This is a genomic window from Microbulbifer sp. VAAF005, from assembly GCF_030012985.1.
In the GTDB taxonomy this organism is placed as follows: domain Bacteria; phylum Pseudomonadota; class Gammaproteobacteria; order Pseudomonadales; family Cellvibrionaceae; genus Microbulbifer.
Map to the genome: position 1 here is coordinate 288,357 of NZ_CP120233.1, position 922,746 is coordinate 1,211,102.

The 922,746-nt window shown below is 47.4% G+C and carries 799 protein-coding genes, 5 tRNA genes, 18 pseudogenes and 1 riboswitch (2 of these 823 running past the window's edge); of the genes and pseudogenes, 358 read left to right on the plus strand and 464 right to left on the minus strand.

What is annotated here, in order from left to right:
• From P0078_RS01255 to P0078_RS01275, 5 genes and pseudogenes are all read right to left on the minus strand, one after another.
• Positions 1 to 2,960: pseudogene (locus P0078_RS01255) on the minus strand (nitrate reductase subunit alpha); its annotated part reaches 31 nt to the left of the window's first position; the annotation flags it as partial.
• Positions 2,855 to 3,691, minus strand: coding sequence for a molybdopterin-dependent oxidoreductase (locus tag P0078_RS01260; RefSeq protein WP_282932669.1), 837 nt, complete (start codon positions 3,689 to 3,691; stop codon positions 2,855 to 2,857). The pseudogene P0078_RS01255 and the gene P0078_RS01260, both read right to left, overlap by 106 nt.
• Positions 3,692 to 4,059: 368 nt before the next feature.
• A complete protein-coding gene (gene trhP, locus P0078_RS01265) occupies positions 4,060 to 5,403 on the minus strand; it encodes a prephenate-dependent tRNA uridine(34) hydroxylase TrhP (RefSeq protein ID WP_353057033.1) in 1,344 nt (447 codons plus the stop codon).
• A gap of 167 nt (positions 5,404 to 5,570) precedes the next feature.
• Positions 5,571 to 6,140, minus strand: a complete 570-nt coding sequence (locus P0078_RS01270) for a cytochrome P460 family protein (protein WP_282932671.1) — start codon at positions 6,138 to 6,140, stop codon at positions 5,571 to 5,573.
• Between the two features lie 87 nt (positions 6,141 to 6,227).
• Entirely contained in the window at positions 6,228 to 6,872 is a 645-nt protein-coding gene (locus tag P0078_RS01275; protein ID WP_282932672.1) for a Crp/Fnr family transcriptional regulator, read from the minus strand.
• Between the two features lie 137 nt (positions 6,873 to 7,009).
• Here P0078_RS01275 and P0078_RS01280 point away from each other — a divergent pair, with 137 nt between their 5' ends.
• Complete coding sequence (locus P0078_RS01280) at positions 7,010 to 8,494, plus strand: bifunctional 2-methylcitrate dehydratase/aconitate hydratase (protein WP_282932673.1); 1,485 nt, start codon at positions 7,010 to 7,012, stop codon at positions 8,492 to 8,494.
• A 122-nt stretch (positions 8,495 to 8,616) separates the two neighbouring features.
• Here P0078_RS01280 and P0078_RS01285 read toward each other — a convergent pair whose 3' ends face one another.
• A complete protein-coding gene (locus P0078_RS01285; protein ID WP_282932674.1) occupies positions 8,617 to 9,555 on the minus strand; it encodes a porin in 939 nt (312 codons plus the stop codon).
• 270 nt (positions 9,556 to 9,825) lie between these two features.
• Here P0078_RS01285 and P0078_RS01290 point away from each other — a divergent pair, with 270 nt between their 5' ends.
• The 13 genes from P0078_RS01290 (at position 9,826) to P0078_RS01350 (ending at position 23,930) form a co-directional block, all read left to right on the plus strand.
• The gene (locus tag P0078_RS01290) at positions 9,826 to 10,290 is read left to right on the plus strand and encodes a hypothetical protein (protein WP_282932675.1); all 465 of its coding nucleotides are present in this window, start codon (positions 9,826 to 9,828) and stop codon (positions 10,288 to 10,290) included.
• Positions 10,245 to 12,404, plus strand: coding sequence for a DNA internalization-related competence protein ComEC/Rec2 (locus P0078_RS01295; RefSeq protein ID WP_282932676.1), 2,160 nt, complete (start codon positions 10,245 to 10,247; stop codon positions 12,402 to 12,404). The genes P0078_RS01290 and P0078_RS01295 overlap by 46 nt, the downstream gene beginning before the upstream one ends.
• A gap of 149 nt (positions 12,405 to 12,553) precedes the next feature.
• Positions 12,554 to 13,162 carry a MotA/TolQ/ExbB proton channel family protein gene (locus tag P0078_RS01300; protein ID WP_282934683.1) on the plus strand — a complete coding sequence of 203 codons (609 nt, stop codon included), beginning with the start codon at positions 12,554 to 12,556 and terminating at the stop codon, positions 13,160 to 13,162.
• Between the two features lie 15 nt (positions 13,163 to 13,177).
• A complete protein-coding gene (locus P0078_RS01305; RefSeq protein ID WP_282932677.1) occupies positions 13,178 to 13,597 on the plus strand; it encodes an ExbD/TolR family protein in 420 nt (139 codons plus the stop codon).
• 84 nt (positions 13,598 to 13,681) lie between these two features.
• Positions 13,682 to 15,511, plus strand: a complete 1,830-nt coding sequence (gene msbA / locus P0078_RS01310) for a lipid A export permease/ATP-binding protein MsbA (protein WP_282932678.1) — start codon at positions 13,682 to 13,684, stop codon at positions 15,509 to 15,511.
• Between the two features lie 9 nt (positions 15,512 to 15,520).
• Positions 15,521 to 15,694, plus strand: coding sequence for a hypothetical protein (locus tag P0078_RS01315; protein WP_282932679.1), 174 nt, complete (start codon positions 15,521 to 15,523; stop codon positions 15,692 to 15,694).
• Positions 15,639 to 16,553, plus strand: coding sequence for a tetraacyldisaccharide 4'-kinase (gene lpxK, locus P0078_RS01320; RefSeq protein WP_282932680.1), 915 nt, complete (start codon positions 15,639 to 15,641; stop codon positions 16,551 to 16,553). The genes P0078_RS01315 and lpxK overlap by 56 nt, the downstream gene beginning before the upstream one ends.
• Complete coding sequence (kdsB, locus tag P0078_RS01325; RefSeq protein ID WP_282932681.1) at positions 16,543 to 17,310, plus strand: 3-deoxy-manno-octulosonate cytidylyltransferase; 768 nt, start codon at positions 16,543 to 16,545, stop codon at positions 17,308 to 17,310. The genes lpxK and kdsB overlap by 11 nt, the downstream gene beginning before the upstream one ends.
• Before the next feature lie 11 nt (positions 17,311 to 17,321).
• The gene (gene murB / locus P0078_RS01330) at positions 17,322 to 18,338 is read left to right on the plus strand and encodes a UDP-N-acetylmuramate dehydrogenase (protein ID WP_282932682.1); all 1,017 of its coding nucleotides are present in this window, start codon (positions 17,322 to 17,324) and stop codon (positions 18,336 to 18,338) included.
• A 545-nt stretch (positions 18,339 to 18,883) separates the two neighbouring features.
• Positions 18,884 to 19,537, plus strand: coding sequence for a UvrY/SirA/GacA family response regulator transcription factor (uvrY, locus tag P0078_RS01335; protein WP_282932683.1), 654 nt, complete (start codon positions 18,884 to 18,886; stop codon positions 19,535 to 19,537).
• Between the two features lie 45 nt (positions 19,538 to 19,582).
• On the plus strand, positions 19,583 to 21,397 hold the full coding sequence (uvrC, locus tag P0078_RS01340) for an excinuclease ABC subunit UvrC (protein ID WP_282932684.1): 1,815 nt from the start codon (positions 19,583 to 19,585) through the stop codon (positions 21,395 to 21,397).
• Between the two features lie 101 nt (positions 21,398 to 21,498).
• Positions 21,499 to 22,062: a CDP-diacylglycerol--glycerol-3-phosphate 3-phosphatidyltransferase gene (gene pgsA / locus P0078_RS01345; RefSeq protein ID WP_282932685.1), complete on the plus strand. Its 564-nt coding sequence runs from the start codon at positions 21,499 to 21,501 to the stop codon at positions 22,060 to 22,062.
• Positions 22,063 to 22,220: 158 nt separating this feature from the next.
• Positions 22,221 to 23,930 carry a sulfatase-like hydrolase/transferase gene (locus tag P0078_RS01350; RefSeq protein WP_282932686.1) on the plus strand — a complete coding sequence of 570 codons (1,710 nt, stop codon included), beginning with the start codon at positions 22,221 to 22,223 and terminating at the stop codon, positions 23,928 to 23,930.
• A 30-nt stretch (positions 23,931 to 23,960) separates the two neighbouring features.
• Here P0078_RS01350 and P0078_RS01355 read toward each other — a convergent pair whose 3' ends face one another.
• Entirely contained in the window at positions 23,961 to 24,569 is a 609-nt protein-coding gene (locus P0078_RS01355; RefSeq protein WP_282932687.1) for an LEA/WHy family protein, read from the minus strand.
• A 79-nt stretch (positions 24,570 to 24,648) separates the two neighbouring features.
• Here P0078_RS01355 and P0078_RS01360 point away from each other — a divergent pair, with 79 nt between their 5' ends.
• Both P0078_RS01360 and P0078_RS01365 read left to right on the plus strand, forming a co-directional pair.
• On the plus strand, positions 24,649 to 25,815 hold the full coding sequence (locus tag P0078_RS01360; protein ID WP_282932688.1) for a dipeptidase: 1,167 nt from the start codon (positions 24,649 to 24,651) through the stop codon (positions 25,813 to 25,815).
• Positions 25,816 to 26,201: 386 nt separating this feature from the next.
• Positions 26,202 to 26,897, plus strand: coding sequence for a YopT-type cysteine protease domain-containing protein (locus tag P0078_RS01365; RefSeq protein WP_282932689.1), 696 nt, complete (start codon positions 26,202 to 26,204; stop codon positions 26,895 to 26,897).
• Between the two features lie 153 nt (positions 26,898 to 27,050).
• On the opposite strand, the gene P0078_RS01370 is transcribed toward P0078_RS01365, so the two are convergent.
• The 7 genes from P0078_RS01370 to P0078_RS01400 form a co-directional block, all read right to left on the minus strand.
• Positions 27,051 to 27,515: a RidA family protein gene (locus tag P0078_RS01370; RefSeq protein WP_282932690.1), complete on the minus strand. Its 465-nt coding sequence runs from the start codon at positions 27,513 to 27,515 to the stop codon at positions 27,051 to 27,053.
• 1,569 nt (positions 27,516 to 29,084) lie between these two features.
• Positions 29,085 to 29,171 (minus strand) — tRNA-Leu (locus P0078_RS01375).
• 90 nt (positions 29,172 to 29,261) lie between these two features.
• Positions 29,262 to 29,335 (minus strand) — tRNA-Cys (locus P0078_RS01380).
• Between the two features lie 462 nt (positions 29,336 to 29,797).
• On the minus strand, positions 29,798 to 31,024 hold the full coding sequence (locus P0078_RS01385; RefSeq protein ID WP_282932691.1) for a hypothetical protein: 1,227 nt from the start codon (positions 31,022 to 31,024) through the stop codon (positions 29,798 to 29,800).
• 522 nt (positions 31,025 to 31,546) lie between these two features.
• Complete coding sequence (locus tag P0078_RS01390; protein ID WP_282932692.1) at positions 31,547 to 33,346, minus strand: S8 family serine peptidase; 1,800 nt, start codon at positions 33,344 to 33,346, stop codon at positions 31,547 to 31,549.
• Between the two features lie 85 nt (positions 33,347 to 33,431).
• The gene (locus P0078_RS01395) at positions 33,432 to 33,665 is read right to left on the minus strand and encodes a hypothetical protein (protein WP_282932693.1); all 234 of its coding nucleotides are present in this window, start codon (positions 33,663 to 33,665) and stop codon (positions 33,432 to 33,434) included.
• Positions 33,666 to 33,755: 90 nt separating this feature from the next.
• Complete coding sequence (locus P0078_RS01400; RefSeq protein WP_282932694.1) at positions 33,756 to 34,490, minus strand: hypothetical protein; 735 nt, start codon at positions 34,488 to 34,490, stop codon at positions 33,756 to 33,758.
• A 1,256-nt stretch (positions 34,491 to 35,746) separates the two neighbouring features.
• On the opposite strand from P0078_RS01400, the gene P0078_RS01405 reads away from it, so the two are divergent.
• Positions 35,747 to 35,823 (plus strand) — tRNA-Pro (locus tag P0078_RS01405).
• 397 nt (positions 35,824 to 36,220) lie between these two features.
• Here the strand turns inward: P0078_RS01405 and P0078_RS01410 are convergent.
• Together P0078_RS01410 and P0078_RS01415 are read right to left on the minus strand one after the other, a co-directional pair.
• Positions 36,221 to 36,297, minus strand: a tRNA-Pro gene (locus tag P0078_RS01410).
• 69 nt (positions 36,298 to 36,366) lie between these two features.
• Positions 36,367 to 37,215 (minus strand): acyl-CoA thioesterase, encoded by an 849-nt coding sequence (locus tag P0078_RS01415; protein ID WP_282932695.1) that lies wholly within the window; start codon positions 37,213 to 37,215, stop codon positions 36,367 to 36,369.
• A gap of 350 nt (positions 37,216 to 37,565) precedes the next feature.
• Here P0078_RS01415 and P0078_RS01420 point away from each other — a divergent pair, with 350 nt between their 5' ends.
• From P0078_RS01420 to P0078_RS01445, 6 genes and pseudogenes are all read left to right on the plus strand, one after another.
• Positions 37,566 to 38,246 carry a hypothetical protein gene (locus tag P0078_RS01420; RefSeq protein ID WP_282932696.1) on the plus strand — a complete coding sequence of 227 codons (681 nt, stop codon included), beginning with the start codon at positions 37,566 to 37,568 and terminating at the stop codon, positions 38,244 to 38,246.
• A 330-nt stretch (positions 38,247 to 38,576) separates the two neighbouring features.
• Entirely contained in the window at positions 38,577 to 39,263 is a 687-nt protein-coding gene (locus tag P0078_RS01425; protein ID WP_282932697.1) for a TetR/AcrR family transcriptional regulator, read from the plus strand.
• 94 nt (positions 39,264 to 39,357) lie between these two features.
• A pseudogene (locus P0078_RS01430) lies at positions 39,358 to 39,809 on the plus strand (DUF1285 domain-containing protein).
• 591 nt (positions 39,810 to 40,400) lie between these two features.
• A complete protein-coding gene (locus P0078_RS01435; RefSeq protein ID WP_282932699.1) occupies positions 40,401 to 40,994 on the plus strand; it encodes a beta-helix domain-containing protein in 594 nt (197 codons plus the stop codon).
• On the plus strand, positions 40,963 to 42,054 hold the full coding sequence (locus P0078_RS01440; protein ID WP_282932700.1) for a beta-helix domain-containing protein: 1,092 nt from the start codon (positions 40,963 to 40,965) through the stop codon (positions 42,052 to 42,054). The genes P0078_RS01435 and P0078_RS01440 overlap by 32 nt, the downstream gene beginning before the upstream one ends.
• 122 nt (positions 42,055 to 42,176) lie before the next feature.
• Positions 42,177 to 44,897: a TonB-dependent receptor domain-containing protein gene (locus P0078_RS01445; RefSeq protein WP_282932701.1), complete on the plus strand. Its 2,721-nt coding sequence runs from the start codon at positions 42,177 to 42,179 to the stop codon at positions 44,895 to 44,897.
• A gap of 100 nt (positions 44,898 to 44,997) precedes the next feature.
• Here P0078_RS01445 and P0078_RS01450 read toward each other — a convergent pair whose 3' ends face one another.
• Positions 44,998 to 46,635, minus strand: coding sequence for an electron transfer flavoprotein-ubiquinone oxidoreductase (locus P0078_RS01450; RefSeq protein WP_444893802.1), 1,638 nt, complete (start codon positions 46,633 to 46,635; stop codon positions 44,998 to 45,000).
• A gap of 354 nt (positions 46,636 to 46,989) precedes the next feature.
• Between P0078_RS01450 and P0078_RS01455 the strand changes: the two genes are divergently transcribed.
• The 17 genes from P0078_RS01455 to P0078_RS01535 all read left to right on the plus strand — a co-directional run bounded on the left by P0078_RS01455 (position 46,990) and on the right by P0078_RS01535 (position 62,681).
• Positions 46,990 to 47,739: an electron transfer flavoprotein subunit beta/FixA family protein gene (locus tag P0078_RS01455; protein WP_282932702.1), complete on the plus strand. Its 750-nt coding sequence runs from the start codon at positions 46,990 to 46,992 to the stop codon at positions 47,737 to 47,739.
• Complete coding sequence (locus tag P0078_RS01460) at positions 47,739 to 48,668, plus strand: electron transfer flavoprotein subunit alpha/FixB family protein (protein WP_282932703.1); 930 nt, start codon at positions 47,739 to 47,741, stop codon at positions 48,666 to 48,668. Before P0078_RS01455 ends, P0078_RS01460 begins: the two co-directional genes overlap by 1 nt.
• 330 nt (positions 48,669 to 48,998) lie before the next feature.
• Positions 48,999 to 49,586, plus strand: coding sequence for a type II secretion system protein N (locus P0078_RS01465; protein WP_282932704.1), 588 nt, complete (start codon positions 48,999 to 49,001; stop codon positions 49,584 to 49,586).
• A 57-nt stretch (positions 49,587 to 49,643) separates the two neighbouring features.
• Positions 49,644 to 51,665 (plus strand): type II secretion system secretin GspD, encoded by a 2,022-nt coding sequence (gspD, locus tag P0078_RS01470; protein ID WP_282932705.1) that lies wholly within the window; start codon positions 49,644 to 49,646, stop codon positions 51,663 to 51,665.
• Positions 51,662 to 53,158 carry a type II secretion system ATPase GspE gene (gene gspE, locus P0078_RS01475; RefSeq protein WP_282932706.1) on the plus strand — a complete coding sequence of 499 codons (1,497 nt, stop codon included), beginning with the start codon at positions 51,662 to 51,664 and terminating at the stop codon, positions 53,156 to 53,158. The genes gspD and gspE overlap by 4 nt, the downstream gene beginning before the upstream one ends.
• 2 nt (positions 53,159 to 53,160) lie before the next feature.
• Entirely contained in the window at positions 53,161 to 54,378 is a 1,218-nt protein-coding gene (gspF, locus tag P0078_RS01480; RefSeq protein ID WP_282932707.1) for a type II secretion system inner membrane protein GspF, read from the plus strand.
• Between the two features lie 267 nt (positions 54,379 to 54,645).
• Positions 54,646 to 55,074: a type II secretion system major pseudopilin GspG gene (gene gspG, locus P0078_RS01485; protein ID WP_282932708.1), complete on the plus strand. Its 429-nt coding sequence runs from the start codon at positions 54,646 to 54,648 to the stop codon at positions 55,072 to 55,074.
• Positions 55,075 to 55,093: 19 nt separating this feature from the next.
• Entirely contained in the window at positions 55,094 to 55,660 is a 567-nt protein-coding gene (gene gspH / locus P0078_RS01490; protein WP_282932709.1) for a type II secretion system minor pseudopilin GspH, read from the plus strand.
• Positions 55,650 to 56,021 (plus strand): type II secretion system minor pseudopilin GspI, encoded by a 372-nt coding sequence (gene gspI, locus P0078_RS01495; protein WP_282932710.1) that lies wholly within the window; start codon positions 55,650 to 55,652, stop codon positions 56,019 to 56,021. Before gspH ends, gspI begins: the two co-directional genes overlap by 11 nt.
• Positions 56,022 to 56,026: 5 nt before the next feature.
• The gene (locus tag P0078_RS01500; RefSeq protein WP_282932711.1) at positions 56,027 to 56,518 is read left to right on the plus strand and encodes a type II secretion system protein GspJ; all 492 of its coding nucleotides are present in this window, start codon (positions 56,027 to 56,029) and stop codon (positions 56,516 to 56,518) included.
• On the plus strand, positions 56,449 to 56,748 hold the full coding sequence (locus tag P0078_RS01505; protein WP_502867291.1) for a type II secretion system protein GspJ: 300 nt from the start codon (positions 56,449 to 56,451) through the stop codon (positions 56,746 to 56,748). Before P0078_RS01500 ends, P0078_RS01505 begins: the two co-directional genes overlap by 70 nt.
• An 18-nt stretch (positions 56,749 to 56,766) precedes the next feature.
• The gene (gspK, locus tag P0078_RS01510) at positions 56,767 to 57,753 is read left to right on the plus strand and encodes a type II secretion system minor pseudopilin GspK (RefSeq protein ID WP_282932713.1); all 987 of its coding nucleotides are present in this window, start codon (positions 56,767 to 56,769) and stop codon (positions 57,751 to 57,753) included.
• 11 nt (positions 57,754 to 57,764) lie between these two features.
• Positions 57,765 to 59,108 carry a type II secretion system protein GspL gene (gene gspL / locus P0078_RS01515; RefSeq protein ID WP_282932714.1) on the plus strand — a complete coding sequence of 448 codons (1,344 nt, stop codon included), beginning with the start codon at positions 57,765 to 57,767 and terminating at the stop codon, positions 59,106 to 59,108.
• Between the two features lie 57 nt (positions 59,109 to 59,165).
• Positions 59,166 to 59,654, plus strand: coding sequence for a type II secretion system protein M (locus P0078_RS01520; RefSeq protein ID WP_282932715.1), 489 nt, complete (start codon positions 59,166 to 59,168; stop codon positions 59,652 to 59,654).
• A gap of 181 nt (positions 59,655 to 59,835) precedes the next feature.
• Positions 59,836 to 60,108, plus strand: a complete 273-nt coding sequence (locus P0078_RS01525) for an acetyltransferase (RefSeq protein WP_282932716.1) — start codon at positions 59,836 to 59,838, stop codon at positions 60,106 to 60,108.
• 109 nt (positions 60,109 to 60,217) lie between these two features.
• Positions 60,218 to 60,421, plus strand: a complete 204-nt coding sequence (locus tag P0078_RS01530; RefSeq protein WP_282932717.1) for a DUF2788 domain-containing protein — start codon at positions 60,218 to 60,220, stop codon at positions 60,419 to 60,421.
• 46 nt (positions 60,422 to 60,467) lie between these two features.
• Complete coding sequence (locus tag P0078_RS01535) at positions 60,468 to 62,681, plus strand: response regulator (protein WP_282932718.1); 2,214 nt, start codon at positions 60,468 to 60,470, stop codon at positions 62,679 to 62,681.
• Positions 62,682 to 62,909: 228 nt separating this feature from the next.
• Here P0078_RS01535 and P0078_RS01540 read toward each other — a convergent pair whose 3' ends face one another.
• Together P0078_RS01540 and P0078_RS01545 are read right to left on the minus strand one after the other, a co-directional pair.
• Positions 62,910 to 64,013 carry a hypothetical protein gene (locus P0078_RS01540; protein ID WP_282932719.1) on the minus strand — a complete coding sequence of 368 codons (1,104 nt, stop codon included), beginning with the start codon at positions 64,011 to 64,013 and terminating at the stop codon, positions 62,910 to 62,912.
• 1 nt (position 64,014) lies between these two features.
• The gene (locus P0078_RS01545; protein WP_282932720.1) at positions 64,015 to 66,045 is read right to left on the minus strand and encodes a TonB-dependent receptor; all 2,031 of its coding nucleotides are present in this window, start codon (positions 66,043 to 66,045) and stop codon (positions 64,015 to 64,017) included.
• Positions 66,046 to 66,336: 291 nt separating this feature from the next.
• Between P0078_RS01545 and P0078_RS24395 the strand changes: the two are divergent.
• From P0078_RS24395 to P0078_RS01555, 3 genes and pseudogenes are all read left to right on the plus strand, one after another.
• Positions 66,337 to 66,831 (plus strand): annotated as a pseudogene (locus P0078_RS24395) (S1/P1 nuclease); the annotation flags it as partial.
• Between the two features lie 5 nt (positions 66,832 to 66,836).
• Positions 66,837 to 67,103: a S1/P1 nuclease gene (locus P0078_RS24400; protein WP_353057034.1), complete on the plus strand. Its 267-nt coding sequence runs from the start codon at positions 66,837 to 66,839 to the stop codon at positions 67,101 to 67,103.
• 841 nt (positions 67,104 to 67,944) lie between these two features.
• A complete protein-coding gene (locus P0078_RS01555; RefSeq protein WP_282932722.1) occupies positions 67,945 to 68,652 on the plus strand; it encodes a hypothetical protein in 708 nt (235 codons plus the stop codon).
• A gap of 131 nt (positions 68,653 to 68,783) precedes the next feature.
• Here P0078_RS01555 and P0078_RS01560 read toward each other — a convergent pair whose 3' ends face one another.
• The gene (locus P0078_RS01560; protein WP_282932723.1) at positions 68,784 to 69,680 is read right to left on the minus strand and encodes an aldo/keto reductase; all 897 of its coding nucleotides are present in this window, start codon (positions 69,678 to 69,680) and stop codon (positions 68,784 to 68,786) included.
• An 849-nt stretch (positions 69,681 to 70,529) separates the two neighbouring features.
• On the opposite strand from P0078_RS01560, the gene P0078_RS01565 reads away from it, so the two are divergent.
• From P0078_RS01565 to P0078_RS01580, 4 genes are all read left to right on the plus strand, one after another.
• A complete protein-coding gene (locus P0078_RS01565) occupies positions 70,530 to 70,916 on the plus strand; it encodes a c-type cytochrome (protein ID WP_282932724.1) in 387 nt (128 codons plus the stop codon).
• Positions 70,917 to 70,921: 5 nt separating this feature from the next.
• The gene (locus tag P0078_RS01570; protein WP_282932725.1) at positions 70,922 to 72,316 is read left to right on the plus strand and encodes a D-arabinono-1,4-lactone oxidase; all 1,395 of its coding nucleotides are present in this window, start codon (positions 70,922 to 70,924) and stop codon (positions 72,314 to 72,316) included.
• Between the two features lie 41 nt (positions 72,317 to 72,357).
• The gene (locus P0078_RS01575) at positions 72,358 to 73,647 is read left to right on the plus strand and encodes a DSD1 family PLP-dependent enzyme (protein WP_282932726.1); all 1,290 of its coding nucleotides are present in this window, start codon (positions 72,358 to 72,360) and stop codon (positions 73,645 to 73,647) included.
• A gap of 90 nt (positions 73,648 to 73,737) precedes the next feature.
• On the plus strand, positions 73,738 to 74,163 hold the full coding sequence (locus P0078_RS01580) for a hypothetical protein (protein WP_282932727.1): 426 nt from the start codon (positions 73,738 to 73,740) through the stop codon (positions 74,161 to 74,163).
• Positions 74,164 to 75,652: 1,489 nt separating this feature from the next.
• Here P0078_RS01580 and P0078_RS01585 read toward each other — a convergent pair.
• Positions 75,653 to 76,594, minus strand: a complete 942-nt coding sequence (locus P0078_RS01585; RefSeq protein WP_282932588.1) for an IS1595 family transposase — start codon at positions 76,592 to 76,594, stop codon at positions 75,653 to 75,655.
• A gap of 581 nt (positions 76,595 to 77,175) precedes the next feature.
• A complete protein-coding gene (locus P0078_RS01590; RefSeq protein ID WP_282932728.1) occupies positions 77,176 to 78,084 on the minus strand; it encodes a LysR family transcriptional regulator in 909 nt (302 codons plus the stop codon).
• A gap of 151 nt (positions 78,085 to 78,235) precedes the next feature.
• On the opposite strand from P0078_RS01590, the gene P0078_RS01595 reads away from it, so the two are divergent.
• Both P0078_RS01595 and P0078_RS01600 read left to right on the plus strand, forming a co-directional pair.
• On the plus strand, positions 78,236 to 79,249 hold the full coding sequence (locus P0078_RS01595; protein ID WP_282932729.1) for an NADP-dependent oxidoreductase: 1,014 nt from the start codon (positions 78,236 to 78,238) through the stop codon (positions 79,247 to 79,249).
• Between the two features lie 398 nt (positions 79,250 to 79,647).
• Positions 79,648 to 80,241, plus strand: a complete 594-nt coding sequence (locus tag P0078_RS01600; protein ID WP_282932730.1) for a cytochrome b — start codon at positions 79,648 to 79,650, stop codon at positions 80,239 to 80,241.
• A 275-nt stretch (positions 80,242 to 80,516) separates the two neighbouring features.
• Here P0078_RS01600 and arsJ read toward each other — a convergent pair whose 3' ends face one another.
• The 6 genes from arsJ to P0078_RS01630 all read right to left on the minus strand — a co-directional run bounded on the left by arsJ (position 80,517) and on the right by P0078_RS01630 (position 86,839).
• Positions 80,517 to 81,755, minus strand: coding sequence for an organoarsenical effux MFS transporter ArsJ (gene arsJ / locus P0078_RS01605; protein ID WP_353057035.1), 1,239 nt, complete (start codon positions 81,753 to 81,755; stop codon positions 80,517 to 80,519).
• A gap of 120 nt (positions 81,756 to 81,875) precedes the next feature.
• Positions 81,876 to 82,880, minus strand: coding sequence for an ArsJ-associated glyceraldehyde-3-phosphate dehydrogenase (locus P0078_RS01610; RefSeq protein WP_282932731.1), 1,005 nt, complete (start codon positions 82,878 to 82,880; stop codon positions 81,876 to 81,878).
• A gap of 84 nt (positions 82,881 to 82,964) precedes the next feature.
• Positions 82,965 to 83,309, minus strand: coding sequence for a metalloregulator ArsR/SmtB family transcription factor (locus P0078_RS01615; RefSeq protein WP_282932732.1), 345 nt, complete (start codon positions 83,307 to 83,309; stop codon positions 82,965 to 82,967).
• Positions 83,306 to 83,734 carry an arsenate reductase ArsC gene (locus tag P0078_RS01620; RefSeq protein WP_282932733.1) on the minus strand — a complete coding sequence of 143 codons (429 nt, stop codon included), beginning with the start codon at positions 83,732 to 83,734 and terminating at the stop codon, positions 83,306 to 83,308. Before P0078_RS01620 ends, P0078_RS01615 begins: the two co-directional genes overlap by 4 nt.
• 98 nt (positions 83,735 to 83,832) lie before the next feature.
• A complete protein-coding gene (gene xthA, locus P0078_RS01625) occupies positions 83,833 to 84,648 on the minus strand; it encodes an exodeoxyribonuclease III (protein WP_282932734.1) in 816 nt (271 codons plus the stop codon).
• 91 nt (positions 84,649 to 84,739) lie between these two features.
• Positions 84,740 to 86,839: a carboxy terminal-processing peptidase gene (locus P0078_RS01630; protein ID WP_282932735.1), complete on the minus strand. Its 2,100-nt coding sequence runs from the start codon at positions 86,837 to 86,839 to the stop codon at positions 84,740 to 84,742.
• Positions 86,840 to 87,343: 504 nt separating this feature from the next.
• Here P0078_RS01630 and P0078_RS01635 point away from each other — a divergent pair.
• Both P0078_RS01635 and P0078_RS01640 read left to right on the plus strand, forming a co-directional pair.
• Positions 87,344 to 87,925 carry an SDR family NAD(P)-dependent oxidoreductase gene (locus P0078_RS01635; RefSeq protein WP_282932736.1) on the plus strand — a complete coding sequence of 194 codons (582 nt, stop codon included), beginning with the start codon at positions 87,344 to 87,346 and terminating at the stop codon, positions 87,923 to 87,925.
• Positions 87,926 to 87,951: 26 nt separating this feature from the next.
• On the plus strand, positions 87,952 to 88,509 hold the full coding sequence (locus P0078_RS01640; RefSeq protein ID WP_282932737.1) for a thioredoxin family protein: 558 nt from the start codon (positions 87,952 to 87,954) through the stop codon (positions 88,507 to 88,509).
• Between the two features lie 166 nt (positions 88,510 to 88,675).
• On the opposite strand, the gene P0078_RS01645 is transcribed toward P0078_RS01640, so the two are convergent.
• A complete protein-coding gene (locus P0078_RS01645) occupies positions 88,676 to 89,212 on the minus strand; it encodes a lipocalin family protein (RefSeq protein ID WP_282932738.1) in 537 nt (178 codons plus the stop codon).
• Positions 89,213 to 89,429: 217 nt separating this feature from the next.
• Between P0078_RS01645 and P0078_RS01650 the strand changes: the two genes are divergently transcribed.
• The 12 genes from P0078_RS01650 to P0078_RS01705 all read left to right on the plus strand — a co-directional run bounded on the left by P0078_RS01650 (position 89,430) and on the right by P0078_RS01705 (position 104,932).
• Positions 89,430 to 90,689, plus strand: a complete 1,260-nt coding sequence (locus P0078_RS01650) for an FAD-dependent oxidoreductase (protein ID WP_282932739.1) — start codon at positions 89,430 to 89,432, stop codon at positions 90,687 to 90,689.
• A 252-nt stretch (positions 90,690 to 90,941) separates the two neighbouring features.
• A complete protein-coding gene (locus tag P0078_RS01655; RefSeq protein WP_282932740.1) occupies positions 90,942 to 92,111 on the plus strand; it encodes a Gfo/Idh/MocA family protein in 1,170 nt (389 codons plus the stop codon).
• 198 nt (positions 92,112 to 92,309) lie between these two features.
• A complete protein-coding gene (locus tag P0078_RS01660) occupies positions 92,310 to 93,371 on the plus strand; it encodes a sugar phosphate isomerase/epimerase family protein (protein ID WP_282932741.1) in 1,062 nt (353 codons plus the stop codon).
• A gap of 79 nt (positions 93,372 to 93,450) precedes the next feature.
• Positions 93,451 to 94,773: an MFS transporter gene (locus P0078_RS01665; protein WP_282932742.1), complete on the plus strand. Its 1,323-nt coding sequence runs from the start codon at positions 93,451 to 93,453 to the stop codon at positions 94,771 to 94,773.
• 56 nt (positions 94,774 to 94,829) lie between these two features.
• Positions 94,830 to 95,837: a LacI family DNA-binding transcriptional regulator gene (locus P0078_RS01670; protein ID WP_282932743.1), complete on the plus strand. Its 1,008-nt coding sequence runs from the start codon at positions 94,830 to 94,832 to the stop codon at positions 95,835 to 95,837.
• A 70-nt stretch (positions 95,838 to 95,907) separates the two neighbouring features.
• Complete coding sequence (locus tag P0078_RS01675; protein ID WP_282932744.1) at positions 95,908 to 96,618, plus strand: 3-keto-disaccharide hydrolase; 711 nt, start codon at positions 95,908 to 95,910, stop codon at positions 96,616 to 96,618.
• 3 nt (positions 96,619 to 96,621) lie between these two features.
• On the plus strand, positions 96,622 to 96,840 hold the full coding sequence (locus P0078_RS01680; RefSeq protein ID WP_282932745.1) for a twin-arginine translocase TatA/TatE family subunit: 219 nt from the start codon (positions 96,622 to 96,624) through the stop codon (positions 96,838 to 96,840).
• The gene (locus tag P0078_RS01685; RefSeq protein ID WP_282932746.1) at positions 96,837 to 97,748 is read left to right on the plus strand and encodes a sugar phosphate isomerase/epimerase family protein; all 912 of its coding nucleotides are present in this window, start codon (positions 96,837 to 96,839) and stop codon (positions 97,746 to 97,748) included. Before P0078_RS01680 ends, P0078_RS01685 begins: the two co-directional genes overlap by 4 nt.
• A gap of 252 nt (positions 97,749 to 98,000) precedes the next feature.
• Positions 98,001 to 99,797 (plus strand): GMC oxidoreductase, encoded by a 1,797-nt coding sequence (locus tag P0078_RS01690; protein WP_282932747.1) that lies wholly within the window; start codon positions 98,001 to 98,003, stop codon positions 99,795 to 99,797.
• 1 nt (position 99,798) lies between these two features.
• Complete coding sequence (locus tag P0078_RS01695; RefSeq protein WP_282932748.1) at positions 99,799 to 100,494, plus strand: gluconate 2-dehydrogenase subunit 3 family protein; 696 nt, start codon at positions 99,799 to 99,801, stop codon at positions 100,492 to 100,494.
• 159 nt (positions 100,495 to 100,653) lie between these two features.
• On the plus strand, positions 100,654 to 103,410 hold the full coding sequence (locus tag P0078_RS01700) for a TonB-dependent receptor (RefSeq protein ID WP_282932749.1): 2,757 nt from the start codon (positions 100,654 to 100,656) through the stop codon (positions 103,408 to 103,410).
• 421 nt (positions 103,411 to 103,831) lie between these two features.
• Complete coding sequence (locus tag P0078_RS01705) at positions 103,832 to 104,932, plus strand: SagB/ThcOx family dehydrogenase (RefSeq protein ID WP_282932750.1); 1,101 nt, start codon at positions 103,832 to 103,834, stop codon at positions 104,930 to 104,932.
• Between the two features lie 179 nt (positions 104,933 to 105,111).
• On the opposite strand, the gene P0078_RS01710 is transcribed toward P0078_RS01705, so the two are convergent.
• Positions 105,112 to 105,774, minus strand: coding sequence for a TetR family transcriptional regulator (locus P0078_RS01710; protein ID WP_282932751.1), 663 nt, complete (start codon positions 105,772 to 105,774; stop codon positions 105,112 to 105,114).
• A 272-nt stretch (positions 105,775 to 106,046) separates the two neighbouring features.
• Between P0078_RS01710 and P0078_RS01715 the strand changes: the two genes are divergently transcribed.
• The 3 genes from P0078_RS01715 (at position 106,047) to P0078_RS01725 (ending at position 111,204) form a co-directional block, all read left to right on the plus strand.
• Positions 106,047 to 107,231 (plus strand): efflux RND transporter periplasmic adaptor subunit, encoded by a 1,185-nt coding sequence (locus P0078_RS01715; RefSeq protein ID WP_282932752.1) that lies wholly within the window; start codon positions 106,047 to 106,049, stop codon positions 107,229 to 107,231.
• Positions 107,232 to 107,242: 11 nt separating this feature from the next.
• Positions 107,243 to 110,446 (plus strand): efflux RND transporter permease subunit, encoded by a 3,204-nt coding sequence (locus P0078_RS01720; protein ID WP_282932753.1) that lies wholly within the window; start codon positions 107,243 to 107,245, stop codon positions 110,444 to 110,446.
• 389 nt (positions 110,447 to 110,835) lie between these two features.
• Entirely contained in the window at positions 110,836 to 111,204 is a 369-nt protein-coding gene (locus P0078_RS01725; RefSeq protein WP_282932754.1) for a hypothetical protein, read from the plus strand.
• 68 nt (positions 111,205 to 111,272) lie between these two features.
• On the opposite strand, the pseudogene P0078_RS01730 reads toward P0078_RS01725, so the two are convergent.
• Positions 111,273 to 112,398, minus strand: a pseudogene (locus P0078_RS01730) (IS256 family transposase).
• Positions 112,399 to 113,446: 1,048 nt separating this feature from the next.
• Here P0078_RS01730 and P0078_RS01735 point away from each other — a divergent pair.
• Both P0078_RS01735 and P0078_RS24405 read left to right on the plus strand, forming a co-directional pair.
• A complete protein-coding gene (locus P0078_RS01735; RefSeq protein ID WP_282932755.1) occupies positions 113,447 to 114,007 on the plus strand; it encodes a putative adhesin in 561 nt (186 codons plus the stop codon).
• Between the two features lie 38 nt (positions 114,008 to 114,045).
• Positions 114,046 to 114,243, plus strand: a complete 198-nt coding sequence (locus tag P0078_RS24405; protein WP_353057036.1) for a transposase family protein — start codon at positions 114,046 to 114,048, stop codon at positions 114,241 to 114,243.
• A gap of 161 nt (positions 114,244 to 114,404) precedes the next feature.
• Here P0078_RS24405 and P0078_RS24410 read toward each other — a convergent pair whose 3' ends face one another.
• Positions 114,405 to 114,815, minus strand: coding sequence for an IS30 family transposase (locus tag P0078_RS24410; protein WP_353057096.1), 411 nt, complete (start codon positions 114,813 to 114,815; stop codon positions 114,405 to 114,407).
• On the opposite strand from P0078_RS24410, the gene P0078_RS01740 reads away from it, so the two are divergent.
• The gene (locus P0078_RS01740) at positions 114,814 to 115,074 is read left to right on the plus strand and encodes a hypothetical protein (protein WP_282932756.1); all 261 of its coding nucleotides are present in this window, start codon (positions 114,814 to 114,816) and stop codon (positions 115,072 to 115,074) included. The genes P0078_RS24410 and P0078_RS01740 overlap by 2 nt on opposite strands.
• A 480-nt stretch (positions 115,075 to 115,554) precedes the next feature.
• Positions 115,555 to 116,307 (plus strand): class I SAM-dependent methyltransferase, encoded by a 753-nt coding sequence (locus P0078_RS01745; RefSeq protein WP_282932757.1) that lies wholly within the window; start codon positions 115,555 to 115,557, stop codon positions 116,305 to 116,307.
• A gap of 118 nt (positions 116,308 to 116,425) precedes the next feature.
• On the opposite strand, the gene P0078_RS01750 is transcribed toward P0078_RS01745, so the two are convergent.
• Positions 116,426 to 117,019, minus strand: a complete 594-nt coding sequence (locus P0078_RS01750; protein ID WP_282932758.1) for an FMN-dependent NADH-azoreductase — start codon at positions 117,017 to 117,019, stop codon at positions 116,426 to 116,428.
• A 101-nt stretch (positions 117,020 to 117,120) separates the two neighbouring features.
• Between P0078_RS01750 and P0078_RS01755 the strand changes: the two genes are divergently transcribed.
• Positions 117,121 to 118,053 (plus strand): LysR family transcriptional regulator, encoded by a 933-nt coding sequence (locus P0078_RS01755; RefSeq protein WP_282932759.1) that lies wholly within the window; start codon positions 117,121 to 117,123, stop codon positions 118,051 to 118,053.
• A 45-nt stretch (positions 118,054 to 118,098) separates the two neighbouring features.
• Here P0078_RS01755 and P0078_RS24415 read toward each other — a convergent pair.
• A pseudogene (locus tag P0078_RS24415) lies at positions 118,099 to 118,979 on the minus strand (putative selenate ABC transporter substrate-binding protein).
• Positions 118,980 to 119,784: 805 nt separating this feature from the next.
• Here P0078_RS24415 and P0078_RS01770 point away from each other — a divergent pair.
• Complete coding sequence (locus P0078_RS01770) at positions 119,785 to 120,612, plus strand: alpha/beta hydrolase (protein ID WP_282932762.1); 828 nt, start codon at positions 119,785 to 119,787, stop codon at positions 120,610 to 120,612.
• 128 nt (positions 120,613 to 120,740) lie between these two features.
• Here P0078_RS01770 and P0078_RS01775 read toward each other — a convergent pair whose 3' ends face one another.
• A complete protein-coding gene (locus P0078_RS01775; protein ID WP_282932763.1) occupies positions 120,741 to 121,238 on the minus strand; it encodes a DUF1097 domain-containing protein in 498 nt (165 codons plus the stop codon).
• Positions 121,239 to 121,315: 77 nt separating this feature from the next.
• Positions 121,316 to 122,125, minus strand: coding sequence for an SDR family oxidoreductase (locus tag P0078_RS01780; protein WP_282932764.1), 810 nt, complete (start codon positions 122,123 to 122,125; stop codon positions 121,316 to 121,318).
• Positions 122,126 to 122,183: 58 nt separating this feature from the next.
• Between P0078_RS01780 and P0078_RS01785 the strand changes: the two genes are divergently transcribed.
• On the plus strand, positions 122,184 to 123,074 hold the full coding sequence (locus tag P0078_RS01785) for a LysR family transcriptional regulator (RefSeq protein ID WP_282932765.1): 891 nt from the start codon (positions 122,184 to 122,186) through the stop codon (positions 123,072 to 123,074).
• Between the two features lie 271 nt (positions 123,075 to 123,345).
• Positions 123,346 to 124,542, plus strand: a complete 1,197-nt coding sequence (locus P0078_RS01790; RefSeq protein WP_282932766.1) for a M12 family metallo-peptidase — start codon at positions 123,346 to 123,348, stop codon at positions 124,540 to 124,542.
• Between the two features lie 79 nt (positions 124,543 to 124,621).
• Here P0078_RS01790 and P0078_RS01795 read toward each other — a convergent pair whose 3' ends face one another.
• Together P0078_RS01795 and P0078_RS01800 are read right to left on the minus strand one after the other, a co-directional pair.
• Positions 124,622 to 125,467 carry a mechanosensitive ion channel family protein gene (locus tag P0078_RS01795; protein WP_282932767.1) on the minus strand — a complete coding sequence of 282 codons (846 nt, stop codon included), beginning with the start codon at positions 125,465 to 125,467 and terminating at the stop codon, positions 124,622 to 124,624.
• A 240-nt stretch (positions 125,468 to 125,707) separates the two neighbouring features.
• Positions 125,708 to 126,457, minus strand: a complete 750-nt coding sequence (locus tag P0078_RS01800) for a flavodoxin family protein (protein WP_282932768.1) — start codon at positions 126,455 to 126,457, stop codon at positions 125,708 to 125,710.
• 254 nt (positions 126,458 to 126,711) lie between these two features.
• Here P0078_RS01800 and P0078_RS01805 point away from each other — a divergent pair, with 254 nt between their 5' ends.
• The 5 genes from P0078_RS01805 (at position 126,712) to P0078_RS01825 (ending at position 131,319) form a co-directional block, all read left to right on the plus strand.
• Positions 126,712 to 127,302, plus strand: coding sequence for a hypothetical protein (locus P0078_RS01805; RefSeq protein ID WP_282932769.1), 591 nt, complete (start codon positions 126,712 to 126,714; stop codon positions 127,300 to 127,302).
• 168 nt (positions 127,303 to 127,470) lie between these two features.
• On the plus strand, positions 127,471 to 128,142 hold the full coding sequence (locus tag P0078_RS01810; RefSeq protein ID WP_282932770.1) for a hypothetical protein: 672 nt from the start codon (positions 127,471 to 127,473) through the stop codon (positions 128,140 to 128,142).
• 385 nt (positions 128,143 to 128,527) lie between these two features.
• A complete protein-coding gene (locus P0078_RS01815) occupies positions 128,528 to 128,887 on the plus strand; it encodes a hypothetical protein (protein ID WP_282932771.1) in 360 nt (119 codons plus the stop codon).
• Between the two features lie 281 nt (positions 128,888 to 129,168).
• A protein-coding gene (locus P0078_RS01820; protein WP_282931542.1) for an IS3 family transposase occupies positions 129,169 to 130,331 on the plus strand; the annotation gives its coding sequence in 2 pieces (ribosomal slippage) (positions 129,169 to 129,427 and positions 129,427 to 130,331; 1,164 coding nt in all).
• Positions 130,332 to 130,863: 532 nt separating this feature from the next.
• Positions 130,864 to 131,319 carry a macro domain-containing protein gene (locus P0078_RS01825; protein ID WP_282932772.1) on the plus strand — a complete coding sequence of 152 codons (456 nt, stop codon included), beginning with the start codon at positions 130,864 to 130,866 and terminating at the stop codon, positions 131,317 to 131,319.
• Between the two features lie 87 nt (positions 131,320 to 131,406).
• On the opposite strand, the gene P0078_RS01830 is transcribed toward P0078_RS01825, so the two are convergent.
• Entirely contained in the window at positions 131,407 to 132,417 is a 1,011-nt protein-coding gene (locus P0078_RS01830) for a site-specific integrase (protein ID WP_282932773.1), read from the minus strand.
• Between the two features lie 192 nt (positions 132,418 to 132,609).
• Between P0078_RS01830 and P0078_RS01835 the strand changes: the two genes are divergently transcribed.
• Together P0078_RS01835 and P0078_RS01840 are read left to right on the plus strand one after the other, a co-directional pair.
• Positions 132,610 to 133,668: a DNA-binding protein gene (locus P0078_RS01835; RefSeq protein WP_282932774.1), complete on the plus strand. Its 1,059-nt coding sequence runs from the start codon at positions 132,610 to 132,612 to the stop codon at positions 133,666 to 133,668.
• A gap of 261 nt (positions 133,669 to 133,929) precedes the next feature.
• Complete coding sequence (locus P0078_RS01840) at positions 133,930 to 135,627, plus strand: BCCT family transporter (protein WP_282932775.1); 1,698 nt, start codon at positions 133,930 to 133,932, stop codon at positions 135,625 to 135,627.
• A 30-nt stretch (positions 135,628 to 135,657) separates the two neighbouring features.
• On the opposite strand, the gene P0078_RS01845 is transcribed toward P0078_RS01840, so the two are convergent.
• A complete protein-coding gene (locus P0078_RS01845; RefSeq protein WP_282932776.1) occupies positions 135,658 to 136,569 on the minus strand; it encodes a M15 family metallopeptidase in 912 nt (303 codons plus the stop codon).
• Between the two features lie 287 nt (positions 136,570 to 136,856).
• Here P0078_RS01845 and P0078_RS01850 point away from each other — a divergent pair, with 287 nt between their 5' ends.
• Positions 136,857 to 138,497, plus strand: a complete 1,641-nt coding sequence (locus P0078_RS01850; RefSeq protein WP_282932777.1) for a BCCT family transporter — start codon at positions 136,857 to 136,859, stop codon at positions 138,495 to 138,497.
• Positions 138,498 to 138,580: 83 nt separating this feature from the next.
• Here the strand turns inward: P0078_RS01850 and P0078_RS01855 are convergent, their stop codons facing one another.
• From P0078_RS01855 to ectA, 11 genes are all read right to left on the minus strand, one after another.
• Positions 138,581 to 139,291 (minus strand): TorF family putative porin, encoded by a 711-nt coding sequence (locus tag P0078_RS01855; RefSeq protein ID WP_282932778.1) that lies wholly within the window; start codon positions 139,289 to 139,291, stop codon positions 138,581 to 138,583.
• A gap of 62 nt (positions 139,292 to 139,353) precedes the next feature.
• The gene (locus tag P0078_RS01860) at positions 139,354 to 140,571 is read right to left on the minus strand and encodes a BCCT family transporter (protein ID WP_282932779.1); all 1,218 of its coding nucleotides are present in this window, start codon (positions 140,569 to 140,571) and stop codon (positions 139,354 to 139,356) included.
• Between the two features lie 123 nt (positions 140,572 to 140,694).
• The gene (gene betA, locus P0078_RS01865) at positions 140,695 to 142,368 is read right to left on the minus strand and encodes a choline dehydrogenase (RefSeq protein ID WP_282932780.1); all 1,674 of its coding nucleotides are present in this window, start codon (positions 142,366 to 142,368) and stop codon (positions 140,695 to 140,697) included.
• Between the two features lie 12 nt (positions 142,369 to 142,380).
• A complete protein-coding gene (gene betB / locus P0078_RS01870; protein ID WP_282932781.1) occupies positions 142,381 to 143,844 on the minus strand; it encodes a betaine-aldehyde dehydrogenase in 1,464 nt (487 codons plus the stop codon).
• Positions 143,845 to 144,373: 529 nt separating this feature from the next.
• The gene (locus P0078_RS01875; RefSeq protein ID WP_282932782.1) at positions 144,374 to 145,792 is read right to left on the minus strand and encodes a sodium/proline symporter; all 1,419 of its coding nucleotides are present in this window, start codon (positions 145,790 to 145,792) and stop codon (positions 144,374 to 144,376) included.
• Between the two features lie 67 nt (positions 145,793 to 145,859).
• On the minus strand, positions 145,860 to 146,777 hold the full coding sequence (locus tag P0078_RS01880) for a TPR end-of-group domain-containing protein (protein WP_282932783.1): 918 nt from the start codon (positions 146,775 to 146,777) through the stop codon (positions 145,860 to 145,862).
• On the minus strand, positions 146,762 to 148,192 hold the full coding sequence (locus P0078_RS01885; protein ID WP_282932784.1) for an aspartate kinase: 1,431 nt from the start codon (positions 148,190 to 148,192) through the stop codon (positions 146,762 to 146,764). Before P0078_RS01885 ends, P0078_RS01880 begins: the two co-directional genes overlap by 16 nt.
• A 62-nt stretch (positions 148,193 to 148,254) precedes the next feature.
• Complete coding sequence (gene thpD / locus P0078_RS01890; protein WP_282932785.1) at positions 148,255 to 149,172, minus strand: ectoine hydroxylase; 918 nt, start codon at positions 149,170 to 149,172, stop codon at positions 148,255 to 148,257.
• A 24-nt stretch (positions 149,173 to 149,196) separates the two neighbouring features.
• Positions 149,197 to 149,601 carry an ectoine synthase gene (locus P0078_RS01895; RefSeq protein ID WP_282932786.1) on the minus strand — a complete coding sequence of 135 codons (405 nt, stop codon included), beginning with the start codon at positions 149,599 to 149,601 and terminating at the stop codon, positions 149,197 to 149,199.
• A 111-nt stretch (positions 149,602 to 149,712) separates the two neighbouring features.
• Positions 149,713 to 151,008, minus strand: a complete 1,296-nt coding sequence (gene ectB / locus P0078_RS01900; RefSeq protein WP_282932787.1) for a diaminobutyrate--2-oxoglutarate transaminase — start codon at positions 151,006 to 151,008, stop codon at positions 149,713 to 149,715.
• 11 nt (positions 151,009 to 151,019) lie between these two features.
• A complete protein-coding gene (ectA, locus tag P0078_RS01905) occupies positions 151,020 to 151,529 on the minus strand; it encodes a diaminobutyrate acetyltransferase (RefSeq protein WP_282932788.1) in 510 nt (169 codons plus the stop codon).
• A 449-nt stretch (positions 151,530 to 151,978) separates the two neighbouring features.
• On the opposite strand from ectA, the gene P0078_RS01910 reads away from it, so the two are divergent.
• The 7 genes from P0078_RS01910 to P0078_RS01940 all read left to right on the plus strand — a co-directional run bounded on the left by P0078_RS01910 (position 151,979) and on the right by P0078_RS01940 (position 157,452).
• Positions 151,979 to 152,530, plus strand: a complete 552-nt coding sequence (locus tag P0078_RS01910; RefSeq protein WP_282932789.1) for a MarR family winged helix-turn-helix transcriptional regulator — start codon at positions 151,979 to 151,981, stop codon at positions 152,528 to 152,530.
• A 158-nt stretch (positions 152,531 to 152,688) separates the two neighbouring features.
• Positions 152,689 to 153,753, plus strand: coding sequence for an FAD-dependent oxidoreductase (locus P0078_RS01915; protein WP_282932790.1), 1,065 nt, complete (start codon positions 152,689 to 152,691; stop codon positions 153,751 to 153,753).
• A 210-nt stretch (positions 153,754 to 153,963) separates the two neighbouring features.
• A complete protein-coding gene (locus tag P0078_RS01920; RefSeq protein ID WP_108733254.1) occupies positions 153,964 to 154,173 on the plus strand; it encodes a cold-shock protein in 210 nt (69 codons plus the stop codon).
• Positions 154,174 to 154,604: 431 nt separating this feature from the next.
• Positions 154,605 to 155,318: a response regulator transcription factor gene (locus P0078_RS01925; RefSeq protein ID WP_282932791.1), complete on the plus strand. Its 714-nt coding sequence runs from the start codon at positions 154,605 to 154,607 to the stop codon at positions 155,316 to 155,318.
• Entirely contained in the window at positions 155,305 to 156,111 is an 807-nt protein-coding gene (locus tag P0078_RS01930; protein WP_282932792.1) for a histidine kinase dimerization/phospho-acceptor domain-containing protein, read from the plus strand. Before P0078_RS01925 ends, P0078_RS01930 begins: the two co-directional genes overlap by 14 nt.
• Positions 156,108 to 156,458: an ATP-binding protein gene (locus P0078_RS01935; RefSeq protein WP_282932793.1), complete on the plus strand. Its 351-nt coding sequence runs from the start codon at positions 156,108 to 156,110 to the stop codon at positions 156,456 to 156,458. Before P0078_RS01930 ends, P0078_RS01935 begins: the two co-directional genes overlap by 4 nt.
• A gap of 184 nt (positions 156,459 to 156,642) precedes the next feature.
• Positions 156,643 to 157,452, plus strand: a complete 810-nt coding sequence (locus P0078_RS01940; RefSeq protein ID WP_282932794.1) for a MipA/OmpV family protein — start codon at positions 156,643 to 156,645, stop codon at positions 157,450 to 157,452.
• A 154-nt stretch (positions 157,453 to 157,606) separates the two neighbouring features.
• Here the strand turns inward: P0078_RS01940 and P0078_RS01945 are convergent, their stop codons facing one another.
• Together P0078_RS01945 and P0078_RS01950 are read right to left on the minus strand one after the other, a co-directional pair.
• Entirely contained in the window at positions 157,607 to 157,954 is a 348-nt protein-coding gene (locus P0078_RS01945; protein WP_282932795.1) for a LysR substrate-binding domain-containing protein, read from the minus strand.
• A 17-nt stretch (positions 157,955 to 157,971) separates the two neighbouring features.
• On the minus strand, positions 157,972 to 158,919 hold the full coding sequence (locus P0078_RS01950) for an IS30 family transposase (protein ID WP_282932796.1): 948 nt from the start codon (positions 158,917 to 158,919) through the stop codon (positions 157,972 to 157,974).
• A 78-nt stretch (positions 158,920 to 158,997) separates the two neighbouring features.
• On the opposite strand from P0078_RS01950, the gene P0078_RS01955 reads away from it, so the two are divergent.
• Together P0078_RS01955 and P0078_RS01960 are read left to right on the plus strand one after the other, a co-directional pair.
• Entirely contained in the window at positions 158,998 to 159,705 is a 708-nt protein-coding gene (locus tag P0078_RS01955; RefSeq protein WP_282932797.1) for an RHS repeat-associated core domain-containing protein, read from the plus strand.
• Positions 159,683 to 159,892: a hypothetical protein gene (locus P0078_RS01960; protein WP_282932798.1), complete on the plus strand. Its 210-nt coding sequence runs from the start codon at positions 159,683 to 159,685 to the stop codon at positions 159,890 to 159,892. The genes P0078_RS01955 and P0078_RS01960 overlap by 23 nt, the downstream gene beginning before the upstream one ends.
• A gap of 280 nt (positions 159,893 to 160,172) precedes the next feature.
• Here P0078_RS01960 and P0078_RS01965 read toward each other — a convergent pair whose 3' ends face one another.
• Complete coding sequence (locus P0078_RS01965) at positions 160,173 to 161,159, minus strand: transposase (RefSeq protein WP_282932799.1); 987 nt, start codon at positions 161,157 to 161,159, stop codon at positions 160,173 to 160,175.
• A gap of 342 nt (positions 161,160 to 161,501) precedes the next feature.
• A protein-coding gene (locus P0078_RS01970) for an IS3 family transposase (RefSeq protein WP_282931542.1) occupies positions 161,502 to 162,664 on the minus strand; the annotation gives its coding sequence in 2 pieces (ribosomal slippage) (positions 161,502 to 162,406 and positions 162,406 to 162,664; 1,164 coding nt in all).
• A 104-nt stretch (positions 162,665 to 162,768) separates the two neighbouring features.
• Here P0078_RS01970 and P0078_RS01975 point away from each other — a divergent pair.
• Positions 162,769 to 162,969, plus strand: coding sequence for a hypothetical protein (locus P0078_RS01975; RefSeq protein ID WP_282932800.1), 201 nt, complete (start codon positions 162,769 to 162,771; stop codon positions 162,967 to 162,969).
• A gap of 226 nt (positions 162,970 to 163,195) precedes the next feature.
• On the opposite strand, the gene P0078_RS01980 is transcribed toward P0078_RS01975, so the two are convergent.
• Positions 163,196 to 163,765, minus strand: a complete 570-nt coding sequence (locus P0078_RS01980) for a transposase (protein WP_502867292.1) — start codon at positions 163,763 to 163,765, stop codon at positions 163,196 to 163,198.
• A 73-nt stretch (positions 163,766 to 163,838) separates the two neighbouring features.
• Between P0078_RS01980 and P0078_RS01985 the strand changes: the two genes are divergently transcribed.
• Positions 163,839 to 164,765 (plus strand): IS3 family transposase, encoded by a 927-nt coding sequence (locus P0078_RS01985; protein ID WP_282932801.1) that lies wholly within the window; start codon positions 163,839 to 163,841, stop codon positions 164,763 to 164,765.
• Positions 164,766 to 165,122: 357 nt separating this feature from the next.
• Here the strand turns inward: P0078_RS01985 and P0078_RS01990 are convergent, their stop codons facing one another.
• The 4 genes from P0078_RS01990 to P0078_RS02005 form a co-directional block, all read right to left on the minus strand.
• Positions 165,123 to 165,656, minus strand: a complete 534-nt coding sequence (locus P0078_RS01990) for a hypothetical protein (RefSeq protein ID WP_282932802.1) — start codon at positions 165,654 to 165,656, stop codon at positions 165,123 to 165,125.
• 86 nt (positions 165,657 to 165,742) lie between these two features.
• Positions 165,743 to 167,758: a TonB-dependent receptor gene (locus P0078_RS01995; RefSeq protein ID WP_282932803.1), complete on the minus strand. Its 2,016-nt coding sequence runs from the start codon at positions 167,756 to 167,758 to the stop codon at positions 165,743 to 165,745.
• Between the two features lie 105 nt (positions 167,759 to 167,863).
• Positions 167,864 to 169,231, minus strand: a complete 1,368-nt coding sequence (locus P0078_RS02000; RefSeq protein ID WP_282932804.1) for a sensor histidine kinase — start codon at positions 169,229 to 169,231, stop codon at positions 167,864 to 167,866.
• Positions 169,228 to 169,926, minus strand: a complete 699-nt coding sequence (locus tag P0078_RS02005; RefSeq protein ID WP_282932805.1) for a response regulator transcription factor — start codon at positions 169,924 to 169,926, stop codon at positions 169,228 to 169,230. Before P0078_RS02005 ends, P0078_RS02000 begins: the two co-directional genes overlap by 4 nt.
• Before the next feature lie 229 nt (positions 169,927 to 170,155).
• Here P0078_RS02005 and P0078_RS02010 point away from each other — a divergent pair, with 229 nt between their 5' ends.
• Positions 170,156 to 170,494: a hypothetical protein gene (locus P0078_RS02010; RefSeq protein ID WP_282932806.1), complete on the plus strand. Its 339-nt coding sequence runs from the start codon at positions 170,156 to 170,158 to the stop codon at positions 170,492 to 170,494.
• A 70-nt stretch (positions 170,495 to 170,564) separates the two neighbouring features.
• Here the strand turns inward: P0078_RS02010 and P0078_RS02015 are convergent, their stop codons facing one another.
• Positions 170,565 to 171,341 (minus strand): CLCA_X family protein, encoded by a 777-nt coding sequence (locus tag P0078_RS02015; protein WP_282932807.1) that lies wholly within the window; start codon positions 171,339 to 171,341, stop codon positions 170,565 to 170,567.
• Positions 171,342 to 171,446: 105 nt separating this feature from the next.
• Positions 171,447 to 172,328 carry a LysR family transcriptional regulator gene (locus P0078_RS02020; RefSeq protein ID WP_282932808.1) on the minus strand — a complete coding sequence of 294 codons (882 nt, stop codon included), beginning with the start codon at positions 172,326 to 172,328 and terminating at the stop codon, positions 171,447 to 171,449.
• Between the two features lie 122 nt (positions 172,329 to 172,450).
• Between P0078_RS02020 and P0078_RS02025 the strand changes: the two genes are divergently transcribed.
• The 3 genes from P0078_RS02025 to P0078_RS02035 are packed head-to-tail and all read left to right on the plus strand — an operon-like array spanning position 172,451 to position 173,636.
• A complete protein-coding gene (locus P0078_RS02025; RefSeq protein ID WP_282932809.1) occupies positions 172,451 to 172,702 on the plus strand; it encodes a type 1 glutamine amidotransferase family protein in 252 nt (83 codons plus the stop codon).
• The gene (locus P0078_RS02030; protein WP_282932810.1) at positions 172,648 to 173,124 is read left to right on the plus strand and encodes a type 1 glutamine amidotransferase domain-containing protein; all 477 of its coding nucleotides are present in this window, start codon (positions 172,648 to 172,650) and stop codon (positions 173,122 to 173,124) included. The genes P0078_RS02025 and P0078_RS02030 overlap by 55 nt, the downstream gene beginning before the upstream one ends.
• Before the next feature lie 50 nt (positions 173,125 to 173,174).
• Entirely contained in the window at positions 173,175 to 173,636 is a 462-nt protein-coding gene (locus P0078_RS02035) for a DMT family transporter (RefSeq protein ID WP_282932811.1), read from the plus strand.
• A 570-nt stretch (positions 173,637 to 174,206) separates the two neighbouring features.
• Here the strand turns inward: P0078_RS02035 and P0078_RS02040 are convergent.
• The 3 genes and pseudogenes from P0078_RS02040 to P0078_RS02050 form a co-directional block, all read right to left on the minus strand.
• Complete coding sequence (locus P0078_RS02040; RefSeq protein WP_282932812.1) at positions 174,207 to 174,836, minus strand: anaerobic ribonucleoside-triphosphate reductase activating protein; 630 nt, start codon at positions 174,834 to 174,836, stop codon at positions 174,207 to 174,209.
• Positions 174,829 to 177,102: pseudogene (locus tag P0078_RS02045) on the minus strand (ribonucleoside triphosphate reductase). The gene P0078_RS02040 and the pseudogene P0078_RS02045 overlap by 8 nt, the downstream one beginning before the upstream one ends.
• Positions 177,103 to 177,290: 188 nt before the next feature.
• A complete protein-coding gene (locus P0078_RS02050) occupies positions 177,291 to 178,181 on the minus strand; it encodes a LysR substrate-binding domain-containing protein (RefSeq protein WP_282932813.1) in 891 nt (296 codons plus the stop codon).
• A 122-nt stretch (positions 178,182 to 178,303) separates the two neighbouring features.
• Here P0078_RS02050 and P0078_RS02055 point away from each other — a divergent pair, with 122 nt between their 5' ends.
• The 5 genes from P0078_RS02055 to P0078_RS02075 all read left to right on the plus strand — a co-directional run bounded on the left by P0078_RS02055 (position 178,304) and on the right by P0078_RS02075 (position 181,361).
• Entirely contained in the window at positions 178,304 to 178,996 is a 693-nt protein-coding gene (locus P0078_RS02055; protein ID WP_282932814.1) for an FMN-dependent NADH-azoreductase, read from the plus strand.
• 160 nt (positions 178,997 to 179,156) lie between these two features.
• Positions 179,157 to 179,564: a hypothetical protein gene (locus tag P0078_RS02060; protein ID WP_282932815.1), complete on the plus strand. Its 408-nt coding sequence runs from the start codon at positions 179,157 to 179,159 to the stop codon at positions 179,562 to 179,564.
• Positions 179,561 to 180,160: an HD domain-containing protein gene (locus tag P0078_RS02065; protein WP_282932816.1), complete on the plus strand. Its 600-nt coding sequence runs from the start codon at positions 179,561 to 179,563 to the stop codon at positions 180,158 to 180,160. Before P0078_RS02060 ends, P0078_RS02065 begins: the two co-directional genes overlap by 4 nt.
• An 8-nt stretch (positions 180,161 to 180,168) precedes the next feature.
• On the plus strand, positions 180,169 to 180,957 hold the full coding sequence (locus P0078_RS02070; protein WP_282932817.1) for a YwqG family protein: 789 nt from the start codon (positions 180,169 to 180,171) through the stop codon (positions 180,955 to 180,957).
• 32 nt (positions 180,958 to 180,989) lie between these two features.
• Positions 180,990 to 181,361, plus strand: a complete 372-nt coding sequence (locus P0078_RS02075; RefSeq protein WP_282932818.1) for a VanZ family protein — start codon at positions 180,990 to 180,992, stop codon at positions 181,359 to 181,361.
• A gap of 7 nt (positions 181,362 to 181,368) precedes the next feature.
• On the opposite strand, the gene P0078_RS02080 is transcribed toward P0078_RS02075, so the two are convergent.
• The 3 genes and pseudogenes from P0078_RS02080 to P0078_RS24425 all read right to left on the minus strand — a co-directional run.
• Entirely contained in the window at positions 181,369 to 183,801 is a 2,433-nt protein-coding gene (locus P0078_RS02080) for an ATP-dependent DNA helicase (RefSeq protein WP_282932819.1), read from the minus strand.
• 2 nt (positions 183,802 to 183,803) lie between these two features.
• Positions 183,804 to 183,992, minus strand: a complete 189-nt coding sequence (locus P0078_RS02085) for a VRR-NUC domain-containing protein (RefSeq protein ID WP_282932820.1) — start codon at positions 183,990 to 183,992, stop codon at positions 183,804 to 183,806.
• 1,247 nt (positions 183,993 to 185,239) lie between these two features.
• Positions 185,240 to 185,464, minus strand: a pseudogene (locus P0078_RS24425) (VRR-NUC domain-containing protein); the annotation flags it as partial.
• Between the two features lie 268 nt (positions 185,465 to 185,732).
• On the opposite strand from P0078_RS24425, the gene P0078_RS02090 reads away from it, so the two are divergent.
• The gene (locus P0078_RS02090) at positions 185,733 to 186,878 is read left to right on the plus strand and encodes a hypothetical protein (RefSeq protein WP_282932821.1); all 1,146 of its coding nucleotides are present in this window, start codon (positions 185,733 to 185,735) and stop codon (positions 186,876 to 186,878) included.
• Between the two features lie 37 nt (positions 186,879 to 186,915).
• Here P0078_RS02090 and P0078_RS02095 read toward each other — a convergent pair whose 3' ends face one another.
• A complete protein-coding gene (locus tag P0078_RS02095; protein WP_282932822.1) occupies positions 186,916 to 187,275 on the minus strand; it encodes a hypothetical protein in 360 nt (119 codons plus the stop codon).
• 493 nt (positions 187,276 to 187,768) lie between these two features.
• Between P0078_RS02095 and P0078_RS02100 the strand changes: the two genes are divergently transcribed.
• The 12 genes from P0078_RS02100 to hypE all read left to right on the plus strand — a co-directional run bounded on the left by P0078_RS02100 (position 187,769) and on the right by hypE (position 198,329).
• Complete coding sequence (locus P0078_RS02100) at positions 187,769 to 188,200, plus strand: hypothetical protein (protein WP_282932823.1); 432 nt, start codon at positions 187,769 to 187,771, stop codon at positions 188,198 to 188,200.
• A gap of 161 nt (positions 188,201 to 188,361) precedes the next feature.
• A complete protein-coding gene (locus tag P0078_RS02105) occupies positions 188,362 to 189,483 on the plus strand; it encodes a 4Fe-4S dicluster domain-containing protein (RefSeq protein WP_282932824.1) in 1,122 nt (373 codons plus the stop codon).
• Positions 189,480 to 189,968, plus strand: coding sequence for a cyclic nucleotide-binding domain-containing protein (locus P0078_RS02110; protein ID WP_282932825.1), 489 nt, complete (start codon positions 189,480 to 189,482; stop codon positions 189,966 to 189,968). The genes P0078_RS02105 and P0078_RS02110 overlap by 4 nt, the downstream gene beginning before the upstream one ends.
• Positions 189,958 to 190,767, plus strand: coding sequence for an FAD/NAD(P)-binding protein (locus tag P0078_RS02115; protein WP_282932826.1), 810 nt, complete (start codon positions 189,958 to 189,960; stop codon positions 190,765 to 190,767). The genes P0078_RS02110 and P0078_RS02115 overlap by 11 nt, the downstream gene beginning before the upstream one ends.
• Positions 190,743 to 191,561 (plus strand): NADH-quinone oxidoreductase subunit B family protein, encoded by an 819-nt coding sequence (locus P0078_RS02120; RefSeq protein ID WP_282932827.1) that lies wholly within the window; start codon positions 190,743 to 190,745, stop codon positions 191,559 to 191,561. Before P0078_RS02115 ends, P0078_RS02120 begins: the two co-directional genes overlap by 25 nt.
• 43 nt (positions 191,562 to 191,604) lie before the next feature.
• A complete protein-coding gene (locus P0078_RS02125) occupies positions 191,605 to 192,969 on the plus strand; it encodes a Ni/Fe hydrogenase subunit alpha (RefSeq protein ID WP_282932828.1) in 1,365 nt (454 codons plus the stop codon).
• Positions 192,905 to 193,426: a hydrogenase maturation protease gene (locus P0078_RS02130; RefSeq protein ID WP_282932829.1), complete on the plus strand. Its 522-nt coding sequence runs from the start codon at positions 192,905 to 192,907 to the stop codon at positions 193,424 to 193,426. Before P0078_RS02125 ends, P0078_RS02130 begins: the two co-directional genes overlap by 65 nt.
• A complete protein-coding gene (locus P0078_RS02135; RefSeq protein WP_282932830.1) occupies positions 193,389 to 193,661 on the plus strand; it encodes a hydrogenase/urease maturation nickel metallochaperone HypA in 273 nt (90 codons plus the stop codon). Before P0078_RS02130 ends, P0078_RS02135 begins: the two co-directional genes overlap by 38 nt.
• Positions 193,651 to 195,966, plus strand: a complete 2,316-nt coding sequence (gene hypF, locus P0078_RS02140; RefSeq protein WP_282932831.1) for a carbamoyltransferase HypF — start codon at positions 193,651 to 193,653, stop codon at positions 195,964 to 195,966. Before P0078_RS02135 ends, hypF begins: the two co-directional genes overlap by 11 nt.
• Positions 195,966 to 196,190, plus strand: a complete 225-nt coding sequence (locus P0078_RS02145) for a HypC/HybG/HupF family hydrogenase formation chaperone (protein WP_282932832.1) — start codon at positions 195,966 to 195,968, stop codon at positions 196,188 to 196,190. The genes hypF and P0078_RS02145 overlap by 1 nt, the downstream gene beginning before the upstream one ends.
• Before the next feature lie 11 nt (positions 196,191 to 196,201).
• Positions 196,202 to 197,329, plus strand: coding sequence for a hydrogenase formation protein HypD (hypD, locus tag P0078_RS02150; RefSeq protein ID WP_282932833.1), 1,128 nt, complete (start codon positions 196,202 to 196,204; stop codon positions 197,327 to 197,329).
• A complete protein-coding gene (gene hypE, locus P0078_RS02155; RefSeq protein WP_282932834.1) occupies positions 197,295 to 198,329 on the plus strand; it encodes a hydrogenase expression/formation protein HypE in 1,035 nt (344 codons plus the stop codon). Before hypD ends, hypE begins: the two co-directional genes overlap by 35 nt.
• Before the next feature lie 126 nt (positions 198,330 to 198,455).
• Here hypE and P0078_RS02160 read toward each other — a convergent pair.
• Positions 198,456 to 199,594 (minus strand): IS3 family transposase gene (locus tag P0078_RS02160; RefSeq protein ID WP_282930492.1). Its coding sequence is split into 2 segments (ribosomal slippage): positions 198,456 to 199,345 and positions 199,345 to 199,594, totalling 1,140 coding nucleotides; the frame shifts between segments, so codons are not numbered across the junction.
• A 146-nt stretch (positions 199,595 to 199,740) separates the two neighbouring features.
• Between P0078_RS02160 and P0078_RS02165 the strand changes: the two genes are divergently transcribed.
• Positions 199,741 to 200,598: an urea transporter gene (locus P0078_RS02165; protein WP_282932835.1), complete on the plus strand. Its 858-nt coding sequence runs from the start codon at positions 199,741 to 199,743 to the stop codon at positions 200,596 to 200,598.
• 21 nt (positions 200,599 to 200,619) lie between these two features.
• On the opposite strand, the gene P0078_RS24430 is transcribed toward P0078_RS02165, so the two are convergent.
• Positions 200,620 to 200,916: an SRPBCC family protein gene (locus P0078_RS24430; RefSeq protein WP_353057038.1), complete on the minus strand. Its 297-nt coding sequence runs from the start codon at positions 200,914 to 200,916 to the stop codon at positions 200,620 to 200,622.
• 124 nt (positions 200,917 to 201,040) lie between these two features.
• On the opposite strand from P0078_RS24430, the gene P0078_RS02170 reads away from it, so the two are divergent.
• Both P0078_RS02170 and P0078_RS02175 read left to right on the plus strand, forming a co-directional pair.
• Complete coding sequence (locus tag P0078_RS02170) at positions 201,041 to 201,937, plus strand: TlpA family protein disulfide reductase (RefSeq protein WP_282932836.1); 897 nt, start codon at positions 201,041 to 201,043, stop codon at positions 201,935 to 201,937.
• 302 nt (positions 201,938 to 202,239) lie between these two features.
• A complete protein-coding gene (locus tag P0078_RS02175) occupies positions 202,240 to 202,989 on the plus strand; it encodes an alpha/beta hydrolase family protein (RefSeq protein WP_282932837.1) in 750 nt (249 codons plus the stop codon).
• A gap of 147 nt (positions 202,990 to 203,136) precedes the next feature.
• On the opposite strand, the gene P0078_RS02180 is transcribed toward P0078_RS02175, so the two are convergent.
• Entirely contained in the window at positions 203,137 to 204,030 is an 894-nt protein-coding gene (locus tag P0078_RS02180) for a LysR family transcriptional regulator (protein WP_282932838.1), read from the minus strand.
• Between the two features lie 192 nt (positions 204,031 to 204,222).
• On the opposite strand from P0078_RS02180, the gene P0078_RS02185 reads away from it, so the two are divergent.
• Together P0078_RS02185 and P0078_RS02190 are read left to right on the plus strand one after the other, a co-directional pair.
• The gene (locus P0078_RS02185; protein WP_282932839.1) at positions 204,223 to 204,885 is read left to right on the plus strand and encodes a peroxiredoxin-like family protein; all 663 of its coding nucleotides are present in this window, start codon (positions 204,223 to 204,225) and stop codon (positions 204,883 to 204,885) included.
• A 108-nt stretch (positions 204,886 to 204,993) separates the two neighbouring features.
• Complete coding sequence (locus P0078_RS02190) at positions 204,994 to 205,560, plus strand: carboxymuconolactone decarboxylase family protein (RefSeq protein ID WP_282932840.1); 567 nt, start codon at positions 204,994 to 204,996, stop codon at positions 205,558 to 205,560.
• 237 nt (positions 205,561 to 205,797) lie between these two features.
• Here P0078_RS02190 and P0078_RS02195 read toward each other — a convergent pair whose 3' ends face one another.
• Positions 205,798 to 206,691: an enoyl-CoA hydratase/isomerase family protein gene (locus P0078_RS02195; RefSeq protein ID WP_282932841.1), complete on the minus strand. Its 894-nt coding sequence runs from the start codon at positions 206,689 to 206,691 to the stop codon at positions 205,798 to 205,800.
• A 515-nt stretch (positions 206,692 to 207,206) separates the two neighbouring features.
• Here P0078_RS02195 and P0078_RS02200 point away from each other — a divergent pair.
• The 7 genes from P0078_RS02200 to zigA all read left to right on the plus strand — a co-directional run bounded on the left by P0078_RS02200 (position 207,207) and on the right by zigA (position 218,642).
• Positions 207,207 to 207,635: a hypothetical protein gene (locus P0078_RS02200; protein WP_282932842.1), complete on the plus strand. Its 429-nt coding sequence runs from the start codon at positions 207,207 to 207,209 to the stop codon at positions 207,633 to 207,635.
• 638 nt (positions 207,636 to 208,273) lie between these two features.
• Positions 208,274 to 210,184 carry a P-loop NTPase family protein gene (locus P0078_RS02205; RefSeq protein ID WP_282932843.1) on the plus strand — a complete coding sequence of 637 codons (1,911 nt, stop codon included), beginning with the start codon at positions 208,274 to 208,276 and terminating at the stop codon, positions 210,182 to 210,184.
• The gene (locus P0078_RS02210; RefSeq protein WP_282932844.1) at positions 210,133 to 210,924 is read left to right on the plus strand and encodes a hypothetical protein; all 792 of its coding nucleotides are present in this window, start codon (positions 210,133 to 210,135) and stop codon (positions 210,922 to 210,924) included. Before P0078_RS02205 ends, P0078_RS02210 begins: the two co-directional genes overlap by 52 nt.
• Positions 210,906 to 214,712 (plus strand): hypothetical protein, encoded by a 3,807-nt coding sequence (locus P0078_RS02215; RefSeq protein WP_282932845.1) that lies wholly within the window; start codon positions 210,906 to 210,908, stop codon positions 214,710 to 214,712. The genes P0078_RS02210 and P0078_RS02215 overlap by 19 nt, the downstream gene beginning before the upstream one ends.
• 40 nt (positions 214,713 to 214,752) lie before the next feature.
• Positions 214,753 to 215,298, plus strand: coding sequence for a hypothetical protein (locus P0078_RS02220; protein ID WP_282932846.1), 546 nt, complete (start codon positions 214,753 to 214,755; stop codon positions 215,296 to 215,298).
• Between the two features lie 763 nt (positions 215,299 to 216,061).
• On the plus strand, positions 216,062 to 217,315 hold the full coding sequence (locus P0078_RS02225; RefSeq protein ID WP_282932847.1) for a tyrosine-type recombinase/integrase: 1,254 nt from the start codon (positions 216,062 to 216,064) through the stop codon (positions 217,313 to 217,315).
• Between the two features lie 121 nt (positions 217,316 to 217,436).
• A complete protein-coding gene (zigA, locus tag P0078_RS02230) occupies positions 217,437 to 218,642 on the plus strand; it encodes a zinc metallochaperone GTPase ZigA (RefSeq protein ID WP_282932848.1) in 1,206 nt (401 codons plus the stop codon).
• A gap of 100 nt (positions 218,643 to 218,742) precedes the next feature.
• Here zigA and P0078_RS02235 read toward each other — a convergent pair whose 3' ends face one another.
• The 3 genes from P0078_RS02235 to P0078_RS02245 all read right to left on the minus strand — a co-directional run bounded on the left by P0078_RS02235 (position 218,743) and on the right by P0078_RS02245 (position 223,601).
• Positions 218,743 to 220,128: a S8 family peptidase gene (locus P0078_RS02235; protein WP_282932849.1), complete on the minus strand. Its 1,386-nt coding sequence runs from the start codon at positions 220,126 to 220,128 to the stop codon at positions 218,743 to 218,745.
• A 587-nt stretch (positions 220,129 to 220,715) separates the two neighbouring features.
• Entirely contained in the window at positions 220,716 to 222,764 is a 2,049-nt protein-coding gene (locus tag P0078_RS02240; RefSeq protein ID WP_282932850.1) for a S8 family peptidase, read from the minus strand.
• A 615-nt stretch (positions 222,765 to 223,379) separates the two neighbouring features.
• Positions 223,380 to 223,601, minus strand: coding sequence for a hypothetical protein (locus P0078_RS02245; protein WP_282932851.1), 222 nt, complete (start codon positions 223,599 to 223,601; stop codon positions 223,380 to 223,382).
• Between the two features lie 136 nt (positions 223,602 to 223,737).
• Here P0078_RS02245 and P0078_RS02250 point away from each other — a divergent pair, with 136 nt between their 5' ends.
• The gene (locus P0078_RS02250) at positions 223,738 to 224,271 is read left to right on the plus strand and encodes a Dps family protein (protein WP_282932852.1); all 534 of its coding nucleotides are present in this window, start codon (positions 223,738 to 223,740) and stop codon (positions 224,269 to 224,271) included.
• A 120-nt stretch (positions 224,272 to 224,391) separates the two neighbouring features.
• On the opposite strand, the gene P0078_RS02255 is transcribed toward P0078_RS02250, so the two are convergent.
• Complete coding sequence (locus P0078_RS02255) at positions 224,392 to 224,856, minus strand: GNAT family N-acetyltransferase (protein WP_282932853.1); 465 nt, start codon at positions 224,854 to 224,856, stop codon at positions 224,392 to 224,394.
• Positions 224,857 to 225,250: 394 nt separating this feature from the next.
• On the minus strand, positions 225,251 to 228,214 hold the full coding sequence (locus P0078_RS02260) for a DUF3857 domain-containing transglutaminase family protein (protein WP_282932854.1): 2,964 nt from the start codon (positions 228,212 to 228,214) through the stop codon (positions 225,251 to 225,253).
• 829 nt (positions 228,215 to 229,043) lie between these two features.
• Here P0078_RS02260 and P0078_RS02265 point away from each other — a divergent pair.
• The 4 genes from P0078_RS02265 to P0078_RS02280 all read left to right on the plus strand — a co-directional run bounded on the left by P0078_RS02265 (position 229,044) and on the right by P0078_RS02280 (position 232,597).
• Complete coding sequence (locus tag P0078_RS02265) at positions 229,044 to 229,400, plus strand: helix-turn-helix transcriptional regulator (RefSeq protein WP_282932855.1); 357 nt, start codon at positions 229,044 to 229,046, stop codon at positions 229,398 to 229,400.
• Positions 229,394 to 230,692 carry a type II toxin-antitoxin system HipA family toxin gene (locus tag P0078_RS02270; RefSeq protein ID WP_282932856.1) on the plus strand — a complete coding sequence of 433 codons (1,299 nt, stop codon included), beginning with the start codon at positions 229,394 to 229,396 and terminating at the stop codon, positions 230,690 to 230,692. The genes P0078_RS02265 and P0078_RS02270 overlap by 7 nt, the downstream gene beginning before the upstream one ends.
• A gap of 318 nt (positions 230,693 to 231,010) precedes the next feature.
• Positions 231,011 to 231,622 carry a hypothetical protein gene (locus P0078_RS02275; RefSeq protein ID WP_282932857.1) on the plus strand — a complete coding sequence of 204 codons (612 nt, stop codon included), beginning with the start codon at positions 231,011 to 231,013 and terminating at the stop codon, positions 231,620 to 231,622.
• A 291-nt stretch (positions 231,623 to 231,913) separates the two neighbouring features.
• Positions 231,914 to 232,597 carry a VOC family protein gene (locus P0078_RS02280; RefSeq protein WP_282932858.1) on the plus strand — a complete coding sequence of 228 codons (684 nt, stop codon included), beginning with the start codon at positions 231,914 to 231,916 and terminating at the stop codon, positions 232,595 to 232,597.
• Positions 232,598 to 232,696: 99 nt separating this feature from the next.
• Here the strand turns inward: P0078_RS02280 and P0078_RS02285 are convergent, their stop codons facing one another.
• From P0078_RS02285 to P0078_RS02375, 19 genes and pseudogenes are all read right to left on the minus strand, one after another.
• On the minus strand, positions 232,697 to 234,841 hold the full coding sequence (locus P0078_RS02285) for a TonB-dependent receptor (protein ID WP_282932859.1): 2,145 nt from the start codon (positions 234,839 to 234,841) through the stop codon (positions 232,697 to 232,699).
• 31 nt (positions 234,842 to 234,872) lie between these two features.
• Positions 234,873 to 237,683, minus strand: a complete 2,811-nt coding sequence (locus P0078_RS02290) for a hypothetical protein (RefSeq protein WP_282932860.1) — start codon at positions 237,681 to 237,683, stop codon at positions 234,873 to 234,875.
• A 20-nt stretch (positions 237,684 to 237,703) separates the two neighbouring features.
• Positions 237,704 to 238,282 (minus strand): hypothetical protein, encoded by a 579-nt coding sequence (locus tag P0078_RS02295; RefSeq protein WP_282932861.1) that lies wholly within the window; start codon positions 238,280 to 238,282, stop codon positions 237,704 to 237,706.
• On the minus strand, positions 238,279 to 239,166 hold the full coding sequence (locus tag P0078_RS02300) for an ABC transporter ATP-binding protein (protein ID WP_282932862.1): 888 nt from the start codon (positions 239,164 to 239,166) through the stop codon (positions 238,279 to 238,281). The genes P0078_RS02295 and P0078_RS02300 overlap by 4 nt, the downstream gene beginning before the upstream one ends.
• A gap of 76 nt (positions 239,167 to 239,242) precedes the next feature.
• On the minus strand, positions 239,243 to 240,349 hold the full coding sequence (locus tag P0078_RS02305) for a Gfo/Idh/MocA family oxidoreductase (RefSeq protein ID WP_282932863.1): 1,107 nt from the start codon (positions 240,347 to 240,349) through the stop codon (positions 239,243 to 239,245).
• The gene (locus tag P0078_RS02310) at positions 240,339 to 242,612 is read right to left on the minus strand and encodes a class I SAM-dependent methyltransferase (protein ID WP_282932864.1); all 2,274 of its coding nucleotides are present in this window, start codon (positions 242,610 to 242,612) and stop codon (positions 240,339 to 240,341) included. The genes P0078_RS02305 and P0078_RS02310 overlap by 11 nt, the downstream gene beginning before the upstream one ends.
• 9 nt (positions 242,613 to 242,621) lie before the next feature.
• Positions 242,622 to 243,773 carry a class I SAM-dependent methyltransferase gene (locus P0078_RS02315; RefSeq protein WP_282932865.1) on the minus strand — a complete coding sequence of 384 codons (1,152 nt, stop codon included), beginning with the start codon at positions 243,771 to 243,773 and terminating at the stop codon, positions 242,622 to 242,624.
• Positions 243,770 to 244,870, minus strand: coding sequence for a saccharopine dehydrogenase NADP-binding domain-containing protein (locus P0078_RS02320; protein WP_282932866.1), 1,101 nt, complete (start codon positions 244,868 to 244,870; stop codon positions 243,770 to 243,772). Before P0078_RS02320 ends, P0078_RS02315 begins: the two co-directional genes overlap by 4 nt.
• Positions 244,867 to 245,187, minus strand: coding sequence for a hypothetical protein (locus P0078_RS24435; RefSeq protein WP_282934685.1), 321 nt, complete (start codon positions 245,185 to 245,187; stop codon positions 244,867 to 244,869). Before P0078_RS24435 ends, P0078_RS02320 begins: the two co-directional genes overlap by 4 nt.
• Positions 245,169 to 246,620: an ABC transporter ATP-binding protein gene (locus tag P0078_RS02330; protein ID WP_282932867.1), complete on the minus strand. Its 1,452-nt coding sequence runs from the start codon at positions 246,618 to 246,620 to the stop codon at positions 245,169 to 245,171. The genes P0078_RS24435 and P0078_RS02330 overlap by 19 nt, the downstream gene beginning before the upstream one ends.
• Positions 246,617 to 248,410: an ABC transporter ATP-binding protein gene (locus P0078_RS02335; protein WP_282932868.1), complete on the minus strand. Its 1,794-nt coding sequence runs from the start codon at positions 248,408 to 248,410 to the stop codon at positions 246,617 to 246,619. Before P0078_RS02335 ends, P0078_RS02330 begins: the two co-directional genes overlap by 4 nt.
• The gene (locus tag P0078_RS02340) at positions 248,411 to 253,996 is read right to left on the minus strand and encodes a non-ribosomal peptide synthetase (protein ID WP_282932869.1); all 5,586 of its coding nucleotides are present in this window, start codon (positions 253,994 to 253,996) and stop codon (positions 248,411 to 248,413) included.
• Between the two features lie 48 nt (positions 253,997 to 254,044).
• A complete protein-coding gene (locus tag P0078_RS02345) occupies positions 254,045 to 256,498 on the minus strand; it encodes a non-ribosomal peptide synthetase (protein WP_282932870.1) in 2,454 nt (817 codons plus the stop codon).
• Positions 256,405 to 257,589, minus strand: a complete 1,185-nt coding sequence (locus tag P0078_RS02350) for a condensation domain-containing protein (RefSeq protein ID WP_353057097.1) — start codon at positions 257,587 to 257,589, stop codon at positions 256,405 to 256,407. The genes P0078_RS02345 and P0078_RS02350 overlap by 94 nt, the downstream gene beginning before the upstream one ends.
• Positions 257,590 to 257,592: 3 nt before the next feature.
• Positions 257,593 to 258,908, minus strand: a pseudogene (locus P0078_RS24440) (amino acid adenylation domain-containing protein); the annotation flags it as partial.
• Positions 258,909 to 259,024: 116 nt separating this feature from the next.
• Positions 259,025 to 260,668, minus strand: a pseudogene (locus P0078_RS02360) (condensation domain-containing protein); the annotation flags it as partial.
• Positions 260,646 to 262,061 carry an isochorismate synthase gene (locus P0078_RS02365; protein WP_282932873.1) on the minus strand — a complete coding sequence of 472 codons (1,416 nt, stop codon included), beginning with the start codon at positions 262,059 to 262,061 and terminating at the stop codon, positions 260,646 to 260,648. The gene P0078_RS02365 and the pseudogene P0078_RS02360, both read right to left, overlap by 23 nt.
• Positions 262,058 to 262,387, minus strand: coding sequence for an isochorismate lyase (locus P0078_RS02370; RefSeq protein ID WP_020415350.1), 330 nt, complete (start codon positions 262,385 to 262,387; stop codon positions 262,058 to 262,060). The genes P0078_RS02365 and P0078_RS02370 overlap by 4 nt, the downstream gene beginning before the upstream one ends.
• Positions 262,388 to 262,704: 317 nt before the next feature.
• Positions 262,705 to 263,442, minus strand: coding sequence for a thioesterase II family protein (locus tag P0078_RS02375; RefSeq protein ID WP_282932874.1), 738 nt, complete (start codon positions 263,440 to 263,442; stop codon positions 262,705 to 262,707).
• Positions 263,443 to 263,563: 121 nt separating this feature from the next.
• Between P0078_RS02375 and P0078_RS02380 the strand changes: the two genes are divergently transcribed.
• Positions 263,564 to 265,168: a (2,3-dihydroxybenzoyl)adenylate synthase gene (locus P0078_RS02380; protein WP_282932875.1), complete on the plus strand. Its 1,605-nt coding sequence runs from the start codon at positions 263,564 to 263,566 to the stop codon at positions 265,166 to 265,168.
• A gap of 84 nt (positions 265,169 to 265,252) precedes the next feature.
• On the opposite strand, the gene P0078_RS02385 is transcribed toward P0078_RS02380, so the two are convergent.
• From P0078_RS02385 to P0078_RS02395, 3 genes are all read right to left on the minus strand, one after another.
• Positions 265,253 to 266,008: a putative outer membrane beta-barrel protein gene (locus tag P0078_RS02385; RefSeq protein WP_282932876.1), complete on the minus strand. Its 756-nt coding sequence runs from the start codon at positions 266,006 to 266,008 to the stop codon at positions 265,253 to 265,255.
• 522 nt (positions 266,009 to 266,530) lie between these two features.
• Positions 266,531 to 268,060 carry a BCCT family transporter gene (locus P0078_RS02390; RefSeq protein ID WP_282932877.1) on the minus strand — a complete coding sequence of 510 codons (1,530 nt, stop codon included), beginning with the start codon at positions 268,058 to 268,060 and terminating at the stop codon, positions 266,531 to 266,533.
• Positions 268,061 to 268,103: 43 nt separating this feature from the next.
• Positions 268,104 to 269,228, minus strand: a complete 1,125-nt coding sequence (locus P0078_RS02395; protein ID WP_282932878.1) for a mandelate racemase/muconate lactonizing enzyme family protein — start codon at positions 269,226 to 269,228, stop codon at positions 268,104 to 268,106.
• A gap of 325 nt (positions 269,229 to 269,553) precedes the next feature.
• On the opposite strand from P0078_RS02395, the gene P0078_RS02400 reads away from it, so the two are divergent.
• The 3 genes from P0078_RS02400 to P0078_RS02410 all read left to right on the plus strand — a co-directional run bounded on the left by P0078_RS02400 (position 269,554) and on the right by P0078_RS02410 (position 273,096).
• Entirely contained in the window at positions 269,554 to 270,771 is a 1,218-nt protein-coding gene (locus P0078_RS02400; RefSeq protein ID WP_282932879.1) for a CaiB/BaiF CoA transferase family protein, read from the plus strand.
• 119 nt (positions 270,772 to 270,890) lie between these two features.
• Positions 270,891 to 272,054 carry an AMP-binding protein gene (locus P0078_RS02405; protein WP_282932880.1) on the plus strand — a complete coding sequence of 388 codons (1,164 nt, stop codon included), beginning with the start codon at positions 270,891 to 270,893 and terminating at the stop codon, positions 272,052 to 272,054.
• On the plus strand, positions 272,047 to 273,096 hold the full coding sequence (locus P0078_RS02410) for a methyltransferase (protein ID WP_282932881.1): 1,050 nt from the start codon (positions 272,047 to 272,049) through the stop codon (positions 273,094 to 273,096). Before P0078_RS02405 ends, P0078_RS02410 begins: the two co-directional genes overlap by 8 nt.
• A 135-nt stretch (positions 273,097 to 273,231) precedes the next feature.
• On the opposite strand, the gene P0078_RS02415 is transcribed toward P0078_RS02410, so the two are convergent.
• From P0078_RS02415 to P0078_RS02425, 3 genes are all read right to left on the minus strand, one after another.
• Positions 273,232 to 274,434, minus strand: a complete 1,203-nt coding sequence (locus P0078_RS02415; RefSeq protein ID WP_282932882.1) for a DUF418 domain-containing protein — start codon at positions 274,432 to 274,434, stop codon at positions 273,232 to 273,234.
• Positions 274,435 to 274,701: 267 nt separating this feature from the next.
• The gene (locus P0078_RS02420; RefSeq protein ID WP_282932883.1) at positions 274,702 to 275,259 is read right to left on the minus strand and encodes a hypothetical protein; all 558 of its coding nucleotides are present in this window, start codon (positions 275,257 to 275,259) and stop codon (positions 274,702 to 274,704) included.
• A 73-nt stretch (positions 275,260 to 275,332) separates the two neighbouring features.
• A complete protein-coding gene (locus P0078_RS02425) occupies positions 275,333 to 276,010 on the minus strand; it encodes a hypothetical protein (protein WP_282932884.1) in 678 nt (225 codons plus the stop codon).
• 414 nt (positions 276,011 to 276,424) lie between these two features.
• On the opposite strand from P0078_RS02425, the gene P0078_RS02430 reads away from it, so the two are divergent.
• The 10 genes from P0078_RS02430 (at position 276,425) to P0078_RS02475 (ending at position 288,943) form a co-directional block, all read left to right on the plus strand.
• Entirely contained in the window at positions 276,425 to 276,826 is a 402-nt protein-coding gene (locus P0078_RS02430) for a hypothetical protein (RefSeq protein WP_282932885.1), read from the plus strand.
• Positions 276,827 to 277,019: 193 nt separating this feature from the next.
• A complete protein-coding gene (locus P0078_RS02435; protein ID WP_282932886.1) occupies positions 277,020 to 278,558 on the plus strand; it encodes an efflux RND transporter periplasmic adaptor subunit in 1,539 nt (512 codons plus the stop codon).
• Positions 278,552 to 281,686, plus strand: coding sequence for an efflux RND transporter permease subunit (locus tag P0078_RS02440; protein ID WP_282932887.1), 3,135 nt, complete (start codon positions 278,552 to 278,554; stop codon positions 281,684 to 281,686). The genes P0078_RS02435 and P0078_RS02440 overlap by 7 nt, the downstream gene beginning before the upstream one ends.
• 270 nt (positions 281,687 to 281,956) lie before the next feature.
• On the plus strand, positions 281,957 to 283,345 hold the full coding sequence (gene dbpA / locus P0078_RS02445; protein ID WP_282932888.1) for an ATP-dependent RNA helicase DbpA: 1,389 nt from the start codon (positions 281,957 to 281,959) through the stop codon (positions 283,343 to 283,345).
• 339 nt (positions 283,346 to 283,684) lie between these two features.
• Complete coding sequence (locus P0078_RS02450) at positions 283,685 to 284,332, plus strand: hypothetical protein (protein WP_282932889.1); 648 nt, start codon at positions 283,685 to 283,687, stop codon at positions 284,330 to 284,332.
• Between the two features lie 92 nt (positions 284,333 to 284,424).
• Positions 284,425 to 284,715 (plus strand): hypothetical protein, encoded by a 291-nt coding sequence (locus P0078_RS02455; RefSeq protein ID WP_282932890.1) that lies wholly within the window; start codon positions 284,425 to 284,427, stop codon positions 284,713 to 284,715.
• Between the two features lie 565 nt (positions 284,716 to 285,280).
• Positions 285,281 to 286,165 carry a homocysteine S-methyltransferase family protein gene (locus P0078_RS02460; protein ID WP_282932891.1) on the plus strand — a complete coding sequence of 295 codons (885 nt, stop codon included), beginning with the start codon at positions 285,281 to 285,283 and terminating at the stop codon, positions 286,163 to 286,165.
• 332 nt (positions 286,166 to 286,497) lie between these two features.
• Positions 286,498 to 286,641 carry a hypothetical protein gene (locus P0078_RS02465; protein WP_282932892.1) on the plus strand — a complete coding sequence of 48 codons (144 nt, stop codon included), beginning with the start codon at positions 286,498 to 286,500 and terminating at the stop codon, positions 286,639 to 286,641.
• A gap of 162 nt (positions 286,642 to 286,803) precedes the next feature.
• Positions 286,804 to 287,373 (plus strand): DJ-1 family glyoxalase III, encoded by a 570-nt coding sequence (locus tag P0078_RS02470; RefSeq protein ID WP_282932893.1) that lies wholly within the window; start codon positions 286,804 to 286,806, stop codon positions 287,371 to 287,373.
• A gap of 407 nt (positions 287,374 to 287,780) precedes the next feature.
• Positions 287,781 to 288,943, plus strand: a protein-coding gene (locus tag P0078_RS02475) for an IS3 family transposase (protein WP_282932894.1) whose coding sequence is annotated in 2 segments (ribosomal slippage) — positions 287,781 to 288,039 and positions 288,039 to 288,943 — 1,164 coding nt in all. Because the reading frame shifts where the segments join, the coding sequence is not laid out codon by codon here.
• A 502-nt stretch (positions 288,944 to 289,445) separates the two neighbouring features.
• Here the strand turns inward: P0078_RS02475 and P0078_RS02480 are convergent.
• Positions 289,446 to 289,784, minus strand: a complete 339-nt coding sequence (locus P0078_RS02480; RefSeq protein WP_282932895.1) for a hypothetical protein — start codon at positions 289,782 to 289,784, stop codon at positions 289,446 to 289,448.
• A gap of 155 nt (positions 289,785 to 289,939) precedes the next feature.
• Here P0078_RS02480 and P0078_RS02485 point away from each other — a divergent pair, with 155 nt between their 5' ends.
• Positions 289,940 to 290,926, plus strand: coding sequence for a transposase (locus P0078_RS02485; protein ID WP_282932896.1), 987 nt, complete (start codon positions 289,940 to 289,942; stop codon positions 290,924 to 290,926).
• 167 nt (positions 290,927 to 291,093) lie between these two features.
• On the plus strand, positions 291,094 to 291,549 hold the full coding sequence (locus tag P0078_RS02490) for a hypothetical protein (RefSeq protein ID WP_282932897.1): 456 nt from the start codon (positions 291,094 to 291,096) through the stop codon (positions 291,547 to 291,549).
• A 410-nt stretch (positions 291,550 to 291,959) separates the two neighbouring features.
• Here P0078_RS02490 and P0078_RS02495 read toward each other — a convergent pair whose 3' ends face one another.
• The 8 genes from P0078_RS02495 to P0078_RS02530 all read right to left on the minus strand — a co-directional run bounded on the left by P0078_RS02495 (position 291,960) and on the right by P0078_RS02530 (position 309,515).
• The gene (locus P0078_RS02495) at positions 291,960 to 292,250 is read right to left on the minus strand and encodes a hypothetical protein (RefSeq protein ID WP_282932898.1); all 291 of its coding nucleotides are present in this window, start codon (positions 292,248 to 292,250) and stop codon (positions 291,960 to 291,962) included.
• Positions 292,247 to 296,287, minus strand: a complete 4,041-nt coding sequence (locus P0078_RS02500; protein WP_282932899.1) for an RHS repeat-associated core domain-containing protein — start codon at positions 296,285 to 296,287, stop codon at positions 292,247 to 292,249. The genes P0078_RS02495 and P0078_RS02500 overlap by 4 nt, the downstream gene beginning before the upstream one ends.
• 345 nt (positions 296,288 to 296,632) lie before the next feature.
• A complete protein-coding gene (locus P0078_RS02505) occupies positions 296,633 to 297,142 on the minus strand; it encodes a tetratricopeptide repeat protein (protein ID WP_282932900.1) in 510 nt (169 codons plus the stop codon).
• A 37-nt stretch (positions 297,143 to 297,179) separates the two neighbouring features.
• Positions 297,180 to 297,548, minus strand: coding sequence for a hypothetical protein (locus P0078_RS02510; RefSeq protein WP_282932901.1), 369 nt, complete (start codon positions 297,546 to 297,548; stop codon positions 297,180 to 297,182).
• Positions 297,545 to 298,315, minus strand: a complete 771-nt coding sequence (locus P0078_RS02515; protein WP_282932902.1) for a FlgD immunoglobulin-like domain containing protein — start codon at positions 298,313 to 298,315, stop codon at positions 297,545 to 297,547. The genes P0078_RS02510 and P0078_RS02515 overlap by 4 nt, the downstream gene beginning before the upstream one ends.
• Positions 298,312 to 299,202: a TolB family protein gene (locus P0078_RS02520; protein WP_282932903.1), complete on the minus strand. Its 891-nt coding sequence runs from the start codon at positions 299,200 to 299,202 to the stop codon at positions 298,312 to 298,314. Before P0078_RS02520 ends, P0078_RS02515 begins: the two co-directional genes overlap by 4 nt.
• A gap of 88 nt (positions 299,203 to 299,290) precedes the next feature.
• Positions 299,291 to 307,717 carry a right-handed parallel beta-helix repeat-containing protein gene (locus tag P0078_RS02525; protein WP_282932904.1) on the minus strand — a complete coding sequence of 2,809 codons (8,427 nt, stop codon included), beginning with the start codon at positions 307,715 to 307,717 and terminating at the stop codon, positions 299,291 to 299,293.
• A gap of 799 nt (positions 307,718 to 308,516) precedes the next feature.
• Positions 308,517 to 309,515: a GlxA family transcriptional regulator gene (locus tag P0078_RS02530; protein ID WP_282932905.1), complete on the minus strand. Its 999-nt coding sequence runs from the start codon at positions 309,513 to 309,515 to the stop codon at positions 308,517 to 308,519.
• 108 nt (positions 309,516 to 309,623) lie between these two features.
• Between P0078_RS02530 and P0078_RS02535 the strand changes: the two genes are divergently transcribed.
• Complete coding sequence (locus tag P0078_RS02535) at positions 309,624 to 309,926, plus strand: putative quinol monooxygenase (protein ID WP_282932906.1); 303 nt, start codon at positions 309,624 to 309,626, stop codon at positions 309,924 to 309,926.
• Positions 309,927 to 309,954: 28 nt separating this feature from the next.
• Positions 309,955 to 310,755 carry an alpha/beta hydrolase gene (locus P0078_RS02540; RefSeq protein WP_282932907.1) on the plus strand — a complete coding sequence of 267 codons (801 nt, stop codon included), beginning with the start codon at positions 309,955 to 309,957 and terminating at the stop codon, positions 310,753 to 310,755.
• Between the two features lie 43 nt (positions 310,756 to 310,798).
• Here the strand turns inward: P0078_RS02540 and P0078_RS02545 are convergent, their stop codons facing one another.
• A complete protein-coding gene (locus P0078_RS02545; protein WP_282932908.1) occupies positions 310,799 to 311,668 on the minus strand; it encodes a LysR substrate-binding domain-containing protein in 870 nt (289 codons plus the stop codon).
• Between the two features lie 140 nt (positions 311,669 to 311,808).
• Here P0078_RS02545 and P0078_RS02550 point away from each other — a divergent pair, with 140 nt between their 5' ends.
• Entirely contained in the window at positions 311,809 to 312,939 is a 1,131-nt protein-coding gene (locus P0078_RS02550) for an S-(hydroxymethyl)glutathione dehydrogenase/class III alcohol dehydrogenase (RefSeq protein ID WP_282932909.1), read from the plus strand.
• A gap of 56 nt (positions 312,940 to 312,995) precedes the next feature.
• The gene (gene fghA / locus P0078_RS02555) at positions 312,996 to 313,847 is read left to right on the plus strand and encodes an S-formylglutathione hydrolase (RefSeq protein WP_282932910.1); all 852 of its coding nucleotides are present in this window, start codon (positions 312,996 to 312,998) and stop codon (positions 313,845 to 313,847) included.
• A gap of 72 nt (positions 313,848 to 313,919) precedes the next feature.
• Here fghA and P0078_RS02560 read toward each other — a convergent pair whose 3' ends face one another.
• The 3 genes from P0078_RS02560 to P0078_RS02570 form a co-directional block, all read right to left on the minus strand.
• Positions 313,920 to 315,353 carry an aldehyde dehydrogenase family protein gene (locus P0078_RS02560; protein ID WP_282932911.1) on the minus strand — a complete coding sequence of 478 codons (1,434 nt, stop codon included), beginning with the start codon at positions 315,351 to 315,353 and terminating at the stop codon, positions 313,920 to 313,922.
• A 237-nt stretch (positions 315,354 to 315,590) separates the two neighbouring features.
• On the minus strand, positions 315,591 to 317,300 hold the full coding sequence (locus tag P0078_RS02565) for an alkaline phosphatase D family protein (RefSeq protein ID WP_282932912.1): 1,710 nt from the start codon (positions 317,298 to 317,300) through the stop codon (positions 315,591 to 315,593).
• A gap of 213 nt (positions 317,301 to 317,513) precedes the next feature.
• Complete coding sequence (locus tag P0078_RS02570; RefSeq protein WP_282932913.1) at positions 317,514 to 318,080, minus strand: DUF1993 domain-containing protein; 567 nt, start codon at positions 318,078 to 318,080, stop codon at positions 317,514 to 317,516.
• Between the two features lie 184 nt (positions 318,081 to 318,264).
• Between P0078_RS02570 and P0078_RS02575 the strand changes: the two genes are divergently transcribed.
• Both P0078_RS02575 and P0078_RS02580 read left to right on the plus strand, forming a co-directional pair.
• Positions 318,265 to 318,696 carry an allophanate hydrolase-related protein gene (locus P0078_RS02575; protein WP_353057098.1) on the plus strand — a complete coding sequence of 144 codons (432 nt, stop codon included), beginning with the start codon at positions 318,265 to 318,267 and terminating at the stop codon, positions 318,694 to 318,696.
• Positions 318,680 to 319,123, plus strand: a complete 444-nt coding sequence (locus P0078_RS02580; protein ID WP_282932915.1) for an allophanate hydrolase-related protein — start codon at positions 318,680 to 318,682, stop codon at positions 319,121 to 319,123. Before P0078_RS02575 ends, P0078_RS02580 begins: the two co-directional genes overlap by 17 nt.
• A gap of 58 nt (positions 319,124 to 319,181) precedes the next feature.
• Here P0078_RS02580 and P0078_RS02585 read toward each other — a convergent pair whose 3' ends face one another.
• From P0078_RS02585 to P0078_RS02595, 3 genes are all read right to left on the minus strand, one after another.
• Positions 319,182 to 320,069, minus strand: a complete 888-nt coding sequence (locus P0078_RS02585; protein ID WP_282932916.1) for an SMP-30/gluconolactonase/LRE family protein — start codon at positions 320,067 to 320,069, stop codon at positions 319,182 to 319,184.
• A gap of 67 nt (positions 320,070 to 320,136) precedes the next feature.
• Entirely contained in the window at positions 320,137 to 320,484 is a 348-nt protein-coding gene (locus P0078_RS02590) for a hypothetical protein (RefSeq protein ID WP_282932917.1), read from the minus strand.
• A gap of 50 nt (positions 320,485 to 320,534) precedes the next feature.
• Positions 320,535 to 320,981 (minus strand): serine aminopeptidase domain-containing protein, encoded by a 447-nt coding sequence (locus P0078_RS02595; protein ID WP_282932918.1) that lies wholly within the window; start codon positions 320,979 to 320,981, stop codon positions 320,535 to 320,537.
• A gap of 549 nt (positions 320,982 to 321,530) precedes the next feature.
• On the opposite strand from P0078_RS02595, the gene P0078_RS24445 reads away from it, so the two are divergent.
• Both P0078_RS24445 and P0078_RS02600 read left to right on the plus strand, forming a co-directional pair.
• Positions 321,531 to 321,824, plus strand: coding sequence for a glycosyltransferase family 2 protein (locus tag P0078_RS24445; RefSeq protein WP_353057099.1), 294 nt, complete (start codon positions 321,531 to 321,533; stop codon positions 321,822 to 321,824).
• Between the two features lie 44 nt (positions 321,825 to 321,868).
• Positions 321,869 to 322,372 carry a galactosyltransferase-related protein gene (locus tag P0078_RS02600; protein ID WP_282932919.1) on the plus strand — a complete coding sequence of 168 codons (504 nt, stop codon included), beginning with the start codon at positions 321,869 to 321,871 and terminating at the stop codon, positions 322,370 to 322,372.
• 18 nt (positions 322,373 to 322,390) lie between these two features.
• On the opposite strand, the gene P0078_RS02605 is transcribed toward P0078_RS02600, so the two are convergent.
• The 5 genes from P0078_RS02605 to P0078_RS02625 form a co-directional block, all read right to left on the minus strand.
• A complete protein-coding gene (locus tag P0078_RS02605) occupies positions 322,391 to 323,545 on the minus strand; it encodes a hypothetical protein (protein WP_282932920.1) in 1,155 nt (384 codons plus the stop codon).
• Positions 323,546 to 323,838: 293 nt separating this feature from the next.
• A complete protein-coding gene (locus P0078_RS02610) occupies positions 323,839 to 324,378 on the minus strand; it encodes an energy transducer TonB (RefSeq protein ID WP_282932921.1) in 540 nt (179 codons plus the stop codon).
• 508 nt (positions 324,379 to 324,886) lie between these two features.
• Complete coding sequence (locus P0078_RS02615) at positions 324,887 to 325,072, minus strand: hypothetical protein (RefSeq protein ID WP_282932922.1); 186 nt, start codon at positions 325,070 to 325,072, stop codon at positions 324,887 to 324,889.
• 196 nt (positions 325,073 to 325,268) lie between these two features.
• Positions 325,269 to 326,147, minus strand: coding sequence for a DMT family transporter (locus P0078_RS02620; RefSeq protein WP_282932923.1), 879 nt, complete (start codon positions 326,145 to 326,147; stop codon positions 325,269 to 325,271).
• Between the two features lie 583 nt (positions 326,148 to 326,730).
• Positions 326,731 to 328,035 (minus strand): hypothetical protein, encoded by a 1,305-nt coding sequence (locus tag P0078_RS02625; RefSeq protein ID WP_282932924.1) that lies wholly within the window; start codon positions 328,033 to 328,035, stop codon positions 326,731 to 326,733.
• 289 nt (positions 328,036 to 328,324) lie between these two features.
• Between P0078_RS02625 and P0078_RS02630 the strand changes: the two genes are divergently transcribed.
• Both P0078_RS02630 and P0078_RS02635 read left to right on the plus strand, forming a co-directional pair.
• On the plus strand, positions 328,325 to 328,756 hold the full coding sequence (locus tag P0078_RS02630; protein WP_282932925.1) for a transposase: 432 nt from the start codon (positions 328,325 to 328,327) through the stop codon (positions 328,754 to 328,756).
• Positions 328,722 to 329,309 carry a hypothetical protein gene (locus P0078_RS02635; RefSeq protein WP_282932926.1) on the plus strand — a complete coding sequence of 196 codons (588 nt, stop codon included), beginning with the start codon at positions 328,722 to 328,724 and terminating at the stop codon, positions 329,307 to 329,309. The genes P0078_RS02630 and P0078_RS02635 overlap by 35 nt, the downstream gene beginning before the upstream one ends.
• Before the next feature lie 469 nt (positions 329,310 to 329,778).
• Here P0078_RS02635 and P0078_RS02640 read toward each other — a convergent pair whose 3' ends face one another.
• From P0078_RS02640 to P0078_RS02665, 6 genes are all read right to left on the minus strand, one after another.
• Entirely contained in the window at positions 329,779 to 331,323 is a 1,545-nt protein-coding gene (locus tag P0078_RS02640; RefSeq protein WP_282932927.1) for a hypothetical protein, read from the minus strand.
• Positions 331,324 to 331,923: 600 nt separating this feature from the next.
• Positions 331,924 to 332,067 (minus strand): transposase, encoded by a 144-nt coding sequence (locus P0078_RS02645; RefSeq protein ID WP_282932928.1) that lies wholly within the window; start codon positions 332,065 to 332,067, stop codon positions 331,924 to 331,926.
• 48 nt (positions 332,068 to 332,115) lie between these two features.
• Positions 332,116 to 332,709, minus strand: a complete 594-nt coding sequence (locus P0078_RS02650; RefSeq protein ID WP_282932929.1) for a hypothetical protein — start codon at positions 332,707 to 332,709, stop codon at positions 332,116 to 332,118.
• A gap of 284 nt (positions 332,710 to 332,993) precedes the next feature.
• Entirely contained in the window at positions 332,994 to 333,251 is a 258-nt protein-coding gene (locus P0078_RS02655) for a transposase (RefSeq protein WP_282932930.1), read from the minus strand.
• A 795-nt stretch (positions 333,252 to 334,046) separates the two neighbouring features.
• Positions 334,047 to 336,917, minus strand: coding sequence for a DUF3859 domain-containing protein (locus tag P0078_RS02660; RefSeq protein ID WP_282932931.1), 2,871 nt, complete (start codon positions 336,915 to 336,917; stop codon positions 334,047 to 334,049).
• 6 nt (positions 336,918 to 336,923) lie between these two features.
• Positions 336,924 to 337,469: a hypothetical protein gene (locus P0078_RS02665; protein WP_282932932.1), complete on the minus strand. Its 546-nt coding sequence runs from the start codon at positions 337,467 to 337,469 to the stop codon at positions 336,924 to 336,926.
• Positions 337,470 to 338,284: 815 nt separating this feature from the next.
• On the opposite strand from P0078_RS02665, the gene P0078_RS02670 reads away from it, so the two are divergent.
• Positions 338,285 to 338,506, plus strand: coding sequence for a hypothetical protein (locus P0078_RS02670; RefSeq protein ID WP_282932933.1), 222 nt, complete (start codon positions 338,285 to 338,287; stop codon positions 338,504 to 338,506).
• 1,646 nt (positions 338,507 to 340,152) lie between these two features.
• Here P0078_RS02670 and P0078_RS02675 read toward each other — a convergent pair.
• Positions 340,153 to 340,749, minus strand: coding sequence for a hypothetical protein (locus P0078_RS02675; RefSeq protein ID WP_282932934.1), 597 nt, complete (start codon positions 340,747 to 340,749; stop codon positions 340,153 to 340,155).
• A gap of 191 nt (positions 340,750 to 340,940) precedes the next feature.
• On the opposite strand from P0078_RS02675, the gene P0078_RS02680 reads away from it, so the two are divergent.
• Both P0078_RS02680 and P0078_RS02685 read left to right on the plus strand, forming a co-directional pair.
• A complete protein-coding gene (locus tag P0078_RS02680) occupies positions 340,941 to 341,135 on the plus strand; it encodes a hypothetical protein (RefSeq protein ID WP_282932935.1) in 195 nt (64 codons plus the stop codon).
• Between the two features lie 114 nt (positions 341,136 to 341,249).
• Positions 341,250 to 341,492 carry a hypothetical protein gene (locus P0078_RS02685; RefSeq protein WP_282932936.1) on the plus strand — a complete coding sequence of 81 codons (243 nt, stop codon included), beginning with the start codon at positions 341,250 to 341,252 and terminating at the stop codon, positions 341,490 to 341,492.
• Positions 341,493 to 342,006: 514 nt separating this feature from the next.
• Here the strand turns inward: P0078_RS02685 and P0078_RS02690 are convergent.
• Together P0078_RS02690 and P0078_RS02695 are read right to left on the minus strand one after the other, a co-directional pair.
• The gene (locus P0078_RS02690; protein WP_282932937.1) at positions 342,007 to 342,498 is read right to left on the minus strand and encodes a hypothetical protein; all 492 of its coding nucleotides are present in this window, start codon (positions 342,496 to 342,498) and stop codon (positions 342,007 to 342,009) included.
• A gap of 988 nt (positions 342,499 to 343,486) precedes the next feature.
• On the minus strand, positions 343,487 to 343,894 hold the full coding sequence (locus tag P0078_RS02695; RefSeq protein ID WP_282932938.1) for a hypothetical protein: 408 nt from the start codon (positions 343,892 to 343,894) through the stop codon (positions 343,487 to 343,489).
• Between the two features lie 276 nt (positions 343,895 to 344,170).
• Between P0078_RS02695 and P0078_RS02700 the strand changes: the two genes are divergently transcribed.
• The gene (locus P0078_RS02700) at positions 344,171 to 345,007 is read left to right on the plus strand and encodes a transposase (RefSeq protein WP_282932939.1); all 837 of its coding nucleotides are present in this window, start codon (positions 344,171 to 344,173) and stop codon (positions 345,005 to 345,007) included.
• Between the two features lie 419 nt (positions 345,008 to 345,426).
• Here the strand turns inward: P0078_RS02700 and P0078_RS02705 are convergent, their stop codons facing one another.
• Together P0078_RS02705 and P0078_RS02710 are read right to left on the minus strand one after the other, a co-directional pair.
• Positions 345,427 to 348,300, minus strand: a complete 2,874-nt coding sequence (locus P0078_RS02705) for a zinc dependent phospholipase C family protein (protein ID WP_282932940.1) — start codon at positions 348,298 to 348,300, stop codon at positions 345,427 to 345,429.
• A 349-nt stretch (positions 348,301 to 348,649) separates the two neighbouring features.
• Complete coding sequence (locus P0078_RS02710; RefSeq protein ID WP_282932941.1) at positions 348,650 to 349,870, minus strand: RHS repeat-associated core domain-containing protein; 1,221 nt, start codon at positions 349,868 to 349,870, stop codon at positions 348,650 to 348,652.
• A gap of 679 nt (positions 349,871 to 350,549) precedes the next feature.
• Between P0078_RS02710 and csrA (P0078_RS02715) the strand changes: the two genes are divergently transcribed.
• Positions 350,550 to 350,720: a carbon storage regulator CsrA gene (csrA, locus tag P0078_RS02715; protein WP_282932942.1), complete on the plus strand. Its 171-nt coding sequence runs from the start codon at positions 350,550 to 350,552 to the stop codon at positions 350,718 to 350,720.
• An 855-nt stretch (positions 350,721 to 351,575) separates the two neighbouring features.
• On the opposite strand, the pseudogene P0078_RS02720 reads toward csrA (P0078_RS02715), so the two are convergent.
• From P0078_RS02720 to P0078_RS02740, 5 genes and pseudogenes are all read right to left on the minus strand, one after another.
• Positions 351,576 to 351,848: pseudogene (locus P0078_RS02720) on the minus strand (RHS repeat-associated core domain-containing protein); the annotation flags it as partial.
• 43 nt (positions 351,849 to 351,891) lie between these two features.
• A protein-coding gene (locus P0078_RS02725; protein WP_282932943.1) for an IS3 family transposase occupies positions 351,892 to 353,054 on the minus strand; the annotation gives its coding sequence in 2 pieces (ribosomal slippage) (positions 351,892 to 352,796 and positions 352,796 to 353,054; 1,164 coding nt in all).
• Between the two features lie 172 nt (positions 353,055 to 353,226).
• Positions 353,227 to 353,574 (minus strand): hypothetical protein, encoded by a 348-nt coding sequence (locus P0078_RS02730; RefSeq protein ID WP_282932944.1) that lies wholly within the window; start codon positions 353,572 to 353,574, stop codon positions 353,227 to 353,229.
• Between the two features lie 75 nt (positions 353,575 to 353,649).
• Positions 353,650 to 354,240 carry a hypothetical protein gene (locus P0078_RS02735; protein ID WP_282932945.1) on the minus strand — a complete coding sequence of 197 codons (591 nt, stop codon included), beginning with the start codon at positions 354,238 to 354,240 and terminating at the stop codon, positions 353,650 to 353,652.
• On the minus strand, positions 354,209 to 355,918 hold the full coding sequence (locus P0078_RS02740) for an RHS repeat-associated core domain-containing protein (RefSeq protein WP_282932946.1): 1,710 nt from the start codon (positions 355,916 to 355,918) through the stop codon (positions 354,209 to 354,211). Before P0078_RS02740 ends, P0078_RS02735 begins: the two co-directional genes overlap by 32 nt.
• Between P0078_RS02740 and P0078_RS02745 the strand changes: the two genes are divergently transcribed.
• On the plus strand, positions 355,907 to 356,104 hold the full coding sequence (locus P0078_RS02745; protein ID WP_282932947.1) for a hypothetical protein: 198 nt from the start codon (positions 355,907 to 355,909) through the stop codon (positions 356,102 to 356,104). The genes P0078_RS02740 and P0078_RS02745 overlap by 12 nt on opposite strands.
• A gap of 567 nt (positions 356,105 to 356,671) precedes the next feature.
• On the plus strand, positions 356,672 to 356,842 hold the full coding sequence (gene csrA / locus P0078_RS02750; protein ID WP_282932948.1) for a carbon storage regulator CsrA: 171 nt from the start codon (positions 356,672 to 356,674) through the stop codon (positions 356,840 to 356,842).
• Positions 356,843 to 357,113: 271 nt separating this feature from the next.
• Here the strand turns inward: csrA (P0078_RS02750) and P0078_RS02755 are convergent, their stop codons facing one another.
• The 6 genes from P0078_RS02755 to P0078_RS02780 all read right to left on the minus strand — a co-directional run bounded on the left by P0078_RS02755 (position 357,114) and on the right by P0078_RS02780 (position 360,137).
• Positions 357,114 to 357,521: a hypothetical protein gene (locus tag P0078_RS02755; protein ID WP_282932949.1), complete on the minus strand. Its 408-nt coding sequence runs from the start codon at positions 357,519 to 357,521 to the stop codon at positions 357,114 to 357,116.
• A 2-nt stretch (positions 357,522 to 357,523) separates the two neighbouring features.
• On the minus strand, positions 357,524 to 357,931 hold the full coding sequence (locus P0078_RS02760) for a hypothetical protein (protein ID WP_282932950.1): 408 nt from the start codon (positions 357,929 to 357,931) through the stop codon (positions 357,524 to 357,526).
• A 132-nt stretch (positions 357,932 to 358,063) separates the two neighbouring features.
• The gene (locus P0078_RS02765) at positions 358,064 to 358,429 is read right to left on the minus strand and encodes a hypothetical protein (RefSeq protein WP_282932951.1); all 366 of its coding nucleotides are present in this window, start codon (positions 358,427 to 358,429) and stop codon (positions 358,064 to 358,066) included.
• A gap of 5 nt (positions 358,430 to 358,434) precedes the next feature.
• Positions 358,435 to 358,866 (minus strand): hypothetical protein, encoded by a 432-nt coding sequence (locus P0078_RS02770; protein ID WP_282932952.1) that lies wholly within the window; start codon positions 358,864 to 358,866, stop codon positions 358,435 to 358,437.
• A gap of 57 nt (positions 358,867 to 358,923) precedes the next feature.
• Positions 358,924 to 359,397 (minus strand): hypothetical protein, encoded by a 474-nt coding sequence (locus P0078_RS02775; protein WP_282932953.1) that lies wholly within the window; start codon positions 359,395 to 359,397, stop codon positions 358,924 to 358,926.
• Complete coding sequence (locus tag P0078_RS02780; RefSeq protein ID WP_282932954.1) at positions 359,394 to 360,137, minus strand: hypothetical protein; 744 nt, start codon at positions 360,135 to 360,137, stop codon at positions 359,394 to 359,396. The genes P0078_RS02775 and P0078_RS02780 overlap by 4 nt, the downstream gene beginning before the upstream one ends.
• A gap of 192 nt (positions 360,138 to 360,329) precedes the next feature.
• Between P0078_RS02780 and P0078_RS02785 the strand changes: the two genes are divergently transcribed.
• Both P0078_RS02785 and P0078_RS02790 read left to right on the plus strand, forming a co-directional pair.
• Positions 360,330 to 361,217 carry a transposase gene (locus P0078_RS02785; RefSeq protein WP_282932955.1) on the plus strand — a complete coding sequence of 296 codons (888 nt, stop codon included), beginning with the start codon at positions 360,330 to 360,332 and terminating at the stop codon, positions 361,215 to 361,217.
• Positions 361,218 to 361,465: 248 nt separating this feature from the next.
• Positions 361,466 to 361,759: a hypothetical protein gene (locus P0078_RS02790; RefSeq protein ID WP_282932956.1), complete on the plus strand. Its 294-nt coding sequence runs from the start codon at positions 361,466 to 361,468 to the stop codon at positions 361,757 to 361,759.
• A gap of 335 nt (positions 361,760 to 362,094) precedes the next feature.
• Here P0078_RS02790 and P0078_RS02795 read toward each other — a convergent pair whose 3' ends face one another.
• A complete protein-coding gene (locus P0078_RS02795; protein WP_282932957.1) occupies positions 362,095 to 362,406 on the minus strand; it encodes a hypothetical protein in 312 nt (103 codons plus the stop codon).
• Positions 362,403 to 364,532 carry an RHS repeat-associated core domain-containing protein gene (locus tag P0078_RS02800; RefSeq protein WP_282932958.1) on the minus strand — a complete coding sequence of 710 codons (2,130 nt, stop codon included), beginning with the start codon at positions 364,530 to 364,532 and terminating at the stop codon, positions 362,403 to 362,405. The genes P0078_RS02795 and P0078_RS02800 overlap by 4 nt, the downstream gene beginning before the upstream one ends.
• 866 nt (positions 364,533 to 365,398) lie before the next feature.
• On the opposite strand from P0078_RS02800, the gene csrA (P0078_RS02805) reads away from it, so the two are divergent.
• A complete protein-coding gene (gene csrA, locus P0078_RS02805) occupies positions 365,399 to 365,569 on the plus strand; it encodes a carbon storage regulator CsrA (RefSeq protein ID WP_282932959.1) in 171 nt (56 codons plus the stop codon).
• Between the two features lie 742 nt (positions 365,570 to 366,311).
• Positions 366,312 to 366,491, plus strand: a complete 180-nt coding sequence (csrA, locus tag P0078_RS02810) for a carbon storage regulator CsrA (RefSeq protein ID WP_282932960.1) — start codon at positions 366,312 to 366,314, stop codon at positions 366,489 to 366,491.
• A gap of 374 nt (positions 366,492 to 366,865) precedes the next feature.
• Here csrA (P0078_RS02810) and P0078_RS02815 read toward each other — a convergent pair whose 3' ends face one another.
• Positions 366,866 to 367,066, minus strand: a complete 201-nt coding sequence (locus P0078_RS02815; protein ID WP_282932961.1) for a hypothetical protein — start codon at positions 367,064 to 367,066, stop codon at positions 366,866 to 366,868.
• 243 nt (positions 367,067 to 367,309) lie between these two features.
• On the opposite strand from P0078_RS02815, the gene csrA (P0078_RS02820) reads away from it, so the two are divergent.
• Positions 367,310 to 367,480 (plus strand): carbon storage regulator CsrA, encoded by a 171-nt coding sequence (csrA, locus tag P0078_RS02820; protein ID WP_282932962.1) that lies wholly within the window; start codon positions 367,310 to 367,312, stop codon positions 367,478 to 367,480.
• Positions 367,481 to 368,332: 852 nt separating this feature from the next.
• Here csrA (P0078_RS02820) and P0078_RS02825 read toward each other — a convergent pair.
• The 4 genes and pseudogenes from P0078_RS02825 to P0078_RS02835 all read right to left on the minus strand — a co-directional run bounded on the left by P0078_RS02825 (position 368,333) and on the right by P0078_RS02835 (position 371,941).
• Positions 368,333 to 368,593, minus strand: a complete 261-nt coding sequence (locus tag P0078_RS02825; protein WP_282932963.1) for a hypothetical protein — start codon at positions 368,591 to 368,593, stop codon at positions 368,333 to 368,335.
• A gap of 17 nt (positions 368,594 to 368,610) precedes the next feature.
• Positions 368,611 to 369,126: a hypothetical protein gene (locus P0078_RS02830; protein ID WP_282932964.1), complete on the minus strand. Its 516-nt coding sequence runs from the start codon at positions 369,124 to 369,126 to the stop codon at positions 368,611 to 368,613.
• A gap of 21 nt (positions 369,127 to 369,147) precedes the next feature.
• Positions 369,148 to 369,228, minus strand: a pseudogene (locus tag P0078_RS24450) (hypothetical protein); the annotation flags it as partial.
• Positions 369,209 to 371,941: an RHS repeat domain-containing protein gene (locus P0078_RS02835; RefSeq protein ID WP_282932965.1), complete on the minus strand. Its 2,733-nt coding sequence runs from the start codon at positions 371,939 to 371,941 to the stop codon at positions 369,209 to 369,211. The gene P0078_RS02835 and the pseudogene P0078_RS24450, both read right to left, overlap by 20 nt.
• 29 nt (positions 371,942 to 371,970) lie before the next feature.
• Here P0078_RS02835 and P0078_RS02840 point away from each other — a divergent pair, with 29 nt between their 5' ends.
• Entirely contained in the window at positions 371,971 to 372,318 is a 348-nt protein-coding gene (locus P0078_RS02840) for a hypothetical protein (RefSeq protein ID WP_282932966.1), read from the plus strand.
• 121 nt (positions 372,319 to 372,439) lie between these two features.
• The gene (locus P0078_RS02845; RefSeq protein WP_282932967.1) at positions 372,440 to 373,327 is read left to right on the plus strand and encodes a transposase; all 888 of its coding nucleotides are present in this window, start codon (positions 372,440 to 372,442) and stop codon (positions 373,325 to 373,327) included.
• 554 nt (positions 373,328 to 373,881) lie between these two features.
• Here the strand turns inward: P0078_RS02845 and P0078_RS02850 are convergent.
• From P0078_RS02850 to P0078_RS02880, 7 genes are all read right to left on the minus strand, one after another.
• A complete protein-coding gene (locus P0078_RS02850) occupies positions 373,882 to 374,082 on the minus strand; it encodes a hypothetical protein (protein WP_282932968.1) in 201 nt (66 codons plus the stop codon).
• On the minus strand, positions 374,075 to 374,425 hold the full coding sequence (locus tag P0078_RS02855) for a hypothetical protein (protein ID WP_282932969.1): 351 nt from the start codon (positions 374,423 to 374,425) through the stop codon (positions 374,075 to 374,077). The genes P0078_RS02850 and P0078_RS02855 overlap by 8 nt, the downstream gene beginning before the upstream one ends.
• Before the next feature lie 39 nt (positions 374,426 to 374,464).
• Positions 374,465 to 374,860: a hypothetical protein gene (locus P0078_RS02860; protein WP_282932970.1), complete on the minus strand. Its 396-nt coding sequence runs from the start codon at positions 374,858 to 374,860 to the stop codon at positions 374,465 to 374,467.
• Between the two features lies 1 nt (position 374,861).
• Positions 374,862 to 375,326 carry a hypothetical protein gene (locus tag P0078_RS02865; protein ID WP_282932971.1) on the minus strand — a complete coding sequence of 155 codons (465 nt, stop codon included), beginning with the start codon at positions 375,324 to 375,326 and terminating at the stop codon, positions 374,862 to 374,864.
• A gap of 486 nt (positions 375,327 to 375,812) precedes the next feature.
• Positions 375,813 to 376,127: a hypothetical protein gene (locus P0078_RS02870; RefSeq protein WP_282932972.1), complete on the minus strand. Its 315-nt coding sequence runs from the start codon at positions 376,125 to 376,127 to the stop codon at positions 375,813 to 375,815.
• Positions 376,128 to 376,264: 137 nt separating this feature from the next.
• Positions 376,265 to 376,561: a hypothetical protein gene (locus P0078_RS02875; RefSeq protein WP_282932973.1), complete on the minus strand. Its 297-nt coding sequence runs from the start codon at positions 376,559 to 376,561 to the stop codon at positions 376,265 to 376,267.
• Positions 376,558 to 376,833 (minus strand): hypothetical protein, encoded by a 276-nt coding sequence (locus P0078_RS02880; RefSeq protein ID WP_282932974.1) that lies wholly within the window; start codon positions 376,831 to 376,833, stop codon positions 376,558 to 376,560. Before P0078_RS02880 ends, P0078_RS02875 begins: the two co-directional genes overlap by 4 nt.
• Before the next feature lie 440 nt (positions 376,834 to 377,273).
• Here P0078_RS02880 and P0078_RS02885 point away from each other — a divergent pair.
• Together P0078_RS02885 and P0078_RS02890 are read left to right on the plus strand one after the other, a co-directional pair.
• Positions 377,274 to 378,412, plus strand: a protein-coding gene (locus P0078_RS02885) for an IS3 family transposase (protein ID WP_282932108.1) whose coding sequence is annotated in 2 segments (ribosomal slippage) — positions 377,274 to 377,523 and positions 377,523 to 378,412 — 1,140 coding nt in all. Because the reading frame shifts where the segments join, the coding sequence is not laid out codon by codon here.
• Between the two features lie 55 nt (positions 378,413 to 378,467).
• Complete coding sequence (locus P0078_RS02890; RefSeq protein WP_282932975.1) at positions 378,468 to 379,355, plus strand: transposase; 888 nt, start codon at positions 378,468 to 378,470, stop codon at positions 379,353 to 379,355.
• 159 nt (positions 379,356 to 379,514) lie between these two features.
• Here P0078_RS02890 and ltrA (P0078_RS02895) read toward each other — a convergent pair whose 3' ends face one another.
• From ltrA (P0078_RS02895) to P0078_RS02915, 5 genes are all read right to left on the minus strand, one after another.
• Positions 379,515 to 380,561 (minus strand): group II intron reverse transcriptase/maturase, encoded by a 1,047-nt coding sequence (gene ltrA, locus P0078_RS02895; protein ID WP_353057100.1) that lies wholly within the window; start codon positions 380,559 to 380,561, stop codon positions 379,515 to 379,517.
• Positions 380,519 to 380,734, minus strand: a complete 216-nt coding sequence (locus tag P0078_RS02900; protein ID WP_282932976.1) for a hypothetical protein — start codon at positions 380,732 to 380,734, stop codon at positions 380,519 to 380,521. The genes ltrA (P0078_RS02895) and P0078_RS02900 overlap by 43 nt, the downstream gene beginning before the upstream one ends.
• A gap of 475 nt (positions 380,735 to 381,209) precedes the next feature.
• Entirely contained in the window at positions 381,210 to 381,545 is a 336-nt protein-coding gene (locus P0078_RS02905; protein ID WP_282932977.1) for a hypothetical protein, read from the minus strand.
• 9 nt (positions 381,546 to 381,554) lie between these two features.
• On the minus strand, positions 381,555 to 385,160 hold the full coding sequence (locus P0078_RS02910; protein ID WP_282932978.1) for an RHS repeat-associated core domain-containing protein: 3,606 nt from the start codon (positions 385,158 to 385,160) through the stop codon (positions 381,555 to 381,557).
• Between the two features lie 44 nt (positions 385,161 to 385,204).
• The gene (locus P0078_RS02915) at positions 385,205 to 388,048 is read right to left on the minus strand and encodes a SpvB/TcaC N-terminal domain-containing protein (RefSeq protein WP_282932979.1); all 2,844 of its coding nucleotides are present in this window, start codon (positions 388,046 to 388,048) and stop codon (positions 385,205 to 385,207) included.
• Positions 388,049 to 389,005: 957 nt separating this feature from the next.
• On the opposite strand from P0078_RS02915, the gene P0078_RS02920 reads away from it, so the two are divergent.
• Positions 389,006 to 390,181, plus strand: a complete 1,176-nt coding sequence (locus tag P0078_RS02920) for a thiolase family protein (protein ID WP_282932980.1) — start codon at positions 389,006 to 389,008, stop codon at positions 390,179 to 390,181.
• Here P0078_RS02920 and P0078_RS02925 read toward each other — a convergent pair.
• From P0078_RS02925 to P0078_RS02935, 3 genes are read right to left on the minus strand one after another with little or no spacing between them, the layout of a single operon-like run.
• The gene (locus P0078_RS02925) at positions 390,170 to 390,589 is read right to left on the minus strand and encodes an acyl-CoA thioesterase (protein ID WP_282932981.1); all 420 of its coding nucleotides are present in this window, start codon (positions 390,587 to 390,589) and stop codon (positions 390,170 to 390,172) included. The two genes, P0078_RS02920 and P0078_RS02925, sit on opposite strands and share 12 nt — an antisense overlap.
• 31 nt (positions 390,590 to 390,620) lie before the next feature.
• A complete protein-coding gene (locus tag P0078_RS02930; RefSeq protein WP_282932982.1) occupies positions 390,621 to 391,469 on the minus strand; it encodes a metallophosphoesterase in 849 nt (282 codons plus the stop codon).
• 21 nt (positions 391,470 to 391,490) lie between these two features.
• Positions 391,491 to 391,925, minus strand: coding sequence for a Cd(II)/Pb(II)-responsive transcriptional regulator (locus P0078_RS02935; protein WP_282932983.1), 435 nt, complete (start codon positions 391,923 to 391,925; stop codon positions 391,491 to 391,493).
• A 77-nt stretch (positions 391,926 to 392,002) separates the two neighbouring features.
• On the opposite strand from P0078_RS02935, the gene P0078_RS02940 reads away from it, so the two are divergent.
• Entirely contained in the window at positions 392,003 to 394,189 is a 2,187-nt protein-coding gene (locus P0078_RS02940) for a heavy metal translocating P-type ATPase (protein ID WP_502867293.1), read from the plus strand.
• A gap of 306 nt (positions 394,190 to 394,495) precedes the next feature.
• The gene (locus P0078_RS02945; protein ID WP_282932984.1) at positions 394,496 to 394,822 is read left to right on the plus strand and encodes an energy transducer TonB; all 327 of its coding nucleotides are present in this window, start codon (positions 394,496 to 394,498) and stop codon (positions 394,820 to 394,822) included.
• 96 nt (positions 394,823 to 394,918) lie between these two features.
• On the opposite strand, the gene P0078_RS02950 is transcribed toward P0078_RS02945, so the two are convergent.
• Together P0078_RS02950 and norR are read right to left on the minus strand one after the other, a co-directional pair.
• Positions 394,919 to 395,191, minus strand: coding sequence for a hypothetical protein (locus tag P0078_RS02950; protein WP_282932985.1), 273 nt, complete (start codon positions 395,189 to 395,191; stop codon positions 394,919 to 394,921).
• A 23-nt stretch (positions 395,192 to 395,214) separates the two neighbouring features.
• Positions 395,215 to 396,786, minus strand: a complete 1,572-nt coding sequence (norR, locus tag P0078_RS02955) for a nitric oxide reductase transcriptional regulator NorR (RefSeq protein ID WP_282932986.1) — start codon at positions 396,784 to 396,786, stop codon at positions 395,215 to 395,217.
• A gap of 96 nt (positions 396,787 to 396,882) precedes the next feature.
• Between norR and P0078_RS02960 the strand changes: the two genes are divergently transcribed.
• From P0078_RS02960 to P0078_RS02975, 4 genes are all read left to right on the plus strand, one after another.
• Positions 396,883 to 397,209, plus strand: coding sequence for a hypothetical protein (locus tag P0078_RS02960; RefSeq protein ID WP_282932987.1), 327 nt, complete (start codon positions 396,883 to 396,885; stop codon positions 397,207 to 397,209).
• 447 nt (positions 397,210 to 397,656) lie between these two features.
• Positions 397,657 to 398,922 carry a glycosyltransferase family 2 protein gene (locus tag P0078_RS02965; protein ID WP_282932988.1) on the plus strand — a complete coding sequence of 422 codons (1,266 nt, stop codon included), beginning with the start codon at positions 397,657 to 397,659 and terminating at the stop codon, positions 398,920 to 398,922.
• A 5-nt stretch (positions 398,923 to 398,927) separates the two neighbouring features.
• Entirely contained in the window at positions 398,928 to 399,953 is a 1,026-nt protein-coding gene (locus P0078_RS02970; RefSeq protein ID WP_282932989.1) for an HlyD family secretion protein, read from the plus strand.
• A 301-nt stretch (positions 399,954 to 400,254) separates the two neighbouring features.
• Positions 400,255 to 401,487, plus strand: a complete 1,233-nt coding sequence (locus P0078_RS02975; RefSeq protein WP_282932990.1) for a TackOD1 domain-containing metal-binding protein — start codon at positions 400,255 to 400,257, stop codon at positions 401,485 to 401,487.
• 52 nt (positions 401,488 to 401,539) lie between these two features.
• Here the strand turns inward: P0078_RS02975 and P0078_RS02980 are convergent, their stop codons facing one another.
• On the minus strand, positions 401,540 to 403,180 hold the full coding sequence (locus P0078_RS02980; RefSeq protein ID WP_282932991.1) for an acetolactate synthase large subunit: 1,641 nt from the start codon (positions 403,178 to 403,180) through the stop codon (positions 401,540 to 401,542).
• A gap of 304 nt (positions 403,181 to 403,484) precedes the next feature.
• On the opposite strand from P0078_RS02980, the gene P0078_RS02985 reads away from it, so the two are divergent.
• Entirely contained in the window at positions 403,485 to 405,374 is a 1,890-nt protein-coding gene (locus P0078_RS02985) for a potassium transporter Kup (protein WP_282932992.1), read from the plus strand.
• A 193-nt stretch (positions 405,375 to 405,567) separates the two neighbouring features.
• Here the strand turns inward: P0078_RS02985 and P0078_RS02990 are convergent, their stop codons facing one another.
• Positions 405,568 to 406,395 (minus strand): DUF2059 domain-containing protein, encoded by an 828-nt coding sequence (locus P0078_RS02990; protein ID WP_282932993.1) that lies wholly within the window; start codon positions 406,393 to 406,395, stop codon positions 405,568 to 405,570.
• A gap of 117 nt (positions 406,396 to 406,512) precedes the next feature.
• On the minus strand, positions 406,513 to 407,298 hold the full coding sequence (locus tag P0078_RS02995; RefSeq protein ID WP_282932994.1) for a penicillin-binding transpeptidase domain-containing protein: 786 nt from the start codon (positions 407,296 to 407,298) through the stop codon (positions 406,513 to 406,515).
• Between the two features lie 291 nt (positions 407,299 to 407,589).
• Here P0078_RS02995 and biuH point away from each other — a divergent pair, with 291 nt between their 5' ends.
• The gene (biuH, locus tag P0078_RS03000) at positions 407,590 to 408,420 is read left to right on the plus strand and encodes a biuret amidohydrolase (protein WP_282932995.1); all 831 of its coding nucleotides are present in this window, start codon (positions 407,590 to 407,592) and stop codon (positions 408,418 to 408,420) included.
• Positions 408,421 to 408,466: 46 nt separating this feature from the next.
• Here the strand turns inward: biuH and P0078_RS24455 are convergent, their stop codons facing one another.
• From P0078_RS24455 to P0078_RS03015, 4 genes are all read right to left on the minus strand, one after another.
• Positions 408,467 to 408,967, minus strand: coding sequence for a DUF4166 domain-containing protein (locus P0078_RS24455; RefSeq protein WP_353057101.1), 501 nt, complete (start codon positions 408,965 to 408,967; stop codon positions 408,467 to 408,469).
• 141 nt (positions 408,968 to 409,108) lie between these two features.
• Positions 409,109 to 410,413 carry a S8/S53 family peptidase gene (locus tag P0078_RS03005; RefSeq protein WP_282932996.1) on the minus strand — a complete coding sequence of 435 codons (1,305 nt, stop codon included), beginning with the start codon at positions 410,411 to 410,413 and terminating at the stop codon, positions 409,109 to 409,111.
• Positions 410,414 to 410,670: 257 nt separating this feature from the next.
• Positions 410,671 to 411,879 (minus strand): ABC transporter permease, encoded by a 1,209-nt coding sequence (locus P0078_RS03010; RefSeq protein ID WP_282932997.1) that lies wholly within the window; start codon positions 411,877 to 411,879, stop codon positions 410,671 to 410,673.
• Positions 411,869 to 412,606: an ABC transporter ATP-binding protein gene (locus P0078_RS03015; protein ID WP_282932998.1), complete on the minus strand. Its 738-nt coding sequence runs from the start codon at positions 412,604 to 412,606 to the stop codon at positions 411,869 to 411,871. The genes P0078_RS03010 and P0078_RS03015 overlap by 11 nt, the downstream gene beginning before the upstream one ends.
• A gap of 86 nt (positions 412,607 to 412,692) precedes the next feature.
• On the opposite strand from P0078_RS03015, the gene P0078_RS03020 reads away from it, so the two are divergent.
• Positions 412,693 to 413,316 (plus strand): DUF3299 domain-containing protein, encoded by a 624-nt coding sequence (locus P0078_RS03020; RefSeq protein WP_282932999.1) that lies wholly within the window; start codon positions 412,693 to 412,695, stop codon positions 413,314 to 413,316.
• Between the two features lie 51 nt (positions 413,317 to 413,367).
• On the opposite strand, the gene P0078_RS03025 is transcribed toward P0078_RS03020, so the two are convergent.
• Positions 413,368 to 415,593 (minus strand): S46 family peptidase, encoded by a 2,226-nt coding sequence (locus P0078_RS03025; protein ID WP_282933000.1) that lies wholly within the window; start codon positions 415,591 to 415,593, stop codon positions 413,368 to 413,370.
• A gap of 629 nt (positions 415,594 to 416,222) precedes the next feature.
• On the opposite strand from P0078_RS03025, the gene P0078_RS03030 reads away from it, so the two are divergent.
• The 5 genes from P0078_RS03030 (at position 416,223) to P0078_RS03045 (ending at position 420,782) form a co-directional block, all read left to right on the plus strand.
• Positions 416,223 to 416,945 carry a DUF1826 domain-containing protein gene (locus P0078_RS03030; RefSeq protein ID WP_282933001.1) on the plus strand — a complete coding sequence of 241 codons (723 nt, stop codon included), beginning with the start codon at positions 416,223 to 416,225 and terminating at the stop codon, positions 416,943 to 416,945.
• A 42-nt stretch (positions 416,946 to 416,987) separates the two neighbouring features.
• A complete protein-coding gene (locus P0078_RS24460; protein WP_353057039.1) occupies positions 416,988 to 418,466 on the plus strand; it encodes a TonB-dependent receptor in 1,479 nt (492 codons plus the stop codon).
• Positions 418,467 to 418,495: 29 nt separating this feature from the next.
• Complete coding sequence (locus P0078_RS24465) at positions 418,496 to 419,314, plus strand: TonB-dependent receptor domain-containing protein (protein WP_353057040.1); 819 nt, start codon at positions 418,496 to 418,498, stop codon at positions 419,312 to 419,314.
• Between the two features lie 165 nt (positions 419,315 to 419,479).
• The gene (locus P0078_RS03040; protein WP_282933002.1) at positions 419,480 to 419,695 is read left to right on the plus strand and encodes a hypothetical protein; all 216 of its coding nucleotides are present in this window, start codon (positions 419,480 to 419,482) and stop codon (positions 419,693 to 419,695) included.
• Positions 419,696 to 420,602: 907 nt separating this feature from the next.
• The gene (locus tag P0078_RS03045; RefSeq protein ID WP_282933003.1) at positions 420,603 to 420,782 is read left to right on the plus strand and encodes a hypothetical protein; all 180 of its coding nucleotides are present in this window, start codon (positions 420,603 to 420,605) and stop codon (positions 420,780 to 420,782) included.
• A gap of 170 nt (positions 420,783 to 420,952) precedes the next feature.
• On the opposite strand, the gene P0078_RS03050 is transcribed toward P0078_RS03045, so the two are convergent.
• The 6 genes from P0078_RS03050 to P0078_RS03075 all read right to left on the minus strand — a co-directional run bounded on the left by P0078_RS03050 (position 420,953) and on the right by P0078_RS03075 (position 426,423).
• The gene (locus tag P0078_RS03050; RefSeq protein WP_282933004.1) at positions 420,953 to 421,438 is read right to left on the minus strand and encodes a DUF6702 family protein; all 486 of its coding nucleotides are present in this window, start codon (positions 421,436 to 421,438) and stop codon (positions 420,953 to 420,955) included.
• A 107-nt stretch (positions 421,439 to 421,545) separates the two neighbouring features.
• Positions 421,546 to 423,909 (minus strand): M1 family metallopeptidase, encoded by a 2,364-nt coding sequence (locus P0078_RS03055; RefSeq protein WP_282933005.1) that lies wholly within the window; start codon positions 423,907 to 423,909, stop codon positions 421,546 to 421,548.
• Between the two features lie 121 nt (positions 423,910 to 424,030).
• A complete protein-coding gene (locus P0078_RS03060) occupies positions 424,031 to 425,071 on the minus strand; it encodes a CobW family GTP-binding protein (protein ID WP_282933006.1) in 1,041 nt (346 codons plus the stop codon).
• Positions 425,071 to 425,538 carry a Fur family transcriptional regulator gene (locus P0078_RS03065; RefSeq protein WP_282933007.1) on the minus strand — a complete coding sequence of 156 codons (468 nt, stop codon included), beginning with the start codon at positions 425,536 to 425,538 and terminating at the stop codon, positions 425,071 to 425,073. Before P0078_RS03065 ends, P0078_RS03060 begins: the two co-directional genes overlap by 1 nt.
• 3 nt (positions 425,539 to 425,541) lie before the next feature.
• On the minus strand, positions 425,542 to 426,051 hold the full coding sequence (locus tag P0078_RS03070; protein WP_282933008.1) for a ZrgA family zinc uptake protein: 510 nt from the start codon (positions 426,049 to 426,051) through the stop codon (positions 425,542 to 425,544).
• Positions 426,052 to 426,060: 9 nt separating this feature from the next.
• On the minus strand, positions 426,061 to 426,423 hold the full coding sequence (locus P0078_RS03075) for a MerC family mercury resistance protein (protein ID WP_282933009.1): 363 nt from the start codon (positions 426,421 to 426,423) through the stop codon (positions 426,061 to 426,063).
• 124 nt (positions 426,424 to 426,547) lie between these two features.
• On the opposite strand from P0078_RS03075, the gene P0078_RS03080 reads away from it, so the two are divergent.
• From P0078_RS03080 to P0078_RS03090, 3 genes are all read left to right on the plus strand, one after another.
• The gene (locus tag P0078_RS03080; protein WP_282933010.1) at positions 426,548 to 426,967 is read left to right on the plus strand and encodes a TraR/DksA family transcriptional regulator; all 420 of its coding nucleotides are present in this window, start codon (positions 426,548 to 426,550) and stop codon (positions 426,965 to 426,967) included.
• 315 nt (positions 426,968 to 427,282) lie between these two features.
• Positions 427,283 to 427,438, plus strand: a complete 156-nt coding sequence (locus P0078_RS03085) for a hypothetical protein (RefSeq protein WP_282933011.1) — start codon at positions 427,283 to 427,285, stop codon at positions 427,436 to 427,438.
• A complete protein-coding gene (locus P0078_RS03090; protein ID WP_282933012.1) occupies positions 427,413 to 428,399 on the plus strand; it encodes an alpha/beta hydrolase in 987 nt (328 codons plus the stop codon). Before P0078_RS03085 ends, P0078_RS03090 begins: the two co-directional genes overlap by 26 nt.
• 394 nt (positions 428,400 to 428,793) lie before the next feature.
• On the opposite strand, the gene P0078_RS03095 is transcribed toward P0078_RS03090, so the two are convergent.
• Together P0078_RS03095 and P0078_RS03100 are read right to left on the minus strand one after the other, a co-directional pair.
• Complete coding sequence (locus tag P0078_RS03095; RefSeq protein ID WP_282933013.1) at positions 428,794 to 430,044, minus strand: anthrax toxin-like adenylyl cyclase domain-containing protein; 1,251 nt, start codon at positions 430,042 to 430,044, stop codon at positions 428,794 to 428,796.
• Between the two features lie 731 nt (positions 430,045 to 430,775).
• A complete protein-coding gene (locus tag P0078_RS03100; protein ID WP_282933014.1) occupies positions 430,776 to 431,684 on the minus strand; it encodes a LysR family transcriptional regulator in 909 nt (302 codons plus the stop codon).
• 258 nt (positions 431,685 to 431,942) lie between these two features.
• On the opposite strand from P0078_RS03100, the gene P0078_RS03105 reads away from it, so the two are divergent.
• The 4 genes from P0078_RS03105 (at position 431,943) to P0078_RS03120 (ending at position 435,712) form a co-directional block, all read left to right on the plus strand.
• On the plus strand, positions 431,943 to 432,911 hold the full coding sequence (locus tag P0078_RS03105) for an LLM class oxidoreductase (RefSeq protein ID WP_282933015.1): 969 nt from the start codon (positions 431,943 to 431,945) through the stop codon (positions 432,909 to 432,911).
• Between the two features lie 3 nt (positions 432,912 to 432,914).
• Entirely contained in the window at positions 432,915 to 433,733 is an 819-nt protein-coding gene (locus P0078_RS03110) for an SDR family NAD(P)-dependent oxidoreductase (RefSeq protein WP_282933016.1), read from the plus strand.
• A 33-nt stretch (positions 433,734 to 433,766) separates the two neighbouring features.
• A complete protein-coding gene (locus P0078_RS03115) occupies positions 433,767 to 434,612 on the plus strand; it encodes an enoyl-CoA hydratase/isomerase family protein (RefSeq protein WP_282933017.1) in 846 nt (281 codons plus the stop codon).
• A gap of 101 nt (positions 434,613 to 434,713) precedes the next feature.
• A complete protein-coding gene (locus P0078_RS03120) occupies positions 434,714 to 435,712 on the plus strand; it encodes a zinc-dependent alcohol dehydrogenase family protein (RefSeq protein ID WP_282933018.1) in 999 nt (332 codons plus the stop codon).
• A gap of 154 nt (positions 435,713 to 435,866) precedes the next feature.
• Here the strand turns inward: P0078_RS03120 and P0078_RS03125 are convergent, their stop codons facing one another.
• From P0078_RS03125 to P0078_RS03240, 24 genes are all read right to left on the minus strand, one after another.
• Entirely contained in the window at positions 435,867 to 436,202 is a 336-nt protein-coding gene (locus P0078_RS03125; protein WP_282933019.1) for a DUF6488 family protein, read from the minus strand.
• A gap of 45 nt (positions 436,203 to 436,247) precedes the next feature.
• Complete coding sequence (locus P0078_RS03130; RefSeq protein WP_282933020.1) at positions 436,248 to 436,796, minus strand: hypothetical protein; 549 nt, start codon at positions 436,794 to 436,796, stop codon at positions 436,248 to 436,250.
• 64 nt (positions 436,797 to 436,860) lie between these two features.
• Complete coding sequence (locus tag P0078_RS03135; RefSeq protein ID WP_444886199.1) at positions 436,861 to 437,556, minus strand: HupE/UreJ family protein; 696 nt, start codon at positions 437,554 to 437,556, stop codon at positions 436,861 to 436,863.
• A gap of 62 nt (positions 437,557 to 437,618) precedes the next feature.
• Positions 437,619 to 440,774 carry an efflux RND transporter permease subunit gene (locus tag P0078_RS03140; RefSeq protein WP_282933021.1) on the minus strand — a complete coding sequence of 1,052 codons (3,156 nt, stop codon included), beginning with the start codon at positions 440,772 to 440,774 and terminating at the stop codon, positions 437,619 to 437,621.
• The gene (locus tag P0078_RS03145; protein ID WP_282933022.1) at positions 440,759 to 442,012 is read right to left on the minus strand and encodes an efflux RND transporter periplasmic adaptor subunit; all 1,254 of its coding nucleotides are present in this window, start codon (positions 442,010 to 442,012) and stop codon (positions 440,759 to 440,761) included. Before P0078_RS03145 ends, P0078_RS03140 begins: the two co-directional genes overlap by 16 nt.
• On the minus strand, positions 442,009 to 443,322 hold the full coding sequence (locus tag P0078_RS03150; protein ID WP_282933023.1) for a TolC family protein: 1,314 nt from the start codon (positions 443,320 to 443,322) through the stop codon (positions 442,009 to 442,011). Before P0078_RS03150 ends, P0078_RS03145 begins: the two co-directional genes overlap by 4 nt.
• A gap of 96 nt (positions 443,323 to 443,418) precedes the next feature.
• Positions 443,419 to 444,285 carry a M56 family metallopeptidase gene (locus tag P0078_RS03155; protein WP_282933024.1) on the minus strand — a complete coding sequence of 289 codons (867 nt, stop codon included), beginning with the start codon at positions 444,283 to 444,285 and terminating at the stop codon, positions 443,419 to 443,421.
• The gene (locus tag P0078_RS03160; protein ID WP_282933025.1) at positions 444,285 to 444,668 is read right to left on the minus strand and encodes a BlaI/MecI/CopY family transcriptional regulator; all 384 of its coding nucleotides are present in this window, start codon (positions 444,666 to 444,668) and stop codon (positions 444,285 to 444,287) included. Before P0078_RS03160 ends, P0078_RS03155 begins: the two co-directional genes overlap by 1 nt.
• A 576-nt stretch (positions 444,669 to 445,244) precedes the next feature.
• On the minus strand, positions 445,245 to 445,742 hold the full coding sequence (locus P0078_RS03165) for a hypothetical protein (RefSeq protein ID WP_282933026.1): 498 nt from the start codon (positions 445,740 to 445,742) through the stop codon (positions 445,245 to 445,247).
• A gap of 89 nt (positions 445,743 to 445,831) precedes the next feature.
• Positions 445,832 to 446,725, minus strand: a complete 894-nt coding sequence (locus P0078_RS03170; RefSeq protein ID WP_282933027.1) for a cobalamin-binding protein — start codon at positions 446,723 to 446,725, stop codon at positions 445,832 to 445,834.
• Between the two features lie 30 nt (positions 446,726 to 446,755).
• Positions 446,756 to 447,589 (minus strand): adenosylcobinamide-GDP ribazoletransferase, encoded by an 834-nt coding sequence (gene cobS / locus P0078_RS03175; protein WP_282933028.1) that lies wholly within the window; start codon positions 447,587 to 447,589, stop codon positions 446,756 to 446,758.
• Positions 447,573 to 448,178: a histidine phosphatase family protein gene (locus P0078_RS03180; RefSeq protein ID WP_282933029.1), complete on the minus strand. Its 606-nt coding sequence runs from the start codon at positions 448,176 to 448,178 to the stop codon at positions 447,573 to 447,575. Before P0078_RS03180 ends, cobS begins: the two co-directional genes overlap by 17 nt.
• The gene (gene cobT, locus P0078_RS03185; RefSeq protein ID WP_282933030.1) at positions 448,168 to 449,214 is read right to left on the minus strand and encodes a nicotinate-nucleotide--dimethylbenzimidazole phosphoribosyltransferase; all 1,047 of its coding nucleotides are present in this window, start codon (positions 449,212 to 449,214) and stop codon (positions 448,168 to 448,170) included. The genes P0078_RS03180 and cobT overlap by 11 nt, the downstream gene beginning before the upstream one ends.
• Positions 449,215 to 449,501: 287 nt before the next feature.
• On the minus strand, positions 449,502 to 450,050 hold the full coding sequence (gene cobU / locus P0078_RS03190; RefSeq protein WP_282933031.1) for a bifunctional adenosylcobinamide kinase/adenosylcobinamide-phosphate guanylyltransferase: 549 nt from the start codon (positions 450,048 to 450,050) through the stop codon (positions 449,502 to 449,504).
• Entirely contained in the window at positions 450,043 to 450,825 is a 783-nt protein-coding gene (locus P0078_RS03195; protein ID WP_282933032.1) for a heme ABC transporter ATP-binding protein, read from the minus strand. The genes cobU and P0078_RS03195 overlap by 8 nt, the downstream gene beginning before the upstream one ends.
• Entirely contained in the window at positions 450,825 to 451,847 is a 1,023-nt protein-coding gene (locus tag P0078_RS03200) for a FecCD family ABC transporter permease (RefSeq protein WP_282933033.1), read from the minus strand. Before P0078_RS03200 ends, P0078_RS03195 begins: the two co-directional genes overlap by 1 nt.
• Entirely contained in the window at positions 451,844 to 453,352 is a 1,509-nt protein-coding gene (locus P0078_RS03205; protein WP_282933034.1) for a cobyric acid synthase, read from the minus strand. The genes P0078_RS03200 and P0078_RS03205 overlap by 4 nt, the downstream gene beginning before the upstream one ends.
• A 12-nt stretch (positions 453,353 to 453,364) precedes the next feature.
• Positions 453,365 to 453,979, minus strand: a complete 615-nt coding sequence (cobO, locus tag P0078_RS03210; RefSeq protein ID WP_282933035.1) for a cob(I)yrinic acid a,c-diamide adenosyltransferase — start codon at positions 453,977 to 453,979, stop codon at positions 453,365 to 453,367.
• A 36-nt stretch (positions 453,980 to 454,015) separates the two neighbouring features.
• A complete protein-coding gene (locus P0078_RS03215; RefSeq protein ID WP_282933036.1) occupies positions 454,016 to 455,872 on the minus strand; it encodes a TonB-dependent receptor plug domain-containing protein in 1,857 nt (618 codons plus the stop codon).
• 103 nt (positions 455,873 to 455,975) lie between these two features.
• Positions 455,976 to 456,123, minus strand: a riboswitch (cobalamin riboswitch).
• Positions 456,124 to 456,512: 389 nt separating this feature from the next.
• The gene (locus tag P0078_RS03220) at positions 456,513 to 456,932 is read right to left on the minus strand and encodes a hypothetical protein (RefSeq protein WP_282933037.1); all 420 of its coding nucleotides are present in this window, start codon (positions 456,930 to 456,932) and stop codon (positions 456,513 to 456,515) included.
• A gap of 195 nt (positions 456,933 to 457,127) precedes the next feature.
• Positions 457,128 to 457,754 carry a LysE family translocator gene (locus tag P0078_RS03225; RefSeq protein WP_282933038.1) on the minus strand — a complete coding sequence of 209 codons (627 nt, stop codon included), beginning with the start codon at positions 457,752 to 457,754 and terminating at the stop codon, positions 457,128 to 457,130.
• Positions 457,755 to 457,906: 152 nt separating this feature from the next.
• Complete coding sequence (locus tag P0078_RS03230; protein WP_282933039.1) at positions 457,907 to 458,497, minus strand: RDD family protein; 591 nt, start codon at positions 458,495 to 458,497, stop codon at positions 457,907 to 457,909.
• Positions 458,498 to 458,731: 234 nt separating this feature from the next.
• The gene (locus P0078_RS03235; RefSeq protein ID WP_282933040.1) at positions 458,732 to 459,085 is read right to left on the minus strand and encodes a DUF1428 domain-containing protein; all 354 of its coding nucleotides are present in this window, start codon (positions 459,083 to 459,085) and stop codon (positions 458,732 to 458,734) included.
• A 287-nt stretch (positions 459,086 to 459,372) separates the two neighbouring features.
• Positions 459,373 to 460,308: an SPFH domain-containing protein gene (locus P0078_RS03240; protein WP_282933041.1), complete on the minus strand. Its 936-nt coding sequence runs from the start codon at positions 460,306 to 460,308 to the stop codon at positions 459,373 to 459,375.
• A 430-nt stretch (positions 460,309 to 460,738) separates the two neighbouring features.
• On the opposite strand from P0078_RS03240, the gene P0078_RS03245 reads away from it, so the two are divergent.
• A complete protein-coding gene (locus P0078_RS03245) occupies positions 460,739 to 462,025 on the plus strand; it encodes a hypothetical protein (protein ID WP_282933042.1) in 1,287 nt (428 codons plus the stop codon).
• A 312-nt stretch (positions 462,026 to 462,337) separates the two neighbouring features.
• Here the strand turns inward: P0078_RS03245 and P0078_RS03250 are convergent, their stop codons facing one another.
• From P0078_RS03250 to P0078_RS03270, 5 genes are all read right to left on the minus strand, one after another.
• Positions 462,338 to 465,484, minus strand: a complete 3,147-nt coding sequence (locus P0078_RS03250) for an efflux RND transporter permease subunit (protein WP_282933043.1) — start codon at positions 465,482 to 465,484, stop codon at positions 462,338 to 462,340.
• A 13-nt stretch (positions 465,485 to 465,497) separates the two neighbouring features.
• On the minus strand, positions 465,498 to 465,800 hold the full coding sequence (locus tag P0078_RS03255; RefSeq protein ID WP_282933044.1) for an efflux RND transporter periplasmic adaptor subunit: 303 nt from the start codon (positions 465,798 to 465,800) through the stop codon (positions 465,498 to 465,500).
• Between the two features lie 8 nt (positions 465,801 to 465,808).
• Positions 465,809 to 466,738, minus strand: a complete 930-nt coding sequence (locus tag P0078_RS03260) for an efflux RND transporter periplasmic adaptor subunit (RefSeq protein ID WP_282933045.1) — start codon at positions 466,736 to 466,738, stop codon at positions 465,809 to 465,811.
• A 15-nt stretch (positions 466,739 to 466,753) separates the two neighbouring features.
• Positions 466,754 to 468,118, minus strand: a complete 1,365-nt coding sequence (locus P0078_RS03265) for a TolC family protein (protein ID WP_282933046.1) — start codon at positions 468,116 to 468,118, stop codon at positions 466,754 to 466,756.
• Between the two features lie 84 nt (positions 468,119 to 468,202).
• Complete coding sequence (locus P0078_RS03270) at positions 468,203 to 468,595, minus strand: hypothetical protein (RefSeq protein ID WP_282933047.1); 393 nt, start codon at positions 468,593 to 468,595, stop codon at positions 468,203 to 468,205.
• A 222-nt stretch (positions 468,596 to 468,817) separates the two neighbouring features.
• On the opposite strand from P0078_RS03270, the gene P0078_RS03275 reads away from it, so the two are divergent.
• Genes P0078_RS03275 through P0078_RS03285 form a run of 3 tightly spaced genes read left to right on the plus strand, consistent with a single transcriptional unit; the run spans position 468,818 to position 470,234 of the window.
• Entirely contained in the window at positions 468,818 to 469,750 is a 933-nt protein-coding gene (locus P0078_RS03275) for a DUF2092 domain-containing protein (protein WP_282933048.1), read from the plus strand.
• Positions 469,747 to 470,085, plus strand: coding sequence for a hypothetical protein (locus P0078_RS03280; RefSeq protein WP_282933049.1), 339 nt, complete (start codon positions 469,747 to 469,749; stop codon positions 470,083 to 470,085). Before P0078_RS03275 ends, P0078_RS03280 begins: the two co-directional genes overlap by 4 nt.
• 23 nt (positions 470,086 to 470,108) lie before the next feature.
• Positions 470,109 to 470,234, plus strand: a complete 126-nt coding sequence (locus tag P0078_RS03285; protein WP_282933050.1) for a hypothetical protein — start codon at positions 470,109 to 470,111, stop codon at positions 470,232 to 470,234.
• Between the two features lie 39 nt (positions 470,235 to 470,273).
• On the opposite strand, the gene P0078_RS03290 is transcribed toward P0078_RS03285, so the two are convergent.
• From P0078_RS03290 to P0078_RS03300, 3 genes are read right to left on the minus strand one after another with little or no spacing between them, the layout of a single operon-like run.
• The gene (locus tag P0078_RS03290) at positions 470,274 to 470,477 is read right to left on the minus strand and encodes a zf-HC2 domain-containing protein (protein WP_282933051.1); all 204 of its coding nucleotides are present in this window, start codon (positions 470,475 to 470,477) and stop codon (positions 470,274 to 470,276) included.
• 2 nt (positions 470,478 to 470,479) lie between these two features.
• Complete coding sequence (locus P0078_RS03295; protein WP_282933052.1) at positions 470,480 to 471,097, minus strand: RNA polymerase factor sigma-70; 618 nt, start codon at positions 471,095 to 471,097, stop codon at positions 470,480 to 470,482.
• The gene (locus P0078_RS03300) at positions 471,094 to 471,297 is read right to left on the minus strand and encodes a hypothetical protein (RefSeq protein WP_282933053.1); all 204 of its coding nucleotides are present in this window, start codon (positions 471,295 to 471,297) and stop codon (positions 471,094 to 471,096) included. The genes P0078_RS03295 and P0078_RS03300 overlap by 4 nt, the downstream gene beginning before the upstream one ends.
• Before the next feature lie 202 nt (positions 471,298 to 471,499).
• Here P0078_RS03300 and P0078_RS03305 point away from each other — a divergent pair, with 202 nt between their 5' ends.
• Positions 471,500 to 472,546, plus strand: a complete 1,047-nt coding sequence (locus tag P0078_RS03305) for a methyltransferase domain-containing protein (RefSeq protein ID WP_282933054.1) — start codon at positions 471,500 to 471,502, stop codon at positions 472,544 to 472,546.
• A gap of 25 nt (positions 472,547 to 472,571) precedes the next feature.
• Here the strand turns inward: P0078_RS03305 and P0078_RS03310 are convergent, their stop codons facing one another.
• A complete protein-coding gene (locus P0078_RS03310; RefSeq protein ID WP_282933055.1) occupies positions 472,572 to 473,564 on the minus strand; it encodes a hydrolase in 993 nt (330 codons plus the stop codon).
• 34 nt (positions 473,565 to 473,598) lie between these two features.
• The gene (locus tag P0078_RS03315) at positions 473,599 to 474,852 is read right to left on the minus strand and encodes an MFS transporter (RefSeq protein WP_282933056.1); all 1,254 of its coding nucleotides are present in this window, start codon (positions 474,850 to 474,852) and stop codon (positions 473,599 to 473,601) included.
• A 76-nt stretch (positions 474,853 to 474,928) separates the two neighbouring features.
• On the opposite strand from P0078_RS03315, the gene P0078_RS03320 reads away from it, so the two are divergent.
• Positions 474,929 to 476,176 carry an ArsB/NhaD family transporter gene (locus tag P0078_RS03320; protein ID WP_282933057.1) on the plus strand — a complete coding sequence of 416 codons (1,248 nt, stop codon included), beginning with the start codon at positions 474,929 to 474,931 and terminating at the stop codon, positions 476,174 to 476,176.
• An 8-nt stretch (positions 476,177 to 476,184) separates the two neighbouring features.
• Here P0078_RS03320 and P0078_RS03325 read toward each other — a convergent pair whose 3' ends face one another.
• The 5 genes from P0078_RS03325 to P0078_RS03345 all read right to left on the minus strand — a co-directional run bounded on the left by P0078_RS03325 (position 476,185) and on the right by P0078_RS03345 (position 481,840).
• Complete coding sequence (locus tag P0078_RS03325) at positions 476,185 to 476,430, minus strand: DUF411 domain-containing protein (protein ID WP_282933058.1); 246 nt, start codon at positions 476,428 to 476,430, stop codon at positions 476,185 to 476,187.
• 224 nt (positions 476,431 to 476,654) lie between these two features.
• A complete protein-coding gene (gene egtD / locus P0078_RS03330; RefSeq protein ID WP_282933059.1) occupies positions 476,655 to 477,623 on the minus strand; it encodes an L-histidine N(alpha)-methyltransferase in 969 nt (322 codons plus the stop codon).
• Positions 477,624 to 477,625: 2 nt separating this feature from the next.
• Complete coding sequence (gene egtB, locus P0078_RS03335) at positions 477,626 to 478,930, minus strand: ergothioneine biosynthesis protein EgtB (RefSeq protein ID WP_282933060.1); 1,305 nt, start codon at positions 478,928 to 478,930, stop codon at positions 477,626 to 477,628.
• A 361-nt stretch (positions 478,931 to 479,291) separates the two neighbouring features.
• Positions 479,292 to 480,407: a TonB-dependent receptor domain-containing protein gene (locus P0078_RS03340; protein ID WP_282933061.1), complete on the minus strand. Its 1,116-nt coding sequence runs from the start codon at positions 480,405 to 480,407 to the stop codon at positions 479,292 to 479,294.
• Positions 480,347 to 481,840 carry a TonB-dependent receptor gene (locus P0078_RS03345; RefSeq protein ID WP_282933062.1) on the minus strand — a complete coding sequence of 498 codons (1,494 nt, stop codon included), beginning with the start codon at positions 481,838 to 481,840 and terminating at the stop codon, positions 480,347 to 480,349. Before P0078_RS03345 ends, P0078_RS03340 begins: the two co-directional genes overlap by 61 nt.
• A 295-nt stretch (positions 481,841 to 482,135) precedes the next feature.
• Here P0078_RS03345 and P0078_RS03350 point away from each other — a divergent pair, with 295 nt between their 5' ends.
• Positions 482,136 to 484,493, plus strand: a complete 2,358-nt coding sequence (locus P0078_RS03350; RefSeq protein WP_282933063.1) for a penicillin acylase family protein — start codon at positions 482,136 to 482,138, stop codon at positions 484,491 to 484,493.
• A 22-nt stretch (positions 484,494 to 484,515) separates the two neighbouring features.
• Here P0078_RS03350 and P0078_RS03355 read toward each other — a convergent pair whose 3' ends face one another.
• From P0078_RS03355 to P0078_RS03390, 8 genes are all read right to left on the minus strand, one after another.
• A complete protein-coding gene (locus tag P0078_RS03355; RefSeq protein WP_282933064.1) occupies positions 484,516 to 484,779 on the minus strand; it encodes a hypothetical protein in 264 nt (87 codons plus the stop codon).
• A 64-nt stretch (positions 484,780 to 484,843) separates the two neighbouring features.
• Positions 484,844 to 486,238: a siroheme synthase CysG gene (gene cysG / locus P0078_RS03360; protein WP_282933065.1), complete on the minus strand. Its 1,395-nt coding sequence runs from the start codon at positions 486,236 to 486,238 to the stop codon at positions 484,844 to 484,846.
• Positions 486,239 to 486,330: 92 nt separating this feature from the next.
• Positions 486,331 to 487,614: a serine--tRNA ligase gene (gene serS / locus P0078_RS03365; protein WP_282933066.1), complete on the minus strand. Its 1,284-nt coding sequence runs from the start codon at positions 487,612 to 487,614 to the stop codon at positions 486,331 to 486,333.
• Positions 487,615 to 487,661: 47 nt separating this feature from the next.
• A complete protein-coding gene (crcB, locus tag P0078_RS03370; RefSeq protein WP_282933067.1) occupies positions 487,662 to 488,036 on the minus strand; it encodes a fluoride efflux transporter CrcB in 375 nt (124 codons plus the stop codon).
• A gap of 19 nt (positions 488,037 to 488,055) precedes the next feature.
• Positions 488,056 to 489,399 (minus strand): replication-associated recombination protein A, encoded by a 1,344-nt coding sequence (locus tag P0078_RS03375; RefSeq protein WP_282933068.1) that lies wholly within the window; start codon positions 489,397 to 489,399, stop codon positions 488,056 to 488,058.
• Complete coding sequence (gene lolA, locus P0078_RS03380; RefSeq protein WP_282933069.1) at positions 489,392 to 490,003, minus strand: outer membrane lipoprotein periplasmic chaperone LolA; 612 nt, start codon at positions 490,001 to 490,003, stop codon at positions 489,392 to 489,394. The genes P0078_RS03375 and lolA overlap by 8 nt, the downstream gene beginning before the upstream one ends.
• A gap of 93 nt (positions 490,004 to 490,096) precedes the next feature.
• Positions 490,097 to 492,439 (minus strand): DNA translocase FtsK, encoded by a 2,343-nt coding sequence (locus tag P0078_RS03385; RefSeq protein WP_282933070.1) that lies wholly within the window; start codon positions 492,437 to 492,439, stop codon positions 490,097 to 490,099.
• 226 nt (positions 492,440 to 492,665) lie between these two features.
• On the minus strand, positions 492,666 to 493,721 hold the full coding sequence (locus tag P0078_RS03390; protein ID WP_282933071.1) for a methyltransferase domain-containing protein: 1,056 nt from the start codon (positions 493,719 to 493,721) through the stop codon (positions 492,666 to 492,668).
• Positions 493,722 to 494,131: 410 nt separating this feature from the next.
• Between P0078_RS03390 and trxB the strand changes: the two genes are divergently transcribed.
• The 4 genes from trxB (at position 494,132) to infA (ending at position 496,914) form a co-directional block, all read left to right on the plus strand.
• The gene (gene trxB / locus P0078_RS03395) at positions 494,132 to 495,079 is read left to right on the plus strand and encodes a thioredoxin-disulfide reductase (RefSeq protein WP_282933072.1); all 948 of its coding nucleotides are present in this window, start codon (positions 494,132 to 494,134) and stop codon (positions 495,077 to 495,079) included.
• Between the two features lie 89 nt (positions 495,080 to 495,168).
• Positions 495,169 to 495,858 carry a leucyl/phenylalanyl-tRNA--protein transferase gene (gene aat, locus P0078_RS03400; RefSeq protein WP_282933073.1) on the plus strand — a complete coding sequence of 230 codons (690 nt, stop codon included), beginning with the start codon at positions 495,169 to 495,171 and terminating at the stop codon, positions 495,856 to 495,858.
• Entirely contained in the window at positions 495,851 to 496,570 is a 720-nt protein-coding gene (locus P0078_RS03405; protein ID WP_282933074.1) for an arginyltransferase, read from the plus strand. The genes aat and P0078_RS03405 overlap by 8 nt, the downstream gene beginning before the upstream one ends.
• A gap of 125 nt (positions 496,571 to 496,695) precedes the next feature.
• Positions 496,696 to 496,914, plus strand: a complete 219-nt coding sequence (gene infA / locus P0078_RS03410) for a translation initiation factor IF-1 (RefSeq protein WP_010130378.1) — start codon at positions 496,696 to 496,698, stop codon at positions 496,912 to 496,914.
• Between the two features lie 94 nt (positions 496,915 to 497,008).
• Here infA and clpA read toward each other — a convergent pair whose 3' ends face one another.
• On the minus strand, positions 497,009 to 499,288 hold the full coding sequence (clpA, locus tag P0078_RS03415; RefSeq protein WP_282933075.1) for an ATP-dependent Clp protease ATP-binding subunit ClpA: 2,280 nt from the start codon (positions 499,286 to 499,288) through the stop codon (positions 497,009 to 497,011).
• Between the two features lie 134 nt (positions 499,289 to 499,422).
• The gene (gene clpS, locus P0078_RS03420) at positions 499,423 to 499,803 is read right to left on the minus strand and encodes an ATP-dependent Clp protease adapter ClpS (protein ID WP_282933076.1); all 381 of its coding nucleotides are present in this window, start codon (positions 499,801 to 499,803) and stop codon (positions 499,423 to 499,425) included.
• Between the two features lie 265 nt (positions 499,804 to 500,068).
• On the opposite strand from clpS, the gene cspD reads away from it, so the two are divergent.
• A complete protein-coding gene (gene cspD / locus P0078_RS03425; RefSeq protein WP_282933077.1) occupies positions 500,069 to 500,356 on the plus strand; it encodes a cold shock domain-containing protein CspD in 288 nt (95 codons plus the stop codon).
• Between the two features lie 104 nt (positions 500,357 to 500,460).
• Here cspD and icd read toward each other — a convergent pair whose 3' ends face one another.
• Positions 500,461 to 501,711, minus strand: a complete 1,251-nt coding sequence (icd, locus tag P0078_RS03430; RefSeq protein WP_020415259.1) for an NADP-dependent isocitrate dehydrogenase — start codon at positions 501,709 to 501,711, stop codon at positions 500,461 to 500,463.
• 149 nt (positions 501,712 to 501,860) lie between these two features.
• Here icd and P0078_RS03435 point away from each other — a divergent pair, with 149 nt between their 5' ends.
• The 6 genes from P0078_RS03435 to P0078_RS03460 all read left to right on the plus strand — a co-directional run bounded on the left by P0078_RS03435 (position 501,861) and on the right by P0078_RS03460 (position 507,447).
• The gene (locus P0078_RS03435; RefSeq protein WP_282933078.1) at positions 501,861 to 502,463 is read left to right on the plus strand and encodes a pseudouridine synthase; all 603 of its coding nucleotides are present in this window, start codon (positions 501,861 to 501,863) and stop codon (positions 502,461 to 502,463) included.
• A 96-nt stretch (positions 502,464 to 502,559) separates the two neighbouring features.
• The gene (gene mnmA / locus P0078_RS03440) at positions 502,560 to 503,705 is read left to right on the plus strand and encodes a tRNA 2-thiouridine(34) synthase MnmA (RefSeq protein ID WP_282933079.1); all 1,146 of its coding nucleotides are present in this window, start codon (positions 502,560 to 502,562) and stop codon (positions 503,703 to 503,705) included.
• A gap of 6 nt (positions 503,706 to 503,711) precedes the next feature.
• On the plus strand, positions 503,712 to 504,350 hold the full coding sequence (gene hflD, locus P0078_RS03445; RefSeq protein WP_353057064.1) for a high frequency lysogenization protein HflD: 639 nt from the start codon (positions 503,712 to 503,714) through the stop codon (positions 504,348 to 504,350).
• A gap of 15 nt (positions 504,351 to 504,365) precedes the next feature.
• Entirely contained in the window at positions 504,366 to 505,739 is a 1,374-nt protein-coding gene (gene purB, locus P0078_RS03450; RefSeq protein WP_282933081.1) for an adenylosuccinate lyase, read from the plus strand.
• 129 nt (positions 505,740 to 505,868) lie between these two features.
• Positions 505,869 to 507,023 (plus strand): cupin domain-containing protein, encoded by a 1,155-nt coding sequence (locus tag P0078_RS03455; protein ID WP_282933082.1) that lies wholly within the window; start codon positions 505,869 to 505,871, stop codon positions 507,021 to 507,023.
• A 1-nt stretch (position 507,024) separates the two neighbouring features.
• Positions 507,025 to 507,447, plus strand: coding sequence for a GNAT family N-acetyltransferase (locus P0078_RS03460; RefSeq protein ID WP_282933083.1), 423 nt, complete (start codon positions 507,025 to 507,027; stop codon positions 507,445 to 507,447).
• Positions 507,448 to 507,496: 49 nt separating this feature from the next.
• On the opposite strand, the gene P0078_RS03465 is transcribed toward P0078_RS03460, so the two are convergent.
• Positions 507,497 to 508,102 (minus strand): TMEM175 family protein, encoded by a 606-nt coding sequence (locus P0078_RS03465; RefSeq protein ID WP_282933084.1) that lies wholly within the window; start codon positions 508,100 to 508,102, stop codon positions 507,497 to 507,499.
• A 266-nt stretch (positions 508,103 to 508,368) separates the two neighbouring features.
• Between P0078_RS03465 and P0078_RS03470 the strand changes: the two genes are divergently transcribed.
• Complete coding sequence (locus P0078_RS03470) at positions 508,369 to 509,829, plus strand: 8-oxoguanine deaminase (RefSeq protein WP_282933085.1); 1,461 nt, start codon at positions 508,369 to 508,371, stop codon at positions 509,827 to 509,829.
• Positions 509,830 to 509,848: 19 nt separating this feature from the next.
• Positions 509,849 to 511,147 carry an MFS transporter gene (locus tag P0078_RS03475; RefSeq protein ID WP_282933086.1) on the plus strand — a complete coding sequence of 433 codons (1,299 nt, stop codon included), beginning with the start codon at positions 509,849 to 509,851 and terminating at the stop codon, positions 511,145 to 511,147.
• Here the strand turns inward: P0078_RS03475 and P0078_RS03480 are convergent.
• Together P0078_RS03480 and P0078_RS03485 are read right to left on the minus strand one after the other, a co-directional pair.
• Positions 511,109 to 511,696, minus strand: coding sequence for a flavodoxin family protein (locus P0078_RS03480; protein ID WP_282933087.1), 588 nt, complete (start codon positions 511,694 to 511,696; stop codon positions 511,109 to 511,111). The two genes, P0078_RS03475 and P0078_RS03480, sit on opposite strands and share 39 nt — an antisense overlap.
• A complete protein-coding gene (locus P0078_RS03485; RefSeq protein WP_282933088.1) occupies positions 511,693 to 512,538 on the minus strand; it encodes an arylamine N-acetyltransferase family protein in 846 nt (281 codons plus the stop codon). Before P0078_RS03485 ends, P0078_RS03480 begins: the two co-directional genes overlap by 4 nt.
• 201 nt (positions 512,539 to 512,739) lie before the next feature.
• On the opposite strand from P0078_RS03485, the gene P0078_RS03490 reads away from it, so the two are divergent.
• The 3 genes from P0078_RS03490 (at position 512,740) to P0078_RS03500 (ending at position 516,565) form a co-directional block, all read left to right on the plus strand.
• Positions 512,740 to 513,699 carry a ribonuclease Z gene (locus P0078_RS03490; protein ID WP_282933089.1) on the plus strand — a complete coding sequence of 320 codons (960 nt, stop codon included), beginning with the start codon at positions 512,740 to 512,742 and terminating at the stop codon, positions 513,697 to 513,699.
• 584 nt (positions 513,700 to 514,283) lie between these two features.
• On the plus strand, positions 514,284 to 515,255 hold the full coding sequence (locus P0078_RS03495) for a class I SAM-dependent methyltransferase (RefSeq protein WP_282933090.1): 972 nt from the start codon (positions 514,284 to 514,286) through the stop codon (positions 515,253 to 515,255).
• A 509-nt stretch (positions 515,256 to 515,764) separates the two neighbouring features.
• Positions 515,765 to 516,565 carry an IclR family transcriptional regulator gene (locus P0078_RS03500; protein ID WP_282933091.1) on the plus strand — a complete coding sequence of 267 codons (801 nt, stop codon included), beginning with the start codon at positions 515,765 to 515,767 and terminating at the stop codon, positions 516,563 to 516,565.
• Between the two features lie 34 nt (positions 516,566 to 516,599).
• Here P0078_RS03500 and P0078_RS03505 read toward each other — a convergent pair whose 3' ends face one another.
• The 3 genes from P0078_RS03505 to P0078_RS03515 form a co-directional block, all read right to left on the minus strand.
• Positions 516,600 to 518,030, minus strand: coding sequence for a coniferyl aldehyde dehydrogenase (locus P0078_RS03505; RefSeq protein WP_282933092.1), 1,431 nt, complete (start codon positions 518,028 to 518,030; stop codon positions 516,600 to 516,602).
• A gap of 64 nt (positions 518,031 to 518,094) precedes the next feature.
• Positions 518,095 to 519,222: an acyl-CoA dehydrogenase family protein gene (locus tag P0078_RS03510; protein WP_282933093.1), complete on the minus strand. Its 1,128-nt coding sequence runs from the start codon at positions 519,220 to 519,222 to the stop codon at positions 518,095 to 518,097.
• A gap of 27 nt (positions 519,223 to 519,249) precedes the next feature.
• On the minus strand, positions 519,250 to 520,449 hold the full coding sequence (locus P0078_RS03515; RefSeq protein ID WP_282933094.1) for an acyl-CoA dehydrogenase family protein: 1,200 nt from the start codon (positions 520,447 to 520,449) through the stop codon (positions 519,250 to 519,252).
• A gap of 123 nt (positions 520,450 to 520,572) precedes the next feature.
• Between P0078_RS03515 and P0078_RS03520 the strand changes: the two genes are divergently transcribed.
• The 10 genes from P0078_RS03520 (at position 520,573) to P0078_RS03565 (ending at position 530,419) form a co-directional block, all read left to right on the plus strand.
• The gene (locus tag P0078_RS03520) at positions 520,573 to 520,803 is read left to right on the plus strand and encodes a hypothetical protein (RefSeq protein WP_282933095.1); all 231 of its coding nucleotides are present in this window, start codon (positions 520,573 to 520,575) and stop codon (positions 520,801 to 520,803) included.
• 118 nt (positions 520,804 to 520,921) lie between these two features.
• Positions 520,922 to 522,799: an acyl-CoA synthetase gene (locus P0078_RS03525; protein WP_282933096.1), complete on the plus strand. Its 1,878-nt coding sequence runs from the start codon at positions 520,922 to 520,924 to the stop codon at positions 522,797 to 522,799.
• 55 nt (positions 522,800 to 522,854) lie between these two features.
• Positions 522,855 to 524,057, plus strand: coding sequence for a 3-oxoadipyl-CoA thiolase (locus tag P0078_RS03530; protein ID WP_282933097.1), 1,203 nt, complete (start codon positions 522,855 to 522,857; stop codon positions 524,055 to 524,057).
• Between the two features lie 62 nt (positions 524,058 to 524,119).
• A complete protein-coding gene (locus P0078_RS03535; RefSeq protein WP_282933098.1) occupies positions 524,120 to 526,222 on the plus strand; it encodes a 3-hydroxyacyl-CoA dehydrogenase NAD-binding domain-containing protein in 2,103 nt (700 codons plus the stop codon).
• A gap of 82 nt (positions 526,223 to 526,304) precedes the next feature.
• Positions 526,305 to 527,234 carry a DMT family transporter gene (locus tag P0078_RS03540; RefSeq protein WP_282933099.1) on the plus strand — a complete coding sequence of 310 codons (930 nt, stop codon included), beginning with the start codon at positions 526,305 to 526,307 and terminating at the stop codon, positions 527,232 to 527,234.
• 24 nt (positions 527,235 to 527,258) lie between these two features.
• Complete coding sequence (locus P0078_RS03545) at positions 527,259 to 527,708, plus strand: PaaI family thioesterase (RefSeq protein WP_282933100.1); 450 nt, start codon at positions 527,259 to 527,261, stop codon at positions 527,706 to 527,708.
• A gap of 218 nt (positions 527,709 to 527,926) precedes the next feature.
• Complete coding sequence (locus tag P0078_RS03550) at positions 527,927 to 528,199, plus strand: hypothetical protein (protein ID WP_282933101.1); 273 nt, start codon at positions 527,927 to 527,929, stop codon at positions 528,197 to 528,199.
• 147 nt (positions 528,200 to 528,346) lie between these two features.
• A complete protein-coding gene (locus P0078_RS03555) occupies positions 528,347 to 528,544 on the plus strand; it encodes a hypothetical protein (RefSeq protein ID WP_282933102.1) in 198 nt (65 codons plus the stop codon).
• Between the two features lie 567 nt (positions 528,545 to 529,111).
• Positions 529,112 to 529,303 carry a carbon storage regulator CsrA gene (gene csrA, locus P0078_RS03560; protein ID WP_282933103.1) on the plus strand — a complete coding sequence of 64 codons (192 nt, stop codon included), beginning with the start codon at positions 529,112 to 529,114 and terminating at the stop codon, positions 529,301 to 529,303.
• A 129-nt stretch (positions 529,304 to 529,432) separates the two neighbouring features.
• The gene (locus P0078_RS03565; RefSeq protein WP_282933104.1) at positions 529,433 to 530,419 is read left to right on the plus strand and encodes a transposase; all 987 of its coding nucleotides are present in this window, start codon (positions 529,433 to 529,435) and stop codon (positions 530,417 to 530,419) included.
• Positions 530,420 to 531,143: 724 nt separating this feature from the next.
• Here the strand turns inward: P0078_RS03565 and P0078_RS03570 are convergent.
• From P0078_RS03570 to nosR, 10 genes are all read right to left on the minus strand, one after another.
• Positions 531,144 to 532,445 (minus strand): MFS transporter, encoded by a 1,302-nt coding sequence (locus P0078_RS03570; protein WP_282933105.1) that lies wholly within the window; start codon positions 532,443 to 532,445, stop codon positions 531,144 to 531,146.
• Between the two features lie 774 nt (positions 532,446 to 533,219).
• Positions 533,220 to 536,531 (minus strand): sialate O-acetylesterase, encoded by a 3,312-nt coding sequence (locus P0078_RS03575; RefSeq protein WP_282933106.1) that lies wholly within the window; start codon positions 536,529 to 536,531, stop codon positions 533,220 to 533,222.
• A 2-nt stretch (positions 536,532 to 536,533) separates the two neighbouring features.
• Positions 536,534 to 536,749, minus strand: coding sequence for a hypothetical protein (locus tag P0078_RS03580; RefSeq protein ID WP_282933107.1), 216 nt, complete (start codon positions 536,747 to 536,749; stop codon positions 536,534 to 536,536).
• 713 nt (positions 536,750 to 537,462) lie between these two features.
• Positions 537,463 to 538,005, minus strand: coding sequence for a nitrous oxide reductase accessory protein NosL (locus tag P0078_RS03585; protein ID WP_282933108.1), 543 nt, complete (start codon positions 538,003 to 538,005; stop codon positions 537,463 to 537,465).
• A 15-nt stretch (positions 538,006 to 538,020) separates the two neighbouring features.
• On the minus strand, positions 538,021 to 538,851 hold the full coding sequence (locus P0078_RS03590; protein WP_282933109.1) for an ABC transporter permease subunit: 831 nt from the start codon (positions 538,849 to 538,851) through the stop codon (positions 538,021 to 538,023).
• Positions 538,848 to 539,531 (minus strand): ATP-binding cassette domain-containing protein, encoded by a 684-nt coding sequence (locus P0078_RS03595; protein ID WP_282933110.1) that lies wholly within the window; start codon positions 539,529 to 539,531, stop codon positions 538,848 to 538,850. Before P0078_RS03595 ends, P0078_RS03590 begins: the two co-directional genes overlap by 4 nt.
• Positions 539,453 to 539,776: an ATP-binding cassette domain-containing protein gene (locus P0078_RS03600; RefSeq protein WP_282933111.1), complete on the minus strand. Its 324-nt coding sequence runs from the start codon at positions 539,774 to 539,776 to the stop codon at positions 539,453 to 539,455. Before P0078_RS03600 ends, P0078_RS03595 begins: the two co-directional genes overlap by 79 nt.
• Positions 539,776 to 541,080 carry a nitrous oxide reductase family maturation protein NosD gene (locus P0078_RS03605; RefSeq protein ID WP_282933112.1) on the minus strand — a complete coding sequence of 435 codons (1,305 nt, stop codon included), beginning with the start codon at positions 541,078 to 541,080 and terminating at the stop codon, positions 539,776 to 539,778. Before P0078_RS03605 ends, P0078_RS03600 begins: the two co-directional genes overlap by 1 nt.
• 110 nt (positions 541,081 to 541,190) lie before the next feature.
• Positions 541,191 to 543,101: a TAT-dependent nitrous-oxide reductase gene (gene nosZ / locus P0078_RS03610; protein WP_282933113.1), complete on the minus strand. Its 1,911-nt coding sequence runs from the start codon at positions 543,099 to 543,101 to the stop codon at positions 541,191 to 541,193.
• A 23-nt stretch (positions 543,102 to 543,124) separates the two neighbouring features.
• Entirely contained in the window at positions 543,125 to 545,215 is a 2,091-nt protein-coding gene (gene nosR, locus P0078_RS03615) for a transcriptional regulator NosR (protein ID WP_282933114.1), read from the minus strand.
• 1,774 nt (positions 545,216 to 546,989) lie between these two features.
• On the opposite strand from nosR, the gene P0078_RS03620 reads away from it, so the two are divergent.
• From P0078_RS03620 to P0078_RS03630, 3 genes are all read left to right on the plus strand, one after another.
• A complete protein-coding gene (locus P0078_RS03620; RefSeq protein WP_282933115.1) occupies positions 546,990 to 548,063 on the plus strand; it encodes a 3-deoxy-7-phosphoheptulonate synthase in 1,074 nt (357 codons plus the stop codon).
• Positions 548,064 to 548,314: 251 nt separating this feature from the next.
• A complete protein-coding gene (locus tag P0078_RS03625; RefSeq protein ID WP_282933116.1) occupies positions 548,315 to 548,770 on the plus strand; it encodes a hypothetical protein in 456 nt (151 codons plus the stop codon).
• A gap of 149 nt (positions 548,771 to 548,919) precedes the next feature.
• A complete protein-coding gene (locus tag P0078_RS03630; RefSeq protein WP_282933117.1) occupies positions 548,920 to 549,528 on the plus strand; it encodes an OsmC family protein in 609 nt (202 codons plus the stop codon).
• Positions 549,529 to 549,576: 48 nt separating this feature from the next.
• On the opposite strand, the gene P0078_RS03635 is transcribed toward P0078_RS03630, so the two are convergent.
• Positions 549,577 to 550,287 (minus strand): ion transporter, encoded by a 711-nt coding sequence (locus P0078_RS03635; protein WP_282933118.1) that lies wholly within the window; start codon positions 550,285 to 550,287, stop codon positions 549,577 to 549,579.
• A gap of 419 nt (positions 550,288 to 550,706) precedes the next feature.
• On the opposite strand from P0078_RS03635, the gene P0078_RS03640 reads away from it, so the two are divergent.
• On the plus strand, positions 550,707 to 551,438 hold the full coding sequence (locus P0078_RS03640) for a hypothetical protein (RefSeq protein ID WP_282933119.1): 732 nt from the start codon (positions 550,707 to 550,709) through the stop codon (positions 551,436 to 551,438).
• A 244-nt stretch (positions 551,439 to 551,682) separates the two neighbouring features.
• Here P0078_RS03640 and P0078_RS03645 read toward each other — a convergent pair whose 3' ends face one another.
• The gene (locus P0078_RS03645; protein ID WP_282933120.1) at positions 551,683 to 552,603 is read right to left on the minus strand and encodes a LysR family transcriptional regulator; all 921 of its coding nucleotides are present in this window, start codon (positions 552,601 to 552,603) and stop codon (positions 551,683 to 551,685) included.
• A gap of 139 nt (positions 552,604 to 552,742) precedes the next feature.
• On the opposite strand from P0078_RS03645, the gene P0078_RS03650 reads away from it, so the two are divergent.
• Entirely contained in the window at positions 552,743 to 553,507 is a 765-nt protein-coding gene (locus P0078_RS03650; protein WP_282933121.1) for an SDR family NAD(P)-dependent oxidoreductase, read from the plus strand.
• Between the two features lie 111 nt (positions 553,508 to 553,618).
• Here the strand turns inward: P0078_RS03650 and P0078_RS03655 are convergent, their stop codons facing one another.
• Positions 553,619 to 553,975, minus strand: a complete 357-nt coding sequence (locus P0078_RS03655; protein ID WP_282933122.1) for a 5-carboxymethyl-2-hydroxymuconate Delta-isomerase — start codon at positions 553,973 to 553,975, stop codon at positions 553,619 to 553,621.
• Positions 553,976 to 554,006: 31 nt separating this feature from the next.
• Positions 554,007 to 554,948 carry a peptidyl-alpha-hydroxyglycine alpha-amidating lyase family protein gene (locus P0078_RS03660; RefSeq protein WP_282933123.1) on the minus strand — a complete coding sequence of 314 codons (942 nt, stop codon included), beginning with the start codon at positions 554,946 to 554,948 and terminating at the stop codon, positions 554,007 to 554,009.
• A gap of 117 nt (positions 554,949 to 555,065) precedes the next feature.
• Here P0078_RS03660 and P0078_RS03665 point away from each other — a divergent pair, with 117 nt between their 5' ends.
• Positions 555,066 to 555,962, plus strand: a complete 897-nt coding sequence (locus tag P0078_RS03665) for a LysR family transcriptional regulator (RefSeq protein ID WP_282933124.1) — start codon at positions 555,066 to 555,068, stop codon at positions 555,960 to 555,962.
• On the opposite strand, the gene P0078_RS03670 is transcribed toward P0078_RS03665, so the two are convergent.
• The 3 genes from P0078_RS03670 to P0078_RS03680 form a co-directional block, all read right to left on the minus strand.
• Entirely contained in the window at positions 555,855 to 556,436 is a 582-nt protein-coding gene (locus P0078_RS03670; RefSeq protein WP_282933125.1) for a GNAT family N-acetyltransferase, read from the minus strand. The genes P0078_RS03665 and P0078_RS03670 overlap by 108 nt on opposite strands.
• Positions 556,437 to 556,728: 292 nt before the next feature.
• Positions 556,729 to 559,863 carry an efflux RND transporter permease subunit gene (locus P0078_RS03675; RefSeq protein ID WP_282933126.1) on the minus strand — a complete coding sequence of 1,045 codons (3,135 nt, stop codon included), beginning with the start codon at positions 559,861 to 559,863 and terminating at the stop codon, positions 556,729 to 556,731.
• Positions 559,860 to 561,227, minus strand: coding sequence for an efflux RND transporter periplasmic adaptor subunit (locus tag P0078_RS03680; RefSeq protein ID WP_282933127.1), 1,368 nt, complete (start codon positions 561,225 to 561,227; stop codon positions 559,860 to 559,862). Before P0078_RS03680 ends, P0078_RS03675 begins: the two co-directional genes overlap by 4 nt.
• A 276-nt stretch (positions 561,228 to 561,503) precedes the next feature.
• Here P0078_RS03680 and P0078_RS03685 point away from each other — a divergent pair, with 276 nt between their 5' ends.
• Positions 561,504 to 561,923 carry an ester cyclase gene (locus P0078_RS03685; RefSeq protein ID WP_282933128.1) on the plus strand — a complete coding sequence of 140 codons (420 nt, stop codon included), beginning with the start codon at positions 561,504 to 561,506 and terminating at the stop codon, positions 561,921 to 561,923.
• 95 nt (positions 561,924 to 562,018) lie between these two features.
• Positions 562,019 to 562,687 (plus strand): pyroglutamyl-peptidase I, encoded by a 669-nt coding sequence (gene pcp, locus P0078_RS03690; RefSeq protein ID WP_282933129.1) that lies wholly within the window; start codon positions 562,019 to 562,021, stop codon positions 562,685 to 562,687.
• A 96-nt stretch (positions 562,688 to 562,783) separates the two neighbouring features.
• Here pcp and P0078_RS03695 read toward each other — a convergent pair whose 3' ends face one another.
• From P0078_RS03695 to P0078_RS03720, 6 genes are all read right to left on the minus strand, one after another.
• Positions 562,784 to 563,011, minus strand: a complete 228-nt coding sequence (locus P0078_RS03695; RefSeq protein ID WP_282933130.1) for a DUF2059 domain-containing protein — start codon at positions 563,009 to 563,011, stop codon at positions 562,784 to 562,786.
• A 499-nt stretch (positions 563,012 to 563,510) separates the two neighbouring features.
• Complete coding sequence (locus tag P0078_RS03700) at positions 563,511 to 564,257, minus strand: putative adhesin (RefSeq protein WP_282933131.1); 747 nt, start codon at positions 564,255 to 564,257, stop codon at positions 563,511 to 563,513.
• Positions 564,258 to 564,428: 171 nt separating this feature from the next.
• Complete coding sequence (locus tag P0078_RS03705) at positions 564,429 to 564,869, minus strand: cupin domain-containing protein (protein ID WP_282933132.1); 441 nt, start codon at positions 564,867 to 564,869, stop codon at positions 564,429 to 564,431.
• A 95-nt stretch (positions 564,870 to 564,964) separates the two neighbouring features.
• Positions 564,965 to 565,471 (minus strand): DoxX family protein, encoded by a 507-nt coding sequence (locus P0078_RS03710; RefSeq protein WP_282933133.1) that lies wholly within the window; start codon positions 565,469 to 565,471, stop codon positions 564,965 to 564,967.
• A gap of 310 nt (positions 565,472 to 565,781) precedes the next feature.
• The gene (locus P0078_RS03715; protein ID WP_282933134.1) at positions 565,782 to 566,111 is read right to left on the minus strand and encodes a DMT family transporter; all 330 of its coding nucleotides are present in this window, start codon (positions 566,109 to 566,111) and stop codon (positions 565,782 to 565,784) included.
• A gap of 127 nt (positions 566,112 to 566,238) precedes the next feature.
• Positions 566,239 to 566,703, minus strand: coding sequence for a cupin domain-containing protein (locus P0078_RS03720; protein ID WP_282933135.1), 465 nt, complete (start codon positions 566,701 to 566,703; stop codon positions 566,239 to 566,241).
• Between the two features lie 197 nt (positions 566,704 to 566,900).
• Between P0078_RS03720 and hrpB the strand changes: the two genes are divergently transcribed.
• The 3 genes from hrpB (at position 566,901) to P0078_RS03735 (ending at position 571,584) form a co-directional block, all read left to right on the plus strand.
• Positions 566,901 to 569,465 (plus strand): ATP-dependent helicase HrpB, encoded by a 2,565-nt coding sequence (gene hrpB / locus P0078_RS03725; RefSeq protein WP_282933136.1) that lies wholly within the window; start codon positions 566,901 to 566,903, stop codon positions 569,463 to 569,465.
• Between the two features lie 220 nt (positions 569,466 to 569,685).
• Positions 569,686 to 570,645, plus strand: a complete 960-nt coding sequence (locus P0078_RS03730) for an endo alpha-1,4 polygalactosaminidase (protein WP_282933137.1) — start codon at positions 569,686 to 569,688, stop codon at positions 570,643 to 570,645.
• A 594-nt stretch (positions 570,646 to 571,239) separates the two neighbouring features.
• A complete protein-coding gene (locus P0078_RS03735; RefSeq protein ID WP_282933138.1) occupies positions 571,240 to 571,584 on the plus strand; it encodes a hypothetical protein in 345 nt (114 codons plus the stop codon).
• An 83-nt stretch (positions 571,585 to 571,667) separates the two neighbouring features.
• Here P0078_RS03735 and P0078_RS03740 read toward each other — a convergent pair whose 3' ends face one another.
• From P0078_RS03740 to P0078_RS03775, 8 genes are all read right to left on the minus strand, one after another.
• Positions 571,668 to 572,102 (minus strand): nuclear transport factor 2 family protein, encoded by a 435-nt coding sequence (locus tag P0078_RS03740; protein WP_282933139.1) that lies wholly within the window; start codon positions 572,100 to 572,102, stop codon positions 571,668 to 571,670.
• A complete protein-coding gene (locus P0078_RS03745; RefSeq protein ID WP_282933140.1) occupies positions 572,086 to 572,961 on the minus strand; it encodes a patatin-like phospholipase family protein in 876 nt (291 codons plus the stop codon). The genes P0078_RS03740 and P0078_RS03745 overlap by 17 nt, the downstream gene beginning before the upstream one ends.
• Positions 572,962 to 573,200: 239 nt before the next feature.
• Positions 573,201 to 574,070 carry a patatin-like phospholipase family protein gene (locus tag P0078_RS03750; RefSeq protein ID WP_282933141.1) on the minus strand — a complete coding sequence of 290 codons (870 nt, stop codon included), beginning with the start codon at positions 574,068 to 574,070 and terminating at the stop codon, positions 573,201 to 573,203.
• A gap of 316 nt (positions 574,071 to 574,386) precedes the next feature.
• Complete coding sequence (locus tag P0078_RS03755) at positions 574,387 to 575,259, minus strand: patatin-like phospholipase family protein (RefSeq protein ID WP_282933142.1); 873 nt, start codon at positions 575,257 to 575,259, stop codon at positions 574,387 to 574,389.
• 256 nt (positions 575,260 to 575,515) lie between these two features.
• Positions 575,516 to 576,106 (minus strand): Fe-S biogenesis protein NfuA, encoded by a 591-nt coding sequence (gene nfuA, locus P0078_RS03760; RefSeq protein WP_282933143.1) that lies wholly within the window; start codon positions 576,104 to 576,106, stop codon positions 575,516 to 575,518.
• 108 nt (positions 576,107 to 576,214) lie between these two features.
• Positions 576,215 to 576,895 (minus strand): type 1 glutamine amidotransferase domain-containing protein, encoded by a 681-nt coding sequence (locus P0078_RS03765; RefSeq protein WP_282933144.1) that lies wholly within the window; start codon positions 576,893 to 576,895, stop codon positions 576,215 to 576,217.
• 33 nt (positions 576,896 to 576,928) lie between these two features.
• Positions 576,929 to 577,960 carry an NADPH-dependent curcumin/dihydrocurcumin reductase gene (curA, locus tag P0078_RS03770; RefSeq protein WP_282933145.1) on the minus strand — a complete coding sequence of 344 codons (1,032 nt, stop codon included), beginning with the start codon at positions 577,958 to 577,960 and terminating at the stop codon, positions 576,929 to 576,931.
• Between the two features lie 119 nt (positions 577,961 to 578,079).
• The gene (locus P0078_RS03775) at positions 578,080 to 578,670 is read right to left on the minus strand and encodes a TetR/AcrR family transcriptional regulator (protein ID WP_282933146.1); all 591 of its coding nucleotides are present in this window, start codon (positions 578,668 to 578,670) and stop codon (positions 578,080 to 578,082) included.
• Between the two features lie 220 nt (positions 578,671 to 578,890).
• On the opposite strand from P0078_RS03775, the gene metH reads away from it, so the two are divergent.
• On the plus strand, positions 578,891 to 582,586 hold the full coding sequence (metH, locus tag P0078_RS03780; protein ID WP_282933147.1) for a methionine synthase: 3,696 nt from the start codon (positions 578,891 to 578,893) through the stop codon (positions 582,584 to 582,586).
• Positions 582,587 to 582,590: 4 nt separating this feature from the next.
• Entirely contained in the window at positions 582,591 to 582,809 is a 219-nt protein-coding gene (locus tag P0078_RS03785; protein ID WP_282933148.1) for a DUF2970 domain-containing protein, read from the plus strand.
• A 369-nt stretch (positions 582,810 to 583,178) separates the two neighbouring features.
• On the opposite strand, the gene P0078_RS03790 is transcribed toward P0078_RS03785, so the two are convergent.
• Positions 583,179 to 583,994, minus strand: a complete 816-nt coding sequence (locus tag P0078_RS03790) for a hypothetical protein (protein WP_282933149.1) — start codon at positions 583,992 to 583,994, stop codon at positions 583,179 to 583,181.
• Positions 583,995 to 584,421: 427 nt separating this feature from the next.
• Between P0078_RS03790 and P0078_RS03795 the strand changes: the two genes are divergently transcribed.
• Positions 584,422 to 586,083 (plus strand): nitrite/sulfite reductase, encoded by a 1,662-nt coding sequence (locus P0078_RS03795; protein WP_282933150.1) that lies wholly within the window; start codon positions 584,422 to 584,424, stop codon positions 586,081 to 586,083.
• Positions 586,067 to 586,615, plus strand: coding sequence for a DUF934 domain-containing protein (locus tag P0078_RS03800; protein ID WP_282933151.1), 549 nt, complete (start codon positions 586,067 to 586,069; stop codon positions 586,613 to 586,615). Before P0078_RS03795 ends, P0078_RS03800 begins: the two co-directional genes overlap by 17 nt.
• A 49-nt stretch (positions 586,616 to 586,664) precedes the next feature.
• Here the strand turns inward: P0078_RS03800 and P0078_RS03805 are convergent, their stop codons facing one another.
• Positions 586,665 to 587,267 carry a TetR/AcrR family transcriptional regulator gene (locus P0078_RS03805; protein ID WP_282933152.1) on the minus strand — a complete coding sequence of 201 codons (603 nt, stop codon included), beginning with the start codon at positions 587,265 to 587,267 and terminating at the stop codon, positions 586,665 to 586,667.
• 108 nt (positions 587,268 to 587,375) lie between these two features.
• On the opposite strand from P0078_RS03805, the gene P0078_RS03810 reads away from it, so the two are divergent.
• Complete coding sequence (locus P0078_RS03810) at positions 587,376 to 588,110, plus strand: SDR family oxidoreductase (RefSeq protein WP_282933153.1); 735 nt, start codon at positions 587,376 to 587,378, stop codon at positions 588,108 to 588,110.
• Positions 588,111 to 588,313: 203 nt separating this feature from the next.
• Here the strand turns inward: P0078_RS03810 and P0078_RS03815 are convergent, their stop codons facing one another.
• Complete coding sequence (locus P0078_RS03815; protein WP_282933154.1) at positions 588,314 to 588,457, minus strand: YciI family protein; 144 nt, start codon at positions 588,455 to 588,457, stop codon at positions 588,314 to 588,316.
• Between the two features lie 457 nt (positions 588,458 to 588,914).
• Here P0078_RS03815 and P0078_RS24470 point away from each other — a divergent pair, with 457 nt between their 5' ends.
• On the plus strand, positions 588,915 to 589,151 hold the full coding sequence (locus P0078_RS24470; RefSeq protein WP_353057041.1) for a winged helix-turn-helix transcriptional regulator: 237 nt from the start codon (positions 588,915 to 588,917) through the stop codon (positions 589,149 to 589,151).
• Between the two features lie 413 nt (positions 589,152 to 589,564).
• On the opposite strand, the gene P0078_RS03820 is transcribed toward P0078_RS24470, so the two are convergent.
• Positions 589,565 to 589,975, minus strand: coding sequence for a GFA family protein (locus P0078_RS03820; protein WP_282933155.1), 411 nt, complete (start codon positions 589,973 to 589,975; stop codon positions 589,565 to 589,567).
• A 110-nt stretch (positions 589,976 to 590,085) separates the two neighbouring features.
• Here P0078_RS03820 and P0078_RS03825 point away from each other — a divergent pair, with 110 nt between their 5' ends.
• Complete coding sequence (locus P0078_RS03825) at positions 590,086 to 590,445, plus strand: winged helix-turn-helix transcriptional regulator (RefSeq protein ID WP_282933156.1); 360 nt, start codon at positions 590,086 to 590,088, stop codon at positions 590,443 to 590,445.
• A 632-nt stretch (positions 590,446 to 591,077) separates the two neighbouring features.
• Here the strand turns inward: P0078_RS03825 and P0078_RS03830 are convergent.
• A complete protein-coding gene (locus tag P0078_RS03830; RefSeq protein WP_282933157.1) occupies positions 591,078 to 591,827 on the minus strand; it encodes a sporulation protein in 750 nt (249 codons plus the stop codon).
• A 354-nt stretch (positions 591,828 to 592,181) separates the two neighbouring features.
• Here P0078_RS03830 and P0078_RS03835 point away from each other — a divergent pair, with 354 nt between their 5' ends.
• The 3 genes from P0078_RS03835 to P0078_RS03845 all read left to right on the plus strand — a co-directional run bounded on the left by P0078_RS03835 (position 592,182) and on the right by P0078_RS03845 (position 594,565).
• Complete coding sequence (locus P0078_RS03835; protein ID WP_282933158.1) at positions 592,182 to 592,868, plus strand: alpha/beta fold hydrolase; 687 nt, start codon at positions 592,182 to 592,184, stop codon at positions 592,866 to 592,868.
• A gap of 129 nt (positions 592,869 to 592,997) precedes the next feature.
• Positions 592,998 to 593,303 carry a hypothetical protein gene (locus P0078_RS03840; protein WP_282933159.1) on the plus strand — a complete coding sequence of 102 codons (306 nt, stop codon included), beginning with the start codon at positions 592,998 to 593,000 and terminating at the stop codon, positions 593,301 to 593,303.
• 29 nt (positions 593,304 to 593,332) lie between these two features.
• Positions 593,333 to 594,565 carry a multicopper oxidase family protein gene (locus tag P0078_RS03845; RefSeq protein WP_282933160.1) on the plus strand — a complete coding sequence of 411 codons (1,233 nt, stop codon included), beginning with the start codon at positions 593,333 to 593,335 and terminating at the stop codon, positions 594,563 to 594,565.
• A gap of 53 nt (positions 594,566 to 594,618) precedes the next feature.
• Here P0078_RS03845 and gad read toward each other — a convergent pair whose 3' ends face one another.
• The 10 genes from gad to P0078_RS03895 form a co-directional block, all read right to left on the minus strand.
• A complete protein-coding gene (gene gad / locus P0078_RS03850) occupies positions 594,619 to 595,992 on the minus strand; it encodes a glutamate decarboxylase (RefSeq protein ID WP_282933161.1) in 1,374 nt (457 codons plus the stop codon).
• A gap of 14 nt (positions 595,993 to 596,006) precedes the next feature.
• Entirely contained in the window at positions 596,007 to 597,527 is a 1,521-nt protein-coding gene (locus P0078_RS03855; RefSeq protein ID WP_282933162.1) for an amino acid permease, read from the minus strand.
• A 220-nt stretch (positions 597,528 to 597,747) separates the two neighbouring features.
• Complete coding sequence (locus tag P0078_RS03860) at positions 597,748 to 598,551, minus strand: class I SAM-dependent methyltransferase (protein ID WP_282933163.1); 804 nt, start codon at positions 598,549 to 598,551, stop codon at positions 597,748 to 597,750.
• Between the two features lie 36 nt (positions 598,552 to 598,587).
• Positions 598,588 to 598,956: a SpoIIAA family protein gene (locus P0078_RS03865; protein ID WP_282933164.1), complete on the minus strand. Its 369-nt coding sequence runs from the start codon at positions 598,954 to 598,956 to the stop codon at positions 598,588 to 598,590.
• A gap of 81 nt (positions 598,957 to 599,037) precedes the next feature.
• Positions 599,038 to 599,604: a hypothetical protein gene (locus tag P0078_RS03870; protein WP_282933165.1), complete on the minus strand. Its 567-nt coding sequence runs from the start codon at positions 599,602 to 599,604 to the stop codon at positions 599,038 to 599,040.
• A 309-nt stretch (positions 599,605 to 599,913) separates the two neighbouring features.
• Entirely contained in the window at positions 599,914 to 600,366 is a 453-nt protein-coding gene (locus tag P0078_RS03875) for a hypothetical protein (protein ID WP_282933166.1), read from the minus strand.
• 201 nt (positions 600,367 to 600,567) lie between these two features.
• Positions 600,568 to 601,653, minus strand: coding sequence for a PQQ-dependent sugar dehydrogenase (locus tag P0078_RS03880; RefSeq protein ID WP_282933167.1), 1,086 nt, complete (start codon positions 601,651 to 601,653; stop codon positions 600,568 to 600,570).
• A gap of 224 nt (positions 601,654 to 601,877) precedes the next feature.
• On the minus strand, positions 601,878 to 602,525 hold the full coding sequence (locus P0078_RS03885; RefSeq protein ID WP_282933168.1) for a YiaD family glycine zipper/OmpA-like lipoprotein: 648 nt from the start codon (positions 602,523 to 602,525) through the stop codon (positions 601,878 to 601,880).
• Positions 602,526 to 603,138: 613 nt separating this feature from the next.
• Positions 603,139 to 603,366, minus strand: coding sequence for a SlyX family protein (locus P0078_RS03890; protein WP_282933169.1), 228 nt, complete (start codon positions 603,364 to 603,366; stop codon positions 603,139 to 603,141).
• Positions 603,366 to 604,508, minus strand: coding sequence for a serine hydrolase domain-containing protein (locus tag P0078_RS03895; RefSeq protein WP_282933170.1), 1,143 nt, complete (start codon positions 604,506 to 604,508; stop codon positions 603,366 to 603,368). The genes P0078_RS03890 and P0078_RS03895 overlap by 1 nt, the downstream gene beginning before the upstream one ends.
• A gap of 110 nt (positions 604,509 to 604,618) precedes the next feature.
• Here P0078_RS03895 and P0078_RS03900 point away from each other — a divergent pair, with 110 nt between their 5' ends.
• Entirely contained in the window at positions 604,619 to 605,083 is a 465-nt protein-coding gene (locus P0078_RS03900) for a PaaI family thioesterase (RefSeq protein ID WP_282933171.1), read from the plus strand.
• Positions 605,084 to 605,146: 63 nt separating this feature from the next.
• Here the strand turns inward: P0078_RS03900 and P0078_RS03905 are convergent, their stop codons facing one another.
• The gene (locus P0078_RS03905) at positions 605,147 to 605,980 is read right to left on the minus strand and encodes an ion transporter (protein WP_282933172.1); all 834 of its coding nucleotides are present in this window, start codon (positions 605,978 to 605,980) and stop codon (positions 605,147 to 605,149) included.
• Between the two features lie 166 nt (positions 605,981 to 606,146).
• Between P0078_RS03905 and yciH the strand changes: the two genes are divergently transcribed.
• A complete protein-coding gene (yciH, locus tag P0078_RS03910; RefSeq protein WP_282933173.1) occupies positions 606,147 to 606,470 on the plus strand; it encodes a stress response translation initiation inhibitor YciH in 324 nt (107 codons plus the stop codon).
• Here yciH and P0078_RS03915 read toward each other — a convergent pair.
• On the minus strand, positions 606,467 to 609,010 hold the full coding sequence (locus tag P0078_RS03915; RefSeq protein ID WP_282933174.1) for a hypothetical protein: 2,544 nt from the start codon (positions 609,008 to 609,010) through the stop codon (positions 606,467 to 606,469). The two genes, yciH and P0078_RS03915, sit on opposite strands and share 4 nt — an antisense overlap.
• Positions 609,011 to 609,193: 183 nt before the next feature.
• On the minus strand, positions 609,194 to 609,838 hold the full coding sequence (locus tag P0078_RS03920) for a TetR/AcrR family transcriptional regulator (protein ID WP_282933175.1): 645 nt from the start codon (positions 609,836 to 609,838) through the stop codon (positions 609,194 to 609,196).
• A 202-nt stretch (positions 609,839 to 610,040) separates the two neighbouring features.
• On the opposite strand from P0078_RS03920, the gene P0078_RS03925 reads away from it, so the two are divergent.
• The 6 genes from P0078_RS03925 (at position 610,041) to P0078_RS03950 (ending at position 617,801) form a co-directional block, all read left to right on the plus strand.
• Positions 610,041 to 610,934 carry an SDR family oxidoreductase gene (locus P0078_RS03925; protein WP_282933176.1) on the plus strand — a complete coding sequence of 298 codons (894 nt, stop codon included), beginning with the start codon at positions 610,041 to 610,043 and terminating at the stop codon, positions 610,932 to 610,934.
• A complete protein-coding gene (locus P0078_RS03930; RefSeq protein ID WP_282933177.1) occupies positions 610,934 to 612,541 on the plus strand; it encodes an acyl-CoA carboxylase subunit beta in 1,608 nt (535 codons plus the stop codon). Before P0078_RS03925 ends, P0078_RS03930 begins: the two co-directional genes overlap by 1 nt.
• An 81-nt stretch (positions 612,542 to 612,622) precedes the next feature.
• Positions 612,623 to 613,789 (plus strand): acyl-CoA dehydrogenase family protein, encoded by a 1,167-nt coding sequence (locus P0078_RS03935; RefSeq protein WP_282933178.1) that lies wholly within the window; start codon positions 612,623 to 612,625, stop codon positions 613,787 to 613,789.
• Positions 613,790 to 613,798: 9 nt separating this feature from the next.
• A complete protein-coding gene (locus tag P0078_RS03940; RefSeq protein WP_282933179.1) occupies positions 613,799 to 614,602 on the plus strand; it encodes an enoyl-CoA hydratase/isomerase family protein in 804 nt (267 codons plus the stop codon).
• Positions 614,602 to 616,626 carry an acetyl/propionyl/methylcrotonyl-CoA carboxylase subunit alpha gene (locus tag P0078_RS03945; RefSeq protein WP_282933180.1) on the plus strand — a complete coding sequence of 675 codons (2,025 nt, stop codon included), beginning with the start codon at positions 614,602 to 614,604 and terminating at the stop codon, positions 616,624 to 616,626. Before P0078_RS03940 ends, P0078_RS03945 begins: the two co-directional genes overlap by 1 nt.
• 11 nt (positions 616,627 to 616,637) lie before the next feature.
• Positions 616,638 to 617,801, plus strand: a complete 1,164-nt coding sequence (locus P0078_RS03950) for an acyl-CoA dehydrogenase family protein (RefSeq protein WP_282933181.1) — start codon at positions 616,638 to 616,640, stop codon at positions 617,799 to 617,801.
• A gap of 96 nt (positions 617,802 to 617,897) precedes the next feature.
• On the opposite strand, the gene P0078_RS03955 is transcribed toward P0078_RS03950, so the two are convergent.
• The 3 genes from P0078_RS03955 to P0078_RS03965 all read right to left on the minus strand — a co-directional run bounded on the left by P0078_RS03955 (position 617,898) and on the right by P0078_RS03965 (position 621,834).
• Positions 617,898 to 619,523, minus strand: coding sequence for a DUF885 domain-containing protein (locus tag P0078_RS03955; RefSeq protein ID WP_282934555.1), 1,626 nt, complete (start codon positions 619,521 to 619,523; stop codon positions 617,898 to 617,900).
• Complete coding sequence (locus tag P0078_RS03960) at positions 619,442 to 619,666, minus strand: hypothetical protein (protein ID WP_282933182.1); 225 nt, start codon at positions 619,664 to 619,666, stop codon at positions 619,442 to 619,444. Before P0078_RS03960 ends, P0078_RS03955 begins: the two co-directional genes overlap by 82 nt.
• 350 nt (positions 619,667 to 620,016) lie before the next feature.
• Positions 620,017 to 621,834 carry a haloalkane dehalogenase gene (locus P0078_RS03965; RefSeq protein ID WP_282933183.1) on the minus strand — a complete coding sequence of 606 codons (1,818 nt, stop codon included), beginning with the start codon at positions 621,832 to 621,834 and terminating at the stop codon, positions 620,017 to 620,019.
• A 394-nt stretch (positions 621,835 to 622,228) separates the two neighbouring features.
• Here P0078_RS03965 and P0078_RS03970 point away from each other — a divergent pair, with 394 nt between their 5' ends.
• Positions 622,229 to 623,281: a sensor histidine kinase gene (locus tag P0078_RS03970; protein ID WP_282933184.1), complete on the plus strand. Its 1,053-nt coding sequence runs from the start codon at positions 622,229 to 622,231 to the stop codon at positions 623,279 to 623,281.
• Positions 623,262 to 624,038 carry a LytR/AlgR family response regulator transcription factor gene (locus P0078_RS03975; protein ID WP_282933185.1) on the plus strand — a complete coding sequence of 259 codons (777 nt, stop codon included), beginning with the start codon at positions 623,262 to 623,264 and terminating at the stop codon, positions 624,036 to 624,038. Before P0078_RS03970 ends, P0078_RS03975 begins: the two co-directional genes overlap by 20 nt.
• 618 nt (positions 624,039 to 624,656) lie before the next feature.
• Here P0078_RS03975 and P0078_RS03980 read toward each other — a convergent pair.
• The 6 genes from P0078_RS03980 to P0078_RS04005 all read right to left on the minus strand — a co-directional run bounded on the left by P0078_RS03980 (position 624,657) and on the right by P0078_RS04005 (position 631,333).
• Entirely contained in the window at positions 624,657 to 625,424 is a 768-nt protein-coding gene (locus P0078_RS03980; RefSeq protein ID WP_282933186.1) for an alpha/beta hydrolase, read from the minus strand.
• A complete protein-coding gene (locus P0078_RS03985) occupies positions 625,409 to 625,738 on the minus strand; it encodes a hypothetical protein (protein WP_282933187.1) in 330 nt (109 codons plus the stop codon). The genes P0078_RS03980 and P0078_RS03985 overlap by 16 nt, the downstream gene beginning before the upstream one ends.
• A 986-nt stretch (positions 625,739 to 626,724) precedes the next feature.
• A complete protein-coding gene (locus P0078_RS03990) occupies positions 626,725 to 628,791 on the minus strand; it encodes a peptidoglycan-binding protein (protein ID WP_282933188.1) in 2,067 nt (688 codons plus the stop codon).
• 447 nt (positions 628,792 to 629,238) lie between these two features.
• A complete protein-coding gene (locus P0078_RS03995) occupies positions 629,239 to 629,511 on the minus strand; it encodes a hypothetical protein (RefSeq protein ID WP_282933189.1) in 273 nt (90 codons plus the stop codon).
• A 5-nt stretch (positions 629,512 to 629,516) separates the two neighbouring features.
• Complete coding sequence (locus P0078_RS04000) at positions 629,517 to 630,488, minus strand: hypothetical protein (RefSeq protein ID WP_282933190.1); 972 nt, start codon at positions 630,486 to 630,488, stop codon at positions 629,517 to 629,519.
• A 335-nt stretch (positions 630,489 to 630,823) separates the two neighbouring features.
• Positions 630,824 to 631,333, minus strand: a complete 510-nt coding sequence (locus P0078_RS04005; protein WP_282933191.1) for a hypothetical protein — start codon at positions 631,331 to 631,333, stop codon at positions 630,824 to 630,826.
• A 1,469-nt stretch (positions 631,334 to 632,802) separates the two neighbouring features.
• Here P0078_RS04005 and P0078_RS04010 point away from each other — a divergent pair.
• Together P0078_RS04010 and P0078_RS04015 are read left to right on the plus strand one after the other, a co-directional pair.
• A complete protein-coding gene (locus P0078_RS04010; RefSeq protein WP_282933192.1) occupies positions 632,803 to 633,882 on the plus strand; it encodes a M12 family metallopeptidase in 1,080 nt (359 codons plus the stop codon).
• 481 nt (positions 633,883 to 634,363) lie between these two features.
• Positions 634,364 to 634,522, plus strand: a pseudogene (locus P0078_RS04015) (tyrosine-type recombinase/integrase); the annotation flags it as partial.
• Positions 634,523 to 634,658: 136 nt separating this feature from the next.
• Here P0078_RS04015 and P0078_RS04020 read toward each other — a convergent pair.
• Positions 634,659 to 636,220, minus strand: a pseudogene (locus P0078_RS04020) (arylsulfatase).
• Positions 636,221 to 636,262: 42 nt separating this feature from the next.
• Complete coding sequence (locus P0078_RS04025; RefSeq protein ID WP_282933193.1) at positions 636,263 to 637,312, minus strand: HAD family hydrolase; 1,050 nt, start codon at positions 637,310 to 637,312, stop codon at positions 636,263 to 636,265.
• A 106-nt stretch (positions 637,313 to 637,418) separates the two neighbouring features.
• Between P0078_RS04025 and P0078_RS04030 the strand changes: the two genes are divergently transcribed.
• Positions 637,419 to 639,683, plus strand: coding sequence for a multiheme c-type cytochrome (locus P0078_RS04030; RefSeq protein WP_282933194.1), 2,265 nt, complete (start codon positions 637,419 to 637,421; stop codon positions 639,681 to 639,683).
• On the opposite strand, the gene P0078_RS04035 is transcribed toward P0078_RS04030, so the two are convergent.
• The 19 genes and pseudogenes from P0078_RS04035 to P0078_RS04125 all read right to left on the minus strand — a co-directional run bounded on the left by P0078_RS04035 (position 639,680) and on the right by P0078_RS04125 (position 657,458).
• Complete coding sequence (locus P0078_RS04035) at positions 639,680 to 641,023, minus strand: hypothetical protein (protein ID WP_282933195.1); 1,344 nt, start codon at positions 641,021 to 641,023, stop codon at positions 639,680 to 639,682. The genes P0078_RS04030 and P0078_RS04035 overlap by 4 nt on opposite strands.
• A gap of 12 nt (positions 641,024 to 641,035) precedes the next feature.
• Positions 641,036 to 641,788, minus strand: coding sequence for an outer membrane lipoprotein-sorting protein (locus P0078_RS04040; RefSeq protein ID WP_282933196.1), 753 nt, complete (start codon positions 641,786 to 641,788; stop codon positions 641,036 to 641,038).
• A 12-nt stretch (positions 641,789 to 641,800) separates the two neighbouring features.
• Positions 641,801 to 643,030 carry an ABC transporter permease gene (locus tag P0078_RS04045; RefSeq protein ID WP_282933197.1) on the minus strand — a complete coding sequence of 410 codons (1,230 nt, stop codon included), beginning with the start codon at positions 643,028 to 643,030 and terminating at the stop codon, positions 641,801 to 641,803.
• A gap of 2 nt (positions 643,031 to 643,032) precedes the next feature.
• Positions 643,033 to 643,752: a hypothetical protein gene (locus P0078_RS04050; protein WP_282933198.1), complete on the minus strand. Its 720-nt coding sequence runs from the start codon at positions 643,750 to 643,752 to the stop codon at positions 643,033 to 643,035.
• Complete coding sequence (locus P0078_RS04055; protein ID WP_282933199.1) at positions 643,749 to 643,916, minus strand: hypothetical protein; 168 nt, start codon at positions 643,914 to 643,916, stop codon at positions 643,749 to 643,751. Before P0078_RS04055 ends, P0078_RS04050 begins: the two co-directional genes overlap by 4 nt.
• A 90-nt stretch (positions 643,917 to 644,006) precedes the next feature.
• Positions 644,007 to 644,452: pseudogene (locus P0078_RS04060) on the minus strand (ABC transporter ATP-binding protein); the annotation flags it as partial.
• Entirely contained in the window at positions 644,452 to 645,186 is a 735-nt protein-coding gene (locus tag P0078_RS04065) for a tetratricopeptide repeat protein (RefSeq protein WP_282933201.1), read from the minus strand. The gene P0078_RS04065 and the pseudogene P0078_RS04060, both read right to left, overlap by 1 nt.
• A gap of 19 nt (positions 645,187 to 645,205) precedes the next feature.
• Complete coding sequence (locus P0078_RS04070; RefSeq protein WP_282933202.1) at positions 645,206 to 645,460, minus strand: acyl carrier protein; 255 nt, start codon at positions 645,458 to 645,460, stop codon at positions 645,206 to 645,208.
• Positions 645,461 to 645,462: 2 nt separating this feature from the next.
• Entirely contained in the window at positions 645,463 to 646,593 is a 1,131-nt protein-coding gene (locus tag P0078_RS04075) for a hypothetical protein (protein ID WP_282933203.1), read from the minus strand.
• Positions 646,590 to 646,925: a hypothetical protein gene (locus P0078_RS24480; protein WP_353057044.1), complete on the minus strand. Its 336-nt coding sequence runs from the start codon at positions 646,923 to 646,925 to the stop codon at positions 646,590 to 646,592. The genes P0078_RS04075 and P0078_RS24480 overlap by 4 nt, the downstream gene beginning before the upstream one ends.
• A 182-nt stretch (positions 646,926 to 647,107) precedes the next feature.
• Positions 647,108 to 647,503: an alpha/beta hydrolase gene (locus P0078_RS04085; RefSeq protein ID WP_282933205.1), complete on the minus strand. Its 396-nt coding sequence runs from the start codon at positions 647,501 to 647,503 to the stop codon at positions 647,108 to 647,110.
• On the minus strand, positions 647,500 to 649,467 hold the full coding sequence (locus P0078_RS04090; RefSeq protein WP_282933206.1) for an NAD(P)/FAD-dependent oxidoreductase: 1,968 nt from the start codon (positions 649,465 to 649,467) through the stop codon (positions 647,500 to 647,502). Before P0078_RS04090 ends, P0078_RS04085 begins: the two co-directional genes overlap by 4 nt.
• Positions 649,464 to 651,326 (minus strand): acyl-CoA dehydrogenase family protein, encoded by a 1,863-nt coding sequence (locus P0078_RS04095; RefSeq protein WP_282933207.1) that lies wholly within the window; start codon positions 651,324 to 651,326, stop codon positions 649,464 to 649,466. Before P0078_RS04095 ends, P0078_RS04090 begins: the two co-directional genes overlap by 4 nt.
• Positions 651,319 to 652,338: a hypothetical protein gene (locus P0078_RS04100; RefSeq protein ID WP_282933208.1), complete on the minus strand. Its 1,020-nt coding sequence runs from the start codon at positions 652,336 to 652,338 to the stop codon at positions 651,319 to 651,321. Before P0078_RS04100 ends, P0078_RS04095 begins: the two co-directional genes overlap by 8 nt.
• 2 nt (positions 652,339 to 652,340) lie before the next feature.
• Entirely contained in the window at positions 652,341 to 652,868 is a 528-nt protein-coding gene (locus tag P0078_RS04105; protein WP_282933209.1) for a hypothetical protein, read from the minus strand.
• Complete coding sequence (locus tag P0078_RS04110; RefSeq protein WP_282933210.1) at positions 652,868 to 653,701, minus strand: hypothetical protein; 834 nt, start codon at positions 653,699 to 653,701, stop codon at positions 652,868 to 652,870. Before P0078_RS04110 ends, P0078_RS04105 begins: the two co-directional genes overlap by 1 nt.
• A complete protein-coding gene (locus P0078_RS04115; protein ID WP_282933211.1) occupies positions 653,698 to 654,738 on the minus strand; it encodes a hypothetical protein in 1,041 nt (346 codons plus the stop codon). Before P0078_RS04115 ends, P0078_RS04110 begins: the two co-directional genes overlap by 4 nt.
• A gap of 3 nt (positions 654,739 to 654,741) precedes the next feature.
• The gene (locus tag P0078_RS04120; RefSeq protein WP_282933212.1) at positions 654,742 to 655,890 is read right to left on the minus strand and encodes a type III PLP-dependent enzyme domain-containing protein; all 1,149 of its coding nucleotides are present in this window, start codon (positions 655,888 to 655,890) and stop codon (positions 654,742 to 654,744) included.
• Positions 655,891 to 655,982: 92 nt separating this feature from the next.
• Complete coding sequence (locus tag P0078_RS04125) at positions 655,983 to 657,458, minus strand: class I adenylate-forming enzyme family protein (protein WP_282933213.1); 1,476 nt, start codon at positions 657,456 to 657,458, stop codon at positions 655,983 to 655,985.
• A gap of 881 nt (positions 657,459 to 658,339) precedes the next feature.
• Here P0078_RS04125 and P0078_RS04130 point away from each other — a divergent pair.
• Positions 658,340 to 659,872: a DUF1254 domain-containing protein gene (locus tag P0078_RS04130; RefSeq protein ID WP_282933214.1), complete on the plus strand. Its 1,533-nt coding sequence runs from the start codon at positions 658,340 to 658,342 to the stop codon at positions 659,870 to 659,872.
• Between the two features lie 22 nt (positions 659,873 to 659,894).
• On the opposite strand, the gene P0078_RS04135 is transcribed toward P0078_RS04130, so the two are convergent.
• Entirely contained in the window at positions 659,895 to 660,851 is a 957-nt protein-coding gene (locus P0078_RS04135; protein WP_282933215.1) for an AraC family transcriptional regulator, read from the minus strand.
• Between the two features lie 195 nt (positions 660,852 to 661,046).
• Between P0078_RS04135 and P0078_RS04140 the strand changes: the two genes are divergently transcribed.
• Positions 661,047 to 662,576 (plus strand): flavin-containing monooxygenase, encoded by a 1,530-nt coding sequence (locus P0078_RS04140; RefSeq protein WP_282933216.1) that lies wholly within the window; start codon positions 661,047 to 661,049, stop codon positions 662,574 to 662,576.
• 642 nt (positions 662,577 to 663,218) lie between these two features.
• Here the strand turns inward: P0078_RS04140 and P0078_RS04145 are convergent.
• Positions 663,219 to 664,193 (minus strand): DJ-1/PfpI family protein, encoded by a 975-nt coding sequence (locus tag P0078_RS04145; protein ID WP_282933217.1) that lies wholly within the window; start codon positions 664,191 to 664,193, stop codon positions 663,219 to 663,221.
• Positions 664,194 to 664,551: 358 nt separating this feature from the next.
• On the opposite strand from P0078_RS04145, the pseudogene P0078_RS04150 reads away from it, so the two are divergent.
• Positions 664,552 to 664,898: pseudogene (locus P0078_RS04150) on the plus strand (transposase family protein); the annotation flags it as partial.
• A 169-nt stretch (positions 664,899 to 665,067) separates the two neighbouring features.
• On the opposite strand, the gene P0078_RS04155 reads toward P0078_RS04150, so the two are convergent.
• The 6 genes from P0078_RS04155 to P0078_RS04180 all read right to left on the minus strand — a co-directional run bounded on the left by P0078_RS04155 (position 665,068) and on the right by P0078_RS04180 (position 674,188).
• On the minus strand, positions 665,068 to 667,035 hold the full coding sequence (locus P0078_RS04155) for a hypothetical protein (protein WP_282933218.1): 1,968 nt from the start codon (positions 667,033 to 667,035) through the stop codon (positions 665,068 to 665,070).
• Between the two features lie 490 nt (positions 667,036 to 667,525).
• Complete coding sequence (locus P0078_RS04160; protein WP_282933219.1) at positions 667,526 to 668,752, minus strand: phytanoyl-CoA dioxygenase family protein; 1,227 nt, start codon at positions 668,750 to 668,752, stop codon at positions 667,526 to 667,528.
• Positions 668,753 to 668,792: 40 nt separating this feature from the next.
• Positions 668,793 to 670,019, minus strand: coding sequence for a phytanoyl-CoA dioxygenase family protein (locus P0078_RS04165; RefSeq protein ID WP_282933220.1), 1,227 nt, complete (start codon positions 670,017 to 670,019; stop codon positions 668,793 to 668,795).
• Between the two features lie 68 nt (positions 670,020 to 670,087).
• Complete coding sequence (locus P0078_RS04170; RefSeq protein WP_282933221.1) at positions 670,088 to 672,094, minus strand: alkyl/aryl-sulfatase; 2,007 nt, start codon at positions 672,092 to 672,094, stop codon at positions 670,088 to 670,090.
• A 175-nt stretch (positions 672,095 to 672,269) separates the two neighbouring features.
• Positions 672,270 to 673,424: an acyl-CoA dehydrogenase family protein gene (locus P0078_RS04175; protein WP_282933222.1), complete on the minus strand. Its 1,155-nt coding sequence runs from the start codon at positions 673,422 to 673,424 to the stop codon at positions 672,270 to 672,272.
• Positions 673,425 to 673,678: 254 nt separating this feature from the next.
• Positions 673,679 to 674,188 carry an Lrp/AsnC ligand binding domain-containing protein gene (locus P0078_RS04180; protein WP_108732847.1) on the minus strand — a complete coding sequence of 170 codons (510 nt, stop codon included), beginning with the start codon at positions 674,186 to 674,188 and terminating at the stop codon, positions 673,679 to 673,681.
• A 141-nt stretch (positions 674,189 to 674,329) separates the two neighbouring features.
• Between P0078_RS04180 and putA the strand changes: the two genes are divergently transcribed.
• The 3 genes from putA (at position 674,330) to P0078_RS04195 (ending at position 680,645) form a co-directional block, all read left to right on the plus strand.
• Complete coding sequence (gene putA / locus P0078_RS04185; protein WP_282933223.1) at positions 674,330 to 677,476, plus strand: bifunctional proline dehydrogenase/L-glutamate gamma-semialdehyde dehydrogenase PutA; 3,147 nt, start codon at positions 674,330 to 674,332, stop codon at positions 677,474 to 677,476.
• A 257-nt stretch (positions 677,477 to 677,733) separates the two neighbouring features.
• Entirely contained in the window at positions 677,734 to 678,123 is a 390-nt protein-coding gene (locus tag P0078_RS04190; RefSeq protein WP_282933224.1) for a hypothetical protein, read from the plus strand.
• Positions 678,124 to 678,668: 545 nt separating this feature from the next.
• A complete protein-coding gene (locus P0078_RS04195) occupies positions 678,669 to 680,645 on the plus strand; it encodes an alkyl/aryl-sulfatase (RefSeq protein ID WP_282933225.1) in 1,977 nt (658 codons plus the stop codon).
• A gap of 40 nt (positions 680,646 to 680,685) precedes the next feature.
• Here the strand turns inward: P0078_RS04195 and P0078_RS04200 are convergent, their stop codons facing one another.
• The 4 genes from P0078_RS04200 to P0078_RS04215 form a co-directional block, all read right to left on the minus strand.
• A complete protein-coding gene (locus tag P0078_RS04200) occupies positions 680,686 to 681,117 on the minus strand; it encodes a hypothetical protein (RefSeq protein WP_282933226.1) in 432 nt (143 codons plus the stop codon).
• Between the two features lie 464 nt (positions 681,118 to 681,581).
• Positions 681,582 to 681,908 (minus strand): lipocalin-like domain-containing protein, encoded by a 327-nt coding sequence (locus tag P0078_RS04205; protein ID WP_282933227.1) that lies wholly within the window; start codon positions 681,906 to 681,908, stop codon positions 681,582 to 681,584.
• Positions 681,909 to 682,532: 624 nt separating this feature from the next.
• Complete coding sequence (locus P0078_RS04210) at positions 682,533 to 682,958, minus strand: hypothetical protein (protein WP_282933228.1); 426 nt, start codon at positions 682,956 to 682,958, stop codon at positions 682,533 to 682,535.
• A 150-nt stretch (positions 682,959 to 683,108) separates the two neighbouring features.
• Positions 683,109 to 683,318: a hypothetical protein gene (locus P0078_RS04215; protein WP_282933229.1), complete on the minus strand. Its 210-nt coding sequence runs from the start codon at positions 683,316 to 683,318 to the stop codon at positions 683,109 to 683,111.
• A gap of 329 nt (positions 683,319 to 683,647) precedes the next feature.
• On the opposite strand from P0078_RS04215, the gene P0078_RS04220 reads away from it, so the two are divergent.
• Positions 683,648 to 683,770, plus strand: a complete 123-nt coding sequence (locus P0078_RS04220; RefSeq protein WP_282933230.1) for a hypothetical protein — start codon at positions 683,648 to 683,650, stop codon at positions 683,768 to 683,770.
• Positions 683,771 to 684,269: 499 nt separating this feature from the next.
• Here P0078_RS04220 and P0078_RS04225 read toward each other — a convergent pair whose 3' ends face one another.
• From P0078_RS04225 to P0078_RS04245, 5 genes are all read right to left on the minus strand, one after another.
• Complete coding sequence (locus P0078_RS04225) at positions 684,270 to 684,500, minus strand: hypothetical protein (protein WP_282933231.1); 231 nt, start codon at positions 684,498 to 684,500, stop codon at positions 684,270 to 684,272.
• Between the two features lie 34 nt (positions 684,501 to 684,534).
• A complete protein-coding gene (gene ltrA, locus P0078_RS04230; protein ID WP_282933232.1) occupies positions 684,535 to 685,827 on the minus strand; it encodes a group II intron reverse transcriptase/maturase in 1,293 nt (430 codons plus the stop codon).
• Between the two features lie 965 nt (positions 685,828 to 686,792).
• A complete protein-coding gene (locus P0078_RS04235) occupies positions 686,793 to 687,167 on the minus strand; it encodes a hypothetical protein (protein ID WP_282933233.1) in 375 nt (124 codons plus the stop codon).
• A 919-nt stretch (positions 687,168 to 688,086) separates the two neighbouring features.
• Positions 688,087 to 688,275 carry a hypothetical protein gene (locus P0078_RS04240; protein WP_282933234.1) on the minus strand — a complete coding sequence of 63 codons (189 nt, stop codon included), beginning with the start codon at positions 688,273 to 688,275 and terminating at the stop codon, positions 688,087 to 688,089.
• A gap of 23 nt (positions 688,276 to 688,298) precedes the next feature.
• Positions 688,299 to 688,796: a DoxX family protein gene (locus P0078_RS04245; RefSeq protein WP_282933235.1), complete on the minus strand. Its 498-nt coding sequence runs from the start codon at positions 688,794 to 688,796 to the stop codon at positions 688,299 to 688,301.
• 971 nt (positions 688,797 to 689,767) lie between these two features.
• On the opposite strand from P0078_RS04245, the gene P0078_RS04250 reads away from it, so the two are divergent.
• The 3 genes from P0078_RS04250 (at position 689,768) to P0078_RS04260 (ending at position 693,447) form a co-directional block, all read left to right on the plus strand.
• A protein-coding gene (locus P0078_RS04250) for an IS3 family transposase (RefSeq protein ID WP_282933236.1) occupies positions 689,768 to 690,930 on the plus strand; the annotation gives its coding sequence in 2 pieces (ribosomal slippage) (positions 689,768 to 690,026 and positions 690,026 to 690,930; 1,164 coding nt in all).
• A gap of 1,246 nt (positions 690,931 to 692,176) precedes the next feature.
• Positions 692,177 to 693,121: a group II intron reverse transcriptase/maturase gene (gene ltrA / locus P0078_RS04255; protein WP_282933237.1), complete on the plus strand. Its 945-nt coding sequence runs from the start codon at positions 692,177 to 692,179 to the stop codon at positions 693,119 to 693,121.
• The gene (locus P0078_RS04260; RefSeq protein ID WP_282931778.1) at positions 693,106 to 693,447 is read left to right on the plus strand and encodes a group II intron maturase-specific domain-containing protein; all 342 of its coding nucleotides are present in this window, start codon (positions 693,106 to 693,108) and stop codon (positions 693,445 to 693,447) included. Before ltrA (P0078_RS04255) ends, P0078_RS04260 begins: the two co-directional genes overlap by 16 nt.
• Positions 693,448 to 693,530: 83 nt before the next feature.
• Here the strand turns inward: P0078_RS04260 and P0078_RS04265 are convergent, their stop codons facing one another.
• Together P0078_RS04265 and P0078_RS04270 are read right to left on the minus strand one after the other, a co-directional pair.
• A complete protein-coding gene (locus P0078_RS04265; protein WP_282933238.1) occupies positions 693,531 to 694,364 on the minus strand; it encodes an alpha/beta hydrolase family protein in 834 nt (277 codons plus the stop codon).
• A 483-nt stretch (positions 694,365 to 694,847) separates the two neighbouring features.
• The gene (locus P0078_RS04270) at positions 694,848 to 695,429 is read right to left on the minus strand and encodes an HAD family hydrolase (RefSeq protein ID WP_282933239.1); all 582 of its coding nucleotides are present in this window, start codon (positions 695,427 to 695,429) and stop codon (positions 694,848 to 694,850) included.
• A 180-nt stretch (positions 695,430 to 695,609) separates the two neighbouring features.
• Here P0078_RS04270 and P0078_RS04275 point away from each other — a divergent pair, with 180 nt between their 5' ends.
• Positions 695,610 to 696,992 carry an amidase family protein gene (locus P0078_RS04275; protein ID WP_282933240.1) on the plus strand — a complete coding sequence of 461 codons (1,383 nt, stop codon included), beginning with the start codon at positions 695,610 to 695,612 and terminating at the stop codon, positions 696,990 to 696,992.
• A gap of 6 nt (positions 696,993 to 696,998) precedes the next feature.
• Here P0078_RS04275 and P0078_RS04280 read toward each other — a convergent pair whose 3' ends face one another.
• From P0078_RS04280 to P0078_RS04295, 4 genes are all read right to left on the minus strand, one after another.
• On the minus strand, positions 696,999 to 697,886 hold the full coding sequence (locus tag P0078_RS04280; protein ID WP_282933241.1) for an SMP-30/gluconolactonase/LRE family protein: 888 nt from the start codon (positions 697,884 to 697,886) through the stop codon (positions 696,999 to 697,001).
• A gap of 146 nt (positions 697,887 to 698,032) precedes the next feature.
• The gene (locus P0078_RS04285; RefSeq protein ID WP_282933242.1) at positions 698,033 to 698,857 is read right to left on the minus strand and encodes a transporter substrate-binding domain-containing protein; all 825 of its coding nucleotides are present in this window, start codon (positions 698,855 to 698,857) and stop codon (positions 698,033 to 698,035) included.
• 303 nt (positions 698,858 to 699,160) lie between these two features.
• Complete coding sequence (locus P0078_RS04290; RefSeq protein WP_282933243.1) at positions 699,161 to 700,291, minus strand: methyltransferase; 1,131 nt, start codon at positions 700,289 to 700,291, stop codon at positions 699,161 to 699,163.
• Between the two features lie 74 nt (positions 700,292 to 700,365).
• Positions 700,366 to 700,959, minus strand: a complete 594-nt coding sequence (locus P0078_RS04295) for a TetR/AcrR family transcriptional regulator (RefSeq protein ID WP_282933244.1) — start codon at positions 700,957 to 700,959, stop codon at positions 700,366 to 700,368.
• Positions 700,960 to 701,507: 548 nt separating this feature from the next.
• On the opposite strand from P0078_RS04295, the gene P0078_RS04300 reads away from it, so the two are divergent.
• Both P0078_RS04300 and P0078_RS04305 read left to right on the plus strand, forming a co-directional pair.
• Entirely contained in the window at positions 701,508 to 703,739 is a 2,232-nt protein-coding gene (locus tag P0078_RS04300) for a M12 family metallopeptidase (RefSeq protein ID WP_282933245.1), read from the plus strand.
• A gap of 146 nt (positions 703,740 to 703,885) precedes the next feature.
• Positions 703,886 to 704,482, plus strand: a complete 597-nt coding sequence (locus P0078_RS04305) for a DUF4291 domain-containing protein (protein ID WP_282933246.1) — start codon at positions 703,886 to 703,888, stop codon at positions 704,480 to 704,482.
• A 534-nt stretch (positions 704,483 to 705,016) separates the two neighbouring features.
• Here the strand turns inward: P0078_RS04305 and ltrA (P0078_RS04310) are convergent.
• Positions 705,017 to 706,315 carry a group II intron reverse transcriptase/maturase gene (ltrA, locus tag P0078_RS04310; RefSeq protein WP_282931929.1) on the minus strand — a complete coding sequence of 433 codons (1,299 nt, stop codon included), beginning with the start codon at positions 706,313 to 706,315 and terminating at the stop codon, positions 705,017 to 705,019.
• A gap of 720 nt (positions 706,316 to 707,035) precedes the next feature.
• Here ltrA (P0078_RS04310) and csrA (P0078_RS04315) point away from each other — a divergent pair.
• From csrA (P0078_RS04315) to P0078_RS04330, 4 genes are all read left to right on the plus strand, one after another.
• Positions 707,036 to 707,224 carry a carbon storage regulator CsrA gene (gene csrA / locus P0078_RS04315; protein WP_282933247.1) on the plus strand — a complete coding sequence of 63 codons (189 nt, stop codon included), beginning with the start codon at positions 707,036 to 707,038 and terminating at the stop codon, positions 707,222 to 707,224.
• A gap of 264 nt (positions 707,225 to 707,488) precedes the next feature.
• On the plus strand, positions 707,489 to 708,919 hold the full coding sequence (locus P0078_RS04320) for a TonB-dependent receptor plug domain-containing protein (RefSeq protein WP_282933248.1): 1,431 nt from the start codon (positions 707,489 to 707,491) through the stop codon (positions 708,917 to 708,919).
• Between the two features lie 64 nt (positions 708,920 to 708,983).
• The gene (locus P0078_RS04325) at positions 708,984 to 709,595 is read left to right on the plus strand and encodes a TonB-dependent receptor domain-containing protein (RefSeq protein ID WP_282933249.1); all 612 of its coding nucleotides are present in this window, start codon (positions 708,984 to 708,986) and stop codon (positions 709,593 to 709,595) included.
• Positions 709,595 to 710,098, plus strand: coding sequence for a TlpA family protein disulfide reductase (locus P0078_RS04330; RefSeq protein ID WP_282933250.1), 504 nt, complete (start codon positions 709,595 to 709,597; stop codon positions 710,096 to 710,098). Before P0078_RS04325 ends, P0078_RS04330 begins: the two co-directional genes overlap by 1 nt.
• Positions 710,099 to 710,268: 170 nt before the next feature.
• On the opposite strand, the gene P0078_RS04335 is transcribed toward P0078_RS04330, so the two are convergent.
• Both P0078_RS04335 and P0078_RS04340 read right to left on the minus strand, forming a co-directional pair.
• Positions 710,269 to 711,216: an alpha/beta hydrolase family protein gene (locus P0078_RS04335; RefSeq protein ID WP_282933251.1), complete on the minus strand. Its 948-nt coding sequence runs from the start codon at positions 711,214 to 711,216 to the stop codon at positions 710,269 to 710,271.
• Positions 711,217 to 711,309: 93 nt separating this feature from the next.
• Entirely contained in the window at positions 711,310 to 712,059 is a 750-nt protein-coding gene (locus tag P0078_RS04340) for an SDR family NAD(P)-dependent oxidoreductase (RefSeq protein WP_282933252.1), read from the minus strand.
• 120 nt (positions 712,060 to 712,179) lie between these two features.
• Between P0078_RS04340 and P0078_RS04345 the strand changes: the two genes are divergently transcribed.
• Positions 712,180 to 712,761 (plus strand): TetR/AcrR family transcriptional regulator, encoded by a 582-nt coding sequence (locus P0078_RS04345; protein WP_282933253.1) that lies wholly within the window; start codon positions 712,180 to 712,182, stop codon positions 712,759 to 712,761.
• A gap of 1,238 nt (positions 712,762 to 713,999) precedes the next feature.
• Here P0078_RS04345 and P0078_RS04350 read toward each other — a convergent pair.
• From P0078_RS04350 to P0078_RS04400, 11 genes and pseudogenes are all read right to left on the minus strand, one after another.
• Entirely contained in the window at positions 714,000 to 714,344 is a 345-nt protein-coding gene (locus P0078_RS04350) for a hypothetical protein (protein ID WP_282933254.1), read from the minus strand.
• A 1,066-nt stretch (positions 714,345 to 715,410) separates the two neighbouring features.
• Positions 715,411 to 716,430 (minus strand): NADPH-dependent aldehyde reductase Ahr, encoded by a 1,020-nt coding sequence (ahr, locus tag P0078_RS04355; protein WP_282933255.1) that lies wholly within the window; start codon positions 716,428 to 716,430, stop codon positions 715,411 to 715,413.
• Positions 716,431 to 716,901: 471 nt separating this feature from the next.
• Complete coding sequence (locus P0078_RS04360) at positions 716,902 to 717,342, minus strand: YMGG-like glycine zipper-containing protein (protein WP_282933256.1); 441 nt, start codon at positions 717,340 to 717,342, stop codon at positions 716,902 to 716,904.
• 122 nt (positions 717,343 to 717,464) lie between these two features.
• Positions 717,465 to 718,199, minus strand: coding sequence for a hypothetical protein (locus P0078_RS04365; RefSeq protein WP_282933257.1), 735 nt, complete (start codon positions 718,197 to 718,199; stop codon positions 717,465 to 717,467).
• Positions 718,192 to 718,706 (minus strand): annotated as a pseudogene (locus P0078_RS04370) (DUF2878 domain-containing protein). The gene P0078_RS04365 and the pseudogene P0078_RS04370 overlap by 8 nt, the downstream one beginning before the upstream one ends.
• Before the next feature lie 221 nt (positions 718,707 to 718,927).
• Positions 718,928 to 719,386, minus strand: a complete 459-nt coding sequence (locus P0078_RS04375; RefSeq protein WP_282933259.1) for a BP74-related protein — start codon at positions 719,384 to 719,386, stop codon at positions 718,928 to 718,930.
• 810 nt (positions 719,387 to 720,196) lie between these two features.
• Positions 720,197 to 721,463: pseudogene (locus P0078_RS04380) on the minus strand (class I SAM-dependent methyltransferase).
• The gene (locus tag P0078_RS04385) at positions 721,460 to 722,257 is read right to left on the minus strand and encodes a DUF1365 domain-containing protein (RefSeq protein WP_282933260.1); all 798 of its coding nucleotides are present in this window, start codon (positions 722,255 to 722,257) and stop codon (positions 721,460 to 721,462) included. The pseudogene P0078_RS04380 and the gene P0078_RS04385 overlap by 4 nt, the downstream one beginning before the upstream one ends.
• A 13-nt stretch (positions 722,258 to 722,270) precedes the next feature.
• A complete protein-coding gene (locus tag P0078_RS04390) occupies positions 722,271 to 723,521 on the minus strand; it encodes an NAD(P)/FAD-dependent oxidoreductase (protein WP_282933261.1) in 1,251 nt (416 codons plus the stop codon).
• Positions 723,521 to 724,300, minus strand: a complete 780-nt coding sequence (locus tag P0078_RS04395; protein ID WP_282933262.1) for an SDR family NAD(P)-dependent oxidoreductase — start codon at positions 724,298 to 724,300, stop codon at positions 723,521 to 723,523. Before P0078_RS04395 ends, P0078_RS04390 begins: the two co-directional genes overlap by 1 nt.
• Entirely contained in the window at positions 724,301 to 724,732 is a 432-nt protein-coding gene (locus tag P0078_RS04400; protein ID WP_282933263.1) for a nuclear transport factor 2 family protein, read from the minus strand.
• A 251-nt stretch (positions 724,733 to 724,983) separates the two neighbouring features.
• Here P0078_RS04400 and P0078_RS04405 point away from each other — a divergent pair, with 251 nt between their 5' ends.
• Complete coding sequence (locus P0078_RS04405; protein ID WP_282933264.1) at positions 724,984 to 725,598, plus strand: sigma-70 family RNA polymerase sigma factor; 615 nt, start codon at positions 724,984 to 724,986, stop codon at positions 725,596 to 725,598.
• A gap of 7 nt (positions 725,599 to 725,605) precedes the next feature.
• A complete protein-coding gene (locus P0078_RS04410) occupies positions 725,606 to 726,277 on the plus strand; it encodes a ChrR family anti-sigma-E factor (RefSeq protein ID WP_282933265.1) in 672 nt (223 codons plus the stop codon).
• A gap of 24 nt (positions 726,278 to 726,301) precedes the next feature.
• On the opposite strand, the gene P0078_RS04415 is transcribed toward P0078_RS04410, so the two are convergent.
• Entirely contained in the window at positions 726,302 to 729,814 is a 3,513-nt protein-coding gene (locus P0078_RS04415; RefSeq protein ID WP_282933266.1) for an indolepyruvate ferredoxin oxidoreductase family protein, read from the minus strand.
• Positions 729,815 to 730,451: 637 nt separating this feature from the next.
• On the opposite strand from P0078_RS04415, the gene P0078_RS04420 reads away from it, so the two are divergent.
• Positions 730,452 to 730,940, plus strand: coding sequence for an Lrp/AsnC family transcriptional regulator (locus P0078_RS04420; protein ID WP_282933267.1), 489 nt, complete (start codon positions 730,452 to 730,454; stop codon positions 730,938 to 730,940).
• 176 nt (positions 730,941 to 731,116) lie between these two features.
• On the opposite strand, the gene P0078_RS04425 is transcribed toward P0078_RS04420, so the two are convergent.
• Entirely contained in the window at positions 731,117 to 731,818 is a 702-nt protein-coding gene (locus tag P0078_RS04425; protein WP_282933268.1) for an SIMPL domain-containing protein, read from the minus strand.
• Positions 731,819 to 732,058: 240 nt separating this feature from the next.
• Between P0078_RS04425 and P0078_RS04430 the strand changes: the two genes are divergently transcribed.
• Positions 732,059 to 732,268, plus strand: coding sequence for a helix-turn-helix domain-containing protein (locus P0078_RS04430; RefSeq protein WP_282933269.1), 210 nt, complete (start codon positions 732,059 to 732,061; stop codon positions 732,266 to 732,268).
• A gap of 69 nt (positions 732,269 to 732,337) precedes the next feature.
• Here the strand turns inward: P0078_RS04430 and P0078_RS04435 are convergent, their stop codons facing one another.
• Complete coding sequence (locus P0078_RS04435; RefSeq protein WP_282933270.1) at positions 732,338 to 733,057, minus strand: hypothetical protein; 720 nt, start codon at positions 733,055 to 733,057, stop codon at positions 732,338 to 732,340.
• Positions 733,058 to 733,238: 181 nt separating this feature from the next.
• Positions 733,239 to 734,030, minus strand: a complete 792-nt coding sequence (locus tag P0078_RS04440) for a nucleotidyltransferase domain-containing protein (protein WP_282933271.1) — start codon at positions 734,028 to 734,030, stop codon at positions 733,239 to 733,241.
• 205 nt (positions 734,031 to 734,235) lie between these two features.
• Between P0078_RS04440 and P0078_RS04445 the strand changes: the two genes are divergently transcribed.
• Positions 734,236 to 735,084: an alpha/beta fold hydrolase gene (locus P0078_RS04445; RefSeq protein WP_282933272.1), complete on the plus strand. Its 849-nt coding sequence runs from the start codon at positions 734,236 to 734,238 to the stop codon at positions 735,082 to 735,084.
• Positions 735,085 to 735,239: 155 nt separating this feature from the next.
• Here P0078_RS04445 and P0078_RS04450 read toward each other — a convergent pair whose 3' ends face one another.
• Together P0078_RS04450 and P0078_RS04455 are read right to left on the minus strand one after the other, a co-directional pair.
• Positions 735,240 to 736,823: a D-arabinono-1,4-lactone oxidase gene (locus P0078_RS04450; protein ID WP_282933273.1), complete on the minus strand. Its 1,584-nt coding sequence runs from the start codon at positions 736,821 to 736,823 to the stop codon at positions 735,240 to 735,242.
• 118 nt (positions 736,824 to 736,941) lie between these two features.
• Positions 736,942 to 738,810 carry a carotenoid oxygenase family protein gene (locus tag P0078_RS04455; RefSeq protein WP_282933274.1) on the minus strand — a complete coding sequence of 623 codons (1,869 nt, stop codon included), beginning with the start codon at positions 738,808 to 738,810 and terminating at the stop codon, positions 736,942 to 736,944.
• A gap of 563 nt (positions 738,811 to 739,373) precedes the next feature.
• On the opposite strand from P0078_RS04455, the gene P0078_RS04460 reads away from it, so the two are divergent.
• Positions 739,374 to 739,754 (plus strand): VOC family protein, encoded by a 381-nt coding sequence (locus P0078_RS04460; RefSeq protein ID WP_282933275.1) that lies wholly within the window; start codon positions 739,374 to 739,376, stop codon positions 739,752 to 739,754.
• Positions 739,755 to 739,816: 62 nt separating this feature from the next.
• Here P0078_RS04460 and P0078_RS04465 read toward each other — a convergent pair whose 3' ends face one another.
• Both P0078_RS04465 and P0078_RS04470 read right to left on the minus strand, forming a co-directional pair.
• Complete coding sequence (locus P0078_RS04465) at positions 739,817 to 740,587, minus strand: hypothetical protein (RefSeq protein ID WP_282933276.1); 771 nt, start codon at positions 740,585 to 740,587, stop codon at positions 739,817 to 739,819.
• Positions 740,588 to 740,721: 134 nt separating this feature from the next.
• Positions 740,722 to 742,122: an aminotransferase-like domain-containing protein gene (locus P0078_RS04470; RefSeq protein WP_282933277.1), complete on the minus strand. Its 1,401-nt coding sequence runs from the start codon at positions 742,120 to 742,122 to the stop codon at positions 740,722 to 740,724.
• Positions 742,123 to 742,241: 119 nt separating this feature from the next.
• Between P0078_RS04470 and P0078_RS04475 the strand changes: the two genes are divergently transcribed.
• Positions 742,242 to 743,153, plus strand: a complete 912-nt coding sequence (locus P0078_RS04475) for an EamA family transporter (protein WP_282933278.1) — start codon at positions 742,242 to 742,244, stop codon at positions 743,151 to 743,153.
• On the opposite strand, the gene P0078_RS04480 is transcribed toward P0078_RS04475, so the two are convergent.
• Positions 743,084 to 743,944, minus strand: a complete 861-nt coding sequence (locus P0078_RS04480; protein ID WP_282933279.1) for a LysR family transcriptional regulator — start codon at positions 743,942 to 743,944, stop codon at positions 743,084 to 743,086. The genes P0078_RS04475 and P0078_RS04480 overlap by 70 nt on opposite strands.
• Before the next feature lie 135 nt (positions 743,945 to 744,079).
• Here P0078_RS04480 and P0078_RS04485 point away from each other — a divergent pair, with 135 nt between their 5' ends.
• Positions 744,080 to 745,165, plus strand: a complete 1,086-nt coding sequence (locus tag P0078_RS04485) for an NAD(P)/FAD-dependent oxidoreductase (RefSeq protein ID WP_282933280.1) — start codon at positions 744,080 to 744,082, stop codon at positions 745,163 to 745,165.
• A gap of 125 nt (positions 745,166 to 745,290) precedes the next feature.
• Here P0078_RS04485 and P0078_RS04490 read toward each other — a convergent pair whose 3' ends face one another.
• Together P0078_RS04490 and P0078_RS04495 are read right to left on the minus strand one after the other, a co-directional pair.
• Positions 745,291 to 745,740 (minus strand): phosphate-starvation-inducible PsiE family protein, encoded by a 450-nt coding sequence (locus P0078_RS04490; protein WP_282933281.1) that lies wholly within the window; start codon positions 745,738 to 745,740, stop codon positions 745,291 to 745,293.
• 146 nt (positions 745,741 to 745,886) lie between these two features.
• Positions 745,887 to 748,061 carry a jacalin-like lectin gene (locus P0078_RS04495; RefSeq protein WP_282933282.1) on the minus strand — a complete coding sequence of 725 codons (2,175 nt, stop codon included), beginning with the start codon at positions 748,059 to 748,061 and terminating at the stop codon, positions 745,887 to 745,889.
• Positions 748,062 to 748,902: 841 nt separating this feature from the next.
• Here P0078_RS04495 and P0078_RS04500 point away from each other — a divergent pair.
• The 8 genes from P0078_RS04500 (at position 748,903) to P0078_RS04535 (ending at position 755,583) form a co-directional block, all read left to right on the plus strand.
• Complete coding sequence (locus P0078_RS04500; protein WP_282933283.1) at positions 748,903 to 749,586, plus strand: ribbon-helix-helix domain-containing protein; 684 nt, start codon at positions 748,903 to 748,905, stop codon at positions 749,584 to 749,586.
• 318 nt (positions 749,587 to 749,904) lie between these two features.
• Entirely contained in the window at positions 749,905 to 750,468 is a 564-nt protein-coding gene (locus P0078_RS04505; protein WP_282933284.1) for a hypothetical protein, read from the plus strand.
• A 247-nt stretch (positions 750,469 to 750,715) separates the two neighbouring features.
• Complete coding sequence (locus P0078_RS04510) at positions 750,716 to 751,222, plus strand: P-loop nucleotide/nucleoside kinase family protein (protein WP_282933285.1); 507 nt, start codon at positions 750,716 to 750,718, stop codon at positions 751,220 to 751,222.
• Positions 751,223 to 751,346: 124 nt separating this feature from the next.
• Positions 751,347 to 751,937: an SMI1/KNR4 family protein gene (locus tag P0078_RS04515; RefSeq protein ID WP_282933286.1), complete on the plus strand. Its 591-nt coding sequence runs from the start codon at positions 751,347 to 751,349 to the stop codon at positions 751,935 to 751,937.
• A gap of 238 nt (positions 751,938 to 752,175) precedes the next feature.
• Entirely contained in the window at positions 752,176 to 752,898 is a 723-nt protein-coding gene (arsH, locus tag P0078_RS04520; protein WP_282933287.1) for an arsenical resistance protein ArsH, read from the plus strand.
• Between the two features lie 99 nt (positions 752,899 to 752,997).
• A complete protein-coding gene (locus tag P0078_RS04525) occupies positions 752,998 to 753,948 on the plus strand; it encodes an alpha/beta hydrolase (RefSeq protein ID WP_282933288.1) in 951 nt (316 codons plus the stop codon).
• Between the two features lie 21 nt (positions 753,949 to 753,969).
• A complete protein-coding gene (locus P0078_RS04530; protein ID WP_282933289.1) occupies positions 753,970 to 754,731 on the plus strand; it encodes an amidohydrolase family protein in 762 nt (253 codons plus the stop codon).
• A 252-nt stretch (positions 754,732 to 754,983) separates the two neighbouring features.
• The gene (locus tag P0078_RS04535) at positions 754,984 to 755,583 is read left to right on the plus strand and encodes a hypothetical protein (protein ID WP_282933290.1); all 600 of its coding nucleotides are present in this window, start codon (positions 754,984 to 754,986) and stop codon (positions 755,581 to 755,583) included.
• Here P0078_RS04535 and P0078_RS04540 read toward each other — a convergent pair.
• From P0078_RS04540 to P0078_RS04550, 3 genes are all read right to left on the minus strand, one after another.
• Positions 755,569 to 756,981 carry an MFS transporter gene (locus tag P0078_RS04540; protein WP_282933291.1) on the minus strand — a complete coding sequence of 471 codons (1,413 nt, stop codon included), beginning with the start codon at positions 756,979 to 756,981 and terminating at the stop codon, positions 755,569 to 755,571. The two genes, P0078_RS04535 and P0078_RS04540, sit on opposite strands and share 15 nt — an antisense overlap.
• Before the next feature lie 115 nt (positions 756,982 to 757,096).
• On the minus strand, positions 757,097 to 758,176 hold the full coding sequence (locus P0078_RS04545; protein ID WP_282933292.1) for a LacI family DNA-binding transcriptional regulator: 1,080 nt from the start codon (positions 758,174 to 758,176) through the stop codon (positions 757,097 to 757,099).
• A gap of 71 nt (positions 758,177 to 758,247) precedes the next feature.
• Positions 758,248 to 759,507, minus strand: a complete 1,260-nt coding sequence (locus P0078_RS04550; RefSeq protein WP_282933293.1) for an MFS transporter — start codon at positions 759,505 to 759,507, stop codon at positions 758,248 to 758,250.
• Positions 759,508 to 759,608: 101 nt separating this feature from the next.
• Here P0078_RS04550 and P0078_RS04555 point away from each other — a divergent pair, with 101 nt between their 5' ends.
• From P0078_RS04555 to pgmB, 3 genes are all read left to right on the plus strand, one after another.
• A complete protein-coding gene (locus P0078_RS04555; protein ID WP_282933294.1) occupies positions 759,609 to 759,761 on the plus strand; it encodes a hypothetical protein in 153 nt (50 codons plus the stop codon).
• A 108-nt stretch (positions 759,762 to 759,869) separates the two neighbouring features.
• Positions 759,870 to 762,287, plus strand: coding sequence for a glycoside hydrolase family 65 protein (locus tag P0078_RS04560; protein ID WP_282933295.1), 2,418 nt, complete (start codon positions 759,870 to 759,872; stop codon positions 762,285 to 762,287).
• Positions 762,287 to 762,985 carry a beta-phosphoglucomutase gene (gene pgmB, locus P0078_RS04565; RefSeq protein ID WP_282933296.1) on the plus strand — a complete coding sequence of 233 codons (699 nt, stop codon included), beginning with the start codon at positions 762,287 to 762,289 and terminating at the stop codon, positions 762,983 to 762,985. Before P0078_RS04560 ends, pgmB begins: the two co-directional genes overlap by 1 nt.
• A 179-nt stretch (positions 762,986 to 763,164) precedes the next feature.
• On the opposite strand, the gene P0078_RS04570 is transcribed toward pgmB, so the two are convergent.
• The 6 genes from P0078_RS04570 to P0078_RS04595 form a co-directional block, all read right to left on the minus strand.
• Positions 763,165 to 764,031 carry a NosD domain-containing protein gene (locus P0078_RS04570; protein ID WP_282933297.1) on the minus strand — a complete coding sequence of 289 codons (867 nt, stop codon included), beginning with the start codon at positions 764,029 to 764,031 and terminating at the stop codon, positions 763,165 to 763,167.
• Positions 764,032 to 764,155: 124 nt separating this feature from the next.
• Positions 764,156 to 764,383, minus strand: a complete 228-nt coding sequence (locus P0078_RS04575) for a hypothetical protein (RefSeq protein ID WP_282933298.1) — start codon at positions 764,381 to 764,383, stop codon at positions 764,156 to 764,158.
• A 307-nt stretch (positions 764,384 to 764,690) separates the two neighbouring features.
• Complete coding sequence (locus P0078_RS04580; protein ID WP_282933299.1) at positions 764,691 to 765,149, minus strand: cupin domain-containing protein; 459 nt, start codon at positions 765,147 to 765,149, stop codon at positions 764,691 to 764,693.
• Positions 765,150 to 765,319: 170 nt separating this feature from the next.
• Positions 765,320 to 766,126: a right-handed parallel beta-helix repeat-containing protein gene (locus P0078_RS04585; RefSeq protein ID WP_282933300.1), complete on the minus strand. Its 807-nt coding sequence runs from the start codon at positions 766,124 to 766,126 to the stop codon at positions 765,320 to 765,322.
• A gap of 516 nt (positions 766,127 to 766,642) precedes the next feature.
• Positions 766,643 to 767,212, minus strand: coding sequence for a class I SAM-dependent methyltransferase (locus tag P0078_RS04590; protein WP_282933301.1), 570 nt, complete (start codon positions 767,210 to 767,212; stop codon positions 766,643 to 766,645).
• A gap of 271 nt (positions 767,213 to 767,483) precedes the next feature.
• Positions 767,484 to 767,834 carry a winged helix-turn-helix transcriptional regulator gene (locus P0078_RS04595; RefSeq protein WP_282933302.1) on the minus strand — a complete coding sequence of 117 codons (351 nt, stop codon included), beginning with the start codon at positions 767,832 to 767,834 and terminating at the stop codon, positions 767,484 to 767,486.
• A gap of 182 nt (positions 767,835 to 768,016) precedes the next feature.
• Between P0078_RS04595 and P0078_RS04600 the strand changes: the two genes are divergently transcribed.
• Positions 768,017 to 768,940, plus strand: a complete 924-nt coding sequence (locus P0078_RS04600) for an alpha/beta fold hydrolase (protein WP_282933303.1) — start codon at positions 768,017 to 768,019, stop codon at positions 768,938 to 768,940.
• 130 nt (positions 768,941 to 769,070) lie between these two features.
• Here the strand turns inward: P0078_RS04600 and P0078_RS04605 are convergent, their stop codons facing one another.
• The 6 genes from P0078_RS04605 to P0078_RS04625 form a co-directional block, all read right to left on the minus strand.
• The gene (locus tag P0078_RS04605; RefSeq protein WP_282933304.1) at positions 769,071 to 769,994 is read right to left on the minus strand and encodes a DMT family transporter; all 924 of its coding nucleotides are present in this window, start codon (positions 769,992 to 769,994) and stop codon (positions 769,071 to 769,073) included.
• A gap of 121 nt (positions 769,995 to 770,115) precedes the next feature.
• Complete coding sequence (locus tag P0078_RS04610; RefSeq protein ID WP_282933305.1) at positions 770,116 to 771,264, minus strand: alpha/beta hydrolase-fold protein; 1,149 nt, start codon at positions 771,262 to 771,264, stop codon at positions 770,116 to 770,118.
• Between the two features lie 58 nt (positions 771,265 to 771,322).
• Positions 771,323 to 771,784: a GFA family protein gene (locus tag P0078_RS24485; protein WP_353057045.1), complete on the minus strand. Its 462-nt coding sequence runs from the start codon at positions 771,782 to 771,784 to the stop codon at positions 771,323 to 771,325.
• A gap of 187 nt (positions 771,785 to 771,971) precedes the next feature.
• Positions 771,972 to 772,895, minus strand: a complete 924-nt coding sequence (locus P0078_RS04615; protein WP_282933306.1) for a haloalkane dehalogenase — start codon at positions 772,893 to 772,895, stop codon at positions 771,972 to 771,974.
• Positions 772,896 to 773,399: 504 nt separating this feature from the next.
• Complete coding sequence (locus P0078_RS04620) at positions 773,400 to 774,011, minus strand: CHAP domain-containing protein (RefSeq protein ID WP_282933307.1); 612 nt, start codon at positions 774,009 to 774,011, stop codon at positions 773,400 to 773,402.
• Between the two features lie 468 nt (positions 774,012 to 774,479).
• On the minus strand, positions 774,480 to 776,762 hold the full coding sequence (locus P0078_RS04625; protein WP_282933308.1) for a TonB-dependent receptor: 2,283 nt from the start codon (positions 776,760 to 776,762) through the stop codon (positions 774,480 to 774,482).
• A 385-nt stretch (positions 776,763 to 777,147) separates the two neighbouring features.
• Between P0078_RS04625 and P0078_RS04630 the strand changes: the two genes are divergently transcribed.
• From P0078_RS04630 to P0078_RS04660, 7 genes are all read left to right on the plus strand, one after another.
• Positions 777,148 to 777,504 (plus strand): hypothetical protein, encoded by a 357-nt coding sequence (locus P0078_RS04630; RefSeq protein ID WP_282933309.1) that lies wholly within the window; start codon positions 777,148 to 777,150, stop codon positions 777,502 to 777,504.
• Positions 777,505 to 777,871: 367 nt separating this feature from the next.
• Positions 777,872 to 778,234, plus strand: coding sequence for a phytanoyl-CoA dioxygenase family protein (locus P0078_RS04635; RefSeq protein WP_282933310.1), 363 nt, complete (start codon positions 777,872 to 777,874; stop codon positions 778,232 to 778,234).
• Between the two features lie 182 nt (positions 778,235 to 778,416).
• The gene (locus P0078_RS04640; RefSeq protein ID WP_353057046.1) at positions 778,417 to 778,761 is read left to right on the plus strand and encodes an ArsR/SmtB family transcription factor; all 345 of its coding nucleotides are present in this window, start codon (positions 778,417 to 778,419) and stop codon (positions 778,759 to 778,761) included.
• A gap of 284 nt (positions 778,762 to 779,045) precedes the next feature.
• Entirely contained in the window at positions 779,046 to 780,479 is a 1,434-nt protein-coding gene (locus P0078_RS04645; RefSeq protein ID WP_282933311.1) for a glutathione synthase, read from the plus strand.
• A gap of 134 nt (positions 780,480 to 780,613) precedes the next feature.
• The gene (locus P0078_RS04650; protein WP_282933312.1) at positions 780,614 to 781,273 is read left to right on the plus strand and encodes a permease; all 660 of its coding nucleotides are present in this window, start codon (positions 780,614 to 780,616) and stop codon (positions 781,271 to 781,273) included.
• 29 nt (positions 781,274 to 781,302) lie between these two features.
• On the plus strand, positions 781,303 to 781,695 hold the full coding sequence (locus P0078_RS04655) for a permease (protein ID WP_282934557.1): 393 nt from the start codon (positions 781,303 to 781,305) through the stop codon (positions 781,693 to 781,695).
• A gap of 150 nt (positions 781,696 to 781,845) precedes the next feature.
• Entirely contained in the window at positions 781,846 to 782,355 is a 510-nt protein-coding gene (locus P0078_RS04660; protein WP_282933313.1) for a phytanoyl-CoA dioxygenase family protein, read from the plus strand.
• Between the two features lie 8 nt (positions 782,356 to 782,363).
• On the opposite strand, the gene P0078_RS04665 is transcribed toward P0078_RS04660, so the two are convergent.
• Entirely contained in the window at positions 782,364 to 783,440 is a 1,077-nt protein-coding gene (locus P0078_RS04665; protein WP_282933314.1) for an FAD-dependent oxidoreductase, read from the minus strand.
• A gap of 126 nt (positions 783,441 to 783,566) precedes the next feature.
• Between P0078_RS04665 and P0078_RS04670 the strand changes: the two genes are divergently transcribed.
• The 3 genes from P0078_RS04670 to P0078_RS04680 all read left to right on the plus strand — a co-directional run bounded on the left by P0078_RS04670 (position 783,567) and on the right by P0078_RS04680 (position 785,435).
• Complete coding sequence (locus P0078_RS04670; protein ID WP_282933315.1) at positions 783,567 to 784,199, plus strand: LysE family translocator; 633 nt, start codon at positions 783,567 to 783,569, stop codon at positions 784,197 to 784,199.
• Positions 784,200 to 784,286: 87 nt separating this feature from the next.
• On the plus strand, positions 784,287 to 785,033 hold the full coding sequence (locus P0078_RS04675) for a metallophosphoesterase family protein (RefSeq protein ID WP_282933316.1): 747 nt from the start codon (positions 784,287 to 784,289) through the stop codon (positions 785,031 to 785,033).
• Between the two features lie 45 nt (positions 785,034 to 785,078).
• A complete protein-coding gene (locus tag P0078_RS04680; RefSeq protein WP_282933317.1) occupies positions 785,079 to 785,435 on the plus strand; it encodes a DUF4870 domain-containing protein in 357 nt (118 codons plus the stop codon).
• A 106-nt stretch (positions 785,436 to 785,541) separates the two neighbouring features.
• Here the strand turns inward: P0078_RS04680 and P0078_RS04685 are convergent, their stop codons facing one another.
• From P0078_RS04685 to P0078_RS04710, 6 genes are all read right to left on the minus strand, one after another.
• Positions 785,542 to 786,312: a zinc-dependent metalloprotease family protein gene (locus P0078_RS04685; protein WP_282933318.1), complete on the minus strand. Its 771-nt coding sequence runs from the start codon at positions 786,310 to 786,312 to the stop codon at positions 785,542 to 785,544.
• 233 nt (positions 786,313 to 786,545) lie between these two features.
• On the minus strand, positions 786,546 to 787,223 hold the full coding sequence (locus P0078_RS04690; RefSeq protein WP_282933319.1) for a protease inhibitor BamI-like protein: 678 nt from the start codon (positions 787,221 to 787,223) through the stop codon (positions 786,546 to 786,548).
• 612 nt (positions 787,224 to 787,835) lie between these two features.
• The gene (locus tag P0078_RS04695) at positions 787,836 to 788,783 is read right to left on the minus strand and encodes a hypothetical protein (protein WP_282933320.1); all 948 of its coding nucleotides are present in this window, start codon (positions 788,781 to 788,783) and stop codon (positions 787,836 to 787,838) included.
• A gap of 284 nt (positions 788,784 to 789,067) precedes the next feature.
• Positions 789,068 to 793,009 (minus strand): cobaltochelatase subunit CobN, encoded by a 3,942-nt coding sequence (gene cobN / locus P0078_RS04700; RefSeq protein WP_282933321.1) that lies wholly within the window; start codon positions 793,007 to 793,009, stop codon positions 789,068 to 789,070.
• Positions 793,002 to 793,364, minus strand: a complete 363-nt coding sequence (locus P0078_RS04705; protein WP_282933322.1) for a DUF2149 domain-containing protein — start codon at positions 793,362 to 793,364, stop codon at positions 793,002 to 793,004. The genes cobN and P0078_RS04705 overlap by 8 nt, the downstream gene beginning before the upstream one ends.
• Positions 793,364 to 793,894 (minus strand): MotA/TolQ/ExbB proton channel family protein, encoded by a 531-nt coding sequence (locus tag P0078_RS04710; protein ID WP_108732764.1) that lies wholly within the window; start codon positions 793,892 to 793,894, stop codon positions 793,364 to 793,366. The genes P0078_RS04705 and P0078_RS04710 overlap by 1 nt, the downstream gene beginning before the upstream one ends.
• Before the next feature lie 230 nt (positions 793,895 to 794,124).
• On the opposite strand from P0078_RS04710, the gene P0078_RS04715 reads away from it, so the two are divergent.
• Complete coding sequence (locus P0078_RS04715) at positions 794,125 to 796,296, plus strand: TonB-dependent hemoglobin/transferrin/lactoferrin family receptor (protein ID WP_282933323.1); 2,172 nt, start codon at positions 794,125 to 794,127, stop codon at positions 796,294 to 796,296.
• Positions 796,297 to 796,388: 92 nt separating this feature from the next.
• On the opposite strand, the gene P0078_RS04720 is transcribed toward P0078_RS04715, so the two are convergent.
• Both P0078_RS04720 and P0078_RS04725 read right to left on the minus strand, forming a co-directional pair.
• Entirely contained in the window at positions 796,389 to 796,982 is a 594-nt protein-coding gene (locus tag P0078_RS04720; protein WP_282933324.1) for an SRPBCC family protein, read from the minus strand.
• A 151-nt stretch (positions 796,983 to 797,133) separates the two neighbouring features.
• Complete coding sequence (locus tag P0078_RS04725) at positions 797,134 to 798,045, minus strand: LysR family transcriptional regulator (RefSeq protein WP_282933325.1); 912 nt, start codon at positions 798,043 to 798,045, stop codon at positions 797,134 to 797,136.
• A 123-nt stretch (positions 798,046 to 798,168) separates the two neighbouring features.
• Between P0078_RS04725 and P0078_RS04730 the strand changes: the two genes are divergently transcribed.
• Both P0078_RS04730 and P0078_RS04735 read left to right on the plus strand, forming a co-directional pair.
• Complete coding sequence (locus P0078_RS04730; RefSeq protein ID WP_282933326.1) at positions 798,169 to 798,903, plus strand: glycine betaine ABC transporter substrate-binding protein; 735 nt, start codon at positions 798,169 to 798,171, stop codon at positions 798,901 to 798,903.
• A 27-nt stretch (positions 798,904 to 798,930) separates the two neighbouring features.
• Positions 798,931 to 800,037: an L-dopachrome tautomerase-related protein gene (locus P0078_RS04735; protein ID WP_282933327.1), complete on the plus strand. Its 1,107-nt coding sequence runs from the start codon at positions 798,931 to 798,933 to the stop codon at positions 800,035 to 800,037.
• Between the two features lie 44 nt (positions 800,038 to 800,081).
• On the opposite strand, the gene P0078_RS04740 is transcribed toward P0078_RS04735, so the two are convergent.
• Positions 800,082 to 800,288, minus strand: a complete 207-nt coding sequence (locus P0078_RS04740; RefSeq protein WP_282933328.1) for a DUF2905 domain-containing protein — start codon at positions 800,286 to 800,288, stop codon at positions 800,082 to 800,084.
• A gap of 122 nt (positions 800,289 to 800,410) precedes the next feature.
• Here P0078_RS04740 and P0078_RS04745 point away from each other — a divergent pair, with 122 nt between their 5' ends.
• Positions 800,411 to 801,577: a PQQ-dependent sugar dehydrogenase gene (locus P0078_RS04745; RefSeq protein WP_282933329.1), complete on the plus strand. Its 1,167-nt coding sequence runs from the start codon at positions 800,411 to 800,413 to the stop codon at positions 801,575 to 801,577.
• Between the two features lie 160 nt (positions 801,578 to 801,737).
• On the opposite strand, the gene P0078_RS04750 is transcribed toward P0078_RS04745, so the two are convergent.
• The 7 genes from P0078_RS04750 to P0078_RS04780 form a co-directional block, all read right to left on the minus strand.
• Complete coding sequence (locus P0078_RS04750; protein ID WP_282933330.1) at positions 801,738 to 802,034, minus strand: hypothetical protein; 297 nt, start codon at positions 802,032 to 802,034, stop codon at positions 801,738 to 801,740.
• The gene (locus tag P0078_RS04755) at positions 802,027 to 802,263 is read right to left on the minus strand and encodes a hypothetical protein (RefSeq protein WP_282933331.1); all 237 of its coding nucleotides are present in this window, start codon (positions 802,261 to 802,263) and stop codon (positions 802,027 to 802,029) included. Before P0078_RS04755 ends, P0078_RS04750 begins: the two co-directional genes overlap by 8 nt.
• A gap of 12 nt (positions 802,264 to 802,275) precedes the next feature.
• Positions 802,276 to 802,521, minus strand: a complete 246-nt coding sequence (locus P0078_RS04760) for a hypothetical protein (RefSeq protein WP_282933332.1) — start codon at positions 802,519 to 802,521, stop codon at positions 802,276 to 802,278.
• Positions 802,522 to 802,530: 9 nt separating this feature from the next.
• Positions 802,531 to 802,728 carry a hypothetical protein gene (locus tag P0078_RS04765; RefSeq protein WP_282933333.1) on the minus strand — a complete coding sequence of 66 codons (198 nt, stop codon included), beginning with the start codon at positions 802,726 to 802,728 and terminating at the stop codon, positions 802,531 to 802,533.
• Between the two features lie 20 nt (positions 802,729 to 802,748).
• Positions 802,749 to 802,973 (minus strand): hypothetical protein, encoded by a 225-nt coding sequence (locus P0078_RS04770; protein ID WP_282933334.1) that lies wholly within the window; start codon positions 802,971 to 802,973, stop codon positions 802,749 to 802,751.
• 64 nt (positions 802,974 to 803,037) lie between these two features.
• Positions 803,038 to 803,307 carry a hypothetical protein gene (locus tag P0078_RS04775; RefSeq protein ID WP_282933335.1) on the minus strand — a complete coding sequence of 90 codons (270 nt, stop codon included), beginning with the start codon at positions 803,305 to 803,307 and terminating at the stop codon, positions 803,038 to 803,040.
• Positions 803,308 to 803,403: 96 nt separating this feature from the next.
• Entirely contained in the window at positions 803,404 to 803,718 is a 315-nt protein-coding gene (locus tag P0078_RS04780; RefSeq protein WP_282933336.1) for a hypothetical protein, read from the minus strand.
• A gap of 147 nt (positions 803,719 to 803,865) precedes the next feature.
• On the opposite strand from P0078_RS04780, the gene P0078_RS04785 reads away from it, so the two are divergent.
• The 6 genes from P0078_RS04785 (at position 803,866) to P0078_RS04805 (ending at position 810,937) form a co-directional block, all read left to right on the plus strand.
• Complete coding sequence (locus P0078_RS04785) at positions 803,866 to 805,329, plus strand: MltF family protein (protein WP_282933337.1); 1,464 nt, start codon at positions 803,866 to 803,868, stop codon at positions 805,327 to 805,329.
• Positions 805,330 to 805,359: 30 nt separating this feature from the next.
• Positions 805,360 to 805,728 (plus strand): DUF805 domain-containing protein, encoded by a 369-nt coding sequence (locus P0078_RS24490; protein WP_353057047.1) that lies wholly within the window; start codon positions 805,360 to 805,362, stop codon positions 805,726 to 805,728.
• A 1,173-nt stretch (positions 805,729 to 806,901) separates the two neighbouring features.
• Positions 806,902 to 807,303: a hypothetical protein gene (locus tag P0078_RS04790; protein ID WP_282933338.1), complete on the plus strand. Its 402-nt coding sequence runs from the start codon at positions 806,902 to 806,904 to the stop codon at positions 807,301 to 807,303.
• A 459-nt stretch (positions 807,304 to 807,762) separates the two neighbouring features.
• Positions 807,763 to 809,415: an amidohydrolase gene (locus tag P0078_RS04795; RefSeq protein WP_282933339.1), complete on the plus strand. Its 1,653-nt coding sequence runs from the start codon at positions 807,763 to 807,765 to the stop codon at positions 809,413 to 809,415.
• Positions 809,416 to 809,624: 209 nt separating this feature from the next.
• Positions 809,625 to 810,086, plus strand: a complete 462-nt coding sequence (locus tag P0078_RS04800; RefSeq protein ID WP_282933340.1) for a GNAT family N-acetyltransferase — start codon at positions 809,625 to 809,627, stop codon at positions 810,084 to 810,086.
• A 245-nt stretch (positions 810,087 to 810,331) separates the two neighbouring features.
• Complete coding sequence (locus P0078_RS04805; protein WP_282933341.1) at positions 810,332 to 810,937, plus strand: GyrI-like domain-containing protein; 606 nt, start codon at positions 810,332 to 810,334, stop codon at positions 810,935 to 810,937.
• A 320-nt stretch (positions 810,938 to 811,257) separates the two neighbouring features.
• On the opposite strand, the gene P0078_RS04810 is transcribed toward P0078_RS04805, so the two are convergent.
• A complete protein-coding gene (locus P0078_RS04810; protein ID WP_282933342.1) occupies positions 811,258 to 813,474 on the minus strand; it encodes a M3 family metallopeptidase in 2,217 nt (738 codons plus the stop codon).
• A gap of 908 nt (positions 813,475 to 814,382) precedes the next feature.
• Here P0078_RS04810 and P0078_RS04815 point away from each other — a divergent pair.
• Entirely contained in the window at positions 814,383 to 815,333 is a 951-nt protein-coding gene (locus P0078_RS04815; protein WP_282933343.1) for a right-handed parallel beta-helix repeat-containing protein, read from the plus strand.
• 299 nt (positions 815,334 to 815,632) lie between these two features.
• A complete protein-coding gene (locus P0078_RS04820; protein ID WP_282933344.1) occupies positions 815,633 to 816,595 on the plus strand; it encodes a right-handed parallel beta-helix repeat-containing protein in 963 nt (320 codons plus the stop codon).
• A 117-nt stretch (positions 816,596 to 816,712) separates the two neighbouring features.
• Here the strand turns inward: P0078_RS04820 and P0078_RS04825 are convergent, their stop codons facing one another.
• The 4 genes from P0078_RS04825 to P0078_RS04840 all read right to left on the minus strand — a co-directional run bounded on the left by P0078_RS04825 (position 816,713) and on the right by P0078_RS04840 (position 818,591).
• A complete protein-coding gene (locus P0078_RS04825; RefSeq protein ID WP_282933345.1) occupies positions 816,713 to 817,093 on the minus strand; it encodes a RidA family protein in 381 nt (126 codons plus the stop codon).
• A gap of 11 nt (positions 817,094 to 817,104) precedes the next feature.
• Positions 817,105 to 817,473: a VOC family protein gene (locus P0078_RS04830; protein WP_282933346.1), complete on the minus strand. Its 369-nt coding sequence runs from the start codon at positions 817,471 to 817,473 to the stop codon at positions 817,105 to 817,107.
• Positions 817,474 to 817,620: 147 nt separating this feature from the next.
• Positions 817,621 to 818,268, minus strand: coding sequence for a substrate binding domain-containing protein (locus P0078_RS04835; RefSeq protein WP_282933347.1), 648 nt, complete (start codon positions 818,266 to 818,268; stop codon positions 817,621 to 817,623).
• Complete coding sequence (locus P0078_RS04840) at positions 818,154 to 818,591, minus strand: LysR family transcriptional regulator (RefSeq protein WP_282933348.1); 438 nt, start codon at positions 818,589 to 818,591, stop codon at positions 818,154 to 818,156. Before P0078_RS04840 ends, P0078_RS04835 begins: the two co-directional genes overlap by 115 nt.
• Positions 818,592 to 818,686: 95 nt before the next feature.
• On the opposite strand from P0078_RS04840, the gene P0078_RS04845 reads away from it, so the two are divergent.
• Positions 818,687 to 819,757, plus strand: a complete 1,071-nt coding sequence (locus P0078_RS04845) for an alkene reductase (RefSeq protein WP_282933349.1) — start codon at positions 818,687 to 818,689, stop codon at positions 819,755 to 819,757.
• A gap of 28 nt (positions 819,758 to 819,785) precedes the next feature.
• On the opposite strand, the gene P0078_RS04850 is transcribed toward P0078_RS04845, so the two are convergent.
• The 6 genes from P0078_RS04850 to P0078_RS04875 all read right to left on the minus strand — a co-directional run bounded on the left by P0078_RS04850 (position 819,786) and on the right by P0078_RS04875 (position 826,176).
• The gene (locus tag P0078_RS04850; RefSeq protein WP_282933350.1) at positions 819,786 to 820,601 is read right to left on the minus strand and encodes a DUF817 domain-containing protein; all 816 of its coding nucleotides are present in this window, start codon (positions 820,599 to 820,601) and stop codon (positions 819,786 to 819,788) included.
• A 95-nt stretch (positions 820,602 to 820,696) separates the two neighbouring features.
• The gene (locus P0078_RS04855) at positions 820,697 to 821,404 is read right to left on the minus strand and encodes a hypothetical protein (RefSeq protein ID WP_282933351.1); all 708 of its coding nucleotides are present in this window, start codon (positions 821,402 to 821,404) and stop codon (positions 820,697 to 820,699) included.
• A 765-nt stretch (positions 821,405 to 822,169) separates the two neighbouring features.
• Positions 822,170 to 822,778, minus strand: a complete 609-nt coding sequence (locus P0078_RS04860; protein ID WP_282933352.1) for a hypothetical protein — start codon at positions 822,776 to 822,778, stop codon at positions 822,170 to 822,172.
• Between the two features lie 219 nt (positions 822,779 to 822,997).
• On the minus strand, positions 822,998 to 824,389 hold the full coding sequence (locus P0078_RS04865) for a class II 3-deoxy-7-phosphoheptulonate synthase (protein ID WP_282933353.1): 1,392 nt from the start codon (positions 824,387 to 824,389) through the stop codon (positions 822,998 to 823,000).
• Between the two features lie 69 nt (positions 824,390 to 824,458).
• Positions 824,459 to 825,649 (minus strand): amino acid aminotransferase, encoded by a 1,191-nt coding sequence (locus P0078_RS04870; protein ID WP_282933354.1) that lies wholly within the window; start codon positions 825,647 to 825,649, stop codon positions 824,459 to 824,461.
• Between the two features lie 26 nt (positions 825,650 to 825,675).
• Entirely contained in the window at positions 825,676 to 826,176 is a 501-nt protein-coding gene (locus P0078_RS04875; protein WP_282933355.1) for a MarR family winged helix-turn-helix transcriptional regulator, read from the minus strand.
• 273 nt (positions 826,177 to 826,449) lie between these two features.
• Here P0078_RS04875 and P0078_RS04880 point away from each other — a divergent pair, with 273 nt between their 5' ends.
• From P0078_RS04880 to P0078_RS04895, 4 genes are all read left to right on the plus strand, one after another.
• Positions 826,450 to 827,580, plus strand: coding sequence for a homogentisate 1,2-dioxygenase (locus P0078_RS04880; RefSeq protein ID WP_282933356.1), 1,131 nt, complete (start codon positions 826,450 to 826,452; stop codon positions 827,578 to 827,580).
• A gap of 76 nt (positions 827,581 to 827,656) precedes the next feature.
• Positions 827,657 to 828,286 carry a maleylacetoacetate isomerase gene (maiA, locus tag P0078_RS04885; RefSeq protein ID WP_282933357.1) on the plus strand — a complete coding sequence of 210 codons (630 nt, stop codon included), beginning with the start codon at positions 827,657 to 827,659 and terminating at the stop codon, positions 828,284 to 828,286.
• Positions 828,287 to 828,451: 165 nt separating this feature from the next.
• Positions 828,452 to 828,733 carry a 2TM domain-containing protein gene (locus tag P0078_RS04890; RefSeq protein ID WP_282933358.1) on the plus strand — a complete coding sequence of 94 codons (282 nt, stop codon included), beginning with the start codon at positions 828,452 to 828,454 and terminating at the stop codon, positions 828,731 to 828,733.
• A 294-nt stretch (positions 828,734 to 829,027) separates the two neighbouring features.
• Complete coding sequence (locus P0078_RS04895) at positions 829,028 to 830,509, plus strand: ricin-type beta-trefoil lectin domain protein (RefSeq protein WP_282933359.1); 1,482 nt, start codon at positions 829,028 to 829,030, stop codon at positions 830,507 to 830,509.
• A gap of 92 nt (positions 830,510 to 830,601) precedes the next feature.
• Here P0078_RS04895 and P0078_RS04900 read toward each other — a convergent pair whose 3' ends face one another.
• The 4 genes from P0078_RS04900 to P0078_RS04915 all read right to left on the minus strand — a co-directional run bounded on the left by P0078_RS04900 (position 830,602) and on the right by P0078_RS04915 (position 837,532).
• Positions 830,602 to 833,022, minus strand: a complete 2,421-nt coding sequence (locus P0078_RS04900) for a PKD domain-containing protein (RefSeq protein ID WP_282933360.1) — start codon at positions 833,020 to 833,022, stop codon at positions 830,602 to 830,604.
• Between the two features lie 18 nt (positions 833,023 to 833,040).
• Entirely contained in the window at positions 833,041 to 835,737 is a 2,697-nt protein-coding gene (locus P0078_RS04905) for a TonB-dependent receptor (protein WP_282933361.1), read from the minus strand.
• Between the two features lie 263 nt (positions 835,738 to 836,000).
• Positions 836,001 to 836,987 (minus strand): DUF4880 domain-containing protein, encoded by a 987-nt coding sequence (locus P0078_RS04910; RefSeq protein ID WP_282933362.1) that lies wholly within the window; start codon positions 836,985 to 836,987, stop codon positions 836,001 to 836,003.
• A 29-nt stretch (positions 836,988 to 837,016) separates the two neighbouring features.
• The gene (locus tag P0078_RS04915; protein WP_282933363.1) at positions 837,017 to 837,532 is read right to left on the minus strand and encodes a sigma-70 family RNA polymerase sigma factor; all 516 of its coding nucleotides are present in this window, start codon (positions 837,530 to 837,532) and stop codon (positions 837,017 to 837,019) included.
• 227 nt (positions 837,533 to 837,759) lie between these two features.
• Between P0078_RS04915 and P0078_RS04920 the strand changes: the two genes are divergently transcribed.
• The 19 genes from P0078_RS04920 to P0078_RS05010 all read left to right on the plus strand — a co-directional run bounded on the left by P0078_RS04920 (position 837,760) and on the right by P0078_RS05010 (position 858,375).
• Positions 837,760 to 838,392: a biliverdin-producing heme oxygenase gene (locus P0078_RS04920; protein ID WP_282933364.1), complete on the plus strand. Its 633-nt coding sequence runs from the start codon at positions 837,760 to 837,762 to the stop codon at positions 838,390 to 838,392.
• A 31-nt stretch (positions 838,393 to 838,423) separates the two neighbouring features.
• Positions 838,424 to 839,377 carry a tonB-system energizer ExbB gene (gene exbB / locus P0078_RS04925; RefSeq protein ID WP_282933365.1) on the plus strand — a complete coding sequence of 318 codons (954 nt, stop codon included), beginning with the start codon at positions 838,424 to 838,426 and terminating at the stop codon, positions 839,375 to 839,377.
• The gene (gene exbD / locus P0078_RS04930) at positions 839,377 to 839,811 is read left to right on the plus strand and encodes a TonB system transport protein ExbD (protein ID WP_282933366.1); all 435 of its coding nucleotides are present in this window, start codon (positions 839,377 to 839,379) and stop codon (positions 839,809 to 839,811) included. Before exbB ends, exbD begins: the two co-directional genes overlap by 1 nt.
• Entirely contained in the window at positions 839,808 to 840,644 is an 837-nt protein-coding gene (locus tag P0078_RS04935; protein ID WP_282933367.1) for an energy transducer TonB family protein, read from the plus strand. The genes exbD and P0078_RS04935 overlap by 4 nt, the downstream gene beginning before the upstream one ends.
• A gap of 239 nt (positions 840,645 to 840,883) precedes the next feature.
• The gene (locus P0078_RS04940) at positions 840,884 to 841,300 is read left to right on the plus strand and encodes a YbaN family protein (RefSeq protein WP_108732723.1); all 417 of its coding nucleotides are present in this window, start codon (positions 840,884 to 840,886) and stop codon (positions 841,298 to 841,300) included.
• Positions 841,301 to 841,832: 532 nt separating this feature from the next.
• Positions 841,833 to 842,561 (plus strand): hypothetical protein, encoded by a 729-nt coding sequence (locus P0078_RS04945; RefSeq protein ID WP_282933368.1) that lies wholly within the window; start codon positions 841,833 to 841,835, stop codon positions 842,559 to 842,561.
• 182 nt (positions 842,562 to 842,743) lie between these two features.
• A complete protein-coding gene (locus P0078_RS04950; protein ID WP_282933369.1) occupies positions 842,744 to 843,529 on the plus strand; it encodes a PhzF family phenazine biosynthesis protein in 786 nt (261 codons plus the stop codon).
• Between the two features lie 494 nt (positions 843,530 to 844,023).
• Positions 844,024 to 844,632: a helix-turn-helix transcriptional regulator gene (locus P0078_RS04955; protein WP_282933370.1), complete on the plus strand. Its 609-nt coding sequence runs from the start codon at positions 844,024 to 844,026 to the stop codon at positions 844,630 to 844,632.
• 1,034 nt (positions 844,633 to 845,666) lie between these two features.
• Positions 845,667 to 846,281, plus strand: coding sequence for a bactofilin family protein (locus tag P0078_RS04960; protein ID WP_282933371.1), 615 nt, complete (start codon positions 845,667 to 845,669; stop codon positions 846,279 to 846,281).
• Between the two features lie 70 nt (positions 846,282 to 846,351).
• The gene (locus tag P0078_RS04965; protein ID WP_282933372.1) at positions 846,352 to 847,584 is read left to right on the plus strand and encodes a class I SAM-dependent methyltransferase; all 1,233 of its coding nucleotides are present in this window, start codon (positions 846,352 to 846,354) and stop codon (positions 847,582 to 847,584) included.
• Positions 847,584 to 848,894 carry a MotA/TolQ/ExbB proton channel family protein gene (locus P0078_RS04970; RefSeq protein ID WP_282933373.1) on the plus strand — a complete coding sequence of 437 codons (1,311 nt, stop codon included), beginning with the start codon at positions 847,584 to 847,586 and terminating at the stop codon, positions 848,892 to 848,894. The genes P0078_RS04965 and P0078_RS04970 overlap by 1 nt, the downstream gene beginning before the upstream one ends.
• On the plus strand, positions 848,887 to 849,588 hold the full coding sequence (locus tag P0078_RS04975) for an OmpA/MotB family protein (RefSeq protein WP_282933374.1): 702 nt from the start codon (positions 848,887 to 848,889) through the stop codon (positions 849,586 to 849,588). Before P0078_RS04970 ends, P0078_RS04975 begins: the two co-directional genes overlap by 8 nt.
• Complete coding sequence (locus P0078_RS04980) at positions 849,585 to 850,658, plus strand: hypothetical protein (protein WP_282933375.1); 1,074 nt, start codon at positions 849,585 to 849,587, stop codon at positions 850,656 to 850,658. The genes P0078_RS04975 and P0078_RS04980 overlap by 4 nt, the downstream gene beginning before the upstream one ends.
• 744 nt (positions 850,659 to 851,402) lie before the next feature.
• Positions 851,403 to 852,128 (plus strand): hypothetical protein, encoded by a 726-nt coding sequence (locus P0078_RS04985; RefSeq protein ID WP_282933376.1) that lies wholly within the window; start codon positions 851,403 to 851,405, stop codon positions 852,126 to 852,128.
• A gap of 919 nt (positions 852,129 to 853,047) precedes the next feature.
• A complete protein-coding gene (locus P0078_RS04990; protein WP_282933377.1) occupies positions 853,048 to 853,500 on the plus strand; it encodes a hypothetical protein in 453 nt (150 codons plus the stop codon).
• Positions 853,501 to 853,683: 183 nt separating this feature from the next.
• Positions 853,684 to 854,283 carry a glutathione S-transferase N-terminal domain-containing protein gene (locus tag P0078_RS04995; protein ID WP_282933378.1) on the plus strand — a complete coding sequence of 200 codons (600 nt, stop codon included), beginning with the start codon at positions 853,684 to 853,686 and terminating at the stop codon, positions 854,281 to 854,283.
• A gap of 180 nt (positions 854,284 to 854,463) precedes the next feature.
• Positions 854,464 to 855,891: an alpha-amylase family protein gene (locus P0078_RS05000; protein ID WP_282933379.1), complete on the plus strand. Its 1,428-nt coding sequence runs from the start codon at positions 854,464 to 854,466 to the stop codon at positions 855,889 to 855,891.
• Positions 855,892 to 856,096: 205 nt separating this feature from the next.
• The gene (locus tag P0078_RS05005; protein ID WP_282933380.1) at positions 856,097 to 856,981 is read left to right on the plus strand and encodes an alpha/beta fold hydrolase; all 885 of its coding nucleotides are present in this window, start codon (positions 856,097 to 856,099) and stop codon (positions 856,979 to 856,981) included.
• Between the two features lie 338 nt (positions 856,982 to 857,319).
• Positions 857,320 to 858,375: an alpha/beta hydrolase gene (locus tag P0078_RS05010; protein WP_282933381.1), complete on the plus strand. Its 1,056-nt coding sequence runs from the start codon at positions 857,320 to 857,322 to the stop codon at positions 858,373 to 858,375.
• 140 nt (positions 858,376 to 858,515) lie between these two features.
• Here P0078_RS05010 and P0078_RS05015 read toward each other — a convergent pair whose 3' ends face one another.
• Genes P0078_RS05015 through P0078_RS05030 form a run of 4 tightly spaced genes read right to left on the minus strand, consistent with a single transcriptional unit; the run spans position 858,516 to position 860,594 of the window.
• Positions 858,516 to 858,890: a hypothetical protein gene (locus tag P0078_RS05015; RefSeq protein WP_282933382.1), complete on the minus strand. Its 375-nt coding sequence runs from the start codon at positions 858,888 to 858,890 to the stop codon at positions 858,516 to 858,518.
• Complete coding sequence (locus P0078_RS05020; RefSeq protein WP_282933383.1) at positions 858,883 to 859,437, minus strand: RNA polymerase sigma factor; 555 nt, start codon at positions 859,435 to 859,437, stop codon at positions 858,883 to 858,885. Before P0078_RS05020 ends, P0078_RS05015 begins: the two co-directional genes overlap by 8 nt.
• 11 nt (positions 859,438 to 859,448) lie before the next feature.
• Entirely contained in the window at positions 859,449 to 860,243 is a 795-nt protein-coding gene (locus tag P0078_RS05025) for a DUF6249 domain-containing protein (RefSeq protein WP_282933384.1), read from the minus strand.
• Between the two features lie 60 nt (positions 860,244 to 860,303).
• On the minus strand, positions 860,304 to 860,594 hold the full coding sequence (locus tag P0078_RS05030; RefSeq protein ID WP_282933385.1) for a hypothetical protein: 291 nt from the start codon (positions 860,592 to 860,594) through the stop codon (positions 860,304 to 860,306).
• Positions 860,595 to 860,764: 170 nt separating this feature from the next.
• On the opposite strand from P0078_RS05030, the gene P0078_RS05035 reads away from it, so the two are divergent.
• From P0078_RS05035 to P0078_RS05045, 3 genes are all read left to right on the plus strand, one after another.
• The gene (locus P0078_RS05035) at positions 860,765 to 861,373 is read left to right on the plus strand and encodes a DUF924 family protein (protein ID WP_282933386.1); all 609 of its coding nucleotides are present in this window, start codon (positions 860,765 to 860,767) and stop codon (positions 861,371 to 861,373) included.
• The gene (locus P0078_RS05040) at positions 861,373 to 861,990 is read left to right on the plus strand and encodes a LysE family translocator (RefSeq protein WP_282933387.1); all 618 of its coding nucleotides are present in this window, start codon (positions 861,373 to 861,375) and stop codon (positions 861,988 to 861,990) included. The genes P0078_RS05035 and P0078_RS05040 overlap by 1 nt, the downstream gene beginning before the upstream one ends.
• A 300-nt stretch (positions 861,991 to 862,290) precedes the next feature.
• Positions 862,291 to 862,590 carry a YebG family protein gene (locus tag P0078_RS05045; protein WP_108732704.1) on the plus strand — a complete coding sequence of 100 codons (300 nt, stop codon included), beginning with the start codon at positions 862,291 to 862,293 and terminating at the stop codon, positions 862,588 to 862,590.
• An 84-nt stretch (positions 862,591 to 862,674) separates the two neighbouring features.
• Here the strand turns inward: P0078_RS05045 and P0078_RS05050 are convergent, their stop codons facing one another.
• The 3 genes from P0078_RS05050 to P0078_RS05060 form a co-directional block, all read right to left on the minus strand.
• The gene (locus P0078_RS05050) at positions 862,675 to 863,070 is read right to left on the minus strand and encodes an MAPEG family protein (RefSeq protein ID WP_108732703.1); all 396 of its coding nucleotides are present in this window, start codon (positions 863,068 to 863,070) and stop codon (positions 862,675 to 862,677) included.
• 149 nt (positions 863,071 to 863,219) lie between these two features.
• Positions 863,220 to 864,521, minus strand: coding sequence for an amidohydrolase family protein (locus P0078_RS05055; protein ID WP_282933388.1), 1,302 nt, complete (start codon positions 864,519 to 864,521; stop codon positions 863,220 to 863,222).
• A complete protein-coding gene (locus P0078_RS05060) occupies positions 864,518 to 865,930 on the minus strand; it encodes an amidohydrolase (protein ID WP_282933389.1) in 1,413 nt (470 codons plus the stop codon). The genes P0078_RS05055 and P0078_RS05060 overlap by 4 nt, the downstream gene beginning before the upstream one ends.
• A gap of 331 nt (positions 865,931 to 866,261) precedes the next feature.
• On the opposite strand from P0078_RS05060, the gene P0078_RS05065 reads away from it, so the two are divergent.
• Complete coding sequence (locus P0078_RS05065) at positions 866,262 to 867,875, plus strand: hybrid sensor histidine kinase/response regulator (protein ID WP_282933390.1); 1,614 nt, start codon at positions 866,262 to 866,264, stop codon at positions 867,873 to 867,875.
• Positions 867,876 to 868,156: 281 nt separating this feature from the next.
• On the opposite strand, the gene P0078_RS05070 is transcribed toward P0078_RS05065, so the two are convergent.
• The 3 genes from P0078_RS05070 to P0078_RS05080 all read right to left on the minus strand — a co-directional run bounded on the left by P0078_RS05070 (position 868,157) and on the right by P0078_RS05080 (position 873,572).
• Positions 868,157 to 868,735, minus strand: coding sequence for a hypothetical protein (locus P0078_RS05070; RefSeq protein ID WP_282933391.1), 579 nt, complete (start codon positions 868,733 to 868,735; stop codon positions 868,157 to 868,159).
• Positions 868,736 to 868,820: 85 nt separating this feature from the next.
• Positions 868,821 to 870,443, minus strand: coding sequence for a vanadium-dependent haloperoxidase (locus P0078_RS05075; protein ID WP_282933392.1), 1,623 nt, complete (start codon positions 870,441 to 870,443; stop codon positions 868,821 to 868,823).
• 1,653 nt (positions 870,444 to 872,096) lie between these two features.
• Positions 872,097 to 873,572: a lytic polysaccharide monooxygenase gene (locus P0078_RS05080; protein WP_282933393.1), complete on the minus strand. Its 1,476-nt coding sequence runs from the start codon at positions 873,570 to 873,572 to the stop codon at positions 872,097 to 872,099.
• Positions 873,573 to 874,346: 774 nt separating this feature from the next.
• On the opposite strand from P0078_RS05080, the gene P0078_RS05085 reads away from it, so the two are divergent.
• Positions 874,347 to 874,979, plus strand: coding sequence for an acyloxyacyl hydrolase (locus tag P0078_RS05085; protein ID WP_282933394.1), 633 nt, complete (start codon positions 874,347 to 874,349; stop codon positions 874,977 to 874,979).
• A gap of 57 nt (positions 874,980 to 875,036) precedes the next feature.
• On the opposite strand, the gene P0078_RS05090 is transcribed toward P0078_RS05085, so the two are convergent.
• Genes P0078_RS05090 through P0078_RS05125 form a run of 8 tightly spaced genes read right to left on the minus strand, consistent with a single transcriptional unit; the run spans position 875,037 to position 880,073 of the window.
• A complete protein-coding gene (locus P0078_RS05090; protein WP_282933395.1) occupies positions 875,037 to 875,381 on the minus strand; it encodes a glutathionylspermidine synthase family protein in 345 nt (114 codons plus the stop codon).
• Positions 875,297 to 876,202, minus strand: a complete 906-nt coding sequence (locus P0078_RS05095) for a glutathionylspermidine synthase family protein (RefSeq protein WP_282933396.1) — start codon at positions 876,200 to 876,202, stop codon at positions 875,297 to 875,299. The genes P0078_RS05090 and P0078_RS05095 overlap by 85 nt, the downstream gene beginning before the upstream one ends.
• Before the next feature lie 3 nt (positions 876,203 to 876,205).
• Positions 876,206 to 876,820 carry a DUF1190 domain-containing protein gene (locus P0078_RS05100; protein WP_282933397.1) on the minus strand — a complete coding sequence of 205 codons (615 nt, stop codon included), beginning with the start codon at positions 876,818 to 876,820 and terminating at the stop codon, positions 876,206 to 876,208.
• Positions 876,821 to 876,832: 12 nt separating this feature from the next.
• Positions 876,833 to 877,249 (minus strand): DUF350 domain-containing protein, encoded by a 417-nt coding sequence (locus P0078_RS05105; protein ID WP_282933398.1) that lies wholly within the window; start codon positions 877,247 to 877,249, stop codon positions 876,833 to 876,835.
• 14 nt (positions 877,250 to 877,263) lie between these two features.
• Positions 877,264 to 877,917, minus strand: coding sequence for a YjfK family protein (locus tag P0078_RS05110; RefSeq protein ID WP_282933399.1), 654 nt, complete (start codon positions 877,915 to 877,917; stop codon positions 877,264 to 877,266).
• On the minus strand, positions 877,902 to 878,972 hold the full coding sequence (locus P0078_RS05115) for a potassium channel family protein (protein ID WP_282933400.1): 1,071 nt from the start codon (positions 878,970 to 878,972) through the stop codon (positions 877,902 to 877,904). Before P0078_RS05115 ends, P0078_RS05110 begins: the two co-directional genes overlap by 16 nt.
• A 4-nt stretch (positions 878,973 to 878,976) precedes the next feature.
• Positions 878,977 to 879,672 carry a PspA/IM30 family protein gene (locus P0078_RS05120; RefSeq protein ID WP_282933401.1) on the minus strand — a complete coding sequence of 232 codons (696 nt, stop codon included), beginning with the start codon at positions 879,670 to 879,672 and terminating at the stop codon, positions 878,977 to 878,979.
• Positions 879,669 to 880,073 (minus strand): DUF2170 family protein, encoded by a 405-nt coding sequence (locus tag P0078_RS05125; protein WP_108732689.1) that lies wholly within the window; start codon positions 880,071 to 880,073, stop codon positions 879,669 to 879,671. Before P0078_RS05125 ends, P0078_RS05120 begins: the two co-directional genes overlap by 4 nt.
• A 148-nt stretch (positions 880,074 to 880,221) precedes the next feature.
• Between P0078_RS05125 and P0078_RS05130 the strand changes: the two genes are divergently transcribed.
• The gene (locus P0078_RS05130; protein WP_108732688.1) at positions 880,222 to 880,536 is read left to right on the plus strand and encodes a DUF6471 domain-containing protein; all 315 of its coding nucleotides are present in this window, start codon (positions 880,222 to 880,224) and stop codon (positions 880,534 to 880,536) included.
• A gap of 123 nt (positions 880,537 to 880,659) precedes the next feature.
• Here P0078_RS05130 and P0078_RS05135 read toward each other — a convergent pair whose 3' ends face one another.
• The 8 genes from P0078_RS05135 to P0078_RS05170 form a co-directional block, all read right to left on the minus strand.
• Entirely contained in the window at positions 880,660 to 880,962 is a 303-nt protein-coding gene (locus P0078_RS05135; RefSeq protein WP_282933402.1) for a hypothetical protein, read from the minus strand.
• Between the two features lie 107 nt (positions 880,963 to 881,069).
• Entirely contained in the window at positions 881,070 to 883,580 is a 2,511-nt protein-coding gene (locus tag P0078_RS05140; RefSeq protein WP_282933403.1) for a DEAD/DEAH box helicase, read from the minus strand.
• On the minus strand, positions 883,550 to 883,777 hold the full coding sequence (locus P0078_RS05145; protein WP_282933404.1) for a hypothetical protein: 228 nt from the start codon (positions 883,775 to 883,777) through the stop codon (positions 883,550 to 883,552). Before P0078_RS05145 ends, P0078_RS05140 begins: the two co-directional genes overlap by 31 nt.
• Before the next feature lie 77 nt (positions 883,778 to 883,854).
• Positions 883,855 to 884,406: a GmrSD restriction endonuclease domain-containing protein gene (locus P0078_RS05150; RefSeq protein WP_282933405.1), complete on the minus strand. Its 552-nt coding sequence runs from the start codon at positions 884,404 to 884,406 to the stop codon at positions 883,855 to 883,857.
• Positions 884,407 to 884,645: 239 nt separating this feature from the next.
• Positions 884,646 to 886,847: a hypothetical protein gene (locus tag P0078_RS05155; protein ID WP_282933406.1), complete on the minus strand. Its 2,202-nt coding sequence runs from the start codon at positions 886,845 to 886,847 to the stop codon at positions 884,646 to 884,648.
• A 296-nt stretch (positions 886,848 to 887,143) separates the two neighbouring features.
• A complete protein-coding gene (locus P0078_RS05160) occupies positions 887,144 to 890,251 on the minus strand; it encodes an efflux RND transporter permease subunit (RefSeq protein WP_282933407.1) in 3,108 nt (1,035 codons plus the stop codon).
• Between the two features lie 43 nt (positions 890,252 to 890,294).
• Positions 890,295 to 891,359: an efflux RND transporter periplasmic adaptor subunit gene (locus P0078_RS05165; protein WP_282933408.1), complete on the minus strand. Its 1,065-nt coding sequence runs from the start codon at positions 891,357 to 891,359 to the stop codon at positions 890,295 to 890,297.
• Between the two features lie 36 nt (positions 891,360 to 891,395).
• On the minus strand, positions 891,396 to 891,923 hold the full coding sequence (locus tag P0078_RS05170; RefSeq protein ID WP_282933409.1) for a TetR/AcrR family transcriptional regulator: 528 nt from the start codon (positions 891,921 to 891,923) through the stop codon (positions 891,396 to 891,398).
• A 152-nt stretch (positions 891,924 to 892,075) separates the two neighbouring features.
• Here P0078_RS05170 and P0078_RS05175 point away from each other — a divergent pair, with 152 nt between their 5' ends.
• Positions 892,076 to 892,465, plus strand: coding sequence for a YchJ family protein (locus P0078_RS05175; protein ID WP_282933410.1), 390 nt, complete (start codon positions 892,076 to 892,078; stop codon positions 892,463 to 892,465).
• A 21-nt stretch (positions 892,466 to 892,486) separates the two neighbouring features.
• Here P0078_RS05175 and P0078_RS05180 read toward each other — a convergent pair whose 3' ends face one another.
• The gene (locus tag P0078_RS05180) at positions 892,487 to 892,675 is read right to left on the minus strand and encodes a hypothetical protein (RefSeq protein ID WP_282933411.1); all 189 of its coding nucleotides are present in this window, start codon (positions 892,673 to 892,675) and stop codon (positions 892,487 to 892,489) included.
• Between the two features lie 79 nt (positions 892,676 to 892,754).
• A complete protein-coding gene (locus P0078_RS05185; RefSeq protein ID WP_282933412.1) occupies positions 892,755 to 893,963 on the minus strand; it encodes an RtcB family protein in 1,209 nt (402 codons plus the stop codon).
• Positions 893,964 to 894,392: 429 nt separating this feature from the next.
• Between P0078_RS05185 and P0078_RS05190 the strand changes: the two genes are divergently transcribed.
• The gene (locus tag P0078_RS05190; RefSeq protein ID WP_282933413.1) at positions 894,393 to 895,121 is read left to right on the plus strand and encodes a pseudouridine synthase; all 729 of its coding nucleotides are present in this window, start codon (positions 894,393 to 894,395) and stop codon (positions 895,119 to 895,121) included.
• Between the two features lie 43 nt (positions 895,122 to 895,164).
• Here the strand turns inward: P0078_RS05190 and P0078_RS05195 are convergent, their stop codons facing one another.
• From P0078_RS05195 to P0078_RS05230, 8 genes are all read right to left on the minus strand, one after another.
• The gene (locus P0078_RS05195) at positions 895,165 to 896,058 is read right to left on the minus strand and encodes a polysaccharide lyase (protein ID WP_282933414.1); all 894 of its coding nucleotides are present in this window, start codon (positions 896,056 to 896,058) and stop codon (positions 895,165 to 895,167) included.
• A 669-nt stretch (positions 896,059 to 896,727) separates the two neighbouring features.
• Complete coding sequence (locus P0078_RS05200; RefSeq protein ID WP_282933415.1) at positions 896,728 to 897,990, minus strand: patatin-like phospholipase family protein; 1,263 nt, start codon at positions 897,988 to 897,990, stop codon at positions 896,728 to 896,730.
• Positions 897,991 to 898,149: 159 nt separating this feature from the next.
• Positions 898,150 to 899,163, minus strand: coding sequence for a YhdH/YhfP family quinone oxidoreductase (locus tag P0078_RS05205; protein WP_282933416.1), 1,014 nt, complete (start codon positions 899,161 to 899,163; stop codon positions 898,150 to 898,152).
• Positions 899,164 to 899,203: 40 nt separating this feature from the next.
• Positions 899,204 to 900,349, minus strand: coding sequence for a protease SohB (sohB, locus tag P0078_RS05210; protein ID WP_282933417.1), 1,146 nt, complete (start codon positions 900,347 to 900,349; stop codon positions 899,204 to 899,206).
• Positions 900,350 to 900,397: 48 nt separating this feature from the next.
• On the minus strand, positions 900,398 to 901,048 hold the full coding sequence (locus P0078_RS05215; RefSeq protein ID WP_282933418.1) for a cation/multidrug efflux pump: 651 nt from the start codon (positions 901,046 to 901,048) through the stop codon (positions 900,398 to 900,400).
• 45 nt (positions 901,049 to 901,093) lie between these two features.
• Positions 901,094 to 901,909 carry an NAD(+) diphosphatase gene (nudC, locus tag P0078_RS05220; protein ID WP_282933419.1) on the minus strand — a complete coding sequence of 272 codons (816 nt, stop codon included), beginning with the start codon at positions 901,907 to 901,909 and terminating at the stop codon, positions 901,094 to 901,096.
• Positions 901,910 to 901,923: 14 nt separating this feature from the next.
• Positions 901,924 to 903,177 carry a FimL-related protein gene (locus tag P0078_RS05225; protein WP_282933420.1) on the minus strand — a complete coding sequence of 418 codons (1,254 nt, stop codon included), beginning with the start codon at positions 903,175 to 903,177 and terminating at the stop codon, positions 901,924 to 901,926.
• Positions 903,150 to 903,629: a hypothetical protein gene (locus P0078_RS05230; RefSeq protein ID WP_282933421.1), complete on the minus strand. Its 480-nt coding sequence runs from the start codon at positions 903,627 to 903,629 to the stop codon at positions 903,150 to 903,152. The genes P0078_RS05225 and P0078_RS05230 overlap by 28 nt, the downstream gene beginning before the upstream one ends.
• Positions 903,630 to 904,010: 381 nt before the next feature.
• On the opposite strand from P0078_RS05230, the gene nhaB reads away from it, so the two are divergent.
• Complete coding sequence (nhaB, locus tag P0078_RS05235; RefSeq protein WP_282934558.1) at positions 904,011 to 905,546, plus strand: sodium/proton antiporter NhaB; 1,536 nt, start codon at positions 904,011 to 904,013, stop codon at positions 905,544 to 905,546.
• A gap of 116 nt (positions 905,547 to 905,662) precedes the next feature.
• On the opposite strand, the gene dnaQ is transcribed toward nhaB, so the two are convergent.
• The 3 genes from dnaQ to P0078_RS05250 form a co-directional block, all read right to left on the minus strand.
• Positions 905,663 to 906,388 (minus strand): DNA polymerase III subunit epsilon, encoded by a 726-nt coding sequence (gene dnaQ, locus P0078_RS05240; protein ID WP_282933422.1) that lies wholly within the window; start codon positions 906,386 to 906,388, stop codon positions 905,663 to 905,665.
• 14 nt (positions 906,389 to 906,402) lie between these two features.
• A complete protein-coding gene (gene rnhA, locus P0078_RS05245; RefSeq protein WP_282933423.1) occupies positions 906,403 to 906,840 on the minus strand; it encodes a ribonuclease HI in 438 nt (145 codons plus the stop codon).
• A gap of 313 nt (positions 906,841 to 907,153) precedes the next feature.
• Complete coding sequence (locus tag P0078_RS05250; RefSeq protein WP_282933424.1) at positions 907,154 to 907,732, minus strand: class I SAM-dependent methyltransferase; 579 nt, start codon at positions 907,730 to 907,732, stop codon at positions 907,154 to 907,156.
• 98 nt (positions 907,733 to 907,830) lie between these two features.
• Between P0078_RS05250 and gloB the strand changes: the two genes are divergently transcribed.
• Positions 907,831 to 908,610: a hydroxyacylglutathione hydrolase gene (gene gloB, locus P0078_RS05255; RefSeq protein WP_282933425.1), complete on the plus strand. Its 780-nt coding sequence runs from the start codon at positions 907,831 to 907,833 to the stop codon at positions 908,608 to 908,610.
• 194 nt (positions 908,611 to 908,804) lie between these two features.
• Positions 908,805 to 910,367: a LysM peptidoglycan-binding domain-containing protein gene (locus tag P0078_RS05260; protein ID WP_282933426.1), complete on the plus strand. Its 1,563-nt coding sequence runs from the start codon at positions 908,805 to 908,807 to the stop codon at positions 910,365 to 910,367.
• A 79-nt stretch (positions 910,368 to 910,446) separates the two neighbouring features.
• On the opposite strand, the gene P0078_RS05265 is transcribed toward P0078_RS05260, so the two are convergent.
• The 9 genes and pseudogenes from P0078_RS05265 to fadB all read right to left on the minus strand — a co-directional run.
• Entirely contained in the window at positions 910,447 to 912,330 is a 1,884-nt protein-coding gene (locus P0078_RS05265) for a SurA N-terminal domain-containing protein (RefSeq protein ID WP_282933427.1), read from the minus strand.
• A gap of 119 nt (positions 912,331 to 912,449) precedes the next feature.
• Entirely contained in the window at positions 912,450 to 912,779 is a 330-nt protein-coding gene (gene hbs, locus P0078_RS05270) for a non-specific DNA-binding protein Hbs (RefSeq protein ID WP_282933428.1), read from the minus strand.
• Between the two features lie 199 nt (positions 912,780 to 912,978).
• Positions 912,979 to 915,382, minus strand: a pseudogene (gene lon / locus P0078_RS05275) (endopeptidase La).
• Between the two features lie 266 nt (positions 915,383 to 915,648).
• Positions 915,649 to 916,935: an ATP-dependent Clp protease ATP-binding subunit ClpX gene (gene clpX, locus P0078_RS05280; RefSeq protein WP_282933429.1), complete on the minus strand. Its 1,287-nt coding sequence runs from the start codon at positions 916,933 to 916,935 to the stop codon at positions 915,649 to 915,651.
• A 162-nt stretch (positions 916,936 to 917,097) separates the two neighbouring features.
• Positions 917,098 to 917,739 carry an ATP-dependent Clp endopeptidase proteolytic subunit ClpP gene (clpP, locus tag P0078_RS05285; protein WP_282933430.1) on the minus strand — a complete coding sequence of 214 codons (642 nt, stop codon included), beginning with the start codon at positions 917,737 to 917,739 and terminating at the stop codon, positions 917,098 to 917,100.
• 188 nt (positions 917,740 to 917,927) lie between these two features.
• Positions 917,928 to 919,241 carry a trigger factor gene (gene tig, locus P0078_RS05290; RefSeq protein ID WP_282933431.1) on the minus strand — a complete coding sequence of 438 codons (1,314 nt, stop codon included), beginning with the start codon at positions 919,239 to 919,241 and terminating at the stop codon, positions 917,928 to 917,930.
• A gap of 184 nt (positions 919,242 to 919,425) precedes the next feature.
• Positions 919,426 to 919,510: transfer RNA gene (locus P0078_RS05295), tRNA-Leu, on the minus strand.
• Between the two features lie 182 nt (positions 919,511 to 919,692).
• Positions 919,693 to 920,868, minus strand: a complete 1,176-nt coding sequence (gene fadA, locus P0078_RS05300) for an acetyl-CoA C-acyltransferase FadA (protein ID WP_282933432.1) — start codon at positions 920,866 to 920,868, stop codon at positions 919,693 to 919,695.
• An 11-nt stretch (positions 920,869 to 920,879) separates the two neighbouring features.
• Positions 920,880 to 922,746, minus strand: the 3' portion of a protein-coding gene (gene fadB / locus P0078_RS05305; RefSeq protein WP_282933433.1) for a fatty acid oxidation complex subunit alpha FadB. Its footprint extends 290 nt past the window's final position; only the last 1,867 of its 2,157 coding nucleotides appear in the window; its start codon lies off the right edge, out of view; its stop codon occupies positions 920,880 to 920,882.

Genomic DNA, 922,746 nt, shown 5'->3' on the forward strand with positions numbered 1-922,746 from the left:
AACCAGTTGATTTCATTCATTTTGCGCACCACCACAAACTGGTCGCGGTTGGCGCCGACGGTGCCGTAGTAATTGAAACCATAGGCCAGTTGGCAGTAGCCACCGATCATGTGGGTTGGTTTCATATTGACCCGGGTAACTGAATTGTGGATGCCGCCGCGCTGGTTGGTAATTTCCGAGCCCACGGTATTTACGATTTTTTCCTGGGCGTGGTACATGATGGCTGAGCCCGGCATGATGCGCTGGGAGACCACCGCGCGGGCCGTCAGGGCACCATTGATGTTGAAGGCCTCGATCCAATCGTTGTCCCTGATACCGGCTCTTTGTGCATCTTCCTCACTGATCCACACCACCGGGCCGCCCCGGTTGAGGCTCAACATAATCAGGTTTTCAGTATAGGTAGAGTGGATTCCCCATTTCTGGTGGGGAGTGAGAATATTGAGTTGGATCTCTGGGTTTCCGTTGGGGATTTTCCCCAGCACCTGTTTGATCGAACGGGTATCGATAGGAGGCCGCCAGGTAACGAACCCCTCTCCAAACGCCAGCATCCAGTTGTGGTCCTGGTACAGTTGTTGGCGGCCTGTGATTGTGCGCCAGGGAATCAGCTCGTGTACATTGGTCCAGTTAGAAGTGTAGGAAACATGCTCGCTTTCGATACCGGACCAGGTGGGAGAGGAAATGATTTTTCGGGGCTGTGATACCACATCGCGAAAACGGATTTTTTCCTCTTCCTTACCCTCGGCCAAGTGCTCGTGGTTACGGCCGGTATTTTTGCCCAGTGCTTGCCACGCCTTTACCGCTACTTCACCGTTGGTTTCCGGTGCCAGCATCAGAATGGTTTCACAGGCCTCGATGTCGGTTTCGATTTTGGGGCGCCCGGCGCACTCACCTGACTTGATCCTGCCATTGAGATTAGCCAGGTTATCGATCTCGGTATTGGTATTCCAGTTGAGCCCTTTGCCACCATTGCCTTTGTGTTCCAGTTCTGGGCCTATGGAGGTAAAGCGTTCATAGGTGGCTGGATAGTTACGTTCTACAATGGCGATACTGGGCATGGTAACGCCAGGCTCGGGCTCGCATTCACCGCGCTTCCAATCCTTGGGTTCGTAGGGCTGGGCAATTTCCCCGGGTGTGTCGTGCTGGATCGGGGTCAATACTAAATCCCGCTCCACGCCGAGTACCTCCGGACATATTTCTGAGAATTTCCGGGCAATCCCTTTGAAAATATCCCAGTCACTGCGACACTCCCAAACCGGGTCCACCGCAGCGGTTAAAGGGTGGATGAATGGATGCATATCTGAGGTGTTGAGATCGTGTTTCTCATACCAGGTGGCGGTGGGCAGGACTATGTCGCTGTACAAACTGGTGGTCGACATGCGGAAATCAATATTCACCATCAGGTCCAGTTTGCCGGCAGGGGCCTCTTCATGCCAGCGCACTTCACTGGGTCGCCCCTCATCAGCATCATTTTCTTCTCCCACCACGCCGTGCAATGAACCGATAAAGTGTTTGAGAAAATACTCGTGACCTTTGCCGCTGGCACCCAGCACATTGGAGCGCCAGAAGAACATGTTGCGCGGCCAATTCTGGGGACTGTCCGGGTCCTCGCTGGCAAATGCCAATTCGCCGGATTTTAATTTTCTGGGAATTGCTTCTGCGGGGGATTCCCCTGTTTCGGTAAGCTGTTTAGCAACTTCTAGTGGATTAGTATTCAGTTGTGGTGCGGAAGGCAGCCAGCCCATACGTTCGGCGCGCACGTTGTAGTCGATGATCTCCTGGCCCCAGTCTCCCCTGGGGGCGAGTGGGGAAAGGATGTCGGAAACCTTCAGGGATTCATAGCGCCACTGGTTGGTATGGGCATAGAAAAATGAGGTGCCATTCATATGGCGGGGAGGGCGGTTCCAGTCCAGGGCGAAGGCGACTGGCAGCCAGCCGGTTTGTGGGCGAAGTTTCTCCTGGCCGACGTAGTGTGCCCACCCTCCTCCTGATTTACCCACACAGCCGCACATGATCAGCAGTGCAATAATGCCGCGATAGCTCATGTCCATGTGGTACCAGTGATTGAGGCCGGCGCCCAGGATCACCATGGATCGGCCTTCAGTAGCCTCAGCATTGGTGGCAAATTCCTGTGCAACATGGATGATGGCATCGCGTTTTACACCGCAAACTGATTCGGCCCAGGCGGGGGTAAAAGGCAGATCATCATCGTAGCTTTTTGCTATATTGCCGCCGCCGAAGTCGCGATCGACGCCATAGTTGGCAAGAAACAGGTCGAAGGTGGAGGCTACTTGGCAAGGGCCTCCTTTTAGTTCGACGGTCGTTACCGGTATCGTACGCGCCAGGATGGTATCGTGCCCGGTTGCAACAAAGGTTTCAGGGGCATCGGCGCCAAAATAGGGGAATGCAACGGCTTCCCGGCTGTTCGATATTTTCTCCAGGCTCAGTGCGAGCTTGATAGCGCGCCCCTGGCCATCTTTCTCTTCCAGGTTCCACTTGCCCTGTTGTCCCCAGCGGAATCCGGCACTGCCGTTGGGGCAGACAATATCACCGCTGGGTTCATCGAAAGCGACGGGTTTCCAGTCGGGGTTGTTGTCCTCACCCAGAGCGCCGCTGAAGTCGGCCGCCCGCAACAACCGGTCTGGTACTAACTGTCCATCCCGCTCAACCAGTTTGACCAGGAATGGCATGTCAGTGAATTGCCGTGCGTAGTTCATAAAATACGGAACCTGCCGCTTTACATAGTACTCGGTGAGAACAACATGTCCGAGTGCCAGGGCCAAGGCGGCATCTGTTCCCTGCTTGGGGTGCAGCCACAGATCGGCAAACTTACAGGCCTCGCTATAGTCCGGTGAAACTACAACGCTTTTAGTGCCTTTGTAGCGCACTTCGGTATAAAAGTGCGCATCTGGTGAGCGTGTCTGTGGGACATTTGACCCCCATACCAGGAGATAGCCGGAGTTGTACCAGTCAGCGCTCTCAGGAACGTCGGTTTGCTCTCCCCAGGTTTGGGGGGAAGAGGGGGTAGGTCACAGTACCAGTCGTAAAAGCTCAGCAGCACGCCACCGAGAAGTGATAAATAGCGACTGCCGGCGGCATAGGAAACCATCGACATTGCGGGAATAGGGGAGAAGCCAGCGACTCGGTCGGGTCCGTACTTGTCGATCGTATAGGCGTTAGCTGCGGCGATTATCTCATTGACTTCATCCCAGCCGATACGGACGAAACCACCCCTACCACGGCGGGAAACCCAGCTCTCACGACTGTTCTGGTCTTCTGTAATAGAGCGCCAGGCATCTACAGGGGATTTAGAGGTGCGCGCGTTGCGCCAGGCCTCCACCAATCGTGCCCGAACCAGTGGGTATTTCACTCGGGTGCCGGAATAGAGGTACCAGCTGTAACTGGCACCCCGGGGACAGCCTCGCGGTTCATGGTTGGGTAGATCGGGCCGGGTGCGGGGGTAGTCAGTCTGTTGAGTCTCCCAGGTAACAATGCCGCCCTTTACGTAGATTTTCCATGAGCAAGAGCCGGTGCAGTTGACACCGTGGGTAGACCGTACAATTTTGTCAGCCGCCCAGCGTTTGCGGTAGGCATCCTCCCAATCCTGGGACTCACCTGTTGTAATTCCATGAGCGTCAGAAAAAGTTTCGGTGCGTTGGCGAAAAAAGGTGAGGCGGTCCAGGAAGTGACTCATATGCTATTCATCCATGAGTGCATGAGAGAGTAAGCGGTGCGCCTAGTGCCTAGAGGCTAGCTGAGACTTTTGCTATTTCAAGGTTGTTTCTTTTTCATTCTCTGAAGATAGCTGCAGCCGAGCAGAAAAATATGTGGAATGAAGTGGTTGAGGATTCAGCTGACTTTCAAGCTAGTGGCACTTGTCTAGTGCTGGAGTTTGAAATTTCCTGAGGGGTTGTAAGTAGGCCAATAGATGGGGGAGTGAAGTGCTTTAGAAAACTGAATGAGTCTTCTAGGGAGCCTCTGGGTTATTCAGAGGTTCCCTAGATTGCTAAAACGAGCTGCAAAAAAGGCGATTACGCCATATTTATCACTGTGGGTAGTTATTTAGCCCAGTGCTTTGACCAATAATGCCCGCTGCAATTGCGTATCTTCAATACCTTCCGGCCGAGGAATTTTCACAATATGCCCTGAGCCTGGCGCCACATCGATAGCCTTACCTTCCGTATTCTCCATTTGCTCCAAGGGGAAGAACAAGCTACCGCTGGGAGTCATTAACTCCAATTGATCACCGCGTTCAAAGCGATTTTTTACGTCAATCGTCAAATACTCAGGACTGCCGTCAATAAGCTCGCCTACGAACTGTTGGCCCGGAGTTGATATCAATCCCTTTTCATATTGCTGGTATTCTGCTGGTGGATGGCGACGGTAGAAACCTTCCGTGTAGCCCCGGTTCGAGAGGGTTTCTAATTCGTCCATCATCTTCATGTCAAAGTCTTTTCCTGCTGCAGCATCGTCTATCGCGCGACGATAGATCTGAGCAGTACGAGCCACATAGTAGTGGGATTTGGTGCGACCTTCGATTTTTAAAGAGTGAACGCCCATTTCCGAGAGGCGCTTGACGTGCTGTACGGCCCGCAGATCTTTGGAGTTCATGATGTAGGTACCGTGCTCATCTTCGTAGGCCGGCATATATTCTCCAGGGCGACCCTCTTCCTGTAGTAAAAAGGCCTGGGAAGTACTTTCACTGGCGGAGGTGGGTTGCTTGGTGGGTTCCTGGGTTTGCACATGAATCAACTCGCCAACTTCATTCTCTTTGGCTTCATGAGCTTGGTATTGCCAGCGGCAGGAGTTGGTGCAGGCACCCTGGTTGGCATCTCTATGGGTCATATAACCGGATAGCAAGCAGCGCCCGGAATAGGCGATACAGAGCGCACCGTGGACAAAGACTTCCAACTCCATCTCGGGCACTTTCTGGCGAATTTCTTCAATCTCATCCAGGGACAGTTCCCGGGAAAGTATCACCCGAGATAACCCCTGGCGATGCCAGAACTTTACGGTCGCGTAGTTTACCGCATTGGCCTGTACGGATAGGTGGACTGGCAGATCAGGCCAGCGCTCCCTTACCATCATTATCAGGCCCGGGTCGGACATAATCAGGGCGTCAGGCCCCATTTCGACAATTTCTTCCAGGTCCCGCAGGTAACTGCGAACTTTGTCGTTGTGAGCGGCGATATTAGAGGCGATATAGAACTGTTTTCCCTGCTGGTGTGCTTCTTCTATGCCTAGGCGCAGGGTTTCAATATTTTTAAATTCATTATTGCGCACACGCAAGCTGTAGCGGGGTTGGCCGGCATAAACGGCATCGGCACCATAGGCAAACGCATATCGCATATTTTTTAAAGTCCCTGCGGGGGACAGTAACTCAGGTTTAAACACGGAAAAACTCATAGTGGAATAGTCGGACGCGGCCGCATGTTAACGGTATTCAAGATCGCGCTAATTGATATAAATCAATTAGCGCTGGGGTGGGGGTGATAAGCTGTTATGGAGGGAATCTATGCTGTTACTCTAGCCGAATAATAGACCTCTAACCTCTGATTTTTGCTGTTTACTTTTTAGTTCTGCAGGACCTGCTGATAACCCTGTGTGTATACCCAGTCATTATTCTTGGCAGGCAAATGACATCCAAAACAGTTGTTAAGCCCGGTGCCTTTCCAGGTTTCAGTTTCACTTTTGGCTATTCCTGGCTTAAATAAAGCCCATCCCCAGCCTTCTGCCCAAGCCGGGTTTTCTGGGAAGCGGTTGTTATCGTCTTTTACCATCATAAAAGTGAATTGAAGGTCTGAGGAGTAATAAGCCAACCCTGTGGTTAAGGGCTCCGATTGGGTGCTATTAACATCCTTTACCAAAACTGTCCCATCGGGAAACTTCCCCTTTTTGCGATACCCTTCTACTGCCTGGGGTTGGGTATAAACATTATGAGTATCCCATCCATCGCCACTCGAGGACTTTACCTGATAGGAGCCCAGGAAGACCCATTCCCGGCGGTAATTATCCGGCAAAGTAATATTCCCCTGGCTATCAACCATGCTTTTATAGGTTGAATTGAGGTTTTCATCGGCCTTTGCAGAAATACCCAATACGAGTGTCAGAACTAAAGAGGTAAATAAGTAGGCGCTGCGCATAATCCTTTTCCATTGCTGTTGATGTGGGAGAGCTATACCCGGGTTTCAGCTGCTGGAAAGTATATGAAGGCGGGAAGGGTAAAACTGTCAGCTGGCTGACACTGGCGCATATATTTGGTTCTCTGCCAGGCTTTTTAACGCGGTTTGATCGAGAAGGCAGATATATTGGCGCGTATAGTCGATAACACCATCAGACTTCCACTGTTTAAGCTGTTGGCTGACTGTTTGCCTGCTGCCACCAGCCATGACGGCTAGTTCGGACTGGGTCAATTTGATGTCTAGTTGATGTCCATGACCACAGGGTTGTCCCCGGTAATTAAATAGTTGTGCTAACAAATTGGCCAACCGGACCGGTAAGGGGGCGGTGATGTGGAGGAAAAGACGTTGCTGAAGCTGAGATTCCCTTGTGGCTAGTTGTTGCAATAGCCCATCGTGGGTCTGTGATTGGCGCTCCATCACGGCGTTTAGATGTTGAATGGATGTAACTTCCAGTTCGCTGCCGGATTTGGCGGTTGCTTGAATGTCCATGTTTTTCCCAGTTAGACCTGGTCCAAACCATGATCCGGGCCCGTAGAGATCGATAATGGCTAGGTTGCCGCAGTAGTCCACTTTTTGGATAAGGACGTAGCCGGCATGAATAAAATAAACCTGGGAACCAGAATCCCCTTGTCGGAGTAATACCGTTTCTTTGAGGAATCGAAGCTTTTTTATTGGATCGCTAGTTCGTTGCAAGTGGGTTGATTCCTGTTTTTAGAGATTCCTAACAATATAAAATTCTTCGGTCGTTTGTTTAACTATCTGAAGTTTAGGAAACAGCTAATCTTACTCCATCTGTTTTGCCCTCCGACAATTTCACGGGCTATTCAATCATGATTGCTGACCCCGCTCCGAATATCCGCCCCGATTACGATCAGGTGATACAGGATATCGCAGATTATGTGCTTCATTTCAAAGTGGGTTCCAGTGATGCTTGGGAAACAGCACGGTTAAGCCTGATGGACTCCTTGGGGTGTGCCTTTCTGGCGTTGAGTTTCCCTGAATGCACAAAGTTGTTAGGTCCCTGGGTGGAGGGGACATGGGTGCCGAATGGGGCCCGGGTACCTGGCACCCGGTTTCGCTTGGACCCGATAAAAGCGTCATGGGACATCGGCTGTACAATTCGATGGCTCGATTACAACGACACTTGGTTGGCGGCTGAATGGGGGCATCCCTCTGACAATCTTGGGGCAATATTGGCCGTTTGTGACCACCTGTCGCAAGGGCGATTAGTTAAAGGGGGAAGCCCAATAAAAATGGGCGCGGTACTCGAAGCAATGGTCAAAGCCTACGAGATTCAAGGTGTCTTGGCATTGTCTAACAGCTTTAATCGGGTTGGGCTCGATCATGTACTACTGGTGCGGGTTGCTTCTGCCGCTGTGGCTGCCTGGCTTAAAGGTGCTGGGCGGGAGGAAGTAATGGCGGCGGTGTCTCAGGCGTGGGCGGATGGTGGAGCATTGCGGACCTATAGGCACTCCCCGAATACTGGATCACGCAAGTCCTGGGCTGCAGGTGATGCCAGTTCCCGTGGGGTTCGCTTGGCTGATTTGGCGATAAGTGGAGAAATGGGGGTGCCCGGAGTACTTACGGCAAAGCAATGGGGTTTTTATGATGTCCTTTTTAGCAAGATGAATGCTGAGCAGCAACTAAAACCACCACCAGAGTGCAGTTTTCAGTTCCCTAGAAGTTTTGGCTCCTATGTGATGGAGAATATCTTATTCAAAATTTCTTATCCGGCTGAGTTTCACGGTCAAACAGCTTGTGAGGCGGCAATTATTTTACATCCACAGGTTGCAGACCGTATCGATAATATTACCAAGGTGGTAGTGACCACACATGAATCAGCCCTTCGCATCATCACTAAATCAGGTCCATTAAATAATCCGGCAGATCGGGATCATTGTTTGCAATATATTGTTGCAGTGGCGCTAATTTTTGGTGACTTACAGCCAGGTTTTTATGAAGATGATTTTCATCGCGATCACAAAGAGATCGATATCTTGCGGGACAAGATTGAAGTGATAGAAGATAAAGGTTACTCAAAAGATTATTTAGACCCAGATAAGCGTTCTATAGCCAGTGCGGTACAAGTATTTTTTAAAAGTGGTGACGCATCAGAAAAGATTGAAGTTGAATATCCGATGGGACACCGCCGTCGCCGACGGGAGGGGATTCCGTTATTGGAAGATAAGTTCCGTAGTAATTTAGCTACGCGATTCCCTCAAGGGCGGGCTAACAAAATTTTTGCAGCTATTAATGATCTTCAAGGGTTAAAGCAGTTGTCAGTTAATCGCTTTATGGATCTATTGGTTATTTAGAGGCTCCTTAGGAAATTCCCCAGAGTGAAAAAGGCGGCCAAAGGCCGCCTTTTTCATTGCTCAATCTTCCCCAAGCGGCAGAGTCGCACTTTCCAATTTGGACCGCCACATTTAAGGAATGATTAGAACTTGTATTCAACACCAATACCGGCGTAGCTGCGATCGTAGTCTTCGTCAGCAGTTTCGTCGGTGTAGAAGCCGAAAATTTTGGCTGCGCTGTTGAATTTGTAGTCTGCGCCCAGGCTGAAAGTCTCGCCGCCTTCTTCTTTGATATCAGACTGGCCGTACTGGGCTTTCAGAGTCCACTGGTCCAGCTTGTAAGCAACAGAGCTCATCCAGCCGTCGACAGTTTCGCCGCCGTCAGCATCTTGCTCTTCGAACAGGGCGCCTACTTGTACAGGGCCGATGTTGTACTGAGCTACAAAACGATGAACGTCAACGTCCTGACCTTCAACGTCCTGGTCCATAGCGTAGGCCAGGTAAACACCGTTGTTGTCATAGGCGACAGACATGGAAACGCCGTTGTTGCGTTCTTCGCCGGTAGTTTCGTCAATAACTTCTTCTTTGTTACTGATGAAAGCCGCAGAAGCTTTGAAGCCACCGAAAGAAGGAGTAGTGTACTGAAGTGCGTCTTCTTCGCGGTTATCGCTGCTGGTGATCAGGCTCTTGATATCGCCTTCGAGGTCGTTGAACAGGTCAACTTTCTTCTGGGCAACTTTCAGGGGAGTATCGAACTTACCAGCGATGACCTGGCCAAAGCCGCCTTCCAGGCCTGCGTAGATGTTGCGCTGGGAGAAAGTATCGTCAGCGTCACCGTCCATATCTACTTCGTATTCCATACGGTAGATACCTTTAACGCCTTCAGTCAGGGCGATTTCGCCTTTCACGCCCAGGCGGGAAGCGTTGCTCTGAACGTCAGTGACGGAATCGTCACCTTCGTCGGCAGCCTGGAAGGTGACGTTGGCTTTGCCGTAAAAGTCGAGTACATCGCCTTCATCTTGGGCGTTGGCCAGAGCAGGTACCATGGCAACGATGGCCAGAGAGAGAGCGGTCTTATTCATAATCGTCTCGCACAGTTTATGGTTTTGGGTTGAAAGGTGCCTTCCGTGTCGTCCTAGTTGGCTGCCTTTCGATTTGGTGCGGATTCTGCGTTTTGAATATGACAAACATGTTAAAAATGGCATTTTTCTTAAAAATATGTGACTGGCCAGTGCTATGAATGGCAGGTTAGCTAGCTATATTAAGGTTTCAGGCGCCTGAAGCGGCGGTTCGCAATCATCGTTGATTTGAGTGAAGGTGGTCAATAGTTGAACAAAAAGATGGTGTAAGGGATGGCGCTGGGGATGGAATTATGGAGTTTTCGGGAGCGAATTCAGCAGCTTTCTCACCTGCTGGCTAAGGCGAGAGGCATTGTCGTCTACATGGGGCCCAGCATATATCTTTGGGTCTATTCGCTATCTATTATCGCAGTGGGATGTCTTGCCCGATTACCCGCTGAAAGCACTCTGTGGGCACTGTATCTCTCTCTAGCCTTGTTTGCCTGGGTGGTAATACGCCGCTGGCGCCCCCTTGCTCTGATCTTTCTCTCCTTTATTGGTGCGACCTGGGCACTCCACTCTCATGAAGCATCGCTGGATCGCCGGCTCCCCCTCGGTGCACATGGTGCGGACTTCGTACTTCAGTTGAACCTGGTCTCGCTGCCTGAATTAACTGAGGGGGAGGGTTTGGCGCTAGTTCAGAATCACAAACGGTGCGTTTTCGCGCTCGAGTTGTGGATATTGTTTCCAGTTCTTTAGGTGAAGAGGGTGGCCAGTTAGCACCGCCAGAGCTATCTATCGGAAGCCTTCTCAACCTAACCTGGTATCGAATTGACGGTGAGGCTCTGGCTCGCCTGCGGGGTGGCTCTCAATGGATATTGCCTGTGCGATTGAGAACTCCCAGGGGGAGCGTTAATCCACATACATTCGACTATGAAGGCTGGCTTTTGCGAGAGGGAATTACGGCAACAGGGTATGTTCGCCCCCGCGATTATCCTCCTCAGTGGCTGGGGCAGGGGAATGGCATTATCGGGTTAAGGGATGAATTGCGCTCCCTAATTAGTCAGTTACCGATCCAACGACCGGACCTGATAGCTGCGCTATTGCTTGGGGATCGCAGTCAGTTGAGCGAAGGTGATACCGACCTGCTTAAAAGGACAGGTACGGGCCACCTTATTGCCATATCCGGCTTACATGTGGGCATGGTGGCCGGTTGTATTTTGTTGATGGGCACCGTACTGGCAAAAGGGATTGGACTTTTTACGGGCACCAGCCGTTTTGGTATTGCGATAGGACTCGCCTTGGTGGCGAGCCTTGTTTATACCTTGATCGCCGGCGTTCCTCTATCCGCGCAACGTGCGCTTGTAATGACCTGGGTGCTATTACTGGGTTGGCACTGGCGGCGCAGACTGGGAGCGGGTTTTGCTTTCTCATTGGCACTGGCAATAGTGCTTACCCTGCAGCCACTGGCTTTTTACAGTGCTGGTTTTTGGTTGTCCTTCGTGGCCGTCGGGAGTCTGCTTTTGGGGTTTAGTGGGCGAATTAGCTTAAGTCGAGAGCCGCAATGGAGGCCGAAGGCTGAGGCCTCTGGTGCTGTAACCTCATGGCAGCACCGATTTTCCCAGTTATCGTTATGGCAGCTGTTGCGAAGCCAGTGGCTGATTGCAATTGGCCTGTTTATCCCATCGATAATATATTTTTCAGGCTTTAGCCTTTCAGGTGTATTGGTCAATCTTGTAGCGATTCCCTGGATGGGCCTGTCTATTTTGCCATCACTTATGTTAGGTGCTGTATTTATTGATACTCAGCTGGGTGTTTGGCTGCTGCAGTTTGCAGGTTGGCAATTGGATCTGCTGATGACTGCACTCAATATTGTCGATCATTCGATACCGGGGTTTCGTGGTTTTGCGATTGCCTCCACTGCATTGGTGATAGTCATCGCCGGGCTTGGCGCGGTGCTACTTTTGCTGCCTAAAGGGTTGCCAGGGCGCAAGTTGGGCTGGTTATTTTTTCTTCCAGTTGCTCAGCCCTGGCTTTCTACATTGGCGCCGGCAGATGAGCGTTTGAAGTTGTCAGTCCTGGATGTTGGTCAGGGGTTGTCAGTAGTTATCAGCACTGGAAAAAGTCGTATTGTTTATGATGCAGGGCCTTCAATCCCCTCGGGCTGGAGCGCGGGAGGTTCGATAGTGGCTCCCTACTTGATGAGTAGCGGAGGTAGTGAACTAGATATGCTAATCGTCAGTCATGGTGATAGGGATCATGCCGGCGGCGTGGCGGGTTTACTTAGAAACATTGAAGCAAAAAAGCTCTATGCTCCGGGGACTTTAACTAGCAATTTACCATTATCGCCAGCCACGATTACTGAGCAGTGCTGGGCAGGAATGGAAGAACAGCTGGGAGATATATCATTTCGATGGTTATGGCCCTCCTTAACGGCACAGGGAGAGGAATTACTGGATGGTGAGGAGAACGATCACAGCTGTGTAATTTTGGCTGAGTGGCAGGGGGTGCGTTTACTGCTTACTGGGGATATCAGTCGTAAGGTTGAATATCAACTGTCTAAAATGTATCCACAATTTTCCGCTGTTGACGTACTGATCGCGCCTCATCATGGTTCCCGCTCTTCCTCATCGGTCGCTTTACTCGAATGGGCCAGGCCTAAACGGGTTGTATTTAGTGCCGGTTTCCGCCATCACTTTGGCCACCCTCACACCGATGTTGTGAAGCGCTACCAAAACTTCGGTGCAAGAATTTTAAATACCGCTGAGAGTGGTGCGATCGAGTTTTTGTGGAGGCACGGAGAGGAAGCACCTGAAGTTAAACAGGCTCGTTTGGCACCTCGGTTTTGGTATGCGAGTCACAACAGGGACTAACGAAGTATGGGAGGACTTAGCCGCCGGGATCAGCTGTGGTAAAGTGCAGCTCCACGCATATTTAGATGCGCTAATAATTTTTCCGATGAAGCCTTTCGCTGTTTGGGACTATAAAAGTGGTAGAAGAAACAAAACTATACGATTTATTAATGCTCGGCGGCTGGTTGATGGTACCAATCATGCTTTGTTCTGTAGCAGTTTTAGCTATCTGCGGAGAGCGTTTATGGACTTTGCACTCACAGCGCATTGCACCGAATACCCTTCTAGGGGAAGTTTGGGGTTGGCTCAAAAACAACCAGATCAATGCTGAAAAATTAAAGGAGCTGCGCGACTCCAGTCTATTGGGGAAAATCTTTGCTGCGGGTCTTTCCAATTCTCGCCACGGTCGCGAAGTAATGAAGGACAGTATCGAGGAGACTGCCAGTCAAGTAGTTCATGAGCTTGAGCGGTTTTTAGGTGCTCTCGGTACTATTGCTGCAGTGGCACCGCTAATTGGCCTGCTGGGGACTGTGATTGGCATGATTGATGTATTCGGACAAATTGTAATTCAGGGTACAGGTAATCCTGCTGCCTTAGCCGGTGGGATCAGTAAGGCCCTGATCACCACTGCTGCTGGCTTGACCGTAGCGATTCCGGCATTGATGGCGCATAGATACTTCCAGCGTCGCGTTGACACCATTGTTGTGGCAATGGAGCAGGAAGCGGTCAAGCTTGTTGATGCCTTGCATAGCGATCGTAAAATCGAAGTCGCAGCCTGAGTGGGGTAGCAAGCGATGCAATTCCGCCGCCAAGCCAAAGAGCAGGAAGGGGTTAACCTGACGCCGCTTATTGATGTGGTATTCCTGCTATTGATTTTCTTTATGGTGTCTACAACCTTTACTAAGGAAAGCCACCTTAAGCTGAATCTGCCTGAAGCAGCAGGCCCCCAAGCTGTTGAACAGCCTAAATTTGTGGAGATTTTGATCAGCTCCGATGGCTCATACTCAGTAGATGGGCAGGCTTTAATCAATAAGAAGATCAACACTCTCAAATCTGCGCTGTCGGAAGTTTCCGCAGGCGAGTACAATCGCCCGCTTGTGATAACCGCCGACGCCACCGCTCATCACCAAGCCGTGGTTCGGGCAATGGATGCCGCTGGACAGCTAGGCTTTGTCAACCTAAGCATTACTACACGGCAACCGGAAGAAAACTAGCGCGGAACCCTGACTGGGAACTGACTTACCTTCGGTTTCTGTGCCCACTCGCCCCAGTTGGGGCGAGTCCATTCATTGGTCTGTATGAAGAAAGTAAAAGCGCCTCCCAGCAAGCCGCAAAATGGGGCGGAAACTTATCGTCGATTGCTTACTTACGCCCGCCCGCACATGGCAATTTTTGGGGTTGCGGTACTGGGCTTTTTCCTGTTTTCGATCATGGGCGTCAGCCTGATTGCTGTGACCGAGCTGTTGCTCGATGCAGTGGGGGCTGGTATCCAAGAGAGTCGCGGGTTTCTCTCAAAGTTTGTAGCATCCTATTACCCCGATGGAGTAATGCCCCAGGAGACTGCTCGTTGGCTTGTACCGCTCGCAATGTTGCTGATTATTGTCCTTAGGGCTATTGGCAATTTTGTCGGCAGCTATGGTTTGGCCTATGTGGGCCGCGCAGTGATCCACGAGTTGCGAACACAGCTATTCGAGAGAATTGGCCAGCTTCCCAGCTCCTATTTTGACCGCTATACCGGCGCTTACCTGATCTCAAAGGTTTCATACAATGTTGAGCAGGTAACCAACTCCATCACCAAGGCGGTGAAGGTACTCTTCCGCGAGTCGTTTACGGTAATTGGTCTCTTGACCTACCTGTTACTGGTGAACTGGAAGCTGACTTTAACCTTCTTCCTTTTTGCCCCCTTGATCGCCTTTATTGTGCGTATCGTGGGTAAGCGTTTCCGCAAACTGAGCCATCGCATCCAGAATTCCATGGGCGACGTTACCCATGTCACCCAGGAAGCGATCAATGGCTATCAAGTGGTGCGGATGTATGGGGGACAGGATTACGAGAAATCCCGTTTCCTCTCTGCCAGCGACAATAACCGTCGGCAGTTTATGAAGCTCGTAGTAGCAAACAATGCCAGTGTTTCTGTGATTCAGATCCTGGTTGGTTTGTCTACTGCAACTATTGTCTGGCTGGCTCTGGCACCGGGTATGGTTGAGTCCATGACTGCTGGGGTTTTTGCCGCCTATATTGGTGCAGCTGCATCATTGGCTAAGCCAGTGCGCAGCCTTTCCGAAATTTTTGCCGATATCCAGAAGGGTATTGCGGCAGCGGAGAGTATCTTTGAAGTAATGGATGCTCCCAGAGAGCCCCAGGATGGTGAAGCTCAGCTACCTAAGCCTGTGAATGGAACAGTAGCTTTTGAAGGGCTTGAGTTTAGCTATGACCCGGCAGCACCCAAAGTACTCTCCGACATCAGTTTCGCGGTAAATCCGGGAGAAACGGTGGCCCTGGTGGGTGCGTCTGGCTCCGGCAAGAGCACGCTGGTAAGTCTGCTGGCTAGGTTTTACGAGCCGACAGGTGGACGTATCCTGGTCGATGGGGCTGATATTTCCAAGGTGCCACTTAAAGAGTTGCGCCGCCATATCAGTATGGTTTCCCAAAATATCGTACTGTTTAACGATACTGTATATCGCAATATTGCTTACGGTGAGTTAGAGCATGCACCGAAGGAAAATGTATTGCGTGCTATAGAGCAGGCACATGCGGCTCAATTTATTGAAGAGCTTCCCCAGGGGCAGGATACGGTTCTGGGAGATAATGCGCAGATGCTATCCGGCGGCCAGCGGCAGCGTTTGTCTATTGCTCGCGCCCTGCTTAAGGATGCGCCCATACTGATCTTGGATGAGGCTACCTCAGCGCTGGATAATGAATCGGAGCGCCACATTCAGGCGGCTCTGGCTGAAGTCATGAAAAACCGCACCACGTTTGTTATCGCCCATCGCCTGAGTACGATCGAGAATGCTGATCGTATTCTGGTGATGGAGAAAGGTCGAATTGTAGAGTGTGGGAATCACGCAGAGCTGCTTGCCCAGGGTGGGCGATACGCATCTCTGTTACAGCAGCAAACAATGGGGTAGGGCATCTGGATGTCACTGGAAGACTGGTTTAACAAACGCTGGTATCCGGAAAAGGGTGAAGGTCGCTCGCTCTCCCTGCTTACTCCGCTGGAGTTACTCTATGGGGGTGAGCAAACGGCGCCGGGTAATGAGTTCGCGCACTCCACCGGAGCCCTTATCAGTTCCTGTCATCGTCATCGGTAATATCACCGTTGGTGGTGCGGGTAAAACGCCATTGGTGGCGGAGCTGGCTCGCTGGCTAAAGGAGCGGGGTCGCAATCCGGGGATTATCAGCCGTGGCTATGGTGGTCGTGCAGAAAAATATCCTTACCAAGTGACTGCCCAATCCCACCCCTTGGAGTCCGGGGATGAGCCGCTGATGCTGCACTTGATCACCGGTGTGCCGGTGATGGTTTCTCCCAATCGCACCGAGGCGGCGCAGGCCCTGATCGACTATCACCAGTGCGATGTTATTTTGTCTGACGATGGGCTACAGCACTATAGTTTGTGGCGCAGTTACGAAATTTGTGTGGTTGATGGTCATCGAGGTTTGGGTAACGGCCATATGTTGCCCAGGGGGCCTCTGAGGGAGCCGGCGACGCGTCTGCAAAGCGTCGACATGCTGGTAAGTAATGGCGAGCCAGAAGCTAAGGTCCGGGATCAGTGCGGAGGGCTTTTAGAGTTTGAGATGACGCTTGAGCCTTCATGTTGGCATCAGTTTAACCTCGATCAAACCTCTACTTTGCGCTTGTCGTCAGGGCCAGAGGTGGGGCCTTGCCACGGGGTTGCAGCGATCGGTAATCCCAAGCGGTTTTTCCGTTCACTGAAAACGCTGGGATTTGAGGTGACAGAGCAACCTTTTGACGATCACCATCAATTCAGCCCCCAAGAACTACATTTCGATGGGGAAACCCCGGTGATCATGACCATGAAAGATGCAGTGAAATGCCGTGATTTCTGGGAAAGTCATTGGTGGGCACTCGAGGTGCGGGCCAAGTTGCCAGACCTTTTTTATCAAAAAGTACACAAGCACTTGCAACAATTTAGTGAAAATGAAAAGTAACTCTTCTTTCGACGTCATTATTCCCGCACGCTATGGCTCGAGCCGCCTGCCAGGCAAGCCCTTGGCCGATATCGGCGGCAAGCCGATGGTGGAGCATGTTTATTTGCGTGCCCGTGAGAGCGATGCTCAGAGGGTGGTTATCGCCACCGATGATATGCGTGTAGCGGAGGTGGCTCACGGCTTCGGCGCCGAGGTGTGTATGACATCTGCCGAGCATGCCTCGGGAACTGACCGACTGCAGGAGGTGGCTCAGAACCTGGGCCTTGCCGAGGACCGCATTTTGGTCAATGTGCAGGGCGATGAACCTTTGATACCCGCCGAGGTGATAAATCAAGTAGCTGAAAACCTGGCGGCTAGCAAGCGAGCCGGCGTTGCAACCCTGGCGGAACCCATCACCTCAGTGGAGGATTTTCGCAACCCGAATATCGTCAAGGTAGTGACAACAGAGTCCGGGCTGGCCAGGTATTTTTCACGAGCGCCAATCCCATGGCCCAGAGATGCCTTTGCGATGGATAGCAGTGAACTGCCAAGCGGCCTGGAACCCCGTCGCCATATCGGTATCTATGCTTACCGTGTTGCGCTATTGCGCCAGTTTATCTCCTGGCCTATGGCTCCACTGGAGCAGTTTGAGGCTTTGGAGCAGTTGCGTTTTCTTTACCACGATCAAGAGATTCACGTAGCAGATGCCTGTGCAGAAGTACCCGGGGGTGTGGATACTGAGCAGGATCTACAGCGTATGCGTGAAACCCTGGCCTGATGTAGTACCCAATGATTGAAGCTAATATCGATTTACAGCCCCACAATACCCTTGCAATCTCGGCCAACTCCGCTTTTTTTGCGCGGGTGGAAACAGTGGATGAGTTGCGTGAGGCTTTGAGTTTTGCACAGCAGAAACGTTTGCCGATCTTGCCGTTGGGTGGAGGCAGTAATGTCGTATTAACGGGGGACTTTCCAGGGCTCGCCATTCAGGTTGGGTTACGCGGGTTGGAAATTACTCCCGATGGTCGCGGTGGCACTATTGAGGCGGCGGCTGGGGAGGGCTGGCACCAGTTAGTTATGTCTACTGTTGAGCAGGGTATGGGAGGGCTGGAAAACCTCGCATTAATTCCAGGAAAAGTGGGTGCAGCACCCATCCAAAATATTGGTGCTTACGGTGTAGAGCTGTGCGATTGTTTTTGTAGCTTACAGGCCATGGAAATATCTACCGGTGAACTGCATAACTTTTCTGTGGCAGAGTGTGGCTTTGACTACCGGAATAGTGTGTTTAAAGGGGAGCTGCTGGATCAGTACATTATTACCCAGGTAAATCTTCGTCTTGCAACAGATTGGCAGCCGAAAGTTTCCTACCCAGCATTGCAGCAGTTTATTTCCCAGCAAGGTTGGAATTGTGACTCCTTGACACCTGCGCAAATTGCCGCTGCGGTTATCGATATTCGCAACAGTAAATTGCCGCTCCCCGATCAAATTCCCAACGCGGGGAGTTTCTTTAAAAACCCTGTGGTGAATGCGGACATTTATCAAAGCCTAAAATCGGAACATCCCGATTTGGTAGCTTATGCCAGCGGTGAAGGTTGGAAGTTGGCGGCGGGCTGGCTAATTGATCGCGCTGGTTGGAGGGGTAAGCGGCAAGAGGCGGTTGGTGTTCACCACCAGCAGGCATTGGTTTTGGTTAATCCCGGTCGGGGCGGGGGCGATGAGGTGACTAGATTGGCTAGCGCCATAGCTTCCGATGTGCAGGCTAAGTTTGGTGTTACGTTAGAGCCTGAACCTCGCTACTATCCGTAAGCAATTCGGTGCTGCTTGCAGGGTGGCGCCGACAAACCTTTTCTTTTTCTTCACTGAACGACAATCAGTAAGTACCCAATAGCTAAGTGCGAATTTCTTTTGGGGAGTCCTGCTCAGGCATAAGCTCAACAGAGAATTATTCTAGTTGTTGACGATTATTTTGTTATAACAAAATTTGTTTCTAAGATTTTTTTATATTTCAATTTCTTTCATAAATATTTTCTGCGAGAAAGTGAATCTTTAATCGCAAATTTTGCGGAAGCGCTCACCCTGTTCGCAGAAAAATCAATCGGTACGTTTTTACGGTATAATTAAATGTTATAAAGGCAGCAAGATCCTGTGGTTAAATGTCTGATCGGCAGCATTTGAAACGGTGCTTCTGCTTTGCAGTAGCGTTTTTGTCTGGTATGTTGCGATTGGGTTCCAGGGGGACCTACACGGGGTAGTTTCACCGTGAGCTTAAAAGAAAACGCAGTTGATAGAGCTCGTGCGTTGAGGATGTATACGCGGCGTGGCCACTGCACTTATCCGTAGTTGGGGATAGCTTGATCAAAGTCTTAGTGGTGGATGATCACGATCTTGTGCGAATGGGTATTTCGCGCATGCTGGGTGATGTTGAGGGTATAGAAGTTGCCGGAGAGGCAAATTGTGGTGAGGAGGCCTTGGAATTCGTTCGCCGGTCCAATGTTGATGTCATTCTAATGGATGTAAAAATGCCGGGTATGGGTGGCCTTGAAGCGACCAGGAAGCTACTACAGCGATGCCCGGAGGCGAAAGTTATAGCTGTCAGCGCACTCGATGATGACTTGTTCCCTGGTCGCTTGATGCAGGCAGGGGCTATGGGGTATGTCACTAAAGGTGCGGACCTTGAAGAAATGGTTCGAGCGATACGCACTGTAATTTCTGGTGGTGTGTTTATCAGTAATTCCATGGCAACCAAAATGGCGATGCGAAGTGTCAGTGGCCAGGATGAACAACAATCTCCGTTTGAAAAATTATCTAAAAGGGAATTGCAGACTGCAGACATGATCGTCAATGGCGCTAAGGTTGCGGATATTGCAAAGTCTCTCTCGGTAAGCCCCAAAACGGTGAATAGCTACCGCTACAGGATTTTTGAGAAGTTAGATATTAATAGTGATGTAGAGTTGACGATCCTCGCTGTTAAGCACCAGATTCTTGATCCAGAAGCTGCACTTTAATTGAAAAGTGGCTGAACTTTGTAAAATATTGAGGCCGGTTGCCAGATGTTCGACAGCAAGCGTTTCCTCGCGACAGTAACTCGCAAACCCGGCGTCTACCAGATGTTCGACGCCGAAAATAAAATTCTCTACGTAGGGAAAGCCAAGAACCTTCGCAATCGGTTGTCGAGCTACTTTCGCAGCTCCGGACTAACGACAAAAACCATGGCGCTGGTGCAGCGTATTGGAAACATCGAAGTCACCGTTACGCGCAGTGAAACCGAAGCCCTGGTGCTTGAACAAAGCCTGATCAAGTCCCAGCGGCCCCCATACAATGTGATGCTGAAGGATGATAAAGGGTACCCTTATATCTTTCTTTCCAGCAATGACACTTTTCCCCGTATTGCATTCCACCGCGGTGCCAAGCGCAAGAAAGGCCGATACTTCGGGCCTTTTCCAAACGCATCGTCGGTTCGCGACAGCCTGAACTTTTTGCAAAAAACTTTTCGAATCCGCTCTTGTGAAGATAGTGTTTTTCGCAACCGTTCAAGGCCCTGCCTTCAATATCAGATAGAGCGCTGCACCGCTCCCTGTGTCGATTTTATTTCCCCCGAGGACTATCGCCAGGATGTACGCCACGCAGAGATGTTTCTCACGGGTAAAAGTGACAACATTATTCGAGAGTTGGCTGACCAAATGGATGAGGCATCCCGAGCGCTGGAGTTTGAAAAAGCCGCGAGACTGCGAGACCAAATTTCCGCACTGCGTCGTCTGCAGGCGGACCAGGTAGCTGAAGGTGCAAGTGGCGATGTGGATGTGCTGGGAATAGCCAGTGAAGGCGGTAGCTGTTGCGTACACGTTCTGTTTGTCAGGCAGGGGCGAATTCTGGGGAGTCGCAGTTATTTTCCCAGTGAGCGCCTGGGACTCACACCGCCAGAGCTACTTTCCGCATTTGTCCCGCAATTTTACCTGGGCAGTCCCCGAGAGATCCCCCGTGAGATTTTGGTTTCAGAGGCCTTACAGGATCTCGAACCACTTCAACAGGCTCTTAGTGAGCAGTGTGGTCGCGATGTCGGTATCACCCATAAGTTGCGTGGCAAGCGGGCCACTTGGGTTGAAATGGCGCAACAAGCAGCGCAACAGAATTTGAGCAGTCGAACTGCAGCCCAGCAAAAACTTTACAGTCGGTTCGAGAAACTCCAGGAAGTGCTCGAACTGGAGCAGCTCCCGGAGAGGCTCGAGTGCTTTGACATCAGCCATTCTTCCGGTGAGGCCACGGTTGCGTCCTGTGTTGTATTTGATACCGGTGGCCCGGTGAAATCGGATTATCGCCGATTCAATATTGAGGGTATCCAGGCGGGCGATGATTATGCGGCAATGGGGCAGGCGCTAAAGCGGCGCTATACCCGCCTTTCCGGTGGCGAGGGCAAATTCCCCAATATCCTGTTGATCGACGGGGGAAAAGGCCAGGTGACACAGGCGGTAGAAGCTCTGAATGAACTCGGCATCGTCGGAGTTCAAATTATTGGTGTTGCCAAAGGAACTACACGAAAAGCCGGCTTTGAAACACTACATGTGGTTTCCAGTAACAAAGAGCTTGTACTCTCCGCCGATTCATCAGCGTTGCACTTAATTCAACAAGTGCGAGACGAAGCGCACCGCTTTGCTATCGCTGGCCACCGGGCAAAACGGGATAAAAAACGCAGGGAGTCCCCACTGGAAGGTATTGCTGGAGTAGGGCCTACTCGCCGCAGGGCACTGCTGCGACATTTTGGAGGTTTACAGGAGCTAAAGCGTGCAACAGTAATGGAGATTGCCAGCGTGGATGGTATCAGCCGTAAATTGGCTCAGGATATATACTCGGCACTACACCACGAGTAGAACAGGAGTGAGCTGGCGATTAAATGGCCAGTTTTTTCCAAAGCGTTTCATTTTGCGCGATGGCTTGATAACGTACGCCCTCCGCAAGAATAGAGAAAAGTATGACAATCGCCAATCAACTGACACTGTTACGTGTTGCTTTGATCCCATTTTTTGTTTTGGTTTTCTATTTGCCGTACAAGTGGAGTTACATTGCTTCTGCTGCAATTTTTGCAGTTGCCGCAATTACCGATTGGCTTGATGGCTATCTCGCCAGAAAATTAAACCAGAGTACTGCCCTGGGAGCCTTTCTGGACCCGGTTGCCGATAAGTTAATGGTGGCTACTGCATTGGTCTTGCTGGTGGGATTACATGACCACCCGCTGTTTGCGATTGCTGCGGCGGTGATTATCTGTCGGGAGATCGCGGTCTCGGGGTTGCGGGAGTGGATGGCTGAGTTGGGGCAGCGCAGTAGCGTTGCGGTTTCCTATGTAGGCAAAATCAAAACTACTGCACAGATGGCAGCAATTCTTGTTTTGCTTGCCTTCGATGTTAGAGAGTTTCCGGTGATGGAAACTATTGGATACCTGCTTCTTTATATTGCTGCCGGCCTCACCTTGTGGACTATGGTGATGTACTTGCGCGCCGCATGGCCGGCCCTTATGGCCGACAGCCAGGATAAGTAGATAGAGGGGGATTACCTCTCTCACAAAATTGGCGCCTCGACTCCGGCATGTGCTGGAAAACGAGGCGCTCTTTACCACGTTTCAACTCGCTCTTCCTCTTCCAAATCCCTGCGCTCCTCTAAATTGTTAGATACTTTTCTGCGATCTATAGGAAGCTCATGTCCGTCAAAAGCCACCTGATTATGATTTGGCTGCTTTGCATCACTCTCACTGTCGAGGGGCAAATTGTACACGATGCCGAGTTTTATATTCTCAAGATGCAAAACGGCGATCGTTGGGATCAAGAGGATTTGGAAGTTGAGCAACGCTTGCAGCAATTGCGGCAGAAATTTGGACAGCCACCGAATATCGTATTCCTGTTGTGGGATGACACTGCATTTGGAGCTGTCGGTTTTCCTGCGCTGCAAAAGAACTTTGGCTACTCTACGCCAAACCTAAACCAGATGGCCGCAGAGGGTATCAACTTTACCCGCATGTACTCTGAGCCCTCATGCACTCCGACCCGCGCCGCTGCCCTCACCGGACGGCTACCGGTGCGTTATGGTATGGGTGAAGTGGGGATGCCCCACGAGTTTTCTGGTTTGCGCGCCGAAGAAGTCACTATTGCCGAGGTACTTTCGCAAGCGGGTTATGCGACGGGCTTTTTTGGCAAGGGGCACCTTGGAGATATCGAGGAGAGTTATTTACACAATCAGGGATTTGATGAGGCGTTGTTCACCCCAATGAACCAGATTACCTCCCTGTTTAACCCCCAGGCAAATGTGGCAAATGCGGTGCTGGGTATGTTCCCCGAAATCTACCCACCTGATCCCTACCAATTGGACAGTCCCGGTCTGATTCCCGCTGGCTGGGTAATGAATATTGAAGGGAAAAAGGGACAACCGGGGCGGGAATGGTGCGGAACATCCAACGAGTGCTTCGCTAAGTTTGATCCAGAAGCAGAACAGAGAACGCTGGCGTTTATTCGACGCAGTGCGGAGCAGAAGAAACCGTTTTTCGTTGCCTACTGGCCCAATCTCCTTAATTTCATGGCGATGTATAACCCCAAGCGCTCGGTAGCCGGGCTGATGGTTGCTGATGCCTTCCCGGCGATGGATAACTTTGTCGGGGTGCTGATGCAAGAGTTAAAAAGCTTGGGGCTCGCTGAAAATACCTTGTTCGTTGCAATGGCGGATAACGGCCCCATGGTCCACAGTCCGCCGGCGGGGTGGGGGATGCTGCCCATGTTGTATCGGGGTGGCAAAGGGGATTTTACTGAGGGAGGCGTTCGCGTACCTGCTTTTGCCTGGTGGCCAGGAACTATCGAAGCGGGACAAACGGCAGGAGATATTATTCATATCACTGACCTGTATACGACTTTTGCTCGCTTGGGTGGAGCAACTGATGCTATTCCTACGGATCGTGTCGTTGACGGCCTCGATCAGACCGCTCTTTTTCTAAACGGCGATACCCATGGTCGCCGGGATTATGTATTTATCTATACGGGTGAGGAATTGGGGGCAACAGTAAAGGGGCGGTACAAGAGGCATTGGCTGGGAGCGGGGGAGGTGGCAGGGTCGGGGATGCCGGAAGCCTACTACGATTTATATATGGACCCCCGGGAGGAGTCCCCGCAGTTGGTGCCGTTAATTTACACCCAGGGCCAGTTCAATCATATGGTGGCCCGCCACCGCTTGTTCAAACGTAAATATCCAGATGTAGCCAGCGGCAAAGGCATACCCTATACCGGGCTGGCCAATGCGCGCCCTGAGACACAGGCTATTGGTGAACGCGTGCGCGCAGTCATCAGTGAGATGCCATTCACCATTGAAGACTATCTTGAGTATCAGATCCCCGGTGCCGACAAGGTCGGCGACTGGGGAGATTAAAGCGCTAATTCCAAGGTGAATACGCCTGGGCTAGTGGTAGAGGCCCAGATTCTGATTCAGTCGAATTTCGCCACTTCGCTGCACTGTAATGGAAGGCACAAAGGACCTGCTCAGGCCAATCTTTGCCTGAAGTTCATAGGGTACCGATTGCTGCCCTCTATTCGCTAATTCAGCGGCGGCGAATAGAGACCCCATCCAGCTCGCAGTTGCGTCTACCGAGATGTCATCCTGGCCATAGGGGGCAATGGGCAATAGGTTGTTTGAGGTTCCTGCCATTACTTTATGGCCGGCAAGACTGAGCTTGTAGTAGATCCCGGAGAGGGGTAGTTCTTGATTGTTAGGATTGAAAATACGCAAATGGATTCTGAAGCGCAGATCGCTGCCGACGGCAGGAGGAAGCGACTCCAGCCCAATAATCTCAACCTCGGGCTGCTGAAAATTGGGCGATAAAGCGGCGCAACCACCCATGAATAGAGCGAATAATACGAGTAAGTTCAGTTGTAAAAGTTTGATCACTGCTTGTCCTTCATTTTTCTCTCTTCTGATAAGTATGAGGTTGGTGTCCCAGCGCTTATTCCACGACCACCACAGTTTTATTTCTCTTGCTTGCTTATTGAGCAACCGCTCGAATTGCTTCATTCTGCGATCCTGATGGATCGAAGAAGGTTGTTGCCTCTGTGCAAACTTCCCCATGGATTTCTACTAATGGAGACAATAGATGAGCAAGTGGTTCATTCTTCTGACAACAATGGTGGTGATATTGTTCGCCAGCTGGAAATGGCTTTTGCTTCCGGCTATTGAAAAGTCGATGAACAAAGTAGAGCTGGGCAAAATTGCAGCGCTGTCACCTGAGGCTAAAGCGCTACACCGAAGTCTATTGGTAGGTGATCTCCACGCAGATAGTTTCCTGTGGGCCAGGGATTTGAGGAAGCGAGCCGACTATGGTCATCTGGACCTTCCCCGGGCGAGAGAAGGTAATCTGGGTATCCAGGTCTTCACATCAGTTACCAAGTCTCCCCGGGGGCAGAACTATCAGAAGAACTCCAGCAAAGCTGGCGATAACATAACCTTATTGGCCATTGCTCAGGCGTGGCCAGTAAAGGCGTGGGGCAGCTTGTATGAGCGGGCGCTCTATCATGCAGAGCGTGTTAATGCGCTACAGCAATCTGCGCCTGACCAAATACGTATCGTCAAAAGTGCGGCAGATTTACAAGAGGTGCTTGTAGCAAGGAAGCAGGGCGGAGAGGTTTTGGCCGCACTCCTTGGCACTGAAGGTGCCCATCCTTTGGAAGGGAAGATCGAAAACATCGGTCACCTATACGATGCGGGTTTCCGGGTGATGGGGTTGCAACACTTTTTCGACAATGAGCTGGGTGGCTCCCTGCATGGAGAAAGCGGGCAGGGTTTGAGCGCATTTGGCCGGGAAGCAGTGCAGGAGATGGAAAGGCGCTCTATTGTGATTGACGTCGCCCACTCCTCCGAGCAGGTCGTCCGCGAAGTTTTGGATATTGCCGAGCGCCCAGTGATTGTTTCCCATACCGGGCTTCAAGGGGCGTGCAACTCACGCCGGAATATCAGTGACGAGCTAATGAAGGAGATAGCGGGCAAAGGCGGCTTGGTTGGAATTGGTTTCTGGCCTGGCGCTGTCTGCGATACAAGCCCCAAGAGCATTGTTAAATCCATTCGATATGCCATTGATACACTGGGTGTGGATCATGTCGCATTGGGGTCGGACTATGACGGCAGTGTAAAGGTTGCATTTGACGTAAGTGAACTGGGCGTGCTTACCGCAGAAATGCTTCGGCAAGGGTTTACTGAAGAAGAGATCCGTAAAGTAATGGGTGAGAACCTGAGAGATTTCTTCCTTACTCAACTTCCCAGTTAATATCATATAGGAAGGTTGAATTTAGATTCCGCAGCCTTCTCAACAGATATATTAGCGCTGGTATTTGATAGCTCACTGTTCTGATGAATTTGTTATTACCAGCGCAATACTTGCACTCGCATATGATTAAAAAGAAATTTACTTTCTGAACTTATCCAAACGCAATTTAAACCGGAAATTTGTATCATATTTTGACCTTAACGTCCTGAAAAGCCGATTGAAATTAAGTGTAATCAAATCCCGGTTTACTTTTTAAAATGACTTAAAGCTAAAAAAGCCACAAGAAAATTGATAGAGATAAAACTGTAGGTGAGAAAAATAGAACATGGGCCGCGATACCGCGGATAGGCAAAAGTCCACTATCTCTAAAGAATAGGGAGACCTCCATGTTCAATCCGAAACTAATAGAAACAGAATTTCTATTGGATCAAGCAAATTACATTCAACCCGGTGTCCACAATGATGTAAGGCGCGGAGTTTGTTACGCATTATCCTACATGTGGGTGAGACTCGGCTTGCAACCCGGCGGTCATATAAATATGCACCTCCAGGCAGGACTGCAACAGTGTTACCACAATACGGGAATTGGAAATGCCCTTAACAGAGCAGCTCCAGGTATGTTTTTAAGGGCTGTTGGCGGGTCGACCACAAGCTTTGGCCAGCCTATCTATACGATGCAAAGGGCAATTTCTGCGCAACAGCAGATCCAAGGAAATGTGATGGGTATATCGTCAGGGTTAAGGACGGTTTGTCGGACAGATGGGTATATCGAGCACTGCATTGCCCGTGGGCATCAGCTGAATCCATTTGAGCCTTTCTCCACATTTTTGCGATGGATACGGCAGGGGGTGGCGCGCCTTAATCAAGGCTTTGCATTGATAGGATTCCTGGGCCCTAACAGTGGTCATGCCATTGCAATTCAAGTACAGAATGGTAATACCTGGAGACTTTTTGACCCCAATTTTGGCTCCTTTGTATTTAACGGATACAACCGCTTTAAGACTGAGTTACATCAGCTGGCTTTGATTTACCTGGCGATGGGCACTGCCGGTGGAAGCTGGATGATTTCAACTTTTAGATAAGTAAGTTGGTTTGTTTTATTGTCTAGGTATCACAGGGTCACTTAAGTGACCCTGCGTGTTGAGTTTAAGTGCCAACGTATACTAAAAACCTAGATCGCAGTAAAAGTTCTGATGAGTCAAATAGGGGGCAGGCACTTCCAATTTTAACAATGACTACTTGGCAGCGATGCACTCAATTTCAATTTGGGCGCCCAGCGCTAGGGACTTCACTGCAAAAGTAGTCCTTGCAGGGTAGGGGTAGGCAAAAGCCTTTTGGTAGATGTTGTTGAACTCAGGGAAATTCTTGATATCTGTTAAAATGACCGTGCATTTAACAACATCTTTCATTTCGTAGTCGTGGCGCTCCAGAGTTTGCTTTATATTGTCTAGAGTCTGTTTGGTCTCCGCAGAGAATCCCCCTTGGGCTAACCGCTTAGTCTCCGGTGAAAACCCTATTTGGCCGGAAAGAAATAGCTGGTTGCCAACTTTTACAGCCTCTGAAAATGGTAGCTTTGAGACTGATCCTGTTGGGTTCAGAAATTCAACCTGCTCAGTGTCCTTTGCATAGCTGAAACTGGAAAGCGTAATAGTGAAAAGTGTAGGAATTAATGCATTTATAGGTGATGTCTTTATCTTCATGGGAATATTTTCTTATAAATTTGCTGCCAAACAATCTGGGCTAGGTCTAGGGGGTCTAAATAATTCCGTGATGCCTCTGGCCCACAATCAAGGCGCGGCTTGGCAAGAAGTGTCCAGATCTTTCAAAAAGTCACAACGCAGGGTGTGAATCGCTCTGAAAGCCCCGTGGAGGAGCCCTGAAGGCTCGCAGAGATATTACGGAATTATTTAGAGGCTCCCTAAAGCCCTCTTGCTGCGCAGATAACTTCATTCCACTCCATATCTGAGTGCCATTCTTATTGGGTAATAGTGATCAGGGATATCTGAATCGGGAATAGGTACGCCATTCCCTCTCTAAGCCATTCAGGCTTAAGTATTGTATTCAGTGGGCCGATCTCTTTAAATTGAAACCAGTGCACCATTTCATGTTGAGTAATATAGACCTGCCAGGATCTCGGCGCAATTACAGTGCCCGAGTAAGGGAAAGATATGGCCCTCTCTTGCCTGCCGCCAAATGAACGGTAACACTCGACAGTTGAGCAATAAACAAAAGTAGGTTGGCTATTTAGTAGAAGACTGTTTCTGTTCAGTAAATCATTCGCTGATCGATATAGTACGGTTGCTTCTGCGAGCCTTTTCTTATCTTCAACGCAAGCAAGGCCATTACAATTAACACCGTTAAGTTGAGGGAGGAAGAGTCGGATAGCAGGAAAAGATATCCATAATAGTATCGGGACTGATGCGAATACTAGTAGAGCCAAGGGTCTGAACATAAATTGGATTGCCTCTGCACTTTGGGTTACTTGCGATAAAGGGCGAAACAATTAAGAAAAATCTAGAATTGAATTGATCTTGGCTCCGGTATTATCAAAAACGGGGAGCTCGCCCGTGTTTCCAAGTAATTAAATACGATTTTTCATTATAATAATTTACTTTGGAGTTAGCGCCATTCCCTCTTCTGAACGTATTGAAATTGATAGAAGGTCGACGTTGCCAGCTCATCGAGTATCTATGTTTTTATTGGCAACTTCACCACCTATATTGGTGTCTGGGTTTAGTAGACCGCTGCATGCCAGCTGGTGGGAGGTTGATAAGTGTCCACTAGGGGGGATGCTGACTCCAAGCGCTGTAGGGTTTGGGTTGCTGTAATGCTTAACCCAAAACTCAGTTGCTTTATGAATGAAGCTTCCTTCGTACTCTATTGATGTGAAGTGCTACTCCAACCCAATTCTGCCTTCATCAATCTGAAGCCGCCAGCCTAGAGATCGTCAGCATTTATTTTTTTAGGCTTGTTCGTAACGCAGTGCTTGTGGGCATTTGTTAAATCTGCAACTTCCTTCAGAATCGGGTGCTTCCCCTGCCTACTGATGACCATAAAGAGTAGTCAGCCGTCTTGATGAGAATCTCACAACTAATGCTCTAGCTGTATTTATCGCTAGACCTAAAAACTATCAGTAATGGGAAGTAGGGGCTCTATTTTCTTCGCTCAGCAAAAACTCTAACTAGATTTGTATCGCTTGAGGAGGGTAGAGGTTAGCGCACAAAATTTGCACTAAAAGATATGTAAATTATTGATTTCAAAGATCTGATTGGTGCCCGGGGCCGGACTTGAACCGGCACGGCCGTGAAGCCGGGAGATTTTAAGTCTCCTGTGTCTACCAATTCCACCACCCGGGCAGATCCTTTGCGAGAGAGGGCGATGTTTGATAATTGCCCTTCATTCTCACTTTCATTGCAATCAACAGGATACTGCAATGAAGAGGAAAATGGAGGCTAGGGTCGGAATCGAACCGGCGTACACGGAGTTGCAGTCCGCTGCATGACCACTCTGCCACCTAGCCTTTTTTATCCGCCTTTGGCGGAAAAGAACGCTGCGAATTCTATCTGATAAATCCTAGCGTTTTCTTATACTTACGTGCGTTTCGCTGTGTAAGTGGGCGCCATTTTAGGGACTCTAGAGGATTAGTCAAGCATTGTTTTCATCAATGTTGCAAACAAGTGAAAAAAAGTAGGAAAAGTTACCTTCTGATGGTGGGGGAGGGCTGTAATAACTTTTAGCACTGGTGCTCAAGAACCTATTTCCATTTGTTCTAAATTAATCTTCAGGTGTGCTGGCAATCTGTGACCTGTGTTCGATACTGTCTTTATCTGGCTAACACATCTCCCCCAACGTGTTTAGTAATGCTGGTAGGGTGGCTCACATGGCTGCCACCCGGAAGCAAGGATGAAATCCTCCAAGTTTCACTCCTAATGGTCTTGGCCCTGACGCTCTCCCCCCCGTCGTCAGGGCTTTTTTTTGTCTGCTATTTATTGGAGTCTTTCGCCAGGTCTGTCAGGTTTTCTGTGGCTAATGCATCCACGGGTTTACCGGCTGCTTTCTCAGATAGGGACCTAAACCTTTCCAGAGTCACTTCACCGCGTGCTTGAGCCAGTTCTCGTGCGACGTCATCAATACTTGCCTTGCCATTGCTGGCCTCGCGAATCTCTTTATCCAGTTGCTGCATTACCCCGGCCGCACGGGCGGTAATGGGGCCGGACGAGCGTTCGACTAATAGTGAAGGAGCCTTCTTACCCCACTTGATCAGTTTATCCATCGCCTCCTGATAGCGGGTCTCACTGATGCCACCAGTTCGCCGTAAAATCTCCAGGGAATAAAACTCAGCCAGTCCCTCTACAATCCAATCACTCTCATCGTCACCGTGAATTCCCGTGCCCACATGAACTAATTCGTGGATCATGCTGCTGGTGCGGTTGCCGCTGATCAATGGTCGATCAGCATGCATATATAGAGAGCGTGTCCCCGACAGCCCGCCGCGCCACATGGGGTCGTCAGCGGTTACGATCAATAGATGATCAGGGAAGAGGGGGAAGATTTTCTTGAGCTCTGGCAGGTTCCAATTTAGGAAGGCCAGGATGTCTTGCCGCCGAATGTTCTCATTTTTAGGGCCTGCAACACGGGTTTCAGTGCCGGCAATCATATCCTGCCGACTGCCAATTTTCCCTACAATCATCCAGCCCTTGGGTCTTACAAACTTACGCTTGGGGTCAGATAACTCGTATAGGTTATCTTCGATCTCAGGGTAGGGCAGGGCCGCATACCATTGGTCAGGAAGTTCCAGCTTAAGGCGGGCGGTAGAGCGGCCACGGCTGGTTGCCGATACCGGTGCAATCAATTTATCGCTGCGGAGAATTGCCCAGTCTTTGGTGATCCGTGAGTCGTAGCCACCGTTGCTACGCTGGTTATCTATGACAAAGCGGTACTTGAGGACGGGGTTCTTCCCTTCGGGTTGCCAGGTTGCTTTGTCGCCCTCGATCTTTAGAGGGGTGTCACTTTCCAGGTCCTGATAGCGGCCAGAGCGCAAGTTAAGAACGAGCTTACTTGGCATATCATCACCGCTGAGCGCCATTTCCACCTCAGCCAGCTTGGAGTTGGGCGAGATCTCTGCACTGTAAAGAATCTCATAAGCCTGAAGAGCAGGGGATAGAGTGGCGAGTAATAGCGGCAGTGTTAGTAATCGTTTAAGCATCATTTCTTCAGCGGGAAATCCAATAATTAGTCGTTTCGACAGTATCTAAGCCTACAGGTGCCCTTGTGTCACCTGCAAGCAAACTGGTCACAAGCTAGCCAGTTATGAGGTGACAGTTTTGTGCCGTCAGGTTTCATTGGATTGGTTTTCAGATATGTACCACTTAAAAAGAATACACTTACAAAGTCGTTATCATATGGTGGCGCATTCTATTAAGCATCTCCCGTATAAGTAAACAAGAAGATAGATATGGGTGGGTCGGCACAAACATCTTTTGAGAGGGCTGAATTAGTGGGCAGGCTGAATTAGTGGGCAGGCATGCTGACAAAGTGGGAATTGAGCGCTACGAAGGACAAGACCGCAGCATAGCTGCGGTCTTGAAAGGTCTTTTGCAGTCTAACTAACGATGGAGACAGAGCTACCAATATCTGATTGCGCGGGGATCAACGAACTGCATAGCGTAGGCGCTCAGGGCAAATCCATCTGGAAAACTGCTTACCATTGGTTGCTGGGGGTTAACCGCGGCTATTTCGGAAGGGTAATAGCCTCCCGGCACAAACTGCCCCTGCCAACTGGGTGTAGCTTGAGGGGGTAGCCCTGTAACGGACTCATAGTAAACCCAGAGTATGGAGTGGCTGGGGAGGGGCCTTGCGCGGTAGCGGCATGAGTAGCCGCGGCCCTTGCTTGCTCTTTGGCGGACTCAAAAGCGGAGTTGATACCGAAAAGCTTGGGAACACCTGCGCCAACTCTCTCTGCCCCGAGGGGCATTGGTGCGGCCAAGGATTGGATCAGTTGGAATAAGGCGGTCACTCTGGATACATCTTTCTGCCGGAGCGCACCTTTAAATAATGGATGGTGGGCAAGTAGTAGTGCTGCCAAACCGGTAATATGCGGCGCGGCCATTGATGTACCTGACTGAACATCGAAGCCTTTGTCAGGCACAGACGAAACGATACCCACACCAGGTGCGGCAACAGAAATTTCCTGGCCGAAAGCGCTAAACCTAGGAACAAATAGACCGTCGGCTGATGCTGTTGAGGGTATTACTGTTTGCGCTTCCCAGGAATCTTTGGGGAATTCATTGAGCATTCCAAGAGCGCCTACAGCCATAGCATTTGGGGATCTGGCTGGGTACTGGACTGCCCCGCCATTGTTGCCAGCGGCAACTATACAGGCGATACCATGTTGGACTGCTTCCTCGATTTGCTGCTCAACAGCCTCTGATGAATCAGAGCTGCCCAGGCTCATATTCACCACATCAACGCCGAGCTCTATGCAATGTGAGAGCGCATCAATCAAGCTACTAAATTGCCCGCCGGGGAAAACTTTGAATACATAGATTTCGGCTTCAGGAGCAAAACCGCGTATTGCCTCGGTGCCAGAGGGTTGGCCTGTAATAATTCCCGCACAGTGGGTTCCATGGCCGACGATATCTTCTGCCCAGCTATTGGCATCGTAATTATTGGTGACATCGATACCATTCTTTAAGTGGCTCAGTATTGGGTGCTTATTGTCCGCACCGGAATCGATGATTGCGATTTTGATACCTTTGCCGGTGTATTCATCGGGTAGCTGGTCCAGGCCCATGTACTTTTGCCCCCAGCCATAGGAAGCATCATTGGGGAAGTTGGGTATGGCTTCGCTTAGGGGTTGGAGTTTCACCAGGTTTACACCGGTGAGGGATAGGGAGGGGCTGCGAATATATTTGTTCCAGAAATCTTTGGCTGGGCGGATCAGAAGTGATTTCACTTGAGCACCGCCGCTTTGCGCAAAAATACTGAGCGCGACTTCCCCTTTATTGTTGGTGACACCTTCTTGAGGAAAGCCCGCACTTTCAACAATTATTTGTGCGTCGCGTATGGGCTCACCTTTTGCACCGATAACGCGGAAGTGCACCTGCTGTGCCTGGATGTGGTATTCGCGCAATAGTCCGGGTTGCTGTGCAAAAACTGCGGAAAAGGTCGGTGAATAGCTCGCTTGCCCGTAAGAGAGAAGTGAGTCCAGTTCAACGGCGACGTTTGGTGGTGTGGTCTGGTAAAGTGCCGCAGCAGCATCCACATCCATACGGACTTTGTAAATATTGGTGGCCTCATCTGCGGAGGACAGCGTTTTTAGTTTTCTGCCGGGGCGTATTTCACGAAGTACCTCACAACCTGCCTGCCTGGCAATAGTGGAAATCACATGGTGCATTGAGCCCGAGCTCAATGGCTGTACGCCCATGGATTTAGCCATCAGGCTGCGGCGGGGTGAAATAAGTAACTCGACTTTCTCTGCAACCTCGACCGAAGGTTCTCCTGCGGCCTTTTCTTGTCGGGATTCAGTCATGTTCATGTTCCTTCGCTTTCAGTGCGGTACTGATTTAGTACGCGTGTGAAACGTCTGAAAGTGGTGAATCGAGTGGGTTTCAGCCTCAATTGAGAGGGTGGACAGGTTGATCCGGATCAATAATTACTTTGCCTCTCAATTTCTTTCTTAGGTCGTCGACGGCATCGGGTGTAGCCACAAGGGTGACGTTGCTTTTGCGCAAAGTAACGTCCTTAACATCGGGGCAATTTGAAGCTTCCTTCACCAGCTCCTCTAGCTCCAGAGTGCTAGCTGATACCTTACGATTGGGTACGGCTACATATTGCTCAAACTTCTTCATTTTCTTCTCATTGTGACTGCGCCATCCAAAATAGGTCAGGGTCGAACCCACCCCCAGGAAAAGGGGCGTGAAGCCCCTTTTTTTGCATTTTCAGTGCAGATAAGCCTGTTGCTGAAAGGCTGAGTTGGGTTGCGGCATTGCCTGATAGGGCAGTGGTTGCCCGATACCACTCAAATTCTGAAAAGGTTGCTGTGGCGGCTGCGGGAAAGCCTGGAATGGCACCGGTTGACTCAGTGGTGCAAAAGCCTGCGGGGGAACCGACCCATACTGCTCTGGAGCCACAGGTGCCAGTTGATTTACCGGTTGGCCGACATAGGTCTGAGGAATGAGGTGTGGCGCGAATTGCGGTGCGGCCTGGTAGGGTAGTAGGTGGCTAAGGCGCGCCAAGTTGTTAAGGAGTTGACCTTGTTGGGGCGCACCAATGTAGTTACCAAGAACAGGTGCGGCACGGCTAACCAGCTCACCGAGGAGACCTTGCGGTGCCAGTTGCGGAGCGGTTTGGTAGGGCAGGAACTGTCCTAGCTGGGCGGCTGTATTGATTAGCTGTGCCTGAGGGTTATTGATGTAATTGGCCAAAACAGGGGCCGCGCGGTTTATCAATTCGCTGAGATAGTTCTGGGGGACAAACTGATGAGCGAACTGGGGTGGAATCTGTGGAGCGAGCTGCTGAGGAATGTGGGGCGCTAACTGTTGTGGAAGCTGCGGTGCAGCCTGGAAGGGCAGTACTTGGCCCAATCCGCCGAGTGCATTGATCAATTGACCTTGTGGTCCACCGACAATGCCACCAACTACCGGAGCTGCACGGCTAATAAACTCTCCCAGCAACCCTTGTGGTGCTAACTGTTGAAGCGGTAGGTATGGCTGGGGGGAGTGAGTCCGACGACCGGATTAATCGGAGGTACGGCATAGTTTTGTGGTTGTCCAAAGATCCCTTGAGCATATGCATATGGTTGGTACATGAACGTACTCCTCGAGTAGACCAATGACGATAGGGGGCTATCGCCCAGGTTATTTCATGGTTTACGGGTGAGAATTTTGGAGCTCGATAGAGCCCCGTTTTTAGGATCAGCCTGCTGATAATAAATCGGTAATGAGCTTTCGAGTTGTTGCATCTTGCGACGGACACTCAGCCGGCTGATCTGAGTATAGAGAAGCTTTTCGGAAGCACAGGGAAAGTTTGAAAAAAAATGGAGCGGGAAACAAAAAGGTAATGGGGGCGCAATTGTAGTCACCATTTTTCTTAAAATTTTGTAATTTTTCGAAAAGGAATATTTTTTAAAAAATAAAGTCTTACTCGGGATTTGCTACTTAAATGAGTGGTTAATATTCTTGTGGCGTGCAGGGTGCTGCTCCCTTGTATTGGTGTTAGGGCTCGGGGAAAATCCCCTCGGGTGCCCGGTGAAAAATAGCGGCACTTGTAGAAATATCCGTAAATAGCGAACTGGAATTTAAAGGTAATTGTTTATATCGATGTCTTGGAAAAGAAACTTATAGAACTTATCAGTTCGCTTTTATGTAAAGGTCTACTTACTCAAAACATCAAAAAACGATATCTAGTAGCGTTTCAATATAATTTGTTATGGCCTCGCGCTGTATGCCTCTCTTGGTCTTTTTTGCTCCAAGTTCTGATGTCCTCTGTGGAGAGCTTTGCATTTGTTTATACGTGTGCTCTCAAAACTAAAAGTACTTGATAGTCGTTGAAGATACGTAAATACAAGAAAGTGGATAGAAATAATATCGGTATTTTTTTGGCGACCACAGTTTGCCGTATACGTGAAGAGGGCTTCAGAGAGTGGATAGATTGGTGGAAAGTGTTCGACTCCAGGGAGAACAAGGGATTGGTTGTTAGTTGGCAGACTACATGGATGTGTCGGAGATTGGGGCAATTACTAGCAACCGTAAAGCTTGAATCTCCAGTGTAGAAAGAGGCGCTCGGAGCCGGGGAGGTCCAGCTATAATGCGGATTAGACTGCCTTTGAGGACAACTCAAAGACCGGGTCTGTCGGCAAAATGACCTATGATGACATTCGCGCCAAAAATTACTTGATCTTTAAAAAATGGATGAGTAGTATTCGCGGCCTCGGTGAGTAGCGCAGCCTGGTAGCGCACTTCGTTCGGGACGAAGGGGTCGGAGGTTCGAATCCTCTCTCACCGACCATACAAAAAGAAAAAGCCCGCTTCTGCGGGCTTTTTTGTGTTTATGATTTCACTCCTAGTAGCGCTTTTACTTTAAAGGTTTACATAGGCAATAACAGAGCTGCCTTGAGGATGTAGATCTCTTAGTTGTTCATCGGTGCAAATAGCTAAGCCAACCATACACAAAGCCCCATGCCTCTTCGGTATTTCTGAAGCCAATTCCTTATCTGCCCTCATCGCTTCTGACTTTTGTAGTGCACTCCCGCATTGAGCCGGCAAGGTAGATGTAGGAATTACTTGTACTTTCCTGGTGCGATGAGCTGAGGGAAAATGAGGGGCAATCTGAACGGCTGATCGTCAGCTCAAGCTAAAAAAGTTCAGGCACAAAAAAAGCCCGCTAAAAGCGGGCTTTTAAAATCTGGTCGGTGAGAGAGGATTCGAACCTCCGACCCCTTCGTCCCGAACGAAGTGCGCTACCAGGCTGCGCTACTCACCGTTTTTTGTTTCGCATCATTTGCGAAGGGGCGGCACTATAACAGCAATTTTTCTGCTGTAAACCACTGATTTAATTTTTTATTTGTCGAATCAGTCCCTCTTGGCAGGTAGATGCTACCAACGTTCCGTCGCGGGTGAAAATCTGGCCGCGGGTAAAGCCTCTGGCACCGGTTGCCGAAGGGCTATCCGTTACATAGAGAAGCCATTGATCCAGGCGGAAATCGCGGTGGAACCACATCGCGTGGTCAACGCTCGCGGGCATCAATTGGGGGTCGAACAAGGATATGTCGTGCGGCTGTAGGGAGGTACCCAGGAGTCCCATATCGGATGCATAACAAAGTGCTGCTCGGTGCTCCATCGGGTCGTCCGACATCTCGCCCTCTGCCCGCAGCCAGAACATGCATTTGGCTTCGCGAGTTTCAGCGCCAAAGTAGCTTTGCGGGTCTACCGGACGAAAATCGATCATATAGCGCCGCTGATCGTACTGCGGGCTAACCAATCCAGCTTCCAGGGCCAGCTCCTGGGTGTTTTTCAGGCTCTCAGGAGAGGGAATTTCGACACAAGGCAGGTCGGCCTGGTGGTCAAATCCGGGTTCCCGAATTTGGAAGGAGGCGGACATATTGAAGATCGCGCGCCCGCGCTGCTTGGCGACTACGCGACGAGTGGTAAAGCTACCGCCATCGCGGATTGGGTCTACTTCGTAGATCACCGGCAGCTCGCTAGAGCCAGGGCGGAGGAAGTAGGCGTGCAGTGAGTGGGGTAGGCGATGCTCAACGGTACGAGTTGCTGCCATCAGTGCCTGGCCCAGAACTTGCCCGCCAAAAAGCACTTTACGATAATTTTCAACGTGATGACGACTGCGGAAGAGATTTCGATCCAGCTCTTCAACATCCAATAACTTACCTAATTTTTCCAACATAAGGGATTTTGCCCGTTACCTATTCCACTTAACAGAGTTTGCAGATGGGGAGCTTTGCGCTCTTAATCAAAAGGATAATAACAGCAAATCCCTTTAACCCCATTCATATTTTGAACGTTAGGCCCATTTTGGTCACAGGTGCTCCTCCTCTTTTGTCATCTGTCTACTTACAGTACGCAAATGCCGGTTTTCTCAGCCAACTTGATATTCTGTGCTATTGACTATTTCAACATGTCGATTTCTTGCTTATTTTCGTGATATAAAGCGCCAATAGTTGTTGGGGGTAGTCAAACTAAATTGTTTGCAGCTATCTCACAAAAATTGAATAAGAGAAGTAGGAGATACCTTAGGTGCCACACGGAAATATTGATATTCGTCCACCGCTTAAATTTGGCAAGGTTGTCAGCAGGCACCGTACTGCAAAGGCTGTGGTTGGGGGCGTTGGCTCCGCTGCGTATTACGGGGTATGGGGTGCGCAAACTGCCACAGGAGCTACTTTGACTGGGTTGGCTACCGGTGCGGCGGCAGCAACTTCAGCGACAGGAATTGGCTTGGTTGTCGCGGGGACTGCATTGTCTATTGGTTACGCTGGTCTAGCGGCCCGATCTGCTTACAAAACCAATAACCATCTGAATGCGTTGAAGAAAATATTTGCGAACAGAAAGTCTTACAACTGCCCCTGTAAAGGTGCTGTTACTCACGACTACGTTTCAGGGCAGGTGCTTCCGTACATAATTAATCAAAAAAGCAAGAAACTGCATCGCAAGATGGTTGAGGCTACCCCGGGTGTCGCCACGATTGAGTACACGCGGAAGGCCGTTAAAAATTTGTATAAGCGCTCACAGGGTACTCTCGGCAAGGAGCGTAGTTTTGCTGCTGAGTGGTTGGCGCAGCACTTGATCTCCCATGATTGTGAATTGGCAAACGCGATTGTTGCTGAACTCTATTCTGAGGAGGAGATGCTTTGGATTCGTACGCAAGATAGTGATGTAGTGGCACCTTTATTAGAGCTGAAGTTGAAATCTGTTTAATAGGTGTTCGCTTTTCTCTGCGGTGTTTGCTGCTGTAGTTCAAAAGCAACTCGGGGTGATGGACTACCCCGATGTCTCTCGGCACCCAGCCCTAAGGCACTATCCCTACGGTATTGGCTTGACAGGTGTCACAATGTGCTAAAATTAAAAGTTACGCAACGCCTAAATCAGGCTCATTTTGATTGAAAAGTAAGCAAAACAGACTAAAAATTTCAATATTAGGCAGTCTAATTCCCCGATTCACTTTTCCAACCGACTTGAATTGCCTATTATTCATGAATGAATAGTCAATTTCAGTCCCCATTTTTAAGGGCAAAGAAGGTCGGAAGTATGGATAAGGCAAAAGAGAAGGTTCAGCGGTTCCGCGCGCGGGAGCAGCGTATCCTGGATGCGGCTCTGGAGCTTCTGTTGGAGCACGGTGAAGAGAAGGTCACGGTCGAACAGATTGCCGAGCGCGTGGATATTGGTAAGGGCACAATTTACAAGCACTTTATTTCCAAGACAGAAATCTACATGCGCTTGCTGATGGATTATGAGAAATCCCTAGCCGAACGCCTTAAAACCGCCGTAGCTTTAGCTGAGCAAGGTGATATCACCGCGCCAGCCCGCGCCTATTTTGAATCTCGTATGGCCGATCCTGGCAAAGATAGACTCTTCCAGCGCCTGGAGGAGAAGATTATCGCGTTGAACCTGGCTCCAGAAATGATTGCGGAGCTCCACAACATCCGTAATTCCAATGCCACTTCTCTCAATCGGGTCTTTGAGCGCCGTATGGAGCAGGGCATGCTGAAGAACGTTCCTGCATACTTCTATTACTCAACATACTGGGCGCTTGTGCAAGGGGCGGTAGAGCTTTATCACTCCAAGTCTTTTGCCAATGTAATAGAGGACAGGGAAGGTTTGATGGAGTTTATTATGGATGTGGGTGTGCATATCGGTGATATGTCCTCTCGCAAAACGCCAGAGGGAAGCCAAACAAGCCATCACAGCGATTCTGCGGGGTCCGCCCTTGGCTGAGCCCCTGTTCCAGCAGCTGCAAAAATTACAGGCTGAATTTCATGGGCATCCACCTGTAGAAAGGTGGAACCCAGAGCTTTGTGGGGACATGGATATGGTCATCAAATCTGATGGCCGTTGGATCCACGAGGGAACAGAGATTCGTCGTCACCCTCTTGTGAAACTGTTTGCCAGCATTTTGAAGCGTGAGGGGGATGAATACTTCCTTGTCACCCCTGTCGAAAAGCTGCGAATCACAGTGGAGGATGTTCCATTTGTGATCACTCAGGTGGCCCGCAACCCCGGGAGTACTCATCAACAACTACTTTTCACCACAAATGTGGGCGACGTTGTTGAGCTGTCGGAAGAGGGGCAGTGGCAACTGAGAGACTTTGGTGCCCCGCCGCAGCCAATCCCCTACCTGGAGATTCGAGGGGGTTACAGGCTCGCGCTTCCCGGGATGTTTTTTACCAGTTGGTAGACTGGGCGCTTGAAGGGGATCGCGATTCCGATAAGCTTTTTGTGCAAAGTGACGGAAAAGATTTCCTGCTGGGTTCTTGCAATTAGATAGCTTCAGGTTCCTGCTGGCGGATTCCTCGCGCCTCAGCGCTGATTTGTAGCTGGGGCTTTAATTCATAGCCTTGCTCCACACTGTTCAAGTTTAGAAAGTACTTGCTTGACCCTATAGCTCCTAACTTTACTCTCTCGACGAACTTTCCTTATTTATATCTTTGGTATCAAACTGTTTAGTGGATGCCACTATCGCTTCTTTATTTTGATTAGCACTATGGGATTTATACTTGATTGCGCCGGTGCTTGCTTGAGTCCGGAAAATAGCCCGGGAATATACATGTCCGTACTATTTGTTTGTGGTGTTGCTGTATTTCATTTCTATTAAAAAAATAGTGTTTGAAATCTTATGGAAATATAAGTGTATTTGTTCTGAAAGGAATAGAATATTAATTCGATAATTTACGGAAATATCTAAATAAGTAACAAATCCGCAACAGTGCATTTCTAAACTTTCCTCCGTCTAAATCGCTACGGCGAAACAAAAAAATATAGTTTTTATTTGCTTGGTAGCTTCCATTTATATTTTTAAAAATGGCGGAGTTGAAGCAATTAAAGTTTTGGATTGAAATTCCTATAGGGGGAAATATGAAGCGGGTACAGAATAAGCTATTAATGGCAGCTGCGATTACTGCGCTATTAGCGGGTTGTGACGGTGGCGGTGTGAGTATCGAGCCGGAAACAGTAGATAACTCGGTGGACAATTCTATCACCAATCCAGGTGGTGATTCTTCGGATGAGAATCCATGTGCAACTATAGAAAGTTCTAGTGTGCAAGGTGAATATAGCGATAGTAACTGCTATTACACTGCTGACTTTGTTTCTGCAGCAAACCCCTTGACTGAAGATTTGTATTTGGCTGCGCTGGATAACTATGGGGCTCATATCTTTAGTGGCAGTCTGTTTGTTGGTGAAAGTTATTCCAGCGACTCTGACCTGACTGCAGCAGGGATTTCTGAGGGCGGTGATGGCGTTAAGCTGGAAATTCAAGCGGGCGCCACTATCGCTTTTAAAGATAATTCAGCATTTATGGTTGTAAACCGTGGATCACAAGTATTTGCTCGCGGTACTGAAACTTCACCAATCACCTTCACCTCAGAGACTGATGTCCTCGGCACTGTAGGTCCCGAAGACGTTTCACAGTGGGGGGATGGTTATAAATGGCTTTGGTGTAACCAATAAGTGCCAGTACACAGGCTCTATTGATGGCGGCAATCTAGCCCTTGCTGGTGAGTGTCACGTAGCTGCTGAAGGTTCCACCGATGACAACACCTCCTATTACGGTGGAGACAATAATGCCGACAGCTCTGGCGAGCTTTCTTATGTTGTTGTAAAGCACACGGGTGCTGAAGTTGCCAGTGGTGATGAGTTGAACGGAATTGCATTTGACGCCGTGGGTAATGGAACAACCATTCGCAACCTTCAAACTTACTCCACTTATGATGACGGTATCGAATTCTTTGGCGGTGCCGTAGACGTAGAAAACTATGTTGCGCTATATGTTCGTGATGACTCCATTGATATCGATGAAGGTTATCGTGGAAGTATTACCAATGCGTTGGTGATTCAAAGTGAGACCGACGGCAATCACTGTATTGAGGCCGATGGAATTGGATCCTACAGCGATGCTACTGACTATTCCTCGTTGATTGGCCAGGGGTTAAATAGTCGACCGGTAATTGATGGCCTGACCTGCATTATTTCTGCTCAAGAAGAGGGTACCCATGATCCGGGCGCTGGTTGGCGTCTGCGTGAGGGAATTTATCCGATGATCACCAACTCCATAATTGTTGCTTCCTTCTTCGCTGATGAGACCGGAGTAGCTGGGGATAACTACTGCCTACGTGTTGAGAGCTCTCAGACTCGGGATGAAGCGTCTGCAGGCACCGAGGTGGCCCTGACTTCTAATATTTTTGCTTGTGAAGATCGAGCTAAAACTGATGAAGATAGTTTTGATGTGGAGACTTGGGCTGTAGATAGCGGCAATCAATTTGCCACCATCTCCGGTGAAGTTAACCCAACCTCTGACGCCGATACAGACTTTGTTTTGCTCGGCGGCTCCCCTGCGATGTTTACCGTTGACGAATCGGCTCAAATGATCGATGGCATTGCACCGACAGTTTCTGCCGAGTTGGGTCGCGCCTATTTGGGAGCGCTTGAGCAGGATGGTACCGACTGGACTAAAGGTTGGACCTATGGCCTGCATCAAGGTGACCGCGCTCAACCTCTGTGGTTTGAGTAATAGCTTGAGGTAGCGGTTGGGGAAACAGCTCCCGATTATTTAAGGCGCCGCCTTCGCTGATGGAGTCGGCGCCTTCTTTGATTTCAGACCGCGATTCTTTAGAACGAAAAGAGGCCGGTTCGATGGCTAAGTACGAAAAATTTCAAAGGGCGCCGCTTGTTTTAGCGATAGCTGCGGGCTCGACATTTGCTTCCGTTGCGTCTGCACAAGATGCAGAGCTAGTTGAAAACTCTACACCCGAAGTTGAAGAGGTTATTGTCCAGGGGCGCCTTAGAGACTCAGCTGAAGTCCTAATTAGCGAGCGCCTGGAGGAGGAGGTAGTTACAGATATCCTCGGGGCTGAGATGATCAGCAGGGTGGGGGACTCTACCGTAGCCGCAGCGCTGCGACGAGTATCCGGATTATCCCTGGTAAGTGACAAGTTCGTTTACGTAAGGGGTTTGGGTGAGCGGTATTCAAGTACAACTCTCAATGGTTCGACGGTGCCATCCCCGGATCTGACCAGAAATGTTATCCCACTAGATCTATTCCCAACCTCTATCGTGGAATCGCTGGCGGTACAGAAGAGCTACTCGGTAGATAAGTCTGCCTCGTTTGGTGGTGGCAATGTTGACATCCGGACTAAGGGAATACCTGATGATCTGACTTACTCGGTCGAAATTGGTACAGGTACCAACAGTGAAGTCAGTGGGGATGCGCTCAGCTATAGCGGTGGAGATGATGATATTTGGGGCACCGATGATGGAACCCGGGCTATGTCTGGGGAAATTTCTGCAGCCCTGCAACGCTTTAAAGGAGATCTGACGGTTGCAGGTATTCGTGACACCCTGATTGCTGAAGGCAATGAGTATTCCAGCAATCAAGAGGCATATGAAGCAGCGCAAGCAATAAACAGGGAGTTGGCCCTGGGCTTGAACCGTGATATTTCGATCACAGATGCGTCTACTGATCCCGATCAAGATTATAAGGCTAGCGTGGGGAACCGCTTCTACTTTGGGGATGATTGGGAGCTTGGCTTTCTGGCTGGAGGCTCTTACAAGAGTAAGTGGAGGGAGAGTGAGCGAGTTATTCGTGATTACGGCAATCCGCAAGAGCAGAGTGATCATCGAGATGAGTCTACTTATTCCGTGGATATCAGTGGAAACTTAAACCTGGGCTTGCGTTTTTCGGATGAACATGCAGTTGAAAGTACCAGCTTGTTCTTAAGGAATACGGATGATGAAACCTCTATCCGCGACTATTTTAATTCAAACCGCTTGTTATCTGACGGCACTGGATTTAGAAACTACGAACTGAAATATGAAGAGCGGGAGTTGGAGCTTCACCAGCTAAAAGGGAGCCATTCCCTTGGCCCGGAAACTAAGGGGCTGCTGCCTATTGGTTTGTTAAGTTGGATTCCTGAGGAATTGGTGGTTGATTGGTTTTATTCCGATGCGACAGCGATAACTGACATTCCCAATCAGGTTGAGGTTATTGCGAGTACCGAAACCGATCCGGAAACAGGTGAAGTTCTCAGTTCAACTGTGGATATTGCTTCGCGGAGCGCTAGCTTCCGATTTACTGAGCTGGAGGATGAAGTTCGAAACTACGGTTGGTCAGCAACATTACCCATTGAGTTTTCCTCGTCCACGCTGGAGTTGAGTGGAGGATTTGCTCGGATTGAAAAAGGTCGCTCCTATAAGCAAACTGAGTTCGGATTGGATATCTTTAGTGTCGCTGATAGCGCAATTCTTGATGATCCTCTGGGTGATGTGTTCAGTGATACCAATATTACCGATGATGACAATAATTTTGTTTTTGCCAAGTCAGGTAGCAACAAGCAAAGTTATTTGGCCGCTACTTCGACAGATGCGATCTACGGTAAATTCGATTGGACCCTTGAGGAAACCTGGCGTATTTCAGCTGGGGCCCGATGGGAGGACTATAGTCAAGCTGCTTTAGAGTGGAACCCCTATAGTTTCTCGCAAAGTGAACCACAGATTACGAATGACCCAGAGGAGTTGGCTGAAGCGGTATATACGGATGATGATATTTATCCATCATTATCCTTGACCTATATGGGGTCATTTTGGGCGGAGACATTCCAGTTGAGGTTCGGTGCATCCAAGACCGCTGTTCGGCCCGACTTGCGTGAAATTACCGACGCTATTTATATAGATCCGCGCACTGATGATCAGATCAGGGGGAATTCGAGTGTTCGGCCGTCGGAGATCGACAACTACGATATTCGCGCAGAGTGGTTTTTTGATAGCGGCGATAGCCTGACTATTTCGGCTTTCTATAAGGATATTATTAATCCTATTGAGTTTTTTGAAGCTGCCTCAAGTGATGACAATGTTGCGCGAGAGATTATAAATGCTGAGTCTGGTGAGATTACCGGTATAGAAATAGAGGGTATGAAAAGCCTTGGCTTTATCTCTGACCCAATGGATAGCTTCTTCCTGCAGGGCAATATTACGCTTCAAGACTCGGAAATTGTTGCCGGTGATGAGGCTGATGCACCGACTAATGCAGTCCGCGAAATGACAGGGGCATCTGATTATGTGGTTAATATGCTGCTCGGCTTTGATAGCCCGGACGGGAACCATTCTGCCAGCTTGGTTTATAACGTATTTGGTGAGCGCCTTTACAAAGCGGGGCGAGATCCTCATCCCGATTCATTTGAGCAGCCATTCCACTCTCTGGATTTGACTTACTTCTGGTATCCAACTGATGAGGTGACGGTGAAGGCGAAAGTGCAGAACCTTTTGGGTGAAGCCATTGAAATTGAGAGGCAGGGGGGCGCCGTTTTTGAAGAGGAGATTGGGCAGACTTTCGCATTGAGCGCGCAGTACAAGTTCTAGGGAGGTTAGCTGGCTGTGCCTTAGATTAAGTGCACGAAAATATGCGTTCTCAAGCAATAAAAAATGGCGCCATCGGCGCCATTTTTATGTGTAGACCCAATTACATATTTGGATAATTGGGGCCGCCGGCACCTTCAGGGGTTACCCAAACAATATTTTGGGTTGGGTCCTTAATGTCACAGGTCTTACAGTGTACGCAGTTTTGAGCGTTGATCTGGAAGCGCTTACCGTTGGTGTCCTCAATAACCTCATAAACACCGGCAGGGCAGTAGCGCTGCGCGGGTTCATCGTAAATCGGCAGGTTGTGACTCAGCGGAACTTCTGGGTCCTTCAGGGTCAGGTGGCAAGGCTGGTCTTCTTCGTGGTTAGTATTGGAAATAAACACGGAAGATAGCTTGTCAAAACTGAGTACGCCGTCGGGCTTCGGATAGTCAATCTTTGCGCAGTCAGCAGCAGGTTTGAGCTGGGCGTGGTCAGCCTTGGTGTCGCGCAGGGTCCAGGGAAGCTTGCCTTTAAAGATATTGATATCCACAAATGCATAGGCAGATCCCAGAATGTTGCCCCATTTGTGCTGGGCAGGGCCGAAGTTGCGCTGCATGTGCAGCTCTTTCCAGGCCCAGCTATCGCGATACTTGGTGGTGTAGTCGGTCAGCTCTTCGCTGTTGCGCTCAGCGGCGAGGGCTTCAACTACAGACTCAGCCGCGATCATGCCGGATTTCATCGCGGTGTGATTGCCCTTGATCTTGGCAAAGTTCAGGGTGCCGGCGTTATCACCGATCAACAGGCCGCCAGGGAAGGTCATTTTCGGTTGGGATTGAAGGCCACCTTTTACTATGGCGCGGGCACCGTAGGCGACGCGCTCGCCACCTTCCAGGTACTGCTTGATTACCGGATGGTGTTTATAGCGCTGGAACTCGTCAAATGGACTCACATGGGGGTTGCTGTAGGCGAGGTCAGTAATCAAGCCGACAACAACCTGGTTGTCTTCGAGGTGGTAAAGGAAGCCGCCACCGTGGGTGGAGCTTTGTTCCAGCGGCCAGCCAGCGGTGTGAACAACCAGGCCTTGCTGGTATTTGTCCGCAGGGACTTTCCAAATCTCTTTAATACCGATGCCGTAGTGTTGTGGGTCGGCATCTTCGTCTAGCTTAAAGCGTTCGATCAGCTGCTTGCCCAGGTGACCGCGACAACCTTCAGCGAAGAGAGTGTATTTGGCATGCAGCTCCATGCCCGGCATGTAAGAGTCTTTCTGCTCTCCGTTCATGCCGATGCCCATATCGCCAGTAGCGATACCTTTTACAGAGCCATCTTCGTTGTACAGAACTTCAGCAGCAGCGAAGCCAGGGAAGATTTCCACTCCCAGGCTTTCGGCTTGTTCTGCCAGCCAACGGCACAGGTTGCCGAGACTGATAATGTAGTTGCCCTCGTTGTGCATGGTGCTGGGCACAAACATGTTGGGGACTTTTATAGAGTTCTCTTCGCTGCGCAGGACGTAGATGTCGTCGCCTTTTACCTCAGTATTGAGGGGGGCTCCACGTTCTTTCCAGTCGGGGAAGAGTTCATTAAGGGCGGTGGGCTCAAATACAGCACCGGATAGGATGTGAGCTCCTACTTCTGAGCCTTTCTCCACGACACATACAGAGACGTCTTCATTGAGCTGACGAATACGACAGGCCGCGGCCAATCCAGCGGGGCCGGCACCCACGATCACTACATCGTATTCCATTGATTCGCGTTCCACGGCACTCTCCTCAGCAGTTGTATTCAACTTTTTTGCGGCCAATCCGGCCTTATCATTTATATTGCTGGCGGATTATATAGGCGTTTAATCAACCCTACCAATTGCATGACTATTCATTTGCTATGGCAAATGCGCTGTATTTCAACGGCTTACTGGGGGTGGATAGGTGGTTCTTATTCCCGGAAATAGATTTTGTGAATGGCAGGAGGGACTTCCATTTGACTATTGATTTTGCGTTATAGAACCGCCACCATACACGCCGTTCAAACACTTGTTTGACCAGAACACCGTATCCGTTCGCGACGTGAATTATCAGTCGCGGCTGTTAAAAAGCATATTTGAGACGGGATTTCCATGAAAGTTCTTGTAGCTGTGAAACGCGTTGTTGACTACAACGTCAAGGTTCGCCCCAAGGCGGACGGCTCTGACGTTGATACAGCCAACGTCAAAATGTCTATCAACCCCTTCTGCGAAATCGCAGTAGAAGAGGCGGTGCGCTTGAAGGAAAAAGGCGTTGTCAGCGAGATAGTCGCCGTTTCCATGGGCTCCAAGCAATGCCAAGAGCAAATCCGCACTGCACTGGCCCTGGGTGCCGACCGCGGTATCCTGGTTGAGACCGATGCTGAGCTGCAGCCTTTGGCAGTAGCCAAATGCTTGAAAGCGATTGTTGAGAAAGAAGAGCCTCAAATGGTAATTCTGGGCAAGCAGTCCATCGATGGCGATAACAACCAGACCGGCCAGATGCTGGGCGCTTTGACTGGCATGGGGCAGGGTACCTTCGCCTCTGAAGTTGCCGTAGAAGGCGACGCTGTTAAGGTAACTCGTGAAATTGACGGCGGCCTGCAGACTGTTGAACTGAAACTGCCTGCCATTGTTACTACTGACCTGCGCCTGAATGAGCCGCGTTACGCCTCCCTGCCTAACATCATGAAGGCAAAGCGTAAGCCTCTCGATACCACGACCCCGGATGAGCTGGGCGTTGATATTACTCCCCGCACCAAAACCCTGAAAGTTGAGCCGCCGGCTGAGCGTCAAGCAGGCATTAAGGTTGCTGACGTTGCTGAACTGGTAGAGAAACTGAAAAACGAGGCGAAGGTAATCTGATGAGCATTCTGGTTATTGCTGAACACGACAACGCCGAGCTGAAGGGCGCTACGCTCAATACCATCGCTGCTGCCAAGGCTATTGGCGGTGATGTTGCTGTATTGGTTGCTGGATCTGGCTGCGGCCCTGTCGCGGAAGCTGCTGCTAAAGCTGAAGGCGTTTCCAAAGTACTGCTGGCAGATAATGCTGCTTACGAGCATCAGTTGGCTGAGAACGTTGCCAAGCTGGTAGCGGACTTGGGCAAAGACTACGGCCACATCCTGGCTCCAGCCACTACTACCGGCAAGAACATGCTGCCACGCGCTGCTGCGCTGCTGGATGTACAGCCGATTTCCGACATCGTTGCTGTTGAAAGTGCAGATACTTTCAAGCGCCCGATTTATGCCGGTAACGTCATTGCCACTGTACAGAGCTCCGATGCCATTAAGGTGATCTCTGTGCGTACTACTGCCTTCGACGCAGTGTCCGCTGAAGGTGGAAGTGCCGCAGTTGAGTCTGTAGATATCGCAGATGACGCTGGTGCTTCCTCTTTTGTTGGTGAAGAGCTGGCTGTATCCGATCGCCCTGAATTGACCGCTGCGAGCGTAGTCATTTCTGGTGGCCGCGGCATGCAGAATGGCGAAAACTTCGAAATGCTGTATAAACTGGCCGACAAGCTGGGTGCTGCAGTTGGCGCCTCCCGTGCTGCTGTGGATGCAGGTTTCGTACCTAACGATATGCAGGTTGGCCAAACCGGTAAGATCGTTGCTCCTGATCTGTATATTGCCGTTGGCATCTCCGGCGCAATCCAGCACTTGGCAGGCATGAAAGACTCCAAGGTTATCGTAGCCATTAACAAGGATGAAGAAGCACCGATCTTCTCCGTTGCTGACTATGGCCTGGTAGCTGATCTGTTTGAAGCTGTACCAGAGCTTGAGACAAAGCTGTAATGCCCGATTGCTATACTAGCTAGCATTGAAAAAGGCGGCGTCATGCCGCCTTTTTTCGTTTTTTGGTGACAAACTGCGGAACTAGTGTGCAATTTAAGGGACGAAATGAGGGTTTGCAGCGTTTAACTTGAAAGAGCGTTGCCTTTCCCGGGCTGAGGCAAGAAAATAGGCGTCAAAAACCAATAACCTCAGAAAGTTGAACTTGTATGTGGGTATGTTCATGTCCCCTCTAGCACGAGCCGTAGGCTCAATTGGCAATAAGTTTGCCCAGGGTGAGCCGAGCAAAGGTCTTTCCCGTGGCACCATGGCGGCGTCAGCTATTGGCCTGTTGTGGTTGTCCGGCAACTTATTTGCTTATGGCTCCCTACTGGTACCAAGCGATCCGCAGGAGTCTCTGCTGGTAGAGCGCAAAAGCCCGAGAGGGGCTCTCCCCCCAGCGCTGCCAGTCTCCCCAGCACTCCGTTCTTTGGTCGTGCTGAACCTAAAAAAGCTACGGAAGTCCCTGAAGTCGATCTCGATAATATTCCTTTGACTCAGTTGAATATCGTTTTATCCGGTGTTTTTGATAGTTCCAATAAAACCAAAGCCAGTGCTCTGGTGTCGGAGAAAGGTAAACCCTCCAAGCGTTTGTATGTTGGTGATCGGCTTCCAGGTGGCGCCGAACTATATTCTGTTGAGGTTGACCACGTGGTTCTTCGTCGTAATGGCAGGATGGAAAAACTGACATACCCAGAAGTGGATGGAAGACCAAACGTACCTTTGAAAGGCGTCAGTAGTTCCAGGCAGAGAACGGCGAGTTCCAGCTCCTCCAGAAGAAGCACTGCGCAACGGGGTGAGAACCAGCAGAACATTCGGGAGAGAATGGAGCAACTGCGTGAATTGGCCCGCGAGCGACGTGCTCAGCGTGAGCCTAAATAAAAACTATCTACCTAGATTGTTTTGATTTTTTGAACATTTACTAGAGCCAGATAAATAATGATGAAGATGTTTTATCGACGGCTGCTTGCGGTCGGATTGAGTTTTTTTGTTTGTACTGCAACGCTGGCTCAGGGCCCGGAGCGGGTTACCCTTTCTCTCGACAATGCAGACATTCGTGATCTGATCAATTGGGCCGCTGACTTCACTGGCAAAAATATTATTGTCCACCCAAACGTTAAAGGTAAGGTCACTGTGGTTGCCGGCGACCCCATGACTCATAACGAAGCCTTTGATGTGTTTATGTCCGTGCTCCAGGTTAACGGGTTTAGCCTAGTGGAGCAGGGTGGCACCTGGAAGGTAGTTCCAGATGCATTAGCCAAGCAGCAAGCAATACCTGTCGCTGATGAGACTACTCGCGCTCCAGCGGAGTCCCTCGTTGTGCGTACTGTAAGGGTAGAGAATATCTCCGCTTCACAGTTGATCGCCATGCTTCGCCCATTGATTCCGCAAACTGGGCACTTGGCGGCTTACGCGGATACCAACACCCTGATCATTGCCGATCGCGCTGCCAATATTGACCAGATTATTCGTCTGGTGAAACAGCTTGATCGGGCTGGTGCCATTGATATTGAAGTGGTACCGCTGATGTTTGCTTCCGCGAAAGCAGTCCAACAGGTACTTAATGACCTTCTTCAAACCAGCGGAAACAAGGCTGGCAAAGAAGTGCAGCCTCTGCGAATCTCTGTTGATGAACGTTCCAATAGCATTTTGCTGACCGGAGACCCAGTTACTCGACAGCAGATCAAGACCGTTATCGGTCGCCTAGATGCGCCGCTAGATGGCGATGGCAACACTGCAGTTGTTTATATCCAGTACGCAAATGCTGCAGACCTAAAGCCAATTCTTGAAGGTATGAGCGGCAGTATCCAAAACACTGAGAAGGATCAGCAAGCTGCAAATGTTGAAGTTAGTATCCAGGTTAATGAATCTCTCAATGCTCTGGTATTAACTGCCCCTCCCGCACTGCTTGAGACAATGAAAGGTGTTATTGCCAGATTGGATGTGCGCAGAGCGCAGGTTCTGATCGAAGCAATTATTGTCGAAGTGACAGAAGGTACTGGTAATGAGCTGGGGATTAGCTGGATTGCCGGTGCTGGTGACAATGCGGTTGCGGGCTGGAACAATACTGGTTCTTTTGATGATGATGGCGAGATTAATCCGTTCTCGCTGCCAGTAACTGACCTCTTGGGCGCAGGTGCACTAAATCTGGGTTACCTGAGTGGTACTGATATTCGGGCAGCAATTAATGCTGTGGCCTCTGAAACCAATACCAATATTCTGTCTACACCGACCATCATGGCTTTGGATAATGAAGAAGCTGAGATTTTGGTAGGTCAGAACGTACCCTTCATTACTGGTGAGCAATTGCTGTCTGGTAGTAATGACGATCCCTTCACCACTATTCAGCGTGAAGATGTAGGTACCACCCTCAAAGTGATTCCCCGTGTTAACAACAACAACTCAGTAACTCTCGAAATTGAGCAAAAAGTTGAAAATGTTCTGCCGTCGACAGTTGAGGCTGAAACTGGGGCTTCGGATATCGTCACTAGCAAGCGCGAAATTCGCACTAAAGTACTGATTGATGATGGCGCCATTCTAGTGCTGGGCGGCCTGATGGAAGATCAGGTTTCTGAGTCAGTGTCCAAAGTGCCCCTGTTGGGTGATATCCCCGGTATCGGACGTCTTTTCCGCAACACTAGTAAAGATGTTACCAAGACTAATCTAATGGTATTCCTACGCCCCAGAATCCTCAGTACCCAGGTTGCTGGCTACGAGGAGACGCGCAGACGCTATATGGATATGCAGCAAAAGCAAATATTCCTGAAAGACCGCACTAGCCTGATCTGGGATTGGCATCGCGGTGATGTGCTGCCTGATATGATGCCGCCAACCGGTACCTATAACGAGAGCCCTGCTCCGGTAGATGGTTCTATAGATGGTTCTATAGATGGTGCTGCCATTGAATCACTGGAAGAGGATGTGGACGTTGAGGTGTTGGAGGTAGAAGAAGCTAAATGACGGCTGAAACAGGAACAGGGACTCCAACAATTCGCCGCCTTCCCTACGCTTTCGCAAAGCGTCACAAGGTTCTGTTAACAGAGCAGGAAGGCAAACCCCTCTGCCAATATGTGGCGCCGCTGAGTCCATCAGCGGTTGCCGAAGTGCAGCGCATCAGTGGTGCGGCTGTGTCTTTGGAGGCTGTAGAGGAAGGCGTTTTCCAGGGCGCTTTGCAACGCCTGTACGAGAACAGGGAGGGGGGCAACCTCTCCGAAGTCGAAGGCCTGGGTGAAGACCTGGATCTTGCAGCAGTTGCCGATTCGCTGCCTGAGACTGAAGACTTGTTGGAGCAGGAAGACGATGCACCCATCGTCAAATTGATCAACGCAATTTTTGCCGAATCGCTCAAGCAGGGCGCCTCGGATATTCATATTGAAACCTTTGAGAAGCGCCTCGTCGTGCGCTTTCGGGTGGATGGTGTACTCCGCGAAGTACTGCAGCCTCGGCGTGCTCTGGCTCCATTGCTGGTATCCCGTATTAAGGTAATGGCAAAGCTGGATATCGCAGAGAAACGTGTGCCCCAAGATGGCCGGATCTCCCTTTTGATGGCTGGCCGAGAGGTAGATGTACGTGTCTCTACCATGCCGTCATCGGCGGGTGAGCGGGTTGTAATGCGTCTGCTGGATAAGCAAGCGGGCAAAATGGACCTGAGTAAGCTGGGGATGGCAGATCGCGACTTGCGTGTGATGACAGACCTGTTGGGACACCCCCACGGCATTATCCTGGTGACCGGACCAACGGGCTCCGGTAAAACCACCACCTTGTATGCTGGCCTCGGCAGTATCAATAACCGTGAGAAAAACATTCTGACGGTCGAGGACCCGGTGGAATACAACCTGGAAGGGGTTGGACAGACTCAGGTAAATACCAAAGCCGATATGACTTTTGCCCGGGGGCTTCGCGCGATTCTGCGTCAGGACCCAGATGTGGTGATGGTCGGTGAAATTCGAGACCTGGAGACTATGCAGATTGCAATCCAGGCGAGTTTGACCGGACACTTGGTGCTCTCAACCCTGCACACCAACACGGCTTTGGGTTCAGTAACCCGCCTGGTGGATATGGGAATTGAGCCTTTTCTTTTATCGTCCAGCTTGATTGGTGTTCTAGCCCAGCGACTGGTGCGAGTTTTGTGCCCTGAATGCAAGCAACCTCATGTGGCTGACAGCAGCGAGCGTGAGGTTCTGGGTGTCAAACCCGATGAAGAAGCCATTATTTATCAACCCAATGGCTGTGAAGAGTGTAGCCACAGTGGCTATGTCGGTCGTATCGGTATCTATGAATTGGTGCCGCTCAATGAAGTGATGCGCCAGTTGATTCACGATCGCGCTTCAGAGAGTAAGTTGGTTGCAGAAGCCCGCAAGCTTGGCCCCAGCATCCGCGACGACGGCATAGAGAAAGTACTGGCGGGTAGGACCTCCCTAGAGGAAGTGCTACGAGTTACGCAGGAGTCCTGATTGTGGCAGCTTTTGAGTATACAGCGCTGGCAGAATCCGGCCGCAAGAGCCGCGGTACGCTCGAGGCGGATAGCGCGCGCGCTGCGCGGCAGCAGCTGCGCGCTAAAGGTATGGTGCCCCTGGAAGTCAGTGCAGCTACCGAGAAAGAAGAGAAGGGCGGTGCCAGCTTTCTATCTGGTAGCCCTGGGCTGAGTGTTAAAAACCTGGCCCTGCTAACTCGGCAGATGTCCACCTTGCTTCGAGCGGGTATTCCCCTGGAAGAAACCCTTGGGGCCATTGCCAACCAGACTCGCAACCAAAAAATCAAGCGCGTGGTATTGGCTGTTCGGGGCAAAATTCTTGAAGGGCACAGCTTTGCCTTGGCCCTGAGCAGTTTTCCACGGGCATTCCCCAAACTCTATCGCGCTACGGTTGAAGCAGGGGAGCACTCTGGTCATTTGGATGCGGTGCTGGATCGCCTCGGTGACTACACGGAAGGGCAGCAGCAATTTCGCCAGAAGGTGCAGCTTGCTCTGATCTACCCAGTTGTTTTGGTATTTATCTGTGTATTGGTCGTAACCGGTTTGATGGTGTACGTGGTGCCTGATGTTATCGAGGTATTTACCGGCACCGGGCAGGTTTTGCCGCTGGCTACCCGTATCCTGGTGTCCATGAGTGATTTCATTTCTGCCTGGGGCTGGTTGGTGCCGCCGGCACTTGGAGCACTCATTTTTGGGGTTGTGATGATGCTGCGGCGCCCGGCAATCCGATATCGTTTCCACCATCGTTTGCTGGAGCTACCAATTATTGGTTGGTTGATACGCGGTGCTCAGAGTGCTCGTTATGTGGGTACCCTAGCGATTCTTACGGGCAGCAGTGTCCCGTTGGTACAAGCCATGGGTATCGCCGGTGGGGTAATGACCAATACCTTCCTTAAAGACAGACTCGATGCGGCTCAAAAGAGCGTGCGCGAGGGCGGGAGCCTTCGTAAAGCACTGGAAGATGTAGGCTATTTTCCACCGATGATGATCTACATGATCGCAAGTGGTGAGTCTTCGGGCACTCTCGATGAAATGCTGCAGCGTGCGGCGGATTCGCAAGAGCAGGATTTGCAGGGTGCGGTAACTGCCTTTGTGAGCATCTTTGAACCTTTGATGCTGCTGATAATGGCTGCCATCGTGTTGTTCATCGTTATGGCTATTATGATGCCAATTCTGAGCATGAACGAATTGGTCGTTTAACGCTCAAATTAGGTGTAGGTCAAAGAGAAATTGCGTAGCTGCTTCAGGAGGTTGGTATGAAATCCTTGCGCAACAGCGCCGGCTTTACACTGCTAGAGGCGTCGAAGATTCTTGTTGGGCTGGGAGCGGCAGTTTTGCTGGGCATGTTGCTGCTTTAGGCTGGGGAATCGTGTAATTTACTGATTTGGTGACTTTTAAATAATTGGGGTCACGAAGGGTATCGTGACCCTTGGGGTTCCCAGAGTTAGAGTGAACTAGGAGAGAAAAATGAAAACCCTACGTAAAAGTGGTGGCTTTACCCTGATTGAAATTATGGTGGTGATCGTAATTCTCGGGGTGCTTGGTGCACTGGTTGTACCTAATGTACTTGGCAAGACCGGAGAAGCTCGCATGAAAGCGGCAAGGGTTGACCTGAAAGCCATCGAGACTGCACTGGACCTCTACCGTATGGATAACTTTGTCTACCCCAGCTCTGACCAGGGTTTGATGGCATTGGTATCCCGCCCATCCGGCTTCCCCGAAGCGAAGAACTGGACTGAGCCCTACCTGAAGAAAGCGCCAAAAGATCCTTGGGGCTATGAATATCAGTACATCAGCCCAGGCAGTGCCGGTGCCTACGACCTGTTCACCCTCGGTGCCGATGGCAAAGCGGGCGGTGAGGGCGAAGCCGCTGATATCTACGTTACTGACCTGTAACACCTGAAATTTGCACTTGATGTATAGCATCGGTCGAAGCCGCGGCTTTACGCTGATCGAACTGTTGGTAGTGATTGTCATCATCGCCTCTCTGGCGGGCATGGCGACTCTATCGATGGGGAATTCTGGCGGGCGTGTGTGGCAAAAAGAAGCCCAGCGCCTGTCGGCCCTTTTACAGTTGGTTGCGGATCGAGCCCTGATTGACAAAATGCATTACGGCGTTGTTTTTGAACAAGGCACTTATAGTGTTGTGCATTTTGAGCAGGAGACCATGACCTGGCTGCCCTTGGATTCAATAGTGTCCGGAAGGCGCGCTGCACGTTTTGCCGCTCATGAGCTGCCTGAAATTGTACGCCTCGAAGTGATAACAGAGGCCGAACTGCCCTCGGCAGAATCTACCGAATTTGCGGAAGAAACCAGCGAAGATCGGGTAGTTCCCCAATTTGTTGCTCTCTCTAGTGGAGAGGTGCTTCCAGTGGAGGTTGCCATGTATCTTGTTGAGAATGGCGACGATGTTAGAGGCGCGACAATTTCTTACACCAGCCTGAATGGATTGCAGCTAGAGTGGCAGGCCGATGAGATTTAAGGGTGCCCAGCGCGGCTTTACCTTAGTGGAAGTATTAATAGCTCTGGTCATTTTTGGGGTTATTGCCGCCAGTGTCTTGCAAGCAATGCAGCGCAGTGTGCGCCAGCAGCGAGTAATGGAAGACCGACTTTCCGCAAACTGGGTTGCCCAACAGGTGCTCTCCCAGGTTCGCGTGCAAACTCCCTGGCCTCCACTGGGTGAACAAACTGATCAGGTAGTGCTTGGACTGCAGGAGTGGGAGGTAAGCGCCCGTGTAGAGGCCACTAGTAATGAGCGCTTGCGCCATATCATTATTGAGGTGGGCCACCTGGATGCGGAGTACCCGACCCTGACTCTGGATGCCTGGGCTGCGGAGGAGTAACTAATATGTCTATGCGCCTTCCCAGCCAGTCGGGCTTTACCCTTGTTGAAGTTCTTGTTGTTTTAATCCTGGTCGCAATTATCAGTGTCGGTTCTTTCTCCCTGCTGGGACTCTTTTTTGATACTGAAGAAATGGTGGATCAGAGAGCGGAACAGCTACGCCGCTTTTCTATGGCGATGTACCGTATAGATAACGATTTTCGCCAAGTCACTGCCCGCGCGGTTAAGAATGCTTATAGCGGCTATGAGCCCGCATTGCGCGGGGACGAAGATGAGCTGGAGTTTACTCGCTTAGGTGCGGCAAACCTCACAGGTGAACCTCGCGGAGAGCTGCTGCGCTTAAGTTACAGTATCGGTTATGCCGAGGACCTTGAAACCGACTCCTTGACTATCGGTACAGGGGGGAGGATGAAGAGTTCGGTGGGCTGTTGTTACGCAGTCGATGGCAGGTTTTGGACCGGTCCCCCGACTCTGAGCCCATTACTGAGCCCCTCCTAATGGGTGTCGAAAGCTTGAGCCTTCAATACTTGGATCCAGACAGTGATGCCTGGGTTGCCCAATGGCCGCCTGTTAGTACTACTACTTCCACAACAGAGGCGGATACACGCCTTCCTCAAGCTATTGAGTTCGTTATTGTCACCCAACAGTACGGAGAGATCCGTCGCGTTTTCCAGATATTGACAGAGGAAGATAGTTCTTCTGATGACAATGACGATAACGGGACTTAGGCCATGAAAAGTAGCGATATGTCGAAGTCGTTGGGTCGTCAAAGGGGCGTAGCTCTGATTGTTGTACTGCTGGTGATGGTGATTGCTATCGCGGCGGTAACCCATGCCATATTGCGGGATCAAATTGCGATTTCCCGCAGTGGTGCACTTTTGGCCAATACACAGCTTGCTGAGTTTGTTGAAGCTGCGGAAGCCTGGACGCGGGTAGCTCTGTTAGAAGACTTTGAGGAGGATCAAGAAGAGGAGGAGACTGCAGATCACTCTCTGGAGTCCTGGGCATTCCCAGTTCTGCAATTCAATCCTGACAATGGCAAAATTCGCATGAATATCATGGACTTACATTCATGTTTCAATGTGAATAATTTGTCTGATAGCAGCGATAGTGATCAGTTTGCGATTTTCCAGCGCCTAGTGAATAACGTCACTGGCAAGTCCGATCTAGCCAACTCAATCGCGGATTGGGTGGATGACGGTGATACCCCGAGAACCTCAGCTACAGAGGATGATGGTTATTTGGGCAGAGAACTTGCCCATCGAACACCGGACATAATGATCAGTGACATCTCTGAATTGTCTTCGGTAGTGGATATGGAGCTAGAGGATTGGCAGAAGTTAGTGCCTTTTCTCTGTGCTCTCCCGGAAACGGGAACCCTGGTAAATATCAACACTGCCTCTGAGGAGCTAATTGAGGCAATTGAGCCCTCTGCGAGTGTTTCTAAGTTGGTGCAACTTCGTGAGTCGGGTGGTTATATCAGCGATTCGAGTGAATATGCTGATTATGACATCGCCAATTCAGGGCCTTTTACCTATCAAAGCCAGCACTTTCTGGCGCGTATTGCTGTCCAACTCGGGGAAGATGGCGAATACCGGCAATATTGGGAGTCCGCCCTTGTTCGGAATAGCACAGATGGTTCGGTTCGGGTGCGCCAGCGCCAGCGCCGAACATTTTCTGGTCAAATGATGCAGGAGCTACTCGACTACGAAAGCACTGAAGAGAGCGAATAGTTAGAAATTGTATGTTTAAAAAGAAAAGCATTAATGAGATTGAAGCCCCAGTAGCGCCTCCACAGTCGTCTTTGGTTCTGTTGCGGCTGAGTGAAACTGCGGATTTGACTCTGCGTTTGCATCAGTGGCAAGAGGGTGAATGGCAACAAGTAACCCTGGATTCAGAATTTGCTCAGGCATTTAATCCCGAATTTGAAGCTGTCGAAGAGCAGCCGGAATTCCCTCAGCTCAACCTTCCTGAGGGAGCCAAAGCGCTACTGATGGTGCCTGGTAACTGGGTATGGAGCGGCCTCGAAACTATACCTAAGGCAGCTCGTCGCCAGGCAAGTGCCATTGGTTACATGGTTGAGGAGCATTTAGCCCAGGATGTCGAGGACTTGCACTTTGCCTGCAGCCCCCGCACTGGTGATCTCTGCAGCGTATACGCCATTGATGTTGAAAAAATAGAAGCGCTTCACTCCCAGTTGGAGCGGCTCCAGTGGCCGCTGGCTGCTGTAGTGCCGGAGTATGAATTACTTAGCCTGATCGAAGGTGACATTCGCCTGTGGCTGGATGGCGGCCAAGCGCATATCTGGAAAGGTGCCGGGCAGGGTCTAACTGTTAATCGCGATTTTTTACAACCTCTCCTTGGTTCGCTATTAGTTGATGAAGGTGATGAATCTGAAAGCGAAGACGACTCTGAAAGCGGCGAGCCGATCGATAACAAACAGGTAGTACTGCTGGGGGCTGGCGAGCAGGATGGATTGCTGATTGCTGAGCTGGAATCCCAGTTTGGTGATGGTTTACAGCTTAACCAGCGCTCAGCGGAAGAAGTCTTTATTGAGCGGTTCAAGCTGGGGCTGCTAACAAACTTGCTCACTGGAGATTATCAGTTATCGAGTAATAAGAGCGCTGCGGTTTGGTGGATACGCCCGGCTAAAGTTGCTGCCGCTTGTTTTGTTATCCAGCTACTGTTTTTCGTCGGTGCCGGTGCTTTTTATCAGTGGAAGGGCAACCAGTCTGAAGAGCAGGCCCAGGCGATGTTTACGGAATTGTTCCCGAATACTCGACCGTCTGCCCAGATGCGCCGACAGCTTGAAGGTTTTCTGAAAGGCGCGGGTAATCAGGGTGGTGCTTTCTCTACCCAGATGCAGCAGTTGAGTAAAGTCTGGATTGCTCACAAAGGGGGCGCATTAAAGTTACAGTCCCTGCGATTCGATGGTCAGCGTGGAGAAATGGTGTTGCAACTTCAGGCAGAAAACCTGTCTGATCTCGATGCATTTGTCAGCAAGCTATCTGGCGGTGGGATCAAGGCGGACCTGTTAGGTGCGAACGAGTTGAAAAAAGGCGTTTCAGGCCGTATTCGCTTACGTTAGAGCCAGCGGTTTACATAAAGCAGCCAAGCGTAAGAAGAGATTGGTGGTAGCAATATAATGAAAGAACAGATCGAACAGTGGCGCCAAAAATGGCAGGCACTTCCGCCCAATGACCAGAGAGCCTTAGGTCTGCTAAGTATATTCGGAGCCGTAATTTTTATTGTTTATGGCCTGTACTCCCCGGCAAAGGGCTTCTTTGATGAGTCCCGCTTGCGAGCGGAAGAAAATCGTGAGCTGGTTAACTGGATGGAGGGCCAGCGCCCGACGTTGGAGCGAATAAAGCCCGCAGGCGGTGGAACTGGTGGTGCTTCAGGAACTCTTCTGCAGCGCGTTACTAGTGCGGCCAAACAAAACCAGATTGTGATTAAGCGCTTTGAGCCTGAGGGTGAAAACCGTATTCGATTGTGGATTGAAGAAGTCCGTTATCAGGATTTGCAACCCTGGTTGAATCGCCTAATGCAGGAGAAAATGGCTGTTCGTACGATTAATCTGGATGCCCTTGCCGATGAAGGTATGGTCTCTGCTCGATTGACGATCGAAGGCTAGTAACCTCCCTACAGGCAGGCTCGAATATAGAACTCGGGCCTGCCTCTCCCCACCACCTCTTAAGCGCACGTTGTCATCGGCGCTCCCAATCGTGTGCATCCCCACAGAAGTAGGGTGGTTTTAGGCGGAAATGTCATCTTTAGCCCTATACTGGATTAGGAATGAGGAAAAAGGTGCCACTATGCTTTTTAAAGACATATCCACCAAGCATTTGGTAGAAGTGGCTGATATTGTCACACTTTCGAATCCCTACGAGCTGACTGTGGTGGGCCGTTATCTGTGGGGTGAAGAGATTCAAGACCCAGAAGTCTTCGATAAAACTGACTTATGCTTCCTCTCTGGTGAGCCACTTCCTAGATGCTGGCATGATAGCCGCTACCGGGATAAAGAGGTTCGCAGGCTTCGTTGCGGCACTCACGCTTCAGAGGATGGCGACTACTATCAGGGTGCTTGAATTTATAGTTTTACCAAATGGTACAGTGGTCGACTAGATTTTGCCAATGACTTACCAGTTGCCCTCAAGCACTGTACAATGCGCGCCAATTTTTTAAGCGAATGCACGCATGACATTTGAGCAGTTTGAAGAGTATTCCCTGTGGTTGGGAATCGGTGCACTAATTCTATTTATGGTGTTTATTGTTTGGAACCTGGCAAAAGATTCCAAGGCTGGTAGATTTGGGACATTTATTCTGTTCCTCGCTCTGGGGCTTGGACTGCTGGGGTTTCTAATAAAGACCGTTTTGGTTGAAGTACTCGGGATAGGCTAGGGAGCTTCAATGGCACCGGATACCCAGTCTCTCAGGGAAGGTCGCAATGTCTATATTTGATCGCCCTGAACTCAAGGTTCAAAAAGACAGACGTATTTGCCGCGCAACTGATATGCGTATCGCCAAATATACCCGGCGCGGCATGGTTCTCTCCCTTTTTGCATTTCTGATCGCAGCCTCTATTGGCGATATGCGCCTAGAAGCTCCGCGCCTGTTATTAACAATGGGAATCGGCCTGGTAGTACTAACCCTGATCAGGGGCTACTACGTTTTTCGCTTCGACCACCTGTATGGCTCGGGACCAAATCGTTGGCGCAATCGTTACTTTCTGTTCTCGATTATCGGCTCAGCCTGGTGGGGCATTACTTTATTTTACTTTGTCTATTTAATGGGGTTTGCGCCTGAGACCCACTTCCTGTGGATCTACTCGGTAATCTTTTGCTCCAGTGTCACCACCGTATTTTCTCCCTACCATCGTTTCCTGACCTGGTTCACAGCAACCTCACTACTGCCAGCAGCGCTAATGGCACTGTTCTCGGGCATGATCCTGGGGACCATCTACGGGACTCTCACCCTCGCTTTTATTTGGCTGACTGCCCACCAGGGCCGTCGCGAATCGGAGAACTATTGGGAGCGTCTGTCTGCGATGCAGGAGCTGCAACAGAGAGCGAGTAGCCTGGCTGCAGCCCGCAAACACTCTGAAGCTGCAGTTGAACTGACCAATGAGTTTATTGCCAATATCGGCCAAGAATTTCGTAGTCAGCTATCTGATTCCCTCGGCGCTCTGGCGCTGCTGGAAGCTGAACCATTAAACGAGCGACAACGCGAATGGGTGGAGCTGGCCAAGGCCGCCAGTAGTCAGCAGCTAAAACTGGTTGATAATGTAGGCTTGTTTACCCGTGTGGCCCGAAAGGATATCCGCTTGCGCCAGGGCCCCTTTAACCTGGTGAAAACGGTGGAAAAATCATTCAAGTTTGCAGCGAGAGCTGCCCACAGTCAGGAGTTAGAATTTAACTTCCAGATTGATGACAATCTCCCGGTGATGGTGACAGGGGATAATCGCAAAACGGCCCAGCTGATTCGCAATCTGGTGGACTCCGCTACTGGCATTGCCCAAAGAGGCGAGCTGTGGGGGGAGGTATCTTATAACCCGATCACCACGGTAGAGGGGCAGCTCTCGATCACTTTGATGGATGATGGGCGCGGTGAGATATTGCCGGACGAGAGCGAACTTTTCGGTGCCTTCTCCCGTATGGATACCACCCAGGTAACTACAGGTCTTGGGCTGTCGATAGCTAAAGGTTTAGCTGAAGCGATGGGCGGTTATCTACAGCTGCATTCAACGCCGGATGGTAACCGCTATCAGGTAGTAATCAAGTATTCTACAGAGCCAAATCAGCGAACCTATCTCACACCGGATAGGAAATTACAGGATATTGAAGTCCTGTTAATTCACCAGAAGGGCCTGTTTATTTCTGGTCTCGCGCAGGTACTGCGCTCTTTTGGGATGGATGTAAAGTCCATCCGCTGGTGCGAAGGTTGCGAGTGTGAAGTCCAGCAGTTGCTGCGCCAAGCGGTAGAACGCAACCAATTGGTAATGATGGCACCGGCAATGGGGGATTCGACTCTTTTCGACTCCATTACGCCTTTCTTTAAAGAGTCCCAAGAGGCTGGTGAAAAAGAGAGTCGCCTGGTATGCCTGGGCGGCTTTGGCCAGAAAAGCGAGTTTGCTCACCTGCAGCAACTCTTACCATCGTCACAGTATCTGAGTCGACCGGTGACCCGTAAAGAACTGCACGATGCGTTAGTGGGATTACTGTTTGGCGGTGCGAAAAGAAGCTGTCGAAGAGTGGTTACCGGTGGGGCGGATCAGCCGCGCCACTACTCTTTGCTATTGGTAGAGGAGTCCAGGCCACATCAGTGGGTGACTGAGGAGATGCTTCAGGCCCTCGGCTACCAGGTAGATATAGCGGTAGATGCGGATGATGCCTTAGTTCGCTTGTCTGAAGGCCATTATGATTTGGTGTTAGTGGACTGCCAGCAAAATACGGATCATAGTGCGCAGATTATCGAGATACTGCGTCGCTGGGAGTCTGAGCACCGCCCGGATGATCGCCTGCCTATTGTTGCTGTAACCAGTACTACTGAAGAGCAATTTGAGGGCCGTTGCCTGGCAGCAGGAATGGATGATTTTCTGACCAAGCCACTGAGTAAAGATCTTCTTCGGGAAACCTTGGCGCGTTGGCTGGGTAGTGCTTAGCTTACTGATCTTGCTTTGATATTCGATAAAAAAACCGCACTTCAGTGCGGTTTTTTTATTTCCCATTTACTCAAGGTGGGCGTCTTGTGGCTTTGGAAGTTGAGAAAAGTGCTATTCCAAAGACTCATTATCAGTCGCTATTGAAATGATCGGCACCGAGAAACGGTTTTTGGTTTGGGGAAATAGGAATGGCCGCAGCAAATGCTGCGGCATTCGACAAAGTATGGGTTAGAACTCGTAGCGAACCCCCATACGAGCACTCCATAGAGAGGCATCGGTCACGCGGGTTTGCCCCGCTGGGTCCAGGAATTCCTCAAATACGTAGCGCCCTTGGTCATCGATGCTGGCCGTTACCGCTGACTGGTAACGAGGGAATCCGCCCTCATACATAACGCCCCATTCGTCATTCAGCAGGTTGCCCAGGTTTTCAATAACAAAGTACGCGTTAACCCGGTCTTCCGCACGCCATCCCGGTAGTTGTTGGTCGATACGCAAATCGAACTTGGTCCACCAATCACTGTTAAGTGAATTGCGTTCCTTAGTCCCGCTATCCAGGTCTTCAGAGTCAACCCAGGCGAAGAAGGCCTCAGTATCGAAGTCATCTGCAAATACAACATTGGCATCATCGGCGCCTGAGGGTACGTAGAGCAGGCCGCGACCCCAGCCCGCATCACCAAAGATCTGATCACCAAACGTGTAGCTGTATGGAATGCCTTCATTGGCAGAACCAAACAAGGTGAATCGTGTTTCGTAGCCTGAGAAAAACTCTTGGGTGTAATCCAACTTCAAAGTGAAGCGATGGGGAACTACATAGTTTGATGTTGCAGTGCCTGGATTCTGTGCATCAGCGGTAGCGATTTTGGTGTAATTGGAGTAAGCCACAGAGCTGGTCATGGGGTTAACATCTTCAGCTTCGGTGAAGGCATAGCCAAGGGCAATACTCAGGCCAAAATCAAAAGACTTGCTGAGGCCGAGAGAAAGTACGCTGGAATAACCGGAATCGCCATCCACATTGGTCAGCATGAAGTCTTCGCTGCGACCATTGGCACTGCCGTAAATCGGGCGCCCATCAGCAGTCGAGTCAACTTGCTCAAGAGAGATATCTTGAATAATTGCGGCATCTTGATAATCGCTGTACAAATAGTCTATAGATGCTAAATAACCGGATTCAAATTCGTAGCTACCGCCGATTGCATACTTCCAGATGGATGGCAGTTCAAAATCCGGATCCATCAGGTTGACCCCACCTACAGAACCATCACTATTTGCGACCATATCATAGAGGTCTTGTGGGATTTCATAGATCGGATCGCCGTTATTGGTCCAATCCATATCAAATAGGGGTGCCGCTTCTATCTTGGGCTTCGATTTGCAGAACACCATTATTTGAGTAGTTATTGGAAATCCATACATTGGGATTCCCACCGGAGTAAAGGCCGATACCGCCGTGTAGCTCCAGGTTATCGTCAAGGTTCCAGCTCAGGCCCAGGCGAGGTTGTAGCAGGTCCAGGCCATCCATATTGTGCTGGTTGGAAAAGCCATAAGTAGAGGTTATGTCTGCGTTAGCTACTGGCTTGTCATCACTGCTGTAGCGGTCATAACGCAGTCCCGCAACCACTGTCAGGTCCAGATTTGCGAAGATATATTCATCCTGGGCGTAGAGTGTATCGATGCTGTAACTGAATTCAGCGGCAGCGTCTAAAATATTGTTGGTGCCAGCTGCATTCTCATAGGTTACCCGGTTGGCAATCCCGGCTTCAAAATCTTCGATGCTATCGAAACGGTATTCTCCTGCAGCCTCCTGTATAAACAGGTTGTAGACCTCGAAGTTTTCATGTTCATAGCCGGTGGTTATGTTGTGTTCACCCAGCAGCAGTTTACCGGCGAGCTTAAATGTCAGGTTTTCATAGCTTAGCTTGTTGGCATGGCGAGAATCATCAGCACCTAGATAGACTGTCGCACGGGAGTCATTGCCGTCGTTGTCATGATCGTTGTAAGTGGTGATTTGAACTTCACCAAAATCAGTTCCGCCCAGGGAGTTTTGGCGGTTGTCCAAATCGGAGTAGCCAATTTTCATCTCTGTAGAAAATATGTCACTCCAATCGGAGAAAAGCTGTGCAACATAGGAGTTTAATTCGGCTCCGCGCTCGTAATAGTGGTTGGATAGTTCCAGCTCATCGGGGTCATTGTCGGCCTCGGCTATGGAAAAGCCGTCGTTGTAGTTGTAAGTAAACGCAGCTCGGTGATCGTCAGAGATATTCCAATCAAGTTTCACCAACAGCTTTTCGTCTTCTTCTGGCATGCTGGTGGGTAGGCCGCCCGGATTGTAGCCATAGACTTCATTGGAAATACGAATAATCTCATTGAGCTGCTCTTGGGAAACCCCTTGTACTTCGATGGCAGAGCTGCTGCCTGCAGGTCCTCGGTCAAAAGTGGCAACGCCTTCCAGCTTTTCATAGGCAGCAAAGAAAAAGAGTTTATCTTCGATAATGGCTCCACCGAGAGTTGCGTTGTAGCGCTTCTCATCAAAGCTGGCCACATCGATATCGTCACCCTCCAGGGAGTCACCACGAAAACCATCATCGGTGTAGTCGTAGAAAAATGAACCATGCCACTCATTGGTGCCGGACTTGGTCACTGCGTTGATATTACAAGCGCTGAAACCGCCATACTGAACATCGAACGGCGCCAGTTCGACGGCGACATGATCGATAGCATCATACGAGAACGGCATACGTTCAGTGGGGTAGCCATTGCTATTCAGACCGAAGTTGTCATTCATGCGTACGCCATCAACCGTAAGGCTATTGAAGCGAGGGTTGGCGCCGGCGCACTGGATAGCATCAACATTGGCTTCATCCACATAAACTCGCGGATCGAGACGTAGCACATCCTTGATATCGCGATTAATGGAAGGGGCACTGGCAAGGTCGTCACTGTTAAAGTGCAAAGATGGGCCTACAGCTAAACGGGACGTACTGAGCGCTTGTCCCAATACGGTTACTTCTTCCAGATTGCTAGTGCCGAGGGTTAGGCTCAGAGGGAGGATATCACCAACGGAGAGGTAGATATCTTCAATAACTCGCTGGCCTTCCTCGGAATCGATGGTGACGGTGTAGGGGCCACCCACTCGCAGGCCACTCAGGTTAAATTGCCCCGCGTCGCTGACTTCTACCTCACGGCGGCTATTGGAGGGGGTGTGAACCACTGTTACAGTCGCATTGGTAATTACTTGACCGTTGCTTCCGGAAATAGAGCCGCGAATGCCGGCTGCAGTTTCCTGTGCCTGAGATACCTGCGCCATACTGGCAACAGAAATAATCGCCGCAGATAGTAATACGCGCGGGAACAGAGAAGGTTTCATAGCGTTTTCCTGGTCTAAAGAATTGCCAACTCAAGTGGCCCAAGTAATTATCGAGTTTTGCTCTTGCAACTTAGGTTCCAAGTTCCAATGGAGACTGTTATGTAATTTTTATTGGGTACTGTCTAAGAGCTGAAGCGATTATGTAGTGCACATATAAATAAATTATTACAGCCGTGAACTTGTCACATACTGGCGTTAAAGTACGCAGCAAATTCACTCTGGCGGACATGCCCAATGAGCATACGATTGATAATTGCCCGTATAGCAGTTGCACTATTCGGACTCACAGCTATGACACAGGCATACGCTTGGGGAGATGATGGCCACAGGGTCGTTGGAGAAATTGCATGGCATTACCTGGACCCGGAGGTAGCTGCCGAAATAGAGTTGCTCCTTGATGAAGTCGGTGAGCCGCACCTAGCTGAATCCACAACTTGGGCTGATCGAATTAGATCTAACGAGGCTTACAACTGGGCTGCGCCACTCCACTATATAAACCTGTCGCGAGATTGGAGTACTTATGTTGAGGAGCGGGATTGCCCTGCTGTAGGGTGTATATTAAAGGCGATCCAAAATTATCAGAAGGTACTGGCCGATCGCTCGCGCACCAAGAAAGAGCGAGCAGAAGCACTAATGTTTATTGCCCACTTTGTTGGAGACCTTCATCAGCCGCTACATACCGGATTACTTTCGGATAAGGGTGGTAATGATGTGCAAGTCCAGTTTTATGGGAGTGAAACAAACCTACACGCACTTTGGGATATTCACTTAGTATCCCGTTTAGTTTTAGATTGGCAAGATTACGCTCAGGAGCGAGTAAAAAAATTAGCGGGTCCGAAAGGCAGCTTTGGCAGTCTACCTCGGTTGAAGTTTGGGCCCAGGAATCCCACAAATTGGCCCACAAGCTGGCCTATACCACTGAAGCACAATTGGGTGAAAAGTACTTTCTGCGCTGTCAGGACTCTGTTGAAATGCGATTACAACAGGGTGGGGTTCGTCTGGCATCTGTACTGAACGGTACTCTGGGTAATCCAGGAATCGATGTTGTCAGCAAATAATTCTACTCCAGGCTTGCCTCAACCTTTGGTCTGATTGTGGTGAGCCGAGAGCCTTGGATCTTCAAAATATGCCAAGTTAGCCCCCAATTTTGTGTAGCCTGGTTACACATATATCTGAATTGTTGTTTTATTTTAGAATTTATTTGTAAATAGCGGCCAATCGATCTCGATATGGTAGTTTTCCAGTCACCTGTACTGAAAGTCTGGTGAAAAATGCAAGAATTGTTTCTTTTATAAGGTTGGTCTAGGTAGGTATGGCCTAGGATGACTCCGGTACTTAAAGACATTGATAAGTTTTTTCTGCCTGACTCACAGGTTGATGTTGCTACTGATCTTAAAGGAGTTTCAGCAAGTTAATCTTCTAGGGTTCGAAGATGGAAGTACTATTAAGCCTGAAGGGAAAACTAAAAAATTATAATTTCTTAGTATGTATCTGCGATTTTATTAATTGTAGGGTGATTTTTTAATAGCTTCTTATAGTTTGATTTTTTGATGGGTAAGCGATTAATTTTTAATAGCGGGTCTTTAGGGGCCACGCATCCACCTTTTAATCTCTTTGAAAAGTTTTTTTTGATTATTGAGCGGTGTAATCTCTAAGTAGTATTTCTTCCTGAAGTGTTACCTTCTCTCTTTGTATACACACCTTTCGTGTTGACACCCTTGTACCTGTTTGGTATCAAATAATCTCGAGTTGCATGGTGAATTTATCAGTTTGTATTTAGCCCTTAGAAATAAAAATAATGATTCATCGGGTTTAGGTGTGAATTGAAAGAATTCTTGGCTAAACAAAATAAGACTTTAATGCTGACGTTATTTACAGTCGTTATGGAGGATGTCATCGATGAGTGGAAGAGGTTTTAATCCTAGGGCGTGTCAGGAGCACTTTGCTGGTATTTGTTTTGTATCCAGTTTGAGGTCGTACGGCTCTCTATTTTCCAGGTTTTATGCGCAATGGCAGGGCAATGGAGGAGTAGAAAGCTCGCTGGGTAGGACTTGGAATGGGCACACCGCACTAATTTCCGGTAGCAATGGGGCTATCGATACGATTGTTGGTTGGGATCCCAATAGTTCTTGGAGTGCATTTAAAGGTTCAGTAGGTGGGCGCCATAATAGTATGCGGCCTATTGACGGCCGTTGGCGTGATGACACTGGCATGAACGCGGATCCAACAGCGCAATACTATGGTCTTAAAATTAGCCAGACTCAGCACAACGACTTCAGGGATTTTTTACGACAGGATCTTTTAGGTACCCAAGGATTTGGGCGCCACCTCAACAATACCGGCATTACATTCCAATATGCATTTGCTCCTGGTAAGTGGATGGAAAGACTTAGCTCTTTGGAGGGGAATAATAACGGCCAATTACAAATTATTTCTAATTGCTCGGATGCGGCTTTTCACGTGTTGGCAAGTTTCCTTTACGATTGGCGTAAGGGAAATTACGTAACTGAATTGGCATCATTTATGAACACTGGAGATGAAAAAAATAAAAACATGTCTCAAGGCCGCTTAATGCAGTGGTCAAGTCAAATGGGGCAGCAGGGCTAAAGCTAATTAGGGGAACAGGTGATGCAGTGAATTACAATTTGCATCGCCTTATTCCCAGTAGCAAAAAATCTGGGCTGAAGTCAGCTAGTGTAGAAGAGTAACCGAAAGCTTCTCTAGAGGGTTACGCTACTTTATGGAACTTCGCAACCTTTAGCGGCAGTCCATATTTTGTACCACTGCTCTCTACTTAAGTTGAGTTTTAAGCTTTCAATAGCCGATTTGACTCTTTCAATACTTCCTGAGCCCACAATCGCTAAGGGCTTGGAAGGGAAGCGTCGTACCCAGGCATAGATTACTTGGTCAATATTGGCAGCCCCGACCTCTTCTTTAATACCGTCCAAGGTGACACGTATACGCTCAGCTTGGGTATCTGACCTAGTGAAAATCTCTCCGCCTGCTAGGCAGGACCAGGCCATGGGGTGAACCCTATATTGCTGTAACTGATCCAGGGTTCCATCCTCTGCCACGCTAAAGTTGACAGGGTTGATCTCGACCTGATTTGTTACCAGTGGGGAGCTTAACCGGGACTGCAGCAGGTCAAATTGATAGGGAGTAAAATTGGAAACGCCGAAGTGCTTTACCTTGCCAGCCTTTTCGAGCTCGGTGAATACACTAGCGACTTCATCCGCATCCATCAACATATCCGGCCGGTGAAGAAGCAGAATGTCGATATGCTCCACGCCAAGACGAGAAAGGGAGTTATCGACCGAGTGCCGAATATGATCAGCACTGGAGTCATAGTATTTTACCTTTCTGCCGGGATGCTTTTCAGAGAGCAGCTTAATGTTGCATTTGGTGACAATTTCAATGCGATTGCGAATAGAGCGATCAAGCCTTAGCGCCTCGCCGAACAGTTGTTCGCAGGAGTAGTCCCCGTAGATATCTGCATGATCGACGGTAGTAATTCCAAGGTCTACATGCTGTTTCAGGAATGTCAGGCGCTCCTGAGGACTTAGGCTCCATTCACTCACACGCCAGTAGCCTTGAATTAGCTCTGACAGTTCCGGCCCGTTGAGGGATGCTTGCACTCTATTAACCACTGAATACCTGCCTGGTCGAAAAGTGCAAGGGTATTCTTGTTCCTGCTGATTCTCAACGACTAATGTGACGAGCAGATTGCCGATAGCCACATCCTCATGTCAGGTTGACAGTTGAATTAAGCAGCTAACGAAACCTGAGTAATCGTTTATCACTTTCTTAATACTTTTTTTCTGTTCGCTTCTCCTGAGCGAAGATCTTTCAACAGGGAAGCGCTGCATGGATAGCGCTGATAAAAAAGTTACCGGCTGGCTGATAATTATTTATTCAAATCCAATGCTGCCGGATTCGGAAAAATATAACCATTTCTATATGCAATATTTGTAAGTAAAGTTCTAAGCATGACATATAGTGTGCTCAGTTCTTTCGGTCTGTAGATAAAACTCTATTTTTTCTCCGAATATTTTAAGTTTTTCACTAGTGCTGTTGTCATTGTGGACAATTGATATGTATCTGGATTTTCTTAAATCTTTCAATCCACGAGTGAATTAATTGTTTCTGTGGCCATCTTGGCCGACGGCTGGTTGTCTATGGTTATATGTTGGTAAACATCGGTAGCCCCATTTAATACTCAGAAACCAATCTGTTATTTAGACAAGTCATTTATTGGTTTCGCAAATGTTGATGTCAGCCGTAAGATTTCCTCGGCCTGTGGTTCTATTGCTGTAATCCTATAATTGGTACGCAAATAAATTGTGATAGCAAATATTGAGACCGGTGAGTTCAGGTAGTTGTTTTAGCGGCCATCATGATTAACAATAGTGCCAGCGATATGTACACAATAACTTTGGCAATAGCTAAAAAGAAATAAACAACAATAATGTAGTGGGTGTACGCATATGGAACTGGTAGCTTTGCGCCGGGGCTTTAAGCTCTTGTCCCTGGTTTTGATACTAAATGTCATTCAAGGATGTTCTGAGCCTCCGCAGGATAGTGAAAAAAACCGGGCATTTTTGACCCAAAGAGCGCTGTCTCTTGCGCCCGCTGATCCGGAAATCGCTGAAATATATACTCGCACTTGCCGCAGCTGTCACAGCACTGGTGCCAGTGCCGCACCCCTTACCGGAGATTTAGCCAACTGGAAGCCTCGTATGGAGAAGGGGATGGATGTGTTGGTGGAAAATGCTATCAATGGGTTCCAGGGTATGCCGCCACTAGGCCTTTGTTTTGAGTGCTCCCCCGAGCAGTTTGAACAGTTGATTGTCTTTATGGCTACAGCGGAGTAAAGGATATGGGGTTCAATCGTCGCCAGTTTATTAACTCTATCGCGATCGGCTCCGCATCATTAGCGGCCGCGCCTATCTCATCAGTTGCACGCACCTTATTGCAAGCTGCAGCCCCACCGACAAAAAAAGCGGGAGTACGGTGGCGGAACTGGTCTGGTTCACAAGAGTGTCTGCCGGCCCATCGCCTGGCACCCAAAGATATTCCTGCACTGCAAACGATAATTGCGGAAGCGCAAGGTACGGTCAGGGCGGTAGGTGCGGGTCACTCCTTCACTGCACTGGTACCCACTGACGATACAATTATTTCATTGGGCCGCATTACCGGTGTCGCCGACCACGATTCTGACAAAGTGCAGGCGACGATCTACGCCGGCACCCGTGTAGCAGACATTGGCCAACCCTTAGAGGATATCGGTCAAGCGCTGATTAACCAACCAGATATCGATGAGCAGACTTTAGGTGGTTGCCTGGCAACCGCGACCCATGGAACCGGTGCAGGCTTGGGTTGTATGTCCAGCTATGCAGCGGGTATGGAACTGGTGACCGCAGGAGGGGATACGCTCTGGTGTGATGGTGAGCAAAACCCCGAGGTGTTCGCGGCAGCGCAAGTATCCCTTGGCAGCCTGGGTATGGTGACCAAGGTGCGTATGCAGAACCAGCCCAGCTACCGTTTGCGTCGTGAATCTTGGGTAGCGCCCCTGGAAGAGGTGTTGGATCAGGCTACAGCACTGGCAGAGGCCAATCGGAACTTTGAATTTTACTATATCCCGTTTTCTGGGATGTGCATGGCTGATTCCCACCAGCCGACCACAGAGGAAATCTTCTCTACGGAGCGGGAAGATACTAATGAAGCAGTAATGACCCTGAAATCTGTGCGGGACTGGCTGGGTTGGTCACCGAAGTTGCGTCAGTTTGCGCTGCAAAATGCGATGGAAGATATCGAGAGAGAAGTCGTTGTCGAGTCCTCCTGGCGGAATTACGCCAGTGAGCGAAACGTACGTTTCAATGAAATGGAGTACCACTTGCCCCGCGAGGACGGTTTGAAAGCCTTCGCGGAAATACGTCGAACGATTGAGGAAAATAATCTGGATGTTTTCTTCCCTATCGAGGTGCGTTTCGTTAAAGCTGACGATATCTGGCTGAGTCCGTTTTATAAGCAAGATTCCGTATCCATCGCCATACACCGCTACTTTGAAGAGGACCACCTACCACTGTTCCAGGCCATTGAGCCCATTATGCGCAAATATGGGGGCCGCCCGCACTGGGGCAAGTTAAACAAGCTACAAGGCTCGGACTTTGCCGAGCTCTACCCTCAGTGGCAGGATTTTCTTGAGGTTCGCCGAGAGCTAGACCCCAGTGGTAAGTTCTTAAACCCTTATCTGAAAACGCTTTTTACCTGAGCAACGCTGCTCAGCAGTGAACCCTCAAAGAGGAAAGCACAATGGATATCAAGCGACGAAAGCTAATACTAGGTGGGGTCGTGTTAGGAGCGGCGGCAGGTGTCGCCGTTCTTCGCCCTAAAGCGCAAGGGCAGGGAGGGCACAGAAAATACTTCTCCAGTGTTTCTAAAGCTCTGGATAATGCCGGCTTTTCTGGTCCCACCTTAGTCGTAGACCTGGAAAGTCTGCAAAAGAACGCCGATATATTAGCCGGCCACCTCAGAGGTCACTATGACTACCGGGTAGTGGCTAAATCTTTGCCCTCGCTAAACCTGCTGGACGCTATTACTCAGCGAACAAATACTAATCGCATCATGGTATTCCAGCTGCCATTTCTACAGCAACTGGTTAAATCTTATCCAGTGAGTGATATTTTGCTGGGTAAACCTCTCCCGATTACTGCGGCAAAGGCCTTTTATTTTGGCACTAAGGCGGAGCATTTTGATCCTACGCGGCAGTTACAGTGGCTGGTTGACAGCCCCCGCAGACTTAATCAATACGCCGATCTGGCACGATCGCTCAAACAATCCTTGCGAATTAATATCGAGATTGATGTAGGCCTACACCGGGGTGGCATTGCCAGTGCGGAAGATCTCTCCGCGATGCTCGGTATCATTCAGCGGGAACCCTATTTGGAATTTTCCGGTTTTATGGGTTACGACGCCCACGCCGCAAAAATGCCAGGTGTTCTCGGTGGACCTGAAAAGGCAATCACTCGGGGGTTGGATATTTACCAAAGCAGGGTGGAGCAAGCTAAGATCCAGCTGGGAAGTGCATTCCCGAAGGCGGCCACTTTGAACGCTGCCGGTAGCCCAACCTACCAACTGTACAAATCCCGAGCAGACCGGGCTCCCTGTAACGAGATTGCCGCTGGCTCGTGCCTGGTTAAACCGACGGGCTTTGATATTCCCACCCTGTCTGATCATTTGCCAGCGGCGTATATCGCAAGTCCGGTATTGAAAAAATTGTCACAGACACAGATACCCGGCATAGAAGGGCTCACCGGACCCTTTAGTTGGTTGAACCCAAATCGGGAGCAAAGCTTCTTTATATCTGGCGGCTATTGGAAGGCGGAGCCTGAATCACCAAAGGGCTTGTCGATCAATCCCATCTATGGCCGCTCCAGTAACCAGGAAATGCTGAATGGCTCCAAAAAAGTGTTACTGAATGAAGACGAGTGGGTCTTCTTAAGGCCCACTCAAAGTGAGTCCGTGTTCCTGCAGTTTGGTGATATTGCGGTCTACAGCAAAGGCGAGATTGTGGACCTTTGGCCGGTATTAGGTAACGCCTGAAATACACAGTTTGAATTATGGGCCACTACAGAGTGGGCTGAATAATACACAACCCAAACAGTGGGCAATTAGTAAGTCTTGGAGATACCGATGATCTTTGAAATTGTTTTGGTGTTAAACACAATTTGGTTTCTAATGGGGTTTAATGTCTTCTCTTTGCGAAATCATATATTTGCCAAATTGCTGGTACCCAGGGAAAACAGAGATACCCCCGTGTTTAATATCTTGGCAGAATCGGGAAAATTTCTGGGTGGTTTTAACCTCTCATTGGCGTTCCTCAATATACTACTGCTAATTAGCCCCTCAGTATTTGCTACGGATGTGCAACGCGCTACGTTGCTGCTGGCCTTTGCTGTCACTCACGGAACACAATTTATTTACAATGTCCCGGTAGCCCTACAAAACCGAAAAGGTGAAGGGCCGTGGCAAGTTAAAGGCGTGATGCGTTTTATCTTTATCACTGACTTTATAATGATGTCACTGAACCTAATAGCCGTACTTTGGATACTCCTTTGAATTTTAAACCCTGTGAAATTCGGTCACGCTGCATGTTGCGGCCGATAATGATCAGCATGCTAAATCCTAGATTGCCAACATAAGTGACACACGCCTGCCCGCTAGAAATTCTAGTGGGCACAAGTAATTTAGAATCTTTCTTGGGCGGGTGTTTATTCGGAATACTGCATCGTCAATACGGCTTTTGGGTATCTTGTCAATTTCATACCTTGCTGGAAGAAACATTTCAGTAGACCATTCGTATTTTCGTTCAATCCACGCTCCCAAGAGTGATAATGCTTTGCCAAATATATTTGGCACCCCATTTTCTGTGTAATCGATCCTAGATTCCCACATTAACCGATAAATAGGGAGTTAAATCGCCGATATTTTAGTGGTCACTCTTAGAGTCCTCTTCTTTGACTTGAGTGTTGAACAATATGCGATTCAGTGGGAGTGATAGGATAGGCCGCTTACTAGGTTTAGCTGGTAGCTAAAATTAACTAACCAAGTGGTACTTAAATTGGGCATGCAAATACCTTAGGCATATTAGACAGAACAAAATGACTAAATATCAATAATATGTTAATATTTTGTGATTTTCTAGAATGCTTATGGGTAGCCTACGAGTATCTGGTAGTAATTGAGATGGATGAGGGCTGGCGATGTCGTACGATCCTGTGATCTGGTTCAGGATATCGAAAAGCTCATCCTTGAAGTATCATTTGGGTTTATAGAGTATGAGAATTCTAAAGGTTTTGGTCATATCGGGTTCGATTCTGTCCACTGGTTGTTCAGTTTTTCTTGGAGAGCCGGACACGAGGGTTAAGCGATTTGGTGATTGGGAACTTTGCACAAAGCTGGCCGATAAAACTTTTAAATATCATTCTCAATGGCACTGGGCTATAGCCAATGAGATTAAGGCTAGGGATCTGGGGACTTCACAGAGATGTAAGTCAACGTATACCGCAAGGATGAATCGTTTTACAGCTAGGAGCGTGATTAAGTCTGTTTCATTTGAGGATGCTTTGAACCATAACTTTGAGTAGTTCCAAGATGTGCCAGCTATCAAGCGTTCTTTAATTGTAGTTGCCGATGGCTGGTAATAACTGCCACATGGACTTGTGCACCTCTGTCAAATCAAGTTACTTAAAGCACGTGATTGGATAGCATTATCAAGTCTTATGCTGGGGAGTAGGGCGGTGTTGTTGTTTCAACAGCATCCGCTAGTGTGGATTGTTGGTGTACTGAAAGTTACATCTCCGCCAGCTTCTGAATGTACTTTATCAATAGCTGAGATATGGCTGCATACAAGTACGTTCTTAGCTTTGAGGACGGGATTGGCAGCTTGGTTAAGGCGTGCTTTCTTCGGTTGCAATGGTCTTATTATATAGTTGGAGGTGGTCTGCAATGATGAAATTTAGATCATTAATTAATTGCGCAATTTTTTTTTGCGCTAAAAGTTTGATTATGTAAGCTTATTGGAAATAAAGCCTTTCCTAATTACCACTCATGCTAAGCCAATTTTTAGTAACCTTTCCGGCATCGGCGGCGTCCGAAGAGAGACGTAAACCAGTCTTGGAATGAGTGCCGATAAATCAAACCTCCGATTAAAGCGATATTGAAATTCTGCCAAATAGCGCTGTGCATATTTCGGTCTAATAGAATGGTAAGTACTACGCAGTGCACTCTTTAAATTACCAAGTACCGTATTTACCCAATAGAACTCAGGCTCTTCAACAGAAGCTCTGCCACCACCACAAACAATTTTGTCATGCACACAACCGGCCTCCTTAATGGCATTGAAGCATGGAAGACCATCTGAGATGACTGTGCTGCCACTACAAAGGGATTTTTTACTCCAGGTTGAAATTTCACTGCTTTTGAAGCCCTTGATAATTGAGAGCTTAATACGGGTTGGATGTCCCTCCTTGGTTGTTTCAACGGCAGCTACAAAGGGAGTTTTACCCTTGGCTCCGCGCCCCGGTTTGCATCCAGTACGCTCACCACCGAGATAGGCATCATCTAGTTCAATAAAACCGGATAGTTTGTATCGCTGGTCTCGCTCCATCATCACTTGCATGAGTTTCTGCTTCATGCGCCATGCTGCGTTGTAAGAGATGCCCAGATGTCGAGATAGCTCCATACAGGAAATACCCTTCTTATCCTGTGTAATCAGGAAGATACCGAGAACCCAGGTGGTAAGGGGGAGCTTCGTAGAGTCAAAAATCGTACGGGAGGTAATCGATGTCTGACGTCGACACCGGTTACATTGCTTAAGCTTGCGATAAGCGAGGTCGCAATGCTTGTCATGTCCGCAGTGAGGACAACTAAAGCCATTGGGCCAACGCCATCGCGACAGCGCATCGAAGCACTGTTCCTCGCTGCCGTACATTTTGAGGAATTGGATCAAACTAATCCCCTTCTGAAACTGTACCTTGTTGCGAGCCATGCTGTATTCCCTTGCAGATCAACGAGATATCTGTATTTATATACAGTTAAGATTGACTTAGCAAGAGTGGTAATTAGGAAGCCTTTTGTACCTCTGCCGCTAGTGGCCACCCTGAAGGGTTATAGCTTCTGGATTGCTCTTCTCCAAGTTAGATGTTTAATTTCATGCACTAGCTGCAGTTGCCTATTGCTGTGAGCTAATCATCTTATAGCCTCATGATTAGCTCATTTGGGATCTTAAATCGTGGTTTGCCTTTGGTGTGCTATTTAGCTGCCCCATTTCAATTTAATATGTTCATCTGGGGGGCGAAGGTAAATAAAATTATTCCTAAACAAAAAATACAGGGATAGTTTGATAATTACGTATGTATTTAAGGCCCAGGTATGTTTTGGAAACTTCTTAAATGGACTTAAGGAACCTCTGGACAATTCCGTGATGCCTCCGGTTTTTAAGACGGTTCAGAATCAGGGTGTGGTTATACAGGAATGTTCAGATCTATCAAGCGGTCGCAATACAGGGGGCGCGTTGAAAGGGCCCGCAGTGATATTACAGAATTCTTCAGCGGTGCCTTAAATACCCTTCTATCGTCCATTTAGACTGTTGTAGATAAAGTCCACACAGAGTTTTATCTTGGGGATTTGATATTTACCGCGTTCGTAAAGCAGGAAAACTCCCAAATCGCCACCGGGGCTAACTGAAACTTTACCTTCGCAAGGAACTTGTACCAGCTCTCCTGATTCGAGATAGTTGCAAATACTCCAAGAGGGCACACAAAACATGCCGCGATGATTTAGCGCGGCTGCTGTTAGGGCCTTACCATTATTGCTAATCACCTTTGGGGACAGTTTCAATGGCTGCCACTGACCGTCAGTGAGCATATACCACTCAATGACTCCCCGTGGCCCCCGGTATTGCAAGCTGGGAACAGACTCAATCGCTGACTTGTTCAAGGGGCGGTCGTGTTCCAGGTTTGCGATAAATTGTGGTGTGGCTACGAGAGAGAATTCATTACTAGACAGCCGCTTAGCAATAACATGCTCATCAGGTGCAAACCCCCCGCGAATTGCGATATCAACCGGGTCCTTTCCCAGCTGCGACAAGTCGTCGTTATAACTTAAGTCAAATACGATATTGGGGTAATGCTGTGAGAACTTTTCCAGTACGGGTGTTAAGTGCTGCTCCCCATAAGTTGGAAGGCAACTGATGCGAATCAGCCCACTGGGCGCTTCAAATGTCTGGCTGACTAGCTCATCAGCTTGTTCGAGCTGGCGAATAGCCTTAGTGACCATGGAGTAGTAGAGTTTGCCGAGTTCCGTCACCTTGACTTGCCGGGTGCTACGTTGCAATAGCTCGACCCCTAAGGAGCGCTCAAGGTCCTTAACTCGGCGGGATATCGATGATGCAGGTACCTCAAATTCCTCAGCAACTGCAGTGAAACTATTCAGTTCTACCACGCGCTTGAAGTAACGCAACGCTCTGATTTTGTCCATAATCGACTTCTCATAGTCTCTAAGTAGCAAAATTCACTCCTGATTATTGCCAAATTGACAAAAGACTTATACCCAATAGTGCCTGTTTTTGTGTCTGCGCCATGGGCATTATCGCCCTCAACGTGTGTTGAACTGATTGTTAGGATGACCAATGAAAGCTTTGAAAATGACTCGCTATGGGGATATTGATACTTGTCTAGAGCTTCAATCTGCTGAGATACCCATCCCCCAACCTGGTGAGGTACTGGTTCGCGTACATGCGGCCAGTGTAAATCCAGTCGATAATATGGTGCTGCGCGGAGAGCTTAAGTCGGTGCGCAAAGAGGTATTCCCGGCTGGTGTAGGGAGAGATGTCAGCGGTGAAGTTGTGGCTGTGGGGAAAAATGTAGCGGGGTACAGTGTAGGCGATCAGGTTTTTGCCCGAGTGGGGGAGGATCATGTGGGTACTATTGCCGAATATCTCACTATTGATACTTCGCACTTGGCAGCAAAACCTGAAAACTTGTCGCACTTTGAAGCGGCGGGTATTCCGCTTGTGGGGCTGACATCATATCAATCTCTGATAAAAGTAGCGGGCTTGAAATCCGGTGAAAAAGTGCTGATCCATGCGGGATCAGGCGGTGTTGGTTCTATGGCAATCCAATTAGCGAAGTCCGTAGGTGCCTATGTAGTAACGACAACAAGTACTGCAAATGTAGACTGGGTGAAAGGGCTAGGGGCTGACCTTGTGATTGACTACAAGAAGGAAGACTACCTTCAATTACTATCTGATATGGATGTCGTGTTCGACACTTTGGGCGGCCAATATACCTTGGACGCATTTAAGGTCCTGAAAACAGGGGGGCGTGTCATCTCAGTCAAAGGGGCTTTGGATCCGCAGACTGCTGAAGAGCTTGGGCTGAGTTGGTTACTCCGCAAAATATTGGCACTTAAATCGCGAAAACTGATGAAGGCCGCAAGAGCAAAATCGGGGCTTTATCGGATGGTTATTATGGAAGCTAATGGAGGGCAGTTGAGTAAGCTTGGGAATCTGTACCGGGAGAATGTTCTTTTTCCGGTGATAGACCAAGTCTATTCTTTAGAACGGAGCAAGGAAGCATTCGCATATCTCGCTTCAGGGCGTGCAAAAGGTAAAGTGATTATATCTGTGGGTGAAATTCATTAACTGATGATTGAAATGATCGATAAGTATCGGCGTTGCTTTGAAATATAAAGACGCGCTGAATCTTAGCGGCTTTTGTGCCTACCATACCTTGAATCAAATGCATCATTGAGGTTACTTTTATTGGTTGCCAGTTTTTATTCAGCATAGTGGTTTTCGTTGGGTATTTTATATTGACCTTAAGCTGGAAGAGCTCGCTGAACGGTAGTTGGTTTATGGTTATGGTATTTGGCTCGGTGGTTAGTATTGTTGCAATGGCTATCCAATTGAATGGTAGTTCATCATTTTATCCAGACACTTGGAGTCGTCCTCTTTATTTTGGGTTTGTGAAATTTCTACTCAAAGGGTGGTAGTAGAATTGCCGATAGAATGTAGTTTTGGAATGTTGAAAAGAGTTAAACATGAGTTTGAGAAATCAACCTGACAGTTACGGTTCGGTAGCCAAGTGGCTACATTGGTTAACGGCCATATTATTTTGGGGTTCCTATATTTCTGTGTATTACCGCCACTGGTTTACCCAGGAAGAGACGCCAGCGAATTGGACCGCCTTGCAGCTGCACCTTTCAATTGGTGTGACTATTGGGGTGCTCGTTATTCTCAGGATTGTCTGGCGCCTGACAAATCCACCACCACCGGTAGAGCCGGGAACCTCCCTAGAGCACTTTGCTGCCCATAGTGGCCATCTTCTACTCTATCTGATTATGGTCATTACCCCACTGACTGGATATATCGGTACCGGAGTAAATACAGACTACTTTTTTCTATTCGAGATTCCTAAGTTTGAGAGCACCCAAGCTTTTGTGGCGATAGTTCAGGATCGAATGGGGCTAACCTTTGAAGAGTTTGAGAAGCCTGTGGACTTTATCCATAAGGAGATTCTAGGGCAGTGGGTGGTGTGGATCTTGATCCTGGGGCACGTAATGGCCGCTCTTTACCATCACTACATCAAAAAGGATCGGACTTTGCTAAGGATGACCGTGACTAAAAAGTCATAGTTCTTGCGCTAATTTTGGCAGGAATTAGTGGTAAATAGGCATTGAGTGCCAAATCCAGACATTTTAATCTCGAGTTTTTGCAGCTCCTGTAGAGCTGTGCACTTGGACTTGAGGTGGGTGTTATATGAGGTATTTGGTCCTTGCTTTGATTCTATTTCAAATGGGGTGCATACCTGAGTCCAAACTGTATCGAATCGCGCAAGTCGAAACAGTCCCTCAGCCTACTTGCCAGCCTGCGCTGGCAAGTAGCACTCATACTGCTATCGGATCAGCTCCTACTTAAGCTGCCAATCTCCGGAGCCCCGGTTTTGTGTCTGGGCAAACCCAGTGAAACCAGTGCGGTTAACAGAAGAAAAGCACTGGAAATAAGTAGGCAAGCCACCAACCCCTGAGTTTGGAATACCCACCCCGAGAGCAGTGTCCCTAGTAATCGCCCAGCGGCATTTGCCATATAGTAGAAGCCCACATCCATAGAGACGCCATCTTCCCGAGCATAAGCAACTATCAAGTAGCTGTGTAAAGATGAATTTACGGCGAAGAGTACAGCAAACATCAAAAGTCCACCCAGTACGGCGAGCTGTGGACCCCCCTTTATATAATGCGATTGCGATTAATGCGGGCACTGCAGTGAGCGCTATTGCCCAGAATAGTGCGGTTCGACCATCCGGAGCCTGAGCTGAACGTGCCGTCGTGACCTTTGGGGCCTGGGTTTGCACTATGCCGTATCCGATCACCCAGGATGCCAGGAAGGTACCTACCTGCCAGTGGCTCCAACCGAACTGGCTAGCCAGGAAAATCGGTAGAGCTATAACAAACCAAACATCCCGGGAAGCAAACAAGAGTAAGCGCGCGGCCGACAATATGTTGACTGCGGGACTCTTGGAAAAGATATCTCTAAATCGGCTTTTTGCTTTGGCTTTCCCTAAGTCCCGCTTAAGAAATTTGAGACTCAATATCCAAACTATTCCAAGAGCTAGGGCCATCGATGCAATCGCGCCTTGAAAGCCAAGTGAGGCGAGTAGGGCACCGCCGAGAAAGAAGCCCAAGCCTTTTAGCGCGTTTTTCGAACCGGTAAGAAGGGCGACCCATCGATATAAGGTGCCACTGGCCTGATCGGGCACTAGTAACTTGATTGAGCTCTTCGCACTCATTTTATTCAGGTCTTTGGCGATACCGGAAAGGGCTTGGGCGGCCATAACCAAGGGGACCGAGAGATACTGACTGGGTGCCAGCAGCATGGAAAGAGCAACAACCTGTAAGGCCAGTCCCAAGTTCATGGTCCGGTTGAGTCCAATCCGGGCACCGAGCCAGCCGCCGACAAGATTAGTGACTACGCCAAAGAATTCGTAGAAAAGGAAAAGCAAGGCTATTTGCAAAGGGCTGTAGCCGAGTTCGTGAAAGTGCAGCAGCACCAGCATGCGCAGAGCGCCGTCAGTCAAAGTAAATGCCCAGTAATTGCCTGTTACCAGCAGGTATTGGCGCACTGGCGACGATAAATTGTGAAGAAACTGCATGATCTTGTTCTGTGTACTGCTACTTACTAAAAGTGGGAGGAAAAAATATGAGCTCATGGAGAGGCGTACCCCTCAGGTGCAGTGTGTTCTTTCCTTCCGGCCCCATTGTACTTTGGCTGCTTAGCCCATGGTGCCAATCATTCGAGCCAATTCCGCCGTGCGGTTGGCGTAACCCCATTCATTGTCATACCAGGCGTAAACTTTTACCTGGGTGCCGTTAACGACCATGGTCGATAGAGCATCGATAATGCTCGATCTGGGGTCGGTTTTGTAATCCACGGAGACGAGGGGCCTTTCCTCATAGCCGAGGATATCTTTTAGTTCACCCTCTGCAGCGTCCTTAAATAACTGGTTTACTGCCTCTGGGGTAGTGGCGGTTTCCACTTCGAAAACACAATCGGTAATGGATGCGTTGGCGAGGGGAACACGAACTGCGTGGCCGTTTAGGCGGCCGGACAACTCTGGAAAGATGGTGGCAATAGCTGTAGCTGAACCTGTTGTTGTGGGAATCAGGCTGGCACCACAAGAGCGGGCTCTGCGTAGATCTCCATGGGGTGCGTCGAGGATAGTCTGGGTATTGGTGATATCGTGAATAGTGGTGATTGAACCGTGACGAATACCCAGGTTTTCGTGAATAACTTTTACTACTGGAGCAAGGCAGTTAGTCGTACAGGAAGCGGCGGTAATAATCTGGTGTTTGTCCGGCTGGTAAATATGTTGATTCACTCCAAGGACAATATTCGGAACTCCAGCCTCTTTAACTGGTGCAGAGACCAACACCTTCTTTACCCCTTGATCCAGGTAGGCTTGAAGAAGTTCAGTAGTTTTCATTTTACCGGAGGCCTCTACAACCAGGTCGCAGTTTTTCCAATTGGTATCTGCAATAGCGGTATTGCGGCTACAGGTTATTGTTTTGCCATCAACCTGAATTGTGTCATCAACGGCTTTCGCCTCTCTGTGCCAGCGCCCGTGTACAGAGTCAAAGTTGAGCAGGTGGGCGAGAGTGGCTGCATCACCGGCAGGGTCGTTAACCTGGACAAACTCAACTTCAGGCCAATCCCAAGCAGCGCGCAGTACCAGCCGGCCAATTCGGCCAAATCCATTGATCCCAATTTTGATGGTCATTGTTAATTTTGCTCCGTTTCTGTCAGGCACATATGAAAAATCATATATATCTGGATAGTTTAAATCTTAGGTCGGCAGGCAATATCAGCAGCACAGACTTGTGCGCTCTGGCCGGTCTCCCATTTGAATTAGGTTGTTGAGGTCTTCGGTAATAAAGTGCTGGTTCGCCTGCAAGGTGTCGAACAGTACAGACTTTGCCCAGGCATTTAAGTCCGGGTTGATTCGGTAAAACACCCACTGCCCCTGGCGGCGGTCTTGGAGCAGGTCTGAACTTCTCAGCAAGGCGAGGTGCCTGGAAATTTTCGGCTGGCTCAATTCGAGGGCTGCCGTTAGCTCGCATACGCAAAGCTCTTCCTCGTGAGCAATAAGGAGCAATGTGCGTAGCCGCGTATCATCGGCCAGGCATTTGTAAAACTGTACTGGGTTCATGCCGCTCTTTTTCGTAAATCTGCCTCGGCTTGGGCCAAGACCAGTAGTTTGATGCGAGTGCTCAATTCACGTGCCGTGGTGTAAAAAGGGCAGAAGCAGTGTCGCTTTGTCGGTTCCTTAAAATTCCAGGCAATCATTTTGTCAACTTTTGGGGAGGGTACGTATTCTTCCCGGCTTTTGTCGCAAAGTGTGATGACCAGGTCAAAAGGTTGGTCAGCTACATCTTCTACAGCTTTGGGAATGAGTCCCTCTGTTGAAACCCCCAGTCGCTCCAGTGCTTGCAGAGCGCGTGGGTCCACTGTGTGGACATTGGTTCCGGCGCCAACGGCTTCGTATGAATTGCCTCCAAAATGCCGCAACAGTGCCTCAGCCATCAGTGAGCGGGCAGAGTCCCCGGCGCAAACAAACAGAACACGCCTTTTCATTGGAGGGCTCCATTTGGCTTTTTAACAATTATATATGGAAAACCATATATTCATAGTCTTAAAAATAGCCCACTGAACCAGCGGGCTGTAACCTGTGCTTATAGCTTAAACTCGGCCCATACAGGCGCGTGGTCTGATGGGCGTTCCATAGCTCGAATATCGTAGTCCACGCCAGTCCCGACACATTTTTCCAGAAGAGGGTTGGTGGCTAGAATCAAGTCGATACGCAGGCCGCGTTTGGGCTCGCGATCGAACCCACGGCTGCGGTAGTCGAACCAGCTGAATACATCGTCTGTTTCTGGGTTTTGTGCGCGGAAGGTGTCGGTGAGCCCCCAGCCTTCAATTTTTTGAAGCCACTCGCGTTCTTCTGGAAGGAAGCTGCATTTGCCATCGCGCAGCCAGCGCTTGCGATTGGGTTCACCAATACCAATATCCTGGTCGCTGGGTGAAATATTCATATCGCCGATAACCAATACAGGCGCTTCCGGCTTACACGTGGTTTGCAGGTAGGTATCCAGGTCGGCGTAATACTTTTGCTTTGCCGGAAATTTAACCGGGTGCTCGCGATTTTCACCTTGCGGGAAATAGCCATTAATAACCGTGAGGGGCTCAGGACCGCCGATATCAAACTTGCCGGCAACCATACGGCGCTGGGCGTCGCTGGCATCGGTTGGGAAACCGTATTCGCGATCAATAAAGGGCAGGCGTGAGAGCAGGGCAACGCCGTAGTGTGTTTTTTGGCCAAAATAAATCAGCTCATAGCCCAGGTCTTTTATCGCATCTACTGGAAAATCTTCGTCGGTGACTTTGGTTTCCTGTAGGCCGATGATATCGGGCTGATGGTTGTCTACCAGGGCCTGCATCTGGTGCAGGCGAGTGCGAATACTATTGACGTTAAAGGAAACAACCTTCATCTCTTCCCCCAAAATAAAAAAGGTCGGGCTAGCCCGACCTAAGAGTTAGTTCGCGGACCGGGCGCACGCCGCGCCCAGTGCCTATCAGTATTTAGAAGTTAGCAACTTGGGGCGGGGCCTTGCTGGCCTTATCGGCCAGGCCGATAAAGTCCGCCATTATATAGCCCGCTTCATTCAAAATTGGATCTTTTTCCAACTTGATCTCTACAGGACCACCAATGTTAGCCACCTCTTCAGATTCGCTTTCTTCGTATGCCTCAAAGTTCTCGTAGGGTTCAAGGCCTTTAGCTTTGCGGCGACGGTTTTCCATATCCAGCAATCGCTGATTAACGGACTTGCGCTCATTCTCTCTAGTTGACTCGTTGAGAGAGACATACTTCTTGTCAGCCCGCTCGGCGTCGAACTTGAACTGATCGCGCAGGAAAACAAAATCTGGATCTGTTTCCGTGCGCTTGTTGTGCTTGGTAATCAAGTTCGGGATCAGCATCTTCAAGTTGAAATACTTCGCATGAGGCACAGCGTGGATACGGTCCCAGGGCAGGGCAGTATCGTAAGCACTCTCACCCACATTTTCGGCATCAATCAACTGTGGCATATCGATGTCCGGCTTCACACCCGCATGCTGTGTGCTATCTCCGGAAACCCGGTAGAACTTGGACTGGGTAATTTTCAACTGGCCTTCCTTCAGGGGAGCCATAGTTTGCACAGTACCCTTACCAAATGATTGGTTGCCTACTACCAGGCCGCGGTTGTAATCCTGGATTGCACCGGCAAAAATCTCGGATGCAGAGGCCGACAAACGATTAATCAATACCATCAGCGGCCCGCGGTACATGGCGCGGGAGCGCGAGCGATTGTGGCGGGAAATCTGCTCGTTGGCATGACGGATCTGCACAACAGGGCCCTGATCAATAAACAAGTCTGTGAGCATGGTGGCTTCTTGCAGTGAACCACCGCCATTGTTGCGAAGATCCAGAATAATACCGTCAACCTTTTCCTCTTTAAGCTCACTCAGCAGACGGGCAACGTCTCGCGTGGTGCTCTTATAGTTGGGGTCGCGGCGGCGATAGGCATCGAAGTCGATATAGAAGGTCGGCAGGTTAATCACACCGATCTTGTAACTCTTGCTGCCATCAGAGAATTCAAATACTGCCTTCTTGGCCGCCTGATCTTCAAGCTTAACTTTGCTGCGCTTGATCAAGATAGTCTTGTGAGTACCGTCGCCACCAGTGGGGATGGTCTCCAGGCGAACATAAGTACCGGCCTTGCCGCGAATCAAGTCGACAACATCATCCAGGCGCCAGCCTACGACATCGACCATTTCGCCTTCTTTATCCTGGCCAACACCCACGATTTTATCGTTGGGCTTGATCTTGCCAGTGCGATCGGCTGGACCACCGTGTACCAGGCGAGCAACTTTGGTGTATTCCTCGTCTGCCTGCAGCACAGCACCGATACCCTCCAAGGAGAGGGACATGCTCATATTAAAGTTTTCCAATGAGCGCGGTGACAGGTAGTTGCTGTGTGGATCGTAGAGACGAGTCAGTGAGTTCATATAGAGCTCAAATACGTCGTCGCTCTTCTGCTGCTCGAGGCGCTTCTTTTGACCTTTGTAACGGCGTACGAGAAGGTCTTGGATTTCCTCATCGGTTTTACCGGTAAGGCGAAGGTTCAGGATGCTGCTCTTTAAGCGCTTACGCCAAAGCTCATCTGCAGCGCTGATCGAGTTGGGCCACTGGCTTTCCTCCCGATCCAGCTCAAGGGTCTCTTCCCGAGAAAAGTCATAGGCGGGCAGGCCTTTCTCTAGTTGGGACAGGATGTTATCTAGCCGGTCGCCCATACGCAGGCGGAAACGGTTATAGATACTGAACCCAGCGGTGACATCACCAGCGCGAAGCTGGTCATCCATCTCCGCTTCCCACGCGCGGAATTCGTCGATATCAGAGGCGAGGAAGTAACTTTTAGTGGGGTCGAGTGCATCGATATACTCGTTCCACAAGTTCTCGGACATTTCGTCGCCGATTTTGATTTTGTTGTAGTGCAGCATTTCAAGTTTGCTGACTATCTCTTGTGCAGTACCACCTTGACCCTCTTCGGGGGCTATTCGCTCTGGCTCTGCCAGAACACTTGTGGAAAGAAGGCCAATGACCAAGAAGCCGGAAAAGTAAGCGGCGATCCGATTGGTAAGCATAGGGAGTCTCTTTATACGTCCTACTTCATAGGCGTCCGGCCCTTATGGCTCGGCGACCTATAGCTTAGGACAAGTATAAAGGCTGAAAGCTCCAAAGGGCATGAAATACCTCTAATCAGAGATGGATCTTTTTCTTTAACACTGTATTTAGCAAAATAGCTTTCCTATTGAGTGTGAAATTGAGGCATTTTTTCTCGTTTTGAAGGCTTGAGTATGTATGGTCATCATAACTATTGTGTAACTGCAACTGTAAAAAAGCGTTAAAAACAATCACTTTGACTAATAGGTCAGCACCACTTTGGTGACTTTGAAGGCTTTTAGGGTCATGAAGTTGCACCAGTTACCACTTTATTAATTCGAGTGAGCGCTCCTCGTCTAAAAGTGTTGCTCCAATAATCTCTGTGACCGCAAAAATGGCGTTTTAATTTTGGAGCAATAGGCGAATATCGGGCGAGTGCCAGTAGTTGTATCTGCGAGTTGTGTTTTTACCACTTGGTCGAAACAGTGGTAGCAAGGATCTCTCCTATGAAATTTGATCTTTCACGTGAAGAAACCATTCAAAACGCTGCAAAGGTTGCCGGTGATGTCAATCTGGTTGTCTCTAATGCGGGCGTAGTGAAGCTATCGACACCCTTGGACGATGATGCTGTGGATAGCTTCAAGTATCAAATGGAGGGCAATGTTTACCCACTGATAAACCTGGCCAAAGCGTTTGGCCCTGTTTTGAAATCTAATGGTGGGGGTGTCTTTGTTCAAATGAACTCACTGGCATCCATCAAAAATTTTCTCCCATTTACTGGTTACTCCGGCTCAAAGGCGGCTGCCTATGCAGTAACTCAGGGTTTGAGGGAGGCCTGGGTCGAGCAGGGGACTCAAGTTATCAGTGTTATTGCTGGTCCAATCAAGACGGATATGGCCGACTCCGCAGGCATGGGAGAGGGAGCCCCTCCAGCGAGCATCGTCTTCGATGGCATTATGAAGGCACTAACAACGGGTGATTTTTTTGTTTATCCAGATGAGATGGCTCAAGAGGTCGCAAAAATTTACGCTCCCTTTGCCAAGAGCGTACTTGAGATCGAAAGCTAACTTAGAACCCAGGAGAGGATCGGGCAATGTTACTAGATACACCAGTATGTGATTTCGGATGGAAAGCCCCAGACTTTACTTTGAAAGACCCTGGCGGCAAGAGCTTTCGAATGTCGGACCATCTGGGAAGCAAGGGGCTGTTGATTGCATTTATCTGCAATCACTGCCCCTATGTTCAGGCGATTGCAAATCGTTTAGCTGAGGATGTGCGAGAACTACAAGGGCTGGGCATTAATGTTCTGGCCGTTATGTCAAACGATTATCGCGATTACCAGATTGACAGTCCTCCTTATATGGCGAAGTTTGCCCGAGACCATGGGTTTACTTTCCCCTATTTGGTTGATGAAGATCAGTCCGTAGGGAGAGCTTACCAGGCGGTATGTACACCAGACTTCTTCGGGCTGAATAAGGATGGAGAGCTCCAATATCGAGGCAGAATCGATGATGCGGGAATGGGAAACCCGGCAGGCCGAACCAGGGAGCTGGTCAATGCAATGAAGTTGATCGCAGAGACTGAGGCAGGGCCGGAAAAGCAGCAGCCAAGTATGGGGTGCTCTATTAAATGGAGTGGTAACCATAACTGATATGGGTTGCTAGCTGACGGGAATGCTCTGGCGAACATAAAGCACACAAAAATATAAGAAAATACATTAATATAATTAGTTAACCTATTGATTATAAAGAATTAATGAAAAGTTAATGTAGCTTGTTAAGTGGCGGGTGCCAGAAGTGTGACACCCGCTTTCTTATTTACTCAGTAAGCTGGCGGGTCATGATGATGTGGTCAATGTTGTAACCATGCTTTGTAACTGCCAGGTCTAGTAGATAGTCTGTAATAGCTTCATCCAGCTGGGGAGTGCGGCTTAACAGGTAGAGGCTGGAGCGGTCTGGATCACCAACGAGTGACCACTGATAGCCAGGATCTAGCTCTAGTATCCAGTAGTCGCCGGCAGCTTTACCCTCAAAGAAGGTGATAGCGAGTTTACTGTTCGTCTCATCAATGGGGACTCCAGTACCCTGAACACTGATCGGGAACCCATATTTTGGGTGTAAGATTCGACAAAAATTGAAAACGCTGATAGATCCATCATCATCGAGGCCGTAGTCCGCTGTTACCGCAGTACAAGCCGGCTGGAAAATTTGCGGTAGCCGGGCAATCTCATACCACTTGCCGAGATACTGATTCACATCGACATAGGGAACCGTTTCCAGTTCATCATCTGCCAGAACGGCCTGGGTACTGAGTGCAAACAGTACAATCCCTATACCTCTCAATAAACTCTTCATTTCCTCGCTCCTTGTGTTCGCAGTTTTTTAGGTCGCCAGCTTCATAGCTAAGCGACAATCTCTTTACGGGGATATAACTGGAACGGATTAACCAAGTTCTGTGTTTAATCTGAATTTCAAAAAAGTGTCACCTAGGTGAATGAGCTGAGGTCCTAGAAGTTGACAGAAGGCCAGCCTTTGCTAAGTGGTGATAGATAGGATTTGTTTGAGGCTGACCATGGCTAAAACGGTAGACGTAGACGTCCTGGTATTAGGGGGCGGAATTCAAGCGATTTCATTGTTGCGAGAGCTATCAACAGATTATTCTGTGCTGGCAATAGACCAGGGGTTAGACGATGCCGAGTCATTACACTTTCATGGCTATTTCTCCTCAGGCTGGAATGCGGCACACCCAAGTGCGGCAAAAGCTTACTTAAAGGCCGCACAGTTTTGGCGCACACAACTGGAGAGCGATGGTGTTGATAGCCACATAACAGATTTTTATGCCGCGCTTCCCCGAGAATTTTTAGATACTGTCGAGCCCAACTGGATTGCGGCGGGTATTCCAGTGGAAGAGGTGCCGATTCCAGCTCCACTGGTAACAACTAGCTTGCCGTCGCATCAGTGCTATCGATTTGCTGATGACCTTATGTTTGACGGCGCTGAAGCCTATCGACGTTTTAGTGCTCCTGTTAGCGAGAAGTTGGTGAAAGGGAGTATCCGAAAATTCGACAAAGATAGTGGTGGCGTGACTGAGGTCTCTGCCGATATCGGTGGTAGTTCCCACCAAATAAAACCCCAGTTGGTTCTCTCAGCATGCGGGGCGGGCAATGCAGCAATACTCGAAAGTCTTGGAGTGCCAGCTCAAGGTGTGCGGGATAGCCAAGTTGTTCGGCCCCTACATATGTTGCTGGCTAAGGGTGCTAATACCCCTCCAATCTCAGCCTTCCTGATGGACATGGTAGTGGCATATCACCCGCTGGAAAGTGGAGAGGGACTTTGGATTCTCACCCTCAATCCAGAGCACCCCAGATTTCGCTCTGGTGTGGTTGACATGAGGGTGGCCCCGCCCATAGAGAGGGCGTTAATCCGGGATACCCTGGATAGATTGGCAAATTGTATGACCGGGTTTGAGGATTGGGCAGCCGGCTGCCATTGGGGTGTTTACGCAGGTTGGAAAACTGACGCTCCAGGGCCGGATGGGGATGCTCTTGTGCAGTTAAACTATCCGCGTCCATACCACATCCACAGCTTTGATATAGCCAATTTCTTGGCGGTTTGGCCGAATCACTGGGGTCTCGCCGTGGAAGCTGCAAAGGAGGCCGGGAAATGGGTTCGCTCAAAAGCTAAGCCTCGGCATCCTCAACCTAAAGCGATAGGTAGCTTGCTGTCGCAGTCAGTTGGTCATCAAGCTATTTGTAATAAATGGCAAAGCGACGAGCTGAAGTGGCACCCTTGGGCTGAGTTTGTCCAGAAAATGGGCCTGCCAATCAGGTGATTTGCTTAGTATTTCAGCGTTGAGCCATCAGTCTATGAGTCCAATAAGGCGATATTAACAACGTATTTCGCTTGCAAAGACATTTTTTTCTGTATCTTAAATTGAAATGTAACCGGTTACATTCTGTTTCAAACGGTGGAGTGCTACGAAAACCGCGATCTGGAAACAGCGTGTCCGCTTACAAAACACGGAAATAAAAATAAATAGGCTGTTTATTCAGCTGGTTCTTTGAGTGGCCCGAGGGGAAGGGGTTTGGTTAAAAAAATAAGAATGGGCATGGTTGGTGGTGGAGAGGGTGCTTTTATTGGTGCAATCCATCGGATGGCAGCAGCTCTCGACGGTGAGATAGAGCTAGTCGCCGGCTGCTTTAGTGGCGATTCCGAACGCAGTCGTAAAACTGGTGAAAAGCTGGGGCTTCACCCGGACCGGATTTACCAAAGCTATCAACAGATGTTCCAAGAGGAATCCCGTGGCAGCGCTGATGATCGAGTTGAATTTGTATCTGTAGTAACTCCCAACCACCTCCATTTACCCGTTTCTATTGCTGCGTTGCGGGCGGGATTCCATGTCCTCTCCGACAAGCCAGCCGCCTCCACTTTGGAAGAAACACTTGAGCTTAAAAAGGAAGTGGAGCAAAGCGGGCATCTTTATGGTTTGACCCACACTTATGCTGCTTACCCTCTGGTTATGCAAGCGAGAGCAATCCTGGGCAGGAGAGAGTTGGGGTCTATTCGACGAGTTACCGTTACCTATCCGCAGGGGTGGCTGGCTCTAGCCGGTGATTCCACGGGAAGTAAGCAGGCGAGTTGGCGAACAGATCCTGCACGTTCGGGAGAAAGTGGCTGCTTTGCGGATATAGGCACCCATGCTCATCATCTGGTGGAGTTTTTTACTGGCCAGCATATCTCTGAAGTCTGCGCAGACGTGCAAGCGGTAGTTGATGAAAGAGCGTTGGATGATGATGGTGCAGCGCTATTTAAATTAGATCAGGGCGCCCGAGGAACACTTACAGCCAGTCAAGTCTGTGGAGGAGAGGGGAACAACCTGAATATCAGCGTTTACTGTGAAGACGGTTCGCTGTTTTGGGAGCAGGAAGCCCCAAACCAATTGCAAGTAAAGCGCAGGGGGCAGCCTGTGGCGATTTGGAAAGCCGGTGCGGATTGTGAGTATCTGGATGGAGACGTCAGGTCTTTCTGCCGGACACCTCAAGGACACCCGGAGGGCTATATAGAGGCCTTCGCCAATATCTATCGCGATTTTGCTGGTCAAGTCCGAGGCCGCCGCGAGGGGGTAATTTCAAAGAACAGTCCTGCCGTTGGCAACATTGATGCAGGTGTTCGCGCGATGGCATTTGTGCGCGGTGTGCTGGAGAGCAGTCGCGCAAAATCCTCATGGGTTTCCCTGGCGCCTTATTGGAAGTGAGCGGCTAGGTCCAACCTCACAGAATTTAGGTATCTCTGGCAGGGTGGGCGTCCGGCAGCTAGTACGGCACAGGGAGGTGCCGGTGTCGGTCTGCGGCCAGTTACCTTTTGAAGAATTTTCTCAAAAGGTGCAAACCAATCGCTTGGAAAGGGTTGGTTGCAGAATTAATAAGTACAGCAGTAAAAAGGATAACAATAAATGAAGGCACCCAGAATTCAGGGGCCCGGAATTTTTCTCGCCCAGTTTCTCCCATCGAGCGAACAGCCAGCTTCGCTTGAATCTATGGCTCGTTGGGCATCAGACCTGGGGTACAAAGGCATCCAGGTTCCCACTTGGGACAAGCGGATTTTCGATCTTGAGCTGGCCAGTAAAAGCCAAGCTTACTGTGATGATGTACTGGGGATCTGTGAGGAGGCTGGGGTACAGATTTCTGAATTGTCTACGCATTTGCAGGGGCAGTTGGTCGCAGCTCACCCAGCCTATAAGGAAATGCTGGATATTTTTTCTCCAGAGGCAGTACGCGGAAACTTGCAAGCCCGTGCAGAGTGGGCGAGCAATCAGTTAGTTCTTGCAGCTCGGGCCAGTGCCAACCTGAAGCTCAAATCCCATGCAACTTTCTCCGGCGCTTTACTCTGGCACACTTTTTATCCATGGCCCCAGCGCCCAGCGATGTTGGTTGAAGAAGGTTTTCGCGAACTGGCCCGTTTGTGGCGTCCGATATTGGATGCGTTTGACAGCGCGGGGGTCGATGTCTGCTATGAACTGCACCCCGGTGAAGACCTGCATGATGGCTTGACCTTCGAGCGGTTTCTTTACGAGGTGGAAGATCACCCTAGAGCCAACATCTTGTATGACCCGAGCCATTTGCTCTTACAGCAAATGGATTACTTGGCCTTTATCGATATCTATCACGAGCGAATCAAGGCTTTCCATGTGAAAGATGCGGAGTTTCATCCGAGTGGAAGGGCTGGAGTATACGGCGGTTACGCCCCCTGGATTGACCGCCCCGGTCGCTTTCGCTCCCTGGGGGATGGTCAGGTAGATTTTCGTGGGATTTTTAGCCGACTGACCCAGTACGGTTACGATCGCTGGGCGGTATTGGAATGGGAGTGTTGCATTAAGGATCAACAGCAGGGGGCCAGCGAGGGTGCGCCATTTATTCGGGAGCACCTGATAACCGTGGCTGACAAAGCTTTTGATGATTTTGCCGGTGCTGAAACAGATCGCGCTCGAAATCGTAGGATTTTAGGGCTCGAGTAGCTTAGCTTCCGAGTATGAATAATTGGAAGCCGATGTCAGTGAGTAATGAATAATAATAAATTATGCGGAGATTGGATTGATGAGTACCCAAATTGAACCACTGGATAAGAAAATTTTCCTGGTGGGAAATCTCTCAATTTTTATGATTGGTCTTGGTTTAGCTGTTAGGGCAGTTATAGCCACTAACTTACAAGAAGATATTTACAATCATATCGATTTAGCGAACTCCACAGCTATGCTTGGTGAAGCTATTGGTATTACTTTTGCTGGATTCGCATTCACACTTCTATTTGGCAGTGCCCTAGTAGACTTAGTTGGCATTAAGAGAATGTTATTACTGTCTTCAATTGGCTATGTATTAGGTAGCCTATTAATAATTTTTGCTTCAATGATACCCCCAAGTGCTGGTGTAGAGAATTTGGTATTAATTGGGTTGCTTCTTACTGGGTTAGGTTGGGGGGCCGTCGAAGCCGCCAGCAATCCAATGGTTGCTGCTGTCGACCCAGAGAATAAAACACACCGCTTAAATATATTGCATGCTTGGTGGCCAGCGGGAATGGTCGTTGGGGGGTTGCTTGGCCTGGCAATATCTAAATACGCGCTGCCTTGGCAACTCAACTTAGTTGTATTACTCATACCTGCCATAGTACTGGCACGACTAGTAATCACGACTAAGTTCCCAGTTACTGAGCGGGTTTCCACTGGGATCAGTTACGGAGAGATGTTTAGAGAAGTCTTTAAGCAGCCAATGTTTATTCTGCTTTGGGTTTGCATGTGGCTGACAGCTGCATCGGAACTCGCTCCCATGCAATGGGTAGACCTGACACTCTCAAGAGTAGTGGGAATGAAAGGGATCTTATTATTGGTATATGTGAGCATGGTGATGTTTGTAATGCGCCATTTCGCCGGCCATCTTGCGAAGTTACTGTCGCCTGCAGGACTACTTTGGTCAAGCAGTCTACTTGCGGCAATAGGGCTTTATAGCCTGGGAATGGCAAGAACTCCAGTTACTGCATTCCTGGCGGCGACTGTTTGGGCTATCGGTGTTTGCTATATGTGGCCCACCATGCTCGCTACGGTATCCGAGCGTTTTGTACGCGGTGGCGCACTGTTTTTGGGGTTGCTGGGGTTTGCTGGGGGAATGTCTATTCAATTCGTACTGCCGAAACTTGGAGAAATTTTCGACAACGCCAAGATTGAGGCTGCCGGTGGTTTGGAAGCCTTTGAAAAGTTAACGGGCGATGAACTGGATGCTGTGTTGGCAACCGCCTCTATCGAATCATTCCAGTCACTGGCCGTGGTTCCCCTTATCTTGCTGCCGATTTTTGCGTTTATCTGGTTTTGGGATCGCAGGCAGGCAGCGAGCAAAGTGCAAGGTGTCACTGCAGTAGGCAACCAGTAGGCGTTTTCCATTTGTGCGAAAATAGTCGCCTACTAACAACAAAGTAACGGAAAAGTATGTCAAACATTCGCGAAGTTGCACGTCGCTCCGGTGTTTCCGTCGCGACCGTGTCCAGAGCCCTGAAAGACCCGCAAATGGTTTCTCCGCGGACCAGGGAGCGGGTGCTGAAAGCGGTGGAAGAGGCCGGCTATCGGCCCAATATGTTGGCGAGAAACTTTAGTTCTGGTAAGTCATTTGCGGTGATGGTTCTGGTCCCAAATATCGCCAATCCATTTTTTTCCAAAGTTATCCGAGGGATAGAAAAGGCAGCTCAAGACCAGGGTTACTCCGTATTGCTGGGAGATACCAAGGGCGAACCAGCTCATGAGCAGTTCTATGCGGGAATGGCGCTGACGAATCAGGCAGATGGGCTTATTCAACTGGATAGCCGCTACCCATTTGCAGAGAAAGATGCAGCTTTAGCAGCGTCAATTCCAATGGTAAATGCGTGTGAGCGCATTGCTGAAGACGACCGCTATCCGGTTGTTGAACTGGACAATTCCGGCGCAGCGCAAGCCATGGCTCGCCATTTGATCGAGCTGGGTCACCGCCGGATCGGCATAGTGACCGGCCCACTTAATAGTCCGATTGTGCGTGATCGCCTGGCCGGTTTTGAGGAGGAGATGCAACGGCACGGTCTCGAGTTGAATTCTGACCTGGTTGTAAACGGAGAATTCACTATGCCGTCTGGTGTGGAGGGTGCAAAAAAATTGCTCTCTTTAGCCAGTGCTCCTACCGCCATTTTTTGTATGAATGATGAAATGGCTATTGGTGCTGTTCATCAAGCGAAGGAAATGGGTTTGCAGGTGCCTGCGGATGTATCAGTGGCGGGCTTCGATAATATTGAGTTTTCGCAATTTACGGACCCGCCCCTGACAACAATTGACCAGCCCGCAGAGAAGCTGGGCAGATATGCGATGGAAACCTTGCGTCGCATTATTGACGGAAAACCGTTAAAAGCGAGTCGAACTATTTTGCCCTTTGATTTAGTGGCAAGGGGAAGTACTGCCCGCTATCAGGATTAATAGAGTACGGATGTAAAACCATCACGGCGAACTGATTAGATAAACACCAATTCATGTGGAGATAACAACGATGAAAAAATTCACTGAGACAAAATTTTGCACGTCTATACTGGCCTCAGCAGCACTACTAGTCACACTAGGGGGTTGTGAACGGATGCCGGAAAAGTCCGGTATACAAGCGGATAGAGACTGGCGGCACTTATTCGACGGTAAAACGTTGCAGGGTTGGACCGGTGCCAATGGCTCCCATGTAGGAGAGGCTTGGCAGGTCGTTGATGGCAACCTGGTGCTCACTGCTGGTGGAGCCGGGGATATCGTCACTGCAGATAAGTTTTCTGATTTTGAGCTGGAACTGGAATGGAAGATCTCTGAAGGTGGCAACAGCGGCATTATTTATCGGGTAGCTGGTGGCAATGCACCAGTCTGGATGTCAGGTATGGAATACCAGGTACTTGATAACAGTGCTTTTCCCGAACTGGAAAAACTGAGCCACAGCGCAGGGTCAGTCTTCGACTTGTATGCACCCAGCGAAGATGAGGTAAAGCCGGCAGGAGAATTCAATAAAACGCGTATTCGAGTGGAGAATGGTCGGGTTGAACATTGGCTGAATGGAAGCATGATTGTCAGCTATGAACTCTGGTCTGAAGATTGGGATATACGTCTTGCCAACAGTAAGTTTTCCTCTTACCCCGATTTTGCCCGTAGTGAGAGCGGCTTTATTGCTTTACAAGACCACGGCGACAAAGTGTGGTACCGCAATATCAGAATTCGGGAGCTATAAATCATGGGTATTTCAGGCGTGGGTATTTGGCAGGTACTTATTGTTCTTGTGTTAGCGGTTCTATTGTTTGGTAGTGGCAAGATCCGCCGTCTGGGAGAAGACCTTGGAGGAGCGATTAGTGGTTTCCGCCGCTCATTGCATCAAAGCGATAAGGATGGCACTAGAGAAGGTTCCCCAGGTAACTTGTCTGGCAATCTACTCCAAGCTGGGGAGCGGGAATGAAGCGTAGAACTTTGCTACAGGTTGGTGCCGGCTTTGCTGCAGCTGCTTTTACCGCCCCCTTGTTTGGTAATAGTGGGCGAATCATTACCAATACCCCGGGTGGCCCTGTGAAAATTTCCCTGGCCCAATGGTCCCTGCATCGGCAATTGCGAAGTGGCGCTCTCAAGGTATTGGATTTCCCTATTAAGGCAAGAAAGGCATTTGCAATTGACGCGGTAGAGTATGTCAATCAGTTTTTTGCTGATAAGGCCAGGGATCAGAATTTTCTTTCAGCGTTGAGAGTGCGTGCAATTGATCACGGGGTTAAAAGCCTTTTGATTATGGTTGATGCAGAAGGTGATCTTGGCAACCCAAATGCTAGCGAAAGACAACAAGCGGTAGAAAATCATTTCCAGTGGGTTGAAGCGGCCAAATATTTGGGTTGCCACTCTATCAGGGTGAATGCTGGCGGACAGGGTAGTAGCAGGGAGGTTAGTTCCGCTTGTAGAGATGGGCTGCGAGCTCTCTCAGAGTTTGCCTTGGATTTCGACATCAATATTGCGGTGGAAAACCACGGTGGTTATTCCTCAAACGGACTTTGGTTATCCCAGTTATTACAGTCAGTGGATATGCCGAACTGTGGAAGTTTGCCAGACTTTGGAAACTTTGGTGACTACGACCGCTACTTGGGAGTAGAGCAGTTGATGCCCTTTGCCCGCGGAATCAGCGCAAAGAGTTTTTCATTTGATAAGCGGGGAAATGAGACCAATACGGATTTTGCCCGGATGCTGCGGCTAATTCAAAAGGCGGGTTACAAGGGGTATATCGGGATTGAGTATGAAGGCGCCGGCGATGAAGACTGGGGGATCAATGCAACGAAAGAGCTTTTGCTGCGCTTGTCGCGACAGGGTGAACTATATAGCGAGTAAGTAATAATTATTTGATTAAAAATGTAACCGGTTACTTGCGTTTTTTGATCATAATATTTATGAATTTCTAGGCTAGTTAAAAATGCTCATAAGAATTAGTATTTTTGGTTAAAAAAACATAAGTTAGACATTAGATGTAACGGATAGATAAAAAATTTTGACAGAAAATGTAACCGGTTACAGATTTATCTTATAAGTTAATTAAAATTAAACGAGTAAAACAAAAATAATTGATGAAGTAGGAGAGAGGCGATGCCGAATGATGACTTCGAGAAGAAAGAGTATGACGCACTGATTGTTGGATCTGGTGCTGGCGGCGGTATGGCTGCCTATGTACTAGCCACTGCAGGGCTCAAGGTTCTATTGCTGGAGGCGGGGAGATCCTATGACCCAGTCAAGGAAACCCCGATGTTTAATCTCCCAAAAGATGCGCCTTTGCGTGGGGGTAGCACACCGGAAAAGCCGTTCGGTTTCTATGATGCAACGGTTGACGGGGGTTGGCAGGTACCTGGTGAACCTTACACTCAGGGCTCTAGGGAAAGAGGCCGCCGTTTTGACTGGTGGCGTGCCCGTATGCTGGGTGGTCGCACGAACCACTGGGGACGGATTTCCCTGCGAATGGGTGAGTATGATTTTAAACCCTATTCAAGGGACGGACTCGGTTTTGACTGGCCGATCAGTTATAACGATCTCGCCCCGTACTACGATAAAACCGAGATGCTCATTGGTGTCTATGGCACCAACGAGGGGTTAGAGAATACTCCCGACTCTTCTGCGGGTGTGTTGCTGCCGCCCCCGAAGCCCCGTGCCTATGAACTCCTGGCCAAAAAAGCGTGCGATAGACTGGGGATCCCTGTAATTCCCTCTCACCTGGCTATTCTCAGTGAGCGTCTGGATCACGAAAATATTCCGCAGAAATTATTCCCAAACAATAAATTGGCTCAGGACGTCACCCGGGAATCAATGAAATCTCGCGCAGCCTGTTTTTGGGCTACGCCCTGTGGGCGCGGTTGCTCAATTAAGGCGAATTTCCAGTCCACGACTGTACTACTGCCACCGGCATTAGCGACGGGCAACCTGGATATCATTACTGATGCCATGGTGCGTGAAGTTACCGTTGACAAAAAAGGTAAGGCTAACGGGGTTATCTATATTGATAAAGATACCCGTCAGGAAAGATTTGCCAGTGCCCGCGCTGTGGTTGTTGCAGCCAGTGCGGCTGAAACTTCGCGCATTCTCCTTAATTCCAAAAGCACTTTATTCCCCGATGGTATCGCCAATGGCAGCGGTGCCGTAGGGAAATACCTGATGGATACGGTGGGAGCTGGTATCGGCGGGCAGATTCCCGCTTTGGAAAGTATGCCTGCCCACAACGAGGACGGCGCATCGGCGATGCACATGTATATGCCCTGGTGGTTGTACAAGGAACAATTACGTGGTGACCTGGATTTTGCCCGTGGTTACCACATTGAATTCGGCGGTGGTCGCAGTATGCCGGGCGCAGGTGCTTTCGGCGGTATGGGTGATTTTACCAGTGGCGCTTATGGCAAAGACTTGAAGGAAGCCTGCCGGCGTTACTACGGCTCCTTTGTGTGGTTTGACGGTCGCGGGGAAATGATTCCCAATGAGGACAGCTACTGTGAAATTGATAAGGACCAGGTAGACCAGTGGGGCATCCCGGTGTTGAAGTTCCATTGGAAATGGAGTGACCAGGAATTGAACCAGGCCGCTCACATGCACAAAACCTTTGCTGAAATTATTGAAGGTATGGGCGGTAAGGTCACCTCTACCGTGCAAACCGACGGTGCCAAGGCAATTATCAACGGCGGTGCGATTATTCACGAAGTCGGCACCGCGCGCATGGGCTCAAATCCGAAAGATTCCGTGCTCAATCCTTACTGCCAGTCCTGGGAAGTACCGAATCTCTTCCTTACTGACGGCGCACCCTTTGTCTCCAATGCTGATAAGAATCCAACCCTGACCATTATGGCGCTGGCCTGGCGCACCTGCGACTACATCGTGGACCAGTTCAAGAAGAGGAATATCTGATATGAGCGAGGAAAAAACCAACCTGGGTCGGCGCAACGCCCTGCGTTTGATTGCTACCACCGCTGCTGCAGTTCCAGTCATTGGCTGTTCTGAGAAAGTAGCGCAAAAAGTTGTAGTGAAAGAGGAGGTGCCAGCGGCTGAACCGGTAGTAAAGAACCTGGATGCCCCGAAGCAGACTCTGGCCAGGGGCACGGCGACAGATCCGGACCTGCTTAATCCCGTGGTGCCTTGGGAGATGCAGCTTGAAACGAGTGAGTTAGCGGTCTTGGCAGCACTTTGCGACGTCATTATTCCCGCAGATGAAACTTCTCCGAGTGCCTCTTCAGTAGGGGCCTATCACTACATCAACGAATATGTCAGCGCCCCATATTCCAATAATAAAGCGGATCTTGTCACGATTCGGGGAGGGGTTGTTTGGCTGGAGGGTGAGTCCAAGCGCAGATTTGGAGGTTCCTTTGTCGATCTGAATGAACCTCAAAAAGTAGCCATCTGTGAGGATATCAAGTGGACTCGCACGGCAAAGCCAGAGTTTCAGGCTGGTGCTCGTTTCTTTGCCAAAGTTCGAGTTCTCGTGTCCACCGCTTTCTATACCACCGAGGAAGGTATGGCAGATATCGGTTATGTGGGTAACCGACCAATGGCGAGTTTCCCTGGAGCACCCCCTGAAGTCCTCAAGCGACTTGGCTTGGATAGCTAAAGACGCTTTTTGCTATAGCGCTATACGCACATATAAAAATATCGAGACAGAACTGGATCGATAAGAGTAGGGCATATTCCGGTGGCCCGGTGAATGATATGCCGGGCTTTTAGGGTGAACGGAAAGCTAGGAAAAAATAATAAAAGAGAAATTTGAGCAATGAGAGAGATACCCTTAAATACAAATCGCCAGCTAGATCTATTGAGGACGTCTGTAAGTGTTCTAGTGTTGTGCAGTGTTGTTGGTATGGCAAATGCCCAGAGCACCAGTGAATCTGATACAGAGAGTCTGGTGCTAGAGGAAGTAGAGGTATTGGGTATTCGCCGGAGCATGGAGAAAAATCTCGATGTAAAGCGTTTTTCCAATGCGGTGGTAGACTCAATCACCGCTGAAGATATGGGTAAATTTCCCGATAAGAATGTTGCAGACTCTTTGCAGAGGGTTCCGGGAGTATCCATCGTTCGAAGCGGCGGCGAGGGTGCCGAGGTAAGTATCCGAGGAACTGCACCTGAGCTCACTTTTACCCAGCTAAATGGAAACTATATAGCCACTCCCGGCGATGATCCATCCCGATCATTTTCCTACGCATTGCTACCTTCAGCGATGATCTCCCGAGCGGATGTGTATAAAAGTCCAGAAGCAAAACTGGATGAAGGTGGGATAGGTGGTACTGTAATTTTACACACCCGCAAGCCACTGGACCTGGATTCCGGGGAGGGCATGTTATCCATTGAGAGTACTTATGCTGATGTTACTGAGGAGTACGAACCTCAGTACACCGGTTTTTACTCATGGAAAAATGATCAGGAAACCTTTGGTGTATTGTTTGGATACTCAAAGCAGGATCGTCAGAACCGGGTAATTAGCACCTCGGTAGAAAACTGGGGTTGGCAGGGAGATGAGTCCCCCCAGGCTGGCGTAGAGGCCAGGGGGCCGATGGTGGATATCGACGGTAATGAATACCGGGATTTCTATGCGCCGCGAGCCGTTGTCGGTAGTGTATTGGAAGAGGAGCGGACCCGGGATGGCATGCAGCTAAGTGCCCAATGGCGTCCGGTAGAACAGCTGGAATTTGGTGTCAATTATTTCCGCTTTGAGCTGGGCGGCAACTCAGAGAATTATCGTATCGTATTTCCTGAGTGGAACTACGGGGATGCAATAGCGCCGGGCAGTCTCAAGTTTGATGAAGATGGTGATACTCTTCTCGGCATTGGTATGCTCGATCGGGGCCAGGCAGAGTTACAGTCTCCACAGGTAGCTGGTGACTACACTCGAGCGGAATATGTTTCGGATACGCTGGATTTCAATATCAGTTACGAGGGAGATGGGTATAGTGCTCGTCTGGTAGTCGGTAATACCAGTGCAGAGGGCGGCCCCTCTGAGAAATTGTTTGCATCAGTCAATTCCCGTTATGGCACTGCAACCGATTGGAGCTGGGATCTCAGCAGTGGCACTGCCGAAATTGATACCAGTGCAGATCTGGGAGATCCCAACACTTATCCTTTATATGACTGGTTCTCATCCCATTGGACCAGCAGCGAGGACGATGAGAGTTACTACCAGCTGGACGTTTCCATCGATATGGATTATGCCTGGCTTACCTCCCTGGATGTTGGGGTTAAGTACCGGGACCATGAGATAAACCGCCGCATCACCAAACAATCCTGGGATGATGATAATCCTCCCTGTCCAACGATTAACTGGGGTGATGTTGATGGAGCTTGTTACCCCTGGTGGCCAAGTGATTCATTCCACACTGACCCCGATGGTGTGCCCGACACAATCGATATCCTTTCAAACGGCCCTCTCGATAATATTATCGGCGGTGTGAATGTGCCAAATTTCGCTTATCTGGAGTCTGATAAGTTAAAAGAGTTTCTATACGCAACCTATGGTGACCCTACGGTAATCGTCGAGAAAAATCAGGTTTACCGGGTTGGTGAGGAAATTACGGCTGCTTATGTACAGCAGAATTTTGCCTTGGCAGTCCTGCGCGGAAACTTTGGCATTCGAGCAGTCCAGACCAAGCAGTATGCGAGCACCTACGACAATATTGATGGGGTCTTACAGGACGAACCCAATATACGTGACAGCAGCAATACTGATATTTTACCTAGTGCTAATATCGCTTGGGATATCTCAGATGAAATGGTTATGCGCGCAGCTCTCGCTAGAGTCGTAGCGAGAGTGGAATACGATAATCTCGGGGGTTCTGAAGTGATCCACGCTCCTTTGCCCGGCTCAACAGTCAGTCAAGGGTATGCAGGCAATTCTGAATTGGAGCCTTATAAAGCTGATCAGTTTGATTTGGGTCTGGAGTGGTATTTCGATGATGCCTCTGCTGCAGGACTGACCTTGTTCAGAAAGGATATTGCTTCGTTTGTAATCAACGGCAGTTCCATGGTGACAAGGGATGTCGATGGTGTTACCCGGACAGTGTCTATGTCTATGCCGGTTAATGGCACTGATGCTACCGCGCAAGGTGTAGAGCTGTTTGTTCAGTATGCCTTTGATAATGGCTTTGGAGTCTATGCAAACTATACCTTCACAGATACGGAGCTAGCTGAGATTGACTCTGAAGGTATCAAATCCAAAACAGAAATTGCCGGCACTTCGAAGGAACAGTACAACCTGTCCCTCTACTATGAAAATACCGACTTTAGCATTCGCGCTTCTTACAATTATCGGAGTGACTATGCAGACGGATTCCACAATGGCATGAACACTTTCACTGATGAATACGATCAGTTGGATGTTAATGCATCTTATCGTTTGATGGATAACCTGACGTTGACCGCCTCAATAATCAACCTTACCGAAGAGAAGGTGGATAGATATTGGGGTGAGGAAAACAGGGTCTGGGGCTCCTCATATTCAGGCCGACGAGCTTATATGGGGCTGACTTATAGTTTCTAACCTCATTGCCGCCCAGTCACGCGGACACAGGGACGTGTCCGCACCTTTCTGAAAATTTTTAATTTCATATCAGCGTACTCAGTTTAGGCGCAATTGAGTATTTTATTAGCTCTCATATATCAATTCGATCTAGGAAATGTGTGCATTTTATACTAGTACTCAAGTGGAGGAGTAATTTAAAGTAGTTTGAATGGAGGGATTTATCATGTTTAAAGTATATATAGAAGACACAGCACCCTATGCTCTGGGAGTTGCTGTCGCAGTCTACACTACCTGTTAATAGAAGGTAGTTATTTTGAAAAGTGAGATGGCTCTTAAATATAGGGACGTCTCACTTGAGGGTAGTAAAAATTAATTTAGATTTCAGAGATTCTGCCTTTCTAGTTTTCTTACCAATATTACTAAATATGATGGTTAAGCGATGAAGAAAGGTTCCGCTTTATTAGATAGTTTCTTTCTCTATTTCAGTGAAAATGAAGTCATCTTGTGGGATGTTGTTCATCACGATCAGTGGGCTTTGGATAAAGAAACCCTCATAAATATTCTGGATAAATTTTATTCCGATGTGCAGACAGGAGAAACTAAGGCAGCAGATTTTCTTCAAAGTAATGGGGCCTTCATCAGTGGTGATCTAGCCCGGAAACAATGGGGTTGGGATGTACTATCCTGGTTTTACCATTATGGCACCAAGCTTTCGTTACCGCCCTCAACTGAGGACAAAGAAGGGGACAGTGAAGATCCCAGGGTATCTTGGGTAGGGCAGTATGTTGACTACTGTAAACAGGTGCCGGAAAAGGCTAAAGGCAAGTACAATTATCCAGAAGTGGATATTCCACTGAATAGCTTTCCTATCACCAATCAGCTGGAATCTGTGTTTGGGACTCGTTTTTCTTCACGAAAATTTGTACCGGGAGCTACTTTAAAGCGAGAGCTTTTGGAAAAGATTCTCTTTCACTGTGTCAAATTCCGTACTTCTCCGTTTGTTGAAAAGTTTTATAAGGCCCACTCAGACAAAATAAATTATTTTGGGTATTTTCGCAGCAGCCCTGCTGGCGGCGCCTTACAAGCTACAGATATATACCTGATAGTGCACTCGGTACAGGGGATTGATCCCGGTATTTACCTCTATAATCCGATTGATCATGGATTAACCAAAGTCGGCGATGCTGTTAGCCATGATAAGATACGTCGTTTGTTGGTAGGTCAACCCTATGCCGAGGGTGCCGCAGTTAATATTTGCTTTGTCTGCAAATTTAATCGGTTCTGGTCTAAGTATCGTCATTCTCGTATCTATCGGATGGCTTACCTTGAAGCGGGTCATTTATCTGAGAATATATTTCTCTACGCTCATTCCCTAAAACAAGACGTGTTTATAGCCGGCGCTTTTTATGATGAAGAGTTTGAGAGTCTATTGAAGCTGGATAAGGATAGCGCCATGGTCTTTTTTATGGCTATTGGGGAAGGAGAGCATGCCTGTTTCCCGGTAGAGTACTTGCCTTCTGATTCAACAAAATTGGATTAATGAGTAATAGTTAAATGTTTTGCCTGAAAAAAGAACTTTGACATTGCGGTAATCGATGATTTTAGGGCCAAAATAACCAGTTTGGGATTTCCAATGAGCATAAAAGAGAAAAGGTACTTATGGTGAGGTGAAAACTGCAAAGCAGTATGCCCCACCGAAATAGATAAGGATAAGGTGCGTTAGTGCAGGGTGTTGACCAACCGTGAACTTAAGCGCATGGTGGGGGAGAAGCGGATCATATCGATTAGAGAGTCGATATAGCGTTCACCGAGTTCGCCGATATCTTCAATTCTTGAGGATAAGAGCCAAGTTTCAATCACACCGAACAGGCCACCGTGTAACATCTGCATCGCGAGGTCTGTATCAAGATCTTCGGGCAGTTGGCGCTCGGATACTGCGAGGGCAATCAGTTGTGCCATTCGCTCAAGCCCGCGGGTGCGCCCTTGCTTCATACGCAAGTGGGCTTCATTGTTCTCGGTAACCTTTTCTTCACAGGGATGGAAGATAATCTCAAGTACCTGCTGCCACTCTGGGTTACAAGCAATTTCCTGAAACAGCCACACCCAGCGGGTTCGCAGTGTACCGAGGGGATTGGCGTTGAGTTGCTCGCCGGCGTTATTACAAAGTTGTTCGCCGGGTAGTACCATGCGTTCTGTCAGAGCGAGTAGCAAACCGGTTTTGCTGTGAAAGTGGTCGGCAACAGCACCGCAACTAACTCCAGCCAGCTTTGCAACTTCAGAAAGGGAAGGGCGACACACTCCATACTCATGAAACACATTGAGCGCGGCGTTTAATATACGCTCACGGGTGGTTAAAATTTGCTCATCTCTGCGTTTGGTCATGGGGAACTGCAGCTTCTTTAATCAATTATTAGTTTCACTCTGACTCATTTTTACAGCAATTAACCGCAAACGGACAAAGGGACTTTCTGTGCAAATCCTTGAATATACTGGGTGAAAGTGCATGTTAGATGAAAATTGCACGATTATGAACAGTTGAACATGTTTCGTACGAACCCATAAAATGCCACGCTACTTTAATTGGATTTCCCTGTCACTTAAAAATTCCGCTAGCTGCCAACTTTTTGTCTGTGCAGTCAGGTTTAGAGGTAGTCATGTTAAAAGCCCGAGCCCTCACCAGTCTTTTGGTCGCTTCCGCATTGTTGGCGGGATGTAACGAGGAAGCTTCGGCTCCACCGGGAATGGTCCCCCAAGTGACCGTAGTCACACTTCAGCCTGAATCAGTCACCCTTACCAGGGAGCTTCCGGGGAGGACTTCACCGTTTAAAGTGGCCGAGGTTCGCCCGCAGGTTAATGGCATCATAAAACGCCAATTGTTCCGTGAAGGTGGCCAAGTCAGTGCAAATCAGCCGCTTTACCAGCTAGATGACGCTCTCTACCGTGCTGACGTTGATAGTGCCAAAGCAAATTTTCAAGGTGCAAAGGCGGCTATGAACATCGCTCGCCTCAAAGCCGAGCGTACCGCGAACCTGGTAGGTAATGGTGCCGTTAGCACGCAGGAAAATGATGCTGCAGAAGCCGATCTTCAGGAGGCCCGAGCCGATGTAGCCGCAGCTCAGGCGGAGCTGCACAGGGCGGAAATCCAGTTGGAATATGCGCGGGTTACCTCTCCGATTACTGGCCGAATTGGCAAGTCAACAGTTACTCAAGGCGCTCTGGTAACGGCCAATCAGGCCGGAACTTTGGCTACAGTGCAGCAGCTAGATCCTATCTATGTTGAGGTTACCCAGTCGGCAGCTGAGCTTGTTAGCCTCCGCCGAGCACTTCAAGCGGGCACACTGGCCGACGCCACTCATCTACCTGTGACAATCCTATTAGAAGATGGCAGCGAATTTGAGCACCAGGGCAAGCTGGAGTTTGCCGAGGCCAGTGTCGATCCCTCAACTGGCAGCGTGTTGTTGCGAGTAGTTGTCCCAAACCCGGATACCATGCTGTTGCCGGGTATGTATGTGCGCGCAATTGTCGGTAGTGGTGTACGTGAAGACGCAATTCTGGTACCTCAGCAGGGAATCGCGCGGGACCCAAAGGGCAACACCTCAGCCATGGTTGTTAATGAGGAAAATGTGGTTGCCCAGCGATCTGTGCGGGTTAGTCGTACGATTGGCAATCGCTGGCTAGTGGAAGATGGGCTCGAGGCCGGGGACAGGGTCGTAGTTGCCGGACTGCAGAAAATTCGCCCAGGAGCCCCGGTACAGGCCAGCGAGCGCGAAAATGAGCAGCTGCCGGCGGCTGAAGGCGATCAACAGGCTGGCGAAGCGCCTGCACAGCAGGGGTCTTAAGGGTAGGGGTTATGGCAAGTTCTTTTATCAATCGGCCCATCTTTGCCTGGGTGCTGGCAATTATCACGATACTGGCAGGTGTGTTGTCTATCGGCGAGCTGGCAGTTGAGCGCTATCCAAATATTGCGCCACCGTCGATCAATATTGAGGCAAATTATCCGGGCGCTTCCGCCAAGGTGGTTGAGGATTCGGTTACTCAAATCCTTGAACGCAACATGAAGGGCCTCGATGGTCTCCTTTATATGTCCGCCACCAGTCAATCCAACGGTGGCGTTTCAATCTCTTTAACTTTCGAGAATGGAACTGACCCGGATACGGCCCAGGTCCAGGTGCAAAACAAAGTGCAACTGGCGATGCCGCTGCTGCCACAGGAGGTCCAGGTACAAGGAGTAAATGTTAGTAAGTCTCGAGGTGGCTTCCTAATGGTTGCCGGCTTTGTGTCTGAAGACGGCAGCATGAACCGCAATGATATTGCTGACTATATCAATTCGGCCATTGTTGACCCGATCAGCCGGGTGCCAGGTGTGGGCAATGTGCAGGTATTTGGTTCCAAGTACGCGATGCGGATTTGGCTCGATCCCAATAAGCTCACCACCTATGAACTTACTCCTGATGATGTTACCGACGCAGTGCGGGCCCAAAATGCACAAGTTACGGTCGGAAGCCTCGGTGCTGCTCCCTCTATTCCAGGACAACAACTAAATGCGGCAATTACTTCCCAGGAACGTTTGCAAACCCCTGAGGAGTTCCGGGATATTATCGTCAGAGCCAATGACGACGGCTCGCTCTTGCACCTCGGCGATATAGCTCGGGTCGAACTAGGTGCGGAGAATTATGAGTTTATTTCCCGTTACAATCGCCAGCCCGCAACCGGCATTGCAATTAACTTGGCGACTGGGGCCAATGCCCTGGAAACTGCTGAGGGGGTGAAAGCCAAGTTGAAGGAGCTGGAGGCTTACTTTCCCCGTGGCCTGACCTCAGTAGTACCGTTTGACACGACACCGTTCGTTGAGGCCTCTATTAAGGGTGTCATCACCACCCTGATTGAAGCGATCGTCCTGGTATTCCTGGTGATGTATCTGTTTCTCCAGAACTTCCGCGCCACGTTGATTCCGACGATTGCAGTACCCGTGGTACTGATGGGCACTTTTGCCGTGCTCGCTTCGCTGGGATTCTCGGTCAATATGCTCACAATGTTTGCCATGGTGCTGGCCATTGGTCTGCTTGTGGATGACGCCATTGTGGTGGTGGAGAATGTCGAGCGGGTGATGCGGGAGGAAGGACTCTCCCCTAAAGAAGCGACTAAGAAGTCGATGCACCAGATTACTGCGGCACTAATTGGCATTGGCGTAGTTTTGTCGGCAGTGTTTGTGCCTATGGCATTTATGGATGGCGCCACCGGCGTGATCTACCGTCAGTTCTCCGCCACGATTGTTGCCGCTATGGCGTTGTCAGTGTTGGTGGCGATTATCCTGACACCAGCGCTTTGTGCGACCTTGCTGAAGCCAATATCCAAAGGGAAGGGGCATGGGGAGAAGGGCTTTTTTGGCTGGTTCAATCGCAACTTTGATCGAGGTAGCCAGCGCTATCAAGGTGGAGTGCGAGGTATTTTGAAGCGCAGCGGTCGTTTCATGCTGTTGTTTGTTGCGCTTTCCGCAGTCATGGCCTTCCTATTCCTACGGTTGCCCAGTTCGTTCCTGCCGGATGAGGATCAGGGTGTGCTGTTCTCCATGGTGCAGGCGCCGGTGGGGGCAACCCAGGAGCGCACTATGAACTCTATCCGAAAAGTAGAGGACCAGTTCCTGAACAATGAGCAGGGTATCGTGAAATCAGTATTCTCGGTACAGGGGTTCAGCTTTGCCGGCAGCGGGCAAAATACCGGTATTGCTTTTGTAAATTTGGAAGATTGGTCCCAGCGTGAAGAAGAGTCTCAGAGCGCTGGGTCTGTCGCCATGCGCGCGATGGGTGCCTTGATGCAAATTAAAGATGCGATGGCTTTCGCTTTTGCACCTCCGCCACTCCCCGAGCTGGGTTCTTCTGGTGGTTTCAACTTCTATCTTCAGGATAATGGCAGTTTGGGCCATGAGGCATTAACTGCAGCCAGGAACCAGTTTCTGGGAATGGCCGGGCAGAGTGAATTTTTGGCTAATGTTCGCCCCAATGGCCAAGAGGATACCCCGCAATTCCGTGTAAAAATTGATAATGCAAAAGCAGCTGCGCTTGGCTTGTCTATCGACGATATAAACAGCGCCTTGAGTACAGCATGGGGCGGCTCATACATTGATGATTTTATCGATCGCGGGCGGGTGAAACGGGTGTATATGCAGGCTGATGCTCCCTTTAGGATGGTCCCGGAAGACTTCCAATTGTGGTCAGTGCGTAACGATAAGGGCGATATGGTACCGCTATCATCCTTTGCCAGTTTTGGCTGGGAGTACGGTTCCCCCCGCTTGGAGCGCTATAACGGCGTTCCCTCAATGCAGGTTAATGGGCAGGCTGCACCCGGAGTCAGCTCTGGTGAAGCAATGGAAGAGGTTGAGCGCCTAGTGGCGCAGCTACCCGCAGGTATTGGTTTGGAGTGGAGTGGTCTCTCATATCAAGAGCGCTCTGCTGGAGCACAAACCCCATTGCTGTATACCTTGTCCCTTTTGATTGTGTTCTTGTGTTTGGCTGCTCTCTATGAAAGCTGGACAGTGCCGACAGCAGTACTATTGATGGCTCCTTTGGGAATCCTGGGTGCGGTACTGGCCAATAGCCTAAGGGGCATGGAGCGCGACATTTACTTCCAAGTCGCGATGCTGACTACAGTGGGGCTAACCAGTAAAAATGCCATCCTGATTGTGGAGTTTGCCAAACAGAACCTGGAAGACGGTATGGAGTTGGTGGATGCCACGATGCGAGCTGTACGGGACAGGTTACGCCCGATTTTAATGACATCTCTCGCTTTTGGTTTGGGGGTGTTGCCCTTAGCCATAGCAACCGGAGCTGGCTCAGGTGCCCAAAGGGCAATCGGTACCGGTGTGTTCGGCGGCATGATTGTTGGAACTCTACTGGGAATCTTCTTTATCCCACTGTTCTTTGTTGTGGTGCAGCGGTTGTTTGGCAAGAGAGTGCATAAGCAGGAAGTGGAGCAGGCTAAACAAGACGGCTCTTCAGAAAAAAAGAGAGAGCAGAAGCGGCTGAAGCGCTTTAACAGAGCTTTAACTATAAAGTAAATAAAGCCAGGCCAGGTTAATGGGCCTGGCTTTTTACTTTCTGGCCCCCCATAAGCCACAAGATCCCTGAATAGGATGCTACTGCGAGTCTCAAGATACAAAGTGAACCTCTTTAGTTCCAGCTCCGCCAACATGTCATCGTTTTAAATTATTCGCTGAAGTAATGAAGCATTAGCAATGATTTAAATCAAGAAGCCGAATAGTGTTTGGAGTCAAAATGCTAATCCCAGGCAAGGTGAGTAGCTATCCATACATGATTGAGCCTCACTTCCAAGCTAGATAGAGTGCAGTATAGAAGCCTGATATGGGCGTTCATAGATTATTACTTCTATGGGGCCACCGATATTGCATAAATGTTTTTAGCAGATAATTTAAAGTGAAGAGTCGGGATGGATTTAAAAGTTAAAGAAGGTCAAGTGTGGAAATATGATAATCGAGAGGGCGAGGAGAATTCGCGGGTTATCATATTAAAAATTGAAGAGTCTAAGGACGATTCAATGGTGGTACATGCTCAGATTTCAGGCATTAAAATTTATAACCCTAATAGTGGAGAGGTCATTGAGGAAATTACTCATATGCCGTTTTCAATTGAGGCACTAGGGGCGAGTTTAAATGAGCTGATGGGGGAGTCTGAGATACCTGATTTTGAGGAGGGCTATGATTCGTGGAAGAGAGAATATGATAACGGTAAAGCGGGTGTGTTCACTATTTCTATAGGAGAGGCTGTGAAGTATATGGATGATGCGGTGAACAGCTAAATAATAGATTTGCTACCACATTTCAGCGACAAATGGTGAGTATTCAAAACTCTGTGTCAGCCATAGCCTCAGAGGCTGATGTATTTCTCCAAACGATCGGGGAAGTGGATCGTTAGCTGTGACAGCGTCAGATTCCAGTTTTGAATTGGGTGCGTCCGGCGCTCGGAGGCTTTTAGTATGCCGGCGTACAGAAGCTTCAGTAAGCTATTCTCATTGGCGAAGTCTCCCTTGTTTTTGGTCAGCTTGTGGAATTGCCTGTGGACGGCTTCCACTGCATTTGTCGTATAGATCGGTGTGCGGATAGATTCCGGGTACTTAAAGTGGGTAGAGAGAATTGTCCATTTACTGCCCCACGACTTTATCACCATTGGATATTTTTCTTCCCACCGAGCTTCCAGCTTATCTAAAGCGCTCTCGGCGGTATAGAGCGTTGCCGCTTTGTAGATGCACTTAATATCAGCTATAAAGGTCTTCTGATTTTTTGAAGCTATATACTTCAGCGAGTTTCGGGTCTGGTGAATGATGCAGTGCTGGATCTCGGTATTTGGGCAGATGATCTCTATGGCCTCGGGAAAGCCCTGGATGCCATCAGGATATCTTTGACCCCACGGTTATGGAGGTCAGTTAGGACGTTCAGCCAATGGCGGGCGCCTTCTTGGTCGGATAAATAGAGTTCCAACAATTCATTCTTGCATTCGATATTGAGACCAAGAATCGTGTAAATGGCCTTGCTAGCATAACGACCATTTTCCTTGATCATATAATGAAAAGCGTCGAGCTAGACGATAGGGTAAATAGCCTCCAGATCACGCTCACACCAGGCTTTAAGCCCAGGCACAGCTTGTTTGTAACTGTGTTGTTGGCACCGTTGGAAAGCTCCATTCCACAGATATCGGCAATATGTGTACGAATGTTCTGGTAGCTGTTACCCAAGGCAAACAGGGCAGTGATTTTGCGCTCCAGTTCGTCGGTAAGCTGGGCTTGATGCTTCACGATTTGAGACTCAAAAGAACTAGCACGGTCCAGTGGCGTCTGCAGTTCGAAGCTACCGGCGGGACTTTTCATGGTTTTTGAGGTGGTACCATTCTTGCGGTTGGGCTTGTCCCCGCTGGCGAGGTGCTCCTCCAATTCCGCCTGCATGGCCGCCATGGTTTGATCCCCGTGGTAGATCTTTCTCATTACCTTTAAAGCCAGATTCTGCGAACCTGTTTCGCCATCTAGCAATTTTATGGGCACTAAAGGGCAAGCGTTCAGTAATTTCTCTGTTCGATAAATCTTCATCGCCAATCAATACAATTGACAGGCGCTCTTTGATTCCCGCTGGAGTCTTACCACTGCGACAGAGACGTTGAAACTCTTTACGTTCCTCTTCAGTGAGGGCTATTGTTACGGGGGTGGACATTGTCTGTATACCAAAAGCAGCAGTTGGGTCACAAATTATATTTAAATAGTTTGTTCGTTACACCACTACTAGTTAAGTAGAGACCGCTGATCAAACTACCTGAGAAACATCCTCCATACCTCGAAACCAAGCATGCGCTAAAACTGAGGTCTTTCCAGCAAGTGCTCAGTGGAGGGTAAGGTGAAGGATGGTCTTTCTTTCGTAACCTGATAGCAAAATCCATAAGATAGCTTCAAAACATACTCAGTTATCAATAGGTTTCAGACCTACTTTTCTACATTGTAGCTGGGGAAGGCAAGGCTCAATCAATTTATGAGGCAACTTATAGTTCTTAGTTAGTTTGAGCGTAAGCCTGTTCACATTTAATTTTTTACATTCTGTGAATACAGGAAAGAAATCAATTCCAAGTGGTGAAGTTTCGTATGTTGGTGGAGACTTTAGCAATTCTTGATGGCGGTATGGCCACTATTTCAATGAACAACCATAATATCCATACTTATTTTTTGAGTTTTAATAGGTATATTTTGTAGAGAGGAATCTACAGTATGACTTTAGTATCGCTCCTTTTTTTTCGGTTTTGAAATGTGCATGGAAAATTCCTTAATTGATAAATTTAATGCTCTAACCCATATTGTGAGATGTTTATCCTAATGTGTTTGTTATGTCAGGTGTGGATGATTATGTTGTTGTTCGGAAAGCAGGTTTGCGGCTATTAATAGCGGGCGGGGTGATGCCCTTACGGATTTTACCATTGATCTGAATTTATTAATCTGTAAGTATTGAATACAGCTAGACCCGGATAGGGAATTTTAACTAACCTTTTAATTGATAGAGATTTTTATGAAAACTCGTGAATTCGGAAACGTAATAATACATAAAAAAGATAACTCGACTGGGGGAGAGGCCATTCTTTATGCGCATGGTTCATTTGATAAAGGCTCCAAAGTTGTGGCGCTGCCAGGAAAAGTAGCAATGTACTTTTACTCCTTTCATGGCTCTGCTTCTACTGATCATGCAGTTAAAAGTTTGACTAAAACGGGTAAGCCTGCCGACGAGGATAACGAGAATGAGTTAGTCACATTTAGCGAAGCTAAAAAATTTCTGAGAATGGGGTCTGGAAAAGCGATTTCTATTGCTGGCTGCGGTGCAGAGGTTCGCAACTACAATCTTTCGTATAACGAAAAAGGCGGTCCACATCTGGATAATATCAAAACCGCTTGGGAAGGTGGACTTCATGCCCACGATCTGATTTTAGTGAAAGAGGGTGCCAACATTAAATTGGCTGATGTTTTCAAGGTTATCACTGAAAACAAGTTAAAATACACTAGGATACATTTCACTGCTTGTCGGTCACCTAGCCGAGGGAATGATTTTGACCAGCAGAAGCCTTACCCGTACTAACTTATAGAATTTCCGCTCATACCCTAATTCTATGGGGTATGAGTATTAATGGCGCTTTACCGAGGGCAGTCCCAAGCCTTTTACACTACTTTGGTGACATGGAAGATCCTAGGCTTGGTCGACGTAGGCAGCACGCCCGACCCGATATTTTACTTATCATGTTTTGCGGTGTCATTTGTGGTGCGAAAATCTGTAGAGATTTGTTGACTTCGCAGAGTCGAAGAAGGGTTATCTAAAAAGATTCACACCGCTAAATAACGGAACGTCCTCAAAAAACACTTTTAACCGGGATGTTTCGTAAGCGATTAAGCAAGCCCACCTAAAACACCCATCAACTTTTCTCTACTCTCCTGTTTTTTAACGATCAGGAATTCTCAATGAGCACCCAGAGCGCTAGCTAGATTGCCAACATAAGTGACAGACGCTTACCCACTAGAAATTCCAGCGGGCTCCAATAATTTAACATCATTCTAGGTCGGGCATTAATACGATACACTGCATCGTCAATTTGCCTGTTCGGTAAATTGCTAATCTCTATCCCTTTCGGAAAAAAACGCCTCATCAGTCCATTGGTAATTTCGCTTAAATCACGCTCCCATGAGTGATACGGTTTGGCAAAATATATATTGCAGCCTAGTTTCCGCACGGTCGACTGACGCCCCGCGAATTCACCTCCGTTGTTGTAAGTTATGGTTTTACACACGGCCTGATAGTACTTTAGCGCCTGCGTGATTGCACGGCCCACTGTCTTCTTACTCTTATTTGATATTCTGCGAGTAAAAATGGAAGAGTTTAAGAACGATTCAATGGTAGTGCATGTTCAGATTTCAGGTATAAAGATTAATAACCCTATTAGTGGAGAGGTCTTTGAGGAAATTACTCATATGCCGTTTCTAATTGAGGCGCCAGGGGTAAGCATATCTGAACTGATGGGGGAGTCTGAGATACCTGATTATGAGGAATGCTATAATTCATGGAAGCGTGAATATATTAATGGCAATGCCGGCGTGTTCACTATTTCTATTGGTGAGTCAGTGAAGTATATGGATGATGCGGTGAACAGCTAAACAATAGTGTTTTTACCACATCTGAAAAACAAATACTCTTTTGCGTGATCACCGCCTCAAACTTAGAGTCCCTAATTAGAGTTGCAGGGATTCGACGCATTGAGTTGTATTAAGAAGGGGGTTTTCTGTGTTTTTATTACAAGCCCGCAAACTCTAATGATTCAGTTGGCAAAAAGTAGTGCCTGGGTGGATTGCTTATGCTTAGCTATATAGCCATATAATATATTATGGAATCAAGGTACAGCTAAATAGATTAGAGCCGCTATTGAAACTACTCAATCTGAGTAGGGCGTGGCTCGCTAAGGCAGTCAATATGTTTTGAGTTCCTTGAGAATGTAATTGGTACATTGGTACTCTGAAAATATTCGTTCTGGGAAACCGTTTCTTGATACAATCGTTTCGTATTCAAGGTCAAATGGAATTGCTTATTTCAAATAATCTTAGATTTGGAGTGAGCGGGGTAGTAGCGGGAGAATATCGATGTTTATTGCTGACTCTGACAAAGAGTGGGAAAAATTTGGCAAAGATGATGCTTATTATGGTGTTCTAACCGAGGAAAAATTTAGGAAGGAAAACTTAACAGATAGTGTAAAGGAGGATTTCTTTAAAACGGGACAAAGCCATGTCCATAATACACTCACAAAAGTGAAACAGCATGTAGATGATGCTTTGGTCGTCAAGAGAGCGCTTGATTTTGGCTGTGGAGTTGGAAGAGTAGCGATCCCTTTAGCGTATATTGCTGAAGATGTTACAGGAGTTGATATTTCTGACTCGATGCTTATGGAGGCTAAAAGAAATAGTCGCGAGCAGGGCTTAAGTAATATTGAATTCGTGAAAGCTGATGAGAGCCTCTCTCTAGTTCAAGGGAAGTTTAACTTCATCCACTCCTTTATCGTGTTTCAACATATCCCTGTTAAAAAAGGGCAAAGACTATTTAGTCTTCTGCTTGATAAATTAGAATCGGGTGGAATTTGTGTTGCCCATTTTTCATACACTAAAACTTCAAAATTAAAAAGATTGACTTCATTTCTGAGCAGTGCTGTGCCTTTTGTAGGAAATATTCTTAACCTTCTTAAAGGCGAGCCTTTTATGGCTCCTAGAATGCAAATGAATAACTATGATTTAAACAAGTTGCTTTCCCAAGTTCAAAGGGAAGCTATGTCACATTGCTATTTGGATTTTACAGATCATGGCGGTGCACTTGGGGTAACACTCTATTTTAAGAAGCTCTAAATGAGATTTGATATATGTAGGATGGGTTAAACAATAATCTGTCCATTTTTTTAAATAGAGGGGGAGAGTTAGTTTCCCCCTTCAGGTACTCACATAAGAACTTGGTTATCTCCGAATCTCACACAAGTTCAGCAATACGCTTCTTCGCAGCTGCCAGCGCCTTCTCTTTTGCTTCATCACCCTTTGCCAGACCTTCGGCATAAACAAACTCCACATCAGTAATACCAATAAACCCAAGGAACTGTCGAAGATAATTACTTTGGGGATGATCGTCTCCATAAATACCACCCCGTGAAATAAAGACGACGGCCTTTTTGTTCCTTAATAAGCCCTCAGGGCCGTTTTCGGTATATCGGAATGTTACCCCGGCACGCGCAATAAAATCGAAGTAGGTGTGCAAGTTAGATGGGATGTTGAAGTTATACATCGGGATACCTAGCACCAGCATATCTGCCGATGATATTTCCTCGATCAGTTTGTCCGAAAGTTCTGCAATTTCACTTTGCTTGTTTGAACGGCTATCAGCTGGCGTATTGTGGGCTTGAAAGTGCTCCAGGCTCAGATGAGGTACAGGCTCGGATACCAAGTCACGATGGATGATTTCATCTTCCGGGTTCTTAGCCTTCCAGCTCGCTATGAAATTGTCCGTAAGTTGAGATGACTGGCCGTTCTCTCGAAAGAGGCTGGACTTGATGTTGAGTACCTTTGCCATGACTGCTTCCTCGTAACTAACTTTGTATGAAGCTATTGAAACATTCATTAAGTTGATTAAAAATTAGAATTATTTGCTTATTTACATCGAAAAATTCGATCATGAAACAACAGTTGGCGCAATTATCAAACCCAAAGATCACTCTTGAGCAGTGGCGTTGCTTGATAGCGGTAGTTGAAGGGGGAGGGTATGCAAAGGCCGCCGAGCTTCTGCACAAGAGTCAGTCGTCGGTAAGCTATTCGGTGCAGAAGTTGGAATCACTACTGGCTGTAGCAGTTTTCACTATTAGCGGGCGCAAGGCGATTCTGACTCCCGCTGGTGAGATGCTCTACCGTCACGCAAAGCAATTACTGGAGGATGCTTCTGCATTGGAGCAGGCCGCCAGCCGGGCCTCGGCTGGATGGGAGTCCCAGATTGCGATTTCCGTGGAGGTGCTGTTCCCAATTTGGTTGTTGCTGGATTGCCTTGCACTTTTTGGCGAAGAGAGCCCCCAGACTCGTATTGAAGTGCATGAGATGGTGATTAGTGGAACTTTAGAAGCCTTGAATGAGGGAAGGGTTGATTTTGCAATAAGCCCCAGAATTCCCCTGGGCTACAACGGTGAATTACTGCCAGCTCCTGCACGTCTAATCCCGGTAGCCCATCCCAAGCACCCCCTGCATGAGCTGGACCGCCCGCTAACTATGAATGACCTACGCAATCATCGTCACCTGGTGGTTCGGGATACGAACCCCCAGAGTGGTAGTAAAACGCTCACGGTTGAAGTGGCTAAGCGGTGGACTCTAAGTAGTATGTCTTCTTTGATTGGCGCCGCTTGCAAAGGCTACGGTTTTTCATGGCTACCAGAAGACAAAATTCTGAATGAACTCGCTGAAGGAAGCTTGAAGCCCTTGCCCCTCCAGGGAGGAAGTAAAAGGGAGGTCCCTATGTACCTGATCCTCCCTAACCGGGACGATATCGGTCCCGGCGCACGGAGATTGGCGGCTATTATCAAGGACCGTTTGAAGGGTTTAACTCCCCTGGAGGCTTCTTAGCTAAGTCGTGAACTGGTTAGTAGGGACAGTTTGAACCTAATTCGCTTACTCATTATTCAACAAGCCAATTTCGTGAGCGGTCTCGACGATTGGCTGGTACATTGAGTTATCGGCTTTGATAAACCCTTTGCGGGGAAATGCGGCAAGTAGTTTAGGGTCCCGCATATTCAAAATCGCCTGCTGGACCTTGTCTAAGAAGCCGTTGCCCCAGGTTTCATCGACATCCCCCCGAATTGTCCAGTTGTAATCTGGATATCCTGGGGTTTTCCAGATCACTTGCACTTTGCTTTCATCCACTTTGCCGGCTTTCTTTTCATTTTCCCACACCTTGTGATTTAGGGCGCCAACCTGATACTTCCCAGATTGCACAAGATCCAGGGTATTGGAGTGGTCACCTCCAAAGCCCACACGGCTGAACACCTCGGCAGGGGGCTTACCAAACGCTTTTCGAATAAAGTATTCCGGCATTAGACGTCCAGAAGTGGAGTGCTCTGAGCCAAAAGTAAATGTCATACCTTCAATACCAGGGGGAAGTCTTTTGAGGGAGTGAGTTCTGTACTTTTATTCGCAATAAAATAGGAGGTGAAATTTTGATCTCCTTCTCCCTGGGCAATGGCCTTAGCGCCAGGCTCTGCAATACGGGCCTGTACTCCAGTAAATCCGCCAAACCAGGCCAATTGGACCTTGTTATTTTTAAAGGCTTCAACCGTATCCCTGTAGGACTTCACCGGTAAGTATTTAACTTCAACCCCAAGCGTGTCGGACAAATACTGTGCAACTTTGCCAAAGCGTTTTTGTAAGCGCTCCGGGTCCTGGTCTGGAATGGCAGTGAAAACAAAAGGTTTTGGGTTTTCTTGAGATGATACGAAGGGTACGCCGCACAGTATAACGAGGCTTAGAATAGACACGGTTAAACGCTTTAACATTCTTTTGGTCCTCTGCGGATCAGTAGTTCAAAATTTGTAGGATAAAACTAAAAGTTTAACTATAGGCGTTATATATAGATCAGAAAACCTGACTAAATTACATCTTCTTTATTTGGGTTAATAAAAGCGAGATGGCCTTATAATTTTGTGCGCAATATCTGGCTTGTTAATATATTTGGCAGATATTTGTTTGTTAAGGAGCCTCTGAATAACTCCGTGATACCTCTGGCATGCAGAGCGGTTCACAATCAAGGCGCGGCTTCGCAGGAATGTCTAGACCTTTCAAGAAGTCGCAACGCGGAGTGTGAATCGCTCTGCAAGCCCCGAAGGGCGGGCCTTGAAGGCCACAGCTGCTGCGTGGCAGCTCTTGCAAAGGACTAGGCCATTCGCGGCGAGCTGCGCCTAACATCTGCAGCCTTCAAGACCCGCAGAGGCATTATGGAGTTATTCAGAGGCTCCTTAAATACTCTGTAGGTCTTAATTATTACAGGGGTTCCTTCTTTGTTGAATAGCTTTTGTACGAAATATACTTATTCTTCGAACTGCTAATAGTAGACTTACGCGTTCATTAAGCTGGCCTAGCTCATATAAGGGCATCGGTCCGAAAGAGGTTTGAATGTCCATCCTCAGTGTTTCGAGGAGTACCCCATAAACCTGCCTCCTGAAAGATAAGCCTCGCCTCAGCATGAATTGCCCCGTAAGCCAGAGGAGTCACGAACTTGCTTAGAGGTTCTTCAGACTCTAGAGAGTTCCTTTGGTGTAAAATAGGCAGTTTAAGCCGGTAATTGCGGAGTTGACAGAGTAAATGAGTGAGTATGATGATCAGTTTAATCTGCGTAAGCGGCACCCATTTGGTAGAGCCCATCTGCTAATCAATGGGCTACAAAGCTATTTGGCCACGCAAACCCTGAGAAACTCGCTGGATATCAGCTACGGAGATAGCTCCGGTGAGAAAGTAGATATATTTCCTGCTAAATCCCCCAGTGCACCGGTATTTGTATTCATCCACGGAGGGTACTTCCGGGCGCTAGATAAAAAGCAATACCGGTATATTGCCAAGCCCTTTGTAGAGGCCGGGTGTACAGTTGCTTTGGTCAACTATGATTTGGCGCCCGCCGTCAGTGTTAAAGAAATTATTGAGCAAAATATAAAGGCATTCTTATGGATATATAAAAATATCGATCGCTGGAATGGCAATCCCAATAATATTGTGATCTGCGGTCACTCTGTTGGGGCATTCCTTGTGGCTAAAATTTTAGAATCTGAGTGGACACCTGAAGTCCGGAGCTCAATTAGTGGCGCTATTATGTTAAGCGGGCTGTATGACTTAACAAAGATGAGGCAGTCTTATCTCAATGAATCTCTACGTTTAACAGAAGATGATGTTACAAATTTGAGTCCCATTTTTGGTGATATAAGATGTTTCACTAAAGCGATTGTTGCAGTAGGTGATGATGAGACTGCGGAATTTATTGATCAGTCAAAAAGATACTGTGGGAAGCTACAGCAAACGAACAGCCCATACGAATATATACTTTTGAAAAATAGAAACCACTATACCGTATCGCGTATGTTAAGTAGTAGAAATAATGACCTAATGAATAAGATACTGGATATTTGCGGTGTGAATTGAGAGAGGGGGATACGACTTAGCGCTCAATTTATATAGTTTTGAACATAAGTTGGGATTACCAGCTTAAAATCGGGGAGCCTCTTAAGTCCTGTAGGATATTACTGAATTATGCCGAGACTCCCTGACTATCAATTAGCTTTACTTTCTCCAGTAAGAGATTGTAGGTAGGAGCAGCAATAGCCGGCGAGGATGCCTAGAGCGGTCACTATTGTCAGCCCAATCACTCCAGATAGAACGTTGGCTGGATAGGCTGCAAAGAAAGTGATTAACCCTAAAAACCAGGCAATGATATTACCTACAAGTGGCAGTCCTCTAAGTGATACCACCACAAATGCAACGGAAAACACTATAATCGCGAAGGCAATATTGCCCATCATTGGTAGCAATAGGGCATTAACTATAGCTGCTGTCATCCCCATCAATATTCCCAGAGCAACACAAATCCCACTGGAGATTGCGCTGAAGGCAGAGCCTGGCTGTGAAAAGAAAGCAACCCAGCCAACAAACATAGCCCAGGGTGGTAGTTCTAACATAGAGCAAGTGAATGCTGCTGCACTGGCAATAGTTGCAGCGATAAGGGTATCCCTGATGTATTTAGCCGACGGTACTTGGGCTTGATCGACCATTGGTTTTTAGTCCTCTTTCCAACTGGTATAACGATCAGTTGGAGATTGTTAAGTTGAAGCGGGCATTGGCTGTGAAGCTAGATAATTCCACCGTTGGCTCGTATAACTTGGCCGTTGATCCAGCCACCTTGCTCACTGACTAAAAAGGCAACGGTATTCGCAATATCTTCAGGCCTTCCCAATCGCTCAAGTGGCGACATTTTGGCAAGAGTTCCCACCATTTCATCAGTCTTTCCGGATAGGAAGAGCTCGGTAGCCGTAGGCCCTGGGGCGACGGCATTCACGGTGATATCTCTCCCTCGCAATTCCTTGGCGACTACCTGGGTCAGAGCTTCAACAGCTGCCTTGGTCGCCGCATATACGCTGTAAGTCGGCATACACAAATCGACGACACTCGAGGATAAGTTGACAATCCGGCCACCTTCTTGAAGCCTTGCGGTGGCTTCACGCATGACATTGAAGGTGCCCTTAAGATTCACAGCTACCTGACGATCGAAATCAGCTTCTTCATATTCTGCCAGAGGGGCTAGTTTCATAATGCCCGCATTATTAATGACAGTATTGATTCCGCCAAAGGTGACTTCTGCCGAGTTGAATAGGCGTGAAACCGCCTGTTGATCACTGATATCGGCTTGGGCAGTAACCGCCTTGCCACCCTCGGTTTCAATGCGGTTTACCAACTTTTCGGCAGCTGAAATATTACTTTCAAAGTTCACCAGAATGGTAAAGCCATCCTTTGCCAGGCGAGAGGCGATCGCCGCGCCTATGCCACGGGAAGCTCCTGTTACCAGTGCCACTTTCCCCATAATGATCTCCGTAGTGATTACTGGAGCCGCCCTTGCAGCTCCCTGATTTGGCTGTATTTCCATACTATTCGTGTTATTCATGTAGATAATCCGGCTAAAATGGAATCTATTGTTCCAAATAAACAAACAATAGGGCGATATGGATAAGCTGGATGCGATGCGCTTGTACGTGCGGATTGTGGAGCGGGGCAGTTTTACAGCCGCTTCTACTGACCTTGGGATTCCGAGGTCGACATCGACTCAGGTGATCAACCGGCTAGAGAAACGGCTGGGAGTCAGGTTGTTGCAGCGATCGACTCGCAAGGTCAGGGCAACACTGGATGGGGAACTGTATTATCAGCGCTGTATTTCAATACTTGCGGACGTAGAGGAGGCAGAAGGGGCATTTACAGGTTTATTGCCAAGCGGTGAGGTGCGGGTAGATGTACAAGGAACTATTGCCCGTCATTTTGTTATGCCGCAACTCCCCAAATTTTTTGCCCAGTATCCTGACATTTCTTTGGTAATGAGTGAGGGGGATCGATGGGTGGACTTAGTCCAAGAAGGGGTCGACTGTGCTATTCGCTATGGACACTTGGCGGATAGTGAGCTGATTGCCAGGCGTTTAACCATGCTGGAACGGCTTACATGCGCATCGCCGCAATACCTGGAACACTACGGCCACCCAAGCTCTTTGGAGCAACTGAATGGTCACCGTGTTGTAGCGCTTCGCTCTATAACGACTGGGAAGTCTACGCCGCTCTCTTTTTGTCTTGGCGATAGGGTAGAGACGTTGCAAGTTTCGGCGCAATTGACGGTAACCGGGACAGAGAGTTACTTGGATGGCGTTAAGCGGGGGCTCGGATTAGCTCAGTTTCCAAAGTTTCATGTAGAAAAAGAGTTGGATGCTGGAAATTTAGTTGAAATATTACCCAATTTTCGCCCGCCCAGCGAGCCGGTATCGGTTGTGTTCACCCAGAATCGCTTTTTATCTCCCAGGGTTAGAGCATTTATTGAGTGGTTAAGTAAAATATTTTCAGTTTCCATTTAAAGGATTGTGATTAAGCTCCCATTTGAATTTAATTTTCCAAAAAGTTATCTGCTCTTCAGATAGTAACTTGTCAAAAATTTGCGAAGTTAAATTATTGGTAGGCGTAAGAATATTTTTTTAGTTAAAAATCATATAGAGTAGCCGCGCACTGCGGATTTCAATAAATATTTCTATTCAGCCTTTGAAAGGCTGCATTAACAGATTTATTTTTATCTTTAGTGCGGATCTTTCTAAATTGATTTTCCGAGAAGCAGATACAGGGAGTATGTCTGTGAAAAGCTTTAAAATTTTTGCGCCTTTCGTGTTGCTATTTTCTACATTTGGCGCTCATTCAGAAGAAAATGTGCATGTTGTTTTTGAATCTTCCATGAGTGAAAGTAGATCAAATCTAATATCAAATAGAACTAAAAAAAGTTTAAATAACAAGATTTTTAGCTTGAAGCCCGGTAGTACCCTTGAGGTTCCCAGTGAGCTCGGCAAGCAACGGTTTACCTTGCAAAATATTCGCTCAACAAAAAATAGGGCTTCACTATCTGCATTTTCTGAGGATGGAAAAGGGTTTATCACCTTAGCCGAGAACAACGGTAGAATTGTTGGCTCAATACAATCTGAAGGTAGGCTCTACAAAGTGAGACCTGCCGGAAACGGTGCGGTTACAATCGCTGAGGTTCCAGACAATTCACTTGTCGACCATGATAGTAACTACTTTGAAGAAATGGATTTTACTTCCAAGGTTGGTGCGCTAAACACAACCTCAGGAATTGCGACTACTGACTCTGGTGGAAAAATAACCGTTATAGTTGCTTATACCGATGCCTTTGAGGCAGACGCCGGTGATGTACCCGCCTACATGGACTTATTGGAAGAGGAAACCAATGTTTCATTTGCCAATAGTGAAGTCAATACCTCGGTAGAAATTGTTCACGCTTATAAAACCAGCTATGCAGAGAGCGGCAGCTTCTATGTTGATCGCGAGTACTTTTCGAATGACGCATATTCAGAAACCAAAGAGCTATACGAACTCAGAGATTTATATAGTGCAGATGTAATGATTGTTTTAACCGGCAATGATTTGTACAGCGGATCATGTGGACTGGCTAAGACGATCTACGCATCGGAATCAACAGCCTTTGCTTTCGCAAGGGAAGGGTGTGCAACGGGGTACTTCAGCTTTGCCCATGAAATTGGCCACCTGCTGGGAGCCCGACATATTATCTACAGTGATTCGAATATGGAGCCGTTTGAATATGGCCACGGCTACTGCAATACCACTCCTTCAACTTGGAGGAGTGTGATGGCCTACAATTGCCCATCGGATCGAGGCGGCCCCAGAATTCAGCAGTGGTCCAACCCGGATATCACAATAGATGGAGACCCTACAGGCACCTCCAACCTAGAGGATAATGCGCGGGTTATCCGTGAGCGCGCCTGGGAGGTTGCCAACTTCCGGGTTGATGGGGAAAGTTAACGGCAAATTCATACAATAGCCGCTAGTTATGCAGAACTGCTAGCGGCTTCAATCGGCGATACCTTTTAATACGACTGCGTTAAGCTTTAGACCCCACGTCCTTGGTCTTCTCGAACCAAAAGTTATAGAAGTCTTCAGTCACCAACTGTTCGATATTGGTGGCTTCCTCTCGGGGGCAAAATACGGTTACCGTGGTTACATCGTGGCCGAGCTCATTGGTCGTGATACAGACTTTGGCATCCGGTCCCGAGAGCTCAACGCCCATGCGGTTCTCAATCAGGTTGCAGTAGCGTTCGGCAACTTCACGGAAGGACTCGCAGTGTTCTTTAAGTCGCTCAGAGATAAACTTCTTGGCTTCAAATGGATTCATTCCTTTGCTTTCCCGGGTAATCGAAAAGGTATGCTCGATATACCGGCGCATAAAGTTCAGGTTCTTTACTGGTTGGGTAAAGAAGGCATTGTTAGGGATGTACAGAGTTGTTCCTGTATAGCCGTTGCCCAAACCGTGAGGATCGATTTCTAAAAGGGTGGTGCTTAGCCAGTCACTATCGGTGACTTCACCAAATTGATTGCCGACTTTAATCCAGTCTCCCACAGTAAACGAGCGCATGTTTGCCTGATACAAGCCACCAACGAGGCACTGCACCCCCTCTCTAAGTGCCAATACAATTGCCACAGAGAAAGCGGCAATGGATAGGGCAAAGTCCCGGAGTTCGCTTACCCAAATTGCCATCAGGCCAACAACCAACAACAAGTTGCCAAGGTTATGTACGGTATTTATACGGCGGCGCTTATCCGCTTTTTGCCAACTACTTCGTGCTATTACTAGCGTGAGCAGACCACGTAATAACATCACTACTGAGATCAGGCATATAGTGATAAATAATTTGCTATCCAGGATATGCGCTAAGAACTCTGGTTTCATTCGGGACAGGGACCTCACAGGAATTACTGGACCACCAATTCATATGGCAACGCCTAGCACCCCTTTATGGAGGTAAGAGTGCTATGCCGGTCAGGTGGGTGTTAATGGGAGCAAAGAAGGCGGGAATTTATCCCTGGTGCTACACCTTGTAAATAGGATTTTGTAAATACGGATAGACTTAGCCAAACAGCAACAAATTTAGGCTGCTTAGCTCTATAAAGTTAAAAATGCAGGATGTTTCTATCGATAATCAGGGTTAGGAAAGTCGGGCTTACAGCCGGCATCCCAGGCGGAGCGCTGGTTGCCGTGGGCGGGAATGCCCCCAGCTTCTTTTATCATTCGCGCCATATGCATCAGGTTCCAGGTCATAAAGGTGGTGTTGCGATTGGTAAAGTCGTTTTGTGGACCACCGGAACCGGGGTCAAGATACGAGGGGCCGGGGCCAGCTTCTCCCACCCATGCCGCATCTGCCTGGGGAGGGATAACATAGCCAAGGTGTTGCAGAGAGTAGAGAATATTCATGGCGCAGTGCTTTGCGCCATCTTCATTGCCGGTGATAAGGCAACCGCCCACCCGGCCATAGTATGCGTACTGGCCTTTGGAGTTCAGGTCAGCTGAGTTCGCATAGAGCCTTTCTATAGTTTGGGTACAGATAGAGGATTTCTCTCCCAACCAGATCGGCGTGGTAATAACCAGGATATCTGCGTCTTCAACCCGGTGATAGAGCAGTGGCCACTCATCAGTGTCCCAGCCATGCTCTGTCATATCCGGGTAAACACCAAAAGCGATATCGTGATCAACGGGGCGTAATACCTCAACTGAGACTTTGTTTCGCTCCATGATTTCTCTGGATATGCGAATTAGGCCGTCTGTATGGGAGAGTTCAGGTGTTGGCTTTAGTGTGCAGTTGAGGAATAGCGCCTTGAGGTCGGAGAAGTCCGACGCGCTAGACTTGCAGTCTTCAATTTGCTTCTGATTTAACGTCGTCATTTTGGGCCTCCTTGCCACCACTTAGATAATAGCCTGAGTTCTAGTCCCGTGATTTTAAAGAGGGGCGGGTTGAACTTCATCAAAATAGATCTGCGACACATTGTTAGTCTGCACAACTTGTGGGTATCAGACTTCGACTTATTCATCCAGGATCCGCTGGGGATCGTTACTATTGGCGTGATTCGGCTTGCCTCGGGATTATCTAACCGTAAAGCTGCGCCTATATTTGACTGACTACCATCTTGGAAGTCACCATGAAAATAATCAATCAGCTATCACTTCTGTTGCTCTCATTGCTTCTGACTCTTATTGCTACTCACGCCAATGCCCAATCGGAAGCCAAAGATTCCCTGGAAGGGGTCTGGTGTGCGATTGAAGGTGAGTCGTTTATTTTTTACGAGCATAGCTCAGACGCCTTTACCTTAGAAAAGGGGCAGATTTGCCGAACTTTTAAGGTCCTCAAACAAACGGGGGTGGGCGGTGGCGGTCGCTATCTTGAGGTAACGAAGAAACCGAATGTTAAACACCAGCTGACTGCTGTTGAAGAGACGGTGAATGAGGCCACTATTGCCAAGGATATCGGTATCTTTGCCTATATGAAGAGTGGTAATAGAATCGAGTTGGTAGCTGTTGATGTATCCGATGAGAGCGTTACAAATTTGACTTTAGATGGCAGTGGCACTATGCGCGGCTTTATTGAAGAGGTTACAGCTGATCATTCTGCAGGGCAGGGTCATGAAGCTCACGTTGGGGTTCTGTTCTTTCGGAGGTCATCCTCATCGATACCCGAGACCTTTGATCGGGATTGGGAATCAATCTTCAATGAGACCCATAGCAAGCAGTAAAGGTGCTGGTGTTATCGTCGGTTTTGTAGCCCAGTATATTCATTTGCCATAATCATCAGGCAATAATGATGCTCGTATCGCTTACTAATTAGCCAACACCGACGTTTCCAGCCCCAGGCGAACCTTTTCAGTTTGCCTTTCTCTTGAGGTATCGCTGATTTTGTTCGTATGAAGCAAGCAGGGGGAGTGCTGCACCCAGAGAGGCTCAAGCCCATGCTGGGTGGTGTTTATAATCTAGGTGCAGGTGATGGCATGTTAAGCTTGGTGTATAGAACACTTAGCAAGTTTATCAACTATCGCTACTTTATAGACGAAAGCGCACTCCCAGCAAGACTGCCGCTTGTAGGAGCTTTGTGGGGTACAAATATGAAATATGGTCTAACTCTATCTTTACTGATTTTGGCGGTGCCGAAGGCACTGGCTTGTGATTACCCACCGCCAACAATTATTCCACCTACAACGCCTTACGGTGAATTTCAATATATTTATCCGGAAACTGGCTTAAACTACAAAGATATTGCTAATGATAAAAACTTGGCGGTGGTTAAGATTTTAGAGGTGTCAGGTGATCAAGCTAATCCTGATGTAGTAATTGTTCAGTTATTACATGGCTGGGGATATCAAAGTGGCCGTTACATGAAGTTTGTTAACCCGGGCTTATCATGTGTCAGCAATAAAGTGGCGAAAATCGGGTGGTATGCTGCTCTAATAGATCGCGATGACATAGCTTTACTGGCCCCCTATAAAAAGGTTGAGAAATACCTGCGAGAGCGCGGTAAGCCTGAATATGTGTACTCTGCAATTGGCCTGCGGTTTAGGGAGGCATATCCAGCCAATTAACTGCAGTAGAGCACTTTAAGTTTGCTTAGATCGGCTGTTATGGGAGCATTATAAGTATCAAGAGTGAGTCACTCTAAAGAACAATTAGTCTTCCAAATAATAGGGCTTATTTTATCACTTTTATAGTTACAGTTTCTGATGTAGCAATTTTACTCGATACTGGCGTGACTATAGAAATTACTCAATTCAGAGTAAGTAGCGGGGTCAGCGGTGGTGGTGCAAATATCAATCACCTGCCAGCAGAGCTTTGGCTCAGCCCTCTGGCCTGCCTTGCTCGTTTGGGATGGCTTTTAATCTCTATAGAAAAGTAAAACCACTAAGAGGTTTATGATAAATGTGTGAAAAACAATCCATTACATGTATTTTCGGGCTTCCTGGTATTTAAATGAAGCGTACAGCATTTTACTTTGCTTTGATGTGTTTGCCCCAAGAGCTGGAAGCACTTCAAGAGTGGATACCTAGCAAGGATTACATTGTAACGCCCAAGTTGGCTATGGCAGTTGATAGGGCTCGCCAATTTTACTACAAACAAGTTAGTCACAAGAAAGCTGCGGAGCAAATAGTGTACAATGCCCGCTCAACGGATCAAAGGTATATTGTAGAGCTGCTCCCGATATATGTATTACCTGAAGGGGAGAGGTTTGTATCAGTTGATGGTGAAAATTGTGTGTATTTGACTAAAGAATATAAGGTAATGGATTATCGACAATGCGTCGCAGTCTGGCCAGATTCGCTTGAAAAATAACATTAAGGTTTCGTGGGGGCGAGCTTGTTACACGGATAGAAATAATCGCCGTCTTACAAGAATATCAAGAGATTAGTTGTGAAATTGACCCCAGAAGAGAGAGCTGTTGTAGCTCAATGCATTGCTGAAGATCCGAGTCTGAAGCGAACTTTGATTGCATACTGGCCTTATATATTTCCGCTTTGTGCGGCAGCAATCTATGGGATAGTAAAGAAAGACTGATCCTACCCACCAACGACGGACACTCTCTTAAGCGATAAACTACGCAGCAGAGGTGCTCTATGACAAGATCAAATAAACCAACCAAAACCACTCGTAAACAGTACTCAGAGGAATATAGAAAGGATGCCCTAGCACTTGCGCTCAAAGTTGGGGTAAGCGTTGCCGCTAAACAGCTTGGGTTACATCCTTCTCAGATTTACGGATGGCGAAGCAAGGCTAAGTTACATCAGAGCCGAGGGGATGCCGAGAGAGAGCTGGCCACAGAGAATGCTCGCCTTAAGCGGCAGCTGGCTGAGCAGGCAGAGGAGCTAGCGATCTTAAAAAAGGCCGCAGCGTACTTTGCAAAGAGCCTGAAATGAGGTACGCCTTCATGCAAAAGCACAGGCATGAATTCAGCATCAAAGCGATGGCCAAGGTATTGAACGTATCTCGCAGTGGGTTTTACGACTGGGTGTCAAGATCGGCCGGCCAATCCAGGTACCAGCAGTACCGAATGCAGCTCGATAGCTTGGTACAGCAGCGCTTTATAGCCAGTAAAGAACGTAGTGGCTCTCCTCGCCTGACGAAGGAATTGGCCAGTGAGGGGAGTAAATATAATCAAAAAACAATTGCTGCCAGCATGCGTCGACAGGGCCTACGGGCTAAAGCCGCCAAGAGATATAAAGCCACAACCTATTCAAAACATGGTCTGCCAGTAGCTCCAAATCTGCTCGAGCAGAACTTCAATGCTGAAGGGCCGAATCAGAAATGGGCTGGGGATATAACCTACCTGCGAACGGAAGAAGGTTGGTTATATCTGGCTGTAGTGATAGACCTATATAGTCGGCTAGTTATTGGTTGGGCGATGTCAGAAACGATGACAGCTACATTGGTCTGTGACGCTCTTCAAATGGCTTTATGGCGACGTAAGAAACCTACGAATGTTATCGTGCATACTGACAGGGGAAGCCAGTATTGCTCTAAAGATTATCAATCTTTGATTACAGCTTATGGTCTGCGGTGCAGCATGAGCGCCAAAGGTAATTGCTATGATAACGCTTGTGCAGAAACATTCTTTCACTCACTTAAGGTAGAAGCAATCCATGGTAACCGCTTTCCCACAAGGTGCCTCATGCGAGAGACCGTATTTGAGTATATAGAGATAGACTACAATCGAAATCGCTTACACAGCGCCAATGGCTATCTCAGCCCTGAGGCGTTTGAGGAACAACTAGTCGCTTAGTGGTGTGTCCGTGGTTGATGGGTAGGATCAGACTATCTTTTAATTGGAATCGCATTCTTCTTTCTTGTTTGTGAAGTCTTGTGGTTTTTGAATGAAACATCTAAGTCTGCAAAACACCTGAAAGCGGCGCTAATAAAGTATGATTTATCTAATCGTACGAAGAGCGTAGGGTAAGTTAGTATTACAAATGTAAAAGTTATTCATTTATGAGAGATAACAAAAGTTATCAGTGCTTTTTGTGCGGGAAGCATATTGAAAATCAAGGGGGACTTGATCCTTGTGCAGTAGATCTTGTAGCCAATGTTGATCAGTCTACGGAAAAGCTAGATATACAACGATTTTTCTGTCACATCCGATGCTTTAAGTCTATCAACAAGCATGCTTCTATCTATAAGCCAAGATTTGAGACCGCCTTTAGTTGAGGGCAATAATCAATCAAGAGGGTTTACAATTGCGCTAGACAGCTTGCACCTTAGCTCACTGAATACGAGCCAGGGGTTATTGAGGCGTTTTAGATTTCCAGGGGTCGCGAATGAACGTAGTAGAAGGTGATTTGATCAAAATGGCACTTGAGGGCCATTTTGATGTAATTGTTCATGGGTGTAATTGCCAGTGCCAAATGGGAAAGGGGATAGCCTTAACTATCAAGAAGCTTTTCCCTGAAGCCTACGCAGCAGACTTGGGTACAGAAAAAGGCTCACGACTTAAACTGGGTACGTATTCAAGTGCTTACATATCACAGTTAGAGGCCAGCTTTACGGTCGTCAATGCTTACACTCAGTTTCACTGGAGAGGTAAGGGGGTAATGGCGGATTATGAGGCTATACGCAGTGTATTCACCAAAGTTAAGAAAGATTTTCCGGGAAAGAGGATTGGGTATCCTCTAATAGGTGCGGGGCTTGCCGGTGGAGATTGGGAGGTAATTTCCAGCATCATAGAAAATGAACTTGAAGGCGAAAATCACACACTTGTTAAGTTTGTGCCGTAACAAGCACCCAGCAGCCAGGCTGAATACTTCCGCACATATACTGCCCGCCTGAAAGGCGGGACTTGCCAGCAGGTCAATAACAACTTCTTAAGATAGTAGTTCCGACATCTTCTTCATCAAGATAGCTGAGGCGTTGTCGGTAAACTGTTGCCCCTCCTCAATATACTCCCAGACAGTGGCATCACTCTTCCACCCACCTTGCTTCTTGATCAGCTCAAAGCCAACTTTTTCTCGCGCAGCAGAAGTAGACAGGCCTCGGCGAAAGCTGTGGCTGCTGAGTTCGGCAACAAAGTCAAAACCGCAGGCTTCCCCGAGATTTTTCAGTAGATCGTTGATAGCTGTGGGGTTTAACTGTCGACTTTGCACCGTATCCCAGCGATTGACTGACCGAAATGCTGGCCCAGTTCTAATGCCACTAACGTCTAGCCAGGACTTAAGTGCTCGTGCGGGGCAGATTTCAGGGGTGCCGTAGGGAAGGGCGCGCATCATTCCCTGGCCGCTTTGATCCGTCTTTGATTTGGGTAGGCGAATGATCAAGCCTTCCTCCTCCCATATCAGGTCTTCTACCTGGATAGCCACCAACTCACTGCGCCGGAAGGCGCCGAAGAAACCTACCAGCACCAACGCCAAGTCACGGGCCTTCTTCTTGGAATCTGGTTGAGAGCGCAACTGTCGGGTGAGGGCCGCAATGTGTTCGAGGCTCAGCGCCTTGGCTTTTTGCTTGGGCTTTCCGTGGGTGCGGCGAATACCGCGCATGGTTTTCTGCACCAGCGGTTCAGCGACTGGGTTGGCAATGCCTTGATAAAGGTGCCACTGGCCTATGGCGGTTAGGTGCAAATCCAGGGTGCGTGGGTTCAATTGCTCGGCCCGACTTAATAGATAGCTAACCAGTGAATGGCTATCGGCGGGGAGTCGGCCTCCCCATTTCTCGAACTGGCGAATGGCAGACCGATAGGCTTTGCGAGTGCTGTCTGAAGTCGCTGCTCGCAGGTACTTCTGAATGTCATCCTCAGTCAGAAGTACTCCAGCCCCGTTAGATGTACTGCTGAGCGGGGATTGAGGTTGGATTTTGGTTGAGGTTAGAGGCTGTTTTTTCATGAATTTTGTGTCACCTGAAAAGCACCATTTGTACTGAGAGTACGTTAAATGGGGGCTTTCTTACTTTTATAACCTTCGATAAGAATCATTATCGAAGGTTAGTTAGGTTAATTCAAGAGTTGGTTTATTTTTGAATATTATGTATTGTTACGTAATACGCAATTTGGTACAAAATAATCTGAGGAAAGATTAATGGCGCGCACAGGGGTCACCTATCTGGACATTTTTGAAGCAGCAAAAGCGATTAAGGCCCGGGGCGAGGAGCCGACAGTTGATAGAGTGCGCGCTCATCTGGGGACTGGGAGTAAAAGTACAATTGCGCCGCTTCTAAAGCGTTGGAAAAACGAGAGTTCCAGCAGCACTGATATCAGCGGCTTGCCTAAAGATTTGGTGGAGGCACTGAAAGGGCTTCATCAGCGTATCCAGGGCGATGCGGACCAAAGAGTGGAGCAGGTTCAGCAGGAATTTGAAGCTAAAGATCTGGAGATAACAGAGAGACTAAATGAAGCTCAAGAGGCCAGTAGCAAGCAAACCGCATTGATTCGCGAGCTGGAGCAGAAGCTTTCAGCTTCTGAAGGTGAGAAGCGCCGCCTCAAAGTTACCCTGGGTGAAACTCAGTCAGAACTGGAAAAAAGTGAGTTTCAATTGGAGCAGGCCTCGGTTCGAGTTGAGGAGCAGAAGGCCTCAATTGAAGAGATGAAGCAGGAGAATCGCGATGTGCGCGAGCACTTTGAACACTTCCAGCAACGAACGGCTACAGACCGGCAGCACGAGCGAGATCAGTTTCGATCTTCCAGTGAGCAACTTAAGGGGCAGGTGGTCTCACTTACGGAGCAGCTTGGGCTGGCGGAACAGAGGATTTCAGAACAGGATCTCCTGTATAAACAGGGGCAGGCATTAATTACTGAGCTCAATCGGGAAAAGCAGGAGTTGCGTGAAAATATAGGCGCCGCTCAGACCGAAGCGGCAAACTACAAGCGACAGGCTGAAGAGCAGGCAGCAAGCGCTGAACTCCAATCTTCTGAAATTACACGATTACAGGATGAGGTTACCCGCCTCCAGAGCAGCGGTGTAGGACAAGCGAAAGAGATTCAGCTCCAGCAAGTATCTTTGGAAAGACTGGAAGCGGAACTGGGTGCTACAAAAGACCGGATAGAGACCTTGTCAGACGAGAATCGTATCCTTCTACAGGAGAAGGCAATGCTGCAAGGACAGTTTGCTCAACTGGAAAAATCCTTGGGTAAGCAGTAGTTCAGAACCCGGCAAGCTGGGGCGGTCGTCAGTTGATAGCCCCAGTTCAATTGGTTGTCGCACCTAAACAGATGTGACATCTGTCAAATTGAAATACTTTGACTAGCTGGTACTATTAAAGATAAGTAAGAGCAAATTTAGCTGTAGTTGATCTACCTATCCTTATATAAGTCCTACTCACTAACACCGCATAATAAAGTTCCTTATATAAAGTCCCCCTTGCTTTTATTTGCCGCGGTTCACAAGGCATTTGGGAGGCAAGTGTTGTCCAATCATTTCAGAGAAATCATCGATAAACCCACGTTTTTTGGTTCGCTGGCGCTGCTGTTGGCAGTGACAATCCCACTGGTGCTGTTCCCCGAAGTTGGTGCCGCCTGGGTTTTAGCCGCTAAAGGTTTCGTTACTGACAAGCTGGGGGTTTTCTATCTGGCACTGGGTGTCGGGGCAATTCTCTTTATGGTCTATATCGTGTTTAGCGATATCGGCCAGATCAAGCTGGGGACGCCTGAAGAGGACGCAGAGTTCTCCACCATATCCTGGGCTTCAATGCTTTTTTGTGCCGGCATCGGCGCATCGATTCTCTATTGGTCCATGGTCGAGTGGATCTACTATTACCAAACCCCACCTTTCCAGGTTGAAGGAGGTACACCCGAAGCTGCGCGCTGGGCTGTTGCCTACGGTATTTTTCACTGGGGCCCGCTGGCGTGGTCCATCTACCTGATTCCCGCTCTGCCAATTGCCTACTTCTACTACGTTAGAAATCACAGCGTGCTGAAAATTAGCGAGGCACTGATGCCCGTTTTGGGGGAGCAGCGTGCCCAAGGTGGGATTGGTAAGTTGATCGACGTGCTGTTTATCTTTGGCATGTTGGGCGGTGGCGCTACGACCCTGGGAATAGCCGCGCCGCTGATCACTCAGGGGGCTCATGAACTCTTGGGCGTGCCCACCGGGCTGGGAACCCAGGTTGTAGTGCTGATGATATGTACGGCAATCTTCGGCTATAGCGCTTTTGTTGGACTTAAGAAGGGTATCCGCGCACTTTCCAACCTGAATATGTGGCTGTCTATTGTGCTGCTACTGTTTGTTTTCCTGGTTGGCCCCACCTTATTTATGTTGAACACTGGCTTGGATGCCCTGGGTCGTGTCCTGGATAACATCTTCCATATGGCCGCCTGGACTGAGCCATTTGCAGAGTTTGAACAGTTCCCCGACACCCATTTCCCCCAAGACTGGACCATCTTCTATTGGGCGTGGTGGTTGGTTTTCGCTCCCAGTGTCGGCTTGTTTATTGCGCGTATCTCGCGGGGGAGAACCATTAAGACCATGGTGGTCGGCTCCATTTTTTATGGCACCTTAGGCTGTTTCCTGTTCTTTATGGTGTTGGGGAATTACGGCGTCTACTTACAGTTTTCCGGTGAGCTGGATGTGGTTGGGATGCTAAATGAGCAGGGCGCAACTGCCGCAATTTTTGCCACACTCAAGACACTTCCCGGCAGTAAACTGGTGATTCTGGTATATACGGTACTCGCCCTCATCTTTACTGCAACTACATTCGATTCCATCTCATACATTCTTGCTGCTGTTGTGCAGAAAGAGGTCGATGAAGAGCCGGCTAGATGGAACCGCCTGTTCTGGGCATTTGCGCTTTCACTGATGCCGATAACGCTGCTGTTTTTGGGCGGCCTGGATACGCTGCAAACTGCCAGCGTGATTGGTGGAGTGCCGCTTTTGGTTGTCGCATTGTTGCTGTGCATATCGATTGTGAAAGCCGCTCACTATGACCTGCGCTACCAGCCGAGCTACGAAGAGAAGGAAATCTATATTGAAGAGTTTCCAGAGGATGATCCCTGGACAGAAGAGGGCAACTGGGAGGTTCCAGCCCAGGCAGAGCACGGCGTATCCCACGATGACAAACCCCATATAGAGGGCGATCCTGGAAGCCATCCATCTCGACTTTAATAGTTGGGCAGCAGGAGGAGGCCGAAGCCTTCACTCCTGCTCTCCATCAAATTCTGATACCACTTTATCGACACAATGTTTTCTGAGGTGAGCAGCACTTTTTATCGAGTTGCTCTCCTCAAAACAGCGATTCAATTGCTGGGTATATCGGTTAAATAGTTGTTTTGCACTCTCCTTTGGCAAAGTTACAAGGCGGTTAATGAACTGACGGGAGCCAACCTGGAAGTGCATATAATCAATCGGGACATTCCAGTCTCCACCCCAGACAGCGAAGCCATGCCTGGCAAAGATTGTGGTTACATCTTCAGACATCCCCATGCGGGTTGGCTTTCCCGGACGAAACTTTGCCCGGTTTAAATATCCTTCTGTTGCATCCTTAGGGATTACTTTGGCCCGAGTGTGTTTATCAATATACAGGTAGGGGTTTTGTAGGGGGTTAATATCAATAGCGACACCATAAGCGTGCTCAGACCATCTGCTTCCGCCAGTAATAGGCCGGGAATCAAAAGCCAGCGTGTTGTTTCGATCATCTGCCATTCGCTCTTGCAGAGTAAAATATTCGACAGGAATGGCTGACTGTATTGGAAAGCGAGATCGGTAGATCTCGCCAAATAGAGACAGGACGTTCTCGGCAACGATATCAAGTACAACAACAGCGCCCCTGCGGTATAGATCAGCTTCGATGCCAACATTATCCTGAGCAGGGGGATCTAAGAGAGGCGTATAGTTGAAGACGACTCTTTTCAGCCTTTCACAGCCAATAGGGGAGTTGTTCAGAAGAACCTGCCGGAGCTTCATCAGCTCACAGTCTTCTTGGGAAATGTCGTAAATCCCTATCTTTGGTTCAGGTTCAAAATCATTAACATTGATATTCCTATCCTGGTCCTTGGTGCATGCAAATAGCGCCAGGCCCGCAATGGCGGCGATAGCCTTCTTATACATATCGCTTCTCGGTATTCCTTTGGGAAAGCCCCGTTTCAAATAGTATTTGAGTATGCACACCCTGTTCACACTTGAATTGCATTTGGCCTGTTAAATCAGCACTCAAAAGGATGCTAATCACGTCATGCCAGCGGTTGGTAAATGGCAGTGCAGTGCTCGCCGTAAAGATTGGCGTCTTTAGTTTCAGCAGCTTTGCTCCGGCTGGTCAAAAAATAGCCAGACTGTAATTGATTTAGCTCCCAACTCCTTCCCGTTTTGTAGGAACAACTTTTCAGAAGGAACCCTCGTTGAATAAGGGAACAAAGGATCTCATAGACAAGCCCACCTTTTGGGGCTCTTTTGCATTGCTACTAGTGGCGACAGTGCCCTTAATCCTCTTTCCCGAGGCGGGTTCTTTATGGTTATTGGCAGCTAAAGATCTGGTGACAGAGAAGTTGGGGGTCTTTTATCTCCTACTAGGCCTAGGTGCGATGTTATTTGTGCTGTATATCGCCTTTAGTGATATTGGCAGGATAAAGTTAGGAGGGGGGAAAGAGGGCCCCGAATTCTCAACTCTATCCTGGGCTGCCATGTTGTTTTCTTCCGGTATTGGCGCCTCTATTTTGTATTGGTCGATGGTTGAATGGATCTACTATTACCAACAGCCGCCGTTCCAGGTTCAAGCAAGCTCAGCTGAAGCTGCGCGATGGGCAGTTTCCTACGGTATCTTTCACTGGGGACCGCTGGCTTGGTCTATCTATCTGATCCCCGCACTGCCAATTGCCTATTACTACTATGTGCGTAAACGCAAGGTTCTAAAGTTAAGCCAAGCGCTCGCGCCAGTATTGGGTGATCGAAGCGTGGGCGGGCCCATAGGTAAGCTTATCGATACTTCCCTGGTATTTGGCATGTTAGGGGGCGCGGCTACACGGCTTGGTATTGCGGCGCCGCTGATTACTTTGGGATTGCATAAGCTATTTGGGGTTCCTACTGGGGTGGGATTTCAGGTTGGGACACTGATATTTTGTGCGCTATTGTTTGGTTACTGTGCTCTTGTCGGCGTAAAGCGCGGCCTTAGTGTCCTATCAAACTTTACAATTTTTCTCTCACTCGTCTTGCTGCTCTTCGTGTTTATCGCGGGACCAACACTATTTATGCTCAATAGTGGGTTGGATTCCCTGGGTAGAGCGCTGCATAACTTCTTGCAAATGGCCACTTGGACTGAGTCCTTCTCTCATTTTAAACAGTTCCCCAATACTCGCTTCCCCCAGGACTGGACCGTCTTCTATTGGGCTTGGTGGTTGGTTTTTGCTCCGAGTATTGGCTTATTTATTGCGCGTATCTCCGGAGGGCGGACTATCAAGGCGATGATTCTTGGGGCACTATTTTTTGGAACTTTTGGCTGCTTCTTGTTTTTTATGGTGCTAGGCAACTACGGCGTTTACTTGCATTTTTCGGGCGAGCTGGACATGGTGCAAATACTGAATCAGCAGGGGGCCAATACCGTGATCTTTGCCGTTTTGGATAAGTTGCCGGCGAGCCAGTTAGTTGTGCTGCTCTATACGCTGATCGCACTGGTTTTTACGGTCATTACTTTTGACTCCATATCTCATATTCTTGCCGCAGTTGTGCAGAAAGAGGTTCATGGCGAGCCGCTTCGGTGGAATCGAATTTTCTGGGCCTTCGCGCTGGCAGTAATGCCTATTACTTTGTTGCTTATTGGCGGACTGGAATCATTGCAGGCGGCAAGCATTATCGCTGGTGTCCCTTTGCTGCTAATTGCCCTCTTGCTTTGTATCTCAATGGTTAAAGTTGCCCGGCATGATTTGAGTTTGCACCCAATTATCCTTGAAAGGGAAATTGTTTTGGAAGGGGTAGCTGAGGAAAGTGCCTGGAGTGGAAATGCTGAATCAGGGCAAGTAGTGATGAAATCTGCAAAAAAAGATTAGCCGGGGAGGCAAAGAAGAAACACCCTAAGAGCAGGATAGTAAGATATGCCGGGGCTATTTTAGGCCCCGGCTGCACTTATAGTTTAAAGACTAAAAGTACGGGCAACAGAGAAGACAACTCGCTCGTCAGCCTCGCCCCAATCGAGATTGGTATTCTCGGCGGCAATATTGAAATCAAAGCCTTCCAGGGAAGTCATATATTCCACTCTGTAGTGGTTGTACGATTTTTTAGTGTCCCAGTCCCAGTTGTCCAAATTAGTGGAGGTAGAACGGTCGACACTGAAGCGAACATTATGCCCCTCGGCAAACTCAAAGGTATGCGCCAGCATCATAATGTAGTGGCTGCCGCCGCCACCAAAATAATCCCAGCTGTACCATCCATTAGCTTCCGATTCGCCCAGGTTAGAGCTGTAGCCCAATTTGGCATAGGCTTCTGGATAATTGCCATCATCAGAAGCGCTATCACCATGATAGGTATAGTAGGCGAGTCCTGTGTCCAGGCTCACTTTGTCGGTAAGCTGCATGAACTTACCTGCGTAAAAATCCCACTCCAGGTTCGTATCGTTGTCGTCACCAAAGTCCACGTTGGAAGCCCAGGTGCCGATATACCAGCCGCTATCAAAACCGTAGTCCAGACTGGCTTGCAGTGCTGGGTCGTTTTGAGTCTGGCTGACGCCGTTAAAGGTGTAGTCAGTAGTCAGGTTAACAGTAGAAGACAGCTCCGCTTGGGATTGTTGGGCAAGCACCAGCAGGGAAGCACAGGTCAGTGCAGAAAGTTTCAAAGTTGATTTCATTGTTCAATTACCACTTATTTATATTTTGTAGCCCCCGCCAAACCGGGCGGGGGTTTCAACAGTTAGCTCGCCAGTTCGATCTTGCTAAAGTCGATCTTGTTTTCTTTAGGCGAGGAGTCGATAGCTGCTACCGCCCTGAAGCGTTTCACCAGGATGTAACCCAGGCAGCAGAAGAAAATGCCAATTACCAGGGCACCGATCCACTGGATTTGTAGGAAGTCGAGCTTGAACAACAGGGTGAGCAGGCTCATCGCTGCCAGGTTCAGCACGAAGTATTTCCACTTGCCCAGACGCGCAACAGTCATACCCAGGTTGTCGGTGTACAGGCGAATCAGGGAGTCCAGTGAGTTGATCACGAAAGTAACACCCACAATGATCATGGCCAGGTTATAGAAGCCAGTAGTATCCAGGCCCTGGCTGGAATAGTAGTAAAGCACGGTGAACCACAGTGCGATGGGGATGGATGGGAAGATCAGCATCGCCGCCAGCACTTGGTAAGTACGCAGACCGCCCACAAAGCGGGAGGTAAACTGGCCAATCATAATGCTCCACGCAAACCACCAGAACAGGTAGAACTCGTGGTAGTCATTCAGCGGCAGCACGAACTGGTGGATATTGCCGAAGTAACCGCCGAGCAGCGCAAAGGTGGAAGTGAAGTCGCCAACGCTACCGTTCTCACCGGTAAAGGCGCCTACCCACATTACCGCGATCAGGCCAATAAACATCCAGGTAGTCGCCAGACTGAGGAAGCGTACATAGCGCAGGCTGGTGGATGAGTAGACCGCAGCGGCGATCACGGCAAATACGATCAGGTAGAAGGTACCAACAATGGTTTCACCATCGCCAACCTGTGGCAGATACCAGGGCAAGTTGCTAAGCAGCAGGTAGGCGGTAAACGCGCAGGTACCGATAATCACCACGTTGTTGATCAGCTTTACCAGGCCGATCTCAAAGAATTTAACTTTGGGCTCGATAATGCAGAAGTAAAAACAGGTGAGGAAGTAGAAACCCCAGATCAGGAAGGCCCAAAAACCAAACTCAATCGCGAGTGCGTTGGTGAAGCCATATTCTGGGTTTGCGGCTAGGTCTGCATAGCCACCGAACTCGGTGAGGGGGAACATGATCAGGCCTACATCGAGGCCGGAGGTGAAAAGGATCGCTATAAAAGTGAAGGTTTTGACCGGGGTCACCCCGACCATCTTCACATTTCCCCATTTAATCAGCGAGAAAATTATTGCCGTGAAGGTAAATAATAATCCCGCAGAAAGCCAAGCTGTCATGCTGAGTCTCCAGCTAGTTATTGGTATGCCGGCGCCCCTCAAGGGCGTTGCTGTGCGAGATTTGAGTATCCCCGTCGCAGTTGAAGGGGGCAGTCAAATCTCTGCCAGAGCGCCGACGAAAAATCAGCTAACTGAGCGCGCAGGGCGGCCAGGTCGCTGAGTGCTGGTAGCCTTGGTCGCTACCGGTGCCTCGGAGGGCGCCAATACTGGGTGCCCTAAAATCAGGTCAGCAGCCCGCTCCGCCACCATAATGGTGGGCGCATTCAGGTTGCCGTTGGGAATGGTCGGAAAGATGGAGGAATCTACAACTCTCAAGCCCTGCAATCCGTGTACACGGGTTTCCGGGTCTACCACTGCCATTGCATCAGTGCCCATCTTGCAGGAGCAGGATGGGTGGTAAGCACTCTCGACGGATTCCCGTACGAAAGCGTCAATTTGTTCATCAGTCTGGATATCGGTGCCGGGCTGGATTTCATCGCCTCGGTATTCGTCGAAAGCTGGCTGATTGATAATCTCGCGAGTCAGTCGCACACAAGCACGGAAACCCTCGATGTCCTCTTTCTCCTGCAAATAGTTGAACAGGATTGAAGGGGATTGCTTGGGATCACTGCTCACTACTTTGACCCTGCCGCGACTCTTGGGCTTGTTGTGCCCAATATGCACCTGGAAGCCGTGGCCATCGAATGCTTCGCGGCCGTCATAGCGCATGGCTGCTGGCAGGAAGTGATATTGCAGGTCCGGCCACTCCACATTTTCTTTGGAGCGAATAAAACCGCAGGACTCGAAATGGTTGGTGGCTCCGAGACCATCCTTCTTCAGTATCCAACGAGCGCCGATCAGGAATTTATTCCACGGATCGAGCTTGCCATTCAGGGAAATCGGTTGGTTGCAGCGGAACTGGAAATAGAACTCCAGATGGTCCTGCAAGTTTTGGCCGACGCCGGGGAGTTCGTGTTGGAGTTCGATACCGGCTTCTGCCAGAGTGTCTGGATCTCCGATTCCGGAGAGCTGAAGAAGGTGAGGGGAGCCGATGGGACCTGCGCTGAGGATGACCTCCTGCCGCGCCTTGAATTCCAGGGTCTTTCCCCTGCGTTCAAGTTTGATTCCGACTGCCCGTTTACCTTCCAGAATCACCTTATGCACAGTGGCGTGGGTCAATACCGTCAAATTGGGGCGCTGCATTGCCGGTTTTAGGTAAGCGTTGGCGGTAGACCAACGCTTACCATCTTTTACCGTCATATGCATGGGGCCAAAGCCCTCTTGCTGCTCACCATTGTAATCTGCGGTGTAGTCGTAGCCAGCTTCCTTGCCAGCTTCGATAAAGGCTCCATAAAGGGGGTTGGCCATTTCATTGCCGTTATTGACCCCCAGTGGACCTTCGTCACCACGGTAATCGTCACCGCCGAAAGCCCAGGTCTCAGAGCGTTTAAAGTAGGGCAGGCAGTGGGCGTAATCCCAGCCTTCGGCGCCGTGCTGTGCCCACTCATCAAAGTCTTTAGCGTGCCCGCGCACGTAAACCATCCCGTTAATCGAGGAGGAACCACCGAGTACCTTGCCCCTGGGGCAGTGCATACTGCGGTTATCCAAGTGGGGCTCCGGTTCAGTCGTAAACTGCCAGGCGTACTTCTCAGTATTCATGGGGATGGACAGCGCGGTGGGCATCTGGATAAAGATGCTGCGATCGCTGCCACCGGTCTCTACCAGGAGGACTTTTTTATCTTCCTGGGCAGACAGGCGGTTGGCCAGAACGCAACCGGCAGAGCCGGCGCCGACAATGATGTAGTCAAACTCACTCATACAGGGTACCGCTTAAAATGGACTTTCCAGTGGTGCCAGGCCCACATATACCGCTTTTAGCTGGGTGTAGTGGTTCAGGGTCGCAAGTCCATTTTCGCGTCCGATTCCGGATAACTTGTATCCGCCCACCGGCATTTCTGCCGGGGAGGCGCCGTAGGCATTAATCCAGCAGATGCCCGCTTGCATCTGGTGGATCACACGGTGGGCGCGGGTGATATCACGGGTAAATACGCCGGCGGCAAGGCCCAAACGGGTATCGTTAGCGCGGCGGATCACTTCGTCTTCGTCATCAAAAACCAGTACCGACATTACCGGGCCGAAGATCTCTTCGCGGCAGATGGTCATATCGTCATGACAGTCGGTGAATACGGTGGGAGCAACGAAGTAACCGTTAGGTGAATTTTCTGGTGAAAGGGTGTGACCGCCGCAGAACAGGGTCGCGCCTTCCTCTTTACCCTTGCTGATGTAGTCCATTACCAGTTGCTGGTGCTTGGCAGAAATCAGGGCGCCGAAGTTGGTGTCTGGATTCATCGGATCACCGGCAATAATATTTTGCTCAACACGCTCTTTAAGGCGAGCGAGGAACTGATCGTGGATGCTACGGTGTACAAATACCCGGGTACCGTTGGTGCAGATTTCGCCCTGGGTGTAGAAGTTGCCCAGCATGGCAGCAGAAACGGCTTGCTCCAGGTCGGCATCATCAAAGATCACCAGCGGGGACTTGCCTCCCAGCTCCATGGTGACTTCTTTCAGATTGGAAGCCGCTGCGGCCATCACTTTCTTGCCGGTACCCACTTCGCCGGTAAAGGAAACCTTGGCGATATCCGGGTGGTTAGTCAGCCAGGCACCCACGGCGCCATCGCCCTGGATTACGTTGAAAACACCCGGGGGCATGCCCGCTTCAATAAAGATTTCAGCCAACTTTAAAGCACCTTTGGGGGTCTCTTCGGAAGGCTTGAAAATCATGGCGTTACCGCAGGCCAGGGCCGGGGCGGCTTTCCAGCAAGCGATTTGTAAGGGGTAGTTCCAGGCACCGATTCCGGCGCAGATGCCCAGGGGCTCGCGGCGGGTGTAGTAGAAGTCCTCACCAACTTGCTGCTGATTGCCTTCAATGCCTGCAGCCAGGCCGGCAAAGAATTCGATAGAGTCAGCCCCAGTCACCACGTCGACAACACTGGCTTCCTGCCAGGGCTTGCCGGTATCAGCCACTTCGATAGCTGCCAGTTCGTCGTTGCGCTCGCGCAACAGTGCTACTGCTTTCAGCAGGATGCGGCTGCGTTCGACCGGCATCATCGCTGACCACTGGGCAAAACCGCGCTTAGCGCTCTCGATGGTTTCTGTGAGTACCTTCTCGTCGGCAACCTCAACCTGATAGCTGACCTCGTTGGTCGCCGGGTTATATACATCAAAGCACTCGCCGCTCTCATTCGACAGGTAGCGGCCGTCTACAAAATTCCGTTGTTTGTCCAGTGACATCTGTCTCTCCATACTGCTTTAACAGAGGGTCAGTCGGTTGTTCGTTGGCGATGGACTTGAAGGGCGCAATGGGCCGATCGTGAAGGTCCAGTCATCATAAAAAAGGGCCGGTCTGACGAAGACATTTGTCCCTAATCGTCAGATTCCAGCCCGGGCTCGATAGTCGTTGATCGAGCGATATGACACAAAATGTAACATATTTTTAATTTGAACTCTAATTGTTAGCACTCAATGCAACAAAGCTGGCGGATTCGTAGGAGGATTTATTTTTCAGCGACTACAGAGTTAATCCGTATTTTCAAGGGTTAAAAGTGGGCTGGGTTGGGCCAAAAATCTCATTTGAACTCTATAAAAAGCACTGTATAAATTTTGCTCAACCTGGCTGTCTCGGGGTCAAGTCAGGTGCCCGAAGGGCGGGGGCTTCGGCCGGCAGGAGATAGAGTTTGTCGCTTTTGGGGGAGGAGGCTTTAGCTGGTGAAGGTCTGGCAGGTGGGGAGGCTCTACCTCCCCAGAATTACTTTGAGTGAATTTAACTGTTTGCTTCGCGTAAAGTGGAGGTTTGGCGGTTCAGGCTGGCCAGATATAGCACTGCTAACCCAGCTGCAATACCCGGCAATCCCTCATAGATCACGCCGTGATACCCCAGTAGCCGCCAGGTAATCGCTGCTGTAAAGCCGATAATCACTGCTGCGATAGAGGTTGCCTGGGATGGCTTGCCCCCAAAACACAGTACCAGGAGTAGGGGCCCAAATGCGCTGGCAAGTCCCGACCAAGCGAAAATTACCAGGCTGAACACACTTTGACTATTGCCGAGCGCCAACAGCAATGCGCCGCCGGTTATGGCAACTGTGATAAGCTTGAGAAACCAGGTTTTTTCAATCTTGTGCGGAAGAATATCGTGGGTAATGGCTGCGGAGCAGCTGAGAAGCAGGGAGTCTGCGGTGGACATGGTTGCGGCAAAGATACCAGCCAGGATCAGCCCAACAAAAACAGGGGGCAACAAATCCATAGCCATGGTGGGAAGAGCAAGCTCCGCATCAAAGCTCCCTGTGTCGGCAATAAACACTCTGGATAGCAGGCCGACCCCGGTGGCCATACAATAGAAAAGTATGAACCACAGATAGTACCAGGCCCTTGCCCGGTTCATCTTGCTGGAATCCTTCAGGGTCATAAATCGAACCATAACGTGGGGTTGTCCAATCACAGACAATCCAGCAAACCCCCAACTGATCACAAAGAGTATCACCCCGCCCCAGCCCGCAAAGGCAAGTCCCTCGGGAAGCCAATGGGTAAAACCTTCGATAGCCTTCATTTGTATCGCCGCACTGGTGATACCACCCAAGTTGGCAAGGGCGACGGCTAGAAGTGCTGCCATAGCCCCCATCATAACGATGGATTGGGCCGCATCAGTCCAAATGGACGCGCGGATGCCGCCAGCTAAACAGTAGAGGCAAACAAGCACGGCTCCAACTACAGCACCGGACCAAAGGGGCCAATCCAGCAGTACGTGCAGGGCTTTGCTGCCGGCAACCATTTGGGCAGAGGCATACGTTAATAAAAACAGCAGGGAAATGATGCCGATCAGGCGCTGCAGGGCTGAGTACTTCTGTCCGTGCCAATTACTGAGAACACCTGCGTAGCTGACTTCACCACTTGAACTGGTAGCGGTCCTTAATCGCTTGTGTACATAGAGGGAAGCCAGAAAATCACCGGCAATCCACCCCACCATCAACCAGATGGAGGCCAACCCAGTGGTGTAGGTATAGCCGATAACCCCGATAAACATATAACCGCTATTGTTCGTTGCCACGGCAGACAACCCCACCAGCCAGGGGGAGACACCACTGCTGGCAAGGTAATAGTCGGCTTTGGTTTGACGGCTGAACATCGCAGAAGAGAGGCCGACCAGAGTGAACAAAAGTAAAAAACCAAGAAATGAATAGATCATCGGCAATCCTATTATTTTTATCCCGTATTATTTTATGGGTTGGTCTTCAGAGGTTATCCGAATATTTCTAGCTCCCCTTGCCACCACTTTGCGGCGAGGGAGTATTGGCAATAACCTGGTCGAGTTCCTCAAATACTTCACTTTCCGCTAGAGGCTGTAAGGCACTATCAACCAGGATTTCATCGCGGTAGCTTTCCCGCCTTTTAATGGCTTCCGCCAGATAACGCAGCGCTTCATCAAATTGACCCATGGCAGTATGGGCGCATGCCAGTTGGTAGAAGGCATGGCTGTTATCTGGATCAATACCCAGGGCCTGGTGACAAAGATTGGCGGCCCACTGGGGTTCATTGAGCTCCAGCACTGCATCAGCTTTATAGGTAAGGGCTTCTACATCCTCGTGACGGAGGCGCAGAATCTCGTCGTAAATGGCAATTTTATTTGCCACTGAGGATTCTTGTTGGGCGCGTAGCCACAGGGACTGTACTTCCTGGGTTAGCTCGATTTCCTCGCGGTTTTCTTCAATATGCTGTGTTTTCTGTTGAAGCTGCTTCTCTATAACTTCCAAGCGCTTTTCGTATTCCTGGACCAGCTTTGAGATTTCCTCATCGGCCAGGGAGTGCACCCGCTCTTTAATATCCTGGAATGACCGCCAACCAACTAAAACCAAAATTGAAGTGGCGGCGGCTATCAAGTAGAAAAAGTAGGTAACCGTATCGGTTGCGTAGGCTACGGCTCGATCGACAGAGTTGTGTTCACGATCGACAATTTGCTGGATCAATTCTTGCTTGGCATTAGCCTGATCGATTCGCAGCTGCTTAATTTCGTCGAGCATATAGCGCTCGACGAAGGGTGTGTATAAGGGCTTCTCAAGGGTGTCGACCTCGCTTTGCGTACTGTCTTTTTTCTTTTCTTCCGCTTCCTGGGAAATAGAGGTGGCGGAAGTAAATAAAAAGAGCAGGGCACAAAGGCTCAGGATGCGAGGCATATCGCCGTCCCGTGATTGTAAATTTCTACCAGTGCCTCGTGTAGTGTCCGAACGGCTGCGTCATAGTCTGGCTCGTTAACGATGAACTGCATATCCACATGACGCAGGGACTGGTGCATGGCGAGCACGCGGATATTGCTTTTGGACATCGACTGCACCGCTTTGGCCAACACGCCGGGGATTTGCATATCGCTACCGATGGCTGAAACTATGGCGACTTTGCGCTGGTTCAGTTCGGCTTCGGGAAAATGCTCTTCCAATGCAGCCTGAATCCGCTTGATTGTTTTCAAGTTGGTGGAGAGGAAATGGGTAAGGGTATTGGCATTAGTGTCTTTGGAAATAATGTGGGCTTTGAAGCGCTTGATCACCAGTAGCACTTCGCGATCATAATCGTGGATGCTGCCCGCCATATCCTGGTCAAACAACTCCAGGGCGTAAACCCCTTTACAGCCGGCAATAATTTCCACTCGTGGAGAGTCGCTGATGTAATCACCAGTAATCAGGGTGCCGGCGTGCTCGGGCTCGAAGGTGTTTTTCACCCTGAGAGGGATATTTTGTTGGCGCAGCCCCTTAGCGGCTTTGGGGTGAATCGCTTCCATACCCAGGTTGGCCAACTGGTCGGCCACATCGTAATTGGTGCGGCCAATGGGTACTGCATTTCCCTCTCCCACCAGGCGAGGGTCTGCACTGCTCAGGTGGAACTCTTTGTGAATCACCGCCTCCTTTGCCCCGGTAAGGACGGCGAGACGACTGAAAGTCATCTCGCTGTAGCCCCGATCAAACGAGATCAGCAGGCCTTTATCGCTATGGGCATAGCCGGTAACAATGGGCAGCTGCCTGCTTAAGTCGATAGTGGCAAAGGCATCCCGGATACGCTCATCCAGGGGTATGTGCTTGTTGGTGCGCCAGCCAGTCAGATCGACAAAGCAGGCATTTACACCATCCCGCTGCAACAGTTTAGAAGTGTTCCATGCGCTGTGGGCCTCGCCGAGGCTGGCTAACATCTCCCTTACCGTGCCCAAGTGAGCGTCGAGGGAGAAGTGGCCGTGCTGACAAAGGCTTTGCAGGTCTCTCAGGCATTTTTTGGCGCTCTCCAGCCTTTCATCCAAAAACAGGTTCGCTTCCGCGAGAAGATCGCCATGCCCGAAAAGGCGTTCGTTGATTTGCCGCAGTGCTGCCCGAAGCTCATCAAACTTAACCAGCCAGCTATCATCCTCAATGCTGCTGGAGAAGAGGGCATAGATACCTGGTTGACCACTTTTCTTGTGTTCTAGAAGCAAGTCAGTAATACCGCCGTAGGCAGAGACTACAAAAACACGATTGTAGATCCCCTTGGAGTCACCTTTGATAATATTATCCCGGACCGCTTCGTAGTCCGTCATAGAGGTGCCGCCAATCTTTTCTATCGTATGCATCGTCTCTTACTGGTCCTTCTTTCTCTTAAAAACTGGGTGAGTGGTTTGAATTGAGATTTGCTTCAGATAGTAGAAATTGATTTCCTCGCACAGATGTATTCCGGCCTGGGAGGCAAGCCGCAAAACGGAGCCTCCACTTTGTTGCTCAGGGCATTAAAAACAAAAAACAAATTAGACCTCGGGTCGGGGCTGATATTGCTGCTGGAGCCATGCATTAAGTTACAGTCAAACACAACAATACTGCCGGGCTTGCCTGTAACAGCTGATATTCCGCCATTGGATACCAGGGACCTCAAATGGCTATCTGAGGGAATACCAAGTTCTTGCTTTTTCAGTGAGCTGAGGTAGTTCCGTTTTGGCGTTTCCCCATCGCAAGCAATGTAATGGTGGTGGGACTTGGGAATCAGCATCAATGGGCCATTAAAATGATGATTCTCTGTTAAGGTAATGGAGATGCTGAGTGCCCGCATACGGGGCATGCCGTCCTCGACATGCCAGGTTTCAAAATCGGAGTGCCAATAAAAATCTTTCCCGCGAAAACCAGGTTTGTAGTTCGCGCGAGACTGATGGATATAAACCTCATCACCCAAAATACATTTCGCAATACTTGATAGCCGCTGATCCCTGGAAAGCTGGTTAAAAATTTGGCTGCTTTTGTGGATACGAAAGACTGAGCGCACTTCGTTACTTTCAGGCTCGGTGATAATTTCTTCCGACTTGTCAGTGTGTCTGCGCTGTTTAATCTCCGCCAACTCTTGCGTAAAAAGGTTAATCTCCGCCTGGGAAAACATATTCTCCAGTACAACAAAGCCCTGTTCTGCATAGCGCTTGAGTTGAGATGATGTCAGTGGGGAGAGGGACTGGCAGTCCCCATACACAATTGGATCTTTGCGCACCCTGGTACCACCCAGAAGGCCCGGTTTTCGGGAGGGGTAACAATCTTCCCTGGTAACACTTGAGCTATCTGGAAGGTACTTCATGGATACTGCCCTATGACTGACTAATTATTCATCAATCTTGTCGGCCTCAAGTTCGTAGGCTCCCTCAGCATTGTGTACTTCCTTGCCATTCAAAGGGGGGTTAAATACACAGGCCATAGTCATTTCTTCAAAGGCTCTTAAAATGTGTCGGTCATGCTTATCGAGAATATAGATAGTTCCAGGTTCGATAGGGTGCTTCTTGCCATCCTCAAGAGTTTCTACCTCACCTCTGCCGGAAATGCAGTAAACCGCTTCCAAATGGTTTTGATAGTGCATTTGGAAATCAGCATCTGCATAAATAGTGGTGATATGGAAAGAAAAGCCCATTTCATCATCTTTAAGCAGGAGTCGGGTGCTCTCCCAGTTGCTATCCGGTGAAACAACCCGGCGGCCGGATTTTTTAGCTTCCTGTAAACTTCTGACAATCATTGGTATTTCGCTGTTTCGTGTGTGTTCGAGTCTGGCTGGTCAGCAATATTCTTAGTTTGCAGCCTGCACAGTTGGGTCTTTTACGTGAACCTTTTCAGAGGCCCTTAAAGTCTAGCAGGCTTCAAAAAAGACTCTTTCCTCAGGCATATCCCGCTCTCCGGCACAGACTTCCCGGATAGCGGATTCAATAATGTCGATCCCTTTTTTAAGGTTTTGATCGGTGATAATCAGTGGGCAAAGGAGCTTAACAATCTGGTCATCGGCTCCGCTGGTTTCAATAATCAGCCCCTGCTTGAATGCGAGTTTGGTGATTTTTCCTGCAAGTTCGCCGCTGATGCAGTCGATACCCTGAAACATACCCCGGCCTTTAGTGGTGAAATTGCCCTCACCATATCGGCTGACAATTTCATTCAAACGCTCGGAAATGTATTTGCCCTTGCGCTTGATTTCCCGTGAGAAGTTTTCGTCAGACCAGTAATGATCGATAGCGGCTTTCGCAGTTACAAAAGCCAGGTTGTTGCCACGGAAAGTACCGTTGTGCTCACCGGGCTTCCACTGGTCCAGTTCTGGTTTCATTAGCACCAGCGCAAATGGCAGCCCATAGCCGCTGAGGGATTTGGATAGCGTAATGATATCGGGTTCGATACCGGCCTCTTCAAAGCTGAAAAAGTTGCCCGTGCGGCCGCAGCCAGCCTGGATATCATCGACAATAAAAAGTAAGCCGTGTTTTTTGCAGACGGACTGAAGGTTTCTTAGCCACTCGATACTGGCCGCATTGATACCGCCTTCCCCTTGAACTGTCTCAACAATCACCGCTGCGGGAGAGTTAATACCGCTGCTGGAATCTGAGAGGACTTTATCGAGGTATTCGGTGGTATCGATATTTTTGCCCAGGTAGTCGTCAAAGGGCATGCGGTGCGTACCATTGAGGCTGACACCGGCAGCATCCCTGTGATGCGAGTTGCCTGTGGCGGCCAGCGAGCCAAGGCTTACGCCATGGAAACCGTTAGTAAAGGTGACGATGTTCTGCTGCCCGGTTACATTGCGGGCAATTTTCATCGCAGCCTCTACCGCATTCGTCCCTGTCGGACCGGTAAACTGCACCATGTACTCCATATTCCGTGGCTTGAGAATTTTCTCATTCAGTGCCTGTAGGAATTCACCCTTGGCCCTGGTGTGCATGTCGAGGCCGTGAGTAATTCCATCGGCCTCGATGTAATCTTGCAGTGCCTGCTTGAACAGCGGGTTGTTGTGCCCGTAGTTGAGCGTGCCGGCACCCGCCAGGAAATCCAGATACTGATTTCCCTCTTCATCCCACATCAGCTCGCCTTTTGCGCGATTGAAAACTCGCGGAAAGGAGCGGGCATAGCTTTGCACTTCTGATTCAATCTCATCAAAGATCTTCATGATTTTCTCTTTTATGGTGTTTCTTCGAGGGCGAAAGGCCCGATGCGGACAAGGGTTTCGGAGTCGTGCAGCCCGTCAAAGTGGGCTTGAGAGTCCATCCAGGGTGAGGAGTGAAGATCGACCGATAATTTATCGGCGACACTGTGGAAGAGCGCCCAAGAGGGCAGGTTGTGTTCTGTAATCGTGGTCTCGATAAATCTGACCGAACGACAGTGAGGGCGCTCGAGAATGTGACTTATCATCCGGGAGGCCAATCCAAGCCCCCGGGCTTTCTCGTCGACGGCCACCTGCCAGACAAAGAGGGTATCTGTACGGTCGGGGATGATATACCCGGAAATAAAGCCCAGCAGCTCTCCATCAACCTCTGCGGCGACTGAGGTGTTGGCGAAATGGCTGCAGTGGAGGAGGTTGCAGTAGCTGGAGTTTGTATCCAGGGGAGGGCAACGTTTGATCAATCGGTAAGTGGCCATCCCATCTTCAATCAATGGACTGCGCAACAAAATATTTTCTGAGCTAGACAAAAAACCTTCCCAACCGACTAAATATTTTTTCACCTCTAAATATTTACCTGCACAAGTGTTGAGCAAATGGCGTAAATATAGCTTTCTAGAGGCATTTTTATGCCGGGTTACTAGTAAAAATGCTTTGAACGCTAAATATCGTACACAAATTAAATTCAAAGTCCAGGATGCTTGAGGCGAATCAAGTCACAATATTTGACCTAGAAATGCCTAGGTATGTGGGATATACAGCCTATAGGCAGGTAAAAATAATATTTTGAGGTCGATAAAATTTTCTATTGGACATACCGGCTGAGAGATCGCCTGACCATAAAATGGACAGTTTTGTGATGGAGGCTGAGGCTCTTGTGGGGGTGATGTTTCGCAGTCGGGTTATAAGCGTTTAGTGATTGAGGGGTACGGCGATATAATTCCGGCAATCACCCTGACTCTATGATTGAGAGGTAACTTTGAACAGTATCGAACAAGTGCTAGTGGCCCTGCGGCGGGTAATAAGAGCCACGGACCTGCACTCCAAACACCTGGCTAAAACCACCGGCCTAACCGCCCCGCAGGTGTTGTTGCTACAAGCTATTCGCAATAAGGGTGAAGTGACGATCGGCGAACTGGCCAACGAGGTCAGCCTGAGCCAGGCAACCGTGACCAATATTCTTGACCGCCTGGAGAAGAGAGGCTTGGTTTATCGCCAGCGCTCCCAGGCGGATAAGCGCAAAGTGCATGCTTACCTTACCGAGGAGGCCGCGGAGACTTTGCGCGATGCCCCCATCCCGCTTCAGGACCAATTTGCTCGTCAGTTTGGCGATCTAAAAGACTGGGAGCAAAGCATGATAATTGCTTCTCTACAGCGCGTCGCCCAAATGATGGATGCTCAACATATCGATGCTTCCCCAGTACTGGATATCGGTGTTCTGGATCGCCAGGGTGCCTCAATGGATAAGCCCGCAACGGCACTGGGCTACAGTGACATCCCCGACTCCTCCGACAGAGATAAAAGCACTTAAGTAGCGACACCGGAGAAGAGCGGCTGTGTACGCATTTAGTGGCCATTACGCCCCTCTACAGCAGTAGAAATTTGTCTAAGCTTGCAGCAGCAAGCTCCCTGTAGCGATCGAGGCATTCTGTGTCGACCGGTTGAGCTTTCAGGCTACAAGTTGTATCGATGGACATCCTTGTAATTGGTGCCGGTCCGACCGGATTGACTGCTGCAGTCGCCCTCACTTCCTTGGGGCTGAAGTGCCGTATTGTTGAGCGCAAAGACAGCCCCTCTGAACTCTCCCGCGCTGTTGGCATTATGCCGGCCACCATTGATGCCCTTCGGGAGCTGGGTGCTGCAGATCCCTTTCTTGCTGAGGCTATGCCTCTAAGGAAAATGCACATATTGCGCGATGAGAGAACCCTGGTTTATATCGACAACAGCGGAAATGAGTTTCGCGATAGGGTACCTCTGGGGCTGCCGCAAAACCGGACCGAGGGAATCCTCAGGGACACTCTTGCCGAGAGGGGCGTCGAAGTTGAGTACGGGGTCTCAGTCACTAACATCACAACCACCCCAGACAAGGCGGCCGTCAATTTCTCAGATAATACCAGCGCCTCTTTTGACTGGGTGATTGCCGCAGACGGTATACAGTCCGCCGTGCGACAACAGCTGAAAATACAGTACCCTGGTATTGATCTGCCCAATAAGTGGTCAATTGCGGATGTGGACTTGAGAGGAAACTTCGATCCGGAAGAGATTGCCCTGGACCTGCACGGCGGGGAAGGTGAGTTCACCTTGGTACTCCCTATCGAACGGCGCCGCGCTCGCATCGCATCATCAACCGAAGATGCCCTGGCAACCCTCAGGCTGCCGATAGAAATCGCCAACATCCGGAGGACAGCGGCCTTTAAAATCTCCATCCGACAGGCAGAAACTTACCGAAAGCACCGGGTGTTATTGGCTGGAGACGCAGCCCATTGCCACTCTCCAGTGGGAGGAAAGGGGATGAATCTGGGTATGGCTGATGCCATAGCCGCAGCATCTGCTATCGCCAACGGTGCGGTCGATAGCTACTCCACCTCCCGGCATGAGGCAGGGGAGTCCGTGGTTAAGAAAACAGAGCTGGCTAGAAAGCTGATCTCCTCGAGCAATCCTTTGGCAAAATCAGCATTGTGGCTATCAGCCCACTGCATCGCCTCAGTGCCTCCGGTTCATCGCGCCTTTATGCGGCAGTGGACGGCGGTCTGAGTACCAATTTCGAGGGTAGGTTTAGGCAAAAGTGGACATAGGTGACAGGCTAGTGCTACTATTCGTCCGCCGGTTTAAAAGCCATTTTTTATTGCAGTTTACCTCGTAGTTTTAGTCATAATCCTTCGTTCGGTCTCGTTTAAAATAATACTTTTTGCCCGCACAACTCCATTCAATTGGAGCGCAATTGTTCAATCAAGGATATCTATTATGTCTAATACAGTTACTGGTACCGTTAAGTGGTTTGACGAAGGGAAAGGTTTTGGCTTCATCGCCCAGGAATCCGGTCCCGACGTTTTTGCTCACTTCAGCGCAATTTCCGGTGGCGGTTTTAAAACCTTGGCCGAAGGCCAGAAGGTAGAGTTTACCGTGACTCAGGGCGCTAAAGGCCCACAAGCAGAAAACATTGTCTGCCTGTAAACTTTAGGCTTCGCCCCCAATAAGGGGCGAGACCGTCCGCTTCCCCAGCCACACAAGTGCTGGGGAGGTACCCCTCCTGTTATATGCCCCTCTCTTTTCTGTAGTGACGGCCAACTCTTAGGTCTATCACGCATTGTCGATTTTCCCCTCCAGCTCTCTTAACTCGACGACAGATCTACCTGGATCAACTCAATCCAAATGAAGGGTGCAGTACCAACAAGGATCGCCAGAGGGCAAATTTTTGAAAGAACTTCTGAAGATTTGATAGGGTCATTTTTGGTCAAGCGTGATGGCTCCGACATTTTTAGACATGGCAGTAGCTGTCACAGGCAAGCTTCCCATAGGTGATCAGTAAGTGGACAATCTTACACTTATTTACTTTCCGTTTACCCAACAACTTTTATTATTCTAGGTCTATCGAGAACTTTTGAGTGACTAGATCAATGGGGCCTGACTGCAAAACGCCATTATTGGTACTCTTAGCTGAAGACAATCACGCACTGGCGGCCAATGTTATTGAGAGCCTCGAAGAGTACAATATTCGATGTGACTACGCTGACAATGGAATAATGGCCACTGAGCTGGCCTTAAAGCATGACTTCGATGTAATCGTGCTTGATGTCATGATGCCGGGTAGAAGCGGTTTCGAAGTGAGTTCTAAGTTGCGCAATGCAGGAAGCTCGACACCAATATTGATGCTGACCGCGCTGGACCAATTGGACGATAAACTTGCCGGTTTCCAATCTGGAGGGGATGACTACCTGGTTAAACCCTTCGAAATGCTTGAGCTGGTCGCACGGATTCGGTCTCTATCAATAAAACGACGTGTTACCCAAACCCGGTATAAAGTTGAGGACCTGGAAGTTAATTTAGAGACCCATGAAGTCACCAGGCAGGGAAAATCTATAAATCTGCCCCCAATCTGTTGGGAATTGCTCGTGTTTTTGATGCAACAGAGTCCAAAGCTGGTTACTAAAGAAAAAATTGAACAGCATTTATGGCAGTTTCTTTCCCCCGAATCCGACGTAATCAAAGTACATCTGTATCGGTTGCGGCAGGGAATCGATAAGGGGTTCAGTTTTCCTCTACTGCACACGATCAGAGGGAAGGGCGTTATCCTGGGGAAGCGTAATGAAAGCCTTTGACCGCTCCATCTGCAGAAAATTTTTCTTTCACTATATTTGGATTCTTGCCGCAATTGTGGCGTGCAGTGCAGTTGTCGTCGAGAGATCCAAAGTGAAAATGGTTAAGCACGCCTTAGGTGCGACACTGATATCTGTAGCTGAAAAACGTATCATTGAGGCTGGAGGGGTTATTGATGACCCTTTTTTTGCCCAGTTACAAACATATGATGAGTACAGTTCACTGCCAGATACGGCAAAGCGCGTGTTAGAGGAAGCTGACGGCGAAGAAAAAAGGGTGCACTTTAGCAAAGACTTAATTGATGATCGCTACTATTTAGCCATTATGCCTTATGCTGAAAGCGCCCTTAAGACAACTTACTACGTGCTGGAAATAGAAGAAGCTGCAATACCCAGCAAGTACAAAAAGGTAGAAATTGAAGTTCTTATCGGTGTCTTACTAACCCTTACTTTAGCATTAAGTGTGCCTCTTGTTCTTGCAAGACAAGTGATATCGCCATTAAAAGACCTGGAGAAATTTGCGCAAAAGAGTCGGCATAAGTTGACTCCGATCCCGGAATCTTTAAAGCAAAGGAAGGATGAATTTGGTCGTGTAGGACGAGTACTGCAAGAGTCGCTACAGCAGGTATGGAATCATCAAGAGCAGGAAAAGCAATTTCTACAGAATGCGAGCCATGAATTGAGAACCCCCTTGGCAACGATTGGCAGTGCCTTGCATGTGGTGAAGGTAAGGCAAAAAAAGGTAAGCCAATCGATACTCAACTGGAGCAGATTGAGCGCTCCTATGAGCAGATGACCCAGCTAACACAGGCACTTCTGCTGTTATCTCAAAGCAAGGTAAATCTGGAATCAACAGAATTTGATTTCAGTAATATGATTCAAACTCGAGTTGATCAGCTCAAATACCTCGTGGGTCAGCGAGATGTACAAGTTCATCTCAATTCGGATAGTTCTGTCAACTTAAAGCAAGTACAAGTGCTATTGGATATCGCTATAACCAATCTGCTCAGGAATGCCTTTGAGCATACCCTTGAGGGAAGTATCGATATTGATTTTGATGCAAATGGAATCCGGGTCCAGAACCCCATACTGCCGGAACAGCAGGTGCATTTTGACAGGGGGAAGGGCAGGGTTTTGGTTTAGGCCTTCATATCCTGAAGCAAGTGGCCGATCAGCAGCAATGGATCTTTTCTTACAACAAAAATGAACAATACTTAACCGTTAACCTGGCCTGGGCATGAGTTTATTTACCTGGCGTTTACCTTTACCGGCATAGAATTCACTCCAGAAATAACGGAACTTCAACCAGTTCAAATTGGGATTCAATATGTCTAGTTTGCGAGATCAAAACCATAAGAGTTCTCTGCCATTAACTTTGAGTATGTGCACCGCGCTGGTGAGTTCGGCATTATCCAGCCTAGCTTTTGCAGATGAAGTTACCCAAAAGCCGCCAAAGCAGGATGAGACGGCACTTTCTGTAGGTATTGGGACCTTTAGCGTTGAGTCAATCTACATTGATGGAGAGGACCAAAACAACATATTTCCATTGATTTCAGCCCGCTACAAGCGCTTTTACTTTCAGGGTTTTGAGTTGGGTGCTGACCTGTACCACGACGAAAAACTTCGAGTGAAGTTTGGCATTGGCGGCGACTTCGCTGGCGATAGAGATAGAGGGGACAGTGATAAGCTCAGCGATATGGAAGAGCTTGACCTGGCGATTCTTGCCAACTTATCAATGAGCTATAAAAGCCCTGTAGGCCTTTGGAAGGTAGGCATCTCACAAGATATCAGTGATACCCACGACGGATACAGTCTATCGGCTGGATATAGTCTGCCTTACAAGCACCAAAAGTGGATCATCAAACCCGACTTCACTATTAGCTGGCAAAGTGATAGTGCGTTGGATTACTACTATGGCGTGGACCTAAATGAAGTAACTCAAGATAGGGCTGCGTATGAAGCAGATGCAGATATCATTACCCGGTTAGGTGTACAAGTGGGTTACAACATTAGCCCAAACCTTATTCTTATGGGGGGCGTATATCAAACCTGGTATGGCGATGAGATTAGTAATAGCCCAATCGTGGACACTGATAGCTCTAGACGTACGTCATTAATGGTGAGTTATAAATTTTAACTCTTCTTACGATATTTGATGAGTGTAGATTATTTAGACTAGCCGGCTTATCAATACCAAGCAGAAGTTACAGGCAGGAGCCCCTGCCTGTAACCAAAACCTGTTTGCAGTACAATGTACACGATAATCACCGAGTCATAGCAAGAAGGCTTCTCTATTTAGCATCCCAATCACAGGGACTACCGTATTTCTCCTTAAGGAAATCAATAACAACACGTACTTTGGGAGCCAGGTTATCCGTAGGTAAGTAGAGTGCATTGATAGTTTGGTTTTCTGCCGATGAAGATGCGCGGTAGTCAGTCAAAATAGGAACCAGCTTGCCCAAGCGAATCTCTTCATTGATTAACCAAGTTGGGAACATAACAACCCCAGCTCCCCCTATAGCACTGGAAACCAGTGTCTCTGCATTATTGCTGTAAAGTGATCCCTTAACTTCAAAGGGTGTCAAACCATCTTTACCGAGAAACCAGCGCTGTAGCCCATTGGTTCCCTTGAATACCAAACAGTTGTGAGCAATTCCTAGATTTCCAATATAAGCGACACACGCTTGCCCACCAGAAATTCCAGTGGGCTCCAATAATTTAACATTTTTCTTGGGCGGGCATTAATACGAAACACCGCATCGTCAATCTGGCTTTTCGGTAACTTGCCAATCTTCATCCCTTTCGGGAAAAAACGCCTCAGCAGCCCATTGGTGTTTTCGTTCAACCCTCGCTCCCACGAGTGATATGGCTTCGCAAAATATATCTTGCAACCTAGTTCCCGCGCAATCGACTGATGGCCCGCGAATTCACCGCCGTTGTCGAAGGTTATGGTTTTACACACTGCCTGATATGGCTTCAGCATCTGCTTGATGGCACGACTCACTGTCTTCTTACTCTTATTTGACACTCTGCGAGTGAGCAATAATTTGGAAACTCGTTCAACTAAGGTCACCAGATAGCCATCTTGACCATAAACTGTATCTCCCTCCCAATGCCCGAGCTCTGTATTGTCATCAACAATCACAGGACGTTCGTCAATATCGATGCGCCCCGGTATAAGCTTCACTCCCGCCTCAGGGCCCGTGCGTTTGCGATAAAGTTTACCTTTTCGCGGTAGGCGCAGTCGCCAGTTGAGCCGCTTAATCCAGCGGTAAATCGTTGAGCAGCTGACGGTTTTGTTACACTTCTCAAGCCGCATGCGCCCGGCAATTTGTTCGGGGCTTGCGTTTTTCAGTTGGTGGTCGATTTGCACTTTCATGGCGAAATCGAACTTAGTGTATTTGTACGCTCCGTGTCGCCGCTGCAGCATCTGTCGGTGAGCGCTCTCCGCACTATAAGGGTTACAGCGGTTTAATTCGCGGGAAACAGTTTTGTTTGAACGACCGAGCTTTATCGCAATGGCTCGTGCTGAATAGTTCTGCCCATTAAGGACTTCAATCTGGTATCGTTCTTTCAGGGTCAGCTGGCTGGTATGGGTTCCCATGGGGTTCCTGGCTTGTTTGTGTGGAAGCTAACCAGCCTACAGCTAGCTGGCCCCCTCTGCTATCGCCAAGTGTGTCGGTTGTTGTGGGAATCTAGGACCGTTATTAATAACGATATAGATGGAGATGGAGATGGAGATGGAGATGGAGATGGAGATGGACAAAATATTCACTTAAATATTCGCTTCCCAGGGCAGTATTATGATGTAGAAAGTGGGTTGCATTACAATTTTTATCGGGATTATGATCCTGGGCTGGGAAGATATTTGGAGTCAGATCCAATCGGTTTGAATGGCGGAATTAATACATATTCGTATGTACATGGAAATCCGATTGCGTTATTTGATCCTTTTGGATTATGTACATATGTCGGCAATGGTGTAACTAAATGTGGCAGTTCAGGTGGCAACCCTTATCCAGGTCGTAATACTGGAGACAGTTCAGCGTTCCCGCCTGGAAATAATGATGCTTCAGATGATACCTCCCCACCCTGTGAGAAATGTAAAGAGGCCTATGAGTTCTGTAAGTCGGCAGCGTCCTGGTATGAGCCTGTTATGGCTACTGCTACGGCTATGACAGCGGGAGGGGCTGGAGCAATTGGTGGAATTCGTGGCGCGACCATTGGTGTAGGAAGTGGGGCTGCTGGTGCAAATAAGGCCCTTGAGGGCATTTATGGCATTGATAAAGAAGGTATATTGAAGGGTTGTGAAGTTGGTTATAAGAGATGCAAAGAAATGAATCAATGTGATGACGAGGATGACGAGGATGACGATTGTAATGCACAATAGTGGAGAACTTACAGTATCAATTTTAATTATATCCGTGAGTGTTGGTTTGGTTAAATACTTTGATGTGGATGTATATGCTTTTCTAGGCGCTATAACTGTTAGCGTTGTCAGTGTCTTTTGTAGGAGAGAAAATATTTTGAGGAAGAGGGTTTCAATTTTGGAAAGAAAATTGGAAGCTAAAGATTAAAGAAGATTAAAGGACAGCCATAGATCGGAGGGTAAAAGTTGAGCGAGGGGCGAAATTCCTGGACACCCAAAGATTGAAAATTCTAGGACTCTAGGACGGACTCTAGGACAGCCAAAGAAGGGAGGATGGAGCCAGTAACAAAACTGACTCCCTCTCTGGTGGCTCTTTCTCTTTGATTAAGAGGTAAAGGAGACGAAATGCTGGGAATTGGTAGTTAGGTTTTGGGAATCGCTATTTTTGGATAAAAGAGCAGCTATCGAGCACTTGGAGTAGGGATAAATTAGAAGGGCGTAGCTGAGAGGAAGCGCCGGCAATCAGCTATACCATGTACCCAGCGTTTATCGAGTTGGATGCAAGCTTGCTTTACCGCCTCCACCGATCCCACTAAGCCTTTAAAGCGACTTTCAAAATTTCGATTGAGATATCGCCAGTGCTTGGGTGAAATGCTGAGCCGTTCAAGGATAGGGGGCGTGTTTTCGGTAATACAGCCTCGTTTTCTGGGGTCTAAATGCCGACCACTCCAGTCTACCAACTCCAAATAGTGATCCAATTGAAAGGGTAGCCCTTTTGGCATATTCAAACGATCACCGCCGACAAATGGAAGTAAATTTTTTGGCTGCTTGCCTGAGACTGCCGTACGAATACGCTGTTGAATCGAAGTGTAATCAGACTCTTCAGGTGTCTTGGCAATATTGGCACGGATCGGGTTGAGGTCTACATAAGCCATACAGGCGGCGAGGGCTCTTTCATCCAGTAAGGCCTGGGACTTAAAACGGCCTTCCCAAAAGCGACCTGTACACTGGTCCTCGGCATTGGCCTGGCGAGCGATAGATTCATTTAAGCAGCGCATAAACCAGCTAATATCCATTAGGCGCTCCCGCCATAGGGAAACAACTTCTTTTAGTTTGGTTACCTCACAGTGATCGAGGGCATCGCCCTGAAGATAGCGCTGAGCTAAGCTGGAAGCCTTAAATAGCTTTTGCCAGCGAGTAATTACCTCTGGAATAGACCACTTGTTAGCCGATTCTGTGTCAATATATAGCACTATATGGTAGTGATTACTCATTACCGCATAGGCGGCAATATCTAGAGCAAACGCCTCGGCCAACTTATACATACGGCTTTCAATCCATTCGCGCCGATGCTCATAATCTTTTCCGGATTCAGTATCTCTACCACACAGAAATGCACGCCGCACACAGCGGGAAACGCAGTGATAATAGGGTGTTGTATCCAGAGATATCTGGGCACTTCGCGGTAGAGTCATTGGCTGTACGCACAATTTGCTGTATGAACATACAGTATTTGTGAGATTTTAATCTTTTGTCAATAGGGCTGGCGGTTTATACTTTCTATTTCGTGGGTGTCCAGAACTGTTGTAATTCGGCTGGTCTTTCTCTTTTGTGGGTTACATTCTTAGTTTATTTAATAGTGTAAATTCCTGGAAGTGTAAATTCCTGGACACCCAAAGATTGAAAATTGTTCGGAGAGGACGAGTTATGATAGATTTTAAAGATATAGATTTGAGAGGGGGACTTGCATTAGGAAGCAAGTTGCCCTGTTTGAAATTCAAGATCACTGATCCTACCCATCAACAACGGACACACCACTAAGCGACTAGTTGTTCCTCAAACGCCTCAGGGCTGAGATAGCCATTGGCGCTGTGTAAGCGATTTCGATTGTAGTCTATCTCTATATACTCAAATACGGTCTCTCGCATGAGGCACCTTGTGGGAAAGCGGTTACCATGGATTGCTTCTACCTTAAGTGAGTGAAAGAATGTTTCTGCACAAGCGTTATCATAGCAATTACCTTTGGCGCTCATGCTGCACCGCAGACCATAAGCTGTAATCAAAGATTGATAATCTTTAGAGCAATACTGGCTTCCCCTGTCAGTATGCACGATAACATTCGTAGGTTTCTTACGTCGCCATAAAGCCATTTGAAGAGCGTCACAGACCAATGTAGCTGTCATCGTTTCTGACATCGCCCAACCAATAACTAGCCGACTATATAGGTCTATCACTACAGCCAGATATAACCAACCTTCTTCCGTTCGCAGGTAGGTTATATCCCCAGCCCATTTCTGATTCGGCCCTTCAGCATTGAAGTTCTGCTCGAGCAGATTTGGAGCTACTGGCAGACCATGTTTTGAATAGGTTGTGGCTTTATATCTCTTGGCGGCTTTAGCCCGTAGGCCCTGTCGACGCATGCTGGCAGCAATTGTTTTTTGATTATATTTACTCCCCTCACTGGCCAATTCCTTCGTCAGGCGAGGAGAGCCACTACGTTCTTTACTGGCTATAAAGCGCTGCTGTACCAAGCTATCGAGCTGCATTCGGTACTGCTGGTACCTGGATTGGCCGGCCGATCTTGACACCCAGTCGTAAAACCCACTGCGAGATACGTTCAATACCTTGGCCATCGCTTTGATGCTGAATTCATGCCTGTGCTTTTGCATGAAGGCGTACCTCATTTCAGGCTCTTTGCAAAGTACGCTGCGGCCTTTTTTAAGATCGCTAGCTCCTCTGCCTGCTCAGCCAGCTGCCGCTTAAGGCGAGCATTCTCTGTGGCCAGCTCTCTCTCGGCATCCCCTCGGCTCTGATGTAACTTAGCCTTGCTTCGCCATCCGTAAATCTGAGAAGGATGTAACCCAAGCTGTTTAGCGGCAACGCTTACCCCAACTTTGAGCGCAAGTGCTAGGGCATCCTTTCTATATTCCTCTGAGTACTGTTTACGAGTGGTTTTGGTTGGTTTATTTGATCTTGTCATAGAGCACCTCTGCTGCGTAGTTTATCGCTTAAGAGAGTGTCCGTCGTTGGTGGGTAGGATCACACCTTAGAATTCCATATGAAAAGTACAAAGTGAAAGTTTTAATGGATACTAATAATTACTATTACGCTTTTCCTAATGTGGCCTTCAAAGATTCAAATGATAATGTTGATTGGGTGTGCGGTATGGGGGCAACAATCTTGGTGGCGGTTCAAAAATCAATTGATAACCTTGTGCAGTCAATACCAAATTTTGCTTACTCTGATGAACAGTATTTTGAATGGTCCTCACCGGAAGATTTCTAATTAAATAGAAATTACCCTGGAAAAACAGGGAGATTCTAGGACGAGATTCTAGGACAGCCAAAGAAGGGAGGATGGAGCCAGTAACAAAACTGACTTCCTCTCTGGCGGCTCTTTCTCTTTGATTAAGAGGTAAAGAAGGCGAAATGCTGGGAATTGGTAGTTAGGTTTTGGGAATCGCTATTTTTGGATAAAAGAGCCGCTATCGAGCACTTGGAGTAGGGATAAATTAGAAGGGCGTGGCTGAGAGGAAGCGCCGGCAATCAGCTATACCATGTACCCAGCGTTTATCGAGTTGGATGCAAGCTTGCTTTACCGCCTCCACCGATCCCACTAAGCCTTTAAAGCGACTTTCAAAATTTCGATTGAGATATCGCCAGTGTTTGGGTGAAATGCTGAGCCGTTCAAGGATAGGGGGCGTGTTTTCGGTAATACAGCCCCGTTTTCTGGGGTCTAAATGCCGACCACTCCAGTCTACCAACTCCAAATAGTGATCCAATTGAAAGGGTAGCCCTTTTGGCATATTCAAACGATCACCGCCGACAAATGGAAGTAAATTTTTTGGCTGCTTGCCTGAGACTGCCGTACGAATACGCTGTTGAATCGAAGTGTAATCAGACTCTTCAGGTGTCTTGGCAATATTGGCACGGATCGGGTTGAGGTCTACATAGGCCATGCAGGCAGCAAGGGCTCTTTCATCCAGTAAGGCCTGGGACTTAAATCGGCCCTCCCAAAAGCGGCCTGTACAGTTGTCCTCAGCATTGGCTTGGCGAGCGATAGATTCGTTTAAGCAGCGCATAAACCAGCTGTGTAGTGGTCTAATCCTTCCGGACACTTCGTTAAGATGGTAAAACTACCTAGCGAGGTGAAGTATGACAACAAAAGGTACACGCCGGAAATTCAAGCCGGAGTTCAAGAAAGACGCCGTAGCTCTTGTCTCAGAACAAGAGTATTCGATTTCCAAGGCCGCAGAGGCTGTAGGAACCACTGCTAACAATCTGCGACGCTGGATAAAGGAGCTGGAGCAGGAAGAGAGCGGAGTAAGGTTGGATTCGGGCGAACGAGCTGAACTGGATCAACTGCGACTATGCCATCGATTGAAGGCCTTATTTGCAGAATCTCGTGAGAGTCTCGGAAGCCGTCGGTTAATGAAGCTGTTGCGCAAAGAAGGCTTTGAAATTGGGCGTTATCGAGTCCGCAAACTCATGAAAAAGCTCGGCTTGGTAGTAAAACAGAAGAAGCGATTTACACTAACCACAAATAGCAAGCACCAACTGCCAGTTGCTGAGAATCTTCTAAATAGGGATTTCTCACCGAGTGCTAAAAATCAAGTTTGGACTACGGATATTACCTATATCTGGACTTTGCAGGGTTGGTTATACCTAGCAGTGGTAATTGATCTTTATTCACGCCGGATTGTTGGCTGGCACTTAGACCGCCAGATGGAGACGGCCCTGGCAAGTCGTGCACTGGTTATGGCTATCAATTTGCGCACCCCAACAAAAGGTCTGCTGCATCACTCTGATCTAGGTAGCCAGTATGCCAGCCATAGCTACCAAGCGCTACTAAAGCAGCATGGAATGGTGTGCTCAATGAGCCGCAAGGGAAATTGTTGGGACAATGCACCTACTGAGCGTTTTTTTAGTAGCCTGAAGCGGGAATGGTTAACAGGAAACCTCTATCCGACAAGGGAGGGTGCGATAACAGACGTGAGGGCCTATATTGCGTATTACAATTCACGCAGGATACATACAACACTGGGGGATGTAACCCCTATCGAATTTGAAAAATGTGCTTAGGAAAGTGTCCGGTTGGAGTTGACCACAACAGCTACCCCTGGGGAGATTTTTCCAGCCTACAGGTAAAACCGGTACAGAAAGAAAACTGTGACCCTGGAATACCTTTTATTGCCTGGGGGAAATATCAAAGTCAGGGGGGACGTCTTATCACCTCGTTATATAGTGAAGTGAACCACTGTTTTTTAGATGGTATTCATCTCTATCAATTTAAACAGCAGTTAGAAGATAAGATTTGTCAACTGGCCTAAGGTCACCTGGCTGGATTTGGGGCCTGTGAGTTACTCTGAAACATCTGTATCGCGGGCCTTTCAGGCCCGTAGGGATTATTCAAAGGCCCCTTGGCTAAAAGCTCCTCATTCAGCCCCCAATAAAAAAGGCAACTACCAGGGCAATGAATCCCAATGAAGTAAATTGAACAGCGGCTTTCCTGAATTTTGGTACCGCAAAGGCAACTACTAACCCACTAATCAGGCTAAATAGTAGGCTGGCACCGAGCATAATAGCTGAGAACCAGAAAAGCGGCCCGGCATGACCTTTATGTATCAGCAGAAACTGATGCCATAGGTCGTGCTCCTTTACATGGAGTATCGCAGATTGCTTGTCTTCGCTTGGCTCCAAATAGACTTGGCGCTTGTAGCCATACCAACCAATCCACCCATCTTCCAAATAGAAATCTGCTGGTAGTGCCACCTCTGCAGGCTGCACAATTGGAGATATAACATTTAGAGTTTCTTGCTCATTGTTGGGTAAACCCTTCGGAAGGGAAACGGTGTACTCAATTTGTTCATCGACACCACCCTCAATATCAAATAGGTAGAGTACGCCAGTGGCGATATACAAAATAGCAATGGGTAAAAAAAGCAGGAAAAATAGGTGTGGAGTTTGATCCACAGTAAACGGTTTCTGGATTTCATAGGCAATAAAGGGCCCAATACAAATGTACTGGGCCCAGATCGTAAATAAAAAATAAGAGGAAATTAGAAACGGTAGTCAACTGATAGTCTGATATCTCGACCTGCCTCGTATAACCCGGCTACGATACCCCAACCATCAATGCCACTATAATCCGCTACACTGGAATGGTCGCGGTAGTGCTCATTAAGAAGGTTTTGAATCGCTAAATTAACATTCAGGCGATCATCTGCAAGAGGCTCCCAGTGCAAGTAAAGATCGTGTACCTGGTAACCCGGCTTATCCACTGTTTGGGTGCTATCGATCCAGCCAATTTCAACTGCACGCTGTAAAACCTCAATATCATTCAGGTCTTGTACCAGAGTGTAGTTCCAACCTAATTCTAACTTGGGTGTAAAGGCGTAAGTGGCAGTCAGGTTCCAGGTATCGCCACGGGCATTTGCCAAGCCGTTGTGTTCATAGCCCTCAACGGTATATCCATTAAGTTCCGAATCGCTATGACTGAAAGCAGCACTGAGTGACAACTTGTCCCAAGCGTAAGAGGCGCTAAGCTCAAAACCTTCAGTCTCCAGTTCGCCAATATTTTCGTAGTAAGTACCACTTCCAAGCTGATCGAGAATAACATCATCGATTGTACTGCGGTAAATAGCAGCTTTTAGCCCAAGGCCATCCTGAAGGTATTCCAGCCCAAGTTCGGTATTGTCAACGGTCTCAGCATCCAGGTCAGGATCAATCACTGCCGACTCTAGAGTAAATCCATCTCCAACCTCCTTGCCGCGCATAGCTGTTGCATGGCCAGCAGTGAGGGTGAGGGCATCAGTAATCGAATAGCTCATGCCGATATTGGGGCTGAAACCCTGGCTATCGGTCTCATCATCATAGGTAACCTGTTCCAGCTGGTATTCGTCATAGCGCACTCCAAAGCTCAACAATAGTGCGTCGGTTGCCTGCCAATGATCCTGAACATAAGCGCTGAGAATTTGGCCTTCCTCGCTGTAGGAGATACCAATATAGGGTTCAGAGAGGTAACGGCTCTCCACTTCATCTTCACGGCCCTCCACACCATAAGTGATAGTGTGTTGTCCGATATTGCTGGTATTTCGCAAATCAAAGCCAAGGGACTCTACCGAAGCGCCGTACTTGCCCCATCGATCGTAGACATTTTGCTCCATCTCTGACTTAGTGTGATAAACCGTAGTTTCCAGGTTAATCAGAGCACTGGGAGAAAATTGATGGTTGGCAACAAACGTTTGGCGCTCAGCATCCATTGGATAGAGTGTCTGCCCCTCATAGGCAGGCCAATTGGGGCGTTGGCTGAGTTCTCCAGATTCATTCCGTTGCTCAAAACTGACGCTCAGCTTTTGATTCTCAGATACATCACCACTCAATTTCATGAAGGCGAGGTCCTGATCAGAAGCGGTACCATAGATGGTGTTGCCGTCACCATCTTCCATATTCTCGTGCTCAATGGTCACAAATGACCCTAGAAGCCCCCAGTTTTCAGTAATCTTCCCGTAAACTGAGGCACTGGCTTTTTGGCCATCATTACTAAAGACACCGCCTTTCACTATTGCCCCAAACTGTTCACCCTCGTCAAGCAGGTCATCGGCATCTTTGGTTTCAAAGCGGATTGCACCTCCGATCGCACCAGCACCGCTGGTAGCTTCGCCTGCGCCAGCCTGTACTTCAACTTTCTGCAATAACTCCGGCTCTATCGATACCCGGCCAATATGATGGAAGAGGGTGCCGGTTTGTGGCGCGCCATCTACCGTAACATTGAGAAGAGTGTCTTCCATCCCGCGAATATAAACTTTCTGTGCGATACCCAGTGATCCACCAACAGATACGGACGGTATCTGGCGAAAAATATCACTAAGATCATTTGCCTGCTGCTTATCAAGTTCTTCAGGCGTAATCTCGGTATCCGTTGCTACACCGACAACTACTACGGTTTCCATCGGGGTTTCAGCGGTATCTTCTGGTTCCTGCGCTTCCTGTGCCTGGCTGATGCCAGAGGCCAGGGCGCTGGATACCATCAAGGGGAGTAACGCGTACTTATTGTGAGAAATATTGCGGGCCATGTGGTGTCCTTCACAGAGTTACCTATTTGCTAATGCGAATTATTCCTATTGGCACTTACAAAGTACAGCAGTGTTGCATTTGTTACATTTGATGGCGATTTCAGCTTACGAAGGCTCCAAACACTCGGAAAACTGCGTGGGAAGTGTGACCCTCATACTTAAACCCCCAGCGGATCGATTGGAGGCTCTAATTGTTGCGCCTACACTATTCAGCTGGCGCCGTGCTAGGGCTAGGCCAAGTCCAAAATTCTTCGATTTTGAAGTTCGTGATTGATCGGCCCTAAAGAAGGGCTTAAAAATATTGTCCAGCAAAGCTTCCGGTACACCAGGGCCCGAGTCTTCAATATCAATAATGACTTGGTCTTTCCCAGTTTTCTCCAGAAGGATGTGAACAGCTTGTCCCGCAGGGGTATAGCGCATCGCATTGCGCAAGATATTTTCCAGTGCCTGGCCAACAGCCTGATGATTGGATTTCCTTATTTTCGCTGAGTCCGGCAAGTGGGTACAGATAGTGCGATTTGGGAATTCAAAGCGGGCATCCTCGACAATCACATCAATAAGGTCTACCAAGTCCAGGTCTTCGGTACCTATAGAGGGTTGCTCATTATCTAGCCAGGCAAGGGTAAGAGTATCCTCCACCAAACGTCGAATATGGGCAGACTCCCTTTGAATTCTCCGGATATTTCTATCGTCCGAATAGCGGGTGCCGGCGCCCTCTATCGCAATATCCAAGCGGGTAAGAGGAGTTCTTAATTCATGGGAAAGATCAGCGATCAGTTGCCGCTGGTTGATAATTTGCTCGCCTATCCGGGTTGCCATCTGATCAAAGGTTTTGGCCAGTTCGGAAATCTCATCGTCACGGCTGCCCAACTGATGGTGGACTCGCACATCAAAATTCCCCCGGCTGAATTCCCGTGTTGCCTGTTCCAGCTTTCGCAAGGGATGCATAATATGACGATAAAGCATCAGGGATACCAGCGCTAAAATGCCCATCGGCAGTAGTATCTGCATCATTAGTCGAGTGGTTTGCCAGTAGCCACCGGGGCGCATCCTGTCAGGGAGCAGTATCAATAAGCTGGTTCTCTCGGTTGTAAACGGGATTTCCATTACCGGATTGTCTTCGAAATACAGGTGGACCTTCCAATCCACATCGCGGCCGAGATTATATCCAATGTACCGATGCTCATTCCCTCGCTCACCTGCGATATGGGTTACTTCATACTGAGTAACAGTGGCCCAGGTATCCTCCCGCTCCTGAAGCACTTTCAGCCATTGTTCCAATCCGGCTTTGTCGCCAGAAAGAAAGCGCATCTCTGCTTCTTTGCCCCACTGCTTTAACTCCTGCCGATGAGAGGGGTCCAGTAAACTCATCTGCTCTTCAGTACGGATGGTGAGGGAGTTAATAAGATAGAAGAGGGTGACAATACCGGACGTAATCAGCAGACAGAGTTTCCAAAGAAGTTTCCGGTTCATTTCAAGCAGTACCCCTTGCCGTGTACCGTCTGTAACCGATCCCCTCGCCAGCCAGCACCAGTCAATTTGCGCCTGACCCGACTAAGGTGCATGTCCAAGCTGCGATCATAGGCACCCAGGGTGCGATTGAGGACCTGCTGGGAAAGATATGCCTTGCTCAAAACTTCACCACGATGTATTGCCAATTCCCATAGCAACTTAAATTGAGCAGCTGTGAATTCAATAGGCTGGCCACCTGCGAATACCTGCAGGGCATTCAAATCAAGCCGAAGATTATCGATCTCGGTGTAGTGGACGCTCTCTGCCTGAGCTGGCTGACTTCGGCGTAATAAGGCCTCAATTCTCAGTAAAAGCTCAGTCTGGTTAAAAGGTTTAGCCACATAATCATCTGCCCCGTAGCGCAGGCCAGTGATCCTTTCCTCTTCAGCCCCTTTAGCGGTGAGAATAATGACCGGCACCTGACTGGATTTACGCAAAATCTTGAGCAGGGAAATACCATCCATTTCTGGCAGCATTAGATCGAGTAAAATTAACTGCGGTTGTTGCTTTGCGGCTTCCAATAGCGCGGTATTCCCGTCAAAGCAGGCATTCACTTGATACCCTGCATCTTGGATCATTTCGCTGAGCTGATCGTTTAGGCCTCGATCGTCTTCGACGATTAGGATATTGAATTGTGAGGGCGATTTTTGGCTCATGAAGACCTAGTTGACTATTTATTAAGCACAAAAGAAATGTAAATTGGTGGAAGATACCACAGGAAATATAAATTATTGGCATGAGATTGTTTAATAACAACAAAGATCGGAAGTTAGAAGTTGACATGCGGCCCCAACTTGACAAATATCGAGAGCCACTTTTATACCTTCTATAACAAATAAGGATAAAAAGCCTAATGTAAGTAAATTACACAAAGGAAGAGGTTTTATGAGCAAGTGGACAAAGTGGAAATCATTTCCTGACCCGAGGAAAAATGAGCTGATAACCGCCCCTTTTGGCGCAGGAGTCTATGTTTTAAGGAATAGGAAGACTAAAGAGTTTGTTCTATTTGGCAGAGGAAAGAACTGTGCTTTTAGAATGTCTAGCTTATTACCAAAAGAGCTTGGATCAGGAACTAGAAATAATTTAGAGAAACGGGATTATATTTTAAATAATATCAGTCAAATAGAATATTGCTGCCTTCCTTGTGAGAACATAAATATAGCCAGGGAGGAAGAAAAGTCGTTGAAAGATGATAAAAGCAGAACGTATTTATTTCCTACTTAAGCATATTTCATGTTTTAGTAATTTTCGGATTTCGTACATGATACTGAATTCGCATCGATCATTTAGTACTCTATTCAGCCAATAGAGCTCTCCCAAGGAAAGTAAAATACCTATTAAAGGCTTGATTAATTCTCTGTCGTTGCTCTCCCTGTGGATACAGTCCCAACTTCGCCTCTTGGCTAGCCTTTGAGCCAGCAACCAAAAAATTATTGTTGATACTGGCATCCTGAATAAATGCTTCAAAGGCCCGGGCACTCAGCTCCACAGGCTCACTGTAGTAGACAGAACCATTTGCTTTATCGGCACTGATGGAAGCAGTCACCAAGTCACTGGGGTTATTACCACTCTCATCCAGCATCACAGTTTTAAAGCACGCAAAAAGTAAGTCATTGAGCGGGTGGGGTACTGGAGTTGCATTCCGTAACCAGGCCTCTGAGGCATACATGGTACTAGACGTGTCACTGAACGCTTTTTGGGCCAAGTAATGATCAAATGCATGAAACCATTCATGGGCAATGGAGCCAGGCCCCGCATTCTTGGCAAGAGAAAAGCTCCGGGCAGTAGGGTCATAAAAGGCAGCCATCCCTGGGCGCCCGCCGATTCCATATTGAAAAGACAATGTACCTCGGAGGGATACCAATGCTTCCGGTCCTTGAAGAATGGTCATTAGATCAACAAGTGCATCATAAAAAAGCCCAGCGGCCCGATCGCGCTCCTCGCGAGTGACCCATCGGCCAACAGCAATAGAGCGAAAGCCGAATCGCTTCCTGACATCCACAAACGAAACGGGTTGTCGTTGCTGGGTTGCAGTGTGACCACTGCGATAAAATGCCCTGGTCAGGACCATAATCAATGCCAGTCGATTGGAGGGGGGTGGATATTAATCCTCCAGATTGAAGGCTTGCAAGAAGTGGGGAGTGCTTCTATTCCTGTCAACGAATCCAATCGCTTTCTATTCCACCCAGTCAGAAAAGTAATCAACCAAATAGTCAATCGCCATTCGCGCTCGCATGGGTAAAAAGCGACGATTCTGATACACGATCCAGCTACTGGCGCCGCGCCCACAAAAAGATTCCAAGATGGGCTCGAGTAAGCCCTGTTGAATTGAACCACTAAAGCTGCTTTTGGGCATATAAGCTATACCCAGGCCTTGCTCGCAAGCTTTCACGATCGCATGGGCATTATTTGTTCTCCAGCGCCCACTAACCTTTACGCTTACAGGCTCTCCATTCAGGTCAAAAACCCATTCATCATTGTTGGCCACCAAGCAACTCTGAGTTTTTAGTTGGTCGGGGTGATTGGGAATACCATTCTCTTTCAGGTAACTCGGGCTTGCGACAGCCATCATTTGGCGGTCGGCCAGTTTACGAGCAACTAAGCCGGAATCCTCAAGGCGACCATAGCGTATGGCAAAATCAATCCCATCCTCGACGAAATTGACCATCCTGCTATTGAAGTCCATGTCGATTTTCAACCCCGGGTGTTTCAAGCCAAAGTCCATCAGGGCAGGGGCAACATATTGCTCAGCAAAGATACCAGCTCCGCTAACTCTTAGTGTTCCATTGAGCTGAAACTGTTGCTGGCTAACCTGCTCATTCGCCTGTTGCAGGCCTATCACTAACTCTTTACAGCGCTGGTAATAGGCGGTCCCAGCCTGAGTCAGACTTACCTGACGTGTTGAGCGGGCCAAAAGGGATGAGCCCAAGCGCTCCTCCAGGCGGGAGACCTGCCTACTCACATGGCTAGTACTGCAGCCAAGTTGCTTGGCAGCCGCTGAGAAACCTTGGCTTTCTGCCACCGCTACAAACTCGACTATGCCGTCAAAATTTTCCATGTTTCTCAAACTCGATTGTTGCCATTCTGCAAAGGTATTTAACAGGTTTTACGCATTATCAGCAGAACAGGGACAATCTACAATCCCTCCCCACTGAATGCTGACCAACAGAGGAAAGAAACATGAAGAAAGTACTTATACCAGTGACCAACCACGCCACCCTTGGTGAAACTGACCAGGCAAATGGCACCTACTCACCTGAGTTGACTCACGCGATTCACGTATTTATGGAGAGTGGTCTCGACTATGACATCGCCTCTATTAAAGGGGGAAAGCACCACTCTATGGCACTGACATCGAAGGTGACGACATCAACCAAATGGTGCTTAATGATTCAGATTTCCAAAACCGTATCAATAACACCATCCCTATGAGCCAGCTGAATACTGCAGACTATGATGCAGTATTCTACCCCGGCGGATTTGGTCTGCTTTCTGACTTGGCAACGAACGAAGACTTCGCAAAGCTAAGTGCCGAGATCTACGAAGAGGGTGGCACATTGGCCGCAGTGTGCCACGGCCCCGCTGGTTTCCTGCCTATCACCCTGAGCAATGGCGAAAAGCTTTTGGATAGCAAGTCTGTCACCGGCTTCACTCGTGAGGAGGAGATTGACTTCGGCACCATTAATGACATCCCATTTTTACTGGAAGAATCTTTGGCGAGGGGCGCTGCCCGCTACAACAAAGTACAACCTTGGCAGGAGTTTGTTATTGAAGATGGGCGAGTGATTAGTGGCCAAAACCCGGCAAGTGCGCACGGTGTTGGTGTTGCTATCGCCAAACAGCTTGCCAGCTAATACATGGCCTGGCCGGCCCCTCTGGGGTCGGCTCGTGATTCTAAGTAGAGGTGTCCCGTAGTGCAAAATGCAGTTATCTACCCGTCTCTAATGCTTATTGCAGGCATTGGTATACCGTTATTGCAACGCTGAACAGTGGTCTCGGTATTAAGCTTGGTAGTTCAGCCCTGGCAACTACACTGCTATTTCTCGTTTGGCTTGTAATCTCCGCGGCTTATCTCTTGAAAACGGAGGGGTTACCCAGTGCTGTTTTTAGCAAAGGTATTGCCTGGTACTTTTACTTGGGTGGGATTCTGGTGGCTTTCTATATATTGAGTGTGACTTGGGTGTCGCCAAGGTATGGTGTGGGTAATGCGGTATCTTTCGTTCTTCTAGGGCAACTGCTCGCCATTAGCGTTATCGACCATTTTGGGTTACTGGGTACGCAGCAAACCAGCTTGGATACCAAGCGCCTTATTGGTCTTGCCATGATGGTTATTGGCGTACTGTTGGTAGTAAAGCGCACGTCTTAAGGAGCCTCTGAATAATTCCGTGATACCCCTGCAAGCCCCGAAGGGCGGGCCTTGAAGGCCACAAAGGGCTACGGCCATTCACGGCGAGCTGCGCCTAACATCTGCAGCCTTCAAGACCCGCAAAGGCATTACGGAATTATTCAGAGGCTCCTTAATTTCACAATACAAATCGTTATGTACTGAGAGCATATGGCTAATTTAATCGTTATGGCAAAAGTCACAGTCTGCCCACAATATACTTCTCAGGCATCAGCACTTTTAATCGAGCTGGCATATAAGTCAGAACAAGAGTCTGGCTGTTTATCTTATAAAATTTTACCCATCACTGGATGAAGGCAATATTTTCACCACCCTGGAATTATGAGGGTCTCCAGAGGCCGAGGCCCAGCATTGGAACACCGATCACTTAAAGAACATTTTTGCAAAACTAGCTTACATTCTTGTTACAGCGGCAAAAATTGAGAAATATAGCGAAGTTATAAGCACCTTAAGCTAAGCTGACCGCAAGTTATTTTAATACTCATGTAATATTTAGTTACTTAGATATTGAACTTATCTGTGAGTATTAGCTTAACAAGTCATAAATTTAAGTGTCTGATCTATCGCTTGCTCACTATTGCAGCGCTGGACCTCCAACTTTTCAATACCAATACCACTAAGTTTCTCCCGTATTTGGTTCAGTTCAACATCAGTTGTAAAGCTCGGGTGCCTGGTAAGGCGCACTTGCAGAGGTATCTTGGACTGAGCAAGAAGCTCCGCACATTGCCAGGGGGCCACGCCACTGCCATCAACACCCGTAATGGAAGGGTAGTTTTCCGGCATCGCCTTGATATCCAACCCCACCCAATCAAGACTTTGGATCAGGCGTTCCAGCTTGCGGGGGTAGATTCCCGCAGTATGAAGCCCGACCTTGAATCCCAGATCCTTAACTTGGGCAATCGCCGGTTCCAGGGCACTCTGGGCGGTGGGTTCTCCACCGGAAAACACAACGGCATCCAGCAAGCCCCGGCGACTGTCTAAAAATGTGAGGATCTGATCCCAGTCATAGGCACTGGGTGCTCGCGCAGGTAACAGATCGCCGTTATGGCAGTAGCGGCAGCGCCAGGGGCATCCCTGGCAAAAAACCACCGCTGCCAACTCGCCGGGGAAGTCGATTGCCGTAAACGACGTGAATCCACCGACACGTAACTTATTACTCATAAGTTTTTAGTGCATTCCTACTGTTGTCCGCCACAAAGAATTGGCGCTCCCGGTGCTCTGATTGTTTTCCCGGATTCCAAAATGAAACTGGGCGGTGGTACCCCATTACCCGGCTCCATACCTCGCAGCGGGTGCGATCTTCTTCTCTCAATAAAGTGTCTTGTTGGCTCATGGTCTTTCTCCTTGAAAGTATGGTTTAGTCGCTACAGCAGGATTGCTCTCGGGCCAGGAGAGCTTCGTCGCAGCGAGGGCAGAATTCGTGTTCGCCACTCAGATATCCATGGACCGGGCAAATTGAAAAGCTCGGCGTCACGGTGATATAGGGCAGGCGGTAGTTTTCCAGAGCACGCCGCAGCAAGCGGCGGCAACTATCGGTATCAGGCAACTGCTCGCCCAAATAAAGATGAAGTACAGTGCCACCGGTGTAACGGGATTGGAGGGATTCCTGTCGGGCCAGGGCCTCGAAGGGATCATCGGTAAAGCCCACCGGCAGCTGGGATGAATTGGTGTAGTAGGGCGCTTCACTACTACCTGCCTGCATAATATCTGGGTAACGTTTGCGATCTTCGCGGGCAAACCGATAAGTAGTGCCCTCTGCCGGAGTTGCCTCCAGGTTGTAGAGATGCCCGGTTTGTTCCTGGAATTCAGTCATGCGCATGCGGATATGGTCGAGTAATTGCTCGGCCAGTGCTTTCCCATCTTCCGTAACCACACTTTCGTTGTCACAACTAAAGTTTCTCAGCATTTCATTGATGCCGTTCACCCCGATCGTGGAGAAGTGGTTGCGTAGAGTCCCCAGGTAGCGGCGAGTGTAGGGAAACAGACCTGCATCCATATGCCGCTGGATGACTTTCCGTTTCACTTCAAGTGAATCACGGGCAAGTATCAGCAGTTTGTCCAGCTGGGAGAGCAGAAGCTGCCAGTTTCCTTTATAGAGATATCCAAGGCGGGCACAGTTGATAGTTACTACGCCGAGCGAACCTGTCTGTTCGGCGGAGCCAAAGAGGCCGTTACCACGCTTTAACAATTCGCGTAGATCAAGCTGTAAGCGGCAGCACATGGAGCGAACCATGTTTGGGCTCAAGTCTGAATTTATAAAGTTTTGGAAATAGGGCAGACCGTAGCGAGCAGTCATGGCAAACAGCCGCTCAGCATTTTCGCTCTCCCAAGGGAAATCCTCACTGATGTTGTATGTGGGAATAGGGAAGGTGAATACCCTACCGCGTGCATCCCCCTCGCTCATGACTTCGATATAGGCGCGGTTGATTAGATCCATTTCTTCTTGCAGGTCGCCATAGGTGAAAGGCATTTCCTGACCGGCAATCACAGGCACCTGCTCGCGTAAATCCTGGGGGCAAACCCAATCGAAAGTGAGATTAGTAAAGGGGGTCTGGGTACCCCAGCGGGATGGCACATTCAGGTTAAAGATCAGCTCCTGAATGCACTGGCGTACGGTCGCGTAGTCTAGCTGGTCCTTGCGCACAAAAGGTGCAAGATAGGTATCGAAAGAGCTAAATGCCTGCGCGCCCGCCCATTCGTTTTGCAGTGTTCCAAGAAAGTTAACAATCTGTCCGACCGCGCTGGTCAAGTGGGCCGGCGGTGCCGATTCGACTTTTCCCGGAACACCATTTAGCCCTTCATGTAATAGGGTGCGCAGCGACCAACCTGCACAATATCCAGCCAACATATCCAGGTCGTGGATGTGTAAATCGCCATCCCGATGTGCTGCGCCGATCTCAGGGGAATAAACATGATTTAACCAATAGTTGGCAATCATTTTACCTGCGCTGTTCAGGATCAATCCCCCTAGGGAATATCCCTGGTTCGCATTGGCTGCAACTCGCCAATCCGCTTGCTCTAAATACTCTTCAATAGAAGCACCGACATCCACCAGTGTTTGCCGATCAGTGCGCATTTGCGCATGCCGCCCCCGATAAGCGATATAGGCGCGGGCAGTATCAATGTAATCGTTATTGATCAATACCTGTTCAGCAATATTCTGAATCTCTTCAATATCAATGGGCTCACCACTATCAAAGCGGTGCTTGATCACTTTAAGGACAGATTCGGTAAGTTGTTCCGCTTCCTGTTGATCAAAAGATTCCGTTGCCTGGCCAGCACTGAGAAGAGCCAAAGTGATCCTGCGAGCATCAAAAGCCAGTGTCCTGCCATCTCGCTTACGCACCAACAGTTGATCTGAACTTACCTGCGAAATCTGTTCTGAAGCTGGTGCGGCTTCGCTGTCGGGTATAGCGGTACTGGTCATCGGACTTCCTCACAATTTGTGGGGAGAGCATATCGAAGAGACAGGAACGCCAATTGATCCAGATCACTATATATGGCGCACTGGTTAATAGATGAGCACAATATGTTGTGCTCTTGGTGTGGGCTTAGATTAGCTACACACCTACTCTCGGCAAGTCCGAAGGCGAGTTCAGTGCCAGTCGGATGTACCTAACTATAGGGAGAATCGCGAAGTGCTTCCTTCAGCCAGGTTACGAAAGCCAACACATTTCCATTTCTTGAATGGCGGCTAGGTATTAATGCGGAATAGGTAAATCCCTCAATCCCTGAAAGCTTGGAGCCTCCTCTAAAAGGAACCAGCCATTGATTGCGCAAAGGATTTTGAACAAGAAGCGAACTTACTAGCGCAATACCCTGGCCAGCCAAGGCAGCCTGGATTACATGATGCTCCTGGTCAAACTGCCGCACGCGAATGCCATCAAGTTTTCTTTTGAGGAGAGTTTGCCAGTTCAGCGGTGGAAGTGATGAGTTGACCCATTTTGTTTCCAGAAGTTGAGCTTCAGAAATATCCCTAATCTGAGTCAGGTAGCTTGGTGCAGCGTAGACACCGATTGTTTCGGTGACCAAGTGGAGAGCATTTTTTGTACTTTCATCATATTTCCCGTACCGAATAGCGATGTCGATGCGTCTATCTCGCTCGATATCACTCACTTCTTCCCCGGTCACTACTGAAACAATGATATCTGGAAATTTCTGATAAAAATTCTCCAGATGGGGCACAAGCCACATAGCAGCAAAGCTTGAAGTCGTACTAACGGTCAGTGTTTTCTTTGAACACGTTATTTCACTCACCGTTTCAGTGAGCTGCTGAAAAATTTGAGAGGTAGTTTGAGCGAGCATCTGCCCTTCACTGGTCAACTGCACGGCACGGGTTTTGCGCTCGAATAATGTTGTACCCAGGGATTCCTCCAAACCCTTTATCTGATGTGATACGGCTGTCGGCGTTATAAAGAGTTCTTCCGCAGCTCTCTTGAAACTGCCCAGTCTGGCGGCGGCATCGAATACTTTTAGGGCGTTGAGGGAGGGTAGGTTTGGGTACACCGATCAGAATCTCTTATAGATGAGCTTTTCTCATCTATAAGAAGAAATAACTCGTTTGTCAAGGATACTCCCCAGCATCACCATAGATGAACCTTCAGACGGTTCAGTAAAGGTTCCAGACTATGAAAACACTATTACATATTGACGCTAGTGCTCAGAAGTGGAGCGGCTTAGAAGCACCACAAGACAGTGCGAATATCCCCAGGCATACCTCAATCTCCAAAGCAGTTGCCGCCAGTTTTGTAAGCGGTTGGCTAGAAAAAAGACCCCAAGATAAAGTTATCCATAGAGATGTCGGTTTAAACCCACCAGGCTTTATTAATCAAGATTGGATTGCATCGGTTTTTACGCCTGAAGCGGATCGCACCAAGGAGCAGCAGTCCTTGGTCGCGCTTTCTGACATCTTGATTGATGAGCTATCCCAGGCGGATATCATTGTTATGTCCACTTCGATGTATAACTACGGCATGCCTGCCGCACTTAAGGCCTGGTTCGATCAAGTTGTTCGTATCAACAAGACGTTCACCTTTGATTTAGACCGTGGTGATTTCCCCTTAGAGCCTATTATGTCTGGCAAAAAGCTGGTGCTAATCACCTCTGCAGGGGAGTTTGGGTTTGCGCAAGGAGGAATCCGTGAGCAAATGAATCACCTGGGGCCACATATCCGAACTTTAAGCCACTATTTGGGGGTTGAGGAGTTCCATGAAATCAATGCGGAGTACCAGGAATTTGCTGATGAAAGGCACCGGAATTCAATTAAACGAGCTTTCCTCAAAACCCAGGAGTTAACCGCAACGTTGGCCAACTACCTTTAAAGTTTGCCTACCAAAGCTGGCTTGCCTCCCCAATGAAGTGGCCAGCGGCTTGTCAGAGCGGCCTCCCGCTACTTACTATGCGGAATAGGCGCAAATAGCGTCTTTACCAGTTCTCAATTTGTACCCTGGTACAAAAAAGTAAATAAGTATCTGAGGATTCATGAAGCAGCGGGTATTTGGCAATTCATCGGGCGACAACGCGAATATTACTTTAGCCTCTGGGAATAATTGCCGGTTGATCAGGGTTCGTAGAGACTTAATACCGAATTACCACCTCTTGGTTTTTCCAAAATCCCAGGGAGAGCCAAGTAAGGAGGAGGTTAGTGAGATGGTTTCACTTGGCATTGAGCATGCAAGAAGCATTGCCGAATCAATAGTCGGTGACCCAGAAGCCTATACTCTCCTTTACAGTGATTATAGTGCTCGACGGGAAAAAGGCTGGCATATTCATATCGTTTTATTGGGGAATCGATGGAGAAAAGCATGGCTTTATTTGGTATTGGCAGGGAAAAACATTTTACAAGCTACGGGTTTACGGAAAGATGACGCTCCGAGGATTAGCCAATGAACCAAAATAGATGGCTCAACCTAATGGGGGCACTCAATCTTCCTGAATCCCTTCAGTGCTTCGAAAAGTTAGTTTCTTCGTATGCAGAGAATCACAGGCATTATCATACAGGGCATCACATTGATGCGATGCTGAAGCACTTTGATAAAGTTGCAGAGCTTGCCGAGCACCCCCATGAGGTCGAGTTGGCTATCTGGTTTCACGATGCGATTTACAAGCCATTTTCTTCTAAGAATGAAGAAAACAGTGCTCTATGGGCAAAAAAGTTCTTGATCGATTCCGGGTATTGTCCCGCAGGGGTGGATAGGGTGTACCAATTGATTATGGCAACCTGCCACAATTACACGCCAGTTAGTATTGATGAAAAGCTAATAATCGACATTGACCTAACGATCCTGGGAGCCAGCACAAGCGTTTTCGAAGCTTATGAGAAACAAGTCCGTAAAGAGTATCGGCTGGTACCGATTATGATTTACAAAAAGAAACGCAGGGAACTATTAAAGGAATTTTTGTCTCAAGAGAGGCTTTATCACACTGATTACTTCTATGACAGATATGAAAAGCGTGCCAGGGCGAATATTGAAGGATGTATATAGCGTTGTTATTGAAAGAACTTAAAGCGGTCGGTCTTGAAGCTTTTTTGAATGAAATAGAGTCGCTGTGTGTTGAATGTACTACCGCTGAATTGTCTTCTGATATTATTGAGCAGGGCTCATCTAAGATTGGGGGGCACCCTGATGTCCCTGCTGACTTTGAGTGGCCATTCTATCGAGGTTTACCTTTGGAGTTTCTCCTTCAGCTCAATTGCGCAGAAGTCAATTCACCTATCCTGCCATCGGCAGGCTACTTGCTCTTTTTTTACTGTGATGGAGTTTGGGCGGATGTGCGAGGTAAGAAAGATTTTATACGGATAATCTATATCCCAGCTGATGTAGCAGTCTCGAATCACCAAGCCCCCGGTATCCATAAAAAGCGCTTTTGGGGACTGTTAAAGCCAAAGAGACTACCTTCGATTTATCCTGAAAGTAAAATATCGTTCAAGCGCTCTTTTTCCCTTCCAGATTTAGGCGAGTATCCTTATGAAGAGTTAAAGATATTTGATGAAGATGATTATTTGCTTGATGCATATTGCACCCTGAAGGAAAACCTTACAGGATCAAAATTACTCCAAATTTCTGGTTACCCCAATCCAGTACAGTACGATGGTATTACTGAAGATGCGGCAAGGGTTATGGGTAAAGGCAAAGCTGAAGAATGGCAGTTGCTATTGGAACTCAATAGTCTTGGTGGCTTTATGTGGGGAGATGCAGGAAGATTGTATTTCTCTATACACAATGAAGACCTTGCGCAGTTGAAGTTCTCAGATGTTTGGATGCAGATGCAGTGCCACTAGGCTAACAATGTAACCCTAATTAGTAGGAACTAATGATAATTCAACTTCCCTTAAGGCTCGTCTACAACTACTGGATTCTGCTAACAGTGGTGTTTTTGTGCATTATTACGAGCCTATCCCTGTTTCCACTTCCCGAAGTACCCAATATACCCGGCACCGACAAAACCAATCACTTAATTGCCTATAGTGCGCTGATGTTCCCCGTCGCCCTGCGCAGGCCTAGTTACTGGTGGCTAATAGGATTATTTTTTGTACTGTGGAGCGGTGGCATAGAGTTGCTTCAACCTTACGTGAATCGAACAGGTGAGTGGTTGGATTTCGCGGCCAATACGGCGGGGATATTGAGCGGCACGCTTATCGCTTGGGTGTTGGGAAAGTTCAGGTTAAGGGAGAGAAATTCCTAAACCTGATTTAGCTTAAACTCCAGAACTGCTCCAAGTTGCCCGTTAATTGATCGGTGTTGCGACAAACCGCCGGTTGCCAGTGCTCTGGAAAAAGCTGCCAATAAAAAGGTTCCGAAAAGCGGCTATCTACCAGAATGATCACACCTTTATCAGATTCGGAACGTATAACCCGACCGGCGGTTTGCAGTACGCGAGTCATCCCTGGATAGCGGTAGGCGATGTCAAATCCATGGATGCCCGTGGTTTCCGCAGCATCGCGCTGTAGCTCCCGCTCAATATTAACTTGCGGGAGCCCAGTACCGACGATAATAGTGCCAACCAGCTTCTCCCCAACATAGTCAATGCCTTCACCAAAGATACCCCCCATAATGGCAAACCCAAGGCTCTTGTTACCTTCGTTGAATCCAGACAAAAACTCAGCGCGCTCTGTCTCTCCCTGTCCCGGCAGCTGTTGTAACAAGCACACTTCCGGGAATCTCGCCTTAAAACTCTCAGCAACTTGCTCCAGGTAACGATAAGAGGGAAAAAATACCAGGTAATTTCCTGCTCGGCTGTAAAAGGTACGGAAAATAGTGTCAACGAGGTTCTCTATTGAGCGGTCGCGGGCTTGGTAGCGCGTATCTATATATGGACACAGGAAAACGCCCTGTTGCTGCGGCTGAAAAGGCGAGGGCAGTCTTAGGTAGGGCGACTCATGCTCTACACCCAGTTGACTAAATATATAGCCGGCTGGGCGCAAAGTCGCAGAGAAGAGTAAAGCGGCTTGGTTTTGCTGGTAGGATCGCTGTAAAAACTGTGCAGCATTTAAACAAAGCAGCTTAATTTCCTGCTCCTGCCAGGGAGCATCCCGGTCAATCACCCGAGTGACAACTTTATGCTGATCGCAAAGCTCCTGCTCAATAACGGCGTAACGATAGACAGACCTTAACCACTCCGCTATTTCCTCCGGGGGCGACTGAGAGCTTTCCATAAGTTGGCTGACCGTGGAGAGCACTTTTTGCACGGCTCGGGAAACTGATTCTGGATGCTCTGCTTCACCTATTGCTGCAGTGACCCAAACTTCACCCCCTTCAAAAGTACTGCGGCTTTGAGCTACACCAACTTCTCGCAATCGCTTGACCCAATTTTCAATTGCCCGAACCAGAGACTGGATACTTCTCTGCAATGTCGGAGAGTGCCCTTTGCAAGCATTAGCTGCGCGGCGACTATCACGGCGGGATAACTTTGCACTGTACATTTCCTGGGCGCGGCCGATCAAATTGTGAGCTTCATCGACTAACAGTGCGCGGCGATTGCGCTGGTCCTGAAAACTGGTCAGGCGTACCAAAGGGTCAAATACATAATTGAAATCACATACCACCAAGTCTACCCAAGGCAATATTTGAAGGGAGAGTTCAAAGGGGCAGATTTGCTGCTGATCCGCCACATCAGCAATTTCTTTGGGAGTTAACTGGGGCCGGCCGAGCAGGGCATCCATTGCAACTGGAAGTCGATCATAAAACCCTCTTGTTCTCGGACAGATGCCGTCATCATCACGAGTACAAAGCCCCAGGTTACAGGCACAGGTTTTTTCCCTTGCTTGAATTTCAAGTAAAGATAACTGCAAACCACTCGCCTGAAGTGCCTCAATGGTTTCCCGCACCATTTGCCGACCGGAATTCTTTGCGGTCAGGTAAACCAGCTGATCCAGTTTTTCCTCGCCAATTGCCTTTATGGCTGGGAATAGGGTGCTGATTGTCTTACCGGTTCCCGTTGAAGCTTCGGCCACCAGCTCGCCACCGTCCCGGAAACACCGGTAGGCTTCCACTGCCAGTTGGCGCTGGCCGGGGCGGTATTGTGGAAAAGGGAAAGCGAGCCGTTTCGCAGTATCAATAAGCTGTTGCCGATGTTCCTGCCAAGCCCTGTGCCAACACAAATATTTTGTGAGAGCCTCAAGAGTGAAGGCCTCTAACTCACTAAAGCGGTACTCTATGCACTCTGGATAGGCCTTGCGCTCCTTGAGGTTATACCAGACAACTTGCAAGGCAACTGTATCTGTACCACCTGTAGCGTCTTCATTTACCAAGTAGCAATAGCCGTAAATTTTTAGCTGGGCCCAATGCAATTCCTTGGTGGCTTCGGGCAACTTCGATGGGGGTAAATAAGTGGTCTTAATTTCATCCAGCTGAGCCGGTTTATGCAAATCACTTTTCGGGTGAAATATGTCAACCCGGCCGCTCAAAGTAACCTGCTGTTCCATCCAATCTATTTGGGTCTTGAGCTTGTATTCTGCCTCAGCGCCTTTGGGCCGCTGATTTTGTAGCTTCTGATGAGCCCGAATCCCTTCCTGGGCAGAGGGCCCTGAAGTTGGCTCCCGAATCAAATCTCCGCTGCGGCAGGAAAAAGCGACCAGCTCTCCTACAGAAAGATTCAAAGTCTCAGCCGGCTCTAAGCGATCCAAAGCTAGTGCCACTCCACATGAATTACCCGATGAGGGATCGCCTCTTCAGCAAAAAACGCCAGCCAGCGTTCTTGGTTTTTTTGTAAGCGATCCCCAGGACCTTTAACCTCCACGAGTTCATAGTGACCGGAGGGAGTAAAGCAAATGAGGTCTGGCAGCCCATTTCTATTCTGTGTGATATCACTGAGCATGCGAGTAAAAATTGAACGCCAATGACTTGGGGGATTCTATCCAGCGCCTTCTCAAGTAGTTCTGTAGACAAAGCTTCCCAAGCAACCAAAGGGTTGGCAATACCTTGTTTCTCTGCAAAGTTAGCGAGGACACGGGACTTCAAGGACTCATGCTCTATTTCAGCCAATCGCTGGGTGAATAGCGCTTGGCGGGAATAGTAAAAATCCGCAGTGCGAAAATCAGCTGGGGCTACCTGGAAGGGATTGAAAAAAGCACCAGGCACGGGTGCAAATAGTATGTCCCAAATATAGAGGCCCAACACACCGGTGAATAGGGTGTTCTCTACATAAAAACACTCACCACCGCTAGAACCTTCAAGGTGCTCTGCCACCAGTAGCTCAACACAGCTTTCCCCCTGCGCCAAACTTATCACTTCAGTGGGGGCTTGGATTTTATGAGGTGCCCGCCAGTTGTTGAGGCCTCCACTTCGTTTGGCTGTGCGGTAACCAAAGCTAAGAGCAAACTCTCTTTCTGCTTGGTCCATAGGGGAGGCTATTATTTCCTCGCATATTTCCAATGCTAGAGTGTCGTACCCTTGCTTTACGGCAATTCGTGCGCGGCGCTCACGGGAGGGAGGGGTTTTACAAAGTTGATATAGTGCATCGGCCTGCTCAAGAGCATTGAGCCGCTCAAGCTGCCGTGCCAACTTAAGACGTATTCTGTCCAGCCGACGAGCCAGGGTTGAGTCACCATCGATACCTTCTGGCAGTTGAGCAGATAAGGCCAATATGGCTTCTGCATCTTCCAGTAATGGCTCTTCTAACAGCTCCAGGCATTGGTAGTAAAGCAGATACTGATCAATTTGCGAGCGGCTTTGAAAGGGGAGATTTTGCTTATCCAGTGGATAGGATTCATAGCGATAAAGCCCAAGATCCCGCAATACATAGTCGGTAAGATCCTGATTCAAGTTGCCAAAGTAACACAGTTTGAAAGTCTGGAAATGCTCAGCACCCTGGACGGCTAGTACCCTGTGCTGAGAAAGCAACTTCACAAACCAGTCACTCGAACTGGATTCTTCAAGCAATAGTTGCTCGAGGGAAGGCCGGCTGAGAGACTTGGATATACCCGAGGGTCCTGCCGCAAGCAATTCAGCTTTGGTAAATAGTGGTAGATATTCTTGTGCCGTTAGCACCGGATTAAAACAAAGTAGTCCAACGCGATGCAAAACAGCTGCAGCACTTTCAATGCTCTCTATCTCACCATAGCTAAGCTTCTCCAGGCGGAAAAGCGATCCTCTAGAGGAGGGTACTCCTTTACGGGACAGCAAACGCACATAGAGCCGCTGGCTATAAATATCCAACTCTTGGAAGGTTTTAAAAAAATTTTGCTCAGATGTGGTGATAAGCCGGGAATAGTGTTGGCTAACAAATTCAATCAACGCTTTGAAGTTGTCCAGGTAGTAGCCAGTTGGCAATTCTATCGGTTGGGTCATGGCACAAGCGCTAGTTTTTCGATCTATCTATCGTCGATACCGCACACCAGTTCCTTATGACATGATATGCAAATAATGAGGCAGAGGTTACTTTGGGGCTGTATGGTTATACAGCAAGTCGGCCCGGTGAACAAACAGCAACCTGAGCTTTCTTCTTAGTTATTCATTCATTTTTTCCTATGGCGGCTCCCTAAATACTCATCCAGGCTTGCAGTCGAGGCTTATAAGCGGTCGCCCGATAAGATTTAACCAATAAGGGATTACCTCTATGAAAGTGACCACTTTTGTGACTGCAGTCGCGCTATTTGCCGCCAGCATATCCCCTCTAGCTGATAATAATGTCACCCTGGTATTCCAAGAAGGTACTGGAAATAATGCAAATTCTGATCAGTCAGATGGCACTGTGGATAACAACTTGATTGTTCAGACCCAACTCGGAGATTTCAATGACTCGGATGCATCCCAAACTACGGGGACTTCCGAAAGTACTATCGAATTGGTACAGACGGGAAATTTGAATCAAGCCTCAGCGGTACAGCAAGACGGAACCCAGTTAACTTCAGCTCTCCTGAACCAAAATGGCAACGAAAATACAGCAACCTTGCTACAGGATGATGCTCAATTCAGCTCCTTCACCGGCACTCAGACTGGAGACTTAAACGACATCCAAATCCGACAACAGGTGGATGTTACTTCCAGTACACTCATTGCGTCCCAGCAGGGCATGTCGAACACAGTAGTTCTAGATCAGCGCCTCGGAGTAGACAGCAGCACGGCAACCTACAGCCAGGCCGGTGATTCTAACTTTGCCAACCTAGACCAGGATAGAGATGTAACCTTTACTTTTGCTATGGCCAGCCAAACGGGTTCTTCCAATTTCATAGATATCGAGCAGGATGAGGTAGCCACCAGCAGTACAGCAATAGTTACACAAATCGGCAATTCGAATACTGGACGAGTAGAACAGGAAACCGATATGTCTGCTGCAACAGGCGTCATTACTCAAATTGGAAATAGCAACTTTACGTTGATGGATCAGGAAAATATCACTTCTAGCGTGGGCGAGGTTACCCAGTCGGGAACATCTAATAACGTAAATCTTGATCAAGGCAACGAAAATATCGTTGCGATAGAGGTTGTTTCCTGTATTACCCAAGTCAACCAAGACGGCTCTGCGAACACGGCAGAAATAGATCAAGGGCAAGACGGGGCTTTGTTCTCAAGCTCATTAGTATTGAGTCAGTTTGGTGATTCTAACTCTTCCCAAATCAATCAACATAGCGGTACTAGTAGCAGTATCCTGGTGACGCAAAATGGTGTCTCCAATATTCAAACAACCTTTCAGATTGGCAGCGGTGAAGTCGCGCTAACTACGCAAACTGGCACAGGTAATGTCGGCAATACCTTCCAATAACATACTAAAAAGGCGGTAAGTAAGTGGACTACTGATATTAGCTAAAATATCTCATTACTTTTTGATATTTGTAAACGATATACCAAGTAAAAAATATGACTGAAAGCCAAATCATAATAATGATTTGGTTTCTCAGTACCGACATATTGAAATCCCCTATAATAGAAAAAAATTCAAATACGTCGGTGGAAATTAAAATGGGTAAATAGAAACGCCATACATTTGAGGGAGCAATTCTTTTCGAAAAGGCCAGGCCAAACAGGGCAACAAAAAATACAACATATACCAATAGACTAAAAATCATCCACCAAATGGGGAGTTCCCACTCTTCAGCAGTGAAACCAAGATATTGGGAGTAGATTTCCAGAGGTGCAAGAATAAAAAAAGTATCTTCCAACCCACACTAGGCTTGTAGTGCGGAATAGAGTCTGTAAGAGGGCTATCTGGTGCTTGATACATATTCTGCATCTCGAACTTCCTTATTATTCACCACTAATCCGGGTAGGTATCAATTACCAATCCGAAAGTTACTTCTCGCCATTCCCTGAGCTAAATTGAAGTGCTCATTATTTACCAGCTAGGTTCTGTGACTATCAAAATTTGAACAGCGAGGATATTGTCTGCAGCTTTAAAGTCAATACTTGGCACAAGTGTTTGTCGATAATGTGAGGCATCTCATCGCATAAATGTGACAATACAACCTGCTTCCTTACAGTGTTAACAAGGTAAAACTGAGATGTCAATCTATATAAGTTGCAGGGAAAACGGCAAAGAAAATTAGGTACCCCAATAGCAACCAAAAAGAATTGCTTAGCTGAGTACTAACTCATAGGATTGAGATGATCAGAAGCTTCTACGCTCTCTACGGCGACTCAAGATAAAGGCTAAGTGTGCAGAACCCCTACCAAGCTCCAGAAAGTGATCTCGATAGCACTCGTATCACCTATAGTCCCAGTGTAGGCTGGAAAATTGCTTTTTTTATCCTGCTTCCATTGGAGCTATATTCCCAATATACAGTCTTTACTGATGGCTCCACAGGCATTCCCTTTTGGTGGCTGGTAGTCAGCCTGACTGTATCCTCCCTTTTCTACGTAGTGTTGTTTGGGCTGGCGTTTGGCAAGAGAATAGGCTTCGAGCAACTCTGGATCTTCTTTATTCCAGTAATTGTGCTTATCGATATCTTCGAGTTTTCTTTACTCGCTATCAATCTAAACAAGCTTGGGGCAGATGTAGTACTTGTGATGGCGACCAGTGCGCCAGTTATTCTGCTTAGATGGTACGTAGTGTATAAATATCAGAAGGTTATGAAGTACTTTGGTTAGAGGGCAACACTTTCCCTTGATAAAGCCCAAAATAGTAGATATGTCTCTAAACTTTCTTCTTAACAATTTGGCACTTTTGTCTTAGTGCAATGCGCCGGTACAGACCTAAAAATCAGTAGATCACCAACTACTGCTCTTTCGGAGCCAACTCGTGGCTATTCGTGGAAATTCTTAAACTGGCAGCAAATGACCTGGATCGTTTGATTCAGGCAATTCTCAGTGAAGGTTACCAGCTCTTTGGCCCGATACTACATAACGGAGCTATTACCTATGGTGAGATTGAAACCCCCACAGACCTGCCCCAAGGATGGACGGATCAGCAAGAGGCGGGGCAATACCGGGTAGAGCGCCGCAATGACAACGCTTATTTTGGCTACGCCGTTGGACCCCACTCCTGGAAGCAGTTTCTTCAGCTGCCCCAACGCCAGCTCTGGAGCGCTAGCCGCTCTGGAGAGGATGTTCAGATTCTGGAAATTGAAGAGCCTTCGGTCAAGTTAGCGTTTCTCGGTGTTCGCAGTTGCGAGCTACACGCCATTGCTATCCAGGATCGTGTCCTCGCACAGGGGGATTACGTCAACAGCAGCTATAAGGCACGTCGAGCGCAGCTGTTCACTATCGCTGTGGAGTGCACAACAGCAGCAAATACCTGCTTCTGTACCTCAATGAACACGGGCCCGCAGATGCAACTGCCCAGTGATCTGGTAATCACCGAAGTTCTGACCTCCGATGCCCACTTCTTCCTCATACGCAGCGGAAGCCCTCAAGGCGACAGAGTGTTAAAGCAATTACCCACTGTTGACGCATCAGAAGCGGAGAAACGAGAGGGGCAAGCTGCCGTTCAGCAAGCCGAAAATCAAGTGAGTAACGGTCGCCGTAGCTTCGACAGCTCTGACCTGAAGACGCTGCTTTATCGCAATTATGACAACCCAAACTGGGATAAAGTCGCGGAGCGCTGCCTCTCCTGCGCCAATTGCACAATGGCTTGCCCCACGTGCTTCTGCTCAACCGTTGAGGACACAACAGATTTAACCGGAAATGAAGCACAGCGCTGGGAGCGTTGGGATTCCTGCTTTACAGCTGAGTTGAGCTATTTGTCTGGCGGCCCAGTTAGGGCGGATACTCGCAGCCGCTATCGGCAGTGGATGACTCACAAACTGGCCACTTGGTATGACCAATTTGATAGCTCTGGCTGTGTCGGTTGTGGACGTTGTATTACCTGGTGCCCGGTAGGCATCGATATCACGGAAGAGATACAGAATATTCGCGTCCAGGAACAAAAATGAAAGTTGTCACCACCTTACTCAAGGAGCACCCTTTCTTTACCGGGCTGGCAGACAAGGACCTGGCATTCCTCTCCGGGTGTACAAGCAATAGTCACTATAAAGAAGGCGAATACCTTGCCAGGGAAAACACTCCAGCTAACCATTTCTTCTTAATTCGATCTGGGCGTGTCGCCGTAGAAACCTTTGTCCCCAACTATGGGCCCCTTTGCCTGATGACACTGCACGGTGGTGATATATTCGGCTGGTCCTGGCTTTATCCTCCCTACTTGAGTGCCTTCGATGCCCGAGCCCTGACCTCAGTTCGCAGCCTTAAACTCGGCGGGCAGTGCCTCCGAGATAAGTGCGAAAAAGAACCGAGACTCGGTTTCGAATTGATGAAACGGTTTACCAAAGTTGCTACAGAACGACTGCAAGCAGCACGAATACAGTTGTTGGACCTTTACGGGCCACATCCGTCACAGGGAATCCCTCGCTGTGATCCCTGAATTATGGCGTGTTACCCATCGGCGCGAAGAGTTTCCTGGCACTGTCACTCTATCCCTGACGCGAGTTGCTGGGACCCCATCACCCATTCAGCCCGGGCAATTCAATATGCTTTATGCCTTTGGTGCCGGGGAGGCTGCTATCTCCTTAAGTGGCCCCAGTACGCCATCCGCTGACCCACTTACCCATACGATTAAAGGCCAGGGACTTGCAACCCAAGCGCTTTGCAAACTGGAAGTTGGTGCGCAACTGGGTATCCGGGGACCATTCGGGCAGGGGTGGCCAACTCACTTGGCGGAAAATCGCCCCGTAGTGATCATCGCCGGCGGACTCGGGCTAGCGCCTTTGCGGCCCCTGATCTACAGCTTTCTTAAGGGGCACTTGCCGGCCAGGAGTCTACAAGTTTTCTATGGGGCTCGTCGCCCCGAAGAAATGCTTTACCAGCCAGAGCTTGGTCACTGGCGCAGCTCATTTGAACTGGTGACATCTGTGGACCACGCCAGCACAGACTGGAATGGGCATATTGGTGTGATTACCGACCCTCTGCGAGTCACTCATTTGGAGTGCAATGATGCTTTAGTGTTTGTGTGTGGACCCGAGATCATGATGCGCTTTTGCATACAGGTTCTTCTCCATAAAGGTGTGGCTGAATCCAATATCTATCTATCCATGGAGCGCAACATGAAGTGTGCCATTGGAATCTGTGGCCACTGCCAGTGGGGACCTAATTTTGTTTGTAAAGATGGCCCTGTCTTTTGCTACCGGGATATTCGCTCATGGTTTCAAATCAACAGCCTATAGCGAGTAGTAATCCTCCCCCCAAGCTTGCCGTCTGGAAGTTCACCTCCTGTGATGGCTGCCAACTGAGCCTACTGGATTGTGAGGATGAGCTTCTTTCTTTGGCAGCCCAGGTAGATATCGCCTATTTCCTGGAGGCTTCCAGTGAGGTGAAAGAGGGCCCTTTTGATATCTCTCTCGTCGAAGGCTCCATTACCACGCCAGCAGATGAAGAGAGAATCCTAGAGGTCAGACGTCAGTCCCGCTTTCTAATCAGTATTGGCGCCTGTGCAACAGCTGGAGGGATTCAGGCACTTCGCAACTTTGCCGATGTGCAGGAGTTCACCGATGTGGTCTATGCCCACCCGGAATATATCGCCACTCTCAAGGAATCCACACCAATATCAGGGAGGGTAGCAGTGGACTTTGAGTTGCAGGGGTGTCCTATCAACAAGCATCAATTGCTTGAAGTAATCAGTGCATTCCTGCACCGGCGAGCCCCCCAGGTTGCCAATCACTCGGTGTGTATTGACTGTAAATTGCGCGGCAATGTTTGCATCTGGGTTGCCCATGGCACCCCCTGTATGGGGCCTGTTACACACGCGGGATGTGGCGCTATTTGCCCCAGTTACAACCGCGGTTGCTACGCTTGCTACGGTCCCAAGGAAAATCCCAACACCGAATCACTTTGCCATTGGTGGGATGAAAAACTAAATGTAGAAAATACTTTAATTGTTGAAAACCTTAGGAATTTCAATCCACTAGCACCTTCTTTTAAAGTGCAAAGTGAAGATAGGCAAGAAGATGGGGAGCGTTAATCCCCCCAAACATTGGTGATAAATCTGCCTCCAGGTGAGCTTTATGGCGGATCGCAGCAAAACGATTAAGGTAGATTATCTCGCTCGGGTCGAAGGGGAGGGAGCCCTCCATATCGACTACGACGATAGCGGCGTGCAAAATGTACAGCTCAAGATTTTTGAGCCCCCAAGGTTCTTCGAAGCCCTTCTCAGAGGGCGCGACTACTTGGAAGCCCCAGATATCACCGCACGCATATGTGGGATCTGCCCGGTGGCCTACCAGATGAGTGCTGTGCATGCCATGGAGAATGCCCTGAACCTGAAGCCCGGCGGCGCTTTGCGTATGCTTCGTCGATTGCTTTACTGCGGTGAATGGATCGAGAGCCATATGCTGCATATCAGCATGCTCCATGCACCGGATTTCCTCGGCTACCCCAATGCAGTCGCAATGGCTAAGGATCATCCAGAGATTGTTAAGAACGCGCTGGAGATTAAAAAGGCGGGCAATGCCCTGGTTCGCCTTATTGGTGGCAGGGAAGTACACCCGATTAATGTGAGGGTAGGGGGTTTCTACAAGGTTCCGGAAGCTCGTGAACTCACAGCCTTGGTAGCGCAGCTGGAAATGGCCCGGGATCTCACCGAGCGACTGGTGCGCTGGTCCGCGGCTTTGCCTTTCCCCAGCTACGAATGGCGAAGGGATAATCACTACGAATTTGTCGCTCTAACGCACCCGTCAGAATACCCAATGAACGAGGGCAGGATCACCTCCAGTGCGGGACTCAATATTAGCGCCCAAGACTATGAGAACCACTTTGAAGAAGAGCACGTCGCTCACAGCACCGCGCTGCACTGTACTTTACGGGAGCGGGGTGCCTATCTGGTGGGACCCATCGCACGCTACAACCTTAATCGCGACAAGCTGTCGCCTCGAGCATTGCAATTAGCGGAGGAGATCAACTTTACCGCCCCCTGTTTAAATCCCTTCCAAAGCATCCTCGTTAGGAGCCTGGAGGTACTACATGCCTTTGAAGAAGCCCTGCATATTATTGATAGATACCAACCCCCAGCCGAGCCTCACTTAAAGACAGAGCCGAGAACCGCAAGCGGCTGTGCAGCCACCGAAGCACCCCGTGGGCTTCTGTATCATCGCTACGATATTGATGAGAAAGGCAAGATTACGACGGCAAAAATTGTCGCTCCCACCTCACAAAACCAGAAGACCATCGAAGATGACCTCCGCTTGATGTTGCCGAGCTTTATGCACTTTCCTGAGGATAAATTACAGGGGCTATGTGAACGGGCGATAAGGAATTACGACCCCTGCATTTCCTGCTCCACTCACTTCCTACAGCTACATTTGAATTATGGGCAAGTGCAAAGTAAGCAATCCATGGTTACTGGTAAGCCTGGGCAACCCCCTGCGCGGTGATGATGGAGTAGGGCCACATATCATCGCTCGGCTTCGCCAAAAACTTGGAGGGGCGGTGGAATACCTCGAAAGCGGCGGCGATATTTTACATTTGCTCACTCAATGGAAAGGTCGATGGGTTTGCCTTGTAGACGCCATGGTAAGCGATCAGCACCCTATCGGGGAGGTCGTTGCCATTGATGGGCTTGAGGGTACTCTTGCTCCATCGATGTGCAATACATCAAGCCATGGATTTGGGCTGACCGAAGCGCTGACCATGGGAAAGCATATTGATTCGCTGCCGGCACATCTGGATGTTTTTGCGATCAACTCAGAAAGTCTGGCAAAAGGACAGGGCTTATCGCCCAAAGTGGCCAGTGCAGCTCATCGAGCAGAGCAAATGATTATCGCGCACCTAACGCTATACAGCGGAGACCACCATGCACGAACAGAATCTCATCAAAAACCTGATCGATAAAATCCAGGAACTGGCCTCTGATGAACCCGGCAGGCCGATCGGCGTTCGCTTACGCTTGGGTGCCCTGGCGCATATGTCTGCAGCGCATCTGAGGGAGCATTTTGACAGGGAGATACTCGGGACTTCTCTCGAGGGGATTAAGCTGGAAATTGATGAGCTTAAGGATATTAATCACAAGGAAGCCCAGGATGTAATCCTGGAGAGCTTAAAGTTTGAGGAGACTGATGGCCACTGAACGCCGCCGGATTGAAATCGCCGGATTGGTGCAGGGAGTAGGATTCCGGCCCTTTATCTATCGCCTGGCCGATAGCTTTCAATTGAAAGGCTGGGTGGCCAACTACAGCGGCGGCCTGAGAATTGAAGTCCAGGGCAAAAGCCGGGAAATCGAAAAGTTTATCGATAAGTTATCTTCAGAGAAGCCACCCTACAGTCGCATCACTCACATTGAATCCTACCCGGTGGCTCTTCAAGCAGAATACGGTTTTCGAATCTTACCCAGTGTCCGTGATGCCAGTAGTTCAACCATCGTTTTACCAGACCTGGCTCCCTGTGATGATTGCCTCAGGGAATTGTCAGACCCTAACAATCGCCGCTATGACTACCCGTTTATCAGCTGTACTCTTTGCGGCCCCCGCTACAGCATCATTTACAAACTGCCCTACGATCGTGTCAACACCTCTATGCACCACTTCCCTTTGTGCGGAAAATGCTCGGGGGAGTACCGGGACCCCCTCAATCGGCGCTTTCATGCGGAGCCCAATGCCTGCCCCCAGTGCGGCCCTCAATTACTTTTCTGTAATACTGCCGGCGTTACAATTGCGAAGAAGAGTCGGGCACTATCCAAAGCCCTTGATGCCCTTGCCCAGGGGAAAATTATTGCCCTTAAAGGGGTAGGCGGCTTTCAACTGTTAGCCGACGCCTCCAATGGTAAGGCGCTCGCCAACTTGCGCCAGCGCAAACAACGTCCGCATAAGCCGTTCGCGCTTCTATATGACGAGCTGAAAAGTGTTTGCCAGGATTGCTGCGTCTCGGAGCAAGAGGCGCAGCTACTATCAACCCGAGAAAGACCGATTGTTCTATTGGAAGCGAAGGATGACAGTCACTCCAGGATACATCCGCTGGTCGCTCCAAACCTTGCCGACTTGGGGGTGATGTTGCCTGCATCACCTTTACATTACTTGCTCGCGCAAAAGTATCGAGCCCCTCTTGTCGCTACTAGCGGTAATCTCGCAGAAGAGCCTATTTGTACAGAAAATGATGAGGCGTTTGAGCGCTTGGGTAAAATCGCTGACTACTTCCTGGTTCACAATCGCCGAATTTTGCGCCCGCTGGATGACTCTGTACTCAGGGTGGTCAATAACCGTCCGCTGATGTTGCGTCGAGCCCGGGGCTACGCGCCACTTCCCATCACCTTGCCTGTACCAGGCACAAAGGGCGAAGGTGAACGAGAGAGCTTCCTGGCCCTGGGGGCGGACCTGAAAAACACAGTTGCACTGTCTCACGCCGGGTGGGCATATCCCAGCCAGCATATTGGCGACTTAGGTAGTGCCAATACCCTGAAGCACTTCAACCAAACTATTGGCGATCTCACCAAACTACAGCAGTGCCGCCCGAAAAAATTAATCCACGACCTCCATCCAGGCTATACCTCTCACCGCTGGGCTATGAAGCAAAGAGCTGTGCGTATTGGCGTTCAGCACCATATTGCCCATCTATTCTCCTGCATGGCAGAACACGCTCACTCGGGACCTGCACTGGGAATCTGCTGGGATGGAACTGGTTACGACCGCAGTGGCATTGTTCGCGGTGGAGAATTCTTTCACTGGAATGGACGGTCTCCAGTCAAACACATCGCCAGCTTTCGCACATTCCCACTGCCGGGCGGTGAAAAGGCCGTACGCGAGCCCAGGCGCTCTGCGGCCGGACTTTTGTATGAAATCTCCGGGTTTGTCGCCCTGGAGAATCGACAATTAAAGCGCTGTTTCACCCGTGGCGAGCGTCAAAACCTGGTCACCATGTTAAAAGGTGAGATTAACAGTCCACCGTGTAGCTCTGTCGGCCGCCTTTTCGATGCGGTATCCGCACTCCTGGGACTGACTACGCATACCAGCTTTGAAGGGCAGGCAGCCATGGCTCTAGAGCAGTGTGCCCGTGGCGTCAGCTCTAAAGAAAGCTACCCCTTTAGCCTTGTTCAAAAAGGGAACCTACTGGAATTGGACTGGACACCCTGTATTAGTGCTTTAATCTACGATGAAAACCGATCACTGCCACAAAGGGCCGCTGCATTTCACAACACACTCGCGCAGATGGCGCTGGCAGTAGCAACGCAACAAGGTGAAAAGAATATCTTTCTGTCCGGCGGTGTTTTCCAGAATAAGCGGCTTACCGAAACCGTCACTGCGCTTCTGGAAAGTCAGGGCTTTTCCGTTCACAGCCACAGCGAGGTCCCCCCAAATGATGGCGGAATATCGCTGGGCCAGATCCACTACGCCCAATGTATGGATGCTGCTGGGCAATCATTGGGAGAGGAGAGTTCCTAGTGTGCCTGGGAGTTCCCGGAAGAATCGAATTAATAGAGCAACAATCAGCCATGGAGCGCACTGGAAAAATCTCCTTCGGCGGTATCAGTAAAGCTGTAAATTTATCATTGGTACCCGAGGCTGAAGTAGGAGACTACGTGATCGTTCATGCTGGAGTCGCGATCAGCAAGTTGAGAGAAGAAGAAGCAAATAAGGTTTTCGAGTACCTCAAAACATTGGGTTGAGTCAGCCTGTAATGAAATACCTCAAGGAATATCGCAACGGCGAGAACATCAAGCTGATTGCGGCAGAGATTCAGAAAGTCACCACTCGCCCATGGACTCTAATGGAGATCTGTGGAGGGCAAACCCATGCCATCGCGAAATACAACTTGCTGCAATTACTGCCCGAGGAGATTCAATTGGTACACGGGCCCGGTTGCCCGGTTTGTGTTACTCCTCAGGAAATTATCGACAGAGCTATTGCGATTGCTGCAGTGCCCAATGTTATCTTCTGCTCCTTTGGCGATATGTTGCGAGTCCCCGGTTCAGATCGAGATTTACTAGAAGTCAAAGCTGACGGAGGCGATGTCCGTATTGTCTACTCGCCGCTGCAAGCGCTCAATATGGCAGAGCAGAACCCTACCAAGCAGGTCGTATTCTTTGCGGTGGGTTTTGAAACAACTGCTACCGCCAATGCCCTAGCGCTGTCCCTCGCCAAGCAAAAGCAAATCGACAACTTTTACGCATTGATATCCCAGTTTTTGGTTACACCGGCAATTCAATCGATATGTGCCCGTGAAGACTGCCGGATTCAAGGTTTCCTTGCTGCGGGTCACGTCTGTGCAATAACCGGATATCGTCAATACCGCCGTTTGGTGAAAATACACCAGATTCCAATAGTGATTACAGGATTTGAACCCCTGGATATTCTTGAAGGCGTACTCCGGTGTGTCCGTCAATTAGAGAGTGGTCGCTGTGAAGTAGAAAACCAATATCAGCGCGCGGTTACTAAAACAGGTAATACCGTTGCCCAAGACTTGATTAAAGAGGTTTTTAAAGTAGCAACACAGCAGTGGCGCGGCATAGGTGAGATTCCCGCTAGCGGTCTGGTACTGAGCGACGATTACTCAGGATTCAATGCAGAACAAACATTCAATCTGCCAGCATTGAGCATTTCTGAAAACAGGGGCTGTATCAGTGGGGATATTATGCTGGGGCTAAAAAAGCCCGGGGACTGTCCTCACTTCGCTAAGACCTGCCAACCCCAGCAACCGCTGGGGGCGCCAATGGTTTCCACTGAAGGCGCTTGCGCGGCCTACTATCGCTACCAGAACCAGGTGGAATCGAATGAATCTGCAGTGTCCAATTCCACCAACCGCTGACGAGGTCGTACGCCTCGGCCATGGCAGCGGTGGGGAGATGACCCAACGCTTGATCGATCAATATATTCAACCTGTCTTCTCTAATCCCTGGCTATCCCAGGCCCATGACAGTGCAACACTTCCATGGAAACCGGATCAGCTCGTATTTACCACCGACTCCTTTGTAATCTCACCGCTTTTCTTTCCCGGAGGAAATATCGGTGAGCTCGCCGTTTATGGCACCGTCAACGATTTGGCCATGGCCGGCGCGGAACCCAAGTTTCTAAGCTGCGGCTTGATTCTCGAAGAGGGGTTGCCCCTGGAAACTCTCCAACGGGTTCTGATCTCGATGGCTGAGGCTGCCCGGAACTCAGGAATTACCTTAGTCACAGGCGATACCAAAGTGGTAGAGAAAGGGAAGGGGGATGGGCTCTATATCAATACCAGTGGCATCGGTACCCTGATAAGAGAACAACCCATTGATCCCAACCGTATTTGCCAAGGTGACTCTATTATCCTGTCCGGCGATCTCGGCCGCCATGGCATAGCGGTGATGGCCAGCCGAGAGGGACTCGAGTTTGAAAGTGATCTCCTCAGCGATTGTGCGCCACTGAATGGTGTAGTTGCACAAATGATCAATTCCGGAATTGAAGTTCATTGTCTGCGAGATCTCACACGAGGTGGGCTAGCCACCGCATTGGTGGAGCTAGCGGAAAACTGCGGACGGACCTTTGTCTTGGAGGAGAGCAAGATACCTGTTTGTGATGACGTGCAGGACGCTTGTGAGTTACTGGGGCTAGACCCACTCTATGTAGCAAATGAGGGGCGTTTTGTGGTTTTTGTCCCCGAAACAGGTGTTAAGCTGGCACTTTCCATTCTTCGAAAAGCAGCTGATAGCAGCTTTGCGGCTATTGGTACTGTTGGGGGAGGAAATAGCTCCCAGGTTATTTTAAAAAACAATTTGGGATGTGATCGGTTATTGCAGCGTTTACCTGGAGAGCAGTTGCCAAGGATTTGCTAGCAAGAAGCCTCAAAAGCACAATTTACGTACAGTTTTTGAGCATATAGAATTAATGTATAAAAGCTCTAACTATCACTGAGTACTTCATGACAATCTTGTTGTGGTCAACTCCAACCGGACACTTTCCTAAGCACATTTTTCAAATTCGATAGGGGTTACGTCCCCCAGTGTTGTATGTATTCTGCGTGAATTGTAATACGCAATATAGGCCCTCACGTCTGTTATCGCACCCTCCCTTGTCGGATAGAGGTTTCCTGTTAACCATTCCCGCTTCAGGCTACTAAAAAAACGCTCAGTAGGTGCATTGTCCCAACAATTTCCCTTGCGGCTCATTGAGCACACCATTCCATGCTGCTTTAGTAGCGCTTGGTAGCTATGGCTGGCATACTGGCTACCTCGATCAGAGTGATGCAGCAGACCTTTTGTTGGGGTGCGCAAATTGATAGCCATAACCAGTGCACGACTTGCCAGGGCCGTCTCCATCTGGCGGTCTAAGTGCCAGCCAACAATCCGGCGTGAATAAAGATCAATTACCACTGCTAGGTATAACCAACCCTGCAAAGTCCAGATGTAGGTAATATCCGTAGTCCAAACTTGATTTTTAGCACTCGGTGAGAAATCCCTATTTAGAAGATTCTCAGCAACTGGCAGTTGGTGCTTGCTATTTGTGGTTAGTGTAAATCGCTTCTTCTGTTTTACTACCAAGCCGAGCTTTTTCATGAGTTTGCGGACTCGATAACGCCCAATTTCAAAGCCTTCTTTGCGCAACAGCTTCATTAACCGACGGCTTCCGAGACTCTCACGAGATTCTGCAAATAAGGCCTTCAATCGATGGCATAGTTGCCAAATCTGGCCATCTATTGGGCTATCACTACGACGACACCATTCGTAATAGCTGCTCTTATTTACTTGCATTACTCGGCAGAGCACTCTAACTGGAAAGCTACCTTGCTGCTTTTTAATAAATTCGTACTTTATTTCATTTCTTTCGCAAAGAAGGCGCTGGCCTTTTTTAGGATTTCCTTCTCCATCCGCAATTGCTTTACTTCACGTCGCAGTTGATCCAGTTCAGCTCGTTCGCCCGAATCCAACCTTACTCCGTTCTCTTCCTGCTCCAGCTCCTTTATCCAGCGTCGCAGATTGTTAGCAGTGGTTCCTACAGCCTCTGCGGCCTTGGAAATCGAATACCCTTGTTCTGAGACAAGAGCTACGGCGTCTTTCTTGAACTCCGGCTTGAATTTCCGGCGTGTACCTTTTGTTGTCATACTTCACCTCGCTAGGTAGTTTTACCATCTTAACGAAGTGTCCGGAAGGATTAGACCACTACATACAGAATATATTCTAGTTTCACTTGGCTCAAAATCTGGCAGCCACACTAACTAATTCGAATTAAGGCTGTAATAGAGATACTATGACAAAGCCAATAACTACAAAACTCAGAAATTGTCTTGTCAGTCTCTTCAGAGGAATTAGCCAGGTCACCCTGCAAAGAAACGCCTTGAGTGGCTTTCTATTCATACTCGGAGTAACAGTTAACTCTATTGCCATGGCTATAGGAGTCGCAATTGGGGTTATCACCTCAACTGTCTGTGCAAATATTCTTAATTATCCCGTAAAACAAATTGAGGATGGACTATTTGGGTACAATGGAGCTTTGATCGGTGTAGTCATATTCTTATTATATGCTCCATCTTTAATGACTGTTTTATTGATTGTCGGTGGAAGTGCTTTAACAGTCTTGATCATGCGCTTTATGCTGCTTAACTTTGTCCTTCCGCCTTATACTGCACCCTACATTCTGGTGATATGGGCTATATGGATATTGGCTCCAGCACTAGATCTAGCGCCAACTGCAGCAATCGTTAACGAAAACACCTCAACCTGGGGGATATTCGAAGGTATTGGTCAAATCATCTTTCAGAACAATGCCATTACAGGTATTTGTTTTTTAATTGGGATTTTTATCTCGAATAAATCTCATGCGTTTTGGAGTATTATTGGTGGAATGCTGGCCACATCACTGGCCATGTTCCTGGCATTATCACCCACTTTAATTCTTGCCGGGCTCTTCGGTTACAATGCATCTTTGAGCGCTATTGCATTATCAAATGGTCGTAAGCGATGGCTAGCCCCACTTGCAGGGAGCATATTAACCGTTCCAATCGCAATGGCTTTTATGAGCGCTGATATTATTGTATTAACCGCACCATTTGTTATCGCTAGCTGGATTATATTGTTGATCCAAAGAAAACTTACATTAACTCATTAATCCAGCCCATTAGAGAAAACACTAGCTCGTGAAAGATTCGGTAAGTACAGCTTCCATTTGACGAATTGATTGAGTCCAACTGACTTTTGCCAGTTTTGCGTAGTCAATGTTGAGAAGCGTATGTGTCAGAGTAACGATGGTACCAAGCTCAGAGCCCCTGAATGCAACTTCAACCAAAGATGCATTTTCTTGCGACTCGGTGCTGTTTGGCAGATTAAGATTGCAATGCTCGTGGACTTCAAAAACTAATCGCTTCGGCCTGTCAACGCTGCGATACACACCAGACATAACGCAGGAACTGCCGTTTGGAGCAGTCATCTCAAAAGCATTGTATCCGTTTTCGCAACATTGTTTCTCTATTTGAACTAATTATTGAGTCAATGTGATGTACTAGGGTAGATCGCAAGTTTTGGACATTAACCCAACGCTTCAGGAGCTTGAAATGAAAGCAAAACTTATTTTACCAATGATTCTATTAAACATGCTTGGCGGAGTAGGGTCCGGCATCATGATCTATATGTCTGGCGGCGATCCGGTTTGGGTCGGCGCACTTTTAACGACCTTGCCTTTACCATTTTTCTTGATGGTTCTGACAAATGTGTTCAGCATTTCAAGAACATCAGAAAGGCTGCCAGTTATTCAAGCTGTTAACTTTTTAGGAGTTGCACTGGTTGCTTATTCAACTTATTCGAACCAGGCTCCAATGTCCTTGTCTCAGTACGTTCCTATTGCAGCTGCTGCCCTGGGCTTCGTATCCCTTCATTGGTATGTCTGGTCATTCTCCGTTTACAACCGCAGAAAGAGCAAGGCCATATCAAAAGGCCAAAAACTGCCTGAAATGAATTTTAATCGATTAGATAAATCAGGTGTGTCTTCCACTTCTTTTGACGAATCTAAAACACTATTAGTGTTCTTTAGAGCCAACTGGTGCCCATTTTGTATGAACCAGTTAAAAGAAGTGAAGAAGTATGCTGAGACACTTAAGCAATATGATGTGAAGGTAAAGTTTATCTCTAACCAAGGCTACGATAACTCAAGGAAGTTAGGCGACAAGCTTGGCCTACCTGGTCATTTTGAAATTCTTCAAGATGACAACTTAATGGGTGCTAAAGCTCTAGGCATTGAAGATATTGGCGGTTCCCCTGCAGGAATGCCTGGGTACCCTAAGGATACCGTTATGGCCACAGTGATAGCACTGGATGAAGATGGTACGGTTATATTCGGTGATGAGACCGACAATTATCGGAGACGCCCAGACCCGACAACGTTTCTGCATGTTTTTGAAGGCTCAAAGCCGCAGACTTTAGATGCTAACCCAACACTCAAAGGTACCGCCTAGTGAGGTAAAATATCAATCTCTCATAGAGCTTATCGATAGGCCCATGAAGAGTGAAAGATAACTGTCTAGCTAGCAATATTGTCGCAGGCCTGAACCTGGATTAAGTAAATGCCTTAGAACAACCAATATGGATTATATAAAGCCTGAAGATTCTATCGATGCCTAAGCAAATACAGGTCTACCTTATATCAGTTGACATATAAAAGACTATCACATATTTACATACCCCTTTCTATGATAGACAGGGGTTTTTCCTTGTTGAGATTAGAGTATTCTATAAGTAATTGAAATTGGAGAACGTCATGGAGTTTAACTTCCCAAATCGTGATGGCGTAGAATTAAAGGGCAAGTTAGAGGAATCTGTTGGAACCCCAAAGGCTTATGCAATTTTTGCACATTGTTTTACCTGCTCAAAAGATATTATTGCAGCAAGCAATATTTGTAAGTCATTAACCAGTAAAGGGATATCAGTATTAAGGTTTGACTTCACTGGATTGGGTAATAGTGATGGAGATTTTTCCAATACTAATTTTTCATCCAATGTTGAAGATTTACTTAGTGCTTACAATGAAATCGAAAACCGCTTCGAGGCACCAAAATTGTTAATTGGGCATAGTTTTGGAGGTGCTGCCGTTTTGAAAGCCGCTGGTATGATAAAGACAGCTAAAGCTGTTGTTACTATAGCTGCTCCAAGTGATGTTAAACACATCCAGCATATGTTTAAAGAGGAACTCGATAGCATCAATAAAACAGGTCAGGCAAGAGTGGTTCTGGCTGGCCGAGAGTTTACGCTAAAGAAGCAATTCATTGATGATATAAATGAAGCAGACGTCTTGGTTAACCTTAAGGAATTAAGGAAAGCGCTGCTAGTAATGCATTCACCACTAGACAGCACTGTTTCAATTGAGCATGCGGCGAAAATATTCGCTGCTGCGAACCATCCTAAGAGTTTTATTTCTTTAGACAAAGCCGATCATTTGCTTATGAAAAAATCAGATGCTGAATATGTCGGTAATGTTATTGGAGCCTGGGTTCAAAGATACATTAATTAATATCGGATGTTACAGAGAGTAATATCGAACTTTGAAGCCTTGCAACAGTAAAGAACCGTCAACTATCGAGAGCTGGGCTGTAAAGAACAATAGAAACAGCACTAGTTGGAATTTAGGTTGCTCCTAGTCCACCTAGTAATCCGGGGCTTAACTCAGTTCCTTTTTTAGAAACTCGATAAAGACTCTGGTCTTTGCCGGCATCGCTCTACCACTGGGAATCAGTGCACTAACCGGTGGACCGGGTACTACTTTCTCAGGAAACAACTCAATAACTTCGCCAGTCTGAATAGAAGAACCGAGAGCAGTATCATATACCTGAGCAATACCCATACCAGCGACTACTGCATCTATCAGTGTTCGTCCATCTCTAAAAATTGCCAGCGGGGAAGGGGAGAATTCAGTAATTGAGTCATCATTTTCTCGAAATGACCAGGCTCTTACTTTTCCTGTAGGCGCTCTGAAAACAAGAGCATCATGCTCTCTCAGCTCCTCCAAATTCTTAGGTTTACCTTTCTGGGAAAGGTATTCAGGCGAAGCACACAAAATACGTCTAGATCCGCATAATGTTTTTGCGATAAAAGAACTATCCTCTAGTTCGCCAATTCTAACAACGACATCCCATTCACCTTTAATAGCGTCCTCCAGGCTATCTGAAAGAGAGACCTCGACCGTAACCTTGGGATGCAACTGGGTGAACCCCTTTAAAGCACTGACAATATTTCGGCCTATGCCTATTGGCAAATTGATACGCAATCGTCCGGCAGGCTCATCCTTCCTGGCATGCAGCAAAAGCCTGGCCTCATTGATTGTTTCTAACGCATGTTTTGCGGCATCTAGAAATATTTTACCTTCTTCTGTCAGCCTGATACTTCGTGTGGTTCTGTTGAATAGCTTAAGACCCAATTCCTCCTCAAGCTTCTTCACTGCCTTACCAGCGCCTGATTTGGTTGAGTTCAATGATGCCGCCGCTTTTGTAAAGCTTCCATGTTCGGCAACGGCAATAAATACAACTATTTCGTTCAAATGGGCTTGTTGAAACACAGATTGTGTCCTTAATGGATACAATGAGTATCAAAATAGCATGTTTATAGCGCAAATCAAAGTAACTAATCTTCCCAATAGTGGTTTGGCGTAAGTACCTGCATAGAGACCAGTTGGAGAATTAGCCAGGTCGCATCGAAGGCTTACCCAAAGCTCGCGCTTCCAAACTTTAAACCATTAGAGGAATAGGTTATGTCTCTTCAAGACAAACTAGATGCTTTCAAAGAAGTATTTAAGCAACAGGCCCCAGAAGGAGCATTTGAAGCCTTTGCCAGATCATCCAAGGAGTTGGCTGCTAGTGGCCAAGTTGAACGTTCGATTAAAGTAGGGGAGAAAGTCCCATACTTTACATTGCCAGATTCAGAAGGTAACGACCTTGTCCTGGAAGAACTCCTAGCCAAAGGGCCCGTTATTCTAACGTTCTATCGAGGCGTGTGGTGCCCTTACTGCAATATTGAGCTGCAAGCGTTAGAAGAAGTTGCTGCAGAGATCAAAGCGCGTGGCGCAACCCTGGTTGCTATTTCCATGCAAGGGCCCGCTGAAAGCCGCAAATCTCAGAGGGATAACAAGCTAAGCTTCCCAATTCTGACTGATCAAAGTGGAAAGCTTGCTGAAGAGTTTGGTATCCGCTGGACATTACAACCTTATGTAATTGAGTTCCACAAGATGTTCAAAGTCGAACTCCCGACCATCCATCGTGACGGCGCGTGGAACTTACCTATGCCTGCAAGATATGTCATAGATACCGATGGAACAATCGCATATGCGGAGGTGAATCCTGACTATACACGTCGCCCCGAACCCAGCGACTTATTTCCCGTACTTGAAAAGCTGAGTCAGTCTACAACTGCATAGTATGTAAACACCTCCACCTCTTTAGCGCTGACTAGCGCCAAAGAGGTGGAAGCACTCGATGTAAATCGATATCGAGCACCGTAAAACCCAACTTATATGGTAAGACTCATGGTCAATTTTACACGTTACACAATTGAAACAGCACCAGAAGCCTCTAAGCCCACTCTAGAAGCCGCTAAAAAGAAAATGGGATTTGTACCCAATCTAATGGCAACCATGGCCGAATCACCTGTAATGGTAGAGAGCTACCTAACACTTATGGGATTATTTGATAAATCTCGCTTGAGCGAAACGGAGCGAGAGATAATCCTGATGACAAACAGCCGCCTAAACGGTTGCACCTACTGCATGGCTGCGCATACCGCCGTTTGCAAAATGGCCGGTGTAGATGAAAATGTCATCAAGGCGCTGCGTAGCGGTAAAACACTCGATGACCCTAAACTCGAAGCGCTCCGAGCATTCAGTGTCATTATCAATGAGAAACGTGGATGGGCCACAGAAGAGGAGGTTGAGGCATTTCTTGCAGCAGGTTATACGAAAGAGACGGTTCTAGAGGTGATAGTTGGAACCAGTCTAAAAGTACTCTCGAATTACTCTACCCACAATCTGAATGTCAGTCTCGATGATGCGTTTTTGCCCATGGCTTGGAGTAAGGATATGGATTCGAATGGTTGAGCGTAAAAGCAAATAAACAACATGTATCCGATTCATGCGTCTAATAAAGACTGGGCCTTGGGAAGAGGGCGCCTGTCCAGATCATAAAAGTGACGATAAGAACCCCACTGATTCACCAAAGTAATGAGGCCCATATAGCCACTATGGGCCTCTACTATATTGTCCGAGATATTCGTGGTATCTAAGCCCCTAAACAATACATCCTCTTGAATACAGCCTTCTTTTGGCTTATCACAATTACTCCATTTCGCTACGAACAATGCCGGGTGTTTTGGCTTGTCCCCGTACTCGGTCAGGATGATCGCGCTCGTTAAAGCGCCTCAAGCCTTCGGATAGCTCTGCTCTGGATTCAGAGTCGCTGAATAATCGGTTGAAGCACTCAGCCTCAATTCGTAGACCTTCATCAAGATCCTTTCCATAACCACGAATGGCGGCTTCTTTATCAGAGTGAATCGCTGGCTGGGGAAGGGTAGAGATATACTGTGCTAACTCTACGGCACGATCTAATGCGGCTCCCTTTGGCACCACTTCGTTGGCCAATCCAATGCGATAAGCTTCTTCAGCATTAATAACTTTTCCCGTGATGATTAACTCCAGCGCTCGCCCCATACCAACAATACGCGGCAAACGCTGAGTACCACCATCGGCTAAGCCGATATTCCAACGACGACAAGTCATTCCAAAGGATGCGTGTTCTTCTACAATCCGCATATCGGCAAAACATGCCCACTCAAAGCCACCCGCATAAGCGATTCCGTTCACAGCCGCAATGATAGGCTTATAAATATCGGTCCAGCGGGATGGACCTATAATGCCTGGAGCTTCACCTCGATTATGTCGGGCAATATCAGCAGGTTCTACAGGACATAAAACAGCCACGTCAGGATCGGGGTGGTTGGTAGGTTCGGTTGCAGCAAGATTGCTTTTCAAATCACCCCCTGCACAAAATGCAGAATCGCCTGCGCCGGTGATTACCGCAACTTTAGCTCCGTCATCGGTACGAAAGCGATCGAATGCATCCACCAGCTCGCGGTGAGCGCGAGTACCAATGCAATTCTTAACCTCTGGACGGTTAAAGGTAATGATGGTTACTGGACCACCTTTTTCGTATTTAATGTGATGATATTCCATGTCATAAGACCTTTATCATTTGGCGTCGAAGTAATATTTAAAATCCACCCTGATACATCAAATGAGAATTTAATCCCGGTGCCGATTAATATTTTATCAACATATACCGCAATAAATTAGTACAAATGAACCCTTTACAGTTAATAAAACTTTATCTGCTAACACAATGAAACCCTGAGTATTTCCTCCTGCAATGATTAGATTCAGCACCTGTATCAAACTTGGAGACCTTACAAATTTCTGAGGAATGGGAATTATTGCGCCGCCAATAGGGTTGTCAACCTAGATACGTGGCGAGCTAGTATATAAAATCCAGCCAGATATCAATACAAAGCCTGATGAAGCATTAAGTGTTGCGCTAAAGTACCTAGATGACAATCGGCTGTAACCCCGTGTCAGATAATTTATAACGAAAAGGGTGGGCACAACCCACCCAAACACATGTGACTCAACGGCAAAGTGGCTCATTCAAATTTAAGTGTGCATTGGAAAGGGCAATTAATTGAGGATAATAAATGGGTCCTGTTATTAGATTTCCTGTGGTGTGCTTTTTAAATGGAAAAATTACAGTGCACACAAAGAGTAGCTTCAAAGCATTAGGGGCTCGTTTTTTGGACGAGCAGACATTTGTCACTCTGGAGAATCGGCGATCAAAAGCAAAAGATGGTTGGATACTTGACTCTAGCGGGAAGTTTGTACCTTTATCTCATAGCGGCAATTTGCGAGAATGGGCTCGTCCTATTTCCTTCCTCTGGAATGCAGTGTTGACTAAGTACCAAGCTAATATCGAGGGGGCTGTGAAGGTAGGCTTTGTACTGAAAGACTTAGATTCGATGTCCAAATCCTCGCCGGGAAAGCTTGGGATGGATTTCAAAAGATTTCTAAGTAAGTATGAGTCTGACCAGTATATTACTAGTGATATACTGAAAGAGTGGCCCTTTTAGTTTGATATTTCCTTGCAAGTCTCACACGCCAGATATACTCTGTTAATATATTTTTCCCTCTCCAAAGAAGCTCCCTCTAAAGTCGGCAATATCGAAATTGTTCAAATCAAGACCAGACATGTTGAGTAGAAATATTTAGAAGAATTTTCTTAATTGTGTTGAATCCCAAATACGATTAAATATAGCGGCTTATTACCTCTAACAACTTGGAGATGCACCGATTGACGACCGGTTTTTAACCGCTACTTTCTGATCTCCATCAATTGTGTTAGGTAAAATAGAGGCGCATAATGGCGCTTGGACTCCACCACGGACCAAGGCGAAATGATATACAAATGGTTCTACGATAGCGCGTTTTACGCACCCCATCCCCAGCGACTCTTTTACTCGTCGGCACTCGTTTGCCATTCTTCTGCTAGTGCACGGGGAACCACTGAAGTACGTGAGTTAGCTATTAGGGCACAAGTAGGTGGACAGCACCGAGATTTACACCAATGTGCTCACCATCGATGGAGCACATTTTTTAGGCAGGGTGGATTTTCATTAATTATCGAGTGGCATTAGTACATTAGATTACGTTATATACGTGCCATTGCTACCGTAATATTTTCAATTGTTTGTCTAAGTTAGATTAAGCTATGAATCCAGAGTTTTTAGGTGCGAGAGGTTCCAACACTGGTGATGATTTCCATGAGTGGTGGGCTCTTCGTTTAGCCTTACGATTGCTAGCCCCAGATACATCCTTAACGGCTGTAACAGTTGAAGGTATAAATCTTGATGATAAAAAGGGGCAAGAATTAACGGAATGGGATTCCGTTGATTGCGGTTTATTTTATGGTGGCCACACAGTAGAGAAAGCTGAAAAAGTTGTTATTGAGCAGTTAAAGTATTCCTCATCAATGCCTGAAAAAAACTGGACTGTTTCAGAACTAACAAGCTCCAAGTCGAAGTCTTCAAATAACAGCATTATCAAAGGGCTTGCTGATTCATTTAGTGCCGTATTAAAAACCAGACCAGATCTGATAAGTGCTGATGCGCTAACAATCAGACTAGTCAGTAATCGCCCTATTGGTGCAGACCTTAAGAAATCACTTTCCGATACCAGCAATAAGAAGCATGAAACGCTGAGAGTCGCCAGTGGTCTCAATAAAAGAAATTTCAAGAAATTTATTACGCTTTTTGACTTCTCTGATTGTGGTACGGGGTCTCGATTTGAGCAAGAAGAAAACGCGATTAATGAAATCTTAAATCTAACGGAGAGTGCTGATCGAGGGTTTGTGCTGGATTTGAAAGATCGTGTTCACAAGTTGATGCTACCGGAGGCTACAGGAAGTTATATCACTAAAGAAACAGTGCTGACATGGATGAATGTATCTGACCCTCTTGCTCTGTTCCCATGCCCTCCAAGGCTAAAGCTGGTTGAAAACCCAGTTAAAAGAAGTGCGGCTACAGCAATACAAGCTGCCATGATTAATGGTAATCAATTTGTCTGCCTACATGGAGAAGGTGGTAGTGGCAAGACAACCGTACTAAAACAGGTTGAAAATCTATTACCCAGCGGCTCAGTCATGATTACCTATGACTGTTATGGTGCGGGTACTTACATGGATAGTGAGGCCTATCGGCATAGAGATAAAGATGCCTACTTGCAAATAATCAATGAGACATCAGCTCGGTTGCGTTTACCGCTTCTGATTAGTCCAGACTCTTCCATTGATTTTATCAAAGCCTTTTCTTTAAGAATTGAAACTGCAAGTGATGTTTTAAAGGCTCAATCGGGCGATGCATTGTTGGTCGTTGTCATTGATGCAGCGGATAATACAGTAACAGGTGCAAAACAGTGTAAACCAGAAGAAACCAGTTTTATTCATGAGCTAATTAAGGTCGGCAATCTACCGAGTAATGTAAGGCTGATGATTTCTGCGAGAACTGGACGTTTAGATTCGTTATCTATCCCTGCTAAGTACAGTTCAGTAGAAATTTCTAACTTCTCACTTGAAGAAACTGCACTCAATGTGTCCCATCAGTACCCCAGTGCAACGGAATCATGGGTAGAGGATTTCCATAATTTGTCTAATAAGAATCCACGGGTGCAAAACTACGCATTCGACTATGCGGGTTCTGATCCTGAGAAAGCCATCGCTTTTTTAAGGCCAAATGGCAAGGGGTTAGATCAAATCTTTGAAGTCAGGTTTGAAGAGGCAATATTGAAAGAAGGTAACTCTGATACCTTGTCCCTTGTTTGTTCGTCCTTAGTTGCCTTGCCTGCACCAGTTCCAAAGGAGAATTTGGCTAGCGTTGTAGGAATATCGAAAGAAAGAGTTAATGATATTGTCTCTGACCTTCCCGGTATGCGTGTTCTTGACGACAAAGTTGGGTTTCTTGATGAAGATGTTGAGTTCTTTGTCCGAAAAAAGCGGAACCAAAGCTGCAAGAGGCTTATCAGCGTTCAGCAGCGCATTTCTTCGCTCATCACCAGAACGATGAATATTCAGCAATGCACCTGGCATCAGCACTGTTTTCAGCAGGTCAAGGTCGAAAGATCATAGAAATCATTCAGGAAAGTGAAGCACCATTAGCCATAAAAGACCAAATAATTCGTCGAGAAGTACAGCGTCAGCGTTTACAACTTGCAATGAAAGTATGCCGTTCGGCAGGCAAGCCAGCAGATGCAATATTTACCTTGTTGGTTGGAGCAGAAGCTATTAAAACGGATGACGCGGTAGACAAAATTATTGCTGAGAATCCCGATTTATCTATCCATTTTGCATCGGATACCGTAGGTAGGAATATACTTTATTCGTCAAAGACGTATGAAAATCATGGCAGATTCTTGTCGCATATAGTTGCTCGTGATGCCGCTGACAAAGACTTTATTGCTGCTCGCGAAAAGAAACGCATTCTTCGTGAATGGATGAATCGAAGAAGTGAGGATATTGAGCGACAAGAAACCGAACAAAGTGATCACCATTTCCCGCATGTCGAGGCTTGGCCATTAGAGCTTGAAGATATTACTGCCATTGCTCATTCGGTGCTGGATATGGAGGGTTGCCAGGCTGCATATGAATTTATTTGTGGTTGGAAGCCGAGAAGTATTCATTACATGATCGCGCTCAGGCTCGTAGATCGCCTATTGTTTTCGGGAAAGACGGGGGTAGTTCAAGAGTTTTTGGATAGCGGCTGCATCCCTGAGCCGTGGTTAGCACTATTTAGCATCCCCTTAGCGCTTGCCGGTCAGGAAATTGATTGTGCCGCTCTTGAGAAATCATTGTGCAACAAAAAATACTGAAGTACTGTGATCTAAAAGAGTTGGAGCGGCACGCCTCTGAAGTTGCAGGCCGTTCTAACTACGCGGAAATGCTACTCAATGGCTGTGAAATTCTGGCTGCCAACGGAAAGGATTTGTCTTCCATTGAACCAATCCTTGAATATCTTTGCCCAGACAAATGGCGTTTAGTCAATAATATCTACATACACGACGTTCTTAAAAATGATGTTGCTTTTAGGGCTTACTCTTTGTTGATGCGTCATCGTGGTCTGGACGTCAAAATAGAATCATATTGGATTGACTCGGAAATACCTGAAGATATTGAAGAGGCTGAAAAAAATAGGAAGAAACAAAAAATATCAGAAAAACACAGGGAAATAAGAGAGAGCCTTTCAAATTTGATGTCTGTCTATGCTGCCCGCGCAGACATATTGCTATCCAATATATTGCCGAAAGATGCTAATGCTAAACTTAAGTCAGCGCTAGGATCTTTGTTCGAAAATTCCTGGAGAATGTCTAGAGAGCACTATTTTGAATCTATATGTAGCCAACTTTCTTGGTCTGTAGCAAATCTATCTGCAATACCAGATATTGATATGAATACAGTATTCGCTTTGTCAAAGGCATGCTTTAAAGATTGGCCATCTGTATATTCTTCTGGTCAACGTATGGTTATTTCTAAATTGATAAAAATACCTGAGTTGAGCTCTTTTGTCGTTAAAGATATTTACCAACGATCAGTAGAAGTCAAAGATATAAAGGCGGCGGCAAGTGAAAAAATTAGTATTCTTCTAGATTTATCTAGAATATTGCTCTTTGCAGATAAGAATGAAGCTAGAGAAATATTCAAAATAGCAGTCGATATCGCTAATGACGTTGATGCCGATGCTATGCATGACGTATCTCTATTTTCAACGTTATCAAAGAACGCCAAAAACCACTTTTCGACAGAAATTTCGCAACAAACTGCGAATCAGATGGCAGAGATAATAACGGAGTACGGTACTCTTCTTGAGGGGTACGATCATTTCCCTTGGGGGGATGCGATTTCTGCTATTGCTATATTGGATATGGCTAAAGCCATAAGCCTAATTGGGTATTGGGAAGATTGCGATTTAGTTTTAGCTAAGGAGACCCTTCCAGCATTGATATCAACGGGCTTATCAGAGGCAACTATAAGCTCTTCACAGGCTGCATCGATACTTAATTTTTGTGATGATATGAGTGGTGAGCTCCTTACCAAGCTGGTATCAACTGCAAACCCTCAAAGTTCTAGACAGCTAATAGAAGAAGTCGCTAGAGCAGAGCTATTACGGTTCAATAAAAATGGTGATTCCAAAGCATGTCAGGCGCTAAATCAGCTAATCCCGTATGACGATGATAGTGGATACTGGCATTCGGCGCTGAATCAACTTATTCAGTTTAAGGAACAAAAAAGAGAAGTCACTAAGGCCAATGTTGATAGCGATAAGCTTGACCCTAGCGCTAGGAAGGAAACAGAAAAGGAGTTTCTTGACGGTATAAATCTTGCCGAAATCTCCTTTGAATCACCTACCGATTTTGTGGGTTCGATAAAAGTTAAGAAGAAGGAGGCTAGAGGTAAGAAGCTTTATATTGGAGCGGATGACATCCTGATTTCAGCCAGTAGGCGTTTGGAATTTAAGGATCGTATTACTTTTCTGAATCTTCTTGCTGATGATCGAGTAATTGATGGTGTTGGTTATACATGGGCTAAAACGTTAACCGACTGCATTAACCTTTGGGTAGGATCGTCCCATGCCATATCTTCCTGGAGGGAGGAAAACTTACCAATTCTGATTGCTAATCACTTGGGCGAATTTTCATACAATGAAAATTATGGCTACGACAAGGGAATGCTCAAAGGCGTAATTGATAGCCTACATTTAAATAGAGAAGAGACGGTTAGTTTACTGCTAGATGGCTTGGAAAAAAATGCAGAATCCTTGCCACTAACCAAGATATATTCGGTGATCAGACTGATGGCTGATTATTGCAGCGATGAACAAATAGCAGATGTCACCACCCGGTACATTCGTCGGTTAAGCTCGCGCCTAAAAATCCCAACAAAAGCAACTGATTCTGAGTGCTCAGTTGAATCAGCGTTGGCATGTCAACTCTATTCATTTTTAGGTGATGTAGATACTAGGGTGAGATGGAGAGCGGCGCATAGTATTAGAGCATCTGCCAGAGTGGGTAATTTTAATATAATAGTCGCGTTGACAGCTTTATATGACCGTAAGTCTATGCCGGGCTACCGTGAAGATAATGTGCCCTTTTATTGGTTATCAGCACGTCTTTGGCTCATCGTTACATTTGATCGAATTGCATCCGAAACGCCAGAGGCCGTCGCACCTATCGCAAGTTGGCTATTGGACATTGCAACCGACCCAGAGTTCCCGCACGTATTGATGCGTCATTTCGCTAAATCTTGTCTGATGAAACTAATTTCAGGTGATTTCATAGATTTCGATGAACATGAAGTTACTGCGGTGGGCAGTATTAATACTTCTGGTTTAGATATCGAAAAATCTAAGCGTAGTGTTTCCCGTGGTGGGTTTCATAAGGAAGATAGAGAGAGACGGTTTCGTTTTGATTCGCTCGATACTCTAAATTATATATACCCGGGAGCGATAAGGTGTTTCTCTGATGTAGACCAAGAGATGTTTCTTGACGAAGCGGAATCTTGGATCATTGATAGGTGGAAAAACGGCTCAGACTTGTCGGCATGGGAAAACGAACCAAGGAAATATAAATTTGAACGCTCTGACTATAATCTTTACAGCCATAGCCACGGCGCTATGCCGACGATTGAACGGCATAGCTATTATCTGGAGTGGCATGCTATGTGGTGTAGCATCGGCTCTTTAATGGTTGAAAAGTCTCTGGCTGAAGCTGAGTATGATGATGACGATTACGGTACATTAGATGTTTTTTTGAGGAAGAAGAGTTTAACACAACCTCCACACTGGTCGAGTGATCTTCGATGCCCGACTCCACTGGAAAACCGTTTTCACCAACCTCCTTCACTTGAGGTGGAGAGCTGGATAGCCAATATTAAGGCTGATGATTTTGATTTGGAGGTTGGCTTAAATCCTGATGGTAGTGATCTGTTCGTTGACTCCTATCACAGTGTACGCACCAGCAAGCATAGCTCTACGGTTAGAATATCTTCTTCTCTAGTTAACCCTGATAGAGGCTTGTCCTTGATTAGGGCTCTTCAAACATCTGATGATTCACATGATTATCGCCTGCCTCCTACGAATCATGAGTCTGAGATAGACGAAGGCCCATATCTATTGCGTGGCTGGATCAGTGAGCCTTCTGGTGATTCAAGATTGGATGAGAAAGATACGTTTAATCATGGTGTTCGTATGATTGAAGGTATGCCCGCTGAAGAGGTCGTTAAGATGCTAGGGCTGCGACGCTCTAAAAATTATCCAGTTAGCTGGGTTGATAGCGAGGCTAATACAATATTTACTTATGAAGCTTGGGGTGATGTCATAGAGTATTCCAGACAAAAGGAATACATACATGGTGACGATGTTGTTTCTGATGGACACCGCCTGAAGATATCGTCACATCACCTTGAAAAGTACCTGAATGAAGTTAATTTAGATTTGATTCTTGAAGTCGAAATAACACGAAGAGCAAGTAAAGATGGAATTACAGGATATAACGAAGAGCCCAAAAAAGAAGCGCGGTACGCAAGACTCTATCTTTTCAGAAGAACTGGAGAAATCGTTACCACTGAAGGATGTTTTGGTACTTGGTCACCATCTGGCGACTGAGCTGGGTTTTTCGGATAGCTGTGACACTCTCGGGAAATGGATGTCTCATCACTTAGCAGAAGTGATGGATCGAGCTGAAAATGAGAGCAACCTTCAAAAGAAAGAAGAGTACCAGAAGGAAGTTGTCGAATTAATTCTGAAAGTATGGAAACACAGAACCTCTTTACAAGCGGATGCTTATCCATTAGCTAGATTCAGAGGTATTATCGACTCATTGAGTATACTTTCTCCCGAAGCAAATGTGTGGGAGAGAAATAGGCTTAACAAATATGAATCGCTTGCAGCAGACAGCTTCTCAATGCTTGTTGACTTATACAGGACATTGCACTTTATTGAATTTGTTTCACTAAAATCGATTAAAGATAAAAAGATACCTCCCTCTGTGCTGTCCGATGAAGAGCAGGAGATATATAATTTTTTGATTTCTTGGGCTGAAGAGGAGCTGAACTTTAGGTTATCAAGCTCGGATGAGTTTCCATCAGATAGATTAGATGCTGAGCAGGCTTCTAATAGTGTCTGTGAATTCATAGATAAACTATGTGATAACCTTAAAGAGCTGAAAAACGAACTAAAAATATCAAAATAGAGAAAAATGAGATGTAAGATGAATGTCAGACACTCTATAGGGAAGGGCGGGGTAGTTTCGATCCAAAGGCTGTAGAAACTCTCCCTAACAATGATGCACCTCCTGTTGAGTGAACTTATTTGAACGGCAATATCGAACGCCTTATCTCAGGTACTCCAGATGCGAGAATACAAGGCCAACCCCAAACATCTGGGAGTGCTACAAATCAACCGAGACAGGGGAACATCGAGATGCTCCTGTCACGTTTAAAGCGCTTAAAAGTCCAATGCTCATTTTTATGCTCGCGATTGCAATATGCAGCCTTATTTATTCTGGAACATCTGTAGTCAGTTATCTTGAGGGTCACGATTCCTGTCCTCCTTAGTCTCAACCAATGCCGACTGGTAGGTAGTTTGTGATTCCGCATGTGCAGCTAACAATATTCGCTAACGAAGTTCAGCCGCTCCAGCAGTTCCTCGCGAGCATAAACACCGACCTGGTTAACCTTGTTGTCCAGAACCCAAAACAAACGGAGAGCGTCATGGGAGCACTACGGGAGATCATCGGCGAGCTGGATTGCATCCAGGTTCGACCTGAACACAAGAACTGTGCATACTCAGGCCAGGGCGAGACGTGGATATCGGAAAAGAGTGCCAAGAAAAAACTTCAAACCTAGGCCCCACCAGGGCTCCCGTTATTTCCGATATTTGTGAATATCGGATATTTTATAAATTCCCGATATTACGTATAATTTGCCGCATTCCAACAACAAGTCCATATTTCTATGTCTGCTTCTAACCGGCCACCAGCACCAATCATCGACAACCTGAGCAACCTTGAGAATCCATTCCGCTGCACCAGCTTTTCAGCTAGCCGTTATCTCAGCAAGCAGATTCCTGGTGCTGATACCGATCTGGAGTTCACGCTTAAGTTTCTTTACAGCTATAACGGCAGCCAGGCAACGTTTAACAGCTACCGCCGTGAACTTGAGCGCTTGCTGCAATGGGCTTGGCGCATTGAAGAAGTTTCAATAATGACTCTGAAGCGCGAACACATTGAGGAGTTTGTGCAGTTTTGCATTGAGCCACCAATTGCCTGGATCGGAACTAAAAATGTTGCCAGATTCAAAACACAAAATGGCGAGCGCGTTGTGAATGCCGATTGGCGGCCATTCGTAGTCAGTGTGTCCAAAGTTGAGTTTCGTGCTGGCAAGACAGCTTCTCCCAAGGAGTTTCGTCCATCCCAGGCAGCGATCAAATGCATCTTTACTGCATTGTCATCCTTCTTCGATTTTCTCTATCAAGAAGGCTTGGTTCCAGCCAATCCTGTGGCACTGATTCGCCAGAAAAGTAAGTTTGTTCGACGTGAGCAACAAAGCCAGGTTGTACGTCGAATCAGCAACTTGCAGTGGGATTATGTCCTGGAGACTGCTGAGATCATGGCCGAGACATCGCCAACTGATCACGAGCGAACTTTATTTATTATGAACGCCCTATTCGCTATGTATTTGCGAATTTCTGAGTTGGTTGCAGATGAAAGATCGGCACCAGTTATGGGTGATTTTAAGAAAGATCGCGACGGAAACTGGTGGTTTCACGTTACGGGTAAAGGTAACAAAGGCCGGGCGATCACTGTTTGCGATCAAATGTTGAAGGCCTTGAAGCGCTACAGGAATTATTTGCAGCTCCCTGCTCTGCCCAGCATTAACGAGCAGACACCTCTGGTGCACAAGTCCCGTGGCAAGGGACCGGTTACCAGTACCCGACAGGTTCGCCTGATTGTTCAAAACTGCTTTGATGCTGCCCACCAACGGATGGTTGAAGAAGGCTTAGGGGAAGATGCTGAAGATCTTAAGGCTGCTACTGTTCACTGGCTCCGCCATACGGGTATTTCTGAAGATGTGAAGTACCGCCCCCGCGAGCATGTGCGCGATGATGCGGGACATGCAAGTATGGCTACGACCGATCGCTACATTGATTCCGATATGCGAGAGCGGCATGAAAGTGGGCGGAGTAAGCGGGTAAAGGAGGAGCGGTAATACTACCGCCCTACCCTCATATAGATGAAATAGCTTGACCCAAGAAAGATACGATATATCATTGCGCATCATCTGGTTAACCTAGTACACATGGATGAATACTCAGAGTGCGGAGAGGCTAATGGCACATACAAACAAACTCCCTGTCACCGTCCTTTCAGGTTTTCTAGGTGCCGGTAAAACTACCGTACTTAGCCACATACTGAACAATCGCGAAGGCAAAAAAATTGCTGTAATCGTCAATGATATGAGTGAAATCAATATCGATTCGACGAAAGTACAGAACGAAGTTTCTCTTAACCGTAGTGAGGAGAAGCTTGTTGAAATGAGTAATGGCTGTATTTGCTGCACTCTGCGGGAAGACCTTCTGGAGGAAGTCACTAAGCTTGCGCAGGAAGGACGGTTTGATTATCTCGTTATTGAATCAACAGGGATTTCTGAACCCTTACCCGTTGCAGAAACCTTCACTTTTGCCGACGAAAATGGTGTTTCTCTCTCTGATGTTGCCAGTTTGGACACAATGGTGACGGTGGTCGATGCAGTCAATTTTTTAAAGGACTATGACGAGGCCATATTTTTACAGGATGCTGGTGAATCATTAGGTGAAGACGACGAACGCAGTGTAACTGATTTGCTGATCGACCAGGTCGAGTTCGCAGATGTCATTCTGATCAGTAAAACAGATTTAGCTGGCCCTTCTGATGTTGAGCGCCTAGAGGCCATTCTGCGAACTCTAAATACGCAGGCAAAAATAGTTCCGGTCTCTCAAGGGCAAGTCGATATTGACGAGGTTCTAAGTACCGGCTTATTTAACTTCGAGCGCGCGCAGCAAGCACCTGGTTGGCTTAAAGAGATGCGAGGTGAACATATTCCTGAAACGGAAGAGTATGGCATTAGCAGTTTCAGCTACGAAGCACGTAGACCCTTCCATCCAGAAAAATTTCATCAATTTCTGCACAATACTGAGAGGCACGGCAAGTTAATTCGTTCCAAAGGGTATTTTTGGCTGGCGTCCCGCCCTGAGTTTGCAGGCGAATGGAGTCAAGCGGGAGGCATTGCCCACTATGGTTTCGCTGGGATGTTCTGGAAAGCTATACCCAAAGAAAACTGGCCCACAGACGAAAATTATCGCAGCTCCATTGAAAAACAATGGGTAGAACCCTTTGGTGATATGCGGCAAGAACTAGTATTTATTGGCCAGAGTTTGAATCAAACCAGCATGACAAAAGCGCTTGATGACTGCCTGCTAAGCGAGGACGAAGTGCTACGAGGCAAAGAATACTGGGCGACATTGAATGATCCATTTCCCGCATGGGAACAAGGATGAATATTAACCTCACCCCTGTACTTGGCTAGATCCTTTAGTGGGAAAGTGTAAAAGACCGACGAAATGTCGGTCTTTTATTAAGCTAGCGCCTTTCGACAGTTCAATTCTCTATAGCGGCCTCAACGGCTGCCGCCGCATCAACAATGCCTGACCCACAGCGCCGACATGAGCCTGTAAAACTTCGGGCTGTACTGGTGAGAATGGATTCAACCTCATCTGGTGTAACATCGGGCTTGACTGAATATATAAGTGCGGCTGTACCGGCAACATGTGGAGCGGCCATGCTGGTGCCGGCGTAGTAAGCGAAGCTATCACTACCGGGAGTTCGCGCGCCGCTGTTTAATGTAGAGAGAACACCATCGGATTCCACCGAGTTAGTTTCACCTCCGGGGGCAGCGACATCGACCACATTGCCGTAGTTGGAGTAGTAAGCAAGTCCTCCGGAGCGGTTGGTCGCGGATACTGTAATGACTCCTGAACAGTTAGCCGGCGAAAACCAGAAGGCATTCCGCCCAGAGTTACCTGCGGCAACAACAACTGTGGCGCCCAGGCTACGGGCTGTATTGATGGCACTTTGAGTTGTGCTTCCACAGAGGCCAAAGCCCCCCAGGCTCAAGTTCAACACTTGAGCCGGAGTTTCATTGGCTGGTGCACCACTAACCGAGCCGCCAGCGCTCCAGACAATGCCATCAGCAATATCAGATGTGTAACCGCCGCAGCGGCCGAGTACTCGAACGGGGAGCACTTTTGCTTTATGGGCTATCCCAGCGATACCCATATTGTTGTTGGTGACGGCAGCAATGGTGCCGGCCACATGAGTGCCATGCCAGCTGCTATCAAATTCGGGATACAGTGGGTTTCCGCAGTAACTATCGGTATACCAATCCCCGGGATCACTGGCATCACTATCACGGCCATCCCCATCTACAGCGATATCGGAATCCGAAATCATGTCGTAACCAGGCAGCAAGTTGTCCATGAGGTCTGTGTGAGCGAGATAACCGGTATCAATAACTGCTACTACCACGCCCTCCCCCTGAGTTATATCCCAGGCTGCGGGCAAATTCAGTCCACCATCAGCTTCAAAGTAGTGCCACTGGTCGTAATAGCTGGGGTCATTAGGGACCGCCATAGGGTGCATCATCAAGTCGGGCTCAGCGTACTCAATATTGGGGTCTTGTTTTAGGCGGTTGATTATCAGGTTGATCTCGGCTTGGCTTTTTCGGCTCCCCAGGTGCATGACTTGTGCACCCGTCGCCATGCGCCGCAAGTGGCGCAAGTTGTGGCCCGCACGGCGAGAGGCTTTCTCCACAGTTTCCAGAGTCATGCTCGCTGACCGTCCGATCGTGGAATCCTGCTTGTATTTCACAATGATCCGGTCAGTTGTTGGGGAACTACTTAGGTTATCCATTTGGGTGGCGAAGGAGCCTGTACATAGAAGTGAAAACACACCTGCTAGAGTGGATTTTTTCAACAGTGACTTCATTATTGTTATCTCTCCATGATGATTTAGCCGACGGGGTGTAACATCCTAATCATTAGTACCACTGTCCCTGTTGTGACAGGGCACGTTAGGCTTTACGCAAGATATATGCCTGAGCAAGTCATGGCTGGATATCGAGACAAAATTAGTACCAGTGTTTCAATTTTGCCCACAGGGATAGTAGTGGCAACCGATGCATCCTTCTTAGGTGATTGCCGGCCTCTTTCTATTCTTGTGACAGCCTCCACCTAAACAAACTTATTTATCTGTCTTTGCACCGATATAGAGATAACTAAAGGCTTTCCAATCACTGTGCACAGAAAGGCTGCAAAATACTTTTCGAAATTTATCAACTTTAAAGAAAAGGCTGGAGCTTGAAGTTAATTCACTCTGATAAAACGAGCTTTAATCGAGCAGTGGAAATGATCATCACAGAATTGGGGATATTGCCGGCAATATAACTGGGAAAGGATTCTGCGGAGATCAACGTGTTAAATGAAAATGCCAGTCAGCTTAACTGACTGGCATTATTTGAGTAGAACAGCTATCAACCCACCCCACAGGAACCTGTCGAGTGGGAGTTGGCCCATTTACTCAGTACTAGCACTCAAAGAAACTCCAGAGTAGTCAGAGTAACCGCGGATACTGATATACCAGGTACCTGCGTCTGGATTGCTGATGCTGCAGCTTTCATCATTACCCCACTCGTAAGGACGACAATCGTACGCTGTGCGGGTGGGCTCTTGGCCAAAACGAACATAGAGGTCTGCATCCCCACTGCCACCAGACATTACGGCGCTCAGTGTTGAAGCTCCGCTATCAACGTCGATAGTGAAGTGCTGCCAGCTGTTGCGGGAACCACTGAGATTTGTCTCTTCCCAACTGTCGCTACCGCCACCGCCGCCACCACCTGCGGTGTAGCTGCCTACGAGGCTAACGTTAGAGAAGGAGCTATATCCACGTACCATGACGTGATAGGTTCCTCCCTGTACGTTATCGATATCACAAGTTTCATTATTGCCTGAAGTATAGGGGCGGCAGTCATAGGTACTGGTTGTGGGGGCGCTGCCATGGCGAACGTAGAGATCAGCATCGCCGCTTCCACCGGACATTACAAAAGACAAGTCTGTAGCGTTGTTAGGCACTTCTAGGGTGAAGTTAATTTCATCACCACTGTTACCCTCGATACCAGTCTCAGCAACACCATTTTCAAGTTCACCTCCGTCGTTACCGCCACCACCGCCGCCTCCACCATTAGCCAAGGCTACGGCCGCTGCTGCATCGACAATACCTGAGCCACAGCTGCTGCAAGAAGCCGGGAAGCTCCGCGCGGTACTGGTGAGGATTGATTCAACTTCATCTGGGGTCAAGGTAGGGTCTACAGAGTAGAGCAATGCTGCGGCACCGGCCACATGAGGCGCCGCCATACTGGTGCCCTGGATGTAATAGTAACTATCACTGCCTGGGTCAGTAGCACCATTGTTATAGGTAGAGAGGACGCCGTCGGAGTCATTGGCGAAGCTCTGTGCTCCACCCGGTGCTGCAACATCTACTACATTGCCGTAGTTAGAGTAGTAAGCACGACCGCCACTGCGATTAGTCGCAGCCACTGAGATCACCCCATCACAACTGGCAGGAGTAAATTGGCTTGCATTAGCATTGCTATTGCCAGCGGCTACAACAACCGTGGCACCGAGACTGCGGGCAGTATCGATGGCATTTTGTGTAGTAGTACCACAGCTTCCGCTGCCGCCAAGACTGAGATTGAGTACGTCGGCGGGATTCGCATTGGCTGGCAGGCCACTGACAGAACCGCCAGCCCCCCAAATGATCCCGTCAGCAATATCTGACGTATAGCCACCACAACGGCCGAGCACACGGACAGGAACGATCTTGGCCTCATAGGCAACACCAGCGATACCAAGATTATTGTTGGTAACGCCAGCGATAGTGCCGGCAACATGGGTACCGTGCCAGCTACTGTTGCTTGAGGAGCTATCTCCACAAGTACCAGAGCTATACCAATCACCCGGATCGGTGGCATCGCTATCGCGACCATCGCCATCTACGGAAACGAAGGTATCGTCGATCATGTCGTAGCCCGGCAAAATGTTGGCTGCCAGGTCTGCATGGGGTCGATAACCAGTATCGAGTACCGCGACCACAGCCCCGTTACCCGCAGTGGTATCCCAGGCTGATGGAAGGTTCAAGCCACCGGTAGATTCATAGTAGTGCCACTGATTGAGGTAACTTGGGTCATTAGGTACAGCCACTGCTTTCAAGATCAGATCTGGTTCTGCGTACTCCACATCCGGGTCTTGCCTCAGGCGATCGATAATTGCATTTACTTCAGCTCTATTTTTTCGACCTTCCAGGCGCATTACCTGAGCGCCAGTAGCTATGCGGCGCAGATGGTGCATTTTATGGCCAGCGCGACGGGAAGCTTTTTCCACAGTTTCCTGAGCCATAGTAGCGGCCCGTCCAACTTTAGCGCTTTCTTTGTACTTAACGATGATGCGATCAGTTAGCAGCTTGTTATCCGCTTCTTCCGCATAGGCACCAAAAGGCGCAGTGCATAGCAATGAGAATGCACTTGCTAAAGCCGTCTTTTGTAAAAGAAATTTTAAAGATAATTTCATTATTGTGGTTTCTCCGAAGTTATATTTATTCCAATACCAAAAAATCATTCGATATTGGTTACTCCTAAACCGCCCCGCTTTGGCTAAATAAATTCTATAAAGGGAAAGCCCAAAAACTGCTGAATTTAGGATCATTTAGTTAGCTTGAGCGAAATTGGTACCATTGTTTCAACTTGGTACAAATGTATAACGACTTGGAAATTGTTGTCCTCAATGGAGATCTCGAAACTCATGTGGACTGCGATGACAAGTTTTAAATCTCTATAAAAAACTTAGGTAATAAATATTTTTCCGCAAAAAAGTGTGGAATGGTTCACGGAAGACACAACCAAAGAGGATTAACAGATCACTTATGACAAAAAATACGGCCTTATCCCTCAAACATAAAGCAATGTTATATCACATCAAAAATATTTTATTTAACTATGACTTTTGATGACTGGTAAGTTGATTCAATGAGGGATGGGCGCTCTTGCGAGTATGAAAGAAAAGAAAAAATCTACTACTTTAATCGGCGCTAGTTATCAGCCTCTTACTTGAGCTAACCATTCACCGTTTGATAAATCAACAGCAAATCTAATCCCTCCGAGTTGTATAACTGCTATATCTTGACCTTTATAAGTGTTCTTTCGCCAGTGAAATTAAACGATCGCACCTGGATATAGCTTTATAGGCATAGGCTTCTTTACTTCCCCGAGAACTATCAAATTCAGAGAGGACACTTTTTTTAAGTGCAGTAGCAACTTCAATGGCAAGGGCATACTTTTGGTGGTTTAAGCAGTGCCGACAAACAATTGTTTCCAGCGCGTCTTCGCTATCAATGTTTAAATACCCCAAGTTACGCAGCCCCTCGTGAAGACCTTAAATATCTTCCCCTTTGTGAATGGCTAGTCGCCATATAGGTGTCTAATCTAGTGCCATGGAGACACCGACTGCCACACCTGTCCCTTTGTCATAACTTGTGAGGTTTAATATGAGAAAAGCAACTGGAGAAGCGGTAGGCACACAATCCAGGCTAGCCGCCCCCTCTGATTTAAGTGAGAGTGCGAGGGCCAGCATTACTATTGCCGTTAATACCCTGCTGGCAGATACTTTCAGCCTATATATGAAGACAAAGAACTTTCACTGGCATGTTAGCGGCCCCCACTTCAGGGACTATCATTTGCTTTTCGATGATCAAGCCGATGAAGTATTCGAGATGACCGATGCCCTGGCGGAGCGCGTGCGCAAACTAGGAGGCACTACGCTTCGCTCCATTGGCCATATCGCCAAGCTACAACGATCTTCAGACAATGATGCCGAGTATGTAGATCCGCAAGATATGTTGTTAGAGCTAGGCGAAGATAACCGGGAAATGATCTCAAGTATGCGTAAAGTCCACGAACTTTGTGATGAGCATAGAGATATTGCTACCGCAAGCTTGCTGGAAGAGTATATTGATCAGGCAGAAAAGCGGTCATGGTTTTTGTTTGAGGCTAGTCGCAGCTCTGGTTTGACACACCACTGAGCCCTTTGGCTCAGGCTTGATCTGGCAGACAGCGCTACTTTTTGAATTACCCTGTCAGATCAAACTCAACCAATACGACTTTCATTTTCCAAAGCGGCCTGTTCCTTTTCAGGTTAAGAGCTACAGCTCCAGCTTCAACCTCTCCCCGACCGAATTCTCGAGGAAACCTTCTCGGAGGTAAAAATCAATTGTTCGTTGCCAGTTTTCTCTTTCTGGAGTACTAACTTCCAACCGTGGCCAGCCCTCTTCCTTCGCAAAGCTGATCGCCTCAGCCAAAAGAGCCTTGCCAATAAACTGCGAGCGGAACCCTGGTTCAACATACAGCTCCTCGATTACCCCGTAGTTGCCTCCGGCATAAATAGCGGCAGATCTGGATAGGGTAATAACTCCTACAGGAGCTCCATCGACATGATATAGGAAAGCATGGAATCCATTATCTTGTGATAACAGCTTCTTAGCCGTTACTGCCATCACCTCTGGATCGATGTTGCGCTTATGACCGACAAGGGCTTGCAGCAATTTTGTTACCAGTCCTGCGACTTCATTACTCTGCTCCACCCCGGCCCTTACAATCGGACTCACCATAAACTATCCCTTCCCTTTAACTTATTTACATTTTTGCCCAGCTGAAATGTGATCACATTTAGAATCTATCAGCAATTTTTACTGGCAGCAAGCTGGGTGCGTAGGAAAGAAAGCGGACAACTCTCTATTGAATAATGGTCACAAAGAGCCAATGGGTAGAAATCATTAGAGCCGAAGGGATTGATGAAGCCTCAACGCTCGCATAGCACCATAAGTTTGAAGAAATGGAACCTGAACAACATCAGAGGCTTTTTCAGTCTTTAGGTATGAAACCTGAAGACTGAAAAAGTACAAGAGGTATTTATGAATTTTACCTTATCCCAAGTCTAAAAAATTCAAGGTAGGACAGCTGGAGCAATTTTATAAATTTAAGCTCCAGCAGCTCCCAACCTACCTATAGAACAGCTTTCAATCGCTCTTTAAGGGAGGATATAAACACCTTATCCTTCCCCCCAAGATTGGAAACATAAAGTATAAAATCACTACCATCTTTTCTGACAACCGTTACCGTAGTGGTATCTCCTAAAGAACTGGACCAGTCTACCTGTAGATCCTCAATATCCTCGTAAGATGCCATTTCCTTTTCCAAAATATCCCCATCTTTCCAATAGGAAAATACATGGCGTTGTGTAAAACCATTGCCATCTTCACTCACGAATAGAAGCGCGTCACTATAGAAATATGCTACCTCATCAGTAGCCTTTAGGATCCCCTTTCTCTGCATAAACTTGAGGTCCCTATCTGATATCTCACTTCCTTCAACAACCTTGTCGCTAGCTAAAATACCAAACTCTCCACCGACCACCAGCCCACACACCGGCAAGCTCAACACCACTAACAAAGCATGCCTAGCATGCCATTTGGAACCCTCAATTACCGCTGGTGACTTATCACCATTCACAAACAGTAAATAGTTTGCCAATGGCAATACTGTTAGCACGGTTAGAAGCTGGAACACCAGGGGGTAGCCCGTATATCTACCCAAGACTGGTGAGATCAAAAAGGTAATGGCCAATACAACTGCAAATCCTTTGTTTGGCAAATATGATTTACCATATCGATTTTCACTATCTTCACGGAGTTTATTCCAAAGGGGGAAGTACCAGAACTTGTTAAAAATACCTCTAGCGAGCGGCATGATCGCACTACGTTCCTGCTCCCGGATATATTTGAAGTTTCTATAAAACCAATAAACACCAAAAATTCCGAATGTAAAAACCCACATCGCCGTCAGCTTACCCAGGGAGACAGGGTAAAAAATCGTATCTTCCTTTACAGGGTTCTTCCATCTATCAAAGCGCCACATAAAGACCAGGAAGACATACATGGCGGCATAGATATAGATATACGTGGCGAGCGATAACTGTGATAAGAAACAACTCTCAGTATCTCCTGAGGTATTTGCATAAGACTGATAGATACCGTAACTCAGTTGATTCTTGAGTTTGTTAATAGCTTCTACGTAGGCTTGATATTCACTCGGCTTAACATGATCAACTTTACTGCGGTATATGTATTTCAGTGAAAGTGTCTTACTGGTTTCCTGATAGGAAACCTCATTTTTGAAATAGAAAAAGCTGTTATCTTCCTCAAAATACTCACTATCAAAAAACCAATCGTCTCCTTCGAAGTGAATTTCAATAACCTGCTCTATATGCTCTGGATACGATAAAGCCAAGGGATGGTGCCTATCCTGATCATCCGGCTCAGATACCCATGGGCTAACAATGTTTGCATAAAAATCAACCTCCTGGCGCTTTCTATCTGGTTTATCTTCCCAGAAATTTTCCAGCTTATATTGCTCATGAGAGGTGAATATATTTCGCTCTGGGTTATCTTCGAGCTCAATTAGAGCAGCGACTTCAATCCCGGAATAATAATCCTCAAAGAACTCCAAGTATTCTGTCTGTATTTGATCTCGCCCATTGCTAGCTAAACGCTGTCTCTGCCTTTCAGCGTCCTTACCATAATTTACAGTAGTGGTTGTAAAGGTTGCAGGGCCGTCATCCAGTACTGTGAACTCATCTTTTACAAATACTCCATACTTTGCGACATCTGGCTCCATATTTACCAAGTCATCAATGCCCGGCCTGAGTATTAGTGCTTTTCCATAATCTGGCTGAAAAATACTGCTCAAGTCACCATGCTGATAGCTACGCGTTGGATCTACCCAATACTCTTTGTCTTCAAATTCAAAATAGCTGATAACATGGTCAAATGACCTTACGCTGGGGATTCTATCTTTAAGTCTTGTTTCGGTATTGACTAGAGCCGGGTAGCCAACAACTCCAAGTTCTTTCAATAGAGTTAGAAACAGTACGGTTTTATCTTTACAATCTCCATATCTATACCGCAAAGTCGTGCTGGCTGGTCTGGGCTTGTGTGAGTTTTCCCCCAACTCTATCCCTAAGTAACGTATCTCCCCCTGGACAAACCGAAGTGCGGCAGAGATTTGGGAACTCTTATCTTTGTGATTTAACTTGATGTCAGCGACTAATTTGGCTATCTCCGCATCAACATTAAAAACTCCTTGATATAACCCTAATCCCCAGACACCAACATCTTCCCAGGTTGCCAGTTCACTAAAGTAAATAGCGCCCCAAGGACTAAACCAGGAAGGAGTCCCATCGTCAGATTTAAGTGGATCAAGTTTATTGTCCTCGATGATATACTCTCTGGCACCCCCCAGATCTTTTTGTTTGAGTTCTAAATCGCTATTTAAAATTGAACTATAGAGAGGTGTTTGCTTCTCCCACAATATACGCAAATAGAGTCTCTCAAGTGGGACAGACCAATTCAGACTAGAGTTATATGCAAATATCCCGTGATAAACAGGGTTCACCCCTGAGCGAGTGTAGCTATACTCTACAACATCACCCACCCTGATATCGTCTAACAATATATTGAGCGTTAATTGGCCATGGTAAACTGACTCATCCATTTCCTCTTCGCGCCGAATATGATCTATTCGCGCAGTATTGAGTTTATTTAAAACCTGTCTATCGCGGATCACATTAAGAGTATGTAATGTAACCTTTTGATACTCTGGGTCATAATCAATACTTATCTGTGAGCTTTCATCAACCCCCTCTGGGTTAATAATGTATTCAGCCATTCGAAAGAAGTATTCAAATTCTGGCTTATCCCCCGCTTTGATCTGCGAGTCCAGAAGAAGATAATGAACCCCATCCTGGATTTTATCGATCGGCCGCTCTTTTACTTCAGGAACTACTACCTTTGTTACCCAATCTGGTATGGGAGACGTAGCAACTTCTTCCCTTGCCCAAACCTTGCCTACGGCCAACAATGAACAAATCACTAAAACTATTGATATAGCCGCATCAATTTTTTTCTTCATTATCTACTTTTCTACAATACTTAGAGTGGCTTTCAAATACGAAATGGATGCGCACCAGTGAAACTAGACTGCAAACCCAATTAACTCAATACCTGCTTGTACGAGGAGCTTAGTAAAGGCGTTTTTCACTCGAAAGTCCAATATGGAGTCACAATGCGAGCTATCCCGATATTTTTTGTACGATAGTCCATTAACTAAGAACCTAAGACAACGTAAATAGCAGAAGATATAAGATTTAGAAGAGCTGACACTCTCTATACTAAAACTGGTATTCAGATTTATAAAAAGTTAATCACAACCAAACTTCCCCCACAAACTACAAGTAAGCTTATAAATAAGCTTTCCTATTAACTAGGAGTTAACAGGGATAAATTTTGTAACGGTCAGCTACTGTTGGTTTACCCATAGAACAATATAGGGAAACAATTTGCTTCTAGTTAATTTGCGGCCACTGTTCATGGCAGTAGCTAATGTAAATCTCCATAGAAACCTCTTAGTTGTTCCCATTTGGCAACGGCAAGAAATCTAATAGCAGCAGTGGAGCCTAATCATCCCCGAGGAAAGTAGTCGCCCGCCTATGGCATCAAATCTTATGTAGAACAGGTGTTTCTCTTATCGCCAGCAGAAGTTGAGCTTCCGGTAGAGGCGGCCTCCATCAATAATAGGATTAATACAAATAATAGCCTGAATAACACCTGTAAACGATCAATTTAAGCATTAATAGCTGCAACTCCACCTATTAACACTTTTAACCTTTGTAGACTATAATAGCTCAAAAAGCACCCTTTAGCTCGACAAAACCTAACCAAAGGGTGGAAAGGCAACTATTATGGGATTTCACGGTCAATCAGATAAGCAAATACTTGAGTCGCTGGGCAATCGTCTCAAAAACTACCGCTTACGAATGAACCTTACTCAGGATGACATGGCTGAGCGTGCAGGCCTATCCACCTCCACCATTAAAGGGCTGGAGGCTGGTCGTGGCAGGCTTGATAGCCTTGTTGCTGCGCTGAGAGTACTTCGCCAACTTGATTCATTGGATAGCTTCTTACCTGAACCGGCAGTAAGTCCGATGCAAATTGCTACTCAAGGTAAACAGCGGCAGAGAGCCAGCCGCAGCTCACAGAATCAGCGCGATACCCTGCCCTTGAACAGCAATAAGAAAAGGAGCAAGCCGGAATGGTAAACCAGACAAATGCCGCAACAGTTCACTTGTGGGGCGAGTTGGTAGGCGCTGTCCACTGGGGTGACAGTGGTTATGGTTCATTCGAGTATGCACCGGAGTTCTTGCGTCGGGGGCTGGATATTGCTCCGATAACCATGCCAATTGAAACTTCACAAGAGCCATATACATTTCGCGGCCTCGGTCGGGAAACATTTAAAGGATTACCGGGACTCCTCGCCGATTGCCTGCCTGACAAATTCGGCAATGCGGTGATTGATGCCTGGCTCGCACGCCAAGGGCGAACTCCAGACAGCTTCAACCCTATTGAGCGACTCTGTTACACCGGTACTCGTGGCATGGGCGCGCTTGAATTTCAACCAGCGGTGGACGGCACCTTCAAAGACTCTGTCGACCTGAACGTTGAAGAATTAGTCAATCTAGCTGCCGCAATTACCAATAGGCAGACGGATCTCAATACGCAATTTAGACATAGTGATACTGAAAAATCAGGCTCCTTGCTGGACATTTTGCGCGTTGGCACCAGTGCGGGAGGCGCTCGAGCAAAAGCAGTTATTGCCATGAATGATAAGGGGGATATTCGCTCTGGTCAGGTCCCCGCCCCTAAAGGCTATGACTACTGGCTTTTAAAATTTGACGGCGCGGGAGATCTTGAACTCAGGGCAAGCGATGGCTATGGGCGGGTTGAATACGCCTATTATCATATGGCTCGCGAAGCGGGTATCAATATGGCGGAGTGCGGGCTACTGGAGGAAAATGGCCGAGCGCATTTTATGACGCGGCGCTTTGATCGGGTAAACGGGCAAAAGCTTCATATGCAGTCTCTATGTGGTATTGCGCACTTAGATTTCAACATGGCAGGCGCACACTCCTATGAGCAAGTATTCAGCATAATACGTGAACTATATCTGTCTAAAAATGAAGCCGTTCAGCAATATCGCCGTATGGTCTTCAACGTATTGGCCAGGAATCAAGATGATCATACAAAGAATATTGCATTTCTTATGGACCCAGCCGGAGAATGGTCTCTTTCACCAGCCTTTGACCTGACTTATGCCCACAATCCTGGCGGAGCTTGGACAAGTCAACACCAGATGAGTATTAACGGAAAGCGTGATCACTTCAATTTAGATGACTTAATAACATTAGGGGAATCCATCAGCATTAAGCGTCCAATGGAGATAATTGATCAGGTCGCAAGTGCGGTAGCAAATTGGGAGCAGTTCGCTGAAGCCTCCGGTGTCTCTGAAAGCTGGATTATTGAAATTGGCCAAAACCACCGCAAGCTAACTTGAATTTTATCTATATGTCATTGACCTAGCCGCTACCCACTTCTTTTGTGGCCCCAAGGATGGAGCCAGGGTTCGATCCCAAATTTTACCGCTAAAACCTTCAGCCTCCCAACCATACTCCCACGGCGGCCCCAGTGTATCTTTTAACTCCAAAGATCCCTTGTCGAATAGAACAGAGGCACCGTAAACGGGCTTATAGTCCATGAGATATCGAGCGGGATGAAGTCAAGTCCAATCGAAAAAACGACACTTCAATCGTCTTCATCTGAGAAATATCAGCTTACATTCTATTTTGGCGATTAACGTATAAAAGAGCTGCTCATGATGAAACTGTCACTTCTATTCACAATAATTTTGATTTCCCTTGCTTTTATGGGAGCTAAAACGGCAGCAGAAGAGAATAGTCATAACTCAATCAAGAATAGTGAGGGCATCATTTGTAATAATGAGTATGTTCTATGCACATCTGCCCCATGCATTCCAGATCCCAGTAATCCAGATTCAAATGCAGTTTGCAGATGTGACGTTAATAAGGGGTTGAACTTCGGGTTTTCTGAATGTAAAAACCGAACTCCTGTGACTGACTCAAACGACGTCAAAAAAGCCTTATCGACATTTTCTTTCGCGCAGGCTCCCACCAAGCCTGTACTTTCCTGCCCCGAAGGTAAACCGTGGACTGATTGCCTGGATCAACCCTGCATTGTCGACCCGATGAATCCACTTAAAGCCATATGCACATGCAAGATTGTACGGGATAAGTCTTTTGTAACTTTTGGAGGCGATTGTGTTTCCCTGAGTTGTGATACGGGTTACTGGTCAGGTGCAACGGCAGAGTCCTATGTGGGAGCAAGCAGAAAACTGATGAAGGCATTTAGCTTAGATGAGGTTCCCGCCAAATATTGCGTGGGGATGAAACCTGAGGTTTCAGAGTAATTTCTGCGCGATCCAAGTCACATCAGTCTTTTGTGCTTTTTAGAAATAGATACCCAATTCGCAGTACGGAGCGTTGATCCCTACTCTGTTTAGAGGCCATACAATTCATGAAAGAATCACCAAGTAGATTATATTACTTTCATAATTATTGAAATTTCGGAAAAAGTTAAATCACCCTTATCGTAATTTCTGGTATGGTTAAATCAACCACAAGAAATGATTAACTAACAACTGCCGCCTAAAAAATAAAAACCAAACAAGCAACACTATTTTTAGACAAAAGGCACTCTTATGAGAACACGCTGTAGCCACGTTTTACTCTGGGTGGAGGATATTCATCAAGCCGTACAGGATTTTCGCCAGCTGGGTTTTACCGTAGATTATGCAACGAAAGAAAAAAGTGCTCAGCACGCACATATTTGGTTTCGTGAGGGAGCGATTATTGAGTTACTAACATCACCATCCAATGCTCAATACTTCAAATGGATTATTGACCTCTTTGCCGGCCGGGGCGCAGGACGTAGGATGATACGTTGGTCGCAAGAAGGAGAAGGTTTTTGTGATGTTGCCTTAGTCAGTGACGATTTTGATAATGATCTTTCAGCGATGAAGCGTGAGGGTGTTCAAACCGGGCGAGTGATTCCCTGGCAACGAACCAAGCCAAACGGACAAAAAACCAGCTTCCGCTTTGTTTATCCTCGCTCTGAGCGACTGCCATTTATTGTAAGTCCATATAACCCACCTCAGTACCCTCAAGAAACAAACCATAAAAATGGTGCTACTGGCCTGAGTAAAGTGCACATGGAAGTCAGTGAACAGGACTGGAAAACTGTACAACGTTTAATCGATAAAGATTCCACATTTAATATCAAACCCGGGCCTACAACCAAAGTTACGGGTATAGAGGTTAGTGGTCTGAGAGAAAATTTGGACCCGACTCTTTTGCATGGGAGTAAAATCAACCCAGCAAGCTAAGGAGCCTCTGAGCTATTTAGTGGATCAATCTCTACAGAGATTGATCCACTCACCATCAAGATAGATAAAACAGTCGTTAACTAAACTGTCGAAATCTTATTACAGACGGTATAGAACTCCAACTCCCGCACGACGTCCTTTTGCCGGCGCCCCTATTCTGGCATCAGGGGCAAATATCGCATTGGTGTAGCCATATAACTGATACTGCTCATCAAGCAGATTGTCAGCAAACAGATAAAGCTCCATAGAGTCCGTTTGCAGTGCTACACGAAGGTCCACCTTGCTGTAAGCATCCAGGTTAAAGTGGTTTTGTGCATCTGCCGGGCGCTCATCTACATGACGTACAGTCAGGTTGGTATTGAGAGCCGGTGCGCTTAACCCCATAAAGTCTGGTAGAGGCTGGTAGTAATTCAATGCCAGGCTAGCACTCCAGCTGGGTACGTCAGGCACTTCATTACCCGCCAAAACGTCACCACCGGAAACACCATACACATCTTTTGTAATTTCCGTATCCAGGAAGCTCAAGCCACCGGCAATACTAAACTGCTCGGTAATAAACCAATCGGCCTCAAGCTCTGCACCAAATGTCTCCGTATCTGCGTTTACTGCAGCAGAGGAATAGGAAGCAAAATCAAAGCCTAACAAATGATCATCTTCCACTGAGCTAAAGAATACAGCACCACTGATATTCAAACTGTCTGACTCATTTTTAATGCCTAGCTCGAAGGTGTCGACAGTTGCGGGCTTGTAAGCAACGCTATCGGCAGACTGCAAAGCAAAGTCATTGAACCCACCGGATTTATAGCCTCGTGCGGCAACTGCATAGATATTTGTGGAATTGGACAGCGAATAACCAAGAGCCAAGCGGCCAGTTGTATAACTATCGTCCAAATCTCTTTGATCTTGAGAAACGTAGAGATTGCCATCCATACCGTAGCTGGAATACTCACCGGCGTACTTCTTACTCTCTTGGGTGTAACGTAATCCAGCTGTAAATTTTAGGGAGTCAGTTACAGGTAATGTAGTCTCACCGTAAATAGCCTGGCTATCAGTATCGTAATCCCGGTATTGATTGGCGAAGGACACCAAATCAATTGAGTCAAAACTTCTTTCACCTTCTTGTAGATTGAGTCCAATCACCCAGAATGTAGATGCCTCAGGCAATGAGGACAAGCGTAGATCCTGGCTGATGGTCTGCTCGTCCTGGCTATCGCCACGAAGATACTCCATTGGGAAATTGAACACTGCTTGGGCAGTCTCTTGGTCAAAACCGGTTAGGTAACTAAAATCCGTGTTGACCAATGCAGTGATAGAAGTCAGTTGAGTATTAGCCCATTGGTGATTGATTTCAGTGGAAAATCGCTCAACGGTTTTTTCATTATCGTCAAAAGCTCCTGGTGTGTGTTCACTGCCAGGGTCATCACCGAAAGGTTGTAATAACTGAAGGTTCAGAAAGCCTTCCTGTTGTTGCTTCTCAGCAATAAATAAGGCTGATGTTTTCGCACCCAAATCCCATTCCAGACTACCTCTGAAAGCCAGGTCTTTGGGTTCAGTCATTGGATCGCCGTTAGTCGTATTCTCAACCCAATGGTCCTCACTGATATGTCGGATGGCTACTCGGCCACGGAGTGATTCAGAGAATGGGCCGCTGATAACAGTTTGATATAAACTCTGGTTATCCTCTCCGAGCTCTACACGTCCGTAAGCTTCAAACTCTTCGGTTGGCTTGTTAGTGGTAATATTAATAGCGCCAGCTTCACTGTTGCGCCCGAATAAGGTCCCTTGAGGACCCTTTAATATTTCCAGTCTTTCGATATCAAGGGTCCCAAGGGACACATTTCCCGCAGGCATAGATACGCCATCAAGGTTCACTACAACGGAGCCATCATCCTTATTTACCTGAGTCAGTGAACCAACCCCGCGAATACGGATATTTGCATCCACCGCACCACTGGAAGAATAAACATCTACTCCAGGTGCACTGCGTAATGCATCTTCAAAATTGAGCAGCAATCGGTTTTTCAAATCCTCTTCGCTAACAACACTCAAGCTGAAGGGAACATCCTTGGCTTTCTCTTTTGTAAGCCGGGCAGTAACTTCAACGACTTCCATTTCTATTTCGGAAGAACTCTCCTTTTCCGCTCCTTCCGCCGTAGAGTAGGCTCCGGAAGCGTATAACAGACTTGCCGATATTAGCGAAATTTGTTTCGCAAGTACTTTCTTATCTAGGTTTAAGCTGAGCATAAATTGAATTTCCTTTCTATTACTTAGGCTATTAATTGATATTCGATACTTCAGAACTCTCAGCCAGTAAATTCTGTGCAGGGTCCCGCTGATAGGAAGGCCAGATATCCAGCGCTAGAACTTTCTCCGAGGGCAGACGCTCAATCAGCGTTTTTCCATTGATGACCTCAGAATCCAACTCATTGATATCGGCTAGCAAACGGTAGCTGGCCGTTTGTGCGACCGGTTGCCATCCACCCTTCTCCCAGCGCCAACGCTGTCCGTCCAGGCGTATTTGACCGGACTCCAGGTACTCGACCGTCAGAGCTGATGACAGAGGAGCCCCGAGCATATTTTGTGTCCGTGTCTCACCGACATAAGCGCTCAGTACATTTTCAATATTCTTCTGCTGCTTGATGTCATCGAGTAACGCGGACAGGGACTCAGGAGATTGCAGAAGCGTCCAGTCCAGTGCAGCCACCGGCGCGTAGTAGCGAGTCCAACCGGAAATCGGTGCGGTGCTTAAGCGCTCAACGGGTACCTCACTGCCAGCCAAGTCTCTGGTCGTCTTATCGGAGTATCGAACCAGCACATCATCAAGCACTTCAATGCCGTCGATTTCCGCTACACAAAGCAGGCCAATCGCTCCAGAAACTCCATCGCTGAGCCACGCGGAGCCGGCAATACGTCGTAAGTCCGAACTTTCCAGTAAATGCTGGCGGGACAAGGCTCGGGCGATATCGACCCGTCGCAGCCAGCGCCCTGTACCTTCATCGGCGATATCCCAATGAGGCCCCTCGGACAGTTGCAGCAAATTACCGCTGGCCCGTGTCTCTCCAAGTCCTCTTGGCCATTGGGCAATCCGTTTAATTTCGATATCAGTACCCAGCCGCTGGCTCACGCAGGCCTGCATCTGCCCAACGTCTTTAGCAATGGCGGAAACCATATTTGAACGATCGGAATCATGGGAAATATCAAACCCATCGAATACCGCTAGTTTCGTATTGGGTGCCCATTGAATGGAGAAATCCAAGGGGCCATGAGTGCTCCCCTGCTCACTAAAGACATTTTTATCATCCCTTTGGATTTGGATCTGCCAACGCCAGTCCCCCGATGGGGCCGCGCCCTCAAGGGTTGTGGCCAGTTGTGAAGCCGGCAGGCTGAACTCAGGGTTCAAGCCCAGCGCTTCACGTTCCGCTGACACACGCAAGATACGCTCGGGGTCAACACCGATACGCGGAACAATATCGCTCGCTTGTAACCAGACTCCACTGGCAGTCAGCCCTGAGGGCTCTCCCTCTGCGGACCACCCCGGCGCCGTCATTTGCCACAACAGTTTGATGTTACAACTCTGTTCAGAGCAGCCTGATACTGGCAGCGACATATGGTCGTAACGTTGATCCGGTGTGACTTCACGCCCGCCCACTAAGGCCTTAACCAATACAAATCCGTGGGGTAATTCAAACTGCAAGCCCTGCCCTTCGACATGAACTTTATGCAATAACCACTCACCTTCTACTGTTTGGTTATCCGGGTTGATATTGATATTCAATTCACCACCGGACACCTCAAACCCACTCGCTTTCGGCAGCCAATAAGATTCCCAGAGGGCATCTTCTTGTTTGAGTTGCTCTGGTGATTGATACCCGCCCTGCACTACCAGCCTATCTCCCAATACAGAACCGAGACCGAGAAGAAATAAAGCGGAACAAGCCACCAGGGCGCCCTGAGGGGCCATAAGACGTGAACATATCAGGGCAAAACCCTGAGACATGCGGCTATCCAGTCCACGGGGAATCAAAAGAGCAGCCAGGCCGATCATCAATAGGGCAAGCGCAACTTTAAATCCATCCAAGGCCAATAAATAATCGATCCAGGGTTCCCAACCACTGAGTGCTGACAGTTGAATATGAGCAGTGATACCCACTTCATAGGGCGGGTAATGCACCAGCTCCAGCTCATGATTGAGGACCAGAATAAAGGTCACAAACATTGACATGGAATAGGCAAAGCCCGCATGGCGGAACAATGCATGCACCAAAAGCACCATCATCGACAACTCCAATAAAGGAGCTGTCACTATCAGCAATTGATAAGTGAACGCCTGTACGATATCGACAGATGCCGGAGCGGTGAGAAGCACAGCAATAATGCCCGATAGACCCGGCAACAGGGCCAACAGCACCGTCATGGCGAATACGGTAAGGGCAACGCCAAATAATCGTGTGTAGTCGGGCGCGGGGGTTGCAGACAGTATGTCGTCAAACCCGGGCACCTGATCCCTGCGGCACACCAAGCCAGTCAATGCGGCGATTACAAAAGCAATAACCAGGAAAATAACATCCTTGAGAAGCGGCAATAGCATTTCCAAGCGCGGTGCCATAGGCCCTTCAGCGTGCCAGATGATCTGGGTAAACGAGCTAACCACCCCCATTATTACCAGGACCGCAACACCGACCCACCAAGCGCGACTACTCCATACGTGAAATAATCTCCAGCGGGCTTCCAGCATGAGTTGACGCAGGGAGCGGCCAACCGATGCGGTATCGGGCTTAGATGAAGAGAAATCTTTAACCTTGCGAGTGGCTGCCTTTTTAGCGGCCTTAGCCCGGGCAGGTTTGTCAGCCCCTTCCAGTACCAGTGTTTCCCTTCGCAAGTATTTCAGGCAAGCCGCCAAGGCAAGTAAAGGAACAAGACACCATAGAATTCGATTCAGTACCGAACCCAAAGTAAACGGCAATAGCGAGGTTGATTTTTGCAGAGGTGTCCAGGAAGTAACCTCCGTATAAACGAAAGTAAATAGCGAGGGGTCCATTACCGCAGCCAGCTGCGGATTAATATTGCCACCCCGAAGAACGATCACAGCAAACATCCACAACATCATTAAAGCCGCTGCAAGCCCAAAAGGACCGGCCAGGCTGCGAGTTCGCAACGTAGCGACAAAATACAGAGCGCCAATACCGATGCTCGCGGGAATCTGTAACCAGATCCATGCAAATCCAAGGGCTTTCCAGGGGCTGGGCCAATCGCTGTTTCGGGCAGCAAGCCCATCCACACCAATACCGGCGAGACCAAAAACCCTACCAGCGCAGATGCACTTAATATGGCTCCTATTACCGCTGCGCCAAGAAACCGCCCCCAAAGCATTACGCTCAGGGAATTCGGTGTTGTATAGATCACTTCATGCAGACTGGCTTTGCGGTCCCGCAAAATAGGCTGCGAGAAAACCCAGGCCCAGGCAAAAAACTGAAAGAACATACATCCCGCACCCATCAGGTAAATGAGTGATGGTGAGTTCCGGGGAATATCTGTGGCCCCCATTTTTTGCATGTAGTCGGCATTGACCAAATTCAGAAGCAGGTAGATCACCAGCCCCCAGAAGGCCAAAGCCACGATGCCGCTGCTAAATCCGGCTCTTATCTCCAGCTTTGCCTCATGGGCAATAAGCGCCAGCTTGTTCATGCAGCCTCCCGCTGGTCTTTTACCTGCTCAATAGCCAGATGATAAATATCTTCCAGGCGAGGCGTGTGGGCAGTAAAACGAGAGTCTGCGGGTTTTTCCCCGTGTACGATTACCTGGGTACCATCGGGTCTGGCAATATTGTGCAGGGATGCGGGAAGTGATTCGCCACGGGGAATCAGTGCTTGCCACATCTTGCCTATATGAGGGTCTGTGACCTCCGGAGCTGTGCCCTCAACGACAATGCGCCCTGAGGCCAATATGGCCAGGCGCTGGCACAGGTTTTCGATATCTTCAACAATATGAGTAGAGAGCAATACAATGGCATCCGCCGCGACATCCGCCAAAACACAGTGAAAGCGATTGCGTTCAGCCGGGTCCAGGCCAGCGGTTGGCTCGTCAACGATGATCAGGCGCGGCTCGCCAATCAATGCAATGGCAATACCAAAACGACGCAGCATACCGCCGGAATAGGTTGATACGGCTCGATCGGCTACATCGGCCAAATTGACCTGCTCCAATAGCCTATCCACTTCACGGCGTCTTGCGCTTGTTTCGGTGAAGCCTTTGAGCCAGGCAAAACGCTCCAGCAATGACCGCGCTGCAATTCCAGGATAGGCGCCGATATGTTGCGGCAAATAGCCCAGTTTACTGCGCATAAAGTCCGGCTTTGCCAGCACATCCACACCATCCAGCATGATCCGACCACTGTCCGGGGTTTGCAGGGTAGCCAAGGTACGCATCAAACTACTTTTCCCGGCACCATTAGGCCCAAGTAATCCGTACATGCCGGGGCCAACTTCCAAGTTAACGCCGTTTAACGCCTTCACCCCATTTTTATATGTCTTAAAGAGCCCTTCGATGATCAACCCTGATTGATTTTGCATCTCTCCTCCTAACCCCGTTTTATAAGTAAAAATTCCGTAATCACTTTTTTTGTGCTGTTCGTGTTTTCTTAAAACTCTAGTCGCAAGCCTGACCGACAATATCCGCTAGTGCCTGAACTGATACCGGCTCCGGTTCCCCTCGCTGGATCAACGTCGGCATACCGATTCGGGCCGTTAAATCACTCCACGCCATTGAGACACTCAATGCCCATTGACCACTTTGCTTGCGCTTCTCGGGTTGTGCGATATCAGTACAAAGGGAGTGCAGAGCCTCAATAACCGCCTCCGGCCAAGTGAGGGCAAAAATATCGTGGTAACTACGCATTTCCGTATCGCCCAGGGTAACCATGCTGGGAACGGCCAGCCGCTCTGTACCCTCACCCTTTAAAATAAGCCGGCCGGTTTGGTCCCTTGGTGAATGCAACCTGGGATTCCAGAGCACGGGGCCGTGAGTATCAGTCAAAGTCAAAACCCCAGCCTCGCCACCTATAGCAAGCCGATGTAATAGCAGGGAATGATTATCAGGGTCCTGTGGATGAACCTGATTCTGAATACGCAAAGTCATGGGCACACCACCAAAGGTAGCCGACAGACTTTGAAAAGGATGGCCCTCTGGTTGCACCGGCTCGCTAAAAGACCAGGGGCGAAGCCCGCCCACTGCACGACCAATAACATCCAATAGCGGATAGGCCATCTGGCTGTTGCAAATAGCATCGATCATTTCCAGGCGCTGGTGCCGACGTAAGTATTCTGCCGCAGCCAGGAACTGCCTGGTGGGGCGCAAATTGGGGTATAGGGTGTTAACGGCATAGGCCGAATTCCCCTGCTTTGCAGCTAGCAGGTTGGCGGTAATTTCCTTGGTGTGGACCGGATGCTCCTGCAATACATGAATGCCTCGTTTAAGAAACGATTGTGCTATTTCAGAACCCTCGCCCCCGGTTGCACCAGAACGCACAACAACACACACAATATCGATATCATCGGGGACCTGCTCTGCCTCGGTATAGAGCGGTACTCCATATTGCTCGGCACAGCTCCTGGAATAATCACTGCCACGAGCCAATAATCCAGAGAGTTCAAAATGTTCTCGGCCGGGTAATCTGGACGATGTCAGGGCTTCGAGATAAATACGACCAAAACCTGTCCCTGCAACGACAACCCGCTTGCGGTTATCAATTCCCATTTGACTCTCCCCGGTTTTCAGCCATGGACACGGCCCATTGCTCTAGTTGGTTCTTGTCTATCTGACCCTCAAGAGTCAGAGGCAATTGGTCCAAAACTTCGATATAGATTTCAGAATTAAAGTGATCGAGATATTCGGCCAGGCAATCTGCTGTCAGTCGCACTTGATTTTGCTTGGCTCTACAGGCGAAGAAGCGATGCCCTTGCCTGGACAAAGGGTGTTCGGAGACAGGCAAATCCATGACCAGCTGTAAGCCGGCAGCATCCAAGGCATTGTGCCATTGAGAAAGTGACAGAAAGGTTGCACCGGTATCTGTGCGCTCATCGACGGCATCCACCAACATAAACGCCTGTGATGCCATCACCCAGAACTCCTCACTGGTTGGCTCCGTCATAATGAACCAACCACCAGGGCGCAATAACTCGGCTGCCCTGCGCAATGACGCATCTGTGTCGCGGGCAGCGTTAAAAACACCACCGGCAATAATTACATCGAAGCTATTGGGGGAAAATCCCTGGCTGCGCGGTGAACGATCAATATCAAACAATCCACGGTGCAACCAGGGGCGCTGCTCCTGATCCCCATGTTTTGCGAAAAAGCTGTCGAGAAAAGCCGCAGAGATATCCGTAAACTGGAATTCAAAGTTGATATGGCCACTGGCACTATCCAACACTGGCAGTAGAGCCTGGGTAGTCGACCCAGTGCCAGCGCCAACTTCCAGTATTTTCAGAGTCTGTTGCTGGCCTTCCCAATTATTTAAGATGGACTTCAATAAAGCTCTTACTGAATGCTGCTGGTACCTGGCCGCTATACCCTCCCGGTAAAGCGCACTCGCTAACTCCGTGCTTCCACGAGGGAACAACAGATGCACAGCCTGAACCTTACCCCGAATCAGATCCGGTAATTGTTCCGCGTTAGCGCGGGCGTAATCGATCGTTTTACTGGCTCCAGACAGTATCCGCCATTCCTGTTCCAGCTGAGTCCATGCCAGAGCCAGGGCAGCATCACTGTAGCTGTCTGGATCTACCTTTGGCGACCAATACTCGCCATCAGTACGAAGTAACTGCTGCTCCTGCAAAACCTTGATCCAGCGCTTGATCAAAGCTCGGTGCTGCTGAGCCACCGGAGGGGATTCAAGTATTTCCGCTAAGCTGTGTACTGAATGTCGATCGCAAAACAATCCCAGGTGGCTGAAAGCATTCAGCATGGATAGCAAAGCAGTAGCGTTAAGTTGTTCCGTAATCTTTACCGCATATTCCAAATCAATATGGGCAAATTCCGCATCCAGCTCGGTATTAATTCGCTCGAACAACCCTGCCATATCAAGGTTACTGGCCTCTGCCCGCATTTTGGGCTGCGCAAAGACTGCCCAGCGATTCTCTCCAGCAAGGGGAATTGTCACGGAGCTGGCAACCGCAGGGTGTTTCGCAACACTTTCAACAAGAGTCGCAAGCTTTTGGGTCTGAGCTTGCTGGGCCTTTGCAACAGGTTCTATACCTTTATCGGTACAGACCCAACCGGAAATATCTTTTGCCAATAAGCGTTGAATATCCCGCAACAGAGATTGTGATAGCAAGACATCGGTTTCATACAAAAGGCATTGCAGGCTTTTGAGATTGGTCAAGGCCAATGCCGGGTGTGCGACCAAGCCTTTTAGCAAAGTTGACGTCAATACCGCACCGGAAAACCCTGAACGCTCCAGAGCCACCAGCGCTTTAGCTGGGTTGATAGCGGGGTCCTGCAATCGCACAGGCAGCCCACAACTCCATGCTGCGAAAATACCAAAGCGAGCAAATTCATTGAACGGAGAAAATACGGCGACCTTTCCCTGAATAGGCCCCAAAGCTTCTTGCTGCGCTTCGAGTAAGGTCAGGTTTGTCTCCACGGAGGTGTTTTCTGCCAGCAATACCGAAAACTCACCTCGATGGCCTTCTAACGCATTCGGGATTTGTACCTCTAAGGTCAAGCAATCCTTCTCTGGGTTCGCCTCAGGCACAAGTTCAAACCCGATACCCAGCCTTAGTGCCACCAAGTTCATCAGCAGAGGCAACCCATTCCCAGAATTATCAGCTTGCCAGAGTAGTGTTTTGCCTCGCTGTGAGCCCTGTTCTGCAAGCTGCTCACTGAGCTTTGCAACCACGGAACCAGTCCAAGCCAGCACCTGACTGCCACCCCAGTCACAGCCTTCAAGTGATAATGCGGGATCTTCACCCAACTGTTCCAAACCACTTAAAATATTTGCTGCTATTGCTTCTATTTTCATCACAGTCCCTTAAACCGCCCTTGCAACAAATAAGGTTTGGCCGGCTACTGATAGCGGCGATGTCGAGGGTGCCAGGAAATACTTAATCTCAAAGCCAGCGCTAACCAGCTCTTCCTGCCAGGCTGCGCTATCGATAAATACCTGATCCGAGCCCCCTCGCCGATCTTCACTGCCCAAAAGAGTCCCGGATTCAGCAGGGGAAAGCAGAAACTGCATTGCCGTTAACATGGCGTGGTTATCCCGAGTGGATTCGCTAAACAATAGCCAGCCACCAGGGACAAGCGACCTGCGAATACGCTGTAGCGTTTGGCCAATATGAGCAGCGTTGTGCAAAACATTGCCAGCCACAACGATATCGGTACTTGCCGGCGCAATTGACTGTGCAGAAAAATCGACATTGATATCGAGCAGGCTGCAACGCAAACCGATGTGATTGCGGAATTTCTTCTGGGCCGCAGTGGTAAATACTGGCGATACATCGGTAAAGCGATAATTAACCGGCCTTCCGGCTAAAGCATCTAAAATTGCCGACGTGGTTAGGCCTGCACCTCCCCCCAATTCAAGCACCCTCAGCATAGGCCCAGGCTTGACAGCCTGTTTTACGATGTACGCTGCGGCATAATTGAGATACGTCGTAAACCAGTTGTTCTGGTAGGCGGCCAGTGCCGTTAGTATTTCTCCATTCTCGAACAGCAATTGATTAATGGAGACTTGATCCCGCACCAATTCAGACAAATGCCTCAGGAGCTTTTGATGTGACTCGGCCATTTCAGGGGGAAATCCCAACGCACCGTAGGCCTCCGGTAATTTATCTGCTCCGACTGCACTCTCAGGAATTTGCTCCCAGGAGTAGTTGCCATTACTGAGCTTCAAAAACTCTCGTTCAACCAAGGCAACTAGCCAACGGCGAATTAACCAATGGTGTCGGCAGGCGGCACCTAGCGTATTAATAATTTCCTCACTGCCGCGCCCAACACTCTCTGGAGTCAGCGCTCCGCTGGAGGAAAATAACTCCATAATCGCCCGCAGGCTGATGAACTCAAGCCTCTGCATTGCAGCCGGCAGTTTTGCCAAACCACTGCCTGTAGCAAGCTCAGCGTGTAAAGCTGCCAGCCCAGCCTCATGGGCGGTATCGGCGGGTGGAGGTGTTAGGTTTTTCAAATGGCTCCCTCCTCAAGGCACACCATATCTTCAATACTTGTTTCCAGGGTGGTTAAAAAACTCAATGCCCCAATCTTCGACATGCGTTCCATCGCCAATGCCGGCGGCAATACTTGGGCGCAGTAATGACAACCCGGTGGGATTTCATCGCGAAGTACAGCCATAGTGGTGACTGCGGCTACCGCTGCTGTTAGATCTGCATTGCCAGTGCCCCGCAACGCGGCTGTGCGAGTGCGCTCTTGCTCGTTGTATTTACCGGTAAGTTGCAAAAGCATCAGCACATAAGGATCGCGCCCCGCCAGATCCAGTTCACTGGCCCGACACAGGGCTGCACGCGCTTCATCGCGGCTAAAACCATGGGCAGTATTAAAGGCGGATAAAATATAAGAGCCGCTAACCGCGTTATACCAATCACCATCAGAGAGGGATAAATCCTGAGCCAGGCGCTCGCCCTCGCTATTTAAATACGGAAGCACAGTGGTAGATTCAGGAAAAAAGGGCAGCTCGACATCGGAACGGCGTTTCAACATTCCATTCACCCGGCGTCCATTACGCCAGGCCGCCAAGGGCTTGCTGTGCTGTTCGTTGGCGCCTTGCAAATAATCATCGGCGGCGACATCGGTAAACCGATCGCGCAAGCCGAAATAGCTGATCAGGCTCTCTACCTGTGAAAACTCCTGCTCTGCCAGCCAGCGTGGTAGCAGACTACTGAGCCCCGGCTGTAATCCAGCAGATAAGACTGCGATCAATCCACGGCTCTGGTAATAGGATGAGTCGAGCTGCTCATAAAGAGCCTCATCGCCAGCAACATCGATATAAGCTGCCCCCGCTTGCGCCGCAGCTTTGGCAACCCTGTCGCCAATTAAATGTGAAGGTCCTGCACAATTGATCAGAACCTTGCAGCCTGAAACAAACTGATCAAGTGAATTTACATCCCGATAGTCCACAACCTGACAGGAAATATCTGAGCTATTTGATAGCGGCTGTTTATGTGCATTGCGACCACCGATACGCAAAGGGCCCACTTCCAGGGACTGTAAATAACCGGTAACCGCTGCACCCACATCGCCATAACCACCTAAAATCGCAATTGTCATAGGCTTACCTCCATATCGGACTCAACCAAACGCCAGCCAGTAGCACGGCTGCGCTGTTGCCAAAAATGTGCATACAGACCCTGCTGGGATAACAACTTGCGGTGATTGCCAACTTCAGCCACCGCACCTTCTTCAAGTACGATTATTTGATCCGCGTTCATAATGGTGGATAATTGATGGGCGATCACAATGACAGTGGACCCTTGTTTTAATTGCTGCAGGGAACTGTTCAGGTACTTTTCATTGCGCGGATCGAGTGCTGCTGTTGCTTCATCCAGTACAACAATAGGTGCAGCTTTTAATAGGGCACGGGCGATAGAAACCCGCTGGCGTTCGCCACCAGAAAGTGCAGCGCCCCCTCACCTACCTGCGTCTGCCATCCCTGGGGCAAACGCTCGATAATCTCATCCACGCCAGCCAGTTTCGCCACACGTTCCAGTTCTTCCTGACTGGCTTCGGGACAGCTCAAGCGAATATTCGCTTCCAGGGTGTCGCTGAACAGATACACATCCTGCATAACGATAGAGATCTGCCGCATCAGGTCTTCTGTGCGCAGTTGCCGCACATCCACCCCGCCCACTTTTACCTGGCCCTGGTCGGTATCAAAAAAACGCAATAACAAACGGGTGATGGTGGTTTTACCCGAGCCTGATGCACCGACTATCGCTGTAGTGGTACCCGGAGAAACCCTAAAGGAAAGATCCTTCAATACCGGTTGCCCCGACTCGTAGCTAAAATTCACATTTGAAAATTCAACCAACCCACCCTGCTCGGTAAAAGGCTGAGATTTGGATGGCTGAGGTAGCGGCTGCTCAAAAAGAATAGCGGCCAGTCTGCGTAAATCATTACCGGCCATGCGCAGCAGACCACTGCGTCCGGCGAGTTCCGCCAGAGGACCGGTAAATCGGGCCGCCAAAGCTAGCAAAGCCACCAATTCAATAGGGGGAAGTTGTTGATTGAGCGTGAGCCAAATACCCACGGCAATCACTGCGGCAAAGGCGAGTTGCACCATAAATCCCCCTGCAAATAAACGGGGGAAGGTCTGCCGCAACATGGAACCCGCCGCTCTGCTTTGCCCGGCAATCGCCTCTTCCAGTGGGGGATAACCGCTGACATTTTTGCCAAAAGACCTGAGTACCGCTTGGTTGCGCGCAAACTCCACCACCCGGCTACTGGCGCGAGCACCGGCAGCATCCACTTCCGTTTCCATGGCGCCTATCCACTGGGCGGACCAGCGGTGGCCGATATAAATCAGGGGCACGAACAACAAAGCGGTCAGCCCCAAGCGCCAGTCAAACCACAACATTGCCACCCCCACTGTCAGTGGAGTAACAACACCGCTGACAACAGGAGGTAACAAATGGGCAAATACGTTGGTTACCATCAAGGTTCCCCCAGTTGCGCTGCGGGATAAACGACCCACTTTTTCGGAGTTAAACCAACCCAGAGGAAGTTGAGAGAGGTGTTCACCCAGTCGATTGTGCAGAGTTTTCAAAACCAGGATGGCCAGCGCAGCCCCTTTAATGGTTTGCTGGTAACGGGCAACGCAGGCGATCGCAACAACCGAGAACAGAGCGATCAACCAAAAGCCAACCACCTGCATCTCAGAGGCCAACAGTGCACTGAGCAGAGGCACCAGAAGTGTCACCGCGATGCCCTGCAAAACCCCATAGGCGAGAAGCCATACCGCATAAATGCCAACTTCACGGCGATGCGCAGGTCCGAGAATGGCGAGCAAACTGCGAATCATGATGAGACCCCGCTAATGACCTGAGCCTCACTACTAATTGCCTCTTCATTCTTTTCCGCACTGTTGTATAAACGCCATAATTCCGCGTAGTGATTTCCCTCAGACAATAGTTGTCGATGAGTTCCGCATTCAACCAAGCGGCCACCATCCAGGACCGCAATCTGGTCAACACCGGTGATGGTGTGCAGCTTATGGGCAATCACCAGTACCGTGCGATTACGCACCAGGCAGGATAATGCCTGCTGAATTTGAGCTTCGGACTCCGGATCGGCATGGGCTGTGGCTTCATCCAAAATCAACACAGGGGCATCTGCTAAAAGCGTCCGCGCGATACTTAAACGCTGCGCTTCTCCACCAGAAAAAAAGGCATCCTTGCCAATAACCGCCTGGTAACCTTGGGGGAAACTTAAAATTTTTTCATGGATGCAGGCACTGCGCGCTGCATCTACCAACTCCTGGTCACTGGCATCCGGGCGCCCAAGGCGCAGGTTATCTGCCACAGTGCCAGCCAATAGCTGAGCCTCTTGAAGTACAAAGCCAACATGTCGATATAAATTGTCCGGATCTATATCACGGACATCGACGTCTCCCAGAAGCACAGCACCTTGGGCCACGTCATAAAAACGGGGAACTAGTTTGGCCAAGGTGGATTTCCCGGCACCGGAGCTCCCCACCAAAGCTGTGATCGAGCCGGGGTGACAGCGCAAAGTAATATCGCTTAATACCGGCCGATCCTGGGTATAGACAAAGCTGACCTGCTTAAAGAGCAGCCCTGCATCTTTGGGCTCTTTGGGTTCAGAGGTAACAGCCAGAGGCTCAACCTCCAACAATTGATCGATCCTGCCTGCGGCAGCTTTGGCTTTTTGCTGGGCGGTCAGCCCCTGACTCAAGGTGAGAATCGTCTGGGGAATCATCACAGCGATCAGCGTTGTTGCGAGAACATCAATCGGCTGAATGCCTGTATTCACCACCAGCCAAGCGCCTCCGGCCAGACTCACCAACATAATGACCGGCACCGACAGGGCCAGAGAGGTGACTGCCTCCAGACGCACAAGCGGTGTAACCCAGCTTGTATAACGGCGACTGAAATCCTCGACGGCCTGTTGATAATTCCTGTGGGCGCGACCGGTTTGCGAGAAAACCTTGACCACCGCAATGCCGTGGACAAATTCAACAATCGCAGCACTGACCCGGCCAAAGTCCTTATCCAGCTGCTGCATTTTTTCCCCGAAACCACGCATCATCCAGGCGTAGGACACGAGGTAAATTGGCAGGGTAACTACCGCTAACAGGGCCAAGCGCCAGTCGAGCCAGAATAAGTAGCCCAAGCCCGCCAGCGGCAGTGCAAACGCAGCGGCCAACTCCACCTGATGATGCGCAACCATATGGTGGAGATCATCGAGATCATCTTGCACGGCCTTGCGGACCGCACCGGAAGTGTGCTCGCTGTACCAACCCAGAGGCACCTGCCCCAATTTCCGCACCAGGGCCCGCCGCAGTTCCGCCTGCATACGCTGGTCGGCAATATGGGTTAACCACAAACCAATTACGGTGCAAATCCAACCCATCGCCAGCCCGGCAACTATCGCGAATACAACGGGAATAATCGCCTCGGCAATATCACTGATATCGGGCGCAAGGAACAGGCGAGCCAACTCAACGATACCAATAAAAGGGATCAGCGAAGTGAGTGCACCACAGGCACCGAGCGCCACCCCCAGCCACACGAGGCCAAGAAATGGACGCATCAGTTCCCGCAGGTCAGACTTTGGCAAAATTTGCTCAGCCATCTATTTACCCGCTTTACCGCGCTGTAATGGTTTTGCCAAATGCTCGACGACGGTGGCAACCTGCGGCGGTTCCATAACGCTAAAGTGATTGCCCGGCACATCGATTAATTCAAAATCACCCAGACAAACTTCCTGCCAATAAGGCGCAGCCATATGCCCTACGCCGGCGGTGACACCGAAGGATTGCTCTTCCTGGCAGCGCAAATACGTCATATCGCCAATATAGGGAGGAAGGTCAAAACAGGCGGCGCGCATACTGTGTCGGCACACCCGGAAAAGCCCCGGTATCATCGCGGCTTCGACCGGCACACCCGCCTGGGCAGAGGCCATTTCGGTATAACTGGCCAGGCGCTGTTCCTGGGTGAGTTGAGAGCGTTGCCGCACGGCTTCCGCTACCGCTTTAAGCCCAGCATCACCATTGAGTTCTGCCATCGCACCAGCAGGAACACGACCGTTGTGTTTCTGCATTAAGGTCTCGATCGCGCGGGAAATATCCTCGCTCTCGATATGCTCACCAAATACCGCTTTTACCGGATCGAGATTTAGGTTGGGGGCAAAAATCGCTTCGAAAGCCAGCTCTTCATCGGTATCGACAAACATTGGGATACTGTCGATCAGGCTCAGGTCAATCACATCGACCCCGCGCTCCAGCAATCTCCGCGAAACTTCCGTCGCCAGCAGACCACCCAGGCAGTAACCAATTAACTGGCAGCGCTGGTAGCCCTCGTCAATTATTCGCTGGGCGTAATCGTCGGCGGTGCGCTCGATTAATTCTTTTGCATCAATCGACAAATACTCTTCCGTATTCGCTACCGCAATCCCAAATACTGGACCCAGATCTTGAGCCGCAAGCGCTTTGCCCAAGTGCTGGAAATAATCCAGGGTACCCAGGGCTGCATGGAACATAATCCGTACCGGCGCCCCTTCTTTAGATGCCCCTTTACCCTCGCCTATATGACTGAAAGGGAACATCAAGGAATTGCTGCCCTCTCGGGTAGTGGCAACCAAAGTGTCGCTCTCAGTATCTTCCTGCCCCTCGGCAACAGCATCCGGCTCAACTCTCAGGGCTCTGGCCAATGCAGCAACCGTTGGTCCGTTGAGCATGTGGCGCAACAAGGCGTCGTAAGTGAAAGGTTTCGCTTCCGGAATTTCTTCCAGCAATCGCCCTGCAACCCGCGCCATAATCAGCGAGTCACCACCGAGATCAAAAAAGCTATCCTGGCGGCCGACATTATCGAGACCCAACGCATTCGCCCAAAGTTTGCACAGAGCAGTTTCCAGTGGGTCCATTTGCTCTGAGTTCGCAGCCTCTTGCGTATCCCCCGTTGCTGGACGCCAACCAGCCAGCTTTTTGCGATCGATCTTGCCATTGGCGGTGAGCGGTAGCTGATCGAGAACTTGCAAATGTGCGGGCACCATATGTGCGGGCAACCGATTCGCTAAAAAGTCCCGCAGTGTCCTGGCACTCAAATCCTGTCTGTCAGTTTTCATCTGCGCGGCCAGTAGATTCATGCCGAAGGCAGACAAAGGATGGTCATCTTCAGGCAGGGAAAGAATCTGTCCGGCTCCATTGGCTTTCAACAGCGACTGCCATTTCCCGATAGAAAGGAACTTGGTCGCACCACAAGCGCGATCATCACCCGCCGGGTCCATCATAAAGCCCTGGGTAAGTAAGATATGGGCGTGATCCACCGTTGGCTCAGTCAGGATTAACCAGCCTCCGGGTGCCAGTAACTCCACAACACTGGCAATAGCCGCCTCTGGATCTCGGGTACTGTTGAGCATACCTGCACACAAAATGACATCTGCGCTATTAGGAGCCAAACCCTGGGCGCGATAGTCGGTATTGAGATCCATTAATCCAAAGCGTACCCAAGGCCACTCTTTAAATTGGCGGCGAGCCTCAGTCAGGAAAAATGCGGTCATGTCAGTGAATAGATAATCGACGTCATATCCATCCAACATAGGAATAACAGAAGCGCTGGTAGCCCCTGTGCCCGCACCCAGCTCAAGAACCCTTAACCCTCTATCGCTCTGGGCGGCAATACGGTTAATTAATGCGGCAGCGGCGGCATTGTTATAGCGGGCGATAAGATCATCTCGATAGAGAGCCAAAGCCACCTGCTGGTCGCCTTGGGGGAACAACAACTCAAATGGGTTTTGTTGATTCGCTAATAACTGCGGTAATAACTCGATATGATCCCGGTGATATTGCAGGAATTCCCGATTACAAAAGCTGCTTTCAATCCCCTGCTCAACTCGCTTCCACACAGCATCAACAGCGGAAGCATCAATTTCTTGGGTTCGCGTGTATTTTTCCTCAGTACTGGAGCTGGCAGTGGATAAGCTGAGCAGCTTTGCGTTAACGAGAAGGTCCAACCAACGACGCACTAACCAGTGATGCTTTTCATGTACTTTGGCTAAGGAGAGAACTTCTTCTGAACTATATCCCTGCTCACAATTTGTAAACGCCCCTAATTCCACCAGACCGTGAAGCATCGATAACAGGGATGCATTTTCAAGTGCCTGGACATAATCGCCGACACTGACAGCTTCTGGCTCACCAGCCTGATAGTGCGCAAACTGACGCACTGAATTTACCAGCTCGGGATCAATAGTCGCCGGTTCTGCATCATCTAAGCGACGGCTTTCCACAAAACCCAACAGATTTAAATCCGCTCGCGAGTCTCCCTCTTTCTTTTCAATCACCGTCGCCGCTGTTGACACTGCGGGGTGGGCCAGCAATGCAGACTCCACTTCTCCCAGCTCAATACGGTGTCCGCGAATTTTTACCTGTCCGTCTTCACGGCCCAGGAACTCGAGTTCACCACCGGGTAAATAGCGGCCCAAGTCACCAGTGCGGTAAAGGCGCTGGCCATCCACCGGATGAGAAAAGAACTTCTGTTCAGAGAGCGCCGCATCACCGAGATAACCATCGGCCAATCCGAGGCCAGTAATCATCAGCTCACCCGCTACCCACACAGGGGCATCGCGCAATTGGCTATCCAATACCCTGAAGCCCTGGTTCGTCAGCGGCACGCCATAGGGAATACTGGTCCAAGCAGAGTCGACCCGATCAATACGGTGATAATTGGACCAAATCGCAGCTTCTGTAGCCCCACCCATACCGATCAGGTCGAGTGCTGGCACATGGCGCCGGATATGTTCCGGTAAAGTAACCGGAATCCAGTCTCCCGACAGCATTGCCAATCGCCAATCAGACAATGGACGAGGCTCTGTATCCAAATAGGTAGCCAGCATTTGTAACTGCGCAGGAACAGAGTTCCACAATGTCACCCGGTGCTCATCCATGACCTCCGCCCAGTGCGAAGGGTCTGCGCCACGGGCTGGATCGGTCAATACCAAAGTCGCACCCACTGCCAAGGGGCCGAAAATATCGTAGACCGACAAATCAAAACTGAGTTGAGCCAAACCCAAAATGCGATCGCCCGGGCCCACCTCGAAACGGCGATTAATATCCAGCACCGTATTCAAAGCGGCCCGATGATTAATCATCACGCCTTTGGGATCGCCGGTAGAACCGGACGTATAGATAACGTAAGCGAGCTGCTCCGGGTCACCGTTGCTGGCCACCGGAATTTCAGTTTCAGGAGCCAGGCTATCGACACTGATCACCTGCACTTCTGACGGCCACTGAACTTGGCTGGCGAGGTCACTGAGTGTCAGGACATATTCCGCCTCTGCACTGAGCAACAATTTATTGAGGCGTATTTCCGGTTGTGCCGCATCCAGTGGCAAATAGATACCACCGGCCAAAAGCACACCGAGGGTCGCCGCTATTTGCTCTCGCCCTTTCGGCATTGCAATAGCAACGCGGCCACCCAGCTGGAAACCTTCTTTAGCCAGGGCTTTGGCGATGCCCGCCGCTTTTTTTGCCAGGTCGCCATAACTCACACTGCCATTGCAATCAATAATGGCGATAGCTTCCGGCGTCGCCGCTGCCTGGGCAAAAATGCCCTGATGCAATAACTCTGAAGGAACAGGTCCATCGGTCTGATTAACCTGATGCCTCTCCTGTTGCTGCCACTCGGGTAAAGAAACTGGAGATTTACTAAGCCATTGCCCGTCGCCGCCAGCGGCAAGCTCATTCAATAAGCCGGTAAAGACCGCGAACATATCCTCCACCAGGCCCGATGGAAAAACACCCTGGCGCACGTCCCAGTTAATTTCCAGACCATCGGCATCGTCCCTTACCTGGCAATCCAGGGTGACTTGCGGTGTCTGGGTAATTCCCCTGCCGGACTTTCTACCGCTAGCGGGTTTTTCGGTATCTCCCAGACCAATAGCACTGGTAAATACCACCGGCATCAATGCGGCCTCGGGTCCTCGCGCACGTGACATTTCCCGCAGTACTTCCACACCGGAGAACAAGCGGTGATCAATATCACTGAACAACTGTTCGCCAATGCCTGCCGCCCAATCGCGAAAGGTTTTTCCATTGGAATCACCAATCGCCAACACACTGACCGAAGTAAAATCACCAATCAGCTGGTTAACCTGAGGGTGTAAGGGCAATCGATTCAATAATGTAAGACTCAGGCTGAAGCGTGGCTGACGACTCCAACGCTGCAATACCGCGGCGTAGGCAGCCAGTACGGCAACTGATGCGGTCAGTCCAGCAGCACCAGCTCGTTGCTTCAGTTTCTGCCAATGGGTAATATCCAGGCGGTAGTGATGGCGATTAAAGCGCACAGATTCCGCTTCTGAGGCTGGCGGCAATACCGGTAGCTCAGGTGCTGCCGGCAGTTGATCGAGGCGGTCCAACCAATAGCGACGATCGTTTTGGTAGCCTTGGCTGTCCAGTAGACTCCGTTCGGCCAGTAGGTAATCGCGAAAATCAATTTCCAGTGCAGGTAGGGAGGCACCGGGATTCGCTAGCAGAGTATCAAGCTCGCTGAACAGTATGCCCGCACTGGCCCAGTCTGCGATCAGTGCATCCATAGAGAAATGTACGATATGTCCTTTATCCGTGCGGGTATGGCGCAGCTCGAACATCGGCCACTCACCAATGGTGTACACACGGTGGTCCAGTTCATCTCTCACCGATTTAAGGGCGAGCTCCAGGGCTTCCTCATCCATGCCGGTGAGGTCCTGACTGATCATCTGGTAGTGCGGCACTTCCTGGAGGACCCGCTGATATCCCTCCTGCTCAATAACCGCCCTCAACATAGGGTGACGCTCAATCAGCTGGTTCCAGGCTTCCTGCAAACCTTTTGGGTTTAATCCGGGATATTCCAGCTCCAGGTAACCGTGACAGGCAACGCCACCATAGCCAAATGCATTTTGCCGCCCCAACAAATAGGCAGTCTGTACATCGGTTAAAGGGAAAGGCTCATGCCGATTTTCTGTGTCGGCCTCGACCACCACCCCCAAACCAGAGTCATTGCCAGCGCCTGATTGAGCAGCGTTTAATATTTCAATAATTTGTAACTTATGCTCCCGTAACCTTTGCTTGTGCTGCTCGGTCAGCAGGCCTTTGGCTGCGCGGAAACGCAATTGTTCAGACTCGGTCCAAAGTTCAACCCCAAGCCCTTGTAGTTCGTCGATCAGTTCCATAGCCGTCATGGGGTTAAAACTCCGTCCAATCGCTGAAAAATAATTTACTTATCAAATTCATATCACGCCCTCTTCCACCATATCCGCATCAATATCCACTGGCGGTTCCATTGTGCTTAGGGCACCGGCAACATCTGCCAGTCTCGGAGAGGCAAATAAATGTCTGAGGGGAAGGAGCAAACGGTGCTGCTGTTTTAGGCGGTCAATAAACCGGGTTGCCAATAAACTATCGCCACCCAATTCAAAGAAATTTTGATCGCGGTTTATTACGGGCAGGCTAAGAAGCTCTTGCCAAATCTGGGCTACCAGACGCTCGTTATCCGTCACCAGTTCAGCCGCTTTTTCCTGTTGCGGTTTTTCCACCGCATTCACGAGTTTTAATACTGAAGCCCGATCCAATTTGCCGTTTGCACTTAGGGGCATTTCCGGCAAAGTCACTATGAAATCCGGAACCATGTAGGAAGGCAGGTAACAGCGAAGATACTCGCGTAAGTCATCAGTACTAAAAGTTGAAGGACATTCAGGTTTGAGCACAACGGCAGCGACCAGCTGTTGTTCTTCTGTGGCCAGCACCAGGGCGCGCTGCACAAACATCTGACGATTAAATACGGTTTCGATTTCACCCAGCTCTATGCGATGGCCACGGACCTTGACCTGGCAATCGGCGCGCCCCAAAAATTCCAGGCATCCATTCGGCCAGTAGCGTCCAAGATCCCCTGTGCGATACCAGCGCTCACCATCGACCCTAACAAAGCGCGCTTCAGTCAACTCGGGAGCCGCGCGATAGCCCATGGCGACTCCGTCACCGCCAATCCACAGCTCACCCGTTGTCCAGTCAGGGCAGTCGCGCCTCTGGGCATCCATTACCCTGAATTTCTGGTTAGCCAGGGGGTACCCGTAGGGGATCGAGTGCCAGCTTGGGTCAACGTCTATAACTTCAAAACTGTTGGACCAAATAGAAGCTTCCGTGGCGCCCCCCAGTGCGATAAAACGGCAATCGGGCTGTATTTGTTTTAATCGCTGGGGTAAATCCAGGCCAATCCAATCGCCGGAATTTAATACCAAACGCAAATTGCCAGGCGGTGTACCGGCACCGACAGTGAGTAACATGTCCAGTAGTGCCGGTACCGTATTCCAGATGGTGACGCCGTAGTGACATACCCATTGATGCCAGCGCTCGGCATCCCGTCGGTCCTCTTCTTCAATCAATACCAGCGCACCACCGACCGATAGCAGTCCGAAAATATCGTAAACAGAGAGGTCAAAATCCAGGGCTGAAATGGCCAGTACACGATCATTTTCATCAACAGAGAAACGTTCGTTGATATCCGCAATGGTATTCCAGGCGGCACCATGACTAATTTCGACGCCCTTGGGTTCACCTGTGGAGCCGGAAGTGAAAATGATATAAGCCAGTTGCTCAGCTTCTGTTGCAATAGGCTCATCTATAGGAGCGAACTGTTTGGCCTGTTGAATTGCACTTTGGTCGAGCACCACTTTTACATCGGCACGGCGCAACATTGACTCACGCCTCGCCTGCGGTTGATCGATACCGACAGGTAAATAAGTGGCTCCCGCTGCGAGTACGCCCAAAACAGCGGCAATCTGGTCGGGTCCTTTCGGCAGGTTAACGGCCACCACCTCGGCAGGTGAAACCTGGCTTTCCAATAACCAGGCAGCGATACGCAAAGCACGTTCTGCCAGAACGCCATAACTCAGAGAATTATCGTCTCCCCAATATAAGGCGATATTGTCGGGATTTGCTTTTGCCCGCTGGAAAAATCGCTGCGACAAATTATCCGTTGGGTCAATTGCGGTACGCTTTTCAAGCTGGGTTCTCAGTTCCCGTTGAGCCTTGGGTAATAAATCAGGCGGTGTGGAATCCCATTCAGCGTCACCCGCCCATTGGAGTAAGCCGATATAGGCCTGGAACATTTCCGCGCACATCCCCTCAGGGAAAAGCGCTTCGACCACATCCCAATTTAAGAAAACGCCTCCCTCGACTTCGACCACCTGGTGATCCAACCAGACTTGCGGCGTTTGTGTCAGGGCCCAGATGGGTTCCCGCAGAGGCCCATCCTCCGGTGCCGCTGTGCCACCGGGAATACCCAGTGCACTGGTGAAAACCACGGGCATTGTGGCTTCCGCGTCGCTCTGCCGGCGGGCTAATTCCCGCATCAGGCTTACACTGGAAATTTCGCGATGTTCCAGGGCCGCGCCAACTTCCCCTTGTATTTTTCGCGCTCTTGCCAACCAACTGTCGCTGGCTTCTGGCCAGTAACCCACCAGGGTCAAAGAGGTAAAGTCGCCCATTACCCGATAAATATCCGGGTGAACCTCACGGCGGTCGAATAAGGTAAGGTTCAGGCTCAAATCAGGGCGACTGCTCCAGCGGCTAAGCACTTCGGCAAATGCAGTTAGAAGCAGACTCGAAGGCGTGATTCCCTGTTCAGCAGCACGTGCAACCAGGCTTTGCCAGGTACTCTTGTCGATATGCTGTTGATGACGCACGAAATGCGGCCGTTCAATGGATGCCGGCTCCCGAATAATGGGTAATTGGGGCGCGGGGGTAGCTCTGATAATTTGTGCTGCCAAAATGTTTTTGCGGCAGCCAGGGGACCTTCTTCAAGATCACTATCAAATACCGCGGTAGTTTGCGGCAACACATTGCGCACATAGTCGCGGAAAGATAGATCGATTGCAGGTAGATCAGTTTCAGGGCTCTGATAGAGGATATTTAACTCTCGGTAAAACAGCAGAATACTGAAAGCGTCGAGAATTAAATTATCCAACCCGATAGCCAATCGGGTATTGCGCTCACAGCGCACTGCACGGACATCAAACAGCGGCCATCGGCTTGGCTCAAACACCTGCTCCGCGCACTCCTGTCGCAGTTGCGCAAAAGCAGAAGTTGGATCGCTGTCTACGTCTGTAACATCAATGGAAAATCTCGGCACATCGGCAAGGACGCGCTGTCGACCTTCGCTGTCGAATACAGCCCGCAGCATTTCATGGCGGGTAATCATCGTGTTTAGCGCAGATTCCAAACGCTCCAGATCGAGATCAACAACGTCATATTCGCGATAAAAATGACAACCAATGCCACCCAAAACAAATTCTGGGTCCCTTCCCAGCCAATAGGCCCGTTGAACCTCAGTAGGTTCAAAAAGCTCGTGGCGAGTGGACGTATCCGATTGCCAAGGCGTAGTAGCAATTTCGGTAGCGCTGTTATTCTGCTCTGGATTCTCAGCAGGGTCTTGAGCTAATGTCGCAGCAAAGGCGGCCAGGCTTGGCTGGCTAAACAATTCCGACAGTGTGACACCTTCAAAGCCAGACTCACGCAGATCTCGCACAACACGGGTTGCTAACAGGGAGTCTCCACCGAGTGCGAAGAAGTTGTCGTCCCGGGCGATATCAGCAACATCGAGGAATTTACTCCAGGCGGCAGCGACCTGCTGCTCTAACTTGCCTTGCGGCGGATTCTGTTTTGCCTGATGCTGCGCTAGGGATTCATCGGCAAACTGTTGCAAACTACCGCGATCAATTTTGCCATTGGCGGTAAGGGGGATCTCAGTGAGACAGCAAAGCTCACTGGGAAGCATGGCGCTGGTCAATCGCTGGGTCAGGAATTCCCGCAGATCGCTCAAGGGTTCCTGCAATTGCTGCAAATCAACAAAGCACTTTTCTGAAGCGGTATTGGTTTTCGCCACTTTGGGCTCTGGAACTACAACCGCAACCACACCTCGCTGGGTCAGCAGAGCGACTGCTTGCGCAATCGCATTGTGCGCAGTCAGCGCGGCTTCGATCTCGCCGAGTTCGATGCGGTGTCCACGCACTTTGATCTGGTTATCGGCGCGGCCCAAAAATTCCAGGCAACCATTTGGCCAATAGCGGCCCAGGTCTCCGGTGCGATACCAACGTTCGCCTCCGTCTGTTACAAAACGTGCTGCGGTGATTTCAGCAGCACCTCGGTATCCAAGGGCAACGCCCGCACCACCGATCCACAACTCCCCTACCACCCAGTCAGGGCAATCTCGGCCCAGGGAATCCACCACCCTGAATTGCTGGTTGGCTAAGGGGTAACCATAGGGGACGGATCTCCAAGAGGGATCGACTTCTTTTACTTCAAAATTGTTGGACCAGATAGAAGCCTCGGTGGCCCCCCCAAAGCGATAAAGCGGCAATCCGGATTTACACGTTTTAACCTTTCCGGCAGGTCCAGGCTGATCCAGTCTCCGGAATTTAATACCAGGCGCAGCTCTCCCGCTGGAGTATCACCACCGGTGGTTAACAGCATATCCAAAAGGGCCGGTACTGTATTCCAAACAGTAACGTTATGTTGACACACCAGCTGGTGCCAGCGCTCTGCATCCCGCCGAGATTCCTCTTCAACCAATACCAGTGCACCACCTGCGGACAGCAGCCCAAAAATATCGTAAACGGATAGGTCAAAATCCAAGGCTGATACTGCGAGCACACGATCACTTTCGTTAACAGAAAAGCGCTCGTTAATGTCCGCTATGGTGTTCCAGGCACTTCCGTGGCTAATTTCAACCCCCTTGGGCTCACCGGTAGAGCCAGAGGTGAAAATGGTATAAGCGAGGTCTTTTGTCTCACCCACTACGGGCCGGGATAAAGGGGCAACACCCGAGAGCACAGACAAGTCATCAATAACCAACTTGGCTCTGGCAAGCTTGAGCACACGCTCCCTGCGCAGCGGTGGCTGGTCTATTCCCAGCGGCAGGTAAGCCGCTCCAGCGGCCATTACCCCAAGAACGGCTATAATCTGCTCCGCGCCTTTGGGCAATAAAATCCCGACCATATCACCAGGCTCAACCCCCTGAAGTTGCAGGTATGCTGCCATTGCCAAGGCGCTGTGGGCCAAGTCCCCATAGCTAATTTGCTCATCGTTCCAATACAAAGCCGCGGCTTCCGGGTGGCTTTCAGCATTGTTAAAAAACTGCTCGTGTAATTGGTGAGACTGAGTTTTTTAGCCGTGGAATTTACCCGCTGGCGTTGCTGCTTTTGCTCCGCTGTCAGCAGCGATGGTATCGGCTGGGCCCAGAATTCCGGGCTGCCGATCAGGCATTCCAGTAACTGCGTAAAGGCGGCAAACATGCCATCCAGGACGCCGGGAGCAAAAGCAGCTTCCCGCGCATCCCAGTTTACGGACAGGCCACCTTTGAGTTCCATAACCTGTACGTCCAGCCACACTTGTGGCCCTTGGGAGATAATCCAATTGACATCTCCAAAGGCACTGCGAACTGACTCGCCAAATAATTCTCCCAACCCAAGCGCACTGGTAAAGACAACCGGCGCAAACACCGTTTGTCCCTGTTGCCTGCTGAGGTCACGCAGCACCTCTACGCCGGAATAACTCCCGTGCGCTACATCCTGACGGAAGTTGTGTTGTAAACGCTGTGCACGCTCAACAAAGGTTCCACTCTGGCTGCCCTGCCAGGAGAGTAAGATCGAAGAAGTGAAATCTCCCACCAGTGAATTGACATCCTGATGTAGAGATTCCCGGTCAAACAGGGGGAGATTCAGCAGAAAATCTGACTCTTCGCTATAGACCGTAAGCACTTCGGCAAGCGCCGCTGCCAGGGTCATGGATAAAGTAATACCGTGACGGCTCGCAAGTTCCGCCAGTTGGTTTTTCTGGTCAGCAGACAAGCTATAGTGACGCCGAACAACTCGACGAGTGTCTTTAGACTCAGCGCCTATTGCGGTTGGCAACTGAGGGGCACCGGGCAAATCTGCCAGGCGACCCTGCCAGTGTTCTTTGGCCTGCTGCTTTTCAGCTCGGAGTTCTTCCTTTGAGTGAAGAGCGCTGCGGTCAGCCTGGTAGCGCGGATAACTGTAATTAAGCGGAACCAGAGACTGCTCTGGTTCCAGGTAGAGCTTGGCCAAGTCATTCAGTAATACGCGCAGACTAAAGGCATCTGCAGCGACCATATCCAGATTAATATGCAGGCGTGTGCCGCCAGCTTTTAATTCCGCAGGTAACAATGAGAGCTGTACATCAAAAACCTCGCCCTGCGATATATCCAGCTGCCGATGGGAGAGTTGCTCCCTAACAGCGATAAGACTCTGCTCCGCTTCTGCGGCAGCCTGATGCCTGAAATCATGAACCTTTAAACCGGGCCAGCTCACTTCTGTGGGAATCTGCTGTCGACCAACATCGAGGATTTGAACACGCAACATCCCATGCCGCTCGAACAGGAAGCGCACAGCCTGTTCCAAACGATCAGGTACTACATCCTGGCCATCAAACTCATGATAAAAATGTGCGGCAACGCCCCCTAAATATTGATTCGGGTCTCGTCCAATCCAATAGGCATGTTGCATCGGTGCCAAATCAAAGGGAGTGCCTTCATCAAAGGCTCCCGGCACAGATAAATGTTCACTGGTACTTTCTTCAGTTCCAGTAGCCAACTGAGGTAGAGAAAGCCAGGCTTTCAATTGAGGCACTGCAATAAGATCAGCAAATTTTACTTTGATCTTTTTCTGCCTTAATTGACCAGCTATCTTCATGACTTGTACTGAATTAAGCCCCAGTGCAATTAAGTCATCCTGCGGATGAATGCCATTAATATCGGCATCAATAGCCTGACAAACTAAATCCTTTAACAAGCTGGCCGGACTGATTGGCTCTGATTTATTCTGCGGCTTCGGCGACAAGAGATACGCTCCTTATTGCGTCTCGGATAACACGCATTTTGATACAACTTTCACGATACTCGTGGGCAGGAAGGGAAGCCTCAACCAGGCCACAACCGGCAAATAGTGTTACCTTGCCCGGAGTAATAAGTGCAGAGCGCAGCGCGACAGCAAACTCCCCTTCCCCCTCAGCATTGAGCCAACCAACAGGTCCGGCATACCAACCGCGATCCAGGTCTTCATTTTCACGGATATACTTCAGTGCTTTTTTCCTCGGCAGGCCTCCCACCGCAGCACTGGGGTGTAAATCCGATAAGATATCCAACAGATTTACGCCATCTTTAACCAAGCCCTCTAGAGGCGTCAGCAAATGCTGAATTTGCTTTAATTTACAGAGTTGGGGCGGTTCAGGTTCCGCTACGCTGTGGCAGTATTTGCGCAAAATAGAAAGGAGATGTTGGACAACCAGGTCGTGTTCAAATCGGTCCTTATCGCTGTCAAGCAGGGATATCCCCAATTTATAATCAGTTGCCGGGTCTTTTCCCCGAGGTGCACTACCGGCCAAAGCAACTGTGCTAATACACCCGTCTTTACCAGCCGCTAAGCGCTCAGGCGAAGCCCCAAGAAAGCAACTTTTTCCGCGGGAAAAGGCAAATAAATAGGCATCGGGGTAAGATTCTTGTAAATATCCGAGAATACTTCCCGGGCAGCAATCCGCGCTCAGTGATTCAGAACGAGCGAGAACTACTTTTTGAAACTCGTTGCGCTTGATTGATTCGACCGCCCCTACTACACGCTGCTGCCAAGCCATTTGGCCTGCACAATTTTGGCTAAAATCAGACTCCACCGAAAACACATTATCATTCGCAGAAAGGTCAGAGCTACGAGACAAAATATGCTGCCACCACGCCTTCACCCGCTCCGCAGTCTGATTGCATTCTGTTTGATCGGTAACGATAAAATTCATTACCAGATAACTGCGATCCCCTTCACAGTAAAGGGCCAACTCGGGCAACGTAAGCGCCCCTGCGGGAAAGTCTTGCCACAAGGATGAGGAATCTTTTTGGCTATCAAAAGCAAACCCACCACACAAAACCGGCCGATGCCCCCCGCTTACCACAGCGGAGGGCAGTAATTTTTGCCAATTGGCTTGGATTTCAGACCAAGATTCCCCTGGGGCACAACTAAATTCACAGGCAGAGCCAAAGGTCACAGCATATTCATCTCTAGAGGGCACACCCCACAGAGACGCGAATCTTTCATGCTGATAGCCGGTGGCAAACAACCCTATTGGGTTGCGTCTATGACATGGAGTTGAAAACGATGCCAGAACCTCTGGCTGTCCCTGGCTTACCCTGGACTTGGCTTCCTGCAAACAGGCTTCCAGGCCAGCATATTTAGAGCGGCCCTTCATACACCTTCCTCAACGGGCAAGCCGCGCTCAGCGCGCCAATGCAGCTTTTGTTGATTGATAAACCAGTGAATAATCCCGGTAAAAAGCTGCTCTATATAATCTGCGGAAAGTTGTTCTTTCTCAGCCCAACGACGGCGGTCAATCAACATATCCGCAACCCGGTCTGGAGCAGGAATACTCGTTTCATCCGGCTTGAACTGGGCTGCTGACAAAACATACCCCATACGCCGCTGCAACAGCCTGATGATCTCGCGATCAATGGAATCAATACCTTGGCGGATCTCATTCAGATTTTCACACTCCATTGGTAGCTTCGTTGCTTGCATAGAAACTCCATCACCTAAGCAGTTCATCTTCCCATCAATAATGAAACGTTATAACATATCATTTTTGAAATCAACGGGATGTTTGTTTTGGATTTGGGCGTCAGGGTGGAGAGAGAGTGTGCCACTTGTTACTAAAGAGAAATAATTCGAACATCATTAAAAATAACGATCCCGGATTAATCGAAGTAGAGATCCGCTATCTATTGAACGATGGAGAATATAGAGCCGCTCAACAGCCCTATTCTCCCAACAATTAATTTCGATAGCGTTACAAGAAACAGAAATATTTTATACGGCCAACATAACTTCACATACAGTTAGGCCAAGCGGAGCTTCTGAACAATATGGCCAACCACCAGATCGGGACAATCTGACAGATAAAAATGGTTACCTGCGTATTCTTTCAATTGGAACTCACCATTGGTCCACTGCTGCCAACCCCGAGCTTCATCGGTGCTCAACTCAGGATCATCCCGTCCTAGCATCGCGGTGATGGGACAATCTAAAAGTTGGTCCGAGGACATCTTGCTGGTTTCGATCAATCGATAATCCTGGCGTATAGCAGGAAGTAGTAGAGCTCTTAACTCAGGAATTTCCAATAATTCAGGAGAGGTGCCGCCAAGCTCAATGAGTTGTTGGCACAGAGATTCATCACTCAACTGGTGTACGTTTCCACTCTTTTGAAATTGTGGAGCTTCGCGCGCAGAGACAAATATGTGTTCAGGACCGCACAATTTTTCGCGATACAAGGAGAGAGCCAATTCATGAGCAACTGTAGCTCCCATACTGTGCCCAAATACTGCCCAGGGTTTATCGATGACAGGTTTAATAGCCCTACTTAACAAAGCAATTAAAGTTTGCATATCTGCGGGCATAGCTTCATTACAGCGTTGCTCCCTACCCGGTAAACATACGAGAACCAATTCTATGGAATCTGGCAATAATTTCACCCAGGGTCGATAAAGTGATGCTGTACCACCAGCATGAGGCAAACACAATAGTCGGATAGCAGCTTTAGGTTGAGGGCGAGGGATTTGTAGCCAAGCGCCGGACATAGATTTATCTCAATAAGAAATTTGAAGCCGTGAATACTAACTGTTAATTCTTAATTTAGAAATCTGAAGAAGATTCAAAAAATCACCCGCCTGCTCCCCCCAAACATTTCAAGAGACCAGCATGGAAAATAATTTACTTAATGGTTACACGCCTCACCCAAAGGAACTAGAGGCTTTCTATCAGCAACAAGGAATTTGGGATAACCAACCTATTTGGGAACTGATCACGCGTAATGCGAAAAACTTTCCCAATCGATGCGCAGTTCGGGACCTATCGGAACAATTAACTTACGCAGAATTGGTTAACGAGGCCGATAGTATTGCTGCAGGCCTGGTGGAACAAGGCTACAAAGCTGGGGAGCGGGCAATACTCCAGTGGAGCAATCAGGTAAGTTTTATCACTACTCTACTCGGTTTATTTCGAGCGGGACTGGTTCCTGTTTTAGCTTTACCTGCACATCGCCAAAATGAAATATGCCATTTTGCACAGGTCTCGGGCGCCAGTATCTATGTCGCTTCAGGAACGGAAAGTGATGAGAGTAGTCACAACATGATAGAACAAATTGCCTCGCAATCTCCGACTTTGCGAGGCATATACAGCTCTGATGAAAATGACACATTCCCCTCCCTGCCCAGAAGAGAATGCCAAGGCTTCACCCCTGTTCCCGTAGACCCCAACGCCCCAGCCCTATTCCTCGTTTCCGGTGGCACTACAGGACTTCCGAAACTTATTCCACGCACCCACAATGACTATCGCTACAACATTACCTGCGCTACGGCTGCTTGTAATTTAGGAAAAGATGAAATCTATCTGGCAGTACTCCCCGCCGCCCATAATTTTCCACTGGGTTGCCCCGGCATTCTGGGCACGCTATCCATGGGTGGGCAGGTAATATTTACCAAAGATGCAAGCCCGGACTACTGCTTCGAGCTGATAGAGCGTTACGGCGTAACCGCCACAGCCCTGGTCCCAGCACTGGCTCAAGTCTGGACTGCAGCGACAGAATGGGAAGATACTGATTTAAGCTCTCTCCGCTTACTTCAAGTTGGTGGCTCAAAGCTGAGTCCAACTGACGCCAATGCTGCGATAGATGCTTTTCCCGGTGCACTACAGCAGGTATTCGGTATGGCCGAAGGGTTGATTTGTTACACCCATCGCGAAGATAACAATGAAACCATCACCGATACTCAAGGAAGACCTATGAGTTTCCTCGACACTCTAAAAGTGGTTGATGAGTATGGGCAGGAAGTGAAAGCCGGAGAAGAAGGAGAACTACTCACTCGCGGCCCCTATACACTGAGAGGCTATTACCGTGCTGAAGAGCATAATCGACGCGCTTTTACCCCAGATGGTTTCTATCGCAGCGGCGATCGTGTACGCATTCTAGATAACGGCAATATTGTAGTTACTGGACGACTCAAAGATGTTGTAAATCGGGGCGGGGAAACTTTTGCATGTGATGAAATTGAAGAGCATCTACTCGCCCATCCCAGCATTCAACAAGCAGCTATCATTCCCTTGCCAGACCAAGAGATGGGAGAGCAAGTTGGAGCGACTATCGTATGTGTAGATAAAGCGCCAAGCTTGCAAACGTTGCGCGACTTCTTAACCGAAAGAGGCCTGGCCAGCTTTAAGCTACCTGAGCAGCTTAAAGTGTTAACTCGTCTGCCGGTTACCGCAGTCGGGAAAGTTGATAAGAGGAAGCTCTTAGATCTTATAGATTAGTACTAATTGAGAGATTGAGTTCCCATATTTATGAAAGTATGGCTTTAATCCATACTTTCATTTTAAATGAACAAGAAGTATAAATCAGAATATAAAGGATATACCAACTTGCAGCACATTAAGATTCCTTAAGTCAAATTCTATATGGTCAAAGTCATTTATATAATACTCCCCCACCTTACCAACATTGTGCAGCATGTATTCGGCACTTATACGCAAAGAGTTATTTAAGTTGTAGCGCGCACCTAGACCTACATGGAAATAGCTTTTACTAAATTCTGTTGTCCCATAATAGTTACCGCCGGCGTAAAATTCAGCCATAGTATATGACCAGTCCAGCTCCGCAAAACTATAGCCCAACAACAAATACATACAGGACCTGTCGCAATACCAAGATAAATCCAGAGTTCCAGTAATTGAAAATACATCCAAGCGATGTTTCTGATTGACCTGGTATCGCTCAATAACTGTAACTTCGTCATCAATATAATCGATATTTTCTACCGATGTCGATCGCCCTAAATTTGTTCTGCCATAGCTAAAGCGAAGTTCAAACGGGTAGCCATTGAAGTCGATCCCGATATCAATACTGCCCCAAGGCTCACTTCCTGAATTGGTAGTTTTGTAGTAACTATACTCGTAAAAATAATCGTAGTAGTATGGGTCATAAAGTACGCCTACAGTACGATAATCCTGCTTAACCTCCAGCCTGTTAACCCCACCATTCAGTGAAACATAAGGACGAAACCCCCACGGGTTTACTAGATTACCATAGTCAGCGGCTATGGCCTCCATGGAAAAAATAAGTGCTCCCAAAATGGCAGCCGAGTGCAGGCGCATAGTAACCTCCTTGTCGCTTCACACAACTTAAAACCCATACAGGATCCAATACAGAGATTTATCGATATGATTAGTAGTCCTCTACGGCGGAACAAGACACTATTTGTCAACACTCTCATCTTAATATCGATAAATGGCTATCTTGTACAATAAAAAGTAATGGATTCAAAGTAAATCTATACTCCTATGAATTTAAAAGTAGCAGCAACTCCAAGCTTCCAGCGCTCAATTTACTGCCAGGATACCGAAAGGTGTTGGCAATATGATGAACGGCATAAAACAACAATATAAGATCGCAGTAGTTAGATTTATACACTCCGTTTAAGCGCTCTGATTTTCGATCTAAAATTCAATAAAAACCGAGACTCTGACATTACTCATACATTTACATTGGACAACACAAGGAGGAAGACCGAAAATCGAGACACTCCACGATCACTTATCTTTTCATGCCATTTGTCCAACTATTTAGCACAGAGTTACATTCTGTAATTAAGGTACAACTCAATCAATTTATACACGTTACTTCTTAGCAGATGCTCTATACTCATCAATTTCGCTCTCAGACATGTCGCCAAATTGAGACAACAGATAAGCTCCTGTTTTAACACATAGAATTACCAATATAGGAAGGAGAGGGATTACAATTAAAACGGGAAAAGCTTTTAGCGTATCCATATCGGCGTTAATAAATAAAAACACAATAGGTATCACCGTTAGCAACCCGCACCAAAAAACTCGATATGCCGGCATAACATTTGCCTCAGCATCAAGATTTTTTGTGACAACCCCGGTCAATGAATATGAAGTTGCATCCAAGGTTGTCACGCAAAACAGTATCATTGACAGTAGAAAAATGGCTATCGCCAACTCAGGAAGCGGCAATTGACTTAAAATATCATGGGCGAGACGTAGAGGCTCTCCACTGGAAAGCTCTTGCACTGCATTAACAGCCCCTTGGTTCATAAGATCTACAGCGTAAGTTCCCGCTATCCCAAAGATAAATGCGCTACTAAGCCCTCCTCCAAGGATCAAAGTTAAAATCACATCTCTCAGACGGTGCCCCTGAGAAATTTTTGTAACAAACACACCTACACCCGGCGAATAGGATATCCAGGTTGCCCAAAAGAAAATTGTCCAATACTGAGGAAAATGAGTACTTCCATATGGGTCTGTACTCAAGGACATACGGAAATATTCAGAAAACAATATCCCCAAACTATTCGTTACATTATTTGCAATAAGAGCACTTGGCCCAACAATAAACGTATATAAAAGTAGGAATATTGCTATATAGATGGTCCACCCAGATATACGTGACATCCCCTTCTCAATGCCAATAAATGACGACAATGAGAAAAGGAGAGACAAACCTATGATAATGGCTATTCCTGTAGAAAGACTATCCGGAATACCCGTTAAGGCGCTGACATTATACGAAATCATTGGAATCGCAAGGCCAAGGGTTAATGTCGTAGCCGAAAGCGTGGTCACAATGAACAATAAATCTACGCCTTTTTTCAACCACTCAGGCATACGATCATCAAGCATATTATTTAATACAGAGGACAACTTAAGGGTTCGATTCTTTTTAATATGAAAACTCACAGAAAAAGGGATCGCCACCATCAAATTGATAACCCATCCTGCCGACCCCCAGTGGAAAATATTGAAAGCCGTTGCGTACTCCATCTTAATTGATTCGGCAGAAATGCCGAACTGGGGGTCCATATAGTAATGAATTACTTCAATATATGCCCAATACATCGTCGAAGCTCCCATACCTGCACAGAGAGCCATAGAAAAAAGCTGAACAAGAGAATACTTTGCCTTCCCCTCTCCCAAACGAAGCTTGCCATATTTTGAAAAGGCTAAAAACAAAAGGGCCAAGGTCCCTAAAAGGGTATACCAAAGAAATATTGCCCCTAAGTCTATTATAGTTAGAGCCAACATTTCCTTCATAAAGTCCTTGGTACCTTCGGGATAAATAACTGCAACAACACCAAGAAGTAAAACCAAAAAGAAACTAACCAATGTTAACTTCTTATCCATGATATATTTCTTGGCGCCCGATTCCTGCATAGTCTAGATCATCCTACTCAAATACATATTGACAAAAACAGTTATCCTTTACCTTTTTCCAATCCATGGCTATTCCCAGCCCATTTCCCTGAGGGGCATGGACATAACCCTGCTTATCGGTTCGAATAGACACCTTACTGGCAAGCTCAAAATCTTTATAAGGGAAAAACTGCTCAAAGTAATTGCAATTTTTATGTGCAAGGGCAACGTGCAGATTCGCCGCTTGTGTAAGCGTAAATCCCATACTCTGTATCTCTAAAGTTTTACCAAATCCTTCCGCAATAGCAAAACATTTATTTAAAGGAGTAATTCCTCCACAAACAGTGGCATCTAGGTGAACACTAGTCCAGGTATCCAAGCTCAATGCATTGGTTATCTCATGTAGTGTTAACAGGGAATTGCTATCACTTAATATTCGTATATCGAACTTATTAACAAGATCTTGATAAGTCCTACAATCAGAATCTGGAACTGGAGCTTCAAACCACTCCCAGTTGTTTTCGCTCAACCACTTGGCCATGCCCATGGCTTCAGCAGGAGTATATAGAGAGGCTGTATCCAGCATGAAACGCACACGCTCCCCCTCAAAACGTGTTTGAATTGCTGAAACTAATTCCATATCTCTCTCATATATACAAGAGCAATGAAACTTTATTGCTGTAAACCCCTCCGCTAAACAATCTTCGACATATGTTTCGTATTTCTCCACAGTGTCAAACATAGGAGAGGATGCATAAGATTGTATTTTTGAGCGTGCTCCACCTAAAAGTTCATAAATCGGCATCTCGGCCTTTTTACCTTTTATGTCCCATGCGGCAATATCAAAAGGCGATTTAGCAGGCAACCCGCCCCAAGTACACCGTTCCATTAGCCAATTATATAATTCCTCTGTCCTCAAAGGGTTTTTCCCCAAAATACCCGGTGCAATTGTGCGCATGGCTTCAATAATGCATCGATCAAAACCGTTCTCGGTATAACTCAATGTCGCACCGATACCTTCGATACCACTGCTGGTTTTAATGCGAATAATATTGTTGGTATATAACAGCGGGGCTTGATTAGCAGTCCAACAAATTGGCGGCGCACTTTTATCGGCTATCGCATATAACTCCACCCTACTGATATGAAAACGATCCATATTCACATCCTTAAAAGCCATTAACTGGATCTCAAAGAGTCTAGTTTGCAATGCCCGTTTGTGCGTAAGTGGCACATACTTAGTCTTACTACCAGGCACAAACTATTTCTCGGCTCGGAATGCTATTTGTCAACCAAACCTATAGGGAGTAATTAAACACTCAATGTCCGACCTAGCTGCAATAGAGCCTAATAACCAATACAAACTTCATACTCTATTTTCCTACATCAGATTTACACAGTGATCTATAAACTAATACCCACTTGTAACTAAGCGGCCAAAACTTGACTGGTCACTAATTTTGTTTGCGCAAATCAGGTATATCATGATGCTCCCTCTCCACGGAAAGCGTATCCTTTCATTCGAAACCTGGGGCGCAGGTTCCTTTCATGGCACTTTACTAGCTTTTTTGGGCGCAGAAGTTGTCAATATTGAAGACCCTAAACAAGATGGGAATCCACTTAGAAAAATGGGATCAATCTATCTTGATGAAGCTCGCGAAGACAATGAGACAAGTGAATCGACGCTCCACAACAAAAAGAGCTTGGCCCTCGATATCAGGGCTCCCGCTGGCAGGAAGGTATTCTTGAAGCTTGTGAATAACTCACATGCTGTTATCGATAATTTTCGTGGATCACTGCCGGAAGAGTTGGGGGTTACATATGCAGACCTCAAAGTGGCGAACCCTAAAATTGTTTGTACCCATCTCTCAGGGTATGGCAGAGACAACAATAGAAAACATTGGCCAGGATATGATTTCCTTATGCAGGCAGAAACTGGTTGGATGTCAGTGACTGGAGAACCAGGATCTATCCCAACCAAAGTTGGCGTGTCGGTAGTGGATCTCCTAGGGAGCGTCTATTCAGCCCTCTGCACAGTTTCAGGGCTACTGCGAACCGAAGTTACAGGAAAAGGCGGTGATTTTGACACTAATTTATTCGATATTGCACTAAATTGCCTCTGCTACCAAGGGTTATGGTTTCTCAACGAGGGGATAGTTCCAGGGAAGCAACCTCGCTCAGCCCACGCTTCACAAGCCCCGTGTCAGCTGGTAAAGACTTCTGATGGATGGCTTTATATCGCCTGTTTGACCGAAAAGTTTTGGGAGCTATTATGCGATGAGCTGGGCTCCACGGAACTCCAATCTGACATCCGCTTTTTAAGTAATGACAACAGAATGAAGCATCGGGAGCTATTGACCCATACCCTCGACCAGCACTTTACAAAGAAAAATACAGAGGATTGGTGTGCACAGATGGAGGGAAAGATTCCCTGTGCTCCAGTTTATGATATTGCTCAAGCACTTAATAACACCTATGTACGGAATAATGGCAAGGTAACTTCTATTCCCTACACACGTAGTGAGAAGCGCAAATCTGTCCAGTATATCAGCGCCCCGTTTTCCATCCCTGATTCGCCCGCCATGGAGTTTCAGCAAGCTCCTCTCTACGGGGAGAACACATTGGAGATACTAAATGGACTAGGTATCCCGAAGGATGAAATAGATCAGCTTTCGCAAGCTGGCACCATCTATTACCGTTAAGTGCGGCCAAATCAAAGCGCTTCCATGACCCTCCTAATCACTACCGCTCGGGACGATTACTACAATTATTAGAGCTCACCTTTTATCCGCTTAGCTTCTTTGGGAGTCACCCTACTTCAATGAATATCGGCGATCTGGACAGGAGTGCCGCACTTTCTCAAGCAAGAAAGCTCTCCAAAATTGGCGGGCTGTATGTACCTGAGTCGGTGCGTAATTTTGAAGACCTGCCGATCAGCGGTCCCATTGAGATAGAGCGAATCAGTCTCGCTGCCGCACAGAGAGGTGGGGCTATTTTAATGTCCAGTGGAGGCACTACCGGTCAACCTAAGCTCTGCTACACCCCTTACCACCAGGCGATTGATCGACTTCTTAAAGAATGGCAGCCTCTCAGTCCCCAAAGTGTACTACTCAATTTGTTCAACCCTGGTCGGTTATGGGGTGCACATTACTTCATTCAAGCCTTGGCCGATGCCTCCCGGTGTACCGTGGCCCCTACAGGACCTTTCGTATCAGATGAAGCTAGCAACTGGATAGAATTTCTACAGGGCATCCACGTAAATGCCCTGGCTGGCGCCCCTACAGGCCTAGCTGACTTTGCCCAGGGAGCACTAAATTCCGTTGGCCAACTCCCAATTGAGTCAATCATATGGATGGGAGAACCCTGGACCAAAACCAAGATTGAAACCGTTCGCAAGGCTTTCCCAAGCGCTGGGTTTTGGTGCGACTATGGGTCAGTAGAAACCAATAGTATTGCTGTCAATTCACCTGGGTGTGACCTGGAGAAGTACCACTTATTGGAGGGGCAGCTTATTGAAACCGATGACCAAGGCGCCCTACTCACACGAATTGGTGAAGGCTGGACAGTTCCAATTATTCGCTATCGCTTAGGAGATCTGATCAAGCCAACAACATGCCGCTGTGGCCGCCCCAGAGCACTTTTGATTGAAGGGCGAGCAGACAATGCTATCAGCCTCTGTAGCGCTCTTTTAAGCACCAGTAAGATCACAAGCCTCGCCTATGACTGTACTGGTGTAGAAGAGGTCCAGCTTTTACTCAGTTGCCGCTCACCCGATCAAAAATCAGCAGACAGGATTACCTTACAGTTTACTGGCAATGCAGATGCCAGCAAAGTCAGTAAATATGTGCAGGAAAATATCCATAACCTGGCCTCTGTAGCAAAACAATACCCCCAGTCCTTCAACGCTAAAAAAGTACACCAACTCAGACGAATTCTGCGGACTAACAAAATCCCCCAGGTCATATGGGTAACAGACGATGAGTAATAACAAAACCCACAAGATAACACCACCGACAGTTGCCGATAGCCCTATGTGGGACCGGTTGATGGGGAACTACAATTTTGCCTGTCTAATGGTTTCCGCTCAGCTGGATATTACCGGGTTGATTGAGCAGGGATATGACACCTGTAAGTCGCTCAGCCAGAAGTTACAGCTCAGCGATAAGGGAATGAGATTTTTTCTTCTGGTTTTAAGTCATTTAGGGTACATCTGTTACGACAATCATCGGTTAAAAAATACAGAATTGAGCCAGTCTTATCTATCAAAAGATAGTCTCTACTACTGGGGTGAAGTGCTACTAGACCCCTTCCATATCTACAACGTCAATCATCTGGATAAAAAGATACTGACCAGCCTGGAGCGAGAGTATGAACTTGAGTGCAAAGGCCGTTCGGTAACCGATATGTGGCAAAATAACGACATGGACTCAGAATCCGCTGCGGCCTTTACACACCTGATGCACTCCCAAGGATTTGCCTCCGCAGTCACAGCTGTCTCTAACGGAATTTTTGCAGAGGTTCAGTGCTTAATGGATGCGGGTGGTGGCTCAGGGGCCATTGCCCTACCGTTTTGCGATTCCTACCCGAAACGCAAGGCAGTACTGTTTGACTTAACGCCCGTGTGCGCAGTAGCAAGTGAGTACGTACAAAATTTCGGCAAAAAAGAGCAGGTTCGAATTGTACCCGGCGACTTCTTTACAGGCTCTTGGCCAGAAGGCTGTGACGGGATTTGCTTAAGTAATATTCTGCACGATTGGCGCCCTGAAACATGCCAATTTTTAATCGATAAAGCCTTCGCACTCTTGCCAAATGGGGGGCATCTCTTTATTCACGACATGCTACTCGATGAAACCCGCCTGACCCCGAGCTTGTTTTGCTTTCACCTATTTATGAATCACGGATCTCAGCTCTATTCCACCGATGAGCTAAATGAGATGCTTGAAAAAGCCGGTTTCGAAGACACTCAGTGCAGACGAGCCCTGGGTTACTTCTTTGTTGTGTCCGCAAGAAAACCACAAGTAAGTTGAAATAGTTAATTTTTCTAGCTTATTGTTATGTTGGGAATGGTTTACTGAGAGAAAAAAGGTGTGATGCCCTATAATCTACTGCCAACAAAGGTCAGCAGTAACTCAACAATATAAAAAGAAGAATATGTAGCTATTCTAGCTACTCACTTCAGCAGCTGGTAAAGCCTTATCTTTCATAAGCGGTGCAAACTTAAAGTAAGTGAGTGTTCTCCAAATCCACTCCAGAGGACCCATACGGAATACTTTTAGCCAAAGATCTGAATAGGCCAGCTGCAACATACCTAGCAGAACACAAACCCCAAGTACTTCTATACGTGTCAGCTCACCATACAAACCCAATCCAAAGCCATAAAAAATATAAATGCAAATAAAGGATTGAGCCAAGTAATTGGTAAATGCCATCCGCCCAACACTTTGGATCTTGCCTTTGATCCATAGGTGCTTACCTAACTTGAACCAAAGGCAGATCAAGCCGATATAACCGATACTGGTAAATGTAGACCCTACCAAATTAAAAATGGCACCATAGGTGAAGTAATCATCCATACTCCAGTCATGACTATAGTTCCAGATAAGCCCTATACCGGTCAATGTCACACCAATAGCCACCCCAGCAATAGCTACTTTTTTGTAGACAGACGAACTGGCTTTGCCACGTAGGATATCCAACTTAAACAGGCCCATTCCCAGCAACATCATAGCGGCAGCTTTTAAAATAATGGAGAGACTAAAGTAGGAAATAACGATTGCCGATTCTGGACTAGAGGCTAAATTGCCACCAAGGAAACGACTCTCTAACAGAGCCCGGAACCCTCCTCGATATATGTCTATATCTTGCTGGATCTGCGCTGCATCAGGAGCAAAAATGGCTGCTGTTGCATATCGAGCTTCTCCTGTTAGGGGTTGTATAAAAGCTCCTGCCAGATATGAGCTATATGCTGACAAGGCAAGAGTAATCACCCCCAATGCAATCAGCCAGCTTCCACGCAACTTGCGGAACAAATAGGCAAACATGGCTATAAAGGCATAGATTATCAGGATGTCGCCTTCCCAAATGAAGATGCCATGAAAAAGGCCTATCAATAACAGCCAGAAATTTCGACTGTAATGAATTTTTGCAGCAGACTTATTCTGCTGCTCGCGTTTCTCAGCTAATAGTATGATGCCTGCCCCGAATAGCATGGCAAAAAGCCCCATGAACTTTTGATCAGCAAACAAATGGAAAAAGCTAAAGAGAAAATCATTCAAAGGGCCATTTGGCAAATAGGCCTTCGGATTCAAATAAGCCGCCATAGGCATAGAGAAATTTATCATATTCATTAAAGGAAGCCCCAACAAAGCGACTCCCCTTAACAAATCCAGCTGTGATATTCGATCCTGCATATAAGTCCTTTTAAAACCAACATTCGATACGAATTTAAAGAGGAGGAGATTACAGGAAAAAAGGAAGAAATCACTATATTTTTCTGCTCGCAGGCACCAATTAGAGTATGCGAAGCCTTTCTAACAACATCACTGGTTAAGTTATGATCTTATCATCAATGCAGAAGCCTGTTATGACTTCTTAAGCCCGCTTAAACTTAATTATAGAAATGAATTAATACTCTAATGAACCGGATACTGTATCTCTTTAGCTATCACCCACATTTTATAATCTGCAGGCATTTCAGATAAGTAATCGAGAGTTCGATAGATAAGATGTTTCTCCATTTCATCGACTCCAGAAGACTTGCTCCAGCCTTCTGCTGCTAACCGGTACATAAAAGTAACCAAAAGGAATTTCTGCTTGCTTGATAACCCATTTCCATGACCATTGATCATCATATGCATGGAAACAAGGTCATAATCCAAGTCAAAAATTGACTCATCAACCTGGACGGATATCTGGGCCGAACGACCCGATACAGAGTTCCCCCGCGCAATCACCTGCATTTCATCAAGAAAGAAGGAGACATGAGCACTATTAGCGGCAGAGCTGTTTTGATAGCGCCCTCTGAGTGCCAAATCCCTTATCTGACGATTTGAAATTTCACCCTTTAGCCAGAGTTCTGTCATCTGGGTAAACGGGTCGTAGTCCTCGCTCTGGACTATGTATTCATCTGCAAAGGGGGATAAGGAATAGAAAAGCGCGACAAGCCAAAAACAGATCCTTGTTACAGTCATTACAACTACCACTCGAAGTGAAGACCATGCCACGCGGTCGATTATGACGGGAAATCTATTAAATTAAGTATAATCAAGAATTATTGTAGGAACATTGATCGGGAGGACACTTGCACTCATTTACGGGCGAATCAACCGGGGGCTTAAATTCCACATTGATGGTAGCTTTTTTACCCAGCCTTTTCTCTTGAAGCCTTTCCAAAGCCTCCTTCGTCATTGCGTTTATCTCTCCAGAGAGAAATTTATCGACAAACATTTCGGCTTCTTGATCCAGACTGTAACTACTACGTCCCATTCCCTCTCGTGAGTTATATTTCGATAAGCTATAGGTCAGTAATATCTCTTGAGCTTCACTATCAAACTTTCTGAATAGATCTATGATCCAATTAGTTTCCAAGAGGTGTTCAAGAGCTTCAAGATTACCTTGAAGCTCTAAATAGATAGCGGCAAAGTCCTCACCGCCTTGAAGGATCCGGCCTATGTAACCAGCTTCCTCTTTGTGGAAATAATCCAATCTTGCCTGGATGTTTATTTCTTTGATGTCATTGGCGATAACATAGCGACCCAACTTTTCCACTTCAGCCACAGTCATACCAAGCTCATAAAGCTCCTCCTGATTCGTCTTTAACATATACCAAGAAGAGAGTACCCCTAGCAGTCTGAATGACGTCAGCCACGCTCGTTGCTTTCCTAAATCAATCTCGTACCACGCGGACTTTCTCTCAAGCCCATACTTGCTGAGGTATGACAAGTCTTCCCCCTATTAGCAGCTTCCCTAACAGCCCTCATTCTTTGCCAGGCAGCCCAGTTCCGCTCCCTACTCAGCACCCATTCACTGTTAATCTCTTCATTATGTTTATAGGTAGTCGCAAATAACTCCTCGAGAGATGTGCGTTTAGAATCTGCAAAAGAAGGTGCCGCCAATAAACAGATCAGAAGGAGGCAAACCGGAGGAGTTAATTTCATAGAGACACCTTGTGGTGCTGTTGTAGTCGCATTTATCCAAGGGAATCTACTAACTATCGTCAAGAAATCTCTGCCGAAGGGTTAACCTGTGCCGTAATTACCCTTAATGGAAGAAGGAAAAACTTGGAAGTACCCCTTGGTCACATAGCGAAAGCAACCTTTGTCGAGCAACCGATCTCTGGTGTATGATTTATCAGTAATGAAAAACTATTCATCCACATTTCGCGCCAAGCTCATAGCTATGGCGGCCCTGCTCCTGCTGATGTTGCAGGTGCAGACCGTGCTCGCCTGCGAAATGATGGAGGACCCCAAGCCATCAGCGGAATGTTGCTGCGATGATATGGCCAAGGGGTCAGACTCAGATGATGACTGTTGTGACTATGACGCCCAAGTCTCCCTGAAGACTTCGCTGGACGACCATCAAGTTGCCGTCACCGCCGCATACTTGAATCTGGAACTTCCCCAGTTGGCGCCACCGCCAACTTACCAATGGCCCCAAATTCTGGCTCCGCCATTCGGTGCGCCTGAATTATCTCCTACTGCGATAGAATCCCACCCCGGCAACCGAACCTGGCTTGCCACTTTGCGCCTGCGTATTTGATCACTCCCTTTCTCTCTGACTAGCGAAATATGCCCCCAGCCCATGCTGGCGGCTTCAGAAAGATTGTTCTAGGAGTGAACCTTTTGATTTCCCAACAAGCTATAGCGGCCATTGGTAGCCTGCTCATTGACTCGCTCATCGATAAGGTGCTTTGCACGCAGATGCGCCTTTCCTTCAATCAGGAGGGTGCCCTATGAGCCAGCAAAGAACATTGAACTTAATCGCCCTTATCCTGCTGTTAGCCGCTGCCGGCGCGGCCTTTTACTGGAAGAAGATTTCTACACAAGCCACAGTTCCAAATGCCGATTTTGTGCAAGCTGGCCCCTTCCAGATCGCCGTGTCTGTCGATCCGCTGCAACCCCAAGCGGGTAAAAACCAAATTCGAATTGAAGTTCGCAATGCTGACAATGAGCCGGTATCTGGAGCTGAAGTTCGCGCGGTAGCCGAGATGCCTGCCATGGGCGCCATGCCAGCTATGCGTGCCGTGGCAGATATCAGTGAATCCAGCCCCGGTATCTTCACCGGTGAAATTGAGCTGGCCATGGTGGGTTCCTGGCCCATGGTGGTAGACGTAGCGACAGGCCATGATAAGCATGTCGATCTTGCCTTTGATATGAGCACCAATCGCAAAGGCCTGCGCCTGAAATCTGCGCCTGAGGCCTCAGATACCGCCTATTACACCTGCTCAATGCACCCATCGGTAAGAGCTGCCGAAGCCGGTACTTGCCCTATTTGCGGTATGAACCTGCAACCTGTGAGCCACGATGAATTGCAAAGCGGCAGCATTGTAGTGGATAGCGGCCGACGCCAGGCCATTGGTATCAAAACCGGGATTGTCGAGCGGCAACCTTTCGCTCTGCCCATTCACCTACACGGCCAGGTTACCTATGACGAAACCCGCTTGCGGGATATCAGCCTGCGCTTCGACGGCTGGATTGGTGAGTTGGATGCAGATTTTGAAGGCAAGCAGGTTCAGCGCGGTGAAGTACTCTTCTCTGTTTACAGCCCGGAATTGCTCGCAGTCCAGGGCGAGTATCTAAAGGCCCGCCGCCGTGGCGACGCCCTGGAGAAAGCAGCACGAAGGCGTCTACTGTTGTGGGGGCTCTCTGAAGAGCAAATCGACTGGCTGGTTGAACAGCAAAAAGCGCAGGACTATATCCCGATTTTTGCACCCGCCAGTGGTGTGATTATTGAGAAGAATATTGTCGCGGGCTCTGCGTTTGAAAAGGGCGACAACCTTCTGCGTATAGCCGACCTCAGCCAGGTTTGGATTGAAGCCCACGCCTACGAAGATCAGTTGCCACTGATAGAAAAAGGCATGCCGGCCAAAGTGCGTTTAACCAACGTCTACCACGAGGAAATCCCAGCCACCCTCACCCAGATTGACCCCTTCCTGAATCACAATAACCGCAGTGCACGGCTGCGTGTGACCCTGCCCAATACCGATGGTGAACTGCGCCCGGGACTGTTTGCGGACATCATGTTGACCGCCGAACTGGGAAATCTCCTCGTGGTACCCAGGGATTCAGTATTGATCTCCGGCAAGAAACGCATTGTTTTCCGCGACTTGGGCCAGGGTCGTCTGGAGCCGGTGCAGGTACGCACCGGTTATGGCGACAGCGACAGGATTGTTATCCGTTCGGGCCTCCAGGCGGGAGATAAAATTGTCACCTCGGGTGTATTCCTGATCGCGGCGGAAAGCCGCCTGAAGTCGGGGGTGCAGCAGTGGTAAATTCCGAACCCAAAGGGCTGATTGCCCGAATTATTGGGGCCTGTGCCGGTAGGCCGGGGATCACTTTGATTCTTGTCGCGATCGCGGCCCTGGCGGGATACCGGGCGCTAACCAGTGTCCCTCTGGATGCTATTCCGGACCTGTCCGACGCCCAGGTAATTGTGATGACAGACTGGCCGGGGCGAAGCCCGGACCTGGTCGAGGATCAAATCACCTACCCGCTTTCCACCGCAATGTTAGGGCTGCCCAAAGTCAAATATGTGCGGGGCCAAAGCTTTTTTGGTCTCAGCTTTGTCTACGCCATCTTTGAAGACGGCACCGATATTTACTGGGCCCGCTCACGGGTTCTGGAGTACCTCAACCAGGTAGCCGACCAGCTCCCGGAAGGTGTTCAGCCAAAGCTTGGCCCGGATGCTACCGGAGTGGGCTGGGTGTTCCAGTACGCGCTGGTTGATCGAAGCGGTAATAACGACCTGCAAGAACTGCGCGCGCTACAGGATTTCAAGTTGCGCTATTGGCTCACTTCTGTCGAGGGCGTGGCCGAAGTCGCCTCCATTGGCGGCTACGAAAAGGAGTACCAGGTCCAAATCGACCCCCATCGCTTGCAGATGTTTAAGGTTCCGCTCGGCAAAGTGGTCGAGGCCATTCGCCGCAGTAACAATGACACAGGAGGAAGGGTACTGGAGATCGCTGGGCACGAACATATGGTGCGTGGCCGTGGCTATATCCGCAGCGTTGACGATCTCGAAGAGGTGGTGATCGGGGTCAATGCGGCGAAGATTCCGGTGACTTTGGATCAGGTAGCGGATATTACCCTGGGGCCTGCGATGCAGCGCGGTATTGCGGAACTGGACGGCGAGGGCCAGACCGTAGGTGGCATCGTGGTGATGCGCTACGGTGAAAATGCCCTCAAGGTTATTGAGAGAGTTAAAGAGCGTATCGAGCAAGTCCGTGCGGGCTTACCGGAAGGCGTTGAGCTGGTAGTGACCTATGATCGCTCACAATTAATTAATAGTGCGATCGACAATCTCAAGAACACCTTGATTGAAGAGATGCTGGTGGTCGCCGCTGTGATCGCTATTTTCCTACTCCACGCCCGCTCCGCATTGGTAGCTGTAATCACTCTGCCGATTGCAGTTTTACTGGCCTTTATTCCACTGTCCCTACAAGGGCTTACCGCCAACATTATGTCACTGGGAGGTATTGCCGTAGCCATCGGTGCCATGGTGGATGCGGCAGTGGTAATGGTGGATAACATCCACAAAAAGCTGGCAGCCGATGGGGATAAGGAGTTGTCTCCGGGCGAAAAAAGAACGCTAATCGTTCGGGCAATGCAGGAAGTCGGACCGAGTATTTTCTTCTCCCTGATTATTATCACGGTTTCATTCCTGCCGGTATTCGCGCTCGAAGCTACCGAGGGCCGCCTATTCAAACCCCTCGCCTACACCAAAACCTACAGCATGGCTTTCGCCGCCCTATTGGCAATCACCTTGATTCCAGCGCTCGCTGTACTGCTAATGCGCGGCAAAATTCGCAACAGGGAAAACCCGATTTCCCGCGTTTTAGTCCATACACTACAGCCAGTGATTCACTTCTGCGTGCGGCAACGCAAAGTTGTGGCCACTCTCGCGGTATTAGCTCTGGTTTCTGTGGCCTACCCCATTAGCAAGCTAGGTGGTGAATTTATGCCGCCGCTCAATGAGGGCAGCATCCTGTATATGCCTACCGCCCTACCCGGCATGTCGGTGACCGAAGCGGGCAAGGTGCTGCAACAAATGGACGAGGAACTGAAAGCTTTCCCAGAAGTAGAGCATGTCTTTGGCAAGATCGGCCGCTCCAACAGCGCCACCGATCCTGCACCGCTCTCAATGGTAGAAACCGTTATCACCCTGAAACCCAAAAGTGAGTGGCGTCCTGGCATGACTTGGGACGACCTGCTGGCGGAAATGGATGAAAAGCTGCGCTATCCGGGCATGCCCAATATCTGGTGGATGCCCATCCAAACCCGCACTGAGATGCTCGCCACCGGTATTCGCAGCCAGCTCGGCATCAAAGTGTTTGGAGATAACCTGGAGGAAATCGAACAGACCGCTTTAGCCATCGAAGAAGCACTGCGCAGTGACCAACGCACTTCGGAACAAACCCGAAGCGTCTTCGCCGAGCGTCTAACCGGCGGTTACTTCCTGGACTTTGATATCGATCGCGCACGGGCTTCCCGCCACGGCTTGAATGTACAGGATATCGAAGATGTGATCGCCGCAGCGGCTGGTGGCCTGGCCGCAACCCAGACCATCGAAGGCCGCGAACGTTACGATGTGTTAGTGCGCTATGCCCGCGACTACCGGGATACTCCTGAACAGCTGGAACAAATCCTGGTCCCCGCCTCTGATGGTTCCCAAGTGCCCCTGAACCAGCTGGCTGATCTGGACTTCCGCACTGGCCCGCCCATGATCCGCAATGAGGATGGGCAGTTGGTGGGCTTGGTATTTGTCGACTTGAAGGGCGATATCGGCGTTGCTGATTATGTTAATCGCGCAAAGCAGGTTGTTGCCGATCAGGTTAATCTGATTCCCGGGCAACGTATCGCCTGGGCCGGCCAATACCAATACCTGGAGCGCGCCAAGTCCCGCCTGCAATGGTTAGTGCCCCTGACCTTGTTGGCTGTGTGCTTCCTCCTGTATCTGCATCGAGGCAGGCTATCCGACACCCTGTTTGTACTCACCGCCATGCCAATGGCACTGATCGGCGCCTTCTGGCTGTTATACCTGCTCGACTACAAACTGAGCGTTGCTGTATGGGTCGGCATGATTGCCATGGCTGGTCTCGCCGCTGAGATGGGGTTATTAATGCTGCACTACTTATCTGCCGCCGGACATAACTCAGAGCGCGGTAATACAGCGACTGTTGCCCAAGCGGCAGCTGGCCGTATTCGCCCGATGCTAATGACCAGCCTGACACTGTTAATTTCATTGATACCAGTCATGGTTTCCGATGGCACCGGTGCAGATGTTATGAAACGGATCGCAGCACCAATGGTGGGCGGCACCATAACCACACTGCTATTTGTGTTATTAGTGATGCCCGGGGTTTTCTATCAATGGAAAGCTCGTGAAGGTAAGCAAAGCTGACTTAAATAAATTGGGGCACCGGGTTGACGCTACCCTGTGCCCCTGCACTCTTCGCACAAGAAGATAATCTGGATAGAAGAGACTTTGACGGGAACAAGGTGATTCATAGGTTTTAGGTTTCTTGAGGGTTAACTGTTAAAATTCCATACAAATTTTGTATTGCACAATCTGCAAAATTGCGGCGATAACAAAGGCTAAGTAGGTGACGATCACTTTCCCTACTGCTTGTGTAATACGTGTATTTGACATTTAACGACTCCAGGATTCACCTTGACTGCACCTTTTTCCGATCTCCCCCTAAACCCCGCCCTGCTGAAAAACCTGGCGTCACTCAACTATAAATCCATGACCGAGGTTCAGGCCAAAACGCTTCCGATCATTCTTGACGGCAAGGACGTTATCGCCCAGGCAAAAACCGGTTCCGGTAAAACTGCCGCTTTCGGTTTGGGGGTGCTGCATCGGCTCAATGTCAGCCGCTTTCGGATTCAATCGCTGATTCTGTGCCCAACACGGGAATTGGCAGACCAGGTTGCGCAGGAACTGCGCCGATTGGCACGGGCAATTCACAACATTAAGATTCTGACTCTCTGCGGCGGAATGCCTTTCGGCCCTCAAATCGGCTCCCTGGCCCATGGTGCCCATATCATCGTTGGTACTCCAGGACGTATCGAAGAACACCTGCGTAAAGGAACACTCTCCTTAGAGCATGTCGATACGCTGGTCTTTGACGAAGCCGACCGAATGCTCGATATGGGATTTCAGGACGTTATCGATACCATTCTGGCGCAGGTGCCAACTGGGCGGCAGTCGTTACTATTCAGCGCTACCTACCCCGATGAAATTGAAAAGCTCAGCGCCCGAGTGATGCAAAAACCGGTGATGGTTAAAATCGACTCTGCGCATAGCGACGAGGTGATCGAACAACGCTTTTACAGAATTGAGAGTTTCGAGGATCGCCTGGAGATGACTCGGCGTGTCCTGCTCAATGATAAACCAGTCAATACCCTGGTTTTCTGCAACACCAAACGCGAAACCGATGAAGTGGCCGATGATCTGAAACAGGCTGGCTTCAATGTCCTCGCCCTGCATGGTGATATGGAGCAGCGCCAGCGCAATGAAACCCTGATTCGATTTGCCAATGGCAGCGCTTCAATTCTGGTGGCCACTGATGTGGCTGCACGAGGTCTCGATATCGACAAGCTGGATGCGGTTATCAATTTTCATATCGCCAAAGACCCGGAAGTGCACACCCACCGCATCGGACGGACCGGCCGTGCCGGTGAGCGCGGTTGCGCTTACTCCTTTTTTGCCGAGAAGGAAGGCCACAAACTGGTTCGTATGGACCTAACCCAGGACCCACTATCCGATCCAGATACACCGCCACCCGCCAGCATATTAAGTGAACCCCCTTTCCAGGCACCGATGGCTACCCTGCAAATCGATGGCGGCAAGAAGCAAAAGGTCCGCCCCGGCGATATCCTGGGAGCCCTAACCGGAGGTGATCGCCCGATTGACGGTAAAGATGTTGGCAAGATCAACGTACTGGACATGACCGCCTATGTTGCGATTAAACGCAATGTGGCATCTCAAGCACTTAAGAAAATAGAAAACGGCAAGTTGAAAGGGCGCAAATTCCGGGTGCGGCGTATTCGAGGGTAAGCCGAGTGAATATCCCCTGGCGGCGCCGGGGGATTGCCCTTTTACGCCCGCTTCTGGTTTATGGATCCCCTGACCGTTATTTCAAGAGCTGACAATAAATATAGAAAAATCAGATGGAAATCTAAGGGTTACAGAGTGATATAAAATTAGGATAGTGGTCAAAGTAATCGTTTTTGCAGTTTGCACGCCGTGACAACTAAGTTTCACCCAATGATTTTTAACAATATTTTCGTTTTAGCGAAGAAATTGATTCTGAAATAACAATCGGGATAATAGTGATCTGTATGATTAATTTATAAATGTTAGGCACTAAGTCCGAAGTAAAATTAGGTTTTTCGAATGAGTATCAAGGTTGATGAAGCTATTTGGGTGAGTATTCCCCAAGACTCCCGGGAAGATTCTCTCAAATGGCATGATGGAAATGGAGTTCAGTTGGTGCTTCATTCTATAGGATTTGACGAAGCTTTGTATTCACGATTGACTAACGAAATGTTAGCGCGAGAATATTATAGGGATAATTTCGCTGAACAAGGTATAGGTATTGTTCAATGTGACTTAGTGACGGTTAGTGGCCAAAAGGCTGTTAAGACAATCGGCAAGAAAATTGTGCAAGGTCAGCCTGCCCTATATATTGGCTCATTGGCAATCCCTATGTCAGACCGATCTTTTGTTTTATCCCTGTATTCACAAGAAGCTGGTATTACAGGTATGAGAGATACTGTGCTTTTCAGTAAGTTGTCATCCGAGAGTGATAAGTTAAAACCGGATCCTGATTCGGGAAAGATGATTGGGTGGGCACAAGACCCCTATTTTCCGAAGTACGATGGGCCTTGTCTTCGAAACCTGTCTGAATCAGAGGATTATGATAATCAGTTTCCAAACCACCCATTAACAAAAGTACGGAGCCGAATTGGTGAATTGGTTGCTTCGGTAGAAGTCTTGGTGAGAGAGCCCAAAAGCAACAAACCATGGTGGAAAGTATGGTAGCAATATTGCCTAACAAAACGCTGCTTGGGACAAAACCACGCTGCACTCCGATTTGCCCAAGAGCATGGATTTATGCATCGTAGAGAATTAAAATGAATACATTAGAGATACAAGAGAAGAAGAAATTCCCTAAGGAAATCGCAATTGCGTTAGCTATAGTCGCTACACTAGTTTCACTTGCACCAATTGCCATTGTTCAAAATGAGAAGGCTGTCTTACTTGCAATATTTGGCCTTGTAATGAACTTCGCTCTTATACCTTCCATTTTCCTATTGTTTGGTGGTATCCAGAAATTACGTGATAGGCAATTCAACTTGTGGAGTGCGTACTACCTTGGGCTCTTTGTTGCCATAGTTTTGGCAGGACAGAAGCTGATAGTGTAGTGGCCATGTATAACAATGCCCGACAATTCAGTTCAGGTCTTCGGCCCTCCATGAGATAACTTACCCGGTGTACGTTTTGCTCAAGTCGCTTCATCTGGCCCTTCACGGGGCAGATCACCCTGTACACTTTTCACACAAAATGCCCGCTAGCACTATTATGAATCCGTTGAAATTACGAGTACTTAAACGAACTTGCTCAGAGTGTAAGAGTAGGACTCTGGAAATTCCATTGTTCTCGACAACTTTAATCTGCCGGAACTGTGTATCTATCTTTAAGGTTCGTGGCTGGTTCAAATTTGTGCAGATTATTGGAGCGGGCTTCCTATATTTTTTGATACTTCAAGCGGCTCTAGCGCTTCTAGAAGATGCAAGATTAAATCAAATTAGCTTTGTAGTGGTGACATTTTTGGTGGCACCTTTAGTCACTTCAGTTATATTAAAAACTTCGAAAATGTATCTCGCACCCTTGGAACTAACTGGAGTAAAAAGCAAGGTACGAGGTAATTCATAACAAGTCAATTCACTTCGCGCCTTCGGCGCCCGACAGCTTAAACCGAGGAGCATCATGCAAGGAATTCTTTCAGAAAAGTTGATTCTTACTGAAGCGGCCATACTCGAAAGAGTCAGGCGTAACAAAGATATAAGCCTTTGCAGCCATGTCGACCATGCTAAATTAATCTATAGCAAAGCTGGTGCTGAAAGCCTTAAACGAATCTACAGTGAATACATAAAGCTTGCAATTGATGCAAAACTCCCTCTTTTGCTTGCAACTCCCACATGGAGGGCCAGCTCAGAGAGAGTTTCTCTAGCCAAGGCGCCTTCGTCTATCAATGAAGACGCAGTTAATTTTCTTTCGAATATCTTGCCAAAAGAAGGAAATGTATATGTAGGGGGCCTAGTCGGCTGTAAAAATGACTGCTACAAACCACAACAAAGCTTAACTTACAAAGAATCTCTTTCTTATCATCGTTGGCAAATTGATAAGCTCGGAGCCTCTAAAGCTGACTACCTCATGGGAGTAACTCTACCAGCTGTACCAGAGGCACTTGGAATTGCATCTCTAATGTCAAACCACTCAAAGCCATATTTTATTAGCTTCGTCATTGGCTCAGATGGCCGTCTTTTAGATGGCCATACCATTCAAGAAGCAATTTCACATATTGATTATCAGGTTTCACCTAAACCTTCTGGGTACTTTATTAACTGTTCTCATCCATCTTTTCTAGACGCTTCAAATCAATTACCTAACAGGCTAATTGGCATACAAGCCAATGCTTCATCACTAACACACAATGAGCTAGAAAATAGCGAATCGACGCACTCCGACAGCATATCCGAATGGGGCAACCTTATGCTCCACTTAAATCAGAATCACGGATTCAATATATTGGGCGGCTGCTGCGGTACTGATTCAAGACACCTGGAATACATCATAAATAATCACAACTAGCAAATTTTAGCCTGAACCCCTCTGCCTACAGCTACACTGCGCAGCCAAGCCCTTGGTTTGGCTTCCGCTGCTAAAGGCATTAGCTAGACCGGCGGAATTATGAGTAGGAAAAAGGGAGTGACACTAAGGCTCACAATTGCCTAAGCGCCTCAATTTTAGTAGCCATCGATGTGGCGGTTCACGGTCTGAATATCGGCAAAGATCCTGAACAGTCGTACCGTTAATCGCAGTTGCACTGCTGAGCTAACCGCTTCGTATGAGCCTGACCCACTATCCGATCCAGATACATCGCCACCAGCCAGCTTATTTAGCGCCCCCTTTGCCAGACACCGATGAACCCTACGAATCAATGTGGTAAGAAGGAAAAGGGCCGCTCCGCCGATATCCTGGATACCCTAACCGGTGGCGATAATCTGATTAATGGAAAAGATGTTGCCAAGTTCAACGTACTGGACATGACCGCCAGAGAGCATTGAGAACACAAAGTTGAAAGGGCACATCTTGTGCGACATATTCGGGGGTAAGCCTCACAGGAGAATTATCTATGCCCTCAACCACGGTTATAGGTCAGCTCAAAGAGGTAGGATTAGCCCAGAAAGCCTATAAATAGGTTAACCCCATCGTTTGGAGCTGCAACCGTGCCCAATATACTGATTCCCATCGCCGATGGTAACGAGGATATAGAAACCGTTGCCATCTACGACATTTTGAGCCGAACGGATGCAGAGCTGGTACTGGCATCGATTATGCCGAGTAGAAGTATAACTACCCTACGCAATCTTGTTATTGAAGCCCCCTGCTCCATAGAGGATTGTTTGGACTCTACGTGGGATCTAATAGCCCTGCCAGGCGGCAAGGAAGGTGCCGAGCAAATGCATAACTCAGCCCCCCTAATAAAGCTTATCCAAAAGCAACTTGAATCGGGCCGCTGGCTAGGAGCAATTTGTACCGCTCCAGTGATCGTTCTTGGGCGGCAGGGGCTGATAACCAATTTTACGGCCACTTGTTACAAGACGTTTCGCGGCGAACTTAGTCAATATGTGAAGGAAACTAGTGATCAAAGAGTAGTGATCGACCGGAATTTAGTCACCAGCCAATCGCCCGGTACCGCTATAGAGTTCGCTTTTGAACTTGTCACTTGTTTATTTGGGAAAGAAAAATCGCAGTCAATTGCGGAGACCGTAAATGTTTATCTACCACCTGAATAATTTAACATTCTTCCCGTTTTACTCAGTCGGTTAGAATCTTAAACAGATGAACGCTGCTCCAAGACTCTATTCAGAGCAACCCTTGATCGGCGAGGAGCAGTAAAAAATCAAACAACCTTATCTTTGGAAGCCTAAATTGACCTACCTTTCAGGGAAGAGTCAGCTAGACTACTTGATTGGACTAGCTATCAATATAGTCTCTCATTTGGTGAACTCGGCCTTCAAAACATATCCCGTACGATCAAGAATGACCCGGCAATAATTTTTCTCTGGAACTGCTAAAAATTCTGGGGCTTCCGGAACCCAATAAAAAAGCCGTCTCCCATCTCTCGATTCAGATGAAAATGATCCTACCCACCAACGACGGACACTCTCTTAAGCGATAAACTACGCAGCAGAGGTGCTCTATGACAAGATCAAATAAACCAACCAAAACCACTCGTAAACAGTACTCAGAGGAGTATAGAAAGGATGCCCTAGCACTTGCGCTCAAAGTTGGGGTAAGCGTTGCCGCTAAACAGCTTGGGTTACATCCTTCTCAGATTTACGGATGGCGAAGCAAGGCTAAGTTACATCAGTGCCGAGGGGATGCCGAGAGAGAGCTGGCCACAGAGAATGCTCGCCTTAAGCGGCAGCTGGCTGAGCAGGCAGAGGAGCTGGCGATCTTAAAAAAGGCCGCAGCGTACTTTGCAAAGAGCCTGAAATGAGGTACGCCTTCATGCAAATGCACAGGCATGAATTCAGCATCAAAGCGATGGCCAAGGTATTGAACGTATCTCGCAGTGGGTTTTACGACTGGGTGTCAAGATCGGCCGGCCAATCCAGGTACCAGCAGTACCGAATGCAGCTCGATAGCTTGGTACAGCAGCGCTTTATAGCCAGTAAAGAACGTAGTGGCTCTCCTCGCCTGACGAAGGAGTTGGCCAGTGCGGGGAGTAAATATAATCAAAAAACAATTGCTGCCAGCATGCGTCGACAGGGCCTACGGGCTAAAGCCGCCAAGAGATATAAAGCCACAACCTATTCAAAACATGGCCTGCCAGTAGCTCCAAATCTGCTCGAGCAGAACTTCAATGCTGAAGGGCCGAATCAGAAATGGGCTGGGGATATAACCTACCTGAGAACGGAAGAAGGTTGGTTATATCTGGCTGTAGTGATAGACCTATATAGTCGGCTAGTTATTGGTTGGGCGATGTCAGAAACGATGACAGCTACATTGGTCTGTGACGCTCTTCAAATGGCTTTATGGCGACGTAAGAAACCTACGAATGTTATCGTGCATACTGGCTTCCCCTGTCAGTATTGCTCTAAAGATTATCAATCTTTGATTACAGCTTATGGTCTGCGGTGCAGCATGAGCGCCAAAGGTAATTGCTATGATAACGCTTGTGCAGAAACATTCTTTCACTCACTTAAGGTAGAAGCAATCCATGGTAACCGCTTTCCCACAAGGTGCCTCATGCGAGAGACCGTATTTGAGTATATAGAGATAGACTACAATCGAAATCGCTTACACAGCGCCAATGGCTATCTCAGCCCTGAGGCGTTTGAGGAACAACTAGTCGCTTAGTGGTGTGTCCGTTGTTGATGGGTAGGATCAAAACTTTCTAACACTTAAATCAAGAGAGTTATCCATCCTATTTTCATCGTAAGTTGAGTTCAAAGACAAGCACAATTGCTGTAATTTTTCCGCATCCCTCTTTTGATATGAGAATGTTTCTAGTGGAGGGTTGCTATCCTCAAAAATATAATCAACAACCTGCCAGTACACGACCATAACACAAACAAACGTCAATACGGCCTTATCTTTTCTTTTGAAACTAATATTAATACTCAAAGCATTATGATCCTTTAGCAATAAGGCACATCAGCTCCATTTTAGCTTCATCAAACGAATCAAAATAAGCTTCAGTAGTAGCATTAGCTAGCATTTCGTCCCCTTTACCTCTTAATCAAAGAGAAAGAGTCATCAGAAGGGAGCTAGCTCTATCATTGTTGCCCCCCTCCCTTCTTTAGCTGTCCTAGAGTCCTATTCAATCCACGGATGTCCAGGATTATTCACCTCCACTAACTTACAAAGACCCTCTATTTTTATATATCTTCCAGCTTAATGATAAAAACCCAATCATTGTTAAAAACAACCCAAATGGAAATAATAGATTTAGCAAAACAAAAGCAATTTGTGATGAACCTTCCGAAATTTTATACCATATCTCATCAGACTCTAGTGTATAGGATGGTCCATATACACGAAACAACCTTCCACTCTCAGCAACAATTAGCCCAATTAAAATTAATGTTGACTGACAACTTCTCTTTGTAAGAAAGAATAGAATACCACCAATGATCAAGCCTCCAAAGGCAAGAGACATCAACACGGCTCCAATTATCTCAATAGCCCATACATACATAATTTATTCCAAGTCAGCCGTAATAGTTCTGGACACCCTCGATAATAGTTCTGGACACCCTCGAAATAGAAAGTATAAACCGCCAGCCCTATTGACAAAAGATTAAAATCTCACAAAATACTGTATGTTCATACAGCAAATTGTGCGTACAGCCAATGACTCTACCGCGAAGTGCCCAGATATCTCTGGATACAACACCCTATTATCACTGTGTTTCCCGCTGTGTGCGGCGTGCATTTCTGTGTGGTAGAGATACTGAATCCGGAAAAGATTATGAGCATCGGCGCGAATGGATTGAAAGCCGTATGTATAAGTTGGACGAGGTATTTGCTCTAGATATTGCCGCCTATGCGGTAATGAGTAATCACTACCATATAGTGCTATATATTGACACAGAATCGGCTAACAAGTGGTCTATTCCAGAGGTAATTACTCGCTGGCAAAAGCTATTCAAGGCTTCCAGCTTAGCTCAGCGCTATCTTCAGGGCGATGCCCTCGATCACTGTGAGGTAACCAAACTAAAAGAAGTTGTTTCCCAATGGCGGGAGCGCCTAATGGATATTAGCTGGTTTATGCGCTGCTTAAATGAATCTATCGCTCGCCAGGCCAATGCTGAGGACCAGTGTACAGGTCGCTTTTGGGAAGGCCGTTTTAAGTCCCAGGCCTTACTGGATGAAAGAGCCCTCGCCGCCTGTATGGCTTATGTAGACCTCAACCCGATCCGTGCCAATATTGCCAAGACACCTGAAGAGTCTGATTACACTTCGATTCAACAGCGTATTCGTACGGCAGTCTCAGGCAAGCAGCCAAAAAATTTACTTCCATTTGTCGGCAGTGATCGTTTGAATATGCCAAAAGGGCTACCCTTTCAATTGGATCACTATTTGGAGTTGGTAGACTGGAGTGGTCGGCATTTAGACCCCAGAAAACGAGGCTGTATTACTGAAAACACGCCCCCTATCCTTGAACGGCTCAGCATTTCACCCAAACACTGGCGATATCTCAATCGAAATTTTGAAAGTCGCTTTAAAGGCTTAGTGGGATCGGTGGAGGCGGTAAAGCAAACTTGCATCCAACTCGATAAACGCTGGGTACATGGTATAGCTGATTGCCGGCGCTTCCTCTCAGCTACGCCCTTCTAATTTATCCCTACTCCAAAAGTGCTCGATAGCTGCTCTTTTATCCAAAAATAGCGATTCCCAAAACCTAACTACCAATTCCCAGCATTTCGTCTCCTTTACCTCTTAAACAAAGAGAAAGAACCGCCAGAGAGGAAGTCAGTTTTGTTACTGGCTCCATCCTCCCTTCTTTGGCTGTCCTAGAATCTTCAATCTTTGGGTGTCCAGGAATTCTTTTCTCCAAGACACCTGAAGAGTCTGATTACACTTCGATTCAACAGCGTATTCGTACGGCAGTCTCAGGCAAGCAGCCAAAAAATTTACTTCCATTTGTCGGCAGTGATCGTTTGAATATGCCAAAAGGGCTACCCTTTCAATTGGATCACTATTTGGAGTTGGTAGACTGGAGTGGTCGGCATTTAGACCCCAGAAAACGAGGCTGTATTACCGAAAACACGCCCCCTATCCTTGAACGGCTCAGTATTTCACCCAAACACTGGCGATATCTCAATCGAAATTTTGAAAGTCGCTTTAAAGGCTTAGTGGGGTCGGTGGAGGCGGTAAAGCAAACTTGCATCCAACTCGATAAACGCTGGGTACATGGTATAGCTGATTGCCGGCGCTTCCTCTCAGCTACGCCCTTCTAATTTATCCCTACTCCAAAAGTGCTCGATAGCTGCTCTTTTATCCAAAAATAGCGATTCCCAAAACCTAACTACCAATTCCCAGCATTTCGTCTCCTTTACCTCTTAATCATCCCTTCTTTGGCTGTCCTAGAGTCCTAGAGTCCTAGAGTCCTAGAATTTTCAATCTTTGGGTGTCCAGGAATTTCATTTCCAAGATTTCGAATCTTCAATCTATGGCTGTCCAGGATTTCTACCTGCCCCCGCATCTTTTTACCTACGGTCTAATAAAAACGTTATCAGCGCCAATTCGCCACCCACTTTGTTGTAGGCACTCCATCTACCTGTCCTATGGCACAGAAGTTCTCACCTAGCTTTTACCCTCCAATCCATGGCCCAATCCATGGCTGTCCTTTTTGTTACCTGCCGCCTATTTATTTATATCTCAACCACAAAGAACACAACATGCTCACATAACCAGCCCCCACCAAAACCCCAATAGAGGACAGATTTAGAGTTTCAACTAAACCACCACCTCGTGCAGAAAAAAAATAGATTGCGGCAATGATATAACCTAAAACTCCACCCACAACCATCGAAAATGATAATTTTTTTGAATCTGTAAACCTTTTTCTAAGCAGCCAATAACCGACAGTAAAAATATTCATACCCAAGGACATTATGGGTAGCGCAAGAAAAAATAATAAGAAATACACTTCTTTCATTGATTAATCGTCGGCCAGCCATACTCACAAATATAATCCGCCCCATAAGCCTTAATGAGCCCAGCCTTTACCTCTAGTTTGTCACCAAACCCTGCCATCGACTCATTTATTTTTAAATCTATCACAATTGCATTTATTAACAAACCCACTCCAGGGCCAAACCTAAGACCTACAAGGCTTGCGGGTATATTGATGCCAAGATCTATATTTTCTTCTTCTGAATGCCTCTTATTGTAGGACTTTTCCCACTCCTTACCACACTCATCACTACACTTAACAGATGCAACAATGGCTCCAGAAACATCAAAATTTAGACGAATAAGTAAAAGTGTTAAATAATGATCAAACCCGGAAGTGTACTCCCAGCCTGAATAGCTCACATTTATAGTACTCTGATCTAGGTGAGGATGCTCCATCCATACTCCGGAAGCTTTTAATCCGTTAGGATCAATTAACATGACTGGATTCTGGTTCGCATAAGTAAATATATTTAGCCCTCCATATAACCCCAAAGGATCACCCTGAATATACCGCCCAAGAGCTGGGTCATAATTTCGGAAATAGTTATAACTCAATCCACTTTCACCATCGTAATACTGCCCGGGGAAACGTATATTGAATGTAACAATATACCCATCCCCATCCACATCGCCATCTATGACCGCTTCCCCAAAAACCGATCGAGTACTACGCCAAATAGCTTCCCCATCGCTATTAATCAGTAGTCTTGGCGTATCTAAATGGTCACTATACACCGTATAACTACCCTTGGTATCTACAACCTGAATCGGAGCATAAGAGCCAGGTAAGTAGTCGTAGCGCTGGATAAGACTTGCAGTGCCACTGGTCTCCTCAAACTCTGCTATTAGCTGCGTACCATTCCATAAAAACCATGTAGTGATGCCATCCACAGTTTTGTACAAACGTCGACCACTAACTCCGTAACCATAACTAGCAATGGTAGTACCATCGGTATAGCCGGTAAGACGGTTGTCTAGATCATAAGTAAAGGTTTTATTTTCCGTTCCAGTAATAGACGTTAAATTACCATCACTGTCATAGCTGCGGATCAGCGCTTCATTATTTTGGCTGATCAGTTGATTACTGCTATTGTATTCGTAGACAGTATTATCACTTGGGTCTTCTCGATTACCCACCCCGTCATAAGAAAAGGTTTCATCAGCAAAAGCTATGCTATCGGGATAGTCAGCGCTAGTGAGCCGATCAACTCCATCATAAGTGAAGGATTGGACACCATCATTGTCACTGTAGGAAATAATCTTGTTGGCGGCATCAAAGCTGTAACTCAAGGCTTCCAAGATTGTGCCGGAAGGATCTTCAAGAGTGGTGCTAGTTAAAGTACCATCGACATTGTAGATGTTGGTACGCCTAGCTCCTGACGCATATGTGAGACTTGTCCAGTGATCAGCGGAGTCGTATCCCAAAGTATGAGTACTGCCTGCTAAAGTAGCACTGATTAAGCGGGCATAGTCGTCATAACCAAAGCTATGATTCGTAAGTACACCACCCGTCTCTATAGTGTTGTCCAGACTAAGTCCATTTAAATCACCCTGGGTGTTATAAGTGTAGCTGAGGGTACGATCCCCACCGGGAATATAATGGTTAGACGTTTGAGATAGACGATTTAATGCATCATAACTATTTGTGTAAAGCGCATTACTTTGTATCGCCGTGTCAATAGCTTGGGTTAGCTGTCCATTATCATTGTAGGCAAAACTCTGGCTACGCTCAGTATTATTACTGGCATGGTCTGTAGCACTAGCAAAATGCTCTATACTTACCAACCCACCCCAACTTTCATAGCTATACTCTAATACCTGTCCACGAGCGCCAGTTTTGCTGGAAAGACGATCGCGGTCATCGTAGCTAAAGATTGCAGTCTCTCCACCAGGGTGAACTTCTCCAATTTTGCGGCCTAGACGATCATAGGTGTAAGTAGTGGTATTGTTTTCCGGGTCAGTAATAGTCAGTAGATTACCGCTGGCATCGTAACTATAGGATGTAACAAGACTCGGACTGACTCCTTGATGTTCACTTTCAGTCAGCCTACCAAGTGCATCGTAGGTATAGATGACAACTCGATTTAACGGGTCAGTCGTGCTAACAACATTATTGAAGGCGTCGTAACTATAGCTGATCTCACTACCCTCGGGGTCAGTAGTACTAGCTAAGTTGCCTACCATATCATAAGTGAAAGTGGTTGCATTGCCTAATGCATCGGAGGTTCTTAAGCGCCGGCCCAAACTATCGTAGGTATAACTCTGGTAGGTAGTTTTAGTTCCATCACTACCCTGACGCTCAATACTAATAATCCGATCTTTACCATCGTAATTGATCAGCGTGATTTGTCCAGCGATGACCTCCTCAGTGGTACTATCTGTACTGCGCCCTATTTCCACCTGCACCAGATTATTGTCCGCATAGGTGTAATGGGTTTCCTCGTTCAAGGCATTAGTAACCTGCACCGGGCGGTTTATATCGTCATAGGCGTAGGTGGTAATGTTGCCTATGGCATCAGTGATGGTCAGACGGTTACCCGCTTGGTCATAAGTATAGGTTTTCTCACCAGTAGTCAAAGCATTACCATTTTGGTCTTTCCAATACTCTTTGGTGGGGTAAAGACTTTCATTCTCATATTCCAGCACATACTGGCTACCATCAGCGTAGATAGTTGCAGTGAGCTGGTTGCGGGCATTGTAGCTATAGCTAGTAGTTTGATAGCTTCCGTCGGCCTTTAATTTTTTGATACTGGCCAGAGTCTGGGGATTGCCGTCACTATCGTAATTAAAGGTATATTCGGTGCGGAACACAGTGGTGGCATCAGCTGAGGAAACTATCTCTTCACTGGCTATCCATCCACCTTCATAAGTCCAACTGGTAGTAATGATTTCACCACTAGCCAAGTTAACTGCTTTACTCAGACGACGGTTATCAGTGTTGTAGGTGTAATCAATAGCGCGCGCCAGGGTGCGATCACCATTGTCATCAGCCAGGCCATAGCGTTCTTCACGGGTAACGTTATTATTAGCATCGCGGGTTTTTACGGTGAGATAGCCTGCTTGATCCTCGTACTCCACTGTGCGGCCGTCTTCGTTAAACACGTAGCGCTCAGTCGTGGTATAGGGGTTATTACCATCGGCATCGGTAATCGTGGTAGTGACTTCGGTTTCATAACCCTCGGTGACATAGTCAAACTCGAAGATTAGATTACCGTAGACCTCTTTGATCACCCGATCTTCAGAATCGTAGGTTTCCTCATAGGGCGTAGCATTTTCACCCACCTGGAAATAGGTCAGGTTATGGCTATCGTTACTGTCTTCGTATTTATAGGTAGATACCAACCCTTCCAGGCCAGTGACTTTAATCAGGTTGCCTGAAGTTAGGGTATTGCCTTCACTATCATCCAGCGTGTCGTGGCTATAAACAACAGTACGGCCGGTGTGATCCACCGCTTGGGTAACACGGCCGGTGTCGCTATCGTAACTGAAGCTAACGTAGTTACCACTCAGGCTTCCATCTGCCAGGCGCTCTTCAATTTTTTGCAACTGGTAGCTATAGGCCACCGTCATCGGCTTAGAGGGATCGACGGAATAAAGAGAAGTACCGACGATAGGAAAGCGTTCACTGCTGTAAGTAAACTCCAGGCGCTGACCGGTTTTGCTTTCTCGCGCCGTCAGTCGGCCCTCGGCATCGTAGTAATCCTTGCGTCCATTATTGTGGGCAAAGGTGTAGGTACCATCGCTATCTTCACTCAGGGTTCCACGCAACCCAGCTACATCGCTCACATAGGCACCGCCACTGTAAACAAACTCAGCGCGGTGCCCGGCACAATAGCGGATTATTACTTTATCATCGGGGTATTCATACAAGCGGTAATCGTGATCGAAAGCCCAGCCATAACCCAGAGCGCTGTCATAATCCGATTGGTTATTGTATTTACGTATAATTTGAATCGGGTAACTGCCGTTGACCACCATATCGGTTTCTTTATGGCGTTCCTGGCCGCTGTTAAGCACAACCGTCCCCCCTCAACAGGCTCTTTGGGACACCCCCCGCCTGCACCACTACCACCACCAGTGCCATCGCCGCTATTGGAACCGGTACCACCGCCGAAGGTGTGCGCCTGACCGGGGCCGGCGGCTATGGCTAGGGTTAAAGCCAGCATCGCTGAAGCTAGGGGCGGACGAATAGAGTTCGCGCTTGCGCAGACGCGCCGGGCACCTTCCAAGGTTTTGCTAAATCCAACGAGGGCTTTTAGCGGTGTTTTTAGTATTTTGTTGGCAAAACTGCTCATGGGTATTCCCTATCCCCCCGATTGCTGGCCGGGAGTGTGATTCTTATTCAGTTCAAATCGGACGATATTATTGTGCGGCACGCCACAGGCGATAATCTTTCAAAGCAGTTTGCTCCTGCTTATCCTTACCCTGCGCCTGGTAAGCCTGGGCCAAGCCAAGATAGGCGTGGCCGTGCTCCGGGTGGTTTTTTATTAGGCGGCTGAAATAGGTTTCTGCTTCTGCCCACTGCTGCTGTTGAATGGCGATTTGGGCCAACAATTGCAGGGCTTGGCGATGGGTTCTATTTTGTTTCAATACCACTGAAGCGTGCTGCTTGGTTTTTTTGTACTTGCCTAGCTTTTTTTCCAGCTGGGCCAATTCAATCATGGCCGGGTAATTTTGCGGTTGCTGCCGCAGCAGGCGGTTGTACAAGGCTCGCGCCCGCTTGTAATCCTTTTGTTCAACCGCCGCTTGGGCCTCAGCTTGGGAGACCTGCTGGATATGGGCGCTCGGCTTGGCTGCATAAGCTCCAGTACTCGCAAAAAGCGCAATAATTGCCAGGGATAGAATCTGGATTAATTCCGTCGTTCGCTTCATGGTTCACATCCTTCTGAATGTCTAATTCGCATTAGAGTTAATCTTTATGAGCGAGAGTGTTCGCTGAGCCTTCAGTTTGGGGCTTTTCAATAACCACTTTTAGGGTGGCCATGCCAAAGTTGCCCAAATAGCCGCGCAAATTTACGGTGAGATAGTGCTCGCCTGGGTTGTGGTTGCGGCTGTCCCAGCGATAAGTGGTGGGGAAGTAACCCACTTCGTTTTCATAGATATACTGGCCGTCGACAAAGTACACCGGCTCAAACCTCTTTGAGGCCAGCTGCGCGATATGTTCCGGTTGTACATTAATACGTACCGGTACAGTGCCGCTAACTATCGGGGTGCCTTCATTATTTTTGCGGTAGTCCCCCACCAGTGAAATTTCCAGCGGGAAATCTCCCCGGCTCATTGCGTCCCGCTGCGCTGGGGCGTGAATACGCGGGCGATGGGATTTCTTTTTTGTCGCGGGCTTTGGCCCCACGGCATATCCTGTACAAAGCGGGCGCCAGAAGGTGATTTATCCCCGGTCACCAGAATGGTATTGCGGGGTAAGGCGAAGGCATTGAGGATTAATTCCAGAGCCGGGTGGCCCTTTAAATTCAGGGCGCCGGAGGCATCTTGTCCATCCCAGGCTTCTTTTTGTTGGCCAGACGCGCGCGGCACCCAGTCGATAATATTATTCAGCAGTGGGCCGTTATTTTTTAATCCCACCCGAATTGCGACACGGGCCATTTGCGGCAGGGTATAATCCACACTGCCTTGCTCCGCATTCCAACTCAGATCGCTCACTGCGACACTTTCACCACCGGTAATATCAGTCAGGTCGTACTCGGCAGTTTGCTCACCGGCTTTTGCACTAATGGTGTAGTGATAAGCCTCTGCGGGTACCGGGCGCCCCTGCTGGTCGGTACCGTCCCACTGCCACTGGTGATCGCCCGCCGCCAGCTGTTCACGGTATTCCGTTTTGATCAGCAGGTCGCGAGCGTCGTAGATATTAATCGTGACGTTGGCTTGCGTATCAATATGGTAATTCAGTGTGAACTGTTCCCCCTGGGCAGGGGCAAATGAGCGGGATTCATTATTGACCCCGGAAATAGACAGTCCGTAGCCAGCCAAGGGTGTAACCAGAGCGGCCAATACTGCGGTGAGGCCGATTTTTTTTAACATCTTATTCATAGTACTGACTTGCCTTGCGCGGACTGCGGCCGCCATAGGGGTTTACGGGCACCGCTGGTAAATTGGGTCAACTGGGTTAACTCACCATCATCGAGCGTTAACCTCCACAGGTTATAGGCGCCGTCGCGGGTAGACTGAAATACAACGGCATCACCTTTTGGAGACCAGCTGGGGGCGGCATCCAGTGCGGCATCGGTGGTGAGCTGTTTGAGTTTTCCGTTGCTCTCGCGCAACCACAGGTCGTAGTTACCAGCACGGTTACTGGAAAATACCAATCGGCCTTTTGTATCGGCGACAACATCAAAGTTGTAAAGACTGTTAAAAGTCAGCTGCCGCTTGCTTCCGGAAACTAAATCCAGCGCCCAGATATCGTGGGCTTCGCCACCATCCCCGGACAAGAAATACACGGTCTTGCCATCTGGATGCCAGCGGGGTTCGTGCTGCATATGACGCATATTGGTGAGCTTTTGCTGGTCGCTGCCATCCAATGGCAATCGCCACAAGTTGTTATCGTCAACACTGTCGGAGGTACTGAGAGAAAAGACTACAGATTTTCCATCCGGCGCTAGGCTCGCATCAATAAAACCTTTAAGCGGCATTGTTATTGGCAATTCTTTGGCGTTGGCCAGCCCTACTTCATGCAGTTCACCCTGGCTGCCATTCACCAGCAAACGTTTGCCATCGGGAAACCAGCTAAGGCTGTTTTTATCGAAGGCTGAGTGGGTGAGCTGCCGGTGTTGTTGGCCCTGGGTATCCATTACCCATACCTGCCAGTACCCCTGTTTGCCCGGGGCCAGGTAAGCAATATCCTCTTCTGCGTAAACGCAGGCACACCATAGCAATGCACAAGTCACAATGACCACGTTGGACTTTAGTAAGGCTTTCACGTTGTTCTCTTGGTTGTTTTTTGATTTAGCGCCGACTTGACAGTTAGGGCGCTAGCGGTGAGTTAAAACACCGCTAGCGCCTTAACCATTATTGATACAGCTGCAATGCGCCGTAGTAAGTGGTACTGGCTCCGGTAGTTGCCGAAGTCGCTTCTATCCAGAAACTGTACACACCTTCATCCGAGACCATAATCGCGTTGCCATCGCTCTCTTCGTAACCGGTCCACTCCACCTCGTGAGTGGCTACTGCACCGTCGCTGTCATTAGCGGCTTGCAGCTGGTTATCGATCAAGGTGATCGCTCCGGCATCTGTCGGGTCACCGATATCCGGCGGTAACAGTTTGAAGGTTACGTAGGAGTCCTGATCCAACAAGTAAGCCACTTTCGAGATTTGATCGTAGCTGTGGTACATCAGATAGGGATCGGATTTTACTTCGATGTTGGGTGCGTCCAGTGTGCCGCTGATACTTGGGTTTATGCCGTCGATAATGACAACGTTGATGGGCAAAATTTCATGCGAAGGTACGTAGGCATAAAAAGAACCTGTAGTAAGCACTCCATCTGCAGTGCGTCCATCCCAGACTAAGTAGTGGGTACCCGCCTCCATGGGAACACTATCATACACAACACGTGTATCGCCCCCGTCCGGCGTTACCTCCATGTTCATACGGATATTCGCTGTGGGTGTGATCCCAATTTTCATAAAGTCGTTCTGTACTGCATTCATAGTGGCATCCATACTGCCCGCTAAGATAGTACTGGTGTTATCACTATCCTCAATATCATACACCCCTTCCACACTGCCATTTACTGCGGTGAGAAAATAGGTATATGCCTCTTCCTGAACGTAATTACCTTCATCATCCTTGCCATCCCAACTTAGGGAGTAACTACCTGCACTATCAAAGGTTTCCACCACGCTGCGCATCAGCACTTCACTTTGCTCATCTTTAATATCCAGCGTAACAGTAGCGCCGGCTGACAAATCAAAGCTAATTACCAGACTCTCTCCGGCAACTGGATTAACCGTGGTTTGGTTGCGGCTGATATTGGTAATACTGAGTAGATCAAGGGTGACGGTGCGAATAATAGTGGTGATATTGCCAGCCCTATCACTGGCTTCCAAACGTATTTGGTATTCACCATTTGTTGGTGCCGCTACAGTACCATCGGTGGAGCTAACCACCCATTCAGCCAAGGTGCTTTCGTTTATCGCCGATGTTGAAGATTCGAGGATTACCCAATTATCGGTATCACCGCTCAACTGGTAATCCACGGTGTAGTCGACAAAGAAATTGTCGATGGCACTACCTTCAATCTCTAGGGTCGTAGTCCCAGTTGATAAGGTATCGCCGTTATTCACATTACTCATTTCGGCTATGGGGGCGGTGTTATCCAACTCTACCCAAATGGCACCCGATCGATAACTGGTATTTTCCGTATCAGTTACCTTCAAGAATAAATAATAACGACCATCATTCAATACGGTACTGCTACTATCAGTACCATCCCAATCGATACTAATATCTGTACCGGTTCCCGAGAAAGTATTCACAACAGTTCCGGATTCATTACTGATTTCCAGACTCCAACTGCTACGTGAACTCAAGGTGGCAGTAATGGCTAATGTATCCTGGTTGCCATCACCATTCGGAGAAAAGTACTCGTAACTTCCATTTAAGTTGGATGTTATTACGCGGCTCTCTGCAGCCAGGGCACTGCTGTAATCTACAACAGTCTCTGGAGAATCAACCCCAATAATATCCACACCCCATTCTGGCGCAGCACTGCCCCACCAGTTGCCAGTAACATTCAACACCACCGCCGAGCTACTACCATAGTTATTGAGGTACAAACTGCCATTGGTATTACCATAGAGATCATTGCCGGTAATCGTGGGCGTTGGATTGGTAGCATCACTACCCGAACCATTCAGGTAAATACCATAATTATTATCGATAAAACTATTACCTGTTAAGCTCGGTGAAGAGGCCCCGGTAATATAGGCACCGTAATTCAAGCCAGTAACAATATTGTCAGTTACTGCTGGGGATGCAGTATCCAGGGCTAGCCCGGTACCAATGTAATCTGTATTTTGGATCAAATTATTGGTAATCGTGCCACCGGCAAAATTGTTAATGCTGATCCCGCTTTCGCTAAAGTCAGTAATAATACTGTTGGTAACACTGAACGCAGAAGGTGAAGTCGCAGAGACTGCATTTTCAGCATATTGGATGTAAGCATTATCAATACTGACACTGCCACCACTTGCTACGACGATACCCTGCCAATCGCCAGCCACAGGATATTGGGCCTCACTGGTAAATATCACCGGCTGCAAACTGGAACCACTAACTACCAAGTCTCCCTCTACTGTTAGTGAGTGACCGGCTGGGAATATCAATATTGCTCCAGCTTCCAGCGTTAAACTCACACCGTTATTTACATTGATATCATCAACAACAATATAGGAACCTGCGACCAAGTTCGTATCTGAGTCAATATCAAAGCGAAGAAGGTAATCGTATACAGGACTTCCATTAGCATTATTTAAATAACCATTGAAATCCACTATCGGCCGATAGGAGGTACTATCGCTATAATCGTAGACCTCTGCTGCTATCGACCCCGAATCTGTAGTATTCCACCAATTACCTGTGGCATTAACAGTAACCACACCAGTTTCGTACCAGTAGGCGTAAAGATCGTAATTGCTGTTGCTGTAAATACTATTGCCGGTAATCACTGGCTGTGGATCGTAATCTGCGTCCAAAACTCCGTACAAGTAAAAGCCATAGCCGCTATTACCAGTAATCGTATTGTCGGTAATCGTAGGGTTAGTGACATTACCGCTTGCGCCCGCAATATAAAAACCATAGTTGCTGTTACCGGTAACGGTATTGCCGGTTATGGTTGGGGTAGTCGCATTACTGCTAAGACCTTTAATGTAAAAACCGTAAGTATTATCGGTGATCGTGTTGCCACTAACGGTAGCATTCGCTACACCCTGCAAGTACACCCCAGCAACATCTGCATACTGAATGGTATTGTTACTGATTGAGCCACTGGCGTTGTAGGCATACACACCGCTTTCGTCAAAGTACTGCAAGGTGCTATTACTAACACTGAAGGTACTGCCCGAGGCAGCATAAAGACCGTAGTCCCCATACTCCAGTATCACATGGTCTAAATCCACCGTGCCGCCACTTTGCGCTACAATGCCATACCAATCTCCAGCACGGGGAGTGCTTTCATCGCTGGTAAATATAATGGGGTTATCACTGCTGCCCTGTGCATCCAAGGTGCCATACACCCTGAGCCTAAATTCTCCACCCACCTCAATGCGAGCACCAGGTTCAATCGTCAGAGTCACACCACTTTGTACATACAGTGTACTCAAGAGAGTATAAGTGGTGCCCGCCACCAAGGTAGTATCCTCAGTTAGATACCCGAACAAGCCATTGCTGGGCTCTGCAATTACACCCTCTGCATCCAGATAACCACGATAATCCACTATCGGCCGGTAGGAGGTACTATCGTTATAATCGTAGACCTCTGCTGCTATCGACCCCGAATCTGTAGTATTCCACCAATTACCTGTGGCATTAACAGTAACCACACCAGTTTCGTACCAGTAGGCGTAAAGATCGTAATTGCTGTTGCTGTAAATACTATTGCCGGTAATCACTGGCTGTGGATCGTAATCTGCGTCCAAAACTCCGTACAAGTAAAAGCCATAGCCGCTATTACCAGTAATCGTATTGTCGGTAATCGTAGGGTTAGTGACATTACCGCTTGCGCCCGCAATATAAAAACCATAGTTGCTGTTACCGGTAACGGTATTGCCGGTTATGGTTGGGGTAGTCGCATTACTGCTAAGACCTTTAATGTAAAAACCGTAAGTATTATCGGTGATCGTGTTGCCACTAACGGTAGCATTCGCTACACCCTGCAAGTACACCCCAGCAACATCTGCATACTGAATGGTATTGTTACTGATTGAGCCACTGGCGTTGTAGGCATACACACCGCTTTCGTCAAAGTACTGCAAGGTGCTATTGCTAACACTGAAGGTACTGCCCGAGGCAGCGTAAAGACCGTAGTCCCCATACTCCAGTATCACATGGTCTAAATCCACCGTGCCGCCACTTTGCGCTACAATGCCATACCAATCTCCAGCACGGGGAGTGCTTTCATCGCTGGTAAATATAATGGGGTTATCACTGCTGCCCTGTGCATCCAAGGTGCCATACACCCTGAGTCTAAATTCTCCACCCACCTCAATGCGAGCACCAGGTTCAATCGTCAGAGTCACACCACTTTGTACATACAGTGTACTCAAGAGAGTATAAGTGGTGCCCGCCACCAAGGTAGTATCCTCAGTTAGATACCCGAACAAGCCATTGCTGGGCTCTGCAATTACACCCTCTGCATCCAGATAACCACGATAATCCACTATCGGCCGGTAGGAGGTACTATCGTTATAATCGTAGACCTCTGCTGCTATCGACCCCGAATCTGTAGTATTCCACCAATTACCTGTGGCATTAACAGTAACCACACCAGTTTCGTACCAGTAGGCGTAAAGATCGTAATTGCTGTTGCTGTAAATACTATTGCCGGTAATCACTGGCTGTGGATCGTAATCTGCGTCCAAAACTCCGTACAAGTAAAAGCCATAGCCGCTATTACCAGTAATCGTATTGTCGGTAATCGTAGGGTTAGTGACATTACCGCTTGCGCCCGCAATATAAAAACCATAGTTGCTGTTACCGGTAACGGTATTGCCGGTTATGGTTGGGGTAGTCGCATTACTGCTAAGACCTTTAATGTAAAAACCGTAAGTATTATCGGTGATCGTGTTGCCACTAACGGTAGCATTCGCTACACCCTGCAAGTACACCCCAGCAACATCTGCATACTGAATGGTATTGTTACTGATTGAGCCACTGGCGTTGTAGGCATACACACCGCTTTCGTCAAAGTACTGCAAGGCGCTATTGCTAACACTGAAGGTACTGCCCGAGGCAGCGTAAAGACCGTAGTCCCCATACTCCAGTATCACATGGTCTAAATCCACCGTGCCGCCACTTTGCGCTACAATGCCATACCAATCTCCAGCACGGGGAGTGCTTTCATCGCTGGTAAATATAATGGGGTTATCACTGCTGCCCTGTGCATCCAAGGTGCCATACACCCTGAGCCTAAATTCTCCACCCACCTCAATGCGAGCACCAGGTTCAATCGTCAGAGTCACACCACTTTGTACATACAGTGTACTCAAGAGAGTATAAGTGGTGCCCGCCACCAAGGTAGTATCCTCAGTTAGATACCCGAACAAGCCATTGCTGGGCTCTGCAATTACACCCTCTGCATCCAGATAACCACGATAATCCACTATCGGCCGGTAGGAGGTACTATCGTTATAATCGTAGACCTCTGCTGCTATCGACCCCGAATCTGTAGTATTCCACCAATTACCTGTGGCATTAACAGTAACCACACCAGTTTCGTACCAGTAGGCGTAAAGATCGTAATTGCTGTTGCTGTAAATACTATTGCCGGTAATCACTGGCTGTGGATCGTAATCTGCGTCCAAAACTCCGTACAAGTAAAAGCCATAGCCGCTATTACCAGTAATCGTATTGTCGGTAATCGTAGGGTTAGTGACATTACCGCTTGCGCCCGCAATATAAAAACCATAGTTGCTGTTACCGGTAACGGTATTGCCGGTTATGGTTGGGGTAGTCGCATTACTACTAAGACCTTTAATGTAAAAACCGTAAGTATTATCGGTGATCGTGTTGCCACTAACGGTAGCATTCGCTACACCCTGCAAGTACACCCCAGCAACATCTGCATACTGAATGGTATTGTTACTGATTGAGCCACTGGCGTTGTAGGCATACACACCGCTTTCGTCAAAGTACTGCAAGGTGCTATTGCTAACACTGAAGGTACTGCCCGAGGCAGCGTAAAGACCGTAGTCCCCATACTCCAGTATCACATGGTCTAAATCCACCGTGCCGCCACTTTGCGCTACAATGCCATACCAATCTCCAGCACGGGGAGTGCTTTCATCGCTGGTAAATATAATGGGGTTATCACTGCTGCCCTGTGCATCCAAGGTGCCATACACCCTGAGTCTAAATTCTCCACCCACCTCAATGCGAGCACCAGGTTCAATCGTCAGAGTCACACCACTTTGTACATACAGTGTACTCAAGAGAGTATAAGTGGTGCCCGCCACCAAGGTAGTATCCTCAGTTAGATACCCGAACAAGCCATTGCTGGGCTCTGCAATTACACCCTCTGCATCCAGATAACCACGATAATCCACTATCGGCCGGTAGGAGGTACTATCGTTATAATCGTAGACCTCTGCTGCTATCGACCCCGAATCTGTAGTATTCCACCAATTACCTGTGGCATTAACAGTAACCACACCAGTTTCGTACCAGTAGGCGTAAAGATCGTAATTGCTGTTGCTGTAAATACTATTGCCGGTAATCACTGGCTGTGGATCGTAATCTGCGTCCAAAACTCCGTACAAGTAAAAGCCATAGCCGCTATTACCAGTAATCGTATTGTCGGTAATCGTAGGGTTAGTGACATTACCGCTTGCGCCCGCAATATAAAAACCATAGTTGCTGTTACCGGTAACGGTATTGCCGGTTATGGTTGGGGTAGTCGCATTACTGCTAAGACCTTTAATGTAAAAACCGTAAGTATTATCGGTGATCGTGTTGCCACTAACGGTAGCATTCGCTACACCCTGCAAGTACACCCCAGCAACATCTGCATACTGAATGGTATTGTTACTGATTGAGCCACTGGCGTTGTAGGCATACACACCGCTTTCGTCAAAGTACTGCAAGGTGCTATTGCTAACACTGAAGGTACTGCCCGAGGCAGCATAAAGACCGTAGTCCCCATACTCCAGTATCACATGGTCTAAATCCACCGCGCCGCCACTTTGCGCTTCAATGCCAGACCAATCACCTTTAGCTGGCGAGGCCTGTGCACTGGTAAATATTACGGGCGCGTCTGCTTCACCAGTAGCTGTGAGATTACCGTTCACCTCAAAGGTGAAATAATCCTCAAATAGGACTGTCACGCCTTCATTAATAGTTAGAGTCACCCCACTATTAACATCCACATCCCCTGTCACTACATAGGTTTGATGTGCAGCAAGCTCTATATCTGAAGTAATATCGCCAGATAGTTCATTTAAAACACTCAGGTTATCGTATTCCAGCGTTTGCGCTTCACTGCCGGTAACTGCCACTGCAATTCCGGCCTTGACAATATCGTCAAAGCTGATCGAAACACTATCTACCTGAGTCCAACTTGCACCATCCGTAGAGATATAAGCTGTAATCGTGTCGCCATCACGCACTAATCTTAACCACTGGGGCAAGGCGCCAGTCTGTCCGGTGGTAATTAGCGTGTTGGCTGTATCATCCGTATCTCGGGTGAAAAGTCCAATACTGTTATCAGACGGGTCCATTACCAATGCAATGGCTTTATCAGTTGCTGCCGTGCCATTTCGTAGCGCAATACCAGCAATGCCAGATCCACTATTGGTATGGCTGGATAAACGTGCAATCAATTCTCCCTGCTGCAGCAATTCTTGATATACAAAGTGCAGAGAGTAGGCATCATCCCACTCACCTGTATCAGCCAAGGCTGGACAAGTAGCAGTAGAAGAGAAAGTCAGCGTTAGGTCATCTAGGTAATTATTGTCGCTAACGCCAAGTGAGGTAGAACGTATGCCGTAGCGAGAAAGATCACCAATGCCCTCACCTACAGTATAGGTAAGACCAATATCACTTCCTCCTATAGTAACCGTCAACGTATCGCCAGAACGATTTAAAGTAACCGTTTGCCCAGTTGTTGGATGATTATCAGTTGCAGCCACCTGAGCTAAATTGGATTGACTCTCGGCACCTGTAAATTGAACCAGAGCCCATACGCCGGTTGAACCATCTCCTTGATACTGGACTCCATAACCAACATATTCAGAATCAGTCAGATAGATAGTGAGTGAATCAGTACCGGCTCCAGCGTCCGTTGATGAATTAATGAGGGCACTGAGAGTAATTTCATCTGAATCGCTGAGCACCGTTGGGGCCAGCAGGACTTGATCAGTTTGGGCAGTTACAGTGGCGCGCTCATTGCGTAACGATAGAGCTTCACTACCAAAGCTATGAAATCCAAGCGAGGAGAGATCTTCACTAGAACTGGAGGAAAAATCTTCGGAAACCTGGTTTTCAGCTACACAAATTTCTGAAATTCCTAAGCTTAATGCCGCATCATCACCACTTAGAATCACATCACCGGTGCTGGCACCAACGATAGAAAGCTGCCAGGGAGAAACATCCTCATCCACTGCCACTTCGGCGTACGTAAATACCGAAACACATACCAATGAGACAAACAAGTATTGCAACAGCTGCCTGGCATTAATTTGAAACGCCAAAAGCCGTGAATGATTATAAGCTGAGCTGCGCATGAACATGCCTTCCCAATTTGCACCTTGAACTAATCGACGCACAACGGGCAGCGAGAAAGCCAAGCAACTCGGCCATCCACACAGTCAACTGAAAGAAAGCTCTGCAGAAATTAAAAGAACGAAATAGGTACTGATACCACTTGCTCAAAACTGCACTTCCAACAGCAATCCATGCACCCTTCATGCATTCACACTCAATCAAGTTTCTTGAGTGTTTCCTTCCTTAAAACTACAACCAACGTATTTTCAAAATACTGGTTGACGCAATTATCGTTAGCATACCAAAAAAAATGTCGAAGAATGTGCAAATAATGACATAACCTTGATTTAAATCATCAACCTGTCAATAGTGACAAAAATTAAAAATATTCAAACCACCACTTCAAATTAGAAGCACTTCACATTTTTCACTTGACACAACTACAGGCACAACCCACCCAGCGAAATAAATCTTTTGGTTGCATAAAATTATATAAAACAAAAAAAACAATTACTTGGCACCACCCAGAATATCGAAGCCGGTTAAACTTCTATTCACCCCTAGCTTCAGCCTTGATATAGCTTCTAATATCTTAAAAGTAATTTGTTGATCTCCTACCAGAATTCTCATTCACGCCAAGACAACCACTACAAACGAGCCTCTATAAATATTGATGCTACTGGTTTTCTGCCAGGAAAGATCTAAGCCAATCCTTGGGAGAAGAGGTCAATAATATCTATCTTTAGAATACTCTTTATCTCAACTATCAGCTTTACCGCCTAACTTGACCCCAGCCCTGACGGTAGCCTGCCAAACAAATTAGCTCTTCTGATTTTTCTGCCTAAATTGACTGGGACTCATCCCCACATGTAATTTAAATACACGTCGGAATACTGCATCATCGGAATAGCCTAATTCTTGCGCGACACTGGCAACCTTATTGGCTGGGTTTAGCAAAAGGCTACGTGCGTATTCCATACGGACGCTATCGATAAATTGTTTGGGTGCTTGCGCTGTTAACTGTTTTAGCCGCCGGTGTAATGTTCGCTCAGATATCGACAGTTCTTTTGCCAGCAACTGACTGCTTAACTGTTGGCCAAAATATTGGCGAACTACATTCTCTGCATCCACCAGAAACTGCTCTTTTGATACCTTGTAGCCTTTTGGTACATGCAAAGTTTGCGAACGCGGGTGGGAATCCACAACAGCGAGATCAGCCACTTTGGTTGCAACTTCTTCACCAGCTAGCATCTTGATCACTTGTAGAGTTACATCTACCCAAGATAAAGGGCCACCCGCTGTCACTATATTTTCGTCTACTAACAGTCCACTGGCCCATAGCGGGCAGGCATTGATAAAGCGGGATTTCAACTCATTGTGTAACCACCAGGTGGTTGTGCACTGTCGTCCATTTAGCAGACCCGCTTCACCCAGCGCCAAAACGCCACTACAAGAACCCGTGATAATTGCCCCGCGCCTATATTGGGTTCGCAACCATTCGCAAGTCGGTTGATCCAGCAGCTTTTCAGGGGGCACACCAAACTGGTTGGGCATAAATCCGGGGACTATCACGGCTTCGCAACTGGATATTTGTGATACCCCATGGCTTACAGCAAAGTACCTGCCCTGCCCGTCTATAATGTCGGCGCCATCAGAACTGGCGACCAGGATTTCGGGGGACCAGGACTGTTGATAGGCAGGGTCCAGGGAGTGTTGGCTTTCAGATAAGCGGAGGCCACCCAGGGCAAACATATCCTGAACGCCAGCCAGAGCCGACGGCAAAACTCCCGGCATAGATAAGATGACTATCTGGGCCATAAATCCTCAAAGTGGCGAATTTTGTCTGATCATTGCCTTTTTGGACACTGATAGTCAAGCCTGAGCTTCCCCTAGGATACTCATCACCAAACAACGTGAGAGAAAACAATGACTGAAGCTAAGCTGGCCATCGTGGCACTGATCGACGCCAAAGCGGATAAGGCTGATGAGGTAAAGGCGCTGCTCACCTCAGCCCAACCGCTCGCTGTGGAAGAGCAAGGAACCCTGAGCTGGTATGCCGTACAAATCAACGCTACGCGATTTGCTATTTTCGACACGTTTAGCGATGAAGACGGCTTGACTGCACATCTTAACGGCAAGATCGCTGCAGCATTGCTAGGCAAAGCGGATGAACTGATCGCATCAGAACCACAAATTATGACTGCGGATATCCTCGCATCTAAAGTCTAAGGAAGCCTTGAAAAACCGGGAGCTGGCTTTGGATACCCCTATCGTCTTTATCCACGGAACCAATGCCGGCCCCTGGACAATGGAGAACTTCCACCAGCATTTTGAAGAGGAAGGATTCTATTGTCACAGCCCAAGCTACCGCTACCATCAAGATCTAAAGTCAGAACAAAATCAGCAACACCTTAAAGGACTGAGTATCGCCGACTACGTTGATGACATCAGAAATTTTGTACACTCTTTGGATCAAAATCCTGTTCTAGTCGGCCACTCCCTGGGCGGTGTTATTGCACAAAAATTGGCAACTATGGATTTGGCACGGGCAATCGTATTGCTTAACGGAAGCGTGAACTGGGGAATACTGCCCACCACAGAAGAAGAACGTGCGCTGGGCAAGTTGTTTATGGCTGCGGGTGAATTTTGGAATGATGTCCTGTTACCGGATTTCGCGACAATGGCGAAATTCGGGTTGAATAAACTTAATCCAGACGACCAGCACAAGGTCTTCGATCGATTAGGTCCTGAATCTGGGCAAGTCTTATTTGAATTGTTCTTCTGGATTTTCGACGGCAATAAAACAACCAGGATTGACTATCAAAAAATCAATTGCCCCACTTTAATGGTTTCGGGAACCGATGACCTGGCAATTCCCCCTTCCACAGCACAGTTAATCGCGGAGCGACAAGGAAAAAATACCACCTTCTACCGGGCAGAAGGTTATGGTCACTATTTAATGCTGGAGCCAAAATGGAAGCGGATTGCGGAATTCTGCAGCAAGTGGGTAAGCCAACAAATTGAAGAAACCACCTCCGCTAGTAATATACCACTGTGAACCCTTTGCTACACCAAGCCCTAAATCTTCCTCTTCCCTATTCTCAAGTGAGATACTCGGCTAGATAATCGATCAGCAGCCTGACTTTCGGCGCGATATATCGATTGCCGGGGTAAACTGCGTACACCCCTTCATCCCTATCTTCGAGATCACTTAAGAGGGTGATTAACTTTCCTTCAGCGATATATTGCTCGACATAGTAATCGGGCAACTGCACAACCCCCAGGCCTTTAAGCGCAGCATCTAAAAGCGCCCCACCGTTGTTGTAGCGAAGGCTACCTTTGACCCTAAGGTTTTTTTCTCCTTCCCTGGTATTGAATCGCCAGTAATCCAGTGTGCCCAGCAGGCAGTTGTGCCTGGTCAATTCCGACAAGGAGTGTGGAGTCCCGTGCTCTTCAAGATAATCCGGTGAGGCGCACAGATGAATTCGCCGGTCCGCCAACTTTCTTGCCATCAAAGTTGAGTCCTGCAACTTACCCAGGCGTATGGCGATATCGTAACCCTCATCTATGAGGTCAACCTGGCGATTGGTGAAATAGGCATTGACCTCAATCTTGGGGTTTTGAATCACAAAATTATTGATCAGTGGTGCAACCTTCTTTTCAGCATAAGTGACCGGTGCCGTCAGTTTGATTTTGCCCTGTGGGTGGCTCTGTAATTGAGTTACTGCTCGTTCCGCCGCCTCCAGCCCATCGAGCACCCCCCGGCAATGCTGGTAAAACAGCGTACCTTCTTGTGTCAGTGACACCTTGCGCGTGGTTCGATATAGCAGTTTGACATTCAAGCGGCTCTCCAAAGCACTGACCTGGCGGCTGACTTTGGCGGTGGAAATAGCCAGCCGCTGCGCTGCGAGGGTAAAGCTCTCGCTTTCAGCAACATAAACGAACTCTGTAATACCTTCCCAATCTTTCATTATTGCAAATATGTAAAAGTAAGTTTCAAAAACACCCAATTATAATCAATTTTGCAATCAATATAATGGCTCCCCAGTCGTCACAGCGGGGCCAACCAACTCCAGGCCCTGAATGACATGATTTAACAGCGAGTAATCTAATGTCTGAACAATTTATCAAGTCGAAGGCCGCCATCGCTTGGGGGCCTGGCCAACCGTTATCGGTCGAAGAAGTGGATGTCATGCTGCCAAAGGCTGGTGAAGTATTGATCAAGGTCATTGCATCGGGAGTGTGTCACACCGATGCTTTCACCTTGTCTGGCGACGACCCGGAAGGCAAATTCCCCTGTATTTTGGGCCATGAAGGTGGCGGTATTGTCGTGCAGGTCGGTGAAGGGGTTACCAGTGTCAAAGAGGGTGATCATGTTATCCCGCTGTACACCCCAGAATGTGGCGAGTGTAAATTCTGCAAGTCCGGCAAGACGAACCTCTGCCAAAAGATCCGTGAAACTCAGGGCCAAGGCCTGATGCCTGACGGCACCACACGCTTCTATAAAGATGGCAAGCCCATCTATCACTATATGGGCTGCTCGACATTTTCGGAGTACACCGTATTGCCAGAGATTTCACTGGCAAAAGTAAATCCGGCGGCTCCGTTAGAGGAAGTCTGCCTGCTGGGTTGTGGTGTCACTACTGGTATGGGCGCCGTGATGAACACAGCCAAGGTTCAAGAAGGCGATACCGTTGCGATCTTTGGCCTTGGGGGCATCGGTCTTTCGGCGATTATCGGCGCTACCATGGCAAAGGCCTCGCGAATCATTGCCATCGATATCAATGAAAGCAAGTTTGAATTAGCCCGCAAACTGGGGGCGACGGACTGTATCAACCCCAACAACTACGATAAGCCAATTCAAGAAGTCATTGTCGAACTCACCGAGGGCGGTGTGGATTATTCCTTCGAATGTATCGGCAACGTCAATGTGATGCGCTCCGCTCTGGAGTGCTGCCACAAGGGCTGGGGTGAATCAGTCATTATCGGTGTAGCTGGTGCCGGCCAGGAGATCTCCACCCGTCCCTTCCAGCTGGTAACAGGCCGAGTCTGGCGCGGGTCCGCATTCGGCGGCGTTAAAGGGCGCTCCGAGTTACCAGACTACGTAGAGCGCTACCTGAATGGCGAATTCCAGCTCAACGACTTTATCACCCACACCATGAGCCTGGATGACATCAATAAATCTTTCGATCTGTTACACAAAGGCGAAAGTATCCGCACCGTCATTCACTTCGATCAATAACCAGCAATGATCAATTGGGCCATCTCTTGGCGGTGGTCCAATTAGGGCTATCCATCATGTCTATTGAAAATATCAGTGCCAACCGGAGTTTTGGCGGCTGGCACAAGCAATACCTTCACGACTCACAGTCACTTAGCTGCAAAATGCGTTTTGCTATTTATTTGCCACCGCAAGCTTCACAAATGCACAAGGTTCCGGTGCTCTACTGGCTGTCAGGTCTGACCTGTACCGATGAGAATTTTATGCAAAAGGCAGGAGCCCAGCGGATTGCCTCCGAACTGGGGATAGCCATCGTTGCTCCCGACACCAGTCCCCGTGGAGAATCTGTTGCCGATGATGAAGCCTATGATCTGGGGCAAGGTGCTGGATTTTATATCAACGCCACCCAAGCGCCCTGGAGTCGCCACTACCACATGTATGATTATGTGGTGGAAGAACTGCCGGCACTTATCGAGACCACCTTCCCTGTGACAACACGGCGGGCCATTGCAGGACATTCAATGGGGGGCCATGGCGCACTGATGAGCGCCCTACGCAATCCGGCAAGTTATGTTTCCGCATCAGCCTTCAGCCCCATTAGCAACCCCACTCAGTGTCCATGGGGGCAAAAAGCCTTTGAAACCTATTTGGGCAAAGATCGGGATAGTTGGCGAGACTACGATAGCAGCGAACTGCTCAAAAATGCCGAGAAGTCTGTGCCAATGTTGGTGGATCAAGGGGAAGCCGATAGCTTTCTTTTTGAACAGCTGAAACCCGAGATGCTCGAAGAAGCCGCCAAAGCAAGCAACTACCCGCTCCAACTTCGCCGTCATTCCGGTTATGACCACAGCTATTACTTTATCACCAGCTTTATTGAGGAACATCTTCAGTTTCATGCTCAGCATCTCAGCCAGACATGCCCAAACTAATAAGTAAGGTCAATCGTTAGTCCAAGGCCACAGCTGCAAGGAGAGTTGTGGGCCTGGTGACCTATTAATTTTCTAACTATTTAACTCACGTACCACCATCAACCGCTCCTCGGTCATATCCGCAATAGCCCAGCGTACCCCTTCCCGACCAAGACCCGAATCCTTAACACCACCATAGGGCATATTATCTACCCGCCAGCTGGGTACATCACCAATAACCACACCACCCACTTCCAAGGTATCCCAGGCTTGCTGGGCTTTGTAAAGGTCACGAGTGAATATGCCAGCCTGCAGACCAAAAGCGCTGTCATTCACTTTTTCTAAAACATCATCGAAACTATCGAAAGGCTCCAGAATTGCAACAGGGCCAAATGCCTCCTGCTGTACAATGGAGCAGTCATGGGGCACGTTTTCTAATAGCGTTGGATCAAGCATGGCGCCATCTCGTGTACCTCCACAAAGCAAGGTTCCCCCGGCTTGAACCCCCTCTTCCACCCAGGTATGCAAGCGGGTAGCCTCTCCCTCAGAAATCATTGGGCCAATAAATGTATCTTCTGATCGAGGATCGCCTTTCTTCAGCTTTTTGGTACGCTCAACCAGACGTCGCTTCAGGTCTTCATATAGACTGCAATGCCCATAGATCCTCTGAACGCCGATACAGCTTTGGCCCGACTGATAGAAAGCACCGAAAATCAGCCTCTCTACAGCATCACCAAGATCTGTATCCCGATCGATAACGCAGGCTGCATTACCCCCCAACTCCAAAACCACTTTCTTTCGTCCCGCCCTGGCCTTTAGGTCCCAGCCCACCGCAGGTGAGCCAGTAAAGCTCAGCAGCTTAAATCGATCATCCACCGTAAACAGCTCTGCTCCCTCTCTATGGCAGGGCAATACAGAAAAGGCACCTTTCGGCAGCTGTGTTTCGGCCAGAACTTCAGCGATGATCAATGCCCCTATGGGCGTGCGGCTAGCGGGCTTCAGTACAAAGGGGCATCCAGCAGCGATGGCAGGTGCCACCTTGTGAGCAGCAAGATTCAGAGGGAAATTGAACGGCGATATAAAGGAGCATGCGCCTACTGGCACTCGCCTGATATATCCGCGATAGCCCCGTGAGCGCTTGGATATCTCAAGATTGATAATCTCACCATTGATACGCACTGCCTCTTCAGCGGCCACATGAAATGTATCGATTAGACGCAGCACCTCGCCCCGCGAATCATGAATCGGCTTACCAGCTTCAATACACAGCGCTTCGGCCAGCTCTTCAAACCTTTCACGAAAACGTACAACACAATGCTGTAAAACTTCCTGGCGGTTGTAAGACGGCAAATTAGCCATCGGTTTTTCTGCCAAAAGCGCCCAGTCGATGGCACTGTCAATAACCTTGGCATCAGCCATTGCAACCCGGGTAGCTACTTTCCCTGAATACTTGTCAGTAACTTCCAGATCGGTGTTGGCATGCACTGCTTCATTGGCCAGGTAGTAAGGGTAAGATTCTTGCAGCAAGGTAATATCCTTTTACTTGATGTCTGATCTATCAAGAGTGCCCCAACGCCAGATACAGCATTGTGCCCATCGTCGGGTATAGATGACCCGCAGGCATATATCAAATGTGTACTCGCAGACCCATTAGCTCCGGAAGCAGGGGAGGATTTTCTAGCTGTGATGAAAAAGAAATAGATATACGGGAATCTTATGAAGTTGAGGGCCAGCGCCCCCAACTTCATATTGAATGGCAGCCAGTTATTTTTCAGTCAACCACATGCCAACCGGCTCATAATTAAACTTCTTGTAAATGGCCTTTTCGGTATCCGGATTGTCACTCTTCTTATCAATGTTGTATACGGTCCAATTCAATTCATCAACATTGAATTCAATCACCGCATATCCATAGATATTACTGACAAAATCTTTGATATGTGGATTGTTGACCTGAACCCCACCATTTAGCAATGAGGTAAACACACTGCCAACATCAATACCTTTTTCAATCGTATCGTTCATATTAGGAGAAGATATAGATGGGGTCATCAGCTCAACACCGACCAAGTTGTCGTAGTTCCAGTTGCTGATTTTGCTGAAGTCTACTTTTAGGTACGACGCGATGCTGGAATGAAGATCTCCTGTCAGTACCACAAAATTGTCAACGTTACTGTCTTTAACCGACGACAGAATCTGTTCCCGCTCCCACTGGTAACCGTCCCAGGCATCATAGTTGGCATAAACCAGTGAACGCCCCAAGATAGTCCCAGCCAATTGGGCCAGTAGAGTTTGGTTCCCCCATACTTTCCAGCGGGCACTGGAATTTACAATTCCATCTATCAACCAATCCCGCTGTGTCTTACCCAGCATGGTTTGGCTATCTTTTTCGTAATCTGTACACCAGTAATTTTCCCAAGTAGTACCGTCAGTGCAAGGCTCCTTGGTTCGATAAGTGCGGCTGTCTGTCATATAAAGGTCAACCAAGTCCCCAAACTGGAATGACCGATATATCTGCAAGTAGTCAAAAGCATGGCTTGCGGACTCATCAACTTTTACCCGTGCTGGGACATATTCAATCCAAGCCTGCTGGGCATCGCGACGTAACTGGCGCAGCTGATCAGGATCGTTATCACCGGTCTGGTAGGGGTGAGACGGCACGCCCAGAGTATCTCTCTCATAATCCCAGTAGGCGTTGTCTGCCGTTTCATGATCATCCCATGTGATGATAAATGAGTGCATTTCCATCGCCCGCTGCAAGTTCTTATCCTTGCGGTACTCCTTATAGATATGGCGATAATCTTCAAGGTCCATCGCAACCGAACCGCCAGAAGGCAGAGAGAGCGAATGCACTACTGAGCTTTCAAAACCTTCATATTCGGCATATTCATAGATAAAGTCCCCCAAGTGCAGTACGCAATGTACATCTTCGTCCGCAATATGGTTATAGGCATTGTAGTAACCGGTGGTGTAATCCTGGCAAGTGACCACAGCCATCTTTAGAGTCTCGAGGCTGCCAGTTGGCAAAGTGTGGCAGCGGCCAGTACGACTACAAATAGTGCCGTATTTGAACCGGTAGTAATAACGCTGATCAGAGGATAAATAGCCTTCCAGGTCAATGTTGACGGTGTAATCGCGGTCTGCCGTGATATCGCTAGCATTGATTTCAGCACTTAGAATTGGCTGAGTAAATTCCTCATCCAACGCAACATCTACATATAGAGACTGGCCATCTATATAGGAGTCTGGATTAATATGCGTCCAAAGAACCACCCCTGTTTGACTGGGATCTCCCGAGGCCACGGATAAATCAAAAACAATTCCATCGTTATCAATTTGATCAGTAGATGTGGTGCCGCCCAGCACAAAACGTGCATAGGTTTCGCTATCTGTGTCCGCGAGAGAACGAACCGCAAAGGGGGTCAAAAGTGCAACACCCATAGCCTGGACAAAAGTTCGGCGGGAGATGGTCATAAATCAACTTCCTGTTATCGTACGCATGAAGAATCGGAAAGGGGGCGGATTCTATAGAAGAACGTACCAACAAAGAAGTTTGACTTTTTATCAAATAATCTCCTCACCTACTGAATTTAACTTTTATAAGGTTAAGGCACAAAAGTCAGTTAAAATTAATTTACACCAACATCTCTTTAGCCATAAATTAAAAAAATCAAGTATTCCCGTGATTTAGGCGTCTGAAGTCATCTCTGACCTGAGGTAAGCAAAAGCATGCTGCACATAATCAGCTTTTCCCAATGAAACACCCTGGTTTCTCAAGATTGCATAAGCCGTATTAATATGGAAATAAAATTGGGGTAACGCCCAATCCCTGGCATATTGATCATCAGTCATATCAAAAATCATCCCATTAGGAAGTTTAATTGTCACAAGCTCATCCCTTCTCAACATCAATGTTTCTGGACTAACGCCTCTTAAACGTATCAGCGCTTGTCGAATTCGCTCTTGAGCTTCGGAAATGGACCCAGGATTTTCACCAGCTCCCTGCCCTTCTCGAGCCAACTCCTCCAGAAAATCTGGAATCGCACGCCGCCCCAATCGAAATATTGCCTCTTGCGCCTGCAAGCAACTAAACCGAACTTGGGATGATAAGGGAAACATATCTGGAGCGAGCCTCGCTTTAAGGAGGGCTTCGGACTTGTCTTCTGGCAATTCTGTTTTTGCTTTCTCAAGCCAACAGGAAAGAGCCTCCAACATTTGTATATACGTAGGTAACAATAAATCCGTCAGACTCACAATGTATCTCCATTAGTGATTATTGGTAAGTGGCAAGATGTTTCTCTGGTACCAATTTAAAATAATTAACGAGACCCAAGCATAATCTAGAGTCTTCTTATTTCCATATATAAGCTAAATTCATACAGCCTAAACTCGAGATAAATCAATGCTCAGGATACTCAGATATGTTGCTGCTAGCTTAATGCTATTGGTGCCACTAGCGAACGCTGAATCTATCGACGTCGCAGTTAATGGCACCCTAATGCGCGGATTCGTCCTTGAAAAACATATGCTGAAAAACCACGCCACTTTTGTGCGTGAGGCTAAAACAGCACCAATCTATCGAATGTGGTCCATTGGAGACAAATACCCTGCAATGGAGAGAGTGCTTAGTGGCGGCACATGGATTGCACTGGAGATCTGGTCAATTCCTCAAGCAAACTTAGTCAACCTATTAGAGGAGGAGGCTAAAGGATTAGTCTTAGGTAAAGTTGCTTTAGCGGATGGAACACAAGTATTAGGGATACTAGGTGAAAACTATATTGTGCAAAACCAGAAAGATATTTCCAAGTGGCATGGCTGGCGAGCCTATGCGGAGAGTTTGGGTATGAGTAGTAATGAAACCGATCAGTAGCACTAATATTGAATATCGGATATCGGCAACCAATATGAGCACATATACAGAAGTCGCAGTAAATGGACCATTGATGCGCGGCCTTGAGTTAGAAAGCAACCTCCTACAAAACGATGCAACCTTTGTCAGGGAGGACAGAACAGAGGCCATCTACGGAATGTGGGTAATTAAAGGCCAGTACCCTTCTATGCAGCGAGTGATTATAGGAGGAACATGGTTTGACATTGAAATCTGGTCCCTTCCCAAGGCCAATTTAATTGAAGTGCTCTATTTAGAAGCGACAGGGCTAACATTAGGCAAAGTGAGCTTAGAAAATGGTGAGCAAGTCTTAGGGATATTGGGCGAAAACTATTTAACCCAGCAGCAGGAAGACATCTCCAAGTTTCATGGATGGCGCAACTATATACAACAGAAAACTAACGACTGACCCAGTAACGCCTCTCTGTAACCCATGGCAACACCATTGAGTCGACAATCCACCCAATCTATATTTTTGGACGGTAAAGCTGCCTGCCCGCGCAAGGTAGCCCCAACCACTCTAAACACCCGACATCCAAAATCGTTACCACCGCCCCACCCCTTGGGTCTTCGCAAAAAGCAATATTAGTGGGCCGCTTGCCACAGGTGGGTATACGTTCGACAACTTTTCCATCACTATCAAGAACAGTCACATCACCTTGACCGAAAACTGCACAATACAATCGCCCATCACTACCAAAAGCCATCCCATCAGGTCCCACAAATCCCTCTGGCGCTCCGAAAACCACATTGCTGAAAACCTCCCGTTTCGGAGTTGCTAAAGAAGCGAGATCGTAGCGGTAGATATTGCCGCTAATAGTCTCCCCCACATATAAGCGGCCGTGTAGATCAATGGCAATACCATTGGGAAAGCGCAACCCTGAATCCAGCTGTCGCAACACATCACCACTGCGGGGGTCTATCTCGTATACCCGTCCATCGTAACGACAATTTCGGAAATCAGCCCGGATAGCCTGCCCCTGAACAAACTCACCCGGATCAATTCCGGAATCTGTCATATAGAGCAAACCGTTTTCAGCAAAAGCCAAGTCATTAGGCCACAAGAAAGGCTTGCTTTTTGGTCCGCCATAGATATCAAGCAGTGCCCCATCTAACCCCATACGCACAAGCCGCTCCCTCCCCCCACCGGCGACCCAAAGGCTGTCGCTCCCATCAATTGCCAAACCGTTGGGGCGCCAACCGGGGTCTCCTACCCGTTGGTATTGCCCTGTCGGATCAATACGGCTTATACAGTGCCGCGAAGATGACATTTCAGCGACATAAATGTGGCCATCAGGCAGGCAAACGGGACCTTCCGGTTCTTGCAGACTATTGCACAGCACACGCCTTTTCATGGGGCTAACATGCGTCCCTATCTGGTCACACCACGACTTTACGAGCACACGAAAACACCCTAACAGCCTACTCCAACCAGTCTAAAACGTTGCGCCAAAGACTATCCTTGAACTTCTTCCTAAAGAATCCAAAATGGCCAATCGATCCATTGCCAATAGAACTGGACTGGATGGTTTCAATATCCGTATTTGCGTTGCAATAGAAGTCCCTTAATGTACGCACCGCCTTCTCTGGCGCGAAGTCCTTATCATCATCGATAAACAGGAACTTCATATCACACTGCAAGCGCTCAAACCCCTCGCGAATAGGTCTGCCCTGCCGATCGACCACATAGTCCCTATGACGGGCCCAAAAAGCCCACTGGCTAGCAATACCTGCAGGTAGGTTCTCCCCTCCCCAGAGTGCGCCTGGCACCCACCCTAAAACCCTCGATAACACCGGAAAGGCAAAGTACCACGCCAGCACTAGCTTTGGCTGATGCTTAGCCCCCAAAGCCTCCAAAAGCCACTTTGAGCTGATACGCAGTACACACTTGAAAGTTGAGTATTATTTGATGCAAGACCTAGGATTTGTCCACCGACACTGTGACAAACACAATGCCAAACCAGCGCTTTAGAGTGTTTACCACACCAGTCAATTACCGCCTCCAGATCATTCTCTCCCCAAGCACTCAAAGTCAGCCGTTTGTCTCTCTGGTTGGCGACAGAAGACTTCCCAATGCCCCGGTAGTCATAAGTCAGAACCAAGTAGCCATTCTGGGCTAAAAAGCTGGCGAAATCCCAATAGAAACTTTGCTTCACAGCCATAGCAGAGTTAATGATAATGCCCGCTTTTGGCTCCTCATTGGGCGTAAAAAGCTTGGCCCCAAGCTGTATCCCATCTTTGGTTGGGATTCTCTCTTCTTTAATCATTTACCTATGGTTTCCATGTATCATTCAACACAAACCATAGGGAAAAGCTAATGCCAAACCCAGCACTTCCAGTCAATCATAAGAAATACCATTGGTCGAGGGGGGCCATACAGGAATTTTTCCTATAAAAATGTACTTCAGGCCAAATGCTATCTATTCAATAACGAAAGATAAAAACCTAACTCGAATGAATCCACTTGCAACTAGACTTATACAGTTGCTTTATTTGATTATTAATGAGCATTTTAAACCCAATAAATAACCAAGTATTATAGCAACCATTTTTTCTTGCTCCCCGCCACCTATTTTGCAAGGCACCTGAAATGTCTCTAGATAAGAAATATATCCCACCAGTAGCAATCCTGCTCACTATCTACTTAAAGCGACTCTAAAATTCAGCCATCAAACTTGGTATCCGGCTAGTCTCGCCACCAAGTCAACCTGTGATGATTTATTGTGTATTTAATGTATAACCTAAGTCATTTAAAACTAGTTTGATCTAAGAACGATGGGAAGTTTAGGTGTATGACCGATCGATTCAGCATCATTATGCCCTGTTACAACAACGCTGACCTCTTATATAACCTTCTGCAAGGCTATTCTTTACAAACATTTCCCAAAAGCCATTTTGAACTCATCATTGTAGACAACAACTCACAAGATCCCAATATCATTTCATGTTACAACAAATTCAAGAATCAACTAACTGTAACTTTACTATTTAGGCACCTTTTACCAGACCCATTTGCACTCAACTCGGCACGCAATTTAGGTGTTAATATTGCCAAATATGACTGGTGTATATTTACAGATAGTGACTGTATCCCCTCCCCCAGTACTTAACAGAAATCCAAAAATTAATTAATGAGCATGGATCAAATATCTGCATGACAGGAATAAGGGAATTTATTAATTCCAAAGACATAGTTCCGAGCAAAATAGATAGTAGTGGCGTATACCTCAGCAACTTCCCAAGGTTTAATAGTTCATCAAATTATGGGCTCAGTAAAGACAGGCGCTTGGGCAAAATTGAGCATCTACCGAACACAGAGCATCCTTGGGGTCATTTTTATGGCTGTAATATGGTGTTTAAGAAAGAGCATGTTATCAAAGCAGGCTTGTTTGATGAAAAGTATGATGGAACCTGGGGGTATGATGATATAGATCTAGCCTACCGGGTAATCAATAACCTTAAGGTAAGACCCATTTATATGGAAAAGGCTGTTGTATACCATCAAGATAAAATTGACCCAGCAGAGGCCGTGAACGAAAAAAGTATCAAACTCAAGGATCTAAAAAACCCGAACTATCAATATATATGCAAGAAAATCCCCGGATACTACGAATTTAGTAATCGTGAATTTAAGCGCTTTGGACTTACAATCATTTAAGCAGCCCACTGATTAAGTTTAAATTTCAAGCAATTCGACCTCAGCCGAAATCTGCTTTAGGAAAAAAAGGACAGTCTCAAGTGAGAAAATAGCCTTATTTACAGTAACATCAATGTGATAACCATCAACAGATTTGCTAATTGCAAAAACCAGAGCATCCCGTGTGATCGAATAGGTTGCTATACAACCATCTTCTCTTGCTGGCAGGTAACTAAAGATAAAGTCTTCGCTAATATTTGAATTAAGTTTCTTCTCTACCTTTAACATATCAAGTAGTACCACTGCATAATATGCAATATGATATTTTTTTAACAGAAAAATTTGATGTCTGGCAAAATCATCCAAGCCTTTCAGTGAAAAATAGAAACCAGAAGCCGTATTGCCTATTCCACGCAAATTCCCTCCCTGTTTGGGAATACCGTGAATGAACTCCTGAGTTATTAGTATATTTGCCCTATGCCGATCAAAGATACAAGTAAAGGAATCTATCAGGGTTGTTAAAATGTTCTCAAAAGATATCTCATCAGACTCAACTTTAGCTGAAACCAACACGATATCATCCAGCTCTCCATATACATCCCCTCCTTCCTTCAAAAAAAATGGGTTAGCCCTACCCTCCTTCTTATTACTTAATATTAAACCAATCCCTAAGAAGATAGCTTTACCCAGACCAACGACTCTATCAAAATATGAATATTGGTCATTACCGTTATATAGGCGCCTTATGATTAGGAGATATTCATTTGACTTAATCTTATCTTTCTTCAATAAAAAATTAGCATACTTAGAGAAAAGCAGCCCGGTATAACCGGAAAAGTAATCATGATTGACTATAAAATATACAGACACCTTGTCAAAATGAATATAAATAGGGATATCAGCCTTTTCTAATCTCTTATAGAGCTCCTTCCTTCCGTGACTACCCACCAATTCGTTTTGAAGTTCCGTAATTTTCTCTAGATAATAGGGTTTTGAATGTGGTGCAGAAGTCAATGCAACCAAATCATAGAGCTTACTCAAACAATTGCTTAGTTCAGATTGGCTGTTTTTACCGAAGATATATACGACCAGTGTGGATACGCAACCATAACCTTTTAAGTATTGCTGAACATAGCTCTTAGGTGTCTTTATCGGTGTAAATAGCTTGCATAAGAAATTAGCTTTCTCCGCCATAGCATCAACTTAAAAAGGGGGTGTTCTATTAGTAAAGATCAGCTACGCAACATCAAAAAGTGGACAACCGCCTATTATCACGCCAAATGTCATAAAAGAACCCCGCAAGCCAGCTAGCACAAAGACAATGCTGCCAGCTACAGGGTACGCAATCATAAAACCTCAGCTATGAGGTTAACTACCTATACCCGAAAGCCACCAATCGAATATTAGTAAAGGCAGAAATTCACGACCAGAGGCTCCTTAGCCCCAAATTAACCAAATCTCGATCCTGTCTTTAATATTAGGTAATATCAGTGGTGTGTCCCGCTACGTATCCGGTCAATAAGGGGGTTGGATTTTCTCCTATCAACACAAACTTTGGCTTTTTTTATCCTGCTACCCAATACTTTATCAGTTCGACATACTATATGATCACTTTCAAATGGATAGTCAAAATTATACTTCATGCCATACCCATAATATTTCTGATCTAATGGCTCATACCTAGTATGCATTACAGCTGCCAATGCTGACTCATCAAAAACCCCAGCAGGATTGGAATTCACCACCTTCGGATCTGTAACTTGGCCGTCTACATCTACATTAAATTCAACAACAACAAACCCCTCTATCTTTTCCTCTACAGCCTGTAATGGATAGATAGGAGGAGTTGAAAATAAAGGGACAGGCTCTCCTTTTTGTTTTGCGGCTTCACGAGACTCATCCGATGCCTTAAGTGAATATATCATTTTGGGGCACTGCTCATATGATGTGCAGTCAGAAAATGAAACACTATTTGATGTACAGCCAGAAAAAGTAATCGCAAGAAAGGCTAGTGCCAGAACTCTCATTTCAGTAATATCCCTATAAAATTTCACATATTGTATATAAATTAAATACACTAGCCTAGATAATTTTATCGAATGTAATGGTAAGATTCTCTTAACTTAAGCCGTAGGTCATCCTACTGACTACACCTTAAATAAACTTACTTACCCCGATATAAACTCACCATCTAATTTAGTTCAAACAAGCCATACCTTACCCCAGCTTAACTTGCACCACCCTCTTATACTCAAATGAGTACCTTTTCGTCGGAATACTGGCTCTAAACTAACCGAAACTTTAAAAATCACTTTATAAGTTTTGTAGAATTGCCGGAAACAGCACAGCAAGTGCTGCCTTCTGCCGAACAAATTTTGAACACGAGACTTAAGGAATCTCCAGTATTTTATTTTCTAAAGGAATAGCTAGCCGTAGATAAGATCAGGGATAAGAACCAACGCTTTATAACATTTAACATTATCTTCTCTTAATAAGGTAAATCATATAGATTCACATGTGTTATGACCGCCGATATCAAGCATCGATTCCTCGCCGAATACTTAAGGAGCCTCTGAATAACTCCGTAATGCCTCTGCGGGTCTTGAAGGCTGCAGATGTTAGGCGCAGCTCGCCGCGAATGGCCGTAGCCCTTTGCAAGAGCTGCAACGCAGCAGCTGTGGCCTTCAAGGCCCGCCCTTCGGGGCGTGTAGAGCGATTCACACTCCGCGTTGCGACTTCTTGAAAGGTCTAGACATTCCTGCGAAGCCGCGCCTTGATTGTGAACCGCTCTGCATGCCAGAGGTATCACGGAGTTATTCAGAGGCTCCTTAAGAGTCTGCTTAGCCAATCCCCCAAAGGACTGAGATCAACCTTGAGCTTAGGTGTTTCCAATACCGGAACGCTTAAAGTCTGACTATTATTTAAGCTCTTTCGCCCGCAGCCAGGCCAACCCGAGCCCAGCGGCAACCGTTATACCCATGCCTATCACACCACGGATACCGAATTCCGTGCCGAAGATAAATCGATCGGCTAACACACCAACGAGGATCGCACTGTAAAACAGTGCTCCCACTAAGTAAGCAGGTGCGACACGGTTAGCGATTGTGTAGGCTAGGTTCTGGGGGACAAACAGCAGTGCAGGAATCGCAAGTATCCATAGAGACGATGTCTCCACCTTCGCGCCCTCCCAGGACACAATAGACAGACTAAAGACCAACATCCCAACAGAGAAATAGAACATAATGCGCTCAGGCGGTTCAGTCCGACCTGCAACACCCGTTGTGATACTGCCTGCGGCACGCGCCACTCCCGCCAGCAAGGCAAGCAGTGAGTAGGGATTGAAAATGCCCTGAACACTATGCTGGATCAAAATTAGGCATACGCCAAAGAATGCCAATATCGCTAAAAAGATTGTGGCGGTACTAACCCGGTGGCCAAGAAACACCTTTGCCATCAACATAGCGAAGAATGGATTCGTGCTTTCAAGTACCAACGCATCCGCGATTGGTATTCCCTTCAGTGCCCAGTAGAAAGCAGCGAAATAGACAAAACCCGATATAGAGCGAAGAACAAGGATTTGCGGATTCACCGGCTTTATTCCCGCCAATCCTTGCCGCATCAGGAGAAACATACCCGACAATGGAGCAAGTAATACGACCTGTGCAGCCAATAGCATAAAGGGACTGAGGCCCGCGCCAGCACCAAGCTTACCGGCAATACCGACACAGCCCATCAACATTCCGCCGATAAGAGCTAGCCCAACACCCAGGGAATGATTTTGATAAGTAGATGGCAAAGTGTCACTACCTTCAGCAAATAGGGGGCAAACCTACCTGAGGCGCAGTAATGATGCTTTAACTCATGCCTCAGGCGGGTCTTTACAGAACGGGACTCTATATAACTTTAGCCCCCCAATAGATTCATTTCCCATTGGGCTGGCCAGAGAGATTGTTGTGGCAATTGCCTGCCAACTGGCGTCAGTTTCCCAGCCTCACAAGATATGGCAGTCCTAATACGAAAACTGAGTTTTGACCACTTTTAGCTCAAGAGTGCCAATCCTGCTCTCAGCCCTGCAACACCAGGTATTCAGCGCAAGCGATTGTCGGTACTTCCTTTCCTCCAGGCCATGTTAACCTCCACCCAGTATCCAGTTATTTCTCCATAAGGTATATCGGCATCATCACGCAAGAATGGCTTATTGTGCTATAGCTCTGAATTGGGGGGAGGTATCTGCCAGTGTCACACCACTTTCCCAACTTTGGTAATTCTGAGCCATTTCAAAACGGGCCGTGGAACCTAAGGATCCGTAACCGCTCGCCTGAGTATAGAAATTGCACCAACACCTAATTCATTAAACTCTAGTTATGCCCAGTAGACCGCTAACTTGTATAAGGACCATTGCTCTCAGAAAACTCTCTTAATGTCTTCATATATTTTTCTATGTACCTTAAAGCACTCTCTTTGCTAACCAATGGTTCACAATATCCGAAAACAAACACCCCTTCTCCATCTATTGTGCAAGTCACTAGCATTATGGGGTGTTCTCCATGTGTTTGAACGGTCATAACCACACCAAAGTCAAAGAATGTCAAAGGGCCCGTATACTCACTTATATCCCCAACATTGGATACACAAATCCCAGAAGGGAAGTAATCTTTTTCAGTGCTAGATTCTTTAGCTAAACGTTCGATCTCTACGAGGCTGTAATCGGGCACAAGCGGAGGCTCAAAAAAGTGCCCATTTCTCAACTGTAAATAGACTTTTTTTTGAATTAAATGCGCGAGACTTAACAAGTCGAGGCTGGTTTCATCTGATGATAAGGATATAGTTAAAATAGTTGTACACTCCCCTATAACATCCCGATCTATCTGGTGTTTACACAAGAATTGCGCATTTATAGGCAGCAGTAACTCCGTTACGGGGCGAAAACCTGGCAATGACCGGGAAGCAATAATAGCAATAGCGTTATAAATAGAGGTAATTTGAACATTCTCATGTTTTGAAAGTAGGTACAATTGGTCACAAAACCTTTTGGGGAGGACGCGATAAATAGAACATCCCTTTCGAAGGGAAGCATTTACTGCTTGCTCTACAGGCCACTTTGAACAAGCATTATTATCGTTACTAGCCACCGGTTGTATTATTTTAAGATGTTTTATGGAGCTAACATAATCCACCACCGATTTTTGCATTATCGAAGCAGAGGGTCTATCTCCTGAACCACCTCTCAGGTACCGGTCCAAATCTCTGACCAAGAGTAATAATGAACGTCCATCCATGGCAGCATGGCTTACCATAAAAGCAACCCACTCCACATCTCCATGCCCATTCACATAAACCGTAAAACGATAAACATACTTTTCCAGCTCAAGAATTTTAGCCCCTAAACGTTTGAACTCTTCCTGATAATTTAAAGGCAATGCATCACGCTTAATTTCAATAGGAATAGCTTCAAATTCTACGTCGCAGAACCAATAAGCATGATGATTTTTTTCTACCCGAGAATGGAGCATGGGATGCAGGTTATGGAGGTATTCCATTCCCTTTATTAATTCTTCGACTCCCAAAGACCTACATGCCCTGAAGAAGACAGCCAGTTGGACTGCACCGTTTGACTTTTCAGTCAACTCTACAAAGAGTGCTTCCTGAGCCCCAAGCTTACGAAAAGGTTTTGCTTTATTCATTGCAGGCTCTTCCCAATAGGGAGATCACTATCAATAGTATAGAACGAGAAAGAGCTATACCCATGCTACATTTATAACAAGCGCTTATAGATAAACACTAGGCTCGCACAATCTTTGAAGATATCAGTGCCATAAGTGGATATCTTTCTGGAGGGTGTCCTACCACTTTTACCTTTCTGCCACCATTCTGGACACCCACCAAAGAAAAAGGTTTAAACGTCTTCTCTATTGACACGGTATGGAAACCTCGCCAGCATACTGTATATAAAAACAGTTAAAATTTGATACCATGACCTTGCCCCGATGCTCACAGATCTCTCTTGAAACAACACCTTACTATCATTGTGTTTCTCGCTGTGTACGCAGGGCATTTCTTTGTGGGAAAGATACCCAGTCAGGAAAGAACTATGAGCACCGGCGCCACTGGATAGAGGCCAGAATACAAAAGCTGGCTGGCATTTTTGCTATTGATATCGCAGCCTATGCGGTAATGAGTAATCACTACCATATTGTTCTCTATATTGACTCAAATACAGCAAAAACTTGGCCCGATACTGAAGTCATTCATCGCTGGCAGGAGCTTTTCAGTACATCCATACTGGCCCAACGCTATATTCAGGGCCACACCCTTGATCACAGTGAGATGGAAAAGCTCAAAGAGCTTGTCGCTCTCTGGAGAGAGATTGATGGATATCAGCTGGTTTATGCGCTGCTTAAATGAACCTATCGCTCGCAAAGCCAATGCGGAAGATAACTGCACAGGTCGCTTCTGGGAAGGACGCTTTAAGTCCCAAGCTTTGCTTGATGAGAGAGCCCTCGCCGCCTGCATGGCGTATGTCGATCTTAATCCTATCCGAGCCAAAATGGCAAAAACACCAGAAAGTTCTGATCATACCTCGATTCAACGACGTATTCATGCAGCCACCTCAGGCAAACAGCCCAAGGAGCTACTGCCACTTGTAGGCGATGAGCGACTGAGTATGCCGAAAGGACTGCCCTTTCGGCTGGATCACTATTTAGAGCTAGTGGATTGGAGTGGTCAACATTTAGATCCCAGAAAGCGCAGCGCTATTTCTGAGAACGCCCCTCCCATACTCGAACGACTGGGTATACCACCAAAACACTGGCTTTATCTCAATCGCTATTTTGAAAATCGCTTTAAAAGCTTGGTTGGATCGGCAGAGTCCATACTGCAAGCTTGTATCCAGCTCCATAAACGTTGGGTACACGGCATCCGTGATTGCCGGCTTTACCTTTCTGCAGCACCCTACTGAGTATTTTCCCCTTCCCTAGCTACTTTCATTCCTCTTGGCTTCCCCAAACCTAACTCTTGATCCTTTCAGTGCGTCTTAGTATCAATCAAAGAAGAAAAAGTCATTAAGAACGCGCCTGCGGCTCAGCTAGCACCTCCCCCTCAATTTATGGGTGTCCTAAAGAGAGAGAGAGAGAGTTGCTAAAGAGAGTTGAAATAGTTGACCACTACAACCGACAGAATGATCAAGAAAAAATAAACCCTCTTAATAAGACCTAAGGAAGTTATTAAATTTAAAATCTAATTTTTAACACAAAAAACAAAGCAAGCAAAAAATCAGATACCCCCCTTTAAAGCCACAAGGAACTTACCCCTAGATAGTGGGGCGCTTACAAAGCAACCCCACACACATATAGGAGTACAGAAAAGGAACTTATAACGTTCCATCAAATACAGCTAATGTCACTCTTTGTACCCGACAAACTCAAATATCAAAGGGTACTCCAGACAAGCTCTCCATCGATAAACTTAAAGTGCTGGCCTGCATCAGGGTTAAACACAGGAATCGTATACCCTGTGGGACAACCATAGCTCTCCAACTTATCTGAATCTATACTTTTACCAAATAATTCTATCTTTGATATCATTTTACAGGAAGCGAAAAATGCATTTAACATTGGCCATTGGGTATCAGATCCTGCATCACCTATAATCAACGGAAATTCGCTATTACCCTCAGGCAGGCCATATATTCCACTCATACCAATTGAAAATTCATAGGGTGTTAAATTCTCATATGTCACAGCGGCAACAATCGCACATGAATTATTTGCCTCAACCCTCATTTCATTCTCACCAATAAATGAGCCATCATATATATGCGAGAATGTTCCAGTCACCTCTCCCTGATATCTCCATTTATACTCAAAACCACTCCAACCTTTATCAAAAAGTTCAACTGTAGCAGGTCTCCCATTAAGCCCGAGTACAATACCTGACGTTTCATTAACTACATTTTCTGCAATAAAATACCCAGAACCATACTCTTCGCCCTTTCGATAATTTAACATGTCAACGGTTTTATCGATTTCAAAAGCATCTATAATTGTATTTTGCTGCAAGCTGCTCTTTAGGCTTTCAGTATCAATGGGGCTTAATGTAGTTTCGCCATCCATGATTATAGCGCCATCAAAAGTTGAATATACGATATGATCATTTTCAACCGGAATAAAAAATGTTATATCAGAATTTGCAATAGGAATATAGGTAGGCTCCTCAGAAACAACTATTACCTGAGAAATGTTTCCATTATCCTCAGAGTGCAAATTTTCAACTGCAGACCCTGTCAATAAATAATTCGCATCTGGGGAATAGTACAGCCCCCCATCTGCCATTGTTAACAACCCACCGTTATATGATGTCACAACCTCAACAGTCTTTGATGAATTCTCAATAAACTCTGCCCCAGACCAGCTTATAATATCTTCAATAGACTCTAGTGAATAGATATCTCCTTCAGTCGTCTGAGTAATGATTTTACCATTAACAGAACCGATAAATTTCAAACCGCCATGACTGAAAGAGAACACGATGCCAGATGAGTCAAAAACATCAATACTTGTACCACCATAAGAGCTTCTTTTTTGGATTATTACCTTTTCTTCACCTTCAACTTCTACAACATATGGTTTTTCAGAAAAATCATCATAGCTCCCCACATTACCTAATGATACAGTATCACCACCGCCTGCCATATTTAATCCATCAGGACTATAAAATACGTCACCATTCTTTAGTACTGAAACGACTCCAGCCTCACCCAGTGCGGAAATCCCATAGAAATATTCACCTGGCTCCAACATCTGTACAGAGCCAGCTCCCCGCAAATATTGAGGAGCAACAGAAAAGTTAACTCCACAATTATTTACACTACCAAGAACACCGCCATTATACTCAGCCAATACCTGGTCATAAGTTGTAGCGTGAACACCCGACGCCAAGAAAGGGAGTAAAATGCTGAAGAGTGACTTTTTCATATTAACCTATATTTACCATCTTAACTTAGGATATCCTTACCTAGTGGTAAGAGTCGTGAAGAAATAAAACAACTTACCTAAAACCAACTGATCCACATGGCTTTAGCTATTTTTATTCTCGCGCCATTATAAACTTGCATCTATACTTTACGGAAGTGGAGTTTTAGCTATTTTTTATTCAACCATCAAAATAAGCGAACCTATTTTTAAAATCTTACTCTCCCAGTAAACATTCCCACATATGAGTCTATAAAATGAAACATAAGTGTTAGGCGAACCAGAAAAATATTAGAAAACTCAAAGATAAGTGATCGAAACTAGAACATGAAATAAGCTGCAGGTCTGCATTACCACCATAAACCTATCAGAACTAATTCCTAGATTCTCACAACAATCGGCACGCTTGGTGATAGCATAGGGTGCTGGTTAGCTTTTGATCCTACCCATCAACAACGAGGCTGTAGAAAAATAGTTTTAGAAGAAGCTGTCACTCTTCAGGTTCCTCCAACTAGAATTTTGTCCTTAATTTATACTCAATCAGTGGATACTGCAATATCCCATCAACTTTTCAATGTTCTGTACCAAGTAGAACATCTGCCATTACCCCTGAACCTTACTTTTTCTTCGCGCCGAGAAGCGATTCAATCGCTTATTGGTACCAGTGTTCCCAAACATTGACTCGGCAATAGACATTCGATGCCCATAAATGGTCTTGCCTTCGATACTATCAACCCGCTTTTTCATCCAGTCAGTGGCTGTCCGTCCGTTTTCCAGTCCGTCCGTTTGTCCAAGTTAGGGATACTTGCCTTCCATGTCCTTTTCGAGAGTCGGCAGAATCTGGGTTTCGCATGCACTGATTTTTAAGGCTGCATTTCCTGCAGTCAGTGAGGCGCCCTTCGAACAATAGTTTTTCTTACCTTCACTGACATTCTCTTCTTTTAACAAGAGCATGGATTTTTCTGCCGGACAGATGCAGGCTTTCTCTTTTTTGTTGAATGTAAACTCACTAGCTGGGATAGTCTGCTGGACATTATCCCTGCGTTTTTGTTTGCGCATGCCATACTTGGCTTTTTGCTTAGCAAAAGCTTTATCACGTGAACGTAATTTATTATCAGGGATGTAGGTATTAATACCGTTTTCTCGCAGGTAGTCGTAGTTAGCATCGTTACAGAATCCAGTATCAACAGTAATGATGGCCTGCTTAGTCAATATGTCTTCATCGATTCCTATACGCTGATAATGACAACTGATGCCATCGAGAATAGGCTTCGGTGTATGATGTTCTTGCACCTCAACAATGGCCTGTGCCTCAACGACTATCTGATGCTTCCTATCAACTGCGGCAACACCGTTATAGCCCTGGATGGTTCCCATGCTGGTAGTCATATTAGCTGACCTATTGTACGTGATATTACTTTTTACTTATGTAGGGTTCTTGCCCTGCCCCACCCTGAGGAGTGATTCTTTAAGAACTGATCAATTTTATCGAAGTTTTTCTGTAGAGTATCCGCCGCTTTAGCTACCGCTTGCTTTCGGTCTTATTCTTTAGGTTTCCTGCCATCGAACCTCTTTGAGGCAATGTTTGATCTTCTTGCGAATTTTTCCTGCTTCTTTTTCAGCTCTTTAGAAGTCCCCGAATGTTCTTTGCTGTATTGGATGGCATCTTGCATCTATCTATTGTGAAATAGTTCGTTGCCAAGCAGCCCCTGCTGATCGCAGACCAGTAACACTTGCTCAAATACTGAGTCAATCACATCAGGATAACTGCTTACGAAATTCGTAACACTAGTAAAGTGCGGAACGGCATCGCATGACAGTGCTTTGAAGAGGGTGTTGCTCTTACTTTGCCATTGAATTTCACCGCCTGAGGTAATGCCTTTTGAGTAAGGAAACAATATGATTTTCAGTAGAATAACCGGATCATACACGACTCATCCGCCGCTATTATTTTAATATTTTTTATGGAAGACAGAGAGGACGATGTGATCATCAATCAGATGATAAAGTGTAAGCTCGAAGGTTTCAGGCTGTAGTTGTCCTTTGAAATTGATGACAACCATTACATCTTGGTTTTAATCTTAATGTCTGAAATTGGGCATATGGATAATCTCGACATCAAGACCTCCATCTTAACAAAAAAGCTAACCTTTAAGAGTTTCCCTACAGTCTGAACACGGCTCGCACTTCTCTCTAAACTTTGAATGTCCTGAATTCATGCCAACCCATCCTCAAACGACTAGGCATCTCACCAAAACACTGGCTATACCTAAACAAAACTTTGAAAGTTGCTTGAAAGGTTTAGTGGGATCAGTGGAGACAGTACAGCAAGCCTGTATCCAGCTCAATAAACGCTGGGTACACAGTATAGGTTACTACCGACGCTTCCTATCTGCAGCATCCTGCTAATTACCACCCAATCTATCGCTACTTTTCCTCACGGCTTGTATCCAAACCACGATTATCCAACCCCTAGTAGATTTTCTCAGTCTTTCACTACACCTTAACACTAATCCAGAAAGAGATAGTCGCTAGAGTTGGCACTAACAATACCGCTCGCAATTTTCCAATCAAAGAAGAAAAGTCGTTAAGACGGCGCCAGCGTCTCAGCTAGCACCTCTCCTTCAATTTATGGGCATCCTGAATTGTCAGCCTGTAATGCTATTTGGCTGACACAGAGTTCCGAACACCCTCCCCTTCTATAAACGCGTATCGGGCGGGACATCTTAGAGTTCAGGAAAATAAGTTTGAAAAGTTTTTTCAAACAATTTCTTTCCATCAATATTAAACCCCTCGATTATCCACTCCCCCTCAACCATCTCGTAATCATAATCCAATACATAATAATACCCCGATTTTCGGTTTAGCTTAGGAAAGGACATGCTTTGAGTCGAGTTAGTTATCTCACCGACTGGTGTAGACAAATTGGGAGTAGTCCATTTTATCCGAGCAACAGCATATGTATTTTGATCATCTTTTGAACTCGACCTAAGGGTATAATTAACACCGAAACGCATATCCTTTCGAATTGGAATGCGATTCGTAGACTTCTTTAGGGTGTATGGATATTTTTCTCCATAAAATTCACCAAACTCAATTGATGCAAGCTCTGGATATAGTTGTTCAAAGCCGATACTCTTGTAGTATTGACCGACCCTTTCAAGCTGACCTTTTGAAAAAGAAACCCTATCAATAACCTCTGCCATAATTTCTATCTTCTTGCTCCAGAATTCTTCTTCTAGACGTTCAAGCTGATTTCTAGATAGGTTTTTATTACTCAAATCCTTCTCTGAAAATATTTTTTCAATACAGGCGTCTAGATTCTTTTTTACCCCCTCCCCGAAGCACTGATATTTGGCTACATCCAAGTAGGCCAGATGCGAGCCTAATGCTTCTGCCTTCTCAAATAGCTCATAAATTTCCGCCTTAGTTTTTCCTGAGATAATTCCCTCACCATAAAGCTTCGCTAAAGCATAAGCTGCCTTCCCGTTTCCTTGCCCAGCCGATTCTTGAAACCAATAATTGGCTTTTTTAGAATCTAGCTTAGCATTCAAATAATGATCCCCAAGTCTATACTGAGACTCATCATGCCCTAGCTGAGCCGATTTATTAAGATAAACCAAGGCCTTATTACTATCTGGAGATGTCCAGGCGCCCTGGCGGTATGAATTACTTAAAAACAATAAATCATCTGCTAGAATGTTCGCGGCTTTCTCGCCTTTAGCTTTAATAGAGAGTTTCCTGCGAAGAAAATCATCAATATAGGCATATTGGTGATATTCGCCGTTCCAATTAGAATGCCCATGTCCTACGCCATTGTAGGGAACAAACTCAATGTCAGATTTCAATTTCTGCATTAAATACCGCATTCTATTGGCTTGTTCAAAACCTGATATATCGTCTTCTTTACCCGCAATAATCAAAGTAGGAACACTTATATGATTAGCTAGGCGAAATGGTGAGTTCCTCGCTAGGGATTCATCCATTTCTCCAACAGTTCTGGAAACTGACTCCAGATAACCTTCCTGCATTTTCAAGTTACTGGCATTAAAAAGTAAAGGCAGATCATAAACACCATACATAGAAATAACACAGTCATACTCTTCAGGCTGTTTGATCGCCAACATCATCGAAGAATAACCGCCGTAACTTGTGCCAATAGTGCAGGTATTCTGAAAACTATATTCCTGCTTAGCCGTCGCAACAGCAGACATAACGTCATCCTCGATCAACCTTCCCCACTGACCAACGGCTTCTTTATTGAATTTTTTCCCAAAACCAATAGATCCACGGAAATTTACTTGAAGAACTGTATAACCGCGGTTAGCAAGAAACTGAACTTCTGGATTATAAAATTGATATTCTCGAACACCAATTGGCCCCCCATGAGGGTACACTAATAAAACACCATTACTATGTTTTGGGGGCGTGATGATAGATTCTATTATTTCACCATCACTTGAGCGCGATGCTAATGAAAAAGAAGGAGCCAAGTCCTTACCATCGAATTCCGGATACAACTGATAAAGATGTCTAGCTTCCAAATTTTCAGTATCAAACAGATAGTAAGATCCTGGATCATCGGAGGCAAACACATAAGCTAAGCTTTTATTGTGTTCCGGACTCCTATCAATAATTGCAACTTGCTTTCCAGGAAGTGCCTTATGAAACTTACCTTGTAAATCCTTGTATGCAGACTCAAAATATTCGGTCACCAGCCTTCCATGGTCAAAAAATGATACTGATGACAAGTTATTTTCTAGATCAAATAAGGCATTGACTAGATCATATTTTGGATGCTGATATAGTACATCTGAAAATTCTTTGTCCTTGATGTTATACTTGTAAAGGGATACCTTATCCGAGGTTGCATTACTTAATACAGCCAACACCTCCTCATCAAAATAACCCACCGGCCGAAACGTTTCAGACAAGTTAGTAGAAGAGTATAGTTGTTCCCATTTCTTTTCTCCTTCTGGAAGATGCCACACTATTATTAAGTCATCCTCTAGAGTTGTAGCTATCAAAGCATTGCTAGCTGCATCCCACGAATAGTTAATTACGTTTTTTAGAGACTTCTTAAACAATGTAGCTTTAGATAACTTCCCATGCACAAGCTGCTGAGTTGATACAATATGTACTTGATAATAATCACCCATTTTCTTGGAGAAAAGCAGTTTATTCTTTTGTTTTACCAGAGGGTCAACCAGCGCACCCTTTTCTTTAATATATAAAATATTAAAGTCGGGCTTTACACCTGAAAAATCAAAATAAACAAATCCATGCTTCAACTCCTTTATGATCTTATTAAAATATTTAAAATATACTGTTGACTCATCAACCCAATAATAGTCATTAAGGACTAGCTGACCGGTATCAAATAGCAATATTGGATATTCTTCATTTCCCTTTGTATCCACCAATGCCAAATAATTTTTTGTTTTATTCATATGCCCCAGAAGGTACCGCGCATCAGGCCCTAGCTTTAAGGAAAGCACTTCAGGGTTGCGAAAAAACAAATTTGCAGGCAAAGTTTCTGCAATACTGACAGAAGAAAATCCGATTAGGAATACCAATAGAAGCAAGCACACCCTCATAATTTACTACTCCCCTTGTGTTTGCGCGACAATTTCAAAGAAATCATCTTTTCCTGGTCCAGCATACTGGATGTTTTTAATTTTTATAAGTTCTGGGAAACTCTCCTCGAGAAACTCTAGCGCTTCGGTGGAACGGTTTTCAAGTTCTATGCGAGCTCGGAACTGGAAAAGACTTTGATCGACTGCCAAATGACCAACATAGCTAATAACACCTGGGTTAATCTGAAAAGACCAATATTCCTCATCCAAATCGTAAGAAAAAGCATAACCCAGAAAAATTTTATCAAACCTGTATTCACCAGCCGGAGCTTTAAATAGAATATAATTACTACCCGAATGAAGATTCTCTCTGGAGAGGAAAAAATGCTTAGCTCCCTTTATTTTGATCTTGTCTAGATTAAAATTGGTATCTATCGCAACCAAAAGAAAACCTTCATCAAGATCCAGGCTGTTATTCTGTCCATCAACAATAGGTTTTACTGGGGTAATACAGCCACTGAGTTGAAAGAGCAACCATATACATATAATCAATCTAAAATTATTTATTTTCATACAAAACCTATTTTATACCCACCTTCATTCTCCATTCCTGAATAATTTTTCAGCAAATCAGCTTATATCAGGATGACCAAACGCATACAAAACTTAGCTCAGAGAACCAGGCAATGGTGCTTTGATCGCAGTCGAACCGCGAAGCGCCCGCCCAGGAAACCCTGTTTAAAAATCACAATATTGATGAGGGGCCGCTGATGCATTCAACACTCCGCCCGTTGCGACTATTACCCCCAACACTAGCAGGCGTTCTTACTCAACCATTCCATCGGCACCCAATAGCTACCCACACTGCCCGATAAAGGAGCACTCTATCCTTAAATTCGATCAATCCGACTTGTCACAGTATTATGGTTCAGGGGACCTCCTCTCTTTTTCTTATCCTTTAGCGCCTTCTGGCCACTCCCGGTTGCAGGATCATCCCCACTCCTAGAGCGCCCATTCAGCTTCGTTCCTGTCTCATAGCCTTAGGGCAAGCAACTCATAGGAGCAATGCCACCAACGGATTATTCATCACATAGCTGTAACCATTCAAGCTCTGGCTATCCTTCGGATTCAAAATAATCAGGTCCGGTGAGAAGAAACGGCCAATACGGTAATCGTATGCCTTGATACGTGTTCAAATCAGTTTTTTAGTTATTCGGGTGAAAATGGCCGGTGAAGCCCTGATCGGTTACGTAAGGCTGCAACCTCAGGTAGCCCCTGCTCTGACCTAAGACAGAACTGCCTTGCAAATTTCTATCCCCGGCCTGTCAGTTGGCATCAACAATAATGATAATGCTGCTCAGTCGATTTTTAACAGAATGCTCTGTTGAATGAATGGCTTCGTTTTCACGAGCAACTACCAGGTAGCCGCCGTGGGTGGTGCGTTCATTGGTCGAACTGCTAGTAGTAATTTCTTAGTAGTTTCCGACATAGAGCGCGGTGGTAACGCTACCCTCCTCTGCCTCTATCCTGCAATACGCATCAATACCGGTGTCACAATAGTGCTCAGTGACTATGCCATTACGTTTACTAGGGTTATCTTGGTTGTGTAGCTGCCGCCCACCACTTAGGCCATTGATGGCTGGTGGTCAGGCTGCCGCATTGTCGTGGACCAAGCTGCGGCTTTCCTGGCGGTACCTCTTGTCGTAACTGCATGCTAGTGAGCCTCGCTGTTAAGATTACTCCAGGCTCTGTAGCAGTGGTCGATGGAATGGATCCGGCCCGACTGCCGCCAAATGACACCACCGTACCATTAACTGGGAGAACGATCCCGATTGAGACCACACCACCTCTGGGCTGTAAAGCTATCTAGTACGACCTTGATTTGGTTTCATCCTAATCGGAATCAATTTTAGGTTGAATTCGTACTATAGAACCAAGTCCACCACTTACGAAACCAGAAACACCGCTCTAAGGGGTATTGAAAATCTCTTCTGCAGCTATGCGCTTTCCATATAGGAAGATCATATCTTCCCCTTCATCGTTGAAATAAAGATAAGTTACACTCTGATTAATGAAAACTTTTCCGCTCCTTCATCAAGCCAAATAGCTACATCTCTACCCTCAGAAGCTGGTACTAACAACACGGCTCGTACCTCTCTAATCTATGGGTATCCTAGATTAAGGTGTCATTACTTTTTATCAAAATCTTTCAAGATCTTCCGCTTAATAAAAACATACAAATGATAAGCAATAACTATAAACCCAACTTTAAAGCCCATCTGAATTGAGCTGATTAGCTTTTGATTCTCTGAATTAAAAAAAGTAAATATAAATAAGCTATGACATTCGTTAAATCAATCAGTACAACAAGTAAAAATATGACCAACCAATAGCCAGGTAATAACAGCCTATTAAGGTTCATAAATAGCAATCCGCTCTATTCATTCTTGTTATCGTTGTCCAGGCACGAAGACTTTTACTTCCCCCTCTACGGTCATGATATTGTGTAGACGTCAATATATCTATATCCCCTGGGTTATATCTTGTAAAACCCCCGCCCTGTAGGAAATGCCACAATAACGGTCTCATAAAAAACTATTGAATTATTCATTCGCTCAACATCGTCTGACGAATAGCGCCAAATGTATTACCTTACTTGATAAATTTTATACTTAGAACACTCCTGGCTTGCCTTTGCATAATCCTCCACTGCATGGTTAGCCACTAACCTATCACTTTAGCGGGTTATCTCCCAGCGATAAGCTGTGCCCCTTTTGACATCATCATCTGAACTGGCAGCAGCAGCCCCCCTCAGGCTGAGACTGATTAGCAGTAGCCACGTCTCCGCCACCACTCTGCCCATCAGCCTGACCTCCGCACCTTCCCCACCACTGCGGCTTCCCTCACCGGCACCAATAATGGCCTCTTGCCCTACGGTTACAGAGGAAATCGATATGCTGCCCCCACTACCTGCTACATCAGTTTTCTATCCTTTACTACGATCAATCCGACTCGCCGCAATATTATGGATTGGGGAACCTCTTCTCTTTTTATGGTTTTTTAATGTTCTCTGCCCACTCTCAGTTGTAGGATCATTCTCAATCTGAGAACGCCCATTCGGCTTCTGCCCAGCCTCATACACGTAACCCGTAGGATCTAATGGATTATTCATCACATAGCTACAGGCATTCAGGCTCTGGCTATCCTGCGGGTCCAAATAACCGAATCTGGGGACATATAATTCACTGTCATTTATTTAGTAAATAATGTTTACACCTGTAGCTTTCCCAGAAAACACCTCCCCCTCAAGATCAACCTGAAACATGGTTAGACTACTATCAACTTTTGGAGCATGTAAGTGGAGGTATTCAGAATCTCTCTCCCACTGATTCTCAACCTCTAATGAGAACGTTGCAAAGCTATCACTGAAAGTAAACTTTAAATGACCAGCATATGTAATCTTTCCTGGCTCAATAGTAAATTTCTTCTCAGGTAGTCTCCTTGGTTTTATATAAGTAACCCCAGGAATGGGGTCAACTAAAATGAACGAGGTGAATTCATAAGCGCCTGCAGAAAGCTCTCGCATTACCACCCTGCCACAAGGGAACTCCCACTGCAAAGGTGCCGGACGGAGAGTACTCTCCTGATTAATAGCAATAGCTTCCTCCGATCTCCCTCCTATCTTTCTATACTTTATGCTCATTTTGGAAGGGCAATTTTCAGTAACAGAAAAAACAGCCACCCCTTTTCCAGACTGTGGATTAAGCACGTAGTCGCGTGGAATATTAAAAGGGAGAGATCCACATGAAGACAAAAATAACAATATAGTAATCAGACTTAGTTTTTTGATCATCGAAATACTCTTCTCTTTTAGTTCATATAAAAGCCGGCTGAATATATTAAAAACTATAAGATGCTATTTACTGGCCATATGAAATCAAATTAACCATAAAGAGAAGGATGAGGTCAAGATAACTTTCTTAATACTTATTAATTTAACTCACAAATAGTACCAATCTGTGGGTGGCTAGAATTGAGTTTGCCGTGAAATCAGAATCTGGCAATGACTGTGAACCCGGTCGCGAGTGGATTGAATATAGGATGCATAATCTGGCTTCAATCTTTGCCCCTGATATCGCAATCTATGCGGTAATGAGTAATCACTACCATATTGTTCTCTATATTGACTCAAATACAGCCAAAACTTGGCTTGATACTGAAGTCATTCATCGCTGGTAGGAGCTTTTTAGTACATCATACTGGCCCAACGCTATATTCAGGGCCACACCCTTGATCACAGTGAGATGAAAAAACTCAAAGAGCTTGTCGCTCTCTGGAGAGAGATGCTGGTTTATGCGCTGCTTAAATGAATCTATCGCTCGCAAGGCCAATGCGGAAGATAACTGTACATGTCGCTTCTGGGAAGGACGCTTTAAGTCTCAAGCTTTGCTTGATGAAAGAGCCCTCGCCGCCTGCATGGCGTATGTCGATCTTAATCCTGTCCGAGCCAAAATGGCAAAAACACCAGAAAGTTCTGACCATACCTCGATTCAACGACGTATTCATGCAGCCACCTCAGGCAAGCAACCCAAATAGCTATTACCACTTGTAGACGATGACTGAATATGCCGAAAGGGCTGCCTTTTCGGCTGGATCACTATTTAGAACTAGTGGACTGGGGTGGCCGACATTTAGATCCTAGAAAATAAGGTTATATTGCTGAAAGCACTCCACTCCCCCTTAATCGACTAGGCATCTCACCAAAACGCTGGCTTTACCTAAATAAAAACTTTGAAAGTCGTTTTAGAGGTTTGGCGGGATCAGTGAAGACAGTAAAGCAGGCGTGTATTCAGCTCGATAAACGCTGGGTACATGGCATCCGTGATTGCCGACGCTACATTTCTTCAGCACCCTGCTGGTTATCCGTCCTCAGCTGCCTTCATTCCTCTTGGTTTTTACCAAAAACCTAACACTTGATCTTTTCATTATGTCTTAGTATCAAGCAAAGAAGAAAAACTCACCAAGAGGGTACTCATATCTCAACTAACCACTTTCCCTCAATTTATAGGTGTCTCAAGTTCGTCGGTTACAGCTTACTGTGTTCCCTGAACTAGCTCTTACGCTCAGCTTCCCTTCTTAAAAAATATCCACCTACCAACCTTTTCAAATCGTAAGTCTGAATGCGCTCAGGACTAAACATAACAACAGTTAGCGAATCGATAACTCCTACCGCTGAAGACTGCTCTACAACCTTTCCGTTTAACAAGAAAATAACTTGTGGAACACTACTATCCCCACCTATCCACTCTCTGCCATCAGCCAGGAGAATTTTATTTTTTGACGAAGTTAAATCTAGGTAAGACTTTTCCCCTAGAGCACCAAGCCCACCTTTAGCTGTTAGCTCCTGCTCAAAAACAAATCGATTTAACAACTTAGCAACATCACTAAACTGAAGATTATTTTCATCTGCAAATGTATCCACAACTTTAACCAGTTCTGGAAGCAAAGATGCATCACTTTCTTTTGTATTTAATAATTCATCTCCTCCCATACTAAAACCAGAGATAATAGTAAAAAAGAAACAACAAATTCTCTTCATCATTATTTAAACCTATCCGTAGGAACAATTGAGGCATCATACCACTTGCTGCAGCAAGTGGTATGGATTAGATACATTGTCAGAATAACAAATAAAAGCAATATTATAGTAAACTCGACCTACGGCGCTCAGAACACTCACTCTCAGCCCCTGAAGCAAACCAACTGCTAGGGATGCGCAATTAAGAAAACTCTACCCCCTAAAGGTCGTCACTTTAAGCACCAAAAATATTGACATAGCAGGGGCCACTGGATCAAATACTGTATAATCATACACTCAGCCAAAGATCGATGCCTTTACCTCGTAGCGCACAATTCTCGCTAGACACTACCCCCTACTACCATTTCGTCTCCCGCTGTTTGCGAAAGGCATTCCTGTGTGGTAGAGATATGGAATCTGGTAATGACTATGAGCATCGCCGTGAGTGAATTGAATCCAGAATGCATAATCTGGCCTCGATCTTTGCCCTTGATATCGCTGCCTATGCAATTATGAGTAACCGCTACCATATCGTACTTTATATCGACAAAGAAAACCGCTGAATTGGCCCGTCGCTACCGTTTTAAAGGTTTGGGGGGATCTGTGGAGACAGTAGAGCAAGCCTGTATACAGCTCAATAAACGCTGGATGCACGGTATAGGCGACTGTCGGCCCCTGCTTTCTGCAGTACCCTGCTGATTATCCCCCTCCTGAGCTGCCTTCGTTCCTTTTGCTTTTTACCTAAAACCTAATTCTTGGCCTTTTCACTACATCTTAGTATCAAGCAAAGGAGAAATAGCCGCCAAGAGTTATCTACAGCTTAGCTAACACCTCCCCCTCAATTCATGGATGTCCAGAATCCTCAGGAATCCTCAGCACTTCTTTCTAATCTTTGGGTGTCTGAATTTATTGGCCGATTCAGCTCGGCACACTAGGCGTCCTAAATTAATTTGCCAAGCGGTATAGGTATTCAGTGCGACCTGAATTTGAATTTACCCTATTAGAAATCAATTTACGGATGAATTCGTACAATAGACTCAAGCCCCCCACTAAAAGCGCCAGAATTACCTCTTTCACCAGCATTGAAAATCCCTTCTGCAATTACATATTTCCCATTTAAGAAGCTCATATCCTCCCCCCCATCTTTTATGTAAAGATAAATTCCATTCTGATCAATGAGAAACTTTTCCGACCCTTCATCAAGGTAAATAGCTGCATCTCTACCCTCCGAGAAAAAAACACCTTGAACTATAATTTTATCCCCATGAAAATCGCTCCCATTCGCGATTAAACTAACTATTGACACGAAGCACTTATCATTTTGACAAGAATCAACTTTAGCTACTGCATTGCAGGATAAGGAAATGGAGATAAAATAAATTACTAAGTGTAAACTAATTACTACATTCTTCATATTCATGGAGCGCTCCAAGCATTTATGTCTTCACTAACCGTAGAAACATGAGTTTTAACGGCTTGTTAGATTTGCAGTCATTATAATATACATTAAAACTAAATTTCTTAAGCCTACCACCTGGCGTGGCAATATAGGCATCGACTCAATGCCCTTACCTCGTAGCGCGCAAGTCTCGTTAACGCCACCCCCGCTACCATTGCGTCTTCCACTGCGTGCGGAGGGCATTTCTGTGTGGTAGAGATATGGAGCCTGGTACGACGCGAGTGGATTGAATCCAGAATGCATAATCTAGCTTCAATCTTTGCCCTTGATATCGCTGCCTATGCAGTTATGAGTAATCACTACCATATCGTACTTTATATCGACAAAGAGAAAGCGCTGAATTGGCCGGATACCGAGGTCATTATCCGTTGGCAGAAACTATTCAAAGCTTCCAATTTGGCCCGTCTCTACCTTCAAGGGGACACTCTCGATCACTGTGAGATGAGAAAACTAAAGGAAATCATCGCTCTATGGCGAGATCGCTTGATGGATCTTAGCTGGTTTATGCGTTGCTTAAACGAGTCTATCGCCCGCCAGGCCAATGCCGAAGATAATTGTACAGGCCGCTTCTGGGAAGGTCGTTTCAAGTCCCAGGCTTTATTAGATGAAAGAGCCCTTGCTGCCTGTATGGCCTATGTCGACCTCAACCCTATCCGTGCCAATATGGCAAAAACACCAGAAGACTCTAATCATACCTCGATCCAACAACGTATTCGTGCAGCAATCTTAGGTGAACAACCCAAAGAACTTCTACCACTTGTAGGTGGAGAGCGCCTAAATATGCCTAAAGGGCTTCCCTTTCAGTTGGGCCACTATTTGGAGCTAGTGGACTGGAGTGGTCGACATCTAGCCCCCAGAAAACGAGGTTATATTGCTGAAAGCACGCCACCCATCCTCAAACGACTAGGCATCTCACCAAAACACTGGCTATACCTCAACAGAAACTTTGAAAGTCGCTTCAAAGGATTGGTGGGATCAGTGGAGACAGTACAACAAGCCTGTATACAGCTCAATAAACGCTGGGTGCACGGTATAGGCGACTGTCGGCGCTTCCTTTCTGCAGCATCCCGCTAGTTACCACCCAATCTATCGATACTTCTCCTCCCGGCTTGTATCCAAACCAAGATTTTCCAACCCCAAGTATATCTTCTCAGTCTTTCACTGCACCTTAACACTAAACCAGAAAGAAATAGTCGCTAGAGCTGGTACTAACAACACGGCTCGTACCTCTATCTAATCTTTGGGTGTCCAGGATGATTTTCTGTACTATCCGATACTACAACTTAATCTTAAATAAGCAGACTTTTGAATTGCGGGCTAAGGCTTTCACTAACGGAACGGTAGATATCACTAACCGCTCCTGCACAAAAAATAACCAGCCCACAACCCAGATAGTAGCCGCTTGACAAAGAAGACACCTAAAATAGGTGCCTTTTTCCTCAAGATATAGCCTTTTAATCTTTTATTTAAGGTAAGTTTTTAGATGGCATGTATTACAAGCCCATATCAAAATTATTGTCACTAGCACACTGTTCATCTGGATATGGGAAGCTTTCACTCAGCGTTTTATAAGCAGAGCCCGCATCAAGAATCCACTCAAAACCTATCAAAGAGGGGTTCGTCACTCCAGAAGTTAACGGTCCTTTAAATAACCCGTTAAACAAAGACTCTCTAGCACTCCCGTCCTGCCAAAGCACGAAACCTGAGCTGGAAGAGTAATTATCGAAGAAGCGATACTTATCTTCGCTACCAATAGATCTTGGTAACGGAGGAGCACATGTCATCCACTGATGGTTACCGTCGATACTTTTGAAGGCTCCCGCAACTAAGTTATCTGCGCTTACCCCATTAAAAGTAGACTCACTCAAACCCTGGGTCCTTGCCAAGGCTTTCAGGCCCTCGGCATCCAGTAAGGCTAGTTTTGCCAAAGTAATTGCGTTGGCAACTACCGGATAACCACTTGCACTATAATCGCCATTGCCATCCAGCTGCATCTCTGCTGTAACCCTATAGGCCATATCCGGGATTTTAACTAAATGTTCACTGTGCGACTCATTTTTTGAGTACCAGGTATTTAGTGCCGTATCGGTCATGGGTGCATCAAGCAGATCGATTAGCTCCTTGAACTCGGTGGGCAGCATATCTTCCACCTCTTCAATCGCATACTCTTTTACTTCTTCTTTTAACCCATCGATTACCTTTCGAAGCTCCTCCCTTGCATCAATCAAGCCTACAGGTATTGGAGCACTATCAAGAATATCTAAAACATTGGAGAGCGCCTCAATTATACCACTAGTATTTTTCCATATATCACAAGCCTGTGACGGAACACCTATAAAGGTGGGGCCATAACAAGATACCCAATCTGACAAAGGATCTACATTGCTAGCATTTTCATTCATGGTATTGACCATCATGGTAGCGGTAGTGCGAGTATATTCAGTCATTGCAACATCAATACTTGATTGCCACATTTCGAATATTGACTGAACTGGACTCACATTGCTATTTAGCAGCTGCATCAAGTCTACAGCAGCATCTTGAATAGCGTATAAGTGGTCCTCAGCCTCCTTCATCTCTTCATAAGCAGCTTCTACATCCTCAATATTCTTTTCTGCCATATCATTAACTTCGTCCTCAAGCTTATGGATGGCATTAAGAGCTGCATAGTCTGCTGAATAAACCATCTTTGATAAATTTTCACAAACTCCCACATCATCAGAGGCCAATTTTTCTGCTTCAAAATGAATTACTATCTTTCCTGAACTAGATTCTTTAACCCAGAAACGGTCTACATAATCATAAGAGGTGGATACACGAACATTCCAGTCATAGGTTTTATTGTTAACGATGGGGACAACAACATCACCAACAGCAATGGGAACAAACGGTGCAGGGATTATCTCCCGAGTCAATTCAAGAGCTGCCAAAACCCCACTATTTATTAAAGGCAAGTGCCCTAGAGCAAAATTTCTTGTATACGCTATCTGTTCTGATTCAATATCAGCCTTTAGATTTTCGGACCACTCATTAAAATATGAATCAGAGAAAACTTCATATGCCGAGATGCCATTACCTGTCTCAGTCCAGTGATCCCCATCATCCCCACCAAATAGACTACCAAATAAACCTAGCGGATCCAGAGAATACTCAACAACCTCCTCCACACTATCAAGACCCAACATATTGGCAACCGGATCAAGATTAATTGCCTCATCAACCAAGCCAGTGGGGTCAATTGATTTAATTGCAAATTCGCAGCCATTAATAGCTACCTCACTGCGCCAATCTAAAAGCGCCTCTTCAAGCTCTTGCCTCTTATTGGTCAGATCAGAGTAAGAAGATTGAGCTTTATCCAGCGCAGAAGTTACTGAATCAAACCCAAAATCTTCAAAGTCTCGCTTATAACTAAGAAGTTTGCTATTAATTGATTGGAGCTTATCTATTGCAACATTGGTTTCGTCAATAAGATCATTACCAATATCTACAAGATCACTGGCAAGTGATTCTGGCACAGAATAACCCGCATAGTATTCGATAAGATACTGAACTACCCAAACATCAATAGTGTGCCAATATCCTCTAGCGTCCGTTGCCTGCCGATATAATTCCTCTCTAAACTTTGAAATCGCAGCTAAATGAGAAGCCATCGGGTTTTTTTCATATTGTTCTGTAGGGATATCCGCATAAATTAACTTATCCCTTAGAAACTCAAATAGCTCATCATCATTCAAGTCAATCCTCTGATAAGGCTCGCCAAGTGCCTCACCCAGGTAATCACGTAACACCGGCACCCTTGAATCGATATAAGATTCAAGGGCAATATGGCGCTTTTCGTTTAGACTTTCGCCATCAAAAATAGCGAAAATATCACCCGAATACTGATTTACGTATGTATGAGCAAACACATCTGCCGAAGCATGCCCGAGATATCCATAGACATACGCCTTACCCGTATTTGAGGCATCCTTTTGAGTCAACAAGTACTTCAGCCAATCGTCTGTGTTATAGCGCGTACTATCCTCTTGGACTATTGCATCTCCAGCTTCATTCTTATCCAAAGCTCCAGGGTGAACACTGGTCTGCCCAACTACGAAATCAGGAGAAGCATCAGGCCCTATATTGCCAAGCAGATAAGCGGACTGGTTCTCTAGGATCGCAGAAGAAACATCATCAGGAACATCAATATCATAGTAATTATTATTGATTTCAAAAGTGACCCTGCCATCATCAGCAAGGTCATTAATCACTTGCTGCCCAACAAACACATGGCTCTTTAGCTTAAAAGCCCAACCCTGATTAGTTGCCAATAACCCTAAAAGAAGACAAGCAAACTGCCTCCCTAATCCTTTTCCCTTATAAAACATCTTAAATATTTCCTTATAACAAAAGGGTGACTATATCAAACAAATAGATTTTCCTTAACTTATCCATCTAACAATAAGTAAAACATATTCAAGAGAGGAGAGTTTAAACAGTGGCTGGAGTCGATACCTGCTATCTACCATCGGCAGTGATCCAATGCTTCTGGACACTTCACCAGGATAGTAAAACTGCCAAGTGAGATCCAACATGACAATAAAAGATATCAGTCGGCATTTCGGACTGAAGCCCAAGGAAGGCATCGCAACCTTAACCTCTGAATAGGAGGGCTAATCCCTAAAGGGAAACCTGCCACAGCGAATAAGAGAACACTATCTTTGAGTATCTAGGATTCTATCGTCCACCAGTAGTAAAAGCCGCACCCTGACCAGCACCCTGTGTCCCTCCCTGGCCAGAATCACTAAGAACGGTAAAGCTGGTAACATTCCCATTACCATCCACTACTGCGGCAACCGTTTCTGTCCTCTTGATCCGGCTACCGGTTTTACTGATTTTCGCCTTACCAATAACTACTTTTAATGCCTTCTGCCCACTCTCAGTTGTAGGATCATCTTCGCTCTTAGAGCGCCCATTGTGCTTTTGCCCCGTATCACCTTTATTTTCCACATAACCTGTAGGGTCAGTCGCCGCCAATGGATTATTCATCACATAGCTATAGGCATTCAGGCTCTGGCTGTCCTGAGGGTCCAAAATAATCGGATCTGGAGAAAGAAAGCGGCCGAGCTGATAATCATACACCCTGCCGCGCATATGAATCAGCTTTTGGTCGTTCAGGTGGCGGTGGCCAGTAAAGCCCTGGTCGGTTGTGTTAAAGCTATCCAGGTTGTCCTGCCCCTGGAAGTCCCGGCTTTGGCCGAAGGGATCATAGCTGCGGAACTGCCTGACAAAATCACTATCACCAGGCTGCAAGTTGGCATCGACAATGGTGGTGATACTGCCGAGGCGGTCTTGCAGTAGGATGCTTTGCTCTATGGTTTCGTTTTCACGGGTAATTACCAGGTAGCCACCGTGGGTGGTGCGCTCTTTGGTGGAGCTGCTGGTGGTGATCTCTTCGTAATTGCCGATATAGAGGGTGGTGGTAACGTTGCTACCCTCTGTCTCCACTTTTTTATAGGCATCGATACCGGTGCCGTAGAAATACTCGGTGACGATGCCATTGCGTTCGATACGATTGGCTTGGTTGTAGTTGTCGTATCCCACACTGAGGCCATCAATGCCAGTAATCAGGTTGCCGGCGTTGTCGTAAACCAGGCTGTGGCTTTGGCCATCGGTGGTGGTGACTTGACGTACGGCGTGGGGGCCGGCGTTGCCGCCGGCACTTCTGGCACTGTTGCCGTAGCTCAGACTGGTGGCGTAGTCGCTTTTTGAAGTGAGATTACCGACGGCGTCGTAGGTGTAGTTTACGCTGCGGTCGTACTGTGGGTAGTCACTGGAGGTGACAGTCTGGCTTTCCAGGCGGTGCAGCGTGTCGTAGCTGTAGGCGTAATCCAGGCCGTTGTGCTGGTGGGTTTCGCCGGTAACCCGGCCGAGCTTATCGTAGAAGGTGTCAGTCACTTAGTTGTTGGCATCGGTGCTGACAGTGCGCTCACCGAAGGCGTTGTATTCGAAGCTGCTGTGGCCGCTGCTGGAACATTAATAATTTTTATTTTTTTACTCTGCCTTTTAAATCAGAGAAGGTTCCAATTTAAGCTGCAACTTTTAATAGGAAAGTGAGATTTTATGGATAAAAGACCATAAAAAAATAGGCACGAAAATGATCTTATTGGATTTTATTCAGTTTGTTTTAGTGTCAAAGCTGCGTAAAATTGATAGATATTTATCGATATTTTGGCCGTAATTGAGTATGCCTGAATAGGCTCGTAGCAAAAAGATCAAGAAACCCAAGAGTTTTAAAACCCATATCTCAAAGGAGAACGGTAGCGTGACGTAAGTGTAAGTAAAAGGCGCTGACCCAAGGTGCTACCAACACCCGGGGCCAGCTAACCAAATTGATATCATACCTATCAAAGTGGCTCAGTGGATAATACGCTAGAAACCCGCTCATCTTCAATAAAGTGGAGTAGATTCAGAGGCTTGAAGAGGTTCTTCAAGCTCTGGCAGCGTTGCGTCCGTCTTTTCTTCTTCTACGCCTACCGTTCTCGTGCACCGCCCTTCACTTCTGCCTCGTATTACTTACCAAGCAATCCCCATGCGGAAGATCCGCATATGATTTTAGTATCTGTAGGCAATGACCATGTTGATTTTAAAGCGTAAGACTGGCGAGAACTTGAGAATTGGAACCAATATCTCAGTCACAGTATTGGAGGTTAAAGGTAATCAAGTAAAGATAGGAATCAGCGCCCCCAGATCCCTATCCGTTCACCGCGAAGAGATTTATGTGCGTATAAAAAGGAGCAGGAAGTGAGAAACTGAACATGCCGGAAGGGCTGCCCTTTCGGCTGGATCACTATTTAGAACTAATGGATTGGAGTAGTCGACATTTAGCCCCTAGAAAACGAGGTAATGTTGCTGAAAGCACGCCACCCATCCTCAAACGACTAGGCATCTCACCAAAACACTGGCTACACCTCAACAGAAACTTTGAAAGTTGCTTTAAAGGTTTGGGGGGGATCAGTGGAGACAGTACAACAAGCCTGTATACAGCTCAATAAACGCTGGGTGCACGGTATAGGCGACTGTCGGCGCTTCCTTTCTGCAGCATCCTGCTAGTTACCACCCAATCTATCGATACTTCTCCTCCCGGCTTGTATCCAAACCACGATTTTCCAACCCCTAGTATATTTTCTCAGTCTTTCACTGCACCTTAACACTAAACCAGAAAGAAATAGTCGCTAGGGCTGGTACTAACAGCACCGCTCGCACCTCTCTCTAATCTTTGGGTGTCCAGGAAAATATTCGAAACTTTGAAAGTCGCTTCAAAGGATTGGTGGGATCAGTGGAGACAGTACAACAAGCCTGTATACAGCTCAATAAACGCTGGGTGCACGGTATAGGCGACTGTCGGCGCTTCCTTTCTGCAGCATCCTGCTAGTTACCACCCAATCTATCGATACTTCTCCTCCCGGCTTGTATCCAAACCACGATTTTCCAACCCCTAGTATATCTTCTCAGTCATTCACTGCACCTTAACACTAAACCAGAAAGAAATAGTCGCTAGAGCTGGTACTAACAGCACCGCTCGCGCCTCTACCTAATCTTTGGGTGTCCAGGAAAATATTCTTTGGGTGTCCAGGAAAATATTCTTCCCAGGAAAATATTCTCAGGAAAATATTCTCTTGATCCGGCTACCAGTTTTACTGATTTTCGCCGTTCCAATAACTTCTTTTGATGCCTTCTGCCCACTCTCAGTAGTAGGATCATCCTCACCGTGGGAGCGCCCATTCGGCTTCTGCCCCGTATCACCGCCTTCTGCCGCATAACCCGTAGGATCTGTCCCCGCCAGTGGATTATTCATCACATAGCTATAGGCATTCAGGCTTTGGCTATCCTGCGGGTCCAGAATAATCGGATCTGGAGAGAGGAAGCGGCCGAGCTGATAATCATACTGATCCTACCCATCAACAACGGACACACCACTAAGCGACTAGTTGTTCCTCAAACGCCTCAGGGCTGAGATAGCCATTGGCGCTGTGTAAGCGATTTCGATTGTAGTCTATCTCTATATACTCAAATACGGTCTCTCGCATGAGGCACCTTGTGGGAAAGCGGTTACCATGGATTGCTTCTACCTTAAGTGAGTGAAAGAATGTTTCTGCACAAGCGTTATCATAGCAATTACCTTTGGCGCTCATGCTGCACCGCAGACCATAAGCTGTAATCAAAGATTGATAATCTTTAGAGCAATACTGGCTTCCCCTGTCAGTATGCACGATAACATTCGTAGGTTTCTTACGTCGCCATAAAGCCATTTGAAGAGCGTCACAGACCAATGTAGCTGTCATCGTTTCTGACATCGCCCAACCAATAACTAGCCGACTATATAGGTCTATCACTACAGCCAGATATAACCAACCTTCTTCCGTTCTCAGGTAGGTTATATCCCCAGCCCATTTCTGATTCGGCCCTTCAGCATTGAAGTTCTGCTCGAGCAGATTTGGAGCTACTGGCAGACCATGTTTTGAATAGGTTGTGGCTTTATATCTCTTGGCGGCTTTAGCCCGTAGGCCCTGTCGACGCATGCTGGCAGCAATTGTTTTTTGATTATATTTACTCCCCTCACTGGCCAACTCCTTCGTCAGGCGAGGAGAGCCACTACGTTCTTTACTGGCTATAAAGCGCTGCTGTACCAAGCTATCGAGCTGCATTCGGTACTGCTGGTACCTGGATTGGCCGGCCGATCTTGACACCCAGTCGTAAAACCCACTGCGAGATACGTTCAATACCTTGGCCATCGCTTTGATGCTGAATTCATGCCTGTGCATTTGCATGAAGGCGTACCTCATTTCAGGCTCTTTGCAAAGTACGCTGCGGCCTTTTTTAAGATCGCCAGCTCCTCTGCCTGCTCAGCCAGCTGCCGCTTAAGGCGAGCATTCTCTGTGGCCAGCTCTCTCTCGGCATCCCCTCGGCTCTGATGTAACTTAGCCTTGCTTCGCCATCCGTAAATCTGAGAAGGATGTAACCCAAGCTGTTTAGCGGCAACGCTTACCCCAACTTTGAGCGCAAGTGCTAGGGCATCCTTTCTATACTCCTCTGAGTACTGTTTACGAGTGGTTTTGGTTGGTTTATTTGATCTTGTCATAGAGCACCTCTGCTGCGTAGTTTATCGCTTAAGAGAGTGTCCGTCGTTGGTGGGTAGGATCATACACCCTGCCGCGCATATGAATCAGCTTTTGGTCGTTCAGGTGGCGATTGATTTTTACCGCTGATTAAAGCAAGTAGCCCCGCAAAGCGGGGCTACTTGCTTTATTTGTTTACGACTTAACCATACCCCAAAAAAGAAAAAGTAAATAGGCAGTGGTAACACTAATAAAAATCGCAAACCCTTCGCCCATTTCATCTTTGTTTGGAATTTGCATCAGCTTCCAAATAGAGGATGCATCAGAGAACGAAATGAGGCAGGCAATCGAATAAGCCAAAAGGGATAAAAAAAGAATCACTACATAGTTTTTATGAAACTCAAAATTAGCAGCTAACATCAAAAAACCCAACTGCATAAATATCTGTAAAGAAATTATTCTCCAAAAGAATTCATACCCACCTTTTACAAAGGCATCTGATAAACCAAACCCCTTTAAAGCTAGAGCGTGGACAACGTACAAAATAAAAAAACCAGAACCTCCAAAGAAATAAACGAAAGTAAATATGGAACGGAATCTAAAGATTTTTTCATATTATTAATTACCATGACGTGCCATTGACATCATTGACTCTCCCAATAATATCCTGTGAGAAGTATTCCAAAAATTAAAGTTCTCACTATATCTACGCTCAACGTAATTGACCCCAGACCGGATATTAGATGCTAAAGCCATCCTTCCCACACTAAACGCCAAATTAACAGGAGCCCTCACAGAAACAGGAACACTCGTACCATATCTGGCAACAGTGAAAGACTGGACATGCATTTGCTCACCTTGAACCAAAAAATTATCAAGAGATTGACCACTTAAACTTATATCACCGGCCATAAGCGAATTAAACATATTCGTATTATGGTCCAACAACGATATACCTAGCTCATTCATATATTCGTAGGAAGTAAGGAGCAACCCGGATCGGCCAGCAAAAAACTCGTTTAAGTCAGCGGCGACACCAAACCAAACTGTATCAATTCCGGCTGCACTTAGTTGCGCTTGCATATCTCGGTATATTTCGGCTCTTCCCGCAAACGTTTGCCCCTTTTGTGCACCATCATCTGAACTAGTAACAGCACCTCCCTCAGCCTGAGACTGACTAGTAGCAGTATTCCCTGCACCACTCCCCATCAGCTTGGCGCCCCTCACTCGCTCCACCAGCCCGACTTCCCTCACCAGCAGTAAAAGTAGCATCCTGACCAGAGCCCTGCTTCGGACTAAGAACGGTAAAACTGGTAACATTCCCATTACCATCCACCTTTGCGGCAACCGTTTCTGTCCTCTTGATCCGGCTACCCGTTTTACTGATTTTCGCCTCACCAATAACTACTTTTAATGCTTTCTGCCCACTCTCAGTTGTAGGATCATCCTCACTCTTAGAGCGCCCATTTGGCTTCTGCCCCGTTTCACTACCTTGATTCGAATAACCCGTAGGATCTGTCCCCGCCAGTGGATTATTCATCACATAGCTATAGGCATTCAGGCTCTGGCTGTCCTGCGGGTCCAGAATAATCGGATCTGGAGAGAGGAAGCGGCCGAGCTGGTAATCATACACCCTACCGCGCATATGAATCAGCTTTTGGTCGTTCAGGTGGCGGTGGCCAGTAAAGCCCTGATCCGTTGTGTTAAAGCTATCCAGGTGATCCTGCCCCTGGAAGTCCCGACTCTGGCCGAAGGGATCGTAGCTGCGGAACTGCCGTACAAAATCACTATCACCGGGTTGCAGGTTGGCATCGACGATGGTGGTGATACTGCCGAGGCGGTCTTGCAGTAGGATGCTCTGCTCTATGCTGTCGTTTTCACGGGTAATTACCAGGTAGCCACCGTGGGTGGTGCGCTCTTTGGTAGCGCTGTCGGTAGTGATCTCTTCGTAATTGCCGATATAGAGGGTGGTGGTAACGTCGCTACCCTCTGTCTCCACTTTTTTATAGGCATCGATGCCGGTGCCGTAGAAGTACTCGGTCACGATGCCATTGCGTTCGATACGATTGGCTTGGTTGTAGTTGTCGTATCCCACACTGAGGCCGTCGATACCGGTAATCAGGTTGCCGGCGTTGTCGTAGACCAGGCTGTGGCTTTGGCCATCGGTGGTGGTGACTTGGCGTACGGCGTGGGGACCGGCATTGCCGCCGGCACTTCTGGCGCTGTTACCGTAGCTCAGGCTGGTGGCGTAGTCGCTTTTTGAAGTGAGATTACCGACGGCGTCGTAGGTGTAGCTTACGCTACGGTCGTACTGGGGGTAGTCACTGGAAGTGACGGTCTGGCTTTCCAGGCGGTGTAGCGTGTCGTAGCTGTAGGCGTAATCCAGGCCGTTGTGCTGGTGGGCCTCGCCGGTAACACTGCCCCAGGCGTTGTGACGGTAGTCGATAGATTGGATCTGGTCTGATTGCAGGCAATTAACACCGCCGGCACAGATACCATCGATGATATCGCTGCCGGCATAGCGGTTGATCTTCTGTTCAATGCCGCTCATAAACTGCTGCAACACGGGGGCACCGCTGGCGGTGGCGTCGGTCAGTGTCCAGGTGGTGACCCAGCTTTGATCCGCTTGATAGTGTTGGTGCTGGTAGCCGTAGCCACGACTGTTATAGCGGCTGCGGAAAATTTCCCCATCGGCAGCGCGGGTAACGGTGGACCGGTGGTAAGTGGTATCCCAGGCTGTTCTTTCCAGGAAGACTTTTTCTTCGTCGATCACCGTGTAAGTAGCAGCCGGATGGTAGGTGCCCGGCTGGTATTCAAACAGGCGGATATAGTCTTCGTTGCGAGCTTCGGTGGTTAAAAGCCCGTAGTGGCCATTTTGGTCGTACAACCTGGCAATGGTATCGCCATTGTTGACCGTGCCAGTAACCCGGCCGAGCTTATCGTAGAAGGTATCGGTAACCCGGTTGTTGGCATCGGTGCTGACGGTGCGCTCACCGAAGGCGTTGTATTCAAAACTGCTGCGGCCGCTGTTGGAACTATTGATAATTTTTTATTTTTTAACTCTGTTTTTTAAATCAGAGAAGGTTCCAATTTAAGCTGCAATTTTTAATAGAAAAGTGAGATTTTTATGGATGAAAGGCAGTAAAAATATAGGCACGAAAATAATCTTATTGGATTTTATTCAGTTTGTTTTAGTGTCAAAGCTGCGTAAAATTGGCAGATATTTATCGATATTTTGGCCGTAATTGAGCATGCCTGAATAGGCTCGCAACCAAAAGATCAAGAAACCCAAGAGATTTAAAATCCATCCCTCAAAGGAGAACGGTAGCGTGACGTAAGTGTAAGTAAAAGGCGCTGACCCAAGGTGCGCCAACACCAGGGGCCAGCTAACCAAATTGATAACCAAACTATCAAAGTGGCTCAGTGGATAATACGCTAGAAACCCGCTCGTCTTCAATAAAGTGGAGTAGATTCAGAGGCTTGAAGAGGTTCTTCAAGCTCTGGCAGCGTTGCGTCCGTCTTTTCTTCTTCTACGCCTACCGTTCTCGTGCACCGCCTCTCATTTCCATCGCACATTACTTACTAAGCATTCCCATCGCGGAAAATCCGTACATAGTTTTAGTCTCTGTAGGAAATGAATATGTTGATTTTAAAGCGTAAGACTGGCGAGAATTTGAGGATTGGAACCAATATCTCAATCACAGTATTGGAGGTTAAAGGTAATCAAGTGAAGATAGGAATCAATGCTCCCAGATCCCTGTCCGTTTACCGTGAAGAGATTTATGTGCGTATCAAGAGGAGCAGGAAGTGAGAAACTGAACATGCCGAAAGGACTGCCCTTTCGGCTGGATCACTATTTAGGGCTAGTGGACGGGAGTGGTCGACATTTAGATCCCAGAAACCGCAGCGCCATTACCAAGAAGGCTTCCCTAAAACCTAACTCTTGACCCCTCCATTACGTCTTAGCGCCAATCAAAGAAGAAAAATTCGCCAAGAGGGCCTCTGCGTCTCAACTAGTACCTCCTCTTCAATTTATGGGCGTCCTAAATTGTCCTATTAAATAATTACATTCTGAATAATCCCTATTCAACCTCAAAAACTTCGGAGTAGGCATCTTTAGGTATTTTTTTCTGTTTAGATTTAATGGATTTATTTGACTTCCTATACTCAATTTTCCCTGTCATCCCATTAACATAAAACCCCTGTAGAGATATTTCAGCTTTTAAGGGCTCTGCAAAAAAATATTCATCGCCGACGATAAAAATAGGAGTTTTATCAAAAAAACGATCTGGATGCTTTCTGGTCTTAGCCACCAAAGACTGATGTGCGTCCTCCATAGAAACAGAAAAATTTTTTACAACCCTCTTAAAGGAATTAGTACCAGGCCAATATACTACGACCTGACCATCATCCTTCGCAAAAACGCTGTTATGTACACTAAATACCATAGCTATCAGCACCACAAAAAAAATTTTTTTAATAAGCAACATAATTAATGTTCCGTCCACCCACTATTTCTTAACTGATTCGCAAGAGTTGTTGGCTTCCACGCTCGATAATTACCTAATCCCGCATGCCTTAAACTATTAGCTACAGGAGTTGTACATTGACGACCTGCAAAATGATAAGTTCCTGGATTTGCATATAAATCGTTCCAATATGACCTAAATGCAGCTGCCTGCCCCTCTGTCACATCCATAGTAAATATACTAACATTTTTACCTTTTAAGGAAATAAAAGAATAGACCTCTGTTAGGCTAGCACCACCACTACCACTTCTTGAAGCAACAATATCCCACCAAGGACGTCCCTTAGAACCAAGTAACCTAGTTCCTTCGCCAGGCTGAGGACCATAATCGTAGAAATCTTCTCCGGCAGCCGCACCAGAGTGCCCCGACATCCCTTTGCGACCAAGCTTACTTGCTGAATTTGGCTCAGGCTCTTCTATAAGAACAGTGATAGTTTCCGTCTTGGTTCCCTTTTGTGCAAACGTTTGCGCACAATAGATCCAGACCGACGTCGTAGTCGCATACTACTCTAAATTTTCTCCTGAGCCATCGGGCGATTTATTTTCTGGATAAACAAAAAGCTCTTCATTAATAATAAAAACTTTATACTTCTTCTCCATAAAATCAATTATTTCTCGCCCTGCTAAAGACACTGAATCATTATTTTCGCTAACTACCTGCAAAGACAGTATGGCTTCATTCTCAGTTAGATTAGGAAGTAGTAAGGAATCATTGTTATTGATTTTAAACGCCTCCTCGTGATCACTAAAAACTAACCGCAAAGTTATTTCTTGGCCAGACTGATTTTTAATCAGGGGGCTTTTCGACTCATCCCAGCAGCCAGCCATGGATAAAAATAGGAATAGAAAAATTAACTTCTGAAAATTCATAATAATCATCTCACTAACGAGTTATCATCGGCTTGAATTTCAAGCGGATTATTCGGCGCAGCTACACCGTGCCATATCATAGCCGGCAGATAAAAAATCCCTAGCCTCTCTCCTTGGCGGGTATGAAATCCCTCATGGCGCCCCAAATTAACCTGCCTATTGCCAGCATAAGGACTTCGAATATTTTGACCCGGCCTTGAGTTATTGTAGAGAATAACATTACCAACGGTCAGCCCACCACTTGTATTACCCGGTAGAGTTAACCCAGTTCTAATTTGAAGAGCATTATTCCCAAAACTAAACCCTATGTTCTGAAAATGATTTTCAAAAGTAAAAGCTGTCACTACAGCCGATTGAATCAAGTCAGCTCCCAATGCAAGAGTAGACACTCCTAGCCCTAGCACTGTATTTGGGAGATTCCAGATTTTTCCTGCCACATTCTTAACACCTGACCAGAAGCCACCGCCGCCCTGTCCTTGCGCCTTTTGTGCAATTTATTGGCAAGAAAAAATATCTCCATTATTAACAGCTTGAGATAGAAGCACTTTGAAGTCTTCATCTAAAACGCCCCAATCACGTAATACACTTGCTGTGCTTCTACCATCAGATTCACATTGAGATAGATCATATCCAGCGCTAATAAATAACTCTGCCACTTGAATAGATCTTTTTCTTGCATCTGCCTTGGGTAATGCTTGATTGTGCTGATAACTTGACAATATTGCAGCCATACCAATATTACCTGCATTTATCAGCTGGGCAGCTTCTGCCTTTTTTGATTTCAAAATCTTGAGTGAAATCTGATCTCCGAATAAGAATGGCAACCGTTTTAACTCTATCGCACCTTTGATAGGTGGATGCGTATAGTAAGAAACCACATTTAAATAGTTTGAGTTATATAACAGAGAAACCGAAATTACCTGATAGAGGAAAATTAGGGATAACAAAACAAATAATTTTCTGATCATCTAGGCAACTCCCGATACCTGTTCATTAATTCATGATTATACTTCACCCCAGCTCTAGCCCCCATACCTAAACTAACGTCATCAATGGTATCGCGCCAGTATGATTTTGCCTCCGTTTTTAACCCATTAGTTATGATTTTTGTGCCAGTGATAAGTGTTCTTAACTTTCCGAAAGGACTCGGTTCAAGAGCAGAAATCAGATCCTGAGCCGGTACAGCAGCCGCTAACATATCGTCTGCCAATAAAATTCCCATTTCATCTACAGACAGCGCATCTGGAATATTAGACAGACCAATTTTCCTAAATATTTGAACTGCCCCTTCTTGACTAATTTGAAATCCAGATTTCGAGTGCTCCGCTGCTAGGTAGATCCCTTCATCACTTTGAGTAACAGCTCTCTCTTGTGCATCATCATCTGAACTAGCTGCAGCAGAAGCACCTCCCCCAGACTGAGACTGATTAGCAGTAGTTACACCCTCCCCACTACTCTGCCCATCAGCCTGACTCTCCTCACTTGCCCCTCCACTGCGGCTTCCCTCACCTGCACTAGTAATAGCCTCTTGCCCTACGGTTATAGAGGAAACCGATATACTGCCCCCACCACCTGATACATCAGTTTTCTGCCCTTTACTGCGATCAATCCGACTCGCCGCAGTATTGTGGCTCGGTGGACGTTTCCTCTGATTCTTTAGTGCTTTCTGCCCACTTTCAGTAGTAGGCGTACCCAAAATTCTGGACACCCACAAAAGTCGTCGCTTTAAGTGCCACAAATATTGACACAGTAGAGATGCTGGGATCAAATACTGTATAAATATACATGCCGATAAAGATTCATGCCCTTACCTCGTAGCGCACAAGTCTCGTTAGACACCACTCCCTATTACCATTGCGTGTCCCGCTGCGTACGAAGGGCGTTTCTGTGTGGTAGAGATATGAAGTCTGGTAATGACTATGAGCATCGCCGCGAGTGGATTGAATCCAGAATGCATAATCTAGCTTCAATCTTTGCCCTTGATATCGCTGCCTATGCAGTTATGAGTAATCACTACCATATCGTACTTTATATCGACAAAGAGAAAGCGCTGAATTGGCCGGATACCGAGGTCATTATCCGTTGGCAGAAACTATTCAAAGCTTCCAATTTGGCCCGTCTCTACCTTCAAGGGAACACTCTCGATCACTGTGAGATGAGAAAACTAAAGGAAATCATCGCTCTATGGCGAGATCGCTTGATGGATCTTAGCTGGTTTATGCGCTGCTTAAACGAGTCTATCGCCCGCCAGGCCAATGCCGAAGATAATTGTACAGGCCGCTTCTGGGAAGGTCGTTTCAAGTCCCAGGCTTTATTAGATGAAAGAGCCCTTGCTGCCTGTATGGCCTATGTCGACCTCAACCCTATCCGTGCCAATATGGCAAAAACACCAGAAGACTCTAATCATACCTCGATCCAACAACGTATTCGTGCAGCAATCTTAGGTGAACTACCCAAAGAACTTCTACCACTTGTAGGTGGAGAGCCCCTAAATATGCCTAAAGGGCTTCCCTTTCAGTTGGATCACTATTTGGAGCTAGTGGACTGGAGTGGTCGACATCTAGACCCCAGAAAACGAGGTTATATTGCTGAAAGCACGCCACCCATCCTCAAACGACTAGGCATCTCACCAAAACACTGGCTATACCTCAACAGAAACTTTGAAAGTCGCTTCAAAGGATTGGTGGGATCAGTGGAGACAGTACAACAAGCCTGTATACAGCTCAATAAACGCTGGGTGCACGGTATAGGCGACTGTCGGCGCTTCCTTTCTGCAGCATCCTGCTAGTTACCACCCAATCTATCGATACTTCTCCTCCCGGCTTGTATCCAAACCACGATTTTCCAACCCCTAGTATATTTTCTCAGTCTTTCACTGCACCTTAACACTAAACCAGAAAGAAATAGTCGCTAGGGCTGGTACTAACAGCACCGCTCGCACCTCTCTCTAATCTTTGGGTGTCCAGGAAAAAAATACCGTTTACCGCGAAGAGATTTATGTGCGCATAAAAAGGAGCAGGAAGTGAGAAGCTGAACATGCCGAAAGGGCTGCCCTTTCGGCTGGATCACTATCTAGAGCTAGTGAATTGGAGTGGTCGACATTTAGACCCTAGGAAACGAGGTTATATTGCTGAAAGCACGCCACCCATCCTCAAACGACTAGGCATCTCACCAAAACACTGGCCATACCTCAACAGAAACTTTGAAAGTCGCTTTAAAGGTTTAGTGGGATCAGTGGAGACAGTACAGCAAGCCTGTATCCAGCTCGATAAACGCTGGGTACACGGTATAGACGACTGTCGGCGCTTCCTTTCTGCAGCATCCTGCTAATTACCATCCAATCTATCGACACTTCTCCTCCCGGCTTGCATCCAAACCACGATTTTCCAGCCCCAAGTACATTTTCTCAGTCTTTCACTGCGCCTTAACGCTAAACCAGAAAGAAATAGTCGCTAGAGCTGGTACTAACAACACGGCTCGCACCTCTCTCTAATCTTTGGGTGTCTAGGATTTTTTAGATAATAAAAGCCCCGGCAGATTACTCTGCTGGGGCTTTGGTGGTTTTTTCTTGGTGCAAACCTAAAGAGAGCCTCCTGCGCCTACCTCTAAATTTCCATAGAAAAACAAATTTAGCTTTCTTTAATGTAGATCACCTGTTCATATTCCTAAAGATCACCTTCTTCCAATATTTTTACTTCAGCAACTCTAGTTGGACCTTCATATAATTCAAAAATAGTGCCTTGTTGGAGGCGCTCATGCGGAGCATCTTCCACTAAAAAACTAGCAGTTCCTAAAGAAGGATTCCCCTGTTTAACAGGAGCCTTATCGAATTCAAGCAACATGCTCCAAGCATGTTCTAACCAAGTATCTTTATCTTCAATAAATTTAGATACAGTAGAATACCTTAGTGCAGCAGGTAAATTTTCGGCCTTTTTACCCAACCAATTTACTGAAACCCTTACTTGCTTTGTCATCATTCAATTACCGAAATTATTGCATTCTTGAGCTGGTCCAGCTCGCCATATCGCGCAGGACCAATGCCATCAAGACTATTCCATCTCATTAAGCTACCTGCATCATTTGCTGGTAGTTGAACTCTCAACAAATGGTAGTTCCCGGCTCCATCCATAACCTCTCCCCACCTTGCGGCATCATTTAAATTCTCGGCAAAAAACTTTCCACCAAGCGAATTAGGACCGGCTTCAAAACTCCCTGTTCTTCTAATCTGAGCTAATTCATCAGCAGATACTGCACGATATAAATCAACCATTTCATCCCCTTTGGTTAGCGTCTTACCAAAGGGAATCATCCCTAATAAAATACCTCCCCCTTCAAGCCATCGATTGACAGGTTCTCCTGTTATCAAATCAGTGCCGGTAAAAACTTGCCCCAAGCTTTTTGCTGAGCCAACTCCCGGAAATAAATCTGCAATTAACGATGCACCTGCATCAACCCCAGAACCGTCAAACTCAAAATTTGAAGTCGGGTGGCACGAATCGCAAGCGACATTGGAAGACCCAGTAATGGGCATGGAATCACCACTCTGCCCATCAGCCTGACTCTCCTCACTTGCCCCTCCACTGCGGCTTCCCTCACCTGCACTAGTAATAGCCTCTTGCCCTACGGTTATAGAGGAGACCGATATACTGCCCCCACTACCTGATACATCAGCTTTCTGCCCTTTACTGCGATCAATCCTACTCGCCGCAGTGTTATGGCTCGGGGGACCTCTTCTCTTCTTCTTATCCTTTAATGCTTTCTGCCCACTCTCCGTCGTAGGCGTAGCCTCACTCTGAGAACGCCCATTCGGCTCCTGCCCGGTCTCATACATGTAGCCCGTAGGATCTGTCCCCGCCAGTGGATTATTCATCACATAGCTATAGGCATTCAGGCTCTGGCTGTCCTGCGGGTCCAGAATAATCGGATCTGGAGAGAGGAAGCGGCCGAGCTGGTAATCATACACCCTGCCGCGCATATGAATCAGCTTTTGGTCGTTCAGGTGGCGGTGGCCAGTAAAGCCCTGGTCGGTTGTGTTAAAGCTATCCAGGCTGTCCTGCCCCTGGAAGTCCCGACTCTGACCGAAGGGGTCATAGCTGCGGAACTGCCTTATAAAATCACTATCCCCGGGTTGCAGGTTGGCATCGACAATAGTGGTGACACTACCGAGGCGGTCTTGCAGTAGGATGCTTTGCTCTATGGTTTCGTTTTCACGGGTAATTACCAGGTAGCCACCGTGGGTGGTGCGCTCTTTGGTAGCGCTGTCGGTAGTGATCTCTTCGTAATTGCCGATATAGAGGGTGGTAGTAACGTTACTCCCTTCTGTCTCAATCTTTTTATAAGCATCGATACCGGTGCCGTAGAAGTACTCGGTGACGATGCCATTGCGTTCGATACGATTGGCTTGGTTGTAGTTATCGTATCCCACACTGAGGCCATCGATGCCGGTAATCAGGTTGCCGGCGTTGTCGTAAACCAGGCTGTGGCTTTGGCCATCAGTGGTGGTGACTTGACGTACGGCGTGGGGACCGGCCTTACCGCCGGCACTTCTGGCGCTGTTGCCGTAGCTCAGGCTGGTGGCGTAGTCGCTTTTTGAAGTGAGATTACCGACGGCGTCGTAGGTGTAGCTTACGCTGCGGTCGTACTGGGGGTAGTCACTGGATGTAACAGTCTGACTTTCCAGGCGGTGCAGCGTGTCGTAGCTGTAGGCGTAATCCAGGCCGTTGTGCTGGTGGGCTTCACCGGTAACGCTGCCCCAGGCGTTGTGGCTGTAGTCAATGGATTGGATCTGGTCCGATTGCAGGCAATTAACACCGCCAGCACAGATACCATCGATTATATCGCTGCCGGCATAGCGGTTGATCTTTTGCTCAATACCGCCCATAAACTGTTGGATCACCGGGGCACCGCTGGCGGTGGTGTCAGTGAGGGTCCAAGTGGAAGTCCAGCTTTGATCCGCTTGATAGTGTTGGTGCTGGTAGCCGTAGCCACGGCTGTTATAGCGGCTGCGGAAGATTTCCCCATCGGCAGCGCGGGTAACGGTGGGCCGGTGGTAAGTGGTATCCCAGGCTGTTCTTTCCAGGAAGACTTTTTCTTCGTCGATCACCGTGTAAGTAGCAGCCGGATGGTAGGTGCCCGGCTGGTATTCAAACAGGCGGATATAGTCTTCGTTGCGGGCTTCGGTGGTTAAGAGCCCGTAATGGCCATTCTGGTCGTATAACCTGGCAATGGTATCGCCATTGTTGACCGTACCGGTGACCCGGCCGAGTTTATCGTAGAAGGTGTCGGTGATGCGGTTATTGGCATCGGTGCTGACAATACGCTCGCCGAAGGTGTTGTATTCAAAACTGCTGCGGCCGCTATTGAGACATTAATAATTTTTATTTTTTTAACGCTGTTTTTTAAATCAGAGAAGGTTCCAATTTAAGCTGCAATTTTTAATAGGAAATTGAGATTGTTATGGATGAAAGGCCGTAAAAATATAGGCATGAAAATAATCTTATTGGATTTTATTCAGTTTGTTTTAGTGTCAAAACTGCGTAAAATTGATAGATATTTATCGATATTTTGGCCGTAATTGAGTATGCCTGAATAGGCTCGTAGCCAAGAAATCAAGAAACCCAAGAGTTTTAAAACCCATCTCTCAAAGGAGAACGGTAGCGTGACGTAAGTGTAAGTAAAAGGCGCTGACCCAAGGTGCACCAACACCCGGGGCCAGCTAACCAAATTGATATCTAACCTATCAAAGTGGCTCAGTGGATAATACGCTAGAAACCCGCTCGTCTTCAATAAAGTGGAGTAGATTCAGAGGCTTGAAGAGGTTCTTCAAGCTCTGGCAGCGTTGCGTCCGTCTTTTCTTCTTCTACGCCTACCGTCCTCGTGCACCGCCCTTCACTTCTGCCTCGTATTACTTACCAAGCATTCCCCATGCGGAAGATCCGCATATGATTTTAGTTTCTGTAGGAAATGACCATGTTGATTTTAAAGCGTAAGACTGGCGAGAACTTGAGAATTGGAACCGATATCTCAATTACAGTGTTGGAGGTTAAAGGCAATCAAGTAAAGATTGGGATCAATGCCCCTAAATCCCTTTCCGTTCACCGTAAAGAGATTTATGTGCGTATCAAGAGGAGCGGGAAGTGAGAAACTGAACATGCCGAAAGGACTGCCCTTTCGGCTGGATCACTATTTAGGGCTGGTGGACTGAAGTGGTCGACATTTAGACCCCAGAAACCGCAGTGCCATTACCAAGAAGGCTTCCCTAAAACCTAACTCTTAGACCGTTACCATAGGTCTCCTGCTCTACCTGTCCCCAGGCGTTCATGTTGTCAAACGTCTGCAGGGAATTGTTAATAGAAAATCAGGATTTTTACGGATAAAAGGCCATAAAAATATAGGCACGAAAATAATCTTATTGGATTTTATTCTGTTTGTTTAGTGTCAAAGCTGCGTAGAATTGACAGATATTTATCGATATTTTGGTCGTAATTGGGTAAGCCTGTATAGGCTCGCGAGCAAAAGATCAAGAGACCCAAGAGCTTTCTAAAAACCCATCTCTCAAAGGAGAACGGTAGCGTGACGTAAGTGTAAGTAAAAGGCGCTGACCCAAGGTGCTACCAACACCCGGGGCCAGCTAACCAAATTGATATCGAACCTATCAAAGTGGCTCAGTGGATAATACGCTAGAAACCCGCTCGTCTTCAATAAAGTGGAGTAGATTCAGCAGCTTGAAGAGATTCTTCAAGCTCTGGCAGCGTTGCGTCTGTCTTTTCTTCTTCTACGCCTACAGTTCTCGTGCACCGCCCTTCCTACGATACACATTACTTACCAAGCATTCTCCATGCGGAAGATCCGCACATAGTTTTAGTCCCTGTAGGAAATGTCCATGTTGATTTTAAAGCGCCGAACTGGCGAGAACTTGAGAATTGGAACCAATATCTCAGTTACCGTATTGGAGGTTAAAGGCAATCAAGTGAAGATTGGGATTAATGCTCCCAAATCCCTATCAGTTTATCGCGAAGAAATTTATGTGCACATCAAAAAGGAACAGAAAATGAACAACTGAATTTGCCTAAAGGGTTGCCCTTTCAGCTCGACTACTATTTGGAGCTAGTAGGCTGGAGTGGTCGACATTTAGTCCCTAAAGGTGGGACTGCATTGCAGAATGCACGACTCCTATCCTCGAACGGCGGGGTATTTATCTAAACACTGGGGCTATACACCCAGCTAATTCCCAGCTAATTCCCAGCCAATCCCTCAATACTTCTCCCTCTCGCGAACCCAAAATTCATGGGATTCGACCCCCAAGCGTGGTTTTTCAGCATTTTACCGTGTCTTAAATCTCAATTGATAAGAACTATCCTCCAGTGCAGGCACCTGTAACATTACTGGAGCATCGCTCTAATCTACGGGCGTCCTGAACTGTGCTTGTTTTAGAAATTAATATTTTTTCAGAGTTTTCTTAGATTTTCTTTTTTCTAAAAAATAGAAAATTACTGCCAATATAGATCCAACAATAACGCCTCCTCCCGTCCACACCATTAAACTAGAATCAACGGTCCCTTTCTGCCCCAAAGCAAAACCGATAAATCCTAACAGACTGCACCAAAAAAGTAGCCTTTTAAGAAAAAATCTATTCATTTAATCTTTCCCTGTTATTTTCCCAAGGATCAAGCAATAAATTCAAAATTCTGGACACCTAAATTCAAAATTCTGGACACCCACAAAAGTCGTCCTTCAAGCTCTGGCAGCGTTACGTCCGTCTTTTCTTCTTCTACGCCTACCGCTCTCGTGCACCGCCCTTCACTTTTGCCACTCATTACTTACCAAGTATTCCCCATGCGGAAGATCCGCATATGATTTTAGTTTCTGTAGGCAATGACCATGTTGATTTTAAAGCGTAAGACTGGCGAGAACTTGAGAATTGGAACCAATATCTCAGTTACAGTGTTAGAGGTTAAAGGCAATCAAGTGAAGGTTGGGATCAAAGCTCCCAAATCCCTTTCCGTTCACCGTGAAGAGATTTATGTGCGTATAAAAAGGAGCAGGAAGTGAGAAACTGAACATGCCGAAAGGGCTGCCCTTTCGGCTGGATCACTATTTAGAACTAGTGGAGTGGTTGACATTTAGCCCACAGAAAACGAGGTTATGTTGCTGAAAGTACGCCACCCATCCTCAAACGACTAGGCATCTCCCCAAAACACTGGCTATACCTCAACAGAAACTTTGAAAGTCGCTTTAAAGGATTGGTGGGATCAGCAGAGTCCGTGCGACAAGCGTGTACCCAATCCCATAAACTCTGGGTGCATGACATCCGTGATTGCCGGCTCTACCTTTCTGCAGCACCCTGCTGAGTATTTTCCCCTTCCCTAGCTACTTTCATTCCTCTTGGCTTCCCCAAAACCTAACTCTTGATCCCTCCAATCCGTCTTAGCATCAATCAAAGGAGAAAAATTCGCCAAGAGGCGGCTACGCCTCAGCGAATACCTCCCGATCAATTTAAGGTGCCTTAAATCTATTGGTGCCAAGTAGTGGGCTTTCACCTCCAATCTTTTACAGATTTATCCCGGCACAATAGGAGTTCAAAATTAAACACTGGCAGGGTCTCAAACTAATCTATGGGCGCTTTGAATAATTCCTTAACTTTTCTTTAACAAGAGCAGAGGCCATAGCAAACATTGCTGCATACATAAACAGCCGAATCAAGGTTAAAACTGAAAATTTGAAGCTCTCAAAACTCAGCATTTCATAGTTAAATAATGAATAGAGATTCCAAAGTAAAATACCGAAAAATATAAAATAAAAATAATGCATGAATTTACGCTGGAATTTCAACAACCTCTTCATCAACAACCAAATGCCGATATAAAAAACCATAAAAAAAATAATCATCATTATATTTGGCACCTAATGATTTTTCTTCACAAACGTGAAAGTTTCATCGCCTCTAGTCACACTGATAGTACGAGTAACAAGCAGCCCATCTTCATTCCCCAACAAAGTAGTAGTCCGGAAATCAACTGTTAGATTGACAATATCACCAGACATAAAATCAAAACCTGAACCCACCATAAGCCCCCCTACCCCCATTACCATCGAGCCAGGGAAACCAGTCATTGTACCCCCAAATTTAATAGCTCCCGCAGAGGCACCTATCTCCGGAAGCATGGCTGTCGCCCCAAAAATCAGTGCAACTCCCCCAGCAATTTTACTCCACGTTGAAGCGTATTCATGGCAGTTAGATTTCTAGCCTGCTCCTCACTAAGCGTTCGAGGAGCTAGTCTTGCTGTTCCACCCACAATATTATCTTTGTAAGTACACATAAAGTCCGAACAAAAACTAATCACTTTTTCTGTATATAATTCAACGGTAATCGAAACGCAGCCTCCCTTACTATTACAATCAAAATCATTTGAATCTTTATTTTCACTTTCTGCTTTGAGTTTTTTTCCAACTGCACCTGCTGCTTGAGCAGCACCATAGCTTCCTCCAGAAATTACTCCTAATTGCCCCCCGGAAAACACTGTCTGTCCGTGTCCAAAATTCGGGCCATCACCCGTGGTGTGAACTTCGCCCTCTACGACCGAATCACCGTTTCCTGGCGAATCCCCTTCATCAATGGGATGTACGGTCTTCTTCGAGTCCACTTCATCCCCTTCATACCCACTAGGGTCCGTAAAACTCAGAGGATTATTAAACACATAGCTATACCGATTCCAATTCTGGCTGAAGGTTGGCGCCTGCACAATCGGGTCAGGGCTTAGGAAGCGGCCGAGTGTCGGGTCATAAATCCTCCCGTTCATATGGATTATGACCAGTTCGATCCAAGTGCTCGTGTCCAGTGTAACCCCGATTGGTAGTGAGGAGTTGTACTGTCAACAAATCGGATACCTGTGACTGGCTTAGATTTTTACTCCAATCTTCCTCGCGGCGGCTACCATCCGGGTTAAAGGCGGTACTCAATATTTCCACACCATCTTTATCTGTAATTTTTTCAACTGAACCTAGATGGTCCCTATGGACATATTGGTACTCCCCAGTGGTTCCTACTGTATCAGTGATAGCCACATGTTGAACTGAGCTACTCAAGCTGATGCGCTTGACTGCTGTGATTGTGGCATCATGTAAAGGCCATACCACTTCAAAGTTGCCTACAAAAAAAGTCTTTTCTCTTTTGAGCTGACCATTCTCCATCCAACTACTTTCGCGATAGTAGCGCTGGCCATCCGGCCCATATTTAAAGTGGTCCTTCGCGGTAGGTGTACTATCGCTTTGACTGCTACCCAGGACAATTTCTGTGGGCAATTGCCGGGCATTCCAACTGATCCATTTATCATCGCCCGTGGTTGCGTCATAGTACTCGATCGCACCATTTGCATCGTAATACAGGCTGTGGGAGATACCATCAATAGTGACATTGCTGACTGCGTTGGGGCCAGCATTACCAAACTCACCATATTGGTACCCCGTTACTTGAGTATCATCGCTCACACTGGAGGTTTTCGAAAGGATATTACCCAGTTTATCGTATTGGGTGCTGAGTATCCGATCACCTCCAACCACCATCGTGGCATCCTCTAGACGATTGAGACCGTCATAACTAAAATTTTCCTGTTTCTGCAGCACTTGGGAGCCACTGTAGGTAAGACGACTTTCCAAGGTGCCGTTGGAGCGCCAGTGGTATTCATTATTTTGTATTTGCCCTCCATCGGTCTCGATCGTTTTCAAGCGGCCTGCATTGGGATCATAAGTGCGATTAGTAACCAGACCATTGCCGTAGCTTTCCTGCTCTACTTGGCCCCTGGCATTGATATTGTTAAACATTTGCAGGAGATTATTACCAGAGGCATCACTGCTTAGGCCGCGGAGATAACCCCGATCATTATATAAATAATGGGCTTCTACACCGTTGGGATAAGTCACTTTATCCATGCGGCCGTGGCTATCGTAGTCATACCCATGGCGGTAGCTGGAACTCATTCCATCAATCACTATAGACGTCGTAATATCGTCCAACTTACTATCGGAAAGGTAAACGTACTTTTCAGAGAATACCTCTGTGCCGCTTTCTGTGTAGCTACGACTTTCCAAACTACCTCTTGCATTGGTGGCATCGTATTCCCATTTTGCCAAGCCATCATCATCGCTCTGTTCAAGCAATCGACCTAATTGGTCGTAGAGGTAAGTAATATTTTGGTTTTTATTATCAATCTGCCGATCTAATTCACCAAAGGCGTTGTAACTACTGACCACTGTACCCAGATTGGGGTCAATCAGCTTAGTACGGAAGCCGGCGTAGTCAAACACAAAACTGGATTCAATATTGCGACTGCTTCCGGCAACGTTAACGGTTTTTGGCAGACCTGTGGCGTAGTAGGAGTAATCAGTGGATACCGCTTCACCAGTAGCGTCATCTACCGTGTGGACCAGGTTGCCAGTAGGGTCATAGTAACTCTCCCTCACTTGATATATGGTTCCACTGCCTCCCATAACAGACTCGGTGACACTGACCTTGACCTGTTTGCCGCTACCTCCATGATTCACTGCGTAGTCGATGTCAACCGTGCTGCCATCTGCTTTTTCAATAAAATTGAGGCGGTTACGCAAATCGTAATCATAACTGGCGATAGGTTTGTAACCGTCTATCGCTACAGCTCCCTGAGCAAAGAAAGGTGCAGTTTCCAAGGCAAGGCGGCCTTGCAGGTCATACTTAAACTCACGACGGGATACATTGCTACCTGAGAACGCTTGAATATCCTGCTGCACCAGACGGCCCAACTGATCGTAATAGTATTCTGAGGTGGGAGTAATATCTGAGTCGGTCTGCACCCAGAAAGGAACCTCTATGCCACCAACTGTGGGGCAGATACCGTGGCAGAAATTGTACTGGCTGGTAAACACGACGTTGTCAGCATTGGTACGCTCTACTTCGCGACCAAAGGGATCGTATTGGATGCTGCTGGATTGGCTGTTTGCATCCGTTATCTGGGTAACACTGCCGAAGCGGGTGTCATAGCTCAAACTCATTGAGTGATTCAGGCTATTACTTAGACTGGTGGGGTAGCGCCGATCTGCAAAGGCGCCCCCTACTGTGGTACTGCGGGTTTGAGTGCCTGCACCATTGATAGAGGCATCGATCTTACCTGTAGCGGTTTCACTTTTTATGTTGCCGTATGCATCGTAGTCATAGGTCACCACCATTTGGTACTGAGCATCGCCAGGGTATTGAGTTAGTGTCTGTACTCTGTTTGTGTTGGAATAAGGAACCATGGTGCTACTGGCTTCCTGGTCCGGCGTGCCAGTAACATCACCACTAAAGTAGCGTTGCTCCTGGGCACTGGGAAAGCCTATCAACCATTGACCGCTGACACGATTATCCAACAGGGTCGTGCTCTCTACACTGCGCTGAATATCGCTGTAACTTGTAGCTGGTAGGACCTCTCCCCAAACACTCTGGGTATCACTGAATTGAGTACTTCCGACAATACGGGTGATACTGGAAGTACCGCTGAGCAAATCACCAGCATCTCCGAAAGACAGTGTTTGTGGAAAACTATCACTTAAGACATATCCAAGGTTTTCTCCCCCTCCAGAAGCGCATCCAGGCTCTGGGCAACATAGGGGAAATAAGTGGTGCTACTTCCCGCTTCAAGTTCAAGCGTATCGTAGCTGAATCGCTGATTAGTCAGCAGTTCACCAAATTGATAGTTATTGTGGTATTGGATCTGCCGCGCTACCTTTCCAAAGTATGGAAAATCTTTGCGGAACTGGCGGTAGGTGACGATATTGGCTTCGGTATCGTAAATAAAAAATTCTGGACACCCACAAAAGTCGTCGCTTTAAGTGCCACAAATATTGACACAGTAGAGATGCTAGGATCAAATACTGTATAAATATACATACCGATAAAGATTCATGCCCTTACCTCGTAGCGCACAAGTCTCGTTAGACACCACTCCCTATTACCATTGCGTGTCCCGCTGCGTACGAAGGGCGTTTCTGTGTGGTAGAGATATGAAGTCTGGTAATGACTATGAGCATCGCCGCGAGTGGATTGAATCCAGAGTGCATAATCTAGCTTCAATCTTTGCCCTTGATATCGCTGCCTATGCAGTTATGAGTAATCACTACCATATCGTACTTTATATCGACAAAGAGAAAGCGCTGAATTGGCCGGATACCGAGGTCATTATCCGTTGGCAGAAACTATTCAAAGCTTCCAATTTGGCCCGTCGCTACCTTCAAGGGGACACTCTCGATCACTGTGAGATGAGAAAACTAAAGGAAATCATCGCTCTATGGCGAGATCGCTTGATGGATCTTAGCTGGTTTATGCGTTGCTTAAACGAGTCTATCGCCCGCCAGGCCAATGCCGAAGATAATTGTACAGGCCGCTTCTGGGAAGGTCGTTTCAAGTCCCAGGCTTTATTAGATGAAAGAGCCCTTGCTGCCTGTATGGCCTATGTCGACCTCAACCCTATCCGTGCCAATATGGCAAAAACACCAGAAGACTCTAATCATACCTCGATCCAACAACGTATTCGTGCAGCAATCTTAGGTGAACAACCCAAAGAACTTCTACCACTTGTAGGTGGAGAGCCCCTAAATATGCCTAAAGGGCTTCCCTTTCAGTTGGATCACTATTTGGAGCTAGTGGACTGGAGTGGTCGACATCTAGACCCCAGAAAACGAGGTTATATTGCTGAAAGCACGCCACCCATCCTCAAACGACTAGGCATTTCACCAAAACACTGGCTATACCTCAACAGAAACTTTGAAAGTCGCTTCAAAGGATTGGTGGGATCAGTGGAGACAGTACAACAAGCCTGTATACAGCTCAATAAACGCTGGGTGCACGGTATAGGCGACTGTCGGCGCTTCCTTTCTGCAGCATCCTGCTAGTTACCACCCAATCTATCGATACTTCTCCTCCCGGCTTGTATCCAAACCACGATTTTCCAACCCCTAGTATATTTTCTCAGTCTTTCACTGCACCTTAACACTAAACCAGAAAGAAATAGTCGCTAGGGCTGGTACTAACAGCACCGCTCGCACCTCTCTCTAATCTTTGGGTGTCCAGGAAAAATATTGGAATTTGCCTAAAGGGTTGCCCTTTCAGCTCGACTACTATTTGGAGCTAGTAGGCTGGAGTGGTCGACATTTAGTCCCTAAAGGTGGGACTGCATTGCAGAATGCACGACTCCTATCCTCGAACGGCGGGGTATTTATCTAAACACTGGGGCTATACACCCAGCTAATTCCCAGCCAATCCCTCAATACTTCTCCCTCTCGCGAACCCAAAATTCATGGGATTCGACCCCCAAGCGGGGTTTTTCAGCATTTTACCGTGTCTTAAATCTCAATTGATAAGAACTATCCTCCAGTGCAGGCACCTGTAACATTACTGGAGCATCGCTCTAATCTACGGGCGTCCTGAACTGTGCTTGTTTTAGAAATTAATATTTTTTCAGAGTTTTCTTAGATTTTCTTTTTTCTAAAGAATAGAAAATTACTGCCAATATAGATCCAACAATAACGCCTCCTCCCGTCCACACCATTAAACTAGAATCAACGGTCCCTTTCTGCCCCAAAGCAAAACCGATAAATCCTAACAGACTGCACCAAAAAAGTAGCCTTTTAAGAAAAAATCTATTCATTTAATCTTTCCCTGTTATTTTCCCAAGGATCAAGCAATATACGGGTAAATTCATACCCCAAAGGATATCCCTCAACCCATTGGTGAGGGAATATATGATTAGTGGTTCCAACCTCATAAATAATTTCAAACCGCCAGCGCTCATTTAAACTATTGTAGAAATCTGAATCATAAAGTTGATCGATTAAGTGTAGGGCTTGATCTCCACAACCATAATAGCTAGGGCAAAACGGTAAACTACTTTCAAAATTATTCAACCAGCCATTCACTCGACCAGCACCGGGTCTACGCAAGCCGTTTTCAGTCATTGCACGAACAACTTGATCAAATTTCCTCTCAATCATGGACAGATCATCCTCAACCTTTTGTGCAAATGTCGTAATTTATAAGGAAGCCACCATCTTTAAGTGCCCGTTAGATTCTTTATAAATCTTTAATCCGCACTTGAATGAACCTAAAAACCATGTCCCACAAGCAATCCAATATTCAGCATCACATCCCTTTAAAAGGAATACATCTTGAATATCTGACACTTTCCAACGTAACTTACCTTTAAATAGATTATTATTTTGTATATCTAGAACCTTTATATTATTGCTTTCCGCCCAAGACTTAATTTCTTTTCTAAAGTAATTAGACCTTATTAACAATGCAATATACGGAAGTGCCCCAAACATTATAAATAAAAATAAAATCAGATTAGCTCCCAATTTAGGATTATAGATATAGCCTAACTTTCCCAAGCTAACAGATATAATTAAAACTAAAACTAACCTCATTTTATAACTCCAACGCTATAAAGTCTCTCAAAGATGGCGAAACAACGTTTAAAGCTCCTCGCTCACCTATGGCCACTCCTCCCCCGATCCCTAGACCAGCCCCCAGAAATCCACCAGCAGAAATCGCCCCATTCGCGTAATCTACGGCATATGATCCTGCTGGCCCACCAACATCCCACGGAATCGCCGCAAATCCAATGGCTGTACGACTTGAGGATGTAGAAAACCCAGACTCCAACTGAGTAGGAGATTTACCAAAGCTTACTCCCCTAGTAGCAGCACCACCAATCCCTATTCCTGCAGCAAATGCACCCGACAGCTGAAAATAGACTTTTGAGTTAAGTAAATCACTTGGATCAATGGATAAACCAATTGCACCACTACCTTCCAGGCAAAAAAGAATACCGCAACCAATTAGAGAACCACTTAGCAACCCTAATTGGACTGTTCCACCTGAACTTATCAAGTTACTCAATCCATCAGTGAGGTCACGCCAATGATCGCTAAAAGATCCACCTAGCTTTTGTGCATGCGGGCTGCGCGCTTATATCAATATCAAAGCGCAAGTTGTTACAACAAATACCATAACGAACCATGGATAATTCTTCACAAATTTCCTATACATTCCAGGTGGCGTATTGTGCCATATCCGCTGAATCTCAGATTCAGATAAGTTTGTACTGCTCCAGACAAAAATTGGAATTCCGATCAACAATAAAATTACCACCCCCTTCCCCCACAAGAAAACTTCTTCACCAAAAAAACCTGCTCTAGACAACAAAATTGTAGCGACCGATAAAAAAGGAATTACATTAAGCACCACCATAGCGCTAACATGTATCATAGAGTTAAAGCGCAGGTCAGAAGAAAAACGCTTATCGTCCCGAAGAGAACACCAAGTTTTTGAATACAAAACTCGGATAAAATTTTTAATATTCAGACATGTCATCTTCTACGGATTTCTCGAATCAGCATGGTAATTTCCATTAGCAAGGATGCCTACTATTCCAACGGGAATGGTAACAATGTGTGGAGGAGCCATCATTAACGCACCGTAAAAACCATTAATCGCTGATGCTCTAGCGGCTCTATAGTCACCTTTAGACGCGCTAACGGTGTAATTATAGGTTTCCAAGCCATAGTTGAAATAGCCTAACCCACTGCCCGCTCGACCCAAATATTTTGAGGTGGACACAGACTTTTGGTAAGAAGATATATCCATACCATAATAAAAGGGAGTTCTGGGAATCCTGCTACCATTTGCCATCAATACCGTCCTTTCCGTCGCCAACATTAATCCTGAAACTGTGGCTATAGTTCCTGCCCACCCAAACGGGTCATCTACTGTATTCCATCCGGCACATGCCATTGGTACTTCGCAACTGTTCTTTTGTGCATAAGACTCTACCTTTGATCAAGGTAGTCGATAAGGCTCTCCAAACTTACATAGGTATTAAATGTATCTGGGTATGTGCTATCGGATTTTGCAAAGCTCTTGACTAAACTAGAGTTAACATTCTCTTCAATGTAGACCCACTTTCCTTGTTTTCCTTCCACATTTGGGAGAATTTTAAGTGCGTTAGATTCTCCAAGAGGATTTCCTTTCAATCTTTTTTCACATTTTTCATACTTCCTTTCATATGCTTTAGGCCAGTCAACATACAAACTATTTTCATCAGATAAATCACCAAAGAGAATCAACAGCCCCCTCCAACATCAAGGGAAAAAGGAGAAGAAAACTCTAGAGTTTTACGCTCGAAGCTTCCCTTCAAAACCATGTTAACTCTCGCAGAGTAGTTGATACCACACGTATAGGTTTTACCATCATATTCAAAGTTTTTCTCCTTAGCAGAAACAACTTTGACTTTTATAATACTAGAGCTCTTTGATAAAAATTTACTTTCAAAAGTATCCTCCTCAGAATTCACGCATACGCAAATAAAGCATAAAAATAATAAACTAAAATATTTCATTATAAATTCTCCTTGCATAAGCATCTGCGGCTCTTTCAGCCCTATTTGTTTGATAAACCCGTCCCCGTCTAGCGTTTAATGCTGATTGCGAATGATGTCCATATTCATGCAGCATCGTACGTACTGCATCTCTAACAGTATTAACACTACCCGCATACATTTGTACTGGCCCGTTCGCCATCGTCTTATTAGCAAAATTCTGGACACCCACAAAAGTCGTCGCTTTAAGTGCCACAAATATTGACACAGTAGAGATGCTGGGATCAAATACTGTATAAATATACATACCGATAAAGATTCATGCCCTTACCTCGTAGCGCACAAGTCTCGTTAGACACCACTCCCTATTACCATTGCGTGTCCCGCTGCGTACGAAGTGTAGTGGTCTAATCCTTCCGGACACTTCGTTAAGATGGTAAAACTACCTAGCGAGGTGAAGTATGACAACAAAAGGTACACGCCGGAAATTCAAGCCGGAGTTCAAGAAAGACGCCGTAGCTCTTGTCTCAGAACAAGGGTATTCGATTTCCAAGGCCGCAGAGGCTGTAGGAACCACTGCTAACAATCTGCGACGCTGGATAAAGGAGCTGGAGCAGGAAGAGAGCGGAGTAAGGTTGGATTCGGGCGAACGAGCTGAACTGGATCAACTGCGACGTGAAGTAAAGCAATTGCGGATGGAGAAGGAAATCCTAAAAAAGGCCAGCGCCTTCTTTGCGAAAGAAATGAAATAAAGTACGAATTTATTAAAAAGCAGCAAGGTAGCTTTCCAGTTAGAGTGCTCTGCCGAGTAATGCAAGTAAATAAGAGCAGCTATTACGAATGGTGTCGTCGTAGTGATAGCCCAATAGATGGCCAGATTTGGCAACTATGCCATCGATTGAAGGCCTTATTTGCAGAATCTCGTGAGAGTCTCGGAAGCCGTCGGTTAATGAAGCTGTTGCGCAAAGAAGGCTTTGAAATTGGGCGTTATCGAGTCCGCAAACTCATGAAAAAGCTCGGCTTGGTAGTAAAACAGAAGAAGCGATTTACACTAACCACAAATAGCAAGCACCAACTGCCAGTTGCTGAGAATCTTCTAAATAGGGATTTCTCACCGAGTGCTAAAAATCAAGTTTGGACTACGGATATTACCTATATCTGGACTTTGCAGGGTTGGTTATACCTAGCAGTGGTAATTGATCTTTATTCACGCCGGATTGTTGGCTGGCACTTAGACCGCCAGATGGAGACGGCCCTGGCAAGTCGTGCACTGGTTATGGCTATCAATTTGCGCACCCCAACAAAAGGTCTGCTGCATCACTCTGATCGAGGTAGCCAGTATGCCAGCCATAGCTACCAAGCGCTACTAAAGCAGCATGGAATGGTGTGCTCAATGAGCCGCAAGGGAAATTGTTGGGACAATGCACCTACTGAGCGTTTTTTTAGTAGCCTGAAGCGGGAATGGTTAACAGGAAACCTCTATCCGACAAGGGAGGGTGCGATAACAGACGTGAGGGCCTATATTGCGTATTACAATTCACGCAGGATACATACAACACTGGGGGACGTAACCCCTATCGAATTTGAAAAATGTGCTTAGGAAAGTGTCCGGTTGGAGTTGACCACAACAAAGGGCGTTTCTGTGTGGTAGAGATATGAAGTCTGGTAATGACTATGAGTATCGCCGCGAGTGGATTGAATCCAGAATGCATAATCTAGCTTCAATCTTTGCCCTTGATATCGCTGCCTATGCAGTTATGAGTAATCACTACCATATCGTACTTTATATCGACAAAGAGAAAGCGCTGAATTGGCCGGATACCGAGGTCATTATCCGCTGGCAGAAACTATTCAAAGCTTCCAATTTGGCCCGTCGCTACCTTCAAGGGAACACTCTCGATCACTGTGAGATGAGAAAACTAAAGGAAATCATCGCTCTATGGCGAGATCGCTTGATGGATCTTAGCTGGTTTATGCGTTGCTTAAACGAGTCTATCGCCCGCCAGGCCAATGCCGAAGATAATTGTACAGGCCGCTTCTGGGAAGGTCGTTTCAAGTCCCAGGCTTTATTAGATGAAAGAGCCCTTGCTGCCTGTATGGCCTATGTCGACCTCAACCCTATCCGTGCCAATATGGCAAAAACACCAGAAGACTCTAATCATACCTCGATCCAACAACGTATTCGTGCAGTAATCTTAGGTGAACAACCCAAAGAACTTCTACCACTTGTAGGTGGAGAGCGCCTAAATATGCCTAAAGGGCTTCCCTTTCAGTTGGATCACTATTTGGAGCTAGTGGACTGGAGTGGTCGACATCTAGACCCCAGAAAACGAGGTTATATTGCTGAAAGCACGCCACCCATCCTCAAACAACTAGGCATCTCACCAAAACACTGGCTATACCTCAACAGAAACTTTGAAAGTCGCTTCAAAGGATTGGTGGGATCAGTGGAGACAGTACAACAAGCCTGTATACAGCTCAATAAACGCTGGGTGCACGGTATAGGCGACTGTCGGCGCTTCCTTTCTGCAGCATCCTGCTAGTTACCACCCAATCTATCGATACTTCTCCTCCCGGCTTGTATCCAAACCACGATTTTCCAACCCCTAGTATATTTTCTCAGTCTTTCACTGCACCTTAACACTAAATCAGAAAGAAATAGTCGCTAGAGCTGGTACTAACAACACAGCCCGCACCTCTCTCTAATCTTTGGGTGTCCAGGAAAATATAAATACTTGCTTAAATACGTCCTTATGGCGCATTTTAAACAGCTTCTGCCGGATGGCTTTTAACCTAGCGTTAAGCCGCTTTCGGTTGGTGGTGCGCCAGAGTGCAAAGCGACCATCCGAAACACGTTTGCCGCAACTGTGGGTAAACCCGAGGAAGGTAAAGCTTTCAGGTTTTCTACCTCCGCGACGTTTGGCATTGCTCATCGCGAAGCGACCGAACTCCAGTAGCCGGGTTTTATCCGCGTTAAGTTGTAACCCGAATTTTGCCAGGCGCTGGGTTAATGCCACTTGAAAGTGCTCGGCATCCGAACGGTATTGGAAACCCATCACGCTATCGTCCGCGTAACGGACTATGTAACAGGCTCCACGTGCGGATTGTTGCCGCCATTGATGCGCCCAAAGGTCCAAGACATAGTGCAGGTAAATATTTGCCAGCATCGGCGATATCACTGCACCCTGCGGAGTCCCAATCCTGGTCTTGGTAAAGCGTCCATCGTCCACCACCCCTGCTTTTACGATACGTTCGATCAAATGCAGCAGGCGTCGGTCGGCAATACGATGCGCTAGAAAGCGCAGTAGCCAGCCGTGGTCGATAGTGTCAAAGAACTGGCTGATATCTGCATCCAGTATCCAGCTCACGGGCTTCTGCTCGATAGCTACAGCAATCGCGTCGAGCGCGCGATGCTGGTCGCGACCCGGGCGAAAACCATAACTGAAACCGAGAAAGTCCGCCTCGTAAATGGCCTCTAATACCCATACCAGCGCTTGCTGAACTACCTTATCTTCGACTGCTGTAATCCCGATGGGGCGTTGGCTCCCGCCGGCTTTAGGCAACCAAATACGGCAGACCGCTTGTGGTCGATAGCATTGGCGATGGAGGCGTGTGTGGAGATCCAGGATGCGTTCCCGTAGGTTATTACCGAAGTCGCTCCAGCTTTCTCCATCAAGGCCCCGAGTTTCTTTGCGGCTGATGCTTTTTAAGCTTCGGCCAATAGTCGCGGGGTGAGATGGTGGAATAATTTAGTGAACCGTTCTTTGCGCTGCGCTTTTGCACGAGTGTGTAGACGCTCCAGCCCCGACGACCCTGCTGCTGCGCTCTGAGTCGCAGTCAGGTCCGGCACAGAACGCCATTTCTTATCGTTAGATCCCTTCGCTCCACCGGCTCCGCCATGCGGAACTTTATTAGTTAGCACTTTGATCACCGGGTTCTTCACTACTATGGATCTATCTGACTTCCTGATGGCGTAAATGCCCGGCCTTTGCCTAACTGGCTTCGCCGGACCCGACCCGTGCGGGACACGCACGAATCACCTACAGGATCTCCCGAGTTCCGCGCAAAAGACATCAGTACATGCATCAGGTCAATTGACTCCGGAGACCGATGTAGATACTCGCAAGAAATGCATCTACCTCTGTTGCCTTCCCCATCACCCAACAAGGTCGGCGATCTCAAATCTTGTTTTCGGAGCTCAATACTGAGCCTGCACCTTCCCCTGTCAACGCTTAACCCTGGCCGTTACCGGACAACGCCCATGACTCGGGGCCCCAGCGGCTTGCTAAACCTTACCGGGTAGAGGGCTTTCACCTCCAATCTTTTGCCGATTTATCTCGGCGCACTGGGTGTCCTAAATTAATTGTAAGACATTTTATAAATTACCAAAAATATATTTATTCAGGTTGAGAGAAAGAAGTATAGGAAACAATCTGATACCCCTTTTCGCTCTTTCTCAACCAAAAATAATACTTATCATTAGTCTCGCACATTTTAGTTGATGCAATTACCTGTAAATCACTTGGCAATATCTTAGGCACCATAGAGGAATAATCATTTCCAGTACCAGAAACCAGTATCGATTGATCTAGCGAAACATCAACCTCACACTCCGTCATCTCACCAAGAAAACTACTTATTAATATTTCAACATCATGCGCTTGGTTTGCACAAGCACTGACTGAAAAGTTTACTAAAAATAAAAAACAGTAAAAACATTTACTCAGTTTCATAGTCTTATCTCACGGAGATGGTATGTGCTGTTCAGGATCAACCACCTGATTATTAATTCGCAACTTCACATGAACGTGGTTTGTAATACCCGGATATGTGGTCGTTAAATCTTGTGCTGTACCCAAGACCTGCCCTGCTGTGACAGAGTCTCCAATACTTAAAGATTGATCCACATCTAAATACAGGATCTTCCAGCTAGTTCCATTGCCATCCCCAACAACAACACCCTCATAAGAACCTGTAGGAAGTCGAACAACTTTACCATCACTGATTGCTACAACATCCTGCCCTGCATCGGTAATGTAATCCGCACCAACGTGAGTTCCGGGCTTACCATTCCGAACTCTGGACGCGCCATAATGTCCGCATCCTTTCGTATCGCACCCACGAACGCCTTTGCCCGTTGGGTTCACCAATCCATTCCCCTTTTGTGCATTATTAAGCGCTAACACACCACTAAGAGAAAAAACAGGAGCACCATTCACAGAGGATTCATTAGTCAAATCTACATTTATTGAATTCAAAATCCTCTTAAAAACAGAATCCACCGACTCAGCATATATATTATACCGTGTTCCACCTATAGAGGCACTCCCCATAGGTACAGGACCCCACGAAGAGAAAAGGGTTAATGTGGGAAGTCTATGCCCCGTAACACTAACCTCCTCCATATCAGAATCTGGCCCACGCCCATCATCCTGTGACGGCCCTTCATCAATGGGGTGCACGGTGGTCTTCGTGTCCAATTCATCCGCTTCATACCCACTAGGGTCCGTAAAACTCAGAGGATTATTAAACACATAGCTATACCGATTCCAATTCTGGCTGAAGATTGGCGCCTGCACAATCGGGTCAGGGCTTAGGAAGCGGCCGAGTGTCGGGTCATAAACCCTCCCGTTCATATGGATTAGACCAGTTCGATCCAAGTGCTCATGTCCAGTGTAACCCCGATTGGTAGTGAGGAGTTGTACTGCCAGCAAATCGGATACCTGTGACAGGCTTAAATTGTTGCTCCAATCTTCCTCGCGGCGGCTACCATCCGGGTTAAAGGCGGTACTCAATATTTCCACACCATCTTTATCTGTAATTTTTTCAACTGAACCTAGATGGTCCCTATGGACATATTGGTACTCCCCAGTGGTTCCTACTGTATCAGTGATAGCCACATGTTGAACTGAGCCACTCAAGCTGATGCGTTTGACTGCTGTGATTGTGGCATCATGTAAAGGCCATACCACTTCAAAGTTGCCTACGAAAAAAGTCTTTTCTCTTTTGAGCTGACCATTCTCCATCCAACTACTTTCGCGATAGTAGCGCTGGCCATCCGGCCCATATTTAAACTGGTCCTTCGCGGTAGGTGTACTATCGCTTTGACTGCTACCCAGGACAATTTCTATGGGCAATTGCCGGGCATTCCAACTGATCCATTTATCATCGCCCGTGGTTGCGTCATAGTACTCGATCGCACCATTTGCATCGTAATACAGACTGTGGGAGATGCCATCAATAGTGACATTGCTGACTGCGTTGGGGCCAGCATTACCAAACTCACCATATTGGTAACCCGTTACTTGAGTATCATCGCTCACACTGGAGGTTTTCGAAAGGATATTACCCAGTTTATCGTATTGGGTGCTGAGTATCCGATCACCTCCAACCACCATCGTGGCATCTTCTAGACGATTGAGACCGTCATAACTAAAATTTTCCTGTTTCTGCAGCACTTGGGAGCCACTGTAGGTAAGACGACTTTCCAAGGTGCCGTTGGAGCGCCAGTGGTATTCATTATTTTGTATTTGCCCTCCATCAGTCTGGATCGTTTTCAAGCGGCCTGTATTGGGATCATAAGTGCGATTAGTAACCAGGCCATTGCCGTAGATTTCCTGCTCTACTTGGCCCCGGGCATTGATACTGTTAAACGTTTGCAGGAGATTACTACCAGAAGCATCACTGCTTAAGCCGCGGAGATAACCCCGATCATTATATAAATAATGGGCTTCTACACCGTTGGGATAAGTTACTTTATCCATGCGGCCGTGGCTATCGTAGTCATACCTATGGCGGTAACTAGGGTTCACCCCATCAATCACTATAGACGTCGTAATATTGTCCAGTTTACTATCGGAAAGGTAAACGTACTCTTCAGAGAATACCTCCGTGCCGCTTTCTGTGTAACTACGACTCTCCAAACTGCCTTTTGCATTGCTGGCATCGTATTGCCATTTTGCCAGGCCATCATCATCGCTCTGTTCAAGCAATCGGCCTAATTGGTCGTAGAGGTAAGTAATATTTTGGTTTTTATTATCAATCTGCCGATCTAATTCACCAAAGGCGTTGTAACTACTGACCACTGTACCCAGATTGGGGTCAATCAGCTTAGTACGGAAGCCGGCGTAGTCAAACACAAAACTGGATTCAATATTGCGACTGCTTCCGGCAACGTTAACGGTTTTTGGCAGACCTGTGGCGTAGTAGGAGTAATCAGTGGATACCGCTTCACCAGTAGCGTCATCTACCGTGTGGACCAGGTTGCCAGTAGGGTCATAGTAACTCTCCCTCACTTGATATATGGTTCCACTGCCTCCCATAACAGACTCGGTGACACTGACCTTGACCTGTTTGCCGCTACCTCCATGATTCACTGCGTAGTCGATGTCAACCGTGCTGCCATCTGCTTTTTCAATAAAATTGAGGCGGTTACGCAAATCGTAATCATAACTGGCGATAGGTTTGTAACCGTCTATCGCTACAGCTCCCTGAGCAAAGAAAGGTGCAGTTTCCAAGGCAAGGCGGCCTTGCAGGTCATACTTAAACTCACGACGGGATACATTGCTACCTGAGAACGCTTGAATATCCTGCTGCACCAGACGGCCCAACTGATCGTAATAGTATTCTGAGGTGGGAGTAATATCTGAGTCGGTCTGCACCCAGAAAGGAACCTCTATGCCACCAACTGTGGGGCAGATACCGTGGCAGAAATTGTACTGGCTGGTAAACACGACGTTGTCAGCATTGGTACGCTCTACTTCGCGACCAAAGGGATCGTATTGGATGCTGCTGGATTGGCTGTTTGCATCCGTTATCTGGGTAACACTGCCGAAGCGGGTGTCATAGCTCAAACTCATTGAGTGATTCAGGCTATTACTTAGACTGGTGGGGTAGCGCCGATCTGCAAAGGCGCCCCCTACTGTTGTACTGCGGGTTTGAGTGCCTGCACCATTGATAGAGGCATCGATCTTACCTGTAGCGGTTTCACTTTTTATGTTGCCGTATGCATCGTAGTCATAGGTCACCACCATTTGGTACTGAGCATCGCCGGGGTATTGAGTTAGTGTCTGTACTCTGTTTGTGTTGGAATAAGGAACCATGGTGCTACTGGCTTCCTGGTCCGGCGTGCCAGTAACATCACCACTAAAGTAGCGTTGCTCCTGGGCACTGGGAAAGCCTATCAACCATTGACCGCTGACACGATTATCCAACAGGGTCGTGCTCTCTACACTGCGCTGAATATCGCTGTAACTTGTAGCTGGTAGGACCTCTCCCCAAACACTCTGGGTATCACTGAATTGAGTACTTCCGACAATACGGGTGATACTGGAAGTACCGCTGAGCAAATCACCAGCATCTCCGAAAGACAGTGTTTGTGGAAAACTATCACTTAAGACATATCCAAGGTTTTCTCCCCCTCCAGAAGCGCATCCAGGCTCTGGGCAACATAGGGGAAATAAGTGGTGCTACTTCCCGCTTCAAGTTCAAGCGTATCGTAGCTGAATCGCTGATTAGTCAGCAGTTCACCAAATTGATAGTTATTGTGGTATTGGATCTGCCGCGCTACCTTTCCAAAGTATGGAAAATCTTTGCGGAACTGGCGGTAGGTGACGATATTGGCTTCAGTATCGTAAATACGCTGGGCGGTATAGCCGAGGAAACCCCAGTGTTTGTCACTAGTCAGTCCCACGCCTTGATATGCATATTCGGTAGTATGCCACCCTTGAGTGTAACCATTGGAGCGCTGTAACTTGGTAACAACAGTTCGATAGTCCCCATTGACAGCCAGCTCTTGACTGGCATCTGGAATCGAGCCAACAGAGCCAAACAGGGTAGCCCCCTCATCAAAGCGACCTACCTCCTCTTCTCCAGAATTATCGGAGATTCGCTCCAGAACAAATTTTGTCTGTGCTCCCAGACCATTAGTAATAGTTTCGATCCCGGTTTCAAAATCATCGGGATTGCCAGAGTCGGTGAATTTCCAACTAAGCTCCAATGGAGGCAGGCATTGGCGCCCACTACCATTTTCTCCATAACCACACATCTGTACCTGTTTTAGGCGGCGATAGTGATCTTGGTTAGGATCAGCAGGCTCTTCTTCGGATATCAGCTTATATTCCCTATGCAAAGCACCATCAAGACTGACACGAATATGATGCAGCAGAACCAGCTGCTCTTGCTGGATATCTTCTAAGGGTACTGGTGGGGCATCTGTACGGGTGCCGTACTGAAATTCAATTTTTGCATCACCCTGATTACCATAGGTAATTTCTAGGGGGTAATTGATCCCCTCAATAATATCCCGGTGGTACTTGTACTCCATGGTATTGCCAAAAGCATCGGTGACTTTATTCAGGCTCCAGGCGAAATGCGGGGACTCCTCAGCTTTTAAACGGCTATCTGCTGTAGATCCGTATTCATTCACTGAGCCATTGGGAGTCTTCACTTTAAACCAGGGCTTGCCGTCACTGTCTTCCTGTAATTCAATTAGCCGGAAGCTATCACGGAGAGTTCGATACTGTGCGCCTTCTTCCCAGTGAGTACCAGACACAAGTACCAGCGGTTCGCCATCTAGGCAAAGTGAATCATTTTCATCGAGCTTAACTCTGTCAATTTTCGGGCGATTCACCACACAGCGTCGGATACTACTCAATCCACTCAATCGCCAGCCATATCCCAAAATATCTTCAGGAAGTGATTCATTCATACGCTTCTGGAAGCGGGCACTGGTGTAATACAAGGAAATATTAGGCTGCAACCCATTAACCCCAGGAGCAGCTTGCAGGGGTACATTGATAATTGCATTCCCAGATGCACTAACATCGGCATTGTAAGGTAAGGTTCCAGGGGAATCTGCGACCTCAGTGCTCACTGCCGGGGCCTCATCAGTATTGGCCAGGCTGTGTACTTTAATCCAGGGGCTTAGAACTGACGCACATTCAAAGTCATTACAAGCATTTAGCCTATATTGATAAGTGCCCGGCTCACTGCCGCCATCAAAATAACTAGTACCGGTCGTGCTTGCGACCTTGGTTTGCCAGTTATTTCCATCACCTTTACGGAGGCGTTCCAGTTGGTAGCTACTGGCCCCAACATCTTTCCATGTAATAACTTGATCAAGCTTAAAGAACTGTGTTTTTAAGTCATCACTAAATTCAGGTTCCGGTGGTGTAGGAGGGTTAAGCTGCTTGGTGCTTGACCATGGGCCGCAATCGTTGGATTGATTACATGCGCGTACACGGAATTTATAGACAACTGCTTCAATATCTTGACCGGTCGTCGATTTGTTAATAGTTGCAGTGGTTGTTTTACCGAGATTACTATCGAAAACATTACTGTAACCGCTGCCATCTACACTCCACTCCAAATCATAACTATCTACTGGGTCGGAAGGATCGGGATCACTGACAGATTGCCACTTTAACTGGAAGCTTGTCCCAGTTAATGTACTACCGCCAGGCTCAAGCCAGCTACCAACTTGCTCAGGATAGTGCTTTACATTAAGTGTAGATGAGGTGCGCCAACCACTGTATTGATAGTAGCTGCCGATCTTTACATAGGCGCGCACTCTGTATGCATAAGTTCCACTGGGCATAGTGCCCGTTGTAGTTGGCAGTGAGCGCGTACGAGTGTTTTTTCCTACTTCTGGACAGCTACTACTTGACTGCCAGCTCCCATTGGTTTTTTGACACCATTGATAACCTGAGACCAAAGGCCCTTCACTAGAAGCGCCCCAATTTATAGTGAACTTCCCATTAGTATCAGTGCTGCCACTTTCAATAGTGCTAGATGTGAATCCAATACTTGCCGGGGTGTTAGGTTTAAATGCCACATTGATGACATCCTCCCCATGGTCAGTCTCATAGGGATTACTCCATCCCCCACAAGAGAAAGGAAAAGTGTCTTGAATGACATTACACCGGGAGACGGTTGCGACAAGCTCATAAGTATATTGCGCTGAAGCACTCACCGTAACAGAGATACTACCACTTGCATCATCAACACTAAGCCCACTAAAAGTACGATTGACCGTACCATTTTTAAGCTCGACCATTTTTAGGGATGATAAGTGGTAGTCTCTAGACGAACCATAAGTTTGAGTATAGGAAACCGTATACTTCCCAGAATTACTAGTCGCCGGAGCATCAACAGCTGCTAAAGTTCTTCCACATAAAAAACCAAGCAATACAAATGACAGCACTTTAAAGAAACGCATATGAACATCATCGGTCACTTAAAAAAAGCGAGCCTATCAGAGTGATTTATTAAAATAAAATAGAGACAAAACAAAGATACGGCATTCGTGACAAATGGAACTATTTTTAGAAAACACAGATTCAAGTGTATTTTTAAATCTATTAACAGGCACGGCTGTTCCGATTAGCATAAACTGAATTTGAGAACGGCGTATCATCTAAACAACATACAATCTCGCATAATTCATGCTCGATCCATTCAAGATCACAGTAACTGATTAATCCACCCCAAAACGACAAGCCTTGAAGATTTAATCAGCCATGCCACCCTCCTACCCCATATATTCTTTGAAATAACACTTACGAAATCCCTAGCCTCTTGAGAAGTTATAAAAACTGGAGAGGAGTGATAAAACTCACATCCATATAACCTGACGATGAAAGACACCTAAGATAGATTGTCTTCTTGGTATACCCCCTCTTAAAGAGAAAACTCTTCTACTGACTTCTTTTGACTCCCTTCAACACTTATCGATTCAAGCCACCTTTTCGAGAGTTTTTTCAGTCTCACTCTGCCCATCGTGATCAGAGACAATCCCACCAATACCTAATTTATTACTCCACCACCTCGGCCATATATAAGTAATTGTTCTTTCCCTTAATTCAACAGAGGCAACCTAACTAGCCGTCACGCGACACCGCTTATCATCGGCATTTCTGAAATTAACCCCACTACCTTTTCCTTAATAGGTTTGCGTTCTACCCCTCCCTCTTATGCAAAACTCATAGAATCAGTCGCCACCAGTGGGATATCACGTGTACCGCAGATTCCCTCATTACCTTAACTGCCAAGCATGGTGGAATTAGATTCCAAAACAGGCACACCATTGACTTAATAAAGCTAGAAAACAACTCGTGGCTCATGTCCCCTCCTGCAAGCCCCCTATCTGATCTAATGTAAACACATCCCCTCCCCGATCGTGTGAGCTACACCCATGAGAGATGTCGCCGTTGTTGCCTATTGCCGAACTGCCATCGCCAAAGCCAGGCGGGGTGCGCTGAATGAAACTCACGGTATTTCTATGGCTGCCCATGTCCTGAGGGAGGTCGTTTATAAGGCGGGTTTGACGCCACAGGAGGTGGAAGACGTTGTGTTGGGGTGTGGCTTACCCGAGGGAGCTACCGGACACAATGTCGCGCGCAACGCGGCACTCTTTGCCGGCTTTGGGTCTCAAGTGCCGGGGGTTACTATTAACCGCTACTGCGGATCCGGCCTTAATGCGGCTTCTATTGTGGCCAATCGTATTGCTGCTGGCGAAATGCAAATTGGGGTGGCCGGTGGCGTCGAGAGTATCAGCCTGGTGCAGTTCAACTTGAACCTGAACCATTTTGTCTATGAACCCTTACAAAAGAAAGTGCCGGCAGTTTGGTGGACCATGATCCAAACGGCCGACTATGTCGCCGATCAATACAACATCAGTCGCGAAGACCAAGATCGCTATGTGGTTGAGTCACAAAAGCGTGTTGCTGAAGCTCAAAAGGCCGGAAAGTTTGCCGAGGAAATCACGCCGTTTGATACGGTAATGGCAGTGAAAGATAAGGAGAGTGGCGAAACGAATCGCCTGAAAGTCACCTTGTCAGAAGATGAAGGCCCCCGCCCTGGCACCACCATGGAGGCCCTATCTGCACTGGAGCCCGTGAATACCGGGGGGACAGTAACTGCCGGTAATGCTTCCCAACTATCCGATGGAGCCGCTGCCGTCGTTATGATGGATGCTGAGCTGGCAGCACAGAAAAATTTGCCTATTCTGGGGCTGTTTCGCGGTATGCAGCTTGGTGCAGTAGCGCCAAAAGAAATGAGTATTGCGGTTGCGCCAGCGGTTAGCCGACTTATGAAGCACCACCAACTCACTCAGGATATGATTGACCTTTGGGAGCTGCACGAAGCTTTTGCCGTCACCACCCTCTACAACCAGGCTGAACTTAAAACCCCTTGGGACATTACCAATGTCAATGGCGGTGCTATTGCCCTCGGCCACCCTTACGGTATGTCGGGCATCCGCTATCTGGGTTCGACCCTGTTAGAGCTGGGCCGGCGCGACGCCCATAGAGCAATTATTGGAGTCTGCACCGCTGGCGGTATGGCGACAGCCGCTTACCTAGAGCGATAACTGGGGACAAGACGGTGTGAGCAGCTCCCTGAAGTGATCCGGGACCGGTATCTTTTCCCTTGTGGAGACGGAGATGGTGACATAGGTAATAGTCGCCCGAAATGCCAGCCGCTCATCTGCTACATAGCCGTTCACCAAAAACGAGAAAGCATGCTTACTGATTTTGGATACTTCAACGGCCATTCGGAGTTCAGTATCCCATCTAACGGGGCTAAGAAATTCGAGATCAAAGGCTCTAACCGGGGTTAAAAACCCCAAGGTCTTCATAGTGGCAATTGCCGGCCCGCCCATTAACTGCCCCATGGCTTCATGAGTGGCTTCCAAGGCAAAGTGTGAGAATCGCGGGGTGTAGACGATGCCTTCCGGGTCGCAGTCACCAAACAATACCTGCCTTTTTATCGTAATCATCCTGAATTTTTATCCTGCGAAAATTAAGTATCTAAGAAGACCCGTTGGAGACAGCCAATATTGTCACTTCTGGAGGAACCAGAAACCGAACCGGTAAAATACTGGTGCCCACACCCGGGCTTACATAAATGTGCCTCCCTTCCTCTACTTTGTGGCCAATCGCAAAGCGCTCTCCATAACTAGAGGGAACTATTGGGCGGCCAATAAAAGGTAAATAGACTTGCCCACCATGGGTATGCCCAGCTACTGTCAAAGCGATACGGGCAGGCAGCTGAGGAAAAATGTCAGGGTTATGGGTAAAAGCCAAAACAGTCTCCCCATCCTGCACATCGCTCATTGCCCTATCAATATCATGGGGCCCCTCCCAAAAATCACTGATACCCACAAGCCGCAGTTTACAACTGCCCTTTGTAATTAGCTGGGAGCGATCTTCCAGCACAGGGATGCCATTCTGCGAAAGGGCCAGCTCTACCCGCTCAGCATCGAGCCACCAGTCATGATTGCCCAGCACCGCAAACACCCCCATAGGCGCTCTGAGAGCCTTGAGAATTCGCGCTGCGTCTTCCGGCGATACGAAGGAACCCCCCACAACGCCCTGAATAACAAAATCTCCGGGCAGCAGGATAAGATCGGGCTTACTTTTGTTAACGGCGGCGACCAATTTTCGCAGACTCTCTAGCCCCTTATAGGGTGACCCCACATGGAGATCAGCGAGTACCGCAATCCTGAGGTTGTTGCATGTCTTTGGCCAAGCTTTTATTTCGACCTGATCTTGTTTAATTCTTAAACTCGAAGGCTCAACAAAAAATGCCCAGATGGCCAGTAGCAATCCAAAGCAGCATAAAACGATAAAAGTTATGCGCAACTTTCTTAAAGCCATCCAAATTACCTCAGAGGCTAACTATCTTATTTGTTTATCAGCTTGGAGATCGTGACAACTACAACCCATTAGTTCCCGCAGTATGTCACAGGTATTTTCCGCCTCACCACTTACACATTGGCTACGCAATGTAAGCAGACTGGCTCGCAATTGTTTCAGCGATTCCAGTTGTGCGTCTACTCGTACAATCTGCTCATCGATTACCTGATTGATATCGGTGCAGTTTTCAGCTGGGCGCTCCTTTAGCTGCAACAGGGTACGGATATCATCGAGGGGAATATCCAATGAACGGCAGTGGCGAATAAAGCGGAGCTGCTCAAGGTGAGTGTCAGAATAGAGTCGAAAGTTGCCCTCAGAGCGAGCGGGCTCGGGAAGTAACCCCGCCTGCTCATAAAAGCGAACCGTTTCCACTTTGCAGCCAACCTTCCTGGCAGCTTCACCAATTTTGTAAGCCATGCCACTCCCCCTTGACTCTATAGTTACTAGAGGGATTGTAATACTGGCTCACCGACTGATCTATCCGAGAGTGAATAATGGTCAAGCGCGATTCCAGCTGTGGCTGCAGTGGGGAAACCCAAGCCGCAACCATGGCACCAGTTCAAAACACCAATAACAACAGCGACAAAGGTGACCTGTCCCTGTTCTCCATCAGCAAGATGGACTGTCCCACTGAGGAGGGGTTGATACGCGCCAAGCTCTCCGGCATGCAGGGCATTTACCAGCTGGACTTTAATCTGGTGCAGCGAATCCTACAGGTGCGCCACGCGCCAGGTATGGAGAGCAAGATCCTCAACACCCTAACCCCTCTTGACCTGGACGCACGCCTGGCCACGGAAGATGACATCGATTCCGCGCCACCTACCACCCATGCAAACTGGTGGTTATTGGGCGCTGCCGGTTTGGCGGCGATTGCCTCCGAGGTCGTATTCTGGTTACAGGGGGGGAACAATTGGCTGGTAATGATACTGGCCCTGGCCGCTATCGCTGGCGGCGGACTCACGACCTACAAAAAGGGCTGGATCGCGCTCAGCAATCGCAACCTGAATATGAACGCGCTGATGTCCATCGCGGTCACCGGCGCCCTGCTTATCGGTCACTGGCCCGAAGCGGCAATGGTGATGGTGTTATTCACCCTGGCAGAATTAATTGAAGCCAAATCCCTGGATCGTGCCCGCAATGCGATTCGGGAGTTAATGGACCTGGCCCCGGAAACCGCCACCGTACAGGGGCCAGATGGCGAGTGGGTTTCCATGTCAGCCAAGACTGTTCCGGTTGGCACCACCATTCGGGTGCGCCCCGGCGAACGTATCGCTCTTGATGGGGAGGTAATACGCGGCAATTCAGCAGTAAACCAGGCCCCAATTACCGGGGAGAGCCTTCCGGTAGACAAAGGCCCTGGAGATGAACTTTTCGCCGGCAGTATCAACGAATCCGGGGCACTCGAATACCAATCTACGGCAGCTGCCAACGATAATCTGCTCGCCCGAATCATTCATGCGGTGGAAGCCGCACAAGGTAGTCGCGCACCAACCCAGCGCTTTGTCGACCAATTCGCCCGCTGGTATACGCCCCTGGTATTTGCAGTGGCACTGGCTACTGCGGTAATACCGCCGCTGCTTTTTGCCGGCAGCTGGATGGAATGGATCTATCGCGCACTCGTGTTACTGGTAATCGCCTGCCCCTGCGCACTGGTGATCGCAACTCCTGTCACCATCGTAAGCGGCTTGGCATCGGCCACCCGCCACGGAATCCTTGTTAAAGGCGGGGCCTACCTTGAGCAGGGGCGCCACCTTCGCTGGTTGGCATTGGATAAAACTGGAACCATCACCCATGGCCTGCCAACCGTCACGGATTTTAAAGTGTTAGCGCCAATGCCCGCGGAAGAGGTACAAACCCTGGCGGCGAGCCTAGCCGAACGTTCCGATCATCCGGTATCCAGGGCCGTACTGGAGTTTGCTCAGATTCCCCACGAACGCCTACAAGAAGTGGATACTTTTGAAGCCCTGGCCGGGCGCGGCGTCAGGGGCAGAATTCAGGGGGATCAGTGCTACCTGGGTAACCACCGGCTTATTGAAGAATTGGGCATTTGCTCCGCCGAGCTGGAGCGCCAATTGGGAACCCTTGAGGAAGAAGGGAAAACTGTTGTGATGCTGACCCGGGAAAACTGCGTACTGGCGATATTTGCTGTCGCCGATACCGTGAAGGAATCGAGCCAGCACGCCATTGAGAGCCTTCACAAGCTGGGCGTGAAAACACTGATGCTTTCCGGGGACAACCAGCACACTGCAGATGCGATTGCCAAACAAGTCGGCATCGATCGGGCTGAAGGCAACCTACTGCCGGAAGACAAGCTCAGAGAGGTGGAGGCTCTATCTGGAAAAGGCCAGGTTGGCATGGTTGGCGATGGCATTAACGATGCCCCCGCCTTGGCACGTGCTGATATAGGATTTGCGATGGGAGCAACGGGAACCGACACAGCGATAGAAACCGCTGATGTGGCCCTGATGGACGACAATCTGGGCAAGATCGCCACCTTTATCCAACTATCTCGTTCAACGGCCCATATTCTTTGGCAGAACATTATCTTGGCGCTGGGCATTAAAGCGGTCTTTCTGGTGCTTGCTTTTGCCGGAGAGGCAACCATGTGGATGGCTGTTTTTGCCGATATGGGAACCAGCCTGCTCGTGGTTTTTAATGGGTTGAGAGTGATGAGGAAATGAGCCGGTTTGATATACGGCTTTTCTAGTTAACGGTACTAATTCAGCAATACAGTCTTTCCGTTAACTCCGCTAGATACCGGATAGATTACTTGCTATTTAACAGCTACAGAGAAAATCTATAGGGTGTTACACTTGCCATTTCAATAAGTGCAAAGAAGATTAAAAGTTTTGAACAAATTAGCCCTGATATCTATTATTTTTCTTCTTTGCAGTTGCACTGACTCTCCAACAAGCAAAAATTGCAGCTCTTACGACGAATGCCCCCAGTACATTGACTTTTATAAATCCAGCATTGAAGACAGGGAAATGGCAAGAGAGAAAGGCGGGCCTGTTCCTGTTTACAAATCACTGCCAATATACCCGCAAGAAGCGCTGGAAAAGCAGATGGAAGGCTACGTAATTGTTGAGTATGACATTAATAAAAACGGCGATCCGATAGACCCCCGAGTTATTAAAAGTAAGCCCTCGGGTTTCTTTGAAGAATCTGCTATCCAGACAGCAAAACACTTTAAATATGAAGCAACTCCAGAAGAGTTCAATAACATTAGAACCAAAGTCATTTATAATATTGCCGAGAATCAACCTGATAGCCAAGAAACATTTTTTGCATATTTATTGTGGCTAGCGATTTAATTATTTTTATACAAGATCGCAAGTATAACTATTTACAGCTCTAGCCTTCTATCAAATACTTGGAGTAATATCACATGCAAATCGTAATACCCCTTATCACTTCCACCAGCGTCTAAAACTAATAAGGCTACGTGCCAGCAAAAAGGGAACCAGAAACTGGCCACTCATCTGAAGTGCAAACTTTGGCCAGAAATCTATTTCTTCAGAGAAGAATGACAGTACAAGATTGCCTGGAAATAAAAATGTACCGAAATACGGCCAACCCCCACCAATAATTTTCCAGTTATACGCAAATGCCAGTAAGCCGATAGTCAGGGAAATTACCCCTACAACCAGCGCAAACCGTAATCCTTTATCGCTAATCAACATTGCAACCCCTTGCTTCATATAGATTACTTACCTCGAACAACCTCTTTCTTGATGTAAACACCCAACCTTTTAGCGAGACGCACCAAGTTCCCTCGGTCTACGGATAGTAATTTGGCCGCTTTACTCCAGTTCCCATCGGTCTCAGCCAGGGCACTCCCAATGAATTCGCGCTGATAGTTTTCCGTTTCCACCCTTAAATCAATAGCCTCAGACAGCGACTCTACCGGTTTCTGCGGAGGCTTCTGAATAACCAGATCATCGGGAATTTCAATTTGTGCTGCAGTAATGGCAACAATAGCTTCTGGAGAGCTACCTTTTCGGGCCCTAAGGGCTGCGCGGCTGATAATATGTTCCAGCTCGCGAACATTACCCGGCCAAGCGTATCGCTGTAGCTTGTTGGTGGCCTCTGTACTGAGACGCAACTGACGAAAACCCAGCTTCCTGCGGGAGCGCTCCAAGAAGTAGTCTGCCAACAGCAGAACATCATTACCCCTCCGGCATAGCGGTGGGACTTCAAGGGGATATACAGAGAGGCGGTGGTAGAGATCAGCTCGGAAAGTACCGTTTTCAATCCCTTTGCGTAAATCCCTATTAGTCGCCGCTACAATGCGAACATCTACATGCTGCACCGTATCTTTGCCTACCGGCTGAATCTCACCACTTTGCAATACACGCAACAGTTTGCTCTGCACCACAAGCGGTAACTCGCCAACCTCATCCAGGAAAATAGTGCCGCCGTTCGCCAGTAAAAATTTGCCGGGCCTCTCGCGATCTGCGCCAGTGAAGGCCCCTTTCGAATGACCAAAAAGTTCAGCTTCCGCCAGGGTTTCAGTCAGGGAAGCGCAGTTCAAATAGACTAAGGGCTTCTCCTTGCGAGTCGACAACCTGTGGACGGTACGGGCCACCAGCTCTTTCCCCACCCCTGTTTCACCGAGAATCAGCACGTTGTAATCCGACCCAGCCACCAACTCTATCTCACTGCGCAGGGACTGCATTTCCGCGCTCTCACCAATTAATTCACCTCCATCCCGCTCCAGAGCCTGCTGGGTCAGATCTTTCACCAATTGCTCGGCATGCTCAGCGGAGTGTGACAGGGCCTTTAGCTCTAAAGCTGTGCGTAAAGTGGCCGCAGACAGCGCGGCTATCAGTTCAAGGGTTCGATCACTGATTCGGGCATAGGCATCCGCAGACATGCTATCCACTGTTACCAGACCAATCAGGTGGTTATCTGAATAGAGAGGCAAACCCATACAGGAGTGCACGGGAAGATCCCCCTCCCTATCCAACAGCAAACCATCAAAGGGATCTGGTAGCTGACAGTCAGATGGGAAGCGGACTGGGTGTTCCGAAGCACAGATCTGCGCAAGCCGTGGATGCTCATCAATCAGGAATCGCCGCCCCAGGGTCCGTCGGGCAAGCCCTTGGACTGCGAGAGGGGTGAGTGTATCGCCGTTGAGCCCAAGCAAGGCAACGGCATCGCATTTGATCGCTTTGCGGATAGTAGACAGCAGGCGCTCAAAGCGATCGCTGTTGTTAAGGCTGTTAGCCAGGTCCAGAGCCACTTCGAGCAGTAAGGTTGCGTTGGTATCTACCATAGCCAAATCAGTCCAAAAGACCTTTTAGAGTCATTATGACACAGCAACCATAAAGGTCAATTTGACACATAAATACCAGGAATAAGCCGTAACTCCTTGTTTTTATTGGTATTTATATTTGGCATAGCAGTTGCTAAAGATAGATTGACGCCGTTTGAACCTGAGGCCGATATGCTGAATACGGAAAACCCCTTACTGCGTGAGCGTTTCAAGCTTCTGCTAAAAGCCGGTAACTTTACGCTGCTTCTGTCAGTTCCCCTGCTGATTCTGACAATTGTTATTTGCTACCCCCTATCACACCTGTTTTCCATTCCCGCGCAAGTCGCAGGACATATCTTTATGGTGATTAGTGCGACGTTTCTAAAACTGGGCTATATAGGTCGTGTGGTTGCTCAATACAACCTGGACCTTGAGGTTCGATAAAGGCTGAACCGCCGCCTCCGAATTCCCCCTTCCTAATAGCAGCGAATAAATCAACCCAGAGCCCCTGCTGGCTCTGGGGTTCAGCATTGCCCGACACCTCAAACCACCGTGGACTATACTGACAGTCTCAGAGATAGCATTTCCTTCTAGGAAGACTTATGGCTGCCCCTCTGGTTGAGCCAAGGTCTCTTTTACAGGCTCTATAGCATAAAGGGCCAAAGTCAGGGGGTATCAAAATTGGGCTTAGCCTTTACAAGTAGTGAGCTGATAGCCCTTACCAGTGATTGGAAGCCAAGCGTAAGACCAGCCTTCCATGCTCGCCCCCTAGTCCACCCAAGCGAAGTGCCGCAAGACACTCGCTGTTCTCCAAATAAGATCACTACCACATCACAGATAAGTAACAGCAATAGCCGGGGCCTGTATTCGCCTATTCAGGAGCAGACCTAAATGTGGGAAATGATCGATGATGGAATTACTTTCTTTGCCACTCAGAGCTACGCCACCCTCTTTACAATGTTTTGGATTGTCGTGGTGCTGGAGTTCCCCAGATATTTAATGTCGTTTTTTACCTCTGTATTTTTTTTCGCCTCCAAACCTGAATTTGAAGAAGATATAGAGTCTTTAGGCAGACTCACAGCGGTAATCGCCGGCCACAACGAGGAAAATTCTATTGAAAAATGTGGCGAGCGATTACAGGAACAGAGCTATATCCCCTATGAAGTGATCGCGATTAGCGATGGCTCCACAGATAAAACCCGGGACGATATTCACTACCTGCAAAATAAAGGTCGCTTGGATGGCGCTCATGCAACAGAACTGCGTGGAGGCAAGGCCTCAGCCCTTAATTTAGGACAGAGATTTTCAACAGGCGACTTTATCGCCTCAATTGATTGCGACTGCACCTTCGATCGCCACGCTATGAAATATGTAATGCAAGGCTTTGCCGATCCCAGGGTTGGCGTGGTTTCAGGTAATGTAATTGTCCGAAACTCCACAGAAAATATACTCAGCTCATTCCAGGCCATTGAATATGTAATCAGTATTTGCTTGGGGCGACACTCACTGGCAATGCTCGACCAAATGTGTTGTGCCTCCGGTGCCTTCAGTGCTTTTAGGGTATCCGCAATGAATCAAATTGGCGGCTTTGATGCCGGCGGAGGAGAAGACTTAGATATCACCTTTCGTTTGCGGGATTACGGTTGGAAAGTGGAATTTGCACCTGAGGCGATTTGTTATACCGATGTTCCCACCAGCATCACCGTTCTAATGCGCCAGCGCTTTAGGTGGGAGCGGGATGCTATTCGTCTTCGCTATCGCAAGTACCTGCATTTTATTAATCCGTTCCGCCAAGGAATGCAGCTAAAAGAGTTTTTTCACCAATATGAATTCCTGGTTTTCAATGTTATTGCCGCAATAGCTTTACCAGTCTATTTAATCTGGCTATTCGTGCGTTATGGCGAAAATGCCTGGTTTATTTTGGCTGGGGCCCAGGTTGTATTAATTGCGCTCGATACAATTACCTTTGCTTTAGCCTCTTATGCGACTCCAAAAGTTAAATCACTTCCCCTTTGGCCTTATATTCCAGCTTACAGCATCTTTTATGTAAACTTCATGAGAGTTGTTCGACTCTACGCATATGTGCAGGAGTGGATTTTTAGAACATCCTATAAAGATTCTTTCGCACCACTAAAAGTCCATCGTGTTCGCGAGTAGTTTTTATGAAGGCTCTGCGAAAACGATTACGCCCTGATAGTTTCGAAAGTGAACAGCGAAAAACCCGGGGTTCTGCAAGCCGTCGAATATACTTAGCCATGTTAATCCTATTTGGTATTGGCGTTATTCGCTATATATGGGGTGACTGGTTTTTACTGCGAAGCGATGGGTTAGTACTACGCGATCAAAGCGTTATTGAAATGGGCTATCTAGTAAAAGTGGTAGAGGTTGCTGTTGATGAAGGACAAATGGTAAAGGAAGGTGAACTGCTACTAAAGATCGAATCTATGGAGTTGTTGGAGCGTATAGCGGACCTATCCAACCGACAGGCCAACTTGATGCAAATCTCCGCAGAATTTACTTTAATAGCCGAAACCGCCAAAAAATTATTACTACCAGCACAAGAACGAAAGGAGCAAATTGGAAGAATCGTAAATAGAATTAATAAGCTTGCGGATAAAGGCGTTGTCAGCGAGGTCGGCTATCAAGATGTACTGAAAGATAGCTTCGAGGCCAGTGAAACCCTGGTAAAACTTCAAGTAGAAAGCGCCACATTAGAAGGAAAACGTAGATCTGTAGACGAGGCGCTCTACCGCTCAGAACAAGCATTAAGAAAACTGGAAGAACATTACAACAACGGCATTATTCAAAGCCCTACGACTGGGCTGGTGGGCGCATCGGTTCCCCATGTAGGCAATGTTTATGATGCCGGAGAGCCACTAATGGCTATCTACACCGGGGAGGCCTATGTCCTTGCCTACTTACCCAATCAATATCAGTTCGCGATCAAGCCTGGAATGGAGGTGTTGGTTGCTGGTGGGCGCTTTAAAGATAAAGGAGTGCTTGTAGAAATGATCCCCCTCTCAGCCGCACTACCCCAGGAATTCCAAAATACATTCAAACCCACATCGCGCAATCAGCTGGCCAAAATAGTCTTACTTGACCCATCAAAATTTCCGGTGAATGAGAAAGTTACCATAACCCTAAAGATTGACTGGATTGATATCATTATTGATAAATTCATTAATTAACCCCCAGATGACGACTATTTTTTATGTCATACAATTATTCCTAATCCCTGCCAGTGAAGTAACACACCTATCCCTGCCTATTGCCAATTTTTCACCTATCTTTTCTTAATACTCAACAATCTATTCAGTTAAAAGGACGTCATATACATCACAGATTACACAATTACGTATAACTGGCATGAAACAAGCTAAAACACTCAGTTAATCTTTCAAGCACCAAAAATTATATAGGCGTGGAGGAATCAGTATCTCCTTTCTAAGTGACGAATATAGCTTTTTTCGCTGGCCCGGCGACTCCAAGGTGACATCGCATACCGGTGAATCCAAAGACGCTATTTTGATTGAGGAGCCAGCATCAGTAGATGACCTGACGCATATATGGCATATGCGTGGTGGCTTGTATCTACTCCCGGTTATTGATCTCACTGGAACAGTCGGCGAGAAGGCAGATCTGGATTGCTCAAAGCTTAGTGCGCAGGATATACCCGTTGTGAGCCAGGTTATTGACGACTTTCATTATCGGCGCGCGCAAGTCCACCTGGATTTCCACACCACTCAGAAAGATAGCGACAAAATACTAGCGCGATTATTTGTATCTGGCGTAAGTCTCTCGCCGCACTATAGTCCCAACTCCAAAGCGACTGTTGATTTTAATATTATCCTCGATAGCCCGACGGTTGTGACGGAATGCGAAAAACTGATCGAATCAGGATTTCTACTGGGCAAGTTTTTCGATCGACGCCATATCTGTAACGGCTGTGGAGGTTCCCAGTTTAATGTCCGCGAAGAGTGCGCGGTATGCAGATCCTCTAACCTTACCGAAGACTTCTATCTGCACCATTTCAGCTGCGCCTACCTTGGACGCGAAGCTGACTTCAGGGAAGGTGAAGACCTGATTTGCCCCAAATGTCGAAAGGAGCTTTTACACTTTGGCAGTGACTACGACAAACCCGGCACACTACTTATTTGCAATGCTTGCGGCCATGCCAGCTCAGAAGTGGAAATAGGGTTTTTGTGTCTCAACTGCCAGATGGATACCGATAGCGAGTCAATCCGTACCGGTGATATTCATAGTTACGACCTCACTGAAAGAGCCAGCAGTTACCTTAGGGCAGGATACGCATTTCTCGATTTCACTGACCACAATCCCATGTTTGCCGACCTGCCCTTCACCCTGATCGTAGAACTCAACCAGGCGGCAAGAGCATGGAAAGAGAACAAAACAAATTTTTGCTTGGTGAATATCAACTATGAACATGCTCATGAACTCGAAGTCGAGCATGGGCCCCGACAAACAATGCAGAGCCGCCGCCAATTCATAGAGAACCTTCATGGAGTTTTATGTAGAGCTTACGAAGGTATACGGAAAGAGGACTTTATTACCGGGAAATATGAAGATTATATGGTTCTACATGGAATAGCTAAGGAGGACATACTCGAAGATCGCAGAGAAATGATCAAGATTGCCATGTCCTCCATAAGGCTGGATATTGGCCCCTACTTTAAAGTACTTGGGCCCGAGGAGCTTGTTTAAAAGAAAGCCAAACACCTCCCTGTTACAACTACCTTACCCGAGCCGGCTACCCCTACAACTTACTCGACAACTCGCGAATTTCATGATTCAGGATACGGTCGTTGTGACTGTAATCCACAGGCACATCCACCAGGTGTACCCCACCCGCCCTGCAACATTTTTCTATCATCGGTTTAAACTCATCCGTGGCGGTTATTCTGTGGCCATGAGCACCATAGGATTTTGCGTAATCGACAAAATCAGGATTACCAAAATCCAGGCCAAAGTCATCAAACTCCATCATCGCCTGCTTCCACTTGATCATACCGTAGGCATCATCGCGCAAAATAAGTACGATAAGGTCAAGTTTTAAGCGAACCGCCGTTTCAATCTCCTGGGAGTTCATCATAAAGCCCCCATCCCCACAGATAGCGACCACACGGCGGTCTGGGCACACCAACTTGGCAGCCATTGCCGAAGGCAAGCCCGCCCCCATCGTTGCCAGTGCGTTGTCGAGCAGCACGGTATTGGGGGCTAAAGCCGGGTAATTTCGCGCGAACCATATTTTGAACATGCCATTATCAAGCGCAATAATGCCCTTCTCCGGCATTACTTCGCGGAGGTCTTTCACCAGTCGTTGCGGACGAATTGGGAAAGTGGTGGTATTTGAGCCCTCCTGGATATGCTTTTGAAGCGCGGCACGGATACGGTGCGCATCGGTAAAGCTCCAGTGATCCTGGGGTTCCAAGTGCTGGTCCAGCTGCCACAAGCTGTTGGCAATATCGCCAACCACCTCTATCTGCGGAAAGTAGACCGGATCCACCTGCGCTGAATTGAAGTTGATATGTACAACTTCCGGGCCACCGGGACGCATAAAGAAAGGCGGCTTTTCTACAACATCGTGGCCCACATTGATAATCAGGTCGGCCTGCTCAATGGCTCGGTGAACAAAATCCCCATCGGATAGCGCGGTATTACCAATAAAGTGCGGGCCCGACTCATCAATTACTCCCTTACCCATCTGAGTTGTCACTACCGGAATACCCAGCTTGTCGACAAACTTGCGCAACATTTTGGCGGTTAATTTACGGTTTGCGCCTGCTCCCACCAACAGTAGTGGTTTACGGGATGCCGCAATCGCTTCTGCAGCTTTGCGCACCGCCTTCTCTTCGGCAATTGGCCTGCGGTTATAGCTGGGCTCCAAGACCGGCATGGTGGAGTGTTCACGGGCAATATCTTCAGGAAATTCCAAGTGGGTTGCCCCCGGCCGCTCCTCTTCAGATTGCCGAAAGGCTTCACGGACATGAGCTGGCACATAGTCGCCCCCCACGATTGTCTTGGTGAATTTGGTCAGGGGGCGCATCATGTCAACAATATCAATAATCTGAAACTGCCCTTGCTTGGAACTTTTGATAGGTTTTTGACCGGTGACCATCACCATCGGCATTCCACCGAGCTGGGCATAAGCTGCGGCAGTCACCAGATTCGTGGCCCCCGGACCTAAAGTAGACATACAGACACCTGGCTTGCCCGTAAGCCGACCATAGGTGGCAGCCATAAAACCGGCACCCTGTTCATGGCGCGTGACAATTAGTTTTATCTTTGAGCCCCGCAAAGACTCCAGCATATCCAGGTTTTCCTCACCAGGAATCGCGAAGATATACTCAACGCCCTCTTTCTCCAGGGCACGAATAAAAAGGTCCGATGCTTTCATTGGGGAGGCTCCTGTAGTCCCGCCTTACTAACAATAAGATCCCCGCCAAAAGAGCTGTTTTTATAACTGCCTGACACGATTGCTCAATTACGCGGATACCTCTCTTACATCTCACTTTATCGGCTCGTAAGTTTGCACCCTGCACAGTAGCTCACATGGTGCCTTGGTAATGTATTGCTAAGATCAGTCTCAGGGAAAATTAATTTCTTGCGCGCTGATATCCACCATCCAAGTGATGACAGCAAACTCCCTGATAAGTCTTAAATCACTGCCTTTGTATGACACCGGATGATAAGAGTTGCAAATGGAATCTCGCTCAGAAGGCGCAAGAAAACACTGGGTTCTATCACTTGCCGCTCTCGGGGTTGTATTTGGTGATATCGGCACTAGCCCACTCTACGCCTTTAAACTGATTTTCCATCCCCGGTTTGGAATTCCCCATAACACCGAAACCATTATTGGTGGGGTCTCTGCTGTCTTCTGGGCACTTACCCTCATTGTCACTATTAAGTACGTCATATTGGTAATGCGCCTGGACAACCGAGGGGAAGGTGGGATCATGGCGCTGATGACACTGGCCCTAGAAGCGACAAAAGGGCGAGAATTATTAAGAAAGCTCATTATCGGCGGCGGGATCTGTGGGGCGGCACTATTTTTTGGTGATGCCGTTATCACACCAGCCATCTCCGTACTCTCCGCAGTCGAAGGACTGGAGATAGTCAACAAGACTCTAAAACCGTTTATCCTGCCAATTTCTATCGGCATACTCTTTGGATTGTTTTTTGTACAGCGCTTCGGCACCGAAACCGTAGGGAAACTGTTCGGCCCGATTACCGCCATCTGGTTCTTAGTTTTGCTGCTCGCGGGCCTTTACTGGGTGCTCCAGAACCCTGTAATCCTCCACTCCATTAATCCCCTGCATGCTGTGAGCTTCCTCACTAACCATGGCATGGCTTCATTCTGGATATTAGGTGCAGTGTTACTGGTGTTTACCGGAGGAGAGGCTCTATATACCGACATGGGGCATTTTGGACGCATGCCTATAAGAATTGCCTGGATAGGTTTGGTGTTCCCCGCCCTGGTGTTGAACTATATGGGACAGGGCGCTCTACTTATTAGTGACACCTCTGCGGTAGACAACCCCTTTTACCGGATGTACCCGGACTGGTCGCTCTACCCAATGATTATTCTTGCAACTGTAGCAACCTGCATCGCTTCCCAGGCCTGTATCTCGGGGACCTTCTCCCTGACAAAACAAGGAATCCAGCTTGGCTTGATGCCCCGTTTTGCCATCCGGCACACGTCATCAGCACTCGCGGGACAAGTCTACATGCCCGGCGTCAATTACCTATTAATGACAGCGGTAATACTGGTGGCAATTCTCTTTGGAAGCTCAGTCCACCTTGCCAGTGCTTATGGTGTGTCAGTGAGTGGTGCAATGTTGATTACCTCCTGTATTGCAGCAATCGTTTATCGCCACTACCTCAAATACAACTTGATAATTTGCTTGGCTGTCGGCTCATTCTTTGCCTTTATTGATTTTGCCTTTGTTGCTTCAAACCTGGCAAAGATTGGCCACGGGGGTTGGTTCTCTATTAGTTTAGCCGCCTTTATTGCGATGCTGATGATTACTTGGAGAGATGGAAAAAAAGCAATAAATTGTTACTTGCAGGGTAAGAATTATAAATTGGAACCCTATTTAAACTCACTTTTTGATAATCCCCCATTACGAGTACCTGGAACAGCGATATTTGTGGGAACCAATCAACTCTTTGTACCTCATGCCCTGATATACAATTTGAAACATAACAGTGTCCTTCACGAAAAGAACCTTTTCCTAACCGTTACGTCGGCCAACACCCCAAAAGTACTCCCAAAGAACCGAGCAATCATTAGCAAGATAAGAGAGGGATGTTTCAGGCTAATCTTACGCTATGGATATATGGAACGCCCAGATGTCGAAGGAGCCATAAATAAACTCAACAAAATGCACCTTTTGGATATAGATCCAAGTAAGTCTTCTTTCTTTACCTGCCGATACAATATATTTCCTGTTAAAGGCGGCTATAGCAAGATGGCAAATTGGAGAGAGCGAATCTTTGCCGCCATGGTAAGGAATTCAAGCAGTACTATAGACTATTACCGTATTCCAGCGAATCGGACTGTCGAAGTACAAGAGAATATAATGATCTGAATTTAAAAGTTATTTTATCAAATAGCTGACAAGCCTATGAGACTCTTTAGGGGGTAGAGTGGAAGGGTTAAAGTGTGATGGTTATACCGCCTGCTTCCTTTACAGCTAATATGGATGCAGGCGGTAAGCCTAGAACCCCCTAAATGCTCTAATTAAGAAATATAAAGATATTCAGGAGTTCTCTACCTTATAATCAGTTCGCTTCGCTCTTAAGTATAGAAATCGTATCACCGGACCAACGGCCGATTACTTGTGTTAGAGCTTTGTTAAGCCCTGCCATTGAAGAGGAGTTGAATTTTTTGGCTTCTGGTTGACTCAAGAACTCCTCATATTTCGCTAAGCTTGCATCGTCTAAGCCTTGATAAGTTTGCACGAAAGAGAGAGTAATAAATTGCTCAACATTTTGACGCATCTGGGGCTTCATTGCCTCCATTTGCGCCTTATAAGCATCCAGATTGATCTCTTGTCCGGGAGCCATCACTGCCATCACTGCGGAATAGACAGCAATACTCGTAGAGATCTGCATCTCCATCGCCATATCGGTAGCACCAACAAGCTGATCAATACGAGTTGCCATTTCAACGCGCTTTGTGTCAGCCATCAACTGCTGAGCATTAGCCATCAAATTCTGGAATGCCTCTTCAGAGCTTCCTTCCTCTTCAGCCTTGGTAATTTTCTTACCGATATCTGACTCATACCAAGCCAATAAGACCTCAACATCTTTATCGGTCAGAGAAGTACTCAGTGACGAGCGCACTTCACCCATAATGATGGACGGTAAAATCGTATTATCTGCACTTTCAAGAATCTTTTGCAGTTTATCCTGAGGAATTGGTACACCCTGCTGTATGCCTTCCGCAAATCCAGATTTTACTAGCTCAGGAAACCCCTCAGCTTGCTTAGTGAAACCCGATACAAGCAGAAGCTTATCCAAATTGGCAACTTTATCGCCAGCCAGGCATAATGAGCAAAAGGTGCTGATGAGTAGAGCAAATATAACTTTTACAGCTTGAGTTCCCATAGGAAGCTCCATATGAAAGTGAATTTGATCGCCATTATGCCGATTGACTCACAACAATCAATCAAAAAGCACTAACCATTGCAAAAACAAACGTACCACAGCTTCGCTATAAAGAGCCTAAATAACCCCCAACTCAGATAGTTTTTTTCTGGCAATTTCAATTCTTTTCTTTTGTACTTCCCGAAAACTGCTGCCATCTATGTTAATCGCAAAATAATGAATATTGTTATTGGACTCTACAATTCCAATATACCAGCCTAAAGCCTTATTCTTAGCTAATGGCCCTCCTCCTGTTTTTGCATATAACTTATAGGTATCAGTCTCCTCTACCAGCATCACTTCTTTAAATTTATCTATAGCTGACTGCGATACAGGTAATTGACCAGTAAATAAACGCTCCAGGAAGTCTACCTGCTCCAACGCTGATATTTTGATACTCTCATTGAGCCAGAAGGTATCAATACCAGACGAAGCATCCCGATTACCATAATTAAAACCTGCCAAATACCGATTCATTCTCTTAGCGCCAATCTCCGTTGCTAATTGCTGATAGATCGGAACCGCTGAATTTTGAAATGCTTCGCGAATTGTCAAAGGCCTTTCTGACCAGATTGCAGGCCACCACGCTTTAGCCGGGTATTTGTCATGATTATAGGTTAGCTCTTGTAACAGGTTCTCAACTAAACCCAAGTCAAGTGCAATAAGGGTATTGGGAACCTTAAAAGTAGAGAATGGTGTGAACTGCCTGGCTGCCCTCTCCCTATTGATTACCGTATATTCAGAAGTTCGACTATTCTTAAGCACGAAAGCACATAGCTTTCCGCATGAGATTTCATCTTCAGCTATCACCGAGCTACTGACACCAAAAACAAAAACTGCAATAAACCATTTAAAGCGCCTCAATCTAAATCTCCTTTATTTAAAGTATGTAGCTACCCAAAAGATATTAACATGCTCCATTACAATTTATGGAGTAATACATCTATTTAATGAAACTTCTTGAAGTAAAACCACACTGGAAAGGAGTCATTTAGTAAGTCTCGCAATAGACTTGATGTATGCTCAGGAAAATAAATGCCAAAAATATCGCCGCATATACAATGAGGAACGGCATTAGAGTAGTACATATAAATCCACAACTAAAACAGTTGATATCACATACACAATCCCAGTTACACTTCCATCAAACAGGAATTGCACGCCTGGAAAAGCCTTACCTCACAAGAAAGCTCAAAATCAACGCTATTATGCATTAGCAATAAGTTTGTCTTTCAAAAAATTGAGAACTTGATAATGAGTATTCCTGGAACCAACGACTCACAGGATAAAAATGGTCCCGTGAAAGCACACCCTTATGACTGGCCATTTAATGGTGATCTGCGCCCAGAAAATACCGCCCTTGTCATTATCGACATGCAAGTTGATTTTTGCGGCGAAGGCGGGTATGTAGACAAAATGGGGTATGATTTAGAGGCAATGCGCCGGCCAATACAACCCATTAGAACCATCTTAAATACTATGCGCGCGGAGAACTATTACATTATTTTCACTAGAGAGGGGCATCGCCCTGACCTCTCTGACCTCCCTCCCAATAAGCTTTGGCGGTCGCGCCAAATAGCTGCAGGAATCGGGGATCAGGGCCCTCTGGGAAGAATTCTCGTTCGAGGAGAACCCGGCTGGGAAATCATCTCAGAACTGGAACCACTTCCAGGCGAAGTAATTATAGATAAACCCGGCAAAGGATCATTCTTTGCAACTGACCTGGAACTTATATTAGAGCTGCGAAATATTCAAAACCTAATTCTTGTTGGTGTGACTACTGATGTCTGTGTTCATACCACAATGAGAGAGGCGAATGATCGAGGGTTTGAGTGCATCACACTAACAGACTGTACAGGTGCTACAGACATCGTTAATCATGGTGCAGCCCTGAAAATGATTACTATGCAAGGGGGCGTTTTTGGCGCATACACTGACAGTAAGAAGTTTTTGAAAGGTTTAACTGAAGCCTCTAAAAGCAGGTAAGGGGGAGCCCTGTGCAACTTGGGCTCTCATACAACAGTACTTCTACTCAACTTGCCGCCCTAACATGCAGCTCTCCAGCATATGACAAGATGAACCCCACTAAAAACATGTGCACACTGACACTGAATTGATACCGCCCTTCACTTTCTGTTTCATATGCCTTGACTTTGGGCCAAAGAAATTTGGGCAAAGCTATACCTAATAGCTTCGTTTTCGAAAACTGATATTCAAGTGCTCCGTTGACATTATGAGCGGTAAACTGCATTTCCAAAGGGCCTATCCTTTCCACCAGGTAATTTTTTTCTGAATAAAATGATGAACTCATCTTGAACCCATCGAAATCTCTCACCCAATCCATCCGATCGGAAAAGTGCCCACAATCAACAACTAACTGCGAACTTGAACTCGCCTTCGGAAATCGAAATATTGAACAAATAGTATTCGCAATAACTCCACCTCGCTTGACTACAACAGAACCCTCAAACCTCTTCACCCCAGTGTGTGCAAATTGCAACAGTGGAGATAATTCATTGAATGAGGACCCCATATGAGCAGAAAGTATGTTCAATATTCACTCCTATTCCTATTCACGTCCTTTACCCACAGTACCATCTATACAGGTAGCTGGCAGGCTGCAAATATTCAACCTGCCAGCGCACTCTCAGTCAACTCGATGACTAAATCAAGCTTATTTACTATTCGCTCTCAGAATAGTGCTCATAGCCCGGTGGGCGTCAACGAACCCAAGCCCGGTGTTGTGGTTACCTAACCAACTGCGGCGAGCATTATCTTTCAATGACTTGCTCACTAGTTGAGCAGCTTCTACCCTGCTAAGGCCATAGTAGTCTGCCATTTCAAGGAGCAATAGACTCACAGCCGCTAGTTGAGGAGCGGCAAAAGAGCTACCGGACTCAAAGTTTTGACTGGAAGCGGAATATACTGCATCGCCGGCAATAGCAAAGCTCTGCTTAATAGCCAAGGGGTTGTAACCCGGAACCGTCGCGGTAAGTGAGATCTCATTTGAGAATGGCTGGAGATTGATTGCAAAAAACAAATTTTCAGCACCGGCCTGCCCTTCATTCTGAGCAAGGAATGCCCTGATTAAATCCAGGTCATAGGTAAAGAAGCTGCCGAGTGGCGGTAGTTCCAAGCGCTCTCTCACATCGGAGTTGTTATGCTCAAGATCCGTACCTGTATTTCCCAGTGACTTGGTAAAAATCTTACTTTGTAAAATAGCGGAAAGATGCTCTGCAAACTCTGGGTCTAGTTGGTCATTGGTGATATGGAATGCACGGCTCATATTGATCACACTAATGTCATCTCGATACCGCATATAGGCCATTGCATCATTATAAGTTTTGCTCTCAGCACTAACGGGTACAATAGTTGCCTTAGGGGCAATATCCAAAATGATATCAATTACGGTGTTACCATGAAGGAAAGTAATGGGATCACCAAATGCAACTTCTGCTTCAATATTGGGATACTGTTCGCGCTGCTCTTGTAAGCGTGTCGGATCAAACAAATCAAAGACAGCAATTACCATACCCTCGCCATCAAAGCGCTTAGTCAAAATTTGCTGTTTCAGTTTATAACCGGGTACATGGGGAAGCAGTAACTCATTAATTGCCAATCTGAATAGATTCAGGTCGGCAATAGCGGCATCAAATTCCGGCCTGTATTGCTCCTGGTAATCTTCTGGCTGAAACGTGTACAGAAGTTCAGCTAATACAATAAATTCTGTGATTGTCTGGCCCCACTTGTGCATCAGTAATTCTTCAACCATATAGTGGGATTTTGCCATCCCCGAGTATTGATCGAATTCAGCTGCCATATACTCTTCAATAATTGGAGTTACCGGCTCTTCCCAAGGCCAGGGGGTTAATTCTTTCACAATCTCTAAGGAATCTCTGGCCTGCTCAATATCTGGGGTTGAAGCAAATATATTGAGGCTACCCAGCAACATTAAGATTGTTAGTATTATCCTATTCAAAACTATTTCCTTGTCATGAAAAATTATTAGATAGTGTTTGTAGGCTGCTACAAGCCACGGGATATAAATAGCCCCAGTGACAGGAAAAGCTCGCAGCCTGGAAATAGGATCACGAATGGTATGGAAAGGCAACAAAGCAAATATATATAGAAATTACAAAGCTAATATCGCCCATAAAATAAAAGATATTCGGTTACCTCTGACATCAAAATCTAGAGAAAGTCTTACTCTGAATTTGGCTCCGCCTCAGCTTCTAGTCAATGCAGAAGATCACTATCCCCCAAAGACTGGCGGCATGCACTTATAGCGGGAATAGCAGCCACAATTAATGTGCTTACCAGTACTAAAGCTAAAAGCACAATCGTATGTTCGCCTATAACAACGCCGTCCAAATAGATTCCAAATTTATCTGTCAGAATTGGCTCAACCAGCCAGCCTCCCATTATCAATCCAGAAACAGCAATTGTCGCACCTAAAAGTAAAACCAAAAATGCCTCAGTCTGGATCAATAGGAATAAAAACAAAGGGCCAGAACCTACAGTTCTCAGTAGTACTATCTCCAGTCTGCGCTCGCGCATCGTGGAAAGTAGTAAGATACATAAGCCAAGTAATGCAGCCAAAACCACCATAGCTGAGACAAAAAATAATACCTTTTCTATACCACCGGATATCTGCCAAAGCTCCGATAGTGCAATGCCCGGCAATATTGCCAGCAGCGGCTCCTTCGAATATTCGTTTATTTTTCTCTGTACCTGAAATGTAGCTATAGGGGAATTAAGCCCGAGTAAGAAGGCAGTAATGTTATTAGGCACCAGATCATCGTGCTCCGCATCAGCACCATGAACGGCTTCCAGTCCCGCCAAGCTTACATAGAGTGCTCGATCTACTGGTGTACCAGTAGGCTTGAGTATGCCACTAACGATAAAGGGGTTTTCACCATGCTCTGTGAAGCGCGTTCCAACCAAACCGTGCGCCAGTGTGAGAGTGTCATCAAGTTGGTAGTTGAGTTCCCGAGCGACCTCCGCCCCCAATATGACACTAAAAGTATCGATAAAATTCTGGCCGGTTGATAGCTCCAATGGCCTCTTATTCCCATACCGATAGTGATCGAGAAATCCCGTTGAGGTTCCCACCACCCTGTAACCTTGGTGCGAATCCCCCAAGGATAGGGGTATCGCCCAACCTACCTGGGGTAAGTGAGAAAGTTCCTGGTAGCTATCCCATGAAATATGATTACTGGCATTCCCAATATGGAATACGCTGTATAACAAGAGATTCAATTGTCCCGTAGGCGCCCCAACAATAAGGTCTACCCCTGACACAGTTCGACTAAAGCTGTTTTTAGTATGGCTTCGCAACTGCTCGATCCCCAACATTAGAATCAAACTGATTGCTACAGACAATACGGCCAGTGACACACTACCCTTACGCTGCATCAGGCTTTGCCAAGCAAGTTTAAAAAACATCGGCTAAAGCCTCTGGTGCAGTGTCCCACTCGGGCCTAAGTTTCCAGGCAATATTTATTTCGCGCATATCCATAACCAGAGGGAAGTGTCGTTCCAAAGAGCTATCGTGGCTGACAAAGATCAGAGTGCATTTCTTTTGCTGACATGCAGTCATCAACAACTGGACAAAAGCATCTCTCGCTTCAGGGTCCAAAGCAGATGTAGGCTCATCAACCAGCAATAACTGCGGTTCATTGATCAATGCCCGCACGATTGCCACCCTCTGTTGCTGTCCGACACTCAAGCTGGCCACTTTCTTGGGTAAAATTTCCTCTCCTAAACAGAGCCCCGTTAGCAGCTCATTAACCCTGCCGCGAAAATCGCCACGGAAACCAGAAAAGTGGGTAGCGACACGAATATTGTCCTCCACACTCAAATAGGGAATTAGGTTAAAGCGCTGAAATACAACGCCAATATGTCTCGCCCTGAAGCGATCCCGCTTGCGCTCGCTCAGTTCATCCAACGATTGGCCTAGAACCTTTTGGCTCCCCGATTTTGTAACCAGAATGCCTGCCAGGAGGTTCAGCAGCGTTGACTTGCCACTACCGGATCGGCCGCGTAAAAACACCTGCTCCCCCACTGGTAGCGACCAATAGGGGACTTCTAAAACTGCCGGGCCTTTACGATAGGCGAAGCGCAACTGCTCCACCTCAATAGCAAGTTGAGGTCTTGTAGTGAAGGCATTCATCTTTTACCTCATTTACAGCATGGATTTTTGCAAACAGATATATAATGATATATCACATCATTTTGTATAGTAAATAAATCCGAGCCATGAACAGAACTCCCCTTTCGGCAGCCTGCACCCTGACCACCGCACTACTCACTGCTGCCTGTGACAGTCGAATTGAAACTCGTCCAATTTCGCCCCCAGTTGCAGAACATACTCAAGTCAAACAAGTAAGTATCAATTATCGCGAAGTCAGCTGGGAAGAGTTAATCCCGAAAGATGATCTGGATGCGTTACTCAACCCACCAGAATACATAGATGATATTGTTGAAGGCTCCACTGCCGACTCAATGCCTAACACATCAGCTATTGCCTCTACGAGCGAAAATGAAAGCCGTTACCAAGCCGCTTTGACTTCCACTCGAATAAAACCAGAGTTCGACAACCAACAGATACGTATTGCTGGGTTTATAGTTCCAATTGAATTCAATGACGAATTAACAATTTCCAATTTCCTTTTTGTTCCCTACTTCGGAGCCTGTATCCACCTGCCGCCCCCACCTCCAAATCAGGTTATCCATGGCAGTTTTTCTGAGGGAGTTCAAGTTGACGCTGTGTACGAACCTTTCTCTATAGAAGGGAAACTGAGAACATTGAAGATAGAAAGCGAGTTCGGAACTGCGGCTTACAGTATGGAAGTGGATAACATACAACCTTACACAGAATAATGTCCCCGGCGAGCGCTGCTCACCCGAGGACACTACTTCATCGATTGCCGGCTACTGGCCCATCTCCCGAACCAAGTATCCGGCCCCGTCAATATTCTCCATTACCCAGAGAATATAAGCGATATCGACATGAATCGCCCGGGTACTATCGGTGAAGTCCCAATCAGCATTGATGCTATCGTATGTTCCGTCAAATACGACTCCCACCAGCTCGCCACGACCATTCATTGTCGGAGATCCTGAGTTACCGCCCGTAATATCTACGGTACTTAGAAAATTAACCGGTACTGAATCCAGCTGCTTTTCATAGTAACGGCCATAGTTCTTCTTATCGATCGCTTCCATCAAAGCCTTGGGAGCATCAAAGGGGTCCTCGCCGGTATACTTTGCCTTAATACCACGCAATGTTGTAAAAGGTACAAAGCCTTGTTTACCGTCATTACCATCTGCTGCCTCTTTAATTGTTCCAGCTGGTGGCTCATAGCCTTTAACCAGGCCATAAGTCACGCGAAGAGAGCTATTTGCATCCGGGTAGACCGGCTTACCTAGGGAGTGGTAATAATCTATCAGCATCTCCATATACTGTGGGCGCAATTGGGCGAAGCGCCCTTTCATGGACTCCTCATGCTCTTCACGCGTAAGCATATCATCGTACATGGCCACTGCCAGCTGGATAAACGGATCCTTGCTCTCTTTGAAGTCTTCGGGCTTTTTACCGATCCACGCTTCACGTACCTCGACATTGGAAAGCTCTGTTTCCTTATACATTTTGTCGAGAGTTGCCTCTAAGTCAGTATTGCCTTTGCCGATATTCAAGTAACGATCAAAGCTGGCTATACGCTGCTCCTTAGGGAGCGCCTGGTAACGGTCCAGGAAGTAAAGCCAGATCTGCTTGTCGACTGATGGGTGATAGCTGCGCTCTATACGACGCATGCCCTCTTTGAATCGGGTTAGATCCCGTTCCTGATAACCCGGCTTGCGATCAGCATCGGGTTTTTCGTTCTCTTTAGCCAATCGATACAGTTTGCTTGCGGCACCCAGCATGGCTGAACGATCCATATAATCGATGGCCAGGTCCTGTTCACGAGTTGATTCTTTTTCTACAACCAGCGCCTCAAGGTCATCAATAGTAGACTGGTATTTTTTCTGGCGGGCTTTGTCTGAATCCACCCAGGCCTGCAAATCTTTTTCCAGCTTTTCTTTACGCTGCAATAGATCGCTACGCTGGTATCCCTCCATCATGCCGGTAAAGTTTTTAGAGTAATTATTCAAGCCTGCCACGAGACTGGCATACTTTAACTCTGCATCTTTATTGTCGGCGGTAGCCGCACCAATCGTTTCTGACCACTCACCCAATACCCGCTGCATGTTTGGGTAATACCAGTTGAAGTTGCTTTCCACTTCCTGGGCAGTGCGATAACGGTTTGTACGCCCCGGATAACCGGCAACCATCACGAAATCACCTTCTTTAGGCCCTTTTGCCGCTACAGGCAAATAGTGCTTGGGCTCGTAAGGGACATTATCTTTGGAATAATCAGCCGGTTTACCATCTTTGCCAACATAGGCGCGGTAGAAAGCGTAATCGCCAGTATGGCGAGGCCACATCCAGTTATCGATATCGCCGCCGAATTTGCCAATCGAAGACGCCGGCGCATGAACCAAGCGCACATCGCGGATTTCCAGCTGCTTGACCAGGTAGTAGTTCAAACCGCCGTAGTAGCTATAGACCTCACAACGATGGCCCGGATCTTTTTCACACTCGGAAACCAGCGACTTCTCCGCTTCTTCGATTGCGGCAAAACGTGCAGCACCATCCATCTCATCTGTCAGGCGTTCGTTAACCTTGTCCGTTACTTCGTTCATTGCAACGGTGACGTAGACGCGGGAGCCCGGTGCAGCAGGCAGCTCTTCAGACAAATCTCCGGCCAGGAAACCTTCAGCCAGTAAATCCTTGGATTCAGTTGAATTGTATGAAATTGAACCGTAGGCGCAGTGGTGGTTGGTAATCACCAATCCCGTGGGGGAGACAAAGGAAGCGGAACATCCCCCCAGGCTGATCACCGCGTTCATTGGAAATTCGGTAAGCTTGGTCATGCTGGCTGGGTCCAGCTCCAGACCATGAGTGCGAAGCTCTTTGGACAGCTCAGGCAACTGGTGAGGTTGCCACATGCCTTCAGTCGAAACACTCTCTTTCTCTGCGGCGAGGCTGGCGCAACTCGCTCCAGCAAATAATGCAGCAGTTGCAACCCCGTAAACAATAGAATTATTTATTTTCATATTTACTCAGCAATATTTAAAAAATAACAGGTTAATTTTGGGTACTTCCCAACGCTAACCCTGTCTTTTCCGGTACACCGAAAATTCACTCATAAACACGGCAGGCTGACAGAGTAACACACCCTCCCCAGCTGCAGGCCGGCACGAAGCTGCACCCCTAGCTAAATCCTGCCAGTCATTGCCATTATTTCCCAGGCTCCTCCACTCAAGTGGGATAAACCATAAATACACAATTGATATACCGTATCATTTTGATTCAATCAAATCTGAGCAAAATGTGAATTACGACGACAGCAAGAAAGAAATCTGCGATAAACAGTTTTGCTGCTAAAAAGAACATCGCCGAATAATCTACTTGCGCCAGGCAGTGGTCAATACGCCTCACCGAGGTTCCCTCCAGCTGTCAGAACTCCTGATGAATTCGGTCTTCAAGCTTGATTCACCCCAATGTTGGAGGTTGCCAAGGCCGACCATTCTCAATATGATATATTATATCATAACCTGTATTAAGGAGTGGGTAGTCGAGTGAGGAATTTAGGTATTGCAGCGCCCGCCACAGCAGAGAGCAAAGCAATTAAAGCCCCTGAAAATAGTGTTTATTAGCCGAAGTTACTTAATTGGAGATTAGCTTGAGCCTGACCGACTTTACAGAAAGAAGCCATGAGACACTTATCACACAAACTCCAAGTGCTGAACTGGCTCCGAAAGAGGAAGGACTGTCAGAGGCAGACGTGCCAAATATCCGTCGGGCCGTATCTGCAGATATTGGAGAAGTTTTAACAGATATTTTCCAAGCTGATATCAATATGGCCATCTGGCAACGGGAACTGCCCAGTAGCATAGCCAGTGATTGCCGCACCCTCTTAAATAGTGGTGTACACCCCAACCGCCGGATTCTGCTTCCCACCACCAAGATTGACCGTCTCGCTGAAGTATTACCGGAGCTTAAGCCCTACCCGCACCTATGTGCTGATATCCAGCTACTGGCAGATATGTTCAGTTACCTATTTGAGCTAAGTGGAGTCGGTATTCGTTTAACAACCCTGAACAGTGCAATGTGCCCCAAGTTTCATGTAGATCGGGTGCCCTGCCGATTGATTACGACATATTTAGGTACAGGTACAGAGTGGCTGACTCCAGACTCTATTGACCCAAATACGCTCGACTTAAAGGCTAACCAGGAATTCCCTCCAACTTCCATCAATCACCTGGCATGCGGCTCGGTTGCCCTTCTCAAAGGCGAACTCTGGGAGGGCAATGAAGGATTCGGCCTAATCCATCGCTCACCCAGTGTCGATCCCGGCCAACTGCGACTACTGCTCACTTTCGATTTCGGGTCCGCCGACGAGTAACTAGCGTGCACTTGGATGTAAAAATCTTATAAGGAATAACTCATGAAACTTACTGCGAACCTTTTCGCACTGATGACCCTATCTAACCTGGCCCATGGGATTTCCGGCCAGGTATTAGATTCTTCTGGAGAGCCCATCTATGGCGCTAGTATTGAAGTCGCGGGAAGTAGACAGCAGGCACAAACAGATGCGCAGGGCCGATTTTCACTTGAGGTGAATACTTCACAGCTCCGCGAGATCCATATCAATGCCCCGGGGCACAGCCATAAGACAGTAATTTTACAAGCTGGTCAGGATGAGCCCCTGAAGGTTACCTTGCAACACACTGTTATCGAACAAATTGACGTAACAGCCACACCATTACATGCTTCCACCATTGAATCAGCACAACCAGTAACAGTGGTAGCCGGCGAAGAGCTGCGTCGAAAACAAGCCTCCACTTTGGGAGAAACCCTCAAGAATGAAGTGGGGGTTCATTCCAGCTACTTTGGACCAGTAGCCAGCAGTCCTATTATCCGGGGACTCAACGGCCCCCGTGTTCTGATTACCCAAAATGGGCTCGATAGCGCTGATGCCTCCCGAGTTGGCCCAGACCATGTCGTCGCCACTGAGACTATTACTGCAGAGCAGATAGAAATCCTGCGGGGACCTGCCACTCTATTTTATGGTTCAGGAGCCATCGGTGGCGTAGTCAATGTGGTAGATGAGCGGATCCCTACCTCTAGTGAAAACAGGACCGCTTACTCGCTGGGAAGCAATACCGTGGCAGATGAGCGCGAAGCCTCGCTGGCTCATACCGGCGGCAATGATCAGCTGGCGTATCACGTGGACAGCTTCTGGCGCAAAGGTGACGACTATGAAATTCCCACCTCAAGCGACTATGGCGAAGAATCCAGTGGGGTATTAGAGAACAGTGACTCAAAAAGCAAAGGGTTCAACATCGGTGGCAACTGGTTTTTAGATAATGGTTCAATCGGCCTTGCCTATGGACGCCTGGAGCGAATTAACGGTATTCCCGGGCACAGCCATTCGCACGCTGAAGAACATGAGGAACACGAGGAAGATGGGTCAGAGCATCATGACGAGCATGAAGAAGAGTTAGAAGTAGTCTCTGACTTGAAACAGGACCGCTGGCAATTGGCTAGCGAACTGTCACTGGATAACCCATGGTTGAGCAGCCTGGATGCCAGAATTGGCTACACAGACTACGAACATTCTGAGATCGAAAACAACGCTGTCGGTACGACATTCAGTAATCAAACACTGCAAGCACGGGTCAACCTGCTGCTGCAAGAGATGGCTGGCTGGCGTGGTGCAATAACCCTGGAAAGCAAAACCACTGATTTTGAAGCAATAGGCGAAGAGGCGTTCACTCCGCCGAGCACAACGGAAAGCTCAGCGATTGGGCTAATACAGGAAAAGCACACGGGAGAGTTCCTATGGCAGTTAGGAGCCCGAATCGAAAGAGTCACTATCGAAGCCGCCGATGATGACTGGGAGGGGGAAATCTCGATAAGTTAGCTTTCACACCCTATAGCTTTTCTGCCGGCTTGGTCTGGGACATTGCCGCTAATTACAATGCCGGCATCTCTTTTACCCACGCCCAACGAGCACCCAGTGCCGCTGAACTTTTTTCTTATGGTCCCCATATTGGCACCAGCACCTTCGAAGTCGGCGCACTATTTAGACTGGATGACACAGAAGAGCCCTATTTTTACTACGAGAACAATGTTGAGGAAGAGGTTTCCAACAACATTGACCTCAGTTTTCGCCGGCATTCCGGAAATATCGGCTGGGTGCTGAATCTATTCTACAACCAGGTTGATAATTTCTACTACGAGCGAAATACGGGCTACACCAGCGAAGATATTGAAGAACACGATCACGATGAGGAAGAAGAGAGTCACGATCATGGCGAATTACCCGTTTATGTCTTCGATCAAGCTGATTCGACACTCTACGGGCTAGAAGCTGAATTTGCCTGGCAAATATCCAAGCCACTCACATTAACACTGTGGGGAGACACTGTTCGTGGAAAGTTAGATGACGGAGGTAACCTGCCTCGCACTCCACCTGCACGATTGGGCGGTATGTTAAGTTATAGCTCCAATGGATGGGATGCAGGAATTGAGATTACGCACGCGTTTGAGCAAAACAAAGTATCAGAACTGGAAACCAGCACCGCTGCTTACACACTTTTGAATACTGAGCTTGCATACACTTTTCAAGGAAGCCAACACGACCTCACCGTTTATCTGAAGGCTAACAATCTAACTGACGAGTTAGCTTACGTGCATTCATCCTTCCTAAAGGAACTTGCTCCACTGCCGGGGCGGAACTTTAGTGTTGGATTGCAAGGCATGTTTTAGTCAGGGAAAGGCTTTAGTCAATCAATGAAACCACCAGCAGTAATCATTGCCGGTGGTTTTTCCATTTTATAAATTGCCCTCAATAAGAACTTAGAAAAATCCCTGCGTTTTCACAAGAACTTCCCTTAGGGCCCGTAGGCACCAAGAAAATAATTAGGAGTTATTATGACCCAGCCAGTAGTACCAGAGAATTTCAACGCTTGGCTACATTGCATTACGGTAGAGTGCGGCATCGAACTAACACCAGAATTTGTTGATGAGCGCATCAATGCACTGCAGGACAACAAGAACTACCACACCCGTAATTTTATTCTCTTATACGGGCAAGAATACCACCAGAAAGTACTCAGCTGGTTTAAACAAGTATGTGAAGGAATATAACCCCGGAGACAACCAAAAACCACCAAAACCAAAGGACACAATAGCCTCGACTGGAATTATGTGACTCCAGATTAATAGTTTTATAAGGAAACCCAAACACCCTACCCATCGATGCGGATAATTTAAGAAAGATTTACATCTAGCTATTACTCCAACCTAAAACAACCATAGCGACCTCAACTCAACTGCCTTTACAAGCAACAAGAAGCCGTTAATAACATCCAGAAATTGATACCAGAGATCACAGTTACTCAAACTAAAGATCTGAAACGGAAATTACGAAAATGAAACCCCTGATACCAAGTAGGGTTTTACGACTTGCCGCCCACAAAGCGCGGCCATTTAATCAAAAAATATAAAATAAAGAGTCGCATCTAGAGATTGCCATTAGCCTACTAAAACACAGCATTACAAATAGCACTTTTTCTAACAGTTAGGTCCGCCATTCATTTATCATGGCTTCAATGCGATTCATTTGGTGCATTAACATTTAGAAAACAACTTCTAAGCATAAAAATAAGGAACAAAAATGCCACTAATAACCTTAATCCCTGAGGGGCAAACACCAGGTAGAAGAACGCGTCTGTTAGCTGAGGCGATGGGAAATGCGAAACCCGCTTTCATGAACGGCACTCTGACAGGACCAGAGCTTTCCCTTTATACAAAACTAAGTAGTTTGCAATGCTGGGACGCTGCGCTCTACTGTGCCTGGAGTGCCAAAGGTGTAAACTGCCCTAGTGTAACCATGGACAACAAAAACTATAATGTTACTGGTAACAATAACTACAAGAGAATTTTTGGAGCCACCCCCTGAACCCGATCAGTTAATACTCTGCACGATTTAATGACCTTGCCGGAGCTCTGCTTCGTTGGTTTTCTATCAAATTTAGGAGTTATGAGACATGTAATGATTCATACCTCAAATGGTCATGGAGCAGGCAATAAAAGTGACTGTGTTTTTACTGATGGAAATACAGGCGGTTGGGAGCTATTAGATATGGCTCATTTTTTTGGTAAAGATAGTAATCATAACGGCAATTCCCATACAACCATGATATATATGCCGGTAACGGGGCAAGTAATTTAACTTTTCTCAAGAGTGGACGTATAGCCTATTGAGCTATTCTGCTTTTGACTGCATCAGTTCAGATTTGATCTGACAGTTACCGGTTTTCAAAAGGTCTTCTGTCAGGTCAACCCTGAACTACAGTTATTCAATCAACTACAGAATTAGATACTATCTGACAAGTTTCCAGCTCATAAAGTGAACCCTACCTTACTCTCACCGGGCTTTAAGGTGTAGCTTTGAGTTCTCCTGCCATTATTGACATTCAAAGTGTTCACCTGGTCCCGCTCTATTTCCATCAGCGTTGATTGCTTAACGTTCAATTTTTTACTGGAAATATCTACCAACGGCACTTCCTGATATATCCAGATATCATGAACATCAGCTTCCATACCTACCCAATTAAGCTTCACCACTTCACCATTTTCCTGGCTAATTTGGAATCTTGAATTGACATAGTTCTCCATCTGTTTCTGCGCTTCATTCAACTCCTTACTGGCGCTTATTGATAGGGCCTTTTCAATATCAGCAACAAAAAAACGATGGGAAATCTCTAGTGTTTGAGTTCGCTCATTTACGGAGATATCGGTCAAACCAAAATGATAGCGATGTGCGCTAGCCTGGAGTGCGAATACAGAGGTCGTGACTATCAATAAAAAGGAAAGTAAAACTTTCATCAATTACTACCACTACACAATAAATATTCTAGAGGGATACTTTAGTTAAACGCTCGAAGTGCAGCTCTCCAAGTCAATTGTCTGAGAGCTACACCGCTGTCTATGGTTTAATCTTTCTCTTCAAGCTCCTCATCCCAATCCTTCATCAAGTTACGCTGTTTTTCATCCTTAAATAGTTCCAGGCGTGACTTGATAATTCGACGTGGATAGAAATTGTTCTCCACATTGACGTCCGCTGTTTCCCAATGGGGATCGAGTACTACAGACTTAAGCACCTTGCTTTTATCCCTCACCAGCATTTTGGAGGTCTTCTTGGCATTGCGAGTCCAGATTTCAGCGGGGATACGCAAATCCTCAACACTCCCATCTTCATATTCCAGCCGCAGGAACAGTGGCATCACCAAGCCACCAATATTGCTAAAGTCCAGCACGTAGACATTACTCTCAACCTTGAGCATGTCTTTTTCCCAGTCCTCTAGATTTTCTAGTTTACTTTGGTAGCTATTGCGATCCGCATTAGAAACGTCAAACTCATCGTGAGTATTATAGAAGTCTTCCAACTCCGGCTTAGCATCGACGATTCGAGTCAACTTTTTCGCGCGATTTTCAATAACAGTGATAGTCTCGGGTTCCCGTTTATGCTGGGCGCGCTTCCAAGGCCCTTCCACTTCAGGATTTTGTGTACCAACGGTGTAATGATGTACGGCATCAAGGCTGATATCGACATTATCAGTGGTGTAGAACCATCCGCGCCAGAACCAATCCAGGTCCATACCTGATGCATCTTCCATAGTGCGGAAAAAATCTGCTGGCATTGGGCGCTTGAACTTCCAGCGCTGAGCGTATTCGCGGAAAGCGAAGTCAAACAACTCACGCCCCATAATGGATTCACGCAGGATATTCAGTGCAGCCGCCGGCTTGCCGTAGGCGTTGTTGCCAAGCTGAAGTACGGATTCCGAATTCGTCATAATCGGAACCTGGTTCTCACTCTTCATATATTCGACAATTTTTCGTGCATCGCCACGGCGGGATGGATACTTCTCTTCCCATTCCTGCTCAGCCAGGAACTGTACGAAAGTGTTCAGCCCCTCATCCATCCAGGTCCACTGGCGCTCATCAGAATTGATGATCATAGGATAGTAGTTATGCCCTACTTCATGAATGATCACCGAGATAAGCCCATACTTGGTGCGACGGGAATAAGTGCGCTTGCTGCGGTCCTCCTCATCTATTTCCGGTCGCGGACCATTAAAGGTGATCATGGGGTATTCCATTCCCCCCACAGGGCCGTTAACTGAAATAGATACAGGGTAGGGATAGTCAAAACTGTAGCGGTTATAGACATCTATTGTATGAATAATGGACTCTGTCGAGTACTTATCCCATAGCGGAGTCCCCTCTTCCGGGTAAAAGGACATAGCCATCGTATCGGTTCCACCCTTCTTGTAACCCTGTGCGTCCCACAGGAATTTACGTGACGAAGCCCAAGAAAAGTCACGTACATTCTCAGCTTCAAATACCCAGGTTTTACGCTTATTTGAACGACTCTTTTCGTTCTCCAGCGCTTCATCCTTAGTGACAATCATCACAGGCTTACTCGCTACTCGAGCCTTTCTCAAACGCTCGCGCTGCTTGGAAGTCAATACATCCTTGGGATTTTGAAGAACACCGGTTGCAGCAACGATATGATCTGCTGGCACTTCAATAGCAACGCGATAATCCCCAAACTCCAGCGCAAATTCGCCGCGTCCCAGGAACTGCTTGTTTTGCCACCCGCTAACATCGTTATATGCAGCCATACGAGGGAACCATTGGGCTATCTCGTATAAATAGTTATCGTCGCGCTCAAAATATTCATAACCGGAACGCCCACCCAGCGCTTTCTGCTCAATAACCTTGTAAGCCCAGCCAATCTGGAAACTCACTCTGGAACCTGAGGCCAGAGGCTGGGGCAAGTCAATTCGCATGCCGGTATCGACAATAGTATGGCGAAGCTCCCTACCCCGAGTGTCAGCCACTTTAGTAATCTGGTATCCGCCTGGGAATTCACCGGATACTACTGCACGACGAAAACTCTTAAATGGAATGGTGTCCGGTTCAATAGCTTCCATATCAACCGGCGTCGCCAAATTACCAGAGGAATTTGGCTTGAAGCGATTTTGATCCAGTTGCACCCACAAGTAACGCAGGATGTCCGGCGAATTATTGGTGTAAGTGATGGTCTCTGAAGCAGTGATCAGTTGCTTATCATCATCCAATGAAACCTTGATATCGTAGTCCGCCTGCTGCTGCCAATAGGCATGACCAGGGGCTCCCGAAGCTGTGCGATAGCTATTCGGTGTCGGCAGTAGTTCCTCCAGCTGGCGGAACTTATCACCGGTTACATTTAGGGGATCTGCGGCAAAGCTGCCCGAGGTTCCGGACATAGCAAGCCATGCCACAGTTAAGCGGCCGAGTAATTTTATATTCATTGGTTTACTTCAGAGATTTACGTCAGATTAAAACTTTACGGAATACGGCCGCGAAAAAATGACCGAATTTATGCAAAAATTTCTAATAAGCCAGGCCAGATTTGAATACCTGGCCATATAGCTATTTGGATTCGTAAAACACTTTTGTTTCGGTACCCTGGTTATCCGCCAGGGCAGCGATCCAGGAGCTCTCCATTGCATCCCAATCCAAACGCGCTTGGTTAATCGCCTCTACCCGGCTTTCCAATGTGTCATCCAGCTCTAAAACTGTAAGCACTTTGTCAGCCTTATTAAATCCAAATACACCTTGCTCGGTAATAAATACCCCCTTGATTCTCTCAGCGTCAGTGCCACTGAATAGTGAAAAGAGCGCATCATAATCAAATATAAATTCGGGGCTAAAACGCCAGCCACAGCTGTAGTAACCCTCTCCGCTATTCTCTGAGCGGAGATAGCCACACTCCGGCAATAGCTCAATCTCATCCGCCGCCTGAGTTACTGGGTGGTGGTGGTCACTCCCCGACGAGACCTGAAAACTGCAGGGCAGTTGGAGCCAATCCAATTCGATACGCCCCTGCTCCACCACTTGCAGCGGTTTTTCAGCGCCCTCACCTAAGAACGAGAGAAATCGCTGAAGGTTTTGCAAGTCTTCGGGGCCGTAGAGATCAGACTTATTAGCCACTACCAGATCAGCAACTTCTAATTGCTGCCGAAAAGTCTCACTGCGTAAGTAGCGGTCGTCTTCAATACAGCGAGCATCGACCAAAGTTAGCGTACCGCGAAGGTCCAACACACCGCCGCGCACTGCATCAGACAAAGCCGCCAGCACCTCTCTAGGGTGCCCCAGGCCCGTCGGCTCAATTATTAATCGATGGGGCCTGGCCTTAGCCAGTAACTGGTTTAAAGCGACCTGCATCGGCAAACCAGCAGCACAGCACATACAACCGCCAGGTACCTCTCGAATATAAATATTGCCTTCCTGTTCTGGTTCAAAAAGTGCGCCATCAACACCCACTTCTCCAAACTCATTGACCAGAACAGCCCAGCGCTCATCAGCGGGCTTACTTTCCAGGAGATGCCGGATAGCCGTTGTCTTGCCGACGCCCAAAAAACCAGTGATAACGTTGGCAGGTACCCCGCGTATTAACTGACTAGCTGCCACTAAGCTGCATCCCGGCTGCACTCATCACAAACACAATCCAGCTCCAATTGGGATGTCTGGAGATGATATCCAGCACTTTCAACCGTATCCCGCAATGCATCAATGACTTCGGGCCTAATGCCAATTTCCCGCACTTTGCTGCAGCGATTGCAGATTAAAAACTGTGGAGTCTGGTGGCTGTGGTCACAGGCAATATGAGCACAGGCCAGGTACTTGTTTTCTGAATTGAGTTTGTGAACCAGGTTCTCTGCTGCCAGAAAGTCCAGCATTCGATAGACTGACATGGCGGGAATTGAGTCGCCAAAGTCACCATTGTAATGCTCCGCTATTTCATAGGCAGAGAGCGGAGTTTTTGACCGCAACAACACGGTAAGAACGTTCTTACGCTTTTCAGTCAGGCGGGCACCTGAACTGCGACAGGTTTGTTCCGCCACACTCAGGGTCTGTTTGATTTGGGATGCTTTCATAGCCTATTTCATTTGCAATTTGTTGTCTTTACCAGTGAGCAGTTCAGCCCCCTGACGACCGGAGCTGATCCATTGCACTGCAATCCCATGAATACCGGGAAACCTCTCAAACAGGGTAACAATGACACTGTTGAACTCTGCCAGATTATCACACTTGAATTGGTAACTAGCACGGAAACCACTGTGCACTGAGTTGTCACTGGTAACTTCTGCGCTATATGGCGCCTTAACTTCCACACTTAAGGGATGGCACTGAGCACCGACAAACTCCAAAAAATGGTCTGGCTTGGATAGATTAAAAGCAACCTGTTCTAACAGCCGCTCTTGAGCATCGTTACGTGGCGCATGCTCAAATCCCACCAGGTCGACTGTGGGCGACTCCAGCTCGACACTGATTCTGTCTGCTTCGGCCACCAGGTACATCATCGCCTTACCGTGAACATGGCTTCCCACCTCTGCAGCCACCGGGCCAGCCCAAAAAAACACAACGAACAATGCTCCTGCAAGCCTCATGATCTTCACCTATTCGACAAGAGCGTCCCGATAAATCAAGCGCTGATTTACCCAATGGGCAACAATCAATAAGCCTGCACCAAGAACACTGGCAACTAGCTCCCATACCCCCTCGATATATAGCGCACCAACCAATAGCAATGCCCCGGAGAAACCAACAATCATTACCGCGTAGCGCTGATGGCGTCGGCAAGAGGCTGGGAAGCTGGCCAAGGCCAGAATTACCACGGGTACAAGCAACAGCAAATGGAGAAACTGGTCCTCTTGTAAAGCACCCAATATCCCCAAACCTCCCAATACCGGTAACAAAGGAGTCAAAAGACAGTGCAGCAAGCAAAGCCCAGAAGCCAAAATTCCTAAAGTATCTCTCACAACAATCCTTTTAATCTACGAGAACCCAAGACAACCACATACACTTCAGCCAATATGATGATATGTTATATCATAAATTTAATATTTCAAGTCAACGTGAGCTATGGAACAGGGGATTCATGGAATGCCAAAAATCAGTGAGCAAGAACTGCTGGGGATGCCCGCCTCAGACTATATGAACGAAAAACAACTATTCTTCTTCCAGCATCGTCTAATGGAATTGAAAAGCGACCTAATGGCAGAGGTTGAACAGGGACAGCAGGCTATTGCAACCACGAACCTTGCCTTAGCTGATGACCTGGACCGAGCGGCCGCAGAGCAGGAGAACCAGCAACACCTACGCTTTACAGGCCGCAAGCATCTACTTCTGCGCAAGATCCAGCGGGCATTAGAGAAGATTAAAGATGGCACTTACGGGTACTGTGAGATAAGTGGGGATCCGATCGGTTTGCAGCGACTGCTATTAAGGCCCACTGCAGAACTCTCTTTTGAAGAAAAAAGTCGCCAGGAAATGCTGGAACGCGACTACAGCAAGCAAAGGTAAGCACCATACTCGGCCTCACGCTTTGCTGTGACTAGATATAACACCGTAGCACCTTGAGGAATGGAGGTTTTCATGCTGCCTTAGAGGATAGCCGACAGCCCTCTCAACCAAAGAAGGGGTTTAGTGGTCACTTTAGTTATTCGGCAAAACCCTAGACTCCCAACATAAGTGGCACACGCTAGCCTAGAAGAAGTACAAGCCGGCTCAAGTAATTAGTACTCATCTTAGGCGTACGCTGGTTCGAAACACAATACCTCAGCAGACTCCTAAGCCCCCTTCGCAAAACAAGGGCAAAAGTTGGAAAAGCCCTAAATTATGAACGAAGTACCCCTCACAGCAGGTTTGCAGGCAGAAGAACTGGTTGCCTATATGGCACATATCAAAGGCAAGAGAAAAACGAATAATCCTGCGAGTAAATTACCGCAACCTCCTAAAGTCAAAAACCATGAAAACCAAAGTATCTCTAATTGAAGTACTCGCCATTACCTTAACATGCTTAGCTACTTCAGCCTGCTCCCAAAGGATCGCAAGCTTTATAGACAATGCTGAAGATTATTCTTTTAACAACAGAATAACTGCCGATCAAATTAAAGACTTAGACTTCAAAAAAGACAAATATTGCCCACTGCAAAAAAAGAACTGTATTAGCTATTACTATGGTCCACCTTTAACCGATAACAAACTTCAGTACTCCGTAAAGCATGGAGAAGGCGACAAAGAGAACAATGTTAAAATCGATTTAACCAGAAACTCTATGGAGCGGAGTTACGATGGTACCGTAATCTTATTGCATGGATTTCGCACATCAAAAGATTTTATGATCAATTCAGCTTTATACTTCCGTTTTCTTGGGTTTCAGGTTGTTGTTCCAGATCTTCTCGGTCATGGTGATTCAGGTGGCAATAAAAAATACGGGGTGGATGACAGCAATTATATTAACCACCTCATTGACAATTTAATTAAAGAGGGCGTCATTAAAGATGAGGATATTTATATTCTGGGAAATTCGATGGGCGCACTAACGGCAGCCCATATCTCTTCCCAACGACAAGACATTAGCGGAATTATTCTTTCGGCTCCAATGCCATCATTTGATGAAGCTGTGTACAATTATGCAAAACGTGACCACCCACTACTTAGCAAAATTATCCCTGAAAAAGACTTTCGCAAGGGTGCAATTCTGGCTCTAGAGAAAGCCAAAATCAATCTGGATGACACGAAGATAACACCACTCCTAAAGTCCTCCAAGGTTCCAACACTACTAATACTCTCAGATTCAGACCAAATATCTCCTTATGTGGATTATGAAAACTTGAAAAAAGACAATGTAACGTTAATTAAAATTACTGGCAGATATCACCCAAGCATGAATACAATAGGAGAAGTCGAACATAAAGAAATTATTAAATGGCTTAACAGCACTCAAAGTTAGTTACACAAAAAATTGAGAACAAATTCCTATTTTATCTTTGATGTCAGTTTAGTACTATTCCGTCGCCCCCCTTACAACCTTGCGCATCCCACGAGAGCTACCACCTGAAGTAGAAACCCCTTATCAGACTTCCAAGTAGGTTGATGCTCTATGATTTGCTCCACAAGCTTATGGTGAGCTTGGCTAGATTGGAGCACCTCACTTGACTGCCGCCTAGGTAAATGTATTTATTTCCGCGCACACCTTCTCTCTGTGTATATTGAACACCTCAAATATATACAGAATCATCTACTTTACCTAAAAGGACCGCTCCAAAAAACGCTGTTAACAACCAGCCTCCGGAGAAGTAGTGGCTACTTTTCAAGTAACCACAGACATCGACATAATAACTCTATTAAGCATTGTACCAAGGTGGAACGATCCACTGACCAAAGTGCCAGTCGCGAGGTACAAATCTTCCATACCCTTGCCCCAATCGGTCGGGCTTATTATTGGTAGGGTTCATTGCCCAACCCTCTGCCAAAGTGACATGGACACCATGTATTCTACACATTGCGATAAATTCTCTAAAAGCCTGCAAAGTTTGAATAACCACTTCACTGCGAGCAGGAGTAAATGCAATAAGGGGTAAATCTATGTCATTGACATAGGGACGCGCGGCTTCATCACTGTGCCAAAGTACATTTCTTCTGGGGAATGGCCCCCAATGCCCAGCTCCAGCTCTCGGGTTGCGAATGCCACCAATTGTGGAATTGAGTGTCTGGCTTACTTCATAAATCCGATTAGTTATATTACCCAGTTTAGTGCCTTGCCCTTGGGTAGTGAAATTTCTCTCCAATTGATTTTCGATATGCTGGCGCTGCGACCAAGCTTGAGCAGTGCCGAGAATACGGCGATCATCTCCATATCGATCAAACCTCTTTGCCCCCTGCTTAAATGGCCAAATAGCAAATAAATCGTAATCCCCGGTAATCGCATTCAGAGGGTGCTCATTTCGAAAATGACGATGCTCCACTGGATTGGTCATCGCCAGTAGCGGCTCATACATGTCTTTGTACTTAGTGTCATACTGAACAACGATATTACCCCGCTCCTGGATAAAACCTGACTGTCTGCTCTTTTCCTTATCAACATAAACACCCCACATATCTCCCAAGCATGTGTTAACCCTGATAAGAGAATAGTGAAAAGTAATGCCACTGGGGTGGCTGGCTATACCTTCGTAACGATCTTGAGTTTTTCTTGTAACATTGATCTTTCCGTTCTGAATTAGCCAATCAACCCGTTCCTGATGCAAGCGAAGCGGTGTTGTTGATGCAGTCCATCCCGCGCCAGAGTTGTTATCAGTGAATGCTTCTTGATGCTGGGCGCGGTTATAGGCCGCTTTTCTCATCCCGTGTTTATTTAACCGGGGGTCTCGTAAAACAAAACCAGCCATCGGCCCCCAATCGCATGACTTCCCATGAATCCTAAATCCCTTTGTATCATATCCCTGCTCAAGTAATTGAGTACACGTTGGCCCTGTTGCGCGAACGGTGATAACGCAACGGTGAGATGCTGCAGTAGTTTTAAATGCGTCTGCATGAGAAGCCGGGCAGCCTATAAGGTTTTGGCGCAATGCAGCATTGTTAAATATAAGGTCCATGTATTCACTTCCTGTTTCGGGGCAGCCTACATATAAATTTCGATTAGCTAAATAAATGCTATTTATAGAAATTTATTACGATGAATGTAAAACTACTAAATCTATATTTTGTGCCTCTAAAAATAAGCACTAGTCCGACTACTATTATCAAACACGCCAAGGTAAAGATCTTGCCCACCACTCTTAACCCTGACTTGTTTATAGGTCTGTATCTGTGAACACAAACTGAATTAATCTTTTGAATCCAATTAATAAAGCCAAATTCTTAGGAAGCTTGGCTTTAAAAATGCCTTACACAAAATTCATACGCAAAGGAAAGGCTAAAAAAATATCAAAGTCCGTGGATCGTATGACCTAAAGTATCCAAAAGATTCCCAGTTTGTTCTAAAACTGAAGCCTACACGCAGTTCGCAGTGCGGCCTTTAGGTTTTGGGCATATTTTTTTAGATTTTGGCCTTTTAAATTGAGAGGGGTTGGTTTATACAACTGAAGTATCACTACTAGACGTGTAAGATATCCTGTAAATGAATCTACCGATAATAGATAGAAAACTTACCAGGTTAGTAAAGGGAGGCCGCATCAAGCCGTGAATTATTACCTGAAAGAAAAAAGACCTCTAGCTGAGCACCGAGATCTTCCCCTTTAAGGAGCGAAATTAATCTACCTATGCTATGCAGAACAGAGCTTGCGCATACCCATGTGAAGTGGATTCCTTTTGATGAAGCAACAATCTACTGTTCCCAAACTGGCGGTTTTCCGATTTTCTCAATCAGGTAGTCAATAAAGACTCGCACTTTAGATGTCAGAACATTGGACTTGGGGTATACGAGCCAAATGGCTGATTGATCATCTATATAATATTCTGGCAGCACTCTAACCAGGGAGCCCTCTAAAATTTCTGTTTGGATATTCCAGATAGAACTCATGCAAATTCCCACCCCTGCTTTTGCAGCGATACGCATGCTGGCGCCATCATCACAAGTCACTCGAGATCTGCTGTTTGAAGGTGGGAATTGATAAGTAGTCTGATCGCTCGCAGATATGAGTTTCCTGGGTTTTGAATTGATAAAGGCCAAAAGCTGATGTGCAACTAGCTCTTCCGGCTTTTCGGGAACACCATATTTTTTCAAGTAACTGGGAGAAGCGCATAGAACTCGCCTGTCATCCGCAAGCTTCCGACCAATTAAACTGCTATCTTCAACCGCATAATTGCGTAGTGCCAAATCAAAGCCGCCCTCGATAAGGCTGACTTGTGTGTCTGAGAGCTTCAGCTCTATGTTGACTCCAGGATACCTTTCCAGGAGTTCAGGCAGGATAGGCGCGATAAAGCGCTGAACGAAAGTGCTCGATGCCGCAAACCTGAGTGTTCCGCTCACGGAGGAATTTCCACGCCCCAGCGCAGCAAAAGCCGCATCCTCTTGCGCGATGATCTCCCGGGCAAAAGGCAGGAACTCCTCCCCCTCTATCGACAGAGAGACCTTGCGGGTAGATCGATGAAATAGGTCCGCCCCCAAATGAACTTCGAGCTTGGACAAGCGGGCACTGGCAACAGAGGGAGCCAATCCAAGTCTCCGCCCCGCAGAGCTTATATTCAGCATCTCCGCAGCCAGTACGAATAGCCGAACCCCATTTGTATCCACTTATTATCTCCAAAAACCGAATTCTGATTCCATTTATACGCCGTTTATACATAGATTCCAATGCTTTAGCCTTTAATCACAGATCGAGCCAGCGTCGATCGATGACTGGCCTAGGCTTTCTGGGAGGTAAAAGATGAGTGTAAGAGTGCTTATGAGTGGCGGCGCAGAAAACAACCAGACACAAGCCGTCTATTGTGATGTAGCTAGCAGCTTTGGCCTCCAATTCTCTCCTATCCGTGAAGCATAGGAGTTACCACGGTGCACTCTAAATACAAAGATCAGGGCTGCGGTTTTGCCAGTATCAACGCGGGTTACAACGCCCTATTTAAGCCAGGTAAGCTCTCGGTGGGACTTGTGGTGGCCATAGAGAATTACGCAACGAACCCAGTTCCAACGATGCTTGATCATGTTGAACGAGTCCAACTTGCGGAAGAATTGGGATTTAGCGCGATTTGGCTTAGAGATGTCCCCTTCTATGTGCACTCCTTTGGCGATGCAGGTCAAACCTTTGATCCTTTCGTCTACCTTGGCCTGCTCTCTGGTCAGACAACAAAGATTACCCTCGGTGTAGCCAGCATCATTTTGCCCTTACGCCACCCAGCGCATATCGCAAAAGCTGCAGCCTCTGTTGATCAAATCTCAGGCGGACGCCTAATTCTTGGGGTCGCCAGTGGGGATCGCCCGGAAGAATATCCTGCGATGAATGTTTCATATCAGGAGCGAGGCAAACTGTTCAGGGAGAGCTACGAATATATTCGTCGTGCAGCAGAACCCTACCCTCAATTTCAGAGCTCACTGGGGTCGATTTCCGGCGATCTGGACATATTGCCCAAGCCGAGAGAAACAAGCCTGCCTTTACTGATAACAGGCTCGTCTCAGCAATCCTTAGGCTGGCTAGGTGACAACGGAGATGGCTGGATCACCTATCCTCGTTCACATGCCATACAAGAGCAATTTATTAGGCAGTTGCGAAATAACTCGACTATTAACAAGCCGATTATGGAGCCTCTCTATATTGATATAAGCGATACCCCGGATGCTTTACCGCACCCCATACACTTGGGATACCGACTGGGCATTAATCAATTATGCAAATATCTAAAGTCACGAGAAGAGATCGGTGTTAACCACGTTGCCCTGAACCTCCGATTTAACCAGGCAGATATTAAAGAAACTCTTAAAGCAATTTCGGAAGTCATTCTCCCACATTTTAGTGTAAAGGAATAACAAATGCAGAAGACTATTTTATTGACAGGCGGTACAGATGGCATCGGCTTGGAGACTGCAAAATTACTGGCAGCAAAGGGGCAAACTTTGCTCTTACATGGTCGTAGTGATGCAAAACTAGCGAGTGCGAAAGAAGTGATAAAGCAAAACTCTCCGGAAGTTCATATAAATACATTCCGAGCAGATTTATCCAATATATCTGAGGTGCTAGCACTAGCTTCAAAGGTGAAAGATCAATATTCAAGTATTGATGTTCTTATCAATAATGCCGGCGTATTTAAAGCACAAAACCCAATAACCGACACGGGTTACGATGTTCGTTTTATCGTAAATGCTATTGCCCCCTACTTGTTAACGACACAGCTATTGCCGCTGTTTAGCGCCAATGGCCGCATTATTAATCTATCCTCTGCAGCGCAAGCAACTGTAAACATCGAAGCGCTCAAAGGTCACCAACAACTATCCGACAGTGACGCTTATGCTCAAAGTAAGCTGGCTCTCACCATGTGGTCCTTCCAGCTAGCCCAATCACTTGGTAACAAGGCCCCGCAATTTATCGCAATCAATCCCGCCTCATTTCTGGGTAGCAAAATGGTGAAAGATGCCTACGGAACTCAAGGGAAAGACTTAAGTATCGGCGCCAACATATTGGTACGGGCGGCACTCGATGATGAGTTCTCAAACGCTAGCGGTAAATACTTTGATAATGACATAGGCAATTGGTCCCAGCCGCACCCAGACGCGCTTGATGTGAAAAAGAGAAAGGTACTTATTGAAGAAATTGAGAACACTCTCGACAAACTCGGCATTAAAAATAACTAAGACGTTAACGTATTCAATTAAAAGGAATTCACCATGAAATATGAAGGTTTTACCACATTCACGACGAAGCAAGATGACGGAATACTAACTGTGACATTTGACTTTGGTCCCGTGAATGTCCAAGGGCAAGAAATGCTGGCCGACTTAAACAGCCTGGCAATGCGCCTGGAACGGGATCGAGAAACCAAAGTCGTTGTGTTTCAGTCGGCAAATCCGGAAGTTTGGGTATGTCATTACGATACTGAGTTACTGAAAGATATGTCTGACGAAGCTGTATCTCGCGAAGAAGCCCAACTATTGGATTTACAGGCTATCTGTGAACGCATCAGTAAGGTGCCCCAAGCAACGATCGCCAAACTAGAAGGCTTCGCTAGAGGTGGTGGCCATGAACTGGCCTTGGCACTCGATATGCGTTTCGCAGCCCGAGGAAAATATAAATTCATGCAAATGGAAGTGGGTATGGGAATCCTCCCCTGTGGGGGAGGCGCATCAAGGATGGCTCGGCAGACAGGACTGGGTAAAGCGCTGGAGATTATTCTCAGCGCCCGTGATTTCGATGCTGACGAAGCGGAAAGCCTCGGCACAATCAACAAAGCACTAGAGCCAGATGAAATTGGCGAGTATGTCGATAGCCTAGCGAAGAGAATCGCTCAATTTCCAGCAGAATCAATCAATGCTTGTAAGCAGGCGGTCTATGAGTCCATCGATAAACCTATCGGTGAAGCGCTAAAAGCGGAGGCCTATTGGCTGTATCAAGCAACCAGTAAAACACCTGCGCTAAAACGCTTCTCTATCGCAGATGAACAAGGGTTGGAACACGATATTGAAAATCAGCGGAACTGGAACCAACTGGTTATGGATGTACAAAAAATAAACTAGCAGTAGCAATTGGGTATTGGACGATTTACAGGCTGCAATGCCCTACTTACTTCGGACACTTAGACAAAACTCTACAGAAAGTACACTTTTTGGGAATCAAAATGAGAGCAATGATTGTAAATACCTTTGGCGGCCCAGACGTATTTGAAGCTGCTGAAGTACCCAAGCCGACCACCAAAGCTGGCCATGTACTGATTAAAATATCAGCAACCAGCGTCAATACCGTAGATACCATGATTCGCCAAATGGGACCTGCATTACCCCTTTCACCGAAAGCCCCGGCAATATTGGGTATGGATTTCGCTGGTGTTGTTGAAGAGATTGGCGAAGGTGTAACCGATTATCAAGTGGGCGATGAAGTCTATGGCTGGGCAGGTGGACTGGCTGACTTGCCGGGAACATTAGCCGAATATATTGTTGCAGACGCGAACTTAATTGCCCTGAAACCCGAGAACCTGACCATGCGGGAAGCAGCAGCTTTGCCCTTAGTAGGCATAACCGCCTACGAAGGGTTACAACGTGCGGGGGTTAAGCCTGGACAAAGTGTTCTTGTTCACGGTGGCTCGGGCGGTGTGGGTCATATAGCTGTACAACTGGCTCGTCACTTTGGTGCTGATGTTTACTCAACAGGTTCCGGAGATCCTCAACTGGCAATGATTGAAAAACTGGGGGCAACGCCTATTAACTACCGGACTGAATCGGTTGAGTCATATGTACTGAAGTACACCAACGGAGCAGGCTTCGATATAGTATTCGACTCAGTCGGTGGTGCAAATATAACGAACTCTTTTGAGGCAGCAAAACTCAACGGCCAAGTAGCTACTACCGTTTCCATGGTAGAACTTGACCTGACGCCTGCTCACTTTAAAGGCTTGTCTTTGCATGTCATTTTTATGTTAATTCCAATGCTACACAATTATCACCGTGAGGAACACGGACATATTTTAAAAGCACTAAAAGCCATTACTGAAGCAGGCGATCTCAAACCTGTGCTTGATGAAACTTCCTATAGTTTGTCTGATATTGGCAAGGCCCATGAGCGGCTGGCAAGTGGGCAAGCTATGGGAAAAGTTGTTGTAAGTATTGAGTCAACTGAGTAACTGGCAAATTGGATAGTCACCTCTATCAACAGGGTTTATTACCAAATCTACCTACTTAAGAACACAAAAAAACAGCTATAACTCTTGCTCGAGCCATGCTATTAAAATAATAGGTAGCGGCGAATCTGCCGCTACCTGAACATAAACCTATCAGTTAACGATTCACCACTTCGAAAGAAAGAAAATATCCTTCAGCACTCAGGAAGACTTGCAACTGCTGGTTCAAAACACCGCTCTGCTCTTTCGCTGTAACAACCCACTGTCGCTGGTTGTCAACACGCTGCATGGCTGCATTGAGCGGCTTGTCAGCCCAGGATTTGTTGAGCTTACCCTCTTTGATTAGGCGAGCTACTTCCTGGCTGGCGATACCTTTGGCTTCGACCATAGACACAGTGGCAAAATTGTCTCTCTCATGGTCACCATGGGCGAATGCAAGATTTGCAATACCTAGGGTAACTGATACACAGATAACTTGAATTAACTTATTCATAATATTCTCTTTCTTCTCAGTCTTAGTAAATGTTGATAAAAAACGTTACTGTTTGAGTCCAATAACCTCGTAGAACCCCTTTGTTTTTAGAGTGATCTTCACAGATTCCTGACCGTTATTCTTCCAATACCAGCCATGGGAACCATCAAAAGGCGTAGTGAGAGAGCCACTCATTTTATTTGCGGTAGCAATAGCAAAGCTCTCAAAGTAGCCGGTAGTATCGCCTGTGGGTTCGCCGTGAAAATCAAAGTAAAGTTCACCACTCTCCGTTACCCACTCATATTCCAAATGACCGTATTTATCCAATTGAAATTTGTATTCAATTCCATGGCCAGCGGGCACTTCAATAGTTGTAGTGTCAGTCCGATAAGCAAAGGACTGCTCGCCACGCTGCACTACTTCTGGTACCGCAACTTCCTGCTCTTGACTGTTTAATTCAGTCAGCCCCAGTGCACTGCCAATTCCAGTAGGATCTATATTGTATTCAGCTGGCAGGATTACTGTGGTCAACATAATGGCTGCAAGCACACCAGCAGCAAGTGTGGATTTAATCAGCGTTTGTGCAGTCTGCACTGGCATTTCAGTTGTATTCATTCTGTAAGCTCTAAATCTGTGTTCTTTCTGTTCAATTAACTTTATAAAGTCACTTTCTGGCTATCTAACCTACGAAGTAGCCTGTCATCTGGTAACCCACCAACATCAGTCCACCACTCATTAGCAAGGTATTTGTCATAGTGGAAAAGCGCAGGAAACTGTCAAAGCGACGCCAATAATTGATGGCGAGAAGAATAAACAGCAACGCAACAAACTGACCAATTTCTACTCCGACATTAAAGGCCAGGATATTCTCCACCAACCCATCGCTGGACAGCTTGAATTCCTGTAATTTGGTTGCCAAACCAAAACCGTGGAAGAGCCCAAAAATCAGTACGGCAGCCTTGGTATTAGGCTGGAAGCCAAAAACCCGTTTGAAGCCGCCGAGATTATCGAAGCCTTTATAGACAATGGATAATCCAATAATGGCATCGATCAAATAGGCATTCACATGGGTGTCGTTTAGCACTCCAAATAAAAGGGTCAAGCTATGACCGAGCGTAAAGAAGCTTACGTAGATGAGAACATCTTTTGATCGATATAAAAAGAAAATGACTCCCACCAGGAACAGCAGATGGTCATAGCCAGTCACCATATGCTTGGCGCCAATATATAGAAAGGGAATAATAGATACCCCTTCGTTGCCGGCAAGAAAAGTCTTGGTAGCATCGTCCACTCCATGGGCAAATAGTGGCATAGATATCACCATACCTGCTATCAGCGCCATCAAACCGAAAACTGTTTTTAAACTATTGTGCAACGTTACTATCTCCCGTTATTAAAGTTCTAAATTCTTGTGAACCAAAGCGTACACAGGCCCAGTTAACTGGCTCCAGCCAGAGCCACTTCAGGGTTATCTTGTAAGCTTTCCGACTTGGCATTCCTGCCATGTAAAATTCTGTAGAGTGCCGGCAACACTAAAAGTGTCAGGATTGTTGATGAGACAATACCGCCAATAACCACCGTAGCCAGTGGGCGCTGTACCTCAGAGCCAATACCAGTATTCAGGGCCATGGGCACAAAACCGAGTGAGGCAACCAGTGCGGTACTAATGACCGGACGTAATCGGATCAGGGCGCCCTCAATAATGGCATTTTCTATGCTGTAACCTTGGTCACGCAGATCGCGAATAAAGGAAACCATCACCAGGCCGTTAAGGATGGCAATCCCGGAAAGTGCGATAAAACCAACGGCTGCGGAAATGGAGAACGGGATATCCCGCAACATTAAAGAGAGCACACCGCCGGTTAATGCGAGGGGTATACCGGTAAAGATAATTGCCGCATCTTTTATGGAGCGAAGCGCCAGCAGGAGAAGCCCCATAATCAACACAAGAGTCAGCGGCACTACAATCGATAAGCGTTCAGTAGCAGACTGTAGCGCTTGATAAGTTCCGCCGTATTCAACCCAGTAACCGGGTGGTATTTCCACTTTCTCGGAAACGGACTGCTGCACATCAGCAACAAAGCTACCCAAGTCCCTACCCCGCACATTGGCCGTTACCACTACCCTGCGTTTACCGTTCTCGCGGAAAACCTGATTGATACCGGCAGTGAGTTCCAAGCTGGCAATTTCCTCCAGGGGCACATAGTTGCCATTGGATCGATGAATCGGCAGTTTCTTTAGCGCATCCAAATCCTGGCGCAATACCTCTGGCAAACGCACAACAATATCGGTGCGGCGGTCCCCTTCATAAAAGCGGCCAGCAACCGTACCTCCCAGGGCGGTTGCCAGCTGCTCCTGTACCTGGCTAATGGCCAGCCCATACTGTGTTAGCGCGGCCTGGTCAGGAACAATGGCGAGAACCGGTAAACCGCTGGTTTGCTCCATCTGTATATCAGCAACGTCTTCTACACTGCCGATAGCCGCTTCAATTTCACTGCCCAAACGCTCTAATTGCTCGAAGTCATCGCCAAAGACTTTGATCGCCAATTCCGCGCGTACCCCCGCTAAAAGCTCGTTAAAGCGCATCTGGATTGGCTGGAGAAATTCATAGCGGTTGCCGGGAATTGGTTCTACCAGCTTTGCCAGCTCTTCTACCAATTGCTCTTTCGGCTTATCCGGATCTGGCCACTGAGACCTGGGTTTCAGGATAATAAAGTTATCGGCAACACTTGGGGGAACGGCATCGGTAGCCACTTCCGCAGTACCAATTTTGGCGAATACACGCTCCACTTCGGGCAACTCTTTAATCCGTTCCTCCAGGGATTTTTGCAGTGCAATCGCTTGTTCCAGGGATGTGCCGGGAATACGCAAGGCGTGCATGGCAATATCGCCTTCATCCAGATTCGGCACAAATTCGCTACCCATTCTGCTTGCCGTATGGCCGGAAACCAACACCAGTAGCACAGCAATAGCGACAACCATGCCACGCTGGCGCAGTGCAAACTCCAAGGCCGGGCGATAAATTCTATTCAGCTTCTCAAGTGCAGGATTTTTCTTTTCGATCACCGGTTTGCGGAATAGCAGCGCTATGCCGGCTGGCACCAAAGTGATGGAAAGAAACATCGCAGAAAGCAGCGCAATCACCACGGTTATAGCCATTGGATGGAACATCTTGCCCTCCACTCCAGTCAGGGCAAAAATGGGTAAATACACTGCTGTGATAACGAACACACCAAACATGGCCGGGCGGATCACTTCCCGCGTCGATTGGAATACCAGGGTAAGCCGTTCTTTTAGATCTAACTGGCCACGCTCGCGGGCGGATTCGCTGAGGCGTCGCAGACAGTTCTCGACAATAATGATGCCCCCATCCACCAACAAGCCAAAGTCCAGCGCCCCCAGACTCATCAGGTTTGCACTTACGCGGGCCTGAACCATGCCGGTGATGGTCATTAACATGGCCACCGGAATTACCAACGCAGTGAGAATTGCTGCTCGAACATTGCCCAACAGCAGGAAAAGAACCGCGATAACCAACAGCGCACCTTCCATAAGATTGGTTTGTACAGTGCGCAATGTCTGGTCAACCAGACCGGTACGATCATAAACCGCAGTCAATGTGATACCTGGTGGTAGACTCTGTTTGATATCCTCTAACTTTTCACCAACTGCACCTGCAACGGTGCGACTATTTTCGCCAACCAGCATGAAAACGGTACTCATCACCACTTCCCTGCCGTTCTGAGTAGCCGCCCCGGTGCGCATTTCGCGCCCCTCTTCGATCTTGGCCAAGTCGCCAAGGCGAACAGCAACGCCATTCACTTCCGCAACCAGGAAATCCTTCAGTGTATCTAACGAACTTGCCTGCCCCGGAACCCGCAACAACCACTGGGCGCCACTGTGTTCAATAAAGCCTACACCGCGGTTACCATTGTTCTCCTCGATCGAGCGAATCAGGTCTTCTTGGGTCAGGCCAAATGCCAGCAGTTTCTCTGGCTCTATAGCAATTAGAATTTCTCTCTTGAACCCGCCGATCGGATTGACTTCCACCACACCAGGTACACGCAGTAACTGCGGGCGCACAATCCAGTCATGCACCGAACGCAAGTCCTTAGGTGTTACTGCACTGCCATCAGCATTGGTGGCTCCGGGTTCGGAGTCCACTGTGAACATAAAGATTTCGCCAAGACCTGTGGCGATGGGTCCAAGCTCTGGCTCCAAACCAGCAGGCGGTGCACCACGTACACTAGTGAGCCGTTCATTCACTAACTGGCGGGCAAAATAAATATCGGTGCCATCTTCAAAAATCACCGTAACCTGCGACAATCCATACCGCGAAACGGAGCGTGTATAAGCAAGGCTTGGCAAACCAGCCATTGCATTTTCCACTGGGTATGTAACCCGTTGCTCAACTTCTTTAGGGGTATACCCCGGTGCCTCCGTATTAATAACCACCTGGATATTGGTGATATCCGGTACCGCATCAATGGGCAGCCGGTTGAAATTCCAAATGCCCAAACCGCACAGTAAAAGCACAAAGGTAATAACCAGCCCGCGATTTTGAATTGAGGTTCTTATCAAGTACTCAAGCATGTCGAACCCTCAGTGATCGTGGGATGCACCGGACTTTTCAATGTCCGCTTTAATGATGTAGCTGTTACCGGTGACATATTCGATTCCCGGTCGAATCCCCCCAGCACTTCAACCCAGTCGCCTGCTTCACGCCCCAGCTCCAACATGCGCACTTCATATTGATCGCCCACCTTGGCATAAACGACAGTAAAATCGCGGAACGCTTGTAAACCGGAACGCTTAGCAGCGAGAGGCACCTCATATTCAGCAACTTGGATATCGCCGCTTACAAAAGAACCTGGTGCGAGGCCTGAGGGAATATCTTGCAGTGACACTCGAACGGCAGTGGCCTGGTTGGGCTTCATCAAAGTATCAATTTGTTTAACTACCCCGAGTAGAGGAGTTTCCAGGGACTTGATATTTACGGAAACGGGCGCGCCTTGGCGAATCTGGGGGCGTGTCGAGGGAAAAACATCCAGCTCTGCCAATAAAGCAGTATCATCGGCAACCGTTAATAAAGCTCTACCTGCGGTCTGTTCACCAGGGTTTACATTGCGCTGAATTACCACACCGGAAATGGGGGATTTAATACTGTAAGTTTTCAGGTTTTGATCGCTGTTAACTGCGATTAGGGGTTGCCCTTTTTTAACGCGCTCTCCCAATCCCACATACACAGTTTCTACAAATCCATCGAAACGCGCACGGATTTCACGTACCTGTTCTGGATCTACAATAAGTCTGCCATAAGCGCGGTTGGTCTCACTCATCCTGGCGGGGCCGACGGTTTCCGTATCAATTTCCATGGATTCAGCAATACCGGATTCGATACGGGTTCGCCCCTCAAAATTATCGTATTGCCAACGGTATTCGTGCCCCTGGTACTTGGCTGTTAGAGTCACAACAAATGAGTGGGGCTCATAGATCACCATATCGCCACGCAGATAATTCCCCTCAGGCCTGAACTCGATGTGATCCTCTCCATCTCCAAGCCTTTTAAGAACCACTTTAAGATCAACCTGCCGAGGATTAACCAGCTCTCCATCGTTACTCACCCAAACCCGAAACTCCGGGGGAACACCAGTTTCATAAATACTTAGCTCAACGGCGAAATTACCTTCTCTCAACATGCGCCCACGATTGGGCCCTTTTTCCGGTTCTGCCTCTGCGACAGCTCCGGCCGCATACACACTGCCGCTGCCAGTTAGGAACAAGGAAAGTAAAGCACCGAATATCAGGCTGGAAAAAACTGCGGATCTCATATCTCGCTCTCGCTTATCTGTGCCAGTGACAGGCCTGTCAATTTTTCAATTTCAATCAGGCTAAGGTGTGCGTTGTACTGCGCCTGTAATAGTGAAAGCTGTGCATCGGTAAGCCCCTGTTGGGCTAGCGCCAATTCCGTGTAGTTGTAGCGGCCACGTCGATAAGCTCGACGCGTAGCGGTAAGCGCCTTATCCAAACTGGGAATCATCTTTTCATTCAGGGCGGCAGCTACATGCCGGTGATGCTGTAGCCTTTGGGTCATCACAAAGAGTTGTGTATCCAACTCAATCTCTTTCGCATTCCTTTCTGCTCGGAAACGATTCTGTTCTGCCCTCAAAGCAGATACCTTGCCGCGGTTGCGATCGCCCTTTCCTAGTGGGATTGCGAAGCCTGCCACCAACCCATAATTTCCGCTCGTTTCATTGCGACGAATTCCTGTATCAATCCGCCACTGAATGCCCGCTTCTGCACGTGCCAAATCAATTTCCGCCTGCGCCACGCGCTCACGGCTCATAAATATTTCCAAATTTGGGTTGCTCGCCACCAAGCTTCTCAATCTAGATAAATCAACTTCTGGAATGGCACTGGAAAGAGAACCAACCACCGCTCGAAAACTGGGCTCTCTGGAGCCCCACTGGGCAGCTAATTGATATCTGGCAATATCCAACTCGTGCTCGACATCCTCCACAGCTAAGAGTCGACGCTGCAAGTCGACTTCCGCCCGAAAAGCATCGGCTTCATTCGTTCTGCCAACACTAACTTGGCGATTAATTTCAGCGGCCATATTGCGAGCCAGGTCGACAGCTGTTTTAGCAATTTCCAGGCGTTCCTGTTGCGCCAAGACCTGGAAAAAGTAACGCGCGGTATTTGCGGCAACTTCTAATTCAAGAACCTGCTTTTGGGCCTCAATCACAGAAGTCTTGCTGCGTGCAGCCAATACACGTTTTTCTGCGAGATCACCCTGTAATAGCCAACTGATGCCTACTGTTACCTGGGAACTGTCGTTGCCATCGCTGCTCTTGTCTTCCCCCAACCCTTCAGCGGCAACACTAAGCTCCGGTCGTGGTCCGAGCTTGGCGTGTTCAGATAGAGCATCCACTGCCTCAAACTGATATCGGTAACCCGCCAGTTCAGGATGATTTTGCAAGCTTTTAAGAATTGCCTGCTCATAAGTGAGGCCCGATAACTCCTCGCCCTGCTCTGCCTTAAGGGACCCACTTAATGCGACTAAAAAGAACACAGCTCCGGCCACAAAAAACCGATCAGCAATCGGTTTTTTAGTTATGACTAAACGTAAACAATTAAACACTTCGGCTTCCTTAGTGGGAGAAAAGGGTTTCGACGGTGTGGTGGAGCGCATCCACCGAAACAAGGCAAGTGCCTGTAAGAGCCACAAACATTCCAGCTAATAACAAGGGGGTAAGCTGCGCCCCTTATCATCAGACAGCAAGTAACGAATACGAGCATCCAATTGGTCAAGAGCGAAATAACAGACCATTGCTGAACTTCTCTCTTTGGGATGCAACCCATTGGAGATACGGGTTACTTTAAGTAGGGTTTGGGCGATAAAAGTCTCACTCCACCCCTGCCTATGGGCATAAGCATCTGCACGCTGCTCCATACACAGCGCCATCTGCCGATTCAGGTAATTCCCCAAACGCGTAGGGAAAAAGCTGGCAAATAAAGCGAATATTAATTTCTTCAGAGGATCAAATTTTTGCGCATGGGCTTCCTCATGCAGGCGCACCACCTCAAATTCTTCCGCTGTTAACTGGTCTCGCAGACCGCTGGTATAAAACCCTTGCGGACGGAGCAGACCACTGGTGAAAGCCTGGGGCCCCTTTGCCTGGATAATACTTTGGTCAGACTTATCCCTTTCGCAAAGTTGCATTAACAAACGGAGCTGCGCCAAATGGCGATGAGCTCGTTTAAAACTTTGAAACGCCAAAAAACCGCTAAAGAAAAGAAACGCAATAGTAAAAACACCGTGCCAACTGTAGAGGTTAAAAGCATTGATATGGTGCCAGTGCGCCAGTGATGCAACGCCTCCCAAAAGGCTGGGGAAAGCCAGGATAACAGCGGCAGTGGAAGCCGCAAACCACGGCAGCAATACCGCACTCCACAGCAGTAAACGCCGGCTACTGACAGACAAGCTAAGTGAATGCCGGGAAGCAGAAAGGCAGGCAGCTGATACCAGTAAAATACCGACAAACAGGCCAAGCGCTGCAATAGTCAGCAGGTTTAGCCAGAGTGCAACCTGCCCCAAAATCATTAGCGATCACCCTGCTGGCGCTTAATCTTCTGGCTTTCGATCAACTGCTCCAGCTGCTCCAATTGGCTTTCGCTCAACTCCGATGAGATGGAGGTAAATGCGGCTACCAACCCGTTCTCATCATCAACGAACTCACGAGTAACATCTTGAATCAGCTGTCCAACAAACTCGTAGCGCTCCACTGCCGGGCTGTATTGGAATGCATGCCCCTGCTTCTCCCGGGACAGCAAACCTTTCTTGTAGAGGCGGTCAAGTGTGCTCTGGATGGTGTTAAGAGAACCTCCACGGGCCCTACTCAAGTCCGAGTGGACCTGTTTGGCATCCGCAGATTTTCTATCCCAGAGGTATTGGAGCACCTGTTTCTCAAGATCGCCAAGTCGCATAGACTATTATTCCAGAGGTTAAAACTGTTCTTTGAATGATGGTAGAGCGACAAAAACCGATCGTCAATAGGTTTTTGCATTTCAGCCCACTTCGACTGTGGGATGAATTTTGCTCCAGGCTCCAAGGATACCCACCCAAGAAAATAACCGCTTTCTTAACTTCAATACCGCAAACTAGATAACGATACGAATAATTTAGACACCTTGGAAATACCGCCAACATTTGGCAATGAAATTAAGGGGCTATTTGACTTGAACTCAACATTAATACAGCTAGGGGCGGCTTTACCATTGATTAGCCATGATCTACCAAAAAGTGATTTTTTCACTACTCACTGATCGTGTAAGTAACAGGCGAGAGGTCCAGCGGCCATCTCTGTGGCTGACTCTTCAGCAATTCCTTATCATGGATATATCTTCCAGTTTCGGATACTACCGATAAACATAAGAACGATGATAGCTTTCAATTATAAAGAAGAATCGTCGGACTTTACGACATTAAACACACCCGGACCCACCAAAATTTGAACACTAAGAAAATTGAGATTTATCAGACTGTATCAATTACATTGCCGACTATCTGTCACCGTCTAAAGTTCCAGATTCTGTTTTATCTCTATTGCTGAGTACTTGTTGCTTTACACATCTAACTGACACCAAAAGTATAGCGATGGCTCCAATAAATGTAGTGGCTGCCATTGACAACTCTAGAGCAATCAACGTTAAAGAAATGACACTTATCGATAACAGCTTTAAATTTTTGATATGAAATTGAAGATAATCTCGCCTCAGAAGATCTTCAATTAAAAACAACATGAGAACCGCCAAAGCAAAAGCAATTACTATAAATTCAAAGCTTCCTGTCGACACCCCTCGATAAGACGATATATAACATGACAAGCCAGTGACTGGGATAGCTGCAACACTTTGCATTGTATAATAGTCTGCGGAAGCCAGCCTCCAGAAGGTTGACCACTGACTACTTTCATCTTGTTCAAGTATGGTTAGTTTAATCGCCAAATATGGGACTGCAAGCAGCCCTCCGACAAAGAGAATAACAAAAAATATCAGCATAAAAATATCTAGCCAGCAAATTCAATTTCGATAGTTGATCTACAAAATAATACGCTGCGAGTGAGTCTTCCTGCTGATAAGCAGAAAAACTAACCGCTTTTTCTCACCCGATTCAAATCATCACAAACCATCTCCATACCATCCAGCACCCGAAAAGTATGTCGCTGAATGATATCCGGTGGTACATGAAACAGGTTTCCCTCTTTAACTGCATTAATTCTTGGGTAAGCTGCCCAGGCATCCAACCAATCTGGCCGCTCCTCCCCCATTCCGCTGGCGATAATTACTCTCGGGTCTCTATCCAGTACAGACTCAATACTAATCTTCGGTGCTAATACCAATGCATCGGCAAATATATTACGGCCGCCACAGGTTTGAATAACATCGCTAATCAGGTGGTCGCCATTAAGTGTTTGCAGTGGCTCATTCCAAACCTGATAAAAAACACTGACCGAATCCAGGTCCTTATGGCTAAGCTGTATCTGATTCAGTCGCTCAAGCCACTCTCCGGCAGATTTATCTGCATAGTCACTTGTACCTGCAAGTTTACCGAAGCGCTTTACATTCACAGCGATATCTTCAAGAGCATTAGATTCAGATACGAAAACTGTAAAACCGAGATCCTCCAGTTTATTGATCATCTGATCGCCATTTCCCGATCCCCAGGCAACAATCAAGTCAGGATTTAGCAATAGTAAACTTTCATAGTTTACCGCTTTATAGTTACCTATCTCCGGTAATTGCTTGGCTTGCTCGGGGTAGTCACTGTAGCTTACCGCAGCAATTAGCTTATCCCCTGCCCCGGCACTGTAAAAGTTCTCCACGATATTTGGTGCTAGCGCAACAATACGCTCTGCTGGTGCAGGCAGTTCAACCCATTGGCCACGGGCATCTTTTACCCGCACGGAATCATCCGCCCAAGTATTACTCACCAATAACAGATTCAAGGTTAAAACAACACGGACAATACTGCTTCGAGACATCTCTTTAACTCGACTATAAATAAGGAGCTTCTAAACAGCTCCATAACTCACATTGGCAACCACTGCCACCCATAAAATCAATATCGACAACTCACTTATCTCGACCAAACCGCCCAAACAATCGCCGGTATAACCACCAATAGCCTTATCCCACAGGCGACGCCAGAATAAAACTAGGCCAATCAAACTACAGACGATGCCTATGGCAATGGGTATTGGCGCCGCTAAACATCCAATAGCAACTACGATTGCAACTACCGGCAATAGGTCCCATCGGCGTTCGGGGCCAGAGGGCGGTACACGGCCTTCAACACGTGCGTATTGTGAAACTCCCATTAAAGCCAGGGCCGCAGCCCTGGCTAGCATAGGTGAGAGCACCAACGGCAGATAGACCCAAGCATCTTTTGTTACCGGGTTTATTAGCTCTAGCAGGGTTGCTATTGCAGCGAACTTTATCAGTAGGAAAACAACAACAGCCGCTACCGCAATAGAGCCGCAGTGGGGATCGTGCATTACTCTCAGAATATGCTGACGTTGTTCTTCAGGATCCGTACACTTATGTCCAGCAAAGTAGGCATCAGTACAGTCAGCAAGGCCGTCGAGGTGTAGTGCACCTGTCAGGACCACCCAGAAACCCAATAGTATTGCAGCTTGCAACTGGGCACCTAAAGGAGCCAGAAGGTAGGCGGCCCCGGATAACAGTACACCAATCACCACTCCAACCAGGGGGTAAAAATATATCGACCGCTTCACCGTTTCCTTGTCCACCTCCCGAAGCAAACCCGCCACCGGCAGCCGGGTAAGAAATACCAGCGCATACAGAAATGCTTGGGATAGGTTGTACAACTTACGGGCAATAAACATAAGCTGACTGCTCTGGGTAGGAAACGGTAAAGGTCTTATTGTCCGAGTCGTATCTCAGCGATGCGGCAAACCCGTAGTTAACTTGCAGTGAAATCATTTTCACTGGGAGCCAGTTATTCGCATACGCGAGCAACAACTTGATAACGCCACCGTGAGTAACGAGCAGCAGGGACTCTCCCGAGTATTGCTGGGCTAGATTATCAATAGCTTGAAGAACTCTGGATCGAAATACGGGAAAGGGCTCACCTCCCGGCGGTGCGTGCTTTTCTGGGTCACGCCCCCAGGCTTCACACAGTGCTCGTTGCTCAGTCCAGATCTTATCGACTGACTGCCCCTCCCAGTCCCCGAAACCAATTTCCCGGATATCAGGAACTTCAGTTATCGGCAGCTTTTTCTCTCGGGCAAGCTGAGCAGCAAAGCGTTGGCAGCGTTGTAAGGGTGAAGTAACAATCCGGTCCCAGGAGTCATCGAGCTCGGCAAGCCCTCGCAACATCTGCTTCCTACCCTCACTGGTTAGGGGCACATCGATCTGCCCGCGAAAAATATTTCCACCTTCGCAGGCACCGTGTCGTAAAAGATCAATCCGCAACTGGCACTCCTGCCTCACTGAAAGTGAACATTTTGTTATGCAGGTTCAGCGCTTGCTTGATAATACTTATGGCCAACACTGCACCTGTGCCCTCGCCAAGGCGCATATTGAAGCTCAGCAATGGCTTCACCCCCAGGCACTCGAGGGCCAGTTTGTGACCAGACTCGTCAGAGAGATGGGCGTAGAGCAACCAGGGCTTCACTGATGGATTAATAGCACCGGCAATAGCTGCCGCGGCAGTCGCCATAAAACCATCAACCAATACAGGGACACCTCGCTGGGCACTGGCGACAAACGCTCCCGTTAAGGCTGCAATCTCAAAGCCACCAAAAGTTTGCAGAATAGCAAGTGGCGAGCCCAGCGCTGCCCGGTGCTGTTCCAAAGCAAATTCGATCAGTTCCACCTTGCAGGCGAGCACTGCATCGTCGATACCTGTTCCTCGCCCCGTAATGCTGCCAACCTCTAGCTCAAAAAGGGCGGCAAAAATGGCAGCGGCGGAAGTGGTATTGCCAATACCCATATCTCCGCCAATAAAACAATCTGCATCGGTAGACTGGCGGCGACCGGCATCAAGAGCAAGAGCCAGCTGCGCTTGGGTCATAGCGGGATTACCTTGGGAGAAGTCCGCAGTAGAGGGAGCTATAACTTCATCAATCAGGTCGGGGTGTTCAGCGGGGACCACACAACCCAGATTAATTGCGGCAAAGTCAGCATCCTGCTCGCGGCTCAACACATTAATAGCCGCCCCACCCTCGCAAAATAGTTTCAGCATTACAGAAGTGACGGCCTGAGGAAATCGGGAAGTTCCCTGGGCTGCAACACCGTGATCAGCACCGAATACGCGCACCGACAAATTATTCAGTAGGGGTTGCTCCCTCCCCTGGAATCCGGCGAAATCCACGGCAATGCTCTCGAGCCGGCCGAGCGCGCCTTGCGGCTTAATCAATTGCTCCTGGCGGGCAATCGCGGCATTGCGAGCACTCTGGTCCGGGGTTGGTGCAGGCTTATCGAGCCAACTGAGTTCATCTGTCATCATTATCGGTCTCAGGTGATTCTTTAGGAGCCTCTGAATAACTCCGTGATACCTCTGGCTTGCAGAGCGGTTCACAATCAAGGCGCGGCTTCGCAGGAATGTCTAGACCTTTCAAGAAGTCGCAACGCGGAGTGTGAATCGCTCTGCAAGCCCCGAAGGGCGAGTCTTGAAGGCCGCACCTGCTGCGTTGCAGCTCTTGCAAAGGGCTACGGCCATTCGCGGCGAGCTGCGCCTAACATCTGCAGCCTTCAAGACTCGTAGAGGCATTACGGAGTTATTCAGAGGCTCCTTTACTTTACAGTGAGCGGCAAACCAGCAATTGCCAAGGTGACGCTATCAGCTCGCTCGGCTAGTGCCTGATGAAGCCAACCTGCCGCATCCACAAATTCCCGCGATAACTGCCCAAGGGGCACAATACCCGAACCGACTTCATTACTGACAAAAATCCAAGGTGGGGTATTACCGTTAGAGAGGGTAAGCCTCTGATCGATACATTGCAGAAGCGCCTCTTGCTCACGCTCCCAAACGCCTTGATGAAGACAGTTGTTCAACCACAAAGTGAGGCAGTCCACCAGTACACAGTGGGACTCAGGAGCTGTAACCAGAGCCTCTGCCAGTGCAATAGGCTCTTCCAGGGTCTGCCATCGATGATCCCGGTCTTCCTGATGTCGAGCAATACGGGTAGACATTTCTTGATCGCCCGCAGTAGCCGTTGCCAGGTAGATAAGCCCACCATCGCTACTGCTATTTAGCCACTGCTCCGCGCGCTGTTGCGCAAGCCGGCTTTTTCCGCTGCGGGCGCCCCCTAGTACCAGATGTACACCATTGGTGCTAGACATCGGCAATCACCAGGGATTGACCGGTTACCGGGTGTGGCATCACCGTGACACTGTAGCCGTAAAGCTGCTGCATATTCTCCGCAGTCAATACATCCTCCGGATTTCCGTAGGCCATACTGCGCCCCTGCTTTAAGGCGAGGATTCTGTCGCTGTAGCCGCTGGCATGGGCCAGATCATGGACCGTCATTACCACAGCTACGCCACTTCGCGCGAAGTCTCTTACCGCTCTCATCATTCCATATTGGTGTGCAATATCCAGGCTGGCAGCGGGCTCATCTAATAAGAGGAGCCGCTCTCCACCATCCTCTGCCCGCCAGATCTGGGCCATCACCCGAGCCAATTGCAAGCGCTGCTGCTCGCCGCCAGATAATGTTGGGTACAGGCGCTCAGACAAATGACTAACATCCAGCACAGCCATGGCTTCCAGGCAGATTTCTCGGTCCCGGTCAGTGCCGGTGGAATGCGGAGTTCGACTGAGGGCGACCAGTTCCAGCCCGGTAAAGGCAAATGTCAGCGGGTTATTTTGCGGCAGGACGGCAACTTGCCTGGCTCGATTGCGGGCCGACAATTTTGAAAAAGAGTTACCTTTAAAGTGGACCTGCCCGGAATCCATCCTGACTTCACCGCAAAGGGCACGCAGCAGGGTCGACTTCCCCGCGCCATTGGGGCCAATCACACAAACCAGCTCGCCGACATCTACCTCCAGGTTGATATCTTGCAACAGCGGCCGATTATCGACACTAACCGCAACTCCCTCCACCTGTAGCAGAGCCATTAAATTGCCCCCCTGCTTTTACGCAACAAGGAAACAAAAAAAGGCACCCCAATCAGTGCGGTAATCAGCCCTACCGGGATCTCCACCGGGGCAATAATGGTTCGTGCCAGGGTATCGGAAACTAGTAATAAACTGGCTCCAGCCAGGGCAGAAAGCGGCAACAGTTGCCGGTGATCAGGTCCTACCCACAAACGCACTATATGGGGCACTACCAGCCCCACAAAAGCAATACTGCCGGCTACAGCAACCGAAGTGCCCACTCCAGCCGCAACAAGCACTATCAAACGGGTTTTTACCCGCTCCACATCAATACCGAGGTGCCGCGCCTGGGATTCTCCCAATAAAAGAACATTTAGTGAGGTGCCGAAGTGGGACATACTGGCAAGCAAAGCGCCCAGCACGGCCAAAACCAGAAAAGCGCGAGGATAGCTCGCTGCATCCAGCCCTCCCATAAGCCACAGGCTCATACGGCGCAGGGTGTCATTATCAGCAAAGTACTCCATTAGCCCGATCAGGCTTGCGGAAAAAGCGGTAACGGCAATCCCCATTAGCAACATGGTGGCCACGGAAGTGCCATTAATACTTTTCGCCACTTTGTAGACCAGTGTCACCGCTAAAAGGCCGCTGAAAAAAGCAGCTATGGATACAACGGGCAAACTCCCAAACGCAGCGGCAACCTCCGCTCCTAGCAGGATGGCCAAACAAGCACCGAGAGAAGCCCCTGCGGTAACACCAATCAGGGATGGGTCAGCTAGAGGGTTTCGAAATAAGCCTTGTAACATTGCCCCGCAGATGGCGAGCACAGCACCCACTCCAGCCGCCAACATGGCTCTCGGTAATCGTATTACCTGAACAATATCCCCAGCGAGTCCACCATCGCCCTGGCCACTGATCGCGGCAAATAGTTGTGAGGGTGAGAGATACACTGCCCCTATGGCAACGGCAGCAGAAAAACTAAGGGCAAGTGCTGCAGGCAGTAACCACCAGGCAATATTTAATGCTTTTATACGGGCAACAGTCACTGGGTATCCTCTTGCAACGCTGCCGTCTCCCTGGTTCCCTCAAATTGCTCGAGCCAGTTTCCCTGGATATTCTCGGCGATAGTCTCAGCCAGCCTGTCCAATTGTTGCTGCCGCTGTTCACCCATATCCAGCGGCGTAGAGTCTTTCAACCCACCCCAGGCAAAAAGTGCGCTCAGCGCTTCGGGTGAATCGAACAGCCCATGCACGTAGGTCGCGAATACCTGTCCATCAGCACTTATTGCACCATCAGGCCTGGAATTTCCGCCTTTATCACAGATATATACCGCTGGAGTTTGCAGAGCTACACCTTCTGTTATACCACAGTGGATTTCATAGCCCTGAACAGGAGTAGCTTCTTTTACTTCATTTTCCAAAGCTAAAAAGCCGGTAATATTTTTCAGTGCCTTGACTGGCTGCAAGCGAGTTGTGAAATCCAGATAACCCAAGCCCGGTTCGTTACCCGGGGTATCCTCTACCCCATCCGGATCCTGTACCTCGCTCCCCAGCATTTGCAAACCACCGCAAATACCCACGAGTTTGCCGCCATAGCGCAGATGCCGATCCAACTGTGCAGGCCAATCGTTTTCTTTTAAGTAGGCCAAGTCTGCCCGTACATTTTTACTGCCAGGAAGAATAATCCAGTCGCACTGAGGGACTGGTTCGCGAACACTGACAAATTGCAGATCGATATCCGGATGCAACCTCAGCGCATCAAAATCTGTATGATTGCTTATGCGCGGCAATACCGGCACTACCACTTTCAATCGAGCATCAGCACCGCTCTGTTGGGTACTAATGGCATCCTCCGCGTCAAGGTAGAGGTCATGGAGATAAGGTAAGACTCCGAGAACTGGCTTGCCGGTATACTCCTCTAACCAGTCGAGCCCCGGCTGAAGTAATTGCAGATCGCCACGAAAGCGGTTGATCACAAAACCGACGACACGCTCTCGCTCTGAGGAAGACAGCAATTCGAGGGTGCCTACCAAGTGGGCGAACACACCTCCGCGATCGATATCGGCAATCAGTACAACCGGGCAATCAACGGCCTCGGCAAAGCCCATATTGGCAATATCGTTTTCCCGCAGGTTAATTTCTGCCGGGCTGCCAGCCCCTTCAACTAACACCAGCTCATATTGATCATCGAGCCGTGCGAAGGAGTCCAGCACTGCATTTTGCGCGGTAGCCTTGTAGTGATGGTAATCCAGCGCCTGCATATTCCCCAGCACTTTACCCTGGATAATAACCTGAGCCCCAGTATCTGAAGCGGGCTTAAGCAACACCGGGTTCATATCGCTGTGGGGGTCGATTCCACAGGCCTGGGCCTGCAACGCTTGTGCCCGCCCTATCTCACCACCATCCACCGTAACGGCACTATTGAGTGCCATATTTTGCGGTTTAAAAGGTGCGACACTGACTCCGCGCTGGGAAAAGTAACGAGCGAGCCCGGCCACCAAAGTACTCTTGCCGGCATCGGAAGTCGTGCCCTGAACCATCAACACGGACATAGTGAAAACAACCTAGTAATCTACGCCTTTGCGGGCTTTGATGCCCGCTTTAAAAGCGTGCTTAACATCTTTCACTTCAGATACCGTATCCACTAGCTCCTGTAGTGCACTACCACCACCTCGACCAGTTACCACCAAACTCTGTTCCTGTGGCCGCTGGGCTAGAGTCTCCAATACTTTGGACTCATCCAGGTATTTGTAAGCGAGCATATAAGTGAGCTCGTCCAACACCACTAAGTCATAGGTGGTATCGGTGAGCATTTTTTCTGCCTCTGCCCAGGTTCTCTCTGCAGCAACAATATCGCTGGTGCGATCCTGAGTATTCCAGGTAAAGCCGGTGCCCATTTGATAGAGAGTAACTTCCGGGCAATGGTTTTTAAGGAAAAGCTCTTCCCCAGATTGCTGTGCGCCTTTAATAAATTGCACCACACCCACTTTCTGCCCGTAACCCAGTGCGCGTATCACCATGCCGAAAGCTGAGCTCGACTTCCCTTTGCCATTTCCGGTGAGCAGGACAGCAACTCCACGCTGGATATCGGCTGCTGCAATGTTGGCATCAACCTTCTCCTTGTGTTTTTGCATTGCCTGCTTGTGCTTGGCATTTCGTTTTTGCTCGTCTTCCGACATGGCCACCTCGTTCAAGAACCTATAAAAGAAAGTGCTTTAGAAGCTAAATTCCACACCAGCATAACCGGCGAGGCCCGCAGTGTTATAGCCTGTGACTTCCACATAATCTTCGTCGGTAAGGTTTTCACCGCGAACAAATACAGTCGTGGAGTTGTTCAGCTGATAACGGACACTGGCATCCAGCACTTGATAATCATCCAGCGAGGTGCCATCGCTATCTACCACATCCGCACTGGAGCGCAGGTTCATAACCAGACTCAAGTCACTGGTAGGCTTATATGTGAAGCCTAGGTTGGCCAAGTGCTTGGGGCTACGAGCTCGGGGAGAATCATCGGCTTCTTCAGCGTCGGTGTAGGTGTAGTTGGCTGATAACAGCAAGGTATCAGTTACCTGTGTTTCAGCAACCAATTCGACTCCACGAGATTTGCTTGTTCCACTACTTTGCAAATAACCAAATGCATCCCCATTCCAGCCAATTTCATTTTCAATAACTTGGTCAAACAGCACAAATTCGAGATACAGTGCATCTTCATTGAAGTACTCGACACCAAGATCCAGACCCTGACTCTCTTCCGGCTTAAGGGACGGCAACTCTAATGGGGTAAAAGTCAACCAATCAAATGCAGTCGCGTTGTGGTTAACTTCATACAGGCTTGGGGCACGGAAGCCAGTCCCATAACTACTTTTTATCTTTACGGTACCGTTGGCAACACCTTCGAACAAATAGGCTGAACTGGCGCGGAAGCTATTGTAACTGCCAAAATCGGAGTTGTTGTCATGACGAAGGCCAAGGGTGATATAAGCCTTGTCAGCATAGCTTCCCTGATATTCGGAATAAACTGCCCACTGATCCCGATCCAGGTCTCCCGAAGTATCTTCACGATGCTCTACCCCGTAGACTACCCCATGTTCGCGGCTAAACCCGTGGGAGCCCATTAGGTTTAACTTTTCGATATCACCTTCTGCTTCATAGGAAGTCACACCTTCATCGATATAGGTACGCTGCAATTCAGATCGTGTATAGGCTAATTCCTGTTGGCTGTCCTCACCTTTGTGAGCCAAGCTAACACGAGCACTTTCCTGACTAAACTCAAAGTTGCAATCGTCATGAAGAACAAACCAACCGCAGCGATCATATTCACCTGAGGCATCGGTATCCCGCGCTACGGCCTCAAGTCGCCACTGCTCAGAGATATTCCAGCCTACACGGCCATGCAAGGTTTCATTATCATAACCGTCGTCATCTTTCAGTTCGGTGTCATAACTACTAGTATTAAAACCATCGGTTTCTGCCACTGCTGCAGAAACAAAATAATCCAATGTTTCATTGGCTCCGCTAGCGCTGGCATTGTAGCGTTCAGTATCGAAGCTACCTCCCTCGGCAGACAGCTCAAAGCGCTGCCCTTCACCCTCGCGGCGAGTCGAGATATCCAGCACTCCACCGGCATCGGCCCCGTAGAGCATTCCCTGCGGGCCACGCAGCAGTTCCACACGCTGTAAATTACTGCTCATAATATGTTCAATATGAGCACCGGCCTGAAGGCCGGTTGGGTCAGAAATGTCGATACCGTCTATCTGGACCAAGGTTCTGAAACCGGACTCTCCACGTACCCTTAAGGAGGTTGTCTTGCCCATACCCCCTGTATTGGTAACAGACACGGAAGGCACACTGCGCAAAACATCGGCAAGGGACACCAATCCCCGCTCTTTTAGCTGCTCTTCATCCAATACAGTTACTGAAGTAGCTACCTGGCGCAGCGGCTCGCCCTGACGGGAGCTCACAACAACCACGGTTTCCAGGTCTGGAATTGAAGATTCGGTAACAGTGGATTCAGCAAAAGACGGCGCGCTCACGGCTGACAGTACAGCCAGGCTCAATATAGATTTTTTCAAGTTTCAACCCCTAAGACAAAAGCACATGGGATCGAGGGAGGAATAGCAATGCGGCACGCCGAAGCGCGAAAGATCGTATTGCAAGATGGTAGCCCTCCGCTCCATCGTGTTTAGAAAAGAGGCCGGTATCGGGCTTACCACTCAGAATACAGGTGGATCACCGTTGCGGGGGCAGCGCCGGATTTCCGGACTTCCCGTTTAACCTTCTCAGCCAATTCAGGGCAGAAGGCACCTCTAATCGTGGTCGCGAAACTAGTGGAAAGGTACCGGAAAGTCAACAGAAGCCAAAAAATGTGAGGGAAGCTTGTTCGTGAGCCGGGTATTCCCTCACTACATAAGTACTAGTTATTCATGAGCAAGATTTCAAAAGCGCTTAGCAAGGTACCTTCACATAAACTGAGATCAACCTTGAGTTGCAGCCATAATAAAGAATTTATCAATAAATCATTCCGCTAACTATTATCAAATACTGCAAGCCAATCTGTGTAATATTTATCCGCATATTGACGAAAGAATGGAAACAACCAAGATGCACTTCTTTCATGAAGATTAAACCCACATCCATCATCAACAAGTACATCTTTGTCAACTATTCCGGAGAGCGCATGATGTAGAGCTGAAGCGCATAGTAGAAATTGCCCTATTGAATCGGCGATAGGCCTAAAATCCCACCCCCAGCCCCATGCATGGCACGATATACCTTTGAATTTCGGTTGCTTTCGGCCAAGTCAACAATGATTGGATCTGCCCCCTCATCGCCGAATAAAAACCAAGTTTTATCCCAACCGGGTATTGGCTGATTGTCAACTGGATTGTAGTTATATCCATTCATCAGCCATGACAAGCGCCTGGCACTATAAAGATCAATTGGATTGCCCACGCCATCAAGATATTGACTGTGTGCAGGCGCATAGTGGACTATATACTCTTGAAACTCTTTCGGAAAAACAATATCCCTTTCCTCTTGCAACCGAAAATAGATAGAGTTTCCGCCTCCCTGAAGTTCGAAATTTGTCTTTGAAAAACTATGAATCAACTCAATATAATCTTTAATATCCATACTACGTAACTCGCGAAACTACTTGCTGTATTTTTTTGGGGAGGGTACACAGCTCCATTTAGAGCAACGGGTACGGCTTACCCTACTCATCTAACTGCGACCTACTTACCACCTTGCTTCTGACAGCGGGAGGGGCGCTGTATATTTTACAGAAGTACCCAACATAGATTTTTGTATATTCTTACATACACCTTCCTATTTTGATGTGCCAACTAAAACACAACCAGCACCAACAAAAGTGGAACCAAATATACGACCGAGCAATCGACTTGAGGCCATATTCCTGGATTTTTCTTTAGTACCAAAAACTAATAAGCTATAACAAAACAAACAACTAAAAGATAATGCCATAAAAGTGAAAACCAGCAAGGAGAACTGGGGTAAGAGTGGATCTGACAAGGAAATAAATTGCGGGAAAAGCGCGGTTGTGAATATAATCGCTTTAGGGTTCGTTAAGGCAATTAAGCCCCCTTGAATATACAAATTCAATGCGCCTCGCCTAGCATTACAAGCTACATCAGCAGAATCCGCCCTTCCTATTCCGTTTTTCCAAAGTTTAACCCCCATATAAATCAGATATCCAGCCCCAATCATCTTTACCATAGTAAACGCTACGGAAGAGTTAAGGACAATTACACTCAATCCAATAACTGAAAGCCCGGACATAACAAACAAACCAGATATATTACCCAATGCCGTGAACACACCCCCTCTAACACCGTCCGATAGAGTATTGATAGAGACCAGTAGTGCCGCAGGCCCTGGGGTAGCAGTCGCCAAGAGTGCGATTACGCAAAAGGCTAACCAACTTTCAAATGCCATTTAACTCACCTTAATTGACCATTGCTCCTCAGGGGAAGGCAAATCGGTAGTAGACTAGTAAACTTCCAGCCTTATTCTCCTCGCCCCATATAAGCGACCAGACCACCCCAGCCAAGGAAGCACAAAAGCCGAGACCCAAAAGCACAAACTAATTAGAAACTGCATAGAACTTTCCAGCTGACTGCAAATCTGCCTAAAAGCACACAGCTCCGATACTGAAAAAAAGAAATCATGGATGCGAAGAGCATTGAAAGTAATAGATATACACCTACTACAACCAATCTCCGGACCTTTCCTGGATACTTATAGTCTAGCGATTCAGTGCGCTCATCAAGCACCTCATAGCCTGGCAATGAAGCCGGGTCCTTTACAACCACTAGCGACACTGAGAGAAAATCATGCACAGCTTGACGCTTCTTTGATGTAAGAATAGCGATTAGTGAAGGAACCCCTAAGAATAGTTTAAAGAACGTCCTGACAAGTGCCTGAAAAATATTAATTTTTTTATTGGCTCCCACCTTACGGATACGAATACCCATTAGATGATGCCCAACATTCCCACCAGTTAACGAAACCAATACCGGTTCAAATAAGATGATCGGCATTAGAATTAAAGCTGATTGGTACACATCATTTTTTAAGCCGATGCTAGTACCAACAGCTATTGAAAAGGCAACAACTACAACTAGCACCAAAGAATCAATCATCAATGCTCTAAGTCTTCTGGATAACTTGGGGTACATATTTGTTAGAAATTTCTATTCAAAGTGGCTTATTAAAAAGAGGCCCTTGTATACCACCTTTATCACCTCATCTAAAGTATTTTTAGTAGATTTATACTCCGAGGACACATGCATGCCAACTGTCTGCGACACCTTTGTACCACTAAAATACAATCTCATGGCAACGCAGGCTAAAGAGTTGATATTGCTCTCAACCACTCATGTTGACATGCTGCAACAACCTACAAATATGCCTTATTTATCCAAAATAATATTGAAACCACCATAGATTAATCTCTTACCATCAAATGGCATGGGGTTCTGATCTGGGTGCATCCTCGGGTCATCCATAACCGCTTGCCACCCAGAATCTCGAACTTCTTTAGAAGGCCAAACGACCCAGGAGAACACTACGGTTTCATTGCCTGCACACTTCACCGCCAAAGGGAACGAGGTTAATTCGCCCTCAGGAACATCATCACCCCAAGTTTCAACAACCTTTAGAGCCCCCTGCTCTTTAAATACTTCTGCAGCAATTTTTGCATGCTTAATATACTCTTCTTTATTGTCTGTGGGTACAGCTGCTACAAATCCATCTGCATAAGACATTTTTAAGCCTCCGATATTTTTCTAAATTGAAAATTTACTGCGGAAATTAAACACAGACTCGCAAAGTACCTCTAACTCTCAGAGCTAGTGATAATAAATAGGGCTTAGACCTAAACTTTTCCAGTCTATAGCCTATCTAGACAACAAGCCCAAGAATAACACTATCCAAAAGGCAACCTCACAATTAATAAAGCGCCATCTGGCAGCCCCACTCACTGCATATAAATCGCCATTCACTTTGAAGCTACCAAAGGATAGCCCAAAGGCTTATCCCTCGGACGACCTTATTAAACAGGCTCGGACTCTCTCAAGGATCGTTGTTTTGCTACCGCAGCCGACTTATCAGGTAAAGGCAAAGCGACAGGTGCTTGCTGCGTCTGACTGGTAGCCATTACCACAGTGCTGCCGTGACGTGCGGCAGTTACAAGCGCATCATTATCCGCAATGGCAGTCATAAAGCGCAGCGCTTCGTCAGCGCTGGTGCCTGCACTGGTAAGGGCCTTGATAGCCTCGGCAGCACTTTCGGCATATACCCGTCGCGCCTCACCCATTTTCTCCATACGGATCTTTACGGACTCACCATCAGCTTTAGCTTTACCCACTTCGCGTTCCCGGATTGCCTCAGCCTCATAGGTAGCGGCCTGCTTCTCCCGCTGCATTTCCATAACTTTGTTAGCCTGAACCTCTACCGACTTCGGCAGGCGTGGCTCATCTGACAATACATCGACAATCTCAACACCAAAGTCATGGAAAAAGTGGCGAAGACGCTCTTTGGCCTTATCCGCTATCTGTTCTTTCTTGTTATAAACATCTTCAAGCTCAATGCCATTAGCAACAGGAATAGCGGCATCCGTTGCAAAAGATTTTAGTTGTGCCTGATAATTTTCCAGGTCATACAATGCCTTGTAAGCGAGCCTCACATCTGAGGCCACCTGATGTTGCACTTTTAAAATCAACCCAAAGGTCACATGATTACTTGTTTTCAAGCTAAGCTCTACTGGCGTTTCGTGCAGTGCTGTAGAAGCCTTTTTATCAACCCAAGATAGATAAGGAATAATCAGGTTGAATCCAGGTGTAGCAGTCTTCCAGTATTTGCCTAAAAATAGAACAAAGTGGTACTGTTTTGGTTCAACGATAACAATAGCTTTAGCAATCAAAAAGGCTGCCGCCACCAACGGTAAAATTGGCCAAAAAGGAAGGGCTTCAAAGAATTGTTCTAACATATATAAGTGTTTCCAAACAGTGGTATCAGCAAATTATCATTTAAATCACCAATAGAAAATATAGCTAACGGATTGAGAAATCAAACTTTAACAAGGCTCTCTACCCAAGAGTCACTCAGGCTTACAGAAACTCTGATACTTTATTTAATCCAGCTCGACATTTATTCATCGACATACTAAAACAGTCTGTCTGCTTGAAACTTTAACTTTATTCACCCTGAAATTTTGGCTAACTAGCTTGAGCCAAACAGATAAACTCAAGCATATTTAAATTTTTGTAAAGTCAAATACATCATAAGTCCATCCGTTTGATATATACATTGTTTAATTGGCCGCAATCAACACAAATGATGCTTCGAACTTTTTTGTGATTAAGGGCCGAAACAACTACTTTACATAACATGAATACAGGTTAGAGGCGAGGCTCCCTATGTCCGGCAGAGAGCTCTCCAGAGCACTTGGCCCCGAGGAAGTACTGTTTACTGAGCTGGCAAGAAGAACATGCGGCGGAACCTTGATAATCTCATTTATCAAAGTTCTCATCCCTATGAGTATTGAGCAACTAAAGTCTGGATTTGCCTGGATTCACACAATATATCCCCTACTACAAGCAAGGGTAGAGACTGGGGAGCAGCTATGTTGGCGGTGTGACGTACCATTCGAATCGATCCCCTTTGAGATTAGAAGACTCGACAAACCTTTAGATTTTGAACACGAATTCAATCGTAGGGGCGAATCAGGGCTTGATGTCAGCAAATGTACTTATACTATTACCTTCTATATCAATTCTGATGACAAAGTAGAATGGGTTTCCTTAGTTAGTAGCCATGCAGCTTTGGATGGCCGGTCAATTATGACCTTATTCTATGTCTTGGATCTTTATTTTAAAAGTGATGATTCATTTAGACTTGAAGAGCAACCTCTTTATGATCCAGTTGAAAGCTATTTCAACTCTCCAAAACATTTTGCAAACAAAGAATCATCACAATTTAAAAACAATCTATTCAAGTGGCCAGTAGAGGAACCTGCATTTGCTGCTGAGCGGGAAGGACATGCCATCTACCGTGCTTTTCCCGTAGAAGAAATTACACAACTGGCAATATTGGGAAAACGTCATAAAGTAAGGCCCACAGCCCTATTTTGTGCGGCAGCTATTCAAGCCGCTCAAATACTGCCAAATCATAAGGACTGGATAAGTATCTTACTACCCATGGATGTTAGGGATCTATGTGGCTCACAGATTGGAATTAGTGCTATCGGTGCCTTCTCTGCAGCAACAACCCTTGAGATAATGCCAGATATTGACATAGAGGACACATGGCAATTAGCACAATACTTACAGTTTGAACTTGATAGGCAAGCAGAGGCAGGAGAGTCTTGCAAATTTTTATTCCCGCAAAACTATAAGTTGAATGACATAATAGATTTCGTACAAGAATATGAAAATAATAAACCAGTATTTCCTGAGGGAATCTGTGTTTCTAATGTAGGAAGTATGAAAGCACTTAATACAGAAATGAAATACTTTGAAATTGTCAGTGGAATTCCACTTCAAACCCACGGCGCCCACCCAATTTCAATATTAACTTATTCAACCATGCGCAACTCTGTATTTGTTTTTTCATACTGTGACCCACTAACCAAAAGGGACAATATTTTAAACTTTGCGGAAAGGTTTATAAATATTCTAAAAAAACTGGAATTAAGTGACATGTAATACTACTTTACAAACAGCCAAGCAAAGATACACTAAACATATTTATACATCATTGAAAGTTAACTATTTCAAGGCGTCAACATGTCCGCATGGATAAGCGCCACCTTTAGCACAAGAAGCAACCAATCAGGCTTGCCGAAACCCAGTTAAGCTACAATCCTGTGTAGCACTCGAAAGAGTGCCTCCGTGGATGTTAGAAACACACCCCCAACTTCACTGTAAGTCCTAAATCAGAGCACTTTTAACAATAAATTTATATTCACTTTGGGAGCACCTACTTCTCCTCAAGGTGAAGTAGGTGCTCACGGAAGCTTAGCTCAGTCTCATATACTCTTTAACAGCTTTTTCCCTGCCATGCACAATCCGATAAAGTAACGGAAGTACAAACAGAGTTAGAAGTGTGGAAGAAATAATCCCCCCAATCACAACCGTGGCCAGGGGCCTTTGTACCTCTGCGCCGGTACCCACATTCAATGCCATAGGCACGAACCCCAAGCTGGCAACCAGAGCAGTCATCAGTACAGGGCGAAGACGAATCATTGCTCCGTCAATAATCGAAACCAAAAGCTCACCGCCCTGTTGCCGCAGCTGACGAATAAATGACAGCATTACCAGGCCGTTTAAAACCGCAACACCAGAAAGGGCAATAAACCCAACCCCTGCAGAAATCGATAGAGGCATACCGCGCAGCCATAGAGCTAGCACCCCGCCAGTTAGCGCTAAGGGAACTCCTGTAAAAATGATCAAGGCATCTTTGAATGAGCCGAAAGCCATTACTAGAAGACCGAGGATTACCAAAAGCGTCAGCGGGACAACGATAGAAAGACGCGTACTTGCAGATTCCAGTTGTTCAAATGTACCTCCATATACCAACCAGTAACCGGCAGGCAAAGACACCTGTTGTTGGATTCGGGCTTTTGCCTCCTCCACAAAAGATCCTAAATCGCGATCGCGTACATTCGCGGTTACCACTACACGGCGTTTGCCATTTTCACGACTGACTTGATTGGGAGCCGGTGTCATTTCAAGATTGGCTACTTCAGACAAAGGCACATAGCTACCTAGCGGGCTACCAGCGGGTAAAGGTACAGGTAAGTCACCAAGGTTTTCATAGTCCCGGCGCAGCCCTTCCGGCAGCCTTACTACCAATTGGAAGCGGCGGTCACCCTCATAAATCAGCCCTGCAGATTCCCCACCAATTGCGGTTGACACCAAGTCCTGTAGGGTTTTCAGGTCGATGCCATAGCGGGCAAGCGCTATACGCTTGGGGACTACAGAGAGAACTGGCAGACCTTCAACCTGCTCTACTCGAGCATCGGCTACACCCTCAATTCCATCTAACACACCCAGGATTTGATTAGACGAAGCGACAAGCTGGTCCAGGTCATCACCAAATACTTTGATGCCCAGATCTGCACGCACACCAGAAATCAACTCGTTGAAACGCATCTGGATTGGTTGGGTAAATTCGTAGTTATTACCTGGAAGCTCTCGAACGGCAGCTTCGATTTCTGCCACCAATTGCTCCTGAGACAGTTTTGGATCGGGCCATTGATTTCTGGGTTTCAGGATCACAAAGTTATCAGCCACATTCGGAGGCATTGGATCTGTAGCTACCTCTGGAGTACCAATTTTTGCAAATACCTTGTCTACCTGGGGGAACTCCTTAATGCGCTGCTCCAGTAGACGCTGCATTTCCACCGACTGCTCGAGACCAGTCCCCGGAATACGTAAAGCGTGTAGTGCAATATCGCCCTCATTAAGCTGAGGGATAAACTCAGAACCGAGAGTAGTAGCTAGCCAACTACAAAACAGTACTAAAGCAAGAGCCCCTGATAGTACCAGCCAACGCACTTTCATTGCGGCAATTAAAAGCGGCTTGTACAGTGACTTAGTAGCAACAATCACCTTATTTTCTTTTTCACTGACTTTCCCGGTGAGAAAAACAGCAACCGCTGCTGGTACTACGGTGAGAGACAGAACCAATGCAGCCAATAACGCCATAACCACAGTAGCGGCCATAGGGTGAAACATCTTTCCTTCGACACCAGTCAGTGTGAACAAAGGAATATACACCACCGTGATAATCAACACTCCAAAAAGGCTTGGGCGAATCACTTCATTGGTGGCCTGGAATACCAGCTCCAGTCGCTCTTGCAGAGGTAACTTACAGCCCTTGCGCTGTTGGGCTTCGGCGAGCCTGCGAATCGCATTTTCTACGATAATTACAGCCCCATCGACAATCAGACCGAAATCGAGCGCACCGAGACTCATCAGGTTGGCAGAAACACCGGTTTGCACCATACCAAATATAGTGGCGAGCATGGAGAGCGGGATTACAGCAGCTGTAATAAAGGCAGCCCGAATATTTCCAAGCAGCAAGAACAGCACGACGACTACCAGCAACGCACCTTCAATAAGGTTTTTCTGTACTGTAGCGATGGCTTTGTCCACGAGCGTCGTGCGATCATAAACCACTTCCACCTTTACACCTTCAGGTACAGTGGATTTTACTTGCTCCAAAGCTTCCGCCACATTGCGCGCGACCTCGCGGGAGTTTTCCCCCACCAGCATCATAGCGGTGCCCAATACGGTTTCTTCACCATCTCGCGTAGCAGCACCGGTACGCAGCTCTTTACCAATAGCCACTTCAGCAACATCAGAAATTTTAACCGGCACCCCGGATCGGCTGGTAATTACTACGTCTTCAATTTCTCCGATATTCTGTAGTTGTCCCGGTGAACGCACTAACAGTTGGCGTCCATTATTTTCCAGATAGCCAGCACCTCGACTTTCGTTGTTGCGACGCAAAGCCTCGGCAATATCCTCCATAGATACGCCGAAATTAAGCATCTGGCGGGGGTCCGGTGTTACGTGATACTGCTTGTTATAGCCACCGATAGTATTTAGTTCCGTAACCCCCGGAACGAGAGACAATTGCGGTTTAATAATCCAATCCTGAATCTCCCGCAGTGCAGTGGCGTCGTAGGGCTGGCCATTGGGCTGGGTTGCTCCGGGCAGAGCCTCCACGGTATACATAAAGATCTCACCGAGCCCGGTGGCAATGGGCCCCATTTCCGGCTCCAACCCCGGGGGCAGATTGCTCTCGATGGTACCCAGACGACTGTTTATTAAGTTTCGCGCAAAATAGAGATCTGTCCCCTCTTTGAAAACCACGGTCACTTGGGATAGCCCGTAGCGCGAAATCGAACGGGTGTACTCCAAATTGGGAAGTCCGGCAAGTGCCGCCTCTACCGGATAGGTGATTCTCTGTTCAGCTTCTAAAGGCGAGTAACCAGGTGCTTCAGTATTAATCTGCACCTGAACATTGGTGATATCGGGGACCGCATCAATTGGGAGTTTCTGGTAACTCCAAACCCCGAGCCCCACCAGAATAAAAATTAGGGACAATACGAAATAACGCCGCTCAATGGAGAAGCGCAGGATGCTTTCAATCATCTTCTGGCCTCAATTAATGGTGGTGAGCAGCGCCGGATTTCTCTATATCCGCCTTGATTAAGTAACTGTTTTCAGTGACGTAGCGGTCTCCAGGGTTGAGTCCACTTAATACCTCTGTAACCCTGCCATCGGTCCGCCCAAGTTCCAGTGGGCGAATCTCATAAGCATCCCCTACTTTTACAAACACAACGGTCCAATTGCGGAAGGGTTGCAGCGCTTGATTTTCCACCACTAAAGACGCAGGACTCTCATTGGTGACCACATCAGCTTGAACCATCAGGTCTGTTGTCCAAATGTCCTCTGGATTCTCAATCATTGCGCGGGCTATTGCGAAAGGCGTGCCATTCCCCCCGGTGCCAAGCTGACAATTGTCGAGTCAAATGAGAGCCCATCGGCGGTAATAGAAACTTTTTGCCCTCGAGCAATTTGTCCCCGGCGTGTAGGGAATACTTGAAGCTCTGCCCATATTTGCTTGTAGTTCGCAATCGTGAACAGTACCCGATCACCGCTAAACTCCCCTCGACTGGCCTGCTTATCGATAATCTGACCGCTGATAGGCGCTATCAAGGAGTAAGTTTGCAAGCTGTCATTGGACTCAATTGTTGCCAGCTTTTCCCCCTTTTGTATGGAATCACCCAATGCTTTTTCAATTGTCATAATTGTGCCCGGATAGCGGGCGCGAACATGGCTGAGGCTGCGATGATCGATAGCGGTTTTGCCGTAAAGAGTAACGCGCTCTTGAATAACTCCCGGTGCGGCAATCGCAGTTTTAATGCCGGCTTTTGCTGCCATATCCTCGGCTATCTTTACGCGGCCCTCATAGGATTCAAACTTCCATTCAGCACTACCCCCCTTGTAGGTCAGGGAGAGTTCAATATCGAATGAATGGGGCTCAGGCAAATCTCTATGGCTGCGCCAGTAATCAATACTGTCATCACGGGAAAGAGCTATTCGTTCTGACTTACCCCCAAGTCGAACTAGAGTCAGGCTCAAATCCGCATTATTCAGTGCTTCTCCATTTTTCTGAACCCACGCGCGAAACTCAGCCTTACCACTTTGCTCTACCAAAGCCAGCTCAACCACTAAGTCTCCGCGCTCCAGAAGCCGCCCTCCATGGGGCCCTTTGGACTCTTCTTCATGATGCCCTCCGCCATGGGAGCCACTTGCATAACTGAAATTCATCGCCCCCATTGCTGATACCAAAAGGGAGAAGAACAACATCGCAAACTTTAATGTTTTATTTGATCTGCTCATTTTCTAAATCCAAATTCATTTGCTGCTATCAGCAGCCACAGCCCCTAAAGGTCGGGCAGTTAATCTCTCAATTTCCGCGCCATATAAATGGACAGATCGCGCCGCAACAATTCGGGAACGCTCGGCATCGAGCAACTCCTCGCGGGCAGAAATTAATTCAACATAGGAATAGCGACCACGGCGGTAAGCCCGGCCCACTTCGGAGAGCCCCTCGCGCAGCATAGGGATTACGGTGTTTTCCATTTCATCGACAGTAGCCAGGGCTTGTTCCCGGCTTGTCACCGCCAGGAAAAGTTGGGGGTAGAGTTTTAGAAGCGCCGCCTCTCTCTCTAACTGAACCTGCTCCAACTCAGCCATCGCAGAGATTTCCCTGCCCCGGTTGCGTCGACCGGTGAAAAGAGGCACGTTAATACCCGCCACCACCGCATTCTCATCATATTCGCGGTCGATACGGTAACCGGCATACCAACCGATATCTGGCTTCGACTTCGCCTGCGCCAAGTGCAGTTGCGATGTGCGTAATCGCTCTTCCGAAGCGAATCGAGCAATGGCAGGGTTTTCCTGAGCTCTTTCGTACAACACCTCGAAACTCGCACCTGGTTCAAAACGAAACAGCACGCTGGAATCAACAGTAAAGTCTTGTGTCGGCTGCCCCCAAAGTGCAGACAATGCGTACTTGTAGTAAGCCAGCATTCTCTCCTGCGCCTCAGCAGCCAAAATGGCTTTTGCCAACGCGGATTCTGCCCGCATGCGTTCAGCCACTGGCGAAGCTGCGGCATTCACCCTCGTAGTCACCACTTTCAGCGTTTCTTTGGCCAGTGAAACTTTTTCTGCTTCAAGAGCAAGCAACTCTGCAGCAGCAAGTACCTGGGCATAAGCTCGAACCACCTCGGCTAAGACATCTAATGCAGTCGCCTGCTCATCAGCAATCAAGAGATCCCGTTGGGCATTAACTACATCAATACGAGCTTCACGTTTTCCACCCAACTCAATAACTGACGACAGTGAGGCGGTCAGTTCAAGCTCGGTATACTCATCATCGTCGTCATCACTTGGAGGACCCGGGGGGCCTGGAGGCCCGGGAGGGCCGTTACCTGATGAGCCATCGTCGTAGGTTGCATACTCAGCTTCAAAGCCAAAATCCCAAGCAGGACGCTGTTTTGCGGTGAACTCAGCACCATCCAAAGCCCATTGCTGGAAAGGAAAAACTGCAATTTGGGGGTTTTGTGCCAGCGTTCTCTGTATTGCCTCTGGCAGTGTTAATAGCTCCCCTTTCTGCGCAAAAACAGTTTGCGCAGATAAACTCAAAGTGGTCGCCAGCAAGAATTTAGCGGCTGCACGACCTACCACGCCCCTAAAGAGCGTGTAATTAAAATCCATGGAATTCTCCCAAGTCACAACTCGATCAGCATGCGTGGGCAAAAGCTACATACTTCTATAGCGGCACACGCAGTATTTAACTAATCAGACTTGGGTTATAGGTGGGCGTAAAAGTGGAGAAAAATAACCTGAGGGCGCAGCTGCACTGATTGTATCACTGTAACTGATAGTGCCCCGAAGAAGAGGTTGATAAGACTGCCCCAAAAGCCCGGTTGCATTAATTCCGTGACAATGGCAACAGTGATTACAGAAATCCAACGTCGGTGTAGATTGCTCTTCACCGGAGGAAGGCAGCGAGAAAGTGACGGAACCCCCATCAGGCTCGTCAGTAGGAGCTACCCCAGGGAGTTGATCAATATGATTTGAAGAGAAGTGGATGGTGATGTCTTCTAGCTCATCATGACTGTCATAGAAGGCGCCAGCTGTCTGGAAAATCAGCAGCGCAATCAGTAAAAATGACAGACGAACCACATTCATAGGAGCAGGCTAGTATCAATAATGGACCGACTCTAGCAAACATAACCCAGAGCCTCAATTGAATACGGCAAAAGTTTTGTAAAACAACAGCTTATTGACCAGCAATTCTGGATAGCCAGTCTCGTTTCAATACTCGATTTGACGCAACAGCAGGCGCGATAGTTCTCCTCTACACTGATTCAGATGCCACAACTATGGCTATATATTGGGAGGTACCGGTAAATGCTTGCTTTTCAACCCTTTGGTGGCTTGGCTAGGGCGCTGATTCTTGCAGCGACGGTGGCATTAGCCCCTGCGATTGTCGCTCAAAACCCGACTCCACCCCCGCAACCCGATAGCACTGGCTCCCAAGGCCAAACCCCGCCACCAGGGCACCCCACTCAATCGACCGATGACAGCAATACCCCCCAGCCGCCAGGGCAAATGCAGCAAGGCAAACCTCCTCAAGGCCAAATGGGGACCATGGAATCAAACGAGCCCCTAGACCCCAAGGCGATGGCAACCTTGAAACGAATGGGTGACTACCTCGCCAGCCTCAAAATGATGATGTTTAACGCCGATATATTCACTGAGGTCGTTCTGGAAAATCAGGAAAAGCTCCTGATTGGCGGTACCGTCAAATATATGGCAATGCCACCCAAGCAACTGCGTGTAGACCTGAAAACAGATTCTATTACCCGTCAATTTATTCACAATGGCGACAAGTTCACCGTGATTGCTCCCCGCGATGGTTATTTCGCAGAAATGGAAGCACCCCAGCCTACAGCGGAAGTTTTGACCAAAGCCGCCAAGGATTACGGCATTGAGATTCCTTTTGCCGACCTCCTCGAATGGGGAAGGAAGGAAAATGTTTGGTCCGGTATCAAAGAAGGCTTTCTGGTAAACCGGCCTATGGTTGACGGCCAAAAAACCGAGCACTGGGCATTTCGCTCTGAAAACCTGGACTGGGAAATCTGGATCAAGGCTGGTGACAAGCCCCTGCCCCTGCGTATTTCAACAGTGAATACCCGCGACCCCGCCAAGCCGCGCTTTATTGCCACCTTGAAATGGATGGAAGCCAAACCTGGTGCCGCCGGGCAATTTACCCCTTCCACCGACAAGCTCAAGCAGATCCAGTTTAAGAAGGCGGAACCCAATAAGGAGGCCACACCATGATGCATCGCAACGGTCAAAAGACGGGTTTCCTTGCACAACTGGTTGTGCCTGCCCTGGTCACGGGGGCACTACTGACTGCATTGGCCAGTCCCTCAGCCGAAGCCTTTGGTCGGTTTGGTGGTGGTGGGGCTCATTTCAATATTGGGGGACATTTTAATGGGATGCGTCCGATGGGTGGAGGCTTCCACGGTGGCTATGCCCCGGGGGAGTTTGCAAGGCGCTTTCCCAATCACCCCCATTTCACCCCCATCATCCACCCTACCCACCGCCCCCTTGGCGCCCCCACTACTGGCCCTACCCGGGACCAGCATTTTGGGGTACGGCAGCAGCCGTAGGTGTCGGCGGGTGGTTATATACGTTGCCTCGCAGCTGTGTTGCAGTAACTGTTGGTAACGTTACCTATGAGCACTGCGGGTCCTACTGGTATCAACCGCACTTTGTCGGCGGCCATATCGCCTACCGCCCGGTTCGCCCTCCCCGCTAGGAACGCCAATATTGGATAAGTGGCCCCAAGTGCGAAATGCTATTTTTCGTTGTCAGCTTTCTCGGGGCCACCCTGAGCATAGGATTTGGTGATATGCCTGAGGGTCTTCATCTGCTTGCCGAAATTGCGGCAAGGTGTGCAAACCGCCAGATGTAACTTCAGGCTCGCCTTCTCGGAAATGAGCAGGTCCCTCTCCTGGGACTCAGACATCAGCCTCGTGGCTTCCCGGCAGGTCTTCATCATTGTCACTTCTCCACACCAAACCAGTTATCTTCCAGACACTCGCGCAAGCGAAGGCGCGCCCTGTGCAATGTGACATTTAAGTTGCTAACGGTAATCTCCATGGCAGCACAGATCTCATGGCTTTCCAGCTCAATAAATTCCCTCATCATAAAGATCTGCGCTTGGCGCGAGGGAAGATGGCTGAGACAGGCCTCGAAGATCCGCCAGAAATGCTTATCGTGAATTGCCGACTCAGGATCAGCCCAGCGTTTGGGCTTTTCATCCTTCTGCCAGTGCCCTGTCTGATCAAACAGCTCATCGTGATCATATTCTTCCCTATCCCCACGAACCAATTGATCCGCATCTACGAAGCGCTGTCTCTGTCGCAATATGTCGGCAATCTTGTTCTTGAGAATGGCGAAGACCCAGGTCTTCAAAGCCGAGCGACCGGAAAAGCTGCGCGAGTTCTTTAGCGCACCCATCAATGCTTCCTGAACAGCATCCTCAGCCAGCTGTGTATCCTGCAACTGCAAACTGGCAAAACGCAGCATCTGCTGGCGCAAATCCACCAGGAACTGCGAATTCTGTAAAGAATCCTCGGCGGACTCTGTCGAAGCACTGGGAGCTAGGTGATCGCTCAATTACGTTCCCTCATAATATCGAAGCGGAGAGAGTCGATATTAACGAAAATAATGCGATTCTCTACCAACCAATTCCCACTGGCGCCAAAAGGCAATTTTGCGGATTCTGAAATATCCAGTGCATCATGCTGGTATTTTTGTGCCAATTGAGACTTTTCTGCTTTGCCCCGCCCCTCGAGCCAGAATAAGTTAAATATCATGCCAGTATAGGGCTTTGTATCAGTTTCGAAAGCAGAAACCTTTGACAGAAGAACTTATAACTCCTCAACTCTTTCGTGATTTCTCTGGTTTTTAGTCGCAAGAACCGCAGACTTGTTACACTTCCTCAGCAAAAATACAAAATGCGCCAATATCAGCGCAACTGCGCCTTTTTGGTTAACCCCCGCAATAGGTAAAGAGCCAATGCACGATTTAGTACAGGACTACTACGGACGCCAACTAAAGAACTCTTCGGACCTGAAGACCAATGCCTGTTGTGACCCCAGCGATATGCCAGAGTGGCTAAAACCATTGCTGTCCAATATTCATCCCGATGTCCTATCCCGCTATTACGGCTGCGGACTTGTCTGCCCTCCACTTTTGGAAGGCTGCCGGGTACTGGATCTTGGCTGTGGCTCAGGCCGGGATATTTACTTGCTCTCCCAGTTGGTAGGCCCAAAAGGTGAAGTAGTAGGTGTCGATATGACGGAAGAGCAGTTGGCTGTGGCCAGGCGGCACCAAGCCCATCACGCCGACAAGTTTGGCTATGACAATGTCCGCTTCCTGCACGGCTACATCGAAAAGCTGGAGGAACTGGAATTAGAGCCTGAAAGCTTTGATGTGATCATTTCCAATTGTGTGGTTAACCTTTCCACAGACAAAGATGCTGTACTCAAAGGCTTGTTCCGGCTGCTGAAACAAGGGGGAGAATTTTACTTCTCCGATGTCTATGCCGACCGTCGCATTCCCCCCGCAATTAGCTCTGACCCCGAGCTGTTCGGCGAGTGTCTTGGGGGCGCACTCTACTGGAATGACTTCCTGGAAATTGCTCAGGGCAGCGGCTTCCGCGATCCACGCCTGGTGGAGAGCCGGCCATTACTTATCACCAACCCAACCCTGGCCCAGCGCTGTGGTTCAATTCGGTTTTTTTCCGCCACTTATCGCTTGTTCAAATTAGCGCAACTGGAAAAAGACTGTGAGGATTACGGCCAAGCAGTGATTTACAAAGGCACACTACCGGGCTCTGCCGATCAATTCGTTCTCGATGGACACCACATTATTGAGACCGGACGAGTATTCCCTGTGTGCGGTAATACTTGGAGAATGCTCGCAGAGACCCGTCTCGCACCCCACTTCGAGTTTATTGGCGATTTTTCGCGGCACTTTGGCCTGTTTCCCGGCTGCGGCAAGGAAATGCCATTTGCCAGCGACACTCCCGAAGCGGATCAGTCGAGTACCCAGTGCTGTTAACCCTGAGCCTGGAAATGGGAGTTCCCTAACGGGCTCCCTTTGGAATCCCAACGACAGCCCCCAAAAAGTAGGGTATTTTTTTCTCCAGCCAATAACTGGGGCTCCATACCGTCCCATCTATAAACCCTACATGCCCCCCTCGATCACTCACCGCCAAATCGACAGCAGAACTGACTTCGCTGGTTACAGGTATCGCTGATGGACAAACAAAAGGATCATCAACGGCGTTGATAATCAAAGTCGGCGTGCGAATATCTTTGAGTAAAGGCTTACTGGATGCCTGGGTGTAATACTCATCCACATCACGAAAACCATGTAACGGCGCAGTGAAAGCATTGTCGAAATGCCTGAAATCGACAAAGTCCCCACTGCAATTGAGATCGGGTAAGGCCGCAGCCAACTGTGGGTCTTTCGCCTTATGAAGCAGGCTCAAACGAAGCCCGCTAATCAGGTGGCGCTCATAAAGGTGGGATATACCAGTGTTGATGTAGCGACTACAGGCATGGAGGTCCATTGGCGCCGAAACAGCAATCCCAGCGGCTACCTGCCCGCAGCCGCCATCCTCACCTAACATTTTCAGGACAACATTTCCGCCCAATGAGAAGCCAACCACGGCAATCGTCATTAATGGAAACTGCTTCTTAAGTTCACTAACCAGCCAGCGAGGATCCTCAGTGTCACCGCTGTGATAGGCCCTCGGCAACTTGTTAGGCACACCACCACAACCTCGAAAATGCATTACAGCGACCTGGTAATGGTATGCCAGAAGAGTTTCCATCAGCCCCTGCACATAGGGCGATTCAACCGAACCTCCCAAACCGTGAAGTATCAATACCAGGGGATAATCGGGATCATTGCGTAGCGGCCTGGGAAAATGCAAAGAAAGGCGGTCGCCATCAGGCGTTTCGTACCAGCGGCAATCTGTCTCAATCCAGGGGGTGGCGCGGTGAAAACGACTGAATACGGTCTGGATATGTCGATTACCAAGGCCTGGGGCTGGAGAAAAAGAATTAACCATAGATTTCTATCAATAGTCGAAACAACCGGGGCTATCAGTTTCCTGCTGATGGTTTAGGGATTGTTGCCCCTTTCGTTTCTGGGACAAAAATCAGAAAAAATGTACCGGCGATCAGAGCAATAGCTCCCAAAGTAAGAAAAGCAACGCCATAGCCAAAATACTGAACAATATATTCCGCAGAAAAATTACTACATGCCGAACCAATTCCCACCAAGGCAGCCATAGCGCCCTGAGTAACATTGAAACGGCCCGTACCACGTGTCAGGTCGGCACACATTAAAATAATAATGACGCCAAATATACCATTAGCCACGCCATCCAGGGATTGAATTGCTACCAGGAAGTACGGATTGTCCGTAGACATGAACAACAGCGCCCGTACCGGATTGATAAAAAAACCGATAAGGAAGATTAGCTTGCGCCCCCAGGTATCCGCTTTGGCCGCACACAGAAAGGACATCAGCATCATCATAAACTGGGCGGCGATGATACAAGCTGATGTAAAGGCAATAGCTATATCGGCATTCGAGTTAATCGACAGTTTCTGACTCACCAAGGGCAACATCGCGGCATTGCCAAAGTGGAATAGAAACACGCTGACAGCCAAAGCGACCAGGCGCCGGTCAGACAGCAGTGACTTAAAGCCTGACGGCTGCGCTTTGCCCTCTAGATCCTTGTGCTCTCCGCCCCGAGCACGGATATGATCGATAGATTTTCCCGGAATAAAGGCTACCGAGATCGCCATAAGGGCACCCATAACCGCCATCAACCAGAACACCCCCTGCCCGGAAATGGTCAGAGCAAGAATTGCCGCGAGCCCCGCAGCAAAGACATTGCCAGCATGATTGGAGGCCTGGTTGGCACTGGTTTGATAGGTAAAGTTTTTATCGCTGGTAACCCCGAGTGTGATTGCCGCAATAGAGGGAGCCACGAAGGCAATTGCGCCTCCCATCAAAACCTGGGAGAGATAAATCAGTGGCTTGTGGCTGGTAAATTCCACAATAGTGATAGAAACAATACCGATAATGATCCCGCAAGTGGCAATAAGCCCTCTCTTGAAGCGAGTACTATCGATAAATGCGCCAGCAGGTGTCTGCAGCAGTACAGTGGTTACCCCGCCAATTGCCAGGACAACCCCAATATCTCCCGGCTTCCAGTGCATGGCAGAGAGCAGGTAGATCGCCAGATATGGCCCCAACCCCGCAACCACATCTCCAGCAAAGAAATTCGTAAAGAGAAGAGGTTTGTTTAAACTCTTATGAACGGCCTTGTTGGCACTCCGCTGCACTGAATAGAGCCTCAGAAAATAGCAATGCTGAAAACCAGAGTAGCAGTTGGGACTAGCGACACTCGGATAACGATAGATGTCTATCAGCTTAACCGTCTCGGCGATCATCTTTATCCTAATAGCCGCGCGCCAATGGCTACCGTCTGCCGTTCGTATCTGGCACATCATGACCCTTGGCGCAGTAGCACTTTTGGCCTTGAGGCAAATCACACTTAAAGACGCATTCTTTGCTGTAGATTGGGATTTAATCCTCTACTTATTCTCTGTATTTTCGATTGCATCCGCTCTATACGACACAGGGATTTCAGCGCAAATCAGCAAGCGAATACTCTCCCGAAAAAACCCCAATACCATACTGGCAAGCTATATCCTGATCATGGCCGTCTGCGCCGCCCTTCTCACCAATGATGCTGCAGCAGTGATTGGTGTACCCATCGCTCTATTGATGGCTAGGGATATGAACTGGGGTGTTGTACCCCTACTTATTTTACTTTGCGCCACAGTAACGATCGGAAGCATGATCTCCCCAGTCGGCAACCCACAGAATATCTTGATTGCCAACGCAGGGCAGTTTGACAATATGTTTCTGGTATTTGCCGAGTGGATCTTTATCCCGGCAGCAATCACCATGCTGCTGTCGATTCTTTGGTTAAAAAGGTTTCTTAAAGTTGACGAACCCAGTCACAATGTAGGCATTCAGCCACGAGAGGACAATGAGATAGCACAAAAATGGCCACCTCTATTGTCGGCAGCCCTTCTGGTTATTCTAATAGCATTAGGCAGTGTACTTCATAACGTAGAAAGTATTTACCACCCAACCTTGGGTCAAATAGGCTTGGTCGCCTGCTCACCCATTTATCTGGCGAGTCATGAAAGAAGAAGAATACTGAGAGAAGTAGACTGGCCCACCCTCTTTTTCTTTATTTCCATGTTTATTGTGACCGGCTCACTACTCAAGTCCGGATCACTACAGTTTTTTCTGCACGAAAGCGGGATTAATCTGGCTAAACCTGAAACCGTAACTTTTGTCAGTTTTTTTGCCAGTCAATTGTTTTCCAATGTTCCCGTAGTGGAAATCTACCTGAATTTGCTACATGAACACGACACCCAAACACTTATGATGCTATCAGCCATATCTACAGTTGCTGGTAACCTCTTTATCATCAGCGCAGCCAGCAATGTAATAGTGCTGCAGCAGGCGGAAAAATTTGGTGTGCAACCATTTAACTTCTGGCAATTCTTTTTATTGATGTTGCCGGTAAGTGTTATCAGTGTGGCATCGAGTTATCTCTATATTATTTGGTACAGCTCGCTACAGACCTAAAAAAGGAGCTAACTCTGGGGCTTCTCGACTCGGACAAAGGGGCGGTAGTCTCCCCCTTCCAGCAGCAAATAAATATTGTAAGGTTCAAACTTTCCATCCACTTCCATCCCTGGGCTGCCAACTGGCATCCCGGGTACTAACAGACCAATTCCATTCTCTGGAGGAGAGGAAATAAATTGCAGGATATGTTTGACCGGAACATGGCCTTCAAAAACATATTTGTTGTGCCACACCGCCGTATGGCAACCCTCCATCCCCCGAGGAACCCCCATCGCTGCCGAATTTTTGCCATATTCAGCTCAGAACTGGTAGATACAGCAATGTCGTTACCCCGTAGATAATCCACCCACTTGTTACAACAGAAGCAAAGCGGGTGTTTATACACAATAAAACTATCGGCATCCCACTGTTTTTTTCCTCCGTAACAGCAAAACTTGCTGGTACGACCAATATCACCAGTGAGAGGAGAAGACATTCCCTAGATAGCCTGGGCATAGTGAATAGCATAAGATTCAGAGGAATCAGTCCAGTGGCGAACAGGCTTAAAGCCGCCTTTCATCAACAGGGTATTAAAACTACTCACTTTATATTTATGGCTATTCTCGGTATGAATAGTCTCTCCTTCCAAAAAGACGATTTGTTCCCCAGCGATTGCGACTCTCTGATCCCGAAGGCTAACTAAATGCATTTCTACGCGCTGTCGCAATGGCTGATAGAAGGCGCGATGAGAGAAAGATGACAAATCAAAGTTGCCTCCCAACTCACTGTTAATTCGTTGCAGGAGGTTCTTGTTAAACTGCTCCGTAATATGCTCACTATCGTGATACGCCCTCTCCAGCACAACGGAATCTTTAACTAAATCAGTTCCGATAAGCAGGCCGTCTCCCGCTCTCAAATTCGCCGCAAACGTCTCCAGCAATTGCTCCGCCCTATCCGGCTCAAAGTTTCCAATTGTCGAGCCAGGAAAAAACACCACACGTTTTTTTGACTCAATATTTGACAGATTGTCCCATACTTCGGCTTGAGTAAAGTCACCCACTTCCGGCCAGATAGAAATATGAGGTAAGCCTTTTTTAATTCGTTGCCCCGCCAGATAGAGAATCTCCGGGGAAATATCGATGGGATAGTATCCGCTAGGGCTTTTTAAAAGATGCAGTAAGCCCTCTACTTTTTCGCAGTTGCCTGCACCGGGCTCCACCAGTAGTGCCCCTGGGCCAATTTCCTCAGCAATATCCGGTAGATACTGATTGAATATCTTAGCCTCAGTACGGGTTAAATAATAATCGTCTACATCACATATTTTCTCGAATAACTGAGAACCAAGTTCGTCGTATAGGTATTTACACGGTAGTGTTTTCTGATCTCCGGCCAACCCCCGTAACACATCATTGAGAAATTCATGGTCTTGTTGTGAACTTTCCTGCATTGATGATACGGCTGCTTTCACATTTAGTCTCCTGCCAAACGGATACCGGTAAATTGCCACGACTGATGTGGATAAAAGAAGTTGCGGTAACTGATCCGGATATGGTCAGCCGGGGTTGCAAAAGATCCACCGCGAAGAACCTTTTGGTTACACATAAACTTTCCGTTGTACTCCCCTACTGCATCCTCCCGGGCTCTGAAGCCCCGATAAGGCAAGTAAGCACTGGAAGTCCACTCCCACAAATCCCCTAAGAACTGCGTTTGTCCTCGCTGCGCCTGCAACGGCCTGAAGTGGCGTTTTTCCAGGAAATTAGCTGATGCCATCTGATTCGGCTGACGTAAATGACAAGCAGCTGCCTCCCATTCAAATTCGGTAGGCAATCGTTTTCCAGCCCAGGTTGCGAAAGCATCTGCCTCATAAAAAGAAAGATGACAGACAGGCTCAGCTGGATTTAAGGGTAGCAATCCATAGAGGGAGTACTGATGCCAACCATCGCCATTCAGCCGCCAATAGAATGGATGCTTTTGCTGGTTGTTCTGCAAATACAACCAACCATCCGAAAGCCACAGTCGATGCTGTTCATAGCCACCATCCTCTATAAATTCAAGGTACTCGCCATTGGTAACCAGTCGGGAGGCAATAACAAACTCATCGATAAACTGTTGATGCTCAGGTCCTTCATTATCAAAGCAGAAAGCGTCCCCATTACTCCCAATCCCATAGAAGTCCTTGGGTATACTCAACCAGCGTAGCGGTTCCAGTGCCCCGTCTTCATCTTCAGGAAACATATCCCGGTAAGCTGGTGCCATGGGATTAGTTGATAGGGCATGCTTGATATCGGTCAATATCAATTCCTGGTGCTGCTGCTCATGATTCAAGCCCAGCTGGACCAACGCGGCCAAATTTTCAGGAATCGGGTACTCACAGAGCAACCGGTGCATGGAGTCATCGATGAATTTTCGATATTCATAAACCTGGGCACTATCCGGACGCGAAATTAGCCCCCTGTTAGGGCGTGCAAAGGGGGTACCCAAACTGTTGTAGTAAGAGTTGAACAGGTGGTTGAAGTGTGGGTTAAACGTTTGATATCCCCGCAACCGGTTGGCAAGGATAAAGGTCTCAAAGAACCAGCTCGTATGTGCTAAATGCCATTTGGTAGGGCTGGCATCTGGCATAGACTGTAGCTGCATATCCTCCGGGGATAACGGCAACGCGAGGTTCTCTGTCTCTGCACGAACTTTCTGGTAATCACTGAGAAGTTGATGTTGTACTTCCTCTAAAGTTACTTCACCGACGTGTATTGCCATATTAGTAATCAACTGCGACACATTTCTTCTCTATTGAAATCATCATACGCAGTTTTAGGTGTAAACCTAGAGGGTAGCTATTCAACAGAAGGGTATATGCGCCAGTTTATTTTTCTCTTGAAGAATCAATAAAAAAAGGGCCGGATAAACCGGCCCACTCTCTCGTCATGCTGACAGGAATAACTTAATAAAATAGAGCAAAAATTGTTTTATGTACTATTTCTTTCAAAATTTAGACGCAATTTTCACAATCTAAACGTTTTTTATAGGCTACTGCCGAAATAAGGAGCTCTAAATAATCCCACAATGCCCCAGTGGCCTTTAAATGCCTTCCCAAGGTCGACAACTGCACATCCCTGTGCCGTATTAACCCATGGGTTAATTAAAATCGGACAGTTAAATCCGCACCGTACATTCTCGGCATAAAGCGCCAAGCGGGACTGGCACCAATGGCTGCGCCGGTACCACCATAGCCGCCAGCGATTTCTTCATCCGTCAAATTTTGTATCCAGAGCGCTAAAGAATAACTATCTGAAGGGCTGTTCCAGGCTGCCCGCAGGTTGAATAACTTATAGTCTTCCACGATACGTGTCCGGTCAGTAATCGAACCAATTCGCTCATCTGTCCAGTTATAATCGCCACGGAAAATAAACTCCCCGCCAGATGCAAGGTCCACTGTGTATTCAGCCATTAGGTTGAATTTATTCTCTGGCGTTGATACCCGAGACTGGCCTACTTTCGAGTCCTCTTCAGTCTCACCAATGGCTTCGATGATCTGGTAGTCAGTAAACTCTGTATCCAGGTAGGAGTAATTACCGGCAATAAACAAGCTCTCTGTTACTGCCCACTGTACTTCGATCTCCGCCCCAGTACCCTCTGCATCCGAATTCCGCAGGTTATAACTGGGAATAGGAGTACCCACCAGATCCAGTTCCTGCAAATTGTTGTATTCGTAGGTGTAAATAGAGGTATTCAAGCGTACTCGGTTGTCGAACAGACTGCTCTTAAGACCAACCTCCAGGTTAACGACATCTTCCTGATCGAAAGATGACTCAACCCCGGGACCAAAGTTAAGACTATTGAATCCACCGGCTTTAAAACCATCCGCCAGGGAGACATAGGTCATCACATCGTCGTTCCAGCGGTAATCCAGCACTATACGACCGGAAAGGTCGCTCCAGCTATCACTCAATTTGGAGTCCAAAACCGGCTGGCCATTGTTGAAAAACACAATGCCAAACAACTGGGACCCCAAGTCGACTTCAGGCAGGGTTACAGTGCCGATTACGTTGCCATCTCCGTCAACCAAGCGCACATCTCCGCCGGACAGGGACAGTGGGATACTGTTGCCATAAGCCGTCTGGATGGTGAAATCTTTTTGATCGTAGGTATAACGAGCACCAACAGTCAGGTCCAACTTATCAGTAAGGCTCCAGGTCATGTCACCGTAAATAGCACTGGAACGGTAATCACCTGTGTTGCGAACGCTCTCCCCCAATGTGCATCCGAGGCTATCCAGGGATTGAAGCCCGCCATCATCTGTCCAACTACATCTTCCGCATAGAGCATATCGCCGGTTATTCCAGTGGCCTCTAACTGAGCGAGTAATGCATCTACCTGGCCTGTTTGCAGCATCAGGTCATAGACAAAGGAAGCGCTGGCAATTCCCTCCAACCCCGCCTGCTGTAGCTGCGCACGGGTGATAACCGCTAAGTCTTCTTGCTCGGTTTGGGTCAGGTCTGGATAGGCAGCCTTTACCCCTTCATAAACGGCAAAGGATTCCACCGATCCGGTAGTGAAATTGGCATAAGTGGTGTGATCCACCTCTTCTTCGGAGTAAGAAGCTCCCAGAGTCCATTTGATAGTATCTGTAGCACCATTGAGTCGGAACTCTTGAGAGAACTGGCTTTGATCATCAGTATTAGCTGACCCAAACATATAGTCCGGGTTGGCGGTACCATCCTCATCCTGCTGCAGGTGGGCATCGAATTCGCTGTAGGCAGTAATCGAAGTAAAAGTGAAATTATCGAAATCTTTGGTAATTGTCAGTGATGTGCCAAAGGAATCACGATCCTCAATGGTCGGGGTATCCAGGGCATAGTCGCCAAAAACATCCGTTTCATCTTTAAGGCTGGGCACTATGGTTGTTCGCAAAGCACTGCCTTGATCCATAATCCCGTAATTGGCGCGCCACAGCACCTCGGTATCCGTCGCCGGCTCCCACAACACAGAGGCGCGGTAGGTCTGAGTATCCTGATCCCCTACAGAGAATCCATTTGCTAAATTATCAGCAAATGGATCGCGACGATTTGTCGACGCCGAAAAACGGCCATACAGGTTGTCACTAATCTGGCGATTAACCAAAAGATCCGACGACTGGCGCCCATAATTACCGGCAGTTAGATTTAATTCCGTAGAATCATCCGCCTGCGGTTTGGTGGTAATAATGTGGATCGCACCACCGGTGGCATTGCGACCGAATAGTGTACCCTGAGGCCCTTTGAGGACTTCAACCCTCTCAATATCGGTCAGCGGTATCTCGGCACCTGCACTGCGGCCGGTATAAACCCCATCCACATAGACCGCCACTGCTGGATCAGACCCTATGGTCCAGTCATTAGTTTGCACGCCGCGAATACTGTACGTTGGCTGCAGGGCGGTATCATTGTGCATTTCCACGCCCGGCGTATATTTCCCCAAGTCAGTCAAATTTTTGACACCGGCTTCTTTTATATTTTCCCCGGTGAAGGCGGAAATCGCGATAGGTACGTCCTGTAGGTTTTCCGCTCGCTTCTGCGCAGTAACGACAACCTCCTCAATTTCCGCAGCGTGAACGTGAGAGCCGACAGCGGTGAGGAAAGCAATGGTTCCAGAAAGAATGGAAAGATTGAATCTACGGTTTGTTACATCTCTACCAACATCGTGCATCATCGCGTCCTCGCGTTTATTGTTATACAGCCTGATGTTTTCGATTTCTTGTTGTTTTTGTTATTGCACGCCATCTTACGGTTGCGTTTTCATATTGAAAACCCTGCGATGACTTTTTTCTTGTGACCAGTCAGTTCTTCGAGAAATAGCAGTGAATGACAGGAAAATCCTATAATTTAAAGCTTGGGTTTTGTCACTAAAAGTTACTCTTTGTATCGCTTAGTAACTTTGCGAGTGAAATTAAAATTGCACAAAAAAGTGCTACCGACATTAACTCAGAGATTTTGCAGCCACCACAATGACGACATTTCCATTTCTCAAGCGGTATATGCCAGCACTAATTATCAGCCTATTGGGTTTGATAATTATATTTTTAATTGGCTCCTGGATCTGGCTCCGACAGAGCTTGCCTATTCTCGATGGAACCATTACCACGGGTGAATTAAAAGACCCGGTTGTTATCGAGCGCGATTCACAGGGAGTGCCATTAATTCATTCTGAAAACCGAAACAGTTCGGCCTTCGCATTGGGCTTTTTACACGCGCAGGAACGTTTTTTTCAAATGGATCTGTTGCGGAGAAGTTCTGCTGGGGAATTATCAGAATTACTGGGCGCGTCCACTATAAAACACGATCAAAAGGTACGTTTGCATCAATTTCGCCAGCGAGCAGAGCGAAACATTGCTGCGATGCCGGCGGAACAAAAGGCCCTTCTGGATCAATATATCAACGGTATTAATTTCGGCCTCAACCAGCTTCCCGCAAAACCCTGGGAGTATTTGTTATTGGGTCAGAAACCACGCCCCTGGAATTCTGCCGACAGCCTGTTAACGATCTACAGCATGTACCTGACGCTACAAAGTGAACGCGGTAGCTATGAACTTCGCGACACCGCTTTAGCCGAATTGCTTCCAGCAGATCTCTACGCTTTCTATTTTCCCCAGGGCGGGCGATGGGACGCACCACTATTTGGCGAAGCACGAGAAAAAGTCAGTCTCCCAGAAACACCGATTTCTGCACTTTTAGATGAACAGGACACTATCGTTTATCAGGCGATGGAGAGTGATGACAAAATTTACGGCAGTAATAACTGGGTGGTCGGCGGTAATTTAACAGCGCACGGCGGTGCCACTCTTGCCAACGATATGCACCTCGGGCTGAGTGTTCCCAATATCTGGTTCCGAGCAGGCTGGAGCATACCTGGCACCAACCGATTTGTTCGTGGCGTCACACTTCCGGGCGGCCCAATTATGGTTGCCGGAAGTAACGAATTAGTTGCCTGGGGATTTACCAACACCGGTGGCGACTGGAGTGACCTGATTCCACTGGAACTCAGCGAAGACGGCAATCAATATAAAACGCCTGAAGGCTGGAGAAGTTTTGCCTATGAAACAGAATCTATCGCCGTCAAAGGCAGCGACCCAAAAACCATAGAAGTTCGCACAACTATCTGGGGTCCCGTTATCGGTACAAACCACGATGGCGTTCCTCTCGCATTCCGCTGGGTTGCTCACGACACTTTGGGCGGCAATATGAACTTGATTGATATGGAAGTTGTTCGCACCGCCGAAGAAGCTCTGGAGCTTGGCCCCACCATAGGCATCCCTCATCAGAACCTAGTGGTTGGCGATAGTAACGGCAATATTGGTTGGACTGTGGCTGGCGCTATTCCCAAGCGAGTCGGGTTTGATGGCAGTCGATCAATCAGCTGGGCAGATGGTAGTGCCTATTGGGACGGCTATTTAAGCCCCCAGGAGCACCCCCGCCTGTATAACCCGGAGTCCGGCCGAATCTGGAGTGCCAACGCTCGTATCGTTGATGGGGACTATCTCAAACTCATGGGCAACCACGGCTATGCGCTCGGCGCACGTCAGCAACAAATTCGCGAACGGCTTTTCGCTCAAGAGAAATTCAATGAGCAGGACCTTTTAAATATCCAGCTCGACGATCAGGCAGTTTTTCTCGAGCGGTGGCAGCAACACCTCCTCACCTTACTTGAAGATCAGCAAGACTACCGCGAGGTATATACACAGATTCAAAATTGGGGAGGCCGAGCCGCCATCGACTCCGTAGGCTATCGCATCGTTCGCAACTATCGCCTGAAGTTGATGGAGCTTACGACAGCGCCCATTTTGACTTACATGCGCCGCTATCAGCCTAAGTTTTCTTTCGGCCAACTCAAGCGCCAATTTGAATACCCACTTTGGGAAATGGCTCAGCAAGAGCCAAAACAGCTTCTCAACCCGGATTTTGAATCCTGGAACGCGATAAAGCTCGCCGCTCTGGATCAAGTACTGGAAAAAATGAATCGCAGCAATCAACCCCTTAAGCGTCAATCCTGGGGTGCTGAAAATACGGCAAAGATCCAGCATCCACTGGGCAAAGCAATACCACCGCTGAATTGGTTCCTGGCAATGCCTGCGGAGCCTCTCGCTGGAGATACCCATATGCCCCGCTTCCAGTCTCCCACTCATGGCGCATCCCAGCGCTTAGTGGTTTCACCGGGCCGGGATGCAGACGGTATTTTCCATATGGCCACAGGTCAGAGTGCTCATCCACTCTCACCATTTTTCGGCAACGGCCATCAGGATTGGGTAAAGGGAAACACTTCATCATTTATTGAACGCGAGCCTCGCTACCGACTCACGTTAAATTAGAGGTACCGCAGGGACGCTAAAGTCAGGCAGTCTCATCGAGAATTGCAAAAGACAGAAACGTGGTGAAGAAGGCAAGACTCACAACGAAAGGCAGCACTGGAAAGCACAACATCAGTGCCGCCGATATAATCCAGAGGTTTCTCACCCAACTCTTCTTTTGCTGGTAGTGGTAGGTGTAGCGCCGGGTGTGACTGTCTAGCTGTGCAGGAATTGCTATTTCACGGACCGGTGGGAGAAAAAAGCGCACAGCATTGGTGCAATAAAAGCGAATAAATGCAAGCAGCATATTGAACACCACTCTGAGAGTACCTTTTCAGTATAGGTACTCTCGGCGTCATTGGGTCCCTGCCTTAATCTTCTCGATTTGGCTGATACCACTGAAGCTTTTCATGCAAGCTCACTACCCCACCAATGATGGTGAGTGTTGGCGCTCGAACTTCACTGTTTTCAGCAAGGGCCGGCAAGCTGCTCAAGTCACCGACAACTACTCGCTGGTCTCGCGTAGTGCCCTTTTCAACCAAGGCAGCCGGCGTATTCGCATCGAGCCCGTGTTTAATCAATTCAGCACAAATAGTTTGTAACCCCGTAAGCCCCATATAGAAAACCAGGGTTTGTGCTGGGCCCGCAAGTTCTTGCCAAGGGAGGTCCAACTCACCCTCTTTCAGGTGCCCGGTAATAAAGCGCACAGATTGAGCGTGATCCCGGTGAGTCAGTGGGATACCAGCGTAACTGGCACAACCAGAGGCCGCTGTTATTCCCGGCACCACCTGAAAGGGAATCCCCGCCTCTGACAACTTGTCTATTTCCTCACCGCCTCGACCAAAAATAAAGGGATCGCCTCCCTTAAGCCGCAAAACCTTTTTACCTTGGCTGGCCAGATCTACCAACAGCTGATTGATATCGTCCTGTGGCACCGCGTGGAAAGCCTTGCGCTTACCTACATAGATCCGCTCTGCATCCCGGCGCACCAACTCCATCACTTCCGGTGAAACCAGCCGATCGTAGAGCACCACATCCGCCTGCTGCATCAAGCGCAGTGCGCGAAAAGTCAGCAGGTCTGGATCTCCTGGACCTCCACCTACCAGATAAACCTCACCCACCGGATTCGGGCTCCCCTGCCAGTCTTGAAGCGCATCCAACAGCGCCTGCTCGGCATCTGCTGGCTGCCCCGCCTCCATGCGGTTGGCAACGGGGCCGGCAAAAACCCACTCCCAAAAATTCTTGCGGCGAGACTCTGGCAGCGCTGCCTTAACCCTATCGCGCATCCGCGCCGCCAAAGTTACCAGCGGTCCCAGCCCTGGCGATAGCAGAGCTTCGAGCTGAGCCCTGATTCTGCGCGCCAGTACCGGAGCCGCGCCTCCACTACTGATACCGATCGATAGATCTCCCCGCTCCACAATGGCCGGGAAAGTAAACGTGCACAACTCTGGCGCATCCACCGCATTGACCGGCAGGCGCTGAGCCTGGGCATCGGCTGAAACCTGTGCATTCACCGACTCACTATCAGATGCAGCAACGACCAGCCCCGCTTTCTGTAAATACTCGCTCGAATAAACTGATTGAAACCATTCCCCACCAGAATCAGTCACCATTTGCTGAAGCTCATCGGTAATTTCCGGGGATACCACCAATATCCGTGCACCCGCTTTGTGCAATAAGCGAGCTTTACGGGTGGCAATGGAGCCGCCTCCAACAATCAAACAGGGATGATCTTTGACATCAAATGCGAGGGGTAAATAACGCAACTTCTTATTCCATCAAATAGCGGGCAAAGTGAAACTCATGACTACAAACAAAAAAGGGCGAACTCTACGCTCGCCCTTTTGGAGTGCTACGCTCAGGAAGCTGAGATCACTTCCTGGCCTCGCATATAGGGCCGCAATACTTCCGGCACCTCAATACTGCCATCCTCGCGCTGGTAATTTTCCAGAACAGCGATGAGGGTACGACCCACGGCAAGGCCGGAGCCATTCAGTGTATGCACCAATTCGGGCTTATTGGTTTCCGGGTTGCGCCAACGTGCCTTCATTCGGCGCGCCTGGAAGTCACCTACCAGGGAGCAAGAGGATATCTCGCGGTACTTATCCTGGGACGGAATCCAAACTTCAATATCGTATGTCTTTCGAGCAGAGAAACCGATATCGCCACCGCAGAGAATCACTGTGCGGTATGGCAGGTTCAGCTTCTGCAAAATGGTCTCCGCATTTTGCGTCAGGGTTTCCAGTGCCTCTTCAGACTGATCCGGGCGCGCCACCCAAACCAGTTCTACCTTTTCAAACTGGTGCTGGCGAATCATGCCCCGAGTGTCGCGGCCGTGAGAGCCAGCTTCAGAGCGGAAGCAGGTAGTGTGAGCAACCAATTTATGCGGCAGGCTAGCACTGTCTTCAACAATATGATCGCGATACATATTGGTGAGGGGCACTTCCGCAGTCGGGATCAGGTAGAAACCACGATCATCCTCGAGCTTAAACAGGTCTTCCTCAAATTTAGGCAACTGGGAAGTGCCGTACAGGGAATCAGCATTCACAACAACCGGCACATTGGTTTCTTGGTAACCATGCTCTTCGGTGTGAGTATCCAGCATAAACTGTGCCAACGCGCGATGCAGACGTGCAACATCACCGCTCATTACCGCAAAGCGGGAGCCAGTGAGCTTCACTGCCATCTCGAAGTCGAGGCCACCAAGGTGTGTGCCCAGGTCTACATGGTCTTTAACTTCAAAGTCAAAAGTACGCGGCTGGCCCCAGCGGCGAACCTCTACATTATCGTCTTCACTCTCGCCTTCGGGCACTGAGGCATCCGGCAAGTTGGGAATCGCAGACAAGATTGCATCCAGCTCTCCCTGCAATTCTGTCAGTGCATGTTTGGCATCTTGCAACTCACCACCGAGGGACTCCACTTCTTTCAAAAGCGGGGCAATATCTTCACCATTCGCCTTGGCACGGCCGATATTTTTCGACTTGCTATTGCGCTCGTTTTGCAAACTCTCGGTGCGCACCTGCAATTCTTTGCGGCGTTCTTCAAGGGCTTCAAGTTTGGCAGTATCCAGTTCTACACCGCGCTTTTTCAGGGCAGCGGCCACCTGGTCCATATCCGTGCGAATCAGTTTGGGATCGAGCATCGTTTCCAGTTCGCCTGTTATCAGGCTCCTACAACAGAGAAGTTAAATTAAAAATACCGTGTCGCCAAAGCGACAGCAGCAGCGGTGGCCAACAAACAACCAACAAGGCTGCCGACAATATAGCCAAGGGCCACCAGCGGCTGGCCATTGTGCCACAGTATCAGGCTTTCGAGGGAGAAAGTGGAAAAGGTTGTCAGTGCGCCAAACATGCCGGTCATCAACAGTAGACGCCATTCCTCCCCCAACATGGCGCGGTGAGCGATCAGTACATAAACAATACCGATCAAAAAAGAGCCTGTTAAATTGACAATGATGGTTCCTAGCGGAAACCGACCCTCAAATACCGGAAAGCTCCAGATACTCACCAGGTGGCGAAGAACTGCCCCAAGTGCGCCGCCCAAGGCGACTGCCAGCCACTGCATTTAGCTGTTTCCTTTCTATTTATTTAGAGTTTCTGTAACGCTGCCTGTCACTCTCGCGATTTAGTCGGCGCAGAGTCTGCAATTTTTCTGAAATTTTTAACTCCAGCCCTCGGGGAACCGGCTGGTAGTACTCCCGCTCGGCAATCTCTTCGGGGAAGTAATTCTCTCCCGCAGCAAAAGCATCGGGTTCGTCGTGGGCGTAGCGATACTCCGCACCGTGGGACAGGCTTTTTGCCAGTTTGGTAGGGGCATTGCGCAAATGCACTGGCACTTCGTAACTGGGCTCGCGACGAACATCCGCCACGGCACGATTGTAAGCGGAGTAAACTGCATTGCTTTTTGCCGCAACCGCCAGGTAAGTAATGGCTTGGGCAATTGCCAGCTCGCCCTCGGGACTCCCCAGACGCTCCTGCACATCCCAGGCATTCAGCGACAACTGCAAGGCCCTCGGGTCCGCATTGCCGATATCTTCACTGGCCATACGCACGACACGGCGAGCGATATATAACGGATCGCAGCCTCCATCCAGCATCCGCACAAACCAGTAGAGCGCCGCATCCGGGTCAGACCCCCGCACTGATTTATGCATGGCGGAAATCTGATCGTAAAAATAATCGCCGCCTTTATCAAAACGGCGAACATCGGCACTGAGCACCTCGGCGAGCACGTCTTCATCGACAATCAGTCGCCCGGCCGCCTCTTTGGCCAGATCGCAGGCCACTTCCAGCAAGTTCAAAGCACTGCGGGCATCCCCATCGGCAGCCCGGGCAATCTTGCCCAACACTTCTTCGGGAATGTTGACGCTCCGCTCGCGCAACTGCTGGTCGGTTTGCAGGGCGTAGCGCAGCAACCCCAACAACTCCTCTTCGGGAATACTGCGCAAAAGATAGACCCGACACCGGGACAGGAGCGCATTGTTCAACTCAAAAGCCGGGTTCTCCGTAGTCGCCCCGACAAAAGTCACAGTGCCCTCCTCCACGTAGGGAAGGAAGGCATCCTGCTGAGCCTTATTAAATCGATGCACTTCATCGACAAATAAAATAGTGTGTCGGCCCGACTGTATCCGGTGCTGCTCAGCTTCGGCCACCGCCTGGCGAATATCTTTCACTCCGGCGAGTACCGCAGACAGTGTTGCAAATCGAGCATCGCACTCTTCAGCTAGCAACCGCGCAAAAGTGGTTTTACCCACACCGGGTGGGCCCCACAAAATCATTGAGTGCAGCTGGCCGCGCTCTACGGCCTCCCGCAGAGGTTTGCCCTCCCCCAATAAATGCGACTGGCCCACATAGTGGGCCAGGGAATTCGGCCGCATACGGGCCGCGAGGGGTTGGTGGGTTTTGGGAGTATCGAACAGATCACTCATCTTTAATAATGTCAGTACCGGCCGGGGGCTTAAAATCAAATATAGAAGCGGATAGTTTTGGGTTCGCTTCCATACCACTGAACTGAATTTCAGTGGTTTGTCCCATACCATCGCGCACGGTCATTGCCGACGGCAAGCCATTTTTGGCAAATCGAATTTCCATGGCTTTAAAAGGGGCCGAGGGGTTCTTGGGGGTCAGGTGATAAACCCCTTCTTTCTGGCTCACATTAAACGAGCCTCGAATTTCCTCTACTTTGCCCCCCAGTAATAGGGCTGGGGTATCCTTAATACGAGCATCCACTGGGCGAACTGTCACCTGCTCCAGGTCCGGATCGTACAGCCAAAGCGTCTTGTTGTTTGTCACCAGTAACTGGGGATAAGGCTCACCGGTTTTCCAGCGCAATTTGCCCGGGCGCTGCACAGAAAAGCTACCATTGCTCTTTTGTGTGACCTCACCACGCTCGTCGATCAATGTCTGTTTGAAATTACCCGAAATCGCTTCCAACGGCTTGAGTAAATCGCTCAGGTCATCGGTGGCATCAGCCCAGGCCGCGCTGGCGGTAACACTGATTGAAAGCAGCAGACCCTGCAGAATTCTTTTCATAGTGGAGTCCCAACGTATTGATTTCCATAAAGATTAACCCCGACTAAGTGAACAGTGGCTTAACCCGCCACTGCTCCAAGGGCCAAACTCCTATCAGGCTGGCGGCGGTGCCAGCACCTCTCGATTGCCGTTGTGGCCCGCCGCAGATATCACCCCGGCAGCCTCCATGGCGTCAATAATTCGAGCCGCGCGATTGTAACCAATCCGCAGCTGACGCTGCACAGAGGAAATTGACGCCTTGCGAGATTTAGTGACGAAAGCTACGGCTTCGTCGTAGAGCGCATCGGCTTCAGGGTCTTCATCCTCACCGCCTTCAGACTGTAATCCAGGCACGGGGATACTGTTATTACTATCGTCGACAATACCATCGATATAATCAGGCTCACCGCGACGGCCCCAATCCGCGACAACTTTATGCACTTCGTGATCGTCGACAAAAGCGCCGTGGACACGAACGGGAACACCACTTCCAGGCGGTAAGTACAACATGTCACCATGACCGAGCAGCTGCTCCGCACCGCCCTGATCGAGGATTGTGCGGGAATCCACCTTGGACGAAACCTGAAAACCGATTCGAGTAGGTACGTTAGCTTTAATCAAGCCGGTAATAACATCCACCGACGGACGCTGGGTTGCAAGCAGTAAGTGGATCCCAGCTGCACGGGCTTTTTGTGCGATTCGCGCGATCAGCTGTTCGACCTTTTTACCGACGATCATCATCATGTCGGCAAATTCATCAATCACGACAACAATGGCAGGCAGTGCTTTCAGGGCCGGTGCGGTTTGTTCATCTTCCGGCACGCTGGAGGCGGGATCTGGCTGCCAGATAGGATCGATCAGCGGCTCCCCGGCCTCTTCCGCCTCTTTCACTTTGCGGTTAAAGCCTGCGAGGTTTCTCACCCCCATTGCCGCCATCAACTTGTAGCGGCGCTCCATTTCTCCAACACACCAACGCAAACCATTGGCGGCATCGTTCATATCGGTGATGACCGGGGTCAACAAATGCGGAATGCCCTCGTACACAGAGAGCTCCAGCATTTTTGGGTCCACCAGAATCAGGCGGACCTCATCGGGCGTGGATTTGTACAGCAGGCTCAACAACATAACGTTGATACCCACGGATTTACCCGAACCGGTGGTACCCGCTACCAGCAAGTGAGGCATCTTGGCCAGATCGGCCACCACCGGCTGACCGGAAATATCGTGACCGAGCGCCAGAGTCAGCGGCGATTTGGCATTATCGTAGACATCTGCCGACAACACTTCACTGAGGCGTACCATCTGTCGATTTTCGTTAGGGATTTCGATACCCACAACCGACTTGCCTGGGATTACCTCAACCACACGCACACTGATCACCGCCAGTGAGCGCGCCAGGTCTTTTGCCAGATTGGAAATCTTGCTCACCTTTACACCGGGAGCAGGCTGAATTTCAAAGCGGGTTACTACCGGCCCCGGCAGCACAGAGACCACTTCGGCAACAACGCCGAAGTCTTTCAGCTTAAGTTCCAACAGGCGTGACAGCGCTTCCAGGGATTCCCGGGAGAAACCGGCCTTCTTGTTTTGATCTGCTGGATCGAGAAGACCCAGCGGCGGCAGGGTTCCAGTAACCGGGCCACTTTTGAAAAGCTCTCGCTGTTTTTCCTTCGCTGCCCGAGGACTCTGCTTCGGCTTGGGGGCAGCGGGCTCAATCTTCGGGGGAATTCGTTTGGCAACTCGCTGCTTCTCTTCCTCCACAGCGGCCTTGCGCACGACGATCGCCTCTCTGGCCACCCTCCGCTCATTGCGCTTTTGGCGCCAGCGTTGATAGAAACTGCCCAACAAGGCAAAAAAGCCGAGCACATTCTTTCCGATTGCCTCTGCCAATTTGAGCCACGACAACCCCGTAAAAACAGTGACACCGATAGCAAATATCGCCAGCAGTAAAATAGTTGCCCCTACATAGCCGAGGCTAGAGCCCAGGGCAGACGCCATCGCGCTGCCGATGATGCCCCCGTTGGTAAACGGCAAAGGGTTTTCTGCGGGATCAAAACAAAGAGTCGCCATTGCCGCCCCGCTGACAAGAACAAGCAGCAAGCCAAAAACTCTCAAAGCAAATAGCGGCAAATGGAAGCGGGCATTGCGATCGCGAAGGATGTGATAGGCCCGCAGACCAATCAGCAAGGGGAACAGGTAAGCCATCCATCCGAGCAAAGACAAACACACATCTGCCAGCCAAGCACCGGCTGGCCCAATGGCATTGTGCACTTGTTGGGTACTGCCAGTTTGCGACCAGCCTGGATCTTCTGCGCTAAAGCTTAACAGGCTAATGGCGAGCAACAGGGCACCAGCCAGCAAACTGATCAGGGCCCCCTCGCGAACGAGTCGGGCGATCAATGAGTCTGGCAATGCATTGCTCTCTGCAGGGCTTTTTTCAGTTGCGCTTTCGGCCTTCAATGGCTTACCTCAATAATGCTGTACTTTTTATGTCCACATGAACTTGGCGGTGTCTACCTGGGACCTGAATCCCCATGCCGCCTGACAAAATTCTGTATTGCTTACAGAAGAAAGCAACTCAATCAGGCTATTTTACAATCTACGCTTTCAGATTGCGCCTTACGATCCCTGACACCAAGTAGTTTTTTGTTGTTTGGCGGCAGTATCGAAAAACCTGGAGCGCTTCCTAGCCAGTATTCTCTTCTAAATTTATCGGTTTGTACGTGCGATAGATGCAATTTGGAATCATCATCGAGATATCTTGCCCTGAATCCTCCCAGCAAACCTCATCAATAATCGCCTGGGTAACTCTCTCGCGGAGGTAACTATTCAGAATTTCCAATTTGTATTGATCCCCGCCCAACTCTGTTTTTAATTTGTCTTGAGTACTATCCCGGTAATAGGTTCTGGATACCCGCTCTGCTTGCGAAAAGCCTGCGTCGCTGAGCAATTGTAACAACTGGTCTTCCCGCAAAAAGAACCGATCCAAGAGCAACGATTCACGGTGTGTCAGCGCTGACAATTTTCGCTTTTGGGCACACAATAAATCTTGGACCCCGGCAGACGCCGGCATCAAGTCCCAAACCAACAGCGGACCTCCCGGCTTCAAAACCCGATAACACTCCTGGAGAACCAGGGGCTGATCTTTATAAGGCACTTCGTGCAGGCCCATTCTGATTGCCACAGCATCAAATAATTCACTGGGATATGGCAAGTTTCTTCCGTCACCTATAGTGATATCGGCAGCTAGCAATTGAATATTTGGGTCAAGGTTTTCAAGCTGCGAAGGGTGGGAATCGCACAAGCTACATTGAATAATAACCCCATGAGCTTTGGCAAACTTAAGCAGGTAGCTACTCAGGACTCCCCTTCCACACATCAAGTCGAGAACTCGACAACCATTGCTGAGGCCCAGCGCCATAGCAAACTTCTCGAGTTCTTCTGGCTCGCCCGCGCAAGTAACCGCCCCACCTCCTGTATCACCATATCCATCAGAGACAATTTCACAGCGTATTTGCAAGTTAAGCGCGGTAAATAGATCCAGCAGGTGGGGTGGGCCATGTAAGCTCGCCCGGTGATCGCCATCGGGCTCCAGATCAATGGAAAAACGCAACGAATAACTATCGTCGATAATTTCGGCTACGAAAGCCTGGGCCTCCTCACTAAGGGTCAGAAAAGTTTTAGGATGCCCCAACTGCTCTCGCTTCAGGTTTAAGGGTATGAACTTTCTTTTGTAGCGCATAACGATCCTCAACCCACCGAGGTTTGGGCACTTACTCGAAGTCACTGGCCCCTATGACGCTCACACACTCAATACATCTAACAATCCGTAATTCTAATTTGTGACACCCCATTCTCCCCCTAGCAAAGCCAGCAGCAGTTGCCCCAGATTGGAACTTTTTTACATTTTTCCAGCTCTTACGGCCAGCTTTGGCGCAAACTCCGATTTGAGCCAAACCTCTAGCAAGGTCAAAGAGAGTTGAATAGGTACGATCAATCGAACAAATTAAGGCAAACTATTTCGCCGAATGGTAAATATCGCCTATTATATCGCCCAATTTAATAGTCTCGCCTGATCAAAAAATGGACGGGCATATGGGCTCCCAGCCCATTGGGTAAACTTCGCAAATTGAGAGTTTTAAAGAGTACTTCATGAGCAATAACCATCATCGACTGATCATCCTCGGCTCAGGCCCTGCCGGCTACACCGCGGCTATCTACGCTGCACGGGCAAACCTGAACCCGGTTGTTATCACGGGTATGCAACAGGGTGGGCAGCTGACCACCACCACTGAAGTCGAGAACTGGCCGGGCGGTATTCCGGAGCTTCAAGGTCCGGACCTGATGGTGCAAATGCAGCAGCACGCAGAGCGCTTCGAGACAGAAATCATCTTCGATCACATCGAATCTGTTGATCTGAAACAGCGTCCTTTCACCTTGAAAGGCAACGAAACTTACACCTGTGACTCACTGATTATCGCCACTGGCGCCTCAGCTCAGTACCTGGGCCTACCCTCCGAGGAAGCTTTCCAGGGGCGCGGTGTCAGCGCCTGTGCGACCTGTGACGGATTCTTCTATCGCGACCAGAAAGTTGCTGTTGTCGGTGGTGGCAACACCGCCGTAGAAGAGGCCTTGTACCTCTCCAATATCGCCAGTGAAGTGACCCTGATTCACCGCCGCGACGAGCTTCGCGCAGAAAAGATCCTTCAGGACCGCCTGATGGATAAAGTGGAAAACGGCAATATCAATGTCTGCTGGCACAACACCCTGGACGAAGTACTCGGTGACGACAACGGTGTAACTGGGTTGCGCCTGCGCAACACCCAGGACGACACCACTACAGAGCTGGACGTTTCCGGTGTATTTATTGCTATCGGTCACAAACCGAATACCGGTATCTTTGAAGGCCAGCTTGAAATGAATGGTGGTTACCTCATTGTAGAGAGCGGCCTGAATGGGAATGCCACCCAGACTTCTGTTCCCGGTGTATTTGCCGCAGGTGACGTATCCGACCATATTTACCGCCAGGCGGTAACTTCTGCGGGTACCGGCTGTATGGCCGCCCTGGACGCCGAGCGCTTCCTCGACGCCGAGAAGTAAGTCAAACCCCCGGGCAGAGCTTTTCTGCCCGGTATCCCCCCTACCGACAGGAGTCAGATCGTGGCAGGGAACACCCAAAGCCGCCTGATGTGGCTCGACCACACCGTTGTAGACTTCCCCCAACTGAATTCGCACTGGATGACCCCAATGGCTTGCTGGCAGCCGGAGGAGACCTGACTCCCGAGTGGCTGGTTGAAGCCTATCAAAGGGGCGTCTTTCCCTGGTATTCAGATGACCAGCCGATCTTGTGGTGGAGCCCCTCCCCTCGCTGCGTGGTTATCCCGCAAAACTTTCGTATTGGCCGCACTTTGCGCAAAGTATTGCGTCGAGGAACCTTTTCGGTCACCTTCGACCAAGCCTTTCCCGAGGTAATTGAGGCCTGCCGTGCCCCCCGGGCGGATGAAACCGGCACATGGATCACCGATGAGATGTGCGACGCCTATATCGATATGCACCATCAGGGGTTTGCCCACTCAGTGGAGGTTTGGCGCGACGGTCAACTCGTTGGCGGACTCTATGGTATTGCGCTGGGGCGAGTGTTCTTTGGGGAGTCGATGTTTCACCGGGAGACAGACGCTTCAAAAGTCGCTTTTGTCCACCTCGTTCGGCAATTAGAATTGTGGGGCTGCCCGCTGATCGACTGCCAGGTGAGCAATCCTCATCTCAGCAGCCTTGGGGCAGTGGAAATGTGTCGTAAGGATTTCGAACAACTGCTGGCAGACGGCGTTAAGCAGCCGCCTTTCCCGCAGCCCTGGAAGCTTTCGTGGACTTATGGGTAAATACTCTCAGTTGGATTCAGTGCGCCTATTGGCCACCCTGCCCCACCCCTGCGGTTACCTGCCGGATCGGGAGGCAACAACGGTGTTTGTCGATCCGCAAACCGAGGTGGATCAGCGTCTGTACAACCGCCTGTCAGAACTGGGGTTCCGGCGGAGTGGTGCCTACCTCTATCGCCCCCAGTGCGCGACCTGTCGCGCCTGTATACCGGCTCGTGTGCCAGTAAGCCTATTTGTCCCCGACCGCAACCAGAGACGCTGCTGGAAGCGCAACAAGGACCTGGACATATTCCATATCGAATCCATCGATACAGATGAGCACTACGAACTCTACGCCCGTTATATCGAGCAGCGCCACGCCGATGGGGAGATGTACCCTCCCAGCCGGGAACAATACCGCAGCTTCCTGAGCCAGGCTTGGGGGGCTACTCGCTATATTGAGCTGAGAGCCCGTGGCAAGTTGGTGGCAGTGGCTGTAACAGATATCCTGACTGCCGGTTTATCGGCCATCTATACTTTCTTCGATCCCGATGAGGACAAACGGAGCCTGGGCAGTTACTGCATCCTCTACCAGATCGAATGGGCCCGGCGCTTGGGACTATCTAATCTTTACCTGGGGTACTGGATTGAGAAGTGCCACAAAATGGCCTACAAAAGCCAGTTTCGCCCCATCGAAATGCTAAAAGAAAACCGCTGGAGCCTTAAATCGCTCTAGTTCAACACACTCTCCCTTTGCTCTATCTTGCCTTTTCGTGCAAAATGCTCGCCCGTCAAGCCGCGGCTAGGCCAAAGAGCCTCCGGGGTAAAGGTCTGATCAAGTTATTGTAAGGTTGCTGCCGCATGGCAAAAGACGATTATATTGAAATGGAAGGCGAGGTGATCGACACCCTGCCGAACACCACTTTCCGCGTAAAGCTGGAAAATGGACACGTGGTAATTGCGCATATCTCTGGAAAGATGCGTAAAAACTACATTCGCATTCTCACCGGCGACAAGGTGAAAGTGGAGCTGACTCCATACGACCTGAGCAAAGGCCGCATTACGTACCGCGCGCGCTAATTCGCTCAGAGGCCAAATTCCGCAAGGCAATTTGACCTGAAATAAAAAAGCCACCTCTCGGTGGCTTTTTTATTGCTTGGCTGAAGCTAATAATTCAGGCGGGCACCGCCATTTTAATCGCCAGCTCATCATCCTCAATGGTGACGCAAACACGCCCACCCTCTTCTGCCAACTCACCGAAGAGCACAGCTTCTGCCAAAGGCTTGCGCAGCTTGTCACGAATCAAGCGGGACATAGGCCTCGCGCCCATCTTCTCGTCATAACCCCGCACCGCCAGCCACTCGCGAGCCTCATCATCAACGACCAGTGTCACCTTGGAATCATCCAACTGGGCCTGCAACTCAACGATAAACTTATCCACCACCGTCTTCACTACGTCCAGAGGCAGAGAACGGAATTGAATAATATTATCGAGGCGATTGCGGAACTCCGGGGTAAACATCTTCTTGATCTCCTCCATTCCATCGGTGGAGTGATCTTGATGGGAGAAACCGATTGAGCGACGGCTCATCACCTCAGCGCCCGCATTGGTTGTCATAATCAGGATGACATTACGGAAGTCCGCTTTGCGGCCGTTGTTATCGGTCAGGGTACCGTGATCCATCACCTGTAAAAGCAGATTGAATACTTCGGGGTGTGCTTTCTCAATTTCATCGAGCAGCACAACACTGTGAGGGTGCTTGGTAACCGAGTCTGTCAGTAAACCACCCTGGTCAAAACCAACATACCCAGGAGGCGCGCCGATCAGGCGGGAAACCGTATGGCGCTCCATATACTCAGACATATCGAAACGAATCAGTTCGATCCCCATTACCTTCGCCAACTGGCGGCAGAGCTCTGTCTTACCGACTCCGGTGGGGCCCGAAAACAGGAAGGAGCCGATAGGCTTCTCTTCAGAACCCAGACCGGCGCGACTCAGCTTAATCGCCGTACCCAGGGCATCAATCGCGCTGTCCTGCCCAAACACCACCATTTTGAGATTGTCATCCAGGCGCGATAACTGCTCCTTGTCAGAAGCAGACACACTCTTGGCGGGTATTCTCGCCATTTTGGCGATCACCATTTCAATCTCGCAAATCCCAATAATTTCTTTCCGCTCTTCAGCAGGCAGCAGGGATTGGTAGGCCCCGGCCTCATCGATTACATCGATAGCCTTATCCGGCAAAAATCGCTCAGTGATGTGGCGGCTAGAAAGCTGAGCCGCAGCATCCAGAGCCCCATCTGTAAAACGAACCTTGTGATGATCTTCAAAGCAACTTCTGAGTCCCTGTAAGATCTGCACGGTTTCTTCCACTGAGGGCTCACTGACGTCAATCTTCTGGAAGCGACGCGAAAGAGCGCGATCTTTCTCAAAGATGCCACGATATTCAGTAAACGTGGTAGAACCGATACAACGCAACTGGCCGCTGGAAAGCAGAGGCTTGAGAAGATTAGAGGCATCCATAACGCCCCCGGAAGCGGCGCCAGCTCCAATAATGGTGTGAATCTCATCGATAAACAGCACCGCGTGCTCACGCTTCTTGAGCTCGGCCAACAGCGCCTTAAACCGTTTCTCGAAATCACCACGATATTTGGTTCCTGCCAACAGGGAGCCCAAATCCAGTGAATAAATAGTGCTTTCTTTTAACGGCTCAGGGATGTCCTCATCGACAATTCGTCGCGCCAACCCCTCTGCTATTGCAGTCTTACCGACACCAGACTCCCCCACCAATAATGGATTGTTCTTGCGGCGGCGGGCGAGAACCTGGGTGACACGCTCAACTTCGGGAGCACGACCGACAAGGGGGTCAATACGGCCAAGAATCGCCTCTTGATTGAGGTTGGTGGCATAGCTTTCCAGCGGATCGGAACCACCAGGCTCTGAGCCGCCACTAATCTCCTCATCAACCTGTTCAGGTGCGGTGTCGGAACCGTGATGGTGATTATTGCCACTGGAGCCAACACGGGAGATTCCGTGAGTGATGTAATTGACGACATCTATCCGGGCAACACTCTGCTGCTTTAAGTAGTAAACAGCCTGGCTCTCCTGCTCACAGAAAATAGCAACCAGAACGTTAGCCCCGGTGACTTCCTTCTTACCGGATGATTGGACATGAAAAACAGCCCTCTGCAAAACCCTCTGAAAGCCCAGTGTCGGCTGGGTTTCACGATCTGTATCAGCCTCCGGAATTAACGGTGTTGTGGAATCTACAAATTCCAAGAGTTCACGGCGCAATGCACTTAAATCCGCTCCACAAGCATGTAGCACATCTGCTGCGGATTCATTATCCAAGAGCGCCAGCAATAGGTGCTCAACGGTCATGAACTCATGCCGTTTCGCCCGAGCACCTTTGAACGCTAAATTAAGCGTTACCTCTAAGTCCTTGCTGAGCATCTAAACCTCAAACCCTAATCGCCAATATTTCCCGCCGACTCCGCTGGTAGGCGCGCACCTTTCGCCGGCGTTTATATCCTGGCTGATTCCCTTCAGGTGACGGGACCCTTTGTTCAAAGCAGTTTTTGTCAGAATCAATCCTCTTTGCTCTCGTCCGCTTCAATTTCACACAACAGGGGATGCTCATTCTCTTGAGCGAACTGATTGACCTGTGCAGCCTTTGTCTCCGCTATATCCCGAGTATAGACACCGCACACTGCTTTTCCCCGTGTGTGAACCTGCAACATCAACTGTGTGGCGCGCTCCCGGTTTACTGAAAAAAACAACTCCAAAGTTTCAACAACAAAATCCATGGGGGTGTAGTCATCATTGAGCATAATGACCTTGTACATCGGCGGCCGCTTCAGCTGCGGCGGCGCCTCCTCAAGGGCCAACCCACCATCGAAGTCATCCAGGTAAGGGTTGTCTCCATCGGAATCACTGGAGCTTAGTTTAATGATTAGCGAAGTACTCATAACAATTATCAATGAATTCTATCGAGCCTGAAAATTGCAGCTAATGCAACCTTCAATGACGTGACATTGTAACCTTATTTGACGTTTGACACAGCGGTCAGCGGGGAACCTTGACAATCCCCCAGCTGTTGACTACAAGAGGTAGTGACCGCTACATCAAACGTTAGTCGCAGATAGGATCGCAGCCGACTAACCAGCAGGTCAAATAAATATAAAAACTCTGTAAGGTGGCCAGGGGCCACTCAGGCAATTAGAGGGAATCGTTATGCCTACCGGTACTGTAAAGTGGTTCAACAACGCTAAGGGATATGGGTTTATTCTTGCAGATGAGGGAGGGGAGGATCTGTTCGCGCACTATTCCGCAATTCAGATGGAAGGCTACCGAACCCTGAAGGCCGGCCAGCAAGTCACTTTCGATATCATTCGAGGAGACAAGGGCTACCACGCTGCCAACATTTCTGCACTAACCACTGAGACCACGCCAAACACGGCTGACTCCGATGCAGTGCACACAGAAAAATCCAGGGAGAAGGAAGCGGAAGCTGTCGGCTAAACAAGCCCAGCAAACAGACAATAAAAAAGCCCTTCACCAAAATGAAGGGCTTTTTTCATGGGGTTCGGGCCAGCTTAAAGCAAACCCGACCTCACGAGTGCGGCTTACGCCATGTGCTTGATAACTTCGTCACCAAACGCAGAACAGGACTTCAGCTCAGCACCGTCCATCAGACGCTCGAAATCGTAGGTTACGGTTTTGGCTTCGATAGCACCTTCCATACCTTTGATTACCAGGTCAGCAGCTTCGTTCCAGCCCAGGTGACGCAGCATCATCTCAGCAGAAAGAATCAGGGAGCCCGGGTTAACCTTGTCCTGGCCAGCGTACTTAGGCGCAGTACCGTGGGTTGCTTCAAACAGGGCAACGTCGTCGGACAGGTTTGCGCCCGGAGCGATACCGATACCACCAACCTGTGCAGCCAGTGCGTCAGACAGGTAGTCACCGTTCAGGTTCAGGGTAGCAATTACGTCGTACTCAGCCGGACGCAGCAGGATCTGCTGCAGCATAGCGTCAGCAATTACGTCCTTAACAACGATTTCCTTGCCAGTCTTCGGGTTCTTGAAGCTGTGCCAAGGACCGCCGTCCAGCGGCTGAGCGCCAAACTCGTCGCGAGCCAGCTCGTAACCCCAATCAGCGAAGGCACCTTCGGTGAACTTCATGATGTTGCCTTTGTGTACCAAGGTTACAGAATCGCGATCCTGGTCCACAGCGTACTGGATAGCCTTGCGCACGAGACGCTTGGTACCTTCTGCAGAAACCGGCTTAACACCGATACCACAGTTCTCAGGGAAACGGATCTTCTTAACACCCATCTCGTCCTGCAGGAACTTGATAACTTTCTTAGCTTCGTCAGTGTCAGCTTTCCACTCGATACCAGCGTAGATATCTTCGGAGTTTTCACGGAAGATAACCATGTCTACCTTGTTCGGCTCTTTAACCGGAGAAGGTACACCGCTGAACCAGCGCACCGGGCGCTGACATACGTACAGATCCAGCTCCTGACGCAGGGCTACGTTCAGGGAACGGAAGCCGCCGCCTACTGGAGTGGTCAGGGGGCCTTTGATGCTAACAACGTAGTCTTTGATCGCTTCCAGAGTTTCAGCCGGGAACCAGTCGCCAGCGTAAGTCTCTGCCGCTTTCTCACCGCAGTAGATTTCCATCCACTCGATTTTCTTTTCGCCGCCGAAAGCTTTTTCTACAGACGCGTCGATCACCTTGCGCATTACCGGGGTGATATCCACACCGATGCCGTCACCCTCGATGAAAGGAATAACCGGGCGATTCGGAACATTCAGCGAACCGTCGGAATTGACTGTAACTTTTTCGCCGTCTGCCGGCACTTGGATATGACCCATATTGCGTAAACTCCCAAAATTCTATGACTTTTTAGGTCCAGCGTTGCTTGCACCGCTCCCCCGGGACCTTAGGGCGGGGATGAAAAACGGCGGGATTATAGCAGCCTCGGCTAATTTTTGTAGTTGGATTACAATACTCAATTTTTCTTATGGCAAAGATTATTCTCCTCAACAAGCCTTTTGGCGTATTAAGCCAATTTACAGATGATCAGGATCGCGCCACTTTGGCTAACTTTATCCAGCACAAGGGATTCTATGCGGCGGGCCGCCTGGACTACGATTCTGAAGGATTACTACTACTGACTGATGATGGAGCGCTACAACATCAAATCAGTCACCCCAAGCGGAAAATGCCCAAGACCTATTGGGCCCAGGTGGAGGGTGACATTACTGATGATGCCCTTTATATGCTCAGGCAAGGGGTCGACCTGAAGGATGGCCGAACCGCACCTGCCAAGGCCAAGCGCCTGCCTGATATGGAGCCCTGGCCTCGCACACCGCCAATTCGCGAGCGCAAATCGATCCCAACCAGCTGGCTGGAGCTGACTATTTCCGAGGGGCGAAATCGCCAGGTAAGGCGGATGACTGCGGCGGTAGGCTTCCCTACCCTGCGGCTAATTCGGGTGGCGATAGGCAGCTGGAAGCTCGACGTATTAAAGCCTGGCGAATATCGAACGGAAGAGGTTTTTAGCGCTCCCAAGCCCCGAACAAAGCCGGCAAATAGCCGCAATCGACCGCGCCGAAAGCGATAATCTATAACGGAAGATCAAAGCGGTCTTGGTCAAACGGGGCGTTCGCAGGTAAAATTCGCCCCCTTTCATACCAGTGAAGTAGTGACTGTCCTTCTTATGCCTGATTCCACCCACAACAAACAGCCAAAGCGCGTCATCGTCGGTATGTCCGGCGGTGTGGATTCCTCTGTAGCCGCACACCTGCTGATCCAGCAGGGCTATCAAGTGGAAGGCCTGTTTATGAAAAACTGGGATGAAGACGACGGCACAGAATACTGTACTGCCAAGGCGGACCTGGCGGATGCCCAGGCAGTTTGTAAGAAGTTGGGCATCAAGTTGCACACCGCCAATTTTGCTGCGGAGTACTGGGATCACGTATTCGAGTACTTCCTGGCAGAGTATAAAGCCGGGCGCACTCCCAACCCGGACATCCTGTGTAACCGGGAAATCAAATTTAAGGTCTTTCTTGAGTACGCCGAAGTGCTGGGTGCCGATGCAATAGCCACCGGGCACTATACCCGTCGCCGCGATATCGATGGCCGCACCTATTTATTGAAGGGCCTCGACGGCAACAAAGACCAGAGCTACTTCCTGCACGCGGTGGGAGAAGCCGAATTTGCCCGCTCGCTCTTTCCCTTAGGGGAGCTGGAGAAGCCCGAGGTTCGCCGTATCGCTGAAGAAAACGGCTTTATCACCCACAACAAGAAAGACAGCACCGGCATCTGCTTTATCGGCGAGCGCCGCTTCAAGGATTTCCTCGAGCAGTACCTGCCCGCCCAGCCCGGCGATATGGAAACCCCAGAGGGTGAAGCCATGGGGCGTCACGCGGGCCTGATGTACCACACCATTGGCCAGCGCCAGGGGCTCGGTATTGGTGGCGTCAAAGGTGCTGGCGAACAGCCCTGGTATGTTGTCGGAAAAAACCTGGAGCGCAATGTCTTGATTGTGGCTCAGGGTGCACATCATCCCCTGCTTTATGCAACGGGGCTGGAAGCAACACAAACCCACTGGATTAATGGCGCAGCACCGGGCAAAACCTTCCATTGCCAGGCCAAGACCCGCTATCGCCAACCAGATCAGGATTGCACCGTGCACCTGCAGGACAATGGCGATTTGGTTGTAGAGTTCGACGAGCCACAACGCGCAATCACACCGGGACAATCTCTGGTACTGTACGATGGAGAAACCTGTCTAGGTGGTGCGGTGATCGAGAAAGCCACGGGAATTGGCGCCGCAGTACCGGAAAAATACAAGAAAGATTAAGGAGTAATTTTGAATAACTGGCGGGATCAGGCACTGGCACTGGCAGGAATATTCCAATCCGCAACACTGGTGGAGCGCCTGGCCAAAACAGGCTCTGCACCGCAGGAACAGCTGGAAACCGGGGTATATAGCCTCTTCCAACTAAACCCTGATCGCACTGAAGATATATTCGCCGGTGCTGACAAGCTGCTGCCCGGCTTAAAAGTATCGCAGCAAATACTAAAGACCCGGCAACACCCGGAATATACCGACGGTCTACGCTACGCCCTCTCGGTGATCTACCTGCAGCGACAACTCAGCAAGAATAATGACCTGCTATCAATCATTGGCAGCCGATTGGATAAGGCCAAGACTCAAGCAGAGCACTTCGAGCTGACTCACGAGAATGTATTTTCCAACCTCGCCAGCATCTACAGCGATACGCTAGGTACCTTCCGCTTCCGGATTCAAGTACTGGGTGACTTCAATTACCTGCAACAGCAGCGTATCGCCAACCAAATTCGCTCCATGCTATTTGCCGGCATCCGCTCGGCAACCCTATGGCGACAGCTGGGTGGGCGTCGCCTGCACCTTCTGTTCCAGCGCAAAAAGCTTTTGAATGCGACCAACAAATTGATCGCACATATCGAATCTATAGAACACTAATCCCGGAGATTTACTATGACAGTTGAGCTTTCCGCACTCACAGCGGTATCCCCTATTGATGGTCGCTACGAGAGCAAGACTGCCCCCCTGCGTGAAATTTTCAGTGAATACGGCCTGATCCGCGCCCGCGTTGAAGTGGAAGTACGCTGGCTGCAAAAACTTTCCGCACATAAAGAGATCGCCGAAGTTGAGCAGTTCGACGAAGCTGCCAACAAGCTGCTCGACAGCATTGTGGCCGACTTCTCCCTGGAAGATGCTGAGCGCATCAAGGAAATCGAGCGCACCACCAACCACGATGTAAAAGCGGTTGAATACTTCCTCAAGGATAAAATCAGCAGCAATGCCCAACTGGCAAAAGTGAGTGAATTCGTACACTTTGCCTGCACCTCTGAGGACATCAACAACCTGTCCCACGCCCTGATGCTTCGCGCCGGCCGCGACAACGTCATGTTGCCTGCGATGGAAGCCCTGATTGACGCTATCGTAGGCCTGGCCCAGGAGTTTGCCGACGTCCCCATGCTGTCCCGTACTCACGGCCAGACAGCCAGCCCGTCTACTGTTGGTAAAGAACTTGCCAACGTGGCCGCGCGCCTGCGCCGCCAGGTAGCCCAGATTAAAGCGGTACCGCTGCTGGGTAAAATTAACGGTGCGGTAGGTAATTACAACGCTCACCTGTCCGCCTATCCCAATATTGATTGGGAGCAAAATGCTGAAGAATTCATTTCTTCTCTGGGTCTTAGCTGGAACCCCTACACCACCCAGATCGAGCCCCACGACTACATTGCTGAGCTGTTCGACGCTGTTGCCCGCTTTAACACCATCCTGATCGATTTTGACCGCGATGTATGGGGCTACATCTCCCTGGGTTACTTCAAGCAAAAAGTCGTAGCCGGTGAAGTTGGCTCCTCCACCATGCCGCACAAAGTTAACCCCATTGACTTCGAAAACTCCGAAGGCAATCTGGGTATCGCCAACGCCGTATTCCAGCACCTGGCCGCCAAACTTCCAGTATCCCGCTGGCAGCGCGACCTGACAGACTCAACCGTGCTGCGTAATATGGGGGTGGGTGCGGGCTATTCCGCCATTGCCTATGCCGCCACCATGAAAGGCCTGGGCAAACTGGAAATCAACCGCGAGCGCCTGGCGGAAGACCTGGATAATTCATGGGAAGTGTTGGCGGAACCGATCCAAACGGTTATGCGTCGCTACAACATTGAAGAGCCTTACGAAAAACTGAAGGCCCTGACCCGTGGCCAGGGTATCAACCGTGAAACCCTGAAAGTATTTATCGAGAATCTGGAGATTCCCGCAGAGGCCAAGAGCGATCTGCTGGAAATGACTCCGGCATCTTATATCGGTAATGCCGTGGAACAGGCTCGCAAAATTTAACCGAGCCCAGCTACCAGCCGCACCCAGTGCGGCTGGTCATCTTTTAAGAAATACAAAAGTACGCTGGATAGTTTTCGAACCTCAGAATATCCAGATACAAACCCCAGCCTTCTGACAGTGAGAGTTACCGTGGCCAGCCCCCTTACCCATCTTGGCGACATGCCCATCGAAGTTTTTATGCGTGACTACTGGCAGCAGAAACCCCTGCTGATACGCAATGCTTTCGCCAACTTTGAATCACCCATCTCGGGTGAAGAACTCGCAGGTATGGCCCTGGAGGAGGCGGTCGAGTCTCGCTTGGTATTGGAAAATGGTGAAAGTGGCCCTTGGGAGCTTCGCACCGGTCCATTCACTGAAGAGGATTTTCTCTCCCTCCCCAAAACCCACTGGACCCTGCTGGTACAAGCTGTCGATCAGTGGATGTCAGAAATTGCTGAACTAAAAGATTTCTTCCGCTTTATCCCCGAGTGGCGCCTGGATGATGTGATGATCAGTTACGCCGCCGATAAGGGCAGCGTTGGTCCCCACTACGATCACTACGATGTGTTTCTTCTCCAGGCCGAAGGCAAGCGTTTGTGGCAACAAGGCCCCAAGGTGGATGAAAGCAATCCCCGCCTGGAAGGAACACCCCTCAATATCCTGAAAGAATTCGAAGCAGAAAACAGCTGGGTACTAGAGCCCGGCGATATGCTCTACTTGCCGCCCCAATACAGCCATTGGGGAGTAGCCGAAGGTGGGTGCACCACGATCTCTATTGGTTTCCGCGCCCCTTCCGCTGCGGCGATCCTCGAAGATCTCGCCGCTGAAATCGCTATGGATTTGCCGGACAGCCAGCGTTACACCGATGCCGGTGCTGAAGTGGCGAAAAACCCAGCGGAAATTGACCCCGCCTCTGTTGCCCGCCTGCAACAACAACTCGGCGAATGGCTGCAGCAGCCGGAGAAAATCGCCCAGTGGTTTGGCGCAATTATGACCGAAGCAAAATACCCGGATACTGTCGCCCTGGACGCTGACGATGCTGCAGACTGGCGTGAACAAATGCCCCAGGGAGCACAACTGGTTTTAAATCCCGCTTCCCGCACCGCTTTTTGCCGCGAGCCAGCCACATTGTTTGTTGATGGTGAAGCCTTCCCCTGCCCCCTGGCATTTGCCGAGCAGTTTGCTGAATCCCATGAAATATCCTGGGATGATATCGAAGACTTCCCGGAAATAGCCGAAGACAGCGGCCTTCTCGATCAGCTGGTTGCACAGGGCACCTTGATCTACCCTCCTGAGGATTTCTGAGATGCCAATAGCTATACGCCTAGCCGATTGGAACATTGACCGGGACGCAATTCGCTCAATACGCGAGGCCGTTTTTGTACAAGAACAACAGGTACCTGCGGATCTGGAATGGGATGATCAAGAGGAGACATCCCAGCACTTCCTCGTCTTCCGCGAAACAATCCCAGTTGCCACCGGGCGCCTCACCCAAGGCGGAAAAATTGGTCGTATGGCTGTGCAAAAGTCTTCACGTGGGAGCGGCATCGGGGCCCAGCTATTACAAGCCATCTGCGAGCAGGCGAAGGTACAAAACTTTCAGCAAGTCCATTTACATGCACAGCAACATGCTGAGGGGTTTTACTTGCAGGCTGGGTTTGAGGTGGAAGGCGACATGTTTTACGAAGCGGGCATTCCCCATATCAAAATGGTTCGCAGCCTGATTTGACCATTTTGAGGCCTGCCACCAGCAACCATATGACAGGCCCGGCCCCACCTCAACTCTCTACTGGGGCATAGCGCTTCTCGACAAAGTGAGCCAAAGGCGCTATCCCCAACACATACACTATCCAAAGCCCGAGCCCCCAATAGGGATTGAAAAGGGTCAACAAGCACGCCAGGATACTGGTACACAACATCACCATACTGACCACTAGTACACGGTGCGCGGATACGTTCGTTCGATTCGCAGCGACACACCACATACCCGCAATTGCTATAGCGGCCACCGCATAGCTTGCTGACAATAAGATCACTGACCAAACCTGGTCAGGGTATTCCCCCATCAAACTTGCTGGAAAGGGAATAAACGCCACCGCCCCCAATAACAAAAAGTTAAAACTGGTAAAGGCTACCGATTTCAATTGATGGTCCGACATCAAATGATTGTGGGTAAGCCATAGCCGACAGAGAATCGCAAAGCTCAGTATCCAGGAAAAAAAGTGGGGCAACTGCTGAAGAATATTGCTGTGGAAATCCTCGCCCGGCTTTATATCCTCCAGATCGGGAATCTGGATATTAAAAACCAACAGCGTCATAGCAATGGCAAAAACGCCATCACTCACGGCATTAATACGACTGGCTAGAAGAGACTTATGGCGCATCGATCATCATCAGACAAGCATAATGCCCCCCAATAAAGCTTATTATTTGACCAACTCTTTTTCCGCACCCCTGGGCACATTACCCCCCTTTCTGATTACTTGTTTCGCGGGATTTCTCTAAATGGATAAATTAAACACATTGATAACGACTTTGTAAGTGTATTCTTTTCTGCTATAGATTACTGGCGCATTAGTACCATCAATGGCGCCAGAACCAGCTCAGCAGCCCTCGCTACAGATACTATCTCTATATACAGATCCAAAATTTGGAACTCACCGATAAGCAGAGGATTCGCTTTATCAACACTCCCAAGACCCTGTTAGTCAAGAATGCCGAAATCCTGGTAACTATGGATAACTCCCGAAGAGAAATCGCAAACGGAGCTCTCTTTGCGGAGGATGGAATCATCACTTCTGTCGGCCCCACAAGCTGCCTGCCAGAGGAAGCAGACACAGTTATCGATGCCAGCAATCAGATTGTGCTCCCAGGGTTTATAAACACTCATCACCACCTTAACCAAACCCTTACCCGCAATCTCCCCCTCGCTCAAAACACAAACTTATTTACGTGGCTGCAGCTGCACTACCCCATTTGGGCACGCATCACCCCAGAAGCGTCTCGTACCAGCGCACTCGTGGGGCTCTGCGAGCTGCTTCTGTCAGGGTGCACCACAGTTTTTGATCATGCTTATTTATTTAAGAATGGCAATAATGTCGACGTGATTATTGAAGCAGCGCAAGATTTGGGAATTAGATTTCACGCCAGCCGAGGCTCCATGTCACAGGGCACTTCAATGGGAGGGTTGCCTCCTGACAATTGCGTAGAGAATGAAGAATTTATCCTGAACGACAGTATTCGCGTTATCGATCGCTATCATGACCCCAGCCATGGAGCCATGACCCAGGTAGCTCTTGCGCCCTGTTCGCCTTTCACTGTTTCAGAAAGACTATTAAAGGACACGGCTAGCCTGGCACGAGATAAAGGTGTAATGCTTCATACTCATATATGTGAAACATTCGATGAAGAACGACTTACTTTAGAGCACTTTGGCAAACGCCCTTTAGAGTGGATGGAAGAAATGGGCTGGCTAGGGTCAGATACATGGTTCGCCCATGTAGTACACATAGATACCCTGGAGATCCAAGCTCTGGCTCGTAACCAGTGCGGTATTGCGCACTGCCCCAGCTCAAATATGCGGCTTGCATCGGGAATTTCACCTATCAAGGATTTTCTAAATGCTGGTATCCGTGTGGGACTCGGTGTGGATGGCTCAGCCAGCAATGATGCATCCAGTTTATTACTGGAGACCCGCCAAGCAATGCTTCTCAGCAGAGTTCGAATGGGATTACTCCCACCGGAGGGACCACTAAAGTACTCTCAACTCCCCCAATCCCATCCATTGCGCGACAAAGAGTGGATGACAGCGCGGGAGGCATTGGAATTGGCCACCATTGGAGGAGCCAGTGTCCTGAATCGTTCCGATATTGGCGCACTTGAAGTCGGCCGCTGTGCAGACTTTTTCACCCTTGAACTAAACACGATTAACTATGCCGGAAGCCTTTCAGACCCAGTAGCAGCTATCGTATTCCGGGCACCCCAAACCGCAAAAACTGTAGTTATTCACGGCCGCATTATTGTCCGAGATGGAAATATTACAACTATAGATTTAGAACAGGTTATTGAGGAGCATAACAACTGGAGCCTGAAATTGATTCGTGGTAGCTGATTCAAGCGGCAATTAAATTATGGCAGAGGAAAAGAAAAGATACACAGCTTGGATATTTGCGCTCATTTTCTTTGCTGCCAGCATTTCGAACTCAATCTTATTTGCACTTCTATCGCCAAATCTGGCTGCCGAACTCGATTTAAGTCATCATGCACTGGGGATTTTAGGCGGATATTATTTTATTGCTTACTCGATTGGCCAACTTGCACTCGGCTCGCTATTAGGCCCAATAAGTCCGCGATATTTATTGGGCGTATCGGCAATTTTTGCAGCTAGCGGCTGTGCAATTTTTGCCAGCAGCCACTCTTTCGGCTCAGCCCTTGCTGGACAATTGTTAATCGCCCTTGGTCTATCCAGCAGTTTCTTGGGAGTTGTTTACGTTATTGGGAGGGATTTACCCAGCCGGTTTTCGTTGATGGTCGCTATTAGCCAGGGGCTGTCAAACTTCGCGGCGGCCTCACTCTCTTTACTTTTCGGTGTCTTTGTTGTGGAGGTTTCTTTTCGAGAGCCCTACTTTGCCGCAACCTTATTTCTTCTTTGCCTCGCTATACTGCTATTTCTCTTTATCGGCAGTCGCCAAAACTCAGTCAATACGATTCCAACAGAAAAATCATCACTCGCTGGCAAGCTAAAACTATGCGTAAAATCAAGGCCTTTTTGGTTGGCCTTCGTCTTCTATTCCTGCCTTTTCGGCGTAATTGTCGCCTATCTAGACTTATGGGATATACAGTTTCAAGTTGCTTTTTTTCGTAAAACGCCGGGAGAAAGTGCTCTATTTAATACTGCCGCCTCACTGGGTATTATTATTGGCAGCTTTATCGTTGGCGCTTGGTCTCAACATAGGGGCGATTACGTAATTCCAGCCAGAGTTTTTAGCTTCTCAGCAATTATCGCTGTTGCAATCTTATTGAGCATTCACTTGCCCGACTTCTGGACTCTGGCTGCAAATTTTCTCTTGGGGTTTGGCCTCAGCAGCGCCATCCTATCTCTTACAATAGTACAGTCCGAGCTTCCAAAGAAGGTCCATGCTTTTGCCTCAGCCCTAATCGTGACTGGAGGCTTTATTTTAGGAGGGATAATTCAAACCCTCATCGGACTCTCACTAGATCAAGATATAGAGTTCGCTTACATCCGCTCACTCAGTGATCTGCTAGCCAACTTTTTTGACTCTGTTCAACAACCAACAGAGGGATTCTACAAATACCAAGCGGGATTTCAGCTAATCGGCATTATCGTCATCGTAGGCTGCATCAGCAGCCTGCTTTTGAGTAGCAAAAAGCTACTCAAAAGGCGTAGCCCTAAAATCGGAAATTCGTAGTGCTAAGTCCGCCATTCGATGACCTAAATGTACAGCTGTAAGTCGGTCCAACTCATGAATTTCTCCAGCCCTTTCAGCGACAGCTACCAAGCCCGACTGACAGCCACCTCGGTTTCTACCCAGGGAATCTTGACTCGGTAAAATATCCAAGGGAACCCACAACATGCCCATTTGTGCAGCAAAGACCTGTAGTGTCCTGATGGTACCTAATTGATCACCGCTAAAATTACTGCCTACGGTGAATCCTGTAGCTAACTTATCCAACCAGCATCGATCTCCATAGCGCTCACTTGCTGCATCCATAAATGCTTTGAATTGAGCGGAGACAGTACCCATAAAGGTCGGCGAACCCATTACTATAGCTTCACATTGATCCAACTGAACTAATAATGACTGGTCTTTATAACGTCCTTGATCAATGCTCTCCCCTTGAACCTCAAGGGCAACACCGATGCACTTCTCTACCGTGTTAACCCCCTCCACCACAGACTCCGCAAGAGCTTTGCTGCAGCCAGATACAGAATGGTAAACAACACCTATCCTCTTCATATGACTCGCTCCGCTATACCGTCTAACTCAAATATCCGGCCTAACTTTTGATCAATTTCCCTGCCTGCTGGTACTTTTATCCCAAAAACATCTAGTAAAGTAGCCCGAAGCTCATCGAAATCCGCCAACATGACAACACTCTTGGAGCCTAAAAGTGGCTGATAGCTTAACTGTCTATTGAAAAGTGTATGCCGTCCCTCTGGGAAAGACCGAGCGACAATCAAGTGCTTTACAAACCTGGATTCAGGATGCGTTGAACAATACCAATTACCAATTTTATAATCACCATGAGTTTTAGGTTTCAAGTCAAAGCTGTACATAGGTTGCCAACCACTATCGGTTGTGACCTCTAACAGGTAATCATCATCTATTAAAGTAAAGCGGTAAACACCGTGCGGTGTGCTCTGACGATCACTAGAATCTATATTCAATGGTGCAGTCAAAGTGTTACTGCCAAATCCAACATCGATCAGAAAGCGAGACCCCTCAAGTTCCACCATCAGGATCATGTGAGATTGGGCAGCTTGATGCCCAATAGGCATTTGCCAAAGAACCCGTGCCGCAAGGTCTGTAACTTTGAAACCCATTTGTCTAAGCGCAGCCCCTAACAAGGCATTATGTTCATAGCAATACCCCCCTCGTTTTTGCTCTATCAGCTTGGCCTCAATAGAACTCAACTCAATATTGACGGGGCTTCCCAAGAATGAAGTGGCATTCTCGAATGGAATAGTACGAACATGCTGGGTCACTAATGCCTGCAGGCACTTTAAGTTAGCAACTGGCACTCCTTCAAAATTGATACGATCTAAATATTTCTGCAAATTAATACCAGAGATAGCCATCGTGAATTGCCTCATCTAATTCCAAATTCCCAAACAATAGAGGGCAGCTTAATACCTAAACCTAACTTTAGGTCAATAACTTTATTCGGCTCTTCTACACTGGTTATGATCTCAAGTGTACCTGGGCTAAAGCGCAGGGATTACTTAGCCACCACAGACCCGAATATCGCTAACAGAGCGAGAACAACCAAGGAGGACTTGGTGGAAATACTGTTTCTAGGGACATCATCAGGCACTCCGACCAAGCAGCGGAATGTGTCTGGTATTGGACTATTAGAAAGCCGGAAAAAGAACTGGTATTTAATCGACTGTGGAGAAGGTACTCAGCAGCAGATTCTACATACGAGCTTATCACTTAGTAGACTAAAGGCAATTTTTATTACCCATAAGCATGGTGATCACTGTTACGGGCTGCCCGGTCTACTTGGCAGCTCAGGGATGCAGCGAAGAACGGCACCACTGACACTTATTGCCCCTAGAGCCGTCTATGATTGGCTTTTATCAACTCAAAAAATCACCGAACTTTACATTCCATTTGACCTCAGTTTCATTCCCGTTGAAGACCTACCCCAAATAGACATAGGGCAGTTCACGATTACTACTACACAACTTTCTCATAGGGTGCCCTCCTATGCGTATAGTTTTACTGAAAGATATATTGAAACTACTCTAGATACACAGAGATTACTCTCCTGTGACATCCCTAAAGGTCCCCTGTGGGGAAAATTAAAGGCGGGTATCGATATTGTTTGTCATGGTAAGGCATACAGCGCGGCCAACTTCATCCAGAAGCCGAGGCTCCCACGTAAGATTACTATTTGTGGAGATAATGATAAACCTGAATTATTAAAAAATACCTGTAATAACAGCAGTGTACTAGTGCATGAATCGACTTACGCAAAAAATATGTCCGCAAAAGCGAGCCGTGTAGGGCATAGTTTTTCTACTCAAATAGCCTCCTTTGCAGAGAGTATGTCAATACCAAATCTAGTTCTTACCCATTTCAGTACTCGCTATCAAAAAGAGCCTAATGCGCAATGCTCAATCGAGAAAATCAGGAGTGAGGCTCAATCAATTTACAGGGGACAACTGTTTTTAGCTGAGGACTTTATGCATCTAAAACTGGCAGAGTCAGGACTACTGACTCATAAATATATATAGCCCTCTTTACACCAAAATAGTCAATTGAAAAAACTGGACCAAATAGAAAAACGACTTCCTCTAAAAACTAGACTGAAATTCAAAGTCACAATACGACAAATGAACTTACGCTGTGGGGTAGAACCAAGTAAGCACGTTCAGTCACTAAGGTTTATAAACACCAACTTATCAAAAGGGCTATATGTATTTGGAGAGCCCCATCAGGCTTGACCAGCAAGTCAATTGCCTTTTCACCGCCTCAAAACCACCATATATCTGGCCTGCTTACTACACAAACTAGCCGTGGCGTCGGAAAAGCAAGGCACTAGTTTGCACCTCCCCATTAAAAAGATATGTATCCTATAGGGGAAAGGAGAGAAATAAACCTATCCTAACAATAGGTAAATATATTAAATATTTTGCATCACATTAAAAACTCCCAAATGTCACAAACGTCACACTAATTACATCTGCCTGACCATTGTGAGGGGCTAATGACTCTAATTAGCCGCCCATTCTCCATTCCCAAAGACACAGAAAGTAGCTCTTAAATACGCCTTTACCGTATTATTCGACACATAAATCAAAAAAAAATCGAGGTACCCATGCAACATTTGGAACAGTGGACAAATTTCTGGCAACAAGGATTCCCCACCTCTTTTGCGCAAGTTCTACCCAATAGCTATATAGGAAAAACGGGAGAATATTGGAGATCCACAGTCTCTGGGTTACATCCCAACTCTAAAGTTCTCGATATTGCATGCGGTAATGGCGCAGTAGCCCTATTAATTGCAGATGAAGCATCAAAGTCTGGAAAACCACTAGAAATTCATGCCGCTGATGCAGCCAACATCACTCCCCTAGCAACTAACAAAAACCCTAGACATCAAGAAACCTTAAAGAAATTAAACTTTCATTCCTGCATGGAAATTGAAAAAATTCACTCACTTGATGAAAAATTCAGCCTGATCACTTCACAATTTGGCTTCGAGTATAGTAATAAAGTAGAGGCGGCAACAAGCATAGAAAAATCACTTGAGCCTGGGGGAATGTTTAAAGCGATATGCCATAAAACAAACTCCAAACCCTACAAAGATTGCTCAGATGAAGTTTCGGCCCACAAACTAGTCATCGAAGATTTAAAAATTTTAGAGAAAACTACATCTTTGATCCATGATTTTGAAGACACCCAATCCACTGAAAAAGCAAAAATAAAATTAGGAAATCCGCATACAGCCGAAAAATTAAAGCGTCTAATTGCATCCGTGGAAATGCTAATCTCCAAGCACCCAAAATCTGCAACAACCTTCTTTGTGCGAAACTCTCTAGAAAGCTTCCTACAAAAAAATTTAACATCCAGTAACGCCACAAAAGATAGATTTCTTTCTTTTTTTGATACAGAGCTGAAATATACAGCTTTAAGATCGCAAAACCAGCTAGATTCATCATTGTCAGATAGAGACATGAATAATCTTATAGCAGTATTTGAAAGACTAGGCATGCAACTACTGACGCGAGATGAATTCTACGACGAAAATAGCTGCACAGGCTGGAAAATTGAATTCCTAAAACCTTAAAAGCATCCGAAGAACCTTTTTGGCGTGCAAATTATGCCCGCCAAAAACCCACAACAATTAATGCCGCCCCTATATTTCATCTTATGTTCTTTATCCATCAATACACCTAGAGAGCTATAGCTATAACTACAACAGCAACACCTTCTTCATCATGACTTCGCACAGCAACTAGAACTGTATATTGCCAACCCAATCCTGACACGAAATTAATTAAACCATTACCTGGCATCAATCTCTATTCCGTTTGTTTTAAACGCCTAAATATCTTCTTTCGTTGAGTCCTTGGCCTCCCCCCCGCAAGATAACCTATACCCTACTTACGATTTACCCATCAACATAATGCACACCTATCTATCACAATCAAATTCGAATTACAGATGAACCAATATACACACTAAAGAAATCGCTCTTCAGAACAGGGAAATATTCACTCTAAAATATCAAAAAATTATCTTTAGGCTTACTTGCAAAACTGTATAATTTACACCAATAAAGCAGGATATAAGCTCATGGTTTTGTTGCGTGATCTACATAGAAAAAAAGATACCGAACCAGATCGAAAATTTATTGAGGCTCTAGCTCGTGGGTTGGATGTGCTCCGAGCTTTTCAACCTGGTGATGGCTTTTTGGGTAATTTGGAGATCGCCCAGCGTACTGGCCTGCCCCGCTCCAGTGTTTCCAGACTGACTTATACTCTAACCAAGTTAGGTTATCTAACCTACTCCGATCGAATGGAAAAATATCAGCTGGGTAGTGGCGTCCTGGCTCTTGGTTATGCTTTTGTCTCAAATCTCACAGTCAGGCAGGTAGCTAAGCCTTTAATGCAGGATCTGGCCAATTCTACCGGTACCGCTGTTGGTCTCTCTGATCGGGACCGGCTGGATATGATTTTTGTCGAGTTCTGTGCTCCAGCAAATGTCACAACTTTTCGCCATGAAATCGGAAATCGCGTTCCCATAGCTTCCAGCGGCTCCGGACGAGCCTTTTTGGCAGCACTCCCTCAAGAAGAACGGGAGTATTTTTATGGCTATCTGGAGAAAAAAGCTGGTGATCAATGGCCAGCGATCAGAGCCGGTATTGAAGAAGCGGTCACTAGCTACAAGCAGCGCGGCTTCTGCTGTTCTTTTGGCGAGTGGAATCGCGATGTCAACGGTATCGCAGTACCTCTCTCTTTAAGTCAAGGTCATATTTACACTTTTAATGCTGGCGGACCTGCTTTTAGGCTTAACCCGGAATATTTAGAAAATGAAGTAGCTCCTCTGCTGAAAAACCTGGTAGGTAATATTGAAGCTATGTTAATCCGATATTAGTCGACTCAAACTCCAGTTTTTTCGACCAGTACAGCTACAGCTTGAAACGCAGTAGAAAGTTGAAAATTTTATCAAATCTTTGGCCGTAAGGTGGTCGTAAAGGCACCGCCGCTGACTTTTTGGCTTGTGTAAAGATCGGTCGTAATTTTGAGAACTCCAAAAAACCCTCATAAGCGTGATATTGCCCCATGCCACTCGCCCCAATACCCCCAAAAGGCAAGTCTGCCTGGGAGACATGCATCGCGCAGTCATTAATACAAACACCTCCAGACATTGTGCTTTTGATAATCTTTTCCTGAACATCTCCGCTAGAGCTAAAAATATATAATGCTAAAGGCCTATCTTTACTATTTATGTAATCTATCGTATCAGACAGATCCCTATAGGTAAGAATAGGTAAAATAGGACCAAATATCTCCTCACGTAGCAGGCTCATGTCTTCTGTCGGGTTTAACACTAAGGTGGGAGCAATTTTTTGCAAACCTTTACTGTTTTCAACATCTAATAACGGCAGAACTGTAGCTCCTTTCTCCAGAGCCTCCTTTAGACAAGTAGTCAGCCTATTAAACGCCTTTTCATCAATAATCGAAGTATAATCTTCTGAATTTAAAGATGGATACCATTTGGGCACAAGTCTCTTGGACGATTCCAAGAATCCTGAAAGTTTTTCTTCAGGAATCAATAAATAATCTGGAGCTACACAAGTTTGGCCCGCATTGAAGAATTTTGAGCTCAAAATACGTTCCGCAGCAATATTTTCATCAAAGTCGCCACATATTATGGCTGGCGACTTACCTCCCAGCTCTAATGTCACAGGAGTTAGGTGATCCGCAGCCCTCCGCATTACCACTTTTCCTACTTTGCCAGATCCAGTAAAGATCAGGTGATCATATGCCTGGGCTGTAAACTCCGTGGCGCTTACTTCCGGAAGAATAGCTACCAGATCCGCTGAAAAGAACCTATTAAATAGCTGATGTAATAATGTAGAAAGGGCGCGCGAGTTAGCAGCCATCTTGATCATACAGCGATTCCCTGCGGATATCGCACTCACCAAGGGCCCGACAGACAGAAGTAGTGGGTAATTCCAGGGGGTAACAATAGCAACCACCCCTTTTGGTTGAGGTAATACGCGATTTTTTACTCCTCGAAGTAGCAAAGGCACATGGCGCTTCTGAATTTTCATCCACTTTTTTAAGCGCTTACGAGTGTAACGAATCTCCTCGATACACCCATAGATCTCTGCAATTTTAGTTTCCTGGATGGCACGATTACCAAAATCCTCGCTTATTGCCTTTGCTATGGATTTCTGGTTTTCCAGGATCAATTGCTCTAATTTTTTTAAACTTTCCAGACGCTCCTGAAGACTCGGATAGGGGTTCCTATTAAATGCATCCTTTTGAAGTTTAAAAACACTCTCTACTTTACCTATGCTCACAGATCTGGTGTGCTCGACAACTTTTTCCATGTGTGTGCCCTCGCAAAGTGGCAAGTAGAGAGTGAGTTTGGCCGTATAGTCAGTACTTTATAATTTACAGCTTGGCAAATCGTAAAGTGTGGTAATCAGTACTGCCAAATAGGTACTGAGTTGTTGTTAGACGCTTAAAGTAGTGACTTACATCCAACTCCTCAGTAACCCCTATACCGCCATGTAACTGTATCGCCTCCTGGCCGATAATCCGCGCAGCTTTACCAATACGGCTTTTTGCAGCGGATATCGCCTTAGGCGCAACTCCGTTATTGCTATCAAGCTGTAGCGCAGCCATCAACAATATTGAGCGCGCTTGCTCATACTCAGTAAACATATCCACCATGCGGTGCTGTAGTGCCTGGAACTTGCCAATAGGAACACCAAACTGCTCCCGCGTCTTAGTGTACTCAACTGTCTTCTTATAGATCCTTTCCATAGCTCCAACAGCTTCTGCACACAATGCCAACGTCGCTCTATCAACAGCCTTTTCTATAGCTCCTAAAGCCGCCCCCTCTTCCCCTATAAGATTAGCTATGGGTACTTTCACGTTACTGAATTTAATTTCGGCGGCACGGTGTGCATCCACAGTGGCATATCCATGCCGCTGAAGCCCTTCTGTATTGGGATCGACAAGTAGTAAGGTGATCCCCTCACGATCTCGCTGTGCTCCGCTAGTCCGCACAGCAACTAAGAGTTTATCTGCTACGTCACCATTTAGAACGACAGCTTTATGTCCATTCAGGAGGTAATTGTCTCCATCCTTTACCGCAGTCATGGCTATATCAGTAAGGTTATAGCGACTCTGGGACTCAGTAAAAGCGAATGCCAATTGCAATTGGCCTTCCATTAACATTCCCAGGAGTTCTCGCTTTTGCACCTCACTGGCGCAGTCAGCGATAAGACCACCACTGAGAACAACACTGGCCAGGAAAGGCTCAGCCACTAAACCTCGACCGAACTCCTCCATAACCACCATCAAGTCTACGGCGGAGCCTCCTAGGCCTCCATCATCCTTTCCAAATGGCACCATTAACCAGCCGAGTTCCGCAAATAGCTTCCAATTTTCCTTACTGAAGCCAATATCGTTACTCACTATTTTACAACGACGGTCAAAGTCATAATCCTGCTGGATAAACTTGCTCACACTGCTTTGCAGCATCCGCTGCTCTTCGCTGTAGGAAAAATCCATCGCTCAAGTCCTCTTTAGATGCTGCACTTACAGGCCAAGTACCCATTTACTGATAATATTTTTCTGGATCTCATTACTTCCGCCATAAATTGAGGATTTACGGTTGTTTAAGTAACGAGGCACACTGCCGGCAATAACACCGGGGCCCACCCATTCTCCGTCAAATCCGCTCCTAAACTGCTCTCTCACAAACGGCATTCCGTAGTAACCCGCCGTCTCCATATACAGTTCATCGATAAGTTGAGCGACTTCGGTTCCTTTGATTTTAAGGATGGAAGATTCCGCTCCTGGCGCACCACCGGTACTTACCGCCGCAAGCGTACGTAGTTCAGTAAACTCCAGGGCCAAGAGATCAATTTCAACTTCGGCCAGTTTTTGGGCAAAAGCCGGGTTCTCAAGCAGACTATTTTCTCCATCGCAGGTCTCTTTGGCTAAATCCTTTAACGTTTGTAAGCGTTTTTTGGATTTTGCCACCCGCGCAATACCGGTGCGTTCATGAGTTAACAAAACCTTGGCGTAAGTCCACCCTTGTCCCTCCTCGCCAATACGGTTTTCTACCGGCACCCTCACATTATCGAAATGGATTTCATTTACTTCATGGTGACCACCCAAGGTCATAATTGGCGATACCGTAATACCGGGGTGATTCATATCAATTAGCAAGAAGCTGATAGCAGCCTGGTTCTTTACTTGAGGCCCACCAGTACGAACCAAACAAAATATCCAGTCTGCAAAGTGACCCAAGGTATTCCAGGTCTTGGTGCCGTTGACAATATACTCATCGCCATCACGGACAGCTGTTGTTTTTAAGGAAGCTAAATCTGAGCCAGCATTTGGTTCCGAATACCCCTGACACCACCAGACATTACTTGCCAGGATGTCAGGCAGAAATCGTTGCTTTTGTTCTTCACTACCGTAGGTAAAGATCACTGGAGCAACCATTTTTAAGCCGAAAGGAATCAACTCTGGTACACCATAGTTAGCACATTCGTCTGCCCAAATGTGTTTCTGAGTAGGTGTCCAACCGGTACCTCCATATTCAACCGGCCAATTCGTAGCTGCCCACCCTTGCTCATAGAGTATTTTTTGCCAGCGGACAAAATCCTCTTTCTCCAGGGGGATTTCCTTCAGGGTTTTCTCTCTAATATCTTCAGGAAGTTTCTCTTGGAGAAACTGCTGGACCTCCTGCTGAAAAGCTAACTCTTCGGGAGAAAAATCTATATTCATTCGCCTGCTCCTTTATTAGTTAGTCGGCGCATTGAACAGCAGCTCCTACAAACTGCTTCTATCACAATCTTGCGCAGCAAAAATACGCAATCTTTTGAAAGATCCCCGGTACAGGCGGAACTAGTGTTTAACAGCTTCACCTCGACAAGTTACTTACTTGCCTTTGAATCGATACCACGATTTAAATTATTGGCGCAAGATGCCTTTATCGGAAATAAAAATCCGAGTATTTCTAGCGCCAATCAACTCCAGATAGGCACACAAATCAACAGCTCGAAAAATAAAACAGGAAAAAACTCAACAACATGGCGCCTTTTTATTTTTTATAAGTTTTTTTGCGCCATTTTCCATTAAAAAATGCATTAGGCACTTCTTAATAGGTAAAACACTAACACCTTATTCCGCAGAGTGGAATGCTGTATTCACTTTTGCTATGGTCGTCACCATAATAACCAAAGTGAGAGAAGCCCCCATGTCGATCACGCCCATTCAATCCTCCGATACAATGTTGCAGTCACTTGCTGAAATTCAGGAGTATGAAAAAGTCCCCCTTTCGCAGCGATACCCCTGGGAAAGCACTTTTGATTTAATCCGGCAATCTGCCCGCCTCTACCAACATGACTCGGCCATCGAATTCCTGCCAACGGCCGCACCTGACGAAGACACGGTTAAAGTAAGTTTCTCCGAGTTATCCCAGCGAGTGCACCAGACTGCCAATCTTTTTCACTCCATCGGTGTTGAGCCAACCGATACAGTGACTTTATTACTACCCAATTTGCCAGAAACCCATTTTGCACTTTGGGGAGGCCAGGCAGCAGGTATTACCAGCCCTATTAATCCGTTGCTGGAACCCGAACATATAATCGAAATTATGAATACCACCAGGGCTAAAGTCCTGGTCACTCTTGGCCAAGATCTTAGCGAGGAAATATGGGATAAAGTAACGCAAATTCTCGAGCAAGTTCCCACATTAAAAACTCTGTTACTAATCAGTAAAAAGCCAATTAGCAATACTCCAGTTCCAGCGGGTATTCACGCAGATAATTTTGTCTCGGCTATATCCCAACAGCCGGACGATCATCTAAAGAGTGAGCGTTATATCCAGGGGAGTGAAACCGCTAGTTATTTCCACACCGGGGGCACTACTGGAAGACCTAAAATAGCCCGCTTAACTCACAGCAATATTGCCTTCGTCGCTCAATTAAGTGCTGATACGTCATCCAGTAAAGGGCGCTTCGCTACCCTGAGCGGACTTCCACTGTTTCATATTTTCGGGACGGTTGTTGCGGGTATTGGCACCCTATTGGCCGGACGCACAATTGTTATCATGACACCCTCTGGTTTTCGCTCACCCAATGTCCTACCAAATTGGTGGCATCATGTTGCGCGTTTTCAGGTGAAAGGCTTTGCCGCCGTCCCCACCATCCTCGGTGTATTGCTGCAAATTCCCGTGGGTGACAATGACATCAGCTGTCTAACAGATATTGGCTGTGGAGCCTCCACCCTGCCAACGGGGTTGAAGAATGCCTTTGAGGAGAAGTTCAATGTTCTTGTCAGTAATGGCTACGGCATGACGGAGTCCAGCTGCCTTTTAGCTCGCCCTCCTACCGATATGCAAGCCCCTGAAGGCAGCGTCGGCAGGCGATTGCCTTATATGGAAATGAAAATTGCCGAAGTAGACGGTACCCGACTGGTTAGAACCAGCAATACAGGAGAGGTGGGCATAGTACTCGCGCGCGGGCCACATATTTTTTCTGGCTACTTATCAGAAGAGGATAATGCTAAAGCCTGGGTCGATAAGTCCTGGTTTAATACCGGCGATATGGGATATCTCGATGGAGATGGTAACCTGTTCTTAACTGGGCGGGCCAAGGATTTAATTATTCGCGGCGGCCACAATATAGATCCGGCTCTGATCGAAGAACCATTATCCCGTCACCCTGCCGTTGCTATTGCCGTTGCAGTTGGTCAACCAGATGCTTATGCCGGAGAAGTTCCAGTAGCTTACGTTACCCTGTTTCCATCCACTAACCCGCCCACAGAAGAACAACTCATTGACTATTGCCGCAGCCAAATTTCTGAACGTGCAGCCATTCCTAAGCGCGTGGAAATTATTGATGAGATTCCACTCACTGCTGTAGCCAAAGTATTCAAGCCGGCTCTGCGCAATCGCGCTACCGAATATGTCGTAGGCCAGGCATTAGAGGAAAAAAGTATTACCGCTAAGTTTTCTGCCCACTTCGATACATCCCTTGGCCAGGTAGCAAAAGTTCAACTTGAACAAGCCTCCAGTAAAGCCGATGTAGAGGAAGCCCTGGAAAATTTACCCGTGGCTTTGGAGTTTGAATAAAAGAAATTACCGCATGACTCAATGCACTTAGAACTCCAATATCGGAAATTTCACTATGTCACATGCCTATATTTATGACGGCGGCCGCAGTGTTTTTGGCCGCCACGGGGGCAGCCTTTCCAGTATCCGGCCCGACAACCTGCTTGCCCATGTCATCAGGACCCTGACTGAAAGAAATAATTTTAACCCTCAACATTTTGAGGACGTTATTGCGGGCAATACCAATCAGGCGGGAGAAGACAGTCGCAACGTTGCCCGATTTTCAGGCCTGCTAGCAGGCCTGCCCATATCCACTGGCGGCATAACGGTAAATCGCCTTTGTGGTTCCGGCTTGTCCGCCATAGCAGATGCCGCTCGCTGCATTCGCGCCTCGGAAGGAGAGCTATTTATCGCGGGAGGTGTCGAATCAATGAGTCGCGCCCCCCTGGTTCTCTCCAAAGCCAACAGTGCTTTTGATCGCAATCAGGTATTGGCAGATACGACCCTAGGCCCCCGCTTCACCAACCCAGACATTGTTGCTGAGTATGGAAGCCACAGCATGCCTCAGACCGCAGACAATATTGCATCAGACCTGAATATTTGCCGGGAAGAGTGCGATACATTTGCATTGGCATCACAAACCAAATACGAGTCGGCGCGTACCGATGGCTTCTTTGTCGATGAAATTATTCCCATCGAAGTACCCCAAGGCCGCAAGAAGCCAGCGCTTCTTATCGATACAGATGAACATCCCCGCCCCAATGCAACATTGGAGCGACTTCAAGCCCTACCCGCACTTTTCGAAGATGGAGTGGTTACTGCCGGCAACGCTTCCGGCATCAACGATGGCGCGGCGGCACTCATTATTGGTAGCGCCGAAGCCGGCCAAGCAGCGGATCTAAAACCTAGGGCACGTATTCTCGCCAGCGCCATTGCAGGAGTAGAGCCGCGGGTGATGGGGTTGGGCCCGGTACCGGCTACCCGTAAAGCCCTTGCCCGGGCAGGCTTGGAACTTGGGGATATGGATGTAATGGAGTTCAACGAAGCTTTTGCAGTACAGGCTATGGGCTGCCTCAAAATGCTCGAAATTGATTATGCGGACCCACGGGTAAATCCCAATGGTGGTGCCATCGCCGTTGGTCACCCCCTGGGGGCCAGTGGTGCCCGTATTTTGTTGACAGCATTGCGCCAGCTGGAACGTACCGGCGGGCGCTATGCACTGGCCACCATGTGTATCGGGATTGGCCAGGGCATCGCCGTAATCATAGAACGCATATAAACCTGATTAGATGTAAATAAAACCGAGACCGAACAGTTGTCACTTAAGATCTGGAGATAGCAATGTCTAGTGTAAGTTATGAACTCATTGGCGATATCGGTGTAATTCGATTGAACAATCCCCCTGTGAACGCCCTTTCTCACGGCTTGCGTGAGGGCATTTGGGGAGCGATTAAGGACGCTCAAGGCGATGCATCGAAAGCCCTGGTGCTAGTGTGTGAAGGCCGAACTTTTATCGCTGGTGCGGACATTACGGAATTTGGCAAGCCGCCACAGGCACCCGCCCTATCAGAAGTGATTGTGGAAATAGAAAACTCCTGTAAACCAGTGATCGCCGCCATTCACGGCACGGCACTCGGCGGTGGATTCGAAGTCGCACTAGCCTGCCATTACCGCTGTGCAATAGCATCGGCCAAAGTGGGGCTTCCAGAAGTCAAACTGGGATTATTGCCAGGGGCCGGTGGCACCCAGCGAACCCCACGCTTGGCTGGTGTTGCCGCTGCACTGGAGTTAATCACAAAAGGCAGCCCAATACCGGCCTCTAAAGCCAAAAGTCTAAAGTTAATAGACCGGGTTATCGATGATGACTTGTTAGAGGGAGCCCTCGCCTTTACCCGTGAATTGATAACAAATGAAGCTCCTCTGCGCCGAGTCAGAGACATCGTAATAGATCCTGACAGCATTCCTGAGGGGTTATTTGATGATTTCCGCAAGCGCCTTGAAAAGAGATCACGAGGTCAGCTTGCACCGCAACATATTGTTACCTGTATAGAGGCCGCAGTTCACCAGCCTTTTGATAAAGGGCTTGCTAAAGAGCTCGACTTGTTTATCGAATGCCTGCTCTCCAGCCAATCGGCCGCCCTCAGGCATTTATTTTTTGCCGAGCGCACTGCAACCAAAGTCACAGGCTTACCAAAAGACCTACCCACCAGGGAGATAAAGAGCGTGGGCATTATCGGTGGAGGCACTATGGGCGGAGGCATCGCCATGAACTTTGCCAATGTCGGTATTCCAGTCAAGCTGGTAGAAGTCGATCAAACTGCGATAAATCGAGGGCTAGCAGTGATCGACAAGAATTACACCATCAGCATGCAGAAAGGGAAACTCACCGAAGGTCAAAAAACTCATTGTCTCTCGTTGATTTCCGGCACAACTGACTACGCAGACCTAGCTGACGTAGACCTGGTCATTGAGGCCGTATTTGAAAATATGGAGCTCAAACAGGAAATTTTTGCCAAATTGGATCGCTCCTGCAAACCCGGTACCATCCTTGCAACCAACACTTCTTACCAGGATATTGATCAAATCGCAGCTGCAACTAACAGGCCTCAAGACGTTATAGGGATGCATTTTTTCAGCCCTGCCAATGTAATGAAACTACTCGAGGTGGTTCGCGGCTCGCAAAGTGCTGACGATGTAATTGCCACTGCCATGCAACTCGCTAAAACGATCAAGAAAGTACCCGTATTAGCGGGAAACTGTTACGGCTTTATTGGCAATCGAATGTTGCGCCCCTATGGCAGAGAGTCGCAGCTGTGTTTAATCGAGGGCTCAACCCCGGAGCAGATTGATTCGGTTATGCAGTCTTGGGGGATGGCTATGGGCCCTATCGCCGTTGGAGATCTAGCGGGACTGGATATCGGTTACAAGGCCCGCCAGGGCCTGAGCGAATCAGAAAGAGGAGAGCCAAAAACCTACTGTATTGCAGATGCCCTGGTTGAAATGGGCCGCCTGGGCCAGAAAAGTGGAGCCGGCTACTATCGCTACGATCCCGAAACTCGCGCTCGCAGCAGCGACCCGGAAGTGCTGAAAGTCATTGAGGCCCAAGCTAAAAGCGAAGGGGTAGTACGGCGGGAAATTTCCGACGAGGAGATTCTAAACCGCCTAACTTTCGCACTGATTAATGAAGGAGCCAAAATCCTGGAGGAAGGCATAGCCCAACGTCCGAGTGATATAGATGTTGTATATGTTTACGGTTATGGCTTTCCACCCCATCGTGGAGGACCGATGCACTATGCCGACAGAATCGGCTTGAAGGAGATCTACGAAAAAATATGTACTTTCCGCCAGCAGCATGGAGATACCTACTGGACTCCAGCCCCTTTACTGGAACGGCTAGCCCAAGAGGGAAAAACATTTGCGCAATGGGCTGATGGCAAAATCTAAGCTTGTAAACTATAGGGGAAGTCAGTATGACTACTGGCTTCCCACTTTACCCGCTGCAGCCAAATAAAGAAGTTGTGTCACCATGAATAGGCCTGATGCCTTAGTCGAAGTACAATCCCCATTAAGTCAGCCACTCCGCACGGATATCCAAAACTGGAAGGGCATTGGTTTTGCATTGGCTACCGCGCTGGTAGCAAGTACAGCGGCCGCAGCCAGCAAATGGGTGTCTACCGCGGTCCCCGTGCCATTAATTACGCTCAGCCAATACAGTATCTGCCTGATACTGCTAACCCCATGGCTAGTGCGACAAACACCTCGACACCTTACCACCCAACACTGGAGAACCCACCTAATACGCGGTTTTGCAGGGTGGTTATGCTTTTTCACATATTTTTCTGCCCTAAGCAAAATTTCACTAATGGAAGCAGGGTTATTGCGTAATGCAGCTCCCATTTTTGTTCCCCTTATTGCCTGGCTTTGGGCTCGAGCACAGATCCCCATAACCCACTGGCTACCAATCTTACTGGGCTTACTGGGGATCACCTTGATTCTTCAACCCAACGTAGACGGTATTAGTAGCGGCCATACCTTCGGCCTGATTTCTGGGCTTACCCTGGCTGCCTCTATGGTCGGAACACGAATTTTGTCCCGTACCGACCGGCCCAGCCTTATATTGTTTTACTACGTATTAATCTCGTTCGCGTGCAGCCTGCCCCTGGGTATCTATTATTGGGAACCAATACCTTTATGGACACTCCCCTATCTTATTTTCAACGGTGTCTCTGTACTCTTGGCTATCTGGCTGTACACCAAAGCATATAGCTATGCAAAACCCAGTGTGGTATCGCCAATCAGTTACTTTGGTGTGGTTATTGCCGGACTTCTAGGTTGGCTCATTTGGCAGCACTTACCTAACACTATTGCACTGGTGGGGACGCTGATTGTTATCAGTGCAGGATTGCTCACAGTCTACCTTTCAACTCAGAAAACAGATTGTAGCGCCCCATCATAAACTTACTTTCTAAGGTGAAATTAGATGAATTGGCAGAACAAGAAACAACCCCCGTTCAATGACCACCTAGGTATAACCATAGATAATTGGCAGGAAGGCCATGTTGCAATCAGCGTAGAAGTACAACCGGAACACCTGAATACCCACGGTGTACCCCACGGTGGTTTTATTACAACATTAATCGATATCGCTGGCTCTTACTGCGGCCTCTACTGCCCCCACCCCAACCGCCGTCGTAGAGCCTTTACACTGTCTTTAACAGCAAATTTCACCGGTCAGGCCAAGACTAATCAACTCACTGCGATAGGTAAGCTAACGAGTACTGGACGAAAGATATTCTATTCATATACAGAGGTATACGACAGTGAAGGAACTTTAATTGCTACCGGCCAAATGACCATGCGCTATCGTAGTGGCAGTGAAACATTGGATGGTGAGCTGATTGATGAAAACGCTTTCGAAGTTTCTGAGTAGGTATTGAAAGCATTGTTGCGATAAAATCTAATTTCACACCACTCTCTTCTTGATTTTACTCTATTATCCCGCGTCACAGGTTATTTGCAGCAGCTCTTACAGCCTGTTTCTTTAGTTACCATACTTCACTTCGCTTGGCAGCTTTACCACCTTGGTGAAGTGTCCGGAAGTATTAGACCACTACAAAGGGCATCCACCAGCTAATAGCCAGTAAATTCGTGATTCGTGATCTTATTCAAACTATCCATCAACTAGTAGCTGCTACCGATCAGGTCACTGATCTCCAGGAAACCCCAATTGCTATCGCGGCGTTTACTCCAGGGATCAATCGAAAATGGTGCAAGCGAACACCCTGCCAGTACGCCGGAAGCCAGGTTACCACTGTTGTAGACGCAACCTACCCCAGTAGCTTTGGCAACCGCGTGGGGGTTGGCGCTTTCCTAGGCTGTTATAACGACTGCAGAAGATTTCACCATCGGCGGCGCGGCTAGCGATAGGCCGGTGATAAGGGGCATCCCAGGCAGTTTTTCCTGAAGGACTTTTTCTTCATTGATCACCGTATAGCTAGCCATTCGATGATAGGTGCTCGGCTGGTATTCAAACCGGCGGATATGGGCTTCGGTGGTTAAAAGCCCGAAGTGGCCGTCCTGGTCGTACAGCCAGGCTATGGTATCGCTATTATTGACCGTGCCGGGAACCCGGCCGAGCTTATCGTAGAAGGTGCCAACTATCTGGATCTTGGCATCGGAGCTGACGATGCGCTCACTGAAGGTATAGTATTCGAAGCTACTGCGGCCGCTGCTGAGGCATTATTAATTTTTAATTCTGCTTGTTAAATCAGGACAACCTCAATTCAATTGCAAACTATTGATAGGAAGTTGATATTTTTATAGATAAAGTCCATAAAAATATAGGCACGAAAATAATCTTATTAGATTTTATTCAGTTTGTTTTAGTGTCAAAGCTGCGTAGAATTGACAGATATTTATCGATATTTTGGCCGAAATTGAGCATGCCTGAATAGGCTCGCAACCAAAAGATTAAGAAACCCAAGAGCTTTCCAACCTCATCTCTCAAAGGAGAACGGTAGCGTGACGTAAGAGTAAGTAAAAGGCGCTGACCCAAGGTGCGGACACACCAGGGGCCAGCTAACCAAATTGATAACTAACCTATCAAAGTGGCTCAGTGGATAATACGCTAGAAACCCGCTCGTCTTCAATAAAGTGGAGCAGATTCAGAGTCTTGAAGAGATTCTTCAAGCTCTGGCAGCGTTGCGTCTGTCTTTTCTTATTCTACGCTTACCGTTCTCGCGCACCGCCCTTCACTTCTGCCACGCATTACTTACCAAGCATCCCCCATGCGGAAGATCCGCACACGATTTTTAATCTCTGCAGGAAATGACCATGTTGATTTTAAAGCGCCGGACCGGCGAGAACTTAAGAATTGGAACCAATATCTCAGTTACAGTATTGGAGGTTAAGGGCAATCAAGTGAAGATAGGGATCAATGCCCCCAAATCCCTGCCTGTTTACCGCGAAGAGATTTATGTGCGTATCAGGAGGAGAAGGGACAATTCTGGACACCCACCAAAGTAGAGGACGCCGACAATTCTGGACACCCACGAAAGTACCCCAAAGTAGAAGCTTAAAGCGTCAAGTCAATTGACACAATACAGGCAGAATGATCAAAATACTGGATATAAATACAGTCAAAGATAAAAATCCATGACTCTTCCACGCAGCACGCAAATCTCTCTCGATGCGACACCCTATTATCACTGTGTCTCCCGCTGTGTGCGTAGAGCGTTCCTTTGCGGTAGGGATGCTAAATCCGGAAAAGACTATGAGCACCGGCGCCGGTGGATTGAGGCCAGGATGCATAAGCTGGCCTCAATCTTTGCTCTCGATATCGCTGCCTATGCGGTAATGAGTAATCACACTCATATTGTGCTCTATATCGATACCTACACAGCAAACTCATGGTCCACTATCGAGATAATTGAACGCTGGCAACAACTTTTCAAAGGTTCTGCACTGAGCCAACGTTATCTTCGCGGTGAAGCCCTGGATGCCGTCGAGCTGGAAAAACTTCAGGAGGTGACATCCCTTTGGCGCGAGCGCCTGGTCGATATCAGCTGGTTTATGCGCTGCCTGAACGAGTCCATCGCCCGCCAGGCCAATGCCGAGGACAACTGCACCGGTCGTTTCTGGGAAGGGCGTTTCAAGTCTCAGGCCTTGCTGGATGAAAGAGCCCTTGCCGCCTGCCTGGCTTACGTGGACCTCAACCCTATCCGTGCTGGTATCGCTAAAACTCCAGAAGAATCCAATTACACTTCGATCCAGCAACGCATCCACACAGCCATCTCAGGCCAGCAGCCCAAAAGCCTACTGCCGCTGGTGGGCGGAGAGCGCCGGGATATGCCTAAAGGCTTGCCTTTTCAGCTGGATCACTATTTAGAGCTGGTAGACTGGAGTGGCCGGCAGCTGCACCCTAAAAAGCGCGGCGCAATTCCCGAAAACATCCCACCTATTTTAAATCGGCTGGGTATTTCGCCAAAACACTGGCTCTACCTAAACCGCAATTTTGAAAGCCGCTTTAAACGCTTGGTGGGCTCGGCGGAAGCGGTACGCCAGGTCTGTGCGCAGCAAAATAAACGCTGGGTACACGGGCTGCGCGATTGCCAGCGCTTTCTTAGCCCCACCCCCTGCTAAATTACAGGAATCCGCTTATCAGCTGCCCCTAGATTCCATCGCTCCCGACTCTACACCCCGCCTGACCCCCTATGGACTCCCCAAATGATCTTTTAACGCCAAATTGCCATCTATTTTGAGACAGATATACCGGCTACCAAGTGGTGGCGAAAAAATTCTTGTCTAGCTTCCGACTCTCCATTCTTTGGGTGTCCTGGATAATTTCCTGGATGTCCTGGATAATTTCCATCAAACGCTGGGTACACGGGCTGCCCGATTGCCAGCGCTTTCTTTGCCCCGCCCCCTGCTAGATTACAGAAATCCGCTTATCAGCTGCCCCTAGATTCCATCGCTCCCGACTCTACACCCCACCTGATTCCCTATGGACTCCCAAAATGATCTTTTAACGCCAAATTGCCATCTATTTTGAGACAGATATACCGGCTACCAAGTGGTGGCGAAAAAATTCTTGTCTAGCTTCCGACTCTCCATTCTTTGGATGTTCTTTGGATGTCCTGGATTAATTTCTCTGGATTAATTTCTAATTCCTGGATTAATTTGAGGAATTATTCAGAGACTCACTAGATTCAATGAACTGCTATACGCACGAGATATACAACTTGGATATAGGAAGATTCTCATCATCAATTAATGCACATTCCAGATTTCAGAGCCCACATATCAATAAAATATTGATAGCTATTTACATACCATCAACTCAGATTTTTATTGAGCGCAGAAAGTACTACTCGGGTTGTGGCTGAAACCTCTTGTTTAGCACAATAGCCATATCTTTTGACAAGTTCGAGATAGACGGCAATAGATAAAGGAAAGAGGAAATAATAAACACAAATCCAGCAATAGACCACGCAATAGAAATACTAAAATAGTGAGCTGTATACCCTGCCACTAAAGCCCCTGCCGTCGCACCCCCTTGTGCAATTAAAGATTTCACCGATAGTATTGTTGATCTTCTAGATTCTGGAATTTTCTCGTGAAACATTGCCGATCCTGGAGCCATCGAAATCCCAACAACAACATGCAATAGTAAATATACAACTATAAAACCATACAAATCACTTTGAATTGCAAATATAAAAAATAGTAGTCCTGTACAGAACTCAAGCACCAATAGCATATTCGAATAATTATTTTTAAAAACTCTTGACAAGGGAATGGAGCATCCCTGCCCTACCGCCATACAAACATAATTTAACGCAAATAGAATACCAAACAACCAAAGACTTTCCTTGCTGTCGACTAAAGTAGAAAGCATTGGCTGCCAAAGTTGCTCTAAACTAATGAATGCGACCCCGCTTATGAAGTCAATTAATAAAAGTGGTTTAAAGACTGGATTCTCAACAATCACATCAAAAGCACTCTTAATGGTACTGTGAACCTCGCGGAAAAAATTCGAACCAACTGGCTCCCCCATAGATTCTGATTCACCAACAAAATAGAAAGTACAAAGCATATGTATTAATATTAAAGGAACAAGAAAGACAAAACCCACCTCATAAAACCCTATAGAATCGTAGCTATCACTTACAAATGAAAACCATACCGGGATAAGTCCTGAAAATACTGCCCCAACAGCTAAGCCAATCATCTGGAAAATATTTACTGAAGCTTGGGCTTCCATCAAGTTTGTTTCACCATCTCTAGAAACCACATTAAACTGCTCAACAAAAAGTGCATCAATAGTTCCAGAGAAAAGAGCTATAGATAATCCATTAAGAATCATAAATACAATCAATTCCGCAAAGCTAGACGACCACCAAAAACCTATCACTACAAACAGTAGAATCAGCTCGCCAGCTATAAAGGTCTTTTTTCTCCCGTATCTATCAGCAAGCGCCCCAAACGGGACCTCTAAAACAACAGTGGATATTGTTGCTACTGCCAACAATATACCCATTTCATGAAGCTCGATTCCTTTACTCATAAACAACAAGAATATAATCGGAGCAATCATCCCACTTATAGCTGATATTCCAGCCTGAACAAGACCGAACTTAAGTATTAAAGCATGTACCGACCTGCTCATCTTTATCACCATTCCTGGTTGAAACGCCGCCATCGCATAGTAATAAATTATGGCTATGCCTAGCTAAAATTCATACTCTAACCTACTGTGATGGATCAGCACGATTACATACAAGTGCAATTACAACCTCACGAATCCATGTTAGGTATTAAGGGTTGCGATTAGATCAATTCACAAATGATATTCATAACTTTCTATTAGGATAGAAACTATTAACTCTTCACACCTAGGAAGTGAGGATTCCTAAAATACAACTCACGAGATGTTAAAGATCAATTTGCCCCTTGTGATTCAATACTCCAACGCTCACAGTATCAACTTGAATATCTGAAGAGGGTGAGTAATTCGAAAATTTTTAACAAAATTCCCATATGTCATTCGCCTCCAGTTGTAGAAGTAAATAATTAGCCGCATATATAAAGATTAAACTCTAGTCGGGCTGTGCGTTTTCACAAAATAAAGTAAAGCTTGTTTTGCTTCGCTACGAGTAGTAAGTGCCATTAATCAGGGAAAATTCTACTGGTAGCACTACCACCTTTCCCGGTCCAGAAAAAGGCAGCGATGAGTTGAAGGAATTGTAATAATGTGAGGAATGAACGACTTAAATTAGGTCTTAGGTACCTCGCTTGGCCTAGGCAAAGCGATATACCAAAGCAAGGCAACCTGAGAGTATATTGGAGTTAACTTGTAAGCCTTTAAGGCAAAGCCAGAGCGGATAAAACCTTAAGAATGATGGTTTTATCCACTACTTAACCCCTGTAAATGAGTCCTAAATCAATGTAAGTTATCCCTCTCTTCTTTCATTCTCTTACCTATCGCTAAATGCGCCGCTGGATCAAAATGGTAATAACCTGAGAGATCATCTGTTTCATGAGCCTCAACATTATAGAGGTTGTCTGCAACAGACTGTTGGGCAGACTGGATAGCTCCACTGGCATCACCATAGTGGCTTTTAGCAATAACAATGGGCAAGTCATAATCATTTAGCGCTTCCCGTAGGCCATTCACCAGACAGGTCAAATTCGCCTCATAGTTGTTTTCATTTACACTTTGCCCTCCATCATTCCAACCCTGGAACCAGATAAAACTATCGATTTCAATCGACTTATTTTCATACTGCGGAAAGTAACCAGCCAAGACTTCAGGGTCGCGCAAGGCCTCAATCTTCTCCAACATCGCAGTGTAAAGAGACTCCTGATTTTCCTCATCTTGGGTCCACTCATTAGCGGCGGAGTCATGGCAGCCAGGGACCTTCCAGTCAACTCTCAGGTCAGTACCACCCTGAACCACTTTTAAAAGTAACAGATCGTTCTCAGTCTCTTCACCGAGATAGTGCCCTAAAGTGAGCTCTGGTCCATAGCGGTTAGTAGACACGCCGTAATTGGGGAACAATTCACCATAGCGCTCAGAGAATGAGAGAGAACCTGTATCACTCAATGAACCCTGATACTGGAGTACGTTAACATTATCCAGAGCACCTTCAAGATCTGCGTCTAGGTGGCCATCGGCATAAATCTCAGCCACTTCCATAGCAGTACTCATTTGCATCCAGGCATCGTAGTTATACCCATACGAACCATCGCTTGAGGAGAAGTAATAGCTACTAATGGTGGCGAAGAGTCTGTCAGTCAGGTCAAAATCACGGCTATCACAGGTTTCACCTGAATAGGAGTCGAGACTACCCGCACGGCAGAGGAATTGCCCAAGTTTCTGGACCACAGAATCCTCACCATCCTCACTAAGCCTTTGGTTATAGTCAGTCAGTGAATCACTATTGTTGATAAACTGCTCAGTGATCTGCTCATCGCTAATCACCGTAGAACCACAGTCAACATCGCCATAGGTATAATCCACATTGGCGTGACAAATCAGCTCCTGCAAGCGATCTAACCGAGTGTTGTTGCCTTCCATATTGGACTGGCCAGCCATGACTACAACTTTTACAACATCCTCATTTGCCGTCTCACCCACAGGATCAATATCCACGTCGCCTCCAGACGGGTAGATAGCAAAATCGTAGTCATAGAACTCAAAGTCCCTAAAGGTATCAGGGGTTGTGACTATCAGTGCATAGAGCTCATGATTTGCAGGTACCGGCACTATAGTGCTTGAATCTTCTCCGGAACTGTCAATATCAAAAGGATAATAACTGCGAGAACCGGTAGACGGGTTATAAACCACTGCGCGACCACGGAAGTCAGCATGCGCTGGGTTATTGTCAGCATCGACCTTGACAGCAATGGTGTAATTGCTATCTTCAGTGATGCCTTCCACTTTAAAGGCGTTAAAAGCCCAAGAGCCTGGCACAAAACCAGTATCCATATCGGTCCAGCTATTACCCGTCCCTTCCTGGTCAAATGTTTGAGTGTACTTATTATCGTGGGTACTGGCATCGGGGTGCTCACTCAACATTCTACTCAAAGAGGCCGCCTCCGAAATCTGATAGGCCTCACTCTCAACCATATCCCAAGTCGTAATTTGTGCAGCAAAATCGGCAAACAGGGCTTTCATGTCGTGCCCTTGGGCTGTTAAGTAAGCATCGGCTGCTTCCAGGTCGTTGAGCCCATCTCTGGAATTGCGGAATACACCTCCCATCAGGTCCTTGCTAACCGCATAATTTGTAAGCCAAGACCAGAAAATATAAGCGCCGTACTGATGCCCGCCTTTAAAGTCATAACCGTATTGATGATCAACAGGAGAGTCTTGTATGGCCCAAAGAGAAATATGCGGGTGGAGAGTATAGTAACCCAACAGGCTATCCTTAACGCCCGGGATATTATGATCTGCTCCCCAGCTTGCAGAGGATTCCAAAGTATATTTACCACTCGCTTCACCGGTAACCCTATTCAAGCGGCCCTGATAAGAGTGGAAGTTCTCATGCATCCAGTGCTGGGCATTAGACTGGGTAAGCGGATTATCTTCAAGGGTATAATCCTTAACAAAAGTATTGCTAATCGCGTCGTTCAACTCCAGATCACGGGTAGATCCCTCATCGCTGAAGTAGGTGCAAAGTTCACCTTTGCCGTACATTCCGGCCTCAAAGATATTCCTTTCCCAAACCCTCTCTTGAGCCACTATATAGTGCTCAAAGTTAGCCATGGTCTTATCAGTATCATCGGACCACCACTGGCACTGATAGGTTGAACAAAGGTAATTGTTGTAGCCATCATAGGGACTGGCAGCAATCATGGATTCATTACACTTGCTGCCCCCCAAATCCATGACATCATCATATGTCAACACACGCTCATAGAGCCGTACATCCCAAATTTTTCCTGCAAAGGGTCCGAATTGCAGCATATCACCCAAACTGGAGTAACTATCACTATCAATAGAAACCGAAGAAGATGCCTCACCATTTAAATAGGTAGTCAATGTGCCATTATCGACTGTAATAGCGACATGATTACAGCTACGAGTTTTTAAAGTGCTCTCACCATTAGAAAATTGTTGGCTATCCTGACTCCCCAACTGTCCTACAATATCACCACCGCTGGTACCTACATAAAAACTGCCTGCATTGTTATTGCCTGTAGGATCAGCAATAGACCGAACTATTACTTCATCGCCTTCATTGCTATCCGGAATAAACTTAAATGACAAGCTAAAATAGGTGAGATCATCTTTTTCGGGAAGGTCTACAGTCATGTCAGCGCTGTTGAAATCATTGCGACTGACAAACATTGTGCGCCCTTCTAAATCAGGATCTGAAGATGCACTTTCTGTTAATGCCGTACCCTCAACAACCACAGAGTTTTCACCGGCTACATCACGGAATTCCAAGTGAGAAGGAACATGTACCAACAGGCTGTCTGCAGGTCCTTCCAAGAAATCGCTGACACAATCATTTGCCGCGACCTCAATAGTAACCGTCGCAATATTACTTGCACCGCTTCCGTCTGACGCTAAATAAGAGAAACTATCGGTACCAGTAAAATCTGTCGCTGGGAGGTACTCCCAGCGCCGCCCACTGCCCGTTAAACTACCATGAGCCGGTTCAGACTGGATGGAATAGTCTAGTGAATCTAAATCCGCATCATAAGCGGCTAGAAATATGGATTTAGCAAGGCGGCCATGTGCAGCCATCTCTACCAGCTGGTCATTGGCAATGGGTAGAGTGTTACTGGCACTCCCCCTGAGGGAGTATCTACTACTCCCCCACCAGAACCCTCCTGTGGAGTTGCCTCATCGCTACTACTGCCGCCACCGCCGCCGCAGCCAAAAAGCATGGCAGTTAGCAATAGTACAAAAGGACTCTTTAATGTCTTTTGAGGCTGGGAATTTCTATTGGTACGTATAAACATTATTTGTCATTTAAAGATGCTGAATTTACCGGCGCAGCTTATAGGTATGCCCCGAATGGCGCCGTGAACCAGTTCTTTGATTTGGTCAGCCTGATTCACATTTCATATAAATTCTAGCTTTACTCATGTCGCTCTTTAATTGTCAATTATTTTTGATAATTAAATGTTTACAAGAACACAATTTTCGCTGAACAAATAGATGGAACCTTATCGTTAAAATATTCGAAAAGTTATTAACATTAGAAGCCCTCTACTCAGTACCCTAGATCTAATTATATTGCGATTTTTAACTTACAAATAATCACTTCACATCTCCAGGCTTTAGACACTAGCGCTTAATCTTTAACCTTCAAAGGACCTCAGAAATTCTCCATTGCCAGAAAATATAAAAACCGAATCCCACAAGTAACAACCCGTAAATGAAAAATCACTCATTTAAACTAACGATCAAACTTTAAAGAAAATACTCACAAAGAATATGATCTGCTTAATTCTTCATCAATATGTCGACAACACCTTTACCGATTAGTCAGTTTAGACAGCACATCACTTACCCTTGGTTTGAAGTCTCCATAACAAAGCTCAGGAGCCCATGAATAGTTCAGCGATGCTTCCAGCTCCCCGAACAGCTCACAATCACGGGGTCGCTTTCAAAGCCCAGCAAGGCGAACCTTTGAGGCCTGCAGCGATAACACAGGATATTCAACAGCTCCCTAAATAGGGCTTTTATGCACACTGGACATGTCTACCAAAGTCTGTAAATTGATTTGATCAAAACTTAACACTTCGCCGCCCTCTACATCAGCGAAAGCTTGGGCATCCTGCTGCCTAGCAAAACTTGCCAATGTTGCCCCCATGGAGCCCTGCTTCGCATGCCCTATCACATACCAGGCCTTGCGGGCATCTATATAGGTTTCCTCATCAGGACGGTCCCAAGGTGTTACCGCCATATCGTGTACAAAGGCCTGCTGAATATTATGGCTATTTTCAGGATCTACAATAAAGGCAAACATATCGAGGGTGGAACAGAATTTGAGATTTCCCTCTTTTCCTTTACTAATTAGCTGGCCTTTAGGGCCAGAGTAGTTGGTAATGATCATACCGCATAAATGACATTCTTCACCATTTTCAATCGCTACTACCTGATGAGCCAAAGAAATTTGCTTGTCCGCTGTACAACCTATTAATGAAGCAGCCAATATCAATAGCAGAAACAATATTCTGATTACAAAAGCATGCGCTAATAGATATTTCATCTCACCCTCCCAAATTCATAACTCACGGCGACTAAAAATATACAGTGCCAGACTAGTGGGTAACACTAACCAAACCAACATCCCACCCAGCAACCCGAATAATGAAAATTGGGATTGATTCGCAAGCGCCATAAATCCACTGAGATTTTGGTCCGCAAAATAAGTAATGTTAACCAACCGAAAGATGTCCGTTGGATTAACTAATAGCAAATAGGGAAACAGATCGGCATTTACATTGCCCTCAGTTGATACCAACAACCCCAATAAGCCAAGATCAAACACCAGCACAAAAACAAACCATATTAATATAGCTATACCGGCCGCCTTGGATTTCTCTGATACACTAGCACTAACTACATAGGCAATAGCAATAAATATCCAGCCCAGCAGAACTGCAGACGAAATAAATACCATATAAGGTATCAGTAATTCGCTCCAGGAAGTATGAGCGGAAAATAGTCCAATCACCACTGCGGAAGAACCAAAACCTACCAGTGTTGAAAATGCCATTATCGCGCCCTGCCCTAACATCTTCCCTAATAGGAGCTGAGTACGGGACAGAGGGTATGTCATTAATAGCAGTAGAGTACCACTTTCATCTTCACCAACAATGCCATCATATGACAGTATCATTGCGATCAGGGGAATAATAAATACCGCTAAACTTGCAAGACTAACAATTGTTGTTGATAGAGAGCTAAAACCAACCTTTCCCGCTGCTGCAGCTCCAAAGTATGCCAAGCCTGTTGCCAATACCGAGAATATAATACATATTGATAACACCCAACGGTTACGCAAGCCATCTCGAAACTCCTTTGCGGCAACGACAAATATCGAGCCCGTCATAAAACACCCTCCTGGTCAAAGCGCTGCTGATTAAAGTAGGTGTATAGGTCTTCGAGAGAGGGTAATTGAATATCGATCTTATCAATACTTCTTAACTTCGTAAGTATCCGCAGAGCTTGCATTCTTTCATCCATAGGTACAAGCAGCTCTGCGCCCTTGCTATGACTCCGGGTCAAAGGCCTCAATTCTTGAGGCAGCTCTTCTAGCAAGCCGGATTGTCCTTTTAGCTGGAATACCGCAGGTAGACTTGCCTGGTCTTGCAGTTGCTCAATACTACCAGTAGCCAGAACCCTACCCCGCCGCAAAATAAGCGCCCGATCTAAATATTTCTCAACGCCTGGTAGCACATGCGAACAAAGTACAATTGTACATCCCTGATGCTTTAAGTGATCAATAGTATGATAAAACTCCCTAGTGGCAATTGGGTCCAAGCCAACGGTTGGCTCATCCAATAGCAATAAGCGCGGGTTACCCAGTAATGCCTGCGCTAGCCCCAGGCGTTGGCGCATCCCTTTAGAGTAGGTTTTAACACGCCGATCATAGGCATCTTTCAAGCCTACCTGCTCAAGTAGCTCCATACACTGTTTTCGAGTGGCTCCCTTTAACTGAGCAAAATATTCCAAGACTTCCAAACCCGTAAGTTGAGCATAGAAGCTGACATTCTCCTGTAAGAATCCCAATTTACTTCGAAATTCACGCCCCCCTGTTGAGCCGGATCTTTGCCAAAGACGCTGATTCGGCCAGAGGAAGCACCTATTAACCCTAAAATCAATTTGATGATTGTTGTTTTGCCGGCTCCATTATGTCCAAATAGACCAAAAACCTCACCCGCTTTCAAATACAGATCAAGGCTCTGTAAAGCCCTAATTTCACTGTATTTCTTCCCTACTTGTTGTAATTCAACAATATTCCCTGTTTGGCCCATTATTCTGCACCTGCCTGAATACGCTCCTGCAGAAAGTCGCTCTCATCAGAAAGTTTCGTTTCTGCTTGCTTCCATATTGTCTCAGTCATTAATGGTTGACTATCAATCACTCCAGGACCTTTAAACACCGGAAATTGTCTTTGCACCCAACGTAGGGTTTCTATTGCTGGGCTATTGAGCAAAAGCCTTGCTGATGGAAACTTCCACAAAATCTGGTCAACGCTATCATTCGGCTCATATTTAATATCACCGACACCATCTCCGTTCATATCCCAACCCAGGTAATCACTCCAGTAATTTCCTGCCCAATCCTGGCCACGACTGGATACATACTTCACTTGAGTTTTATTATTTACAAAAGAATTTCCCTTTAGTGCATTATCTTCAGATGCCGCTGTCAGGTGGATACCAATATCGCTATCGGCAAACCTATTACCAGCAAATTCATTGAATAGTGAGTTGTAAATGAATAGCGCCTTGCCTTCCAGCCCAGTTATTTTCGCCTTCTTAATGCTCGTTTTTTGCATATGAGGATTGTTGCGATTCTGGATGCCTTTAATATCATTATTTCGCAGGACTGAATTCGTGATGTAGTTCATCAAGATTCCGTAGTTCACATCATTTACCGAACGATTATTTAGCACTTTCAGATATTTTGACTGCATTAAAGCGTAACCAGTACGGGTATTTTCAGTTAGGTTACCCTGTAGTAAATTGTGGTATGAATACATGTAGTGTACGCCATAGCGCAAATCGTGTAAGTAATTACCAATCAACTCATTGTTATTACTACTATCGATATATATGCCATCCCGAGTTTCCCAAATTTCGTTTCCCTTAACCAAAACCTGTGACACATTAAATAAGTGAATACCATTACCACGGTCAGCTGCCCGTAATCCTGGATTACCTCGTATTTTGTTATTTAAAATCTTAGCTGCACGGGTCGTATCCACCCAGATACCAAATCCGCCACCATGTAGACTATTGTTTTCAATACGACTTCCGATTGCAGAACTCGACAAAAGGATTGCGGCATCCTGACTTGTCAGGTCTTCTCCCCAGTTTATAATTTGCAAATGATGCACATAGCTATTTTCTGCTTCAACCTGTAATGCATGGCCCTTGCCACCCGCATCAATTACGGCCCCCTCTTCCGAAGTTAGCTCTATTGTATTTCGAAGGATAAAGTTTCCTGGATACATCCCCTTTCCCAATATCAGGGTGTCTCCCACTTGGCTCCGATCCAGTGCTAGTTGCAAATCATCCTGCGGGGTTAGGGAAATGACAGCTGCATTGGCCATGCAGCTACCCAAAAGAGCTATAAGGCCCAAAATTTTTCTGGAAAAATTCAGAATGGACACTCCTCAAATAAACCCGACAGGAATTTAGCCCTGCCGGGTATCTATACTTGTTAAACAGGTTCCACCAGCATGCGACCACGCATTTCCATATGCAGCGCATGACAGAACCAGTTGCAATAGAACCACTGAACTCCTGGTTTATCAGCAGTGAAGGTTACGGAGGCAGTTTGTTGTGGGCTTATTTCCATTTGTACGCCATGGTTTACCATGCAAAATCCATGGGTAACATCCTCAATCTGGTCAAGATTGGTAACAACCACAGTAACCTCATCTCCCTGCTTTACCCGAAACTCATTCATGCCGTAAACGGGTGCGACTGAGGTCATATAAACACGCACTTTTTTGCCATCGCGTATTACTTTATTTTCGCTATAAACATCGACGCCATCAGCCTTTGCCATCGCAATAGTGGCGGCAAACGTAGGGTCATTACGGTCATACAACTTCCGGGTTTTTACCTTGGAACGATGTACAATCATGCAGTCATGGGGCTCCGCATAAGTTGGGCCATCATGTACCAGCTTCATTTCATCGCCAGATATATCAATTAACTGGTCATTCTCGGCATGTAAGGGCCCGCATTGTAAGAAGCGGTCTTTGGAGAATTTTTGTAGTGATACCAAATATTTGCCATCGGCATCACGGGTTTCTCCCATACTGGTATGATTGTGACCCGGTTGATAATGAACATCCAATTTTTGCAAAATGTAATCAACATTTTCACCATTGTATGCATGAATGGCTTTTTCCACATTCCATTTACATACTTGACTATCAATAAACAATGTAGTGAAGGCATTGCCCTTACCATCAAATGCGGTATGCAATGGCCCTAACCCCAGCTCTACTTCAGCAACAACGGTATCGCGCGGTTTTATTTTATCTTCGAACAAGGCATCAAACTTGTCTAATTGGAACATTGTCACCGTAGGCGATAGCTTCCCATTGGCTACTGCATACTTTCCATCCGGAGCTGTATTAATACCATGAGGATTTTTGGGAACCGGTACATAGCGTGTTAGATCAGAACCTTTTCGACCATCTAGCACCGGCACTTTTGAGCCTTCCAGAGTGGTAAACCTGCCCGCTTTTACGGCGGCTTCAATACGCTCAATATTGAAAATAACCAGATGGTCCCGTTCCGCCTTCATAGAGCCGGTGAGATCAATCGCACCCTCTGAGTTATAACAGGTAGAGAATGCATACTTCCCTGTATAGTCCGCATCGGTATTGTCGAGGTTACCGTCCACTATTACCTGCCATGCCACATCCATACTTTCTGCATCTACACCACTAAATAGAGTGTAATAACCCGGTACATCATCCATGTTTAGGCCATTATTTGGATGGGGAATCCGGAATTCAGCGTTGGCAAATACATACTTGGTATAAGGTACTTTTTGTACCCGCAACCCATGAATAGCCTGACAGTTCGGAATGGTGGTGATTTTGTCAGCCTTCATAATGTCGCAGCGAATCCTCGCAACTCGAGTATTTGCTTTATCATTAATAAAAACATACTTACCGTCATAATGACCATCGGTCATCGACATATGTGGGTGGTGGCTATCACCATTTAACGGGGCATTTTCTCCCAGGATGGCTTTGCTCTCATTAGTAATACCCCAACCAGTTGCACTATCTACATTGAATACTGGAATTCGCATCAACTCTCGCATGGATGGCAACCCGAGAACACGCACTTCGCCAGAGTGCCCTCCACTCCAGAAGCCATAGTATTCATCCAGCTCCCCTGGGCGAACTGAACCATCATCACTAGTGGAAGCTTGAGCACTGGAGGATAATAAAGTACTCCCAACTCCTGCCCCAAGCGTACTTGCGATACCCGCCAATGCCGCTGAACCACTGAGAAATAAACGCCTGCTAACTTTCACATGCTCTGTTAGCTGCGAGTTTTCCGTATCAACCGTAGGTAGGTCTTTATCTTTCGGATCTATCATTCTCACATTCCCCATTAAAAGGATTAAGTGTTTGGTACCGACTCAGTCACATCCAGAGCTTTTATTCTTTCCATTGCCGCTTTTTGCCTATTTTGTTTTTTAGCTTTAATCACCAGCGGGGGGCATTTGTCATTTCGATAATAAGTTACCTGGCAATCCAAACAGTGATGACACTCATTGGCATTGATTGAACCATCTGGGTGAATCGCCTGTATTTCACATTCATTGCTACATACCCTGCACGGCTGACCACACTCTTTACGGCGTTTCAGCCAGTCAAATAAACGTAGGCGAGCAGGAATAGCCAAGGCTGCCCCAAGTGGGCAGATATAACGGCAATACACCTTGCGGGTAAAAATATTGACTATAAGTAGCACAGCGGCATAAACCACGTACCCCCACTCCCTATTAAATTTCAGCAGGAAAGTGGTTTTAAATGGTTCTACTTCAGAGTAATACTCAGCTTCAGACAGAGATTCCAAAGATACTGCAAATAACACAAGAAGAATCACATACTTGATTGCCCAGAGGCGCTCATGTACGGCAAAAGGAATCTCGAACTGCTTAATTTTTAACCGCCGAGCGGCTTCATTAATAAGTTCCTGAAAGGCACCAAATGGACATAACCAACCACAGAAAATTCCCCGCCCCCACAGCAACATAGTCATTGCAACAAAGCTCCAGAGAAGGAAAAGTATGGGATCAAGCAGGAACAAGTCCCATTGAAAATTCCCCTGGAACGTATGTAGAAAAGTAAAAACATTAACTACAGAGAGCTGCCCTAACGTATACCACCCAATAAAGACAAGTGTGAATATCAGGTACCCTTGACGAAGATTCTGCATCAGTCGAGGATAGCGGACGAGAATATCCTGAAAAATGACAATCCCGAGTAGCACAAATAGTGCTACGGACAATATCCCGATCTGGAATGCCTTTTCATGCCAGATGCTAACCCATAGGGCTTCAGATTCTGGCTCTAAATCAGAACTGATTAATTCAGGACGTGACAAGTATTTTTCCGGAGTTAAATAATCACCATAAAAGCTGGTGAATACGCTATCTAGCGCTCCAATCTGACGACGAACCAATAATTCCAGCTGCCAGGCTTCTCCTGGATCAAAATCATAATGGTCCCGAATAACAAAGATCGCCATTTCCTCAAATCCGGGGAAACCATCAATGTAAACATCATCAAGTCTATAGTAATCTGAGTCATGAAAACTGATGACCTTACCGTTTTGTAGCAACTGGGTACGGTCAAAGATCCCACCGCGAACGTAGCCATTACCCTTGAAGGAGTAATCGCCCCTTCCCATCACTGCAATCGCACTATCACCAGGACTAATCTCGCTCATTAGCCAGTCATACTGAGAATCACCTAATAAATTTCTACCAATAGACGGTATATTAACCGGCGCATAATATAGATCTATTAATGCTTTCTCTGCTTCTTCAGGATTTTTAGCCGTTTGGTTTTCAGCCTTGGTGCCTACAAAAGCTAAATCGACATCCTTACGCTTAAGTAAAAGCCTCCGAATTGAACCATCTTCCGTCAAACTGCCCCAATCGGCTTCGGAAAATTTCTCTGATTTTATACTGGCTCGAACTTTTACAGTTCTAAGGGAAAGCCCTGCAAGACCTAAATGACGCGCAACTTTTCGAGCAGCACGCATAATAGTCTCATTTACCACCCTAACTGTAACAGTAGCACCGGACACCATATCTATATGGTGCTTTTCTTCACTACTATCATTACCTACGCGAATATGGTCAGTAACACTCAAGCCTTGATATCTATTTGCAAAATCAAAAAGTCCCTGCTCTGGAATACCTACCAATAGAATAGGCTCATGATGCTCAAGCACCTGAACAGCCAAAAACTTCCCATCCTTTCCCATCACAATCAAAGTATTGATGGGCTTACCCGAATAGGCGGGGATTTTTACAATATCATTGGTATTGAAGGCATATCCGATTTCAACATCATCTTTATAAATGCGCCGAATTAAGAACTGCCCATCAACCAGAGATTCTTTATTAGTAATTTTGGTAGCTCCAGGAAATACCTGGAATATAATTTCCCTTTGTTGCTCTTCACTAACTGGCACCATTGACTGTGCACCATTAGGTAAAGCAAAAAATAGCAATACACTAAAGCATAGATACACCCAAGAATCGGCTAATAATCTGTAACATCCTTTCATCATTAGCAACCTTTGTGATACCTATTGCTGGGTAGAAATCCCGACTATGATTGTATTGGACATAAAGTACTTTTACTTAAGTTAGGCAAGTAACATAAACAAATGAATACGATGATCTACATCCCAGATCTAAATTACCTCTGCATCGTATTTCCTTGAAGATAACGTATCTCGTGCTCTATATTGATAGCCTTGCTTATAAGTAATTTCTGGTATGCCAGAAAATACTATCTCGTCGGCCACTCTTTGTATTTCGATTGCCAGGCTTAGTAATAGCTTTGGTTCTTCGGATTGATTCAAGGAGATCGGTACGCTCAGTAAGACGGCACAGATTGCCAGTATTATATCTTTGGATGAAACAGACATAATGATATCCCCTATTTCACTCGAGATGATTCATCTCAAGTGAAAGTTTAGAAGGACAAGCTTTGAAGTTTCTTGATGTCTATCAAGTTTTTAGGGATTTTAGCTTGCGAAAGCCAGAATGCTGCATGGATTGGTAGGCAGTAGAAACTTAAATAGATGTAAAGCTTCGGGCAGGGACATTTTAGCCCCAACTTGCCTCAACGCTACACCTTTTTGACAGCAAACCGAATAATTACTTATTTGACTTATCGGATACTTATCGCATCCTGAAAAAAATTGATTACGCCTAAATTACTGCTTGGCAAAAGAGATATTTTGGGCGGGGGAGTAGTGACGACAAAAAAATAGAATCTACACTTTTACAGACACCAAGAGTCTGAGTTTTAAAAAGTGCAACTTTGCTACATCTATTAACAATTAAAAGTGATCTTTCTCACGGGAGTTGCTTATCAAATCCTAGCAAGACATACCGCCGGTTGGTTAACCTACTTGACTAATGTAAAAAATCCCGTAATAACTTGCAGGCCTTTTGGTAATGCAGGACGTGGCTAAACGATTTATTACCCTAGAAGCTGGAGAGACGCTGGACATAAAACACCAAGGGTTAAAAGAGGCAGATTAACTGGTTATGTACTAATGCCTTAATCGCTCAGTAAACCAATAAAGAAGCGGGGGATCTCACTGGCGATTGGGAACCGGCATCCAACTACCCTTAAACTTACTCAGCGCCCGGATCACGATTTTGACCGCTGATATCACCAGCTCCGATAGCTCACCGCATCTCTCATGCTTCATTCATGAGTACTCTTCAATTTACCCTGTTTATGAATAAAGCTGTTTTCTAAAAAGCGTCGGGATAGCTCAGCTAGTATCTTTGCAGACTTTGGGAACACTAGATGATAGGAGCAACGTCTAAGCCCTTTGCGAGATCTACAATACGGTTGCGGTTACCTTCAGCTTGAACCTTTCTGGATTTACTAGGTTATTTCGTGGCATTCCGGTACGAGTATATTTCCGCCAGAAAGAGCAATGTTTCGCCACCTCTTCTATAGTAATTCCGATCTATAGAATATGATGAAGCTTCAGTTAGTCCCAACATGGCGAAGTCGCCTGTAATCCACGCTTAAGGAGCCCCTGAATACCTCTTACTATTTGCCAACCTGTCTTTAAGTGGAAGGATAATGGCCATCCCAAAAAAGGGCCAAATATTTGGTTGCAAATGAAACCCTCGCCCTATTCTGTATGGCAAAGTAGGATAGGTACTCCGCCTGCAGGTGCAGCGCGGTACCAAGGAATAGAGAAACCAGAAGACGCCATGACCACACAGCAGTTCGACGACTTAAATGTTGTCTCCCAGGAAGTACTGATCAGCCCGGAGACGCTGAAAGCAGAACTCCCCATTAGCGATGCCGCTGAGGCGACCGTCGCCAAAGGGCGCGCCGCCGTGCGCAACATCCTTGATCACAGAGACCACCGCCTGATGGTGGTTATCGGGCCTTGCTCCGTACACGATGTGGACGCAGCAATGGATTATGCCAAGCGCTTGAAGGCGATTGCAGATAAGGTCTCCGATACTCTGCTGATTGTAATGCGTGTCTACTTTGAGAAGCCCCGCACTACAGTTGGCTGGAAAGGCCTGATCAACGATCCCCATTTGAACGACTCCTTCAAGATTGAGGAAGGCCTGCATATTGGCCGTAAACTGCTACTGGACGTCGCCGAACTGGGACTGCCCACCGCAACAGAGGCTCTGGACCCGATTTCCCCCCAGTACCTGCAAGACTTGATCTCATGGTCTGCTATTGGCGCTCGTACTACTGAGTCACAAACTCACCGGGAAATGGCCAGCGGCCTCTCCTCTGCCGTAGGCTTTAAGAATGGTACCGATGGTGGCCTGGAAGTCGCTATCAACGCCCTTCAGTCTGTTGCCAACCCCCATCGCTTCCTCGGTATCAACAAGCGCGGTCAAGTCGCAATTATCCATACTGCAGGCAACCCATACGGTCACGTGGTACTACGGGGAGGTAATGACAAACCAAATTACGACTCGGTAAGTGTTGCGATGTGCGAGCAGGAGCTGCGCAAGTCCAATATCGTGCCAAACATTATGGTCGATTGCAGTCATGCCAATTCCAATAAAAACCATGAGTTACAACCCCTCGTGGTCGACAACGTGACCCACCAAATACTCGATGGTAATCAGTCGATTATTGGCATTATGGTGGAAAGCAACCTGAAGGCTGGCAACCAGAAAATCCTACCAAATTTGGACGATATGGAATATGGAGTTTCTGTTACCGATAAATGTATCGATTGGGAAACTACCGAGACTCTGCTATTGAGTATGGCTGAGCAACTACGTGAGCCCCTTAAAGTGCGCATTTCTTAGACAGACTTTCTTAAGAGGCCCCTTACGGGCCTCTTTCCTATCATTTGCTGATAATTGTAATATCTGCCCTTTATTAAATTACACTCCCCACTTGATAAAGCCCCTACAAAAGGGGTACTTTTGCCGTGCCGTGATACACATCTGTCATATATTCCCTCAAGCCAGCAAAGTGTGCATTAGCGGCTTAGTTAGTTGTGGTCGGATTCTGGCGCCTAATCTTGTACCTAGAGGAAAATAGGAAGACGGCAAACATGGAACTGCAGTCCAACAAGGTGGCCACCTATATTATTGGTGGGTTTACTCTGACCTGGCTGATAGTCAGCCTTAGTTTTGCCCTTGATGGTGGCTCTACCATCTCCTGGCTTGCCACCGCGCTGTGTACACTTTTATCTATAGTCACCCTTTCCTTCAAGGCAACACATTACATCGATGGAGAATCAAAAAGCTATATCTCCAAGCGGCAAGCCCTATGGCACTGCTGGACGGAAACGCAATCTCTAGAAGCTTTTAAGGGAGTTAAAGTTATCCCTTACTCACCTCACAATACTAATCGTAAAAGTAACCTTTCCAGCTGGCAGGTTATATTGGTTTTTCTCCATAGCAATAGGAGAGATTACATTCAGGCTCAGATCTTTCCCTCCAGGGAAGATGCGATGGCTTACGCACATCAACTTGCACTATTTACCGCGCTCCCTCTACTCGACTAGCTCCCCTATTATCCGATAAGTGGTGGGACTACTTGCCATCCCACCTTACTCTATACAGCTGATACAGTTATTTCCGAGCTTTAGCAGTATATCTGAATCTACACTATCCTACCTCTCAGTCAAATCAAACAAAAGCCAGGAGCTTCGAAATGGACTCAATTCAGTGGGAAATGTCGAGCTCTACTATTGCTCGCAAATTAGATGAAGATGCCCACCAAGTCACTTTTTCTCCGCCTCACCTCGATAAAGTGAAGCAGGGCGAACTACTTAAATTTCACGCTCATATTAATGTCGAGCAAATGCCTGAGGGGCATCATCTAAAGAAAGCCACCATATTTTCCAATGTTCCTAATGGTGGAACCTGGGAACTGATCTGTGATGAAGGCACAGCAGTTGGCGGTAGAGGCAGTGCCCCGTCTCCAATTATGTACTTTTCTGCAGGTCTAGCCCTTTGCATGATGTCTCACATCGAAATGCTAGCAAAACTCGCGGCAATTAATCTAAAGAATGTAAGGCTAGAACAGAAAACTGAATTCTCAACGACTTTAAACTTGGGGGGCATCAGACCTGAAAATGTATTCGGTAAAGGTGACAAGGTAGAGATACACTTAATTATTGAAAGCGATGAGCCCGAAGAAAAACTGGTGGAATTTATGCATTGTTGCCGGCAAGCCTGCATGTCCCTTCAAACCGTTGCTAGCGCGACACCGGTCGATACCCAACTATTCATTAACAACAAAGCTATTGAATTTGATTAAACCCAAGTATGGCCTCCCAATCTACGAGGCCATACTCTATTACCGCGCCTAATTGTCATCCATTTCCTCGAGCCTAGCTTTAGATAAGGCGGAAGCAACGAGCCCTGTGGGAATCGCAACCACTCCCAAACCGATCAAAAGAACAAAGAAAGTAAATACTCTTCCTCCGAGAGTAACTGGGTACATATCGCCATATCCTACTGTGGTCAAGGTTGTTACTGCCCACCACAAGCTATGAAAGATAGATTTAAATTGTTCTGGCTGGGCAGTATTCTCAAAATAATAGATACCCACCGCAGCCAAATAAAGTAAAATCAGTGCAGTCACACCAAACAGAACTAACTCCTCTTTGACCATACGAAATGCACGGCTAAATCTAGCCACAGCTTTACTATAACGCAATAGCTTAAGAACCCTAAAAACTTGAAATAACCGAACAACCCTAAGCGCCCTTAAGTCCAACCCCGAAGCAATATAAAATGGCAAGAATGCCAGAAGATCAATCAAACCATAAAAACTAAATATAAAGTTCAACTTATTTTTTGCGACATATACTCGACCTAGATATTCCACAGTAAAAACTATCACCGAGAAAACCTCAAAGGCATGCAAAAAACCCTTCTGACTTTGAGTTAAATCCGGGATAGTACTAATTGAAAATGAAACTAACGATGCGACTATCAAACACTGAATAAATATAGAGAAATACTTCCCTGATTTGCTTTCATAATTGTCAATCAACCTTCTCGCACTCAACATCACTCTTGGAGTCCCAGTTTAAATAGCTAAATATTTAAATCGCAGTATAACATGCACCAATTAACAACCCACCACCCCACATTTATAGATACCAAATCAAGCCCCCTTAGTGTGACACATGTCAAAATCACTCATACTGAGCGTATTAACATCTCTATAAACCACACCTACAAAGCCACCCTGGGACATAAACATATAAGCACCAATAAAGACGCTCACCGTCCAATTAGCACCCTACATCCAAACAAAAGCTCCCCCAATACAAAAAACTTCTATTTTAAATACATAACTATATGGAGCATCGCCTAACACACCGCCATTCAAAAATTATTCACTAATCAAGAATTTCATGACCTCGCAATGATGTGTAATTGACTCAATCTCAAACCCTTGAGAAACCGCCAAAAAAATGCGGTATTATGACAAACATAATTGAAAAGGAGTTTGAAGCCATGCCATTACAAGATCAAATAAATTCACGTAACGCACTCAGGGCATTGAAAGCTGACCCTCAAACTGCCCTACAAAACTACCGATTACAGATCGGCCTCCAGCCAGGGCATCAAACGCAGCTGGCTCGAGTGCCATTTTCTCTAAACATGGGGAATATCAGTATCGGCCCCGGCGCAGCGAATAATGACAGCAGGATCTACATTCAGGCCCTCACCACTCCGACCCGCGGGCACAGCTCTGTCAATCGATATACAGCACTATTGCGGCCCAATACAGCAAATGCAGATTTTTGGGTAACTGAGCGCCAAACTGGCTGCAGCTTGATTATTCTTGACTGGGGTGGCGGCCAGCTATCTATGGGGCATTTGCAACCCCATCCATTTAATAGTTATAACCAGGTAAATCAAGGAATCATTAATAATACTCCTCTCAGTGTATTTGCTAGCGCGCAGAGAAGCTATTTACGAACTGATGTCACCCAGCTGATCGATGCCTCTAAAATTGGCGGCTTGGACCCTAATCGTTATATTTTGATTCAATCAAACTTTGCGGCCATTAATCTGCAAAATAAAAACGTAATAGGTGTTAAGGAAACGGGCCAATGGAACTTTTATATGCAAACCAATGGTGTGAATAGAACTGTACAGCGGCTCGTATGGACCGACTGGAGTTCCTACCTACCCTATTTTGCCTACTAATAATCAGGTTTCTAAAAAGGCCAGATTGGTTGAATAGAGTATCAATCTGGCCAGCAGAAGGTCGCATATAGCATGTACGGGAAAGGGTACCTGATTGGCATTGTTGCTGCACTTGTCTTATGGCTACTGCTTAGATATGTCGATAAGCGCTACTACCAAAAGAAAAGAGAATTAAAAAGAAAGAAGCTTCAGGAAATTCAAAAGAAAAAAAGAGATGATACGTAAAACCCTGCCATATTTGCTTTTAAGGCTGGATTAAATCCCTCTGCAAGCCCTCAACCAATGCCTGCCAAACTACCTCTACCGCTTTACTTCTTATAGACCTTCCCAAGCACACCAGATGGATCGGTTGCAACTCAGGGCTTCTCCATTGCTGAAAGATAGATATCAACTTGCCCTCCGCTAATTCCCTGCGCACCAGAAGAGGATCAATCATAACTATACCTTGGCCCATTGTAGCTAATTCAACTAATGTACGGCCATCATCGACCACCATCGCCGGATCAATGGCAATGGTCTTTATTTCTTTACCTTCGTTAGAAAAGTGCCAGTGATCAATGGTTGTTGTTTGGTTACTAAACACTAAGCATTGATGCTGGCTTAAATCATCTGGAGAATTAGGCTCCCCCCAACTCGCCAAATAATCCGGGCTGGCAAACCACCCCCAACGCTTTTCACCTATTTGGCGCGCTACCAATGAAGAGTCCGGCAAGTGCCCCGTGCGAATGGCAATATCAACGCCTTCATCCAGTAAGTTCACAACCCTATCGCTTAAGTTCACTTGAAAAGTAATTTTTGGAAAACGTTGCTTTAGTAATGGTATGGATGGCAATAAGTACCGCTGCCCCATTAAGGTAGAACAACTTATCTTAACTCTACCAACAGCTTCATCCTGGTGGGAGAGGATCAGGTGTTCGGTATTGCTCATTAGCTGAGCCAAAGTCTCCGTTGCTTCCAACAAAGCAGCACCGGCATCCGTAAGGCGCAATTGCCGCGTACTTCTGTGCAATAGACGCTGATCAACAAACCCCTCCAGCTGTGCCAGCTTCTTGCTGACTGATGAGCGAGGTAAGCCCAGCTGATTAGCAGCCCCCTGAAAACTGCCTTGCTCAATGACCAACCGGAAGACGTACAAATGTCCCAAGTATTGATGTAGATGCTGCATTCTGCCTCATTGCTTCCAAATTAGAACCAAAGTGTTGCCCTAACGGTGCCTTATTGATACCAATCTAACAACATATCCTCCTAAGCCTAATCTTGGCAACTGCCATTCATTGCACCATTACAATCGCAAGAGAGGATCTATGGGACACCAGCAGAGAACAAAAACCATCGCAATCACTGGTGGCACTGCCGGTATTGGACTCGCAACAGCTAAGCACTTTTTATCCGAGGGCTGGCAAGTCATCATCACGGGCCGAAATGCTGAAAAACTGGAACAAACAGCCGAGGATATCGCGGGCCTCTTTGGGAGTAGCGGCCAGCTGACCTGCCACCTATGTGATAGTGGAAAACTCGACCAAATTGAGCAACTGGGAAAAAAATTACAAAACGATGAGGTTAAACTGGATGCCCTTATCTTGAATGCCGGTATTTTCAAGCCTGGGATATTTGAGGAAACCGATGAAGCCCTCTTCGATCACACTTTTGATATCAATGTGAAGGGACCTTTTTTCACGCTGCAAAAATTACTACCGGTGATGAATAACCCCTCCAGCGTGGTTTTGCTTTCAAGTATTGCCGTAGAGAAAACCTTCTCGGGAACTTCCGCTTATAGCGCGAGTAAGTCTGCCATTGAAGGTTATGCCCAGGTCCTGAATGCGGAGTTAGCAGTGAGGGGAATTCGTATCAATAGCGTACGCCCCGGAATCACCCTGACCGAAATCCAGGAAAAAGCCGGCATGAGCCAATCAGACATTCAAAGTCTCTCAGAAAGTATGATGGTTACGCCACTGGGCCGTGCACTTGAGGTAGATGACATAGTGCCAGCAATCCACTACCTGGCCACAGATCACTCAGTCGGTATGCGAAATGCACACCTGAAGGTTGATGGGGGCTACTGCCTCTAACCGGCCTGAAAGTGCGTAAGTGGGGGCCAAGCCCTCCACTTGTGCGAATGAGTACCTTTTGCCGAAGCTTTCTTGTAGTTCAACCCGGCACACTTAAAAATGGGAAATAAGCTACGCAACGAGCCCCAATGCAGCGCGATTACAATATGTAGCTCGCACGATCTCGCGGACCTCTACAGAAACCATCTCCACATCGGGCACGGCTGCACATAGGGCCTTGGCTAGTAAATGAGCCAAGCTTTGTCGCTGCTCAATACTTCTACCTGAAAGCAGACTGCACTCCAGGTGTACAAACGGTGCTGGTTCAGGTCCAACCAAATAGTGCTTGACAGGTAACAAACGAACTTTAATATCCCCCGGCTCAAAGAGTGCAGACTGATCTGCAGCGGCATGGATAGAAGTCAGTAAGCTATCAACATCTACCGACTCAAGTAGGTTAGAAGGACACTGGATAACACAGTGAGGCATAAATACTCCCAGGTAAATTTTGAAAGAAAAGCTACATGACCGGAGCGGGTAGTGTATCCGCTGGCAGTAAGCGATTGATGCTCCAATTCAAGATATGGGACACCCAAAGTCCGTCGTCATCCACATAGATCCCATGTACGAAGCCAAATTGCTTCTGTCCCCGCCCAGGCTGGCCCTGATAGCGCATCTTGAGATCACCAGACAGGTCGTACTGTCGCACTTCCTCGGCCCGCGCATCTGTCATCCACAAAGCATCACCTTTGAGAAACAGGACATAGGGGTAACCTATTCCTCTCCATTGAGTTAAATATTTACCCTTTGAATCAAAGATCTGTACCCTGCGGTTTTCACGATCGGCAATATATAACTGCCCCTCAGAATCAATCACAATGGAGTGAGGGAAATTAAACTCTCCAGGGGCCTCCCCCTGACCACCCCAGGTGGTTACCAAAAGGCCATTCTTATCCAGCTTTACGATGCGGCTGTTGCCTTTATCCACCACATAAATAAATCCATTTCTATCCACTGCAACATCTTGGGGCTGATCGAACAGCACCAAGTTGTAGTCGCGATCAAACCAGCCTTCACTGGCTGCACCTCGCTTCCCCAATACCATGGCTACTTCGCCATCAGGTGCAAATTTCAATACCAGGTGCGTGGCAGTATCGGTAGTCCAAATATTGCCCTTATGGTCTATACGAAGACCATGCGGATTTTCAAACAGTCCCGCGCCAATTTCGCGAACAAAACGCCGCTGTCCATCGAACTCCAACAGCGAATGAGACCCTCGATGAAACACAACAAAGTGGCCATTCTCCCTGCGGACCACCCCCGCAACCTCCCCAAAGTGCCAACCCACTGGCAACTTAAAATCACCCCCCTTGACGTGAAATGGCTGGCTGTTTGGCGGTGCCTCGGCCAGCGTAAAAGCGCTGGGAACCAAAATCAGGCATAGCAATACAATCACTCTCATCAGAAACCCTTCTTAACTTATCGATCTGCCAAGATATTGTGACTTTTTCCTATAAATGCGTTAATAGCATAATTTTGATATTCACTTTTTCCTGCCAGGAAATTATTGGAGGTTCCTTTGGACCGCTTCCACTTAATTCAGGTGTTCACTACGGTGGCGCGATTGGGGTCATTTACCCGTGCCGCCCGGGAATTGGGGTCCACGGTGTCCGCTGTGAGCAAGGCCATCCAACAGCTTGAGCAGCGACTGGGTACTCGGCTAATTCACCGTACTACCCGATCCCAAAGCCTTACGGATGCGGGGCGGGACTACCTGGAAACCACAGAGCGCGTCCTTAATGATCTTAGGGAAGTGGAAGAGCGCCTAACCAGCTCCAAGGGGCAGCCCTCTGGATTGTTGCGGATTACCGCCCCAACGGCTCTGGGGCAGTTCTGGCTGGCACCTAGGCTCCCGAAGTTTACAACTGAGCACCCAGATATCCGTTTGGATCTGATTCTGGATGATCAGCTTCGGGATCTTACCGGTGAAGGGTTTGACCTGGCATTGCGCTCCCAACCTGCGCAGCCCCAGTCAACGCTCTACTCTCATCAAATCGGCCGGCACGATCGGCTCCTGGTAGCATCTCCTGAGTACCTGGCAAGGATTAAGTCTTTTTCCTCCCCCGACCAACTCAATAAATTCCAACTACTGTGTTACAAGTACAGCCGCGATCCACTTTCCTGGACTTTTCAAAAGGGGCAGGAATCGATCACGATTGCCCCCAAGCCCTACTTTTCCAGTAATAACTACTATTCCCTCTACCAAGCAGCCCTGTCTGGCGCCGGTATAGCTTGCCTTTACGATTATTTGGTAGAGCGGGATATGACGGCGGGTAACTTGGTTCAGGTTTTGCCGGATTGGCAGCAATCAAGCAGGCCACTTTTTGCGGTGTATCAGCAGAGAAGGGCCGCCTCCGCCAAGCTGGATGCCTTTTGGAGGTTTCTGGAGGAATGTTTTGAGAACAACGCCTGCTGACACCCATGTAGCATAGGCGTTTGTGTATTTAGTTGGCGCTGGGGGGCGAACCATCTCATTGGCAAGTACAGGGACCCCGCTGTAGGTAGTTTGCAGCTCCCTGGTCACCACAAAACCATATTTGCGATACAGGTTTTTCACCGGGTCGTTGGTTTTGGCAACCTGCAGGTGTACAGCGCCACTGATTTCCCCTAACAGGTACTCCAGCAACTCCCGCCCTACCCCCTGACCTCTAAACGAAGGATGCACAAACAGTGCACGAATCTCATTCTTATATCGCGCGCCATAGCCAAGAACATCACCTTTTTCGTACACATAAATATCCGACTCCATCAGCTGGGCCAAACGTTTTTGATCTTTATCCAGCGGCAGCAGATTGAAACTCCGGCTTTCAAACCGTAGCTCATCGAGTTTTGAACGGGCATATATATCCAGCACACTTGGATAGTCATTTTTATTGTATTTTCTAATCATTTTGAGAGTGAATCTGTACAAAAGAAGGCAAGTTCAAATTTATCTTCCTGATTATCAATTGAAGTAAAGGGGACAACAAGGACTATTCGCTACTTATTCCGTGACGTACATGAAACATTCGACTACTTAAACCAACTCCGAAACCCTATATTGGATACTCGTACAAGTGCGCTAATTAAGAATTGATGAATAATTCTTCCCGGAGCTCAAAGTATTACCACTGCTTTCTCTTTTATCTTCCTTCTTCTACCACTCATTCCAGCTATTTTTTCACTTCAACAATCAAGATTATTTAAGTCGTAGAAGCGGCGACATCTTCAGGTAATCGATCTAGCGGCTCCTGAATTCGCTCAGTTAAGCCAAAGTCCTTAAGAATGCCATAAAGGGCTGGCAGGACTAACAGAATCAAAACGGTTGAACTACTTATCCCAAATACAATACTGGTCACCAGTGGAATCAGTATCTGGGCTTGAAGGCTGGTTTCGAACATCAGTGGCAACAATCCGGCCACTGTTGTCAGTGAGGTAAGGAAAATAGCCCTGAACCGGTCGCGACTGGCTTGACTCGCCGCCGTGTGAACGTCCATTCCCTTTCGGACGCGAAGCTTCACAAACTCTACTAACAGGATTGAATCATTCACCACAATTCCAGTGAGAGAGACAAATCCCATCATGCTGGGCATCGTCATATTCTGTCCCATAATAATATGTCCCCAGACTACACCTATTAACGCCAGAGGAATCGCCATCATCACAATTACAGGTTCGGTATAACTACGAAATTGAAGCGACAGTAGTAAATAGATTCCTATTGCCCCGATCAACAAGGCCTTACCCATCGATAGACCTGTAATGAGGCTATTTTCAATCTCTCCCTTCATGGTTGCCCTTAGGCCCGGAAATTCCTGCTCCAATGGTGCAAAAAAGTTCTGTTGGGTATCCAGCAGAATTTCACTGGCATTGGCCCTCTCTGTAAAAACATCTGCAAAGACCGTAACAACACGCTCACCATTTATTCTCTGGACACGCGCATAGTCCCGGTGCATTTCAATATCGGCAATTGCCATCAAGGGTACACGCTGTCTTGTTTCAGGGTGAATAATGACAAGCTCGTCAAATCGTGACAGCGCACTGCGAGATGGCCCATCCATTCGAACACGAATTTCGTAGGTCTCTCCCTGATACTGCACTTCATCAATCTCTGTGCCCTGATAGGCAGCTCTCAGTTGAGAGGCCACAACACTGGCATCAATACCAGAAGCATAAACCCCCTCCCGCATTCGGACCGTCAGCTGTGGCTTACCAGGACGCAGGTCATCCAGTACATTCACCACTCCTTTGTAACTGCGCAGCCAGTTTTGTAGACGTATAGATATTCCTTTTAGCTGATCAATATCCAGCCCGGACAAGCGAAGGTAAATAGCTCGTCCAGCTGGACCAGGCGATGGCTCCTTATACAAAATCGCGATCGCACCAGGTATATCGCCAGCAGCCTTACTCCAGGCCTGACGTAACTCACTGATACTTGTATGGCGAACTTCTGCAGCCAGTAGGTCGACATTTATTGTGGCTACATGAGATCCACTCTCAAAAGCATCGCCATTCACACCGTAAGTAACACTAATGTGCTCGATAAGTGGCGCTACCTCTTTCCCTGAGAGGTTTCCAGCAGCTAAATACAGGGCCTTCTTCTGATACGCCACCAGCTTTTCCATTTCTACGAGGGAGGTTCCTTGGGGCATTAGAATTCGGGCCTGTAGTAAATCTCCCTCCAATGTAGGAAACCCTTGGAATTTAACTAACCCCGCAGGAAGTAAACTCACCGTAACAAAAAATAGTCCCACTACGCCGCCGACAAAAGCATATCTGTATTCAACCGCTTTATCAGCGACACGCCCGACATACTCTCTCCACAACTCAAATCGCTGAGCAAAAGCGATTTTCCAGGCTGGTGGGTTTTCCTTGTACGAAAGGGCATGACGCAAATGGGCGGGGAGAATAAGAAAGGCTTCAATCAGGCTAACCACTAGTACAGAGATTAAAACAACTGGTAAAACTTTGAGGACCTGCCCCATGTCCCCTTTGATAAAAGCTAATCCAGAAAAAACGATCACGGTAGTAACAGTAGTAACAAATGAGGAGATAACCCCCCTTGCAACACGCTTGGTTCCGATAACCACCGCCTGAAGAGGTGTACGGCCATCCCGGTATTCGGTGGCGATACTTTCCGAAAGCACAATGGCATCATCCATCAAGATGCCAATTGCAATCAGCAACCCCACCAAGCTGATCATATTGATGGATATACCCAAAGCAGTAATCACAGCAAAGGCGCCGAGAAATGAAACGGGCAGGCCCATAACCACCCAAAACACATATCGCCCGCTAAAAAACAAATAGAGGGTCAGCGCAACAAGAATAAGCCCTTGCCAGGCGTTGGTAATAATCATCCTTAAACGATCAGCAACAATTGAGGCGCTATCCTGAGTAAGAATCAACCGCATTTCTTCCGGCAAACGGGCATTTTCCGCTTGTACAAATTCGCGAACCGCTTCCAACACCCTCAAACTGTCATCCACGCTATTTTTCTGAACAACAAGCAATGCGGCTCGCTGCCCATCAAAAGTGATTTTGTCCTCCTCCTTTTCAAAACTGTCGTGGATTGTGGCAATATCACCCAAGCGCACCTCTGCGCCATCCATTCCTTTGACAACAATAAGCTCTTCAAGCTCAGCTGCGGTGCGCCGCTTTTCGGTAAAACGAACCTGATACTCCCGATCAGGTGCAGTTACCTTACCGGCGGGCATATCAATTGCCTGCTTATCGATAATTGCGGCAAGATCGGCAACACTCAGTCCATACTGTCGCAAATTGTAATCTGAAATTTCCACTTGCAATTGATGGTCTGAAAAACCGGAAATTTTGACAATGGGCACCAATGGATGACGAAGTAACTCTCGGCGATAGTGCTCGGCCAATTGGTTGAGCTGGATCAAAGGCAAATCTGCGCTTAGGGCAACACTCACCACCGGCTGGGTACGTCCCAGCTCTTCTATGACTGGCCTTTCGCTCTCAGCAGGAAGGGAGTCTATCGCATCTACTGCAGATTCAATGTCGGCAAGAAACTGCCCCATATCACCTGCTTCCTGCATTTTCAGTTTCATCACGCCAAGATTGTCTGCAGCTTCACAACGGCGCTCATCAATAAATGGGATGCCATCCGTTGCCTCTTCGAGGGGGAGGCAGATACTGTCTTCGACCTCAGCGGTAGCTGCACCAGGATAAAATACTGAGACTTGTACTTCGAACTTGTCGATTTCCGGAATAGTCTCTCGCTTCATCAACGGCAATACGAACAAGCCAGCCAGCATCAAACCCACCATAAGCAAATTGGCAGCAGTTGGGTGGATCGCAAAAAAGCGAATCACTCGGCAACTTCCTCTACTGCCACGGTCAGGTCTGAAACTCCCTTTTTGATATCGATGACAGATACTGCCGTCCCGCTGATTGCTGGGATAACATCAGTAGTTATCACCTGATCTCCAGGCACCAAGCCAGAGCGAACAACAGCTAGATCACCCTGGTAGTAGTCCACCGTTATGGTGCGAATCTTCAATTGATTATTTTCAGCCAAGTAGACCCGCCCTTCATGCATGGCTCTGCGAGGGATAACCAAAGCTGGCGAAGGAGGTGCAATAAGCTTAATCCGGGCATACATACCACGAAATAGGGGCGGCCGACCCTCGGCTACTATATTTCGATAAGGGTTATCCACTGCAACCACTACGGAGAGAGTTCTGCTTGTGGTATCCATGGTACCTCCAACTCTCACTACCCTGCCCCGCCATTCCACCGGTTTAATACCACCTACCAATCCAACCCTGGCCTCCAATCCCAATAAGGCATCTGAGAAGTCATCAGGCGAGAGAGTTTGATCACTGGGAGATTCAATACTCCGAAAAAGAGGCACTATTTGAGCCATTGTCAGTTCGGCTGAAACCTCCACCTGATCCATACCATAAGCGACAAAAAGCGGAGTCCCATGGGCAACAGACTGGCCAGCCTCCACATAGACATCACCGATCCGCACGTTATAGGGCAGGCTTATCCGGGTTCGCGATAACTGGTAGCGACTTTCACCAAGCAGCGCTTCAGCACGACTTATCTGGGCCTTTATCACCTGCCTACGAGTGGGAAATAGGGAGAGATTACCCTTTTGAAGTTCAACTTCTTGTCGCAACTTCAATACCCGTTGCTCCTCCGCATCAGCCGCTGAGCGAGAAACAATCCCCTTAACCGCCAACTGCTCTTTTCGCTGTAATTCCTGTTCCCCTAATTCCAGTGTCCTCTGAGCTATTTCCAACGAACGCTGGCTATTAGCCTTTTCAACCTCCAGTTCTTGCAATTTTGCGCGATAAACAGCCAAGTCACTCTCCGCTTGAGCAACGGCCAATTGATAGCTGGTTTCGTCAATATTTAGGATTGGTGCCCCGGCAGATATTATTGCGCCAGGTTCCAAATCAGCCGACACTGAAACCACTCGACCACCAACTTCAGAGTTTGCCTCAAGGATAAGGCTCGGCATCACCTCTCCAAAAGCAACAGTTTCAGCTCGAATAGGCATTCGCTTCACTTCGATGGCTTCCACCAGCAGCTCCGGAACTTGCCCTTCGTATCTGAGTGGTTTCTGTCTACTGGCTACCAGCGACATTGCCATTAAAATTCCACCAAGTATCAATACGGGTAGCATTCGACGACGCTTTAGTAAGGCTTTGATTGCGCTACTTGTCATAGTTTTACCCATAAAGAACTGGCCGAACCAGACCTTAAAAAGCCTAGTGCCACTAAAACTCAGCAGTTGAATACTCTATTAAAGTTCGCAGAACGCACAACACCCTGTAAAGCTTAAAGTAGTTACTCAATATATTTATTTATCATGTAATCTGCGCCAACTCATATCAATCGACTATCAATATTGAATCTAATCCCACTTCGATTCGCTCCCCCTTAAATTCACTGAACTATGCTTGGGCTACCAAATTCCGACCTAACTGACAGTGGGACAAAAATGGCGAACAATCACAAAGAGACATCAAAAGCGATACTGGAATTGTGGGGGGACAACTTCCCCGACAAAGCGACAGATTATTTATCACCGGATTATAAAAATCACCAAATGCCCTATGCTGGCGGTTCCACGTCGGTTTTATCGATAAAAGACTGCCTGGATCTAGTCGCTGAATTTCACCAGGGATTCTCCAACACAAAATTAGAAATTCTGGTACAAGTTGCCGAGGGTGATTATGTCTGCACCCGCTGGAGGATTACCGCCACCCATACGGGTAAATTCCTACAGTATGACGCGACAGGAAAAACCAGCAGTTGGACTGGCGTACATACCGATAGATATAAAGATGGAAAAATGGTGGAAAGCTGGGTGGACTGGGATAAATACACTTTCCTGGAGCAATTAGGTTTAGTTGAATAGCCGACCACGAACCAGTCAAAGGTAGCCTACACAACGCTACCTTTGACAACTAACCATATATCAACCTTTCTGTGCCAATTTACGATAACATCTCTATGGCAAAAGTTTTATTGACTGGCTTTGAGCCCTTCGGTAACACACCGATAAATCCAGCAGAATCAGTTATGCGCATGCTGGACGGAACACGAATAGCCAATGGTGATATTCATGGTCTTTTGATACCCAACAACTTCTTTGAAAGCATTGAAGTTGTCACGGATGCTATTGAAAAAACAGAACCGCAATTAGTGGTGATGTTAGGAGAGTACAGTGGCCGTGCAATCATTACGGCTGAGAGAATTGCACAAAATTATAATGACTCCACCAGATATAACCTGAAAGATAACCGGGGAGTTGAAATGCAGGGAGAGCCGACTATACAAAATGGTCCTGTCGCTTATCACAGCACACTCCCTATCCGCGCAATGGTTATGGCAATGCGCAATATTGGTGTTCCTGCCGACATTTCTGATACTGCGGGTACTTTTTGTTGCAACCATATGATGTATGGCGCGCTTCACTATATCGCGACTAATCAGCTGAATATCCCCGCCGGCTGGATACACCTTCCTCAGCTACCCCAGATTGCCGCACTGCCCGAAAATATCGGTAATCCCAGCATGTCAAAAGAAACTGCCGCCCTTGGGATACAGGCCGCCATTGAAGCCGCACTAGCTAACCCGCGGGACACTGACGATCCGATCCCTTCTCACTTACAAATCTAATCAAATTGAACAGTTTAGGGGTATAAAGTAAGGGGGTTCCCCTCACTGGTTCTCTAGGCCCCCCACTTTTATAAGCCCCTAGAAAGTATTGAAGTATCAATTTTGCACTGTCTCACTCGCAACGCTTCTTTGTTCTTCTAAATCCGCCTTAAAGGCCATAGAAAGCTCCCTTAGCTTTGGTATAAAACTTTGCACCATCTGCTGCTGCGAAATAGCCATTGAGTCATTCATCACCGTAGGCATTTTAACCAGCATCGACTGGCCAGTTTCAGTCTGGAAGACAGTATATCTTGAACTTCTTCTTCGGAGTAATGTTTCAGGCATACATCAATCATTAGCTCTTTAATTTTCTCCCAATTCATCTCTTCCTTCACAAAAGTACAAGTTTTTTCATATGCTGCTCAAAAAGCTCGCGCTCTGAAGACCCTACCGCCAATTGACTGACGAAGTTCCAAACATCTGGTCCATTTGCGCATAGATGGTATCGACCATGGCCTCAGCATTTGATACTTCCAGCAGCTCTTTAACGCTTTCACGTTTACTGTCCTTTGCTAGCCCCCGAATGACAAAACGCTTAAAATACCCCCAACAACAACTTCTTTATTGAAATCACCCCAATTTTCTTTTTTAAATAAAAACCTTACTTTCGGTGAAGAAAGTAAGGTCATATTATCCCTACTAGCAATCTTTATGTAATCAACATACAGTTCCAACAAAGAAAGAAATGTCAACGAAATAACTCAAAGCACCGAGTAGATCACTAAATGTTCTTACCACATGAAAAACAGCCCCTACCGGCACTACAAAATAAATCCTTCTAGTACTAATTTATTGCAACATCATCACTATATTTATCCCCTCCAGACAATCCGGACATCACAGCTACTGCTCCTGTCCAAAGAGTATTTCTACAGAAAAGACAATCAATATCATTAAAATGATGCCCTTTTCTCTCCAGAGTATCCAGAACCCATTTCAGGTTTACTGCTGCCATAAACTGTCTATTTCTAATGGTTAGAATACTGGGCGGCTGAAAGGACTGGATACTATTCGCCTTGGCAACCATTCCGATGTTATTAGCATTTTGAATTCTACGTCTTCGACTATCACTATTATTGTGCGACATAATTGCATTAACCGAAGTATAAGTTTCATTATTAGTATTGTGCCTATTTGTAGCGCTACTAGTATATTTTGTAAGAATGTAGTTAAAGCAAGGATCATTAATCCCTAGATCTTCAACTGAATTGGCTCCTCGAGAATAAAACCTGGCGAGACCTGGGTCATTTACACTAAATTTATCGCGCGAGTAAAAATGTAGGTTAACGTTATACTCTATTTTGAAACTGGTGTTGGTTCTGCGAAGCCCGTGAGCGGTTATAATTAACCTGTTTGTTGCCATCCCACGAGGAGTCCATAACCAGGCGCGTCCGTCAAGGTCTACACACTGGTAATATCCAGCTGCCGCCACCTCAGAATCATCAAAAGTGTGCCAAAGTGCGATTGCCTTATTACCAAAATAATCTTTCAAAGCACCTCTTACATTACGAAAAAACTCCTTTGTCGACATAAACCCTCCCCAGCCTTTAAAGCCAAAGTTTACAAATAAAATTATATCGAGAAAAATCGTATCCCACTAAACCAGGGAAGTAAATGAATGTAAATATGCTATTTTCAAATCAAAAAAAACTTTCAATAGCCACATGAAATATAACCTAGAATCTATCAAATAAACGGATGTTTACTCTTCAGGAATAGCAAGCAATGAATCAACAATTAATATAAGCAGTTTTACAGGATCCGTTTTAGAGGGATTAACTGTACAGTGTCCTTGCTGATCAACATCTGTTCCACTGACAAGGATATCCCCTCCAAAATGAACATCTCCTGGCATATAGGTTGCCACAACACCATCTCGAGTTGTCGTACGCCAGCGACCAGATAAAGTAATAACCCACTGAGGGTTCGGAGTAGAGTGAAAATCACTTTCCCACCCCGGAGGCAAAATTGCAAACTCACTACGACTAACTTTTGGTACATCACGGCAATGATATTCAGGTACTGGATTGGAATATTGCATCAAATCAAAGCCTGTCAAATACTCTACCGTGGTCCTTGACCCTCCACTTCTATCACACCAAAGATGATAGAACTCCTGGAAAATCGACTCACCTTTTTCCATTATAGATCCCTTGTTTAATCATCAATGTCCAAAAGCTCTCTCATTGACCAAGTCATGATTAACTACAAATCACTCATTTTCACAGAAAACTCGCGTCACCTACTGAGAAATTGTAATATCAAAGAGTTCGTCTTCCTCAAGTATTGATCTACAGACCACTTTCTGCCCCCCGTCAGTACAAAAGAAAAGCAAATAAACGCCCAAAAAAGTGGATATTCCCAACCACCATAAACTGTTTGTATTTTGCCATTAATATCTATACCACTGACATGGCTTACCCATGAAAAACCCGCAAGGTTATGCCTCCCCTCAAATAAGGCAATTATCAAATAGAATGCTGTTCCAGCAGCGGCAAATCTTGTGAATAAACCAAAGGTAAATCCAACAAATGCGGAAAATTCAAAAATGCCAGAAATAATTACCATTGAAAGCGAGAGCCCAATACTTTCAAAATAATGCACAACATTATTGTAAGCGTCTGCGCCCAGCAGGCCAAACTTCTCAGCGAAGTGATGAATAAAAGTGAATCCGATATAAATCCGAATCAAGGCTAGCTGCAAATCAACTGCAGTCTCATAACTTTCACAAGCATCCTGTTTCATATAAACCATCCCTAGCCCGGCCAATGCATGCCCATCTCTTGAGAGAGATCCTGTAAGATTTCAGAACCACTTATATAATAGGACAACCTCATCGTCATGCGTTATAAGAGCTACCTCACACCTCAAGCACTCTTAATGAAAGCCAGACTCACCCAAGTGACAATAGAGGCACGTCAAAATTCACCCCGAAACCAACTTTAGGAAAAGCCCAGAAAGTCTACTAATGCACATACTTTACAAAACCAACACCACCAACTTTTCTCAGGCAACGCGCCTCTAAAAACCACCCCAAAATATTCTTCTAAAAGACCTAATGTTCAAACACACTAGATTTTATCGTAATCAGAGCCGTCCCCATAAATATCAGAGCAACACCACAGATAGCGTAGACATCAAATTTTTGCTGCCAAATAAAAACAGAGGCTGCACAAACAAGTGCAATACCCACACCAGACCAAATAGCATAAGTCATCCCAACATTCATATTTTTTAGCACAAAAGCTAGAAATAGACTCGCCAGAGAATAAAAAAATATAGACCCCATTCCCAACCACCATTTTTCCCAGCCGTTGGAAGCCTTAAGCAGCAAGGTAGCTGTAACTTCAGTGACAATCGAAAAAAATAAAAACAAGTAAGACAAAATAAACCCCAAAAAATTATTATAAGCTGGCTTTTCTAGCCTAAACAATCCAAATTAACTAATAGCAACCCAACTATCAATAACAACTAATTACAGAAGAATTAGGCTCACCACAGGCCCACACAACCTAGCCATAAGCAGCATGGCCTGTAGAACTCAACAAAACAAATGCGATTACACAGGGTTTTTCACCCCGGTTGACCCAGTTATGAACCGTGCCACGCTGAACAAGCGTGTCTCCAGCGTATAGCTTTACCGATAGCCCCTCCCTCATTTCCATCTCAATTTCACCGGAAAGTACAACTGCATAATCAATACTATCGGTCCGATGTAACCGAGGGGTAACTCCAGGACCAAATTCCACCACCTTAAAGACAGAGCCACCGGGAATCGTGGTTCCGACCACATCGCGCGCCCCTTTATCCTCACCATCGTCTACCAGCGATACAGGCAGATCCTCTGTTGTCCACAACTGCTGTTGAGACATCTGGGGTCGCCATTGGCTTGTGTATAAGCCTCGATCATCCATTAATACCACAGGCTCACCTTGCGAATTATGCCCGGTTACCACTCTGCGAATATTTAATGTCATAGCGCTGTCCTTAACTATTATGGCGGTGCCTGAGGGCAATATAGCACCAACAAAGTAGCCCCTCCTTTATGCACTTTTAGTCCCAGTATTGCCAGCCCACCGCACATGCTCCTCAAAGCTGAAAAATCTATGCTCGGACCAGATATCGTTCTTGAATTTGGTATCCCCCACATCGTGAAGTCACTATAATCCCGCCCATGTCAGTATTACCTATTCAAAGCACCCTTCCCGAATTGCTCCAAACCTTAGGTGAGCACAGTAATGTTGTACTTCAGGCGCCACCTGGGGCAGGTAAGACAACTGCAGTACCACTCGCTCTTTTAGACGCGCCATGGTTAAACGAAAGGAAAATTATTATGTTAGAACCGCGCCGCCTGGCAGCGCGGACAGCAGCAGCTCGTATGGCAGCTCAGCTGGGAGAAGACGTTGGCGAGACTATTGGCTTCCAGGTTCGAGGGGAGCGCCAAGCAACCGGTAAAACCAAGATATTGGTTGTCACCGAAGGAATCCTTACTCGGCTTTTGCAAGCAGATCCGGAGCTTCAATCAACAGCCCTGGTAATTTTCGATGAATTTCACGAGCGCAGCCTGCAGGCAGATCTCTCCCTCGCCTTATGCTTACAATCCCAGGAGTATCTTCGCGAGGACCTGAAGATTCTGGTGATGTCAGCCACACTGGATACCAGCGGTGTCTCTTCGATACTAAATAACGCGCCTATCATTTCCAGTGAAGGACGCAGCTACCCCGTCAATATTGAGTATTTGAATCCAAAAGAAGAGCTTGAAGACAAGCGTCAGATCCCCGCGCTGATGACCAGGAAAATTGTCGAGTCCTTAGATAAAGAAGAAGGCAGTATTCTCGCCTTTTTGCCTGGTGTCGCGGAAATCAAGCAGGTTGAAGACCTGCTGAAGGAACGCCTGACGGAAAAGACCCTGAAGGGGCCCATCACTGTCTCTCCACTCTTCGGGGACCTGAGTCGCGAGCAACAGGACCAGGCAATAGCGCCAACTGCTCCGGGTACACGAAAGATTGTGCTGGCCACTAACGTGGCCGAAACCAGTCTGACTATTGAAGGTATTCGAATAGTTATCGACTCGGGGCTGATGCGCGAGTCGCGCTTTAATCCTAACTGCGGTATGAACCGCCTGGTGACAAGTACGATTTCACAAGCTTCAGCCACTCAGCGTACGGGGCGAGCTGGGCGCCTCAACGCAGGATACTGCCTCCGACTTTGGAGCGAGGGTCGGCAGCGGTCACTAAGTGCCAAAAATACACCGGAGATAACTCGCAGTGATCTCGCCCCCCTAGCACTTGAATTGGCCAAGTGGGGAGTTACTGATGTCAGCGAGCTCAGCTGGCTCGACACACCGCCCCCTGGACCCATGGCTCAGGCTCAGCAGCTCTTACAGCAACTGGGTGCACTGGATGACAAACTGCGCATTACCCCACACGGTAACACCATGCTGGCCTTTGGCGCCCATCCCCGCCTCGCACATATGTTAGTTGCCAGTGTGGACTGGGGCCTACAGGAGCAAGCCTGCCTGCTGGCAGCACTGCTATCTGAGCGGGATATTTTCCGTGGCGAGGCCCGATGGGATCGGGATATCAATAAGCGAATTCAGGCTCTTCAATCCCAAGGCTCTGATTACCGGGTAGATCGCGGCACGGTGCATAGAGTACGCCAGCAATCCAAAAGCTGGGGCTCTCAATTAAAGAAGATTGTGCCAAGCGCAAACTGCGTTTCACCACCCATCGACCATTCAGATGAAATTGGCGCCTTGCTTGGACTGGCCTATCCAGACCGGATCGCAAAAACTCGCAAGGACTCTGCCCGTCGATTTCTACTCTCCAGTGGCAGAGGTGCACACTTTTCCCATGATGACGCCCTTTCCTTGAACGAATACCTGGTCATTGCTGATCTAGATGGCCAGGGCCGCGACGCACGCATCCAACTGGCAGCTGAAATCTCCTTGCCCGCTTTACGGTCGTGCTTCGCCACACAAATCAAAGAAGAGATTTCAGTTCGCTGGGACGAGACTAGCGGCCGGGCTATCGCCCTCCAGCAAACGCAATTGGGGGCACTGGTTTTACACCAACGGCCGGCTGCAGATATCCCACAGGAAACCCTCAGCCGCGCATTACTGGAAGCCATACGTAAGAAAGGCCTGTCTTCCCTCCCCTGGAATACAGAAACTAACCAATTGCGCTTTCGAATTGAATTTCTGCGCCAAAGTAAAGAGTGTGAGGATTTACTAGGCGACACTTTAGTACCAAATTGGAGTGATGACGCTCTTTTGGAGACCATGGAGAATTGGCTGCTTCCTCATTTGCAGGGGCTCAGCAGGCTTGAGCAGGTGGGGCAGCTGGACTTGCATAACATCTTGCGAGGACAGCTTGAGTGGGGACTACAACAAAAACTTGATGACTTGGTCCCCACCCACTACCTGGTCCCTAGCGGCTCCCGGATTAGTATCGACTATGGAGAAACCCCACCTATTCTGGCAGTGCGCCTGCAGGAACTGTTTGGATTGGCACAAACTCCAACAATTTTAAAGAATCGCTATCCACTGATGATTCATTTGCTCTCTCCGGCACGTCGCCCCGTTCAAATTACCCGTGACTTGGTGAATTTCTGGGCCAATACTTACCAAGAGGTAAAAAAGGAGTTGCGTATTAAATACCAGAAACATTACTGGCCCGATGATCCTCTGACGGCTAAAGCTACTACAAAGACGAAGAAGAGAATGGATATGGGGAAATAACCCTCTTCAATTTCCTGCCGCAGTGGCAGAAAAACAGTTTTTCTGAGCGGCGGTTAAGTTATCATTCAGCATTAATTAGATAGCTTACCCCGCAGCATAAGATAGGAGCTTGTGCCAGTGATTTTGGCCTACAGCAATATCTTAAGGTCAGAAAAACTATCATTTGTAGCAATGGAGATGTATTTTGCGCCGGATACTTTTGTCATTTTTTAGTCCGCTAATGATACTAAGCTGTAGTCTTGATGACCTTCCCGATGACATAAATCAAAAATCTACTGATTACGACAAGGAAATGCGTTATCTGGTAGAAGATATAAGCACCTACGCCAAGGGTATCAATCGCCACTTTCTCATTGTTCCCCAAAATGGGGTTGAGTTAATTACGACGACGACAACTACCACGGGGCCTGTGGATGAAACCTACCTGAATGCCACAGACGGCATTGCTCAGGAAGCCCTGTTTTTTGGGGCAAATGGCATTGTCGATGAACCAACCAGCACGTCTGAAACCCGGCGCTTGCAAACTTATCTTGATTTGGCAAAAGATGAAGGAGATCGAATCCTAATAACGGATTTTGCCAGCATTATCCGGAATGTTGACGATTCATATCAGGATAATGAAGATGCAGGGTATATTTCTTTTGCTGCAGACAGTGAAGCCCTGGATAATATCCCTCCATACCCCGATGAGCCATTCAATGTAAATTCACGTGACATTGATAGCCTCGGAGAAGCCAGCAACTTTATAAACATTATCAATCCACGCCTTTACTCAACACCTGAAGAGTTTGTCGACGCATTAAGTGAAACCAATTACGACATCCTGATTATCGATTTCTTCTTTAACGGCGAAACTTACACCCAGGAACAAATTGAGCAGCTCAAAGAAAAAGAAAATGGTGGACGGCGCTTGGTGCTGGCCTATATCAATATCGGCGAAGCACAAGATTATCGCTACTATTGGAAGTCCTATTGGTACAACACCCCACCCGAATGGTTACTGGGAGAAGTACCAGGTGAACCCGGTAATTACTACGTGAAGTATTGGCAACAGGGCTGGCAAAAAATTATTTTCGGCAATGATGACTCTTACATTTATATGATCGTTGATGCTGGATTCGATGGGGCCTATATGGATGGAATCGATGCATTTGAATACTTCGATTCAAGCGATTACTAACCGCCCAAAAGAGACCGGCCCCCAAAACAACCGATTAAGGCTAGCCCTATTCGTACAATGACCGTTCACCCGAACAAATAGACGAATAAGAACAACCAAACACAGGCATTACATAGTAAAGTAGCCAAATGGAACTCCTGTATTAAAATTTACCCCCTTATTGAAACCCCTATCGCCCTGATTTCAACAAATCACTTATATAATGCTCACTGCACCTTGCAGAATACAAAGAGAAAACAACTTATAAGTAGACGCTTACAGAGCATATTACTTACAAGCTTTTTGTTAGCAAGAAATGCGGAGACCTATGTTAACTGCAATGAAATTGTCACCAACTTTCAAGCAACCTCAGAAAGGGTTTTACAGACCACTTCCGAAGACATTGAGGGGTGATAAAGGGAAAAAGTCTGCTTTGTAGAAAGAGAAGAGATGATGTAGTTTGCAGCACGATTCCAACGAGGAAAAGCACGACAACGCCTCATATGGTTGATATTCATTAGTTCAACTGAAAATTACATGATACTTGGCTGCTAACTGAATAAGATTCTAGCCAACCCCCAAGAAAATTTATATCATCTCAACCCTGCATACAAATTGATTCAAAAAAATCCTATGTATAAAAATATTCTTAACTCGATAGTACTTACAGTTATTTTTTCATCTACCGCATTTGCAGGAGAGATAGATGTAATACCATCAGACTGGAAGCTTGAAAATTACACCGATAACGGAGCAATTAAAGTCTTCAATGTTGCAGATGACACCAATAACATCTGTACATCCTTCCATTTGGATTCAGCTACCACTGAAAGTAAAAATCGATTCTGGTCAACAGTCTTAGCTGCTAAAGCAGCTAACTCAAAGATGTTTGTTCGCTATGTAGAGTCAGATTCTGCAAGCTGCGAAATATCAAGCTTTGGACAAAAGTCCACCAGCTGATTTTAAGCATTAATAAACTGACGAAAAACACACAATTACCCATAAATTGAGTAGTTGTGTGCTTTTCTATTGCTTGCTAGAAATCAAGCCTGCTGAGTATCCTTATACTGAGTCACATACTGGGAAAGCCGCCCGGACATTTCCTCTGCCAATTTTTGCAGGGCGTTGAGCGGGCGTATCATCACCTCAAATTCAATAATCTTGCCTTCATCATTAAAGCGGATAATATCCAACCCCTTCAAGCTCTTATCACCGATGGAGGCTGCGAATTCAAGAGCCAGATCGTGTCCCGATTCGGTAGTAAATTCACGGTCGTATTCAAAGCTCTCAAAAACCTGCATCACCGTATTGAGAATCAGGCACACAGCAGCGGAGCTGTGGTAGGGCTTAAAAAATGCCGGTGAACGGAAAACAGCATCTTCTGCAACGATCGCGGGCAAGCGACTCAGATCTCGTGCAGCGACCATCTCATGCCATAGGGCAATAGATTCCGCTATTTTTTTATTGGAATTGTTCATTGGAGACTTCCTCTTCACTCACTTGTTTTTGTAAAAATTCTCTCCCATCAGCACACCCCAACTCGTAAGTTTTTTGGGCCAGCTCTGGACTTGTGTAGTCCCAAACACTGATGAATGGCGGTTTCGAGGGCTGGACATAAGTCCAATCCTGATCGCCTTTGCGCTGTGTAAATATGTCTGGGAACTGGTCGTAACGACGGGTCAACAACACCAGCACCCTTCCCTTTCCATCATCCAATCCTGCCACCGGGATATTATCTACCACCCCACCATCGAGTGCTGTTCGCCCCCGCAACTTAAGTCTTGGCGTGAATGGCGGCGTACAGGAGGAGCACAAAATCAGGTCCACCAACTCCTCAATACTGGAACAATCCCGGGCTCGATAAAATTGCTGCTTAAAACCTAAGCGCTGGGCGATCTTGGGGTGAAGGCTGCGTAAAAAATGCTTATCGGCATAGTAGGCCATGGCCCCCACTCCAAAAGCCAAACCTCCAGATAGACCTTTTGGTGGGTGAACAACCGCAATTCGCAACTCTGCGCCCTGCTGAAGGGTCTCCAGTCCATCCCGAAACAGCTCTAACATCGCATTGCGGTAGATTCCATATTGGGGGAACACAGGTTCTTTACCAAAAAGGTTTCCCCAATAAGCATTTTTTTCATTAGTCTCGAACGCGGTCCAGAAATGCTCTCGAGCCTCCTCCGTCTTACCCATCAGCACCAGGCTCGACATTAGGCCCCCTGCCGAAACAGCAGTAACCACCTTCGGAGAAAGACTAATTTCTTTGGCTATGGACTCCCAAAAGCCAATCTGCCAGGTACACCGCCCACCACCACCGGCAAAAACAACTTGGTCAAACATGATCTCGCTTCCCTGCAGCAGCCTTCCGGCTGGAACTTCCTGAGTCCATTCTGTGTTTTACATCCTCTCAAGTGCAGTTTCAGGCCGCTCTCTGCGTTACCGCCGACACTTATGACCAATTAGTTTCAGCCTTCATGATGACATATTGATGACGACAACAATATGCAACTAATTGCATAAGCTAATCGAATCACAAGTATTGTGCAACTGATCGTCTTGATCCTGAACTCACTGAATACTCAAATTTCCACCAGGCGTTCCTTACCGGACACAAGCGCATCGAGAAAGGAATAACCGTCTGCAACCCCAATTTTCAAGGTGTGCCTCATCGCACTGGGGTCAGCAAAATTCCACATCCCGATGGGCAACGGACTGGAAGGCTGCACATAAGTCCACACCTGATCCCCCCTTTGCACGCTGAAACTGTTCGGTAGGTGTGGAAAGCTCCCTGTATCCAAAATCAGAACCCGCCCTTTGCTAGCATCCAAGCCGGCGACCGGAGCATTACCTACCAGGGCTCCATCCAGTACCTCGGCACCACCAAGCGACAGCCTTGGGGATATAGGAGGGGCACAGCAGGAACTCAAAATAAGCTGCTCAAGATCTGTCCCATCTTTGCATTTACTCACGGGGTGAAACATTTGGCGAAACCCCAGATGTAACGCTGTATTTGGATGCAAGTCGTGAAAGATATGTTTGTTAGAGTAGAAAATTGCCAGCCCCAGCGTCAGTGCGAGCGGCACAGGCAACCATTCCGGGGGATAAGTCACTGCAATCCTGAGGTCGGCAGATTGACGCAGAGACTCAAGACTATCGTGAAAAAATTCATGCACTCCTTTGCGGTAGATCTCAAAGTGCGGGAAAATTGGTTCTTTGCGAAATGAATTATTCCAGTAGAAATTCCTTTCATTTTTTTTGCAAGCTGAGTGAAAGTAATTGACACCCTCACGGCAACGATCCGTAAGCATGAGTGCCGCCACCATACTGCCTCCGGATGCAGCGCAAACAACTTTCGGCCGGATCGGTAATTCACGGCTTAGCGATAGCAAAAAACCAAGCTGCCAAGTGCAACGGCTTCCGCCGCCACCAAATACCATTTGATTAAACATGACGACACCCTCTAAGTGAGGCTATCGGAATAAATACGGGAACTTTTGAATCTAACTTAGACCAGGGAACTTTGCCTCTATCGCCACTAGGCGTTAAAGCGAGATCGCAACCAACGACTCTCTCCCAACTGTTACACATCACAATCAGCAAGCTTGCTAACCACCTTGATACAAATAGATATCAAAAAGACTTCACTTTTCAAACCAAGTTGGTATTGAGACAGAAGGCGCTTTTATCTCAACACTCAGTGCAAACCTAACCCTAATCCTAAGCTCGTAATCTTCCGGTCAGTAATTCAAGATATCCCCAGTCACGTCAGGGAGGACTCTCAATTAACCGCCCTTCGCCACTAATTGCCGCTAAAAATGCACGCCCATCTGCAACTCCCATACGGAAAGTATCCTTCACCTCTTCCGGACTGGCAAAATCCCACACATTAAGTGGAACATGCCCAGAGGGCTGAACATATGTCCATTCCTGGTTAAATTTTTGTACCGTAAAACGGTCCGGCAGCTGCGGGAAACGTCGGGTTAGCAAAATGAGCACCCGTCCTTCAGCAGTATCCAGCCCACCAATAGGCACACTATCTACAACCCCTCCATCCAAAACCTCTGCACCGCCCTGTTTCAGGCGCGGTGTCAGAGGTGGCGTACAGGATGAAGTAATAACCAGCTTCTCTAACTGGGAAGGATCCGAACAGTGGCGAACCTTATAAAAAGATTGGCGGAAGCCCAATTTAAGTGCAGTAGTGGGGTGAAGGTTCGGGAAAATATAAGTATCAGAGTAATCAATAGCTGCCCCAATCATTAACGCGATCGGACCAGGCAGCCATTTCGGCGAAGTACTGACTCCAATACGTAAGTCTGCGGCTTCCCTAAGTTGATCAAAGCCCCCAGAAAATAAGTCGCTTAATGCTTGACGATAAATTGTATAGTGCGGAAATACTGGGTCCTTACGAAACATATTGCCCCAATGGACATTTTTCCCATTGGCTTTAAATGCTGAAACGAAGTAATCCACTCCGTCAAGCGATCTCCCCATCAAAACTAAGCTTGCAACTAGGGCACCGGCAGATACCGCACTGACTACCCTCGGTTCTAGATCAATCTCCTTTGCAACCGACTCCCAAAAGCCGATCTGCCAGGTACAGCGCACGCCGCCACCGGCAAACACCACTTGGTCAAACATAGATTGTTCTTCCCTGGAGTTGGCGCACAAGCAATCACGAGCATGACCAATCACTAGATCGCTGCACCGGCACTTTACATTGCCCCAGCGCCTCAAAAGCACCGAGGAATATTTCAAATATATACAGTGTGGGAGTAGTTCGTAGGGAGGCTTACGCGGGATCTAACCTGAGAGGTTCACAGCAATAAAAAAGGCGAACACAAGGTTCGCCTTTTTCTTTTGAGCCACTTGGCCGACTCAGAATGGTCTCAGGAACTCAGTAGTAGGCCTGGGACTTGTCGGTGTGGTCAGTAATATCTTTCACGCCAGCTAATTCGGGGATTTTCTCTTTGAGAGTCTTTTCCACGCCTTCCTTCAAAGTCATATCAACCATGCCACAGCCCTGGCAGCCGCCACCAAACTTCAACACAGCAAACATATCCTCGGTCACTTCTACCAGGCTTACCTGGCCACCGTGAGCTGCCAGGCCCGGATTAACCTCGTTGTACAAAACATAGTTAATACGGTCCTGGATAGGGCTGTCATCGGTAATTTTCGGCATACGGGAGTTGGGCGCGCGAATCGTCAGCTGCCCGCCCATCTTGTCCGAAGAGTAATCGACCCGAGCATCATCCAGATAGGGAACGCTGCGCCCTTCAAAGTAAGCTTTGAGACCGTTCATTTCCAACATCACATCACCTTCTTCCTCCTCTCCCGGGCGGCAGTAGGCGATACAAGTCTCGGCGTTAGGCGTGCCGGGACTGGAAACAAACATGCGAATGGCAATTCCCTCACAGTCCTGTTTGGCCAACAGCTCTTTCAGGTATTCCTGAGCGGGTTCAGTAATAGTGACATTCAAATCAGACATATAGGCTCTCAAATAACCAAGCTTCTTTGTCGGGTATTCTACTCTCAGAAAGACTCAAGGGAAACCGGTCAATTGGAACCCCTTCGACCGACCGGCCTCACCACTCTCCTAGGTGGGGATAAATCCCATAAGAGTCTGGGCGGTTTCCTCTGAAGAGGCCGGATTTTGACCAGTTACCAGTTTGCCGTCTACCACTACGTAGGGTGCCCAATCACCACTTTTGGAGTAGTTTCCACCATTTCCCTTGAGCATATCCTCAACCAGGAAAGGCACGACATCCACCAGTTCAACCGCAGCCTCTTCCGAGTTGGCAAACCCGGTCACACCTTTGCCCGACACCAGGTAAGCGCCATCCTGACGGCGTGTATGACGGAAAATGCCCGGAGCATGGCACACAGCACCGATCGGCTTGTCTGCGGCAAAAAAGTTCTCAATCAGTGCAATTGAGACCGGGTCTTCCGCAAGGTCCCACAAGGGACCATGGCCCCCTGGATAAAAGACTGCATCAAAATCAGACTCATTCATATCAGCCAATTTATGGGTATTGGCCAGAACCTGCTGAGCATCGGCGTCAGCCTGAAAGCGATGAGTCGCCTCCGTCTGAAAATCTGGTTCATCGCTCTTGGGATCAAGAGGCGGCTGCCCGCCTTTTGGAGAGGCCAGGGTCACTTCAGCACCGGCGTCCTTGAAGGTGTAGTATGGTGCAGCAAACTCCTCCAGCCAAAACCCCGTTTTCTTACCGGTATTCCCCAGTTCATCGTGGGAAGTCAGAACCATCAGTATTTTCATATTTCTGTCCTTATAAACTTTGTCAGCTTTGCTTCAATCATCATTTCCTATGCGCACAACTAACTTGCCGAAGTTCTTTCCTTCCAGAAGCCCGATAAAGGCATTGGGTGTTTCTTCCAACCCTTCGACCATATCCTCAAGATATTTAATACTGCCTTCCGCAACCCACTGGCTTAATGTACGTACCGCTTCATGAAAACGTTCGTAGTAATCGAAAATAATAAAGCCTTGGATTTTTAAGCGTTTGGTCAGTACATCCCGCATTAACAAACTGGTGCGATCCGGGCCTTGCGGCAATGAGGTTGCGTTGTACTGAGAGATAAGCCCACATACAGGAATCCGCGCAAAATCATTTAATAGCGGTTGCACCGCATCAAAGACCTTGCCACCAACGCTTTCAAAATAGATATCGATACCGGCAGGGCAAGCCGCAGCCAATTGCTCGGTAAAATCTTCAGCTCGGTGATCCAGGCACAGGTCGAAGCCTAACTCCTCTACCGCATAGCGGCACTTTTCCTCACCTCCAGCAACACCGATTACCCGGCACCCTTGCAACTTGCCGATTTGTCCTACCGTTGCACCCACAGGACCGGTAGCAGCTGCAACCACCAGAGTCTCCCCTTCTTTTGGCTCCCCAATTTCCAGCAAGCCAAAGTAGGCGGTGATTCCCGGCATACCCAGCACTCCCAGGGAGAAGGAGGGGTAATCCGGATTTTTACCCAAGTTAATCAACCCGGTACCATCAGAAATGGCGTAATCCTGCCAGCCGCTATAGCCGAGTATCCAATCCCCCTCCTCGAAGCCATCCAACCGGGACTCGACCACACGGCTCACCGTCCCTCCAACCATGGTCTCTCCCAGTGAAACAGGCTCTGCGTAGGACTTCGCATCACTCATTCGCCCCCTCATATAGGGATCGAGCGATAGGAATACTGTGCGCAACAGCACCTCGCTGACCTCCGGCTTGACCACAGGGGCATGCTCCAGGCGGAAGTTATCTGTCGTAGGGGCACCTTCGGGGCGGGATGCCAATACCAGGCGGCGGTTTATATCGCTCGATTGCATTCTCTATTCTCCATAACTTCGTAAAATGGAAGTCAAAGTCGCCAAATTAGACCGGTCGTCTAGAAAGGCGCTATAAAAATACCCGCAACGGTTTTCCCCTCGCGGGCTCAGTAAAAAACTCAGTGTTTTCCCAGTATCTCCTGGGTCGCCAGCATCGCCTCTGCCATTGGCGTATCGTTGCGGTTTAACTTGGCCAACAGGCTGGCTCCCAGCCACAGCTGGTACAGGGAAGCTGCGGTGGCACGGGCATTGAGGGTGCTAGGCAGAGAACCGTCTTCCCCTGCCAGCTCAATACAGTTCTGGAGCTTCTGAATAATATGCTCAGTCCCATCTCTGAGGATAACCCGCATCGATTCAGACAGGTCTGCCACCTCAGCGCTAAGCTTAACCACCAGGCAGCGGTGTGCATCGTAACGCTCCCCACTACTCTTCTGCCAAGCATCAAAATAGGCCAATAAATTATCGGCGGCAGATTGATCCCGGGAGGAAAAGGCAACGTCCATCTGTTCCAGGTAGCTGCGAAAATAATCTTCCAGCAGAGCCTCGCCAAATTGCTCCTTGGACTTAAAGTAGTGATAAAAGGACCCTTTTGGCACACCGGCGGTTTTGAGAATTTCACTCAAACCCACACCGGAGAAACCTTTTACGGCCATCACGGTATAACCGGTATCCAACAAATGTTGGCGAGTATCTTCATAGCTGCTTTTCATGCCTAGCACTCTACGCAAAACTAGACCGGTCGTCTAGGGATTTATAGTGATTAGGCGCTGTGAAGTATCTATAAATTGCTCAACTTTAATCAAAACTGCTCTGTTATTGTGGTGGATCAACCAAAAAGGCGTAAGTCGCAGCCAGTGAGTGGGCGTGACTGTGCTAAGATTGGCGCCATTCCCACCATCGGCAAAAGATCGACAATATAAGGATTGGTAAATGTCCCAGCAGTCCCGCGACCAACGTCTCGAGCAAATTAATGCCGCGCTTGCGCAGCGTATCCTGATCCTGGATGGCGCTATGGGGACGATGATCCAGAGGGAGAAGCTGGAAGAGGCCGATTACCGGGGTGAGCGCTTCGCCGACTTCCCACGCGACTTGAAAGGCAATAACGACCTGCTCAGCCTGACCCGCCCGGAGCTGATCGAAAAGATTCACCGGGAGTACCTTGAGGCGGGCGCGGACATTATCGAAACCAATACTTTTAACGCAACCCAGCTGTCCCAATCTGATTACGATATGGAACACCTGGTGGTAGAGATCAACCGGGCCTCCGCAGAGATCGCGCGCCGTGCAGCAGATGCACTCTCTACCCCAGAGCGCCCGCGCTGGGTAGCCGGGGTCATCGGCCCCACTTCCCGCACCGCCAGTATTTCACCAGACGTCAATGATCCAGGGGCACGCAATGTCACTTTCGATGAACTGGTAGAAAACTATGTAGAAGCGGGCCGTGCTTTGGTCGAAGGCGGCAGCGACCTGATCTTAATCGAAACCATTTTTGACACCCTCAATGCCAAGGCCGCTATCTATGCCATGCAGCAGCTCTTTGAGGAGCTGGGTTTCGAACTGCCAATTATGATTTCCGGCACCATTACCGATGCCTCTGGCCGCACCCTTTCCGGCCAAACGACCGAAGCTTTTTACTATTCCGTTGCCCACGCAAAGCCAATTTCTGTGGGGCTCAACTGTGCCCTGGGCGCCACCGAATTGCGCCCTTATGTGGAAGCCTTATCGAGCGCCTGTACCTCTAATGTCTCCGCCCACCCCAACGCGGGATTGCCCAATGAGTTTGGCGAATACGACGAAACCCCTGAGCAGACCGCCGCAATCGTAGCGGAATTTGCCCGCAGCGGATTTATTAATATCCTCGGCGGCTGTTGTGGCACCACCCCCGGTCATATTCGTGCAATTGCCGATGCAGTGGCCGATATACCCCCACGACAGCAGCCGGAAATAAAACCTGCTCTGCGCCTGTCCGGACTGGAGCCATTTGTCGCCGATGAAAACGCCTTATTCGTCAATGTGGGCGAGCGTTGCAACGTCACTGGCTCCGCCCGATTTAAGCGCCTGATCCTTGAAGAGGACTACGACACCGCCCTGCAAGTGGCTGCCGCCCAGGTGGAAGATGGGGCGCAGGTAATCGACTTCAATATGGATGAGGCGATGCTGGATGCACTCGCCGCTATGCGCCGCTTCCTCAACCTTGCCGCTACCGAACCGGATATCGCCAAGGTGCCATTTATGGTGGACTCCTCCAAGTGGGAGGTGATCGAGGCCGGCCTGCAATGTATCCAGGGCAAGCCCATTGTGAACTCTATCAGCCTCAAGGAAGGCAAAGAGGAGTTTATCGAAAAGGCTCAACTGTGCCTGCGCTACGGTGCAGCTGTGGTGGTGATGGCTTTTGATGAAGATGGCCAGGCGGATACTTTCGAGCGCAAAATTGAGATCTGCAAACGCAGCTACGATGTGCTGGTCGATGAAGTCGGCTTCGATCCCACCGATATTATTTTCGACCCGAATATTTTTGCTGTCGCCACCGGTATTGAGGAACACAATAATTACGCGGTGGACTTTATCGAGGCGTGCCGCTGGATTCGCACAAACCTGCCCGGTGCCCAGATCAGTGGCGGCGTCTCCAATGTTTCCTTCTCTTTCCGGGGCAACAATCCGGTACGTGAAGCCATTCATTCAGTATTCCTGTTTCACGCTATTAAAGCCGGCCTGAATATGGGTATCGTGAACGCCGGACAGCTGGCGGTTTACGACGAACTCCCACAGGAGCTGCGGGAAAAAGTTGAGGATGTGATCCTCAACCGCAGCCCAGATGCCACTGAAGCCCTGTTGGACATTGCCCCCAAATACCAGGGGGATGGCAGTGGAGCCGCGCGCAAAGAGGACCTGAGCTGGCGCCAATTGCCCGTGAAGGAACGCTTGGCACACTCCCTTGTGAAAGGCATTAACAACTATATCGAGGAAGATACCGAAGAGGCCCGTGCAAGTTCCTCACGCCCACTGGATGTGATCGAAGGTCCACTGATGGACGGTATGAATATCGTCGGCGACCTGTTTGGCGAAGGGAAAATGTTCTTGCCCCAGGTAGTGAAATCCGCCCGAGTTATGAAACAGGCGGTAGCCTACCTGCAACCCTATATTGAGGCGGAAAAAACCGAAGACAGCCGCTCCAACGGCCGTATCCTGATGGCCACGGTTAAAGGGGATGTGCACGATATTGGCAAAAATATTGTGGGCGTGGTGCTGGCCTGCAACAACTATGAAGTGATCGACCTCGGCGTGATGGTGCCAGCGGAAACCATTTTGCAAACAGCAAAGGAAAAGGAGTGTGACATTATCGGCCTGTCCGGCCTGATCACCCCATCCCTGGATGAAATGGTTCACGTAGCCGCCGAGATGGAGCGCCAGGGGTTTGATATCCCATTATTGATCGGCGGAGCCACTACCTCCAAAGCCCATACCGCCGTAAAAATTGATCCCCAATTCCATCGCAACCAGGTGGTGTATGTAGCCGATGCATCCCGCGCCGTAGGCGTGGCCAGCAGCCTGATTTCCAATGAGCTGCGCCCAGCCTTTGTGGAAAAAATCCAGGCAGAGTATGACAAGGTGCGCACCCGCACCGCCAACCGCAAGCGCAATGACACCCGCTTAACCTACGAGGAAGCGCGGGATACTGCCCCGGAATTTGATTGGAAAAACTACCAGCCAGCACGACCCAACAAGCTGGGCCTTACCGTGATCGACGATTTCCCTCTGGAGAAACTGCTCGACACTATGGACTGGACGCCTTTCTTTATTTCCTGGGATTTGGCAGGTAAATTCCCGGCAATCCTTGAAGACGAAATTGTGGGAGAAGCCGCTACCGATCTCTACGACAACGCCCAGCGCATGTTAAAAGAGATTATCGATAAAAAGCTATTGCGCGCACGGGCTGTATTCGGCCTATGGCCCGCCAATAGCGTCGGCGACGATATCATCGTCTACAAGGATGAAAGCCGCAGTGAGGAGCTGGCTCGCCTTCACCATATGCGCCAACAGGTACAGAAACGCGGAGGCGATGGCCTGTGCCGCTCCCTGGCAGATTTCGTCGCGCCGCTGGAGTCCGGCCAAATAGACTATGTGGGCGGCTTCGCGGTTACCACTGGCATCGGCGCAGACGAGTTGGCAGACACCTACGAAGCCAAGCACGACGATTACAACGCCATTATGGTAAAGGCCCTGGCAGACCGTATGGCAGAGTCCTTTGCTGAGACACTGCACCGTTTGGTGCGAAAAGAATATTGGGGCTATGCCGAAGACGAAACTCTGAGCAATGAGGAGCTGATCAAGGAAGCCTACCAGGGCATCCGCCCAGCCCCGGGCTATCCCGCCTGCCCCGATCATTCGGAAAAAGCTACCCTGTTCAAATTGCTACAAGCGGAGCAAAATGCAGGCGTCAGCCTTACCGAGCACTTTGCCATGATGCCCGCAGCTGCGGTGAGCGGTTGGTACTTCGCCCACCCCCAGGCAAAGTACTTCAATGTGGGCAAGATCGGCAGGGATCAGCTGCAAAGCCTGGCTAAACGAAAAGGGGTCAGCGAACCGGAATTGGAGCGCTGGCTACGTCCCAACCTCGAGGAGTGAGCCCGTGGAAGATAATAATAAGAAAGCGAAAAAGCCCAATTTTGGCCAGGTGGTAGTCAGTACCCTGGCCGCCGCAATTGGCGTGCAGAGTGATAAAAACCGCGAAAGGGATTTTCAAAGCGGCAGTATTATGACGTACGTTATTGCCGGCGTTGTTTTTACCGCCGTATTTGTAATCGGATTGGCACTTATTGTGAAAATAGTTCTCAGTAATATGGGCTGAGAGCACCCAGATTTTTATTACATAAGCAGCAATAAAATAAACAAAATACTATCTATTTTATTGCTGCTAAATACCAATTAAGACCGCCTGGGACTGCACGGCTCCAGGCCAGAAATAACTAGCGTGTGGCCACCCAAAAAACACAGGTGGCTACGAAAATTGCGACCAGTGCTACAGCGGCAATCGCATCTACTACATTATCGTCTTCAGAAACTACAGCTACTTCATCATTCATCGAATCTCTCCGACCATTCTTTTATTGTTATTTAAAGTAGTTGAGTCGCAAGTAGCGACAGCTCAAGTAGAGCAAATCAAGCCACCAGTTGCAAGGTGGAACCTCGCAACAAGTATACCCATCCAATTAACCTATTAAGCCTGACCAGAATACAGGGCAATATGAAACCCTCCAGCAAGGGTCTGCCCCGTTTTAGCGACTTGTGTACGACTGTCAACATTGACATTCAGGTTGCCAAACTTGTTTGGGGACACTGACATGATTCCATTCACACCTTTGCCCTTGTTAATGCTCCTCATATTGCAAAATACCACGGCCCCGCCACCATTTTTATTAGTTGCCAGGGAGTTGGGAGTGGGACTTGAGCCATCAGAGATCAGTATATGGACATCTACAGACTTTCCATCCAATGATTTCTTTAGGATTTTATTATTGTGGTCGAGACAGATATCAATGCCAAACGTTAAGCCCTTGTAAGTGAAGGTACTGTCACTTTGCTTAGTCGCAAAAGCATCAGCAGTTTGATACTGGTCATTGCCAACTTTATATTTTTTCAGTAAGAAATTACCACCAGCCAGAATAGGAGCAATGCTCAAGTAAGAGGTTGAAGAAAAACAGCAACCCCCTCCTTTTGTATAAGCAATTGTCCCTGCAACAATCAAAATATTCGGGTATTGACGAGAAACCCTGCGTAAGCCGGAATAGATGTCGCTCTTGGAGCTTTTGCTCAAAGAGTCAATATGATTGGTTACTGCTTTAGAAGAATATCCTGAAAAATAGTACTCTGGCGCAACCAGCATCTTGATATATTTATCGTCAGGGTAGTCCTGCATCATGGCCTTGGCACGAACTACTGCCCCTTCAAATACACTGAAGTTAGCGTTACTTACGCCCATGAACTTTGATGAATCATCAAATTCAATCATCGCTGCAAGGATATCTTTAGCCATCTTATTGCCCTTTTTAACTGCTAAAAGCACTCAGCCACCGACTCATCTACAAGAATTTCAAAATGTGACTGATCATCCGCACTTTATATCACCGCTTATAATCTGAAAGATGGTACCAATTCACACCTACCCGAATTTGTTTTGTTACATCAGCTCACCGGCAACGTCGCTACACTCAACTGACTGAGTTACAGTAAAAGCGGGCTGAAATCCTTTACCACCAAGCCGCCAGCGCTTCACCAATACTTAGCAGCTAACAAGAATAGAAGGGACCATCCACCTCTTATAACTGTTAGTTACAGATATAGCGGAAAATATTGTTATTTATTGCATAAGAGCGCTGGTATGTTATGCGCCAGCGGAGAATCGTCCGGGGCCTGCCCCTTTCTCCACCATCAGCGCACAAAGGCAATGGAATCAAGCTGTTATGTATCGATACGACGACCGGGACCGCGCCATCATCAACGATCGCGTAGCCCAGTTCCGCGGCCAAACGGAACGTTACCTTGCCGGCGAGTTGAGCGAGGAGCAATTCCTGCCGCTGCGCCTGCAAAATGGCCTCTATATTCAACGACTGGCCCCCATGTTGCGTATTGCCGTTCCCTACGGCCTGCTCAACAGTGCCCAGTTACGCCGTCTCGCTCGCGTAAGCCGCGACTACGATAAAGGCTACGCCCACTTCACTACGCGCCAGAACCTCCAATACAACTGGCCGCAGCTGGAAGATGTACCCGCTATTCTCGATGAGCTGGCGGAAGTGGAAATGCACGCGGTACAAACCAGCGGCAACTGTATCCGAAATACCACCTCGGACCCCTACGCCGGCATTGCGCTCGACGAGATTGCCGACCCGCGCCCCTACTGCGAGCTGATTCGCCAATGGTCTACATTCCACCCGGAATTCGCTTTCTTGCCGCGCAAGTTCAAGATCGCGGTCAGTGGTTCAGAACAGGACCGCGCCGCCATCCGTGTACACGATATCGGTGTACAGATCGTCAAGCGCGGTGAAGAGATTGGCTTCCAGGTATTGGTAGGTGGCGGTCAGGGCCGCACACCGGTTATTGCCGAGACCATCCGCGACTTCCTGCCGGAAGAAGACCTGCTCTCTTACCTTGAAGCGATTGTTCGCGTTTACAACCAGCTGGGTCGTCGCGACAACAAGTACAAAGCGCGCATTAAAATTCTGGTCAAGGCCCTCGGCCCGCAAGAGTTCGGCCGCCGCGTGGAAGAAGAGTGGCAACACATTAAAGACGGCGCTGAAAAGTTAACCCAGGAAGCATTGGATTGGGCTAAATCCTTCTTCACTGCCCCGGAATATCGCGAGTTTGACGGATCAGCTGCTGAAGCTGCACTGCAACTCCAAGCTGACAGCGACAAAGCCTTTGCCCGCTGGCTTGAACGCAACACCTACCCGCACCGGGTACCCGGTTATCGCGCGATTAAGTTGTCCACCAAACCCACTGGTGTACCCCCAGGTGATGTAACCGATGCCCAATTAGAGGCTATTGCCGATCTTGCCGATACTTTTAGCTTTGGTGAAGCTCGGGTAACTCACGACCAGAATGTGGTACTCGCAGACGTCGAACAGGACAAACTGTTTGAACTCTGGCAACAGGCCCGCAAGCACGGTTTCGCCACACCGAATATCGGCACCCTGACCGATATGATTTGCTGCCCCGGCGGTGACTACTGCTCACTTGCCAACGCCAAGTCCATCCCGGTAGCCGAAGCCATCCAGCGTCGCTTTGACGATATGGACTACCTGTACGACCTGGGTGACCTCAACCTCAATATCTCTGGCTGTATGAATGCCTGTGGCCACCACCACGTGGGACATATCGGCATCCTCGGCGTCGACAAAAAAGGCGAAGAGTTCTACCAGATCCAGCTGGGCGGCAGTGCATCCAACGAGGCCAGCCTGGCCAAAGTATTGGGCCCCAGCTTCTCCCGCGCTGAAGTGCCAGACGTGATCAGCAAAATCCTCGACCTCTATGTCGAGCAACGCCAAACGGAAGAGCCCTTTATCGACACCTACAACCGCATCGGCCTTCAGCCCTTCAAGGAGAGAGTTTATGCCAAAGCCAGCTAAACTGGGCCCACAGCCGGGCAACCCCGCAGAACTGATCATCGATGGTGAAGTAAAGACCAACGAATGGCAGCTGGTACCCCAACTGGAAGCAGGGGAAGAGTTGGACCCAAGCACCCTGCCCTCCGGCAAAATTATCCTGCCACTGCGACAGTGGCTGGCGCATCGCGATGCGCTAGCATCCCGCAGTGAAGAGGTCGGTGTTTGGCTGGACAGTGAAGAAGGTGCCGAGCAGATTGCGGAAGAAGCCACCAAATTGCCGGTAATTGCCGTGCACTTCCCGGCATTTGCCGATGGTCGGGGCTTTACCGCAGGCCGTATGCTGCGCGAGCGCTACAGCTTTACCGGAGAGTTACGCGCAGTAGGCGGGTTTATGCGAGACCAGCTGACCTATTTACAACGCTGCGGCTTCAATGCCTACGCATTTGAAGGCGAGCAGCCTCTGGCAAGCCTTAAAGACTCGATGAGCGATTTTGGCGATAGCTACCAAACAGGGGTAGACCAACCGCTGCCCATGTTCCGTCGCCGCTTCTAAAGCTCAATTTAGACCCCTGAATACTCAGGGGTCTAAATTTTCACTTCCATCACGCCTCCAACCCCAATCCATTGAGCGCAAGCTCCAAAGAGGGTTCCACCTCCTTGAGTTCTCGCCCGGATCGCAATACCGATGCTGTGCCATGCAACAAGGTAATCAGGTACATAGCGCACTCCTCAGCACGTCGATCCAGCCCTATAGCCTGGGACTCTTTATCAGAACGAAACAAGTCAACCAGTTGCTTTACCGCTTCTGCGTCAGCAGCTTTTAAAGCGTCAATGGCATCAGAAGGCAAAGCGTCACCGGCAGTTTCCGATAATCCAAACGCCAGATAACAACCCCTCGGGGTTCCCTCCCCGGCCTGACCTTTAACGGTAGCCAGCAAATAACTATGCAATCGCTGCCGCAACGGCACTCCCTCTTCCGTCAGGAACTGCATACGATCTTTGGCATATCTATCCAGGTATTGCCCCAATGAAAGAACAAACAGTTTCTCTTTATTGCCAAAAGAAGAATACAGACTTGGCTTATTAATCCCCATAGCCTTGGTCAGGTCGGCCATTGAGGCGCCCACATAGCCCTTTTTCCAAAAGACTTTCGTTGCTGATTCCAGCGCATACGCCTTATCAAACTCCGGCTTGCGTCCCGCCATTGGCAATCTCCAAAAAATTGTTTTGACAATATTGTACCGATCGGTAAGACTTAGCTCAAACCTTACCGATCGGTACAATATTCATCAACCCTTCACAGGAGAACGGAATTGAGCATTTCAATCGAAGGAAAAACTGCCCTTGTAACTGGAGCAAACCGCGGAATTGGCAAGGCAATTGTTGAGCGCTTTCTCGACGGTGGCGCAAAAAAAGTCTATCTGGCCGTTCGCAACCCGGAGACAACGACAGAACTGACAGAAAAATATGGCGACAAAGTAATCACATTGGAACTCGATGTGGCAAAAGCCCAAAGTGTAGGGGCGGCGGCAAAGGCGATTCAGGAATTGGATATTCTGGTGAACAATGCCGGGATACTTGCGCCCGCAGACCCGCTTAGCGACCATGTAGAGGACTCTCTTAAGCAGGAACTGGAAGTGAATACCTTTGGGCTTGTCCGTGTAGCCAAAGCATTCACCCCCCATTTGGAAAAGAGCAAAGGCGCCCTGGTACAAATGAATTCGGTAGTATCCTTGCGTACCTTCCCACACGTTAGCACCTATTCCGCATCCAAAGCCGCCAGCTACGCAATTACCCAGGCACTTCGAGAAACGCTTCAGGAGCGAGGCGTACAAGTATTGAGTGTTCACCCCGGCCCCATCAAAACAGATATGGCCAAACAGGCTGGGCTGGAGGACGGAGAATCCCCCGGTGCAGTGGCTGAGGAAATTGTTGGCGCGCTAAAAAATGGGGATTTTCACCTCTTCCCGGATGCCATGTCGCAGACTTTTGAAGCCGCTTATCAGAGCTTCTCTGATTCGGTGATCACCGCAGACCTTAGCGAATAACACGGCCGAAGATTGTCTGAGTAAGAAGTAACACAAGCCTCGAAGGAACCCGATCTAGGGTTCTTTCAAGAGGCTGGAAAATTCCTCTGAAGCCATAACGGGTACAAACTCAGTGATCGTAAAAGTCGACGCCCCATGTTTTGTGAAAGGGTCTTCTTCCAGGACCTTTCGCAGCACTTCCTCAGAGGGATGACGTGAAATAATTATCGCGCCAGTTCTAGGCTCTTTCGCCCCCCAAAAAGCAGGTCTCCCGATTTATAGTGTCCCTCCAGGTAGCTCACATGCTCCGCCATTAACTCTGGGGTCAGTTTTTTAATATCCGGGAAATTCAAGTTCACTAAAAACATAACGTCTCCCCCTCCTTAGGGGCTATATATCAACTCTTTACACCACTTTAAGCTTGCAGAAATAGCCTCCACCAATCTAATAGATAGCAAATCTTTCCACCTTGGCGATAGAGGATGATCCCAAGTAGTAGCTTAAATGGAAACCATCGGAGATTGATGATCGGGCATCATTTAATTTAATGGTCCCATCACGTACCTTTCTTTAGGCAATAGTGCTAAATAGACGATACTTCAGATTAATCAAGTTACATGCGGCCTGAAGAGCTTCATCTGCCCTCCAGGCTATGGTATCCCCCTCAAAACGTATGGGGATTATTGCGATGGCACTCCCTCTTTGTGCTCACTCTTAAAACTGTTAATGCGAACTCATCTTTAGAAGATGTAAAAACTGTTCAGAGGCTCGACTAGCGGTATAGCCATTATGGCTGTATTCGATCTGCTCGGGCGAAAATGAAATATGAGAATACTGTGGGAACTGAGGAACACAGCCCGGAGCTTCAGGGAGCTCCAAGCCCAGTGTGATGCCATGTCCCCTTCGGTACTAAATACAAGAATCAAACAGTTGAGCGAAGCTAAATTGATTAATAAGTGTACGAATGGATATCAACTGACAGATCTGGGAGTTTCGTTAATGGAGACCCTTGATCCGCTGAGGGAATGGGCTAATAACTGGGAGGAATCCTTCAAGGCCTAATAGACACTCTGTAAAAGCCAAAACCCAAGAGCCTTGCAGCCTAGATGCCGCTGGGTTCTTGGATGCAGGCCAACTATCGCGACAAAATGGACTGAACCGATGGGGCAGTCTCATTATCACTCGCATCATGCGCTAGCGAAAACGAATAATATTAATCGCCGCGCAAATCAAATCTACGAATAATTCTGTCAAACAATGCACCTGCTAACCATCAAGGGTAAAGGAGGGGTCAATCTCTTTAGAAATCACCAAACCACTGCTCTTAAGGGCACCCTTATGAGTTACCTTTTTGTGCCCGTAAGTAGCGAGTCATGGGGATTGCAGGGAGATAAATTGAGAGAAATGTGATTTTCAGAAGTTTCCTTAACCCAAAAACAGCTATGCGCTGCATCCCCTACTTTTGATTGTTAAGGTCACATTTCTGGCATTTTTTCAAATTTTTGTAATTCCGGGTCCATATAGTCCCAAGATGCACCACTACCAGCATATACCACCATTGTCGGGTTGGATTGCTCCAGGTCATGAAGACTTCCAGCGCGGATAAATTCAAACTGCGGCATACCGCTATTTTCCGCATAAATATGCGAACCGCAGCGAGGGCAAAAACCTCTCCTTACTGTATTGCCGCTATCTGTCTGCTTCTCATGAAATGCAAGATCGCCACTAATGGTTAAGCTTCCGCGAGGAATAGCAATGTTAGCGATGTGTCCAGCCCCACTAATTTTCTGACAATCTGTACATTGGCAATGACCCGCCATTACCGGCTCTTCAGAGCAAGAATAACTAATATAACCGCACAGGCATTCTCCAGATATTTTGGACATAAATTTCCCCTGTTACTTACGAAGTTGAAGTAACCTTAGCCTAAATCAATAACTTCAACTTCGCAAGTAACTAGGCTAGTATTTCATTTTCTGGCAGTAAGAGTGTGAGCATGAGTCCTGACAATCAATTTTTACGTTCGGGATGCCCTATCGTGAACGGACTGGACGTATTCGGCGATAAATGGACATTAGTTATTCTAAGAGACTTACTGTGTGGTAAAGAGACCTATAGCGAGCTAGCTGACTCACCAGAGAAAATACCAACCAATAGACTAGCAGAAAGATTAAAAATGCTAGAAGCAGAGGGAATGTTGGTGAGGGAACAATATCAATCAAAGCCTAAGCGATATAAGTACCTGCTAACACAGAAAGGCAAGGATGTCTTACCGATTCTTCAGGCAATCGCCAAATGGGGAAATACATATTTTGAAGGCTCGTGGGTTCCCCCGAAGTGGTTCATGGAAACCTAACCCCTTGATTCAGGGCCAGAAGCGTAACAATACCGCAAACCCGAGACAGACAATTTGGAGATAACAACAACTTTTATGCATTTATACTTCGTAATTGCATAATTGTATTTTCCATAAATAACCAGAGGTTCATGATGTTGACTCTGATTGTTATGTTTCTCCCCCCAATCTCATTAAGAAATCCTCCTAGATCACTAACGAACCTGGCGGCAATTGTTTTAAGAGTATACTGTTTTAACTGGAACACTTTCGCTTCCCAAAAAGCAAATCCCCCGATTTATAGTGTCCCTCCAGGTGGCTCACATGTTACACCATGAGCTCTGGGGTCAGTTTTCAAAACCTGGGAGGTTTAAATTCACTATAAACATAGTGGACAAGGCCGGATTCTCAAAGCTGCGATATCAACCCCTGAAGCCACTTACCTAGCCCCTTCAGAGCCAATTCCTCAAGGGGGCTGGCGGGCACTCTTTGGCATGCCCGGAGCCAGTTCTTGAAGCCATTTACGTTAAGGTATCGCTCTAATACGTTAGCTGGAGATTAGAAGGGGCCCACTAGAGAGATAATGGAGGCTATACAAATCGAGCTCAAGGGCCCGGCAGCTCAGTGCCACCAGGCTCTGTAGATCAGCTCAACTATAGAGGCAAAATAGACTGAACTGCTGCGACAACCTCATTATCACTCGCATCATGCGCTAATGAAAACGAATGATATTCATCGCCGCGCAGTCCGAATCTACGATCAATTTCTGCCAAGCAGTGTACCTGCTCACCTTCAACGATAAAGGAGAGTTCAACCTCTTTAGAAGTCAACAAACCACTGCTCTTAAATTCTATTTCCTGATAACAGCCGGACTGGGAGGCAAAATTTCTTCCGCGCAGATGTCCCTTTTCAACATCTGCTTTTACCATCTTGAAGCCACTTTCCTCAATCATAGAGAGCACTTTTTCCACGACTGGCAAGGGCCTAATTTGCAATGGGTCCCTATCTTTTGGGTCCAGCGCAAAATCAATATCCAGAGAGGTTTCCAGCCACACGAAACTTTTATTTTTACGTGCATTCAAAACTGTTACCGGTGTCTCTTCATGCAGTTCCATCTCGAATGGAACTTCCTGGCTGTCGCCAGCGCCGATAACAAATGGGTCTTGTACATGCATCTCGCTCAATACAAAACGCTCATAACTTACCCCTTCATCGGTCTCCACCTTGATCTCAGTGCAGAGCTTCAAACTTATAGCATCCACCTGCTGGTCGACATCCCCCCCAATGATATGGATAGCCCCTTCAATTACCCCACCCTGAACCTGCTCAGGGTTCTGTAAAACAGTATCTACTTTTGCAGCACCGATACCTATTGATGCTTTCAATTTTTGAAACACAGACATAGTCAAAAACCTAATTCACTCGTTATCGCTAACCTTCATATCATAAACTCCGAGCTACTTCACGGTCTTTGTAGGCATAAACGACCATAACTTTAGCCGTAGATACTAAACTTTTAATGGAACACACCAGTTTGTAGCCCAAGGGGCCCCTTTCCTTCCGATTCACCTGTGGAGCTTTGGCATCTGCTTCTTAGCAGATCATCGAAACATATAATTTTTAGGTATTGCCATACTATACCTGGCCGGCATGAACACTTCATAAGATGTTCGGTTATAGAAGCCTGAACAAAAGGAAATTTTAGAAGCTCATGTTAATATGTAATGTGCAAGACTACTAAAATAGGAATTTTAGATTTGAGGGTTTTACTACTACCAGGACTCGATGGAACTGGAGCACTATTTTCAGATTTAATTAAGGCACTACCAAAACAGTGGACAAGTGAAACCCTCTGCCTTTCTGAACTTCCAGGAGATACTTACCCGGCTCAAGCTCAATCAATCGCCAAGAGCTATCTCAATGAGAAGACTTACATTATTGCTGAATCCTATTCAGGAAGCGTTGCATATGAGCTATCCCTTTTAGCTCCCGAAAAAATTTTAGGCATTACCTTTATAGCTAGCTTTATAACCTCTCCTTCGCTGCTATCCAAGGCAGCACAACTAGCTCCAATCTCGCTTATAGACTGCCCATCTTTAACCAAAATCACACTAAATTTCTTTGGTTTCAATGGCAAAGGCAGTGACATACTCATTGACAGCACCTATAACGCCCTACTAAATACCAACAGAGGCAAACTAAAGCAAAGGCTTCATAATATCGCCTCTATCTCCAAACCATCCCAAAAATTGGAAATCCCTGCCATCTATATCCGCCCGGATAGAGATCGACTTATCAGGAAAAAAGCTGTCACCGATATATCTGCGATATACATCAACCTCAATGTCATTGATATTCCTGGTGGACACTTTATTGCTCAAGCACACCCCAATAAAGTCGCGAGAATAGTTATGAATTTTGCAGAAGGATTACTACAACCCTAACTTGCCTTTCAATTAACGATTATATGGCAAGCAAATCCACAAATAATCCTACCTTAGAATCTAAACTGTTATTCGTTCATTAACTACCCCTTACCAATCTTGCTTCCCACAAAATCCTCGGAGTTAACAGTGAGCAATAGAGAGCATATTTCCTTTCTAGAACCCATAAAAAATCCGCCCGCTTACTCAATGGACAAAGAGAATAGAAAGCTGCAGATAAAACTGGATGTACAATATGAGAAGAATAACATTTTCAGTTTTTACAAAACCCATGACACACCAACCTGGACCCGTGTATTTTCATCATCAATCACTCAAGAAGCAGGTTTCACACTGACAGGCCCTACCATTGAACTTCGCGCTGATAGCCACCTTACTATCCAGACAAACAACCTGCTGCCAGAGGAAGCCCCCTCAATACACCCGCTACAATAAACTTCCCCCATGAGTTCAATACCTACAACTTGCATACTCACGGGCTCCACGTCTCCCCAGAATCTCCGGCCGACAATGTCTGCATGAAGATCAAACCAGGGGAAAGTTATACCTACGAATATGACATCCCCAAGGACCAACCCCCAGGACTCTACTGGTACCACCCCCATAAGCACGGCTCTGTCGCTATACAAGTCGGCAGCGGGATGGCAGGTGCCCTAATCGTAAGGGATGAATTTGATGATGAACTTGAGGCAATGGGAGTTAAGGAACATATTCTTGTCTTCCAGAATATTGCCGTAGATGAGCACGGAAAAGTAGAGGATCAACACCAGGTCGCTAAGTTCCCAGATAGTGAATACTGTATAACCGTTAACGGACAATACTGCCCTATCATTCATGCAACGGTGGGTGAGCTTCTCAATCTGAGACTTCTCAATGCTACCACTCGCACATCGATAGACATCGATTGCCCTTGGTTCGCGCAAATGTACATCTACGGGTTTGATGGAAACCCTACTGATGACTACCGCCTACAAGACGGAGTAAGCCTGGGCCCCGCTAATCGAGCCTCCCTTTTCTTAAAAATCAGTGAAGCCGCCACTCCGGGAGCTCATTTTTACATTTACAATAATGCGATTGAGTTCCAACAAATGCCGCATTATAAGTACCATAACAACAGTCCACTTTTTGTTATCGCTATTGCCCAGGGAGAGGAAATCGGAACGGCAATCTATGCTCCCAGCAAACCACCCGCTCGATGTGCGCCCCCACCCTTCCCCAGCAGTTTTAAAGTGGACTTACTGAAACCTATTACAGATGATGAGATCACCAATACACGTCGACTCACTTTCCAGGCCAACACGCTTGATGACCCCCAAAAATATTATCGCGGGCTGAATGTCAGTATTGACCATTCACCATTCGAAGGATGTGAAGTGGTTAATCATTACGTAGAACTTGATGCAGTAGAGGAGTGGACCTTGGTTAATGAAAGTGAATTCCCCCACCCAATCCATATTCATGTTAATCCGTATTATGTTATCGAGGTGGTTGGAGAAGACCCCATGCACCACACACTCAAACTACCGTTTTGGTGCGACACCTTTCAAGTACCGCCCCATGGACATGTCAAATTCCGTACTCGTTTCAAGGATTTTACCGGGAAGTATCCTCTGCATTGCCACTTACTTTATCATGAGGATGGGGGCATGATGCAGCATGTTAGGGTTGTCAAAGATACCTCTGAGATTCCAAAATAGCCCACTTATCTACCCAGTCATTGAATGCAAGGATCGTTAAAGTCCCGTAAGAATTAACACTTACTGGGGGCTACTTTTTGCGGGTCATGCAACTTGGGCGGAGTTGCATTACCACAATGCTTACTCAGCCAATCGCAAGCATGGATAATATCCTTTGCAAGGCCACTGATTGCATTCTGATTGAGATGAGGGCGAACAACAATTCTCAGAGAGTTTACAGACTGAGCGTTTGGCGGCATCGAATAGGCAGAAAGAACCCATCCCCGCTCACGTACTTTATTGGATATATCATATTCATTAAAATTCTTATATTTTTTATTCAGGGTCATGGCAACAACCGGGATTCTCTGGGTTTTATTCATTATTTCAAAGTACCCACTGGCCACCAGAAGTTGACGAAGAGTCTGCGCATTTTCCAAGGTGTGCTGCATAATCTGCCTGTAACCCTCATAGCCTAAACGTATAAAGTTGTAATACTGGTAGGCAACCGGTGATGCATTTCGGCTGAAGTTCAATGTGGCTGTAGGCATCTCCCCACCCAGGTAATTAACATAAAACATCAAGTCTTCATCAAAAACTGCTCTTTCACGAAAAATTATCCACCCCAATCCCGGCGGCACCAAGCCAAACTTGTGCCCGGAAGCATTGATAGATTTCACTCTTGGCAAGCGAAAATCCCATTTATAGTTCGGGTAGAGAAATGGATTAACAAACCCTCCCGACGCCCCATCAATATGCATAGGGATATCGTGCCCTGTTCTCTCTTCATACTTATCCAACCAGTTTTGAATCGCCCTAAATGCATCATCCTCACCGGTAAAGGTTTGCCCGGCGATAGCAACAACAGCGATGGTATTCTCATCGACCAATTCATCCAGGTGTTTACTGGTAAAGCGGTAATGACCAGGCCTTAACGGTGCTATGCGCGGCTCCACATCGAAGTACCGCATAAATTTTTCCCAAACAATCTGCACATTGGCTCCGGTAACCAGGTTAGGTTTTGAGCCGTCTTTGCCGGTTTGCTGCCTCTTCTTACGCCAATTCCACTTGTGCGCCAAACCAGCCAACATGCAGGCCTCTGACGAGCCTATGGTTGCTGCGCCGTATGGCTCTACTCCCTCAGGTCCATTCCAAAGGTTGTGTAACCAGCCAACCATTCGCGCTTCCATCGCGAACAGCTGTGGATACATGTCGTGATCAATATAGTTCTTCAGATAATGTTTCTTAGCGACCTCAAATGCTTCTGACTCAGTAAAAGTTGTGACAAACGAAGATAAGTTCATCGCAGGCTTTGCGTCAGCCCAGGTTTCACTGGTTACAATAGCCTCGGCAGCCTCTGCTGAAATACTACACCGGGGAAAATGCTTTTCTGGAATATCTTCATTGTATTCGTCAAAGAACCTGTCAAATGGAGATTGCTCTTTCACTACCTACCTCCGGCTCATTCATCAATATCAGAAAATGACTGCTGTTGATGGCCACCCTCCCCTCGCCAGGAGGGATTGTGAAAATAGAAAATTAACAAGGGAACGGTGATCGCTATAGCAATTCCACCCAGGTTGAGAGCAACATAAGTTACAGGATTTTTTATCGTGAGCTGTTCTGGCGGGAAAAATGAAACTACCAAGGCAAAAACAACGGAAATTAAGCCTATTCCGGCAACAATACAAACCCCTGGCAGCCCTCCCGGGATACGAAAACTTCTGGGTAAGTCTGGTTGCGTGATCCGCAATCGAATAACCGCAGCAAACATCATTATGTACATAATGATATATAAGCTAATAGCCATCACTGAAATCAAAACAAAAGCTGTAGATACATTATCCATTAAAATATAAATGGACGAGATTGCTGCTACCACTACAAACTGTGCGAGGAGAATATTTTTTTGTACACCCACCCGGTTTTCTCGCTGAAACCAGGGCGGCAACATCCCATCCTGGGCCGTAGCCAGTAGCCCTCGACTGGGGCCAGCCAACCATGCCAAGGCACCACTTAGTGCACCATAGCCAATTAGCCAGGAAAGTGCTTGCACGGGCCATTGAACCCCAAGTAGCTGCCCAAAAGCTCTTTCGTAAGCTGTAAATAAGCCAGTTTCTACAGATATCTCTTTATAGGGCAAAATTGCAGCAATAGAGAGAGCGCCGAGGGTGAACACCAGGATGGAAATAACGGCGGCGATGGCAATTACAGCTGGATATCCTCGACGGGTATCACGTAGTTCCGACACATGCGTGGCCTGTGCTTCCACCCCAGCAAAGGCAAGTAAAATACCCCCGAGAAAAGCAATAGCCCCCAAACCGTTAATATGGGGAAACCAGCGTGGGTGATCATAACCATCCCGACGCACTGCTACTTCCGGGTCGGTCAAGGTCTCCCAGCCAATAGGATTACCACTCACCACCCACCAAACAGCCAGGACAATCAAAATCAAGCAGGGAAATATGATACCCACCAGAAACCCAAACTGTGCCACTTTTACCAGAAAGCGGGTTCCAGTAAGAGCAATCAGGGTCGCTAGCAAATAGGCAAGGATGCAAAACCCACCGATATAGTAGGTATTCTGGGCGATGGTATTATCGCCCACCGCATAAGCCACCGCCGCAGCGGCAAAACCCAACTCCGTGGGATACCAAACAATGCACTCGATCCATTGCAACCATATAGCGACAAAACCCACCTTCGGGGTGAAGGCCTCACCAACCCAGGTATAGACACCCCCAGTGCGCTCTGAAAAGGCGCTGCCAAGTTCTGCCGACACGAGCCCTGCAGGAATCAAGAACAACAATGCCGCAAAGCCGATATAGAAAAACATCGTCAGTTCTTCTTGCGCCATCATCGGCAGGGTGCGCAAGCTGGTAACGACCGTTGCGGCAGTTAGGAGCCCGAGAGCAGCCACAGAAAACATCTTTCTGTTGGCAATATCCGGGGTGCTCGATGCACTGCTCCCTTTTGGTCGCACTGATGGGACCTCCCTGGAGTGCAATATTTTTGCGGCAGTACAAAGAAGCAAAGCCTATCGTGGGAGTCTGCGGGATAGATGGGATAACAGAGGTGCCTCTGCCAAGGCATAAGCCGCCCTTTTAGCAAGGGGCTTATGGAAATATAAAATTCATAGCAAGTCGGTGCCCACACCATCTTTCACCCAGTGAGAAATCGGCTACGACACCGGTATGCGGCAGTTAACCTGGAACCCCATGTTTGGTGTAGATATCGAAGCGGCCGGATTTCCCCTCCAAGGAAAGGTTGGGCTTCATATCAGCCAAATAGGGGGCAAGCTTAGGGCGCTTAACTACTGTGCGGTAGTAGCAGGCCGCCAAGGCAGGGCTCAATAAGCTATCCGCATCCTCATCAGTCCCAACCAAATGATGGAAGGCAGCCATTTCCTTTTTGACCTTGGCAGCTTTCCCCCGCGCAGGGAACATCGGATCCAGATAAATAACAGGGATGGATTCCTCCGATTGCAGCGCGAGCCACTCTGACGCCGCCGTACAGCAATCCACCAAGCTCATTCGCTCAGAAATTGCAGCCAACTCAGCATCCCCGATAGACGCCTGTCGCAGCCGGCGTATTCCATCTTTCAGCAATTGGAAAACAACCGGGTTGCGCTCCAGCATCTGCACCTCACATCCCAGCGCCGCCAGAACAAAAGCATCTCTACCCAAACCAGCGGTGGCATCGAGGACTTTGGGATGGAAGCCAGAACGCAGACCAACAGCTTTTGCTACTGGTTGAGCTTTACCGCCGCCATACTTGCGGCGATGAGCAAGTGTTCCAGCAACAAAATCCACCCATACTGGCCCCGCCGCTTTGCGCCCGGTCGCACATAGCTGCAACGGCTCCCCAAGACACAAGACCTGTGGAAAGTCGACCACATCAACGGGAGAAGTAACTCCAAGGAAGGGATAGTCTAGCTGAGCGGATAGTTCTTCAGCAGCGGAAATATATTCTGGCGCCGCAGCGACAATAGCCAACGATGGACTCACCTGCCCTCCCGGTAACAGTTAAAAAGGGAGGCGATGCTAACCCGGTTTTTGCAACCATTCCAGGGCTTGAGTCAACTCCACTTCGGGAAAGGGGCGCACCTCAGCGCTGATGAAGTGACAGGCAAGCGTAGGCATAAAACGAAGAATGGGGTTATCGGTTACCACAGCGATTCGCCGGATATGTTGTTGGTGCTCTCGAATAAAGCGGAAATGAGAGATCATTGCGACGAAGCTCTCCCAACCAGCGAAGTCTCCCGCATTGACTAGTAACCCCTCTATACGTCCCCGCTTGCTGATGATCGGATCAATTTGCGCGGCTAGCAACTGGAAGTCCTCAACGGTTAACTTCCCAACTGGCCTAACCTCGAGTATTCGATCACCCTGATGCCAGGCATGCTCAATCATATTTTGAGAATGCGACAGGGCCACACTTCTGTGCGGCCCTGCTTTTCGCTTAGCTCGATGCAGCTGAGTCATTACTATTGGTCAGTTATCGTTACTTTCCATCCCCTCATCCTGACCGGTCTCTGCCTCTGTATCTGTTTCAGTGCCGTCGGCGGAGGCATCCATATCGTTGGTCGCGCCCTCTACAGCATCATTGGCTTCCTTTGTAGCATCTTCTACGACCTTATCCGCTTGCTGATTTAGGTCGCCGCCAGAGTTATTGCTCGCCTCTGGCATGGAGCTAGAATCATTAGCATCCGGGCTCATGTTGCCATCTGCACCCATATTGTCTGACCCAGACATAGTAGCGTCAGGTGAGCCCCCGTTATCTGAAGACCCCGGAGGAGCGGGATCGGTTGAGTCAGAGTCCTGAGGCATTTGGGAATCGGGATTGCCCATACCATCCGGGGAATCCGAGGTATCTGCTGGGGCCATTGAGCCACCGCTACTTCCTCCACTAGAGGGAGTAGAGGATCCCCTCATCTGTTCACTCTTCTGCTCCTGCTCCATCGAGTTATAGGCTTCTTTAGCCTTATGCTCGCCGCTGCGCGACATAAAATAACCGATGATCAGTAATAAAATGATCAGGGGAATCAGTAACTTCTTCATATCTGGACCTCTCGACCCCAGGCAAACTCAAAAGAAGACATTAATCATTAAAATCGAGCCGGTTACACAGTGCTGGTCGGTGTACTCTCTCGATAACAATCCCAAACCCTGACACTCCAGCCTGTTTACAACGGTGCGCAACTTAATGAGATGCAGCGCCTGTAAAAGAAGGTCGCGCCAATACTGATAAGAATAACCCGCCTTTGGGGTTCTTCAAGGGAGAGATCTACTTCGTAGCAGTTTGGATTGCTGTAAAGAAAGATTCAGTTAAAACCATTAGTTCTAACAGGTCGACAAGAAAACAACTTACTAGCCCTGTTTTATAAACTCATTAAGTTGGGCAAGTATCGCGGTGGCATCTGACTCAGCAATAACCGCTTCACAGCTCTTCAGGTGTAACCTTCCATAGCTATCCAAATTAGCGAAGATCAGATAGTTTTCACCCTGCTCCAACTTTATATCACAGGATTCAAACCCAAGGCGGAAGGTTATCTCTCCACCCATAGGCCCTTTCCATACCTGGCTTGGCACTGCTGAATAGATATAGCCGGATATAGCTGTAACTCCATCTTCAGACAGTGCGCTATCCACATCCCGGTGGACATCAATCACTTCTACTTGTGCAACAATCTCAGCCTGGGCAAATCGCAACTCCAAGTGAGTAGTAGATGCCGCAGCGATATCTTCAGTCGTATGCACCAGGCCACTCATTAGAAAAAAGAATATACCGCCCACAATTCGGGGGAATAATTCGAAAGACATTTTTTCCGCCACCACCCTCTCCTTACTTGTATTCTTATCGCAGTAGAAATAGCACAAGCCATCAAGATCGGCTTACTGTTTTGTCATAACTTCGAAGAGAAAACTATTCGACAGAAAAATTGGCATGGATTGATCTGAGAGGAAGTGGACAACTGAGCGGGCCACCAAGCTGGCAGCCCAGGCAACCTTTACATCTACTGCTCATATACCCGTATAGGATAAACGATAGATTTTATGCGCAAAATCATCGGAAATCAGGACGCTTCCATCTGGCATTTCCAAAAATGCAACCGGACGACCATATGTGGTTTCCTCCTGCATAAAGCCGGTAATCAGCGGCTCATACTTCGTTATCTCACTATTCTCGACAGTCGCCAACATCACTCGGTAGCCAGATTTTTCGCTCCGATTCCAGGACCCATGCTCAGCAACCAACAGATTGTGCCGATAATCCTTGGGATATTGTTCGCCGCGATAAAAGTGGATTCCCAATGGCGCTACATGGGCACCAAAGTTTAACACGGGTTTAGAGTAGTCAGCAGCGTTCTTACCCAGCCCAAATTCCGGGTCTGCAATATCATCTCCATGAAAATAGGGATAGCCAAAATGCTCTCCCCAAAAACTCACCTTATTGATTTCGCAGGGCGGGATATCGTCCCCCATCATGTCCCGGCCATTATCGGTAAACCACAATTCATTGGTTTGTGGATGAAAGTCAAAACCAACTGAATTCCTTACCCCGTTGGCAATAATTTTTGTTTTTTTAGAGGACAAATCCAGGGAAAATATCTTTGAATAGTTTTCATTGGCATCACAGATATTGCAGGGTGCGCCCACAGGCACAATTAATTGCCCTTCACGATCAAAGCGTAAGAACTTCCAACCATGATGCCTATCCGTCGGAAATTGATCGTAAACAACTTCTGACTTTGGTTGATCCAGATTACGCTCTATCTGGGGAAAGCGAATAATTTTATCGACATCAGCCACATATAAGTCGCCATCCTTGAAGGCTATACCTGTAGGAGCCTTTAGGTTTTCCATCAGGACCCAGCGCTTATCTGCCGCGCCATCATTGTCTGTATCTCTTAAGGCGTAGACTTTCTTTGCTCGAAAAGAGCCGGAAAAAACTGTCCCCGACTCAGAGCGAGCCAGTTGTCGAGCCGTTTCAACATCTTCGGCAAAATAGCTGAGTTCAAACCCCTCAGGTACTTGCAATTGATCCAGGGTTATTTCTGCTTGTACCGCAGAGGCAAACAGCAAAGTGGCGAACAATATCTTTTTCATTCTTATTAGCCGACAGAAAAAAGAACATCTTAACTCTCGACATAGAACTTGACTAATTTAGCGCAAGAAAAGGAGTTGAAATACAGGCTGGATACGATGAGCGGTAAAAAGTTTTCCGAGGAGGCAAAACAGAAGGGATTCTAGAGGTTAGAGTAGACTCGAGACCCAGGACATTATTGTCCAGGGCCTCGCTGTACACAGCCCTCTGGCTGTATCACTAGTACTTACAGTGGCAACAATTCCAGCTCAACTCTGCGATTGGCCTGGCGCCCAGCTTCAGAGTCATTGCTGGCAATAGGATAGCGCTCACCGTAGCCTACAGCTTGAACACGACCTGAAGACACGCCCTGACCGCTGAAGAAGCTGGCTACAGAGTTAGCACGCTGCTCACTCAAGCTCTGATTGTAAACATCTGAACCAGTGCTATCGGTATGGCCGCTGACTCGAATTGCAGTTTTATCGAACTCCTGCAATACAACAGTGACCGATTCCAAGGTGTCATAGAAGTCTGTACGAATATCCGCGCGGTTAGTACCGAAGGTAATGTTACCCGGCATGATCAGGCGAATATTATCACCTTCACGCTCAACGCGTACGCCGGTACCTTCCAGGCGCTGACGCAGCAACATTTCCTGACGATCCATATAGTAACCAATGCCACCACCGATCGCCGCGCCACCCAGGGCACCTGTCAAGGCTCCCTTACCACGGTCTTTCTTACTGGCAGTAGCGACACCAACGATCGCTCCAGTTACAGCTCCAATTCCAGCCCCCTTGGCGGCATTACTGGTCTTACTTTCACCTGTGTAAGGGTCCAATGTGGAACAACCAACCATCGAACCCAGTGCCAGGGCTGCTACCCAATATTTCATTATTGGCTCTCCTAACGCATTTTTAAGTAACGGGTATTGAGCTACACATGTCTTGTGCAATCTCTGTATTGTTCAACACACTATCTGACTGGCGGCTGAACCAACCCAATGAAATTTTCCATAGACTAAAGCGAATTTATTGTCAGTTCTACTGACTAGTCCCCATTACGTACTAACTATTCATAACTACGTACCAATGACGGACAAAATAACGAGCAAGAAGTGATCAGCCTCCCGGTCTTCCACAAAATCTGTGGATAAAACTGTGCACTAATAAGCTATCCGTGGCGCCAGCCGGCGTAAACTCTCGCCTACAGCGTTTTGCACATTTTTTAAACTCTTCAGTTTTTCTTTAAAAAACAATAAGTTAGAAATCTGCCTTGGCATTAAATAGCAGTGGATATCTTCTTGCTTGAAGGCAAATTTTGCCAACTGCGCATGTGGAAAAGTTTGTCAATAGCCTCGCGCTCCACTGAGGCAATTTTTTTAGACGCTTTTGTTTTTAAAGTCGCCCCCAAGAGGCAGCGAATACCACTATGTCTGTCATTTAGTAACAAAAAATTTCGTGCCAGCCCCTGTGGACTTCTATAAAAACCCTTTTGTAACCACTGAATTAGTAATGCGGAGGTTTTTCATCCAGCGGCTTGCCGGCCCCCTGCATCTCAAAAGCAATCGTCCGATACTTTTCGCCCAACTCGCGCATATGTGCGAGTAGAGTGCGAATATCCGTATCCTGACGAGTAATCACATCATTTAATTGGCTTATAGTGTCTTCCTGGAAAGCCAAACGGCTCTCCAGTTCATCGACCCGCTCTACCAGAGCCTTTATTTCTTCAGTCATCACAACAACCCGTAAAGAACATCTACCAGACCGACCGCTCGACGATCCATAAATAAGCTCTGCCCCAAACGAGTTGTCACGTATCCGAAGCCCAGCCCTTTTTCCGGATCAGCAAAGCCGACACTACCACCCGCTCCCGGATGGCCAAAGCCCTGGCTACCCCCAAAGCGCAAGTCCGCCGCGGAACTGCTGCGAATAAAGCCACAACCAAAACTCACCTCAGCCTGCAATACTTTATCGTGGCCATGACTCTGCTCCTTTGCCGCTTCATCTATCAACCGCTTGGGCAAAATAGTCGGCTCGTCACAGGTGAGTTCACCGTAAACCGCTGCCAGGTCTCTCGCACTGAAGTGGCCATTGGCTGCAGGAATTAAAGCACCGCGCCACTCGGAGCTATTGGTACCCATCATCAAGCTCACCGGGTTGCTAAATGCCATCGCAACAGGCCCTTTGCGGTCTTCTTTTATGGCGCGGCCAATGGCATTTTCCCGAAGCTCTGGTAAGGGTTGTTTCAGCGGGCTGACATCGGCAATTCTCTGCGAACGATGTCCATTTGCCCCAAAGCCCCCATCAAGATTGAGGGGTTTGGCTAGCAATTCCCGATAAAGTTCCAACAAGGGTTTTTCGGCAACCCTTTCAATTAATCCACCCAAGCTCCAGCCGTATAAAAATGGGGCGTAACCCTGTGCACTTCCGGGCTTCCACCAAGGCTCGCTGCCAGCCACCTGGTCGCAAGCCGCCTGCCAATCGTAAATCAAACTGTCTTTTACCCGCTCACGGAAAGCGACAAGTCCGCTGCGGTGGCACAGCAATTGGCGTGCGGTGACAGTTTCTTTGCCTGGGGCAAATTCAGGCCAGTAATCCGCTACCGGGCGATCCAAATCCAGTTTGCCTGCGGCAACTTGCTGCATCGCCAAAACTGCAAGAACGCCTTTGGAAGATGAGAAGACATTGGCCAATGTGTCTTCAGTAAATGGCCTCTCTGCACCCCGATCCGCACTTCCCGCCCATAAGGAACAGATTAATTCTCCATGCTGGCGCACGGCAAAGGCCGCTCCTGTATCACCGCACTCGCGAAAATTTCTGGCAAAAGCATCGTAAAGAGCCTCTAAACCAGGGGCACAAAAGCCGTATATGTCCATGTATTTACGTCCAGATAATTCGGATAACTCTGTTGCAAGCCCGCAAGGGTAGTTTCTTCCACTCTGCGGCGCAAATCGGTAGTATTGCGCGCTCATAGCGAGGGATAAATATGACTCAGGAAAGCGCAATTCAAGATCAGATCCAGGGCAATCATTGCTTCGGCTGTGGTCCAGACAATGACCAGGGCCTGCGTATTAAAAGCTACTGGACCGAGAAGGATCAAACCCGCTGCGAGTTCCTTCCCAGCTCCCATCACAATGCTGGACCTGCTCAATATTTAAACGGTGGAATTATCGCTACGGTTATCGACTGCCATACCGTATGCACAGCCATCGCCGATGGTTACCTGCAAGCCGGACGAGCTGTCGGCACTGGTGACAAGATCTGGTATGCCACCGGCAAACTGGATATTAGCTATCTGGCACCGGCTGCCATCGATAAACCGGTCATTCTCGAAGCCACTATTGTTCAGCGCTCCTCCAAGAAAACTGTTCTGCACTGCAATCTCACCAGCAATGGACGCCTCTGCGCCAAGGCAGAAGTCATAGCAGTCCGCGTCCCGGATGAGTGGTAAAACCATAAGCTGATAAATGGCTGCCGGCCCTGTTTTGGCCGGCGGTGACAAAGGGCGAATAACTTACAGCGCTTCGCTCTCTTCCATATCCTCCAGGCGATGGCCACAGAATTTGCAGTATTCCGCATCTGGGTCATGGGCACTACGGCTGCAGTTATCACAGCGCTGTTGCACTCGCTCCCGATGCATTTCTCCAGCCAACTCCGCCGTTAGAATGCCGGTAGGCACTGCAATAATTGAGTAACCAATCAGCATGGTCATTGCAGCAATGCCCTGCCCCAAAGGCGTTTGCGGAGAGATATCGCCATAACCAACGGTTGTGATGGTCACAATGGCCCAATAAACACTCGTGGGAATACTGGTAAATCCGTGGCCTGGCCCCTCCACCACAAACATCAGGGAACCAAAAATAATGCACATAACCAAAACACTGGAGTAAAACACCAGGATTTTGCGCCGGGCCAGCCCGAGGGCTCGCAACAAGACATTGGCATCACGTAAGTAGCGAACCAACTTCAGGATTCGGAAGATCCGCAGCACCCGCAACAGGCGAATCACCAAAAGATAAGTGGCCCCGGTATAGAGAAGCGCCAAGTAACTGGGGAGAATTGCGAGCAGATCCACAATCCCATAGAAACTGAAAATATATTTGCGGCGATTTACCGTGCAATATATCCGGGCGATATATTCAATGGTAAAGAGGCCAGTAAATACCCATTCCAGGCCGATGAGAATGTGCTCATAGCGATCGCGCACCGTACCTATGGAGGTCAGGAGCACCAAACCTACGCTGATCAGGATCGCCCAGATCAAAAAAACATCAAAATTCCGCCCTGCCCGGGTCTCGGTTCCGAAAATTACCTCATTGAGCAGTTTGCGACGTCCCGTCAACGCCATTTATCACCTCAACTACGCTGCTGTATCATATTGCGGCAAAATTCTAACCTCTCAGGCATCAGCGGTCGCCCCATTTTCAACATCGTTTACAGCGGCTTTGACATCCTGCGCACCTCGGGCACAATTCCCGGCATTTTCAGCAAATACCAACGGAGTATTCCCAGCCATGGCTAAGGAGAATCGTCTCGTCTATTCAACTGATCTCGGTCGAATTAAAGAGGAATCCAAGACAGAGAAGCGCCGTGATGGAGATGGCATAGTTCGAATCCAAAGGGAAACCAAGGGCCGCAAAGGAAAAGGGGTGACTTGCGTACGCGGGCTGCCAGGCACTGACAGCGAACTCAAGCTGCTCCTGGCAGAGCTCAAGAAGCGCTGTGGCTGCGGTGGCGCCCTCAAAGATGGGGTGATTGAGATTCAGGGTGACAAGCGTACTGAGATCAAAACATTCCTGGAATCTCGCAACCACACGGTAAAACTGGCCGGCGGTTAGCCGGCCTTAAGCAGTCGCAGTGGCTTTAACTGCAACTGCTTTTCCCGCTCCAAACACTGACTCAGCAAGGCGGCTAGCTGGATATGATAGTGTTCCAGAATCGCAGCGCGAATGTGTTTGCAACGCGATTCCATAACCTGCAGAGAATCCAGCACTTCCTGTCGCCCTTGTGGCAGCTGCCTGAAAGGCTCCTCCTGAGCTTTCAAATTTATTGCCGCAGCCACCCCTTGCTCTTTTAATAGAGCCGAACTCTCCACTGCCGCTACTATGGCATCTATCTCTCGCAAAGACAGCGCTGTATATTTTTGCAGCAGCTCCCTTTCATTCAACTCTGGTGATAGGTGCTGGGCAAATATTGCCAGCGAGTGGCTATAACCGGCGAGCCGATCCAGATGTGGTGCCAAGCTATCGTAGGCGGCCAAATGGCGCAGCTGGTTCCTGGCTGTCTGACGCTGATCCGTGGGCATAGTTACCAGGGATAGACACAGGCGCTGATAGAAAACACCATAAATCTGCTGTAATTGCTTGTGTGACTCCTCCAGTTCAGCGCGCTTAACAGCGATCTGCTCTTGAGCTCCTGCAAGGCTGGCCCCCTTCAAGCAAAAGTCTTCAGCGGTAAAAGGGATTTTACCGCGTATCAGCGCCGCTCCCAGCTGCATTGTAAAAACCCTGATCTGCAAGTCCTCCCGGCGTCCACGCAAATCACGCAACTCCACGAGTTTACTGCGCAGCCAATCGATAGTGCCCTGCAGATCCAGCGCCTGCATTTCCGCAGAGGATGGCCTGCGCAGAGGCATCAGGGCCAAGGGTGCCAGGCGATTGAAATACTCGTCCAGTACCTCAGCAGACTCCTCTGACTCCTTACTTGAACTCAGTAAAAGTCGGTTTTCGACCATCTCGCAGTCTTTGCCAGTAACTTCAGAGGTCACAGCGGTCGTCAGGCCGGCAAAGTCTACAAACATGGATTGCAGGGGTATCGCAGATCTAACCTGCCCCACAAACTCCCGCTCAATCAACACCGTTACACATTCACTGTCGATCGCCTGCTGAATATCCCAGGGGTCCCTGGCCTGTGTCATAGCAGCCTCAACTACATCGCTGGTATCAACATCCAGATTCTCCTGCATCCAACGGACGGCATCGGGAATATTTGCACAACTGCGTCCCAGCGCCTGGGCTTCGCGATTAATTTCTGTCACTAAGAGATCTGCGTGCACTAACCGATGCCACTTCCTGGCGAAGTCTGCCAACGCATCACTACCTATTATCTGAGCCGCAACACCGTCAGCCCTCTCCTGTAGCATTACGGCACTGCCTGCGGTTAAGCGGCAATGCAGTGCCTCCAGGCGCTGCAAGATAGGGAGCAAAATATATCCACCTGTCACTAGCATACGGTGAAATGGCCCGGCCAGTGCTCCGGGGGCATTCTCCGGGCTAACAACACTGCGCTCATTTTCAAAAGCCCACTGCATCAGTTCCAATCGCTGCACGGTGCCGTAAGTCAACCAACCAAGTGCGCCGAGCAAACGGCCGCGATAGAAGGCGAGCCCCCTACCCACGAGTGCCAGGACCTCCTTTCCATCCAATGAGGCGACGCTGGCAAGCCCTACTGTAAGTGGTAAATTCTGCCTAAAAACCTGGAGAAATCCCGGCTGGGACACAATATGGGAGTCTGCACTTACAAAGACTTGGCTGATCTTTGGCAGCCCTAGCTTATCGACCAATGAATTAATTAACTTCAAGACCTCCTTACCTTCAGAGGGCAACAGCTGACGGGGCTCCGATGAATCTCGCAAACGGGAGGATAAGCAGAAAAATGGCCAAACAAACAGCAGACCAACAAGCAGGGCGAGAAGTACGGTTAAAATACTCAGCGACACCCCCACCCAAGTAAGTTCTCCCTGCCAAACAGCCATAGGGATTTGCCATAGGGCATATCCACTGGAGAAAACACAAGCGAACAGTACCAACCAGAATATCGAGGGCACGATTACTGCTTTGACCACTCCCCAAACTGCCTTGCCCTGACTCGTGACACTGTCAGCCTGTAATCGGCCTGCATCAGATAAATACCACTCAACCGAATCCTGGGAGCCTTCCGGCTTTATTGCTGGATTGCCTGCGGCAGGAGTGGATGAAACGACTTTCTGGGGCTCGTCTGCTTCGAGAGTTTTCTGGCTAACAGGAACAAAAGGGTCAGTACCAGCGCGCGCCTTATCCGGCGCATCCACCGATGCAGCATTGACCTGGGCCTTGCGCCGCTGGGCGACTTTTATCTTTGCAATCAGCTCGCGGTTATCAAATCGTCCCGCCGGACAAACCTCCACTCGCAGGCCAATTTTCTGCAGACTGGTGCGAAACTCCAGCGCCTGGTCAGAAACCAACCGATCTTTAATTACCCAGCCTTTTAGTAGCAGCCTGCGCGCCTGGGGCTCCGAGATAGAGAACAACTTCGCCACATCCCGGATAACCGGACCCGGTTCTTTGGCGTGAAGCGTCCTTCCCGTGGAAACCACCTGGTACAAATCCTGGCCCGCCATCTCCCTCTCCTGTCACCAAGTGACGCAAATTGTCACATTTATTACATCTTGCGCGGAGAGTAAAAGATTCAGAGAAAATCAGTTGCGCACCAGTTCTCACCAAGCCAGTTCAAAAACAAAAATGGCAGGAAAGAAGGCAAAGTTCACAGTTTTTCTGGCACGCTTTGCCAATTTAGGAAGAAATCAGGGAGTGAATATCGCTAGAACACGCGCCGCCAGATCTGGAATAGACAACCCCTTATCTCTCGGCTTATACCAACTGTATGTGTGACTCAAGGCACCGACCAGCAAACGCCTTACCAGTGCGGGATCACCACCGGGACACTCGGCGGCCTCAATAGCGTCCAGCCATATCTGCTCATACTCCTCCCTTAGGCGTAAAACTTCCTGCTGACTCTCTTCGGATAGGCTTCTCCACTCCACCACCAGGATAGAAAAACCCGGTACTGCCAATCCATGAATAGCCTCTAATTCACACTGAATACAGGCCTGAAGCCTCTCTTGCGGTGTTCGACTCTGTTCCGCTGCGGTTCGCATTCGCGCACCGGCAAATATCGTCACCTCCCGCATTACTTCACAGAGAATCTGCTCCTTACTGGAAAAATGATGAAAAATACTGCCAGACAAAATACCCACTTCCGCAGCGAGATCCCGCACTGTTGTCCGGGCGAACCCTTTTTGCTCAAACAACCGCGCTGCAGCATTCAGCAAACGTCCACGGGCAGATTCAGGATCTGTTAGCACTCCATCTGCCACCAAAGCACCTACCAGCTGCTGCGGCGATAACTCTTCGGGAACTCTCACAAAATCCTGCCCACTTTCAATCACGAACCACTCCCCGTATTGGTCAATTTGAGTCAAACATCTTAACGGCCCTGAGAATTTTTAATCAAATAGGCGCCAAGTATTGAACACCAAGCGCTTGCTTGGTAGCGTTAAGCTATTCTGCGTTTTCCCACATGCAGGCGCAAGCGCCGACAAGAACAATAAAAACTGAATAAGCCGTAAGGCCGTAAAAAAGGAAACTTTCATGCGCTATCAAAGCCAGCTGCGCTCCGGCAGCTTTAGCGAGCAAACCTATATCGTCACCGGTGGCGGCAGCGGTATTGGACGCTGCATTGCCCACGAACTGGCTAGCCTCGGCGCCCATGTAGTATTGATCGGGCGCAAACTGGACAAGCTGGAAAGAGTTGCCGGCGAGATCCACAACGATGCTGGCGAGTGCAGCTTATTCAGCCTGGACATTCGCGATGAAGAAGGAGTCCAGGAGACAGTGGGGCAAATAGTCCAGGCCCGGGGCCAAATTCACGGATTAGTGAACAATGCCGGTGGCCAGTTCCCCTCACCCCTTGAGCAGATCAACACAAAAGGGTTCGATGCTGTTGTACGCAGTAACCTGCTCGGTGGCTTTTTAATGTCCCGAGAAGTTTTTGTTCAATCTATGAAACAGCACGGCGGCAGTATCGTAAATATCACCGCAGATAACGCCGGCGGTATGCCAATGATGGGCCATTCCGGTGCCGCTCGAGCAGGCATGGAAAATATTACCGAAACCTCCGCCTTAGAGTGGGCACCTTTTGGGGTTCGAGTTAATGCTGTAGCGCCAGGCTATATTCTCTCCAGCGGCTTTGGTACTTACGACCCCAAATTCCTGCGCGAGCTATTACCGGGCTTCCGAGACAGTATTCCCCTCTATCGATTGGGAGAGGAAGCGGAAATTAGTGGGGCCGTGTGCTTCCTGCTTTCCGATGCCGCCAGCTATATCACTGGACAAACGCTGCGTATCGATGGTGGCTCGAGTCTCAAACATCACTCTCCCCTTTGGCAGCCACAGGCGGCCCGTAACTCTAAACGCTTCAACGGATTCCATCGCAAACGCCGGCCGCAGGTAGTGGAAGAATTGGAAGCGGAGGGCAAGCTCTAATGCAGCCGATTGATTCCCAGCTCGACAACCGCTCGGCAGAGTTCAATGACAACCAAGCTGCCATGCTGGAACAGATCAACCATTTTCGTGAAGCTGAGCAACGTCCGGTACAGGCAGAGAAAAGTAAGGCTGCGCGCTATCGTGACCGGGGCTGGCTGCTGCCAAGGGAGCGCCTTAATTTATTGCTCGACCCCGGCGCGCCTTTTGTAGAGTTGTGCTCCCTTGCCGGCTATAAACTTTTTGACGACCAGGATGGTACCGGTGCGGGTGGCGGAGCCATTTGTGGCATTGGCCAGGTCAGCGGACAACGTTGCATGGTTCGGGTAGATAACTATGCCGTAAAAGGTGGCACCATCTCACCAGCCGGGATGGATAAAGCCCTGCGAATGCAGAGGATAGCTCTGGAGAATCATTTGCCGATTGTCGCCCTGGCACAAAGTGGTGGTGCCAACCTGATGTATGCCAGCGACACTTTCGCTCCCGGTGGACGCGGATTTGCTAACCAGGCTCGAATGTCCGCTGCCGGTATTCCGCAAGTAACCGTGGTACATGGCGGCGCTACTGCCGGCGGTGCTTACCAGCCAGGCCTGTCAGATTATGTGGTCATGGTACGCGGGCAAACCGGTATGTATCTGGCTGGGCCGCCGCTACTGAAAGCAGCCACCGGTGAAATTGCCGATGCGGAAAGCCTCGGCGGAGCGGAAATGCACTGTACCGAATCCGGCAGTGGCGATTACTTAGCTGAGAACGACGCCGATGGTATCCGCATAGCAAGGGAAATTATTGCCACCCTCCCCTCACCCATTAAAAGCTCAGTACAAAAAGACTACCGAGACCCATTGCATCCTATCGACGACCTGCTCGGCCTGATTCCAGCAGACAGCAAAAAGCCCTACGACGTGCGCGAAATTCTCGCTCGTGTAGCCGACGGCTCTGCCATGTTGGATTTCAAGCCGGAATTCGATCGACAAACCGTATGTGGCCATATTCGTATTGAAGGCTTTCCTGTAGGAATTATTGGGAATAACGGCCCGATCACCCCCAAGGGGGCCAACAAGGCCGCGCAGTTTATTCAGTTGTGCGAACAGAGTGGCACTCCACTGCTGTTTTTACATAACACCACCGGCTTTATGGTGGGTACCGAGGTGGAGCGCAACGGCATCATCAAGCACGGGGCCAAAATGATTCAGGCCGTGGCCAATGCCAGCGTACCAAAACTCAGTATTGTCGTGGGCGGTTCCTATGGGGCCGGCAACTACGCCATGTGCGGTCGCGGATTCGATCCCCGCTTTATTTTTGCCTGGCCCAACTCCCGCACCGCAGTTATGGGCGCAGCCCAGGCCGGCAAGGTAATGCGCATCGTCACCGAGCAAAAAATGCAACGCAGTGGCAATGTGGATGAGACTGTATTGGACAAATTGGAAAATGACACCAGCGCATTTATGCATGGCAATTCCGATGCTCTCGCCTGCAGTGCACGCCTCTGGGATGACGGCATTATCGATCCCCGCGATACACGCAAACTTTTAGGTATGTTGCTAGAAATTTGCAATGAGGCCGAGCAGAGAAAACTCAATAAAAATACCTTTGGCGTAGCTAGGTTCTAACGAAAAACCGGGGCAACAAGGAAGTGCGGTTGCCCATTAACACAATCACCGGGTTCACACTTCAAGGCAGGGAAAACAATAATGATATTTAGCGATCAACACCGGGAACTACAGCGCACTGTACAAAACTTTGTACAGCAGGAAATCAATCCCAATGTGGCGGAATGGGAAAAGGCCGGCCGCTTTCCTATCCACGAAATTTTCCAACAACTGGCCAACCTGGGCCTGCTGGGCATCAGCAAGTCCACGGACTTCGGTGGTCTGGGCCTCGACTTCAGTTACGAAACCGTTTTCCTGGAAGAGCTGGGCAGCGCCCACTGTGGCGGTGTACCCCTGTCAATTTCAGTGCAAACCTCCATGTGCACCCCGGCCCTGGCTAATTTTGGCAGCCAGGATTTGAAAGAACAGTTCCTGATTCCCGCTGTGAGTGGCGAGATGATCGGTGCAATTGCCGTTTCCGAACCCGGCGCCGGTTCCGATGTTGCTTCGATTAAGACCACCGCCAAGAGCGATGGCGACGACTATGTGATTAACGGCAGCAAGATGTGGATCACCAACGCCCCCTGCGCCGATTTTTTCTGCACCCTGGTCAATACCAGTGAGGGCAAAGCCCATAGCAACAAATCCCTGGTCATTATTCCGGCGAAAACGCCTGGTGTACGCATCGGCGAAAAACTCGACAAATTAGGCATGCGCTCATCGGAAACCGCTCCCATCTTTTTTGACAATGTACGGGTGCCCAAACATTTCCGTATCGGCGATGAAGGTGCCGGATTCCTATTGCAGATGCTTCAGTTCCAGGAAGAACGTCTCGCCGGCGCCGCGCTGAACTTAAAAGGCCTGGAGCACTGTGTAACCAGCACCATCGACTATGTGCGCGAACGCCATGCCTTTAAATCGCCATTGATCGACAATCAAACTATCCACTTTGCCCTCGCAGAAATGCAGACCGAAGTGGAATGCCTGCGCTCTCTAACCTGGCGCGCGGTGGAAGCTTATGTGGCAGGTGAAGATGTCACTACCCTTGCTTCAATGGCCAAGCTCAAGGCTGGTCGCCTGTCCCGCTCTATTCCCGATCAGTGCCTGCAGTTCTGGGGTGGCATGGGCTATATCGAGGAGACTGTAATCAACCGTGCTTACCGGGATAGCCGTCTCACCGCTATCGGCGGCGGTGCAGATGAAGTAATGCTCGGCATTATCTGTAAGCTGATGGGCATACTGCCCAGCAAACGCAAACCCACCGCGTGAGGTCAGGCCATGGAGACAATTATTGATGAAACCATCGGCATCGCCCGTCATCTCACGCTAAATCGCCCGCAACAGCGCAACGCCATCAGTTTGCAAATGGTAGATGAGCTTCTACAAAAACTCGCAGAAGCGGAAGAAGATCCGCAGGTGCGAGCACTGGTGCTGCGGGGTGCAGAACACAACTTCTGTGCCGGTGGCGATATTGCCGATATGCTCAATGCTCAGCAGGGCGCGAGCGATGGAAATAGTGATGTATTTTTTCACTTAAACCGTCGTTTCGGTGAACTGATGGAACGATTTAATCGCACCCCTTTAATAGTCATTGCCGTACTGGAAGGTGCCGTAATGGGCGGTGGTTTCGGGCTCGCTTGCAGTGCCGATATTGCCATCGCCGATCGTAGTTGCCGCTTTGCCCTTCCGGAAACTCGCTTGGGTTTACCGCCTGCACAAATTGCTCCCTTTGTCGTGGCACGAGTCGGCCTCTCCCAGGCCCGGCGCCTGGCCCTCAGCGGAGCAAAAGTCAATGCACAGCAGGCCTTGGAAATTGGGTTAATCCACCAGTTGCTCGATAATTCCGAAGCCCTCGAAGGCGCGCTGCAGGAACACTTGGGTGCGATCAATGCCTGCGCTCCCGGCGCCCTGGCAACGACCAAGCAGATCTTGCTGGATGCTGCACGGGTGAGCGATGAGACTGCCCTCGGCCAACTGCTCGACGGCGCTGCGCAGCAGTTTTCCCGTGCAATTCAAGGCCATGAAGGGCGCGAAGGCGCCCGTGCATTTCTGGAAAAACGATCACCGGAGTGGCAGCACTGATGTCGACAACAGAGACCCTGTTAATCGCCAATCGAGGCGAGATCGCACTGCGAATTATGCGAACTGCTCGGGCGGAAGGCTATCGCACAGTCGCCGTCTACAGCGATGCGGACTGCGATGCACTGCACGCACAGACTGCCGATATCGCCGTAGCCATTGGCGGGCAGACTTCGGCAGAGTCCTATCTGGATATCCAAAAAATTCTCGCCGCAGCTAAAAAATCCGGAGCCACTGCCGTCCACCCTGGCTACGGCTTTCTCGCTGAGAATGCGGAATTTGCCAGCGCTTGCGAAGAGAATGGACTGAGTTTTGTTGGCCCGAGTGCCGAAGTCATAGAATTGATGGGCAACAAACGCAAAGCCAAGGAGTTTGTTGCCGCTGCCGGCGTACCCTGTATTCCCGGCTTCCAGGGTGCCCAGGACGACGACACCCTGGTCGCCGAGGCGCGGCGCATTGGCTTCCCGTTAATGATCAAAGCTGCCGCAGGCGGTGGTGGGCGCGGCATGCGCCTGGCTCACGGAGACAACGAGCTGGCCTCCCAGTTGCGCGCCGCCCGCAGTGAATCCATGAGTGCATTCGGCAGCGACGAGTTAATTCTGGAAAAGGCACTGGTCAACGCTCGCCATATCGAAATCCAGGTATTTGCGGATCGTCATGGCAACTGTATTCACCTGGGGGAGCGGGATTGCTCCGTACAGCGACGCCATCAAAAAGTGGTCGAAGAGTGCCCTTCCCCAGCGGTCGACACCCAGCTGCGGGAAAGAATGGGGCAAGCCGCAGTCGACGCCGCGCGAGCCTGCGGTTATCTAGGCGCGGGCACCGTAGAGTTTCTACTCTGCCCCAACGGCGAATTCTATTTCCTGGAAATGAACACCCGGTTGCAAGTAGAGCACCCGGTAACAGAAATGGTAACCGGTTTTGACCTGGTAGCTTGGCAACTGGCAGTAGCACGCGGCGAAGCCCTATGCGTTTCCCAGCAGCAAGTCTCCCAGCAGGGGCACGCCATTGAAGTCCGCCTGTATGCCGAAGACCCGGAACAACAATTCCTGCCCCAGGCCGGAAAAGTACTCCACTGGGTAGCGCCAAAGGGGCAAGGAATCCGTATCGACCACGCTTTGAAAAATGGTTGCGAAATTACGCCATTTTACGACCCCATGCTCGGCAAATTAATTGCTTGGGGGCAGGATCGAGAAGAAGCTCGGCGCAAGCTAACCCAAGCCCTAACCCGGCTGGAATTTATCGGCCCCAAAAACAATATCCATTTCCTGCAGAAGATCCTGGCCGAATCACAGTTTATCGCTGGCGATGCCGATACCAGCTTTCTCGACCAAAACAGCACGCTGACATCCGCAGAACCAGTTCCAGCAGTAATTGCAGCCCAAGCCACATTACTTAATCACTTGCACCAAGCCAACCCTCAGGATCGGCGTAGCGGCCGCAGTGACTGGCGCAGTGGTGACAACAGCGTGCCGATCAACTACCGACTGGAAATTGCAGGACAAACCCTAAACTGTGAGCTGCTGGCGTTAGTAGATAATTCTTATCAAATCTCAGTAGGCGACCAGCAGTTCCTGATTCAGTGGGTCCATTTTGAGAAATCACAAAAAGAAACTGGAGTTTATAGCGCTGAACTTCTGCTGGATGGCGTTAGCCAAAAGAGACTGTTTCTAGCCAACCAAAGCAATCTGCACCTCCTTTTAGACAGCAGGCAATTTCATTTTGTCGATATCACCCACGCCCCCGCCAAATCGAGCCTTAACGAAGGCAGTGGCCGCATCACGGCTCCTATGGACGGTTGCCTGGTGCAGGTATTGGTTGAGCCCAATCAAAGAGTTCAGCGGGGAGACACTATCGCCTTAATGGAAGCCATGAAAATGGAGCACGCCCTGCGCGCAGACCGCGACGGTACCGTAATTAAACTGGGCGCCTGTGAAGGAGACCAGGTACGCGGTGGCCAGCTGTTAGTTCAGATCGAAGCCGCTCCCACGGAAACCGCCAAAATCCCCAGCGACGCTACTTCCTAAAGGAGATCAGCATGTACGATATTGATGCCTCCCGTATGGCAAGCCCCTTCTATGACGAAGGCCATCAGGAATGGCGCACCCAGTTGCGCCGCTTTGTCGACCGTGAGATTACTCCCTACATTACTGAATGGGACGAAGACGGCCAGCTACCCGCCGAGCTTTGGAAAAAAGCCGCAGAAGTTGGCCTTCTGCAGATGAGTTATCCGGAAAACTACGGCGGCATCGAAACCGATCTCTTCCATATGATTGTTGCCGCAGAGGAGTTAGCCCGCCCCGGCGCTGGTGGCCTCTACGCCAGCCTAATGGTCCACGGCATTGCCCTGCCCCCATTACTGCACTATGGCAGTGAGGCCCTAAAAGATCAGGTTATTCCCTCGGTATTACGTGGCGAAAAGCATATTTCCCTGGCTGTTACCGAACCAGGCGCAGGCTCCGATGTAGCCAATCTCCAGTGCCGCGCAGAGCGTGATGGGGATGACTATATCGTTACCGGCGAAAAGACCTATATCACCGGCGGTATGCGCGCTAACTGGTTTACTACTGCGGTGCGCACTGGCGAGGAAGGCTTCGGCGGTATCTCCCTGCTCTTAATCCCTGCGGATGCCGAAGGCGTTAGCCGGCAGCTTCTCGATAAAAAGCAGGGCTGGTGGTGTTCTGATACGGCCAGTATCTTTTTTGATCAGGTGCGCGTGCCCGCGAGTAATCTAATTGGCGGTGAGAACCAAGGTTTCTTGCCCATAGTGCACAACTTCAATCGCGAGCGCCTGGGCATTGCCGCTTCCTGTGTAGAATTCAGCCGGGTCTGTTTGCAGGATGCCATTGAGTGGGCCCAGGAGCGCCAAACTTTCGGAAAGCGTCTCGCCAATCACCAGGTGATTCGACACAAATTTGCCCAGATGCTTCAACGCATCAATGCCACCCAAGCCTATCTGGATCTCTGTGCCTGGGCAGAGCAACAACACCAGCTCAAAGTAGCGGATATCGCACTACTCAAAGTCCAAGCCACAGAAACCCTTGAGTTCTGCGCTCGGGAGGCTATGCAGGTGTTGGGCGGCGCAGGCTATATGCGCGGCAGCCGTGTTGAGCGTATCTATCGTGAAGTGCGGGTGAATGCGATTGGTGGCGGATCTGAAGAAATTATGCGGGATCTGGCGTCCAGGCAAATGGGGATTTAAGGTAGCCTTTAAGGCAAGGATAAAAGCCTTGCTAAGCCTATTTTTAACTCAGTCCCGCATGGGTGTGGGACTGAGTTAGCGAAAATCCCGCTTAAATTAACCCTGCTTCTTTTCTTCGATAAAGTCCCTTACCTGCTCACTTAGTACGGCCATAGGGACATTGCCATTTCTCAGAATGATTTCATGGAAGTCCTTAATATCGAAGTCTTCACCAAGTTCATTTTGCATCAGTTCTCGCAAGGCGAAAATCTCAAGTGCACCAGAATCATAAGAGGTAAGCTGGGCCGGCATAACCGCCATTCGGTCCATCAGAGTTCTCGGGCCTTTAGCAAATGAAGCTCCAGAATCCTGCAAAAACTCCGCAACCTTTTCATCACTCCAACCGAGTACATGCATTGCGGTGTCCGCTACCATACCTCGCGCAGGCCATGCTCTCCTTAGGATCTTGGTTGACCCATACTGATACATTCCCGCTTCCTCCGCTAGATGTTCAGAGTACCTACCCCAACCTTCAGCAAAAGCAGAGTTAGACAAAGCATCTTCTATTTTGTGAAACTTTTCTTGCTCTTGTACGAGAGCAATTTGCATATGATGGCCCGGGTACCCTTCGTGGATAGTAACCTTCTCTGCAGAAGCGTAAGACTCATCCTTGTAAGTTGTCGGATCATATCCAAATCTCGCCTTGCGCTCCTTGGTGCCCGGAATATAGTGTGCGCTGCGACCTGAGCCCTGTTCATGCTCAGGGATAGCTTTTACTTCCATTTCGATCAAAGGCATTTCATGGAAGAAATCAACGGTTAAATCTCTAGACTTATCTACCAGGCGCTCATAAAACTGATGCATCTCATCAGCGCTATTAAATTTCTGAGTTTTATCCTCACTGGCCCTTGCCACTGCCTGAGAATAGGAATCTACTTGATAGAACTCCTTGCCTAAGCGAACCACTTCGCTCTTGTTTGAGTTGACAGCCCTTAAACCCAACTCAAAAACTTCTTCTGGTGTTCTCTGCAAAGTCGTATAAGAACGATACTGAGCCATATAACATTCACGGCCATTAGGAATCGCATGGATACCAAGCTCGGCTCTGGCTTCAGGTAAATAGGCAGACTCTAGAAAATTCTTGTAATTCTCCATTGAGGGGATAACGTGATCTGAAAGCACCTGTTTAAATGCAGCAGCAAACTCAGGGTCCCCAGCTTTCTTCACTAACCCCAAGAACGGGTGCTCATCGATAGGTACTTGGGTCAAGCCATCAACTTGCTGAATGACTCGCTTAACCACACTCTGAGGTGCGGAGTAACCTTGCTCTAACCCCCGGCGGAGATTGGCTATTTCTTGCTCATAGTAACGAGCCGCGTCAAGCCAACGTTCAATCGCATCTGCCTTTTCTTGGGCTGTTTCAACCGGCTGAACCTCGGTCAAAAAGCCAAGAATGATATGAGGCCCAAACATATGATCAACAGACCAGAGTTCAGTCTTACACACCCTTAGGCCAACATTGGACTCTAATCGCTCTTTCAGTTTGAAGTAGAATACCTTCTCTTGATCACTTTTTAGACCATCAAGATCTATCTCTGCCAATTTATTGAGTATTCTGTCCTCAGATGCCGCTAGAGAGGCAGCGTTACTGGGGGAATTACTTAAAAAAGGTTGTGCCTGTCCAGCTCCATATCTGAGAAGTAAGCGTACGGCTGGAAGTTTTCTAAATAAGCTTCGGCATATTGATCCGCTAGATCATGGAGTAGTGCCGAGTTGTCAATAGCTTCCCTACCGGCCACATCAGTTTGGTTATCAGTAACTGAGCATCCCATTAGGACCGATGAAACTACCAATACACCTAAACCCGCTCTTTTTACATTAATCATTCTTATAAGACCGCAACATAAAACTCATTAAAAAGGTTTCTACAAAGAAAACTTCAACTTCCTGTTTTATAGTAGGCACTGTAACAAAATGAGTTTCAACACCTCAAATGCGGAATATCGGCGAAGCGAGGATATTTATAGATAAATCCCAGAGATAGAGCGTAGAATCCATTTAATTGACAGAGTCACAAGTAACAAGCGCTAGCAACTTGACATAGAGACCACCTAAGCCTCCTTTAACCTATGCACTTGAAGGGTATGGCGATGTATAAGAAGCCCACCTTAATAAAAATGGGCTTCTTAAAGAACAGTAATTCCTTATAACACCAATGAATGTTACTTCATTTATACTACGGCACTAACTGGTAGCTATTACCTAAGTCGTCTTGTACCACCTCAGCAATACCATCGATGGCGGAGATTTCTAATGGCTCACTTAGAATGCGACTTCTAAATGTCCAGCCTTCTGGCAGATTGAGGCGACTTCCCAGGTCTTTTAAATCGTCAAACTGAAGATCAGAGACCTCAATACGACTAAATGATTGCATAATATACACCTGCCCATTCATATCAGTTAGCTCATAAACACGACGGCCTTCATAAAACAACCAAGTATTATTCCTTAGTACCTGTCCAGGAATATAGGAAACACTCTCTCCAAGATCAGAACTATAATTCATGGTAGTCAATAAGCGCATTTCTAAGTCACCGAAAAAACGGTGTTCATCATCCGGACTGGGTGAGACAATATCGCCACCTAAAATTTCATCCACCACAAAAAAACGCGGCCCATTAGGGATTGCAAAAAGCACACCATACTCAATTTCTATATCGCTGAAGTTGATAGCATCCCACAGATTTTGGGGACAAAAATTAACACCCGGGGTACCCCAAATCTCTGTTGACTCCTCAGCCCCGTCTAGATAAGAAAGTAATATCTCACAATAGCGAAAATTAAAGAGTGGACCGCCAGCTTGCAATGGTTCCTCAACCGTAGTATTTCGCAAGAAATCTAAAAAGTGTATGGCCAATTCTTCGCCTACATCGTCTTGAATAAAGTGGCCGGCAATAAACCGCTTATGATCATTGCCGTCTGATCCAGGTACATGTTCAACCCACTTCTTCTGGACCTCTAAGCTACCCAACTTTATATCATAAGCTCCCGCATTAAACATAAAGGGGTTGTGAAAGGCTCCAAGTGTTTTCCAAGCTGAAAAATTTTCCATTTCAATACCTGCCGACATCGCAGGAAAAGCTCGAATTGCCGCTTTATACTCGAAAGCAGGATATGGAGCATTGTAAGCTGCGACTTCATCACTGCTCAGCTCAACTCTGGTTACTACTTGCAGTACATCTCCAGCTATTAATTCTGGCACACCGGCAGCATAGTCAATCCACTGCTGAAACCCCTCCACTCCATCAGGTTCTTTTGACGCAAAGAATGTAGCCGCATCACCCAGTGACTCATCGATCTCAAATGTCGGGTAAATATATGGGTTTTGACCCACCGGAATGAGGGGAAGATCACCATTAGCAACAACCAGTCTAGCAATTACATGTGGCATATCACCCGCAATACGAAGACCGATAAGACTGCCCCAGTCCTGTACGAAAAGGTTGATATCAGTTAATTGTAATTTATTAATAAATGCCTTATTCCAAGCAACATGCTGTTCATACTGATGTACAGTGACGTCAATCGGTTTGTCTGACCTTCCCATTCCAATATGATCTGGTGCAATCACTCGGTAACCGGCATCAGCAAGGATCGGGATCATTTTTCGGTATAAATAGGACCAGCTGGGTTGACCATGTAGTAACAGTATAACTTCACCATTATCAGGCCCAACATCCACGTAATGCATATTTAAGCCGTCAATTTCTACGTAACTTGGCTCAAACTCATATCCGGAAAGGGAGTCAAAACAGGCATCGGGAGTAACAATATATTCCAAACCCGTAGCGGTTGCATGTATTTCACTTTCAGACAATTTACAAGCATCGCTATTTGGGCCTGTAACTAAGGGAATCTCTGTCCCTGAGACATCTTCAGAGTCATCCGAGTCACAAGCAACCAATAGGGAACCCAAAAAGCAGATACCGAACAGACACCGGAATAGAGAGATATATTGGGGAGTTTTAGATATAGAGACAAAAGAATAATTCATAATATAAACCTTCCTTTTACATTAAATAGAAATTCCTTTAACTGGAGAGGATATTCATATCACCATCAGAGCATCCACCTATGACAGAATTGTGCGGATGGTGAAAATCTCCGCACGACCAGAACTATTGGAAGTTTTATCATTAATTAAACAGGGAAAACCCTATAAAAAAGCACATGACTAACTTCCGCCAATTTAAGAACCTGAGATACATAAACTTATGCTTAGATACTTAAAAATTTGCTTTCAATCGAGAATGTTTTGTATGAACGGTGCATATTTCAAGCTCAATGGAGCAAATGGCAAGTTTCTTTCATATGAGATTACCTATATCATTCACTGTTGATATTCTGATATATAAAATCGATATTGAATGTAACATAGGCAAGAAACCTTGTTTGAATTTCGCAAAATAAATAAGATCCAAGCATGGATATTTCTTCTAATATGGCCATGGGTGAATATCTTTATCGTCTCTGCTACACTTTATTCACTTGAGTCACTAACCCCCCACCTCTTCCTGTTGGCTACAGCTAAAATATGGGGAACGTTTATTTTATGTCACCTTCTTTTCATTTTTATTGAAAATCTTCCCAACAGCCCTCTACGATTGTTAAAAGAAAAACACACCTACTTACTTAGACCAATTGTAGTCATTTTTCTATTTATAAGCATTGCACCGATCGTAGAACCCCCATTAACTTTCAAAGTGCCTGATATTAAAATATTACCATTGGCGATAATGCTACTTGAATCCACAGTTTATATTTTTGCCATATATATATTTCAACAGCAAAGTTTCTTCTATCGCTCGCAGCTTCATGCGCAACAGGCAGAGCTACAAATACTTAAAATGCAATCAAATCCTCACTTTCTATTTAACACTCTAAATTTGATTGCATCAGAAGTCATTCAGCACCCATCAAAAGCTAAAGAGCTCATTTACAGCCTATCCGATTTATTGCGCGACACAATCAACTTAACCAAAACCCAATGGATAACTATTGAGGAAGAACTAAGATTAATCGAGTTATACCTCTTGCTGCAGCAAAAGCGCTTTGAGGATCGATTCACCTTTGATATTGACTGCCCACAAAATTTGAATGGAATGAATATACCTTCATTACTATTAATGCCAGCTGTGGAAAATGCCATAAAGTACGGTATTGCACCCTACGCTAAAAGTGGGCATGTGAGTGTAAATGTGGAACTAAATAATAGCTACATAGAAGTGGAAGTTCAGGATACAGGGGCATGCTTTGATGACAAGAACATCACTTATGGTGAAGGATTACGTATTCTAACTCAAACATTAAGAGTCAACTTCAGTGACAACCACGCCCTTAAGCTAAATTCAAGCGGTGAAGGAGCAAGTTTGAAAATTCGCTTCCCACAAGTAAATTCATCCATAACCCCGCAGGTTGAAAATGCCGAAAATGAATACTAAAAAAGTAATTATTGTCGATGACGAACCTGCAGCAAGATCCAATCTAATAGAAGTAATCAACACCTTCGATGAATTGAAAGTTGTGGCGCAAGTAACTGATGGAAAGTCAGCAATAAAGCAGATCATAACCAAAAGCCCTGATATCGTATTCCTTGACATTGAAATGCCAGAGGTGAATGGCTTTGATGTGGCCAATGCAACTCAACATATAAACTATCAACTTGTCTTCCTAACAGCCTATCAGCACTATGCCCTGCGTGCGTTCGACACAAATGCAATTGACTATTTGACAAAGCCTGCTCATCCAGAATTAATAAAGAAAAGCATTCGCAAGATATTACGGCAAGAGATGTATGCCTTAGGGCAACAGACGTCTTCAACAAGCGGAAACCGATTGGTTTTGAGTGATTACAATCAAATGAAGATATTTGAATATGACCAAATTAACTATATCGACAGTATCGGTCGTTATCGTCGCATCCACCTTACCGAGACAGGAGTTAAATCTCACAATACAAATACCATTATTTCAGATATGACACTTGACAGTTTCAGTGAGCAGCTACCTAAGGAAACTTTTTACCGATTACATCGAAGCTACATCATTAACAGCCATAGAATCCTTGAATTAAAGTTACAGTCACGACGCCATTTTGTCCGGCTCTCCGGAACAGATACACTTATCCCAGTATCTCGCAGTTTTCTATCCATCTTAAAGGAGAGTATTAAAGTCTCAGCTAGCTCTCTAATTGGGTAATAGATGGCTCTAAGTAATCCCGCAAATACAGCTATGAAATTACTCCGAGCCTCCATAATCCCAGAAACCTACATGTTCTTTTTAAGGAAGCTGATGATCGACCCAAAAATAGCTCTATGGTGCTCACTATCCGTAGGACCATGAGCCATATCTGGATATAGTTTTCACTCATAGTCCTTATCAAACTTACTTAACATCATATTCATGCGGTACATATGTTCACCATCAACAGTTTCATCCTTCTCACCATGAATAATAAATACAGGCCTTTGAAGGTTTTGTGCCAGATATACCGGTGAAATATTCTTCAGAGTGCTACTGTTCTTAACAGTATCTCCAACATTCTCCAGAAACCACTTACTTTAAGCCTCAGTTGCACAGGGTGAGTTCAGGTCGAGATTAATACCTGTGACACCGCCACACTGACTGTACAGCGGAACAACTACTGATGCTTGATAGCCTACATTTGTGTATAATATCCGCCATAACTCATTCCGACTGAACAACTTTTCGAAGAAAAAGTATTGCTTCGGTTACTTACCTCCTTTGCTGCTTGAAATATATTCAAGTATTAAGTTGCCGAAAAGCTGAATAATTGTCAGCCAATAACCAAGCCCATCAAAAACTGAACCAATTTCCTTCCGCATGAAAATACAGCTCATCTTCCGCAGACTCACCCGAGAACGCCCTCTGAAAAAATTTGTGTACCTTGGCATTTTTCTTCACCGACGAATTGGCAAAATAGGAATGTGAGTCCTTAACCCAAGGTGCGTTAGTGAAGTTGATATAGTGAGCGTTTCTAGAATTTAAATTCCTCAGAGAGTGCCCAAGTCGTGCAAGTTGTTCATAGCCAGATTTAATTCTTGACACTCCGAGCGCACGATCATTTTCGTTAATAGTGATAAAACAACGTTTCCGAAACGCAATACGGTCAACCCACAAACTATGATCAAAGTTATTAGTATCAGCTGCTGCCAATATTACATTGTCAAATATCAACCCACCGCCCTCTGTGATTGTGCTCTTCAGCATTTGCTTATAAAGATAATTCCCCATACTGTGAAATAAAGCATTCACAGTAAAAGGGCACTCCTTCTTCAGCAACTTACTGAAAAGCATTTCCTTTCTCTCCGGATTATCTGGATATTTTTCAGAAGCCGCTTTATAAAGTTCACTTCTCCGTGATTCTGTAATGAGGCGCAAGTACTCATGAAATGTATGCAGCGTACGTTCCAGTGCGCAAGTTGATGCTTTTGCGTCACGTTTATCTGATTTATAACTTATAGTTCCGATTATACCTCCACCATTTGCGGGCCAAGAAAATACTATTACAATCACACCGTATTGTTTTTCTATTTTTTTAGCTCGATCTACAATATCGCCCATATCATTGTTATACCCATGCACAAAAAAAGTATATGGGATTTTTTCTCACGTGCTTCTTCTGCAATTTCACAAGCAACTTTCAAACTGACATAGTGATTTTCTTTTGCATCAAGGGGCAATTTATATTTATTGATGAGTAGCTTTGCTTCATCCCGAGTTAAATCATCTGCCAAAAACTCTACGTTCCAACCTCTTTTCTTTTTAGTTATTTTCGCTATCCGCAACTCATTAGGACCTTTTTGATTGACGCTTTTACCAAACTGGTTTAAACCCTTCTTTCTCGCAAGCACTTCACGATTGGTGATAACATACATGCTCTGCTCCTTTGTCAAGGTGAATCAGATAGATCTTTATATAATAGCTTGCCTGTACTCCCTTGAGGCTCTCTTGATTATTAATTGATTCAGTCAAAACGCCTTATACATCAAACTTGCTTTTATCAAACTGCTTTTCCGTTCGCACAATTTAACCTTCCGCTTATTCATGGCAGTTGCAGAATAACTTTATCTCGATATAGATGACAGCGTACACTAAAGCTAATACAACCGACAGCCAAGTATTACTTGTATAATATGAGGCACTAATGCTCTATACTTTGCTTATCTTCAATATAGGAGGATGGGTTAATCAAACTGTCTATCTAAGCTGGAAATATCAAATTTTAAAAGACTTACTGTGTACGCCACTTACAGCAAAGATTAACTATTGATGGGTTTTGAACCTGCCATTACCCACGCCGAAGGAAGGGACTTCGACGTCAACAGAAGCGTAACTATTAATTTTCTAGGAACTAAAGAGTATGCTGGAGAAGGCGCTCAAGCTTAACCGGGGAAGAATTAGTACGATTAATTTTATCTGCCCTACAACGCAGACACGTCTCATCAGCCTTAAAGATCTGTGTCCTACTAGAATACTTAGATATTTAATAGGGAATTGTATGACTTTACGACTCAGAGGTTAGAGCCTCATCTCAGGCAGTTTCATAATAGAGGCTGAATAAGCCTATATTTTATTCAACTTTACCAGGATCCATAAAACGGTCTTTGTGTGGCTTCTCGATACCTCACAATCAAAACTGTTTCGACAAACTACCACTAGAGGGCTTCTGAGCTATCCCGACGGGTGAGTTTGTGGACCACCGCTAATTCATTGGCATCCCAAAAACAGCACAAATGACTATCAGGAACACGGCAATCCACAGCCTGGTAATCTGGACCCCGATCGAGATCCCCAAAATCGATTAGGAGTCCGACAAGGCCGCTTAAAACTAGATTAGTCTAGTTTTATTAGCTTACGACGCTCAACCCAAATGTTTCATATAAAACTGTGCACGTGCGATAACATCATTTCCGTAATCATTACCGGTCGTACCGACATCCATACGTTTAATAGTCTGTACATTACTGACGCCCGAATTATAAGCTACGACAGCTCCCTTCAGAACATCTTTATCTTCCCACTCCGGGCGTTTTTCTTGAACTTGACGACGGAAGCGAACAAATATTTCTGTGGCTTGCTCAATATGGTCAATACTATATGGTCCTCCTCGCGGGTTATGGTGTCGATTATCAACCTGCATAACACCCCACCCGTGTCCCTTATCACCGGTGCCATCTTTGTCCAGGACGTTGCCTGCACGGGACTCGCGACTGGCTAAAGCTGCCAGTAGCGCCGGAGGAACATCAAACTTATCCCCACAGGTACGAAACAGCTCACGAAGGTCAAGCACTCTTTCAAGGTCTGTTCGTGCCATTTTATGAGAAGACGCCACTCCAGAGGGTAGGTTATCTTGACGAGCGGTTCTAGCAGAAGCTCCCTTTGTGCTAGCTGCAGCCAGGGCTAAACTCCATCGATTATTTGTGTGCTTTGCAGCGCCATCATGTGTGACTTCACTGCCTGTACAGAGCTTGCTAAGTACGCCGTCTAAAGCTACTAGGGTAACAGCATCAGTTTCACCAGAGGGAGTTAGGCCCTGGTCAGCCTGAAAGTTCTTGATCGCCTCAGCAGTCTTAGGGCCATAAAATCCACGATATTCTTGATTTTCCCCTAGATCAACCTGATATTTGGGATTGATTGGGGTTAGTTGATTCAAAGCATCATGCAGGGCACCACAACCACCCATGTAATCACCGGTAGGCTCAAGGATCAGCTTTCCTGTGACAACCAGCTTTAAGGTCGTGTCATATGAAAGCAACCTGTGATGGAGGCGCATATTGGACGGAAGCTGGTCAGCTTCACTTTCATCTATATCAGGCTCCGGGAGGTCAAAAAGATCTCGCAATGCCGCGTAGTCAATTTGCATGATACGGGCTTTTGGATGATTTCGGAAAATATCAATACTGGTCTCTCGAATCGCGTCGCCATGTATTTTGTTATTACCAGAAGAACAGTGAATTACGCTTGTGGGCTCACCTCCCTTTACTTCAGTAATAATCCCCATGTGCCCTTGCTTTCTGCCATGATCAGGGTACACATACAGGTCACCGGGTTGCGCCTGGGCTGAAGTGACTAAAGCAAATAAATCATCCCCAACTTCTCCTCCCCCTTCCCAGTAACTACTTGTTTGGAGCCACTTGGCGCTACCTGGCGGAAGCTCTCTAGGGACGCCAATCGACCAAGCCACAAAGCCGGAGCAATCACACTCTGCCACTAACGGATTTAGAGGATTTATGCCCCCTTTTCCCAATTTGTATCGGGTCTTTCTTTCAAGGCAACTCCGAGCTCGCTTGAGTGTAGTTTTCTGGCTGGCTGTTTTTAACAGTTCTTTCCAACCACTCAAATAACTTTCTTTATCCTTCTCCTTATCTGCTCCACCTGCAATCTGTATTGCGCGCGCGATGATTTGAGGTATCTGTGAAATACGTCGATCCCCAGGGCATACCTTACCCCCAGCATTACTCCACTTTTCTCCTCCAGAAATTCGCCCACTGTAATCGTAGCCGGACCAATTACCATCGATACCCTGACGGTGGTAAGCGATCCCCCGTGAGCCGGGTTTGCTGTTAGGGCATTCGACGAGCGGAATATCGTGGGTCTTATGCGCCCATACGCAGATCTTTGCGATGGCTTCGATCTGTTGCTCAGTAAACGCCGGAACAGCATGTCCATCATCAACGTTCCAGTCTCCGAAAGCAGGACCATGATCCTCATTTTCGACTGCAATAACTCGGTAGTTGCCACTTCGATTGGCTGCTGATCGGTAGTCAGTGTCACGGGATTGAATAATTGTGCCATCCGCCTTGGTAGAAAAGTGCGCAGCATGTGCAGGCGCAAATCCCACGATTGTATGCAAACAGACAATATCATGGCGAGTCATCGGGACCTTGCCGTATTCGCGCTCCCGAATAGCACCCGGCATGCGTGCCATAATTTACCTCCAAAATATCGCTAAGTAACGAATAGAGCGGCCGCTAAAGCATTGATGGGAATAGAACCAGGCATTAGCGTAATTCGATGCCATGGTGATTTCAGTATCTGCGTGTATCAAACTTCACACTGTTCGCCTACCGGCAATCCAAGTAATGAGTCCATTCCAGTTTCTTATGGGTAGGAACCACACCATATTTAAAAGATAGCGATATAAATCCTATTGTCCAGGCGACAAAACCTCTTTACCAAGCAATTCCCGCTGAAAATCTTAGGCGGAAAAATCAGATAATATAACCCGATATATTTAACTGTGAGCGGCCCACAATTTACTATTTTACAGACAACTATTACCCCGTATTCTTAGATGCGGCTGTAACTAAACAAATGAAATCGGCTCCATGACAGATTTTTTTATTTATCACCAAATCTCTTTAGACAAACTAACTCACATCCTTTCCTTGGCCAAGTCATTAATACATGCAGGATTTGTACAGTTTCTACTTTCACTAGGAGATATCGTTAACATTTTATCGTAGCCCACCTCCTCTCCACCTTTAAGCAACGCAAGTGTACTGCCATCTAAGATACCCGAGGTATTTTTCATACCAAACTCAGATTGAAAAGCTTTAACAGTCCTTTTACCATTGACACTTAACACATATTCACTCTGCGATGGATCATAAACAATAAAATCCTTTAAATTGCCTTCCCTCCCCATTTTTTCTAACGCCAAAAAAATAGAATTAGGACATTTTGCCTTAATATTTTCTTTGATGTTTCACCCCCTCTTTCAAGTCTGGCTAAAATTTCATTATATTCAAATGCTGCGGGACCAAATTCTTTGTCTTCATATAATTTATTTGCTCTTCTGACTAGCACACTCCTCCCCTCATTTACCGTATTAGAAAACAAATCACCACTCTTGTACTCTTCTGCAAGATCTAATACACAAGGAGATTGAAAGCAAGACCTATCGCTACTACTTTCCTCTAAATCTTTACGCTCACTTTCACTCCACAGAGTGTGGCTATTGAGCTTTCCGGAGATTTTCTTTAGAACATTTTTACCTATCACCCCAATTTTACCAGATAAGTCATTGTCTGCCTTATACTTCTCCACAATATATTCCCCATACTTTGTTAACACTAACCTTTTCTGCTTAGGGTCAAAAATAACGGCTTCCTCCACCTGATCATGGACTCCATATTTTGAGCCAGATACAGCCTTTAGAAACATTATCAAAACATTTTGCCTAGCCCGCAAAGCATTTTCTTCATCTCGATCACCGACTTTCACCGCAAACTCATTATAGGTAAGAGCAGCCTTCCCATATTCTTTATCATTGAAGTATCTATTTGCCCTTATTTTCAGATTTCCAAGGGCCTCTTTAGAGGCAACGACTATAGTTGTTCCCTTTTCCCCTTCACAACTCGCCTCCTCATCTTTATACCTCCGAGGATGTGGATCAACTTTAATCTTTGTGCGAGGTATACACTTCTCTCCCGACAAAGATCCATCATCTCTAGTTGTAAGTTCCACCTCCTCTTTATCACCATCATTTTTCCTTCTAGTTATAGTCACATCACTTTGAACCCCTTCTCGATCAGCGTCTTCAACTTGAATATCATGCTTACCTTTATCCTTACCCAGGGATAAACTTGAAAAGAGTATTAACACTACAAATATTCCCAACAAAAAATAGAACCTAAACTGCATGCCTACCTCACAATACGATCAAATAGCCACCAATTAAAGCCAGAGGAATTAGTTTTCAACCATTGCCTTTTTCATTACCATTTTTAAAAAGCACAAACAAATAGAAAAATACTACAATGACAATGGCAATTAGAAAAAAATGATTATGCTCCCCTCATGAGTAATTAATCCTGTCTCCCAGTTTGGGGTCCTTAAATATATTGGCCCTGACGACTCCTTAACGGTCAACAACAACTGATACGATGAGTCTTTCTTGTCTTTTGGAGCACTATTTGTTCTCACCTTAACGATATATTTCGCAGTCGGATTTAATGTTACTGTTGCAGACTCCCAGTAATCAACTGTGCAATACGAGACATTCTTTTCATTGAGATTAGTATGTTGGTCTGGCGCTTCCGTCCAGCTCTTAATGTCATACCCCCTCTAGACTTAATAACAAACTTAACATCTTTAACCCAATTCACTTTAGAAATATTTGTTATTTGAAACTTATGAATAATGTCATCATCTTTGTTAGAGTGCTTCCTTATACCATCAGATTTTGTTTTGTTATCATCACAGAAATCCCAAATCTTCTCTTTAGCGCCATCAGAATCATCGCGACCCTTTTTTTCTGGCCTGCAATCCTCTGTGTAAGTAATATTAGCGCCATAAGAGTCATCGCGACCTTCTTTTTCTGGCCTGCAATCCTCTGTGTACTCTGTGTATGTAATAATCGGTTGATTTAATGTTCTACTTGCAAGATGATTTGCAGCCCAGCCAAATGAAGCTAAGACTATTAAAAACAAAAATGGGGCTTCTTTCTGTCGAATAATCCTAATCATTAATTAAATCTACCGTCAGAATCGATTTAGCTACATCTCCCTTAAATTCAGTTCAGATATCTCAACTCCGGAAACACTATATTTTGGCCAAACATCCTTCACTCATTTAAGTTAAGAATTTATTTCTTTCAACACCTGCCTTCTCGAAAAAAACAACAAATAAATAGACAACACTGAAATCTAAATAATGAAATTTATTGTAGCTAAAAATAAGAAGACAGCCTTACTTAAATATATATGATAAGGTTTTTTTCACATAAAAGAATATTCGAAAAAATTCTTAACGTTAACGAATGAATTTCCGAAAATATATAAATGCGGGCACCCCAACCTTATTCTATCCAGAGCTCAACTGGCTCTTTCAAAGCCCTAGAAAACTCTCACAGTGCGGCTACAACTAAAGATCTTAATTGAATGATTACTGCATCTAAAATCTCAATAAATAAAAATATAAATTTTAAGTGTTAAGCCCAAGCCCCAAACATTCAAGATGCTCTGCAACCTTTGCCCTAGTAGATCCTTCTATTATAGGAGACTTTTAAAACTCACGCTTTCTCAATTTCATTGCTCTACAACCTCCATGAATCAGCGCTATCTCACACAAAATTTAATTTACAGGGTCGCTCTACAGTACATTTCAATACTAGATGACTCTCCATTCACATTCTGAGTCATACCTTTAGAAATAGCATACAGCTCTTGCTTTTTTAATGTACAGAACTATTTTTTTTATGATATCCAATCAAAGAGGAATCGAAAGTACTCTGGGTATAAACTTCAAGTTCAGTTAAGATCAATATGAGTATGGTACAAACGCTTATTGGCAAGTATTAGAATCGTACTATCTACCTCCTTATTAGACCTTAAATCGCCTACAGTCAACCTAAACTTTCAATACCGGAGGCTAGCAATTACTTTTCTACCGGAAAATTCATATACTATAATTTTTCTGCTACTTACCCTTATGTTAATACGTTTGCCTAGCTGCCAACTGTGTACTCTCTATTACACTAGCCACCCTTCATAGATGACAGAACCTTACGATATATCACTACTTCTAACTAAAGGTTCTTTGGCGATTCCTCCGAAGAATCATTTTTTAATTTCCCCCAAAGTCCCATCTACAGCACATATGCAATGGAATAACAAACTATTTTCACAAGTATATTTATATTCCATAAACCCTCAGCCAATCGAGAGTCTATCCCATTAAGCAGACACTCACTTTTTTGATAGGGAAAGTAAAAGTAAGAATTATAACCTCAACAAACCAGTTGAAGACAGGCTCACTTGTAATCCCAAAACTCAATTTCAACTTGGACACATCCATATTCAAGCTAATAAAGGATAAAACTTATCAATTATTGGCTCACCTACCTTCAACCTCCAAGCAGGCTTATCAACTACATACTAAAATAAACGTATGTGTTTAAGTATTTCCATGTATATAAGCTAATATGGTGGGAGCTATGAAGTCAAAAAAGGGCAAAAACCAAGACAATAAGAAAACCTTATGCGCTTTACCTGAAGTGCCAATTAAAAAATTGAGCAAGAAAATTGGCAAACACAGAGAGTCACTCATACGCCTCAATGAGAAGAAATGGACAAACGGAACAGTACTTCACTACTATTTTTTTGAAAATCCAGCTTCATGGCGTGGTGACTCCACCCAAAAGGATGTTGTTCGCAAAGCTTTTTTAGAATGGAAAAACCTGGGGATAGGATTGGATTTCTCTGAAGTTTTTTCGCCTGAAGAGGCAGAAATTCGCATTTCATTTGATTATAATCAAGGCTCATATTCTTATGTTGGAAGAGACAATATAAATATAGAAGAAGCTAAGGACCCCAAATTTAATACCATGAATTTTGGGTGGGATCTTACTGAAACACATGGATATGATACAGCCCTACATGAAATAGGACATGCCCTAGGGTTTTCACACGAACATCAAAACCCAATGTCTGGGATTGTGTGGAACAAGCAAGCCGTTCTTGAGTATTTTTCGGGGGAGCCTAACTATTGGGATGAAGAAGCAATTCATTATAACATTCTTAACAAGCTGTACACACATGAGGTTAGCGGTTCAAAATGGGATAAAGATTCTATTATGCACTATCCTTTTGATCCTGGACTAATATTAAAACCTAACAAGTACCAGAGAAAACCCCTTATCCCTGCTCCAGGTTTGTCACCTACAGATATTAAAGAAGCACTTCGTTTTTACCCGGCTTTAGACTCTAATTTGATAGAGTTGAAGCCTTGGGAATCTCATCGCATTAAAATACTTCCATGCGAACAATCGAACTTTTTAATTAAACCTGAATATAGCCGAGAATATACTATACAGACATTCGGGAATGCCGATACAGCATTAGTTTTATTTGAAAAAACAGGTGATGATTGCATTTATTACAAAGGCGATGATGATAGCGGCACATCACTTAATGCTAAATTAAACGTACGTTTGGTACGTGGTCGCAGCTATGTATTGCGTGTAAGGTTAAATTATATAGAAACATTAGGTGAAGCTGCATTGATGCTAACCTAGCTCGCCATTTATATTTTATTAGTGAGCCTTTCCCTATTCGGCCTTGCATACATATAAGCTAATCCCAGCGAAAGAAAATTAATTTCAACCCATTTTTTGCAGCAGATCCCTACCCATGCTTCATAAAAGTGATAAATAATATGTTAATTAACGCAAAGCAGACCCACCTGAAGAGGAAAAATATCTTATGAGGTATCTCAAGCCTAAAGTCATAAATAACTCATCACGATCCACACTAATAGTCACATTATCAAACACAAGATCTGATCGCTCAATCTAACAGAAGAGCTCGGTAATATCTCTAGGGATGACAAGATAACGTATATATCGAGTGATACTTTCTAGCAATAAATGGGAGCTGCCTCAGGTGACGACATCGATACCTTTCTGAAAAAAATCTGCAAGCATTCAGCCACAAGTATAACAGATTTACATTATATAAATTGTATCTAAGTTCTGTAATAGTTGCAGGTCAATACTTCATACATTTCGCCATTCGTTTGCCACCAAACTTCTGCGTGCTGGTACTGATATACGCAATATCCAGGAACTACTCGGCCACAACGATATCAGTACAACCATGATTTACACCCATGTTATAGGCGTACATGAGCGCGGTGTTACCAGCCCTCTTGACTAATTTCGGCCCCCGGCAGCTATGCCTTTGGGTGGTAGCTGGCTTTAGGCCAAGCCTTGTTGATTTCATCCACCTAAAATTTCACCTTAAAGAGTTCCCAGGTAATGCCAATAATGTCAGATCTGCGATAATTATATTGTTAATTACTACCACTCGCCCCAGCTTCCAGCTGCTTCTGTACCTTATCCAAATTAAAAGATCCGGGTACCTGGCTGGGTGGATATTCTTTCATAGTTTGCAAAAATTTTGATGCGAGCTGCTGCATAGGGACTAAAACAAAAGCACGATCAATAAACCAGTCGTTGTAGGTATTCGAGTTGTGTTGGGCTTTTTCAAAAGGATCTTGCCTCAAATTGAACAATAGTGGCACTCGTAATTCAGTAAAGGGCTCTCGCCAGACTTCAAAACCCCGCCCGCGATTTTCCAGGAAAATAGCCTTCCAGGGTTCGTAGCGCATAGCTACAATTTGGCCGTCATCATTTACGTAGATAAATTCTTTTCTTGGTGAAAGTTTTGCTTTGCCGGTGAAGTAATCCATCATGTTGTAGCCATCAACATAATTTCTGTACTCGCGACCATTGAGCTCGACCCCTTCCTTGAGCTGTTCCTTGATATTCGGGTTCCCCCGGCCGCAGCGAGAGTCGGCAGCCAGTCTTCATGGGAGACAATACCTGTCAGCGTAGTGCCCGCTGGAAATTTGCCCGGCCAGCGCACGAAAGCTGGCACCCTATAAGCTCCTTCCCAATTGGAATTTTTCTCACTGCGAAATGGCGTAGTTGCAGCATCTGGCCAGGTATTGAAGTGGGGGCCGTTGTCTGTGGAATAAAACACGATGGTATTGTCGGTGATATCCAGGCGATCGAGCACACTTAGCAGCTTTCCTACCAGGATGTCATGCTCAACCATGCCATCCATATACTCATTGCTGTTGGGGCCCGCAAGGTTTGTGTGCTCCTCTCTGACATGAGTGCGAAAGTGCATCCGGGTGGCGTTCCACCAGACAAAGAATGGGGTCTTAGCCGCGTGTGCACGTTCGATAAAGTCGATAGCTGCCGCTAGGGTTTCATCATCGATGGTTTCCATCCGTTTCTTGGTAAGGGGGCCGGTATCTTCGATTGGTCCGCCGGCCTTGGCCTTAATCACTCCTCTGGGGCCAAACTTCTTGCGGAATTCAGGGTCTTTGGGATAGTCCCGGTTCTCAGGCTCTTCCTCCGCATTCAAGTGATAGAGATTGCCAAAAAATTCATCAAAACCATGGTTGATGGGCAGGTGTTCGTCCCTATCCCCTTGGTGGTTTTTACCAAACTGGCCGGTGGCATAACCCAGGCTTTTCATTACTGTGGCGATAGTGGCATCACTCTTCTGCCAACCCTCTTTGGCACCTGGAAGCCCCACCTTAGTCATGCCGGTGCGCACTGGGACATTACCCGCTAAAAACGCCGCGCGGCCTGCTGTGCACGATTGCTGGCCGTAGTAGTCGGTAAAAGAAAGGCCTTCTACCGCCAGCCGGTCAATATTGGGCGTGGTGTAGCCCATCATACCGCGACTGTTGAAGCTGATATTCCAGATGCCAATATCATCTCCCCAGATCACCAAAATATTGGGTTTGGTCTGTGCGAATAGGCTACCAGGGGAAAGGAATACAGCAGCCAGTACAACCAAAAGGAACTGTCGGAGACGGGATCGGGAGATCAGGAGCATTACACACCTCGATATTGGCAGGCTCAATACACCGCTTTAAGACTAGTCCTGGTAGGCGGGAACTTGAGGAATCAACGGCCCCTGGCTTGATTGATCCTTCTCTTCTGGCGGAAACACCGTCCGCCAGTCCTTCGCCATATCTACCACTAACCAGCTATTTGCCTTAGCGGCTTGTAGCGCTTTGTCCAGGCGCCCCACTGAGGAGTTCTTATCGTATGCCCATTCTCTTTTGGCATCGGTATGATGAATCAGCATGGCAAAACGCGGCCCCTTGGCGGCGGTGGTCCATTCCAGCATTTGTAAATCACCATCGGAATTGCCTGCGGCAAAAACTGGCCTCCGGCCAATCACGTCATTGATTGCGATAGGCTTCCCCTGTTTATCGGTGAGGAAGGCCAGTTCATCTAATTTCACGATATAGGGATGCCCACCCCCATTTTCATAGCGAGACTTTAGGCGACTGCCGATAACCTGCTCTGGTGGGATTCCATATAACTCCTGGGAAAACACTCGGATAAAATCAGTGCCGCCCCCCGAAACAATGTAGGTTTTAAAACCATTTGCTCTTAAGTATTCCAGCAACTCCAGCATGGGCTGGAACACCATCGCACTGTAGTGTTTGCCAGTTTCCGGGTTCTTAGCACTCTTGAGCCATTGGGCAACAGAGTGCTGGAAGGCATCCGTACTCAATCCCGCATGAGTCGCAGTAAGCATTACTTCCAAACCTTCCCTGCCTCGCCCCAACAGGTTTGATAAATTGCCCTTTAGAATCGAAGCGAATGGCTCTTGGGTTTTCCACTCTGGGTGTTGGGGCGATAGCCTTTTAACCTCATCAGCGGCATAGAGAAGCTGGAAGTACACGGGCTTCTCGGACCAGAGGGTGCCATCATTATCAAATACCGCAATACGTTCACCGACAGGTATAAAGTCGGCGCTGTCCTTACGGGTAACCTTGTCAACAAAGGCCATAATTTGGGCTTTAACGCCATCTTGCCAGGATGGCAAGGGAGAACTGAGTGCCGGTAAGCTGATTACCAAAACCAGCAATAGACACCCTCGGCTCAGGACAACCCTAAATTTCCAATCCAGCATTCTGGCCCTCTCACAAAATGACATTTACGGCACATGAACTAATCTTTTGGCCTAGGGAGCCTCTGAATAACTCCCTAAGATAAGAACTCATCACAATAAAAAAACCGTGATAAATATAGCTGGCACTAGCCTCCTCCAAATCAGCCTTATCTGTCTCGTACTGGTGGCCTGTAGTGACGAAGAGCCGGTTGATACCCAACCTCTCAAGCGCCAGGATGAAGCAATCAGCTCAGAAGCCACTTTCGTGGGCTCCGCGCAATGCGCCCTATGCCACAAAGAAGAGGCCGGTGCCTGGCAAGGTTCCCACCACCAGCTAGCAATGCAGGCCGCCAATAGCGACAGCGTTCTAGGTGATTTCTCCGGGGTGGCATTTGAATATCAGGGGCAGAAATCTCACTTCTATCAAAAGGAAGGGCGCTATTACGTACGCACTGATGGGCCCAATGGAGACCTTCAGGACTATCCCCTTGCCTATACATTTGGTGTCCACCCTTTACAGCAATACTTGATTGATTTGGGAGGCGGACATTTTCAGGCACTGAGTATTGCTTGGGACAGCCGGGACAAATCTGCTGGTGGCCAGCGCTGGTTCCATCTCTATCCCGATCAAGCGATAGACCATCAACATCCCCTGCACTGGACCGGCATAAACCAGAATTGGAACTTTATGTGTTCCGACTGCCATTCCACCAATCTGCAAAAGGCCTATAACCTACAAACCGATAGCTACCAGACATCCTGGTCAGAGATCAGTGTTGGTTGCGAATCCTGTCATGGCCCGGGATCGAGACACCTTCAGTGGGCAAAAACACAGAATGAGACATTGCAGAATAAAGGGCTTGCCCCACATCTTATTGACCCAACCCAACAGCTCCGGGAAATGGATCTGCAAACGGGGATTGCCAAGCTTGCGCCATCGGCAGCCATCCAGCGTGAAATAACAACTTGCGCCCAGTGCCATTCTCGGCGGAGTACCCATTTACCGGGGGCGCAGGCTAACAGCGAATTACTGGATCATTTCAACCTTACACTTCTGCAAGAGCCTCTCTACCACGCAGATGGCCAGGCCGATGGCGAGGTATTCGTATACGGATCGTTTCTGCAAAGCAAAATGTACGCAGCAGGTGTTACCTGTGGCCACTGTCATAACCCCCACAGCCTACAACTGAGAACAGCTGGTGATGCAGTTTGTGCCCAGTGCCATATGCCGGCGCGATTTGCCCGTACTGACCACCATCTGCACCCAACTCAAAGCCCCGGTGCCCGCTGCACAAACTGCCATATGCCGGAGAAAAATTTCATGCAGGTGGATGGACGTCGGGATCACAGTTTCCGCGTTCCCCGACCCGACCTTTCCAAGGCGCTGGGCACCCCCAATACTTGCAACAGCTGCCATCAAGATAAATCGAGCCAGTGGGCGGCGAAAATACTGGAAGACAAATACGGCTCACCTCCCCCTCACTACGGGCAGACATTGCACGCAGCTATGCGCGGGGATAGCGAGGCCGATAAGATGTTAATGGACCTTATTCAGGACAGCAGTCAACCGGAGATTGTCCGGGCCAGCGCAATCCGTTTGTTACCGCGCTACCTGACGATAAATTCCGCTCAGTTACTCCAACAAATTGCCCAGGGCGAAGAACCCTTATTAAACCTGGCCCTTGCGCAGTCTCTGGATGAACTACCAGAGCAATTGCGACTGATGATCGGTGTACCGCTGCTTTTCAGTAAAATGGCCGTAACAAGGTCGCTGGCTGCCAATGGCGTTACCGATGCTCAGATCGGGACTATGCCCGCGCAAGTACAGCAGCAATACTCAAAGGCCCTTAAAACCTATACCACCTCAGAATTATTCAACAGCGACCGGCCGGAATCCCTGGTAAACCTAGGCAACCTCCATTTCCGGAGAGGAAATACGCAACAAGCGGAAGCCTTCTATCGCCGGGCAATAACCAAGGCCTCCTACTACACACCCGCCTATATCAACTTGGCCGACCTTTACCGGGCAAGTGGACGTGAAACCGACGCGGAATTATTACTTAGAGGAGCACTATCGAAGAGTGAGGATATCGCCGTAATCCAACATGCCTTAGGCCTTTCCCTGGTTCGCCAGAACCGCCACCAGGAGGCAATGGGTTTTCTAAAGGCGGCGGCTGAGCATGAGCAAACCCAGAGTCGCTATCTCTACGTATATGCCATAGCCGTTCACTCGGAAGGCAACAGCGAACTCGCCCTGGATATTCTAGAAGACGGCTATCACCAGTTTCCGCAGGACCTGGATATTTTGCGGGCATTAATTTCTATTAGCAGGGAATCCGGCAAGCGGGAAATCGCACAAAAATATGAAGCACTTTTAGCCAGCAAACGCTAAAAATCATAATAGAGACTTAACCTAAGAAGCCTTTCAGTAGGCAGCAGACCAAATTCACAGGACTCACAGCCCCGGAAAAACTGGGCTTGCAGTCGAGTACTAAAATGCTCAGTCCAGTTCTGAATCAATTCCAGGTTGTGGTACTGGCTCTTGTCATCCAGGTTGTATTGCACACTCTGACGATATTGAAACTTCTTATCCAGCCGGGTGTTACCCCACATCAAGAACAAATACTCTTGCCGTAGTTGTCCGGTAGATAAAAGGTGAAAACTTTCGGACAGAAATGAAATCGCCTCATAAACCCGCGCGCTGTTCAATCCGTTCTTTGCACTATCTACCTGCGTTTGAACCAAATCCCACTCGTCATCATCGAATCCATGCTGATTATACAGATACTCCGCAGTAACATCCCATCCCCCATTAAAACTGAGCTGAGTGCCAACCACCAGCTTCAAATAACCATCCTCCTCTGCTGGAAAATAGGAGAGTTCGCCCGGCTGCGGTAACTCCCGCTGATGTTCCCAAGCCCCCTCCAACCTGAGTGTGGCACTGTCTCCAGCCAAAGTACTCAACCCGAGAGCGACATTGGTTGCCTCCCCCTCTATCTGATGTAATACCAAACGGGTATCCAAGTCACCTTCACGATTCACCACGAGAGCGTACTGAAACTCATGGTCATTTACGCTAGTGTCAAAGTGACCATCCAGATCACCCTCAACCTGAGACATATAAATGCCGGTGTTCCAGCGACCATAGCGGAAATCGAGATGGGCCATATCCCAGCCCAGTTGCTGGGTAAGCTCATCGGCATCCAGATTGGGGCGATCAAATGTGGCTTTTAAAAGATTTGCTGGAGACCAGTTGTAACCGTTGCTCCACTGAGGTTTTATCCGACCGACGTTAATACCAAACCTTCGGTTATCAGTGTAAGAAGAGAAATACCCCTCTAGCAGATGGGATTCTGTCTCTTTTTCAGATGTTCCAGCCTCATTAGACCGATAGTGCTCTATCGCCGCAAACCGCGAGTAAACTGAGAAGTGTGCTCCCAGGGAAAACTGGCCACTGAGATCCAGAGCAAGCAAAGACTCTTGTTCATCAAAGACAAACAGACCCGGATCGAAATAGGGATCATCCCGAATTTCATTCTGCTGGTGATACCCCAGTAGCGAAGCATCAATATCCCAAACAACTCGAGAAAGCCCTTCCTCAGTGCTCACTTCATCGAAAAGTTCCGAGTTGGTCTCGAAAGGATCTTGATAGTCTTCGGCACTGGCAACTTTTTCAGCAAAAGCGAGAGGAAGGAGTACAAATGGGAGAATTTTCCTGATTCTGATAACCATTACCGACTCACCTCAGTTCAGCCTGCCAAGGGAGCCTTTTTGGAAAATTGCCGGGTCCAGGCTCTCAAGACGATAGTCATCGAACTTCATCCAGGTATAACTTTCGTCAATGAGTGCATCCACCAAGAGTAATTTATGCAGTTTCAACTCGCCTTCAAACTGCTTGAACTCTTTATAGTGCGCTGTTTTAAGGAGGCGCCCGGAGCGAGTATAAAACTCCCCCTTTAAAGGCAGGTTTCCCTCAGCCTGTGCCATCCATATTTTTACTTTGTCATAGGCAACTCCAGAGGATTTTGCCGATAAATACAGCACCCAGTAATCTTCCCCATCAACAGTTTCCTGCCCTTGCAGCTCTGCGGTGTAATCCCGGGAGAAATTTGCCCCCACTACATCACCGTTACTGGTCTCGCCTATTAATCGCTGTGAGGGCGCAATCCGGATAACCCTGCGCGTACCGGGAATATAGAGCCACATATTGGCGCTCTCTTTTAGCATTGCCCTGCCCTTTTCCCGGGCGGGCGCCAAAAATTGGATCAGTGATTGCTCATTAAATACTTTGACACTGAGCTTATTGGTGCGGGGCTCCTTGTCCTTTTTATAGCTGATATTGGTGATATCAAAGCTAAAGCCCTGATTCCTGAACCCGCGAAAGTCATCCAGCTTATTAACCAGTGACTCAGCCGAAACCGATGCATAACTTGAGTAGCTAAACAACAAGCAGGCTATCGCCAACACCCACCCATAAAAAGAATTCAACTTATACATAGAAGACCCAAATCAAGTAAACCTAAGTGCTTTTACTACCGGCAGCCGGGATGCTTTTATCGCTGGATAAAGGCTGGAAACAAGTGAAATACAAAAACCCAACAGGAATGTTTTCAATAAGATATCCGGCACGACAAACACACGGATAGGATAATCCTGGGTACTGCCCGGTGGCCGAGGCATCATCCATTCGGCATAGGTAATTCCCTTGGCTGCCAGTGCACCAATCAGTAGCCCCAGCAAACTTCCGATCAAACCGAGAAATACCGACTCTAGTAAAATCAGGTTTACAACCTGCCGGGGAGTACCGCCCATGGCTCGGATAGTACCCAGCTCACGGGTACGCTCCATTACTGCCATCAACATGGTATTGGAAATACTCAACGCGACGATTACCAACACAATGACGGTAATAAAACCAAAAACTCCGTTAAACAGGCCAACAACCTGATGATAGTAACCCGCCAGTTCTTCCCAGCTTTTTATTTCTAGGTTCAAATTGTTCTGCTCAAAGACACTGGCCAGAGTCGCAATTGAGGTAGATGTAAGTTCGGTCTCCTCCAGTAAAACCACTAGCCGTGTAATATCTGACGTATAGAGCAGTTCCTGGGCCAGAGGCAAATTCACCCTGAGCAAGCGATCATCCAGTTCCTTAACACCGGTTGTGATTACCCCCATCACCTGTACATCGACAGCATTGATTGCTCCATCCTGGGTGCTTGCCAACAGGGTCAAGTAGTCCCCAATCTGAACATCCAGAGCATTGAACAAGTCTTCTCCAAGGTGGGCAGCAGAAATATCCTCTGGAAATAGATCGTCCCCTTGAACAATCTGAATTGCAGAGGAAAGCATCACTTCTTTCTCCGCATCGATACCAATTCCAGTGATGGCTATCGATTGCTTGCCATCACTAAGCAGGCCATTGAAATTAAGGCGTGGTGCTACCACCAGTGTATCGGTTTCGTTTTCTACCAGCTCGGAAATCTTTTTGAGATCCCCATCAGCAATCAGGTATTTTTCCGGTTCCGCTTTGCCAAACTGGTTGTAACCTTTGGCATAGATTTGTATATGACCAAGCTGCGAGCGGATCATACTCTCCCGCATCCCCTCATACATCGACTGTACAAAACCGCCAAAAATAATCAGGCTGGTACAACCGAAAACGATCGCAGCCAAGGTAATCAGGCTGCGGCGCCCGTTACGCATAATATTCAGCAGTGCAACTTTCCAACCCAAGCCCATGACTAAATACTCCGAAGCGCCAGCTTGGCTTTAGCGGACCAGTCGGTATCCGACTCGGCCACCTTTCCCCAAAGAACCCGGGCATCATCGGGCTGTTTATTGCGCTCGTAAGCCTGGGCAAGGTAGAACTCTACAAAGCCAAGAAATTCTTTACCGAACCGATTGCCCACCTGTTCCTTAACCAGCTCCAGGTCTTCAACAGCGTAGCGCGCTCTTTTTAGAAAGGCCGGCATATTGGCACAGCTGATTCCCCGCTGAAGGCGGGCGCCCAGATTAAATGGAGATTGTTTAACAGCCCGGTCCATCATGCGATTGCCTCGTCTGGAGAACAGCGATAGTTTTGCCAATCGATCAAGGTAGAAGCTGGATTTAAAGGAAGTTGTCGATCCCAATGCAGCATTGAGTTCGGGGTCATCCGGGAGACTCTCCACCAGTGACTGCATCAGAGCCTCTAACTCCTCAACATCCTGCAACTCTGCATCTTCCATCGACGTAAGGCGCGCAAGCTGAGCCAAGTAGGCCTGCTTTCTCTGCTCACTGGTCGTTTCTCCATTGACAGCAGCAAACAGCGCTTCCCTTTCGCTATTGGTGAATGGAATCGGAGTTGGATAGACGAAGTCTTCAGCCAAAGCTGGTGCAGAAATTAAGAATACAACTGAAATAGCCAAAGCCGCTCTAGTTAGCGGGCCCCTAGCCAGCAACATTTTCATGATTGCTGTCATGCAATAGCCTCCTGAACAATACCTTGAGGCGAAGCTGTATCCTCTACCAAATGACCATCTCGTACCGCGATAACACGAGATGCCAAGCTGGTTACATAATCATCATGGGTGGCTACGATAAAAGTGACACCCTGCTCCCGGTTGAGCTGCTTCACAAGGCTCATAATGCTCTCCGACGTGCGCGAATCCAGATTGGCTGTAGGTTCGTCCGCAAGCACCAGATCCGGCTTACTGACAATTGCCCTGGCAATCGCCACTCGCTGCATCTGCCCCCCGAAAGCTGGGTAGGACGCTGATTAACCAACTTGGCAAGCCCCACTGCTTCCAGAGCGTCTAACGCTAGTTGCCTGGCATTGTTAGCCCCCCGCAGTGTCAGCGGGTACATCACATTCTCAAGTGCTGTAAGCACGGGAATCAGGTTAAAAGACTGGAAAACAATCCCAATATGACGACCTCGGAACAGGGAGCGCTGATGCTCTCCCAAACTCCCAAGATTAACGCCATCAATATGAACTGATCCGGAATCACACTGATCCAATGCGGATAGAAGGTTCAATAATGTGCTCTTACCACTACCGCTGGGTCCTTTCACAGCCAGAAACTCACCTCGATCGATAGCAAGATCTATATCCCGCAAGGCGTGGACCCAGAGATCGCCCAATCGATAGCGCTTTGAAACACGCTTAAGCTCAACCAACATTAACTTTTACCCAGGGTGACTGCCATTTGCCCCAGTTGCTCACAAGAGGTTTGCATCGTGGCAGGACAAGGAGCCATTGCTATCGCTTTTTGGTAGTAATCCATGGCCACTACCAAATCCTCAGTGCCCTCTCCAGCTTTCACCCAGTAGGCATTAGCCAAAGACAAAAACACCACCTGCTGCATAGCAGCCGGCAATAGATCGGGCTCTGAATCCATCAGATTCTTAAACCAGGCTTCATCTTCAAACACCCGCTCAAAGTGGCCGCTTACTTCTCCTACATAAGAAAAAGTAATCAGCCGTATCAAGCGTACATTAAAATCTGAATCGGCACTGAGACCCGCTTGATCCACCTCATCCATCGCATGCCGCAGACGGTAGAGCTTGTAAAGACCCATCGCAGGATCAAACATTGCACCTGCGCGCTTGCCCTCATTGGAGTAATACGCTGCACGTATCAGCATGTCGTCTGGACGCTGTTGATACGCGGCTTCCAGCAAGTGTGCAGCCTTTTCAAGCTCGTTATGGTGACTAAATAACTGCCCAAGCTCCAACATCAAGTCGGGGTCTGTACTATTTTCACCAATCTCCTGCTGGAGAAACTCCACCTGCTCCATCTCGCCTTCTGAATAGGCAATCTTGCCAAACTCGATGGGAGCAGCACCTGAAAACCAGGCAACAACATTTCCAATAAAAAAACTACTGATGAGAATGGTAAGTACTTTTTTAAACATTGACTGCTCCCGAAGTGCGCTAAACTTCTTCCGAGTTTTCAAGTAGTTGACCATCCATTTCCCTTAGGGTGGTGTGTTCGTCGAAAACAAGATTTTCAGGGCTCATCACCCCCGGGTATAACTGCTCGCAAATTAGAATCACCTCGACAATATTCAGGGAATCCACCCCGAGTTCTGCAATGGGTGTATCTGCATCGACAGCATCAACATTCAGCATAAGAGCTATTTGCTCACAAAGCTCTTGTACCTTGTTCTCTACAACTGCTGTAGACATAATTACTCTCCAGTAACATTTCCTATTTTTAAGTTATTAAATCGCAGCAAGTAGTCCAATGTTAAAGTAAAAACACAAACATGCTGCTCTCGTTCTGAGTATTTTTGCTGCTGTTTTATGGCAGCAGAACTGATCATGGGCGGTATATAGAACCAGACTTTTGCAAGCCAATGGTGTCCATAAAAAAACACCCGCTGAAAAGATTCGTAAATATTACAGATAGGTTTATCACTTATTGAAAGTGCCGGTGGAATTACACCCTCATCTCCCGAACCTTCAACAATCTCCACCATCTTGCTGGTATTCATTGCCAGTATATTGAGTAAAAACTGGGCAAAAGGCAGATAGAAAGTTTGGAAGGTATAATCTTCCCTATCGAGACTTGATTCTGAGTCCTGCCAGGCTCGATCCAACTCTTCCTGCACCATGTCGGTGTAACTTTGTAGATCGATCCCTTCTACGACTCTATTTTTATGAGCCTTATTAAAGATCTTTGCCCGCTTCTCCTGATAGCCAACCGTTAAAGGCAGGCTTTGTCTACCCACTTTTAATTTGGTGCCGCTTGACTCCGCCAAACGATTGGCAATATGAGCATAAAAAGTGGTATCAACAGGCGAGAAAAGCTTAGAGGTTACCTCAGGTAAACTGTTGAAGAGTTTATCGGTAGCTTCTTCAGGAGTCACCAGGGCTGCATCAAATGACCCAAATTGATGATGTTCAGCAGAGAGCCAAATAAGCTCTCTGGCTGATATAACAACATCATCTTCAGGAAAGAGCATTTTAACATTCTGCAAAAGGCTCTTTCTTTCTATGGAGAAACCAAAATACTCTATTTCAATTAAGTAGTGGCAATCTACCGTATCGGCACCAACAGCAGGAAACAGTGATAAATCCTGACCAACAAATAGACGATCGTCCTTCAGGTAATAATAAAGGGGAAATCGAAACGCCTTGCCAACTTGCAAGTGAAAAGTGTTTTTATCACTTCTCTTTATAGTTCCTAAAGATGTCCAATCTTCGCCATGGCCTGCTCCCCAATCGGTATCACTTAAAAATGAACTCAGTGAAACTTCTGCACCGACGGGCAACACTTTTTCTCGCATCAGGGGAGTTTTGCCTTTGCTAGGTCTCATGCAACAGCCCCCTCAGGTTGCCGCATCAAAGTTGTCAACCAGCTGGAAATAGGTTTTGCCGAAGCAGAAATAGCTGACATATGAGTAGCTCTGGGCAACTCAGTGAGTCCAGCCTTAATACTGGGAGAGAGATACCAGCTCAATACAGTGTGGAGCACATGGGTATCAAGTACTTCGTCCTTCTCACCGACAAAAAAGTGGGAGGGTACATTTAAACTCGCAAAGAGATCCGCGTATCTCTTTACGTTATAGGCACTGAGTAAGTTAAACGTGCAGTCCAGAACTCGCCCCTGATTTCCCGCTGCTGATCCCACCGGGGGAAAGCTCAGCACTGATAACTTCCTCAATGGGGGGAACAAAAGTGCCAGCCAATATTTCAGCATTTTTATTTTTGGCAGATTCTGATCACCAGCCGATGCCCTAGGCCGCGTATAGTGACGTTTCCTTCCGTAACGAATGTAATACTCAAAGCCAGATGCGGGAATATCGTACTTTCTTGTTTCCTCTGACTGAGTCAGAGGCGGTGCGATCGCAAAAAAACCTGCAATATCTTTACTGCCATATAGGTGCAGATATTTAAGTGCAACCAATGATCCCGCGCTGTGCCCTCCAAGAACAAAGGCCTTAGCCCCTCTTTTTTGAGGTGTTTTAATAGATCGGCAAGATCGTCTTGCAGTTGATCGGAATAATCGAGATCCCCCGGATCACCTTCACTCTTGCCATGGCCTCGCCAGTCCGGCAGACACACACTAATGCCGTTCCGGTGTACCATTCGTCCGAACATTAAATACCACTGGCTACTGAACGTGCTCCCGTGCATGCAGACAAGCACCAAGTCAGATTCATCGCACGGCAACCAGCGAAAGGAGAGTTTTTTTCCATCCCGCGCCTGAAAGAACTCCTGAATCACACAACCTCCGAATCCGCATGAGCAGAGTCTAATTCAGCTGTGCGCATAGCTTCACGCTGGTCAATGACCGAATCCATTATGCTATCCGGCTGACTGCGTGCAAAAGCAAGAAATACAGGAACCATACTAGGGATCGCAATATACTCCTGAGTCTGCACCCAGATAGATTTTGCTTTCTTGTTAACCTCAGCAAGTTCTTTATTGGAGTAGCTACCTGCAAGATCCATAACTTCAATCGTATCTGTGTGGAAGGACTCTTCCGATACAACAACACTCACTGGATCTGCTATATCCTCATTGACTAGATCTGTAAGCTTGATAGATAACTTCTCAAGCAGCCAATTGAGGTCAGTCCCATTCATATTTGGCTTTTGTAAAAGATCAGGCAGGGTAATAGCCTGCTGAACAACCATCCGATTTGCCAGTTTAGGGAGGTCGAGTCGCGCCTGGACAACTCTCAGGAAAACTTCAACCCAAAGTTTGACCCGCAGATCGATTCGCCAACCATCCCGGCCTTGGGTTCCCATTAAATATACAAAGTACTTATAGTGATCGGCACCGGACTCAAAGAAACCTTCACTATTTCTGCGAAAATATCGATTCTGAGCTTTAAGCTCTTTTGCCGTTTCAACTAAAAGGCGTTGCAGGATTAACTCAAGGGCCATGTATCCACGGCGCAGGTAACTTTTGCGTAGCCAGTACTCCTGATCCAGATAATTACCTGACATATAATCCCAGGCACTCTCCAGGAAATAAGCAGCGGTATTGTAGGCAAGCAGAGGAGAACACAGTTCAGCAGAGTCAATAACCGGGTATACATTTGCTACATGGGCATAGAGGCCCTGGTAAAATTCTGTGACCACTTGATTCGCGATCGGCAATTCTTTTGCAAGCCGCTGCTGAGCTTCATCACGATTATTGTCTGAAATATCGGCAACAATGTACTTACAAATATGGTCATTAAACAGGGCTATCATGTCGCCCCCACCACTAAACAGAGGATCAAGGAACATCGAGGAAAATCCGGAGGTAGCCCAGCGGTCCTCAAAGATAAACTCATCTGCTCTATAGGCAAGCTGTCCCCAGGCCTCGAAATCAATAAGCTCGGCGCCTTCCAGAAGCTCCGAAATAGCTCTATAAGCCAACAGAAAATCTAGGAAATCTTGCTTCTTTGTGGGCGGCTTGTCGAATTTACTATTCTCGCCAACGATACCTACACTGGTATAGCCACCACTTAAGGGTATAAACCAAACCCAGTAACCATCTCCAGAAAAATGATTCGTTGAAAGAAAGCGTCCAAAGGCCTTCTTTCTCCAATTCATATCTCCCATGGAGTCGATATCCTGTATGTTCTTAAACCGACCCCAGGCAGAGAAGTGTTTAGGGACATTCTCAACACGGGTAAGCTTCTTATGCTTCTTAGCAACCCGATTTCGACCACTGCAATCTACTAACCAGCGGGCGTTAACCACTCCGCTAGCGCCATCTTCCATAAGCTCTATAGAATGGAGTTCATCACCTGGCTGTATGTTAAGATTTTTTGCTTTTACGCCCTGAATAACCTCTATGCCATTCGCCCTATTCATATCGACAAGGTCGGATTCCAATCTGGCCCGGTCAATTTGAAAAGCTGGATGAGGCGGAATACTGGTGGTTCCGTGCTCACTCATCTCTGTTAATGACAGTGTATGCTCAGGGTTATCGTAGAAAAAACGCAGACCATTTTTAGGCAAGTGATTCCTATAGAGATAATTCACCAAGCCCAACTGCTTCATAAAGTAGTGGCCGGTCATCTCCACTGTCGCTTCACCAACTTTAGCCTTAAACTCACTATTTGCCTCAACAACCAATATGGTTAAAGCATCATTATTGAGTTTAAGCTGACGGGCCAGGGTTAAGCCAGCCCATCCACCACCGATAATCACTACATCGTAATTTGATTCCAGCTGATCAAGCTTGTTCATGAGACAGCCTCCACATTTGACAATAATGAATTCCAGGAGGAAGCGTCCATTTCACAAAAAGAGTCCTGATCCTGAAGGATATCCAGCACCAGCTTGGTACGGGGTAACTCATTGCGAATAAAGAATTTAGCACTGACAATTTTCGAGCGATAGAATTCCTCATCAGTATCATTCAGGTCCTGACTCAACTTATCTGATGACGCACATGCAGCCTCCAATAAAAGCCAGGCCAAGGTTATATCACCAAGCATATGTAGAATACGTGTGCTATAGGCAGGAATTTTGAACATTTCTTTTGTTTTCACCCATACCTGCACAGCTTTCAGTGCTGCCTCGAAATGTCCAAACGAAGTCTTTAAGCGCTCAAATTCAATCTCAAACTGAGGGTAGTCCGTGGCCCGATCGAGGAAATTGTCAATTTCTGCCTGGTAGAATTGGAATAGCTTACTGGAATTACCCAATCCTAACTTATCCCGGATCAAGTCCTGGCTCTGGATATAATTCGTTCCCTCCCAGATTGCCAGCACTTTAATATCTCGGGCATATTGCTCTATACCCAGATCCTTGAGATAACCCTGACCACCACAGGTTTGAATCGCCAATTCACAGATACGCCAAGCCTGGTCACTGATATAGGCTTTAACAACTGGAGTTAGCAGGTTCATTAAACCCTGGTAGTGAGCAATGCGATCCTTTTTGTCTTCCTGCCCCTGGTAGATTTTGACTAAGCTCTCTGACAATGTCAGTTTAGCAATCAGTGCTCTACAGCCCTCTACCTTGGATTTCATTTCCAACAACATACGCTGGACATCGGTATGCTCAACGATATTGACCCGGCTTGCGGTAGAGCTAAAGCTCTCGTGAAATCTCTTGCCCTGTAAGCGCTTTGTCGAATAGGAAAGTGCATTATAGTAGGCTGAGGAAGCCATACCCAAGGCGTAAACACCTGTGCTGATTCGTGCCTGATTCATCAAGGTAAGAAACTGCAACAAGCCTACATTCTCACGATTCCCCAGTAGGTAAGCTCTACAGGGGCCATTGTCACCAAACCGAAGGTGAGTGTTTGCACACCCTTTAAAGCCCATTTTCTCAGCTAGAGAAATGCATTCGATATTATTAAACCCACCGAGACTCCCATCCTCTTCAACCCAGTACTTAGGCACAATAAAGCAGGACAAACCGTAGGTGCCCGAACCGCTTTTTTCGCCACGACCCATAACGAAATAAATGGTGTTTTCTGTCAGGTCGTGCATACCGGCACTTATCAGGTATTTTTCGCCCGTTAACAAATAAGTGCCATCTTCCAGTTTCGCAGCGCGAGTCTCTACAAGGGATACATCACTTCCCGCCTGGGGTTCAGTGAGGCAGAGACAAGATGTCCACTCTGAGGTGGCTAATTTGTCCCTAAACAGGTCTTTTTGCAGATCGGTTCCATATTTTTCCACCAAGGTGGAGGACGGCAGGCAAAAACCACCATAAGTCATAAAACTTGGATTTGCCCCCATAAACATTTCCAGGAGCATTTGCATTACAAAGGGCGGAATAGTTGTATTTTGTTCGCCCTCAAGTGAGGAAATATTCCCCCATTCATCCTTAAACCTCCGCCACATCTCAGGGAATGCGCTCGGGAGCTTCACTTTCCCACTCTCTAACTGGCATCCCTCTCGATCTGAATCCTGATATCCCGGCCCGAGAACCTCATAAGAGAATTTTTTAGCCCGAACTAAAATTTCATGGAGAATCTCTGGTGAGCACCCTTTAAATATCTGGTCGCTGAACAGAGTTTTAGCTTCATGGAACTGTTCTTCAATAAGGAATTGAAATTCTCTTATATCAGTTTTATAAATATTATTATCCATGTCTTGCTCCTTGATATTCCAACAGCGTACGCCAACTACCTGCACCTAATACCCAGTCAAATATCTGGTTGTGTCTTCCCCGGTAAATCCTCTTGGGATACCTTAATGCCTCACGAATATGCGAAAGGTAATCCTGGCCTAGAGTGTCACCCAGGTGCTGGGCGGAACTAAAATCTATATAGGCGTCTTCCAACACCAATTTCTCAACATTTACCAGTCTTGAAAGAAATCCCTGAAAATTGGGCGAAGGAATGTCTATTTTCAGGCAACCTACCCTGCCGCCACCCCCTAGAGTTAACAGCCATAGATCAGTCACCTTTTCCTCAATGTAATAACTGATCAATTCAGACAGAGGTTTAATACTCAAATAGTGCCAGCCGTCCTCTTCGATACTGGGTAACCATGAGGCCTTATCTCTGTGCGAAAACCCTTTCAGGAGCCCCTTGGCCCATTTCGAGCGGATATCAAAGGAAACTACTCGAGTATCATCACTAGCGTTGGTTGAGATTACCTGCTTAATACTCTTTACTAAATCTGGTGCGCCAGATAAAGATGGCGCTTGAGAGAGAATATCGCAGCTGGATATTTGACAGAGATGTGTTTCACAATACTCTCGGCAGATCCAGGTAGCCGCCACACCTACAAGAACATCTAAGCCATCTTGATCAGGTCCAACTCCAATTCCCAATGAATCCAGGCACTCTTGTTGCCGCTCTTTGCCCAGTTCGAGATTTAAGATCAAAGCTTCGGCTTCACTACACTTTGAAAAACTCAATACTGCAGCATGGAAGCTGGTGCAGGCGCTACCCACAAATCGGATATTATGCCCACCGTCTTCTAAGTCTGCTATAAACTCTACAATCCGACTATCCTGTAGAACATTAGCCTCTCCCGCAGAAACCACATAGATAAGCTCTGGTAACAAATCATATTGATCCAGGTGTCCTCTCAAGGCATCAAGTAATCGATCAACCTGCCCGCCACTGTCTACCCATAGGTTTTTAATAAACATCTTTATGCTGTCCCGTCCATGGTGTTTATTGTTATATCACCGAAACCGCACTCGATAAGTAATTTAGAAAGCCCCTCAATTAAGAGATCATGGCAATCAACATCCACTGCCAACCTGATTTTCAGCTGGTTTGTTCCCGCTTCAAATGGGTGGCGAACCAAGCTATCCTCAATAGCTATATATCGTTTTCCTTCTCTAACCAATATTGTTTCTTCACCAGCCAGGTCATGAAGCATTAAAACGGTGTCTTGTAATAGAGCACTTGGCATACGCCCGCCAGCAGGCATCTGCATTTTTATCAAGATTAAGTCTATATCCAGTTCAGAATCTTCAAAGTATCGCAGAATATCCAGCAGTAATTGATAGTGCTCTGAATGATTCAGTAGCACCGGGCTGGAATTAACTGGTAGACTGGATAATGCAAGATAGTCCTGCTCAGTACTCAACGGCAGCATTTGTGCTAAGCAGGATTTCAATGTGTCCGGATAGGGGTTACGTTCGAGACACGTTGATAGCTCAACAGTCTTCATCACGCGGCCTCCATTAGATAGAAGTGACTTTGTTCATCAACGGTAACTTCTACAGTGCAATAATAACCATTCAATGCAATCGAACAGGCTAGAAAATTCTCTTGCTTGTCGAAGCCCTTTTCAGCGCCTTGGCAAATAATATTCAGCCAGGGATCACTACCAAAACAATGCCCCCATCGATCATGCAAGTCTGGTAACTTTTGATTGGCCGACAACAATTTGGAGAAAATCTGGCGAATATTCTCCGGAAAGAATGGTAAAGATAAAGTCAGGTCATCTCGTCCAACAGCCATTTTTCGGATGACAGTGGCAAATTCTGGAGTTGTATTATAAGTAATCGTGCAGGATGCATTAAGGTTTATACTGTCAAGATCCCGCACTTCAAACAACAGTGTACAGAGACCAAAACCACTATCGCCCCAATTTTCATTTTCTCGCCAAAACGTTAGATCTAAAACATTGGCGTCAAGAATACTAACCAGTAAGTAGCGCGATTCCGGATTTTGTGTCAGGTAATGCCGAAGGCTATAACCCCAAGATGCACATTCATAGGTATTAACAAAACTGGTAACTGGCGCTCTTGCATTATCACCGTAATTGAAGTCCTGCTCACTAATCGCCGATGAGCTCAAAGGAAGTTCAATCATGGTAGAGCATAAAAAATGGCGATCTATTTGCGAATCTTTTATCTCTGGAGCAGCATCTAATACACTATCTGTCTGTCTTCGGATAATCCTGGCAATATCACTAAAGGCAGTTGATACATCACTACTGGATGAGACAGCGATACCTTCTATAGGGATAAAAGCTGCAGATCGTAAATACAGGCTCATACCCGCAGCCCCTTAAATTTGCTATATATCTCAAAGAAGCACCGATATGAACTGCCTTCCATTTTTGTGAAAGCCAACAGATCGCGCTGTCGATTCACGGATTTGATCTTTCCTGACAAGACCAGGTTCAGCAAAAGCTCATTGCTGGTAAATTTCGTTGCCAGTACACGGTTTACACTGTGCATAGAGAAAGTGGTTGCAGCTACCTGCTCATTACACAAATGAATTAGATACTCTATATGAGCCTGATCTTCGCTGGTTAAATGAGCTTCTTTACAGTCATGTAGCCAAAGCACAAAGTGCATTAGTGATTTAACAAAGCGCGGGCGAACCAGTGTTAAAAACCGATTGACGCTACCCAACCCACCTTTGCTCAACAACATGTCTTTGGTAATTGATACTTTACCCTTACAATTTCCCAGCTGTAACGTGCCATTTAAAAAAGGCTCTCCTACAGCACTCTGCCGTAATTGGTTACAGAGTTCTGGTGGCAACATCACTGTCAGGGGAAAAGGCCTTCCCGGTTGCTTGGTAACTACCATGGCAAAGCCAAGCTTATGTGCTTCAATGCCGTGGATCTTGTCGACATTCAGTAGCATGTCGCTATCAGTTTCAACCAGCTCTGTCTTCCAACCCATAAGACTCGGGCCGCCGGGGTCTGTCATAAGGAAGTGGCCGAAAATCCCCTGCTCCACCCATTTATTGACCTGGGCAAGCTGATCATCTGTAGCAGTCAGGCTCAACATAATCGAGCCAAATAGCCCGATCATGTTGTGAAAGTGATTATCCAGTCCTTCATCCCGGACAGTGTCAATAATTTGATCAATAACAAAGGTCTGCTCAAACTGCTCTAATGGCTGCTGAACCGAAGCGTCCCTAAGTGGTGCAAGCTCTGTCAAAGGATCTTCGATAATCATTGATGCATCGAATAGCCGAGCACAAGAATTTTCTAACAGCGATTTCAATGTGCTGGGCACTGGTGAAATACTGGATAATTGATTGAGAACAAAACCGCCTACAACCGATTGCATTTCCATGATCTACTCCACCAGATAAGAGTTCGGAGCCGGCAACTTGAGGAAAGGTTCTACGGTATAACTTGCGTTATAGGCACCACATCCATCAAATATGACTAAGTCCCCTTCTCGAAGGCCAATATTGTTGACTTCCCCAATCACATCTTCCTTATTGCAAGAAGTGCCCACTAAAAGGACTTTCTGCCCCTCATCATTCCCTTTTAGAGGAGTCCCATTACGCAAAACATGAGGTTGCTGGAATCGTTTAAAGGTACTTTCCGTTTTCGCCAACAGAAAATTTTGGGCCATTCCCCCATCACATACGGCGTACTTGTCACCGTTAATGGACTTTTTATAGCGAACTTCCGTGACGAAATAACCGGCTGAGCCCATAATTGCTCGACCACTCTCGTGAACTACCTTGATATGATCTGGAAATTCAGCAATCAAATTTCTATATTGCTCAAAATCAAACTCCTGCTCTCGCCAATTGGGGTCAAACCCACCACCTAGATTGGCTAATGACAGAGGGTATCCCAGTATTTCCTCAAACTTATAAACAACTTGCAAGGCCACTTTGGCAGTGTCGAAAGCACCTTTATTAAAGGAGTATGAGCCCCTGAACAAATGAAAACCTAAAACTGGAATCTCATGTTTCTTGCAAAAATCCAAAGCCTCAAGGCAGCCATTCCAGTCGAAACCAAAATGATCTTTTCTTAGGCCCTTTTGATTTCTATCAAAGTGGCTCAAGATTGAGGGATTAAGCCTTAAAACGACAGGGTTTACTGGCCGCCTTGCCTTCAACTCCTCAACCAAAGCTAATTGATTCAGGTTGTCGATAATTAAATGGCACTTACTCGCAATGGCAGCGCGTATAAAGGCCTTATCTGCCGATGGGTTATTGACAAATCGGGGACTATTCCCTTTGGGAAGTAGATTTAGTTCGCCTATAGATGCAATCTCAATACCGTCTTCAAAGATGTGCCCACAACGAAGTATTAAATCAAGACAACTATTGGCTTTTAGAGAGTATATCAATCCCGTGCCCAGCGCTTCCTTCAGCTGCTTGTAGTTATCGTGAGCAGTTTTAACGGAATAGATATAACAAGGTGTAGATAGCTGTTTCTTGTTTTGGCCCAACTGTTGAACCAGCGCATCTGACAGTGCACCCATAACTCCCCCAAGGGTTAAACGTATCGTTTATATTTTTATTAAGTTAGCGTTTTATGTCTTAGGCGGGATCCCGCCTAAATATACTCAGATCATTAGGCATGGACTTGTAAATCCTGTTCTAAGCGCTTCCTATCGACCTTGCTATTAGCGGTTAATTGAATTCCATCAACAAACCTGATATCTCTTGGCATGTAGTCAGTATCTATGTTCGCTTTCAGCCAAGTGCGAAACTGCTTCTGATTGTCAGCGATATTCTCATGAAGCTCCACAACACAAGTAGCCACTTCATTTTCGAGTTTATCTTTGGTGCCGATGACTGCATTGATATGCACCAATGGGCACATATCTATATGATTTTCCAAGTCCTTTGGAAACAGGCAAAATCCGCCTTGTTTTATTAAGTCTTTTGAACGCCCTTTAAAATAGAAAAAGCCATCCTGATCACGGGTAAAAAGGTCTCCCGTCGCCAACCAATTGTCGTCTCGATATCTGCCCGAAAAGATTTCTGCACCACCTTGAGCGGCGGGGTTATAGTAGCCTTGCATCACTGCCGTCCCACGAACATAAAGCTCACCTACCTCATCAGCTTTTGCTTCTCTAAATTTACTGACCTCTGAGTGAGGTATAAATACACGTGCATCCAGGCCAGGGATCGGCTTGCCAACTGAACCCATCTTTTCTTCCCAAAGCTCTGGCTCCAAGTACAAGGCTCGCTTGCACTCAGTCAAACCATACATAGAGAAAACATTTAGACTTGGGCAGTACTCCTTCCAGGCGCGAATCATGTACTCAGATAAATGGCCCCCAGTATTGGTGATACTGCGCAGGTTGCTGAGGTCAGGTTTAACCAAACCCACCAGTTTCACTAGGGCAGCCCCCATTGCTGGCACGATCGGAAGAACAGATATATCCCGCTCTGAAATCGTTTTAAGGGCTTGTATGGGGTTAAATGGTTTGTCGTAGAGGATGGTTGTACAGTTGCTATATAGCGCAAATAGTACCTGATAAAGACCGTAGTCAAATGATAAAGGGGATAAGCACAAAATTCTGTCCTGTGCTGTCAGGCCCAAATATTGGGATATTGAGGCCAAGGAGGTCAGAACATTTTGATGGGTAAGCATAATGCCTTTTGGCTTACCAGTACTTCCTGAGGTATAGATCACCAGAGCCAGATCCACGCCTGTGACCACTGGAGTAGAAGACACTTCAAACTCTGAGCATTCCTGCTGATAATCGGGCAAGGCCTCAATTTTTCCAGCACGCCATATCGCCTTGGCATTGCAGTCTGAAGCGATCATTTTAATTGAAGAATGGCTCAGATCCCCCTTTGCAGGTACAACCACCAACCCCATCTTCCACGCCGCCAACATAATGGCGACCGCCTCTATTTCAGACTGAGTACACACTAAAATGCGATCGCCAGCACTGAAACAAACTTCTTCATTTGTAAGTGAGAGCCACGCATTCTCACAGTGAGCCGCGGTCAAAACCTCGCCATCCAGATTTTCCAGACGACCTTGCCAACATTTTTCCACAACTTTCTCGAACAGGCTGGCAAGAGAAAACATTTTTAGTCCATTTATTATTCTAAGATTTTTGATCTAGTCCGAATAAGCCTAAAAAAAACTATTCAAACCGGCTACATGGGACGATCATTTTATAAATCGGATGACCCAATAATGACAAGCATTTTCTGTAAAGCTTATGACAACCTCTTTATCAATCCATGAAAAGTTTCATCCTGTTAGAAATTATTCGATCTGACTAAACATTACAAACATTCCAAAAGACAAATAAATCAAGAAGTTAATAAACCCTTTTTCCGATCTCGCACCACTACCAAGTAAAAAAATAGGCAATGAAAAACCAATTTATCCAGAATTTAATTCCGTCAAATGACCAAAAAAAGAAAATAATTTTTTTGGTAGTAAAACCCTATAAAGCCAAAAAAATTTGAACCGAATGGTCACAAAATAGGATGGGCAAATATTAAAAATTACTCAAACTTATTTCTGAAGGTGGTTTTTGAGAACCATGAAACCTTGAGAGATTTCTTTTACAAGTGATCGGCTACCGGCACTGAAAGCCAGATAAATATTTGAATGCAAGTTAATGTAATAATTTCGGTTACAGGAGAGTCAGATCAGTAGCGGTGTGAAATTACTGACTTCAAGTAAACCTTTAAATCCAGGTCTGTCAGACAAAACATGGGCGCCAGCCTAAAAACGACAGACTAATAATTACAATAAAATTGACCTTTTAAATCACCGGCCTCATCAGATCAAAATTAAGCCAAACTTATCGCTAAAGATACCCAAGTTACGCCTGGGGATAGTCATCTTTATAATCCGGCAGTTAACACAAAAAATTGGCACGAAATAACCCCAATAGAGGAAGCAATACCACACACTTACGTATCACGCACGCCTTGCATATAGAGGTAGCTATTTTGATTCGATTACTTCAGTACGCATTTGGGTCTGTCGGAATTTTTCTTCTGTTAACCAGCTCTCTGCCGCTTTGCGCCGATTTACATCCAGAGACTCTGAAATCAATCAGTACTCCAGATAAGGTGGACAGTAGTATTGGCACTCTCGAATTCCGCGATGGCGCTCCCTACCCCCAGACCGCAGAAAAGCTCTACGACTATTTGGATCATATGCGTGCGGTGGATAGTTTCCTCAAGGGAATTCAGGGAGCATCAGTACATGCTCTGATGAAAGGGGGAAGAGAGCTTGGCGCTAAGTCTGCCAATGAAGTGTTAATTTTCGATCGATTAATGAACTCTGAGTCTCTTTTTCTCACAGGCAATACTTCGACTATCTATACGCTGGCTTTTTTAGATCTAAAACGAGACGGACCAACTGTGTTTCACTCGCCGCCCGACGTTATGGGCGCGTTTAATGATGCCTGGTTCCGCTTTGTTGAAGATATCGGCTCCTCTGGCCCGGATAAGGGGCGCGGGGGAAAGTTTCTGTTACTGCCACCAGACTATAAAGGCAATATTCCCTTCGGCTACATTCCCATCTACCCTCGCTCCTTCCGACTGTGGGTGTTTATGCGCTCGCCAAGTAACCAGCCTTTGCCGGAGGCCGTGCAAAACATCAAAGACAACTTGAGAATCTACCCCCTGGCTCAAAAAGGTAACCCGCCAAGGATGGTCTTTATCAGTGCGTCTGGAAAGGCCTTCAACACCATCCACCCCAATGACTATCAATTCTATAAGCACCTTAATGAAGTCGTTCAATACGAGTGGGTTGGTATGCTTAACCCAGAAACGCGCGGCCTCTTTGCCTCAATAGGCATTGAAAAAGGGAAAGCCTTCAGTCCAGATAAAAGAATGACCAAAATTCTTACGGACGCAGTTGCAATTGGTAATGGTATAGCCCGCTCAATTGTTTGGTATCCACGGACAGACAAATCCCTCTCCGATATCAAAATCTACCCAGGCACAGATAGCGCCTGGGTAATGGCGTTTCCCGGCAAGAACATCTTCTTCAATGGCCCCGATGGCAAAACCATTAATAGTGACGCTCGAGTCAGCTACTTCTATCCCTATACCGGTGTCAGCCCAGCAATGACTGCTATTGAACCTGGCAAAGGTTCTGATTACGCCATTGCCTTTGTCGATGAAAACAAAGAGCCTTTTGATGGCTCTAGAAAATACAAATTGCATCTGCCCCCCGATGTACCGGTCAATGCCTTTTGGGCAGTAAATATCTACGACAGCCAAACGCGCTCAATGTTAAAAACCAGCCAACCCTTTCCCGCAGTAAGCAGCCAGTCGAAAGGGATAAGACAAAATTCCGATGGTTCTTATGACGTTTATTTTGGACCCAAGGCGCCAAAAGGGTTTGAGAAAAACTGGCTGGAGACCTTACCTAACAAAGGTTTTTTCGTAATCCTGAGACTGTATGGACCCTTGGGGCCATGGCTGGAGAAAACCTGGCGTCCTGGAGAGGTGGAGCCTACTGAATATTGAAAGAACTGCCCCCTCCAGGCTTTTACGGAGATTCTGGCCGCCCCACAATTGCGCTGCCTGCAAGGCGTATGCGGTGATTCCGGGGAGTCTCCGCAAACCAACGTCGACAAGCTCGCTGAAATGTACTCTGCTCGGAGTACCCCAACAAACCCGTAATCTGCCCCAAGGCCAGATTCGGATCGGATAAGTATCGAGTCGCCAGATCCCGCCGCACGTTATCCAATAGCTCTTCGAACCTAAGCCCTTCCGCAGACAGGCGGCGCTGTAAAGTTCTGGGGTGGAGCTTCAGCGCCCCTGCCACAGTGCCGAGCTGAGATCTGCCGCTGGGCAATATTTCACTGAGCAATTGTCGAATTTCTACAGTTAGAGGAACCGGCAGCGTCGCGCTCTGCTGCTCCAAATGGTGAATGGCCAATCGCTCAACCACTGGATCGGCAGACTTCAGTGGTGTATCCAGAAATGCAGCTGGGAAGTCCATCGCGCAATAGCCCGAGCTAAACAGAACCTCACAGCCAAAGTAATTGCAGTAGTCACCCTCTGCCATTTGAGGACCATGAGGCAGCAGTACGTTTTGCGGGCAACACTCAGTCTCTACCAACATCCGTATCATCGTCAGCGTATTTCCCAGCACCTGCTCCCGGATCTGGCGATAGCTACTGAGAGCTGGGTCCTGCCAATCAAAAACAATACGTAGTACATCTCCCTCACTTAATGGCTCCAGTTGCATACTGAGGGATGAACTATGAAGAGAAAGAAAGCGCCTAACGGATAGCAAGGCTTTCCGGGGAGTGGCCGCGTTGCATGCAACTACACCTATCCCACCCAAGCGGTCCACCCCTTGTCGCGATGCGAGGCACAGCCCCAAATCGGGGCGATCTAACCGGCATGCTGCAGTTTCCAGCAGGCGCGCGACCTCAACAAATGATACCAAGCGGGAATCCGCCGGGCTGATATCACAAGGCATACCGAACTCGGCCAAGAAGGCTTCCCCCTGCCCCCAAGCTGCTCCAGGAATTCACTGAAACCGGAAAGAATACTGACTCGTACAAGGCTACCCATAACTTGCTCCCCTTCTTTGTGGCGCGGAAAGACAATTATTTGTCGCAATCTAACAATAAATCATGGGCACATCTACCCAGTCTATAAGGCATAGAAATTTGCAGGGATAGGGATTGTGAAATCGACTCATTTCGATGTATTAATTATCGGCGCGGGACTCTCAGGGGTAGGAATGGCTTGTCATTTAAGTCGCGAATGCCCCAGGCGCAGCTTCGCCATTATCGAGCGTCGGGCACAAGTGGGCGGCACTTGGGACCTATTTAAATACCCTGGCATTCGATCTGATTCCGATATGTACAGCTTCGGCTATGACTTCCAGCCCTGGTCCGGCGAGAAAATACTCGCGGATGGCCCATCTATCCAAAAGTATATTGAAACCACCGCAGAGCAATATGACGTTAAAAAGAGAATTCACTTTGGAATAAATTTAACTACGGCAAACTGGTCCAGTACAGACCGAGCTTGGACTCTGGAAGGTCACAACACCGAATCTGGCAGCCCAGTGAGATATACCTGTAGCTTTCTGATTGCCTGTACTGGGTATTACGACCATAAAGAGGGCTACTTGCCGCAATATCCAGGTATAGAACACTATCAAGGAAAACTGATTCACCCCCAACAGTGGCCAGAAAATCTGGACTACCGCAGCAAGCGTATTATCGTGATCGGCAGCGGCGCCACCGCTGTTACCCTGGTCCCCTCGCTCGCAACCACCGCCCAACATGTCACCATGTTGCAACGCTCCCCAAGCTATATCATTTCAGTTCCATCTATCGATAAAATCTCTCGTGTACTATCAAAATTTCTGCCAGCACCCTGGGTCCACAGGCTAGGACGCTGGCGCAATATCAAATTGCAGCGCTGGATTTTTAAAGCTGCTAAGCGCTGGCCTAACTTTATTAGAAAGTTACTATTAAAAGATGTAAGAAAAAGCCTTCCAGCTAATTACGATCTCAGTCACTTCGATCCCAGTTACAACCCCTGGGATCAACGTCTCTGCGTTGTACCTGACGGAGATCTGTTCTCCTCAATCTGCTCAGGGAAAGCTTCTGTTGCCACCGGTGAAATAGAAACCTTCTCAGATAAGGGTATCCTGCTTACGTCAGGGCAACAATTAGACGCAGACATTGTTATCAGTGCGACCGGATTAAAGTTACAAGTGCTAGGAGGTATCAAGCTCTGTATTGATGGTGCACCGGTAGCAGTCAATCAAAAGCTGACTTACAAAGCAGTGCTAATGGAGGGGGTTCCTAACATCTCATGGGTATTCGGCTATACCAACGCCCCCTGGACTCTTAAAGCAGACATTACCGCTCGCTATATTTGCCGATTATTCAAGTATATGGACACACATAACTTTCAAGTGTGTACAGCGATAGATAGCGAAGGCAGTTCTGAACAAGGTTCGGTAATGAGCAGCCTTGACTCTGGCTATGTAAAACGGGCAGATGGAGAACTCCCCAGACAGGGTAAGCGCTATCCATGGCGCCTGTTAAATAACTATGAGGAGGACTGTAAGATACTCCTTGATTCAGCGATTGAGGATGAATTTTTAACTTTTGTGCCGCACCAATCTGACACCCAGAAAATTCTAAAGGCAAAAGATAAAAACAACACATCCTCTATCGAAGTAAGCAGTATTTAAATTTCAGGCAGCATTAAGAATGCGAGCCTCGGCTCGCTTCTATTTTACCTTTCATTAGGTAGACAGATATAGATACTGCACAAAATCCCTAGCTCTAAGCCCAGACTTAAACTCCAAAGTGAACAACCGCGATCAACATTATTTGACCCAGCAGTCGCACTTCACAAAAAGTAGCAAACACCTCTAATTAATCCACCACCGATGCCTTCTCGGAATTCGTTACGGGCTTCACGTAACCATATAATCTTGGGGTAGCAAATCCGAATATTAGGTCACCAGACGGGATGGCTTACTGTGAGAGCTGTGAGTATTTTTTTAATTTTGTCCTCGCTATCAATAGCTTCAATGGCGTCTTCTGTAAGTATACAATTAGAAAACTGGGACAGAATTTGTCAAATTCAAGTTACCGGCGGAAAAAACCCGTCGTTCACAAACTTCCAAACTTTTAATAACATTAAAAGAGGCTGGTCAATTTCCAAGCCCTATCAAATATGCTATCGCCGGAATGAAGAACCTTCCCAATGTAATTCAAAAATGACAATCTGGCGGTGCAAACGGTATGTTCAATCTGAAGACCAGAAAGCAAATACTTTTCCTATATTCTAGGTTTTATCGTCTCCACCTTTAACGAAAGCTACCAAATTATGACGCTTGATCTAATATGCTGAACTTAAGCACCCAAGGATTGATATCAGAGGGAGCAACGAAGTCAACTTGCAATATAGTACGATCATCAGAAAACTGATACACCCATTTATTGTCAATAGACTTACCCTGCCCCTTCCTCCACTCGGGATTTTCTTTCATTTGCTCACTTAACCAGGCTTTTACAGTTTCCACATCACCGGAAAGCTGAAATGCGGTGTACCATTCTTCCAGGCTACCATAGCTATACTCCTTAGAAACAAACTGAATTGACTCAGGCAAATCACCAAGGTTTGGCATGATTTTATCCGCCATCATCCCCCGGATATAGCCCCCCTCTGGCACCCACAGGTACTCAATCTTCGCTGCGACACTTTTGGCTTTTTCAATCGTATCAACCTTGCTTACCAGATATAAAGCGCCGTCTATACCAGATGAAAGGCCGGCTGTAGTAATAAACTTTCCGTTATCAACAAACTTTTTATTCTTTACCAATTCAACATCTGAGAAGTTCTTCTCGAAAGAATCAAATGCTCCGCGAATGGTGGTTGCTTTCTTACCATCCAGGAGTCCGGTACTCGCCAAAATAAAAGCACCGTTACATACCGATAGAACATACTGAGCCTGTTTGGACTGCTCTTTAATCCACTGCAAAACTTCCGGGCTCTCCATTGCTTCATTAATACTGCCCCCAGGGATAATTACTGCATCAAATTGATTATCCTGATCAAAGCTGGTATCTGGAGCCACTTTAAGCCCCATGGCTGAAGTAATGGCTCCACCATCTTCCGAAACCGTTGTCAAACGATAATTGGCTTGCCCAAAAACCTCATAGGGCCCGGCATAATCAATGGTTTGTGCACCGTCGTACAACAATATCCCTATATGGAATGCATCTTTAGATGTGGAGTGGGCCCAGACCATATTGCTAAAAAGTAGCGAGCATAGGCCAGCCCAGATTAAAGAACGCATGGCTATTTCCTTTTTATTTTGGTGAGTACAGATACATGCTTAAGCGCTTATCGCGGGTACCTCACGCCAAGCTCAAACATATAAATAAGGTATCTCTAGGGGTAACAGACAGAATTGTAAGCTAGTAAATTCGGTCGCAAATGACATAAAGTCGACAAATTCAGACATCGATGATTGGGCACGACAAATCTTTATTCGAAAAATAATATTTAGCTGGGCTTACATACTTTCTACTGCACTATATATCTCAGCAGCAAAGGACATTATCCAAAGCGAGTGTTTAGCCAATGAGATATCCGAATAAATCTACAACCCAAAATAAAACAAATAAAAATATCTGCATCAACCACTATCTACCCATGAAGAGGTTCGAGTTACCAATGAACTGCGTAAACGCGGTATATTTGTGTCCCCTAGTGGCGTTTGGAGCATCTGGTTACGGCATGACCTGGCTAACTTCAAATTGTGATTAATGGCACTTGGGGCCAATTACATGGACGGACCTTATGAATGACCGTGTAATACCCTTTTATGCCATACATGATCTACCAGTTAGATCTGAGTGTGATCGAAATAGAACAAACCAAGACAAAAGCCAGTCATCCACAAACTAACGAAACCTGTGAGCGCTTTTATAAGACCATTTTAGAAGAGTTCTACCAACCTTCATCACGCCGCAAGATTTATGGATTAATAGAAGAGTTATAAAAGGATCTGAAGGGAAATACTCGTAAACTAAATTTGACCAGAAAGGGCACCTCCTCAAAAACCGGTAACTGTCAGATCAAGCATGAACTACTACAAATAAATTACTACAAATGTATAAGTATAATTTAGTTTGGGGCAAGCCTAAGCTTACCCCAAATCAGCACAATTAATTTACGCTATCAGAATGATAGACAATTGCCTGCCAAACATTTTGTTGGCCACCTATATAATTATCCAGGGTAGGATTCTTAATATAGCTCCAGGCAACTTTACCATTACCCAAGTACATAGGCTCATCCAAACCACCCCAACCGTAGTCAGTCAGTTTTACCGGCCCCTCAAGTACATTTAAGTCTGCATCAATCTCCATTACATAGTAGGCTTTTGGCACCAACATACGCATGGCATCACCACTCTTATTGTAACTGCGATTGTACGGGAGGTTATCGGAGATACACTGGAACTGCGCGTAACCAAATAAGTAACGGCCATTTTTCAGATCAACCAACTGGGGATCACTAATTTGGCAGTCAGAATCCGTTGCCAGCCATTCAATGCCATTACCTTCAATACTGCCTTCCCCATCAACTTTTGCAACACCTACACGTGTCAGGGAAGTAGTATCCAGGGCATCCCCAGAGTAGAGACCCTGCCTGGAGATTACGGGATATTCACCACTATCGATATATGAGAAGAAGCAATTGCGAATGCCATTATCAGCACATTGCTCATCGTAGGGCCCATCACCACTAATATCGATGCCCAGCTCGTCCTGTAAGAACATATCCATGTTCGCATCTTCAATATACTTCGGAGATACAATAACTGAGAGGTTTGTATCGGCATCAACCGGGACAACTGTATGGCCACCACCGTTGGATATCATTGCACTTGTCGAGGGCACTAAATGATTGTACGTGCCTTCATAAACAGAAGATCCACTATCTTCCATTTTAATGGCGATCGCATTCAGGCCCGGGGATGGATAATATTTATTTCCGTCACTAGTACAAAGAGCCCCGTACATCTCATTCCCGGGATTATAAAAGGCTCGAATGTTCAAAACATGGCCATGGCCACATGCCCAGTACCAACCCCGATGATCATCACCGGAGAAAGACATTGACCAGTCATCTCGATTAATAACCGTTAACCCTGCCGAATAATGCGAACCACTAACAAGAACACGAGCAGTTACGGAAAATGCATAACTTGTACGTCCCTGGCTATCATCCTCTACATACAGTAGCTCTTGAGTCCCCAAATGAGTGCCACCATGCATCTTATTGACAACATAGGCATCAGGGACCTCTGTTATTGATTTATCATCCCACTCTAATAACCAAATTTGATCATTGTACTTCTCTTCATTATCAGTACCTTCAACACTGGAAAGATTGTCTTCAATCTTCATCCAAGTGGTACCGTACTCTTCGACCAGATCCTTCTCAATATCATATTGCTCACTGGCTTTGTATTCAGTGTTACATAAAACGGCTACCCTGGAGCAATCTGCACTGGCCGTTATGCCATGTGACTCATAGCACTGATTCAGTATTGTAGCATTACCCGTTTGCTCAAAACTCAAACTATCCGGGTTATATTTAAGCTCGTAAATTGACCCATAGGTTGTATCAGAAGCCCTCTGCCCCTCTGACAGAGTAGTGGAAACAAACATTCTCGGTTCAGCAGTATCCGTGGCACAGGTGGCTGTATAGCTTCGGATGGGGATATCAATGTTTTCCTCATCCTGCTCACTGTCCGTACGACCTATGTAGTGGGCTAATTGATAAACTTCCTGAGCATTTACCATCGCATCAGGTAAAGTGATATCTGTAGCAGTAATAGTCGCAAATCCTAACTCTGATTGTGACACATCACCAACTATAACTGTCGATGGATCATTATCCGGCAGAGAAGAATTACTTCCACTATCTCCTGACCCACTCCCCTGATCTCCCCCATCACCCACAGGTGCTGATTCAGAGTCAGAATCTGATGATCCCCCTCCACCACCACAAGCTGCCAGTACTGCAGTAAGCGCCAGTACTAATAGTTTCTGCCCGAATAAATTGTCTATAATCGCCTTAAGTGCTTTGTTTTTTATTTTGATGTTGAGTACTGCCCAAAACACAAGTTCCGAAGCAGTCATGAAATGAAAATATGAACAGGATTTTAGCCGGAACAAAATTTAATTCTGTGCGTAACTTAATAAAATGTGAACACAATAAGGAAGGCCGAATATGAGACATTCAACACCGACCACAATCAAAATAAAGTATATGGGCCCCAGGCATCGAAAGATAAAAAGGTATTAAACACCATTCAACATAGGGTACCTAACACTAACCTGCTGAAATAATCGCAAAACAAACAAGGCATTATAAAAATAAAAAACTAAACCATTACGCAAACCCAGTCAAAAATGCCGCCAGCCGTTTTCCCGCCCCTAATGGGCAAACATATCTTGCGAAGGAACTGATTTTTCAAAAATTTACAACTCGGAAATTCATTCCGCAAAAGTAACAAGTAAGGACCCTCCCCCTATTGCCCGCTATAACCCAATATAAATAGCAGACTACATAGGACTCCGTAAGGCAACCCCTTTTAAAACTGCATGAATGTTAATCTTCCAATATCTTGTTGTAGCCAAAAGTATCCCTGCCATACACTTGGAAGCTACCTACCTCTGGAAGTTCATACTCCACCATTCCCTCCGCTGTTGAGTATATATCCTTACCTCCCGGTGCAATCCGTACATGATTTGCCGTACATCTTCCCACAAAAGAAAACCGGGAATTACTTTTGCATGTATTTGGATATGATGCATGCATATTTAGAGATGAAAACACAATACACTCACCCGGCTTCATCTCCATATCTTTAACTTTAAACTTATCAAAAAAATCCTCCCCTAAAAGCTTCGCCGCTGTAAGAAAGACTAATATACTCTTAGCAAAAATCTGACCAAATAAAACCACCTTAAAAACATCAAAAAAATACCGAAATGAAAAAGGAAGCAGGGAAATATAAAACAATTTATTATCTTGGATAAAGCTATATAGAAAATCCATTCTTGCATCACTAAAAGACCCCGGCAAAAATCTCAAACAGCCGTTTTCAATAGTGGATTCTGATAGAGCTATCCAGGCAGTAAGCTGTATTACCGCAGGATCAGTATCTTTTGTAGGTTGCAATTTCGCATATTTACCAGTTTCCCTAAAAGTCGCGTTTTGATGCCATATGGTACCGCTAGCACCAGGAAATTTATCAAAAAACTGAGATCGCCAACACATCACCTCATCACCCAATAGACTGGCAAGCTTTCGCGATAACTTTGGATTCCTCAGTAGCTCCCTAAAAGATTTCATTCTCAGGGCCTGGTAAAGACCTGCACTTTCAATTTGCCATTGCCCATGTCGCTTTTCTATCTCTCTTACTTTACTGCCAACATAGCTTACCCCTTGAAAATCTTCCGAAAATGCTTTCTCAGCCTCCTTGCGCAAATTTGCTGCCTGCTCTTCAGAAACTAACTGAAATGGAGGCAGATACCCATTTTTTTCAAAGTAACATATTTGCTCTTCTGTTAGGAACTCATCCTTACCACCATCTCTGGAGACATTTTCCCTCGGAATAGACACTGTCATATTTCTCAGCCTATCCAACTCATCAAACATCTGCTTCTTTTTCGAACCACGCCATGGGAGGATCAATAACTTATAAAGTAAAACGACAGTGATCATCAATAGAACCTGAAAAGCCTGCACTTTGGAGATTTCAAAATCTGCAGCATCTCCCATAGAGCCAAATCCCTTCAGCATTTCCGAAAAAGTACTTTTGCCAGCTTCCATCAATTTTTCACCTCTTTTAAGTAATGAATACTACCACCCACTAGTTTCGCAATATTTTGTTGTACCCATAAGAATCACCACCGTATATTTGAAAAGAACTAACCTCTGGCAATTCAAACTCAACCAACCCCTCAGCACTAGGAAATCTATCTTTACCGGAGGGGGAAACCTTTACATGAGTTGTTGTACATCGCCCCAGAAAGGAAAATCGACAGTCACTTTTAGTTATATTCGGGTAAGACGCATGCATATTTAAGGCAGAAAAGATAAGACATTCCCCCGCTTTCATCTCAACATCAAGAACCTCAAAATTTTCAAAAAAATCTTCCCCTAAAATCTCTACCGCCGTAAAAAAAACCAACGCACTCTTAGCAAAGATTGAGCCATAGAAACCGATTTTTGCTATAGCGTATAAATAAGAAAGTGAAAGCGGAAGCTGCGACAAATAGAAGTATCTATTGTTTTGTATATATTCATATAAAAAACTAATCCGGGCATCGGCACATGATCCAGGAAGCAATCGCAAGCAGCCATTTTCACGAGTGGAATCGGAAAGCGCCACCCATGCGTTCAACTGAATCATCGCTGGATCTGTGTCTAGGGTTGGCTGAAGCTTGGCAAATTTTCCAGATTCTCTAAAGGTCGCGTTTTGATGCCAAACTGTCGGCTCAGTATCTGGCAACTTATGAAAGAACTGTGTCCTCCAGCAAATCACTTCCTCCCCCAACAAACTAGCCAGTCGATGTGCAATTTGCGGTTTCCTTAGAAGCTCTCTGAACTGAGGCAATCGCAAAGCCTGATAAGTTCCAGCATCTTCTATCGGCCAATTTCCATGCTTCAATTCAATATCATGAACTTTATCCCCAAGAAAGCTAATCCCATGGAAATCTTTATCATACTCATCCAAAGCTAGATCTTTTAACTCGGCAGCCTCCTGTTCAGAAACTACGGAAAATGGGGGCAGATAACCGTTCTGTTTGAAAAATTCTAACTCATTCTCATTGAGGAAATACTTAGTTTCAGATTCACTACCCAATATTGGATCAGGTAACCGAAGCGGCAAGTTCTTAAGCGATTTCATTTCTGTATTGAATGCTATCTTTTTCCGACCTTTCCATGGCGCAACCAAAAATCGATATGCAATAAGCACAACAATTGCAGAACAAATATGTACTACTCGAAACCAAGAAACATCAAAATCAGCACTTTCTTCCAGTGTACCGATTCCTTTTAACATCTCAGAAAGCGTTTTTCCTTTCTCCGCCATTCCTGCCACCTTAATTAAGCCTCCCAATACAACTGAAGGTATCCACTTATCACAAAGTTAGCCCAAGTTCAGAAATCTTTTGGCACCATCTTGTCCATCGGTTCAGGCGTAACAAGGTTCCACCAAAAATCAAACCGGTCCATTAAGGAAAGTAATGCCTTCAACTCTCCCGCATCGCCCTCAATTTTGATTTTCCCATCCTCCATCTTCTCCTGGATAGATGCGCTCCCCAAGATGATGTCATTAAGATCTGAGCGGTTTATCTGGACACTACTGCCTGGATTCTTAACCGGGGGTCCGTAGTTCAATACCGCATTCTCAAGAACAAGCGCATACTTTTCTTTTACATCCGGCATATTGATATTGATGGAGAGATTTTTGCCAGTTGCCTTTGGGCCGTTGAGTCGAATTCCCAGGTAATCAAAAATCAAACCAGCCGGCATACTGCGAATAGTGTCCGGGCTCGCAGTCAGAGGAACTGGGTATCGCTGAATGCCATCCCTCAACTCCCTGGCACCACTTAAGAAGAAATTTCTCCAGGTACCATTTTCCTGCTGATAACCCAATTGCTCTAATGCATCTGCCAACAAATCTCTTGCTGCGCGATTATTAGGCTCCGCGGAAACCAATTTATCTAGCACCTCCGCAACCCAGCGGTACTCTCCGGCCTCATAGTCTTTCTTTGCCTGCTTGATAATATTGGCTGCCCCGCCCATATACTCGACGTACTTTATTCCCGCTGCCGTCGGTGGCATTGGATATAGACGAGCGGGATTGCCATCAAAAAACCCCAAGTAGTAGTTCCAAACCGCACGGGTATCGTGATTTACACTGCCGTAATAACCCCGATTAGCCCAATATTGTGAGAGCTCTGGGGGCAGCTCCATCAGCTCAGCCGTTTGAACCATGTTGTATCCGTGATTGGCTAACCGCAGGGTTTGATCGTTGAGATACTTGTAGAGGTCCCGCTGCTTTTTCAGGTGATTCACCACATTTTCTGGGCCCCAGGTTGGCCAGTGATGGGGCGCAAACAGGACTTCGGCTTTTCCACCCCAGCGCTGCACTGTTTCATTGAGGTAGCGAGACCAGTCGCGAGCATTTCGGACCTTTGCTCCCCGCAAAGTGTAGAGGTTGTGCAAAGTGTGGGTTGCGTTCTCCGCTGCGGTTACGGCTTTGAGCTGAGGAATATAGAAGTGCATTTCTGCCGGCGCTTCAGAGCCCGGCGCCAAGAGAAATTCAAAGATAAGTCCATCCAGTTCCAAGGTTTGTCCGGTCTCAACAATGGGGTCTGTAGGCTCTATCAGTGTGATAGTGCCAGTGGAGGTTTCGAGACCGAGACCAGCCCCTAAGGTACCTTTAGGATCTTTAGGAATCAGGTTCCCGTACATAAAACTGGCTCGACGCGCCATATGATTTCCCGCGAAGACATTTTCACTAACAGCTTCAATCAGGAAATCCTGTGGGGCTATTACCTTAACCTTGCCGGACTTTACATCTTCCTCATCGATAACACCGCGAACACCCCCATAGTGGTCAACGTGACTATGAGTGTAGATCACAGCAACGACAGGCTTGTTTCCGCGATGCTGCCGATAGAGACTCAACGCTGCTTCAGCCGTCTCGGCAGAGATCAGCGGGTCCATAACAATGATCCCGGTATCGCCCTCAATAAAAGTAATATTGGAGAGGTCCGCACTGCGAACCTGGTAGATTCGCGGTATCACCTCGTAAAGACCACCTTCCGAAATTAATTGCAGTTGCCGCCACAGGCTGGGGTTGGCAGTGTCAGGAGCCTCTTTATCACGAGCAAATTGAAATTGCTCCAAGTTCCACACCGTATCGCCTTTGCTGTTTTTGATAACACCACTGTTTGGCAAAGGAGCAATAAAGCCCCGCTTTACATCCTCAAAATCCTTTCGATTTGCAAAGGGGAGCTCTTTCAGTACAGCTTGGTTTGATTTCATTGTGACGACACTGGCAGGATTGGGTTCTTGCGCCATGACACTTACGGTCGTTAGCGAACAGCCAAGGAATACTAGAAATAGCGAAAACAGCGGCAGCTTGTTAACGTTCATCAGTTGTTTCCTTTCCATGATTCGCAAAGTGATGCGGCAGAGCCCCTTGTAGAGGATAGGTAGGAAACTATTAAGCGGGCGGGTATTTATGCCGGTATCAGGAGAATATCTGACAAATTTAGGGGAAAGGAACAAAAAAGCCGGCGAAGAGCGCCGGCTTATGTGTCATTAAATACTATCTGACATCCAATAAATGCCTGGCAATAATCAGGCGCTGGATCTCACTGGTACCTTCGTAGATTGTAGTGATTCTCACATCCCGACTCATACGTTCGAGTGGGTATTCACGGGTATAGCCCACGCCACCGTGCATTTGCAGAGCTAGATAACATGCCTCGTTAGCCTTCTCACTAGCGAACAGTTTGCCCATTGAAGCGGCAGGGCCAAACGGCATTCCGGCATCTTTCTGCCAAGCGGCTTGCAACAATAGGAGTCGCGCACCTTCCATCTCAGTATATTTATCGGCAAGCTGCCATTGCAGCCCTTGGAATTCCGCCAGCTTTTTACCAAACTGCTCCCGCTCATGCAGATAAGACCTGGCACAATCCAAAGCTTCAAAGCCAATACCCAGCGCCAGGGAACCAATGCCGATTCGACCTCCTGCAAGTTCACCCGCAGCAATACGGAACCCACGGTTTTCTTCGCCCAGTAAATTGGACGCAGGAATTCGGCAGTTGTCGAAGGAAACCTCATTGGTAACAGAGGCCTTCTGCCCCATTTTCTCTTCGGCCTTGCCGATCACCAAACCAGGCGTGCCGGCTTCAACCAGGAAGCAGGAAATACCTTTGCCTTTTGGCGCGGAAGAATCTGTCACCGCCCAAACAACAAAAATACCGGCAAATTCGGCACTACTAATAAAGAGCTTACTGCCATTGAGAACGTATTCGTCGCCCTGTTTCTCCGCACGGGTGCGCATAGAGGCCGCATCTGAACCAGAACCGGGCTCGGTGAGGCAGAAAGAACCTGCCGGGTATTCACCACTACAAATCTTAGGGAGGTATTTTTGGCGCTGCTCTTCCGAACCTACCGCCTGAATAACCTCAGCCACCATGTTGGTTACCGAGGTGGTGGTTGCTGTGGATGCACAGCCTCTCGCCAGTTCAGCAATCGCCAGGGAAAACGCCACAGTACCAGCACCAGTACCGCCGTAATTGGGATCAATATTGATTCCCATAAAGCCCAGCTCTGCCAATTGCTTGAGCTTTTCTAACAAGAGCTCTCTATTACCGGTCTTGTCGAGTTCGGCAGCAATGGGTTTCAGTTCACTGTCAGCAAATTGCTTTGCTGCATCCTGAATCATCTGCTGTTCTTCGCTCAGTGAAAAATCCATACAGTACCTACTTATAGTTATTACGGACAAATCACACGGCACCCACCTTGGTACCGCATCGCTATGCCGAGCATAATAAAAACCGCGCCGACAATGGTTGCCAATTCCACCTGTTCAGCCATGAAATCAGCAATCAATCCCTATGATTGAGGCCTGAGGAGAGAATTCAGATTCCTACCCAGGCTCCCAAAAAAGCCAACCAGCAAAATCGCTACAGTTCTCTCACTCCGCACAGGATATTTGACTGCGCTCAATTAGCGTCGCGAACCTTTCACGCTGGGTTCTGGGTCCGGTACCGCTACAGCGGTATCAGTCTTCACTTCCTCCATCACCACATAGGTGTGGGTTTCCCGTACTCCCGGTACGGATGCCAGCTTTTCACCGAGGAAGCGACGATAACCCAGCATATCCTTAATACGAATTTTCACCAGATAATCAAAACCACCGGCAACCATATGGCACTCCTGAACTTCCTCCAGCCCAGCCACATGCTCATTAAAGGCTTCCAATGCCTCAGTTGCTGTATTGTTCAGGGTCACCTGGATATAGACCACCAGGCCCGCATGAACTTTGAGCGGGTCGAGTAGCGCTACATAGTCGCGAATAAATCCTTCCCTTTCGAGCCGCTTGACTCGCTCCAGGCAAGGGGTGGGACTAAGGTTAACCCTGCGCGCCAATTCCACATTCGGCAAGCGGCCGTGACGTTGCAGAATTCGCAGTATTTGGCGATCAATACGATCAAGATCTTCCAACTGTCGAGACATTACAAAATACCCTACTGGTAATCACGCAATTAGGCGTGATATTTAACCACAACTCGCAACATTATGGCGATTAATTCTAACGATTTTCGCACATAATCCGGTTTTTTATTCTGACCCTAGATATAGAGCTTGGGAGACGATATGTCGACAAACTTCGCCGGAGACCTCCAGAATGCCCGGGACCGGGCACGCGAGTATTTGCACGCCGACGAAAACCTCTGCGTGAGCGAGCTGCTGGCTGCGCCACGCCCCAGCGACGAGATGCGCAAGAAAATTCTGAACACCTCGCGCGCACTGGTTCATCATTCGCGACAGCAGCGCAGCAAGCGCGGAACGCTGGACGCTTTCCTTCAGCAATTCGGCCTTTCCAATAAGGAAGGGGTTGCATTGATGTGTCTGGCGGAGTCCCTGCTCCGGGTACCAGACGCCGATACTGCCGACAAACTAATCGCCGAGAAAGTGCATTCCGGCAACTGGTCCAGCCATCGTGGCCAGTCCGACTCCCTGTTTGTGAACGCCTCAACCTGGGGCCTGATGCTTACCGGCAGCGTGGTAGAACTGGACCCGGATATCACCGAGCGCCCCTCCCACTGGATGAAACGCCTGGTGAGCCGTATCGGCGAACCCATGGTGCGCACCTCTATGATGCAGGCCATGAAAATTATGGGTGGCCAGTACGTACTCGGCCGCACCATCAAGGAAGCTTTGAAGCGCGGCCCCAAAGAAAACCTCCCGGGCACCCGCTTTTCCTTCGACATGCTGGGCGAAGGCGCCCGTACCATGGCCGACGCCCACCGCTACTTCGATGCGTATATGATGGCTATCGAAGAGATCGGCAAAGACAACACCCAGCGGGATGTGGTTGAGGCCAACGGTATTTCCATCAAGCTTTCCGCCCTGCACCCCCGCTACAGTGTGCTGCAGCGGGATCGCGTAATGGACGAATTGCTGCCCCAGGTGAAGCGTCTTTGTGTCGCCGCAGCCCAATACGATATGGGCCTTAATATCGATGCAGAAGAGGCAGACCGCCTGGATATCTCTCTGGATATCTTCGAGGCGCTCGCCCGAGACCCCGAAATTAAAGACTGGCAAGGATTGGGCTTTGTACTCCAGGCCTACCAAAAGCGCGCCCCCCATGTCGCCGACTGGCTGATTGCCCTGGGCCGCGATACAGGTCGCAAGCTGATGGTGCGCCTGGTTAAAGGCGCTTACTGGGATAGTGAAATCAAACACTCCCAGCAGATGGGCCTGCCGGACTACCCGGTGTACACGCGCAAATGCCACACCGATCTGTCATACCAGGTCTGTGCGAAAAAACTGTTGGAAGCTGGCGATGCAATCTATCCGCAATTTGCCACCCACAACGCCTACACCGTCGGGCTGATCCTCGAGCTGGCCAATGGCCGCACCGACTTTGAATTCCAGCGCCTGCACGGCATGGGCCACTTGCTGTACGCACAAATTGAAGCGGTACACGGCAAGCGTGTGCCCGTGCGCGTCTACGCACCCGTGGGGGCACATCGTGACTTACTGCCCTACCTGGTTCGCCGCCTGCTGGAAAACGGAGCTAATAGCTCCTTTGTTAACCGCTTTATGGACGAGGCAACGCCGGTTGAAGCCCTGGTCCAGGACACCCTGGAACAAAGCGAAGCCTGCAACCCCTACCGTCACCCGCAAATTCCTGTCCCGGAGAATATTTATATGGGCGCAGAAGCCCTGCCACGGAAAAACTCACACGGCATCGAACTGACTGATCCACTCTCCGTTGATCCCCTGCTGAAAGAGCTTGAGCAGCAACGCGAAAAGCATTTCCTCGGTGGCCCTATCGTCAACGGCACCATGGGCGAAGCAGAAGAACCGGTTTACAACCCGGCAACCGGCGAAAAAATTGGACACACCGCGAATACTGACAAGCACCTGATTGAGCAGGCCTATGCCTCCGCCACTGAGGCGCAGATCGACTGGGATCGTCAGGGTGGAAAACACCGCGCGGATATTCTCGATAGAATTGCCGATCTTTACGAAGACAAAGCCAATGAACTGGCTGCAATTATTTGTATTGAAGCGGGCCGCACCCTAAATGACGGCATTAGTGAAGTCCGCGAAGCTATCGACTTCTGCCGCTATTATGCCAACGGCGCACGCCAGCATTTCAGTGAACCCACCGAACTGCCCGGCCCTACCGGTGAGCAAAATCAGCTGTATTTGAGTGGCCGTGGCACCTTCGTGTGCATCAGCCCTTGGAACTTCCCCCTGGCAATCTTTACCGGCCAGGTAGTTGCCGCACTCGCCGCCGGTAATGCCGTACTGGCCAAGCCCGCAGAGCAAACCCCCATCATCGCTGCACACGCCGTGCGCTTGATGCTCGATGCCGGCGTGCCGCCAAAAGTACTGCACTTGATCACAGGTACCGGTGCCGCAGTGGGCAAACTGCTGATCGAAGATCCCCGCCTGGGCGGTGTAGCCTTTACCGGCTCCACTGAAACCGCACGCCTGATCAACCAGCAGCTGGCAGCGAAAGAAGGTCCGATTGTACCGCTGATCGCCGAAACCGGCGGCCAAAATGTCATGGTCGTAGACTCCACTGCCCTGCCCGAGCAAGTGGTAGACGATGTAATTCAATCTGCCTTCCTCAGTGCCGGTCAGCGCTGTTCCGCTCTGCGTATCCTGTGTGTACAGGATGTCATCGCTGATAACCTGCTGAATATGCTGAAAGGCGCGTGTGAAGAACTAACCCTCGGCGATCCCGGTAAACTGGATACCGATATCGGTCCGGTTATCGACGAAAAAGCCCTCGGCATGCTGGAATCCCATCGCGAGCGCATGGCTAAAGAAGCCAAGCCGCTATTTGCATTTGAGGAAGCGAAGAAGCCCAGCAATGGCACCTTCTTCGGCCCGCAGGTAGTAGAGATTGAAGATTTCTCCGTGCTCAAGCGCGAGACTTTCGGACCTTTCCTACATGTAGTTCGCTTCAAGGCAGACGAGCTGGAAGACGTAATCCGCCGCATTAATGCCACCGGCTACGGCCTTACCTTCGGACTGCACTCCCGCATCGAAGGCCGCGCCCACGCGGTATTCAAGCGTATCAACGTCGGCAACTGCTATGTAAACCGCGATATGGTTGGTGCAGTAGTAGGTGTTAACCCCTTCGGCGGCCACGGCCTATCCGGCACCGGCCCCAAAGCCGGTGGCCCGCACTACCTATTCCGTTTCGCCAGCGAAAAAACCAAAACTATTAACACTGTTGCCACTGGCGGTAACACCGCACTGTTTACATTGGGACAATAAGCTTCCATAAAACAACAAGAGAGCGGGCTTTTAGCCCGCTTTTTTGTGGAGAAACATTTCGCCACCCCCCCATAGAGTACCAACTCCAAACTCCCCAACTCCGTAAGCTTTTCATAACCCCCTGTAAATTAATCGGATGAACCAAGGCAATTACTTCTATTTCAACCGCAGTCTTTTGCGGCAACAAACCAAGTATTTTCTTTTACAGCTCCACATAAGGTATAGTTGGCCAGCCCTAAAAAAATAGAATGGATTCAATGAAAAACATAATAGCTGGAATAACAATAGGCTTAGTCGCCGGATACTTAGGCCCATTAATTACAGAATATTCTGCAGCCATCGCTATACCCGAAGCTTTCATAGCATTTCTTTCAGACGGAGGGGCTGTCCTTTGGGAAATTTTTGTTGTCCATTTACTAGGATATGGACTAATTGTTTTCACACTCATTTTCTTAGCATCTAGGCTGATAAAACTGCATCCATGGGCAACTGCAGCAATTGCCATTATCGCCTGCGAAGCCACTCTGTATTTTTTCCACACCAGTGAATACACACTTTACGTACCTCATATCGTAACTCTGGCATTTTGCGCATTCTTAAGCGCAACGCTTTCTAGAAAGAGCACAAATATATCACCTGCCGTTTAATTATCTATCAAGTTAAGGTTAATAGAAGGTAAAGAACTTTTGATCGACGATCTGATCAAACTTCAGTAAGATAGTGTCTTTTTGTAAAATAGAATTTGATAAATAAGACACGCCATTTTGAATGGCTAGCTTGGTACTAGCACGAACAGAAAAAAGCTAAAAATAAATTTACCTTTACTACCATAGAAACCTTCCTAAACTTGTTAAATATAAAATCCCTAAGGGCATATAAAAACAGATCAGATTAAACTATCAGCTACGACAATCCAGCGTCTTCGATTCAGGAACCACAAACTCTTCACACATCACAATACCGACAATCGTGACTGTATTGGTAGAAAATACAAAGCCCAATGACAAAACTGGTTAACCAGTGGGTAACATGAAACTGTTTCCCTTGCAGAAAGACTTTTACGCCGCCAAAGAGGTAGTTCTTGTCTTGACGCGCCACCACAGGTGGGGGAAGCTAAGGCCACTCTGGGCAATAAAAACCCTGTCCCAGTATAAAAATGAAGTTTCATATACACCGATTTTGGGGAGTCTCAATGCGCTCGCTGATACTGATGTGGTTGCTGTCCTTCTTTTTGATTGCCTGTGGTAGTGAACCGAAAACTCACACAGAAAATTTAAATACCGAGATCAAACCCGCCTCCAAGGCAACTATTTCCCACAATAGATCCCTGGCAAAACAACTCCCCTTCGGCGATGAAACTGATTTTCTGCTGGCTAAACGAGGCTTTATTGAATCTATTCCCGGCGCCCAAGTGAAAAATACCGAAGGTCGGGAAGTCTATGGCCTATCCCAGATGCAATTTTTACAGGGCACCGCTCCTGATACAGTCAACCCCAGCCTTTGGCGTCAGGCCCAGCTCAACGTCCTGAATAACGGCCTGTTCAAAGTGGTAGATGGTATCTATCAGGTGCGCTCGCTGGATCTGGCCAATATGACTCTGGTGCAGGGAGAAAGCGGCTGGATTGTTATCGACCCTCTCACTTCCGCAGAGACTGCAGCTGCAGCTCTTGCGCTGGCCAACAAGGCACTAGGAGAGCAACCTGTAAGTGCCGTTATTTTTACCCATAGCCACGCAGACCATTTCGCCGGAATAACTGGAGTTCTGACTAAAGAACAGCTCGCGAGCGGTTCTATCGACATTATTGCACCAGAGGGTTTTGCTGAGGAGGCGATTAGCGAGAATGTGCGCACCGGGAATGTGATGCAGCGCCGTGCGTTATACCAATTTGGAAATTTGCTGCCCTCCAGTCCGGAGGGTTTTGTCTCATCCGGCTTAGGCAACCGGGTATCAGATGGTGAACACGGAATAGCTACACCAACAATAGAGATTACTGAAACCGGTGCAGAGATGACAGTTGATGGAGTGGACATCGTCTTCATTAACACACCCGGGGCCGAAGCACCCGCAGAGATTGTGTTTTTCTTCCCTCAATTTAACGCACTCTGCATGAGTGAGATCGCCAACCATACACTGCATAATATTTACACTCTGCGTGGTGCGAAAACCCGCGATGCCAAGGCCTGGAGTCGCTATATTGAGTACGCCATGGAGAAATTTGGCGATAAGACAGAGGTGGTTTTCAGCAGCCACCACTGGCCCACCTGGGGCAAAGATGAAGCAATCGATTACCTGGCTAAGCAGAGGGATCTTTATAAGTACATCCACGACCAAACCCTGCGCCTAGCTAACCACGGTTACGATATGGTCGAAGTCGCAGAGCGCCTTGAGCTGCCCGAGAACCTCTCTCAGGCTTGGGCCAATCGAGGATACTACGGCACTGTCAATGTTGGAGCCAAGGCAGTTTACAATCGCTATCTGGGTTATTTCGATGGCAACCCAGCAAACCTCCACCCTATTCCTCAGGAAGAAGCTGCAGAGCACTACATTGACTACATGGGGGGAGAAGCCATTATGGCTCGGGCCCGACAGGATTTTGCCCAAGGCAATTATCGCTGGGTAGCCATGGTGCTAAAGCACTTGGTTTTCGCTGAACCTAAAAATGAGCAAGCCCGCTATCTATTGGCTGACAGCTTAGAGCAACTTGGCTACCAGGCAGAGTCCGGTATCTGGCGAAATTTTTACCTCTCAGGTGCCAAGGAGCTACGCCATGGAATTGAGTACCGTGAAGAAATGCTGCCCGATGAAGATATCGTAGCCCGAGTCCCTCTCCAGCTACTTTTCGACGCCATGGCTGTGCGTCTTAATGGAGAGAAAGCAGCTGACGCTGACATTCGTTTAAATATTGATATGACTGACACCGGAGAAAAGTACTTAGTCGTGGTACAAAATGGGGTGCTTCACGGCTATCCTGGCCGGCACAGTAGTGAACCCTCTGCAAGCCTCGCTCTGAACAGTAGCGACTTGCGCATGATGTTTAGCGGGTTGGTAGGCGCCCCAACCCTAATCAAGGATGGTCGACTCAAGGTGAGCGGAAATCCTTTGGCCCTAATAAAATTTGGGCGTTTATTTGATAAATTTGATCGTAATTTTAGCCTTGTTACACCATAAAAAGCTCTGGCGGGCAATCCTTGGTTAACTTTAACTAAAGCTAGTCATCCACTTTGCAGAAATACTCATAGAAGCCCCATGGAGCTACTTCCCTATAGAAACAATTATCCTCGCGGTGAAGTATTTCTGTCACTTCCCGCGCCTCAAGCTCATCATAGTGATTTAATTCAAAATACTGTTCCGACTCAGAAACCAGTGTATACGAGGCGAAGTTATGACTTTCCTCAGTATTGAGTTCCTCCTTATCGAAGTAAACCCTCACCTCAGTTTCTGTAAACTCAAAAAATAAATGCCCAAAAAAGTCATCCTCCATAAACTTTCGCGCTTTCTCTGGGACTCCCTGAACTTTAATCATACTGGAAATTGTTCTGTCCGCATTAGATTTCCAAACACCTACTAGCGCACTCTTTTTAGCCTCACATGCAAATATAAAGGGGAATATAGAGAAAAAAAGCACTAATTTTTTAATCATTTACCACACCAACAAATAGGATAATCAAACCGAAAATATATAGCCCTATAAGGCCACCGACAGGCCCAGACTATGAATTGAGCCTCCTAGAGCTATCACAAAAATCTGGACGTAGCGAATACAATTCGAGCCCCTACCCTGAAAATTTTAACCTACTAGCCGTAGTTAACTTTGCAATCACAGATCCCACAGAAATGTGAATCTTCCATCCATACGAATCAACAAACTATTAAGAAATAACTTTTCTATCGTAAAAGAAAGATCAAATCAGGCTGCTACATATATTTTCAACAAACCTACCCTGCGGACACACCTATTAAAACCCTGACTTAGAAGCCTACATCCAACTTTAAACTTAACAAAAACACCCTAAGCGCAAAAAATATAACCACAGTTCCTAGTAACTGAAGCGTAATTTGCACCCACAAGCCCTACAGGAATTTACCAAGGTAATATGCTATTAGTTAGCGTGAACCTTTGCGCATCCTCATGGTGCTGCCACGTTTCATTTCAACTTCATCTGCAGTAATAGATATGAGCTTATGTGATCCAACATTCGACATCATCAATCTATTTTCTTCCACAGACCAAGTACCATTCTGCCTCCAAAAACTATCAACCCAATGATATGAACCATCTTTATTTAAAGTTATCGTAACTTTTTTCGAGACCACATTTCCTGCCGCATCCTGCTCATAAAAGGACCAGGTGCCATTAAGCTCAGCAGCCTCAAAGGCATTAGCCATACCTGAAACTAAAGCAATAAGACTCGCCAGAATCAGTTTTCTCATTATTACTTTCCTCTAATTTAGAATCTCTGATTTTACCGAATTCCACTCATATACACCCAAAAAACAGCAGGTCAGATGCACTACAAACAGTGCTGCAACAGGTATCCCAAGTCCGTAACTATTTGGCTTCTGGATAAAATTAACGGAAGCTATATTGAATTTATTCAAACATCATCAGCATACCATGCATAAACTGAGCAGCAATCTATAAACAAATTAAACCACTCTATAAACACTTCTCATGAACGCATCAACAGCCTCCATATTATCAAGAGAACACGTAAGCTCTACGGGTGTTTCACCATCGCTATTCGGTAACATTTTACCCCCCAACTTTCTTAATAAAATAATAGCATCGGGTTAATTTTGTTCTGCTGCGCAATGTAAAAGGGATCTCCATATTCATTTCTGCACCTAACAGAATCTACATCATGCCCAATAAAGCCCTGCACTGCCTCTACATCTATAAAATTTTCCTCAACTCATAGTATAATTCTTACGCTCGTCATATTAGGCCTTAGGGTGCTATCTTTTTCATGATAATCAAACAACTAGCAAGCATGGAGTAACAACCCCAAGGGCTCATCCGACCGCGATATCATACTCGGTATAAAATCATAACCGTTACTTATCGAATCTAACTTTAGGCATTTTATAGTAGTGTAGTACCGACAAAATGGTACCAATTGGTATATTTAACAAAGAAAAGGCCGCAAATATATGAAGGGGAATTTGACACCAGGATTTTCTACGAAAATAACCAATAATACAGAATGCTTCAGCCCCAAAAAATAAGGTGATAAAGCCAGCAACCATCACATTGGCTACCGTAATATTATCCTCGGCCCCAATCAATCCAACCACAAAGATTAAAATAAAAATAACATCTCCAGCAAGCCGCAATCCCCATACAAAATTCAATGTCTGGATTGCCCTGGATTCTTCTATTTGCCGGCGCGACTCAGCCAACCTCTCCGAAAGAGATAAATCCTTATATGGCTTCGTCGACTCTAATTCAGAATCAGGAGGGCTATAAATTGACTCTTCCATTTTTACACCTACTTACATAAAATTTCTTGACACATATGCCTTACATCAGGCCAACAAACTCCTAAGGCTGTGATACCCCAAATACTACCAGGCTAAAGCGCCGCAGCCTATTTTTTGTTTACCCTACATTTCTATTATTATATTTACGAATCAGTGCAATTGCCAACTTAGATTTATTAGAGATGATTTTTTTCGTAATCCCTCAAGAACGAGAACTTCGGCAGCCTGAAAAGTTAACAACTTTTCCTTTGCTTCATCGATATTTCCCGCTTCAATACTCTGAAAGATATCATGATACTTTACCGCACTATATAAAGCATAGTTTTCGCGCAATTTTCCGCAATGACGAGCATCTGTCACACTCAGTTACAGTGATTAAGTAGAAAACTGGAACCAACAGCCCACACAACTTCATTTTATTTCATATGACCAATATGGATCCGAAGATTTTCAGTAGCGTACTCGCCATTACTAAGCTTTTTGGCATCGAAGCCAAAGATTAGATTGCCCTTGATAGTACGGATTTGTTCCTGCAACTTAGCTACAGAGGCTTGGAAGTTACTATACCTTACCTCGGAGTCCTTCACTTGGCCAAAATGAATTGCATTGTCTATCAGACACTCCGGTCTATACCGTATATGTAGAATTACAGTTTTTGGCGGATCGGGCTCTGAAAGCCAGGAAAGACCATGATTGACAAATTCAAACCTATAGTGATCTTTGCCAATTTCTTCGAAAAATTTTGGTGTGGTATTGATAAAAAGAATACTCGCCAGGGTATTGCTGGCGATGAGGCTTACGATAAGGACTAGCAATATCTTCATGGGATATAACACCCCTAATCTTACTTTATTAAAACGGGTCTTCCGATTTTGGATAGCTCGCAAGCTGATACTTCTTTGCACATATTTTGCAGGCCGCATCGATTTTGAGCGTATAGTTGACCAAGTAACTAGAGGCATTAATAACCTTAGGTAAAAAATAATATAGAAATAGTAATACTACTACCCCTCCAGGGACTATCCTCTGACCAAATATACCCCTTTCAGTGAACGAACCACCCTCAATGGAAGATACAAGTGTGACCGATGCTAACCAAGTAGCAATAATGGCAATTCCTATGAAAAACCCTAACAATATACAAAGCCCTAGTGAATCAAGAAGACTCGCTTTGTAGTCGATTTTCGGAATTAGATACTTCCCACAACATTTCTTCATAGTGAGTTTTAACCCCAGCCGCACAAGCAAGCAACCTGCCACAAGCACAAAGCGTGAAACCTGTATTTGTGCCGGTGCTCCCTACGAATAATTTCAGTCATGAAGACCAGTACCCATATTATCATCAAGCACTTCTCCAGTTTGGTGGAGCCCGACGACTGTAAAATTTTCAGCCACCCAATGCAGATTGGTAATTATTTCTCGAATCGCTTTTCTATCCAGACTCAAGCTTAAGTGTGCGTAGAGAGACTGCAACTCACCGGAAAGCTGTATGCAAGAAGTCGCGACTATATCAAGCTTCCATCTCAATTCTTCAGGTTCCATTTTTTATTACTTATAATCGGGATAGGGAGGCACCTCACGATGCCCCTCCTCCCACACCACCAGGCATACGGGTCACGTACCATGGCGGTTCAATTCTATTCCCCTTCCTATCTGCCAATTCCGGCAGCCCCAAGTTCCTAAAGTATCTATTTGGCAATGCTCTGTAAAGGGCAGGACTTTTGCTTAGCCTCCATGGTCCATGCGCTGATTTGGCCGTGTTCCACGCTAAAAAACGATCAACGCCCAGCCTTCTTAATCTGCGGTAACCACTACGTCCCCATTGCTTCCATAAATAACATCGCAACTTCCGCCTTATCCACTTGTCCAGATCTTTCAGAGGGCTCAGTACTTCACTGATGTCAAAGTACGCTTTCCAACCAAGCAGGGACTTCTTTAACTCTTCTATGATCTGAGTAAACTTGCGGCCTCGTGTTCGGCGGGTGACCATTCTGATCTTTGCCTTCAATTTATTAATCGATGATTCTGATACCTTTATCCGGGCATCCTTCTTCAGCAATCTAAATCCTAGAAAGCTCCGCTTCCAGAAGTGATCCTCTGCACTCTTCTCAGTATTTACTGTGAGCTTCAGCTTACATTTGATGAAGTGCGTAAGGCTTACTTTTATCCGCTCTGCAGACCGACGACTTCCCACCAGTATTTGAAAATCATCGGCATATCGTACAAAACTGAGTTGCCGCTTGTGCAGCTCCCAGTCCAGTTCATTAAGCACAATATTCGCTAGAAGCGGAGATAACGGCCCACCTTGCGGGACGCCTTTTATTGTAGCTATTACCTTGCCATCGACTACCGTTGGCGCTTTTAGGTATCGGTTTATCAACCCCAGCACATCAGCCGGTATTCCGCTTTGCTTCAGTGTTAGCATGAGCCTGTCATGATTCACTTCATCAAAGAAGGATTTCAAGTCCATATCGATCGTCCAGCGCTTTCCTTGCCGGACAAAGTTTTGGACCTGTCTAATCGCCTGGTGTGCCGATCGATTTGGTCTAAAACCAAAACTAAGAGCATGAAACTTCGGCTCCCATTGCTCACTGAGTATCTGTGCGATAGCTTGTTGGATCAACCTATCTTGCACAGTGGGTATACCCAATGGACGCAGGCCTCCATTGCCTTTTGGTATAAAGACGCGTTTCACCGGTTGAGGACGATAGCTACTACTTAACACCTTTTGTCGGGTAGCAATCCAGGTCTGCTTAAGATGTTCCGGCAACTGTTTTACCGTCATACCATCGAGACCTGGCGCACCCTGGTTACGAGAAACTTGTTGTAATGCTCGAAACAGATTATTCCTATCTAGAATTCGCTGCATTAAAAGAGATGGGAAATTGGACAATGTATGATTAAGTTTCCAGTTTGATGTTCATCCAGAAAAAAATATTTTTTTTCTGGCAACTAAGTTACTTGTCAGATGCAGTCATCAAGCTCTGCATTAATAATACTGTCCAGAATTGTTCAGGCCTTCAGTAGCACGAAATCTACCTACTATGCCCTCTGCTGACTTCTATGGGTCGGTCAAAACCAATCTCTCAGTTTTCAGTTATTCCATTAACAACCCATAGACCTCCCAGGGTAAGACATTTAACTTTCTTCACGTAGATGCTGGATTTATAAAACGTAGGCCAATTGTGGATGGAGAGCTTTATGGTCACGTGCCCACTGGCTCCACCTACGTCACACCTCATATCCAGTTCTTGTTCATCACCCCGTGAATTTGCGTTGAGCTTCCTCCAGCTAATACCTCGCGATATTAACCTTGCCCTTTCGCTAACCTTCGGCTCCACGAATACCTGGTAAGAGGACTTTCACCTCTCTAGTTAAATGTCATGCCTGGCACACACGTTGCCGGAAATGGTAGCCAAAGCGGAGCGTAGGCTATCCAGCTGCCACCCACTGGGTGATCCCTCTAGGCCTGGTTATACTGGTACACACTGAACGACCTACATACTCTATGTCAGCCACCTTTGGGTGGCCACTACCCAGTTAGTCTATAAGGAAAAATACCACAGTTTCCCCACCAGTTAACTATCTGAATCGCAATCCACGATGTGTGAAATTGGCTTGCAAGGCTTGTTGACTCATAACGAAATATTGTGCCAGTTTTCAGAGCAACTTTCTGGAAAAGTGTGATCCGGCAGAGGTTAGTACTTACCGCAACTACAAACTTCCTAAAAATTGACCGTTATAATAACGACTACTGCAGGGGGAGCTGGACTATAGGCTGCTGCGCAAAGGGCCGAGGGCCCGTGGCAACCTACTTGCATTTGTAATACGTAGTTACGACCACACTACCCACCCAATTATGAAGCCCAAAGCTAGACACGTAAAACCTACCTTTACCAATGCGTTCCTCTCTGCGGTACTTTCCATAATAGAACCTTGTATATAGAGTTCTAGAACTGCTTTAGATACAGAGAGCTTTGGTCTTGAGCTAAAACATGCTAATAAAGCCGCTTGAACATTTGGAACCCAGCATGACGGATGATCATCCAAATGATCATAATCGAGAGCCTGCTGAATTTCCTTCGCCTCACCTGTCCCGTGCAACTCGGGACTCTCAGCGATCTCTTTAGCTTTTCGATAATACTCGTTTACTTTCACAACCCAATACCCGTATAACGAGGTTGAAGGAGAGCTTACCCCATATTTCATACCGTACTTCTACGTAAATATCGTCTACTTACCAGTGAAAACTTAACCAGAAACCGTCTAGAACCATCATTTACAGTTAATATTCGATCATATGTAAGGAGGCAAAGACACACATTAGCTTTTCTACAACCTGAGCACCTGTGTTTGGGGCCGAAAATCCCAGCCTGCGGAGTGAGTGAGCAACATGCACTTATTAGGCATTTATGCAACACCCCATTCTTTTTAACTATCAGATTATCAACTTTAACATACTTTAGGCTATAGGACCGCTGTATTGGCCTAATGGCTTCTTTAACGAAATTTAGCATTAACTGGGCATGCTCTTTATCCCATACCCACAATAATTCACCTCGGAGTTCTCATTAGCAATAAGCGTGCTCGGCCAGTTTAATTCATACTTTCTATTCGAGCGGTAGTGAGAGCACTGAACTAAACTATTGATGAGCAAAGGATAATCACCGCTGTGTGTATCGTCTCCACCTCTTAAATAACGACTTGATTCAGGCGGCGCTTTCCAGCTAATTCGAGAAAGGAACCTTTCGAGCACGGCCCCCCAACTGATAGGCTGGCTTTGTTTCATCCGGATGATCATCATTTTTCGGTAAGAAGTTAAACGGTTCTTCGAATTTTGCGAGCTCTCCACAATTGAGGCACTTAATGTCGATTGGCTCACGCTTCATTATGAGGCCTAATTCCTGAAGTAACAGTGAAGTACGTAGTATTGAGTCCGGCACGCGAAGCCTGTATATTGTCGCCGCATGTTCATGGCTTAATAAGCAAAGTACTCGATAGCTTCGCCATTGTTTTTTTGTTGTTCGATTATAAATTAAACCTTTACCATCATAAAGATACTCGACCTCAAAGAACTTCTCTTCCTCTTTACACTTTGTAAGTTTAGGAGTCTTGCCAGTACCACAAATCAGCTGAATGTAGTAGCCCTAACCTTCCTATATTCTTGCGCAACCTCTTTTTCATCAATAGCCTCAGATACAACCTCAGGAGAAACTTTCAATCCTGCACCTGCATAAGCTTGCTCAGTAGCACTATCACAAGAGGAAGCAATTTCTGGCAGAAAGGCATATAAAAACATTGCTATTTGAACGCTCATACAGTTACCAGCCCATTAATACTTCAATCAGTCAATACTTTATCGGCGGGCTGTATTAAATGATGATGACTTTTCACGCATAAGAAATAGGCCCATGCAATCAATATGATTTGCAGTGGTCCGCGTATTAATAAATAAACAGCCCCCCATTGATGCCCCCCAAGACCAACACCATTTAGTGCCGCATAAATATTCGCCGGAAAGAAAATAATAAAAACTACAATAGCAAGCCTTGCAGCAAGGGACTGATATCTTGGCACAAAGAGAGCAACACCTATCAATAGCTCAATCAATCCAGTGACGTACACTAATGCTAGGCGAAAAGGAATCCAAGACGGTAACATTTCCACCATTCCTTCCGCTTGAATAAAGTGTCCAATAAAGAAAAATATAAAGGCTATTCCCAACCCCCAACAGGCATACTTTGTAACATTCAAAGGCGTGTCACTAAACTTCGAATAAATAAAGGAAATAGCCAAGGGGCTGGACAACAGAAAAAGAATAATTATTGGAGTTACCATAGCATCCTCATAACAAGGGTGTAAAAAACTCAGCCCTCTTTTCGCGTTGTGATTCTACATAAAAAATAGCCCACTCATCAGTGAAAGCTAAATTAGAATTCAGGTAAAACCCCACACACGATCAATATTTAATCATGCTTAAAGGGTCATAGATACACATTGGTATCCTACAGCCTGACCATTGCCAACAGAGCAGTCAAAGCCGAGCGTAGGCCGCCCAGTCCGGCAATGGTTGATTAATTCTACTTAACTTAGTTAAAACTTTACACTGACATCTTAAAGTATCCATAAATTAAAATCCCAATAAGTACCAGACAAAAGATAGGCAAACGTAAAAACCACATTTTACCTACAAGCCGATGGCAATCGTCACACCATGCGCCCGTGAATGGAACCGGACCAGGATAATGACAAGTATGACCATTAGCACCACATCGCTCGCACTTTCCACAGTACCCTTTTGGTAAGCCTTGCTTTATTAGATGTTTTGGTGCCTCTTCGTCATCCCAGACACCGCAGTAACACCCTCTTTCCTCTGCTTTTTCTCTATGGCTCATTTCGGATTTTACTTCCTACAACAAGAGCGGCTAATACGTAGCGCAAACCGTCCAACCGATCTACCAACAGAGGCCAGAACTAACCGGCTGTAATTGTTGTCAAGTTCAGCATTGGGCTTCAATATCATGACTTTTCTTTTTTCAAAATGGTTAAGCCACCTGAGTATGAAAGTATCACAAGGAGATTTTTTACAAAATAGTCAGCGCCTTTATCTAGTGCTTTGCAAAGGTTTACCTCACATGAATGCTCAGAAACTCCTGCATATTGCCCGGGCAACGACTTTAGCAATTAATTAATAAAAAAGAACTCTCATCAAAAGAAGTTTGTATGCCTCCATTAAAGGTAAGAAAGTGATCCTACCCACCAACGACGGACACTCTCTTAAGCGATAAACTACGCAGCAGAGGTGCTCTATGACAAGATCAAATAAACCAACCAAAACCACTCGTAAACAGTACTCAGAGGAGTATAGAAAGGATGCCCTAGCACTTGCGCTCAAAGTTGGGGTAAGCGTTGCCGCTAAACAGCTTGGGTTACATCCTTCTCAGATTTACGGATGGCGAAGCAAGGCTAAGTTACATCAGTGCCGAGGGGATGCCGAGAGAGAGCTGGCCACAGAGAATGCTCGCCTTAAGCGGCAGCTGGCTGAGCAGGCAGAGGAGCTGGCGATCTTAAAAAAGGCCGCAGCGTACTTTGCAAAGAGCCTGAAATGAGGTACGCCTTCATGCAAATGCACAGGCATGAATTCAGCATCAAAGCGATGGCCAAGGTATTGAACGTATCTCGCAGTGGGTTTTACGACTGGGTGTCAAGATCGGCCGGCCAATCCAGGTACCAGCAGTACCGAATGCAGCTCGATAGCTTGGTACAGCAGCGCTTTATAGCCAGTAAAGAACGTAGTGGCTCTCCTCGCCTGACGAAGGAGTTGGCCAGTGAGGGGAGTAAATATAATCAAAAAACAATTGCTGCCAGCATGCGTCGACAGGGCCTACGGGCTAAAGCCGCCAAGAGATATAAAGCCACAACCTATTCAAAACATGGTCTGCCAGTAGCTCCAAATCTGCTCGAGCAGAACTTCAATGCTGAAGGGCCGAATCAGAAATGGGCTGGGGATATAACCTACCTGAGAACGGAAGAAGGTTGGTTATATCTGGCTGTAGTGATAGACCTATATAGTCGGCTAGTTATTGGTTGGGCGATGTCAGAAACGATGACAGCTACATTGGTCTGTGACGCTCTTCAAATGGCTTTATGGCGACGTAAGAAACCTACGAATGTTATCGTGCATACTGACAGGGGAAGCCAGTATTGCTCTAAAGATTATCAATCTTTGATTACAGCTTATGGTCTGCGGTGCAGCATGAGCGCCAAAGGTAATTGCTATGATAACGCTTGTGCAGAAACATTCTTTCACTCACTTAAGGTAGAAGCAATCCATGGTAACCGCTTTCCCACAAGGTGCCTCATGCGAGAGACCGTATTTGAGTATATAGAGATAGACTACAATCGAAATCGCTTACACAGCGCCAATGGCTATCTCAGCCCTGAGGCGTTTGAGGAACAACTAGTCGCTTAGTGGTGTGTCCGTTGTTGATGGGTAGGATCAGGCGCACCCTGGTTACGAGAAACTTGTTGTAATGCTCGAAACAGATTATTCCTATCTAGAATTCGCTGCATTAAAAGAGATGGGAAATTGGACAATGTATGATTAAGTTTCCAGTTTGATGTTCACCCAGAAAAAAAAATTTTTTTCTCTGGTAACTAAGTTACTTGTCAGATGCAGTCATCAAGCTCTGCATTAATAATACTGTCCAGAATTGTTCAGGCCTTCAGTAGCACGAAATCTACCTACTATGCCTTCTGCTGACTTCTATGGATCGGTCAAAACCAATCTCTCAGTTTTCAGTTACTCCATTAACAACCCATAGACCTCCCAGGGTAAGACATTTAACTTTCTTCACGTAGATGCTGGATTTATAAAACGTAGGCCAGTTGTGGATGGAGAGCTTTATGGTCACGTGCCCACTGGCTCCGCCTACGTCACACCTCATATCCAGTTCTTGTTCATCACCCCGTGAATTTGCGTTGGGCTTCCTCCAGCCAATACCTCGCGATATTAACCTTGCCCTTTCGCTAACCTTCGGCTCCACGAATACCTGGTAAGAGGACTTTCACCTCTCTAGTTAAATGCCATGCCTGGCACACACGCCTAAATCAGGTGCGCCGTAGGCGTCACCTGGATTTACTTGGTACGCCCAGCATGGGCGTGAACTAATGGGGTGAAAGTCCCCTGTAGGAAGATCACCGTTTAATGGACTTCATTAAATGCTAACTACTAGCGAATGGCAACTGCAACACCGTGAGGTCTTGTGGGGAGGAAGCCGCTAGCAAAACTACGAGCTGACGGACAGAAACATCATATAAGGCTTAGCCTGGAGGCGAGGTGGCCAAGAACACCGAAGCCATGTGATCTAACGGGTAGAGTAAATGATGCAGTTGTGTAGTGAAAGTTCACGTTCTTATCTGGGGAGATCTGTTCAACCTGCTGCTGTAAAGCTGTCAGCGTGGCCGCTGACTCATAAGTAGGCTCAGCCCGCTAGCCACTATCGCGGGGGTAAACAAAATTGGTGGAACACAGCAGCGCCTTGGTCAGTAATGATCAAGGTGATTAAACAGAAGTCAGCCGACGGCATAGTAGCCTAATGCCAAGATTAATACCTTGGATACGGTGAAGGCCTGAACCCAAAATCCACGAGTTAAAAGACAGGGCTAGCTTACGGATATGTTGCCAGCCGGATATAAAATTGACGTAGCGCACTGCCATGACACTCAACTCAAATGAAAATCTGCTTGAAGCCATCCTCAGCAAAGAAAATCTTAATGCTGCATGGAAACACGTGCGAAGCAACAAAGGTGCCGCAGGCATTGACGGGATTACTGTCGATAATTTTGTGCAGCACTTCAAGGCAGTTGGCGACGAGCTCATCGAGACCATTCGACAGGGTCATTACCAGCCGCTTCCCGTCAGGCGCGTCTACATTCGCAAGCCAGATGGTGGCCAGCGTGGTCTCGGGATACCTACGATCTTTGATCGTGTTATTCAGCAGGCTATCGCCCAAATCATCGGTCCCTGTTTCGATAAAACCTTTTCGGAGTTCAGCTATGGATTCCGCCCAAAGCGATCACAGCATCATGCGGTGAAAAAGCTGCGAAAGTATATCGAGGGAGGGAAACGAATAGCAGTGGATGTCGATTTATCCAAATTCTTCGACCGGGTAAATCATGATTTCCTCATGAGTTTACTTGGCCAAAGAATCAGCGATAAGCGCGTACTCAAACTGATCGCAAGCTACTTGCGTGCAGGAAGTGTAGAAGATGGATGCTGGAAAGCCTGTCATGAGGGGGTGCCACAAGGTGGCCCTTTATCGCCGCTGCTCTCCAACATTGTACTCCACTTGCTCGACAAAGAGCTGGAAAAACGCCGACACAATTTCGTCCGCTATGCGGACGATTTTGTGATTGTGGTTTCCTCTAAACGCGCGGGTGAACGGGTTATGGCGAGTATTAAACGCTTTGTTGAGCGCAAGCTTAAGCTCAAAGTTAACGATACTAAAAGCCAAGTGGTTCCTGTCAGCCGTTGTAAGTTCCTAGGCTTCTCTTTTCGGGGGCAAAGCTTGTCTGGCATGATAAGTCCCTGCTCCAATTTAAATACCGCGTCCGACAGATTACAGGGCGATCTCGTGGTATCTCTATGGAAAAGAAACTGAAAGAACTTACCGTATACCTCCGTGGTTGGATCAACTATTTTGGAATAGCGCAAGGCTATCAAAAATGTATCGATCTAGACTGCTGGATACGACGGCGATTAAGAATGAGCTATTGGAAGAATTGGCGCAGAGTGAGAACGAAAGTTCGAAATTTACTGCGTATGGGTGTGAGTGAATCGCTGGCAGTTACCTGCGGCTCGTCCGGTAAAAGTTACTGGCGAAGCGCAAAAACTGAGGGTATTCATATTGCGCTCAATAATGAGTTCTTCGAAGGGATGGGTTTGATTTCATTGCGAGATCGTTGGGTAGAGATTCATTACGGATAGGGAACCGCCCATTGCGGACCCGCACGATGGGTGGTGTGGGGGCCGGTAGTTAGAAACTACCGGCTACCCGATTTAGCACTACACTACAATGTGCTCACAAAGTGATTAATTATAGATTTTTTAATTTCTGGAGCTGTTTCTTTACTGAAACCATGACCGGTTTTATAAGAATTATGTACTACTTTGTATTTAAAATTTTTATTCTGTAAATACAACTCTATGTCTTTGGACATTTGATAGGAAGGCCAAACTTGATCATTTTCTGCTGAAACCATTAATATAGGACCGTTTATATTCTCAAACTTAAATAATGACTTCTTCACATTATTTAAATTTCCTAAAGCAACGTTAAACCTGTCTATTAATTTTGCATTTGAATCTAATCCTAAGCCTAAAGCTGGAATATCTTTATCTTTAAACGTCCAAGCAGATTTTGGTATTGTTAGTCCATACCATGCAACTTTGCTTGGTGTAGTAACAGCTATTGACTTAATTCTAGAGTCCATTGCAGCAAGTAAAAAAGCAGCTTCAGAGCCACGAGAACCACCGACTATACCGATCCTAGAAGAATCTATTGACGGATGTGATTCTAAATAATCAATTGCATCAACAAAATATTCCATTGGAATTTGGTCTAATGTTTTAGGAAGCCCTTTTTCTTTAAAGTATGCTAGCGCAAGAACGGCAACACCGTGAGGGGCGATCATTTCACCATTAGCATTACCTGTGCTCAATCCACCTTCAGAGCCACCAAAAGCAATTACTACGGGTAACTTATGTTCAATTTTAGGTAAATATAGATTAGCAACTAAATTTTTATGTTTTACCTTACTTGTTTCGTATTGATAATTTTCAGCTTTTAATGAAAAAGAAAATAATGAAAAGGTTAAAAGAAAGAACGGTATAAATTTTTGCACGCCATCTCCTTGTAGTGCTAACATTTATATAGTAATCACTCTGACCACTATTGTATTGACTACTATCTCATAATCAATCTACCGCCGCCACTACAGTTTCTCATTAGAAATCAGCTAGTTACACTAAAATGGCACGATTAAACAAACTACAAAAACGATCACCATGACTACTATCTCAATTTCACCCTACTCACGTAACCCCATAATTTTTAAGTGTTTTCCACAAACTTTCAGCCGAACCCAGAAATAACACTCATCATGATCATATTTCTCCAAGCTGGCACTTACCAACTGGCGTAAATTATAATCTGACCAACATTCAAATGAGCTTAACCGTGAGCAAGCTCCTGAAAATTAATATTCAGAAAGAGGGAGCAAGTTGAGGGCAGGCATGTCTGGATGGCTTAAGTAGATTTTAAAGGCCAAGAAACTACCTCTACACAATAATCTGTTATACCTCTAACCTTTCTTACTGCCAAAAATCTATTTTTGAATATTTAAACGTTCTATCACTTCCAACACCGAATCAAAACCCTTGGTATGAAACGCAGTCATACCCACCTTATTCGCCACCTCTACGTTTCTAGAGATATCATCCATATACACAACACTACTGGCTTCGACTTCCAGCTGCTCAAGCGCATGCTTGAAAAATGCTTCATCGGGCTTTGCCATACCTATAAGGTGGGAAGCGAATATTCTGCCCAAATAGTTATGTGCATTAAATTCATGAGTGATGCGTGGCCAGTGAAGTTCATTGGTATTTGTCAATGCGGCCACTTTGTAGTTTTTCTCTAGAGAACTGAGTAATTCAATTGCTCCTGGATAGAATCCAGCAGGCCAGTTTGTGAAATGATCGATAATAGTCTCTATCGATTCCTCTATTTCCAATTGAGATTTTAAAGCGTTTGCAAATTCTTCCGTGGTGATTTCTCCTCTCTCAAACTGCCTTACCGGACCGGAAATAATGACATCTGTCACAGGCGCTTTACCGGTTGGTAATGGACGGCCTTTTAGCTCTATTAGTACGCCGCCGAGATCAAACAGTAATACATCAATTTTCAAAACCCATAACCCTCATACTTTCAACAGCCAGAAACAAGCTTCGCACTCTTCACCATCAGATACGCCTCGGAGAAATCAAGGCTAGTGCCATCAAATTAGCCAATATCATTCTTATCGTCCTACTTTCTTCCTCTCTATGATCTAAGATCCCAAGTACAATCAGAAGCTAGTAAGCAAACTATGACGACTTCCCTTCATGAGCTTGTGGAGATGGTGCTCGCAAGAAAGATTAGCGCAGTATCACTGATTGAAGAAGCTTGTGACAATGCAGTTGCTCATTCCGAACTCAATGCTTTTATCTGTCTCGATCGGCATGGTGCCCTTCAAAAAGCCAAGTGTATTGACAGAGAATTGGCCTCCGGTAGCCACCGTAGGCCCCTTGCCGGTATCCCCATCGTTGTTAAAGACAATATCAATGTAAAGGGTATGCATACCACTGCTGGGACCCTCGGCATGAACTTTCTGCCGAAGTCCTCTGCCCCAGTGGTTGAGCGGCTAGAGGGATGTGGGGCCATAGTGGTTGGGAAGACCAATCTACATGAACTCGCCTTTGGCGTAACCTCCAATAACGCTGCATTTGGTGCCGTAAGGAATCCGTGGGACATCGCTTGCTTCCCCGGCGGTTCATCGGGGGGCACCGCTGTTGCTGTAGCCGCGGGGATTGTACCCGCTGGCCTCGGCACCGATACCGCCGGCTCCGTCAGATTACCGGCGGCGTTAACTGGTATTGTTGGCTTTCGCCCTTCAACTGGCAGCCTTAGCAGCCAGGGAGTCGTACCCTCTGTGCCAGCATTTGACACTATCGGCCCTTTGGCTGTTAGTGTCGAAGATACCATCTATCTGTTTGAAGTGATGACAAGGGGCTCCGTACCCCAATGCAAGCCAATCAATCAGTTGCGCTTGGGGCTTGCCCACCCTCTATTTGACAACCTCTCACCTGGAGTAAACCAGTCTTTCAGGGCTCTAATAAGCACCCTTATTGATGCCGGAGTAGACCTTGTAGAAGTAGACCTTTCACCAATAGTCAGCGCCGCTCTCGAAATCGGATTTCCCATCGGGTTTCATCAGATGCGGACAGCCATGGGGCATTTCCTGGCAAATTATCAACCACAAACTCAACTAGAAGGTTTGGTAGCAATGATCAAAAGTGAGGATGTGAAAGAGGTCTATCAGGAATCAGTGCTCGGCCCTAAGGCACCGCCAGACTCAGCCTATCAAGCGGCCTTAAAGAAATTGCCTGCTGTGCGCGACAGCTATTCGAAGATCATCCAGCAGCATCAACTGGACGCGATCGTATTTCCAACTGCACCTATCGAAGCGCAACCCCTGGAAACATCCTCATATCAACTGGAGCTAAATGGACAGACACTCCCCACCCTGGACACACTGATATACAACAATGTCTCCGCACCAGTTACCGGTGCCCCAAGCATCAGCATCCCCATCGGGCCTGGTACCAATGGATTACCGGTGGGCTTGGAGATAGATGGGTTACCTGGAGCGGATTTGGCACTACTTGCCGTAGCTAGACAGATCGAACAGGTAATAACACTCCAAAAGTAAGAGGAACTATCCCCCCTCTTCCCCTCGGGGAATTGTCTTCCATATAGCGGTATTACTTGATGAGTAAATTGCTTTACCGTCAGTTGCTACGCTATACACACCGCCGGGAACAGGGTAAAGATTAACCAGGGAGCCGTTCTCTCGATAGTGTCGCAGTCCGTCACCTGCCGCCACCCACAGATCATTTTTGGGGCCAGTAACAATAAAACCATCAGGAATCCCTACTGGTACCGACAACACCCATTGCTTCTCTTCCAATTTTTCCGGGGTTAGCAAAGAGCTTACATAAATGTCTTTTGTTTTTTTGGGGTTGTAAGGATTCTTTCCATCGATAGCTGCAGTATCACCAATATAAATTTGGTTGCCCATTGGAGAGATTGCCAACCCATGAGGCATCATGTACTCCGCTGACAAGCGAATTAACATTTTTGTTGAAGGATCAAAAGCGTAGACAGCTGGCGTTAACATTGGCTCAGGCTTGAAGCCTTGGTTGTAGCCATAATCTGGATCGGTGAAGTAGATCCAGCCAGAGGGTGACTGTACAACTTTATTGGGTGAATTAAATGGCTTACCTTTATAGGCATCTACGAACACTTCTCGTTGACCGTCTGAAAGGCTTATGCGGCTGATAGCGCCCGGGATTGCTCCTTTCCCCTGCTCTGCAACCAATAAATGTTCACCGTCATTGCTAAGCCACATGCTGTTTGCCATATTGCTTCGGTGCTTCCAGGTTACAACTTCGCCAGTAATAAAGTCGTAGTAACGGATCGATATTTGTGGATTCTCAATCTCTAAATCTGGAACACTGGTGAAGTAGAGACGTTTCTGGGAGGGTACATAAACAAGCCCCTCATGTGCATCCGTTTCCACCAAGATCGAATGGGTAGCCTGCATCGGGGAATTCCCCAGTAGATAATTGCTGTAAGTAATAGCCAAGAAAAGGACTGAGCTGAAAAGCAAAGAAAAGAAGACACTGGGGGATTTAGTAGTCATATCGCCCCTAATTAGACTTTATCTGTACGGATACTTCGGCGACTATTCTACTGTGAGCCGCTGAAGGTATCATCAGGGTCATTCTCTGAACCCACACTGGAAACGGCCTTATCCAGCATTCTATTGATCTCCCCACTCTCCTTTAGGCTTTCTAGAGCAGCATTTAATCGTTCGAGCAGTTCCTTATTCCCTTTCTTAACACCGATACCAAAGGGCTTTGGCGGGAAGTCTCCACTAATATTCACCAGACGATATAAAGTCGGATAGGCTGATGCCTTACGCAAAAGTACTAGGTTAATAATGTCATTGGAGGCAGCATCAGCATTTCCGCTTTGAACAGCCTCTAAGGTCGCTGAGCTTGTGGGCGCTACAACCAATCTTGCCCCCTCCAATGACGGCAGGACAGCACGCATTCTTTTTAGGGAAAGTGAGCCTTTAGTAACAGCAATTATCTTACCTTCCAGATCAATAAAGCTCTCAATATCGCTATCTTTATGGACCAGTAAACCCTCCCCAGTGACGTAATAAGGAATCGAAAAGTCCACTTTTTCTTCGCGCTCTGGAGTGATGGTAAACTGGGATACCACCATATCCACTCTTCCGTCTTCAAGTGCCTTTATACGATCCTCATCCAGCACACGGGTTAGCCTTATATAGCCAGGGCCGCCAAATAACTTCTCCCCAATTGCCCTGACCAGGTCAGGCTCAAAGCCTTCTATAGCGCCAGAAGAGGGTTCTCTATACGCCAGCCCTGGAATATCATAAGTAACCCCAGCAACTAGCTCTCGATCCTCAAGATCAGCCCAAACATACCCCACATAAATAACCGATAAAACTAGCAAGCTGCCTATTAGACGGGACACTAGATACATAGCTAAGATCCAGTAATTTCAAATATATTGGCTCAGAGCCCCCTAAGTAATTCTGTAATATCCACTGAGACACCAAAGGCCGAAACCTTAGTCGACTAGCAGAAAGAGGCTATAGGTAAATATAGGCGTATATAAAACCAATACAGGTGATACTGCACTTTAAGCTACTACGGATATTGGCTTGCTGGCGTATCTATAATTGACAAGCGGACTATTCGTGCCACCAATACAATAAGCGCAATGTTTTTTCATTTTCATAATTACTAACATTGCGCTTGTTGACACCCACTTACTGCTTAGCACCTAACCCTTTCTCTTTTTCAACACCATCAGTTTTGCAAAGGTACGCACGGAGACTGTCTCCACCAAGTAGAAAGGACTATCACTAAAGAGTTGGTTCCATTCACTCAACGTTCGCTCCCGCCCACGAGTTCCCATCAACATCTGCATGTCCATGGCAGCCAAATTAAGGTCTGCGCCCTTCTCAGGTAATACTGCGTCAACAATGGTGAGCGTAGCATTTTGCCCTTGCATGGCAGAGTAAATATTATTAAGGAGTCGCTTTGCCTTACTGTCATTCAGCAAGTGAAAAACGGCCGTACACAAGTAGATATCCTTATCACTATTAGCTACCGGCAGCCTATCGTTAATAATATCTGCTGGGAAGAAGTCCAATCGCTCTTCAACTGAATCACTCAATGAGTTTTTCCAGTACTCTCTTGCCGTCCCCTCAACATTATTCCTGTCGACCACCATCGCCATCATGTGTTTATATGAAGAGAGGACACTCGCACTTTTGCTGCCTTTTGCCCCGCCCAAGTCAATAATCCTATCAAACCTGCTCCAATCAAAATCTTGTAAATACTGTAGCCCGGTAAGATTATCAACGGTATCCATAGCGTCCGAAAACAGCGTGCTCACAGATTGATGATCATTCATATAATCAAACATTTCCTGATCATAAACACCTTCAAAAGGCACACTCCCATCTTTAATATGGTCTTCAAACCCATTAAACCAAGGCTTGCTGAACTCAGGGGAGTTATGCATAAGCACCATGCTTCTTACGCTGTTACTGGCATCACTGCGCAACACTTCAGAGTTTCGATTGTGTGAAAAGTGCCTTGCTTTTACCTCCTTAAAAATCCCCATTGCACACAACATCCTCATCAATCGATATAGATGCTCTTTATCTGCATTACAATCATTTGCCAGTTTTTCTACTGGAACAACTTCACCGTTAATATGATCAGCTATATTGAGTCGGACAGCCGTATACAGACATCTAGACTGCCAAAATAGCGATCCAATTTGCATTACTCGAAATGGCGGCGGCATCAGAGCATTAGGAATATTACAAATACTATTAATCATATTAGAAGCGCGTTGAAAGACCCAATTTACGGCCCTATTTCTTTGCATTGACTGGGGCATAAGAACTCCTCAGAAATAACATCTGATTAAAAATAGATAAAAGGGACAGGCGTCAACTTGCTGAGGCCATATCGCTATAAGCTTTGCAAACCTGACTTCAGAAGTCGGCCATTAAACTCTGCAAGCTGTTTTAAGAAATCGGGGTCCATAACGTGCCCCATTTGCTCTTCCAGGACGGGTTTGGCCAACATCGGCAACATAGCCAAACTGACAAATGAAATCCTGAGTAAATCATACTTGGGGTCTTCAGGTTCAGCTTCTTCACCCTTAATTTCAGCTAACCGCCGAGACCCCCTTTGACGCCCCCGCTCCAGGAGCTGACGGATCACATTTTTCCCCGGCCCTTGATTAAGGGCCATGACTTTCAGGATCAGAGCCGGAAACTTGGGATTCTCTTGCATGGTGGAGTAGTAAAGGGCAAAGAAATCTCCAAAATCCCAATCGCCATCAAGGCTGAGTTGCTCTACGGCCTCGATCAATGGCAGAAGGGTTTGGCGGATCATATCTTCATAGAGGCCATCCTTGCTACCGAAGTAATATCGAATCATCGATACCGCCACTCCAGCCTTAGCAGCAATCTGGCGAGTTGTGACCCGTTGGTACTCATCGTTCAAAAAGCACTCTCGCGCCGCATCGATTAGCCGATTGGCAACATCCGACTCCTGCATAGGCCCGCTCCTTCCTATCTAGCTTGCAAGAGAGGCTAACAGGGCACTCTACTGCCTTCCAGGCTATTTGTTGTTCAATTTGAGGGGTTTGTACGACTGGTTGACGTGGCCCCATATCCCCAAACTGGATACGACCCCACTCATTCATATGAAATTGTCTCGAAGATATTCGTAGTTTAGAGCAAGTGGATTTGAATCTGGCACTAATTACCCAGCTAACAAAGCACCTGGGTGATCTCTAATATTCAGAATACAAGTATTGCTAATAACACCAAGATATACACTCGAAAATTGATAGTCATCCTCTACATTTTATCTCGTTCGTAAGCCCATCCTTCGAGAAATGCCACGAATCAAATCTCGCATTCTGAATCAACTTAAAACCACCTATCGACCTCAAATCCAAACATCGGTATTCTCCCGCGCGGCGGCATATTCATCCTGATTTAACTTGTTGCCAGAGTTAATCAGACATGCCTCCTACTCGACTATTTATGGATAAAAGTTTGGCAAAACATTAAAAACATTTTCAAAGCAGGAACATGAAAATGAAACTATTTACCAGTACAGCACTGGGAATTTCAGCGACCTTGACTCTAACCTTGCAGTCGGCAGTGGCATACAGTCAGGCTGTAGATATAACGATACCAAGTTACACCGGCAATGAGTTTGCTCAATTGGAAGAGCAACCCAAATCGAGCCAAGTCATTATTGATGGCAAACTATACCAGCTGACCGGAGATATGCTGGAGCCAGTTCAAGAGGATTCCGGTCAAGTTAGCATTATGTCCGCTGTTGAAATATCAGCGAATAAGTGGCCTGATGGAATCATATATTACGACTTTTACGATAGTGTCACTGAAGAAAATCAACAGCGTTTTATCGACGCCACCAAAGTCTGGGAAGAAATTGCAGACTTACAATTTTTAAGGCGCACCGATCAATCAGACTACGTTCACGTAAGAAACGGAACTGAAAACCGCTCCATGGTTGGAAAAACTGGCGGCGGGCAATTCTTCAGCATGAACAACTGGGATACCAAGTACATTATTGTCCATGAATTGGGCCATGTTATTGGTATGAGGCATGAACATCAGCGATCTGATCGTGATGAATATGTCGAAATCATTGAGGATAATATTAAACCCGAGTATGTCCACAATTTTGATATACGGCAAACCCACAACTACAGTAACTATGACTTCCTGTCTGTCATGCACTATCCATCACGTGCATTTTCGGTTAATGGCCAAGAGACTATTATCCCTAAAACGGGTTATGAGCACTTCAGCCGTATAATGGCCCAGCGTATCGACTTGGGCGGCGGTGATCAGGTTGCGGCAGCATCCCACTATGGTGCGGTCAATATTAATATTCCTGACCCTGCATTCAAGTCATATTTGACGTCCTATTTCGACACAAACAACGATGGTGAGATCGACAGCCTGGAGGCAGCAAACATTGAAGAAATTCGCACTCCTGGCAACGGGGAAATCCAGTCACTGCAAGGTATTCACGTATTCCGATACTTAAAGCACTTAACCGCTGTTAATGAAAACCTCACCGAGTTACCCGAATTACCTAAACGTCTAGAAACGTTAAATATTGCCGGCAACTACTTGGACACTGCACAATTCGTGTGGGTAATGGACCGACATTTCTTAACCGATATTGATGTTACGGACAACCTCCTCGATGTCTACTCCTGCGAGGCACTTGAGTTAATTGATTCTTATCTTAATGAAGGGAGCATTAGCTTCAGCCCCGCTAAAGGCGGTAACTCAATAGTTTGTGATGAGGAGGCAGAGCTAACTCTTATTCCATCAAAAACGCGAGAGAACTTAAGTAGCAAAGGCGAAAAAGTATTCCATATCGACGTGCCCGAAAATGCTCAAACCTTGACAGTTATTACTGACAATTCAGGCGATGAACTGGGCGGTGAAATGAATATGTATGTGGCCTATAATCGCCAACCTACCACAGCCGATTTTGACTTCAGTTCTAAAAATAGCGGTAATATTGAAGATATTGAGATCACTTCGCCAGAAACCGGCCGCTGGTACATATTACTGTCTCCTATCGAACGCTCCTTCGAGGGGGTAGATTTGACGGCAACGGTAACCCTGGCTGATCAGTCCGACAATATTCTGATTAATCAGAAACCTGTCAGCGGTCTTAATGCCAGTGCAGGAGAGTCGTTGTTCTACACCATGACAGTACCGGAAAATGCCAGCGACCTTTCATTTGAGATATCCGGTGGTAGTGGCGATGCGGATCTCTATATTCGTTTTGCTAGCAGACCTACTGAATCAGTCTATGATTATCGGCCCTATTTAGGTGGCAATGAGGAGTCCGTTGCTATAGCAAACCCAACTCCCGGGATCTGGCATGTCATGCTCCACGGCTACTCAGACTTCGATCAAGTATCCCTGACCGGCTCTTTTACTGAATCATCTACTGATGAATTTTTAATCCCCGGCGAGGTTATCTCTGACCTGAATGGCCATGCAGGAGATCAATTAGAGTTTAAGATTGAAGTTCCTGAAGGAGCGACCCAGCTTTCTGTAGCTACGGGGGCTGCTCTGTTCAACTCCGTTGGTGATGCAGATCTCTACATCAAGCACGGTGAACCCGCCACTGAGTCAAATGCCGACTACGCTTCTGAAAACTGGGGCAACTATGAATCCATAGATTTGAACGCTCCTCAATCGGGCACTTGGTATATTACCATCTATGGTTATACCGACTTTGAAAATGTTTGGATTAGTGCTGATTATTGATGCATGAATAATTAACTAATATGTTGGTAGTAGAGCTTCGTTAAATCAACGGACTCTACTACTCCTCTTGAGGAGTAAATTTGCATAGAATTTTACTAATAACTTAACCACTTGTAACATTACAGTATGTATTTAGAGGTTAAGAAATGACTATTCCAACGCGCCAGATCCGCGCTAGCTTTAACAATCACACCATTCGCGTCTACCAAGCATACAATACAGCCATTGCAAATTCCGCCCTACAAAACGGAACCTTTGTATCCCCACCATTCAAAATGGAACGTATGACTTGGATTAAACCCTCTTTCCTATGGATGATGTACCGTTCGGGTTGGGGAGAAAAAGACAACGGACAAAACCGCATTCTGGCGATAGATATCACTAGAGAAGGATTTGAATGGGCCTTACAGAATAGCCTGCTTAGCCACCAAACCAATCAATACCCTACGAAAGAAGCATGGTTGGAGGCTAAGAGAACTACACCTGTCCGTATTCAATGGGACCCTGAACGGAATTTAGATCTGGAACCCCTTCCTCACAGAGCTATTCAGATTGGGCTGTCGAATAAAGCTGTAATGCTTTACGTTAACGAATGGATTCAGAAAATTACTGATGTAACTGAAAGCGCCCACAGAATTCACCAACTAGTCAAAGCGGGAGAATTTGAGCAAGCGGAGAATCTTCTTCCCTCAGAGGTTGAGTACCCCTTAAGTGTTTCATTAAAAGAAAGATTGGAAATGTAAATCTGCACGGCCAATACCAGCGTTAAGCCCCTGTGACACATCCAAAAACCGCAAAGTCCGATGAAAATTTTGGTCAGCAAATGGGGCTCAATTGAACTGATGGTATTACTTTTAAAAACCAATATAGAGAATGACAAGCAGCGTTATCCTTCTCCCCAGAAATACAACAACCCACAGTAGACTTTTCAAAAAAACACAAAATATAGGCACTAAAATGATCTTATTGGATTTTATTAAGTTTGTTTTAGTGTCAAAGCTGCGTAAAATTGATGAATATTTATCGGAATTAGAGTCTTACCCAGCAGTTTTTTAAGGATTGTTGATTCAAGTAAATCCAAGACTCATTTCTCAAAGGAGAACAGTAGCGTGACGTAAAAGTAAGTAAAAGGCGCTGACCCAAGGTGCGCCAACACCAGGGGCCAGCTAACCAAGTTGATAAACGCACTATCAAAGGTCGAGTAGACCAAAGGAACTTCCCCTTCGACCTCTCACAGAACCGTACGTGAACCTCTCAATTCATACGGCTCTTCGTATTCAGCACATTTTCAATCTTCCCATTCTCCAGTGTGCAAACAAGCCGCGCATTTGTTGACGAACTTTTCCAATAAAGGCCCAACTTTTGAAACAGCTTCGCTTCAGATGCTTAAACTTCTTCCTGGCCCAACGCATCAGCGTTTGGTCAAGATACTTCTGAAGTCGATAAACACCATATCTCCGCCCAAAGTGACCATAGTAGTTCAGCCAACCCTGTATTGCGGGATTAAGTACTTTTGCCATTTCAGATAGTGATCGATCCACCCAGTTTATTACTCGCCATTGCCTGACCTTATCCTTAATCCTCTTGAAGGCCTTAGGGCTCATTGAAGGACTAAATGCGGTGAAGATCTGTCCTTGGCGATTCCTTGCTTTTCTGGGACCAAATCGAAAGCCCAGAAAGTCAAAGTGGATCACTGGGTGGGAGTCTTTACGATTACTGTTCTTGCAATAGACCTTGCGCGTTTTCTCTGGATGAGCCTCAAGCCCGCAGGTAGTCAAGCGTGCTTTTAGAGCCGCCAGTAAGCGATCCGCCTCTCGAGGATTACGACAATGGTAAACAGCATCATCCGCGTAACGCTCAAAAGGAATATCTCTGTGCGTTCTCACCATCCAGGCGTCCAGCGCGTAGTGCAAAAACAAGTTTGCCAGTAGAGGGCTGATTACACCCCCTTGTGGAGTACCTTGTGTTCGCTCTTCAAGCTGTCCGTCCCGATGTTGTACTGGAGCCGTTAACCAGCGCTGTACATAGAGCCTGACCCACTGATGATTATTATGTTTATCTAATGCCTTCAGCAGGAGTTCGTGATTAATATTGTCAAAGAAACCCTTGATATCTAAATCAACTACCCAGATTCTATCCCAGCATCGTTGTCGAGCTCGGCGCACTGCGTCTATAGCAGATTTGCCTGGCCGATAGCCGTAGGAGTCAGGGTGAAATACCTTCTCCAATTCTGGCTCCAGCAGTTGCTTAGCCACCATTTGCGCAATGCGATCTTCGATTGTGGGGATACCCAGTGGTCGCAGGCTGCCATCGAGTTTCGGAATATCCACTCGTTTGACGGCTGATGGAAAATAGCTGCCAGATGACATCCGATTCCATAGCTTGTACAGGTTTTTGGCGAGATTCGATTCATATTGCTCTATCGTTATCTCATCAATCCCCGCTCCGCCGCCATTGGCCTTGATCTGCTTCCACGCTTCCCAAACCGCTCGCTTGGGAATATTGAATGGCTTTGCGCTAATCGTTAATTCCTCCCCATCTGGGTTGATTACACGGTTAGTCGCCGAATACGACAACCCCTTCGCTCCACGTCCATTACAGCCGCTTCTCCACTACTACGGGTTGTTCCGCCCCTGTGACCAGTCTTGGTACTCAACGTCTTGCAGGGCCTCTACTTGACGCTCTTCCTTAACACCTGGACGACAGGTTCTCCTGTTCCACCCAAAAGCCTGTTGTGTGTTCACGCCACCTCTATGCCGGATGCCACTCGGTCGGTAAACAGGTAACCTCCAAGCTTATCCCCGCGCTTAGCCAGTGCACGGGTTTTGACATCATCTTGGTAATACGCTTTCGACACCTCATCAGTGGTTCATTTGCATTCGTCTCTACACAACATACCTGACGTATCTCGTACGCCTTTTCCTCAAGCGCTTCTAACCAAAGCTCTTTACTCCGATCACCTTGAGGGGGTTTGTTATCACTTCCTGCAAAGCGATAACGGAGGGCCGACCTCCATCTCCTGGATAGCACGTATTTTTTTTTTATTTATAAAAAAAAAAAATACTCAGGACGCACTGGCTATATGCATAGTACGCCAGAAACCCGCTCGTCTTCAATAAAGTCGAGAAGATCCAGTAGCTTGGAGCGATTGCCCAAGCTCTGGGAGCGTAGCGCCCGCCTTTTCTTCTTTCATGCTTACCGTTCTCGCGCTCCCCCTGCCCTTCCTGCAATCACGACTTTCTAAGCCTTCCGGTTTCGGAGCCAAAAAAATAGCTTGAAATTCAGTAGGAAAAAATATGTTGATCTTGAAGCGTCGGACTGGTGAAAACCTAAGAATTGGAACAGATATCTCACTCAAAGTACTGGAGGTTAAGGGCAACCAAGTAAAGATCGGAATACATGCCCCCAAATCCCTAGCAGTTCACCGCGAAGAAATTTATATACGTATTCAAAGGGAGCAGAAACTCAGTAACAGAAAACGCTGAGAATCAACTCCCCCTTAAATGAGGGCCCACAGCGGGCCTCAACCACAATCTATCGACCAAGGTTTTCCAACTCTTTCACAAAGAGCAACTCACTAAGCCAACCCAAGAGAAATCCATAGGCTCCTTGAGTGCCCGCCCCTAAGTTAGCGCCCATTTATCCTGGCCCGCTAAATCCAAAGTCACTAAAACTACCACCTTTGCTCGCTTGCCACGCAAATGCGAATCATTATCATGTTCGGCAGTTTACTTGCTGGAAGTTCTCTCATGTTTCGCAAAACCCTGCTAGCTACCGCACTCGCAGCCGCAGTACCCGCCTCCCTCGCCAATGAAACTCCTTCAGATCAGCCCACGGTAATGGAGGAAACCGTAGTAGTCGGTGTGCGCCAGCGCCTCTATGAGCGCGGAGCCTTGCTGGATGCAATCCAGAAAACTGAGGTTGTTGATGAAAGTCTGATCAAATCCCTGCAGGCAGTTAACCTCACTGACGCTATTGAAAAGTCCCCCGGTGTTCGGGTTTCCAATGAGTGCTCCATGTGCGGGGTCAAACGAATAATGTTGAACGGTATGCGCGGTGAGCACTCCACCATCCTCACCGACGGCGTTCCCCTTCACACCATGATGGCGGGCTATTACGCAGTGGATGCACTGGCCACAACGGGTGTCTCTCGTATCGAAGTGGCCCGAGGTGCGGGAGCATCGCTGCTCGCACCCGAAGCGATCGGCGGAACCATCAATGTCATCTCCAAGGAAGTCGAGGAAACCGGCCTCAACATCAATGCCTCCATGGAGGACAACGACAGCTATTTTCTAGGCATGATGGGCGGCTATGTAAGCGATGATGAACGCACCCGTACATCACTGGTCATTCAGGACGATAAACACCACCAGATGGACAATGATGACAACGGAGTTAGCGAAGCACCGCTGCAAGAGAACGCCAGTTATGTAGTTCGCCTCTCCCATGACCTGGGTGAGCGGGACAACGTGGTACTGCGCACAGCCTATACCGACTCCAGTATTTTTGGCGGCCCCCAGGGATACAGCATTGGTTCCGTCCTACAAGGCTACGATGGTGTGGAATCTGACCACTTGTTTGTCAACGACGATGTGCGGCAGCAATACATTGGCAAACCCTGGGAAACCACTGAATGGATCTCCACCACTCGCAGTGAAATTTCCTCGAGTTGGCTCCACGAATTCAACGAATCCTATAACACGCTGTTTACTGTCGCCTGGTCTGAGCACAAGCAGGACTCCTTCTACGAAGGGTTCGATTACACCGCTACAGACACACTCAACTACTTCGACCTGCGCAACAATTTAATCCTTAACGATCAGCACATGCTCACCTTTGGTGTCGATCTTCGCGATGAATCCATGCGCTCCGACTCTGTCGCAGGGGAGGAAAGTGATAATTACATCGAAGACAGTTTCGACTACCAGACCACCGGCCTCTACATACAGGACACCTGGACCGTTTCACCGGATCTTGAAGTGGCACTGGCCATACGCGTAGACAATGCCAAAGCCGACTTTGTCGCCGAGCAAAAACCCGGCACAGAGATCGATGAAACGGTGGTCGCCCCGCGTATAGACCTCCGCTATCTGCACGACGACCAGTGGACCTCCCGGGTAGCGCTGGGACGAGGATACCGAGCCCCTATCCTTTTTCGAAACAGATCACGGCATTCTTGATGCCGGTGATGGCTTTGCCATCGAGATCGAAAACCTTGAAAAATCTCTATCCGCAACTTATGCATTGAGCTTCGAGGGAGAACGCCTCAACAGCACCCTGTCACTGGCATTTACCGAAGTAGATAACCTCGCAGCACTGAGCGAAACCGAGGATGGAGTACCACTGCTTACCCAGATGCAGGAAAGCGCTTCCGTAGGTGCTGCCGATATCACTCTCGGCTACGCACTGACCGAAAATTTGACTATCGGTGGCACACTGGAGACCTATGATTACGACGATGTTTTCCGGGAATCTTTTGCCATTGCTCCAGTGGAACAACGTGCACTATTCAATCTGGATTACAAAGCCGATTACTGGATGCTATATGCCAGCGCTACCTGGGTGGGCTCCCGCGACTTGGATGAATTTGGTTACGAAGGTTTCAACCAGTTGGGCGACTCCACGTTAAAAAGCACAAGCGCAGACGCCTATTGGACAGTAGATCTTAAATTAACCTTTGACGTCACTGAAAACCTGAGCCTGTATCTGGGTGGAAACAACCTGACAGATTACACCCAAGTCGAGGAAGGTGAGAGCCCTCTATTCTGGGATGCCAGTGGTGCCTACGACGTAGCCTATATCTACGGCCCCCTCCGAGGGCGTGAATATTACCTGGGCTTCGACTGGAACCTGTAATGCGAACCTGGCTCGCACTAATCACACTTCTGTTCGCGCCTGCTGGCGCGACAGAAGCTGCAATTTCCCTTTACGATTTTGAACTGCGCAGCCTCGCCGGACCCGAGCGTATCAACTTGCAGCAATTCAAAGGGAAACCCAGCTTGATAGTACTGGTTGAACCTGACTGCCCCTGGTGCTTTCGCCAGGTTCGAGTACTCAACCGACTTACCAGCGAGTGCCCCCAACAGTTTCAGCCCATCGCCCTGGGTATCAATGGGTCCCGAAAAGCCCTACTGGCTGAATATCGAAAGCTACGCCCGGAATTCCCCATGCTTCAGGCAAGCACACAGCTTCAACAAGTGCTGGGCGAAACTCCCGGCACTCCATTTAGCTTTCTTATAGCCTCCAGCGGAGAACCTCTCAGCTGGCTAAGGGGTTATATTCCGGATAAGAAACTACAGCCGATTTTGGAGAGCACCTTTGACTTCAAATGTGAAAGTGCTCTCGGGACAGCCTCATAAATTAGAGAACTGAATACTGCAATTTTTGCTGAGATAGGAACCCTGCTAGATCTTAAGTACTTATAGATTGAAGATATAGGTAGTGATACTGTAGATATCAGCTCACTTAGCTATTCCCCCTAATTTAGAGCTGTGGCAAGAAGATCTAAGGATTATTTTTGGCATCCAGGCTATAAACCCATAAAAGTGTTAGCTGACTTTTCTTCTACAAAACCAATAGTTGGATCTTGGCTTTTTAGCGTGCTTAGTAACGCCTCCCAATCGGAGTTTTTCTCATAGAACTGCTTACTTAAGTACGCGGAAATTGCGGCCTGTACAATTGATACATGGGCAGGATTATTTTCTTCTTCACTTATAACGCCATACCCATTAATTCCACCCAGTAAATGCTTTGCCCCTACAAGGGTCAGCAAGTACTCTGCACCAGTTCCCAAAGTAAAAGCATCTGTAAACCAATCTGGTCCACGGGTACTTAATGGAGAATCATCCTGATCCGCTGCAACAACTAAGCATGGAGCAGTCATTTCCGTAAAACTTGGATTCATAAATGGGAAGAACTTGGCCGCAAAAGGGGATAGGTTCTCTCCGCCCGTTCCAGTTGCACAAAGTAAAACACCCGCTCTCACCCGCTTATCTGATAAATCAGGACCAGGAATATTGTCTTCATTTAGTACCCGAGCCCCCAGTAACATACCTACAGTTTGTGCTCCATAGGAATGCCCAATAGCAACTACCTTTTCTTTATCTAGACGGCCCCGCAACATGGAAACAGCTTTCTCGATGCTGTCCAGCTCATCCAGAATTCTCTTCATATCAGATACTCGATACTGCCAGATTTCAGGCACTCTAGGGTCATCATCTGGCGCCTCAGAATCCAGGAAAACTGGTTGCAGAACTACAAAACCCAAAGAGGCGAGAAATTCAGTTATTGGAGCGTATCCATAAGGTGGTGATCTGTATCCATGGGCGAAGATAACGATTGGTAAGTTTTCACCGTTCACCGGTGCGATTACACGAACCTTTAGCTCTTGCCCCCTGACCGAGTCAGGCAGCAATACAGCATGATGTATAACAAAAGGGCCGTGCTTTTTTACTGATGTATGATCTGATGTTGTCATAAATGGTTCTCCTTCATTTTTAATTTTCCACTTGATCGATGGGGTTAATAGAAATCAGTAAAGTGGCCACTGGTATTTGCAATCAGCACCGAATTACCATGGCATCGAACCATTGAAGCTAGTAAAAGTACCAGAATCCCCTTCTCGGCCCAGAAGGGCGACACGCACAATTTCCCTCGCACCCTCTGCTACAGTTTGCTCACCCTCGTAATTATTTAAGCCAGTGCAAGTAAACCCAGGGCATACGGCATTTACCTTTATGTTTGATTTTTCAAGATCAATTGAGAAAGCCATAGTCACAGCATTTAGCGCAGTTTTTGACATGGAGTAGGCACCAAACATTTTTCGTGCCGGATTCTTAGGATTTGAATGGCTCATCAACGAGCCAGCACCGCTAGAAACATTAACCACTTTGGCAGAAGGAGAGAGTTTTAGAAGAGGTAGCATTGCCTGAGTAACCGCTACAACCCCGAAAACATTAGTTTCAAATATCTCACGTAATTCAGCCAAAGTTACAGCGCTAACCTGAGTCTTTTTGCCGATTTCCGCCAGAGTTACTCCAGCCTCCCCTGCATGGCTAATCGCCGCGTTATTAACCAATATATCGAGACGGCCAAAGTCTTTTCTAATAGTGTTGGCTGCAGCTCGGATACTGCTCTCATCAGTAACATCTAGCTGAATAGGCCAAACGCTTTCGCCTATGGAATCAGCGGCTTTTTGCCCCAGCTTCAAATCACGAGCCCCAACTAAGACAGAAACGCCTCTAGCACTCAGGTCCCTCGCAACTTGTAATCCTATTCCCCTATTGGCACCAGTTATCAATGCAATTGGTCTACCGTGCATCGTCAGTCTCCACATAGATACAGCTCATGGGCCATTGGCTCCAGCACATGGCTATGGCAAAATCGGAACAACGTTCCGATTAAATATACGGAACAGTGTTCCGTTTAGCAAGGGGTAGATATGCCAAAATCTGATGACACTAATTCGAGCCAACGTAAGCGAGCAGACGGCAAGCGCAACCATGACGCCCTGCTCCAGGCAGCCAAGGAAGTATTCGCCACCTCAGGCGTAGATGCCCCAGTGCGGGAGATTGCGGGTAAGGCCGGTGTCGGTGTCGGCACCCTTTATCGGCACTACCCAAAGCGGGCAGACCTGATCGCGGCAGTTTTCCACAGGGAGATCGATAGCTGCTCTGAAGAAGTGGAAGAACAAGCAAAACACCTACCTCCCTTTGAAGCCTTGGCCAGCTGTATGCAAACATTTGCGGCCTTTTTTGCCACTAAGCGAGGGCTATCCGAAGTATTGCACTCAGGTGATCCAGCCTTTGAAACCCTTCCAAGCTATTTTGACCAGCACTTAAGGCCTACCCTGTCTGTGGTGTTAGGTGCAGCAATAGAATCGGGAGATGTTCGTTCAGATATAACTGCAGATGAACTACTTGGAGGAATTGCGAGATTGGGGATGTCCTCATCTGAAGACTCATCTGGGCAAGTTCAACGTATGGTCTCACTATTAGCTGATGGGCTAAGATTTAAAGAGTGATAAATTCTTTTGCACAAAAACTATTTTAGAGGCTCTTAGTTTCAAAGAGTGGCTGTGACAATCACGCTAGAACAATGAGCGTATTCATTGCGTTATGAGGATACATAGATTTTATTTAGAGAAGTCAGCCCATACGTATAATCGTGAATTGAAAGGAAACCTACTTTTATATTTAGTTCAAGTATTTAGAGGTCTCTCGTATATCCCCCCTTTCAAGCCCCCCACTTCTGGCTAAGAATCAAGCCTTTGATGGAAAGGAGCTATATCGAAATTGTACTTAATACTTGAAGCCAAACTCCCTTAAAGTAAAGTCAATTCATGATAATCGTTTTCCTACAAGGTACTTCATACGAAAAATAATATTTGAGTATATAGAGGTAGACTATAATGATATCGCCTTCACAGAGCCAATTGCTACCTCTGCCCTGAGGCATTTAAGGTAACCGTTTAGCAGTGTATCCGTTGTTAATGGGTAGGATCAATATATATGACGGTTTGAAGTTGCTGCTACCTGGCATGGCCTCGCACCTCCCAATCAACCAAAGTATATAAAGATACAAAGGTAAAGAATATGAAAAGAGTTAAAGACTTTGTGCCAAGCTAGCTTGAACTCTTCTACTTTTTCTTTTGCATATTTTTTTAAAAAATTTTTCAGGTGCATCTAATTTTTGTGGCCAATATCAATACGGAGAGGTAGAAACAAGGAGACCTATTATGCAAATAAAAACTGAAATGAAAACAGACTCTGAAGTTGATGCCAGTTAACTTTTAAACCACCAGCTTGAGTTACACTCAGCAATAAAAACCATATACACATATCAGCCTTTCAGGCATTTTTAATAAATGAAGCGCAGGAAATAAAGCAAATATACGAAGACCCGAATGAAGCAATCGATAAAATGGAGCAGTTAAATAAAACTAAGCACAAATTCGTTTTCGTAGAGGTTCTTATCGGCGTATTGAGTTTGATAATTTTCCCTTTGAGGGGCAAAAGCCTACTGAGTTATAAGCCTACATAATCCTTCTTAAGCAAAAATTAATCTGAGTGAGTTATTTATATCATCGAAGATTCGGCCATGATGCACTAAGGAAGAAGTAATGCAGTCAACATGAATATAATTTGCACCTCAGTACTATTTTTAACACCTAAGTTTGACTAAGCAAGAAAATCAATTGCTACAGAATTAATGCCATGGCCAACAAAGGCCATGGCAGACCGCAGCTACTGTCCAATCCTATTATTGGTACAGTCTTACAGCCCTAATCATACAATGTGTCTTTCCTGATGTAGCACCCCATTCATTACTTCTATAGACCTGAAGTTTCACTTGAGTGCTTGCATGAAAAGCACTCAACAGCAGTGATGTTAATTCTGCACGATTATCGGAGTTACTCTCAACAAACCCACCTTCTGGGCACTCGTCAAACCCCGTGTCAACGGCGACGACTAGATCTCCGACGTGGGTATACGCTCTTATTTCAGTAATTTCCGCACTAGATGACATAAGGCAGCCATAGGTGCAGAGAGGGTCATCGCCATCCCCATAAGCAAAAGTAATGCTTGAGCCTAATAGAAAAGTCAAGGCTGCTATTGTTCTACTTACTTGTTTCATCATATCGATATTTACCGTCCATTTGTAATTAGATATACATGATTCGCTCAGTTTGGCGGCCGAAGTATAACGTAAAAAATCGTGAGAAGACCACCTTATAGTCGAAACCTGCTCTTTATTTTATTTCGATTTTAATAAAGTAGTGTTCATGGCTAATGGAAAGCCCAGGTATATGTCTTTATAAGTAATCTGTATAGTTCACAACGCAGGCAGTTAATTGAGGGTGAGGATGCTTAGGGTTCGGAGGCCAAGGAGATTAGAAGACTACACTTTTTCCACTTAATTAAAGTAGGGGCAATTCCATGGCGATCGCTTTCTCACAAGGTCCTTCACGCGAGAGGCCGTATTTGGGTATATAAAATTGCCTTCGCAGCGCCATTGGCCTACACAGTCTTAAGGCATTTGAGGAGAAACTAACTGCTCGGCAGTTCAGCAATCGATGAAAAGAATAAACGGGTTTAAGCAGGAATCCGTTCAAGGTTGTATACTAGCGAAGGTTCAGCGTTGAGACATTTACAGCACGAAAATAGGCAGTTGCGGATAAAGAAAGAAATCTTAAAAAGCAGGGTTGGTTCAACTGGTGGATGTAAGGCTCACCTCTAGCTTTTAAGTAGTAATGAAATAATTCAAAGTTCTTCTTAGTCATTGGTTGAATTTATATGCAATCTTATAAAAGTATTCCTTTATATATATTAATTGATAGATAATCCCCCCTACGGAAGCGTTAACATGTGAGCCGATTTGTAAATTCATTACCCCCACGGGCCCTTTAGATCAAATCTATATTTGTCGTAATTACAAATGCTTTATGCCTCACCAGCTCACGACTTCGGCCCCAAGTTAACTTGCTCCAAAGACCTTCTAAGAGCTATTTTACTTGGTACTCCTATGCAAAGATTGATACTTCCTGATTTGTGAGTTGTTGTTACATATCTCTATTTTTGTTAAGAACATGAGCACCCGCCTTGCACCATGACAACTGCCACCCCTAAAAGCACCAATTAGCAAATACTACAACTACAATATAAATACAACCCTACCCTTCCTGCGACAAAACAATCCGGTACTTAGCCTTACCTGATTTTAAATGCTCAAATGCCGCTTCTATCTGGCTCATTGGAAAAATCTCTATCTCAGGTTTAATCTTATGGTGCGCTACAAACTCAAGCATGGTTTCGATCGTGCCGGGACTGCCGACAGGAGATGCTGAGATTGAGCGCTGTCCAAACAATAATGGAAATAGAGTAAATTGTATTGGGTTAGTTACAGCTCCAACAAAGTGTAAACGCCCTTTTGGTTTTAGAGCCTGGATATACAGATCCCAATCAAGACTGACATTCACAGTTGACAGAATAAAATCAAAGCTCATTGCCGCCGCTTGAATCTCTGCGGGATCACGGGAATTCAGTGTTTTATGAGCGCCCAGAGCCAAGGCCTCTTTACGTTTTTCCTCACTGGATGTAAACGCGGTAACTTCACACCCCCAGGCATGGAAAAACTTCAAGGCAAGATGCCCTAAGCCACCAATACCAATTACAGCCACTTTGTCAGTGGGTTTGATATCGAATTGGACCAATGGATTGAATACGGTAATACCCGCACATAAAAGGGGGCCGGCCGATGCATAATCCACACCATCAGGAATAACAACCAGGCTACTCATATCCGCCCTGGCTTTATCAGCAAAGCCTCCATTAGTGAGTATGGTGAACTTTGCCTCTCTACATAAGTTGAGATCACCAATTCGGCAAGTATGGCATGTTTCACAGTAGCCAGAATTCCAACCCAACCCAACAACAGTCCCCTTTTTAAGATGAGCTACTTGCTCACCCATCGCAGTGACACGGCCGATAACTTCGTGACCGGCAATCATCGGATACTGTCCAATACCCCATTCATTTTCAATCATGCTCAAATCACTATGGCAGATGCCACAGTACATAATTTCCAATTCAACCTCTGTTGCACCCAGCTCTCCTGCTGCAATTTGATAGGTCTTAAATGGACCACCGGACTCTAAGACTGCATAGGCATTAATAGTGGATGCAGTAGACATGGCGAGCTCCCCAAAAAAAGGAAATCGAAAATTATCTTAAAAGTTTAGACGCCATTCAGCTGTGGACTTTATTACATCCTTACAATTTTATTTTCTAGTAAGCCGGCGGCCTTACTATCTAGCATAAAAATTAAAAGTGATAACCGGTAAAAAATAAAAGATTGGAATTAGGGAGCCTCTGAATAACTCCGTAATGCCTCTGCGGCCTTCAAGGCCCGCCCTTCGGGGCATGCAGAGCGATCCACACTCCGCGTTGCGACCTCTTGAAAGGTCTAGACATTCCTGCGAAGCCGCGCCTTGATTGTGAACCGCTCTGCATGCCAGAGGTATCACGGAGTTGTTCAGAGGCTCCTTAGAGCTGCAAAACAGAAAAAAGGCCGGGGGTACTTCCCCCGGCCAGTGCCAAGTCCTGCGAGGTTGCTGAATAGCAGAGGACTGATGGAAAATTGGACCGCAGTTTTACGCAGAAGATCAATTCAATACTCGATATCCGCGACCAACCAGGCAATTTTTAATGATGTAGGTAGCCTCTGAGCTCGCACTACCTGCTCCTGACAAGCCCCCGACAAGCGCGCCGGCACCGGCTCCAGCTACCGCAGCACGGCCACTATCGCCGACTAATGCACCGAGCGCACCGCCGACTACTGCTCCACCTGCAGCTCCGGCAGCTGTTCTACGCCCTTGGTCACTGTATGTGGAGTAAGCGATTCCCTTACACTCTGCAAGGTCCGCTTGATACTGATTCATATTAACGCCCCAGGTATCGATAACAATTCCACCGGCACCGGGAACCTGCTCTGGCTGAGCAGCACAGCCGTAAAGCAGCGACATCATAATTCCAGCAGTTGCAGAAATAGCAGTCTTCATCAAACACCCCATATCGCTTTCACCACAGGATAGTGAGCTTGTCACGCTTTTCTTCTTTAGGTTTAGCTGCTGGTAGAACTTGGCGCCAGTCAGGCGCCTAAAAATGAATGACCCGCTGGACAACAAACCCAATAGGCGTATAGCTGTTAGTGCAGAGCGCCTTCTATCTATGGATCTGCAGGCAGGGTTCCTGTTGGCAGAATTGAATATTGGTAAAACACTTCTAACTCTTGGGATTTCGCTTGTGGATCGAGGATATTTACTATGCCCTTAAAGCTCTTTAACCGCCGGCTGTCTGTATCGTAAGTAAGATTTAAGTCCTCTACGAAAAGACGGATAAGAGGCTGGGCCACATCCACCCGTATACAGGTATTATCACTAGCGGATTGACTACAGGATACTGCTTTAGCGCGCAACTTTATCGATCGACCATGCAATGGCGAAGCAAAATTGAATTTAAGAGTTTTTCCTGAAGACAATAAGTCCCAGTGGTCACGCACATAGGTGTCAAAGCCTGCATCAACTACATCAACACTTCGTGCCTCTCGCAAACTTACTTTCCAAGCTTCATCCTCGTTGGCTTTATAGCGCATCATCCACTGGCCGTCATCCCAAAGGACCTCACGAACTTCACCATGCCTCCGATCTATTTGAGTGGCACTAGGTAAGGCACTGCGACCAGCTGCGGGGCCATTTCGCTCTCGAAGGGTTTTCTCTGCTATCAAATCACCCTGGGGAGCATAGTAGAAAACAGTTATTTCGCCATTATCTTGCGAAGTATAATATTCGCAGTACTGCAACTGTTGATTATCCGGATCATAGGCCAAACCTTTTGCCAGAAAAGGCCCTTCATAGTGACAGTTAGTTCCGGCAATAGCCGACATCGCAATAAATTCAAGCATTGCTCACCTCCTTTTGACAAATCCTTCTTGCCAAATAGGCAAACAATGGCAGGATGCAGGCCCAAATTACACTTAGTATTCCCAGGGATTGCCACAGAGGTCTGTGCAATTCCACAGTGCCATTTAGGAATGCACCGGTAAAGTAGCTAAATGGTCCAAAAAACCACCCAGGATTACCGCCAACCATAGATTTTTCTGTAAGAAGACCAAACTGTATCGCAAGGTCATGGCAAAGTTCAACCACAGGCAAATCAGCCATAAGGGAGGCCAGGAGGAACCGCTGTCATTTCGCATCACCCCCAAATGAAACAAGATAGAGTCTATAGACACACCAAAGATAAACACCCCCGCTAACCAAAGCGGTTCCCTGGGCAAATTGGCGATATAGCGCAGATGTACAAAAAGGTTGAACAGAGTAAAGGGAACCACCAACCACACCTTGGCCACTATGACACACAGTGGCCAGGCGATATCGAAAAGTAGGGCATTCGCGACAAAACGCCACATTTCACTTTCCTCCAAGGGAAAACGACAGCACAGCGATAACTTGCACTGTCTTTTAGTAGTTATACCTCCTACCAACACTTTCCTTTTCAGACTCACCTATAGAGCTTACCGGAAGAAAGTTATGCCTATTATAGACACCAGAATTAATCAGGATATTAATAGAGACCCCTCATAGCTGAACTATAAGGGATCATACATTCATGAAGAATGGGAAGTTCTATTTACAGTCCTAAAGAGTAAAGATGAAGCTCTCTAACCAGAGTAGAACTCCAGGGGCACCAGATATTACCTGGCAGAAAAGCGCCACCGACTTCTTCCCAGTTGTCCTCTACATACTGTGCTGAAGAATCACAAACCTCAATGGATATCTCAGCAAAATCTATAGAGTCAGTATCCACATGAAAACTCCAGCCTGGATTGTAAAAGGTTTCCCCTGGAACCACATAACCAATAAAGTGATAAAAGGCCTCCTCTCCATTTAAGAGTATTCTTCGAGCCTCCTTAATTTTATCCGGATCTGTTAACTGCAAAACAAATGTTTCTTCAGGATCACTATTAAATGACACTTCAAAATAAGCCACCTTTATTCGACTTGACGCTGAAAAAGAAACCACCTCTGAAGCTGCGACAGACACAGAGAGTACGGCTAGGAATAAAGAAAGAACTATGGTTTTCATCATTAACGGCCTCTATTGAGTAAAGTAATACAGATCGCGGAAATGATAATAATGGAGCAAAAAATATCAGAATGTCAGCCAGGTCACAATTCCCCCCAAAGAATAAACTTTAAGAACTGAAAAAATTCCAAAACAAACTAACGACACGCACAATTAACAAAAATCTTCACTCAACAAACCAACATTTATCAACTATTCCAAAACCTTAAAAAAACGCAAGTAGCCACAGCTTTATCAGCATCAAGATAACAACAATAAAAATAACTTAATCTTATAGAATAATGTCATGCCTAGACTGATCTTAGCTCATCAAAGATTCAACACATCCTATATTTTTAATCATCAAGAGCTTCACCTACCCTGACAGCTCGGCCTAACAAACAACTAATAAATCGCAGACTACCTTTACAATTCTCACACAAGATTAAAAAGCAAAGCACAGATAGATTTACCAAGACAACATACTGCAAACCTGACTGACAAAAATCATATAGGAAGACTCTATCGTCCACTCTATCAAACAAATTAAATCCAGATAAAATTCAAACAGCTCAACAAAGGATTCACTCTCCCTCCTTATATAAAATTAGCAGTAGAATATTTACCTACGTGGTAAACTAACAGGATCCACCTAAGGAGAATCTGGATAACTCCGTACGGTTTTGAAGGCTGCAGATATTAGGCACAGCTCGGCACGAATAGGCTTAGCCCTTTGCAAGACAACACAGTAGTTGTGATCTATAAGGTCCACGCCTCAGGGATTACAGAGCGATTCACACTCCGCTCTGCGAGACAGCGGCATCAAGGAGTTGTTCAGAAGCCCCTTAAGTACCGGGGCTTGGCGAACACAAATTGGGCGGTACCAATCACTCGTTGCAAAAATCCCCCTTCGCAATAGCATAAATAGAATTCCCACATACGGATAAAGCGCTCATCAAAACCTAACTCGCGCACTTTGGAAATTCGCTCAAGAAATGCTTTGCGCCAGTCACTTAATGTGCGGGCGTAATGGGCGGTGATGTCTTCGAGTCCAACAATCTGCATATCTGTTGAATTGGCAATATGGTCCGCGATAACCTGATTAGACGGCAGGCAGCCACCAGGGAAGATATATCGCTGGATAAAATCGACCTCTTTACGATACTCGTGGTAGCGCTGGTCGCGAATGGTGATTGCCTGCATCACCATTAAGCCATCTTCTTTGAGTAATTCGCTACAACCAGCGAAGAAGGTCTTGTGAAATTCGTGCCCTACTGCCTCCACCATTTCAATCGATACAATTTTATCGTACTGACCTTTCAGGTCCCGATAGTCCTGTAATAGCAGGGTTATCTGATCATCTAAACCCTCATGCTTTACCCATTGACGGGCATAGTCATATTGCTCTTGTGAAATAGTAGTGGTTGTTACTTTACAGCCATAGTACTTGGCTGCATGAATGGCCATCCCCCCACCCAGTACCAATCTCAAGGAGGTGATCGGAGGGTTTTAACTTTAGCTTTCGGCAGATCAGTTCCAATTTATGATTTGAGGCTTCAAACAGGGTTGCATTTTCAGACGGGTAGACCGCAGATGAATACAGCATGGTCCTGTCCAAAAATAACCGGAAAAATTCATTGCCCAGGTCATAGTGTGCAGAAATATTCTTGCGTGAGCCATTGCGGTTATTCGCATTTAACTGATGTAACCAGCGCAGGCCTAACCGGGGTAAATAGCTCCATCGGCTATCTATACCTTCCACCAATTCCATGTTGTCCACCATCAGGCGAATCAGGTCCACGGTATTGGTTGAGGTCCAGGCGCCCTGCATAAAGGCTTCTCCAGAACCAATGGTTCCGTTTAAAAGCACCTGTATATAGCTGGATGGATCGTGTACGCAAATATGTGCCGAGATCTCTGCTTCTTCTGGCCTCTGGCCAAAGTGGTAACACTGCTCCCCCTCTTCAATTAGCAAGTGGCCACGATCAATACCCTTGAGTTTTTCCAACACCAGCTTGCGGGCCAGGCGAACGAGCCAGGACTGTGCCGATACTTCTGATTTTGACGACGAAGCCTGATCAACTTCCTGAACTGCTCTCATAGTTGTTTATCTCCTGCCTGAACCTCAGCATCGTCGCGAGGATGCGAAAATACCGGGATACGCTTGACCCATAATTTCAGTGCCTGCCAATAAATGGCGGCTATAACTTTTACGGTCATCAAGGGGTACTGGATCAATATTGAATTAAGCGATCGGCCGCTAATTTCGCAGCGCTGTAAACTCAGGGTTGCATCAAACATTGGGCGAGTGCCATCTTCTGTATCATCGGCACTCGCATCAAAATTTTGCAGGTAGGCTGTCAGCTTTTCTCCAGGTTTTGTCCCCCTCCATCGATACCCTTGGGCCATGGGCATAAAAGGCGAGACATGAAATGTTTTTGCGAAGGTCGCTTTTTGCAACTTGGTATTATTACGGCAATCCAAAACATAGCTGTGACGCTCTTTCCAGGGAGTATTGTGCACATCCAGGAGCAGCCAATCCACATTCTGTCCCTCAGCATCGAAACAATAGTAAACACTGAGCGGATTCATGTTGTAGCCAAAGTAGCGCCAATTGGCCAGCAAGCGAATAGGCCCGGAAGGCTGCTCTCCCACTTCCTCCTCCACCCGCTGTCGAACCGCCTCATCAAGACTGAGGGATTCATCGCCAAAAAAATCACTACGACAAAATCTCGCAGGTGCCCGCCGCTGGGAGGACCAAAGAGGTGAAAGCTGGCAAATGGCTTCCACCTCTGCCAGATCGACGTACATCATAAAAACCTGGTAGCGAAACTGATGAGCTCTGGGCGCAAAGCGCCGGTGCTCCAACCACCCGGTATAAATCGCACTTTCCATGATACCGGCCTCCTTACCAGTCAACACCCAACCCCCGAGCCACTCGCAACGCACTCGTTACACCGTCTTCATGAAATCCATTTGCCCAGTAAGCGCCGCAGAACCAGGTGCGGTTAACACCATTAATACTATCCCACTGCTGTTGCGCTCGCGTTCCGGCCACAGAAAACTGAGGATGGGCGTACTCAAAACGACCGAGCACAGACTTGGGATCGATACGCTCTTCGGCATTCAGGGTGACACAATAGGTTTTCTCGGTATTCAAGCCCTGAAGTATATTCATGTTGTATGTCAAAACAGGCAGTGCATCCTGTTCACTGCGCAATTGGTAATTCCAACTCGACCAACTACGACGGTGACGGGGTAGCAAGGTGCTGTCTGTATGCAGGACCACGGCATTTTTTGCATAGGGTATAGCCCCCAGGATTTTTTGCTCACTGCCGCTGGGGTCGGTCAAACATTGAAGGGCCTGATCGGAATGGCAAGCGAAAACAACGGCATCAAACTCCAGATTTTCCCCTGCAGCGGTGCGAACATTCACACCTTCTCGACAGCGTTGCACGGCCTCAATGGGCGTAGATAAGCGAATTTTATCTGCGAAAGATTGTATTAACGGATCAATATATTCACGCGACCCACCCTTAATCACTCGCCACTGCGGGCGACGCACCAGGTTGAGCAGGCCGTGATTGACAAAGAAGCGGACAAAGAAACTGACAGAAAACTCCAGCATTTGCGCCATACTGGCAGACCAGATAGCAGATCCCATAGGTACCAAATAGCGATTGGCGAATTCCGCGGAGTAACCGTTCGCAGGTAGATACTCACCCAGGGTCAATGTCTCGCCCAGCCTCCCCTCCTGCCAGTCGCGGAGGGCATTACGATTAAAGCGCACAATGTCCCAGAGCATACGCCAGTGCCCAGCGCTGACGATGTTCGAGCGCTGTGCAAACAGGCTGTTGAGATTGTTACCCGCATATTCAAACCCCTCCTGATCGCAGCGCACACTAAAGCCCATGGAGGTGGGTTGGGATTGAACTCCCAGCTCTTTAAGCAAGCGAATAAAATTCGGATAGGTCCAGTCGTTGTAAACAATAAAGCCGGTATCCACTGCTAACCGGCGCCCCCCATCATCAATATCAACCGTAGCGGTATGCCCTCCCAGGCGTGCCTGTGCTTCAAACAGGGTGACATCGTACTTTCGATTCAATAGATAAGCGGCAGTAAGACCGGCAATGCCGCTGCCAACAATAGCGATTCGCATCAATTCTTCCTTAGAGTGCGGATTCTTGTCATTTTGGGTACGCAAAAACGGAACCAGATTGAGCTGAAAAAACCCAGAAACCGCAGAGGCCAACTGAGCCGTTTGGGAAAATCGACTGTATGCCCAACACCACTGAGCCCCTGTTCAATGCGCTCGGCGGCCTGGTCTGGAGTCATTAAAAAAGGCATGTCAAAGTCATTGCGCTGGGTAAGGCGGGTGTCGACAAACCCCGGGCGAATGTGGACCACTCGAAGTGGAGTAAGGCTGGTATCGGCGCGCACCGACTCCAGAAAATAAGCCACCGCCGCTTTGGAACTTCCATACGCTTCGGCGCGGGGAAAAGGTACCACTGACGAGAGACTGCCGAGCGCGGCAAATACCGGAGACCGGCTTGCGGCTAACAGTGGCTGCGCGCATTTCAAGGTATTCACCAAGGCAAAGAAGTTGCCATCAAAAACCCGCCGGTACATGGTGATATCCAATTGAAGGTCGTCGTCATATTCACAGGTACCAGCGCAAGCAATCACCATATCCAGGTGATCTGTGAAGTCCGCTAATCGCCGAGCAACTCCCGGCATTACCGCATCATCACTAAGGTCACAGTCCAATACCCTGAGGCGACTGGGGGCTATGTTCTGTAACTCCGTCAGCGCATCCAGCCTGCGACTGCTGGCAATCACAAAATTATTCTGCTCCACCAGGCGCAATGTGAGCGCGCGTCCAATACCCGAACTAGCACCTGTGATCCAGATGGTTTTATCGCGAATCCCCTGGGACACTTAGTTGCGCTCCATTCGCGACTTGATAAAACCAATGCAGGAGCCCAATACCGGCACCTGCTCATAGACCATGGCACCCATATCGTAAAAGTCCTCGTGGTAGTGAATCTTATCGGTGTAACGCAACAGGCTACAGCCACGAAGTTGTAATGGGCGTCCACCTTTGAGTGATTGGTGTCGGTAGTGCATGGTCCACGAAAGGCAGGCGCTGCCCTCGCCCACCACCGGCAGATCATCAAATTGGAAGCGGCACTGGGTAAGCCCCCTGCTCATTCCCGCAAAGTAACTCTTTAAAGCAGGCAATCCCTCTATCCGATGCAACGGGTCACAAAAAATGACATCGTCGCTATATAGTGATCCAAGGCTGCCAGTTTCCTGCATCAGGAAGTCTTTGTAGTACTCCTCTAGCTCCTCAATCAACGCGCTCATCATCGGATTCCTTACTGTTCAAGCTGCAGATAAATACGCCACACCCCATCGGTTGGATCACCGCTTAATAAAAGGTAGGCCAGGGAGATCCAGTTATGCCCCCTCTGCGTAAGTAGTTATCAGACAACTTGGAAGTCTCCCCCTGAGAGTCTGTTGCAGAGTGTGGTACACGGATGTACCACAACAGGTCTCAACACTAATTTCCAGACATGCTTGATTGCGTGAGTATCGACAACGACAGAAAGACCGCTAACATGGCGCATAGCCCCCAAGCAAAAAGTGAAATAGGCCCGGTGAAACTGCCACAAAGAGAGGACCAGGACTGGAGTGCCCTGCTGACGCGAGTCGGTGCGGAGCGTGATCGCCAGTCCTTTGAGCAGCTCTTTCACCACTTTGCCCCACTAATTAAGGGTTTCCATCACAGCCGCACCACTCAGGCAATTAGCGCTGAAGCCGCCGATGAGCTAGTTCAGGAAACCCTGTTTAAAGTCTGGCGCAAGGCCCCCAGCTTCGATGTCAGTAAGGCTTCTGCCAGTACCTGGATATTCACCATTATGCGCAACACTCGTATCGACATGTTGCGCCGTAACGGGCGTCATCAAAACGCCGAGATTATTGAAGCCATGGATGTTTGGGATGAAACCCCCGAACACCAACCGTTAATATTTCTACAGAGAAGACGCAACGAAAAGGAAGTTGCGGAAGGCCTGCACAGCCTGCCGGCAGAACAGAGCCACGTCTTGGAAAAGGCGTATATGGAGGGAAAATCCCACAGTGAGATATCCAAGGAGCTGGAATTACCATTGGGCACGGTAAAGTCCCGCGTGCGGCTGGCCCTAAAGAAGTTACAAGCGAGGTTGGCCAAGTAGGTTTAGTATGATTCGCCACCACCCCGATAAAAATTTACTCCTTGAATACGCTTCCGGCAGCCTGCCCAAAGGCGCCAGCCTGGTCGTTTCCGCCCATATACAAATGTGTGCCGAGTGTCGCGCTCAATATCAAACCATGAACACCCTGGGCGGCTCCATTCTGGAGTCCTGCGCACCACAGGCCGTAAACGATGAGGCTTTCCAACGCCTGATGGGACGTATTGATCAGGCCGCTGAATCGGCGCAACAAGTGGCTCCCGAGAGATCCAAATCCACGGAGCCCATGCTGGCGGGTGCACCGCCAGTCGTGCACAAGCTGCTGGAAAAAAATCCCCCGATCAAGTGGAAAACTATCGCGCCCTCCCTAAAAATGTGTCGACTGAAAACCGGGCAGGATCAATATGAAGTGAGCTTTCATCGCCTGAGTTGTGGCGGCAAAGTTGCAGAGCACGATCACCGGGGCTACGAACTCACCCTGGTTCTGTACGGCAGCTTCTCTGATAGCGATGGTGTTTATAGTCCAGGGGACTTTCTGTTGCGGGAACCCGGCGACGTGCACCGCCCGACGGTCACAGAAGATCAAGAGTGCCTGTGCTTCTCTGCAGTACAGGCACCGGTGGCGATTACCGGTGTCAGCGGCTGGTTGCTAAACCGCCTTATCCCGTTTCGTCCGGGCTGACACCGATTAAAAGAGCTGCGGCGTCTAGGACGCCGCCAGAGAAGTCGGTTCTTGCTCCCCGTCCACAAATACTGCAGAAAGCTCATCCCAACGATCGCTGACCGCCGCGAATTTTTCCTCGCGCACATGGCCATAGCCTCGCACTTGAAGGGGGATTTCGAGCAGCTCTTGTGCCTCTGACAGGTTTTCGCCAGATAGATGCGCGGCTACGCTATCAACTGCTTTGGCCACCTGTTGGGCCCAGCGCCGTTCAGCACGGCGCTCCTGGGTGTAACCGAAGACATCCAGTGCAGTACCGCGAAGAACTTTGCCCTTAGCCAACAGCGGCATCAGCTTGCCCATCCAGGGGCCAAACTGCATTTTGCGCACGCGACCACTGCTATCGGGACGCGCAAGAAGCGGCGGTGCCATATGGAATTTCAGGGTGTAGTCGCCGCTGAATGTCTCACGTAGCTGTCGCTTGAAATCTTCACCGGTGTAGAGGCGCGCCACTTCGTACTCATCTTTATAAGCCATCGCTTTATAAAGGCTGCGCGCACCCATACGGGTAAGATCGCCCCGAGCAGCTGGCAGTGAGGATTCTGCTTTGCGCAGCGCCTCTATATGGCGAAGGAATTCTGCCGCATAGGCCGGGCTTTGATAGTCGCGAAGCTCTGCTGCCAATCGCTCCAGCAACTGCTCTACCGACTCCTCAGGCTCCACCAATTTCACCGGCTTGGCCGGGACTGCCAATTGCTCGATCGCTTTAGGGTTTTCCGCCAGTAAACGGCCCGCGCGGAAAGCGCGCAGGTTGTTCTCTACCGCCACACCATTGAGTTCAATGGCCCGTTCCAGGGCCGCTTCACCGATTGGCAGCAGTCCTTTCTGGCAGGCAAAACCCATAATCATCAAGTTACTGGCTACGGCATCGCCAAACAGTGCCTGGGCATATTTATTCGCATCAAAGGCAAAATACTCCGCACACAGGGACTCAATACTCTGTTGGGTCGCATCGGCGGGGAATGCCAGCTCGTTGTCGCGAACAAAGGCAGCTACCGGTACTTCAGCAGTATTTACCAGGGCACGCATTTCGCCGGTGGCAAATTTGGTCCGCTGGCCAGCGGCGGTGACCATATCGCAGCCCAGTAACAACTGCGCCGCGCCATCGCGAATACGAGCGGTGGTAATCGCCTCGGGGTTTTCTCCCACTTTTACATGAGCCACTACGGCGCCATTTTTTTGTGAGAGACCGGTAAAGTACAAAGTTGTACTGCCCTTCTCTTCCAGGTGCGCCGCCATACCCAGCAGTGCCGCCACGGTAAGTACACCACTGCCACCAATGCCGGCCACCAAAATACTGAGTGGCTGGGCCAGAGTCGCGACCGGCGCAGAAGGTAATCCGGCAATAGCCACGTCTAAGGCATCCGCCAGGGACTGCACCGGGGGCTTTTTCAGTTCTCCCCCTTCCACAGTGACAAAGCTCGGGCAGAAACCATCGGCACAGCGCATATCCTTGTTGCAGCTGGACTGGTTGATCTGGCGCTTGCGCCCCAACGGGGTTTCCAGCGGCTCCACGGCAATACAGCTGGACTGCACACTGCAATCGCCACAGCCTTCGCAGACCCGGTGGTTAATCAGCAATCGCTGGGATGGATCGACCATCTGTTTTTTCTTGCGGCGGCGGCGTTTCTCGGCCGCACAGACCTGCTCATAAATAATCGCCGTCACACCGGCAGTTTCCCGCAGGCGACGCTGCACGGCGTCCAGCTCAGAGCGGGGAAGAACTTCTACGGCAGTGGGCAGTTGGCTGCGGTGTTCGCGCCAGTGGTCGGGGTTCTCGGTCAAAAGAATAACCGTACCAACCCCCTCGGCCAGCAACTGTGCAGCCAGGGAGGGAGCATTAACTTCGCCATCGGCGGGTTGGCCACCGGTCATGGCCACCGCATCGTTCAGAAGAATTTTGTAGGTGATATTCACCTGGCTCGCCACGGCCTGGCGAATGGCCAATAGCCCGGAGTGGTTGTAGGTTCCATCGCCCATATTCTGGAAAATATGCTCGGCGCTGGAAAAACGGTGCAGTCCTACCCATTGGGCGCCCTCGCCTCCCATATGGGAATAGGTATCGGTGCGCAGGCCTTTACCCAAAGCCATAATATGACAGCCAATACCGGCACTCCCCAAACTGCCTTCTGGCAATTTGGTGGAAGTGTTATGAGGACAACCTGCACAGAAAATGGGTTCACGAGCCAACAAGCCCTGAGCCTTTGCAGCGACATTGCCCCCCAGTTTTTCTGCCAGGGGAATCAGCTGTGCCGCCAGTTCAGTATCCACCAGCCAGCGGGCAATGGCCTTGGCCACCTGATCCGGGCCAAAGCCCCACACTGCCGGCAACAGGTCCTTGCCATCCAGGTCTTTCTTACCGACTACCTTCGGACGATAACTATCTTCCCAACCGTAGAGCAGGTTTTTCAGCTGATCCTCCACCAGGGGACGCTTCTCCTCGACTACCAGCAAGCGCTCCATGCCCTTGGCGAACTCACTGATGCCCCTAGGCTCCAGCGGCCAGGACATCGCCACTTTATAGATGGAGATGCCGGCTGAGTTCAGATCTGCCTCTGATAAGTTGAGCAGTTTCAAAGCCTCAAGCAAATCACCGTGGGCCTTACCCACCGTTACAATGCCGAAGCGTTTTCGCTCCGCACTGTGAGTGGTTTTATCCAGGCGGTTGGCATAGGCGAATGCCTTGGCTGCAGGCAAACGCTCCTCCAGCATACGGCGCTCATATTCGAGGCGCTCCGCAGGCCAATTCAGGTGGGGATCGTAGTTCAGGCCGTGTGGCGGGATTGGGAAGTCAGCTGGAATTGTAAACTGGGGCAACTCCGGCACAATCAAGGAAGCACCGGCCTCTACAGTTTCAGTAATTGCCTTAAAACCCACCCACAAGCCCGAAAAACGGGATAAAGCAATGCCCGCGAGGCCCAGGGTCAGGTACTCATCAATGGAGGACGGAAATATCAGCGGCATCATTACCGACTCAAAAATCTGGTCGGTATTGTGGGAAAACATGGAGGATTCTGCAGTGTGGTCATCCCCACACAACGCCAAAACACCACCTAGTTTTGAGGTGCCCTGAATATTGGCTTGGCGGAAAACATCTGCGGTGCGATCTACACCGTGGCCCTTGCCATACCAAATAGAAAAGACGCCGTCTTTCGTTGCCTGCTGGCGATAGTGATCCAGCAACTGGGTGCCCCAAATATTGGTCGCCCCCAGGTCTTCATTAATGCCCGGCTCAAAATGGATTTCCCGCTCGGCCAATAGCTTCTTGTGCCGCCACAGGGCCTGGTCGTAACCGCCCAATGGGGAACCGCGATAACCGGAAACAAAGCCAGCTGTATTGAGGCCCGCCAGCTCGTCCATGCGCTTTTGCATTAAGGGCAAACGAACCAGGGCGTCAATTCCGGTCAGGAATACACGGCCAGATTCACGGGTAAAAGCCGCTTTCAGCGAATACTCGCTATCAAAGCCCAATTCCTGATCGCCTTCGACCATTGCCATGGGTACCACCTATTTTATCTTTATTGCTTTCATCACTCCGGTTCTCGACGCCAGTAACATGTCGCAAAAATATTCGCGGCATCTCCCGAGTTACAGCAGAACAGACCAGAGCTGTTTAATAGCGCTAAAATTAACACTGCCCGGCAGAGCAGGTCATACCAAAATTGGCCCAACTCAGGCATAATGCCGCCATAACTCGCTAAAGATGACCAGCTACTGGCAACAAATCACTCAAAATGAAGTATTTTGGGGGATACAACGGAAAGGACATGCCCTCTTATGGTGCTCGCCTCTGGCCTTCACACTCTGTGTGACTAAATAAGCGCCAAAGGTTCTGCTTTTTGAGAGGCATAGCCTGGAACTGATCAGGGGATATCAGTTTCCGTCCGTTTACAGCTAACCAGTATCAACCGGTTGGGCAACGTACCCATAAGCGGGAAATTAATAAAAAACGAGAAGGTCTCACAAAAGATGCGCAGTATAGGAAGCTACTGCCATAACAAACCAAAAAAAACCATGTACGCAATGCACACAATTTACCGGAGAACGCTGGGAAGCAAAGATTCACTGGCAGGTTGATGATTAGCAGCCGGCGATACCGGCGTACGTTCAGAGAGATGAGATACGGAATATAACCATGGCCTATTTACTGGATGCCATCGACAAGAAAATTCTGGAAATCCTTCAACAGGATGCCACCATTCCAAATATTGAGCTTGCAGAAAAAGTCTGCCTCTCACCCTCCCCCTGTTCACGGCGGGTTAAAAATCTAAACGAGCAAGGGTTTATAAAACGCGCAGTTACCCTGCTTGAACCGGAAAAGGTTGGGTTACCGGTAAGTGTATTTATCCAGGTTACTCTTAACCACCAAGTGAAAAAAGAGTTGCAGGACTTCGAATCGGTTATCGGCCAATGGCCGGAAGTGATGGAGTGCTACCTGATGACCGGTGATTTCGACTACCTGCTGCGAGTTGTTGTACCCAATTTGCAGGCTTATCAGGAATTCCTGGATAAAAAACTCACTGAACTCCCAGGCATCGATCATATTAAAAGCAGCTTCTCTTTAAAGCAGGTGCGTTACCGCACTGAGTTGCCGCTGGATCAGTTGCTGGAAAGCCAAAATTAACTTTCTGCTAATCGAATCAACTGCAACTGCCTTTTGTTGATTACGTCACGGTCATAAAGCTACCATCTCAAGCTATTGAGAAAAGATAACAGTTTAAGGAGCGTTATCTTAGCTTTATGCCCCCTCTCGATAGGGCACCACAAGGACTACCAGTACGGCAGTCCTTCTCGAGAGCTTTACTTGAGCTGAAACTCGACGTAAATCTCCGATGATACTTTTACATTGCCTGGCTTGAACTCGTACTGTGTGCTTTTTATATTTGAGGCACGTCTTTTGCTGCCAGTTACTACGATTTCTTCGAGGCTGTACTGGCGACGTGTATTCTGCTTGCCTATTTGGTGCACCTTATCTAATTCAGCCCCAAACTGCTTGGCCAAGAACTCAGCGTTAGATTTTGCTGATTGAGCCGCATTAGCCAAAGCCTCTCGCTTTAACTCTTCATAGTTAGATACATCTGGTTTTATGCTATCTATTTCTGATACATGACTATCTACCAGGGCTTGGATTACCTCACCGTAAAGGCTGACATCTCGGATGACGATATCAATATTCCTACGCACCAAATGACCTATGATTAAGGCATTTCCATTATCATTATAATCTTCAGCTGTTTCGATATTCAGTGAAGAGGATGTTATGTCTTTTTCGGCAATACCAAGTTTTAACAGTGATTGCACTGACAACGATGAAATCTCATCAACTTTTGCCTTGGCTTCAGATGGATCGTTCTTACTCAGACTGAATACGTTGTACCCAATACGAATAAGATCAGGCACAGCCTCGACCACTCCCGAGCCTTCAACAGCAATAATTCTTTCTTCAGCAATAGAGAATGAGCCTAACATAGACAGTATTATTAGTGCGGCTACTTTATTCATTCTTATCCCTTGCTCAATATTGTCTCGTAATTGGGGTAGGCCCGCACTCCACGATGCCCGACTAGGTACACAGCTTACATAAATGGATTAGCTACCTATCCCACTTGCACGGCAATGAGCTTACTTTGCTCATTGAGTTTGATATAGGCAGGATATTTACTCTATTTGTTTTGGTGAGCATTCTTTATACCTTTCGCGCCGCAAAACAAATTGACCAAGAAAACAAAGAGTTTATTCAGCATGGCAATTATTGTCAATTTGGACGTTATGCTGGTTAAACGTAAAGTCAGCTCGAAATCACTGGCGGCTCAGATTGGAATCACCGAAGCCAACTTATCCCTATTGAAGCGCGGCAAAGTGAAAGGAGTAAGGTTTGATACTTTGGCGGCAACCTGTGAAGCACTTGAGTGTCAGCCTGGCGATATTCTTGAGTTTAAACCAGACGAGTAAGATTATTACGAGAGCCCATTGGGCTCTCTAACACCCGGTTTAACCTTTCTCAGTAGTGAAGCAAGCCATTCACTCCAAGGTAAAATTCGCGTACTGAGCCAGAATACCCGCCCAGGCCTTCTCAATTTCTGGCAGTAAGTCCTGAAACGCGGCTTTCTCTGTCGCAACCCGTAAATCATCAACCGCATCCGAGGTACTCCAAACACTAGCACTCGTACTGTCTGTTGCTGTGGCTTCAGAAATACCGAACAGATACTCGGTGCGGACATCAAAAAATGCTGCCGAGACTGTGGTTGTTACCTTTACCTCCTTGTTCTTTAAAAAACCCAGGGAGATAACATTGAGTGGTGCAAATTTCTGCTCACCGGCATGAAAAGAAGTATCAAAAGTATACACCAGCAAAATATCAGCTTTTAGCCGCGCCGAAGCCTCCCGAAGTGACCGTACTGAGTCTAGATTAGTCGGCAGAAGGATTTTATTAAGCGGCGCTACATTGGATACTGCCGGTAGCTGCGATAAACGAAGAAAATCCCCCTCAGTCTCCACCTCCCGAGTCGTAACAACACTATAGCGACCTGTGCCAAAGCTATTGAGCCGGTAAGATTGGTACCCTGATGCCTGAACTCGGGCAATCGAGATATTTGCAGGGAATGGCGTTGCTGGCTCTTTAGACATCAATTCATTGATATCGGCATCCGCCAGCTCACTCAGATGCACCGAGCCTCCAGGAGTAGTATATGAGGCACAGCCACCCAGAGTGAATAAGGCAGCCAGTAGTAGCACTTTCATACATATATTCATCGGGAATCCCTTTCGAAATTAGGTGAGATATAACGTTATCACAAGGTAACAGGTGGCTATATAGTTACCTGTTAATTCGGGCTAATCCCCACAACTGCTCTTCCCGCTACTCGCCAAACCCTATGCGCACCGCCTATGCACAAAATTCCAATCCGCCCGATTTAAAAGGCTATACGCCCAGCACTTTACGAAAAAGCCTGTCAAATTCTGGAAGATCCAACTTTGGCCTTTCCTCTATAGAGTTGGCACCAGATCTATCCAGATTTGCTTGTATCCAGCCATCCAGTTTGCCATCAACGGCTATCAAATCGCCCTCTTCAAGCTCCTTCTTTTTCAAAATCAAACTGGAAAGAATATCCAGAAGCCACTCATTTCCTGTGGAAGGCAACAACTCGGTGTACATATGACTAAAGTCCACAGGAGGAATTTTTTTAAACTCTTTTATATACAGCGCATTAAGCAGTGAGCGCAGCACATAAAGTAACTTCTTGACCTTAATCTCTTTAAAGCCTCGATCATCCTCTCGAACAAACCTGGAGTAATTATTAAACCCCATACTGACATAGTGATGAGCTAATGCTCGCGGCTGCCAGCATTTTAGAGCCAAATCCTGCAGTGCCCCCAAAATATCTTCATTTCTGAAATAGACCTTTGGCGAAAATAGCCACTCGATTAAAGTGGGGTTACTTCCCCTCATTAAAGTTAAAGTTTTCTTGATATCCCAGCCAACTAAGTCCAGCTCATCGCCAAGCTTCTTATCAAATGGAACCTCAACGACATCTCTGGGAGTACCTATAGTGAGATATTGCTGAATATTACGCTTGTAGATAAACCTTACATCCCAGTCACTATCAGGGGATTCAAACCCCCATGCGCGGCTTCCTGATTCACAGGCATAAATAATTTCAATATCTCGCTCTACTTCCAGTGATTTCAAGCGGTCCTTTATCAGCGATTCCATATACATCTACCTGCTACGTCAAAACAAATCAACTATACCCGAAAAACTCGTTAATTACCCTTAGGAGACCTATCGGTTTACTCTCATAAGAGAGCCTTTAGGGCAGCTGTCTCTCTCTCCTAACAACTGGACTAGAAAATGTTAAGCATAAAGCTCCTTTAGACTATGATAAGCGCTAAAAAGTGGCTCCCAGGAAGCTAGCCCCATGGACGGAAATCCAAAAGACTCTATCACTGTAAACAACCACTCTATCTATTATTTCCAGGAGGGACAGGGAGAACCCATTGTTTTTGTACATGGTGCACTGGCCGATGCTCGTATGTGGCAAGAACACTGCAAAATTCTATCAAATGAATTTAGAGCGATTTCATTCACCCAAAGGCATTTCGGTAATCCGGGTAATCCTTCGGAAGGCCCCTTTGGAATTGATACCCATGCAGCAGACCTAGCAGGGCTGATTGAGGCCCTAGATATAGGCCCTGTCCACCTAGTAGGATGGTCCTATGGTGCGGATGTGAGCTTAAATGCTGCTATAAAGGCTCCTAAACTAATCAAAAGTCTGTACCTTTATGAGCCTGGATATCCGGGATACATTGAAAACAACGACATGGAAGAGTATCGCCGAGATGCTGAAACTATGTTTGCAGAAATTTTCAAAACAACGGCTGAAGGTGAGCTGGATACTGCGGTTAAGCTACTAATCGACAGCTCTGGGAATCAAGCAGGCTACTTCTCTCAGCAGCCCCTTAAATATCGCGTACAGCAGCTGGATAATGCCTACACCCTACCTCTACAGCTTAATCAAACTGAACAACCCGCACTGAACCCAAGTAGTCTTTCAGGCATATCTATTCCAGTTTCCGTGGCCTACGGCAGCAATACTCGCCAGCTATTTAGAATTGTATCGCTTGCGGCGAGTACATTAATTCCAGACACCCATCCACAAGAGGTAAGCTCAGCAAATCATATGCTACCTCTGGAAGATCCTGCACGCTTCTGCCAACTTGTGAGAGAGCGCATTACCAATTGCTGTGACCAGCAACCTGTAACTTAATAATAAAGAGCAGGGAAAGAATACCTATAAGGCATGAAAACCGATTGTAGACTTAGTCTCTCGAGCATTCTTTCCCGCTTAGCAGTTAGAAGCCTCTTATTGCTATTCACTACCAATTAAACGCAGGGGGTGGAAATATCACCCCCCAAAGTGCTCTAGTCAGCTTTACAAATCCTTGCGTCTGAATACCAAACTCCCGCTTGGCAGCTGGAACCCTCCTCACAGTGTTCATCTATTTGACAATAGCACTGACCATCGGGATTGCAGCCAGGAGTTAAATAGTTTTCCAAAGGATCAGCCCCACTTACTCGATTCCAAAAGGGGTTGGAAAATATATTGTTTGGGTCCAACTCTTCTTTAACATCCATAAACTGGGACCACTTGGGGAAACGCTCAGCCATGTCCTCAAAAATAGCGACTGAATTCTTACCCCAATGAGGTCTGGCTCCATACTTCCGGAGAGACATTTGCTCAATTTCCAAATTGACAAAGTAGTTCTTTGGCACAGCTTCACCTCGTTGACGAAGGGTATATTCAATCCCTACAAACGCTGTGTCACGGCCTGCTGTCATTCCTAAATAGCTATCGGAAGCCTTGCCAAAACGGAAATAAATACCATTCAGCGGAAAACAGGTTTTTTCACTATTTGCAATAATCTGGCGGACATCCGCAATCCAGTTGGGCAATTCTTCAAATGGAATCGCGACTTCCTGAAGTGCAATTGGAAGGTTATCCCAGACACACTTGTCTGGCTCTTTACATACGAAATGTTGCATCAGGTCCGCGTGTCCAGTGGGCTTAATAAACTTTTTCAAGCCTGAATCAACATCCCTGAAATAGGAACTGGAGCGAGCAGTATGGCGAAGAGAAGCTGCAAAACACTGCAATGCGGCACTATCGGCTTCATGAAGGCTATCAAATATCAGCCCAAATAAATATTCGGAGAAGTCTGATACATCTGCCTGGGCATTGTAGGCATTACCCTTAGTCGACAAAGGTACCTTGTTGTAAGTTGTTACGGTATAGCGCCCTAATCCCGGGAACCAGGCAACATTAGCTGAATGATTATCTCGAGCCAAATCAAGAACAACATCCTCCAGCTCATCATCGCTGTGATACCCCTTTACTTTTGCTTGTACTTTATAGCCAGGTTCAACCTCTATGGTCACTTCAACAACTACGCCTAAAACACCTAGGTTTACCCTGGCGGCATTGAGCATCTCACCATTGATTACTCGTAAGTCCCCATTGCCATCAACCAACTTCAATTCGGTGACATAATCAGAGATCATGCTGCTTTTTTGTGTAAAAGTTGAACCGTGAGTACCGCTTCCCAGCATACCGCCTATCGTGAATATGGCCAGCTCTGTCACCATCGGCACACTTAGTTCATGCTCTCGAAGATAGGCGGTCAAATCCCGGAATCTCATACCGGCCTGGACAGTAACCAACAGGTTATCTTTGTCCAGGCTAACAACCTGATCCATATTTTCCAGAGTGATTTGCACTTCTCCATTACCTGCACAGGCCGCATCAATCTGACTATTGAATCGGCGACTCCCTGTCATCACTTTACGGCCTTGATCCGCTGCATCACGTACTATCTGCTGAACTTCTTCAATACTGGTCGGATCATGGATAACACCAGGGAAACAATCCTGAGTATCCTGGTAGTTTTTTAATACCTCAGGCACTTCAATTGGTGGCGGTAGCTGCTCTGCAACACTTGTAGCAGCCATAAAAACGCCCGCTATACAAAGAGCTTTTCTACACCACCTCAATAAATGTTTGGATTTGGTTATTATTTCTGCACACATACCTAAACTCCCTTTATTGCATTAACGTAGACTGGATAAATCAACCAAAACGGGGAAGCAGCTCCCCATCGATAATGTCCCGAACATTACTGCTGTGATCAGGCGCTTTACTGCGAAGAAAATCAGCATAATTTGACCGGTAGGCTGATAAAGGGCGACGACCAATGGATGGCACCCACAGTGCATGATTCGTGGTTGCAAATTCCAGTGATCGGTTAGCTAGGATACAAATTGGCCCACCGCTGAGACGTGCCGCATCAAAAATCCAAAACTCTTTACCATTGGAATCGGATGTCGTTGGATATTTGCGTACAACTGCTGCAATCACATAACCGTCGTTCTGGGCTGTGGAGCCCGGGCGGGCCATAAATTGCGGTGTACGCATTACGCAATCTTCTGGGAACTGAAAGGCATCCGCAATTTTCATATTGACGCAGTCCATATGAATCAAGGCAGAGGGACGACTTTCTTCAGGCATATTCCAATAGCTGTAGTGGCGCTCAGGATAATCACGATATGCCCAGGAAACCCGCATAGATATATGGTCAGGCCTGTAACCCACAGCAGCCCAATAAAGGTGCTCAAAGGTTTCAGGGAACTGGAAGTGCCCACGGTAAGCCGGATCATTCATATCCCAGGAAAGCGCATCATCCCGAATAACCCGGTAATCTTCTTTTATCTCAATAGCTGAATTTGAGTTAACTCGAATCCGGGCACGTACCAAACCTCCAACATCCAGCGGTGCTGCAGGGTATCCGGACAACCACTTGGGTACCAAACCTCCCTTCTGCAGGATTTCAAAGCGGAATAACTGCTCAGATTTATCCATTGCCCCCATATATTGGCCATACAGGGTAATCTCACCCGCATTGTCATCGTAGTTGCAGACAATGTCCGAAGTATCAAAGCCGAGCTCCAGGTAATCTGCGATAATAGTATCAGCACCCGGCACCATATCGGCCTTCCGAATAACCCAACACCGGGTCCGGTGTTCTTGAGGCAGAACTATTCTTGTTCCAATAATTCGGGTAGATTCAACTCTCGCTGCAGTTTCAAAGACAATGATATGATTTCGCGTTACTCCAAGAGAGTGTGAGCTTGCAGCAATATAGGCGTTGTTACCCTGACGATCCCGAATGTTCCAACTTTCAAATGCACCCTCTCGATCCCAGCGAATTAATCGAATAAATCCTGAGCTACCAGAATCACCAATATTTCCACCATAGTTGATGGTGATACAGTTACCTGTTTCCAGATCAAAGAAAGGGTGACCGGTGGTCCGAACCTGGGGAAATAGCCACTTTTCTGGGGTTAGATTTTCAAGCAGCGGAGGTAAGCTCGATTTCCATTCATCCACTTCTCCAATAGGGGTTACCATCTCTAGAGTTGTAGCATCAAACTCATAGGGCATACCCCCTTCATAACTCATTGCAAAACGGTTATCTCCCATGTAGTTGGGGGCCGTATTGCAGTAGTTCATAAATCCCAGATTCGGGCTTGAGTATATTGTCCCACCTAACAAAATGAATTTATCAAAACCTGTTAAATCCTGCTCCTGCATTATCGCAGACGCGGTACGTATCATTTTTCGGGTATAGGGAACTTCACTGTTATTGCTCCGCCCAGTAAAGTCGAGCCGGGTCAAAGCTCCCTTTCCATTAGGTGTAAGATGGTTGGACGCCAGTGGAATACCCTCAGCCATAAGAAGATGGCCAATAACATCATCAGGTAAGATTCCCTGTATTACACTGAGCACTCCGGAGGAATCTGATAGATCACCAACCATTATTGACTCTGGGAAACTAGAGTCATCCAAAGCATTACTTGTTCCAGCCTTAGCTGATGCCACTCCCATAAGCGGTGATGCAGACATTACACCTGCAGCCTTCAATAGATCTCGACGCTTCATTTTTTATCCCTAAAAAATACGGCCGACAGCTTAACCTGACCATAAAATTAAATTTTTTAATGAAATAGTTGGCGCAATTTACACCCAAAGTAAACCTTTAAGCGAAAACCATTTATTATTTTTTATCAAATCAAACCTCCAGAATTTTAACCCCTTAAAATTCACGCTATCAACCTATATACAACAATGAAAACAAACCAAACTAGAGAACAAAACCTATCAAACAGGACAACAAAAAACACCAATCAGTCAAACAAAAAAATATCGATAAGAAATCCGATATCGCCCGAAACAACCACCAGACTAATATCAATAACAGAATTTAAAATAAATATTAATACTCATTGAATCGCACAATATTTAATATATCCATGAGGCATCTCATATATATGTGCCAACAGATCGAAAGCTGCATCAGCCCCCCTAAGAGGTACAGCTAGGAAGCAGTGGATATATGACAATTCTATTAGACATTGAGAAAATGATTATTCATTGATGTTTAATTGTATTGGTATACAATATTTCATGCACAACTACCCTAAAATTAATTTAAGGTGACATTAATGTTTAGTCATATTATGGTCGGGGCCAACGATATCGAGGAATCAAAGGTATTTTACGATTCCACTTTTGGAATATTGGGTTACAAACCCGGCACTATTGATGATCGTGGCCGCTGCTTCTATTTTAATGACAACGGTATTTTTGCCATCACCAAACCCATCAATGGGGAGCCCGCAAGCCATGGCAATGGCAGCACTATTGGCTTTACAGTAAACAGCTCTGAAGAGGTTGATGCCTGGCATGCTGCAGGTATTGCCCACGGTGGCACCAGCTGCGAAGAGCCCCCAGGCGTGCGGGATAGCGCCGTAGGCCCAATCTACCTCGCCTACTTACGAGACCCTGCAGGCAATAAGCTCTGCGCATTGTATAGAGCAAGCTAATTAGGGTTCGCAAGGTGCCTCCCTTTACAGGGAGGCGCTTAATAAGTGGACTAATAGCGTCATCAGTCCCAGCGGTTGAAAATAACGTGCATGCCGTGATGATCGTCACTCACGAATACGAAATAGCCGGCGCCAGTATGTGCAGTTGCGCACACCTTCGTCCCCTGGGAGGTCTCAGAACACTGCATTTTGTAGGCTTCAATTCCCGAAGTATCGTATTCACACTGACTGTATTGGCTGTCAAGAGTTTGCACTAAATCGCGGCTGCTCCTTGCCAATACATAGCGGTAATCACCAAAGTAGCGATAGTTATAGGCATCCAGGTAATATGCCTGGGAATCAATACCCCCTTCCAGAAGCTCGCTATAGCAGAGTTCAGGTCTGGCCATCCACAGAGTTTCCTGATCATTCGAAGAGTGTATTCCTGGCCAATTCTGTTGATCATGTTGAGAGAGTACTACGTTGGTTGAATCAACATAGTCTTTCACAATGACGTAATCACCTTCATCACTTTCTATTCTGCAAACCGGCGCACCGCCAATAAAATTATCACACTGAACCATATCCAGGCTGACTTGAGTTGTCTCCCCGGCACAGTCTTCTGCAAAGCTTTCAGCCCAGTATTGCACAGCCTTAACTGCATACTCTCGAGAGTCTTCTATTTCATAATAGAAGTCTGAAAAGATGCGATAAACATCGCGATCATTAGTATTGCTTGCAGAAGCTGCTACAGAACACTGACTAAACTTAGGCAGTTCAAAAGTCTGTTCTGCTTGAGCGGGAACCGCACCGGCAATAGCAATCGCTGCTGTAAAAGTGGCAAGAGTTTTCATTAGATGTCCTCCGTGAACAATCATCCTAAAAGGGACGCGGATTCTAGCAGAGGAAAAAAACTATCAAAAGCAGTGTAACGATATGAAAGTTCAGGTACCTTATTCCAAGGTTGTGAATATCTGAATAATATTAATTATCGGCATAAGTGAGTTAACTCGATAAAACGTTCCAACTGAAATCCGGCCTCAGCCTTCCCTCTATCTTTACCTTCAAGCGGCCAACCACAATTCACCCGCACACAATCACCGTAGAGATCAAGCGTGCTAAAATCTGCACCGCCCAACAAGGCTATATTTTCTTCGGAAGCCATACGGCAAAGACTCCGGCTATCCAACCCTGGGATCTGCAACCAAATCACCATTCCTCCATGGGGATCACTGATGCGCGATTCATCGGGCAAGTTTGAACTTAAGTAGTTGCGATAGGATGCGACCTGGAAGGCAAGCTTTTGCCTGAGCCCCTGCACATGACGGGAGTATTGAGTAGTACCGATGAAATCGGCTACCGCTAATTGGACGGGCAAGTTCACACCGAAACTTTCGGTAAATCGATAGCGTTCATATTGTTTTCGATACCTTCCTGGTAAGCACCACCCCAGGCGATAGCCTGCGCTCAATGTCTTGGAGATAGAGCCACACCAAAGCACATACCCGCTCCGGTCCCAGTAGCGCACGGGCATGGGCAGACTTCTTTGAAATCCGAGTTCCAAATACACATCATCCTCGACAATTGGAACCCGATATTTACCAGCCAGTGCGGCCAGGTTCTCTTTCTGCTCCGAACTCAGGGACACGCCCGTAGGATTCATATGACTGCTACTAAAAAGACCCGCTTGGACCAATCCCTGCTGCATATAGCGCTCTAGCTGTGCGAGGTCTAAGCCGTTTTCAACAGTCGGTATCTCAACAACTTTTCGCCCCATCAAAGCCAACAGATTAAGAAGACCGTTGTAACAAGGAGAACTGATCGCAACCGCTTCACCGGGCTTAGTCGTAATGGCAATCGCCGTGCGGACGGCATCCATACAACCATTCGTCACTACTAATTCATTGGCAGAGAAATGCAAATCATAGCTGGCAAAGTGTGCGCTAAGCGCACTGCGCAAAAGCGGCTCCCCAGAGGAAACCGGATAGCCATGCATCCTGGCGCCAGCCTCTCGGGTTGCCCGCCGCATACTGCGCTCCAGGGAATCTAACGGCAATAGCTCTGGAGATAAAGACGCAACACCCAATGGCCCTGTTCCCAACCCACGGAAATAGCAATCGTGATTTACTGGATCTGTTGTTCGGCAGGTGAATGCGGGCATTATGGGAGGCGGGTTACTGCTGGGAGGAACTGAGGCAAAGAATCCAGATTGCGGTCGAACCTTCGCCCAGCCGAGCTCCTCCAGCAAGTAGTAGGTGCTTTGGGCTGTTGTCAGGCTCACTTCGTTTTGTGCAGCGAACCGCCTGAGGGACGGTAGTTTATGACCGCTTGGTATTCTCCCTGACTGAATATCCTCTATACAGCGTTCGGCAAGCTCTTTATACCGCACCTATCCCCTCTCCGATTCCGTCTCCGCCCAAACTGTATACCTATTTTATACAAAAATTGCATCTGTATACCTTTTTTCATTTCTTGGATAGTTAGCCCCGAGACAAATTGGAGGGGCTGATGCGGTACTCGGATTTATTACTTGGTGTGCTACTAATGGCAATGTGGGGATTCAACTTCATTGTTATTCAGATGGGAACGGAAGATCTGGACCCACTCCTTCTGGTGGCTTTACGCTTTTCTTTGGCAGCCTTTCCGGCAGTGCTTTTCGTTTCCAGGCCGACAGTCAGCTGGAAGTACGTTCTGGCCTACAGCCTGACTTTTGGCTGTGGGGTTTGGGGGATGGCCACCTGGGCAATCTCTAGCGGACTCTCTGCGGGAATGGCCTCACTTCTTTTGCAAGTAAATGTTGCGATTAGCTTACTACTCGGCTGGGTATTCCTGAAAGAAAAGATTATCCCGCAGAAAGCTCTTGGGGCTCTACTTGCCTTAGGAGGGCTGTTGCTAAGTTTGATGGTTGAAGATGGCACTGTGCCCCTTATCAGTATTGCACTTATCCTAATAGCGGCTACCAGCTGGAGCATCAGTGGGCTCATTGTAAAGGCCAGTGGCACACAGCAAGTATTTAGCTTTATTGTCTGGGGGCTATTTTTTGCACCGTTACCACTGTTCGCTGCTACCTATATTAAAAATGGTGCGGATATATTTTATGAAATTCAAAACAACCTTAGTGGAAAGTTAATTTTCTCCATATTGTTTCAGGCCTACCCAACCACTCTGCTGGGATACTGGTTCTGGAACCGGTTAATCGTTAAGTACCCGCTGTCTACTGTTGCGCCTTTAGGTTTACTCTGCCCCGTTTTTGGACTTTTTTTCAGTTGGTTATTAACTGGCGAATCGATTGGTTCAGAAAAGTTAATGGCCGCTATTATGATTTTCTCTGGGCTGGCACTTGGTATTGTTCATTTTCGCCAGAGCTTTAAGATGCTAAGAAACTCACGGATTTTTGGCATGTTAAACATATCGCGATGAACAAGTATCCAAGTTGAGATTTGCCAATTTTCAGGAGTAGGAATCTCAATAATATCTTCAAATTTTTCAGCCAGGATTCTCGGCATGGCGCCAATGCCACAGCCAGAAAGCATTGCCTGGTTAAGAATTTGCTGACTGGAAGCAGTCAGCACAATCTTTTGATCGGGAATATGATTATAAATCCATTCATTCCAGCCAAAGTGTAACGGGCGATCACCTAAAGCCAGAAATCTGTGCTCTTGAAGGTTACTTTTATCGGGAAGCCCATAGTCTTCAATATAGGATTTGTGTGCATAGAAAACGAATTCTGTAGTGAAAAACGGCAACACGATATTATCAGGTGTCGTTGGTTTCTCACCGACACGAATCGCAATATCAGCTTCACCGTACTCCAGGTTAAAATTGCGCAGATCCCCGATTAAATTGACAAGCATACCTGGGTGCTGCGTCTGGTACTGTTTAATTATCGGCATCAACAGGTCTACCATTTCGCCGACAGAAGTGATAGTGAGGTTGCCTTGCAAATTCTGCTCTTTGCTTTGCAACCGCGATGACAACTGAGAAAAATGGCTGTCCGTCACCGCTCCCAGGCGCATAACCTCCAGCCCCGCCTCCGTTGGAATATAGCCTTTGTCATTACGCTGAAATAGTACAACCCCAAGGCTTTCCTCCAATACATTAATATGGCGCATCACAGTGGACCTATGAATACCAATCTCTTGGGCCGTTGCACTCAGAGTGCCCAGTTTGGCCAGCTTGTAAGCGGTCCTTAACTCAGTCCATTTATCCATTATTTACCTCAAGCCCCCAATGCTCAGCATGTGCAAATATGCACATCAGAGTCTCATAATCACACATTCACAGCATATTCGCTACACCATAAAATGGATTCAAATGACCTGTACACCCTCTAATGGTTGAAAAATATGGTAATTAAAGCGGAAGTATTGATATTAGACGGTGGTTTCGCCGGTGTGTCTGTCGCGCAAGCACTGGAAAGACATGGGCTCCATACCATTCTGGTAGACAAAAAAGATTATTTTGAAGTCACTTTTGCCACCTTGCGCAATGTAACCGATCCATCCAGTACCGGGAATCAAGCGCGCAAGTACTACAGGGACTTTTTCTATGGCCGCTTCATTCAGGGAGATGTAATGGAAATGTCTGCGAAATCAGCGCGTTTGGCAGATGGAACAGAGTTACATTTCAACAGTGCCATACTCGCCTCCGGCACCCGATATCCGAGTATGCCAATGGCCAAATCTCTTTGCGCAATGGATATTCAATCCAGAAACCAAGAACTGTTGAACGAGCATCAGCGACTGAAACAAGCAAGGAAAGTCATGGTGATAGGTGGAGGGGTCGTTGGTGTCGAATTGGCAGGAGAGATCGCGCACGCTATGCCGAGCACTCACGTAATTCTGACACACAATAAAGAGGTCTTATTGGACAACTTCAAGCCTAAAGCACAGATCAAAGCCCAGAGACAATTAGAGAATTTAGGTGTAGAAATTCAGTTTAACAGCCGCTACCAAAATCAAAATGGCCGCTATATAAATCTCAACAATGGCCAAGCCAGCGATGCAGACCTGGTTTTTGAAGCAATTGGTGCGCTGCCCAACAATGATTACCTAAAACCGCACTTAGCGCATATCCTTAATGAGCAGGGATTTGTGAAAGTCGATAACAACCTTCAAGTTATTGACGAACCAAGCTTGTATGCACTCGGAGACATTGCCGATATTGGTGAGGCCAAACTGGGCTACCTCGCCTCTCAGCAAGGTGAATACCTGGCAAAGGCCATCGCCAGAAATAGAAAAGGAAAAAGTACCAAAAGCTATAAACGAAACCCACTAATGGCACTAGTTCCCATTGGCCAGAAGCAAGGATTAGTGCAGCTACCTTTCGCAGTAACAACCTGCAACCACCTCGTGCGGTTGAAGCAGAAAGACCTATTCATTAATAAGGTTTATCGTGGGTTTGGCACTCAGCCAAATGCCCAGCTCTCTTAGTTCGGGCTAACCATTGTAAGTAGCTATTAATGCAGTTAACGATATGATTCTATTTTGGCCAACTGTATAAATACAAAAAATAAAATCATAAAGTGAGCATTATCAAGGACAAAAAATCACAAGTACTAACCAGGTTTATTGCTTTTCTCCCTCACCAGCCAGTAGGAAACTCCCAGGGCGATAGTCACCAGGGCAATACCGACTATTTGCTCCGCATTAACAAATTTCAAGTTGAGCACAATAACCTTCCGAGCTACAGCCATTAAGGCTGTAGCCAATACCAATTGTACCGGTATCACATTTGTACCCAGGTAGAGTCGGATATTGGTGAAAATTTCAATGGCAATAAGAACGGCGAGAAAGGCCCCAAAAGTCTCGAGGATATCTTCCATATCCAGCAATAGGAATGGCGTCTCCATAAGCCTTTCATAAAGCACATAGACGACATCCGCAATGGTCCAGAATATGACCAACACCATAAGAATGGCGAGAAATTTAACGGCATATTTTATTGCTCGATGTAATTGGTTGATCAGGGGATCAGCATGATCCTCATGTATCTCGTCATATTTCATGGGCTTCGCTCTGCCGATTGATACCGCACATTGCTTGAGTTCGACTATAGGCGAAATCCCCGTATTCAGCCGAGAGAGCTTCCTTTAGTGAGTGAGTAGTAAAAGGAATCCCGGCAGCATATTCACCGCCGGGATATTGTGAGTCGTTAAGGTAGGCAGGCTGCGTTAGAGAAGAAATACTTTACTTCGTAGTCACTACAATCCTCTGTTGCACAAAAGAAGCGGTAATTAGTGCCGATATCGCCTATATGCATGCTTTCGCCGGTTAAGGAATAATCCAACTTCGTATCAACAACCCTTGCCTCAATACCAGCAACATCACTGACAGCACAGCTATTGCTGATATTTCCTGCTGACTTGTGTTCGTTAAAGCTCTCATAATCAATGCCACCTGAGGAGGGATCATCCAGGTCCAGCCACTCGGTTGCGTAGTACCCTGGATTTACCAAGCTGTTGGACAACTTGTGCACGCCCAAAGCATCGATTTCATCACCGTGGCGCCCGTGGAAAGCAAAAATTTGCTGGGATGAAGTGGAAGAATAAGTTGTACAAGTCCCCTGCTGAGTGCCCCCGGAAATAGATGAGCCATTGCTCGACGTCAATTTAAGGTAGTAAACACTACCGGTTTCATGCTTTTCATCGTCGACACAAATTTTAACGTCATCCAAATACTCGCTGCTGGCGGAGTTGAAACTCAGTACACTCCCCATCGAGCCCCCATCTCCATCACCATATTCAATACAGTATTCATGATCACTGGCTGTGGCATGGCTTAGGGATTGCTTAAATTCATAGCAAGCTTTAAAACCATCAATTCGGCCACCGGAACGAATCTGGATAGATTTCAGATTCATAGTGCCGCTGCCGAGCAGTTTGCGTTTTACCAGGTCGATTGAATCAAACGCATCACCTCCGGTACCACCCACGGCATCTTTTTTGATGTAGCCAAAATCCGAGTAACTATCTTGGTTGGCGATCCAGAACCCATCAAATGGTTCGTAGTAATTCACCCAAACCGAGGTAGTTACACCTTCTGAATTCCTCTTGGCATAAAGCGTGGCATTTTCCAAAGCGTTATAAGGCATTCCATAGCGGTAGCCATCAGCTTCACAGGCGGAGTAACCTTCACTCCAAGTTCCCGATGCACTGCTGATGTGCCAGTTTCGCTCATCGTCCACACAGGCAAACACTCGCTCCGTGCTACAGCTATAGTCACGAATTTCACCGTCATTACTTAACCAGGCGCAACTATTGCTGCCACTGGGAGAGTCATTCCGCCAAGACCACGTAAAATCTTCAATCTGGGGTGCTTTAGAGGCACCTATAGTGGTCGCATTGGCCTCCACCAGCGCCAACTCAAGCATGTTATACCCAGATACTGCTTTCTCCAGGATCTCACTGCCGGAATACTTGATGTCATCCTTGCTATATTCCGTTGTTGCATCCAGGGCGACACTTAAATTCCCATTGTTGTAGTGGCTGATTGCGCTGGCATTACCATCGATATCTGCTGTTAGCTGGCTGGAATTTTGTGCAAGTGGCTCATTAGAAGTGAGGTTTCCAGATGCATCCATTTCATCCACACCGATCCAGACATTACGTCTGAATTTCGATGTGTTTGACTCGTCATGGTAATCACACAGATTGTTATCACCAGTGTGCGGATACTCTCTGGGCACCTGAATAAATAGGATAACGTTGCGTCCCGCATCCAACACATCCTGTTTAGTCAGTGTTTGCGCCGGCAGGGAGGCGCAATCATCTTCTGTATAGCCCCAGTCGGTAGGCTTAAATACCAGATCCCCCAACCTGCTTTCAATTTTCTCACCAATCTTATTGCGGAAGTTCTGGTGGTAATCAGAATCGTAGGCCTCAAACTTTAGGAATATGACCTCATCATTATTATCCTCAAGAAAATCCTTAATCTCATCCAGCCCATCCCCCAAGGTTGCAGCTGTGCCAAACATATAAATACACATAGTGGCCTCTTCCAGGCCCATATGACACAGGTGCGGTGTTGAGCTGACACTCGAAGCAGGATAAGTATCATATTCGACCAGGCGTATTCCGCGACTGAACAATTTCTCCGGCGCGTACCACTGGTTTACATCGGTATATACACCCTGATCCCACTGATAGGATGCATAGGCATTATGCGCTCCCGCCCACAAGGTCTTTGATAAGGGAGCCTTTGTATCAATCTGCCCCTGTAAATCCAGGCGCTTCACTTTATCATCACCGGAATCAATCTCTCCCATGGCGGACATCGACAGAGATAATCCCAAAATTAAACTTGATACCAAACCAACTGTTTTATTCATTATTTTTTTCCTGATAAGTATCTTAATAATTACCTCACAAATAAAAATCCAGTAACTATTTCCCCCCAGTTGAATTGATCAATTAGAACAAGCGTGCACACGTGTCACGAATAGTTAAATTACAACAGTACCAGTCAGTCAATTTCGGTCATTTACCCTACTTTACACTTTCATAATTTACGTATCTCTCAATTCTGACAAATATCTATTTCCAACTTAAACCTGCGAAATAAGACTTACTTACAGAAGATACAAATAGTAAATACAGATTGTGACTAGTCAGTTAAGAACATAAGGCAACTTTGTAATTTTCTATTCTTTTGTGAAAAATGCGCCATTAATAAAGTCCCCAAAAACCAACCATCCCCACATTCAAGCAAAAAGCCTTAACCGCCAACTACGACCGCCAAGTCTAAAAAATTAAGCCAGATGATTCCCCCGCCAACTCACAAACAACATTCCACTAACCAAGCACTTATTTCATTATTAGAAATCACTAATAAATACCTTCTGCTCCCAGGTCCTTAATAGCGAGGGATATTTACTTTCCGCATTCAACGATAACAAGGGTATAGACGAGCCCCTCAAAAATCCGTGCAATCAAATCAGGGATTTGTCAGAATCAATTCTGGCGTTTAAAAAAATAAGTCGTAATTAGGAATTAATCGCCATAAAACAGAGCTTAACAGCAAGCAGGCAATGAAAAATACGCCTTTCTGTATTGTCATAAGTCAAATACAGTATTGATCCGCACGCTCAGGGAGTGGCCATCTTATTCAGGTATTGCATAAACAGAACTAAACGCCTCAAATCAAATAGTCAGCCTTATCAGGGAGAGAGAATGAAAACCAAAGCACTTTTTGTAATAATTAGCCTCGTTATAGCCTCATGTGGATCGATACGTCCGAACAACGCAAGCAATTACCAACAGGACCTTATTACCCCGGAGGAGACAAAGAGCTTTGTTCTCACTGAAAGTAGTATCTTCGATGAACCCATGCTAGGCATCGCACTAAAATACGATAACAAGCAATACCCTACCGATATTATTAATGTCTATATATACCCAATCGACAGTATTTCATGGGACGATACAGACGAAACAATCTCCATTGAAATGGGCGACATTATAGATGAAATTGACATGGCTATAGAGCAAGGACACTACAAATCCAGATCCGACGAGACCATCGAAAACTTCAGCTTTAATACTGGACAAAAGGTTTTCACAGGAAAGAAATCTTCGTTCACCCTCATTAACAAATACGATATTGAGTACTTCTCAAACAGCTATGTTTTTATTGATAAAGACAAATACATAAAATTTAGAACCAGCTTCGATAGCCAAGCTACCATAGAGTGGAACGGCGACGCTGCCGTTAAAGAAATATTGCCGGAAATAGTAGTCCCAGGAGAGTCTGAATATATGAAAGACTTGAGGACCGAACACCAGGAAGCTATCACGCAGGACCTGATAAAACTGCTATTTCAGGGTTCAAACGGTACGAAATCAAATACAGAATAGGCTTCAAAACCTCAACAAGGTTAACTTCAAACCTTTAAAACAAAATTTTCGACAACATTGAAGATATTGATGTGTCGCCAAGCCTCGCAGGTACTAAACCTTTACGGCTAAAGCGACACTCCCTCAATTAACGTTTCCAGTGCCATATCTGCCTGAACCTTTTCTTCCGTAGCCCCTGAAATGTATAAATTCACATCCAGACGGCAGGTTTCATTCAGATCACACACCACTTATTGACTAAATTTTCTAGGGGTTGAGATACTGCTGGCACTTCCGAGTCTATGATTAAGGAGGCATCCAGTTAAGGAATCTCGACACATGAGAAAAACGCTGCCTCTAATCCTGTCTCTACTGCTCTTCGTATTTACTCACGGCGTGCAGGCCAACAATTATGTTACCAAGGACAGTCAAACCACAGCGCCTCCTCTTGGGTGCATCAGTGCAACATCAGTAAAATCCACTCACACACCGACAGACATTACTGCTGCCGCCAAAACATGCGCAGAAGAGGCCAAATTTGATAATGCTGCTGAGCTCTTAATGATTGCGAGTGCCTTTGCCTACTTCGATACACAGAGAGTAAGTGACAAAACTGGGCATAATGTACTAAGAGTAATTTTTAATAGGGAATTTGGCTCTCTGCCTGACCAGGATCGTACCAAACTATTCTCCAGCATCAACTCTCTTGATAAAGGAGGCGCAAGGAAGCTCGAAGTGTGTACATCCTTAACAGATTCAGAGCCCCCATCCTATATACCTATCTATATGATTTCCCATGGGTTAAGAAAATTCACGGGAGCTACTGAAGATCCTCTGATAAAAGAATTCGATGCTACCGAAAGCTGGTCAAAATCCATGGTCTTTATCAAGTGCCGTAGCTAGTCAAAGACAAGGTGCTTATATCAGACTCGTCATTGAGTTTGGTGTGAGCACCTAAGACATTGGACCTTCACTCTAAATCCGCACAATTACTTTAAATTTATAGTCGCACTCAGGTATTGGAAATCCATCCTCCCTCCGAAGCACCGTACTCACCCCCTCAACTGCTCCCATTATTTACCAAATGTTAAATTTCAGGCATGATTCTTATCAAGAAAAAACTCACCTTACAGATCAAACAGAAAGAGCGATGAAAGAGAACGGAACTCTTATTTTATTTTGTGAAAAGATGGGGGCAGGAAAAAGTACCAAGGCGGTAGAAGTGGCACAAAATACGGGAGCTATCCTTATCTCCGAAAATGAGTGGCTTTCAAATTTATACCCTCGTGAGATTTGCTCACTCTCAAACTACATAGAATATTCTGCAAGGTTAAAATCAATAATCAAGCCTCATATCCAGAATATTTTAAAGCATGGCACCTCTGTAATACTGGACTTTCCAGGTAATACAAGAAGACAACGATCCTGGTTCAAAGAGATACTTCAGGATAATTTCTTTCCCCATCAATTAATTTACTTGAAAGCAGAGGATGAATTATGCTTACAGCGTATCACCCAAAGACAAAAATCACACCCTGAAAGAGCCACCTTTGATAATCCAGAGACCTTCAAACAAGTTAATCAGTACTTTGAAGAACCAACCTTATCAGAGAGGTTCAATATTGAGGTGATCGAGCAAAGAGAAATAAGTAAGTAACTATTCTCTGAGTATGAGCACACTTGAGTACACTTAAAAAGAAAGTCTCTATTGAATCCGACTTTAAACAAAGAAAATATGTTATCCTTTTTATGCTGTTTTTACCTTATGATACAAAGAGTTTATGTCATCAGAAACACTATCAAAATCATGGTCCCGTATTCATATCTGGTTAAAAAAGAATGCCCCACAAATCTATGATGCTTTAAATCCGCCCGCTACTGGGACCGAAATAGAAAAGCTAGAGTCCGTTATTGGTTATAAACTGCCCCGCGATTTATATGAGCTTTATAAAATTCATAATGGCATAAAATCAAGTGCTATTGCTAACTTAGTCTATGGGCTTCAATTTCTTCCTATCTCTGATGTAATTACCAATATTGAACTACAGCTTCACTATGGAAAGCTGCCATTAAAACATGCAGACCCCGGAATTAAGTCAGACTCTTTTGATTTCAGCACTAAACGAATACCGATTGGTGATGATTGCAGTACATGTACACTCTATGTTGACCTAGAAGCAGATAAGAATGGTAGCAATGGGCAAATTGTTCTGCTTGAGTACGACTCCAAATCAGCTTTCTTACGCAGTCCATCCATCACTAATATGTATTCTCAATTTGCTAGTGACCTTGAGTCAGGTAAATATGCTCTTGAGGAAGGTGCCAAAGAGGATGGGATTGATTTTCTCGAAATGAAAAAAGAGCCTAACTAAGATCGTAGCAGGGGCACCTTATACCCCTGCAACCTACTACTGGATTTACAGTGATGGAAGCCAGTCACCCCCCTTGGCTTCCAGAACTTCTTACCGCCCCACATTTTTCGACTGCCCAGTTCTTTCTCCTAAGAGGAGGTGAATGACTCTCTTTGCGCTAGGTCAAGCTGCAAGAGCAAAGTGTTGCCAAATCAATTATTTCGACTATTATAGAAATATAGAAATTTTGAGGTAACTCATGATGCTACCGAACCACACCCCCAGCAATATTCTTAATCACCTGGCGGACTCTCCTCCCAGTAGTGAACCCACCAAGATTCTAGTGTTGTACGGATCCTTAAGGCCCAATTCCTATTCCCGCTTACTAGCCAACCAAGCTGTTGAAATATTGCAGCATTTTGGTGCAGATGTACGCTTATTTGACCCCGTTGACCTGCCCCTATATGACGGCGTCAGCCAGGATCACCCAAAGGTTCAACAGCTTCGTGAATGGTCTGCCTGGAGCCAAGGTCAAGTGTGGGTCAGCCCAGAAATACACGGAAATATTTCTGCCGTTTTCAAAAACCAGATCGACTGGTTGCCGCTAGACCAATCAGCGAGCCGGGCAACCCAGGGGAAAACCCTGGCAGTCATGCAAATTTCCGGCGGCTCCCAATCATTTAATACAGTCAACAGCCTGAGGGTTCTCGGCCGCTGGATGCGTATGTTCACGATTCCCAATCAATCCTCTATTGCCAAGGCATGGCAGGAATTTGATAACCGGGGGCAACTTAAGGACTCTCCATTTAGAGACCGAGTGATCGACGTTCTGGAAGAGCTTGTTAAGACTACTGTGCTGATGCGTAACCAAGGTGACTACCTGACCGAGCGGTATAGCGAGAACAAAGCGCAGCAACCGGCATCCACAATGGCCTCAATTGAGACTTTAATGACGGAAAGCGGTGTCGCCGAACCCTGCTGAGGATGCTGACATTTCCCCTTTAAAGGTCCACATTTAGCAAGGGCCCACGCTTGGCTGAGGGCCCAGATCTGATAGGAACTCTGATAAGGATACTCATCAATGAGCTTCTCCCTGGACCCAGACTTTTCTACCGCCCTCAGCAAATTCGGTGACTTGCTGGATACCCTTGCTGCAGCACCTATTGGGGACGTGGAAACTCGCCGCAGGAATGGCGAAGTAGTCACCCAGGCACTATTTCTGGGACACAGCTTTCCCCCAGGTGTGTCCTTCCGGGACTTCGCAATCAAAAGCGCGGATCAAGATGAGATACAGTTGCGCTGGTATCAAAAGACGAATAGCAATCCAGGGTCAGCTATTTTCTATATTCATGGGGGCGGGCTTATCTGCCACGATATCTCGCGCTACGAGTTGGTTGTTGCTAATTATGTGGCCGCCAGTGGTGTCCCCTTCCTCTCAGTAAACTACCGGAAAGCCCCAGAATTCCCCTACCCTAAACCGATTGATGATTGTTATCGAGCATTTATCTGGCTTGTACAACACGCACAGGAGCTCTCCGTTGATCCAGTGCGAATTGGCATTATGGGAGATAGTGCTGGAGGTGGGCTGGCCGCAGCCCTGACAATTATGGCTCGCGACAAGAAAGGTCCGCCTCTGGCACGACAAATATTGTTATACCCAATGCTGGATGACAGGACGGTTACTCCCGACCCCTTATTATTGCCATTTATTACTTGGACCTACGAAGACAACCTCACAGGCTGGACCGCTTACCTGGGCAACCAGGTAGGTAGTCCCACCGTCAGTCCTCACGCGGCTCCGGCGCGCCTGTTAGATGCCAAAGGGTTGCCCCCCGCATTTATCGACGTTGGCGAACTGGATATTTTTCGCGATGAAGATATTCAATACGCGCGCCTACTTACCGATGCCGGTGTGAGTACAGAGCTACATGTTCGGCCCGGCGTGATTCACTCTTGGGAACTTTTTGCCCCAGATATTCCTGTCTCACAGCGAGCTTTTACAGATCGTATACGGATCATACAGGAAATCTAAACCAGCCTGGCGGGCCAGACCATGAGAGCGCAGAAGCTGCAAATTTTTGATAGCCACTTCCACATCATTAACCCCCAATTCCCCTTGTTCCCAAATCACGGTTACTTGCCGCCAGCATTTACCTTGGACGACTACCGGCGCGAGTTACAAAATTACCAGCTTGTGGGTGGCGCAGTGGTTTCCGGCTCATTCCAGAGGCAAGACCAAGCCTACCTTATTGATGCCCTGGCGAAGCTGGGCGAAAACTATGTTGGGGTAACCCAGCTATCCGCAAATACTCCCGACACCGTCATTTTGTCACTTCACAAGCACGGGGTTAGAGCTTTGCGCTTTAATCTGGTACGGGGCAGCTCGGAGCAAGTGGATTGCCTCGACAGCTTGGCTCGACGTGTATTTGAACTGGCCGGTTGGCACGTCGAGCTTTACATTGAGTCATCTGCGCTGGACCGTCTCTATAACAAGCTAATCGCGCTGCCGGCACTCTCTATAGATCATATGGGGCTCAGTAAGCGTGGCTTTCCCACCATACTCAAGTTGGCAGAAAAAGGGGTTAAGGTAAAAGCGAGCGGCTTCGGCCGCCTGGACTTCGATCCAGCAGTGGCAGTACTCGAACTCTGCCAAGCCAACCCCAGCTGTCTGATGTTCGGCTCTGATCTTCCCTCCACTCGAGCACCCCGCCCTTTCAAGCCTGAAGACATTTTGTTAATTCACGACAGTCTCGATGAGTCACTAGCAGAAAAAGTCCTGGTGAAAAACGCTTTTCAGTTTTACTTAAAAAAGTAATAGCGTAATGAGGCAATTTCAGGAACTGAGTTCTAATACAGATGTCACTCATTACGCTGTAATTTTTTAGAAGCGTACAATGTGACTTAATCAGTGCACTTCTCCGCGCCCGCTCGATTCCTGTCATAGCGCTGTAATCTCGGGACATCGATTTGCTTTACAAATTACTGGTAATTAATACATGCCGATTGTAGGATGCGCCGAAAATTCGAGGTCGCCAAAAACCTGGGAAATACAGTGCAGGAGGTTGTAGTGAAAGGACTGGTAACGGTTATTTTTTTCCTATTAATGCTATCCGGGTGTACCGGTATTGGCACCAAGCCCCTGGGGGAAAACGATGTAACACTCGGTGTAGATACTGAGCAGACAATTAAAGAAAAGCTCGGCAAACCCTATGAAAAAGGCGTATTTGTAAAAAACAATCAACAAGTTTTAACACTCGCTTATGCCTACCCCACTACTGGTAAAAAGGCGGTTAGCGAAAATATTAGCGGTACCCGCAATCAGGGCTTCTACTTTTACAATGATAAATTAGTCGGACAGGATTTTGTCAGCTCTCTCGCCGAAGATTCTACTGACTTTGATGAGTCAAAAGTACCACTTATCAGTGAAGGCCAAACCAGTATTCTCGAAGCGCTGGATCTACTGGGTAAACCTTCCGGTGAGTACCAGTACCCTTTGATCAGCAATAAGTCCGAGAAAGCCAAAGTTTATATGTATAGCCAGACCAATAAGGCTATTTTCCAACCGGCTTCTTATCAAAAAGTACTAATTCTTAGTTACAACACAAATGGCATCATCACGAATGTGAATTTTGCAGAAATAGGCAATAAAGATTTAAGCGAGCAGTAAACTACTTTTCCGATAGGGGGGCTTATCCTCAGGCTTCCCTGAAACAAATAACAGACACACTACCAACCCCACCATAGCTAGATAGGCATTTACCGTAAAAGCACGATCGATCCCCGTAGAAATATTGGGAGCCATTGCCACAATTGTTGTATTCATACCCAAGCCTATTGCCCCTCCACCAATCTGGAACATATAGAGAATTGCTCCTGCCAAGCTCGCTCGCTCTGGCGCAACAACCGTAATCGCAGCGGTGGTGATGGCAGAGTAAAAAAGACCAATGCCCGCCCCGAGAACCACCAGCCCCGGTATCATCTGTACAAAAGTTGTTTCTTTATGCAGGTGAGAAAGCATAAACATACCGATGCACATGGCAATAGTACCTGATGAGACGATGGTTTTTGCCCCTACAGTTTCGTATAGCCCACCGGCAATAAAAGACACCAAACCAAATGAGACCATCATAGGAAGCAGACCCATCCCCGAAAACATCGCCGAATGATTGTGAACCTTACTCAAATACTGAGGAACGTATACCAATGCAGCAAAGAACACGACAGACAGTAATAAAGTGGCAATTCCTGCAGCAAAAAAACCATGATTTGTAGCAACATCTACGGGAATTAATGCATCCCTGCCCACATGGCGCTCCACCAGGATAAATGCCCCCATAAAGAGAAAGGTGGCCAAGGCTAAGGCAATAATCATCGGGTTTTTAAAGCCGATATCCACGACTAAATCCAGTGCCAACAGTAAACAAAACAGCGATGAAGTAAGGGTAATTACACCACCGTAGTCAATACGCTCTGTGACATTCTCCGGCGTATCATCCGGGATAACTTTCCAGCAGACAAAAAATGCCAATGCAGCCACCGGTAAGTTAATGAAGAATATCCAACGCCAGCTTAGTAAATCCGTAAGAATGCCCCCCAATACCGGGCCAATCGCATTTGCAGCGGCGCACATACCCATCACCAAACCTCCCGCAAATCCCGAGCGGTCTTCCGGCAACATACCGTAAATCAACCCCAGGATTGCCGGCCACATAAGGGCGCTGCCGATGCCCATTAGCCCCCTCGCTGCCAGCAGCATTGGGATATTGGTGGCTATACCACCGAGAAGGGAAAAAAATGCAAACGCGGCCATGCCAATAAAGAAAATCTTACGCCGGCCAAGCATATCCGCCAGGCGCCCACCTGAGATTAGCAGCACGCCAAAAGCCAAGGTATAGCCATTAATAATCCACTGGGTAGTGGTGATGTCGGAGTTGAAGTCTTTTTCAATGGCAGGAATTGCCACAGAAAATGCCGTGAGATCATTCCCGATCAGAAATATTGCCAAACTCAGGGCAAATAACCCCAATACCTGGGTTCTGGTCAGTTTAGTTTTTTCGCCTGCCATGCTTTGAGTCCAGCCACAGAGATCAGTTTTACAATTGTGGCTCAATCTCTGTGAACGGCAGGGACACTAGCTTTGCTCCTCATGGCGAACAAGAACAGAGGTGCGAGGGAGCTACCTAGCCGTCGCCCTGCCCATCCTGAAAGAATTCCTCTACAGGCTGGTAATCCGGATTGGCGCCACAAGAACCTCGCACTACCAACTCTGTGGGCAGCACAGCAGGCTCCGCCGATTGCCCGGAGAGAAGTTGCATCATCTTCTCCACCATCAGTTCCCCACCCCGGTGGATACTCTGGCGTATGGTGGTCAACGGAGGGGTATAAAATGGAGCAATCGGAATATCATCAAAGCCAACGATGCCAACATCTTCAGGTACCTTGTGGCCACTGGCCTGCAACGCTTTGATCGCCCCCATGGCAATACTGTCGCTGGCAGCAAAGATGCCATCGAAACTACGCCCTTCCCGTTCAACCAACTCGACAATGGATTGATAACCACTTTCGCTGGAAAAGCCTGCTGCCAACTGCCTGATAGAACCCGACAGACCGGCCCCATCGAGGGCCACACAGTACCCCTCATAGCGCCCATTAACCTCAGGGTGCGCGGTATCGCCCAGAAAGAGAATACGCTGCCGACCCAAATTCAGAAGATGTTCTGTGGCCTGACGCCCACCCATTTGATTGTCACTACTGACGATGCAATATTCGGCCCCCTGCCTTGAGGTCCCTCCCCAGACAACAAGAGGGTCCCCCTGCTGCTGCAGATCACGAAGTGGGGTATCGTCCACCCCCTGGCCAATCACAATAACGCCATCAGCCCGCCTGGAGCTCATCAGATAAGAATGCCAATCCGAGCGGCTGGTGATACTGCTGGAAAACAGTAAATCGTATTTATGCACCGCGAGGCGATCAGCAATTGAACCAATCATATCGATCATAAATGGATCAGAAAATGTCTGGCCGCCACTGCGCCCCGTATTAATCACAACCGAAATTGTATGGCTGCGTTGCAGGCGTAAGTTTCGCGCGCTCTCATTGATTTTGTAATTCATGGAGCTCGCGATTTTTTGAATACGTTCGCGAGTCTTTTCGTTAATCAATGGATTATCGTTCAGCGCTCGCGAAACAGTAGATTCAGAAACTCCCGCCAACCGAGCAATATCGGACATGGAAACGGGAGAGGAGGACCCCTTGGGCATGGCGTACTTCACCTTGTTCGCGGGAAAAATGCCATCTTAGGCCCGTCGCCCAAGTTTGTAAAACCACCCTGTTACCCAGCCAGGGGGGCTGAGGCCTCAAGCGTCTCATCCCCCCGCTCTACGGCGCGACGGAAAAAGAACAGGGTAATCAGAATTACTGTGATGGGTACCAGGGATAAGTAGAAAGCCACCTGGCCATCAAAAGCCTCGAAAACCGACCCGGTAATCAGTGAGCCCGTTGTACCGCCCAGCGCAGAAAAAATCACCAGTAAACCTGTCATTGCAGAGTGCTGGTGGGTGGGCAATGAACTGAGCATCACAGAATTGATAGCTGGGTATACAGGTGCCATAAACAAGCCAATCAGTGGTAAAACAAAAGCCGCCACTGGGGCACTAAGCCAGTTTACATCGGGATTCGCCACAATATTACTCGCCAGGGGCAAGCTAACGACCACCAGTAATCCCATCGCAACTAAGCAGACATTCAGCATCGGGTACCAGTGTACTTTGCGCATCATCACACCGGCACCAAGTCGCCCCAACGCCAGCCCTGCGGCAAAGATACTTGCAGCCTGAACACTCATTGCAGCCGGCAGCTTAAGAATTTCATTATTAAAGGTCGGCAACCAACTTCCTATCCCCTGCTCAATCAATACATAGAAAAATACTGAGATCACGTAGATGTACACCAGGGGTTTGGCCATCAACTTTATCATCGCGATAAAGTCCTGTTTCGGGCTAGCCTCTTCGATTCGCGCCCCGGATTCATCCAGCTCTGTGCACCAGAGCAATACAAATGCAATCACACAGACCACCGCCAACACCCAATAGACATTGAGCCAGGCAGTCGACCCTTGGTTCGATGAATCAATAAAAGCGCTAAACAGCCAGTAACCACTGAGAACCCCCACCATAAACACCCCCTCCAGGGTGTTTAGAAGGCTCGCATGTGCGCTGCGGCCCTGCGCTAGTAATCCCACGGTGGAGTATGCGGCAACCTTTACCAATGCGAACGCAACACCCACCGACAAGAACAATAACTTCGCCGTCCAAAACCCGGGTAACAGGGGCATAGCTGTACAAGCCAGGGTGACGATTACCAGTCCCGTCAGCATCGCCCGCTTAAACCCCAGTCGGGGAAGCTGGGAGGCAATCAGGAAAGACACAATACCGATGGGGATATCCTTGAACCCCTCCAGCACACTCGCAGCAGACTTACTCACCCCATAGGTATTGATTACCTGCAGGATCACAGTACCCACGCTGTTCAACAAAATGGCAAAGACAAAGTAGATAGCGAATAGAGATAGGAGTATGCGCTGATTCTTCATAGTGGATTCTATCTGGCTCTGTGGTTTAGGCCGTCAGCCGTACCAACCTGTTATTGTACATTTTTTACCCAGACTTTGTAGAGAAAGGCGACTTCGCCCCAATGCCTGAAGAGACCCAGTATGTATCAGTCTGGCAAAAATTTGCAATCGCTTGCATAAAAATCAATGAAAATTTGGGAATGCCTTATGCCGATCAGTCACAAATCAACTGGCAGTTGACCCAGCAAAAGAAAATAACCTCTATTTTTCAGTAAGTTACTGACTTTTCGGAAATGAAAATCAGGTCTATATTCTAGTAACAGCCAGGCTTAACCCCAGGCTTGCAATCGATTGCAAAAAGACATCAACTACGGATAGACTGAATGCCCATAGCCGGAGGCCCAGCAGACCCGGCCCTAGAACCCAATCTCCAATCCAGTGAAAGTGGTATGAAGCAAAAACAACAAATCAAACACAAGATCCACCCCTGGGACTTGGTGGAGGACACCTTCCAGCCCGAAGATTACAGCCTCAATGCCACCCTATTCTCCCTCGGTAATGGCTATATCGGCTTGCGCGGTACCTTTGAGGAGGGTTTCGATCCAGAACCCTTTACGGATGGTTGTTACCTGAATGGAGTCTACGCCAGCGAACCTATCACCTATGGTGAGTCTGCTTATGGCTACGCGCGCAACAACCAGAGGATGTTGACGGTTCCCGACGGCAAGACCATTTATATCAGCTTGGATGGAGAACGTTTTAGTCTCGCCCAAGGCGAGCTACTCAATTACGAGCGCCGGCTGGACATGGCCGCGGGGTTCAGCGAGAGAAAACTCACTTGGTGCTCCCCAAAAGGAAAAACCATTGAACTCAAAGTGCAGCGCCTGGTTTCCCTCAGTGAGAAAAACCTGTTAGCTCTGCAACTGGAACTCACTCCCATCGATTTTGACGGAGAGGTACACCTGCAATCCTGCCTTGATGGTGACCTTGCCCAGGCAGAACGCAGTGAGGACCCACGCCTTGCCTCCCCTATTGACCGGGGAGATATCGAATGGCTGGAAAATACAGCTGAAGATGGTTATTTAGCCCTGCCTCTATCCGTTAAGAGCAGTGGCTTCTCTATACGATGCGCAGCCCTGCACCTTTGTGAGAGTGACAGCGATTACACGTCCAATAACCTCCGCAGTGAAGACTGCGTCTCGGTTGACTATCGCTTTGCTGCCCGCCGCAACACCCCTATTCGCCTAACCAAGTACGTCGCTTACTTTGCACAGCAAAATGCTGAGCCGATATCAGCTGGCGAATTGCATCATTACCTGGAGCGCTGTGCGGCTAAAAGTTTTGCGGACCATATCGAAACCCAGCGTGCCCAAATGGACAACTTCTGGCTTGAGTCCGATATTCAGGTCAGTGGAAATGATGCCCTGCAGCAGGGAATACGTTTCAACCAGTACCACTTGTTCCAATCCCTAGGTCGGGATGGCAATACCAATATTGCAGCCAAAGGACTTTCCGGTGACGGCTATGACGGTCACTATTTCTGGGATACAGAAATCTATGTACTACCGTTTTTCCTCTACACCCAACCCGAATTAGCGCGCGGTCTACTGGAATACCGCTACTCAATCCTCGATGCCGCACGAAAAAGGGCGAGGGAAATGTCGATTCAAAAGGGAGCACTGTTTCCCTGGCGCACCATCGGCGGTGAGGAGTGCTCAGCCTATTACCCGGCAGGCACTGCGCAATACCATATCAATGCGGATATTGCCTACGCCGTGCGACATTACTGCCGGGTTACCGGTGATGTCGATTTTCTGCGCAACAAGGGCGCAGAAGTCGTGATAGAGGGCGCGCGTATGTGGTTGGAGATTGGCCACTTCAACGCACTTCGCGACAACCAGTTCTGCATTAATGAGGTTACCGGACCAGACGAGTACACTGCCCTGGTTGACAATAATTTCTACACAAACCTGATGGCCAAGGCCCATCTTGAATATGCTGTTGAAGTATTACAGTGGTTAAAATCATTCGATCCTGCAGCATGCGATGAGTTGACCCAGCGTATTCAACTCGACAAACAGGAAATTGATAACTGGGCCAAGGCCGCAGAAAGCATGTATCTGCCCTACGATGAAATGCAGGGTATACATTCTCAAGACGATAGTTTTCTAAACAAACCCCGCTGGAATATTGCCGAAACGCCTGCCGATCAATTCCCGCTGTTACTTCACTATCATCCCCTGGTGATCTATCGACACCAAGTTTGTAAACAGGCCGATGTCGTTCTTGGCCTGTTACTGGAAAGTTCAGAGTTTTCAATTGATCAGAAGCGTCGGGATTTCGACTTCTATGAACCGCTCACCACACACGACTCCACTTTGTCCGCTTGTATTCACAGCATTATTGCCAGTGAAGTTGGTTATCCGGATAAAGCGCTGAACTACTTCCAGCAAGTTGCGCGAATGGATCTGGATAACCACCACAACAATACCCAGCACGGCATACACACTGCCTGCATGGGGGGTACCTGGATGTGTATGGTCCAGGGATTTGCAGGAATGCGCCTGCACGGCAATGAACTCAACTTCAATCCATACCTGCCCAATGGAATGGACGGCTATCGTTTCCGGTTGCAACTCCGTGGCCGCACGATCGCAATCGATGTCGATTCTTACAGCGCCAGGTACACCTTGGTGAAAGGTGAAGCGCTCAGCCTTCATCACGGCAAGAAAATTCTATTCCTGGAGACACCAGGGCAAACAGAAACCATTCAAATAGCACCGATGGAGGAGGTATCCTGATGATCTATCGTGCAGCAATCTTTGATCTCGACGGCGTTATTGCAGACACCGCACGTCTCCACCTGATCGCATGGCAACAGCTGGCTGAAGGGCTCAACCTTTCCTGGACAGCGGATACTGAAGAGCGCTTAAAGGGCCTGGAAAGAATGGCTTCCCTTGAGGTGATTCTCGGGGAAAAAAGCAGCAATTACACTGAAGAAGCAAAAATTGCACTGGCTGCAAGGAAAAACAGCCGCTACCAGGAATTAATCCGCAGCCTATCCCCCGCAGACCTGTTACCGGGCGCCGGTGAACTGCTCGCATGGTTAAATTCTCAGCATATTCCGGTCGGCCTCGCCTCAGCGAGTAAAAACGCACCGGCGGTATTGGAAGCCCTGGGAATATCCCGTTGCTTTTCTGTTATTGCAGACCCAGAAAAATCTGCACCTAAACCTGCACCAGATATATTCCTAGCCGCCGCCAAAGGCCTCGGAATTGATCCAGAGTTTTGCATTGCTTTTGAAGATGCGCCCGCTGGAGTCAGTGCAATTAAGTCCGCAAATGGCATGACGGCTGTAGGCATAGGTAATCCAGATTCGTTAAAGGACGCAGACTATACGCTGGACAGTCTGGAACAATTTGTGCCAAATGATTTCTTTCTATCAGTACTAGCAGAATCAGGTATGCGCCAAAGTAAAGGCTTGGCTGTTAACGAATAAAGTGAGATAAGCACAAGAGTGAAAGCCTATTTATAGAGCAAGCATTTAGCTCCGATAGAGTCTTTCTACCAAATTCCTATTCCATTATTAATAGCTAAAGGCTGCTACCTCTCTACAACTTACATATTGCTATGGAGATAAAAAAAGTAGCAGCCATACCGATTAGAGACATTCAACCTCTAATTTTCAAAGCAAGCGCCCTCGACAACATCAGCCGTATTTCCAACCCAAGAGTTCACACATGGGAAGTTGTTATCGCCAAGGTCCGCATTATTATTGTCAGTCGCTTCATTACTAACAATGGTATTGCCTTCTTGACCGTCATCGCAAACAAAAGTATCTCCCGGTAAATAAACACCAGTTGCAGTATTAGTAATTTCCACTCCATTGCCTTCTACAACAGTTTGCGAGATAACATTCCTATCACTACAAACAATCACTCCATACTGATCAAAACCAGATACCATATTTGACAAAATATAAGAGCTGTCCGCACCCACTTGAAGAATCACCCCCCAAGCTCCACTAGCACTGGTAGATGTAGATACTTCATTTGCAATAAGTGTAGAATTACTGCCGTTTATAGCTACTCCAATTTCCGTAGTTTCAGAGATTACCGAGTTAGACAACGTATTATTGTCTGACACAAAAGCCACTGAAACGGCATTGCCCTCAAAGGCTATACCTGTCACCGTATGCGCCCCGCTTCCTATTGCCTCTACACCGAACCCACAACCTTGCACCTTGCCACTTGATAAAGCTCCGCCAGTGACAACAGCTCCAGTGCCATCTAGAAATATCCCATCAACATCAAAATCACACTCAATAGTAAATCCATTTAAATCAAGATAACCACCAGGTCCGACGACAGTCAGTGCAAGGTCAAACGCTGATGAACAAGACAAATCCTCCGTGAGAACTTCAGCTGTAGTAATGATATCACCGCAGGAGACATCAGCCTTTGCGCCGTAGGATGTAATCAATACACATCCTGCAAACAACATACGAATCAAACCTGAAGGCCGTTTGATGTATCTATCTTTCATAAAATCTCCTCAAACGAAATTATAAACGCCCATCTATAAAGTAGACCTAACCCATATTGGTCTAGATTTGAGAATCAACCATGAGAAATTATTCTCAACGAAAAAGTTATCAGCTTAAGGGGCCTTACTTCGCCTGATAAAACGGGGGCGGATATTCTTTAGTTACCAGGGAATCAGCAATACCAACAACTATTAAGGAGCCTCTGAATAACTCCGTAATGCCTCTGCGGGTCTTGAAGGCTGCAGATGTTAGGCGCAGCTCGCCGCGAATGGCCGTAGCCCTTTGCAAGAGCTGCAACGCAGCAGCTGTGGCCTTCAAGGCCCGCCCTTCGGGGCTTGCAGAGCGATTCACACTCCGCGTTGCGACTTCTTGAAAGGTCTAGACATTCCTGCGAAGCCGCGCCTTGATTGTGAACCGCTCTGCATGCCAGAAGTATCACGGAGTTATTCAGAGGCTCCTTAAATACATTGCTATCACGGCAATACTTGGCTCAATGAAACAGCACAACTTTCATCATAAGTGCCAGTTATATTTTGAAACCAGCATTTAGACAAGAAGGTTGTTTTCATGCCCTAGACATCAGCAGAAAACAACTCCAAGCTAAAATAACATTGCCACTCGATACTATTAGATAATCTAGTGGCAGATCGATAAAATCCTATTGTTCAATAAATCTTATCAGGGAGGGATCTATCTTGCAGATACAATCTGTTATTGGATCTCCAACATCAATCAATTTAAAGTCACAAAACTCGAACCCAGGCCCCACCGAACAGCCCACAAGTACGGGGCCTGAAATTGGCTCTGCAGCCTGCCACGCACCAGCAGGAACGACATGACAAAACGCATTACTTTCTGCAGAAATTTCAATCTTTTGTAAACAACTATCTTGTTCAGTCCAAATATAGAGATATAAGCCTTCCCCCTGATATAAATTCCAAACCTCATCAGATTCGACCCGGTGAAATTTCGACACTTCACCTTTCTGTAAGGAGAAGTAAATATGCGTCAATGCACTTCGCTTCTGCCCATCCTCCCTTGTCACTTTTGAATTCGACTTAAACACCTGAAGAAATTTCCCACCTTCAGGATGATCAATTAAGTTATCAGGCTTCATGGATTAATCAGCACCTTGTAATCAGAGTTAGAAACATGTCTGATACTACATTACCACATAATGTATCAGTGAAATTTAATCCTTATAGAACAACAAGCAAAATAGTTGAGCGGATACGAATTGAACACAGGCTCACCCAGATTACTTTAGGATGAGCCTTGCAGGCAGTTCTAGTTTAAGCAGCTGGGGTTAGCAGTAGTAAAAGTATTTCCAAGCCAAACATTGGTATTACTACACGCATTTGCATTTAGTTCTTCCAAGTCAAAATCCGTGTTACTCTCAGATGTATTGTTGAGAATATAATTAAAAAACTGATTATCCGCTTCCATATAGATACCCACTGAACCATTCATCTCAGAGGTGTTCTGGCTATAGTTCCCGAAGCTGGAATCAGCAATATAAATTCCATATCGATTATTATCATATATATAATTCTGGGTTAAATTTGGGGCATCACCATCCAACTGAATCCCATCCAATAAATTACTTTCGATATTGTTTGAAATTAAGGTATTTCTTAGCCCAGTAACTAATATACCAGTATTACCATTACCATTAGCACTTGAATTAGTAATTAGATTGAAGTCGCTCGATACCGCCAACCCTACAAAGTCATTATTGTTCGCAGAAATATTGGTTACATTATGAAATCCATCACCAGCCAATCTAACCCCCGTCTGGCAGAATGATATAGTACCTGCGCCCTCCAAATACCCCACAAGACCGACAACATCTATGCCTATTGCAGAATTATTGTCACAAGTAATGGTATGACCATTCATATCCAGGCCACCAGTTGGGCCAACAATGGTTATCGCGATATTATCTGTACATACCAAATCATCATCCAAAACTTCTCGGGTGTTAATGGTATCACCACAATCAACCGCCGATGCAAGCCCGGATATTAGCAAGCAAAAAGCACCTGCAAATATAGATAAAGAACACTTCATACCTTGTAATTGCCATATAGCCATCTTACTACCCTCTATAAAATCAGTTAATAATGACCTTCTCCTGAACAGAGTGTGATCCAGCTTGCTAAAAGGGCTATAAGAAATTTCTCTTAAAGAAATGGCAACTAAGTACGGAATCTAAACATCTGTGAATGGTAAATAGTGGCTATCTACGCCAATTAGACAAAACGCAAGAAAGCAGTGTTGGATATGAAGCCAATGGGCCTTTACATGGGAAGTTTAAGGGGGCGGCACTCATTACCCTCCTTTTCCCTCCCCTAAAAAAATCTGCGCAAATCTGCCGCCAGCCTGATTACTATTATTGCTCTTTGTCTCAAGTAACTTTGACTCCTTTAATAGTATAAATTAGCGGAATCTCATGTCCTTTAAAAGACAGGTAGTATTTCCCCTTCTCACGCTCCTCCATGCCATCAAAACAGTTGTAAGGACTATACGGGTATTCTTTTAGTTGAGCGATTTGAATACCATATTTTAATAATGCACTCACAACATCGCTAATCGGATGTGACCAGGTGGCTAGGGTAGACTTGTCACCCCGATCATTCTCTGTATAGGTACCCTGCTCTTCAATATCTGGATCGGCTCGATGAAAGTATGTGTAACCAGAGAAAATATCATAAAATGGATGAAATTCTGCGATGTAGAAAGTCCCCCCGGCTTTAAGCATTGAGCAACAACTGATGCCCATCGTTCAATATCCGGCAACCAACAGAGTGCGCCGTAGGAAGTAAAGACGACATCAAATTCTTTATTGTTTGACTCTCCAAAACTGTAGATATCGTTGCAGATAAACTCTCCATGTAAACCTGAACGATCAGAAAGAACCTGTGCTTCAGCAATGGCTATAGAAGAAATATCAACTCCCGTCACCTTCGCCCCCAATCGAGCCCAAGATAAGGTATCCAATCCAAAATGGCACTGTAAGTGGAGTAAACTTTTTCCAGACACACTACCTATATCTGAAAGCTCGACTTCATTTAAGGTAGATTTTCCGCTTAGAAATCCATCAATATTATAAAATTCAGACTTCACATGAATACGGGTGCGGCTATCCCAGGAGTGTCGGTTAATTTCAAAAAAATCCATGACTCACCTTCTAATTACTTATATTTATCGATTCTATTTAATTATCAAGGGTAAGAAATTTAAATTTACTTGTAAGTCCTATTCCGTTATGCCTCAAGTTCAAGAAAACTAAGATTGCCAATCATTCTAACTATATATTTACAGTAATGCTTCAGCTACAAAAGGCTCTATTGAACTAAATTGCAAGTACAAATCATGATTTACTATAAAGCAGGCTAAGAATCTTTGAGAAAAGCCCTAAATGGGGACAATAGAAGATAGAATCCTTAATCTACGATTGATTATCCTCATCATATCTTAGGCGCGCTTTACGAATCTCGGGATGATGTTCATCTGCCCAAGAGACTAACTTCCACACAGCTGCAGATAACCCCCTTCCCAGGTCAGTTAATTCATACTCCACTTTAACTGGAACCTGCGCAAAGACAGTACGGAGTACAAAACCATCGCGCTCTAAGTCACGCAGGGTTTGCGTCAACATTCGCTGTGAAATCCCTTCAATACGCGACTTCAGGGAGTTGAAGCGATCTGGACCATCAACAAGGGCAAACAATATCAGGATGGACCACTTGTCACCAATTTGAGCTACTACATTACGAACGGGACATTCATCATCATTCACAAACACGCGCCTCTCACTATTTTTATTCTGCGTCCCCACCCTTCCACTCCATAGGTTATCAAAAAGTAACTTAACCACTTAATAGTGCCTTATTGGCAACCAACTCTCAAGTGAGTAACCTAGTATAAATAAGTAACTTAACCCGAAATCACCTATAGACCCATATAGATATATACCCTGTTATGACCCAAGCTCTCTTAGACAAGGCCCTCACCCAATACGCCTCCAATAGACCCTCAACCGCTGACGATATATTTACACCGCAGTTTGTCTCTGTAGGGAAATTTAACATTCGCTTTCTACGCAAGGAAAAACCTCAGGCTCCCAGCCTACTACTGCTGAATGGTCTACCCCAAAGTATTCGCATGTGGGAGTCATCCATTGAAGCATTTAGTGAAAAGTTTGATGTGCTAGCCTTTGATATCCCAGGATTTGGCTTATCAAAAGCGGAGGAAGGAGATATGTCTCCAAGCAGCCTGAGCGAAGCCCTTGTTCAAATAATGAACCATTTTGGCATCAAGCAGGCCCACCTGGTAGGGCCGGATGTGGGTGTGCCTATTGCTTTAGCGGCCGTTATTAACCACCCTCAACGATTCTTGAGTCTCAATATCTTTGACGGCCCAGGCACCTTCCCTCCAAAACTCTCTCCTATTCTTATGGCCGTTGTCAGATCCCGAATGGTTCGCTGGATAGCAAAAGGCTTAAACAAGAAGTCAGTAATGAAAACCAACTTCCTGACTGCCGTCAAAGACGGCTATCACAACTACAAACCCAGCAAACGAGCTATCCAAGAGTACTATGACATAGCCTTTAATAGTGATAGTCACAAGTGCGCCATCAGTTTCTTTGGAAGCTATTCGAAAGAGCTTCCATGGATTGAGAGAAAACTAAATGGTATTAAAGTTCCGACATTGATCACTTGGGGCAAGAGAGATCCATTTGTTTTAGTGGATAATGCGACTGCCTTATCCAAGCATATCCCCAATAGCAAGCTAGTTATATTTGACAACGCATCTCACTTCTCATCGGAAGATGCTGGACAAGAGTATGTTGACTTGATAATCAATTGGGTAGATGGCGGCTTCCTTGAGCATCGTGACGCATGAGTTTTTAAATATTCTAAGAACAGATACCTAATCACTAACTGAATTCAAGGTGGCGTTAAACAATTTCGCCACCGATATATTAATGGGGCTCAACTACCATCATTAGAGCGCCCTTTATCAAATTGGTTTTTTAACTCATTAACTTTGACTCTGATTCAGCATCATCCTTCCCCTTTTTGGCCTTAATCTGTGAAACACCAATCAATGCGCGGCCTAGGTCTGAAGCATAAAATCCCGCAGCCAATATTACGAAGGCGCCAAATAATGTAATTCCATCAGGCAGATCTCCGAAGATTACAAAGCCAATAACAATAGCCCAAAATAGTAAAGCGTAACTAAAGGGCTGCAAAATAGAAGCTGGAGTAAGTGCCAGTGCCTTAATCAGTAAATAGTGGCCCATTGCACCTAAGAGCCCATTTAAAATCAACAATTGCCACCCTGATACTGTCGGCTCTACCCAATAAAATGGTGCTAAGCTTCCAAAAATAATAATACCCATAGTCGCGGTATAGAAAACGGTTGTATCGGCACTATCAAAGTGTGAAACACGGCGTGAAAGCACTTGATATGCGGCCCATAGGATAGCTCCCAAGATGGGGATCAAGGTTTGCCAACCCATCATTCCCATTCCAGGCCTAATGATAATAAGGGCACCTATAAATCCAGCCGCAACACTTACCCAGCTCCTTGTATCTATCCTCTCCCCTAAAAACCATCCAGCCATTAATATTGCGAATAATGGGGCTGTCGCAGCTATAGCATGCACATCAGCCAAAGACATCATACTAAAAGCAAAAACAAATACTGACACCTCAAGGGCGAGAACAATAGAGCGGGCTAATTGAGTGCCAAATATTTTACTTCGCACTAACTCCAAGCTCCCTTTGAGTCTCGCCAAGCTTATAACGATGAAGAAAAATATCGCGAAACGAATCGCCATTATTTGAACGATAGAATAGTTCTGAACGAGAACCTTACCTGTTGCATCCATACCAGCCAAACAGAGCATTGCCAAAATAGTCAGAATAATTCCACGACTGTCTTTAAACTTCACTTCAAACTCTCTAATAAAGACTACAGATTCTATTGAAGTATGAAATTTCCAATGTGTATACCAAGTTTATCGCCCCAAAATCCTACTGTAATCTTATGCTCGTACTACCCTATCCTCTCTCTTATATATCTCCCAAAGAACCTTCTACCTGCGTGGCTCTAAGCTGAGCATTTTGAGTATTTATTTCGCTGAGAAAGATTGAGTTGGTCTCTTCTGCTAACTTAACGGCTCGATCTGAAGCACTCATTGCACCCTTTAGTTTTCCGCCCAACTTATAGGCAGTTGCCAAACTATCCCATAAAATCTCAGAATCGGGAAATTCCTTAGCTCCCTGCTCTAGGATCTCAATCCCCCAATCAGTCTTACCTTCATAGGCCGCTTTAAGCCCATAGACATTATATTGATGTACAGAAAGTGGAAATAAATAGCCATACTCATCAACTTTAGAACTATAAAACTCTTTTAATTCACTTAAAGACATAACATCAATTTCAGGCACAGCATTCCAACCAGAGAAAACTGCTTGCAACCCCTTTGCATTGCCTACTAAGGGTGTACTGTCATGTGTTTCATTGGGGAATCGTGCATAAGAGAAGTACAATCCTGATCTGGGCATATCATTTAATGCTTGAAGCATACCGTTAAAAGCCGACGGCATTTCATTTGGCTCATTTGCCATACTCAGAAACCATCTAAAAGGCTTATTCTCCTTACTTGCATGGCTACCCTTATAATCATCTATAAGAGATGAATCATCCCACCATAAACTGGGACTAATTGAAATTGCTGCATCAAACATAGATTCATTATTAATTGCCAAGTAACTAGTATATAGCCCAGAAAGTGAGTGACCAGAGATAATAGAATATGGAGAAATTCGATATTTCTCACTCAAGATTCCTGAGAATTCGTCTTCCAAGAATTTTGTCAGTTTGTCAGCTTTGCCTGAGCGCCCCGCGTAGGCTTCGGGTTCAGTGGGAGTAAAATATGCGAGCCGATCCTGAGTGCTGATACCGACCACTATCATTTCAGGTATAACAGCATAGGTACTATAAAAATGTACACTAGACGCCATATGATTAAATTGCGTTGAGCCATCCAATATCACTAGTAGAGGATAAGAAAAACTCTCAGAATGGTGATAGGTATCCGGTAAAGATACGCGAGCTGTAACCTCCTCTCCCAGGATCTCTGAATCTATACGAAAATGTACTACCTCCCCTAGGACATTAACCGAAAAGAACAAAAATAAAACAAATATACTTCTCATTCAAATACCCTTTCATTACAACTCAACTTACCAGCCCACAGTTTCTAACTCTGTCTTATCATTCAGAGTAATCGTGAGTGAATACCGGAAGATTATCGCTAATACTACACCAAGAGGGCATCTCACTAACCCACATGTGACCAGATATATTAACTTCAGGATTATCATCAAGTAATCCCAGACGAATCCGGCAGAGATTAGATTGGGGTTCTACCTCAACAAAAACCGGGGCAAAACAAGTGGGACAATAGTGCCGAGTTTTTCCTGGTTTAGAAATATATTGTAGAAGCTTCTGGGGAGAACTAATAATCTTAAACTGACTCTTATTCACCAATGCTACCACTGAATAATCAGCCCCACTTAGCTTTCTACATGTTTCACAATAACACTTGCGAACATCCAGTGATTTCTCATTAACTACAAATTGAACACTTTTACAGTGGCAACTACCATTGATCATATTAAACCCCAACTCAAAATAATGACTTAAGGTATCTATTCGAGCTGTGCAGATTACCATTAACCTTATAAAAGGTAATAGTTATCGATAAAAGCCCCATTTTGAGCACACTGAAGTTTGATAATAAGACTACGGTAAATAGAGCCCCAGTAGTAAATTAGCTATGAAAGATGAGAGCAACCTAAACCTCTTAGGCTGCACAGGAATAAAGCGCCAGGATCTAACTTATCCCGGCACTAGTACGCTCTTAATTTTCAGTTACTGTAGAGGAAAGCTTGAAGTGGCTGAGAGCCTTTTCAGCAATTTCTTTACCATATTCCTGCACAAAGTGGCCCGCCTCCGCTATTTTGAGAGGCTCGGGGCAGTTTTTGATGGTTCCCCTCAGCAACTCCATCACTTTTTCACCAAGTACAAAGTCCCTCATTCCAATCGCCATAAAGCTCTCACCACCCCAGTTCCTAGACCAGAATTCTCGAGCCCTTACCCCTAGCTCTGCTCCCTCCATACCGGGGTCAACCGGTACAATTGACGGGAATCGACGAACGCCAGCCTTATAGCGGTTGTCTGGAAAAGGCGCATCATAGGCTACTATATCGAATAAATTGACCTCAGATTGAGCATCATTGGCAATGAGCCCTCCCACAGGGATTTCAGGTACATTGACAGAGAAGTTCCGCCAGTGGTAGAACCCCTCTGATGCACCATCCCCTGCTGCGATAGCCGTATTCATTACCAGTAATCGGGTAAATCTATCCGGCATATCCATTGGAAGTGTCAATCCCAGAAGTCCACCCCAATCCTGACAAACCAGCGTAATATTCTTAAGATCCAAATCCTCAATCAAACGCATCAGGCTGTTACGATGGAAGTTAAAGGTGTACACATCTTCACTGACGGGCTTATCTGAGCGACCAAACCCAAACAAATCTGGAGCAATTACCCGGTGTCCTGCCTCAACAAAAACTGGGATCATTTTTCGATATAAGTAACCCCAACTGGGCTCCCCATGGAGACAAAGAAAGGTAGTATCCGCATCCTGCTCCCCCTCATCGATATATGCCATACGCATAGAATCGTAGCCTTCCAGGCTATCAATATAGTTGGGAGTATACGGAAAACCCGGTAGTAGGGAAAAGCGCTCCTCAGGAGTTCTCAATCGTTCAATAGACATCGGCAACCCTCTTTTAGTTGAATATTAAATAGCGCCTTGCCACTGAAAAGCTAGATCAGTTGGAATCCAGAGATCATTCATTGTGGCGCTTTTATCGGTGCTTCATATCTGAAAAGATAACTGTAGAAAAATACCTATTATCCTACTAGATAATAAGGATAAATATGCTCCTAAAACATGGCACGATCTCTAATTTTTACATTTAGAAACCTTATTAGGCGCCAGATCACTTAAATTACCCAATAATGCCAATCTGGCAAGTCTGAAACCATTGGGCTAAGTACAACTGACCCTATCAAAGCCGATTAATCAAACTTCTTACCATTAAAAACATGTTAGATGTATTGAGATACCCATCTGGATGTAAGCTGTCTACCAGCAATACATCTCAATTATCAGTAACTGGAATTGGAGCCAAGGAAAATTTAGGCTACAAAAATCACCGGGAGGCATATATCACTAGAAGAACAATATCTTTCATGACTATGAATCATGGACAACACCTCAATACACTTTACCAAAGCCCGCCAAGATCCAGCCCCTTTTCACTGGAGAATCCATCTCTACCTCCCTGGCGAACAGGGTTTTGGGTGCTGACTCCATGATTTTATATCCCCCATCATCAACATAAGTAACTAAAGCAACATGGGCAATATATCCTTTTTCAGTCTTTCTATAAAAAACCAGATCCCCCAACTGCGGCTTATAAGATACTGGTTTCAAAGATTGAATAGACTGGAAATAGGAATATAGATTTCTTGCTCGGCGATGGAAAAATGGATTCTCTGGATTATTACCATTTCGAGCATCATAGAAATTTGGATTTTTTACAAAACTATCTCTCAATAAGACCTGAAATGAATATCCAGCCATTCCGTAAGCGATATTAGGTACATCACTACAGACAATAAATCCAAATTTCCCACCTATATTATTATACATCCCCATCAGTGGATCATAAGGCGTAAACCAAAGAGAGTGTGCGTTATCGATAACCAGATTAACATTTGGAAGACCATGATGATTGGTAAAATTTCTCTTTCCCTTATAGGTAGAAAAATGGACAAGCAGTGGTATTGCCAAAACAATGACAAGAAAGCCAATAAATTTTTTCATATTACCAAAAATGTACCAACCCAAAATCACCAATACATATGAAACATTACTAAACTAATAAAAAGTAGGGGAAAAGAGTACAGCTTACAAACCCTTACGCCACTTTAATGCCACTTTTTAGTCCGAACGTCAACATACAGCTAGCAATAGGAATTGGAGTAACTGCTCATAACCTAGTAGAACTATCTCCCACTGCCAATTTAAATTTGTATACGAACGTTAAGGTTTCACACCTGCAATGACCTTAGGGCTCTCCACCTCGACTCTAATTTCGCTTCATGAAAGCAGTTTAACCACATACTTTATTGGGGAGCCTCCGGAGGGATTTGGGTTAGACCACAAAGATCGAAGCTTCATTATTTGTATGGATCTGAAAATGGATTACAGTTAGATTTATCAGGCAATAAAAAAGCCGCACACTGGAGAAGTGTGCGGCAAAGCTTGGAAGCCTATGGGAGAGGCATGAGGTTAAAAATCGTACGCGAAGCTAAGCTTGATATTGCGCGGTAAGATGTAGCGGACATTAGACGCTAGCGGATCGCGGGGATCACCTTCGGTGATACCATCTTCATCAGTTAAGTTGTCCACAGCCAACTGGACAGTAATATCATTGATATAAGCCACCGCACCCAGGTCAATTTTTGTATAGGCTGGCAAAGTTACTTCATTGTTGCTTCCATTAAAGCGATCACCTACCCGACTGATATCGGTATACACAGCCATATCAATGTTATTCAGTGTGAAATCATAATTCTGGCTCAGGCGCACCTGGTATTCAGGCTGACGCATAACCTGGTTGCCTTCATATTCACCACTCGTGATTTCTGGCTTTTGCAGGGTAGTATTTAACCCAAAGGTGAAATCTCCCCAGTGAACTTTACCGTCCAATTCGAGACCAAGCGCCTCAGTCTCTAAACGAGTACAGGTACTGCTGCCAATGATACAGTCAGGCATGCCCTGGGTTTCGTTGTAGAACAGAGTCGCAAAGAGGGAATAATCTTGCTCCTGCAATTTATAACCCAGTTCGTATTGGTCAATGTCGATCACAAGGTCAGACCCAGCAAGGAAGCTGTCACCGAACTCGCGATAAATGTCAAAGTCTGCGAATTTAAAGCCGGAATTTATACGGAAGAAGGTGCCCATATTTTCGGCAAACGCCCAGTCCACTGCGGCAGTGTAAGCAGTACCATCTTCATCTGCTTTATAGGTGGTGAATTTGCCGTCTCGCTCACCATGGTCCACGGAGTAATTGGTTTTTCGGTTTGCGGAACGCACGCCCAGATCGAAGGTAAAGTCCCCTAAGTAGAACTCTCCAGCGAGATAAAGCGCGTTTTCTCGGGCATCACCCACAGCATCCACATCATATTTCCCATCACAAGTAGAAATATCTACAGATGTGTTACAGGCAAGATCACCAGTAAGCTCAGAGCCATCTGCAGTTCCTGTGATCAGCTCCCCATCTTGACCCAGTACGTAGTATTTCTGGTTACCCAGGGACCACCATTCATCAACTTCCCAGCTTGAGGTGTAATAACCGGCAGTTACCTTAAAGTTATCCCACTCTTTTGCCAGGCTAATGTCATTTGTCGTAGCCTCGATATCTTTGCGTACTACCCAGGCGCCAAACTGCTGTACCACGGTGTCACTACTGAGTTCGTTTCCAGAAGCGGTAACTACAGTTTGATCCGTTAGGGCGTTCAGCGATACAGGCGAGCCATTAGGAACAAAACCCAAAGTGTCAGCATTACCCGCAGTAACTCCAAAGCGTTCGGTGAGACTCCAACCATCCCCCAAGTCTAGCTCCAGATAAGCACCGACTACATTACCATTCCACCCGCGCCCTTCGCCCATATCGAAAGTTTCCCAGGTAGTTTCTGAGCCGCCATTACCGTCGGCCTGAGTAATAGGTACAGAAACCTTGCGATTACTGGGGCCTACCTGGGTGTAATCTGTTTCCAGAAATGCAGCATTGGGCAAATACCAGGTACCAGTATCTTTTGTATCCCGGATGTAAAAACCCGCTTTGCCGTTATCCATCTCTTTGGTGATATGCAGGGTAAATTGATGCCCTTCTTCCGCATCAAAACCCGCATCACGAATGCCAGGGGAGGAAGATACGTAGCCTCCAACCATGTAGTACACATCATCCGAAACCTTACCGGTCATCACGGCATCTGTTCGCTGCAGATCATAGTCAGATAAAGTGTACTTAAATCGCCCCTCAGTCTCTTCAGTACCTTCTTTTAAGATAAAGTTGGTAGTCAGACCTGGCTGGCCATTGGAGAAAACCGGATTGGGTCCACCGCGCAGAGCTTCCACTCGCTGAATAGTTTCATCGACACGAAATAGAGAAGAGTTTTCTAAAAATGAGAGTGTTGGCGCTGGATACAGAGGCAATCCGTTCATGGATACCGTGACAAAGGGTGCATCACTACCGCCAGGGAAACCGCGAACATCGATATTTGCCCCAGAAACACCGCCAGAGCTCTCAACCCACAGGCCTGGAACGGACTTCAACAGGTCTGCAGTACTTGAAGGAGAGGCTTTGCTAATCTCATCATCACTTAAAGTTGTGATAGAAAAGCTGGCATCCAGCTTACGCATGCCTGCACCGCCAGGGGTGCCTGTTGTGATGACTTCCTCCATCACCATATCGTTTTCAGGGCTAATTTCTTGGGCTGCGGCATAGCCGCAAAGACCAACGGAGAGCGCGGCCATGGATACGGCCTGCGCCAATGGTTTCTTGCTCATCAACTCTTCCCTCTCGTCGTCATTCTTATCTGTTCTGATACTGCGGTGCTATTTTTATAAAGCTTTATGCAATCGATTGCATAAAGAGTTGCTAAACGCACTTGATGCACCGTGCTTTAACTATAATGCGCAAATGCAATCGATTGCAAATTGAATTAATGGCTAGATTTGAGTGACTAGTCATCCGTAAGGCCATCGCAGATCAAGATTTGAGGGGTAGGGGCAGATTTTCTGCCATTGATAGAAGATCATATTTGGAAACTACACCCGGATGTTCTTAGATTTAGTATGTAGGGCTGTCCAAATGTGGCGCCAAATTATTGATTCTAGAAGCATTCGGCGACGAGTGGTTCCATGCAAGTGCCAAGCGGCCGGGAGAGTTATCGTGGAAAAAGGCAAGTGCCAACAGGCGGAGCATCATTCACATACACATAATAGCCACTGTGGCCACACAGCTATTCGCCACGGGGACCATATCTGCTACCTCCATGACGGCCACCTACACCATCCCCACAAAGACCACTACGACGAGCACGTCTTGGAAGTAAGCACCCAAAACCCGGAGGGTTGCCACCCTGTTACAGGGGGCTACGACAGCTCCCATGTCCACGGCAAAAACTGTGGCCATGAGCAGGTTCCCCACGGAGATCATGTTGACTACCTGGTTAACGGGCGACTTCACCATGTTCATGGTGATCACTGTGATGACCATGGACCGGTCGAATTGGCTAAACATCAGTAAGCCTGCTAGCCAAAACTTGGCGAGGCCAAGATTTATAGCAATCCAAAGTTACCTGGGCGCCGATCACATAAGCTGAGATTTTATTTCTACTAACGGCGCCCTTTCATGTTCAGATCGCGTTTTAGCTGCTCTCTATGCCTATGCCATTAATCCAACTGCTTCGAATTTGAGACTCAGATCAACTCATTAACACTAAAGACTTTTGCATTAAAAACTCCAGAAATAAAAATCTCTGGGCAACCTAAATGAAAGCCCCACCGAAGAGAAAGAAAAGTACATTGGCCAACCTGTTTTCTAGCGCTGAAGACGAAAAGGAGTTGCCAAGCAATTCCTTTTTGGCGAGATCTTTCAAAAAGGGGCCATCCTTTTGTTCAACGCAAGGGGAATTATTAAAGAAGATCTCTTTGGTGATCTGGAGGTAAAAGACCTGGAAGTGAAAGCCGGTAAATGCCTTATTTTCTCACCCCTAAATATGCACACATCCTATGCAAACACATCAAAAGATAAATCTCGATTTTCGTTTGACAGGAGGTCTACAGCTAATTACATAAAAGTTGTTCCTTATGGCAAAGACAACATTTCAACCATGGAGGGCTTGCTGGAATTCACATTGCCCAAAGTAGGTAATTTTCAGGTGTTTGGCAAAGATTCTTACGGCCACAATGAAATTCTGGATGATAATGAGTCTACCTCAGAATCGGTGTTACCCCTTCTACTATGGGGCAATTAGCAGTAAAAGCGTTATTTCGGTAAGTTTGGTAATATAGTTTAAAGAAATATAAGTAATGTAGCTTCCTCTCAATATCCTAAGAAACTAGTGGCAGCACTAGCTTGAGCAGCCCCCCACACGCCACTTTATCTTTAGCACTAAACTGTATATATTTCGACGAATATAGAACTTATGACCAAATCATGATGGAAATCGAAGAAGTAGCCAAATCGCTTAAAGAGCTGGGACACCCAACCCGCTTGTTGATCTACAAAAAAGTAGTCAAAGCTGGCCTACCGGGTATTCCTGTAGGCAACATCCAGGAGCAGTTGGATATCCCCGGATCAACCCTTTCCCACCATATTTCCAGTCTGGTTTCGGCAGGATTGATCTTCCAGCGGCGTGAGAGCCGAACCCTGTTCTGCGTAGCCGAATATCAGCACTTAACTGAGGTTATTCAGTTTTTACAAGATGAATGCTGTCACGATGATTTCAATACACCGATAAAGTGTCCTGATATCAAGTGTGCGGTACCGGATCAGCACTGAACAATGTCGCTCCTGCTTTGGGCGACCTCTATCGATGACGTCCGAACTTTCCTCTCTTCACCCCGATAGGTACATGTAGGCCCTAAATTCTGCATTAGGTACCGCTAGAATGACCATTCACAGCAATAGCCAGCTTTAGTTGGCTCCCTTCCCTTGATACCTTTCTTAGATACCTCGGAAATAACTCGAACACACACCTTTACTTAACACCTACACTTCCATTATTCTAGAAATATCATATCATTTGAGTTGTGTACCCCAGCATACAAAGGCCAGAGGAAACCATGAAAAAGAGCCATCCAAACGCCATTCAGGCAGCCAATGAAGCGGTAGAGTGGGGGCTTGCCCATGGCTTGGCTTTCAAATCTAGTCGTGGCTCAGCGAGCCATGTTCCTTTTAGCCTTACCCCAAGTACTATCGCCCTGGAACGGTTTGAGACGTTAAAGAAAGCAGTACCCCTATTGGGAAAGCTGATCCATCAAGTCTCAGAAGATCACCAATTTCTTCACGAAGTTATCAGTCCTGTTGCACATGGAGACCCGTTTTTCGGTGCCTTACTCGCCATGCATGGTCAAATAAAAAATGCGCCCCGCCTCCCCCTCCTGATTATGAGAAGTGACTTTATGGACGATGTGAGCCAAGGACCAAAGCTCATTGAGTTCAATGGAATCGCAGCAGGAATGGGGCCCTTTGGGCAGCGTATTTACGAGTTGCACCAATTCATCCGCTCGCAAAGTCCTGAGACCTATTCCAATTGGCCCAATACTTCGAACGGCCAACCTATAGAGAACCCAGCAATTGAGCGACTCTCCCAAGGCCTTGCCGATGCGACAAGAGCCATCAAAAGCGAATTTGGAGATGGTGGCAGCCCAACATTTCTAATGGTGATACAGGAGTATGAGGACAATGTTTTCGACCAACACCTTCTTGAATATGCCTTAGCTGAAAAAGGCATACGTACGGTACGAAAGACCTTTCGCGAACTCAAAGCGGGCCTGGTAACAGGCCCCAACAATAGGCTCCTGCTGCAAGGAATAGGCCCTGTAGATTGCGTGTATTTACGAGCCGGCTACAACTACTGTGATTATGTCGCCAAAGACCTGGATAGCGAGCGCTGCTGTGAAACACTGATGCAATCGCGAATTTTGCTTGAGAGCCATCGGATCGCAATTAATGCAACCGTAAGCCAACAACTGGCTACCAGCAAGCGTGTACAAATGATCCTTTCGTCCATGTCAGTAGAAACGCTAACCGGATTCAATGTATCCCAGGATGAAGCGGTTTTAATCAAGTCACTACTTGGCGACATGCAACCAATTTCATCAGAGACGATAGAATGGTTCAGTCAGCAGAACGCCTCTAAGTGGGTGCTCAAAAATCAGGGAGAAGGCGGCGGGCACTGTGTCTTTGGCCAGGATATCAAGCTGAAACTCAAACAGCTCTCAGTAGACGAATACCCTGCCTGGGCACTAATGCCACGCTTGAGCCCGCCCCCTAGAAACAATCCCGCCCTGGTAGTCAGAGACTCTGAATTATATTTAGTAGGCGATTTAATCAGTGAAATAGGTATGTTTACGGTTCATTTCAATGGTCAACCAGCTACTTCAGAGCAAGGTTTTGCTGGCTACTTAGTTCGGAGTAAATCCTCTCAGGAAATGGAGGGTGGCGTGCATAGTGGCAAGGGCGTTTTAGATTCACTGATATCCAATGTCGCCTGACAACATCACAAGCGATCAGTAAAAGGGATCTCTTGGCACCATAAATCACACTTCAAAGCTAATGAAAACACACTGACAAAATTCATTATTTCTATATTTCTGGTACTAACAAATTAAATTAAGGAGCTAAAACAATGCCCCCAGAGTTCGTATCCATGCTAGAAGAAGCTCTCTCTATGTTTGCTTTTCTTGCAGTTGAGCTGACAGTATTATTTTTAGCTATCAGCTACCTCGTTGGTGTATTGCAGCAGTACATTACACCGGAAAAAATCCAAGCGACCCTAAGCTCACGCAATGGCCGAGGCTACGTAATAGCCGCATTACTTGGCTCCATTACACCTTTCTGTTCATGCTCTACTATTCCATTTTTGAAGGGACTACTTCGCGCCCGCGCTGGTTTCGGACCAATGATGGTGTTCCTATTCTCCAGCCCTCTACTTAATCCGATTGTTATTGGCTTGTTGATCTTTACATTTGGTCTCAACGTAGCGATTTTTTATTTCACTCTAGCGATGACTGTGTCAATTTCTGCGGGATTTGCACTGGAAAAATTTGGATTCGAGCGTTTTGTCCGCGATGGCGTCTACCGAGACACAAATAGTAAAAATCCCCCTTCATCCAATGAGAACAAAGGGATAGCCAATAATCTGGCATTTAATAATGGAGTCTTGACTACAACTGGCGCAACCAATACAGCAACAATATCTTCTCTATCATCAGCTGCAAAAACTGGAGAAACTACAACCTGCTGTATCAATACTCCGGCAAATAGCTGTGATTCTGAGGGGGAGTAGAAACCCAGAAACTAAATCGCTGGGTCATTATTTGGAATTCCACCTGGAAAGATTTTAAAAAAACACTCCCCTATTTACTGCTCGGTATTTCTCTGGGATCACTCATTTACGGATTTATTCCTACTGATTTGATCGTAACCTACGCAGGAGAAAACAAGTGGTACGCGATTCCAATTGCAGCTGTAATCGGTATTCCACTCTATATACGTGCCTCTGCTGTTATCCCTCTGAGTACTGGTTTGGTGCAAAAGGGCATGGCTCTCGGATCGGTAATGGCACTAATTATCGGCAGTGCTGGCGCCAGCCTGACAGAAGTTATCCTATTAAGGTCCATTTTTAAAACCCAGATGATCGCAGCATTTTTAGTGGTTGTTTTAGGTATGGCTATTACAGCGGGTTACCTGTACACCCTTCTGTTTTAATTCCAGGTATTTTGGAGGAGACTAATGAACAAGATACACGGCGCGATTATCATTGGCGCAGGGCCTATTGGAATTGCTGCCGTTGCACAGCTCTTGTCGAGAAAATTAAAGCGCTTGGTGTCATAGAAAGGCATATCGGCCGGCAGCACCATGCTGGATTGGGGCCATATTCGGGTTTTTACACCCTGGCCCTATATCATTGATAAAGCAGTTGCTACCCTCCTTGATATGAATGGCTGGGTATATCCAAAAAGGGAATACTTACCTACAGGCCGTGAAATAGTGGACGAGTATTTAGGTCCAGCTGCCAAAACTCCGGAGCTTATTAATAAAAGTACCCTTATTTTACTTAGCTCCATAAAATTAATTGGAGATGATTTCCTTAATCAATTTATGGTGGTAGATTTAGAGATGAAAGCTGGGGAGTGTTTGATCTTTTCTTCATTGAACTTACATGCTTCCCATTCCAATACCAGCGATAATAGTAGAAGGTTCTCCTTTGTAGGAAGATGCACTGCCAACCACATAAAGGTAGCCCCCTACGGAAAAGATTTATATTCAACCTATGAGGGACTTGTCGAATATGATACCCCTAAAATCGACACTTTTCAGGTTTTCGGCAATGATACCTACGGTTACAACGAAATCCTTAAAGAATAAACGTTCATTTAAAGCTTTGTTAGGTTTTGGGTATATGCATGTCGCACTACAGGGAAAGTTACGATAAGCTTTGCCAGCATCCGTATCAGCATTTTATTAAACCAGTAATTTGAGCTTATCATTCGCCTAACGATTTCTGTCTTTCGAATCGTCGCCGCGCCTATTTTATGTCTTTCAACTGAATAACTATCTACTGTGCCATTTATAATCGCATCAACTGCAGCTATCGCATCGGCAATACCCAGATTCATACCCTTGCCACCTACGGGAGAATGGCAGTGAGCGGCGTCTCCGACTAAAAGTACGCGCTGGGAGCGATAACTCTTCGCCTGCCGAATTGAAATTTGAAAACTACCGGAGCGATGGATATTCTTAATTTTTAGCGGCACATCTAGTGCTCCCAACGCATCTGGCTGGGTAGCAACTACTCTTAAACGCTGTTTACCCATAGGTAAAGTAATTGTAAATTGATTGCCGGGCCGCTGAATATCCACACTAACTAAATCAGGATCACACTCTCCTTCTATATCTACATCAGCGACTCCCCAAGGTTCCGGCAAATCTGTACCAGGAAATGGAATACTCAGCTTCTCACGAATTGTTGAATGAGCTCCGTCAGCAGCAATTAACCAGTCAAAGCATTCGACACTACCGTCAGACAGGGTGACTTCCACTCTGTGCTCACTAGAGTCCACCTCAATAGCGGCAATACCGTATTCAACTACAACACCCTGTGTGAGCAGAGCGTCCTTCAAGATCTCCTCAGTGCGATTTTGCGGTAACCCAAAGCCCACATACTCTTTATATGCATCGCCCCGGTTATCCAAAAATAACAGCGGCCTACCCGCTTGAAGATATTGAACTTTGCAGAGTCGCATCGCCTCAGATACCAAGTTATCTGAAACACCAACCTTAAGAAGGCGCCTGATTGTGCAGGGAAAAATACCGACTGCCCGAGAGAGTTCACTGGGCTTGGTACGGCGTTCAACAATTCGGCATTTGATTCCATAGAAAGACAAAGCACAAGCTGCCGCCAACCCCGTTGGACCCGCACCAACCACTAATACCCGGTCTATATGGCTCATCGGTAGTGTTGCACTCTGTCGTAGAACTCACTTCTATTGTAGGAGCCCGGGAAAAAGCAAGGCACGGCCATCATAGAAGTAAACTCGCCTGCTGTGATAAAATCGCAATTTCAGGGCACCCCTCATATGATCGACCTCAGTATTTTACCCGCCTTCTTGATCGCAGCGATTGTTCTAGCGGCCTCCCCTGGTCCTGACCTACTATTAATATCTGCTTACTCTTCGGCTCGCGGATTTACTGCAGGAGCAATGATTTCATTGGGCATTTTTACTGCCGGGATGGTGCAAACGGCGCTAGTTGCTCTCGGACTCGGACATATTATGCAGACGATGCCTCTGGTAGCACTGGTAGTAAAACTGGTAGGCGCCGTATACTTAACTTGGCTTGGATTGTCACTCCTTCGCAATTGGCGCAAAAATAAAGTGAGACAAAATAACCAACCAGATACCGTGGTTCTGCCGGCAACACAGCTGATCGCCCGGGGCTTACTCAACAACCTAATGAACCCCAAAGCCCTACTTTTCTTTAGCCTTTTCCTGCCTCAATTTACCGTGTCATCCCAAGCAATCACGACCCAAATCCTTGTATTGGGCGTACTCTTAAGCATTACAGCGCTGGCTTTTAACACCCTGGTATCCCTATCGTTTAGCAAGCTGGGAAAATCTCTTGCTACACAGGCCAATATTCAGCGGCACCTGGATGGTTTTCTTGGAGTTATTTTCCTCGGCTTGGCCTCTCGCCTGGCTTTTGACCGCTGATTTTTTATAGTTTTATGGACGACAGGAAGCTTTCTGTGAAAATATAGCAGCAGTCAAAGTACTTTCAGCAGTCCAGCGGAGAGCTCAATGCGAATAGCGGTCCTGTCTGACATCCATAGCAATGTTTATGCCCTCGATGCCATTGTTGCTGATCTAAAAAAGAGAGGCGCCGATCTAACGGTGAACCTGGGTGATATTTTATATGGCCCTATTGCGCCACGACTCACCTATGAACGCTTAATGGAGCAAGGTTACACGACAATTCGCGGTAATCAGGACCGGCAAATATATGAAGCCACATCTACCGAAATAGAAAGCAACCCAACCCTGCAATTTATTCTGAAAGACCTTGGTGTTGAACCACTATTATGGATGAAGCAGTTACCACCCAGCTTACAAATCACCGATGAAGTCTTTCTTTGCCATGGAACACCCAGTAGTGACCTCATATATCTGCTGGAAAATACCAGCAGCGGCCGCCCCCAGATACGTTCCAACCATGAAATCCTCAACCTCCTTGGAAAGATTTCCTCAAAAGTAATTCTATGTGGGCATACACATCAACCACGCTGTATCTCTGTCAGTAGTGGCCAGCTGGTCGTAAATCCAGGCAGCGCTGGGCTACCGGCTTATACTGACAGTGAACCGCAACCCCATATTATGGAAACCTTTAGCCCCCATGCGAGTTACGCCCTGATAGAGAGAAGCAAAAACGGAGCCTGGAGCGCAGAATTTTTTAAGGTAAGTTATGATGCAGATAAAGCTGCCCGAGCTGCTATTGCGCAAGGGAGGGATGACTGGGGTTTCTATCTATCAACCGGACGAGCCAGCTAGGTAAATCTGCTTACACAGGATATTGGATAAAAGGAAATTCGCTAAATGGAAGATTATCGCCCTTGGGATATGGAACTAAATACCTTCATAATGCTGCTTCATCTAAGTCAATTGGCTTGGATCGTAATTCCTGGTGCTGGTTTTGTTTTACCCATTATTATGTGGGCAACAACAAGGGACCGCTCTCAAGAAATCGATAAACACGGCAAGATGATATTTAACTGGATGTTAAGCTTGCTTATCTATTCTATAATTTCCGTCATACTGATATTTTTTGTTATCGGTATTTTTGGGCTGATTGCATTAGCAATAATCAATGTTATATTTATTGTGATTGGCGCAATCCGGGCCAATGAAGGCCAGTTCTGGCGCTACCCGCTCAGTATTCGATTTTTTGGTTAAATAGCTAACCTTACCTTACAGATAGAAAATCGGGAGAGCACCTCCCGATTTCCCCTTGGCTATAAGCCAATAATCTCTACAATTACTTTCAGCAGATTAGTGCCGATTAGTAGTAACCAGAGAGATCATCGGTGATAGGACCGAGAGCACGGTAAGCGTTAGAAACGTCTACGCCGTTTGAGCGCTCACCACAGGCCAAGCCACCACACTCGTACCAGTCAGGATCAGAGAACCAATCATACTGAGTAACGTTTTCCCCATATCTCCAAGGATAGGCCATGATGGTAGAGAACTTGTCATCTACACCGTGACCCATGCCGTAAGAGTATACACCACCAGAGGTATCGCCCTGCTTGGTTGAGTGAACCAGACCCATATTGTGGCCCAGCTCGTGAACGAAAGTGTTATAGCCACAGTCAACGCCAGTTACACTATAAGCACGCTCTTTTGCGCTGGAGTACATGGTGCCATTGCTACCCTGTCCAACCCAGGCAATACCACAAGTGATATAGGTGCTGCCATCAATTACGGTCTCTTCGGCTTTACCCAGGAATACTACCATGTCAGCCTTTTCAGAGGCTCGCCAGCTATTTACAGTGCTGTGAAAGGTAATCAGATCTAGGGTATCTTCGTTTACACGGTAGTCAGAGCTGGAAGCATGCCAGCTATCTACCAAGTTAAGTTGAATATCAATACCATTTCTTGAAAAAGAATTGTTGGCATAACTGATATAGTTGTCGATCTTGGCCGAGATATCACCAGTGTATTCCGCCGCTTGGGTGGTGTACATAATAGCAATATCAACGGTATCCGCGCTTGCAGCGCCGGAAACCGTCATCGCTGCAATAGCAGCGGCCAGGCTTTTCTTCAGGTTCATTATAAGACTCCTTTTATTATAATAAGTAGTGCACACTCCTCCCCCAGCAATTAATTAAAATTGCTGCCCAAAGGAGTTAACAATACATTTTTAATACCCTGACTCGATTAAAAAGCTATCCCTAGCATTTTAATCGCCTGAGGAGACGAGCCCCCGGTATTCGCAGGATTTTCTTGGGCCTTCCTTTGCCTGATTATTAATTCAAAGCACAATCGCCATGAATCAATTTCTTCTTATTTGAAGTCATTTAAAGGTACATCTTCATCCGACCAATCTTTGTCACGAGGCGCTTCCGAGGACATATCTTTATCATGTTTCTCTACGTGGTTTTTAATTAATGCACCATTAGGCGCTATCCATGCAAAACCACCTTGAGCTTCCATCGTATATGATCCAGAAGGTAGGTTTAGCTGAGCATAGACGGAATTTGCTCCGAGCGTAAAAGTTGCGCCATGCAGGCGAGTCATTCCCGGGAAGTTTAATTGTAAGCTTTTATTACCACTGGCATGCTCTTCAATACTACCAACTTGTGCATCGTAGTCACCCTCAATGCCAGGCAAGTCAATGTCGACATAATCACCAACTGTGAGATTCCGGAGCATCTCAATATCCAGCTCGAGATAGGTTTCACCATTGAGATCTACTGGTAAGCGGCCATTTTCATGAAGAACTTTCCTGGCCAGCTCTGACTCGACCCAAAGTGCTTTTTCTTCATCACCTCCAAGGAGTTCCTCTTCACCTGTCTGAACCTCTTCAGGTTTGAGTTGCTCTGCTTTTTCAGCAGATTTACTGATAGCAGGTTTGGGCTTCTCCAGCTCAGCGACTGGTTTTTGACCTTCAGATTGGCTTTTGGCCCAAACGAAATACCCTGCTGCCACTGCAATGGCGACGAGAGGAATTATTTTTCTCACAAGCTTTTCTCTCAAAATAATGCTACGTGCAACGGCAAAGCACGTCCTATCGACAGCTTAACCAGCCCTACCTCATGTTGGCATCTTTACGATTCTTAACATTCGATATTTAGTTGAGACGATCGATCCTAATTATCACGCAGCTTTTTTTTGGGAAATTTTTCACATAATTTTCATAAAAATTGAACAGAATCTAAATTATTTTTCAAAACTGTGGGGAACTTCGGAATTAAAGTAGACATATTTCACGAAAACCCATTCTGCACCAAATTAGCTCAAGCCAAATACCAGTGGCGACCCCCCCGAAGACGCGCTGGAACCATTTGTAAAATCCAAAAAAACAAGTTTCACAGGAAACAAATTTGGTAGATTTTTAAGCAGGATCAACAATTTCAGCGTGCGAAAGACAATAGAAGAAAAAAGTGAGAGCTCAAAATTTCTCTTCAATTTTGGAAAGGAATTTTCTGTTAGAAAAAAGTGAATATAAGGACAAACTGGAGAATCGTAACTAGGCAGGCAATTCAGACAATCTGTTAATTCTTGATTGGGTAGAGATAGAGATGTACGCAGTAACTTCAGCGCACAGTAATTAATTGGCCAGTGGTGACACCGTTACTCAACTCGATAGCGCAACAACACCAAATTATCCAGGACTATATTTTTTGACCAGATAAATTTAGCACCACTGCCATAAAACTGTTTCCGAAAATTCATATACGCCGCTTTATTGTCCACACCTATCTGCTGCTCCGTGTACTCTGTCGCATAAGGCCAAGAAAGGTAGCGGTCATCGACTTTCCAATTTTTCGGAATATCCCAGTGGAGAGAATAGACTTGTGCACCTGGTTTTGGGGGCCTCTCAGCACAGTCCAATGAGGTTCGCTCTTCTCCCCGCTCTTTCAAGCACCCCAAATCATAAATAGGTGCTGTATAAAAAGTTTGTGCATGCCACTTTGAATTCGTCTTGGTGCCATCTGAAAAGCTGGCAATAAAGCCACCGTCACCGGCATGGGTGCGGACACCTCTGTTACTCTCTGTGCCTTCTCCTAAGTTCTCCTCCCAGTCAACCGCTTTTATAGCGATATCGTAGGGCCTCTTCACCCTGAACTTAACCACACTGGAGTTAAAGGGCGTAAATGGAACCGGATCAACAGCAACTAACTTGCCATTGATATATAGCTCAAAATAATTGTCGGCAAAGATATAACCAGTAACCACCTCACCTTCTTTGTCGATATCGATCACCGGTACCTTTGTAAGATCAATATCACCCAATGAGGGTGGGGTGACCCCAGAGCACTGGTTATAGAGATCCGCAGCAAAGTACCGCTTGCTGTAATTCACTTCAGCCGGAACGGTAAAGGCTTTGCCCTCGACCTGCTTCTCCCCCATTGGCGACAACCGGGAGCGACCGGAAGCACAGGAAAACAGGTTCTGTGTTTCCACTTTGGTAGAATCCTCAGCCACACTCCCAGCACCAGAGTAGTGATTCTCCAGGGACCACGCATTTGCCGTAATCGAGATAAGGCCCAAGAAGGCCGCCTGATATCGTTTTCCCATCTTTCCAACCTCCTTTCGAGAGACAGCTTTGGTCAGAAGCGCACTAACCTGTAGCCCTATTAATCTGACAAATTGCTAGTTTAGTGATTTAGAAAATAATCAAAATACACTTTTCACCTTCTATATAGAAAGTTAACACAGCAAAAGAGCAATAGTTGCCGGGGTCAACAATTCTTAACCCTGTGGCCATGGCCGCTTAAAGATTATTTACACGGGAGGGGTAAAACAGAGGGAGGTTAACGGCACCCGGTCTTAAGCAGATCGGGCGCCGTTAAGGAAGGGCATTAAGCGGGCTTGGTTCGCACCCACTTATGATCAAAGAAACCGCTGACAAAGCCTGCCAACACAATAGCCATCAACAGTAGCCATATCAGCTTTTCCGGCTTATCGCTTGGAGTCGGCTCTGCAACCTGCTCCAGCTTCTGGCCACTGACCTGCTGCGCAGCATTGGCGCTGCTAACATTAGGGTTATCCAACGCCTGGGCATTGGCCAGGGCCGCGAGACCGAACCCTAGTGCCTGCTGATTGACGAATTCCTTGAACTTGTCATTGTCGGTAGCCACATCAAACTGATTTGCCAGCTCGGTGTAGGTCTCTACCATTTTCTCCAGGGTTTCAGGCTTCGCATCCCAATATCCCTTGCGCACCGCTTCCAGCATTCGCTCCAACATCTGGGCCAGGGCCTCGGCATTGTGCTCTTCGAAGAATTCGCGCATGTCCATTTCATATTTGTCATCCACGTAGACTTCAAACATTTCCTGCCACTGGTCGTCGCGAATGGTTTCCGGAGTCATTACTTCCCAGCCCCACATATTGTTGACGCGATCCAGGATAGCGGTAGCGCCTGCGTAGCCGGAGTCCTGCATCGCCTCAATCCAGCGGGGGTGGAAGTAACGGCTGCGCATTTCCTGGTTGACGAACTCCGCAAGGGTTTGCGCTTTTACGTTATCTTTGCGACGCAAATTGGAAACATACATTTCCGGCGTTGCGCCATCCAGATTGCGAACCGCCAGACCGATACCGCCAAAGTATTGGAAGGGATCGTCATTGGTCATCATTGCGTAGAGGTTGGTGGAGCGGGAGAAAATCACCCCATCAGTGCCAGACAGCACTTTGCCGTACAGCTCAACACTGCGCTGATCCTCGCTCCAGCGGGATTCATCTTTGCCATAAGCAAAGCCCATGCGGCGCATATAGAGGTCAGCGAGCTTGTCATCCCCCTCCCAGCTGTCAGAGGCCAGGCTGGCGGCGGCAAGGCCCGTTCCATAGTTGCCGCTTTCATTGGAGAAGATACGCACCGATGACAAATAGCGAGCATCCTCTTCACTGTTGCCGTCTTCCAGCAGCTGCTGTTGCAATGCCTGGCTGTGGCGGTAGACAAAGTTATTGTCTTCTTTCATCTGCGCCACTTTATCGATGGCTTCTGCCAACCACAGCATCACGTTGGGGAAAGCATCCCGATAAAGGCCTGTCGCAGAGATTACGACATCAATACGCGGGCGCTTTAATTCCGAGTAGGGAATAACTTCTGTACCGGTAACATTGCCCTGCTGGTTCCACTTGGGTTTTAGGCCCAGGGCGTGCAGGATCTGGGCTTCCAGGGCACCCTGGTGGCGCATGGTTTCAAGGGACCACAAGGAGAAAGCCAACTTGTCCGGGAAGCGGCCATGCTTTGCGTGGTAGTCAGCAATGGTCTGGTCCATCAGCTGTACACCAGCTTCATAGGCTTCTTTCGACGGCACCTTAGCCGGGTTAAAGCCAATCAGGTTGCGGCCGGTGGGCACCGCCTGCGGGTTGCGAATCGGGTCACCCCCATGGCTTACAGGAATGTAGTTACCATCGAGTGCCGACATCAGGTTTTCCAGCTCGGCAATTTTGGCAAAGTTATCGGAGTATTCCCGAGCCTGATCCAACTGGGCCTGCAAGGGCTCAGGAACCTGCTCCAGCTCACCGCCCTCCAGGAAGGTATCCAGCAACTGGAACCCCGCCTGCGCTTCCAAAGCCACAACATTGCGCTCATCCCGGGTTTGCTCTTCCGGCAAACGCAACCCGTGCTCCGCCTCATATTCATCCGCTGCGGTGATAAACCCTTCACCCAACATTTGCAACATGGTGCTGGTGAGGTGTTCGGTCTTTGGCAACTGACCAAAACGATGGATGCCCAGCGGCTGGCTCATCTCTGCCAATTGACCCAAATGATCCTGCAAGCGGCTCAGTTGGCCATCAAAATCCGCACTTAAGGCTTCAGCACTGATTTCCAGATCCTTGAGCATATTGAGCTCTTCGGCCAGACCGATAATACGCTCTTGGGTATTGGCCCGGGTCTGCCCTTCAGACAATACCAGGTAATTGCCAATTAACTCGGACAACTCAGCCACTTCCGCATATAGGCCGGCTTTCGCAAAGCCTGGGGTCAAGTGGCTGATCATGGTGGCACGGCCACGGCGCTTGGCCTGCATAGCCTCTCCCACATTATCGATAATGTAGGGGTAGAACACCGGGATATTTCCCAGAGCCAAACTAGGTGCATCGTAAACCGACAGGCCCCGCTCTTTGCCACTGAGCCACTCCTGGGAGCCATGGGTTCCCAGGTGAATATAGGCATCAGCACCAAAGGTTTCCCGCGCATAGAGGTAAACCGCCAGGTAGGCGTGGTTCACCGGGGTTTTCATGTCGTGGTAGAGGGAAGAGTGATCCTTGGCATTATCCGCGCGAACGCCTTGCGGCAACACAATCAAATTGCCGAGGGTCATCCGGGGAATAACAAATGCAGGCTCGCCGTTATGTTCGGCCAACATGGCATTGTCTTCCGGCTTACCCCAACGCTCTACTATAGGGTCCCGCACAGTTGCTGGCAGTTGGTCAAACCAGGCTTGATAGGTGGACAGCGGCATCCAATCAGCCAACCCTTTATCGATCAAGGCTACGCTATCTTCGCGACGATAATAGGTGCGCAACAACTGCCCAGCCCAATCGATAAGGGTTTTTGAATCCCTGATATGTACCTCATAACCTCTTTCGCGCATTGCCTGGGCAATCGATTCAATCGAGCTGGGTACATCCAGGAAAGCCGCACCGATATTTTTTTCCCCAGGCGGGTAGTTCCAAATAAACGTTGCCACCTTTTTATTGGTGTTGCTTTGATAAGCGAGGGAGACGTGATTCCAGGCGCGCTCTATCAAGGCCTGCATCTGTACATCCATCACTACTTTATTACCGTCTTTATTAGCAGCGATAATCACCGGATCGATGCTGCCAGTATCTTCAGGCATTACCAGGAAGAATGGTGTCAGGGATGGAGATACACCGCTGTTATCAGCAAAATATTCTTCTTCGCTGCCCTCGGTGTAATTGAGTGCATGAATAACCGGAACTCCCAGTTGCTCAAATTCAGCGCGGCGTTTGCTGACATAGTGCAGGGAGCGGTAATTAATCATCAAGTCGACACGGGTATTGCCGCCTTCGGTTTGCAATAAGTCTGGATAGGAAAGCGGCAAGTCTTCGCCTTCAAAGAAGAAGGCGAAAGCCTTGGCACCTTTAGCCTCAAGACCATTCAACAGGGTGTCGACAACCTGCTGCTGCTCGTAATCCACCACGGAGCGATGGATAGCCACGGCAATCACTGGCTGCTTCTCAGCAGGCTTTAACCAATCAAAGAAAAATTCCTCTTTATCGGTGACAAGCTGCTCCAGGCGGGGATGATAAAAACCCACCTTGGGTACGATTATCGGTGCCGGTACTGAGCCACTGGAAAGGTCAAATATCTCTGCCGACAAAAACTGCATCATATGCCGGTAGTTTTTGCGGCCCGCATTATTAAAATAAGCGGCAATCGCCCGATGCTCGGACTCTGCCAACCCCTGGTTCATGGACTTATTATCTGCATCCCCCAGGGAAATCACCGGAACTTGCGGATGCTTGGCCAGCATTGGCTGGAACTTGCCAAACATAAAGGCAGATAGTGCCGGATTGATGCCATCCAGCATTATCAGTTCAGCGGAAGACCAGGCCAGGTCAATTTCCTCATCGCTCTTACCTTTGCTGTTAATGATCTCCAGCTCAAAGGGTTGGTCTGCAGAGAGATCAGCCAGCAATGTACCTTTTGCCTTGGCCGTGTGGCTCGACATCATCAAGAGTACTTTGGGTTTATTGTTAGCCTGGGCAAAGGTTGCAAAAGCCAAGCTCATCAACAGGCACACAAAACGTGCCCATAGTTTATTACGCACCACTAATTCCCCCCGAAGCTTTTTCACCGACGGGAGATTCTTTACCTTCCCCTTCCGGTACATAAACCAGGCTGCCATCGGCCATCTGGTAAGCCACTCCCGCACGGGTGCCCTCCCCTGAGCCAATTTCCCCGGTGGATTTGTATTGTTTGATTTCCTTACCGTCCTTGACGATCACTTCCATATTGGGTTCGCCGGCATTTTTAATCACCGTGACCTTTTCATTGGAAAAAACGTTCAAGGGGTTTTGCGCAATGGCAATTAGCAGCGCGGCGATAATGACCAGAAACACATCGATCAGGTTCACCGCGCTCAGAATAGGATTCAGTTCTTCATCTTCGTCTAGGAAGCGCATCAGTCGGCCTCCTTCAGCTTGCGGATATTGATCAGCTCAGAGGCAAACCAGCGTTTTTTCACTGAGGCAGGCCAAAAGGTAATCGTGGAAATTACCAAGCCCCAGATCACAGCGGCGAAAGCAATAATCAGGTTTTCACTGATTCCCTGAATATTGCCATCGGCTAGAGCGCGAAGTGCCGGCCCCATGGGAATCATGGTGGCAATCAAACCCAACATAGGCGCAATCCGGGTAGCCATGCGCAACAGTTCCAGTTTTCTCAACGCAAAAACTTCCAATTCGTCGTCACATGCCAAAGGGTTATTCACGTAAAAGTTGTGTACTTGGTAGCCCGGCAGGCGCTCAACCCGACCTTGCTTCAATGCCAACCGATAGGCTCCGGCATTTTTGCGGCGAAGCATCCACAGTGAAATAAAGCGCCCTGCGGCATATAGCGAATAGATAAAAAGGACCAGGATTGCCAGTAATACTGGGGCCATAAACAAGTCGGCCACATCCGCCATTAAGGTCTCAACTGATTGAATATTCACCGCAAGCCTCCCAAGCCCGGAAATTGATGCTGTTCACGAATTTGGGCGGAAACTACCCAAAGAAACTCACAAGGTCAAATTTAATCTTATTGATAGTGATTCGCATTTAGCTTTACATTTTAATAAGTATCCATATAATCTCGCTCCGAACTGGTCGACAAGACCAAGCGAAAGGGCAGCACTAAGACCCTTAACGAGCAGACCGAATCAACGACATCAAGGAATTCACCATGAAACGTCGCCCACTAGCAGCAGCCATTTTGGGCTTAGCCTCCGCCTCAAATCTGTACGCAGAGACCCCGACCTCTCCGTCCAGCAATGAACTCGAGCTGATCGTCGTCAGCGGGCGCGCAGAAAAACCCCTGAAAGACGTTGCGGGCAGCGTTTCCGTGGTGACCAATGAAGAAATTGAGCAACTTCAGCTCAATGACATGAACCAACTGTTCCAATACGAGCCCGGTGTTGAAGTAACCGGTGAGGCTGGCGGCGCGCAGAATATTCTGGTGCGCGGCATGGGCGGTGACCGTGTACTGATTATCAAAGACGGTATGCGGGTGAACGAGGGTTATGGCGCCAATGGCCAAAACGACATTATTGGTCGCGGCTTTATTGAAGTGGACACCCTAAAGCAGGTTGAAGTTGCCAAAGGCGCAGCCTCCTCCCTGTACGGTTCAGACGCCCTTGCCGGTATCGTAGTATTCACCACCAAAGATGCTTCCGACTACCTGGAAGATGGCGAGCAGTTTGGCGGCTCTATCAAGACCGGCTACAACGGCATCACCAGCCAGAAAAATGTTTCCCCTACCCTTGCCCTGCGCACCGGCAATTTTGAGCAACTGCTGCACACCACCTTCCGCGATGGTGAAGAACAACAGAACTACGACGAAACCCAGGACCCCTTCGAGATTGAATCGAAGAGCATCCTGTACAAGGGTAAATACAACCTGGGTGGCGAAGACTTCATCAGCTTCAGCATCGACCACTGGAACCAGGAAACTGTCGGCGACAGTGCCGATGGCCTGCTGTATTACTTCCGCGGACTCGCCGACTACGGCTACAACATCGTCGCTGAACAATCTGTTTCCGACAAAGAGACCACTGCATACCAGCTCCGCTACCACAGCGAGACTCCAACTGCGATTTACGATCAGGTAAATATCAGCTTGTACAACAACAAGTCTGAACAGGAAGACGAGCAGTACGGGCAACTGGACATCAACGCCCCCATGTTCGGCGTGATCGAAATCCGCGATATGTGGGAAACCGGCCTCTACCGCCAGGACACTATCGGCCTGCTGTCCAACGCCAGCAAAACCCTGAATGAAACCCATACCCTGGGTTACGGTCTGGACCTGGAGCAAACCGAGAGCGAGCGTACCGTTCACCAATACCGTGAAGTTGCGGGTAGCTCCACCCTGGACTCCACCACCGAGAAATTCCCAGAAAACGAAGTGGCGCGCGCCGGCCTGTTTATCAATGACGAAATGTCATTCGCCAATGGCCAGCTGACCGTTACCCCGGGCCTGCGCTACGACTGGTACGAAATGGACCCGAACGGCGCATTGAAGACTGACGGCACTCCATTTGCCACCATTGAAGAAAGCAATGTTTCCTTCAACCTGGGCACTCTGTATCGAATCAATCCAAAGTTATCTGCCTTTGCCCAATATGGACAGGGCTTTAAAGTACCGGCCTACGATTTAGCTTACATTGAGCACTACCTGCAGCCGACCTCCAGTTACATCTATGAGGTACTTCCCGCCGACGATCTGTCACCGGAAACCAGTGACACCTTCGAGCTCGGCCTGCGCGGGCACCTGGGCCCGGTAGCTTTCAGTACTGCAGCGTTTTATACCGAATACGATGATTTCCTGGAAACCACACTCGTTAATAGCGAAACCGTATTCGATGACGACGGTAGTTTCTCTCATGTATTTGAGCAGTACCAGTACCAGAACATCGAATCTGTCACCATCAAAGGTATAGAGGCGAGCGCCAGCTGGTACCTGTCTCCTTCGATCGAACTGTTTGCCAATGCCAGCTACCAGCGCGGTGAAAACGACACCACCGGTGAATACCTAACCAGCATCAGCCCACTGTCTGGCGTGGTCGGTGCCAGCTACAGCGGAGCCAAACTCTCCAGCCAGGTACTGGTACGCTGGGCAGACCGTATGGAAAAAGTGAACGACGGCGCTACTGAAACTGCCGGTTATGGCACTGTAGACTGGACCCTGGGTTATCAGGTAATGGACTCCATGTCTGTGAACTTGGCGGTTAACAACCTGATGGATAAATACTACGTTCCCTACCTGAATGTTGCAGGCTGGGATGAAGGCAGTGATCTTTCTGTCAATGCTGCGCCGGGACGTACTTTCTCTGCGTCAATCCGATACGATTTTTAATTAACGAGTTTTACACTCTCCTATCTCGCAAATAAGTCCCTTGATGGCCGTACTCCCATGCGGCCTTTTTTTGTTTTTATTGCCCCACAAAACTAAAACTGATCCGTGTAGATTTTCTCCATCATCTCTTTCACTTCCGCCTGATACAGCCGTAACGCCTTCAACAGCTCAAGTCTGAATAGTGGCATGTAGATCAGGTAAACCAACCGATATAATGGATTAGCCGAGTGCATTTTAAAATAACACTGCCTCTCCCAGTGGCTTGATCCCCCCTTCATTTCAGTTATGGAGTAACTAAAATGACCGGTTATATATTTGGTGATCGGTAAAAACAGAAGAACTAGTGCTCCGCCGTAAATTATCTTTCCCTCCCAGGCAATTTTGTTGGGTCGCTCATAATTCATTAATTGATGTTTCATTACGTGGTAGCCGGTGATACCCCAGTACTTTTCGATCGCAACACTACCCACCGTGGTTTTATCTCCCCCTAAATTGTATTCAGCAAACAAAGTATTGGGATATTTGCTTTCCCAGCTACGCAGGTCTACCACAAAATCAAACAGGGCCTCTGGCGGAGCTTGGATAATGACCGAATTCTTATAGAAGTAGGACTTGTCTTTAAAATAGAGAACCAGGCAAAGTAATAAATACAGAATAATTACTGCATAGATGATGTCTAGTATCATTAACTGCCTCCGCCACTAAATACTTAATATCGGCACTGAGATAAATTGAACTAGAAAGTCATAAACCTAATTATAGAAGAATAAAAAAATGCCACAGCCCCAAAGCAATTAAATGGAATATTCAAAGTAAAAATTGACAGGCATAAGCCTGCTAAGCACTTGCCTCAGTAAGCCCAAACTTAATGGCCAATCGGTCTGCAAACACCGTCACCCGACGCGGCTGGGCCCGGCTTGGAGGGAACAACATTTGAAGCGGTACCGGCGGTGGAGTGTACTCTTCTAACAGGCGAACCAGCCTGCCCGCCTGGATATCCGGACCTACATCCAGTTCTGATTTTAAAATAATGCCACTTCCCTTCAGGCACCACTGGCGAGCCAGTTCCCCGTCATTGGTCACCCGGTCACCACGCACCACCACAGTTTGCTCACTCCCCGATCCATCGCGGCCGTCGAGAAAGCGCCAGTGGTTATCCAGGTTTTCACCGAAACGCATTACCAGGCAGTTGTGACCCTTCAGGTCGTCAGGCTTTTGTGGAGTGCCGCGCTCTTGTAAATATCTGGGAGAAGCGCAGAGGATGCGCTGCTTTTGGCTCAGGGTCCTGACCCGAAGTGAACTGTCGGTGATTGCGCCGAAACGCAAGGCAATATCAATACCCTGACCGACGATGTCCACATAACCATCCGACAACAGCAATTCAATAGAAATAGCCGGGTGATCCAGTAAGAAGCGGTCAATTTCCGGGGCCACAATCGCCCGCCCCAAGTCGCAGGGGGCACTTACGCGAATGCTACCGGACAGGGTCTGTGCCCCTGATCGGATACGGCTTTCAAGGTCATCCACTTCACCCAGAATCTGTTTAGCACCCTCAATCAGGGTGCGACCTTCCTCTGTCAGGCTAATTGCCCGGGTTGTTCGATTCAGTAGCACCACACCAAAGTGTGACTCCAGTGCCGCAAGGCGCTCGGAAACCCTGCTGGAAGACAGGCCCGAGTCCCGCGCTGCGGCGACCAGGCTACCTTTATCAACAATTTGCAGGAACAGTTTGAGATTATCTATTAGCATTGATCGGAAATACCGAATATTGATTTCTATTAAAAGCAGTTTATCCGGCAAATCAAAGCAAACACAATACCCCTATCGCAGTCACTACTGCACAGTCACAAACTTACACTAGGGAGTTTCGCTATGGATAACAGTATTCGCATCGGACACATTGCGCTCTCTTTTCACGAGGCCAGCGCCCGGGAAGTCGCCAAGGTTCTTGAGGCTCACGGGCACCAAACCAGCTTCAAGTCCGCCCCCCATGAGGCGGCCTTCGAGCTGCTAAAAAACGGGGAAATCGACCTTTTAACTTCGGCCTGGCTGCCCTCCAGCCACGAGGTCTACCTGAATCCCCTGCTGGACCAGGTAGAAAAAGTGACCGTGCTGTATGAGCCCTACTGTATCTGGGGCGTGCCGGATTATGTGCCCGAAAATACAATTGCCAGCGTTGATGACCTACTCAGCGAACCCGCCCTCACCCGTATGGATCGCCTGATCCAGGGAATCAATCCCGGTGCCGGTATTAGCCGCTTTTCCGCTGAAATGATCCAGGCCTATGGCCTCGATACGGCAGGTTACGAATTCCGACCGGGAACAGAAGCGGACTGCTTCAACCGTTTTGAAGACGCCGTAGCGCAGGAGCGCTGGGTAGTAATCCCCTTGTGGCACCCACAATTTCTCCACAACCGCTACACCATCCGCGCACTAAAAGAGCCCAAAGGGCTTCTCGGCACTCAAGATGAAGCAACGCTCATCGTGCGCAAAGATGCCAAACAGAAAATTGGCAGCGCCGCCCTGGCTGCGCTGTCTCAGCTTTATATCGGCAACAAAAAGCTCAGCGCCTTGGAAGATGCGCTGCGCAAACAAGCCAAAAACTAAGACACCGTAAAATTTAAGGAAGTCGCAATGAAGTCCCCGAAAATACTATTTGCCGCACTGGCTCTTGCAGGTGTTGGCAGCTTAGCCACCAGCGTCACTCACGCAGCTGAAGCGAAGTCACTGCAAACAGTCACTGAATTCAGCGAATCCCGCGCTGCCGGTGTCACTGTCACCCCCAATGGCCGGGTACTGGTCAGCATGCACCCACTAGATGCGCCAAAACTAAAAGTACTCGAGGTAATGGCCAACGGCTCCAAGCAACCCTTTCCCAATCGAGATTGGGCGGATGGGCCTGAACAAGGTGAAGTGGGTTTTGGATCAGTAATTGGCATTCACTCTGACAGCAAAGGCATCGTCTGGATCTTGGATATGGGCGGTGAAAATACACCCGTCCAACTTGTCGCTTGGGACAGCGTCAATAATAAACTGCACCAACAGATTGAAATCTCCAAGTCCGCATTAGTGGAAAATTCATTTCCGCAGGATTTTGCCCTAGATGAAAAGCGCCAAAAAGTCTACATCGCCGATATGTCCTTCGGTAATTTTAACGGCGCGACCAAACCGGCAATTATTGTCGTCGACCTGAAAACCGGACGCTCTCGGCGCGTACTGGAAAGCGCTAATGAATTTATGCCGCCAAAGCAGGATCTCATCATCGGCGGAGTTTTGCTAGCGGCTAAAACTGAAGGTGATACGAATAAAAGCCTGCACTTTGGTCTCAACCCCATTGCCCTGGACGACAAGTCTGAATGGCTCTACTTTGGCAGCCTCAGCGGCGATAAAATCTTCCGCCTTCCTGCTGCGCAGTTGGCGGACGCCGATATTTCCGAGAGTAAGCTAACCGCACAAATTGAAGAATTTGGCCCCAAAAACCCCAGTGATGGCATTGCAATGGCACCGGAAGGTGGCGTGCTGGTTACCGATCTGCAGAATAACGCCATTGGACTGACCACCCAGGGCAATTACCAAATCCTGCTACAGGACAAGCAACTCTCTTGGCCTGACAGCCTCGCTATTAGCAATGGCTGGGTATATATCACCCAGGATCAGCTTCACCAGCATCCTGCTTTCAGTTCTGGCCTTGGTAATGCCAAGCCACCCTACAAGCTGATGCGCTTCCGCTACACTCCATAAACTCCCTCTCACCGCCAGGAGATAGTTGCCCTGGCGGTTTTTTATTAACGTCGAAATAAATTCACCAGTAAACTCAATACCAAACTAACGATAATCATCGATACAATTGGAAAGTAAAAACGGGTGCGCCCCGACTCCACGCGAATATCTCCCGGCAAGCGCCCGAACCAGCTGAATAACCCTGGGGAAAAGTGCAATAGCACCCCAACCAACACTAAAATTATTCCTGCGATAATCAGCCAGCGGGACATCTATTCACCTCCCTACAGAGTGATTTAACGCCCTGACAATTACCCTGGTGCACTGCCTGGACATTCCCCAGTGACTACTCTATCTATGCTCAATCCCGAGACAAATCGATAGAGGCCATGTGGTGAAATACCTCCTTAGTGTAGTTGTCACAACCTGCATCTTTTTAAGTACTGCCGCCAATAGCCAGGGTAACCCTTTGATTTCCCGGGGCACTATCCCGCTCGCCGAAGAGGTTACCCTTACTTCAATCGCCGGCCCACTTGAATACCCTTGGGGTATAACCAGCCTGCCCGATGGAAGTTTTCTTATAACCCAGCGCAGCGGACAACTCAGAATTGTAAAAGATGGAAAATTATTGGCGGACCCTATCAAGTTTCCAGCAGAAATCTTGTTTCTTGGCCAAGGAGGCCTACTAGATATCGCTGTGAGCCCCACCTTCCCTCAAGACCAGATGCTCTACTTCAGTTATGCCATTGGCAATATGGACAACAACCGACTTGCCATTGGTCGGGCTAAGTGGAATAACGGCAAGTTGGAAAATTTTGAAGAGATATTCAAGTCCGCGCAGGGTAAAAATAACGGCGCACACTTCGGTTCCCGGCTCGCCTTCCTACCTGATAAAACGTTACTGGCTACCGTTGGCGATGGTGGTAATCCCCCGCAAGAATTCCTCGATATTTTTGCCAGGGAACAGGCCCAAAACCTACAAACCCACTTCGGCTCTATTATTCGTATAAATGGGGACGGTTCCATTCCCGACGACAACCCTTTCAAAAACCAAGCAGATGCCCTGCCGCAAATCTGGAGCTTTGGCCACCGCAACCCCCAAGGATTGGTGATCGATCAACAAAGTGGGGAGATCTGGTCCTCCGAACACGGCCCCGCTGGAGGCGATGAATTGAACCGCCTCAAAGCTGGTAGTAACTATGGCTGGCCAAGGGTCACTTTTGGTCGGGACTACCGGGATGGCTCCAATATAGCCTTCAAAATCGAGGATCCAGAATTTACCTCGCCCGCACTGGCCTGGCTCGATACCCACGCCCCTGGAGGACTGGCATTCTATACCGGCAATACCTTCCCCGAATGGAGAGGAAGACTGATTTCCGCCGGATTAGTTAGTGAAGATTTACGGGTCATTCAGATAAAAGATGATGCCGCTATTGACGAGCTAAGGATACCTATTGGGGACCGTGTACGCGATGTCGAAATAGACCATGATGGCGGTCTTTATATACTCACGGATGGATCCAAGGGCCATTTAATACGTATAGACCCAGTAAAACAATAATCTAAATTTAAATATCCATAGTCACTTGGGACGAAATCAAAAATTCGCCCCTTGAGGCAAGTTCTCTATGCACGTTTTACTCCCTTAACCTCAACCTGCGAATATAAAAGATAATTGAAGGATTAGGCAAAAATCATATTTGAGGACAATTGGTAAAACTTCATTTCTTTTGACTCACCATATCTAATGCATACCTGTATGAATCCTTCACATCATCCCTTAAAGAATTGATCCCGATACTAGTAATTATTTCCTTATAATGAGTATCTGATGGATTCTGCAACCATTTCATCATAATATTATTTTTCAGCATCATATTACTCAGCCGTTCATCTCGCAATGAGTCAAATTTCCCCTGAAGAAAATGAATCCCCTGTAGTTCTACAGTATTCCTTACAATCTGCTTTGAAATATTACTGACATCCGGCTGGGTGGCATCTTCAACTTTCTCACTCATTGCTATCTCCTTGCTGCTTGTCTTTGACTTCCAATTCAAAACCTGTTTTTGATATATCCGAGAACGATTTAGTCAAGGCATCATTAACTTCACGGCATATATCCATAATTGACTGCTGCAACTCTTGCCCCAGATCGGTATCTGTGCCCTGGCTCGTAATGAGCCTATCAAGTTGCTCCTCAAAATCTTCCGGCAAGTAACTGTTAAAATCAGGCTCATTATCAGACATACATAGAATCCTCTATCCCATAAGCTTTGATAACAACAACATCAAAAAACTCTGAACTACTGCCACAATCAATTGAATATGAGCAACAATAATAATCAGCAGAAAGAACAAGTTTAGTGGCTGCATCAACCATTTTTGAAAAGCTTTACCGGCAATAGTGGAGGTTTGCAGAGCGGTATCCCGTAAATGATCAGCCGCTGATTGAACCAAAAAAGAGGAAGACATTTTCTTCCCTTCTTTTGCAGCCCCCTTCATCATCCATTGATCTTAAAGATCGACAATTTTATTCAGTTGCTTTGTCATCAATAGCATTCGCTGATTTCGTGCATTCACTTGATCTTGTAAAGTAGTCTCTACCGCACTATTGATAGAACGCTGGAGGTAAGCACTTGACATGACATCAATAAGCCTTCCCTTTTCTCCGGAAAGCTCACGAATAGTTAATGTATCTTCCGACTTCGCCATAGATTAACCCTCATAATCAATTAAATAAGTTGATTTACTGTACGTACACTTACCGCAGACATCTGCAATATAGAATTTGCTGTAGCCTGCATTTGTGTCGCACCAGTATGAGTAAACTCTCGAACTTGCAATTTTGACAACGCCGACAAATCTCTCAAACTATCCAGATGAAGACTCAACGCCGCAGAGGTCGCCATCTGGTCCACTACTTTCCCTGACAGCCGGTCTCGAAATGTATCGCTCATAGCATGCTCCTTGCATAAAAGGGACAGTGATGGATTCACTGCCCCCCTTTAAGGCTTGCCAGCCTTATTTACCACCATCCATAATATAGTTAACTGCTTTTGCACCAGCCGCCGCCATTTGTGTCATTGCATTGGAGGTGGCTTGCATCTGAGTAGCACCCGTATGGGTAAACTCTCGAACCTGTAGCTTGGAAAGGGCAGATAAATCACGTAAGCCATCCAAGTTCAGACTTTGTGACGAAGAACTAGTCGTCTGGTCAGATACTTTTGGATCTACACGATCACGGTAAGGTGAAGGCTGAATGCCATCCTCTGTTTTAGTTTCATCAGACATAATTTTTTCCTATCAAAGTTAATTACAAGCCCAGTTATTGGGCTCTAGCACTGTATTTGAATCAGTATTTACTGATAATCAGGAAGCTTTTCCCTGTTAGTAATCAGTTGACAGGGAAGAAGACTTACGCTCTTTACTTTTAACGCTACCGCCTAATACAGAATTTACTGCCGTAGCACCCGCCGCAGCCATTTGTGTCATAGCATTAGATGTGGCTTGCATTTGAGTAGAACTCGTATGAGTAAACTCACGAACTTGCAACTTAGATAGTGCAGATAAATCACGTAAGCCATCAAGATTTAAGCTTTGCGCAGTACTTCCAGTAGTTTGATCAGAAACTTTTGGATCTAGCCGATCACGGTAAGGCGCCGGATCAATTCCTTCCAACTTATTATCACTTTCATCAGCCATGTCATTTCCTTTTTAAAGACTTGTATGTTTGCAGCAATCACAGACTATTCGTCATCGAAGATTCAGTTAATTAGGAAATAGTTCCCGATTTATATAAAGAGTGATATTGACAAATATTCTCAGTCATCAATAACTGAGGAATAAACCATGATCCATACAAATAGATTGTGGATGTTATTACCTACTATGTTAATCTTGATTAGCGTTTCTATATCTATCAGTATTCCATCTAAAAAACGTTTGGATGTCATCCAAGAGTCAGGCATTCTGACCGTAGCTACGCGCATGAATGGCGTGGGGTGTTACCTTCACCAAGACCAACCTGCTGGATTAGAGTGTGACCTATTACAAGCTTACGCAAACGTTTTAGGCCTAAAAATAGATTTTCAAAAGGCGGCCTCAATAAATGAAGTCCTGACTATGGTTAGGAATGGAAAGGTAGATATAGCAGCATCAGATCTGACTCATACTAGCAGTAGAGAAAAAAACCTGGTATTTAGTAGCACACTTTTTGAAACACGGGAAGTAATTGTACAAAGAACAAAACCTGCACTAATTAACTTTGAAGAACTCAGAGGAAAAGTATTAACCATACATACCGACAGCGCTTACCTGGAGGAAATTACGACATTTGCAAAGTCAAAAAATATTCCTTTACGATTCCCCACTAATCCTGACAATAGTTTAGCAATAACCATAACTCCCGCATCCTCAAAGATATCAGTACTTGAATTAATAGACGCTGTAAGCACAGGAGAGATAGATTTTACAATCGCCGATGAACATATCGTCAATGGAAGTAATGGATACAATCAAAATTTGGACACATCATTTGTATTTGGAGTAAATCGGCGTATTGCGTTTGCATTAGATAAGAATAGCGATAGCTCACTACTTAACTCCTTAAACAATTGGCTAGAAGGCGATGAAGCTCAGTCCATAATTAAATCTCACCTCACCCGATTAAGATTTCGAAAAGAAAGCGGACGAGATTTATATGTGCCTCCCAAAGGTTCCTTAAGCCCATGGGACAAGCTATTTAAACGTTTCGAAACTGAACCATTTGATTGGGTGTGGCTTGCCGCTCAAAGCTCAGCAGAATCAAACTTCAAATCAGATGCAGTATCTCGCGCTGGAGCACAGGGACTAATGCAATTAATGCCTGAAACAGCTAAAGAGATGGGGGTAATTGATAGTTTTAACCCAGCACAAAATATTAAGGGTGGAGTTAAATACACCGTAAAACAGTACGAGCGATGGAGACATTTACCTGTACAAGACGCAATGGCTTTTACATTTGCATCTTATAATGCAGGCGCTGGACACGTGCTAGATGCCCAGCGACTAGCTAAACAAGCAGGAGAAAACCCTAACCAATGGTTCTCAACCAATAGAAGTAAAGGTGTTGAAGACTATATCGTATTACTCCAAAAAGCGGACTTCTACAATAATCCAATAGTTCGATATGGCTATTGCCGTGGTGCAGAAACCCGTCTATATGTTCGCAAGATATTCACTCAAGAAAAGAAATACAGAACCCGACTTAGAAGTATAAATACAAGCAAAAAATCACCTCAAAACGCCGAACAATCGCTATTAGTCACACACTGACGCTCACAACCCCAAATGGAAAGAAGCCCTATGAAAAGGCCAAGTTTTTTACAGTTTTACTTCAGTTTTGAGGGGAACGTAACCCGGAAGCAGTTTTGGCTATTTTTTATACTCCCAGTAGTCTATATACAATTGACCTTAGGTCTCGTTTTGGAGTTCGGTGGTTTTAACTATAGCAATTACAGTTGGAGGGCTGCTGAAATAGTGTTCGCAGCTATCTTTATTCCGCTTCAAACATCTATAGCCTGGGCCACGTTTACAGTATGCAGTAAACGCCTTCAGCGCTCAGGACTCCCACGCCGCATGCTGCTAGTCGCACTTCCGGGAATTGGGGCAATATGGGTTCTTGCAGAATTGCTTCTCGCTCCTGACGAAATCAACCCACCAAAATACAAATAGATCACTAAACCACAAGGAATTTTCCACTATCAAATCGATACAAATAATCTAAGCTATCGAGCATCTCATGAAAGTAGAAATTCACACGGGAAACTAATTAGCCAATATATATTTCACATTAAGAAATACAAACACACTACAACCAAGCCCGTAAGAAAACTTCCGACTACCCCCTCTCAAAGGAATCACGACAATCTTTCACAGAAAATACGACAAGGAGGACACCAGCAACACAAGAATAAAAGTTAAACACAAAAAATAGAACCATCTTTAAAGTGGAGATATAAAACCCTACAATTACTACAGAACTAAAAAGTGCTATCAACTTGAAAAAATACGCTAATCCATACTCTTACGCCTCACCTTTTTATCTTCCAGTGCAAAGTTTATCGGCGTTTAAACTATATAGATAGCTTTGAGAATAAATACTTCCGCTCTGATCTTATTGTTAATCACTATGGATTTTCCAACTTAAGAACACTTTGGATACAAGATCAGCTTAGGCTGGCAACTTTATGACTAAAGGAGTTTAAATAAAATATCAGGCATTACCATGTATTCCCCCGCTTAAAAAGGTGCCAATCTCACACTCCAGTTTATTATTAATTATGCACCCATCTTAAATTCCGTAGAATATAACCTAATGACTCTAGCTCTACAGCGCAACAAAATCTGTTGCTGCAGCTAATTACCCCTAGGACCATGAGGTAAGCATTCAGTAGCACTACAATGGCGAGAGCCTTTACCTAACAATGCAATCACCAATATTACCATGTATTAATTCAGCGCAACTGGACAAATCACCAACCTTACCAAGAGTTACCCGGAAAACTATTAACTTGCAAACCTCTTTTTTGAAATTTAAAATCCAGCGGCCTTAGAAATACATATCCCCGCCTCCCCCTTTAGAAAAAGGGGCTTGCTAACACATCTTCTTAGAAAAATTAATACATCAATAATGACTTTAACACCGATAAAAACGGCCAGTTTCAGTGCTCATTCGGTACAATCCCGAGAAACTAATACTGCCAAAAGGTGTATAGGGAAAAATTCCTTTTTATTTACAAACTTCACAAGTATGCATCTCAATACACAGGGAAACGTTTCACTCTACGCCACAAGATATAGTTAATCGTACCCTCGTTAATAGCTTTATCTGACAAGGACGACGGTATGAAGCAAGAGAACCATAACCGCTTGCACAATGCGGAGATTGATCACAAGAAGTTACCAGATCTGATGCAAGAACTTATCGAACTGATTGGCTATGCAGATATGTTCATTCTTATTTCCACATTTGGGGGGCAAGATGTCTATATCCCCAAATACCCAACAAGAAGCAAACTTATTGACATACTGCCAATCAAGTCACTACAGATCCTTAGCGTCGCCTATGGTGGTACTTATCTTACCTTACCAACTTCAAGGCAGATCGACATCCAAGAGCGTAATCGTGAGATTTTACATGCACTGCAAGGAGGGGAGTCCAGGTCAACCGTAGCCAAAAGATTTGGCCTGGGAATAAGACAAGTGGCAAACATAAAAGCAAGTGGGAAACCTCCAAGTACTCACTAAAGCATTACTATATAAAAATATTGTCACAAGTATTAATGCATGCTTAACACGAGATAGGAGCGCCACTTTAGTATCTAGCGGCGCTTCCTAAGCAGCTAGCTCATACTATTTGCCTGGAGAAAGCTGTGTCACTTTCCCTCAAAACCAATAATTCATATTTGTTTCGATCAGGAATTTATATTTACACCCGACAAGTACAAACACGAAACTCCAGCTTAATTATGAAAAGAAAATAAAATTACATACATATAGAAATAATTTGGAAGGCAAACTAATCAAAGTTATTCAATTTTTTAACTACCTCAAACCACCACAACTATTTCTTCCCTGCCTCTACCCAGCTTAATCTAGTTATTCTCGCTCGATATTCTTGCAAATACATTCATCCTGAACACCTCTTCCCATTGGTCGCTCAGTCACCATAGAATGGCAGGTAGGAAAATAACAGGACACCCCATTATGCGGATTGCCCAGATTCTGGTTTCACTACTTCTTACCGTCAACTCTAGTAGTTCTACGGCTACAACACTTATCCATAACATTTCCGGCTACCATACTACGGATAGCGATCTTATCCAGTTTAACGCTATAGCCTTCGAGCAAGGTAAGGTATTAGAAACCGGAGAAATAGCTGAGCTATATAATAAGTACCCCAGTGCAAAAAAAATAGATGCCCAAGGCAAGACACTATTACCTGGCTTAATTGATGCCCATGGACATATGTTGGGCCTTGGGCAGCTCACTGGAGAATTAGATTTACGAGATCACTCTCTCGCGGAGTCATTGTCAGCAATTAAACAGTACTCAAAAAACCTGGGACCCAATGAGTGGCTGGCGGGCCGCGGCTGGAATCAGGTTACCTGGCCCGACAAATCTTTTCCAACCCGCAGGCATCTCGATGAATTGCAAATAGACCAGCCAATCTGGTTACGCAGGGTCGATGGACACGCAGGCTGGGCTAATAGCAAAGCTTTAGAGCTAGCAGGGATTAACAAGGATACCCAATCGCCAGAGGGAGGCGAGATTTTGCGGGATAAGGACGGCAAACCGATAGGCATATTGATCGATAACGCCATGAGCCTGATGCATAAGGCGATACCCGCACCCACTTTGGCCCAACAAAAAAGTAGCTTACAAAAAGCTTTTTCCACCGCTCTCTCTCTGGGGTTGACCAGTGTCCATGATGCTGGCATCAATGAGCAGACCCTCCACGCCTATCAGGAATTAGCCGAAAGGAAGGCCATTCCTTTACGTATTTACCCTATGCTTTCAGTAGAGAGCCACAACTATGCTCAATTACTGCGGGCGGGACATATTGGCGAGCCATCAGACCGCCTGTATCTGCGCAGCATCAAACTTTCCGCCGATGGCGCACTTGGCAGCCGAGGCGCAGCCCTGCTGGAGCCCTACCACGACCGCCCTCAGGAAAAGGGGCTGCTGCTCTACCCGGAAGACAAAATGTTGACTTTGCTCAAGCTAGCTACCGACAATAACTTCCAGGTTAACGTACATGCGATCGGCGACAGGGCTAACCATATCGTACTGAACCATTTGGAAACCCTAAACAAGGCAGAGAGCCAGGCTAGCCATCGTCATCGAGTGGAGCACGCCCAGGTTATTGAGGTGGAAGATATTCCGCGCTTCGCCCGGCTCAACCTGATTGCGTCTATGCAACCCACTCACGCTACCAGCGATAAGAATATGGCCAGCGACCGCCTGGGGAATGAACGCCTGATCGGCGCCTACGCCTGGCAGACACTACTGGAACAAGGCACCCCTATAGCCGCAGGCTCCGACTTCCCTGTAGAACCCGCGAACCCCCTTTTTGGATTACACGCCGCCGTTACTCGTCGCGATCGCCAGGGTAACCCCAGTAAAGGATGGCGCGTAGAAGAAACCATGACTCTGGAACAAGCTCTGCGCGCTTTTACACTGGATGCAGCCTATGCCAGCCATCAGGAAACAGTCATCGGCAACCTTGAAGCCGGAAAATTCGCCGATTTTATTTTGCTGGACAAGGATATTTTTACCATAGATCCTCAAGAGATCTGGAAAGTACAGGTTCTAGAGACCTGGATTGAGGGAGAACAAGTTTACCGTAAATCCCTATAGCCAGATACTGAGCATCAATTTCCTCAGAATCTCAAGCCTATGGATACTGCCGAAAGGCAGTATCCCATATAAACGCCAACTACCCTCACTATTTCGTGAATAGACTTGTATTACAGTATTTCTATACTATTTTTTGTGCATACTAGATAAATTTATGAATAAAGCGCACAAGGGCTAATGTCACTAGTAGAAACAGTATCGAGCGCGCTATGAAATACACCCAAATACCCGTAAGTGATGCTCCCTTATATCTTTTGCTTGAAGCAGACCCCTCTAAAAAGAAAATAGACACTTATTTACCCGAGTCATGGTGCTTCGCCGCAATTGATGCAGGTACCGTGGAAGGTATTTGCGTAGTAAAAGAAATCGACACAGCAATCGCTGAGATTTTTAATATTTCAGTGTCCCCTGAAATGCGACAGCAAGGGATTGGCTCAAAACTTTTAAAGTTCTCTCTTTCAGAGCTCAGCTCCAAAGGGATTCACAGGGTAGAGCTGGGAACCGGTACTTTTGGCTATCAGTTAACTTTTTATCAGCACCATGGATTCAGGGTAGAATCTGTCAACAAAGATTATTTTTTACACAATTATGATCAGCCCATTGTCGAAGACGGGGTTCAACACAAAGATATGTTGCGACTTTCACTAGATATTACAACTAGGCGCCAATAAAACTGTCAACACTCAGTCCCTACCCAGAATGGCAGACTCGCACCTTTTAATCATCGCTCAAGTATCACTCAGCGCGCCAAGCTCAAAGTCATCGAAAAGCTAATCGACTCTAAGTGGCAAAAATCCTTTCGACTAATCTAACTTGACCAACCAAATATCAACAATTAATCATCCACCTTAAATACTGTATATAAAAACAGTAAAATAATATAACAAAACCTAGGGAACTACTATGTCAGTAAAGCATGAATGGCGAAGAAAAATATCTCTACATCCCTAAAACTCAACCTGAAGTTATTGAGGCCCCAAAACTCAATTACATCACTATTCATGGGGAAGGAAGCCCCGCCGAAGAGGCGTTTACGAGCCGTATCGGCGCCCTATATTCCTTGGCTTATGCCATCAAAATGCTTCCCAAAAAAATGGATGAGAAGCCGAGTGGATACTTTGATTTCACAGTCTACCCATTAGAGGGAGTTTGGGATATCAATAATAAAGCTAAGGAGAGTTATTCTGGGGAGATCAAGAAGGAGGATTTCGTCTATAAGCTGATGATACGTCAACCTGATTTTGTCAAACTACCTTTATTCAAGGAAATACTTAACTACGTTAAAAAAAATCCACTGCTGAATCAAGTTAACTTTGAAACTATTTCAGAGGAAAAGTGTGTACAAATGCTCCATTTAGGGAGATTTGAAGATGAGCCAATTAGCTTTGAGAAAATGGAAGCCTTTACTAAAGATCAGGGCTTAAATCGCCTATCCAAGGTACACAAGGAAATTTCTCTTTCTGATACCAGGAAGGTTGTACCGGAAAAATTGAAAACAGTGTTGAGATTTCGGGTTGGCTAAACAATGGCTTATTTTCAGCCCACAGCTAACCTTTGTCATCAGATCCTGCCTGTATCCCAAAGCTTATTTTAGTACCAGCTACGCACTAACTCTTATAAAGAAATCCTTCAAATCTGAAAGCCATTAATAAAGTTAAACATCGGGAATATATTCAAAATAATTATGTTTCCAGCTAAATTAATTAGCGACTGCGGCGAAACAAGCAAAAAAACTTCACAGAGGGTGAAATAAGAAACCAGCTGAAACACTCACAGACCAAGTTAAATCAAAAAAAGCCGCATCGAATGATGCGGCTTTTTCGTCACGGGGACTATTGCTAATTAGTCCTTAACAGCTACCGTGCTCGCTTTCTTTTCAGGGATCGGGAAGCCTCGATCGCGCATTAACGCTTCGATATTGGCATCGCGACCACGGAAAGAGCGATAGGCATCTGCCGGGTCCAGGGCGTTGCGAGGGGCGAATAAGTATTTCACCAGTCTCGCCGCTACGTCCTTATCGTAGAAGCCGCCATTGGACTCGGCGAATGCCTCAGAAGCATCCGAAGTCAGTACGTCAGCCCACATGTAGCCGTAATAGCTAGCTGCGTAGCCTTCACCGGAGAAGATATGGCCAAAGTGAGGGGAGCGGTGACGCATAACCAGTTCATCCGGCATACCCAGCTTTTTCAGGGTTTCACGCTCAAATTTGTCTGGATCAATACCTTTAGGATCAGCGGTGTGGAACTTCATATCCACCAGTGCAGATGCCAGGTACTCCGTAGTGGCAAATCCTGAGTTGAACTTGGCTGCTTTCTTGATCTTTTTCACTAAGTCTGCCGGAATTGGCTCACCGGTCTTATAGTGCACCAAATAGTTATCGATAACTGCATCGGTAGACAACCAACGCTCCAGCAACTGGGACTGGAACTCGGTGTAGTCACGCACACCACTGTTCAGGGTCGGGTAGGTTACATTGGAGGCGAGGAAGTGCAGCGCATGGCCAAACTCATGGAAGAAGGTCTCAGCGTCATCCCAGCTTACTAATACAGGCTCACCCGGAGCCCCCTTGATAAAGTTGGAGTTATTGGAAGAAAGAACATTCTTCTTGCCATCAAAAGTTGAGTGGTCGCGGTACATGGTTGCCCAGGCCCCAGAGCGCTTACCTGAACGGGCAAATGGGTCCAGGTACCAGAGGCCGATATGGTCACCACTGGTCTTGTCGGTAACTTCCCAGACCTTAACGTCTTCATGGAATACCGGCACCGTGCCTTCCTTCACTGGAGTGAACTCAAAGTTGAATAGCTCTCCAGCTACATAGAACATAGCTTCACGCAGGTTATCGAGCTGCAGGTACTGCTTCACTTCATCAGAGTTCAGGTCGTATTTGGCCTTGCGAACTTTTTCCGCGTAGTAGCGATAATCCCATGGCTCAATAGTGATATTGGCTTTCTCGGCATCAGCCACAGCCTGCATATCAGCCACTTCTTCTTTTACGCGAGCCACTGCAGCTGGCCATACCGCTTCCATTAAGTCCATGGCACGCTCTGGCGATTTGGCCATACGGTCACGCAAGCGCCACTGGGCGTAATTGTCGAAGCCTTGCAGGCCAACGCGCTCATCGCGCAGCTTCAGGATTTCAGCGATGATAGCGTTGTTATCGTGCTCATCACCGTTGTCACCCCGGCTGTAGTAGTTGGTCCAAACCTGCTTACGTAGCTCGCGATTGTCTGAGTAAGTCAGGAAGGGGTCCATGGAAGAGCGAGTATTGGTAATAGCATACTTACCTTTTTCTCCCTTCTCTTCCGCCAGTGCAGCCGCTGCGGCAACAAAGGAATCCGGGAGACCGCCCAACTGGTCTTTGGTCAGGAAGATATCGTAGCCTTCCTCATCTGCGAGAACGTTATTGGAGAACTTCGTGTAAAGCTCTGCCAGGCGCTTATTGATCTCTGCATAGCGCTCTTTCTTTTCCCCTTCCAGGGTAGCGCCATTCGTTGCGAACTGGGTATATACCAGCTCAACAACACGTTTTTGCTCCGCGTCCAAATCCATAGACTCACGCTGGTCATAGATAGATTTGATACGCTTAAAGAGAGCCTTGTTTTGGTAAATCTTGGACTCAAAATCAGCCCAAAGAGGTGCCAATTCGCGTTGGACATTGCGGAATTCAGGGGAAGACATGTTCCCAGCCCAAATTCCGTAGTAAGAAGATGCGCGGCCCAACTCAGCTCCACTGCGCTCCATCGGCACAAAGGTATTGGCAAAGGTCGGTTCAGCAGGGTCTGCCGCAATGGCGTCCAGCTCTGCCAGGTTCATCTCTATTCCCTTTTTAATCGCGGGCTTGAGATCTTCAAGATTCATCTTGTCAAACGCAGGAACACCACCAAAAGGGCCTGTCCACTCCGCCAAAAGCATATTGCTGGCGTGCTCAGGACTAACAGCCATGGACTTCTCCGCATTCACGGTATCTTTGACCACCTCAGCCTTTTGTGCCTTTTCACCACAACCGCCCACTACCGCAAGAGCTGCAGCCACGGATAGTGCGATCAATGTTTGACGCATTGGTATCTCCTCTAAGATAGAGCTTTGTAATAGTTTTAAGAGCGGGAGTTTAACCCCAGTTGGCCTATGCCCGCCAATACTACCGCCATTCTCAGCCATGACTGCGGCAAAGTGAAAGAAATACGCGATAACTTCCTAAAAATTTGACTATAGAGTCTGAGCGAAATAACTCCCCATACAGCGTCCTCTCGATTGCAGCCCTGATACGGCCACAACAACAGTTTCGACCTAAAGCTTTTACCCGGTCATAGGTAATTCTTCCTATCATCAAGATGCACCTTAAGTCTCGCCCAAACAACCCCTCAACAGTGATTCGTAACAAGCGCCACTCTTTTCCATTGTGTATTTTTAAAGATTGTTATCTCGCACCTATTAGTACATAAGCATCATGGGCACATGATTGCTCAGATTGAAAACCAGGTTTTGCTCAATGCAGTAGCTGGCCTTTAGGTCTACCCCGATTTAAAAACCAGCACAAACATGGCCGACAGATTTAAATGAACTTAAGAAATCCTATTTCTATTTATAATTAGCAGAAACTTTTATCTTACGAAAAATATCATTCCAATGTAAAACCCATAATCATTTAAAATAGTTTCCCTTAATAAAAGCTATTTGACGACAACCAAATACCGCATTAAAAAATTTTTCATATACATCAGCGAACTTTATAATAACACTTGCAGTCGCAGGAATACTTTTACGCATTTTATGCGATTTTTTATAATTATTCCCATTAAAAAATACTATAGAAACTTCAAAACAATATTTATCTAACCGAGACAAATCGGGCAATATTTAAACGAAACGCAGGTGCTCTTTTTCAAGCACAAATAACAAACCCGGAAATCTGGTTTTTTACCCTATTAAATCACTCGTTCAACTGATTAAAAGTTAAGGACAGACTCATGCAGAAGAAATCCAGTTTACCTCTAAGCGCAGCTATAGCAGTGTTGGCAATGGGTATTACCACAGGCTCACAGGCTCAGACTGTTAGCTGCGGTGATGTAATAACTACACCTACCACTCTCGACAGTGATTTAACATGCACTATTGCTGATGAATTTTCTGTCGCCATAGCAATAGAAGGGCCATCTGGTAGCTTAACAATGGGCGATTACAGCCTGACTTGTTCTACCAATGAATTTGGCACTGGTATTATTTTACTCGGGAGTGGTGCCCGACTTACCGGGGGGAGTGTAATCAGTTGCGGAGATGCCGTGACTCTTGGAGGAAACGGAAACCATTATGTCACTGGTGTCACTATCACGGACTTTGGTGATGATGCTGTTTATGTCGAAAGTGACTCCAACGTAGTTAGCAATATGCATATTGTTGGCGATGGCACAGACTCCGATGAAGGCATTGATATTCAGGGGAATAACAATCTCGTCAACAGCAATATCATTGAGTTTGCCGGTGACGAAGGTATTGAGGTTGGAGGAGATTACAACACGGTGACATCTAACGAAGTTTACTACTCTGATAATGACGGCATAGAGATTGATGGCATCTTTGCGCATGTGACGAATAACATTACCGCTTACAATGGCAGTAGTGGCATTGAAATTGATAGCGACAACGGTACTATCTCGCTAAATAATGTTTCTGATAATGAGGAAGGGGGAATCAATCTAGATCAAGGCGACAGTAATAGTATCTCCAATAATAATGTCGTTAACAATGGCACTAATGGGATATTCATCTTGGATGATGAGCCCACCAACAATACTATTTCTGGTAACGTATCACAGGGCCAAACCTTCGACTTATTTGATCCACTTGATCCCGACTGTACTGACAGTAATACCTGGCAAAACAATACATTTACTACATCTGACCCCTCTTGTTTAGATTAAATGCTTGAGGGAATTTGAAAGCAAGCAATTCAAGAACTTATAAATAGCCAATTTCCTTGCTAACCCACCTTAAGGCGATTCTCTTCCCCAAAAGAGGATCGCCATTTAATCAAAATATTGCACACCCACAACCATCAACAAATAGTTTTACTGTCGACATTAGCAGACAACTCAAACCCGCCCCAACAAAAAGAGACTATATCCGACAGATCAAAAGATACAGACACCTGAGATTACTCCGCTAAATACTCTTAATAAAAAATATCTACACTTGTTAAATCTGTTAAAAGGAGTTAGACATGTTGCACCCCAACCATTACCTTAAAATTCTATCCGCAGCGCTACTTTCTCTAGGTGCTTCCGTATCACCAAGTATTAATGCTGTAGAATGCGGCGATATCATTACAGAGCCAGCAACACTAACAGAAGATTTAACCTGTTCAATCAGCGATCCAAATAGCGCAGCTCTCACTATTCAAGGACCAAGTGGCAGCCTATATATGGCAGGATTCTCACTTACCTGTTCCGGACTGGATCAGTCAAACGGTATAGTCCTTACAGGCTCATCCGGTGAACTATCCACTGGCACAATTAATGGCTGCAACGACGCAGTTGTGCTATCAGAAGGTGGGCTTCATACTGTATACGGCATTAACATTTTACTTCCGCTTGACGACGCCATTGTAGTAAGCAGCAACAGCAATACGGTTATTGGGAACTTCACATTAGGCGATGGAAGTGATTCAGATGATGGAATTGATATTAACGGGCATTACAATTTTATCTCTCAAAATGTTATTGAGCTTTCGGGCGACGAGGGTATGGAAGTAGATGGCATTGCCAATACAATAATAGATAATACTATTACAGGCTCAGATAGTGATGGCGTCGAATTAGATGGAGACTTCTCTATTTTTATATCAAACACAATCCTAAGCAACGACAATTCAGGTATTGTTATTGGAGGAAGTTCATGCACCATTTCAAATAATACTGTAATAGGAAGTGGATCCTCTGGGATTACATTACAAAGCTTAGCTTCCAATAACAGCATTACCCAAAATACCAGCAGTAACAATGGTGCTTATGGTATTTACGTTGCAGGCGTGGATACTACAGGCAACAGCATTGTTTTTAACACTGTAACAGGAAATGGAATATTCGACCTTTTCGACTTATTCGAGACTGAAGATTGTAGCAACAACAATAACCTTTGGTCAGGAAACACATTCTCAAGTGCCTACCCAAACTGTCTAGAGTGAATTCCTGACAATCTAAAAGGGTTATTGCTTTTACTATTTGTGAGTAATAACCCTATTAGGATCATCAAGGCAGCTGAAACTACAAGATTAATCGTGCAGTCAGTCAGATCAAGATAACTATGAGACAACGGCATCCATCTCAATCTCCACTAACCAATTAGAGTCAATAAACCCCTTAACCTCCACAAAAGTACAGGCAGGGCGAATATCTGAAAACAGTTCCCCATGTGCCCTGGCCGCATCTTCCCAGCGCTTTATATCAACTAACATAATCCGGGTTCTAATAACGTCAGGCAGATGTCCACCAGCCTCCTTCAGAGCAGTGACAGCAATATCCAAGCAGAGTTTGGTCTGGCCATAAACATCACCGATAAAGGCAGTTTTGCCCTCCGATATAGGAGCGGTCCCCGATATAGCGATTTGCCCCCCGATCCTACAGGCTCTTGAAAACCCTATGGGATTCTCAAGGTATGAACCGGAACTTACCAATTTTCTCACTTTAACTCCTTTTAACGAGTAAATACGGCTATTTTATTTCCATCCAAATCCCTAAAATAGGCCCCATAAAAAGATTCCGAATTCCTATAGCCTGGATCACCTTCAGATGTCCCTCCAAGTCCAAGCGCTAGAGAAAAAATCTTGTCGACTTTATCAATACTGCCAACCTTAAGGGCTAACATTGTACCGTTACCAATACTCGCCGGCTTTTCATCATAGGGAGCAGTAACAGCAAGTTTTGTGGAGGAGCCTTTAAACTGCCAGAAAATAACTGTATCAGAGTGATAAACTTCCTCTGCAGCAATAGGGGCTAAAATCTTGCAATAAAACAGCCCCGCCCTGGGCAAGTTATTTGTACCTAATGTTATATGAGAAATCATGTCGTAAAGCACCCTATTCGAAAAGTAAAACCTAAGATTTTATGGTCTAACCGCTAAAGCAACTACTGTATTTCAAAGTTTTCAATCCGTGATCAGGTCTCTATTTAGTGAGAACGGCACCTCCAGATTATTGCCCCTACCTAAAATCTACAAATTCCCAGTAGTCAACGGGCAGGTTTCATATTGGCACAGCTGGTGATCAGGACCGAACTCAAACCGGCCTTTAATTTCATTTAAATACTCCAACAGTGCCGAGACTCTCTTGGGCTTATTGACTCCGGGCCGATAGACTACATAAATTGGCATAAATATCGCGTGCCATTCAGGAAATATTCGTATTAACTCCTGCTTCTCCAACTCGCAGATCATGCTGTTAACCGGAATTTGAGCTATTCCCACCCCGCCAGCAGCAGCCCTTATTGCCGTTTCTGGATTGCCACAATGGAAGTTACTTCGCACTTCGATAGATTCCGTTTTGTTTTCGGATACCAGAGTCCAAAAAGCAGACTCAGGGGCAGTCCCGGCTGTAATACAATTGTGCTGCCTGAGCTCCTGGGGTGACTCAGGTATTCCGTACTCCCTTAAATAGTCCGGACTGGCTACCAGAACCTGAGTCGTATACCCGATTTCTTTCGCCACCAAACGGTCATCGGCGATCTGCCCGACACGAATTGCCAGGTCTATACCCTGAATAAACAGGTCATCAAAAGTGTTGGATAGCTCCAGCGAGATTTGGGCTTTCGGCCACTGCTGGAGAAATGGAGGGAAAATATACTGGGCCAGGTAGCTCCCCATGGCCGGGGGGCCGATACACGCAGCAACCCCTGTACTTGCTGCTCTATCTCCCGCACATCCTCGCGCAAGGATTTAAACTCCTCCACCAGTAAAGAGGCCCGGCGAAGGGTAACCCTACCCGCATCAGTAATCTCAATTTTCCGTGTAGAGCGCTCCAGCAGCTTGGCTTGCAGTTGCTCTTCCAGCTTCGAAATGGCTTTGCTCACTGTAGATTTGGGCAGCCCTAGCTCCTCGGCACACTGGGTGAGACTCAGCAGTCTGCAAGTGGTCACAAAGATCGATAAAGTTCGAAAGTCTATAGTTTCCAAATCGCGAACAATCAATTTCCAAACACCTTATTGTTTCCAATAAATTGTGAGCTTAGTCTGTGCGCCATCGATAGACAACTGCTTTTCGTGACAACATTGAGGCACACAAGATGACTGCGACACAGGATCTGTTTACAGGTATTCAATTAGGTGATGTAAAGCTTGCCAACCGTGCGGTGATGGCCCCCCTGACCCGCGCAAGAGCTGAAAACCACGTACCTACCCCTTTAATGGCTGAGTACTATGCACAGAGGGCTGGCGCCGGCCTGATTATTGCCGAGGCAACTATGGTGGCAGAGGGAACTTCAGCCTTTATTTCTGAGCCAGGTATCTACTCCCAGGAACAGATCGAAGGCTGGAGACAAGTGACTGACGCCGTTCACGAGAGAGGCGGCAAGATATTCCTGCAACTTTGGCACGGTGGGCGAGCCAGTCACCCCGATTTGAATAATGGCACAACGCCGGTTGCAGCCAGCCCAATCGCCATTGACGATACGGTTCACACACCGGACGGAAAAAAACCTTACACCACCCCAAGATCCCTTGAAACTGTGGAGATCCCAGGAATTATCGCGGCTTTTAAACAGGGAGCAATCAATGCTAGAGATGCTGGCTTCGATGGAGTTGAGGTTCATGGTGCAAACGGCTATCTCTTGGACAGTTTTTTGCGGGATGGCTCAAACCTTAGAACAGACGAGTACGGAGGGTCTTTAGAGAATCGTGCACGCTTGCTGTTTGAAGTTCTGGAAGCCGTTATCGAAGTTTGGGGCTCCGGCAAAGTTGGATTGCGAACTTCTCCCCTAAACGGATTCAACAGCATGCGCGATAGCGATCCTGAGGGGCACACTCGCTGGTTTGCATCAAAATTGAATGAATATAATTTGGCCTACTGGCACTTGATGCGAGCCGACTTCCTCGGCGAGCAACTCGGAGATATATTGACTCCAGCAAGGGAACTGTATCAGGGCAATCTGATTGGCAATATGGGGTACGGGCGAGATGAGGCCAATACAGCCATTGGGCAGCAGCAAGTAGATGCGGTTGCCTTCGGCGTTCCATTCCTGGCGAACCCGGACCTGCTAAAGCGTTTTAAAGCCAATGCGAGCTTAAATGAAGCAGACCCAAACACCTTCTATACCGGTGGCGCAAACGGATATACCGATTACCCCACAATGCCCTAACCTTTAAGGAGCAAGCAGCTAGGTCGCCTTAAGCGGGCGACCTGCTTTCCGTACTCGGAGCACCAGCAGCCTCGGAGCGGATCTTCACGTTATTAATCAGTGAGACCAATACAAAACTCAGCAGCATCAGTAGATACCATGAACTGAGTTTCGCCAGAGATACCATATGCCATTCATGGGATTGATTAGGGTAAATCCATATATTTGCAAAAGTAGCAATATTTTCAGCAATCCAAATAAACAGTGCTACCAGCAGCCACCCCAAAAGAAGCGGCATAGAGCGATGCTTTTCAACGATCTTAAAGTAAATATTAGTTCGATAAAACATTAACACTGTTCCCGCTAGTAATGCCCAGCGGAAATCCCAGATATAGTGATGTGTAAAGAAGTTGACATAGATAAACACAACCAGAACAACTGTCAGCAATTTCGATGGATAGTGAGAATATTCAAATTCAAAAATTCGCCACACTCGAGCAATGTAACTGCCCACTGCGCTATACATGAACCCTGTAAACAGTGGCACATTACCAACCCCAAAGAAGTACTCTTCCGGGTAACTCCATGAGCCAATAGCGTCAGATGTCTTAAATATCTCCATGACGGTCGCAACGACATGAAATACGACAATAACTATTGACTCCCTGAATGTTTCCAGTTTTGTCGCTAGAAGAAAGACCTGAAAGGCTATAGCAGCCAGAAAGATAAAGTCATACCGGTGAATCGATTCCAGTGGATACCAATAGTTGGTGACAATCATAATTCCCAGCAAGAAGCCACCGAAAATGCAGGCATAAGCCTGCCTCAAGCCAAACAACCAAAGCTCACGAATATAGCGTTTCAAATCCACACTTGATAACACTGCAAACAACACCTAAGTGGAAAATTTCTGTGGCTTCAAGCCTACCGATTCCATTACCCTTCTATCTTTAGAAAAAACTATCTGACATTTATGTTCTTAAATCCAAACTCTTTATTCCCGGCCTTAAAACCGAGATTCAAGATTTCAGTATAGTTCTCAGGGACTTCAAAAAACACGATTTCCAGCTCGGCCTCAGAACCGCGAGGAAGCTCCAGATAGACCATCCCCCTCACTTCCTGTCCACCTCTAAATGCCTCATATTCCTTGAAGACAGCGCCATCTTTCATAATCAGACGCCAGGAGGAAAGCCTGACTTTCTGCCGACTTCTCCGATTAGTCACTGTCATACGGCACTGCACTGTACCGCCCTGCCTTACACAATGATTGTGATGGATCTCGGCCCCTTGCAGGTAAACAACACCACCTTCAGAAGTCGTTTTTGGAAGCCCCGCAGCAAAATCTGGACTGTGATACTCCTTCCCCAGAATAAAAAATGAAAAACAGGAGATCGAATAAGCCAAAACCACAACCACACCAAATAGGTAGCGATTTTTTAAGTAGCTCCAAATACACAGAGATAGCGAAGTGCACACAATCACAATAGCTATAAAGGCTACAAAATACTCAGGGCGCCATATGCCGTATAGGTAAATCATGGGCTCAGGAAATAGATACTGGGTAAGCGCCCATAGCACTGCTACTAATGCCGACAATACGCCCAATATTTTTGCAGCCAAAAACTTCCTGCGACTGACTGAGTAATGTCCCTCTACCATATCTGTCATTTTACTTTATCCCTATACAACCAGCGTCAAGCTGGTTAGCTAGCACTGCTGACAAGTCACCTAAGCTTCAAGTCAGTGCAAAATGGTACATGATACAGATTTAAAGACCGAAATCGATTACACCTTATTTCTAAGATTTTCCGAGCAATCTCGATTATAATTTGAACACCACACTCTTCGACAATCTTGAGATTTGCTCTTTCTGCATGTGAACATGACATAACTATATTGAAAATATAGTCATGCCAGTTATAGAGAGGGGAATGAAATACCAGGGGATTAATCAGAAAGGGAGCTGCCTCTCCTCCTACAAACCAAGGCTCCTGCACATAGAATAAATTCCAATCGGCGGGTATCAACAGCGCAATAGATCATCCTGACAAATGCAGGTTACCGCACGCACAACGGGCCAATATAGTAATCTTCAACAACAGTTTGCCAGACGAGATAACCTAATCATCGCTACTGTAGGAGCTGCCGTTCGAACTACTACCTGAATCACTATCATACCAACCATCATCCTCCCCCTACTGGAGGAACCGGACCATCGTGCCATTAAACCTACACCAAGCACGACTAGCATTATCGCATAAATATCGATCTCTATATTGATTGCCCTGTAAACTCCAAGGCATACAAGACTTAAACCTAGCAAAAATTCCAGAGTACGCACTATTACACCACCTTTCCATTAATCAGAAACTCCATCATTGAATTTTTTAGGTAAAGCCAGTACCCCACCTAACTCACCCAAATACCGCAGCATCAAACAAAACTCAACATCCACACATTCAAGGAAATACCCACAAGAATCAGGATTAGCTTGACTGTCAAAAAGTGACGTATATTACCTATCCGGAGAAGGCTTATATTTTCAAGATTAACTTTCTTATGGACATCCATGCCCGTCTCTTTAATCTGAGTATTGTAGTTTCGAGAAGTTATTCCCTCCAAATCACTTGCAGCCTCAACAAGAAAAGAAGATAACTTACCTCCAACCTCATGAATTGGCAGCTTGATTTCGCCTGATTTCTTATGCCCCTCAGTAACCACAAGCAAATCATCACCCTCTATACTTGCAGAGACTAAAGCCCCCTTAATGTTCGCGGCCTTATATCTGACTGTGGCCTCAATAGCATCCCGCTGTGGCAATCGATTTAACTGGAAAGATAAAGGACGAATTGTTTTTTCTAGAGGTTTAGTTGCAAAACAAAAACCAGCTACACTTAATAACACACCCCAATAAGGCATTTCAAAGTAGCCACCAAGAAGAATAATTAACGCGCACCCCATCATCAGCGCAGAAAATGGCAAGAATAGCTGCCTTACAATACTATCCACCTTTAACAGCATAAATGAATTGATCTTCTTCATATCCACCCCCAAAGATTGTCATTATCAGTTAACCCATGGAATTATCAGCATTAACCTTTGAAATGCAAACCGGGCATCTCTTTACAATGAAGAAGGCAACCAGGGAAGGTAAATTAGCGGTAATTTTACACAGGGAAAATAAAAAACCCCTTACCTAAACCAAAGGGCCAAGATAAGGGGTTTTAGATTCAAGATCTCTGAACTATGGCGAACTGCAATTCAAGAAATTCGACCTGCTCGCAACCATTCAGAAACACAAAATGCCAACTCCAACACCTGATCGGCATTCAAACGCGGATCGCATTGGGTGCGGTAACAGCTAGCTAAATCTGACTCAGAAATTTTCCAGGCACCACCGGTACATTCGGTAACATGCTGGCCGGTCATCTCCAGGTGGATACCGCCGGGATGACTTCCCTCAGCCCAATGCACTGAAAAGAACTCACGAATTTCCCGCAGGATTTTATCAAAATCCCGCGTTTTATAGCCGTTACCCGCTTTAACGGTATTGCCATGCATCGGGTCCGTACTCCAGACCACTGAGCGCCCTTCCGCCTGCACAGCGCGCACTAAAGCCGGTAGCTTTTCACCCAGGGTATCGGCACCCATCCGGGTGATCAAGGTGAGGCGACCCGCATCATTCTCAGGATTAAGTTTATCGATCAAACGCAACAACTCATCCGGCTGCATATTGGGGCCAACTTTCACCCCAATCGGATTGCAAACGCCAGAAAGAAACTCCACATGAGCACCATCCAGCTGTCGTGTGCGCTCACCAATCCACAACATATGTGCAGAGCAGTCATACCACTTACCAGTGAGGCTATCGGTGCGAGTCAGCGCTTGCTCATATTCGAGTAGAAGTGCTTCGTGAGAGGTATAGAGTACCGTCTCACGAATTGCGGGGGTGTTTTCAGAGGTAACACCACAGACCGCCATAAATTCTAAAGCTTCCTGAAGGCGCTCAGCTAACTGGGCGTACTTCTCCCTCTGTGGATTATTTTTCAGGAAGCTGAGATTCCATTTGTGCACCTGATGCAGATCGGCCAATCCCCCCTGGGCGAAAGCTCGCAGTAGGTTCAGGGTTGCTGCCGATTGGTTATAAGCAGTTACCATCCGCTGAGGGTCAGGTATGCGCGCTTCAGCGGTAAAATCAATGCCGTTGATAATATCGCCACGGTAGCTGGGCAGTTCTACTCCGTTCACCGTCTCGGTGTTCGCCGAACGGGGTTTGGCATACTGGCCGGCCATTCTCGCAACTTTCACCACCGGCAGGTTACCGGCAAAGGTGAGCACGACAGCCATCTGCAACAATACCTTGAAAGTATCGCGAATACGGTTTGCATTGAAATCGGCAAAAGATTCAGCACAATCACCGCCCTGTAAAAGGAAGGCTTTCCCCTCGGCAACTTGAGCCAATTGACGGCGCAGCTCGCGAGCCTCTGCCGCAAAAACCAGGGGCGGATGACCAGAGAGCTGTTTAGCCACCTGGGCAACATCTTCGGCAGACGTGTATTGGGGCTGTTGATGTGCGGTGAAGTTTCGCCAGCTCTGGGGGGTCCAAATTTGGGTGGGGGATTCGGGCACTGGGACTCCTAGCTCAACTTCCATCTTTCACTCTTACTTCTAAAGGATAAATCTTAAGGGTGAGCATATTGCTCACCCCCAAATGTGCCGAAATTACAGCACGCTGGCAACGGCCTTGCAGAAGTATTCCATATTATTGGAGCTCAGGCCGGCAATACTGATTCGGCTAGAGTCCACCATATAAATGGAATAGTCTTTTTGTAGCTGCTGTACCTGTTCGGGATTGATACCCAGGAATGAGAACATCCCTTTCTGCTGGCGGATAAAGCCAAACTCACCGGCAGCGCCCGCTGCGGCGAGCCCTTCTACCAATCCAGCACGCAAACCGTTAATACGCTCGCGCATTTCGGTCAGCTCAGCTTCCCAGTTCGCTTTCAGTCCCGCATCAGTAAGAATAGATTCTACAATGGCAGCACCGTGGGAAGGTGGCATTGAATAGTTGCCACGAATAGCGCTCAGCATCTGGCTATGGCCTTTATCGGCAGCTTCACCATTCGCATAAATCACCATAGCCAGGCCAACACGTTCGCGATAGAGGCCAAAATTTTTCGAGCAGGAAGCCGCAACCAGCATTTCTGGAACAGATTCAGCCATCAAACGCAGGCCGTAGGCATCATCTTCCAGGCTCTCGCCAAAGCCCTGATAGGCCATATCGATAAACGGCGTGAAGCCCTGCTTTTGCGCCATTTCCGCCAACACTTTCCACTGCTCACGGGACAGGTCCGCACCACAGGGGTTATGACAGCAAGCGTGGAAAAGAACAACGTCGCCCTCTCCCACATCCTTCAGAGTCTCGACCATTTTGTCGAACTGCAGACTGCTGGTAGCGCGGTCGTAGTAGGGGTAGCTCTTGATTTGCAAACCCGCATTACCCAGAAGCGGCACATGGTTAGCCCAAGTGGGGTCACTCACCCACACGATTGCCCCGGCTTTGGCGCGATTAATCAATTCCGCCAGAACTCTTAAAGCACCACATCCACCGGGAGTTTGAGCTGAGCGAACGCGACCGCCCACCAACGCGGGGTGCCCGGCACCCAGTACCAGCTCCTGCATGGCGGTGCTGAAACCCGGAGTTCCGGCCGGGCCGATATAGGCCTTGGTTTCCTCACCCTGTAATAGGCGGGTTTCGGCTTCCTTAACGGCTTGCAAGACAGCGGTATGGCCTGCCTCATCTTTGTAAACGCCCACACCGAGATCAATTTTGCTGGGGTTTTCATCCGCGCGGTAGCTGGCCAAAAGGCCTAAAATCGGATCTGGCGGAAGGCTGTTTAAATGCTCAAACATCTGAAAACTCCTCTTAGTTATCTCATTTATTCATCAACGAGGCCGCGCTCAGACCATTCCTTCGCGCGCACCATTAACTTATCAATAATGCTATCCAGTTGTTCCCGCTCCTCAGTGGATAGGGATGCCATCAAGTCATTCTCGTACTGATGGGCCAGCGGTACTATGCGGGCATAAATATCACGCCCCAGCTCCGACAGGTTCAGCACTTGCCGGCGCCGGTCACCGGGATCTTCACTGCGTGTAATGTAGTCATTCTTTAACAGGGACGAGACGGCCCGACTGATTGCCACCTTGTCCATCGCCGTCTGCTCAACCAGCTCGGCGGCGGATAAATCGGGAAAACGGCCCAGAATTGCCATAACCCGCCAAGCAGGAATGGTGAGGTGGAAGCGCGCACCATAAGCTTGCGCAATAGCATTACTCACTCGGTTGGAAAGTACCGAGAGGCGGTAGGGTAAGAACTTTTCGAGGCGCAGCTCGTCGTTCTCAACAACGGTGGGTCGCGTGTTTTGTTCGATTGTCATAGCTGCCCTCAAACCTGCCTGCTCGGGTGTCCCGGTTGTACCTGATACTCAATTTAACTAACATTGGTTTCAATTGTAACCACTATCGGCACAAATACTTTCTGGAAAAGTTACCGGGCCATACGAAAAAATGGCCGGACAGTATAGGTTTTTTTGCACCATATTTGCGAACTAATTGGGTCTATGGCGCAAGAAATTTGCGTATAAGTGGCGCTGAGATGCTCAATTTTTCGCCACCCCTTCGAACCACCCGCACAGAAGCGAGGCCACGCCATGAAACAGTGGATCAGCTTTCCGCGAACGGAAGGAAATACAAGCCGCCAAGCCCATGCAGATTTCCCTCCCAACAGCTTTGAAAGGGAAATGGGCAAAGAGGGTTTTTTTGGGCCCTGCACCCACTTCTATCACCGCCATCCCCCCACCGGCTGGAGCCAGTTCGAAGGTCCACTGCGTCCCCACGCTTTTGATGCCACGCAAATGAAGCACAAAGGAACAAGCCCCTGGGATCAAAAGCCGATCCTGCGAAACCAGGATAGCCAGGTCGCCCTCTGGACCTGCCGGGAGCCTATGGATCATCTGGTGCGCAACGCTGACGGCGACCAACTCCTGTTTATACACAATGGGAGTGGCGACTTGTTCTGTGATTTCGGCCATCTCTCTATTCGCGATGGCGACTATATCCTGCTGCCCCGCGGCACCTTATGGCGCCTGACGCCGACAGAGGATGAGCCGCTGGAACTATTGATGGTAGAGGCGATAGGTAGCCATTTTCAGCTCCCCGAAAAAGGCATCCTTGGCCCCAATGCAATTTTTGACCAGGCGATGCTGGATGTGCCTCGTATAGATAAAGCCTTTCTCGATCAACAGGGCGATGATGAGTGGCGGGTTGTAGTTAAAGCCCGGCAACAGCTGTCGACCATTACCTACCCCTTCAACCCACTGGACGCCTGTGGTTGGACTGGGGACAACCTAACCGTTCGTATCAACTGGCGCGATATACGCCCGCTGATGAGCCACCGCTACCATCTACCCCCTTCGGCTCATACCACCTTTGTCGCACAAGGTTTTGTTGTAGCGACTTTTGTACCTCGCCCGATTGAGAGTGACCCGGGCGCACTCAAAGTCCCCTTCTTTCACAACAATGATGACTTTGATGAACTCATCTTCTATCACCGCGGTGACTTCTTTAGCCGCGACAATATTCATCCGGGGATGCTTACCCTCCACCCCATGGGATTCACCCACGGCCCCCACCCCAAGGCATTTGCTACCGGGGCCCGGCATGCGCGCAAGGAAACCGATGAAGTTGCTGTAATGATCGACAGCCGCACCCCCTGGGATATTCTCCCGGATGCCCATGCCGTGGAGCTAACAGATTATGTAAACTCCTGGAAGCCAAAGTGAATACAGCGCATCCAGACAACACCAAAAAGGCTGACATTCAAACAGCCAAACGCCAAAACAAAGAAAAGGAAAGAGAATGGACCTTTACGGATACTTTCGCTCATCCGCCAGCTACCGAGTGCGTATCGGGCTCAATTTGAAAGGCCTGGAATACGAGTATCACCCGGTAAACCTGCTCAAGGGAGATCAGCACGGAGACGACTACCGCACGTTGAATCCACACGGGCTACTGCCAACCCTGAATGATGGCGAAACCAGTCTCACCCAATCCCTCGCCATTTTGGAATGGCTGGATGAAACCCACCCAGAACCAGCGCTACTTCCAAAAGCGCCTGAGGCCCGCGCACATATCCGCGCGCTCGCGCAAAGTATTGCCAGCGATATTCAACCTATACAGAACCTCAGGGTTCTGCAGTACCTCCAGGCTGAACTCAAAGTCAGTGATGAGCAAAAAACTCAATGGATTCAGCACTGGATACACCTGGGCTTCTCCGCGCTGGAGAAGCAATTAAGACCCTCGCCTTTCGCCGCTGGAGACAATCCAGGGTTGTTCGAGTGTTGCTTACTCCCGCAAGTATACAGTGCGGAACGCTTTGGCCTGGATATGACCCAGTACCCCAAAATCCAGAAAATCACAGACGCTTGCAATGAACTGCCGGCCTTTATTAAAGCCCACCCCTCAGAACAACCCGACTGTATTGTGTAGTACTCTTTTATGGATGCCTGGTCTCATCGGGCATCCTTCATACACTCGAAAATTTCACTACTTGCCACATGTCATTGGCTGTGGTTAATATCTCTATCCAAACTTGAAAATAACTCGAATAATAATATTCCCCACTGCTGTAGCTAATCAGCCGAGGTCATCAATATGAACTCCCAAGACCAGATCTCCCCCAAAGAAAAAGAAGTCATTAAGCATGTCAAGAAGCTGAAGAGCTTTTACCAACACCTAATCACCTATTTATTAGTTATCTCGGGACTAGTAATTGCCAACTTAATACTCGCCCCCGGATACTTATGGTCACTCTGGGCGGCATTTGGCTGGGGTATAGGGCTCGCCTCCCATGCAATTAGCACCTTCAATTTATTTAATTTCTTTGGTGAAGATTGGGAGAGAAAGCAGATAGATAAGAGAATGGGGCGTAAATAGCAATAAATCGTGCGCGATGGAGCATCGCCAAATACAAGCATATGCTTTAGATGTTAGAGTACTTTCCTTAAAGTACTCTTCTCCTAGCCTCTCACTGTCAACGCAAAAATTCCAAACACTTGCCTACTTACGAACAATTACCTGTAATCTAAATAAAAATCTACGCATCCCAAGCCGTTTGAAAAAAACAGTTAATTAACAGGCTTAAATTATCGAGCTCTGGTAACAAAGTATTAACACACTTTTTATATAACAAATAATAAATATACTATTAAAACGATAACAGGAACCCCAATGTCCTTCCTCAAATTCTCTACAGGCGCTCTATGTCTATCACTTTGGATATCTATACCCAGCATCAGTAAAGCTGACACTTTTCACTGGCCCGATTACCAAGCAGAAGCAGCCACCAGTGAGCATCGTATTGATGAGCTTTATTACTTACAGCCCCATAACAGCTATGAGCGGCTAGAAAACGGTGAAACACTGACTGACTGGCTCGACAAAGGCTTTCGATCACTGGAAATCGATGTCGTAGATCACGGTGCCTGGCAGGGTAGCAGCCATGGGCCCTATGTTGCTCATGGACAAAACGACATCGGTAATCACATGTGCAATAGCAACGGAGATGATGATCGTCTGGAACACTGTCTGGACGATATCAAATCCTGGCTCTCCGTTAACACTATTGAAGCGCCAATAATACTGTATATCGATATGAAAACCAATTTAGATTGGTTTAACGCCTGGTATGCAGATGAAATTTATTTGCTTGACCAGTATATCCAACAAGAGCTGGGCGACCTCCAGTACAGCTACCAGGATATGCTTTCATATTTACAACAAATTTCTTCCTCAGAAAATTACCGTACCACGCTTAAAAGTACAGGATGGCCTAGCGTTGGCAACTTATTAAATAACGGCAAAAAAGTAATCGTTATTTTTACCGGAGGACAGTCAGGCAACGTCAATAATCGAATGGAATCCGCATTAGACTCTTACGAGATGAGCGCATTTTTATGTCCTGATATAGATACCGCAGATCCAGAAGAATTTACCGGCTCCATTGATTCAATAGACAGCAGTAGTTCGCAAAGAATATTTTGCGGCAATGTCCAGGCTGGCGATCATTACCAGATAACAGCCAACGCAGCCGCTGAAACCAAACAGCTGATGCACCTATGGGATAGTTCTGGCGATTTTAGCAATACCGACTACGGCTACATATTTACAGCAATCGCACATGGTGCCACTGCAATTGGGATAGATCCTGATACAGTCGCAACCACCCCCAATTATACTGGCACGGCAATTCCTTTTGTAGGAGTAAGGAGAAGTCTTCCCGGCTATTTGAGAATCCGTTCTGCGTCAAATGCTGACTTGTGCATGACCGTCTCCCAGGGCTATAGCAATGGCTCAAACCTAAATATGAACAACTGTGGCTCCGGCAATGAACAGCAGTTTGTTTACACTGCTGAAGGCCAACTCCGCCCTAAGGGTAATAATAAATACTGTGTTGACTTCAACACTGGCTCTGCTGATAACGGCGATAAAATGCACCTGTGGGATTGTGACGGCGGCAATTCGGAAAAATGGCAAATCCAGGAAAGTGGAATCATCCAGAATCGCGATAAGAACTGGACCTACTGTATAGACGCACCGGGTAGTTCAGCCGACGTAGGTGAGCGTCTTCAGGTTTACAAATGTGATGAAAGCGATAAGAGCCAACAGTTTGCTTTAGAAACAGTCAATGATTGGGAGCAGAGTAGTTTTTAACTACAGGCTTCAACAAAAAAGGGCATCGTGATAGATGCCCTTTTATTCAACTCAAATACAATGTCCGAGTTCTTGCGAAAGTCACTGGAGATTTAATCCAACTCCCCTGCTTCACACTCCCTCCAATCACCAAAGATACCGTCATCAGCAGCCACCCAGGTTTCATAGGTGAAGCTCAACTCCGGAATTTCTTTAATATTGAAAGAGAAATGGAATCCCTCTGCTTTGTCATCAGTACGAATACAAGGCACAGTCGGCATCCAGGTTTTAAAGTTAAGAGACTCGCCTTTACTTATAACCTGCCCCTCTTCCAGTCCTTCAAACCAGGGAGCGAGGCTTTTCAAGTCACCATTGATATGCTGAACCTGTACATTTTCAATCGTGTAGTCGGAGTCAACGGCAGTCATTGACCACTGCAAGTATTCCTCTTCCGTCGCGGAGGTATCCCATTGCAAGTTAGACGGGGTAGCGTAAGTCGGAATATTCTCATAGGGCATCGGCAGCCAAAGGCTTTCATCCCAGGAGTTAATATTCCGCAGACGAACGCCCTTAGCATTGCTCATGGGCTCAACTTCTACAACAAAATCATATTTCGGCGCATTATCAATTAAGTCAGTAGCATAGTAGCGGAATACGTAAGTGCCCGCCTTGGAAAATACAGTGCCAGTCGTATTTTCACAGTCATCGCTATCAGGATAGCTCGTGTACTCACCATCTTCTGGAGCGCTATGCAGCTCTTCATAGGTGAATACTTCATCACCATCCGGGTCAACTACGACCGGGCGGTGCAACAGGGACATGCACGGTAGAATTTGGTAGAAATCTTCCCCGGTAGACAGACTACCCCAGTTGCGCGCCCAAACTACGGAGCGAATTTCTGGTACTGCATTGGAAATTTTAGCTAGACCGTCATCTTCAGAATACGTCTTTGCATATAAACCACGATCATCACTTACGATTAAACGCGCAGTATAGGAACCCGGCACATCGGTAATTACCTGCGCTCGGCGAAGCTCCTGACTCTCGGGCTCAATGACCGCCTCAATAACCGCATTACTACCATCCGGCTTATCTACCAGCTCCCAATGGAAAGTCATCGGATCATCATTGGGGTCACTACTGGAAGCATCAAAGATCAGCGGTTCTCCCACTAGAACAGACTTGGATTGGGCTTCGACACTTCGAGTGGAAGGGTAACCATTTACGTTACCAATCTTCGCTTCCATAGTCGCTTCCAATGTCACCTTGTTGGCCCCATCAGAAACAGTCATGCTTACACGATAAGTGCCTACAACATCCAACTCTTGGATTTTTTTACCCATTGGCTTCCAGGAGCCAATGTCTTCCAATTCTGCAACGCTGCCGTCAGGTTTTTCGATTAGCTCCGCATCAATAATCTGCAGGGCATCGCCTTCCGGGTCATAGCCAACAAAATTGAACTCCGCACGAAGCCCCAGCTCCTGCTCTCCGATACTGTAGGATGGGTAATAACCTGTTGCTTCAATCTCACCGATTGGAGCCTCATTCACTTCCGCATCGGAATCGGCTTCCACTACGATAGTGACTTCACGCTCTTCACTTTTTCTAGCACCGTCAAAAACAAACAAAATCAAATTGTAAGTATCGGCAGCTACAGGTGTGAACTTAAGGGTAGAGGTTGTCTGACCTTTCAACTCAGGAATTGGTACGCCATCCGTTTCAACTGGACTGGAATCCCATTTCCAACGATATTGCAGCGAATTACCCTCAGGGTCATAACTCTCGCTAGCATCCAATACAACTTGCTCACCGAGAACAATGGTCTGCTCTTCTGTCACTGCAACGGGAGGTGCATCACCCGCCGAAACTGTCACCAGAACTTCTGCGGGCTCACTGGCAACGCCGTTGTATGTTACAACCAACTCAAGCCTGTACTCGCCTTCGATATCCAAATGCAATGTCGGCTTGCTTGAATCGCTATTTATCAGGTATGCGGCACTATCTAGAGGTTTTTCAACGAGGGTCCATAAATATTCCAGGTCCCCAGTTTCACCAGTCGGGGGCGTGCTCAGACTACCGTCAAGACCCAGAGTTTCCGTACCCAGAATAATGCTGTGTACAGGTTCAGTAATCGCTACGGGATATGGGCTGGTTGCAGTCAACGTCATACGAGCCGCTTCACTGGTTTCAGTACCGTCATCGACAATCAGGCTTACCACATAGTCCCCTGGAAGGTCTGCGGTAAATTCAGTGTAAGCATCATCTGCACTGGTAAGCTCAGCCAAACTAAGCTCAGGCCACTCAATCAGCTCCCACCGGTAAGTGAGATTCGCATCTCTTGGGCTGCTGCTATCAGTTCCATTCAGCTGAACAGTAACGTCACCATCTGCCAGAGAGAAAGTAGTATCCACAGGAGACAACAAACTGATACTAGCAGTGGGTTTTTTAACTGAACTACCGCCCGATCCACCACCGCAGGCGGCGAGCGTGAGAGACAGACATAGCATGCCCAATAGGGCTATTGCTCTTTTCATCTGTGGTGCTCCAAATAATTAATATTGATAAGTCAGACTGAGTCTCGCAGTGCGCCCAGGTGCGGGAACAAGACCAAGACTCAAAGCATCTAGGTAATATTTATCGGCCACGTTATCGACGGTGAAATCCATCGAGAAACTATCGTTAAATTGGTAGCTGGTATAAATATCCAGCACTTCATAGCTGTGCCATAAAACAGGCTCATTAAAGCTAGTGGGTGCGTTGTAACGAGGGATAGAATTCCGCTCACCAACAAAAGTACCGCGCACCCCCAACTCCAATTTTTTGCGGAACAAACGCAGACCAAAATGAGCACTGGCATGCCAGTTTGGCGGGATCATGTTATTGATATAACTTTCCGGGATGCCCCAATCTGTGCAGTAGTAGCGAACGTAACTGCCGACGTTACAGACTTCTATATGGCTGTACTTGGTACCGCTTAGCTCCAGCAACCACCAGTGAGCATCATAACCAAGGTTCAATTCCAAACCTTTTAAGTCGAGACTGTCGATATTACGCATGCGGAAGAAGTCGAGACCATCTTGGGACTCTTCCCAGGCATTGGGCTGGGTGCGAGTCAGATAATCATCAACATGGTTTTCGAAGTAAGCTACTTTTGCACGCAGCTGATGATTTGCTTCAAATAACTGACCATTTAGGTAGTTAATCCCAACTTCATTATTTTTAGCGTGCTCAGGGCTCAGTGGAATATCCAGCGCCGGGCTCACCGACCAACCGGAGGTATTTTCAAAAAGACTCGGCATACGCAATGCCTGTGCATGGCGGGCATAAAACTGTAAGCCCTTAATCGGCTCCCAGGTCAGGACCACCATTGGCGCAGTGCCAGAGTGATTATTTTTATAGTGAACCGGTAAACAGCCACCTTCTCCATCAGCAACACATGCAGGGTCGCTGGTACTTAGCGGGAGTGCATTGTTATCTTTTGAGGAGAAACGGGTATAGCGAAGCCCTGATTCAAGAGTCCACTCCGGCCATGGTTGCCACTCAATACTGGTAAATGCACTGTATTCATCGCGCCAACCACTGCGAGAACCGGAATAAAAACTATCGGTTGCCGGAGTATCGGTATCCATATCTTCCCACTGAGCAGAAATACCGTAATCCCAGCGCAGCTCACCCATGGGGTAGAAGCGCATGCTGTTGGTTATATCCAAACCAAATCGCTGATAGTCATCGGTACGCGCAGTATTGTCTTCCAGCTCAACAGAACCCACATCCGGGGTATTCAAGTCGGTAACTGCATCGGTATGCCAGAAATTAATACGCAAATCTGCCCAGTCATATTCTACGGGTTGCCAGCGGTAACGAGCGGTATAAGTTTGGTTCAGTACCTCACTATCAAGCCACTGGCGCGCCTGCCCAAAAGAAACAATCTGGGAGGGCATCATTTCGCCATAAGTGCTGTTATAGCGCAGGTAGCTCAATTCCAGGCTCTGGTCCTTTGGCAAATGGAGGCTGCTTTTTAATAACCAGGAGTCACTAGAAAAATTGGTATTGGGGATTTGCTCGCCCGCGCGGAATGGAGATGCCCCTACAAGAGTGACCGGGGTTTCGGTATACCAGGCCAACTCTTGAGATTCGCCAACAATCACTTCCGGTGCGGGACCATCAGTACCTGCATAGTAATTGCCCTGCTCACGTTGAGCGTGGGCCACCACCAAATCACCCCACTCAAAACGCTGGGCGCCTGCGAAACTCGCCGCGTAACCTTCGAAATCCAACAAGCTGGGGCTATCCATACCGTAATCAGGCGCAAAGCTCTCCGGCATTGCATAGTCATCAGTGCAATAGCTGGCGAAGCGGCAGTCGGAACGGTAGGCATTTCGTGGAAGGTAATAGCCAGCATAGGTACCGGGCGCTGGAGCTTCGCTATTGTTGCCAACTCCACTGACACGAACACGGAAACCCGACAATTCGCCGGGTTTTACAACATCTTCCGCTCGCAGGGTATTTACACTGACAACGCCCCCGGTAGCGCCAGTGCCCTCAGCGCCCATTACTGGCCCTTTATCAATACGCAAGGACCCAATCAGATCTGGGTCAATATAACTGCGACTGGAAACCCCGGCATAACCGCGATAAATCGTTGTTTCCTGGCGACTGCCATCGATTAAGACAGGAACCCTGCCCTGTCCTTGCATACCGCGAATATTGACATCCAAACCACCGGAATTTCGGTTTTCACTGATAAGTACACCGGGAGTGCCCTGGAAAATATCGCCAACACTGGTACCGCGAAAGCGCTCAATATTTTCCTGGGTGAGAATATTTACTGAACCGGACTCGCGAAATGCCTGGTCTTTTTCACCGCCATCTCGAGTCTCAACCTGGATGCTGTCCAGCACCATCAGATCCTGCTCGCCAGCGGACTGGATCAACCAGGCTCCGCTACCAACGGGAACCGCTTGCAGATTAGTACCGCGCAACAAGCTCAACAGAGCTTCTTCTGCACGATAGCTGCCAAATAGTGCTGGAACAGAAATAGCTTCCACCAGGCTCTCGTCGAAAGAGAGCGTTACCCCGGCCTGGCGTGAATAGAGGTTGAGCACATCTCCCAGATTGCCCGCTGGCAAACTGAATTCGATCAACGCTGTATTGCCCTGCTGGGATTGCGCAAAACTCGATACGGGAACTACGGCCAACAACAGTGCCAACAAGGTGGGCAAAATATGTCTCGGGGCGCGGGACTGCATTTAAGCGGCTTCCTATTCTCAGGTGTATAACTAGGAAGCCGAACGAAAATCAAAAACCCGTAATCTAAATGAGAATTATTTTGTTTTTTTTGCTTCGGAGGGAAAACTAGCAATCAAAAGCGTCATCAAAAATAAAAAATGACACCTTCGGATAACTTTTTTGTGGTCATCTGGCAATAAGAGCAGGAATTAAAGGTTGCCCGTTCCGAAAAAACCGTCAGCCCGGACGCATAGGGGAAGGCAGGGAGCGATGCGACTTACTATCAGCCCGGCAATTGAATCGTTGCCCACCAGCGCGTGGTATAGCTCAGTTCAGCTCCCGCCGAACGCGCCAATATTTTTAGGATGGTGTCGATATCGTGAAGCTGGAAAACCCCGGAAACCTGATGATCTCTTAATGCCGGATCACAGCGTAAAAAACCAACTCGATAGCGAGACAACTCTTCAAGCAGTGCCCCTAATGGCATGCTCCGAGCTGAAAGCACCCCGTCAATCCATCCGCTGTAATCAAACATCTTGCTGTCCAGAGCGAGCGAACCGGCTCCAGTAAGACGATAAGCCTCACCCGCTTTAACTGCAAAGGGCTCTATATCCGCACTCGGTTGAACCTGCACCCCACCTTCCACAACCTGCAAAATCGTGTGGCCATCGCCATTGCGCACAAAAAAGCGTGAGTCATGGGAAATCAGCTGCCCCTGAGGCACCGATACCTGCATTGGCCTCGGGTCAGCGGCACTGGTCAAGTGCATTTCACCTTTAGTCAGCACAAGGGAACGGATTGCTGTGCCCGACTCCCATTCAATGGCACTTCCGGTGTTTAACCAGACCTGGCTCTTATCATCCAGAGTATATTGGGCCGGCTTAGAACCAGAGGAATAGTCAGCGGACATATACTTCAGCAAACCGGTATCATATCCCACCAGGCCAACGGCAAAAGCCCCAAGGACACCACCGCCCATGGTTTTAAGAGCAGCCCTGCGATTTAAACGGCGAATTTCTGCATCGGTTTGATTTAGGGTGGAATGGGCCAAACGCGGCGCTCGGCGAGCCACCGTATCTAGAGGTGACTCCATCCGCTCAAAACGCTGCCACGCCAGTTCATGCAGAGGGTCCGCCGAACGCCATTGACTGCAAGCATCGCGCTCTGAGTCAAGCGCCTCACCGGAACCCAGGCGAACGCGCCAGCTAACGGCTTGCAACAGCACCGCTTCAGGAATTTTTTCTCTATTTTTTTCTGGGGCGTTTGACATCAGCGAGCAAGTTCCAAGTCCATAGAAAATTATTCGTTATCGTACGCAGCGGCATAGCATTTGAGCATGGCTTTTGCGATGTATTTCTCTACTGAGGAAAGGCTCAACCCCTGCTGCTCGGCCACCTGGCGGTATGTTAAGCCGTCTAGTCTCGCCATTAGAAAGACCGTTTTCTCTATCGGGCGCAGACCACTGAGCAATTGATCGATTTGCTCCAAAAGCCCCAATAGCTCCCACTTATCTTCTGGGGAAGGACATTCCGGTTCCGGCAAATTTTCCAGCAGCGCTAAATAATTTTTCTCCAGCACTTGGCGACGGGCTTGGTCGATCAGCAGGTTCCCGGCCACTTTGGTTAACCAAGCCCTCGGGCTTCGAATTCCCGCAGGCAGGCTCGGCCTATCCAGCAGACGAATAAAAGTGTCCTGAGCTAAATCCTGGGCATTATCAACACCGGAAGTTCGGCGCGCTATCCAACGGACAAGCCACTCGTGGTGCTCTTGGTAAAGCTCATCAAATCCTGGGGTTGAAGGGGTTTCCGGGGCCAAAACTCAGACCTTGCGCTGTAATCTTTTGAGGGCGGGGACTGTAAATGATATCTATTCTCATTTAAAGTAGCTGAGCTGAGAATGTTATATCAATTTGGAATAACCCGGTGAATTTTTCAAAAAATATTGATCAACGGGATGGGTTAATTTGAATTTGGTCCGTCACCCATTACAAAGCCACCGGAATAACCGGGCGGTTATTGTTTAATTTGTTTTGGAAAAAACCCGTGAGCAATCCAGCAGAATGCCAATCCATTGAACCGACAGAGCCCACCTTTTCCGCTTGGCTGAAAGAAGGCACTAATACGACCCACGAGAGTCTTGATAAACGCATTATGTCCTTGTCACCATTTTCCAATCGCGAGCGGTATGCACTGTTTGTTCGCACGCAGTCGCGATTGCATCAAGCGGTGTCTGATTGGTTTCAAAGTGACGAATTAAATAATTTTTTGCCCGGCCTGAAAGAGAGAGACCGCTCTGAAGCAGTCCTCCAGGACTGTGCTGATTTCGAAATGCCCAAGAGTGATTTGAAAGCTGATCAGCAAGCCGCAGCAGAAGTCACAATTAGTGATTTCCACTCTGCACTTGGCTGGCTCTATGTAGTCGAAGGCTCCAACTTAGGAGCAGCATTCCTTCTCAAGTACGCGCGCAAACATCTGGATTTATCAGAAGAGTTCGGCGCACGCCACTTGGCAGGACATGAAGACGGTCGCGGGTTACACTGGCGCCAATTCAAAACTGCGTTAGATGCTCTTGAACTCAACGAAGAGCAAAAAGAAGTAGCCCTCAGTGGGGCCAAACAGGCCTTTGCTTTTGCACGACAAAATGTCGAACAATTATTAGCGCCCGCTACACCCTAATTTATTTTTCACCTGAAGCCAGGAGTCGGTAATGAAAATCTGGACTGTAATTTTATTGTGCCTGCTAGGCAGCACATTGGGACCATTACCGGCTTTAGCGCAGGAAAATAATTCCAACTCAAGCGAACAAAGCAATACAGAAATAGTTCTTGGGGGAGATGTGGAAACCTCCGTGGGGTTGCAAGAAAATCAAGACAACTCTACCTCGACTGCAACCTCCAACGTCGGAGATACCGCTTTCAGCGCACACGATTTATCTCCCATGGGAATGTATCACGCTGCAGATATCGTCGTTAAAAGCGTAATGATCGGCCTACTGTTGGCCTCTGTTTTAACCTGGGCGATTTGGCTTTTTAAAACCGTGCAGCTGGTAATAACACGTCGCAAGGCCAAACAATTATTGGCAACCCTGATCCAAAGCAATACGTTCGCCAATGCCGAATCGAAGCTTTCAGGCCAAACCGGCGGAGCCCTGCTATTGGTAGAAGCGAGTCGCCACGAACTCGAGCTATCCTCTGGTGGCCCAGTGTCAGATGACGGCTTAAAAGAGCGTGTTCTGGCTCGCCTGGAACGAGTCCAGGCTTCTCTCGCTACCGACATGAACCGTGGCACCGGGATTCTGGCAACCATCGGTTCCGTCGCCCCCTTTGTCGGTCTATTCGGTACGGTATGGGGAATCATGAACAGCTTTATCGGTATCGCAAAAACCCAAACCACAAACCTGGCCGTGGTGGCTCCAGGTATTGCGGAAGCCCTGCTGGCAACTGCGATCGGCCTGGTTGCTGCGATTCCGGCGGTAGTAATTTACAACTACTTTTCCCGGGCTATCGGCAATTATCGCGCGGTATTAGCCGATAACGTCACCGCCTTAATGGTACTGATTAGTCGCGACCTGGATCGCCACCACCCAAATGCTCGCCCGCTCGCCGAACTGGTTAGCGCGAACAAAATGCGCGCAGTACCGCAGGTTCAGGGCGTCAACTAATGGCATTCAATCTCAACAGCAGCAATAGCGAAGAACTGCCAGAACAGCACGATATCAATGTCACACCTTTTATCGATGTGATGCTGGTATTGCTAATTATTTTTATGGTTGCGGCTCCGTTGGCCACTGTAAGCGTGCCCGTCAATCTACCCTCGGCGACAGCTCCACAACAACCCCAGGCAGAAGATCCGAAATATCTCACCCTGCAAAAGGACCTCACCCTGACTCTCGGTGAGGACAGAGTTATTGTGCGGGAGAACTTGGCTGCTGAACTCCAGGCAAATGAAATTGGCACAGAACAGCAAATCCTTCTGCGTGCCGACAGCAAAGTGGAATATGGGGATTTGATGGACCTGATGAACCGCCTTGCCAGTGCCGGATACCAGAAAATCGCTCTGGTAGGTCTGGATAAACCGGCGACCGTAAACCAATGAGCCTCTTGGCTGGCCCGAAGGTAAAATCTGCAAGGCGTCCGCGATTTTTTCTATCGCTCTGCGCCTTTTGCTGCGCCCTAGCCCTTCACGGACTTATTGCCGTCTATTTTTTATGGCAGCCCAAATCCGAACTGGCGCTGCCGCCCGCTGCAGCACCACAGGTATTTGAAGTCAGTATGGTAGCCGCTCCAGTGGCACCACCCACGTCGCTACCGGTAGGTCCTCAACAACAGGAATCCTCTCCCGCAAACCAGCAGAGCAACGAGCCACAAAAAACCTCTGCGCAGTCAGAGCCTGTTATTTTGCCAGAAGCCCCCTCGGAAATTGCCATTGAGAAGCCCGAAGAGGAGCCCCCCACGGAGGAAAAGGAAGAGACCCCTGAGCCAGTGGAAGAGAAGGAAATCGCACAGCAACAAGACTCCAGAGGAGAGGCTACTGGAGAAACTGTTGTTGAAGAAACATCAGCCCCTCTCGCGGCAGATGTAGCAGAAGCAGAGCAAGCTGCGGCACCGGAAGTGGGCGCCTTGAACCAGAGGGAATCACAAGCCAGATTAACCTGGCAGAACCAATTACAGGCTCATCTTGAGCGAAGAAAACGCTACCCCCGTAGCGCCCAAATACGGCGTCAACAGGGTATTCCCTGGGTACAATTCACGATGGACCGGCAAGGCAAGGTACTAAAGGTTGAGCTGCACCGAGCCAGTGGTATCTCGGCTCTCGACCGAGAAGTCGTGGCCTTGGTGCGCAGGGCAGAACCACTGCCTAGACCACCAGAAGAGGTACCCGGTGATCCTCTGACAATGGCTGTTCCGGTCGAATTTTTTATTCGTTAACCAAAATAAATTGCTTTCTCAGAACTGGGAGGCCTGGTTTCACATAAACCAGAAAGTCACCTCCCTGGACAGAGGAAATCATCCACATAATCCGTTACCCTGCACTAGCGACCTATCGGCCTGCTGACTCTATTGACTAGGTGCTGGGCAAACTGCTTATGAGCAAGCAGACCAAGCGGACAAATATTGTTACTTTTGATGCACAACTACTGCAATAAGCTAGAAGGTAGAGGTACCGAATGAAAGAATCCACTGAAGACAGCGTAATGTCCTACACCCCGCCGTTGGCAAAGGGCTGGATGCGCTGGCTGTGGGGCGCCGCTGCTTGCTTTTTTATCGCCCTTGGCATTATCGGAGCCATTCTTCCCGGCCTGCCGTCGGCTGTATTTATTGTCCTCGGTGCCTGGGCCGCATCACGCAGCTCCCAGCGCCTGCACCAATGGATCGAAGAACACCATCTCTTTGGGCATCTATTGCGGACTTGGCGCAGTGGTTATGTAAGCCGCAGAACCAAGTTACTGGCCAGCCTGACAATGGCTATATCCCTAGCTTTTGCCATCCTTCATATCAGTAATATTTACCTTCTTTGCTTTACCATTGGCGGCATCAGCTGCGGCGCCTACTGGATTTGGTCACGGCCGGAACCCAGGGAGTAGACAACGCTACTTTCTACCCCTATTTGGCAGCAGACACCCGTAGATTTTAGCGCTATAGTCCCCCAACAAGGATTTGTCTGGGGGACAGGATGTACAACGTAGTACTTTTTTCACCTTCTAGGTGCAACAATTTGGACCGGTGGGCATCTGATACTTGCCTGCACAATACTACCCAAAGTTTTACGGGATAAGGATGTAGCTTTTCTTTCCCGGTTTGAAAGCAGCTACGAAAAGATTGGCATCCCCGCCCTGCTCATTCAAATACTCTCCGGGCTATATCTCTCATATACCCTACTGCCTGACTTATCCCAGTGGTTCAACTTCTCCAATCCAATTTCTCGCCTGGTATCCTTCAAACTGATTCTTTTGGCATGCACTTTCTTACTGGCAATTGACGCAAGGCTGCGAATCATTCCAAATCTTTCTGAAAAAAATCTCACTGCACTGGTATACCATATTATCCCAGTTACAGTACTGTCCGTTCTCTTTGCTTTTGTTGGAATTTCATTTCGAACGGGATGGTTGTTTTAGATTGCGCCCCAGCGCACATACTGCTGAATCAGAAGGAGATGCCAAAAACGTCCCCACTGGCTTGCTTGATCGATATACTGAGCAAAAATGGGATATGACAGGAGTTCGGGGTTTGTCTATAGCTGAATACTATGAAGTGATTTTCGATACGCTGGAAAAAAACGAATCCATCCAAGACGGCCTTGAAAACCTTTCTTTTTGGGCTGATGGCCGAACCCCCAATTTGGCATGGCTAAAGCTGCCCACTATGCTAGGAACGGATGAACTTGACCTAGCCCAAACATGGTTCGATACAGAACTGGTAGCTGCTGGGGACTCGCTTTCTCCTTCAGTCCTATATTTCGAGCTGCGTGAATTCAGAGATAGTATCGGCCGGGAATTCCCGGATATCAGCTTAACACTACTTCCTCAACTATTTAAAAGCAGACGGGATTGGATATATTCGAATTCTGATTTGGGCTCGAGATATTTGAGAAATATTGCAGCCTTGTGTAAAGGAGCTAACAAGCCGAAACACCTAAATAGAGACGGATACATTGGTTTCAGCTTATGCTATACATCCCTCCTAGCACGAGAACTCTGCAAAAACGAACAACTTCTCCAATACAGTGAAGAAGCACCGATTAAAATTGTTGTTGGATTTTCTTCTGGAGACCTTCTTGAGATTATGCGTATATCTAACGGCCTGCTTTATTACGAACGTCGCTTTGCGCAGTTAGAGAGCCTGTAAATAATTAGCTATATCTCTGTGGACTTTGAAGACCCGCCCTAAAGGACACCCAGGTATAAGTATCCTAGCTTCCCTTAGCCTTAGAAAATTGGTACCACAAAGCAATCTGGCATAAACACACCAACTATCACAATAATTTTATACTGACCGAAAATAGCATCTATTGCTCAAGGAAAAAACTAATGGAACTAGCAATTTATCAAGTAGATGCCTTTGCCTCCGAGGTATTTGAAGGTAATCCTGCTGCTGTGTGCCCTCTTGATAACTGGCTTGCGGATGAGACACTGCAAAAGATAGCTGAGGAAAACAACCTTTCTGAAACCGCATTCTTTGTTAAAAATGAAGATACCTTTTCTCTGAGATGGTTTACTCCTGAGGCAGAAGTAGATTTATGTGGCCACGCCACACTCGCAGCTGCCCACGTTCTATTTACTCATTTAAGATACTCAGGCCAAACCATCCAGTTTGATACAAAAAGCGGCCCACTGTTAGTCCAGAGATCGGGAGTTGTCTATAGTATGGACTTTCCGGCTAGCATTCCGGTATCCACAGAGGCACCAGATGCTCTTATTGATGGCCTCGGCATCACTCCGCGAGAAGTTCTGTGTGCATATGATTATATAGCTGTGTTGGGTAGCGAAACCGATCTAAAATCTGTAAAACCAAATTTTATAAAACTTTCCCAGCTGGATAAACGAGGAGTTGTCATTACCGCTCCTGGGGCAAGTAACGATATTGATTTCGTTAGCCGATGCTTCTATCCAAAATTAAAGGTAAACGAAGATCCTGTGACCGGGTCAGCGCACTGTCAACTGGCACCATATTGGAGCCAACAATTTAAAAAGGATGTGCTTTTAGCTAAGCAACTCTCCAAGCGGACTGGACTAATCCACTGCGAACTGCATAGTAACAGAGTCTCTCTCAAGGGAGGCGCTGTAGATTATCTTCACGGCAGTATTAAGATTTAATGGCTTGGAAAGTAAAATTTATATAAGGAGCCTCTAAATAATTCTGTGATATCACTGGCTCACAGAGATATTACGGAATTGCTCAGGAGCTCCACAAGTCATCTTGCTACATATTCTCATTAAAAGCTCTTCGGCTCTGCTTAGTGGTAACCTCCCCCCCCCCAAAAAAAACAGAAGAGCCACTATCCGAACCTCCAGTTACAACCTGACTCAACACCCTAGCCTTTTACTTATCTCAAAGTGAGAACTTAGAGCCTATAGATGTCTTCCTGACCCAGAATGTAGATCCAGGGCAATAGTTAAAGATTGCGCGCCCCTTGTAGTACATCAGTGAATCACCTAACCTTCAAACACGCCACCATTGACCGTAAATTGCACAGACAGTCTATTATTTGGACAAGGTCATATAGCTGTCAGGTAAGCGTCGCAGGAACATCGTAGCCAATAAGGACTGCCCCCCTGAAAATGGAGCTCAATTTTCAGGGGACAGAAGTATGGAAATGAAAGTTAACTCAAAGAAAATTATTAAACTGAGAACAACTAGAGCTTGGAGTCAACAACAACTAGCCGATGTTGCATCATTAAGCCTTAGAACCATTCAACGGATAGAAAAAAGTGGAAATGCCTCTCAAGATTCAATTAAAGCAATATCTTCAGCATTTTCACTGGAGCCCATAGATATAATCCTTGAAGAAAACCCGAAAAGATCGATGGCCAAGCAGGGCAGAAAATATCTCACCGCAATATTGGCCCTGGGTACGACTTTGCTCTTGTATACCTCCTTATCGTCAGCTTCTCCAATAATGCTTAAGGTAGATGCCAGCACCAGAAACGAGAACCTGGCCTCCGTCCGCCTCCTCAATAACAAAGGAGATGAAAGCGAAATCCAAATCGAAAACACACTTAGGTTCGAGGTATCTGCCGAGCAAGTTTCTGAAAACCAAATTCGATTACAGACGAAAATATATGAATTTGGGGCTTCTAGTGGTTATAAGCAGATAGCAAGCCCCATTCTGGTGACAGGGTTCAACCAAGCTGCAGAGGTAGAGTTTAAAACTTCAAACGGAACCCCGTTTAAAATCCAAATTACCCCTGAAATTTAGCCTGCCCAGCAAGGCTGGCACCTCATCAACGCTATCAGGAATATCTCCTAGGCCTACCTTGTTGTGGGTGGGCCTGAGAGGTATGCGGCGAGTGATATATATCCTAGCGAAAACTGCCTTCCTGAGCACACCTAGTAGTTATTGCAAATAAGTACACACTTACATTTAGGGTAAGATTTTGGAAGCGGAAGAATGCAAGGCTCAGACATTAATCCAGATGCCAACATAAACAATTCTTTACATATGAATGCGTCGCATATTGCAGCAATATTTTATACCGAAAATCGCGAGTAGATTAAAAAACAAGAAACGACGATCATCACGACCAAAAAGTGCTACAAGTCACACTTTTAGCATGCAATCCGTGCTAAATTCAGCGCATTCAAGTCGAGGTCAGCTTGATTGATTGCCGGACCGAAAACGCTGGTAAGCTCGCTGTAGGTAGTATTCCAATCATATATTGTTTTGTGCCAGTAGGCTCGATACCCATCAGCAGACAATTAGAAGTATGCCCTCCACAAAAGGAAGTAAATATTTACTTACAGGTCAAGTCTGAAGTAAATAGCGAGAATATAGCGATATCAAGAGCAATCGCAAAAATCGATCGTAGCTTAAGGTCGGAAGAACCTCTTCTTCACCTTGATGCAAGCACGAGAAAATGTGCATTGCAACTCTACGAGAGAGACGAAAACTGTAAAAGGACAAAGGAAGTCGTTCTTAAGGTATGTGCACAATAGGGAAAAGGCAGAGACAGGGATATTTTAGGTGACCAAAAGCACTCATAGTCTAATTTTCTTTTTTAGCAAAACACTCATGGCAAAGAAAAAAAATTGACATAAATGTAGGGTCGTTTGCTTTGATAGATTTATTCAGTATCAAAATAATCTGTACCCGCCATTAAAAGTGCCTTATCACTTTTGAAAATTTTGATTTTCCGATTTAACAAAAACCCAACGTATCGACAACCTTGTAACCACGGTTATCGGTGCAATCGACGCAACAGCTGACTTTTCTAAACAGAGAGACTTATTTCTATGAGCACTGACAAAAGCAATGACTCCACACCATTTTTAGCGGGCATGAGCGCTGTTGAGCAGCAATCATCTCTTTCGGGCTCAGGCTCCAAGTCAGTGCTGGGTGAAGGTATTAACTTTCGTGGCGAGCTGATCGGCACCGAAGATCTGCACGTGGAAGGTACTGTTGATGGTACCGTGATCATGGTTGGCCACAATCTTTCTGTTGGCACTGGCGGTGCAGTTACTGCCAATATCCACGCAAAAAATATTGTTGTAGAAGGCACCTTGGATGGCGACGCCCTTGCCGATGAGTTGATCGAAATCCGCAACACTGCCCAAGTTAATGGCAATCTGATTGCACCGAGAATCAAGCTGGACGACGGCGGTAAATTCCGTGGTTCCATGGACATGGTTGATACCGATTCCGAAATGAAAGAGCGCCACAAGGAATTCTCTGATCGCCTGGTACACCCAGATCTGCCCGCAGCAGAAGAGAAGCCCGCAGCCCGTACTCGCGGTAGCTCTACCTACTCCTCCAGCACCACGAGCACAAGCGATTCCTCTCGCCTGTCCGACACTAGCGACTACCTCTTCGGCGCTAAAGAAACCGAAGAAGAAGCTGAGGAAAGCTAAGAAACCTTCTTAGCTAGTCCTCAATATGGGCCCCGGCTAATGCCGGGGCTTTAGTTTTGGTGTGGGAAATATGTTGCAGCATCATTCATTTGGTATTGCTGCTTTGGTGGATGAAGTCATTCAACCGGGTAGTAAAGTTTTAGATTTGGGATGCCTTTCGTTTGGCACCACACAGCCTTTATTGGAGCGCTCCTGCCAGACATTTATCGAAGATTTACGCAGCCTGCTACTGGACACCTCTGCCCTCGATAAAGAAGTCAGGGCCGATAAGCTTTCTGAATATCTCACCAAAAAGCCCCAACGAATCAAGCTTGATGTGGTGCTCTGTTGGGATCTATTCAACTTTATGGAGCCTGAGCTTATTACTAAGCTCATTGAGGAAATCCGACCCCACTTAAAGCCTCGTACCATTTTCCATACAATGCTGTACACCGGCACTATGCCCAAGGGGCCCGCTGACTTTAAGCGCCTTTCTGGCTTTACCTTCAATACAGAGCCGCTCCACATGGAAGAACCACTGCCCACTTATAGGTACTCATCCTTGAATTTAATGAAGACTATGGGCAACTTCTCCCTGCGCTCCTCCCTGCTACAAAGAGAGGGGATGCGTAAAGACCTTATCGAATTAATGTTTGAATATGGCAATGTAAAATCGCCAACTTCCGTAATGGCCAGTGGATCATCAGCAGCGGTATCCGCCTTCCAGAAAAACCGCCTTACTAATATTTCGCTAACCGCTCTAGGCACCGCCCTGACTCACGTTAAGCGCTCACCGGTCAGCAAAGTTCTGGATATTGGGCAAAAGGCTGGGAGAAATATGGAGCACCTCCAAAGGGAGGCCGGTGAACTGTTTATTTCTGATTTTTACTCATCACTCGCTTGGCAAACCAGCAGAAAAGTGCCATTTGAAGAAGCAGTGCAGGCCGCATTGCGACAGGCAACTCTGCCAAAGGATCTCAATTGCATCCTCCTCTGGGATCTTCTCAACTTCTTTTCCACCGAGCAAATACAATCGATCACTAAGGCCCTGTATCAATATCTCAGTGAGGGTGGCGTGATGCACTTTTTGCTATTTAAACAAAACAAGCTTCCCGTTAACTGTGGTGTATTTGAAATTCAAAAGTCGGGCCAGGTTGGAACCTATATTCACGCTTCAGGTAGTAAGCAAACCCAACTCCGCACCATCACCGATGTTGTGAAATCTCTACCAGAGATGAAAGTACTCAGCCAGGGAACCGGGCGAATACCCAACGGACCTTTTTATCACGAAATAACAATGCAAAAAGTTGTAAAGGATAAATAATGACCCAGTTTTTCTACCACTGGTTAACCAAGTTGTCTGCGGAACAGGTTACCGACACCTTTCTTATGGTCATGCTTGCCATTGGTGCTATAGCCATAATCCTCTACCCTTTAGGCAAGTTTCCCCGCTTTGTAAAGGAAACACCATCACTACTGACGGCCCTCGGTATTTTAGGTACTTTTATCGGTATCATTATCGGTATCTACGGGTTTGATCTAAACGATATTGACACCTCAATTTCAGAACTGATGCAAGGTCTGGAAACCGCCTTTATGACCAGTATTTTGGGACTCTTCCTTTCCCTGATATTGCGAACAATTTTTCAAATATTCACTAAAGAACAAGCCCCTAAAGCGACAGCAGATGACATACTGCAAGCTATTAATGGCCAGCGCGAAGATCTGGCAAAATTCCAGCGACAGATTAGTGATGAAGTCCTACAGTCACTCACTGCGGTTGTAGAAAAGTTTAATAGCGGCCTGAATGCCCAGATGGGTGAGAACCTACAGCAGTTTACCCAGCAATTGGAGGCCGTATCCCCTGCCCTGCAAGCCCTAATAGATCAGCATCAGCAGCACGCAGAACTCGCAACTATTTACCGCGACCAAACTGCAACTCTTCTCAATGAAATTAATGGTGCTCAGGAAAACCTTCTACTGTTACACCAACGTATTACTGAGCTGCCAGAAATTTTCAACGTGATTCCCACCCTGGTAGAGCAGCAGCGCAATCACGCAGAGCAGATATCAATCATGCTGAATGAGCAGCAAGCTTCTATTGAAGTTCTACAGCAATCGATCCCCGATATTGCGCCCAAGTTTGAAGCGCTCACCCGAGGAATTGACCAAGCTCAACAGCAACTGGGGGCCCAGGTTTCCAACCTGATCTCCCTGAGTAGGACCCAGGCGGAAGTATTCGACCAAAGAACCAGTAGGGTCGTAGCCCTGGCCGATGTGGTTACCAGTATGGACCCCAACCACTTCTCTAAAGCAATTCACGAGCAGGCTACCAGTCACCGGGAATCCGTGGCCGAGCTAGCTCAGCTGATCGCCAAAACTCACAACCAGATGATTACCGAATTGTCACAAGTGATTACTCGCGATCTGAGTAATGCCGATGTCAGCATCAAGCGCCAATATGAGCTTCTGGATGAGCGTCTACGCGATGAAGTAGATAGTGTTATGGCAGCGATGGGCGATGCCCTAGGCACTTTAAGCGGAGAATTCTCCAGAGACTTCCGCCAGCTCATCCAGCAAATGAAGAGAATCGATGCGCAGGCTCAGAGAATCACTGGAGAGGCGCATGTTTGAAAGCACGCAAGCCAGTAGTGAGTCCAGCGATAGTCAATGGATTAGTCTATCGGACATGATGGCTGGCCTGATGATGGTATTTCTCTGTATTGCCGTCTTTGTAATGCGCTCCCTTATCGACGAACGTGCCAAGATTCGTGAACTCGCTGAGTCTTACCGGGACACCCAGTTGGCCATCTATCAAACTCTGCAACAGGAATTTGCCCACGACTTAACTCGATGGGGAGCGTCCCTGGATAAGCAAACCTTGGCCATCTCATTTAATAACAGTGATGCCTTATTTAAAACCGGTGACTTTACCCTAAGCGACAATGCCCGCGAGATTATGTCCTCCTTTGTACCTCGCTACATCGAAGTGCTGACGCCCTATATGGATTCCATTGCCGCAATACAGATCGAAGGGCACACAAGCTCTGAATGGGGAGACCAATCCGCACCGGAAGCAGGTTATTTCCACAACCTGCGACTTTCCCAACAGCGCTCACGAGCCGTAATGCAATATGCCCATTCATTACTGCCTTCGCAGCAAGCCGTCCTGGTACGGGCCAAGGTAGCAGCTGTCGGTTACTCCTCGGCTCGCCCAGTCTTGGATAAGAATGGGGTAGAAGATCCGGATCGCTCCCGCCGGGTAGCATTCAGGGTAGTTAGAGACTCAGAAAGCCATATCCTGCAAATCCTTGAGGAAGCTCTGTGAACCTCACAAAATTTCAGCCTATTCAAAACCGTCAGGCTATCACAGCGCTGCCAAGCGCCACACGAGCATTGTCAGTATCCTATGAGATTAGCGGTGGAGATTCATTCCCAGCCGGCAAACGCCCCTTAGCACAGCGCTTATCTGAAATGTCTGATCGAAACAGCTTAGCCAAAGCCATCCGTACTGGAATGCAACTCGATTCAAGCGATCTGGATAGCGTACCTGTGGCTTGGCGCTACCGGGGTATCCCGGTTTTTTTATTTGGCCTGGAACAAAACCCGGACTCTTTTGGTCAAGTTCATATTTACCCCAAATGCCCAATAGTGAATAGCTATAAGGGGCCGGTTTGGATCAGTAGTGACTATAGCGAAGCGTGCAAGTCATTTCCCCAGGATCAATTAAAGCCATGCCCTCACTGCTTACGTCACCTTTACAGCCACAATATTCCCGACGTTGTACACAAAGACCGTTTCGGCAATGTAACCAATATCGACTGGCTGACCTATACCCGATACTTTGCCAGCAATATTTTTCGAAGACACTCTCTCATCTGGAAAAATGGCGAACGCCCCCAAAAAGTTAGCTCTGTATTTACCCCTGAAAACCCGAAATATAACTGCTCTATCTGCCAATGCGATATCAAAGCCAGTGGATGGGCACTCAACCAAAAGCTTGCAGAAAGTAGCGGTCTCCCCAAAGAGATTTGCTTGCTCTGTGCAGAGAGAAGGGCCCGCGCTGTCATACTCGCACCACCCCAAGCCTCACTGAGAGCCGCTACATTGCGCTATGAATCCTTGGCAAAGCAACTGGGCAGTGATCCCCAGGCCTCATGGATGATCGCAGAACAGGTAGTCCCCGCATCCTGGCTACCATTAATACAGAGGCTTAAATCCTTAATGGGGCCACCCAAAGTCTTCCAAGTAATCGCGCCTAGGGTATTGGCCGTACTATGCTGGCCAAACCTCGGCCGCGCCATTATTGCCGATGGCACCAAAGAGGCAAAGATACCAGCCAGTTACTCAGTTTGGAAAAAGGCTCAGATTGAGCGGGAATTAGGGCTAAGCAACTAGCCACTTCAAAGTGCTGCCTATCGGCAGCTTGCTTTTGATACCATTCCCTCTTAACCCACTTTAATCAAAGAGTTAGCCTATTTAATTGCTTCAAAACTCGCCCTGAAGATTCCGATATTTTTACTTGCTATAGCAGAAATATAGAAGCCCTCCCAAAATCTTTTATAGCTTTTAAGCTCAAAATAATAGAGACGCATCCTGCATTGCAAGCAATGCACAATAATAATTACTTCGCTGTGTGTACTCGAAACACCCTATCAATTCGTTACTGTTTTTCACAAGAAAGTTATTCCCCATATGCCAGGATGACTCGGAACCGTAATTCAGTAAAACGCCAAAAAGAACAATCATCATAAAAATCTAAATAATTTAATCACCCCCTCCATAATACCAACCATATCCGGCACAGAAATTTACGACCAGCAGAAAAAATAGAACCCATGCTACAAACCAAAAAAGTAGCTACAGCATTACTAGGCAGCCACCATCTACCATAACGACGAGCCGATAAATAAATAATTCGTGAATTTAAGTAAACATTAAAAGAATGCTGAAATTATCGCTTGAACCCAACTTTAATGAAGAGTAGCTTGATAATTAAATGAGCATGACACAAACCGAATTATGATAGCTCCTGCATTTGTAGTTGAGTCCGAGCCAAATAAAAGGTGCTCCTCAACGAGAGGGATACCGATTACATTTGACTCTGAATCAGTCATTCTATAGTAAGATGGAGATAGAAAAATGCCAGTAAATAATATAACCCTGCAAGATGCAAAAGCCCGTGTTCGAGCTACTTTACAGGCCGGCGGCCTAGTAATTATACAAGAGCCACATAACGATGTTCCCCACGGTTTCTCCTTTGCTGCTGAAGCTATAGCGGACAATAGCGATCAACCTCACTCGCTGTTCGTTGAAGCACCACATGAAATTAAAGCTGCGGGGAGCCTAGCCACTTACCCTCAAAGGATAAAAGACTACTTCGCAGGGGGTGTAACTGACACTGAAACATCAGAGCTATTAATCAAATTGGCTACTCGAAAAAATTGGGATATAGCATGCGTAGACTCATGGAGAGGAAATGGAGCTTGGAAATCTTCAGAAAAACGTCAAAAAGGAATAGCGAGACGTGTTATTCACCATTTTAATATAGGTGGGCGCCCAGGAGGAATAATCCCTATTGGGTCTGCACACGTAACAGGATTAAGAATGGGAAGGAACATGATTGGAAATCGACGTGTTGATCGCAGAATAAGCACTCTTGCAAATCAAATCCCTGATGATCAGGCCATTAATTACCAAGGCTATTGGGGATTAGGAAGGTATATCGCTGGACGAAATTTACAAATGTATAAATTCACAGCGACCGGAGATTATTCGCATATCAGCGAACCAAATATTTCTCGGGACCTTCACATTCAATTTGTTCCTCGCGACAGAATTTTTCGAGCTCCAAATCTTGCCATCTAGGAACCCTAAAAGCTCTTGCTTATTCTTTTACTTTCTCAGCATATAACCTTCATCTCACTTGAGATGAACTCTTAGAAATGACACAAACTTTCTTTTTCCGTCAGCAAGCTCCACCGACTCAAATTGCTGGCGGGCTTCTCTCACACTGATACCATCTCGAACAGATGCCAAATATAGCCTCCACAACTGGAAACGGCTAAATGACTATATTTCCGAACATTTCATCGAACAAAACCTATAAAATTAGCAGTAACCAAATCCATCTAACATAAAAACCCAACCTACATCCTACAGCCGCTCAAGAAAAAATACTTCATAACACATACTTATATAGCACCTCCTGAAAATAATGATCCGCGAAACAAGTGACATTTAAAACAATAATTTGACAGGAGTGTACCAAAACCCTTTATGACATCAAAATCCGAGAACATACCAACCGACACAACATACGCCCACAAACACAGATCCAGCATTTGCCTTAAAAAATTTATTCAGACTTATTAAGATGCAGACAAGGTATAATAAAACCCTATCAAAAGCCCTTCTTACAATCACTTTTTACCGACAACCGTTATCGTACATGCCGACGATTTGTTACAGGAGTTTCCCGAACAAATACTTACTAAAGCCCTAGATAGCAACCACCAAAATTCAACTCAAGAAGGATTTAACACCAAAGCATAGAGATATCTCTTTGTAAACGATGGTGTGATTGGCCATTATTGAGGCACCAATGAATAATGAGGTACAAGTAAGTAGCGGCTTGTGAATTGGCTCTTCATATTCTGACTAGAATAGAAAAACCATCGAAACCAGACAGAAATACTAACATTACTGACGAAAACAGCTATTAAAAAGCTCCGCCCTAGGCAATCAATGTTGTGCCTGGTATAACCTACAAAAATAGATAATACTCATGAAAAAGTTGATTTTCTTTCTACTATTTTCTAGCTGTGCAAATGGAACATCTATAGAGCCTGCAACACTGGGACAGTTTCTAGAAAGCACCGATCACGTTCCACATGCTCTGGTTCAAAAGGTAGATATGATCACCTCAAGCGGAGAAATCACCTTTAATCCAGATGGGAGAACCAGTCCCTTATCAGGGAATAAGATTAGGCTCCATGTTAAATTGATGCCAAATGGTGTAATTAAAAACAATCTTGATCATGTCCCCCCGGAATTTTACGTAGAATTTTGGGAAATGTGGCACTATCAACTCGGCAATATCCAAGGGTCATCATTAGGCGGAGAATTTATTTTTCTGCTGAGAGATCCAAACTTAAACAAGGTATACCCCCGGTATTTTATGAGAAAAACAGATGAAAAACCTAACATTATTGAACTACTGAAGAAGCTATCTGACTAATTAATGCTACCTCTAAATTCACCCTTAAATTTTCAGTCAGCATGAAAGTCTCAGTATAATGTTTAAACACTAGATTCTGTATACTCTATTCTAAATATCGCGAAGGGAGGCAACATACAGCTTCTCGGATACTCTTGAATACCCTGCCACTTTCTCCAGCAACACCAAAAAGGAGTACATGTTTTGAAATTAATCACAGGCACTGATTCCACCTGGTCCTTAAGAGTCTGGATATGCACCCAAATCGCAGGCCTTGACATTGAGATCAAAGCCATAGACCTCTCCAGCCCTAACTACAAAAACGAAGTACTTAAATATTCCCAAGCTGGACTTGTACCTGTATTGTTGCTTGAAGATACTTACATTCATGATTCACTAGCAATCGCTGAGTATTTTAATGAGCTCTCCAAAGGCATCTTGTACCCTTCTTCAAATATTGAGCGAGCACAATCAAGAAGCCTATGTGCTGAACTTCACTCCGGTTTTATCGCTTTAAGAAGCAACTGCCCTTTCACTTTAGATAAAAGCAACTCCTCTCCGGATATTAACTCTGGAATTCAGGCTGAGTTAAAAAGGATTGAAGATATTTTCTCGAAAGCAAAACTGCCCTTCATGTTCGGCTCTGCTGGGGCTGTAGACGCATTTTACGCAATACTCGCTTATAGACTATATGTTTATAATATCTCATTAAGCGAGAAAGCTACCAAATACCAGCAAAGTCTTTTGGAGTGGCCAATCTTGCAGCAAGCAATTGACCTGGCTGCAGAGTGGAGAAACTCATAATTAAAGCTGTCACCAAATGTCGCTTTGGAAATTTCTTATCAACTCATCGATTACAAGGTTGGCTGTAGCCAGCCTTGTAGTTACAACAGTATCAACACGGCGAAAATTTGTAAGTTATTTACCTAATTTGCCATAATCACTAATAAGGCAATCAATCTTAAAGGGCCTCGGATAAGATACATGCTTATATCCAGCCTACACTTAAGTACTGAGCAAGCAAGAAGCGCCACATCTCAAACTACTTGGCTAGCCATTATCAGCCTCCTCTTAGGCGCAGCCTGTATTCAGTTAGTTATCATGCGCTTTTTTAATGGGCAAATGGCACCGGATGTCTTCGCAAGTTTATTACATCAGCTTGTACAGACTAAGGGCACACCTGCACTTGTCAAATCACTGGTCAGCTACCTTATCCCCTACTCAGCTTTTGTGACCTATACACTCCACCTGGCACTATTGCTTGCTGGAACCCTCTTGATATTGCGTGTTTTTATTGTTTTGGGCGCGACACTCATGTTTTTCGGCTTTATCTTGCTGTGGGGGTTGACTTACATGGGAGAAAACAGCTGGTACTTCGAGTTTTTGTCACCTGCGTTATTTGCCTTAATCTTGGCAGTTAGCATTTACAAGCTCCATAAAGACTCTCAATACAATTTTCGTTCTCGGTTTTTAGGCGCGGTGATAGCACCGAGAGTAAGCCTATTAACCTGGGGTTGTGCGATTGTTGTAGCATCTGCTCTCTTATTTGGGGTCTTTACAATGTCACGCAATGGTGGCGATTACGTATTCACTGTAAGCGCCCTATCCAGCATTACCATTGCCATTTTATCAATAGCTTCAAAGTATTTAGACAAGTATCGAAATACTCCCCCCAAACAGGATTCAACTCCGATATTAGGGCGCTGGATTGATCTTTTTACCTTCACCATCGGGGTAATGTTAGTCTTTCAGGTTTTTGAGGATGGGCTATTAAATTGGTTTACTGTAGAAGGGTACCGAGGTCTCATTAACTCCTATGTCGAATACGGGAATACACCGTATTGGTATCGGGGAGCCTTGGCCTGGGTAGCGGATCACGCCGAGATCTTTATGCCAACCCAGAGAGTATTCGAGACCTTTGCTGCAATCTGTATGGTAATTTTAGTCTTTCGATTTCCAGTTGTACTGCTGGCGACCGGTCTCTTTGCCATTCTCTCTTTTACGGAATTTGGAGTTACGAATGCTTGGCCTCCCGCACCAGGCAAGCCTCCCGCCTGGGTATTTGAACTACTGCTTACAACATCGGTTAGCTTTACCTGCGGTCTCTATTACTTACTAGATGCTATTGCGCACAAATCCTGGAAGCATTGGATATTGGGTCCCAAAATATTTGACTCAATATCAGATTTCAATAAGTGTTTTTTATTTATTTTCTTACTTATTATCGAAGTAATTATATTTTCCTCCACTCCCATACAAGAGGAGACCAAATTCATTGCACTTCACTTCTCAGCACTGTCACTTATTCCTTTATTCTTCATTATGATCATTCTGGATAAATACCGAGCAATCACACCCAATATAGATTTTTATACCAACCCAAATGGGAAAAATCATAACCAACTACCGTAAGCTCCCACCTACTTTGGCTTTAAGTAATAAACCCTATAAAACGGACGTTTGTGCAATTTATATGGCCGGCAATATTGCAGCAACAACTAACAGGAGTAATTCCACGGTACAATGTGGGCATAAGCGAATATTGGTAGCCGAGGCCCCTTCGCCTACGAACTTCCTCTGATAACGTTATAGAAATTTTATTGGGTTAATTTGCGTCATGAAGACTCTTCATCTGGTAATTTTATTTAGCATCCTGTCTATTTTTTCTACTTATGTGGCAGCAGAGAGAATTAAGATCGACAACTCTCTCACTATCCACTACGAACAAGCGGGTAATGGCGATACGACAATCATCTTTATTCCCGGCTGGATGATGTCTACAAAGGTTTTCGAGCATCAACTTGCCCATTTCAAGGACTCCACCAAGTATCGCGCGCTAGCTTATGATCCCCGCGGCCAGGGCATGTCATCCAAGCCTGTTGAGGGCCATACTTATCAGCAACACGCTCGAGACTTAGCTGCACTGATTGACAAGCTGGGGCTTGATAGCGTGATTCTCGCGGGCTGGTCCTATGGAGTGACCGAGCAACTGGCCTATCTCAACCAGTTCGGCACTGACAAGATAAAAGCCATGATTATGATCGACACTGGCCCGGATATTTCTGGGGCCAGCCGGGACGAGTGGGTCTGGTATCTGAATGATGATTCAGACGGATACTCGCGCTCATTCACTGAAGGGATTATTGAGGATCGCGAAAATGTGATTGCAGAGTTCGTCAAATGGATGCTTGAAAATCCCACTGCGGAAAATATTGCCTGGGTGTCTAATATCGCCAATCAAACCTCTAGCAGCGTCGCCGCAATTACCAACGCTACTGGTTTTTACCTCGACTACAGCAAAGACCTTATCGGCCTTGAAGGGAAGATTCCCATGCTGTATGTGGTACGAAATGAAGTTAAGGAAGTGGCTGACAAATGGATCAAATCTAATACTCCTTCCGCCACTACCGCTTATATGGGAAAGCATATGATGTTTTGGGAGAGGCCCGATGAATTCAATGCAATGGTCGATCAATTTCTGGAGAATATAGAAACTAAGTAGCATTCACTATTTTGTTAAAATTAGGGCAGACTGACTTCAGCCTGCCCTAAGCTTTAAGTCTGCAGGCCCTACTTCTTCGACTTACCCCCGCTCAACAAGGCATATCTCCTAGTCAAGGCACTTGACATCTAAAGGGTCAGTAAATAGATTTAAGTCATATAACAATAAATTGGCAACTTCTTCCGGCACAAACATCGGCGCACGTCGACACGAGTACCCTCTACTGAAAATACCTGACAAGCAGGCAAAAGCAGCTTTCTTCAACCAGTTTTAGCTGGTTAATTTAACCCGAACTTTAGTATTACACCCTAAAATAATACCCACATGGAGAGTGGAAAATGAGAGTTCTATTTTTAGCCTTGATAAGTGTGTGCTCGCTGATAGCAAATGCTTCAGATTTTATTCTCGCACAAAAGACGGAAATCAAATCAGATTTCCTTGGTGAAAACCGAACCATCTTGGTGAAACTTCCCGAACAATATAAGGATAATGACAAAGAATATCCTGTGCTCTACGTATTACATGCTCAGTGGGACATGCTTTCTACTTTGTCTACTATCGATTTACTTGAAGGCCAAGTGCCCAATTTTATCGTGATTGGTGTAGAGGGAATGGGTAAGGAGTTGCGCCCAAATCAAGGTAAATCGGCAGCATTTTCTCAGTTCCTAGCGGACGAAGTTGTGCCCTATGTCAATACAAACTATCGAACCGCAGATTTTAGTATTTTGTCTGGGCACTCCAACTCTGGCCGCTTCGTACTGGACTACTGGCTAAACGACAAAGCACCATTTTCACAGTACTTTGCGTTTAGCCCATCATTAGAGGATAAATATATAACCGGGCGAGTTTCCAATTTAGCACCTAAACAACTTAAAGAGCTTTCCCCGCTGACCGTGACCATCGCTAATGAGGGGAATCATATGCAAGTCCCATTTGACGAATTGAACCAAGCTCTCGCAAATGTACCGGGTGCAATCTTTACCTTCCAGAAATTCCCAGAACAATCCCACAGAACGACTAAACATCACTCTATGCAATTTGCCCTTCAACACACTTTTACAGGGTGGGAACCTACTTACGAACTTAAAGTAAGTGGGTTTGATGGACTGACAAATCACTACCGTAATTTATCAGATAAATTTGGCTTCAAAGTAGTTATTCCCACCAATACCCTGCAGCGCTTGATGGCCCACCATGCCATTTCCGACTCTGAAAACGCTGCTAGCGAATTAAAACTCCATATCGCATACACCATTAAAGAAATTTCGGGCGGGGTCGATGCCACAGTCGAAACAGCAGACTACTTGCTGAACAATGGCTATGAAGAGGCAGGGGAAACCATATTGAAAGAGATGTGCAACCAGGCTGAAGAGCACGCTCGCTGCAAAGGCTGACAAAAATCTACTCGAAGGCCAGACACACTCTCAATGTGAAGCGAGCCCACTAAAACTTATCGGAAAGTTTGCAGAGTAAAAAAGGAAGCTACCCGCCCTATCATGATTTAGGTGCGGGCTTCTATAAAGGCAGGCTCTCGTTAGCGGCGTGCGGCGAAAATGCCACCGGTCATTACCGCTAAAGAAGATAAAAGTCCAACACCTACCAAGCTATACAAGCTAATGGATTGCTTGGCCATCTCGGCAACTACCTCACTGAAAGGGAACTGCCAGGCAATGATCCCTAAGGCAGCTGCTACCGCGATATACTGAGAGTAACTGGAACGACGCTTTGAGCGTTTAGGCTGCGCAGGGAGCGCGGCCATCACGCGGTCACAAAAACCATCGTTATCCAAATGGGGCTCATTGAACTGGAGCTGTTCACTTAGCCAGGCGTCAAACTCCCGGTCGTTGCCCTCTAATGCCATTTCACTCAAGGCGTTACCTTTCGTGTTGCGCTGTTCAAAGTTAACCATTTACCACCTCCTCACGCCAGGGCTGTAGCAAGCTACGCAGCTTGGCCCGAGCACGGTTGACATGGGATTTTACCGTACCAAGCGGCAATTTCATAATACTTGCCGCCTCCTCGTGAGAAAAGCCCCTGTGCATACACAGATGGATTGCTTGCCGTTGCGGGCCACTCAGGGTATCCATCGCGGCAGTGAGGTCCCTAGCCATCCCTAACTGCCGGGATTCTTCAATAGCCTCATCGGCCTGAGCCCTATCCACTGCCTCTTGATCCACATCGGGCATATTCTTACGCTTGTGGCTCATGACGAGATTATAGGCGATACGGTACAGCCAGGTGCTGAAGCGGGCATCCCCCCTGAACGCCGGCAACGCCTTATAGGCCTTAATAAAGGCCTCCTGCGCCATATCGTCTGCCAGACCCTGGTCACCATCACACAGCTGTCGGAGCGAGTATCGCAGCTGAGATTGATAGCGACGAACCAGCTGGGCGTATGCCCGCTGGTCCCCGTCTTTGACGGCCCGCCTGATTAATTCCTCGTCATTGAGGTCCATACTCGCCTTTCCTACACCTGCTTGTTATCAAGCTTCCAGTTCACATAGCGAGCCACACCGATAAACAGAGGGATCAAGCCGAGACTGCCTACTCCAATACCCGCAAGGGCTGAGAGTGAGATGAATACTGCAGCGCCTATTGCGATCAGAGTGATACCGCGATCACTGGAGCTATTTGGCTCTCTCTCATCCAAAAGATCAATTAGCTCCGGGGGCACATCCCGACCATCAGCAACCATCTGGTTGATATTACTCATAACCAGTTGTTTCTTGCGATAGCTGCTGCGCGTTACCAACCAGACAATAAACACTGGCATGCCAAATACACAGAGCAGCGCTACTATTGGGATTACAGATGAGTCGTCACTTCCAGAGTGGTGTGAGTCATGGTGATCCCAGTGCCTACCCCGGTAGTCACGACTTTCCGATAACCTGATTCTGACATTGTCCGGTACGCTATTCAGGGTATCTTCAGTAACCTTGCCGTCTACATCCAGAATGCCCTTGCTTTTCAGCCGTTCAATAATTTCCTGGCTTAGGGGGCCGCCAAATTCCTGCCCCAAGTCAACCCGAACCTCACTTTTCTCACCATTCTCGCCTTCGGATTTGATCGTGAGAACACCATCCTCACGCAATATACGGACGCGGGTTTCAGATTCGGAGGCCTCCACACCTGGCGGCGGCGGGGGCTCTGGGACAAATGAGTCCTCCTCCTGGGCCCAGCTGCCCATGCTTATGCTGGATGCCGCAATGGCCACCCAACAGCAGATGACTGCCTGGAATGATTGTTTATTTCTCGCTCTCATTACTTACTCTCTAATCATTTTCGTTATCAGTGGTGTAAACCGTCGTTGGGGGGAGGTGACCTACATCACCATCATTCGAGCCTTGGAGTAGGGGTAAGCCATTCCTCCTCGGGGCTCCTTTTCCTCAGCAATACGCACAGGAGTTAGCCGGCTAACCTTCTCACTCTTATCAGTGCACTCACCAAGCTTCCTAAGTATTTGCTGATCAATTTTCTGTGTGAGCTCTCGGTGAATCCCATCCTGGGAAAGCGTCAGCTCGGAGGCATTAACCTGACCCACTTGCAGAGCCGCAACTATTAGAGATAGCGCGACGCAAAATTGTACCTTTTTAGTTGATCTCGCAGTAAACATTGTGATCTCCCGTTTTTCCCTTGCACGCCACTATGACGATTCGTGGAGCCCAGTTGGATGCAGCTGTATATTTTTTTTTACGCCAACACTTGGAACCACCTTCTAATGGTCATCACTGGGCTGGAACGATCGGATAAACTCGGAACACAATACGGAATGAGAACTTCGATATGACAACCCCTGATGATGTCCTGGTTTTTTGGTTTGGCAGCACTGATATTCGTGGCAACTCTATTGCTGCGGAGAAGCAGGGTTTATGGTTTGCCGCTACTCCGGAAGTGGACGCCGACATCAAGACAAGGTTTGGAGCTATTGCCGAGTCAGCGCAGCGTGGAGAGCTGGACCATTGGCAGCAAACTTTGAAAGGCGAACTCGCCTTGCTACTGGTATGTGACCAACTATCCAGAAACATTTACCGGGGCACCCGCCAGGCGTTCGCTGCAGACTCCCAAGCTCTGGCAATTACAATGTCGCTGATTCAGCGCGGAGAGGCCCCGAATCTTGGGCTCTACCAGCAGGTATTCCTGGGCATGCCGCTAGAGCACAGCGAAGACCTCGTGACCCAGCAACACTCGGTAGACTACTTTCGACAGTTGCAGCAAACCTTCGCAGAAGACAAAATTGCCTCGCCCTATCTCGACACTCATTATCGATACGCCCTTGCCCATCAAGAGGTCATCGAGCGATTTGGGCGCTTCCCTCACCGCAATGCGGCTTTGGGTCGCACTTCCACTCAAGCAGAAAAAGAATGGCTGGCTCAAGGGGGCGGCTTTAAATAATGGATTTACTCAGTTGGTTATCTCTCGCAGGGATCTGTGCCCTCGGTGCCATGTCACCGGGACCAAGTCTTCTTATCGTCTTACGCAGCGCCTCCTCAGGCCTACAACAAGGCCTGGCCAGTGCTATTGCTCACGGAGCCGGGGTCGCTATATACGCAATTCTTACCGCATTTGGCCTGGCGGTGCTGATTACTAGCTCTCCTCTTCTATTTAACATTCTGCAGTGGGCCGGTGCAGCAATGCTGGTCTACCTGGGCTGGAAAGCCCTCAGTGCCCCCGCACCGGGTACCAGTACTGCAACCGTACAACCTCCACACCAGAGCCTGAAGCGCTCTATCGCTCAAGGTTTTGGTGTTGCCTTCTTCAACCCCAAGATCGCCGTATTTTTCACCGCCCTATTCAGCCAGTTTGTGTCAGAACAGCAAGCCCTGAGCACCAAGCTGGGCATGGCAGCGCTGGTTTCAGGAGTGGATGCAATTTGGTACTGCATCGTTGCCCTGGCGGTTCACGCCAGCCGTAAACGCCAGCTGGTCAGCAAGCATATTGGCCATCGCATCCAACAGGTTTTCGGGATCTTACTGATAGGACTGGCTGCCCGGCTGATCCTTAGCATCTAAAGCCACAGGCCTGCAGAAAGCTTCACTACCTCAGTTCACCACACCCAAATAAAAAACAGGCCCGCAAGCGGGCCTGTTAAATGATGTGAAGACAGCCAGTCGCCCCGGGGGGAATGCGTCTGGCTGTATGCACATTATGACAGTGTTCACGCTTAATGGCGGACCAATCATCGCACCTGCTGGTCTTTTGACCGCATAGGGCCCTTTCTTCACCGCATCGTTGACACTGAATATTTATACAGTTAGGGTAGCGGCATACAAACTAAGTGGACAGTCTAATAGACGATTGGGAGGCACACGATGGCCGTAGTAGCTGTTTGGAAATGCGATAGAGACGGAGCAATGTTCGACAACAAAAAAGACGCTGAAGAACACGATAAGATGCTGGAGCTCGCAGCTAATATCACGTCGCTGATTGAGCGCCACATCGACAGCATTGATGAGCAAGTGGGCGAAGAGATCGGCCTGCTGTTGGCCAAACGCCGCGATGCCCTGGCTAAAGCCTGTAAAGGGAAGCCTGAAGTACTACTCGAAGAAGACGAAAACATGGTGCAGGAGAGCGAAGATGATCGCGTAACCCCGCTCGCCGCCAATCAGTAAACGCTTATAGATTCATCCCTGTACTCTGCCCGGTTCTACCGGGCTTTTTTGCGTGGGGCTCATACTGAGCCTCACCAATAAACTTCAAAGATTAATTACGGCATTAACAATGTTAATGACCGCCAACACAACGATAACGACCCAGCTGATTAAAGTTCCCCAGAAGCGTCCAAAGTGCAGCCCGCCTTTGCCCTTGGTCAGTCCATAGGCATGAAATACCCGTGAGATAAAAAAGAGCGCCCCAAAGAGGTGTAACCACAGTGCAGGCAAACCACCCAATTCTGCAGCCAGCAACAGAAGCAGCGCTATCGGAGTGTACTCAATCGCATTAGCGTGAACTCGCACCCTAATCTCATTGAAACGATCATCTCCGGTTCCAATTCCCACTTTCTTTGTGCGACGAAACTCGACTACCCTGAATGCCAAGTAAATAATCAGAAGCGCACAAAGGCCGGTGTAGAGTGCTGTGATATTCGCCATGTTTTTTCCTTGTTCTTATCAATCAGGCCAGGGAATATATCCCCGAAAGCGAGTATTCCGCCACACAAATCCTGCACAATCCAATGGACCATTCAGACCAATAGGTAGACGGGAAAAGAAAAGCGGGCTAGAAGCCCGCTCTTTGCATCTTAGTGCTTGTAACCAAATTCATGGCCCTTTGCGGGCTTGAGGTGTCGATCTCTGAGGCGCGTTGAGCGATTCACCAGAGATTGATTCTCACCCTCAATCAGGACCTGCTCAGCGTAGCTGGTAACTTCCAGGGGATCACCGCTCCAGATCACAATATCCGCAACCGCGCCCTGCTCCAACGTACCGCCCTCAAGATTAAAAATCTCAGCAACATTACTACTGATCGCTTTTAGGGCCTCCTCGTAGGGCAAGCCATTGGCTACAGCATTTCCGGCGGACTGACGGGAAAGGTAGACATTGTGAGTCGCCACATAATCGGGCCCACTGATTGCTACCTTTACCCCAGCTTTGGTCAGAATCGCAGCATTGTCCAGCCGCGCTCCCAAACTGGAAAATGAAGCCGGAATATTGTTGATCGCATCTATGACTACAGGCACCTGGGCCTGTGCCAGTTTGTCTGCAACCATCCAACCTTCTGCTGCACCGACAATGATGAGCTTCACCTTGTAGGCTTTAGCCAGCTCCAGTACAGCAAGAATATCGCTGGCACGGTTGGCAGTTACCATTAAAGGCTCCTTACCATCGATCACCGGCTGCAGAGCTTGCAGATCTGCCAGATCGTAATCCAGCTCTCGCCACTCTCCACGGTGAATTGCTGCACGATTATCACGATACTCCTGAGCTTCACGCAGAGCGTTCTCCACCTTGGCATAAGCATTGGCACGGCTGCCGCCGGCCAATTCACCACCGGACTCTCCCAGATAAGCTTTTTGCGCAACATTCTTTACTTTGACGCTATCAAATTCACCATTCAACTTGATAGCAAAACTGCGCCCTGCAAATATCTGCTGAGCATCGATAGCACCGCTGTCCCAAGTGCTGATTCCCGGTGAAACAACGGCACTGGTGACTCCACCCGCCCGGTTGAATGGGATCAGGGTGGACTTAGGGTTGTAAGCAGGTACCGGATTGAAGGCGCTACCGATACTGTCACCGGTCACTTGGTGATCGTTGGTGGCACTGGCCGCACTAATCTCGACCAACCCCAGTTCAGAAATAGGCGCTATCACACCCGGCGTCACCACCTTGTTGCGCGCATCAATTACCTGATCTGCAGTCACCTCCAGAGAGGGGGCCACCCGTTGGACCTTGCCATCCACAACCAGAATATCTGCGGACTCCAGGCTGCCCTGCCCCGCCAGGGTGTGTACCTTGCCACCCTTGATCAGGATGGTCTCTGCCTGGCCAGTGGCTGACATCAACCCAAGGGCCAGCGCACAATAAACAGCTACTTTTCTCACAGTCGCTCTCCCTCTGCATCGAGAATACCCAGCTCGAAATCGGTGCGTGGCTGACGTTTCTTGTCCGCGCGATCGAACATCAATTCCCCATCGATGAAAACTTGATCTACATGGGTGTAAACACTAAAGGGGCTGTCGGACCAAACAACGATATCCGCCATCTTGCCGCTCTCAAGACTGCCAGTTTGATCGGCAATACCCAGAGCCTTGGCGGGGTTCAAGGTCATCCAAACCACCGCATCCTTGGGCTGAATATCGAAGCCCGCACGCTGACCTGCAGTCATTGCCTTCGCGGTCTCCTCGTGCAAATGCTGTACGCCAACACCGGAGTCCGAGTGAATCATTGCGCAGGCTTTGGCTTGATCCACAATGGCGATATTGGCCTCGGTCATATCGTAGGCCTCATGCTTAAAGCCCCACCAATCAGCCCACATTGCCGCACAAACATTGTTTTCAGCCAACAGGTCAGCCACCTTGTAAGCTTCCACTGCGTGGTGGAAAGTGGAAATTTTGAAATCAAATTCCTTGGCAACGTCCATCATCACCGCCATTTCCTCACCGCGGTAGCAATGGTTGTGGACGAGAATATCGCCATTGAGTACGCCCGCCAGAGTTTCCATCTGCAGGTCGCGCTTGGGCTCATCCCCTCCGTTCTCAACGTAATCCTCCCACTCTTGCTTGTAGGCACTCGCTTTAATCCAGGCATCGCGATAGCCGGCTACGTTACCCATTCGAGTTGAGGGGGAGCTACCTTTGCCACCGTAAACCCGCTTGGGGTTTTCACCACAGGCCATTTTCAACCCGTAGGGAGCGCCGGGGAATTTCATATCCTGAACACTGCGGCCGGGTACATTTTTCAGGGTGACACTGCGGCCACCAAACAAGTTGGCCGAGCCCGGCAAGATTTGCAGGGTTGTTACACCTCCGGCAAGAGCCAAGGGAAACTGGGGGTCTTGGGTCCAGACAGAGTGCTCCGACCAAACCTGGGCAGTGTTTGGCGAGGTCATCTCATTGCCATCCTGGGCAGATTCGATCCCTGGAGCTGGATAATCACCCAGGTGAGAATGCACATCGATAATGCCGGGAGTGACCCACTTACCGTTGCCATCGACAATCAAGGCGCCTTCGGGGGCCTGCAACCCCTTACCGATCTCCTTGATCTTGCCATTTTCAAACAACAGGTCCGCATTTTCTTGCTGCTCCCCAGTGCCGGTAAGCAGGGTAGCTCCCTGAATCAACACAGGGCGGGACTGAGTTACAGAATAAGTGGAGGGGAAGGCGTCCACACGAGCGAAATCGAGGGATCTCGGTTCGCTGTCAACACGCTTCTCTCCGCATGCGGACAGCAGTAGCGAGGCACCTAATAGAGCCGCGATACTGCGCCCGAGAATTCGGGATTGCAGCTGCATAGTCATTCATCCAATTGTTTTGAATATTGGCGGTGAATGCTACCAGTTTGTACCGACAGAGCCACTACCCAATTTGTCACAAATGACCGGCAATAAACAAATACCCCCTCACAAAAGTATTCATAGCAGCCTGCAAGCATCGCTACTGCAACGCGAAAATACACGGGATGACATAACGAACTAAAAAGAACAGCCAGTCAACAAAGAATGTCTATACGGTCAAAATACACCGCCCTGCCTATATACTTTTGAACATCTTCATGGTGGAATTTCTGGCGGGAAAACAGGCCGCCGCATTCAGGAGGAAAAATAGGTGATCAAGGAAAACAACATGCCCATTTTTCCGCTCTCCCCATCGATTGCTACCAATTCGGATAAAGACTCAACTCAAGTCTATGAAGCCTTGCGTAAAAGTGAGGAACGTTATCGGGAGCTGGTTGAACATGCCAATTCGATCATTATGCGCTGCGATCAACACGGTCGTATCACATCCTTTAACGAGTACGCTCAACAGTTATTTGGCTATACAGAAGCCGAGATAATTGGCAGACATTTAATTGGCACAATTGTCCCTGCTAGCGAGACAAGCGGCCGAGATCTACGACAATTGATAGAGCGTATTTGCCAATCCCCAGAGGAACACCGTTACAATATTAATGAAAACGTTACCAAAAGCGGTAAGCGTATATGGATCGCCTGGACCAATAAAATCATTTCAGATGAAAAAGGCAATCCTGCGGGAATTCTCAGCATTGGCTCGGACATCACTAAACAACGATTACTGGAAGAAGAGCTTCGACAAGCTCAAAAAATGCAAGCCATCGGTGAGCTTGCTGGTGGAATTGCCCACGATTTCAATAATATGATTCATGGTATCAATGGTTATGCTGAAGTTATTCGACAAATATCCACTGATGCCCGTATCAATGAGTATACCAATCATATATTAACGACAGCCCGGCATGCGGCAGAGCTTACCAAGCAGCTGCTTACCTTCGCTCGAAAAGGAAATTACCAACTTAAGGACTGTAATACTCACGAAATTATTCGTGATGTTTGCGCCATGCTGACCCGCACAATTGATCGTAGAATCGAAATTGAGCAGCAGTTAAATGCAAGTCGCCCACATATCGTAGGTGATCCCGCTCAACTTAAGAGCGCCCTACTGAATATTGGGATCAATGCCAAGGATGCCATGCCCTGCGGTGGTTCACTGAGTTTTGTAACAAGTAATATCACCATTGAAAGATCAGCTTCTATCGCTGATTTTGAAGTTCAACCGGGTCAATATCTTTTAATAACAATTACCGATAGCGGCACTGGCATGTCTGACGAAGTGCGGCGTCGTATTTTTGAACCATTTTTCACCACCAAGGAAAGTGGACGTGGTGCTGGACTGGGCCTTGCCGCAGTGCACGGCACCATTCATTTACATAAGGGCGCTATACAGTGTCAGAGCCGTGAGGGAATTGGCAGCTGCTTTAAGCTATACCTGCCAATTTCCAAGCCCCCAGTCAAAAAGAGAACTTACCAGGCCAAGAAACTGGCTCGCGAGCGCAAGTTGCGCATTATGGTTGTCGACGATGAGGCAATTGTCCGCACCTACTCTAAAGCCCTGTTCGAAATGAACGGCCACAACGTCGTTACCTTTGCGACGGCGGAGCAGGCAATAACTTACTACCGAAAATATAGTGATGAAGTAGATTTGGTCCTACTGGATATGATTATGCCAGGCATGGATGGGCAAGAATTGTTCGCTTTTTTAAAACGGATTAACCCCGAAGTGAAAGCTATTCTTTCCACCGGTTACAGCGTGGATAGTAAAGTTCAGGAAGTAATTTCTGACGGGGTTCTGGATTGCATTCAGAAACCATTTACGTTCGAGCGCCTCAGTAAAAAGATTGAAGAGATGATTACCAGCGGAAAAATAACTTTACCCAGGTAACAAAAAAATTCTATCTGAATCGCCGCGACCAGCCTAGCTAACAACTACGCCACAGAGTTCAGATACCAGTTAGTTGGCTTATGGAATGACCTCTATGATAATTCGCTGTAAAAAGTGAAGTGATAAAGTAATCAGGATAAGGCTACCCAAAAGCAGCTCAAGCGGAACTTCCTATAACTTTAGCGCTTGCAGCCCCCCAACCAAAATCAATCGATATGTCATCATCTTCCCGCTCAGTACAATCTCGATAATTTTCAAGCCGATGCTTTCTTAGTGGTATGTCACAATTTTGCCGCTACGGTCCCCTTCCCTACCAATCTTGTCAGCTTGGTATGCTCGTCTCCTATTTCAGTGGACACAGCCTCCACGAAGCGTACCATGCCCGCTAAAATTGCTGCGTTATAGTGCTCTCCACTTGCCTCAAGCTCCTCAACGGCTGCGTTCATATCCTTGAGAGCCCTGGATGCTTCCAAATCCCACTCCTGCAGCTTGGCGAGACTCGCCTTCGCAGATGCTACTTGCTGCTCATCCACCCCGTCTTGAGTCGCCGCAAGACTCTCTGCTCGAACGGCCTTTATCTCAGCATCGTACTTACGAATAGTAGCCAGGGAACGGCGAACAATACTGTTCAACTTGATAACTGTATCCCGCTCGAATGCAGCCTTAATGTCGTTGCTATCCAGTGCCACTGAAGCGGGTGTTTTTGCAGGGTGGACAACGCTTTCAACATCCGGTACCGACTCCTGTTTACCTACCCAGAACTTCTCGTTTTCGACTGGCTCTTTGAGTGTGTGCGTAGCTATAAACCCAAAAGAGATTATTCCGAACACTGCCACTGCAATATATCGTTTGCTATTCATACGGTGAGTTACCTTTGGTGTGGCCGCCCCTTACGGAGCGGCACCTGATGGAGAGCGAGAATTTAGCTCATAGCGTAAAAATAGTTTACCTGCGAGCCCTTGATCTACTAATCAGGCTAAATGCTTCGACGTTGTTCATTAAATTCTGCGCGATTTGCTCGCCCATGACTTGGCCTGCAATATTGTCAAAGTCCCAGTGCACTCCGTTATAAATGCGGCTGAGGCCATTTTCCTGTTGAGCGGCGGTATAGGATTCAAAACGGACAGGTACCAAAGGCCTCGGTGTATCCGGCGTGAAAGGGTCGAAGCCTTCCCCATTGTATTCTTCCGATACAAAAGTAAAGGGCTGGTCTCCAAACATACTGCGCATAATCTCGAAGGTGGAAGCACCGAAGGTAGCATGACCCGATGGGTAGGAGGGGAACGGCGGTGTTGGCCTAATCGCAATGGTGGTATTGATGACTGACACCCCTACCGGCAACCATTGCTCATCCTGCAAGGTCGATGGGTTGTCGTCATCGATGCGAATACCGGTAACCGGTCTCCAGTAATTGTAATAGTATTTACTGTCCCACGCAGCGATACCAGAATCCGCCAGCCCCACATTGATCAAAGCAAAATACCGGGCCAGATCCAGCTCATTCTCGACTTTGTTATCCAGTGCTGCCTGCAGGGCGATAAGGTTATACAGTCTCGGGGGAATGCCCAATAACGGTACACCGTCATATCCCCAGTAATTCCCGATAAATCGTGTCTCTGCTGTGGATGTCGATGGGGTAATAGTATTGGCTGGGGACCCGCCGAGGGCCGCCACTTCCTCATAGGCTTCGGCATATTCCTCTGACGTAATTGTAGGCGGAATTGGACTGCGGAATTGGTCACCTGAACTCAGTGAAAAAGGTGTCACACTGCCCCAATAGGCTCCGAGGGCCACGGAGTCGTGCCCAACTGGGTCCACAGGATCTGGCTGCCATTCTCCCGGTACCGTAGCACCCGTGTTGACCGAAGTAGAGTGATAGGTGTCATCCCCATCCGCGACAGCACCGCCCTCACCATAAGCGGGCTCCAAGTGGTCGGCCTTATCGTTGCTTCGCACCGCGAGCATGGCCGCAGCGGCGGCTTCGCCAATCACCTGGCCCTTGGCAATCCTTTCGGCACTATCTCTTGACTGGTCGAGGTCGGATTGCAGTAATTCCTGCAATCGCTCTGCCTGATCGGGGTAGAGTGCGCGCAAGGTTTCGTATGCGGCGTAAGCGATAGCTGCATCTTTGGATGCATCTCTGGTATCGAGCACACCGAGATCATTGTAGGGTTGGTATTTACCGTCGAAGGCGTTCAGAGCGTCAAACACAGCAGTTTGAACGATGGCGAATGCGCGACTGGAGCGGGTAGGCCCTCCCTGGTAGAAATCCACCTCACCAGTATCAGGGTCAGGGGTATGATCTATAGCCGATGAGTCGAGCATTGTGTTAAACCAAAATACAACACGATCTCTAGGTCTATTAAGCTCGCCAGACTTCCCCGATGTCCGCTCAAGCCGATCAAGTACACCTTTGGAAAGAGTTGATCGGCTGGTTTCTCCTAGATAAGCACTGGTTTGTCCCTTGGGCTGCTTACCCTTCGTCTTCTGAGCCTGTACAACATCCGTTGCCAGTAATAAGCCGGCTGCTAAAAAGCAGGCTGATGTTTTTAAAAAGATATGGTTCATTGTATTACGTCCTTAGATATTAAAGGGCGCGCTGAATCAGTACATCTATCAGTGGCCGTAAGTATGCTTTCGTAAATCGCATCAGGCTGTAGAAATCATGCCGAGTAATATTTCTCGCAAGTCTCTGCTTTCAAACTACAAACCTGCCCCCTATGTTGATCCCTACCGCTTCATATCGATTAATTTCATACATCCCTATAGACATGGCGCCGATAATGAAGAGAAGGCCAAACATCAAAATGGTTCTCTTATCAGGTAGTTATTTTTTAGATGCTGAGCCAAGCTGAATACGGCTCGCCCTCCCATTTCCTGCTACTAAGGGAGACCATTTTCTCAACAAATTGCGGACAATGGACCTGTATAAAAGTGCTAGATAAAGGTTTTTCAATCAGAGCGAATATGATTTTAAAATTAGCGATCAGACGCTGTTTCCCGCACCGACAATTTACCCATCGGCAGCCTCTTCATCACTACGACTAAAAGTCTTTGATCTAACCTCGAACAATACTCCAGCCTTAAGCAAGCACATAAAAACGGATTGATTGACTACCGATGCTAGTTTGGATTTTTGTAAATTCATCTCTTTACCTGTTATTCAACCTTGTCTAATTTCCCCATTTGAAACAAGTTAGTATTACCTGGCGAGGCAAACCTCGAATATAATAATTATTACAAATCTATAGACCACGGCTTATCAACACGGTTCCAGACAATTATTTTCATAAATTTACACACCCGTTAAATTCAAACCAGTGGAATTTCCCACCACAAGAAAAACTTCCACAACCAATTCCCAACCAAAAACCCAATACTAAAAAATATTAATAAATACGTAACTACAATTAACATCTAAACGCGAAAATCATAGTCAGCACAACAAAAACAAAGTCGTCATACGCAAGGCCCTGAGCATTCGAAACAATTAAATTGCCAGTAGATGACAATTCACAGACAGTGCTATGAGAAATATACTCTTGAGATCACACACATACAGAACCTATAGAAGCACCCTCCACTATCACGCTATTAAGGCAGTAAAATAATAAAATACATTGCACATTCACTATGACCCAATGTAAACACCGCTTAAGGGATTAACAACTTTCCATGCAGACAGTTAGACTTTTAGATCAACACTTAGACTAGGCAAATAGTTTATTTTCCAGTTTCAGCAACTATTGCCCCTGAAATACTCTATCTACTCAACTAAATTTTACTTGGAATGACAGACGATATAATCCAGAACTTCAATAACCAAGCCTAAAAAAGCAATTGCTATTACTTATTTATAGCTCCATAGCTAGACGGTATTATTCGATCGAAAATACCGATATGGAGATAAAACATCAGGCGTGCAAGCTAACTGTTGAGCCATTTTTGACCCAATAAAGCGGACATAGTGCAGAAATGGAGATTGATCATTGTTCATGGAGCCATCCACTAACAACACTTGATTATCTCACCCCAGGAGCAGAGAGCTGATTAGGAGTGGGGAAATAAGCCTGTTCATCTAACAGGAGAGAGCGAGATTGGTGTATCACAAGAAGTAATACACCAGATAGGTTAATAAATCTTTCCAACTTCAGGAAACCATGCTCTTAGATTGAACCCAGTTCAATCACCTACCAAAAGGTAGGTGATTGAATTTGCTAGTTACTGACAGGAGCTCTCTTCCCAAAACTGCGGAGCAGCAGATGGAGACCACCAGTTTGGTCCATAGGTTGAGATATAGACCTGGCCACCGAAGGTCACTCTATCGCCAACCTGGTAAGCGCTATCTCCCGCGTAGGGTTGATTGAACTCAGGGCAGGAAACTGCGGAGCTATCGTCTCCACTATTACTATCAGAGCTGTCATCGGAGCCGTTATCAGAGCTATCGTCTGAACCACCATCGGAGCCATCGCAGGTAGTTTCATTCCAGAATTGCGGTGCAGCACTCGGCGACCACCAGTTTGGCTCATGTGTAGATTCATAAGCAACATTGTCATAGATAACTACGTCGCCAATCGAGTAGCCTGGATCACCACCATACTGCTGGACAAACGCTTCACAACTAGAGTTTCCGGAATTTCCAGAGTCGCCATTGTCTCCACTATTATCCGAATTATCGTCACTGGAATTATTGTCGTCATCGGTAGAGTCATCATCCTGGTCTTGGATAAGCTCATATCCAATTTCAACACTCTCTAAACTGCTACCTTCTAACAAGTAGATACTGTTGATGCCATATAGAGGCTCAAAACTACTGCTTCCATCGTAATCACCGGCGCGGATGCTGCTCTGTTCCTGGTTAATCAGCTCAGCCAGATCGTGAGACCAGTTTTCAGCGATGCCCTGTTCATCTGAGGCAATTTCCAGAACAGTAGAGTATGAGGAGTTTTCACCGGAGCTATCAAATACACGAGTGTAAACTTTATCACCCACATTCAGGTCTTGAGTTGGGTTAATAGTGCCCCCAACACTCCAGTCAGTATTGACAACATTATCACCATCAAACTCGACATCGATAACGTTATAGAAGGCATTAACCGTATCACCTACATCCCAAACTGCAAGAATTACGTGGTAGCCTTCACGTTCTGGCACCTGACACTCGTGTGTCGTATTGACCGCAGGCTGCTCATAGTTGCCATCAACCTCACAGAATGGATCCAAATCAAATTGGTCGCGGGTTAAAACCGCATTTGGATTCCAACCTTCTTTGGTAATGTAATATTTCCAGTCCCGGGTTACATGATTGGCGGTAAAGCGCCATTTAAAAGTTTGCCAACCGGAGCTAATATAATTCTTAACCCAGCGATCAGAGGACTGCTCATTTAATTCTGACCAAGAGCTATCTCCTGCACTGGCTATCTGCCCATCAGCAGGACCACTTTCAGGGAAACCTTCATCCCCTTCTATACTTTGCGGTTCCCATTGAACAGCACCGCAGTCAACATTCATCTCTCCCGTATCGAGAGCATATTTGCACAAGGTTCCACGAGCGGATGCAACGCCACCATCAGCGGCCTCTACATAGCCATGGCTAAGTGCATTTGAACTCATACCGGCCAGTGCTATTGCCATCAGGGCACTATTTAATACAGGTAGTTTAATTGCAGATGCTAGTTTGGTTTTTCGTAAAATCATATCTATGCCTGTTATTCAATTTCGTCCAACCTCCTTCCCCAGCTGAACCAGGTCCTTATCCTCAATACACATATTCGATGTGTAATGTTGGCGACAGAATTATGGACCGCTACTTAACAGCACGGTTCCTGACAATTATTGATATAAATTTACAAACTTCAGAAGACCACCATTGCACCATTTTTCTTAAAAAATAACCTCAATAGGTATTTTTTTCAAAAATAAATGATCAATTAAAAAATAAGACGAAAAACCATAGAGGCTCCTTAAATAGAGGGCAAGAAAACCTTCAACAGAATGAGAAATTTCACAACCGACTTTTAACTTAATGCAAGTCCTTACACTCATTAATTATCAATAGATGACACCCTCTTTTACGAATATCCCTCCTATTACAATTCAAAATAGATAAGCCTGACTGCCTTAAAACCATAAATCTCTCGAGATTACCTACCCGCAACAGCTGCCAGTAGGGCGGGAATTGGCAGCTACCCCAACCTACGAACACGTATTTCATCCTGAGAGAAACCTCTTTACATATCAGAGAACTATCACTGTCACCGCTTTTTTTAAACTGTCACTGCAAGTGTTTTCCTGGCAACAAATACAACTGCAGACCAGTAAATTATTCCTATTAGTAAATTACCACTGGGATAAAAGACCTATATTCGCTCACCTCTGTCTACACTGGAAAAGAACCCGGATGATTTTGAGTTTCCCTAACCAATCATTTTCTTGTAGTCACCATTCGTAGTAGGAAAGGTAGGATCAGGGATGATGTTGTACTTGATTATCCGCAGGCTCGGCCTGTGTCTGTTATTTTCTTCTCTTTTGCTTCCAGCCTGGTCTTTGGCTGAAACGGCAACAAACCCGGATAAACGGTGGGCTGCAATTGTTGGGGCCGGCCCGGGATTTTCCAATCGTCGCAATGAACTCACCCAATATCGCCTTGCCATATCCAAGGACCTGCCCTGGCAGTGGTCTCTTGCTGAGAAATGGACGCTCAAAACGCGACTGGAGACCAGTTACTTTGAATGGCGATCCGGCCTGGACGATGGCGATCCAGACGTCTCCAAACGGGGAGAGGATTTAGTTCACGGTATGTCAGTGAGCCCGGTATGGAGGCTTGAGTACCTGCCCCAGTGGGACAAGCCTATCTTTCCCTACTTCGAGTTTTCCGTGGGGGCCAGTTACATTACTGAGTCCAATATTGTGAGTAAAAACACAAATCACACAACTCTGGGATGCCACTTCCAGTTTGAGGATCGAATTGGATTGGGCTCTGACTTTGGGAGTGAGCGCCGCTGGGGAGTCACAACTTACGCACTGCACTACTCAAATGCAGGAACCTGTTCTGAAAATTCAGGAGTGAATTTTTTTGAGCTGCGGCTGCACTATAACTTTTAAAGAAGAGGATTGAGCAGGCGCCGGCTTGATGTCGGCGCCTGCAGTCGTTGGCGGGCCCTAGAGGATGATATGCGGCAGATAACGGCTCATATCCTGGGTGATCAGGTTTGGATCTTCCCGGATAGACATCCCCGCTGCCAGGTCATCAACAAGCCAGCTTCCCACCAGGGTATGGTTCTTCCCAAACTTGGGGAGAGGATGCAGAGCCTGATAGATAAATCCTTCTTGCCCATAGGGGCCATCGGACAGCAAAGTGGTATCCGCCCCTTTTACTACCGAAATATTCGCCCCTTCTCGTGAAAAGATTGGCTTCTTAACTAACTCCGGGAAATCCGCAGCCTTGTCCAGCTCATCCTCAAAAAAGAGGGAAGGAGATTCGGGTGCTCTGGAAAAAGCTTCCACAACATTGGCAGAAGCGCCTTATTGGAAATAATCGCCTTCCAGGGCGGTTCCAACCAACGGACATTACTTCCTGCCAACAGGGTCCCGAACTCCTCGCGGAGCATAAATTCCCATGGGTACAGCTTAAACATCCAGGTAATTACCTGATCATTCAAATCGGTAAACTGACCCACTTCATCCCGACCAATATCTTCGATAAAGACAAAATGATTATTGATCCCCGCTTCGGAGGCACAATCCTGTAAATATTGAACCGTGCCCCGGTCCTCTTCCGTATCTTTACAGCAGGCGAAATGCAACTCCCGCCCCGGGGTCAGGAACTGTAAATCATGGAAGCGGTTAACCAGCTTTTCCTGCAGGCTATTGAACTGATCAGACTGTAGCGGCAGAGACCTGCGATCGACATTGTCCTGCAGCCACAACCACTGCCAGAAGCCGGTTTCATACAGAGAAGTGGGAGTATCAGCATTGTTCTCATAGAGCTTTGCCGGCCCCTGTCCGGAATAGGCAAAGTCCAGGCGAGAATAGAGACTGGGGTCGCCGTTACGCCAGGATGTTCGCACAAAGTCCCAGTGCTGCTCGGGTATACAGAACCGCCTCAGCAACTCCTCATCCTCTAGCACACGGGCAACGACATCCAGGCACATCTGGTGAATTTCTTCAGTGGGATCTTCAATGTGCTTTTCTATCTGCTCCAAAGAGAATTGATAGTAGGCGCTTTCATCCCAGTAGGGTTCGCCATACATGGTATGGAAGTGAAACCCAAACTCCTGCGCTCGCTCTTGCCAACGCGGGCGCTCACCAATCGGCAACCTCAGCACAAATCAACCTCCCCAGCCGCGCGAACCACCACTGCTGGAGCGACCCCCTCCCCAGTTGGATTTGGCCGATGCCACTGCACCAAAGCCTCCACGGGAAACAGTTTTGGTAACTTTAGGCTTAGGCGCCGTAGCGCTTTTATCCACCTTATAAGATGAACGGCCATAATCGCCAATGATGCCGCCGTCAGCTGTCATCAGCTTGTCGCGGTAACGGGAACCTGAATAGCGGTAGACCGGGTTGTAGTAGCCATAGTTATAGTGGCGATCCCTGTCATTGAGCATGGAGCCAACCATAAAGCCCGCCATCAGAGGCATCCAGACGCCGCTACTGGTCTCTTGGCAGCTACCGAACTCAGCCTCACACTGAGAGAGACGGGAATACTTGGGCCCGGTGCGCTCCGCTTCCTCAACCGCGCGCTGATAAGCTGCTTCACATTGAGCTTCGTCCAGCTGGGTATTGGCCACACAGTCATCTACTGAAGAGACAACTTTAACTTCCTCATCTGAGGAGCAACCGACCAGGGCAGCCGCTACACCTAAGGCAAGTGGGCGCAGTAAAAAATTGGAGCCACCGCCCTTACGCATCCTTGCCAGGTTAATATTCTTGGTACGCTTCATTACCACCCCCAATTAGTAGCTCATGCAAGCCGCATTCAATACGCCAACAGCGATTGTAGTTGCAGCCAACATAACACCGGCACTCACCTCTCCATCTTCGATGCGCTCAACAATACGCGGCATAAACCCAAAGCGGATAATGGCAAAAGCAATTAACTGGGCGATCAATGCAACCAAGGCCCAGATGGCGAAATCGACAATAGAAATAGAGTTACTTGCAGCACCACCAACGGCAATTGCAAAACCCAAAACAGCACCACCAAAACCAATAGCGGCAGCCGTATTCTTATCTTCGCGGATCAACTTCCACTCATCGTGAGGCGTCACCAGTGCGTATAAAAATTTAAACGCGATCAAAAGTACCAGCGACAGGCCAAAGTAGGCCGCAAAATGCAAGATACCAGTCAGTAAATCATAAGGCTGGTCCATTAAATATCTCCTTATTATCCGTGTATTGTTATTTGTGAGGGGGTCAGAGTAATGCCGGTGCTAATCACCAGGCTGCGGCTTAAGTAGCCTGCATCCTCTTCTTTCTCTTCAGCTGAGAGAAAAAGGGATTCGGTTTGCTGATCAGACAATTCGCGTTCGAAAAGCATGGTGAATTGATCCGTTACTGAATAATCACCATCTTCATCGTAAGTCTTCTCGGCCATATGCACTGGGTTGTGGTAATCCCCTGCTGCGGTCCATACACGGCTATAAGAGCGATCCTGCAGGTGATAACTGGGTGCGCCAATATCACTCTTTAACAATTTATTCCAAGCCTGCTCCGAACCGACATCCAGAGTGTCGTAAAAATGGAACAACTTTACATCGACAACATGCTCATCCCGCTGACCGCCCTCAGCAATCACTTGCAGCCAGGCATCATCATCAGTGTAAAAGCGATAAATCCAGGTACCATCTAATTCGACAACACCGGCCGCTTTAATGATCTGGTTCGGTGAACAGGATTCAATGGTCAGTTCATCGAGTATCAGACGAATGGCCAAAGGGTCCAGCTCAAAACTCGCCCCCATTCGCAAGCCCATAATTTCTGGAGTCTTGACCTTTGGAGCGTCCTTTCCCTTTATTTTATTTATCAGTTTGGTAAACATGTACCAACACCTTCTTCATTACTTTTTATATCGAAACAGCTTTTTTCATCGAGCCGCTTTGCAGAGATATAATACAGCATGTCGCCCTCGGTGACCTGGTCGGTAAGCCCCGGGTTCACGTCAATTTTAACCACGCCCTTTCTACGTATCGCAATTAAGGTCGCGGAGAGATCCCGCTTAAAATGGTCAAATAATTCACCGACAGGAAGAGGCTTCTCACCCCGATATTCAACGCTATATTGGGTCATGCCGTAAGTGCTATCGAGCAACTGTCGGTGCAACCTTGCGGAACCGGGGTCAAGCGAGGATTTTGCCAACATCTCTACAGCGACAGAGGGAATACATTCAATATTGGGACAGTGGGCACGGAGCAATTCACCCACATTTTCATCTTGAAAATAAGCCGTTTTATGGCTGTTCGGGCTGAGCTTGTCGCAGAATAAGGCGGTTGTAAGAGTTACATCATCCAGAGGGTTGTCGATAATAATTCGAGCGGCATCGGCCAAACCTGCCCTCTGCATACTTTCCCCGTGGGAAAACGATTCCACCCGGACAAAATCAATCTTACCCGGCATCGGATTTTCGATATCGGCTTCAACACAGAGGACAATCTCTGCTGCGCTACCGTTTGTTTTGGAGAGTAGCAACTCAATCAAGCGGAGCGTTCTGGTACCGTTCCAACCGATAATTACTGTGTGATCAATATGGTTTGTCATACGCAAGCCCTTCTTGCCGCGATGCACAAATTCTGAAACCGCAAAGCCAATTCTTGTGACCACCATGGCAAACAGGCTGAGGCCCACTGGGATCACCCAGGCGGCAACCACGACTTTACCCTCAGGGGTTACCGGGGAGAAATCGCCGTAACCTACTGTCGATGCGGTAACGACCAACCAGTAAAAGAAATTCTCGCCCGCGACAATATCAGCTTCACCGGCAATTTTGAGCAGCCAATAGGAGATGAAAACATAGCTGCCTACAGCTATGAGAATGGTGGTTACATTGGCCCGAATGAAAAGCGACGCCAGAAGGCGTCGCACTCGATAAAGCAGCACTGTGTTAAGCCTTTTCGCGGCCCGCTAACAGTTGAGCCAACTTATCGCTGCCACTTTTCTGGCCGCCGGGCTTGATGCCCGCCGCTTTCAGCTTGGCATCCAGGCTGGAACCGGTTTCCTCTGAAGCCAGCTCTTCCGCAGCTTCAAGCTCAGCAGCACGCTGCTCCTGCTTGTTTTTGATGCGATCCAGGCTGTCCAGCGCTGTTTTGATCTTGCTGTTCGCACCCATGTGGCGGGAAGAAACCGCTACCTGTGCTTTCTGAACAGACTCAGTCGCTTTGATCTGGTCAATCTGCTGCTCCATACGGCGCACATTGGTTTTTGCCTGGGTAATGTTACCTTTCAGGGTGCTCTCTGAACTCAGGAATCCATCCAGGATGCTGCGCTCAGTTTCCAGCTGGCTTTCCAGCTCAGTAACACGCTCTGCACACTCAAGAGCGAGTTCGTTATCGCCCTTTTCGCTCGCGTTGATTGCGTGAGTGCTATAGGTTTCAACGTCGGCTTGCAGCGCTTGGACCTTACTCTCAGTAAGTTTGCGCTTCGCCATGATTTTGGTCAGGTTTTCATCGCAAGCTTTCAATTCTTCCTTCGCCTCGCGTAATTCTTGGTCAAGAATACGAATCGATTGGCTATCCGCTACTGCTTCTGTTCCTTCGTTAACTGCGCCTTTCAAAGCAGTCCAAATTCTCTTAAGGCTCATGCTACACCCTCCGTTTCAAAATGATCGGCAAATAAATCCAGGAAGTCACCCACATTGGAAAACAGGGTCTCAACCTCCTCGATAACAACTTCGTCCTTGCTGGACACCGACAGAGCACCAAAAGCGACGTAGTAGTTCTCACCACCAATATTCTTGATCGCAATGGCTGTCAGGGGCACCAGCTGATGTGTTTGCAGAACCATTTCATTGAGCGCTGCCACATCATCTACCTGGCTCACGGGAAACAGAATGCTCTCTACAACTATCTGCTTCTCGCCAACATAGACAAACGCATCGACGCCTTCATCGTTGGAAATACTGAGGCAATCCCCCTCAGATTCGACCACCCATCCGGAGTGGTTTTCCGCCAATTGGCGCAGGTTCTCATTGTTCCAGGTCATCTCAACTCCCTCGCTGTGGAATATTGGTCACAAATATAGCACCAAAAAATCTGCGGTCAATAACTTATTACAAACTAATGTTGCAAATAATACACACAAAGATAATATTTACCACATTGGTGATAGTGAATAGGACGGAGTAGAGCCCATGGACCACAAGCAAAGCCTGAGCAACCAGCAAGCATTGACCCCTTACAAGCAGGCAATTGCTCGCTATGTGCGCGCATCAATGGCACTAAAGGGCATGCGTTACGGAGATCTCGCCCAAGCACTGGCCGAGAGAGGAATTTCAATGACACCGGAAAACCTGCGCAGCAAAGTCAGCAAGTGCATGTTTTCAGCAGATCTGCTGGCAGCCATCATCGATGCCATGTCGGTGGAGGACAGCGCCATGCTTGAAATCCTCAAACAGGCCCGTGAGCTGCAAGATCGAGGACTCTATGCCGAGCAGGAGAAAAGCTAACACGCCATCTCCTTGGACACCAGTACACGCGATCACACTTTGACTCCGTCGTCAGTAATCAAGCTTACCCGCTGAAAAACCGGGGTATCCACGACTCACCTGCATAGCTTCTTTACAGGTGGGTTAGTAGTGATGCAATTTGACGACTGGCTCACCATTACCGCACTTTCCGACAACCTCAGGCTCTGAAAGCTTGGCCCCTGCAGGAATAATCTTATTCGTTGGCCACCAAACAAAGCAGGCATACCTGAAATTGACTGCCCAGTTACAGTAGAGGCGTCCGTCCTCTTCCTCATAGAACCGCGCCTGGCAGAAACTTAAAGTGGGACTTCGCACCCCTTGAACCTGCTGGGGATCAGCCAAAGAAACTTGCACTCCGGCAATTGCAACCACCGAGAGGGAGAGAATCAGCAACCAGGATTTCATAGATCTACTCTGGAATTTTGCTCAAATCTCCTTGAAGACTAGCAGCTGCGGCGTAACTTTCATCTCTGAGCCCTATGCAGCGGCACTAACCGTCAGGAATAGCAGCTTCAGATACAGGCACTTTTTCCTTCCTGCTGAAGGATCGTCAATAACTGCTCGATGCAGCCCTGCCGGTCTTTTAGCCAGTTAATATACGGCAGGGGAAAGACCGGAATGCCCGCCCGATACAATGCCTTGTAGACCTTTACACTAAAGTAAGACTCGTAGTCGCCGGGATACCCAATCAGGTCAATACCGATAAAACGCCCGCTCACAGCACAAACCACATCTACAATCTGCCCAGCCACAGGAAAGCCTACCCAATGGGGAATTTCGTGCTGGGTTAATAAATGGCTAACTTCACTCGCAAAACGACATACGATTTCATCACCCTGCAAATGACTGCCAACGGAGTGTGGAAACTCAACATATTGACGCAAGAGATGATCCGTAGGGAGAGCTTGGGGCTCAATCGACAACGCAACCAACTGCTTTTCTTTTGCCCTGGTAATTGCAACATTAAACACATCCGCCCGGTTTAAGTAGCTGGCTGCCCGCAACGATTGACTATCAATAGCCATGGAGATAAGCATTAAATCTCGCTCCTCTCCTTGAAAACCATAGGGCGTGGCAACGCGTACAGAAAAACTCTGTAACTTCTGAGAGGAGAAGACCTTAATCAACTCCCCTTCCAAATAATCGGCCTGATCCCGATAGGGAGACAAAACACCGACCGACGGCCGAATTGCAGCATCGGCATAGCGCTCGAAATGCGCTTTCAATTGCGCAATAACCCAGTCGCGCTCTACAGTGTTTCTCCCATTTTTTCTCCGGCGCCCTGGAAGTTGATAAAATTCTAGCGCCGACTCTGGTAATGGTTTGGGCCTGGCCCTCATAACTTTCAAGCGGCCGGAGTAAAAAGCATGGTTACTGAATGCGATCAGCTCTGGATGGCTGCGAAAGTGCTCATCCAGCATCACAACAGCTTGTTGAGTGGGAATCACGTCTGAAGCCAAATCCAAAAGTGATTGATCCCTATAGCTCAGTTTTGGCGGCACCCCGGCATCTTTTACCACTCCCTGCCAGATACTTTGCTGCCGGTTGCGGGAAAGAAATGAAACATGCCGCAGTTGTTTACTGTCACCGACAATCACTGCCCGCTCAGCTCGAAACAGAGCCGGCAGTGAACTCGCAATATCACACTGGGTTGCCTCATCAAAGACTACCAAATCGAACATGGCGGGCGATAACGGCAGCACTTCATTGAGTTCATCTGCCTCCACCAGCCATATGGGGAACGCCTGCATTACCACCCGCATATCAGTTTGGGCAAAGCGCTCCGCCTGTACTTTTGAAGTTCGAGATCGCAAGGCTTGATTGAATTGGCTCAGGGTACCCCGATTCTTTTCCAGCAGTCTGTGCAATGTATCGCGGCGATAAGTATTCAAATACTGACTTGCCAGACTTTCAAAGTTGCGCCGACAATCATCAATCGCACCTTGTGATTGCCACAGACTTTTAACACTCAATCGATTTGCAAAGAAGCTCCAGGCATGTCGCGCTACCCACTGAGCAAATCGACCTACACTAACAGCGCGCGCCAATCCCAGCTCTTTGGAGAAGCGCTTCTCCAAGCCCCTCAAGGCTCGATAAGCCCTCTTCAGTTCCCTCTTCACCTGGGCAGGCTTTCTCTCTGGAAGTTCCACCCCCTCTTTCAGCAGCCTATCCAGATGAGCTTTTAAGCTGGGGATAAAACCCCGCTCCTCTCGATGTACATACCCCTGAGTCAGTCCGTACTCATCTCGCAATTTATCCCGCACCACATCCAATGCTTGCTGGTTTTTCGATACCACCAAAACACTTTCACCATGCAGCACTCGATCGAGAACCATAGCGGCGATCGTAAAACTCTTTCCCGTACCGGGCGGACCTGAAACAAGGCTAAGAGGAAAGCGAGCCGCATTTTCCAGTGCCCCCTCCTGAGCCCCACTCAACAGACCTGGCAGCATATCCGGCTCACACGCTTTCTGTGCCGTTTCCCAGTGGCACTCTCCCAGCAATGCCTGTAACGGAGGAGATAATCTTTTTTCCCTGCCTAAAAGTTGTAATTCGTGCAGTACTCCACGAGAGCCCCTTGATCTATCCGCAAGAATTACCGCACCCGCCGAGACCAAGGACAACTGAGCACCCTTCGATGCACTTTCAACAGCTGCCTTACCACTCAGGTTAGGCCAGCGCCCCAATTCCTCCACATTTTCCAAAATAGTGTAATGGGTTAGCCAGCGACCGACGTCAGCCAGCTGTGTCGAAGACAGTGGCGAAGCAAGCACCGGGAAACTATCTGTTATGGAGGACTCAACATCAGGTTTAAGCAGTTGACGTAAAACAGGGAGATTAACGTGAATGTTTGCAGAGTTGATCTCTACAAAACAATCCTCATCAAAATGTAGCTTGGCGGGAAAATAAAGTAGTGGTGCACAGAGCTTGCGCTTTGCACTTAGTCCAGATTGGAGAGCGTAGTTACCACAAATAAACAGGCAACCATAAATCAGCCGCCGCTCCTTTCGGTAAGCATCCACTTGTTCCAGCAGTTTTGCTCCCGCAGTAGCGGAGACAGGTACACGTGGTAACTCATCAACCCCCAATAGTCCCGCTCATCTAAGAACAGACGCCGATTCGATTTGAGGTTTAGAATATTGTTGAGGGAGAGGTCGTAACTGTCAGCTTGATAGCAGCGCCGAAAGTATTCGATTAACTTCTTGGGGTGGTGCTGCATTGCAAATAACTCCTGGGGGACAACAAAATTCTAACGGATGCCGGAACCTTGTTATACCCCCCGGAGATTACTTGTCCTCAGCCATCCGCCATTAGCGATTGATATTTGCGGCGCTCGCCCGCACTCAATTGAAGACCATACTTATCTACGATTGCCATAAACCGCTTGAGGTAAACTTGCTTGACCGGTCCATAGGGCGGCATCCACTTGTCCGGCCCTTTGTGGCCTTTACTTTGGTTACGACCGTCATCAACCAGCCATAAATTCTCGATGTCCTCAGCAAACCGCTGCTTTCGCTTGCGCGTCCAATCAGCTCCCCCGTGATCGTGCGCCCACTTCAGAGGCACAATATGTTCCACATCAAGATCTGAAGCTTTTACAAAGAAGCCGCCTGTGTAGGGATCCAGCCACAAACCGGTGTCTACTTTGCAGTGATTGGAGCGGGTATAGGTTACCGGGGACAGTGAATAGCGAATTAACAACTCATGGCGGGTATCCTGGCAATCCCGATCGGAATCAGACCACTTGGGCAGCCACTCCGCCCGATCATAGGACGCTGCAAAAGCGGAAAAACTGAAGGAGAAAACTACAGCAATGGAAAAAAGCTTAGAAACTGACCGAACGCTCATACATCAACTACCAATCAAACCAGAGCGCTAGGTTACAAGAAAGTGTGTACCAATTGTATGTGGCGGTTCAAATCAATAAGAAATGGTTCAAACGTTATACAAAACACCCCAAATGAAAAAATAGGGCTATAGCAAGGGTAATGAAGAGCAGGATATTTCGATCAATTTTTTTACACCTGATAAAAATGCCCTGCCTGATTAACGCTTGACAGGGCATAATTTATCAACGATAGATTTTGCTACTTGTCCAGCCCTACCGCTTGAGGGATATAGATTGCGTGCAACTGTCCTCCGGCCATCATTTCCTGAATCAATTGTGTAGTGGGACCATTTTTTTGGTCACGCACATTAAAGGAATTCAGGTAACTATCCACTCGACCTTCAAAATCATAGTGAAACTGGGTTGAACTCAAGAACCAACCATCACCCAGAATATCGCCCACATAAATAACCCCGGATGCTTCAGCATCGGTAGAGAGCGCAGCCTCTATCCCGGTATCATCCAGCCCACTGCGAACCTTGGAGGATTGTGAGTAGTATTGACGGTAGGGCTTACTCGCCACATGCTCTTCCAGCAGCATTTGGTATTCCTCCTCAGTAGGCTCAGCTTCCAATTCTCCACTTGCCAGCTGTTTCTCGATCTTCAGATCGAGCTCGTCTTCACTATCGCCAATAATTTCCGGGTTAAATTCGGCAACACGAATCATCTCTCCGGTTTCAGGGTCGAGAACGTAGATTGGTGAGTAATAATTAGATTTATCAAATTGCAACACCAAGCGAGTCTTATTATCGACACCAGCAACCGCTGCCATATTGTCGAAATTCTCATAGTTGTCAGTTATATCGCCATCGGATTTGCTACTCACTACTCTCTTGATGATTCCACCATCTGTTGGATTGGTGATATCCGCAAACTCAAGCTGGTATACACCGTACTTGGCTCCAAAATAAAAGCTATTGGGATCTAATGGGTCCCAATCACCATCTTCCGGGGAACGCCACTGGGAGACATCCATTCCAGTGGTATGAATGCGGAAGGCCTGCTGGCTCATATCGCGAATATCTTCTGGCTTCCCATCTCCGTCGGTATCCTGGCTGGAGAGTTGTACCAACTCAAACATCAATTCGTTATCCTCAAACAGCGCTCGATTGTTACTATCACTAAAATCAACCACCGGCGCGCCATCGCTATCCAGAACCCGAACCGCATACAGCTCACCATTGGTCAAGCCAGCCTTATCAACTTCACTGCCTTCATTAGTTTTTTCACCAACATAGACTGTGAGAAAACCTCCATTGCGATAAGCATCATCCTCATCACCCCGAGGCCGTTCATCATCGACAGACAGCAGTATGGTTTTATCCTGTGCTTTATAGTTGGGTACGATATTCTCAAAGCGAGATTTACCGAGTAGTGGCAATTCATAAGCATCACCAGCATTGTCTCCGGTTGTCAAAACAGCGATACCGCGTCCGATATAAATTTCCGATTTATCGTACTCGTAGACAGACTCGATCTCACTCTTGGCTCTCGCCTCACCACTGATGCTACCAAAAGCATCAAACCGCAACCCCTCATAACCACGCTTCTCAACCAAACCATCGTAGTAAGTTTTGAGGCTTTCGCCACCGTCACTCTCTTCGCCAGTCAAGAACATCCGCACCTGGGTGCCCTTGCCGCTTTCCGCATTATAGAAAGCAGTTTCAGCTGGCAGAGTTGCGGAGCAGAAGCGTTCGAATGCTCCCGTATTCAAAAGGTCCCCATCCGCATCAAAATAGGGTTTCATTTGTGTTACGTAGGTATATCCTGGAGATTCAGCAACCTCACCATCCGTGTCATACAGGGTACGCCGCCAGGCATAAACACCTTTAATCAGGTCCTCACCACCCTCAATTTCCCCGGTGGTTTTATTGATTACCCACTTTGAAATGAAGGTGCCTGTCGATCGGAGACTGCGATTTGAGTTCTCCAGCACCACCCCATCACCGCCAACAAAGTTGTAGTGCTCCTGGTTCATAAACAGGGTAAATGTATCGTCGTCATTATCCAGATACCCCAAACCATCGGGTTCTCCAGACAATACATAAAGGCCATCCGTATCCGCAGCATCGAGACTTGGGTGCTCCTCGAATATAGGAAGCATATCCTGTTGGGGAACGTTTTCACTGGAGTAATCGGTGGGGAGATAACCATTGCTGAGCAGATTAATTACCTTGACGTTTTCAGCCGTGGCGACAACATGTGGCACCTGCATTGTTGAGGGACCAATATTCGCAGCAACCTCAGAACCAGCAACTGACTCAAATAGACTGACTTCCTCAGGCACTTCCGGATCTGGAGTTACCACTACCGGATCATCATTATCATCACTGCAACCAGCCAAAATTGCCGGTATAGCGATAGCTAACGCTGCTCTTTTGAAAAATTTATGATTTTTCATTGTCACTCCAATGCGTTGATTCCCCACCCGAAGGCAGTTCCAGTTATAAAGGCGGCATAGAGTAGTTGTGCTAAATGACAGACTTAATAAGGTTTGATTACAGACGAAGAATAATTTAGTTCAATAAATTTAATTTTCTGCACAAAGCTCTTCATATGTTTCAATGAAAATCTCCCTCTCAGAAAACAACCTGGTAATTAATGGATGAAAAACGAAGACAAAAAAAATCCCGTACCAAGCGAATAGCAACTTGGCACGGGACTCTTAAATCAGCCCCCAATTAGGGCTAGCATGTTTTAAACGGATACAGGTTCGCTAATAGCCGCCTCTTTGCGTTTCTCTTTGGTTTCAGTTTCCCCGCCGATTACTTCGTTGGGTCTCACTTTGTGGAATACCGCATAGAACACAGGGATTGCAATCAGTGTCAACACCGTAGCAAATCCAAGCCCACCCATAATTGTCACCGCCATATCCGCAAAGAAAGCGTCGAACAGAAGCGGGGACATTCCTAAAATAGTAGTGACAGCGGCAAGGAATACCGGACGCAAACGGCTAACGCTGGCCCGTTGGATAGCTGTCAACCTCGGCAGTCCCGCATGAGTCTGAACCTCAATCTCATCCACCAATACCACGGCATTTTTAATCAACATACCAGACAAACTGAGGACACCGAGAAGAGACATAAATCCAAATGGTAATCCCGTCGCCAACAACCCGACAACAACACCGACGAGACACATAGGAACAACCAGCCAGATAATCACCGGCTCCCGAACAGTACCGAACAACAGTATCGACACCAGGATCATAATCAGGAAGCCCAAGGGTAAACCTTTACCTAACGACTTCTGCGCATCGGTAGAACTTTCGTACTCACCACCGAATTCAATCTTGAAGCCAGGTGGCAACTTCATTTCTTCAACCCAGGGACGTATACGGCCAAAGGCTGACATTGCTGTAACACCTTCAGGCGCATCCGCACTGATGGTAATAGTCGGCACCCTGTTGCGTCTTTGGATCAATCCTTCATCAGCGGTTAACTCGAAATCAGTAATCAACTGTCCTGCCGGAATATAACCCTGCTCATTGGGGCTCCACACCAAGCGGTCTTCCAGTGAACCCACCTGATTGCGATCTCCCTCTGGCATACGGGCAACAATAGGGATAATACGGTCACCGCTTTCAAAGTCGCCAACGGTGTAACCCGCAGTGGCAAACTGAATCATACGGCTGACATCAGCATTGGTAACGCCGGCAACTCGCGCCCGCTCATCATCCAGATGTGCGTGCAGAGTAGGCTCTCTGCTGCGCCAGTTGTGACGAATATCTTCCAGTCCTTTTTCGCGGAACTGCTGTTCTACACTGACTGCCATGGTACGCAGTGTCTGGTAATCCGGACCTGAAATACGCACTTCAACATCCGATCCGCCACCGGGACCAAACACCAATCGCTTGAAAGTAATCAATGCTTCCGGCTGCGCTACACGCAACTTCGCCTTGGCGCTCTCAATCAACTGAGGGATTTGCTCCCGGTTTTCAGTGCGAACAATCAACTGGCCATAAGACGCATTGGGTGGCTCGGGAGCATAGGTCAGCATAAAGCGATCGGCTCCGCGACCAGCTACTGCCGTCACGGAGACAACTTCATCCTGTTCCTGGAAGAATGCAGTCGCTTCCTGAAGCGCCTTATCAGTACGATTAATATCACTGCCCTGAGGCATGAAATAGTTAACATAAAAAAGTGGAGCATTTGAATTGGGGAAGAACCCCTGCTTCACAAACCCGAAAGCAAAGTAGCTGACCAGAGTCACCACAATAAGTACTGCAATGGTCAGGCCCCTGCGCTTCAAAGCTCCTGATAGAGCACCGGAGTACATATTGTAGAAGCGGCCATCGTAAGGATCTTCCGAGTCGGCTTGCTTACCCGGCTTAAACAGGTGATAGCCCAAGTAAGGGGTAATAGTAATCGCCAGTATCCAGCTGAGTAACAGGGAGATACCAATTACCGCAAACAGGGAGAAAAGGAATTCGCCAGTAGCATCATCGGACAGACCGATACCGGAGAACGCCATAATACCGATAATGGTCGCGCCCAGCAGTGGCCAGAAAGTCTGGCGGACTACACGCCTGGCAGCACTCTTAGGCTCTTCTTTTCTCTGAACCCCCATCAGCATCCCTTCGGCAACCACAATGGCATTATCAACCAACATACCCATGGCGATAATCAGGGCACCGAGAGAGATCCGCTGCAAATTCAAGCCAAACAGGTTCATGATTAACACGGTGCCCAAAACGGTCAAACCGAGGACAGTGCCAACCACAACACCGGAACGCCAGCCCATAAATACACAAAGTACTAGAGTAACGATCACGACAGAAGAAACCAGGTTAAAGAGGAAACCGTCAACACTCTCCTCTACTACCTGATGCTGCTCGTAGATAGGATGGATTTCTACACCCAGGGGCAATGCCTGTTTAATCTGCTCCAGCCTGGCCTCTACCGCCTTGCCAACGTTCACGATATTGGTATTTTCCGCACCGGCCACACCCAGCAGAATGGCCTGCTTGCCATCAAATCGGGCAATAAAGCTGGGGCTCTCATCGTAACCGAGAGAAATATCGGCGATATCACGGACGGCCAGCATCGCGGTAGAGCCGGGCACGCCGACGAGAATATTACGAATGGATTCCAGGTCACTCGCAGGATTGTCGACCAGTATACGGGTACGTAAATCCTGGCCTCCAATCTCGCCGACTTTCTGGGTCGAACTTTCAGATTGCAGTACCTGCGCTAAGTCATCCAGGGAAAAACCAAACTGGGCCAGGCGGGATTCATCAATATCCAGGTAAGCCACTTCGTCGATAATGCCTGAGCGGGAAACCTTGGCAACCCCCTCAACTCCCAGTAACTCCCGGCGAATCGCTTTGGTAATTTCACGCATTTCAGTCAGCGAAAACCCTTCTCCGGTAATCGCATAATAAATACCGTAAACCTCACCAAAGTCATCATTCACAACGGAGGGTAAAGCACCGCTGGGCAGATCACTTTGAGCATCGTTAACCTTGCGCCGCAATTCATCCCAAACCTGGGCAAGCTCCTGCGAGGCATACTGATCTTTGATTTCCACCCGAATTTCAGACATTCCCGGACTTGAGGTGGAAGAGACCTTGTCCAGCTGTCCCATTTGTTGGATGGCCACCTCAAGCTTTTCGGTGACCTCCTCTTCTACACGCTGGGCGCTAGCGCCTGGGTAGAAGGTGTAAACACGGGCTTCCTTGATCGTAAACGCAGGATCTTCGAGGCGGCCAATATCTGAAAGCCCCCAAAGACCACCGATTAAGCAAATCAGCATCAACAGCCAGCTATAAACTGGCTTTTCTATAAATATGTCAGAAATCTTCACAACATTTTCCCTACTGTTAACAGGGCCAGAGCTAACACACTAATTAGTGCTGTGCGTAATTGCGTACTTTTGCACCGTCATAAAGGTGCTGGCCGCCGGTAGCAACCAGTTTCATAGCAGGGCTAATGCCATCCTTAATCTGTACCGACTCACCATCAGTACGCCCGAGGGTCACGGAAGCTTTGGAAACAGACTGGTCCGCATTAATTTGCCAAACATAGGGCTTACCTTCCGGGCCAGTCTGCACTGCTGAAAGGGGAACCCACAGGTCACCACTCGCTTTATTCAACTTCACACTAACGCGAGCGGTCATGCCGGGAAGGATCTGTACATTTTCGGGGCGGGGCATTCCAAACTCGACAACGTAAGTCTGGGTAACGCTGTCTGCCTCAGCCTGGTGCTCACGGTAGGTAAGTGGGAATTCCTTGCCCGGCAAAAATTCAAACTCGGCGGTCATGGAGTTGACTTGCTCTTCATTAACCGTGGCCAACAGCTTTTCAGGCACGGAGATTTGAATTCGAACTTCAGAAATATTCTGCAAACGGACAATTGCCTGGCCGGCCTGGACGTTGGTGTAATTCTCTACCAGCTGGCGAGTCGCCAAAGCATCGAATGGAACCCTTAGCTGGGTATAAGCCAGGTCCTGCTCAGCACGTTCCAGGGTCACTTTAGCCAAGTCAAAGTTACTTTTCGTTTCATCCAGCTGCTGCTGTGAAATAACTTTTGACCCTGCCAGAGAGCGCTGACGATTGAGGGTTTTTTCCAGCAACTCTACATTTAATCGGGCTTCTTTTACCCTGCGCAGGTAATCCCGCTGATCAAGTTCTGCGATCAGGGTTCCCTTTGGAATAATTTCACCTTCGCGAATTGTGAGCTTGTCCAGCTTCCCACCAACCTGGAAAGATAGATCGACACTCTGCACTGCCTTAACACGACCGGCAAACTGTCGATCTTTGACCTGGTCATTACTGGCAACGGTAGCTACTTTCACGGGCCAGACGTGCTCTGCTTGCGCCTGCTCCGTCTTCGATTCGGAGCATCCTGCCAGAACTGCAACTGCTGCGATCAAAACGGCCAATGAGAAACGCGATCTTGGCGATATATTCATATTCATCATCCACAAACTGTATTAACTGGGGCTGATTTAGTTCAGGTCGGCAGAGAGCGCCAGCAGACGTCCCTGTAAACGTTCAATAATCGGGTCTTCAGACTCAACAACACCGAGTACGCGACCCAGGAACATGCCCTGGGCCGCCAGGATTAGCAGTTCCGCCATTTCCGGGTCACGATACGCATCGCAGATATCGCGACGCTGCTGCTCTTCTTTGTCTTTTACCGGCCCCAGCAACATGGGGTCTTCGGCCACGGCGGCAATCAGTGAGCGAGGCAGCCCCTTGTCGTCCTCCATCAATTCAAAAATGCTCTTCAAGCGCGACACCAACAAGCTGTCCCCGGAGGACACAAAAGTGGCAACACTGTCATCTTCACGAGCTATTGCCGCCTCCAGCATCGCCTTCAGGAGTGACTGCTTAGTTCGAAAATGATGAATCAAACCGCCCTTGCTGAGCCCGCACTGTGCAGCCACCGCATCCAGGGTCAACTTGCGCGCCCCGCGATCCCGGACTACTTCTTCTGCTGCTCGCACAATGGCAGCTTTGTCGACTCTCGACACATGACCTCCTGGGCATCACCAATCAAAACCAACCGGTTGGTCGGTATCTTAGCGGCAACATTTCAAAGGTCAAGCTATGCTACGCTCCCCCACCAGAAAACATGGCTAAAAAGTGTTGCGAGAGCGTTAAGCTCACGCTGGAGAGGTGATTTATGACGGATCGGTACTGCCCCTGTGGATCGGGCAAGCCCCTTGATACCTGCTGCGGACTCTATTTGTCGGGAAAGGCTTACCCCAATAATGCAGAAGCGGTTATGCGCAGTCGCTATACGGCCTTTGCAACCGGAAATTTTCGGTACCTGAAAAAAACCTGGCATCCCGACACCTGCCCAGAACTGCAAGCTGAGGATATTGAAACCCAGTGGACACAATTGGAAGTTATTAAGAGTAAGGCGGGACTAAAAAAGTCGATTGTGGAATTTAAGGCTTGGTATACAGAAAATGACCAAGAACACCTGATTCACGAAATTTCACTATTTAAGTTATTTAAGAAGCGCTGGGTATATTTGGAAGCTCTACCCAACTGGCCTGATGGGAAATAGGCTAGCAGAAAACACGGCTAGCTAAAGAGGCGATATCAAAGAAAAAATAGCAGCAAAGGCCTGGGGGCGGGAGTCACGCTCCCGCACCTCTTTACGCAGCTTCTGCTTGCTAGCGAAACGCCCCGAAGATTTTGCCTTTACGTGGGCACCTCCCTTTCTCATTAGCGGATTACGCGCAACGTAACTACGAATTTTTTCTTTCTTTTTCATAAAACTTCACCTTTTACTTTTTGTAGATCCATTCTTCCAAATATCTTCTCACTCAAAACTTGATTTGATACCTCCTTATTTACCCCTTGATACAAATTACCTGGCGGAGTCTGTGCACCACCTCCACAAGATCGGACTGGTTCTCCATCACCTGATCAATATCCTTATAAGCAGCAGGAATCTCATCCAGAACGCCCTTATCTTTACGGCATTGCACACCTTGGGTCTGATCTTCCAAGTCCTTTCTGGTAAAACGCTGGCGAGCCGCTGTACGACTCATTTTTCGGCCAGCTCCGTGTGCGCAAGAACAAAAAGATTCCTTATTGCCAAGCCCACGCACGATAAATGACTTAGCCCCCATAGAGCCGGGAATAATTCCCAGTTGATCTCTCTGAGCACTAATAGCCCCTTTGCGAGTCACGAACACATCTCTATCAAAATGGCGCTCGCGAACAACATAATTGTGGTGGCAGTTAATTGCCTCTGTAGTCAAAGTAAACTTTGGCAAGCTTACCTTCAGGCATCCAAGCACAAGCTTCATCATTTCCTGCCTGTTCCAGCGTGCATATTCCTGCGCCCAGTTAACCGCCTCAATATAATCGTCAAAATTCTGGCAGCCTTCCGAGAAATAGGCCAGATCCTTATCAGGAAGATTGTGCATATGCCCAGCCATATCCCGTCGGGCCAACTGGATAAAATGCTGACCAATAGCATTGCCAATCCCTCGACTCCCCGAATGCAACATCACCCAGACAGCACCACTCTCATCAATACAAATTTCGATAAAGTGATTGCCACCCCCTAATGTACCCATTTGGGTCACCCAAGTTTTTTGTGGTTGATGCAGCTTCTTCAGTAACCCTGGATGCTTTGAAAACAATCTATCCACACCGGGAGCTAAAAGTTTGCAGGCAGATTCCCTGGCGCTGATCAGTTTATGTCGTCCCTGACCAACCGGCACTTTCACCTCAATGGCGTCCCGCAGTGCTTTCAGATTGTCTGGCAGCTGATGGGCTTGTAGCGAAGTTCGCACCGCATTCATTCCACAACCAATATCCACCCCAACGGCAGCAGGAATTATCGCACTTACCGTTGGGATCACCGATCCTACCGTTGCCCCCTTTCCCAAATGCACATCCGGCATAGCAGCAACATGGGAGTGCACAATCGGAAGCTGAGCAATATTCTTTAACTGTTGCATTGCCTTGGGCTCGATATCATCGGTATAGATTTTTACCGGTACCGTGCCAGGCGGTGCATTTCGATTTAACACTGTTTTTACAGGCATATTTTATCCCTGGATTAATCCACTTAACTGAAACGGCAATCCAAGCTAAAACAAAAAAGCCCCGGCACTTGCCAGGGCTTTTAGGAGGTCTGGCTTGGAAAGCAATATCACTTTCCAAGCTCAAGTGCGTGAAAAGCGATTAAACAAATAAACTCTTGATATCTACATTTCGCATTTCACGGCTCCTTAGTGGTGCGATCCACTTCAAAAATACTGCCAACTAGAATGCCAATCTTGAAACCAGATCAGCAATGGAATTTAGGTGCAGTTTATTCTCATTTGGTACCATGTCAAGCCTGTTTTTGGTCTATCGATAAAAATTCTACCCTGAATTCACTGACCAACTTTTACTTTTCAACATAGCTTGAGGGCTCACTATGCCATAAAATCGTGTTACCGAAATTACAGTCCAGTCGCCACACCCCCAAAATGACCACTCAAGAACCTACCATTCTCTTTGAAGACGACTACTTACTTGCCGCTTATAAACCAGAGGGGTGGCTTGTTCACAGATCGGAAATAGACCGCCATGAAAAGCGTGTACTTTTGCAATATTTGAGGGACCTATGTGGTAACTTTCTTTATCCAGTACATCGACTGGATAAGCCTACCTCCGGTGTTATTATTTTTGCCAAAAGCAGCGAGATTGCTGCGCAGGTACAGCAGCAGTTGGAAAGTGATTTATCATCAAAAAAATATATTGCTGTATGTAGAGGATATAGCCCGGAAGAAGGTATCATTGACTATGCCCTCCCCGTTGCCGACTTCAAACACCAGAGGAAGCGACCGAAAACGGATCTGCCACGTCAGCAGGCTGTTACATTGCACCGACGCTTGGAGACTATTGAGTTACCTTATGAGGTTGACCGCTACCCGACCAGCCGGTATTCCCTAGTAGAAATCCAATTGAAGACAGGGCGGCGCCATCAAATAAGAAGGCATTTCAAGCATATCCATCACCCTCTAATTGGCTGCCCGAAATATGGAAAGTCAACCCATAATCGTTTCTTTGCCAACAGACTTGAGTGCTCTCGACTGCTTTTGCATGCATCTGAACTCAAGCTTGAACATCCGGTGAGTGGTTCTCAGCTGAAAATACAATGCGAAATACAGGGAAGTTTCTTGCAATTAATTCAGCGATTTAAATGGCAACTTTAATTTATAAAGCCTCCAAGTTACTCAGAACCCCTCAAGCCAAGCCTTACATAGTGCATGGGGCGACCTGCCCAGGATAGGAGCACAATGGCGCTGAATAAATAATTTCCGATGTGCAGCAGGCTGAGCTTCCGCCATTTAATTGGCCGCACCCAGGGCCGCCACAGGCCCCACACGAGCTGGAACAGCAAGCTCCCGACCCACTGTATATTCCAGCTTTCTCATTTTCGCATACAGCGCCCTTAAGGCCATATATCTTTCTCCCTTGCTTCACTGAAATATTGTCAAAGTAGGCATAGACTTTTTTGGAGGGTGACCACAAAGCTGAACTACCGCCATGAAAAGTACTGAACTGAAATTTATCAATAGCTACCCTATCACTACCAGTCAGTCGTAACCCTTGTTCCTCTACAATTTTTTTGCCATTTATAAATAGCTCGATATATCCGTCAGCATTATTTGCACTGCTATTTAATTGCACAAACAACTCAATCCGATACCAAGTATCCCGCTCAAATCTAAAGCTGTCATTCCCTTGATACCCATCTCCACACCGAGCGACTCTATCCTGATGATAGGTATAGAGCCCGACCCTACCCTCCGCACCAAACTTAACCCGCACACTCCAACTCTTCGGATCGATAGGTACGCATCCTGAAGCCTGCCCCCCACCAGCAAGACCGTGTAGCTTACCGCCCTTAACAAATTCGAAGTTCCGATGAAACTTCACATCGTAAGCGAGAGTTGCCGATGAAACAGATTTGGCTAATTGGGTTGATGTACTAATTCTCTCAGAACCCTTTTCATAAGGAATATACTGAGCTTCCAGTGCATACCCATTACCGGGCATTGGAATTAAATTTAAATGCTGATCATCAAACGTTGCCAGTGGTTGCAAATCAAAAGTTCTTCGCAACAAGGTAATATCGGTATATTTCATGTAGGGGATCCCAACCCGATATCTACCAGAATTTGAAATTGCACTGAATCTGCCTTGATTTGATGAAAACCCGTATACATAGATCTTCTTTCTTACAAATTTTTTCATTTCCTCATAATTCAAATAGAACTTGAATCCATGGGGAACGCCCTGGGTATCACATATATTGGCAATTCCTTTTGACGACGCCTGATCAGCTCTGGAAATTTTTATCGGAAACCCGCTTCTACTATCCCCACCTAGATAAAGACCAACAGAAACTGACTTGAATACTCCTTTCTGACAAGCCCACCCAGAAACAACCAAGCCTCCCCCCAAATATTCAACCCGATCAACCCTACCGATCATCTGGGCGAAATCCTGATTACCTGTACTAAATGAAAAAAGAGTCACGAGTAAAAACACAGAAAACATCTTGAATAATACCCGACAGCATTGACATCACTATTAAATATAGAAGCTACTTGTTCGGATGAGCGAGAGCACACACAGTCCAAGACAACTATAAGAGAGCGCGAAAATAAATGTGAAAGGCTTGCAAAGACTCCCGCCGCCTTGGCGGAATAATAATGGATTCAAGGGCGTTTAACGCCCTTTAGAAACTTGAGGGAAAAATATTCACTAAGATGAAAGACGCTAGTCACGCCAATGAGGGGAGAGAAACTAAGGTCAGTGTTCAGAATTACCGTGAGAAGCCTCTTCTTGAGATTTACTGCGAATCCCAAAGAGCCCCTTGCGCTCAGTTTTACCTTCCGGCTCCGGCTGTAGAAAACTGCGCAATTTATCTTTTTCCCACATGGCATCCTGATAGCCGAGATCGATAAGTTCTTCGATATATGGCCTTTCAAATAATAAATAACTGGCTGCAGAAACACCGCCACCGGGATTGGTCGCACCCGTTGAGCGGAATAACCAGCGTAGCGCCGAGGGAAGGTGACCAAGTTTTCTGCCACTAAGACGCCCTAAACTCTGCGAGGGCTCAATAACAACCGACTCTACCGAACGCAACAATTTCAAATCGGAATGATCTGTTGGATCCACATAGTCAAGTAACATATTTACTCGATCCAGATGCTCCAAGTCCGCCTCTAAGCTATCGATAAATGCGGCATTGAATAACTGAGCAGCTATTTGCGCCATCGAAGGGGACTCCATCTGCGCAGGACTGTTGCGACTCCCCCAATGGGCTGGAGAACGGTTGTCCGACACACCCACCACAAAGACACGCTTGGCACCGAGATGCAGTGCCGGACTAATCGGGGCCATCAGACGAATGGCACCATCGCAAAAATAAACCCCATCCAATTTGACCGCCGGGAAAATGGCAGGAATTGCTGCTGATGCCAATAGGTGGTCCGAGGTTAATTGAGTGGGCACTCCAAAGCGACGAAACCGCTGCCATCCTTTAACATTCTCCGCTCCCTGAAAAAAGCTGACGGACTGCCCTTCACTATAAGAAAGCGCATTAACACTTGTGGCATGCAAATGCCCAGCCGAAATATTTTTTTGAATATTGTCAAAGTTTATCTCGCGCTCAACCAAGCTGCGCAGCGGACTGTTATCCAGGAGCGCCAAAGGTTTTTGTCTACCCACACCTTGGTTCAAGAGCGAACGACTGATAGAAAACAGGTTTCCAAGTAAACTACGCCAACTGGTGCGATAAACCTGCTCAACACTAAGCTGCAACCAAACTGAGCACATTCTGTCGACAGCTTCTTTAAAGGTGCCTGTATGAGAGGCGAGAAGCATTGCGTTCATCGCTCCTGCAGAGGTGCCACAGATTATTTGAAAGGGCCGAGGATTATCTTCTGGAACCAATTCCGCAAGCGCCCTTAAAACACCCGCTTGATAGGCAGCGCGCGCACCTCCCCCAGAGAGAACCAGAGCGTTACGCTGGCCAGGTTTGTTACTTTCACTGTTACTTGTCGACAAAGTTTTCTTCCAATACAACAAGCCCGCAAACAACAGAGTCCGCTTAAAGGCTATTGAGAAAAATGCCCATATACAACTCAGTTTCAGAGTTGTCGGGGATATTTGGTAAGATAAATAGAATCTTTTAAGTGTACTTATTATTCTAAATCGATAGATCTATTAGAGAGCCATATCTACAACGTAACGACCTATTCCATGCCCTCTATTTAAGCGCGCAAGAAACTCTGGGGCCTGATCAAGGCTAATATTCTCCGCAATACTGTCGAGCTTATCGCCGATATACCACTCACTGGCCAACCGCTTCCATACTTCTGCCTTCTTTTCTATTGGCAAAACAGCGCTATCCACACCCAACAAACTAATACCGCGCAAGATAAATGGAAATACATTGGCGTGAAATTGAGCACCTGAAGCCATACCACAAGCAGCCACTCCGCCTCCGTAGCGCAGGGATTTAATGACATTAAAAAGCGTTTCCCCGCCCACAGTATCTACAGCCCAAGCCCACAATGGCTTGGCCATCGCTTTATTGGCAAAAGGGGCTAGTGTATCCCGGTCGAGAACCTTCCATGCGCCCAATCTCGCCAAATAATCAGCAGACTCCAACTTTCCCGTCACTGCTGCGACACGAAAGCCTAGCTTCGCCAGCAAGGCGACGGCAACAGAGCCGACGCCACCCGTTGAACCTGTTACCAGAATCTCTCCATCCTCAGGAGATGCGCCGGACTCCAGGAGCTTTTCAACACACAGCGCGGCGGTAAAACCCGCCGTACCCAGTGCCATAGACTCCCAAGCTGTTAGGCCCTCAGGGACTGGCAAGGCCCATTGCGGAGGAACGGCAATACGCTCTGCAAGTCCACCAGAAGTATTCATGCCCAAATCGTAGCCATTGACCAATAATTCGGCACCCGGTTGAAACGTCTTGCTCCGATCGAACAGCACTTTGCCCACCGCATCAATACCCGGGGTATGAGGGTAGGTATTAGTAATCCCACGATTGCCAAACGCAGATAAAGAATCTTTGAAATTCAAGGATGAATAACTTACGGCCAACAGCAAGGGGTTATCGGGAAGCTCAGAAAGTTGACGCTCAACAACAGACTGGTCAAACTTTCCCGAAGCTACTTCAGCAACCTGAATTGCCCGAAATTTCTCATCCTTTTCTATTTCCATGGGGTATATCCCGCAGCACTATCAACCTGTAACGTTACAACTATTGAGCCTGATGACGCAGAGCTGCCAGCCGTGAAAAGAGACGAGTGACCGCCGATTCCACACCTGCTTCTGCCGCCAGCCCTATTTTCTTAGCTATATTTTTCCGTTCTTTGAATTCCACCTGATATAGGTCGCAGTCCTTAGCACAACTGGTCAAGTATTCATCTGACGTTTTCAGCTCATCGACCAGTCCCAAAGATAGGGCTTTTTGCCCGAACCAAACCTCGCCCGTGGCAACTTTGTCGACGTCGAGTTTTTGCCGGTACTCCCCGACAAAGTGCTGAAACAGAATATGGATCTCATCTAAATCTTCTTGGAACTTCTGTTTACCTTCCTCAGTATTTTCACCAAACATGGTTACAGTGCGCTTGTACTGGCCCGCAGTAAATAGTTCGTAATCGATATCATTGCGCTTCAGCAGGCGGTTAAAATTCGGCATCTGAGCTAAAACACCAATAGAGCCCAACATCGCAAAGGGTGCTGCCAGGATACGATCTGCAACACAGGCCATCATGTAGCCCCCACTGGCAGCTACTTTATCAACAGCAATAGTCAAATGGATACCTGCACTACGAATTCTGGTTAACTGGCTGGCGGCCAAACCATAGTTCGCCACCATGCCCCCAGGGCTTTCAAGACAAAGGAGAACTTCATCTCCGGACTCTGCCACTTGAAGAATAGCCGTCACCTCTTCACGCAAATGGGAAAGCGCACTCGCTTTGATATCCCCATTAAATTGCATAACAAAGACACGCTTGCGCTCGGAGACCAACTCCCCTTTTATACTCTTGGACTCATGCTCTCCTTCCTCTTTAGCAACGTCGGAAGAAGTAGCAGCACTTTTTTCAGGCTGCTTTTTGCTCTCAGCTTTATGTTTTTTAGCCAGGGCTTTTTCCTGAGTCTTCTTCTCTTTCGCCATTTGCTTTTTACGACGGGCGAATTCGTGCTTATCCATCACAGCTTCGAGCAGTGTTTCTTTAAACTGCTCATAGCGATCATTCAAATGTGTAACTGTGATATGCCCCTGAACACGCTCTTTCAGCTGCTCTCGATTTGCAAAAATAAAACCTATCAACACCATTAAGGCCACGACAACCGTAACAATTTTGGCTAGAAAAAGGCCGTATTCAATTAAAAATTCCACTTAGACTCCATTTTCCGTCTTAACTGATTTTTATTTAGCTTCAGTATTTTACTGCCAACCTTCCAGGGCGGAAGTTGCTCGCTGGTTAAGGGGGCGAGCCAACAAACCGCTGTGGCTAATACGCACCTCGTAAACCGCACCGTCCTCCATAGGCAGAAATGTGGCACTGCCATATACCGCATCAACAAAGGGCAACTTGCCATCAACACCGCGTACAAATTGCCAGACATCCACGCCATAGTTCGCCCCCTTTATTTCGTAGACAGAACGCTCGCGAGCTCGCTCATCCTGCAGCGTGAGATAGCGACCGCTCAACCTGTCCAGACGATAGGCCGGCTTAATCCCCCAGCGGGCTAACGGGCCCTGCCACTTGAGCATTCGGGCATCCAATTGCCACTGATCCCCAAGCAATTCAAACTTTTGCGCTATTCCATCCGTATCAGAGAATTTGACTTCAAATTGTTGCTCGGCAATTTTCCGAAATGAAACAATACCAACACTGTGCTCTTCAGCCAGGTTTTTATAGCTGTAAACGTCCGCAGCAACCAGAACAATCCAAAGGGCCATTGCAAAAAGAAAAAGACCGGCGAAACCACGTATAAACCCCAGGAACCAATTTCCCGATAGCAGGACTCGCGCGCCCCAAAACACTAACAACAACGCCAGGATGGCAATAATAAAGGTAATCGCTATATACATTATGATTTCTACTCCCTGATACTGCGCAACATCTTTAAACCAACCTTACGGGCGGTTCTTCGTTGCAACCTTTTCAACAAAAGTGTGGATCAAGCGGCCGGACAGGGTTTGTATGGGCGGTATAGCTGGCAATGAACTGTAGTGGAACCAGTCTGCCTCTTCTATCTCATTGGGGTCCAAGCACAATCCCCCACCTTGCCACTCCGCCAAATACCCGATCATCAACTGCCCGGGAAAAGGCCAGGACTGGCTCCCCACATACTCCAGGGCACCCACTTTGAGCCCCACTTCCTCATAGACTTCACGCACCAGCGCTTGCTCAGCACTCTCACCGGGCTCTATAAACCCAGCGAGGGCTGTATAAGTTGCATTTCGACGCGAGGCATGACGAGCCAAGAGACACTCATCTCCCCGGGTAACAAGCATAATTACACAGGGGGAGATTCTGGGGTAGACAGTGAGATCACAAGCCGGGCAGGTGCGAGCGCGATCATTAGAGTGATAGATGGTAGGAGTGCCACAACGACCGCAAAATCGATGTTGGCTATCCCAATGGGAAATCTGTAGCGCCCGCCCAGCCAATGCAAACATCGGCTCCTCAACCAAAGTCAGCAGGCTGCGCAGGTTTCGCCATTCATAGCCGGCAATTTCAACCTGGCGAGACAAAACGTGGACACCACACGCCCGCCCACTTAACTCTCCCAAGTAGTGGCTGGATTGAACAGCCTCCGCTACCAACACCTGGGCGTCGTGGAGGAAAAAATCTCCTCGGCAGAGAATCAGTCCATCAGCAATCAGGATATGCTGGGAAAATTCCGGAACTGCCCACACATTACCCGCTGGGACAAACTTATCTACCAAGGAGACCTCCTTAATTATGCGGCCTCAACGGGATAACCCAGAGCAGTCAAGCTTTCGATAGCGAGACTGAGGGATTGAATATCTGCTTGCCTATGCAGCTTTACCTCTCCCAGATAGTACTCAAGGCTGATAATCGCATCGGCAAAAATATGCAAAGATTGCTCTACTTCAGGACCGGCATCATGGCGGTCGATAACAGTCTCAACAAAGTTCAGCAAACCTTCAACTACGGCCGCCGCTCTACTTAAGTTGAGAACGATCAAGCCTCCGCGCACTGAGTTCAAAGTAGTGGAAACATTGCGAATATGGCCATGATCAAAGTCGGACTCTGCATAAGCCGCCAGCGCTCTCTTAATCAACGCCAAACCGGCTTCGGCCTCTTTAAGTACAGCCACTTCCGCTTCTGCCAACTGGCTGTGCTCAAAGGCAATATCCGCATGACCGTATTCATCCAGATCAATAGAAGTGCTCTGCTTGAGAGCCCTTACCGTGCTATCGACCATCAACACCTGGCCTGTCAGTTTCTGCAGTGCGCTGTCCGCTATGGAACCGCCCGCGCCAGAGGCACTCTGGTATTCCGCAACCGCGCTGCGCAAACTCTCTCCAACCCGCTTAAAATTGAGCATCTGCAAGGTACCGGCCACTCTCTGTAGAGAAGAAGCGAGGCCATCTTCTGCATCCAAGGTAGTAGTACCAATTAACTCAGCGTCATCCAACATTCGGCGCACACCGGACAACTCTTCCTCCAAGGCGTTAGCAACTGCGGTAATTGCCGTGGCGCCAGGGCCCCCAAGGGTGGCTCGCTCCCTCTCTAACTCCTCTTCACTGTAATCAAGAGCCTCTGCGGAGAAGGCTTCCAGCAACTTGCCACCAAAGCCCTCGGGCTTGGAAAGAGTCAGCCAATAGAGGCACTCTTTCAGCAAAATCGGTGGCGCAGGCTGATCTAAAGCTGTATCACACTCTTTTTGTAATGCTCGCAGCCAGCGATCAAACATACTGAAAACCATCACCCGGGATCGACTGATGCGCATTTCCTGGGAGGCCATTCCTGCAAGTGCCGCCCCTGCTACCACCCATAAACGCCCGTTTGCGCGCCCCATGGTGATGCTTGCGATTCTCTCAAGGGCGCGAGACATCATCGTGTACGCTGGGCCCCGAGGTTTACCTCGCAACAGAGCCAACAAACCAACCTGGTACATATGACGGAATCGGCGAACAAAGCTATTCAAGTCTTCCGACATTACCGCAGAAGCCCCTGCACCAGGCACAGCCCCTCCAAGTTACAACGGAAAAAATGACTTTCCGGCACAGGGGGCTGGGACCGGGCCGCGCGCAAATTATTGATATAGGGAATCAGCAATTCTGGACGGGCAATGGCACGACTTTGGACAAAATCCAAGTAGCGTCCCATTACGTAAAAACCTGTGCCCAGCGCCTCCATCAGTTCTTCTGAGGCGCTCTGCCTCTCCTCTAACACCTCTGTAAGCGCTTTGATTTTCTCTTGGGCGAGGAGCTCAGCTGCCTGGAGCTGCACCATCTGCAATACTCCACTAACCTGCCTGAGTGCAGCCAAGCTCTGTTCGAGAGCCTGCTTTTGGGAAGTATCCGCGGCAAATTTATCCAAGTGTGAGGCGGCATTATCGATGGTAGCTACCAGCTCATCCTTCACTACATTGACAGAAGTGATATTGATCTTGCGCAATTCAGTCTTTGGCTGCACCGCTGCATTCTTCCTATAATCGAACAAAAAACAACCAGATCAGGATGATTCTGGCCTCATTAAGGGCAATTTACCCCAATAAATAAAAGAGTCCACCTTTCGCCAAACAATTTCCACCGAATAATCGACAAATAACCTAGCGACGGGGCTGAAGCCCCTAAATTACTTGAATTTTCCAGAAAACCCAGTAGCGTTTGCTACTTTCAAGTTTAAAGTTGTACGTTTTTTTGTGTTAAAGAACAAAAACCAATCAATCTGTGCACAATAAACCCGGGGAAGCACGCAGCGATAATTGAGCTCAGGTATCTATTTCGCATACACCGCCGATTCCCAAAGATTCCATTTTGACCCACACCAATGGGTTAACCAAGGAAGTAAATGATGAACACTTACAACAACACCATTGCGGCATCCGGCGGCGGATTTGGTCGCGCCTTTGCCGAAAATTTTCTCGGCGAAGCGCCTGATTGGTACAAATTGACCATAGCCGCCTTTTTGCTTCTCAACCCATTAATACTGTATGTATCGGGGCCTTTTGTAACAGGCTGGGTCCTTATTGCAGAATTCATTTTTACCCTGGCGATGGCCCTGAAGTGTTACCCACTTCAACCCGGCGGACTGATCGCAATTGAAGCCGTATTGATGGGTATGACAAGCACCGATGCCGTCTACCACGAGGTAGTTGAGAATATTGAAGTTATTCTGCTGCTTATGTTTATGGTGGCCGGCATTTACTTTATGAAGAGCCTGCTTCTGTATGTATTCACTAAAATTTTGATTAGTGTGAAATCAAAATCACTGCTGTCATTACTTTTCTGTGCTGTCTCCGCAGTGCTCTCAGCATTCTTAGATGCCTTGACCGTAACCGCTGTCCTGATTGCAGTTGCCGTAGGCTTTTACTCGGTCTATCACCGGGTCGCCTCCCAGCAGCCACACCACCACCATGACCACGACCACTCCAACGATGAGCATGTCGTAGAGTATCACCGCGAGGACCTGGACCAGTTTCGAGCCTACCTTCGCAGCCTGATTATGCATGGCGCTGTAGGTACTGCTCTCGGTGGTGTTTGCACCTTGGTTGGAGAACCGCAAAACCTACTGATCGCTGAGAAAGCCGGATGGGAATTTGTACAGTTTTTCCTGCAGATGGCTCCAGTAACCATTCCAACATTCTTTGCCGGCTTAGCTACTTGTTTCTTTTTGGAGAAAATTAAAATGTTTGGCTATGGAGCCCAGCTCCCTAGCGCCGTACGTGAGGTACTGGTTAATTTTTCCAAAGAGGAAGAAAAGAAGCGCACCTCGGCACAGGTTGCCGAGCTGTGGATTCAGGGCATTGTCGCTGTGGTTCTGGTTTTTGCCCTGGCATTTCATGTTGCCGAAGTCGGTATCATTGGCCTGATGATTATTGTACTTCTGACCTCGTTTAACGGCGTTGTTCAAGAAGCTAGAATCGGCCACGCGTTTGAAGAGGCGCTGCCATTTACTGCACTGCTCGTGGTTTTCTTTGCAATTGTTGCAGTGATTCACCAGCAGCACCTATTCGAGCCTGTAACCAACTTCGTTCTCGCACAAAAGCCCGAACAGCAGCCAGGATTGCTATTCATGGCAAACGGTATTTTATCGATGATTAGCGACAATGTTTTTGTGGCAACGGTTTATATTAACGAAGTTAAGGCTGCCCTCACCGCAGGTGACATTACCCGAGAACATTTTGACAAGCTGGCCATTGCCATCAATACCGGAACCAACCTACCCAGCGTTGCCACTCCCAATGGACAAGCTGCATTTTTGTTCCTGCTGACATCGGCCCTGGCACCTCTCATACGCCTATCTTATGGCCGCATGGTGATCATGGCACTGCCCTACACCATCGTACTGAGTATTGTTGCTTTGATTTGCGTGGTCTACGCGATCTAAAGAGAACTTGTATAAGAGACTATCTGGATGGGTGGGGATTGATAATTCCCACCCATCCAGAAAAAGAAAAGCGCAATAAACATCAAATTTAAAGAGAACACCTCTTCATTGATGTGCTACCAGAAGTGTTTGCCCGCTGATTTCTCCAGCAAACCTAGCATCGATTGATGCGCTTCAGCTTCCTGTGGCGTAGCACGCGCTACTAGCAGGGGCGCGCGATCTGCCGATAGGCGACGAATGGCTTCACCCGCCACATCATTTTCCGCCTTCTTGCCTTCCTCCCCTTCCGAGGAATCGCCCTGAGCCAACACCAAGTCGGTCTGGCCACCGGTCATCATCAGGTAGACGTCAGCAAGAATCTCCGCATCCAACAAAGCGCCGTGCAAATCCCGCTGGGAGTTATCGACAAAGTAGCGCTTACAAAGGGCGTCCAGATTGTTTTTCTGCCCGGGGTGCTTTTCCCGGGCCATTGTCAGGGTATCCAAAACCCCACAATGCGCATTGACATTGCGCCAGCGCGGATTACCCAGCAGCCTTAGCTCAGCATCAATAAAACCGACATCGAAGGGTGCGTTGTGAATAACCAGCTCTGCACCTTCACAGAAGGTCATAAATTCATCGGCGATCTGAGCGAATACGGGCTTGTCCGCCAGGAATTCATTAGTAATTCCATGGACCTCAATAGCCCCATCTTCCACTTGTCGCTGAGGATTGATGTACTGGTGGTAATGGCGGCCAGTCAACTTTCGGTTAACCAACTCCACACAACCAATTTCAATGATCCGATGACCGCTTTTGGGGTCGAGACCTGTTGTCTCTGTATCGAGAACTACTTGACGCATGTGTAATTTCCCCTTCAGGACTCCAGCTCATCGACACCGCGATTTGCCAACTGGTCAGCCCGCTCATTACCCGGGTGACCCGCATGGCCTTTTACCCAGTGCCACTGCACTTCATGCTGAGCGACACTCTCATCCAGCTGACGCCACAAGTCTGCATTCTTTACAGGTTTTTTACTCGCTGTCTTCCAGCCATTCTTTTTCCAATTATTAATCCACCCAGTAATCCCCTGGCGTAGATACTGGGAGTCAGTATGCAAATCAATTTTGCACGGCTGTTTAAGAGCCTCCAGGGCTTTTATCGCAGCCAGCAGCTCCATGCGATTGTTGGTAGTATGTGCCTCACCACCAAACAGCTCTTTCTCCCGCTCACCATAAACCAACAAGGCACCCCAGCCGCCAGGACCAGGATTGCCGCGACAAGCGCCATCTGTATAGATAGTAATTTGTTTCAAAACTTACGCCAAAAGTAGATATGAGGCCGATTTTAAATGAAATCAGCGCTTATGATGCTTCCCGCGTGCTGCAACGCGAGGGCTCGACGGGGTGGCAACCAGAGCGGGTTTTCTCTCGGCCCGCCAATTAATTTTAATGGTGCGAACACGTGCCACTTCTTTGCGGGCGACTATGATGTAAAAGCCCCCCAAGGCAAGTGCAAGCGGGAGCCGAAGCGCTCCATCCAGGCAGTTTTGGATAACAACTCCTTCTGCTGTAATGGCAAGCGGAAAAACCCGCGATCTATCCTGTCGGCTTGCAGGTCCAACAGATTCATCCAGTCGGCAATTCGGGCGGCCCGTAGTTGATTTCCGCGCTGGTAGGCCCCCTGGAAAACAGCAGACGAGACAAGCCCAGCAAGGAAAACGGGTTAAAACCGATTAACAGCATGTGACCGCCGGGTATCAAAACCCTGGCCGCTTCCCGCAGAATCTGGTGAGGGTGACTGGAGAAATCCAGCAGGTGATGCAGCAGTACTACATCAATAGAATCGGAAGGAAGTGGTAATTGCTCAAACTCGACTATTGCAGCCCCATCCTGCTCCACTGTCGCCCCCAATCGAAATCGATGATTGATACGACTAGAGGCTGCAAAATCGACAGAATGGGTCACACTGGCCTGGAGAAGGTGGTAACCGAAAAAGCCCTCTACCAGGGGCTGGGCCAATGCCAGTTGTTGCGAGAGAATTTCCTCACCCAATGAACTTGAAAACCAATGGGACAGCGCCGGACAAACCTTGCCAAGAGGGGATAAGTCCTCATCATTACCAGGTCTGAACTTTCCGGTCATCATATCTCCATAGATTGAGTCGAGTGCGCTTTTTTTAATTTTACACTCGGGTGATCCCGCCAAAACCTTACTCTAAGCAAATCGGCCCATATGTAACAGATCACACGAGTATTCACCTTCCGTGATATTGTTCTTCCATTCAGTGAAAAGACGATCCGATTATGCTATCCATTACGCCAATCCCCGCCTTTAATGACAACTATATCTGGCACCTGCAACAGGATGGTCAGCACTGGGTGGTCGATCCTGGTGATTCAGCGCCTGTTGAAAAGGCTCTTCAGGGGAATAAACTTAATGGCATTCTTATCACTCACCACCACTATGATCACACTGGTGGCATCAAGCAGCTTTCCAATCAATATCATTGCCCCATTTACGGCCCAGAAGACATACCTGGCGTCACGCACCCAATTGCCGGTGGCGATTCCCTGCAAATCCTCGGCATGCCCCTCCAAATATACGCCGTACCGGGGCACACTCTAGACCACTTGGCTTTGGTTTTGTATGAAACCACAGGGGCAGGCAAGGAACAATTACACCTTTTTTGCGGTGACACTCTCTTTTCTGCAGGTTGTGGCAGATTATTCGAAGGTAGCCCTGAGCAGATGTATCATTCGCTGCACAAGCTCAGCCAGTTACGCCCTGCAACCTTAGTATATCCGGCACATGAGTACACGCTCGCTAACCTAAAGTTTGCTCAAGCGGTAGAACCCAAAAACCAAGCTATTGAAAAAAGGATTTCCCAGTGTGCGGTATTGCGGTCGGATAGCAAGCCAACCCTACCTTCAACTATCGCTCTGGAATTGGACACCAACCCATTTCTTCGCTGCGCATATCCGGATGTCAGACAGGCTGTGGCCCACCTTCAAACCGATCCATTTCCCGAAAATGATGATGTAGCCGTTTTTACAAGCTTACGCGACTGGAAGGATAACTTCTAAGCCCCAACTTCGCCTAAACTCCTCTCAAACTGGATAACAAACTAACAATTTGTATGCTTTTTAACCAACGATATTGACCGAAACTAATTTGCTTAATTAGAATCAAAAGTAATTGACCAAATGCCTGATGCTTTACCAATAATTGTTCTGAAATGCGTCGGGATGAATTAAAAGAAGACTCGCGGATATCACACATGGTTCACAAGAATTTTGCCGTAGCATTATTAGCTGCTACGGTAGGAGCCTGCTCGCAATTGCCGGAACAGGGGCCTACGCCTGAAACTGAAAATATCCCTGCAGAGGAAACCTCTGTCGCGAGTGATCCCGTTGTAAAAAAACACGAGCCTACAAAGGCCGCCCAACCTCCGGTGGATATTTGGGCCCGACTGCGCCAGGGGTTCGCCATGGACCATCGCACCGGTGACCCTAAGGTAAAGGAATATATTGCTTACTTTGCCCGTAATGAGGGCTATATGGCTCGTGTAAGCGAGCGCTCCCGCCGTTATATTTTCCATGTTGCCGAACAGCTGGAACAGGCAAACCTTCCCTTGGAGCTGGCACTGCTCCCCATTGTCGAGAGCGCCTACGACCCCTTTGCTTACTCCCATGCCCGAGCCTCCGGAATGTGGCAGTTTATCCCGGCCACCGGGCGCTCATTTGGACTTGAACAAAACTGGTGGTACGACGGCCGCCGCGATGTCCACGAATCCACCCAGGCCGCAGCAAAGTATTTCAATTACCTCCACGATCGCTTTGACGGGGACTGGGAGCTGGCACTGGCCGCTTACAACGCCGGCGAAGGCACAGTTCGCAGAGCCGTAGAAAGAAATCGCCGCAGTGGGCTCGGCACCAGTTATTGGGACCTTAAACTGCCTCGGGAAACCAGAAGCTACGTGCCCCAGCTATTAGCACTGGCAGAGGTAATATCCCGCCCCGACCACTACAAGATTCCGCTACATGACGTCGCCAACAAACCCTACTACGCCCGTGTCGATGTAGGCAGTCAGATCGATCTGGCCCAAGCTGCAGAACTTGCAGAAATTGAGATTGAAGAGCTGTACCTACTGAACCCAGGCTATAACCGCTGGGCAACCGACCCCAACGGAAACCACCAACTACTGATTCCAATAGAGACCCAGGAAAAGTTTGAGAGCGCCCTGGCACAACTTCCCAAGGAAGAGAGGGTGAGCTGGCAGCGCTACACCATTGCCCGAGGCGACACCCTTTCCACTATCGCTCGCCGCTACCAGACCACCGTGGGAGCTATACGCGAGACAAACAAACTGCGGAACAATAATATTCGCGCCGGTAAAACACTGTTAATCCCCAGCGCATCGGGCCCTGCAGGACAGTATGCCTACGCACTCGATCAGCGAGTTAAACGCAAGCAGTCTTCCGGCAAGGGCCAGAAAGTTAATTACACTGTACGCCCTGGCGACAGTCTTTGGGGGATTTCACGCAAGCTGGATGTGACCGTAAAGCAACTGGCCAGCTGGAACAGCATGGCACCGGGAGACACCCTGCGCCCTGGACGCACCCTGGTAGCTTACAACGGCTCCCCCGCAGCATCAGAGAACAACCGCACTACCCGCAAAGTTTCTTACCGGGTACGCAGCGGTGACTCTCTATATCGGATAGCCAATAAATTCAGTATCGAAATCGATGATATTCTCCGCTGGAATAAAATAAACAAGTCCAAGTATTTACAACCCGGACAGCGCTTAACCTTATTTGTGGATAGTGCCAGCAACACTTAAAGCGCGCACTTCCCTACAGGGAGTTAGCCATAAAAAAACCCGGCAATTGCCGGGTTTTTTTATGGCTCGATAACAACCGTTACTCGGCAGAAGAGGTCAGGTCGATTTTTGCCTGATCGGACAAGTAGCGCTGGATAGCTGCTAACTCGGCCCCGCCATTTACAGAGGCCAATTGCTGCATCAGTGCCTGACGCTGCTCTTTGCTCTGCTTGGACAGTTCGCCCGGGCGCACGCTGCGCAGGTCGAGAACTACTAGGTCACCATTATTTGTAGCGAAGCTGGTCACTTCATCTTTGCCTGTAGATGGTGCAGGCAATGCAAATGCCTTGGCATTAATCTCGCCGCGCTGAGCAAAACCTCCGCGACGAGTTTTATCACTGGTCTCCAGGGTTAGACCTTGCGCTTCCGCCAGCTCTGCAAAACTGGTACCAGTAGCGAGTTTCTCTTTTAGCTCTTCCGCTTGCTTAGCCAATTGCTCACTGGCCTTATCACGCTTCAAACGGTCAACAATTTGCTGGCGAACCTCTTCCAGAGGATACGTACCTGCGGGCTTAGAGTCGGTGACCCTCAAAACGACAGAGTGCTCATTGTTCAGGTTGATCACATCTGAAGTATTGCCATCTTCCTTCACTTCCACAGAGAAAGCAGCCTCGATAACCTGCCCGTTAGAAAGCACGCCAGATGCGCTTTCACGAGAAAACAGATCGGCAGTCTTCAGGGGAACACCCAACTCTTCAGCGGGCTCAGCCAGGCTATCCGCGTTGTATGCCAGATCGGCAAGACGGGACAAGGCATCAACAAACTCGCGCTCGGCAACAGATGACCGCAGTCGCTTTTCGATCGCCACTTTTTGCTCTTCAAAGCTCGGCGGTTCACTCTGCTCTACTTCCAACAGCTTGATAAAGTGAGTTCCACTATCGGTGGTCACTGGAGCAGAAACCTGACCCACTTCAAGCGCGGCCAAGGCCTGCTCGAATGCCTCTGGGAATACATCACCCGTGGTGTAACCCAACTCACCACCTTCCTCCGCAGAGCCTACGTCTTGGGAGTAAGTCTTTGCCAACTCGGCAAAATCTTCGCCGGCATCCAGTTTGCTCTGAATCTCAGCAATCTTTTCTGCGTCAGCTTCTTCAAGCAAAATATGTGCAGCGCGACGACGAAGTTTCGATTCGAATCCTGTCAGCTCTTGCTCGTACTGAGCGCGAACATCACTTTCAGAAATATCAATGTTACCGGCAAATACTTCAGGAGTTAGCTCGATATACTCAACCGCCACCTGCTCTGTACGCTGGTATTGCCCTTGATTCTCTTGGTAGTACTGTTCTACCTCAGCATCTGAAACCTGAGTCTCTGCTAGCAGGCCTTCAACAGGCATCACCACGTAATCAAAATCACGCTCTTCCATAGAGGCCGCAACAATTTGTTCTGCATCCGCCTGGGTAGTAAAAGCACTTTCAACCACACTGTTTGCATACTGCTCCAACGCCATATCATTTTCCATAATCTGGCGGAAGCCTGCGGGGCTATACCCCATACGACGCAAAGCATCGCGATACATCTGCGGATCAAAACTGCCGTTCACCTGAAAAGCCGGGATTCCCACGATCGCTCTGTCGACCGCCGCAGAGCTCATCACCATACCGCTGTCCTGGGCGGCTTGGCGCATCACAGCACTGGAAACCAACTGGCGTAAAACTGGCTCACGCAACTGCTCATCGCTGATTAAATCAGCGGGCACATCTTCGCCGTACTGACTAATGATCATATTGCGGCGATTTTGAATTGCGCGTTGCAAATCCAAGTTTGTAATTTTTTCGCCATTAACCTCGGCTACCGCATCGGCAGCACCTCCACTGGCACCGGTGAAGAAATCAATTCCCCCAATGACCATAATAAAACCGAAAAAGGCTGCGACAATAATCGCGGCTGTCCCTTTCAGGTTGTCACGCATGGACTGAAGCATGCTCAGCTCCGAAAATTAATTGTTTTTAACTGCTATCAGATACAAAAAAGGCGTATCCCTACTGACACGCCTCTTTGACATTCAGACTCTTTTACAAAGTCTCAAAGCCTGCTGAAAACTTAGTTTACAGCGTCTTTCAGGGCTTTACCGGCCTTGAAGTTAGGAATTTTTGCCGCAGCGATTTCAATGGGATCGCCAGTGCGAGGATTGCGACCAGTACGAGCTGCACGCTCTTTCACAGCAAAGGTACCGAAGCCAACGAGGGCAACTTGATCACCTTTTTTCAGGGCATCAGTGATGCTATCAACCATTGCGTCCAAAGCACGGCCAGCTGCTGCTTTTGGAATATCTGCAGATGCGGCAATTGCTTCAATCAGTTCGGACTTATTCACGCTTAATCCCTCTGTTCTTTTTAAATATGCTTCGGGTGATCTACAAGAGACACCCATACTTTAAATTTTTTAGCCTTCGGCAATTTACGCGCCGGGCAATAAGCCCCGTTTTATACCAACTGCCCAGAAGCGGGTCAAGGAACCATGCGGGTTTCCGGGCAGATGCACACTTGTCAAGCAGCGCAGACAGCCTGATTGGCGAAGTTTTGGCCTTGTAAGTTGTAAAGGGGCGACAAAAGTCACCCCATTACAAGAGTCAGTGAGTTTGGATTCCGCGCTGCGAGCGCTCCTCTGCCTTTTTTTGTAAGGCGGAATACTCTTCATCAGACAGGGATTCAGGCTTGTGCTCGAGCGCCAGCTCAAGTACCTGATCGATCCACTTGACGGGCCTAACTACCAAATCCTGAAGAATATTATCGGGAATATCCTTCAGATCTCGCTCATTATCAGCAGGAATCAGTACAGTTTTTATACCGCCCCGATGCGCTGCCAATAACTTTTCTTTAAGACCACCAATTCTCAAAACTTCTCCACGCAGAGTAATTTCTCCAGTCATCGCCACATCTGAGCGAACGGGAATATCCGTTAACACAGACACCAAAGCGGTGCACATGGCAATACCCGCCGAAGGGCCATCTTTCGGGGTGGCACCTTCAGGCACGTGGATATGAATATCCCGGGTCTCGTGGAAGTCCGGACCTATTCCCAGTGCCTGGGAGCGAGAACGCACAACCGTCAAGGCCGCCTGAATAGACTCCTGCATAACATCGCCGAGGGAGCCGGTTTTGATCATGCGCCCTTTACCCGGCACAGCTGAAGCTTCAATGTTAAGAAGCTCACCACCCACCTCGGTCCAGGCGAGACCGGTGACAATTCCGATTTTGTCCTCTTCCTCTGCACGGCCAAAATCAAACTTGCGAACACCGAGAAGCTCTTCAAGTTGCTCTGGCTGTATTACAGCCTTCTTCTCTGAAGGATTGCGAACGTGCTCGGTTACTACCTTGCGGCAGATCTTGGCAATCTCCCGATCCAGGCCACGCACACCCGCTTCACGGGTGTAGTAGCGGACAATATCTCGAATACTGTCATCGGAGAGATCCAGCTCATCATCTTTAAGACCGTTGGCTTTACGCTGCTTCGGCACAAGATAGCGCTGTGCAATATTCAGTTTTTCGTCCTCGGTATAACCGGGGATTCGAATAACTTCCATACGGTCCAGCAATGGACCTGGAATATTCATCGAGTTAGAGGTGCAGACAAACATCACATCGGAAAGGTCATAGTCCACTTCCAAATAGTGGTCATTAAAGGTTTTATTCTGCTCTGGATCCAAAACCTCAAGAAGCGCTGAGGCGGGATCGCCGCGCTGGTCCATCCCCATTTTGTCGACCTCATCGAGCAGGAATAGGGGATTCTTCACTCCAACTTTCGAAATTTTCTGAATCAGCTTGCCCGGCAGCGAGCCAATATAAGTGCGTCGATGCCCGCGAATCTCAGCTTCATCGCGAACGCCACCCAGGGCCATACGCACATACTGACGATTTGTTGCTCTAGCAATAGATTGACCGAGGGAGGTTTTACCCACCCCGGGAGGCCCAACCAAACATAAGATCGGCCCTTTCACTTTCTTCACTCGCTTTTGTACCGCGAGGTATTCCAGAATCCGCTCTTTAACCTCTTCCAAGCCGTAGTGTTCTTTCTCGAGAATTTCCTCGGCTTTAACCAAATCGTGTCTCACCCGGCTAGCTTTTTTCCAGGGCAGGCTCAACATCCAGTCGATATAACTGCGTAAAACCGAAGCTTCCGCAGACATAGGCGACATCATTTTCAATTTAGCCAACTCAGCCCGGGTTTTCTTCTCTGCCTCCGCACTCATGCCGGATTCGGCAATTTTGTTTTCCAGCTCTTCAATTTCATTGGGCTCTTCGGTGATCTCGCCCAATTCTTTTTGAATCGCCTTCATCTGCTCATTGAGATAATACTCGCGTTGGCTTTTCTCCATCTGCTTTTTCACACGCCCACGAATGCGTTTTTCCACCTGAATCAGGTCGATTTCAGCATCCATAAGGCCCAGCAAATGCTCCAAACGCTCTTTAACACTGAGAGTCTCCAGAAGCTCTTGCTTCTGAGCCAGCTCAAGGGACATATGTGCAGAAATGGTATCTGCCAAACGGCCAGGCTCATCAATTCCCGACAGAGAGGTAATAACCTCATTGGGGACTTTCTTACTTACAGAAACGTACTGTTCAAACTGAGACATCACAGAGCGCACAAGGGCATCTGCTTCGCCTTCCGGCAACTCCTGCGTTTCCATCGACGAAACGGTCGCCTCGAAATGGTTCTCCCTCTCCATCACTTCGTGGATATTTACGCGCTCCCCCTTCGACTAGCACCTTCACAGTGCCATCGGGGAGTTTGAGTAACTGCAAGACACTGGCAATAGTGCCCACGCGATAGATATCGTCTGCACCTGGGTCATCCTCAGATGCCTTTCGCTGCGCCACAAGCAATACCTGCTTATCCCTGCGCATGGCCTCTTCCAGGGCCTCTATGGACTTTTCCCTGCCGACAAAAAGCGGGATCACCATATGGGGGTAAACAACAACATCGCGCAATGGCAACAACGGATATTCAAGTGTGGTGTCGGATGACTGATCCATAGAACTCCTCTCGGCCCTATCACTGGGTATTTGGCGCGGCATCATGCTGCTGTTGGAATTGACAGCTTAACCTGGGCCACCGCCCTTCAGATGCTAGTAATGGGGGGAAGGGCCCGAAATACAAGTCTAATCTCGCGACCAATTTGTGCCGAGCTAAGAGTGCTATTCGAGCCAGGAATACCCAGACAGGTAGTTAGATATCCGGGTAATCAGAAAAAACTATAAAAAAAGCCCCAATATTGGGGCTTTTTGAGGTGGGATTTGAGCTACTCTTCCGGCGCCGCCTTCTGCGGCTGGGACTCACTCTCATAAACCAGCAGCGGGGCTGATTCGCCTTTGATGACCGCCTCGTCAATCACAACTTTCACCACATTATCTGTGGATGGGATGTCATACATGGTCTCCAACAATACGGACTCCATGATAGAGCGCAAGCCACGGGCGCCTGTTTTCCGCTCCATTGCCTTAGTGGCAACTGCATCCAACGCATCGGGGCGGAAATCCAGCTCAACATCTTCCATCTCAAACAGTTTTGCGTACTGTTTGGTCAAGGCATTGCGTGGCTCGGTGAGAATCTGTACCAGAGCCTCACGGTCCAACTCTTCTAAAGTTGCGGTCACCGGTAGGCGTCCAACAAACTCCGGGATCAGCCCGTAACGAACCAGGTCTTCAGGCTCCAGATCACGCAGGATCTCACCAAAATTACTGGTGCCATCCTTTGATTTAACCTCGGCACTGAAACCAATTCCACCCTTCTCCGAGCGATCGCGGATAACCTTATCTAGCCCCGCAAAAGCGCCGCCACAAATAAACAAGATATTGGAGGTGTCGACCTGCAAGAATTCCTGCTGCGGATGCTTGCGTCCACCCTGCGGCGGCACAGACGCCACAGTGCCTTCAATCAACTTCAGTAGCGCTTGCTGCACACCTTCACCGGACACATCACGGGTAATTGAAGGGTTGTCTGACTTGCGCGAAATTTTGTCGATCTCATCGATATAGACGATACCCTGCTGGGCTTTTTCTACATCGTAATCACACTTCTGCAAAAGCTTCTGGATGATATTCTCAACATCCTCACCCACGTAACCAGCTTCGGTCAGGGTGGTTGCATCGGCAATAGTGAAAGGAACATTGAGCAGGCGAGCCAGGGTCTCGGCAAGAAGGGTTTTACCACTACCGGTTGGGCCTACCAGCAAAATATTAGACTTGCTGAGCTCTACTTCATCCTTACTTTTAACACCAGACTTGGTGCGCAGACGCTTGTAGTGATTGTATACGGCGACAGCCAGCACACGCTTGGCTCTCTCCTGCCCAATCACATACTGATCGAGGATTTCAGTAATCTCACGGGGTGTCGGCAGGCGCCCTTCAGGGCCCTCCGCAGTCTCTTGTACTTCTTCACGAATGATGTCGGTACACAACTCGACACATTCATCGCAGATAAAGACTGACGGCCCAGCGATTAACTTCCGCACTTCCTGTTGGCTTTTGCCACAGAAAGAGCAGTACAGCAATTTTCCGCTGTCTTCTCCGCTGCTTTTGTCGGTCATCAAAATACTCCGTCGTCACTGGCCGGCCAGGGCCCTAAATTCAGCTTACCCAGCAAGATGCTGCCTTTTGGCGTAATTTTCAAGTCCCAACGAAAGCCAGCCTGTCAAAAAAACTAACTTTCGCTGAAATCCGCCTCCGGCAAACTTTTAATGTAGAAAAATCTACTTATCGAATGCCTGTCGGCGGGACAATACATCATCGACCAAGCCATATTCCTTGGCCTCATCGGCGCTCATAAAGTTGTCGCGCTCTGTATCCCTCTCAATATCACTGACTGGACGTCCAGAGTGATGTGCCATGAGCTCATTCAAACGATGACGAATCTTGAGGATTTCCTGGGCGTGAATGTGGATATCACTCGCCTGCCCTTGGGCCCCACCGCTGGGCTGGTGAATCATCACACGGGAGTTTGGTGTTACGAAGCGTTTGCCTTCAGCACCTGCAGTCAACAAGAAGGCGCCCATACTACAGGCCTGCCCAATGCACATAGTGCTGACATCAGGCTTAATGAACTGCATGGTGTCATAGATAGACATGCCGGCAGTTACCGAACCGCCCGGTGAATTAATGTAGAGGTGAATATCCTTATCTGGATTTTCTGCCTCGAGGAAAAGCAGCTGCGCAACAACCAGGTTGGCCATGTGGTCTTCTACAGGCCCGACCAGGAAGATCACACGCTCTTTTAACAGGCGAGAATAAATATCAAATGAGCGCTCCCCTCTGGCGGTTTGCTCTACCACCATAGGAACTAAACCTGATGCTGAGGGCTCTATCGAAGCTTTTGGAAAATCAATTCGTGCCATAGGTACCATTGCTTCCTTTTGTGGCGTATTCGGCAGGCCAGCGAATAGGCATCGTATGCCCATGCTGAAAAATTTGGTTTTCAGAGCTTAACCGGTCAGGCGAGAGAAAGCCAGCCGGTAAAAAGGAAGGAGATGTAGGGGCGTCACGCTTGAGCGGACGCCACCTTACACCTGAATGAAGTGAGATATTAGCCTTGTTTTTGCGGCTTAATCACTTCGTCGTAGCTACTGTCAACTTCAGATACTTTAGCTGAAGCCAGTACGTGATCAACAACCTGGTCTTCCAGTACAACAGACTCAACACCAGACAGCAGCTCACGGTTGCTGTAGTAGTAGTCAACCACTTCTTGCGGCTGCTGGTAGGTAGAAGCCAGCTCTTCAACTTTCGCCTTTACGCGATCGGCATCAACAGAAAGTTCATTCTGCTTAACAATCTCACCGACTACCAAACCGAGAACTACACGGCGTTTTGCCTGCTCTTCGAACATAGTGTCAGGCAACATGCGCTCGGCATCTTCAGCCTTGATCTGGCCACCAAACTGCTGAACCATTTGACCACGCAGGGTAGTTACTTCACTGGCAACCAGAGCGGACGGCAGCTCAACTGGATGCTTCTCGAACAGCTGATCCATGATCTGGGTCTTAACTTTGTTCAGAGCGGCATTTTTCAGCTCACGCTGCATGTTGTTGCGAACTTCCTCACGGAACTTCTCTTCGCCACCTTCCTGAACACCGTAAGCTTTGAAGAACTCTTCGTTCAGCTCGGGAAGTTCAGGCTTCTCGGAAGAAGTCACCTTGATATTAAAGGTAACAGCAGCACCGCGAAGCTCTTCTGCCTGGTAATCTTCCGGGAAGGTCAGATCAATGTCTTTCTCTTCACCGGGCTTCATGCCCAGAATGCCTTCTTCGAAGCCAGGAATCATCTGGCCGGAACCCAGTACCAACTGGTGGCCTTCGGCCTTACCGCCTTCAAACTCTTCGCCGTCTTTGCGACCAACAAAGTTGATAACAACACGATCGCCCTTCTGAGCTTTGCGCTTGGTATCTTTCCAGGAAGACTGTTGTTTGCGCAGAATATCGATCATGCTCTTCACGTCAGCATCAGTAACTTCTGCAACAGGGCGTTCTACAGCGATCTCAGCCAGGTCAGCGAGTTCAACTTCAGGGTAAACTTCGAAAGTAGCAACGTACTCCAGGTTTTCACCAGCAGCAGTCTGCTTGGCTTCGATGCTAGGCTGGCCGGCAGGTTTAACCTCTTCCTTCTGAACCGCTTCGTAGAAAGAACGGCTCATTACCTCACCCAGAACTTCCTGACGAACGCCGGCACCAAAGCGCTGGCGAACAACCTTCATCGGCACCTTGCCTTTGCGGAAGCCATTGATGCGAACAGTCTTAGCAGCCTGCTGGAGACGCTTGTCCACTTCTTTGTCGACAATTTCTGCCGGCAAGTTGACCGTTAAACGACGCTCCAGACCGGAAGTAGTTTCGATGGAAACCTGCATGTTTATCCTCGTGAGACTATCTCTGTAATCGCGCCGCAGCGCCAACGAATACCGGGTCACCGAGACTTAGTCAGCGACCTCGTGGGCGCAGCACGAAATAATACTTTTGCGCTGCCGCCAAATACACAAGAAGCCCGCACCCACCCCTCCAGGGCAAGTCACACGGACTTCAAGGCTTTTAATTTGGTGGGGACGGGGAGACTCGAACTCCCACACCTTTCGGCACCAGAACCTAAATCTGGCGTGTCTACCAATTTCACCACGTCCCCAAATCGAACCTGCCGCTAACTCTTTGATATTTAAGCGCTTTCGCTACTTTTTTAGAGCCCATCGCGACAAGGGGTGCAGATTGTGCCACAGCATTTTTGGGTCTTCAACACTTTACTGAACACTTTTCTCATAAAATAAAAAAAGGCGCCTCAAAGGCGCCTTTTTTCGGGGTCTAACTTCCTTAGACTCGCTCTACAACAGTGGTAATACCCTGCCCCAGACCGATACACATGGTAGATACACCCAGGTTGCCGCCTTCGTTCTGCATAACGCTCAGCAGGGTGCCAGTAATGCGCACACCAGAGCAGCCGAAGGGGTGACCCAGAGCGATAGCACCACCGTACAGGTTGACCTTCTCATCCATCTGCTCGAGCAGATCCAGGTCTTTCAGCACCGGCAGCGCCTGCGCCGCAAATGCCTCATTCAGCTCAAACTTGTCGATATCACCAACAGTTAGACCCGCTCTCTTGAGCGCCTTCTTGGTAGAGGGCACCGGGCCATAACCCATAATGGATGGGTCAACACCGGCCAGCGCCATTTCTTTCACGCGGGCAATAGGAGTCATACCCAAAGCCTGAGCGCGCTCAGCGGACATTACCAGCATCACAGAGGCACCGTCGGTGATCTGAGAAGAGGTGCCGGCTGTTACCTGACCGTGTTTCGGGTCGAATGCTGGCTTCAGCTGAGCCAGACCTTCTACGGTGGTGTCCGGACGGATGGTTTGGTCCGTCTCAACCAGGAAAGGTACGCCGTCATCGTCATGACCTTCAATAGCGATAATTTCGCGATTGAATTTGCCAGCCTTGGTAGCTTCAGCGGCGCGATGGTGAGAGCGTGCACCGAACTCATCCATCTGCTGACGCTGGATACCGTGCATCATCGCCAGATATTCAGCAGTCATACCCATGGAGCCGGCAGCTTTAGCCATATAGCGACCCAGCATTGGGTTGGGGCTAACATGCTCCATCATATTCAGGTGACCCATGTGCTCAACACCACCCACAACGTACACATCGCCAACGCCAGCCTGGATGTTGGCAGCTGCAGTGTGCAGGGAGGACATAGAGGAGCCGCACAGGCGGTTGACGGTTTGCGCCGGGATAGTGTGCGGCAGACCAGCGCGCAGCAGGATAAAGCGAGCCACGTTAAAGCCCTGCTCATCGCGCTGCATAACACAGCCCCAGATCAAGTCATCGATCTCGGCAGGATCGAGCTTGCCATTGCGCTGCATGAACTTTTTCAGCAGCTCAGCGGACATATCATCGGCGCGAACATGGCGATATACACCATTCTTCGAGCGACCCATGGCCGTACGCGCGTAGTCGACGATTACGGCATCTCTAGGATTTAAACTCATCGCTATTCTCCTTACTTGTCGCCGTAGTAGGTTTTGCCACTTGCGGCCATTTCACGCATGCGATCGGTCGGCTTGTACAGCTCACCCAGATCGGCGTACTTATCGGCAATCTTCACGAACTCATCCAGACCAATGCTATCCAGCCACGCGAAGATTCCACCGCGGAACGGAGGGAATCCGATGCCGTAGATCAGCGCCATATCGGCCTCAGCCGGGGAGTCGACAATACCCTCCTCCAGGCAACGAGACAGCTCGGTTGCCATAGGCACCATCATGCGCTCGATAATTTCGTCTTTTTCAAACTCGCGACGTTCAGCAACGTGCGGCTTAAGCAGCTCGTAGGACTCTTCGGTAGCCACTTTCTTCGGGCGACCTTTTTTGTCCTGCTCGTAGTTGTAGAAGCCTTTGTTGTTCTTCTGGCCGTAACGACCCGCCTCATACATAACGTCGGAAGCAGCGGTAAAGGTTTTACCCATGCGCTCAGGGAAACCTTCAGCCATTACGCTCTCTGCGTGAACACCGGTATCGATACCGACAACGTCCATCAGGTAAGCGGGGCCCATCGGCCAACCCCAACGCTCCATCACCTTGTCAACGGCCTGGAAGTCAGCGCCATCGCGCACCAGCATGGAGAAACCGGCAAAGTAAGGGAAGAGAACGCGGTTAACCAGGAATCCAGGGCAGTCGCGTACAACAATAGCCTTCTTGCCCATCTTATTTGCGTAGGCAACAACGCGAGCTACAGCGGTGTCGGAAGTTTTCTCTCCGCGAATCACCTCAACCAGCGGCATTTTGTGCACTGGGTTGAAGAAGTGCATACCGAGGAAGTTCTCCGGACGGGAGAGCGGCTCAGCCAGCTGGTTAATAGAAATAGTGGAGGTGTTAGAAGCGATTACAGTGTCTTCGCTTACTTTGGTTTCCACTTCTTTCAATACTGCATGCTTCACCTTGGGACTTTCAACCACCGCTTCCACAACAACATCGATATCGTTGAAGCCGTCGTAGCTCAAGGTAGGCTCGATACGGTTGAGCACTTCACCCATTTTAACGGGGGTCAGGCGCTTGCGATCAACCAACTTGGACAGCAGCTTGTTCGCCTCATTCAGACCAAGGTCGATACCCTTCTGGTCGATATCCTTCATCTTGATCGGAGTGCCTTTGTAGGCAGACTGGTAAGCGATACCGCCACCCATAATGCCAGCACCCAATACTGCCGCACGCTCAATCAGCTTATCGGCCTTCTTCTCCCAACCTTTGGCAACCTTACCAATTGCCTGGTCAGCCAGGAACAACCCTACCAAAGACTTCGCAGTGCCGGTCTGCGCGCAAAAAATGAACTTTTCCTGCTCGACTTTCAGCGCTTCATCACGGGTCAACTTGTAACCCTGCTCGATTGACTCAACCGCAGCTACGGGAGAGGGGTAGTTTTTACCCGCCTGCTGACCCACAAATGCCTTGGTGGTAAAGAAGGCCATTAGCGCTTCGGTATCATTCAAGGGGATTGGAGATTTCTTTAGCTCGCGAATGGCTTTGTAGTCCAGCTCGCCATTAATAGCGCGCTCAAGCAGCTTGATCGCTGCATCTTTGAGCTTGACAGTGGGGATCACCGCATCGACAGCGTGAGCTTCCAGAGCGGCGGCAGGCTTCTGCTCTTTACCCGCTGCAATCCACTCAGCAGCAACATCAACACCCACTACACGCGGCAGGCGAACAGTGCCACCCCAGCCCGGAATCAGGCCCAGCTTAACTTCCGGAAGGCCAACTTTGGCCTCTTCACCCATCAGGCGGAAGTCACAGCCAAGACACACCTCAAAACCACCGCCGAGCGCGTAGCCATTAATTGCTACCGCAGTCGGTACCGGCAGGTCTTCCAGGCGG

Excerpts from the sequence above, each read along its gene's own strand:
- P0078_RS04010 (WP_282933192.1), top strand. The coding sequence starts at position 632,803 with ATGAAGTCAAAAAAGGGCAAAAACCAAGACAATAAGAAAACCTTATGC.
- P0078_RS02645 (WP_282932928.1), bottom strand. The coding sequence starts at position 332,067 with ATGAAAAAGCGGGTTGATAGTATCGAAGGCAAGACCATTTATGGGCAT.
- P0078_RS04985 (WP_282933376.1), top strand. The coding sequence starts at position 851,403 with ATGCCAGTAAATAATATAACCCTGCAAGATGCAAAAGCCCGTGTTCGA.
- uvrC (WP_282932684.1), top strand. The coding sequence starts at position 19,583 with ATGTTCGACAGCAAGCGTTTCCTCGCGACAGTAACTCGCAAACCCGGC.
- P0078_RS02200 (WP_282932842.1), top strand. The coding sequence starts at position 207,207 with ATGGGTCCTGTTATTAGATTTCCTGTGGTGTGCTTTTTAAATGGAAAA.
- P0078_RS01305 (WP_282932677.1), top strand. The coding sequence starts at position 13,178 with ATGCAATTCCGCCGCCAAGCCAAAGAGCAGGAAGGGGTTAACCTGACG.
- P0078_RS03605 (WP_282933112.1), bottom strand. The coding sequence starts at position 541,080 with ATGGCCAATGCAGCTGTCATTTCCCTAACCCCGCAGGATGATTTGCAA.
- P0078_RS04875 (WP_282933355.1), bottom strand. The coding sequence starts at position 826,176 with ATGACAATCGAACAAAACACGCGACCCACCGTTGTTGAGAACGACGAG.
- P0078_RS04175 (WP_282933222.1), bottom strand. The coding sequence starts at position 673,424 with ATGGATTTTTCACTGAGCGAAGAACAGCAGATGATTCAGGATGCAGCA.
- P0078_RS03930 (WP_282933177.1), top strand. The coding sequence starts at position 610,934 with ATGCAGCCGATTGATTCCCAGCTCGACAACCGCTCGGCAGAGTTCAAT.
- P0078_RS02055 (WP_282932814.1), top strand. The coding sequence starts at position 178,304 with ATGAAAACACTATTACATATTGACGCTAGTGCTCAGAAGTGGAGCGGC.
- P0078_RS02790 (WP_282932956.1), top strand. The coding sequence starts at position 361,466 with ATGCCGAAAGGGCTGCCCTTTCGGCTGGATCACTATCTAGAGCTAGTG.
- gspK (WP_282932713.1), top strand. The coding sequence starts at position 56,767 with ATGTCGAAGTCGTTGGGTCGTCAAAGGGGCGTAGCTCTGATTGTTGTA.
- P0078_RS03900 (WP_282933171.1), top strand. The coding sequence starts at position 604,619 with ATGACTCAGGAAAGCGCAATTCAAGATCAGATCCAGGGCAATCATTGC.
- P0078_RS02935 (WP_282932983.1), bottom strand. The coding sequence starts at position 391,925 with ATGGCTTACAAAATTGGTGAAGCTGCCAGGAAGGTTGGCTGCAAAGTG.
- P0078_RS01525 (WP_282932716.1), top strand. The coding sequence starts at position 59,836 with ATGCTTTTTAAAGACATATCCACCAAGCATTTGGTAGAAGTGGCTGAT.
- P0078_RS04785 (WP_282933337.1), top strand. The coding sequence starts at position 803,866 with ATGATCCATACAAATAGATTGTGGATGTTATTACCTACTATGTTAATC.
- P0078_RS04505 (WP_282933284.1), top strand. The coding sequence starts at position 749,905 with ATGAGAAAAACGCTGCCTCTAATCCTGTCTCTACTGCTCTTCGTATTT.
- P0078_RS04220 (WP_282933230.1), top strand. The coding sequence starts at position 683,648 with ATGATTGACAAATTCAAACCTATAGTGATCTTTGCCAATTTCTTCGAA.
- P0078_RS01735 (WP_282932755.1), top strand. The coding sequence starts at position 113,447 with ATGAAAACTCGTGAATTCGGAAACGTAATAATACATAAAAAAGATAAC.
- P0078_RS03670 (WP_282933125.1), bottom strand. The coding sequence starts at position 556,436 with ATGATTAGAAAATACAATAAAAATGACTATCCAAGTGTGCTGGATATA.
- P0078_RS01535 (WP_282932718.1), top strand. The coding sequence starts at position 60,468 with ATGTCTATATTTGATCGCCCTGAACTCAAGGTTCAAAAAGACAGACGT.
- P0078_RS05145 (WP_282933404.1), bottom strand. The coding sequence starts at position 883,777 with ATGCAGCACCACCCCAAGAAGTTAATCGAATACTTTCGGCGCTGCTAT.
- P0078_RS05080 (WP_282933393.1), bottom strand. The coding sequence starts at position 873,572 with ATGATTTTACGAAAAACCAAACTAGCATCTGCAATTAAACTACCTGTA.
- P0078_RS02250 (WP_282932852.1), top strand. The coding sequence starts at position 223,738 with ATGAGAAAAGCAACTGGAGAAGCGGTAGGCACACAATCCAGGCTAGCC.
- P0078_RS01710 (WP_282932751.1), bottom strand. The coding sequence starts at position 105,774 with ATGACCAAACGCAGAGATGAGCAAATTTTAACCACCCGTGAGCGTATA.
- P0078_RS03405 (WP_282933074.1), top strand. The coding sequence starts at position 495,851 with ATGGGTAAATACTCTCAGTTGGATTCAGTGCGCCTATTGGCCACCCTG.
- P0078_RS04805 (WP_282933341.1), top strand. The coding sequence starts at position 810,332 with ATGAATGGCGAAGAAAAATATCTCTACATCCCTAAAACTCAACCTGAA.
- P0078_RS03720 (WP_282933135.1), bottom strand. The coding sequence starts at position 566,703 with ATGACATTAAATATTCGCAGAGTGGTAACCGGGCATAATTCGCAAGGT.
- P0078_RS03905 (WP_282933172.1), bottom strand. The coding sequence starts at position 605,980 with ATGGCGTTGACGGGACGTCGCAAACTGCTCAATGAGGTAATTTTCGGA.
- P0078_RS02485 (WP_282932896.1), top strand. The coding sequence starts at position 289,940 with ATGACTCTACCGCGAAGTGCCCAGATATCTCTGGATACAACACCCTAT.
- P0078_RS03990 (WP_282933188.1), bottom strand. The coding sequence starts at position 628,791 with ATGGCACGCATGCCGGGTGCTATTCGGGAGCGCGAATACGGCAAGGTC.
- P0078_RS01930 (WP_282932792.1), top strand. The coding sequence starts at position 155,305 with ATGAAAGCCTTTGACCGCTCCATCTGCAGAAAATTTTTCTTTCACTAT.
- P0078_RS02530 (WP_282932905.1), bottom strand. The coding sequence starts at position 309,515 with ATGGCCCAGATAGTCATCTTATCTATGCCGGGAGTTTTGCCGTCGGCT.
- P0078_RS02580 (WP_282932915.1), top strand. The coding sequence starts at position 318,680 with ATGAAACCGATCAGTAGCACTAATATTGAATATCGGATATCGGCAACC.
- P0078_RS05105 (WP_282933398.1), bottom strand. The coding sequence starts at position 877,249 with ATGGACCAGCCTTATGATTTACTGACTGGTATCTTGCATTTTGCGGCC.
- P0078_RS04590 (WP_282933301.1), bottom strand. The coding sequence starts at position 767,212 with ATGGATTTTTTTGAAATTAACCGACACTCCTGGGATAGCCGCACCCGT.
- icd (WP_020415259.1), bottom strand. The coding sequence starts at position 501,711 with ATGGGTCATATCCAAGTGCCGGCAGACGGCGAAAAAGTTACAGTCAAT.
- P0078_RS03225 (WP_282933038.1), bottom strand. The coding sequence starts at position 457,754 with ATGGCATTTGAAAGTTGGTTAGCCTTTTGCGTAATCGCACTCTTGGCG.
- P0078_RS04050 (WP_282933198.1), bottom strand. The coding sequence starts at position 643,752 with ATGACAGCAATCATGAAAATGTTGCTGGCTAGGGGCCCGCTAACTAGA.
- lpxK (WP_282932680.1), top strand. The coding sequence starts at position 15,639 with ATGAGTTCGCGCACTCCACCGGAGCCCTTATCAGTTCCTGTCATCGTC.
- P0078_RS04650 (WP_282933312.1), top strand. The coding sequence starts at position 780,614 with ATGCCCCCAGAGTTCGTATCCATGCTAGAAGAAGCTCTCTCTATGTTT.
- P0078_RS03015 (WP_282932998.1), bottom strand. The coding sequence starts at position 412,606 with ATGAATGCCTTCACTACAAGACCTCAACTTGCTATTGAGGTGGAGCAG.
- P0078_RS03475 (WP_282933086.1), top strand. The coding sequence starts at position 509,849 with ATGGCAGAGGAAAAGAAAAGATACACAGCTTGGATATTTGCGCTCATT.
- P0078_RS04340 (WP_282933252.1), bottom strand. The coding sequence starts at position 712,059 with ATGCACGGTAGACCAATTGCATTGATAACTGGTGCCAATAGGGGAATA.
- P0078_RS03995 (WP_282933189.1), bottom strand. The coding sequence starts at position 629,511 with ATGGGGAGGGAAGGCAATTTAAAGGATTTTATTGTTTATGATCCATCG.
- P0078_RS03650 (WP_282933121.1), top strand. The coding sequence starts at position 552,743 with ATGGGACACCAGCAGAGAACAAAAACCATCGCAATCACTGGTGGCACT.
- P0078_RS02065 (WP_282932816.1), top strand. The coding sequence starts at position 179,561 with ATGAACCAAAATAGATGGCTCAACCTAATGGGGGCACTCAATCTTCCT.
- gspG (WP_282932708.1), top strand. The coding sequence starts at position 54,646 with ATGAAAACCCTACGTAAAAGTGGTGGCTTTACCCTGATTGAAATTATG.
- P0078_RS02015 (WP_282932807.1), bottom strand. The coding sequence starts at position 171,341 with ATGGTCCTGACCAGGGCATTTTATCGCAGTGGTCACACTGCAACCCAG.
- curA (WP_282933145.1), bottom strand. The coding sequence starts at position 577,960 with ATGCAATCGAGCGATATAAACCGCCGCCTGGTATTGGCATCCCGCCCC.
- P0078_RS03600 (WP_282933111.1), bottom strand. The coding sequence starts at position 539,776 with ATGGGCCAAACAGGGAATATTGTTGAATTACAACAAGTAGGGAAGAAA.
- P0078_RS01670 (WP_282932743.1), top strand. The coding sequence starts at position 94,830 with ATGTCAAACATTCGCGAAGTTGCACGTCGCTCCGGTGTTTCCGTCGCG.
- P0078_RS03480 (WP_282933087.1), bottom strand. The coding sequence starts at position 511,696 with ATGAAGAGGATAGGTGTTGTTTACCATTCTGTATCTGGCTGCAGCAAA.
- nosR (WP_282933114.1), bottom strand. The coding sequence starts at position 545,215 with ATGGTGCCAGTTAGTGAAGAGCAACAAAGGGAAATTATATTCCAGGTA.
- P0078_RS04990 (WP_282933377.1), top strand. The coding sequence starts at position 853,048 with ATGAAAAAGTTGATTTTCTTTCTACTATTTTCTAGCTGTGCAAATGGA.
- P0078_RS03025 (WP_282933000.1), bottom strand. The coding sequence starts at position 415,593 with ATGAAAATAAATAATTCTATTGTTTACGGGGTTGCAACTGCTGCATTA.
- P0078_RS04305 (WP_282933246.1), top strand. The coding sequence starts at position 703,886 with ATGACTATTCCAACGCGCCAGATCCGCGCTAGCTTTAACAATCACACC.
- P0078_RS02255 (WP_282932853.1), bottom strand. The coding sequence starts at position 224,856 with ATGGTGAGTCCGATTGTAAGGGCCGGGGTGGAGCAGAGTAATGAAGTC.
- P0078_RS01695 (WP_282932748.1), top strand. The coding sequence starts at position 99,799 with ATGAGCGAGGAAAAAACCAACCTGGGTCGGCGCAACGCCCTGCGTTTG.
- P0078_RS01690 (WP_282932747.1), top strand. The coding sequence starts at position 98,001 with ATGCCGAATGATGACTTCGAGAAGAAAGAGTATGACGCACTGATTGTT.
- P0078_RS02300 (WP_282932862.1), bottom strand. The coding sequence starts at position 239,166 with ATGCAAAATCAATCAGGGTTGATCATCGAAGGGCTCTTTAAGACATAT.
- P0078_RS04740 (WP_282933328.1), bottom strand. The coding sequence starts at position 800,288 with ATGTCCCGCTGGCTGATTATCGCAGGAATAATTTTAGTGTTGGTTGGG.
- P0078_RS04515 (WP_282933286.1), top strand. The coding sequence starts at position 751,347 with ATGTCATCAGAAACACTATCAAAATCATGGTCCCGTATTCATATCTGG.
- P0078_RS03390 (WP_282933071.1), bottom strand. The coding sequence starts at position 493,721 with ATGCGCTACAAAAGAAAGTTCATACCCTTAAACCTGAAGCGAGAGCAG.
- P0078_RS03645 (WP_282933120.1), bottom strand. The coding sequence starts at position 552,603 with ATGCAGCATCTACATCAATACTTGGGACATTTGTACGTCTTCCGGTTG.
- P0078_RS04065 (WP_282933201.1), bottom strand. The coding sequence starts at position 645,186 with ATGTTTAAAAAAGTACTTACCATTCTCATCAGTAGTTTTTTTATTGGA.
- P0078_RS02670 (WP_282932933.1), top strand. The coding sequence starts at position 338,285 with ATGAATGGCTTCGTTTTCACGAGCAACTACCAGGTAGCCGCCGTGGGT.
- P0078_RS02385 (WP_282932876.1), bottom strand. The coding sequence starts at position 266,008 with ATGCGCCTGCACTCGGCTGCCATTTTGGGAGCACTTATTTTTTCCATG.
- P0078_RS04730 (WP_282933326.1), top strand. The coding sequence starts at position 798,169 with ATGGATAACAGTATTCGCATCGGACACATTGCGCTCTCTTTTCACGAG.
- P0078_RS03145 (WP_282933022.1), bottom strand. The coding sequence starts at position 442,012 with ATGAGATCCGCAGTTTTTTCCAGCCTGATATTCGGTGCTTTACTTTCC.
- P0078_RS02310 (WP_282932864.1), bottom strand. The coding sequence starts at position 242,612 with ATGAAAATAGAAGCAATAGCAGCAAATATTTTAAGTGGTTTGGAACAG.
- P0078_RS05165 (WP_282933408.1), bottom strand. The coding sequence starts at position 891,359 with ATGAATATATCGCCAAGATCGCGTTTCTCATTGGCCGTTTTGATCGCA.
- P0078_RS02525 (WP_282932904.1), bottom strand. The coding sequence starts at position 307,717 with ATGCGCAGCTCAGCTTATAATCATTCACGGCTTTTGGCGTTTCAAATT.
- P0078_RS03710 (WP_282933133.1), bottom strand. The coding sequence starts at position 565,471 with ATGAAACAGGATGCTTGTGAAAGTTATGAGACTGCAGTTGATTTGCAG.
- P0078_RS04035 (WP_282933195.1), bottom strand. The coding sequence starts at position 641,023 with ATGGTTATCAGAATCAGGAAAATTCTCCCATTTGTACTCCTTCCTCTC.
- P0078_RS01680 (WP_282932745.1), top strand. The coding sequence starts at position 96,622 with ATGGGTATTTCAGGCGTGGGTATTTGGCAGGTACTTATTGTTCTTGTG.
- P0078_RS02280 (WP_282932858.1), top strand. The coding sequence starts at position 231,914 with ATGAGAACACGCTGTAGCCACGTTTTACTCTGGGTGGAGGATATTCAT.
- P0078_RS03110 (WP_282933016.1), top strand. The coding sequence starts at position 432,915 with ATGCAGAAGACTATTTTATTGACAGGCGGTACAGATGGCATCGGCTTG.
- P0078_RS04735 (WP_282933327.1), top strand. The coding sequence starts at position 798,931 with ATGAAGTCCCCGAAAATACTATTTGCCGCACTGGCTCTTGCAGGTGTT.
- P0078_RS01630 (WP_282932735.1), bottom strand. The coding sequence starts at position 86,839 with ATGCTTACCAATCGGATCGCCGCTTACTTTTCCGGCTTCTTGGTCATT.
- zigA (WP_282932848.1), top strand. The coding sequence starts at position 217,437 with ATGGCACATACAAACAAACTCCCTGTCACCGTCCTTTCAGGTTTTCTA.
- P0078_RS04845 (WP_282933349.1), top strand. The coding sequence starts at position 818,687 with ATGACTGCGACACAGGATCTGTTTACAGGTATTCAATTAGGTGATGTA.
- P0078_RS01985 (WP_282932801.1), top strand. The coding sequence starts at position 163,839 with ATGACAACAAAAGGTACACGCCGGAAATTCAAGCCGGAGTTCAAGAAA.
- P0078_RS03260 (WP_282933045.1), bottom strand. The coding sequence starts at position 466,738 with ATGAGCAGATCAAATAAAACATTAAAGTTTGCGATGTTGTTCTTCTCC.
- trhP (WP_353057033.1), bottom strand. The coding sequence starts at position 5,403 with ATGAGTTTTTCCGTGTTTAAACCTGAGTTACTGTCCCCCGCAGGGACT.
- P0078_RS02480 (WP_282932895.1), bottom strand. The coding sequence starts at position 289,784 with ATGTATGTATGGGCTATTGAGATAATTGGAGCCGTGTTGATGTCTCTT.
- arsJ (WP_353057035.1), bottom strand. The coding sequence starts at position 81,755 with ATGCAGTTTCTTCACAATTTATCGTCGCCAGTGCGCCAATACCTGCTG.
- P0078_RS03960 (WP_282933182.1), bottom strand. The coding sequence starts at position 619,666 with ATGATTAATGTAAAAAGAGCGGGTTTAGGTGTATTGGTAGTTTCATCG.
- P0078_RS01395 (WP_282932693.1), bottom strand. The coding sequence starts at position 33,665 with ATGAAGAAGTTTGAGCAATATGTAGCCGTACCCAATCGTAAGGTATCA.
- betA (WP_282932780.1), bottom strand. The coding sequence starts at position 142,368 with ATGAGTGAGTTTGACTACATCATTGTCGGCGCCGGCTCTGCCGGTTGC.
- P0078_RS04800 (WP_282933340.1), top strand. The coding sequence starts at position 809,625 with ATGAAATACACCCAAATACCCGTAAGTGATGCTCCCTTATATCTTTTG.
- P0078_RS02605 (WP_282932920.1), bottom strand. The coding sequence starts at position 323,545 with ATGGCGGAGAAAGCTAATTTCTTATGCAAGCTATTTACACCGATAAAG.
- P0078_RS02305 (WP_282932863.1), bottom strand. The coding sequence starts at position 240,349 with ATGGGAATTGATAACCGCAAGCGGGTTGTCGTTGCAGGGACAGGTTTT.
- csrA (WP_282932962.1), top strand. The coding sequence starts at position 367,310 with ATGTTGATTTTAAAGCGTAAGACTGGCGAGAACTTGAGAATTGGAACC.
- P0078_RS04795 (WP_282933339.1), top strand. The coding sequence starts at position 807,763 with ATGCGGATTGCCCAGATTCTGGTTTCACTACTTCTTACCGTCAACTCT.
- P0078_RS03080 (WP_282933010.1), top strand. The coding sequence starts at position 426,548 with ATGCCAAAAATCAGTGAGCAAGAACTGCTGGGGATGCCCGCCTCAGAC.
- clpP (WP_282933430.1), bottom strand. The coding sequence starts at position 917,739 with ATGGCACGAATTGATTTTCCAAAAGCTTCGATAGAGCCCTCAGCATCA.
- P0078_RS02890 (WP_282932975.1), top strand. The coding sequence starts at position 378,468 with ATGAAGTCTGGTAATGACTATGAGTATCGCCGCGAGTGGATTGAATCC.
- P0078_RS03085 (WP_282933011.1), top strand. The coding sequence starts at position 427,283 with ATGAACGAAGTACCCCTCACAGCAGGTTTGCAGGCAGAAGAACTGGTT.
- nhaB (WP_282934558.1), top strand. The coding sequence starts at position 904,011 with ATGAACACTTACAACAACACCATTGCGGCATCCGGCGGCGGATTTGGT.
- P0078_RS05185 (WP_282933412.1), bottom strand. The coding sequence starts at position 893,963 with ATGCCTGTAAAAACAGTGTTAAATCGAAATGCACCGCCTGGCACGGTA.
- P0078_RS04975 (WP_282933374.1), top strand. The coding sequence starts at position 848,887 with ATGTTTGAAAGCACGCAAGCCAGTAGTGAGTCCAGCGATAGTCAATGG.
- P0078_RS01600 (WP_282932730.1), top strand. The coding sequence starts at position 79,648 with ATGAGTTTGAGAAATCAACCTGACAGTTACGGTTCGGTAGCCAAGTGG.
- cobU (WP_282933031.1), bottom strand. The coding sequence starts at position 450,050 with ATGTCTAGCACCAATGGTGTACATCTGGTACTAGGGGGCGCCCGCAGC.
- P0078_RS04510 (WP_282933285.1), top strand. The coding sequence starts at position 750,716 with ATGAAAGAGAACGGAACTCTTATTTTATTTTGTGAAAAGATGGGGGCA.
- P0078_RS04860 (WP_282933352.1), bottom strand. The coding sequence starts at position 822,778 with ATGAAGAAGATCAATTCATTTATGCTGTTAAAGGTGGATAGTATTGTA.
- P0078_RS01780 (WP_282932764.1), bottom strand. The coding sequence starts at position 122,125 with ATGAATAACACGAATAGTATGGAAATACAGCCAAATCAGGGAGCTGCA.
- csrA (WP_282932959.1), top strand. The coding sequence starts at position 365,399 with ATGTTGATTTTAAAGCGTAAGACTGGCGAGAACTTGAGAATTGGAACC.
- P0078_RS03580 (WP_282933107.1), bottom strand. The coding sequence starts at position 536,749 with ATGTTTATACGTACCAATAGAAATTCCCAGCCTCAAAAGACATTAAAG.
- P0078_RS04295 (WP_282933244.1), bottom strand. The coding sequence starts at position 700,959 with ATGCAGGAGTCGGATGTTGCCAATCGGCTAATCGATGCGGCGCGAGAG.
- P0078_RS04570 (WP_282933297.1), bottom strand. The coding sequence starts at position 764,031 with ATGAAAGATAGATACATCAAACGGCCTTCAGGTTTGATTCGTATGTTG.
- P0078_RS03535 (WP_282933098.1), top strand. The coding sequence starts at position 524,120 with ATGTCTAGTGTAAGTTATGAACTCATTGGCGATATCGGTGTAATTCGA.
- P0078_RS05265 (WP_282933427.1), bottom strand. The coding sequence starts at position 912,330 with ATGCTTCAGTCCATGCGTGACAACCTGAAAGGGACAGCCGCGATTATT.
- P0078_RS02185 (WP_282932839.1), top strand. The coding sequence starts at position 204,223 with ATGTCTCTTCAAGACAAACTAGATGCTTTCAAAGAAGTATTTAAGCAA.
- P0078_RS05195 (WP_282933414.1), bottom strand. The coding sequence starts at position 896,058 with ATGAAATATACCGATATTACCTTGTTGCGAAGAACTTTTGATTTGCAA.
- P0078_RS01460 (WP_282932703.1), top strand. The coding sequence starts at position 47,739 with ATGAGCATTCTGGTTATTGCTGAACACGACAACGCCGAGCTGAAGGGC.
- P0078_RS01370 (WP_282932690.1), bottom strand. The coding sequence starts at position 27,515 with ATGAAGATAAAGACATCACCTATAAATGCATTAATTCCTACACTTTTC.
- P0078_RS04680 (WP_282933317.1), top strand. The coding sequence starts at position 785,079 with ATGGAAGATTATCGCCCTTGGGATATGGAACTAAATACCTTCATAATG.
- P0078_RS03055 (WP_282933005.1), bottom strand. The coding sequence starts at position 423,909 with ATGAATATAAAATTACTCGGCCGCTTAACTGTGGCATGGCTTGCTATG.
- P0078_RS01590 (WP_282932728.1), bottom strand. The coding sequence starts at position 78,084 with ATGGACAAAATCAGAGCGTTGCGTTACTTCAAGCGCGTGGTAGAACTG.
- P0078_RS04195 (WP_282933225.1), top strand. The coding sequence starts at position 678,669 with ATGCGCTCGCTGATACTGATGTGGTTGCTGTCCTTCTTTTTGATTGCC.
- P0078_RS04335 (WP_282933251.1), bottom strand. The coding sequence starts at position 711,216 with ATGACAACATCAGATCATACATCAGTAAAAAAGCACGGCCCTTTTGTT.
- P0078_RS03095 (WP_282933013.1), bottom strand. The coding sequence starts at position 430,044 with ATGGACCTTATATTTAACAATGCTGCATTGCGCCAAAACCTTATAGGC.
- P0078_RS01755 (WP_282932759.1), top strand. The coding sequence starts at position 117,121 with ATGAAACAACAGTTGGCGCAATTATCAAACCCAAAGATCACTCTTGAG.
- P0078_RS03985 (WP_282933187.1), bottom strand. The coding sequence starts at position 625,738 with ATGTATGTTATCACCAATCGTGAAGTGCTTGCGAGAAAGAAGGGTTTA.
- P0078_RS02545 (WP_282932908.1), bottom strand. The coding sequence starts at position 311,668 with ATGAAAGATTGGGAAGGTATTACAGAGTTCGTTTATGTTGCTGAAAGC.
- P0078_RS02365 (WP_282932873.1), bottom strand. The coding sequence starts at position 262,061 with ATGAAGGGCCGCTCTAAATATGCTGGCCTGGAAGCCTGTTTGCAGGAA.
- P0078_RS02535 (WP_282932906.1), top strand. The coding sequence starts at position 309,624 with ATGACTGAAGCTAAGCTGGCCATCGTGGCACTGATCGACGCCAAAGCG.
- msbA (WP_282932678.1), top strand. The coding sequence starts at position 13,682 with ATGAAGAAAGTAAAAGCGCCTCCCAGCAAGCCGCAAAATGGGGCGGAA.
- P0078_RS02760 (WP_282932950.1), bottom strand. The coding sequence starts at position 357,931 with ATGTCGGGGCACTCTGGTGCGGCTGCCGGAGAAGATTTCTACGATTAT.
- P0078_RS03460 (WP_282933083.1), top strand. The coding sequence starts at position 507,025 with ATGCCAATAGCTATACGCCTAGCCGATTGGAACATTGACCGGGACGCA.
- P0078_RS02515 (WP_282932902.1), bottom strand. The coding sequence starts at position 298,315 with ATGAATAAGATGTTAAAAAAAATCGGCCTCACCGCAGTATTGGCCGCT.
- P0078_RS02195 (WP_282932841.1), bottom strand. The coding sequence starts at position 206,691 with ATGGAATATCATCACATTAAATACGAAAAAGGTGGTCCAGTAACCATC.
- P0078_RS03115 (WP_282933017.1), top strand. The coding sequence starts at position 433,767 with ATGAAATATGAAGGTTTTACCACATTCACGACGAAGCAAGATGACGGA.
- norR (WP_282932986.1), bottom strand. The coding sequence starts at position 396,786 with ATGGTAGATACCAACGCAACCTTACTGCTCGAAGTGGCTCTGGACCTG.
- P0078_RS01640 (WP_282932737.1), top strand. The coding sequence starts at position 87,952 with ATGTTACTAGATACACCAGTATGTGATTTCGGATGGAAAGCCCCAGAC.
- P0078_RS03270 (WP_282933047.1), bottom strand. The coding sequence starts at position 468,595 with ATGAATGTGGTTCGTCTGTCATTTTTACTGATTGCGCTGCTGATTTTC.
- P0078_RS04560 (WP_282933295.1), top strand. The coding sequence starts at position 759,870 with ATGCCCATAGCCGGAGGCCCAGCAGACCCGGCCCTAGAACCCAATCTC.
- P0078_RS04950 (WP_282933369.1), top strand. The coding sequence starts at position 842,744 with ATGGAACTAGCAATTTATCAAGTAGATGCCTTTGCCTCCGAGGTATTT.
- P0078_RS01845 (WP_282932776.1), bottom strand. The coding sequence starts at position 136,569 with ATGTATAAGAAGGCTATCGCCGCCATTGCGGGCCTGGCGCTATTTGCA.
- csrA (WP_282933103.1), top strand. The coding sequence starts at position 529,112 with ATGTTGATTTTAAAGCGCCGGACCGGCGAGAACTTAAGAATTGGAACC.
- P0078_RS01645 (WP_282932738.1), bottom strand. The coding sequence starts at position 89,212 with ATGAAGAGTTTATTGAGAGGTATAGGGATTGTACTGTTTGCACTCAGT.
- P0078_RS01965 (WP_282932799.1), bottom strand. The coding sequence starts at position 161,159 with ATGACTCTACCGCGAAGTGCCCAGATATCTCTGGATACAACACCCTAT.
- P0078_RS02630 (WP_282932925.1), top strand. The coding sequence starts at position 328,325 with ATGACCTTGCCCCGATGCTCACAGATCTCTCTTGAAACAACACCTTAC.
- P0078_RS04530 (WP_282933289.1), top strand. The coding sequence starts at position 753,970 with ATGAGAGCGCAGAAGCTGCAAATTTTTGATAGCCACTTCCACATCATT.
- dnaQ (WP_282933422.1), bottom strand. The coding sequence starts at position 906,388 with ATGCGTCAAGTAGTTCTCGATACAGAGACAACAGGTCTCGACCCCAAA.
- P0078_RS01810 (WP_282932770.1), top strand. The coding sequence starts at position 127,471 with ATGAAGCAAGCAGGGGGAGTGCTGCACCCAGAGAGGCTCAAGCCCATG.
- P0078_RS01500 (WP_282932711.1), top strand. The coding sequence starts at position 56,027 with ATGTCTATGCGCCTTCCCAGCCAGTCGGGCTTTACCCTTGTTGAAGTT.
- P0078_RS03660 (WP_282933123.1), bottom strand. The coding sequence starts at position 554,948 with ATGAGAGTGATTGTATTGCTATGCCTGATTTTGGTTCCCAGCGCTTTT.
- P0078_RS01705 (WP_282932750.1), top strand. The coding sequence starts at position 103,832 with ATGAAGAAAGGTTCCGCTTTATTAGATAGTTTCTTTCTCTATTTCAGT.
- P0078_RS02405 (WP_282932880.1), top strand. The coding sequence starts at position 270,891 with ATGAATATCGGCGATCTGGACAGGAGTGCCGCACTTTCTCAAGCAAGA.
- P0078_RS02985 (WP_282932992.1), top strand. The coding sequence starts at position 403,485 with ATGGAATCTCGCTCAGAAGGCGCAAGAAAACACTGGGTTCTATCACTT.
- P0078_RS01920 (WP_108733254.1), top strand. The coding sequence starts at position 153,964 with ATGTCTAATACAGTTACTGGTACCGTTAAGTGGTTTGACGAAGGGAAA.
- P0078_RS02320 (WP_282932866.1), bottom strand. The coding sequence starts at position 244,870 with ATGACAATTGCGATTTTAGGTGGTTATGGCGATGTGGGTGCAGCGGTT.
- P0078_RS03350 (WP_282933063.1), top strand. The coding sequence starts at position 482,136 with ATGACGACATTTCCATTTCTCAAGCGGTATATGCCAGCACTAATTATC.
- P0078_RS24490 (WP_353057047.1), top strand. The coding sequence starts at position 805,360 with ATGAAAAGGCCAAGTTTTTTACAGTTTTACTTCAGTTTTGAGGGGAAC.
- P0078_RS02175 (WP_282932837.1), top strand. The coding sequence starts at position 202,240 with ATGGAGTTTAACTTCCCAAATCGTGATGGCGTAGAATTAAAGGGCAAG.
- P0078_RS24455 (WP_353057101.1), bottom strand. The coding sequence starts at position 408,967 with ATGGGGTCCTCATTCAATGAATTATCTCCACTGTTGCAATTTGCACAC.
- P0078_RS02435 (WP_282932886.1), top strand. The coding sequence starts at position 277,020 with ATGAGCCAGCAAAGAACATTGAACTTAATCGCCCTTATCCTGCTGTTA.
- hypD (WP_282932833.1), top strand. The coding sequence starts at position 196,202 with ATGAAATACCTCAAGGAATATCGCAACGGCGAGAACATCAAGCTGATT.
- P0078_RS01455 (WP_282932702.1), top strand. The coding sequence starts at position 46,990 with ATGAAAGTTCTTGTAGCTGTGAAACGCGTTGTTGACTACAACGTCAAG.
- P0078_RS01860 (WP_282932779.1), bottom strand. The coding sequence starts at position 140,571 with ATGACAGCTTGGCTTTCTGCGGGATTATTATTTACCTTCACGGCAATA.
- P0078_RS02635 (WP_282932926.1), top strand. The coding sequence starts at position 328,722 with ATGGATATCAGCTGGTTTATGCGCTGCTTAAATGAACCTATCGCTCGC.
- P0078_RS04125 (WP_282933213.1), bottom strand. The coding sequence starts at position 657,458 with ATGTTTTCTCTTGCCAGCCTGTTCGAGAAAGTTGTGGAAAAATGTTGG.
- P0078_RS03805 (WP_282933152.1), bottom strand. The coding sequence starts at position 587,267 with ATGGCGGGACGCAAGCCGGAGTTTGATAAGGCGTATGCGCTGGAATCA.
- P0078_RS01815 (WP_282932771.1), top strand. The coding sequence starts at position 128,528 with ATGAAGCGTACAGCATTTTACTTTGCTTTGATGTGTTTGCCCCAAGAG.
- P0078_RS04790 (WP_282933338.1), top strand. The coding sequence starts at position 806,902 with ATGAAGCAAGAGAACCATAACCGCTTGCACAATGCGGAGATTGATCAC.
- P0078_RS02350 (WP_353057097.1), bottom strand. The coding sequence starts at position 257,589 with ATGCTTCCCAGTGAGCTTTGCTGTCTCACTGAGATCCCCCTTACCGCC.
- P0078_RS03090 (WP_282933012.1), top strand. The coding sequence starts at position 427,413 with ATGAAAACCAAAGTATCTCTAATTGAAGTACTCGCCATTACCTTAACA.
- P0078_RS05010 (WP_282933381.1), top strand. The coding sequence starts at position 857,320 with ATGAGAGTTCTATTTTTAGCCTTGATAAGTGTGTGCTCGCTGATAGCA.
- P0078_RS24430 (WP_353057038.1), bottom strand. The coding sequence starts at position 200,916 with ATGACTGCTCCAAACGGCAGTTCCTGCGTTATGTCTGGTGTGTATCGC.
- P0078_RS04960 (WP_282933371.1), top strand. The coding sequence starts at position 845,667 with ATGAGCACTGACAAAAGCAATGACTCCACACCATTTTTAGCGGGCATG.
- P0078_RS02410 (WP_282932881.1), top strand. The coding sequence starts at position 272,047 with ATGAGTAATAACAAAACCCACAAGATAACACCACCGACAGTTGCCGAT.
- P0078_RS02260 (WP_282932854.1), bottom strand. The coding sequence starts at position 228,214 with ATGAAGAAAAAAATTGATGCGGCTATATCAATAGTTTTAGTGATTTGT.
- P0078_RS02565 (WP_282932912.1), bottom strand. The coding sequence starts at position 317,300 with ATGACCATCTCCCGCCGAACTTTTGTCCAGGCTATGGGTGTTGCACTT.
- P0078_RS03170 (WP_282933027.1), bottom strand. The coding sequence starts at position 446,725 with ATGTCTCGAAGCAGTATTGTCCGTGTTGTTTTAACCTTGAATCTGTTA.
- P0078_RS02825 (WP_282932963.1), bottom strand. The coding sequence starts at position 368,593 with ATGCTTCCGGAGATAGGTGCCTCTGCGGGAGCTATTAAATTTGGGGGT.
- P0078_RS04375 (WP_282933259.1), bottom strand. The coding sequence starts at position 719,386 with ATGATGAAAACCATAGTTCTTTCTTTATTCCTAGCCGTACTCTCTGTG.
- P0078_RS05100 (WP_282933397.1), bottom strand. The coding sequence starts at position 876,820 with ATGAAGCGTACCAAGAATATTAACCTGGCAAGGATGCGTAAGGGCGGT.
- P0078_RS01620 (WP_282932733.1), bottom strand. The coding sequence starts at position 83,734 with ATGAAAAGGCGTGTTCTGTTTGTTTGCGCCGGGGACTCTGCCCGCTCA.
- P0078_RS04585 (WP_282933300.1), bottom strand. The coding sequence starts at position 766,126 with ATGGCTATATGGCAATTACAAGGTATGAAGTGTTCTTTATCTATATTT.
- P0078_RS05110 (WP_282933399.1), bottom strand. The coding sequence starts at position 877,917 with ATGTTTACCAAACTGATAAATAAAATAAAGGGAAAGGACGCTCCAAAG.
- P0078_RS01950 (WP_282932796.1), bottom strand. The coding sequence starts at position 158,919 with ATGGGAACCCATACCAGCCAGCTGACCCTGAAAGAACGATACCAGATT.
- P0078_RS01795 (WP_282932767.1), bottom strand. The coding sequence starts at position 125,467 with ATGAAACCAGAGTTCTTAGCGCATATCCTGGATAGCAAATTATTTATC.
- P0078_RS04450 (WP_282933273.1), bottom strand. The coding sequence starts at position 736,823 with ATGGCTGCTACAAGTGTTGCAGAGCAGCTACCGCCACCAATTGAAGTG.
- P0078_RS01530 (WP_282932717.1), top strand. The coding sequence starts at position 60,218 with ATGACATTTGAGCAGTTTGAAGAGTATTCCCTGTGGTTGGGAATCGGT.
- P0078_RS04145 (WP_282933217.1), bottom strand. The coding sequence starts at position 664,193 with ATGCGTTCTTTAATCTGGGCTGGCCTATGCTCGCTACTTTTTAGCAAT.
- P0078_RS02980 (WP_282932991.1), bottom strand. The coding sequence starts at position 403,180 with ATGAAAGCATCGGACCTTTTTATTCGTGCCCTGGAGAAAGAGGGCGTT.
- P0078_RS04170 (WP_282933221.1), bottom strand. The coding sequence starts at position 672,094 with ATGAACGTTAACAAGCTGCCGCTGTTTTCGCTATTTCTAGTATTCCTT.
- P0078_RS01650 (WP_282932739.1), top strand. The coding sequence starts at position 89,430 with ATGGCTAAAACGGTAGACGTAGACGTCCTGGTATTAGGGGGCGGAATT.
- P0078_RS02775 (WP_282932953.1), bottom strand. The coding sequence starts at position 359,397 with ATGATCAGAAAATTATTTGTTTTGTTATCCCTAATTTTCCTCTATCAG.
- P0078_RS04970 (WP_282933373.1), top strand. The coding sequence starts at position 847,584 with ATGACCCAGTTTTTCTACCACTGGTTAACCAAGTTGTCTGCGGAACAG.
- P0078_RS02190 (WP_282932840.1), top strand. The coding sequence starts at position 204,994 with ATGGTCAATTTTACACGTTACACAATTGAAACAGCACCAGAAGCCTCT.
- P0078_RS03125 (WP_282933019.1), bottom strand. The coding sequence starts at position 436,202 with ATGAATAAGTTAATTCAAGTTATCTGTGTATCAGTTACCCTAGGTATT.
- P0078_RS03120 (WP_282933018.1), top strand. The coding sequence starts at position 434,714 with ATGAGAGCAATGATTGTAAATACCTTTGGCGGCCCAGACGTATTTGAA.
- P0078_RS02275 (WP_282932857.1), top strand. The coding sequence starts at position 231,011 with ATGATGAAACTGTCACTTCTATTCACAATAATTTTGATTTCCCTTGCT.
- P0078_RS24485 (WP_353057045.1), bottom strand. The coding sequence starts at position 771,784 with ATGGTAATCTGCACAGCTCGAATAGATACCTTAAGTCATTATTTTGAG.
- P0078_RS02220 (WP_282932846.1), top strand. The coding sequence starts at position 214,753 with ATGTCTCATCACTTAGCAGAAGTGATGGATCGAGCTGAAAATGAGAGC.
- P0078_RS03220 (WP_282933037.1), bottom strand. The coding sequence starts at position 456,932 with ATGGATATTAAAGATTATATTGAGTTGATTCATAGTTTTTCAAAGACA.
- P0078_RS02695 (WP_282932938.1), bottom strand. The coding sequence starts at position 343,894 with ATGAATATGAAGAATGTAGTAATTAGTTTACACTTAGTAATTTATTTT.
- csrA (WP_282933247.1), top strand. The coding sequence starts at position 707,036 with ATGTTGATCTTGAAGCGTCGGACTGGTGAAAACCTAAGAATTGGAACA.
- P0078_RS02340 (WP_282932869.1), bottom strand. The coding sequence starts at position 253,996 with ATGACGGCTATGGAACTGATCGACGAACTACAAGGGCTTGGGGTTGAA.
- P0078_RS03275 (WP_282933048.1), top strand. The coding sequence starts at position 468,818 with ATGCTTGCTTTTCAACCCTTTGGTGGCTTGGCTAGGGCGCTGATTCTT.
- P0078_RS01360 (WP_282932688.1), top strand. The coding sequence starts at position 24,649 with ATGAGCAAGTGGTTCATTCTTCTGACAACAATGGTGGTGATATTGTTC.
- ltrA (WP_282933237.1), top strand. The coding sequence starts at position 692,177 with ATGACACTCAACTCAAATGAAAATCTGCTTGAAGCCATCCTCAGCAAA.
- P0078_RS05190 (WP_282933413.1), top strand. The coding sequence starts at position 894,393 with ATGACCACTCAAGAACCTACCATTCTCTTTGAAGACGACTACTTACTT.
- P0078_RS04870 (WP_282933354.1), bottom strand. The coding sequence starts at position 825,649 with ATGTTTGAGCATTTAAACAGCCTTCCGCCAGATCCGATTTTAGGCCTT.
- P0078_RS01355 (WP_282932687.1), bottom strand. The coding sequence starts at position 24,569 with ATGAAGCAATTCGAGCGGTTGCTCAATAAGCAAGCAAGAGAAATAAAA.
- P0078_RS04765 (WP_282933333.1), bottom strand. The coding sequence starts at position 802,728 with ATGGCGAAGTCGGAAGATACATTAACTATTCGTGAGCTTTCCGGAGAA.
- P0078_RS05260 (WP_282933426.1), top strand. The coding sequence starts at position 908,805 with ATGGTTCACAAGAATTTTGCCGTAGCATTATTAGCTGCTACGGTAGGA.
- P0078_RS02000 (WP_282932804.1), bottom strand. The coding sequence starts at position 169,231 with ATGAACCGGAAACTTCTTTGGAAACTCTGTCTGCTGATTACGTCCGGT.
- P0078_RS24445 (WP_353057099.1), top strand. The coding sequence starts at position 321,531 with ATGCCCTGTTACAACAACGCTGACCTCTTATATAACCTTCTGCAAGGC.
- P0078_RS02460 (WP_282932891.1), top strand. The coding sequence starts at position 285,281 with ATGCAAGGAATTCTTTCAGAAAAGTTGATTCTTACTGAAGCGGCCATA.
- P0078_RS02130 (WP_282932829.1), top strand. The coding sequence starts at position 192,905 with ATGGGCAAGTGCAAAGTAAGCAATCCATGGTTACTGGTAAGCCTGGGC.
- P0078_RS05150 (WP_282933405.1), bottom strand. The coding sequence starts at position 884,406 with ATGAGCGTTCGGTCAGTTTCTAAGCTTTTTTCCATTGCTGTAGTTTTC.
- murB (WP_282932682.1), top strand. The coding sequence starts at position 17,322 with ATGATTGAAGCTAATATCGATTTACAGCCCCACAATACCCTTGCAATC.
- P0078_RS02755 (WP_282932949.1), bottom strand. The coding sequence starts at position 357,521 with ATGTTGCTTATTAAAAAAATTTTTTTTGTGGTGCTGATAGCTATGGTA.
- P0078_RS01580 (WP_282932727.1), top strand. The coding sequence starts at position 73,738 with ATGATCTTTGAAATTGTTTTGGTGTTAAACACAATTTGGTTTCTAATG.
- nosZ (WP_282933113.1), bottom strand. The coding sequence starts at position 543,101 with ATGATAGATCCGAAAGATAAAGACCTACCTACGGTTGATACGGAAAAC.
- P0078_RS03515 (WP_282933094.1), bottom strand. The coding sequence starts at position 520,449 with ATGAATATAGATTTTTCTCCCGAAGAGTTAGCTTTTCAGCAGGAGGTC.
- P0078_RS03965 (WP_282933183.1), bottom strand. The coding sequence starts at position 621,834 with ATGAATTATTCTTTTGTCTCTATATCTAAAACTCCCCAATATATCTCT.
- gspE (WP_282932706.1), top strand. The coding sequence starts at position 51,662 with ATGACGGCTGAAACAGGAACAGGGACTCCAACAATTCGCCGCCTTCCC.
- P0078_RS01940 (WP_282932794.1), top strand. The coding sequence starts at position 156,643 with ATGTCTAGTTTGCGAGATCAAAACCATAAGAGTTCTCTGCCATTAACT.
- P0078_RS04750 (WP_282933330.1), bottom strand. The coding sequence starts at position 802,034 with ATGAGTGAGAAAGTTGAAGATGCCACCCAGCCGGATGTCAGTAATATT.
- purB (WP_282933081.1), top strand. The coding sequence starts at position 504,366 with ATGACAGTTGAGCTTTCCGCACTCACAGCGGTATCCCCTATTGATGGT.
- P0078_RS02850 (WP_282932968.1), bottom strand. The coding sequence starts at position 374,082 with ATGAATAGATTTTTTCTTAAAAGGCTACTTTTTTGGTGCAGTCTGTTA.
- clpA (WP_282933075.1), bottom strand. The coding sequence starts at position 499,288 with ATGCTCAGCAAGGACTTAGAGGTAACGCTTAATTTAGCGTTCAAAGGT.
- P0078_RS03300 (WP_282933053.1), bottom strand. The coding sequence starts at position 471,297 with ATGATATTTAACTTATTCTGGCTCGAGGGGCGGGGCAAAGCAGAAAAG.
- P0078_RS01675 (WP_282932744.1), top strand. The coding sequence starts at position 95,908 with ATGAAAAAATTCACTGAGACAAAATTTTGCACGTCTATACTGGCCTCA.
- P0078_RS02020 (WP_282932808.1), bottom strand. The coding sequence starts at position 172,328 with ATGGAAAATTTTGACGGCATAGTCGAGTTTGTAGCGGTGGCAGAAAGC.
- P0078_RS03700 (WP_282933131.1), bottom strand. The coding sequence starts at position 564,257 with ATGTCGACAAAGGAGTTTTTTCGTAATGTAAGAGGTGCTTTGAAAGAT.
- gspL (WP_282932714.1), top strand. The coding sequence starts at position 57,765 with ATGTTTAAAAAGAAAAGCATTAATGAGATTGAAGCCCCAGTAGCGCCT.
- P0078_RS02455 (WP_282932890.1), top strand. The coding sequence starts at position 284,425 with ATGAATACATTAGAGATACAAGAGAAGAAGAAATTCCCTAAGGAAATC.
- gloB (WP_282933425.1), top strand. The coding sequence starts at position 907,831 with ATGCTATCCATTACGCCAATCCCCGCCTTTAATGACAACTATATCTGG.
- P0078_RS01875 (WP_282932782.1), bottom strand. The coding sequence starts at position 145,792 with ATGATCTATTCATTTCTTGGTTTTTTACTTTTGTTCACTCTGGTCGGC.
- P0078_RS04820 (WP_282933344.1), top strand. The coding sequence starts at position 815,633 with ATGTTGCACCCCAACCATTACCTTAAAATTCTATCCGCAGCGCTACTT.
- clpS (WP_282933076.1), bottom strand. The coding sequence starts at position 499,803 with ATGAGTACTTCGCTAATCATTAAACTAAGCTCCAGTGATTCCGATGGA.
- P0078_RS04770 (WP_282933334.1), bottom strand. The coding sequence starts at position 802,973 with ATGAGCGATACATTTCGAGACCGGCTGTCAGGGAAAGTAGTGGACCAG.
- P0078_RS05035 (WP_282933386.1), top strand. The coding sequence starts at position 860,765 with ATGACAACCCCTGATGATGTCCTGGTTTTTTGGTTTGGCAGCACTGAT.
- P0078_RS02465 (WP_282932892.1), top strand. The coding sequence starts at position 286,498 with ATGAACCCTACGAATCAATGTGGTAAGAAGGAAAAGGGCCGCTCCGCC.
- P0078_RS04965 (WP_282933372.1), top strand. The coding sequence starts at position 846,352 with ATGTTGCAGCATCATTCATTTGGTATTGCTGCTTTGGTGGATGAAGTC.
- P0078_RS01880 (WP_282932783.1), bottom strand. The coding sequence starts at position 146,777 with ATGCCTCGCATCCTGAGCCTTTGTGCCCTGCTCTTTTTATTTACTTCC.
- P0078_RS03505 (WP_282933092.1), bottom strand. The coding sequence starts at position 518,030 with ATGGAAAAAGTTGTCGAGCACACCAGATCTGTGAGCATAGGTAAAGTA.
- P0078_RS02010 (WP_282932806.1), top strand. The coding sequence starts at position 170,156 with ATGAGCAAGTGGACAAAGTGGAAATCATTTCCTGACCCGAGGAAAAAT.
- P0078_RS01610 (WP_282932731.1), bottom strand. The coding sequence starts at position 82,880 with ATGACCATCAAAATTGGGATCAATGGATTTGGCCGAATTGGCCGGCTG.
- P0078_RS04180 (WP_108732847.1), bottom strand. The coding sequence starts at position 674,188 with ATGTCTCGACAGTTGGAAGATCTTGATCGTATTGATCGCCAAATACTG.
- P0078_RS01290 (WP_282932675.1), top strand. The coding sequence starts at position 9,826 with ATGGCGCTGGGGATGGAATTATGGAGTTTTCGGGAGCGAATTCAGCAG.
- P0078_RS01315 (WP_282932679.1), top strand. The coding sequence starts at position 15,521 with ATGTCACTGGAAGACTGGTTTAACAAACGCTGGTATCCGGAAAAGGGT.
- cobO (WP_282933035.1), bottom strand. The coding sequence starts at position 453,979 with ATGTCGGAAGACGAGCAAAAACGAAATGCCAAGCACAAGCAGGCAATG.
- P0078_RS03070 (WP_282933008.1), bottom strand. The coding sequence starts at position 426,051 with ATGAGGCTTGCAGGAGCATTGTTCGTTGTGTTTTTTTGGGCTGGCCCG.
- cspD (WP_282933077.1), top strand. The coding sequence starts at position 500,069 with ATGCCTACCGGTACTGTAAAGTGGTTCAACAACGCTAAGGGATATGGG.
- hypE (WP_282932834.1), top strand. The coding sequence starts at position 197,295 with ATGAATCTGCAGTGTCCAATTCCACCAACCGCTGACGAGGTCGTACGC.
- P0078_RS02625 (WP_282932924.1), bottom strand. The coding sequence starts at position 328,035 with ATGAATAAAGCAAAACCTTTTCGTAAGCTTGGGGCTCAGGAAGCACTC.
- P0078_RS02855 (WP_282932969.1), bottom strand. The coding sequence starts at position 374,425 with ATGATTGAGAGGAAATTTGATCAAGTTGTTCGTGCAATGACTGAAAAC.
- P0078_RS04235 (WP_282933233.1), bottom strand. The coding sequence starts at position 687,167 with ATGAAATATGGGGTAAGCTCTCCTTCAACCTCGTTATACGGGTATTGG.
- P0078_RS02285 (WP_282932859.1), bottom strand. The coding sequence starts at position 234,841 with ATGCTCAGCTTAAACCTAGATAAGAAAGTACTTGCGAAACAAATTTCG.
- P0078_RS02815 (WP_282932961.1), bottom strand. The coding sequence starts at position 367,066 with ATGAATAGATTTTTTCTTAAAAGGCTACTTTTTTGGTGCAGTCTGTTA.
- P0078_RS03880 (WP_282933167.1), bottom strand. The coding sequence starts at position 601,653 with ATGAAAAAGATATTGTTCGCCACTTTGCTGTTTGCCTCTGCGGTACAA.
- P0078_RS04620 (WP_282933307.1), bottom strand. The coding sequence starts at position 774,011 with ATGAAAAAATTTATTGGCTTTCTTGTCATTGTTTTGGCAATACCACTG.
- P0078_RS03510 (WP_282933093.1), bottom strand. The coding sequence starts at position 519,222 with ATGGATTTTTCCTACAGCGAAGAGCAGCGGATGCTGCAAAGCAGTGTG.
- P0078_RS02905 (WP_282932977.1), bottom strand. The coding sequence starts at position 381,545 with ATGAAACTGAGTAAATGTTTTTACTGTTTTTTATTTTTAGTAAACTTT.
- P0078_RS03655 (WP_282933122.1), bottom strand. The coding sequence starts at position 553,975 with ATGCCTCACTGTGTTATCCAGTGTCCTTCTAACCTACTTGAGTCGGTA.
- putA (WP_282933223.1), top strand. The coding sequence starts at position 674,330 with ATGTCGACAAACTTCGCCGGAGACCTCCAGAATGCCCGGGACCGGGCA.
- P0078_RS01960 (WP_282932798.1), top strand. The coding sequence starts at position 159,683 with ATGACGATTGTAATGCACAATAGTGGAGAACTTACAGTATCAATTTTA.
- P0078_RS04670 (WP_282933315.1), top strand. The coding sequence starts at position 783,567 with ATGATCGACCTCAGTATTTTACCCGCCTTCTTGATCGCAGCGATTGTT.
- P0078_RS03240 (WP_282933041.1), bottom strand. The coding sequence starts at position 460,308 with ATGTTAGAACAATTCTTTGAAGCCCTTCCTTTTTGGCCAATTTTACCG.
- P0078_RS02945 (WP_282932984.1), top strand. The coding sequence starts at position 394,496 with ATGGCAAGAGAGAAAGGCGGGCCTGTTCCTGTTTACAAATCACTGCCA.
- P0078_RS01825 (WP_282932772.1), top strand. The coding sequence starts at position 130,864 with ATGAACGTAGTAGAAGGTGATTTGATCAAAATGGCACTTGAGGGCCAT.
- P0078_RS04345 (WP_282933253.1), top strand. The coding sequence starts at position 712,180 with ATGCCAAAATCTGATGACACTAATTCGAGCCAACGTAAGCGAGCAGAC.
- P0078_RS03630 (WP_282933117.1), top strand. The coding sequence starts at position 548,920 with ATGGACTCAATTCAGTGGGAAATGTCGAGCTCTACTATTGCTCGCAAA.
- P0078_RS03740 (WP_282933139.1), bottom strand. The coding sequence starts at position 572,102 with ATGAACAATTCCAATAAAAAAATAGCGGAATCTATTGCCCTATGGCAT.
- P0078_RS05125 (WP_108732689.1), bottom strand. The coding sequence starts at position 880,073 with ATGACCTGGAACAATGAGAACCTGCGCCAATTGGCGGAAAACCACTCC.
- P0078_RS03590 (WP_282933109.1), bottom strand. The coding sequence starts at position 538,851 with ATGACGGGCTCGATATTTGTCGTTGCCGCAAAGGAGTTTCGAGATGGC.
- hbs (WP_282933428.1), bottom strand. The coding sequence starts at position 912,779 with ATGGGTGTCTCTTGTAGATCACCCGAAGCATATTTAAAAAGAACAGAG.
- P0078_RS05075 (WP_282933392.1), bottom strand. The coding sequence starts at position 870,443 with ATGAACCATATCTTTTTAAAAACATCAGCCTGCTTTTTAGCAGCCGGC.
- P0078_RS03165 (WP_282933026.1), bottom strand. The coding sequence starts at position 445,742 with ATGCTGATATTTTTTGTTATTCTCTTTGTCGGAGGGCTGCTTGCAGTC.
- P0078_RS02430 (WP_282932885.1), top strand. The coding sequence starts at position 276,425 with ATGAAAAACTATTCATCCACATTTCGCGCCAAGCTCATAGCTATGGCG.
- P0078_RS05020 (WP_282933383.1), bottom strand. The coding sequence starts at position 859,437 with ATGGACCTCAATGACGAGGAATTAATCAGGCGGGCCGTCAAAGACGGG.
- cobT (WP_282933030.1), bottom strand. The coding sequence starts at position 449,214 with ATGATGACAGATGAACTCAGTTGGCTCGATAAGCCTGCACCAACCCCG.
- P0078_RS01665 (WP_282932742.1), top strand. The coding sequence starts at position 93,451 with ATGAGTACCCAAATTGAACCACTGGATAAGAAAATTTTCCTGGTGGGA.
- P0078_RS03160 (WP_282933025.1), bottom strand. The coding sequence starts at position 444,668 with ATGCGACTTGGCGATCTTGAGAAACAGGTGCTCCAATACCTCTGGGAT.
- P0078_RS04460 (WP_282933275.1), top strand. The coding sequence starts at position 739,374 with ATGTTTAGTCATATTATGGTCGGGGCCAACGATATCGAGGAATCAAAG.
- P0078_RS05030 (WP_282933385.1), bottom strand. The coding sequence starts at position 860,594 with ATGTTTACTGCGAGATCAACTAAAAAGGTACAATTTTGCGTCGCGCTA.
- P0078_RS03010 (WP_282932997.1), bottom strand. The coding sequence starts at position 411,879 with ATGTTTTTTAAACTTGCTTGGCAAAGCCTGATGCAGCGTAAGGGTAGT.
- P0078_RS01770 (WP_282932762.1), top strand. The coding sequence starts at position 119,785 with ATGAGTGAGTATGATGATCAGTTTAATCTGCGTAAGCGGCACCCATTT.
- P0078_RS04720 (WP_282933324.1), bottom strand. The coding sequence starts at position 796,982 with ATGATACTAGACATCATCTATGCAGTAATTATTCTGTATTTATTACTT.
- P0078_RS03235 (WP_282933040.1), bottom strand. The coding sequence starts at position 459,085 with ATGTCTTATGCAGATGGATTTGTAGCAGCTGTACCCACAGACAATAAA.
- csrA (WP_282932942.1), top strand. The coding sequence starts at position 350,550 with ATGTTGATTTTAAAGCGTAAGACTGGCGAGAACTTGAGAATTGGAACC.
- infA (WP_010130378.1), top strand. The coding sequence starts at position 496,696 with ATGGCAAAAGACGATTATATTGAAATGGAAGGCGAGGTGATCGACACC.
- P0078_RS01895 (WP_282932786.1), bottom strand. The coding sequence starts at position 149,601 with ATGATTGTCAGAAGTTTACAGGAAGCTAAAAAATCCGGCCGCCGGGTT.
- P0078_RS02925 (WP_282932981.1), bottom strand. The coding sequence starts at position 390,589 with ATGATTACGATAAAAAGGCAGGTATTGTTTGGTGACTGCGACCCGGAA.
- P0078_RS02880 (WP_282932974.1), bottom strand. The coding sequence starts at position 376,833 with ATGAAATATTTTAGTTTATTATTTTTATGCTTTATTTGCGTATGCGTG.
- P0078_RS02170 (WP_282932836.1), top strand. The coding sequence starts at position 201,041 with ATGAAAGCAAAACTTATTTTACCAATGATTCTATTAAACATGCTTGGC.
- P0078_RS01785 (WP_282932765.1), top strand. The coding sequence starts at position 122,184 with ATGGATAAGCTGGATGCGATGCGCTTGTACGTGCGGATTGTGGAGCGG.
- P0078_RS03265 (WP_282933046.1), bottom strand. The coding sequence starts at position 468,118 with ATGGATTTTAATTACACGCTCTTTAGGGGCGTGGTAGGTCGTGCAGCC.
- P0078_RS03040 (WP_282933002.1), top strand. The coding sequence starts at position 419,480 with ATGACCCAGCCAGTAGTACCAGAGAATTTCAACGCTTGGCTACATTGC.
- P0078_RS04410 (WP_282933265.1), top strand. The coding sequence starts at position 725,606 with ATGATTCGCCACCACCCCGATAAAAATTTACTCCTTGAATACGCTTCC.
- P0078_RS04890 (WP_282933358.1), top strand. The coding sequence starts at position 828,452 with ATGAACTCCCAAGACCAGATCTCCCCCAAAGAAAAAGAAGTCATTAAG.
- P0078_RS02450 (WP_282932889.1), top strand. The coding sequence starts at position 283,685 with ATGAGTATCAAGGTTGATGAAGCTATTTGGGTGAGTATTCCCCAAGAC.
- P0078_RS04025 (WP_282933193.1), bottom strand. The coding sequence starts at position 637,312 with ATGCTGGATTGGAAATTTAGGGTTGTCCTGAGCCGAGGGTGTCTATTG.
- P0078_RS03250 (WP_282933043.1), bottom strand. The coding sequence starts at position 465,484 with ATGATTGAAAGCATCCTGCGCTTCTCCATTGAGCGGCGTTATTTCGTA.
- P0078_RS03940 (WP_282933179.1), top strand. The coding sequence starts at position 613,799 with ATGGAGACAATTATTGATGAAACCATCGGCATCGCCCGTCATCTCACG.
- P0078_RS03065 (WP_282933007.1), bottom strand. The coding sequence starts at position 425,538 with ATGAAAGCATCCCAAATCAAACAGACCCTGAGTGTGGCGGAACAAACC.
- P0078_RS03745 (WP_282933140.1), bottom strand. The coding sequence starts at position 572,961 with ATGTTTGACCAAGTTGTTTTTGCCGGTGGTGGTGGGCGGTGTACCTGG.
- P0078_RS03975 (WP_282933185.1), top strand. The coding sequence starts at position 623,262 with ATGCCGAAAATGAATACTAAAAAAGTAATTATTGTCGATGACGAACCT.
- P0078_RS03830 (WP_282933157.1), bottom strand. The coding sequence starts at position 591,827 with ATGTCTGTGTTTCAAAAATTGAAAGCATCAATAGGTATCGGTGCTGCA.
- P0078_RS01545 (WP_282932720.1), bottom strand. The coding sequence starts at position 66,045 with ATGAAACCTTCTCTGTTCCCGCGCGTATTACTATCTGCGGCGATTATT.
- P0078_RS05130 (WP_108732688.1), top strand. The coding sequence starts at position 880,222 with ATGGACCACAAGCAAAGCCTGAGCAACCAGCAAGCATTGACCCCTTAC.
- P0078_RS04045 (WP_282933197.1), bottom strand. The coding sequence starts at position 643,030 with ATGGGCTTGGGTTGGAAAGTTGCACTGCTGAATATTATGCGTAACGGG.
- P0078_RS04935 (WP_282933367.1), top strand. The coding sequence starts at position 839,808 with ATGAGCCTCTTGGCTGGCCCGAAGGTAAAATCTGCAAGGCGTCCGCGA.
- P0078_RS04760 (WP_282933332.1), bottom strand. The coding sequence starts at position 802,521 with ATGATGAAGGGGGCTGCAAAAGAAGGGAAGAAAATGTCTTCCTCTTTT.
- P0078_RS02940 (WP_502867293.1), top strand. The coding sequence starts at position 392,003 with ATGGTCAAGCGCGATTCCAGCTGTGGCTGCAGTGGGGAAACCCAAGCC.
- P0078_RS04490 (WP_282933281.1), bottom strand. The coding sequence starts at position 745,740 with ATGAAATATGACGAGATACATGAGGATCATGCTGATCCCCTGATCAAC.
- P0078_RS01800 (WP_282932768.1), bottom strand. The coding sequence starts at position 126,457 with ATGACGACGTTAAATCAGAAGCAAATTGAAGACTGCAAGTCTAGCGCG.
- P0078_RS04780 (WP_282933336.1), bottom strand. The coding sequence starts at position 803,718 with ATGGCTGATGAAAGTGATAATAAGTTGGAAGGAATTGATCCGGCGCCT.
- P0078_RS04435 (WP_282933270.1), bottom strand. The coding sequence starts at position 733,057 with ATGAAAGTGCTACTACTGGCTGCCTTATTCACTCTGGGTGGCTGTGCC.
- P0078_RS02700 (WP_282932939.1), top strand. The coding sequence starts at position 344,171 with ATGCATAATCTAGCTTCAATCTTTGCCCTTGATATCGCTGCCTATGCA.
- P0078_RS02950 (WP_282932985.1), bottom strand. The coding sequence starts at position 395,191 with ATGTTGATTAGCGATAAAGGATTACGGTTTGCGCTGGTTGTAGGGGTA.
- P0078_RS03620 (WP_282933115.1), top strand. The coding sequence starts at position 546,990 with ATGACCACACAGCAGTTCGACGACTTAAATGTTGTCTCCCAGGAAGTA.
- P0078_RS02765 (WP_282932951.1), bottom strand. The coding sequence starts at position 358,429 with ATGAATTTTCAGAAGTTAATTTTTCTATTCCTATTTTTATCCATGGCT.
- P0078_RS01300 (WP_282934683.1), top strand. The coding sequence starts at position 12,554 with ATGCTCGGCGGCTGGTTGATGGTACCAATCATGCTTTGTTCTGTAGCA.
- P0078_RS01540 (WP_282932719.1), bottom strand. The coding sequence starts at position 64,013 with ATGGATTGGACCAATAACGGCGATCCGATCTATGAAATCCCACAAGAC.
- P0078_RS05025 (WP_282933384.1), bottom strand. The coding sequence starts at position 860,243 with ATGAGAGCGAGAAATAAACAATCATTCCAGGCAGTCATCTGCTGTTGG.
- P0078_RS02845 (WP_282932967.1), top strand. The coding sequence starts at position 372,440 with ATGAAGTCTGGTAATGACTATGAGCATCGCCGCGAGTGGATTGAATCC.
- lolA (WP_282933069.1), bottom strand. The coding sequence starts at position 490,003 with ATGAAAAGAATTCTGCAGGGTCTGCTGCTTTCAATCAGTGTTACCGCC.
- P0078_RS02685 (WP_282932936.1), top strand. The coding sequence starts at position 341,250 with ATGCGCTGCTTAAATGAATCTATCGCTCGCAAGGCCAATGCGGAAGAT.
- P0078_RS03640 (WP_282933119.1), top strand. The coding sequence starts at position 550,707 with ATGACAAACATAATTGAAAAGGAGTTTGAAGCCATGCCATTACAAGAT.
- P0078_RS01390 (WP_282932692.1), bottom strand. The coding sequence starts at position 33,346 with ATGACTGAATCCCGACAAGAAAAGGCCGCAGGAGAACCTTCGGTCGAG.
- P0078_RS05205 (WP_282933416.1), bottom strand. The coding sequence starts at position 899,163 with ATGGAAATAGAAAAGGATGAGAAATTTCGGGCAATTCAGGTTGCTGAA.
- P0078_RS03020 (WP_282932999.1), top strand. The coding sequence starts at position 412,693 with ATGAACAGAACTCCCCTTTCGGCAGCCTGCACCCTGACCACCGCACTA.
- P0078_RS01270 (WP_282932671.1), bottom strand. The coding sequence starts at position 6,140 with ATGCGCAGCGCCTACTTATTTACCTCTTTAGTTCTGACACTCGTATTG.
- P0078_RS01720 (WP_282932753.1), top strand. The coding sequence starts at position 107,243 with ATGGCAAGTTCTTTTATCAATCGGCCCATCTTTGCCTGGGTGCTGGCA.
- P0078_RS04405 (WP_282933264.1), top strand. The coding sequence starts at position 724,984 with ATGGCGCATAGCCCCCAAGCAAAAAGTGAAATAGGCCCGGTGAAACTG.
- P0078_RS04120 (WP_282933212.1), bottom strand. The coding sequence starts at position 655,890 with ATGGGTGCACTGTCAGATGCGCTGGTTCAACAGTTGGGCCAAAACAAG.
- P0078_RS02165 (WP_282932835.1), top strand. The coding sequence starts at position 199,741 with ATGACAAAGCCAATAACTACAAAACTCAGAAATTGTCTTGTCAGTCTC.
- P0078_RS01855 (WP_282932778.1), bottom strand. The coding sequence starts at position 139,291 with ATGAAATCAACTTTGAAACTTTCTGCACTGACCTGTGCTTCCCTGCTG.
- P0078_RS04240 (WP_282933234.1), bottom strand. The coding sequence starts at position 688,275 with ATGAGCGTTCAAATAGCAATGTTTTTATATGCCTTTCTGCCAGAAATT.
- P0078_RS02930 (WP_282932982.1), bottom strand. The coding sequence starts at position 391,469 with ATGGCTTTAAGAAAGTTGCGCATAACTTTTATCGTTTTATGCTGCTTT.
- P0078_RS04855 (WP_282933351.1), bottom strand. The coding sequence starts at position 821,404 with ATGACAGATATGGTAGAGGGACATTACTCAGTCAGTCGCAGGAAGTTT.
- P0078_RS04385 (WP_282933260.1), bottom strand. The coding sequence starts at position 722,257 with ATGGAAAGTGCGATTTATACCGGGTGGTTGGAGCACCGGCGCTTTGCG.
- P0078_RS04910 (WP_282933362.1), bottom strand. The coding sequence starts at position 836,987 with ATGTCAAACGCCCCAGAAAAAAATAGAGAAAAAATTCCTGAAGCGGTG.
- P0078_RS05180 (WP_282933411.1), bottom strand. The coding sequence starts at position 892,675 with ATGAAAAAGAAAGAAAAAATTCGTAGTTACGTTGCGCGTAATCCGCTA.
- P0078_RS03685 (WP_282933128.1), top strand. The coding sequence starts at position 561,504 with ATGGCGAACAATCACAAAGAGACATCAAAAGCGATACTGGAATTGTGG.
- P0078_RS03935 (WP_282933178.1), top strand. The coding sequence starts at position 612,623 with ATGATATTTAGCGATCAACACCGGGAACTACAGCGCACTGTACAAAAC.
- P0078_RS05120 (WP_282933401.1), bottom strand. The coding sequence starts at position 879,672 with ATGAGCCTTAAGAGAATTTGGACTGCTTTGAAAGGCGCAGTTAACGAA.
- P0078_RS02420 (WP_282932883.1), bottom strand. The coding sequence starts at position 275,259 with ATGACTGTAACAAGGATCTGTTTTTGGCTTGTCGCGCTTTTCTATTCC.
- P0078_RS02005 (WP_282932805.1), bottom strand. The coding sequence starts at position 169,926 with ATGAGCCAAAAATCGCCCTCACAATTCAATATCCTAATCGTCGAAGAC.
- trxB (WP_282933072.1), top strand. The coding sequence starts at position 494,132 with ATGAGCAATAACCATCATCGACTGATCATCCTCGGCTCAGGCCCTGCC.
- P0078_RS04110 (WP_282933210.1), bottom strand. The coding sequence starts at position 653,701 with ATGAGCCTGTATTTACGATCTGCAGCTTTTATCCCTATAGAAGGTATC.
- P0078_RS04390 (WP_282933261.1), bottom strand. The coding sequence starts at position 723,521 with ATGCGAATCGCTATTGTTGGCAGCGGCATTGCCGGTCTTACTGCCGCT.
- P0078_RS04815 (WP_282933343.1), top strand. The coding sequence starts at position 814,383 with ATGCAGAAGAAATCCAGTTTACCTCTAAGCGCAGCTATAGCAGTGTTG.
- P0078_RS04070 (WP_282933202.1), bottom strand. The coding sequence starts at position 645,460 with ATGTCTACAGCAGTTGTAGAGAACAAGGTACAAGAGCTTTGTGAGCAA.
- P0078_RS04835 (WP_282933347.1), bottom strand. The coding sequence starts at position 818,268 with ATGGGGAGCTACCTGGCCCAGTATATTTTCCCTCCATTTCTCCAGCAG.
- P0078_RS02240 (WP_282932850.1), bottom strand. The coding sequence starts at position 222,764 with ATGAAATTATCTTTAAAATTTCTTTTACAAAAGACGGCTTTAGCAAGT.
- P0078_RS04260 (WP_282931778.1), top strand. The coding sequence starts at position 693,106 with ATGGAAAAGAAACTGAAAGAACTTACCGTATACCTCCGTGGTTGGATC.
- mnmA (WP_282933079.1), top strand. The coding sequence starts at position 502,560 with ATGCCTGATTCCACCCACAACAAACAGCCAAAGCGCGTCATCGTCGGT.
- P0078_RS02870 (WP_282932972.1), bottom strand. The coding sequence starts at position 376,127 with ATGGCAAATGGTAGCAGGATTCCCAGAACTCCCTTTTATTATGGTATG.
- P0078_RS03815 (WP_282933154.1), bottom strand. The coding sequence starts at position 588,457 with ATGTTTTTAGTGAACTTGAATTTCCCGGATATTAAAAAACTGACCCCA.
- P0078_RS03765 (WP_282933144.1), bottom strand. The coding sequence starts at position 576,895 with ATGAAAATACTGATGGTTCTGACTTCCCACGATGAACTGGGGAATACC.
- P0078_RS01805 (WP_282932769.1), top strand. The coding sequence starts at position 126,712 with ATGAAAATAATCAATCAGCTATCACTTCTGTTGCTCTCATTGCTTCTG.
- P0078_RS02920 (WP_282932980.1), top strand. The coding sequence starts at position 389,006 with ATGAGAGATGTCGCCGTTGTTGCCTATTGCCGAACTGCCATCGCCAAA.
- P0078_RS04300 (WP_282933245.1), top strand. The coding sequence starts at position 701,508 with ATGAAACTATTTACCAGTACAGCACTGGGAATTTCAGCGACCTTGACT.
- P0078_RS03500 (WP_282933091.1), top strand. The coding sequence starts at position 515,765 with ATGGTTTTGTTGCGTGATCTACATAGAAAAAAAGATACCGAACCAGAT.
- P0078_RS04685 (WP_282933318.1), bottom strand. The coding sequence starts at position 786,312 with ATGAACCTGAAGAAAAGCCTGGCCGCTGCTATTGCAGCGATGACGGTT.
- P0078_RS03625 (WP_282933116.1), top strand. The coding sequence starts at position 548,315 with ATGGAACTGCAGTCCAACAAGGTGGCCACCTATATTATTGGTGGGTTT.
- P0078_RS03875 (WP_282933166.1), bottom strand. The coding sequence starts at position 600,366 with ATGTCTTTCGAATTATTCCCCCGAATTGTGGGCGGTATATTCTTTTTT.
- P0078_RS03885 (WP_282933168.1), bottom strand. The coding sequence starts at position 602,525 with ATGAAATATTGGGTAGCAGCCCTGGCACTGGGTTCGATGGTTGGTTGT.
- P0078_RS01775 (WP_282932763.1), bottom strand. The coding sequence starts at position 121,238 with ATGGTCGATCAAGCCCAAGTACCGTCGGCTAAATACATCAGGGATACC.
- kdsB (WP_282932681.1), top strand. The coding sequence starts at position 16,543 with ATGAAAAGTAACTCTTCTTTCGACGTCATTATTCCCGCACGCTATGGC.
- P0078_RS01365 (WP_282932689.1), top strand. The coding sequence starts at position 26,202 with ATGTTCAATCCGAAACTAATAGAAACAGAATTTCTATTGGATCAAGCA.
- P0078_RS03800 (WP_282933151.1), top strand. The coding sequence starts at position 586,067 with ATGCCAAAGCCAGCTAAACTGGGCCCACAGCCGGGCAACCCCGCAGAA.
- P0078_RS02375 (WP_282932874.1), bottom strand. The coding sequence starts at position 263,442 with ATGTCCGGCGCTTGGCTACAAATCCCTCGCCCTCAACCTAAAGCTGCT.
- P0078_RS02225 (WP_282932847.1), top strand. The coding sequence starts at position 216,062 with ATGTCTGCTTCTAACCGGCCACCAGCACCAATCATCGACAACCTGAGC.
- tig (WP_282933431.1), bottom strand. The coding sequence starts at position 919,241 with ATGCAGGTTTCCATCGAAACTACTTCCGGTCTGGAGCGTCGTTTAACG.
- P0078_RS04055 (WP_282933199.1), bottom strand. The coding sequence starts at position 643,916 with ATGAGCCTTGTGAAGCAGCTCAACCGGGAGCAGGGTGTCACTTTTATC.
- P0078_RS03310 (WP_282933055.1), bottom strand. The coding sequence starts at position 473,564 with ATGGTTAATTCTTTTTCTCCAGCCCCAGGCCTTGGTAATCGACATATC.
- P0078_RS02270 (WP_282932856.1), top strand. The coding sequence starts at position 229,394 with ATGGTAAACCAGACAAATGCCGCAACAGTTCACTTGTGGGGCGAGTTG.
- fadA (WP_282933432.1), bottom strand. The coding sequence starts at position 920,868 with ATGAGTTTAAATCCTAGAGATGCCGTAATCGTCGACTACGCGCGTACG.
- P0078_RS01585 (WP_282932588.1), bottom strand. The coding sequence starts at position 76,594 with ATGGCTCGCAACAAGGTACAGTTTCAGAAGGGGATTAGTTTGATCCAA.
- P0078_RS02370 (WP_020415350.1), bottom strand. The coding sequence starts at position 262,387 with ATGCAAGCAACGAAGCTACCAATGGAGTGTGAAAATCTGAATGAGATC.
- P0078_RS02705 (WP_282932940.1), bottom strand. The coding sequence starts at position 348,300 with ATGTTTTATAAGGGAAAAGGATTAGGGAGGCAGTTTGCTTGTCTTCTT.
- P0078_RS04415 (WP_282933266.1), bottom strand. The coding sequence starts at position 729,814 with ATGGCAATGGTCGAAGGCGATCAGGAATTGGGCTTTGATAGCGAGTAT.
- P0078_RS04640 (WP_353057046.1), top strand. The coding sequence starts at position 778,417 with ATGATGGAAATCGAAGAAGTAGCCAAATCGCTTAAAGAGCTGGGACAC.
- cobS (WP_282933028.1), bottom strand. The coding sequence starts at position 447,589 with ATGTTTATTGCCCGTAAGTTGTACAACCTATCCCAAGCATTTCTGTAT.
- P0078_RS02785 (WP_282932955.1), top strand. The coding sequence starts at position 360,330 with ATGAAGTCTGGTAATGACTATGAGCATCGCCGCGAGTGGATTGAATCC.
- P0078_RS24460 (WP_353057039.1), top strand. The coding sequence starts at position 416,988 with ATGAAACTTACTGCGAACCTTTTCGCACTGATGACCCTATCTAACCTG.
- P0078_RS04615 (WP_282933306.1), bottom strand. The coding sequence starts at position 772,895 with ATGTCTATTGAACGATTGAGAACTCCTGAGGAGCGCTTTTCCCTACTA.
- P0078_RS04695 (WP_282933320.1), bottom strand. The coding sequence starts at position 788,783 with ATGGGAAAACGATATCAGGCGGCCTTCTTGGGCCTTATCTCGATTACG.
- P0078_RS04905 (WP_282933361.1), bottom strand. The coding sequence starts at position 835,737 with ATGCAGTCCCGCGCCCCGAGACATATTTTGCCCACCTTGTTGGCACTG.
- P0078_RS03565 (WP_282933104.1), top strand. The coding sequence starts at position 529,433 with ATGACTCTTCCACGCAGCACGCAAATCTCTCTCGATGCGACACCCTAT.
- P0078_RS04095 (WP_282933207.1), bottom strand. The coding sequence starts at position 651,326 with ATGGATAATAATATTTATAAAACTGATATAAGAGAATTTCAATTCCTT.
- P0078_RS03950 (WP_282933181.1), top strand. The coding sequence starts at position 616,638 with ATGTACGATATTGATGCCTCCCGTATGGCAAGCCCCTTCTATGACGAA.
- P0078_RS01715 (WP_282932752.1), top strand. The coding sequence starts at position 106,047 with ATGTTAAAAGCCCGAGCCCTCACCAGTCTTTTGGTCGCTTCCGCATTG.
- P0078_RS01445 (WP_282932701.1), top strand. The coding sequence starts at position 42,177 with ATGGCTAAGTACGAAAAATTTCAAAGGGCGCCGCTTGTTTTAGCGATA.
- P0078_RS04540 (WP_282933291.1), bottom strand. The coding sequence starts at position 756,981 with ATGGCAGGCGAAAAAACTAAACTGACCAGAACCCAGGTATTGGGGTTA.
- P0078_RS03540 (WP_282933099.1), top strand. The coding sequence starts at position 526,305 with ATGAATAGGCCTGATGCCTTAGTCGAAGTACAATCCCCATTAAGTCAG.
- P0078_RS01260 (WP_282932669.1), bottom strand. The coding sequence starts at position 3,691 with ATGAGTCACTTCCTGGACCGCCTCACCTTTTTTCGCCAACGCACCGAA.
- P0078_RS01915 (WP_282932790.1), top strand. The coding sequence starts at position 152,689 with ATGGACATCCTTGTAATTGGTGCCGGTCCGACCGGATTGACTGCTGCA.
- P0078_RS04275 (WP_282933240.1), top strand. The coding sequence starts at position 695,610 with ATGACGACTTCCCTTCATGAGCTTGTGGAGATGGTGCTCGCAAGAAAG.
- P0078_RS03140 (WP_282933021.1), bottom strand. The coding sequence starts at position 440,774 with ATGCTTGAGTACTTGATAAGAACCTCAATTCAAAATCGCGGGCTGGTT.
- P0078_RS04725 (WP_282933325.1), bottom strand. The coding sequence starts at position 798,045 with ATGCTAATAGATAATCTCAAACTGTTCCTGCAAATTGTTGATAAAGGT.
- P0078_RS02660 (WP_282932931.1), bottom strand. The coding sequence starts at position 336,917 with ATGAGGGTGTGCTTGCTTCTATTGGTATTCCTAATCGGATTTTCTTCT.
- P0078_RS03775 (WP_282933146.1), bottom strand. The coding sequence starts at position 578,670 with ATGAAAAGCAGCTATGAAGATACTCGCCAACATTTGTTGGATACCGGT.
- P0078_RS01615 (WP_282932732.1), bottom strand. The coding sequence starts at position 83,309 with ATGAACCCAGTACAGTTTTACAAATGCCTGGCCGATGATACGCGGCTA.
- P0078_RS04290 (WP_282933243.1), bottom strand. The coding sequence starts at position 700,291 with ATGCCCCAGTCAATGCAAAGAAATAGGGCCGTAAATTGGGTCTTTCAA.
- P0078_RS05155 (WP_282933406.1), bottom strand. The coding sequence starts at position 886,847 with ATGAAAAATCATAAATTTTTCAAAAGAGCAGCGTTAGCTATCGCTATA.
- P0078_RS03575 (WP_282933106.1), bottom strand. The coding sequence starts at position 536,531 with ATGGCTGCACATGGCCGCCTTGCTAAATCCATATTTCTAGCCGCTTAT.
- P0078_RS04440 (WP_282933271.1), bottom strand. The coding sequence starts at position 734,030 with ATGGAATCGCTGATAAAGGACCGCTTGAAATCACTGGAAGTAGAGCGA.
- P0078_RS04955 (WP_282933370.1), top strand. The coding sequence starts at position 844,024 with ATGGAAATGAAAGTTAACTCAAAGAAAATTATTAAACTGAGAACAACT.
- P0078_RS04040 (WP_282933196.1), bottom strand. The coding sequence starts at position 641,788 with ATGTATAAGTTGAATTCTTTTTATGGGTGGGTGTTGGCGATAGCCTGC.
- P0078_RS02585 (WP_282932916.1), bottom strand. The coding sequence starts at position 320,069 with ATGAAAAGGCGTGTGCTGTGCAATAGTCTGCAAGAACCGGAAGGTCCC.
- gspD (WP_282932705.1), top strand. The coding sequence starts at position 49,644 with ATGATGAAGATGTTTTATCGACGGCTGCTTGCGGTCGGATTGAGTTTT.
- P0078_RS02510 (WP_282932901.1), bottom strand. The coding sequence starts at position 297,548 with ATGAGCCGGGGAGATTTCCCGCTGGAAATTTCACTGGTGGGGGACTAC.
- yciH (WP_282933173.1), top strand. The coding sequence starts at position 606,147 with ATGGCTAAGGAGAATCGTCTCGTCTATTCAACTGATCTCGGTCGAATT.
- P0078_RS03895 (WP_282933170.1), bottom strand. The coding sequence starts at position 604,508 with ATGGACATATACGGCTTTTGTGCCCCTGGTTTAGAGGCTCTTTACGAT.
- P0078_RS05215 (WP_282933418.1), bottom strand. The coding sequence starts at position 901,048 with ATGTATATAGCGATTACCTTTATTATTGCCATCCTGGCGTTGTTGTTA.
- P0078_RS05005 (WP_282933380.1), top strand. The coding sequence starts at position 856,097 with ATGAAGACTCTTCATCTGGTAATTTTATTTAGCATCCTGTCTATTTTT.
- P0078_RS03980 (WP_282933186.1), bottom strand. The coding sequence starts at position 625,424 with ATGGGCGATATTGTAGATCGAGCTAAAAAAATAGAAAAACAATACGGT.
- P0078_RS01975 (WP_282932800.1), top strand. The coding sequence starts at position 162,769 with ATGGATACTAATAATTACTATTACGCTTTTCCTAATGTGGCCTTCAAA.
- P0078_RS24470 (WP_353057041.1), top strand. The coding sequence starts at position 588,915 with ATGAGAATACTGTGGGAACTGAGGAACACAGCCCGGAGCTTCAGGGAG.
- P0078_RS02495 (WP_282932898.1), bottom strand. The coding sequence starts at position 292,250 with ATGAAAGAAGTGTATTTCTTATTATTTTTTCTTGCGCTACCCATAATG.
- P0078_RS03530 (WP_282933097.1), top strand. The coding sequence starts at position 522,855 with ATGTCACATGCCTATATTTATGACGGCGGCCGCAGTGTTTTTGGCCGC.
- P0078_RS04545 (WP_282933292.1), bottom strand. The coding sequence starts at position 758,176 with ATGCCCAAGGGGTCCTCCTCTCCCGTTTCCATGTCCGATATTGCTCGG.
- P0078_RS03195 (WP_282933032.1), bottom strand. The coding sequence starts at position 450,825 with ATGGCTCTGCTACAGGTGGAGGGAGTTGCGGTTAGTGTCGATAATCGG.
- P0078_RS02030 (WP_282932810.1), top strand. The coding sequence starts at position 172,648 with ATGGTGCTTAATGATTCAGATTTCCAAAACCGTATCAATAACACCATC.
- P0078_RS03280 (WP_282933049.1), top strand. The coding sequence starts at position 469,747 with ATGATGCATCGCAACGGTCAAAAGACGGGTTTCCTTGCACAACTGGTT.
- P0078_RS04500 (WP_282933283.1), top strand. The coding sequence starts at position 748,903 with ATGAAAACCAAAGCACTTTTTGTAATAATTAGCCTCGTTATAGCCTCA.
- P0078_RS05070 (WP_282933391.1), bottom strand. The coding sequence starts at position 868,735 with ATGAATAGCAAACGATATATTGCAGTGGCAGTGTTCGGAATAATCTCT.
- P0078_RS02970 (WP_282932989.1), top strand. The coding sequence starts at position 398,928 with ATGAAGGCTCTGCGAAAACGATTACGCCCTGATAGTTTCGAAAGTGAA.
- P0078_RS03865 (WP_282933164.1), bottom strand. The coding sequence starts at position 598,956 with ATGATTGAGCATGCCTGGCATCAGGGTGATCGAATACTCGAGGTTAGG.
- P0078_RS04285 (WP_282933242.1), bottom strand. The coding sequence starts at position 698,857 with ATGTATCTAGTGTCCCGTCTAATAGGCAGCTTGCTAGTTTTATCGGTT.
- P0078_RS04625 (WP_282933308.1), bottom strand. The coding sequence starts at position 776,762 with ATGAGCAAGAAACCATTGGCGCAGGCCGTATCCATGGCCGCGCTCTCC.
- P0078_RS03050 (WP_282933004.1), bottom strand. The coding sequence starts at position 421,438 with ATGAAAGTTTTACTTTCCTTTTTATTGATAGTCACGACCTCTGTATTC.
- P0078_RS02595 (WP_282932918.1), bottom strand. The coding sequence starts at position 320,981 with ATGATTAAAGAAGAGAGAATCCCAACCAAAGATGGGATACAGCTTGGG.
- P0078_RS04005 (WP_282933191.1), bottom strand. The coding sequence starts at position 631,333 with ATGATTAGGATTATTCGACAGAAAGAAGCCCCATTTTTGTTTTTAATA.
- P0078_RS01440 (WP_282932700.1), top strand. The coding sequence starts at position 40,963 with ATGGTTATAAATGGCTTTGGTGTAACCAATAAGTGCCAGTACACAGGC.
- exbD (WP_282933366.1), top strand. The coding sequence starts at position 839,377 with ATGGCATTCAATCTCAACAGCAGCAATAGCGAAGAACTGCCAGAACAG.
- P0078_RS02640 (WP_282932927.1), bottom strand. The coding sequence starts at position 331,323 with ATGAAAAAGTCACTCTTCAGCATTTTACTCCCTTTCTTGGCGTCGGGT.
- P0078_RS04550 (WP_282933293.1), bottom strand. The coding sequence starts at position 759,507 with ATGAAGAATCAGCGCATACTCCTATCTCTATTCGCTATCTACTTTGTC.
- P0078_RS03435 (WP_282933078.1), top strand. The coding sequence starts at position 501,861 with ATGGCAAAGATTATTCTCCTCAACAAGCCTTTTGGCGTATTAAGCCAA.
- P0078_RS04225 (WP_282933231.1), bottom strand. The coding sequence starts at position 684,500 with ATGGAACCTGAAGAATTGAGATGGAAGCTTGATATAGTCGCGACTTCT.
- P0078_RS03495 (WP_282933090.1), top strand. The coding sequence starts at position 514,284 with ATGCAACATTTGGAACAGTGGACAAATTTCTGGCAACAAGGATTCCCC.
- P0078_RS05045 (WP_108732704.1), top strand. The coding sequence starts at position 862,291 with ATGGCCGTAGTAGCTGTTTGGAAATGCGATAGAGACGGAGCAATGTTC.
- P0078_RS04115 (WP_282933211.1), bottom strand. The coding sequence starts at position 654,738 with ATGGAAATGCAATCGGTTGTAGGCGGTTTTGTTCTCAATCAATTATCC.
- P0078_RS03345 (WP_282933062.1), bottom strand. The coding sequence starts at position 481,840 with ATGATGCACGATGTTGGTAGAGATGTAACAAACCGTAGATTCAATCTT.
- P0078_RS04495 (WP_282933282.1), bottom strand. The coding sequence starts at position 748,061 with ATGAATAAAACAGTTGGTTTGGTATCAAGTTTAATTTTGGGATTATCT.
- P0078_RS05135 (WP_282933402.1), bottom strand. The coding sequence starts at position 880,962 with ATGAAATCCTGGTTGCTGATTCTCTCCCTCTCGGTGGTTGCAATTGCC.
- P0078_RS04165 (WP_282933220.1), bottom strand. The coding sequence starts at position 670,019 with ATGGCGGAGAAAGGAAAAACGCTTTCTGAGATGTTAAAAGGAATCGGT.
- fghA (WP_282932910.1), top strand. The coding sequence starts at position 312,996 with ATGTCTATTGAAAATATCAGTGCCAACCGGAGTTTTGGCGGCTGGCAC.
- P0078_RS02735 (WP_282932945.1), bottom strand. The coding sequence starts at position 354,240 with ATGGGGAGTGGTGCAGGGAATACTGCTACTAGTCAGTCTCAGGCTGAG.
- P0078_RS03545 (WP_282933100.1), top strand. The coding sequence starts at position 527,259 with ATGAATTGGCAGAACAAGAAACAACCCCCGTTCAATGACCACCTAGGT.
- P0078_RS04600 (WP_282933303.1), top strand. The coding sequence starts at position 768,017 with ATGACCCAAGCTCTCTTAGACAAGGCCCTCACCCAATACGCCTCCAAT.
- P0078_RS02025 (WP_282932809.1), top strand. The coding sequence starts at position 172,451 with ATGAAGAAAGTACTTATACCAGTGACCAACCACGCCACCCTTGGTGAA.
- P0078_RS03485 (WP_282933088.1), bottom strand. The coding sequence starts at position 512,538 with ATGGCTATCTCTGGTATTAATTTGCAGAAATATTTAGATCGTATCAAT.
- pgsA (WP_282932685.1), top strand. The coding sequence starts at position 21,499 with ATGACAATCGCCAATCAACTGACACTGTTACGTGTTGCTTTGATCCCA.
- P0078_RS04645 (WP_282933311.1), top strand. The coding sequence starts at position 779,046 with ATGAAAAAGAGCCATCCAAACGCCATTCAGGCAGCCAATGAAGCGGTA.
- P0078_RS01700 (WP_282932749.1), top strand. The coding sequence starts at position 100,654 with ATGAGAGAGATACCCTTAAATACAAATCGCCAGCTAGATCTATTGAGG.
- ectB (WP_282932787.1), bottom strand. The coding sequence starts at position 151,008 with ATGAAGATCTTTGATGAGATTGAATCAGAAGTGCAAAGCTATGCCCGC.
- P0078_RS03255 (WP_282933044.1), bottom strand. The coding sequence starts at position 465,800 with ATGATTGAGAATCCAGAGGACATTTGGACAACAGACCTGATGGTTCAA.
- P0078_RS03325 (WP_282933058.1), bottom strand. The coding sequence starts at position 476,430 with ATGGAGGGTTGCCATACGGCGGTGTGGCACAACAAATATGTTTTTGAA.
- P0078_RS03870 (WP_282933165.1), bottom strand. The coding sequence starts at position 599,604 with ATGAAGAAGTTACTGATTCCCCTGATCATTTTATTACTGATCATCGGT.
- P0078_RS04525 (WP_282933288.1), top strand. The coding sequence starts at position 752,998 with ATGAGCTTCTCCCTGGACCCAGACTTTTCTACCGCCCTCAGCAAATTC.
- P0078_RS03750 (WP_282933141.1), bottom strand. The coding sequence starts at position 574,070 with ATGTTTAATCAAATGGTATTTGGTGGCGGCGGAAGCCGTTGCACTTGG.
- P0078_RS04475 (WP_282933278.1), top strand. The coding sequence starts at position 742,242 with ATGCGGTACTCGGATTTATTACTTGGTGTGCTACTAATGGCAATGTGG.
- P0078_RS05040 (WP_282933387.1), top strand. The coding sequence starts at position 861,373 with ATGGATTTACTCAGTTGGTTATCTCTCGCAGGGATCTGTGCCCTCGGT.
- P0078_RS02690 (WP_282932937.1), bottom strand. The coding sequence starts at position 342,498 with ATGATGAAGAGAATTTGTTGTTTCTTTTTTACTATTATCTCTGGTTTT.
- P0078_RS02330 (WP_282932867.1), bottom strand. The coding sequence starts at position 246,620 with ATGATTCGCAGTTTGCTCGCCATTCTCGGACCTGCGCATCGCCGTGAA.
- P0078_RS01520 (WP_282932715.1), top strand. The coding sequence starts at position 59,166 with ATGAAAGAACAGATCGAACAGTGGCGCCAAAAATGGCAGGCACTTCCG.
- P0078_RS01660 (WP_282932741.1), top strand. The coding sequence starts at position 92,310 with ATGAAGGCACCCAGAATTCAGGGGCCCGGAATTTTTCTCGCCCAGTTT.
- P0078_RS01830 (WP_282932773.1), bottom strand. The coding sequence starts at position 132,417 with ATGAAAAAACAGCCTCTAACCTCAACCAAAATCCAACCTCAATCCCCG.
- P0078_RS24405 (WP_353057036.1), top strand. The coding sequence starts at position 114,046 with ATGAGTATTAATGGCGCTTTACCGAGGGCAGTCCCAAGCCTTTTACAC.
- P0078_RS03915 (WP_282933174.1), bottom strand. The coding sequence starts at position 609,010 with ATGGCGGGCCAGGATTTGTACCAGGTGGTTTCCACGGGAAGGACGCTT.
- P0078_RS04090 (WP_282933206.1), bottom strand. The coding sequence starts at position 649,467 with ATGAACAAGCTTGATCAGCTGGAATCAAATTACGATGTAGTGATTATC.
- P0078_RS02575 (WP_353057098.1), top strand. The coding sequence starts at position 318,265 with ATGCTATTGGTGCCACTAGCGAACGCTGAATCTATCGACGTCGCAGTT.
- P0078_RS02965 (WP_282932988.1), top strand. The coding sequence starts at position 397,657 with ATGTGGGAAATGATCGATGATGGAATTACTTTCTTTGCCACTCAGAGC.
- P0078_RS04420 (WP_282933267.1), top strand. The coding sequence starts at position 730,452 with ATGGCCTATTTACTGGATGCCATCGACAAGAAAATTCTGGAAATCCTT.
- P0078_RS02085 (WP_282932820.1), bottom strand. The coding sequence starts at position 183,992 with ATGCTCAGTGATATCACACAGAATAGAAATGGGCTGCCAGACCTCATT.
- P0078_RS04280 (WP_282933241.1), bottom strand. The coding sequence starts at position 697,886 with ATGCAGGCTACCCATTCGATCTTGGTGGAAACGGATGCACATGAGGGG.
- P0078_RS01555 (WP_282932722.1), top strand. The coding sequence starts at position 67,945 with ATGAGTGGAAGAGGTTTTAATCCTAGGGCGTGTCAGGAGCACTTTGCT.
- thpD (WP_282932785.1), bottom strand. The coding sequence starts at position 149,172 with ATGAAGTACCTTCCAGATAGCTCAAGTGTTACCAGGGAAGATTGTTAC.
- P0078_RS04330 (WP_282933250.1), top strand. The coding sequence starts at position 709,595 with ATGCGAACCTGGCTCGCACTAATCACACTTCTGTTCGCGCCTGCTGGC.
- P0078_RS03045 (WP_282933003.1), top strand. The coding sequence starts at position 420,603 with ATGATTCATACCTCAAATGGTCATGGAGCAGGCAATAAAAGTGACTGT.
- P0078_RS01575 (WP_282932726.1), top strand. The coding sequence starts at position 72,358 with ATGGATATCAAGCGACGAAAGCTAATACTAGGTGGGGTCGTGTTAGGA.
- P0078_RS01415 (WP_282932695.1), bottom strand. The coding sequence starts at position 37,215 with ATGTTGGAAAAATTAGGTAAGTTATTGGATGTTGAAGAGCTGGATCGA.
- P0078_RS03305 (WP_282933054.1), top strand. The coding sequence starts at position 471,500 with ATGCACGATTTAGTACAGGACTACTACGGACGCCAACTAAAGAACTCT.
- P0078_RS01740 (WP_282932756.1), top strand. The coding sequence starts at position 114,814 with ATGGTAGTGCATGTTCAGATTTCAGGTATAAAGATTAATAACCCTATT.
- P0078_RS04465 (WP_282933276.1), bottom strand. The coding sequence starts at position 740,587 with ATGAAAACTCTTGCCACTTTTACAGCAGCGATTGCTATTGCCGGTGCG.
- csrA (WP_282932960.1), top strand. The coding sequence starts at position 366,312 with ATGTTGATTTTAAAGCGCCGAACTGGCGAGAACTTGAGAATTGGAACC.
- P0078_RS04160 (WP_282933219.1), bottom strand. The coding sequence starts at position 668,752 with ATGGAAGCTGGCAAAAGTACTTTTTCGGAAATGCTGAAGGGATTTGGC.
- P0078_RS05015 (WP_282933382.1), bottom strand. The coding sequence starts at position 858,890 with ATGGTTAACTTTGAACAGCGCAACACGAAAGGTAACGCCTTGAGTGAA.
- arsH (WP_282933287.1), top strand. The coding sequence starts at position 752,176 with ATGATGCTACCGAACCACACCCCCAGCAATATTCTTAATCACCTGGCG.
- P0078_RS01570 (WP_282932725.1), top strand. The coding sequence starts at position 70,922 with ATGGGGTTCAATCGTCGCCAGTTTATTAACTCTATCGCGATCGGCTCC.
- pcp (WP_282933129.1), top strand. The coding sequence starts at position 562,019 with ATGGCAAAAGTTTTATTGACTGGCTTTGAGCCCTTCGGTAACACACCG.
- P0078_RS03705 (WP_282933132.1), bottom strand. The coding sequence starts at position 564,869 with ATGGAAAAAGGTGAGTCGATTTTCCAGGAGTTCTATCATCTTTGGTGT.
- P0078_RS02600 (WP_282932919.1), top strand. The coding sequence starts at position 321,869 with ATGACAGGAATAAGGGAATTTATTAATTCCAAAGACATAGTTCCGAGC.
- P0078_RS02235 (WP_282932849.1), bottom strand. The coding sequence starts at position 220,128 with ATGAAGTCACTGTTGAAAAAATCCACTCTAGCAGGTGTGTTTTCACTT.
- P0078_RS03635 (WP_282933118.1), bottom strand. The coding sequence starts at position 550,287 with ATGTTGAGTGCGAGAAGGTTGATTGACAATTATGAAAGCAAATCAGGG.
- P0078_RS04210 (WP_282933228.1), bottom strand. The coding sequence starts at position 682,958 with ATGGAAGAGTCAATTTATAGCCCTCCTGATTCTGAATTAGAGTCGACG.
- P0078_RS04900 (WP_282933360.1), bottom strand. The coding sequence starts at position 833,022 with ATGAAAAGAGCAATAGCCCTATTGGGCATGCTATGTCTGTCTCTCACG.
- P0078_RS03730 (WP_282933137.1), top strand. The coding sequence starts at position 569,686 with ATGATACTAAGCTGTAGTCTTGATGACCTTCCCGATGACATAAATCAA.
- P0078_RS03790 (WP_282933149.1), bottom strand. The coding sequence starts at position 583,994 with ATGGCTAAAGATATCCTTGCAGCGATGATTGAATTTGATGATTCATCA.
- P0078_RS01835 (WP_282932774.1), top strand. The coding sequence starts at position 132,610 with ATGGCGCGCACAGGGGTCACCTATCTGGACATTTTTGAAGCAGCAAAA.
- P0078_RS04555 (WP_282933294.1), top strand. The coding sequence starts at position 759,609 with ATGCCTGAAGAGACCCAGTATGTATCAGTCTGGCAAAAATTTGCAATC.
- xthA (WP_282932734.1), bottom strand. The coding sequence starts at position 84,648 with ATGAAGGTTGTTTCCTTTAACGTCAATAGTATTCGCACTCGCCTGCAC.
- P0078_RS02265 (WP_282932855.1), top strand. The coding sequence starts at position 229,044 with ATGGGATTTCACGGTCAATCAGATAAGCAAATACTTGAGTCGCTGGGC.
- P0078_RS02295 (WP_282932861.1), bottom strand. The coding sequence starts at position 238,282 with ATGAACAAGCTGGCGCTTATTGCCCATGAGGCAAAGCTGGAGATAAGA.
- P0078_RS05000 (WP_282933379.1), top strand. The coding sequence starts at position 854,464 with ATGCTTATATCCAGCCTACACTTAAGTACTGAGCAAGCAAGAAGCGCC.
- gspH (WP_282932709.1), top strand. The coding sequence starts at position 55,094 with ATGTATAGCATCGGTCGAAGCCGCGGCTTTACGCTGATCGAACTGTTG.
- P0078_RS01995 (WP_282932803.1), bottom strand. The coding sequence starts at position 167,758 with ATGGCCCGCAATATTTCTCACAATAAGTACGCGTTACTCCCCTTGATG.
- P0078_RS04365 (WP_282933257.1), bottom strand. The coding sequence starts at position 718,199 with ATGCTTGAATTTATTGCGATGTCGGCTATTGCCGGAACTAACTGTCAC.
- P0078_RS04190 (WP_282933224.1), top strand. The coding sequence starts at position 677,734 with ATGAAAAACATAATAGCTGGAATAACAATAGGCTTAGTCGCCGGATAC.
- P0078_RS03925 (WP_282933176.1), top strand. The coding sequence starts at position 610,041 with ATGCGCTATCAAAGCCAGCTGCGCTCCGGCAGCTTTAGCGAGCAAACC.
- P0078_RS04880 (WP_282933356.1), top strand. The coding sequence starts at position 826,450 with ATGAAACAGTGGATCAGCTTTCCGCGAACGGAAGGAAATACAAGCCGC.
- P0078_RS02090 (WP_282932821.1), top strand. The coding sequence starts at position 185,733 with ATGAAAGTGACCACTTTTGTGACTGCAGTCGCGCTATTTGCCGCCAGC.
- P0078_RS03155 (WP_282933024.1), bottom strand. The coding sequence starts at position 444,285 with ATGATTTTGGGGCAGGTTGCACTCTGGCTAAACCTGCTGACTATTGCA.
- P0078_RS01350 (WP_282932686.1), top strand. The coding sequence starts at position 22,221 with ATGTCCGTCAAAAGCCACCTGATTATGATTTGGCTGCTTTGCATCACT.
- P0078_RS04430 (WP_282933269.1), top strand. The coding sequence starts at position 732,059 with ATGGCAATTATTGTCAATTTGGACGTTATGCTGGTTAAACGTAAAGTC.
- P0078_RS03465 (WP_282933084.1), bottom strand. The coding sequence starts at position 508,102 with ATGCGCCATAAGTCTCTTCTAGCCAGTCGTATTAATGCCGTGAGTGAT.
- P0078_RS03290 (WP_282933051.1), bottom strand. The coding sequence starts at position 470,477 with ATGATGAAGACCTGCCGGGAAGCCACGAGGCTGATGTCTGAGTCCCAG.
- P0078_RS01885 (WP_282932784.1), bottom strand. The coding sequence starts at position 148,192 with ATGCATACGATAGAAAAGATTGGCGGCACCTCTATGACGGACTACGAA.
- P0078_RS02205 (WP_282932843.1), top strand. The coding sequence starts at position 208,274 with ATGAATCCAGAGTTTTTAGGTGCGAGAGGTTCCAACACTGGTGATGAT.
- P0078_RS02120 (WP_282932827.1), top strand. The coding sequence starts at position 190,743 with ATGGTTTCAAATCAACAGCCTATAGCGAGTAGTAATCCTCCCCCCAAG.
- P0078_RS03355 (WP_282933064.1), bottom strand. The coding sequence starts at position 484,779 with ATGCTGCTTGCATTTATTCGCTTTTATTGCACCAATGCTGTGCGCTTT.
- P0078_RS04105 (WP_282933209.1), bottom strand. The coding sequence starts at position 652,868 with ATGAAGACTGTTGAGCTATCAACGTGTCTCGAACGTAACCCCTATCCG.
- exbB (WP_282933365.1), top strand. The coding sequence starts at position 838,424 with ATGAAAATCTGGACTGTAATTTTATTGTGCCTGCTAGGCAGCACATTG.
- P0078_RS02505 (WP_282932900.1), bottom strand. The coding sequence starts at position 297,142 with ATGAAGCGAACGACGGAATTAATCCAGATTCTATCCCTGGCAATTATT.
- P0078_RS03375 (WP_282933068.1), bottom strand. The coding sequence starts at position 489,399 with ATGAGTGATCTGTTCGATACTCCCAAAACCCACCAACCCCTCGCGGCC.
- P0078_RS04830 (WP_282933346.1), bottom strand. The coding sequence starts at position 817,473 with ATGATTTCTCATATAACATTAGGTACAAATAACTTGCCCAGGGCGGGG.
- pgmB (WP_282933296.1), top strand. The coding sequence starts at position 762,287 with ATGATCTATCGTGCAGCAATCTTTGATCTCGACGGCGTTATTGCAGAC.
- P0078_RS03525 (WP_282933096.1), top strand. The coding sequence starts at position 520,922 with ATGTCGATCACGCCCATTCAATCCTCCGATACAATGTTGCAGTCACTT.
- P0078_RS04580 (WP_282933299.1), bottom strand. The coding sequence starts at position 765,149 with ATGAAGCCTGATAACTTAATTGATCATCCTGAAGGTGGGAAATTTCTT.
- P0078_RS02040 (WP_282932812.1), bottom strand. The coding sequence starts at position 174,836 with ATGAGTAATAAGTTACGTGTCGGTGGATTCACGTCGTTTACGGCAATC.
- P0078_RS01980 (WP_502867292.1), bottom strand. The coding sequence starts at position 163,765 with ATGCGCTGCTTAAACGAATCTATCGCTCGCCAAGCCAATGCTGAGGAC.
- csrA (WP_282932948.1), top strand. The coding sequence starts at position 356,672 with ATGTTGATTTTAAAGCGTAAGACTGGCGAGAATTTGAGGATTGGAACC.
- P0078_RS04245 (WP_282933235.1), bottom strand. The coding sequence starts at position 688,796 with ATGGTAACTCCAATAATTATTCTTTTTCTGTTGTCCAGCCCCTTGGCT.
- P0078_RS04445 (WP_282933272.1), top strand. The coding sequence starts at position 734,236 with ATGGACGGAAATCCAAAAGACTCTATCACTGTAAACAACCACTCTATC.
- P0078_RS02395 (WP_282932878.1), bottom strand. The coding sequence starts at position 269,228 with ATGGATCGTTTTCATATCAGTAGGGTGGAGTTATATGCGATAGCCGAT.
- P0078_RS04480 (WP_282933279.1), bottom strand. The coding sequence starts at position 743,944 with ATGGATAAATGGACTGAGTTAAGGACCGCTTACAAGCTGGCCAAACTG.
- P0078_RS02060 (WP_282932815.1), top strand. The coding sequence starts at position 179,157 with ATGAAGCAGCGGGTATTTGGCAATTCATCGGGCGACAACGCGAATATT.
- metH (WP_282933147.1), top strand. The coding sequence starts at position 578,891 with ATGTCCCAGCAGTCCCGCGACCAACGTCTCGAGCAAATTAATGCCGCG.
- P0078_RS03245 (WP_282933042.1), top strand. The coding sequence starts at position 460,739 with ATGTCCGGCAGAGAGCTCTCCAGAGCACTTGGCCCCGAGGAAGTACTG.
- P0078_RS02335 (WP_282932868.1), bottom strand. The coding sequence starts at position 248,410 with ATGGCTGAGCAAATTTTGCCAAAGTCTGACCTGCGGGAACTGATGCGT.
- P0078_RS05050 (WP_108732703.1), bottom strand. The coding sequence starts at position 863,070 with ATGGCGAATATCACAGCACTCTACACCGGCCTTTGTGCGCTTCTGATT.
- P0078_RS04455 (WP_282933274.1), bottom strand. The coding sequence starts at position 738,810 with ATGAAGCGTCGAGATCTATTGAAGGCTGCAGGTGTAATGTCTGCATCA.
- P0078_RS01750 (WP_282932758.1), bottom strand. The coding sequence starts at position 117,019 with ATGGCAAAGGTACTCAACATCAAGTCCAGCCTCTTTCGAGAGAACGGC.
- P0078_RS03680 (WP_282933127.1), bottom strand. The coding sequence starts at position 561,227 with ATGACAAGTAGCGCAATCAAAGCCTTACTAAAGCGTCGTCGAATGCTA.
- P0078_RS01435 (WP_282932699.1), top strand. The coding sequence starts at position 40,401 with ATGAAGCGGGTACAGAATAAGCTATTAATGGCAGCTGCGATTACTGCG.
- P0078_RS03585 (WP_282933108.1), bottom strand. The coding sequence starts at position 538,005 with ATGAAATATCTATTAGCGCATGCTTTTGTAATCAGAATATTGTTTCTG.
- P0078_RS04485 (WP_282933280.1), top strand. The coding sequence starts at position 744,080 with ATGGTAATTAAAGCGGAAGTATTGATATTAGACGGTGGTTTCGCCGGT.
- P0078_RS05065 (WP_282933390.1), top strand. The coding sequence starts at position 866,262 with ATGCCCATTTTTCCGCTCTCCCCATCGATTGCTACCAATTCGGATAAA.
- P0078_RS02075 (WP_282932818.1), top strand. The coding sequence starts at position 180,990 with ATGATAATTCAACTTCCCTTAAGGCTCGTCTACAACTACTGGATTCTG.
- P0078_RS02390 (WP_282932877.1), bottom strand. The coding sequence starts at position 268,060 with ATGGATAAGAAGTTAACATTGGTTAGTTTCTTTTTGGTTTTACTTCTT.
- P0078_RS03570 (WP_282933105.1), bottom strand. The coding sequence starts at position 532,445 with ATGAGCAGGTCGGTACATGCTTTAATACTTAAGTTCGGTCTTGTTCAG.
- P0078_RS01595 (WP_282932729.1), top strand. The coding sequence starts at position 78,236 with ATGAAAGCTTTGAAAATGACTCGCTATGGGGATATTGATACTTGTCTA.
- P0078_RS03825 (WP_282933156.1), top strand. The coding sequence starts at position 590,086 with ATGAGTCCTGACAATCAATTTTTACGTTCGGGATGCCCTATCGTGAAC.
- P0078_RS03795 (WP_282933150.1), top strand. The coding sequence starts at position 584,422 with ATGTATCGATACGACGACCGGGACCGCGCCATCATCAACGATCGCGTA.
- P0078_RS03890 (WP_282933169.1), bottom strand. The coding sequence starts at position 603,366 with ATGACTGAAGAAATAAAGGCTCTGGTAGAGCGGGTCGATGAACTGGAG.
- P0078_RS02380 (WP_282932875.1), top strand. The coding sequence starts at position 263,564 with ATGGAAAATAATTTACTTAATGGTTACACGCCTCACCCAAAGGAACTA.
- P0078_RS03695 (WP_282933130.1), bottom strand. The coding sequence starts at position 563,011 with ATGCCTGAAACATTACTCCGAAGAAGAAGTTCAAGATATACTGTCTTC.
- P0078_RS02795 (WP_282932957.1), bottom strand. The coding sequence starts at position 362,406 with ATGATGACAAAGCAAGTAAGGGTTTCAGTAAATTGGTTGGGTAAAAAG.
- P0078_RS04940 (WP_108732723.1), top strand. The coding sequence starts at position 840,884 with ATGAAAGAATCCACTGAAGACAGCGTAATGTCCTACACCCCGCCGTTG.
- P0078_RS01745 (WP_282932757.1), top strand. The coding sequence starts at position 115,555 with ATGTTTATTGCTGACTCTGACAAAGAGTGGGAAAAATTTGGCAAAGAT.
- P0078_RS03205 (WP_282933034.1), bottom strand. The coding sequence starts at position 453,352 with ATGTCCGTGTTGATGGTTCAGGGCACGACTTCCGATGCCGGCAAGAGT.
- P0078_RS01935 (WP_282932793.1), top strand. The coding sequence starts at position 156,108 with ATGACCCAGCTAACACAGGCACTTCTGCTGTTATCTCAAAGCAAGGTA.
- P0078_RS04895 (WP_282933359.1), top strand. The coding sequence starts at position 829,028 with ATGTCCTTCCTCAAATTCTCTACAGGCGCTCTATGTCTATCACTTTGG.
- P0078_RS04400 (WP_282933263.1), bottom strand. The coding sequence starts at position 724,732 with ATGATGAGCGCGTTGATTGAGGAGCTAGAGGAGTACTACAAAGACTTC.
- gspI (WP_282932710.1), top strand. The coding sequence starts at position 55,650 with ATGAGATTTAAGGGTGCCCAGCGCGGCTTTACCTTAGTGGAAGTATTA.
- clpX (WP_282933429.1), bottom strand. The coding sequence starts at position 916,935 with ATGACCGACAAAAGCAGCGGAGAAGACAGCGGAAAATTGCTGTACTGC.
- P0078_RS03230 (WP_282933039.1), bottom strand. The coding sequence starts at position 458,497 with ATGTACCCCAAGTTATCCAGAAGACTTAGAGCATTGATGATTGATTCT.
- P0078_RS04205 (WP_282933227.1), bottom strand. The coding sequence starts at position 681,908 with ATGAGAAAACTGATTCTGGCGAGTCTTATTGCTTTAGTTTCAGGTATG.
- P0078_RS04775 (WP_282933335.1), bottom strand. The coding sequence starts at position 803,307 with ATGTCTGATGAAACTAAAACAGAGGATGGCATTCAGCCTTCACCTTAC.
- P0078_RS03320 (WP_282933057.1), top strand. The coding sequence starts at position 474,929 with ATGTCTATCAGCTTAACCGTCTCGGCGATCATCTTTATCCTAATAGCC.
- P0078_RS04100 (WP_282933208.1), bottom strand. The coding sequence starts at position 652,338 with ATGTTTATTAAAAACCTATGGGTAGACAGTGGCGGGCAGGTTGATCGA.
- maiA (WP_282933357.1), top strand. The coding sequence starts at position 827,657 with ATGGACCTTTACGGATACTTTCGCTCATCCGCCAGCTACCGAGTGCGT.
- serS (WP_282933066.1), bottom strand. The coding sequence starts at position 487,614 with ATGCTCGATCCCAAACTGATTCGCACGGATATGGACCAGGTGGCCGCT.
- P0078_RS02135 (WP_282932830.1), top strand. The coding sequence starts at position 193,389 with ATGCACGAACAGAATCTCATCAAAAACCTGATCGATAAAATCCAGGAA.
- P0078_RS01565 (WP_282932724.1), top strand. The coding sequence starts at position 70,530 with ATGGAACTGGTAGCTTTGCGCCGGGGCTTTAAGCTCTTGTCCCTGGTT.
- P0078_RS04660 (WP_282933313.1), top strand. The coding sequence starts at position 781,846 with ATGCTGGATTGGGGCCATATTCGGGTTTTTACACCCTGGCCCTATATC.
- P0078_RS02650 (WP_282932929.1), bottom strand. The coding sequence starts at position 332,709 with ATGACTACCAGCATGGGAACCATCCAGGGCTATAACGGTGTTGCCGCA.
- P0078_RS02675 (WP_282932934.1), bottom strand. The coding sequence starts at position 340,749 with ATGATCAAAAAACTAAGTCTGATTACTATATTGTTATTTTTGTCTTCA.
- P0078_RS04610 (WP_282933305.1), bottom strand. The coding sequence starts at position 771,264 with ATGAGAAGTATATTTGTTTTATTTTTGTTCTTTTCGGTTAATGTCCTA.
- P0078_RS02665 (WP_282932932.1), bottom strand. The coding sequence starts at position 337,469 with ATGAAAATAAATAATTTTAGATTGATTATATGTATATGGTTGCTCTTT.
- P0078_RS04665 (WP_282933314.1), bottom strand. The coding sequence starts at position 783,440 with ATGAGCCATATAGACCGGGTATTAGTGGTTGGTGCGGGTCCAACGGGG.
- P0078_RS04075 (WP_282933203.1), bottom strand. The coding sequence starts at position 646,593 with ATGAGACCTAGCAAAGGCAAAACTCCCCTGATGCGAGAAAAAGTGTTG.
- P0078_RS03945 (WP_282933180.1), top strand. The coding sequence starts at position 614,602 with ATGTCGACAACAGAGACCCTGTTAATCGCCAATCGAGGCGAGATCGCA.
- P0078_RS04865 (WP_282933353.1), bottom strand. The coding sequence starts at position 824,389 with ATGGAAGTTGAGCTAGGAGTCCCAGTGCCCGAATCCCCCACCCAAATT.
- P0078_RS01425 (WP_282932697.1), top strand. The coding sequence starts at position 38,577 with ATGGATAAGGCAAAAGAGAAGGTTCAGCGGTTCCGCGCGCGGGAGCAG.
- P0078_RS05060 (WP_282933389.1), bottom strand. The coding sequence starts at position 865,930 with ATGCAGCTGCAATCCCGAATTCTCGGGCGCAGTATCGCGGCTCTATTA.
- P0078_RS04810 (WP_282933342.1), bottom strand. The coding sequence starts at position 813,474 with ATGCGTCAAACATTGATCGCACTATCCGTGGCTGCAGCTCTTGCGGTA.
- P0078_RS01725 (WP_282932754.1), top strand. The coding sequence starts at position 110,836 with ATGGATTTAAAAGTTAAAGAAGGTCAAGTGTGGAAATATGATAATCGA.
- betB (WP_282932781.1), bottom strand. The coding sequence starts at position 143,844 with ATGTCACTGGACAAACAACGGAATTTTGTAGACGGCCGCTACCTGTCG.
- P0078_RS01280 (WP_282932673.1), top strand. The coding sequence starts at position 7,010 with ATGATTGCTGACCCCGCTCCGAATATCCGCCCCGATTACGATCAGGTG.
- P0078_RS02210 (WP_282932844.1), top strand. The coding sequence starts at position 210,133 with ATGCACCTGGCATCAGCACTGTTTTCAGCAGGTCAAGGTCGAAAGATC.
- P0078_RS02860 (WP_282932970.1), bottom strand. The coding sequence starts at position 374,860 with ATGAGGTTAGTTTTAGTTTTAATTATATCTGTTAGCTTGGGAAAGTTA.
- P0078_RS02125 (WP_282932828.1), top strand. The coding sequence starts at position 191,605 with ATGGCGGATCGCAGCAAAACGATTAAGGTAGATTATCTCGCTCGGGTC.
- nfuA (WP_282933143.1), bottom strand. The coding sequence starts at position 576,106 with ATGTCTGATTTGAATGTCACTATTACTGAACCCGCTCAGGAATACCTG.
- hypF (WP_282932831.1), top strand. The coding sequence starts at position 193,651 with ATGGCCACTGAACGCCGCCGGATTGAAATCGCCGGATTGGTGCAGGGA.
- P0078_RS01385 (WP_282932691.1), bottom strand. The coding sequence starts at position 31,024 with ATGATGCTTAAACGATTACTAACACTGCCGCTATTACTCGCCACTCTA.
- hrpB (WP_282933136.1), top strand. The coding sequence starts at position 566,901 with ATGTCAGTATTACCTATTCAAAGCACCCTTCCCGAATTGCTCCAAACC.
- P0078_RS04675 (WP_282933316.1), top strand. The coding sequence starts at position 784,287 with ATGCGAATAGCGGTCCTGTCTGACATCCATAGCAATGTTTATGCCCTC.
- P0078_RS04715 (WP_282933323.1), top strand. The coding sequence starts at position 794,125 with ATGAAACGTCGCCCACTAGCAGCAGCCATTTTGGGCTTAGCCTCCGCC.
- P0078_RS01285 (WP_282932674.1), bottom strand. The coding sequence starts at position 9,555 with ATGAATAAGACCGCTCTCTCTCTGGCCATCGTTGCCATGGTACCTGCT.
- P0078_RS04705 (WP_282933322.1), bottom strand. The coding sequence starts at position 793,364 with ATGCGCTTCCTAGACGAAGATGAAGAACTGAATCCTATTCTGAGCGCG.
- P0078_RS02550 (WP_282932909.1), top strand. The coding sequence starts at position 311,809 with ATGTCTGAACAATTTATCAAGTCGAAGGCCGCCATCGCTTGGGGGCCT.
- ahr (WP_282933255.1), bottom strand. The coding sequence starts at position 716,430 with ATGTCTACTGCATCCACTATTAATGCCTATGCAGTCTTAGAGTCCGGT.
- P0078_RS02400 (WP_282932879.1), top strand. The coding sequence starts at position 269,554 with ATGATGCTCCCTCTCCACGGAAAGCGTATCCTTTCATTCGAAACCTGG.
- P0078_RS04200 (WP_282933226.1), bottom strand. The coding sequence starts at position 681,117 with ATGATTAAAAAATTAGTGCTTTTTTTCTCTATATTCCCCTTTATATTT.
- crcB (WP_282933067.1), bottom strand. The coding sequence starts at position 488,036 with ATGCAGTGGCTGGCAGTCGCCTTGGGCGGCGCACTTGGGGCAGTTCTT.
- P0078_RS03820 (WP_282933155.1), bottom strand. The coding sequence starts at position 589,975 with ATGTCCAAAATATCTGGAGAATGCCTGTGCGGTTATATTAGTTATTCT.
- P0078_RS05175 (WP_282933410.1), top strand. The coding sequence starts at position 892,076 with ATGACGGATCGGTACTGCCCCTGTGGATCGGGCAAGCCCCTTGATACC.
- P0078_RS02990 (WP_282932993.1), bottom strand. The coding sequence starts at position 406,395 with ATGGGAACTCAAGCTGTAAAAGTTATATTTGCTCTACTCATCAGCACC.
- P0078_RS02110 (WP_282932825.1), top strand. The coding sequence starts at position 189,480 with ATGAAAGTTGTCACCACCTTACTCAAGGAGCACCCTTTCTTTACCGGG.
- P0078_RS03755 (WP_282933142.1), bottom strand. The coding sequence starts at position 575,259 with ATGTTTGACCAAGTGGTGTTTGCCGGTGGCGGCGTGCGCTGTACCTGG.
- P0078_RS04320 (WP_282933248.1), top strand. The coding sequence starts at position 707,489 with ATGTTTCGCAAAACCCTGCTAGCTACCGCACTCGCAGCCGCAGTACCC.
- P0078_RS04425 (WP_282933268.1), bottom strand. The coding sequence starts at position 731,818 with ATGAATAAAGTAGCCGCACTAATAATACTGTCTATGTTAGGCTCATTC.
- P0078_RS03130 (WP_282933020.1), bottom strand. The coding sequence starts at position 436,796 with ATGAATACAACTGAAATGCCAGTGCAGACTGCACAAACGCTGATTAAA.
- P0078_RS05085 (WP_282933394.1), top strand. The coding sequence starts at position 874,347 with ATGATGTTGTACTTGATTATCCGCAGGCTCGGCCTGTGTCTGTTATTT.
- ltrA (WP_282933232.1), bottom strand. The coding sequence starts at position 685,827 with ATGCAGCGAATTCTAGATAGGAATAATCTGTTTCGAGCATTACAACAA.
- P0078_RS02610 (WP_282932921.1), bottom strand. The coding sequence starts at position 324,378 with ATGAGAGTTCTGGCACTAGCCTTTCTTGCGATTACTTTTTCTGGCTGT.
- P0078_RS04755 (WP_282933331.1), bottom strand. The coding sequence starts at position 802,263 with ATGTCTGATAATGAGCCTGATTTTAACAGTTACTTGCCGGAAGATTTT.
- P0078_RS01685 (WP_282932746.1), top strand. The coding sequence starts at position 96,837 with ATGAAGCGTAGAACTTTGCTACAGGTTGGTGCCGGCTTTGCTGCAGCT.